The 922,746-nt window shown below is 60.3% G+C and carries 768 protein-coding genes, 6 tRNA genes, 22 pseudogenes and 2 riboswitches (2 of these 798 cut by a window edge); of the genes and pseudogenes, 422 read left to right on the plus strand and 374 right to left on the minus strand.

Annotated elements, in window-relative coordinates; genetic code table 11:
* The 3 genes from AB4O40_RS01260 to AB4O40_RS01270 all read left to right on the plus strand — a co-directional run.
* Positions 1 to 699: the 3' portion of an MFS transporter gene (locus tag AB4O40_RS01260; RefSeq protein ID WP_414913271.1), read on the plus strand. 639 nt of this gene lie to the left of the window's left edge; the window shows 699 of its 1,338 coding nt (coding positions 640-1,338); its start codon lies beyond the left edge, outside the window; it ends in the stop codon at positions 697 to 699.
* Positions 700 to 724: 25 nt separating this feature from the next.
* Complete coding sequence (locus tag AB4O40_RS01265) at positions 725 to 1,987, plus strand: gallate dioxygenase (protein WP_460056561.1); 1,263 nt, start codon at positions 725 to 727, stop codon at positions 1,985 to 1,987.
* 126 nt (positions 1,988 to 2,113) lie between these two features.
* A complete protein-coding gene (locus tag AB4O40_RS01270; protein WP_460056558.1) occupies positions 2,114 to 3,361 on the plus strand; it encodes an OprD family porin in 1,248 nt (415 codons plus the stop codon).
* Positions 3,362 to 3,395: 34 nt separating this feature from the next.
* Here the strand turns inward: AB4O40_RS01270 and AB4O40_RS01275 are convergent, their stop codons facing one another.
* Positions 3,396 to 4,604, minus strand: a complete 1,209-nt coding sequence (locus AB4O40_RS01275; RefSeq protein ID WP_414913748.1) for a LysR family transcriptional regulator — start codon at positions 4,602 to 4,604, stop codon at positions 3,396 to 3,398.
* 157 nt (positions 4,605 to 4,761) lie between these two features.
* On the opposite strand from AB4O40_RS01275, the gene galB reads away from it, so the two are divergent.
* Genes galB through AB4O40_RS01290 form a run of 3 tightly spaced genes read left to right on the plus strand, consistent with a single transcriptional unit; the run spans position 4,762 to position 7,300 of the window.
* Complete coding sequence (gene galB / locus AB4O40_RS01280) at positions 4,762 to 5,496, plus strand: 4-oxalmesaconate hydratase (RefSeq protein ID WP_414913749.1); 735 nt, start codon at positions 4,762 to 4,764, stop codon at positions 5,494 to 5,496.
* Positions 5,493 to 6,209 (plus strand): 4-carboxy-4-hydroxy-2-oxoadipate aldolase/oxaloacetate decarboxylase, encoded by a 717-nt coding sequence (locus AB4O40_RS01285; protein WP_414913750.1) that lies wholly within the window; start codon positions 5,493 to 5,495, stop codon positions 6,207 to 6,209. Before galB ends, AB4O40_RS01285 begins: the two co-directional genes overlap by 4 nt.
* A gap of 2 nt (positions 6,210 to 6,211) precedes the next feature.
* Positions 6,212 to 7,300 carry a 4-oxalomesaconate tautomerase gene (locus AB4O40_RS01290; protein ID WP_460056553.1) on the plus strand — a complete coding sequence of 363 codons (1,089 nt, stop codon included), beginning with the start codon at positions 6,212 to 6,214 and terminating at the stop codon, positions 7,298 to 7,300.
* Between the two features lie 195 nt (positions 7,301 to 7,495).
* Here the strand turns inward: AB4O40_RS01290 and AB4O40_RS01295 are convergent, their stop codons facing one another.
* From AB4O40_RS01295 to AB4O40_RS01320, 6 genes are all read right to left on the minus strand, one after another.
* Entirely contained in the window at positions 7,496 to 11,731 is a 4,236-nt protein-coding gene (locus AB4O40_RS01295; RefSeq protein ID WP_460056550.1) for a DUF5801 repeats-in-toxin domain-containing protein, read from the minus strand.
* A 193-nt stretch (positions 11,732 to 11,924) separates the two neighbouring features.
* Positions 11,925 to 12,818: a LysR family transcriptional regulator gene (locus AB4O40_RS01300; protein WP_414913753.1), complete on the minus strand. Its 894-nt coding sequence runs from the start codon at positions 12,816 to 12,818 to the stop codon at positions 11,925 to 11,927.
* Positions 12,819 to 12,898: 80 nt separating this feature from the next.
* A complete protein-coding gene (locus AB4O40_RS01305) occupies positions 12,899 to 13,954 on the minus strand; it encodes an alpha/beta hydrolase (protein WP_414913754.1) in 1,056 nt (351 codons plus the stop codon).
* A gap of 52 nt (positions 13,955 to 14,006) precedes the next feature.
* Positions 14,007 to 15,077 (minus strand): alpha/beta hydrolase, encoded by a 1,071-nt coding sequence (locus AB4O40_RS01310; protein ID WP_414913755.1) that lies wholly within the window; start codon positions 15,075 to 15,077, stop codon positions 14,007 to 14,009.
* A 2-nt stretch (positions 15,078 to 15,079) separates the two neighbouring features.
* Positions 15,080 to 15,865, minus strand: coding sequence for a carboxymuconolactone decarboxylase family protein (locus tag AB4O40_RS01315; RefSeq protein WP_414913756.1), 786 nt, complete (start codon positions 15,863 to 15,865; stop codon positions 15,080 to 15,082).
* A 75-nt stretch (positions 15,866 to 15,940) separates the two neighbouring features.
* Entirely contained in the window at positions 15,941 to 16,432 is a 492-nt protein-coding gene (locus AB4O40_RS01320) for a (R)-mandelonitrile lyase (protein WP_460056545.1), read from the minus strand.
* A 562-nt stretch (positions 16,433 to 16,994) separates the two neighbouring features.
* On the opposite strand from AB4O40_RS01320, the gene AB4O40_RS01325 reads away from it, so the two are divergent.
* The gene (locus AB4O40_RS01325) at positions 16,995 to 17,345 is read left to right on the plus strand and encodes a DUF6124 family protein (protein ID WP_460056542.1); all 351 of its coding nucleotides are present in this window, start codon (positions 16,995 to 16,997) and stop codon (positions 17,343 to 17,345) included.
* A 145-nt stretch (positions 17,346 to 17,490) separates the two neighbouring features.
* Here AB4O40_RS01325 and AB4O40_RS01330 read toward each other — a convergent pair whose 3' ends face one another.
* The 5 genes from AB4O40_RS01330 to AB4O40_RS01350 form a co-directional block, all read right to left on the minus strand.
* Positions 17,491 to 19,230 (minus strand): dipeptidase, encoded by a 1,740-nt coding sequence (locus tag AB4O40_RS01330; RefSeq protein WP_460154647.1) that lies wholly within the window; start codon positions 19,228 to 19,230, stop codon positions 17,491 to 17,493.
* Positions 19,231 to 19,390: 160 nt separating this feature from the next.
* On the minus strand, positions 19,391 to 19,690 hold the full coding sequence (locus AB4O40_RS01335; RefSeq protein WP_082562971.1) for a hypothetical protein: 300 nt from the start codon (positions 19,688 to 19,690) through the stop codon (positions 19,391 to 19,393).
* Between the two features lie 167 nt (positions 19,691 to 19,857).
* On the minus strand, positions 19,858 to 21,072 hold the full coding sequence (gltS, locus tag AB4O40_RS01340) for a sodium/glutamate symporter (RefSeq protein ID WP_223542807.1): 1,215 nt from the start codon (positions 21,070 to 21,072) through the stop codon (positions 19,858 to 19,860).
* A gap of 224 nt (positions 21,073 to 21,296) precedes the next feature.
* Positions 21,297 to 21,857 (minus strand): lipid-binding SYLF domain-containing protein, encoded by a 561-nt coding sequence (locus AB4O40_RS01345; protein ID WP_056725134.1) that lies wholly within the window; start codon positions 21,855 to 21,857, stop codon positions 21,297 to 21,299.
* A gap of 204 nt (positions 21,858 to 22,061) precedes the next feature.
* The gene (locus tag AB4O40_RS01350; protein WP_223542806.1) at positions 22,062 to 22,502 is read right to left on the minus strand and encodes a hypothetical protein; all 441 of its coding nucleotides are present in this window, start codon (positions 22,500 to 22,502) and stop codon (positions 22,062 to 22,064) included.
* 292 nt (positions 22,503 to 22,794) lie between these two features.
* Here AB4O40_RS01350 and nirB point away from each other — a divergent pair, with 292 nt between their 5' ends.
* The 3 genes from nirB (at position 22,795) to AB4O40_RS01365 (ending at position 26,260) form a co-directional block, all read left to right on the plus strand.
* Positions 22,795 to 25,356, plus strand: a complete 2,562-nt coding sequence (gene nirB, locus AB4O40_RS01355) for a nitrite reductase large subunit NirB (RefSeq protein WP_460056535.1) — start codon at positions 22,795 to 22,797, stop codon at positions 25,354 to 25,356.
* Positions 25,356 to 25,742 (plus strand): nitrite reductase small subunit NirD, encoded by a 387-nt coding sequence (gene nirD, locus AB4O40_RS01360; protein WP_056725130.1) that lies wholly within the window; start codon positions 25,356 to 25,358, stop codon positions 25,740 to 25,742. Before nirB ends, nirD begins: the two co-directional genes overlap by 1 nt.
* 77 nt (positions 25,743 to 25,819) lie before the next feature.
* Positions 25,820 to 26,260 carry a CBS domain-containing protein gene (locus tag AB4O40_RS01365; protein WP_223542804.1) on the plus strand — a complete coding sequence of 147 codons (441 nt, stop codon included), beginning with the start codon at positions 25,820 to 25,822 and terminating at the stop codon, positions 26,258 to 26,260.
* A gap of 95 nt (positions 26,261 to 26,355) precedes the next feature.
* Here AB4O40_RS01365 and AB4O40_RS01370 read toward each other — a convergent pair.
* Together AB4O40_RS01370 and AB4O40_RS01375 are read right to left on the minus strand one after the other, a co-directional pair.
* A pseudogene (locus AB4O40_RS01370) lies at positions 26,356 to 29,676 on the minus strand (Ig-like domain-containing protein).
* Between the two features lie 554 nt (positions 29,677 to 30,230).
* Positions 30,231 to 30,318: transfer RNA gene (locus tag AB4O40_RS01375), tRNA-Ser, on the minus strand.
* Between the two features lie 123 nt (positions 30,319 to 30,441).
* Between AB4O40_RS01375 and AB4O40_RS01380 the strand changes: the two genes are divergently transcribed.
* Entirely contained in the window at positions 30,442 to 31,113 is a 672-nt protein-coding gene (locus tag AB4O40_RS01380; RefSeq protein WP_056724337.1) for a Bax inhibitor-1/YccA family protein, read from the plus strand.
* Between the two features lie 60 nt (positions 31,114 to 31,173).
* Here the strand turns inward: AB4O40_RS01380 and AB4O40_RS01385 are convergent, their stop codons facing one another.
* Complete coding sequence (locus AB4O40_RS01385; RefSeq protein WP_056724340.1) at positions 31,174 to 31,503, minus strand: YceK/YidQ family lipoprotein; 330 nt, start codon at positions 31,501 to 31,503, stop codon at positions 31,174 to 31,176.
* 56 nt (positions 31,504 to 31,559) lie between these two features.
* Positions 31,560 to 31,997: an Lrp/AsnC family transcriptional regulator gene (locus AB4O40_RS01390; RefSeq protein WP_007987480.1), complete on the minus strand. Its 438-nt coding sequence runs from the start codon at positions 31,995 to 31,997 to the stop codon at positions 31,560 to 31,562.
* Between the two features lie 136 nt (positions 31,998 to 32,133).
* Here AB4O40_RS01390 and AB4O40_RS01395 point away from each other — a divergent pair, with 136 nt between their 5' ends.
* Positions 32,134 to 33,027, plus strand: coding sequence for a DMT family transporter (locus tag AB4O40_RS01395; RefSeq protein WP_056724342.1), 894 nt, complete (start codon positions 32,134 to 32,136; stop codon positions 33,025 to 33,027).
* Positions 33,028 to 33,042: 15 nt separating this feature from the next.
* Here AB4O40_RS01395 and AB4O40_RS01400 read toward each other — a convergent pair whose 3' ends face one another.
* Together AB4O40_RS01400 and AB4O40_RS01405 are read right to left on the minus strand one after the other, a co-directional pair.
* A complete protein-coding gene (locus AB4O40_RS01400; protein ID WP_056724344.1) occupies positions 33,043 to 34,083 on the minus strand; it encodes an FUSC family protein in 1,041 nt (346 codons plus the stop codon).
* A 44-nt stretch (positions 34,084 to 34,127) separates the two neighbouring features.
* Positions 34,128 to 35,753, minus strand: a complete 1,626-nt coding sequence (locus tag AB4O40_RS01405; protein ID WP_460160129.1) for an NADP-dependent glyceraldehyde-3-phosphate dehydrogenase — start codon at positions 35,751 to 35,753, stop codon at positions 34,128 to 34,130.
* Positions 35,754 to 36,018: 265 nt separating this feature from the next.
* Here AB4O40_RS01405 and AB4O40_RS01410 point away from each other — a divergent pair, with 265 nt between their 5' ends.
* The 3 genes and pseudogenes from AB4O40_RS01410 (at position 36,019) to AB4O40_RS01420 (ending at position 39,106) form a co-directional block, all read left to right on the plus strand.
* Positions 36,019 to 36,405 (plus strand): c-type cytochrome, encoded by a 387-nt coding sequence (locus AB4O40_RS01410; RefSeq protein WP_056724348.1) that lies wholly within the window; start codon positions 36,019 to 36,021, stop codon positions 36,403 to 36,405.
* A 22-nt stretch (positions 36,406 to 36,427) separates the two neighbouring features.
* Positions 36,428 to 37,813: pseudogene (locus AB4O40_RS01415) on the plus strand (D-arabinono-1,4-lactone oxidase); the annotation flags it as partial.
* Between the two features lie 84 nt (positions 37,814 to 37,897).
* Positions 37,898 to 39,106, plus strand: coding sequence for a DSD1 family PLP-dependent enzyme (locus tag AB4O40_RS01420; protein ID WP_223542813.1), 1,209 nt, complete (start codon positions 37,898 to 37,900; stop codon positions 39,104 to 39,106).
* Between the two features lie 119 nt (positions 39,107 to 39,225).
* Here AB4O40_RS01420 and AB4O40_RS01425 read toward each other — a convergent pair whose 3' ends face one another.
* Positions 39,226 to 40,170: a SphA family protein gene (locus tag AB4O40_RS01425; protein WP_223542793.1), complete on the minus strand. Its 945-nt coding sequence runs from the start codon at positions 40,168 to 40,170 to the stop codon at positions 39,226 to 39,228.
* 208 nt (positions 40,171 to 40,378) lie between these two features.
* On the opposite strand from AB4O40_RS01425, the gene AB4O40_RS01430 reads away from it, so the two are divergent.
* The 11 genes from AB4O40_RS01430 (at position 40,379) to AB4O40_RS01480 (ending at position 51,061) form a co-directional block, all read left to right on the plus strand.
* Positions 40,379 to 41,419 carry an AraC family transcriptional regulator gene (locus tag AB4O40_RS01430; protein ID WP_056724354.1) on the plus strand — a complete coding sequence of 347 codons (1,041 nt, stop codon included), beginning with the start codon at positions 40,379 to 40,381 and terminating at the stop codon, positions 41,417 to 41,419.
* 90 nt (positions 41,420 to 41,509) lie between these two features.
* On the plus strand, positions 41,510 to 42,397 hold the full coding sequence (locus AB4O40_RS01435; RefSeq protein WP_460056524.1) for a Dyp-type peroxidase: 888 nt from the start codon (positions 41,510 to 41,512) through the stop codon (positions 42,395 to 42,397).
* Between the two features lie 16 nt (positions 42,398 to 42,413).
* Positions 42,414 to 43,382, plus strand: a complete 969-nt coding sequence (locus AB4O40_RS01440; RefSeq protein WP_056724357.1) for a Gfo/Idh/MocA family protein — start codon at positions 42,414 to 42,416, stop codon at positions 43,380 to 43,382.
* A 215-nt stretch (positions 43,383 to 43,597) separates the two neighbouring features.
* Positions 43,598 to 44,350 carry a GntR family transcriptional regulator gene (locus tag AB4O40_RS01445; protein ID WP_056724359.1) on the plus strand — a complete coding sequence of 251 codons (753 nt, stop codon included), beginning with the start codon at positions 43,598 to 43,600 and terminating at the stop codon, positions 44,348 to 44,350.
* Positions 44,347 to 46,077 carry a fumarate reductase/succinate dehydrogenase flavoprotein subunit gene (locus AB4O40_RS01450; RefSeq protein WP_223542792.1) on the plus strand — a complete coding sequence of 577 codons (1,731 nt, stop codon included), beginning with the start codon at positions 44,347 to 44,349 and terminating at the stop codon, positions 46,075 to 46,077. Before AB4O40_RS01445 ends, AB4O40_RS01450 begins: the two co-directional genes overlap by 4 nt.
* Positions 46,078 to 46,103: 26 nt before the next feature.
* The gene (locus tag AB4O40_RS01455) at positions 46,104 to 46,349 is read left to right on the plus strand and encodes a 4Fe-4S dicluster domain-containing protein (protein WP_056724362.1); all 246 of its coding nucleotides are present in this window, start codon (positions 46,104 to 46,106) and stop codon (positions 46,347 to 46,349) included.
* A gap of 299 nt (positions 46,350 to 46,648) precedes the next feature.
* Complete coding sequence (locus AB4O40_RS01460; protein WP_460056516.1) at positions 46,649 to 48,055, plus strand: ABC transporter substrate-binding protein; 1,407 nt, start codon at positions 46,649 to 46,651, stop codon at positions 48,053 to 48,055.
* A gap of 141 nt (positions 48,056 to 48,196) precedes the next feature.
* On the plus strand, positions 48,197 to 48,979 hold the full coding sequence (locus AB4O40_RS01465) for an ABC transporter permease (protein WP_223542790.1): 783 nt from the start codon (positions 48,197 to 48,199) through the stop codon (positions 48,977 to 48,979).
* Positions 48,979 to 49,827, plus strand: coding sequence for an ABC transporter ATP-binding protein (locus tag AB4O40_RS01470; RefSeq protein ID WP_460056510.1), 849 nt, complete (start codon positions 48,979 to 48,981; stop codon positions 49,825 to 49,827). Before AB4O40_RS01465 ends, AB4O40_RS01470 begins: the two co-directional genes overlap by 1 nt.
* Complete coding sequence (locus AB4O40_RS01475) at positions 49,824 to 50,786, plus strand: HEAT repeat domain-containing protein (protein WP_223542788.1); 963 nt, start codon at positions 49,824 to 49,826, stop codon at positions 50,784 to 50,786. Before AB4O40_RS01470 ends, AB4O40_RS01475 begins: the two co-directional genes overlap by 4 nt.
* Positions 50,783 to 51,061 (plus strand): DUF971 domain-containing protein, encoded by a 279-nt coding sequence (locus AB4O40_RS01480; RefSeq protein ID WP_458369590.1) that lies wholly within the window; start codon positions 50,783 to 50,785, stop codon positions 51,059 to 51,061. Before AB4O40_RS01475 ends, AB4O40_RS01480 begins: the two co-directional genes overlap by 4 nt.
* Positions 51,062 to 51,130: 69 nt before the next feature.
* Here the strand turns inward: AB4O40_RS01480 and AB4O40_RS01485 are convergent.
* Positions 51,131 to 51,848 (minus strand): annotated as a pseudogene (locus tag AB4O40_RS01485) (ATP-binding cassette domain-containing protein).
* Here AB4O40_RS01485 and AB4O40_RS01490 point away from each other — a divergent pair.
* From AB4O40_RS01490 to AB4O40_RS01525, 8 genes are all read left to right on the plus strand, one after another.
* Positions 51,765 to 52,100: a hypothetical protein gene (locus tag AB4O40_RS01490; protein ID WP_460058202.1), complete on the plus strand. Its 336-nt coding sequence runs from the start codon at positions 51,765 to 51,767 to the stop codon at positions 52,098 to 52,100. The pseudogene AB4O40_RS01485 and the gene AB4O40_RS01490 sit on opposite strands and share 84 nt — an antisense overlap.
* A gap of 399 nt (positions 52,101 to 52,499) precedes the next feature.
* Complete coding sequence (locus AB4O40_RS01495) at positions 52,500 to 52,658, plus strand: hypothetical protein (protein WP_156385767.1); 159 nt, start codon at positions 52,500 to 52,502, stop codon at positions 52,656 to 52,658.
* Positions 52,659 to 53,164: 506 nt separating this feature from the next.
* Positions 53,165 to 53,782 (plus strand): transcriptional repressor LexA, encoded by a 618-nt coding sequence (gene lexA, locus AB4O40_RS01500; protein ID WP_007987463.1) that lies wholly within the window; start codon positions 53,165 to 53,167, stop codon positions 53,780 to 53,782.
* Positions 53,782 to 54,399, plus strand: coding sequence for a translesion DNA synthesis-associated protein ImuA (imuA, locus tag AB4O40_RS01505; protein WP_056724376.1), 618 nt, complete (start codon positions 53,782 to 53,784; stop codon positions 54,397 to 54,399). Before lexA ends, imuA begins: the two co-directional genes overlap by 1 nt.
* A 7-nt stretch (positions 54,400 to 54,406) precedes the next feature.
* Positions 54,407 to 55,822, plus strand: a complete 1,416-nt coding sequence (locus AB4O40_RS01510) for a Y-family DNA polymerase (RefSeq protein WP_460056501.1) — start codon at positions 54,407 to 54,409, stop codon at positions 55,820 to 55,822.
* Positions 55,798 to 58,896, plus strand: a complete 3,099-nt coding sequence (locus tag AB4O40_RS01515) for an error-prone DNA polymerase (protein ID WP_460056498.1) — start codon at positions 55,798 to 55,800, stop codon at positions 58,894 to 58,896. Before AB4O40_RS01510 ends, AB4O40_RS01515 begins: the two co-directional genes overlap by 25 nt.
* A gap of 159 nt (positions 58,897 to 59,055) precedes the next feature.
* On the plus strand, positions 59,056 to 61,167 hold the full coding sequence (locus AB4O40_RS01520; protein ID WP_082562953.1) for a hybrid sensor histidine kinase/response regulator: 2,112 nt from the start codon (positions 59,056 to 59,058) through the stop codon (positions 61,165 to 61,167).
* Between the two features lie 164 nt (positions 61,168 to 61,331).
* Positions 61,332 to 61,565: a DUF465 domain-containing protein gene (locus AB4O40_RS01525; RefSeq protein ID WP_008050666.1), complete on the plus strand. Its 234-nt coding sequence runs from the start codon at positions 61,332 to 61,334 to the stop codon at positions 61,563 to 61,565.
* A 275-nt stretch (positions 61,566 to 61,840) separates the two neighbouring features.
* Here AB4O40_RS01525 and AB4O40_RS01530 read toward each other — a convergent pair whose 3' ends face one another.
* From AB4O40_RS01530 to AB4O40_RS01550, 5 genes are all read right to left on the minus strand, one after another.
* Positions 61,841 to 62,920, minus strand: a complete 1,080-nt coding sequence (locus AB4O40_RS01530) for an SMP-30/gluconolactonase/LRE family protein (protein WP_056724384.1) — start codon at positions 62,918 to 62,920, stop codon at positions 61,841 to 61,843.
* Positions 62,917 to 64,062, minus strand: a complete 1,146-nt coding sequence (locus AB4O40_RS01535; protein ID WP_056725091.1) for a sterol desaturase/SRPBCC family protein — start codon at positions 64,060 to 64,062, stop codon at positions 62,917 to 62,919. The genes AB4O40_RS01530 and AB4O40_RS01535 overlap by 4 nt, the downstream gene beginning before the upstream one ends.
* Positions 64,063 to 64,168: 106 nt before the next feature.
* Positions 64,169 to 65,032: a LysR family transcriptional regulator gene (locus tag AB4O40_RS01540; protein ID WP_056724386.1), complete on the minus strand. Its 864-nt coding sequence runs from the start codon at positions 65,030 to 65,032 to the stop codon at positions 64,169 to 64,171.
* A 144-nt stretch (positions 65,033 to 65,176) separates the two neighbouring features.
* Positions 65,177 to 65,491 (minus strand): SCP2 sterol-binding domain-containing protein, encoded by a 315-nt coding sequence (locus tag AB4O40_RS01545; RefSeq protein WP_007946492.1) that lies wholly within the window; start codon positions 65,489 to 65,491, stop codon positions 65,177 to 65,179.
* A 64-nt stretch (positions 65,492 to 65,555) separates the two neighbouring features.
* Positions 65,556 to 66,266 (minus strand): histidine phosphatase family protein, encoded by a 711-nt coding sequence (locus tag AB4O40_RS01550; protein WP_414914320.1) that lies wholly within the window; start codon positions 66,264 to 66,266, stop codon positions 65,556 to 65,558.
* 201 nt (positions 66,267 to 66,467) lie between these two features.
* On the opposite strand from AB4O40_RS01550, the gene sohB reads away from it, so the two are divergent.
* On the plus strand, positions 66,468 to 67,490 hold the full coding sequence (gene sohB / locus AB4O40_RS01555) for a protease SohB (protein WP_056724390.1): 1,023 nt from the start codon (positions 66,468 to 66,470) through the stop codon (positions 67,488 to 67,490).
* A 142-nt stretch (positions 67,491 to 67,632) separates the two neighbouring features.
* On the opposite strand, the gene AB4O40_RS01560 is transcribed toward sohB, so the two are convergent.
* Positions 67,633 to 68,220: a hypothetical protein gene (locus AB4O40_RS01560; RefSeq protein WP_223542781.1), complete on the minus strand. Its 588-nt coding sequence runs from the start codon at positions 68,218 to 68,220 to the stop codon at positions 67,633 to 67,635.
* A 285-nt stretch (positions 68,221 to 68,505) separates the two neighbouring features.
* Between AB4O40_RS01560 and AB4O40_RS01565 the strand changes: the two genes are divergently transcribed.
* Positions 68,506 to 72,393, plus strand: coding sequence for a dermonecrotic toxin domain-containing protein (locus AB4O40_RS01565; RefSeq protein ID WP_460056489.1), 3,888 nt, complete (start codon positions 68,506 to 68,508; stop codon positions 72,391 to 72,393).
* 51 nt (positions 72,394 to 72,444) lie between these two features.
* On the opposite strand, the gene AB4O40_RS01570 is transcribed toward AB4O40_RS01565, so the two are convergent.
* Together AB4O40_RS01570 and AB4O40_RS01575 are read right to left on the minus strand one after the other, a co-directional pair.
* The gene (locus AB4O40_RS01570; protein WP_056724395.1) at positions 72,445 to 72,939 is read right to left on the minus strand and encodes a DUF934 domain-containing protein; all 495 of its coding nucleotides are present in this window, start codon (positions 72,937 to 72,939) and stop codon (positions 72,445 to 72,447) included.
* Complete coding sequence (locus AB4O40_RS01575; protein ID WP_056724397.1) at positions 72,923 to 74,581, minus strand: nitrite/sulfite reductase; 1,659 nt, start codon at positions 74,579 to 74,581, stop codon at positions 72,923 to 72,925. The genes AB4O40_RS01570 and AB4O40_RS01575 overlap by 17 nt, the downstream gene beginning before the upstream one ends.
* Before the next feature lie 524 nt (positions 74,582 to 75,105).
* Here AB4O40_RS01575 and AB4O40_RS01580 point away from each other — a divergent pair.
* Positions 75,106 to 76,191: an ABC transporter substrate-binding protein gene (locus tag AB4O40_RS01580; protein ID WP_056724399.1), complete on the plus strand. Its 1,086-nt coding sequence runs from the start codon at positions 75,106 to 75,108 to the stop codon at positions 76,189 to 76,191.
* A 6-nt stretch (positions 76,192 to 76,197) separates the two neighbouring features.
* Here AB4O40_RS01580 and AB4O40_RS01585 read toward each other — a convergent pair whose 3' ends face one another.
* Positions 76,198 to 76,416, minus strand: coding sequence for a DUF2970 domain-containing protein (locus AB4O40_RS01585; protein ID WP_056724401.1), 219 nt, complete (start codon positions 76,414 to 76,416; stop codon positions 76,198 to 76,200).
* A 178-nt stretch (positions 76,417 to 76,594) separates the two neighbouring features.
* On the opposite strand from AB4O40_RS01585, the gene AB4O40_RS01590 reads away from it, so the two are divergent.
* On the plus strand, positions 76,595 to 83,191 hold the full coding sequence (locus tag AB4O40_RS01590; RefSeq protein ID WP_460056484.1) for an NEL-type E3 ubiquitin ligase domain-containing protein: 6,597 nt from the start codon (positions 76,595 to 76,597) through the stop codon (positions 83,189 to 83,191).
* A gap of 53 nt (positions 83,192 to 83,244) precedes the next feature.
* Here the strand turns inward: AB4O40_RS01590 and metH are convergent, their stop codons facing one another.
* Positions 83,245 to 86,955: a methionine synthase gene (gene metH, locus AB4O40_RS01595; RefSeq protein WP_056724404.1), complete on the minus strand. Its 3,711-nt coding sequence runs from the start codon at positions 86,953 to 86,955 to the stop codon at positions 83,245 to 83,247.
* Between the two features lie 156 nt (positions 86,956 to 87,111).
* On the opposite strand from metH, the gene AB4O40_RS01600 reads away from it, so the two are divergent.
* Complete coding sequence (locus tag AB4O40_RS01600) at positions 87,112 to 89,421, plus strand: fatty acid cis/trans isomerase (protein WP_056724406.1); 2,310 nt, start codon at positions 87,112 to 87,114, stop codon at positions 89,419 to 89,421.
* 189 nt (positions 89,422 to 89,610) lie between these two features.
* Positions 89,611 to 90,195, plus strand: a complete 585-nt coding sequence (gene nfuA / locus AB4O40_RS01605) for a Fe-S biogenesis protein NfuA (protein WP_007912592.1) — start codon at positions 89,611 to 89,613, stop codon at positions 90,193 to 90,195.
* Positions 90,196 to 90,296: 101 nt separating this feature from the next.
* Here the strand turns inward: nfuA and cobM are convergent, their stop codons facing one another.
* The 4 genes from cobM to AB4O40_RS01625 form a co-directional block, all read right to left on the minus strand.
* Positions 90,297 to 91,043, minus strand: coding sequence for a precorrin-4 C(11)-methyltransferase (gene cobM / locus AB4O40_RS01610; protein WP_056724408.1), 747 nt, complete (start codon positions 91,041 to 91,043; stop codon positions 90,297 to 90,299).
* Between the two features lie 85 nt (positions 91,044 to 91,128).
* The gene (locus AB4O40_RS01615) at positions 91,129 to 91,542 is read right to left on the minus strand and encodes a cobalamin biosynthesis protein (RefSeq protein ID WP_460056479.1); all 414 of its coding nucleotides are present in this window, start codon (positions 91,540 to 91,542) and stop codon (positions 91,129 to 91,131) included.
* Positions 91,539 to 92,246, minus strand: coding sequence for a CbtA family protein (locus tag AB4O40_RS01620; RefSeq protein WP_409078974.1), 708 nt, complete (start codon positions 92,244 to 92,246; stop codon positions 91,539 to 91,541). The genes AB4O40_RS01615 and AB4O40_RS01620 overlap by 4 nt, the downstream gene beginning before the upstream one ends.
* A gap of 11 nt (positions 92,247 to 92,257) precedes the next feature.
* The gene (locus AB4O40_RS01625; protein ID WP_223542775.1) at positions 92,258 to 92,449 is read right to left on the minus strand and encodes a CbtB domain-containing protein; all 192 of its coding nucleotides are present in this window, start codon (positions 92,447 to 92,449) and stop codon (positions 92,258 to 92,260) included.
* A 121-nt stretch (positions 92,450 to 92,570) separates the two neighbouring features.
* Positions 92,571 to 92,796, minus strand: a riboswitch (cobalamin riboswitch).
* Positions 92,797 to 92,990: 194 nt separating this feature from the next.
* A riboswitch (cobalamin riboswitch) is annotated at positions 92,991 to 93,203 on the plus strand.
* A gap of 103 nt (positions 93,204 to 93,306) precedes the next feature.
* On the opposite strand from AB4O40_RS01625, the gene cobW reads away from it, so the two are divergent.
* The 4 genes from cobW to AB4O40_RS01645 all read left to right on the plus strand — a co-directional run bounded on the left by cobW (position 93,307) and on the right by AB4O40_RS01645 (position 100,066).
* Positions 93,307 to 94,377, plus strand: a complete 1,071-nt coding sequence (gene cobW / locus AB4O40_RS01630) for a cobalamin biosynthesis protein CobW (RefSeq protein ID WP_150753465.1) — start codon at positions 93,307 to 93,309, stop codon at positions 94,375 to 94,377.
* A 3-nt stretch (positions 94,378 to 94,380) separates the two neighbouring features.
* Positions 94,381 to 98,244 (plus strand): cobaltochelatase subunit CobN, encoded by a 3,864-nt coding sequence (cobN, locus tag AB4O40_RS01635; protein ID WP_460056475.1) that lies wholly within the window; start codon positions 94,381 to 94,383, stop codon positions 98,242 to 98,244.
* Positions 98,245 to 98,393: 149 nt separating this feature from the next.
* Positions 98,394 to 99,401 (plus strand): ATP-binding protein, encoded by a 1,008-nt coding sequence (locus tag AB4O40_RS01640; protein ID WP_223542773.1) that lies wholly within the window; start codon positions 98,394 to 98,396, stop codon positions 99,399 to 99,401.
* A gap of 119 nt (positions 99,402 to 99,520) precedes the next feature.
* Positions 99,521 to 100,066, plus strand: coding sequence for a vWA domain-containing protein (locus AB4O40_RS01645; RefSeq protein ID WP_409078972.1), 546 nt, complete (start codon positions 99,521 to 99,523; stop codon positions 100,064 to 100,066).
* A gap of 120 nt (positions 100,067 to 100,186) precedes the next feature.
* Here AB4O40_RS01645 and AB4O40_RS01650 read toward each other — a convergent pair whose 3' ends face one another.
* On the minus strand, positions 100,187 to 101,410 hold the full coding sequence (locus AB4O40_RS01650) for an NADH:flavin oxidoreductase/NADH oxidase family protein (protein WP_223542772.1): 1,224 nt from the start codon (positions 101,408 to 101,410) through the stop codon (positions 100,187 to 100,189).
* Positions 101,411 to 101,486: 76 nt separating this feature from the next.
* On the opposite strand from AB4O40_RS01650, the gene AB4O40_RS01655 reads away from it, so the two are divergent.
* Positions 101,487 to 101,891: a MerR family transcriptional regulator gene (locus tag AB4O40_RS01655; protein WP_223542771.1), complete on the plus strand. Its 405-nt coding sequence runs from the start codon at positions 101,487 to 101,489 to the stop codon at positions 101,889 to 101,891.
* Positions 101,892 to 101,975: 84 nt separating this feature from the next.
* Here AB4O40_RS01655 and AB4O40_RS01660 read toward each other — a convergent pair whose 3' ends face one another.
* From AB4O40_RS01660 to wecB, 6 genes are all read right to left on the minus strand, one after another.
* On the minus strand, positions 101,976 to 102,704 hold the full coding sequence (locus tag AB4O40_RS01660; protein ID WP_223542770.1) for a hypothetical protein: 729 nt from the start codon (positions 102,702 to 102,704) through the stop codon (positions 101,976 to 101,978).
* Between the two features lie 184 nt (positions 102,705 to 102,888).
* Complete coding sequence (locus AB4O40_RS01665) at positions 102,889 to 103,965, minus strand: GGDEF domain-containing protein (protein WP_223542769.1); 1,077 nt, start codon at positions 103,963 to 103,965, stop codon at positions 102,889 to 102,891.
* Positions 103,949 to 104,827: a DUF4434 family protein gene (locus tag AB4O40_RS01670; RefSeq protein ID WP_223542768.1), complete on the minus strand. Its 879-nt coding sequence runs from the start codon at positions 104,825 to 104,827 to the stop codon at positions 103,949 to 103,951. Before AB4O40_RS01670 ends, AB4O40_RS01665 begins: the two co-directional genes overlap by 17 nt.
* A complete protein-coding gene (locus AB4O40_RS01675) occupies positions 104,827 to 107,991 on the minus strand; it encodes an NfrA family protein (RefSeq protein WP_460056469.1) in 3,165 nt (1,054 codons plus the stop codon). The genes AB4O40_RS01670 and AB4O40_RS01675 overlap by 1 nt, the downstream gene beginning before the upstream one ends.
* On the minus strand, positions 107,988 to 110,162 hold the full coding sequence (gene nfrB / locus AB4O40_RS01680; RefSeq protein ID WP_414914333.1) for a cyclic di-3',5'-guanylate-activated glycosyltransferase NfrB: 2,175 nt from the start codon (positions 110,160 to 110,162) through the stop codon (positions 107,988 to 107,990). Before nfrB ends, AB4O40_RS01675 begins: the two co-directional genes overlap by 4 nt.
* Entirely contained in the window at positions 110,159 to 111,310 is a 1,152-nt protein-coding gene (gene wecB, locus AB4O40_RS01685) for a non-hydrolyzing UDP-N-acetylglucosamine 2-epimerase (RefSeq protein WP_056724417.1), read from the minus strand. Before wecB ends, nfrB begins: the two co-directional genes overlap by 4 nt.
* A gap of 307 nt (positions 111,311 to 111,617) precedes the next feature.
* Between wecB and AB4O40_RS01690 the strand changes: the two genes are divergently transcribed.
* The 4 genes from AB4O40_RS01690 (at position 111,618) to AB4O40_RS01705 (ending at position 115,224) form a co-directional block, all read left to right on the plus strand.
* Positions 111,618 to 112,007, plus strand: a complete 390-nt coding sequence (locus AB4O40_RS01690) for a RidA family protein (protein WP_056724419.1) — start codon at positions 111,618 to 111,620, stop codon at positions 112,005 to 112,007.
* 135 nt (positions 112,008 to 112,142) lie between these two features.
* The gene (locus AB4O40_RS01695) at positions 112,143 to 112,907 is read left to right on the plus strand and encodes an IclR family transcriptional regulator (RefSeq protein WP_460058197.1); all 765 of its coding nucleotides are present in this window, start codon (positions 112,143 to 112,145) and stop codon (positions 112,905 to 112,907) included.
* 39 nt (positions 112,908 to 112,946) lie between these two features.
* On the plus strand, positions 112,947 to 114,164 hold the full coding sequence (locus AB4O40_RS01700; RefSeq protein WP_056724423.1) for an amino acid deaminase: 1,218 nt from the start codon (positions 112,947 to 112,949) through the stop codon (positions 114,162 to 114,164).
* A 127-nt stretch (positions 114,165 to 114,291) separates the two neighbouring features.
* A complete protein-coding gene (locus AB4O40_RS01705; protein ID WP_056724425.1) occupies positions 114,292 to 115,224 on the plus strand; it encodes a sugar kinase in 933 nt (310 codons plus the stop codon).
* A gap of 142 nt (positions 115,225 to 115,366) precedes the next feature.
* On the opposite strand, the gene AB4O40_RS01710 is transcribed toward AB4O40_RS01705, so the two are convergent.
* The 12 genes from AB4O40_RS01710 to AB4O40_RS01765 form a co-directional block, all read right to left on the minus strand.
* Positions 115,367 to 115,642: a peptidylprolyl isomerase gene (locus tag AB4O40_RS01710; protein WP_007898282.1), complete on the minus strand. Its 276-nt coding sequence runs from the start codon at positions 115,640 to 115,642 to the stop codon at positions 115,367 to 115,369.
* 65 nt (positions 115,643 to 115,707) lie between these two features.
* Positions 115,708 to 118,245, minus strand: coding sequence for a PAS domain-containing hybrid sensor histidine kinase/response regulator (locus tag AB4O40_RS01715; RefSeq protein WP_460056461.1), 2,538 nt, complete (start codon positions 118,243 to 118,245; stop codon positions 115,708 to 115,710).
* Positions 118,246 to 118,368: 123 nt separating this feature from the next.
* A complete protein-coding gene (locus AB4O40_RS01720) occupies positions 118,369 to 120,324 on the minus strand; it encodes an acetoacetate--CoA ligase (RefSeq protein WP_460056458.1) in 1,956 nt (651 codons plus the stop codon).
* A 125-nt stretch (positions 120,325 to 120,449) separates the two neighbouring features.
* Positions 120,450 to 121,223: a 3-hydroxybutyrate dehydrogenase gene (locus AB4O40_RS01725; protein WP_056724432.1), complete on the minus strand. Its 774-nt coding sequence runs from the start codon at positions 121,221 to 121,223 to the stop codon at positions 120,450 to 120,452.
* A 7-nt stretch (positions 121,224 to 121,230) separates the two neighbouring features.
* The gene (locus AB4O40_RS01730; protein WP_007974692.1) at positions 121,231 to 122,622 is read right to left on the minus strand and encodes a GntP family permease; all 1,392 of its coding nucleotides are present in this window, start codon (positions 122,620 to 122,622) and stop codon (positions 121,231 to 121,233) included.
* Between the two features lie 285 nt (positions 122,623 to 122,907).
* On the minus strand, positions 122,908 to 124,323 hold the full coding sequence (locus AB4O40_RS01735) for a sigma-54 interaction domain-containing protein (RefSeq protein WP_460056453.1): 1,416 nt from the start codon (positions 124,321 to 124,323) through the stop codon (positions 122,908 to 122,910).
* A 159-nt stretch (positions 124,324 to 124,482) separates the two neighbouring features.
* Positions 124,483 to 126,060, minus strand: a complete 1,578-nt coding sequence (locus AB4O40_RS01740; protein WP_414914340.1) for an ABC transporter ATP-binding protein — start codon at positions 126,058 to 126,060, stop codon at positions 124,483 to 124,485.
* Positions 126,061 to 126,074: 14 nt separating this feature from the next.
* Positions 126,075 to 127,097 carry an ABC transporter permease gene (locus AB4O40_RS01745; RefSeq protein WP_056724439.1) on the minus strand — a complete coding sequence of 341 codons (1,023 nt, stop codon included), beginning with the start codon at positions 127,095 to 127,097 and terminating at the stop codon, positions 126,075 to 126,077.
* Entirely contained in the window at positions 127,097 to 128,158 is a 1,062-nt protein-coding gene (locus AB4O40_RS01750; RefSeq protein ID WP_056724441.1) for a microcin C ABC transporter permease YejB, read from the minus strand. Before AB4O40_RS01750 ends, AB4O40_RS01745 begins: the two co-directional genes overlap by 1 nt.
* Positions 128,158 to 130,026, minus strand: coding sequence for an extracellular solute-binding protein (locus AB4O40_RS01755; protein WP_460056448.1), 1,869 nt, complete (start codon positions 130,024 to 130,026; stop codon positions 128,158 to 128,160). The genes AB4O40_RS01750 and AB4O40_RS01755 overlap by 1 nt, the downstream gene beginning before the upstream one ends.
* Before the next feature lie 135 nt (positions 130,027 to 130,161).
* The gene (locus AB4O40_RS01760; RefSeq protein WP_008051985.1) at positions 130,162 to 130,443 is read right to left on the minus strand and encodes a peptidylprolyl isomerase; all 282 of its coding nucleotides are present in this window, start codon (positions 130,441 to 130,443) and stop codon (positions 130,162 to 130,164) included.
* 107 nt (positions 130,444 to 130,550) lie between these two features.
* The gene (locus AB4O40_RS01765; RefSeq protein WP_414914342.1) at positions 130,551 to 131,432 is read right to left on the minus strand and encodes an esterase/lipase family protein; all 882 of its coding nucleotides are present in this window, start codon (positions 131,430 to 131,432) and stop codon (positions 130,551 to 130,553) included.
* Between the two features lie 335 nt (positions 131,433 to 131,767).
* Here AB4O40_RS01765 and AB4O40_RS01770 point away from each other — a divergent pair, with 335 nt between their 5' ends.
* Positions 131,768 to 132,832, plus strand: a complete 1,065-nt coding sequence (locus tag AB4O40_RS01770) for a hypothetical protein (RefSeq protein ID WP_460056443.1) — start codon at positions 131,768 to 131,770, stop codon at positions 132,830 to 132,832.
* An 811-nt stretch (positions 132,833 to 133,643) separates the two neighbouring features.
* Positions 133,644 to 135,329 carry a colicin-like pore-forming protein gene (locus tag AB4O40_RS01775; protein ID WP_223542761.1) on the plus strand — a complete coding sequence of 562 codons (1,686 nt, stop codon included), beginning with the start codon at positions 133,644 to 133,646 and terminating at the stop codon, positions 135,327 to 135,329.
* Positions 135,330 to 135,931: 602 nt separating this feature from the next.
* Here AB4O40_RS01775 and AB4O40_RS01780 read toward each other — a convergent pair.
* Positions 135,932 to 137,008 (minus strand): 3-deoxy-7-phosphoheptulonate synthase, encoded by a 1,077-nt coding sequence (locus AB4O40_RS01780; protein WP_056724452.1) that lies wholly within the window; start codon positions 137,006 to 137,008, stop codon positions 135,932 to 135,934.
* Between the two features lie 653 nt (positions 137,009 to 137,661).
* Between AB4O40_RS01780 and AB4O40_RS01785 the strand changes: the two genes are divergently transcribed.
* From AB4O40_RS01785 to AB4O40_RS01845, 13 genes and pseudogenes are all read left to right on the plus strand, one after another.
* Positions 137,662 to 138,135 carry a GNAT family N-acetyltransferase gene (locus AB4O40_RS01785; protein ID WP_223542811.1) on the plus strand — a complete coding sequence of 158 codons (474 nt, stop codon included), beginning with the start codon at positions 137,662 to 137,664 and terminating at the stop codon, positions 138,133 to 138,135.
* A 97-nt stretch (positions 138,136 to 138,232) separates the two neighbouring features.
* Positions 138,233 to 138,874: a response regulator transcription factor GacA gene (gene gacA / locus AB4O40_RS01790; RefSeq protein ID WP_032829778.1), complete on the plus strand. Its 642-nt coding sequence runs from the start codon at positions 138,233 to 138,235 to the stop codon at positions 138,872 to 138,874.
* 2 nt (positions 138,875 to 138,876) lie between these two features.
* On the plus strand, positions 138,877 to 140,700 hold the full coding sequence (gene uvrC / locus AB4O40_RS01795) for an excinuclease ABC subunit UvrC (RefSeq protein WP_056724454.1): 1,824 nt from the start codon (positions 138,877 to 138,879) through the stop codon (positions 140,698 to 140,700).
* Positions 140,701 to 140,732: 32 nt separating this feature from the next.
* A complete protein-coding gene (pgsA, locus tag AB4O40_RS01800; protein ID WP_008051977.1) occupies positions 140,733 to 141,293 on the plus strand; it encodes a CDP-diacylglycerol--glycerol-3-phosphate 3-phosphatidyltransferase in 561 nt (186 codons plus the stop codon).
* 63 nt (positions 141,294 to 141,356) lie between these two features.
* Positions 141,357 to 141,432 (plus strand) — tRNA-Gly (locus tag AB4O40_RS01805).
* Positions 141,433 to 141,478: 46 nt separating this feature from the next.
* Positions 141,479 to 141,552, plus strand: a tRNA-Cys gene (locus tag AB4O40_RS01810).
* 195 nt (positions 141,553 to 141,747) lie between these two features.
* Positions 141,748 to 141,834 (plus strand) — tRNA-Leu (locus tag AB4O40_RS01815).
* 151 nt (positions 141,835 to 141,985) lie between these two features.
* A pseudogene (locus AB4O40_RS01820) lies at positions 141,986 to 142,440 on the plus strand (four-carbon acid sugar kinase family protein); the annotation flags it as partial.
* A 59-nt stretch (positions 142,441 to 142,499) separates the two neighbouring features.
* Positions 142,500 to 142,742, plus strand: a pseudogene (locus AB4O40_RS01825) (GntT/GntP/DsdX family permease); the annotation flags it as partial.
* 21 nt (positions 142,743 to 142,763) lie between these two features.
* Positions 142,764 to 143,555 carry a 2-oxo-tetronate isomerase gene (gene otnI, locus AB4O40_RS01830; protein ID WP_056724460.1) on the plus strand — a complete coding sequence of 264 codons (792 nt, stop codon included), beginning with the start codon at positions 142,764 to 142,766 and terminating at the stop codon, positions 143,553 to 143,555.
* A 202-nt stretch (positions 143,556 to 143,757) separates the two neighbouring features.
* Positions 143,758 to 145,305, plus strand: coding sequence for a phospholipase D family protein (locus AB4O40_RS01835; protein WP_056724462.1), 1,548 nt, complete (start codon positions 143,758 to 143,760; stop codon positions 145,303 to 145,305).
* Positions 145,306 to 145,430: 125 nt separating this feature from the next.
* A complete protein-coding gene (locus tag AB4O40_RS01840) occupies positions 145,431 to 146,891 on the plus strand; it encodes an MFS transporter (RefSeq protein ID WP_056724464.1) in 1,461 nt (486 codons plus the stop codon).
* A gap of 178 nt (positions 146,892 to 147,069) precedes the next feature.
* The gene (locus tag AB4O40_RS01845) at positions 147,070 to 147,675 is read left to right on the plus strand and encodes a transglycosylase SLT domain-containing protein (protein WP_056724466.1); all 606 of its coding nucleotides are present in this window, start codon (positions 147,070 to 147,072) and stop codon (positions 147,673 to 147,675) included.
* 270 nt (positions 147,676 to 147,945) lie between these two features.
* On the opposite strand, the gene AB4O40_RS01850 is transcribed toward AB4O40_RS01845, so the two are convergent.
* The 3 genes from AB4O40_RS01850 to AB4O40_RS01860 all read right to left on the minus strand — a co-directional run bounded on the left by AB4O40_RS01850 (position 147,946) and on the right by AB4O40_RS01860 (position 149,491).
* Positions 147,946 to 148,128 (minus strand): hypothetical protein, encoded by a 183-nt coding sequence (locus AB4O40_RS01850; RefSeq protein ID WP_056724468.1) that lies wholly within the window; start codon positions 148,126 to 148,128, stop codon positions 147,946 to 147,948.
* Between the two features lie 233 nt (positions 148,129 to 148,361).
* Entirely contained in the window at positions 148,362 to 148,556 is a 195-nt protein-coding gene (locus AB4O40_RS01855; RefSeq protein WP_056724469.1) for a hypothetical protein, read from the minus strand.
* Positions 148,557 to 148,648: 92 nt separating this feature from the next.
* Positions 148,649 to 149,491: an NAD(P)H-binding protein gene (locus AB4O40_RS01860; RefSeq protein WP_414914350.1), complete on the minus strand. Its 843-nt coding sequence runs from the start codon at positions 149,489 to 149,491 to the stop codon at positions 148,649 to 148,651.
* Between the two features lie 178 nt (positions 149,492 to 149,669).
* Here AB4O40_RS01860 and AB4O40_RS01865 point away from each other — a divergent pair, with 178 nt between their 5' ends.
* Positions 149,670 to 150,335 carry a TetR/AcrR family transcriptional regulator gene (locus tag AB4O40_RS01865; protein ID WP_056724473.1) on the plus strand — a complete coding sequence of 222 codons (666 nt, stop codon included), beginning with the start codon at positions 149,670 to 149,672 and terminating at the stop codon, positions 150,333 to 150,335.
* 25 nt (positions 150,336 to 150,360) lie between these two features.
* Here AB4O40_RS01865 and AB4O40_RS01870 read toward each other — a convergent pair whose 3' ends face one another.
* The 9 genes from AB4O40_RS01870 to AB4O40_RS01910 all read right to left on the minus strand — a co-directional run bounded on the left by AB4O40_RS01870 (position 150,361) and on the right by AB4O40_RS01910 (position 158,890).
* Entirely contained in the window at positions 150,361 to 150,660 is a 300-nt protein-coding gene (locus AB4O40_RS01870) for a hypothetical protein (protein ID WP_460056431.1), read from the minus strand.
* A 205-nt stretch (positions 150,661 to 150,865) separates the two neighbouring features.
* Positions 150,866 to 151,096, minus strand: a complete 231-nt coding sequence (locus AB4O40_RS01875) for a hypothetical protein (protein WP_056724476.1) — start codon at positions 151,094 to 151,096, stop codon at positions 150,866 to 150,868.
* Between the two features lie 129 nt (positions 151,097 to 151,225).
* Positions 151,226 to 151,447, minus strand: a complete 222-nt coding sequence (locus AB4O40_RS01880) for a hypothetical protein (RefSeq protein ID WP_056724478.1) — start codon at positions 151,445 to 151,447, stop codon at positions 151,226 to 151,228.
* Between the two features lie 72 nt (positions 151,448 to 151,519).
* Positions 151,520 to 152,545 (minus strand): DNA topoisomerase IB, encoded by a 1,026-nt coding sequence (locus AB4O40_RS01885; RefSeq protein WP_460056427.1) that lies wholly within the window; start codon positions 152,543 to 152,545, stop codon positions 151,520 to 151,522.
* 75 nt (positions 152,546 to 152,620) lie between these two features.
* On the minus strand, positions 152,621 to 153,700 hold the full coding sequence (modC, locus tag AB4O40_RS01890) for a molybdenum ABC transporter ATP-binding protein (protein WP_056724479.1): 1,080 nt from the start codon (positions 153,698 to 153,700) through the stop codon (positions 152,621 to 152,623).
* A gap of 3 nt (positions 153,701 to 153,703) precedes the next feature.
* Positions 153,704 to 154,384 (minus strand): molybdate ABC transporter permease subunit, encoded by a 681-nt coding sequence (gene modB / locus AB4O40_RS01895; RefSeq protein ID WP_056724481.1) that lies wholly within the window; start codon positions 154,382 to 154,384, stop codon positions 153,704 to 153,706.
* Positions 154,385 to 155,152: a molybdate ABC transporter substrate-binding protein gene (gene modA, locus AB4O40_RS01900; protein ID WP_056724483.1), complete on the minus strand. Its 768-nt coding sequence runs from the start codon at positions 155,150 to 155,152 to the stop codon at positions 154,385 to 154,387. It lies immediately after the preceding gene.
* 121 nt (positions 155,153 to 155,273) lie between these two features.
* Positions 155,274 to 156,341, minus strand: coding sequence for an NAD(P)H-dependent flavin oxidoreductase (locus tag AB4O40_RS01905; protein WP_056724485.1), 1,068 nt, complete (start codon positions 156,339 to 156,341; stop codon positions 155,274 to 155,276).
* A 101-nt stretch (positions 156,342 to 156,442) separates the two neighbouring features.
* Positions 156,443 to 158,890 (minus strand): hypothetical protein, encoded by a 2,448-nt coding sequence (locus tag AB4O40_RS01910; RefSeq protein WP_056724486.1) that lies wholly within the window; start codon positions 158,888 to 158,890, stop codon positions 156,443 to 156,445.
* A 178-nt stretch (positions 158,891 to 159,068) separates the two neighbouring features.
* Here AB4O40_RS01910 and acuI point away from each other — a divergent pair, with 178 nt between their 5' ends.
* Positions 159,069 to 160,052, plus strand: a complete 984-nt coding sequence (gene acuI, locus AB4O40_RS01915; RefSeq protein WP_056724488.1) for an acrylyl-CoA reductase (NADPH) — start codon at positions 159,069 to 159,071, stop codon at positions 160,050 to 160,052.
* Here acuI and ada read toward each other — a convergent pair whose 3' ends face one another.
* The 5 genes from ada to AB4O40_RS01940 form a co-directional block, all read right to left on the minus strand.
* Entirely contained in the window at positions 160,053 to 161,117 is a 1,065-nt protein-coding gene (gene ada, locus AB4O40_RS01920) for a bifunctional DNA-binding transcriptional regulator/O6-methylguanine-DNA methyltransferase Ada (RefSeq protein ID WP_056724490.1), read from the minus strand.
* A gap of 87 nt (positions 161,118 to 161,204) precedes the next feature.
* A complete protein-coding gene (gene alkB, locus AB4O40_RS01925; protein ID WP_056724491.1) occupies positions 161,205 to 161,885 on the minus strand; it encodes a DNA oxidative demethylase AlkB in 681 nt (226 codons plus the stop codon).
* Entirely contained in the window at positions 161,875 to 162,579 is a 705-nt protein-coding gene (locus AB4O40_RS01930) for a 2OG-Fe(II) oxygenase (RefSeq protein ID WP_056724493.1), read from the minus strand. Before AB4O40_RS01930 ends, alkB begins: the two co-directional genes overlap by 11 nt.
* A gap of 117 nt (positions 162,580 to 162,696) precedes the next feature.
* A complete protein-coding gene (locus tag AB4O40_RS01935) occupies positions 162,697 to 162,864 on the minus strand; it encodes a hypothetical protein (RefSeq protein ID WP_177336470.1) in 168 nt (55 codons plus the stop codon).
* A 37-nt stretch (positions 162,865 to 162,901) separates the two neighbouring features.
* Positions 162,902 to 163,204 carry a DUF1883 domain-containing protein gene (locus AB4O40_RS01940; RefSeq protein WP_007912251.1) on the minus strand — a complete coding sequence of 101 codons (303 nt, stop codon included), beginning with the start codon at positions 163,202 to 163,204 and terminating at the stop codon, positions 162,902 to 162,904.
* A 201-nt stretch (positions 163,205 to 163,405) separates the two neighbouring features.
* On the opposite strand from AB4O40_RS01940, the gene AB4O40_RS01945 reads away from it, so the two are divergent.
* Entirely contained in the window at positions 163,406 to 163,762 is a 357-nt protein-coding gene (locus AB4O40_RS01945; RefSeq protein ID WP_056724495.1) for a hypothetical protein, read from the plus strand.
* Positions 163,763 to 163,834: 72 nt separating this feature from the next.
* Entirely contained in the window at positions 163,835 to 164,065 is a 231-nt protein-coding gene (locus AB4O40_RS01950) for a hypothetical protein (RefSeq protein ID WP_056724496.1), read from the plus strand.
* An 11-nt stretch (positions 164,066 to 164,076) separates the two neighbouring features.
* Here AB4O40_RS01950 and AB4O40_RS01955 read toward each other — a convergent pair whose 3' ends face one another.
* Together AB4O40_RS01955 and AB4O40_RS01960 are read right to left on the minus strand one after the other, a co-directional pair.
* Complete coding sequence (locus AB4O40_RS01955) at positions 164,077 to 164,358, minus strand: hypothetical protein (RefSeq protein ID WP_046038393.1); 282 nt, start codon at positions 164,356 to 164,358, stop codon at positions 164,077 to 164,079.
* A 137-nt stretch (positions 164,359 to 164,495) separates the two neighbouring features.
* A complete protein-coding gene (locus AB4O40_RS01960; protein WP_056724498.1) occupies positions 164,496 to 164,684 on the minus strand; it encodes a hypothetical protein in 189 nt (62 codons plus the stop codon).
* Positions 164,685 to 164,973: 289 nt separating this feature from the next.
* Between AB4O40_RS01960 and galU the strand changes: the two genes are divergently transcribed.
* Positions 164,974 to 165,813 (plus strand): UTP--glucose-1-phosphate uridylyltransferase GalU, encoded by an 840-nt coding sequence (gene galU, locus AB4O40_RS01965; RefSeq protein ID WP_056724500.1) that lies wholly within the window; start codon positions 164,974 to 164,976, stop codon positions 165,811 to 165,813.
* A gap of 130 nt (positions 165,814 to 165,943) precedes the next feature.
* Complete coding sequence (gene gorA / locus AB4O40_RS01970) at positions 165,944 to 167,302, plus strand: glutathione-disulfide reductase (RefSeq protein WP_056724502.1); 1,359 nt, start codon at positions 165,944 to 165,946, stop codon at positions 167,300 to 167,302.
* On the opposite strand, the gene AB4O40_RS01975 is transcribed toward gorA, so the two are convergent.
* On the minus strand, positions 167,299 to 168,309 hold the full coding sequence (locus AB4O40_RS01975) for a DNA-binding protein (protein WP_056724504.1): 1,011 nt from the start codon (positions 168,307 to 168,309) through the stop codon (positions 167,299 to 167,301). The genes gorA and AB4O40_RS01975 overlap by 4 nt on opposite strands.
* 178 nt (positions 168,310 to 168,487) lie before the next feature.
* Between AB4O40_RS01975 and AB4O40_RS01980 the strand changes: the two genes are divergently transcribed.
* From AB4O40_RS01980 to ahpF, 3 genes are all read left to right on the plus strand, one after another.
* Positions 168,488 to 169,426 (plus strand): site-specific integrase, encoded by a 939-nt coding sequence (locus tag AB4O40_RS01980; protein WP_056724506.1) that lies wholly within the window; start codon positions 168,488 to 168,490, stop codon positions 169,424 to 169,426.
* 331 nt (positions 169,427 to 169,757) lie between these two features.
* Positions 169,758 to 170,321 (plus strand): alkyl hydroperoxide reductase subunit C, encoded by a 564-nt coding sequence (ahpC, locus tag AB4O40_RS01985; RefSeq protein WP_007975937.1) that lies wholly within the window; start codon positions 169,758 to 169,760, stop codon positions 170,319 to 170,321.
* A gap of 127 nt (positions 170,322 to 170,448) precedes the next feature.
* A complete protein-coding gene (ahpF, locus tag AB4O40_RS01990) occupies positions 170,449 to 172,011 on the plus strand; it encodes an alkyl hydroperoxide reductase subunit F (protein WP_460056410.1) in 1,563 nt (520 codons plus the stop codon).
* 133 nt (positions 172,012 to 172,144) lie between these two features.
* Here the strand turns inward: ahpF and gloA are convergent, their stop codons facing one another.
* Entirely contained in the window at positions 172,145 to 172,666 is a 522-nt protein-coding gene (gene gloA / locus AB4O40_RS01995) for a lactoylglutathione lyase (RefSeq protein WP_056724511.1), read from the minus strand.
* 144 nt (positions 172,667 to 172,810) lie between these two features.
* Here gloA and AB4O40_RS02000 point away from each other — a divergent pair, with 144 nt between their 5' ends.
* Positions 172,811 to 173,329 carry a DUF4946 domain-containing protein gene (locus AB4O40_RS02000; protein WP_056724513.1) on the plus strand — a complete coding sequence of 173 codons (519 nt, stop codon included), beginning with the start codon at positions 172,811 to 172,813 and terminating at the stop codon, positions 173,327 to 173,329.
* A gap of 163 nt (positions 173,330 to 173,492) precedes the next feature.
* Here AB4O40_RS02000 and AB4O40_RS02005 read toward each other — a convergent pair whose 3' ends face one another.
* From AB4O40_RS02005 to AB4O40_RS02015, 3 genes are all read right to left on the minus strand, one after another.
* Entirely contained in the window at positions 173,493 to 173,855 is a 363-nt protein-coding gene (locus AB4O40_RS02005; protein WP_008065377.1) for a histone-like nucleoid-structuring protein, MvaT/MvaU family, read from the minus strand.
* A gap of 234 nt (positions 173,856 to 174,089) precedes the next feature.
* The gene (locus AB4O40_RS02010; protein WP_460058193.1) at positions 174,090 to 175,583 is read right to left on the minus strand and encodes an EAL domain-containing protein; all 1,494 of its coding nucleotides are present in this window, start codon (positions 175,581 to 175,583) and stop codon (positions 174,090 to 174,092) included.
* Positions 175,584 to 175,732: 149 nt separating this feature from the next.
* Positions 175,733 to 176,605 (minus strand): LysR family transcriptional regulator, encoded by an 873-nt coding sequence (locus AB4O40_RS02015; protein ID WP_056724516.1) that lies wholly within the window; start codon positions 176,603 to 176,605, stop codon positions 175,733 to 175,735.
* A 77-nt stretch (positions 176,606 to 176,682) separates the two neighbouring features.
* Between AB4O40_RS02015 and AB4O40_RS02020 the strand changes: the two genes are divergently transcribed.
* Together AB4O40_RS02020 and hppD are read left to right on the plus strand one after the other, a co-directional pair.
* A complete protein-coding gene (locus tag AB4O40_RS02020; RefSeq protein ID WP_460056405.1) occupies positions 176,683 to 177,627 on the plus strand; it encodes a DMT family transporter in 945 nt (314 codons plus the stop codon).
* A 251-nt stretch (positions 177,628 to 177,878) separates the two neighbouring features.
* Positions 177,879 to 178,955: a 4-hydroxyphenylpyruvate dioxygenase gene (gene hppD / locus AB4O40_RS02025; RefSeq protein ID WP_056724520.1), complete on the plus strand. Its 1,077-nt coding sequence runs from the start codon at positions 177,879 to 177,881 to the stop codon at positions 178,953 to 178,955.
* A gap of 118 nt (positions 178,956 to 179,073) precedes the next feature.
* Here the strand turns inward: hppD and rarD are convergent, their stop codons facing one another.
* The 3 genes from rarD to AB4O40_RS02040 all read right to left on the minus strand — a co-directional run bounded on the left by rarD (position 179,074) and on the right by AB4O40_RS02040 (position 182,634).
* The gene (gene rarD, locus AB4O40_RS02030) at positions 179,074 to 179,955 is read right to left on the minus strand and encodes an EamA family transporter RarD (protein WP_056724522.1); all 882 of its coding nucleotides are present in this window, start codon (positions 179,953 to 179,955) and stop codon (positions 179,074 to 179,076) included.
* A gap of 198 nt (positions 179,956 to 180,153) precedes the next feature.
* Positions 180,154 to 181,167 (minus strand): aldo/keto reductase, encoded by a 1,014-nt coding sequence (locus AB4O40_RS02035; protein ID WP_223540909.1) that lies wholly within the window; start codon positions 181,165 to 181,167, stop codon positions 180,154 to 180,156.
* A 156-nt stretch (positions 181,168 to 181,323) separates the two neighbouring features.
* A complete protein-coding gene (locus tag AB4O40_RS02040) occupies positions 181,324 to 182,634 on the minus strand; it encodes an MFS transporter (protein WP_056724526.1) in 1,311 nt (436 codons plus the stop codon).
* A gap of 170 nt (positions 182,635 to 182,804) precedes the next feature.
* On the opposite strand from AB4O40_RS02040, the gene AB4O40_RS02045 reads away from it, so the two are divergent.
* The 4 genes from AB4O40_RS02045 to AB4O40_RS02060 all read left to right on the plus strand — a co-directional run bounded on the left by AB4O40_RS02045 (position 182,805) and on the right by AB4O40_RS02060 (position 187,625).
* Positions 182,805 to 183,926: a sugar diacid recognition domain-containing protein gene (locus tag AB4O40_RS02045; RefSeq protein ID WP_056724528.1), complete on the plus strand. Its 1,122-nt coding sequence runs from the start codon at positions 182,805 to 182,807 to the stop codon at positions 183,924 to 183,926.
* A gap of 220 nt (positions 183,927 to 184,146) precedes the next feature.
* Complete coding sequence (locus AB4O40_RS02050) at positions 184,147 to 185,283, plus strand: glycerate kinase (RefSeq protein WP_056724530.1); 1,137 nt, start codon at positions 184,147 to 184,149, stop codon at positions 185,281 to 185,283.
* A gap of 95 nt (positions 185,284 to 185,378) precedes the next feature.
* A complete protein-coding gene (locus tag AB4O40_RS02055) occupies positions 185,379 to 186,566 on the plus strand; it encodes a pyridoxal phosphate-dependent aminotransferase (protein WP_460056398.1) in 1,188 nt (395 codons plus the stop codon).
* Positions 186,567 to 186,827: 261 nt separating this feature from the next.
* Positions 186,828 to 187,625, plus strand: a complete 798-nt coding sequence (locus tag AB4O40_RS02060) for a hypothetical protein (protein ID WP_460056395.1) — start codon at positions 186,828 to 186,830, stop codon at positions 187,623 to 187,625.
* Positions 187,626 to 187,922: 297 nt separating this feature from the next.
* On the opposite strand, the gene AB4O40_RS02065 is transcribed toward AB4O40_RS02060, so the two are convergent.
* A complete protein-coding gene (locus AB4O40_RS02065) occupies positions 187,923 to 188,207 on the minus strand; it encodes a LuxR family transcriptional regulator (RefSeq protein ID WP_056725098.1) in 285 nt (94 codons plus the stop codon).
* 652 nt (positions 188,208 to 188,859) lie between these two features.
* Here AB4O40_RS02065 and AB4O40_RS02070 point away from each other — a divergent pair.
* A complete protein-coding gene (locus tag AB4O40_RS02070) occupies positions 188,860 to 190,533 on the plus strand; it encodes a fibronectin type III domain-containing protein (protein WP_460056392.1) in 1,674 nt (557 codons plus the stop codon).
* A 44-nt stretch (positions 190,534 to 190,577) separates the two neighbouring features.
* Here AB4O40_RS02070 and AB4O40_RS02075 read toward each other — a convergent pair whose 3' ends face one another.
* The 5 genes from AB4O40_RS02075 to AB4O40_RS02095 all read right to left on the minus strand — a co-directional run bounded on the left by AB4O40_RS02075 (position 190,578) and on the right by AB4O40_RS02095 (position 197,247).
* A complete protein-coding gene (locus tag AB4O40_RS02075) occupies positions 190,578 to 191,186 on the minus strand; it encodes a LysE family translocator (protein ID WP_460056389.1) in 609 nt (202 codons plus the stop codon).
* Positions 191,187 to 191,238: 52 nt separating this feature from the next.
* A complete protein-coding gene (locus AB4O40_RS02080; protein ID WP_056724541.1) occupies positions 191,239 to 192,078 on the minus strand; it encodes an AraC family transcriptional regulator in 840 nt (279 codons plus the stop codon).
* A 76-nt stretch (positions 192,079 to 192,154) separates the two neighbouring features.
* Positions 192,155 to 192,796: a DUF1345 domain-containing protein gene (locus tag AB4O40_RS02085; protein WP_056724543.1), complete on the minus strand. Its 642-nt coding sequence runs from the start codon at positions 192,794 to 192,796 to the stop codon at positions 192,155 to 192,157.
* A 179-nt stretch (positions 192,797 to 192,975) separates the two neighbouring features.
* A complete protein-coding gene (locus tag AB4O40_RS02090) occupies positions 192,976 to 196,074 on the minus strand; it encodes an efflux RND transporter permease subunit (protein WP_056724544.1) in 3,099 nt (1,032 codons plus the stop codon).
* 15 nt (positions 196,075 to 196,089) lie between these two features.
* Positions 196,090 to 197,247 (minus strand): efflux RND transporter periplasmic adaptor subunit, encoded by a 1,158-nt coding sequence (locus AB4O40_RS02095; RefSeq protein WP_056724546.1) that lies wholly within the window; start codon positions 197,245 to 197,247, stop codon positions 196,090 to 196,092.
* 293 nt (positions 197,248 to 197,540) lie between these two features.
* On the opposite strand from AB4O40_RS02095, the gene AB4O40_RS02100 reads away from it, so the two are divergent.
* Together AB4O40_RS02100 and AB4O40_RS02105 are read left to right on the plus strand one after the other, a co-directional pair.
* Complete coding sequence (locus tag AB4O40_RS02100) at positions 197,541 to 198,242, plus strand: response regulator (RefSeq protein ID WP_007985461.1); 702 nt, start codon at positions 197,541 to 197,543, stop codon at positions 198,240 to 198,242.
* A gap of 4 nt (positions 198,243 to 198,246) precedes the next feature.
* Complete coding sequence (locus AB4O40_RS02105; protein ID WP_056724548.1) at positions 198,247 to 199,548, plus strand: ATP-binding protein; 1,302 nt, start codon at positions 198,247 to 198,249, stop codon at positions 199,546 to 199,548.
* Between the two features lie 47 nt (positions 199,549 to 199,595).
* Here the strand turns inward: AB4O40_RS02105 and AB4O40_RS02110 are convergent, their stop codons facing one another.
* The 6 genes from AB4O40_RS02110 to AB4O40_RS02135 form a co-directional block, all read right to left on the minus strand.
* A complete protein-coding gene (locus tag AB4O40_RS02110; RefSeq protein ID WP_409079053.1) occupies positions 199,596 to 200,357 on the minus strand; it encodes an anti-sigma factor family protein in 762 nt (253 codons plus the stop codon).
* Positions 200,357 to 200,839, minus strand: a complete 483-nt coding sequence (locus AB4O40_RS02115) for an RNA polymerase sigma factor (RefSeq protein ID WP_409079063.1) — start codon at positions 200,837 to 200,839, stop codon at positions 200,357 to 200,359. Before AB4O40_RS02115 ends, AB4O40_RS02110 begins: the two co-directional genes overlap by 1 nt.
* 66 nt (positions 200,840 to 200,905) lie before the next feature.
* A complete protein-coding gene (locus AB4O40_RS02120) occupies positions 200,906 to 201,448 on the minus strand; it encodes a tetratricopeptide repeat protein (RefSeq protein ID WP_056724552.1) in 543 nt (180 codons plus the stop codon).
* Between the two features lie 122 nt (positions 201,449 to 201,570).
* Positions 201,571 to 202,596, minus strand: a complete 1,026-nt coding sequence (locus AB4O40_RS02125; RefSeq protein ID WP_460056379.1) for an alpha/beta fold hydrolase — start codon at positions 202,594 to 202,596, stop codon at positions 201,571 to 201,573.
* 85 nt (positions 202,597 to 202,681) lie between these two features.
* The gene (locus AB4O40_RS02130) at positions 202,682 to 203,116 is read right to left on the minus strand and encodes a YqaA family protein (protein ID WP_056724556.1); all 435 of its coding nucleotides are present in this window, start codon (positions 203,114 to 203,116) and stop codon (positions 202,682 to 202,684) included.
* Positions 203,116 to 203,562 (minus strand): DUF411 domain-containing protein, encoded by a 447-nt coding sequence (locus AB4O40_RS02135; RefSeq protein ID WP_056724558.1) that lies wholly within the window; start codon positions 203,560 to 203,562, stop codon positions 203,116 to 203,118. The genes AB4O40_RS02130 and AB4O40_RS02135 overlap by 1 nt, the downstream gene beginning before the upstream one ends.
* A 383-nt stretch (positions 203,563 to 203,945) precedes the next feature.
* Between AB4O40_RS02135 and AB4O40_RS02140 the strand changes: the two genes are divergently transcribed.
* A complete protein-coding gene (locus AB4O40_RS02140; RefSeq protein ID WP_223540927.1) occupies positions 203,946 to 204,476 on the plus strand; it encodes a hypothetical protein in 531 nt (176 codons plus the stop codon).
* A 47-nt stretch (positions 204,477 to 204,523) separates the two neighbouring features.
* Here AB4O40_RS02140 and AB4O40_RS02145 read toward each other — a convergent pair whose 3' ends face one another.
* Complete coding sequence (locus tag AB4O40_RS02145) at positions 204,524 to 205,519, minus strand: aldo/keto reductase (protein ID WP_223540928.1); 996 nt, start codon at positions 205,517 to 205,519, stop codon at positions 204,524 to 204,526.
* A 117-nt stretch (positions 205,520 to 205,636) separates the two neighbouring features.
* Between AB4O40_RS02145 and AB4O40_RS02150 the strand changes: the two genes are divergently transcribed.
* Both AB4O40_RS02150 and AB4O40_RS02155 read left to right on the plus strand, forming a co-directional pair.
* Positions 205,637 to 206,563 (plus strand): LysR family transcriptional regulator, encoded by a 927-nt coding sequence (locus AB4O40_RS02150; protein WP_056724560.1) that lies wholly within the window; start codon positions 205,637 to 205,639, stop codon positions 206,561 to 206,563.
* Between the two features lie 254 nt (positions 206,564 to 206,817).
* Positions 206,818 to 207,006, plus strand: coding sequence for a hypothetical protein (locus tag AB4O40_RS02155; RefSeq protein WP_056724563.1), 189 nt, complete (start codon positions 206,818 to 206,820; stop codon positions 207,004 to 207,006).
* Between the two features lie 8 nt (positions 207,007 to 207,014).
* On the opposite strand, the gene AB4O40_RS02160 is transcribed toward AB4O40_RS02155, so the two are convergent.
* Positions 207,015 to 207,386 carry a hypothetical protein gene (locus AB4O40_RS02160; protein WP_056724565.1) on the minus strand — a complete coding sequence of 124 codons (372 nt, stop codon included), beginning with the start codon at positions 207,384 to 207,386 and terminating at the stop codon, positions 207,015 to 207,017.
* A 249-nt stretch (positions 207,387 to 207,635) separates the two neighbouring features.
* Between AB4O40_RS02160 and pvdQ the strand changes: the two genes are divergently transcribed.
* Positions 207,636 to 209,984, plus strand: a complete 2,349-nt coding sequence (gene pvdQ / locus AB4O40_RS02165) for a bifunctional acylase PvdQ (RefSeq protein ID WP_460056372.1) — start codon at positions 207,636 to 207,638, stop codon at positions 209,982 to 209,984.
* Positions 209,985 to 210,042: 58 nt separating this feature from the next.
* On the opposite strand, the gene AB4O40_RS02170 is transcribed toward pvdQ, so the two are convergent.
* Both AB4O40_RS02170 and AB4O40_RS02175 read right to left on the minus strand, forming a co-directional pair.
* Positions 210,043 to 211,044, minus strand: coding sequence for a FecR family protein (locus AB4O40_RS02170; protein WP_056724569.1), 1,002 nt, complete (start codon positions 211,042 to 211,044; stop codon positions 210,043 to 210,045).
* 213 nt (positions 211,045 to 211,257) lie between these two features.
* Entirely contained in the window at positions 211,258 to 216,090 is a 4,833-nt protein-coding gene (locus AB4O40_RS02175) for a dermonecrotic toxin domain-containing protein (RefSeq protein WP_460056369.1), read from the minus strand.
* Positions 216,091 to 216,324: 234 nt separating this feature from the next.
* On the opposite strand from AB4O40_RS02175, the gene AB4O40_RS02180 reads away from it, so the two are divergent.
* Positions 216,325 to 217,365 carry an Ldh family oxidoreductase gene (locus AB4O40_RS02180; RefSeq protein ID WP_223540933.1) on the plus strand — a complete coding sequence of 347 codons (1,041 nt, stop codon included), beginning with the start codon at positions 216,325 to 216,327 and terminating at the stop codon, positions 217,363 to 217,365.
* Positions 217,366 to 217,434: 69 nt separating this feature from the next.
* Here AB4O40_RS02180 and AB4O40_RS02185 read toward each other — a convergent pair whose 3' ends face one another.
* A complete protein-coding gene (locus AB4O40_RS02185; RefSeq protein ID WP_056724576.1) occupies positions 217,435 to 217,752 on the minus strand; it encodes an ElaB/YgaM/YqjD family protein in 318 nt (105 codons plus the stop codon).
* Positions 217,753 to 217,916: 164 nt separating this feature from the next.
* Between AB4O40_RS02185 and AB4O40_RS02190 the strand changes: the two genes are divergently transcribed.
* Positions 217,917 to 218,171 carry a hypothetical protein gene (locus tag AB4O40_RS02190; protein ID WP_007970091.1) on the plus strand — a complete coding sequence of 85 codons (255 nt, stop codon included), beginning with the start codon at positions 217,917 to 217,919 and terminating at the stop codon, positions 218,169 to 218,171.
* 9 nt (positions 218,172 to 218,180) lie between these two features.
* Here AB4O40_RS02190 and AB4O40_RS02195 read toward each other — a convergent pair whose 3' ends face one another.
* The gene (locus AB4O40_RS02195) at positions 218,181 to 219,089 is read right to left on the minus strand and encodes a LysR family transcriptional regulator (RefSeq protein WP_056725102.1); all 909 of its coding nucleotides are present in this window, start codon (positions 219,087 to 219,089) and stop codon (positions 218,181 to 218,183) included.
* An 84-nt stretch (positions 219,090 to 219,173) separates the two neighbouring features.
* Here AB4O40_RS02195 and AB4O40_RS02200 point away from each other — a divergent pair, with 84 nt between their 5' ends.
* The 6 genes from AB4O40_RS02200 (at position 219,174) to AB4O40_RS02225 (ending at position 225,930) form a co-directional block, all read left to right on the plus strand.
* On the plus strand, positions 219,174 to 220,097 hold the full coding sequence (locus AB4O40_RS02200) for a carbon-nitrogen hydrolase family protein (protein WP_056724578.1): 924 nt from the start codon (positions 219,174 to 219,176) through the stop codon (positions 220,095 to 220,097).
* Between the two features lie 137 nt (positions 220,098 to 220,234).
* Positions 220,235 to 221,899, plus strand: a complete 1,665-nt coding sequence (locus AB4O40_RS02205) for an AMP-binding protein (RefSeq protein WP_460056363.1) — start codon at positions 220,235 to 220,237, stop codon at positions 221,897 to 221,899.
* 16 nt (positions 221,900 to 221,915) lie between these two features.
* The gene (locus AB4O40_RS02210; RefSeq protein ID WP_056724582.1) at positions 221,916 to 222,677 is read left to right on the plus strand and encodes an SDR family NAD(P)-dependent oxidoreductase; all 762 of its coding nucleotides are present in this window, start codon (positions 221,916 to 221,918) and stop codon (positions 222,675 to 222,677) included.
* A 12-nt stretch (positions 222,678 to 222,689) separates the two neighbouring features.
* The gene (locus AB4O40_RS02215) at positions 222,690 to 223,883 is read left to right on the plus strand and encodes an acetyl-CoA C-acyltransferase (RefSeq protein WP_056724584.1); all 1,194 of its coding nucleotides are present in this window, start codon (positions 222,690 to 222,692) and stop codon (positions 223,881 to 223,883) included.
* A 131-nt stretch (positions 223,884 to 224,014) separates the two neighbouring features.
* A complete protein-coding gene (locus AB4O40_RS02220; RefSeq protein WP_056724585.1) occupies positions 224,015 to 225,142 on the plus strand; it encodes an acyl-CoA dehydrogenase in 1,128 nt (375 codons plus the stop codon).
* 14 nt (positions 225,143 to 225,156) lie between these two features.
* Positions 225,157 to 225,930 carry an enoyl-CoA hydratase gene (locus AB4O40_RS02225; RefSeq protein ID WP_056724587.1) on the plus strand — a complete coding sequence of 258 codons (774 nt, stop codon included), beginning with the start codon at positions 225,157 to 225,159 and terminating at the stop codon, positions 225,928 to 225,930.
* Between the two features lie 92 nt (positions 225,931 to 226,022).
* On the opposite strand, the gene AB4O40_RS02230 is transcribed toward AB4O40_RS02225, so the two are convergent.
* From AB4O40_RS02230 to AB4O40_RS02240, 3 genes are all read right to left on the minus strand, one after another.
* The gene (locus AB4O40_RS02230; RefSeq protein ID WP_056724589.1) at positions 226,023 to 227,174 is read right to left on the minus strand and encodes an acyl-CoA dehydrogenase family protein; all 1,152 of its coding nucleotides are present in this window, start codon (positions 227,172 to 227,174) and stop codon (positions 226,023 to 226,025) included.
* 3 nt (positions 227,175 to 227,177) lie between these two features.
* Positions 227,178 to 228,284 (minus strand): enoyl-CoA hydratase/isomerase family protein, encoded by a 1,107-nt coding sequence (locus AB4O40_RS02235; protein ID WP_056724591.1) that lies wholly within the window; start codon positions 228,282 to 228,284, stop codon positions 227,178 to 227,180.
* 164 nt (positions 228,285 to 228,448) lie between these two features.
* Positions 228,449 to 229,342 carry a LysR family transcriptional regulator gene (locus tag AB4O40_RS02240; protein ID WP_056724594.1) on the minus strand — a complete coding sequence of 298 codons (894 nt, stop codon included), beginning with the start codon at positions 229,340 to 229,342 and terminating at the stop codon, positions 228,449 to 228,451.
* A 101-nt stretch (positions 229,343 to 229,443) separates the two neighbouring features.
* Here AB4O40_RS02240 and AB4O40_RS02245 point away from each other — a divergent pair, with 101 nt between their 5' ends.
* Both AB4O40_RS02245 and speB read left to right on the plus strand, forming a co-directional pair.
* Positions 229,444 to 230,535, plus strand: a complete 1,092-nt coding sequence (locus tag AB4O40_RS02245) for a polyamine ABC transporter substrate-binding protein (protein WP_223540936.1) — start codon at positions 229,444 to 229,446, stop codon at positions 230,533 to 230,535.
* 20 nt (positions 230,536 to 230,555) lie between these two features.
* The gene (gene speB, locus AB4O40_RS02250) at positions 230,556 to 231,515 is read left to right on the plus strand and encodes an agmatinase (protein WP_223540937.1); all 960 of its coding nucleotides are present in this window, start codon (positions 230,556 to 230,558) and stop codon (positions 231,513 to 231,515) included.
* Positions 231,516 to 231,583: 68 nt separating this feature from the next.
* Here the strand turns inward: speB and AB4O40_RS02255 are convergent, their stop codons facing one another.
* Entirely contained in the window at positions 231,584 to 232,636 is a 1,053-nt protein-coding gene (locus AB4O40_RS02255) for an aldo/keto reductase (protein WP_223540938.1), read from the minus strand.
* Positions 232,637 to 232,795: 159 nt separating this feature from the next.
* Between AB4O40_RS02255 and zapE the strand changes: the two genes are divergently transcribed.
* From zapE to AB4O40_RS02270, 3 genes are all read left to right on the plus strand, one after another.
* Entirely contained in the window at positions 232,796 to 233,914 is a 1,119-nt protein-coding gene (gene zapE, locus AB4O40_RS02260) for a cell division protein ZapE (protein ID WP_056724604.1), read from the plus strand.
* Positions 233,915 to 233,940: 26 nt separating this feature from the next.
* Positions 233,941 to 234,522 carry a DinB family protein gene (locus AB4O40_RS02265; RefSeq protein ID WP_460056353.1) on the plus strand — a complete coding sequence of 194 codons (582 nt, stop codon included), beginning with the start codon at positions 233,941 to 233,943 and terminating at the stop codon, positions 234,520 to 234,522.
* 116 nt (positions 234,523 to 234,638) lie between these two features.
* A complete protein-coding gene (locus AB4O40_RS02270; RefSeq protein WP_223540939.1) occupies positions 234,639 to 235,130 on the plus strand; it encodes a GNAT family N-acetyltransferase in 492 nt (163 codons plus the stop codon).
* A 60-nt stretch (positions 235,131 to 235,190) separates the two neighbouring features.
* Here AB4O40_RS02270 and AB4O40_RS02275 read toward each other — a convergent pair whose 3' ends face one another.
* The 3 genes from AB4O40_RS02275 to AB4O40_RS02285 form a co-directional block, all read right to left on the minus strand.
* Positions 235,191 to 235,400: a hypothetical protein gene (locus tag AB4O40_RS02275; RefSeq protein WP_008053741.1), complete on the minus strand. Its 210-nt coding sequence runs from the start codon at positions 235,398 to 235,400 to the stop codon at positions 235,191 to 235,193.
* A gap of 145 nt (positions 235,401 to 235,545) precedes the next feature.
* Positions 235,546 to 237,282, minus strand: a complete 1,737-nt coding sequence (locus AB4O40_RS02280) for a phosphoethanolamine transferase CptA (RefSeq protein ID WP_409079048.1) — start codon at positions 237,280 to 237,282, stop codon at positions 235,546 to 235,548.
* 198 nt (positions 237,283 to 237,480) lie between these two features.
* Positions 237,481 to 237,663, minus strand: coding sequence for a DUF6026 family protein (locus AB4O40_RS02285; protein WP_046042083.1), 183 nt, complete (start codon positions 237,661 to 237,663; stop codon positions 237,481 to 237,483).
* A 272-nt stretch (positions 237,664 to 237,935) separates the two neighbouring features.
* On the opposite strand from AB4O40_RS02285, the gene gnd reads away from it, so the two are divergent.
* From gnd to AB4O40_RS02315, 6 genes are all read left to right on the plus strand, one after another.
* A complete protein-coding gene (gene gnd, locus AB4O40_RS02290; RefSeq protein ID WP_414914413.1) occupies positions 237,936 to 238,916 on the plus strand; it encodes a phosphogluconate dehydrogenase (NAD(+)-dependent, decarboxylating) in 981 nt (326 codons plus the stop codon).
* Positions 238,913 to 240,427 (plus strand): glucose-6-phosphate dehydrogenase, encoded by a 1,515-nt coding sequence (zwf, locus tag AB4O40_RS02295; RefSeq protein ID WP_056724613.1) that lies wholly within the window; start codon positions 238,913 to 238,915, stop codon positions 240,425 to 240,427. Before gnd ends, zwf begins: the two co-directional genes overlap by 4 nt.
* Before the next feature lie 304 nt (positions 240,428 to 240,731).
* Positions 240,732 to 241,886 (plus strand): KamA family radical SAM protein, encoded by a 1,155-nt coding sequence (locus AB4O40_RS02300; protein ID WP_056724615.1) that lies wholly within the window; start codon positions 240,732 to 240,734, stop codon positions 241,884 to 241,886.
* Between the two features lie 30 nt (positions 241,887 to 241,916).
* Positions 241,917 to 243,284, plus strand: coding sequence for an ATP-grasp domain-containing protein (locus AB4O40_RS02305; RefSeq protein WP_409079046.1), 1,368 nt, complete (start codon positions 241,917 to 241,919; stop codon positions 243,282 to 243,284).
* A 4-nt stretch (positions 243,285 to 243,288) separates the two neighbouring features.
* Entirely contained in the window at positions 243,289 to 244,014 is a 726-nt protein-coding gene (locus AB4O40_RS02310) for a 2OG-Fe dioxygenase family protein (protein ID WP_460056347.1), read from the plus strand.
* Positions 244,011 to 245,243, plus strand: coding sequence for an MFS transporter (locus AB4O40_RS02315; protein WP_223540947.1), 1,233 nt, complete (start codon positions 244,011 to 244,013; stop codon positions 245,241 to 245,243). The genes AB4O40_RS02310 and AB4O40_RS02315 overlap by 4 nt, the downstream gene beginning before the upstream one ends.
* A 223-nt stretch (positions 245,244 to 245,466) precedes the next feature.
* Here AB4O40_RS02315 and nhaB read toward each other — a convergent pair whose 3' ends face one another.
* The 3 genes from nhaB to AB4O40_RS02330 all read right to left on the minus strand — a co-directional run bounded on the left by nhaB (position 245,467) and on the right by AB4O40_RS02330 (position 248,890).
* Positions 245,467 to 246,969 (minus strand): sodium/proton antiporter NhaB, encoded by a 1,503-nt coding sequence (gene nhaB, locus AB4O40_RS02320; RefSeq protein WP_056724623.1) that lies wholly within the window; start codon positions 246,967 to 246,969, stop codon positions 245,467 to 245,469.
* Between the two features lie 78 nt (positions 246,970 to 247,047).
* Positions 247,048 to 248,337, minus strand: a complete 1,290-nt coding sequence (locus AB4O40_RS02325; RefSeq protein ID WP_056724625.1) for an NHL repeat-containing protein — start codon at positions 248,335 to 248,337, stop codon at positions 247,048 to 247,050.
* 286 nt (positions 248,338 to 248,623) lie between these two features.
* Positions 248,624 to 248,890: a hypothetical protein gene (locus tag AB4O40_RS02330; RefSeq protein WP_007970062.1), complete on the minus strand. Its 267-nt coding sequence runs from the start codon at positions 248,888 to 248,890 to the stop codon at positions 248,624 to 248,626.
* A 342-nt stretch (positions 248,891 to 249,232) separates the two neighbouring features.
* Here AB4O40_RS02330 and AB4O40_RS02335 point away from each other — a divergent pair, with 342 nt between their 5' ends.
* Positions 249,233 to 250,558, plus strand: a complete 1,326-nt coding sequence (locus AB4O40_RS02335; protein ID WP_056724627.1) for a sigma-54 dependent transcriptional regulator — start codon at positions 249,233 to 249,235, stop codon at positions 250,556 to 250,558.
* Between the two features lie 53 nt (positions 250,559 to 250,611).
* Here the strand turns inward: AB4O40_RS02335 and AB4O40_RS02340 are convergent, their stop codons facing one another.
* The 8 genes from AB4O40_RS02340 to pnuC form a co-directional block, all read right to left on the minus strand.
* The gene (locus AB4O40_RS02340) at positions 250,612 to 251,901 is read right to left on the minus strand and encodes a hypothetical protein (RefSeq protein WP_056724629.1); all 1,290 of its coding nucleotides are present in this window, start codon (positions 251,899 to 251,901) and stop codon (positions 250,612 to 250,614) included.
* Between the two features lie 46 nt (positions 251,902 to 251,947).
* The gene (locus tag AB4O40_RS02345) at positions 251,948 to 252,709 is read right to left on the minus strand and encodes a hypothetical protein (protein WP_082562958.1); all 762 of its coding nucleotides are present in this window, start codon (positions 252,707 to 252,709) and stop codon (positions 251,948 to 251,950) included.
* A gap of 26 nt (positions 252,710 to 252,735) precedes the next feature.
* Entirely contained in the window at positions 252,736 to 253,416 is a 681-nt protein-coding gene (locus AB4O40_RS02350) for a C39 family peptidase (protein ID WP_056724633.1), read from the minus strand.
* Between the two features lie 61 nt (positions 253,417 to 253,477).
* The gene (locus AB4O40_RS02355) at positions 253,478 to 254,329 is read right to left on the minus strand and encodes a heme utilization protein (protein ID WP_460056339.1); all 852 of its coding nucleotides are present in this window, start codon (positions 254,327 to 254,329) and stop codon (positions 253,478 to 253,480) included.
* A gap of 64 nt (positions 254,330 to 254,393) precedes the next feature.
* Positions 254,394 to 254,972: an adhesin gene (locus AB4O40_RS02360; RefSeq protein ID WP_460056336.1), complete on the minus strand. Its 579-nt coding sequence runs from the start codon at positions 254,970 to 254,972 to the stop codon at positions 254,394 to 254,396.
* 1 nt (position 254,973) lies between these two features.
* On the minus strand, positions 254,974 to 255,411 hold the full coding sequence (locus tag AB4O40_RS02365) for a hypothetical protein (protein ID WP_460056333.1): 438 nt from the start codon (positions 255,409 to 255,411) through the stop codon (positions 254,974 to 254,976).
* A gap of 354 nt (positions 255,412 to 255,765) precedes the next feature.
* Positions 255,766 to 256,290 carry an AAA family ATPase gene (locus AB4O40_RS02370; protein WP_056724641.1) on the minus strand — a complete coding sequence of 175 codons (525 nt, stop codon included), beginning with the start codon at positions 256,288 to 256,290 and terminating at the stop codon, positions 255,766 to 255,768.
* Positions 256,287 to 256,850, minus strand: a complete 564-nt coding sequence (pnuC, locus tag AB4O40_RS02375) for a nicotinamide riboside transporter PnuC (RefSeq protein WP_056724643.1) — start codon at positions 256,848 to 256,850, stop codon at positions 256,287 to 256,289. The genes AB4O40_RS02370 and pnuC overlap by 4 nt, the downstream gene beginning before the upstream one ends.
* A 296-nt stretch (positions 256,851 to 257,146) precedes the next feature.
* Between pnuC and AB4O40_RS02380 the strand changes: the two genes are divergently transcribed.
* Positions 257,147 to 257,977 (plus strand): undecaprenyl-diphosphate phosphatase, encoded by an 831-nt coding sequence (locus AB4O40_RS02380; RefSeq protein ID WP_056724645.1) that lies wholly within the window; start codon positions 257,147 to 257,149, stop codon positions 257,975 to 257,977.
* Entirely contained in the window at positions 257,974 to 258,402 is a 429-nt protein-coding gene (locus AB4O40_RS02385; protein WP_056724647.1) for a DUF1294 domain-containing protein, read from the plus strand. The genes AB4O40_RS02380 and AB4O40_RS02385 overlap by 4 nt, the downstream gene beginning before the upstream one ends.
* A gap of 11 nt (positions 258,403 to 258,413) precedes the next feature.
* Here AB4O40_RS02385 and AB4O40_RS02390 read toward each other — a convergent pair whose 3' ends face one another.
* A complete protein-coding gene (locus tag AB4O40_RS02390; RefSeq protein ID WP_056724649.1) occupies positions 258,414 to 258,773 on the minus strand; it encodes an MmcQ/YjbR family DNA-binding protein in 360 nt (119 codons plus the stop codon).
* Positions 258,770 to 259,678, minus strand: coding sequence for a LysR substrate-binding domain-containing protein (locus AB4O40_RS02395; protein WP_056724651.1), 909 nt, complete (start codon positions 259,676 to 259,678; stop codon positions 258,770 to 258,772). Before AB4O40_RS02395 ends, AB4O40_RS02390 begins: the two co-directional genes overlap by 4 nt.
* Before the next feature lie 131 nt (positions 259,679 to 259,809).
* Here AB4O40_RS02395 and AB4O40_RS02400 point away from each other — a divergent pair, with 131 nt between their 5' ends.
* Positions 259,810 to 260,421 (plus strand): FMN-dependent NADH-azoreductase, encoded by a 612-nt coding sequence (locus AB4O40_RS02400; protein WP_056724653.1) that lies wholly within the window; start codon positions 259,810 to 259,812, stop codon positions 260,419 to 260,421.
* Between the two features lie 167 nt (positions 260,422 to 260,588).
* Entirely contained in the window at positions 260,589 to 261,626 is a 1,038-nt protein-coding gene (locus tag AB4O40_RS02405) for an alpha/beta hydrolase family protein (protein WP_460056327.1), read from the plus strand.
* 84 nt (positions 261,627 to 261,710) lie between these two features.
* Here the strand turns inward: AB4O40_RS02405 and AB4O40_RS02410 are convergent, their stop codons facing one another.
* Positions 261,711 to 262,898 (minus strand): MFS transporter, encoded by a 1,188-nt coding sequence (locus tag AB4O40_RS02410; RefSeq protein ID WP_056724657.1) that lies wholly within the window; start codon positions 262,896 to 262,898, stop codon positions 261,711 to 261,713.
* Between the two features lie 280 nt (positions 262,899 to 263,178).
* Positions 263,179 to 264,765, minus strand: coding sequence for an ABC-F family ATPase (locus AB4O40_RS02415; protein ID WP_056724659.1), 1,587 nt, complete (start codon positions 264,763 to 264,765; stop codon positions 263,179 to 263,181).
* 489 nt (positions 264,766 to 265,254) lie between these two features.
* Between AB4O40_RS02415 and lpxO the strand changes: the two genes are divergently transcribed.
* Positions 265,255 to 266,154: a lipid A hydroxylase LpxO gene (gene lpxO / locus AB4O40_RS02420; RefSeq protein ID WP_056724661.1), complete on the plus strand. Its 900-nt coding sequence runs from the start codon at positions 265,255 to 265,257 to the stop codon at positions 266,152 to 266,154.
* Between the two features lie 64 nt (positions 266,155 to 266,218).
* On the opposite strand, the gene ku is transcribed toward lpxO, so the two are convergent.
* Entirely contained in the window at positions 266,219 to 267,079 is an 861-nt protein-coding gene (ku, locus tag AB4O40_RS02425) for a non-homologous end joining protein Ku (protein ID WP_460154654.1), read from the minus strand.
* Positions 267,080 to 267,272: 193 nt separating this feature from the next.
* Here ku and AB4O40_RS02430 point away from each other — a divergent pair, with 193 nt between their 5' ends.
* From AB4O40_RS02430 to ilvA, 3 genes are all read left to right on the plus strand, one after another.
* The gene (locus tag AB4O40_RS02430) at positions 267,273 to 267,620 is read left to right on the plus strand and encodes a hypothetical protein (RefSeq protein WP_056724664.1); all 348 of its coding nucleotides are present in this window, start codon (positions 267,273 to 267,275) and stop codon (positions 267,618 to 267,620) included.
* A 67-nt stretch (positions 267,621 to 267,687) separates the two neighbouring features.
* On the plus strand, positions 267,688 to 268,848 hold the full coding sequence (locus AB4O40_RS02435) for a PQQ-dependent sugar dehydrogenase (protein WP_409079042.1): 1,161 nt from the start codon (positions 267,688 to 267,690) through the stop codon (positions 268,846 to 268,848).
* 204 nt (positions 268,849 to 269,052) lie between these two features.
* The gene (gene ilvA / locus AB4O40_RS02440; protein ID WP_082562959.1) at positions 269,053 to 270,069 is read left to right on the plus strand and encodes a threonine ammonia-lyase, biosynthetic; all 1,017 of its coding nucleotides are present in this window, start codon (positions 269,053 to 269,055) and stop codon (positions 270,067 to 270,069) included.
* Between the two features lie 174 nt (positions 270,070 to 270,243).
* Here the strand turns inward: ilvA and eco are convergent, their stop codons facing one another.
* Complete coding sequence (eco, locus tag AB4O40_RS02445; RefSeq protein WP_409079041.1) at positions 270,244 to 270,726, minus strand: serine protease inhibitor ecotin; 483 nt, start codon at positions 270,724 to 270,726, stop codon at positions 270,244 to 270,246.
* A 279-nt stretch (positions 270,727 to 271,005) separates the two neighbouring features.
* Here eco and AB4O40_RS02450 point away from each other — a divergent pair, with 279 nt between their 5' ends.
* Positions 271,006 to 271,272, plus strand: a complete 267-nt coding sequence (locus tag AB4O40_RS02450) for a DUF1652 domain-containing protein (RefSeq protein ID WP_056724670.1) — start codon at positions 271,006 to 271,008, stop codon at positions 271,270 to 271,272.
* Here the strand turns inward: AB4O40_RS02450 and AB4O40_RS02455 are convergent.
* From AB4O40_RS02455 to AB4O40_RS02515, 13 genes are all read right to left on the minus strand, one after another.
* Positions 271,269 to 271,664, minus strand: coding sequence for a hypothetical protein (locus tag AB4O40_RS02455; protein WP_056724672.1), 396 nt, complete (start codon positions 271,662 to 271,664; stop codon positions 271,269 to 271,271). The two genes, AB4O40_RS02450 and AB4O40_RS02455, sit on opposite strands and share 4 nt — an antisense overlap.
* A gap of 92 nt (positions 271,665 to 271,756) precedes the next feature.
* Entirely contained in the window at positions 271,757 to 272,023 is a 267-nt protein-coding gene (locus AB4O40_RS02460; protein WP_056724674.1) for a DUF2790 domain-containing protein, read from the minus strand.
* A 290-nt stretch (positions 272,024 to 272,313) separates the two neighbouring features.
* Positions 272,314 to 273,258, minus strand: a complete 945-nt coding sequence (locus AB4O40_RS02465; protein WP_460056316.1) for a carbohydrate kinase family protein — start codon at positions 273,256 to 273,258, stop codon at positions 272,314 to 272,316.
* Positions 273,259 to 273,265: 7 nt separating this feature from the next.
* Positions 273,266 to 274,771: a xylulokinase gene (xylB, locus tag AB4O40_RS02470; protein ID WP_056724677.1), complete on the minus strand. Its 1,506-nt coding sequence runs from the start codon at positions 274,769 to 274,771 to the stop codon at positions 273,266 to 273,268.
* A gap of 185 nt (positions 274,772 to 274,956) precedes the next feature.
* Positions 274,957 to 276,429, minus strand: a complete 1,473-nt coding sequence (locus tag AB4O40_RS02475; protein WP_460056313.1) for a mannitol dehydrogenase family protein — start codon at positions 276,427 to 276,429, stop codon at positions 274,957 to 274,959.
* Between the two features lie 16 nt (positions 276,430 to 276,445).
* On the minus strand, positions 276,446 to 277,549 hold the full coding sequence (locus AB4O40_RS02480) for an ABC transporter ATP-binding protein (RefSeq protein ID WP_409079036.1): 1,104 nt from the start codon (positions 277,547 to 277,549) through the stop codon (positions 276,446 to 276,448).
* Between the two features lie 130 nt (positions 277,550 to 277,679).
* Entirely contained in the window at positions 277,680 to 278,510 is an 831-nt protein-coding gene (locus tag AB4O40_RS02485; protein WP_460056309.1) for a carbohydrate ABC transporter permease, read from the minus strand.
* 8 nt (positions 278,511 to 278,518) lie between these two features.
* Positions 278,519 to 279,418, minus strand: coding sequence for a carbohydrate ABC transporter permease (locus AB4O40_RS02490; protein WP_460058189.1), 900 nt, complete (start codon positions 279,416 to 279,418; stop codon positions 278,519 to 278,521).
* Positions 279,419 to 279,617: 199 nt separating this feature from the next.
* Complete coding sequence (locus tag AB4O40_RS02495; protein WP_460056306.1) at positions 279,618 to 280,928, minus strand: ABC transporter substrate-binding protein; 1,311 nt, start codon at positions 280,926 to 280,928, stop codon at positions 279,618 to 279,620.
* 285 nt (positions 280,929 to 281,213) lie between these two features.
* Positions 281,214 to 282,119 carry an AraC family transcriptional regulator gene (locus AB4O40_RS02500; protein WP_056724690.1) on the minus strand — a complete coding sequence of 302 codons (906 nt, stop codon included), beginning with the start codon at positions 282,117 to 282,119 and terminating at the stop codon, positions 281,214 to 281,216.
* Positions 282,120 to 282,180: 61 nt separating this feature from the next.
* Positions 282,181 to 283,071: a phospholipase gene (locus tag AB4O40_RS02505; RefSeq protein WP_460056303.1), complete on the minus strand. Its 891-nt coding sequence runs from the start codon at positions 283,069 to 283,071 to the stop codon at positions 282,181 to 282,183.
* 106 nt (positions 283,072 to 283,177) lie between these two features.
* On the minus strand, positions 283,178 to 284,476 hold the full coding sequence (locus tag AB4O40_RS02510; protein WP_460056300.1) for a glycosyltransferase: 1,299 nt from the start codon (positions 284,474 to 284,476) through the stop codon (positions 283,178 to 283,180).
* Positions 284,477 to 284,550: 74 nt separating this feature from the next.
* On the minus strand, positions 284,551 to 284,913 hold the full coding sequence (locus AB4O40_RS02515) for a response regulator (RefSeq protein WP_056724696.1): 363 nt from the start codon (positions 284,911 to 284,913) through the stop codon (positions 284,551 to 284,553).
* A gap of 246 nt (positions 284,914 to 285,159) precedes the next feature.
* Between AB4O40_RS02515 and AB4O40_RS02520 the strand changes: the two genes are divergently transcribed.
* From AB4O40_RS02520 to AB4O40_RS02540, 5 genes are all read left to right on the plus strand, one after another.
* Positions 285,160 to 288,651 (plus strand): response regulator, encoded by a 3,492-nt coding sequence (locus AB4O40_RS02520; RefSeq protein ID WP_056724699.1) that lies wholly within the window; start codon positions 285,160 to 285,162, stop codon positions 288,649 to 288,651.
* Positions 288,651 to 289,484, plus strand: a complete 834-nt coding sequence (locus tag AB4O40_RS02525) for a CheR family methyltransferase (protein ID WP_056724701.1) — start codon at positions 288,651 to 288,653, stop codon at positions 289,482 to 289,484. Before AB4O40_RS02520 ends, AB4O40_RS02525 begins: the two co-directional genes overlap by 1 nt.
* Positions 289,481 to 290,074, plus strand: coding sequence for a chemotaxis protein CheB (locus tag AB4O40_RS02530; protein WP_460056295.1), 594 nt, complete (start codon positions 289,481 to 289,483; stop codon positions 290,072 to 290,074). Before AB4O40_RS02525 ends, AB4O40_RS02530 begins: the two co-directional genes overlap by 4 nt.
* Positions 290,068 to 291,249 (plus strand): hybrid sensor histidine kinase/response regulator, encoded by a 1,182-nt coding sequence (locus tag AB4O40_RS02535; protein WP_409079032.1) that lies wholly within the window; start codon positions 290,068 to 290,070, stop codon positions 291,247 to 291,249. Before AB4O40_RS02530 ends, AB4O40_RS02535 begins: the two co-directional genes overlap by 7 nt.
* A 77-nt stretch (positions 291,250 to 291,326) precedes the next feature.
* A complete protein-coding gene (locus AB4O40_RS02540; RefSeq protein ID WP_007970583.1) occupies positions 291,327 to 291,704 on the plus strand; it encodes a response regulator in 378 nt (125 codons plus the stop codon).
* A gap of 4 nt (positions 291,705 to 291,708) precedes the next feature.
* Here AB4O40_RS02540 and AB4O40_RS02545 read toward each other — a convergent pair whose 3' ends face one another.
* The 3 genes from AB4O40_RS02545 to AB4O40_RS02555 all read right to left on the minus strand — a co-directional run bounded on the left by AB4O40_RS02545 (position 291,709) and on the right by AB4O40_RS02555 (position 296,050).
* Positions 291,709 to 293,379, minus strand: coding sequence for a response regulator (locus AB4O40_RS02545; RefSeq protein WP_056724709.1), 1,671 nt, complete (start codon positions 293,377 to 293,379; stop codon positions 291,709 to 291,711).
* Positions 293,376 to 294,878, minus strand: coding sequence for an ATPase domain-containing protein (locus tag AB4O40_RS02550; RefSeq protein ID WP_460056287.1), 1,503 nt, complete (start codon positions 294,876 to 294,878; stop codon positions 293,376 to 293,378). The genes AB4O40_RS02545 and AB4O40_RS02550 overlap by 4 nt, the downstream gene beginning before the upstream one ends.
* Positions 294,879 to 294,994: 116 nt before the next feature.
* Positions 294,995 to 296,050 carry a tetratricopeptide repeat protein gene (locus AB4O40_RS02555; protein WP_460056284.1) on the minus strand — a complete coding sequence of 352 codons (1,056 nt, stop codon included), beginning with the start codon at positions 296,048 to 296,050 and terminating at the stop codon, positions 294,995 to 294,997.
* 184 nt (positions 296,051 to 296,234) lie between these two features.
* Between AB4O40_RS02555 and AB4O40_RS02560 the strand changes: the two genes are divergently transcribed.
* From AB4O40_RS02560 to AB4O40_RS02570, 3 genes are read left to right on the plus strand one after another with little or no spacing between them, the layout of a single operon-like run.
* The gene (locus AB4O40_RS02560) at positions 296,235 to 298,370 is read left to right on the plus strand and encodes an FUSC family protein (RefSeq protein WP_056724715.1); all 2,136 of its coding nucleotides are present in this window, start codon (positions 296,235 to 296,237) and stop codon (positions 298,368 to 298,370) included.
* The gene (locus AB4O40_RS02565) at positions 298,360 to 298,560 is read left to right on the plus strand and encodes a DUF1656 domain-containing protein (protein ID WP_056724717.1); all 201 of its coding nucleotides are present in this window, start codon (positions 298,360 to 298,362) and stop codon (positions 298,558 to 298,560) included. Before AB4O40_RS02560 ends, AB4O40_RS02565 begins: the two co-directional genes overlap by 11 nt.
* 4 nt (positions 298,561 to 298,564) lie before the next feature.
* Positions 298,565 to 299,512, plus strand: a complete 948-nt coding sequence (locus AB4O40_RS02570) for an HlyD family secretion protein (protein ID WP_056724719.1) — start codon at positions 298,565 to 298,567, stop codon at positions 299,510 to 299,512.
* 201 nt (positions 299,513 to 299,713) lie between these two features.
* Here AB4O40_RS02570 and AB4O40_RS02575 read toward each other — a convergent pair whose 3' ends face one another.
* From AB4O40_RS02575 to mexE, 3 genes are read right to left on the minus strand one after another with little or no spacing between them, the layout of a single operon-like run.
* On the minus strand, positions 299,714 to 301,135 hold the full coding sequence (locus tag AB4O40_RS02575) for an efflux transporter outer membrane subunit (protein WP_056724721.1): 1,422 nt from the start codon (positions 301,133 to 301,135) through the stop codon (positions 299,714 to 299,716).
* A complete protein-coding gene (locus AB4O40_RS02580; RefSeq protein WP_056724724.1) occupies positions 301,135 to 304,314 on the minus strand; it encodes an efflux RND transporter permease subunit in 3,180 nt (1,059 codons plus the stop codon). Before AB4O40_RS02580 ends, AB4O40_RS02575 begins: the two co-directional genes overlap by 1 nt.
* 12 nt (positions 304,315 to 304,326) lie before the next feature.
* Positions 304,327 to 305,580: a multidrug efflux RND transporter periplasmic adaptor subunit MexE gene (gene mexE / locus AB4O40_RS02585; RefSeq protein ID WP_056724725.1), complete on the minus strand. Its 1,254-nt coding sequence runs from the start codon at positions 305,578 to 305,580 to the stop codon at positions 304,327 to 304,329.
* Between the two features lie 314 nt (positions 305,581 to 305,894).
* Here mexE and AB4O40_RS02590 point away from each other — a divergent pair, with 314 nt between their 5' ends.
* Positions 305,895 to 306,902, plus strand: a complete 1,008-nt coding sequence (locus AB4O40_RS02590; RefSeq protein ID WP_460056278.1) for an Ldh family oxidoreductase — start codon at positions 305,895 to 305,897, stop codon at positions 306,900 to 306,902.
* A 148-nt stretch (positions 306,903 to 307,050) separates the two neighbouring features.
* Here the strand turns inward: AB4O40_RS02590 and AB4O40_RS02595 are convergent, their stop codons facing one another.
* The 16 genes from AB4O40_RS02595 to AB4O40_RS02670 form a co-directional block, all read right to left on the minus strand.
* Positions 307,051 to 308,631, minus strand: coding sequence for an aldehyde dehydrogenase (NADP(+)) (locus tag AB4O40_RS02595; protein ID WP_460056275.1), 1,581 nt, complete (start codon positions 308,629 to 308,631; stop codon positions 307,051 to 307,053).
* Positions 308,632 to 308,770: 139 nt separating this feature from the next.
* Positions 308,771 to 310,168 carry a fosfomycin efflux MFS transporter AbaF gene (abaF, locus tag AB4O40_RS02600; RefSeq protein WP_460056272.1) on the minus strand — a complete coding sequence of 466 codons (1,398 nt, stop codon included), beginning with the start codon at positions 310,166 to 310,168 and terminating at the stop codon, positions 308,771 to 308,773.
* Positions 310,169 to 310,241: 73 nt separating this feature from the next.
* Positions 310,242 to 311,159 carry a dihydrodipicolinate synthase family protein gene (locus AB4O40_RS02605; RefSeq protein ID WP_056724733.1) on the minus strand — a complete coding sequence of 306 codons (918 nt, stop codon included), beginning with the start codon at positions 311,157 to 311,159 and terminating at the stop codon, positions 310,242 to 310,244.
* A 126-nt stretch (positions 311,160 to 311,285) separates the two neighbouring features.
* On the minus strand, positions 311,286 to 312,314 hold the full coding sequence (locus tag AB4O40_RS02610) for a trans-3-hydroxy-L-proline dehydratase (RefSeq protein WP_056724735.1): 1,029 nt from the start codon (positions 312,312 to 312,314) through the stop codon (positions 311,286 to 311,288).
* A 115-nt stretch (positions 312,315 to 312,429) separates the two neighbouring features.
* On the minus strand, positions 312,430 to 313,152 hold the full coding sequence (locus AB4O40_RS02615; RefSeq protein WP_008018646.1) for an amino acid ABC transporter ATP-binding protein: 723 nt from the start codon (positions 313,150 to 313,152) through the stop codon (positions 312,430 to 312,432).
* Positions 313,145 to 313,795 (minus strand): amino acid ABC transporter permease, encoded by a 651-nt coding sequence (locus tag AB4O40_RS02620; RefSeq protein ID WP_223541233.1) that lies wholly within the window; start codon positions 313,793 to 313,795, stop codon positions 313,145 to 313,147. Before AB4O40_RS02620 ends, AB4O40_RS02615 begins: the two co-directional genes overlap by 8 nt.
* Positions 313,796 to 313,805: 10 nt before the next feature.
* Positions 313,806 to 314,471 (minus strand): amino acid ABC transporter permease, encoded by a 666-nt coding sequence (locus tag AB4O40_RS02625; protein WP_056724739.1) that lies wholly within the window; start codon positions 314,469 to 314,471, stop codon positions 313,806 to 313,808.
* On the minus strand, positions 314,464 to 316,242 hold the full coding sequence (gene lhpI, locus AB4O40_RS02630; protein ID WP_460056266.1) for a cis-3-hydroxy-L-proline dehydratase: 1,779 nt from the start codon (positions 316,240 to 316,242) through the stop codon (positions 314,464 to 314,466). The genes AB4O40_RS02625 and lhpI overlap by 8 nt, the downstream gene beginning before the upstream one ends.
* A 10-nt stretch (positions 316,243 to 316,252) precedes the next feature.
* Positions 316,253 to 317,071, minus strand: coding sequence for an ABC transporter substrate-binding protein (locus AB4O40_RS02635; protein WP_046042020.1), 819 nt, complete (start codon positions 317,069 to 317,071; stop codon positions 316,253 to 316,255).
* 344 nt (positions 317,072 to 317,415) lie between these two features.
* Entirely contained in the window at positions 317,416 to 318,165 is a 750-nt protein-coding gene (locus tag AB4O40_RS02640; RefSeq protein ID WP_056724741.1) for an AraC family transcriptional regulator, read from the minus strand.
* Positions 318,166 to 318,239: 74 nt separating this feature from the next.
* Complete coding sequence (locus AB4O40_RS02645; protein WP_460056261.1) at positions 318,240 to 319,496, minus strand: FAD-dependent oxidoreductase; 1,257 nt, start codon at positions 319,494 to 319,496, stop codon at positions 318,240 to 318,242.
* Positions 319,493 to 319,729 (minus strand): 2Fe-2S iron-sulfur cluster-binding protein, encoded by a 237-nt coding sequence (locus AB4O40_RS02650; RefSeq protein ID WP_056724745.1) that lies wholly within the window; start codon positions 319,727 to 319,729, stop codon positions 319,493 to 319,495. The genes AB4O40_RS02645 and AB4O40_RS02650 overlap by 4 nt, the downstream gene beginning before the upstream one ends.
* The gene (locus tag AB4O40_RS02655; RefSeq protein WP_409079027.1) at positions 319,722 to 320,837 is read right to left on the minus strand and encodes an NAD(P)/FAD-dependent oxidoreductase; all 1,116 of its coding nucleotides are present in this window, start codon (positions 320,835 to 320,837) and stop codon (positions 319,722 to 319,724) included. The genes AB4O40_RS02650 and AB4O40_RS02655 overlap by 8 nt, the downstream gene beginning before the upstream one ends.
* The gene (locus tag AB4O40_RS02660; protein WP_223541230.1) at positions 320,834 to 321,766 is read right to left on the minus strand and encodes a 4-hydroxyproline epimerase; all 933 of its coding nucleotides are present in this window, start codon (positions 321,764 to 321,766) and stop codon (positions 320,834 to 320,836) included. Before AB4O40_RS02660 ends, AB4O40_RS02655 begins: the two co-directional genes overlap by 4 nt.
* Before the next feature lie 114 nt (positions 321,767 to 321,880).
* Positions 321,881 to 322,552 (minus strand): GntR family transcriptional regulator, encoded by a 672-nt coding sequence (locus tag AB4O40_RS02665; RefSeq protein WP_236709744.1) that lies wholly within the window; start codon positions 322,550 to 322,552, stop codon positions 321,881 to 321,883.
* 162 nt (positions 322,553 to 322,714) lie between these two features.
* Positions 322,715 to 323,629 (minus strand): LysR family transcriptional regulator, encoded by a 915-nt coding sequence (locus tag AB4O40_RS02670; RefSeq protein ID WP_056724753.1) that lies wholly within the window; start codon positions 323,627 to 323,629, stop codon positions 322,715 to 322,717.
* Positions 323,630 to 323,899: 270 nt separating this feature from the next.
* Between AB4O40_RS02670 and AB4O40_RS02675 the strand changes: the two genes are divergently transcribed.
* The 4 genes from AB4O40_RS02675 to pgm all read left to right on the plus strand — a co-directional run bounded on the left by AB4O40_RS02675 (position 323,900) and on the right by pgm (position 330,164).
* Complete coding sequence (locus AB4O40_RS02675; RefSeq protein WP_056724755.1) at positions 323,900 to 324,922, plus strand: zinc-dependent alcohol dehydrogenase family protein; 1,023 nt, start codon at positions 323,900 to 323,902, stop codon at positions 324,920 to 324,922.
* A 552-nt stretch (positions 324,923 to 325,474) separates the two neighbouring features.
* The gene (locus AB4O40_RS02680; protein WP_056724757.1) at positions 325,475 to 326,965 is read left to right on the plus strand and encodes a hypothetical protein; all 1,491 of its coding nucleotides are present in this window, start codon (positions 325,475 to 325,477) and stop codon (positions 326,963 to 326,965) included.
* Positions 326,966 to 327,005: 40 nt separating this feature from the next.
* Positions 327,006 to 328,406: an aminotransferase-like domain-containing protein gene (locus tag AB4O40_RS02685; protein ID WP_056725106.1), complete on the plus strand. Its 1,401-nt coding sequence runs from the start codon at positions 327,006 to 327,008 to the stop codon at positions 328,404 to 328,406.
* Positions 328,407 to 328,517: 111 nt separating this feature from the next.
* On the plus strand, positions 328,518 to 330,164 hold the full coding sequence (pgm, locus tag AB4O40_RS02690) for a phosphoglucomutase (alpha-D-glucose-1,6-bisphosphate-dependent) (RefSeq protein WP_056724759.1): 1,647 nt from the start codon (positions 328,518 to 328,520) through the stop codon (positions 330,162 to 330,164).
* Positions 330,165 to 330,243: 79 nt separating this feature from the next.
* Here pgm and AB4O40_RS02695 read toward each other — a convergent pair whose 3' ends face one another.
* A complete protein-coding gene (locus AB4O40_RS02695; protein WP_056724761.1) occupies positions 330,244 to 330,939 on the minus strand; it encodes a pirin family protein in 696 nt (231 codons plus the stop codon).
* A 279-nt stretch (positions 330,940 to 331,218) separates the two neighbouring features.
* Between AB4O40_RS02695 and AB4O40_RS02700 the strand changes: the two genes are divergently transcribed.
* Positions 331,219 to 333,693, plus strand: a complete 2,475-nt coding sequence (locus AB4O40_RS02700; protein WP_409079025.1) for a UvrD-helicase domain-containing protein — start codon at positions 331,219 to 331,221, stop codon at positions 333,691 to 333,693.
* Between the two features lie 60 nt (positions 333,694 to 333,753).
* Here AB4O40_RS02700 and AB4O40_RS02705 read toward each other — a convergent pair whose 3' ends face one another.
* A complete protein-coding gene (locus tag AB4O40_RS02705) occupies positions 333,754 to 334,026 on the minus strand; it encodes a DUF1652 domain-containing protein (RefSeq protein WP_008050083.1) in 273 nt (90 codons plus the stop codon).
* 265 nt (positions 334,027 to 334,291) lie between these two features.
* Between AB4O40_RS02705 and AB4O40_RS02710 the strand changes: the two genes are divergently transcribed.
* The 4 genes from AB4O40_RS02710 to AB4O40_RS02725 all read left to right on the plus strand — a co-directional run bounded on the left by AB4O40_RS02710 (position 334,292) and on the right by AB4O40_RS02725 (position 338,094).
* Complete coding sequence (locus AB4O40_RS02710; RefSeq protein ID WP_223541226.1) at positions 334,292 to 335,107, plus strand: helix-turn-helix domain-containing protein; 816 nt, start codon at positions 334,292 to 334,294, stop codon at positions 335,105 to 335,107.
* Positions 335,108 to 335,157: 50 nt separating this feature from the next.
* A complete protein-coding gene (locus AB4O40_RS02715) occupies positions 335,158 to 336,564 on the plus strand; it encodes an NAD(P)/FAD-dependent oxidoreductase (RefSeq protein ID WP_056724767.1) in 1,407 nt (468 codons plus the stop codon).
* 28 nt (positions 336,565 to 336,592) lie between these two features.
* Entirely contained in the window at positions 336,593 to 336,934 is a 342-nt protein-coding gene (locus AB4O40_RS02720) for a cupin domain-containing protein (protein ID WP_056724769.1), read from the plus strand.
* A gap of 74 nt (positions 336,935 to 337,008) precedes the next feature.
* The gene (locus AB4O40_RS02725) at positions 337,009 to 338,094 is read left to right on the plus strand and encodes a polyamine ABC transporter substrate-binding protein (protein WP_056724771.1); all 1,086 of its coding nucleotides are present in this window, start codon (positions 337,009 to 337,011) and stop codon (positions 338,092 to 338,094) included.
* Positions 338,095 to 338,139: 45 nt separating this feature from the next.
* Here the strand turns inward: AB4O40_RS02725 and AB4O40_RS02730 are convergent, their stop codons facing one another.
* Entirely contained in the window at positions 338,140 to 338,817 is a 678-nt protein-coding gene (locus AB4O40_RS02730) for an MliC family protein (RefSeq protein WP_056724773.1), read from the minus strand.
* Between the two features lie 137 nt (positions 338,818 to 338,954).
* On the minus strand, positions 338,955 to 339,179 hold the full coding sequence (locus tag AB4O40_RS02735) for a YgdI/YgdR family lipoprotein (protein ID WP_056724775.1): 225 nt from the start codon (positions 339,177 to 339,179) through the stop codon (positions 338,955 to 338,957).
* Positions 339,180 to 339,374: 195 nt separating this feature from the next.
* Between AB4O40_RS02735 and AB4O40_RS02740 the strand changes: the two genes are divergently transcribed.
* From AB4O40_RS02740 to AB4O40_RS02750, 3 genes are read left to right on the plus strand one after another with little or no spacing between them, the layout of a single operon-like run.
* Positions 339,375 to 341,042, plus strand: a complete 1,668-nt coding sequence (locus AB4O40_RS02740; protein WP_056724777.1) for a VRR-NUC domain-containing protein — start codon at positions 339,375 to 339,377, stop codon at positions 341,040 to 341,042.
* Positions 341,039 to 343,327, plus strand: a complete 2,289-nt coding sequence (locus tag AB4O40_RS02745; RefSeq protein WP_460056247.1) for an ATP-dependent DNA helicase — start codon at positions 341,039 to 341,041, stop codon at positions 343,325 to 343,327. The genes AB4O40_RS02740 and AB4O40_RS02745 overlap by 4 nt, the downstream gene beginning before the upstream one ends.
* Positions 343,328 to 343,340: 13 nt before the next feature.
* Positions 343,341 to 345,260: a hybrid sensor histidine kinase/response regulator gene (locus AB4O40_RS02750; protein ID WP_460056245.1), complete on the plus strand. Its 1,920-nt coding sequence runs from the start codon at positions 343,341 to 343,343 to the stop codon at positions 345,258 to 345,260.
* Here AB4O40_RS02750 and AB4O40_RS02755 read toward each other — a convergent pair.
* Both AB4O40_RS02755 and AB4O40_RS02760 read right to left on the minus strand, forming a co-directional pair.
* Positions 345,238 to 346,599, minus strand: a complete 1,362-nt coding sequence (locus AB4O40_RS02755; RefSeq protein ID WP_223541222.1) for a cation:proton antiporter — start codon at positions 346,597 to 346,599, stop codon at positions 345,238 to 345,240. The two genes, AB4O40_RS02750 and AB4O40_RS02755, sit on opposite strands and share 23 nt — an antisense overlap.
* Before the next feature lie 114 nt (positions 346,600 to 346,713).
* Entirely contained in the window at positions 346,714 to 347,868 is a 1,155-nt protein-coding gene (locus AB4O40_RS02760) for a MalY/PatB family protein (RefSeq protein WP_056724786.1), read from the minus strand.
* 243 nt (positions 347,869 to 348,111) lie between these two features.
* Here AB4O40_RS02760 and fdnG point away from each other — a divergent pair, with 243 nt between their 5' ends.
* The 7 genes from fdnG to AB4O40_RS02795 all read left to right on the plus strand — a co-directional run bounded on the left by fdnG (position 348,112) and on the right by AB4O40_RS02795 (position 357,206).
* Positions 348,112 to 351,177: a formate dehydrogenase-N subunit alpha gene (gene fdnG, locus AB4O40_RS02765; RefSeq protein ID WP_223541220.1), complete on the plus strand. Its 3,066-nt coding sequence runs from the start codon at positions 348,112 to 348,114 to the stop codon at positions 351,175 to 351,177.
* The gene (gene fdxH, locus AB4O40_RS02770; RefSeq protein WP_056724791.1) at positions 351,178 to 352,113 is read left to right on the plus strand and encodes a formate dehydrogenase subunit beta; all 936 of its coding nucleotides are present in this window, start codon (positions 351,178 to 351,180) and stop codon (positions 352,111 to 352,113) included.
* Positions 352,110 to 352,775 (plus strand): formate dehydrogenase subunit gamma, encoded by a 666-nt coding sequence (locus tag AB4O40_RS02775; protein WP_056724793.1) that lies wholly within the window; start codon positions 352,110 to 352,112, stop codon positions 352,773 to 352,775. Before fdxH ends, AB4O40_RS02775 begins: the two co-directional genes overlap by 4 nt.
* Before the next feature lie 3 nt (positions 352,776 to 352,778).
* A complete protein-coding gene (gene fdhE / locus AB4O40_RS02780; RefSeq protein WP_056724795.1) occupies positions 352,779 to 353,705 on the plus strand; it encodes a formate dehydrogenase accessory protein FdhE in 927 nt (308 codons plus the stop codon).
* A 51-nt stretch (positions 353,706 to 353,756) separates the two neighbouring features.
* Complete coding sequence (gene selA / locus AB4O40_RS02785) at positions 353,757 to 355,187, plus strand: L-seryl-tRNA(Sec) selenium transferase (RefSeq protein WP_460056241.1); 1,431 nt, start codon at positions 353,757 to 353,759, stop codon at positions 355,185 to 355,187.
* Positions 355,184 to 357,091 (plus strand): selenocysteine-specific translation elongation factor, encoded by a 1,908-nt coding sequence (gene selB / locus AB4O40_RS02790; protein WP_223541219.1) that lies wholly within the window; start codon positions 355,184 to 355,186, stop codon positions 357,089 to 357,091. The genes selA and selB overlap by 4 nt, the downstream gene beginning before the upstream one ends.
* Before the next feature lie 19 nt (positions 357,092 to 357,110).
* Positions 357,111 to 357,206 (plus strand) — tRNA-Sec (locus tag AB4O40_RS02795).
* An 8-nt stretch (positions 357,207 to 357,214) separates the two neighbouring features.
* Here AB4O40_RS02795 and AB4O40_RS02800 read toward each other — a convergent pair.
* Positions 357,215 to 358,543, minus strand: coding sequence for an OprD family porin (locus AB4O40_RS02800; protein WP_056724799.1), 1,329 nt, complete (start codon positions 358,541 to 358,543; stop codon positions 357,215 to 357,217).
* 513 nt (positions 358,544 to 359,056) lie between these two features.
* On the opposite strand from AB4O40_RS02800, the gene tssB reads away from it, so the two are divergent.
* The 20 genes and pseudogenes from tssB to AB4O40_RS02900 all read left to right on the plus strand — a co-directional run bounded on the left by tssB (position 359,057) and on the right by AB4O40_RS02900 (position 381,815).
* A complete protein-coding gene (gene tssB / locus AB4O40_RS02805) occupies positions 359,057 to 359,560 on the plus strand; it encodes a type VI secretion system contractile sheath small subunit (protein WP_056724801.1) in 504 nt (167 codons plus the stop codon).
* Between the two features lie 34 nt (positions 359,561 to 359,594).
* Positions 359,595 to 361,133, plus strand: a complete 1,539-nt coding sequence (gene tssC / locus AB4O40_RS02810; protein ID WP_056724803.1) for a type VI secretion system contractile sheath large subunit — start codon at positions 359,595 to 359,597, stop codon at positions 361,131 to 361,133.
* Positions 361,134 to 361,173: 40 nt separating this feature from the next.
* On the plus strand, positions 361,174 to 362,529 hold the full coding sequence (gene tssK / locus AB4O40_RS02815; protein WP_056724805.1) for a type VI secretion system baseplate subunit TssK: 1,356 nt from the start codon (positions 361,174 to 361,176) through the stop codon (positions 362,527 to 362,529).
* Entirely contained in the window at positions 362,526 to 363,206 is a 681-nt protein-coding gene (gene tssL / locus AB4O40_RS02820; protein ID WP_056724808.1) for a type VI secretion system protein TssL, short form, read from the plus strand. The genes tssK and tssL overlap by 4 nt, the downstream gene beginning before the upstream one ends.
* 7 nt (positions 363,207 to 363,213) lie before the next feature.
* The gene (locus tag AB4O40_RS02825; RefSeq protein ID WP_460056236.1) at positions 363,214 to 364,917 is read left to right on the plus strand and encodes an OmpA family protein; all 1,704 of its coding nucleotides are present in this window, start codon (positions 363,214 to 363,216) and stop codon (positions 364,915 to 364,917) included.
* A 51-nt stretch (positions 364,918 to 364,968) separates the two neighbouring features.
* On the plus strand, positions 364,969 to 365,460 hold the full coding sequence (locus AB4O40_RS02830) for an Hcp family type VI secretion system effector (protein WP_409079022.1): 492 nt from the start codon (positions 364,969 to 364,971) through the stop codon (positions 365,458 to 365,460).
* A 144-nt stretch (positions 365,461 to 365,604) separates the two neighbouring features.
* A complete protein-coding gene (gene tssH, locus AB4O40_RS02835; RefSeq protein ID WP_460056234.1) occupies positions 365,605 to 368,259 on the plus strand; it encodes a type VI secretion system ATPase TssH in 2,655 nt (884 codons plus the stop codon).
* A gap of 2 nt (positions 368,260 to 368,261) precedes the next feature.
* Positions 368,262 to 370,637 (plus strand): type VI secretion system Vgr family protein, encoded by a 2,376-nt coding sequence (locus tag AB4O40_RS02840; RefSeq protein WP_460056231.1) that lies wholly within the window; start codon positions 368,262 to 368,264, stop codon positions 370,635 to 370,637.
* A 32-nt stretch (positions 370,638 to 370,669) separates the two neighbouring features.
* Positions 370,670 to 373,336, plus strand: a complete 2,667-nt coding sequence (locus AB4O40_RS02845) for an N-acetylmuramidase domain-containing protein (protein WP_460154659.1) — start codon at positions 370,670 to 370,672, stop codon at positions 373,334 to 373,336.
* Complete coding sequence (locus AB4O40_RS02850) at positions 373,311 to 374,015, plus strand: hypothetical protein (protein ID WP_460056225.1); 705 nt, start codon at positions 373,311 to 373,313, stop codon at positions 374,013 to 374,015. The genes AB4O40_RS02845 and AB4O40_RS02850 overlap by 26 nt, the downstream gene beginning before the upstream one ends.
* Positions 374,016 to 374,383: 368 nt before the next feature.
* Positions 374,384 to 374,860, plus strand: coding sequence for a hypothetical protein (locus AB4O40_RS02855; RefSeq protein ID WP_460056223.1), 477 nt, complete (start codon positions 374,384 to 374,386; stop codon positions 374,858 to 374,860).
* A gap of 276 nt (positions 374,861 to 375,136) precedes the next feature.
* Positions 375,137 to 375,739: a hypothetical protein gene (locus tag AB4O40_RS02860; protein WP_460056220.1), complete on the plus strand. Its 603-nt coding sequence runs from the start codon at positions 375,137 to 375,139 to the stop codon at positions 375,737 to 375,739.
* Positions 375,740 to 375,840: 101 nt separating this feature from the next.
* On the plus strand, positions 375,841 to 375,969 hold the full coding sequence (locus tag AB4O40_RS02865) for a hypothetical protein (RefSeq protein WP_460160156.1): 129 nt from the start codon (positions 375,841 to 375,843) through the stop codon (positions 375,967 to 375,969).
* Positions 375,970 to 376,047: 78 nt separating this feature from the next.
* On the plus strand, positions 376,048 to 377,196 hold the full coding sequence (locus AB4O40_RS02870) for a hypothetical protein (protein ID WP_460056214.1): 1,149 nt from the start codon (positions 376,048 to 376,050) through the stop codon (positions 377,194 to 377,196).
* A gap of 9 nt (positions 377,197 to 377,205) precedes the next feature.
* Positions 377,206 to 379,224, plus strand: a pseudogene (locus AB4O40_RS02875) (ImcF-related family protein); the annotation flags it as partial.
* A pseudogene (locus AB4O40_RS02880) lies at positions 379,201 to 379,665 on the plus strand (type VI secretion system baseplate subunit TssG); the annotation flags it as partial. The pseudogenes AB4O40_RS02875 and AB4O40_RS02880, both read left to right, overlap by 24 nt.
* Positions 379,646 to 380,182, plus strand: a complete 537-nt coding sequence (gene tssJ / locus AB4O40_RS02885) for a type VI secretion system lipoprotein TssJ (RefSeq protein WP_460056211.1) — start codon at positions 379,646 to 379,648, stop codon at positions 380,180 to 380,182. The pseudogene AB4O40_RS02880 and the gene tssJ, both read left to right, overlap by 20 nt.
* Positions 380,183 to 380,185: 3 nt before the next feature.
* Complete coding sequence (gene tssE, locus AB4O40_RS02890; protein ID WP_056724811.1) at positions 380,186 to 380,626, plus strand: type VI secretion system baseplate subunit TssE; 441 nt, start codon at positions 380,186 to 380,188, stop codon at positions 380,624 to 380,626.
* A gap of 29 nt (positions 380,627 to 380,655) precedes the next feature.
* Entirely contained in the window at positions 380,656 to 381,006 is a 351-nt protein-coding gene (locus AB4O40_RS02895) for a type VI secretion system ImpA family N-terminal domain-containing protein (RefSeq protein ID WP_460056208.1), read from the plus strand.
* Positions 381,007 to 381,326: 320 nt separating this feature from the next.
* Complete coding sequence (locus tag AB4O40_RS02900; RefSeq protein WP_460056205.1) at positions 381,327 to 381,815, plus strand: OmpA family protein; 489 nt, start codon at positions 381,327 to 381,329, stop codon at positions 381,813 to 381,815.
* Between the two features lie 269 nt (positions 381,816 to 382,084).
* On the opposite strand, the gene AB4O40_RS02905 is transcribed toward AB4O40_RS02900, so the two are convergent.
* From AB4O40_RS02905 to AB4O40_RS02945, 9 genes are all read right to left on the minus strand, one after another.
* A complete protein-coding gene (locus AB4O40_RS02905) occupies positions 382,085 to 383,575 on the minus strand; it encodes a DUF1254 domain-containing protein (RefSeq protein WP_414919079.1) in 1,491 nt (496 codons plus the stop codon).
* 109 nt (positions 383,576 to 383,684) lie between these two features.
* Complete coding sequence (locus AB4O40_RS02910) at positions 383,685 to 384,752, minus strand: alpha/beta fold hydrolase (protein WP_056724816.1); 1,068 nt, start codon at positions 384,750 to 384,752, stop codon at positions 383,685 to 383,687.
* Positions 384,753 to 384,977: 225 nt separating this feature from the next.
* On the minus strand, positions 384,978 to 385,619 hold the full coding sequence (locus tag AB4O40_RS02915; protein ID WP_056724818.1) for a dimethylsulfonioproprionate lyase family protein: 642 nt from the start codon (positions 385,617 to 385,619) through the stop codon (positions 384,978 to 384,980).
* 138 nt (positions 385,620 to 385,757) lie between these two features.
* Positions 385,758 to 386,909 carry an MFS transporter gene (locus AB4O40_RS02920; RefSeq protein ID WP_223541215.1) on the minus strand — a complete coding sequence of 384 codons (1,152 nt, stop codon included), beginning with the start codon at positions 386,907 to 386,909 and terminating at the stop codon, positions 385,758 to 385,760.
* Positions 386,910 to 387,005: 96 nt separating this feature from the next.
* Positions 387,006 to 388,040 carry a GlxA family transcriptional regulator gene (locus AB4O40_RS02925; protein ID WP_414919082.1) on the minus strand — a complete coding sequence of 345 codons (1,035 nt, stop codon included), beginning with the start codon at positions 388,038 to 388,040 and terminating at the stop codon, positions 387,006 to 387,008.
* A gap of 48 nt (positions 388,041 to 388,088) precedes the next feature.
* Entirely contained in the window at positions 388,089 to 389,438 is a 1,350-nt protein-coding gene (locus AB4O40_RS02930; protein WP_056724824.1) for an MmgE/PrpD family protein, read from the minus strand.
* 87 nt (positions 389,439 to 389,525) lie between these two features.
* A complete protein-coding gene (gene proX, locus AB4O40_RS02935; RefSeq protein WP_409079451.1) occupies positions 389,526 to 390,569 on the minus strand; it encodes a glycine betaine/L-proline ABC transporter substrate-binding protein ProX in 1,044 nt (347 codons plus the stop codon).
* Between the two features lie 67 nt (positions 390,570 to 390,636).
* The gene (proW, locus tag AB4O40_RS02940) at positions 390,637 to 391,602 is read right to left on the minus strand and encodes a glycine betaine/L-proline ABC transporter permease ProW (protein WP_056724828.1); all 966 of its coding nucleotides are present in this window, start codon (positions 391,600 to 391,602) and stop codon (positions 390,637 to 390,639) included.
* Between the two features lie 48 nt (positions 391,603 to 391,650).
* Positions 391,651 to 392,688: a quaternary amine ABC transporter ATP-binding protein gene (locus AB4O40_RS02945; protein ID WP_056724830.1), complete on the minus strand. Its 1,038-nt coding sequence runs from the start codon at positions 392,686 to 392,688 to the stop codon at positions 391,651 to 391,653.
* 448 nt (positions 392,689 to 393,136) lie between these two features.
* Between AB4O40_RS02945 and AB4O40_RS02950 the strand changes: the two genes are divergently transcribed.
* Positions 393,137 to 394,090, plus strand: coding sequence for a LysR family transcriptional regulator (locus tag AB4O40_RS02950; protein ID WP_056724831.1), 954 nt, complete (start codon positions 393,137 to 393,139; stop codon positions 394,088 to 394,090).
* Between the two features lie 114 nt (positions 394,091 to 394,204).
* Here AB4O40_RS02950 and AB4O40_RS02955 read toward each other — a convergent pair whose 3' ends face one another.
* Positions 394,205 to 395,440 carry an aromatic ring-hydroxylating oxygenase subunit alpha gene (locus AB4O40_RS02955; protein WP_056724833.1) on the minus strand — a complete coding sequence of 412 codons (1,236 nt, stop codon included), beginning with the start codon at positions 395,438 to 395,440 and terminating at the stop codon, positions 394,205 to 394,207.
* Positions 395,441 to 395,802: 362 nt separating this feature from the next.
* Here AB4O40_RS02955 and AB4O40_RS02960 point away from each other — a divergent pair.
* From AB4O40_RS02960 to AB4O40_RS03010, 11 genes and pseudogenes are all read left to right on the plus strand, one after another.
* Positions 395,803 to 395,928 (plus strand): annotated as a pseudogene (locus AB4O40_RS02960) (GntR family transcriptional regulator); the annotation flags it as partial.
* A complete protein-coding gene (locus AB4O40_RS02965; protein ID WP_409079454.1) occupies positions 395,925 to 396,836 on the plus strand; it encodes a dihydrodipicolinate synthase family protein in 912 nt (303 codons plus the stop codon). The pseudogene AB4O40_RS02960 and the gene AB4O40_RS02965, both read left to right, overlap by 4 nt.
* Positions 396,829 to 398,346, plus strand: a complete 1,518-nt coding sequence (locus AB4O40_RS02970) for an aldehyde dehydrogenase (RefSeq protein ID WP_056724837.1) — start codon at positions 396,829 to 396,831, stop codon at positions 398,344 to 398,346. The genes AB4O40_RS02965 and AB4O40_RS02970 overlap by 8 nt, the downstream gene beginning before the upstream one ends.
* Positions 398,343 to 399,688: pseudogene (locus AB4O40_RS02975) on the plus strand (NAD(P)/FAD-dependent oxidoreductase). The gene AB4O40_RS02970 and the pseudogene AB4O40_RS02975 overlap by 4 nt, the downstream one beginning before the upstream one ends.
* A 68-nt stretch (positions 399,689 to 399,756) precedes the next feature.
* Positions 399,757 to 400,608: a glycine betaine ABC transporter substrate-binding protein gene (locus AB4O40_RS02980; RefSeq protein WP_150723832.1), complete on the plus strand. Its 852-nt coding sequence runs from the start codon at positions 399,757 to 399,759 to the stop codon at positions 400,606 to 400,608.
* A 74-nt stretch (positions 400,609 to 400,682) separates the two neighbouring features.
* Positions 400,683 to 401,801 (plus strand): quaternary amine ABC transporter ATP-binding protein, encoded by a 1,119-nt coding sequence (locus AB4O40_RS02985; RefSeq protein WP_409079455.1) that lies wholly within the window; start codon positions 400,683 to 400,685, stop codon positions 401,799 to 401,801.
* Positions 401,798 to 402,646: an ABC transporter permease gene (locus AB4O40_RS02990; protein WP_460056190.1), complete on the plus strand. Its 849-nt coding sequence runs from the start codon at positions 401,798 to 401,800 to the stop codon at positions 402,644 to 402,646. The genes AB4O40_RS02985 and AB4O40_RS02990 overlap by 4 nt, the downstream gene beginning before the upstream one ends.
* Complete coding sequence (locus AB4O40_RS02995) at positions 402,643 to 403,491, plus strand: ABC transporter permease (protein ID WP_160386883.1); 849 nt, start codon at positions 402,643 to 402,645, stop codon at positions 403,489 to 403,491. Before AB4O40_RS02990 ends, AB4O40_RS02995 begins: the two co-directional genes overlap by 4 nt.
* 54 nt (positions 403,492 to 403,545) lie before the next feature.
* Entirely contained in the window at positions 403,546 to 404,559 is a 1,014-nt protein-coding gene (locus AB4O40_RS03000) for a GlxA family transcriptional regulator (protein WP_223541198.1), read from the plus strand.
* A 36-nt stretch (positions 404,560 to 404,595) separates the two neighbouring features.
* Complete coding sequence (locus AB4O40_RS03005) at positions 404,596 to 405,513, plus strand: DMT family transporter (protein WP_460056185.1); 918 nt, start codon at positions 404,596 to 404,598, stop codon at positions 405,511 to 405,513.
* Positions 405,507 to 405,683: pseudogene (locus AB4O40_RS03010) on the plus strand (SDR family oxidoreductase); the annotation flags it as partial. The gene AB4O40_RS03005 and the pseudogene AB4O40_RS03010, both read left to right, overlap by 7 nt.
* Before the next feature lie 91 nt (positions 405,684 to 405,774).
* Here the strand turns inward: AB4O40_RS03010 and AB4O40_RS03015 are convergent.
* Entirely contained in the window at positions 405,775 to 406,530 is a 756-nt protein-coding gene (locus tag AB4O40_RS03015; RefSeq protein ID WP_056724851.1) for an SDR family NAD(P)-dependent oxidoreductase, read from the minus strand.
* A gap of 12 nt (positions 406,531 to 406,542) precedes the next feature.
* Positions 406,543 to 407,310, minus strand: coding sequence for an SDR family NAD(P)-dependent oxidoreductase (locus AB4O40_RS03020; RefSeq protein ID WP_056724853.1), 768 nt, complete (start codon positions 407,308 to 407,310; stop codon positions 406,543 to 406,545).
* A gap of 321 nt (positions 407,311 to 407,631) precedes the next feature.
* Here AB4O40_RS03020 and AB4O40_RS03025 point away from each other — a divergent pair, with 321 nt between their 5' ends.
* The gene (locus tag AB4O40_RS03025; RefSeq protein ID WP_056724856.1) at positions 407,632 to 408,339 is read left to right on the plus strand and encodes a TetR/AcrR family transcriptional regulator; all 708 of its coding nucleotides are present in this window, start codon (positions 407,632 to 407,634) and stop codon (positions 408,337 to 408,339) included.
* Positions 408,329 to 409,105: a pyrroline-5-carboxylate reductase family protein gene (locus AB4O40_RS03030; RefSeq protein WP_223541195.1), complete on the plus strand. Its 777-nt coding sequence runs from the start codon at positions 408,329 to 408,331 to the stop codon at positions 409,103 to 409,105. Before AB4O40_RS03025 ends, AB4O40_RS03030 begins: the two co-directional genes overlap by 11 nt.
* Positions 409,106 to 409,207: 102 nt before the next feature.
* Here the strand turns inward: AB4O40_RS03030 and AB4O40_RS03035 are convergent, their stop codons facing one another.
* On the minus strand, positions 409,208 to 411,244 hold the full coding sequence (locus tag AB4O40_RS03035; RefSeq protein WP_414919089.1) for an oxidoreductase: 2,037 nt from the start codon (positions 411,242 to 411,244) through the stop codon (positions 409,208 to 409,210).
* A 192-nt stretch (positions 411,245 to 411,436) separates the two neighbouring features.
* Here AB4O40_RS03035 and AB4O40_RS03040 point away from each other — a divergent pair, with 192 nt between their 5' ends.
* From AB4O40_RS03040 to AB4O40_RS03075, 8 genes are all read left to right on the plus strand, one after another.
* The gene (locus AB4O40_RS03040) at positions 411,437 to 412,417 is read left to right on the plus strand and encodes an isopenicillin N synthase family dioxygenase (protein WP_056724860.1); all 981 of its coding nucleotides are present in this window, start codon (positions 411,437 to 411,439) and stop codon (positions 412,415 to 412,417) included.
* Positions 412,418 to 412,427: 10 nt separating this feature from the next.
* Positions 412,428 to 413,354, plus strand: a complete 927-nt coding sequence (locus tag AB4O40_RS03045; RefSeq protein WP_223541194.1) for a 2-hydroxyacid dehydrogenase — start codon at positions 412,428 to 412,430, stop codon at positions 413,352 to 413,354.
* 333 nt (positions 413,355 to 413,687) lie between these two features.
* The gene (locus tag AB4O40_RS03050; RefSeq protein WP_263291639.1) at positions 413,688 to 413,816 is read left to right on the plus strand and encodes a hypothetical protein; all 129 of its coding nucleotides are present in this window, start codon (positions 413,688 to 413,690) and stop codon (positions 413,814 to 413,816) included.
* 526 nt (positions 413,817 to 414,342) lie between these two features.
* Complete coding sequence (locus AB4O40_RS03055; RefSeq protein WP_460056177.1) at positions 414,343 to 415,368, plus strand: LacI family DNA-binding transcriptional regulator; 1,026 nt, start codon at positions 414,343 to 414,345, stop codon at positions 415,366 to 415,368.
* A gap of 88 nt (positions 415,369 to 415,456) precedes the next feature.
* Positions 415,457 to 416,239, plus strand: a complete 783-nt coding sequence (locus tag AB4O40_RS03060) for a sugar phosphate isomerase/epimerase family protein (RefSeq protein WP_460056174.1) — start codon at positions 415,457 to 415,459, stop codon at positions 416,237 to 416,239.
* The gene (locus tag AB4O40_RS03065) at positions 416,232 to 417,218 is read left to right on the plus strand and encodes a sugar kinase (protein WP_056724867.1); all 987 of its coding nucleotides are present in this window, start codon (positions 416,232 to 416,234) and stop codon (positions 417,216 to 417,218) included. The genes AB4O40_RS03060 and AB4O40_RS03065 overlap by 8 nt, the downstream gene beginning before the upstream one ends.
* A 103-nt stretch (positions 417,219 to 417,321) precedes the next feature.
* The gene (locus tag AB4O40_RS03070) at positions 417,322 to 418,614 is read left to right on the plus strand and encodes an MFS transporter (protein WP_056724869.1); all 1,293 of its coding nucleotides are present in this window, start codon (positions 417,322 to 417,324) and stop codon (positions 418,612 to 418,614) included.
* A 21-nt stretch (positions 418,615 to 418,635) separates the two neighbouring features.
* Positions 418,636 to 419,613 carry a 2-hydroxyacid dehydrogenase gene (locus AB4O40_RS03075; protein WP_056724871.1) on the plus strand — a complete coding sequence of 326 codons (978 nt, stop codon included), beginning with the start codon at positions 418,636 to 418,638 and terminating at the stop codon, positions 419,611 to 419,613.
* A gap of 43 nt (positions 419,614 to 419,656) precedes the next feature.
* On the opposite strand, the gene AB4O40_RS03080 is transcribed toward AB4O40_RS03075, so the two are convergent.
* Positions 419,657 to 420,961, minus strand: coding sequence for an MFS transporter (locus AB4O40_RS03080; RefSeq protein ID WP_460056169.1), 1,305 nt, complete (start codon positions 420,959 to 420,961; stop codon positions 419,657 to 419,659).
* A gap of 283 nt (positions 420,962 to 421,244) precedes the next feature.
* On the opposite strand from AB4O40_RS03080, the gene AB4O40_RS03085 reads away from it, so the two are divergent.
* The gene (locus tag AB4O40_RS03085) at positions 421,245 to 421,853 is read left to right on the plus strand and encodes a trimeric intracellular cation channel family protein (RefSeq protein WP_056724874.1); all 609 of its coding nucleotides are present in this window, start codon (positions 421,245 to 421,247) and stop codon (positions 421,851 to 421,853) included.
* Position 421,854: 1 nt separating this feature from the next.
* On the opposite strand, the gene AB4O40_RS03090 is transcribed toward AB4O40_RS03085, so the two are convergent.
* The 4 genes from AB4O40_RS03090 to AB4O40_RS03105 all read right to left on the minus strand — a co-directional run bounded on the left by AB4O40_RS03090 (position 421,855) and on the right by AB4O40_RS03105 (position 425,828).
* Complete coding sequence (locus tag AB4O40_RS03090) at positions 421,855 to 422,070, minus strand: hypothetical protein (protein ID WP_056724876.1); 216 nt, start codon at positions 422,068 to 422,070, stop codon at positions 421,855 to 421,857.
* A gap of 169 nt (positions 422,071 to 422,239) precedes the next feature.
* Positions 422,240 to 423,013: a ParA family protein gene (locus AB4O40_RS03095; protein ID WP_056724878.1), complete on the minus strand. Its 774-nt coding sequence runs from the start codon at positions 423,011 to 423,013 to the stop codon at positions 422,240 to 422,242.
* A 165-nt stretch (positions 423,014 to 423,178) separates the two neighbouring features.
* Positions 423,179 to 424,102, minus strand: a complete 924-nt coding sequence (locus AB4O40_RS03100) for a carbohydrate kinase family protein (protein WP_460056164.1) — start codon at positions 424,100 to 424,102, stop codon at positions 423,179 to 423,181.
* A gap of 160 nt (positions 424,103 to 424,262) precedes the next feature.
* A complete protein-coding gene (locus tag AB4O40_RS03105) occupies positions 424,263 to 425,828 on the minus strand; it encodes a carbohydrate porin (RefSeq protein WP_414919097.1) in 1,566 nt (521 codons plus the stop codon).
* A 166-nt stretch (positions 425,829 to 425,994) separates the two neighbouring features.
* Between AB4O40_RS03105 and AB4O40_RS03110 the strand changes: the two genes are divergently transcribed.
* The 6 genes from AB4O40_RS03110 (at position 425,995) to AB4O40_RS03135 (ending at position 432,832) form a co-directional block, all read left to right on the plus strand.
* Complete coding sequence (locus AB4O40_RS03110; RefSeq protein WP_460056161.1) at positions 425,995 to 427,269, plus strand: ABC transporter substrate-binding protein; 1,275 nt, start codon at positions 425,995 to 425,997, stop codon at positions 427,267 to 427,269.
* Positions 427,270 to 427,290: 21 nt separating this feature from the next.
* Positions 427,291 to 428,253 carry a carbohydrate ABC transporter permease gene (locus tag AB4O40_RS03115; RefSeq protein ID WP_414919099.1) on the plus strand — a complete coding sequence of 321 codons (963 nt, stop codon included), beginning with the start codon at positions 427,291 to 427,293 and terminating at the stop codon, positions 428,251 to 428,253.
* Entirely contained in the window at positions 428,250 to 429,092 is an 843-nt protein-coding gene (locus tag AB4O40_RS03120; protein WP_460056158.1) for a carbohydrate ABC transporter permease, read from the plus strand. The genes AB4O40_RS03115 and AB4O40_RS03120 overlap by 4 nt, the downstream gene beginning before the upstream one ends.
* Before the next feature lie 27 nt (positions 429,093 to 429,119).
* Entirely contained in the window at positions 429,120 to 430,265 is a 1,146-nt protein-coding gene (locus AB4O40_RS03125; protein ID WP_460056155.1) for an ABC transporter ATP-binding protein, read from the plus strand.
* On the plus strand, positions 430,262 to 431,764 hold the full coding sequence (locus AB4O40_RS03130; protein WP_460056152.1) for a glycoside hydrolase family 32 protein: 1,503 nt from the start codon (positions 430,262 to 430,264) through the stop codon (positions 431,762 to 431,764). The genes AB4O40_RS03125 and AB4O40_RS03130 overlap by 4 nt, the downstream gene beginning before the upstream one ends.
* A 75-nt stretch (positions 431,765 to 431,839) precedes the next feature.
* A complete protein-coding gene (locus tag AB4O40_RS03135; protein WP_056724895.1) occupies positions 431,840 to 432,832 on the plus strand; it encodes a LacI family DNA-binding transcriptional regulator in 993 nt (330 codons plus the stop codon).
* Positions 432,833 to 433,046: 214 nt separating this feature from the next.
* On the opposite strand, the gene AB4O40_RS03140 is transcribed toward AB4O40_RS03135, so the two are convergent.
* Positions 433,047 to 433,661: a dTMP kinase gene (locus AB4O40_RS03140; RefSeq protein ID WP_460056149.1), complete on the minus strand. Its 615-nt coding sequence runs from the start codon at positions 433,659 to 433,661 to the stop codon at positions 433,047 to 433,049.
* A gap of 609 nt (positions 433,662 to 434,270) precedes the next feature.
* On the opposite strand from AB4O40_RS03140, the gene AB4O40_RS03145 reads away from it, so the two are divergent.
* The 4 genes from AB4O40_RS03145 to AB4O40_RS03160 all read left to right on the plus strand — a co-directional run bounded on the left by AB4O40_RS03145 (position 434,271) and on the right by AB4O40_RS03160 (position 442,015).
* A complete protein-coding gene (locus AB4O40_RS03145; protein ID WP_460056146.1) occupies positions 434,271 to 439,103 on the plus strand; it encodes a M10 family metallopeptidase C-terminal domain-containing protein in 4,833 nt (1,610 codons plus the stop codon).
* 283 nt (positions 439,104 to 439,386) lie between these two features.
* A complete protein-coding gene (locus tag AB4O40_RS03150) occupies positions 439,387 to 439,842 on the plus strand; it encodes a glycine zipper 2TM domain-containing protein (RefSeq protein WP_056724912.1) in 456 nt (151 codons plus the stop codon).
* 184 nt (positions 439,843 to 440,026) lie between these two features.
* Positions 440,027 to 440,842, plus strand: a complete 816-nt coding sequence (locus tag AB4O40_RS03155; RefSeq protein WP_056724914.1) for an AraC family transcriptional regulator — start codon at positions 440,027 to 440,029, stop codon at positions 440,840 to 440,842.
* A gap of 102 nt (positions 440,843 to 440,944) precedes the next feature.
* A complete protein-coding gene (locus tag AB4O40_RS03160; RefSeq protein ID WP_460056142.1) occupies positions 440,945 to 442,015 on the plus strand; it encodes a threonine aldolase family protein in 1,071 nt (356 codons plus the stop codon).
* Between the two features lie 26 nt (positions 442,016 to 442,041).
* Here the strand turns inward: AB4O40_RS03160 and AB4O40_RS03165 are convergent.
* Both AB4O40_RS03165 and AB4O40_RS03170 read right to left on the minus strand, forming a co-directional pair.
* Positions 442,042 to 442,314: pseudogene (locus AB4O40_RS03165) on the minus strand (NADP-dependent oxidoreductase); the annotation flags it as partial.
* A 44-nt stretch (positions 442,315 to 442,358) separates the two neighbouring features.
* A complete protein-coding gene (locus AB4O40_RS03170) occupies positions 442,359 to 442,799 on the minus strand; it encodes a DoxX family protein (protein ID WP_056724918.1) in 441 nt (146 codons plus the stop codon).
* A gap of 195 nt (positions 442,800 to 442,994) precedes the next feature.
* Between AB4O40_RS03170 and AB4O40_RS03175 the strand changes: the two genes are divergently transcribed.
* Positions 442,995 to 443,912 carry a LysR family transcriptional regulator gene (locus tag AB4O40_RS03175; RefSeq protein WP_056724920.1) on the plus strand — a complete coding sequence of 306 codons (918 nt, stop codon included), beginning with the start codon at positions 442,995 to 442,997 and terminating at the stop codon, positions 443,910 to 443,912.
* An 88-nt stretch (positions 443,913 to 444,000) separates the two neighbouring features.
* On the opposite strand, the gene AB4O40_RS03180 is transcribed toward AB4O40_RS03175, so the two are convergent.
* Positions 444,001 to 444,459: a winged helix-turn-helix transcriptional regulator gene (locus tag AB4O40_RS03180; protein WP_223541183.1), complete on the minus strand. Its 459-nt coding sequence runs from the start codon at positions 444,457 to 444,459 to the stop codon at positions 444,001 to 444,003.
* 136 nt (positions 444,460 to 444,595) lie between these two features.
* On the opposite strand from AB4O40_RS03180, the gene AB4O40_RS03185 reads away from it, so the two are divergent.
* Positions 444,596 to 445,822: an MFS transporter gene (locus AB4O40_RS03185; protein ID WP_460056137.1), complete on the plus strand. Its 1,227-nt coding sequence runs from the start codon at positions 444,596 to 444,598 to the stop codon at positions 445,820 to 445,822.
* Here AB4O40_RS03185 and AB4O40_RS03190 read toward each other — a convergent pair.
* The 3 genes from AB4O40_RS03190 to AB4O40_RS03200 form a co-directional block, all read right to left on the minus strand.
* Positions 445,791 to 446,369, minus strand: a complete 579-nt coding sequence (locus AB4O40_RS03190) for an eCIS core domain-containing protein (protein WP_223541181.1) — start codon at positions 446,367 to 446,369, stop codon at positions 445,791 to 445,793. The two genes, AB4O40_RS03185 and AB4O40_RS03190, sit on opposite strands and share 32 nt — an antisense overlap.
* 32 nt (positions 446,370 to 446,401) lie before the next feature.
* Positions 446,402 to 449,299, minus strand: a complete 2,898-nt coding sequence (locus AB4O40_RS03195) for a sensor domain-containing phosphodiesterase (protein ID WP_460056134.1) — start codon at positions 449,297 to 449,299, stop codon at positions 446,402 to 446,404.
* A gap of 190 nt (positions 449,300 to 449,489) precedes the next feature.
* The gene (locus AB4O40_RS03200) at positions 449,490 to 449,720 is read right to left on the minus strand and encodes a hypothetical protein (protein ID WP_082562964.1); all 231 of its coding nucleotides are present in this window, start codon (positions 449,718 to 449,720) and stop codon (positions 449,490 to 449,492) included.
* 332 nt (positions 449,721 to 450,052) lie between these two features.
* Between AB4O40_RS03200 and AB4O40_RS03205 the strand changes: the two genes are divergently transcribed.
* Positions 450,053 to 451,375 carry a DUF1329 domain-containing protein gene (locus AB4O40_RS03205; RefSeq protein ID WP_223541179.1) on the plus strand — a complete coding sequence of 441 codons (1,323 nt, stop codon included), beginning with the start codon at positions 450,053 to 450,055 and terminating at the stop codon, positions 451,373 to 451,375.
* Positions 451,376 to 451,652: 277 nt separating this feature from the next.
* Here AB4O40_RS03205 and AB4O40_RS03210 read toward each other — a convergent pair whose 3' ends face one another.
* The 3 genes from AB4O40_RS03210 to AB4O40_RS03220 form a co-directional block, all read right to left on the minus strand.
* Positions 451,653 to 451,811: a DUF2986 domain-containing protein gene (locus AB4O40_RS03210; protein ID WP_082562965.1), complete on the minus strand. Its 159-nt coding sequence runs from the start codon at positions 451,809 to 451,811 to the stop codon at positions 451,653 to 451,655.
* A 150-nt stretch (positions 451,812 to 451,961) separates the two neighbouring features.
* Positions 451,962 to 454,400: a flavin-containing monooxygenase gene (locus AB4O40_RS03215; RefSeq protein WP_460160130.1), complete on the minus strand. Its 2,439-nt coding sequence runs from the start codon at positions 454,398 to 454,400 to the stop codon at positions 451,962 to 451,964.
* Positions 454,387 to 456,057 carry a GMC family oxidoreductase gene (locus AB4O40_RS03220; protein ID WP_460056123.1) on the minus strand — a complete coding sequence of 557 codons (1,671 nt, stop codon included), beginning with the start codon at positions 456,055 to 456,057 and terminating at the stop codon, positions 454,387 to 454,389. Before AB4O40_RS03220 ends, AB4O40_RS03215 begins: the two co-directional genes overlap by 14 nt.
* Positions 456,058 to 456,280: 223 nt before the next feature.
* Here AB4O40_RS03220 and AB4O40_RS03225 point away from each other — a divergent pair, with 223 nt between their 5' ends.
* Entirely contained in the window at positions 456,281 to 457,306 is a 1,026-nt protein-coding gene (locus AB4O40_RS03225) for an AraC family transcriptional regulator (RefSeq protein ID WP_056725112.1), read from the plus strand.
* Positions 457,307 to 457,375: 69 nt separating this feature from the next.
* Here the strand turns inward: AB4O40_RS03225 and AB4O40_RS03230 are convergent, their stop codons facing one another.
* The gene (locus AB4O40_RS03230; RefSeq protein WP_223541177.1) at positions 457,376 to 457,942 is read right to left on the minus strand and encodes a nucleotidyltransferase family protein; all 567 of its coding nucleotides are present in this window, start codon (positions 457,940 to 457,942) and stop codon (positions 457,376 to 457,378) included.
* Positions 457,943 to 458,170: 228 nt separating this feature from the next.
* Here AB4O40_RS03230 and AB4O40_RS03235 point away from each other — a divergent pair, with 228 nt between their 5' ends.
* The 4 genes and pseudogenes from AB4O40_RS03235 to AB4O40_RS03250 all read left to right on the plus strand — a co-directional run bounded on the left by AB4O40_RS03235 (position 458,171) and on the right by AB4O40_RS03250 (position 461,781).
* Positions 458,171 to 459,508 carry an MFS transporter gene (locus tag AB4O40_RS03235; RefSeq protein ID WP_056724938.1) on the plus strand — a complete coding sequence of 446 codons (1,338 nt, stop codon included), beginning with the start codon at positions 458,171 to 458,173 and terminating at the stop codon, positions 459,506 to 459,508.
* Between the two features lie 314 nt (positions 459,509 to 459,822).
* Positions 459,823 to 460,131 (plus strand): annotated as a pseudogene (locus AB4O40_RS03240) (PAS domain-containing protein); the annotation flags it as partial.
* Between the two features lie 282 nt (positions 460,132 to 460,413).
* Positions 460,414 to 461,388, plus strand: a pseudogene (locus AB4O40_RS03245) (methyl-accepting chemotaxis protein); the annotation flags it as partial.
* A 99-nt stretch (positions 461,389 to 461,487) separates the two neighbouring features.
* Positions 461,488 to 461,781: a hypothetical protein gene (locus AB4O40_RS03250; RefSeq protein WP_223541175.1), complete on the plus strand. Its 294-nt coding sequence runs from the start codon at positions 461,488 to 461,490 to the stop codon at positions 461,779 to 461,781.
* Between the two features lie 197 nt (positions 461,782 to 461,978).
* On the opposite strand, the gene AB4O40_RS03255 is transcribed toward AB4O40_RS03250, so the two are convergent.
* From AB4O40_RS03255 to AB4O40_RS03270, 4 genes are all read right to left on the minus strand, one after another.
* Positions 461,979 to 462,884 (minus strand): amino acid ABC transporter substrate-binding protein, encoded by a 906-nt coding sequence (locus tag AB4O40_RS03255; protein WP_056724943.1) that lies wholly within the window; start codon positions 462,882 to 462,884, stop codon positions 461,979 to 461,981.
* Between the two features lie 48 nt (positions 462,885 to 462,932).
* Positions 462,933 to 464,273, minus strand: coding sequence for a putrescine-ornithine antiporter (gene potE / locus AB4O40_RS03260; protein ID WP_056724945.1), 1,341 nt, complete (start codon positions 464,271 to 464,273; stop codon positions 462,933 to 462,935).
* A 169-nt stretch (positions 464,274 to 464,442) separates the two neighbouring features.
* Entirely contained in the window at positions 464,443 to 464,811 is a 369-nt protein-coding gene (locus tag AB4O40_RS03265; protein WP_460056116.1) for an Orn/Lys/Arg decarboxylase N-terminal domain-containing protein, read from the minus strand.
* 198 nt (positions 464,812 to 465,009) lie between these two features.
* A complete protein-coding gene (locus tag AB4O40_RS03270; RefSeq protein ID WP_056724948.1) occupies positions 465,010 to 465,882 on the minus strand; it encodes a DNA/RNA non-specific endonuclease in 873 nt (290 codons plus the stop codon).
* A gap of 296 nt (positions 465,883 to 466,178) precedes the next feature.
* On the opposite strand from AB4O40_RS03270, the gene pdxR (AB4O40_RS03275) reads away from it, so the two are divergent.
* From pdxR (AB4O40_RS03275) to AB4O40_RS03295, 5 genes are all read left to right on the plus strand, one after another.
* On the plus strand, positions 466,179 to 467,687 hold the full coding sequence (gene pdxR / locus AB4O40_RS03275) for a MocR-like pyridoxine biosynthesis transcription factor PdxR (RefSeq protein ID WP_460056112.1): 1,509 nt from the start codon (positions 466,179 to 466,181) through the stop codon (positions 467,685 to 467,687).
* A 112-nt stretch (positions 467,688 to 467,799) separates the two neighbouring features.
* On the plus strand, positions 467,800 to 468,870 hold the full coding sequence (locus AB4O40_RS03280; RefSeq protein ID WP_460056109.1) for a sugar phosphate isomerase/epimerase family protein: 1,071 nt from the start codon (positions 467,800 to 467,802) through the stop codon (positions 468,868 to 468,870).
* 51 nt (positions 468,871 to 468,921) lie between these two features.
* Positions 468,922 to 470,187, plus strand: a complete 1,266-nt coding sequence (locus AB4O40_RS03285; RefSeq protein WP_056724954.1) for an MFS transporter — start codon at positions 468,922 to 468,924, stop codon at positions 470,185 to 470,187.
* Between the two features lie 92 nt (positions 470,188 to 470,279).
* Complete coding sequence (locus AB4O40_RS03290) at positions 470,280 to 470,405, plus strand: hypothetical protein (RefSeq protein ID WP_263291638.1); 126 nt, start codon at positions 470,280 to 470,282, stop codon at positions 470,403 to 470,405.
* A gap of 201 nt (positions 470,406 to 470,606) precedes the next feature.
* On the plus strand, positions 470,607 to 472,097 hold the full coding sequence (locus AB4O40_RS03295) for a sensor histidine kinase (RefSeq protein ID WP_460056104.1): 1,491 nt from the start codon (positions 470,607 to 470,609) through the stop codon (positions 472,095 to 472,097).
* On the opposite strand, the gene AB4O40_RS03300 is transcribed toward AB4O40_RS03295, so the two are convergent.
* The 11 genes from AB4O40_RS03300 to AB4O40_RS03350 form a co-directional block, all read right to left on the minus strand.
* On the minus strand, positions 472,094 to 472,795 hold the full coding sequence (locus AB4O40_RS03300; protein WP_056724958.1) for a response regulator: 702 nt from the start codon (positions 472,793 to 472,795) through the stop codon (positions 472,094 to 472,096). The two genes, AB4O40_RS03295 and AB4O40_RS03300, sit on opposite strands and share 4 nt — an antisense overlap.
* 145 nt (positions 472,796 to 472,940) lie before the next feature.
* Positions 472,941 to 474,308 (minus strand): sensor histidine kinase, encoded by a 1,368-nt coding sequence (locus tag AB4O40_RS03305; protein ID WP_223541172.1) that lies wholly within the window; start codon positions 474,306 to 474,308, stop codon positions 472,941 to 472,943.
* Complete coding sequence (locus tag AB4O40_RS03310) at positions 474,305 to 474,967, minus strand: response regulator (protein WP_056724962.1); 663 nt, start codon at positions 474,965 to 474,967, stop codon at positions 474,305 to 474,307. Before AB4O40_RS03310 ends, AB4O40_RS03305 begins: the two co-directional genes overlap by 4 nt.
* A gap of 11 nt (positions 474,968 to 474,978) precedes the next feature.
* Positions 474,979 to 475,623, minus strand: coding sequence for a tetratricopeptide repeat protein (locus AB4O40_RS03315; protein WP_056724963.1), 645 nt, complete (start codon positions 475,621 to 475,623; stop codon positions 474,979 to 474,981).
* On the minus strand, positions 475,620 to 476,429 hold the full coding sequence (locus AB4O40_RS03320) for an SDR family oxidoreductase (RefSeq protein ID WP_056724965.1): 810 nt from the start codon (positions 476,427 to 476,429) through the stop codon (positions 475,620 to 475,622). The genes AB4O40_RS03315 and AB4O40_RS03320 overlap by 4 nt, the downstream gene beginning before the upstream one ends.
* Positions 476,416 to 477,090: a TenA family transcriptional regulator gene (locus tag AB4O40_RS03325; RefSeq protein ID WP_056724967.1), complete on the minus strand. Its 675-nt coding sequence runs from the start codon at positions 477,088 to 477,090 to the stop codon at positions 476,416 to 476,418. Before AB4O40_RS03325 ends, AB4O40_RS03320 begins: the two co-directional genes overlap by 14 nt.
* Positions 477,087 to 478,568: an AMP-binding protein gene (locus AB4O40_RS03330; protein WP_223541170.1), complete on the minus strand. Its 1,482-nt coding sequence runs from the start codon at positions 478,566 to 478,568 to the stop codon at positions 477,087 to 477,089. The genes AB4O40_RS03325 and AB4O40_RS03330 overlap by 4 nt, the downstream gene beginning before the upstream one ends.
* Positions 478,558 to 479,235, minus strand: a complete 678-nt coding sequence (locus AB4O40_RS03335) for a thermostable hemolysin (protein ID WP_223541169.1) — start codon at positions 479,233 to 479,235, stop codon at positions 478,558 to 478,560. Before AB4O40_RS03335 ends, AB4O40_RS03330 begins: the two co-directional genes overlap by 11 nt.
* Positions 479,236 to 479,487: 252 nt before the next feature.
* Positions 479,488 to 481,614, minus strand: coding sequence for a TonB-dependent siderophore receptor (locus AB4O40_RS03340; protein WP_460056096.1), 2,127 nt, complete (start codon positions 481,612 to 481,614; stop codon positions 479,488 to 479,490).
* Between the two features lie 231 nt (positions 481,615 to 481,845).
* Positions 481,846 to 483,201 carry a dicarboxylate/amino acid:cation symporter gene (locus AB4O40_RS03345; RefSeq protein WP_056724974.1) on the minus strand — a complete coding sequence of 452 codons (1,356 nt, stop codon included), beginning with the start codon at positions 483,199 to 483,201 and terminating at the stop codon, positions 481,846 to 481,848.
* A gap of 106 nt (positions 483,202 to 483,307) precedes the next feature.
* A complete protein-coding gene (locus tag AB4O40_RS03350) occupies positions 483,308 to 484,363 on the minus strand; it encodes a tartrate dehydrogenase (protein ID WP_056724976.1) in 1,056 nt (351 codons plus the stop codon).
* A gap of 136 nt (positions 484,364 to 484,499) precedes the next feature.
* Between AB4O40_RS03350 and AB4O40_RS03355 the strand changes: the two genes are divergently transcribed.
* From AB4O40_RS03355 to AB4O40_RS03370, 4 genes are all read left to right on the plus strand, one after another.
* Positions 484,500 to 485,423 carry a LysR family transcriptional regulator gene (locus tag AB4O40_RS03355; protein ID WP_460056092.1) on the plus strand — a complete coding sequence of 308 codons (924 nt, stop codon included), beginning with the start codon at positions 484,500 to 484,502 and terminating at the stop codon, positions 485,421 to 485,423.
* A gap of 303 nt (positions 485,424 to 485,726) precedes the next feature.
* Positions 485,727 to 488,624, plus strand: a complete 2,898-nt coding sequence (locus AB4O40_RS03360; protein WP_409079225.1) for a multicopper oxidase domain-containing protein — start codon at positions 485,727 to 485,729, stop codon at positions 488,622 to 488,624.
* Positions 488,625 to 489,003: 379 nt separating this feature from the next.
* On the plus strand, positions 489,004 to 489,282 hold the full coding sequence (locus AB4O40_RS03365; protein ID WP_056724982.1) for a DUF2790 domain-containing protein: 279 nt from the start codon (positions 489,004 to 489,006) through the stop codon (positions 489,280 to 489,282).
* A gap of 277 nt (positions 489,283 to 489,559) precedes the next feature.
* Entirely contained in the window at positions 489,560 to 490,213 is a 654-nt protein-coding gene (locus AB4O40_RS03370; RefSeq protein ID WP_223541167.1) for a hypothetical protein, read from the plus strand.
* 294 nt (positions 490,214 to 490,507) lie between these two features.
* Here the strand turns inward: AB4O40_RS03370 and AB4O40_RS03375 are convergent, their stop codons facing one another.
* Complete coding sequence (locus AB4O40_RS03375) at positions 490,508 to 490,807, minus strand: hypothetical protein (RefSeq protein ID WP_056724986.1); 300 nt, start codon at positions 490,805 to 490,807, stop codon at positions 490,508 to 490,510.
* A 336-nt stretch (positions 490,808 to 491,143) separates the two neighbouring features.
* Entirely contained in the window at positions 491,144 to 491,785 is a 642-nt protein-coding gene (locus AB4O40_RS03380; protein WP_056724988.1) for a response regulator, read from the minus strand.
* Between the two features lie 297 nt (positions 491,786 to 492,082).
* Here AB4O40_RS03380 and AB4O40_RS03385 point away from each other — a divergent pair, with 297 nt between their 5' ends.
* From AB4O40_RS03385 to AB4O40_RS03410, 6 genes are all read left to right on the plus strand, one after another.
* The gene (locus AB4O40_RS03385) at positions 492,083 to 496,999 is read left to right on the plus strand and encodes a HAMP domain-containing protein (RefSeq protein WP_460160131.1); all 4,917 of its coding nucleotides are present in this window, start codon (positions 492,083 to 492,085) and stop codon (positions 496,997 to 496,999) included.
* A 2-nt stretch (positions 497,000 to 497,001) separates the two neighbouring features.
* Complete coding sequence (locus AB4O40_RS03390; protein WP_056724992.1) at positions 497,002 to 498,135, plus strand: ATP-binding response regulator; 1,134 nt, start codon at positions 497,002 to 497,004, stop codon at positions 498,133 to 498,135.
* 257 nt (positions 498,136 to 498,392) lie between these two features.
* Positions 498,393 to 498,671, plus strand: a complete 279-nt coding sequence (locus AB4O40_RS03395; protein WP_056724994.1) for a DUF2790 domain-containing protein — start codon at positions 498,393 to 498,395, stop codon at positions 498,669 to 498,671.
* Between the two features lie 278 nt (positions 498,672 to 498,949).
* A complete protein-coding gene (locus AB4O40_RS03400; protein ID WP_460056082.1) occupies positions 498,950 to 499,603 on the plus strand; it encodes a hypothetical protein in 654 nt (217 codons plus the stop codon).
* 83 nt (positions 499,604 to 499,686) lie between these two features.
* Positions 499,687 to 499,893: a co-regulatory protein PtrA N-terminal domain-containing protein gene (locus tag AB4O40_RS03405; protein WP_056724998.1), complete on the plus strand. Its 207-nt coding sequence runs from the start codon at positions 499,687 to 499,689 to the stop codon at positions 499,891 to 499,893.
* Between the two features lie 51 nt (positions 499,894 to 499,944).
* On the plus strand, positions 499,945 to 500,412 hold the full coding sequence (locus AB4O40_RS03410; RefSeq protein ID WP_056725116.1) for a thiol-disulfide oxidoreductase DCC family protein: 468 nt from the start codon (positions 499,945 to 499,947) through the stop codon (positions 500,410 to 500,412).
* A gap of 117 nt (positions 500,413 to 500,529) precedes the next feature.
* Here AB4O40_RS03410 and AB4O40_RS03415 read toward each other — a convergent pair whose 3' ends face one another.
* The 6 genes and pseudogenes from AB4O40_RS03415 to AB4O40_RS03440 all read right to left on the minus strand — a co-directional run bounded on the left by AB4O40_RS03415 (position 500,530) and on the right by AB4O40_RS03440 (position 505,847).
* Positions 500,530 to 501,990, minus strand: coding sequence for a multiheme c-type cytochrome (locus AB4O40_RS03415; RefSeq protein WP_056725000.1), 1,461 nt, complete (start codon positions 501,988 to 501,990; stop codon positions 500,530 to 500,532).
* Positions 501,991 to 502,435: 445 nt separating this feature from the next.
* Positions 502,436 to 502,552: pseudogene (locus AB4O40_RS03420) on the minus strand (peroxiredoxin); the annotation flags it as partial.
* Between the two features lie 91 nt (positions 502,553 to 502,643).
* Positions 502,644 to 503,294 carry a hypothetical protein gene (locus tag AB4O40_RS03425; protein ID WP_223541201.1) on the minus strand — a complete coding sequence of 217 codons (651 nt, stop codon included), beginning with the start codon at positions 503,292 to 503,294 and terminating at the stop codon, positions 502,644 to 502,646.
* A 255-nt stretch (positions 503,295 to 503,549) separates the two neighbouring features.
* Positions 503,550 to 503,984, minus strand: coding sequence for a hypothetical protein (locus tag AB4O40_RS03430; RefSeq protein WP_460056078.1), 435 nt, complete (start codon positions 503,982 to 503,984; stop codon positions 503,550 to 503,552).
* Between the two features lie 100 nt (positions 503,985 to 504,084).
* Positions 504,085 to 504,780: a tRNA (adenine(22)-N(1))-methyltransferase gene (locus AB4O40_RS03435; RefSeq protein WP_409079222.1), complete on the minus strand. Its 696-nt coding sequence runs from the start codon at positions 504,778 to 504,780 to the stop codon at positions 504,085 to 504,087.
* A gap of 110 nt (positions 504,781 to 504,890) precedes the next feature.
* A complete protein-coding gene (locus AB4O40_RS03440; protein WP_056725004.1) occupies positions 504,891 to 505,847 on the minus strand; it encodes a threonine dehydratase in 957 nt (318 codons plus the stop codon).
* 96 nt (positions 505,848 to 505,943) lie between these two features.
* Between AB4O40_RS03440 and AB4O40_RS03445 the strand changes: the two genes are divergently transcribed.
* A complete protein-coding gene (locus tag AB4O40_RS03445) occupies positions 505,944 to 506,765 on the plus strand; it encodes a helix-turn-helix transcriptional regulator (protein ID WP_223541200.1) in 822 nt (273 codons plus the stop codon).
* On the opposite strand, the gene AB4O40_RS03450 is transcribed toward AB4O40_RS03445, so the two are convergent.
* Positions 506,762 to 506,884 (minus strand): DUF2628 domain-containing protein, encoded by a 123-nt coding sequence (locus tag AB4O40_RS03450; protein WP_409079220.1) that lies wholly within the window; start codon positions 506,882 to 506,884, stop codon positions 506,762 to 506,764. The two genes, AB4O40_RS03445 and AB4O40_RS03450, sit on opposite strands and share 4 nt — an antisense overlap.
* Before the next feature lie 97 nt (positions 506,885 to 506,981).
* On the opposite strand from AB4O40_RS03450, the gene AB4O40_RS03455 reads away from it, so the two are divergent.
* On the plus strand, positions 506,982 to 507,653 hold the full coding sequence (locus tag AB4O40_RS03455; RefSeq protein WP_223541161.1) for an eCIS core domain-containing protein: 672 nt from the start codon (positions 506,982 to 506,984) through the stop codon (positions 507,651 to 507,653).
* A 54-nt stretch (positions 507,654 to 507,707) separates the two neighbouring features.
* On the opposite strand, the gene AB4O40_RS03460 is transcribed toward AB4O40_RS03455, so the two are convergent.
* The gene (locus tag AB4O40_RS03460; protein ID WP_056725010.1) at positions 507,708 to 508,664 is read right to left on the minus strand and encodes an AraC family transcriptional regulator; all 957 of its coding nucleotides are present in this window, start codon (positions 508,662 to 508,664) and stop codon (positions 507,708 to 507,710) included.
* A 188-nt stretch (positions 508,665 to 508,852) separates the two neighbouring features.
* On the opposite strand from AB4O40_RS03460, the pseudogene AB4O40_RS03465 reads away from it, so the two are divergent.
* Positions 508,853 to 509,805, plus strand: a pseudogene (locus tag AB4O40_RS03465) (diiron oxygenase).
* Between the two features lie 84 nt (positions 509,806 to 509,889).
* On the opposite strand, the gene AB4O40_RS03470 reads toward AB4O40_RS03465, so the two are convergent.
* Together AB4O40_RS03470 and AB4O40_RS03475 are read right to left on the minus strand one after the other, a co-directional pair.
* Positions 509,890 to 510,282 (minus strand): GFA family protein, encoded by a 393-nt coding sequence (locus AB4O40_RS03470; RefSeq protein WP_460056071.1) that lies wholly within the window; start codon positions 510,280 to 510,282, stop codon positions 509,890 to 509,892.
* Positions 510,283 to 510,316: 34 nt separating this feature from the next.
* On the minus strand, positions 510,317 to 511,117 hold the full coding sequence (locus AB4O40_RS03475; RefSeq protein WP_409079243.1) for a transporter: 801 nt from the start codon (positions 511,115 to 511,117) through the stop codon (positions 510,317 to 510,319).
* Positions 511,118 to 511,424: 307 nt separating this feature from the next.
* Here AB4O40_RS03475 and AB4O40_RS03480 point away from each other — a divergent pair, with 307 nt between their 5' ends.
* The 9 genes from AB4O40_RS03480 (at position 511,425) to AB4O40_RS03520 (ending at position 519,204) form a co-directional block, all read left to right on the plus strand.
* Positions 511,425 to 512,105: a DUF3313 domain-containing protein gene (locus AB4O40_RS03480; RefSeq protein WP_056725017.1), complete on the plus strand. Its 681-nt coding sequence runs from the start codon at positions 511,425 to 511,427 to the stop codon at positions 512,103 to 512,105.
* 115 nt (positions 512,106 to 512,220) lie between these two features.
* Complete coding sequence (locus AB4O40_RS03485) at positions 512,221 to 512,682, plus strand: YMGG-like glycine zipper-containing protein (protein WP_082562968.1); 462 nt, start codon at positions 512,221 to 512,223, stop codon at positions 512,680 to 512,682.
* Between the two features lie 655 nt (positions 512,683 to 513,337).
* Complete coding sequence (locus AB4O40_RS03490; RefSeq protein WP_056725021.1) at positions 513,338 to 514,159, plus strand: transcriptional regulator; 822 nt, start codon at positions 513,338 to 513,340, stop codon at positions 514,157 to 514,159.
* Positions 514,156 to 514,638, plus strand: coding sequence for a hypothetical protein (locus AB4O40_RS03495; protein ID WP_056725023.1), 483 nt, complete (start codon positions 514,156 to 514,158; stop codon positions 514,636 to 514,638). The genes AB4O40_RS03490 and AB4O40_RS03495 overlap by 4 nt, the downstream gene beginning before the upstream one ends.
* A 193-nt stretch (positions 514,639 to 514,831) precedes the next feature.
* Positions 514,832 to 515,122: a hypothetical protein gene (locus AB4O40_RS03500; protein ID WP_223541199.1), complete on the plus strand. Its 291-nt coding sequence runs from the start codon at positions 514,832 to 514,834 to the stop codon at positions 515,120 to 515,122.
* 177 nt (positions 515,123 to 515,299) lie between these two features.
* Positions 515,300 to 515,632 (plus strand): hypothetical protein, encoded by a 333-nt coding sequence (locus tag AB4O40_RS03505; protein WP_056725025.1) that lies wholly within the window; start codon positions 515,300 to 515,302, stop codon positions 515,630 to 515,632.
* A gap of 127 nt (positions 515,633 to 515,759) precedes the next feature.
* Positions 515,760 to 516,773, plus strand: coding sequence for a helix-turn-helix domain-containing protein (locus AB4O40_RS03510; protein ID WP_223541160.1), 1,014 nt, complete (start codon positions 515,760 to 515,762; stop codon positions 516,771 to 516,773).
* A gap of 264 nt (positions 516,774 to 517,037) precedes the next feature.
* Positions 517,038 to 518,633 carry an EAL domain-containing protein gene (locus tag AB4O40_RS03515; protein WP_414915043.1) on the plus strand — a complete coding sequence of 532 codons (1,596 nt, stop codon included), beginning with the start codon at positions 517,038 to 517,040 and terminating at the stop codon, positions 518,631 to 518,633.
* Positions 518,634 to 518,703: 70 nt separating this feature from the next.
* Positions 518,704 to 519,204, plus strand: a complete 501-nt coding sequence (locus AB4O40_RS03520) for an outer membrane beta-barrel protein (RefSeq protein WP_056725031.1) — start codon at positions 518,704 to 518,706, stop codon at positions 519,202 to 519,204.
* Between the two features lie 153 nt (positions 519,205 to 519,357).
* Here AB4O40_RS03520 and aspT read toward each other — a convergent pair whose 3' ends face one another.
* The 4 genes from aspT to AB4O40_RS03540 all read right to left on the minus strand — a co-directional run bounded on the left by aspT (position 519,358) and on the right by AB4O40_RS03540 (position 523,939).
* Positions 519,358 to 521,049 carry an aspartate-alanine antiporter gene (aspT, locus tag AB4O40_RS03525; RefSeq protein ID WP_460056064.1) on the minus strand — a complete coding sequence of 564 codons (1,692 nt, stop codon included), beginning with the start codon at positions 521,047 to 521,049 and terminating at the stop codon, positions 519,358 to 519,360.
* Positions 521,050 to 521,076: 27 nt separating this feature from the next.
* Positions 521,077 to 522,687 (minus strand): mechanosensitive ion channel family protein, encoded by a 1,611-nt coding sequence (locus AB4O40_RS03530; protein WP_223541157.1) that lies wholly within the window; start codon positions 522,685 to 522,687, stop codon positions 521,077 to 521,079.
* Positions 522,688 to 522,915: 228 nt separating this feature from the next.
* Entirely contained in the window at positions 522,916 to 523,371 is a 456-nt protein-coding gene (locus AB4O40_RS03535; protein ID WP_056725037.1) for a YMGG-like glycine zipper-containing protein, read from the minus strand.
* A gap of 205 nt (positions 523,372 to 523,576) precedes the next feature.
* Positions 523,577 to 523,939 (minus strand): DUF6124 family protein, encoded by a 363-nt coding sequence (locus AB4O40_RS03540; protein ID WP_460056061.1) that lies wholly within the window; start codon positions 523,937 to 523,939, stop codon positions 523,577 to 523,579.
* 653 nt (positions 523,940 to 524,592) lie between these two features.
* On the opposite strand from AB4O40_RS03540, the gene AB4O40_RS03545 reads away from it, so the two are divergent.
* Complete coding sequence (locus AB4O40_RS03545) at positions 524,593 to 525,717, plus strand: RHS repeat-associated core domain-containing protein (RefSeq protein WP_460056058.1); 1,125 nt, start codon at positions 524,593 to 524,595, stop codon at positions 525,715 to 525,717.
* A gap of 155 nt (positions 525,718 to 525,872) precedes the next feature.
* Here the strand turns inward: AB4O40_RS03545 and AB4O40_RS03550 are convergent, their stop codons facing one another.
* The 14 genes and pseudogenes from AB4O40_RS03550 to AB4O40_RS03615 all read right to left on the minus strand — a co-directional run bounded on the left by AB4O40_RS03550 (position 525,873) and on the right by AB4O40_RS03615 (position 543,557).
* The gene (locus AB4O40_RS03550; protein ID WP_223542152.1) at positions 525,873 to 526,583 is read right to left on the minus strand and encodes an NAD(P)H-dependent oxidoreductase; all 711 of its coding nucleotides are present in this window, start codon (positions 526,581 to 526,583) and stop codon (positions 525,873 to 525,875) included.
* An 87-nt stretch (positions 526,584 to 526,670) separates the two neighbouring features.
* Positions 526,671 to 528,086 carry an aldehyde dehydrogenase family protein gene (locus AB4O40_RS03555; RefSeq protein ID WP_056725041.1) on the minus strand — a complete coding sequence of 472 codons (1,416 nt, stop codon included), beginning with the start codon at positions 528,084 to 528,086 and terminating at the stop codon, positions 526,671 to 526,673.
* On the minus strand, positions 528,079 to 529,269 hold the full coding sequence (locus AB4O40_RS03560) for a pyridoxal phosphate-dependent aminotransferase (RefSeq protein ID WP_056725043.1): 1,191 nt from the start codon (positions 529,267 to 529,269) through the stop codon (positions 528,079 to 528,081). Before AB4O40_RS03560 ends, AB4O40_RS03555 begins: the two co-directional genes overlap by 8 nt.
* 24 nt (positions 529,270 to 529,293) lie before the next feature.
* On the minus strand, positions 529,294 to 530,901 hold the full coding sequence (locus tag AB4O40_RS03565; protein ID WP_460058183.1) for a 5-guanidino-2-oxopentanoate decarboxylase: 1,608 nt from the start codon (positions 530,899 to 530,901) through the stop codon (positions 529,294 to 529,296).
* 10 nt (positions 530,902 to 530,911) lie between these two features.
* Entirely contained in the window at positions 530,912 to 533,011 is a 2,100-nt protein-coding gene (locus AB4O40_RS03570) for an acetate--CoA ligase family protein (protein WP_056725046.1), read from the minus strand.
* A gap of 18 nt (positions 533,012 to 533,029) precedes the next feature.
* Positions 533,030 to 534,190 (minus strand): acyl-CoA dehydrogenase family protein, encoded by a 1,161-nt coding sequence (locus AB4O40_RS03575; RefSeq protein WP_056725048.1) that lies wholly within the window; start codon positions 534,188 to 534,190, stop codon positions 533,030 to 533,032.
* Between the two features lie 40 nt (positions 534,191 to 534,230).
* On the minus strand, positions 534,231 to 535,022 hold the full coding sequence (locus tag AB4O40_RS03580; RefSeq protein ID WP_056725050.1) for an enoyl-CoA hydratase/isomerase family protein: 792 nt from the start codon (positions 535,020 to 535,022) through the stop codon (positions 534,231 to 534,233).
* A 353-nt stretch (positions 535,023 to 535,375) separates the two neighbouring features.
* Positions 535,376 to 536,769: pseudogene (locus AB4O40_RS03585) on the minus strand (amino acid permease).
* A gap of 208 nt (positions 536,770 to 536,977) precedes the next feature.
* The gene (locus AB4O40_RS03590; protein WP_056725054.1) at positions 536,978 to 539,233 is read right to left on the minus strand and encodes a hybrid sensor histidine kinase/response regulator; all 2,256 of its coding nucleotides are present in this window, start codon (positions 539,231 to 539,233) and stop codon (positions 536,978 to 536,980) included.
* Positions 539,230 to 540,003, minus strand: a complete 774-nt coding sequence (locus AB4O40_RS03595) for a substrate-binding periplasmic protein (RefSeq protein ID WP_056725057.1) — start codon at positions 540,001 to 540,003, stop codon at positions 539,230 to 539,232. Before AB4O40_RS03595 ends, AB4O40_RS03590 begins: the two co-directional genes overlap by 4 nt.
* A 5-nt stretch (positions 540,004 to 540,008) precedes the next feature.
* Positions 540,009 to 540,725 (minus strand): response regulator, encoded by a 717-nt coding sequence (locus AB4O40_RS03600; protein WP_046037067.1) that lies wholly within the window; start codon positions 540,723 to 540,725, stop codon positions 540,009 to 540,011.
* 92 nt (positions 540,726 to 540,817) lie between these two features.
* Complete coding sequence (locus AB4O40_RS03605) at positions 540,818 to 541,465, minus strand: TetR family transcriptional regulator C-terminal domain-containing protein (RefSeq protein WP_460056047.1); 648 nt, start codon at positions 541,463 to 541,465, stop codon at positions 540,818 to 540,820.
* Positions 541,466 to 541,643: 178 nt separating this feature from the next.
* Positions 541,644 to 542,432 carry a class II aldolase/adducin family protein gene (locus AB4O40_RS03610; RefSeq protein ID WP_460056044.1) on the minus strand — a complete coding sequence of 263 codons (789 nt, stop codon included), beginning with the start codon at positions 542,430 to 542,432 and terminating at the stop codon, positions 541,644 to 541,646.
* A 75-nt stretch (positions 542,433 to 542,507) separates the two neighbouring features.
* Complete coding sequence (locus AB4O40_RS03615; protein ID WP_056725063.1) at positions 542,508 to 543,557, minus strand: ABC transporter substrate-binding protein; 1,050 nt, start codon at positions 543,555 to 543,557, stop codon at positions 542,508 to 542,510.
* Between the two features lie 216 nt (positions 543,558 to 543,773).
* Between AB4O40_RS03615 and AB4O40_RS03620 the strand changes: the two genes are divergently transcribed.
* Positions 543,774 to 545,735, plus strand: a complete 1,962-nt coding sequence (locus AB4O40_RS03620; RefSeq protein ID WP_223542148.1) for an oxidoreductase — start codon at positions 543,774 to 543,776, stop codon at positions 545,733 to 545,735.
* A gap of 162 nt (positions 545,736 to 545,897) precedes the next feature.
* Positions 545,898 to 546,494, plus strand: a complete 597-nt coding sequence (locus tag AB4O40_RS03625) for a cupin domain-containing protein (RefSeq protein WP_056725067.1) — start codon at positions 545,898 to 545,900, stop codon at positions 546,492 to 546,494.
* On the opposite strand, the gene AB4O40_RS03630 is transcribed toward AB4O40_RS03625, so the two are convergent.
* Positions 546,491 to 547,423: a helix-turn-helix domain-containing protein gene (locus AB4O40_RS03630; protein ID WP_223542147.1), complete on the minus strand. Its 933-nt coding sequence runs from the start codon at positions 547,421 to 547,423 to the stop codon at positions 546,491 to 546,493. The two genes, AB4O40_RS03625 and AB4O40_RS03630, sit on opposite strands and share 4 nt — an antisense overlap.
* Before the next feature lie 163 nt (positions 547,424 to 547,586).
* Here AB4O40_RS03630 and AB4O40_RS03635 point away from each other — a divergent pair, with 163 nt between their 5' ends.
* The 3 genes from AB4O40_RS03635 to AB4O40_RS03645 all read left to right on the plus strand — a co-directional run bounded on the left by AB4O40_RS03635 (position 547,587) and on the right by AB4O40_RS03645 (position 551,499).
* Positions 547,587 to 548,945 carry a glutamine synthetase family protein gene (locus AB4O40_RS03635; RefSeq protein WP_056725071.1) on the plus strand — a complete coding sequence of 453 codons (1,359 nt, stop codon included), beginning with the start codon at positions 547,587 to 547,589 and terminating at the stop codon, positions 548,943 to 548,945.
* 167 nt (positions 548,946 to 549,112) lie between these two features.
* A complete protein-coding gene (locus AB4O40_RS03640; protein ID WP_223542146.1) occupies positions 549,113 to 550,201 on the plus strand; it encodes a polyamine ABC transporter substrate-binding protein in 1,089 nt (362 codons plus the stop codon).
* Positions 550,198 to 551,499 carry an NAD(P)/FAD-dependent oxidoreductase gene (locus AB4O40_RS03645; protein ID WP_460056038.1) on the plus strand — a complete coding sequence of 434 codons (1,302 nt, stop codon included), beginning with the start codon at positions 550,198 to 550,200 and terminating at the stop codon, positions 551,497 to 551,499. The genes AB4O40_RS03640 and AB4O40_RS03645 overlap by 4 nt, the downstream gene beginning before the upstream one ends.
* A gap of 93 nt (positions 551,500 to 551,592) precedes the next feature.
* On the opposite strand, the gene AB4O40_RS03650 is transcribed toward AB4O40_RS03645, so the two are convergent.
* Complete coding sequence (locus AB4O40_RS03650; protein ID WP_460056035.1) at positions 551,593 to 553,245, minus strand: arylsulfatase; 1,653 nt, start codon at positions 553,243 to 553,245, stop codon at positions 551,593 to 551,595.
* A 370-nt stretch (positions 553,246 to 553,615) separates the two neighbouring features.
* Between AB4O40_RS03650 and AB4O40_RS03655 the strand changes: the two genes are divergently transcribed.
* The 7 genes from AB4O40_RS03655 (at position 553,616) to AB4O40_RS03685 (ending at position 561,157) form a co-directional block, all read left to right on the plus strand.
* Positions 553,616 to 554,212: a paraquat-inducible protein A gene (locus AB4O40_RS03655; RefSeq protein WP_056727460.1), complete on the plus strand. Its 597-nt coding sequence runs from the start codon at positions 553,616 to 553,618 to the stop codon at positions 554,210 to 554,212.
* Complete coding sequence (locus tag AB4O40_RS03660) at positions 554,209 to 554,865, plus strand: paraquat-inducible protein A (RefSeq protein WP_223541449.1); 657 nt, start codon at positions 554,209 to 554,211, stop codon at positions 554,863 to 554,865. The genes AB4O40_RS03655 and AB4O40_RS03660 overlap by 4 nt, the downstream gene beginning before the upstream one ends.
* Positions 554,846 to 556,522: a PqiB family protein gene (locus AB4O40_RS03665; protein ID WP_056727464.1), complete on the plus strand. Its 1,677-nt coding sequence runs from the start codon at positions 554,846 to 554,848 to the stop codon at positions 556,520 to 556,522. The genes AB4O40_RS03660 and AB4O40_RS03665 overlap by 20 nt, the downstream gene beginning before the upstream one ends.
* Before the next feature lie 17 nt (positions 556,523 to 556,539).
* On the plus strand, positions 556,540 to 557,097 hold the full coding sequence (locus AB4O40_RS03670; protein ID WP_056727466.1) for a PqiC family protein: 558 nt from the start codon (positions 556,540 to 556,542) through the stop codon (positions 557,095 to 557,097).
* Positions 557,098 to 557,473: 376 nt separating this feature from the next.
* Entirely contained in the window at positions 557,474 to 558,487 is a 1,014-nt protein-coding gene (locus AB4O40_RS03675) for an iron ABC transporter substrate-binding protein (protein WP_056727467.1), read from the plus strand.
* Positions 558,488 to 558,491: 4 nt separating this feature from the next.
* Positions 558,492 to 560,090 (plus strand): ABC transporter permease, encoded by a 1,599-nt coding sequence (locus AB4O40_RS03680; protein WP_056727468.1) that lies wholly within the window; start codon positions 558,492 to 558,494, stop codon positions 560,088 to 560,090.
* A complete protein-coding gene (locus AB4O40_RS03685; protein WP_056727470.1) occupies positions 560,087 to 561,157 on the plus strand; it encodes an ABC transporter ATP-binding protein in 1,071 nt (356 codons plus the stop codon). Before AB4O40_RS03680 ends, AB4O40_RS03685 begins: the two co-directional genes overlap by 4 nt.
* Positions 561,158 to 561,161: 4 nt before the next feature.
* On the opposite strand, the gene AB4O40_RS03690 is transcribed toward AB4O40_RS03685, so the two are convergent.
* Positions 561,162 to 562,100 carry a site-specific integrase gene (locus tag AB4O40_RS03690; RefSeq protein ID WP_056727471.1) on the minus strand — a complete coding sequence of 313 codons (939 nt, stop codon included), beginning with the start codon at positions 562,098 to 562,100 and terminating at the stop codon, positions 561,162 to 561,164.
* Between the two features lie 390 nt (positions 562,101 to 562,490).
* Between AB4O40_RS03690 and arnB the strand changes: the two genes are divergently transcribed.
* The 14 genes from arnB to AB4O40_RS03760 all read left to right on the plus strand — a co-directional run bounded on the left by arnB (position 562,491) and on the right by AB4O40_RS03760 (position 577,698).
* Positions 562,491 to 563,639: a UDP-4-amino-4-deoxy-L-arabinose aminotransferase gene (arnB, locus tag AB4O40_RS03695; RefSeq protein WP_460056029.1), complete on the plus strand. Its 1,149-nt coding sequence runs from the start codon at positions 562,491 to 562,493 to the stop codon at positions 563,637 to 563,639.
* Positions 563,636 to 564,655, plus strand: coding sequence for an undecaprenyl-phosphate 4-deoxy-4-formamido-L-arabinose transferase (arnC, locus tag AB4O40_RS03700; protein WP_223541452.1), 1,020 nt, complete (start codon positions 563,636 to 563,638; stop codon positions 564,653 to 564,655). The genes arnB and arnC overlap by 4 nt, the downstream gene beginning before the upstream one ends.
* Entirely contained in the window at positions 564,652 to 566,658 is a 2,007-nt protein-coding gene (gene arnA / locus AB4O40_RS03705; protein WP_460056026.1) for a bifunctional UDP-4-amino-4-deoxy-L-arabinose formyltransferase/UDP-glucuronic acid oxidase ArnA, read from the plus strand. The genes arnC and arnA overlap by 4 nt, the downstream gene beginning before the upstream one ends.
* Entirely contained in the window at positions 566,658 to 567,542 is an 885-nt protein-coding gene (gene arnD, locus AB4O40_RS03710) for a 4-deoxy-4-formamido-L-arabinose-phosphoundecaprenol deformylase (RefSeq protein WP_056728082.1), read from the plus strand. The genes arnA and arnD overlap by 1 nt, the downstream gene beginning before the upstream one ends.
* Complete coding sequence (gene arnT / locus AB4O40_RS03715) at positions 567,539 to 569,188, plus strand: lipid IV(A) 4-amino-4-deoxy-L-arabinosyltransferase (protein ID WP_223541454.1); 1,650 nt, start codon at positions 567,539 to 567,541, stop codon at positions 569,186 to 569,188. The genes arnD and arnT overlap by 4 nt, the downstream gene beginning before the upstream one ends.
* Positions 569,185 to 569,529 (plus strand): 4-amino-4-deoxy-L-arabinose-phosphoundecaprenol flippase subunit ArnE, encoded by a 345-nt coding sequence (gene arnE / locus AB4O40_RS03720; RefSeq protein WP_223541455.1) that lies wholly within the window; start codon positions 569,185 to 569,187, stop codon positions 569,527 to 569,529. Before arnT ends, arnE begins: the two co-directional genes overlap by 4 nt.
* Positions 569,526 to 569,927 (plus strand): 4-amino-4-deoxy-L-arabinose-phosphoundecaprenol flippase subunit ArnF, encoded by a 402-nt coding sequence (gene arnF, locus AB4O40_RS03725; RefSeq protein ID WP_056727481.1) that lies wholly within the window; start codon positions 569,526 to 569,528, stop codon positions 569,925 to 569,927. Before arnE ends, arnF begins: the two co-directional genes overlap by 4 nt.
* On the plus strand, positions 569,924 to 571,303 hold the full coding sequence (locus AB4O40_RS03730) for a UDP-glucose dehydrogenase family protein (protein ID WP_056727483.1): 1,380 nt from the start codon (positions 569,924 to 569,926) through the stop codon (positions 571,301 to 571,303). Before arnF ends, AB4O40_RS03730 begins: the two co-directional genes overlap by 4 nt.
* A 5-nt stretch (positions 571,304 to 571,308) precedes the next feature.
* The gene (locus tag AB4O40_RS03735) at positions 571,309 to 572,892 is read left to right on the plus strand and encodes an ArnT family glycosyltransferase (protein ID WP_414915065.1); all 1,584 of its coding nucleotides are present in this window, start codon (positions 571,309 to 571,311) and stop codon (positions 572,890 to 572,892) included.
* Between the two features lie 56 nt (positions 572,893 to 572,948).
* Positions 572,949 to 574,160, plus strand: a complete 1,212-nt coding sequence (locus AB4O40_RS03740) for an MFS transporter (protein ID WP_263291685.1) — start codon at positions 572,949 to 572,951, stop codon at positions 574,158 to 574,160.
* Between the two features lie 159 nt (positions 574,161 to 574,319).
* Positions 574,320 to 575,027 carry an HPP family protein gene (locus AB4O40_RS03745; RefSeq protein WP_460056019.1) on the plus strand — a complete coding sequence of 236 codons (708 nt, stop codon included), beginning with the start codon at positions 574,320 to 574,322 and terminating at the stop codon, positions 575,025 to 575,027.
* Between the two features lie 97 nt (positions 575,028 to 575,124).
* On the plus strand, positions 575,125 to 576,597 hold the full coding sequence (locus tag AB4O40_RS03750; RefSeq protein WP_460056016.1) for a nucleobase:cation symporter-2 family protein: 1,473 nt from the start codon (positions 575,125 to 575,127) through the stop codon (positions 576,595 to 576,597).
* 57 nt (positions 576,598 to 576,654) lie between these two features.
* The gene (locus AB4O40_RS03755; RefSeq protein WP_056727489.1) at positions 576,655 to 577,125 is read left to right on the plus strand and encodes an LEA/WHy family protein; all 471 of its coding nucleotides are present in this window, start codon (positions 576,655 to 576,657) and stop codon (positions 577,123 to 577,125) included.
* Positions 577,126 to 577,152: 27 nt separating this feature from the next.
* Positions 577,153 to 577,698 carry a GNAT family N-acetyltransferase gene (locus AB4O40_RS03760; RefSeq protein WP_460056013.1) on the plus strand — a complete coding sequence of 182 codons (546 nt, stop codon included), beginning with the start codon at positions 577,153 to 577,155 and terminating at the stop codon, positions 577,696 to 577,698.
* A gap of 2 nt (positions 577,699 to 577,700) precedes the next feature.
* Here the strand turns inward: AB4O40_RS03760 and AB4O40_RS03765 are convergent, their stop codons facing one another.
* The 4 genes from AB4O40_RS03765 to AB4O40_RS03780 all read right to left on the minus strand — a co-directional run bounded on the left by AB4O40_RS03765 (position 577,701) and on the right by AB4O40_RS03780 (position 583,557).
* Positions 577,701 to 578,717, minus strand: coding sequence for an AraC family transcriptional regulator (locus AB4O40_RS03765; RefSeq protein ID WP_460056010.1), 1,017 nt, complete (start codon positions 578,715 to 578,717; stop codon positions 577,701 to 577,703).
* Positions 578,718 to 579,049: 332 nt separating this feature from the next.
* Positions 579,050 to 580,270 (minus strand): hypothetical protein, encoded by a 1,221-nt coding sequence (locus tag AB4O40_RS03770; RefSeq protein ID WP_460056007.1) that lies wholly within the window; start codon positions 580,268 to 580,270, stop codon positions 579,050 to 579,052.
* A gap of 73 nt (positions 580,271 to 580,343) precedes the next feature.
* Entirely contained in the window at positions 580,344 to 580,844 is a 501-nt protein-coding gene (locus tag AB4O40_RS03775) for a hypothetical protein (protein ID WP_460056005.1), read from the minus strand.
* A 4-nt stretch (positions 580,845 to 580,848) separates the two neighbouring features.
* On the minus strand, positions 580,849 to 583,557 hold the full coding sequence (locus AB4O40_RS03780) for a glycoside hydrolase family 19 protein (protein ID WP_460056002.1): 2,709 nt from the start codon (positions 583,555 to 583,557) through the stop codon (positions 580,849 to 580,851).
* 616 nt (positions 583,558 to 584,173) lie between these two features.
* On the opposite strand from AB4O40_RS03780, the gene AB4O40_RS03785 reads away from it, so the two are divergent.
* The gene (locus AB4O40_RS03785; protein WP_460055999.1) at positions 584,174 to 584,485 is read left to right on the plus strand and encodes a DUF6124 family protein; all 312 of its coding nucleotides are present in this window, start codon (positions 584,174 to 584,176) and stop codon (positions 584,483 to 584,485) included.
* A gap of 142 nt (positions 584,486 to 584,627) precedes the next feature.
* On the opposite strand, the gene pssA is transcribed toward AB4O40_RS03785, so the two are convergent.
* On the minus strand, positions 584,628 to 585,971 hold the full coding sequence (gene pssA / locus AB4O40_RS03790; protein WP_414918862.1) for a CDP-diacylglycerol--serine O-phosphatidyltransferase: 1,344 nt from the start codon (positions 585,969 to 585,971) through the stop codon (positions 584,628 to 584,630).
* Positions 585,972 to 586,187: 216 nt separating this feature from the next.
* On the opposite strand from pssA, the gene AB4O40_RS03795 reads away from it, so the two are divergent.
* From AB4O40_RS03795 to AB4O40_RS03805, 3 genes are all read left to right on the plus strand, one after another.
* Positions 586,188 to 586,751, plus strand: a complete 564-nt coding sequence (locus tag AB4O40_RS03795) for a TetR/AcrR family transcriptional regulator (RefSeq protein ID WP_460055996.1) — start codon at positions 586,188 to 586,190, stop codon at positions 586,749 to 586,751.
* Between the two features lie 55 nt (positions 586,752 to 586,806).
* Positions 586,807 to 587,283 carry a nuclear transport factor 2 family protein gene (locus AB4O40_RS03800; RefSeq protein WP_056727496.1) on the plus strand — a complete coding sequence of 159 codons (477 nt, stop codon included), beginning with the start codon at positions 586,807 to 586,809 and terminating at the stop codon, positions 587,281 to 587,283.
* A 190-nt stretch (positions 587,284 to 587,473) separates the two neighbouring features.
* On the plus strand, positions 587,474 to 588,253 hold the full coding sequence (locus AB4O40_RS03805) for a TSUP family transporter (protein WP_056727498.1): 780 nt from the start codon (positions 587,474 to 587,476) through the stop codon (positions 588,251 to 588,253).
* Here AB4O40_RS03805 and nudC read toward each other — a convergent pair.
* Both nudC and AB4O40_RS03815 read right to left on the minus strand, forming a co-directional pair.
* The gene (nudC, locus tag AB4O40_RS03810; protein ID WP_046037107.1) at positions 588,221 to 589,051 is read right to left on the minus strand and encodes an NAD(+) diphosphatase; all 831 of its coding nucleotides are present in this window, start codon (positions 589,049 to 589,051) and stop codon (positions 588,221 to 588,223) included. The genes AB4O40_RS03805 and nudC overlap by 33 nt on opposite strands.
* 6 nt (positions 589,052 to 589,057) lie before the next feature.
* Entirely contained in the window at positions 589,058 to 589,870 is an 813-nt protein-coding gene (locus AB4O40_RS03815; RefSeq protein ID WP_056727499.1) for a crotonase/enoyl-CoA hydratase family protein, read from the minus strand.
* 563 nt (positions 589,871 to 590,433) lie between these two features.
* Here AB4O40_RS03815 and glgA point away from each other — a divergent pair.
* The 9 genes from glgA to AB4O40_RS03860 all read left to right on the plus strand — a co-directional run bounded on the left by glgA (position 590,434) and on the right by AB4O40_RS03860 (position 605,984).
* Positions 590,434 to 592,017, plus strand: coding sequence for a glycogen synthase GlgA (gene glgA / locus AB4O40_RS03820; RefSeq protein ID WP_460055992.1), 1,584 nt, complete (start codon positions 590,434 to 590,436; stop codon positions 592,015 to 592,017).
* A gap of 12 nt (positions 592,018 to 592,029) precedes the next feature.
* Complete coding sequence (treZ, locus tag AB4O40_RS03825; protein WP_460055989.1) at positions 592,030 to 593,826, plus strand: malto-oligosyltrehalose trehalohydrolase; 1,797 nt, start codon at positions 592,030 to 592,032, stop codon at positions 593,824 to 593,826.
* Complete coding sequence (gene malQ / locus AB4O40_RS03830; protein ID WP_223541462.1) at positions 593,823 to 595,901, plus strand: 4-alpha-glucanotransferase; 2,079 nt, start codon at positions 593,823 to 593,825, stop codon at positions 595,899 to 595,901. The genes treZ and malQ overlap by 4 nt, the downstream gene beginning before the upstream one ends.
* The gene (locus AB4O40_RS03835) at positions 595,898 to 598,693 is read left to right on the plus strand and encodes a malto-oligosyltrehalose synthase (RefSeq protein ID WP_223541463.1); all 2,796 of its coding nucleotides are present in this window, start codon (positions 595,898 to 595,900) and stop codon (positions 598,691 to 598,693) included. The genes malQ and AB4O40_RS03835 overlap by 4 nt, the downstream gene beginning before the upstream one ends.
* Before the next feature lie 21 nt (positions 598,694 to 598,714).
* Positions 598,715 to 599,032 carry a DUF2934 domain-containing protein gene (locus AB4O40_RS03840; RefSeq protein ID WP_056727508.1) on the plus strand — a complete coding sequence of 106 codons (318 nt, stop codon included), beginning with the start codon at positions 598,715 to 598,717 and terminating at the stop codon, positions 599,030 to 599,032.
* A 150-nt stretch (positions 599,033 to 599,182) separates the two neighbouring features.
* Positions 599,183 to 601,345: a glycogen debranching protein GlgX gene (glgX, locus tag AB4O40_RS03845; RefSeq protein ID WP_414915071.1), complete on the plus strand. Its 2,163-nt coding sequence runs from the start codon at positions 599,183 to 599,185 to the stop codon at positions 601,343 to 601,345.
* Between the two features lie 213 nt (positions 601,346 to 601,558).
* Complete coding sequence (locus AB4O40_RS03850) at positions 601,559 to 602,317, plus strand: PIG-L deacetylase family protein (protein WP_460160132.1); 759 nt, start codon at positions 601,559 to 601,561, stop codon at positions 602,315 to 602,317.
* A gap of 96 nt (positions 602,318 to 602,413) precedes the next feature.
* Positions 602,414 to 603,214, plus strand: coding sequence for an endonuclease/exonuclease/phosphatase family protein (locus AB4O40_RS03855; protein ID WP_056727513.1), 801 nt, complete (start codon positions 602,414 to 602,416; stop codon positions 603,212 to 603,214).
* Positions 603,215 to 603,395: 181 nt separating this feature from the next.
* Positions 603,396 to 605,984, plus strand: a complete 2,589-nt coding sequence (locus AB4O40_RS03860) for an autotransporter family protein (protein ID WP_460160133.1) — start codon at positions 603,396 to 603,398, stop codon at positions 605,982 to 605,984.
* Positions 605,985 to 606,100: 116 nt separating this feature from the next.
* Here AB4O40_RS03860 and glgB read toward each other — a convergent pair whose 3' ends face one another.
* The 3 genes from glgB to AB4O40_RS03875 are packed head-to-tail and all read right to left on the minus strand — an operon-like array spanning position 606,101 to position 613,730.
* Positions 606,101 to 608,332 carry a 1,4-alpha-glucan branching protein GlgB gene (glgB, locus tag AB4O40_RS03865; protein ID WP_460055980.1) on the minus strand — a complete coding sequence of 744 codons (2,232 nt, stop codon included), beginning with the start codon at positions 608,330 to 608,332 and terminating at the stop codon, positions 606,101 to 606,103.
* A gap of 2 nt (positions 608,333 to 608,334) precedes the next feature.
* Positions 608,335 to 611,676: a maltose alpha-D-glucosyltransferase gene (gene treS / locus AB4O40_RS03870; RefSeq protein ID WP_056727518.1), complete on the minus strand. Its 3,342-nt coding sequence runs from the start codon at positions 611,674 to 611,676 to the stop codon at positions 608,335 to 608,337.
* A gap of 56 nt (positions 611,677 to 611,732) precedes the next feature.
* Positions 611,733 to 613,730 (minus strand): alpha-1,4-glucan--maltose-1-phosphate maltosyltransferase, encoded by a 1,998-nt coding sequence (locus AB4O40_RS03875; RefSeq protein ID WP_460154665.1) that lies wholly within the window; start codon positions 613,728 to 613,730, stop codon positions 611,733 to 611,735.
* A gap of 215 nt (positions 613,731 to 613,945) precedes the next feature.
* Between AB4O40_RS03875 and AB4O40_RS03880 the strand changes: the two genes are divergently transcribed.
* Entirely contained in the window at positions 613,946 to 614,113 is a 168-nt protein-coding gene (locus AB4O40_RS03880) for a hypothetical protein (protein WP_177336494.1), read from the plus strand.
* Between the two features lie 41 nt (positions 614,114 to 614,154).
* Here the strand turns inward: AB4O40_RS03880 and AB4O40_RS03885 are convergent, their stop codons facing one another.
* Positions 614,155 to 614,652, minus strand: a complete 498-nt coding sequence (locus tag AB4O40_RS03885; RefSeq protein ID WP_409079262.1) for an MgtC/SapB family protein — start codon at positions 614,650 to 614,652, stop codon at positions 614,155 to 614,157.
* Positions 614,653 to 614,773: 121 nt separating this feature from the next.
* On the opposite strand from AB4O40_RS03885, the gene AB4O40_RS03890 reads away from it, so the two are divergent.
* The 3 genes from AB4O40_RS03890 to mapR all read left to right on the plus strand — a co-directional run bounded on the left by AB4O40_RS03890 (position 614,774) and on the right by mapR (position 618,168).
* Positions 614,774 to 615,007 (plus strand): DUF3203 family protein, encoded by a 234-nt coding sequence (locus AB4O40_RS03890; protein WP_056727524.1) that lies wholly within the window; start codon positions 614,774 to 614,776, stop codon positions 615,005 to 615,007.
* 195 nt (positions 615,008 to 615,202) lie between these two features.
* Positions 615,203 to 616,615 (plus strand): cytochrome c oxidase accessory protein CcoG, encoded by a 1,413-nt coding sequence (ccoG, locus tag AB4O40_RS03895; protein ID WP_460055975.1) that lies wholly within the window; start codon positions 615,203 to 615,205, stop codon positions 616,613 to 616,615.
* A gap of 143 nt (positions 616,616 to 616,758) precedes the next feature.
* Positions 616,759 to 618,168: a GntR family transcriptional regulator MpaR gene (gene mapR, locus AB4O40_RS03900; protein WP_460055972.1), complete on the plus strand. Its 1,410-nt coding sequence runs from the start codon at positions 616,759 to 616,761 to the stop codon at positions 618,166 to 618,168.
* A gap of 152 nt (positions 618,169 to 618,320) precedes the next feature.
* Here the strand turns inward: mapR and AB4O40_RS03905 are convergent, their stop codons facing one another.
* The 7 genes from AB4O40_RS03905 to tpx all read right to left on the minus strand — a co-directional run bounded on the left by AB4O40_RS03905 (position 618,321) and on the right by tpx (position 631,385).
* On the minus strand, positions 618,321 to 619,067 hold the full coding sequence (locus AB4O40_RS03905) for an SDR family oxidoreductase (protein WP_056727529.1): 747 nt from the start codon (positions 619,065 to 619,067) through the stop codon (positions 618,321 to 618,323).
* A gap of 98 nt (positions 619,068 to 619,165) precedes the next feature.
* On the minus strand, positions 619,166 to 621,283 hold the full coding sequence (locus AB4O40_RS03910) for a putative bifunctional diguanylate cyclase/phosphodiesterase (RefSeq protein ID WP_223541470.1): 2,118 nt from the start codon (positions 621,281 to 621,283) through the stop codon (positions 619,166 to 619,168).
* Between the two features lie 281 nt (positions 621,284 to 621,564).
* The gene (locus AB4O40_RS03915; protein ID WP_223541471.1) at positions 621,565 to 623,046 is read right to left on the minus strand and encodes an efflux transporter outer membrane subunit; all 1,482 of its coding nucleotides are present in this window, start codon (positions 623,044 to 623,046) and stop codon (positions 621,565 to 621,567) included.
* Positions 623,043 to 626,150, minus strand: a complete 3,108-nt coding sequence (locus AB4O40_RS03920) for an efflux RND transporter permease subunit (protein ID WP_056727534.1) — start codon at positions 626,148 to 626,150, stop codon at positions 623,043 to 623,045. The genes AB4O40_RS03915 and AB4O40_RS03920 overlap by 4 nt, the downstream gene beginning before the upstream one ends.
* Positions 626,151 to 626,298: 148 nt before the next feature.
* Positions 626,299 to 629,394 carry an MdtB/MuxB family multidrug efflux RND transporter permease subunit gene (locus AB4O40_RS03925; protein ID WP_409079260.1) on the minus strand — a complete coding sequence of 1,032 codons (3,096 nt, stop codon included), beginning with the start codon at positions 629,392 to 629,394 and terminating at the stop codon, positions 626,299 to 626,301.
* The gene (locus AB4O40_RS03930; protein ID WP_056727538.1) at positions 629,391 to 630,707 is read right to left on the minus strand and encodes an MdtA/MuxA family multidrug efflux RND transporter periplasmic adaptor subunit; all 1,317 of its coding nucleotides are present in this window, start codon (positions 630,705 to 630,707) and stop codon (positions 629,391 to 629,393) included. Before AB4O40_RS03930 ends, AB4O40_RS03925 begins: the two co-directional genes overlap by 4 nt.
* Positions 630,708 to 630,884: 177 nt before the next feature.
* Positions 630,885 to 631,385 carry a thiol peroxidase gene (gene tpx, locus AB4O40_RS03935; RefSeq protein WP_056727540.1) on the minus strand — a complete coding sequence of 167 codons (501 nt, stop codon included), beginning with the start codon at positions 631,383 to 631,385 and terminating at the stop codon, positions 630,885 to 630,887.
* A gap of 308 nt (positions 631,386 to 631,693) precedes the next feature.
* Between tpx and AB4O40_RS03940 the strand changes: the two genes are divergently transcribed.
* From AB4O40_RS03940 to AB4O40_RS04000, 13 genes are all read left to right on the plus strand, one after another.
* Complete coding sequence (locus tag AB4O40_RS03940) at positions 631,694 to 632,119, plus strand: YciI family protein (protein WP_056727543.1); 426 nt, start codon at positions 631,694 to 631,696, stop codon at positions 632,117 to 632,119.
* Positions 632,120 to 632,655: 536 nt separating this feature from the next.
* Entirely contained in the window at positions 632,656 to 634,059 is a 1,404-nt protein-coding gene (locus tag AB4O40_RS03945; protein WP_056727545.1) for a DUF1254 domain-containing protein, read from the plus strand.
* A 12-nt stretch (positions 634,060 to 634,071) separates the two neighbouring features.
* Positions 634,072 to 635,022, plus strand: a complete 951-nt coding sequence (locus tag AB4O40_RS03950; protein WP_056727546.1) for a SphA family protein — start codon at positions 634,072 to 634,074, stop codon at positions 635,020 to 635,022.
* 8 nt (positions 635,023 to 635,030) lie between these two features.
* Positions 635,031 to 636,011 (plus strand): AAA family ATPase, encoded by a 981-nt coding sequence (locus tag AB4O40_RS03955; protein WP_056727548.1) that lies wholly within the window; start codon positions 635,031 to 635,033, stop codon positions 636,009 to 636,011.
* The gene (locus tag AB4O40_RS03960; RefSeq protein WP_409079258.1) at positions 636,011 to 636,955 is read left to right on the plus strand and encodes a DUF58 domain-containing protein; all 945 of its coding nucleotides are present in this window, start codon (positions 636,011 to 636,013) and stop codon (positions 636,953 to 636,955) included. The genes AB4O40_RS03955 and AB4O40_RS03960 overlap by 1 nt, the downstream gene beginning before the upstream one ends.
* On the plus strand, positions 636,952 to 637,536 hold the full coding sequence (locus tag AB4O40_RS03965) for a DUF4381 domain-containing protein (protein ID WP_056727550.1): 585 nt from the start codon (positions 636,952 to 636,954) through the stop codon (positions 637,534 to 637,536). Before AB4O40_RS03960 ends, AB4O40_RS03965 begins: the two co-directional genes overlap by 4 nt.
* Entirely contained in the window at positions 637,523 to 638,515 is a 993-nt protein-coding gene (locus tag AB4O40_RS03970; RefSeq protein ID WP_460055960.1) for a vWA domain-containing protein, read from the plus strand. Before AB4O40_RS03965 ends, AB4O40_RS03970 begins: the two co-directional genes overlap by 14 nt.
* Position 638,516: 1 nt before the next feature.
* Complete coding sequence (locus AB4O40_RS03975; protein WP_056727554.1) at positions 638,517 to 640,097, plus strand: VWA domain-containing protein; 1,581 nt, start codon at positions 638,517 to 638,519, stop codon at positions 640,095 to 640,097.
* Positions 640,094 to 641,539, plus strand: a complete 1,446-nt coding sequence (locus AB4O40_RS03980) for a hypothetical protein (protein ID WP_460055957.1) — start codon at positions 640,094 to 640,096, stop codon at positions 641,537 to 641,539. The genes AB4O40_RS03975 and AB4O40_RS03980 overlap by 4 nt, the downstream gene beginning before the upstream one ends.
* Positions 641,536 to 642,564 (plus strand): HAD family hydrolase, encoded by a 1,029-nt coding sequence (locus tag AB4O40_RS03985; RefSeq protein WP_414915082.1) that lies wholly within the window; start codon positions 641,536 to 641,538, stop codon positions 642,562 to 642,564. Before AB4O40_RS03980 ends, AB4O40_RS03985 begins: the two co-directional genes overlap by 4 nt.
* A gap of 76 nt (positions 642,565 to 642,640) precedes the next feature.
* Entirely contained in the window at positions 642,641 to 644,221 is a 1,581-nt protein-coding gene (locus AB4O40_RS03990) for an arylsulfatase (protein ID WP_056727559.1), read from the plus strand.
* A gap of 183 nt (positions 644,222 to 644,404) precedes the next feature.
* Positions 644,405 to 646,918 (plus strand): spermidine synthase, encoded by a 2,514-nt coding sequence (locus AB4O40_RS03995; protein ID WP_460055952.1) that lies wholly within the window; start codon positions 644,405 to 644,407, stop codon positions 646,916 to 646,918.
* Between the two features lie 238 nt (positions 646,919 to 647,156).
* Positions 647,157 to 649,517, plus strand: a complete 2,361-nt coding sequence (locus AB4O40_RS04000; RefSeq protein ID WP_056727562.1) for a tetratricopeptide repeat protein — start codon at positions 647,157 to 647,159, stop codon at positions 649,515 to 649,517.
* Positions 649,518 to 649,748: 231 nt separating this feature from the next.
* On the opposite strand, the gene AB4O40_RS04005 is transcribed toward AB4O40_RS04000, so the two are convergent.
* From AB4O40_RS04005 to AB4O40_RS04020, 4 genes are all read right to left on the minus strand, one after another.
* Positions 649,749 to 650,243 (minus strand): hypothetical protein, encoded by a 495-nt coding sequence (locus tag AB4O40_RS04005; protein WP_223541479.1) that lies wholly within the window; start codon positions 650,241 to 650,243, stop codon positions 649,749 to 649,751.
* 115 nt (positions 650,244 to 650,358) lie between these two features.
* Positions 650,359 to 650,880, minus strand: coding sequence for a GNAT family N-acetyltransferase (locus AB4O40_RS04010; RefSeq protein WP_460055948.1), 522 nt, complete (start codon positions 650,878 to 650,880; stop codon positions 650,359 to 650,361).
* Between the two features lie 81 nt (positions 650,881 to 650,961).
* Positions 650,962 to 651,942, minus strand: coding sequence for a LysR family transcriptional regulator (locus AB4O40_RS04015; RefSeq protein ID WP_056727567.1), 981 nt, complete (start codon positions 651,940 to 651,942; stop codon positions 650,962 to 650,964).
* Positions 651,943 to 652,015: 73 nt separating this feature from the next.
* Positions 652,016 to 652,456, minus strand: a complete 441-nt coding sequence (locus tag AB4O40_RS04020) for a carboxymuconolactone decarboxylase family protein (RefSeq protein WP_056727569.1) — start codon at positions 652,454 to 652,456, stop codon at positions 652,016 to 652,018.
* A 205-nt stretch (positions 652,457 to 652,661) separates the two neighbouring features.
* Between AB4O40_RS04020 and pdxR (AB4O40_RS04025) the strand changes: the two genes are divergently transcribed.
* The 3 genes from pdxR (AB4O40_RS04025) to AB4O40_RS04035 all read left to right on the plus strand — a co-directional run bounded on the left by pdxR (AB4O40_RS04025) (position 652,662) and on the right by AB4O40_RS04035 (position 655,420).
* A complete protein-coding gene (gene pdxR / locus AB4O40_RS04025; RefSeq protein WP_056727570.1) occupies positions 652,662 to 654,095 on the plus strand; it encodes a MocR-like pyridoxine biosynthesis transcription factor PdxR in 1,434 nt (477 codons plus the stop codon).
* Positions 654,096 to 654,218: 123 nt separating this feature from the next.
* On the plus strand, positions 654,219 to 654,512 hold the full coding sequence (locus tag AB4O40_RS04030; RefSeq protein ID WP_046037161.1) for a putative quinol monooxygenase: 294 nt from the start codon (positions 654,219 to 654,221) through the stop codon (positions 654,510 to 654,512).
* 341 nt (positions 654,513 to 654,853) lie between these two features.
* Entirely contained in the window at positions 654,854 to 655,420 is a 567-nt protein-coding gene (locus tag AB4O40_RS04035) for a hypothetical protein (RefSeq protein WP_460055941.1), read from the plus strand.
* Positions 655,421 to 655,535: 115 nt separating this feature from the next.
* On the opposite strand, the gene AB4O40_RS04040 is transcribed toward AB4O40_RS04035, so the two are convergent.
* Positions 655,536 to 660,431: an NAD-glutamate dehydrogenase gene (locus AB4O40_RS04040; protein ID WP_223541481.1), complete on the minus strand. Its 4,896-nt coding sequence runs from the start codon at positions 660,429 to 660,431 to the stop codon at positions 655,536 to 655,538.
* Positions 660,432 to 660,936: 505 nt separating this feature from the next.
* Between AB4O40_RS04040 and AB4O40_RS04045 the strand changes: the two genes are divergently transcribed.
* The 10 genes from AB4O40_RS04045 (at position 660,937) to AB4O40_RS04090 (ending at position 674,162) form a co-directional block, all read left to right on the plus strand.
* The gene (locus AB4O40_RS04045) at positions 660,937 to 661,290 is read left to right on the plus strand and encodes a hypothetical protein (RefSeq protein WP_056727575.1); all 354 of its coding nucleotides are present in this window, start codon (positions 660,937 to 660,939) and stop codon (positions 661,288 to 661,290) included.
* Between the two features lie 287 nt (positions 661,291 to 661,577).
* A complete protein-coding gene (locus tag AB4O40_RS04050; protein WP_008049510.1) occupies positions 661,578 to 662,537 on the plus strand; it encodes an AAA family ATPase in 960 nt (319 codons plus the stop codon).
* Between the two features lie 5 nt (positions 662,538 to 662,542).
* A complete protein-coding gene (locus AB4O40_RS04055) occupies positions 662,543 to 663,487 on the plus strand; it encodes a DUF58 domain-containing protein (protein ID WP_056727577.1) in 945 nt (314 codons plus the stop codon).
* Complete coding sequence (locus AB4O40_RS04060) at positions 663,484 to 663,978, plus strand: DUF4381 domain-containing protein (protein ID WP_056727579.1); 495 nt, start codon at positions 663,484 to 663,486, stop codon at positions 663,976 to 663,978. The genes AB4O40_RS04055 and AB4O40_RS04060 overlap by 4 nt, the downstream gene beginning before the upstream one ends.
* Positions 663,971 to 665,050: a vWA domain-containing protein gene (locus AB4O40_RS04065; protein WP_460055933.1), complete on the plus strand. Its 1,080-nt coding sequence runs from the start codon at positions 663,971 to 663,973 to the stop codon at positions 665,048 to 665,050. The genes AB4O40_RS04060 and AB4O40_RS04065 overlap by 8 nt, the downstream gene beginning before the upstream one ends.
* Positions 665,047 to 666,786, plus strand: a complete 1,740-nt coding sequence (locus AB4O40_RS04070; RefSeq protein ID WP_460055930.1) for a tetratricopeptide repeat protein — start codon at positions 665,047 to 665,049, stop codon at positions 666,784 to 666,786. The genes AB4O40_RS04065 and AB4O40_RS04070 overlap by 4 nt, the downstream gene beginning before the upstream one ends.
* Positions 666,783 to 668,432, plus strand: a complete 1,650-nt coding sequence (locus AB4O40_RS04075) for a BatD family protein (RefSeq protein ID WP_460055927.1) — start codon at positions 666,783 to 666,785, stop codon at positions 668,430 to 668,432. Before AB4O40_RS04070 ends, AB4O40_RS04075 begins: the two co-directional genes overlap by 4 nt.
* A 254-nt stretch (positions 668,433 to 668,686) precedes the next feature.
* Positions 668,687 to 669,931, plus strand: a complete 1,245-nt coding sequence (locus AB4O40_RS04080; protein ID WP_056727588.1) for an exonuclease SbcCD subunit D C-terminal domain-containing protein — start codon at positions 668,687 to 668,689, stop codon at positions 669,929 to 669,931.
* The gene (locus tag AB4O40_RS04085; protein ID WP_460055924.1) at positions 669,928 to 673,569 is read left to right on the plus strand and encodes an AAA family ATPase; all 3,642 of its coding nucleotides are present in this window, start codon (positions 669,928 to 669,930) and stop codon (positions 673,567 to 673,569) included. The genes AB4O40_RS04080 and AB4O40_RS04085 overlap by 4 nt, the downstream gene beginning before the upstream one ends.
* Positions 673,566 to 674,162 (plus strand): glutathione S-transferase, encoded by a 597-nt coding sequence (locus AB4O40_RS04090; RefSeq protein ID WP_056727591.1) that lies wholly within the window; start codon positions 673,566 to 673,568, stop codon positions 674,160 to 674,162. The genes AB4O40_RS04085 and AB4O40_RS04090 overlap by 4 nt, the downstream gene beginning before the upstream one ends.
* 481 nt (positions 674,163 to 674,643) lie before the next feature.
* On the opposite strand, the gene AB4O40_RS04095 is transcribed toward AB4O40_RS04090, so the two are convergent.
* Entirely contained in the window at positions 674,644 to 678,348 is a 3,705-nt protein-coding gene (locus AB4O40_RS04095) for a hypothetical protein (protein WP_460055921.1), read from the minus strand.
* Positions 678,349 to 679,100: 752 nt separating this feature from the next.
* Here AB4O40_RS04095 and AB4O40_RS04100 point away from each other — a divergent pair.
* Positions 679,101 to 679,349, plus strand: coding sequence for a DUF6137 domain-containing protein (locus AB4O40_RS04100; protein ID WP_056727599.1), 249 nt, complete (start codon positions 679,101 to 679,103; stop codon positions 679,347 to 679,349).
* A 117-nt stretch (positions 679,350 to 679,466) separates the two neighbouring features.
* Here AB4O40_RS04100 and AB4O40_RS04105 read toward each other — a convergent pair whose 3' ends face one another.
* The 8 genes from AB4O40_RS04105 to AB4O40_RS04140 form a co-directional block, all read right to left on the minus strand.
* Entirely contained in the window at positions 679,467 to 679,724 is a 258-nt protein-coding gene (locus tag AB4O40_RS04105; protein ID WP_223542559.1) for a hypothetical protein, read from the minus strand.
* Positions 679,721 to 679,933, minus strand: a complete 213-nt coding sequence (locus AB4O40_RS04110) for a hypothetical protein (RefSeq protein WP_056728088.1) — start codon at positions 679,931 to 679,933, stop codon at positions 679,721 to 679,723. The genes AB4O40_RS04105 and AB4O40_RS04110 overlap by 4 nt, the downstream gene beginning before the upstream one ends.
* Positions 679,934 to 680,199: 266 nt before the next feature.
* The gene (locus AB4O40_RS04115) at positions 680,200 to 680,379 is read right to left on the minus strand and encodes a hypothetical protein (protein WP_007979950.1); all 180 of its coding nucleotides are present in this window, start codon (positions 680,377 to 680,379) and stop codon (positions 680,200 to 680,202) included.
* A 156-nt stretch (positions 680,380 to 680,535) separates the two neighbouring features.
* Positions 680,536 to 681,705, minus strand: coding sequence for a lactonase family protein (locus AB4O40_RS04120; RefSeq protein WP_414915115.1), 1,170 nt, complete (start codon positions 681,703 to 681,705; stop codon positions 680,536 to 680,538).
* Positions 681,698 to 682,036, minus strand: a complete 339-nt coding sequence (locus tag AB4O40_RS04125) for a DUF5629 family protein (protein WP_056727603.1) — start codon at positions 682,034 to 682,036, stop codon at positions 681,698 to 681,700. Before AB4O40_RS04125 ends, AB4O40_RS04120 begins: the two co-directional genes overlap by 8 nt.
* 54 nt (positions 682,037 to 682,090) lie before the next feature.
* A complete protein-coding gene (locus AB4O40_RS04130; protein WP_460055916.1) occupies positions 682,091 to 683,671 on the minus strand; it encodes an aldehyde dehydrogenase (NADP(+)) in 1,581 nt (526 codons plus the stop codon).
* A gap of 10 nt (positions 683,672 to 683,681) precedes the next feature.
* Positions 683,682 to 684,674, minus strand: a complete 993-nt coding sequence (gene araD1 / locus AB4O40_RS04135; RefSeq protein ID WP_223542562.1) for an AraD1 family protein — start codon at positions 684,672 to 684,674, stop codon at positions 683,682 to 683,684.
* A gap of 159 nt (positions 684,675 to 684,833) precedes the next feature.
* Complete coding sequence (locus tag AB4O40_RS04140; RefSeq protein ID WP_223542563.1) at positions 684,834 to 686,156, minus strand: MFS transporter; 1,323 nt, start codon at positions 686,154 to 686,156, stop codon at positions 684,834 to 684,836.
* A 194-nt stretch (positions 686,157 to 686,350) separates the two neighbouring features.
* On the opposite strand from AB4O40_RS04140, the gene AB4O40_RS04145 reads away from it, so the two are divergent.
* Positions 686,351 to 688,087 (plus strand): IlvD/Edd family dehydratase, encoded by a 1,737-nt coding sequence (locus AB4O40_RS04145; RefSeq protein ID WP_056727612.1) that lies wholly within the window; start codon positions 686,351 to 686,353, stop codon positions 688,085 to 688,087.
* 177 nt (positions 688,088 to 688,264) lie between these two features.
* On the plus strand, positions 688,265 to 688,984 hold the full coding sequence (locus AB4O40_RS04150; RefSeq protein WP_156385876.1) for a FadR/GntR family transcriptional regulator: 720 nt from the start codon (positions 688,265 to 688,267) through the stop codon (positions 688,982 to 688,984).
* Between the two features lie 174 nt (positions 688,985 to 689,158).
* On the opposite strand, the gene AB4O40_RS04155 is transcribed toward AB4O40_RS04150, so the two are convergent.
* From AB4O40_RS04155 to AB4O40_RS04190, 8 genes are all read right to left on the minus strand, one after another.
* Positions 689,159 to 691,543, minus strand: a complete 2,385-nt coding sequence (locus tag AB4O40_RS04155; RefSeq protein ID WP_056727616.1) for an efflux RND transporter permease subunit — start codon at positions 691,541 to 691,543, stop codon at positions 689,159 to 689,161.
* A gap of 28 nt (positions 691,544 to 691,571) precedes the next feature.
* Positions 691,572 to 692,624, minus strand: a complete 1,053-nt coding sequence (locus AB4O40_RS04160) for a WD40/YVTN/BNR-like repeat-containing protein (RefSeq protein ID WP_056727619.1) — start codon at positions 692,622 to 692,624, stop codon at positions 691,572 to 691,574.
* A 1,130-nt stretch (positions 692,625 to 693,754) separates the two neighbouring features.
* Positions 693,755 to 696,412, minus strand: coding sequence for an aminopeptidase N (pepN, locus tag AB4O40_RS04165; RefSeq protein ID WP_056727621.1), 2,658 nt, complete (start codon positions 696,410 to 696,412; stop codon positions 693,755 to 693,757).
* Positions 696,413 to 696,422: 10 nt separating this feature from the next.
* The gene (locus AB4O40_RS04170) at positions 696,423 to 697,253 is read right to left on the minus strand and encodes a DUF2797 domain-containing protein (protein WP_056727622.1); all 831 of its coding nucleotides are present in this window, start codon (positions 697,251 to 697,253) and stop codon (positions 696,423 to 696,425) included.
* Entirely contained in the window at positions 697,250 to 697,510 is a 261-nt protein-coding gene (locus AB4O40_RS04175) for a YeaC family protein (RefSeq protein ID WP_056727623.1), read from the minus strand. The genes AB4O40_RS04170 and AB4O40_RS04175 overlap by 4 nt, the downstream gene beginning before the upstream one ends.
* A 33-nt stretch (positions 697,511 to 697,543) precedes the next feature.
* Positions 697,544 to 698,413 (minus strand): rhomboid family intramembrane serine protease, encoded by an 870-nt coding sequence (locus AB4O40_RS04180; protein ID WP_056727625.1) that lies wholly within the window; start codon positions 698,411 to 698,413, stop codon positions 697,544 to 697,546.
* On the minus strand, positions 698,410 to 699,381 hold the full coding sequence (locus tag AB4O40_RS04185) for a metallophosphoesterase (protein ID WP_460055907.1): 972 nt from the start codon (positions 699,379 to 699,381) through the stop codon (positions 698,410 to 698,412). Before AB4O40_RS04185 ends, AB4O40_RS04180 begins: the two co-directional genes overlap by 4 nt.
* Entirely contained in the window at positions 699,381 to 700,271 is an 891-nt protein-coding gene (locus AB4O40_RS04190; protein ID WP_008016128.1) for an NAD(+) kinase, read from the minus strand. The genes AB4O40_RS04185 and AB4O40_RS04190 overlap by 1 nt, the downstream gene beginning before the upstream one ends.
* Positions 700,272 to 700,388: 117 nt before the next feature.
* Here AB4O40_RS04190 and AB4O40_RS04195 point away from each other — a divergent pair, with 117 nt between their 5' ends.
* On the plus strand, positions 700,389 to 701,339 hold the full coding sequence (locus AB4O40_RS04195; protein ID WP_056727630.1) for a DUF1853 family protein: 951 nt from the start codon (positions 700,389 to 700,391) through the stop codon (positions 701,337 to 701,339).
* A gap of 185 nt (positions 701,340 to 701,524) precedes the next feature.
* Here AB4O40_RS04195 and AB4O40_RS04200 read toward each other — a convergent pair whose 3' ends face one another.
* Positions 701,525 to 702,085, minus strand: a complete 561-nt coding sequence (locus AB4O40_RS04200; protein ID WP_056727632.1) for an NADPH-dependent FMN reductase — start codon at positions 702,083 to 702,085, stop codon at positions 701,525 to 701,527.
* A 175-nt stretch (positions 702,086 to 702,260) separates the two neighbouring features.
* On the opposite strand from AB4O40_RS04200, the gene AB4O40_RS04205 reads away from it, so the two are divergent.
* Together AB4O40_RS04205 and AB4O40_RS04210 are read left to right on the plus strand one after the other, a co-directional pair.
* Positions 702,261 to 702,488: a hypothetical protein gene (locus AB4O40_RS04205; protein WP_056727634.1), complete on the plus strand. Its 228-nt coding sequence runs from the start codon at positions 702,261 to 702,263 to the stop codon at positions 702,486 to 702,488.
* Between the two features lie 88 nt (positions 702,489 to 702,576).
* Entirely contained in the window at positions 702,577 to 703,470 is an 894-nt protein-coding gene (locus AB4O40_RS04210; RefSeq protein WP_460055902.1) for a LysR family transcriptional regulator, read from the plus strand.
* On the opposite strand, the gene AB4O40_RS04215 is transcribed toward AB4O40_RS04210, so the two are convergent.
* The 5 genes from AB4O40_RS04215 to AB4O40_RS04235 form a co-directional block, all read right to left on the minus strand.
* A complete protein-coding gene (locus AB4O40_RS04215) occupies positions 703,436 to 704,050 on the minus strand; it encodes a GNAT family N-acetyltransferase (RefSeq protein WP_056727640.1) in 615 nt (204 codons plus the stop codon). The two genes, AB4O40_RS04210 and AB4O40_RS04215, sit on opposite strands and share 35 nt — an antisense overlap.
* A 14-nt stretch (positions 704,051 to 704,064) precedes the next feature.
* A complete protein-coding gene (locus AB4O40_RS04220) occupies positions 704,065 to 706,320 on the minus strand; it encodes an Orn/Lys/Arg family decarboxylase (protein WP_056727642.1) in 2,256 nt (751 codons plus the stop codon).
* 282 nt (positions 706,321 to 706,602) lie between these two features.
* Positions 706,603 to 707,361, minus strand: a complete 759-nt coding sequence (gene dnaQ, locus AB4O40_RS04225; protein WP_056727644.1) for a DNA polymerase III subunit epsilon — start codon at positions 707,359 to 707,361, stop codon at positions 706,603 to 706,605.
* Between the two features lie 183 nt (positions 707,362 to 707,544).
* A complete protein-coding gene (rnhA, locus tag AB4O40_RS04230) occupies positions 707,545 to 707,997 on the minus strand; it encodes a ribonuclease HI (protein WP_007979123.1) in 453 nt (150 codons plus the stop codon).
* Positions 707,998 to 708,090: 93 nt separating this feature from the next.
* Positions 708,091 to 708,849, minus strand: a complete 759-nt coding sequence (locus AB4O40_RS04235; protein ID WP_007988453.1) for a class I SAM-dependent methyltransferase — start codon at positions 708,847 to 708,849, stop codon at positions 708,091 to 708,093.
* A 65-nt stretch (positions 708,850 to 708,914) separates the two neighbouring features.
* Between AB4O40_RS04235 and gloB the strand changes: the two genes are divergently transcribed.
* From gloB to fabI, 8 genes are all read left to right on the plus strand, one after another.
* Positions 708,915 to 709,682, plus strand: a complete 768-nt coding sequence (gloB, locus tag AB4O40_RS04240) for a hydroxyacylglutathione hydrolase (protein WP_460058180.1) — start codon at positions 708,915 to 708,917, stop codon at positions 709,680 to 709,682.
* A 99-nt stretch (positions 709,683 to 709,781) separates the two neighbouring features.
* Positions 709,782 to 711,212: a transglycosylase SLT domain-containing protein gene (locus AB4O40_RS04245; RefSeq protein ID WP_056727647.1), complete on the plus strand. Its 1,431-nt coding sequence runs from the start codon at positions 709,782 to 709,784 to the stop codon at positions 711,210 to 711,212.
* Between the two features lie 180 nt (positions 711,213 to 711,392).
* The gene (locus AB4O40_RS04250) at positions 711,393 to 713,222 is read left to right on the plus strand and encodes an extracellular solute-binding protein (RefSeq protein ID WP_056727649.1); all 1,830 of its coding nucleotides are present in this window, start codon (positions 711,393 to 711,395) and stop codon (positions 713,220 to 713,222) included.
* Positions 713,219 to 715,060: an extracellular solute-binding protein gene (locus tag AB4O40_RS04255; RefSeq protein WP_056727651.1), complete on the plus strand. Its 1,842-nt coding sequence runs from the start codon at positions 713,219 to 713,221 to the stop codon at positions 715,058 to 715,060. The genes AB4O40_RS04250 and AB4O40_RS04255 overlap by 4 nt, the downstream gene beginning before the upstream one ends.
* Positions 715,061 to 715,064: 4 nt before the next feature.
* Entirely contained in the window at positions 715,065 to 716,138 is a 1,074-nt protein-coding gene (locus AB4O40_RS04260; RefSeq protein ID WP_007979116.1) for a microcin C ABC transporter permease YejB, read from the plus strand.
* Between the two features lies 1 nt (position 716,139).
* Positions 716,140 to 717,159 (plus strand): ABC transporter permease, encoded by a 1,020-nt coding sequence (locus AB4O40_RS04265; RefSeq protein WP_056727653.1) that lies wholly within the window; start codon positions 716,140 to 716,142, stop codon positions 717,157 to 717,159.
* Between the two features lies 1 nt (position 717,160).
* Positions 717,161 to 718,771, plus strand: a complete 1,611-nt coding sequence (locus tag AB4O40_RS04270; RefSeq protein WP_056727655.1) for an ABC transporter ATP-binding protein — start codon at positions 717,161 to 717,163, stop codon at positions 718,769 to 718,771.
* A gap of 19 nt (positions 718,772 to 718,790) precedes the next feature.
* Positions 718,791 to 719,585 carry an enoyl-ACP reductase FabI gene (gene fabI / locus AB4O40_RS04275; protein ID WP_056727657.1) on the plus strand — a complete coding sequence of 265 codons (795 nt, stop codon included), beginning with the start codon at positions 718,791 to 718,793 and terminating at the stop codon, positions 719,583 to 719,585.
* A 134-nt stretch (positions 719,586 to 719,719) separates the two neighbouring features.
* Here fabI and AB4O40_RS04280 read toward each other — a convergent pair.
* A pseudogene (locus AB4O40_RS04280) lies at positions 719,720 to 720,366 on the minus strand (LysR family transcriptional regulator).
* Between the two features lie 112 nt (positions 720,367 to 720,478).
* Here AB4O40_RS04280 and AB4O40_RS04285 point away from each other — a divergent pair.
* Positions 720,479 to 720,904, plus strand: coding sequence for a VOC family protein (locus AB4O40_RS04285; RefSeq protein ID WP_056727659.1), 426 nt, complete (start codon positions 720,479 to 720,481; stop codon positions 720,902 to 720,904).
* Between the two features lie 123 nt (positions 720,905 to 721,027).
* Here the strand turns inward: AB4O40_RS04285 and AB4O40_RS04290 are convergent.
* The 5 genes and pseudogenes from AB4O40_RS04290 to AB4O40_RS04310 form a co-directional block, all read right to left on the minus strand.
* Positions 721,028 to 721,610 (minus strand): annotated as a pseudogene (locus tag AB4O40_RS04290) (GGDEF domain-containing protein).
* A gap of 74 nt (positions 721,611 to 721,684) precedes the next feature.
* A complete protein-coding gene (locus AB4O40_RS04295) occupies positions 721,685 to 722,266 on the minus strand; it encodes a hypothetical protein (RefSeq protein ID WP_414915100.1) in 582 nt (193 codons plus the stop codon).
* 1 nt (position 722,267) lies between these two features.
* Complete coding sequence (locus AB4O40_RS04300; protein ID WP_409078788.1) at positions 722,268 to 724,436, minus strand: xanthine dehydrogenase family protein molybdopterin-binding subunit; 2,169 nt, start codon at positions 724,434 to 724,436, stop codon at positions 722,268 to 722,270.
* Positions 724,437 to 724,443: 7 nt separating this feature from the next.
* A complete protein-coding gene (locus tag AB4O40_RS04305; RefSeq protein ID WP_056727666.1) occupies positions 724,444 to 724,899 on the minus strand; it encodes a (2Fe-2S)-binding protein in 456 nt (151 codons plus the stop codon).
* Between the two features lie 172 nt (positions 724,900 to 725,071).
* Positions 725,072 to 726,226, minus strand: a complete 1,155-nt coding sequence (locus AB4O40_RS04310) for an NnrS family protein (RefSeq protein ID WP_409078787.1) — start codon at positions 726,224 to 726,226, stop codon at positions 725,072 to 725,074.
* A 367-nt stretch (positions 726,227 to 726,593) separates the two neighbouring features.
* Between AB4O40_RS04310 and AB4O40_RS04315 the strand changes: the two genes are divergently transcribed.
* On the plus strand, positions 726,594 to 727,097 hold the full coding sequence (locus AB4O40_RS04315; protein ID WP_056727670.1) for a VOC family protein: 504 nt from the start codon (positions 726,594 to 726,596) through the stop codon (positions 727,095 to 727,097).
* 33 nt (positions 727,098 to 727,130) lie between these two features.
* The gene (locus AB4O40_RS04320; RefSeq protein WP_460055865.1) at positions 727,131 to 727,964 is read left to right on the plus strand and encodes an AraC family ligand binding domain-containing protein; all 834 of its coding nucleotides are present in this window, start codon (positions 727,131 to 727,133) and stop codon (positions 727,962 to 727,964) included.
* A 207-nt stretch (positions 727,965 to 728,171) separates the two neighbouring features.
* Here AB4O40_RS04320 and AB4O40_RS04325 read toward each other — a convergent pair whose 3' ends face one another.
* Positions 728,172 to 728,759, minus strand: coding sequence for a LysE family translocator (locus AB4O40_RS04325; protein WP_409078785.1), 588 nt, complete (start codon positions 728,757 to 728,759; stop codon positions 728,172 to 728,174).
* An 86-nt stretch (positions 728,760 to 728,845) separates the two neighbouring features.
* Positions 728,846 to 730,177, minus strand: a complete 1,332-nt coding sequence (locus AB4O40_RS04330; protein ID WP_460055862.1) for an aminotransferase-like domain-containing protein — start codon at positions 730,175 to 730,177, stop codon at positions 728,846 to 728,848.
* Between the two features lie 89 nt (positions 730,178 to 730,266).
* Between AB4O40_RS04330 and AB4O40_RS04335 the strand changes: the two are divergent.
* From AB4O40_RS04335 to AB4O40_RS04355, 5 genes and pseudogenes are all read left to right on the plus strand, one after another.
* Positions 730,267 to 731,162: pseudogene (locus AB4O40_RS04335) on the plus strand (DMT family transporter).
* A gap of 91 nt (positions 731,163 to 731,253) precedes the next feature.
* Complete coding sequence (locus AB4O40_RS04340) at positions 731,254 to 731,874, plus strand: LysE family translocator (protein ID WP_056727687.1); 621 nt, start codon at positions 731,254 to 731,256, stop codon at positions 731,872 to 731,874.
* A 125-nt stretch (positions 731,875 to 731,999) separates the two neighbouring features.
* Positions 732,000 to 733,082 carry a bifunctional transcriptional activator/DNA repair enzyme AdaA gene (locus AB4O40_RS04345; protein WP_056728092.1) on the plus strand — a complete coding sequence of 361 codons (1,083 nt, stop codon included), beginning with the start codon at positions 732,000 to 732,002 and terminating at the stop codon, positions 733,080 to 733,082.
* 33 nt (positions 733,083 to 733,115) lie between these two features.
* Positions 733,116 to 733,928: an isocitrate lyase/PEP mutase family protein gene (locus AB4O40_RS04350; RefSeq protein WP_460055857.1), complete on the plus strand. Its 813-nt coding sequence runs from the start codon at positions 733,116 to 733,118 to the stop codon at positions 733,926 to 733,928.
* A gap of 4 nt (positions 733,929 to 733,932) precedes the next feature.
* Positions 733,933 to 734,550: a DNA-3-methyladenine glycosylase family protein gene (locus AB4O40_RS04355; RefSeq protein ID WP_409078782.1), complete on the plus strand. Its 618-nt coding sequence runs from the start codon at positions 733,933 to 733,935 to the stop codon at positions 734,548 to 734,550.
* A gap of 116 nt (positions 734,551 to 734,666) precedes the next feature.
* Here the strand turns inward: AB4O40_RS04355 and AB4O40_RS04360 are convergent, their stop codons facing one another.
* The 3 genes from AB4O40_RS04360 to AB4O40_RS04370 form a co-directional block, all read right to left on the minus strand.
* The gene (locus AB4O40_RS04360) at positions 734,667 to 735,764 is read right to left on the minus strand and encodes an extracellular solute-binding protein (protein ID WP_056727692.1); all 1,098 of its coding nucleotides are present in this window, start codon (positions 735,762 to 735,764) and stop codon (positions 734,667 to 734,669) included.
* Between the two features lie 2 nt (positions 735,765 to 735,766).
* Entirely contained in the window at positions 735,767 to 736,891 is a 1,125-nt protein-coding gene (gene aguA, locus AB4O40_RS04365) for an agmatine deiminase (RefSeq protein WP_460055854.1), read from the minus strand.
* A 100-nt stretch (positions 736,892 to 736,991) separates the two neighbouring features.
* The gene (locus tag AB4O40_RS04370; protein ID WP_223441856.1) at positions 736,992 to 737,876 is read right to left on the minus strand and encodes a LysR substrate-binding domain-containing protein; all 885 of its coding nucleotides are present in this window, start codon (positions 737,874 to 737,876) and stop codon (positions 736,992 to 736,994) included.
* Positions 737,877 to 738,208: 332 nt separating this feature from the next.
* Here AB4O40_RS04370 and AB4O40_RS04375 point away from each other — a divergent pair, with 332 nt between their 5' ends.
* Complete coding sequence (locus AB4O40_RS04375) at positions 738,209 to 738,697, plus strand: GFA family protein (protein ID WP_223542582.1); 489 nt, start codon at positions 738,209 to 738,211, stop codon at positions 738,695 to 738,697.
* Positions 738,698 to 738,748: 51 nt separating this feature from the next.
* Here the strand turns inward: AB4O40_RS04375 and AB4O40_RS04380 are convergent, their stop codons facing one another.
* Positions 738,749 to 739,357: a MiaE family protein gene (locus AB4O40_RS04380; RefSeq protein WP_223542583.1), complete on the minus strand. Its 609-nt coding sequence runs from the start codon at positions 739,355 to 739,357 to the stop codon at positions 738,749 to 738,751.
* Between the two features lie 163 nt (positions 739,358 to 739,520).
* Between AB4O40_RS04380 and AB4O40_RS04385 the strand changes: the two genes are divergently transcribed.
* Positions 739,521 to 740,384, plus strand: a complete 864-nt coding sequence (locus AB4O40_RS04385; RefSeq protein WP_056727703.1) for a universal stress protein — start codon at positions 739,521 to 739,523, stop codon at positions 740,382 to 740,384.
* Between the two features lie 111 nt (positions 740,385 to 740,495).
* Here the strand turns inward: AB4O40_RS04385 and AB4O40_RS04390 are convergent, their stop codons facing one another.
* On the minus strand, positions 740,496 to 740,966 hold the full coding sequence (locus AB4O40_RS04390; RefSeq protein ID WP_056727706.1) for a DUF1289 domain-containing protein: 471 nt from the start codon (positions 740,964 to 740,966) through the stop codon (positions 740,496 to 740,498).
* 458 nt (positions 740,967 to 741,424) lie between these two features.
* On the opposite strand from AB4O40_RS04390, the gene acnB reads away from it, so the two are divergent.
* Positions 741,425 to 744,025 (plus strand): bifunctional aconitate hydratase 2/2-methylisocitrate dehydratase, encoded by a 2,601-nt coding sequence (acnB, locus tag AB4O40_RS04395; protein WP_056727708.1) that lies wholly within the window; start codon positions 741,425 to 741,427, stop codon positions 744,023 to 744,025.
* An 87-nt stretch (positions 744,026 to 744,112) separates the two neighbouring features.
* On the opposite strand, the gene AB4O40_RS04400 is transcribed toward acnB, so the two are convergent.
* Both AB4O40_RS04400 and AB4O40_RS04405 read right to left on the minus strand, forming a co-directional pair.
* Positions 744,113 to 745,765, minus strand: coding sequence for a SulP family inorganic anion transporter (locus AB4O40_RS04400; RefSeq protein ID WP_409078780.1), 1,653 nt, complete (start codon positions 745,763 to 745,765; stop codon positions 744,113 to 744,115).
* A gap of 94 nt (positions 745,766 to 745,859) precedes the next feature.
* Positions 745,860 to 747,140: a serine/threonine transporter gene (locus tag AB4O40_RS04405; protein ID WP_056727712.1), complete on the minus strand. Its 1,281-nt coding sequence runs from the start codon at positions 747,138 to 747,140 to the stop codon at positions 745,860 to 745,862.
* Positions 747,141 to 747,528: 388 nt separating this feature from the next.
* On the opposite strand from AB4O40_RS04405, the gene AB4O40_RS04410 reads away from it, so the two are divergent.
* The 5 genes from AB4O40_RS04410 (at position 747,529) to AB4O40_RS04430 (ending at position 751,691) form a co-directional block, all read left to right on the plus strand.
* Positions 747,529 to 747,912 (plus strand): tautomerase family protein, encoded by a 384-nt coding sequence (locus AB4O40_RS04410; protein WP_460055847.1) that lies wholly within the window; start codon positions 747,529 to 747,531, stop codon positions 747,910 to 747,912.
* A gap of 28 nt (positions 747,913 to 747,940) precedes the next feature.
* Entirely contained in the window at positions 747,941 to 748,528 is a 588-nt protein-coding gene (locus AB4O40_RS04415; RefSeq protein ID WP_460055844.1) for a TetR/AcrR family transcriptional regulator, read from the plus strand.
* Between the two features lie 180 nt (positions 748,529 to 748,708).
* Positions 748,709 to 749,674, plus strand: coding sequence for a 2-hydroxyacid dehydrogenase (locus tag AB4O40_RS04420; protein WP_409078778.1), 966 nt, complete (start codon positions 748,709 to 748,711; stop codon positions 749,672 to 749,674).
* Between the two features lie 144 nt (positions 749,675 to 749,818).
* Positions 749,819 to 750,886 carry a phosphotransferase family protein gene (locus AB4O40_RS04425; protein ID WP_056727719.1) on the plus strand — a complete coding sequence of 356 codons (1,068 nt, stop codon included), beginning with the start codon at positions 749,819 to 749,821 and terminating at the stop codon, positions 750,884 to 750,886.
* A 37-nt stretch (positions 750,887 to 750,923) separates the two neighbouring features.
* The gene (locus AB4O40_RS04430; RefSeq protein WP_095059930.1) at positions 750,924 to 751,691 is read left to right on the plus strand and encodes an SDR family oxidoreductase; all 768 of its coding nucleotides are present in this window, start codon (positions 750,924 to 750,926) and stop codon (positions 751,689 to 751,691) included.
* 65 nt (positions 751,692 to 751,756) lie between these two features.
* Here the strand turns inward: AB4O40_RS04430 and AB4O40_RS04435 are convergent, their stop codons facing one another.
* From AB4O40_RS04435 to AB4O40_RS04460, 6 genes are all read right to left on the minus strand, one after another.
* Positions 751,757 to 751,978, minus strand: coding sequence for a hypothetical protein (locus tag AB4O40_RS04435; protein WP_460055840.1), 222 nt, complete (start codon positions 751,976 to 751,978; stop codon positions 751,757 to 751,759).
* 143 nt (positions 751,979 to 752,121) lie between these two features.
* Positions 752,122 to 752,373 (minus strand): DUF1652 domain-containing protein, encoded by a 252-nt coding sequence (locus AB4O40_RS04440; RefSeq protein ID WP_223542588.1) that lies wholly within the window; start codon positions 752,371 to 752,373, stop codon positions 752,122 to 752,124.
* Positions 752,374 to 752,557: 184 nt separating this feature from the next.
* Positions 752,558 to 754,051 carry a helix-turn-helix transcriptional regulator gene (locus tag AB4O40_RS04445; RefSeq protein WP_460055837.1) on the minus strand — a complete coding sequence of 498 codons (1,494 nt, stop codon included), beginning with the start codon at positions 754,049 to 754,051 and terminating at the stop codon, positions 752,558 to 752,560.
* Positions 754,052 to 754,160: 109 nt separating this feature from the next.
* Positions 754,161 to 755,051: a LysR substrate-binding domain-containing protein gene (locus AB4O40_RS04450; RefSeq protein ID WP_056727727.1), complete on the minus strand. Its 891-nt coding sequence runs from the start codon at positions 755,049 to 755,051 to the stop codon at positions 754,161 to 754,163.
* 5 nt (positions 755,052 to 755,056) lie between these two features.
* Positions 755,057 to 757,261, minus strand: coding sequence for a xanthine dehydrogenase family protein molybdopterin-binding subunit (locus AB4O40_RS04455; protein ID WP_223542590.1), 2,205 nt, complete (start codon positions 757,259 to 757,261; stop codon positions 755,057 to 755,059).
* Positions 757,261 to 757,725: a (2Fe-2S)-binding protein gene (locus AB4O40_RS04460; RefSeq protein ID WP_056727731.1), complete on the minus strand. Its 465-nt coding sequence runs from the start codon at positions 757,723 to 757,725 to the stop codon at positions 757,261 to 757,263. Before AB4O40_RS04460 ends, AB4O40_RS04455 begins: the two co-directional genes overlap by 1 nt.
* A gap of 118 nt (positions 757,726 to 757,843) precedes the next feature.
* On the opposite strand from AB4O40_RS04460, the gene AB4O40_RS04465 reads away from it, so the two are divergent.
* The 10 genes and pseudogenes from AB4O40_RS04465 to AB4O40_RS04510 all read left to right on the plus strand — a co-directional run bounded on the left by AB4O40_RS04465 (position 757,844) and on the right by AB4O40_RS04510 (position 769,111).
* Positions 757,844 to 758,734 (plus strand): LysR substrate-binding domain-containing protein, encoded by an 891-nt coding sequence (locus AB4O40_RS04465; protein WP_460055832.1) that lies wholly within the window; start codon positions 757,844 to 757,846, stop codon positions 758,732 to 758,734.
* A 299-nt stretch (positions 758,735 to 759,033) separates the two neighbouring features.
* Positions 759,034 to 759,963, plus strand: a complete 930-nt coding sequence (locus tag AB4O40_RS04470; protein WP_056727736.1) for an amidohydrolase family protein — start codon at positions 759,034 to 759,036, stop codon at positions 759,961 to 759,963.
* Positions 759,964 to 759,967: 4 nt separating this feature from the next.
* Positions 759,968 to 760,873 (plus strand): amidohydrolase family protein, encoded by a 906-nt coding sequence (locus AB4O40_RS04475; RefSeq protein ID WP_053158646.1) that lies wholly within the window; start codon positions 759,968 to 759,970, stop codon positions 760,871 to 760,873.
* Positions 760,874 to 761,051: 178 nt separating this feature from the next.
* Positions 761,052 to 762,437 carry a UbiD family decarboxylase gene (locus AB4O40_RS04480; RefSeq protein ID WP_056727738.1) on the plus strand — a complete coding sequence of 462 codons (1,386 nt, stop codon included), beginning with the start codon at positions 761,052 to 761,054 and terminating at the stop codon, positions 762,435 to 762,437.
* Positions 762,434 to 763,063, plus strand: a complete 630-nt coding sequence (locus tag AB4O40_RS04485) for a UbiX family flavin prenyltransferase (RefSeq protein ID WP_056727739.1) — start codon at positions 762,434 to 762,436, stop codon at positions 763,061 to 763,063. The genes AB4O40_RS04480 and AB4O40_RS04485 overlap by 4 nt, the downstream gene beginning before the upstream one ends.
* A 73-nt stretch (positions 763,064 to 763,136) precedes the next feature.
* Positions 763,137 to 764,183 carry a CobW family GTP-binding protein gene (locus AB4O40_RS04490; RefSeq protein WP_056727741.1) on the plus strand — a complete coding sequence of 349 codons (1,047 nt, stop codon included), beginning with the start codon at positions 763,137 to 763,139 and terminating at the stop codon, positions 764,181 to 764,183.
* Between the two features lie 247 nt (positions 764,184 to 764,430).
* Entirely contained in the window at positions 764,431 to 765,792 is a 1,362-nt protein-coding gene (locus tag AB4O40_RS04495; protein ID WP_056727743.1) for a nucleobase:cation symporter-2 family protein, read from the plus strand.
* A 12-nt stretch (positions 765,793 to 765,804) separates the two neighbouring features.
* A complete protein-coding gene (locus AB4O40_RS04500; RefSeq protein WP_056727745.1) occupies positions 765,805 to 767,193 on the plus strand; it encodes an amidohydrolase family protein in 1,389 nt (462 codons plus the stop codon).
* A gap of 140 nt (positions 767,194 to 767,333) precedes the next feature.
* Positions 767,334 to 768,478, plus strand: a pseudogene (locus AB4O40_RS04505) (XdhC family protein).
* Positions 768,479 to 768,652: 174 nt separating this feature from the next.
* Complete coding sequence (locus AB4O40_RS04510; RefSeq protein WP_056728094.1) at positions 768,653 to 769,111, plus strand: REP-associated tyrosine transposase; 459 nt, start codon at positions 768,653 to 768,655, stop codon at positions 769,109 to 769,111.
* Positions 769,112 to 769,202: 91 nt separating this feature from the next.
* Here AB4O40_RS04510 and AB4O40_RS04515 read toward each other — a convergent pair whose 3' ends face one another.
* A complete protein-coding gene (locus tag AB4O40_RS04515) occupies positions 769,203 to 770,471 on the minus strand; it encodes a Zn-dependent hydrolase (RefSeq protein WP_056727749.1) in 1,269 nt (422 codons plus the stop codon).
* Positions 770,472 to 770,619: 148 nt separating this feature from the next.
* Positions 770,620 to 772,104, minus strand: coding sequence for an NCS1 family nucleobase:cation symporter-1 (locus AB4O40_RS04520; protein ID WP_056727751.1), 1,485 nt, complete (start codon positions 772,102 to 772,104; stop codon positions 770,620 to 770,622).
* A 542-nt stretch (positions 772,105 to 772,646) separates the two neighbouring features.
* On the opposite strand from AB4O40_RS04520, the gene hydA reads away from it, so the two are divergent.
* The 3 genes from hydA (at position 772,647) to preA (ending at position 776,901) form a co-directional block, all read left to right on the plus strand.
* Positions 772,647 to 774,086: a dihydropyrimidinase gene (hydA, locus tag AB4O40_RS04525; protein WP_056727754.1), complete on the plus strand. Its 1,440-nt coding sequence runs from the start codon at positions 772,647 to 772,649 to the stop codon at positions 774,084 to 774,086.
* A 172-nt stretch (positions 774,087 to 774,258) separates the two neighbouring features.
* Entirely contained in the window at positions 774,259 to 775,626 is a 1,368-nt protein-coding gene (locus AB4O40_RS04530) for an NAD(P)-dependent oxidoreductase (RefSeq protein ID WP_460055824.1), read from the plus strand.
* Positions 775,627 to 776,901: an NAD-dependent dihydropyrimidine dehydrogenase subunit PreA gene (preA, locus tag AB4O40_RS04535; protein WP_223542597.1), complete on the plus strand. Its 1,275-nt coding sequence runs from the start codon at positions 775,627 to 775,629 to the stop codon at positions 776,899 to 776,901.
* A gap of 100 nt (positions 776,902 to 777,001) precedes the next feature.
* On the opposite strand, the gene AB4O40_RS04540 is transcribed toward preA, so the two are convergent.
* On the minus strand, positions 777,002 to 777,622 hold the full coding sequence (locus AB4O40_RS04540) for a TetR/AcrR family transcriptional regulator (RefSeq protein ID WP_008046717.1): 621 nt from the start codon (positions 777,620 to 777,622) through the stop codon (positions 777,002 to 777,004).
* A gap of 211 nt (positions 777,623 to 777,833) precedes the next feature.
* Between AB4O40_RS04540 and AB4O40_RS04545 the strand changes: the two genes are divergently transcribed.
* From AB4O40_RS04545 to AB4O40_RS04575, 7 genes are all read left to right on the plus strand, one after another.
* Complete coding sequence (locus tag AB4O40_RS04545; protein WP_056727760.1) at positions 777,834 to 779,129, plus strand: OprD family porin; 1,296 nt, start codon at positions 777,834 to 777,836, stop codon at positions 779,127 to 779,129.
* A gap of 170 nt (positions 779,130 to 779,299) precedes the next feature.
* The gene (locus tag AB4O40_RS04550) at positions 779,300 to 780,124 is read left to right on the plus strand and encodes an NAD-dependent epimerase/dehydratase family protein (protein WP_056727762.1); all 825 of its coding nucleotides are present in this window, start codon (positions 779,300 to 779,302) and stop codon (positions 780,122 to 780,124) included.
* Between the two features lie 50 nt (positions 780,125 to 780,174).
* A complete protein-coding gene (locus tag AB4O40_RS04555; protein ID WP_056727764.1) occupies positions 780,175 to 781,062 on the plus strand; it encodes an SMP-30/gluconolactonase/LRE family protein in 888 nt (295 codons plus the stop codon).
* Between the two features lie 76 nt (positions 781,063 to 781,138).
* The gene (locus AB4O40_RS04560) at positions 781,139 to 782,110 is read left to right on the plus strand and encodes a TRAP transporter substrate-binding protein (protein WP_056727766.1); all 972 of its coding nucleotides are present in this window, start codon (positions 781,139 to 781,141) and stop codon (positions 782,108 to 782,110) included.
* 78 nt (positions 782,111 to 782,188) lie between these two features.
* On the plus strand, positions 782,189 to 782,716 hold the full coding sequence (locus AB4O40_RS04565; protein WP_056727770.1) for a TRAP transporter small permease: 528 nt from the start codon (positions 782,189 to 782,191) through the stop codon (positions 782,714 to 782,716).
* Positions 782,717 to 783,997 carry a TRAP transporter large permease gene (locus AB4O40_RS04570; protein ID WP_046037280.1) on the plus strand — a complete coding sequence of 427 codons (1,281 nt, stop codon included), beginning with the start codon at positions 782,717 to 782,719 and terminating at the stop codon, positions 783,995 to 783,997.
* A 110-nt stretch (positions 783,998 to 784,107) separates the two neighbouring features.
* Entirely contained in the window at positions 784,108 to 784,992 is an 885-nt protein-coding gene (locus AB4O40_RS04575; RefSeq protein ID WP_460055816.1) for an aldose 1-epimerase, read from the plus strand.
* On the opposite strand, the gene AB4O40_RS04580 is transcribed toward AB4O40_RS04575, so the two are convergent.
* The 13 genes from AB4O40_RS04580 to pedF form a co-directional block, all read right to left on the minus strand.
* Positions 784,968 to 786,704, minus strand: coding sequence for a PAS domain-containing hybrid sensor histidine kinase/response regulator (locus AB4O40_RS04580; RefSeq protein WP_414914055.1), 1,737 nt, complete (start codon positions 786,702 to 786,704; stop codon positions 784,968 to 784,970). The two genes, AB4O40_RS04575 and AB4O40_RS04580, sit on opposite strands and share 25 nt — an antisense overlap.
* Positions 786,688 to 787,851: an alcohol dehydrogenase-like regulatory protein ErcA gene (gene ercA, locus AB4O40_RS04585; protein WP_056727778.1), complete on the minus strand. Its 1,164-nt coding sequence runs from the start codon at positions 787,849 to 787,851 to the stop codon at positions 786,688 to 786,690. The genes AB4O40_RS04580 and ercA overlap by 17 nt, the downstream gene beginning before the upstream one ends.
* A 130-nt stretch (positions 787,852 to 787,981) precedes the next feature.
* Positions 787,982 to 789,124, minus strand: a complete 1,143-nt coding sequence (gene pqqE / locus AB4O40_RS04590; protein WP_460055812.1) for a pyrroloquinoline quinone biosynthesis protein PqqE — start codon at positions 789,122 to 789,124, stop codon at positions 787,982 to 787,984.
* Complete coding sequence (gene pqqD, locus AB4O40_RS04595) at positions 789,102 to 789,374, minus strand: pyrroloquinoline quinone biosynthesis peptide chaperone PqqD (RefSeq protein ID WP_056727783.1); 273 nt, start codon at positions 789,372 to 789,374, stop codon at positions 789,102 to 789,104. The genes pqqE and pqqD overlap by 23 nt, the downstream gene beginning before the upstream one ends.
* Entirely contained in the window at positions 789,371 to 790,123 is a 753-nt protein-coding gene (gene pqqC / locus AB4O40_RS04600) for a pyrroloquinoline-quinone synthase PqqC (protein WP_056727785.1), read from the minus strand. The genes pqqD and pqqC overlap by 4 nt, the downstream gene beginning before the upstream one ends.
* Positions 790,124 to 790,266: 143 nt before the next feature.
* Complete coding sequence (gene pqqB / locus AB4O40_RS04605) at positions 790,267 to 791,181, minus strand: pyrroloquinoline quinone biosynthesis protein PqqB (RefSeq protein ID WP_223542600.1); 915 nt, start codon at positions 791,179 to 791,181, stop codon at positions 790,267 to 790,269.
* A gap of 55 nt (positions 791,182 to 791,236) precedes the next feature.
* Complete coding sequence (pqqA, locus tag AB4O40_RS04610) at positions 791,237 to 791,308, minus strand: pyrroloquinoline quinone precursor peptide PqqA (RefSeq protein WP_003253598.1); 72 nt, start codon at positions 791,306 to 791,308, stop codon at positions 791,237 to 791,239.
* A gap of 181 nt (positions 791,309 to 791,489) precedes the next feature.
* Positions 791,490 to 793,010: an acetaldehyde dehydrogenase ExaC gene (gene exaC / locus AB4O40_RS04615; RefSeq protein ID WP_223542601.1), complete on the minus strand. Its 1,521-nt coding sequence runs from the start codon at positions 793,008 to 793,010 to the stop codon at positions 791,490 to 791,492.
* Between the two features lie 261 nt (positions 793,011 to 793,271).
* Complete coding sequence (locus tag AB4O40_RS04620; protein WP_056727790.1) at positions 793,272 to 795,047, minus strand: PQQ-dependent methanol/ethanol family dehydrogenase; 1,776 nt, start codon at positions 795,045 to 795,047, stop codon at positions 793,272 to 793,274.
* 187 nt (positions 795,048 to 795,234) lie between these two features.
* Positions 795,235 to 796,173 carry a quinoprotein relay system zinc metallohydrolase 1 gene (locus AB4O40_RS04625; protein WP_223542639.1) on the minus strand — a complete coding sequence of 313 codons (939 nt, stop codon included), beginning with the start codon at positions 796,171 to 796,173 and terminating at the stop codon, positions 795,235 to 795,237.
* Between the two features lie 31 nt (positions 796,174 to 796,204).
* Positions 796,205 to 796,966: a quinoprotein dehydrogenase-associated SoxYZ-like carrier gene (locus AB4O40_RS04630; RefSeq protein ID WP_056727794.1), complete on the minus strand. Its 762-nt coding sequence runs from the start codon at positions 796,964 to 796,966 to the stop codon at positions 796,205 to 796,207.
* Positions 796,967 to 796,976: 10 nt separating this feature from the next.
* Positions 796,977 to 797,852 carry a substrate-binding periplasmic protein gene (locus AB4O40_RS04635; RefSeq protein WP_223542602.1) on the minus strand — a complete coding sequence of 292 codons (876 nt, stop codon included), beginning with the start codon at positions 797,850 to 797,852 and terminating at the stop codon, positions 796,977 to 796,979.
* A gap of 3 nt (positions 797,853 to 797,855) precedes the next feature.
* Positions 797,856 to 798,317: a cytochrome c-550 PedF gene (pedF, locus tag AB4O40_RS04640; RefSeq protein WP_056727798.1), complete on the minus strand. Its 462-nt coding sequence runs from the start codon at positions 798,315 to 798,317 to the stop codon at positions 797,856 to 797,858.
* Positions 798,318 to 798,527: 210 nt separating this feature from the next.
* On the opposite strand from pedF, the gene AB4O40_RS04645 reads away from it, so the two are divergent.
* From AB4O40_RS04645 to AB4O40_RS04670, 6 genes are all read left to right on the plus strand, one after another.
* Positions 798,528 to 799,712, plus strand: coding sequence for an ABC transporter substrate-binding protein (locus tag AB4O40_RS04645; protein ID WP_223542603.1), 1,185 nt, complete (start codon positions 798,528 to 798,530; stop codon positions 799,710 to 799,712).
* A 30-nt stretch (positions 799,713 to 799,742) separates the two neighbouring features.
* Positions 799,743 to 800,702 carry a YVTN family beta-propeller repeat protein gene (locus AB4O40_RS04650; RefSeq protein WP_223542604.1) on the plus strand — a complete coding sequence of 320 codons (960 nt, stop codon included), beginning with the start codon at positions 799,743 to 799,745 and terminating at the stop codon, positions 800,700 to 800,702.
* A complete protein-coding gene (locus AB4O40_RS04655; protein ID WP_460154673.1) occupies positions 800,699 to 801,430 on the plus strand; it encodes an ABC transporter ATP-binding protein in 732 nt (243 codons plus the stop codon). Before AB4O40_RS04650 ends, AB4O40_RS04655 begins: the two co-directional genes overlap by 4 nt.
* A complete protein-coding gene (locus AB4O40_RS04660) occupies positions 801,427 to 802,218 on the plus strand; it encodes an ABC transporter permease (protein ID WP_056727804.1) in 792 nt (263 codons plus the stop codon). Before AB4O40_RS04655 ends, AB4O40_RS04660 begins: the two co-directional genes overlap by 4 nt.
* Before the next feature lie 136 nt (positions 802,219 to 802,354).
* Positions 802,355 to 802,912 (plus strand): PQQ-dependent catabolism-associated CXXCW motif protein, encoded by a 558-nt coding sequence (locus tag AB4O40_RS04665; protein WP_460055803.1) that lies wholly within the window; start codon positions 802,355 to 802,357, stop codon positions 802,910 to 802,912.
* A 56-nt stretch (positions 802,913 to 802,968) separates the two neighbouring features.
* Positions 802,969 to 803,634, plus strand: a complete 666-nt coding sequence (locus tag AB4O40_RS04670) for a response regulator transcription factor (protein WP_007976602.1) — start codon at positions 802,969 to 802,971, stop codon at positions 803,632 to 803,634.
* 141 nt (positions 803,635 to 803,775) lie between these two features.
* Here the strand turns inward: AB4O40_RS04670 and nahK are convergent, their stop codons facing one another.
* The 6 genes from nahK to AB4O40_RS04700 all read right to left on the minus strand — a co-directional run bounded on the left by nahK (position 803,776) and on the right by AB4O40_RS04700 (position 811,628).
* A complete protein-coding gene (gene nahK / locus AB4O40_RS04675; RefSeq protein ID WP_460055800.1) occupies positions 803,776 to 806,409 on the minus strand; it encodes a hybrid sensor histidine kinase/response regulator NahK/ErcS' in 2,634 nt (877 codons plus the stop codon).
* Positions 806,339 to 807,496 carry a nitric oxide-sensing protein NosP gene (gene nosP, locus AB4O40_RS04680; protein WP_223542605.1) on the minus strand — a complete coding sequence of 386 codons (1,158 nt, stop codon included), beginning with the start codon at positions 807,494 to 807,496 and terminating at the stop codon, positions 806,339 to 806,341. The genes nahK and nosP overlap by 71 nt, the downstream gene beginning before the upstream one ends.
* A gap of 154 nt (positions 807,497 to 807,650) precedes the next feature.
* The gene (locus tag AB4O40_RS04685; RefSeq protein WP_223542606.1) at positions 807,651 to 808,835 is read right to left on the minus strand and encodes a porin; all 1,185 of its coding nucleotides are present in this window, start codon (positions 808,833 to 808,835) and stop codon (positions 807,651 to 807,653) included.
* A 208-nt stretch (positions 808,836 to 809,043) separates the two neighbouring features.
* Positions 809,044 to 809,850: a sulfite exporter TauE/SafE family protein gene (locus AB4O40_RS04690; RefSeq protein WP_056727814.1), complete on the minus strand. Its 807-nt coding sequence runs from the start codon at positions 809,848 to 809,850 to the stop codon at positions 809,044 to 809,046.
* A gap of 9 nt (positions 809,851 to 809,859) precedes the next feature.
* On the minus strand, positions 809,860 to 811,104 hold the full coding sequence (locus AB4O40_RS04695) for an FAD/NAD(P)-binding oxidoreductase (RefSeq protein ID WP_056727816.1): 1,245 nt from the start codon (positions 811,102 to 811,104) through the stop codon (positions 809,860 to 809,862).
* Positions 811,105 to 811,286: 182 nt separating this feature from the next.
* Entirely contained in the window at positions 811,287 to 811,628 is a 342-nt protein-coding gene (locus AB4O40_RS04700; RefSeq protein WP_056727818.1) for an ArsR/SmtB family transcription factor, read from the minus strand.
* Between the two features lie 118 nt (positions 811,629 to 811,746).
* On the opposite strand from AB4O40_RS04700, the gene AB4O40_RS04705 reads away from it, so the two are divergent.
* Positions 811,747 to 812,610, plus strand: coding sequence for an MBL fold metallo-hydrolase (locus AB4O40_RS04705; protein WP_056727821.1), 864 nt, complete (start codon positions 811,747 to 811,749; stop codon positions 812,608 to 812,610).
* On the opposite strand, the gene AB4O40_RS04710 is transcribed toward AB4O40_RS04705, so the two are convergent.
* Together AB4O40_RS04710 and bkdR are read right to left on the minus strand one after the other, a co-directional pair.
* On the minus strand, positions 812,601 to 814,301 hold the full coding sequence (locus AB4O40_RS04710; protein WP_460055793.1) for a PI-PLC domain-containing protein: 1,701 nt from the start codon (positions 814,299 to 814,301) through the stop codon (positions 812,601 to 812,603). The genes AB4O40_RS04705 and AB4O40_RS04710 overlap by 10 nt on opposite strands.
* Before the next feature lie 139 nt (positions 814,302 to 814,440).
* Positions 814,441 to 814,929 carry a Bkd operon transcriptional regulator BkdR gene (gene bkdR / locus AB4O40_RS04715; RefSeq protein WP_046037311.1) on the minus strand — a complete coding sequence of 163 codons (489 nt, stop codon included), beginning with the start codon at positions 814,927 to 814,929 and terminating at the stop codon, positions 814,441 to 814,443.
* A 185-nt stretch (positions 814,930 to 815,114) separates the two neighbouring features.
* On the opposite strand from bkdR, the gene AB4O40_RS04720 reads away from it, so the two are divergent.
* The 5 genes from AB4O40_RS04720 (at position 815,115) to AB4O40_RS04740 (ending at position 821,347) form a co-directional block, all read left to right on the plus strand.
* Positions 815,115 to 816,350 carry a 3-methyl-2-oxobutanoate dehydrogenase (2-methylpropanoyl-transferring) subunit alpha gene (locus AB4O40_RS04720; RefSeq protein WP_056727828.1) on the plus strand — a complete coding sequence of 412 codons (1,236 nt, stop codon included), beginning with the start codon at positions 815,115 to 815,117 and terminating at the stop codon, positions 816,348 to 816,350.
* 1 nt (position 816,351) lies between these two features.
* Positions 816,352 to 817,410, plus strand: a complete 1,059-nt coding sequence (locus AB4O40_RS04725) for an alpha-ketoacid dehydrogenase subunit beta (protein WP_015095444.1) — start codon at positions 816,352 to 816,354, stop codon at positions 817,408 to 817,410.
* Positions 817,411 to 818,685: a dihydrolipoamide acetyltransferase family protein gene (locus tag AB4O40_RS04730; protein WP_460154675.1), complete on the plus strand. Its 1,275-nt coding sequence runs from the start codon at positions 817,411 to 817,413 to the stop codon at positions 818,683 to 818,685.
* A gap of 18 nt (positions 818,686 to 818,703) precedes the next feature.
* Positions 818,704 to 820,086: a dihydrolipoyl dehydrogenase gene (gene lpdA, locus AB4O40_RS04735; RefSeq protein ID WP_460055789.1), complete on the plus strand. Its 1,383-nt coding sequence runs from the start codon at positions 818,704 to 818,706 to the stop codon at positions 820,084 to 820,086.
* Positions 820,087 to 820,327: 241 nt separating this feature from the next.
* Positions 820,328 to 821,347 (plus strand): branched-chain amino acid aminotransferase, encoded by a 1,020-nt coding sequence (locus AB4O40_RS04740; protein WP_008052737.1) that lies wholly within the window; start codon positions 820,328 to 820,330, stop codon positions 821,345 to 821,347.
* Positions 821,348 to 821,436: 89 nt separating this feature from the next.
* Here the strand turns inward: AB4O40_RS04740 and AB4O40_RS04745 are convergent, their stop codons facing one another.
* Positions 821,437 to 822,204: an ArsR/SmtB family transcription factor gene (locus tag AB4O40_RS04745; RefSeq protein WP_223542607.1), complete on the minus strand. Its 768-nt coding sequence runs from the start codon at positions 822,202 to 822,204 to the stop codon at positions 821,437 to 821,439.
* Between the two features lie 79 nt (positions 822,205 to 822,283).
* Between AB4O40_RS04745 and AB4O40_RS04750 the strand changes: the two genes are divergently transcribed.
* Entirely contained in the window at positions 822,284 to 823,393 is a 1,110-nt protein-coding gene (locus AB4O40_RS04750; protein ID WP_056727835.1) for a cytochrome P450, read from the plus strand.
* An 11-nt stretch (positions 823,394 to 823,404) separates the two neighbouring features.
* Here AB4O40_RS04750 and dmeF read toward each other — a convergent pair whose 3' ends face one another.
* The 3 genes from dmeF to AB4O40_RS04765 form a co-directional block, all read right to left on the minus strand.
* Positions 823,405 to 824,337, minus strand: coding sequence for a CDF family Co(II)/Ni(II) efflux transporter DmeF (dmeF, locus tag AB4O40_RS04755; RefSeq protein WP_056727836.1), 933 nt, complete (start codon positions 824,335 to 824,337; stop codon positions 823,405 to 823,407).
* A 13-nt stretch (positions 824,338 to 824,350) separates the two neighbouring features.
* Positions 824,351 to 824,626, minus strand: a complete 276-nt coding sequence (locus AB4O40_RS04760; RefSeq protein ID WP_008052742.1) for a metal/formaldehyde-sensitive transcriptional repressor — start codon at positions 824,624 to 824,626, stop codon at positions 824,351 to 824,353.
* Positions 824,627 to 824,705: 79 nt separating this feature from the next.
* Complete coding sequence (locus AB4O40_RS04765; protein ID WP_409078760.1) at positions 824,706 to 825,044, minus strand: FKBP-type peptidyl-prolyl cis-trans isomerase; 339 nt, start codon at positions 825,042 to 825,044, stop codon at positions 824,706 to 824,708.
* Positions 825,045 to 825,215: 171 nt separating this feature from the next.
* On the opposite strand from AB4O40_RS04765, the gene AB4O40_RS04770 reads away from it, so the two are divergent.
* The 3 genes from AB4O40_RS04770 to AB4O40_RS04780 all read left to right on the plus strand — a co-directional run bounded on the left by AB4O40_RS04770 (position 825,216) and on the right by AB4O40_RS04780 (position 828,576).
* Entirely contained in the window at positions 825,216 to 826,289 is a 1,074-nt protein-coding gene (locus AB4O40_RS04770) for a sensor domain-containing diguanylate cyclase (RefSeq protein ID WP_056727839.1), read from the plus strand.
* 191 nt (positions 826,290 to 826,480) lie between these two features.
* Positions 826,481 to 827,773, plus strand: a complete 1,293-nt coding sequence (gene tcuC, locus AB4O40_RS04775; RefSeq protein ID WP_056727841.1) for an MFS transporter — start codon at positions 826,481 to 826,483, stop codon at positions 827,771 to 827,773.
* Positions 827,774 to 827,799: 26 nt separating this feature from the next.
* The gene (locus AB4O40_RS04780) at positions 827,800 to 828,576 is read left to right on the plus strand and encodes a substrate-binding domain-containing protein (protein ID WP_056727843.1); all 777 of its coding nucleotides are present in this window, start codon (positions 827,800 to 827,802) and stop codon (positions 828,574 to 828,576) included.
* Here AB4O40_RS04780 and AB4O40_RS04785 read toward each other — a convergent pair.
* Entirely contained in the window at positions 828,566 to 829,480 is a 915-nt protein-coding gene (locus AB4O40_RS04785) for a LysR family transcriptional regulator (RefSeq protein WP_056727844.1), read from the minus strand. The two genes, AB4O40_RS04780 and AB4O40_RS04785, sit on opposite strands and share 11 nt — an antisense overlap.
* 160 nt (positions 829,481 to 829,640) lie before the next feature.
* Here AB4O40_RS04785 and AB4O40_RS04790 point away from each other — a divergent pair, with 160 nt between their 5' ends.
* Together AB4O40_RS04790 and AB4O40_RS04795 are read left to right on the plus strand one after the other, a co-directional pair.
* Positions 829,641 to 831,449, plus strand: a complete 1,809-nt coding sequence (locus AB4O40_RS04790; protein ID WP_056727846.1) for a monovalent cation:proton antiporter-2 (CPA2) family protein — start codon at positions 829,641 to 829,643, stop codon at positions 831,447 to 831,449.
* A gap of 188 nt (positions 831,450 to 831,637) precedes the next feature.
* Entirely contained in the window at positions 831,638 to 832,735 is a 1,098-nt protein-coding gene (locus AB4O40_RS04795) for a DNA alkylation repair protein (protein ID WP_460055782.1), read from the plus strand.
* A gap of 87 nt (positions 832,736 to 832,822) precedes the next feature.
* Here the strand turns inward: AB4O40_RS04795 and AB4O40_RS04800 are convergent, their stop codons facing one another.
* A complete protein-coding gene (locus AB4O40_RS04800; RefSeq protein ID WP_056727849.1) occupies positions 832,823 to 833,719 on the minus strand; it encodes a LysR family transcriptional regulator in 897 nt (298 codons plus the stop codon).
* 132 nt (positions 833,720 to 833,851) lie between these two features.
* Here AB4O40_RS04800 and AB4O40_RS04805 point away from each other — a divergent pair, with 132 nt between their 5' ends.
* Positions 833,852 to 835,513, plus strand: a complete 1,662-nt coding sequence (locus AB4O40_RS04805) for a GMC family oxidoreductase (protein ID WP_056727851.1) — start codon at positions 833,852 to 833,854, stop codon at positions 835,511 to 835,513.
* Between the two features lie 154 nt (positions 835,514 to 835,667).
* Positions 835,668 to 837,290: an MFS transporter gene (locus AB4O40_RS04810; RefSeq protein WP_460055778.1), complete on the plus strand. Its 1,623-nt coding sequence runs from the start codon at positions 835,668 to 835,670 to the stop codon at positions 837,288 to 837,290.
* A gap of 54 nt (positions 837,291 to 837,344) precedes the next feature.
* On the opposite strand, the gene AB4O40_RS04815 is transcribed toward AB4O40_RS04810, so the two are convergent.
* Complete coding sequence (locus AB4O40_RS04815) at positions 837,345 to 837,713, minus strand: DUF427 domain-containing protein (RefSeq protein WP_008046975.1); 369 nt, start codon at positions 837,711 to 837,713, stop codon at positions 837,345 to 837,347.
* A 255-nt stretch (positions 837,714 to 837,968) separates the two neighbouring features.
* On the opposite strand from AB4O40_RS04815, the gene AB4O40_RS04820 reads away from it, so the two are divergent.
* The 3 genes from AB4O40_RS04820 (at position 837,969) to AB4O40_RS04830 (ending at position 841,465) form a co-directional block, all read left to right on the plus strand.
* Positions 837,969 to 839,915: a DNA topoisomerase III gene (locus AB4O40_RS04820; protein ID WP_236709758.1), complete on the plus strand. Its 1,947-nt coding sequence runs from the start codon at positions 837,969 to 837,971 to the stop codon at positions 839,913 to 839,915.
* Between the two features lie 193 nt (positions 839,916 to 840,108).
* Entirely contained in the window at positions 840,109 to 840,612 is a 504-nt protein-coding gene (locus AB4O40_RS04825) for a GNAT family N-acetyltransferase (protein ID WP_056727858.1), read from the plus strand.
* 523 nt (positions 840,613 to 841,135) lie between these two features.
* Complete coding sequence (locus AB4O40_RS04830) at positions 841,136 to 841,465, plus strand: hypothetical protein (protein WP_032829393.1); 330 nt, start codon at positions 841,136 to 841,138, stop codon at positions 841,463 to 841,465.
* Between the two features lie 115 nt (positions 841,466 to 841,580).
* Here the strand turns inward: AB4O40_RS04830 and AB4O40_RS04835 are convergent, their stop codons facing one another.
* Positions 841,581 to 843,083 carry an aldehyde dehydrogenase family protein gene (locus AB4O40_RS04835; RefSeq protein ID WP_460055773.1) on the minus strand — a complete coding sequence of 501 codons (1,503 nt, stop codon included), beginning with the start codon at positions 843,081 to 843,083 and terminating at the stop codon, positions 841,581 to 841,583.
* A 352-nt stretch (positions 843,084 to 843,435) separates the two neighbouring features.
* Between AB4O40_RS04835 and AB4O40_RS04840 the strand changes: the two genes are divergently transcribed.
* A complete protein-coding gene (locus AB4O40_RS04840) occupies positions 843,436 to 843,942 on the plus strand; it encodes an HvfX family Cu-binding RiPP maturation protein (RefSeq protein ID WP_056727861.1) in 507 nt (168 codons plus the stop codon).
* Between the two features lie 90 nt (positions 843,943 to 844,032).
* Positions 844,033 to 844,695: a glutathione S-transferase family protein gene (locus AB4O40_RS04845; protein WP_409078755.1), complete on the plus strand. Its 663-nt coding sequence runs from the start codon at positions 844,033 to 844,035 to the stop codon at positions 844,693 to 844,695.
* 97 nt (positions 844,696 to 844,792) lie between these two features.
* Here AB4O40_RS04845 and AB4O40_RS04850 read toward each other — a convergent pair.
* Positions 844,793 to 844,867, minus strand: a tRNA-Gln gene (locus AB4O40_RS04850).
* Between the two features lie 321 nt (positions 844,868 to 845,188).
* On the opposite strand from AB4O40_RS04850, the gene AB4O40_RS04855 reads away from it, so the two are divergent.
* The gene (locus AB4O40_RS04855) at positions 845,189 to 845,617 is read left to right on the plus strand and encodes a hypothetical protein (RefSeq protein WP_056728096.1); all 429 of its coding nucleotides are present in this window, start codon (positions 845,189 to 845,191) and stop codon (positions 845,615 to 845,617) included.
* A 105-nt stretch (positions 845,618 to 845,722) separates the two neighbouring features.
* Here AB4O40_RS04855 and AB4O40_RS04860 read toward each other — a convergent pair whose 3' ends face one another.
* From AB4O40_RS04860 to AB4O40_RS04870, 3 genes are all read right to left on the minus strand, one after another.
* A complete protein-coding gene (locus tag AB4O40_RS04860) occupies positions 845,723 to 847,711 on the minus strand; it encodes a peptidase U32 family protein (protein ID WP_460160134.1) in 1,989 nt (662 codons plus the stop codon).
* A 249-nt stretch (positions 847,712 to 847,960) separates the two neighbouring features.
* Positions 847,961 to 848,341: a RidA family protein gene (locus AB4O40_RS04865; RefSeq protein WP_056727866.1), complete on the minus strand. Its 381-nt coding sequence runs from the start codon at positions 848,339 to 848,341 to the stop codon at positions 847,961 to 847,963.
* Positions 848,342 to 848,520: 179 nt separating this feature from the next.
* Positions 848,521 to 849,144, minus strand: coding sequence for an NIPSNAP family protein (locus AB4O40_RS04870; protein WP_056727868.1), 624 nt, complete (start codon positions 849,142 to 849,144; stop codon positions 848,521 to 848,523).
* 259 nt (positions 849,145 to 849,403) lie between these two features.
* Here AB4O40_RS04870 and psrA point away from each other — a divergent pair, with 259 nt between their 5' ends.
* The 4 genes from psrA (at position 849,404) to phnX (ending at position 853,762) form a co-directional block, all read left to right on the plus strand.
* Positions 849,404 to 850,495: an iron-containing alcohol dehydrogenase PsrA gene (gene psrA, locus AB4O40_RS04875; RefSeq protein ID WP_056727869.1), complete on the plus strand. Its 1,092-nt coding sequence runs from the start codon at positions 849,404 to 849,406 to the stop codon at positions 850,493 to 850,495.
* A gap of 130 nt (positions 850,496 to 850,625) precedes the next feature.
* Positions 850,626 to 851,921 (plus strand): MFS transporter, encoded by a 1,296-nt coding sequence (locus AB4O40_RS04880; protein ID WP_223542615.1) that lies wholly within the window; start codon positions 850,626 to 850,628, stop codon positions 851,919 to 851,921.
* A gap of 54 nt (positions 851,922 to 851,975) precedes the next feature.
* Positions 851,976 to 852,848 (plus strand): LysR substrate-binding domain-containing protein, encoded by an 873-nt coding sequence (locus AB4O40_RS04885; protein ID WP_056727874.1) that lies wholly within the window; start codon positions 851,976 to 851,978, stop codon positions 852,846 to 852,848.
* Between the two features lie 86 nt (positions 852,849 to 852,934).
* Entirely contained in the window at positions 852,935 to 853,762 is an 828-nt protein-coding gene (gene phnX / locus AB4O40_RS04890) for a phosphonoacetaldehyde hydrolase (RefSeq protein WP_007980567.1), read from the plus strand.
* Between the two features lie 41 nt (positions 853,763 to 853,803).
* On the opposite strand, the gene AB4O40_RS04895 is transcribed toward phnX, so the two are convergent.
* Positions 853,804 to 854,577 (minus strand): AraC family transcriptional regulator, encoded by a 774-nt coding sequence (locus tag AB4O40_RS04895; protein WP_056727876.1) that lies wholly within the window; start codon positions 854,575 to 854,577, stop codon positions 853,804 to 853,806.
* A gap of 134 nt (positions 854,578 to 854,711) precedes the next feature.
* Here AB4O40_RS04895 and AB4O40_RS04900 point away from each other — a divergent pair, with 134 nt between their 5' ends.
* Complete coding sequence (locus AB4O40_RS04900) at positions 854,712 to 855,932, plus strand: MFS transporter (RefSeq protein ID WP_460055765.1); 1,221 nt, start codon at positions 854,712 to 854,714, stop codon at positions 855,930 to 855,932.
* Positions 855,933 to 856,103: 171 nt separating this feature from the next.
* Entirely contained in the window at positions 856,104 to 856,928 is an 825-nt protein-coding gene (locus AB4O40_RS04905; RefSeq protein ID WP_056727879.1) for a response regulator transcription factor, read from the plus strand.
* A gap of 141 nt (positions 856,929 to 857,069) precedes the next feature.
* Here the strand turns inward: AB4O40_RS04905 and AB4O40_RS04910 are convergent, their stop codons facing one another.
* On the minus strand, positions 857,070 to 857,432 hold the full coding sequence (locus AB4O40_RS04910; protein ID WP_223542618.1) for a DUF6124 family protein: 363 nt from the start codon (positions 857,430 to 857,432) through the stop codon (positions 857,070 to 857,072).
* 627 nt (positions 857,433 to 858,059) lie between these two features.
* On the opposite strand from AB4O40_RS04910, the gene AB4O40_RS04915 reads away from it, so the two are divergent.
* The 9 genes from AB4O40_RS04915 (at position 858,060) to ahr (ending at position 866,928) form a co-directional block, all read left to right on the plus strand.
* The gene (locus AB4O40_RS04915; protein WP_056727882.1) at positions 858,060 to 858,545 is read left to right on the plus strand and encodes an antitoxin Xre/MbcA/ParS toxin-binding domain-containing protein; all 486 of its coding nucleotides are present in this window, start codon (positions 858,060 to 858,062) and stop codon (positions 858,543 to 858,545) included.
* On the plus strand, positions 858,542 to 859,030 hold the full coding sequence (locus tag AB4O40_RS04920) for an RES family NAD+ phosphorylase (RefSeq protein WP_056727884.1): 489 nt from the start codon (positions 858,542 to 858,544) through the stop codon (positions 859,028 to 859,030). Before AB4O40_RS04915 ends, AB4O40_RS04920 begins: the two co-directional genes overlap by 4 nt.
* 165 nt (positions 859,031 to 859,195) lie before the next feature.
* Positions 859,196 to 860,311: an ABC transporter ATP-binding protein gene (locus tag AB4O40_RS04925; protein ID WP_409078753.1), complete on the plus strand. Its 1,116-nt coding sequence runs from the start codon at positions 859,196 to 859,198 to the stop codon at positions 860,309 to 860,311.
* 39 nt (positions 860,312 to 860,350) lie between these two features.
* Entirely contained in the window at positions 860,351 to 861,493 is a 1,143-nt protein-coding gene (locus AB4O40_RS04930; protein WP_056727887.1) for an ABC transporter substrate-binding protein, read from the plus strand.
* A gap of 31 nt (positions 861,494 to 861,524) precedes the next feature.
* The gene (locus AB4O40_RS04935; RefSeq protein ID WP_223542620.1) at positions 861,525 to 862,442 is read left to right on the plus strand and encodes an ABC transporter permease; all 918 of its coding nucleotides are present in this window, start codon (positions 861,525 to 861,527) and stop codon (positions 862,440 to 862,442) included.
* Between the two features lies 1 nt (position 862,443).
* A complete protein-coding gene (locus tag AB4O40_RS04940) occupies positions 862,444 to 863,271 on the plus strand; it encodes an ABC transporter permease (protein WP_460055758.1) in 828 nt (275 codons plus the stop codon).
* Positions 863,264 to 864,736 carry an aldehyde dehydrogenase family protein gene (locus AB4O40_RS04945; protein ID WP_460055755.1) on the plus strand — a complete coding sequence of 491 codons (1,473 nt, stop codon included), beginning with the start codon at positions 863,264 to 863,266 and terminating at the stop codon, positions 864,734 to 864,736. The genes AB4O40_RS04940 and AB4O40_RS04945 overlap by 8 nt, the downstream gene beginning before the upstream one ends.
* Positions 864,737 to 865,002: 266 nt before the next feature.
* Entirely contained in the window at positions 865,003 to 865,770 is a 768-nt protein-coding gene (locus AB4O40_RS04950; protein WP_409078752.1) for a metallophosphoesterase, read from the plus strand.
* 126 nt (positions 865,771 to 865,896) lie between these two features.
* A complete protein-coding gene (gene ahr / locus AB4O40_RS04955; protein WP_056727894.1) occupies positions 865,897 to 866,928 on the plus strand; it encodes an NADPH-dependent aldehyde reductase Ahr in 1,032 nt (343 codons plus the stop codon).
* A 53-nt stretch (positions 866,929 to 866,981) separates the two neighbouring features.
* Here the strand turns inward: ahr and AB4O40_RS04960 are convergent, their stop codons facing one another.
* From AB4O40_RS04960 to AB4O40_RS04980, 5 genes are all read right to left on the minus strand, one after another.
* Positions 866,982 to 868,532, minus strand: coding sequence for an ArnT family glycosyltransferase (locus AB4O40_RS04960; protein ID WP_223542625.1), 1,551 nt, complete (start codon positions 868,530 to 868,532; stop codon positions 866,982 to 866,984).
* Between the two features lie 3 nt (positions 868,533 to 868,535).
* Positions 868,536 to 868,814 carry a lipid-A-disaccharide synthase N-terminal domain-containing protein gene (locus tag AB4O40_RS04965; RefSeq protein WP_095945709.1) on the minus strand — a complete coding sequence of 93 codons (279 nt, stop codon included), beginning with the start codon at positions 868,812 to 868,814 and terminating at the stop codon, positions 868,536 to 868,538.
* Complete coding sequence (locus AB4O40_RS04970; protein WP_056727899.1) at positions 868,811 to 869,551, minus strand: glycosyltransferase family 2 protein; 741 nt, start codon at positions 869,549 to 869,551, stop codon at positions 868,811 to 868,813. Before AB4O40_RS04970 ends, AB4O40_RS04965 begins: the two co-directional genes overlap by 4 nt.
* A 48-nt stretch (positions 869,552 to 869,599) precedes the next feature.
* Positions 869,600 to 870,577 carry an NAD-dependent epimerase gene (locus tag AB4O40_RS04975; protein WP_056727901.1) on the minus strand — a complete coding sequence of 326 codons (978 nt, stop codon included), beginning with the start codon at positions 870,575 to 870,577 and terminating at the stop codon, positions 869,600 to 869,602.
* Positions 870,578 to 870,775: 198 nt separating this feature from the next.
* The gene (locus AB4O40_RS04980) at positions 870,776 to 871,393 is read right to left on the minus strand and encodes a cell wall hydrolase (protein ID WP_056727902.1); all 618 of its coding nucleotides are present in this window, start codon (positions 871,391 to 871,393) and stop codon (positions 870,776 to 870,778) included.
* Positions 871,394 to 871,534: 141 nt separating this feature from the next.
* Here AB4O40_RS04980 and AB4O40_RS04985 point away from each other — a divergent pair, with 141 nt between their 5' ends.
* The 5 genes from AB4O40_RS04985 (at position 871,535) to AB4O40_RS05005 (ending at position 876,201) form a co-directional block, all read left to right on the plus strand.
* Positions 871,535 to 872,386: a CAP domain-containing protein gene (locus AB4O40_RS04985; protein ID WP_223542626.1), complete on the plus strand. Its 852-nt coding sequence runs from the start codon at positions 871,535 to 871,537 to the stop codon at positions 872,384 to 872,386.
* A gap of 219 nt (positions 872,387 to 872,605) precedes the next feature.
* On the plus strand, positions 872,606 to 874,096 hold the full coding sequence (proS, locus tag AB4O40_RS04990) for a proline--tRNA ligase (RefSeq protein WP_460055747.1): 1,491 nt from the start codon (positions 872,606 to 872,608) through the stop codon (positions 874,094 to 874,096).
* 255 nt (positions 874,097 to 874,351) lie between these two features.
* Positions 874,352 to 874,840 (plus strand): Hcp family type VI secretion system effector, encoded by a 489-nt coding sequence (locus tag AB4O40_RS04995; protein ID WP_046037395.1) that lies wholly within the window; start codon positions 874,352 to 874,354, stop codon positions 874,838 to 874,840.
* Between the two features lie 9 nt (positions 874,841 to 874,849).
* Positions 874,850 to 875,824: a hypothetical protein gene (locus AB4O40_RS05000; protein WP_056727908.1), complete on the plus strand. Its 975-nt coding sequence runs from the start codon at positions 874,850 to 874,852 to the stop codon at positions 875,822 to 875,824.
* Entirely contained in the window at positions 875,821 to 876,201 is a 381-nt protein-coding gene (locus tag AB4O40_RS05005) for a hypothetical protein (RefSeq protein ID WP_056727910.1), read from the plus strand. The genes AB4O40_RS05000 and AB4O40_RS05005 overlap by 4 nt, the downstream gene beginning before the upstream one ends.
* A 104-nt stretch (positions 876,202 to 876,305) precedes the next feature.
* Here AB4O40_RS05005 and AB4O40_RS05010 read toward each other — a convergent pair whose 3' ends face one another.
* The 4 genes from AB4O40_RS05010 to AB4O40_RS05025 all read right to left on the minus strand — a co-directional run bounded on the left by AB4O40_RS05010 (position 876,306) and on the right by AB4O40_RS05025 (position 881,349).
* Complete coding sequence (locus tag AB4O40_RS05010; protein WP_460055743.1) at positions 876,306 to 876,461, minus strand: DUF2474 domain-containing protein; 156 nt, start codon at positions 876,459 to 876,461, stop codon at positions 876,306 to 876,308.
* A complete protein-coding gene (cydB, locus tag AB4O40_RS05015) occupies positions 876,448 to 877,464 on the minus strand; it encodes a cytochrome d ubiquinol oxidase subunit II (RefSeq protein WP_056727912.1) in 1,017 nt (338 codons plus the stop codon). The genes AB4O40_RS05010 and cydB overlap by 14 nt, the downstream gene beginning before the upstream one ends.
* Positions 877,465 to 877,481: 17 nt before the next feature.
* Positions 877,482 to 878,903, minus strand: a complete 1,422-nt coding sequence (locus tag AB4O40_RS05020; protein ID WP_056728101.1) for a cytochrome ubiquinol oxidase subunit I — start codon at positions 878,901 to 878,903, stop codon at positions 877,482 to 877,484.
* Between the two features lie 121 nt (positions 878,904 to 879,024).
* A complete protein-coding gene (locus tag AB4O40_RS05025) occupies positions 879,025 to 881,349 on the minus strand; it encodes an FdhF/YdeP family oxidoreductase (RefSeq protein ID WP_056727914.1) in 2,325 nt (774 codons plus the stop codon).
* A 333-nt stretch (positions 881,350 to 881,682) separates the two neighbouring features.
* Here AB4O40_RS05025 and moaA point away from each other — a divergent pair, with 333 nt between their 5' ends.
* Positions 881,683 to 882,681 carry a GTP 3',8-cyclase MoaA gene (moaA, locus tag AB4O40_RS05030; RefSeq protein WP_056727916.1) on the plus strand — a complete coding sequence of 333 codons (999 nt, stop codon included), beginning with the start codon at positions 881,683 to 881,685 and terminating at the stop codon, positions 882,679 to 882,681.
* Positions 882,682 to 882,686: 5 nt separating this feature from the next.
* Positions 882,687 to 883,586, plus strand: a complete 900-nt coding sequence (locus AB4O40_RS05035; protein WP_223542629.1) for a bestrophin family protein — start codon at positions 882,687 to 882,689, stop codon at positions 883,584 to 883,586.
* A gap of 535 nt (positions 883,587 to 884,121) precedes the next feature.
* On the opposite strand, the gene AB4O40_RS05040 is transcribed toward AB4O40_RS05035, so the two are convergent.
* Entirely contained in the window at positions 884,122 to 885,327 is a 1,206-nt protein-coding gene (locus tag AB4O40_RS05040; protein WP_460154677.1) for a molybdopterin molybdotransferase MoeA, read from the minus strand.
* Positions 885,324 to 885,863: a molybdenum cofactor biosynthesis protein B gene (gene moaB / locus AB4O40_RS05045; RefSeq protein ID WP_460154678.1), complete on the minus strand. Its 540-nt coding sequence runs from the start codon at positions 885,861 to 885,863 to the stop codon at positions 885,324 to 885,326. Before moaB ends, AB4O40_RS05040 begins: the two co-directional genes overlap by 4 nt.
* 286 nt (positions 885,864 to 886,149) lie before the next feature.
* On the opposite strand from moaB, the gene AB4O40_RS05050 reads away from it, so the two are divergent.
* The 7 genes from AB4O40_RS05050 (at position 886,150) to AB4O40_RS05080 (ending at position 891,854) form a co-directional block, all read left to right on the plus strand.
* Entirely contained in the window at positions 886,150 to 887,040 is an 891-nt protein-coding gene (locus tag AB4O40_RS05050; RefSeq protein ID WP_460160135.1) for a LysR family transcriptional regulator, read from the plus strand.
* A 46-nt stretch (positions 887,041 to 887,086) separates the two neighbouring features.
* Entirely contained in the window at positions 887,087 to 887,407 is a 321-nt protein-coding gene (locus AB4O40_RS05055; RefSeq protein WP_223542631.1) for a hypothetical protein, read from the plus strand.
* Positions 887,404 to 887,910: a cyclic pyranopterin monophosphate synthase MoaC gene (moaC, locus tag AB4O40_RS05060; RefSeq protein ID WP_056727925.1), complete on the plus strand. Its 507-nt coding sequence runs from the start codon at positions 887,404 to 887,406 to the stop codon at positions 887,908 to 887,910. The genes AB4O40_RS05055 and moaC overlap by 4 nt, the downstream gene beginning before the upstream one ends.
* A complete protein-coding gene (gene moaD / locus AB4O40_RS05065; RefSeq protein WP_046044028.1) occupies positions 887,907 to 888,158 on the plus strand; it encodes a molybdopterin converting factor subunit 1 in 252 nt (83 codons plus the stop codon). The genes moaC and moaD overlap by 4 nt, the downstream gene beginning before the upstream one ends.
* A gap of 3 nt (positions 888,159 to 888,161) precedes the next feature.
* A complete protein-coding gene (gene moaE, locus AB4O40_RS05070; RefSeq protein WP_223542632.1) occupies positions 888,162 to 888,650 on the plus strand; it encodes a molybdopterin synthase catalytic subunit MoaE in 489 nt (162 codons plus the stop codon).
* Between the two features lie 43 nt (positions 888,651 to 888,693).
* Positions 888,694 to 890,052, plus strand: a complete 1,359-nt coding sequence (chrA, locus tag AB4O40_RS05075; protein WP_056727929.1) for a chromate efflux transporter — start codon at positions 888,694 to 888,696, stop codon at positions 890,050 to 890,052.
* 506 nt (positions 890,053 to 890,558) lie between these two features.
* A complete protein-coding gene (locus tag AB4O40_RS05080; protein WP_460160157.1) occupies positions 890,559 to 891,854 on the plus strand; it encodes an NAD(P)/FAD-dependent oxidoreductase in 1,296 nt (431 codons plus the stop codon).
* Positions 891,855 to 892,004: 150 nt separating this feature from the next.
* On the opposite strand, the pseudogene AB4O40_RS05085 reads toward AB4O40_RS05080, so the two are convergent.
* Positions 892,005 to 892,091, minus strand: a pseudogene (locus tag AB4O40_RS05085) (DeoR/GlpR family DNA-binding transcription regulator); the annotation flags it as partial.
* A gap of 405 nt (positions 892,092 to 892,496) precedes the next feature.
* On the opposite strand from AB4O40_RS05085, the gene speF reads away from it, so the two are divergent.
* On the plus strand, positions 892,497 to 894,680 hold the full coding sequence (speF, locus tag AB4O40_RS05090) for an ornithine decarboxylase SpeF (RefSeq protein WP_223542633.1): 2,184 nt from the start codon (positions 892,497 to 892,499) through the stop codon (positions 894,678 to 894,680).
* Positions 894,681 to 894,730: 50 nt separating this feature from the next.
* On the opposite strand, the gene ppk2 is transcribed toward speF, so the two are convergent.
* Both ppk2 and AB4O40_RS05100 read right to left on the minus strand, forming a co-directional pair.
* The gene (gene ppk2 / locus AB4O40_RS05095; protein WP_056727933.1) at positions 894,731 to 895,549 is read right to left on the minus strand and encodes a polyphosphate kinase 2; all 819 of its coding nucleotides are present in this window, start codon (positions 895,547 to 895,549) and stop codon (positions 894,731 to 894,733) included.
* Positions 895,550 to 895,607: 58 nt separating this feature from the next.
* Entirely contained in the window at positions 895,608 to 897,329 is a 1,722-nt protein-coding gene (locus AB4O40_RS05100) for a SulP family inorganic anion transporter (protein WP_056727935.1), read from the minus strand.
* A gap of 382 nt (positions 897,330 to 897,711) precedes the next feature.
* On the opposite strand from AB4O40_RS05100, the gene AB4O40_RS05105 reads away from it, so the two are divergent.
* Positions 897,712 to 898,164: a hypothetical protein gene (locus tag AB4O40_RS05105; RefSeq protein WP_056727937.1), complete on the plus strand. Its 453-nt coding sequence runs from the start codon at positions 897,712 to 897,714 to the stop codon at positions 898,162 to 898,164.
* A 280-nt stretch (positions 898,165 to 898,444) separates the two neighbouring features.
* Positions 898,445 to 899,392, plus strand: a complete 948-nt coding sequence (locus AB4O40_RS05110) for an AraC family transcriptional regulator (protein WP_236709759.1) — start codon at positions 898,445 to 898,447, stop codon at positions 899,390 to 899,392.
* 244 nt (positions 899,393 to 899,636) lie between these two features.
* On the opposite strand, the gene AB4O40_RS05115 is transcribed toward AB4O40_RS05110, so the two are convergent.
* From AB4O40_RS05115 to AB4O40_RS05125, 3 genes are all read right to left on the minus strand, one after another.
* Complete coding sequence (locus tag AB4O40_RS05115) at positions 899,637 to 901,556, minus strand: tyrosine-protein phosphatase (protein WP_460055727.1); 1,920 nt, start codon at positions 901,554 to 901,556, stop codon at positions 899,637 to 899,639.
* 250 nt (positions 901,557 to 901,806) lie between these two features.
* Complete coding sequence (locus AB4O40_RS05120) at positions 901,807 to 902,322, minus strand: hypothetical protein (RefSeq protein ID WP_409079604.1); 516 nt, start codon at positions 902,320 to 902,322, stop codon at positions 901,807 to 901,809.
* 120 nt (positions 902,323 to 902,442) lie between these two features.
* Positions 902,443 to 902,916, minus strand: coding sequence for an anti-virulence regulator CigR family protein (locus tag AB4O40_RS05125; RefSeq protein ID WP_223542409.1), 474 nt, complete (start codon positions 902,914 to 902,916; stop codon positions 902,443 to 902,445).
* Positions 902,917 to 903,365: 449 nt separating this feature from the next.
* Between AB4O40_RS05125 and AB4O40_RS05130 the strand changes: the two genes are divergently transcribed.
* Together AB4O40_RS05130 and AB4O40_RS05135 are read left to right on the plus strand one after the other, a co-directional pair.
* Entirely contained in the window at positions 903,366 to 903,602 is a 237-nt protein-coding gene (locus AB4O40_RS05130) for a hypothetical protein (protein WP_056727946.1), read from the plus strand.
* Between the two features lie 190 nt (positions 903,603 to 903,792).
* Positions 903,793 to 904,530 carry a hypothetical protein gene (locus tag AB4O40_RS05135; RefSeq protein WP_056727948.1) on the plus strand — a complete coding sequence of 246 codons (738 nt, stop codon included), beginning with the start codon at positions 903,793 to 903,795 and terminating at the stop codon, positions 904,528 to 904,530.
* A 33-nt stretch (positions 904,531 to 904,563) separates the two neighbouring features.
* Here AB4O40_RS05135 and AB4O40_RS05140 read toward each other — a convergent pair whose 3' ends face one another.
* A complete protein-coding gene (locus tag AB4O40_RS05140) occupies positions 904,564 to 905,367 on the minus strand; it encodes a hypothetical protein (protein WP_056727950.1) in 804 nt (267 codons plus the stop codon).
* 632 nt (positions 905,368 to 905,999) lie between these two features.
* Here AB4O40_RS05140 and AB4O40_RS05145 point away from each other — a divergent pair.
* Positions 906,000 to 906,293: a hypothetical protein gene (locus tag AB4O40_RS05145; protein ID WP_056727952.1), complete on the plus strand. Its 294-nt coding sequence runs from the start codon at positions 906,000 to 906,002 to the stop codon at positions 906,291 to 906,293.
* Between the two features lie 136 nt (positions 906,294 to 906,429).
* On the opposite strand, the gene yecR is transcribed toward AB4O40_RS05145, so the two are convergent.
* Positions 906,430 to 906,900 carry a YecR family lipoprotein gene (yecR, locus tag AB4O40_RS05150; RefSeq protein WP_056727954.1) on the minus strand — a complete coding sequence of 157 codons (471 nt, stop codon included), beginning with the start codon at positions 906,898 to 906,900 and terminating at the stop codon, positions 906,430 to 906,432.
* Positions 906,901 to 907,241: 341 nt separating this feature from the next.
* Between yecR and AB4O40_RS05155 the strand changes: the two genes are divergently transcribed.
* Positions 907,242 to 907,949 (plus strand): CatB-related O-acetyltransferase, encoded by a 708-nt coding sequence (locus AB4O40_RS05155; RefSeq protein ID WP_414913803.1) that lies wholly within the window; start codon positions 907,242 to 907,244, stop codon positions 907,947 to 907,949.
* 128 nt (positions 907,950 to 908,077) lie between these two features.
* Here AB4O40_RS05155 and AB4O40_RS05160 read toward each other — a convergent pair whose 3' ends face one another.
* From AB4O40_RS05160 to AB4O40_RS05175, 4 genes are all read right to left on the minus strand, one after another.
* Positions 908,078 to 908,626, minus strand: coding sequence for a cupin domain-containing protein (locus tag AB4O40_RS05160; protein ID WP_007975263.1), 549 nt, complete (start codon positions 908,624 to 908,626; stop codon positions 908,078 to 908,080).
* Positions 908,627 to 908,909: 283 nt separating this feature from the next.
* A complete protein-coding gene (locus AB4O40_RS05165; RefSeq protein ID WP_056727956.1) occupies positions 908,910 to 910,208 on the minus strand; it encodes an NAD(P)/FAD-dependent oxidoreductase in 1,299 nt (432 codons plus the stop codon).
* A 51-nt stretch (positions 910,209 to 910,259) separates the two neighbouring features.
* Positions 910,260 to 911,750 carry an aldehyde dehydrogenase gene (locus tag AB4O40_RS05170; protein ID WP_460160136.1) on the minus strand — a complete coding sequence of 497 codons (1,491 nt, stop codon included), beginning with the start codon at positions 911,748 to 911,750 and terminating at the stop codon, positions 910,260 to 910,262.
* 197 nt (positions 911,751 to 911,947) lie between these two features.
* The gene (locus AB4O40_RS05175; RefSeq protein ID WP_056727960.1) at positions 911,948 to 913,324 is read right to left on the minus strand and encodes a glutamine synthetase family protein; all 1,377 of its coding nucleotides are present in this window, start codon (positions 913,322 to 913,324) and stop codon (positions 911,948 to 911,950) included.
* Positions 913,325 to 913,607: 283 nt separating this feature from the next.
* Here AB4O40_RS05175 and AB4O40_RS05180 point away from each other — a divergent pair, with 283 nt between their 5' ends.
* The 5 genes from AB4O40_RS05180 to AB4O40_RS05200 all read left to right on the plus strand — a co-directional run bounded on the left by AB4O40_RS05180 (position 913,608) and on the right by AB4O40_RS05200 (position 918,960).
* Positions 913,608 to 914,369, plus strand: coding sequence for a gamma-glutamyl-gamma-aminobutyrate hydrolase family protein (locus AB4O40_RS05180; protein ID WP_460055719.1), 762 nt, complete (start codon positions 913,608 to 913,610; stop codon positions 914,367 to 914,369).
* Positions 914,370 to 914,735: 366 nt separating this feature from the next.
* Positions 914,736 to 915,878: a polyamine ABC transporter ATP-binding protein gene (potA, locus tag AB4O40_RS05185; RefSeq protein ID WP_046042409.1), complete on the plus strand. Its 1,143-nt coding sequence runs from the start codon at positions 914,736 to 914,738 to the stop codon at positions 915,876 to 915,878.
* Positions 915,875 to 916,789 (plus strand): ABC transporter permease subunit, encoded by a 915-nt coding sequence (locus AB4O40_RS05190; protein WP_056727966.1) that lies wholly within the window; start codon positions 915,875 to 915,877, stop codon positions 916,787 to 916,789. The genes potA and AB4O40_RS05190 overlap by 4 nt, the downstream gene beginning before the upstream one ends.
* Positions 916,786 to 917,670, plus strand: a complete 885-nt coding sequence (locus tag AB4O40_RS05195; protein ID WP_056727968.1) for an ABC transporter permease subunit — start codon at positions 916,786 to 916,788, stop codon at positions 917,668 to 917,670. The genes AB4O40_RS05190 and AB4O40_RS05195 overlap by 4 nt, the downstream gene beginning before the upstream one ends.
* 192 nt (positions 917,671 to 917,862) lie before the next feature.
* Positions 917,863 to 918,960, plus strand: coding sequence for a polyamine ABC transporter substrate-binding protein (locus AB4O40_RS05200; RefSeq protein ID WP_056727970.1), 1,098 nt, complete (start codon positions 917,863 to 917,865; stop codon positions 918,958 to 918,960).
* Positions 918,961 to 919,741: 781 nt separating this feature from the next.
* Here the strand turns inward: AB4O40_RS05200 and AB4O40_RS05205 are convergent.
* Positions 919,742 to 920,089: pseudogene (locus AB4O40_RS05205) on the minus strand (aldo/keto reductase); the annotation flags it as partial.
* On the minus strand, positions 920,086 to 920,628 hold the full coding sequence (thpR, locus tag AB4O40_RS05210; protein WP_460055715.1) for an RNA 2',3'-cyclic phosphodiesterase: 543 nt from the start codon (positions 920,626 to 920,628) through the stop codon (positions 920,086 to 920,088). The gene thpR and the pseudogene AB4O40_RS05205, both read right to left, overlap by 4 nt.
* Before the next feature lie 122 nt (positions 920,629 to 920,750).
* Here thpR and AB4O40_RS05215 point away from each other — a divergent pair, with 122 nt between their 5' ends.
* Complete coding sequence (locus AB4O40_RS05215; protein ID WP_056727280.1) at positions 920,751 to 920,945, plus strand: hypothetical protein; 195 nt, start codon at positions 920,751 to 920,753, stop codon at positions 920,943 to 920,945.
* Positions 920,946 to 920,959: 14 nt separating this feature from the next.
* On the opposite strand, the gene AB4O40_RS05220 is transcribed toward AB4O40_RS05215, so the two are convergent.
* Positions 920,960 to 921,313 carry a DUF1428 domain-containing protein gene (locus AB4O40_RS05220; protein WP_056727283.1) on the minus strand — a complete coding sequence of 118 codons (354 nt, stop codon included), beginning with the start codon at positions 921,311 to 921,313 and terminating at the stop codon, positions 920,960 to 920,962.
* 17 nt (positions 921,314 to 921,330) lie between these two features.
* Positions 921,331 to 922,395 (minus strand): hypothetical protein, encoded by a 1,065-nt coding sequence (locus tag AB4O40_RS05225; RefSeq protein ID WP_460160137.1) that lies wholly within the window; start codon positions 922,393 to 922,395, stop codon positions 921,331 to 921,333.
* A gap of 44 nt (positions 922,396 to 922,439) precedes the next feature.
* On the opposite strand from AB4O40_RS05225, the gene AB4O40_RS05230 reads away from it, so the two are divergent.
* A complete protein-coding gene (locus AB4O40_RS05230) occupies positions 922,440 to 922,721 on the plus strand; it encodes a hypothetical protein (RefSeq protein ID WP_409079548.1) in 282 nt (93 codons plus the stop codon).
* Positions 922,718 to 922,746, plus strand: the beginning of a protein-coding gene (locus tag AB4O40_RS05235) for a hypothetical protein (RefSeq protein WP_056727286.1). The gene runs 232 nt beyond the window's last position; only the first 29 of its 261 coding nucleotides appear in the window; it begins with the start codon at positions 922,718 to 922,720; the stop codon falls past the right edge of the window. Before AB4O40_RS05230 ends, AB4O40_RS05235 begins: the two co-directional genes overlap by 4 nt.

The following is a 922,746-nucleotide window of genomic DNA, read 5'->3' on the forward strand; positions in this document are numbered from 1 at the left end:
CAGATCGCCAAAGTACTGAACAAGCTTGGGGGCAAATTCACGGCCGCCACAAACTTCACCCTTGCCGAACCCCAGGCCCAGCACAAGGCGCCGGTGCGCATGCTGTTCACCGAGCGTTATCGGGCCGGAACCCTGGCGCTCTGGCTGACCTATTTCATGGGCCTGCTGGTGATCTACCTGACCATGGGCTGGATGCCGACCCTGTTGCGTGAAGGCGGTCTGTCCATCGAACGGGCGGCCACCATCACCGGCCTGTTCCAGATCGGCGGGACAGTCGGGGCGATCGTGGTGGGCTGGATCATGGACCGACGCAATCCGAACGGCGTGATCGCCACCTCCTATGCGTTAGGTGGCGTGTTCATTCTGCTGCTGGGGGCTTTTAGCCTGGAGTCGAGCCTGCTGGCGCTTGGCGTGATCGCCGCCGGTTTCTGCATGAGCGGCGCGCAGACGGGCCTCAACGCGTTTGCCCCGGGTTATTACCCGACGGATTTCCGTGCAACGGGCGTGAGCTGGATGCTCGGCATCGGTCGTTTCGGCGGTATCTTTGGCTCTCTCATCGGTGGTGCGGTGCTCAGTCTCGGGTTGGGCCTGCCGTTGCTGTTCGCCCTGTTGAGCGTGCCTGCCTTCATCGCCGCACTGGCGATCCTGGCCAACGGTCATGCACGGCGTCGGGTCAACCGGGCCCTGCTGGCGCAATAATCTTTTTCGAACACAGGAACTCGTCATGGCACGCATCATCGGTGGCCTCGCTGTATCCCATACACCTACCATCGGCTTCGCCGTCGATCACGATAAACAGAATGAAGCGGCGTGGGCGCCGATTTTCGAAGGCTTCGAACCGATCAAGGTGTGGTTGAAGGAGCAACAGCCGGATGTGCTGTTCTACATCTTCAACGACCATGTGACGTCGTTCTTCTTCGACCACTATGGTGCGTTCTCCCTGGGCGTCGATGAGCGTTACGAGGTCGCCGACGAAGGCGGCAATCCACGCTCGCTGCCCGCAGTGGGTGGGCACGCCGCGCTGTCGCGACACATTGGGCAAAGCCTGATGGCCGATGAGTTCGACATGAGTTTCTTCCGCGACAAGCCGCTGGACCACGGGTTTTTCTCGCCGATGTCGGCGCTGTTGCCCTGTGATCCGGCGTGGCCGGTGCAAATCGTGCCTCTGCAGGTGGGGGTGTTGCAGTTCCCGATCCCCAGTGCGTTGCGCTGCTATAAATTGGGCCAGGCCCTGCGTCGCGCGATTGAAAGCTATCCCGAAGACTTGAAGGTGGCCATTGTCGCCACCGGCGGTGTGTCCCATCAGGTGCACGGCGAGCGCTGCGGCTTCAACAACCCGCAATGGGATGAGCAGTTCATCGATCTGCTGGTCAATGACCCGCTGCGCCTGACCGAGCTGACCCACGCCGAGTACGCCACTCTTGGCGGGATGGAAGGCTCGGAGGTCATCACCTGGTTGATCATGCGCGGCGCGTTGTCGGCCACGGTGAAGAATCTGCATCAGGACTATTACCTGCCATCGATGACCGGTATCGCGACCCTGTTGCTGGAAAACCAGGATCGGCAGCTGCCTGCCGACGTCAACGCACGCCACTTGCAGCATATGCAGCACCAGTTGGCCGGCATCGAAAAAATCGAGGGCACCTATCCGTTCACCCTGGAGCGCAGCGCCAAGGGTTATCGCCTGAACAAGTTCCTGCATCGCATGATCGAGCCGCAATGGCGCCAGCGGTTTCTCGAAGCGTCGCAAGCGTTGTTCGATGAAGGCGGCCTTAGCGAAGAGGAACGCGATCTGTTGCGCCGCCGTGACTGGCGCGGGCTGATCCAGTACGGCGCGATCTTCTTTGTGCTGGAGAAACTCGCGGCGGTACTCGGGATTCCGAACTTGCAGGTCTACGCCGCCATGCGTGGACAGAGCCTGGAGGAGTTCATGAAAACCCGGAACCAGCAGGTGCTCTACTCGGTGGCGGGCAAAGGCCCGCGCTGATCACCGGCGGTTAGTGCGGCGGCTCGTTCCGGGCCGCTATCCATTCTTTTTCTTCTTGATCCTGCTGTGCCCGGTGATTGCGGGCGCAGGGCATTCCTTTACCCAAAAAACCGGAAAACAATAACAATGAAAACCGCCGTTAATCATCGAATCGTCTGTTCGTTGGCAGCTATCTGCGCACTACCGCTGCAGGCGTCCGCTGCCGGCTTCATTGAAGATGCCAGCGCCAACCTGAACCTGCGCAACTTCTACATCAACCGCAACTTCACCAACCCGGCCTATCCGCAAAGCAAGGCCGAGGAGTGGACCCAGAACTTCATTCTCGACTTCCGCTCCGGCTTTACCCAAGGCCCGGTGGGCTTCGGGGTGGATGCGCTGGGGCTCTACTCGGTCAAGCTCGATGGCGGCAAGGGCACCGGCGGCACGCAGCTGTTGCCGATCCATGGCGATGGGCGTCCCGCCGATGATTTCGGTCGCCTGGCGGTGGCCGGGAAAATGAAAGCGAGCAAGACCGAACTGAAGGTCGGGGAGTGGATGCCGGTGCTGCCGATCCTGCGTTCCGACGACGGTCGTTCGTTGCCGCAGACCTTCCAGGGCGCTCAGGTGACCTCCACCGAAATCAGCGGCCTGACGCTCTACGGTGGCCAGTTCCGCCAGAACAGTCCGCGTAACGATGCGAGCATGGAAGACATGTTCATGAACGGCAAAGCGGCGTTCACCTCGGACCGTTTCAACTTCGGTGGCGGCGAATATGCCTTTAACGAAAAACGCACCCAGGTCGGTGTCTGGTACGCGGAACTCAGCGACATTTACCAGCAGCAGTATTTCAACCTGAGCCACAGCCAGCCCATCGGCGACTGGACCCTGGGCGCCAACCTCGGCTACTTCATCGGCAAGGACGACGGCAGTGCCCTGGCCGGCGACCTCGACAACAAAACCGCGTTTGCCTTGCTTTCGGCCAAATACGGCGGCAACACTTTCTATGTGGGCCTGCAGAAACTCAGTGGCGACGATGTCTGGATGCGCGTCAACGGCACCAGCGGCGGCACCCTGGCCAACGACAGCTACAACAGCAGCTACGACAATGCCCGGGAGAAATCCTGGCAAGTGCGCCACGACTACAACTTCGTCGCCCTTGGCGTCCCCGGCCTGACCCTGATGAACCGCTACATCAGCGGCGATAACGTGCACACCGGGACCATCACCGACGGCACGGAGTGGGGTCGCGAATCGGAACTGGCCTACACGGTGCAGAGCGGTCCGCTGAAAAGCCTCAACCTCAAATGGCGCAACTCGAGTATTCGCAAGAGCTTCAGCACCAATGAGTTCGATGAGAACCGGGTGATCGTCAGCTATCCGATCAGCTTGTTGTAAGCGCAGATCAAACGATCGCAGCCTGCGGCAGCTCCTACGGGGCTGCCTGTTCGCGGATCACCCGGCGAATCATGTCCATCAGGGCCAGGGCCACCGGGGAGTGCAGGCAGCCATTGCGATAAGTCAGACCGATAGCCCGGGTGGTCTGGTTCAGCTCCAGGGGCAGGATGCACAGCTCGCCCGAGGCGATCTCCTGTTCCAGTTGATGGGCGGACACGGCGGCGAGCATGTCTGAACGCAACAACAGGCCGCGGATGATTGCCATGTCGCCGCTTTCTACGACAGGCCGGGGCGGCGCAATGCCGAACCGGGTGAAACACTCATCGAGCATTTGCCGGGCGGGCGAGCCGGCGCGAGGCAGCACCCACCGGGCGACGCCCAGTTCATCGTGCGGCACGGCTGTCGAACAGAGCGGGTGACCGCGCCGCGCCAACACCACCATGTCTTCCGTGAGCAGCGCTTCGCCGACCAGGTCGCTGGCGTAGGCCTCCGGGCGCAAGGCACCAAAGACGAAATCGACATCACCGGCACGCAGCTCTGTCGCCAGTAGATCAAACGGACTTTCGTTGGTGATCACCTGGATGCCCGGGTGTTCGGCCATCATGCGCACCATGGCTTCGGGCAATATTCGGGTGCGGCCCAGGGGCAGGGCGCCGACCTGCACCACACCTTGCAAGGTGCCGCGCAGAGCGGTGATGTCGGTCTCGATATGGCGCAACTCGTTCAGCGCCCGGCGGATCGGAAAGAGGATTTCATGGCTGGCGCGGGTTGGCTGCAACCCGCGAGGCGTGCGTTCGAACAGCGGTTGGCCGCAGCGGCTTTCCATCACCTTGATGGTCGAACTGATGGCCGGCTGGCTCAGGCCGAGCAGGCTGGCGACGGTCTGCATGTGGCGGGTTTCGCAGAGTTTGACGAACACTTGCAGGCGCCGGGTCTGGAACAGATACAGCGGTTCGACCGCACGTTTATCCGCGCCATCGAGCAGTCGCGGCACACTGTCCAGCTCGGCCAGCACCCGACGTGCCCGAGGCAGCAGGCGATCGCCGAAATCGGTCAAGCGCATGCCGTTGGCGTGGCGTTCGAACAATGGCACATCGAGCCGTGCCTCCAGCTCGGAGATCGACCGGGTCACCACGGATTGAGCGCGAAACAGCGCCACGGAGGCCCTGGAAACACTCCCGTGATCGGCCACCCGGACGAAGGCGCGCACGTGCATCAGGCTGGGCAGTTCAGTGGATTCCATGGGGCACGGGCTCTGCAAAGGGGCATTTGAGCTGGACTATGCAGCTACCATTTCCGGATGGCAATAAAAAAAACGCATACCTCAAACACTTCAATGCATTACTCCTGGGGCGGGTCGCGATGCGATCCTCGTTCGAAACGCAGGAGGAGAATCCGCAATGATCGAGTCACCGAAAAACGCGCTGGTCGTCAGCGCCCACTCTGCCGATTTCGTCTGGCGCGCGGGCGGTGCCATCGCGCTGCATACGCAACAGGGTTATGCCGTGCACATCGTCTGCCTGTCCTTCGGTGAGCGCGGTGAGTCCGCCAAGCTGTGGCGAAAGGGCCAGATGAGCGAAGAAAAAGTCAAAGCCGCGCGGCGTGAAGAGGCCCAGGCCGCCGCAGATATCCTGGGGGCCAGCGTCGAGTTCTTCGACATCGGCGACTACCCGATGCGTGCCGACAAGGAAACCCTGTTTCGCCTGGCGGATGTGTTTCGTCGCGTCCAGCCCGAGTTCGTCCTCAGCCACTCGCAGAAAGACCCTTACAACTACGATCACCCGTTGGCCATGAACCTGACGCAAGAGGCGCGCATCATCGCCCAGGCCGAAGGCTACAGGCCGGGGGAGAAAATTGTCGGTGCGCCGCCGGTCTACAGCTTCGAGCCGCACCAGCCCGAGCAATGCGAATGGCGCCCCGATGTGTTGCTGGACATCACTTCGGTCTGGGACAGGAAGTATGCGGCCATCCAGTGCATGGCCGGTCAGGAACACCTCTGGGAGTACTACACGCGCGTCGCCCTGCAGCGCGGTGTGCAGGCCAAGCGCAACGTCGGCATCACCTCCAGCCGCGACATCATTTATGGCGAGGGCTACCAAAGTATCTTCCCCCGCGTCACGGAGAACCTGGCATGAGCGAGCTGATCGGAAAGACCGGCGTCGTCGTGCGCAACATCCCCAGGGCCGAGCAGGCCCTGGTCGATGAACTGGGGCGCTTCGGTGTCGCGACCATCCACGAGTCCCAGGGGCGAAAAGGCCTGCTGACGTCTGCGATCACACCGATTCAACGAGGGTCGGTCGTCAGCGGTTCGGTGGTCACGGTGCTGGTTGCACCGGGTGATAACTGGATGTTCCATGTGGCGGTGGAGCAGTGCCGCCCCGGCGATATCCTGGTGGTTGCCCCCAGCTCGCCGTGCACCGACGGTTACTTCGGCGACCTGCTTGCCACTTCGCTCAAGGCCCATGGCGTACGTGCCCTGGTGATCGACGCCGGCGTGCGCGATACCCACACCCTGCGCGAGATGGGCTTCCCGGTCTGGTCCCGCGCCATCAGCGCCCAAGGCACCATCAAGGAGACCCTCGGTTCGGTCAACCTGCCGCTGGTGTGTGGCGGTCAATTGGTCAACCCGGGCGACGTGGTGGTAGCCGATGACGATGGCGTGGTCATCGTGCGTCGCGGCGAAGTTGCACAGGTGGTCGAAGCCAGTCGCGCACGGGCCGACCTGGAGGAGCAGAAGGCCTTGCGCCTGGCCAAGGGCGAATTGGGGCTGGACATCTACAACATGCGCCAACGGCTCGCGGAAAAGGGCCTGCGCTACGTCGACAGCCTCGATGAGCTCGGAGACTGAGCATGGGCCAGACACGTATTCCTTGCCTCTTGATGCGCGGCGGGACCTCGAAAGGCGCGTACTTCCTGGCCAGCGACTTGCCTGAACAGCAAACGCTTCGCGACCGCGTGCTGCTGGCGGTCATGGGCTCGCCGGATGCGCGGCAGATCGATGGCATCGGTGGCGGCGACTCGCTGTCCAGCAAGGTGGCGATCATCAAACCCTCCACACGCACCGACGCCGATGTCGACTACCTGTTCGCCCAGGTACTGGTCGATGAGCCGCGGGTCGACTATGGCCAGAACTGCGGCAACATTCTCGCCGGTGTCGGGCCGTTCGCTATTGAGCGCGCACTGGTGACCGTGACGGGTGATGTTACCCCGGTGCGCATTTTCATGGAGAACACCGGGCAAATCGCGATTGCTCATGTACCGACACCGCATGGCGCTGTCAGCTATTCGGGCGACTCGCGGATAGACGGAGTGCCAGGATACGCAGCGCCGTTGATCGTGGCGTTCGAGGACGTCGCCGGCTCCAGTTGCGGAGCATTGCTACCCACCGGCAACGTTGTGGATCTGTTCGATGGCGTTGAAGTCACCTGCGTCGACAACGGCATGCCCGTGGTGCTGATCCGGGCCGAAGACCTCGGTCTGGGCGGCGATGAGAGTCCGGCACAACTGGATGCCGATACTGAGTTGAAGGCCCGCCTCGAATCGATCCGCCTGCAAGCCGGCCCGCGCATGAACCTGGGCGACGTGAGCCAGCGCAATGTGCCCAAGATGTGCCTGATTGCACCGGCACAAGCGGGCGGGGCACTCAGCACGCGGACGTTCATTCCGCACCGATGCCACACCAGCATCGGCGTGTTCGGAGCGGTCAGTGTGGCTGTTGCCTGCCTGATCGAGGGCAGTGTGGCGGCGAGGGTGGCGAGTGTCGTTGACGGCGAAATCAAGCAACTCTCGGTTGAACACCCAACGGGAGAGTTCACCGTAGAGTTGCGTCTGGACAATGATCGTTTGCTGAGTTGCGGCCTGATGAGAACTGCCCGATTGTTATTCGATGGGGTCGTATGTATTTCGCGGACGCTATGGCCGGGCAATCAGGGTTGTTGAACGTTTTGTTCCAGACCATCGGGCCGGCGCCGCAGATTCGATGCTCGATGTGCCCTGTACAAGCCGGGCCAGTGTGAACGCAACACCACGGCAACTGCGTTAGCGGATGCGATCATGCGAATCTCGTATCGGACCGCAAAAAGAATGCGAGGGTGGTTTCCTAGGCCTCCCTCGCATCTGTTCACGCGCAAAGCCTCAAGCACTGCCAAAAAAGATATCGGTACTCTCGACATGGGCCCCGACCACGGTGATGGTCGTTGTTTGTCCGCCAGTCTCGGCAACCGTCACGACGCCGTCTGCACCGGTGTTATCGATCGATTGGACAACGGCGTTCGGGTCGCCGTTGAGCACCAGCTTGTCTTGCACGCCTGAACCCGTATCGAAGCCGGTGACCTGGTACAGGTTTTCATTGACTGACAGATCGATGTTGAACGCATCCTGCTCACCGATCGTGCCCACCAGTGTGAAGTCGAAGGGGGCGTTGGCCGGGTCGTTGGCGAACAGGTTGGCGTCAAATGTACTGGTCGCCGAGTCCCCATCCTTGTCCGTCAGCGTCGCGCTGAACGCCAGCTGGACATCGCTGGCCAGACTCTCGCTCTGCTGAATGAACTGGATCACCGGGATCTTGATATCGCCCCGGCCCATCGTCAGCTGAACGGCGTCGATCAGTGACGCACCCGCCTTCTCGACGAGGAAGGACACCTGTCCGCCAGCCTCCGGCGTCAGGGTGTTCACCTCGACGCGGTCCGAAAACGTGCCATCGGCGTAGTAGATCCTGTAGTACAGGTCTTCGGTCGCCGTGTTGTAACCCGCCACGGAGTTGTCGATGAAGACCTTCATGCCCGTCAGCAGGGTCTCTGGATTGATCACGAAGCTTTCATCGGCGGCGCTGATGGCCGCCAGGTTATCGCCCTGGAAGACGTTGTTGCCGACGCCGATGCCGGACGTGCTGACGTTCATGGATGCAGGGTCGATGTACGACGGCAGGGGGTTGGTCTGTAGCGCGGCTTCGGTGGGGTCGGGGGCTCCGAGCCCGATGCCGCTGAGGATGTCCGCGGTCGAGGCCAGCGCCTTCGCGGAAAAGAACACGATCTCCTCGGATGTCGAAGGAATAGCCGGGTCATTCGTCTGAGGAATCAACAAGGTGCGCACCGGATCCGGGCCGCCGGCAGCGAGCGAGCCGTCGGCACTGCTGAGCACGATCGTCGAACTGAAGCCCTGCACCAGATCCAGTGCATAGTGACCATCGGCATAGGCGGTCAACGTGTAGTCGACGGTAGTATTTGCCGTTGCAGCGTTGTTGTCGAAATCACCGGTCAAGGTTCCCGTGAACTGGTACGCGCCATTGGCGTCCGGTGATGGCGTCTGCTCGGTGAGCGTGCCGGTCCCGGTCGTGGTCGTGTTGTCGGGCCTGACGAGGGTGAACTGATCATTGACCAACGAGATGTCCAGACCGGCCGCACCCAGCCCGTCGGCTCCCGTCGCCATATTCCAGAATCCGGATTGCGCCAGGACGCTACCGGTCCCGATCAGGTTGCCGAAACTGAGTGGCGGACCGTCATCCTTGAACACCAGGTTCTGCCCGATGTTCAGGGTTGCCAGGGCGCTGTCGCCGTCTGCGTCGGTCTTGATCGCGGTCAGCGTCACCAGGTTGTCCGAGGTCAAACTCCTCGAATCATCGGGATTGCTTGGGTCGGCATGCACCACGGCGCGGGCCTGGTCGAGCGTGACGCTGCCATTGGTGGCGACGCTGACCGTGAACACCAGCAGGTTATTGAGGGCTGTACGCCCTTCGACCACGGTGCCGTTGAGCGACAGGTTCACCGCCTGGCCCGAGGCCGTGTCGATCAACCCGGAGGCCCCGGCCACCACGCCCAGCGCGTAGGTCAGGGTGCCGGCCCCATCGGCGCCAAACGCCGAATTGAAGTTGGCAGCGAAGCTCTGGGTATCGTTGGTCGCCAGTACCGTCTCGTCCACCGTCAGCGTCGGCTCCACACCGGTGGTGGTGATGCTCGGTCCGTCGTCCTTGAACACCAGGTTCTGCCCGATGTTGAGGGTCGCCAAGGCACTGTCGCCCTCCTTGTCGGTGATGGTCGCGGTCAGCGTCACCAGGTTGTCCGAGGTCAGGCTCGTCGAGTCATCGGGATTGGTGGCGTCGGGATGCACCACGGCGCGGATCTGGTCGAGCGTGACGTTGCCATTGGCGGCCACGCTGACCGTGAACACCAGCAGGTCGCTGAGGGCCGTACGCCCTTCGACCACCGTGCCATTGAGTGACAGGTTCACCGCCTGGCCCGAGGCCGTGTCGATCAACCCGGAAGCCCCGGCTACCACGCCCAGCGCATAGGTCAGGGTGCCGGCACCATCGGCGCCAAATGCCGAATTGAAGTTGGCGGCAAAGCTCTGGGTGGCGTCGGTCGCCAGTACCGTTTCATCCACTGTCAGCGTCGGCTCCACGCCGGTGGTGGTGATGCTCGGGCCGTCGTCCTTGAACACCAGGTTCTGCCCGATGTTGAGGGTCGCCAGGGCGCTGTCGCCGTCCCCGTCGGTGATGGTCGCCGTCAGCGTTACCAGGTTGTCCGAGGTCAGGCTCGTCGAGTCATCGGGATTGGTGGCGTCGGCATGCACCACGGCGCGGATCTGGTCGAGCGTGACGTTGCCATTGGCGGCCACGCTGACCGTGAACACCAGCAGGTTGCCCGTGGCAGTGCGGCCTTCCACCACGCTGCCATTGAGCGACAGGTTCACCGCCTCGCCCGAGGCCGTGTCGATCAGCCCGGAAGCCCCGGTCACCACGCCCAGCGCATAGGTCAGGGTGCCGGCACCATCGGCGCCAAATGCCGAATTGAAGTTGGCGGCGAAGCTCTGGGTGGCGTCGGTCGTCAGTACCGTTTCGTCCACCGTCAGCGTCGGCTCCGTGCCGGTGGTGGTGATGCTCGGTCCGTCGTCTTCGAAGACCATCCGGGAGCCGATTTCAGTGGTCGTAACAGAGGCTTTTACCAGCGTGAAACCACCGATATCAAAGTCGGCGTGGTCATTGCCCTTGGCATTGACGGCGGCCCCGTTCTCCACGAGCACGCGGTTGTGATCCGACGCTGTGGTGTATTCAATCTGGTAGCCGGCTTTAACGCCGGTGATGGTTGCAACGCCTGCAGCGGTAAAGCTGATGGTGATGGCCGGATCATTCACCGAACCGTCTGAATTCTCGATCACCAGCCCGGTGCTATTGTTGACGACGCGGACATTGGTGATGGCCACCGTCGCATCATTGGCATACCCATTGATGAAATTCACACCAGGTTCAGCAGCGGTGCTGAATGCGCTGACCCTTACCACGGCGCTCTTGCCGCTTTGCAATTGCACCACGTCGAAATTGGCCGATTTCGTATTGAAGACGTCGGTAAAGTCGACGTTGGCTTCAAGGTCGGCTTCGTTCTGGTCCAGGTTGGGAACGGTCACATCCTGCCTGGCACCGGTGACGAACGAAAAGCGGATGCCCTCTTGCTCCACAATCATCTGGTTGTTGGTGCCGAAGGTGGTCGGGCCGCCCGCCTGGCTGGTATTGATCGTGTCACCAGTGTTTATGTTGACGCCGCTTGACTGGTCTGCGGGGTCCTTGCCGGTGGCGATGATCGTGGGATCGGTGATCCGCAACACACCACCGTCATCGATAACGTTCGGGTTTGCCTTCGTGAACATCAGGAACAGGTTCTGACCGGAGGGCGCATTGGCCAGGCTGAACTCCAGGTCCTCACTGGTTCCGATGAAAACCTTGTCCAGCAGATTGAGCGAATCATCGGCGTTCGTCACATCGGGATGCTTGAGCGGCTGGTATTCCACGGTCCAGAGCTTGCCGCCCGTGACCGGCGAACCGGTTTCTTCAATGTAGGCCGCAAACACGATCGCGCCGGCCGGGCCCCCGGCTCGACCCAGAACGATGTTGTTGTCGTTCGTATCGGTATAGAGAAGGATGCTGGTGCCATCGAGGGTATCGAGTCCGCTGTCCAGGCCATCGAGCGGTGCGCCTGAGCTGTCGGTGAAGCTGATATCGGTAATGCTTGCGCCGGGCGCGGCGGTGATGGTGAATGCATCGCTGCCGCTGTTGTCGGCGGCACCGGTATAGCCGCTCAAGGCCGCACCCGTTGCGGTTCCGGCCCCCAGTGCGGATAAACGGGTAGTGAAGGTCGTGGGCAGGGACGCCAGCAGAATGTCGTTGTCGTCAGCGTCCCCCGCGGGGGTTGGCGTGGCGGTGCTGTTCTGCAACCCCGCCGTTTCGTCCAGCGTAACGCTCTCGCCGGTCGCCACGACGCCCAAAGTGCTGGCGGTAATCGATGTTGTCACCAATGAGCTATTGAGGTCAGTGGTGAGGGGCTGGGTAAATAGAGCGATCGGATCGTTCGTTGACGATAGATTTTTTTTGATAGTAGCCATGATTTTCTCCAAAGCAGTTGCAGACACCAAGGCCTGACCGTGGACCTTTTTCTGGTACATGCCACAACTATGGATAAACGCCGGACGATATACATCGGCCGATACTCCCAGGCGGGCTGGGAGATTCAGACTACCGGGAGGGGGAGACGGGATGACGCGAAGCAACGGAGCCGCCTATTCCGCATGTGACGACTCAGTGCTTGTAACGCAGTGCGTCCACCACTACGCCAAACGCTGAAGAATGCTCACGGCGATTGGGGTAGTAAAGGTGGTAACCGGCAAAAGGCTGGCACCAGTCTTCGAGTACCCGCACAAGGCTACCGTCGGCAAGCTCCCTGGCGACCATATCTTCTGGCAGAAACCCCAAGCCGCACCCCGCGACGGCGGCGCGCAGGATCGGCACACTGCTGTTGAAAGTCCATTGCCCTTCGACACGAGCCTTGAGTTCGTGCCCGTCCTTTTCAAAATCCCATTGCATCAGGCTCCCGTGGGTGGGCAGGCGCAAATTGATGCAATTATGTGCGGCCAAATCCCTTGGCTCTTTCGGAATTGGCCGCTGTTTGAAGTATTCGGGAGACCCCACTACCGCGATGCGCAACGAGGGGCCGATCGGCACGGCGATCATGTCCTTGGCCACCTGGTCTCCCAGGCGCACGCCTGCGTCGTAACGCTGCGCGACGATATCGGAGAGGGCGTAATCGACGGTGATTTCGATTTTGATGTCCGGGTAGTCGGGCAGCACCTTCAACAGCTTGGGCCAAAGGATGTTGTTCGCCGCATGTTCGGAAGCTGATATCCGTACGTTGCCGGCCGGGGTGTCGCGAAACTCGCTGACCGCGGCCAGTTCAAGTTCGATTTCGTCGAAGCGCGGCGCCATGGACTGATACAGCCGTTGACCGGCCTCGGTAGGGGATACGCTGCGCGTGGTCCGGGTCAGCAGGCGAACGCCGAGCCTGGTTTCGAGCGCGCGCATGGTGTGGCTCAGCGCGGACTGCGAGACGCCCAGTTGTGCGGCGGCGCGAGTGAAGCTGCCTTCGCGGGTAATGACCACGAAGGCTTGCAGATCGTTGAGGTTGGCGCGGGACATTGATGAAAGCCTCTCATGCAGAGCGCGGGATTATTCCATGTAATCAGGTTCCGCATGGATGCGCGACCCCATCGAGCTCATCACAAGGTTCTGGCGTAGAAAGGCGTCAACTTGCCGAGTGCAGCGTCCACATACTTGGGAACCCAGTAGGTTTCGATGTGAGTTGCGCCATCGATGATGAACAACTCTTTGTCCTTGGTACCGGTGGCCTTGGGGAACGCATCCTGGGTCATGTACAGGCTGTCGGCCTTGCTGCCGGCGATCATCAGCAATGGCTGATTGATCAGTTCGATCTGGTGGGTGGCGTCGAAGCGCATCAGGTCCAGCAGGCTGCTCGTGGTGTATTTGAAGGTCGAGTCAGGGTGGGCGTGCGTCTTCCAGTAGTACTCATAACCCTGGCGATACAGCTCGAACGGCAGTTTGGCGATTTGCTCGTCGGTGAGGTTGGCATCGCCCGAGTAGAGCACCTCGCCGCCGGCCGCTTCCTGGGCGCGGGCAGCGGAAGCCTGTTGCAGGCGTTGCTCGATGGTGTCCAGTTGCGAGTCGTTGTAGCCATTGCGACGCACCCGGCCAGAGTTGAACATGCTCACGGTCGCCACCGACTTGAATCGCTTGTCGGTTTGCGCCGCGGCCAATGAGTAACCACCGCCGCCGCAGATGCCGAGCAGACCCAGGCGCTTGCCGTCGACGCCGGCATACTGAGTGATGAAGTCCGCCATGCCGTGAATATCCTCGATACGGTACGCCGGCTTATCGATACTGCGCGGCTGTCCGCCACTTGCACCTTGATACGCGGCATCGGCGGTAATGGTGATGTAGCCCTGTTCAGCCAGTCGCTGGGCATACAGACCGGCGACTTGCTCTTTGACGCCGCCGTTCGGGTGCGCCACCACCACCGTCGGGTAGACCTTCTTCGCATCGTAGTTGGCCGGGGTGTAGACGTTGGCAGCGATGTCCAGGCCATTGAGCTTGTAACTGACCGGGTGGATGTTGACCTTGCCGGGCTCGTTCCTGGTGATTGCACCGTCGTAAGCCAGGGTGAACGGGTTCTTTTTGTAGTCGGCGGCACCGGCCTCGCCAGCAGACATACCGACCATGGCGGTCATCAGCGAGGCTTTCACAATGGTGTTTCTCATAAGCGTCTCCGGAGCATTGAAAGGGGGTGTTTGAAAAAGTGTTCTGTAGCCGTCAATCCAGATGTTTTTCGGTCAGGAACCCGGACACCAGGTCCGCGATCTGCACGTTGTTCAAGTCCGACATGGGGAAGTGGGTATTGCCCTTGATGCCAATCTCCGGCAAATGGATCAGCCTCACGTCACCGCCGTGCCGGTTGACGGCATCGCGCCAAAGCCGGGCCATGGTGAGGCGCGCGCGCCAACTGTCCTGGGCGGGCAGGTCGACGGCCTGCTCCGGGATGTTGTCGCCGTACAGGATCAGGATCGGAATGCGCGTAAGCGCCATGAACTGATCCATTGGCACCGCCGCGCCTTGCACCGTGTCGAAGGCGCTGGGAATCGGCGCGGGGACTTCATCCTGCGCGAAAACGAAGCTGCTGCCCGGCTCGAAAGCCACGATGGCCTTGACCTTGTTGTTCTTGATCGCCGTCAACCAGCCCGGCCCGCCACCCTGCGAGTGAGTGAACAGGATGCCGGGGCCGATTTTGTCGAACACCGCCGACACGCCATCGGAGACCACGTTCATGTCGAACGGCCCGATGTTCGGCGTCATTGCGCGGAAGAACTGATCGCGGGTTTGCGCGTCCCGGGCAACCTGCACACCTTCGAAATAGTCGGGCCACAGGCCGATGCGGAACTGGTTGAACCAGAGCTGCTCGTCCGGGACAGGCTTGACCGTTGCTTCGACCATGCTGCGCCCGGCATCGCCACGGCGCGGCTGGTCGATCAGATACACGCCGAACTGGCGACGCAGAAAGATATTCTGGAAACCTTCGCGGCCATCCGCGGTGGTTTCCCAGGTCTTGGAAAACTGGCCGGCGCCGTGCCACATGACGATGGGCAGTTTTCGCGCATCGACCGGGATCTGGTAGAAGGTGTAGGCATGGTCGCCGTGGTAGGTCTGGCCGTCTGGTGCCATGGGCTTGCGCGGATTGAACGTGCCCGGTGCGGTGGTCATCGTCCCGCCGGCGGCAAAGCTGCCTTGCTCCTGAATCACCAAGGGCGCGGCGGCATTGGCATGGCTTGCACCGGCGGCAAGCACGCTCAGCAGGGCGACGCCCAGCAGGTTTTTTCCAGTCGACATGTTCAACCTCCCGAGGCAGCAAGTGCCTGTGTCAGGGCTGTGCCTGCACGTTTGGCTGATTGTTCATCGCCGTGTGTGGCCAGTACCTCGATGACCTGGCGCAATTGCTCCACGCTCAACCCAACCCGCATGCTTGCCCGCATGTGCGAGCGCAACTGCGACTCCACCCCCGGCGTTGCGGCCAGCGCGCCGACGGTCGCCAGCTCGCGGCTTTGCCAGTCGAGGTTGTCGCGCTCGAAGATGTCGCCGAACAGATGGGTTTGCAGAAACTGGTTGATGACCGGGGCGAAATCGAACACCGGACCCTTGACCGGCCCACCCGAAATACGGGTTTGATTGGCGGTTCCTGCCGCGAGCAACGCCTCACCGGTTGCAATGGCGCGGCTGGGTTCACGTCCAGGCTCATCGTGGATGCCGCGCTGTTGGCGCGCTTGCACCACCGTCATCAGTTCATTCAATGCATTGAGACTGCGGGGGAAGCCGACATAGGCGTAGAGCTGCACCAGGATTTCCCTGGTCTCGCTGACCGTCAGGCCGGCATCCAGGCCTTGGTTCAACGCAGCGTTGAGCCTGGGCATGTCACTGGTCGCCATGAATGCTGCGATCAGAGGAATGGCCTGTTGCCGGGCCGACAGTGTTTGTGCCGCAGGTTGTGTACTGCTCATGAGTTGCGATGCCTCGGCGTTCTGTGTGGCAACACCCGACACCAACCCTAGGCCCAGACACAGGGCTATCAACGCGGGGAGGGGGCCGGTCTTGCGATGTGCGATCGGTGTGTCAGTGGTCATCGTGGAAGGCTCCATCCATTGCTCATCACTGCCTTGCGGGCAGTGTTCGGGTGAGGTTTGATCTACAACAAACAGCTACATGCCCTGCGCGGGCGATTGACCTTCGTACTGCGCATCCGAGACTTTTTCCGCCCAGGTGACAGCCTTGCCGTCCTCGGCTTCGGCGATGGCGATGTGAGTCATTGCGTTGGTGGTCGTCGCGCCATGCCAGTGACGTGTTTGCGGCGGGATCCAGACGATGTCACCCGGACGGATTTCCTGACGTGGGCCACCCTCTTGCTGCACATAACCGACGCCGGCGGTGACGATCAGCGTTTGCCCCAGCGGATGGGTGTGCCAGGCGGTGCGTGCGCCGGGTTCGAAGGTCACCGTGCCACCGCCGATGCGGGCCGGGGAGTCACCCTTGAACAGGCCATCAACCCGTACCGTACCGGTGAAGTTTTCTGCTGCGCCCTTGATTGAGGGCTGAGAGCCTGCATGGGTGACCCGGATCTCGTTGGAGGCCTGGGCGCTGGTTTCCCCGGCCATGAGGGATAAGGCCACCAGCGGGGCGATCAGGGGATTCATCAATGTTGCTCCTACACGAAGGGAGGCGTGGTTTCACCCCAAATTTCCGCATTTGATGGTCAGGCTGAACGTCAGTGATATCGGTTGGGTGCAGGACCGCTGGGGAAACAGTAAGCGAGCTAACGGATGAGCACTAGACGGGTAAATCGGCAAGGGTTCATGAGGTTTGTTCATCAATCCGGGCAAGTGCGCCATGGCACCCAACATCGCCGGAGAGTGTTTGTTTAAAGGTGTTTAAGGTTGCTTCATGCAAGCTACAAGACCTTGCGCCGTTGCCTACGGTTACGCCAGAATTCGCCGGCTTGTGCGCCTCGGGGGCCATCGGTAACTTGATTCGTGTCACTGCCCATCAGTGATCGGGTTTAGTCGCCTGGTGGTTTCACGAAGCGTATTTGCATCCAGACAGTCAGGTCATTTCATGCCTGCACTTCATGGTAGCTGTGCGCAGGGCGCCTTCGGGCGCGCCGGTTTCGTGTCTCCCCGGTCGACTAACCTGCGTACAGCTGCCACCCCCTTGTTTAGTCGCAAGTCGGTGATGGCTCCATTTTTTGGAGACAGAAATATGTTCAAGATAACGCCAAACCCACCGGACGCCGATCCGGTCACTCCACATGACCCCGGCTCAACCAGGCTCAACGAAACCGCCCTCGATTGTCACATCCCCTCGATTGCCGATATCAAAGCCACACCGCGCACACCCGGCACCTTGTTCACCGTGGACCCGCAGGCGAGTCCCGAAACCTTGATGGTCTATCTGGTCGAAACCCTCGCGTCGGTTGATGTGATGGTCCATCAGTTGGTGGATCACCTGGAGGGAGGGGAGCGCAATGCGCTGCTGGGCATTTCCAACAGCGTGATGCTGGCGCAGATCACGGCGAACCGGGTGCTGGATCAGATTGATCCGCCTGGTTGAAGGTAAAAAAGATCAAGAGATCGCAGCCTGCGGCAGCTCCTACGGGGATCGCTTAATGCGTAGGAGCTGCCGCAGGCTGCGATCTTCCGGGGTTTTACTGCAGTTCTGGAAGTAGACCCGCCAGAAGGGCGGGTCCGAAGGGGCATCACAGTTTCGGCAATTGCCCGATGCGGCCCATCATTTCGGTCACGATCTGCAAGTCCAGCAGGAACTGCTCGGTGGTCTTGAACTCGTTGTCGTTGTGACCGGTGTACTTCACGTCCGGCATGGCCAGGCCGAATTGCACGCCGTTGGGCAGTTCATGCACGGACGTGGCGCCGGCGGAGGTGCCGAACTTGTGTTCCATGCCGAGGTTTTCGCTGGCCACCGCGAGCAGGGCCTTGACCCATTCGCCCTCGGGGTTGCGGTACATCGGTTCGGCAATCGACAGGTCGAAGGCTGGCGCGATGCTGGTCTTTTTACTCCAGGCGTCCAGCTTTGCGGCGATTTCGGACTTGAGCACGTCCGGCGACTTGCCCTTCGGCACGCGCAGGTTGACCGCGAGCTTGAAGGCTTTGTCGTCCATCCCGACATAGGTCAGGGAGGTGGTCAGCGGGCCCATGAACTCATCGGCAAAACCGATCCCCAACTTGCCACCCAGGTAATCCAGCCCCCAGTTGTCGGCGGCGTAGCGGGCGGCGTCGGTGATCTGGTTGTGCTTGAGCGCGACCTTGCCGTCGAGGCCATTGATGAAGTCGAGCATCCCGGCCACCGGGTTGACGCCGGACTCGGGCTCGGAGGAGTGGGCGGACACGCCGGTGACCGTCAGCTTGACGTCCTTGCCGTCGACCTTGGCGGCGACCTCGAAATTGTCGCCGTTGCGCTTGGCATATTCGGTGCCGGCCTTTTGCAGGCTGGCGGCCAGTTCGGCGGGCTTGTCGGTCACCAGGGTCGCGACCGAAGTCGACGGTATCTGGTTGGTGGCCAGGCCGCCGGTCATCGAGGTGATTTCTGCGCCTTTGCCTTGCGCGGCGCGCTTGGCGAAGCTGGCCATGACCGTGCCGTAGCCTTTCTCGGCGATCACCACCGGGTAGCCGCCATCCAGCGCCAGGTTGTAGTTGGGCGTCGGGTTGCGTTCGAAGTAGTAGGGGATGGCGTCGCCCGTGGTCTCTTCGGTGGTGTCCACCAGCAGCTTGAAGTTGCGGGCCAGCGGCAGCTTCTCTTCCTTGATGATCTTCATGGCGTAGAGCGCCACCACGATGCCGTTCTTGTCATCCTCGGTGCCGCGGCCATACATGCGATCGCCGATCAGGGTGACCTTGAACGGATCGAGGCGGGTGCCGTCCTGCAGTACCCAGTTTTCCGGCGTTACCGGCACCACATCGGCATGGGCGTGGATGCCCACGACTTCATCGCCGCTGCCTTCGAGGGAGATCTCGTAGACGCGGTTGTCGATGTTGCGAAAGTTCAGGTTGAACGCCTGGGCCAGGCCCTTGATCTTCTCGGCAATCTTGATGAATTCGGGATTGTCGTGCTGGTCGACACCTTCCACGCGCACGGTCGGAATGGCCACCAACTCCTTCAGGGTTTCGGTGGCCGCGCTACCGTATTTCACCCGGGCATAGAGGCCAAGCAAACGATGGATTTCGTTTTGCTGTTCAGCGCTAAGCGTCTTGTTGTCGAGGAAGGCACGGATGGCTGGGCCGAGGTTGTCGGTCCTGGCGATATCGCTGTTGGCCAGGCTTGCCAGGAACTGCCTGAAATCCTTGACCGATGCATCACTGAAGGTCTTGAGGATGATCGCGCTCTGTTGCGGGGTGATATTGGCGTGGGCAGCGGTGGTGAACGACGAAAGGCTGGCGAGCATGAGGGTGGTCGCAGCCAGGTGCTTGAGGGAAAAATCCATTGCTGGGGGCATTCCTTTGCAGGCGGTTTGTAAGAAATATCTGATCAGTCGATCAGAAACTTTTCAAAACTAACACCACGAGCGTGTGAAACGGGAGCCCCTGAAGTGGGATCTGTCGCACAGAAATGCAAAAGCGGCGCAGAAATGAAAAACCGCTCTATCAATGCTTACATTCTGCCATCACCACTTTGCAGGTACTTGGCGTGCCACCGGATCGGCCGGCATAACGTATGCAATTACTCAGGGATTTCTGCCGAGCCATGTCCAGGGTGTCGCCCCAGGCGAGGCCGCCTTCGCCGACAGTGGGGAGGGCTTTTGCATAGCAGGCCGAGCCGACGCTGGAGGCTGAATAGCGAGCCGTGCTGGCTTTGCCTGAGCAGCCGGCGATCAGCGCCAGATCGACGGCGAGCAGGGATAGCAGGAGCCATGACGAGCATTGTCGCGCAGTGTGTCCCGTCATCCCGGTTCCCCTGCAGCAAGAGGCGCATTTGAGACCGTACCTGGCCGGATCAGGGCCGGGGCACACTCTTTCTCTGAGCCTATCCTTGCGGCATCGATCCTGCTGCTCCTTTCGTCCGCTTTCCTTCGTACAGCGTGTCTGGCCGTCCGAGAGCCGGGCCGAGGTCGCTACAGGCCACTGAACATGCTGATGATCACGGCATTAACCAGGTCAATGAAAAAGCCGCACACCAGCGGCACGATCAGGAAGGCCTGGTGCGCCGCACCGTACTTTTGCGTCACGGTCGACATGTTGACGATGGCCGTCGCCGTGGAACCGAGGGCAATCCCGCCGAATCCTGAAGCGATCACGCTGGCTTCGTAATTGCGCCCCATAAAGCGGAAAACCACAAAATACGTATAGGCGACCGTCAGCAGGATCTGCAGGGTCAACGCGCACAGAATGAACATCAACGCGCCGCTGAGCTGCCAGAGCTGAAGCCCCATCAGGGCCATGGTCAAGAACATGCCCAGGCAGATATCGGAGATCAGCGACAGGCCCAGGCTGGCACCGCTCCAGGTTTTCAGTCGCTGGTCACCGACAAAGGCCAGAACGAGGTGGTGAATGACGATGCCCGCGAACAGGCAGCTGACAAACTTGGGCAGGGTGATGCCGGCATCGACCAGCAGCAGGTTGAGTCCATAGCCGAGCATCAGGGTCAGGTTGAGCCACATCCACGCCCAGAGCACGTCGTAGTAGTCCAGCGCCTTGCCCGGTTGTTGCTCGAGAATGCCGACTTCCAGCTCCGCATCCCTGGACGGCGTCAGTTGATAACGGCGAATCAACTGGTTGGCGATTGGGCCACCGATGACGCAAGCGGCAATCAGGCCCACGGTGTTACTGGCGATGCCCAATTCGTGGGCGTTGCTGATGCCCAGTTTTTCGACAAAAAGCGGTGCCCAGGCCAGGGTGGTGCCCACCCCACCCGTGAGGGAAATGGAGCCCACCATCAAGCCCGCCTTGGGATCAAGCCCAAACGCCTCGGCCACACCCATGCCCAGGGCGTTCTGCAGCAGAATGAACACGGCGGCGAGCAACAGCAGGATCAGCAGCGGGCGCCCACCCTTGAGCAGTTGGCGCATGTCCGATTTCAAGCCTATGCCGGCAAAGAAATAGAGCAGCAGGGTGTCGCGAACTTGCAGATCGAATTCGATCTGGATATTCAGGCCGAAGTACAGCAAGGACGTCACCGCCGCACAGACGAAACCGCCAACTACCGACTCCGGGATGCAGTATTGACGCAGAAAGGCGTTGTGCTGGACGAGGGTCTTGCCGAGGAAAAGCAGGAGGATGGCGAGGGTAAAACTCACGAGGCCGTGAATCTGGAAGAGCTGTGAAGTCATTTAAGGCCTACCAAAAAACTGGAAAATCATTATCAGGATTCGCTCGTTCAATGTTTAGACCTGTATCAATGAATGGTCGAAACAGCCTTGCTCGTCCAGATAGCTTCCCAATCATCAGGTGCGTCTGTGCGCCAGGGGTGAGGACAGCCTAGCCTAAACGGAAAAACCCATCCGGTTTGGCACAGGCCGCCATCACGCTCCCGATGGCCAGTCAGACGGGAACTTCAGCGCTTGATCAGTGAGATCTTCGTTCCCTCGATACTGACGCCCGCCATTAATCCTTGCTGGTCGAAGATGAACGCGTAGGCGTCGTCCTTCAGCGTCGAGCTGGACAGGTTCTTCGCAACCCCTTCATCCACCACGACAACCGTTGGCCCCACACCGATTTCCCAGCCTTTGGTTTTGGCAACATAGTCCACGGCTTTATCGGTCATCAGGAAAACCGCATAGCCGTACGACTGGGCGCCGGCCTGCAGCCCCCATGAACCGCTGACGGAGTTGTAGTAGTTCTCGACTTTCGAGCCTTTCATCAGTACGCCTTCGCCATAGCTGCCGCCGAACACGAGACCGGCCTTGATGATGTTCGGGAAAACCAGCACCGCCTTGGCCTGGTGCGAGATGGTTTCGGAGAATGGATGGCTCTTGTAGAGCGTTTGCAATGCCTGTCGAGCGTCGGCATTCAGATCCTCGGCGGTGGCCGCTGCGGCATTGTTCAGTAATGCGGCCGATGCCAATGTTGCAATCGCGAGGAAGAACGAGAGGAAAAACCGTATTGATTGAGTCATTTGCGTACTCCGCTGAGGGAGCAGGGGGATGAGAGCAGCGGCAAGTGCCCGCGTCACGCAGGAACCGAACCCACTGAGGTTATCCGGCGCACCCTGAAATGTGTGAATTGCAGGCTGCGCTCCTGAATGAAGTGGGCTCTGGGCCACTGATCGTTTGCGCTGCCATCAGCTGTTATGACCACTGGGTAATGGCCGGGTTCGCTGTCAGTTCTGCTTCTTGCCGCCAGTTTCACCTTGCGAAGGGTTGAAATCGCTTCGTCCCGCGCTCAATGCAGGCAGCAAAAGGCCCGCGCAATGGCGGGCCTTCTGTTTGGGGTCAAATCCTTTTGTGTTTCCAATCTGCGCTCCATCTTGTGATCGTTTCGTGAAAAGCATGTCGTAGCAAGTGAAAAAGCCCGGTGTCGGCCAAGCTCTTTGTAGATGGGCCAAATCCTTTTGGCTGATCCCATTGTGATGGGTGGATGTGACGACGACATGACAGGGCTGACAGGAAAAGCTGATCGCTGCCAGAAACAGGCTTTCGCTCCAACGAGCTGAGGAATCGAACTGTCCATGCACTTTTATAAAGCGCCATGCACAACAACTTGCACCAGTCGGAAGCGCCGCAAAGCGCTTTCGCCCGCGCCAGCTCCAGCGTCGTGACACTCGCCCCTGGCTCAAAAACCAGTGTTTCCAGATAGTTGAAGTCACTCTGTCGCAGGCTGGCACAAAGGCTGCAAGGCTGTCATCAGGTCCACCTGGAGAGCATTCGTGTGGACAGCCCCCTCGGTCAACGACGATCGATTGGCCGAACAGGTCGTGGGCAACATCGGTGGATCAGGCATAGACGTCTGGTTTCAACACCGCCAAAGAACAGGCAAAGACGCCTGGAACCGAAAGGTTTCAGGCGTTTTTTTTTGCTTTTAAAACCGTGATTGGCTCGGGCTGGGTGCTTTCTATGAATTCCAATGTTGCCACGTTGAACAAGATGCAAACGCTGGTCGTGATCGGTAATGGCATGGTCGGACATCATTGTGTCGAACAGTTGATCGAGCGGGGAGCGCTTGAGCATTACCGGCTGCACGTCTTCAGTGAAGAGCCGATGCGCGCCTATGACCGTGTGCATCTTTCCGAGTACTTCGCAGGTCGTGATGCCGAGTCGCTGGCGCTGTCCGATGTGTCTCTCTACCAGACGCCCGGCGTTACGCTGCATCTGGGTGTGCCGGTATTGGAGATCGACCGCGTCCGTCGCCAGGTGGTCACCGCGCAAGGTGGCGTCACGTATGACAAATTGGTCCTGGCCACCGGTTCTTATCCGTTTGTTCCGCCCATCGAAGGCGCCGAAGGTGAATCGCGCCTGGTCTATCGCACCCTGGAAGACCTCGATGCCATCCGGGCTGCGGCGGCCAATGCCCGGCGCGGTGTGGTGGTCGGCGGTGGCTTGCTGGGGCTGGAAGCCGCGAACGCGTTGAAGAGCCTGGGGCTTGAAGCCCACGTGGTGGAATTCGCGCCGCGCTTGATGCCGGTACAGCTCGATGACCTCGGTGGCCAGGCGCTCAAGGCGCAGATCGAACGACTGGGCGTCGGTGTACACCTGTCCCGCGCCACTCAATCGATCAGCGCGGGCGAGCAGTACCGCTATCGCATGAATTTCGCCAATGACGAATGCCTCGAAACCGACCTGATCGTGTTTTCCGCCGGTATCCGCGCTCAAGACGCGCTGGCCCGTCAATGCGCACTGCAGATCGGTCCGCGCGGGGGCGTGGTGATCGACGACACGTGCCTGAGTTGCGACCCGAACATCTACGCCATCGGTGAGTGCGCCTCATGGAACGGCAGCCTGTTCGGCCTGGTCGCGCCGGGCTACCAGATGGCGCGCAGCGTCGCGGCCCGTCTGTGCAACGAAGTCGCCGAGCCGTTCACCGGTGCCGACATGTCGACCAAGCTCAAGCTGCTGGGGGTGGATGTCGGCTCCATCGGCGACGCCCACGGCAACACCCCGGGCGCACGCAGCTATCAATTTATCGACGAAACCAGCGCCAGCTATCGCCGTCTGGTGGTGGATGCCAGTGGCAAACACGTCCTGGGTGCAGTGCTGGTCGGTGACAACAGCTATTACGACACCTTGCTGCAATACATGCAGAACGGCATCGGCTTGCCAGCAGAACCCGCCAGCCTGATTCTGCCGTCCTCCGAAGGCGCGCCGACCCCGGGACCGGGTGCTCTGCCGGAGTCGGCCACGGTGTGTTCCTGTCATAACGTCACCAAGGGCTCCATCTGTTCGGCCATCGACGGCGGTTGCACCGACCTCGGCCAGCTCAAGTCGCAGACCAAGGCCTGTACCGGCTGCGGCGGGTGCGCCGGCCTGCTCAAGCAAGTGTTCGAGCATGAGCTGATTGCCCGTGGCGTCAGTGTCGACAAGAGCCTGTGCGAACACTTCGCCTACACCCGCCAGGAGCTTTATGCACTGGTACGGGTAGAGGGCGTGATCACCTTCGATGAACTGTTGGCCAAACATGGCCGTGGCCATACCGGTTGCGACGTCTGCAAACCGGCGGTGGGCTCGATCCTCGCCTCGTGCTGGAACCAGCCGATCATGGACACGTCGCTGGTGCCGTTGCAGGACACCAACGACACCTTCATGGCCAACATGCAGAAAAACGGCACCTACTCGGTGGTGCCACGCATCGCCGGCGGCGAGATCACGGCGGACAAGCTGATCGCGATTGGCGTGGTGGCGAAGAAATACGACCTCTACACCAAAATCACCGGCGGGCAGCGCATCGACCTGTTCGGCGCACAGTTGCATCAGTTGCCGGACATCTGGTCCGAGTTGATCGAGGCCGGTTTCGAAACCGGGCACGCCTACGGCAAATCGACCCGCACGGTGAAGTCTTGCGTCGGCAGTACCTGGTGCCGCTATGGCGTGCAGGACAGCGTGAAAATGGCCCTGACCCTCGAGGATCGCTACAAGGGGCTGCGTTCGCCGCACAAGCTCAAGTTCGCGGTCTCCGGTTGCACCCGTGAGTGCGCCGAGGCGCAGAGCAAGGACGTGGGCGTGATTGCTACCGAGAAAGGCTGGAACCTCTACGTGGCCGGTAACGGCGGCATGCGCCCGCGCCACGCCGAGTTGTTCGCCACCGACCTCGATGACGCCACCCTGATCCGTTACATCGACCGCTTCCTGATGTTCTACATCCGCACCGCCGACAAATTGCAGCGCACCTCGGTCTGGCGCGAGAGCCTGGAGGGCGGCCTGGACTACCTCAAGGACGTGATCATCAACGACAGCCTGGGGCTTGGCGCGGAGCTCGAATCGCAGATGCAACTGGTGGTCAACCGCTACGAATGCGAATGGGCCAATGCCCTCAAAGACCCGGAAAAACTCAAGCGTTTTCGCACCTTCGTCAACGATCAACGCCCGGACCCGGACATCCATTTTGTCCAGGAACGCGGTCAGCGCCGGCCGATCATGGCCTCTGAACTCCACCTTATCCCTGTCATCGAGGAGATTGCCTGATGAGCCAGTCCGATACCCAGCGAGCCTATTCCAGTTCGTCCCTGGTCAACCCCGATGCCTGGCAAGCGGTGTGCAGCCAGGAAGATCTGGTGAGTAACTCCGGCGTCGTGGTCTGGCTCGACGGTGCACAAGTGGCGCTGTTCTACCTGCCGGCTGCCGAGGGCAAGACCCTTTATGCCGTCGATAATCATGACCCGCAATCCGGGGCAAATGTCATCGGGCGCGGGTTGATCGGCAGCATCAAGGGCGACCTGGTGATTGCCTCGCCACTCTACAAACAGCATTTCCGTCTTGAGGACGGCAGTTGCCTGGAGTACCCGCAGCAGCGCCTGCGGGTCTGGCCGGTGCGCCTGAACGCAGGCCTGGTTGAGGTCGCGGTGGCCTGACCAGATGGATTTTGCCCGGGGCTGTGCCAGGTTCCGGCGGAGTCGATGATCAATGACAAACAGTATCGGAGGCTCGTATGAAAACAGCCGCACAACTGCTGAAACTCAAGGCCGTGCAGAACCGACGGGTGCATAGCATCGCGCCAGACCAGACGGTGCTTGAAGCATTGAAGATGATGGCGGAAAAAAATGTCGGTGCCCTGCCCGTCATGGAGGAGGGGCAGGTGGTCGGCGTGATCAGCGAACGCGACTATGCGCGCAAGGTCGTTCTACAGGGGCGCTCTTCGGTCGGTACGCCGGTCCGGGCCATCATGAGCGCACCCGTCGTGACAGCAGACAGTCAGCAGAGCATTGAGCGTTGCATGGCGGTGATGACCGACAGTCATCTGCGCCATCTGCCGGTGGTGCAGGGCGACCAGTTGATCGGCCTGTTGTCGATTGGTGATCTGGTCAAGGAAGCCATCGTCGAGCAGACCGAGTTGATCCGGCAACTGGAACACTACATTCGCGGACATTAAAGCGACCGGGGGCAGGTTGGGTCTGCACGCTTTAAAATCCAGGCCGGTGTAGCGAGAGGGCCTCAAGGAGGCCCTCTCGCTAATGCCTGTTGTGCTCAGTTCGCCTTTATCGGCACCGTCACGGTTTTGCCGAAGGCCGACTTGATGGTCGCCGTCGGGTTAGGCGATGGACCACTGCCGGCGGTGGTCACCGCTATGTTCCAGCGCGCGCCTGTCGGTGTCAGTGTCAGGACGGCGGCGCCAAGGTTCACCGTACCGGTGGTGGTCGTGGCCGTCGCCGTGATGGTATTGCCCGTGCCTCGGGAGGTGGTGCCGGACAGGACCCAATACCAGCGGCTGTTGCTGCGGGCGGTGACGGTGGCGCTGGTGACGATCAGGCTCTCGTTGATCGCTGCCGAGACCGCCACGGACACAGTCGCCGGTGCCGACTCCGCGTTCCTGGCATCGCTGGCCCTATAGGAAAAGGTCGCGGTGAACGGCGCGGGGACGGTGGCTGGTGGTGTGTAGGTCACGCGCAGGCCATCGGTGTTGACCACGCCCTTGCCGGAGTCCGGTTGCTCCAGGCCCACCACTTTGAGCGGCACGTTACCGTCAGGGTCGGTGTCGTTGGCCAGCACGTTGATGATCACCGGTTGACCGGTGTTACTGATGGCGCTGTCGGGGTTGGCAATCGGTTTTTGGTTATCACCGTCCTCTTGACGTCTATCGCCAGTGCGGAAGGTCGGCAGCGCAGCGGAATTGACGTAGGTGACGCCGTCCCAGCCGGGCAGGGGGGTTGGCATCAACTGGAACTGGCCGGGGTGCTCGACATCCCAGCGCAGCAGCATGGAGGTGTCCTCGTGCTGGGTGTTGTGGCAATGCTCCAGGTAAGTCCCGGCGAACTCGCGGAAGCGGATCGCAATGTCCACGTCCACCGAGCTGTCGATGCCTTCGCCGATGCGATAGACGTCCTTGCGTGCCCATTTTTCCCATTCCGGCGGCGCCTTGCCGTCACGGTTGAGGACAATGCCTTCTTCGAAGTGCACGTGCACCGGGTGGCTCCAGCCGTTGCCGCCGTTCCTGATTTTCCACACTTCCAGGGTGCCGTCGCCGGAGAACCCGGCAGGGGTCGGGCCGGTGGCCAGTTGCGGAGCGGCGCTGATGATTCGAGGGTCCATCTGGAAGCCCAGACCGCCGTCGGTCTTGATGGTCCAGGGTTCTACGTCGGTACCGTCGGAGCGACCGAAGATGAACTCGCGATGCCGCGCCGCGTTGAGCTTGGCCTGCACCGCCGGGTCGTCACGGTTGAGGGACAGCGCGATCATGCTTTTACCCACCGGCTTGCCCGGTTTGGCGGGTTCGAAGTCGGCGGGGTTCATGCTCACGTCCTGGCCGGCATAAGGCTGGACCACCATCTGCAGGAACTTGCCCACCACCGGGTCGCCGTTCTCCCATTGCAAGCCGTTACTACCCAGCTTGAGCACCGCCTTGTACTTGCCGGACAGGACATCGGCCAGGCTCAGCGGCAGACTTTCCGGACCCTTGCCGTCGTGGTGCTCCATCAGGTTGACGAAGTACAACTTGTCGCCGGTCCTGATCCCGTATTTCGAGAAGTTGACGATGATGTCGAAACGCTCGGCGATACCCATGGAGGGCAGGATGGCGTTGTGGTCCTGCAGGTCGCCGTCGGCGTCCAGGTCCATGCTGCCGTCGAATGGCACGGCGTGTTCCATTATGTTGCCGTCGTTGGCGATCATGTGGAACGGCACGCGGGTGTAAGACAGGCCGGAACCTGTCGGGCCGGGGAATTCGCCACCGGTGCCGATGATTTCACGCACCAGTGCGATCCTGAAGAAACGTGACACCGAGCCATTGAGAATGCGGAAACGATAGCTGCGCGCCCGCACATTCAGGCGCGGCTGGTACTGCCAGTTGACCAGGATCTGGTCGCCGAGAAAGCCATCGGTGTTGAACGGGTTGAACCACAGCTGGCCATTGGCGTCCCAGGCCTTGTCGGCCACAACCAAGTTCACATCGTAGTCGCGGTTGCCCCAGGGCAATACCGAGCCGCTGGGCAGGCGCAGGTTGACGCCGTCTTGCAGCGCTTCGTTGCCACGATCCAGAGCGCTCTAGTAGTTCATCATCGTGGCGTTGCCCTTGTAGACGTTCTGCGCGGTGAAATCGAGCATGTGGTCGTGGAACCAGTGGCTGCTCATGGTTTCGCGCCAGTCGCCACGGATCTTGATGCTGCCGTTGTTGCAGGTCTTCAGGCCCGGCGTGGCATCGTTGACATACAGGGTTTCGCCCGGGGCGCAGGGGAACGCCGCGCGCGGATCCTGGGCGCTGGTGTTGATGCTGTCGTAGCCGGCCAGTTGTATCGGCCAGCGATAGTCGTAGTACTGCCCCGGAAAGAAAAACGCATTGGCAAAGCCGTCGCTTTCGGCCGGGGAGTGGCCGTTGTGTTCGTGGGTGGTGAGGGTGTGCAGGCCGAAACCCATGTTGGCCGACGGATCGATCGGCAGGGCGTTGTAGTGACGCATCAGCACCGCTTGGCCGTACCGCACCATCAGCAGTTTTGGCGGGAAGGTGCCGTCGAAGGTCCAGAGCGCCTTGTGGTTCTGGATCGGCATGTTGGGGTGAAAGCGGGTGTCGATGCCTTTGGTGGTGCCCACGATGATCGGATTGTCCGAGGTCTGGTTGTACAACCCGCCAGGCCCGAACTCACCGACGGCGTAGTTGTGCAATTGCCGGCGGTCGCGCATGCCGCCGTTGAGCTTGGCGCCCGCTTGAGCGGTCTTGAAGGCGACCTGCGGGTAAAACTCGTTCCAGCGCTGGTGCGACCAGCCTTTTCCTGGCGGACGACCTTCGGCCGGCGAGCCGACCGGATGGCGGTTGAGGAAGGCTTCGATCTGCGCTTTCCAGGGGTTGCGGTCCAGCACGTTGGAAAACTGCGACGGAAACGGATACAGCCCCGGCTGGCGCATGAAGGCTTCCAGCGCTGCGGCCGAAGGGCCGCTGCGGGCGATGTTGTTCGGGTCCTAGGTGGGCGCCGGGCCGACGATCGGGACCGGGAAGGTCAGGGTGGGCGGCGGCAGTGTCGGGTCGAGTTTTTCCGTGCCGAACTCTTCGAACAGCAGCAGTTGCTGAGTGTACGGCTGGGCCCCGAACAATGGGCTGGGCTTGCCATTGGTGGGGATTTTGAAGGATGTCTGCAGGTTTGGCGGCAGCACGTTGTCGACCGTTGGCGTGGTGCGGGTACCAAAAACGCCATTGGGCAGGGCGAAGGCGCCCGTGTTGGCGGGTGGCATGGCCTCTATGGCTTCCAGCGCCGCCTTGGGGTCAGCCGGGGGATTGGTAAACGCCGAGGGGTCCGTCGGTGGTGGCGGGCCGAAATCATCCAGCGGGACGGCGTTGACGGTGGTCATGGCCAGGAACATCGCACAGGGCAGGCTTGACCTGCGCAGCAAGGCGATGGAGCTGCGTGGTGGTGTCGTGCTTTTCATTGTTCACCCCTCGCGTGATGCCCCGTCGTCTCAATAGCCGGGACGACAGCTGTTGCGGGTACCAGAAGGGTGTGCAACTAATGAGCCACTAGCCTGGGGCGAAGAAAAAATTCAATCCGATTAACAGGCTGTTTCTGAGTGGTTCAAGCCAGAGAAGGGGGGAGTGGGGGATATTCCTCAGGTTTGGTGGTAAGCGCCTGGCTGGGTGGGTGTATTGCCCCATTGATGGAGAGAGTAACGGCCCGGTTTCACCGACCGCTTTTTTGTCAGGGGCTGCTGATCTGAGGCGATATGGATTCAACCGGTCGATGCAACACACTGGATTGCGTGCAGGCACGCGTGTTGCAGATCAATAGTCGGGTCGAAGATTTCAGGGCGGGGCGCTATTGGTCGAAAAAATGCGGAAACGATCAGGGGAGTGACGGCAGGGAAAGCCAAACCCCGGAAACGACAAAGCCCTGAATAATCAGGGCTTTGTCGTATAAAGATGGCGGAGGCGATGGGATTCGAACTCATGGACCTGTTACAGTCGACGGTTTTCAAGACCGTTGCCTTAAACCACTCGGCCACACCTCCGTTTGCGTTGCGGGCGCCATAATACCTGAATGAAACACACTGTCAAACTCTCTGCATAGCTTGTTACAGAGCGTCTGTTATGATCTTTGCGACTGAACGTTTCAAACCAACAGGAGTGTCGCCATGCGCGAACAGGATTACGCAGTTAATAACAGCGTGCAGGCTGAGCAGCTAGAGGTTAGCCGCGTCCTGCGCAACACATACGGCTTGCTCGCCCTGACCCTGGCATTCAGCGGTGTGACAGCCTACGTTGCCCAGCAGATGCATGTTGGCTACCCGAACATTTTCGTGGTGCTGATCGGCTTCTACGGTCTTTTCTTCCTCACCAACAAACTCCGTGATTCGGCCTGGGGCCTGGTGTCGGCATTTGCCCTGACCGGTTTCATGGGTTTCCTGCTGGGCCCGATCCTCAACCGTTACCTGGGAATGCAGGGCGGCGCTGAAGTGGTCAGCTCGGCGTTCGCGATGACGGCGCTGGTGTTCGGCGGTCTGTCGGCCTATGTGCTGATCACCCGCAAGGACATGAGCTTCCTCGGCGGTTTCATCACGGCAGGCTTCTTCGTGCTGCTGGGTGCGACGCTGGCGAGCCTGTTCTTCCAGATCAGCGGCCTGCAACTGGCGATCAGCGCAGGTTTCGTGCTGTTCTCCTCGGTCTGCATTCTGTTCCAGACCAGCGCCATCATTCATGGCGGCGAGCGTAACTACATCATGGCCACCATCAGCCTGTATGTATCGATCTACAACCTGTTCGTCAGCCTGTTGCAGCTGTTCGGCATCATGGGCCGCGATGACTGATCGTCGGTCTTGAAGTAAAAAAACCCGCTTCGGCGGGTTTTTTTTACCTGAAATTCAAGGTCACTCCACAATGACGATGCTGCCATCGGCTTGCTGGCGGTAGATGGTGTAGGGCAGCAGCAGTGTGTCCATCGCCCCGGACACGACCACGTCGAGCAGTACTATAGCGGGGGCGGGACCATGTACCTGCGCATCCCGACCGTCTTCGAGGGCCGCGTTCAGGTAGCAGAAGTCGTAGGTCACGCCGCTGTAGATTCGTGGCACCGCGCCGCAATAACTCTTGTGGTCCTTGAGGCTTTTTGCGGCCGCTTCGTCACTGCGCACAACCGTCTGAATCGTGCCGCAACCCGCTAGCACCATTGCCACCAATAGCATTGCCTGAGTTTTCATGCCGTCAATCCTTCGCCGGAAAGCATCAATCTATTTCAGTCTGAAACAAATATCACTCACGCCATGGGCGGCAAACGGCGCTTGACCGGGGTTTTCTTGACGATTGCCGTATTGGTTTCAGCGTGGGTGTTGAGACGGTCGAGCAGGGTGTCCAGTTGTTCCATCGAGCGCACATGCAGGCGCGCAATGAAACAGTCGTCGCCGGTGACTTTGTCGCACTCGGTGAATTCGGGAATGGCCATGATTTGCCGTTCCACTTCCTGCAATTGCCCCGGTAACGGGCGAATACGCACGATGGCCTGGAGTTGATAGCCAAAGCATTTCGGGTCGATTTCAACGGTGTAGCCCTTGAGCACGCCGCGCTCTTCCAGGCGGCGCAGACGCTCGGCGACGCTGGGGGAGGACAGGCCGCTGATTTGCGCCAAGGCCTTGAGCGAGCGTCGCGAGTCTTCCATCAGTGCCGTGATCAGCACCTGGTCGATGTCATCGGTCATGGCAAAATCCTCTGTTAGGCATTTTTTCAAAATGGCCTTTATAAAAAAGGCAGATTCCGAGTTTAGCCTGCTTTTTGCTCTGGAGTAGTCCCTGGGTGCATTGGCATACTTTGGCCACAAACAGAGGAGTCTGATGATGGACAAAACCCTACGCCGCGGTTCGTTCGAAATGACGGCCGCCATGCTGATCTCCGGTACCATCGGCTGGTTCGTGCTGGTGTCCGGGCAACCGGTGCTGGACGTGGTGTTCTGGCGCTGCCTGTTCGGTGCCGGCACCTTGCTGCTGATTTGCGCAGCTTTCGGCTTTCTGCGTCCCGGCATTCTGACCCGCACTACGTTCCTGCTGGCGGTGCTCAGCGGTGTGGCGATTGTCGGCAACTGGGTGCTGTTGTTCGCGTCCTACTCCCGGGCATCAATTGCCATCGGCACCGCCGTCTATAACGTCCAGCCGTTCATGCTGGTCGGGCTGGCGGCTTTGTTTCTCAACGAAAAGATCACCGCGCAGAAACTGACCTGGCTGGGCGTTTCGTTTCTCGGGATGCTGGCGATTGTCAGCGCCCATGGCAGCCAGGGCGAGAGCGGCAGCGACTACCTGATGGGCATTGCCCTGGCGTTGGGCGCGGCGTTTCTCTATGCGATTGCCGCGTTGATCATCAAGCGTTTGACGGGTACGCCGCCGCATTTGATCGCGCTGATCCAGGTCAGCACCGGCGTGCTGTTGCTCGCGCCATTCGCGAATCTTTCGGTATTGCCGCAGGCACCGAGCGCGTGGGCCAGCCTGGTGACGCTGGGCATGGTGCACACCGGTGTGATGTACGTGTTGCTGTACGGCGCGATTCAAAAACTGCCGACCGCGCTGACGGGTGCGTTGTCCTTCATCTACCCGATCGCGGCGATTTTCGTCGACTGGTTTGCCTTCGGTCATCGCCTGGAGCCGCTGCAATGGATCGGCGTCGCGGCGATTTTGCTGGCCGCTGCCGGCATGCAACAAGGCTGGTCGCTGAAGTTTCGGCGCACGGTGACGCCGTAACCCGCGCCCCAGGCGTCAGATGTTCCAGCGCGGCGCGCTCTTGGCCAGGCGCTGGCGCATCTCGCCGACGTTGGCGGCCAGTTGTTGAGTCAGCAAGCGGTACCCGTCCAGCGTGTTATAGACCGGTGCATCGAGGCTGACGAGAGGGGCATCCACGGGGCGATTGAGCCGCTGGGCGGCGCCTGATTTCAACGCCCGGGCCATGCCGATCAATTGCACGCGAATCTGCCGATGTTCGGCTTTCAAGGCCGTTTGCATCAGCAACATCGCCTCGGGGTCATTGGTATCCGGTCGGGTATTGCCGAGGATCTCCAGGGTGCTGACGCACATGCGCAGGTTGCGCTGGAGAGCATCGAGGTCGGTCATGGAGATCTTCACTTCCTTGGACACCGAGGGCATCAGTGAGCGAAGTTGCACCATCGCCGCGTTCAGGCGGGTCATGAGCTTGAGGTGTTCGTCGGCGGTGATAGCCTGGCCGTCTATGATGCGCCCATGGATTTTCGCGCAATCACGCAGCGCATCGGCCAGGTTGTAGCGCCAGGAATAAACCGCATACAACGGCAGGGCGAAGGAAAACGCCAAGGCCAGGGCAATGCCGATCAGGATGTCCACCCCGCGCCACAAGCCATCGGTAACCGGGTTGTCGCCGTGCCCCGCGACGATGAACACGGTAATCGCCGATAGCAGTGCGGTGTAGCCACCCTTGCCGATGGCGTGATACGAGAAAAACCCGCAGACCACCGACATGGCGAAATAGGTCAGCCAGGGCATCCCGAGCCAGGCCTGTTGTGCCACCAGTACCAGGCCGACACCGGCGCCGATCAAGGTGCCGATGGCGCGCTCGGCGGCTTTCTTGCCGATGTTGCCGTGGTGCTGCAGGCCGCCGATCACCACCAGCATGGTCACCGACGCCCACTCACCGTGGGGCAGGTTGATCCCAGTGGTCAGCAGGATCGTCGCCAGCAACCCGAGCGACACCCGCACCGCGTGGATCACCCGGGCATGGCGGTAGCGCCGGTACGGGTCCAGCAACGGACGCAGCAGTCGGCGCAGCAAGGGTGGCAGTCGATGGGCTCTGGATGTACTCAGGCCGGCTCTCCTCAGAAGATGTAGTCGGTGGTCAGGAAGCTCGAACTGCGGCCGCTGATGATCTCGCTGATCAGGTCCTTGTTGGTTTCCTGGAACTTGGTGGCCACCAGGGTACGGATCGAAAACACCCGCAGCGCGTCATGGACCGACAAGGTGCCTTCGGCCGAGTTCTTGCGACCATTGAAAGGATAGGTGTCCGGGCCGCGCTGGCACTGGGCATTGAGGTTGATGCGCCCGACCTGATTGGCGAAGGTGTCCACCAGCCGGCCGACCGCCACCGGATTGGTGCCGAAGATGCTCAATTGCTGGCCGAAATCCGACTCCAGCACGTAGTCGATCACGGTATCCAGATGACGGTACGGCACGATGGGGACGACGGGGCCGAACTGTTCTTCCTGATACACCCGCATCTGCGGCGTGACCGGGTACAGCACCGCCGGGTAGAAGAACGAAGCACGAGCCTCGCCGCCGTTGGGGTTGACCACCCCGGCGCCTTTGCTCTCGGCGTCCGCCACCAGTGCATGCAGATAGTCGACCTTGCCCGATTCCGGCAGCGGTGTCAGGGCTACGCCACTTTCCCAGGGCATGCCGGGCTTGAGGTTGGCGAGCCTGGCATTGAATTTGTCGATGAAGGACTCGACCACGTCTTCATGGACAAACAGGATTTTCAGGGCGGTGCAGCGCTGGCCATTGAACGATAGTGAACCGGTCAGCGCTTCACTGACCGCGTTGTCCAGATCCACTTCCGGCAGGACGATGCCCGGGTTTTTCGCATCCAGGCCCAGCGCCGCGCGCAAGCGGTGGGGTCTCGGATGGAGTTTTTTCAAGTCACTGGCGGCCTTGTTGGTGCCAATGAAGGCAAAGATGTCGATCTTGCCGCTGGCCATCAGCGCACTGACCGTCTCGCGGCCGCTGCCGTAGATGACGTTGATCACCCCGGTCGGGAAGCTGTCGCGGAAGGCCTCCAGCAGCGGGCGAATCAGCAGCACGCCGAGCTTGGCCGGCTTGAACACCACGGTGTTGCCCATGATCAGCGCCGGGATCAGCGTGGTGAAGGTTTCGTTCAACGGATAGTTGTAAGGCCCCATGCACAGGGCCACGCCCATCGGCACGCGACGGATCTGGCCGAGGGTGTCCTGTTCCAGTTCGAAACGGCTGGAGCGGCGGTCGAGTTCCTTCAGCGCGTTGATGGTGTCGACGATGTAGTCGCAGGTACGGTCGAACTCCTTTTCCGAGTCCTTGAGGTTCTTGCCGATTTCCCACATCAGCAACTTGACCACGGCGTCGCGCTGCTCGCGCATGCGCCCGAGGAAGGTTTCGACGTGCTGGATGCGCTCGGCCACGCGCATGGTCGGCCACAATCCCTGGCCGCGGTCGTAGGCGCGGACGGCGGCGTCGAGGGCGGTCAATGCGGTCTCGGCATCGAGCAACGGCGTGCTGCCGAGGATCACTTGCTCGTCGCCATTCGGGCCTGCCAGGTACACCGGGCTGCGGACTTGGGCCAGCGGCCCGTTCCAGGTTCTGAGTTGGCCATCGACCAGGTACTCGCGCTGCTCGGTCTGGCCGTCAAGGCGGTACTTTTCCGGGATGTCGGCGGGGCTTGGGAACAGATTCTGGAGAATATTGGCTGTGGTCATGTCGCTACCCCTCTGGATTGGCTGATGCACTGATGAATCGTTTTAGCAGACCTCAGCAACGCTTGTCATGACTCATCTCAGCGTTTTTCCGCACGGCGTGATGTCTGGGGATTTGTCGGTGCTTTCCGTCATGGCCTCAGAAGCGCCCCTTGTTGGCCCCCAATGCCCTCAATGCGCCCGCGCGGGGTGCCTTAAGGTTGACTCTCCTTGATCACAACAAAAAAGGCTGCACCCGGCTGGCCGGGCAGCCAATGAGAGGACAGCCATGCGGGCAAGCCGATTAACTGAAAAGCCTAGCCTTTGTTTGGCCTTGGCGGGGTGTGTCTTTGCGGCGTTGCTGGCAGGGTGCGGCGAAGCGCCGGACAACCCGCCGACCCGCAGCGAAGCAGGCGCCGCGAGACCCGCCGACGCCGAGCTGGCGCAGGTCTACGACAACAGCTGCAGGCTGTGCCACGCCAATCCGGCGGCCGGGGCGCCGCTGACCGGTGACATCAAGGCCTGGCAACCACGGGTATTGCAGGGTGCCGACACGCTGCTCGATCACGCGATCAACGGTTACAACGGCATGCCGCCGATGGGCCTGTGCATGCAGTGTTCGCAAGAACAGTTCCTGGCGCTGATTGCCTTTATGTCCGGCCAGCAAATCCAATAACAAGAACGGCAGGGTGCAATTCATGACGATGGACCTGACACGGCGTCAGTTGTTGCAACGGGCGAGCGTCATTGGCGCCTTTACCGCGCTCGGCTCAACGCCGGCACTGGCCGAGCTGTTGCGCGCGCCACGCCTGATTCCCTGGCGCAACTGGTCGGGCGGCCAGAGTTGCCTGCCGGCGGCGCGGCTGGCGCCCAAGAATCTGGATGAGTTGACGCAGGTGGTGCGCCAGGCCCCCGGCAGGATTCGGCCGGTGGGCTCGGCGCACTCCTTCAGCGCGCTGGTGCCCACTGATGGCACCTTGCTTTCGCTGAGCTATTTCACCGGTCTGCTCGATCACGATGGGAAAACGCTGCAGGCCGAGTTCGCCGCCGGCACCCCGATGTCACGCATGGGCACGCCGCTCAAGGACATCGGCCAGGCCCTGCAAAACATGGCTGACATCGATTACCAGACCCTGGCGGGCGCGATCTCGACCTCGACCCACGGTACCGGCAAAAACTTTCAATCCTATTCGGCGCATGTCTGCGGCATGCAGTTGGTGACTGCCAGTGGCGAGGTGCTGGACTGCGACGCCAGTCGCCATCCTGAAGTGTACAGCGCAGCCCGGGTGTCCCTGGGGGCGTTGGGCGTGGCCACCAGGGTGCGCCTGCAAAACCGCCCGGCGTACCGCTTGCGGGAGCGCCAATGGATCGCCAAGACTGAAGAACTGCTGGAGGACCTGGACAAGAACACCCGGGAAAACCAGCACTGGGAAATGCTCGTGGTGACCCATTCGGACTACGCCTTGTCGATCGCCCTGAACGAAACCACCGACCCGGCCACACCGCCCGTGCCGGCGGATGAGGAGGGCGGCAACGAGTTTGTCACGCTGATCGAGAAGATCGACAAATACGCCAGCGACTTCCCGGACCTGCGCCGCACCCTGCTCAACAACCTGCGCCACCTGGCCAGTTTCGATGACCGGGTGGGGGACTCGTTCGATATCTACGCCAACGTGCGCACGGTGCGTTTCAATGAAATGGAATATTCCGTGCCGGCCGAATACGGCCCGGCCTGTTTGCGCGAGATTCTCAAACTGATACAGGACAAAGACCTGCGCACCTGGTTTCCGATCGAGTACCGGTACGTCAAGGCCGACGACATTCCACTGAGCATGTTCGAAGGCCGCGACAGCTGTTCGATCTCGGTCCATCAGCATTACCAGATGGATCATCACAACTTGTTCGCCGCCATCGAGCCGATTTTCTGGAAGTACAACGGCCGGCCGCACTGGGGCAAGTTGCACACGCTGAACGCGAAAAACCTGCAGCCGCTGTACCCGCGCTGGCAGGAATTCATCCAGGTGCGGCAGGCACTCGACCCCGGTGGCAAATTTCTCAATGCGCATCTGTCTTCCATTCTGGGGGGTGAGCTGATGGCCGTCAATCGCCGCAATTTCTTGCTTGGCAGCGCAGGCGTCGGCGCCTTGCTGGTGGGTGTCGGGGCGTGGCTGCGGCCGAGTGACCGAGGCGCGCCGTACAGCGATTACTTCCGTACGCTGAACCGCGAACTCAAGGACCACGGGCCGATGCGACCAGTGATGCTGATCGACCTTGATCGGCTGGATCACAACATCGATGTGGTGATGCAATCGGTCAAGCGCGCCGGCAAGCACCTGCGCCTGGTGGAAAAATCACTGCCGGCGCCGGGGCTCCTGGCCTACATCGCCCGGCGCGCCGGCACCCAACGCCTGATGTCGTTTCACCAGCCGTTTCTCAACCATGACGCGGTGCAGTTTGCCGAGGCCGACATTCTGTTGGGCAAGCCGCTGCCGGTGCGTTCGGCCGAGTTGTTCTATCAGTCGCACAAGGGGCCTTTCGACCCTTCGACGCAATTGCAATGGTTGCTCGATACACCGCAGCGCCTGCAGCAATACCTCGCCCTGGCCCAAGGGCTGGGCACGCGAATGCGGGTCAACATCGAACTGGATGTCGGGCTGCATCGCGGTGGCGTCAGCGACCTTGGCGTACTCGGGCAGATGCTGACGCTGATCAGCCAGCACCCGCAGCACCTGGAATTCGCCGGGTTCATGGGCTACGACCCGTTCGTGGGCATGGGCGTGCCGGGGATTCTGGGCTCGCCCGAGGAGCTGTTCGCCAAGGTGATGGTGATTTACCACCGCTGCGTCGATTTCACCCGTCGGCAATACCCCGGTTTGTGGCGCGAAGGGTTGACCCTCAATACGGCCGGCAGCCCGAGCTATCGCATGCATGAACACGAACAGCTCAGCAGCGAAGTGTCGGTGGGGACGGCGATGCTCAAGCCCACTCACTATGATTTGCCGTCACTGGCCGAGCATGTGCCGGCCGCCTACATCGCCACGCCCGTGTTGAAAAGCACCGGGGCGGTGAATATTCCGGCGCTGGATGACAAGTCCAGGCTGTTTTCCTGGTGGGACACCAATCAGCGCGAAACGTATTTCATCTATGGCGGTAACTGGATGGCGCAGTTCGAGTCGCCCGCGGGGTTGCAGAGCAATGGTGTGTATGGCCGTAGTTCGAACCAGGAAATGGTCAATGGGTCGGCGGCGGTGGGGCTGACGGTGGAGGACCAGGTGTTCTTGCGCCCGACCCAGACGGAGTCGGTGTTATTGCAGTTCGGGGATTTGCTGGCGGTTCGGGGTGGGAAGATTGTGGCTACTTGGCCGGTGTATTCCTGAAATTTGTTAGGTGACTGTTCCGACGCCTTCGCGAGCAAGCCCGCTCCCACATTTGGAATGCATTCCCCTGTGGGAGCGGGCTTGCTCCGGGCGGCGTTCCGACGAAGGCGTCATTTCAGTCAGAACGCATACGGAATACTGACTTTGGCCCAAAGCATTTCCCCTTCAGGCCGGTTTTCCACGTCGAACTCCTTGGCCCAGCGAATCTCCGCGCTGGCGTATTCGAGAAAGGTCCAGTGCAGCGCCGGGCCAATGGCAAACACCTGGCCGCGCACCCCGTCGTTCACGTCCTGGCCATTGAACTGCACGGTGTGGCCGAACTGTTTGTCGTCGGTGGTCTGCTTGAGGTAATAGCCGTTCAATCCGAGCATCAGATTGTCGGTGATCTTGAAACTGGCGGAATAGTCGAAGTGGAAAATCTGCCCTGACTTGTAGTCGGTGTCCTTGTTTTTCTCGTTGAAACTGTAGGTGGTCTTCATCGACACCTCGGTTCTGTCCGTCGGCAGCCAGGTGAAGGAGAACAAGGGTTTGTAGGTGTAGAAATTGTTGCTGGTGTTGGCCAGGCGATCAACGCTGTATTCGCCGGTCGGCACGGTGATTTCGATGGCGGCGCCGAGGGTCAGGTCTGGGCCCATGTCCCAGAGAATGATCGGTGCGACTGTGGTGTCGCCCATGCCTTCGCGGGTGTCCTGCAAGCCGAACACCGAGACTTCCTGCTTGAGCCAGGGCTGCGCGATGTAGCCACCCAGCCGGCCGCCAAACACCCGCACCGGGCTGAGGTAATCCAGGCGCGGAATGACCGCCGTGGACTCGATCTCGACGTTCGGCACCTTGCCGCCGAGGGAGCTGATATTGAGCTTCGTGGCTTTGTAGTGGTTGTAGTAGAGGTTGAAGGCAACCATGTTGTCCGGAAGGCTGTCGGGCGAAAGCGGCAACATGAAAAAGCCGTCGGTGCCGGTGCCGATGTTGTCCACGCCAGCCTCGGTGGCCAGTGCCGGTTGCAGGGCGCAGACGCCGGCCAGGCCAGTGACCAGTAGGGGAAGTGTCGTGCGGGTCGGGATCATGGGTGTTCTCATTATTATTGTTAGCGGGCTGTCCGGCATCCATACGAGGGCCGCAACATAGAAATAAGCTGTCTGCGCCCTGCAAGGCAGGGTATTGGCGGCCATTTAGGGGGACTTCTGCGGACAGCCTTTGCACCCTGTGCTAACTTCCTTCGACATAGCCGGTTACAAAAATAAGAATGCAGCTCGACCCGGAACGTATAGCCCCATGCAAATGAAAGTGACCGATCCCACCTTTGAACTGGCGCTGGTGTCGCCGTTTCTCCTGCAGACCCTGGCCGAAGTCGCCGAGCAAAAAGGCATCCACCCCGAAAGCCTGTGCCGAGGCTTGGGTTTTACCTTTGAAGACCTGCAGGACCCGGCGCAGCGAATTTCCTATCGCCAGGCCGTGGCCATGATTCAGCGCGCGCTCAAGGCCTTGCCCAATCAGGGGCTGGGCCTGTGGGTCGGCGCGCAGAATGTGCTCGGTACGCTGGGGTTGTTGGGGCATGTGTTGTCGCTGTGCAAGACCCTGCGCGATGCCTTTGAACTGGGCATTCGCCATCAACACACCTCTGGCGGCATTGTCGTGTCGAGTGTGGAGGAGGCGGGGGATCGGGTGTTTATCGACGTTGAATGCCGCTTGCCGTTCGCCGACGTGCAGTTGTTCGCGGTCGAGGAGTTTTTCGCCAGCCTGCTGGTGTACGGCCGGGCGCTGGTCGGGGCGGATTTCAAGCCGATGGCCGTGGAGTTCATGCATGCCGCGCCGGAGTATCTCGGCGAATATTCGCGCCTGCTGGGGCCGGACGTGCGTTTCGGCTGCCTGCAAAACCGCATGGTGATCGAGGCACACTGGCTGGGCGTTCACTTGCCCAATCACCATTCCCTGGCCCTGCGTCAGGCCGTGAAACTGCTCGAGCTGGAAGCCGCGCAGGTGCACCAGAAAATGGACCTGATCCAGGCCGTGGAACGGGCGATTGCCCGGGACCTGACCGAAGGCAGCCACATCGAGAAAATCGCCGGCGACCTGAACATGAGCAGCCGCACCTTGCGCCGCCGCCTCACCGAACACGCATTGACCTTTGAAGCGCTGCTGGAACAAGTGCGTCAGGCCCGCACCATGAGCCTGCTGGCCAACCCGGACATGTCCATTGAACGCATCACCGAAGAAGTCGGCTACAGCGACGTGCGCAGCTTTCGCCGGGCGTTCAAGCGCTGGACCGGCATGAGCCCGAGTGCGTTCCGCAACGAAATCCCCAGCGTGGTTTGATCTTTTGTGGCGAGTGGCTTCTGTGGCCTCTCACGGCACACAAACCCTCGTACTCCGGTTAAACTCTGTGCTCTTTTTCAAGGAGTTCATATGAGCCATTACCAGCCGGGCATTCTCGCCACCCCTGTTCCGCCTCAAGCCCGCCATATGTTCTTCGCCCTCGAATCCGCCGCGGCACTGCCGGCTGCGCTCGACAACTTGATGCAGCTGGTGGACGGGAAATCGGCTGTCGTCGGCTTCGGCGAATCCCTGGTCAAGGCACTGGAGGGGCAGATTGAAGGCCTGCGTACTTTCCCGGCTTTGGCGGGTGTCGGCGTCGACAATCCGTCGACTCAACATGCGCTCTGGTGCTGGCTGCACGGTGAAGACCGTGGCGAGTTGCTCAACCGCAGCAACGCCATCGAAGCGGCACTGGCCCCGGCGTTGCGCCTGGTGCAGATGAACGAAACTTTCCGCCACATGAATGGCCACGACCTGACCGGCTATGAAGATGGCACCGAGAACCCCCACGCCGCCGCCGCCGTGGCCGCCGCCCTGGTGGGTGAGGGCGCGGACGGTACGGTGGGTGGCAGCTTCGCCGCGATCCAGCAGTGGCAGCATGACCTGAAAGGTTTCCATGGGCTGTCGGCGGATGAAAAAGACAACATCATGGGTCGCCGCTTGAGCGATAACGAAGAGCTCGACGACGCGCCGGTTTCCGCCCACGTCAAACGCACCGCCCAGGAAAGCTTTGCGCCCGAGGCCTTCGTGGTGCGCCGTTCGATGCCGTGGATCGAAGGCGACCGCGCCGGCCTGATGTTCCTGGCCTTCGGCTTTTCCCTCGATGCCTTCGAAGCCCAACTGCGCCGCATGAGTGGCCTGGAAGACGGCATCACCGACGGTCTGTACCGCATCAGCCGTCCGATCACCGGCGGCTACTACTGGTGCCCGCCGCTCAAGGACGGTCGACTGGACCTGCGCGCATTGCGCGTCGGCTGATAAGCAAGGAGAGCCTATGAACCTGGTGCGCTGGGGCATGATCGGCTGTGGCAGTGTCGCTGAACGCAAAAGCGCGCCAGCCTTCTACAAGGCACCCGGATCGGCGTTGGTGGCGGTGATGGGCCGGCGCCTGGAAGCCGTTACCGACTACGCCGCGCGCCACGGTATCGCGCGGGTCTACACCGATGCGCAGGCGCTGATCAACGATCCCGAGGTCGACGCGGTGTACATCGCCACGCCGCCCGACAGCCATCACGCCTATGCCTTGCAGGTGGCCGCCGCCGGCAAGCATTGCTGCGTGGAAAAACCGATGGCGCTGAATGCCGGGCAAAGCCGCGAGATGCAGCAGGTGTTTGCCGATGCCGGGCTGCACTTGTTCGTGTCCTATTACCGACGTTCGTTGCCACGCTTCCGGCAAGTGCGGCAATGGCTGGAGGAAGGGCGGATCGGCGAGGTCCGGCACCTGAGCTGGACCCTCACCAAAGCCCCGTCGGCAGCGGATCGCAATGGCAGTGAAAACTGGCGTACCGATCCGGCGATTGCCGGTGGTGGCTACTTTGCGGATCTGGCCAGCCATGGCCTGGACCTGTTTCAGTACCTGCTGGGCGATATCGTCGAAGTCGCCGGGTTCACCGCACGCCAGGCCGGTATGTATGCGGCCGAAGATGCCGTCAGCGCCACCTGGCGGTTTGCCAGCGGAGCACTGGGCATGGGCTGCTGGAATTTCGTTGCGGACCGTCGCGAAGACCGGGTCGAAGTGATTGGCAGCAAAGGCCGGATCACCTTTTCAGTGTTCGATGAACACCCGGTCGAGCTGCACGCCGATGAATACCTCAGCCTGACCATCGAGCATCACGCCCACATTCAGTGGCACCACGTAATGGGCATGAATGCGCATATTCGTGGCGAGGCCCAGCACCCGGCCGTGGCCGAGCAGGCGCTGAAGACCGATTGGGTGATGGACCAGATCCTCAAGCGCCACTGATCCTTCAGACCACACACAATCCCCTGTAGGAGCTGCCGGAGGCTGCGATCTTTTGATCCTGGCTTAAAAAACAAAATCAACAGATCGCAGCCTCCGGCAGCTCCTACAGTTTTTGGTTGTGTTGCACTTCTAACCTTATGCGCATTCGGTATTTCTCAAGCCTGTCATAACCTCTCTAAGATCACGTCATAACTCGTTATAACAAGTGATCTGCCATGACCGATAACGTTCTATCCCTGAGCAGCGTCCCGTTGCACACCCAGCTGCGAGACGTGCTGCGCGCACGCATCCTCGACGGCGAATACCCGCAAGACAGCCAGATGCCTTCCGAAAGCGAGCTTGGCGCGTTGTTCAAGGTCAGTCGCATCACCGTGCGCCAGGCCTTGGGCGACCTGCAAAAGGAGGGGCTGATCTTCAAGATCCACGGCAAGGGCACCTTCGTCGCCAAGCCGAAAACCTTCCAGAACGTCAGCACCCTGCAAGGCCTGGCCGAGTCGATGACCGGTCGCGGCTATGAGGTGATCAACCGCCTGCGCAGCTTCAAGTTCATTGCCGCCGACAAGCTCGTCGCCGAGCGTTTGCAGGTGGCCGAAGGCGAGGTCGTGGCGCAGATCAAGCGTGTGCGCCTGATCAATCGCGAGCCGGTTTCCCTGGAAATCACCTACCTGCCCAAGGCCGTTGGTGAGCGCTTGGAAAAAGCCGACCTGGTCACCCGCGACATTTTCCTGATCCTGGAAAACGACTGCGGCCTGGCCCTGGGGCACGCCGACCTGGCCATCGATGCGGTGCTGGCCGACAGCGACCTGACCCAGGCGCTGAACGTTGAACCCGGCTCGCCGATCATGCGCATCGAGCGCCTGACCCATGATGTCGAGGGTCGGCCGCTGGACTTCGAACACCTTTACTACCGTGGCGATGCTTTCCAGTACCGCCTGCGGATCGACCGGCAAAAAGGGGAGCAGGCATGACGCGCAGCACGTTGGAGCAGGAATACGACATCGTTGTCATAGGCGGCGGCACCGCCGGCCCCATGGCGGCGATCAAGGCCAAGGAACGCAACCGCGACCTGCGGGTGTTGTTGATCGACAAGGCCAACGTCAAGCGCAGCGGCGCGATCAGCATGGGCATGGACGGCCTGAACAACGCGATCATTCCCGGTCACTCGACGCCTGAGCAATACACCAAGGAAATCACCATCGCCAACGACGGCATCGTCAATCAGGCCGCGGTGTACGCCTATGCCACCCACAGCTTTGAAACCCTCTCGCAACTGGACCGCTGGGGCGTGAAATTCGAGAAGGACGAAACCGGCGACTACGCGGTGAAGAAGGTTCACCACATGGGCGCTTATGTGTTGCCGATGCCGGAAGGGCACGACATCAAGAAAGTCCTCTATCGGCAGTTGAAGCGCGCGCGGGTGAGCATCACCAATCGCCTGGTCTGCACCCGATTGCTGACGGACGAAGAGGGCGCGGTCAACGGGGTGATGGGCTTTGATTGCCGCACGGCGGACTTCCATGTGATCAAGGCCAAGGCGGTGATCCTCGCCTGCGGTGCCGCCGGACGCCTGGGATTACCGTCCTCGGGCTACCTGATGGGCACCTACGAAAACCCGACCAATGCCGGCGACGGCTACTCGATGGCCTACCACGCCGGGGCCGAACTGGCGAACCTGGAATGCTTCCAGATCAACCCGCTGATCAAGGATTACAACGGCCCGGCCTGCGCCTACGTCACCGGCCCCTTGGGCGGCTACACCGCCAACAACAAGGGCGAACGCTTCATCGAGTGCGACTACTGGAGCGGGCAGATGATGTGGGAATTCCATCAGGAGCTGGAAAGCGGCAATGGTCCGGTATTCCTCAAGCTCGATCACCTGGCCGAGGAAACCATCCAGAACATCGAAGAGATCCTGCACAGCAACGAGCGTCCGAGTCGCGGCCAGTTCCACGCCAATCGCGGCACCGACTACCGCACGCAGATGATCGAGATGCACATCTCCGAGATCGGTTTTTGCAGCGGGCATTCGGCGTCGGGGGTGTGGGTCAACGAGAAGGCCGAGACCTCGGTCAAGGGCTTGTACTCGGCGGGGGACATGGCCGCCGTGCCGCACAACTACATGCTTGGCGCGTTCACCTACGGCTGGTTCGCTGGCCACAACGCGGCGGATTTTGTCGCCGGGCGCGAGTTTTCGGCGCTGGATGCGCGGCAGATCGAAACCGAAAAGCAACGGGTCTACGCACCGCTGGATCGTGAGCACGGCCTGCCACCGGCCCAGGTCGAGTACAAGCTGCGGCGCTTCGTCAATGACTACCTGCAACCGCCGAAAGTGACCAGGAAGATGCAGATCGGCCTGCAACGCTTCAGCGACATCCAGCGTGATCTCGACCAGATCAAGGCCCACAACGCCCACGAACTGATGCGCGCCATGGAAGTCAGCATGATCCGCGACTGCGCCGAAATGGCCGCCCGCGCTTCATTGTTCCGCGCCGAGAGCCGCTGGGGGCTTTACCACCACCGCGTCGATCACCCGCAACGCAACGACCGCGACTGGTTCTGCCATTGCCACCTGAAGAAAGACGAAAACGGTTTGATGAGCAGTTTCAAGAAAGCCGTCGAGCCTTACATCATCCCGCTCGATGCCGACGAGTTGCAGGCCTACGACCGGCTGCGGGTCGGCGCGGATGCCGCCTGAGCATCACCCAAGAGAGAGACCGTGAAATGGCCTATCAAGCCCAGGAAATCTTCTTCCGTTCCAACGCCCCCGTCACCATCGACGAGGACAAATGCATCGCCCACAAAGGCTGCACCGTGTGCGTCGACGTCTGCCCGATGGACCTGCTGGCGATCAACCCGGCCACGCAAAAGGCCTACATGGCGTTCGATGAATGCTGGTACTGCATGCCCTGTGAAAAGGACTGCCCGACAGGGGCTGTGAAAGTAGAGATCCCGTACCTGCTGCGCTGAAACACTATCAACTGTGGGAGCGGGCTTGCCCGCGAAGAGGCCGGCACAGCTGGCATCCCCATTGACTGACCGGACGCCTTCGCGAGCAAGCCCGCTCCCACAATGGATCGAGGCCAGACGCAAGTCCGTGTACACCGCAACACCCTGTGGGAGCGGGCTTGCTCGCGAAGAGGCCAGCCCAGACAACAAAACGCCATCCGGCACCACCGGACGCCTGATTCAAGACACCCCTCGTTTCCCACCGCGCCCTGATCGTGGCGGAGACGAACATCCAATAAATGATTCGAGGGGAAACACTCATGATGTTGCGTGCAGCTTTAGCCGGTCTGGTACTGGCTTCATTCACCCTGTCGGCCTCGGCCGAAACCATCCGCATTGCCATCGGCACCCAGGACACCACCATCAACTGCGCCGCCGGCGGATTGTTGATTCGCGAACTCGGTCTGCTGGACAAATACCTGCCCCACGATGGCCCCTACAAAGACGCCCAATACGAGGTGCAGTGGAAAAACTTCACCAGCGGCGCCCCCCTGACCAATGAGATGGTGGCCGGCAAGCTCGACTTCGGCGCCATGGCCGACTTCCCCGGCGCGTTCAACGGCGTGGCGTTCGAAACGGCGGGCAAGCACAGCCTGTTCATCAGCGTGCTGTCGGGCAGCATCAAGGGCAGTGGCAACGGCATCGTGGTGCCGAGCGCATCGGGCGTGCAGTCGCTCGCAGAGCTCAAGGGCAAGACCATTTCCGTGCCGTTCGCTTCCACCGCCCATGGCATGTTGCTGCGGGCCGTCGCGGCCCAGGGCTGGGACCCGCTCAAGGACGTGAACATCATCGCCCAGCCGCCGGAAGTCGCCGGCTCCGCGTTGCAGGCCGGCAAGATCGATGCCCATGCCGACTTCGTGCCCTTCGCCGAACTGTTCCCGAGTCGTGGTTTCGCGCGCAAGATTTATGACGGTGCCCAGGCCAACGCGCCGACCTTCCACGGTGCGCTGGTCGATCAGGCCTATGCGAAGAAGTACCCGGAAATCGTCGTCGCTTACCTGCGGGCGAGCATCGAAGCCAACCAGTTGCTGGCGGCTGAACCGGAGAAATACAGCGAGTTGATCGCCGGGGTCACCGGGGTCGATGCCGAGGTCAATTACCTGTTCCATGGCCCCCTCGGTGTGCAGACCCGCGACCTGAGCTGGAAGCCGGAATACCGTCAGGCCGTGGGCACCGCCATCGATACCCTCAAGTTGTTGAAGAAGGCCGATCGCGGGCTCGATCTCAACACCTTCATCGACGACCAATACATCCGCGCCGCCTTCAAGGCCTCGAACCTGGACTACAGCGCGCAACTGGCCAGTTACGGGCCGGCGCCGCTCAAGGCCATCGATGCCGCCAGCGGCCAAGCCATCACCGACTTCAGTCATGTGGTGGAAATCTGGGTGCGCGGCGAGCCGAAAGTTCGTCAATACGCCTCGGCGGAGTCGGCATTTACCGCGCTGACAGCGCTGAAACAGGAAGGCAAGAACATCCGCGCGGTGTACGCCCAGGCCAGCGACAGCGGGATCAAGTTGCTGGCGGATCAGGCGTGGTTTGCCACCGACGGGAAAGGACGGCTGAGCGCGTTCCTGCTCAAAGGTCAGGCCCAACAGTTCGCCACGGCCCAGGGCGGCAAGGTCTTTGACTTTACCGATGCCACTGCCCAGGCCGTGGCGGTTCGCTAACCCCCCAAACACCACGGTTCCCTGTAGGAGCTGCCGAAGGCTGCGATCTTTTGATCGTGCTCTTCGGCAATCGTGAAGCCGTCAAAGATCGCAGCCTTCGGCAGCTCCTACAGGGGTTGTGATTGCCATCGGGAAATGTGTATGTCTGGATCATTTTTACGTTGGATTCCAAGGGTCGCTTCACTGCTGCTCTGCCTGCTGTTCTGGCAACTCGCCGCCAGCCACCACTGGAACCTCGGCCTGGTGACCTTCGCCAACGTCCCGACACCCGTGGCGGTCATTGAAGCTGCCCTCGGCCTCGGCGACTCGGGCAAACTCGGTCAACACCTGGGCAGCAGCCTCGGCCGGGTGTTCGCCGGTTACCTCGCGGCGCTGATCATCGGCGTGGCCCTGGGCCTGGCCATCGGCCGCTCGAAATGGGCCGAAGATCTCTTGCTGCCGCCCCTGGAAGTGCTGCGCCCGATCCCTGCGGTGGCATGGATTCCCCTGGCGATCCTGATGTTTCCCTCCTCGGAGCTGTCGATGGTGTTCATCACCTTCACCGGCGCACTGTTCCCGATCCTGCTCAACACCGTGCACGGCGTCGAAGGCGTCGACCCACGGCTGATCGCCTCGGCGAAAAGCCTCGGGGCAGGGCGCCGGGCAATCCTGCTGGAGGTTGTTCTGCCGGGGGCCGCGCCCAGCATCATCACCGGCCTGGCCATCGGCATGGGCACCTCGTGGTTCTGCCTGGTGACGGCGGAAATGATCTCCGGCCAATTCGGCATCGGCTATTACACCTGGGAGTCCTACACCATCCAGAACTACGCCGACATCGTGGTCGGCATGTTGCTGATCGGCGTGCTCGGGATGGGCAGCAGCCTGTTGATCAAGCGTCTGGGCGGGCTGTTTACGCCCTGGCATCGACCACGAGGAAAAGCCTGATGAGCGTTTTTCAACACCTGGAAGGGCGCATCGAAATTCGCGGGCTGTCGATCAGCCTGGGCGAGGGGGCCGCGGCTTTCGAAGCGGTGCAGGGCCTCGATTGCCAGATCGAACCGGGGCAGTTCGTGTGCATTCTCGGGCCTTCCGGTTGCGGCAAGTCCACCTTGCTCGGCGCACTGGCCGGCCACCTGCAACCGCGCACCGGCACCCTGAATGTCGATGGCGCAGCGGTGGCGGGCCCATCGCCCCAGCGCGGCATGGTGTTCCAGCAGCACACGCTGTTTCCGTGGCGCACGGTGCGTGACAACGTGGCGTTCGGCTTGAAAATGCAAGGCATCGGCAAGGCCGAACGGCACAAGGCAGCGGATGAAATCCTCGCCCTGGTGGGCCTCGAAGGCTTTGCCGGGCGCTGGCCCGATCAGCTCTCCGGCGGCATGCAGCAACGGGTGGAAATCGCCCGGGTGTTGGTCAACCGTCCGCGCCTGTTGCTGATGGACGAACCCTTCGGCGCCCTCGATGCCCTGACCCGATTGAACATGCAGGAACTGCTGCTGGACATCTGGACGCGCATCCGCACCACCGTGGTGTTTGTCACCCATGACATCGACGAAGCGCTGTTCCTCGCCGATCGCCTGCTGGTCATGAGTACACGGCCCGGCCGGATCATCGAAGACTTGCGCCTGGACTTCCCCCGGCCACGCAGCACGCAACTGGTGACAAGCCCCGAATTCTCGCACCTCAAGCGCCATTGCCTCGAACTCCTGCGGCACGAAGACGGCCGGCAACTGCCGCGCCTGAACCCGCTCGGACTTCCCCCTGAAACCAAACTGCCGCGATTTGCCCTATGACCTCACTATTCGATGTAACCGATAACGACGACATTCTTGCCCTGCAGCCGCGCCTGACCGATGACGACCCCGGTGTACGCCGGATCGCGCTGATCGAACTGGCCGATCTCGAGGAACCGGACGGCCTGCTGTGGCTGATCGATCGACTGGCCGAAGACCCGATTGCGGACGTTCGCGCCGAAGCCGCACGCCTGCTGGAAGCCTGGGAGGACGAACCGGTGGTCGAAGCGCTGTGCCAGGCCCTGACGGACCCATCCCCGGCGGTGCAGGTGGCCGCAGCGCAAAGCCTCAGCCTGCTCAAGAGTGAAGCGGCGGGCCGGGTCATCCTGCCGTGGACCGGGCACGCCGACAGCGGCGTACGCATCGCCGCATTCAGGGCGTTGCGCGAGTTGCGTTGCCCCGATGCCGCCGATGCGGCGGCCCGGGCACTGATTGATGAAAGCGCCAGCGTGCGCCGTGAGGCGGTGGGCGTGCTCGGCTGGCTCAAGCAACTCGATGCCTTGCCGGCCTTGGCGCGGTTGGCCAGCGCTGACCCGGACACTGAAGTTCGGCGCGCCGCCACCGGGGCGCTGGGCCTGGCGTCTGACGCACAGGTGCTGCCGGCCCTGCGCCAGGCCTTGCGCGACGCTGCCTGGCAAGTCCGCGAAGAAGCCGCCACCACCCTGGGTAAGGTCGGCCACCTCGACGCCGGCCCGGCCCTGATCGACGCCCTGGACGACGATTACTGGCAAGTGCGCCTGCGCGCCACCCGCAGCCTCGGGCGCTTGCGTTTTGTACCGGCGCTCGAAGCGCTGATCGACACCCTCGGCCACCGCATCAGCAACCTGCGCAAGGAAGCCGCGCTGGCCCTGGGCGAATTGAACGACCCACGGGCCATTGCGCCATTGCAGGACGCACAAGACGACGGCGACCCTGAAGTGCGCAAGGCCGTGCGCATTGCTTTGAGTCAACTGCAATGAACCCGCTGGCGATTGGCAATTCCCGCAGCAAACAGCAGTTGCGACTGAACTGGCCGGATGGCCGCGAGCAACTGCTGGATCATGCCGAATTGCGCCGGCAGTGCCCGTGCTCGCAGTGCCGGGCGTTTCGGTTGCGGGGGATGGCGCCGATGGTGGATGTGCGGGTTCAGGTGATCGAGTTGCACTCGCAGGGGTATGGCCTGCAACTGGTCTTCAGCGATGGGCATGAGCGGGGGATTTATCCGTGGGCCTATCTTGCTGAACTTACCGAATGAATCGAATTCCATTCCTCATCGGGAACTGTCGCAGTCTAAGGCAGCTCCCCCGTGTGCGTTTACAGTTGCTTATGTTGCGAATACCGGTTCAGTAACGGCTCGGATAAACGCATCGTCCACAGTCTTTACGCCATACCGATGCATGAACTCACTACCATTGGCAAAGCGATTGAAGCGTTGCTGGCTAATCATGTAAAAATAATCACAGTGGTTAATTACCTCATCAACATTATGCGAGGAAACCAGAATAGCGGTGCCCTCCCTGGCGGCGCCGCGTAGGCATTGCCAAATATAGCGACGAAATTCCGGATCTACACCGGCGGTAGGTTCGTCGAGAATCACGAAGTCTGCAGAAATTGAAAGAAGAGAGAGTAAAGAACCAGCGTGTCTCTCCGTAGCTGCATAGCGATGATTTTTTGTTCCATATGTCTTGGTATCGGTCAACTATCGCAGGGCTCCACGCGCTTAGTTTTTTCAGGGTTTTATCTTGTGTCATGGGCTCGCTTGATGACAGCGCAGTCACCATTTTAAAAATGTCACGCATGCGTAGCGGCGGGGGAGTGGTGATGATTTGAGAAAGGTATAAAAACTGACTGAAGTCGTTTTTTATCAAGCCGGACTTTGCTTTTTTAAGCTCGCAGACGATATCGAAAAAAGTTGTTTTTCCAGATCCATTGGGCCCCAGAATGCCGACAATGTCACCTTGAGCAACCTCAAGAGATGCCTGGGTCAAGAGGGGCTTGTCCGTATAGGAGAAGTCAATGCTCTGCGCCGTGAATTTTTTCATCAGTATCGACTCCATACGGGATTGATTCTCAGGTGTTTGAAGGTTTTGTGCAGTACTGAAATAAATAAAAAAATTATTGCTGTCGTGATGAGTTTGTTGGATTCAAGACCTTGTTCCATTATCTGGCTTGCAAGTGTCAGTGGGTTTGCGAGGTTCAAAGTGTCGGTGATGGGGTTTGATCTGCTGGCACTCATTACGCCGAGAATCAGCATGCAGAACGAAAAAATGGAAAGCAAAGTGTTCGAGTTCTGAAAGTTGATCGGTAATAATGAGAATACAGCCCCGATCGCGCAAAACATGATAAAGCAGATGTAAAAGCGTGGTGTGATATTCAGTAGTTCATTGAGGTTGTAGTTTCCGAATGGTAATTTGGTCGTTAAGTAAAAGGTTGCGCAATAAGATATCGATATTAGCGAGTAGGCAATGAAGTGCGATAAAAGAAAAATTAGTTTCGATTCCTTGGAGTAAATAAATGATCGGGTGAATCCACTTTCCCTTCTTCCGATTATGTAAAAGGCGAATCCGAATAATGCGACACTTGAAGAGATGTAGGCATAAAACCATGCCGAAATCGTAATGTAATTGCTGGAAAAATAGTTGGGGTCTTGCCTGGTTGTTGCAAGAAAATAGAACATCGCACAAGGTGATATCATGATCCAGAAAAAAGCGATGGGTTCTTTTAATTGTTCTTTTATGAATATGGATGTTAGGGAGAAAGCTCTGGGCAGAATATTTTTAGTCATTGAGCGTCACTTTTTCAGGCTTGTTGTTTTTTATTTTTCTTTTATTTGTGGGGGCGCTTGGTATTAAGTGGTGCTGCAAGGATTAGTTGATTTTACTGTTGGACGCAAGCGAGAGGGTTTTGTGTTGTAGGGGGATTCCTGCATGTTTTTAAGATGCGTCCTGCATGATGTTAGGAACCTTAGTGGCTTGGTTTTGTTTTGGTGTGGATAGTTTCTAGCGTGGAACTGTGAAATTCCTTTTTGAAACTGTGTTTTAGTTTTCGGCAAGCAGAAATGATCTTGCTATGTTAAGTAGAATATTTCTGTAGGAGTAAATGTGCGTTTCGTACTTTTTTTATGGATTTTTATTTTCTTCAGATGCTAATTATTTTAGAAAGGCGACGAACGGTAGACCCTATTTTTTGATCGTCCGTTTTGTTCGAGTAAGGAGTGCTGGACGTTACGTTTGAACCGGCCTCCTGTAGGAGCTGCCGCAGGCTGCGATCTTTTCGCTCTGGTCTCAAGAGATCGCAGCCTCGTTTCACTCGACAGCTCCTACACGGTCCTTGCCAGGAAAAAGCCAAAAGAGTACAAATGTACTCCATGACGACTCTGACTCCCCGCCGTACCGCCATCCTGACCTTTATCCGCGATCGCATCGCCGAGCACGGTCAGCCTCCGAGCCTCGCTGAAATCAGCGAGGCGTTCGGTTTTGCCTCTCGCAGTGTGGCGCGCAAGCATGTGCTGGCGCTGACCGAAGCCGGGTTTATCGAGGTCAACCCGCATCAGGCCCGGGGCATTCGCCTGCTCGGGCAGCCGCCGCGGCCCGAGTTGCTGGACATCCCGGTGCTTGGCCGGGTGGCGGCCGGTGCGCCGATCGGGGCTGATGCCGAGGTGCACAGCCGCTTGCTGCTCGATCCGTCGATCTTCTCGCGGGTGCCGGACTACATGTTGCGGGTGCGCGGTGATTCGATGATCGAGGACGGCATTCTCGACGGCGATCTGGTGGGCGTGCACCGCAACCCCGAGGCGCTCAACGGCCAGATCGTCGTGGCGCGGCTCGACGGCGAAGTCACCATCAAGCGCTTCGAGCGGGTCGGCGATGTGGTTCGCCTGCTGCCACGCAACCCGGCCTACCAGCCGATCATTGTCGAGGCCGACCGGGACCTGGCCATCGAAGGCGTGTTCTGTGGCCTGGTGAGGCAAGGCTGATGGGCGCCGTCGTTGCGCTGGATACGCTGTTCAATGGCGGCCAGGTCTGGAAGGGCCGGCCTGCGCCACCGGCCGCCAGCCCGCAACCCACCGGGCATGCCGCGCTGGACGCCGCGTTGCCCAGCGGTGGCTGGCCGGAGGCGGCGCTGACGGAAATCCTGTTGGCCGGGCAGGGCGTGGGCGAGTTGCAACTGGTGTGGCCGACCCTGGCACGGCTGTCGGCGGCGGGCGAGCGCATCGTGCTGGTGGCGCCGCCTTATGTGCCGTACCCCCAGGCGTGGCAGGGCGCCGGGGTCGATCTGCGGCAGTTGTCGATCATCCAGGCCAGCGAGCGCGATGCACTGTGGGCCGCGGAGCAATGCCTGCGTTCGGGCAGTTGCGGCGCGGTGCTGTGCTGGCCGCACAAGGCCGATGACCGCGCCTTGCGCCGCTTGCAGGTGGCGGCGGAAACCGGCCAGACCCTGGCCTTCGCCTATCGTCCCCTCGGTGAAGCGATCAACCCTTCGCCGGCGGCCCTGCGCATTGCCATCGATGCCCGTCCGGCACAACTGCGGGTGCTCAAGTGCCGCGGCGGCCTGGCCCGTTCGGCGCCGATTGCCTTCGCCGTGGGGCATTGAGGTTGCCATGCGCTGGGTCTGCATTGTTTTCCCGCAATTGGCGCTGGACGCGGTACTGCGTCAGCGCGCCGATCCCGATGAACCCCTGGCGCTGCTGACCGGCCCGGCCCAGCGCCGGGTGCTGCAGGCCGTTAACGGCGCGGCGCGGGCGCTGGGTTTGCGTCCAGGCCAGTCCATGAGCGCGGCACAGGCCTTGAGCAAAGGTTTTGTCACGGCTGAATATGACGCTGCTGAAATCGAACACTGGCAGCGGTTTCTCGCCGCCTGGGCCTATCGCTTCAGTTCCCAGGTCAGCGTGCATTACCCCCGGGCCCTGGTGTTCGAGATCGAATCCAGCCTCGGCCTGTTCGGCGCCTGGCCGCAATTCGAAGCGCTTCTGCGCCGTGAACTCGGTGAACTGGGGTTTCGCCACCGCATCGTGGCCGCGCCCAACCCGGTGGCGGCGCGGGTGCTGGCCAACGCCTATGACGGACTGGTGGTGCCGGACGATCAAGCCTTGCAGCATCACCTGGGGCAAATGCCCGTCGACCGGGTCGGCCTCGAAGCCTCGGTCGCCACGGCCTTGTCGCGCATGGGCCTGCGCACCTTGAGCCAGGTGCAGGCGCTGCCCCGGCATAGCCTGGCCCGGCGCTTCGAGGCCCAGGTGCTCAAGCACCTGGATGCCCTCTTGGGTTTGCGGCGGTTGGCGCTGGCGTTCTACCTGCCGCCGGACCGCTTCGATGTGCGTATAGAGCTCAATTTCGATGTGCAGTCCCATCAAGCCTTGCTGTTTCCGTTGCGCCGGTTGACGGGAGACCTGTCGGCGTTCCTCTGCGGTCGCGATAGCGGCGTACAGCATTTCGACCTGCATCTGGAGCACGCCGGGTTGCCGGACACGCTCATCAAGGTCGGCCTGCTCAGTGCCGAGCGCGATCCGGCGATGCTCTTCGAACTGGCCCGGGGGCGGCTGGAGCAAGTCCAGGTCGAGGCGCCGGTGCGCGGCTTTCGCCTGCGCGCCGAGGATTTGCCGACCTTCGTGCCCCAGCATCAGGAACTGTTCGACGATCGCCCGCAGCAGTCCTTGCCCTGGGAGCAACTGCGCGAACGCCTGCGTGCACGGCTGGGGGATGACGCGGTGCATGGCTTGCGCTTCCAGGCCGATCACCGCCCCGAGTGCGCGTGGCAGGCCCGTGCCGACAGCCAGCCTTGCGCGGTGCCGGCCGCGGTGAAACGGCCGGGCTGGCTGCTGACTGAGCCGCTGGCCGTGCATCAGGGCTCGGCGCGCATCCTCATGGGGCCGGAGCGTATCGAGTCCGGCTGGTGGGACGGCGACGACGTACGCCGTGACTATTACCTGATCGAAACCCGTGCCGGCCAACAGGGCTGGGCCTACCGGGCGGTCGGTGAGGACGGCCCGCTGTGGTTGCAGGGCTGGTTCGCATGAGCAGCGACTATGCCGAACTGCACTGCCTGTCGAACTTCAGCTTCCAGCGCGGTGCCTCCAGTGCCCTCGAGCTGTTCCAGCGCGCGAAAAAGCAGGGTTATCAAGCCCTGGCGATCACCGACGAATGCACCCTGGCGGGCATCGTTCGGGCCTGGCAAGCGGCGAAGTCCGTGGAGTTGCCGCTGATCATCGGCAGTGAAATACGCATCGAGAACGGTCCGAAACTGGTGCTGCTGGTGGAGAGCCTCGAGGGCTATCAGGCGCTGTGCCGATTGATCACCCGCGCCCGGCGCCGCACGCAGAAAGGCCAGTATCAGGTGCTGCATGAAGACTTCAGCGAGCCCTTGCCGGGATTGTTGGCGTTGTGGGTGCCGGACGCTGTCGATGCCTTTGAACAGGGGCGCTGGCTCAAACAGGTCTTCGCCGAGCGCCTGTGGCTGGCGGTGCAGTTGCATCGCGGCCAGGACGATGCCCGGCGCCTGGGCGATCTGCTGACCCTGGCCAGGGAGTTGTGCATCGCGGCCGTGGCCAGTGGCGATGTGCACATGCACGCGCGCGGCCGGCGCGCCTTGCAGGACACCATGACCGCGATCCGTCATCACCTGCCGGTGGCCGATGCCGGGTTGCGCCTGCACCCCAACGGCGAGCGCCATCTGCGCAGCCTCGACGTGCTGCAAGCGCTTTATCCGCCCGACTTGCTGGCCGAAACGCTGAACATCGCCCGGCGCTGCACCTTTGATCTTGGCCAGTTGCGTTACCAGTACCCCCGCGAACTGGTGCCGCAAGGACACTCGGCTACCTCGTGGCTGCGTCATTTGACCGAGGAAGGCATCGAGTGGCGCTGGCCAAAAGGGCCGAAAAGCGAAGTGCTGGTGCAGATCGACAAGGAGCTGCAACTGATCGCGGAGCTGGGCTATGAAAGCTACTTCCTGACAGTCCACGACATCGTCCGCTTTGCCCGCCAGCAACAGATTCTTTGTCAGGGGCGCGGTTCTGCCGCCAACTCGGCAGTGTGCTTCGCCCTGGGCATCACCGAAATCGATCCGGATCGCACCACGTTGTTGTTCGAGCGCTTTCTGTCCAAGGAACGTAACGAGCCGCCGGACATAGACGTCGATTTCGAGCATGAACGCCGCGAGGAAGTCTTGCAGTACGTGTTCCAGCGTTATGGCCGGGCCCGGGCCGCATTGACGGCGGTGGTCAGCACTTACCACGCCGCCGGAGCGGTGCGCGATGTGGCCAAGGCCTTGGGCTTGCCGCCGGACCAGATCAACGCCCTGGCCGATTGTTGCGGGCACTGGAGCGATGAAACGCCTCCCGTGGAACGTCTGCGCGAGGGCGGGTTTGACCCCGAAAGCCCAGTGTTGCACCGGGTGCTGAGGCTGACGGGGCAGTTGATCGGCTTCCCCCGGCATTTGTCCCAGCACCCCGGCGGTTTCGTGATTTCCGAGCAGCCGCTGGACAGTCTGGTGCCGGTGGAAAATGCCGCCATGGCCGAGCGCACCATCATCCAGTGGGACAAGGATGATCTCGATGCGGTCGGTTTGCTCAAGGTCGATATCCTGGCGCTGGGCATGCTCAGCGCGATTCGCCGATGTTTCGATCTGCTGCGCCGGCACCGGGGGCTGGACCTGAGTCTGGCGACCATCCCGTCCGAAGATACGGCCACCTACGAAATGATCGGTCGGGCCGACACCATCGGCGTGTTCCAGATCGAATCCCGGGCGCAGATGTCGATGCTGCCGAGGCTCAGGCCGAAGACGTTTTACGACCTGGTGATCGAGGTCGCCATCGTTCGGCCGGGTCCGATCCAGGGCGGCATGGTGCATCCGTACCTTCGGCGACGGAACAAGGAAGAACCGGAGGCCTATCCGTCACCGGAGCTGGAGGTGGTGCTCAAGCGCACCCTCGGCGTTCCTCTGTTTCAGGAACAGGTGATGCAGATCGCCATCGTCGCCGCCGACTACAGCCCCGGCGAGGCCGACCAGCTACGCCGTTCCATGGCCGCGTGGAAACGCCATGGCGGGCTCGAGCCACACAAGGAACGGCTGGCCGCCGGGATGAAGAAAAACGGCTACACCGCCGAGTTCGCCGCGCAGATCTTCGAGCAGATCAAGGGCTTTGGCAGCTACGGTTTTCCCGAGTCCCACGCGGCCAGTTTTGCCTTGCTGACCTACGCCAGTTGCTGGTTGAAATGCCACGAGCCGGCGGCCTTCGCCTGTGCGCTGATCAACAGTTGGCCGATGGGGTTCTACAGCCCGGACCAGATTCTGCAGGACGTACGGCGTCATCATTTGCAGGTTCGTCCGGTGGACGTGCGCGCCAGTGACTGGGATTGCAGCCTGGAGCCGATCGCCGGTGCGCAACCGGCGATTCGCTTGGGGCTACGCATGATCAAGGGTTTTCGCGAGGACGATGCCCGGCGCATCGAGACGGCACGCTCCAAAGGCGCGTTTGCCGACATCGCCGACCTGGGCGAACGGGCGCGACTCGATGCCCGCGCCCAGGAGCAACTGGCCGATGCCGGCGCGTTGCGTGGGCTGGCCGGCGACCGGCATCGGGCACGCTGGGAAGTGGCCGGGGTACAAAAACAGCTGGCTCTGTTTGCCGGCCTGCCGAGCCAGGAAGAGGACGCGGTGTCGTTGCCCAGACCCACCGTGGGCGAGGACCTGCAAGCCGATTACGCCAGTGTCGGCACCACCCTCGGGCCGCATCCGTTGGCCCTGTTGCGCGGTGAGTTAAAGGCGCGGCGCTGCCGCAGTTCGAAGGAGTTGCTGGACGTCGAGCACGGTCGGCCCGTCAGCGTTGCCGGACTGGTTACCGGCCGACAACGCCCGGCCACCGCCAGCGGCGTGACGTTCGTTACCCTCGAGGACGAGTTCGGCAACGTCAACGTGGTGGTGTGGCGCGACCTGGCAGAGCGCCAGCGCCAGGTGTTGGTCGGCTCGCAGTTGCTCAAGGTCGATGGGCGCTGGGAGAAGGAGGGTGAGGTCCGGCATCTGATTGCCGGACGCTTGAGTGACCTGAGCCCGTTGCTCGATGGCATCAGCGTGCGCAGCCGGGATTTTCACTAACCCCGCATTTCCCTGTAGGAGCGAGCCTGCTCGCGGTTACTGAGGAGCAAATAGTGGGATCTCCAGTGGCCCGCGAGAATCAGCTATACCTCTATGAAACGAATAGCGCGCAGGATGCTCGAAACAAACGGGTGCAACTTACCGGGATAGAGCCAGCCGATGCAGTTTCTAGAGGAAAGCCACGGGTGCTCCGGGTGGAACGGCGAAATGGCCGGGCGCATTCGTGCGTTCGACTGGAGCCCGACCGAACTTGGCCCGCTCGATTCATGGTCCAGGAGCCTGAGCAGCGCGGTGCAGTTGATGCTCGCGTCCCCGCTGCCGATGGTGATGCTCTGGGGCCAGTCCGGCTACATGATCTATAACGACGCTTACTCCAAGTTTGCCGGTGGGCGTCATCCGTATCTGCTCGGTTCCGCTGTAGAGCTGGGTTGGCCGGAAGTCGCCGAATTCAATCGCCACGTGGTCGACACCTGCCTGGCGGGCGGCACCTTGTCCTATCGCAACAAAGAGCTGGTGCTGCTGCGTGACGGGGTTCCGGAAGATGTCTGGATGGACCTCTACTACAGCCCGGTGGCTGACGATGACGGGCGCCCGGCCGGGGTCATGTCCATGGTGGTGGAAACCACGGAGCGGGTGATCTCCGAGCAACGGCGACAAGTGGCTGAAGACGCCTACCGCGCCGACAACGAACGGGTACGCCTGGCGCTCAACGCTGGCGCCTTGCTCGGTTCCTTTGTCTGGGACATCAAGGCCAACGTACTGACGGGTGATGAGCGCTTCGCTCGCGCGTTCTCTTATCCGCCCGGGCAAGACCTGCAAAACCTGTCCCGGGAAATCGCTGAAAGCCGGATCCATCCGGACGACCGCAGTTGGGTCCAGGAACGAGTCACACTATCGGTTGAGACGGGCGAACCCTATAACGTCGAATACCGGATCCAGCGCCCGGATGGCAGCTACCTCTGGGTACTCGCCAGTGGTTGTTGCGAGTTCAATGAGCAGGGCGAGGCGTTTCGCTTCCCCGGCGTGCTGATCGATATCCACGAACGCAAGAATGCCGAAGAGTCCCTGCTCAAGTTCACCCGCAACCTGGAGCAGCGGGTGGCCGATGAGGTCGAGGCGCGGCTGGCGGCGGAGGAACAACTGCGCCAGTCACAGAAACTCGAAGCCATCGGTGGCCTCACCGGCGGTGTGGCCCATGACTTCAACAACCTGTTGCAAGTGATCGCCGGCAACCTGCACCTGCTGGCACGCCATGAGCCGGGTAACGCCAATGTGCAACGCCGGGTCTCGGCGTCGATCGCTGCCGTCGAGCGCGGTGCCAAGCTGTCCTCGCAATTGCTAGCATTCGCCCGTCGCCAACCGTTGTCGCCCGCGGTCTTCACATTGCGGCAGATTTTCGATGGCCTGGCGGAGCTGCTGCTGCGTGCCCTGGGTGAAACCCTTCAGGTTCACATGACGGCACCCGAAGACTCGTGGAATGTGTTCGTCGATCGCAATCAACTGGAAAACGCCATTCTCAATCTGGCGATCAATGCCCGTGACGCCCTTCAAGGCGAGGGCAGGATTGACCTGTGCGCGGAAAACATCGTCCTCGATCGCAAGTTTTGTGCCGCAAAGGGCATTGCCCCCGGGGACTATGTGCGGGTGTCCGTGACGGATACCGGTGTCGGCATGCCGCCACAGGTACTGGCCCAGGCGTTCGAGCCGTTCTTCACCACAAAGGCCGACGGGCAGGGTACCGGCCTGGGCCTGAGCATGGTGTTTGGCTTCGTCAAGCAGAGTGGCGGTCATATCGAAATCGCCAGTGAAGTGGGGCGGGGGACCCGGGTGCAGTTGTACTTCCCGCGCACCTTGCGCGCGGCACCCAGCGAAACGCCGGGCGCTGATGTGCCGCAACGGGGCGGGCACGAGCGCATCCTGGTGGTGGAGGACAATGAGGCCGTGCGGGTAGCGGCGGTGGAGTTGTTGCGAGAAGAGGGCTATCAGGTCCTTACGGCCACCAACGGTGACGTCGCCATGCAAATGTTGCTGGAAGGGCTGGCGGTGGACCTGATATTTACCGACGTGGTCATGCCCGGCCTGATCAAGAGTTCGGATCTGGCGGCCTGGGCGAAAGTGCAGGAACCACCGGTGGCCGTGTTGTTCACCTCAGGGCATACCCGCGACATCATCTCGCGCAACCACCAGCTCAGCCCCGACACCCACCTGTTGAGCAAACCCTACAATCCTGAAGCGCTCAGGCAAATGGTGCGCATGGTGCTCAACGGCTGAAACCGCTTGAGCAGACAAAGGTTTTAGCGCCTGTGGGACCGGACGACGAACGGACACCGCTGGTCTGACAGGTGGTCGACAGAACGGGCAAACCGAGGCCATTCTGATAGTTGGTGAACGCAATTGATCGCGTTTCGCTGCCGATCAACTAACGGAGGTGTTCCATGCCGGTGCCCCATGACCTTTATCAGGATCTGAAACGCTCAAAGGAAGAAATCCAGCAGAAACGCACCAAGGATCCGTTACTGGATTCACTGCTTAACAAGTATTCCCAGGCGGATGCCGAAGTGGTGAAAGCAGAGGAGGCCAAGTCCAACGATGACACCGTAAGGAAGCTCAAGGAGACACGTCTGCTGGTCAAGGACAAGATCGTCAAGCAACTTGGCGCGTCGTCCTGACCCACCAGCCTGCCACCGACGACCGGTGGCTGAACAGTTGAAATGGCACAAAAAAAATGGCACCTCGAATGCCCAGAGACCGATGTTATGGCTCTCAACGAGGTGCCTCATGACCCAGCCCGAATATCCCGATGAACTGAACGCTGTCCCATGTGGGAGCGGGCTTGCTCGCGAAGACGTCAGCACAGTCAACACCACTGGTGACTGCCCGTCCGCCATCGCGAGCAAGCTCGCTCCCACAATGGGTCCTGGGTGAGTTCAGACAGGGCGCTTGCTCATTGCAATGCCTTGCTTAACGGCAATCGCACCATGTTCCGGGCTTTCAGCGAACCGAAATACAACCAGTCCCCATATTCGCGCACCGTGGTGATGGGGGAGTAGTTGTTTTTGCTGCCATCCTGCAGGTTGGCGATCACTTTGCCCTCAAGGTCCAGGCCCAGGGCAAATCCGCGTTTTTCCACGGGCTTGGGCAATACGGTCATGGCTCGCACGATCATCTTGCGTACCAACGGATGCGGTGCCGTGGCGTCGAGCAAGGGGTTTCGGGGGGCATACAGGGCTACCCAGAAGCGGTCGCGGCCATTGAACGACAGGTTGTCCGGCAGCCCCGGCAGATTGTCGATGAACAGGTCATGGGTGCCGGCTTTCGGACCGGTGAGCCAATAACGGCTGATGCGGTAGGCACCGGTTTCATTGACCAGTACATAGGCATCGTCCGGACCCAGGGTCACGCCGTTGGCAAATTCCAGCTTATCCAGCACAACCGCCGTCTTGCCAGTCTGGAAATCGTAGCGCAGCAGTCGACCGTCGCCGCCGTGTTCGATCACGGCCTCACCGTCGTGGCCATAGCCGAAGTGGCTCGAAGCATCGCTGAAGTAAGCATAGTGACCGGGTTTGTCGATGGCCACATCGTCGATAAAACTGAAGGGAACGCCGTCGGCTTCTGTGGTCAAGGCCACCAGGCGTCCCTGGGCGTCGAGGGACAACAGACCTTTGACGGCGTCGGCGATCACCAGCAGACCATTGGGATGCCGGGCCAGGCCCAGTGGTCGGCCACCGGTATCGGCCAGGATCTTGGTGTTGTTGCCGTCCAGGCTCGTGCGGATCAGGCGACCGTCGTGCAGGCCGGTGATGAGCGCGTCGTTTTCCAGCAACAAGGCTTCCGGTCCATCGATGTTGGCGGCACCCACGCGTTCCACGTCCTTGAGCCGCTGGTTGTCGGCGTAGATTCCGCTGGTGAGAGACGGTGCAGGTTGTGGCGTCCAGGCCACTGGTCGCACCTTGGTCGGCATCAGCAGCAGGAAGGCGCCGATGACGATGATGGCAAGCAGCAGGCATTTGAAGGTTCTGCTCACGCGCCGACCCCCGTCGCCGCCAGATACTTCTGCGCCATGTCGCGCAATGCCAGCATCGACGCCGCCGATTCCCCATCGATGCGTCGCTTGAGCAGCAACCGGTTGGCAATGCGCATCGCCAGGCCGCTGAACTGATACTCCAGGGTGCGGACGAAGCGGGTGTCCTCGCCTGTGGCATCGCATTCATAGGTCACCACCAGCGACAGGCCGTGATCACCCCGGGCCTCGGCGCTCCAGCGCCGCCCGGGCAGGTATTCCGCTACCTCCCAGCGCAAGTGTCCGTCGCGCCCGCCGGCACGGATGTCTTCCTCGAAACGTGCACCGGCGTGCAACGGACCTTGTGGCCCATCGATGCGCAGCGACGACGGATGCCATTGCGGCCAAAGGGTCACGGTACTGGCGTAGGCAAGTACCTGGACCGGGGTTCCGGCAATGACAATCTGATGTTGCATGCGGGTCATGGGCGTTCTCGTCGGGTTGAGCGGCTCAGGTTCCGGCTCCCAATAGAGGGTGCCGAACAGGTAGTCCATCAGCGGGAAAACGATGTTGAAATTACGCTCCTGCATCAATTCGCGGCGGTGATGCAGTTCGTGCAACCGGCGCATCTGGCGGATCCACGGCAATCGTGTGACCAGGTTGCGCGACGGCAGGTGCTCGCAGGCATGGAACACTTCGTAAACCAGGTAACCGAGGACAAGAAGGCCGCCGACCAATCCGGCGACGTTGGTGTTGATGTGCTTGAGCAGCCACCAGAGGGGCAGGGCGAAGGCGAGGGTGTGCAGCACGATCAGCCACGCCGGAAACAGGATCACTCGCCAGTCGCGGGCGCTGTCGTAGGTCATGTGGCCGGGGGTGAAAAAGCTGTGGTGGTCGACTGCGTGACGGGCATAAAACAGCCGGGCGAAGCTCTTTTTATGATGCCCCAGGTGGCGATGCACCATGTACACGCCGAGGTTGAACAACAGTAGCGTGACGGGTACCGCCAGCCATTCCGCTGGCCGCACCTGATGTACGTTGCTCCAGAAAGCGCTGATCGCTACTGCCCCGAACACCAGGACAAACGCGCCGTGCAGCCAGGGATTGTAGAGCGGATGAATGTCGGCGCGGTAACGGCTGCGGAATCCTTCGGTGGTCTGCCTCACTGCAATCACCAGTCGTTTTTGTTATCTCTTTCAGATTAGCCGATCCCGGTGATTTGACGGAGCGAACCTTGATGACACAACGGCCATGATCCGGTGCAAACCGGTCTCAGGTCAGCGGATCCCAGCGCTGCGACCAGTCTTCGTCGGAATCGATGACCTTGCGCAGCAGGTCGAAGGCGCGTTGCAGCGTCGGCGAGTCACGATCGCGCGAGTAGACCAGATAGGTCGGGTAGTTGAATTCCGGTGCCTTGGGCACCCGTTCCAGGGCGCCGCTTTGCAGATAGCTCTGCACGACGCGGGTGCGGAAGTAGCCACTGCCGCCGTTTTCGAGAAGGTACTGCAAGCCCAGCGGGCCGAGATTGAAACTCAGCGCGGCCTTGGCTTTTTCCGGCAGCGCGGCGTCGTGCTGGCGCCGGAAATCAGCGCCCCAATCGATGTACACATAAGGATCGGGCTTGTCGACCTGGCGCACGAGAATCAGTTTTTCTTCGAGAACCTGCTCGACCTGCAAACGCGGCCAATACTCGGGCTGATACACCAGCGCGGCATCCAGAACGCCCAACTCCAGTTGCCGCAGCAGGTTTTCGCCGTCACGGATTTCCATGCGCAGGGCATGGCTGGGGATGTTCTTGCGGATTTCACCGGCCCAGCCGAGCATCAGCGGATTGCACAGGCTCACCTCGCCACCGATGTGCAGCACATCGTGAAAACCCTCGGGCAACGGCAAATCACGCCGCGCGGCTTCCCAGGTTTGCACCAGTTGATTGGCATACACCACGAACGCTTCGCCGTTGGGCGTCAGGCGGGCGCCGGCACGGTTGCGCACGAACAGGGTGCTGCCCAACTGGCTCTCGAGTTTTTGCACCCGCGCGGTGATCGCGGTCTGGGTGACATGGAGTTTTTCCGCGGCGGCAGCCAGGCTGCCATGGCGGACGATTTCGAGGAAGGTGCGGGCGAGGTCGATGTCCATGGGGTGGCCGGTGTGGGAAGTTCAGGCATTGTATGCCCCCTTGCCACAAGGTTCAGCGGCGGGCAGGCAAAAACGACGAATCCCGCCACTAAGGGCGGGATTCGTTTGCAGCAGGCACACTCCCGAAGTTCGGGAGCCAGGTGCTTACGACGGGAACAGTTCGGACAGTTTCATCGCCAGCATCATGTCGCCTTCAGCGCGCAGTTTGCCGCCCATGAACGCTTGCATGCCGTCAGTCGAACCGTCGACGATGCCTTGCAGGGTTTCGCCGTCCATCACCAGGGTAACTTGTGCGTCCGGGTTCTCGCCTTCCTGCAGTTCGCAGGTGCTGTCCTTGACGATCAGCGAGAAGTTCTTGGTGTCGTCGATGCGGAAACCGAAGACCAGGTCCAGACCGGCAGCAGCGGCTGGGTTGAACTTGGCTTTCATTGCTTGTACGGCATCAGCTACGGAGGTCATGGTTCGATCCTTTCTTGGGTAATAAGAGCTGGGTGATTACAGCCAGGGTCACAATAGTCCGGACTCAGCGAAACGTGATGAGTTCCGGGGCCTTCAACAGTTGCAGGTGCGCATGACTGTTGAAGGAAGCCAGGGACACCTCGCGACCACGAAACTTAAGCTGGTTGAGCGAGGTGTTGACGATTTGCCAGTTCAACTCAAAGGCCTGCCGGGCAGGCATTTGCGTAATCAGGTGGAGCAGGGCAGTGATGGTGCCGCCGGAGGTGAACACGGCGATTTTCTGGGTGTTGTCGGCCTGGTCGAGGATGCGATGCAAGCCGGCCTGCACCCGTTCGACAAACCCCAGCCAGCTTTCCAGGCCCGGTGTGTCGTAGGTGCCGGCCAGCCAGCGCTCGATGATCAGGGCGAAGATACGCTGGAACTCAGCGCGGTTTTGCGCAGCGTTGCGCAGGATGTCCAGGGCTTCGGGTTCGTCCGGCAGCATGGCCGGCAACAGCGCGCGGATCACCGCATCGGCGTCGAACTCGTTGAAGGCGGAGTCGGTTTCCAGCAGCGGCACCGACAGGCCCGCCGCGGTGAATTGCTCCAGCGCGCTGTTGGCCGTGTGCTGCTGGCGGCGCAGGTCGCCCGCCAGGCAGCGGTCGAAGCTGATCCCCAGTTCGGCCAGGTGGCGGCCAAGGATTTCAGCCTGACGAATGCCGGTCGGCGACAGCACGTCGTAGTCGTCCGCACCGAAGGAGGCCTGGCCATGTCGAATCAAATAGATGCTGCCCACGTCCGCGTCTTCCCGGTACGTTGAAGGTTTGGCGAGGTTATGAGGATGGCGGTGTGCTGTCAATGAAAAAACATACGCTTGTTTGAAATGCTCGTTACACGCCTGTTGCCAGAGGTTTCACGACTGGTCGCAAGGTCGGCGCATGGGTATGCTGGAGGTATCCCGCGCGCGTTCAAGCCGCGCATCGTTTGAGGAGTCCCTGTGGAGTTTTTTTCCGAGTACGCCATTTTTCTGGCCAAGACCGTGACCCTGGTGATCGCCATTCTGGTGGTCCTGGCCAGTTTCGCGGCCTTGCGCAGCAAGGGGCGGCGCAAGTCGTCGGGCCAGTTGCAGGTCAGCAAGCTCAATGACTTCTACAAAGGGCTGCGTGAGCGCCTGGAGCAGACCTTGCTCGACAAGGACCAGCTCAAGGCCCTGCGCAAGACCCAGGCTAAAACCGACAAGAAACAGAAGAAAAAGCCCGAGGCCAAGCCCCGGGTGTTCGTGCTGGATTTCAATGGCGATATCAAGGCTTCGGCCACCGAAAGCCTGCGCCACGAAATCACTGCCTTGCTGACCCTGGCCACACCGAAGGACGAAGTGGTGCTGCGCCTGGAAAGTGGCGGTGGCATGGTTCACAGCTACGGCCTGGCCTCCTCGCAACTGGCGCGTATCCGTGAGGCTGGCGTGCCCTTGACCGTGTGCATCGACAAGGTCGCGGCCAGTGGTGGCTACATGATGGCGTGCATCGGCCAGAAGATCATCAGTGCACCGTTCGCGATCCTCGGCTCGATTGGCGTGGTGGCGCAGTTGCCCAACGTCAACCGCTTGCTGAAAAAGCACGACATCGACTTCGAAGTGCTGACCGCCGGTGAATACAAGCGCACCCTGACCGTGTTTGGCGAAAACACCGAGAAGGGCCGGGAGAAGTTCCAGCAGGACCTGGACATCACCCATCAACTGTTCAAGAACTTCGTGTCGCGCTATCGCCCGCAATTGGCGATCGATGAAGTGGCCACCGGCGAAATCTGGCTCGGTGTCGCGGCGCTGGACAAACAACTGGTCGACGAACTCAAGACCAGCGATGAATACCTCGCCGAACGCGCCAGCAAGTCCGAGCTCTATCACTTGCATTACGCCGAACGCAAAAGCCTGCAGGAGCGCATCGGCATCGCCGCCAGCGGCTCGGTCGATCGCGTGCTGCTGAGCTGGTGGAGCCGTTTGACCCAGCAACGCTTCTGGTAATTCTGCGTTCAATGGGCTAATAGCAATTGTCCGCTTTTGTACCATGTACGATTAAAGGACCTTGAACGATGCCATGCAGGCAATGTTCAAGGTCTTTTTTATGGAGACTAAAAACTTAAGGGCGAAAGTGTTTATCCGGTGCTCAGAGCTGCCATGTTATATTTGGAATCCGGACTAGTCCGCGATTGATATACCAATCCAGGATCCTGCAATTATCGCCATAAGTGGCCAGCGCCTGGAGCAGAGATTCAATGTCGGCAAAGCGAGTTTTATACATGGTGCCGATGCTTTCATTTACCGGATAAACACTATCGTATTCAACCCGTATTGGAAACGCCACTGGTCCTGGCCCAAAAGGCTCATACTGAAACTGGAATCTATACATGTGGTCGAGTATAAACATCCCGGGTTCATTGAGTTGCTCTTTTAATGTAGTCGGTAGATCAGGGTATGAAGACCATGGCAGTTCGATACTGTCCATTTTACCTGGAACCTGTTTAAATCCATTTGACTTAAGGGCATCAAGCAGAGTCTCGAGACTCTTGAAACGAACATGATCAATGTTTGGCCATTCTTCGTGTTCAATATAGATGAGAGTGCTGTCAGTCTTGATGGGGACATAGACAATATTACCGCTGGCATCGCAGTATAAAATGGCGAGATAACTAAAGTTTCTTTCATTCCAAAGTATTTTGAAAGCGGAGTTGCGAGCTTCGTCGGTGATATACATCGTGCAAAATCCTTTTTGCGGTAGTTGAGTTTTCATACTCTATCGCGAAAAATAAACAACTTTGCGCGGAATATATTACCAGGATTTTCAAAGCAATATTGCGACGCTGGTTGTCTGGCCGGTCAGTTCGTTTGAGTTGGGTCCCGCTTTTTTAGCCTGCGAATGTCTGCCCGATGTCCTCCACGGCCCGGCGAAATCTCTGTAGGCAGCAGGCGACCGTTCCTGCTTTCGGCAGCGCGGCTGCTGGTTATGTTGATGCTCCAGAATAATTGCCATGGAACGCACATGAATGACCATCGGACACCGCTTCATGCCGAACATCTGCCGCTGCGCGAAACACTGGAGTCTGTGGTGAGCGCGGCTTTGCCGCAGTCTCCCGAGCAGTTCGGTGCGCAGTTGATCCAGGAAAGGTGGGGACAAGACATCGACCCGCAAAGCGCCCTGTTGGTCACCCTGGATTATCGCTACCGGGGGCATCCGCCGCAGGACGGTATCGAGCAAGGCCAGGTGGCAAACTCGCAAACCCTGGTGCAGGCGCTGCTGGCGAACTACCAGAGCGTCGCGGACGGGCGTATTGCCGAAGGTCTGTTGGACTTGTTCACACCGCCCGATGTCGGTCCGTCCATTCGTATCGTGGAGCATGTCGATGAATTCGCCGACCACGGCAATGGCAACCACCACACCTACGAAGGCATCTATCGCCGGACCACGCCTCAGGCGTATGGGCCGGCAACGCAAATTACCCTGAGGCCGGCGGCGTTCAAACAGTGGGTATGGGATCTGGATTTGCAAACCCGCTATCAGGCTTACCTTGATAGTGCCTGGCCCTCCGATAAGCGAATCCTCCAGGCGGCGCCTTTCGACCTGAGAACCTCGACCAGGGCCGCCTTTATCATGAGCGCCTGCCTGCAACATCAGGAGGGCAGCTTGAGTCAGGAGGGCCTGGCCTTGGCCATGCAGGCCGCCGGTTTGCCAGCGGAGCAGGCCTGGAGTACGTTGACTATCGATCAGATGCAGGCGCCCACCCGCATCAGCGCGCCGAACGAAGTCGGTCGGCTGACGATCTATCGCTACACATCGGACGATATCTGGTGTTACCGCCATCGTCGCAGCGGTCGGGTCTTGTTGAACATTCCCGGCAACTCCTCACCCCTGCATGAATTCGCCGACTTGCCGCATCTGCGCCAATGGATCGTGGCCCAAGGCCGGGTTGCCGCCACACGGCAAGCGCTGGTCGCGCATTTTGCCGAGGACGATCGTGAAGATGGCACTTTCCATGCGGGCGTATCGACGGCGTTGGAGGGCATGGCGGTTTACCCGAAGGAGCACTGGCTGACAAAGAACGCCGGATTCTTCAACAATGACGGTTTCTGGGACCCGCAGGACTACATCGACCTTGAGCGTGCGCCGACCGGTACCGATCCGTTCGCGCAACTGGTGCTGACCATGAAGCAGGCTTCCATGGCCAGTGTCAAAACCATCCGCAACGATGCCCAGGTCAATCGCGACAACCTGAGCGCGGTGGTGGAGCCGCTTGTGCAGTGGATCAACCGGCTGGGACCTTTGGCATTGTTCATTCCGGGAGGAGAGGGCGTCCTGGTGCTGGCGGGGCTGATCGACGCCGGTTACGGCCTCGATCAGGCCATCAACGGTAAAACACCCGGGCAGCGCTCCGAGGGGGTGACGCGTACAGTGTTCGGCCTGCTCAATGCGCTCCCGCTGGCCGGGGCGGTGGCAGCACTCAAGGGCGAAGAGAAAATCGCCGGGACGTTGCACGAGTCGGGGGAGCCGGGGAGCGAGCCACTTCCCGCAGCGCCGGACGAGCCCGTGCCCGATACGTCTGAGGTGCCCGTGCCGACACGTGTGGAACTGATGCGTGGCGTTTGCGCACCGCTTGCTGCCTTCAGTGATGAGGTATTGGCACGGATCGCCCGGATCAGCACGGTCGACGACGATATGTTGCGCCTGATGCAGACCGGTCGCCCGCTGACGCCGACGCTTGCCGACACCATCACTCGCTTCAAGCTCGATCAGGAACTTGAAGCCGTCGCCGATCCGCAAGCGCGGGCCGGATTGTTCAACGCCCGCTATCAGGCGCTCCAGCACTCGGACCAGGATTGGATTCGCCTGTTTCAGCGCGAATACAAGGGTTTGCCGAAAAGTGCGGTGGAGCAGATCCTCGACCGTTCAGGGGTCGACATCAATCGGCCCGTCGATGCTGACGAGGTGCTGCAACTGTTCAAGCGCCTGGACAGCAAGGCACGCGAGTATCAGCAGCATGTACGACTCAACCGGGCCTATGAGGGGTTGTACTTGCGTTCGGTCAGCCACCCCGATTCCGATGTCCTGGCGTTGCACTCCCAGGAACGCCTGCCCGGTTGGCCGGAAGGATTGCGCATCGAAGTGCTCGACGGGTCGATCAGTGGCCGGGTCCTGGACCGTTGCGGCCCGCTCGATTCGGCGGATTGCCGGCGCTTGATCAAGGCCGGTGATCGCTATCGGTGTGCCACGGTGGCGGCAGCCGACGGTGAAGGTACGGATCTGTTTGCGGCGCTGGTCGAACTATTGTCCGGGGAGGAACGCGCGGCGATGGCGCTAAACGCGCCCGACGCGGCCAGCCAGTTGCGCCTGCGCATTGGCGGGCACGCCTTGTCTCGTTCCGAGCTGATACTCGGCTTGAATCGAATGGATTCGCGGTTGCCCTTCGACGCCATGGGGTTGCGCGGCGGCGGCTTTCCAAACACGCCACAGGGCGCTGCGCTGGCTCACGAAATCATGCGCATGCAGGTCAAGGATCTGTATCCGGAGTTCACCGATGCCCAGGTGGACGAGTTGCTTCTGACGGCAGGTGCCCGGGCGCAAGCGCTGGTGGATCGCCTGACGCTCGAGGTGCGGCAGTTGCATGCCGATCTGCGCGACTGGGTCGACCAGACCGTGCTGGATGTCGATGACATGGATGTGGAGTTTCTGGTTGTGGGCGATGACGCCGCCGCGGGCATGAATCCCCGGCAGGTGGCGGCGCACAATGCCGAACTGCTGCAAACCGTGATCGATTCCGAGCGTGAGGTGCGAAATGAACTGGGCGAGGAGTTGATGAGCATCTGGCAAAAATGCCCGCCCGGGATCAATCGAGTCATGTCCGGCGAGGTGTGCAGCGGATACAGGCTGGACCTGGGGTACGAGGATTTCCATCGCTTGCCGACAATGAACGTTCGCTTCAATGACGTCGTCGAGCTAACGATGCAGGGCTTGCACCTTGTCGAACGCGAGAGTCTGAGCGCTTTTCTCGAAAGCTTTCCCAATCTGCACACCCTGAACCTGAAACGAGTCGATCTGCGCCGGCTTAATGCAGGCAATGTGCTGGAGGGGATATTGCCTGCACCGGTTCGGCAAATGACTCGACTCACAACGCTCAACCTGAGTTCCGCCTTTCTTCAGCTTCAGGAGAACACGGCTTCGCAGTTTCGTGATCTGCCGAGCTTGCAAACGCTGGACCTGAGTGACAACCCGTTGACTGTCCCGCCCGTGGTATTGGGGCTGAATGAGTTGCGTGTGTTGAACCTGAGAAACACCGGGATCAGTCATTGCCCGATTGGCGTCGCCGATCAGCCGTATCTCACCTCGCTCGACTTGCGAGGCAACCGGATCAGTCGGGTTCCCTACGCAATAATGATTCAGGCGATCTCCCGGGACCGGGTGAAACTGTGGGGCAATCCGCTGACGGATGAAGAGACGTTGTTGCGCCTGGTGGATCATCGCGAACGCACCGGTATCAACCTGTGGCTGAGCGAGCCGGGTACCGATTACGGCAGTGCGACACCCTGGTTGCAGGAGGGTGATGAAGGCGTGCGCGAAGCCCGGCAACAGATCTGGCAACGATTGGCCGTCAAGCCATCGGGCAGTACGTTGCTCCGGGTCATGGATGGATTGAGTTTGACCGCGGATTTCCAGGTCGGCTATCGGTCGCTGCAGGCGCGGGTGTGGCGTTTGCTGCAGGAAGCGGATGCGTCAGAAGAGCTGTGGGGTTGGTTGCGACAGTGTGTCGAAACGCGGATGGGCGATGCGCAGAATCCGTTCCGGTTGTTCGTGGTGCTGGAGGATCGAGTCCGGCTGTACCGCGATTGGGTCGCCATGGGGCGGCCGATGCCGCTGGCCGACTATCCACCGTTTTAGCCGGGAAGGTGAAACGCCTTGAACCCCGGGCCGGGGTTCAAGGCGTGACGGTCAGCGACGACGGAACAGCGGTAGCGGTTCGTCGGTAGCGGCCTGATAGGACACCGAGAAGTCCTTGAGGCCTTCAAGGGCTTCGTGCGGGTCTTTGTCGGCGCGAATGGCGAACGCGTCGAAACCACAGCGATGCATGTAGAACAACTGGTCACGCAGCACGTCGCCAATGGCCCGCAATTCGCCCTTGAAACCGTAACGGTCACGCAGCAGGCGGGCATTGGAGTAGTTGCGGCCGTCGGTGAATGCCGGGAAGTTCAGGGCAATGACCTGGAACTGAGCCACGTCTTCGCCGATTTCCTCGGCTTCTTCATCGGCGTCCAGCCAGATGCCCAGGCCGCCGTCGCGGGCCAGGAGCATGCGGCTGTGTTCGCGCCACAGTTGCAACGGAACGATGTAGTCGTCGCAGTTGGTGATTTCGTCGATGTTGAAGTCCTTGGGCAGCAGGTGCCAGGTCTCGTCGACGACCTCGTTGTTCTTAATGATTCGCTGCATAGACACGCTCCTTGAAGAGGTCGATACCAATACGCTGATAGGTGTCGATGAAGCGTTCGTCTTCGGTACGTTGTTCGATGTACACGTCGATCAGCTTTTCGATCACGTCAGGCATGGCTTCCTGGGCAAAGGACGGGCCGAGGATCTTGCCCAGGCTGGCGTCACGGCTGGCGCTGCCGCCGAGGGAAACCTGATAGAACTCTTCGCCTTTCTTGTCCACCCCCAGGATGCCGATGTGGCCGACGTGGTGGTGACCACAGGCGTTCATGCAGCCGGAGATGTTCAGATCCAGTTCGCCGATGTCGAACAGGTAGTCCAGATCGTCGAAACGACGCTGGATCGATTCGGCGATCGGGATCGACTTGGCGTTGGCCAGGGAGCAGAAATCGCCGCCCGGGCAGCAGATGATGTCGGTCAGCAGGCCGATGTTCGGCGTGGCGAAGCCTTGCTCGCGCAACTCGCCCCACATGGCGAACAGCTTGTCCTGCTCGACGTCGGCCAGGATGATGTTCTGCTCGTGGGAGGTTCGCAGTTGGCCGAAGCTGTAGCGGTCGGCCAGGTCGGCCACGGCGTCGAGCTGTTTGTCGGTGATGTCGCCCGGTGCAACGCCGGTCGGTTTCAGGGACAAGGTCACGGCCACATAGCCCGGCTTCTTGTGGGCCAGGGTGTTGCGCACGCGCCAGCGGGCGAAGCCCGGGTGCTGCTGGTCGAGTTCGGCCAGGGCGGCGCTCTGGTTGTCCAGTGCCTTGTAGTCCGGGTCGACGAAGTGCTTGGCGACGCGCTGCACTTCGGCTTCGGTCAGCGTGGTCTGGCCACCGCGCAGGTGCTCCATTTCCGCATCGACTTTCTGTGCGAAGACTTCAGGCGTCAGCGCCTTGACCAGGATCTTGATCCGCGCCTTGTACTTGTTGTCGCGACGGCCATAGCGGTTGTAGACCCGCAGGATGGCGTCGAGGTAGCTCAACAGATCTTGCCACGGCAGGAATTCATTGATGAATGCGCCCACCACCGGCGTACGGCCCAGGCCACCGCCGACCAGCACACGGAAGCCCAGTTCGCCAGCGGCGTTGTGCACCGGCTCAAGGCCGATGTCATGGACTTCGATGGCGGCACGGTCGGAAGTCGAACCGTTGACGGCGATCTTGAATTTACGCGGCAGATAGGCGAATTCCGGGTGGAACGTGGTCCACTGGCGCACGATCTCGCACCATGGGCGCGGATCGATCAGTTCGTCGGCGGCGACACCGGCAAACTGGTCGGTGGTGACGTTGCGCAGGCAGTTGCCGCTGGTCTGGATCGCGTGCATCTGCACGGTGGCCAGTTCAGCGAGAATGTCCGGAATGTCTTCCACGGCCGGCCAGTTGAACTGCACGTTCTGCCGGGTACTGATGTGGGCGTAGCCCTTGTCGTAGTCACGGGCAATTTTGGCCATCATTCGCATCTGGCGCGAAGTCAGCTGGCCGTATGGCACGGCGACTCGCAACATAGGCGCGAAACGCTGGATATAAAGGCCATTTTGCAGGCGCAGGGGGCGGAATTCTTCTTCGCTCAGCTCGCCTGCCAGATAGCGTCGGGTCTGATCACGGAACTGCTTGACGCGGTCCTCGATGATCCGCTGATCGTATTCGTCGTATACGTACATATAAGTCCTGTTCTCAGGCTTGGGCCGGTCGGAAACAGCGGCGTTTTTTTGGCTTGCTGGCGTCCGATAAAACCTCGGCAATTCTGCGCGCACGGCCGCGCACTCCCTACGGAGCCGGGGCACGATACCAGTTTGCAGTTATGCGTAAAAGTGATGTTTGAGCATATGTAAAGAACCAAATCGCCTAATGATAAACGTTGATGCAAAGACCCTGTTTGTGATGCGGGCAATCGTCGTCTTTACTCTGCTCGAGTCTTTATGCAATCACCGATAAAACCGACAAGAGGCGATGCAATGAGCAACCCAACCAAAGCACGGAAAAGCGATAGCACCGTTGATGCATGGGCAATTTTGTTCCTGATCATTCTGGTCGTGGGGACGGCGGTATTCTGGGTCAGTCATCAATAAGCGACACCGTCCGGGCCCGGTTCCGACGATTGTCTGACAAAAACCGGAAAAATCGCCGTTTTACGGACGTTCGCTGGCTATAATGCGCGGCGAATTTCCGGGGGCTCGGACGACCAATGCTGAAGTTTCTGTGTGGCGTATTACTGACGCTGGGCATGGTCTTGGGACCTTGTGCCCAGGCGGCGTCAGTGCTGTTCCTGAATCCGGGAACCCCCACCGAGGCTTTTTGGGTGAGTTATTCGCAGTTCATGCACGCCGCGGCGACTGACCTGGGGATGGACTTGCGCATCCAGTATTCCGACCGTGTCTCCGAAAACACTCTCCGCCAGGCTCGCGAAGCCCTTCAGGGCCACCATCGTCCCGACTACCTGGTGTTCGTCAACGAGCAATACATCGCCCCCGAAATCCTGCGGCTGGCCAAGGGCAGTGGGGTAAAGCTGTTCATGGTCAACAATGCCCTGACCCCGGATCAGATGAAGCTGGTCGAAGCCCGGCCTGACAAGTATCCCGATTTGCTCGGCAGCCTGGTGCCCAACGACGAGGAGGGTGGCTACCTGATGCTCAAGGAGTTGATCCGACAGCACGGCCCGGTAGCCCCCGGCCAGACCATTGAGTTGCTGGCTTTTTCCGGATTGAAGATCACCCCGTCCGCGCAATTTCGCGAGAAGGGCATGCGGCGTGCCTTGGCCGAGCACCCCGAAGTGCGTTTGCGGCAATTGGTGTACGGCGGCTGGACCCGGCAACGTGCCTGCGAGCAGGCCCGGTTGCTGTTCAAGCGCTACCCGCAGACGTCGCTGGTCTGGGCTGCAAATGACGAAATGGTGTTCGGTGTGATGCAGGCGTATGTCGAAGCGGGAGGTGTGCCGGGCAAGGGCGTGCTGTTCGGCGCGATAAACAATTCACCCGCCGCGTTGCAAGCGCTGCTGGACCATCGCCTGAGTGTCTTGCTGGGCGGGCACTTCACCCTCGGTGGCTGGGCGCTGGTGCAATTGCATGACTACGATGAAGGTGTGGACATCAGCCAGTACGGCGGCCGTGACCGGCAGATTCCGTTGTTGCAGCTGATCGATCGGACGCAGGCCAGGCGGTTGCTGGCGATGGACACCGCGCAGGACTTTGGCGTGGATTTCCACAAACTCTCGGCCAAGGGACGTCCCGCGTCCTGGCGTTATCCGTTCACCCTGCAAACCCTGATGCACTGAGTCTGATCAAACCCCGGCCAGAAGCAGCACCAGCTTGACGATGCCAAACAGCGTCAATGCAAACACCGCCGTGAACATTATCCCCAGAATCACGAAATGACTCGGCTTGCCGTGAGTGAAATCTCGGGCCCGGTTCTTCCCGCTCTGCACCCCGAATGCCGCCGCCATGACGCTGTGCAGCATTTGCCAGAAGGTCGGCGGCTTGTTGTCGGCTGGATCGGCCATAAATCCCTCGCCTGTCAGTAGGTCCTCAGAGCATAGACAATCCAGCGGCCGGTGGTGGGGCGGCCGGTCCGCGGATCGACGTATTTTGAAATCAGTCTTGAGCGGTGCGATAACTATCTACCGCAGATGCGGTTCGCTGAAATGGTGTCCTGTCGTTCCATTTTTCAGGAGCGACACTATGTCTACCCATCCTCCATCCGTGCCCCGTCAACATTTGGTTCCGGGCCGAAACAGCATTCATCGCGAACTGCTTGAACAACAGACGCCTGATTGGTTGATCGATGCCACGCCGCAGCGGCGAGCTGCCATAAAAGCGAGCGGTTCGCTCCCGCCGCAGTGGTACCAGCGAGCATCCCGCGAGCAAAAGCAGGCACTGAAAGACCTTTTCAACGACAGTTTTGTGTCCCAGGCCCGGCTCGACAAGACGATGTCGTCGCTGCCGGACGCCGAAAGCTTTGCCGAGCCGATACTGCGCAAGGCCTTGAAGGAGCAATTTGGTGTTGAGGTCGACGTCAACAAAACCCTGGTGTGCCTCAGGCGGGCGCTGGAAGTCAGCGCCCTTGAAATAGAGATCGCCTCGTTCGAGGTGATGAAACTTTCGTTGTTGCAAGCGGCATTGCACAACTTCGAAGCGTCCGAGTGTGAGGAGGGCGCTTTTCATCGCGGGTCCGGGTTTGTGATCGAGACATCGACGCCAGGCACGTTCGAGGTCGCTACCTTCAGCATGTCGGTCAGGCAGTTCCTCTCACTCTGTCGCAAGCTGGATATCGGCGCGCAGTATCAAACCCGACTGAAGGCGTTTTTCCAGCCAGCGGATGCGCAGAAGGAAACGGCATTGCGCGAGCAGTTCGTTGCCAGCCAGAAAGCGGCATTGAAGGCAGCAGCCGAACTGGCGCTGCTGAAAAAGGACATCGAGCCCGACGATTACGAAATGATTCTTTCGGTGGTTAACGGCGAAGTTCATCCCCGTCTTGGCAACAGGCCTGTCTGGTTTCGCGACCTGAGTTTGATGAAACGCAGGATGACAGGCTGCGTCGTGTTCGGCATCTGTGAACAATATCGCTATAGCAGCGATTTCATCGTTTACATTCCCCATGATCCGGAACATCCGCTCAAACGCTATACCCCTGAGCGGATGAGGGCGGAATTCAAGCGGCAATTCACAGCCCTTGGCGCATCGCCGTCGAGTGATGGCCCGACGGAGCACCAGCGGTATTTCAGCCAATTCGTCGCTTACGCCGACCGGCCTTACTATTTCAGTCAATTCACCCGTAAAGCCGCGGATGCTCCCGCCGATCCATTGCACTCCATTTGGGTGAAAGTCGCGCAGTACATTCCCGTGCTTTCTCCCGTCGCCCGCATCAAGGAGTTGCCACCTGAGCATTCGGTCAAACGTGAGCGGGTCGAAGATCCCTACCTCGATCCTGTTGACGTCACTCGCAAAGGCGCGGCCGGAATCTGGTCCGCCAACACCGATCTGTGGACTTATCTCTACGAGCAAAACCGCGCCAAGGTGATCGCCGATGCACGCAGTCATGCTGTGCCCACGGCTGACGTCGATGCAACGGTGCGGGCGAAAAAGCTCAATCACCTGCTGGAAATCGGCATGCTGGGCTTGAACATGGTGTCGATGTTCGTACCGGTGCTGGGCGAGATCATGCTGACGGTGATGGCCGGGCAATTGCTGTACGAGTCGTTCGAGGGCGCGATCGAGTGGAGTGAGGGGGATCGCACCGCGGCCAAGGCGCACCTGATCGACGTGGCGGAAAACCTGGCGCTGATCGCGGCGATGGCCGGGGCCGGCAAGGTGCTGGGCAAGCTAGTGCCACTCGCACCGGAGCCCGTGATCGAAGGGCTGGACGCCATCAAGCGTGCCGATGGCACGACTCGGCTGTGGAAACCCGACCTGAAGGCCTATGAGCGCAACGTTGAGCTGGGCGATGACATTGTCCCCAATTCTTTGGGACAGTTTCGCGCGAACCGCAGGACTTACATCCGCCAGGCGGGCAAGGTGTATGAGATCACCTTTGATTCATCAGTGAAAAAATGGCGCATCAAGCATCCGTCCGATACCGGGGCCTGGCGGCCGATTCTCGAACACAACGGCCACGGTGCCTGGCGCCATACGCTGGAGCGTCCTCTGGAGTGGGACCGTTTGACCCTGTTGCGGCGCATGGGCCATGCGACCGAGGCCCTGACGGACGAACAACTGCTCACCCTCGCCGATGCCAGCGGTGCCACTGACAATGCCTTGCGCAAGATGCACCTCGATCACCTGCCTCCGCCTCCGGGGCTGGTTGAGTTGTTGTCGGCGTTCGAGGCTGCCCCCGGTAGCTCCGAGGCGGGCAAGGGGCCGGTGGCGATGTTGCGGCGAGCTTGCCCGGGGCTGAGTGAATCCGCAGCCAACAGGGTGTTGCAGGATGCCAATGCCGAGGAGCTGGCGCGGTGGCAAACGACGCGGCGGATCCCCTTGAACATGCTTGAAGAGGGCCGCTGGTACGCACGCCAAGGGCGCGTCAACCAGGCCTTTGCCGGGTTGCATCTGGAGCGTATGGCGTCGGCGGACAGCCGATGGCTCGCCCTGCATTCCCTGGAAAAACTGCCGGGCTGGTCCGACAGCGTGCGCCTGGAAGTGCGCGACGGTCACGTCGAGGGGCCGCTGATCGATGGCATTGGCAGTCAAACTGCCGTCACGCGCAAATATGTGGTCAAGAAAGGACCGGCTTACCAGGCGTTTGATGAGCGCGGCGAGGAGCTCAACGGCATTCCTCGAAATGAAGACAATTTTTACTCGTCGATCATGCACGCCTTGCCCGACTCAGCGCGACAGGCGCTGGGTGTTCCCCATGTGGCTCAGGGCAGCCAGTTGCGCAAGGCAATCATCGACCATGCCGTTGCCCATCGTAGCGAGCTGGCACAAAGCCTGGAGACACGCACTGGCAAGCACGCGAACTTCAAGCCTCCGGTCCGGATCAACGAACGGTTGGTGGGGTACTACGCCAGCGGGCGCGGGCATGGGATCAATCCTTCGCTGGCGAGTCGGGTTCGGGATGTCTATCCGGCGCTGACCGAACAGCAGGCCAACGGATTTGTCCTGGCGCAGCTGCGTGCGGGGAAAACCGACGGGCAGATTTACGGTTTGTTGCAGACCCGCCTGCGCGAGTGGGAGACGCTTGAGGCTACGCTCGATCATTGGGTGGGCGAGCCATCGCCGAACGCTGCCCTGGAACTCATGTTGGGTGGCAAGGCCTCGGTCGCGCAGAGCCTCAAGCAAAGCTGGCGCAACTCGCCGTTGGCTGCAGAGCAGGCGCGCTTCACATTGCTTGAGCTGACCTGTGACCAAGCGCTTCCTTCGTTGCCTGCCGATTTCTCCCATGTGCGTGATCTGTACGTCCGGGGCCGCTGCATCACCGATGCCAATGCCGATGCACTGCTGGGCAATTTCCCCAAGTTGAGAAAACTGCGGATCAACGCCACGGGCAATCAGTTCAGCAATGTGCCCGAAATCATCGGTACGATGCCGGAGCTCACCGATCTGAGCCTGTACTCATCCGCTCCCTACGCCGCCGACATGCCGACGAGGCTGGGCGCGTTGACCAGGCTTGAGTACCTCAATGTCTATTGTTCGGCGTTTACGCCGATTGCGCTGGATGTCAGCCAGTTGCGCAATCTGCGCCTGCTGGAAGTGCTGGCACCTTCATTGTTCGAATGGCCCGCCGGGGTGCTCGAACTGCCGCGACTTGAGCGATTGAATCTCAAGGGCACCGGGATCAGGACATTGCCGGACGGCATTTTCAACGGACATGAAACACTCTGGTCCGGACTGTCGCTGGACTGGTCGAATTTCCTTCGTGAAAACTTCAGGCCGGCGTATGAGTACGCCAAAAGCCTACCCCCGCACCTTGTCGATCTCGAGGAAATGGTCAGGGACTACAGCAAGGGTGAGTTGAGACGCCTTGGCGAAGGCCTCAACGAGAATTACGAGACCTTGTTCAATCGGTTTGTCGAGCAGTGGCCGGACGCCGAGGCGAGGTACGGAGCGATCGAAGCCTTGAGTGAGCAAAACACTGTACTCAACCGCAACCTCAATGATTGGGGTGAAATGCCGATAGCGGTCAATGAAATGACAGGCCGGATATTAGCGACAAGCTCCCTGAGAGCCTGCTGGCGCAAAGGCGTATTCAAGCGTTACGGCGCTAGAGCCGATGCCTCGGTGCTCGACTTGCCTAATCTGGGGCTGAGTAGTTTTCCCGAGTTGCCGGCCGGTGCTTTCCCGGAAGTGCAAACGCTGTATTTGCGAAGCAATCAAGCGCCCGCAGCACAGATTCGCGGTTTCATCAGCGGTTTTTCCGAACTTCAAACACTCGAATTGCGTGGTTGCGGCCTGACCGAAATCCCCATCGGACCCAAAGATCTCGGAAAATTGACTCAACTGGATCTCTCCAGTAACGCGATTGTTGTCGATTCCGGGGTTCAGCAAGGTCTCGATGGGTTGAAGATGCTCGAATATCTGGACCTTGGCAGCAACCCCCTGAACACCCTGGACGTCAGCGCAATGACTCACCTCAAGGCCTTGAACCTGCGCGCGACAGAGCTGGGGGAGTGGCCGGCAGGTGCCCAGGACTTGCCGGATCTGACCTGGCTGGATTTACGCGACAGCAAAATTTCCGAGCTGCCGGGGGCGGTGCTGGAAAATGAGGTGTTGCTCAAAACCAATCTCGGCGGTTCGCCCTTGACCCCTCAGGCTGACGCAATGCTCCGGACCGCCTGGCAGCGAATAGAAGCGGCCAGAGTACTTCCAGAGGGCACCCTGCAGCGGTTCGCCCTGGAGCCGATACCGCTCGGTTTTCCGCCGTCCGAGAGTGGGTTTTCCATTGCGCAGCATTTGCTGACGCTGCCTGAGGTACCGGCGGGAGAAGGGACCGAGGTTTTCACAAGGCGTCTGCAACGTTTAAAGCCGGCACTGGCGGATGATGAGGCCTTGCAAGCGCTGGAACAGATGCGCGAGCGCGGGGTGACCGAGGTGCAAATCAGCGAGCGCCTTGCCGGTTGGGAACAGACCTTCGAAGCGCTTACGCGTCAGTTGAACGGCTGGATCTTCACACGGGGAGTACGCGACACAGGCTGGATAATATCTTCAAGCATTCGCCGGTTGGGCGCCTTGCGCATCCTCGAATGCTGGCGCCAGGGCCTGGCCGGCGTGGAGGGGGTTGCCAATGCCGTTTTGGATCTGAGCGGCCTGCAACTGGGCGATCTCCCTACGTTGCCGGGAACATTCGACCACGTTGGCAGGCTGGACCTGACCGGAGTAAAACTGACCCGAACAGGCTCCGACGGGTTCCTCGCCGCCTTTACCCGGCTCAAGACCCTGGAACTCAATGGCAATGGGCTGGAGGCAGTACCCGAGCCTGTCCAGCACATGGATAGGCTCGAGCGCCTGGAGCTGTCTTCGAACCGGCTGGACGATGCCGAACACCTGTACGACTCGTTAAGCAATCTGGAACGTCTGAACCAGCTTGACCTGAGCTACAACGAACTGGAGTCCTTCGACCTCGACGTTTTCGAAGCGCTGGTGACACTCGATCTGCGCAATAACAATCTGACGCAATGGCCTGGCGGTGTGCTGGATGCCGCCCACCTCCGGGTCCTGAACCTGAGTGGTAACGGCATCACATCGGTTCCGGCGCAGGCGCTGGATGGCAATCACAACGTCCTGATGATCGGCATCGACCTGAGTGATAACAACCTGGTGCTTGAGAGTCTCGAGCGCTTGAGGGACTACCGTGACTCGGGAGCACGGGACACCGTGCTGGGCCTGTCGCGCGATGAACTCGACGAGTTACTCGATGATGCTCAAGACCAAGGCGACAGTGACAGCATTGAGTCGGATGAAGAACTCCCTGACGTTGAGCCTGATTCCGCGCAACAGGCCCCTTGGCTGGCCAATGCGCCCCCGGAGGAACTGGCCGGTAAAAGCGAAATCTGGAATCAACTGGCGGCCGAGCCGGACAGTGCTGCGTTCTTTCATTTGCTCGAGCGACTGCAAGACACCCGGGAGTTTCGGGTGGCCAATGCCGATTTGACACGACGGGTCTGGACAGTGATGGAAGCCGCGGCCAGCAACAGCGAACTGCGGGAGGTTCTGTTCGCCAGTTCGAGTACTCATGGCACCTGTGTCGACGGGCGAATCCTCACGTTCAGCGGGCTGGAAAGCAAAGTGTTCACCCACAATGCCTTGCTCGACATTGCGCCTGGAGGCCTGAGTGTGAAGGGTCAGGCACTGCTGAAGCTGTCCAGGCAACTGTTTCGACTGGACAAGATCGATGATCTGGCGACCAAGGCCGCGGTTCGATCCGGTGGGGATGAGGCCGAGGTGCGCCTGGGTTATCGAATCGGCCTGACGGAGGGCTGGGATGACGGCCTGATCCTGCCGGGTCAGCCGAAACACATGACGTATGCGTCGGGCGTCACGCGGCAACAACTGGCGGACGCGCGCGCGGAGGTCGTCAATGCGGAGCAGTCCGACGGGTTTTACGAAGACTTGATCCAGCGCGACTATTGGGTGAGCTATCTGAAGGAGAAATACCCTGAAGAGTTCACGGCACTTGATGAAGCGGAGAATCAGGCGGGGGAGGAGGATGACGTCGATGACGCTGCCCTTTTGACTCAGATGTTCGAACAGACGGCGGCGCGCAACGCGAAGATGATCGAGTTGTCCCGCAAGGAGGTTGCGGGTAAAGAACCGCAACCAGGGACATCGGCCGGGAACAGCTGAATCAGCCGCTGGACAACCACTGTGGGAGCAAGCTCGCTCCCACAGTGGGTCACTCAGTTGTCGTAACCCAGGTTCGGCGCCAGCCAGCGTTCGGTCACGCTCAACTCCTGGCCTTTACGCGAGGTGTAGCTCTGCACCTGGTCCTTGTCGATCTTGCCCACGGCAAAGTATTGCGCCTGCGGGTGAGCGAAGTACCAGCCGCTGACCGCTGCCGCCGGGAACATCGCGTAGTGTTCGGTGAGGAACACGCCGCTGCGACCTGCGCGCATTTCCTGGGCCTCTGGGTCGAGCAAGGCGAACAGCTGGGCTTTCTCGGTGTGGTCCGGGCAGGCCGGGTACCCTGGTGCCGGACGGATGCCGCTGTACTGCTCCTTGATCAGCGCTTCGTTATCCAGCACTTCATCCTTGGCATAACCCCAGTAGTCTTTACGCACCTGCTGGTGCAGCCACTCGGCGCAGGCCTCGGCCAGGCGGTCGGCCAGGGCCTTGACCATGATTGAGTTGTAATCGTCGCCGGCGTCCTGATAGGCCTTGGCCACTTCTTCGGCGCCGATCCCCGCAGTGGTGATGAAACCACCCACGTAGTCAGTCACTTCACTGTCCTTGGGCGCGACGAAGTCGGCCAGGGAGAAGTTCGGCTTGCCGTCGGTCTTGATGATCTGCTGGCGCAAGTGATGCAGCTTGGCCATCGGCTTGCCGTCATCGCCATAGAGCTCGATGTCGTCGTCATGCACCTGGTTGGCCGGCCAGAAACCGAACACCGCGCGGGCGCTGATCAGCTTCTCGTCGATCAGTTTGGTCAGCATTTCCCGGGCATCCTTGTACAGCGAGGTGGCGGCTTCACCGACCACTTCGTCCTGGAGGATGCGCGGAAACTTGCCGGCCAGGTCCCAGGAAATGAAGAACGGCGTCCAGTCGATGTATTCGGCCAGGACGTTGAGGTCGATGTTGTCCAGCACCCGGGTACCGGTGAAGGTCGGTTTGACTGGCGTGTAGCTCGCCCAGTCGAATTGCGGCTTCTTGGCGATGGCCGCACCATAGCTCAGACGCTCAGTGCGGGCGCTGCGGTTGGCGGTGCGCTCGCGAACCTCGATGTAGTCCTGGCGGGTTTTCTCGACGAAACCGGCCTTGAGCTCCTTGGACAGCAACTGCGTCGCCACGCCCACGGCGCGGGAAGCGTCAGTGACGTAGATCACCGCATCGTTGCTGTACTTGGGTTCGATTTTCACCGCCGTGTGCGCCTTGGAGGTGGTGGCGCCACCGATCATCAACGGCAGGTGGAAGTCCTGGCGCTGCATTTCGCGGGCGACGTGGACCATCTCGTCCAGCGACGGGGTGATCAGGCCGGACAGGCCGATGATGTCGCACTTCTGTTCCTTGGCCACTTGCAGGATTTTCTCCGCCGGCACCATCACGCCGAGGTCGACGATGTCATAGCCGTTGCAGCCCAGCACCACGCCAACGATGTTCTTGCCGATGTCGTGCACGTCGCCTTTCACCGTGGCCATGAGGATCTTGCCCTTGGCTTCAGGCTTGTCGCCTTTTTCCAGTTCGATGAACGGGATCAGGTGGGCCACGGCCTGCTTCATCACGCGGGCGGATTTCACCACTTGCGGCAGGAACATTTTGCCGGCGCCGAACAGGTCGCCGACGATGTTCATGCCGGCCATCAGCGGGCCTTCGATCACTTCGATCGGGCGGGCGAAGGACTGGCGCGATTCTTCGGTGTCTTCGACGATGTGAGTGGTGATGCCCTTGACCAGGGCGTGCTCCAGGCGCTTGTTGACGTCCCAGTTGCGCCACTCTTCGGTCTCGGCTTCCTTGACGCTGCCGTCGCCCTTGTACTTGTCGGCGATGGCGAGGAGGGCGTCGGTGCCTTCCGGGGTGCGGTTGAGGATCACGTCTTCCACGGCATCACGCAGTTCCGCCGGGATCTGGTCGTAGATCTCCAGTTGCCCGGCGTTGACGATACCCATGGTCAGCCCGGAGCGGATCGCGTACAGCAGGAACACCGAGTGGATCGCCTCGCGCACCGGGTTGTTGCCACGGAACGAGAACGACACGTTGGACACGCCGCCCGAGGTCAGCGCATACGGCAGTTCGTCACGGATGTAGGCGCACGCATTAATGAAATCGACGGCGTAGTTGTTGTGTTCTTCGATACCGGTGGCGACGGCAAAGATGTTCGGGTCGAAGATGATGTCTTCCGGCGGGAAGTCCACTTCGTTGACCAGAATGTCGTAGGAACGTTTGCAGATTTCCTTCTTGCGCGCTTCGGTGTCGGCCTGGCCGGCTTCGTCGAAGGCCATCACCACCACGGCGGCGCCGTAGCGCTTGCACAGCTTGGCGTGATGGATGAACTGCTCGACGCCTTCTTTCATGCTGATCGAGTTGACGATGCCCTTGCCCTGGATGCACTTGAGACCGGCTTCGATCACTTCCCACTTGGAGGAGTCGATCATGATCGGTACGCGGGAGATGTCCGGTTCGCCGGCAATCAGATTGAGGAAGGTCACCATGGCCTTCTTCGAATCGAGCATCCCTTCGTCCATGTTGATGTCGATCACCTGGGCGCCGGCTTCAACCTGCTGCAGGGCGACTTCCAGGGCTTCGGTGTAGTTGTCTTCGCGGATCAGGCGGGCGAACTTGGCGGAACCGGTGATGTTGGTGCGCTCGCCGACGTTGACGAACAGCGAGTTGCGATCGATGGTGAACGGTTCAAGGCCCGAGAGGCGGCAGGCCTTCGGGATGTCCGGAATCTGGCGCGGGGCATAACCGGCCACGGCCTTGGCGATGGCTTCGATGTGCCCCGGCGTAGTGCCGCAGCAGCCGCCGACGATGTTCAAGAAGCCGCTCTGGGCGAACTCTTCGATGACCTTGGCGGTTTCCGACGGCAGTTCGTCGTACTCACCGAATTCGTTCGGCAGGCCGGCGTTCGGGTGCGCGGAAACGTGGGTGTTGGCCTTGTTCGACAGCTCTTCGAGGTACGGGCGCAATTCTCGGGCGCCGAGGGCGCAGTTCAGGCCGACGGAAATCGGCTTGGCGTGGGCCACGGAGTTCCAGAACGCTTCGGTGGTCTGGCCCGACAGGGTACGGCCCGAGGCGTCGGTGATGGTGCCGGAGATCATGATCGGCAATTCAATGCCCAACTCCTCGAACACGCCTTGTACGGCGAAGATCGCCGCCTTGGCGTTGAGGGTGTCGAAAATGGTTTCGATCAGGATCAGGTCGGCGCCGCCTTCGATCAGACCCTTGGTGGACTCGGTGTAGTTTTCCACCAGTTCATCGAAGGTCACGTTGCGGTAGCCGGGGTTGTTCACGTCCGGGGACAACGAGCAGGTGCGACTTGTAGGACCGAGCACGCCGGCAACGAAGCGCGGCTTGTCCGGGGTTTCCAGGGTCTTGGCGTCGGCGACCTTGCGCGCCAGGCGCGCGCCTTCTACGTTTAATTCATACGCCAGGCCTTGCATGCCGTAGTCGGCGAGGGAGATCTGGGTGGCGTTGAAGGTGTTGGTTTCGAGAATGTCGGCGCCGGCGTCCAGGTAGGCTTTTTCAATGCCGCCAATCACATCCGGGCGAGTCAGTACCAACAGGTCGTTGTTGCCTTTGACGTCGCTTGGCCAGTCAGCGAAGCGTTTGCCACGGTAATCCTGCTCTTCGAGCTTGTAGCTCTGGATCATCGTGCCCATACCGCCATCGAGAATCAGGATGCGCTCTTTGAGGGCGTGCTTGAGAGCTTGAAGGCGAACGCTGCGATCGGACATTTGGACTACTCGGTAAGGCCATGACGAAGGGCCGGGATGATAGCAAACCTGTGCGCTTTTGGAGCATGACTCGAATTTGCATGAATATCGTTCATGTTGGTAAGGATGACAGACCGGTAGAATCGCGGCGTTTTTTCAGGATTCAGGACCAGGGACATGTCGTATCGCTTCGTCATCGGCACATTGTTGTTGTGTTTAAGCTGGGGCGCTCTGGCGCAAGGCCCGGTGATTCCCACTGCCATTTCACCTGCTATTTCCTATAGCCGTGACATTCAACCGATCTTCACTGAAAAGTGCGTGGCCTGCCACGCCTGCTACGACGCCGCCTGTCAGCTCAACCTGGGCAGCGGTGAGGGCGCGGCACGTGGCGCAACCAAAGTCCCGGTCTACGACGGTGACCGTCGTCAGGCGGTTGCACCGACCCGACTGTTCTATGACGCTTCCGGCAAACAGGCCTGGCAGCAAAAGGGCTTTTATTCGGTACTCGATACCCAGGGCAGCCAGGCTGCACTGATGGCGCGGATGCTGGAGCTTGGCCACAAGACTCCGTTGCAACCCAACGCGAAGTTGCCGGAAGACATCGTCCTGGGCCTGAATCGGGAAAACATGTGTGCCATGCCCGGGGAGTTCGACGGCTATGCCGCCAGGCATCCAAAAGAGGGCATGCCGCTGGCAGTGACCGGCCTGACCGACCAGCAGTACCAGACGCTGCAACGCTGGCTGGCGGCAGGCGCGCCGATCGATCAGCTGGCGCTGGCGCCCAGCGCCAGGGAAGCCTTGCAGGTGGTGCAATGGGAAAACCTGCTCAATGCGCCGGGCGCCCGGGAAAGCCTGGTGGGGCGCTGGCTGTTCGAGCACTGGTTCCTCGCCCATCTCTACTTCAAGGACGGCGAGCCTGGGCATTTCTTCCAGTGGGTGCGTTCGCGCACCCCGACCGGCCAGCCGATTGACCTGATCAACACCCGTCGCCCGAACGATGATCCGGGCACGCAGTTCTACTATCGCTTGTGGCCGGTGCAGGGCGTGATCGTGCACAAGACCCACATCACCTATGCGCTGAGTCCGGCGAAACTGGCGCGGGTCAAGAGCCTGTTCTACAGCGGCAACTGGCAGGTCGACGCATTGCCGGGCTATGGACCGCAGAGCCGGGCCAACCCGTTTGCCACCTTCGAAGCGATTCCGGCCCAGGCGCGCTATCAGTTCATGCTCGATAACGCCGAGTACTTCGTGCGCACCTTTATCCGTGGGCCAGTGTGTCGCGGTCAGATCGCCACGGACGTGATCCGCGATAATTTCTGGGCGCTGTTCCAGGCGCCCGAGCACGACCTGTATGTCACCGATCCGAATTATCGCGGGCAAGCCACGCCGTTGCTGGCCATGCCGGGGCAGAACGATGATGTCGGCAGCGTCCTCAGCCTGTGGCACGACTACCGTGACAAGCGAAATGAATACGAAGCCTTGCGCCGGGACAGCTACGCCGATGAGCCCGCGCCAAGCTGGTCGACCCTCTGGGCCGGCAACGACAATGCGTTGCTGAGTATCTTCCGCCATTTCGACAGTGCTTCGGTGACCAAGGGCCTGATCGGCGAGGTGCCGCAAACCGTATGGCTGTTCGACTATCCGCTGCTGGAACGCACCTACTATCAATTGGCGGTGAACTTCGATGTGTTCGGCAACCTGTCCCACCAGGCCCAGACGCGCTTGTATTTCGACCTGATCCGCAACGGCGCCGAGCAGAATTTCCTGCGCCTGATGCCCGCCGATTCCCGGGATGACTACCTGGACGACTGGTATCAAAACAGTGGCAAATTCAAGATGTGGCTCGACTACGAGACCATCGATGACGACAAGCCGACCGCGCTGAAGCTGAACCCGGCTGATCCCAAGCGTGACTTTGCCAATCAGCTGCTGGCCCGATACGGCGACCTTAATGCCAGGCCCGACCCGATCAATCGCTGCGACGGCGCCTATTGTTCACGGCCGAACATCGACCCGGACCTGCAAAGTGCCGAGCAGGCGCTCAGTCGCCTGACTTCGCGTCCGGCTGCGGGGCTGAAGGTCATCGACCTGTTGCCGGAAGCCACTATGCTGCGTATCGAAACCAGCAGCGGCAAGCGTGAGGTCTACAGCCTGCTGCGTAACCGTGCCCATAGCAACGTGGCGTTTTTGCTCGGTGAATCACTGCGTTACCAACCGGGGCTCGACACCCTGACGATTTTCCCGGGTGTGCTCAGCAGCTACCCGAACTTCATGTTCAACATCCCGGCCGGGCAAGTGCCGGCGTTTGTGGATGCGATGGAAAGCGCCAAGGACACCGACAGCTTCGAGAAAATCGTCGAACGTTGGGGAGTACGTCGCAGTCATCCGCAATTCTGGTTCTATTTCCATGATCTGAGCCGCTACATCCAGGAAAACGATCCGGTGGAAGAGGGCGTGCTGGACATGAACCGCTACGAGAACCTTTGAACCACTGGGCCCTCCTGTAGGAGCTGCCGCAGGCTGCGATCTTTTGATCTAAAAAACAAATCAAGAGATCGCAGCCTGCGGCAGCTCCTACAGGGAGAGATCATCGGGATCTTTTCCCGACAAAAATACTAGGACTTTGTCCGGCGCGTTGATTGGCGTAAACTGCGCCCAAGCCTGCGAGGAGTTTCCATGACCGCTATTACCATCACTGACGCCGCCCACGATTACCTGGCTGATCTGCTCTCCAAGCAGAACACCCCGGGCATCGGCATTCGCGTCTTCATCACCCAGCCTGGCACCCAGTACGCCGAAACCTGCATTGCCTACTGCAAGCCGGGCGAAGAAAAACCCGAAGACACCGCGCTGGGGCTCAAAAGCTTCACCGCGTACATCGACCACTTCAGCGAAGCTTTCCTGGACGATGCCGTTGTCGACTACGCCACCGACCGCATGGGCGGCCAGCTGACCATCAAGGCGCCAAACGCCAAGGTACCGATGGTCAACGCCGACAGCCCGGTCAACGAGCGCATCAACTACTACCTGCAAACCGAGATCAACCCCGGGCTCGCCAGCCACGGCGGTCAGGTCAGCCTGATCGACGTGGTCGAAGACGGCATCGCCGTCCTGCAGTTCGGCGGTGGTTGCCAGGGCTGCGGCCAGGCCGATGTGACGCTGAAGGAAGGCATCGAGCGCACTTTGCTCGAGCGCATCCCTGAGCTCAAGGGTGTTCGCGACGTGACCGACCACACGCAGAAAGAAAACGCCTACTACTAAGTAAGGTGTTCGCTGCGGCATAAAAGACCGCAGCCTTCGGCAGCTCCTACAGGTGTACGCATTCTGTTGTAGGAGCTGCCGAAGGCTGCGATCTTTTGATTTTAAGGGCGGTAGAGATGCGCATGCCCCGCGCGATACAGCGACGACTCGCTGAAGTGGTCACTGCCCAGCACCCGTCCCACCAGAATCAACGCCGTACGGCGAAAGCCCTTGGCTTCAACTTTCCCGGCAATATCCTCAAGCGTGCCCACCACCCAATCCTGATCCGGCCAGCTCGCGCGGTGAACCACTGCAATCGGGCAATCGGCGCCGTAATGGGGCAGCAGTTCCTCAACGATCTTCGCCAGGTGATTGACCCCCAAGTGAATCGCCATGGTCGCGCCGTGCTGCGCCAGGCTGGAGAATTCCTCTCCGGGAGGCATGGCGGTTTTGTCGGCGTAACGCGTCAGGATCACGCTTTGCGAAATGTCCGGCAGCGTCAGTTCCGCGCCCAAGAGCGCAGCGCAAGCGGCTGTGGCCGTCACGCCAGGGACGATTTCGAACGCAATGCCCAGCTCACGCAGATAGCGAATCTGCTCGCCAATGGCGCCATACAGGCTCGGATCGCCGGAGTGCACCCGGGCCACATCCTGGCCCTTGGCGTGGGCGCTCTTGATCAGGTCGATGATCTGTTCCAGGTGCAGTTCGGCGCTGTTGACCACCTGTTCGGCACAGTGACCTTCCAGCACGGCGGCAGGCACCAGGGAGCCGGCATAAATGATCACCGGACAGCTGCGAATCAGCCGCTGGCCCTTGACGGTAATCAGTTCGGGGTCGCCGGGACCTGCGCCAATGAAGTAGACGGTCATCGTCGGTTCCTGTGGGGAAAAAAAGGGGCTGAACAGGGCTTCAGATGAAGAATGTTCATGATCAAAGGCGGAGATTATCGGTTTTTTACGCAGCGCCAGCCAATGCCAGGGTTGCCTGGGCATATTTTTGTCGTGGAATCAGCAGTTTTGCCGGGGCCTGGGCCAACTGTTCCGCCAGCGCCAGGGCGGCGCTTTCCGCCACGCCGTAGCAACCGGTGCGTTCAAAGGCTATTTGCGATTGATGACTGAGTTGCGGTTCATAAGCGGCCAGTTGTTCACTGCTGAAATACATCAGTTCCAGGCCAAGCTGCTCAGCCAGTTCGATCAGCGCAGGTTCGTCGCGCTTCAAATCGATGCTGGCCAGTGCCTTGATTGCATGCAGGGGAATTTGATGCGCGGCCAACGCCTGGTCGAGCAGCGCCCGCAACGTGCTGACAGGGCAGCCTCGCTGGCAGCCCAGGCCGACCACCAGGGTCGGCGCTGTGCTGATATCCGTCATGCGTGGTATTGACCATCGCTTTTGCGACGGAACAACCAGGCGCTGATCAGGCCCAGGGCCAGCCAGAACGCCACGTTGGTCAGTTGCGAAGCGATTTTGAACTGGGTTTCCAGCGCCTCTGGAGCGAGCATCGAATGCACTTGCGGTTGCGGTGCGCCAATCACATGGGGAACGGCGAGGATCGCCGCACCGAGGACTTTCATCAGCCAGTGACGGCTGAACACGATCAGCGCGATACCGACGGCGGTGGAGGCGGCGGTACCGATCCACCACAGTTGCCGTTGTGCCAGGTCGGCCGCGGCAGTGCCTGGCAATTCAGGCGGCAGGCCGAGGGTCGGCGCGAGCACGAAGGTCGCGTAACCGGCCAGGCCCCAGAGCAGGCCCTGCGAGGTTTTGGTCGGCGCACGCAAGGTGTACAGACCGGCCAGCATCAGGGCGAAACCGACGGCCACCACCAGGTTGCCACCGGTGGTCGACAGCACGCGCTGCCAGCCATCTTCCGGCTCCCAGGCTTGTGCATCGTGGGTGTGGGCAGCCATCGCACCGTCGGCGTGTTCATGCACTTCAACAGCGGCCGGTTCGGATTTTTCGTAGGTCTCGGCCTGCAAAATCAGCGGGGCGACCCAGAAGCTTTGCAGCAGCGTCAGCAACAGGGCGGCCAGCAACCCGGTGAAACCTGCGGTTTGCGCAATACGCTTGATCATGTCGACAGCTCTCAATGGCACGGAAACGCGGAGCTGTGGCGGGTATCGTGGGCGGCATTGTGCACCGCTTCGATGTGCGAGAAACCGGCAAAATACACAAGGCACGCGCCCAGGATCGACGCGCAGACGGCAACGGTCAGACGTTGGGTCAGGGTTGAGGTGGTGCTCGCGGCTGTGTGTTCGGCGCTGCTGATGATCGACATGGCGTTTCCCTCTGGTCTGTCAGCGGGGAATAAGAGCGCATGCAAAAACCCGCGCGACCAGGCGCGCAAGGTTTCGAACAGCGCCCGCCCACCGCGGGTTTGTTGGTTCAGTGACCGTACTGGTCACTTTGTGTTGCGGGCCGGTCTCCGGGCTCACGAGGGGCGAAGGCTTGCGCCTGAACCTGAAAACGTCACCTTCCCATGCCGCAGTGGCACAGTGGATCTGACGCTTCGCTCGCTTACCGTTGCGGGGGCAGCACCGGACTGACATGGCTTAAGAGTAAAGCACATGATTCACCGGTTTCCCGTTTCACCCTGTGAAGGGCACCCGTAACAAGGCGTGTAGGAGAGCATGGGCGGGGGTTGGGCGTCAATTGGCAAGGGTTCTCACTTGAGACTGAATGATGCTCGGCTCTTTGTAGGAGCTGCCGAAGGCTCGGGCCGCGTTCGGACGATCTTTTGATCTTGTTTTTAAAAGGGAAATCAAAGGATCGCAGCCTTCGGCAGCTCCTACAGTGATTGACCGGTCTTCCCACCATGCGTAGCCTTGCGCTTTCGAGGTTCTTCGGCATTTGCCGAAGCTAAGAAGGGAACGCGGTCGATGCCGCGGCTGCCCCCGCAACTGTGAACGGTGATGTTCGTTGCCACGCCACTGCAGGCTCAATCCATGAGGCCGGCGGGAAGGCGCAGCGAATGCCAGGCTCAAGGCCGGCACACCGTCAGCCAGGAGACCTGCCTCGTCACAGATTCTCACTTTCAACCGGGCGGGGTGATCCGGTGGCGAACTCTTCAGGCACGCGTGTCCGCGTTGCCGGTTGTCGTCCCGTATGCCCGCCACATTAGCCATAGGGCATCCGATGAAAACACTGGCCAAACTCCCCGTCACCATCGTTACCGGCTTTCTCGGCTCGGGCAAGACCACGCTGCTGCGGCACATGCTCGACAACGCCCAGGGTCGCCGCATCGCAGTGATCGTCAACGAATTTGGCGAGCTGGGCATCGACGGTGAAATCCTCAAGCAGTGCTCCATCGGTTGCACCGAAGAAGAAGCCAACGGCCGTGTCTATGAGCTGGCCAACGGCTGCCTGTGCTGCACCGTCCAGGAAGAATTCTTCCCGGTGATGCGTGAACTGGTGGCCCGTCGCGGCGATCTGGACCACATTCTCATCGAAACGTCCGGTCTGGCGCTGCCAAAGCCGCTGGTGCAGGCCTTCCAGTGGCCGGAAATCCGCAGTGCCTGCACGGTGGATGCGGTGATCACCGTGGTCGACAGCCCGGCCGTTGCCGCCGGCACCTTCGCCGCGTTCCCGGATCAGGTCGACGCCCAGCGCAAGCTCGACCCGAACCTGGACCACGAATCGCCGCTGCACGAACTGTTCGCCGACCAACTGGCCAGCGCTGACCTGGTGATCCTCAACAAAGCCGACCTCATCAATCCGGCGGACCTGGCCCGCGTGCGTCTGGAAGTCGCCGAGGAATTGCCGCCGGCGGTGAAAATCATCGAAGCCAGCAGTGGTCGCCTGCCGCTGGACGTGCTGATCGGCCTGGGAGCCGGCTCCGAAGAACACATCGACAGCCGTCACAGTCACCACGACCATCATCACGATGGAGACGATGATCATGACGACCACGATCACGACGCCTTCGATTCGATCTCCATCGAACTGCCGCAAGCCGACGAAAGCCTGCTGCTGGACGCGCTGACCCAGTTGGTGGTCCAGCACGGCATCCTGCGGGTCAAGGGTTTTGCGGCGATTCCGAACAAGCCGATGCGCCTGCTGATCCAGGGCGTGGGCACGCGTTTCGACAAGCATTTCGACCGCCAGTGGGGCGCCGAAGAAGCGCGCGTCACCCGCCTGGTGCTGATCGGCCAGGAACTGGACGCCACTGTACTCGAAGCGCAATTGCGCGCCGCGCTCAGCGTGTAAGCCATGCACCTGCTCAGGACCCAGCCCGGCGGTTTCGTGTCGGATGACAACATTGCCGACCTTGGACAAACCCCCGCCGAACTGGTGGTCCTGTGCAGCGGCGATTCCAGCCTGGCGCTGCTCGCCGAAGCGGCGCAGCAATTGCCCGACGATTACCCGAGCGTACGCTTGGCCAACCCGATGCAGGTGCAGAACCATGCCTCGGTCGATTTGTACGTCGATGAAGTGCTGCGTCACGCCAGGGTGATCCTGATTTCGCTGCACGGCGGCATCGCCTATTGGCGTTACGGCATCGAGCGCCTGGTCGAACTGTCGCAGCGTGGTGTGCAGGTGATTCTGGTGCCGGGTGATGATCGTCCGGACCCGGAGCTCAGTGACCTGAGCACCGTCGGTGCCGAGGATCGCGACCGGCTCTGGCAGTTTCTGCGCCAGGGCGGCATGGGCAACGCCCTGGATTTCTTCCGCTGCCTGGCCAACCGCTGGCTGGCCCGTGATTACACCTGGGGCGAGCCGCAAACCCTGCCGCGCACGGCGATCTACCATCCGCACAAACACCACGCTGCACTGAGCGACTGGCAAGCCGACTGGCACGCCGATCAACCGGTGGCGGCGGTGCTGTTTTACCGATCGCATTTGCAGGCGGCGAACACCGCTTTCATTGATGTTTTTTGCCAGCGCTTGCAGGCGGCGGGGTTGAATCCGTTGCCGATCGCGCTGGCCAGCCTGAAAGAGCCCGGTTGCCTTGGCGTGGTCGAGGACTGGCTGGATGAGGCCAGCGTCTCGGTGATACTGAACACCACGGGTTTCGCCCAGTCCAGCCCCGAAGCACCCCATCTGCGCCCGTTTCGCCGCAATATTGCGGTGATCCAGGCGATTTGCGCCCAGGACAACGAGCCCGGTTGGCGCGCCAGCGAACAGGGACTTGGCCCTCGTGATCTGGCGATGCATATCGCGTTGCCTGAGCTGGATGGACGCATCATCAGCCGCCCGATCAGTTTCAAGGACCTGGCATGGCGCAGTGAGCGCAGCCAGTCGGATGTTGTTTGCTACCGGCCACAACCGGAGCGCATGGATTTCGTGGCCGAGCTGGCGCGGCGCTGGGTCGATCTGGGACGGGTACCTAATGCGGAAAAACGCATTGCCTTGATTCTCGCCAATTACCCGACCCGCGATGGTCGCATCGGTAATGGCGTCGGTCTCGACACCCCGGCCGCCGCGCTGAATATCCTGCGGGCGCTGCATGCCGAAGGTTATCCGTTACCGGCCCAATTGCCCGACAGTGGCACCGCGCTGATCCAGCAGTTGCTGGGCGGTGTCAGCAACGATCTCGAGACCCTCGACCTGCGTCCGTGCCAGCAAAGCCTGGGAATGGATGACTATCTGGCGATGTTCAACGCACTGCCCGACGCCAACCGTGCGGCGGTGCTCGAACGTTGGGGCGCACCGGAAAGCGACCCGATGTGCCGCAGCGGACGGATGATGATCGCCGGCCTGCGTTTTGGCCTGACCTTCGTCGGCATTCAGCCGGCCCGGGGTTATCAGGTCGACCCGAGCGCGGTGTATCACGACCCGGACCTGGTGCCGCCCCATGGCTACCTGGCGTTCTACTTCTGGTTGCGCAACACCTATGGCGCCCACGGTGTGATCCACGTCGGCAAGCACGGCAACCTTGAATGGCTGCCGGGCAAGGGCGTCGGGCTGTCGGAACATTGCTGGCCAGATGCGTTGCTCGGGCCGCTGCCGAACATCTATCCGTTCATCGTCAACGACCCGGGCGAGGGCGCCCAGGCCAAGCGGCGCACCCAGGCCGTGATCATCGATCACCTGATGCCACCGCTGACCCGCGCCGAAACCTACGGCCCGCTGCGCAACCTTGAGCTGTTGGCCGACGAGTATTACGAAGCGCAGTTGCTCGATCCGCGACGTGCCCGAGAGTTGCAGCGCGACATCCTGCAACTGGTGCGCGACACCCACATCGACCGTGAACTGCAACTGGACGAACAGCTCGACAGTGATGCCGACGCGGCGATCTGGTTGCCGCAGCTCGACACTTACCTGTGCGATTTGAAGGAGTCGCAGATCCGCGACGGCCTGCATGTGTTCGGCGAATCGCCCACCGGGCGTTTGCGTATCGACACCTTGCTGGCGTTGTTACGCATTCCACGGGGCGATGGCCGGGGCGCGCAGTCGAGTTTGCTGCGGGCACTGGCCAAGGCCTTCGGACTAGGGTTCGATCCGCTCGATTGCGCCTTGGCCGAGCCGTGGACTGGGCCGCGCCCCGAGGTTCTTGTGGGTATCAGCGAAGAGACCTGGCGTACGGCGGGCGATACCCGCGAACGCCTGGAGTTGTTCGCCGCACAGTTGATTTCGGACGCTTTGAACAGCCCCTGTGGGAGCGGGCTTGCTCGCGAAAGCGGTGGGTCAATCGACATCAATGTTGAATGCTCAACCGATTCGTCGGAACACCGCCCGGAGACAAGCCCGCTCCCACAAAAGGCGGGCTGGACTGAAGTGCAAGCCATCATCGACAACCTGCGTGAGGTGGTCGCCCCGCGTCTGGACGCCTGCGGTCCGGCGGAAATGCGCGGATTGCTCGATGCCCTGAGCGGTCGCTTCGTCCCGGCCGGTCCCAGCGGCGCGCCGAGTCGTGGTCGCCTGGACGTGCTGCCCACCGGTCGCAACTTCTATTCGGTGGACGTGCGCAACCTGCCGACCACCACGGCGTGGCGTATCGGGTTCCAGTCGGCCAACCTGATCCTCGAACGGCACCTGCAAGACCATGGCGATCATTTGCGCCAGCTCGGTTTGTCGGTGTGGGGCACCGCGACCATGCGCACCGGCGGCGATGACATCGCCCAGGCCATGGCGCTGATGGGGGTGCGTCCGGTGTGGGCCACCGGCAGCCAGCGGGTCGATGATTTCGAGATTCTGCCGTTGAGTTTGCTCGACCGTCCGCGGGTGGACGTGACCTTGCGCGTGTCCGGTTTCTTCCGCGATGCCTTTGCCAATCTGATTCGCTTGTTCGACGCGGCGGTGCAAGCGGTGGCCGACCTCGATGAACCGGATGACCTCAACCCGTTGGCGGCCAAGGTACGCGCCGAACGCGCAGCCTTGCTGCAGTCAGGGCTCGATGAAGTGGCTGCGCGGCGTCAGGCCGGCTGGCGGATTTTCGGGGCCAAACCCGGTGCCTACGGCGCGGGAGTGCAGGGCGCCATCGACGGTCGCCTGTGGCAGAGCCGCGAGGACCTGGCCGAGGTCTACCTCAACTGGGGCGGCTACGCTTACGGCGGGTCCGACGAAGGCACCGCCGCCCGCGAACAGTTCAGCCAGCGCCTGAGCCAGGTACAGGCGGTGCTGCAAAACCAGGATAACCGCGAGCACGATCTGCTCGACTCCAACGATTACTACCAGTTCCAGGGCGGCATGCTCGCGGCGGTGGAAAGCCTGAAAGGCGAGGCGGCGGCCAGCTATTATGGCGACCACAGCCAGCCGGACCTGCCGAAGATTCGCACCCTGAAGGAAGAGCTGAACCGGGTGATCCGCTCCCGGGCGGCCAATCCGAAGTGGCTCGAAGGCGTCAAGCGTCACGGCTACAAAGGTGCCTTCGAGATGGCCGCGACGGTCGACAACCTGTTCGCCTTCGATGCCACGACGCAGTTGATCGACGATCACCAGTACGCGTTGCTGGCCGATGCCTATTTGCTCGACCCGGACACCCGGGATTTTGTCCGTGAACACAACCCCTATGCCTTGCGCGACATGACCGAACGCATGCTCGAGGCGCAACATCGGGGGATGTGGAAGGAGCCCGGCGAGTACCGAGAGGCGCTGGAAAATCTGTTGCTGGATATAGAAGAAGACGGCTAACACGCTTAAACCTGTGGGAGCGAGCTTGCTCGCGATAGCGGTCTATCAGGCAACATTTTTTTCGACTGAACAATTGCCATCGCGAGCAAGCTCGCTCCCACAGGGATTGGGGCGCCAGTGAGATCACCGACCATGACCGAGATAAAACAATGACCGACACCCCGCATTTCCCGCTCTCCGCCGTGGTCGGCGCCGACGATTTGAAGCTGGCCCTGTACCTGACCGCCATCGACCCGAAAATCGGCGGCGTGCTGATCGAAGGCCCGCGGGGCATGGCCAAGTCGACCCTGGCCCGTGGTCTGGCGGACCTGCTGGCCAGCGGTCAGTTCGTCACCTTGCCGCTGGGCGCCACCGAGGAACGCCTGGTCGGCACCCTCGATCTCGACGCGGCGCTGGGCGAAGGTCGCGCACAGTTTTCCCCCGGTGTACTGGCCAAGGCTGACGGTGGCGTGCTCTATGTTGACGAGGTCAACCTGTTGCCCGATCACCTCGTCGACCTGCTGCTCGATGTGGCCGCCAGCGGCACCAATCTGGTGGAGCGTGACGGTATTTCCCATCGGCATTCGGCGAAGTTCGTGCTGATTGGCACCATGAACCCGGAAGAGGGCGAACTGCGTCCGCAATTGCTGGACCGTTTCGGCTTGAATGTCGCCCTTGGTGGCCACACCGCGCCGGTCGAGCGCGGTCAGATCATCCGCCGTCGCCTGGATTTCGACAGCGATCCGCAAGGTTTCTGCGCCGAATGGGAGTCCGCGCAGGCGTCTTTGCGCGAACGTTGCCAGAACGCACGCAACGCGCTGACAAACATTGCCCTCGACGATCAGGCGCTGGCGCACATCACCGAGCGTTGCTTTGCCGCCGGCGTCGATGGTTTGCGCGCCGACCTGGTCTGGCTGCGCGCCGCCCGGGCGCATGCTGCCTGGCGTGGGGCGAACGCCATCGCCGAGGAAGATATCGACGCCGTGGCCGAGTTTGCCTTGCGCCATCGTCGTCGCGAGCATTCACCGCCGGCGCCTCAGCCATCCCAGGCTGCGCAACCCTCGGCGCCGCAGAACACCAACCCGAGCGAAGGGCAGGGCCAGTGGGGCGAATTGCCTGCCCAGGCGCTGGCGGTCGGCGCACGACGTGAAGTGCCGAGCTGGCCAAAAAAGCCCTAGGCATTCGCCTTCGCCGCGACGCGGGGGCGAATGCCAGACCCCGGGCCGGGCGGCTGGACCACGGCAAACAGGGCAAGCGTCATGCAGCCCCCAACGGCTCGGTCAACTGGCCTGGCACATTGCTCAATGGCCGACCGCGTCAGTGCGAAGACCTGTTGTTTCACCTGCGCACTCGCTCGCCCCATGAACTGTGGCTGGTAATCGTTGATGCCTCCGCATCGACCCGCCGTCATCAGGCATTGAGCGATGCCAAGGGGTTGCTGGCACAGCTGTTCGACGATGCCTATCGCCAGCGCGCCCGACTGGCTTTGCTCACGGCCAGCGGTGCAGTACCGAAGTGGCAGGTGCAGGGATTGAAGGCCTCGACCGGGTTGCGCCAGTGGCTCGAGGGTCTTGGTGCCGGTGGTGGTACGCCGTTGCTGGCGGCATTGGGCGAAGCCGGTCGATGGCTCGCCGCACGGCAAAAGCGTTTTCCGGCGGAGCAACAGCGGTTGCTGCTGGTGACCGATGGCCGGCTCAAGGACTGGTCGTTGTTGCCCGTGCTGGAGTGCCCGGGGCTGTTGATCGACATCGAGCGCGGGCCGATCCGGCTTGGGCGCAGCAGGGTGTTGGCGGCGCAGTTGCAGGCCGAGTATCGGCACATTGACGAGCTGCTTCCTGGCTGAATTCCGGGTTGCCTGGAATGGCCTCTTCGCGAGCAAGCCCGCTCCCACATTTGGAATGCGTTCCCCTGTGGGAGCGAGCTTGCTCGCGAAAGCGGTGGGTCAGTCACCATCCATTTCGGATCACTTACCCATCGCCTGCCGATACTGCCGGGTGCGCTTGCCAATGTATAACCGGTCGAGAATCAACGCCCATAGCGCCGAGACTTCAGGTCGGGTTTTGCGCCCACGGCTCAAGCGATGCAGCTGGAACTTGACCACCGCCATGCTCGCCAGCGCCACCAGGGGCTTGCGCTTCCAGCGGATTGGCGGCAGTTGCGGATGGCTGTCCTGGCCTTCGCGCCAGTGCTTGACCAAGTGCGGCTCAACGGCCAGCGCGGTGCCGATGCCGGCCATGGCAAGGCCGCTGTCGAGCACGTGTTCGACGATCGCCAAACGGCGGATCCCGCCAGTCACCATCACGGGCATGCGCGCCACGCTGGCCAGTTCACCGGCCATTTCCAGAAAGTACGCCTCCCGTGCCAGGGTCCGGCCGTCGCGCGCTTCGCCTTGCATGGCCGGTGCCTCGTAACTGCCGCCGGAGAGTTCCAGCAGGTCGATCGCTTGTTCGTTCAGCCACTGGATCACTTGCCGCGCATCCTCGGCATCGAAACCACCGCGCTGGAAATCCGCCGAATTGAGTTTTACCGACACGCAAAATTGCGGCGACACCGCCTGGCGAACTGCCTCGACAACGGACAACAGCAGGCGCGCACGGTTTTCCAGGGAGCCACCCCACTGATCGGTGCGCCGATTGGTGAGCGGCGAAAGGAACTGGCTGAGCAGGTAGCCGTGGGCGGCGTGGATCTGCACACCGGTAAAACCGGCTTTCTCGGCCAGTGCGGCGCTGCTGGCGAAGCGTCGGATCACCTCTTGGATGTCGTCCTCGGTCATGGGCTTGGGTTCGGCGAACATCTTCGAGAATTGGCCCAGATCCAGCGCAACCGCCGACGGTGCCAGGGCTTGCTGGCCGAGGTTGGCCATGGTCTGGCGGCCAGGGTGGTTGAGCTGCACCCAGAAGTGCGCACCGCCGGCCCGGCCGACGCTAGCCCACTGGCGGAAGCGCTCCAGGTGGCGCTCGTCTTCCAGTGCTACACCACCGGGGCCGGTCATGGCGCGGCGGTCGATCATCACATTACCGGTCAGCAACAAGCCGGCCTCGCCCTCGGCCCAGGCCTGATACAGGCGAAACAGCGCTTCATCGGGCACTTGCTCGGTATTGGCGAGGTTCTCTTCCATCGCGGCTTTGGCAATGCGATTGCCGATGGTCTGGCCGTTGGGCAAATTCAACGCTTGAAAGGGCGACATGCTTGACTCCTCGTAGTGATGAGCAGAGGCTAAGCTTAAAGTTAACTTTAATGTCAAGCAGGTAAACGAGGTCGCAATGAAGATTGGTGAATTGGCGCAGTTGAGCGGGTTGACCGCATCGCGAATTCGTTTTTACGAGTCTCAGGGGTTGATCCGCCAGGTCGAGCGCTCATCCAACGGTTATCGACGTTACTCGCAACAGGCGCTGCAAACCCTGCAAATCATCCAGTGCGCGCAGCAAGCGGGTTTCAGCCTGGAAGAACTCAGACAATTACTGCCGGATAATGTGACGGGCGCGTTCAAGCATGATGAGTTGATGGCCGGCCTGCACCGCAAGATCGAGCAGATCGAAGAGATGCAACGGCACCTGGCCCATAGCAAGGCGCAGTTGCTGGGCTGGATCGACACCATCCAGGCCCGGCCCGAAGGCATGAGCTGCGATGAAAATGCCGAGCGGGTGATGACGTCATTCAAGCACTAGATCATCGGGACACGGGAACCGGATTGCGCATCGGCGTACCGGCCCTGCGTGCGCCCGACGGTGAACACATTGTTCGTGGGATTTTTACTGTTGAGCGGGCAAAACAGTTTGAGTGACTGGGTAGGCAAAAGACTCAGTGTTATCGATAGTCGCAATAACGGTCTGCTCATGTCCCGGCTTTATGTAATCAGGAACGCTTTGTAAAAAGCTGATGTAACGGTCTGTCTTCCAGCGAGTTGTATCTAAACCCACGAGAAGCGGGTGCAAGGTAGCCCCAGTATAATATTCCCCAGGTGAAACAGAGAAAATGGTGGTAATGGAGGTTTTGATTGGAAAAAAGATCGCGCCGGGATAAGTGCCACATAACGGAAAGTTTGGAGTTCCCAGGGAACATTTTGACGGTGGCTCTTGACCGACTACCAGTTTGGTGGGCGGTGAGCTGATACCGTTTACAAACACCGAAAATGAAATACCCTTGCCAGGCAGGTTCTGAAGATTCAATTGAGACATCGTGAAGTTACCGTTGGCCAGCGTGGAAACCTGCTTCAAAATGGCGCCATCACTGGTTACCGCCGTTACCATGAACGGGCCAGTAGTCGTGGCCCCAACGATAGTGCCCGAGATGGAGGTGGCACTTTTTGAAAGTGGTGTCGTGACACAAACTTCAGGGCCATTCTGGCCGATGTACTTTCCATTGACCAAGCTGCTGCACTCTTCACTGACCGTGGAAACAGTCGCGTCCGGATCAACGTTACAACCTGTTAAACCCATTCCCAGCGTCGCGCAAAAAAACAAAGTTCTCGCCGTATTCATGTCTGATTCCTTTGGAGTCGAAAGTGAGATACGTGCCAGTATTTCCTCGCATACTCCGAAGCGTCTACTGTCATAGTTGACAGTGGCAATCAGGTTTGTAGGGTTTAAACTTATCGTTTCTAGATGGTGCGCCTCGCTCGGTTACCAATGAGGGCGCACTGTGCAGCGGGTGGGATAGATAACTTTATTGATGAAACGTATACCGATCTTTCCCGGTATGTTTTGACTCATACAAGGCCGCATCGGCCTTGATCAGCGCCTGGTTCAGTGTGTCCCCGTCGAGTACCCGGGCCAGGCCGATGCTGATGGTCACCGGGTGTCGAGTGGGTTGCTCGCGCACCACCCGACACAGTTCACCGGCCAGCGTCTCGACGTCTTCGCGGCGAACCCCGGCCAGGTAAATCGCGAACTCCTCGCCACCCAATCGCGCATATTCGTAGTGAGCCATCACCGACTTGATGTCCTGCGCAATGCGCTTGAGCACCTCATCGCCAATGTCGTGGCCGTAGACGTCGTTAACCTTCTTGAAGTTGTCGATGTCGATCATCGCCAGGTAGTGGTCGGTTTCCCGCGGCACGTTGTTCAATTGCAGGTTGGCGCGTGTCATGAACGAACGGCGATTGGGGATTTCGGTGAGCGTGTCGATGTAGGCCTGGTCCAGCAGCAGCTTGGACATGATGAAGTTGTAGAGCTTGGCCTTGCGCAGTGTCAGGAAGCTGTAGATGGTCAGGCCGCCGATAAATGTCGTGTAACTGAGGGCCATCACGCCCCCCAGTTCAAACTGTTCGATACCGGTGTGGTAGAAGGGGTTGAGAAACCACCAGGTCACCCATTGCGCGGCAAAGAATGACCAGCGGCTCAGCGGCAACACCGAAGCCGTGAACAGAGTGGTCGAGGCCGCCAGCAACAGCCAGGCCGGTTGGTGGTCGTTGCCCAGGCCTTCGATGAGCAGCCGCGTGCCGAAGGCAATGGTGAGCACAAACAACAGGTTGAGTTTCTGGAAGTGCCGGGCGTCGCGGATGAACAGCAGAGTGATGAGGAGAATCGCGAAGACACCGAAAAACACCAGCGAACGCCAGGTGAATGGCTGCCCGCCGATGAAACTCAGGATCAGGTCGTAAGCAATCCAGACCACGATACTGGCGATGTAGATCAGCACGCAAAAGGTGTGCAGCCGTTCGAATTCATGCTGGAGAAACTCGGCCCTGAGCTCAGTCGGCGCCGATTTTTTCAGCACTTCTTCTTCAATGGTTTTGTACATCGCCGACCTTGCCGTTGTGCTGGTTGTCGAGAATCACCTTGCCCCAGGGGCGGTAGCGCAGGGAGAAAACCGATGTCGGGTGGCAACCCGGCGAAGAGGTTTGCGGGGCCATCGCTTCGGCACGGAAGGGTTGCCCGGCAGCGCTGACTTGCCGGAAGGCTTCCCTGACAATGCCGATGGAGCAGGGCAGTGCATTGGCGTAGCCATTGCGAATCAAGGGTGGCAAGCGTCCAGTGCCGGCACCGTCCTGCCACCACACCTGGATTCCGGCGTTCGCCAATTCTCCTAGCCATTGGCCATTTACTTGCGGCGCGAGTTTGCCGACGTTGAACACACTGATGTGCAATGGCGCATCGAGTTTGGCGGAAAAGTCCTTGAGCTGGCGTTGCAACCTTTGCCGGCGATCCAGTGCTAGAAAGTGCAGGTCATCCAGTTCCATGGGCAGATACCAGCCGCTGACCGGGAGTTTCCAGTCCTTGCGCAGCTTCTGCTGCCGGGCCAGCGACTGCCCCAGTTGCGTCTGCCAGTACGTTGCCAGCCCGGCACTGTCCAGCTCATTGATGCGGTGGTAATAGGCCGGGTCCATGTACAGGCCCAGCACCAGTTTCAGGCCCTGGGCCTGGGCCTGCTTCAGGCTGCCGGCGAGCCAGCCATCGGCGCCGCCGAAGTCCGAATCGCCGTAGGCCGTCCACTGCACGATCACCGTGTGCACACCCTCGCGGGCGCTGTCCTGCCAGATCCGCTGCCATTGCGCCTGGCTCAGGTTGGCATCGACATTGAGCGGTTGATAGAAAATCCGCTCGTCGGCATGGGTCGCCGTGGTGCCCAGCAGCAGGCACAAAGTCAAAAGAAGTCGCTTCATCAGAAATTCAACTCCACGCCCAGCAGCACGCCGTTACCGCCGTCATACAGATTGCCGCCCAACGCTTGTTGATACTCGGTGCGTACTGTCAGGTGCGCGCGATAGGCGTTGTATATGTCATCGTCAAACCACCATTGCCAACGCAGGCCCAGACCGGTGCGCAGGTCCTGGCGCCAGTCGTTGCTCGGGTCCTGGCTGGCGAATTCGAGGAAACCGTACGGCATGATCGTTTGTGCGCCGTTGAACGGCAGTTTCCAGGTGTGACCTTGCTGGAAGCGCGACAGCCATTGATGGTCGCCGGCCTTGGTCCACCACGCCGCGTCGAGGTAGAGGAAGCGCTCCTCCCAATCGCTTTCATCGACCCGCCAATCGTTGCGGAATCGACCCTGATCAAGGAACGACGCCGTTGTCCGCAGCAGGTAGTCGGTGGTGGTGTGGCCATCATCGCGGTGATCCTCGGCCTGATCGGATACCTTGTCGGGGACCAGCATCTGGCCGAGGCTCAGGCCATGGTTGTCCTGGTCATCGAACTGGCTTTGTTTGTAGATCTCGCCATAGAAGTTGATGTTGGCGGTGCCCCAGGGCTTGTAGCGCAGGCCGACGCCGGTGCCCAGGGATTCGGCATAGCTCGAGCGGCCCACGCCGCCAAGCAACACGCGGCCATAGACCGACAGCGTGCTGCCGGCGCGGCTGGGTTCATCGCCCAATGCGTGGTCCCACATGGCCAGTTGGACGTTCTGCGAACTGGAGCGTCGCTGCGTGCCGGTGCTCTGGTCAGGGCGCACGAAGTCGTTGGTCGATATCCCGGCCGGCGACCAGGTACTGGCGATGGTGACTGAGTCGCGACGGGACAGGCTTTCGTGAGCACGACGCTGGCGATAGCGCCGCGCTTCCATGCTGCCATCCTCGTCATCGGCGGCCACCGGGTTCTGCTCCAGGTCGATCACGCGTTCCAGTTCCTTGCGCGCCGAGGCGCTGTCTTCGACCTCGTCATAACGCCAGGCCAGTGTTTCGCCGAGGCGATAGTCTTCCGGGAAGTCCTGGTTGGCGCGTTGCAGGTACGGGATGGAACTGGCGCGTGCTGCCTTGGTCTCGGCACCGGCCAGGCGTACGCCGTAGTCGGCACGATAACGGGGGTTGTTCGGCTCGCGGCGCACCGCTTCGGCAAGCCATTCGGTACTTTGCTGCAGGTCGCCGGCCTTTTGCGCCGTGACCGAAGCCGCGTAGTAATGCTCGGCATCCGGTACCAGCTGCAGGGCGGAACGCTGGCGTTGCAGCGCGAGCGCGTGATCGCCCCGGGCATCGGCAATCGCCGCGCCCAACGTCCACTCATTGGCGCCACGGGTACGGCTTAGTTGCCAGTAGCGTTCGGCCGTTTGCGTGTCGCCGATATTCAGGGCGCCGCGGCTGGCAGTGAGGCGGGCATTGTCGCTGAGTTCGGCGTCCGGAATGCTGCGCCAGATGGCCAGGGCACCGGCCGAGTCTCCGGACGCTTCCAGGGCGTAGGCGAGTGGCAGGCGAGTGTTCGGGTCACCCATTTTTTCGGCGGTCTGGTAGTACACCACCGCTTCGCCGGGGCGCTCGGGCATTGCACAGCGGCCGAGGGCGCGGTAGTCGCCTGCGACTTGCGGGTGATCGCCAATCGCCTGTTGAACCGCGCCACACTGGCCGTTTTCCGCCAGTTGCGCCAGCAACTGCCCGCGAGTGGCGGGGTCGACGCGGTTGAGCAACGAAACGATGCGTTGCTGTTGTGCCGCGGTTGGTGTCGATGCGGCATACAACCCCGCCAATCGTTGCAGCAGGGGCGTCGGCAGCTTGCCGCCGTGGCGGTCGAAGGCGCTTTCGAGCAATTGTTGCGCATGTTCCCGCTGGCCGGCTTTGAGCGCCAGGTAGGTCGCCTGATTCAGCGAGTTGAGGTTGCCGGTCTGCTGGTAGTGCCGCTCCCAGAATGCCGCCGCTTCGGTATCGTGATCCGATGCCTGGAGCAGTTCAGCGCGACGCTTGACCACGTCGGCGGTCTGCGGCTGGCTGGCGAGGTAGGCCATGACTTTGTCGTTGCGGCCTTCATCCCGCCAGACGTCGAGCAGCTGTTCGCGGCGTTGCGTGTCCCAGGGTTCCGGCAGACGGGTCGCTTGCAGCAGGTCGGTGGCTTGCAGGCGCTGGGCGAGGACCAGCCATGCTTGCGGATTTTCATCAGGCTGGCAACTTTTCAACTGGGTCAGCGCCGCTTGCGGATCACGACGTGACAGCCAGTCGGCGGTCTCCAGGCACGGCCGCTGCAACTCACCACTCAAGCGTTGTACCGTGGCGCTGTCGCCGGTTTGCCGTGCCAGTTCCCACAGGCGCTGGCGTTGCGCCGGATCGGCAAGATCGGCGGGCGGCAGCGATTGCATCCAGCGCTGCGCCTGCTGGACCTGGCCCATGGCAATCGCCCGGTCGACCATGGCCAGTCGGGTCTTGCGCGCGGCTTCCGCGCTTGGCGCCGTTTGCAGCAGTTGCTGCAAGGGTTGCTCGTCGAGGCGTTGCACGTAGGCGTTGGCCAGGCGTTGCCAGCTTTGGGCATCGAGTTGTTGTTTCGCGGCCAGGGGCGCCAGCTCCTTGATGGTGCTATCCCAATCGTGCAACTGCTCGGACCAGTTGGCCCGGGCCTGTTGCAGCGCTTGCTCATCACCCTTGGCTGGCAGTTGGGCCAGCCAGTCATGGGCCGAGGCCGCGCCACCGCGCTTGGCCAGGCTCGCACTGTAGGCCTGCCACAGGCGCACGCGATGCTCGATATTGCTGGAGGCGATCCATTGCTCCACCTGTTTTCTGTCTGGCGGATCCTGTTCGATCCAGGCCAGGCGCAGGTTGAGCAGGGCTTCGCTGTTGGCCGGGGTATCCTGCAGCGCTTGCACGGCGTCTTCGTAGCGTTGCTGCTTGACCAGCGATTGCACCAGCAGCGCCCGTGCTTCATCGTTTCCTGGTACTTGACCCAGCAGGTGACGCATCAGCCGTTCGACTTCCTTCCAGTTGCCGTTTTTCGCTTCGCGGTAACTGCGGTCCATATAGGGGTAACTGCGGAACTGATCGAAATCGGTCAGGGGTTCGGCTTGCACCCACGCCGGCGTGGTCAGGCAGAGCAACAGGCTACCGGCCATCAGGGTCTGGCGATGGACAGGCTTCATGCGGCCTCCCGGGCAATGCAGTAGGCAGCGTGCTGCTCACTCGCCTGATCGACCAAGGCCTGTTCGAGAATTTCCTGTGTGATCATGCCGCGTTCAATCAAGTGTTCACCTAGAGACATTTTTTCCGCATCGAAATCGATCAGTGCCTGATTGAACAGGGTTGGCGGCACCATGCCGCGTACTTGCAACAGATTGCCCAGCAACACCTGGTGATGGCTGATGCGCTCGATCAGGTCTTCGTCGTCCTGATTTTTTTCCAGCACCTCAAGCATCTGATGTACTTCTTCGCTTTGACGAGGGCTGGCGTACCAATAGCGGATCCCCAGTGTCACCCGGCCTTGCGGTGCAAGGCGGCAACGCACCTTGCGTTTCAGTTGACGGCTGATGGCTCCCAGGGACACCTGGCTCACCGGACCTTCGGAGGCCAGTACCAGGGTTTCGTTTTCCTCGCCGACCGGCAGCACGCCGTAGTGTGTGGCGATTTTGCGCGGCACCGCGTCGATCAGGCGTTTGTCGAGCTTGAACGGATTGAGTGGCGCCCATTCCAGGTCCAGTTGCTCGGCCAGGGCCTGCACCAGTTGCGTGGTGTCGATGTGCCCGCGCAGCAGCAACTCCTGACCCAGGCGTCGGCGCACCGGGTTGGTGATCGCGGCTTCGAGTTGATCTTCAGAAAGCAGGCCTTTTTCCACCAGTCGATGTCCCAGCGGGGTGCGCTGGGCCTCGGCCAGGGCCGGAAACTCATGGGTGGTCTTGTCCCAGGCGACGCGACGCGAATCGCCCATTTCCATCACCTGGCGCAAGGCCCGAAGGTTGGCGAAGAAATTGACGAAATTGCTCCACACCATCCGGGGGGCCGACAGCAGTCCTTCGCCCAGTCCGTAAAAACGGGTGACAAACCAACCGCGCTGGAATAGCCGATTGAGCAGCATGAAGCCATTGAGCCAGAGCAGGCCCGCCAACAACGTGCTGTCAGAGAGGATCGAGGGGAACCGCCAGGCGTTCGGTGCGATTACTGTGACCAGCCACATCGCCAGCAACACCACCAGCAGTATGTTCACCAGGAAGCTCAACAGGTACGCAATCAGGCCACGGCGGTCGCGCCACAGAAAATAATTGAGCAGGCCTTTGCTGCTCCAGCCCAGATTCTTGGTGCCCTGGAACACAATGCCGACGATCCAGCGCGACTTCTGCCGGATCGCGTACTGCAAGTCCCGGGGAAAGTGCTCGCGCACGCAGATCACCTGGGAAAAGGCGCGATCCATGCCGAACACCCAGGGTTGTTCCAGTGCCAGTTTCGGATCGGTTACCGAATAGCGGGCAAAGATGCACTTCATGCCTTTTTGCTTGAGGCGGAAACCGATGTCGTAGTCTTCGGTCAGGCTCTGCACGTCGAAAGCGATACCGTCACCGTCCTCGAGCAGGGCACTGATGGCCTTACGGCTGAAGCAGGTGCCGACCCCGGCGCTGGGCACTTGCCCGGTCAGTGCTTCACGCACGATGACGTCCTTGCCATGGTTTTCGGCGAACTCGTCGACGTAGTGCCCGGCGGTGAAGCCATTCCATTGCGGCGCGTAGGGATAGACCGGAATCTGGATCAGGTCCTTGGCCGGCAGCAGGTAGTTGAACAGGCGCAACTCCATCGGCGAAATCACGTCCTCGGCATCGTGCAGGATGAAGCCGGCGAACTGGATCTTTGCGTCGTTTTCAAAGCGCAGGATGGCGTCGATCACGTTGTTCAGGCAGTCGGCCTTGCTGGTCGGGCCGGGGCGTGCGCACACCACTTTGTGCACATTGGGATAATGCCGGCACACTGCATCGACGTCGGCCTGGGTCTCGGCGTCGTTGGGGTAGGTGCCGACGAAAATCTGATAGTTCTCGTAGTCGATGGTCGAGGCGGCCAGGCGCGCCATTTCACCGACCACACCGACTTCGTTCCACGCCGGCACCATGATCGCCAGGGGTTTTTCGCCGATGGAGTACAGCCGTTGCTCATCGGCGCGGTCGAATTTTTCATAGATTCGCCAGCGCCGGATCAGTTTGCGGGTCCAGTACACCAGGTCGATGAACAGGTCATCGAGCCCGAGCAGGAACATCAGCAGGGCCAGGGTAATCGCGAGGTATTTGAGTCCGAACAACACATAGGCAAAGAGGTCGACAAACACCAGGCTCATACGGCTTTACCCGCTGTACGGTGTTTGAGCCATACGCCGAGTCGATTGGCGATGCGTTCACTGGCGTGCCCGTCGCCATAAGGGCTGTGGACCCGGCTCATGCGCTCGAAAGTGGCCTCATCATCGAACAACAGGCTCGACTCATTGACGATGCGGTCGGTATCGGTGCCCACCAGCACCACCGTTCCGCCTTCGAGCGCCGTTGGCCGCTCCGTGACATCGCGCAGCACCAACAACGGCTTGCCAATGGCCGGGGCTTCCTCCTGGATGCCGCCGGAGTCGGTGAGAATGAAATAAGCGCGGTCCATCAGCCAGACGAAGTGCTGGTAATCCTGCGGCGCCACCAGATAGATATTGGGTTTGTCCGAGAGGACGCTGTAGACCGCCTTTTGCACCTGCGGATTGAGGTGCACCGGGTAGACGAATTGCACGTCGGGATAACGTTCGGCGAGGATGGCCAGGGCCTGGCAGATGTTGCGAAAACCGCCGCCGAAGTTCTCCCGGCGATGCCCGGTGATCAGCACCATGCGTCGGTTGTCGTCGAGCACGGCCAGCGGCGAATCGGCGGCCGGGTGCCAGTGGACTTCCTGTTGGTGTTTGCGCATCCATACCAGCGCGTCGATCACCGTGTTACCGGTGACTTCGATGTTGGCCTTGGACACACCTTCGCGCAGCAGGTTGTCCTGGTTGATGAGGGTCGGTGCGAAATGCAGGTCGGCGATGACGCCGGTCAGGTGTCGGTTGGCTTCCTCCGGCCAGGGTGCGCGCAAGTTGCCGGTACGCAACCCCGCCTCGACGTGGCCGATGGGTATCTGGCGATTGAAGGCGGCGAGGGCGGCAATGAAGCTGGTGGTGGTATCGCCGTGCACCAGCACGATATCCGGATGCACCCGCTCGTAGGCTTTGTCGAGATGCCCCAGCAATTGTTCGGAGAGACCGTTGAGGGTCTGGCCCTGGGTCATCACCTGCAAGTCCTCATCAACCGTCAGTTCGAACGAGTCGAGGACCTGCTTGAGCATTTCCCGGTGCTGGCCCGTGGAGCAGATGTTCAGGGTGATACCCGGCCAATTGCGCAGAACCCGTGCCAATGGGGCCATCTTGATGGCCTCCGGACGCGTACCGAAAACCATCATGACTTTAAAAGACATCAACCCTCCTGGGACCGCGCACGCCGATTACGTCGCGGCTGCTAAAACCGGTTATTTCCTGGACATAGAATAAAGCAGCCGGATGGGCGGTTGTCCAATGAAGCTGCTCTGAGTCGCGGGTTTTGCTTCGAATGGGTTCATGAGCAGCCAATTGAGAACCTGATACCCATTGCTCTGATTGAAAACAAATTCCAATCTCCCTCACATTCCCTCCACATCCTGTGGCAAACTTTCTGCTCTCTATTCCGTTGTTGCACACCTAGTTCCGGTATAGCGGAATAAACACTTCCAGTCAGGAGAAACACTCATGAGCATTACTCGTTATGGCACTGGCAGCACCGCCGCTGGCGGTCAGCCTCGTCCATTCGCCCGCGCTGTCGAAGCCGATGGCTGGCTGCACGTGTCTGGCCAGGTGCCGGCGCTGGATGGCGAGATCATTGTCGGTGGCATCGTCGAGCAGACTCACCAGGCCATGAAGAACCTGATCGCGATTCTCGAAGAGGCAGGTTTCGGCCTGGAAGACGTGGTGCGTGCCGGCGTGTGGCTGGAGGATCCACGGGATTTCACGAGTTTCAACAAGGTCTTCTCCGAGTACTTCAAGCCCGAACACGCACCAGCGCGGGCCTGCGTGCAGGCGAACATGATGGTCGACTGCAAGGTCGAGATTGACTGCATTGCGTACAAGAAGAAGGCTTGAGTCCGCGGTTGCTCTTGTAGGAGCTGCCGAAGGCTGCGATCTTCTGGCGTTTTTTGATGGGTGCAGCCAAGACAGAATCAAAAGATCGCAGCCTGCGGCAGCTCCTACGGGCGACTATGAATGGGAACCACTGAAATGACCGAAGACACCATCAAGCGCCGGGCACGCGGGCTGGACCGGGCGTTCGATATCCTCGATTTCCTCAAGGAGATCGGCCAGCCCCTGCGTCCGAATGACATCGCCAACGGCATCGTCAGCCCCAAATCCACGGTCTACGAACTGGTGGCCTCGCTGCTGGAGCGACGGATCCTGGAACCGGTGGGCAAGGACGGTCATGTCTATCTCGGTCGCCAGTTGTACTTTCTCGGGCAGGCACACCTGCGGCATTTCGACCTGACCCGCGAGGCCGATCACGCCTTGCAGGACATCGTCAGCCAGACCGGTGAAACGGCGCAGATGTGCCTGCTCAACGGGCGCAAGTACACCGTCGCGCTGATGAAGGAGGGGGAGCGGCATTTCCGCATTTCCTCGGACATCGGCGAAAACGCGCCCATCCCCTGGACCGCATCCGGGCGCCTGCTGCTGGCGCACCTGAGCGACCAGGCTATCGTCGACCTGATCGACCACGACGACTTCATCCTGCCCAATGGCGATCGCCTGGAACTTGCGCAGTTTCTCAAGGAAATCCGTCAGGCCGGTATCGATGGTTTCTTTTCCTTCGATAGCGTGGCCGATACTTTTACCCATTGCTTCGCCGCCCCGGTCAAAGACCCCGACGGCGTGGCCATCGCGACCCTGTGCATCGTCGCCCCACGGGCCGATGCCAAGAACAACTACAACGACTACCGCCGGGTGCTGATCGCAAGCGCCAGCAGCCTGGCCCGTCGCATCAACGAATAACAGCGGCTACCTGCGGCCGCGTGAACGAGGAGTTCGACCATGTCTTCTGTCCCCAATACTGCCGCCGTGGAAAAAGGCACCGCGCCCAAGGGCGCCAGCCTGGTGCGTGACGTCAGCTTGCCTGCGCTGGTACTGCACCGCGATGCGCTGGAACACAACATTCGCTGGATGCAGGCGTTCGTCAGCGACAGCGGCGCGGAACTGGCGCCCCATGGCAAAACCAGCATGACCCCGGCGTTGTTCCGTCGCCAACTGGACGCCGGTGCCTGGGGCATCACCCTGGCCAGCGCCACGCAAACCCGGGCGGCCTACGCCCATGGGGTACGCCGGGTGCTGATGGCCAACCAATTGGTCGGCACGCCGAACATGGCATTGATCGCCGACCTGCTGGCCGACCCGACGTTCGACTTCTATTGCATGGTCGATCACCCGGACAACGTCGCCGACCTCGGCGCTTATTTCGCCTCCCGTGGTGTGCGCCTGAACGTCATGATCGAATACGGTGTGGTGGGTGGACGTTGCGGTTGCCGCAGCGAGCAGCAAGTGCTGGATCTGGCCAAGGCCATCGGCGCACAACCGGCGCTGGCCCTGACCGGGATCGAAGGCTACGAAGGCGTGATCCATGGCGATCACGCGGTGACCGGCATTCGTGATTTCGCCGAGTCACTGGTGCGTCTGGCGGTGCAATTGCAGGACAGCGCAGCCTTCGCCATTGCCAAGCCGATCATCACTGCATCGGGTTCGGCCTGGTATGACCTGATTGCCGAGTCCTTTGAAGCACAGAACGCCGCCGGGCGCTTCCTCAGCGTACTGCGTCCCGGCAGCTACGTGGCTCATGACCATGGCATCTACAAGGAAGCGCAGTGTTGCGTGCTCGACCGTCGCAGCGACCTGCACGAGGGCCTGCGTCCGGCGCTGGAAGTGTGGGCGCATGTGCAGTCGCTGCCGGAGCCGGGGTTTGCGGTGATTGCCCTGGGCAAGCGCGACGTGGCCTACGACGCCGGTTTGCCGGTGCCATTGCTGCGTTACAAGGCAGGCACCGTGCCGGCCAAGGGCGATGATGTGGGCGCCTGCAAAGTGACCGCGGTGATGGACCAGCATGCGTTCATGACCGTGGCGCCGGGGGTTGATCTGCGGGTGGGCGACATCATTTCGTTTGGTACCTCGCACCCGTGCCTGACGTTCGATAAATGGCGTGTTGGCTGCCTGGTGGATGAGCAACTGAACGTTATCGAGACCATGGAAACCTGTTTCTAAGACTGAAACCCGCGGCGCGGCTTTCACGAGCAATCCCGCTCCTACAGGGTTTGTGTACACCGAAGATCCAATGTGGGAGCGGGATTGCTCGCGAAGAGGCTCTACCAGACAAAAGAGAAATCCGCGTATGAACACCATCAACACCCTGGGCCCCCATACTCCACGCATCGCCCTGATCGGCGAATGCATGATCGAGTTGCAGCATCGCGCCGACGGCAGCCTGCAACAAAGTTTCGGCGGCGACACCTTGAATACGGCGGTGTACCTGTCCCGGGAACTGGCAGAGGACGGCTGCGTGGACTACGTCACCGCCCTGGGCGATGACAGTTTCAGCGACGCGATGTGCCAGGGCTGGGCGGCGGAAAACATCGGCCTCACCATGGTTCAGCGCCTGCCCGGACGCCTGCCGGGCTTGTATTGCATCCAGACTGACGCCGCCGGTGAGCGACGTTTTCTGTACTGGCGCAATGAAGCGGCCGTCCGCGATTGCTTCACCACCCCGGCCGCCGCGCCGATCCTCGCGGCGCTGCCGGATTACGACGTGCTGTATTTCAGCGGCATCACCCTGGCGGTACTCGGCGCGCAAGGTCGGGAAAAACTGCTGGAAACCCTGATCGAAGCCCGCCAGCGCGATGCGCGGATCGTGTTCGACAACAACTACCGGCCACGGCTGTGGGCATCGGTCGAGGATGCACAAGCGGCGTATCGCTGCGTGCTGTCACACGTCGACCTGGCGTTGCTGACGGTGGAGGACGAACAGGCGTTGTTCGGTTATGCCGATTGTGACGCGGTGTTTGCCGCGTATGCGCAGATCGGTACGCCGGAAGTCGTGCTCAAGCGCGGTGCCCAGGCGTGCCTGATTCGTTGTGATGGTGAGTCATTCGAGGTGCCGGCGCAGAAGGTCGAGCGGGTGGTGGACACCACGGCGGCGGGGGATTCGTTCAGCGCGGCGTATCTGGCTTCGCGGCTCAAGGGCGGGAGTCCTGCGGACGCCGCCGAGGCCGGGCATCGGCTGGCGAGCCGGGTGATTCAGGTGCCGGGGGCGCTGATTCCGAAGTAAGAGGTGAATGGCCGCTGGCTGCGCCAACGGATCGCGAGCAAGCTCGCTCCCACAGGGATTAGTGAGTTGCAATAGATAGCAGCCACACCGACTACCTCTGTGGGAGCGAGCTTGCTCGCGATGGGGGCCGAAAGCCAACCACTCAATCCCGGTAAAACACCTGCACCAGGTGATACCCGAACTTGCTCTTGATCGGCCCATGCACCACCCGCAGGGGCTTCTTGAAGATCACCGCATCGATCACGCCGACCATCTGCCCCGGCCGCACCTCACCGAGATCGCCGCCGCGCTTGCCCGATGGGCAGGTCGAATACTTCTTGGCCAGCACATCGAACGCTTCACCCTTGGCGATACGTTGTTTGAGCTGCTCGGCTTCTTCCGAGGTTTTCACCAGAATATGGCGGGCTTGAGCTTTCATTGGCGGTACCTTGCAACGGTGGTGGCTATGTGGGTGGCAGCGGGGGCGCGCGATTATGCCTCAACTCAGTCCGGTTGACTGATCATCGTGCGAATCTTGTTGGCCAGCAGGTCGATGGAAAACGGCTTGGTCACCATGTCCATGCCTTCTTCGAGGAAACCCTGGCGCTCGGCGGCGATCTCGGCGTAACCGGTCATGAACAGCACTTTCAGTTCAGGACGATGCTGGCGGGCGATTTCCGCCAGTTGGCGGCCGTTCATGCCCGGTAAGCCGACGTCGGTCACCAGCAGGTCCACCCGCAGGTCCGACTCCAGCAGCGGCAGGGCGCCCTTGGCATCTTCGGCTTCATGGGCGCGGTAACCGAGCTCCTTGAGCAGGTCCAGCACCAGCATGCGCACCGCCGCATCGTCCTCGACCAGCATCACGGTTTCGCCGGCAATCGCCGCCGGTGCCTCGCTGATGACAGGCGACAAAACCTGTTCCGGTTCGGTTGAATGCAGGCGCGGCAGGTACAAGCGCACGCTGGTGCCCCGTCCGGGGAGGCTGAACAGGTTGACGTGGCCCCCCGTTTGCTGGGCAAAACCGTAAATCATCGACAAGCCCAGACCGGTGCCCTGGCCGATGGGCTTGGTGGTGAAGAACGGGTCGAATGCCTTGGCCAGCACCGAGGGCGTCATGCCGGTGCCGTTGTCGCTGACGGCAATCATCACGTAGTCGCCGGCCTTGACCGGTTCCAGGGTCGTGATGTCGCTGCCGTCGAGGTACACATTGGCGGTTTCAATCTGCAACTGGCCGCCATCGGGCATGGCGTCCCGGGCATTGATCACCAGGTTGAGCAAGGCGTTTTCCAGCTGGCTGACATCGGTGCTGACCCGCCAGATGTTCTCGGCCAGTTGCAGGTTGAGCTCGATGTGGTCGCCCTTGGTACGACTGAACAAGTCTACGAGCGAGTGAATCAAGTCGTTGGGGTTCAGCGGCTTGCGGTTGAGCGACTGACGTCGGGAAAACGCCAGCAGGCGATGGGTGAGGGCGGCGGCACGGTTGGCCGAGGACACGGCCGCTTCGGTGAATCGGCCGATCTCGCTGGTGCGGCCGTCGGCAATGTAGCGTTGCATCAGGTCGAGGCTGCCGATGATGCCGGTGAGCATGTTGTTGAAGTCATGGGCGATGCCGCCGGTAAGCTGGCCGACCGCTTCCATTTTCTGCGCATGGCGCAAGGCCTCTTCGGCACGCTCGCGCTCGAACATCTCGCTCTGCAAACGCTCGTTGGCCTCGGCCAATTGGCGGGTGCGGGCGGCAACCCGTTCTTCAAGGGTTTCGTTGAGGTTGCGCAGGGCTTCTTCGGTCTTTTTGCGTTCGGTTTCGTCGATCACGAAGATGTAGAAACCGTTCACCGCGCCATCCGCGCCGTGGCGTGGCAGGTAATTCATCAAGGCCTGGCGGATGCTGCCGTCGCGGTGCGGCGTGCTGATGCTGAAGCAGCAAGGCCGGCCGGACAGTGCCTCAGTGATGTACGGGGCGCGCAGTGCATAGGCTTGTTCGCCAATCACTTCAAGAATGGTTCGCCCGTAAAGCTCTTGCGGCGTCAGCCCGTACCAGTCCAGGTACGCCGCATTGTTCAGGCGAAAGCGTTCTTCACGGTCGACGTAGCTGATCAGGATCGGCATGGCGTTGATGATCAGTTGCAGCTCGGTCTGGCTCTGGCGCAGGGCCTGTTCGGTGTGTTTGCGCTCGGTCAGGTCCAGCGCCGCGCCGAGGAAACGCATCGGCCGGCCATGGTGATCCTTGTAGCAGCGTCCGCGGGCGAATACCCAGCGCATCTGGCCGTCGGTTTGCAGCAGGCGATATTCCTCGGCGTATTCGCTGCCTTGGGTGATGCAATGCTTGATGCTGCGGGCGATCAGGGCACGGTCTTCGGGGTGTACGCCGTGCAGGTACTCACTGATCGGCAACTGACTGGCCATGGCCGGGTCGATGCCGTGCAACTGGGCAAAATGCGCATCGGCGATGAAACGGTCCTCGCTGATGTCCCAGTCCCAGGTGCCGACCGCATCGGTGGCGGCAAGGGCCAGTTGCAAGCGTTCCTCGGTTTCACGCTGGGCCTTGAGGCTGGCCGCCGAGCGCTGTTCGAGTTCGAGGGCGATGCGCCGGCGTTCGTTGGTTTCAATGGCGGTGACCAGGATCCCGGCCACTTCGGCACTTTCGTCGCGGATCGGGCTGTAGGTCAGGTCGAGCCAGAAGTCCGACTCCCGGTCCCCGCGTTGCAGGGTAAAGCGCTGCTCACTGTAGGTTCGCACCTGACCTTGCAAGACGGCGTTGTAGATCGGGTCGGTAAAGTCTTGCAACTCTGGCCAGATCAGGTGCGTCGGTTGTCCGAAAGCGTGTGGATGCTTGCTCCCGGCGAGCAGGGCGAAGCCGTCATTGTAGATCTGCGTCAGTTGCGGGCCCCATAGCAACAGCATCGGCATCGGTGAGTGAATGACGATGTCCACGGCGGTTCGCAGGCTTTGTGGCCAAGTGCTGGCGGCGCCCAGCGGGCTGCTGGCCCAGTCGATTCGGGCGATCAAGGCCTGGGCATCGCTGGCGGTTGGTGTTGCGTTCATCAAAGAGTCCTGCACGTGAGTCGCTTTGGCTGACGTCTATTCTTGCACAGGTGGTTGAAGCTGGAGGATTCGTCGGCGCGAGTGGTTCAGAGACACCGATTCCACAGGGATTTGCGTGGTGCTTCAAGATTTGAGTTCGGGCCGGTCACGAAATTGCTCCAGCGCTTCGGGATTGGCCAGAGCATCAGTGTTTTTCACCTTCTGCCCATGCACCACATTGCGCACCGCCAACTCAACGACCTTGCCGCTGATGGTCCGGGGAATGTCCGTCACGGCAACAATTTTCGCCGGTACATGGCGTGGCGTGGTGTTGGCGCGAATCGTCTCGCGGATCTGCTGTCGCAGGGCTTCGTCCAGCTCGAGCCCGTCGCGCAAGCGTACGAACAGCACCACTCGCACGTCGTCCTGCCACTGCTGACCGATGGCCACGCTGTCGAGTACCTGGGGGACTTTCTCCACCTGACGATAGATTTCCGCCGTGCCGATGCGTACGCCACCGGGGTTGAGCACGGCATCGGAGCGACCGTGGATCATCATCCCGCCATGGGGCAATTGTTCGGCGTAATCCCCCTGGGCCCAGACGCCGGGGAACAGGCTGAAATAGGATTGGCGCAGTTTCTCGCCATCGGGGTCGTTCCACAGGCCAATGGGCATCGCCGGGAAATGCCGGGTGCAGACCAGTTCGCCCTTTTCACCAATCACCGGGTGGCCTTCGTCGTTCCACACTTCGACGGCCATGCCCAGGCTCTTGCCCATGATTTCGCCGCGACGCACGGGCGACATCGGGTTGCCATTGACGAAGCACGAGACGATGTCGGTGCCGCCGGACATCGAGGCCAGGCACACGTCAGCCTTGAAGTCGCGATAGACGTAGTCGTAACTCTGCGGCGACAGCGCCGAGCCGGTGCAGAGCAATGTCTTGAGGCTACCCAGGTCATGACTTTCACGGGGCTTGATACCGCTGCTTTCCAGGGTCGCGAGGTATTTGGGGCTGGTGCCGAAGACGCTGATGCATTCGTCGTCGATCAGGTCGATCAGGCGTTGCGGTTCGGGCTGGAACGGTGAGCCGTCGTACAGCACCACGGAGCTGCCTGTCGCCAGCGCCGACACTAGCCAGTTCCACATCATCCAGCCGCAGGTGGTGTAGTAGAACAGCCGTTCACCGGGGCCGAGATCGCCATGCAGACCGTGTTCCTTGACGTGTTGCAGCAACACGCCGCCGGTGCTGTGGATGATGCATTTGGGTACACCGGTGGTGCCGCTGGAGTAGAGGATGTACAGCGGATGGGCGAAAGGCACCGGGACGAAATCCGGTTCGTCGCCAGGTTCGTAGAAATCGTCCCAAAGCGTCACGTTGGCCTGGGTATGGAATTGTTCGATGTGTGCGTGTGGACGTGCGTAAGGCACGACGATCAACTGTTGCAGCGACGGCAGGCGCTGGAGGATTTCGTTGACCTTGGCGGTCTGGTCGATCTCTTTGCCGGCATAGCGGTAGCCGGCGCAGGTCACCAGCACTTTCGGTTCGATCTGGCCGAAACGGTCAACCACCCCTTGGGTGCCGAAGTCCGGCGAAGAGCAGGACCAGACGGCGCCAAGGCTGGTGGTGGCGAGCATGGCCACCAGGGTCTGCCAGGTGTTGGGCATGCAGGCGGCGACCCGGTCGCCCACAACGACGCCGGCGGCGATCAAGCCATTCTGAAAGCCGGCGACCTGTTCGGCCAGTTCAGCCCAGGTCAAATGTTCACGCTGACCGTTTTCGCCGACGGCTATCACGGCGATCGCATCATCGCGACGCTGCAGCAGGTGTTCGGCAAAGTTCAGCGTTGCGCCGGGGAACCACTGGGCGCTGGGCATCCGCGGGCCTTCGAGCAGCACGGCGTCGGGTTGCTCGTGGAAGCGGATGTCGAAGAAGTCGACGATGGCCTGCCAGAAGTCCGGCCGTTGATCGATGGACCATTGGTGCAGGGCCGGGTAGTCGTCGATCTTGAGGTGATGCCGCTGATTGATGAAGCGCCGAAAGGCCTCCATGCGGGTCTTGCCAATGCGTTTGGCGTCGGGTTGCCAGAGGATGTCGGACATGGTTTGCCTCTTTTTGTTGGCGAGTGCTGCGCACTCGATCGCGAGCAAGCTCGCTCCCACAGACACCACAGAACCTGTGGGAGCGAGCTTGCTCGCGATGAACGATAACGCGGTCTGGCAGATGATCACTGCGCCAACCACCCACCATCAACATTCCACGCCGCGCCGCGTACCTGGCTGCCGGCTTCGCTGCACAAAAACAACACCAGTTCACCCAGTTGCGGCGGTGTCACGAACTCCAGTGATGGCTGCTTTTCAGCGAGCAGATCATGCTGCGCCTGCTGCGGATCAACCCCGCTGGCGGCACGATCATCAATCTGCTTTTGCACCAGTGGCGTCAATACCCAGCCTGGGCAGATCGCGTTGCAGGTGACCTGGGTGGTCGCGGTCTCCAGCGCGACCACTTTGGTCAGGCCGATCACCCCGTGTTTGGCGGCGACATAAGCTGACTTGCCCACCGAACCGACCAGGCCATGCACCGAGGCAATGTTGATCACCCGACCCCAGCCCTTGGCACGCATGCCCGGCAGGCTCAAGCGGGTGCTGTGGAACACCGACGACAGGTTGATGGCAATGATCGAATCCCAGCGCTCCACCGGGAACTCGTCCACCGCTGCCACGTGTTGAATGCCTGCGTTGTTGACCAGAATGTCGACGCCGCCAAACTCACGTTCGGCGTAGGTGATCATGTCGGCAATTTGTGCCGGATCGCTGACATCGGCGGGGTGATGGCCGACCTTGCCGCCGAACTGTTGCACCTGGGCGATCACTTGGGAGGCATCGCCAAAGCCGTTGAGGATCAGGTTGGCCCCGGCCTTGGCCAGGCTGAGGGCGATCCCCAGGCCGATGCCGCTGGTGGAACCGGTGACCAGTGCGGTCTTGCCCGAAAGAGTCGTCATGAATACCTCACACAATGCCAGTGGCGTAGAAAGTGCCGATCACCACGAAAACCGCCAGGGTCTTGATCAGCGTAATACAGAAAATGTCTTTGTAAGCCTCGCGGTGGGTCAGCCCGGTGACCGCCAGCAGGGTGATCACCGCGCCGTTGTGCGGCAAGGTGTCCATGCCGCCGCTGGCCATCGCGGCAACCCGGTGCAGCACTTCCAGCGGAATGTTCGCCGCATGGGCGGCGCTGATGAACTGTTCGGACATCGCCGCCAGCGCGATGCTCATGCCGCCCGAGGCGGAACCGGTGATGCCGGCCAGCAGGGTCACGGTAATCGCTTCGTTGACCAGTGGGTTGGGAATGCTCTTGAGCCAGTCGGCCAGCACCAGAAAGCCCGGCAAGGATGCGATCACGGCACCGAAACCATATTCCGAGGCGGTGTTCATCGCCGCCAGCAATGCTCCGCTGACCGCACTTTTACTGCCCTCGGCGAGTTTGCTGCGAATCGCCTGGAAGCCAAACACCAGCACCATGAGGATGCCGACCAGCAAGGCTGCCTGTACCGCCCAGATCGCAGTGAGCTTGGCGATTTCCGTGGTCACCGGCGCGGCCATGCCCGGTAGCGCCAGGCTGTGGGTCTTGCCGTACACCTGGGGAATCCAGTGGGTGAACAACAGGTTCATGATGCCCACCGCCAGCAGTGGCGAGAGCGCCAGCCACGGGTTGGGCAGCTTGAGGTCGGCGGCGGTTTCCGGCTCGTTGCGCAGGTCTGAACCATAGCCTTCACCGGCACGCTGCGCCTTGTTGCGCTGGCGCTGGAGAAACAGCATGCCGGCGCAGAACACGAAGATCGTGCCGATCACCCCCAGCCACGGCGCCGCCCAGGCGGTGGTGTTGAAGAAGGTGCTGGGGATGATGTTCTGGATTTGTGGCGTACCGGGCAGGGCGTCCATGGTGAACGAGAAGGCGCCCAGGGCAATGGTCGCCGGGATCAGTCGCTTGGGGATGTTGCTCTGGCGGAACATTTCAGCGGCAAACGGGTAGACCGCGAACACCACCACAAACAACGATACGCCGCCGTAGGTCAGCAGGGCACAGACCAGCACGATCACCAGCATCGCCTGACGGGTGCCGAGCAAGCGAATGGCCGCCGCGACGATGGAGCGCGAGAAACCGGACAGTTCGATCAGCTTGCCGAACACCGCACCGAGCAGGAACACCGGGAAATACAGTTTGATGAAGCCGACCATTTTTTCCATGAACACCCCGGTGAAAGCGGGGGCGACGGCAGACGGGTCAGTCAGCAGGACAGCGCCGAGGGCGGCAATCGGGGCAAAGAGGATAACGCTGTAGCCACGGTAGGCAGCCAGCATCAGCAGCGCGAGGGCTGCCAAGGCAATGATCACACTCATGGTGTGTCTCCTGGGTTGTTATTTTTGTTGGGTGAAGCCTGGTAGGAGAGGCGTATAGCGAGTTTTGTGCCAGATGCTTAAGATGTTGAAATACAAGGATATATTTTCAATATGATGAGCTTGTCAGATGGTTTTGTCTCTGGTTTGAGACTTGCTTTGGCAGTGCTGGCCTCTTCGCGGGCAAGCTCGCTCCCACAGTTGAACGAGTTGGTCAGGAGAGCAAGGTCTCCTGTGGGAGCGGGCTTGCTCGCGAAGGACTTTCTAACAATGGAGATTAATGTCTCTTTATTGAGACTCTACGATCCCCAGCGCCACCATCTTTTTGTACAACGTCGACCGCCCAAGGCCCAATCGTGCTGCTGCATCAACCACCTTGCCCCCGCATTGCGCGAGGGTGGACTCAATCAGTTGCCGGTCAAATCGCTCTCGCGCCGCACTGAACGTCTCATGGGCGATCGGTTCGATGGTCAAGGGCGCCACGCGTTCCACCGGCGTGAACGTACCAATCGCCGCGCGGATATCCGCTGTCGTCAGGCGCAAGTCATCACTGAGCAACGCGGCCCGCTCCAGCACATTGCGCAGCTCGCGGATGTTCCCCGGCCAGGCGTGTTGGCCCAACAGTGCCAGGGCTTCGTGGTGCAGTTCATGCTGGCTGCGCAGTTCTTCGAGAATCGCTTCACTGAGCGCCGGCACGTCATCGAGGCGGTCACGCAGGGGCGGAACCTGGATCGGCAGCACGTTGAGCCGGTAGTACAAGTCGGCGCGGAATTCGCCGCGTTTGATCGCGGCCTCAAGGTCCGTTGAGGTCGCGGCGATCACCCGCACATCGCTCTGGATCACTTCGTTGGAGCCCACCGGCTCGAATTCCTTTTCCTGCAACACCCGCAGCAGTTTGCTTTGCAGGGGCAGCGGCATGTCGCCGATTTCGTCGAGGAACAGCGTGCCGCCCTGGGCGATCTGCAATTTGCCGGCGCGGCCCTTGCGGTCGGCACCGGTAAACGCGCCCGGAGCGGTGCCGAAGAATTCGGCCTCCAGCAGCGATTCGGGAATCGCCGCGCTGTTGATACTGACAAACGCCTTGTGCGCGCGGGGCGATGCGTTGTGTATCGCCTGGGCCAGCAGTTCCTTGCCGGTGCCGGTTTCGCCGAGCAGCAATACCGGCGATTCGGTGCTTGCACTGCGTCGGGCACGGCGTTTGACTTCGAGGCTGGCGGCACTGGTGCCGATGAAGTGGGCGAAGTTGTATTTGGTCTGCCGCGCCCGCAGCAGCGAGCGGGTGGAGGCCAGTTCTTCCTGCATGTTCATGTAGCGCTTGAGCATTGGCGACAGGCTGCGCAGCTCGTCGAAGAGGGCGAATCCGATGGCGCCGATCACCACGCCGACATCGTCGTGAATCGGCAGGCGCATGACCACCAGCGGCTCTTTGGGGGTGTCTTGCATGTCCAGCAGAATCGGCCGGCCGGTGCGCACCACCTCACGCAGCAGGCTGCCGGGGATCACGCTTTCACAGGGCTTGCCGATCGCGACTTCGGCCGATTGCAGGCCGAAGCGCCGGGCATAGCGCTCATTCATCCAGACGATGTTGGCATCGCGGTCGACAATCACCGTGCCCTCACTCGATTGCTCGATGATTTCGAACAACGAACGGATCGCCAGCAGGCGAACGCGCTGGTAGTCCTTGAGGCTTTCGGTGGTGTTCATCGGTATTGATCCTGATTTCTTGTTGACTGTTCCGGCCCCATCGCGGGCAAGCCCGCTCCCACAGGATATGGGGTTGCCACCGATTTTGGGTACGACAAATACCCTGTGGGAGCGGGCTTGCCCGCGATGGCTGCGACACGGTTCAACTGCGTGGCGCGATTATGCCTGCCCCAACAGCGCCGCCGCCAACAGCTCCTTGGTGTACGGATGCTGCGGTGAGTCAAACACCTCATGGCTGGCGCCGCGTTCCACCACTTTGCCGTCCTTGATCACGATCATGTCGTGGGCCAGGGCGCGCACCACAGCCAGGTCATGGCTGATGAACAGATAGGTCAGCCCGTATTTTTCCTGAAGCTGACGGAGCAGGGCGACCACTTGTTTTTGCACCGTGCGGTCCAGCGCCGAGGTCGGTTCGTCGAGCAGGATCAACGCCGGCTTGAGCACCAGCGCCCGGGCGATGGCGATGCGTTGACGCTGGCCACCGGAGAACTCGTGGGGATAACGATGGCGACTTTGCGGGTCAAGACCGACTTCGTTCAGCGCCCGGATCACTTCGGCGTTGCATTCTTCTGTGCTCAGCTGGCTGTGCACTTCCAGGCCCTCGCTGATGATCTGCGCGACCGACATTCGCGGGCTGAGGCTACCAAAGGGGTCCTGGAACACCACCTGCATCTTCTTGCGCCACGGCCGTAGCTGTTTTTGCGTCAGGCCATCCAGCGCCTGGCCCTGAAAGCGGATACCGCCTTCGGAGTCGAGCAAACGCAGGATCGCCTGGCCCAAGGTGGACTTGCCCGAACCGGATTCGCCGACGATGCCCAGGGTCTTGCCGCGCTGAATATTCAGGCTGATGCCATCGACGGCCCGCAGCCAGGTCTTGCGCTGGAACAGGCCACCACCGACGGCAAACCGCACCTGCAGGTTGTCCACCTCCAGTACGTTTTCGCGCTCGTCCCGGGGCAAGGCTTCGCCCTCGGGTTCGGCGTGCAGCAATACGCAGCTGTAAGGGTGCTTCGGCTCAGTGAAAAGGACTTCGCAAGGCGCCTGCTCGACGATTTCCCCGGCCTTCATCACGCACACGCGCTGGGCGATGCTGCGCACCAGATTGAGGTCATGACTGATCAGCAGCAGCGACATGCCCAGCCGCTGTTGCAGGGACTTGAGCAGCAGCAGGATCTTGCGTTGCACCGTCACATCCAGCGCGGTGGTCGGTTCATCGGCAATCAGCAGTTCCGGCTCGCACGCCAGGGCCATGGCGATCATCACCCGCTGGCGCTGCCCGCCGGACAATTGATGGGGATAGGCCTTGAGGCGCTCCTCGGGTTTCTGGATGCCTACCAGGTGCAGCAATTCGAGGATCCGCGCTTGCGCCGCCTTGCCCGCCAGGCCTTTGTGCACCAGCAAGGTTTCACCGATCTGTTTTTCGATGCTGTGCAGCGGGTTGAGGGAGGTCATCGGCTCCTGGAAGATCATCGCGATGCGATTGCCGCGCAGTTGTCGCAACTTGCCGGCATCGGCACCCACCAGTTCCTGGCCGCGATAGCGGATGCTGCCCGTCGTCTCGGACTCGGTTTGCGGCAGCAGTTGCAGGATCGAGTGGGCCGTCACCGACTTGCCCGAACCCGATTCGCCCACCAGCGCCAGGCATTCGCCGGGGCGGATGTCCAGGCACAGATTGCGCACCACGGTCTGGCCGCTGAAGGCCACGTTGAGGTCACGGATTTCGATCAGGTTGGTCATCTCTACATTCCGAATCAAGATCGAGGATCAAAAGCGTCGCGCAAGGCTTCGCCAATGAACACCAGTAAAGAAAGAATCAGCGCCAGGGTGAAGAACGCCGTCAGCCCCAGCCACGGCGCTTGCAGGTTCTGCTTGCCCTGGCCGATCAGTTCGCCCAGGGAAGCGCTGCCGGCAGGCATGCCGAAGCCGAGGAAGTCCAGCGCCGTCAGGGTGGAAATCGCCCCGGTGAGAATGAACGGCAAGTAGCTCAAGGTCGCGTTCATGGCGTTGGGCAGAATGTGCCGCACGATGACCTTGCGGTCGGTCAGGCCCAGCGCACGCGCGGCCTTGACGTATTCCAGGTTGCGCCCGCGCAGGAACTCGGCGCGCACCACGTCCACCAGGGCCAGCCAGGAAAACAGCGCCATGATCCCCAGCAGCCACCAGAAATTCGGCTCGACGAAGCCCGACAGGATGATCAGCAGGTACAGCACCGGCAACCCGGACCACACCTCCAGCAGACGCTGGCCGAGCAAGTCCACCCAGCCGCCGTAATAGCCTTGCAGGGCCCCGGCGGCAATGCCGATCAGGGCACTGACAAAGGTCAGCATCAAGGCAAACAGGATCGACACCCGGGCCCCGAAGATCACCCGGGCCAGAACGTCCCGCGCCTGGTCGTCGGTGCCCAGCCAATTGACGCTGGAGGGCGGGCTGGGGGCAGGTGTGTTCAGGTCGTAGTTGGGTGTGTCGTCACTGAACGGAATCGGTGGAAACAGCAACCAGCCGCCATCCTTCTTGATCAGTTTCTGCACGTAGTCGCTGCGGTAGTCGGCCTGGAACGGCAGCTGCCCACCGAACGCCTGTTCGGTGTGGCGCTTGAAGACCGGGAAGTACCATTGGCCCTGATAGCTGACCACCAGCGGTTTGTCGTTGGCGATCAGTTCGCCGCCCAAGGTCATCAGGAACAGACCGATAAACAGCCAGAGCGACCACCAGCCCCGACGGTTTTTCTTGAAACGCTCGAAGCGACGACGGGCCAGCGGTGAAAGCTTGAGCATCAGGCGTTCCTCGCGGCGAAGTCGATACGCGGGTCGACCAGGGTGTAGCAGAGGTCGCCGACCAGTTTTATCAGAAGGCCGAACAGGGTGAAGATGAACAGCGAGCCGAACACCACCGGATAGTCCCGCGATACGGCCGCTTCGTAGCTCATGCGGCCCAGGCCGTCGAGAGAGAAGATCACCTCGATCAGCAGGGAACCGGCAAAAAACACACTGATGAACGCCTGGGGAATGCCCGACACCACCAGCAGCATGGCGTTGCGGAATACGTGCCCGTAGAGCACCCGTCGTTCACTCAAGCCCTTGGCCCGGGCAGTGACCACGTACTGGCGGGTGATTTCATTGAGGAACGAGTTCTTGGTCAGGATGGTCAGTGTGGCGAAGCCGCCGATCACCAGCGAAGTCACCGGCAACACCAGGTGCCAGAAGTAGTCGGCCACCTTGCCCAGGGTCGACAGTGATTCGAAGTTGTCCGAGACCAGCCCGCGAACCGGAAACCAGTTCAGCGAAGTGCCGCCTGCAAAGACCACGATCAGAAACATCGCAAACAGGAACGCCGGCATGGCATAGCCGATGATGATCGCGGTACTGCTCCAGATGTCGAAATGGCTGCCATGGTGCACGGCCTTGCGGATGCCCAGGGGAATCGACACCAGGTAGGTGATCAGCGTCGCCCAGAGCCCGAGGGAGATGGTCACGGGCATTTTTTCGAGGATCAGGTCGGTGACGGTGGCGCCACGGAAGAAGCTCTTGCCGAAGTCCAGGCGCGCATAGCTGGTGAGCATCAGCCAGAGGCGTTCGTGTGCCGGCTTGTCGAAGCCGTACTGTTTTTCAATGTCCTTGATCAGTTGCGGATCGAGCCCTCGGCTGGACCGGGACTTGCCGCTCATGGCTTCGCCGGAACTGCCACCAACCGCGGCGCCACCAATGCCTTGCAGGTGCGCGATGGCCTGTTCGACCGGCCCGCCTGGCGCGGCCTGGACGATGACAAAGTTGACCAGGAGAATGATCACCAGCGTCGGAATGATCAGCAGCAGGCGCCGCAATATGTAAGCCCACATCAGTGCGGCCCTCCGGGTTTGCCACGGCTGATACGCTCGGCCGTCATCTGTTGGTTGGTCAATGGCGTGGTGCTCATCTCCCACCAGCTTTCGATGGCTTCGTCATTGCTCGCTTGCACGTTCGGGATACCAAAGCGGTTCCACCACACTGTCGAGGTGCCCGGCGGGTAATAGTTGGGAATCCAGTAGTAATTCCATTGCAGTACCCGGTCCAGGGCATGGGCGTAGTGCAGCATGCCGGCCTGGGTATTGGCGCGGATCAGCCCGGTGATCAGGGTGTCCACCGCCGGGTTCTTCAATACCATGTAGTTGTTGGAGCCAGGGTCGGTGGCCGCCGCCGAACCGAAGTAATTGACCAGTTCGCCCCCCGGAGAGGTGGTGACCGGGTAGCCGGTGACGATCATGTCGTAGTCGCGGCTCATCAGGCGATTGACATACTGGGACGAGTCGATGCGGCGGATGTTCAGGTCGATGCCGATCTGTTTCAACGTGCGTTTATAGGGCAGCAGCAGGCGGTCCATGCCGTTCTGGCTGACCAGGAATGTGAAGGTCAGCGGCTCGCCGTCGGCATTGACCAATTGGTCGCCATCGGGTTTCCAGCCGGCCTCTTCGAGCAAGTCCAGGGCTTGCAACTGCTTGTCGCGAATCACGCCGCTGCCGTCGGTCTTCGGCGCTTCGAACACCTGCGTGAAGACTTCGTCGGGAATCTGCCCGCGCAGCGGTTCGAGAATCGCCAGTTCACCGGCATCCGGCAGTTGCCGGGCGGCGAGGTCGGTATTGGAAAAAAAGCTCTGCTGGCGGATGTACATGTCGCGCATCATCTGCCGGTTGCTCCACTCGAAGTCCCACAGCATCACCAGCGCCTGGCGCACGCGACGGTCCTGGAACATGGGCTTTTGCAGGTTGAACACAAAACCCTGGGCCGGCTGCGGCGCCTCGGTGGCGAGGTGGGCCTTTTGCAGGCGACCGTCGCTCAGGGCCGGGCTGTCGTAGCCGATGGAATAGCCGGTGGCGGAAAATTCGCGATTGTAGTCATAGGCGCCTCCGCGCAGGACCTGGCGCGCCACGTCGGTATCGCCGAAGTACTCGATGCTGAAATGATCGAAGTTGTACAGGCCGCGACTGACCGGCAGGTCCTTGCCCCACCAGTCGGGATTGCGCTCGAAGGTGATGCTGCGTCCCGAGTCGATCTTGCCGACTTTATAGGGGCCGCTGCCCAACGGCGCTTCATAACCACCGCCACCTGCGAAATCGCGGCTCTTCCACCAGTGTTCGGGAAATACCGGCAAGGTCGCGATGTCCAGGGGCAGGGTGCGGTTTTCGTTGTTCTTGAAATCAAAGCGCACAGTCAGTGGCGATTCCACTTCGACGCCTTTGACGTCGGCGAACTGGGTGCGGTAGCGCAGGCTGCCCTGGGTCATCAGCAGGTCGAAGGTGTAGCGTACGTCTTGGGCAGTAATGGGTTTGCCATCGGCAAAACGCGCCTTGGGGTTGAGGTAAAAGCGCAGGGACAGGCCGTCCTCGGAGCGCTCCATCTTCTCGGCCACCAGGCCGTACACGGTGTAAGGCTCGTCCAGGGAGCGCTGGGCCAGCGGTGAATAGAGCAAACCGTCGACCTGTGTAACGCCGATGCCTTTGTCGATGTAGGGCAAGACATGGTCGAACTGACCGATTTCGATCGCCGAACGCCGCATCGTACCGCCCTTGGGGGCCTGCGGGTTGGTGTAGGCGAAATGACTGAAGCCGGTGGGGTATTTGGCCGGTTCGCCGTACACGGTCATTGCCTGTTGCGGTGCCGCATTCACACCCGAGGCACCCATCAGCAGGGCCACGGCCGTGAACAGCAAGGTAGGGAAAGCCAGTCGCATTGTCAGCCTTAGAGCCGGGTAGTCGATAACGACAATTTGTACGCTAGCGGCGCGTCCCTCGCCAGCCGTATTGCGCATCACAAACACAACGGCCCACCAATAGGCGGGCCGTTGTGTGAATAGCTCAGGCGTCGATCAGTCCTGACGGCTGGTCACTTCCAGCAGGTGGAAACCGAACTGGGTCTTGACCGGGCCCTGGACCACGTTGAGTGGTGCGCTGAAGACCACGGTGTCGAATTCCTTGACCATCTGGCCCGGCCCGAACGAACCCAGGTCACCGCCCTGGCGGCTGGATGGGCAAGTGGAGTTTGCCTTGGCAACTTCGGCGAAATCGGCGCCAGCCTCAATTTGGGCCTTGAGTTCGTTGCACTTGGCTTCGGAGGCAACAAGGATGTGACGGGCAGTGGCTTTAGCCATGGGAAAATACTCCTTTCAATACTCGATAAAGTGCTGAGCCTACCGGATTCAGTGAGCGATTTCTCCTCAAAGTTCCGTTCCACGGGGGATCCACGGCAGGTGGGTGCTCAAAGGCCGGCGTCCCGCAAGCGCCTGGCATGCTGGACATACAGATCAATCGGGTCGACACCCCTACGCAGTTGCCCGGTCGGTTGGCCAATGGAGTCCAGGTGATCCAGCGCATAGTCGGACCGGATAACCGTGCCCAGATGGGAGCTGAAGCGACCGACCAAACCGTCGTTCTGTTCGCTTTCCGTGACGAAATAACCGGAAAGGGCCCGGCAAAAGGCGTTGAGCGGATCGAGCGCATAGCGCCCTTGTTCGAGAACATTCGCTGGCAGCACGCCGCTCCACGAGTAGTAACGAACACCGTTGACCTGTTCGCACCCCTTGCCACCCCAGGTGGTGGGCAGCCCTTGCGGGTATTTGTCGTTGAATGCGCCTACGCCTTCGGTGGTCAGCGCATTGAGGGCGGCAATGGCGTTTCGCGGTTGATACTGATTGTCGCTCAAGGTCGCGAGGAAGTCGGCGAACAGGGTCACCACCGTCTCGGCCACATGTTCCGGCAGGCATCCCGGTGTCAATGCCTTGCGCAGGAAGTCGGCCAGTTCCGAACCATGGTTCGGCCCGCTGACGGAGGTGACCGACGCCACGCTGTGTGGCGCAATCGCTGCGGCATAACGTGCGGCCAGTGCGCCCTGGCTATGGCCTATGAGGTTGACTTTGCGTGCACCGGTTCCTTCCATTACCCGCTCGATCTGTGCGAGCAATTGGTCTCCGCGTACCTCGTTGTCATGGATGGCCGACAAGTGGGGAACGAACACCCTGACTCCGGCGTTCCTCAGTGCCTGCCTGATGTCGTGAAAGAGCTCGAACTTGCCGATTTTTTCGAAGCCGAAAAGCCCGTGGACCAGCAGTATTGGGTAACGAGTGCTTGCATTCCTTTGCATGTTCATACCTTTACGCAGAAGTTCATTGGGACTGCATGGCGCTTCACTCTAAAACACTCGAGGTTGGCGCGATGTATGAAAAGTCCGCCGAAACTTGAGGAAAACGGAATAGAACAAGTGCGAATGCTCAAGAGCAGTTGAAGCCTTAGTCGGAATAGATCGAGGACTTTTCGCGGCAATCAGGTTGCTGCTGATCAAAGACCTACTTTGCATGTATCGATTTTCCGAGCAGGTCGGAGTGAGAGGCCGACATCACGACTGTTCGGCATGAGGTTAAATAGCCGTACGGAGCCGGCCACCTGTCCGGTGTTTATTCCAGGGAATGGAGCGAATGAATGACTGTTTATGAACCCGACACCTTGAATCTCGCCCAGCAACCATTGCCACCGCCGATCCTTGAGCAGGCGCAAAACGGCGTTCTCAATCCCTGTGAAAAAAAAGCCGTCATCAGGGTCCGGCCTTATCCAGGCATGACCTGCGGCGACAAATTGCTATTGAATTGGGCGGGGCTGGATGCCGATGGCCTTGCCTGCAATCACCAGGTGGCGCGTTTTGTCAGTGACGACCGGGTCGGCGAGGACATTATCTTTGCCGTGGGTAGCATGCATATCGAGGCGCTTGAGGGTGGTTCACTGGAAATCGGTTACTCACTCACCAGTACCCGATTGGCCGAGCCCGTGCATTCCCGTCGATTGCAGCTCAGTGTCGGTGATGTGCAGTGCGACCTGTTGCCCGCGACGGTGAGCGATGCGGTGGGGAGAACGCTTGATCCGGATCGGGTGAAGGAAGGGGCGATCGTTACGATCAAACCCTATGCGCGCATGGCGGCGGGCGACTGGGTGTTGCTGACCTGGGCGGGTGTTTCGGTTGAAGCAAGTTTCAGTGATGCACTCAAGGTCGAGGCTTTCGCTGTGGGGGAGGAACTGTCGTTTTGGGTCAGTCCGGAGTGCATTGCGCTCAACCTGGGCTCCTCGGTGTCCGTCGACTATTGCGTCAAACAGGCGGGGCAGGGGCCTCGTTATTCTGAAGTAACGGCACTGATGGTTGGCATCCTGGAGCGGCGGCCACTGCGAGCACCCACTGTGCTGGAAGCCAACGAGGGTTGGGTGGATCTGCAAGATGCGCAGGATGGCGTGTCCGTCGTCATCGAAAACCCCAAGGCTGATAAAGGAGAACGGATTTGCCTGACATGCGACGGGGAGAAATTCAATCACTGTGACGACCGCGTAATAACCAGGGACATCGCGGGTGAGCCATTGGTGTTTATCGTTCCCTACCCGTTCTGGAGGGAACATCGAGATACTGCGATCCGTGTTTCCTGTTCAGTCGAGCGCCTTGACGGCACCCGTCAGCAATCGGGGGTGACACTGGTTCAGGTGCAGTCCCTGATGGGACATTGATTGCCATTTGCCCTCCAGTCTTTCCATGAAGGCTGGAGGGCGCACGGAGGATGCTGATTATCGGGCGTTGTTCGCCGCTCGCAGTCGGTCTGCGGCTTCAAGTAACAGTTGTTCTGTGCCTCAAATACATCCTTGAACACGGCTTGCAATCGACCATGATTCGAGTCGGATCCCGAGTCTGGTCAGGTCGCTTTTTGCCTGGGCGACCGCGTGGTCAGTGTTCCGTGGCGATGTCCTATGAGGTTGACTTTGCGTGCACCAGTTCTTTCCAGTACCCGCTCGATCTGCGTAAGCAATTGATCATCAAGTACTTCGTTGTCATAAGTGGCTGATGCGCAGGGAACGGACACCCTTGCTCCGGCGTTCCTCCGCGTCTACCTGGTGTCGTCAAAGACCTCGAACTTGCCGATTCATTCGACGCCGAAAAGTCGTGGGTCAGCAGTATTGAATAACAGGTGTTTGCATTCCTTTGCATATCGCACATCTTCGCAAACATTCGTGTGAGTGGTATTACGCCTAACTCTAAAGCCATTGACGGAAATGGGGTATACGAAAGTTTCATGAGTTTTGAAGAAGGCGGAAATCAGTAGGTACATTCGAATTTATGGACGGTCTTCGCCGAAATATCTCGACGTAATTCGTTGGGTAGAAAGTTGTAAGGCGTTAATTCCTACCACATCAATATCAATATTCCCTGTAGTACTTAGTGCTCTTCTGACATCACAAGATTTTTTTATGACGTTCAATAGGCCTCGTTCGATGTCGATTGTTGGATGGCGAACTTTCAATGGATTGATGGGAGAAGTTACACATGGCAGATGATGGATTTGTTCGAGGCGAAACTTACTACATTAAACCTACGCACATTGTTGCTGGGCGTCAGCAAACCTTCGGTCCTGGTGGTGGCGGTGGTTACAGCGGAAATAATGGTGGATGGGGGTTGCAGGACGGGCCACGTAGAGGGGAGGGAGGTCCAAGTGGAATTCGGGATGTCGCGTTGCCAAACGTTATGGCCGAGTTTATGAACGAACAAGTCTACAGTCAGCAGCAGATTGATAATGAATACAATGCACGATTCAATACACTCATCACCGATACCGCGCGTGAATTAGAGGAAAGAAAAGTCGCTGCAAAAAGCGCTCAAGTTTTAGCACCCTCAGAATCTGCTGCCGTAGACCAACAGGTCACCCTGGAATTTATTGACTCAAAAAAGAAGCAATACATATCCATTGTGCCAAATATCTACGGCCTTTATGGTCAGAGTCCATTCTTTATGATGGGGGTGCTGCCGCGTCAGAAAATGCGTGAATTTCTGAACTCCGGTAGCGCCGACTCCCAAGCTCTCATGAGCCTGTATTCCATGTTTGACAACGTCTATAAATCTGCATTGGAGCTCAAAGCGCTTTCGCTCTCGGTGGATATTCTGGCTGGCAAACTTGCCGAGCTAGCTAACAGCAGAAGCCAAGCGGAGTCGGTTGTTCCTCTAGATGGCGCCGCATGGTTCGCTGTGCAGAATCAGCGACTTAGCATTATTGGTTTGGAACTGGATATTCACGCTCAGCAACTTCCCGAGTTTCTTCAAACAGAGCTCGTTGCTGCGGCAGGTTCCCTGACTGGCATGACCCAAACTCAAGTATTGTTACATTACAAGGCGACGCTAGAGCGTATGGCTTCGACCAAAATGGCAGAGATCAGACCTGTCGTTGCACCGCCTCCATTCAAAAGAGGTGGTGTAACCATCAATTTCACAGCGGCGAACCCGAAGATCAGTTCGCCATTGAGCAAGCCTGAATTAGAGGCTCTCAATGAGTTGGTATATCTGCAAACCCACACCCCGATTGGGACAAAGTGGCTCAGCTACCACGACGCCTTGTTGAAGGCCGAATCTGCAAGACACCTGACTTCAACTTCAAGTGCCTTGGGCGGCTTGGCCGAGCGGTCGAATGAAGCTGAACAGATCCAGAGTGCAATCAAGTTTACCATGGATTTTTATAAGGAGGTGAGTGAGCGATTTGGTGTAAGAGCCGAGGCGCTGGCGAAAGAACTTTCGAAAAATGCCAAAGGGAAGACGATTCGTAATGCTGGTGAGGCAATAAAGGCTTTTGATCAGTATAAGAATGTTTTGAGCAAGAAGTTTGGAGTCAAGGACCGGGAAGCGATTGCTCGGGCTCTTGACGCTCTAGATAAAGATGTGATGTCTAAAAACCTGACGGCATTCGGTAAAGGTCTGAAGGCTATTAGTAACATCACTGATCTTTTCAGCTTGCTCGCTGAAGCGAAAACATCATCTAGGAGTGGTGATTGGGTGCCATTTTTTGTAAAAGTTGAGTCTTTAGTTGTGGGTAAGGGTGCAACCACTCTGGTAGCGTTCATGTTTGGCCTGACGGCCGCGACACCCTTGACTATTCTGGGATTTGCATTGCTAACGGCTGTGATGGGGGCATTGATTGATGATGCACTGGTGGGCAAGATCAACGACTACGTGATAAATCTCTGATGTGTAAAGGGGGTGGCAGCTTTCACCCCCTTTTTAATATCATGAATATCAAGTAAGTGCTGCCCAGTGGGATGGCGAAGACGAGGCAAAAAAATATAAAAAGTGCATTTATTCCTGTAGAGTCTCCCTTGATAAAAAAATCCTTTCTCCAGAACTCCGGTCCTGTCAGTTTGTAGGCGCTGGCGGTTGTAAAGTACCTAGAGAGTGGGTATAGCAATGTGCTGAGTAGCATAAGTGTGACAAGTTTAATGTCATGGTAAAAAAGGTTGTCATCAATATAAAAAGCAGCACTAGCTGTAATTAGGTACAGTGCGCTCAATAGTAAGTGTTTAGTGAAATATTTTTTATCCATCCTTGACCTCGTTACTGCTGATGATAATGCGCTGTGCCTGCTTGAATCGAGCTGGCGTTACTTTTTTCTTACTCTGTAGATTTGCTTCCATGCATAATCATTCAGATTTTTTTCGTCAGAACTCTTGTGCTTCAATCGTCGTCCAAAAGCATTCACGAATGCAGCATCTAAACGTTACAAATTGTACGGGGAGCGAGGAACTCAGCTTGCGCCGTAGAGGGCGCAAGGGAGCTCAACACCAGAGCGATTGTTAAGTGCGAATTTGTTTCCGCAATCTATCCGCTGCATCGCGCAACAACATTTCCGTCCCGGACCAGCCAAGGCAGCCATCCGTAACTGACACGCCATACTTCAGCGGTGAACTCAACGGCTGGCAGCCCTCGAACAAATGGCTCTCGATCATCATGCCGATCAGCGAACGATCACCTTGCAGGCGTTGTTCAAGTACATCCTGGAACACGGCTGGCTGGCGCAACGGGTCTTTGCCGCTGTTGGCGTGACTGCAATCGATCATGATTCGAGGCGGAATCCTGAGCTTGGTCAGGTCGCTGTTCACCTGGGCGACGCTGGCGCTGTCGTAGTTCGGCCCGCGATGGCCGCCGCGCAATACCAGGTGTGTGTCTGCATTGCCCGGGGTTTGAATGATCGCCGGATGTCCCTGGCTATCGACACCGAAATGGCGATGAGGATGAGCGGCGGAGCGCATGGCGTCGCTGGCGACACCGACACCGCCGTCTGTCCCGTTCTTGAACCCTACAGGCATGCCAAGCCCGCTGGCCATTTCCCGGTGGATCTGCGACTCCGTGGTCCGGGCGCCAATCGCCACCCAGCTCAACAGATCGTCGAAGTAGCCGGCGGCCATCGGTTGCAGCAGCTCAGTGGCAACGGGCAGGCCCAGGCGGAGCATTTCGCGCATCAGCTCGCGGGACAACGTCAGGCCGGCGGCCATGTCATCGCTGCCATTGAGGTGCGGGTCGTAGGCCAGGCCTTTCCAGCCAACCGTGGTGCGGGGTTTTTCGACGTAGGCACGCATCACCAGCAGCATTTCGTCGCTGACTTCGGCGGCGAGGCGGGCAAGATTACCGGCGTATTCGAGGGCTGACTTTGGATCGTGTATCGAGCAGGGGCCGACGATGATCAGCAGTCGGGAATCTTCACCGTTGAGGATCGCGCGAACCGCCTGGCGGTGGGCGGCGACTTGCCGGGTCAGGGCGTTGCCGAGGGGCAATTGCTGTTTGAGTTGCAATGAGCTGGGCAGGCGCAGGGTCAGCGCTTCATTGGCAGGGCTCATGGTGGACAGCGGCAGTGCGGAGACGGACGAGTTCATATTCAAGGCTTCCTGGGCTGGTGGCGGGTTCGTGCCCGCGCGCTCGGCCCTACTGGGGTGTTCGACAATTGGCCGGATTGGCTGCGTGTGTGTGCTTGCCACCTGTGGGTGACCGATCGGAGGCGGCAGGCTGTCCCGAGCGGAGGGTGGTAAATCGCCAGGCGGTAAAACTGTCGTAACGGTAATAAGTGGCGTAGTTCATGTTTTGAATCCTCTGAATGTCTGGTGTGTCGCTAAAAGTGTTGGGGCTGAAAAAACAAAACCCCCGGTCGGGAGGCCGACCGGGGGTTGAGAATTCTCTGGTGGCGACCCGTTTGAAGTGGGCGCCATGTGGGTATCAGGCGCGCCAGTGGCTAAACCAATACCCAAAATAAAAGCTGACCGGAGTACAACCGTCGTTCACCCGGGCAGCCGCAACCGAGCGCGGGGCGCTGGCGGTACGAAGCTGTAAGAGGGCGTTGAACATGGTCTGTCTCCGATGGATGGTCCGAGCTTACTAGAGGCCGGTACGCAGATTCAATCAGAAAATGCTATCGGCCAACGATGGCGCTTTCTATTGCTTGAGTGCCCCCACGGTTGTGACACACTTTGCGCTGCAACAACAATCCTATCGTCACAAGGACGCACATGACCCTCGCTGTGGAATTGGAATGATGGAGCGCCAATGGCGCCCGGCAACACCGGATGACCTGGAATTCGCCCGCGAACTGACCTGCAGAAGCATGCTGCGTTACTACATTGAGCATGAACTGTTGTGGCAGGACGAAGCGTTTGACGTGGCCTGGGCCGGGCGGGACAACCGTTTGATTACATCGGGCGACGGAGTGCAGGGCTATGTCAGCCTGAGTCGTGATGCCAGAGCCTTGTATATCCGCGAATTGCATATCGTCGACGCGTTTCGTGGGCAGGGCACTGGATCCTGGGTGATCGATCAGGCATCGGCTCTGGCGCGCCAGGAGCGGCGACCGGCATTGCGCCTGACGGTTTTCGAAAACAATCCGGCGCGAGCGTTGTACGAGCGCAAGGGGTTGAGGGTGGTGGGCAAGGACGAATGTTTCCTGAGGATGCAACTGGATATCCCCGGGCTGGATCGCTGCAACACGCTTGCGACAAGCCTTTCAAGATGAATTGAAACTTTTAATCTGACGCTTTCCGCTAGGTCTGCCAGAAGCTTTTTGCTAAGGTGTCTGGCAACCCAATAAGACCATATCACGAGGTGTCTGCTTGATTAGGGTGCTAGTAGTCGATGACCATGATCTCGTTCGTACAGGCATTACACGAATGCTGGCTGACATCGATGGCCTGCAAGTAGTCGGCCAGGCCGAGTCGGGTGAGGAATCCCTGATCAAGGCGCGCGAGCTGAAGCCCGATGTGGTGTTGATGGACGTCAAGATGCCGGGTATCGGCGGTCTTGAAGCCACTCGCAAATTATTGCGCAGTCACCCGGATATCAAGGTCGTCGCGGTGACTGTATGTGAAGAGGACCCGTTTCCTACACGGCTGTTGCAGGCCGGTGCGGCAGGTTACCTGACCAAGGGGGCAGGTTTGCCGGAAATGGTCCAGGCCATTCGACTGGTGTTTGCCGGGCAACGCTACATCAGCCCGCAAATTGCCCAGCAACTGGCGATCAAGTCCTTCCAGCCCACCAACGATTCGCCTTTCGATGCCTTGTCGGAGCGGGAAATCCAGATCGCGCTGATGATCGTCGGCTGCCAAAAAGTACAGATCATCTCCGACAAATTGTGCCTGTCGCCGAAAACCGTGAACACCTACCGTTACCGCATCTTCGAAAAGCTTTCGATCAGCAGTGATGTCGAGTTGACGCTGTTGGCGGTTCGTCATGGCATGGTCGACGCCAGCCTCTGAAAATGAACGACACCTTTGATCCGAGCGCCTTTCTGTCGACCGTTAGCGGGCGCCCCGGCGTGTACCGCATGTTCGACAGCGAAGCGCGGTTGCTCTACGTCGGCAAGGCGAAGAATCTCAAGAGTCGCCTGTCGAGTTACTTTCGAAAGACCGGGCTTGCCCCCAAGACCGCCGCGCTGGTAGCGCGTATCGCCCAGGTCGAGACGACGATCACCGCCAATGAAACCGAAGCCTTGCTGCTTGAGCAGACGCTGATCAAGGAATGGCGTCCGCCCTACAACATCCTGCTGCGCGACGATAAATCCTACCCCTACGTCTTTCTCTCCGACGGAGAGTTTCCGCGCCTGAGCATTCATCGCGGCGCGAAAAAGGCCAAGGGCAAATATTTCGGGCCTTATCCGAGTGCCGGCGCGATCCGCGAAAGCCTGAGCCTGCTGCAAAAGACGTTTTTCGTTCGCCAATGCGAAGACAGTTATTACAAGAACCGCACGCGCCCTTGCCTGCAATACCAGATCAAGCGTTGCAAGGCGCCCTGTGTCGGGCTGGTGGAGCCGCAGGTGTACGCCGAGGATGTCCGCCATTCGGTGATGTTTCTTGAAGGGCGCAGCAATGCACTGACTGACGAGTTGTCCGCCGGGATGGAAGAGGCGGCGATCAATCTCGAATTCGAACGGGCCGCGGAGTTGCGGGACCAGATTGCTTTACTGCGCCGGGTCCAGGATCAACAGAGCATGGAGGGCGGGACCGGGGACGTCGATGTGATTGCTGCCTTCGTCAACCCGGGTGGTGCCTGTGTTCACTTGATCAGCGTGCGGGGCGGTCGGGTACTGGGAAGCAAGAACTTCTTCCCTCAAGTCGGTATTGAAGAAGACGTTTCTGAAGTCATGGCCGCGTTTCTCGGCCAGTACTTCATCAGCAGCCCTGAACGCGACTTGCCCAGCGAGCTGATCGTCAACGTGGTCCACGATGACTTTCCCACGCTGATCGCCGCCATCGACGAATTACGCGGTCGGGAGCTGACCATCAGCCATCGCGTGCGGGGCACGCGGGCGCGCTGGCAGCAACTGGCGGTGACCAATGCCGAGCAGGCTCTGAGTGCGCGCCTGGCGAATCGTCAGCACATTACGGCGCGCTTCGATGCACTGGCCGAGGTGCTGAAGCTGGATGAGCCTCCACAGCGACTTGAGTGCTACGACATCAGTCACTCCAGCGGTGAGGCGACGGTGGCGTCGTGCGTGGTCTTCGGCCCCGAAGGTCCGATCAAGGCCGATTACCGCCGGTACAACATCGAGGGCGTTACGGCCGGCGATGATTATGCGGCGATGCATCAGGCGCTGACCCGACGCTTCAGCAAACTGAAGGACGGGGAGGGCAAGCTGCCGGATATCCTGCTGGTGGACGGCGGAAAAGGCCAGTTGTCCATGGCCCGCGACGTGCTCGATGAGCTGGCCGTGCCTGACCTGATTTTGCTGGGTGTGGCAAAAGGCGCGACGCGCAAGGCCGGTTTCGAAACCCTGTACCTGAACGACGCTGCACATGAGTTCACCTTGCGCGGCGATTCACCCGCGCTGCACCTGATCCAGCAGATTCGCGACGAAGCCCACCGGTTTGCCATTACCGGGCACCGAGCCCGACGTGGAAAAACCCGTCGGACGTCTACACTGGAAGGCGTCGCCGGCGTCGGACCCACACGTCGGCGTGATTTGTTGAAACATTTTGGTGGATTGCAGGAGCTGTCTCGTGCAAGCATCGAAGAAATTGCCAAAGCCCCCGGGATCAGTAAAAAGCTCGCAGAGTTGATTTATGCAAATCTGCACAGCGAGTAGAATGCCCCCTCACCTCGTAGCCAGTTGTGCCGATGAATATCCCTAATCTGATTACCGTTCTACGCGTTCTGCTCATACCGATCTTCATTTTGCTGTTCTACCTGCCTTACCAGTGGAGCTACATGGCCTCCGCCTCGGTCTTCGCATTCGCTGCGGCGACCGACTGGCTGGACGGGTACCTGGCGCGCCGCCTGGAACAAAGCACGCCGTTCGGGGCTTTCCTCGATCCGGTTGCCGACAAGCTGATGGTTGCGGTTGCATTGGTCCTGTTGGTGCAGGAACACGGAAACCTGTGGCTCACGCTGCCTGCCGCCGTGATCATCGGTCGCGAGATTGTCGTCTCGGCACTGCGCGAATGGATGGCCGAACTGGGCGCTCGTGCCCACGTCGCCGTATCTAACCTGGGCAAATGGAAAACCGCCGCGCAAATGCTGGCGCTGGTGATCCTGCTGGCCAATCCCAAGGATTTCAGTTTCTGGGTCTTGCTGGGCTACACCTTGTTGATGGTGTCGGCTGGCCTGACTTTGTGGTCGATGGTCCAGTACCTGCGGGCTGCCTGGCCACATCTGAAGACTGACGTTGAAAAGAAATAAAACTTTTTTGAATCAAGGGGTTGACGGGGCTTCTGGATTCTATAGAATGCGCCACACCAAGACGCGGGAATAGCTCAGTTGGTAGAGCACGACCTTGCCAAGGTCGGGGTCGCGAGTTCGAGTCTCGTTTCCCGCTCCAAGTTTGTACGCATTTGATGTCGCGCTACTGACAGCAAATGTTTTGAGGCCGAGTAGCAAAATGGTTATGCAGCGGATTGCAAATCCGCCTACGCCGGTTCGATTCCGACCTCGGCCTCCACTAATAAACAAGCTCCGTAGATCTATGATTTACGGAGCTTTTTTATTTGCAATAGCCTGCAAGATTTAGTCTTGAAAAGGGTATTTGCGAACTTGCTTCACTGGGGCGGGATGTATATATTTCCACCTCTGCTGCACAAGCGTCAGAACTGCCGGATCGTTATCTGGCAAAACCTGGACGCTTCACCGCGCTACCGCCCGAATGGCGAAACTGGTAGACGCATGGGACTTAAAATCCCCCGCTCGTAAGGGCGTGCCGGTTCGATTCCGGCTTCGGGCACCATGAATATCAAGGGCTTGCGTGAGATACCTCATGCAGGCCCTTAGTTTTTTCCGCAATCAAAAAATCCTTCCGCAATTCGCTACCGGCTTCCTCCCACGCGTCATAAAACCTGTTCCTGCCCACGCCAGTGGTCATCGTCTGTCCGGTATCACTGACGCCCATGACCGATGCCAACCTGGTTCGGGTGCTGCAATCGCAGACCCGCCTGAAAGTCGGCCTGTTGCGCTACGACACGATCGCCCAAGGCGCTGAGCAGGTGCAGGCGCGAATCGCTGAACTGAGGGCTCAAGGTGTCGGCATGGCCATCGCCGATGCCTTGCCGGACAGCGATCTGTACACCCTCGGTAGCGCCTGCGCCGATCTGCCGTTGTTGACGGGTGGTTCGGGGCTGGCCCTGGGCCTGCCGGAAAACTTCCGTCGCGCCGGCAAGTTGCGCGACCTCGACGCCTCGAAACTCCCGGTGGTGTCCGGTGGGGAAGTGGTGTTGGCCGGTAGTGCTTCGATCGCCACCAATGGGCAAGTGGCGGCCTGGCTCGAAGCTGTTCGTCCAGATTTGCGGATTGATCCGTTGGCCTGGCGGCGAGGGAGCCGGTGGTGGCGCAAGCGTTTCACCCGTTTTGGCAACCGGCGCACGCCCCTGGCGTTGACGATTGCCGGCTTCATGGTCGGGTGGCGTATTCGGCAAGGTGCTGGTGGATACCGGAATCGGTGTCGTGCTCTCCGACATGCTGCGCACCACGGGGCTGCCGGTGCTGGCCCTGTCCCATATCAATGACGCCGGTTACTGGATCTTCACCAAACTGTCAGGCCTGAACGTGGCCGACGGTCTGCGCACCTGGACGGTGATGACCACTTTGCTCGGTACCTTGGGTTTCTGTATTACCCTGCTGATCTGGCCCTTTGTCTAACCCTTTATTTCAGGAGCTACCATGCCTCGTTTTGCTGCCAATCTCAGCATGCTCTACCCGGAACATGAGTTTCTGGATCGTTTCGCCGCCGCTGCCTCTGACGGTTTCGAAGCGGTCGAATATCTGTTTCCCTACGACTACCGTGCTGAAGAACTCAAGCAATGCTTGAGCGACAACGGCCTGGTGCAGGCACTGTTCAACGCACCGCCCGGTGATTGGGCAGCGGGGGAGCGGGGCACGGTGTCGTTGCCGGGCCGGGAGAGTGAATTTCGTAGCGGTTTTGATCGTGCCCTGGACTACGCCAGCGTATTGGGCAATTCACGCATCCATGTCATGGCCGGGCTGTTGCCGTCGGAAAACGATCGCCCGCGGCATCACGGCGTGTACCTGGAGAACCTCGCCTACGCCACCACCCAGGCAGCCAAGGCAGGCGTCACCGTATTGCTCGAACCGATCAATACGCGAGACATGCCAGGCTTTTTCCTCAACCGCCAGGATCAGGCCCAGGCTATCTGCAAGGAAGTGGGCGCCAGTAACCTGAAGGTTCAGTTCGACTGCTACCACTGCCAAATCGTCGAGGGCGACCTGGCGGCCAAACTGCGTCGCGACTTCGATGGTATCGGCCATATCCAGATCGCCGGGGTGCCGGATCGGCATGAACCGGACCTGGGGGAAGTCAATTATCCTTATCTGTTCGAGCTGATCGATCAGTTGGGTTATGACGGCTGGGTAGGGTGCGAGTATCGGCCTCGTGGCAATACGTCTGCCGGCTTGCAGTGGTTGCGCGACTGGAAGGTGCGCCAGGCGCTATAGAGGAAGGCTGGCCTGCACCCGGTCCCAGGGCGCTTTCATACTCTGGGCGCAGCTGCCGTAAAATTTCGACACGTTGCTTGAAACGGGCTTTACTGGAATAAGTCGTGCGGATTATCGAGGGCTGCATGTTCTCGGCAGCCAGTACTGGCTGGATGCCGAGTGCAAAACTACAACCGTCGAGGTTGAGGAGCAGTCCTTGCCCATGTCCCGGTTCCTCTGCGCCATGCTGTTCGCACTGCTGCTCGTTGGCTGCGCAACCACGCGCTTGCCCCACGAATTCAGCGAGGCGATACCCGCCAGCGATTCGGCGTTCGGGCGTTCGATCCAGGTTCAGGCCGCCGCACACGAGGGGCGCTCGGGTTTTCGCTTGCTGCCCAACAGCAGTGAAGCATTCCGGGCGCGCGCCGAGTTGATCCGCCATGCGCAGAAATCCGTCGATCTGCAGTACTACATCGTGCATAACGGTCTGAGCACCCGGGCGCTGGTGCGTGAAATGCTGCTGGCTGCCGATCGCGGCGTACGGATACGCATCTTGCTCGATGACACGGCCAGCGACGGCCAGGAAGAAGTCATCGCTACCCTGGCGGTGCACCCGAACATCCATATCCGCGTCTTCAATCCTTTGCATCTGGGGCGCAGCACCGTGGTCACCCGAACCATGGGGCGTCTGCTTGATCTTTCCCAGCAACACCGACGCATGCACAACAAACTGTGGCTGGCCGACAACAGCGCAGCCATCGTCGGCGGACGCAACCTGGGGGACGAATATTTCGACGCCAAGCCCGATCTCAACTTCACCGACATGGACCTGCTGTGCATCGGTCCGGTCGCCGAGCAGTTGGGACACAGCTTCGATCAGTACTGGAATAGCGCCTTGAGCCAGTCGATCAGTGACTTCCTGCTCAACAAGCCGACAGCACAAGACTTGCTCGAGAGCCGTCAACGCCTGGAGCAATCGCTGCAGACCTCACGTATCGAGAGCAAGGTGTTGTACAACCATCTCATGACCTACCAGACTCAGCCGCAATTCGAGACCTGGCGCAAGCAACTGATCTGGGCCCATAACAAGGCGATGTGGGACGCTCCGAGCAAGGTCCTGGCCGACGGCGAGCCGGCACGCGCGCTATTGATGGCCACACAGCTGCGTCCTGAACTCGATGGCGTCAATAACGAGCTGATCATGATCTCGGCCTATTTCGTTCCGCAAAAGCCGGGTATGGACTATCTGCTGGGGCGTGCCGATGCCGGCGTCGATGTGCGCCTGCTGACCAACTCACTGGAAGCCACCGATGTGCCGGCTGTGCATGGCGGCTATGCACCGTATCGCAAGACTCTGCTCGAACATGGCGTGAAGCTCTATGAGCTGCGGCGCCAGCCGGACGATCCCGGCCGCAGTTCTTCGTTTGGCTTCAGTGGTGGCTCGGACTCCAGTCTGCACACCAAGGCCATGATCCTGGACAAGCAGAAAGTGTTCGTCGGCTCGTTCAATTTCGACCCGCGTTCAGTGTTCTGGAACACTGAAGTCGGAGTGCTGGTCGATAGTCCCGAACTGGCCGGCCAAGTGCGCCAGTTGGCGCTTGAGGGCATGGCGCCGGCCATGAGTTACCAGGCCCGACTGGAAAACGGCGAAGTCGTCTGGCTCACCGAGGACGACGGCCGCGAGCATACCTTGCGTAAGGAGCCCGGCAGCAAATGGCGTAGCTTCAAGGCCTGGCTCAGCGACAAGATCGGCCTGGAGAAAATGCTCTAGATCGAAACCAGGCGTACGGCCTCCGGCTGCAACACAACTAAATTCTGAGTAAGTGGAATGTTGAACTCCCGATCCAGAGGCCAACTCCTAACTCACAAGGCACTGTACACGACAACGATGTGGCGATGACCCACCAACAGTTGCATAGCCGCGAGCCCGGCGCGATATTCGAAACCAATCTTCCAGCGCGCCTGGACCGCTTGCCGTGGGGCCGCTTTCACTCCCTGCTGGTGGTCGCGCTGGGCGTCACCTGGTTGCTCGACGGTCTGGAAGTGACCCTGGCGGGCTCGGTGTCCGGCGCGCTGAAAAACAGCCCCGTCCTGCGCATGAACAACTTCGATATTGGCCTGGCCGGCGGCATCTACATCGCCGGTGCAGTGCTCGGTGCCTTGCTGTTCGGCTGGCTGACCGATCGCCTGGGGCGGCGCAAGTTGTTCTTTGTAACTTTATGGCTGTATGTAGGCGCCACGGCGGCCACGGCGTTCTCGTTCAGCCTGGAAAGCTTCCTGCTGTTTCGCTTCCTCACGGGCATGGGCATCGGCGGCGAATACACGGCGATCAATTCGACCATCCAGGAATTTACCCCGGTACGCTATCGCGGCTGGGTCGACCTGAGCATCAACGGCACATTCTGGCTAGGTGCAGCATTGGGTGCCGGCGGGGCCATCGTCCTGCTGGATCCGCACGTGGTCGGTGGTGAGCTGGGCTGGCGCCTGTGCTTCGGCATTGGTGCCGCGTTGGGCCTGGTGATCCTGGTGATGCGCCTGTGGTTGCCGGAAAGCCCGCGCTGGCTGCTGGTCCATGGTCAGCGCGATAAGGCGCGACACATCGTCGAAGGTATCGAAGCGAGTCTGCGCGAACAAGGCCACGAACTGCCGGCGGTGACCAGCAAACCATTGCGCCTGCACGCGCGGGACCATACGCCGCTGGGGGAGGTCTTCCATACCCTGTTCGTCAGATTCAGCCGCCGCGCGCTGGTGGGGATGACCCTGCTGACAGCGCAGGCGTTCTTTTACAACGCGATATTCTTCACCTATGCGCTGGTGCTCACCGATTTTTACCAGGTGCCCGCCGAACAGGTCGGTTGGTACGTATTGCCCTTGGCACTGGGCAATTTTTGCGGACCGCTGCTGCTGGGGCGCCTGTTTGACGTGGTCGGCCGACGCGTGATGATCAGCTTCACTTATGCGACGTCCGGAATGTTGCTGGCGCTCAATGGCTACGCCTTCCAGCAGGGCTGGCTGGATGTCACCCAGCAAGCCGCGGCGTGGATGGTGATCTTCTTTTTCGCTTCGGCAGCGGCCAGTTCGGCTTACCTGACGGTGGCAGAAACCTTCCCGCTGGAAATCCGTGCCTTGGCCATCGCCGTGTTCTACGCGTTCGGCACTGGCCTGGGCGGCATCATCGGGCCGACGCTGTTTGGCCAACTGATTCAGACCCAGCAGCGCGGCAGTCTGTTGATTGGTTATCTGGCAGGCGCTGCACTAATGTGTGCGGCGGCGGCGGTGCAAGCGGTTTGGGGGGTGTCTGCCGAGCGTCGAGCGCTGGAACATGTGGCCAGGCCTTTGTCCCAGGCTGAGGATTGAGTGGGGGCGACTGTCCAAAGAGCCGTTTGAGAAAGCCGGCGCAAATCCAGAGGCAATTCACTCAAAAGGGTGACGCGGTCAAGCTGGATGTCTTCTGACATTTTTGCCTGCACCTGCCTGACTCAGGCTCCTTGCAGTAAACGGAGGGTACCTGTGCCCTTATTTTCGAGGGTATTGAATGAAACAAGGACAAGTTCTGCTGTTGGCTTTGTTGATGATGTTTTTAACGGGGTGCACGACTACGCCGCCAAAAGACCAAGGCAATCTCTGCAGTATCTACCGTGAGTATCCCGACTGGTATGAGGACTCGCTGCAAATGCAGAGCGAGTATGGGACACCCCTGCATGTGGCCATGGCGATCATGAAGCAGGAAAGCAGCTACGTGGCGGACGCATTGCCGCCTCGTGACTACCTGCTATGGGTCATCCCCTGGGGGCGAGTCAGTTCGGCCTACGGTTACGCGCAGGCTCAAGACCCGGTGTGGGGTGAGTACAGGGACAATACGGGCAACGGTGGTTCGCGTGACAGTTTCGACGACGCGATCATGTTTATCGGTTGGTACACCACGGGCACCCAACGTCAGCTCGGGATCTCCAAATGGGACACCTACAATCAGTACCTGGCTTATCACGAGGGGCGAGGGGGCTTCAGCCGCGATTCCTATCGCAGTAAACCGTGGCTGATGCAGGTTGCCCAGAAAGTGCAAAAGCAGTCAGAGATTTACAACGCGCAACTAAAAGTGTGTCGCCAAGAGTTGGATGATGATCGTAGCGGGTGGTTTTAACGCATTTACGAAAAAAAATCCCCGCACCTCCTGGGGGAAGATGCGGGGCAATGTATTACACATGGTGAGGAAGGTCGGCCTCCTCAAATGCAGACTGGCTGTATTCGAAGCGTCCGTTAGAGGCACCACCTGTGAACCCCTTGGCCAACCTCCCTCGACGCATATTTAAAGCCGAGGGAGAGGAGCGAGCGAAATCAATAATTATCAAAAGCAGATCAATCAATATGGATATGGCTTCGTGGATAGCTTCTCGGTGAGGGCATCGCGAGATTAAGCCAGTTCCAAAAGAAGTCTGTTGGTGCTGCCTGGCAAGGGGTGAGGTGCATTGATCCGGCCTTCCAGTCTGTTCACGAACGCGAGGGCTTCTGCGTAGCTGCGAAATTCAACGCACCACGCGTTCATCCATACATTCCAGCCTTCCGGCTTGCTCGCTTTCTCGATTTTTATCAGCATCCTGGAATCCCTCCATGTGGTGGTTAAGCCCACATTTAAAGCCAATAGAGGGGGGTGTTTGGAAATTAATAATTATCAAAAATGGATTTACGGCGGCGGGGGATTCAGACGTTGGAGCCGTGTTTGCGATCGATTGGGCATGCTCTAAACCAAGGGTTTGCAAGCGAAAGCATTGCAAACCCTTGTATGTTTCTGCGTCATTATTTCGATCTTGATCATGGTCGCCTGATGCTTCAGGGGGCCGGGTCTGCCTTGCGGCGATCGCTGCCGGCCGGGTTGCCGGTATCGATCAGCCTTCTTTCCAGCAGTACGTTTTCCAGGGCCTGGCGGTCTGACGGGTTCATCTGATGTTCTCGCTCCTTGAGTTCCAACAGGATCGGGGTCGACCACTGGCGGTAGGTTTGTTCAGCACTACGATTGAGTGACATGGGTTCCTCCTTAATCAGGCTCCTGCCAATAAGGCGCCGCACTTCGATACGCCCAAAAACCCTAGTCGACGAAGCGGGTTCCCGCCACTGCTTTACGTCGGACTGCCATTGCCCCAGATGCCCGTAGCGGCAGTGCGCTGTACGTAGTCGCCGAAGTCGCGCGCCGGGCGTCCCAGTGCCCGCTGTACGCCATCGGCCACGGGTGTGTTGCGCCCGTCCAGCACCGTCGTGAAGAGATACAACACCAGATCGATCAACGCCGGGGGAAGCTGTTCCTGTTCCATTGCCTGTCGATAGGCATCCGGCGGCACGGGCACGAATTCGATGTTGCGACCGGTGGCGCGGGCAATCTCGGTCACGGCTTGAGCAAAGGTCAACGCCCGAGGGCCGGTCAATTCATAGAGCTGGCCAGTGTGCCCGGGTTGAGTCAGTGCGGCGACGGCACACTCGGCGATGTCTTGCGCATCGACAAAGGGCTCGGCGACCTGGCCGATGGGGAGTGCGAGTTCACCTTGCACAATGGGTTCAAGAAAGTGTGCCTCGCTGAAATTCTGGCAGAACCAACTGGCCCGTAGAATTGTCCAGTCAATCCCGCTGTCCTGTACAACGCGTTCGGCCTGTTCGGCTTCCACTTCGCCACGTCCGGATAACAAGACCAGTTTGCGGACGCCGCTTTTCACCGCCAGGTCAGTGAACGCCTGGATGGTTTCAACGGCGCCAGGAACGGCAAGATCAGGTTGAAAGGAAATGTAGACGCGATGAACGCCATCGATCACGGCGTCCCAGGTCGATCGATCTTCCCAGTCGAAGGGAGGATTGGCGTCGCGGGAGCCCCGGCGAACGGGCAGGCCGGCGGCTTCGAGGCGTTGTGCGATGCGCCGTCCGGTTTTGCCGGTGGCGCCGAGGACCAGCGTGATTGGTTGGGCAGTTTTCATCGCGTTCATCTCCATCGGTTAATGTGAGTGATGCTCATGTTAAAAAAGATGATAGATGCTCATGTTTTACCGTCAACCCGTCAGATCGAATTCCCCGACGTGTGGCATCTGTTGTTGGGCGCAGGGAGTGGCGATGCTAAGGTGAGCACATGTCACGTTTTTGATCGGGAATTCACTCGTGCGCAAAAAGCCCTCTGAAAACCTCGAACAGCCTGCTGCAGAAGCGGTTCGACGCAACCCCACGCAACAGCGCAGCCGCGATCGTCAGGAGCGGATTCTGGCCATGGCCACTCAATTGATCGCGGACAAGGGCAGCGACCAACTCAAGATGAGTGAAATCGCCGAGCGCTCCGAGATCTCGATCGGTTCCCTTTATCAATATTTTCCCGACAAGAGTTCCGTGATCCGCACGCTGGCCGAACGCTATAACGCTGAGAGCCGCCGTTGCATTGCAGAGGCAATGGCGGCCGTCGAGGACGCCCAGGGTTTGCAGGCCGCCTATTCGCAGTTGCTCGATCTGTATTACGAGATCGTGATGGCGACACCGGTGATGCGTGACATCTGGTCCGGCATGCAGGCCGACAAGCAGCTGTTGCAGCTGGAGTTGAAGGAGAGTCGGGTTGCCGGAGCGCTGCTGTCCCAAGCGATGCTTCGCGTGTATCCCGACTGTGACGAACAACAGGTCGAGGAGTCCGCGTTTTTGATCTGGCACTTGGGCGAGGCAACCATGCGCTTGGCTGTCACTTGTGCACCCGATGAGGGACGAGCACTGGTCGAGGCGTTCAAGCGTATGTCCCTGCGCGAGATCATGGAGCCCGCGCGCAGGAACATCGATTCACCGTAAAAGCCTGGCGGTCGGTTCAGTTTCCCTAAACGAAGGGTTGACCGCCAAAACCGCGGGGCAGTCGTTGCAGGCCGGCCATCGCGGTCAGTCGCTCGGTCCAGGCTGAACGCCAGTCATTGGCGGTGTGCATGGCTTTGGCTTTGCGTGCTGCGCGGCGGGCAGCGTTGCGTTCAGCCTTGCGGGCCTCTTTGTAGGCGTCGGTGTTTCGGCAGCTTCGGCATTTAACCCGATTGAGTTCGCGGGTCGATACGAGGTTGCTGCCGTGGTGACCGCAGGCCAGGTGACCGCAGGCCAGGTGCCCGCTGACTTTGAAATGAGTGACCATTGGAACGTCTCCTTCGTGACGTGTGAGCGGTTGACTCCACGTGAGCGGGGACGTTCGATTGGTTTTGCGCAACAAAAATCCCGACACCAGGCCGGGTTGTGAGAAAAGCTGGAAATCCAGCAGGCAGCCAAAGGTTCGCAGACGCACGGTCAACGATCATGCTGCCCGAATCGGGCCTGTCCTCGCGCTGCGAATCCGTGACGGATCATCTGAACCGTGGCAGAGGCGGGTCGACAGGCTTGAGAGACGACAGCGTGTGCCGGATCAGCGGCGTGTCCTTTTCGATGTCGTTCAGGCGATCACGAATTCTGAGGGCGGTAGGGTGTCCGCCTTGATGATCGACCCAGTCGGCGATTTCCTTGCAGGCGGCGGCCAGGCGGGCCTGACGGGAGTCCAGCAAGGTGAGCAGGGTGGTGATGGACTCTTTTTCGGACATGGGAGACACCTCCGTTCAAGAAACCTGTGTGTGGCAGCAAAAAGCCCGCCGGGAGCGAGCTTTCTGCCGAAAGGGTTACTGATCCTTCAGCCATTTCAGTATAGACCCGTTAAAAAAGGGTGACACCCCTCAACTTTGTCGGGCTGTCACTTGTGATTTCGCGTTCAACTGACGGCAAACACGCGCGGCGTCCTCTTCAACCTCGTAGCCATCTCCGATGAAGCCTTGGGTGCGGGTATCGGCGATGCGGTACCAGACCGCGGCATCCGGTGGCAGGTGGTCATTTTCACCGGCACGGCGGCCATGGATGATGATCTTGTTGCAACGCTTCACGACGAAAATGTCTTCCATGGCGTCTCCGCGGCGGATTCGTGTTCAGTTCAACTATAGAAGTCATTGCTGATCGTGCAAAAAATAGGCAGGTCAATTCGTCGGTTCAAGCGCTGCCAGCGTTCTCTCCAGAAAATTCGCCAGCCCGACTTCCGCGGCCGAGAGCCCCTTGCGCGCTCTCGGCCTTGGCAGTTGCGCCAAAGCCCCTAGAAGGAAACCATCTAGCACCGCCGGGTGGATATAGCACTTGCGGCACACCGCCGGGGTATTGCCCAGTTGCCTGGCAACGTCCTTGACCATCTCCACCAGGTGCCGTCGGGCGTCCATTTCAGGTTCCCAGTGACGCTTGCGCAGTATTGCCAGGGCCAGAACACTGCCGGCCCAGGTGCGGTAGTCCTTGGCGGTGAAATCGGCGCCGCTGAGCCTTTGCAAATAGCTGTTGATGTCGGATGAACTGACGGTGTGCCGGTCACCGTTTTCATCCAGATACTGAAACAGGTTCTGCCCGGGTATTTCCTGGCAGCGCCTGATGATCCGGGCCAGGCGCCGGTCCTTCACGGTGATCTGGTGTTCGACGCCACTTTTGCCGCGGAACTGGAACAGGATGGCACTGCCGTTGATCTCTACATGGCGGCTGCGCAGGGTCGTCAGGCCATAGGAGCGGTTGTCCCGGGCGTATTGGCTGTTACCGATGCGGATCAGCGTCGAGTCGAGCAGGGTAATGACAGTGGCCATGACTTTGTCGCGACTGAATCCCGGTTCCGTTAGCACGGCTTGCAATCGTTGACGCAGTTTCGGCAGGGCCAGCCCGAATTCACGCAGGCGCAAATACTTGTCGGCGTCACGCACCTCTCGCCAGTGGGGGTGATAACGGTACTGCTTGCGACCCCGGGCATCGCGCCCGGTAGCCTGCAGATGCCCGCGTGGATCGGCGCAGATCCACACCTCGGTATAGGCGGGCGGCACCGCGAGGGAGTTGAGGCGCTTGATTGCGTCGGGGTCGGTGATACGCTGGCCGGCTGGGTCGAAATAGGCGAATTTTCCGCGCAGTTTCCTGCGGGTAATGCCCGGCTGAGTGTCATCGACATAATGCAGGTCAGGTGGCAGTCCATCGGGCATGACAAGCGTCCTGGGCAAGGAGTCACGGAGCATTACAGCCATTGACCTCGCCCCGGTGCAGTCGTGCCTTCGGAGTTACGCCAGCACCGCGACCGCTTTTATTTGTGCCCAGAGTGGCTGGCCAGGATGAATGTTCAGTTGGTCACGGGAATAACGCGTGATCCGCGCAAGCAGCGGCGTGCCGGCGGCATCCAGGCGAACCAGCACGTGGGCGGCGTTGTCGGCGTTCATTTCACTGACCACGGTGACCGGCAGGCGATTGAGAATGCTGCTATGCCCGACATTGTCCAGGCTCAGGCTCACATCCCGCGCCTGGACCTTGCAGCGCAGCGCCTGGCCCACGTCCATTGGCGTATGCGGCACACGAATGTCGAGGGCGGTGTCGGGCAGTTGCAGGCTGAGCAATTGATAGTCGGCGTCATAGGCGCTGACGCGACCTTCGATCACCACACCGGCGTCATCCCCCATTGCCAACGGCAAGTCGAGGCGCGCCAGGGTCTGGCCGATCGGGCCGCTGGCCAGTGCCTTGCCGTTGCTGAGCAGCACGATATGGTCGGCCAGCCGCGCGACTTCATCCTGGGAATGGCTGACGTACAGCACCGGGATGTCGAGCTCGTCGTGCAGGCGTTGCAAGTAGGGCAGGATTTCACCTTTGCGTTGGGCATCCAGCGCCGCCAGGGGTTCGTCCATCAACAGCAGTTTCGGGCTGGTGAGCAAGGCGCGGGCGATGCCGACGCGCTGACGCTCGCCGCCCGAAAGGTGTTGCGGGTGCCGGCCCAGCAAATGACCGATGCCCAGCAATTCGGTGGCGTGGGCCATGTCGACCCGACGCTGTGGCTTGGGAATGCGCTTGAGGCCGAACTCGAGATTGGCCAGCACCGACAGATGGGGAAACAGGCTGGCTTCCTGGAACACGTAGCCCAGCGCGCGCTTGTGCGGCGCGACGAAGATCCGGTTGGCGCTGTCTTGCCAGACTTCATTGTTGACCTGGATAAAGCCTTGATCGGCCCGCTCCAGGCCGGCGATGCAGCGTAGGCAAGTGGTCTTGCCTGAACCGGAGTGGCCGTAAAGTGCCGTGACGCCACGGCCCGGCAGTTGCAGATCGACGTCCAGGGCGAAGCCCGAATAACGCAGTTTCAGACGCATTTGAATCATCGATCAGCTCCAGCCCGCTTTGGTTTTACGGCTGGAATACAGCGCCAGCAGGACGACAAACGAGAACACCAGCATCGCCCCGGCCAGCCAATGGGCCTGGGCGTATTCCATGGCTTCGACGTGGTCGTAGATCTGCACCGAGACCACGCGGGTCTTCTCGGGAATGTTGCCGCCGATCATCAGCACCACGCCGAACTCGCCGACGGTGTGGGCGAAGCCGAGAATGGCCGCGGTAATGAAACCGGGGCGGGCCAGGGGCAGGATCACACTGAAAAAGCTGTCCCAGGGATTGGCCCGCAAGGTCGCGGCCACTTCGAGCGGGCGCGTGCCAATCGCGGAAAAAGCGTTTTGCAGCGGCTGGACCACAAATGGCATCGAATACAACACCGAACCGATGACCAGCCCCGCAAAACTGAACGTGAGGGTCCCAAGGCCCAGTGACTGGGTGAGCTGTCCAAGGAACCCGTGAGGGCCGAGGGCCAGCAACAGATAGAAACCAATCACCGTCGGCGGCAGCACCAGGGGCAGGGCGACAATCGCCCCGACCGGGCCGCGCAACCAGGAGCGGGTGCGCGACAGCCATAACGCAATCGGAGTGCCGACAATCAGCAGGATGACGGTCGTCAGGGACGCCAGTTTCAGGGTCAGCCAGATGGCGGAAAGATCGGCACTCGATAGCGACATTTAGATTTCGTAACCGTAGGACTTGATGACAGCTGCCGCTTTCGGCCCCTTGAGGTAGTCAACCAGTGCCTTGGCGGCCGGGTTGTCCTTGCCCTTGTTGAGAATCACCGCATCCTGCTTGATCGGGTCGTGCAGGCTGGCGGGAACGATCCAGGCCGAACCGCTGGAGATCTTGCCGTCCTTGTAGATCTGCGACAAGGCGACAAAACCCAGCTCGGCGTTGCCGGTGGAAATGAACTGGTAGGCCTGGCTGATGTTCTGGCCTTCAACGATCTTGTCCTTGACCTTGTCGGTCAAGCCTTCTTTTGCCAGTACCTGGGTCGCCGCCAGGCCATAAGGCGCGGCTTTCGGGTTGGCGATGGACAGGTGTTGGTAGGCGTTCTTTTTCAGCACATCGCCCTTGGCATCGACGTAGCCTTCCTTGGCCGACCACAGCGCCAGGGTGCCGACCGCGTAGGTGAAGCGCGAGCCCTTGACGGAGTCGCCTTCGGCTTCAAGTTTTTTCGGGGTGCTGTCGTCTGCCGAGAGGAACACTTCGAACGGCGCACCGTTTTTGATCTGGGTGTAGAACTGGCCGGTGGCGCCAAAGGAGGCGACCAGTTTATGCCCGGTGTCTTTTTCGAAATCAGCGGCGATGGCCTGGATGGGCGCGGTGAAGTTGGCGGCGACCGCCACCTGGACTTCGTCCGCCTGGGCTGAGCCGAAGGCGAATGCGGCGAGAAGGCTCGCCAGGCAGGTCGGGGCAAAACGTGAGGCACGAATGAACATGAAACGGCTCCGTCAAAGGCAATTGCGGCAGGTTAATCGTTATGTACAAAAATATATAGCGAATTGCCTTTGAACGGAATGTGCTGGTGAAAAATTGTATACAATTTAATGGGGCAGATGCTCAGAAGCGACCTGAGAGTCTCGCCAACCCTTCTTCAGCCAGCTTTCGAGTCAGTGCCTCGCTGGTCAAATCGACGCCGAGGGTAAATGCCTGACCGGCCCAGAGGTTGCTGAAATCCGCTTCACCTTTGGCCCGCAACGGCATCAGCGCGCCACCGGCAAGGGGGAAGGCCGGGGCCTTGGCGCTCATGGGGCCCAGTTCACGCATCACCCGATTGAGGATGCCCCGGGCCGGGCGACCGGTGAACACGTTGGTGACGGCTGTCTCGCTTTCCCTGGCGGTGCGCAACGCCTTGTGATGGGACGGGCTGACCTTGGCCTCTGGGGTGAACAGGTACGCCGTACCCACCTGCACCGCCGAAGCACCGAGCATGAATGCAGCGGCGACGCCTCGGGCGTCAGCGATGCCGCCAGCGGCAATCACCGGCACTTTCACCGCATCGACGACTTGGGGCACCAGGGCGAAAGTCCCCACCTGACTGCTCAGGTCATCGCTGAGAAACATCCCGCGATGGCCCCCGGCCTCGTAGCCCATGGCAATGATTGCATCGCAACCGTGCTGCTCCAGCCACACGGCTTCTGCGACTGTGGTGGCTGAGGACAGCACCTTCGCACCCGTGGCCTTGACCCGGTCGAGCAGGGATTTTTCCGGCAAGCCAAAGTGAAAGCTCACCACTTGCGGGCGAAACGCTTCGACCACTTCGCAGGCCGCGTTATCGAACGGTGCCCGGTTGGACACCGGCGTCGGTGCATCGAAGTCGGCGCCGAGTTCCTGGTAGTAGGGTTGCAGCAGGTTTTTCCAGTCCTGTGCGCGTTGCTCATCCGCAGCAGGCGGCTGATGACAGAAGAAGTTGACGTTGATCGGGCGTCGGGTGTGTTGGCGGATGGTTTTGAGCTCTTCGCGCAGTTGATCGGTGCTGAGCATCGCCGCCGGCATCGAGCCCAGGCCGCCGGCATTGCAGGTGGCGATCACCATGGACGAGTTTGTGGCACCGGCCATCGGCCCCTGGATGATCGGCAGTTCGATCCCGAGCAGGTCAAGGATGCGGGTATCTGGCCATTGGTTCATGTGCTGTGTTCTCCGACGTTGAATCCGGGCAGGGGCGGTAGAACAGGATTTGTAACGCAACGACTGGCGCAAGGCCAGTCGTCTTTTCAGCGGGTAAGGCGTTAGCGTCGGTGGAAGCCGCCACCGCCGAAGGAGTGATACATGAACCGGGACGAGTCGTGATAACTGTTGAAGCGATCATTGCCGAAGGAGCGCGCATCGTACTCCCGGTTGAGATTCTGGACCTGAGCCGTGTTGACCGAATCGAGACGGGTTGCTCCGCCCTGGACCATCGATTGCCAGCCGCTATCGGTCCTTTTGTAAACGTTGCCATCACGGCCGGCGTACACGTTGTCGCCGACATGCGCCATGCCGCCGTCGCGATCATGGATACCGCCGTACTGGGTGGTGTTGCCGGTATTGGGGTTGTAGATGGCCCCGCGATTGGCGGTGACCTGGGTGCCGGTGCGAACGTTGCCGGCGGTCACATGCTGGCCGGCGATGGCTCCGCCGTCCGGGCCGACGGCCACACCGCTGCGGCCTGCGGCATAGTTGCCGTTGTAAACGTTGTGTACCGCGCCGCGCTGGCCTGCCGCGGCGATGCCGGTACGCGAGTTGTAGGAGGCGCCAACCTGGCCGGCCCAGCGATTGCCGGTCCAGGCGTTGTAGCCGCCGCCGTAGCGGCTGACCGAAGCGCGGTCGCCCCATTGGCGGTAGATGTTGCCGGTCGTGCCGGCCCAGCCACCGGGGCCCCAGGCAACGGCGCCACCGTGATAGCCGTAAGCGGCACCGCCCCAAGGCATTGGCGCCGGGTACAGATGCGGCCCCCAGGCGTAACCCCAACCGTAATTGCCCCACCATGGATAGGCGCCCCAGCCCCAACCCACGGCGGCCGTGCTGCCGCCCCAACTCCAGCCGAAACCGAAGCCAAACGTCCAGCCCGTCCAGGGTGTGTAGCGAATCGCCACGCCAAAGCCATAGGTCACCGGTGGGCCGTACCAGACACTGCCCACCCACGGCGTATAGGGATAACCGGTGCCATACACCACCACACCGCTGTCAGGGTCCAGCGTCGAACCCTGGTAACCCGGCGTGTAACCGACGACGACCGTATCGCCACTGGCTTCGTAGACTTTCACGTAAGTGACGTAGTGCATTGGTGAGCTGGGCGGGATCGAATAGATCACCGCCGGTACCGAAGAGGCGACCGTCCAGGGGCCTTGCACCGAGGTGGCCACGAACCAGATGCCGTTCTCCACCGCGTACCAGCTTTGTGCATCGACCATGATGATCGGCATCGGGCTGTTGACCACGTATTGCAGGGGCGTGCCCTTGATGGCCTTGAGTTGCGGCTCGCCGTCAAAGGTTGGCTTGGTCATTTTGACCTGGCTTTTCTTGATCGCCGAGGTCTGTGGAATGGTCGCTGCAATCGCCGCTTCCTTGGCCTGCGGTGTTCCGGCCACCGAGGCCTTTACGTTCTCCTTGGGGCTGTCATCGGGAATGTTGGCGAAGTCCGCCGGCAACTGGTCTGCGCCTACAAAGGTCCAGGGGCCTTTCATGTCACTGGCACGGAACCAGCGACCCGAGATCAGCACGTAGCTGTCCTGGTCACCGATCTCCTTGAAAATATGCCCGGTGGTGTTGGTCACATACAGCAGTGTGGTGTTCTGGATCGGCTGCCATTGCGGCGCGCCGTCAGTGACGATCAACTCGGTCGGCACCGTGGCGATATGGATCTGCGGAGTCGGCGGCTTGGCCAGCGTCGGTATCTTCTCCTTCGGATCGCTCTGGCCTGTCAGCAGGTCTACCTGTCGGCCCTGGATCGCAGCTTTCTTGGCCTTCTCCAGCTCGGCGGAGGGCGAGGGCAGTGGCGCATATTGTCCATCCAGATTGTCCGCTACCATCCAGCCATCGAACACGTGCAGGTAATGCTTGCCCTGTGCATCCTTGAGCAGCAACGGCCGGGTGTTGATCACTCGCTGCAGCGAGGTGCCATCAACGGGGCGATAGGCGGGTTCGCCATCGATGTACACCAGCAGCGCGGGCACCTCGGAGGAAATAATGGTCGGCGGGGTATTTTCCAGCGGCTCGCTGTTGGACTTCTGTTCGGCGGCGATGACACCGAGCGCGGCTTCGAGTTGGTCCAGGGAAATGGTTTTCGTGCGGTTCCCGGCGTCTTGCTTCACCGCGGCGACCCAGCTGTCAGCCTTGGTTGCGCTATCGGGGAAATCGGCCTTGGTGATGGTGTACTGATCGAGCGCCACCCAGCGCGTGGCCTTGTCGACCAGGGTGTGGGCGCTGAACTGCACGATGCCATAGGTGGCCTTGCCATCGGTGCTCGTGGCCTCCACGGCAGCCCGCGCGTGCAGGGTGTAACCGTCCCAGCTGTCCAGTTGCGGTTGGTAGATGGTCAATTTGGTGTCGCCGGCCGCCAGCACCTGTGGCCAGCTAGGGGCTGTCGGCGCCAGATTCCCGGGAGTTTGGGCGGGTGGCTCTGGTGTGGCCTGGACGCCGCTGAGCGGAATCATGCAGAGCATCAGTAAAACGGTGAGTAAACGCAGTTGAGGCATTGTCAGCTCCATCGACAAGACAGATTGTTGCGGCACTTCAGGGTTGCGAAAAGCATAGCTGCCGTTAATCAAAACGCCCGGCGGTTTGCCGGATTGGCTTAAAGTCGGGTACGGCAATCCATTGCCATGTGTTATTTGAAATGCTCCACCAACCGACTGATTCCATTGAGAGGCCGTAATGTTCAAAGGTATTTTGATCGACAAAGACGACAGCGGTTATCGGGCCACACTGCAAGAGATCCAGGACGATCAACTGCCCGAGGGCGATGTCACGGTGCGTGTTGCCTACAGCACGTTGAACTTCAAGGATGGCCTGGCGATCACCGGCAGCAGTCCGGTGGTGCGCAAATTCCCGATGGTGCCGGGCATCGACCTGGCCGGTGTCGTTGAAGCCAGCGGGCATCCGGACTACAAGGTTGGTGACCCGGTCCTGCTCAATGGCTGGGGTGTGGGCGAAGGGCATTGGGGGGGATTGGCGCAGAAAGCGCGCCTCAACGGTGACTGGCTGATCCCGCTACCCAAGGCGTTTACCGCGGCCCAGGCGATGGCCATCGGTACGGCGGGCTACACGGCCATGCTGTGCATCATGGCGCTTGAGCACAACGGCGTGACGCCCGAACAGGGCGAAGTTCTGGTGACCGGCGCCAACGGCGGCGTCGGCAGTTTCGCCATCGCCTTACTCAGCAGGCTCGGCTACCGGGTGGTCGCGTCCACCGGACGGACCTCGGAGCACGACTACCTGAAGCAACTGGGGGCCGGCGAAATCATCGATCGCGCCACCTTGTCCGAACCGGGCAAACCGTTGGCAAAGGAGCGCTGGGTGGCCGTGATCGACTCGGTCGGCAGCCACACCCTGGCCAACGCGTGCGCCAGCACCAAGGCCAATGGCACCGTCGCGGCCTGCGGATTGGCTCAGGGCATGGACTTTCCGGCATCCGTTGCGCCGTTCATCTTGCGCGGCGTGACCCTGGCCGGCATCAACAGCGTGACCCAGCCCAAAGCCAAGCGTGTGGCAGCCTGGAATCGCCTGGCCCGGGATCTGGACTTCAACCTGTTGCCGCTGATCAGTCACGAAATCGGCTTGAGCGAAGCCATTGAAGCCGCGCCACGCTTGCTGGCCGGGCAGTTGCGCGGGCGCGTGGTGGTGGATGTGAATCGTTGATCACTGCAACTCGCGCTCCAGCAACTGCCGTTTGCGCTCGACACCCCAGCGATAGCCCGACAGATTGCCATCGCTGCGCACCACGCGATGGCAAGGGATCGCCACCGCCAGGTTGTTTGCACCGCAGGCCTGGGCCACGGCGCGAACGGCTTTTGGTTGACCGATACGCTGGGCGACATCGGCGTAGCTGGCAGTGCTGCCCACGGGAATCTCCCGCAGCGCTTGCCAGACACGCTCCTGAAACGCCGTGCCGCGTACGTCCAGCGGCAAATCAAGGCCAATGGCCGGCGCCTCGATAAAGCCGACGACCCTGGCAATCAATTGCTCGAACTCATGATCGGCACCAATCAGATTGGCGCGGCGGAATTTGTCTTGCAGATCGCAGACCAGTTGATGCGGATCATCGCCCAGCAGGATCGCGCACACCCCGCGCTCACTCTGTGCCACCAGAATCGCGCCCAGCGAACACTGGCCGACAGCAAAACGAATGTCGTTGTTTTGACCGGCGGCGCGGTAGTCCCCGGGTTTCATTCCCAGCAACTGGTCTGCCGCTTCATAAAACCGGCTGTTGGAGTTGAAGCCGGCGTCATACAGGGCATCGGTCACCGAGCCGCCGTGTGCCAGGCGCTCGCGTACCTTGCGTGAACGATGGGCATCGGCGTAGCCCTTGGGCGTCAGGCCGGTGACGGCTTTGAATACGCGATGGAAGTGAAAGCTGCTCAGGCCCGCCGCCTCGGCCAATTCGCCCAGGGCAGGCAGCGTTTGCGCGCTTTCGATCTGGCGGCAAGCGGCGGCCACGGTGGAGGCATGTTGCGCGGCGAGTTCGCTCTGATCCTTCGTCGCGCGCTTGCTCGGACGATAACCCGCGGCCCGGGCCTGTTCGGCGCTGTCGAAGAATTCGACATTGTGGGGCTTGGGCAAGCGCGCGTGGCTGCTGGGATTGCAGTAGACGCCCGTGGTCTTCACGGCATAGACAAACTGCCCGTCAGCCTTGGGGTCGCGGGCGACCACGGCGGCCCAGCGCGGATCGTTTTCGATGGTGATCTTGGTCGATTGGGTTGTCATGGCGTCACGTCCATTGAGGGGTTGCCTGCACATTAACCATGGGGCAATTCCCACACACTCCGGCGCTTGCGGTCAAATTCGAAGTCTTTATCCGGCGGTACGGAAGGTGAAGTTGATACGTTGCTCGCCCAGTTTCGGATGATGGCCGTCCTTGATCGGCAGCACACCGTGATAACGCAGGCGATCCACGCCACCCCAGACCACGATGTCACCGTGGAACAGGGGAACGCGCTGACTTTTGTCGCCACGTGCAAAGCCGCCGAACAGGAACATCGCCGGCAAGCCCAGGGATACCGATACGATGGGGGCGGCCCAGGAATGTTCGTCCTTGTCCTGATGCAATGACATTTTTGCCCCGGGGATGTATCGGTTGATCAGGCAGGAATCCGGTGCAAAATCGGCGAAACCCGCTGCCTGCGCCGCCGCTTGCGCCAGTTGGAAAAACACTTCAGGCATCATTGGCCAGGGCCGACCGGTCTGTGGATCGTCGCGGGTATACCGATAACCGCTGCGGTCAGTGGTCCAGCCGAATGTGCCACAACTGCTCAGGGCGACCGACATGGTGAAACCGCCGGGTGTGATCATCTGCCGAAACGGTGCGGCCGCCAGCACTTCTTCCAGGGCCGGCAGCAAACGCTCCAGCCAAGGTAGGGCGAAGCCTCTGAGCACGTAGGATTGTTCGCCGATCTGCTCGTGCCTGGGCTGTTGCTCGGGCTCCGCATCGGCAAACAGATCGAAAGTCAGCGGGTTCATAGGCTCATGACGCATCGTGAAAGATGATTCCAAGGGTATGCCGTTTGCCGCTGTGCAGGCGACTCACGCCGTGACGCAAGGTCACGCGGTAGTAACCGCGAGTCCCTTTGACCGGCCGTTGATTGACCGCAAAGATCACCCCGTCACCTTGCTTCAGGCCGATGACCATGGGGCGCGACTGCATTCGCGGGCGCTGTTCAGTCAGGACAAACTCACCGCCGGTGAAGTCTTGATCCGGGTCTGACAGCAGGATCGCCACTTGCAGCGGGAAAACATGCTCACCGTATAGATCCTGATGCAAACAGTTGTAGTCCTGTGGACCGTATTGCAGCAACAAGGGTGTCGGACGGTTCTGACCAGCGGCATGGCAGCGATCGAGGAAGGCTGGATGGGTTTCAGGAAAACGCTGCGGCAAGCCCATTTGTTCATGCCAGCGATTGGCGATGGGCACCAGTCGCGGGTAGAGCGCGGTGCGCAGGCGAGCCACCAGATCCGGCAACGGGTAGTTGAAATACTTGTACTCGCCTCGGCCGAACCCGTGGCGAGCCATCACTACATGGGAGCGAAACAGTTCGGTTCGAGGGTATAACGTGCTGACTTGCCCGCAAGCCTTGTGGCTCAGCAGTGACGGGATGACGGCATAACCGTCCCGATCAAGTTGCTGCTCCAGCCGGGGCCAGTCCAGCCGGTCCAGATATTGCTCGCTCATTGCCGGGCCTCTCGTCGTTGAGGTGGCCAGTCTGCAAGGCAAGGATGAAGCTGGCACTCCGGTGCTTGCGGTCGAACTGCGAGGGGGAGGCGACGTCCATTGTCGCTCCGGACCGCTTTACAGCGCTTTGCTGACGCTGATGTCGCTGATGACGTCGCCCTGCCCATGAATGGCATCCAGCGCTGCCTTGGCCTCTTCCGGGGTGCCTTTTTCAAGCTGGGCAAACTCGAAGCGGCGCTCACCGTTGAGTTTGTATTTGATGACGTACTTGGTCGTTTGGGCCACGGTTGTATCTGCCTGTCTTGTGTTTCGGGTTCGCCGATCAGCTCAGTTTCGTGCTGGAGCGGCGAATGATTTTGATCGAGTGCGTCAGGGTGGGTTTACGCGTCACGCTGATAGCGCGGCGGTTGACGGTGTCGATCGTGATGTTCCAGAAGCCGGTGCTAGGGGCCGTGATGCGGGCCGGAAACGTGTCGAATGCACCACCGTGATAGGTGTGACGGCCGCCATTCTTGAAGCTGCGGAAGTTGGCGTCGTTCATCAAGCGGATGTTGCACATTTGGGAGCATTGAATGACGACGATGTCGTCTTCATTGAGGTGCTCGCGCTGATGGATAAATTTCATGAGGCGCCTCCAGAAGGGCTTTTTCTACAAAATCAAAACGATAGCATGGGCGATTGGCGCAGTTTATCAGCCCGAACGCCTTATTATCCCGCCGCCAGGACAATTAAAAACGCTTATTTCACATTTGATGAGCGATAAAGCAGTTTGTCTCGGAGAAAAATCGCAGTTGCGCTGTCCGAGGGTCTTTATCGGAGGTTTAGTATGAAGTGGGGTTTGTGGTTGTTGCCGATGGCACTGACGATCAGTGGTTGCGCGAACGTCTCGGACATCAACGAGTCCTTGCCGACAATGAACGTGATTTCCGGCAAGAAGCCCCATGAATACGCGCAATGCCTGAGCGAAAAACTGGCCGATAGCCGTGGCGCCTTGCAGATCCAGCCATACAAGGATGGCTTGCGCGTGATCGTGCCGCTCAAGTTTTCCGCGGGGCCGTCGGCCGTGTTTGACATTGAAGAACGCTCTGGCGGCAGCAGTATCAAGCTGCACGAGAGCATGTCCAATGTCCCGGTGCGGCCAAAGGACGTACAGAATGCTGCCAACGAGTGCATTTCCGGCTGATAGACTGTCGACCATCAGCACCGATGCCGCCCAAGCCCTGCTTGGGCGGCATCGTTATTTCTGGAGTCGAATATGAAACGAGAGCAGGTCCGGGAGCGCCACGCAGAGGGTTTGATCTCTGCCACCCATGTGATTCAGAACCCGGCGGAGCTGGGGGAATGGATCGTGTTTTTCAAGAAAAGTGCCGGGCGCAGCTATTTCCTGGTGGATGACAATGATGAAGTCGAGTCCTTCAGCCGCCTGGATGATCTGATCGAGACCGTGCGCGGGCTTGGAATCAAATTCGCCGAAATCCACATGTAGGGCGCGACACCTTACTTGCAGATCACCACGACGTTGCGGCTCTTGTAGTTGCCGACGTCGGCGCCAAGGGTCTTTTCGCTCTCCTTGAGCGCGGGGGTGCCATCGGTCCCGACGATCTTGTAGCCGGTGCCCGCGCAGGACGCATCGGCCTTTTCGTAGCACGCAGCCCAGGAGTTGGCTTCCCCGGAGCAGTCGATCGATAGACCTTGCTCTCCATTGGCCAGGTAGGTCTGTTCCGACGTTGCGCAGCCACTCAGGGCCAATACCGTCAGCAAAGGCAAAATTTTATTCATGGCTTGATCATCGTCAGGGGGGTGGGCTATGGCTGAGACAGCGCCGGTATCAAAAGGTTATAGCCAAGGGCCACTTCTTTTTCATTATTCATAAAAAAGCCCTGCTCCATGGCAGGGCCTTTCGCAACGGGCGTCGATCAGCTCTTGTCCTTGGCGCGTCGCTTGGGTTCCGGGTGCTCAAGCTCCAGCACCGAGGCCACTTCGATTGCCAGGGCTTCGGAAGGGAAAGGCCCGGCGATATTTTCACCGGCGACACTGGCCACCCACCATTGGCCGTCCTTCTCCTGATTGATCAGAAATCCGTTGACGCTTTTTACTGCCGACATCTACTTGCCTCGTTGTCTGGTTCAATCGCGCCATGATACCGCCAAACGCACCCAAGGGGTGCCGATGGGCGTATGGTGATGGGTTCCGGGCGGTAGAAACCGTGCATTTGCGCAAGTCTCTGCTATGCATAAGAGGCTGCGCAGCGACCTGCGCACCCTCGCAGGGAACTATCGGCAAGAATATTTCTCTATGTTGGCATCGGTTAGCCAGCGCGGGGGCATTGTAAGGTGCACGCCGCCTGATTAGACTGCGCCGAAACTCGTACACACAGCCCTTTCAAGGACTTATATGATCAAGAAATGCTTGTTCCCAGCAGCCGGTTACGGTACTCGCTTCCTGCCAGCGACTAAAGCCATGCCCAAAGAAATGCTGCCGGTGGTGAACAAGCCACTGATCCAGTACGGCGTCGAAGAAGCACTGGATGCCGGCTTGACCGAAATCTCCATCGTCACCGGTCGCGGCAAGCGCGCCCTGGAAGACCACTTCGACATCAGCTACGAGCTGGAAAACCAGATCAAGGGCACCGACAAGGAGAAATACCTGGTCGGCATCCGCAAGCTGCTCGACGAGTGCTCGTTCTCCTACACCCGCCAGACCGAAATGAAAGGCCTGGGCCACGCGATCCTGACCGGCCGCCCACTGATCGGCGACGAACCGTTCGCCGTGGTACTGGCGGACGACTTGTGCGTCAATCTCGAAGGCGACGGCGTACTGACCCAGATGGTCAAGCTGTACAAGCAGTTCCGCTGCTCGATCGTGGCCATCCAGGAAGTCGATCCGTCAGAGACCAACAAGTACGGCGTAATCGCCGGCGAGATGATCCGCGACGACATCTACCGCGTACACAGCATGGTTGAAAAACCAAAGCCGGAAGACGCACCGTCGAACCTGGCCATCATCGGCCGCTACATCCTGACCCCGGACATCTTCGACCTGATCGAACAGACCGAGCCAGGCAAGGGCGGTGAAATCCAGATCACCGACGCCCTGATGAAACAGGCCCAGAACGGCTGCGTGATGGCCTACAAGTTCAAGGGCAAGCGTTTCGACTGCGGCGGCGCCGAAGGCTACATCGACGCGACCAATTTCTGCTTCGAGAACTTCTACAAGACGGGCAAGGCGTACTGATCGCTTTCGACCTGACTGTATTGAAAAGCCACCTTCGGGTGGCTTTTTCATTTTCAGGCCCTATATCGACTGCAGCGCTTGCCCAACAAATGTCTGCGGGTATGCTGGTCACCTGCCGAGGAGATTGAAAATGGCCTACGATTTTGACCTTTATGTGATTGGTGCCGGTTCCGGTGGTGTGCGGGCTGCGCGGTTTGCCGCCGGGTTCGGCGCGAAAGTGGCCGTGGCCGAAAGCCGCTACCTGGGTGGGACCTGTGTGAACGTCGGCTGCGTGCCGAAAAAATTGCTGGTCTACGGTGCGCACTTCGCCGAAGACTTCGAGCAGGCTTCCGGTTTTGGCTGGAGCCTGGATGAAGCGCAGTTCGACTGGCCGACGTTGATCGCCAACAAGGACCGCGAGATCAATCGCCTCAATGGCATTTATCGCAACCTGCTGGTCAACAGCGGCGTGACCCTGCATGAAGGTCACGCGAAGATCGTCGACCCGCATCAGGTCGAGATCAATGGCGAGCGCTTCAGCGCCAAAAACATCCTGATCGCTACCGGTGGCTGGCCGCAGATTCCGGACATTGCCGGGCACGAGCATGCCATCAGTTCCAACCAGGCGTTCTTCCTCAAAGAGCTGCCCAAGCGTGTATTGGTGGTGGGCGGTGGCTACATTGCGGTCGAGTTCGCCGGGATCTTCCACGGCTTGGGCGCCAAGACCACGCTGCTGTATCGTGGCGAATTGTTCCTGCGCGGCTTCGACGGTTCCGTGCGCAAGCATTTGCAGGAAGAGTTGACCAAGCGCGGCATGGACCTGCAGTTCAATGCGGACATCGAGCGCATCGACAAGCAGGCCGATGGCAGCCTGAAAGTCACGCTCAAGGATGGTCGCCAGCTGGAAGCCGATTGCGTGTTCTACGCCACGGGGCGTCGTCCGATGCTGGACAATCTGGGCCTGGAAAACACCGGGGTCAAACTCGACAGCAAAGGCTTTGTCGAGGTCGATGAGCTGTATCAGACCGCCGAGCCGTCGATCCTGGCGCTGGGCGATGTGATCGGCCGTGTTCAGCTGACACCGGTGGCCCTGGCTGAAGGCATGGCGGTGGCGCGACGCCTGTTCAAGCCAGAGCAATATCGTCCGGTGGATTACAAGATGATCCCGACGGCGGTGTTCAGCCTGCCGAACATCGGCACTGTCGGTTTGACCGAAGAAGAGGCTCGCGAAGCCGGCCACGAGGTGCTGATCTTCGAAAGCCGCTTCCGGCCGATGAAGCTGACCCTGACCGAATGCCAGGAGCGCACGCTGATGAAGCTGGTGGTGGACGCCGGGACCGACAAGGTCCTGGGATGCCACATGGTCGGCCCGGAAGCTGGTGAAATCGTCCAGGGCCTGGCGATTGCCTTGAAGGCCGGCGCCACCAAGCGCGACTTCGACGAAACCATCGGGGTGCACCCGACGGCCGCCGAAGAGTTCGTCACCATGCGTACGCCGGTCGCCGGTTAAGCGTCCTTCGCTGCGTCTGCCGCTGCCGCCAGGGTCGCGGCCAGACGTACGCGTTCCTCCAGATCCGCCCGGGTCTTGGCCAGATCCATTTCCAGTGACCTGTTGAGCTGCGACTGCTCATCGACGTTCTGTTTGAGTGCCTGGCTTTCCAGCAGAGCGACGCGCAGGCGTTCCTGGAGGAGGGTGCGCTCGCCGTCGACGCGGGTGGCCTGTTCCAGTAACTGATCCTGGCGGGTATTGCTTTGCTTGAGCTGTTCTTGCAGCAGGCTCAGCTCGCGCAGGGTGCCGCGGTTTTCAGTCAGCAAGCGTTCGTTGTCGCGGTGCAACTGGGTGATTTCATCCTGGCGTACCAGCGCGCTTTGTTGTGCCTGGCGCAGTTCCATCTGCAGCTGTTGCACCTGGCCTTCGTGGCGACTCATTTCCTGTTCGCGTTGTTCCTTGACCGCATTGCGGTAGTGCTCCAGGGCGTCGCGAGTGTGCAGGTGTTTTTCTTCAAGGGAGCGGATCTGCTCGTCCTTGTCCTTCAAGCGCAGTTCGAAATCGGCCAGTGCCTGGTTCATCCCGGCGTTGCGGGTCTGCTCCGTTTGCAGCAAGGCGCGGGTTTCTTGCAGGGCCTCGGATTCCTGGGTCAGCGCCAGGCTTTGAAATTCGTATTGCTGGTGCAGTTCGTTGTTGGCCTCTTGCGCTTCGCCGAGCTGGTTATCCAGCGCCTTGCGTTGTTCCTCGTACTGCGTGCGCGCCTGGTCGATGGGCTCTTGCGCCTGCTCCTTGAGTCTTTGTGCGAGGCGCGCCACCAGCGCCATCAGTTCGTCGTCGATCGGTTCTGTCGGCGCTTCGACGGGTTCGACCCTGTCATCGAGCTCCTTGAGGTAGCGATGAATCGTGGTTTTCGAGCCGGTATTGCCCATCTCGATCCGTACGGCATCGATGCTGGGGTTTTCGCCGCGGGCGAGGATCGCCAACCGAGCGGCTTGAACCACCGCTTTATTTACACCGCCGCGTGCCATGAGATCTCCCGGGTTTTGATAATGTGGTACGTACCACGTAAATACACATTGTACCATTCAATTCATAAAGTTAAATGCTGAATGCAACTGACGCGGGATATACTGGTATTACCCCGTGTGATACACCCAATACCGGTTTTTGACCCGTTAAAGCGGTATGAATTCAAGAGTTGATCCCATGACAGAGCTGGATCGTTACCTGCAAGCCGCAACGCGTGACAACACCCGGCGTAGCTATCGGGCAGCCATCGAACACTTCGAAGTGACGTGGGGCGGTTTCCTGCCAGCCACCGGCGACAGCGTGGCGCGCTACCTGGTGGCCCATGCCGGGGTGTTGTCGATCAATACGCTGAAACTGCGTTTGTCGGCATTGGCGCAGTGGCACAACAGCCAGGGTTTTGCCGACCCCACCAAGGCGCCAGTGGTTCGCAAGGTGTTCAAGGGTATTCGCGCGCTGCACCCGGCCCAGGAAAAACAAGCCGAACCCTTGCAGCTTCGGCACCTGGAACAGGTGGTCAGTTGTCTGGAGCGAGAAGTGCAAGTCGCCAGGGCCGAGGGCGACCGGCCGGGGTTGCTGCGGGCCCGGCGCGACATGGCCTTGATCCTGTTGGGCTTCTGGCGCGGCTTTCGCAGTGATGAGTTGTGTCGGCTTCAGGTGGAACACGTGCAGGCCAGCGCCGGTTCCGGCATCAGTCTCTATCTGCCGCGCAGCAAGAGTGATCGCGACAACCTTGGCAAGACCTATCAGACACCAGCCTTGCAACGCTTGTGTCCGGTGCAGGCTTATATCGACTGGATTGCCGAGGCGGCACTGGTGCGCGGGCCGGTGTTCCGAGGCATCGACCGCTGGGGGCATCTGGGCGAGGAGGGACTGCACGCCAACAGTGTGATTCCGTTATTGCGTCAGGCGTTGGCGCGGGCAGGTATCGCTGGCGAGCTCTACACCAGCCACTCCTTGCGTCGCGGTTTTGCTACCTGGGCGCATCAGAGTGGCTGGGATCTGAAGTCGCTGATGAGCTATGTGGGCTGGAAGGACATGAAGTCGGCCATGCGCTACATCGAAGCCAGTCCGTTCCTCGGCATGGCGCGCATCACGGAAAAGCCGGTGTCACCCTAGGTCATTCCAAATCAGCTTCGAGCAACACAGCCCTGCACAACAGCAGGCCCGGCCCTTCGGGTTGTGCCTTAAAGCTGGCCATGCTGCGTTGCAGGCCTTGGAAAGGGAACAACCATTCCCAGCGGCCTACGCCTTGCCTGGCCAGCTTTAAGGCGACAACGCGGAGGGGAAACTAATTGAGAACACCCCCTAGATACCGTTTTCTTCTATTAATACCGCTGGCTAATAGCGAAAGCCAATCAGCAGCATCAGGTTTGCCAATGAGCCTTCCGTTCGTCGAGTGGGTAAAGTTCTCTCCATCAACTTCTTAACCCCTGACGGAGAGTCAACGATGCCTATCATCAACAGCCAAGTTAAACCGTTCAAAGCTGACGCATTCAAAAATGGCGACTTCGTAAAAGTTTCGGACGCTGACCTCAAAGGCAAGTGGTCTGTGGTGTTCTTCTACCCGGCCGACTTCACCTTCGTCTGCCCGACCGAGCTGGAAGACCTGGCCGACAACTACGACGCATTCCAGAAGCTGGGCGTCGAGATCTACAGCGTTTCCACCGACACCCATTTCGCCCACGCTGCCTGGCACAACACTTCGCCAGCCATCGGCAAGATCCAGTACACCATGATCGGCGACCCGACCCACGCCATCTCCCGCAACTTCGACGTGCTGATCGAAGAAGCTGGCCTGGCTGACCGTGGCACTTTCGTGATCAACCCTGAAGGTCAGATCAAGATCGTTGAACTGAACGACGGCGGTGTAGGCCGTGACGCTTCCGAGCTGCTGCGCAAGATCAAGGCTGCCCAGTACGTCGCCGCTCACCCAGGCCAGGTTTGCCCGGCCAAGTGGAAGGAAGGCGAGGCCACTCTGGCGCCGTCCCTGGACCTGGTCGGCAAGATCTAAGTCTGTGACGCGCTTCATCAGGGCGCACTTGCGCACCTTCTAAGCAAGCTGCACCGCCCAATAAAAACGCCCGGGCGAGATTCGCTCGGGCGTTTTTTTGCCTCAAGAATTCAAGGAAATCGCCCGTATGTTGGACACCAATCTTAAAGCCCAGTTGAAATCGTACCTGGAACGGGTCACCCAGCCGATCGAGATCGTTGCTTCTCTCGACGACGGTGCGAAATCCCAGGAAATGCTCGAACTGTTGAAAGACGTTGCCAGTCTTTCCACCCAGATTACCTTGCTCGATAACGGCGATGATGCACGCAAGCCGTCGTTCTCGATCAATCGCCCGGGAGCCGATATCAGCCTGCGTTTCGCCGGCATCCCGATGGGCCATGAATTCACGTCCTTGGTGCTGGCCTTGCTGCAAGTCGGCGGTCACCCGTCCAAAGCCAGTGTCGAAGTGATCGAACAGATCCGCTCGCTCAAGGGCGAGTTCACCTTCGAGACTTACTTCTCGCTGTCCTGCCAGAACTGCCCGGACGTGGTCCAGGCGCTGAACCTGATGGCGGTACTGAACCCGAACGTTCGCCATGTCGCCATCGACGGCGCGCTGTTCCAGGCTGAAGTCGATGAGCGCCAGATCATGGCGGTCCCCAGCATCTACCTCAACGGTGTGAACTTCGGTCAGGGCCGCATGGGCCTGGAAGAAATTCTCGCTAAAATCGACACCAGCGGCATCGAACGCCAGGCCGAGAAAATCAGCGCCAAGGAAACCTTTGATGTGCTGGTGGTCGGCGGTGGCCCGGCCGGTGCTTCGGCGGCCATCTACGCGGCCCGTAAAGGCATTCGCACCGGCGTCGCGGCCGAACGTTTTGGTGGGCAGGTGCTGGACACCATGGCCATCGAGAACTTTATCTCGGTGCAGGAAACCGAAGGGCCGAAACTCGCCGTGGCCCTGGAAGAGCACGTCAAGCAGTACGACGTGGACATCATGAACCTGCAACGCGCAGACAAATTAATCACCGGCAAAGAAGGTGAGTTGCACGAAGTTCACTTCACCAGCGGCGCGAAGCTCAAGGCCAGGACCGTGATCCTCGCAACCGGCGCGCGGTGGCGTGAAATGAGCGTGCCGGGCGAGCAGCAATACCGCAACAAAGGCGTGGCGTACTGCCCGCACTGTGACGGCCCGCTGTTCAAGGGCAAGCGCGTGGCGGTGATTGGCGGCGGCAACTCCGGCGTCGAAGCGGCCATCGACCTGGCCGGTATCGTGTCCCACGTCACGCTGCTGGAGTTCGACGTGCAGTTGCGCGCCGATGCGGTATTGCAGCGCAAGTTGCACAGCCTGCCGAACGTTACCGTGATCACCAGTGCGCAAACCACTGAAGTCACCGGCGACGGCCAGAAGGTCAACGGCCTGCGCTACAAGGATCGTCAGAGCGACGAATTGCGCAGTGTGGAACTGGAAGGGATCTTTGTGCAGATCGGTCTGTTGCCCAACACCGATTGGCTCAAAGGCACCATCGAGTTGTCGCCCCGTGGCGAGATCATCGTCGACGCTCGCGGTGAAACCTCGGTACCGGGCGTGTTCGCCGCCGGCGACGTGACCACCGTGCCGTACAAGCAGATCGTGATTGCGCTGGGTGAGGGTGCCAAGGCTTCGTTGAGCGCCTTCGATCACTTGATCCGGACTTCTGCACCGGCATAAGCACCGGCACTGAAAATAAAAAACCCCATGATTGATCATGGGGTTTTTTATGGATCAAAAGATCGCAGCCTGCGGCAGCTCCTACACCGATCTCCGTAGGAGCTGCCGCAGGCTGCGATCTTTTGATTCTGCTTTACAGTGGTGCTGGCTGGATGATCTCGACCCAGTAGGCGTCCGGGTCCTTGATGAACGCCAGGCTCTTCATGCGGCCATCGCTCAGGCGCTTCTGGAAATCGCAGCCCAGTGCTTCAAAGCGCTCGCAGGCGGCGACGATATCCGGTACCGAGATGCAGATGTGGCCGAAACCGCGTGGGTCGGTGTTGCCATTGTGGTAGGCGAACTCCGCATCGTGCTCGGTGCCGTGGTTGTGGGTCAGTTCCAGGATGCCGGGGATCGATTTCATCCACTCGGTGCGCGCGGCGGCGTCGGCCGGGATCTGGTTCTTGTCCACCAGCGCCAGGAAATACAGGCTGAACTCGGCTTCCGGGAAGTCGCGTTTTTCCACCAGGGTAAAACCCAGGATGCGTGTGTAGAAGTCCAGGGACCTGGTGATGTCCTTGACCCGCAGCATGGTGTGGTTGAAGACAAATTTCTGCGTGGCGGCGTCCGGTTGGGCGGTGACGCCGGGGAAGGTGTTCAATTCGTGCAGGCTCATGGGCCCTCCGGGAAATATGTGGGCTAACGAATGGCGACAATGATACGCAAGGCTTCGGACATCACCAAACCCAAACAGTCGGCTATTGCCTGACAGGCGGCCTGGGCCCAGACTTTACCGCTTGATCCTTGAGTGCCCATTGCAATGATTCGATTTCGTAACCTGCTGTTCATCCTGCTGAGCGTGTTTTCGCTGGCTGGCGTTGCTCGCGCCGATGCGCCAGTAGTGACCTGGCCGGAAGGTTGGCAAGTCGAAGAAGTGCCTGAATCGGCGTCGGGGGTCAGTCGCCAGCGTGCGGTGAAAAATGATCGGGATGGATCGCCGCTCATGGTGATGGAATTGACCATGAGCCCGGTGCAAAGCGATCACCAGGTAAACCTCGAGGGCGTATTGCTGGAGATGCGCAAGTCGGTTCAAAAAGACTTCTTTCAGGGCGGGTATCAAAGTGTCTGTACGCGCATTCATTCCACTACCTTGAGTCGATTGGCCGCGCTGGAAACAACCTGCACCATCACGCAAAACGGCCGGCATGTGCTTTCGCAAACATTGGTGGCCGCAGTGGATGCCGATAAGGCCTATGTTCTTTCCTACGCAGGGCAGGCCGAGGCTTATAAGGCGAGCCAGGATGAAATAGACGCAGCCCGTAACAGCTTGAAACTTTAGTCAACGACAGTGCTTTTTCGATGCATGAAGAAAATTTTAGATATCCAAATGGATTAAGCACAAAGTTGGTGGCAGTCAGGTAATTGTGCGGTGTCCGCCCGGGGTTTTAGATGGCCCATGAAAAAGCCCTGCACGAGCAGGGCTTTTTTTGTTGCCGCGAGAGTTAGCCGCGCAGCCAGGAATCAACGGTGGCTGCACCGTACTGTTCTTTCCAGGCTTTCAGGCCGCGGTGGTTGCCGCCCTTGGTTTCAATCAGCTCGCCGGTGTGCGGGTTCTGATAAACCTTGACCACACGGGCACGGCGGGTTTTAGGTGCTGCCTGCTGCAGGCCGGATTTTGCCGGGTTAGGGTCGAGAATGGCGATGATGTCGCGCAGGCTCTTGCCATAGGTTTTCATCAAGCCCTGGAGCTTTTCTTCGAATTCGATTTCTTTCTTGAGCCCGGCATCGTTCTTCAGGGATTCCAACTGCTTGAGCTGTTCTTGAAGGGCCTTTTCGGCTGCACGAAATTCAGCGAGTCTGGACAATATCTTTACTCCAATAGTGTGTTTGGCTGATACCAACCGCAAACAAAGCTATAAGCCAAGAGCCTTGAAGCGACTCGGTGATAGTGGCTCACCTGCCAATTTAGCGCAGGCATGAAAAATTGTAGTAGTTAATTGGCCAAGAGTAAATCCTGTCTTTTTCTTCATGTAACGTCAGTAGTCTTTTGATTCAAAATGGTGCGGCTAATCGTTTGTTTTGGCGATTAAATCTGCGAGTTAATGGTCGCTTAATGCACTAATGAATTCCGCTCCGGGCATGGGTTTGCCGAACAGATAACCTTGCAGGAAGTTGACCTGATGAGCGCTCAGGTAATCACTCTGCTCGCGGGTTTCGACACCTTCGGCCACCAGGGCAAGGTCGAGTTTGACCGCCAGTTCGATGATGCTGTCAAGTAGGTGGCTAGTGAGTGTATCGATGCCGATCATGGCGACAAAACTCTGGTCGATTTTCAGGAAATCGACATTGAACTGCCTTAGGTAGCCAAGGCTCGAGTGGCCCGTGCCAAAGTCGTCGATGGCGATTTTCACGCCCAGTTCGCGGAGTTGCTCGAACAGTTGCAGGGTGATGGCCGTGGGCTCGATCAATTCGCGCTCGGTCAGTTCCAGTACCAGATGGATCGAGCCTGGTTCGAACGCATCGAGAAACTCGCGGCAATCCTTGACCAGTTCCAGATCCTGGCAATGGCTCGCGGTGATGTTGATGCCAATGTGAAACGGCTTGTTGAAGCTGGCCGATAGCGGTGCGAGCAGGGCGGCGGTTTGTCTCATCAGTGAGCGGGTCATCGGTACGATCAGCCCGGAGTGCTCGGCAAACGGAATGAACAGATCCGGACGCACCAGGCCTTCCTTTGGATGTTGCCAGCGCATCAGCACTTCAGCACCGGACCAGCTTTTGTTGTCGCCCTGCACCACGGGCTGGAAATACGGAATGAACTCTTTAGCTTCCAGTGCCCGCTGCATTTCATAGGTGGGTGACGATGAGCGCTTTTGCAGGAAGTGACTGATTGCGCCGGCAATCACGCCGAAGAAAATCAGCAGGCTGAACAGCGGCGGATATTCGCTTCTCATGTATCGCCAGGTTTCACCTTCGGGGAAACCGGCTTCCACGGCAAACGCATAGTGCCCGGAGGTCAGGCGACTTTGCGCAACGGGCAACTCAGGCGTAGCGCCGGTATGAAACTTGCCGTCGGCGGACAACCAGTTCGGGCCAACTTGCAGCAACAGCAAGGTCTTGCGGCCGATCAAACGCAGGATATTGCTCAAGTGATAACCATCGAGGGTCGTCAGCGCGCCTTTATTTCCTTCGCTCAGGCGGTACACCAGCAAGGCGGTGTTGGGCGTTACCTGATTGCCGCTCATGAGCCATAAGGCGCCCTGGGTGTAGTCACCGGGGTTGACCGTCTCCTGGTAGTCGCCGAACAGAGAGCTGCAATAGAGGTTGTTGTCCCACACCAGACTGGTGGAACGCACGAAGGGGCGGCGAGTGACCTGCTCGCGCAGGGCCAGTTTGACGTCACTGCAACTTTGCCCCGCCAGCGGCAGCAATTCACGAGCGGCCTGGGCATTGTTGTCGAGCATCAGGTCGAACTGGCGAATCGCTTCTTCGGCGGTTTGCTGGGTGTCTTGTTGGAGCGCACGCCCTGCTTGCATGTAAAGAATGGCGGCCCCCAGCAGCACCGGGAGCAAGCCACTGATCAGGGTGATCGCAATTTTTTTCTGCGACTGCGGGTTTTGGTTTTCAACGGCATTCGCGAGTCCTGTCACGAAGAAGTAAGGCTCTCAATTGATGGCGGGGCAAACGCCTCCCATGAAGAGTTCGGGTACGGGCCATGATAGTTGGCCGTTGGCGGTTATGCCGCTCAATGCAAGTCAAGGCTTTCGGCCAGCTTGATAAAGGCCAGCGTCGCGGGTGATGCCTGGCGTCGATCGAGTACCGCCAGGCCGACCTGGCGCAACACGGCCGGCGACAGCGGTTTCTTCACCCAGCGGCGGTCAATCTGATCGGGCAATGAACCTTCGGCAACCACCGTTACCCCGTCGCCACGAGCGACGACATCCAGGGTGCTGATCAACTGCGAGCAGCGATAACGGATGTTGGGCGTCAATCGGGCCGCTGTGAACAGGCGTGAAACCAGCTCCGAAGAACCGGCCTCGGTCAACACGAACGGGAAATCGCACAGGTTCTTCAGGCTCAAGCTGTCGTGATTCGCCAACGGGTGTCCAGCGGGCAGCAGCGCGACCATCTGGTCCTCAATCAACGGGACCGTGTCGAAACGCTCCTCGGGCAACACCACAAAGCCGATGTCGATCCGTCGTTCCTCCAGCCACTGGAGCACCTGGCGGTCAGGGCCTTCGTCGATATGCACCTCGATGCCGGGATGGGCGGCGCGGTACTGCTGCAGAATCAACGGCAGCAATTTGATCGACGAGGTCGGGCCGAAGGAGCCGATGCGCAGCGTGCCGCGTTTCATGCCCCGCGCATCGGCCGCTTCCTGGCGCAGGGTGTTGGCCAGGCCGAGCATCGCCCGGGCGCGCAGCAACAACTGCTGGCCAATGTCGCTCAGTTCGACCTGGGATTGATGCCGACGCAACAGTTCGACACCCAACTCCAGTTCCAGGGACTTTAACGCATGGGACACCGCCGATTGGGAAATACCCAGGCGATTGGCCGCAGCCGTGAAGCCGTGGAGTTCGGCCACCAGCGAGAAAATCTCCAGCTGAGTGAGGGTCATGAGTGTTTGCTCATTTTACGATGACTGGGTATTAGCCGAATGATACGGCATCTCTTCACTATCCGGTCCTGGAATCCATGACGATCTGTGAGCAAAGCCTGTCAAAACCCTCGGATCGGCCGGTGTATCTGAAACTGGCGGCGGTCACCATGGTGTGGGGTGGCACCTTCGTCGCCGGGCGCTATCTGGCCGGCGGCCTCAGTCCGCTACTGGCGGCCAGCCTGCGGTTTCTGCTGGCCAGCGTGGCGTTGCTGCTGTTTATACGCATGGCGCGGACACCGCTGGTCCGGCCCAGCCCCCGGCAATGGCTGCAATTGCTTTTGCTTGGCTTTTTCGGGATCTTCTTTTACAACCTGTGCTTCTTTTATGGCCTGCATTACATCAGCGCTTCACGGGCGTCCTTGATCGTGGCGCTGAACCCGGCGGTGATCGGCCTGGCTTCCTGGCTCCTGTTCAAGGAGCGCTTGAACCGGGCCAAAGTCGTCGGCATCGCGATCTGCATGACGGGCGCGAGCATGGTGATCGTCAGTCGCGACCCGCAACTACTGGCCGGCGGTGCCGGTGCCTGGCTCGGTGATCTGTTGATTTTCGGCTGTGTCCTTGGCTGGGGTGTCTACTCGCTGTTCTCCAAAGAACTGAATCACAGCCTGGGACCGGTACAAACCGTGACCTGGTCGATCCTGCTGGGCACCGGCATGCTCTTGGTCACCTGCATCGCGCGCGGTGAGGTGAGTGTCGCCGCCATCGCCCAGCTCGGTGCGCAGCAATGGTTGAGCCTTTTGTACCTGGGCGTGCTGGGTTCGGCGCTGGCGTACATCGGCTACTACGACGGCATCCGCAAGATCGGTGCGACCCGTTCCGGGGTGTTCATTGCCTTGAACCCGTTGACGGCGGTGATCCTCGGCGCGCTGCTGCTGGATGAGCCGCTGACGCTGGCCATGTGCCTGGGTGGCGGGTTGATACTGGCGGGGATTTTCCTCTGCAACAAACCCCTTGCGCGGGCATGGAAAAAGGGGATTTGATACAGAAGGCGGACAAATCGATTTACGCTGTGTAGAATCCGGTTACGCATACAATAATAATCGTCTTCTGGCAGCAGAAGCCTCGCCCGCAAGAGCCTTGGGTCGACAATGAAGATATTCGGGTTTCAACTGATCTACGGTGACTTTCTCGCCCGCAGTGTGCGGGGCATCTCCTGTGCGCCACCCACCGGTCTCAGCATTGCTTACAACTAACCTTTGTTAATTGATAAAAAAATGATGAGGCGCCGACCATGGCAGATTTATACGAAAACCCAATGGGCCTGATGGGCTTTGAATTCATCGAGCTCGCATCGCCGACCCCGAACACCCTGGAGCCGATCTTCGAGATCATGGGCTTCACCAAGGTGGCGACCCACCGTTCCAAGGACGTGCACCTGTACCGCCAGGGCGCGATCAACCTGATCCTCAACAACGAACCCCACAGCGTGGCCTCGTACTTCGCGGCCGAGCACGGTCCGTCGGTGTGCGGCATGGCGTTTCGCGTCAAGGATTCGCAAAAAGCCTACAAGCGTGCCCTGGAACTCGGCGCCCAGCCGATCCACATCGAAACCGGCCCGATGGAACTGAACCTGCCGGCGATCAAAGGCATCGGTGGTGCGCCGCTGTACCTGATCGACCGTTTCGGCGAAGGCAGCTCGATCTATGACATCGACTTCGTGTTCATCGAAGGTGTGGACCGCCATCCGGTCGGCGCCGGCCTGAAGATCATCGATCACCTGACCCACAACGTGTATCGCGGTCGCATGGCCTACTGGGCCAACTTCTACGAGAAGCTGTTCAACTTCCGCGAAATCCGCTACTTCGACATCAAGGGCGAGTACACCGGCCTGACCTCCAAGGCCATGACCGCACCCGATGGCATGATCCGCATCCCGCTGAACGAAGAGTCGTCCAAGGGCGCGGGGCAGATCGAAGAGTTCCTGATGCAGTTCAACGGCGAGGGCATCCAGCACGTTGCGTTCCTGTCCGATGACCTGATCAAGACCTGGGACCACCTGAAAAGCATCGGCATGCGCTTCATGACCGCGCCGCCGGAAACTTACTACGAAATGCTCGAAGGCCGTTTGCCGAACCACGGCGAGCCGGTGGGGGAACTGCAGGCGCGAGGCATCTTGCTGGACGGATCGTCCGATTCGGGCGACAAGCGTCTGCTGCTGCAGATCTTCTCGGAAACCCTGATGGGGCCGGTGTTCTTCGAGTTCATCCAGCGCAAGGGCGACGACGGTTTCGGCGAAGGCAACTTCAAGGCGCTGTTCGAATCCATCGAGCGTGACCAGGTGCGTCGTGGTGTTTTGTCCACGGACTAAGCCGATGTAAAAAAACCGGTCGTTGACCGGTTTTTTTGATCAAAAGATCGCAGCCTTCGGCAGCTCCTACAGGGAATGCAAACCATGTAGGAGCTGCCGAAGGCTGCGATCTTTTGCGTTAAGGCCTGCGCTGGCGTACCAGATGCTTGAACCCTTCGAACACCAGCACCAGCACCGCCATCCAGATCGGGATGTAGGTCAGCCATTCGCCGGCCTTGATGCTCTCTCCCAACAGCAACGCCACACCCAGCAGCAACACCGGTTCGACATAGCTCAACAAGCCGAACAGGCTGAACGGCAGCAGGCGACTGGCAATGATATAGACCACCAGTGCCGATGCGCTGATCACGCCGAGCATGGGGATCAACAGCGACAACCATGGGTGCTGTTCAAACACACCAAAACCTTGCGCGCCGCTCTGGACGAACCAGAACGCCACCGGCAGGGTCAATGCCATGTCCAGCCACAAGCCACCGAGGTTGTCCGCCGCCAGCCGTTTGCGCAGGACGAAGTAGGCCGGATAACCCACGCAGACCAGCAAGGTCGCCCAGGAAAACCCACCGACCTGATACACCTCGTTGACCACCCCCAGGCAGGCGAACACCACGGCAACTTTTTGCAGGTAGGACAGGCGTTCGCCGTAGGCCAGGCGACCGGTCAAGACCATGGTCAGCGGCAGCAGGAAATAGCCGAGGGATACATCAAGGCTGTAGCCGTTCAACGGCGCCCACATGAATAGCCACAATTGCACGCCGAGCAGGGCCGAGGAGGCGATCAACGCACCCATCAGTTTCGGATTGGCCATGGCGCGCCGAACGATCTCCACCACGCGTTTCCATTCCCCGGACACCACCATGAACACGGTCATGCACGGGACGGTCAGCAGCATGCGCCAACCGAAGATTTCCACGCCGCTCAAGGGGGTGAGCAGCGACGTGTAGTAATACATGACGGCAAACAGCACCGAGGCTGAAACCGATAGAGCGATACCTTTAGACAAGCTGTCCTCGCGTGATTTTGAGTGAGATTTAAACGGGCGCAGAGGATACGTGGTTTTTCAGGCGAATATTGACCGATCAATCAACCAGGACCCTGTGGGAGCGGGCTTGCTCGCGAAAGCGGTGGGTCAAACAACATTGATGTGGCTGACACTCCGCCTTCGCGAGCAAGCCCGCTCCCACATTGGTTTTCTATTTCTTCAGGTACTGCGCGGTGTACGCCCCGACACAAAATGGCTCACATCATTGAACCCCGGTGTCGACGCATGCCCCGGCGTCACCAGCGAATCGATGAACGCCTCGTCCTCGGCCGTGATCTTCACCGCCTGCGCCTTAGTGTAGGCGTCCCATTGCTCCTCCGTGCGCGGCCCGACAATGGCCGAGGTCACGGCGCTGTTGTTCAGCACCCAGGCAATCGCGAACTCGACGATGCCGACGCCACGCTGCCGGGTGTATTGCTGGATCTGCTGGGCGATGTGCAAGGACTCGACTCGCCATTCGGTTTCCAGGATGCGTTTGTCCTGGCGTCCGGCTCGGCTGCTGGCGTCCGGTTTCACATCCGGCGCGTATTTACCGCTGAGCACACCGCGCGCCAACGGGCTGTAGGGCACCACGCCCAGACCGTAGTTGTGCGCCGCCGTGATCTGCTCGGTTTCAGCCTGGCGGTTGACGATGTTGTACAGCGGCTGGCTGATCACCGGCCGGTCAACCCCCAGTTTGTCGGCCACGCGGATGACTTCGGCGATGCGCCAGCCACGGTAGTTGGACAGGCCCCAATAGCGGATTTTGCCCTGGCGAATCAAATCGCCGATGGCCGAGATCGTGACTTCCAGCGGCGTATTGTGGTCTTCGCGGTGCAGGTAATAGATGTCGAGGTAGTCGGTGCCCAAGCGCGTCAGGCTGGCATCGATGCCGTTGAACAGGTGCTTGCGACTCAAGCCGCTGCGGTTGGGGACGCCATCCACGGGACCGAAGCCGACCTTGGTGGCCAGCACCCATTCATGGCGGCGGCTGGCGATGGCTTCGCCGACGATTTCTTCGGAACGGCCGTTGGTGTAGACGTCGGCGGTGTCGATGAAGTTGATGCCCTGGTCCCAGGCCTTGTCGATGATTCGCAGGGAATCTTCGGCGCTGGTCTGTTCGCCGAACATCATGGTGCCCAGGGTCAGGGTGGACACCTGCAGACCCGAATGACCCAGCGTGCGGTAGCTCATGAGCAAATCCTTTTACCAGTGGGAAAGGCTCAATCAGATATCAAAATTGTTGGACATGGCAAACGAAAAAGATCGCAGCCTGCGGCAGCTCCTACAGGCTGTATGTCATTGCTGTGTAGGAGCTGCCGCAGGCTGCGATCTTTTGATCTTCGCTGATTAGGCGCGCAAGGTACGGGTCATGCGCAACGCCAGCAGACTGCCGCCGACAATCACACCCGCCAACAAGTACAGCGCCGCATCGGTCGAGCCGGTGCTGTCCTTGACCCAACCCACCAGGTACGGGCTGAGGAAACCGGCCATTTGCCCCATGGAGTTGATCAGCGCCAGGCCGCCAGCCGCGGCGCCCGCACTGAGCAGGGCGGTCGGCACCGGCCAGAACATCGGCAGGCCGGTGAGGGCGCCCATGGTGGCGATGGTCAGGCCGAGAATCGCGATGGCCGGGTTGGCGGCGAAGTTCACCGCGATCAGCAGCCCCAGCGCGCCCATCAGCATCGGCACCACCAGATGCCAGCGACGTTCCTGGCGCAGGTCCGCCGAACGGCCGACAATCAGCATGAACACCGCGGCCAGCAGGTACGGAATCGCACTGAGCCAGCCGATCACCAGGTTATCGCTGAAGCCCAGGTTCTTGATGATCGACGGCAGCCAGAAGTTGATCGCGTACACGCCACTCTGGATGCAGAAATAGATCAGGCCGAAGGCCCAGATCGCCGGGTTCCTGAACACCGCCAGCAGCGAATCGGTCGTGGTTTTCGGCTTGTTCGCCAGATCTTCGGCGTGGTCGGCTTCCAGCACCGAACGCTCGAACGGGGTCAGCCACTTGGCGTTGGCGTAGCTGTCGCTGAGCAGGAAGTAAGCCAGCGCACCGAGGATGATGGTGGGAATGCCTTGCAGCAGGAACATCCACTGCCAGCCCGCCAAACCACCTTGGCCGGCGGCGAAGTGGTTGAGAATCCAGCCGGAGAACGGGCTGCCGAGCAGGCCCGAGACCGGGATCGCCGACATGAACAGTGCCATGATGCGGCCACGGCGGAAGGTCGGGAACCACTGCGAGAGGTACAACACCACGCCCGGGAAGAAACCGGCTTCGGCCGCGCCGGTGAACAGGCGCAGGGTATAGAACTCGGTCGGCGTGGTGACGAACAGCAGGCAGGTCGACAGGGTGCCCCAGGTGATCATCATCAGCGCAATCCAGCGCCGTGGGCCGAATCTGGTCAACGCCAGGTTGCTTGGCACGCCGCACAGTACATAGCCGATAAAGAAGATGCCGGCGCCGAGGCCGTACACGGTTTCGCTGAACTTCAGCGCATCGAGCATCTGCAGTTTGGCAAATCCAACGTTTACCCGGTCGAGGTAGTTGAACAGGTAGCAGATGAAAATGAAGGGGATCAAGCGCAGGGTGATGCGCTTGTAGACGGCGTTTTTGTCGTCAGCGATGGCGTCGGACGCTACGGCGCTCTGTGTCATGGCGGCTCTCTCTTTATTATGATTTTTTGCGATGCAAAGGGTAACGTTGATCGCCCAGAGAGTCTCGACCACCCCCAGGGTGGCTGTCTTTGTGCCTGAGCACAGGGTTTGCAACCAAGGCCTGTGCGGGTGAACAACCCGTTCCATCACTGTCTTCAAGGATCACTTGCATGTTCGAACTCGATCACGACCTGGCCCAGGACATCGTCGACCGGGCGATGGCTATCCTGCCGTACAACGTCAACGTCATGGACAGCCAGGGCTTGATCCTGGGCAGCGGCGAGCCGGATCGGGTCAACACCCGGCATGAAGGCGCGCAACTGGTTTTGGCCAATGGCCGGGTGGTGGAGATCGATGCGCAGACGGCGATTCATCTCAAGGGCGTGCAGCCGGGCATCAACCTGCCACTGATGCTTGATCAACGCCTGATCGGTGTATTGGGCATCACCGGTGAACCCGAGCAACTGCGCACCTACGCCGAACTGGTGCGCATGACCGCCGAGATGCTGGTGGGCCAGCGCAACCAGCAGGCCGAGCAACAATGGCGGCGCCAGCGCTGCGATGATCTGCTGGCGTTGTTGCTCAGCGAAGCCGGGGATGCGCCGCGACTGGTCGATGAAGCGCAGCAGTTGGGCCTCAAGCCCCAAATGACCCGGGTGCCGTACCTGTTCGAACTGGGACTTGAGCACGCGCCAGGGCAAACCGTCGAGGCCCTCAGCGCCTGGTTGACCAGCCGCCACCCCGACAGTTGGTGCGTGAGCTCGGCCAAGACCTCGTTGCTCTGGTGCCGGCCGGCAAGCCAGACGGTGGAGAACGAGCGCTTGCTGGACAAGCTCGACGGCCTGGGCTGGAACATCCTGCGCATTGCCGTGGGCGGGCAGGCCGATGGCCTTTCGGGCTTGCGGCGCTGCTATCGCCGGGTCGGTGACTTGTTGGCCTACGGGCGCGAGGTGTTGCCGCGCTCGCGATTGCTGACGCTCAACCGCTATCGGCTGCCGGTGATGCTCTGGCGCCACCGCAACGACGACGCCCTCGACGAACTGCTCAATCCGCTGCGCAAGGTCATTGCCAAGGACAACAACGGCCAGTTGCTGGCAACCCTGCGCAGCTGGTGCGAACACGACGGCCAGAGCCAGGCCTGCGCCGATGCACTGGGCATTCACCGCAACAGCCTGCGCTACCGCATGGAGCGGATTGCCGAGCTGAGCGGGGTTGATCCGTTGCGGCTCGACGGGATGCTCGCGCTGTATCTGGGGGTGCAACTGCTGCCCCAGACAGACACCCAACCATGAATCACGCAATTCCCCTGTGGGAGCGGGCTTGCTCGCGAAGAGGCCATCACATCCAACATCAATGCTGATTGACCCACCGCTTTCGCGAGCAAGCCCGCTCCCACAAAAGGCCGGTACTTTGTGGAAATGAACAATAATCCTCAACACCGCTTGTGCAGCGGCCCGGCGTTATTGTTCCTGGCGGCTGGCAGCATGTGGGCATTGGAACTGGAGAATTCCCATGAAAATCGTGATCGCCCCCGACTCGTTCAAGGACAGCCTCAGCGCCCAAGGCGTGGCCGATGCCATTGCATTGGGATTGGCCCAGGTCTGGCCTGATGCGCAACTGATCAAATGCCCGATGGCCGACGGCGGGGAAGGGACTGTCGAGTCGATCCTGGCGGCGTGCGATGGCGAACTGCGCCGCAATGAGGTGCGCGGGCCTTTAGGGGCTACGGTGAATGCCGCTTGGGGCTGGTTGCCCGATAGCCACACCGCGATTATCGAAATGGCCGAAGCCAGCGGGTTGCAGTTGGTCCCTCTGGCTCAGCGTGATGCATGCATCAGCAGCACCTTCGGGACCGGGCAATTGATCCGCGCCGCGCTGGATGCCGGTGCGCAACGGGTGATCCTGGCGATTGGCGGCAGTGCGACCAACGACGGCGGCGCCGGTGCCATGCAGGCCCTGGGCGTGAAACTGCTCGACTTCCAGGGGCAGACGCTGTCACCGGGCGGCCTCGCCCTGGCGCAGTTGGCCCGCGTCGACTTGAGTGACATCGATCCGCGCCTGACCCAGGTGCGTTTCGACATCGCCGCCGACGTCAACAATCCGCTGTGCGGCCCCCACGGTGCCTCGACGATCTTCGGCCCGCAAAAAGGCGCCTCGCCGGTGCAGGTCGAACAGCTGGACCACGCTTTGGGGCACTTTGCCGACCATTGCGCACAGGCCTTGAACCACGACGTGCGCGACGAGCCGGGCAGTGGCGCGGCGGGCGGACTGGGGTTTGCCGCCAAGGCGTTCCTCGGTGCGCAATTCAAGGCGGGTGTTGAAGTGGTGGCCGAACTCGTGGGCCTGGCCGACGCCGTTGCGGGCGCCGACCTGGTGATCACCGGTGAAGGACGTTTCGATGCGCAAACCCTGCGCGGCAAGACGCCCTTTGGCGTGGCGCGGGTCGCCCGGGAACACGGCGTGCCGGTCATCGTCATCGCGGGCACGTTGGGCGAGGGCTATCAGGCACTGTACGAGCACGGTATCGACGCGGCGTTTGCCCTGGCGAGCGGGCCGATGACCCTGGAGCAGGCCTGTGCCGAGGCGCCGCGCTTGCTGCGTGAGCGGGCGACCGATGTGGCGCGGGTCTGGCGGATGGCCAGCCGGTAAACGTTTGAACACCCTTAAACAAGTGATGGCGAGGTGCCGTACTGCGCGATTTGAGATAGGGTTGTGGCCAGGAATACGCGCCACAGGAGAACGCCATGCGCTACTCAGCCTTGACCCAACGAATCGCCGGTGACGGAGCGGCGGCCTGGCAGATTCACGATCGAGCGCTGGCGCTGCGCGAGCAGGGTGTCGATGTCTTGCTGCTGTCGATCGGCGACCCGGATTTCGACACCCCACCACCCATCGTCCAGGCCGCGATTGGCAGTTTGCTGGCCGGCGACACGCATTACCCGGCGGTGCGCGGCAGCCAGGGCTTGCGCGACAGCATCGCCCGGCATCATCGCCAGCGCAGCGGCCAGGCAGTGGATGCGCGGCACGTGATCGTCTTCCCCGGGGCGCAGTGCGCGGTGTATTCGGTGGTGCAATGCCTGCTCGATCCGGGGGACGAAGTGCTCGTCGCCGAACCGATGTACGTGACCTACGAAGGCGTGTTCGGCGCCTGCGGGGCGAAAGTGGTGCCGGTACCGGTGCGTTCGCAGAACGGCTTTCGAGTCGATCCGGCGGATGTCGCGGCACTGATCACGCCGAACACCCGCGCGATGTTGCTCAACAGCCCGAACAACCCCTCCGGCGCCAACCTGCCGCTGACGACCTGGAAAGCGCTGGCCGAGTTGTGCATTCGCCATGACCTGTGGTTGATCAGCGATGAGGTCTACAGCGAACTGCTGTTCGAGGGCGAACACATCAGCCCCGCGAGCTTGCCGGGCATGGCCGAACGCACGGCGACGATCAATAGCCTGTCGAAGTCCCACGCCATGAGTGGCTGGCGGGTGGGGTGGGTGATCGGGCCGCAAACGCTGTGTGAACATTTGGTGAATCTGTCGTTGTGCATGCTGTTCGGCATTCCGGATTTCATCCAGAACGCCGCGCAGTTGGCGCTGGATGAAAACCTGCCGCACGTGGCGCTGATGCGTGAGGAGTATCGCCAGCGTCGCGACCTGGTGTGCGCCAGCCTGGATCTGTGCCCTGGCATCCGGGCGATTCGCCCCGATGGCGGGATGTTCGTGATGGTCGACGTGCGTCAGACCGGGTTGTCGGCCCAGCACTTTGCCGAGCGGTTGCTGGACAGCTATGGCGTGTCGGTGCTGGCCGGCGAAGCCTTCGGGCCGAGTGCGGCGGGGCATATTCGCCTCGGCCTGGTGGTGGACCGACTGAAGCTGGCGGATGCCTGCCGACGTATTTCCCTGTGTGTGACGGACTTGCTCGAGGGGCGGCGGGCCTGAGGTTTTTCACCCCGGCCTGAGCGCTGAACGTGCGATCCAACCCCGTCTGAACCTGTTCCAGCCGTGCAAAAAAAGTGCGGATACCTGTCAACTTTGACAGTATCGCGTTGCTAAAAACTGCCGTTTAATTCGCTCAAGGTCCAGTTACCGAGCAGAGCGAAGGGACAGTGCTGCGCTTACCCGATGTCTCGATCTGCCAGACAGGCTTGGTGACCATTGCGTGCGCAAAGGTCGAAGTGTTGTTCATGGGAGAACGATGTCATGGCGAGTTACGGCAGCAAGCAAATATTACCCGCATGGAGTCAACGCGAACCTGGGCGCAATGGCCCATTGGAGTTCGTCAAACCGGATGTCAGTACTGTAACGCTGCCTGGAAACCCGCCAGGCCTGTTCCCTCGGGCTTCACTGGATGCCGGAATCCTGTTGCAGGTTACAGCCTGGGCGACACTTCCACCTGATGGTGAAACGGAAACCGTGACACTTCAGATTGCGCGGGTCGGCAGTGATGAATACGAAGATGTTGCGAGTGTCGACTACACCGAAGGTACGTCCTCTTTCCCTTTGCCGATCACCCTCCCGGCTGACTTTCTGTTGAAAGATGAAAACGAGGGGGCATTCAAGATCCGTTATCAACATGTTAACTGGGTTGGGACGCCTGCCGAGTCGGAGGATGTGCCGGTCTTTATCGACAAGACCCCGCCTAACGGTACAGCGGCACCTGGCAAGATTACATTTTCAATTACGCCGCCCTTCACCGAGACCAATCTTGCCGGGTTGACGGACGTTGATGGCACCATCCCCACCTGGACCGGGGCAGCGGAAGGTGACCAGGTGGCCTTTGCCTGGATGAAGGACCGGTTGCCCGAAGACCCGGATTTAATCGTACCAATTGATGTGGTCGAGTTGGGGGCGGACCGAAAGGTGAAGTTCCCGGTTGACCTGATTCGCTTACTGGGTGACGGCGGCTTCTGTGGTGGCTATACCATTTTCGACAAGGCGGGTAACCCATCAATGCCAGGCCATCGGGAAAGCGTCCGTCAGGCATCGAGTAGTCGCTGATCAGCAAATCACAGGGGGTGTTCTGCAAATGGGCGATCAGTTCATCCGCGTTATGTGCCAGGGCAACAATCCTGAATGCTGAACCGGGTTGCGCGCACAGGGTCATCTTGGCCCCGGTCAGCACCACGGGATGGTCATCGGCGAGGATAATGCGTAGCGCGTTGTCCGGGCGGTGCCTGCACGATACGGGCGTATCGTCACAGGCACGGGGGCGGGGGAAGGCATGAAGTGTCTGGTCCGGAATCATTGGGTGTCCCTAGGGCGCGATGACACGCGGCCCCTTGGGGACGGACTGGCTCAAGGCAATTGAATCAATCCCTGTTCCAGTGCCATGACCAAGGCGATCCAGCGCGATCTCACGCCGAATTTTCGGCGAATGTTGCAAAAATGGTAATTCACACCGGCCTCGGAACAACTGACGATCTGGCCAATTTCCCAGGAAGACTTGCCCGCGGCGCTCCACTGCAAGACTTCTTTTTCCCGGGAGGTAAGCCTGATTTCTTTTGCCTGCCTACTCTCCACAGGTGGCAAATTGAGCGAGGCTGGCGATGAGCGAACTGAGGGGGTAGCGGACTGATGCATTTTGGATCTCCCATTCATCATCATTGACGGCGTGGGCGCGGCGGAATCCTCCTACTTCACAAAGGCATGGTTCGCGCGGCCGTCCTACAAAGCCCGGTGCAGGGCTGTAGGCGAGGTGTCGTTATAGCGCGAATCAACCGACTTGGAACCTGTCAGAAATTACAGGTGAGGAACTTTAATCAGGTGTTATGGAAAAGGCTGTCAGCCGAAGACTTCGGTGGTTGTAGGATGGATCTTTGAGTCATGACGTCCTGAGGAATGCGCGTTAATTTTTTGATTAGGCGAGATTTTGCGTGTTGAACACAGGCGAGTGATTACGCAGATCTCCACCGGAAAAATGCCCCCGCAAGGGGCGGATTTCGATCAACACCGATATACCCGTTCGTCGCTTGAAAACGCCGGTGGCGCGCTTCTCGACGTGAGACAGGGTTGTGGCTGGGAATCCGCGCGACGGGAGAAGGACATGCGCTGTTCAGCCTTGACCCAACGCATCGCCGGAGAAAGGGCGACGGCCTTACAGATTCAAGGTCGAGTGCTGCTATTGCGCGAACAATAGAAACCGGCCGATCGCCACTAACCGTTCTGTCAGTGGTGCTGCACCCGCAAACGGTATTTAAATGAACGCAGTCAAACCGTTGCTGGAGGCGTCTGAATGAGCGGGCATGAAAACGAATCACCCCTGCCTGGGACGGCTTATGTGGTTCCGCCGATTACCATTACCGCGTCCGCTCAGTCGACCTCGGCCATTCGCGTGATCTGGGGCTACCTGGCCGGTGGCGGGCATACCGGTTCGCGGGTGAAGTGGGGAGTGGCGGGAGGCCCCACGGAGGGCGAGTTCGATGTCCCCATCAGTTCCTTGACCTATACCGTCAGCGGGCTCAATCCGAACACGGAATATCTCATCCAGATTTTCGGGCTCAAGGGTGGTGAGGTGTCGCCAATCAGCAAGGACGCGCAAGCCAAGACCCATCCGGCGGCCGCTGTTCCGTCAAGCCCGACCAATCTCAGCGCCACACCCAGCAAAAACACCATGGCCTTGAGCTGGTCCGGACCCGCCGATGCTTCGAGCTACAAGATCAGCTACGGGCTTGCCCCCAGTGGCGCGGTGATCGGCTCCGCGACATCGGTGGCGGCGGCTCACACGGTCAGCGGCCTGAATGCCGGAACCCACTATTATTTCGATGTGCGCTCGTCCAATAATGTCGGCGATTCGGCACCGACACGTATCACCAGACAGACCTTGCAAGTGCCCGCGACGCCCGTTGGCTTGCGAGCGACGCCGACAATCTCCACGCTGGAGATTCAATGGTTTGCCGCCACGGCGGCCGACGATTATGTCATCCGTTACGGTATCGAACCCGGTGGGGCGGTCAATACGCTGACCACGCGACTACTGCGCGAGGCGCTGACCAACCTCAACAAAAATACCCTTTATTTCGTCGAAGTCAGCGCCCGCAATGCCAACGGCGAATCTTCTCCGTCGCGCATCACTCAACGAACGCTGGATGGCCCACCGTTGCCACCCAAGCCAGGCCCGTTGGTTGTGCTGGACACCTTTGATACGGTGCGTGTCAGTTGGGCCACGATCAATCAGCCTGGATACGAGGTGGCCTATGGCGTGCTCAGTCAGCACCCGCAAGTCATCGCACGATATGAAACCGAGCACCTGACCTGGCTATTGAGGCACCTGTCTCCTGATGTGACCTATTTCATCGAAGTGCGAGCTTTCAACGAGACTGGATATTCAGCACCGGCATATGCGACCGTCACCATCGGCCCGGACCGGACACAACCCAGAAACCTGAGCAATCCCGGCAGGACGTTCAACGAGGCGAGGCTGATCTGGGATGCGCCGCAGGACGCCTCTTATCTGATCGATTATGAAATCACCTGCCCGGGACGGCCGGTCGTTCGCACCAGTGTGCGTGAATACCTCGCCACGGGGTTGATAGCCGAACAGGAGTATCGGTTCACCGTTCAGCCCCGTCGGCCCGAAGGCCCCGTACCGGCCCTGTCGGCTGTGATTGGCGTGGTGACCCATGACTTCGTGCCGCCGATTCGCGTGACGGCCCTCAAGCTGACGCCCTCGACGCCTGGCAATGCACTGCTGAGCTGGAGCGCGTCGCAAGACAATGTCGGGGTCACCGGCTACGAGGTGCGGCGTAACGCAGGTAGCTGGATTTCGGTGAGCGGTACCAGTTACCCGGTTTCAGGCTTGGGGAGCTCGGACGTTTTTGACGTAAGGGCCAAAGATGCCGCAGGAAACCGTTCCTTGTCTGTAACGACGACGTTCACCAACGGCGCTGCAGCCGCGACGTCATCCTGATGGCGGTTGAAACTCGTTATGCACCGATGGGTCACATGGGGCATTCAGATCCAGACGCTTATCCACGTCGAACCCAGCAGCAAAAGCGCCATGCAACGATTGAAGCGTTGCATGGCGCGCGGCGTCCGCAGCCAGCGGCTCGAACCGGCGCCCAGCATTGCCCATGCGCCGAGGCATGGCAGGGACACCAGGAAAAACACCAACGACAGTAATGCCACCCGCAACCCACGCTGTTCGCCGCCTTCGGCGAACACACTGACCACCGCCAGCGCCATCATCCAGGTTTTCGGGTTGATCCATTGCAGGCTGGCGGCACCCCACATTCCGAGGCGGACTTCTCTGGTCTGAGTGCTGATGGCTTCGGCGGGGGTGCTGAAAATCTGCCAGGCCAGATAGCTCAGCCACCCTACACCGACCCATTGCATGACGGTTTGCAAGACCGGCCAAGCGGTCAATGTTGACCCGGCTCCGGTACCCACCAACAGCACAAGGATCGCCGCGCTGGCGCAGGCGCCGAAAATGATGGGCACGGCCGCCGCCACGCCAAACCGTGCGCTGTTGCTCAGCACCAGAATGTTGGTCGGGCCCGGTGTAATCGAGGCGACAAAGGCAAACAGCAAGAAGGGCAACAAGGTCGGGAAAGTGGACAGCATCGCAGGCAGACTCCGGTGAAGATCAGTACGTTGATCTTCACCATCGCCGGTATTACCTGTCTGGAAGATTTGAGCAGCGCTTGCGGTACAACGCCGGCGTCAGGCCGTAGGCGCGCATGAACCAGCGGCCCAGATGGCTCTGATCGGAAAAGCCCAGTGCCATCGCCACTGCTGCCGGTTGTTCGCCACGGGCCAGCATCCGCCGCGCCGTGGCCAGGCGCAATTGCACCAGATAGGCGTGGGGCGCCATGCCATAGGCAGCCTTGAACGCGCGGGTCAGGCGGAAGCGGTCGACGCCGGTGAAGGCGGCCAGTTGATCGAGGCCGATGTCGTATTGCGCGTTGGCATGCAGGTATTCCCGGGCCTTCTGCGCCACCTGTGGCAAACGCGGGTCCTGGCCATCGCGGGCGCGCCAGTGCAAGTGGCTGGTCAGGCGTTCGAGCAAACCGTCGAGGGCGGTCTGGCGGACAATCTTCAGTTCACCGCGATGCAGGGTCTCAAACGCCAGGCTGGTGGCCTGGGCCAGGCGCGCATCGCTGGCCAGGGTGGCGGCGAAGCTCAGCTGGCTGTTGTCGGGGGCATGATCGAACACGGCGCCGAGTTCGCGCTGCAACCACTGCGGGTCGAGGTACAGCATGCGGTAGGTGAAGCCGTCGGCGGTTGGCGCGTCGCCATCATGGATGTCACCGGGTTCCAGCAGAAACACCTTGCCCGGCGTGCTCTGGTGCCTGGCCCGTCGGCAATTGAATTGCTGCACCCCTTGCTCGGTGACACCCACCAGATAGCTGTCATGCCAGTGCGGGTCATAGGCATGGCCTTCGAAATGCGCGCGCAGGGTCTCGATGCCGGTGTCGGCATCCTGGGCCATGTCGATCCAGTTGTGAGCGCTCATGGGGCACCTGCGAAACGGTTTGCCGGGCTATTTAACGCCTTGACCGAGGGCCATGCCTAGAACGTTTGTGCAGTCATCAACCGAACAGGCCGGCGGCGATGTTGATCGAGAACCCGAGAATGGCGGTATTGAACAGAAAACCGATCAACGACTGCGCCAGCACGATCTTGCGCATGCCCCGCGTGGCCACGCCGACATCCGAGGTTTGCACCGCCACGCCGATGGTGAACGAGAAGTACAGGAAGTCCCAGTAGTTGGGGGTCGTCAGACCTTCGGCAAAACGCAGCGCCGGCTCCTTGCCGTCCCAGATGTAATACAGCCGGGCGTAATGCAGGCTGAAGATGACCCCGATCAGCAGCCATGAGCCGATGACGGTCAGGGCGGTGAAGCCGTAATGCAAAAGCTTGCGCGTGGTTTCCAGGTCTTTGCTGCCGGCCAGTTCGAAGGTGATGGTCGCCAGGCTGGCCAGCGCCGCAATGCATACGAGCGCCAGCACCAGCCCGGCGTTTTCGTCTTCGATTTCGGCGATGCGTTTCACGTCAGGCGCTTTCGAACGCACGGTGAGCCAAAGCATCAGCGACAGATAGATCCAGACGCCGGCATTCCAGCCGATGAGGATCTTGCTGATCGGCGAATCGGCCGGAGCCAGAAAGCCCGCCGCGATGCCCAGCAGGATGGCGGCGGACAGGCGAGGGTGGGTGCGGGGGAGGAAAGACATGGACACTCGACGGGTTGGGGCTATGCCAACACCTTAGCCCAGGTAACCACTATCTTGAAATCACCGAGATCCCTGTGGGAGCGAGCTTGCTCGCGATGAGGCCATCACTTTCAACATATTTGTTGACTGTCACGCCGCCATCGCGAGCAAGCTCGCTCCCACAGGGGTTAGTGTTTTTGTCAGGTGTTTTTATGGCGCTTGCGCACCAGCTTCATTACCACCACAAAAAACACCGGCACGAACACCACGGCCAGGGTCGCCGTGATCATCCCGCCAATCACCCCGGTGCCGATGGCCTGCTGGCTCGCCGAGCTGGCGCCGGTCGCGATCGCCAGCGGCACCACGCCTAGGATGAACGCCAGGGAGGTCATGACAATCGGCCGCAACCGCAGGCGTGCCGCTTGCAGGGTGGCGTCGATCAGGTCATGGCCTTCGTCGTACAGGCTCTTGGCGAATTCGATGATCAGGATCGCGTTCTTCGCCGACAGGCCGATGATGGTGATCAACCCGACCTTGAAGAACACGTCGTTGGGCATCCCGCGCAAGGTCACCGCCAGCACCGCACCGAGCACGCCCAGCGGCACCACCAGCAGCACCGAGGTCGGGATCGACCAGCTCTCGTACAACGCCGCCAGGCACAGGAACACGATCAACAGCGACAGCCCCAGCAGGATCGGCGCCTGGCTGCCGGACAACCGTTCCTGCAACGACAACCCGGTCCATTCCTGGCCCAGGCCCGCCGGGCCCTGTGCCACCAGCCGCTCGATCTCGGCCATGGCCTCACCGGTGCTGTGGCCCGGGGTCGGTTCACCGGAAATGCTGATCGCCGGATAGCCGTTGTAGCGGGTCAACTGCGCCGGGCCCTGGGTCCACTTGGCCTGGACGAAGGCCGCCAGGGGCACCATTTTTTCGTGGGTGTTGCGCACGTGGATCTTCAGCAGGTCTTCCACCTGGCTGCGCTGGTCGCCCTCGGCCTGCACCACCACGCGCTGCATCCGTCCCTGATTGGGGAAGTCGTTGATGTAGGCCGAGCCCACGGCCGTGGACAGCACGTTGCCGACGTCGGCGAAGGACACCCCCAGCGCGTTGGCCTGCTTGCGGTCGACCACCAGTTGCACCTGCGGTGCCTCGGCCAGGGCGCTTTCGCGCACGTTCATCAGGATCGGGCTTTTTTGCGCCGCCGCGAGTAACTCGGTGCGGGCTTCCATCAACTTCTCATGGCCGAGACCACCACGATCCTGCAGGCGGAACTCGAATCCGCTGGACGTACCCAGGCCATCCACGGGCGGCGGCAGTACGGCAAAGGTCACCGCGTCCTTGATCTGGCTGAGGGCAACGTTGGCCCGGTCGGCAATGGAGGCTGCCGAGTCTTCACTGCCGCGCTCGGACCAGTCCTTGAGCGTGCTGAACGCCAGCGCCGCGTTCTGCCCGCTGCCGGAGAAGCTGAAGCCGAGAATCACCACGCTGTCGCGAATGCCTGGCTCGCCAGCGTTGTGCGCTTCAACCTGCTCGGCCACCTGCACCGTGCGGTTCTTGCTCGCACCCGGCGGCAACTGGATGTCGGTGATGGTGTAACCCTGGTCTTCCACCGGCAGGAACGAGGAGGGCAGGCGACTGAAGGCCAGGCCCAGACCGATCAGCAGCACGCCGTAGATCAGCAAGTAGCGCCCGGTACGTTTCAACGCGTAGGCCACCCAGCCCTGGTAACGGTCGGTCAGTTGCTCGAAGCGACGGTTGAACCAGCCGAAGAACCCGGTCTTTTCATGGTGCTCGCCTTTGGCAATCGGCTTGAGCAACGTCGCGCACAGGGCCGGGGTCAAGGTCAGGGCGAGGAAGGCCGAGAACAGGATCGAGGTGGCCATCGACAGTGAGAACTGCTGGTAGATCACCCCGACCGAGCCCTGCATGAACGCCATCGGAATGAACACCGCGACCAGCACCAGGGTGATGCCGATGATGGCCCCGGTGATCTGCTGCATGGCCTTGCGCGTGGCTTCCTTGGGCGAAAGGCCTTCGGTGGCCATGATCCGCTCGACGTTCTCCACCACCACGATGGCGTCGTCGACCAGAATGCCGATGGCCAGCACCATGCCGAACATGGTCAGCACGTTGATCGAAAACCCGAGCGCCAGCATCGTCGCAAAGGTGCCCATCAACGCCACTGGCACCACCAGGGTCGGAATCAGCGTGTAGCGGATGTTCTGCAGGAACAGGAACATCACCGCGAACACCAGCAACATCGCCTCAAAGAGGGTGTAGACCACCTTGGTGATCGAAACCTTGACGAAAGGCGAGGTGTCGTACGGTATCGAATACTCGACGTTCGCCGGGAAGTAGCGCTTGAGTTCATCCATCTTCGCCCGCACCAGGGTCGCGGTATTCAGTGCGTTGGCGCCGGGCGACAGCTGCACGGCAACGGCAGTGGACGGCTTGCCGTTCAGGCGCGTGGAAAACTGGTATTCCTGGCTGCCGATCTCGACCCGCGCCACATCGCTGATGCGCACGGTCGAGCCGTCCGGGTTGGCCTTGAGGACGATGTCGGCAAACTCTTCGGGGGTCGACAACTGCCCCTTGACCAGAATGGTCGCGGTGATTTCCTGAGTGGTGCGGGTCGGCAGGTCGCCGATGCTGCCCGCCGACACCTGGGCGTTTTGCGCGACGATGGCGGTGTTGACGTCCGCCGGCGTCAGGTTGAAGGCGAGCAGTTTCCGCGGGTCGATCCAGATCCGCATCGCCCGCTCGGCGCCGTACAGCTGAGCCTTGCCGACGCCATCCAGACGCTTGACCTCATTCATCACGTTGCGCGCCAGGTAATCGCTGAGCGCCACGTCGTCGAGCTTGCCGTCGCTGGACGTCAGGGTGATCAACAGCAGGAAGCCGGAGGAGACTTTCTCCACCTGCAAACCCTGCTGGATCACCGCTTGCGGCAGCCGTGATTCCACGGCTTTGAGGCGATTCTGCACATCCACCTGGGCCAGTTCCGGGTTGGTGCCCGGCTGGAAGGTGGCCTTGATGGTGGCGCTGCCCAGGCTGCTCTGGGATTCGAAATACAACAGGTGATCGGCGCCGTTGAGTTCTTCCTCGATCAGGCTGACCACGCTCTCGTCCACGGTTTGCGCCGAAGCGCCCGGGTACACGGCGTAGATTTCGATTTGTGGCGGCGCAACATCCGGGTATTGCGCCACCGGCAGTTGCGGAATGGCCAGCGCACCGGCCAGCAGGATGAACAGGGCAACCACCCAGGCGAACACCGGGCGGTCGATAAAGAACTGCGGCATAAAGAAGCGTCCTGCTTACTGACCAGTCGCCTGGGCAAGGGGAAGAGGGGTGTCGTCGATCTGCACTTTCTCGCCGGGGCGGGCGTGCTGCAGGCCCTCGATGACGATGCGGTCACCTGCCTTCAGGCCGCCGGTGACGATCCAGCGATCGTTCTGCACGGTGCCCAGTTCGACCGGTTGCTGCCCGACCCGCTGTTCGGCGTCGAGCAGCAGCACCTGGGCGATGCCGGCGCTGTCGCGCTGGATGGCCCGTTGCGGCACGCTGATGCCTTGCTGGTTGACCGCTTGTTCCAGGCGTACGCGCACGAAACTGCCGGGCAGCAAGTCGAGGTCGGGGTTGGGGAACTCGCTGCGCAGGATGATCTGGCCGGTGCCCGGGTCGACGGTGATGTCGCTGAACAGCAGTTTGCCCGGTAGCGGGTAGAGGCTGCCGTCATCCTGAATCAGCGTGGCCTTGGCCTGGTCCTGGCCGACCTGCTGCAACTGGCCGGAACGGAAGGCGCGGCGCAGTTCGTTGAGTTCGCGGGTGGACTGGGTCAGGTCGGCATGAATCGGGTTCAGTTGCTGGATCAGCGCCAGCGGCGTGGTTTCGTTCTGCCCGACCAGCGCGCCTTCGGTGACCAATGCACGGCCGATGCGCCCGGAAATCGGTGCGGTGACGGTGGCGTAACCGAGGTTCAGTTTCGCCCGCTCCACAGCGGCTTTACTGGCGGCGACTTCGGCGGCGGTCTGCCGTGCGTTGGCGCGTGCGTTGTCATACTCCTGACCGCTGATGGCCTTGTCATCGATCAACTGGGCGTAGCGTTGTTCCTGCAACCGGGCCTGGAACGCATTGGCCTCGGCCTTGCGCAGTACGGCTTCGGCGCTGTCCAGGTCGGCCTTGAACGGCGCCGGGTCGATGCGGAACAACACATCGCCCTGTTTCACGTCGCTACCTTCACGGAAGGTGCGCTGCAAGACCACGCCAGCCACGCGGGCACGCACTTCGGCCATGCGCGGCGCGGCAATCCGCCCGCTCAGTTCACTGCTGATGGTCAGTGGCCGCGCCTCGATGGTTTCGACGCGAACCGTGGCCAGCGGCGCCTGTTCCTCGGCATTCGAGGACTTGTCACACGCGGCCAGTGTCAACGCCAGTGCAATCAGGCTGAGCCTGGCAAGCAGATTTTTCGACATGTAATACCCCAATAAAGACACCCAGCATCCTACTGGGCGAAGGCGAGGGTAGCGGTGAAGCTTTGTTGGTGCTGTGTGAAATTGTGTAAGGGTTTTACTCAGGGACGAGTGAGGGCGTATATCCTTCAGTCCTTGATTTCTATTGCGCTTGATAGATTGCTATCGCGAGCAAGCTCGCTCCCACAGGGATTTGATGTGAACACAAATGTTGTGAACACCACCGGCCACTGTGGGAGCGAGCTTGCTCGCGATGGCGGCGTATCTGGCGCCACAGCACTTTCTGGAAACACCCCATGCCCAACATCCTCCTGGTCGAAGACGACACCGCCCTCGCCGAACTGATTGCCAGCTACCTGGAACGCAACGGTTATTCCGTCAGCGTGATCGGTCGCGGTGACCATGTGCGCGAACGTGCGCGGCTCAATCCGCCGGACCTGGTGATCCTCGACCTGATGCTGCCCGGCCTCGACGGCTTGCAAGTCTGTCGCCTGCTGCGCGCCGATTCGGCGACCTTGCCGATCCTGATGCTCACCGCCCGCGACGACAGCCACGACCAGGTCCTGGGCCTGGAAATGGGGGCCGACGACTACGTCACCAAACCTTGCGAGCCGCGGGTGCTGCTGGCCCGGGTGCGGACGTTGCTGCGCCGCAGCAGCCTCAGCGAACCGCAGACCGCCAACGACCGCATTCTGATGGGCAACCTGTGCATCGACTTGTCCGAGCGCACCGTGACCTGGCGCGAGCAGTTGGTGGAGCTGTCCAGCGGCGAGTACAACCTGCTGGTGGTGCTGGCCCGGCACGCCGGCGAAGTGTTGAGCCGCGACCAGATCCTGCAACGCCTGCGCGGTATCGAATTCAACGGCACCGACCGTTCGGTGGACGTGGCGATTTCCAAGCTGCGGCGCAAGTTCGACGACCACGCCGGCGAGGCGCGCAAGATCAAGACCGTGTGGGGCAAGGGTTACCTGTTCAGTCGATCCGAGTGGGAATGCTGAGCCGATGTTCAGAATCCTCTTTCGTTTGTACCTGGTGACCATCGTCTCGTTCAGCGCGGCGATCTATCTGGTGCCGGACCTGGTGGTCAAGGTGTTCCAGGAGCGCTTTGTCACCTACAACCTCGATTATTCCCGTGGGCTGCAAACGCTGATCGTCAAACAGTTCCACGGGGTCCCGGCCGAACAGTGGCCGGCCCTGGCCGCTGAAATGGACAAGGACTTCTCTCCTCTGCACATCGTGCTCAGCGGCAATGACGACAGCAGCCTGACCCCTGATGAACAGCAGCGCTTGCGCCGCGGCGAGAACATCGTGCGCGTGGGCGACTGGGGCTGGCGCACGCTGGCGGTCGCGCCGCTCAATGAGCGCACCGTGGTGCAAATGGTCGTGCCACCGGACCCGCTGGACGTCAACCTGTTGTACTGGAGCATCAACGTCCTGATCGGCGCGACCATGCTCGCGTGCCTGTTGCTGTGGCTGCGCCCGCACTGGCGTGACCTGGAACGCCTCAAGGGCGCCGCCGAACGCTTTGGCAAGGGCCACCTGGGCGAGCGCACGCAAATCTCCCCGAGTTCCAACATCGGCAGCCTGGCCAGTGTGTTCGACACCATGGCCGGCGACATCGAGAACTTGCTCAACCAACAGCGGGACTTGCTCAATGCGGTGTCTCACGAATTGCGCACGCCGCTGACGCGCCTGGATTTCGGCCTGGCGCTGGCCCTGTCCGACGACTTGCCGGCGGCCAGTCGCGAGCGCCTGCAAAGCCTGGTGGCGCACATTCGAGAACTCGATGAATTGGTGCTGGAGCTGCTGTCCTACAGCCGCCTGCAAAACCCGGCGCGGCTACCGGAGCAGGTCGAAGTCTCGCTGGATGAATTCATCGACAGCATTCTCGGCAGCGTCGACGAAGAACAGCAATCCCCGGAAATCGTCATCGACGTGCTGCTCCACGGCCAGTTCGAACGCTTCAGCCTGGACCCGCGCCTGACTGCCCGTGCCTTGCAAAACCTGCTGCGCAATGCCATGCGCTATTGCGAGAAGCGTATTCAGATCGGTGTGCAGGCCTATGCCGGCGGTTGTGAAATCTGGGTCGACGATGACGGCATCGGCATTCCGGATGACGAGCGCGAGCGGATCTTCGAACCCTTCTACCGTCTCGACCGCAGCCGCGACCGCGCCACGGGTGGTTTCGGCCTGGGACTGGCGATCAGCCGCCGCGCACTGGAAGCCCAGGGCGGGACGCTGACGGTGGAAGCCTCGCCCCTGGGCGGAGCGCGGTTTCGCTTGTGGTTGCCGGCGTCGGCCTGACGCGCTTGGCAGGCGCTGGCGCAGCGCCTGCGTTGAACCGGGGTTTCTCAGGTACTCAGGCGCTCGCGCAACGTCTTCGCCATTTCCTCCAGGTCCGCCATCGGCTGATGCCCGATCAGCATCCAGGCGTGTTCCATATCGGCCCAATACACGATGTTCAGTTCGCGTCGCTGTTCCCGGGCGAAATGGCGGCTGCCGCTGTTGGAGCGGGTGACGCACAGGGCCATGGGGCCGTGCGCCGGATCGAGGTAGGTGATCTGGGCGATGGGCGCACCGTCGTACTCGAGGATTTGCGCGCGCTTGAATTCGGCACGGGGCAGGCTCAGTTTTGCCGACGCGAGGTTGAGGCCCAGGCGCGCATCGATGGTGCGCAGTTGTGCCCGTTGCGCGGCTTCATCGCCGGGCAAGTGATCCAGGGTTTCCGGTACGTAGAGCGCCATGTAATCGGCCACCAGGCCGCGCCAGTTATGTGTCTGCCGGCTCGCTTGCCAGCCGAGGAACAAGCGGTCCGCCAATACACCGCCAGCCAACAGCCCGGCCGCGGCGGCCAGGAACCAGCGTCGACTGAGCCCGGGACGGGCGGGTGAGGGCAGCGTGGCGAGCATGGCTTGCAGGCGATCCACCGGCGCCTGTCGGGCCAGTTCATCATAGGCGTCCTTGAACGGCAGGCTGCTGCGATCCAGCCATTGCAGGCGCAGGCCGAGCATCGGGTCGGCATTGATGGCCGCGTCGATGCGCGCGCGCTGCTCGGTATCGAGTTGGTTATCGAGGTAAGCCACCAGTTGTTCGTCCGAGGGTATCGTGTTCATCAATGTTCTCCTCGGTTAGGGGTGGGCACCGTGTGCAACGGTGGGTATTCGGCCAGTTTCGCCCGAGCGGTGGCCAGGCGGCTCATGACCGTGCCGATGGGCACTTGCAGCACCTCGGCGACTTCGCGGTAGGACAAGCCTTCGACATAGGCGAGAAACACCGTTTCGCGCTGGGCCTCGGGCAACGCATCGACGCGGCGGATGACCTGTGCCGCCAGCACGTGGGTCTGGGCCACGGATTCACCATCGAACGACAAGGCCTGATCGGCGTCTACCTGACCCTGACCCTGGCGCACCCGTCGGGCGCGGACTTCATTGAGCCAGATCGAATGCAGAATGCTCAGCAGCCACCGGTCCATGCGCGTTCCCGGCACGTATTGCCCGGCCCGTTCCAGCGCCCGCACGCAGGTGGCTTGCACCAGGTCATCGGCGACATGCCGTTGCCGGGACAACAGCAGGCCGTAACGCCATAAACGCGCCAGATGCTGGTTCAGTTCCGTTCGTATTGCCTGATCGCTGGCGATGGCGACCTCCGTCCGCTCGGGTTGTCAGGTTTTCGATGAGCCGTTGATGGCTTCGGCCAGGTCCTGATACTCCTCGCATTGAGTGCTGCCACAGATGGATTCGATCTGTCGCAGTTGCTCCTGGGCAAGATCCAGCCGGCCTTTGACCACATAGGCCTCACCGAGATACTCGCGGACCTGCGCGTACTGCGGGTCGAGTTTCACCGATTGCAGGTAATAGCCGATGCCTTCGTCGGTACGTCCCAGTTTACGCGTGGCGTAGCCGCGATAGTTCAACGCTTTTGCCGTGTTTGGCTGTTTCAGCGTGTCGAGCAGGGCCAGGGCTTCTTCATAACGCCCGTCCTTGGCCAGTCGATAGGCATAGTTGGTGCGGTCTTCGTCCGGTACCAGGCTGCTGGTCTGCCGCACGCAACGCTGGGATTTGCTATCGAACACCTGGCCTTTGGGGCAGTTGGGCCTGATGGGTGCGTCGTCGTCGCCGCCACCGCCGTTGGCCAGGGCGAGGGAGCCGGACAACCCGATGGCCAGCAACAGAGGGGGCATCAGAACAGCAAAGCGAATATTCATGGGCATTGCTCCACAGGTTCACGGGGTTCGGATCAGATCGCGCCTGGCCAGGCGCAGTGCAAGGTTGATGTGATGAGAACACCGCAGCATGAACAATTATTCGTTGTGGGAGCCTTTCCTCTTCAACGCACGGGGTTGGTCTTGTTCAGCCAAGCGAGCAGGGCCTGGTGGAATTGTGCCGGTTCTTCCATCTGTGGCGCGTGGCCCATGCCAGGGAACTCGACCAGCGTGGACCGGGGAATCATCTTGGCCACTTGTTTGCCGAGGACGTCGTAGTGCCCGATCTTCGCCTTGACTTCGGGCGGGGCGATGTCATTGCCGATGGCGGTGGTGTCGGACGTACCGATCAACAGCAGGGTCGGCATCTTCAGATTGTGGAATTCGTAGTACACCGGTTGGGTGAAGATCATGTCGTAGATCAGCGCCGAGTTCCACGCGACTTGGGTATGCCCCGGGCCTTTGTTCAGGCCGGCGAGCATGTCGACCCAGCGATCGAATTCCGGCTTCCAGCGGCCGCCGTAATAGGTGGTGCGTTCGTAGTTGCGGATACCCTCGGCGCTGAGCTTGAGTTCGCGCTCGTACCATTGATCCACCGTGCGATAGGGCACGCCGAGGGCTTTCCAGTCTTCCAGGCCGATGGGGTTGACCAGCGCCAGTTGCTCGACCTGTTCGGGGTATTGCAAGGCATAGCGAGTGGCGAGCATGCCGCCGGTGGAATGCCCCAGCAGGGTGGCTTGCTGGATGCCCAGGGCCTTGAGCAATTGCTGGGTGTTCATCGCCAGTTGCTGGAAGCTGTACTGATAGTGCGCCGGTTTGCTGGAGGTGCAGAAGCCGATCTGGTCCGGGGCTATGACCCGGTAGCCAGCGTCGCTGAGGGCTTTGATCGAACTGCCCCAGGTGGCGCCGCAGAAATTCTTGCCGTGCATCAGCACCACGCTGCGACCATTGGGCTTGCCGTGGGCGGCGACATCCATGTAACCCATTTGCAGGGATTGGCCCTGGGATTCAAAGGCGAAGTGCTTGAGGGTGTAGGGGTAGTCGAAACCTTGCAACTCGGGACCGTATCCCGGTCCTTCGGCGTGGGCGATGACGGGCAGGGCGGCGGTCAGTAAAAGGCTGGGCAACCAGCAGGAGAAGGGGCGTGACATGAAAGGGCTCCATGGTAAATCCGCCGATGCTGGATCGATTCGATTAGGGCGGCATTAAACACAGGCAACCGCCGCCCTTGATGGTTCAACCCATCCAGCCCAAAGTCGCCATGGCCAGCACGCCGTAACGGGCACCCTTGGCCAGGGTGACGATCAGCAGGAAACGCCCCAGCGGCTCGCGCATGACCCCGGCGACCAGCGTCAGCGGATCGCCGATCACCGGCAGCCAACTGAGCAGCAATGACCAATGGCCATAGCGTTGGTAATGAAGCCGGGCTTTTTCCAGGTGCCGGGGGCTCACCGGAAACCAGCGTCGGTCACGGAACCGCTCGATCCCGCGCCCCAGCCACCAGTTAAGCAGCGAGCCCAGAACGTTGCCGAACGTTGCCACCGCCAGCAGTGCCCAGGGCCAGTACCGATCGCTGAGCAGCAGGCCGACCAGCACCGCTTCGGATTGCAACGGCAGCAGCGTGGCGGCACCGAATGCCGCGAAAAACAGCCCGAGGTACGCGCCCGACATCAATGGGCGGGGTAGTCCGCAACCACCACGTCAGTGCCGTCTTTTTTCAGGCCGATGACCTGATAGGCATCGCTCATGCCGTCCATTTCCATGCCGGGCGAGCCCATGGGCATGCCGGGGGCCGCGACCCCCAGCAGATCGTCGCGCTTGCTCAAGGCCAGGACCTGGTCGGCCGGGACATGACCTTCAACGAATTTGCCGTTGATCAACGCGGTGTGGCACGACGCCAGGCGCGGCGGCACGCCGTGCTGTTGCTTGAACTCGCTCATATTGGTTTCGACGTGGTCTTCGACCTTGAAGCCATTGGCCTCCAGGTGGGTGATCCATTTTTTGCAGCAACCACAATTGGCGTCGCGGTGAACCTCGATTGGAATGAGGTCGGCGGCCTGGGCCAGTGAAGACATCAACAGGGCGCTCAGGGCGATCAGGCGCAGAGGGTTTCGCATGGGATTCGTCTCGGGTAACGGGCAAAAAAACGCATTCTGACCATTTTATCCGGTCAGGCATTCAAGGAGTGTTTCCAATTACTACAAAGATCTGCCGTTCGATGATGGTAGGTCAATGCTGTCAGGCAGATGAGGGGCACATTACAAAATTGTCAGATTGAGATTCGAGGGTAAGTATCGGTGCTGATGAAATCCAACTAGCCGATATGTAAGAAAAGTCTGAAAGAACATTCGTCAGGGCGATAAGTTCAAATAAACAAGAAGTTTTACAGTATGTATCTTAATTGTATGAGAATTGTTAAGGCTCTGAATTAAAGTTTGGTTGCCTCAGTGCTTCGGCCGATACTTTTGGCCACCCAACTTGGTCAAACAAGGAGTTTTCAATGACGATCGGATATACCGGCAACTGGACCGCGAAAGCGGGTCTATTGGTTCGAGATGCCGCCAGCAGATCAAAGCCTGTTCCCCAGAGCGTCAAGGTCAGGCAGATGCTTGACCTGGTGGGCAACAATCCGGTTGAGCTGGATACAGTCAAGATGGACAAGATGAAATTGCGCAAACAGATGAAGGGTTTTGACCCCACTGATATTTCTGTCAAGTCCATGGGTGCTCTCAGTGTCATGCTGAAAGAGCGTGGCCTGATCAGCGATGTAACAGCGGTCACACTGAGCAATGCCGGTGACAAGTTCGACCGGTTTGGTATCAAGGACCCTGACGCCAAGTTCAATGCGCTGGAATATTTCGCCACGCAACTGGAGAACATTCAGAACAATAATTTGAAGGGTAACAAGTACGCCAACTACCTGGTTCCCGAGTTCAAAAAAGCGATCTATGTGCTGCAAAACCTGGAAACCTACGGCAAGAACAACGGCCCCATGGTGAGGCCAGGCAGAGTTCTCTCGGACGAGGCCTGACGCCATGTTGCACGGCCCGCCCGGTTCATCGAACGGGCCGGCAACCCTTAGCGGTCGAGCAGTTTCATGACTTCTTCCGGATAACGCAGGCCTGCGGTGGCATTGGCCGCAAAGATCGCTTCCAGCGCGTGCAGTTCTTCGCCACTCAGCGTCACCTCCAGTGCGGCCACGTTTTCTTCCAGGTATTTACGTTGCTTGGTGCCCGGAATCGGAATCAGGTAGTCACCCTGGGCCAGCACCCACGCCAGCGCCAGTTGGCCCGCCGTCACGCCTTTTTCTGCCGCCAGCGCTTGTACCTGTTGCACCAGCAGCAGGTTTTTCGCGAAGTTTTCGCCCTGGAAGCGCGGGCTGAAACGACGATAATCGTCGGCCGCGAAATCATCCGGGCTTTTCAATGCGCCGGTCAGAAACCCTCGGCCCAACGGGCTATAGGGCACAAAGGCGACGCCCAGGCGCTGGCAGGTTGCCAGGCAAGCGTTTTCTTCCTGATCACGGCTCCACAACGAATACTCACTTTGCAACGCACTGATCGGGTGAACCTTGTGCGCTCGTTCCAGGGTCGCCGCCGAGGCCTCGCTCAATCCCAGGTAACGCACCTTGCCGGCACTGACCAGTTCGGCCATGGCACCGACGGTTTCTTCGATGGCCACCTGCGGGTCGATTCGGTGTTGGTAATACAGGTCGAGGGTGTCCACGCCCAGGCGCTTCAAGCTGCCATCGATGGACTGGCGAATGTATTCCGGCCGGCCGTTGACGCCCCGGGCAGTGGGGTTGGCCGGGTCGCGGACGATCCCGAACTTGCTGGCCAGGAACACCTGGTCACGCTTGCCGGCGATGGCCTTGCCGATCAGTTCTTCATTGGTGTGCGGACCGTACATGTCGGCGGTATCGAGCAGGTTGACCCCCAGTTCCAGCGCGCGATGCAAGGTGGCCGTTGCTTCGCGGGTGTCCGTGCCGGTGGTGTAGAAGTCGGTCATGCCCATGCAGCCCAGGCCGATGGCCGATACCTGCGGACCGTTTTTTCCCAATTGACGTGTGTGCATGAAATCAGCTCCCTGTGAAGTGAATCGCCATTGTTCGCCTCGACAGAAACAAGATAAACCGGCTAAAACGGCTATCACTATTCGTAAAATCTAAATAATCAGCCGGTGGAGCCAGCAATGGACCGTTTCAACGCCATGCGCGTTTTTACCCGGATCGTCGAGTTGGGCGGCTTTGCCAAGGCCGCCGACAGCCTGCAATTGCCCCGGGCCTCGGTCACCATCCTGATCAAACAACTGGAGGCGCATCTTGGGGTGCAACTGCTGCAACGCACCACGCGGCAGATCAGCCTGACGCTCGATGGCGCGGCCTATTACCCGCGTTGCGTGCGCTTGCTGGCAGACCTGGAAGAGACCGAAGCGGTGTTCAGTGCCGCACGCCACAATCCCAAGGGCTTGTTACGGGTGGATATGCCGGCGGGCGTGGGGCGCCTGATTGTGATTCCGGCACTGCCGCAGTTCACCGCCCGCTATCCGTTGATCGAGCTGGAAATCGGCCTGAATGACCGCCCGGTGGACCTGATACGCGAAGGTGTCGATTGTGTGCTGCGCGGTGGTTCGCCGCTGGACGACTCGCTGGTGGCGCGGCCCCTGGTGGTCTTGGATCAGGTAACCTGTGCCAGCCCCGACTATCTGCAGCGGCACGCAGCGCCCCATACGCTGGATGACCTGCGCGGCCACCGGATGGTCGAGTACGTCTCCAGTAACAGTGGCAAACGCTATGGACTGGAGTTTGTCGTGGATGGCCAGGTGCGGTCGGTCGACCTGCCCAAGCAGGTGGCGGTCAACAGTGCCGATGGCTATCTGGCTGCGTGCGAGGCCGGATATGGCCTGGTGCAGACGCCGTACTATCACGTGGCGCGGCAACTGCAGGAGGGGCGTTTGTGTGAAGTACTGAGGGAAGTGCCGCCACCGGGCATGCCGATGACGGCGCTTTATCCGCCGCACCGCCAGTTGTCCCGGCGGGTGCGTGTGTTTGTCGATTGGCTGGTGGAACTGTGTGCCCAGCCGGGCAATGACTTTTACCGCAAGGATTCAGGGCATTGAGTAGTGGTTAACGAAGCTGGTAGTAACCTGGTCCGCCATGGTTGTCATAGGGTCAGGATGGCAAGCAGGGGAATCAGCAGTGTGATTCGACGCAACATTTGAAAGCCCTCATGGTTATCGCCGCAATGAAGCTAAAACTCTTCATCGGCTGTAACATGGGACCCCGCTTGTAGCGGCTTATCCCCGAAACCGGGTAAGCGCTTGGCATGCATGTCGATACAAACCGGATACAATTTCAGATTCAGGAACCCGCAATGACTCAGTCGCAACGTTTGAAATACTCGATTCTGATCTCCCTGGTGGTGCTGGGGATCATGTTTGGCCTTTCCTGGTTGCAGAATACCGGCGTCATCAGCGAAAAACTGTTCCAGTACATCGCCATTGGCGTGGCGGTGGTCGTGGTGGTCATCAATGGCGTGATGCGCCGCAAGGTCAAGCCCTGATCAGTCGATCATCGGTTGCGCAAAATGGCGGCAGCCTGGGGATGCAGGCTGTAGCTTTTGTCGGGGTTGAGGACAATCACGCCTTCGCTGCACAAGCGCTTTAGCACTTCACGCACGCTGAGAAAGGACAGGGGAATATCCAGGTCCAGCAATTGGCTGTGCACGCCGCGCACGCCAAGGCTGCGGTCGTTTTCGGCGGCCGTCAGCAGGGCGTCGATGACTTTCAGGCGGATCAGGCTGGTTCGAAGGCCAAAGCTTTTGAGCAGGATCCGGATCCGCTCGTTGCCGTGACGATCGGTACGCGGCTCGAATACGCCGACTCCCATGGAAGTACCCTTTGGCGCGTTGCTACCGTCCGTTGGCAGTTGCGAGTTGTACATTGCAAAACTCCTTTCAGAGCCTGATCAAGAAAAAAATGGGCGCTCTTACAGGACTAGACGTATGAGCAGCCCGAATCATGAAGGTTCGAATGTAGAAATTTTGTCGCCATCGCGTGATCAACCTGTCAGACCATGGGTCGTTGCACAGTAAATCCCTAAATTTTTGTGGTGAGCTTCGTCCCTACAGGGAGGCACGGCGTGCGTGGATATGCGCAACCGTGGCCATCGTTTTTTCGATCAGGAGCGAGCGTGATTATTTCCAGCCAGTTAACCAGGTTGAGCCTGGCGGGTGTGGTTCTGGGGTTGAGCCTGGGGTTGAGCCTTGCGGCAAGCGCGAGCGCTACGCCCGCGCAAACGAGCGCGGATATCCGCCGAACCGGTTTTGGCGTGCCACACATCCGCGCCGACAACGAGCGCGGGCTCGGCTACGGCATCGGCTATGCCTACGCCCAGGACAACCTGTGCCTGCTGGCCAACGAAATCACGACCGTCAACGGCGAACGTTCGCGGTACTTCGGGCCGGATCAGTTCACCGTCGAAGAGCGGGAGAACCTGGTCAGCGATGTGTTTTTCACCTGGCTGAACACCCCGCAAGCCGTCGCCGGTTTCTGGCAGGCCCAAACCCCCGAAGTGCGTGAACTGGTCGAAGGCTATGTGGCGGGGTACAACCGCTCCTTGAGCGAGCGTCGGGCCCAGGGTTTACCGCTGCAGTGTCAGGGCGATTGGGTGCGCGAGATCACCCCCTCGGATCTGGTCAAGCTGACCCGGCGCCTGTTGGTCGAAGGTGGCGTCGGCCAGTTTGCCGAAGCCCTGGCCGGTGCCACGCCACCCAACGCAGTGGCCCAGGCGTCGAGTGCACAGGTAGCGTTCCAGGTGGCCGCCACGCGGATGCAGCGCTTCGCTCTGGACCGGGGCAGCAATGCCGTCGCGGTTGGCAGCGAGCGCTCCTTCAACGGACGCGGCATGTTGCTGGCCAATCCGCACTTTCCGTGGGTGGGCGGCATGCGCTTTTATCAGATGCACCTGACCATACCCGGCAAACTGGACGTGATGGGCGCGGCGTTACCCGGTCTGCCGGTGATCAACATCGGTTTCAATCAACATCTGGCCTGGACCCACACCGTGGATTCTTCCCGGCATTTCACGCTGTATCGCCTGCAACTGGACCCCAAGGATTCGACCCGTTACCTGCTCGACGGCCAGTCCTTGCCGATGGACAAGCAGACCGTGACCGTCAACATCAGGCAGGCGGATGGGCAGGTCCGGGCGATTCCCCACGAGGTCTACAGCTCGAAATTCGGTCCGGTGGTGCAATGGCCGGGAAAACTGGATTGGGACCACCAGTACGCCTACAGCCTGCGTGACGCCAATCTGGACAACGACCGCGTTCTGCAGCAGTGGTACGCAATGAATCGCGCTGAAAGCCTCGAGGATTTCCAGGCCTCGGTGCACAAGATCCAGGGCATTCCGTGGGTCAACACCCTGGCGGCGGACGATCAGGGGCAGACGCTGTACATGAATCTGTCGGTGGTGCCTAACGTCAGCCTCGACAAGCTGGCGCAGTGCAGCGATCCGCGCGTTGGCTTGCAGATGATCATTCTCGACGGCTCCAACAGCGCCTGTGCCTGGGACATCGACCCGCAGGCGCCACAGCAGGGCATCTATGCAGCGGACAAGTTACCGCAATTGCTGCGCAAGGATTTTGTCCAGCACTCCAACGACTCGGCATGGCTGGCCAACCCGGCGCAACCGCTGACCGGCTATTCGCCGTTGATCAGCCAGGACAGCCAGCCATTGGGGCTGCGTTCACGCTTTGCCCTCGATCGTTTGAGCGCGCTGGCCAAGGCCGGCAAGGTCGGGGCAGCGGACTTGCAACGCATGGTCATGGACGATCAGGTTTATCAGGCGGATCAGGTGATGGCGGACCTGCTGCAATTCTGCGTGGCGGATCTCGGTGCCGATGCCAAAACCCTCGCGCCACTGTGCGCCAGCCTCAAGGCCTGGGACCGCAAGGCCAACCTGGGCAGCGGCCTGGGCTTTGTGCACTTCCAGAATGTCATGGAGGCTTTGGAACCAGTGCCGGACCTATGGCGCGTGGCATTCGATCCGCAGGATCCACAACATACCCCGCGCGGCTTGGCGGTTGAACGGCCACCAGTTGCACAGGCACTGCGCGACGCGATGCGGGCATCTGTCGATCAGGTCAAGGCGGCAGGCCTGAAACCCGACAGCCGTTGGGGCGATATCCAGGTGGTCAGCAGCGGCGGGCAACAGACGCCAATCCACGGCGGACCGGGTGCACTGGGGGTCTACAACGCCATCCAGAGCGTGCCGCGCAGCGATGGCAAGCGCGAGGTGGTCAGCGGTACGAGTTACCTGCAGGTGGTGACCTTCGACGAAAACGGACCGCAGGCCAAAGGGCTGCTGGCGTTCTCGTTGTCCAGCGACCCGGCGTCGAAATATTCACGGGACCAGACGCAGGCCTTTTCGAGAAAGCAATGGAGCGTGCTGCCTTTCACCGAGCAACAGATCCTGTCCGATCCGGACTATCAGGTGCAGACGATCCGTCGGCAGGATGCCAAGGTGGCCGCGCAGTAAGGAACAGAAGTTCTGCATGAACACTGAAGGCCGCACCCCGCAAGGGGTGGCGGCCTTTTCAGCTTTTCGGAGAGGTTTGCGGAATCGCGTTGACCACCAGATTGCCGTTCTGATTGCGGGTCAGGTAGACCGGCAGGACCCGCGGCAAGGATTTCACCAGGCCGTTGATCTCGTTGATGTTGTAGATGCCGCCGATATGGATCGAGCCGGTGCTGTTGTCGGCCACCATCAGCGGTTTGTCGAGGTAGCGATTGATCAAGGGCAGCGCATCGCTCAGGGACAGATCGTCGAGCACCAGTTTGCCCTGGCGCCAGGCCAGCGAGCTGTCATTGTCATAGGTCTGGCTGATGCGGGGGGTGAAGTCGCCGTGGCGATAACTGGCCTGCATCGCCGGGCTGAGGTGCAAACCGTCGCCATTCAGGTTGGCGTTGCTGCTGACCAGTACCGAACCCTCGATCAGGTTGACCTTGACCTGGTCTTCATACATCCAGACGTTGAATTGGGTGCCGGTCACGCGAATCCGGCCTTCGGCGGCCTTGACCACGAAGGGGTGACGGGTGTCATGGCTGACCCTGAAGAAGGCTTCGCCTTTTTCCAGCGTGACTTGCCGCTGATCCTTGTAGTTGCTGTACGTCAGCTCGCTGCCCAGGTTCAGTTCCACCTGGCTGCCGTCTTTCAAGGTGACCGTTCGAACATTGTCGGTCGCTTCGAAATGCTGGTACGCGTTTGGCACCCAGCCCAGATGCCAGCCGCCATAACCGGCCACCGGCAACGCCAGGGCGCAGACCGCCGCTGCGATCGCCAGGCGGCGCCACGGATTTTCCGCTTTGGGGCGAACCAGCGGCACGACGGGCTCGGGACGGGGCAGGTCGCCAGCGACATCCCAGATCTCCAGCATCGCTTCGTACTCGATGGCATGGAGCGGATGCGCGTTGCGCCATTGCTCGAACGCCTGGCGCTCTTGCTCGGTGCAGTCATTGGCGTGCAGACGCATGCACCAATGCGCAGCGGCATCGGTGATGGCGTCGTATTCGGCTTCCGAGATCGTGTGGTCGGTCATTGGCCCTTCCTGGTTTCCTGCATTCTAACCTTGGGGGGAGTCTGCGAGAACATCAGTCATGGCATTTAACTATCAATGTGTGGTTTTTTTCAACGCTTCGCCTCTGGAACATCTGCTCTCGGGTAGCAGTATCCATGGGATGCGTAAAAAAAGATCAAATCAAACACCGCGATAGCGCACAGATCCGGGGATCTGCGCGTTATTTCGCCAGGATCAGGGTGTAGGGGGCGTAGCGACCGGTACCGGGTCCAGTTGCCGGCCCATTTCGCAGATCAAAAACGCGACCGAGTCGGCATTGTGCAAAATGACATCGGTTCGGAACTTCGAGTCCCGCACGTTAAAAAAAGCTTCCCGTGCCTTAGCCATGGTCTCGCTGCCCGTCAGTTGCAGAATTTTCTTGCCGATGTGGGAAGTGCTCGGTATGGAGTCCAGGTTGACCCATAATTGCCGCCCACTGTTCCAGCGTGCGAACAGTTCGTCCTTTGGCGTTTTCATCGACAAGGCTTCTCGCTGGAAGTCCACTTGAGACTGTTTCTTTGCTGCGCCATAGCCGGTGACCGACGCGACCAGATCGCTGAACGGTAGCCTGGCCTCAAGGTAGGCGATGTCCACGGCCCCTGAAAACAAATGAGCGAACTCGTGTATCAGGGTCGCGGCCTGACTGTGGCCGTCGACATCGAAGGGCTGAGTCAGGCTGGATTTGTACCAGTCCAGTTGTTGATCGAAGAAGTTTTCCGTGAAATGCACATTGCGCTGTTGATCCTTGTCCACGACAAACGCGACAAGGTTGTCCTCCGGGTCCCGGCTTGAACCCACGATAAAACGTTGCGAGTTCATCCAGTCTTCATCGGGATCGACCAGCGCGTTGCAAATGGGAACGACGGCCTGCCTGATTTTGTCGAGCAGTGCTTTGTCGATCAGGTCAACATCAAAGAACTGTTTGAGGAAGGTATCGAGCCGTGTGCCCGGGACGAGTTCCCTGAGTTGCACCAGGTTGTGCAGGCTGTTGAACGCGTAATAGCGAGCCATGTCGATGGCCTGCACGATCATGCGGGCTTTTTCGGGATGTCTTGCGCGGATTTCCTCCATTCCCCGGGCCTCGATGTTCAGCACCTCCCTGGCAACATAGGCGTTGACATACTGATTGCGCATTTTCGAGACGGCTTTGCCGAAGTGAACTGTGTGGGCATCCGGGTCGATGACCAGTTGCTTGCCGGGTGTAGCCAGCAACACCGGGCCTTCTTGCTCGCCTTTGACCATTCGCCAGACCGCTCCGGTCTTGTTCACGCCGTACACTTTGCCGGCAATGGCGGCGAAGGTTTTCTTGCTGCCCGCTTCCAGATAGGTGCCGTCGGTGCTGCTTTTCGTCAGGTCCTTGAGTTCGGTGGTGGTTTCGAACCGTCGCAGCCGGGTACGCAGTTGCGCTGTCGACCGGACTTGCGACCAGGGTTGCGCGATCACGGCGGGGACGGCCGGTTGAGCAGCGGCTTCGCTGGTTGCCTGGGCGCTTTCGGCCCACCCTTCAAGCGACAAGCGGCCCAATGACACGATTTGTGCCGCGCCGGCAATAAACTCGCGCAAGGCGGTCGTCCAGTGATGGTCCTGTAGGGCTTCGGCTGAGTTTTTGGCGTCCTTGTAGGCCCTCCAAAGAAACTGCACATACGCGAGTTTGCCCGGCAGCAGGCCTGAAATGCGCTCTATGCCGGAGCTGAACAGATGTTTGACAGCCTCCCAGTCAGACTGAGCGGTTGCGTTTGCCTGGCTGCCGAGCATCTTCTCCAGCAGCCTGGTGTTGTCATGGAACAAGTGGGTCAGCAGGTTGCCATTGATGGGGCTGGACGCCAGGGTGATTTCGCTCGACTGGCCAACGGTGGATTTGAGCAGGTTGCGAAACACTGTTTGCTGACTGGTCGGCAGGCGACGAAGCAGCATCTCCTGCAATGGCCCCGGTGTGTTGAGCGCCGCGACAACGCTGGCCTCATTGTCGAACTCAACGAACGGTGAGCCACTGGGGTGGTAAGGGGCATAGAGGATTTGCGGGCCTGCCTTGCCTTCGCCGGGACCGATCAGGTACAGGCCCAGTGCCTTGACGGCGGCGGCACCGGTTGTCTTGATCAGTTCCAGTGGTCGGGCAATGGCGTGCGCACCTTCTACGGTAGCCCGGGCGATGGCGTCCGGCATGTCGAATACTTGTCGAAGCAAATCGAAAGCGCTGTCGGACAGCCGTTGCTGCAGTTTCAGTTCGTGTGCGTGTTGCAGCAATTGCCAGGGCAGTTGCTTGACGAAGCGCAGGATCCGTTGTTCCACGTCCGCCGCATTGTTCGACAAGTTGTCGGTGACATGTTTGGCGTAGTTCTGCGCAATTTTCAGTAATAGCAGCAACTGGCGAACAGCCGCCTGGTCCAGCCCCGCGGGCAGGGTTTGCGTGGTTGCCGACCCGACCTTGAACCCGGTGCCTTGCGTAATGTTGACGTGGTGCAAGGCGAACTCGGTGAGGCTCCGGGCAGGGCCGACCAACGCCAGGTCCGGGGTGATTTGAATTTTGTCGGGGTCCAGTGTTGTTGCCGGGAAGCGGTCGGCGAGCAACGATTTCAGTGTTTCATGCACATACGACTTGAGGGGTTTGATCCCGTGCAAATAGTCTTTGTCCTCAACAACGCTGTTGCGGTATTGCTCCAGCAGTTCAAGGTGCAGTCGCAGGTCTTGCAGCGGAGCCATTCCCAGCCAGGCGGGCAGGGATTGCTGCTGGCCGATCGCCAGGGCAATCGACCTGGCTCGTTGCAGGTTGGTGTCAAGCACCGTTGTGGTCAGGTCTTTAAGGGCTTTTTTGCGCTTTGTGTCGCTCAGCTTGAAAATGCGTACGTGTTCGCAGCGAGCCAGAAAGTGCTCGATGGATGATTGCGCGACCCGTTCCAATACAGACCCTTCGATCAGCCGCAACGGTCCCAGTGAGTAGCGTTGGTGAAGGAAGCGTTGGGCCGGGGTCAGGTTTTCCAGCAGCGCCAGGCGTTGTTGCGGTTCGAGCAGGCGTCTGTTCAGCTCCAGCCTTGCGCGACTGATGTTGTCAAAGACTTCCAGGCCCTCGGCGGGTGTCCAAAGGATTGTCCGGCCGGAATGCGAGGGGTCGAGTCCGCCACGCTCGGTCAAAAGCAGACAATGGGCCAGGGGCAGGACATCGCGCTGACCGGAGCACTCCAGTGTCAATGAGTAGGCATCGGGTCGGAAGCCGTTGAGGGCCGGACGGTTCTGCCGGTCGGCCCGGTCCGGATTGAATACCGTTTCGACAATGGCCCGATCCGCATCCCGCAGTGTCGCGCCGAGCACTCGCATATTGGCCTCGCCACGCAGGCCAACGGATAGTGCATGGGCCAGGCGGGGTTTCATGTTTTCCAGATAGACCCGTTGCAGGGCCAGAGCAGCGACCGGTTGTGCTGCGAAATCCGTCTTGAACGGTGTCTCGATGTCGTTGAAGGACTTGGCGAAAGTGGCCGCCGTGTGGGCCAGCACCGTGGAGGGATGCTGATCACCGGATAGCACGGGCCGCGTGCTCCAGCGCCCGTCGGTAGCCAGCGTCAGCAGGCGCTCGTTGATCATCGAGCGGATATCCAGCGCTTTGTCGAACAGGGCGTGGATGTCCACGGTGCCGTCACTGTGACGGAACACCTGCAGGGCATATTGCATGTTCTGCCGTTGCTTGCCGATGATCCCGTCGAAGAGCTTGGGGAAGATCTCGCCGGAAATTGCTTCCCCGGTCACATTCGGCTGGTCAAAGCCAATGAAACGCTGACGCTCGTCCAGGCTCAGCAGGCCATAGAGTTCATCCTCGTGACCGGCAGCGCTGAACTTGCTGCGCACCGTATCGCACAAGTCCTTATAGTCCTTGAGTACCTGCAGGCCTGCGGTGGGCGTGTAGAGAAACGCATTGCCGGTGCTGACCATCAGTGAGCCGGCCAGCTCCACATAATTGGCCTTGTACTCCCACAGGCGAACGGTTTCGACCGTCATTGCCTGGTTCGTCCGGCTGGCCGTAGAGATCAACGCGTGCAAATCCTGGCTTTGCTCCGGGGTGATGATCTCGGCTTCGCGCTTGAGCAGCAGTTGCACTCGCGCCTGATCGGCGATGGCCTGGCCGAAGAACTCTCGACGGGATGCGCCGTCGGCGCTCGGTGCAGCCCAGAAGCCTTCGAGCTGCCCGACCAGCAGGCTGATCAGTTGGCGCGAGATTGTCGTGACTGCGGCTTCCCACAGTGGCTGGTCGGCGTTTGCCGGGGACTTTTCCGGATGCAAAAATTCGTGGGACTGTCCGGCCGGCCAAAGCTGATGGCGATAATGCAGGAGGACGGCCTCACTCAAGGAAAGGGAGTTGACCCAGCGTCGCGCCGGATGGCTTTCGTCAGCATTCTCTGGCGTTGTTGCCTGGTAGAAGTTCACTTGGGTCTGGCTCTGATCCAGACCGGGAAAGGACGCCGCCAGCTTCTGATTCAGCAATGTGTCGAGCAGCGAGGTCAGGGACGGCAGCACTTTCAATTCGTCGAGCAGGGCCTGGTCGTTGAGTTGCTGATGGGTGGAGAGGGTCTTGCGCTGGTCTTCGAACACGTCGTCGTCGATGGGTTGAAAGTCCAACACGATTTCGCCGGCGTCCACCACGGCCTTGCGTTGAGACACCGCCATGAAGGCCAGCAGGTCGTCGTCTTCACTGGCGGCCTTGAGTTGCGTCACCAGATGGTCGGTCAGGGCCGTACGGTTGGCGAACTTTTTTATCCCGGCGTACGGGGTGTAGAGAATCAGGCCATTGTCATCGGGTGTCGCGGTCAACACAAAGCTGCCGGCCAGCACCACGGGCTCCAGCCCCGGGATTTTCAGCAGCACGTTCTTCACCAGCATGGGCGGCGTCTGCTTATCGCGCAGTGCCTGGGTGGCCAGTTCGATATGGCTGAACCATTCGAAGTCCTTTTGCGTCAGTCCATGGGTTTTGCCAAGTTCTTTCCAGCGTCCGCGCAATGTCAGCGCCTCGGGGAAAAACAGCGGAGTTACGGGTGTAGACATCGTCGAGTCTCGTTCAAGGTGCCACTCACAGGCGCCTGTGGATTGAGCTTCGACACTAAAAGCCGGTGCGCTGGCACGGGTGGTAAATAGATAACGCACGGGGCCTGGGCATTCGTGAGAGGGATATCTCTGATCGACCCAGAGCGAAAGGTTGACAGGTCGCTCGCCGCGCGTTGTTAATCGGCGGGTCTTTGTACGCTGTTGTTCCCTCCAATAATCAGTCTGGAGCTTCAGATGTCTGCGCCACACGATCACGCCTCTACCGCTGTCCCGTCCCACCTTTCATTCGATGCGCTGAGCGCTTTGCTGGAGAAGATTTTTTTGCGTCACGGCACCTCGGCCGACGTTGCCCGGGTGCTGGCGCAAAACTGCGCCGGGGCCGAACGCGACGGCGCGCACAGTCACGGGGTATTCCGGATTCCAGGTTATGTTTCGACGCTGCAAAGCGGCTGGGTCAATGGCCAGGCGGTTCCGGTGGTCGAAGATGTGGCTTCTGGGTTTGTGCGGGTCGACGCCAACAACGGTTTTGCGCAACCGGCCCTGGCGGCGGCACGCGAACTACTGGTGCAAAAGGCCCGAAGTGCCGGCATCGCGGCGCTGGCGATCCGTAACTCACACCATTTCGCGGCCTTGTGGCCGGATGTCGAACCCTTCGCCGATGAAGGCCTGGTGGCATTGAGCGTGGTCAACAGCATGACCTGCGTGGTACCCCACGGTGCCGACCGGCCGCTGTTCGGCACCAACCCGATTGCCTTCGCTGCGCCGCGGGCCGATGGCTCGCCGATTGTCTTCGACCTGGCCACCAGCGCCATTGCCCACGGCGATGTGCAAATTGCCGCCCGCGAGGGTGAGCGCTTGCCGGAAGGGATGGGCGTGGACAGCCTCGGCCAGCCGACCACGGACCCGAAGGCGATTCTCGACGGCGGTGCGTTGCTGCCTTTCGGCGGGCACAAGGGCTCGGCGTTGTCGATGATGGTTGAGTTGCTCGCGGCGGCACTGACCGGCGGCAATTTTTCCTTCGAGTTCGACTGGAAGAACCACCCTGGCGCCAAGACACCCTGGACTGGCCAATTGCTTATCGTGATCGATCCGGGCAAAGCGGCGGGGCAGAGTTTTGCCGAGCGCAGCCAGGAACTGGTGCGGCAAATGCACGGGGTCGGCCTGAAGCGTTTGCCGGGGGATCGGCGTCATCATCAGCGCGCGAAGTCGCAGGTCAATGGCATTGAACTGGATGCCCGGACGCTGGCGAATCTTCGGGAATTGGCGGGGGAGTGATCCTTTAGATACGCCGCAACCCCCTGTGGGAGCAAGCCCGCTCCCACAGGGTTCAGTGTTTGCCAGTGTTTATCGACGCCCCAACAACAATCCCACCACCAAACCAAACCCGGCGGAAATCGCCACGGTTTGCCATGGATGCCCGCCGATATAGGTTTCAGTGGCCTCGACCGCGGGCAGGGTGCGCTCGCGCACGCTGCTCACCGAATCCCTGGCCTGCTGGAGTTTCAGGGCGATCTGTCCACGAAGGGTCTCCGCTTCTTCCCCGACCAGCGAGGCGCTGCTTTTCAGCAGTTTTTCCGATTCTTCGATCAGCGTTTGAAGTTCGCTGAAGGCTTGATCCTTGATTTGATCTTCGGCGGCTTGCGCGGCGGTTTTGCGGGCCATTGAAGTACTCCTTGCAGGTAAGTGGACAGTGAACAATGGAGTCTGCCGTCGTCGGAAAAGTTGCAGCTATTTTGCCCGGGGAGGTCATCTTGCTGAAAAACCGGCGCAGGACCTTTCGTCCTACAGTGTAAGATGTCGCCTATTTTACGCAGCAGGAAATTCCCATGAGCTTCAATCTGGCCGACAAACCCCTCGCCGAGCGCGCTGCGCTTGAAGACGAGAAATCCCGTCTGTTCGAACTCTGGCAAAACAACCTGGGCAAGGCCAAGGGTGAGGCCGCGCGGTTGTTCGGCGAACGGGCCAAGCGCAAAGGCAAGTGGGCCGAATGGGTGCGCGCCGAGTTGGATGGCATGTCGCCACCGGAATACGCCAACATGGTGCGCAGTGAAGTCAATCGCCTGATGGCGGCCAACAAATAACATCGGTCGTCAGGCGAAGCTCGCGACGATCGCCTCGCGCACTTTCAATAGCACCGGGTCGAGCTGGGTGCTGGTCCGCCAGCCCAGTTCGATCGGGTAGCGCGGCAAGGCCAGGGGGCAGGGCAGCAGCGCCAGCCCGCAGAGCGTAGCGATGCTTTGGGCGGCATGGGCCGGAATGGTCGCCACCGCCCGGCTGCCTTTGAGCAAATGGGGCAACGCGGCAAAATGCGTGGTCGAGGCGCACACCCGTCGACTGAGCCCCAGCGCCGCCAAACCCTCGTCGGTAATCCCGATAAAACCGCCGGACGACACCAGAATGTGTTCGCGTGCCACAAACTCCTCAAGACCGATGCTCTGCTGACCCTCGACCAGGCTCGACGGGTCCGCCAGGCACAGATAACCACCTTCCCCCAGCACCTGACGGCTGAGCAGCCGCTCGGCAAACCCGCCCGCGCTAATCGCCAGGTCAATGCTGCGCTCCATCAACGCCTGGGCGACGATCTGGCTGTGGGTCTGGCGGAAAATCAGCCGCAGTTTCGGTGCACTACGGGCGATCTCTTCGATCAGCCGCCGGCCGTAGGCAATCTCGAAATCATCCGACATTCCCACGGTGACCGAACGACCTTCGTACTGTTGCGCAGCCGGGTCGACCATCGCCAGGCTCTGCCGGCATTTGTTCAGGGCATCGCTGACCACCGGTTTGAGCTGATTGGCCTTGAGCGAGGGGGCCAGGCCGCGTCCGGTGCGTACGAATAGCTGATCGCCATACAGCTCGCGCAAGCGACGCAAGGCCGCGCTGACGGCCGATTGCGTCACGCCCAGGCGCAAGGCGGCACGGCTGGCGCTGGACTCTTCGTGCAGCGCCTCGAAGACTTTGAGCAGGTTGAGGTCGACGTCGGTGATATTCATTTGGTTCATATCATTCAGCATTGAATCGGTCTTTATTGATGATTGCCTGGCGCCGGAGAATGAGCAACACCTGATGCGAATGGAGTTTCCAAGATGCCCAAATCAATCGTTGCGGCGCTGCAGATCGGCGCCTTGCCCGGCGGCAAGGCTGAAACCCTGGAACAGATCCTGTCCTATGAAAACGCAATCATCGAATCCGGCGCCGGGTTGGTGGTGATGCCGGAAGCGCTGCTGGGCGGTTATCCCAAGGGCGAGGGCTTTGGTACGCAATTGGGCTATCGCCTGCCGCAAGGGCGCGAAGCCTTTGCCCGCTATTTTGCCAATGCCATTGATGTACCCGGCGTGGAAACCGAGGCGCTGGCGGCGCTGTCCGCACGCACCGCAGCCAATCTGGTGATCGGCGTGATCGAGCGCGCCGGCAGCACCTTGTACTGCACCGCGCTGTACTTCGATCCGCAGGCCGGGCTGGTGGCCAAACACCGCAAGCTGATGCCCACCGGCACCGAGCGGCTGATCTGGGGCAAGGGCGATGGCTCGACCTTGCCGGTGATCGACAGCCAGGTCGGGCGCGTGGGGGCGCTGGTGTGTTGGGAAAACATGATGCCGCTGCTGCGCACGGCGATGTACGCCAAGGGTGTGGAGGTGTGGTGCGCGCCCACCGTGGACGAGCGGGATATGTGGCAGGTCAGCATGCGCCACATTGCCCATGAAGGGCGCTGCTTCGTGGTCAGCGCCTGCCAGATCCAGGCATCGCCCCAGGCCTTGGGCCTGGATATCGCCAACTGGCCGGCGGATCGGCCGTTGATTGCCGGTGGCAGTGTAATCGTAGGCCCCATGGGCGACATTCTTGCCGGACCGTTGCGCGACAGTGCCGGGCTACTCACCGCACAGATCGACACCGACGACCTGGTACGCGCCCGCTACGACTACGACGTGGTCGGCCACTACGCCCGGCCGGATGTGTTCGAGCTGACCGTGGACGAGCGGGCCAAACCCGGGGTGCGCTTCACTTCCTGATGACCTGCGGGCTTTGGCCAAAGCAGTCAGACAACTTGATAACTTTGACCATTGCCCGGTAACCCGCGCAGAGCGAGTATTTCCCTGTTGATTACGGTTCCCCCCAACCTAATAAAAAACACAGTGGGATTCTGGCAATGCGCGATTACTTGTCTGCTACTTCTCAGTTCAATTATCAGCACACCGTCGATGCCGCGCTCGCGGGCGATCTGACGGCCCTCAACGCCTGTGTCGAATGCTGTGACCGGCATGCCTTGCCGGGTCGCATCGCGCTGTTCTGGGAAGGACGCGACGGCACCGGTGCGACGTACACCTTCACCGACTTGCAGGACAAGGCCGCGCGTTTCGCCAACTACCTGCTGGCCCAGGGCGTGAAGAAAGGCGACAAGGTCGCCGGCCTGTTGCCGCGCAATATCGAACTGTTGATCACCGTGTTCGCCACCTGGCGCATTGGTGCGGTGTATCAACCGCTGTTTACCGCATTCGGCCCCAAGGCCATCGAGCACCGCCTGGGCTGCTCTGGCGCCAAAGTGGTGGTGACCGATGCAGTGAACCGGCCGAAACTCGCCGAAGTCGCCGATTGCCCGACCATCGTGACCGTCACCGGTGCCAAAGGGCAGGGCCTGGTGCATGGCGATTTCAGTTTCTGGGCCGAACTGGCCAACTACTCCGCCGACTGTGAACCGGTGCTGCTGACCGGCGAAGATCCGTTCCTGCTGATGTTCACCTCGGGCACCACCGGCCCGTCGAAAGCGTTGTCGGTGCCGCTCAAGGCCATCGTTGCATTCCAGAGCTACACCCGCGACGCGGTGGATCTGCGCCCGGAAGACGCCTTCTGGAACGTCGCCGACCCGGGTTGGGCCTACGGCATTTATTTCGGTGTCACGGGGCCGATGTCCATGGGCCATCCGATCACCTTTTACGATGGCCCGTTCACCCTCGAAAGCACCTGCCGGGTCATCAACAAGTACGGGATCAGCAACCTCACGGGCTCGCCGACGGCCTATCGCTTGCTGATTGCCGGCGGCGATGAATTCGCCAAGTCGATCAAGGGCAAGCTGCGTATCGTCAGCAGCGCCGGCGAGCCGCTGAACCCGGAAGTGATCCGCTGGTTCGCCGACAACCTCGACGTGGTCATCCACGACCACTACGGCCAGACCGAACTGGGCATGGTGCTGTGCAACCACCACGGCCTTGAGCACCCGATTCACATGGGCGCCGCCGGTTTTGCCTCGCCGGGCCACCGCATCGTGGTACTGGACGACCAGTACAAGGAGCTGGGTATCGGGCAGCCGGGCATCCTGGCGATCGACCGCAGCCAATCGCCGATGTGCTGGTTCGCCGGCTACGAAGGCGGGCCGACCAAGGCCTTTGTCGGCAACTATTACCTGAGTGGCGACACCGTCGAGTGGAACCCGGACGGCAGCATCAGCTTCGTCGGTCGCAGTGATGACGTGATCACCACCTCCGGCTACCGGGTTGGCCCGTTCGACGTGGAAAGTGCGCTGATCGAACACCCGGCCGTGGTCGAGGCCGCCGTGGTCGGCAAGCCCGATCCGGAGCGCACCGAACTGGTCAAGGCGTTCGTCGTGCTCAGCGCGCAATACCGCGCCGCCCCCGAGCTGGCCGAAGAGCTGCGCCAGCACGTGCGCAAGCGTCTGGCGACGCACTCGTACCCCCGCGAAATCGAATTTGTCAGCGAATTGCCGAAAACCCCAAGCGGCAAATTGCAGCGCTTTATCTTGCGCAACCAGGAAATCGCCAAGGCTCAAGAGGCTGCGGCGAAGAACCTTCCAGCTTGAATCCAGGGAAACAATGATGCAGATCGAGAACAAGATTTTTATCGTTACCGGTGGCGCTTCCGGCCTCGGTGCAGCGACGGCCGAGGTGCTGGTCGCCGCTGGCGCGAAAGTGATGCTGGTGGACATGAACGCCGAAGCCGTTGCGGCCCAGGCCCAGCGCCTTGGTGCGCAGAGTGTTGTCGCCGACATCAGCAACGAAGCGGCGGCCGAAGCAGCGGTTCAAGCCACGGTCAAAGCCTTCGGTGGCCTCAACGGCCTGGTCAACTGCGCCGGTATCGTGCGCGGGGAGAAGATCCTCGGCAAAAACGGCCCGCATGCGCTGTCCAGTTTCAGCCAGGTGATCAACGTCAACCTGATCGGCAGCTTCAATATGCTGCGCCTTGCGGCAGCGGCGATTGCCGAGACCGAAGCGGATGCCGACGGCGAGCGCGGCGTGATCATCAACACCGCGTCTGCGGCTGCTTACGACGGCCAGATCGGCCAGGCGGCCTACTCGGCGTCCAAGGGTGCGATTGTCAGCCTGACCTTGCCGGCGGCCCGTGAACTGGCGCGTTTCGGCATCCGTGTCATGACGATCGCCCCCGGCATTTTCGAGACGCCGATGATGGCCGGCATGACCCAGGAAGTCCGTGATTCCCTGGCCGCTGGCGTGCCATTCCCGCCGCGCTTGGGCAAACCGGGCGAGTATGCCGGGCTGGTCAAGCATATTATTGAAAACAGCATGCTCAATGGCGAGGTGATCCGTCTCGACGGAGCCTTGCGCATGGCCGCCAAGTAAGGAGGATTTGTCATGACAATGTCCAACGATCCAATTGTTATCGTCAGCGCCGTCCGCACCCCGATGGGCGGTTTCCAGGGCGAGCTGAAAAGCCTGACCGCGCCGCAACTCGGTGCGGCCGCCATCAAGGCCGCCGTCGAACGTGCCGGTGTTGCCAGTGATGCCGTCGACGAGGTGTTGTTCGGTTGCGTACTGCCGGCCGGCCTTGGCCAGGCCCCTGCGCGTCAGGCGGCGCTGGGTGCGGGGCTGGATAAATCGACTCGCTGCACCACCCTGAACAAGATGTGCGGTTCCGGCATGGAAGCGGCGATCCTGGCCCATGACATGCTGGTGGCGGGCAGTGCCGATGTGGTGGTCGCCGGTGGCATGGAAAGCATGTCCAACGCGCCTTACCTGCTGGACCGCGCCCGTGCCGGCTACCGCATGGGCCATGGCCGGGTGCAGGACTCGATGTTCCTCGACGGCCTCGAAGACGCCTACGACAAAGGCCGCCTGATGGGAACTTTCGCCGAAGAGTGCGCCGAAACCAACAGCTTCAGCCGTGAAGCCCAGGACGCCTTCGCCATTGCCTCGACCACCCGCGCGCAGCAGGCGATCAAGGACGGCAGCTTCAAGGATGAAATCGTCCCGCTGACGGTGATGGTCGGCAAAGAGCAGGTGGTGATCAGCAATGACGAGCAGCCGCCAAAAGCCCGGCTGGACAAGATCGCTTCGTTGAAACCGGCGTTCCGCGAAGGCGGTACAGTGACGGCGGCCAACTCCAGTTCGATCTCCGACGGTGCGGCGGCATTGGTGCTGATGCGCCAGTCCCAGGCACAGAAGCAAGGCCTGAAGCCGCTGGCGGTGATTCATGGCCACGCTGCGTTCGCCGACACCCCGGGCCTGTTCCCGGTGGCGCCAATCGGTGCAATCAAGAAATTGATGAAGAAAACCGGCTGGTCGCTCAATGACGTCGATCTGGTGGAAGTCAACGAAGCCTTCGCCGTGGTCGGCATGGCCGCGATGACTCATCTGGAGATCCCCCACGAGAAGCTCAATGTGCACGGCGGCGCTTGCGCCCTCGGTCACCCGATCGGGGCTTCCGGTGCGCGGATTCTGGTGACCCTGCTTTCGGCCCTGCGCCAGAAAGGCCTGAAACGCGGCGTTGCGGCGATTTGTATCGGCGGCGGTGAAGCGACGGCCATGGCCGTGGAATGCCTGTATTAAGACCTGTAGGAGCTGCCGCAGGCTGCGATCTTTTGACCTTGATTTTTTAGCGATTTCAAGACTGCCAAAAATCAAAAGATCGCAGGCTTCGCCAGCTCCTACAGGGGGCAATTTATTTTTAAGGACTTGGCATGATCCCCAATGACGACCAACAACAAATCCGCGACATGGCCCGGGATTTTGCCCAGGAACGGCTCAAACCGTTCGCCGCCGAGTGGGACCGTGAGCATCGCTTTCCCAAGGAAGCCATCGGCGAGATGGCCGGGCTGGGCTTCTTCGGCATGCTGGTGCCGGAGCAGTGGGGCGGATGCGATACCGGTTACCTGGCCTACGCCATGGCGCTGGAAGAAATCGCCGCCGGCGATGGTGCCTGTTCGACCATCATGAGCGTGCACAACTCCGTGGGCTGTGTGCCGATCCTCAACTACGGCACCGATGAGCAGAAAGAACGCTTCCTCAAACCGCTGGCCAGCGGTGCGATGCTCGGCGCTTTCGCCCTGACCGAACCCCAGGCCGGTTCCGACGCCAGCGGCCTGAAAACCCGTGCGCGCCTGGAAGGCGATCACTATGTGCTCAACGGCTGCAAGCAGTTCATCACCTCCGGGCAGAATGCCGGGGTGGTGATCGTGTTTGCGGTGACCGATCCGAGCGCGGGCAAACGCGGCATCAGCGCTTTTATCGTGCCGACCGATTCGCCGGGCTACACCGTTGCGCGGGTCGAAGACAAGCTCGGCCAGCATGCGTCCGACACCTGCCAGATCCTCTTCGAAGACGTGAAGGTGCCGGTGGCCAACCGTTTGGGCGAGGAGGGCGAAGGCTACAGGATTGCCCTGGCCAACCTTGAAGGCGGTCGCGTCGGCATCGCTTCGCAATCGGTGGGCATGGCCCGTGCCGCCTTCGAAGCGGCGCGCGACTACGCCCGTGAGCGCCAGAGCTTCGGCAAGCCGATCATCGAGCACCAGGCCGTGGCCTTTCGCCTGGCGGACATGGCGACCCAGATCGCCGTGGCGCGGCAAATGGTTCACTACGCCGCCGCCCTGCGCGACAGCGGCAAACCGGCCCTGGTCGAAGCGTCGATGGCCAAACTGTTCGCCTCGGAAATGGCCGAGAAGGTATGCTCCTCGGCGCTGCAAACCCTGGGCGGTTACGGTTACCTCAACGATTTCCCGCTGGAGCGGATCTACCGCGACGTGCGGGTCTGCCAGATCTACGAAGGCACCAGCGATATTCAGCGCATGGTCATTTCGCGCAATTTATAAGAAGGAGAGAATCTGTGAACTACGAAACGATTTTGCTGGAAACCCACGGCCGCGTTGGCCTGATCACCCTCAACCGTCCACAGGCGCTGAACGCGTTGAACGCGCAGATCGTCAGCGAACTGAACCAGGCCCTCGATGGCTTCGAGGCGGACTCGAACATCGGCTGCATCGTCCTGACCGGTTCAAAAAAAGCCTTCGCCGCCGGTGCCGACATCAAGGAAATGGCCGAGCTGACCTATCCGCAGATCTACATCGACGACCTGTTCAGCGACAGCGATCGCGTGGCCAACCGCCGCAAGCCGATCATCGCGGCGGTCAACGGTTTTGCTTTGGGCGGCGGCTGTGAGCTGGCATTGATGTGCGACTTCATTCTGGCCGGCGACAACGCCCGGTTCGGTCAGCCGGAAATCAACCTCGGTGTGTTGCCGGGCATGGGCGGCACCCAGCGCCTGACCCGTGCGGTGGGCAAGGCCAAGGCCATGGAAATGTGCCTGAGCGGTCGTCTGATCGATGCCGTGGAAGCGGAGCGTTGCGGGATTGTGGCGCGGATCGTGCCGAGTGATGAGCTGCTGGACGAAGCGCTGAAAGTCGCGGCGCTGATCGCCAAAAAGTCGTTGCCGATTGCGATGATGGTCAAGGAAAGTGTCAACCGTGCCTTTGAAGTGAGCCTGGCCGAAGGCGTGCGCTTTGAGCGCCGGGTGTTCCATGCGGCGTTTGCGACGCAGGATCAGAAGGAAGGGATGGCGGCGTTTATTGCCAAGCGTGAGGCTGAGTTCCAAGGCAAGTAATAGGGTTGCATCAAAAGATCGCAGCCTTCGGCAGCTCCTACAGGTGTATGCAAAACTCTGTAGGAGCTGCCGAAGGCTGCGATCTTTTGCTTTTACACCAGGTAGTTTTTCAGTTCGCGGGCAATCACCATCCGCTGAATCTCGCTCGACCCTTCGTAGATCTGCGTAATCCGCGCATCCCGGTAGTACTTCTCCACCGGATAGTCTTCCAGATAGCCATAGCCGCCATGAATCTGAATGGCGGACGAGCAGACCTTTTCCGCCATTTCCGAGGCAAACAGCTTGGCTTGTGATGCCTCCGACAGGCAGGGTTTGCCGGCCGTGCGCAGGCGTGCGGCGTGCAGGATCAGCAGTCGAGCGGCGTTCAACTGCATGTGCATGTCGGCCAGCAAATTGGCGATGCTCTGGTGCTCGTTGATCGTCTTGCCAAACTGCACACGATCACGGGAATAAGCCAGTGCCGCTTCGAACGCCGCGCGGGCGATGCCCAGCGCCTGGGCGGCGATGCCGATGCGGCCGCCTTCGAGGTTGGACAAGGCGATGGCCAGGCCCTTGCCGCGTTCGCCCAGCAGATTGGCTTCGGGGATGGTGCAGTTGTTCAGGGTCACCGCGCAGGTGTCGGACGCCCGGATGCCCATCTTGTGTTCAGTGCGATCAACGATAAAACCGGCAGTGTCAGTCGGTACCAGGAACGCCGAGATGCCACGTTTGCCCAGGTCCGGATCGGTCACGGCAAACACAATCGCCAGCTTGGCGCGTTTGCCGTTGCTGACGAACTGCTTGGCGCCGTTGATCACCCACTGGCCGTCGCGCAGTTCAGCGCGGGTGCGCAGGTTGTGCGCCTCGGAACCGGCCTGGGGTTCGGTCAGGCAAAAGCAGCCGATGACCTTCCCGCTGGCAAGGTCCGCCAGCCAGGTCTGTTTCTGTTCTTCGCTGCCGTAGTTCATCACCGGCCCGCAGCCCACGGAGTTGTGGATGCTCATGAAGGCGCCGGTAGCACCGTCGCCGGCGGAAATCTCTTCCACCGCCAGTGCGTAGGCCACGTAGTCGACATAGGTGCCACCCCATTCTTCGGGGACCACCATGCCCAGCAGGCCCAGTTCGCCCATCTTCGCCACCAGACCGTCATCGATCCAGCCGGCCTTTTCCCAGGCCTGGGCATGGGGTGCGATTTCGCCGCGGGCAAAATCCCGGGCCATGTCGCGGATCATGACTTGCTCTTCGCTCAATTCGATATCGTGCATGGTTCAGCTCTCGCTCTGGTCAAACTCGCTGAAGAAGCTCGCCACGTGTTCGGCGTCCAGCGCCTGGAGGGTGGGCGGGTTCCAGTGCGGTGTCTTGTCTTTGTCGATCAGCAAGGCGCGCACGCCTTCGATCAGGTCGCCGCGCTCGAACCACTGGCGGTCCAGGTGCAGCTCCAGGGCAAAACATTGTTCCAGCGGCAGCTCGCGTCCGCGACGGAGCATTTCCAGGGTCACGGCCATGGCCAGCGGCGAGCGGGTTTCCAGCAGGTTGGCGGTGGTGACGGCCCACTCATGGCTGTCGGCGACCGTTACCTGACGCAGTTGCTCCACAATACTCGGCACGTCGGCTTGGGCGAAGAAGTGGTCGATGGCCGGGCGCAAAGCCGCCAATGGTGCATCGGGCAGTTGCTGCACGGCGTATCTCGCCAGCAGGCCTTGCAGGTCCTTGAGCGGCGTGTCGTGCCATTCGAGCTGATCGAGTTTTTCGTCCAGCGTGCCCAGCTTGTCGCTTTCGAGGTACCAGTCGGCCAGCCCGCAATACAGCGCATCGGCGGCGCGAATCTGTACGCCGCTGACGCCGAGGTAAATCCCCAGTTCACCGGGGATGCGTGGCAGGAAGTAACTGCCGCCGACGTCCGGGAAGTAGCCGATGCCGACTTCCGGCATGGCCAGGCGGCTTTTCTCGGTGACCACGCGCAGGTCTGCGCCTTGCACCAGGCCCATGCCGCCGCCGAGGACAAAACCGTCCATCAGGGCCAGCACCGGTTTGCGGTAGTGGTGGATCGCGAGGTCGAGGGCGTATTCCTCGACGAAGAAATCTTCGTGCAGGGTGTCGCCGCTTTTGAAACTGTCATGCAGCGAGCGAATGTCGCCGCCGGCGCAGAAGGCTTTTTCCCCGGCACCGCGCAAGACCACGGCATGGACGTGCGGATCCTGGGCCCAGGCGTCGAGCTGGCGGTGCAGATTGCGCACCATGTCCAGGGTGAGGGCATTGAGGCCGGCGGGGCGGTTGAGGGTCAGGTGACCAATGTGGTTGCGAACCTCGGCCAGCACTTCGTTTTGCATGGCATCCATGGACTGGGTCCCGGGAGAAAAAACCTGAGCAGTCATCACTAACTCCCTGCTTTTATTGTTCTTTATCGAGATGCTCGCGCGCGAGCGATGGCGGATCGTATCAGCGCAAATTTGCCTTGTACAACCCGGATAAGTGCAGGTTGTCTGTGCATTTTTGCATGTTTGTGTCCGGTATTGTTACAGCGTAGACCAAGGCGATTTCAGGCAAACGCTGCGAGCAGATCCTCTTCGAACGCCTTCTGCGCCTCGCCGGCCACCTGCGCGCGGTGCCGGGCCAGATGAAACGCGACATCGAAACTCATGTCGCTTCGGCGCACGGCCCTGAGCAAACCCTTGTCCTCCCAGCCACGGGCGAAGTGGCTGGGCAAGTAACCGACATGCTTGCCGGAAAGGATGAAGGCGAGGGTGCCTTCGACTTGTTCCGAGCGCGCCGAACACAACTTGCCCTGGAAGGGTTCGTCGCTGCGCAGGAAACGGTAGGGGTGATCGACCCGGTCGCAGGCCTGCAGATCCTGATCATTTGGGGCCGGGTTGGTGAACAGCGGATGGCCGGGGGCGCAATACAGATGCTGGGTTTCAATGAACAACTGGCGGTAGTCAAACGCGCTTTGCACTTGCGAGAAATAGCCGATGGCCAGGTCCAGCCGCTGTTGCAGCAGCAAACGCTCCATTTCACCAGGCATGGCGCTGATCAGTTCGATGCGCACGGACTCGTCCCGCTCACGGAAGCGCCGGATCGCCTCGGCCACCCGTTGCAGCACCGATTGATCCAGGGCTTCGGACAGGCCCAAGCGCACTTCGCCGATCAAGCGCCCGGCCACGCCGTTGGATTGATGACGGAAGGTTTCGATGGACTGGAACAATCCACGGGTGGCGTTGAGCAGCTGTTCACCCTTGGGCGTGACCCTGAACCCGCCCTTGCCGCGACTGCATAGCCGATAGCCCAGGCGGGTTTCCAGTTTGGCCATTTGCTGGCTGATGCTCGACTGGCTCAACCCCAACTCGCCCTGGGCGGCGCTGAAGCCGCCGCACTCCACCACGCTGACAAACAGACGCAACAATTGCAGATCCAGATCGTGGAGTTGGCCGAGCATCAAACATTACTCCGTCATAAAGTCAGGTTAATTAACTTGATATTTTACCAATGTATCCGACGACGCATCCTGCCACCACTTCCTCTGGTCAGGTGTTCGTCATGGCTCCCATGCTCAAGCTGTGTTTACCCGCGCTGTTCCTTGCCATGGCCGCATCGGCCCAGGCCGAAGACAAGGTGGTCAATCTGTACAGTTGGGCCGATTACGTGGCCCCCGAAACCCTGCAACGGTTCGAGCAGGAGACGGGTATCCATGTGCGCTATGACACCTTCGACTCTTCGGAAGTACTGGAGACCAAGTTGCTCACCGGCGGCAGCGGTTATGACGTGGTGGTGCCGTCCTCCAGCGTACTGGCCCGGGGGCTTGCGGCCGGGGCGTTGAAACCGATTCCCCACGAAGGACTCAAGGGTTACGCCAACCTCGATCCTGACTTGCTGGAAAAACTCGCCGCTGTCGATCCGGGCAACCGTTACGGCGTGCCTTACACCTGGGGCACCCTGGGTTTGGGCATGAACGTCGAGGCGCTCAGGCAGCGCTTGCCGGATGCGCCGCTCAACAGCCTGGACCTGCTGTTCAAACCCGAGTACGCGAGCAAGTTGAAAGACTGCGGCATCGCCATTCTCGACTCGCCCCAGGAGGTAATCGGACTGGCGTTGCATTACCTGGGTAAAGATCCCTACAGCACGGACAAGAATGATCTGTCAGCCGCCGAGGCGTTGCTGCATCAGTTGCAGCCGAATGTGCTGTACGTTGCCACCGGGCGGCAGATCAGCGACCTGGCCAATGGCAGCGTGTGCCTGGCGCTGACCTACAACGGCGACGCGAGCATGGCCGCCGACCAGGCACGCAAGGCCAACAAACCCTATGAAGTCGCCTACCGGATTCCCCGGGAAGGCACCCTCGTGTGGCAGGACAACCTGGCGATTCCCAAGGACGCGCCGCACCCCGAAGCCGCCCGCGCCTTTATCGAGTTCATGTTGCGCCCCGAGTCCGTCGCGGCACTGACCAACACCTTGTTCTTCGCCACCGCCAACCAGGCCGCCACGCCGCTGGTGGATGAAGCGGTGCGCACCGATCCGGACATCTACCCGTTGGCCGACGTGCGGGAGCGGCTGTACGCCGACCGCAGCATGAACCTCAAGGACATGCGCCAGCGCACCCGCCTGTGGACCACTTTCCGTAGCCGCCAATAAGAAAAGAGAAGGAGCCTTCAATGGACGTCCCGATGCAGAACGATCAAGCCCTTACCCGTGACAGCCTTTACGGCACGGCCGCCGAAAGTACCTACGCCGGTATCACCAGTTTCATGCGCCGGCGCTACAGTCGCGACCTGCGCGGCATAGATGTGGCGGTCAGTGGCGTGCCGTTCGACACCGCGACCAGCAACCGCCCCGGCGCCCGCTTCGGACCACGGGGCATTCGTGCAGCCTCTGCCGGCATCGCCTGGGAACGCCACTGGCCGTGGACGTTTGATCCGTTCGATCACCTGGCGGTCATCGACTACGGCGATTGCGATTTCGATTACGGCTCGCCGCAGTCGACGCCGGAAATGATCGAGGCCCACGCCGAGCACATCCTCAATGCTGGCACGGCAATGCTGACCTTTGGCGGCGACCATTTCATCACCTATCCGCTGCTCAAGGCCCATGCTCGCAAGCACGGGGCGCTGTCGCTGATCCACTTCGACGCCCACAGTGACACCTGGCCGGACGAAGAGGGCAAGCGCATCGACCACGGCACCATGTTCTGGCACGCAGCCAAAGAAGGACTGGTGGATCCGTCGCGCTCGGTGCAAATCGGCTTGCGCACCACCAACGACGATCACCAGGGTTTTCAAGTGCTCGACGCGCGGCAGGTGCATCGACGTGGCTGCGAAGCGATTGTCGAGGCGATTCGGGCGCGGGTCGGCGACAACCCGGTGTACCTGACCTTCGACATCGACTGCCTCGATCCGGCGTTCGCTCCGGGCACCGGAACACCGGTGTGCGGCGGCTTGAGCACGGTTCAGGCGCTGGAGATTCTCGGTGGTCTGCGCGGGATCAACCTGGTGGGCATGGACGTGGTGGAAGTGGCCCCGGCCTATGACAGCGCGGAAATCACGTCATTGGCGGCGGCGACGCTGGCGATGGAGATGCTGTGTCTGTATGCGGCCAGACATAAGGTTGATAAGTAATACAAAACCCAATGTGGGAGCGGGCAAGTCGGATCGCCGCACCGCCGCTCCCACAATTATGATTTGTGTCAGGCCACTGGAACGATCGGCAGATCGAGGACCTGGCCACCGCTGAACCGCGCGGACGAACCGGCAATGGATTCGTGCGGCACGCCCTTGGCCACGTCACTGACGCCGTCCAGTCGCGCCAGTTGCTCGGTGCTCAACTGCACATTCAGCGCGCCCAACGTCGCATCCAACTGTTCACGGGTCCGGGAGCCGAGGATCGGAATCAGCGCCGTGGTCGAGCGCCGGGACTTTTCCCGCAACCAGGCGATGGCCACGTGGGTCGGGCTGGCGCCCAGTTCTGCGGCGACATCGATCAAGGTGTCGAGCAGGGCGGTTTCCCGGGCGCTTTTTTCGGCGTGAATCAGCACGCCGAGCTTGTTCGCGCGATTGTCGCCCTCACTGTTGCGATATTTGCCAGTCAGGAAGCCGCCACCCAGCGGCGACCACAGGGTCGCGGCCAGACCCAGTGCTTCGGCCATCGGCAGTTGTTCACGCTCGGCGCTGCGTTCGGCGAGGCTGTACTCGACCTGGATCGCAGCAATCGGCGCAAAGCCACGCACCTCGGCCAGCAGGTCGGCGCGGGCGATGCGCCACGCGGGGAAGTTCGACAGCCCGGCATAATGAATCTTGCCGGCACTGACCAGATCGTCGAAGCCGCGCAGGATCTCTTCCATCGGCGTGACACCGTCACTCATGTGCGCCCAGAACAGGTCGATATGCTCGGTCTTCAGCCGTTTGAGGCTTTCTTCGACGGCACGCACCATATTCTTGCGGCTGTTGCCAGTGTGGGAAATGCCGGCCGCCGGCGTAGTCCCCAGGGTGTATTTGGTGGCGATGACCAGGCGATCCCGTTCTGCGGCGATGAATTCGCTGAGCATGGCTTCGGACTGCCCGCCCTGATAGCCATTGGCGGTATCGATGAAGTTGCCGCCGGCTTCCAGGTAGCCATCAAAAATCCGTATGGCTTCGTCACGCTCGGCGCCATGCCCCCAACCGGTACCGAAGTTACCGGCGCCCAGCGCCAGTTCGGAAACACGCAAGCCGGTTTTACGACCGAAAACTTTGTAATGCATGGGATGACTCCAGAGGGGTGACGACAAGGCTTAATAGATTACATGAAACATGTATTAAATATGATGCTGGTAATCTAATTGGTCAAGGCGCTTTTCCTCCCGGCATAAAATCGCCGATCACTGGTCGCGTTATCCGTGCGCAATGGCATACTGCCGCCCATGACTATCGATTCCCCCTTAAGCGCCTGGCAGCATGCCATCGAGCAAAAGGGCTTCGTCCAGGACGAGGCCCAGGAACATGCCGTGTGGGCCCTGCAAAAATGCCACGAGGCCTTGCACGAAGGCCGCGCGCCCATTTCCGGCGTGTACCTGTGGGGGCCGGTGGGGCGGGGCAAGACCTGGTTGATGGACCAGTTCTACCAAAGCCTGCGGGTACCGGCGCGGCGCCAGCACTTTCACCACTTCATGGGTTGGGTGCACCAGCGCTCGTTTCAACTGACCGGCACCGCCGACCCGCTCAAGGCACTGGCCCGTGAGCTGGCCGAAGAAGTGCGGGTGCTGTGTTTCGACGAACTGTTCGTCAACGACATCGGCGATGCGATCATTCTCGGGCGCCTGTTCCAGGTGATGTTCGAACAGGGCGTGGTAGTGGTCTGCACGTCCAATCTGCCGCCGGACCAGTTGTACGCCGACGGCTTCAATCGCGACCGTTTCATGCCCGCCATCGCGGCGATCAAGCAGCACATGCAGGTGATTGCGGTGGATGGTGGGGAAGACCATCGCCTGCATCCGGGGGCCGGTTCGCAACGCTACTGGGTGGCCGAGCCCGGCAGGCCTGGCGCGCTGGTTGAAGTGTTCCAGGTGTTGAGCGTCGGCCAGTCAGTATCGAGCGAATCGATCCAGGTCGGTTACCGCACCCTTGAGGTGGTCAAGGCCAGCCCGAGCGTGCTCTGGACCCGTTACGCCGCGCTGTGCGAGCAACCCTTCGCCGCCATGGATTTCATCGCCCTGTGCGATACCTACGGCGCTATTCTGTTGAGTGACGTGCCCAACCTCAGCGCACAGAAACGCGCCGGGCGCATTGCCCGGGGCACCGAGGACGGTGTCGAGCGGGTGGACGCGGGGGATCGCGAGTTGCCGCAGTTGTCGGTGCATGACGACGGTGTGCGACGGTTCATTGCCCTGGTGGACGAATGCTACGACCGCAAGGTGCCGCTGTACCTTGAAGCGCAAGTGCCCATGGCGTCACTTTACACCGAGGGTTATCTGGAATTCCCGTTCCGCCGCACCCTCAGTCGATTGCAGGAAATGCAACTGCAGCGGTTTGCCGAAGTTTGATCGGGATTTGATCGGGAGCAGCGAAGATGAATCAGCCCCTGGCGCACCATTTGCTGACCATGGCCTATCAGAACGCCTGGGCCAATCACCGACTGTCCAAGGCCTGGCGTCAGTTGAGCCCGCAGGAACTGAGCGCACCCCGGGTCAGCTTCTTCCCGACGATCCGCGCCACCCTCAACCACATCCTCACCTGTGACTGGTTTTACGTGGACGCCCTGGAGCGCGAACTGCGCGGCGACGATCCGCATCCCGATTGCCGGGTGTTTTTCAAGGAAGACGAGCCCTGCCTCATGGCAACGGATCTGGTTGGCGAACAGGCCCACGTCGACCGCCGGCTGATCGCCTATTGCGAGCAGATGCGTGACGCCGACCTCGGCAAAATCGTGACCATCGCCCGTGACACCCCGCAACACGACAGTCGCTTGCGCCTGCTGTCCCACTTGTTTGAACACCAGATCCATCACCGCGGCCAGGTTCACGCCATGCTCAGCGGCACCTCGGTCCAGCCACCGCAACTCGACGAGTTTTTCTGCGCCGGTGAGTCGCACTTGCGGGCCGAGGATTTCGCCGAGTTGGGGTGGACGGAGGCGTTGATCTGGGGCGCTTGAACGCCAAAGATTTTCTCGGTTGCGATTGTCGGTACCACGGTGCTCGCGCTATGGTCTGCCGGCACTTCAGCGTGACTGCATGCTGGGGGCTACTTCATGTGTGATCGAGGATGGAAATGGACTCCGCAGAAATTCTTGTGCTTCAGGCCAGTTACACCAATCCGGTGCATGCCGAGGCTATTTGTCTGGTGTTGAACCACTACGCCGAGGACCCGATGGGGGGCGGCCAGCCATTACCGGCCAATGTACTGGAGCAACTTCCGGCAGAGCTTGCCCGGCGTCCCCACGCTTTCAGTGTGCTGGCCTTTGTCGGTGGCGAGCCGGCCGGGCTGGTCAATTGCTTCGAGGGGTTCTCGACCTTCGCCTGCCGGCCGTTGGTCAATGTGCACGATGTGGCGGTGGTGAAAAAATTTCGCAGCCTGGGCTTGAGCCAGAAAATGCTGCAAAAGGTCGAGGATATTGCCCGTCAGCGCGGCTGCTGCAAGCTCACCCTGGAGGTGCTGGAAGGCAACGCGGTGGCCCAGGGGGCCTATGAAAAAGCCGGTTTCGCTCCCGGCATGTTCGACCCTGCCCATGGGCGGATGCTGTTCTGGACCAAGAGTCTCTGATTCGACAGGCCAAAAAAAGGGCGTCCATCAGGACGCCCGACAGTCTTGTGCGACCCAGGATCATTTTGGTCTGTAGGTTTCAGTCATTTGTGCGGTTTGATCGTCCGGAACCCGCAGTTCGGTGCTTTGGATAGGGTGGCCGAGGGCTTCTTGCTGGGCCAGTCGCAGGCTTTCGTAGTAATAGCGCATGCGTTCGGCTCCACCTTCGGCAAAAGCGCTGGTTGAGCCCAAGGCCATCAGGCCGGCGAGAATCATTGCGGTGCGTTTCATGGTTTGCCTCCCACTACAGATGTCGGATGCCTTTCGTCCATGAATCAATGAAGCAGTGTCGAAATGGCATTATCCGCCGATTCGGTTAAATGGGAATCAACTTCACCAGCATGAAAAAAGGGGCCGGAAGCGGCCCCTGAAAGGATTACTGCTGGACGACAGCCGGTGGCGTCCTGGGCTTCATCAGGCTGAAGTCGATCAACGCCCGTTGCTCACGCTCATACGGGTTGCCGATCATCAATGGCCGGGCCTTGAAGCTGTCGCTGACCAGGCTCTTGCTGCGATCGAGTTCGTCGAAGCTCAGGCCTGCCAGGTCCGCCCAGGTGTGAATCAGGTGCGAGCTGCTGTAAGGCCGCGAGAGATCACCGGCGAGGTTCCAGTCATGGGCTGCGCGCCATTTCGGCGAAGCCCAGGCCATGAACGGAATGGTGTACATCGGTGCAGTCGGCTTGTTCTCGTTGCGCCCCAGGGTGGCGTGGCCCACGGAATCGAACACGTCTTCGCCATGGTCGGACAGGTACAGCAGGAAACCGTTGGGATCGGTCCGGGCGTAGTCCTTGATCAGGCTGGACACCACGAAGTCGTTGTACAGCACGGCGTTGTCGTAGCTATTGTACGTCGGCAACTGGTCATCGCGAATACCGGCAGGTACGCCTTCGCGGTCCTGGAATTTGTCGAAGGTCGACGGGTAGCGGTACTGGTAGCTCATGTGCGTGCCGAGCAAATGCACGACGATGAGTTTGCGCGGTGCCCCGTCGGCCAGGGCCTTGTTGAACGGCTCGATCACGTCGCCATCGTACTGGGCAGCGTTCTGGTTGCGGTTGTTGTTCAGGTACACCTGCTCGTCGGCCTGTTCAGAGAAGGTCGTGAGCATGGTGTTGCGCTTGGTCATGGTCTGTTGGTTGGTGATCCAGAACGTCTTGTAACCCGCCTGTTTCATCATGCTGACCAGCGATGGCGTCGACAGGTACAGGTCGGGGTTTTCTTCATCGGCGAAGGTCAGGACCTGCTGCAGCGCCTCAATGGTATAGGGGCGCGGGGTGATGACGTTGTCGAAAACGTCCAGTTGATCCTTGAGCTTGTCCAGTTCCGGCGTGGTTGGCCGGGGATAGCCGTACAGGCTCATGCGCTGGCGATTGGTGGACTCGCCGATCACCAGTACCAGGGTAGCAGGCGTGTTGGCCATGGCGTCCTTGAGGTTGTGCAGCGGTGGAATCTTGCTGGCGCTTTCCAGCATGTCCTGCATTCCGGCCAGGGTGTCGAGGTATCGGTGATAGGCCACGGCCATCTGCCATGGCACCGCGGGTTCGATGCGGGTTTCGAACTTCTCGAAACCGGCGGCGAAACTGCCGGTGCGCTGGGTCTGCTTGATCAGCGGATAGGCGACCACGGCGAACAGGAGGGCTGTTGCCGCGACCAGCGCCTTGCCACGGGACAGGTACACCGGGCGCAGGCGTGTCCACAGGAACCAGGAAAAAGCGCTGTGGGCCAGGAACGCCGGGACCATCCACCAGGCAAAGTACTGGGTCATGTACTCGCCGGCTTCAGCCACGTTCGACTCGAACATGATGAAGATGACGCTCTGGGAAAATTCCTGCTGATAGATGAAGAAATAGCCCAGGCTCGCCATGGAGCAGGCCCACAGCACGACGCCGATCACGGCAGCCATGACACGGGTGTGCCGGGGGAACAGCAACATCGGCGCCAGCCAGATGGCGCTCATGACGAAGGCCTGGCGGAACCCGGTAAAGCCGGAGGTGCCAGTCAGCTGGATCAATAGTTGGGTAATGCCGGAAAAGTACCAGAAGAATACAAACAGCCAGACGAATCCGGCCCAATCGAAACCTGCCGCAGTGGTTTTACTGCGTTTAAACCAAGACATTCAGCGCTCCAGCCGAGAATTCACTACCACCGCCGGGACTTGGATATCGCGGACGACGAACGATGGCCGCGCGGAATCGGGCGACCTAAACGAGTAATTATCGTGGGGCAATTGTGAAAATTTTGTGAGATGCCAAAGGCGGCAGGGCGTGAGCCGGTGCGGAAGCAGTGCAGACTGCTCCCGCTTGAAAGGAGGGGGTCAGGCGAGTGGGGCGCGTTGCGTCACAGCCAGGGGCTGCGTCTGGCCGGTTTGCAGCAACAGCCGCAAGTGTGCCAGTTCCTGCTTCAACTGATCGCGTTCGTCTTTCAACTGGCGCAATTCATCGCGACGGATTGTGACGTAAAGGGTTTGTGCTGGCAGTGCGGTATGTACTGTGCCCATTGCTCACCTCGCAAATGGCGTGTCTCAACTGTAGGTACGCCTCGAAATCCGGGGCTGACCTACTATCGGCGCCAATTTTGATTTCTTTTGCCCCCAAAGGGAACTTTTTTATTTTTCATGGTCGTTGTGTCTTCGGTTTGATTCCCGACGTTAACCATCAGGATCGGGCACAATGCCCGGAAACTTCACGCCAACGCTCTGGACTAACCTCATGAGTCGCGTTGGGCTATAACCTTTGACACACTTTTATTTGTAGTAGGGAGCATCAGCACATGCAACTCGGGATTATTGGACTGGGCCGCATGGGCGGCAATATTGCGCGGCGCCTGATGCTCAACGGGCACACCACCGTTGTTTATGACCGCAATACCGCCTTTGTCGAAGCCCTGGCCACAGAGGGCTCCACCGGCGTCACCGACCTGCCAGCACTGGTCGCTGGCCTGGCCAAACCGCGTGCGGTCTGGGTCATGCTGCCGGCCGGCGCGCCGACCGAAGAAACTATCGACACCCTGAGCACCTTGCTCGAAGCCGGCGACACCATCATCGACGGCGGCAACACCTTCTATAAGGACGATATCCGCCGGGCGAAGACCCTGTCGGAAAAAGGCCTGCACTACATCGACGTCGGTACGTCCGGCGGCGTCTGGGGCCTGGAACGCGGTTACTGCATGATGATCGGCGGTGATGCCGAGACCGTTAAACGCCTCGACCCGCTGTTCGCAACCCTGGCCCCGGGCATGGGCGACATCCCGCGCACCAAGGACCGCAAGTCCGACGACGATCGTGCCGAGCGTGGTTACATTCACGCCGGTCCCGCTGGTGCCGGGCACTTCGTGAAGATGATCCACAACGGCATCGAATACGGGATGATGCAGGCGTTTGCAGAAGGCTTCGACATCCTCAAGACCAAAAACAGCGAGAGCCTGCCGCAAGACCAGCGTTTTGACCTGAACGTCGCCGATATCGCCGAAGTGTGGCGCCGTGGCAGCGTGGTGTCCTCGTGGTTGCTGGACCTGACAGCCGACGCCCTGGCCAGCGATCCGAAACTTGACGGTTTCTCCGGGTCCGTGGCCGACAGCGGTGAAGGTCAATGGACCATCGAAGCTGCCATGGAGCAAGCGGTGCCGGTGCCGGTGCTGTCGAACTCGCTGTTCTCCCGCTACCGTTCCCGTGGGCAAGGTACCTTTGGCGACAAGGTTCTCTCGGCCCAGCGCTTCGGCTTCGGCGGCCACGTGGAGACCTCGAAAAAATGACCCACGCGATCCGCAGAAAATCCAAGGCTGAACCCGCGCCGCCGACCACGCTGTTTCTGTTTGGCGCCCACGGTGACCTGGTCAAGCGTCTGTTGGTACCGGCGTTGTATAACCTCAAGCGCAACGGGTTACTCGGGGATGGACTGCGGATCATCGGCGTTGACCACAACGCCATCAGCGATGAAGGCTTTGCGCAAAAGCTCGAAGAATTCATTCGAAACGAGATGGCTGGCAAGGGTGACCACACCCTTGATCCAGCGGTCTGGTCCAGACTCGCCAAAGGCATCAGCTACGTCCAGGGCGATTTCCTGGACGACAGCACTTATCAAGCACTGGCGGCGAAAATCGCCGACAGTGGTACCGGCAATGCGGTGTTCTATCTGGCCACCGCACCGCGTTTCTTCAGTGAAGTGGCGCGTCGCCTCGGTTCGGCCGGCTTGCTGGAAGAAACCCCCGAGGCCTTCAGAAGGGTGGTGATCGAAAAACCCTTCGGCTCCGACCTGCATACGGCCGAAGCCTTGAACGCTTGCCTGCTCAAGGTGATGACGGAAAAGCAGATCTATCGCATTGACCATTACCTGGGCAAGGAGACCGTGCAGAACATCCTGGTCAGCCGGTTCTCCAATAGCCTGTTCGAAGCGTTCTGGAACAATCACTACATCGACCACGTGCAGATCACCGCCGCGGAAACCGTCGGCGTGGAAACCCGTGGCAGTTTCTACGAGCACACCGGCGCACTGCGGGACATGGTGCCCAATCACCTGTTCCAGTTGCTGGCGATGGTGGCGATGGAACCGCCCGCGGCGTTTGGTGCCGATGCGGTGCGCGGCGAGAAAGCCAAGGTCGTTGGCGCGATCCGTCCCTGGACGGTGGAGGAGGCCCGCGCCAACTCGGTGCGCGGCCAATACGCCGCGGGTGAGATCGACGGCAATGCACTGCCGGGCTACCGCGAGGAAAACAACGTCGCCCCCGACAGCAATACCGAAACCTATGTGGCCCTCAAGGTCATGATCGATAACTGGCGCTGGGTCGGCGTGCCGTTCTACCTGCGCACCGGCAAGCGCATGAGCGTGCGTGACACCGAGATCGTGATCTGTTTCAAGCCGGCGCCCTATGCACAGTTCCGCGATACTGAGGTCGATGAGCTGCAGCCGACCTATCTGCGCATTCAGATCCAGCCGAACGAAGGCATGTGGTTCGACCTGCTGGCCAAGCGTCCCGGTCAGGCCCTGAAAATGGACAACATCGAGCTGGGGTTCGCCTACAAGGACTTCTTCGAGATGCAGCCGTCCACCGGCTACGAGACCCTGATCTACGATTGCCTGACGGGCGACCAGACGCTGTTCCAGCGCGCCGACAACATCGAAAATGGTTGGCGCGCGGTGCAACCGTTCCTGGATGCCTGGCAGCAGGATTCCACCGTGCAGCAATATGCCGCCGGGGAAAACGGCCCCAAGGCCGGCGAAGAATTGCTCACCCGTGACTGCCGCGTCTGGCACCGTCTCGGATGAGCGAGCGTCAGTCTCATTGAGTCATGCAAAAAACTAATGAAATGGCTACCCCGCTGTCCCCTGTGTTCGCCCACTAAGCTTTCACAGGGGACCCCACCGGAGACCGTTGCCATGAAAAAAACAACTAATCTATTTGGATCAGTACGCCTTCCACCTGCATGCGCCCGATGATGTTTAGTATTCTGCTCAAATACCTTAGCCCGTCGGCTACGTAGCACTCAGAAATAGATGTTCACCTGCGTCGCAAGTAATTTTTGTTAGCCTCATTGTTATCTCGTGCATGATTAACAGAGGCGCTGAATAGATGTCGATCTTCGAACGAAATATTCATGGTGCGGGCCAGTGGAAAGACTGGCGCTGGCAGCAGAAGAATGCCGTGCGTGATGAACTTGCACTTCGCGTGGCATGCGGCGGCTGGAGTGAAGATATCACCGCTCATATTGAGCGAAACTTGCAAGACCGTAAGATGCAAATTACACCCTACTATATTGATCTGATCATGCGCTCGCTCGATAGCGGCCCGGTGACGGAACATCCACTGTGGAAACAGGTGGTGCCCTACTGGAATGAACATGTGCCGGGTGACTACGACGGCACTTCGGAGAATTGGGAGCTGCATCATGAGATGAAGACTCCTATCTGCCAACACAAGTACGATAATCGCGTCATCTTGCGGATGACTAATACCTGCAATGCGTATTGCCAGTTCTGCTTTGAAGCCTTGCGTACCTTGCAGGTCGATACCGAGAAAGCCAATGCCAATACCAACTCATTCCTGGAATCGGTGGAGTATGTGCGCGACAACCCTGCCATTGAAGAGGTGATTCTCAGCGGTGGCGATCCCTTGATGTTGGCTGACCGCAGGCTAGAAGAGAACCTGGCGACGTTGCGCTCAATCAGCAACGACCTGCTTATCCGTATTCATTCGCGAGCCCTAAGCTTTAACCCGTTTCGCATCACCGATGAACTGGTCGCAATGCTGGAAAAGTACAACGTCAACGCCTTTGGTGTGCATGTATGCCACCCGCTTGAACTGAGTGCTGACTTTGCCGCCGCGGTTAAACGTATTCAGAGTGTGGTGCCGATTGTCTTCTCTAACATGCCATTGTTGTGTGGAGTGAATGACGATGAAAAAACATTACATAAACTGTTTATCGATCTTTATCGCTTGGGTGTAAAACCATATTACTTGTACCACTTCATGCCGTTCTCACCGGGCGCATCGGAATACAAGGCATCAATCAGCCAGGTCATCGCCATTATGGATCGCCTTAAGCGGCGTGTATCCAACATTGCCATGCCCGAATATGTTCTACCGCACGCACAAGGCAAATTCACCGTGCCCTTGTTGGATTTTGAGAAACCTGAAAATTTACCGCATTTTGAAGTTCTCGATGGGCAGCGCCATTACCGGTTCCGTAACTGGGAAGGGCAATGGTGCAGTTGGCACGACGCGTGAATCCATTTACCGAATCAGGTAGTATCCATCATGAAACGAGATGCAATTATTTTTATTGATGTCGATGACAGTACTTCTGTTCGCTATAGTTATCGTGAGCCGCACTTTGCGGCTGCCCGCGAACAAGGTTTACTTTGTTTGACGGCGGGTGTGTTGGGGCGTCATCACCTGCAACGACTTCGGGATGATAGTGATGAAGTTTTCCTGCTTGATACGTTAAGCGAAGTATCAATTTTGAAACTGGTTGGCCAACTTGATGGGCAGTACAACATTCGCGCGATTTTCTGCCACGCAGGGCATCCGTCTGCTCAAGGGGAGGTGGGTTGTATTGTTGCACGGGCCTGTAAGCGGCTCGGCCTGGTTTACAGCTGCCCTGAGGCCATTGCCGCCTGCAATAACAAGTTCCTGATGCGTCGAGTACTGGATAAGCATGAGCTTCGCTCCGTGCCGTTCGCACTTTGCAATAATGAACAAGCCCTCAAGGAGGGTGCCGATCGAGTAGGTTATCCGCTCATTGCCAAACCCCCCTTTGGCGGTGCTTCTGTGTTTATCAAGAAGTGTTCCAGCTGGGAAGAGTTGCACAGCCATTACGCGCATTTTCTCAGTAATCACGGCACTGCCGCTTGCTCGGATTTCTATGGCTGCGCGCACACCCTACCTGACGAAAACGGGCGGCAGCACGAGAATATTCCAGGGCGCAGCATGCTGCTGGAGGGCTATATCTCAGGCATTGAAGGTAGTGTGGAATGTGCGATTGTCGGCAAGTTGATCCATCCGCTGCTGATCAACGAAAAATTGATGCTGACAGAGCGCAATGGCACCGTACTCGAAAACCTGCTGATTTCGCCACCGACGTCCTTTACTGAGGACCAGTGTGAGCAGATTCGCCAATACGCCGTGGATTGCCTGCGCGCGGTTGGCCTGACCAATGCAGTGGTGCATTTCGAGTTTCGGATGACCGATGAGGGGCCTGTGGTCATTGAGATCAACCCGCGCTTGGGTGGTCTCTACGTCAACGCAGCCTTCCGTGATCTGGCCGCCATCAATCCTTATCAGTTGTATATCTCGTTGCTGCTGGGCGGGCCGGGGATAAACGCCCAGCTCGATGCTGGAGCGCAAAAGATCGCCGACGCAGGGCAAAGCTACTCGATGTTGGCGATCTATCCGGAACACAGCGGCTATTTCAAGGGCATTGAAGGCATGCACTACCTGGATGATAACGAGTGTGTGCTGGAATATGCCCAGCAGGAAGCCGGTAGCTATATCGATGCGGATATCGAAGAGCACTACTTGCTCAAGTGCTGGACCAAGGTCGACGATGCCGAACACGCCCATGCCCTGCATGATGCGATCAGGCAAAACCTGCGTGTCATCCTCGATAACCCGGTTGCAGGATAGCGTTATGGACATCTCACAGATTTCGGCGCATTTGCGCGAGCATCACTACTGCCACGTCCGGGACTTTCGGGAGTTAATCCCGATTGAGCCGGGTGAAGAGGAGAGCTTTCGAGCGTACTGGTCAAACCTGGTGCAAGACGAGGCGTTCAAGGAGTACACCCACCGTAAACGCCGCATCCTGCGCTATCGTTTGTTGCCTTCGCGGCAGCTGCGGCTCGACAGGAATGCGGAGTTCAAATCATCCGTGACCTATGCCATCAAGTATCGCAAGGGCGTGAATCACTTGAGCTATTGCGAGGATGGCTTTATCAAGCATTCGCTCATGCAGAAACTACTGGCCACGGACCTTGCGGTGATCGGCCCGCACCTCGGAAAGCAGACTTATACGATTGATATCCACCAGTTTCGGGTCAGGGCTGATGCGCATTCCAGCAGTCCGACCACCTCGGGGATTCACCAGGATGGCTTGGACTGGGTATTTATGCACTTCATTGGCGAGTGCAATACAGTGCCGGTGGTCTCGGAGGTCTTTGCCAGTGAAACGGAGCAAAGTCGGGTATTGAACCTGGCGATGGAGCAATTTCTCGAAACCATCGTGATCAACGACCGTAGGATTTACCACCGGGCCAGCGATGTGCGCCCGCAGGCCGATTCGGCGCCGGCCTGGCGCGATTTATTGCTGGTGAACCTTCGCAGCCTGCCACCTGACGTAGAGGCACAGCTTTCATGAGCCACGATCCGCAGTTGGCGCGCTCGACCCGAAACGCGCACCTGATCATCTTTGCCAGAGGCGTTTCGGATTTTGGCGCGTTCCTCAACATGGTGGCGCTGTCCACCTACGTTTACTGGCTCAGCGAAAGCGTGGTGTTCGTCAGTATCTTCCTGGCGTGCCGCGTCATCGGCGGGATTGTCGCCAGCCTGTTTGGCATTTCGTTTTTCCGGCGCTTTGCGGGGCGTGGCGCGTTGGCCGGGCTGGATTTGGCCAGGGCGCTATTATTGACGCCCCTGCTAGTGCTGATACCGACACATCAGCTGAGCATCCTACCCTTCATCGCCTTTGGGATCGGCTTGTGCAATTCGCTGTTTGCCATTGGCCTTAACAGTCAGTTACCCACCTGGGTAGCGCTTGAACAGCGGGTGAGTACCAATGCGTGGATCACCTCTGCCGCAGCCACCGGTGCGGTCTTTGGCAGTTTGCTGTCAGGGTTGCTGATCGCAACAGGGGGATTTGAAGCGGTGTTTACCGTCAACATCGGCACCTATGTCGTGGCCGCCAGTCTGATCCTGCCGTTGCGCGCGTTGTATTCAGTAGCCATTGTTGCGCATCGGGGGCTCTCTGCTGAGTGGCACGAACTGAGGAAAGGACTGCGCGGCGCGCCAGTGCTGGCCGCCATGTTGCTGATCAGCATGCTCGATACCCTCGGTAGCGCTGCCCATAACGTCGGTTGGCCTGTGCTGTCCCAGTACATTTCGCCGGACACGGCAAAAACGGTGATGGGTTATCTGCTGGCGGTCTGGGCCTGTGGCAAGTTCGTCGGTGCGCGCCTGGCCAGTGCGGTTTTGAAAGACCGTCGCACGCAAAGCATGGAACTCTTATTCATGATAGGTGTGGCGCTGATGTCCAGCGGCTTTATTCTGACCTTTCAACAAACCGAGTTGTGGCTGGCACTGGTGTTGGTCGTGTGGGCCGGCATAGGGGATGGTTTATCTGAGGTGGCCTTGATCTCCCGCGCGCAAAGTGAGCCCGATAGCTTGCGTCTGCCGCTGTTCAGTTTATTGACACTGATTCAGATGGCCGGCTTCGGAGTGGGGATGCTGGTGGTAGGACCATTCTATTTGGCGTGGACCCCGGCCCAAGTGATTGTTTTATTCCATGGCTTACCTTTAACCGCACTGGTCGTCATGGGGCTATGGATGAAAAAACTGCCGATCGACGTTGGCGCATGGAGGAAATATTGAGTTCAACGAAGGGGATGTATTTAGTGGGTGGCCCAACTGGCGGCACACCTCAGAGAGCCAGGCATTGTATAAATGATTTGCTCTCTGGGATCAGTTCTAGTTGGGGTGAATGGTACCCCGAGCGGAAAACCATTAGGGTGTTAGATCGAGCATTTACTAGTGAGGAATCGCTCCCTCGTCTTCCGCGGCCACGAGCACCTTCCTCCCAAAGTTCGTTCCGGGGTTACAGCCAGTAACTCACCGCGTACCACCCGAGCAAGCCCATCACCAGGGTGTACGGCAACGCCATCCAGACCATTCGCCCATAGGACAGGCGCACCAGCGGGGCAATCGCCGAGGTCAGCAGGAACAGGAACGCTGCCTGGCCGTTAGGCGTCGCCACGCTCGGCAGGTTGGTGCCGGTATTGATCGCGATGGCCAGGGTTTCGAAATGTTCGCGGGTCATCTCGCCCGCCATGAACGCGCGCTTCACTTCGGTGATGTAGATGGTTGCCACGAACACGTTGTCGCTGATGGCGGACAGCAGGCCGTTGGCGATGAACAGCATGCCCGGTTGCTGGTCTGCCGGCAGCGTCAGCACCCAGTGGATCAGCGGGGCGAACAGTTGCTGGTCGTGGATCACCGCGACCACGGCGAAAAACACCACCAGCAATGAGGTGAACGGCATGGCGTCCTTGAACGCTGTGCCCAGGCGGTGCTCGTCGGTGATGCCGGTAAAGGCGGTGATCAACACGATCACCATCAAGCCGATCAAACCCACTTCGGCAATGTGGAACGCCAGCCCGGCAATCAGAATCAATGCGGCAAAGCCTTGCACCAGAAGCGCTGCGCGTTGGCGCGTGGTGCGCTCGGCATTGTCTTCGGCGGCGTAGTTGGCCAGCACCGCACGGACGTTATCCGGCAGCAGCGTGCCGTATCCGAACCAGCGCAGCTTTTCCAGCAGGACGCAGGTTGTCAGCCCGGCAACCAGTACCGGCAGTGATACCGGCGCAACCCGGGTAAAGAACTCGGTGAAGTGCCAGCCCATTTCATGGCCGATCAGCAGGTTCTGCGGTTCGCCGACCAGCGTACAAACACCGCCCAGCGCGGTGCCGACGGCGCCGTGCATCAGCAGGCTACGCAGGAAGGCGCGGAACTGTTCCAGATCGCCCTGATGCAGGGTCGGCAGATGTTGGTCGTCGCTGAACTCGCTGTCCTGGCGCGGATCGTTACCCGAGGCGACGCGGTGATACACCGAGTAAAAGCCTACGGCGGCACTGATGATCACGGCGGTCACGGTCAAGGCATCGAGGAACGCCGACAGAAAGGCCGACAGAAAGCAGAACATCAGGGCCAGCAGGGCCTTGGAGCGGACCCCGAGCAGCAGGCGCGAGAACAGGTACAGCAACAGGTCCTTCATGAAATAGATACCGGCCACCATGAACATCAGCAGCAGGATCACCGGGAAGTTATGCAGCAACTCGTCATACAGCGCCTGGGGCGTGGTCATCTTCAGCAGCAGGGCTTCAATCATCAGCAGGCCGCCGGGCATCAGCGGATAGCATTTGAGCGCCATGGCCAGGGTGAAGATGAACTCCAGCACCATCAGCCAGCCTGCAGCCACCGGGCCTGCGGTCCACAGCACCAGGGCATTGAGAATCAGAAAGCCGACGATGCAGGCCTTGTACCAACGGGGCGAGTGCCCGAGAAAGTTGTGCGCGAACGCCTGGGCCATTGAACCGGACATCGGCTGCTCCTTGTCTTGAGAAGCGCGCAACTTGCCGCAAGCGCGCCAGAAGATCAAGCGAAGGAAAAATGCCGGTGGTTATCCCTGGAATCGAGCGATGATCGCCTTGTAGTTTCCGTGCAGCGAATAGCCTCCCACGACGATGTTGCCATCGGCTTGCGCGGCGACACAGGTGGCGGTATCCAGGCTGGGGCCGAGGCGGGTACGCGTATAGCCGCTGCCTTTGCCAAAACGGCGATCGGGAAGGCCGTTGGGCAGGCATCGCCCGAGAATGAAGTCTGCTTCGACACCGCCGATGGTAGCGCCCGCCGTGAGCACACTGCCATCAGGCTGTAACTGCGCGGCGGTCCACTGGCATCCGCTGTAACCGATTTCCCGCCGCTGCGGGTGTCCTCCATTGCAATGACTGTCGGGTCGTCCGTTGCTGTGCATTTTAAATGTCAGGCAGTGCATCGGCTCGCGACTGCAGCCAAAACACAGGATTTCGCCCTCGTTTTGCTGGACCACCCGGCTGACCCGGGCGCCACGTCCTTGCGCCTTGAAGGTCATGAATCCATCCACGGCGAAACGGTCGTCGAGGCGCCCGTCCGGGTGATAGCGGGCCAGCAAGCCTTCCTCGGGGAAATTGATCGATCCTCCGACCAGGATTCGGCCATCGCGTTGTATCGTCAGGCTACCGAGCCAGGTATTCATCAGCAGGTGTCTGACCATCACGAAGCCGCGGCCATTGAACGAACAGTCCAGCGAGCCTTCGACATCCAGTCGTATCAACATACCGACGTGATCGGCCAGTTCGAAGTGATGGTTGGCCAGGATCAGGATCCGGCCGTCTTGCTGTACGGCCACATCGCAGGCTTCTGCGCCCGGCACACCGGGAGGCAGCCATTTATCGCGCATCCCCAGGGACAGATCGCCAGGCAATCGCACGACACAGCGGCCATTATCGCCAAAGCCTTGTACCAGGCGACCATCCTGATCCAGTAATGCCAGGGCCGGGAGCGTGCGGTGTGCGTTTTCGTATTGCAGGCCGGCCAGCAGGATATTGCCGTCGGGCAGGATCAGGACCTTGGTGGCCATGGCTTCGAACCCCGGTTCGAATTGCCCGATGACACTGCCTTGTTTGCCGAACGTCAGGTCTGCGCAACCATCCGCGAGCAAGCGGGCCAGGCCAAAGCGGATACCATCGGCCATGCCGACTTTTGCGGCCACCAGCAAGCGACCTTGGGCATCTATCGCAATGCCATTGGCCAGGCTGAAAAGGCTGTCGGCGAAATAGACCTGGGTTTTGCCGTTGGCGGCAAACGACGTGTCGAGGGCCCCGGCGGTGTTCCGGGTGGCGGGGTAGGCAAAAGCGGAGTGGCTTGACATGCACCGCATCTCCTTGCGAGTCGTCATGATCCAGAAGTTTGGGTGGCGACCTTATAAGGAGAATATTCAATCCCTGAATGAAGGGATGCACAACGGTAAGAACTAACAGACGGAGGGTCGCTGTGTGCCACAACAGTGTCTTTTCGAACCAATGGCGAGCCTGCAATGTATCAGGCGCAAGCGAAGTTCGAATTAAACAGTGTCAAGTAGTGTGCGTGGCCAAAAAGACCTGCGAACCAAAGACAGGAAAAGGGCGCGGATTACTCCGGAGTAATCCGCAAAACGATCAGTGCGGCATCGACCACGACTGCAGTGTGTAACCTTCCTCGCTCAATTCGGCGCGAGCCTGTTCCAGCAGTAGTTCGAGTTGCGCAGGATCGGAATAGGCGCTGCTTGGGATCTGCTTGCGGCCAATGCTGGTGCTGGTGCGGTCGATAACGGTCAGGCTGAGTTCACCGTTACCGTCTTGTGGGGCCCAGGCCACGCACTTGAAAGGTTTGAATGCGCGGTCGGCAATCAGAAGTGCTTCGTTGATACGGAGCGGGGCGTTCATAGGGTCTTCTCTCTCTATGCCCAATCAAGTGACAGGCCGACGGTTGGGCTTACCGTTCAGCTGGTTACTTGTACTGATGCCCGCAACCGGGGTTTGGGTCACACACAATCAAAAGATTTTTCCACTTTATTTCACATAATCAAGAATGAGCCTGACATTGAAAGCTGAATGAAAGGAAAGAGTCGTTAGGTGACTAACATAATCGCAACTTATAACTGGTTTTATGGCCCTCCTATAGTCAAACAGTACAAGGCCCTGTCAAATTCTTGCTAATGTTACAGTCAGGTCTGCCAAATGACTGTTTTTAATAAATTTTCGCAAATTTGGCGCCAAGGAACAGTCATGAGCGACGCGCCTGCCTTACGACGTTTGCTAGTGGTGGACCCCTGTGACGATTGCTATCGCCTGATCCCTGGGTTGCGCGATATCGGTTGGGACGTTGACAGCTGCACGCTGGAGAACGCCGCTGACCGAACCTGCGACGTGGGCTTGCTGCGCTTGCAGCCTTTTCACCTTGAGCACCCGGAGGCTGTCAAGGCGTTGATCAGCCGCAGCGGTACCGAGTGGATAGCCGTACTCAACCAGGAAGTACTGCGACTGCAAAATGTCGGCGACTTCGTCTGTGAGTGGTTTTTTGACTTTCATACCTTGCCGTTCGATGTGTCCCGGGTTCAGGTAACGCTGGGCCGGGCGTTTGGCATGGCGCGGTTGCGTGGGCAGGGTACGGTCCATGTTGACCAGCCCGAGCACGAATTGCTGGGCGACAGCAAACCTGTCCGTGAACTGCGAAAACTGTTGAGCAAACTGGCTCCGACCGAATCTCCGGTGTTGATTCGCGGTGAAAGCGGCACTGGCAAGGAACTGGTCGCACGAACCCTGCATCGTCTGTCCCAACGTCACAGCAAACCCTTTATCGCGATCAATTGTGGGGCGATCCCCGAACACTTGATCCAGTCCGAGCTGTTTGGCCATGAAAAAGGCGCATTTACCGGCGCGCACCAACGCAAGGTCGGACGGATAGAAGCCGCCAACGGTGGCACTCTGTTTCTCGACGAGATCGGTGACCTGCCGCTGGAGTTGCAGGCCAACCTGTTGCGGTTCCTCCAGGAAAAACATATCGAGCGGGTCGGCGGCAGTCAGCCGATTCCTGTGGATGTGCGGGTTCTGGCGGCGACGAACGTCGACCTTGAAGCCGCCATCGAGAAAAAACGCTTTCGCGAAGACTTGTATTACCGCTTGAACGTACTGCAAGTGGCGACTGTTCCGCTGCGCGAGCGCCATGGCGACCTGGCGGTGCTGGCCAACCACTTTTCCCATTTCTACAGCCATGAAACCGGGCGCCGCCCACGCAGTTTCAGCGACGACGCACTGATTGCCATGGGCAAGCACGACTGGCCAGGCAATGTTCGCGAACTGGCCAACCGCGTCCGTCGCGGCCTGGTGTTGGCCGAAGGCCGGCAGATTGAGGCCCGAGATCTGGGATTGATCAGTCAGCATGCAATCGCCGCACCGATGGGTACCCTCGAAGAATACAAGTCCCGGGCCGAACGCCAGGCGTTGTGCGATGTATTGAATCGCCACAGCGATAATCTGAGTGTCGCGGCCAAAGTACTGGGTGTGTCGCGTCCGACCTTCTACCGGTTGTTGCACAAGCACCAGATTCGCTGAATCCCGGTGGGAAACCCAAAACCCGTTGCAATTGCAGCGGTTTTTTGTTCGGGTCAGAAGTAGTAAGGGAGTTTCAGGCTGAACTGGAAGTCCGGGGCATCGTCCGTCATGCCGATGGACAGGTTGGGCACGATGGTCAGGTTGTCGGTGGCCGCAATGGTCATGCCGATGTTGAAGTAACCGGCGTTGGCATCGCTGGAGACCACCGACTGCCAATCCCCGCCATCTTCCTTGAGCTTGCTTTTGCGTTGCACCAGGTCAGAGACCGAGAACGACATGCTCATCTTTTCGTTCAAGGCGAACGCAATACCGGCGCCAATCTGGAAGCTGTCGCCAATGCGAACTTTGCCCGGTGTCTTGAGCGCCGGGTTGGAGCTGATGTCGTCGAAAGACTCTTCCAGGTTGTAGGTGTAGGACAGGCTGCCGAACAACACTGCCGGATCGAACGTCTTGACCAGCGAGATCCCTGGCGTGATCGACCAGACGCCATTACCGGTAGGCAAGGATTCAGGCACGGCCAGGTTTGAGTTATCGGCCACCCGAACCAGCTTGATGCCGAACGGGTCTTTGCCGGTAGGCGCCTTGACGCGCAAGGTCATCACGGCATCCGGGGTGTTGGCCGATTCGTCGAGGAATTTGTAGGCGATACCGAAGTTGACATCACCTATGGTCGGGTCTTGCTTGACGGTATCTTCGGTCGTGACGTTTGCGGAGCCGCTATTGCCGCCACCGGACTGATACGTGGACTCACGGTAGACCACCGGCACGTTCAGGTCGAACTGCCAGCGATTGTTGAAGTTGTAACGGCCGGTGAGGTCAAGCGTCCAGGTGTCGGCCTTGATCCGGTCCAGGTTGATGGCGCCCAGGAAGATCGAGTCCAGGGCGAGAAAACCGTTGAGGACCAGTTGGCGGGTATCGTATCGGGAGTAGGTTATCCCCGTTTCGACGCTGAACTTGCCACCGCCGAAGAACCCGCTGGCTTCGTCATACAGGTTCGAAACACTTTGTGCCGGTTGTGAGTCATTGGCCAGCGATTGTCCATAAGAGCTGCCGCTGCCCCCGGCGACGCCCCCCGAGGCGGTGCCGACTCCTGGATTGCCCTTGAGGTCCGCTGGGGACTTGGCCAGGCGTTTGGGTGGGGGCGAAGCGGGCTGCTCTTCGACCTGGCGGACCCGTTGTTCGAGAACCGCCAGGGCTTTTTGCTGTACTTCGTATCGTTGCTTCAACTCCAGGAGCTCTTGTTTAAGAGCCTCCAGTTCCGGGTCAGGTGCTGCCTGCAACATCGCCGCCGGGAGTAGAGCACTCAAGCATGCAACTGCTAGCAGTGATACTGATCGGTACATGGAATAAGCCGTCCATTTGTGCCTAATGGTCCAGACTCAGCGTAGTTCAATAGCCCATGGTCCGTAATGCAGCGAGTTGATTGAGGTTGCAGTCCAGTGCACCCGCACTCGGGCCATTATTGTTAAGCACTACGTTGAGCTGGGTCATGTTGTCGACCATATTGCTGCTGCCCAGTAACCGGGTGTTTTGCAGCAACCCGCCTTGGGCGACTTGTTGCACGCTTGTACCCTGATTGTTGTTGGCGGTAATGGCCATCTGAACGCCACCACTGGTCGCGGATACCACGACACTGCCTGCGGCATTGCTGCCGGTGATGGTTTGACCGGCTATCAGCGCCTGGCCCTGGCTCGGCACCAGTGCAGGGGCCGTGCTGGCCTCCTTGACGTTGATGGCGATGTTGTTGTTTGAGCTGTTGCCATCGCCTGCTGCCCTTGTGACCTGGGTAATGCCCCGGGAAGTACTCAGCGCAGCGCCCCCCGTCACGTGGCCGCTACCCGATTTGGGCGAACCGCCATGACCGGATTGCTTGATGGTTGAAACATAGAACTGGGGTTTGACCGTTGCGGCTTGAAGCTGCATCGAGGTGGAGGCTCCGATCAGGTCACCACTGGCATTGCGCCAGGTACTGCTCATGACGACACCGAAGCTGATGACCCGCCCCGGCATCACATACCGGCCACGCAACTCGGCCAGTTCCTGGTCCTTGATTTCGATGGGTCTGAACTCATCAGCAAAACCTGAAGTGTTCGCTGCCAGACAGGCTGCGACCACCCAATACGAGGTTTTCATTTGCTGCTCCCGGAGCATCCTGCTCCCTATCATCTTATTGGCGATTAAAAGAAGTCGCTCTGTATGAAACCAAAATCCATCAATTCGGCATCTTTGACCGGGTTGAAGTTATCCATCTTGTTCTTGGCTGTCAGCGGTTCCGGTGGGCTGCGTAAGGCATTGGTCTTGTCGTAACCAGGGCCGACGATGGCGAAGATAATGCCATTCCAGCCTTTGACAAAGTCATCATGGGAGTAGCGTTTGTGACCGAGTACCGGGTCGCCGATATAGACCCAGCTCTTGTCCGCCCGCTGCAACACCACGAAGTGCTTGTAGCCGCGAATTTCCATCAACACCACCACTGGAATCGTCACGGCTTCGAGTCTTTCCGGCGGGATCCTGTAGCCCCGGGCGCGCATGCCGATGCGTTCTATGTAGCGCTTCATGTCCAGCATGGAAAAACCCTGGGTACGCACAAGGTCCTGGTCTGCGGTGACCAGCATGCCTTTGATGATGTGCTCCTCATCGACGTCGAGCCAATAGGCCTGGCGCAGTATCGTTGCCAGCGCGGCGGCGCCGCAGCTGAAATCGGTTTTCTGTTCGACGATGTCGCTGAACTTGCGCTCGCGCAAACTCTGTACGTGCTTGTACACCAGCACGCCACCCGGCAGGGCGGCAACCGGCATCTGTGCAGCCTGGGTCAGGCCAGACAGGCAGAGCAGGGCGAAAAGGACAGTCTTACGCATGATCGATACGCCTTGGGACTGTGGGAAAGCCCCGTCGCCGGGGCTTTCATTGCAATCGCGATTACAGACAGGACTTGCAGCCCGCGGAGATGGACAGCGAGTTGTTTTGCTGGTTGCCCACGCCAGACGATACGTTCGCTCCGCCGTTGCCGGAGAAGTTGTTCATCGAGCCCGTTATCGAAGCGTTGTTGGTTACCGGGGGTTTCCAGCCCTCAGGCGTCATCACTTGTTGAGTGGTTACGCCCGCCAGACCGAATACACCCACGGCTACGAAATCAGTCGTGTTGCCGTTGTTGGTGACGTTCAGCCCGGACGTGCTTTGGTTGGCCGCCGCCGCCGCTTGCGCTACACGACCGCCCGCAACGGCAATCGCCAGATTGTTTTTCTGTTGGTTGAAGTCGCCGGTGGTCACGTTGATGCCGATGTTGCCGGAACCGCTGTTACCTGCGTTGTTGAGCGTTGTGTTGTTGGTGTTGGAGTGGTTCCTGGCGGCGTTGCCGGCGCTCTTCTGATTCGCACTGGAGACGGCGACCGCGGTGCCGAAGATGAAGCTTTCGTCAGCTGTGGCAAGGGCGGCGGCGTTGTCTTGCTGGTTGCCGTTACCGGCTGCAACGTTGGCGCCCATGTTGCCGTTGGAGTTGTTCAGGGAGTTATCGATTTTGGCGTCGTTCCTGGTGTCCCGGTTCAATACGCTGCTGTCACTGCTTTCCTGCGAGTCCATCACGACGGCCCCGGCGCCTGCTGTAATCTGCAGAATCTGTTCCAGCGTCGGGCCTTTGGGCTGGTGGTTGTTGCCATGCGCATTGCTCTGGCCGTTGCCTTGATCATCATCAAGACCGCCTGCTTGTGCTGCGAATGCCATCACTGCCGCCAGAGCGAAAGCCAGAGGTTTGAGAGCAGTTGTCGGGTTCATGGTGTTTCTCCGTGCTCATTAGTTGGTCAAGTGTTGGTTCGTCCTTAATCGCACTGTATCGGGGTCAGTCAGCGACCCGGATGCTCAAGGTGTTAGCCATTCGGTTCCCCACCCCGGCACTCTGGTTCACCTGGATCACTCCGCGGCTGCCGGTGAAGGCCTGGTCGCTTGTCACGACCTGGCGACTGCCGTTTGGGGTACCAGTTGCTCCCGAGTTCGGTAACAACGCCACGTTCTGTTGAGAAAGGGCACTATCGTCGATGGCTTGCGGTGCAGCGCTGATGCTGATGCGCATGGCATTGGCCATCTGGTTGTTCGCCCCGGCACCCTGGTTGACACCCAGTACGCCGTTGCCATTACTGAAGGAGGGTCCGCCAATAGTGGCCGTCGCATCCATCGACGGATTGGCGGGCGTGGTGATTTTCTGCCGGACGCTGGTGGTTGCACCGGCATTCGTACCAATGGCGATCGCGCGGACGTTGGTTTGCTGCTGCTGATCGCCTGCCGCCTGGTTGACGTTGAAGTTTCCGCGATATTGAGTAGCAGAATCCTGGAGGGTGGCGTTGTTCACCGAACTGACGCCCGGATCGGCCATCACGCCGGTGCAGCCGAACAGGGCAAGTAAAAGCAGGGACCGACTCATCTCATTGGCCTCCCGCCATTCTGCCCAGTGAGCCGAGGCCGCTGCTCATGGCGCGGTTGACGGTTCCGGAAATCGCGCTGCCACTGCCACCGCCGTGGCCGACAGACATGCCGGGCATACCATTGGGGTTGGTAACGGCGTTGATCCCTTGCAGGCCACCCAGGCTTTGTCCGTTGCTGTGGCGAAGGGCTGTTCCGGTGGAGACCCCGGCAATGTCCGCGTCGCTGAGTTCGCCGGTGACGCGGGCCGATGGGTTGGCATTGAGGGTGTTGGGGTTCGGATCTCTGCCGCCGCTGCGACCGATAGGGGTTGGGTGAATGGTGCGGTCAAGAACGATGACGCCGTTGCCTTCGGCTAGAACGTCAAAACTGAAAAGCGTGCCTGCAGCGCTCGCGATCAGCAGCAGGCACGCCAAGACTCTTTTATCGAATATCCACACGACGTTCTTACCTTCTCATGCAGGCTGGCTCTGGTCGGCTTTATGAAGGTAAGAGCGAAAGCTGTGCCGGTTTTTGATTATCTCGTTGATTCAATGGCTTATGGATATTGTCCGGATAGCTTTTGCCAAGAATGTTTCAAAGGTGAGACGAAACCCTGCGCAGGTAGCCCTTAATTGCGGGTAAACCGTTCTAAAGCAAGGGTTTCAGGGGCGTTGTATCACCGGCTTGACAAATCCGATGATCAAACGACGAGGGACGCTGAAATGGGCGGTTTGAGGCAAGGAGAGTGTTTCAGGATCGGACACTTTCCCTCGGAGCAGGGGGGATGGTGGGGGAATTACCCCGGACGCCACTCAGGCGTCGAGCAATCGGGTCACGGCATGCAGTGCCAGGGATCGGCGTTCGGCCCAATCTCCGTGCAGTACTTGAACCGGTTGTGCGTGGCGCTCCAGCCAGGCCAGGGTCTGCTCGAAAAATGCCTGGCGCTCACTCAATCGGGGCTGGCAACGCTGGCCGTCATCCGTCCATTCGACGTGTTCCGGCGACAGCAGCAAGTGCAAGTCGTAATGCCGGGCCAATAGCGCTTGCTCGATCCAGGGGGGGCAGTCGCCAAACAGGGTTTGGCTCCAGAGGACATTGCTCAGCAGGTGCGTGTCGAGGATGAGCAAAGACGGTTGTTGCGCCCGTGCTTCGTCCTCCCACGCCAATTGACCGCGGGCGATGTCCGGAATGTCGGCCAAGGTGGTGTCCCGCGGATTCTGCTCGATGAACCAACGCACATACTCGTCGACCAGAACCCCGCCGAAACGCTGTTGCAATTCGGCCGCCAACCAGCTTTTACCGCTGGATTCCGGGCCTGTGAGTACCAGCACTTTCATGCGCGCAATGCCGGATCGGCGCGCCATTGGCGCCAGCCCTGCACGGCGATAACGGCGAACAGCCCGTACAGGGTGGCGGTCAGGTACAGGTCCTTATAGATGAACAGCCCGACGAAAATCACATCCAGGGCTATCCATAGCGGCCAGCACTGGACACGTTTTTGCGCCATCCAGACCTGCGCCACCAGGCTGAATCCGGTCAGCGCCGCATCGAGCCAGGGTTGTGCTGCGTCGGTCCAGTGGGCCATGGCTGCCCCCAGTAACAGGCTGCCGAGTGCGCCGATGGCCAGGCTCAACGCCACGGAGCGTGAGTTGAGCCAACTGACTTCGCGGCCATGGGTCGTTTCGCCAGCCCGCGTCCACTGCCACCAGCCGTAAAGCTGCAAGGCGGCATAGATGACTTGCAGCAGCATGTCCGAATACAGCTTCACCTCAAAAAAGATCCAGCTATAGAGCAGCACCATGACCAGACCGATGGGCCAGCACCAGGGGTTCTGTTTGACCGTCAGCCAGACGGCAATGACACCGAGGGCGGCGGCAAACAGTTCAAGCCCGGACATGGAGGCTCCTTGGGGAAATCGAAGAGGGGACCGATTGTAACCGGATTGGCGTCGGGAATCCCGTGGCGCACGGGTGTACTTCATTGGTGCGCGATAACGCGGCAGCGCCAAGCGGACTTGTCTGATAGGATTTCGGCCCCGCGCGGGTAAACCCTGATCAGGATTGTTTTTTCACAGGATTTTGACGGTGCTGTGGTGATCCTTGACAGGCGGGGCTTCAGCTACGCTGATCGCAATTCAAGCTTTGGAAAAATACTAACGGGGCATGCCGGCGCGCATAGCCTTTTGGGGGATTGATGGATCTTTGGACCGCCTTTCAGGCATTGATTCTTGGGGTTGTAGAAGGGCTGACCGAGTTTTTGCCCATTTCCAGTACCGGCCACCAGATCATCGTGGCCGACATGCTCGGCTTCGGGGGCGAGCGGGCGATGGCGTTCAACATCATTATCCAGCTGGGTGCCATCCTGGCTGTAGTATGGGAGTTTCGACGCAAGATCTTCGACGTGGTCATCGGCCTGCCGACCCAGCCGGGCGCCCGGCGGTTTACCGCGAACCTGTTGATCGCGTTCTTGCCGGCCGTGGTGTTGGGCGTGATCTTCGCTGACCTGATCCACGAATACCTGTTCAATCCGATCACCGTGGCAGCGGCGCTGGTCGTGGGCGGGTTCATCATGTTGTGGGCCGAGCGCCGCCAGCATGAAGTCCACGCCGAAACGGTGGATGACATTACCTGGAAAGACGCCCTGAAAGTCGGCTTCGCCCAATGCCTGGCGATGATTCCGGGTACTTCGCGTTCGGGCTCGACGATCATCGGCGGGTTACTGTTCGGCCTGTCGCGCAAGACCGCTACCGAGTTCTCGTTCTTCCTGGCGATGCCGACCATGGTCGGCGCGGCGGTGTACTCGGGCTATAAATACCGTCACCTGTTTGTCCCGTCTGATTTCCCGGTGTTCGCGATCGGTTTCGTCACGGCGTTCGTCTTCGCGATGATCGCGGTCCGCGGGCTGCTCAAGTTCATCGCCAACCATAGCTATGCGGCGTTTGCCTGGTATCGCATTGTGTTCGGCCTGATCATCCTGGCGACCTGGCAGTTCGGCTGGGTCGACTGGAGCGCGGTCAAGCCGTGAGTGACTCAAGCTCGCGCAATAACCCCGGGCGCCAGCCCGGGGGACATATCCGTCATCCACGGCTGAAGTGGCTGGTGTTTGCAATCCTGTGCGCATTGCCGCTGTCGGGTTCGGTGTCGTCATGGCTGCACGGGGTGTCGCTGATTCCCCTGGCGGCCTACGGCATCGTCAGCGTCGTGACGTTTTTCCTGTACTGGAGCGACAAGCGCAAGGCCCGCGCCGAGCAATGGCGTACGCCGGAGAATGTCCTGCATGCGCTGGAACTCGCCGGAGGCTGGCCCGGTGCCTTGCTGGCCCAGCAAGCGTTCCGGCACAAAACCCGCAAAGTCTCGTACCAGTTGGTGCTCTGGATCATCGTGCTCATGCACCAGGTGTTCTGGATCGACCACCTGTTCCTCGGCGCACACCTGTTCGCCTTGTTCTGATCAACAACGCCTTATAGCAACAGGCTGACTTGAGTGCGCTTTGGCAGCCTGCTGACCACCAATTGGTGGGAACGCTGTAGCAGTCCCTGTAGTTCTTCGCTGCCGAGCGGGTAGGGCGTTTCCATGATGATCCACTGGGCGCGCGCCAGATAAGGCGCCGGATGAATCCCCGGGCGGTCGCAATGACCGAGAAACAGATCCTTGTCGACCTTGAAGGCCAGGGAGTCACCCCGCAGGCCCTGCAAGGCGAACATCTTGTTCCCGGCAATCGAAAACACCCGCACGCCGCCCCATTTATAGTCTTCGCGCGCTCCGGGCAGGCTAAGGCAGAATTTCGCGACATCCTCTTCGCTCATCCGTGCGGTTTTCATAACAATCGTTCCCCACAGGCATTGAATGACTCAACCAGATGGTCAATCCAGGCGCGTACCGCCGGCATGACTCCGCGTCGATGAGGATAGACCGCTTGCAGCCAGCCACCGGGCAACGACCAGTCGGGCAACAACTGCACCAGCGAACCGTTTGCCAGTTCCTGCTCGCAATACATCATGGGCAGCATGGTGAAGCCCAGGCCGGAGAGGGTGCTGGCCTTGCGCACGATAAAGTCATCGATGCCCAGCCGGGCCTCGAGCGCCAGTTCACAACTTTTGCCTTTTTGATCCAGCAGGCGGATGTGCACCAGGCGGTCGGCTTCCAGGGCACCGAGCACCGGCAGGCTTTTCAGATCTTCGGGATGGTTGATCTCACGGCCAAGCAGGAAGCCGGGACTGGCGACCATCAGCATCTGCGCCTGACGCAGGCGGCGAGTGACCAGCAGCGGGTCTTCGTCTCCCAGTTCCCGCACACGCAGGGCTACGTCGATGCCTTCGTTCACCAGGTCGACCCGGCGGTTGAGCAACATCACCTCCAGCTGGACTTGCGGAAACCGTTCCAGAAAGTCGCTGATCACCCCCGGCAATATTTCGTGGGCCAGCCCGACGGGGCAGGACACCCGCAAGCGTCCGCGGGGCTCGCTGGACATGCTGGCCACGGCTTCGTCGGCCATTTCCGCCTCCAGCAGCATCGCCTGGCAGTGCCTGAGGTAACGTTCACCGACGGCCGTCAGCTTCAGTTGTCGGGTGGTGCGTTGCAGTAATCGTGCGCCAAGACGTTCTTCCAGTTCGGCGATGCGCCGTGACAATCGGGACTTGGGGATGCCCAGCAAACGCCCGGCTGCGGCGAATCCCCCGGCTTCCACGACTTTGGCAAAGTAATACAGGTCGTTGAGGTCTTGCATGATGTGAATCCGATTGTTCTATCTGTGGGACGAACTATCGCATTGTTAGCGTCTAATCAGCTATTGGTTTCGTGTGTAGGATTAGTCCCATCAGATCGCCCTTGTGGGCGATCCTCACTTGGAGATCCCACATGAAATTGCTGCATATCGATTCGAGCATCCTGGGCGACAACTCGGCTTCCCGTCAGTTGAGCGGCGAAGTCGTCAAGGCCTGGCAAGCCGCCGAGCCAACCGCCGTGGTGACCTACCGTGACCTGGCCGCCGACGCCATCAGCCATTTCTCCGCCACCACCCTGGTCGCCGCCGGCACCACCGCTGAACTGCGCAACGCGGCACAACAGCACGAAGCCGAACTGAGCGCCTCGACCCTGGCCGAATTCCTGGCTGCCGATGCCGTGGTGATTGCCGCACCGATGTACAACTTCACCATCCCGACTCAACTCAAAGCCTGGATCGACCGCATCGCCGTTGCCGGCCAGACCTTCCGTTACACCGAAGCCGGCCCTGAAGGCCTGTGCGGCGGCAAGAAAGTCGTGATCGTCTCGACTTCCGGTGGCATGCACGCCGGCCAGGCGACCGGTGTTGCCCACGAAGAGTATTTGAAGGTGCTGTTCGGTTTCATCGGCATCACCGATATCGAAATCGTGCGTGCCGAAGGACTGTCTTACGGTGACGACGTACGCAACAAGGCCATGAGCGCTGCCCACGCACAAATCAGCGAGCAATTGTTCGCCGCAGCGTAAGGCTTGCGTAAAAGTAGGCAGCCGTTCAGGTAAAGCCCCAAAAACTCTGTATTCTGGTTACGCAAGTACCAGTTGCGGAGTTTTTTGTTTCTGGTCGTTTCAGGCTGTGGCCCGACTTATGCAGTCCAGGGTGTACGTCTCAAGTCCGGTAACAAGGTGGGGCATCCATGATGCGTCTTTGTGCAGCTTTACTGATTTGCCTGCTAAGCAGCCTGAATACAGTGCACGCCGCACCAGCACCGCATCCTCACTGGAGCGTCGGCTTCCATGAGATGACTTTTCTCGACCCGCTGGACCTGCAGCCGATGCGGGCCATCGCCTTCTATCCTTCCAGTGATCGGGAGCACACCAGCAAGCTTGAGGGTTACACCGTCGAAGCCGGGGAGGACACCAAGGTCGCCATCGGCCGGTTCCCGATGCTGATGCTGTCCCACGGCAACACCGGTACTCCCCTGGCCCTGCACGACCTTGCCACGTCGCTGGCGCGCAAAGGCTTTGTCGTGGTGGCGGTGATTCACCCCGGTGACAACTCCGGGGATCACAGCCGACTCGGTACTTTGAGTAACCTGTATGGCCGGCCGATCCAGATCTCCGAAGCCATTACCGCGACCTTGGGCGACCCTATGCTGTCGCCGTTCGTCAATGCCAACCAGGTAGGGGTCATCGGTTACTCGGCCGGTGGTGAGACTGCATTGATCCTGTCCGGCGCGACCCCGGACCTGGATCGTCTGCGCCGATACTGCCAGGAGCGCCCGGACGACCGCGATGCGTGCAACACCCAGGGCGAATTGATTGTCGACCGCGACGACCTGCAACCGGTGGCTGATCCTCGCGTCCACGCCTTGATGCTGATGGCGCCGTTGAGCCTGAAGTTCGGCCGCCACACCCTGGCCGATGTGCATGTGCCGGTGCTGCTCTACAGCGGCGATGGCGACAAGTTGGTGGCTGTCGACAAGAACGCCGCGGCACTGGCGCGTAAACTGCCGACCGCGCCGGACTTCAAACTGCTGGCCGGGGCAGGGCACTTCGTCTTCATGGCGCCGTGCAATGACGAGCAGATCGTGATCATGCCCGCGCTGTGCACCGATGCCGATGGCGTCGACCGGCAAGACATTCACCGCAATCTGATCGCTGAAGCCGGAAGCTTTTTCTCGCGCACCCTGGGCAGAGCAACCCGGGCCGGGATGCAGACCGCCGATCAATAGATCCCTTTGTAGGAGCTGCCGAAGGCTGCGATCTTTTGATTTTAAGATCAAAAGATCGCAGCCTTCGGCAGCTCCTACAGGGATTCAAGCCATGGCGCGGTGTTTCAACAGCAGGGTCAGCCCCAACCCCGTCACCGACAACAACGCCGCACTGAAGAAAATCCACGCATAACCCAGGTTCAACGCCACTGCGCCCATCAACGGGCCGGCGATGGCCAGCGCCAGGTCGAAAAACACAGCATAAGCACTCAGGCCTGCGCCCCGGCTGGAGTTGGGGACCTGTTTGATGGCCTCGACACCCAGCGCCGGATACACCAGGGACAGGCCAAATCCGGTCAGGCCGGCACCAATGAGCGCGTAACCGGTCGACGGTGCCAGCCACAGCAGCACCAGGCCAACGGTCTCAATGCACATGCAGGCAATGGCCGAGGTGAACCCGCCGAAACGGCTGATGGCGGAAATGAACAGCAGTCGCGACAGAATGAAACACGCGCCAAACACCGTCAGGCAGTAGGCCGCGCCGGACCAACCGCGATTGACGTAGTACAAGGTGATAAAGGTCGTCAGGGTGCCATAGCCAATGGACGCCAGGCTCAGGCTCGCGCCAAACGGCGCAATGCGTCCGAACACCGCCCAAAACGGCAAGCGTTCACCGCGCACCACCGGCACCGAGGGCTTGTTGCGAATCAACAGCAGTGCAACCAGGGCCAGCAGCGACAAGGCAATGCCCAGGCTGGCGTAACCCAGTTGTTGCACCATGACCACGCCCAGCGGCGCGCCAATGGCAATCGCCCCATAGGATGCGATGCCGTTCCAGGAAATCGACCGCGCAGTATGCTCGGCGCCCACCTGGCCCATGCACCAACTGATGGTGCCGACGCCGATCAACCCTTGGGCGATCCCCAGCAACAGGCGCCCGGCGATCAGGATCAGCAGGCTGAGCAAGGGAAAACCTTGCAACAGGGTCGACAGCCAGGTCAGCACGCCGCTGAGCACAATCCCGCACAAGCCATAGATGATTGCGCGCTTGGTACCAACGCTGTCGGACATCCGCCCGGCCATGGGGCGGCTGAGCAGGGTGGCGAGGTATTGCGAGCCGATCGTCAACCCGGCCACGATGGCGCTGAACCCGAGTTGTTCATGGACATAACCCGGCAAAACGGCAATCGGCAATCCGATGCAGAGGAAGGCAATGAAGGTATAGAAGACGATAGAGACGATCTGCAGGGTGATCGCCATGGAGCTTTGCGCAGGCACTTGCGGCACAGACATGAGGGCTCGTTCGCGGGCGGCGGTGGGAGACCTGCATCATGGCGCGGTGTCGGGATAAAAGAAAGCAGGCTAACTACTTTTGCCGTGACATTATCACTGTTCCTCATGGCCTCTTCGCGAGCAAGCCCTCTCCCACAGGGGAACGCATTCCAAATGTGGGAGCGGGCTTGCTCGCGAAGGATTCTCCACCCAGAAAATCCCACCCATGAAACGCAAAAAGCCCCGTCACATGGACGGGGCTTTTCACTTGAGGCTTGCAGCTAAAGGCTTGTAGCTACCTTTAGAACACCACACCCTGGCTGCGCAGGTAGTCGTCGTAGGTGCCGCTGAAGTCGGTCACGCCGTTAGGGCTCAACTCGATGATGCGGGTGGCCAGGGACGATACGAACTCACGGTCGTGGCTGACGAAGATCAGCGTGCCCGGGTAGTTTTCCAGCGCCAGGTTCAGCGCTTCGATCGATTCCATGTCCAGGTGGTTGGTCGGTTCGTCCATCACCAGTACGTTCGGCTTTTGCAGGATCAGCTTGCCGAACAGCATGCGGCCTTGCTCACCACCGGAGATGACCTTGACTGACTTGAGGATTTCGTCGTTGGAGAACAGCATGCGGCCCAAAGTGCCGCGAATGATCTGCTCGCCCTGAGTCCACTGGCCCATCCAGTCGAACAGGCTGACGTCGTCTTCGAAGTCATGGGCGTGGTCCTGGGCGTAGTAGCCCAGTTCCGCGCTTTCAGTCCACTTCACGGAACCGGCGTCCGGGGTCAGTTCGCCCATCAGGGTGCGCAGCAGGGTGGTCTTGCCGATACCGTTCGGGCCGATGATCGCCACACGCTCGCCGGCTTCGACGGTGAAGCTGAAGTTCTTGAACAGGGTCTTGCCGTCGAAGCCCTTGGACATCTGCTCGATGGTCACGGCCTGGCGGTGCAGCTTCTTGGTCTGTTCGAAGCGGATGAACGGGCTCACGCGGCTCGATGGCTTGACTTCGGCCAGCTGGATCTTGTCGATCTGCTTGGCGCGGGAAGTGGCCTGCTTGGCTTTCGAGGCGTTGGCCGAGAAGCGGCTGACGAAGGTTTGCAGTTCGGAGATCTGGGCTTTCTTCTTGGCGTTGTCCGACAGCAGTTGCTCGCGGGACTGGGTCGCCGCCGTCATGTACTCGTCGTAGTTGCCCGGGAACAGGCGCAGCTCGCCGTAGTCCAGGTCAGCCATGTGGGTGCAGACGCTGTTGAGGAAGTGACGGTCGTGGGAAATGATGATCATGGTGCTGTTACGCGCCTTGAGGATCGTTTCCAGCCAGCGAATGGTGTTGATGTCCAGGTGGTTGGTCGGTTCGTCGAGCAACAGCACTTCAGGATCGGAGAACAGTGCCTGGGCCAGCAATACCCGCAGTTTCCAGCCTGGAGCCACTTCGGACATCGGGCCGAAATGCTGTTCCAGGGGGATACCCAGGCCCAGCAGCAGTTCACCGGCGCGGGATTCAGCGGTGTAGCCGTCCATCTCTGCGAATTCGGTTTCCAGCTCGGCCACGGCCATGCCGTCCGCTTCGCTCATTTCCGGCAGCGAATAGATGCGGTCGCGCTCGGCCTTGACCTTCCACAGCTCTTCGTGACCCATGATCACGGTGTCGATCACGGTGAATTCTTCGTAGGCGAACTGGTCCTGGCGCAATTTACCCAGGCGCACGTTCGGCTCCAGCATGACCTGGCCGCCGGACGGCTCGAGGTCATTGCCGAGAATCTTCATGAAGGTCGACTTGCCGCAACCGTTGGCGCCGATCAGACCGTAACGGTTGCCACCGTTGAATTTGACCGAGACGTTTTCGAAGAGCGGCTTGGCGCCGAACTGCATCGTGATGTTAGCTGTAGAAATCAAAGGTTTTTCCTGCGAAGCATTCAGAGTAGCTAGGGGTGCGGCAGTACCGGTTCAGTACCCGTTCCACTGTCCGGACCCGGGGACATTCATCCCGATCGGCAGTGGAAGATCCATCTGGCATCAAGTGGACAGCAGCATGTGGCGCGCCTGGCCCGAGTCAATGTGCGCTGAAAGGGGGATTTTCCCGCTCTCAACCTGGGGGCGCGTAAAGTTTGGCGGCGATTGTACTGGTCTGGCTCTTTAAACGATAGGGCGATGAGGCCTATGCAACGCTTTGACGGTTTTTGCGGACACATTTTCACAGTTACAGGTTAACTATTGGTTACAAACTGTGGCTAAAATGCCATCTAACAGCTGAACGGTGACCAATCGGCGTAGCTGGATGGCGCCAAGGGGCCGCTGTTTCGTATTCAACCGCTGCACAAGACCCGGGGACCGGCATGCCGGTAAAGGGCGCAGTTTGTATACTTCCGACCTGTGACGATTTCCGTGAAACTGATCATTGCCGTTATTTACATTGTCTCTATTGCGTACGTCCACCTGCGTGGCCGAGTGCGCCACAAGCTGGGCCGCCAGTTGAGTGATCACTCGACGTTCCTGGCGCCGATCAACTGCTTTCTTTATCTGTTCTCGAAAATCCCCAACAAGCCGTATCTCGATCCGGCTGATTTTCCCGACCTGAGCCCCTTGCAGGCACATTGGGAAGAAATTCGCGTCGAAGGCCAGAACTTGCTTCACGCCGGCGAGATCAAGCGTTCGAACCAATACGATGACGTCGGTTTCAACTCGTTTTTCAAGACCGGCTGGAAGCGCTTTTATCTCAAGTGGTATGGCGATAGCCACCCGTCGGCCATGAAGCTCTGCCCGCGCACCACCGAACTGGTGCAGGGCATCGGCTCGATCAAGGCGGCGATGTTCGCCGAGTTGCCACCGGGCTCCAGACTGGTGCGCCACCGCGACCCGTATGCCGGTTCGTACCGTTATCATCTCGGGCTGGACACACCCAACGCCGAAGGTTGCTACATCAATGTCGATGGTCAGAACTACCATTGGCGTGATGGCGAAGCGGTGATGTTCGATGAGACCTACATTCATTACGCAGAGAACACCACGCCACACAATCGCATCATCCTGTTCTGCGACGTCGAACGGCCCATGAAGTATCGGTGGGCGGCGGCTTTCAATCGCTGGTTCAGCCGTAATGTCATGTCGGCGGCAGGTGCACCGAACGAGGACGGAGACCACACCGGCGGGCTCAACCGGCTGTTCAGCAAGGTCTACAAGGTGCGCCTGCGCGCCAAGGAACTGAAAAAGCGCAACCGCAAGCTTTACTACCTGCAGAAGTGGTCGATCTTTGCCGGGTTGCTGGCGGTCTTCATTCTTATCTGATTTTCGGTGTGGCGTACCTGGGCTTCGCGAGCCTGCTCGCGAAGAAGCCGGGACATCCAGCGGATCACTTACTGACTTTCTTCCTGGCAACCGGTTTGCTGCCCGGCTTCGGCCTGGCCGCTGCTTTACCGGCACCTTTGCTGCCGAGGCTGCGCTTGAGCAGTTCGGTCAGGTCAATGACATCCGCCGTTTTGCGCTCCTCTTCATCAGAAGCGGTTTCGACGTCTTCGATCTTGCCTTCACGGGCCTTTTTGTCCACCAGGGCCATGATCTTGTCCTCAAAGCCGTCCCGATAGTCATCCGGCGTCCACTCGGCACTCATGTCCTCCACCAGGCGCCTGGCCATGTCCCGTTCGCCCTTGGCCAGTTCGGGGCTGGTCACTTCGCTGCCCAGCGCCAGTTCATCGAGACTTCGCACCTCGGCCGGCCAGCGCAGCATCACCAGGACCAGCGCGGACTCCAAAGGCATCAGCGCGGCCAGGTGCTGGCGGGTATGCAAGACCACGCGGGCGAGGGCAACCTTGCCGGTTTTGGTCAGGGTTTCGCGCAGCAGTGCATAGACTTTGCCGCCGCGCTTGTCGGGGGCCAGGTAGTAAGGCGTGTCGATGTTCTGCAAGGGAATCTGCTTGCCGTCGACAAAGGAAAAAATGTCGATGGTCTGGGTCGAGAGTGGGTGAGCGGAACGGATCTCCTCTTCACTGAGCAGCACGTACCGGCCCTTTTCGTATTGCACGCCCTTGACGATGTGCTCCCTGGTGACCTCCTTGCCCGTGACTTTGTTGACCCGCTTGTAGCCCACCGGGTCCATGCTGCGGCTGTCGAGCCAGTCGAAATCGACGCCTCGGGAGGACGTTGCCGAGACCAGCGCCACGGGGATGTGCACCAGTCCGAAGCTGATTGCGCCTTTCCAGATTGCCCGTGCCATGGTCGTCTACTCGCAGGTGATGTTCAGGTGACCTGCGGTCCTGGGCAAAAGTTTCTGTGGGCTGCGCGCCGGCTCCCTGGCGGGATCAACCGGGGTGCAACCTCTTGCCGGGGAGTTTTTGGTTAACAAATCCGAACCTCGGGCGTAGCGTGGTATCGAAGTCCTTATCCACGCGGACGCAGAGAGGCACCCCATGAACCGATACGTGTCTGGCGCCATTGCACTGGCCTTGAGTGGCATATTGGGCCCCTTGGTCCAGGCCGACGACCCTGCTTCGTTGCAGTTGGCCCAGAACCTGCCGGGCAGCACCAGCAACAATCCTTACAACAGCCCGATCCGGCGGGCCAATCCCAACAGTATGCAAGGCACTCAACCCAGCGCCCCGGCCATTCGCGGACCCAATACCGTGCCGGTCCCGCGCCCGCCGACGCTGGACAACGGTGGCATCGGTAATCGCTATCCCGACCGGACAGCGCCCGCCAGCCCACCGAAATTCATTCCCAATCCACCCCCACGAGACACCGGCACCAGCAACCGTTGAGTGGCAGGCGTGACGTCTACCCGCTACTTTTCACCAAGTCTCATTTCCATCAGAAAAGGAATCCTGCATGTTGCGTAAAAACCTGTTGGCAACCCTCTGTGCCAGCGTACTGATTAGCGCCGGCCCTGTGCTTTCCGCGCCGGCCCAGACGATGAAAAGCGAAGACGGCACCCTTGAGGTCACCCCCGTCGTGACGGGGCTGGAGCACCCCTGGGCCCTGGCATTCCTGCCGGATAGCAAAGGCATGCTGGTGACCGAAAGGCCCGGCAATCTGCGACTGGTGACCGCCGAAGGCAAGTTGTCCGCACCGCTCAATGGCGTACCCACGGTCTGGGCCAAAGGGCAGGGTGGATTGCTCGACGTGGCACTGTCACCCGACTTCAAGCAGGACCGGATGGTCTATCTGTCCTATGCCGAAGGTGGCGGCCAGGGCGGCAAGGCCGGCACGGCGGTGGGCCGTGGCCGGCTCTCCGACGATATGACGGCACTCAAGGATTTCCAGGTGATCCTGCGTCAGGAGCCCAAGCTCTCGGTCGGCAACCATTTTGGCTCGCGGCTGGTGTTTGATCGCGACGGCTATCTGTTCGTGACCCTGGGGGAAAACAACGACCGCCCGACCGCCCAGGACCTCGACAAGCTGCAAGGCAAAGTGGTACGCATCTACCCGGATGGCACGGTGCCCAAGGACAACCCCTTTGTCGGCCAGGCCAACGTACGGCCGGAGATCTGGTCCTACGGGCAGCGTAACCCGCAAGGCGCGGCGCTCAACCCGTGGAACGGCACGCTGTGGGAAAACGAACACGGCCCTCTGGGCGGTGATGAAGTCAACATCATCGAGCGCGGCAAGAATTACGGCTGGCCGCTGGCGACCCATGGCATCAATTACTCCGGTCAACCGATTCCCGAAGCCAAGGGTGAGACCGCTGAAGGTACCGTTGCCCCGAATCATGTCTGGGAAAAATCCCCGGGCCTGAGTGGCATGGCGTTCTACGATGCCGATCGTTTCAAGGCCTGGCAGCGCAACGTGTTTATCGGAGCGCTGATCAGCCAGGAACTGATCCGCCTGGAGTTCGATGGCGACAAGGTGATCCACGAGGAGCGCTTGCTCGGGGATTTTAAAAAACGCATCCGCGATGTGCGACAGGGGCCGGACGGCTATTTGTATGTTTTGACTGATGAGGAGAACGGTGGGTTGTATAAGGTGGGTTTGAAGTTGCTGGCTGACTAAGATATCTGAAAACTTGCCATTGACTTGCCATCAACCCCCGGCTAATTTCGAACCATGACTTCCACCGTATTGCGCTGCCAGCCAAGCATTATTACCGCCATTCCTCATTTGGCGGGCTAGCTCACGACTGCAGCACCCAACCCGCCCTGGAGGCGGGTTTTTACTTTCTGTCTCCCGGGCCCCGAACAATGTCAGGAGACAACCATGAGTTTTACGACCGACCAGCAAAGCCTGCTTGGACACTACGTCAAAAAAATCCTTGCCGCGCCGGTGTATGAACTGGCCGTGCGCACGCCGTTGCAACCGGCACCTGCCTTGTCCGAAGCCTTGGGTAACCAGGTCCTGCTCAAGCGCGAAGACCTGCAACCGACCTTTTCCTTCAAAATCCGCGGCGCCTACAACAAGCTGGTGCACTTGAGCGAGGCGCAAAAGGCTCGTGGCGTGGTCACCGCTTCTGCTGGTAATCATGCCCAAGGCGTGGCCCTGGCCGCGCGGGAGTTGGGCATCAGCGCCACCATCGTCATGCCCTGCACGACGCCGCAACTGAAAGTCATCGGGGTGCGCAGTCGCGGCGCCGAGGCGGTGTTGCACGGCGAAAGCTTTCCGTTCGCACTGGCTTATGCGCTGGATTTGGCCGAGGAAACCGGTCGCACCTTTGTATCGCCCTTCGACGACCCGGAGGTGATCGCGGGGCAAGGCACGGTGGCCATGGAGATCCTGCGCCAGCATCAGGGGCCGCTTGATGCGATCTTCGTTCCGGTAGGTGGCGGCGGGCTGATCGCGGGTATCGCCGCTTACGTGAAGTACCTGCGGCCGGAAGTTCGCATCATTGGCGTCGAGTCGGAACATTCCGCGTGCCTGCAAGCGGCGATGCATGCCGGCGAACGGGCCGTGCTGCCAAGCGTAGGTACCTTCGCCGATGGGGTGGCGGTGGCGCAGATCGGCGCATACGGTTTTGAGGTTTGCCGGTTTTGCGTCGATGACGTGGTGACGGTCAGCAACGATGAGCTTTGCGCCGCGATCAAGAATATCTACGACGATACCCGCTCGATCACCGAACCTTCCGGTGCGCTCGCCGTCGCCGGGATCAAGAAATACGTCGCGCAAACCGGTGCCTTGGGGCAGACCCTGGTGGCGATCGACTCGGGTGCCAATATCAACTTCGACAGCCTGGGGCATGTGGCCGAGCGCGCCAAGAGGGGCTGCAGTATGCCGTCGTAATACTGAAGGATGAACACTGTACCTGTGGCGAGGGAGCTTGCTCCCGCTGGGGCGCGAAGCGACCCCAAAACTGCGACTGCTGCGCAGTCCAACGGAAGCAAGCTTCCTCGCCACAGGTTACTTATTGCACTTTCAATATCTCTTAAGCGAACAGCATTACACCGGATGGCCGGGTTATTCCTGAACGGCTTTCTCGACCTTGGTCGACGCCGACCAGATCCGATAGCGCACTTCGATGTCCTTGGGCACGTACAGCACGAGCGGCAGTTTGCTGTTGTAACGCAGCAGGAAGCCGTCACCGACCACCGGTACAAAACCCTGCTTGCTCGTGCCCGCCGGGCAGGCCATCAGCGTGCTCATCGGGCCAATGACTTTTTCCAGGCGATAGAACGGATAGCCCCAGCCCTCGAGGTTCTTCTCCTCGAGAATGCCACCCAGACGCGGGTTGTTGCAGTCGACGGTCATCGTCTTGCCGGCCAGGATCTCGACCTGGAAGTCGTTTTCCCGGGGCTGTGGCGCGAGGTGAATCACCTGGCGGGTAAACCCGCTTTCGGCCTTCGCAAAGGGTGCGGTGTCTTCGAGTTTGGCGGCATGCGCCACCCCGGCAAGCCCCAGTGCGAATAGCGCTGTGCAAGCGTTAACGGTCAAAGAATTCATGATGCCTCCTTGCTTGAAGTGAAGGGCGGCATTTTCACTGTCGTGCGCAGTGAATGCAAACCCGGGACATCCGGTGTGCAATATGCAGGGGCGCCAGGGTCTATAATTGTAAATTGCATGACAGGTTTTACAGGTAACTCGCCCGGACCCTTGAATTACCGATGAGCTGCACAACGAAGTTCAGGGTATGTTTTATGCTGTAGCTGTCCTTGAAGCTTGCCGGGATTTCAAATGAGCAAGCATCGGTTGTCAGGCAGTCTCACAAAGGAGGGAGTCGCCATGTTTCTTTCTGCCTTGGAAATTCGCAACATCATCGAAAGCAGTTTTCTGCCCAAGCGCTGCCAGTGCACGCTGTCACCGGATCTCTCGATGACCGTCAAGGTCTATGCAGACGGGCAAACCGATCAGCTCGATCTATTGGTCACCGGTATCGATGCCTCCGGGCTCAATGGTTGTCGGGAAATCAACGAGTTGATTGCCCAACTGCGTTCCAGGCAGCATCACGTCGAGGTCGAACCGCATTCCAGGCTGGGCAATGCACTCTAGCTTGCTGTTTCGGGTTCCACGGACACGCGCCGGGTCTGGAAGAACGCCAGGCCCAGCGCCAGTTCAAATCCGACCGCCAGTAGAATCCCCGGCCCGACATGGCCACTGAGCCATTCGGCAAAACCCAGCACGGCCAATCCCCAGCTGCCGACGACGAAGCCGAGGCTCAGGGCATTGCGGGTTGCGCAAGGGGGCGCGTTGCGAACCAGAAAAGAGAACACGCTCAACGCCCCAAACAGCACGGCGGTGCGTCGCGCGACCAATCCCACCGCGAATGAAAACTCGATGTCCCAGAACGACAACAACCATTGCGGTGTCAGGCCCCAGACCAGGCTCAGCAAAAGACATAAGGCTGCGGTAAACATCGACAGTGCGCGAAACGACAACTGCATGGCTAATCCTTGCGGGCAGAGAGGGGGGGCGCTAAAGCATAGCGCCGCAACCCTCAAAGGAATACCGCCAAGTACCAAATCAGACCTTTCAGTCAGCCCTGGTTCTCGCAAGCGTCAGAAAGTTTACGGTAGGAAATTTCTGCGAGTTTCCCCGTGTCATCGATGTACTTCATTTCGGCCTTCACCACTTTGCACTCCAGGGTGTCCGGCTCGGTCAGTGAAATCACTTTGCTGACATGCAATGGCATGCCGTAGTGATAGGGCACGGCTTGGGAGGTTGTGGTGTCAGTGGCCTGAGCCAGGCCGGCAAACGCGGCGCAGCCGAGGGCGGCGGTAACCAGCAGGGTGCGAGTGTTCATCAGGGATCTCCGGTGCGGACGGAATGTCAGTTCGATATGTCGCTGGTCGAACTTGCCGCACTGGGCGTCAGAACAGTCTGAGGGCGTGCGGTCCAGTGAAGTGTTGGATCGCACGGTTAAGCGAGGGTTAACCCGGCTGAACGCCGCCTGTCGCGGGTGCGCGATCCTGTGTATCAGTTAAGACCATCGGGGGCCTGATGGAAAGGCATCGCGAACAAGGCTGGACACAAATGCTGTGAACGACCCGCAACCCTGTGGGAGCGAGCTTGCTCGCGATGAGGACGTCAGTGTCAGTGCAAATCCAACTGCTGCCGATAAGGCAAATCCGGCCCGGTCTTGCTGCACGTCAGCGCCGCAGCCTGCACCGCGAACTTCAGCATGCTGTCGATCTGTTCGCGGCCAAGTTGCTTCACGCCCTCTATCGAGTCCAGTTGCTGTTCGGTCAACCAGGTAATCAGCGCCGCCTGAAAGGTATCGCCCGCGCCCACGGTGTCGGCGATTTTTACCGCAGACGCAGGAGTCGACCACGAGCCGTGAGCCCGGCTGAACACGCTCGCACCTTCGCCACCCCGGGTCAGGAAGACCAGCTGGCAGCGATGCTGCAACCAGCCTTCGATCATCTGTGCCGGGTCCTGGCCGGGGTACAGCAGATGCAGGTCTTCGTCGCTGACCTTGATCAGGTCGGCCAGCTCCACCAGCGTCGCGATCCGGTTACGCCACAGGTCGATGTCCGGCTGCGGGTTCAGGCGCACGTTCGGGTCGAGGCTGATCAGGCGCTTGCCGCTTTCCCGGCGCGCCAATGCCAATAGCGTGTCGGCAATCGGCTGCACCACCAGGGAAAACGAGCCAATATGCAGGCCGCGTACTTCAGGCCCGAGCGCTGGCAGGTGCTCCGGTTGCAATTGTCGATCCGCGCAGCCTTCGCCACGGAAGCTGTACTGCGGCGAACCATTGGCCCCCACGGCGACCATCGCCAGAGTGGTCGGCGCGGCAAAATCCAGCAGGTAGTCCTGGCGCACGCCTTCATCTTGCAAGACTTGCAGCAGGCGCCGGCCCAGGTAGTCGGTGGACAACCCGGCCAACAGCGCCGCGTCCACGCCCAATCGGCGCAAGCCCACCGCCACATTGAACGGCGAGCCACCGGCAATGGCCTTGAAATTCACTTTGGACGCCTGCCCACTGGCGTCGTTTTCACTGAAAAAATCGAACAGCGCTTCGCCACACACCAGGTACATAGTTTGTTCACTCTTTAATTAGGGTTGCGACTTGCTGTCGATAGCGTTCATACGCCTGCTGGCAGGCTTGTACATTGTCGGCGACGGGCGGGGTTTCACTGGCCGGGTCGAGTTTTACGCAGCGCTTGCACCATTGCGCCAGGCTGTCTTCGCGACCGTTTGCCCGGGATACGCACCAAGCCGCTTGAATTGCCGCACCCAAGGCTGCGGCCTCGCTTTGTTCGGTGCAGATCACCGGCGTATTCATGGTGTCGGCGACAATTTGCCGCCAGACCGCACTTTTTGACCCGCCGCCAATCAGCCGAATGCTGCGGCTTTGTAAGCCATTGTGGCGCAGCAGGTCCAGTCCGTAACGCAAACCGAAGGTCGTGCCCTCGACCACCGCGCGGCACAGGTTGGCCCGGGTCAGGTTGGTCATGGTCAGGCCCGACAGGCTGGCGCTGGCATGGGGCAGGGCAGGCACCCGCTCACCGTTGAAGAACGGCAGCATGCACACTCCGTCGGCACCGATCGGCGCCTGGGCAACCAGCTCGTTGAACTGATCGATGTCGAGGTCCAGCAGGTCACGAATCAGGCCGGTGGCATTGGTCAGGTTCATGGTGCAGATCAATGGCAACCAGCCGCCGCTTGAAGAGCAGAAGGTGGCGACCGCTGCATCTGCGGCAATGTTCGGCTGATCGGCATAGGCGTACACCGTGCCCGACGAGCCGAGGCTCATGGTGATTGCACCGGGCTGGATGTTGCCGGTGCCGATGGCCCCCATCATGTTGTCCCCACCACCGCTGGACACCAGTGCCTGGGGGTTGATGCCCAGGTGTTCGGCAATGCCTGGCAGAATGGTGCCGACCGCCTGGTGGGCATCGATCAATTCCGGCAACGCCGCTTGCAGGCGTCCGCTGGGGTCGATGTCACGCAACAATTGCACATCCCACTGGCGCGTACGCACATTGAAGTACCCGGTGCCCGAGGCATCGCCGTATTCGCTGCAACTGCGGCCGGTCAGCCAATGGTTGAGGTAATCGTGGGGCAGCAGGATGCGGGCGATCCGGGAGAACACCTCGGGATGCTGCTCTTTGGTCCATAACAGCTTGGATACGGTGTAGCCCGGCGCGATGACCACGCCGAGGCGCTCCAGAGAACCCTTTTCACCGCCCAAGTGGGCCAGCAGTCGGTCATTCTCCGCGGTGGTTTCGGTATCGCACCAGAGTTTCGCCGGTCGCAATACCTGCCCCTGTTCATCGAGCAGCACCAGGCCGTGTTGCTGGCCGGAGACGCCAATGCCGAGAATAGACTGGCCATCGACTTTGGCCGCGAGCAAGGCGCGGCGGGTGGCGGTGGCGAAGGCTTCCAGCCACTGTTGGGTGTCCTGTTCGCGGCGGCCATCGGGGCCGCTGATCAGGCTGTGGCTGGCGACTCCCTGGCCGAGCACATCACCACTGCCCGCGTCGAGGATGATGGCTTTGGTGCCCTGGGTGCCGCAGTCGATGCCGAGGAAGCGTTGTCGGGTTGTCATGCAAGATCCTTGGTCGTCATCTCGATACAAGTCTGGATTCAGTATCCCTGGTGCCTGTCCGGCCGCCTTCGCGAGCAAGCTCGCTCCCACAGTCGATTTGTAGTGAACACCGAATTTGTGTTCGACAGCGCTTCAGTGTGGGAGCGGGCTTGCTCGCGAAGACGGACTCAGACTCACCGCCACATTTATGCCAACACTCGTTCCAGAGTCCGCGACACCCCAACCTCACGCAAACTGTTGCAGCACCACTCGAACGCCGCGACAAACTCCGGCGAGCGCGCAATGGCCGTACCAAAAATCTCCTCGACCGCCAGCAAACGCTGGGTAATCAACACATCATCGGCCACCAGCGCCTGGCAGAATGCCGCCCGTGGATCCGCAATCGCGTAGGTCTCGCCATGCTCATCCACGCCCTTGAGGTACAGCGCCCACGCCGCCACCACCAACGCCGCGCGGCGGGTCTCGCGGCCATCGGCGATCAAGCGGTTGATGGTCGGTACGGTGAATTTCGGAAACTTCGACGAGCCGTCCGAACACACCCGTTCAAGCTGGTCGGCAATCGCCTGATTGGAGAAGCGCGCCACCAGGGTGTTCTTGTACTCGGTCAGGTCGATTCCTGGCACCGCCGGCAGCTGTGGCGTCACGTCCAGATCCATGTAGGTGCGCATGTAGCGCACGAACAGCGGGTCGTTCATGGTCTCGTGGACGAAGCGGTAACCCTTGAGGAACCCCAGGTAGGTCAGCGCCAGATGACTGCCGTTGAGCAGCTTGATCTTCATTTCTTCGTAGGGCGTGACGTCGTCGGTGAATTGCACGCCGACCTTTTCCCAGGCCGGGCGACCGTTGACGAACCGGTCTTCCAGCACCCACTGCGTGAAGGGTTCGCAAACCACCGGCCAGGTATCGTCCACGCCATGCAGGTCCGCCAATTGCAGGCGATGAGGAGTGCTGGTCATCGGCGTGATGCGGTCGACCATGGCGTTGGGGAAACTGACGTTGGCGTCGATCCAGTCGCGCAACTGGCTGTCGTGCAAGGCGGCGAAGGCCAGCAGGGCCTTGCGGGTGACGGCGCCGTTGTGGGGCAGGTTATCGCAGGACATCAGGGTGAAGGCCGCTGTGCCAGTGGCGCGGCGCCTGGCCAGTGCGGCACAGAGGAAACCGAACACGGTTTTCGGTGCATCCGGGTGCGCCAGGTCATGCTGGATCTGCGGCAAGTGCGCCATGAACTCGCCGCTGCTGTCGTCGATGCAGTAACCGCCTTCGGTAATGGTCAGCGAGACGATGCGAATCTCGGGGCAGGCCAGTTTGTCGATCACCGCCTGGGCACCGTCCTCGGCCAGCAGCATGTCGCGGATGGCGCCGATTACCCGCACTTCGGTGTCGTCGCTATCGCCGAGTTCGAACAGGGTGAACAGGTAGTCCTGGTCCTTGAGATCGTCACGGGCTCGGCGGTCTTCAGCGCGCAGGCCGACACCGCAGATGGCCCAGTCCAGGCCTTCGCCGGTATTCATCAGGGCGTCGGTGTAGTACGCCTGATGGGCACGGTGGAAACCGCCGACGCCGATGTGCGCGATGCCTTGGCGGGTCTCGCCCAGGGCGTATGCGGGCAGGGCCACTTCAGGGGCGAGGCGGCTGAGGTTTTGTTTGTTCAGTTTCATCGCAGGCTCTCTGAAATCAGGCAGCAACGCGCAACGGACGGGTCAACGCCACGCCGTCGACATCGAATAAATGGCAGTGTTGCGCATCCAGATGCAGGCTCAGGGTTTCACCGTAGCGGCTGGCCAGATCGCCGCGAACACGCAGGGTCAGGGCTTCGCCGGATGCTGTGCGGACGTGGCAGAAGGTGTCGCTGCCCAGGCGTTCACTGACATCGGCGGTGACCTGCAAGGTGCAGTCGCCGGGTTTGGCCAGTTCCAGATGCTCCGGGCGAATGCCCAGTGTCACTGCACTCCCGACGCTCAGGTGCCTGCCGCTCAAGGGCAGGCTGATGCGGGTCCCGGCGTCCAGTTGCACTTCACAGCCCTTATTGTCGACGCGGGTGACCTTGCCTTTGAGGAAGCCCATTTTCGGCGTGCCCAGGAAACCGGCGACGAACAGGTTGGCCGGCTGGTGATAGAGGTCCAGTGGCGAGCCGACTTGCTCGATCTTGCCGCCATTGAGTACGACCACTTTGTCGGCCATGGTCATGGCTTCGACCTGATCGTGAGTCACGTAGATCATCGTGGCTTGCAGTTCCTTGTGCAGGCGCAACAGTTCCAGGCGCATCTGCACCCGCAGGGCGGCATCGAGGTTGGACAACGGTTCGTCGAACAGGAAGATTTTCGGGTTGCGCACGATGGCCCGGCCAATCGCCACGCGCTGGCGCTGGCCACCGGACAGTTGCTTGGGCTTGCGCTCCAGCATCGGCCCCAGTTCGAGGATGCGCGCCGCTTCACCAACCTTTTTCTCCACTTCGGTTTTCGCCACGCCGGCCAGGTCGAGGGCGAACGACATGTTCTTGCGCACGCTCATGTGCGGGTACAGGGCGTAGGTCTGGAACACCATCGCCAGGTCGCGCTTGGCCGGGCTGACTTCGGTGATGTCGCGGCCGTCGAGTTCGATGGTGCCGCCGCTGACTTCCTCCAGCCCGGCGATAAGCCGCAGCAGTGTGGATTTGCCGCAGCCCGAGGGGCCGACGAAGACCACGAACTCCTTGTCGTTCACTTCAAGGTCGATACCCTTGATGATGGAAAAGCCTTCGAAGCCTTTTTGCAGATTCTTGATTTTCAGGTTGGCCATGATGATGGGCCTCCGTTTGTTGTTTTTTTAGATCAAAAGATCGCAGCCTTCGGCAGCTCCTACACAGAGCCCCCAAGCACCGCGCCCCCCCTGTAGGAGCTGCCGCAGGCTGCGATCTTTTGCTTTTGATTCATTTCACGGCGCCGAACGACAGGCCGCGCACCAGTTGTTTCTGGCTGATCCAGCCGAAGATCAGGATCGGCGCACAGGCCAGGGTCGACACCGCTGACAACTTGGCCCAGAACAACCCTTCGGGGCTGGAGTAGGACGCGATCAATGCAGTGAGCGGCGCGGCTTTCGACGAGGTCAGGTTCAGCGACCAGAAGGCCTCGTTCCAGCACAGGATCAGCGACAGCAGTACCGTGGATGCCAGGCCGCCCTTGGCGATGGGCAGCAACACGCGGAGCATCTCCTGGGCCAGCGTTGCGCCGTCCAGTCGTGCGGCTTCGAGGATGTCCCCGGGGATGTCCTTGAAGTAGGTGTAAATCATCCAGACCACGATCGGCAGGTTGATCAGCGTGTAGATCACGATCAGCGCGATCCGCGTGTCGAGCAGGCCGAAACTCTTGGCCAGCAGATAGATCGGCATCAGCACGCCCACTGGAGGCAGCATCTTGGTCGAGAGCATCCACAGCAGCGTGCCCCTGGTGCGCCGGGTTTCATAGAACGCCATGGAGTAGGCCGCCGGCACCGCGATCAGCAGGCACAGGGCGGTGGCGCTGAAGGAAATCACCACCGAGTTCCAGGCGAAACTGAAATAGTCGCTGCGCTCGTTGATGTGCAGGTAGTTCTCCAGCGTCGGCATGAAGATGAACTGCGGCGGCGTGGCGAAGGCATCGATTTCGGTCTTGAAACTGGTCAGCACCATCCAGAAGATCGGGAAGAAAATCACGATGGCGATGGCCCAGGCCAATGTACCGAGCAGCAGGCTTTGCAAACGACGGGATTGTTGAAGAGTCATGGCAGGCCTCAGGCTTTGTCGGTCAGGTTTTTGCCGATCATCCGCACCAGGATGATCGCGGCGATGTTGGCGATGACCACGGCGATCAGGCCGCCCGCCGAGGCCATGCCGACATCGAACTGCACCAGCGCCTGGTTGTAGATCAGGTAGGCGAGGTTGGTCGAGGCGTAGCCGGGGCCGCCGTTGGTGGTGGTGAAGATTTCGGCGAACACCGAGAGCAGGAAGATGGTTTCGATCATCACCACCACCGCAATCGGCCGCGCCAGGTGCGGCAGGGTCAGGTGCCAGAAAATCGCGATGGGCCCGGCACCGTCCAGGCGCGCGGCTTCTTTCTGTTCCTGGTCGAGGGACTGCATGGCGGTCATCAGGATCAGGATCGCGAAGGGCAGCCATTGCCACGAGACAATGATGATGATCGACAGCAGCGGGTAGTGCGCCAGCCAGTCCACCGGTTGCGCGCCGAACAGCTTCCAGACGTAGGCGAGAATCCCCGATACCGGATGGAAGATCAGGTTCTTCCAGATCAGTGCGCCTACCGTGGGCATGATGAAGAACGGCGAGATCAACATCACCCGCACGATGCCGCGACCGAAAAACTCACTGGCCTCCAGCAATGCACTGATCAGCACGCCGAGCACCACACTGATCAGCAGCACGCTGCCCACCAGCAACAGGGTGTTGGTGGCGCCGGGCAGGAAGCCCGAGTCGGTGAGGAAGTAGGTGAAGTTTTCCAGGCCGACGAACTCGTTTTCGCCGGGATTGAGCAAGTTGTAGCGAATCGTCGAGAAGTAGACGGTCATACCCAGCGGTACGATCATCCACAACAGCAGCAAGGCCACCGAAGGGCTGACCAGGAACCAGCCGGGATTGAACACACGGCTTTTGTGCTGCGGCTGGGCAATGTCCATGTGAGCTTTTGCAGTTGATGTATTCATGGCGTTAAACCGATTGGGTACACATATATGTTCAGGACAGAAATCATTCCTGGCATCGACGCGGTCCCTGTGGGAGCGGGCTTGCCCGCGATGGCGATTGAGCAGCCAACATCTATGTTGAATGTGACTGCCTCATCGCGGGCAAGCCCGCTCCCACAGGGAAGGGGACTGCTTACTTGGGATAACCCGCGCGCTTCATTTCGCGTTCAGTGGTTTGCTGGGCCGCCGCCAACGCCTGGTCGACCGTGGTCTGGCCGATCAGCGCCGCCGAGAAGGATTTGCCGACTTGGGTACCAATGCCCTGGAACTCGGGAATGGTCACCAACTGGATGCCGATGTAAGGCACGGGCCTGGCGCCCGGCTTGCCCGGGTCCGCGGCCTTGAGCGATTCCAGCGTCACCTTGGCGAATGGCGCGGCGCTCATGTACGCCTCGCTGTAGGTCGAGGCGCGGGTGCCCGGCGGCACGTTGGCGATGCCGTCTTTTTGCGCGACCAGAGCGCCGTATTCCTTGGACGTGGCCCAGGCGCTGAAGGTTTTCGCCGCGTCCTTGGCCTTGGAACTGGTCGGAATGGCCAGCGCCCATGAGTACAACCACGCCGAGCCCTTGTCAGTGACCTGATGCGGCGCATAGGTGAAGCCGACGTGATCGGTGACCTTGCTCTGGGACTTGTCGGTGACGAACGATCCGGCGACGCTGGCATCGACCCAGATCGCGCATTTGCCGCTGTTGAACAACGCGAGGTTTTCATTGAAACCGTTGCTCGACGCCCCCGGCGGGCCGGATTTCTTCATGGTGTCGACATAGAAGTTCAGCGCGTTTTTCCATTCGGGACCGTTGAATTCCGGCTGCCACTTTTCATCGAACCAGCGCGCGCCATAGGCGTTGGCCACGGTGCTGATCAGCGCCATGTTCTCGCCCCAGCCAGCCTTGCCCCGCAGGCATATGCCGTACTGTTCCTGCCCGGGTTTGTTCAGTTTGGCGGCGAATTCACCAATCTGCTCCCAGGTCGGGCGCTCGGGCATGGTCAGGCCGGCATCCTTGAACAGGTCGGTGCGGTAGTAGGTGATCGAGCTTTCGGCGTAGAACGGCAGGGCGTACAGCGTGCCTTTGACCGACAGGCCTTCGCGCACCGATGGGAACACATCGTCGAGGGCATAGCTGGCCGGCAAATCCTTCATCGGCTCCAGCCAGCCCTTGGCGCCCCAGAGTGCGGCTTCGTACATGCCAATGGTCAGCACATCGAACTGTCCGCCCTGGGTGGCGATGTCGGTAGTCAGGCGCTGGCGCAGGACGTTTTCTTCGAGGACCACCCAATTGAGCTTGATGTCCGGATGCTCGGCCTCGAAGGTTTTCGAGAGTTTTTGCATGCGGATCATGTCGCTGTTGTTGACGGTGGCGATGGTCAGGGTCTGTGCGCCAAGGCTGACGCTGCTCAGGGTCATGCAGGTGAGGGCAAGCAGGGCTTTTACCGAAGGTTGCATCGTGCACTCCTTTTCTGCACCCGGCGGGAAACAGAAGGACAGTTATTGTTTTTGTGTCTTCCTGCGCAGGGAAGAATCTGTGCTGATTACATCCTTCAATGGCAGGCGAGACAAATCATCCATCGCACTTTGATCGATACTTTTTTGCACTGAGGTTTTACGGGGTAGACGCAGGGAAGGGCTTTTCAGCGAAGGAGGGGTATTGAATCCGTACAGGTTTGAGGGGGTAACGCTGTACCTGTGGGAGCGAGCAAGCCCGCTCCCACAGGGATTTGAGGTGTGACTTCAGCCCAGGTTTTGCTCGGTCAACCGCTGCACCACCAAGCGCCGGTAGTGAGAAGGCGTCATGCCCTTGAGTTGCTGGAAGCGCCGGTTGAAGTTGGAAATATTGTTGAAGCCCGATTCGAAGCAGACATCGGTCACCGGCTTGTTGCCATCGGCCAGCAACTCGCAGGACTTGCTGATGCGCAGGCGATTGACGAACTCGATGAAATTGCGCCCGGTGGCCTGCTTGAATACCCGGCTGAAATACGTCGGTTTCATGCCCAGGTGCTCGGCGACTTCCTCCAGCGTCAAGTCCCGGGCGTAATGGGCGAAGATGTAATCCACCGCGCGGTTGGTGCGATCGATGTTGTGTTCGTCGGCCAGTTGCGGGGTCGTGGCGCCAGAGAGCAATTGGTAGTCGTCGGTGGCCGCGAGCAACTCCAGCAGAATGAAAAAATTCCCGAGACGGGTCACACCGGTCGTGTCGGCGATGCGCTGCATCAGATCCATCGCCTTGGCGATGGTGTGCTTGCAGCGAAACTCGATGCCGTACTGCGCACGCTCCAGCAGCGGTGCCAGGGCCTTGAGTTCGGCGAACACCTGATAGCCGCTGTCGAACAACTCGTCGGTGAAGTTGACCAGCATGTCGCGTTTTGGCACCACTTCATCCTCGGCCACCTGACTGATCCAGTTGTGGGGCAGGTTGGGGCCGGTCAGGAACAGGGTTTGCGGATAGAAGTTGCCGATGTAGTCGCCGATGAACACCTTGCCGGAACTGGCGACGATCAGGTGCAGCTCGTATTCCTTGTGGAAATGCCAGCGCACCAACGGGCAGGGGAAACCGTGCTGGCGATAGATGATGGACAAGCCGTTGTGGTCGTCCATCAACTCGTAGGAAGGATCGGTGACTCTGGCGGTGCGGGTCATGTCAGGGCGCTTTTGTAGTTATCCCGCCCGGATCATGCCTCTTGACGCAGGGCCAGCGCTACTACCGCCGGTGCGTCTGTTCATGCAAGGCACGGCCGTAAACCGCTTTCATGCTGGTGGCACTCCAGCAATAACGGACGATGTCGGACTCGTCGAAAAAGTCGGTGCTGATGATGCTGCAACGCGTCACCCAGTTTCCCGTGGTGTTGAACCAGTCGTTGATTTGCCGCTTGATATTCCCGGGCCCACCGAGCAGCGAGTAGGTGGTCGCGGACAGTAACCAGAGGAAAGTTTCGTAAGGCGCATCTTCCAGGGTCTGCGCGATGTAGCGTTGCAGTTCGGCTGGCGCGGAGAACCTGTTGTCGCGCCATTTGTGCGGGATGCGTGGCCAGAAGTATTCGCCATCGAGTTCTGGCCCGGCGGGTGCCGCCATGATCACCCGGCGATGCTGGCTGGCGCTTTTCAGTTCTCCCACTGTTTTGAGTCCGTCGCCGGGTAGGACGGCTCGCAGCCCGAGGCGACGCACGAGCCAGTCATTGAGCCGTTGATGATCGAAAGGTTTATTGCCATCGGCCAGTTGATGGAAGTCCAGCACGATGAATTCGTCCGGGTTGCGATCGAGGAACAGCAACACCGCGTCGATCAGGTCGTCCAGGACGCGATGCGAGCGATAGCCGTTGTGATGAAAGTGGAAGCCCGATCGAGCCGCTCCGGCCCTGTAGCCCAGACGGATGTCGAAGGCGCGGGCGCCGTTGGCCAGTTGCCAGGAAAACGTGTCGTTCTGACAGGCGGTCCAGTTGCCGGTCACGACGTCGTAGTTCGGCGCTTTCTTGTCCATGCCGGCGTTATGCACGCCAGGCCAGACGATATCGGTGAGTTTGAGTTGATCGATCTCGAGGGTGTTGCTCATCCAGGTTTGCTTGTCGAGCAAACCATGCGTGTTGCGGGTCATGGCCATTCCTTGTGCGAAACACCCCCGTCCATGGGGTGTGAAGCGCTCAGGTTAACCGGTCGGGCACAGCAACGGCGGTAACTATGTATTGCACAAGAAAAGTGGGCTACTCCTGATTCAGCCGGTTCTTCGCCTCAATCCATTGCGCCATGTATTGAGTGCTCTTGTGCTGGTGATGACGCAACATGCTGCCGGTAAAGTTATCTCGTCGTATGTTTGCCAGATCCCGCTGGCAATCGACCAGCCGCTGGATCAACGCCGGGCCATGAACGGATTTGCGGTAGCGGCCGGCCAGCAGGGTTTGCCCGTGCGCCTGGGCGTCAAGCCAGCGCGTCTTGTCGTTGTGCAGTTGCACGGCATGATCGGCGAACTCCCGTGCCGAACGGGTCACTGCGCCTGGCCATGCCTCTTCGCCATGCATCGCCTCGGCACCCACTGGCGTCGTCACATTCGGTGTGCCACAGAGCATCGCATCGACAATCTTGCCCTTGATTCCCGCGCCAAAACGCAGAGGCGCCATGCAGACCCGCGCCGACGACATGACTTGCAGAGCGTCTTCTGCCCAGTTCATCACATGAAAACCTTGGGCCGGGTTATGCAGGGCCGTCGCCTTGGGTGGTGTGTAGGCACCGTAGATATGCAATTGAGCGCCGGGTATCTGCTCGCGAATCAGCGGCCAAATAGCGGTTTTCAACCAGAGCACGGCATCCCAGTTGGGCGCGTGGCGAAAGTTACCGATATGAAGAAAGTGTGCCCGGTCTTCAAAGGGTACCGGCGCACGGGTCGGAACATCGACCATCAACGGGCACCAGTGCAACAGGTTGCGCGCAAACCTGAACTGCTCGACCAGCAATTCGATTTCCACTTCGGAAACCATCAGCGTCAAATCACAACGATAGAACGAGGCGATCTCGCGCTTCGCCATATCGGTATCGGCCATGTGTTCGAACTCTTCACGCGACGCGGGGGCGAACAGATCGCTGAAGTCGTTGTTGTCGTCACTGGTCTTCAAACGCTCCTTGAGGCGTTGATGCCGGCCCTGCCTGAGGCTTTGCAGGTCGCAGCTTTCGAGTACGCGCAAGGCATCGGGGCAATGCTTCTCGACTCGCCAGCCGAACTGTTCCTCCATCATGAATTGATCGAACAGCACGATGTCCGGCGCCAGTTCGCTGATGAAAGCATCGAAACTGCTGTTGTTCAGTTCGATGGGGACTTCGCGGATACCCAACGCAGTAAGGTCTGCGCGTTGCTCGCCGAAGCCTGCCGGGCTGCTGAACGTGATGTCCCAGCCTTGTTCCAGGAAAACCTCGAGAATCTGCATGACATGCCCACTGGCCGCCGAAGAACGGGGCTCGGGCCAGACGTAACCAATGACCAGGACTTTGGTTGCGCGGGACTCAATCATGTACGGGCGTTCCTTGAAGCGAAGACAGGGCGGGGATGAAAAAGGCGCGCATTAAACCACAGCGCAGCCCAGGGTCACCCGAGAATGCTTTTGACCTTGTCGCGCAACTGATCAATGGAGAAGGGTTTGCCGATCACGTGCATGTCGACAGGGACTTCGATGCTTTCGGCATAGCCGCTGGCAAACAGGATGGGCAGGTTGGGACGTAACGTGCGGGCAAGGGTGGCCAGTTCACGTCCGTCCATGACCGGCAGGCCAACATCCGTCATCATCAGGTCAATGTGTAGGTTCACATCCTTGAGGGTCTCCAGCGCCTGTTCGCTGCCATCGGCTTCCAGCACCTTGAACTCCAGTTCCTCCAGTACATCGACGATCAGCATGCGCACGATGGCATCGTCTTCGACGACGAGGATGGTGGAGGCGTTGGCGGATGACATGGTCGAATTCCCGAAAAAGATTGGTATTGCCGGTCGCAGGAGATCACCGGCCTCTTGCATGAGTAAGTGGTGGATCCCGACAAGTTCCCAGCACGTTGGAAAAAGCTTTCACGGCGCAGGAAAGGCAAGGATAGCGCGGACACAGCGTAATTAGGACCTTGCGCGCAAACATGTCAGATAATTGGATCGATGTGCCAGTTTTGGGGCAAACTCCTTGCATCCTGACAGTTCGACAAGGCCTGCCCCATGACCTCAGCGTCCTCGGTTGATGAGCAACGATTTCGTAAACTCCTGAGCCGTAACATCAGCCTGCCGTTGGGGCTGGGTTTCATCAGCGCCGTGTTCTTCGTCTCGCTGATCAGCTATTTGTTGTCGACGATCCAGTGGGTGGAGCACACCGACCGGGTGATCAATAACGCCAATGAAGCGGTCAAGCTGACCGTGGATCTGGAAACCGGGATGCGCGGTTTCCTGCTCAGTGGCGATGAACATTTCCTCGACCCCTACGAAACCGCCAAGCCGCGCATCGCCGTGGCGCTCAACACCTTGCTCGAACTGACTGACGACAACCCGGTGCAGACCGACCGCTTGTTGCGGTTGCAGGCCTTGCAGCAGGAGTGGGCGAGCTACGCACAATCGATGATCGATTTGCAGCGCAGCAGCGGCGATTATCGCGCCGTGGTCAAGGCCGGACGCGGCAAACGCCTGACCGATGAAATTCGCAAGCAGTTCGAGGCGGTGATCGACACCGAGCAACAGTTGCGCGCATCGCGCAATGATGAAGTGCGGCGCACCACGATTATGAGCATCAGCCTCTACCTGTTGCTCATAGCCGGGGTCAGCGGGTTGCTGGCGTATGTCGGGCGTCGCGACTTGATGACCCTGTCGCAGAACTACAGCGTCAACCTTGCCGGCCAACAGGCCAGCGCCCATCGTCTGGAGCAACAGGCCTGGCTGCGCAACGGCCAGACCGAACTGGCCGAGCAGGTATTGGGGCAATTGAGCCTGGCCATGCTCGGTCGCAACATCCTGCAATTCTGTGCGCAGTACCTGGGCAGCGCCGTGGCGGCCATTTATGTGCGCGAAGACCACGGCGGCCTCAAGCGCATCGCCACCTACGGGTTTTCCCGTGAACAGGAAGAGCGTGAACAGCAGATCTACAGCGACGAAGGTATTGTCGGCCAGGTGGCGCAACAGGCACGGCTGATTCGCCTGGACGAGGTGCCGGGGGATTATTTCAAGGTCTGCTCCGGCCTCGGTGACGGCTTGCCCCGCAGTGTGCTGGTGGTGCCCACCAGCGACGACGAGCGGGTCAATGGCGTGATCGAGTTGGGCTTCCTGCGTCCACTGACCGACCGTGACGTTGAATTGCTTGAGTTGATAGCCGGCAACATCGGCACCTCGATCGAGGCGGCACGCTATCGCCAGCGTTTGCAGGAGGTGTTGGCCCAAACCCAGCAACTCAACGAAGAATTGCAGGTTCAGCAGGAAGAACTCAAGACCGCCAACGAAGAACTCGAGGAGCAGTCGCGGATTCTCAAGGAGTCCCAGGCACACCTGGAAACCCAGCAGGTGGAGCTGGAGCAGACCAACGAACAACTCGCCGAGCAGGCAGAAATACTGGCCGAACAACGCGACGCCATGGACCTGAAGAATACCGAACTCAATCAGGCCCAGATCCAGCTCGAAGAGCGCGCGGTAGAACTGCAGCGATCGAGCAAATACAAGTCCGAATTCCTCGCCAACATGTCCCACGAGTTGCGCACGCCGCTCAACAGCTCGTTGATCCTGGCCAAGCTGCTGGCGGAAAATCCGGAAGAAAACCTCACCGCCGAGCAAGTGAAGTTCGCCGAGTCGATCTACTGCGCCGGCAATGACTTGCTCCACCTGATCAACGACATTCTGGATATCTCCAAAGTCGAGGCCGGCAAGCTGGAGATCCATCCGGAGAACACCAGCGTGGCGCGTCTGGTGGATGGCCTGCGCGGCCTGTTCCAGCCATTGGCCATGGACAAGCAGCTGGATTTCCAGGTGGATATTCAGGACGGCGCACCGCTGATGCTATTCACCGACCGCCAGCGCCTGGAGCAAGTGCTCAAGAACCTGTTGTCCAACGCCGTGAAATTCACGGAAAGCGGCAGCGTCAGCCTATCCGTCGCCTCGGCGCCGAACGACGGCATCGCGTTCAGCATCGGCGATTCCGGGATCGGCATCGAGGTGGATCATCACGAAAGCATCTTCGAAGCGTTCCGTCAGGCCGATGGCACCACCAACCGGCGCTACGGCGGCACGGGGCTGGGTTTGTCGATCTCCCGAGACCTGGCGGCCTTGCTCGGCGGCTCCATCAGCGTGACCAGCACGCCGGGGCAGGGCAGTGTATTTACCCTGGTCTTGCCGCGGCAGTACGTGGAACCGGGCGAAGTGCCTGTCGAACCGATGCGAGCCGCTCCAGTGGTGGCGGCGTCGAGTGTGCCGACGCCCACGTTGTCGCCACGGGTGGCCGAAGTCGACATTCCGCGTTTCGATGACGATCGCAACAAGGGTCCGTTCACCACCCGCTGCATTCTGGTGGTGGAGGATGAGCCGAACTTTGCCCACATCCTCTACGATCTGGCCCATGAACTGGGTTATCAATGCCTGGTGGCCCATGGTGCCGATGAAGGCTACGAGCTGGCCAAGGCGTTCATCCCCGATGCGATCCTGCTGGATATGCGCCTGCCGGATCATTCCGGCCTGACCGTGCTGCAACGTTTGAAGGAGCACGCCGAAACCCGACACATTCCGGTGCATGTGATTTCAGTCGAAGACCGGGTCGAGGCGGCGATGCACATGGGTGCCATTGGCTATGCGGTCAAACCGACCAGCCGCGAGGAACTCAAGGAGGTGTTTGCACGCCTCGAGGCCAAGCTGACCCAGAAGGTCAAGCGCGTGCTGCTGGTCGAGGACGATGACTTGCAGCGCGACAGCATTGCCCGCCTGATCGGCGACGATGACATCGAGATCGCCGCCGTTGGCCTGGCGCAGGAGGCGCTGGACCTGCTGCGCACGTCGGTCTTCGATTGCATGATCATCGACCTCAAGTTGCCGGACATGCTCGGCAATGACCTGCTCAAGCGCATGTCCACCGAAGACATCTGCTCCTTTCCACCGGTCATCGTCTATACCGGGCGCAACCTGACCCGGGATGAAGAAGCCGAACTGCGCAAGTATTCGCGTTCGATCATCATCAAGGGCGCACGCTCGCCAGAGCGGTTGCTGGATGAGGTGACGCTTTTTCTGCACAAAGTCGAATCACGGTTGTCCCATGATCGACAGAAGATGCTCAAGGTTGCCCGCAGCCGCGACAAGGTCTTTGAAGGCCGCAAGGTGCTGCTGGTGGATGACGATGTGCGCAACATTTTCGCCCTCACCAGTGCGCTGGAGCATAAGGGCGCAGTCGTGGTCATTGGCCGCAATGGCCGCGAAGCGATAGAACGACTCAATGAGGTGCAAGACATCGATCTAGTGTTGATGGACGTGATGATGCCGGAAATGGATGGTTTTGAAGCCACCGTTGAAATCCGCAAGGACCCGCGCTGGCGCAAGCTGCCGATCATCGCGGTGACGGCCAAGGCCATGAAGGACGATCAGGAGCGCTGCCTGCAGGCCGGCGCCAACGATTACCTGGCCAAGCCCATTGACCTCGATCGCCTGTTTTCGCTGATCCGTGTGTGGTTACCGAAGATGGAACGGATCTAGTGGAGCGCAATTTCCCAGTGGAGCGAAACAGCGAAATCGAACTGCGGTTGTTGATCGAGGCGATCTATCTCAAATACAGCTACGATTTTCGCGATTACTCCGGCGCTTCGATCAAGCGCCGGGTCAACCATGCGTTGAGCCAGTTGGAGTGCAACACCATCTCGGCATTGCAGGATAAGGTCCTGCACGATCCCGCCGCGTTCATGCAACTGCTGCAATTGCTGACCATTCCGGTCAGCGAGATGTTTCGCGACCCCTCGCACTTCCTGGCCATCCGCAAGGAAGTGGTGCCGTTGCTGCGAACCTATCCCTCGATCAAGGTCTGGATCGCTGGATGCAGCACCGGAGAAGAGGTGTATTCAATGGCCATTCTGCTGCGCGAAGAAGGCCTGCTGGACCGCACGATCATCTATGCGACCGATATCAATCCGCGCTCGCTGGAAAAGGCCAAGCAAGGGATTTTCTCGATGGAGAACGTCCGCGCCTACACTGCTAATTACCAGCAGGCCGGTGGCCAGAGTTCGTTTGCCGACTACTATACGGCGGCCTATGGGTACGCGATTTTCGACAAGACACTGCGCGAGAACGTGACCTTCGCCGATCACAGCCTGGCGACGGACAGCGTATTCTCGGAAACTCAATTAATTTCATGCCGTAACGTATTGATTTATTTTAATAAAAAACTTCAGGATCGGGCATTCGGACTGTTTCATGAGTCCCTCTGTCATCGCGGTTTTTTGGTGCTGGGCAGTAAGGAAACCCCGGATTTCTCAGCCTTCGGCGATCAGTTCGAGCCGTTGGTCAAACAAGAACGGATTTATCGAAAAACATGAACAGTGCAAGGAAATTACCGGCGATCGAAGCGATCGTGATCGGTGCCTCCGCCGGTGGCGTCGAGGCGCTGTTGAGCATCCTCGGCCCGCTGCGCGTAGGCTTCGCACTGCCGATCATTGTCGTGCTGCACATGCCGGACGAGCGCCGCAGCCAGCTGGCGGACGTGTTTTCCCGCCGGGTTGCCCTGCCGGTGCGGGAGGCCTGCGACAAGACCCCGGTCGAGGCCGGCACGCTGTATTTCGCCGCGCCCGGTTATCACCTGTCAGTGGAGCGGGACCGCAGCTTTTCGCTGAGCCTGGAGCCTCGGTTGCATCATTCGCGACCCGCCATCGATTACCTGTTCGAATCGGCCGCCGATGCGTACGGCGCCCATCTGGCTGCAGTGTTGCTTACCGGCGCCAACCGCGATGGCGCGCGCGGCCTGGCTCAGGTCAAGCAGCGCGGTGGCATGACCATCGTGCAGGACCCGCAGGAGGCTCAGGTTGCCACCATGCCCCAGGCCGCGCTGGACATGCACCAGCCGGACCACATACTTCCTGTACGCGGCATCGGCCGTTTGCTTGTCGAGCTGGAACGAATCGCATGTTGAGTAATATCCAGGCCAAACTGCTGATCGTGGACGATCTGCCGGAGAATCTGCTGGCGCTCGAAGCGCTGATCAAGCGTGAAGACCGCATCGTGTACAAGGCGCTGTCCGCCGACGAAGCCTTGTCCCTGCTGTTGGAACACGAGTTCGCCTTGGCCATCCTCGATGTGCAGATGCCCGGCATGAATGGCTTCGAGCTGGCCGAGTTGATGCGCGGCACGGAAAAGACCAGGAACATCCCGATCGTTTTTGTCAGCGCCGCCGGGCGTGAACTGAACTATGCATTCAAGGGCTATGAAAGCGGAGCCGTGGACTTCCTGCACAAGCCGCTGGACGTCCAGGCGGTCAAGAGCAAGGTCAATGTGTTCGTCGACCTGTATCGCCAGAGCAAGGCGATGAAGGAACAAGTGCTGGCCCTTGAGCAAAGCCGCCGCGAACAGGAAGCGCTGCTCGAGCAACTGCAAAACACCCAGCTGGAACTGGAGCAGGCGGTGCGCATGCGCGATGACTTCATGTCCATCGTCGCCCATGAAGTGCGAACGCCGCTCAACGGTCTGATCCTTGAGACCCAGCTGCGCAAGATGCACCTGGCCCGGGACAACGCCGCCGCCTTCACCCTGGACAAGATGCATGCCATGGTCGACCGCGACGAGCGGCAGATCAAAAGCCTCATTCGCTTGATCGAAGACATGCTCGATGTCTCGCGCATCCGTACCGGCAAGTTGTCGATCCGGCCCAAGCGCGTTGATCTTTCGACGCTGGTTCGCGACGTGCTGCACAACTTCTCCCAGCAGATCGACGCCGCAGAGGCTTCGGTTTCGCTCGATGCCGTGCAACCGGTGATCGGAAACTGGGATGAGTTTCGTATTGAACAGGTCATTTCCAACCTGTTGACCAACGCCTTGCGCTACGGGGCCAAGAGCCCGATCGCGGTGAAGGTCTACAGTGAGGGTGGCCAGGCACTGGTGGATGTTCAGGATCAAGGGATCGGCATCAGCGAGGAAAACCAGAAGCGGATCTTCCAGCAGTTCGAGCGGGTATCGGCCAGGCACGCCGTCGCCGGACTGGGTCTGGGATTGTTTATTTCTGAGCAGATTGTGGCCGCCCATGGCGGTACTATTACCGTCCAGAGCAGGATTGGCGAAGGCGCCTTGTTTCGCGTTTGTCTGCCGCTGTAGGAAAACAGCCAGGTAAACGCAACCTCTGATCGACACCACGGTCGTATCAGCAGCAATTGACCGAACAAAGGCTTCCCATGAGCGAAGATGCACAAGATGTAGTACTCGTCGTCGAGGACGATCCCTCGATTCTGATGGTGCTGTCCGCTTATCTGTCGGGCGAGGGTTACCGCGTGTTGCAGGCCGAAAACGGCGAGCAGGCTTTCGAGATCCTGGCGAGCAAACCGCACCTGGACATGATGATCACCGACTTCCGCCTGCCCGGGGGAATCTCCGGCGTGCAGATCGCCGAGCCCGCCGTGAAGCTGCGACCGGAGCTCAAGGTGATTTTCATCAGTGGCTATGCCCAGGAAATCCGTGAGACCGACAGCCCGATCACCCGCAAGGCGCCGATCCTCGACAAACCCTTCGATCTGGATAAATTGCAGGAACTGATGCAGGACATGCTTTCCTGAGCGCTCAGGCGCTGATCATCTCCCTGACCTTCGCCGTCAACAGGTCGAAGGTAAACGGTTTGGTGATCATCTGCATGCCCGGATCAAGGAACCCGCCGCGCACTGCGGCGTGCTCGGCGTAGCCGGTGATGAACAGCACCCTGAGGTCGGGTCGCAGTTGCCGGCCGATTTCCGCCAGTTGCCGGCCATTCATGCCGGGCAGGCCGACATCGCTGATCAGCAGGTCGATGCGCTGGGCCGAGTCGAGTATCGGCACCGCGCTATCGCCATCACAGGCCTCGACGTAGGCATACCCCAGGTCGCTCAACACCGTGCTGACCAGCACCCGCACCGCCGGGTCGTCCTCGACGATCAACACCGTCTCGCCATGCTTGGCCAAAGGTGAATGTTCGACGTCCAATGGACGCTCCAGGGGCAGGTCTCCACTAAAGCGTGGCAGGAACAGGCTCACCGTGGTGCCTTCGCCCACGACGCTGTGGATGGCGACGTGACCTCCCGACTGCTTGCTGAAACCATAGATCATCGATAACCCCAGCCCGGTGCCCTGGCCGATGGGCTTGGTGGTGAAGAAGGGGTCGAAGGCGCGGTTGATGGTGCTTTGCGGCATGCCACAGCCGGTGTCGGTGACGCTGAGCACCACGTAGTCACCCGCATCGAGACTGTTCTGGCCCTGGGTGAAGTCCTCGTCAAAGTGCTGGTTCGCGGTCGAGACCAGCAGCCGTCCGCCATTGGGCATGGCATCGCGTGCATTGATCACCAGGTTGAGCAGGGCGCTTTCCAGTTGATTGGGGTCGGCTTCGGCCACCCACAGTTGCTCGTCCAGTTGCATGTCCAGGCGAATGGTTTCGTTGATGCTGCGTTGCAGCAGTTCATCCATGGAGATCACCAGACTGTTCATCTCCACGGGTTTCGAATCCAGCGACTGGCGCCGGGAAAACGCCAGCAGGCGGTGGGTCAGGCCCGCCGCGCGGTTGGCCGACGTCACCCCCAGGTCGATCAGGCTGTCGAGGTCTTCGGTTCGCCCCCGGGCCAGGCGTCGGCGCAACAACTCCAGACTGCCGATGATACCGGTCAGCATGTTGTTGAAGTCATGGGCGATGCCGCCGGTGAGCTGGCCGACGGCTTCCATTTTCTGCGACTGACGCAATGCCTCTTCGTTGTGACGCAGTTGCGCCGTGCGCTCTTCCACCTGTTGCTCAAGGGTTTCGAGGGTATTCTGCAGGCGCAATTCGCTCTGGCTCAGGTCGATCAGCCGGTCCCTGGCTTCATACTGTCGTCGCCGCCCGCGCAGGGCCGTGGTGACCAGGCTGATCAGTGTGACCGGGTGAAACGGCCGCTCAAGGAAGGTGACGTTGCCCAATTGCGGGCCGAAGCGTGATGCCAGGTCCTGTTGCGGGCCACCGTGGTGCGTCATCACCACGATCGGCAGATCCGACCAGGCGGGCTGGTGTTCGATCAGGCGGATCAGCGGTTCCAGATCGGCACCCAATAGTGCCTCGGAGGAGATCAGCAGCAGGCCGGCCCCCTGTTCCAGTTCGGCGCACAATCCTGGCAGGTCGGAGCTGATCACCCCGTGAAACCCGGCCTCGTTGAGCATCATCAGGGCGATCTGGCCATCGCGCCCTCGCGGTGCAAGGATGATTGTGCGTTCGGGCGTGGCTAGCATGGCCGTCACCGGATTTCATCCGCGAGCAACGGGTTGCTGGCCCCGAGATAGGTGGGGACGCCACGCAATACGCCCTGGAAGGCTTCCAGCGGTTCGCCGATGGTCATGCCCAGGCCGCTGATGCGGTATTCACGGATGGTCGACTCATGGCTGCCGGTACGCTTCTTGATGATCGAAATGGCCCGGCGCACCTTGCCCAGGGCTTCGAAGTAACGCAGCAGAATGACCGTATCGGCCAGGTAAGTGATGTCCACCGGCGCCTGCATATCGCCGACCAGGCCGTGCTGGGCCACCGTCATGAAGGTCGCGGCGCCTTGGCGATTGAGGTACAGCAGCAACTCGTGCATGTGCAGCACCAGGGCGTTTTCTTCCGGCATCGCCGCCTGATAGCCGTTGATGCTGTCGATCACCACAGTCTTGATATTGCCTTCGTCAACGCAGCGCCGGACCCGGTGGGAGAACTCGCCGGGGGACAGTTCAGCCGCGTCCACTTGTTCGATCAGCAAATTGCCGCTGTCTTGCAGGGCCTGCAGGTCGATGCCGATGTTCTTCATGCGCTCGAACAGCAACCCCAACTCTTCATCGAAAATGAACAGCGCGGCTTTTTCGCCCCGGGCCACGGCTGCGGCGGCGAACACCATGGAGATCAGCGATTTTCCGGTCCCTGCCGGACCGAGGATCAAGGTGCTGGAACCGGTTTCGATACCACCGCCCAGCAGCGCATCCATTTCCCGGATGCCGCTGGTCAATTGCTGACGCAGGTATTGACCGCGATGTTCGGCGGCCACCAGGCGCGGGAATACATGCACGCCGTCGCCCATGATGGTGAAGTCATGGAAGCCGCCGCGGTACTTCTGGCCACGGTACTTGACCACGCGGATGCGACGTCGCTCGGCGCCGTAGTTTGGCGTCAGTTCTTCCAGGCGAATCACGCCGTGGGCCACGCTGTGCACGGTTTTGTCGAGGGACTCGGCGGTCAGGTCATCGAGCAGCAGCACTGTGGCGTCGTAACGCACGAAATAATGCTTGATGGCCAGAATCTGCCGGCGGTAGCGCAGCGAGCTTTGCGCCAGCAGGCGAATCTCCGAAAGGCTGTCCAGGACAACGCGGGTCGGCTTGACCCGCTCGACCACTTCGAAGATCTGGCGGGTGGCTTCGCCCAGTTCCAGGTCGGAGGAGTAGAGCAGTGTCTGCTGCTGTTCGGCATTGAGCAGGCTTTCCGGGGGCGTCAGCTCGAAGATATGGACGTTCTCGTCCATCTCCCAGCCATGGGACAAGGCGCCTTGGCGCAGTTCGCGTTCGGTCTCGGACAGCGTGATGTACAACGAGCGCTCACCGACTTGCGCGCCCGCCAGCAGGAAGTGCAGCGCCACGGTGGTCTTGCCGGTGCCCGGCTCGCCCTCGAGCAAAAACACATGTCCGCGGGACAATCCGCCGTCGAGGATATCGTCCAGACCTTCGATACCGGTGGCGGCCTTGGCTTGGTTCAAATCGTCGGATAGAGACAAACAAGCGTCCTCATATGGCCAGGGTCAACGAAGCAGCCGCTGCGAAGTGCCGCAACGGGCTGCTTGTTCACTTGACCCTTGGCCAGGACGACGGTTCAACGAAATTTCAGTCGGGGTCAAAGCCCTTGTTGCAACGCCGGATCATCGGGGTTCATCTGTTCGAGTTGGGCCAACAGGATCTGCACGTTTTGCAGCTGCCCGCTTTCCTTCCAGTAATTGATCAGCAGCACCCGGGCCTTGCGATCGTTCGGATGGCGCTGAACGACTTCCTGCAACTGGTTCTGTGCCGCTTCGAGCTCATGTTCACCGTGCAACGTGGTGGCCAGGTCGTAGCGGTAATCCCGGTTGTCAGGCTCAAGCTCTACGGCCTTGGACAGGCCGAGCAGGGCGAATTCGCTTTGCTCGTGATGCAGCAGCCAGAGCCCCAGCGCGTGTTGCAGGTAGGCCGAGTTGGGTTGTGTCTGCAGTTGCCTGGCCAACAGCTGCCGGGCGGCGTCGTTCTGGCCCTGTTTATCCAGCACCTCGATTTGCAGCACCAGCGCCGGCAGGTTCTCCGGCGCCAGGCGCAGGGTGTTATCCAGCGCCTGTTGCGCTTGCTTGAGCTCGGCGTTGTGCAGGTGCAACCGGGCCAGTTGGAACTGGTTTGCGGCGCTTTGCGGCTCGCTCTTGAGCACTTGTTCCCAGGCATCGATGGCTTGTTGCAGCGGCCCGAAATACAAACCCAGTTCATCCGGGGACAACCCCAGCAGCGCGTTGATCGCCGCCAGCCGCACGCTTTGTTCGCTGTCATCGAGCAATGGCCCCAGCAGCAGACTGCGCTGGCCGTTCGGTACCAGGCCACTGATACTCCTGATCGCCGCGATACGTACTTCGGGCGACTCGTTCTGCAAGTCGGCATCCGCCAGCTTCAGGGCCACCGAGCTTGGATAGTTGGGCAGCTCGGCATGCAACCAGATACGCCGCTTGGGGGACAGGTCCGGACGGGCCAATTGCTGGTAGAGCACCCGCGCGGCACCCGGTTGACCGCCCCGGGCAGCCGCCAGCGCTTCGCTGTAGCCATGCTGGATGGCTTCGGGAACCACCGGGGTGGTATCGCGCAGGGAGAACCACACAAGGCCGATGACGAGCAGGGCAAAGACGCTGATAAACAGGAGGCGGCGGGACTTGGGCATGCAGGAATCCGGAAGCTGGCAAGCTTTTGCAAAGGCGCCAGCTTCGGTCAGGCCAGGCTTTGAGTCAAACCTTGACGACGTTCACTGACGATTCAATGGACCAGCAAGCTGCGTCGACAGCAAAACCTCTCGAGGCAGCGCGGCAGTGACTACGCTTGCTGGAGGTGTCTCGACGGGTGCTTCCATGCAAGGGTTGTTACAGTACTTCAAGGCCATTCTCAACCCCGGGCCCGGGGTGTTGCTGTTTGCCCTGCGAACCATCGCAGCCGGATTGTTGACCCTGTACCTGGCGTTTTTGTTCGACCTGGACCAGCCCAAGTGGTCGATCATGGCCGTGGTCATCATCAGCCAGCCCCTTGGCGGCATGGTGCTGGCCCGCAGCTTTGGCCAGGTGATCGGCACCACGGTGGGCGCGGCCGTGGCGGTGCTGATCATGGCGATCTTTCCCCAGGCGCCGCTGCCGTTCATCACCACCCTGGCGCTGTGGCTGGCGCTGTGCACCGCCGGTGGCACCCTGTTGCGCTATACCAGTTCCGGGGCGTTTGTCCTCAGCGGCTACACCGCCGTGGTGGTGGCCTTGCTGGCGGTGCCGGACCCGGACGGCATGTTTTTGTTGGCGGTCACCCGTGTCACCGAGACACTGCTGGCGGTTGCCTGCGTGTGCGTGGTCAGCCTGCTCACCGCCAGGCCACAAGCCGTGGCCCGGGATTACTTCGCCAGGATCGATCAAATCACCCGTTTGCTGGCCACCCACGCCAGCGCCGTCATCCGCACCGAAGAGAGCGAAGCCGAGTTCCAGCAGCGGCAAATGCAGCTGCTGGGCCAGATCAGCGGCCTGGAAGGCGTGCGCCGGCACCTGTACTTCGATGCTCCGCGCTTGCGCAGTGCCAACGGTCTGGTGCAACTGTTGGGCAACCAATTGGTGCTATTGACCGCGCGGTTGACCGCCTTGCGCCACCAGCGACTGTTATTGACCGAGCGCTGGGAGGGCGAGTTGCCTGAAGAGATTCAACGGTTGCGCGGCGAAGAACTGGCCTTTCTCGATGAACTGGCGCGGGAGGGCCGTTCGCTGTCCAGTGACAAGCGCCAGCATTTCACTTCGCTGCAACAACGCTTTGATGAGCTGGCCTACAGGGCCGAACAATTGACCGAACCGCTGCCGGCCACCTTGCGTTCGCTGGCCTGGTCGCTGCGCTGGGAGCAGGCGCGTCTGTTGCAGCAATTGGAGCAGATTCTGGAATTGAGTGATGCCATCCAGAGCGGGCGACCGGCCAGCAGCGTGTATCGCGGGCGGGAAAACCCGCTGCACCTGGACTTCACCCTGGCGACCATGAATGCCGTCCGGGCCTTTTGCGCGCTGTTGATCGCCGGCCTGATCTGGATCGAAACCGGTTGGGACGGTGCCCGAGGCGGAATGGTGCTGGTGGGGATCCTGTGTTCGCTGATGTCGACGTTTCCCCGGCCGCTGCTGGCGGTGCAAAGCTATGCCAGGGGGTTCGGGCTGGCACTGGTGGCCTCGGCGCTCCTTCAGTTCATGTTTGTGCCGATGATCAGCAATTTCGAGATGCTGGCCTTGCTGCTGGCGCCCTTGCTCTACGCGGTCGCGGTGGGGCTGGCCAGTCCAGCCACCACCGGTACCGGCATTGGCCTGGGGCTCACGACCTTTCTGTTGCTCGGCCCGTTGAACGTGGGGATTGGGCAAAACACCGCCATCCAGTGGTTTGAGTTTGCGGGTGCCTATACCTGCGCGACCGCACTGGCGTTGAGTGTCTATGCGCTGGTCTTTCCGTTCATGCCGGATTTGCGCATGCGCCGGCTCCACAAAGAGAACGGCGAGCAGGTGTATGCCTTGCTGAAAACCTCGGCGAGCGATGAACAGCAGTTTGCCTTCGAGAGCCGCATGGTTGATCGCCTGACCATGATGCTGGGGCTGCTGCCGGCGACCCGGGAGCCACAATCCCGTGAGCTGTTTCAAGTCAGCCTGGCCTGCATGGCATTGGGTATTGCCTTGAATCAGCTCAGGCAGCAGGGGCAGAACAACGCATTGCTGACTCCTGATCTGCAAAGTCGCCTGTTTTCGACAGTCCGGGAAACCGGCAGGCTGGTCGCCGGCCGGCCCGGGGTCGAAGTGGCGCAGGTGCTCGATAGCCTGCACACCCTGGGCGACGACCTGGATGCCCTGCATACCGATGTTCATGAGCACTTGTGGTCGGTGTTCCGCATGCGTGTGGCGCTGTTGATCGTGGTGTCGTTCGTCGAACGCTATCGCGGCTACTTTCAACCATCAGGCCTTGAAGGAGACCCTGTCCTTGCCCATTGATCTTGAAGTGGGCGGTGCCTATCTGCCCCCGATTGCCCAGGCGCTGCTGCTGGGCCTGCCGATTTTCCTGCTGCTGGACTGGGCGTTGCGGCGCCTCGGCGTGCTGCAGTTCATCTGGCACGAGGCGTTGTTCGAAGGCGCGCTTTACGCCTGCGTCTGCGCCACGTTGATTCTGGTGATGGGAGCTTGATGCCATGAAGAACATCCTTTCCCGACTCACGACGGTGGCGGTGGTACTGCTGGCCTTTATCCTGGGCTGGTTCGCCTGGGAGCATTACACCCGTGCGCCCTGGACCCGGGATGCGCGAGTGCGTGCCGATGTGGTGACCTTGTCCGCCGACGTATCGGGGCGAATCGTCAGCCTGGCCGTACAGGACAACCAGCATGTGAACAAAGGCCAGGCGCTGCTGGAGATCGACCCGGCGCGTTACACCCTGGCGGTGGAACATGCCAAGCGCGCGGTGGAGGTGGCGAAAGCCTCGCTCGGGCAGGCCCAGGCGGCCATCATCGCCAGCGAAGCGTTGCTCAAGCAACGTCAGAGCGAGGAGCAGCGCCGGCGCACGCTCAAGGATCGTTCGGCGATTTCCGGCGAAGAGTGGGAGAAGGCCAACACCGATGTATCGGTGGCCCAGGCCGACTTGCTGCGTAACCAGGCCAATATGGTGTTGGCCCAGGCCAACGTGCAACTGGCCATTGCGGCCTTGACCCAGTCCGAGCTCGACTTGCAGCGTACTCACGTCGTTTCACCGGTGACCGGCTATGTCACCAATCTGCTGACCCGGGAGGGTGATTACGCCTCGGCCGGCGGTCCCTTGCTGGCGCTGGTGGACAGCGAATCGTTCTATGTCAGCGGTTACTTCGAAGAAACCAAGTTGCCGCGGATCGGGGAGGGCGACCTAGTCAGGATCGAGTTGATGAGTGGCGAGACATTTGGCGGCAAAGTGCAGAGCATTGCCTTCGCCATTGCCGACCGGGAAAACCTGCCGGGCGGTCGCCTGCTGGCCAGCATCAACCCCAGTTACACCTGGATCAAACTGGCGCAACGGGTACCGGTGCGGATCGAGATAGATGCCGACTATGCGGGTAAAAACAACCTGCGGGCGGGGACCACGGCTACTGTGACCGTCGAAGAACAGCGCTAACCCTGTAGGAGCTGCCGAAGGCTGCGATCTTTTGATTTTGATCTTCGCGGGTCAAGTACACAAAAAGGTCAAAAGATCGCAGCCTTCGGCAGCTCCTACAGGGATATGTATTGTGTGCAAAAAAAGCCCCGCGACCGAATGAGACGCAGGGCAAGGAAATTGGTTGGTTGCGGCCAACCAAAGGAGCACTTTGAAACCGCATTACTTGCTGGCGACCGTCTCCGGCTGCCAGCCGCCACCGAGGGCCTTGTAGATCGCGACGATCCCTCGATACAGGTCGACTTCGGCCAGGGCCTGGGTGTCTTCGGCCGCCAGGCGTTCACGCTGGGCGTCGAGCAGCACGAGGAAATCGGCGGTGCCTTCGCGGTAGCGGATTTCCGCCAGGTCGGCGGCCGAGCGGCTGGACTCGCTCTGGCGAATCAGCGAGATCAGGCGCTGCTGGCGTTTACCGTAGTCGCTGAAAGCGTTTTCCGATTCTTCCAGGGCCAGCAACACTTGTTGCTCGTAGGTTGCCAGGGCGCCTTCGGCATCGGCATCGGCGCCGCGCAAACGGGCCTTCACACTGCCCAGGTCAAACGCCGCCCAGGTGATGCTCGGGCCCAGCGCCCAGGCGTTGGCCGCCGAGGAGCCGATCTGCGAACCGCGCCCGGCGGTAAAGCCAAGGAAGCCGCTAAGGCTGACCCGAGGAAACAGATCCGCCTTGGCCACGCCGATACGCGCCGTGGCCGATGCCAGTTGGCGTTCGGCACTGCGAATGTCCGGACGGCGTTGCAGCAGTTCACCCGGATCACCGATCGGCAAAGCCTTGGCGATCGCCGGCAGGTCTTTCGGGCTCAGGTCCACGGTCAGCTTGTCCGGACGCTCACCCAGCAGGGTGGCGATGCGGTTTTTCTGCCGGATCTGCTCGGCCTGCAGTTGCGGCACGCTGGCCTCGACCGACGCCAGTCGCGCATCGGCGCGCTCCACATCGAGTTGGTCGCCGACACCGGCATCACGCAAGCTGATGGTGATCTTGCGCGATTCCTGCTGGTTCTCCAGGTTGGCCAGGGCGATTTTCTCCCGCAGCTGCGCGCCGCGCAGTTGACCGTAAGAATCCACCAGTTCGGCAATCATGGTGACTTGCAGTTGGTACAGGTCGGCCTCGAACGCCTGTTGCTCGGCGTTGGCCGACTCCAGGTTGCGCTGGATGCGGCCGAACAGGTCGATTTCCCAGGCCATGTCCAGGCCCAGGTCATAGCGTTCGCTGTTGACCCGGTCGGTGGTCTGGCCCGGAATCTGGCCTTTGCCCAGGTCACTGCTGACGCGGCTGGTGACAGTCGGCATGGCGTCGTTGCTGACATCATCGCGGATCGCCCGTGCGGCTTTCCAGCGGGCGAAGGCGACGCGCAAATCGCGGTTGCCTTGCAGGGATTTCGTCACCAGCTGATTGAGGGTCGGATCTTCGAACTGCTGCCACCAGATGCCTTCGAAACGCGAACGGTCAAAGTTCTTCTGGCCGGCGGCGCCATCGGTGGCGGCCGTGATGTTGGCCGCCTCGGTGGTTGGCGTCTTGTAGTCCGGGCCCACGGCACAGGCACTCAGGGCCAGTACCAGCAGGCTCGGCAGGAAGGCTTTCAAACTCATCAGTGCGACTCCAGCTTCAGGGTGGCCTTGGCAGCTTTGCGCTTCTCGCCGCGCTCGACAAAGTTACGGATCAGTACGTAGAACACTGGTGTCAGCAACAAACCGAAGAAGGTCACCCCGAGCATCCCGGAGAACACCGCCACACCCATGGCATGACGCATCTCGGCACCGGCACCGCTGGAGAACACCAGCGGTACAACACCCATGATGAACGCGAAGGAGGTCATCAGGATCGGCCGCAGACGCAGGCGGCACGCTTCCAGGACCGCTGCCAGCGGGTTGAGGCCTTCCAGCTGTTTGTCCTTGGCGAACTCGACGATCAGGATCGCGTTCTTGCAGGCAAGTCCCACCAATACGATCAAGCCGATCTGGGTAAAGATGTTGTTGTCACCGCCAGAGGCGATCACTCCGGTGATGGCCGACAGCAGAGTCATCGGTACGATCAGGATCACCGCCAGTGGCAGGCTCCAGCTTTCGTACTGCGCTGCCAGTACCAGGAACGCCAGCAGCACACAGAGCGGGAACACGAACAACGCGGTGTTGCCGGACAGGATCTGCTGGTAGGTCAGGTCGGTCCATTCGTAGGTCATGCCGTTGGGCAATTCTTCCTTGAGCAGTTTCTCGATGGCTTTTTCCGCCTGGCCGGAGCTGTAGCCGGGGGCTGCCGCACCGTTGATTTCAGCGGTGATGAAGCCGTTGTAGTGCATCACGCGGTCGGGCCCCGAGGTGTCGCTGACTTTGATGAAGGTCGCCAGCGGGATCATCTCGCCCTTGTTGTTACGCACTTTCAGCTGGCCGATCTGGTCGGATTCGAGGCGGAACTGTTGCTCGGCCTGGACGTTGACCTGATAGGTGCGACCGAAGCGGTTGAAGTCGTTGGCATACAGCGAACCCAGGTAGATCTGCAGGGTGTCGAAGATGTCGCTGACGGCCACGCCGTGGGTCTTGGCTTTCTCGCGGTCGATGGCGGCATCGACCTGGGGCACGTTCACCGTGTAGCTGGTGAACAGGCCGGCCAGTTCCGGCACGTTGTGGCTCTTGTTGATGATGTTCATGGTTTCCTTGTACAGCTCTTCGTAGCCCAGGTTGCCCCGGTCTTCGATCTGCAGGCGGAAACCACCGATGGTGCCCAGGCCTTGTACCGGCGGCGGCGGGAAGATCGCCATGTAGGCTTCCTGGATGTTCGCGTACTGGCCGTTCAAGGCACCGGCAATCGCCCCTGCGGACATGCTCGGGTCTTTACGTTCGTCGAACGGCTTGAGGGTCACGAACACGATGCCGGCGTTCGGACTGTTGGTGAAACCGTTGATCGACAGGCCAGGGAAGGCCACCGCACTTTCCACGCCAGGTTGTTTAAGGGCCAGCTCGGACATGCGCTTGATCACGTCTTCGGTGCGATCCAGGCTCGAGGCATCCGGCAGTTGCGCGAAGGCCACCAGGTATTGTTTGTCCTGGCCGGGTACGAAACCGGTCGGGGTGCTGGAGAAACCGAAGAAGGTCAGGACCATCAGGCCGGCGTACAGCAGCAGGGCGATACCGCTGGAACGGATCACGCGGGCAACGGTGCCGACGTAACCATGGCTGGCCTTTTCAAAGAAGCGGTTGAACGGACGGAACAACCAGCCACCGAAAATCTTGTCCAGCACCTTGGAGAAACGGTCTTTCGGCGCGTCGTGACCCTTGAGCAAAACCGCGGCCAGTGCCGGCGACAGGGTCAGGGAGTTGAAGGCCGAAATCACTGTGGAAATCGCGATGGTCAGGGCGAACTGCTTGTAGAACTGCCCGGTCAGGCCGGAAATGAACGCCGCCGGAACAAACACCGCACACAGCACCAGCGCGGTGGCAATGATCGGGCCGGTCACTTCACGCATGGCGCGCTTGGTGGCTTCAACCGGGGTCAATCCAAGCTCGATGTTCCGTTCGACGTTCTCCACCACCACGATCGCATCGTCGACCACGATACCGATGGCCAGTACCAGGCCAAACAGCGACAGGGCATTGAGCGAGAAGCCAAACAGATGCATCACGGCAAAGGTACCGATCAGCGATACCGGCACAGCGACCAGTGGAATGATCGAGGCGCGCCAGGTTTGCAGGAACAGGATCACCACCAGTACCACGAGGATCAGCGCTTCGAAGAGGGTGTGAACCACCGCCTCGATGGAACCGCGCACGAAGATCGTCGGGTCATAGACGATGCTGAAGTCCATGCCTTCGGGGAAACTCTTCTTCAGTTCGGCCATTTTTGCCCGAACTTCGTTGGAGATTTCGATGGCGTTGGAACCCGGACGCTGGAAGATCGGGATCGCCACCGCCGGCTGGTTGTTCAGCAACGAACGCAGGGCGTACTGGCTGGAGCCCAGTTCGACGCGGGCGATGTCCTTGAGGCGAGTGATTTCACCGTTGTCGCCAGAGCGAATGATGATGTTCTCGAACTCTTCCTCGGAAACCAGACGACCCTGGGTGTTGACCGACAACTGGAAGGCCGTGGCATTCGGTGCAGGAGGCGCCCCCAGCGCACCGGCCGCGACTTGACGGTTTTGCTCGCGAATCGCGGTGACCACATCGGTCGCGGTCAGGTTGCGCGAAGCGGTCTTGTTCGGATCGAGCCACACTCGCAGCGAGTAATCGCCCATGCCGAACAGCTGCACATCACCGACACCGCCCAGGCGCGCCAGCTCATCCTTGATGTTGAGCAGGGCGTAGTTGGACAGGTACAGCATGTCGTAGCGTTTGTCCGGCGAGGTCAAGTGCACCACCATGGTCAGGTCGGGCGACGCCTTGTCCACGGTGATACCGATGCGCGTCACTTCCTCGGGAAGTTTCGGCTCGGTGCGGGTCACACGGTTCTGCACCTGCACCTGGGCGTTGTCCAGGTCGGTACCCAGGGCAAAAGTGATGGTCAGGGTGATCTTGCCGTCGGCAGTCGACTGCGAGGACATGTACAGCATGTTCTCGACGCCGGTGATGGCTTGCTCCAGGGGAGCGGCCACGGTTTCACCGATGACTTTCGGGTTGGCACCCGGGAAGTTGGCGCGGACCACCACGGTCGGCGGCACCACTTCCGGGTATTCGCTGATCGGCAGCTGGAACAGCGAGATCGCACCGGCGATCAGGATCAGCAGCGAAAGAACCGCCGCGAAGATCGGCCGCGAAATGAAGAATTGGGAAAAATTCATCGTAAAAATCCCTTAACCGCGTGGGGTCGTGGCAGCCAGTTTCACAGCCGTACCCGGCGCGACCTTGGCAGGCGCGACTTGGGGCAGGTTGCTGGCTTCCAGCGCTTGGCGTTGTTGTGCGAGTGCCGCGAGGGTTTGTTCACTGGCCATCGGAATCACTTCAGGGGTGACCGGTGAACCAGGACGTACCCGTTGCAGGCCCTTGACGATGATGGTGTCGTCCTTGTTCAAGCCGTTGCGCACGATGCGCAGGCCTTCGATCTTCGGACCCAGCTCCACCGCGCGGTAGGCGGTCTTGTTGTCGGCATCCATCACCAGCACGAACTTCTTGCCCAGGTCGGTGCCGACCGCTTCATCGTTGATCAGCATGGCGCTGTAGGTACCGCTGCCCACCAGTTTCAGGCGTGCATACAGGCCCGGCGTGTAGCTGCCGTCGCTGTTGTCGAACACGGCGCGACCACGAATGGTGCCGGTCTTCGGGTTGACCTGGTTGTCGACGAAGTTCATCACACCCTGGTGCGGGTTGCCGTCCTCATTGGACAGGCCCATGTAGACCGGGGTGGTGGCGCCGCGCTTGCCCTGGCGAGCGAGCTCGGTGTACTTGAGGAATACGCGCTCGTCGGCGTCGAAGTAGGCGTACACCTTGTCGGTGGAGACCACGCTGGTCAGCGGGGTGGTGTCGGCGGTCACCAGGTTGCCGGCGGTGATTTCGGCACGGCTGACGCGGCCGCTGATGGGAGCAGTCACGCGGGTGAAGCTCAGGTTCAGCCGCGCTAGATCAAGCTGCGCTTGCAGGGCACCGACGGCGGCGCGGGCTTCTTGGGCGGCGCTGGTGCGCGAATCGGCCAGCTCGGCGGAAATGGCGTTGCTGGTGCGCAGGCGCTCACCGCGCTGGGCTTCGTTTTCGCTGCGGGTGGCGTTGGCGCGCGATTGTGCAACCAGGGCTTCGAGGCGGCGGACCTCAGCCTGGAACGGACGCGGGTCGATCTGGAACAACAGGTCGCCTTTCTTGACCAGGGCGCCTTCAGTGAAGGCCACTTCATCGATCTGGCCGGAGACCCGTGGACGAATCTCGACGGTTTCCGGCGCTTCGAGGCGGCCGGTGAATTCGTCCCACTCGTTGACCGGTTGTTCCAGCACCTTGGCCACGCTGACCTTGGCCGCTGGCATACTGGCGGCGGTTTCCGGGGCCTTGCCGCACGCGCTGATCACCACGACGGCCAACAGAGCCAACGGGAAGCGCAAATGTTTGAGTGACTGTTCCATGGATGCATCCGCCAATGTGTTGAGATTGGCGAATGATGCGCGGCGGGTTTGTATCTCACGAATCGAATGGGGCGAAGGTAACTATCATCCGGAATGATATAAGACCCAAGCCAGCCCTCTAGCCTGCGCCTTGCGCTTGGTCGTCATCAACTGGATTGATGACAATTGTGTGTTGCTTTGGATGCAATAGTCAGTTGGTTCAACGGGCCACAACGGCCCGAACTGTGCCAATTTCGTCACCGCCAATGCCCAAACCCATCAAGCCATGACGCCTCGGATAGACCACTCTGACCGGTCTGTCCAAGGAGATGACCATGATCCGACTGACCCTGATCGAAGCCCGTGAGTTGGCCGAATCGATCCTGTTGCACAACGGTTTTAATCTGGCCCATGCACAAGCGGTGGCGGCGACGGTGATTGCTGGCGAACGTGATGGCTGTGCCTCCCACGGTTTGTACCGGATTCTGGGGTGTGTCAATTCCCTGCGGGCCGGCAAGGTGTCAGCCGATGCCGAGCCACAGGTGATCGACCAGGCGCCGTCGATTGTACGGGTGGATGCAGGCGGTGGGTTTTCGCAGTTGGCGTTTCAGGCGGGGTTGCCGTTGCTGGCGCAGAAAACTCGGGCCAACGGCATTGCGGCGTTGGCAATCAACCGCTGTGTGCATTTCTCGGCGCTGTGGGTGGAGATCGAGCAGCTGACGGCTGCCGGTCTGGTGGCACTGGCGTGTAATCCGAGCCACGCCTGGGTGGCGCCGGCCGGAGGACGACTGCCGGTGTTCGGCACCAATCCCATTGCCTTCGGTTGGCCCCGTGCGGGGCAAGATCCGTTTGTGTTCGACTTCGCCACCAGCGCGATTGCCCGTGGTGATATCGAACTGCACCGGCGTGCCGGCAAGGCGATTCCCGAGGGTTGGGGCGTCGACGCCCAAGGCCAGTCGAGCACCGACGCCAACGTGGTGCTCGACAGCGGCGCGATGCTGACGTTCGACGGGCACAAGGGTTCGGCGCTGGCGGCGATGGTGGAGTTGATTGCCGGGCCGCTGATTGGTGACCTGACCAGTGCCGAGTCATTGGCTTACGATGGAGGCAGCAAGTCGTCGCCGTACCATGGCGAATTGATCATCGCCCTGGACCCTCGGCGCTTTCTGGGGGACGCCACTGAAGAACATTTGGCCCGGGCCGAAACGTTGTTCCAGGGCATTGAAGGGCAGGGCGCACGCTTACCGTCGCAACGACGTTACGCGGCGCGGGTACGCAGCCTGGTGGAAGGCGTGCAAATTCCCGAGGCGCTGTACAACGACCTCAAGGCATTGCTCGCCTGATTGAATCAACGTGCCCGCTTCCACATTTGATTGGTGGCGATCACATATTTTGCGTAGGAGCTGCCGAAGGCTGCGATCTGTTGATCTTAAAAATCAACATCAAAAGATCGCAGCCTGCGGCAGCTCCTACAGGTATTTGTGTGGTTTTCTAGATTGAGTCGCGTTGGCTGCTGCCATCCACCAACCGTGCAATCCCCAGCGGGTTGGCGTTTTTCAAGGCGTCGGGTAGCAAGGCGTCCGGGCAATTCTGGTAGCACACCGGACGCAGGAAGCGCTCGATGGCCAGGCTGCCAACCGACGTGCCACGGGCGTCGGAAGTTGCAGGGTACGGCCCGCCATGGACCATGGCATCGCAGACCTCGACCCCGGTGGGGTAACCGTTGAACAGTACCCGGCCGACTTTTTGTTCCAGCAGTATCAGCAGGTCCGCATGGGTCTGAAGATCCGATGCTTCGCCAATCAATGTCGCAGTCAGTTGCCCGTGCAAGCTGTTCAACGCCTGCCGCAGTTCAACCTTGTCCGCCACTTCAACGACAATGGTGGTCGGCCCGAACACTTCTTCCTGCAGCAGCGGATCCCCATTGAGCAGCAGGCTGACGTCGGCCTTGAACAGTTGCGGCCGCGCCTGATTGCCCTGCTGGTCGTGGCCCGCCAGGTGCGTCACACCCGGATGCTCGAGCAAGGCCCACAGCCCTTTTTCATAGCTGCCGAGGGTGCCGGCATTGAGCATGGTTTGTGCCGGTTGTTCGGCCATCAGGTTGCTTAGTCGCGCAATGAACGCCGTCCATTCAGGGGCGCGAATGCCAATGACCAACCCCGGATTGGTGCAGAACTGCCCGCAACCCTGGACCACCGATGCCACCAGTTCACCGGCGATTTTCTCGCCGCGCGCACGCAAGGCTTCGGGTAACACCAACACTGGATTGATGCTGCTCATCTCGGCGAACACCGGGATGGGTTGTTGCCGTGCGGCGGCCATGTCGCAAAGGGCACGGCCACCTTTGAGCGAGCCGGTGAAACCGACGGCCTGAATCGCCGGGTGCTTGACCAGCGCTTCACCGACACCCGCGCCGTAGATCATGTTGAACACACCCTTGGGCATGTCGGTCTGCTCGGCGGCGCGCAGGATCGCATTGGCCACGCATTCGGCGGTTGCCATGTGCCCGCTGTGGGCCTTGAACACCACCGGGCAACCGGCGGCCAGGGCCGCTGCGGTATCGCCGCCAGCCGTCGAAAAGGCCAACGGAAAATTACTGGCGCCGAACACGGCCACCGGGCCGACGCCGATCCGGTACTGGCGCAGGTCAACCCGTGGCAGCGGCTGACGCTCCGGCAGGGCACGGTCGATGCGCGCGCTGTAGAAATCGCCCCGACGCAGGACCTGAGCGAACTGACGCATCTGGCCGCTGGTGCGGCCGCGCTCGCCCTGTATCCGGGCACTGGGCAGGGCGGTTTCACGGGTCACCAGGGCAACGAACTCGTCATCCAGGGCATCCAGTTGCGCGGCGATGGCTTCAAGGAATTGCGCCCGGCGCGTCGCCGGCAGGTTGCGAAAGGCCGGGTAGGCGGCCGCAGCGGCCTGGACGGCCGCGTCGACTTCTTGCGCGGTGGCTTGCACGAAAGAGTAGGGCAGTGCTTCGCCGGTGCTGGCGTCATGGCTGTTCAGGATGATTCCGCCGACGGCGCTGCGCGCTCCGCCGATGTAGTTGTGGCCAAGGATTTCGAGCATTGAAAATCTCCGGTCTGGAAAGATAAAGGGCAAAAGATCGCAGCCTTCGGCAGCTCCTACACTGACCGTATTCACCCGGCATTAACGGATGGACACCATTTCTGTAGGAGCTGCCGAAGGCTGCGATCTTTTGAGGCACTCAAGCCAACGAATCACCCCGGTGCGGGGTGGATGGCACGGCTGCGTCCACGGCAGCAACCCGCGCCGCCGACTCGGCATCCACCTGGCGCAATGACTTGCCACGGGTCTCGCGGGTCAGGCCGACCGCCACCACGGAAATCAGCGCGGCGCCCACCAGGTACCAGGCGATCGGAGTCGAGCTGTTGTACTTGTTGAGCAAGGTGATGGCGATCAGCGGTGCCAGGGAACCGGCGAAGATCGGCGCCACCTGGTAGCACAGGGACAGAGCGGTGTAGCGTACGTGGGTCGGGAACAGTTCAGCCATCAGCGCCGAGTAAGGCGCATAAGTCATCGATTCGATGGCCAGGCCCAGGGTAATGGCGGCCATGATCAGCCAGTTGTTGCCGGTGTCCATCATCGGGAAACCGATGAAACCCCAGAACGCTGTGAGCACCGCGCCGGTCAGGTACACCGGCTTGCGCCCGACAATGTCCGACAGATAGCCCATCAGCGGAATCAGGAAAAAGTGCACCAGGTGCGCGCCGAACATCAGCAGCAGAATTTGCGAAGTGTCCTTGTGCACCACCAGTTTCAGATAGGTAATCGAGAACGTCACCACGGTGTAGTAGAGGATGTTCTCGGCAAAGCGTGCACCGATTCCCACCAACACCGAGCGCCAGTGATGACGCAGCACCTCCACCACACCGAGCTGTTGCTGTTGGGTCTGTGCCTGACGGGCCTGGGCTTCCTTGAAGATCGGCGCGTCATCGACGCTGGTGCGAATCCAGTAACCGATCAACACCACTACCGCCGAGAACCAGAACGCCACGCGCCAGCCCCAGGCCAGGAACTGTTGCTCTGACAGGTTCGACGACAACAGCAGCAGGGCGGCCGTGGCCACCAGGTTGCCGGCCGGCACTCCGGCTTGCGGCCAACTGGCCCAGAAGCCCCGACGATTGTCCGGGCAGTGTTCGGACACCAGCAGAATCGCGCCGCCCCATTCGCCACCGAAAGCGAAGCCCTGGATCAACCGCAACAGCACCAGTAGCACCGGCGCTGCGTAACCGATCTGGTCGAAGCCAGGCAGGCAACCCATCAGGAAGGTGGTGATGCCGACCACGACCAGGCTCAGTTGCAGCAGGCGTTTGCGGCCGAATTTGTCACCGTAGTGACCGAATACCAACCCGCCCAACGGCCGGGCGAGAAAGCCGACCGCGTACAAGGCGAAGGCGGCGATGATGCCGTCGATGGGGCTGTCGGTCTGGCGGAAGAACAGCCTGCCGAAAACCAATGCCGAGGCGGTGCCGTAGAGAAAGAATTCATACCATTCGGCGACGGTGCCAGCCATGGCGGCGGCTACTACGCGTTTGAGTCCGGAGGGTGAGGTTGCGCTTTGCGTGTGTTGAGGATTCGACATGCTGACGTACCTTGTTAAGGCGCAAAAAAGCGGGCAGCCGGGCCGGGCCGGTAAAGGCCCGCCCGACAATCACTCAGAGACCGACGTCCGGCAGTTCCGGGCGGTTGGCCAGTGCCTTGGCCATGATCTGCTCGACGAATACGCGGTCGGCTTCCGGCAGGGCCAGGCGTGGCGGACGGGTCAAGGCACTGCCGCGACCGGCGATGGCTTCACACAGCTTGATGCACTGCACCAGGTCGGCACGGGCATCGAGGTGCAGGATCGGCATCAGCCATTCGTAGATCGGCATGGCTTCGGCGAAACGCCCGGCCTTGGCCAGGCGGAAGATGGTTTCGCCTTCTTTCGGGAACACGTTGGACATGCCCGAGACCCAACCTTCGGCACCCACGGCGATGCTTTCCAGCACCACGTCGTCGAGGCCGGCGAACAGCACGAAACGGTCACCGACTTCGTTGCGCACGTCGATGAAGCGGCGGGTGTCGCCGGAAGAATCCTTGAAGCACACCACGTTGTCGCAGTCGGCCAGGGAAATGAGGATGTCCGGGGTGACGTCATTCTTATAGATAGGCGGGTTGTTGTAGACCATCAGTGGCACGTCGGCGTTTTTCGCCACGTAGCGGTAATGCTCGGCGGTCTCGAACGGCTTGGAACCGTAGACCAGCGCCGGCATCAGCATCACGCCATCGACGCCGACCCGGCGTACGGCATTGGCGACCTTGGCCGCTTGTATGCTGGTGAACTCGGCCACGCCGCAAATCACCGGTACGCGACCGCGGGAGGCATCGACAGCGACTTCGGTCACGGCGATTTTCTCTTCGGCGGTCAGCGAGGTGTTCTCTCCCACCGAACCGCAGACCACCAGGCCTGAGACGCCATCGCGAATCACATTGGAAATCACCTGGTGTGTCTTATCCAGGTTGATCGTGAAGTCATCGTTGAATTGAGTGGTCACTGCAGGGAAGACGCCACTCCAGTTAATGCGCTTGCTCATTGTTGCCTCCGGTTCGTTAATTGTATTTCGTATACGATATTTAAAATGACAAATTTCGGCTAGTGCTTTTTTCAGTTTTCAGGGGTTGTTTATGCGCCGTTGGTCCGGTGTTCAGGCATGCCGCGATCAGGCGCCGGGCCAGGTATCGGACAGGCGATAGCCTTGTGGCCACGGATCGCTTGGGTCGAGCAGCAATTGATGGGTGCCGGTGATCCAGGCCCGGCCGGAAATACACGGGTAAATCGCGGCGCGGCCGGCGACTTCGGTCAACGAATCAATGCGGCAGTGGAACTCGGAGCCGATAATCGAACGGCCGATAAAGCGCTCGCCAACCTGCATCAAGCCTTTGGCCTGCAACACCGCCATGCGCGCCGAGCAACCGGTTCCGGTGGGGGAGCGGTCGATTTTGCCTGGTTGGATGACCACCGCATTGGCACCGGTGGCGATGCCGTTCTCATGGACGATGGGCGCAGCGATCTGGCAGAAGGAAATGTGCGACCACTCGGGGTTCAGCGGATGCACGAAGCCCAGTTGTTCGTTGGCCGCTCGAGTGATTTTCAGACCGACCGCCACCAGATCGGCGGCTTCATCCGGGCTGATGGAAAAACCCAGGCCTTTGGCATCGGCAATCACAAAACTGTCGCCACCATAAGCGGTATCAACCTTCAGCGAGCCGATGCCTTCGACTTCAATCCACGCATCCAGGCGATCAGCGAAGGACGGCACGTTCTTGACCTCCACTCGCTGGACCTTGCCATCGCGGCAATCGGCCACGGCTTCGATCAGGCCACCGGGCGCTTCCAGCACCAGGCGGGTTTGCGGCTCGGTCATGGGCAGGATGCCGCTGTCGAGCAATACGGTGGCGACGCACAACGAGTTGGAGCCGGACATCGGCGGGGTGTCCGCCGGTTCCATGATGATCCAGGCCATCTGCGCCCGTGGGTCCTTGGCCGGGACCAGCAGGTTGACGTGGCGGAACACGCCGCCGCGGGGTTCGTTGAGGACGAAGTTACGCAGGGTTTCGTCCCGGGCGATCCAGCGCGACTGTTCCCACACGGTGGCGCCGGGCGGCGGGGCGACACCGCCGACGATCACGTCGCCGACTTCGCCTTCGGCGTGGCAGCTGACTACATGAATGACTTTCGATGAACGCATGGTTTGCTCCTTGTTTCGCCTGTGAAGGCCTCATCGCGAGCAAGCTCGCTCCCACAGGGTTTGCGGCGTACACAGATCAGGGTGGGAGCGAGCTTGCTCGCGATGGGGACAGTGGCTATTTCACTGATTTCAGAAACTCTGCAGTCTCCGCACGCACCGGATTGCCAATCACCTGATCCGGCGAACCAATCTCATGCACCAGGCCATTGCGGAAGAACGCCACACGGTCGGACACGTCCCGGGCAAAACGGATTTCGTGGGTCACCAAGACCATGGTCATGCCGTCTTCGGCGAGCATGCGCATGGTGTCCAGCACTTCACCGACCAACTGCGGGTCGAGGGCCGAGGTGGCTTCGTCAAACAGCATGTAGTCCGGTGACATGGCCAGGGCGCGGGCGATGGCCATGCGTTGTTGCTGTCCACCGGACAGCTTGCCGGGGAAGGTCTTGAGCTTGTCGCCCAGACCGACGTGGGTCAGTTGCTTGACCGCCAGTTCTTCAGCTTCAGCCTTGCTTTTGCCCAGCACTTTGCGCGGCGCAAGCATGACGTTTTCCAGTACCGTCAGGTGCGGGAAGGCATTCCATTGCTGGAACACAATGCCGATTTTCTGCCGCAGGCGATTGAGGTCGGTGGCGCTGTGATGGACCTCGACGCCGTCAACGCGGATGTTGCCTTTCTGGATCGGTTCCAGACCGTTGATGCACATCAGCAAGGTCGATTTGCCGGAGCCGGAGCCGCCGATGATCGACACCACTTCGCCCTTGTTCACCGTCAGGTTGACGCCCTTGACCACTTCGAGGTTGCCGAAGGATTTATGTACGTTGTCGATCTCAATCATTTTCTTGCCACCTTCTTTCCAGACGAGCGCCCAGGCGTGCGACCACCAGGCTCATGACGTAGTAGATAAGGCCCGCGATGCACAGCACCAGCAACGGTTCCTGGATGCGGGTGACGATGGTTTGCGAGGCGCGCAGCAGTTCGACGATGCCGATCCACATCACCAGCGCGGTGTCTTTCATGACACCAAGTACTAGGTTCAGCCAGCCGGGGAACGCTACCCGGGTGGCCATCGGCAGGACGATCCAGCGCAAGTCCTGCAAGAAGCTCAGCCCCAGCGAACGGCTGGCCCGGCGCACGGTGAACGGCACCGCTAGCACGCCGGCTCGCACGATCTCGGTGAAGTACGCCGCCGCGTAAACCCCCAGCACAATGCAGCCGACGCTGAAGGCGCTGATGTTCAAGCCGACGATGCTTTTGAGTGAGTTGAACAGCACGAACTGGATCAGCAACGGCACGCTGCGAAACACGTCCAGCACCCAGGCCAGCGGCAGGCTGGCCCGTGGCAACAAGGCCCTCAGCAGGCCGAAGAACAACCCGGCGAAGGAGCCGAGAATGATCGACCAGAACGTCAGTTGCATCGTGACCCACGCACCGTTGAGCAGGAACATCAGGTCATTCGAGGAAAAATCGGTGAAAAACATGGACAGCTCCTCAGTAACGGAACAACCGCCAGGCCATCAGCCGGGCTGCCGCGACGATCGCCTTGGCAATCAAGTAATACAGCACCGCTGCGATGGCGAAATACTCGAAGGTGCGGAAGGTTTTGACGTTGTATTCCTGGGTCACGCCGGTCAGGTCATTGTTCAGCCCGACGATCACCCCCAGCGACGTCATCAACACCGCCCAGACCATCTGATTGGTCAGCGGGTAGAACACGATCCGCAGCAGTTGCGGGACGATGATCATGCGGTAGGCCTGGAAGGCACTCATGCCCAGGGAACGCGCCGCACGCACCTGCGTGTTCGGCACGGCCTTGAGGCCGCCGCGAAAGTTCTCCGCCAGATACCCGGCATTGTTGAAGGTAATCCCGGCCAGCAGGGCGAACCAGGAACTGACGTGCAGGTTCAGCGAGCCGAGGCCGAAGTAGAGGATGTAGATCTGGAACAGCGACGGGGTATTGCGGGCAATCGATACCCAACCGTTGCCGAACCCGCGCAGTAATGGGTGTTTGGCCTCGCGCATCACCGTCAGCGCCAGGGCGATCAGCACGCCGAAGATCATCGACAGCGCGGCGGTTTCGAAGGTGACGATGGCACCGCCGAGCATGTCCGGCAGGGCGCGCAGGGCGGCGCGCCATTGGAAGCTGTAGTCAAACATGCGCAGGGCTCTCCAGTAGGGCAGCAGGTTGTAACCAGGCCGGCAAACGTCCGCTGGCCGTTGCGGTGCAGGCCGCGTCGACGCATTCGGCAAGGCTGGCGAAGTGCACCTTGCGGCCGACCAGGCCCGGTGCGTAGTGGGCGTATTTGCCCGAGTTGGTCATCAGGGTTTTGGCCGCCAGGGGGATTACGGGTTCGCCGAGCATGCACCAGCAGGTGTCGGTGACCAGGGTCGCGCCAAACCCCTGGATCACGGCGATGTGCCCGGCCTCGCGGGCCTGCTCCAACACGGCACGGCCGCAGGTGATGGCAAGCACCACATCCGGGTGTCTTTGTCGTCCCCGGCACAGTCGCGCCAGGTGAGCGAACTCGCTGAGGGAAAAGTGCGGGTTACCCAGCGACACCACATCCACCCGGTTATCGCGAGCACTGTTGAGTGCGCGCCAACTCGACAGCAGGTCCTTCAGGCGGATCTTTTCCACGGCAATGGAAATGTCCGCATCCAGCACCTGTGCCGGGTCAATGGCCTCCGGGGTGACCCCGGCGATGTGGAACAGTGGCGCCGCAGAGGTGGTGGCGAAGGCCGCGCCAAAGGCTTTGAGGTCGTCCAGGCTCGGCTTGCGTTTTTCCAGTCCCCGCACCAGCGGCACGCGACTGCCGGCCAGGGCACCAATGTGGTAACCCAGCAGCGGGTAGAAGGCATCGTCCAGTTCACCGAGGGCAGGCAACTCGATCTGCAACCGGGCCTTGCGTTGCGTGTCCAGGTGGCAACCGATCAGCGGCGCGCGACCGGTGAGGGCGATGCAGATGTCCAGGTAATCCGGGTATTTCAGGGTGCGTGCACCGAGCACGCTGTTGGCGTAGACCACTGCGTTGGATTCGGCCCAGACGATTTGTTCGCCAGCCTTCGGTGCAGTGTCGAGCAGGTACGGGGCGCAGGTGAAACTGAGCTGTGCGCCCATCGCCATATAGGCATCGCCCAAGGCACTGGCCGGTTCACCCAGTGCCGGGTCGATCCCCAGTTCGCGCCAACGGCGCTGGTCGACGGAAATTGAATTGAGGGTGGTGGGCACTCGCACTTTTGCTCCCCATTGCACCAGTTGCCCGGCAAAGCGCAGGCTCGCAGGTCCCGTGTAAATGCAGCCGTCGATGTGTGCTTGAGTGACATCCACCAAGTGCTCGGCACCCTGCAGTTCGGCCATGCGCAGGACGATCTGCATGGCCATTTGCGCGGCCTTGCCATGCCGGCCATCGAGCAGCGCCCGATCGTGCTCGGTGAGCCTGATCGAGGCGGTGCTGTCAGTGTTTGGCAGTGGGCTGTCGAGCGCCTGCCAGGCGTCGCCCGGCAGGTGATCGAACAGGCTCAGCGTTGTATTTTCGACCCGGGCGAAGGCCTGGCCGCGCAAGGCGGCGAAGGCCTCCCGACCGATGCACAGCACCGGCAGGGAACGGGCAAAAATGGTCTGCGCCACCAGCACGCCCAAGGTCAGGATTTCGTCGGCTTCGGCCAGCACCAATGCCGCCGGTGCATGGCCGTTGCTGATCAGTTCCATCAACACACTGCTGCCGGTGCACGAGCCGCGACCACTGGGAATCGCCAGCACGCGGCCGGCCAGGTGTTGGCCGCTGAGCGGGTGATGGCGGTCGATGACTTCACCCGTGCAGGGATCGACTCCGCCCCAGAAACTCAAGCCGACATCGGCGACCAACAGGGCGCCTTGCGCGGCACCCGCCACCAGGCTGCGCCCGGTCAGAGAAATTGGCCTAGGCATGCCGGACATCTCAGTAATAGACCTGAGGCACGGTCAGGTTGGTCGGCGGGATCTCGGTGCCGACCCATTTAACGAACAGCTCCTTGTAGCGACCGGTGCGCACCTGTTGGTTGACGAACAGGTTGAGGTAGTTGAGCAGGCCGAACTCGCTGCGCTTGGCACCCAGGGACACGTAGTCGATGACGTACGGGGCGTTACCGGCGACTTTCAGGTTTTTGTATTTGCCCGACTTGAGGGTGGCCGCGGCCACGGTGTTGGTGACCACGGTGGCATCGATGTGGCCTTGGGCGACCGCTAGAAGGGTATCGCTCTGCGACTGGTAGGCTCGGAAACTGCCCGAGCCCCAGTTCTTCACGTCTTTCTCCAGGGCGATGGCCTCATAGGTGCCGCTGGTGTTGCCCACTGCTTTGCCCTTGAGGTCGTCGAAGCCGTTGATGCCGGTGTCGTCGCGGGTCAGCACCACCATCTGGAAGGCAAAGTAGGGCACGGTGAGGCCAACGGTCTTGGCGCGTTCGAGGGTGTCGGAGGTGGATGCGACGATCACGTCAGCCCGCCCGGAGACCAGTGCCGGAATGCGATCCGGGAAGGGCGTTTCCACCACTTCGGCCTCGACCCCGAGGATCTTCGCCAGGTCGCGGCAATAGTCCACATCGAAGCCGGCCGGCGAGTTGCTGGCATCGCGAAAGCCCATGGGCGGGAAGTCCAGGGTCACGGCGCAGCGCAGCTTGCCCGAACCGATGATGTCGTCGAGCTTGTCGGCCTGGGCAGTGGCGATAAAGGAGGTACTGAGAACAGCGCTGAGGGCTACGGCAAATGCGGGGTTTTTCATAGAGGCCTCGTTGATGTGAAGTGCTGTTGAATATCGTATTGGAGATTTCGTATACGATATTAACAATAGCAATCAACGTGCCTATTTCCAGTCCGATGGGTGAATTAGTTGTCAGGCCTTGGCGTAGAGGTTTTATAGCGGTGCAACCCGAGATGTGGTGACGCCAAGGTATCGGGGGCAGGTGTTACATATGGGAGCAGCGGTAGCGCGGGCGCCCCTTTAAGGAACACTGGCTGTCAAAAGATCGCAGCCTTCGGCAGCTCCTACGGGATTGGTGTACGCCCTTTAATCACGGGTGTACGCGGTCGGCGTAGGAGCTGGCGCAGCCTGCGATCTTTTGATCTTCAGCGCTGATTATCGCGATACTGACTCGGCGACAAACTGGTCAGCGCCCGAAACTGCCGGCTGAAGGCACTGTGGTCGGTGTAACCACAGCGCAAGGCAATCTCGGTGATCGGCAACCCGGTGTGCAGTAACAACCGCGAACCTTCTTCCAGGCGCGCCTTGTGAATCATTTGCCGCGGGGTGAGCTGGAACACCCGCTTGCAGTGCCGCTCCAATTGCGCCACGGAATAGCCAGCGATGGCAGTCAGTTCGGCGAGGCTGATGGAGCGGGCGAAGTGGCGACGGATATGGGCATCCACGGCGGCGAGTTTCTGGAACGCCGGATGGTTCGACTGCGGCGATTGCAGGTCGCGGGAGATACCGGCCAGGCCGACGATTCGACCCTGTTCATCCTTCAAGGCGAGTTTGTGGGTCAGGCACCAGATCGGCTGATTGCCATAATACAAATGCAACTCCAGCTGATCGGCCAGTTCGCGACCGCTGGACAGCACTCGCCGATCCTGCTCGGTGTACAGCGGACCGAAGCGTTCCGGGAAGACCATTTCGGCGGTGCGCCCCAGCAGCTCGTCCCTGTGTTTGAAACCACAACGCCGGGCCAGGGTCTGGTTGACGAAGGCGTAGCGGGCCTCGCCGTCCTTGATGAAAAACACCACGTCCGACAGGGTATCGAGCAACGGCGCGATGGGCTGAAGGCTGTTCAGCAGCGTCGGCAGATCGCAAGGTTTAAAGGTAGTGAGCGAGGGATACATGGCGCCGGGGGTCTGAGGGTGACCCCCGGGATCATAGAGGCTCGCCAGCGTGGCCGAAAGCCCTGGCGTGGTCATCACGCTGGCGGGGTATCGTCCAGGGACATCAAGGTTTCGATCCGCGCCGGGCTGAAGGGTGGGCGCGGTGCCGAGGGCTGCCAACCAAACAAATGCTGCACAGCACCGCCACACACCCGGCCCTGGCAGGCGCCCATGCCGCAGCGACTGGCGAGTTTGGCTTCGCGCCAGTCAGAGTGACCGGTCAATGCCGCGTAGGGTACGTCTTCGCAGCGGCAAACCAGGGTGTCGGGGCGGGCCAGGGACTTGAGTCGCGGGTCGAGGGCGAACGCGCTGTTCAGCGCCTTGGCGAAACCCTGCCAGCGCGCCCGGCGCGGCCACAATTGCCTGGCGGCTTGCAGATTGCCGACCGCAGCGTGGCCGGCAATCGCACCCTCCACCAAGGCCAGTTCACTGCCGCCGAACCCTGTGCATTCGCCCGCCGCATAATGATCGGCGCGGTTGCTGGCCTGCCAGGTATCCACCGCGATAGCTTGATCTTCGATGGCGCAACCCAGTGCCTGACCCAACTGGATATTGGGAATCAACCCGAATCCACAGGCCAGCCGATCACATTCCAGTTCGACGATGTTGCCTTGTTGTTGCAGGCGCACGCCTTCCACTCGGTCGGTGCCGAGCGCCGCCAGTATGTGGGTGGCGGTGCGGTAATGGTGGTCGAACAGGCTGAACGATTGCAGCCATTTGCCGGGCCAGCGCGGCAGTTGCGCGGCGAAACCGGCGACGGCGCCAAGGCTGGCTTGTTCGGCAATGCGTTGCACTTGCGCGCCATGCTGTTTGGCGGTGGCGGCACTGGCCAGTAACAGCGGGCCGCTGCCGGCGATCACCACGCGCTCGTTCTGCACCGGCAAACCGGCCTTGATCAGCGCCTGCAAACCACCGGCACCGGTGACGCCCGGCAGGGTCCAGCCGGGGAAGGGCAGCAGCAATTCACGGGCACCGGTGCACAGAATCAGTTTGTCGTAGCTGATCAACCAGCCGTGGTCGTCATCTTCCACCAGCAGTTGTTTCGCGCCGGGGTTGGCGATCACCCGGGTACCGGCGTGATGGCGGACGTTGTTGCACGACGCCAGACGCTCGCGCAGGCGCCGGGCCTGACCGGGCACGTTGGCTTGAGGTCCGTCGCGCCAGATTTGCCCGCCCGGCAGCGGGTTATCGTCGAGCATGACAATGCGGGCGCCGCTGGGGGCAGCGGCAAGGGCGGCGCTCATCCCGGCAGGGCCAGCGCCAATGATCAACAGATCAGCGTATTCATTCATGGGCGAGTCTCCACCTGCATGCCGTCACGGCACAGGGTCTGGCAAGCCAGGCGACGCCGGCCATCGATGATCACCCGGCATTCCTGGCAAATGCCCATGCCGCACAGCGGCGCACGGCGCTGACCGCTGACCGAGGTGCGCGTGCAGCCGTCACTGGCCAACGCCAGGGCAGCGGCGACGCTGGTGCCTTCGGCGACTTTCAGGGCGTGGCCGTCCAGCAACAATTCAGGCATAGACCGGTTCTCCGAGAAAACGCTGGGGCAGATAAGGTTGTGCGGCCAGTGGCGGGGTTTCGTTGAACAGTTGCGCCACCAGTAAATCGGCGGTGCCGGGGGCGGTGGTCACGCCCAATCCTTCGTGACCGACTGCCAGCCACAAGCCTTGACGTTGTGGATGTTGGCCCACCAGCGGCAAGCCGTCGGGGCTGGCGGCGCGGAAACCGGTCCAGGCACGGATGCCATTGAGCCGGGCCAGCCCCGGCATGTACTCGGCGGCACGCTTGAGCATTTTCGCGAGCATCCAGCCTTCGACTTGCGGGTCGGTGGTGCCGAATTGCCGCGAGGCGCCGATGAACAGTTGCCCGGTGGGGCGCGGCTGGATGTTGCAGGCGGTCGACGGCCCCGTGGCGTTGTGGGCACTGGTGACGTAACCCAGTTCCACCAGCGTATGGGTGACGCTGCCGGGGTAACGGTCAGTGATCAGCAGGTGGCCTTTTTTCGGCTCGATGGGCAATTCCGGGCACAGTTCGTTGGCTTGGATACCGTTGGCCAACACCACGGCATCGGCACTCAACCAGTGACCATCATCGAGGCAGACGCGGTTGCCATCGACCGCATTGACCCGTGCCCGGCGCTGGCGGATGTTCGGTGTTTCGAGCATCCATCCGGCTGTCGCCGGGGCGTATAGAATGCCGTCGCCATTGATCAGCAAACCGCCTTCCAGTCCTTCGCTCAGTTCCGGTTCGCGCTGGCGCAGGGCACTGGCGCCGATCAGTTCGCAAGCCACGCCCTGGGCCTGCAGGTTCAGGAATTTGCTGTGGGCCACCGCCATTTCTTCGGCATTCGCCGCCAGCCACAGCGTGCCGTTGCAGCGATAGGCACAGCTGTCGGGCAGGTCCGCGCCCAGTTCGCGCCAGCGCTGCAATGAATATTGACTCAGGGCCAGTTCGGCGGGGTTGTCGTCGAGTACCAGCAAGTGGCCCATGCCGGCGGCCGTGGCGCCGTGCAGGCCGGCGTCCAGCACCAGCACCTGCAAGCCGCGACGGGCCAGCGCCTGGGCACAGGCGGCGCCGATAATGCCGGCGCCGATCACGATCACATCGGCCACCTGGCCCTCGTTCATGGACGAATGCCCCAGGCGAACGGGTCGTCCTGTTCGATGATCAGGCTCGCCTCGGCACTGATGAACGCGCGACCACGAATGGTCGGCACGATGCGCTCACCCTGCAGTTCGTAGGCCCCCTCGAACTCGCTGCCGATGACGCTGGCCTGGCGCCAGATCTGCCCCGGTTGCAACTTGTCGTCGGCCGCCAGGCATGCCAGTTTGGCACTGGTGCCGGTGCCGCAGGGCGAACGGTCATAGGCTTTTCCGGGGCAGAGCACGAAGTTGCGGCTGTCGGCGTGATCGTCATCGGCGAACAACTCGACGTGATCGATCAAACCGCCGTCTTCACCGCGAATGCCTTGGGCTTCCAGGGCTTGCTGCACAGCGAAGGTGTAAGCGGTCAGCGCTTCGAGGTTGTCGCCGGCCACCCGCAGTCCATGCTCGGCGATCAGGAAAAACCAGTTGCCGCCCCAGGCGATATCACCGACCACTTGGCCGATGCCCGGCACCTGCACCGCCAGCGCCTTGCGATAACGGTAGGCCGGCACGTTGCGCACACTCACCGAATGGTCTTCGTGCAGGGTTGCCTGCACCGTGCCCACAGGCGTTTCGATGCTGTGCACACCGGGGCCGATCTTGCCCAGGTGCGCCAACGACGCCACCAGGCCGATGGTGCCGTGGCCGCACATGCCCAGATAACCGGTGTTGTTGAAGAAAATCACCCCGGCACAGGCGCCAGGGTCCACCGGCGTGCAGAGCAGGGCGCCCACCAGTACGTCACTGCCCCGTGGTTCCAGCACACAGGCGGCGCGCCATTGGTCATGCTGTTCGGCCAGTACCTTGCGCCGTTCGGCCATGCTGCCAGTGCCCAGGTCAGGAAAGCCGGCGGTCACCAGGCGGGTCGGTTCGCCGCCGGTGTGGGAGTCGATCACTGAGATGCGTTTCATGGGAGGGCCACGTCCATTCGGTTGAGTGAACGCAAGAGTGGCCCGTGCGGCGGGGTGTCGGCTTGATGGATTTAGTCTGTGTCGATGACGAAATCGGCACAGCATTCGTCGCTGTCAGTGGCTATGGGGCAGGTGCTCGAACAGGGTCGTGCAGACGCCGGCAATGTGCTCGTCCAGAAGCTTCACCGCCAGGTCCACATCCCCGGCGCGGCAGGCCGCCAGGATCTCGCGGTGTTCGTGATCGGCCCGTTCCTTACCGGCCGACAAGCTCATCTGCATGCGTAGATAACGTTCCAGCTTGTCGTTGACCGAACGGATCAGACTCACCAGAAACGGTCGCTGCGCCGGCTCGTACAGGCAGGAATGCAACTCCCAGTTGAGCTCGGCCCAGCGCCCCACGTCGTCCTCGCCGACAAACTCCTGACAGATGCGCTCGGCACGGGCGAAGGTCTCTTCGGTCATGTTCGGAATGGCCAGGCGCAGAATCTTGTCCTCCAGCAGCATCCGCACTTCGAACATCTGCGCCAGTTCCGCATCGGAAACCCGCGTGACCATCGCCCCGCGATTGCGCTGGAACATCACCAACCCTTCGGCCTCCAGCCGCTTGAGGGCTTCGCGCACCGGGATCTTGCTGACATTGAACTGGCGGGCGATGTCGTCCTGGCGGATCGGCTCATCCTCGGCAAAATGCCCGGCGACAATCGCATCGCGCAGATGGCGGGTGATGATTTCCGAAGTCGAAGGCGTGTTACCAAGGTCGGGTGCGTTGAGTTTGGGTAAGTTCACGGCGGCGGTCATTTGGAGTGAGATAGCGCTAGGGTATACGAAATTCTTTTGCTGATCTTCCCCGGTTCGACGTCGATGCACCCAGTGTCGGTCATGCAACCCGCGACAACAAAACGGGCGCCTGTAAAGGCGCCCGTTTTCATTCAGGCCTGCGTCGCCTTCTCAGAGGCTGTCCGGATCCCCGAAGAACATCTGAATCCGCGAACGCAACCAGCGTTCACCCGGATCATTATCCTGCGAACCACGCCAAGCCATGTGTAACTCGAAACTGCGCACCGGCAGCGGCGGATCTTCAGCCCGCACACCGCCCGCGGCGGTCAGTGCCTCAGCTGTGTAGTCCGGCACCGTCGCCACAATATCTGTGCCCGCGAGCAGGGTGCTCAACCCGTTGAACTGCGGCACAGCCAGCACCACATGCCGTTTGCGCCCGAGTTTTTCCAGTTCTTCGTCAATAAAGCCGCTGAGGTCGCCGGCGAATGACACCAGTGCATGGGGGCGAGCGCAGTAATCATCCAGGCTCAACGGCCCCGGCACGGTGTCGGCGCGCAACAGCTTCGGCTGGCTGCGGCGCAGTACCTTGCGCTTGGCGTTGGCCGGCAGGTCGGTGGTGTAGCTGACACCGATGGAGATCTCACCGGAAGCCAGCAGCCCCGGCATCAGGATGTAATTGACCCGACGCACCACCAACACAATCCCCGGCGACTCGGCACGCAGGCGCTTGAGCAGCATGGGCAGCAAGGCGAACTCGACGTCGTCCGAAAGGCCGATGCGGAACACGGCGGTACTTGTGGCAGGATCGAACTCGGCCGCACGGCTGACGGCGGTGGAAATCGAATCCAGTGCCGGCGAGAGCAGGGCGAAGATCTCGACCGCTCTGGCGGACGGTTCCATGCTGCGGCCGGTACGCACAAACAAAGGATCATCGAACAACCCGCGCAGGCGCGAGAGCGCCGCACTGATGGCAGGCTGGCCGAGGAACAGTTTTTCCGCAGCGCGGGTCACGCTGCGTTCGTGCATCAACGTTTCGAAAACGATCAACAGGTTCAGGTCGACACGACGCAGGTCATTACGATTCATCTGGAGTCCTGGCAGAGTCAGCAAACTTGACGTGGGCGGCCATATGAGAACAATGGCCAGCAGGAATATTACGGGGAAAGGCTGGTACTCTGCACCGGGTAATTCAGTTTTTCCTACATAGGCTGCTTCGGTTTCTTACGACATTTGACGATGTTGCCGCCGCTGCGGAATCAATGACAGGCATGTCGACTATTAATAGCCACAGATAGTGTTGGGTTGAAAGCCCAGCTAGAGTTCAAGGCATTAGAGGTTCATTTGGCGAGGTTTGCGATGTCCCGCACGATCCGTTTTCACAAGTTTGGTCCAGCCGAGGTGCTCAAATGCGAAGAGCATGCGACGGCTCTGCCTGCACCGGGCGAAGTGCAGGTGCGCGTCGAAGCGATCGGCATCAGTTGGTATGACACTCTCTGGCGCCAGAACCTGGCCCCGTCCCATGCCCGTCTGCCTTCAGGCCTTGGCCAGGAGATGGCCGGTATCGTCACCGCTGTCGGTGATGGCGTCGATGACCTGGAAGTCGGTGACAAGGTCGCCAGCTTCCCGGCCCAAAGCCCGAACGACTACCCGGTCTACGGTGAACTGATCGTTCTGCCGCGCTCGGCGGTCACCCGTTATCCGGATGTGCTCAGCCCGATTGAAGCCAGCGTGCACTACACGCCGTTGTTGATTGCCTATTTCGCCTATGCCGATCTGGCACGGGTCAAGCCCGGGCAATTCGCCCTGGTGACCGACGCCAGTCATTGCGCCGGACCTTCGTTCGTACAACTGGGCAAGGCCTTGGGTGTTCGAGTGATCGCCGCGACCAAGACCGCGGAGGAACGTGAATACCTGCTGTCGCTGGGTGCCGATAAAGTGATCGTCACCGAGGAAGAAGATCTGCTGATGCGGATCAACAAGATCACCGATAACCGCGGCGTGGACGTGGTGTTCGATGGTTTGGGCGGTCCGCAGATGTCGTTGCTGGGCGATGTGCTGGCACCTCGCGGCAGCCTGGTGCTGTACGGCCTGCAAGGTGGCAACCAGACGCCTTTCCCGGCCTGCGCAGCGTTCCAGAAAAATATTCAGTTCTTCGTCCACTGCATTGGCAACTTCACGGGCAAGCCGGAACTGGGCATCACCCAGGACCAGGCCGCACTGCAACGTGCCTTGCGCGACATCAATCAGCTGACCGCCGACCGCGTTCTGCTGCCGCTCAAGACCCGGGTCTTCCCGTTTGCCGAGTTTGTCGAAGCACACCGCTACATGGACGAATGCCCGTGTCGCGAACGGGTCGCGCTGCAGGTCGAACCGGCGTAGCACTTATCCAACAGTCCTCCCAAGAGTCCGTGCCCGCACGGACTCTTTCGTTTCAACCCCCGAAACCCGTCGATCCGCAGGCCGGTCCAGCAACTGAACTGGTTTTTGCCCGTAATCTGTAGCTTCTAATCAGCCACTAAGCCCTGATAATTGAATGATTACTTTCATCTCAAGGAATGAGTCATGGCTGGGTATCAGGCTGGAACTTTTCACTGTGCGCCATCGGTGCAAATCTGCAAATTAGTTGGTTGTTTTTTAGTTGCCAAAAAGACAGCGACAACTTTCTTCCTTATTTCTTGTATTAAGTGTCTGTGGGACCTTGTCGGACATTTCCTAGGACTCCCGTTTAAAACGAGCAAGCCCTTGCCAGCTGGGCACTCCGGTCTTTCCTTTGTCTTTAAAACGAGGGGGCGCTGCGAACGTTTCAAATAATTTCAAGAAAATTCAAGTGTTAGCATTTGGCAATAAAGTCCATGACTCCATTCGCGCCGACAGTCCAACGGGATTTGCTGTCTGCACGATATTGAACTTACGAGTATCAGGTAAATAAAGATGACCAGCATCCATGACCAAGCGATGAACTATGTCTATCAACAAGTGCTGCAGCGATTACTGGGTTTTTTCTCCCGGGCCGAACGCACTGCATTGCAATTGTTGATTCAGCGCCTGGCGGTAGCGGCCGGGGGCATGGAGCGCATTGGCGATTACAAGGTGTTGGCGATCCAGTCCGGGGCTCGTGACAACTGTTACACGCTGGCGCTGTTGCGTGCTGCGCAGTTGACCATTGCTACCCGTACACCGGCGACATTCCAGTTGCGCATCGCCTCGTTACGGTTGAACGGAGCAAACTGCGCGGCCGTGGAAAACATGCACCGGACCAACAGCGCATTGTTTGTCTATGACGATCCCCGGGTCGAGGTGTTGATGGTCGATGATCGGGAGGTATTGCCGTTCAATCATCTGACGCCGGTCTCCGACGCCGGTCGCGAGTCCGGCCGCCTGAACCTGCTGCTGATCGGCCATCGCCGGGAATGGCGCGGCGGGTTCGACCTGTGGGATGACGGTTATCTGGCCACGGGAGAGTTCTACGGACAAATCGCCCGCTGGGACGGAGGTGTCGACGCGTTGCTCATCAGTGACACGCCGCGTCAGCAGAAGCAATTCATCGAGGGTTTGAAACGTGCCGCCACCAAGGCCGGGCTGCAGTTTTCCCACACGGGCGAGGCCGGTTATGCGGGGTTGTTTGCATTGCTCGATGAACTGGGCAGCGACTGTTATCAGGGGTTCTACGCCGATTACGCCCAGGCCCCGTGGCGTCCGCAAGAGCGCTTCGAGACCTGTCGCCGTACGGCCTGCATCGACATTCACGATTTGCTGGTCAGCAACCTGGAAGAACGCTGGCCAATGCTGACTGAATTTCTCGGCTTCCAGCCCGACGAACTGTCCGCGCAGATCAGCGACAACGAGTTTGTCAGCCCGTCGATCTCGGCGCACGTCAGGGGGTTGCAAGCGTGCTACGTGCAGGGCCGCAATTACGAATCCGGCATTGCGCAATACCTGCAACGCGCCCTGGTGATGATGCGCCGCAAGCGCGTGCCCGAGCGTTTGTGCGAGCAGGCCATCGAGGTCTTCGGCAATCCGGCGACAATGACCGAACTGCGCGCCCGGGCGGCAGCCGAGGCGCAAAAGAACCTGGGCCTGAGCGAAGCACAACTGGTGTGCCTGCTGTTTTCGCCTTTTATCGATAAAGGCGCGGGGCTCGAGCCTTTTCTGCGTCAGTGCCATCCGGGCATGCTGGTGGCCATGCCCGAGTTGCACAAGGCCATGCAGGGGCACCCGGTCGCCGAACAGATCATGCAATGGATGATTGATGTCAGTGGATTACCCCTGAGCCTGATTGGCCAGCTTTACCGCATGGAGTGGACGCCCGCAGTCGATGGCGGGGCGCCAGGGGCAATCATCCAAAGGGCTGCGTCGCACAATACGCCGGACGATCCTGACGCCGGCATCACGATGGAGGATGAATGGTCAGCGGGTCACTGAGCGTGGGCGGATTTTCAGCCAGCGTGGCTGGCCTTCGCCGATGAAAGGTCCACGAGAAACGGATTTCGCCTATCAGGCGGTTTATCGATACCTGGTCAGCCTGATCAACGAGTCTGAAGGGGATTCGCGCATCCGCCTGCCGTCGCTGCGGCATCTGGCTGAGCGCCTCAATGTGTCGATTTCGACCATTCAGTACGCTTATTCGCTGCTGGAGAAAGAAGGGCGCGTCTATTCGGTGGCCAAGTCCGGCTACTACGCGTTGCCGGTGTCCTCGATCAACCTGCAGGACAGCGGCAGCGACTTGCTGGAAGCGGTCTACGTCAATGCCAGGCGCCCGGGGATGCTGGTCCTGAGCGCCGATGAACCGGCGTTGCTGCAACCGCTCGACAGTCCTTTGTTGCTGCTGGAGAGGGAGTTGCTGCGCCAGTATCCCCGCCAGCCGCAGTCGCCTTCGCAACCCTGCGGCGAACTCGAATTGCGTACCGCCCTGGCAGCACGCTACACCACGTCTCCCATGCGTTACTGGCACGCCGACGATGTCTATATCGGCGCTGACCTGCGCGGTGTACTGGAAATCCTGATCGCCGTGCTGGGCTTGAAAGACGCCACGGTGGTGGTCGAATCGCCGTGCGACTGGACGATCCTGCGTTTGTTCCAGGCCGCCTGTGTGCGGGTGATCGAATTGCCTGTGCAAGCCGATGGTGGCCTGGACCCGGAACGGTTGAAAATGCTCCTGGATACCGAGCCGGTAAGGCTGGTGCTGTTGTCATCGGCCCTCAACATGCCCCGTGGCAGCCTGGCGCCTGACGACAACAGGCAGACCATTGCCCGACTGTTGGCCGCGTACGACAGCTGGGTGCTGGAGAACGACTGTTATGGCGAACTTGGATTCGACCTGGGCGGCGTGCGCTTTCGAGACTTGCTGGACCCTGAACGGCTGATGGTGTTTTCCACGTTCGAGAAAATCATCGGGCCGGAAGCGCCCTATGGCTATCTGCTTTCAAGGCATTTGAGCGCTGATCTGCAACGGCACTTTCTGCTGCGTTCCTTCCGACTCTCGCCGATTCGCCAGAAAGCCATCGCACGCTTGTACAGCAGCGGTCGCATCGATCAACACCTGCTGGTGCTGCGGCGGCTGCTCAATGAACGCAAGAATCAACTGACCCAGTTGTTGCAGGAGCGCTTGGGTGATGCCTTGCGTTTCGTCGAGCCAGAAGGTGGTGCAACGGTCTGGGTGCGCTCTTTGCGTCGGGTCAATGTCCGTCGTGTGTTCCAGCGTCTGCTGGCGCATCAGGTGGTCATTGCACCGGGGGAGCTGTTCAGCCTCCACGGTCTGCACGGACAGCATTTTCGCCTGAGCCATACCTTCGGTGGCGATCACAACCTGGCGGCCGCGCTGGGACTGCTGGGGGATGCGCTGCGCCTGGAATCGATCGAGTGAGTGACAAAAAATAACAACCGCCACTGTGTTGGATCGATTCCATCGCCTTGCGGTCCAACTGCCAGTAAACTGCGACCCATCTCCTGAACCACTCTATTCCAGAGGTTTTGCATGACACTCAGTCCTTTTGCGGGTAAACCGGCACCGGCACAATTGTTGGTCGACATCCCGCGACTGGTAACGGCCTATTACACCGGCCAGCCTGATGCCGCGATTTCGACCCAGCGCGTTGCCTTCGGCACGTCCGGGCACCGGGGCAGCTCGTTCGACTTGAGTTTCAACGAATGGCACGTGCTGGCGATCAGTCAGGCGATCTGCCTGTACCGCGAAGCTCAAGGCATCGACGGCCCGCTGTTTGTCGGCATCGACACCCACGCGCTGTCCACGCCGGCCGGCGCCAGCGCCCTCGAAGTACTGGCGGCCAATGGCGTGACTGTAATGATCGCCGAAGGTGACGAGTACACGCCGACACCGGCCATTTCCCATGCGATTCTCTGCTACAACCGCGGACGCACCAGCGGCCTGGCCGACGGCATTGTCATCACGCCGTCCCACAACCCGCCGCAAAGCGGTGGCTATAAGTACAATCCAACCAACGGTGGCCCGGCCGATACCCACATCACCAAGTGGATCGAAGCCAAGGCCAACGAACTGCTGGCCAACAAGCTCGCTGGCGTCAAGCGCATCAGCTACGAGCAGGCACTGAAGGCCGGCACCACCCATCGCCACGATTACCTCAACACCTATGTCGCCGACCTGATCAACGTGATCGACTTCGACGCCATCCGCGACGCCAAGCTGCGCCTGGGTGTCGATCCGCTGGGTGGAGCAGGGGTGCGCTACTGGTCGGCGATTGCCGAGCATTACCGCCTGGACCTGGACGTGGTGAACAAAGAGGTCGACCCGACCTTCCGCTTCATGACTGTCGACTGGGATGGCCAGATCCGCATGGACCCATCGTCCAGCCACGCCATGCAAGGCCTGATCGGCCTGAAAGAACGCTTCGATGTGGCGTTTGCCTGCGATCCGGACCACGACCGCCATGGCATCGTCACCCCGTCCGGTGGCTTGCTGGCGCCGAACAACTACCTCGCCGTGGCCATCGACTACCTGTTCCAGAACCGTCCGCAATGGCGCGCCGATGCTGCAGTAGGTAAAACGGTGGTCAGCAGCGGCCTGATCGATCGCGTGGCCAAGCGCCTGGGTCGTCGCCTGTACGAAGTGCCGGTCGGTTTCAAATGGTTTGCCGATGGTCTGTTTGACGGTTCCCTGGGTTTCGGCGGTGAAGAAAGCGCCGGTGCCTCGTTCCTGCGCAAGGACGGCGGCGTCTGGAGCACCGACAAGGACGGTTTGATTCCGGCCTTGCTGGCCGCCGAGATGACCGCCCGCACCGGTCGCGACCCGAGCCGGGCGTACCGTGCCTTGACCGACGAACTGGGTGAGCCGTTCTCGGTACGGGTCGACGCCAAGGCCAATCCGGAGCAGAAGGCGCTGTTGAGCAAACTCTCGCCGCAACAGGTCACCTCGACCCAGCTGGCCGGCGAGCCGATCCAGAGCATCCTCAGCCACGCACCGGGCAATGACCAGGCCATTGGCGGCCTCAAGGTCATGACCGAGAACGGTTGGTTCGCGGCACGTCCGTCGGGCACGGAAGACATCTACAAGATCTACGCCGAAAGTTTTGTCAGCGACGACCACCTCAAGCAACTGGTGGCCGAGGCGCAAACGCTGGTCGATGGTGCCATTTCCGCGAAATAAACACACAACCCTGCAGCAACTAAAAAGGGGCGACCATTCACGGCCGCCCCTTTTTTTGTGCCGCCCGGCATTTACCGAATCAGGCCAGATCCACCAGAACAATCTCGCTGTCCTCGATGGCCGTCACCCGCAGCACTTGCTCATCGGCAACCGCTACACCGTCTCGAGCTTGTACACGCAAGCCATTGACTTCAATGATCCCGGTAGCCGGCACCAGGTACGCACGACGCCCCTTGTCCAGCGGGTATTCGGCAGACTCACCGGCCTTCAGATTGGCCGCTACCAGCCGGGCATCGGCGCGAATACGCAGGCTCTGGTCGTCGCCTTCCTTGCCGCTGGCCAGGGTGACAAAGCCTTCGCGGTCGCCTTTCGGGAACGGCTTGGCGCCCCAGGACGGCGCCAGGCCGGACTCGTTCGGGATGATCCAGATCTGGAAAATCCGGGTCGGCGTCGCTTCCAGGTTGTACTCGCTGTGGGCGATCCCGGTGCCGGCACTCATGACCTGGACGTCACCGGCTTCGGTGCGGCCCTTGTTGCCAAGGTTGTCCTGGTGGGTAATGGCGCCTTCGCGGACATAGGTGATGATTTCCATGTCGCGGTGCGAGTGTTGCGGGAAACCGGTGCCCGGGGCGATCACGTCGTCGTTCCAGACCCGCAGGTTGCCCCAGTTCATGCGCTTGGCATCGTAGTATTCGGCGAACGAAAAATGATGGTGGGCATCCAGCCAGCCGTGGTGAGCGCCGCCGAGGGAGTTGAAGGGTCTGAGTTCAAGCATGATCGTCTCCAGGAAAGGTTCGTCATGGGGCCAGGTGCCTGAGCCACGAAGCGAGACCGGTGAGTGATGACGGCCATCATCCAACAGGTAACAATCGATAAAAAGCGTAAAAAATGCAGCATTCCCATCGAATGGATTGATATAAAACGAGCTCGAAATTTTGTCATCCAGCTTTCACTTCATCGCATAAGCCAATGAGACATAAGCAATTGACTAGAACTCGACGGCAAATGCAGACACCATAGCGCCCAACAGCCTCACACCCTGGAGTCAGTCCGCGTGCCGCAACACACCCCAGATCTTCCGCCTGAACTTCGCCCCCTGGCCGAGATGCCGCTGATCAAGCGATTGCTCGCCCGATTCTTCGGCTACAGTCTGACCCGCCTGCACGCGCAGCATCGTGCGTCGTGGCTGCATGGCCAGGCCGACGGTTTTCGCAGCGGTCACAGCGCCGGGGTCGATTACGGCTACAAGGAAGGCAAGCTCGAAGGGCTGGAAGAGGGTCGGCAGGTCCTGCTGATCCGCGACTCGCGCTGCACTGAACACCGACCGCCGAATGTCGATGACCTGTTGTTCGACGATTGGCGCCTGCCGTTGAGCGCCGAGTTGAAGAAGCGCATGAAGGCCGATGTCGCCCGCTTGTTGCCGGCCCATGCCCAGCCCAGCGCCGCACAGTGGAAAATGATCTTCAGCGATACGCCGTCCACCTCGGTGATCGCGGGTGCCGGTGCTGGCAAATCGACCACGTTGGTGCTGCGAATCCTGCTGTTGACCCACTACCTGGGCTTTGAACTGAGTTCGATGACGGTGGTGACCTTCACCCGCGAGTCGCGCAAGGACTTCATCAACAAGCTGATCGAACTGTTTGCGCTCTGGGGCCGCGCGATCAGTTTCAAGGAGGCACGTGATCTGGTACGCACCTTTCACTCGCGGATCCTGCCGATGGTGCGCAGCCTTGCGGGTTTCGAGCGTTTGCAGGCTTTCGAGAACCTCAGCCTGCGGGCCGCACAGGGCGATGAGGAGGCCGACAGCAATCCGTTCGATCTGCGCATCAACGACGCTCAACGCCAACAGCTCAACGCCTGCTATCACCGCCTGCACAGTGTCGATGAGCGTTTTCGCGAGTTGATCAAGCCACTGTCCCGGCATGCCCTGCAACTCAAGGAACTGGAGCGCGATCACCCCGATGTGCAGAAACGCATGGGGGTTACCGAACTGGCGGCCAAACGCGATGAAGAACTGTGCGATGCCATCGAGGACCTGTGGTTTCGCGCCGGTGCCTGGCCGATCAAGGGCATTGAACCGAATCGCCAGTCGTTCGATATCAACGGTTCGACATTCCATTGCCACGGCCACATCCCGTCCCTGGATGCCTGGGTGGTGCTGGGGTTCGATCCTCGGGAAAACCCGCAGGTTACGCGACCGAACGCCAAGCTGACGGTGCGCGCAGAGTGGGCAGTAAAGCGCACCCTGTTTCAAGCTTTCTGTCGTAAGCCTTTGATATGGCTAGATAGTTACGAATCATCCAGACGTGTTCTGGCCTCGCTTGCCGGCGATGCCAGCGCCGGGCCGGGCTTCGATTACAAGGTCAAGGGCGAGCTCGCTTCCGCGCCGCTGCTCGATTGCTTTGTCGCCGCCGCCGGGTTCATCGAAAACCTCGGGCTGGATGTGCCGAGCGCGGTAGGCCAGATGAGTTTCGCCAAGGACGATCCCGACCGGTTCTTCTTCGAAGCCTTGAGCCTTTATTGGCGGGCGCTGGAAGATCACTTGCTGGATCAGAAGCCGCCGATCATGACCTACAACCGGATGTTCGCCCTGTTCAGCGAGCATTCGCCGGAGAACCTCAAGCTGCTCGGCGATGAGCTGCTGCGGCCGCTGTCGCACCTGATGATCGATGAATTCCAGGATGTCTCGCCGCAGATCGTCTCCTGGATCAGGGCCAGCCTGGCAGAGATCCGCAGTCGCGGGCCGGCCATGCACGTCGGGCGCGGCGCCCAGCGCTCCTCGCTGCTGTGTGTGGGCGATGACTGGCAGTCCATCTACGGGTGGCGCGGCAGTTCGCCGAGCTACTTCATGGAGTTCAACAAGGAGTTTCCGTCGCCGAGCACCACCAAGGTCATGCTCAGCGACAACTACCGCAGCCACCAACACATCATCGATGCCGCCGAGCACATCGTGCGTGCAGCACCGGCGATTGCCGGGAAGAAAGCCAAGGCCAGCGGCGAACCCAAGGCGTTGCTGCCGGTGAACGTCCACGATCGTGATGACCAAGGCATGGCCCAACGCCTGATGGAGCATTACCGAAAGGGCGATTCGATCTTGATGCTTTATCGAAAAAGCAGCGATAAGTTATTGATAGAAGAGCACATTCAGTCTGTAGTTAATGTTGATTCTAGCTTGCCGTATGAGGCTCGCAGGCTCAAGCAACTGACCTATCACAGTGCCAAGGGCCTCCAGGCCGATGCGGTGTTTTTGCTGGGCGATTGCCAGCACCTGACCAGCTCGCCTTACAAGAATCAGGTTTACCGCATGGCGGGCCTGGGCAAGGCAGGTGACAGCGAACCCTACGACAACGCCCAGAAGGACGAGATCCTGCGGCTGGCCTATGTAGGGATTACCCGCGCCGTCAGCCATTGCTACTGGTACGTTGACGCACAAGACACCCAGGCCGCGAACATGCCCAAGGCTTCCGACCGGATCGGCAAGGGCAAGGCGTTCTTTGTCGACCATCGGCAGGGCAAAGCTTCTACTTGAGCGATTGTTCACCCACAAAAAAGCCCACCTGACGTGGGCTTTTTTGTGGGTGTTCAGCCTTCAGGCATAACTTCTGAGGGCTTGTGGTGGTACGAAAGCTTCAAGTTCATCCTCCACCGCTTCGATTATTCGCTCTACATCCGCGGCATTCATGACGGTGGCGCACGGAATGCCGGCAATGGCGATCATGGTCTCGCCAGTGGCACGATCAAACAGACGGGCAATCATGCTGCCCGGCGCGTCCATGCTCGCCTCGAAACCCATGGGATGAAAATGCCAGCGCATCAGCTGGCAGGCGTTTGGAAACGTGACTTTGCTGAACCCTTTATTCATGTGTTGCCCACCTTCATTATCGAGCGCTTCCTTTAGCTCATGGTAGGAGGGAAGAACCTTCATTGGTTCAACCAGTGACAGGTTTTAAAAGTAGCATCCGGTTGTGAAAATATTGTGGATTTTTCAGGTCGTTTGGCGATTGCCAACGTTTTTTTTGATCCAGCTCACGCTTGTCGGCCATTTGCGGGCGCCTGCCATCATCGGTTAGTCGTTGAAGACAAAGCGCAAGTTGGGCAAGCTCGGTGTTTTTTCGTCGAGATGTTCAATGCACGCCGATGATGATGGCCCGCTGCAAACCCAGGCCACGGGCGAGACGGTCATGCGCTATCACTTGCGCTGGAAGCACCGGGATCTGGACGGCGTCATGGCGCTTTATCACCCTGAGGTCCAGTACAACGATTTCTTCCAGAACAAGCTCATGGGCCTGGCTGAATTGCGCGAGTACGTACGCAGCAGCATGCCCCGGGACCCGGATGAGGCGCTGGAGCATTCCGACCGCATTCGACTGGACGGCAATACCGCGTTCATTCAGTACCGCATCACCCTGCGCGGCGGTGAAGGGTTGGTGTCGTTCCGCGCCAGCGAAGCGATCACCGTCAAGGACGGGCTGATCTGGCGGGTCAATGAATATGCTTCATTGGTGCATGAACAACCCGGCAGTAAAACGTCCGGCAACCATCGCCCGGCGGTCAGCCGGCTCGGCCTGTCGCCGCGCCAGTTGAGCTTCATGGCCGATGACCTGCAGCAGTATTTCCAGGGTCAACAGCCATATCTGGACCCGGATCTCGATCTGCAACGGGTGGCGAAGGAGTGTGGCTACAGCCGCAACCAGATTTCCTACCTGTTGAACCAGGTGCTGGGCCAGAGCTTCTACCGCTACGTCAACCAGGCACGCCTGCAACATTTGCTTGCGGCGCTGGATGCCGCCACACCGCCAGTGCGCATCGATGAACTGGCCTTCGCTGCCGGATTCAATTCGCTGTCGGCGTTCTACAGCTGTTTCCGCCAGCATACCGGCCAGTCACCCAAGGCTTACGTCAAACAAATTTCTTTGCGTGCACGCGCGCAAGACAGCGCCTGAGCCCACGCACTAGGATCGACGCCATCGAAGTTTGAGTGGCGGAGTCTTGCATGCCGGCGTGGCGCACTATCAGTTTGTGGATGGACCAGCTCGACGAGCCGCTGTTGGCGCGTCCGGCGCTGGAGCGGGACCTGGATGTCGACGTCGCGATCATCGGCGCGGGCTACACCGGGCTCTGGACCGCGTACTACCTCAAGCAGCACAAACCAGACCTGAACATCGCCATTGTCGAAGCGCAAACCGCCGGTTTCGGCGCGTCGGGGCGCAATGGTGGCTGGCTGATGGGTAATTTGCTGGGGGAGGATCGCCTGCTGGCCAATCTCTCAGCCGAAGAACGACGTGCCTCCTACGATTTGCTGCACAGCATTCCGGATGAAGTGGAAATTGTCCTCGAACGAGAGGGGATCGACTGCGATTACCGTAAAGGCGGGGTGCTGTATTGCGCCGCACGCTATCCGGAGCAGGAGGCCAGCCTGCGTCATTACCTGGACGATCTCCACCGCCAGGGCCTCAACGACAGCCACTATCGCTGGTTGAGCCCGGAGCAACTGGCGCAACAGATCCGCGTCGCGAAACCTTACGGCGGCATCTACGCGCCGCACGTGGCGACCATCCACCCGGCCAGGCTGGTACGGGGGCTGGCCCGGGCGGTGGAGCGGCTGGGCGTCAGAATCTACGAAAACAGCCCGGTCACCCATTGGCAGTCCGGCAGCCTGCGCACGGCGAAAGCTTCGGTGCACAGTCGCTGGGTGGTGCCGGCGGTGGAAGGCTACTCCGTGACGCTGCCGCCATTGGGGCGTTACCAGATGCCGGTGCAGAGCCTGATTGTCGCGACCGAGCCATTGCCCGCGGCCACCTGGGACGAAATCGGCCTGAGTCGCGGCCAGGCGTTCAGCGAGGCCAGTCGCCAGGTCACCTACGGTCAACGCACCGCTGACAACCGACTGATTTTTGGCGCCCGTGGCGGCTACCAGTTCGCCGGCAAGCTGCGCCACGACTTCGACCTGACCGCTGACGAAATACAGCTGCGGCGCTACCTGTTCGGCGAACTGTTCCCGCAGTTGAAGAACGTGCAGATCACCCATTCCTGGGGCGGCAACCTGGGCATGTCCCGGCATTTCCAGCCGCACATGCTTTGCGACCGGGCCAACGGCATTGCCCTGTCTGGCGGTTATGGCGGGGAGGGCGTTGGCGCCAGCAACCTGGGGGGCCGCACGCTGGCTGACCTGATCCTGGGGCGCGACACCGAACTGGTGCGCCAGCCGTGGGTCATCCCCCAGCGCGGCCTCGACGCACTGCGGGCCTGGGAGCCGGAGCCAATCCGCTGGCTCGGCTACAACGCGATCATCCGCAGCTTTGTCCATGAAGACCAGACCCTGGCCAACCCGGCCACTGCGCCCTGGCGGCGCAAGCTGGCCAGCGGGGTCGCCGGTTTCATGGAAGGTTTCATGCACTAAACGCGCTTCTACATCGACAGGTATTCCCATGAGCATCACGCAGTTCAAGAACACCGCAACCCTGAAACTGGACGAATCCAATCCGGTCGCCGTGCCCCTGGGCACCACCGTGGCCGTGGCGTCGACCACCAGCGTCGAACGCGACGACGGCGTCGAGACCGGCGTCTGGGAGTGCACCCCGGGGCGCTGGCGGCGGCAGATCGTCGCCCAGGAATTCTGTCACTTCATCCAGGGCCGCTGCACCTTCACCCCGGACGGCGGCGAGCCCCTGCACATAGAAGCCGGCGACGCACTGATGTTGCCGGCCAACAGCCTGGGCATCTGGGACATCCAGCAAACCGTGCGCAAGACCTACGTGCTGATTTTTTGAGTTTTCAATTCTTTGAAATTTGAAAGCTGATCCTTTGATTGCCTGCCAACAAAAAAAACTACAGGAATCGACCCATGATCCGAAAGACACTGACCCTGGCCCCGCTGATGCTCGTGGCATCGATCAGCCAGGCCGCCGAAACCGTCAAGATCTACAACTGGTCGGATTACATCGCGCCAGACACCACGAAAAACTTCCAGAAAGAAACCGGCATCGACGTCACCTATGACGTCTATGACAGCAACGAAACCCTCGATGGCAAGTTGATGACCGGCAAATCCGGCTACGACGTGGTGTTCCCGTCCAACCACTTCATGGCCCGGCAGATTGAAGGCGGCGCGCTGAAGAAACTCGACAAGAGTCAGCTGCCGAACTGGAAGAACCTCAACCCTGTGTTGCTCAAGGCGTTGCAGACCAACGATCCGGGCAACGAGCATGGCTTCCCGTACCTGTGGGGCAGCACCGGCATCGGTTACAACATCGCCAAGGTCAAGGCCGTGCTGGGGGACAACGCCCCGGTGGACTCCTGGGACCTGATTTTCAAGCCCGAGAACATGCAGAAGTTGCAGAAGTGCGGGGTGGCCATCCTCGACAACGGTCCGGAGCTGCTACCGGCGGCGTTGAACTACCTCGGGCTGCCCCATCACAGCAAGAACCCGGAAGACTACAAGAAGGCCGAAGCCCTGCTGATGAAGGTGCGGCCGTATGTCAGCTACTTCCACTCGTCCAAGTACACCAGCGACCTGGCCAATGGCGATATCTGCGTCGCGGTCGGCTTCTCCGGTGACATCCTGCAGGCGGAGAACCGCGCCAGGGAAGCCAGGAATGGTATCGACATCGGCTATTCGATTCCCAAGGAGGGCGCCGCGATCTGGTTCGACATGGTTGCCATGCCGGTCGATGCCCCGGATGAAAAGGCCGGTTACGCCTTCATGAACTACCTGCTGCGCCCGGACGTCATGGCCGGCATCAGTAACCATGTGCATTACGCCAATGGCAATGAACAGGCCGACAGCCTCATCGACCCGGCCATCAAGAACGACACCAAGGTGTACCCAAGTCCGGAAATGATGGGCAAGCTGTTTGCCCTGGAAGCCATGCCGTTAAATATCGACCGGATTCGCACACGAGTGTGGAACAAGATTCGCACCGGCAGCTGAAACCTGGTCAGGCATTCGGGACAGGACGTCCCGTTGCCACCCTTATCAGCTGACCGGCTCGGCTGCGCAACTCATCTGGCCTGAGCCGGGTATCTGGAAAAACACGTCATCGCCGAGTTGCCAGAAGCTGTAGCTGCCTTTGTAGTCCTTGCCCGTGTACTGGGTTCCGGAATTGTTCGGCACCTGGTTCAAGGTCACCGAGGTGTTGGCCCATTTAAGGAGCACCACGCCCGGTTCGACCGTAAAGAAGGTCGCGGCAACCAATGCGTTAAACCCCGCGCAACGATAAGCCAACGGCCCTTCGGTGAGCCTGCTGGGGTCCTTGGTTCGCGCAATGGCCGAACCCTGGCGCAGTTGGAACGCACGCTCGGCATAACTTCGGATGACGCACGCCTTGTCTTGCGGCCCGCCACCACACTGGTTGCGTGACTCAATCCAGAATCGCTGATCAATCTCGACTTTATTCGGGCGCGGCACTGAATGGTCGTCAGAGAGTGCCAGGAGATAAAGGCGATTGAGTTCCAGATCCATGCTCGCCAGTTGGGCGTCATGACAGATAAGCCTTTCGGCGGAGGCCTGGGGATTGGCGCAATCGAAACTGGTTTTGTACGTTGGCAAGGGCCTTGGCTTTGGTTTTGCCTTTGTGGCGGCATCACACAGGCTCGCCGTCACGCACGTGCTGACGGCGAGCACAGAGGCCAGAAGTGGCATGACCATTTTCATTTCGGCGTCACCTGAGTCTTTGCGTGAAGCCCGTATTGCAACGCCTGTGTCGAAGCGCTGCACAGTCATTCGGTCGCACGGGGTCTATCGAGTGTAAAGCAGTGCTCGAAACCTGCCACATCGTGCCAGGAGAAACGTCAGTCTTCCTCACGAATCGTCGCCACTTCATCGGCCCTGACTTTCACCATCGCTCCGGAAATGTCCTCAAACTCAAAGAACCCGTCCTTGGTTTTGGTCTTCGGCATGTCCTTGGTCAGGTATTGAGTGCCGTTCTGCAGCGTCACCACCGTTGGCGTCGAGCAACCGGCCAGCGCCAGCAGGGCCGCTGCAGCCAGGGGCAAGCCCAATGTCTTGATGTCCATGATCACCTCCCGTTCGTTTAAAGCAGCGCCATCAGCCCGAGGCTGTCACTGCATCTGTATGGCGGTTGGTGCCGCCAGGGGGCAGAAAGTTCTACTGCCCGGGGAAAATTCCGTACAGCGCCGCCATTTATCCTTTTCCGATTGCGCCACGCGGCGTGGAACTGGTATCTGTATGCATAACCAGTACCCCTCGACATGGCCCATTTTCCAGTGACCGCAAATCCCCTCGACGACCCGTTCTACTACTTGAACAACTTCATGCAAGTGCTTGATTGGCTTGAGCAGCGCTTTGCCGATGTGCTGAGCGTCGACGAACTGCGTTTCATTAATCAGTTTAAGCGGTTGCCCCGTGAATCGCAGGCACTGCTGGTCAGAATGGTCATGCGCAAGGGCGTTCATTTCAGGGTGAGCAAACTGCATTACGAGGAAATCGGCGATACCGGCAGCGCCGTCGGGCCGCTGTTAGCGCTCGGTTGGGTCGATGAGCGAATGCCGTTGACGGTCGAAGCACTGTTCGAGGTGCTGCTCAAGGGTGAAATCCTCCAGGCCTTTGGCCCGGCAATCGATCAACCCAAAGGCAAGAAAGCCGATTGGTTGCCAGCGCTGTGCGAGCAGTTTCCCCAGGTAAAAAGCTTCAACGACTGGTGCCCGACCCTGGACGAGCGCCTGTTCAGCCTGACCATCATGCAATTGTGCGATCGCCTGCGCCTGATGTTTTTCGGCAACCTGTATCAGGACTGGTCGGAGTTCGTGCTGGCGGACCTCGGTATCTACACCTACGAAAAAGTCGAATTCTGCGCCGAGTCCCGTGGCTTGCGCAGCCGCGAAGACGTGGATGCCTGCGTCCTCCTGCACGCGTACCAGCAACAATTCGAAGCCGGTGAAGCGCTGGAAGAGGTGGCCGAGCGAATCAAGGGCCTGGCGCTGGATAATCCGTGGTTGCAACGCCGGCGCGGCAAGCTGTTGTTCCAGATGGCCCAGTACTGCGAACGCATCGCGGATTTCTCCATGGCCCTGAGCCTGTACCGCGAATGCGCTTATCCGGGTGCGCGGGCGCGGATCATTCGCGTGCTGGAACGCAGCGGTCAGTTTGAGCAGGCCATGGACCTGGCCGAGCAGGCCGAACAGGCACCGGAAAGCGCAGCCGAACTCCAGCAGCTGCTGCGTGTGCTGCCACGCCTGCGGCGCAAGCTCGGCGGGCCGCCCATCAAGCGGGCAGCGCCTCGGGCAATGCAGCGTCTGGACCTGCAATTGCCCAGGACAGACCCGGCGTTATCGGTGGAGTTCTACGTTCAGGCGCATCTGGGGCAAGAGTCGGCACCGGTGCACTATGTGGAAAACAGCCTGGTCAATTCACTGTTTGGCCTGCTGTGTTGGCCAGCGATCTTCGCGCCGTTGCCGGGGGCGTTTTTTCACCCATTCCAGCGCGGGCCGGTGGATCTGCTCAGCGAAGACTTCCAGGTCCGCCGGGCCGAACTGTTTCAGGCGTGCCTGGCCGAACTTGACGACGGGCGCTACCGGCAGACCATTCGCGAACGTTATGCCGCCAAGTGGGGCGTGCAGTCGCCGTTCGTGTTCTGGAGCGTGCTCAGCGAAGAGTTGCTGGAACAAGCCCTCGATTGCCTCCCGGCCGAGCACCTCAAGCACTGGTTCAACCGCCTCTTGCTGGACATCAAGGCCAATCGCGCCGGCATGCCGGACCTGATCCAGTTCTGGCCGCAGCAAAAGACCTACCGCATGATCGAAGTCAAAGGCCCGGGCGATCGCCTGCAGGACAACCAGTTGCGCTGGCTGGAATTCTGTCACGAACACCAGATGCCCATTGCCGTGTGCCATGTGCAATGGACGGAGCAGGGCGATTGAGCTACAGCATTGCGGTGCGGGCGCTGTGCGAGTTCACCGCCAAGGTCGGCGACCTCGACCTGCGCTTCACTCCGTCACCGACCGCACAGGAAGGTATCGTCGGTCACCGTACGGTGGCCTCCCGGCGCAGCGAGGGCTACCAAAGCGAAGTCGCCCTTGAGGGCCAGTATCAGACCTTGACGGTCAAGGGCAGGGCGGATGGCTATGACCCCGGGCAAAATTGCCTGGAAGAGGTCAAGACCTACCGCGGCGACTTGAGCAAGCAACCGGCCAACCACCGTCAATTGCATTGGGCCCAGGTGAAAATCTATGGCTGGTTGATGTGCCGGAAACTGGATCTGGCTCGGATCAATCTGGCTCTGGTGTACTTCGACATCGTCAGCGAAAAGGAAACCTGCCTGGTCGAGCCTTTCGACGCCATCGAGCTGCAACAATTCTTCGAGCGGCATTGCGCGCTGTTCCTGCAATGGGCCGAACAGGAAGTCGCCCATCGTGAAGGGCGCAATCTGGCCGCCCAGGGCCTGGCCTTTCCCCATGCCGGTTTTCGACCAGGGCAGCGCCATCTGGCCGAATCGGTGTTCAAGGCCGTCAGCACCGGGCGCTGCCTGATGGCCCAGGCGCCTACGGGCATCGGCAAGACCCTGGGCACCTTGTTCCCCATGCTCAAGGCCCTGGCGCCGCAGCAACTGGACAAGGTGTTCTTCCTCACGGCGAAAACCCCGGGACGGAAACTGGCCCTGGACGCCGCGCAAGTGATTCTTTCCAGCGCCAATGCGCCCCCATTGCGGGTGCTGGAGATCATCGCCCGGGACAAGGCTTGCGAGCACCCGGACAAAGCCTGCCACGGCGAGTCCTGCCCACTGGCCCGGGGTTTCTACGATCGCCTGCCCGCCGCACGGCAGGTGGCCAGTCAACTGAGCCTGTTGAACCAGAGCGCCTTGCGCGAGGTTGCCCTGGCGCACGATGTCTGCCCGTATTACCTGAGCCAGGAAATGGCGCGTTGGGCCGACGTGGTGGTTGCCGACTACAACTATTACTTCGATTTCAGCGCGTTGCTGTTCGGCCTGGCCCAGGCCAACAACTGGAAGGTCGCTGTGCTGGTCGACGAAGCCCATAACCTGGTGGAGCGGGGCCGGCAGATGTACAGCGCCAGCCTCGATCAGGCGACCTTCAACGGCGTGCGCAAAACCGCGCCCGACGTGCTGAAAAAACCGCTGCAGCGGGTCAACCGCGAGTGGAATGCCCTGCATAACGCACAAACCGGCGCCTATCAGGCCTATGACAAGGGGCCGGAAAAGCTCCTTCAGGCACTGTCATCGTGCAGCGCCAGCATCGGTGACTACCTCAACGATCACCCTCAGGGCCTGGACAGCGCACTGCAGGGGTTTTACTTCGACATGCTGCATTTTTGCCGGGTCGGCGAACTGTTCGATGAGCAGTTCCTGTTCGACATCAGCAAGCGCGACCTCGAGCGCCAGCGCAGCCTCTCGCAACTGTGCCTGCGCAATGTGGTCCCCGCCGGGTTCATCCGCCCGCGCCTGACCGCCGCGCGCAGCACGGTGCTGTTTTCCGCGACCCTCAGCCCCCGGCACTATTACGCCGATCTGCTGGGAACACCGGCGGACACCGTGTGCATCGATGTCGAGTCGCCGTTTCACGCCGATCAACTGCAGGTGCACATCGTCGACCAGATCTCCACGCGGTTCGTACATCGCCAGGCGTCTCTGGAACCAATCGTGGACTTGATCGCCAGGCAGTTCTGCGAGCGCCCCGGCAACTACCTGGCGTTTTTCAGCAGTTTCGATTATTTGCAGCAGGTGGCGCAGTTGCTGGCCGAGAAACATCCGCACATCAGTCTGTGGTCGCAGTCCCGAGGCATGGGCGAAGCGCAGCGCCAGCAGTTTCTCGAGCAGTTCCACGCCGACGGCCAGGGCGTCGGCTTTGCGGTACTGGGTGGGGCCTTCGGTGAAGGCATCGATTTGCCCGGCGCCCGGTTGATCGGCGCGTTTATCGCCACGCTGGGGCTGGCGCAGCTCAATCCGGTGAACGAGCAACTGAAACGACGCATGGCCGCGATTTTCGGTGCCGGTCATGACTACACCTATCTTTATCCTGGTGTGCAGAAGGTGGTGCAGGCTGCTGGGCGGGTGATCCGTACGCAACAGGATCAAGGGGTGGTGATGTTGATCGACGACCGTTTTGGCGAGAGCAAGGTCAGGCAGTTGCTGCCGCGTTGGTGGGCTTTCCAAAATCCCGGTATGACCCATACTCCAGTGAAACCATGAGGCGGAGGGATCAATGAGCGAAGATCGGACCGGGGTCAGTGCCATCGAAGACGGTCGTTTTCGGCTATTGATCGATGCGGTGATCGACTATGCGATCTACATGCTTGATCCGGACGGCATCGTTACCAGCTGGAACGCCGGCGCCAGGCGTTTCAAGGGCTATGAGGAGGTGGAAATCCTCGGCCAGCATTTCTCGCGTTTCTACACCGATGACGATCGCCGTGCGGGCTTGCCCCAGCGGGCACTGGACACGGCGATTCGTGAAGGGCGTTTCGAGGGGGAAGGCTGGCGGGTGCGCAAGGACGGCACGCACTTCTGGTCCCATGTGGTCATCGATCCGATCCTCGACCCGTCGGGCACATTGCTGGGTTTCGCCAAGATCACCCGGGACCTGACCGATCGCAAAATGGCCGAGGAAGTCCTCAAGCAAAGCGAGCAGCAGTTCCGCCTGCTGGTGCAGAGCGTTACCGACTACGCGATCTACATGCTTTCCCCGGACGGACGGGTGAGCAACTGGAACCCGGGCGCCCAGCGCATCAAGGGCTATTTGCCGGAAGAGGTCATTGGCCAGCATTTTTCGATGTTCTACACCCCGGAAGATCGCGATGCCTGCGAGCCACAACGGGCGCTGGACATCGCCGTTCGTGAAGGACGCTTTGAAAACAAGGGCTGGAGGGTGCGCAAGGACGGTACGCGGTTCCTCGCCCATGTGATTGTCGAACCGATCCGGGGTGACACCGGTACCTTGCTCGGTTTTGCCAAGATCACCCGGGACATCACTGAAGTCACCCAGGCGCAGCAGGCGCTCGAGCAAACCCGGGAGGCCCTGTTCCAGGCGCAGAAAATGCAGGCCATCGGTCAGCTCAGCGGCGGGATCGCCCACGACTTCAACAACCTGCTGACGGTGATCCTCGGCAATCTGGAAATCGTGCGCAAACGGGGGACGGACGATCCCAAAATAACCCGCCTGATCGACAACGCCACCCAAGGCGCCTTGCGCGGGGTTTCCCTGACCCAGCGCATGCTGGCGTTTGCCCGACGTCAGGAGCTCAAGTCGGAACCGGTGCGGATACCAGCCTTGGTGGACGGCATTTCCGGGCTCTTGCGTAGCTCCCTGGGGCCTTCGGTGAACATCGAAACATGTTTTCCCGAGGATCTTGAACCGGTGATGGCGGACGTCAATCAACTGGAACTGGCCGTGCTGAACCTGGCGACCAATGCCCGTGACGCCATGCCCCACGGCGGGACCATTACCTTCAGTGCCAGGACCGAGGAAGTACTCGACAACGGCACCTCATTCCTGGCCGCGGGGCGCTATGTCTGCCTGAACATTACCGATACCGGCGAGGGCATGGATGAAGCCACGCTGGCCTCGGCTATGGACCCGTTCTTTACCACCAAGGGCGTCGGCAAAGGCACGGGCCTGGGGTTGTCGATGGTTCACGGTTTCATTGAACAACTGGGCGGACGGTTCATCCTCAAGAGCCGCAAAGACCATGGTACGACCGCCGAACTCTGGTTGCCGGTCGCCACCCGTGGTGCGGCGGTGCAACCGGTCGCCGAAGCGGTGGCCGTGTCGGTGCCTGGCCTGTGTGTACTGGTCGTGGACGATGACAGCCTGGTGTTGACCAGCACCAGCCTGCTGCTAGAGGACCTTGGGCACCGGGTCATCAGTGCGGCTTGCGGTGCCAGGGCGCTGGAACTGTTCAGCAGTGAACCGGAGATTGACCTGGTCATAACCGACATGGCCATGCCACAGATGAGTGGTGCTCAACTGGCCAAGGCCATCAGTATCTTGCGACCGAGCGTGCCGATCATCCTCGCCACCGGTTATGCCGATCGGCTGGAAGGCTTTGCCGCGCGCCTGCCACGTTTGTCGAAACCCTATACCCAACTCCACCTGGTGGAAATCATTGCCCTGGCGATGAAGTGACACGGCGGTTGTGCCGCTCATAGCGGGCCAGCATCGGCTGGGTGCTGATGCCGTGGACCAGTATGCTCAGTGCCACCACCGACAGCGTCAGGTCGGCACACAAGGTTGCCACCGAAGGCAACAGATCGTGGTTCAAGGCGTAGAAAAGGTAGTAGAAACTCCCGATGCCGCGAATCCCGAACCAGCCGATCAACCAGCGCTGGGGGCCATTGAGCAACGAACCCCAAGGCATCAGCCAGACACTCAACGGGCGAATCACGGCGAACAGCACCAACGCGACCAGCAGCGCCCGCCAGTCCCAGTGCGAGATCAGCACAATACCGAGCAAGGTCACCAGAAACACTTCCATGGCCCGTTCCACCAGGCTGCCGAACGACAGCATGTCGCCCATCATGATCCCGGCGGCGACTTGCGTGTCTTGCAGGTGCTCCACATTGCCGAGCACGGCCGCCTCGGGTTCGACATGTTGATGACCGACCACCGCTTGAACCAGATGTTCGGCCGGTGTATGGGCACCGCCGCTGGTCTTGACCTCGGCCTGACGCAAGCCCAGGCCGGCGGCAAACACCGAGAGAAACCCGTAGCCGTCGATGGTTTCGGCTGCGACATACGCCAGTGCGATCAAGGCCAGGGCCAGGTAGTCATTGGGGGAGAACGTGCTGTCGTCATTCTTGATGCGCATGACCAATGTCAGGTGACCAATGCCGCGTCCCATCCAGAAGCCGGTCAGCAGTCCAGCGGGTACGGCCCACAACAGACGCTTGAAGAACCAGTCATCCAGGCCGCTGCCGAAGCTGCCGTTTTGCTGCAAAAACAACAGTCCCAAAATCACGAACGGGAAAGCGATGCCGTCGTTCAGTCCTGCCTCGCCCGAGAGCCCGAACCGCACCGGGTCATCATCCTTGGCGTCATTGACCTGAACCAGAGAGGCCAGGACCGGATCGGTCGGCGCCAGTATCGCCCCGATCAGCAGCGACGGCCCCCACCCCAGTCCGAAAGCGAAATGCAGCAGCAGGCAGACACCGACAATGCTCAGCACCATCACCGGTCCCGCCAGGGTGAATGCCACTCGCCATTGGCGATCACGAAGCGGTGGTCGCAGCTTGAGCCCGCAGACAAACAATGAAAACAGCACCGCGACTTCCGTCAGGTGCTCGATCCAGAAGGCCGCCTCGTCGATATCCAGCCTGAGCAAACCCAGGCCCGCCGGCCCGATGGCGATGCCCAGGACCAGGCACACCGCTGAAGTGGTGACCGGCATCCAGCGCAGGTACGACGAGGTCAGTGCCAGGGTCAGTAACACCGCGCCCAACACCGCCACCCAGGCAACGAAACTCATGGCTCAGATCTCGAAACAACCGCCAGTGCAGGGCTATAGGCTGTTGAGCATTGGAGGGCTACGTCGGTTCAATTATTACCTGTAGGAGCGAGCCTGCTCCCACAGGGGACGTTATCAGCCCTTGAGATGGCGCAAGCTGCGCTCCATCCGCGATATGCCTTCTTCCAGCAACGACCGTGGGCAGCCGAAGTTCAGGCGCACGAATTGCTTGCAGTCATCGCCAAAGTCCAGGCCCGCGCTCAAACCGACCTTGGCCTGTTCGAGGAAGAACTGTTGCGGGTTGTCCAGCCCCAGTGCCGTGCAGTCGAGCCATGCCAGGTAGGTGCTTTGCGGCAGGTTCATGGTGATGCCCGGCAGGCGGGTGCGCACGGCCTCGGCGAGGAAATCGCGGTTGCCTTGCAGGTAGACCTTCAGCTCGGCCAGCCATGGCGCGGCTTCGCTGTAGGCGACGCGGGTGGCTTCCATGCCCAGCGGGTTGACGCTGTCGACCATGCCGCAACGGGCGTGGTTGACCTTCTCACGCAGGTGGCGGTCCTGGATGATCATGAACGAGGTCTTCAGGCCGGCGATGTTGTAGGCCTTGCTCGCCGACATCAGCGTGATGGTGCGCTGGGCGACTTGCGGGCTCAGGGTCGCCATCGGAATGTGCTGGCGGCCGTCGAAGCACAACTCGGCGTGGATCTCATCGGAAATGATCCAGGCACCGTGCTCAAGGCAAATGTCGGCAATGGCTTGCAGTTCTGCGCGGGGGAAGGCCTTGCCCAGCGGGTTATGCGGGTTGCTCAGCAGCAGCGCGCCACCGCCTTGCAGCGACTGGCTCAGGGTGTCCAGCGGCGTGGTATAGGTGCCGTCGGCTTGCGCATCGAAATTCAGTTCGACCTTGTTCAGGCCCCAATGCCCGGGCGCATGGCGCAGCGGAGGGTAGTTCGGCACCTGCACCACGACATTCTGTGGCGCCTGCACCAGTGCCTTGAGCGCCATGTTGAAACCGGACTCGACGCCCGGCAGGAAAATCAGCTCCTGGGGTTCTACGCGCCAGGCGTATTTGTTCCAGAGGTCGGCGACGATCGCCTCGCGCAGGTCATCCTGGGCCACGCTGTAGCCGACCATCGGGTGTTCCAGTCGTTTTTGCAGGGCCTGGATGATCACCGGCGGTGCGGCGAAGTCCATGTCGGCGACCCACATCGGCAACACGTCGGCCGGGTAGCGGCTCCACTTGGTACTGCCGGTGTGGTGGCGGTCGAACACCTGATCAAAATCGAAAGTCATGCGTAGTCTCATGAAAGCTGGGTTGGAATGCTGACCATGATAAACGCCAAGCCCTGTGGGAGCGAGCTTGCTCCCACAGGTTGTGTGCCTTAGCTCGCATCGGGGAATCGCCCGACGGTCGGCTGTCATGGTGATTTCGACAGCATTGACTAAAGTTCAAGTGTCGGCAGCCAGGCTGCCGCGACCGTGGTTGTTCAAAAAGGCCCGGCCATGTACCGGGTTCCACCTGATCAGGAGTGCACGATGGATCTCAGCCGTCGTCAGTTCTTCAAGGTCGCCGGTATCGGCCTTGCAGGCTCTAGCCTGGGCGCGTTGGGCATGGCCCCGACGGTTGCCTTTGCCGAACAGGTGCGTCACTTCAAGCTCGCCCACACCCATGAAACCCGCAACACCTGTCCGTATTGCTCGGTCGGTTGCGGCTTGATCATGTACAGCCAGGGCGATGCGGCGAAGAATGTCGCGCAAAACATCATCCACATCGAAGGTGACGCCGACCACCCGGTCAACCGCGGCACCCTGTGCCCCAAAGGCGCGGGCCTGCTGGACTTCATTCACAGCCCCGGTCGCCTGCAATACCCGCAGGTGCGCAAACCCGGCAGCACCGAATGGACCCGCATCTCCTGGGATGAAGCCCTCGATCGCATCGCCGACCTGATGAAGGCCGACCGCGACGCCAACTTCATCGAGAAGAACGCCCAGGGCCAAACGGTGAACCGCTGGCTGACCACCGGTTTCCTCGCGGCATCGGCGGCGTCCAACGAAGCCGGCTACATCACCCACAAAGTGGTGCGCAGTCTCGGCATGCTGGGGTTCGATAACCAGGCGCGTGTCTGACACGGCCCGACGGTGGCAAGTCTTGCCCCGACGTACGGCCGTGGTGCCATGACCAATACCTGGACCGATATCGCCAATGCGAACCTGGTCCTGGTGATGGGCGGCAACGCAGCAGAAGCGCATCCGTGCGGCTTCAAATGGGTGACCGAAGCCAAGGCGCACAACAAGGCGCGGCTGATCGTGGTCGACCCGCGTTTTACCCGGACCGCCTCGGTGGCCGACTATTACGCGCCGATCCGCACCGGCACCGACATTGCCTTCATGGGCGGGCTGATCAATTACCTGCTGACCGAGGACAAGATCCAGCACGAGTACGTGCGCAACTACACCGACGTGTCGTTCATCGTCAAAGCCGGCTATGGCTTCGAGGACGGGATTTTCAGCGGCTACGACGCGGCCAAGCGTCTCTACACCGACAAGTCCGGCTGGGGCTATGAACTTGGTGAAGACGGTTTTGCCAAGGTCGACCCGACCCTGCAGGACCCACGTTGCGTCTATCAATTGATGAAGCAGCATTACAGCCGCTACACCAGGGAGCTGGCGAGCCAGATCTGCGGCATGCCGGTCGACGCCATGCAGAAAATCTGGGAGGAGATCGCCACCTGCTCGACGCCGGGCAAGACCATGACCATCCTCTATGCCCTGGGCTGGACCCAGCACTCGACTGGCGCGCAGATGATTCGCAGCGCGGCGATGGTGCAACTGCTGCTGGGCAACGTCGGTATGCCGGGCGGCGGCGTGAATGCCTTGCGCGGGCATTCCAACATCCAGGGGCTGACGGACTTGGGCTTGTTGTCCAACTCATTGCCGGGCTACCTCACGCTGCCCGGCGATGCCGATCAGGATTACAACGCCTACATCGTCAAACGCACGCAAAAACCGTTGCGCCCGGGGCAACTGTCCTACTGGCAGAACTACGGCAAATTCCACGTCAGCCTGATGAAAGCCTGGTACGGCGCCAACGCCACGGCCGAGAACAACTGGGCCTACGACTACCTGCCGAAACTGGATATTCCCCAGTACGACATCCTCAAGGTGTTCGACCTGATGGGCCAGGGCAAGGTCAACGGCTACATGTGCCAGGGCTTCAATCCCATTGCCGCATTACCCGACAAGAACCGGGTGATGGTGGCATTGGCGAAGTTGAAGTGGCTGGTGGTGATGGATCCGCTGGCCACCGAGACCTCGGAGTTCTGGCATAAGGTCGGGCCGTACAATGACGTGAACAGCGCCGACATCCAGACCGAAGTCATTCGCCTGCCCACCACCTGTTTTGCCGAAGAGGACGGTTCGCTGGTCAACAGCAGCCGCTGGTTGCAATGGCACTGGAAGGGCGCGGATGGCCCCGGCGAAGCGCGCACCGACATCCGCATCATGAGCGAGCTGTTCCTGCGCCTGCGCCAGCGCTACCAGGCCAATGGCGGCAAATACCCCGATCCGATGCTCAAGTTGTCGTGGCCGTACAAGATCCCCGAGGAACCTTCGCCGGAAGAGCTGGCCAAGGAAATCAACGGCTCCGCCACTGCTGACTTCACCGACGCCACGGGCGCGGCGATCAAGGCCAATGCGCAACTGGCCGGGTTTGGCCAGCTCAAGGATGACGGCAGCACGGCGTCCGGCTGCTGGATTTTCTGTGGCAGCTGGACCGAACTGGGCAACCAGATGGCCCGCCGCGACAACAACGACCCATACGGCATGCACCAGCATCAAGGTTGGGCCTGGGCCTGGCCGGCCAACCGGCGGATTCTCTACAACCGCGCCTCGGCGGACCTGCAAGGCAAACCGTGGGATCCGAAAAAACGCCTGGTGTGGTGGAACGGCAAAACCTGGGGCGGCACCGATGTGCCGGACTACAAGGCCGACGTGCCGCCGGAAGCGGGGATGAATCCGTTCATCATGAACCCCGAGGGCGTGGCGCGATTCTTCGCCGTCGACAAGATGAACGAAGGCCCGTTCCCCGAACACTACGAGCCATTCGAGACGCCGATCGGCATCAACCCGCTGCACCCGCAAAACAAGAAAGCCACCAGCAACCCGGCGGCACGGATCTTCGATTCGGTGTGGGATTCCCTCGGCGTGGCCAAGGATTACCCGTACGCCGCCACCAGTTACCGGCTGACCGAGCATTTCCACTTCTGGAGCAAGCATTGCAAGCTCAACGCGATTACCCAACCGGAGCAATTCGTCGAGATCGGTGAAGTGCTGGCCAAGGAAAAAGGCATCGTCGCCGGCGACCGGGTGCGGGTCAGCAGCAAGCGCGGTTTCATCGAAGCGGTGGCGGTGGTGACCAAGCGGATTCGTCCGCTGCAGGTCAACAACCAGGTGGTGCACCAGATCGGCATTCCGTTGCACTGGGGCTTCACCGGCCTCACGCGCCACGGCTACCTGACCAACACCCTGGTGCCGTTCCTCGGCGATGGCAACACCCAGACCCCGGAATCCAAGTCATTCCTGGTCAACGTGGAGAAAGTCTAAATGGCCAGCCAAGACATCATCGCCCGTTCGGCCACCACCACAGTCCCGCCTTCGGTGCGCAACCAGGAGGAAGTCGCCAAGCTGATCGACACCACCAAATGCATCGGCTGCAAGGCCTGCCAGGTCGCCTGTTCGGAATGGAACGAACTGCGTGACGAAGTCGGTCACAACCATGGCACCTACGACAACCCGCAGGACCTCACCGCCGAAACCTGGACGTTGATGCGCTTCACCGAGCACGAGACCGACGCCGGTAACCTGGAATGGTTGATCCGCAAGGATGGCTGCATGCACTGCGCCGAACCCGGTTGCCTGGCGGCATGCCCCAGCCCGGGGGCGATCATCAAGCACGCCAATGGCATCGTCGATTTCGATCAGGATCATTGCATCGGTTGCGGCTATTGCATCACCGGGTGTCCGTTCAACATTCCACGGATCTCGCAAAAGGATCACAAGGCCTACAAATGCACCTTGTGCTCGGACCGGGTCGCGGTAGGGCTGGAACCGGCCTGCGTGAAAACCTGCCCGACCGGCGCCATCGTGTTCGGTACCAAGGACGACATGAAGGAACATGCGGCCGAGCGTATCGTCGACCTCAAGAGCCGGGGCTTTGAAAACGCCGGCCTGTACGACCCCGAAGGCGTCGGCGGTACCCACGTGATGTACGTGTTGCACCACGCCGATACGCCAAGGCTGTACGCCGGCTTGCCCGATCACCCGGCGATCAGTCCGTTGGTGGGGCTGTGGAAAGGCATCAGCAAACCCCTGGCGCTGCTGGCCATGGGCGCAGCGGTGGTGGCCGGGTTCTTCCACTACGTGCGTGTCGGCCCGCAGATCGTCGAAGAGGATGAACATCCGCAGCCGCCGGACACCGCCGTGCATGAAGTCGACCCGTCGGTGCACACCTTCGATCCCCGTGGGGAGGGCAGGCCATGAGCAACAAGACGATCCTGCGCTACACCAGCAACCAGCGCACCAATCACTGGCTGGTGGCGATTCTGTTCCTCATGGCCGGGCTGTCCGGGCTGGCGCTGTTCCACCCGGCGCTGTTCTGGCTGAGCAACCTGTTCGGCGGCGGGCCATGGACACGTATCCTGCACCCGTTCATGGGCATACTGATGTTCGTGCTGTTCCTCGCACTGGTGTTGCGCTTCTGGCGCGCCAACTACTTCATCGCCAATGATCGCCTATGGCTAAGGCGCATCGACCGGGTGATGAAAAATGAGGAGGAGGGCGTCCCGCCCATCGGCAAATACAACCCCGGGCAGAAGCTGCTGTTCTGGACTTTACTGCTGTGCATGCTGGTGCTGTTGTTCAGCGGGCTGGTGATCTGGCGTGCGTACTTCAGCGAGTATTTCGGCATCACCGCGATACGCTGGGCGATGTTGCTGCATGCGCTGGCCGGTTTTGTGCTGATCCTGAGCATCATCGTGCACATCTATGCTGGCATCTGGATCAAGGGCTCGGTCAGCGCCATGTTGCACGGCAGGGTCAGCCGCGACTGGGCCAGGAAACACCACGAACTCTGGTATCGCCAAGTGACTCAAGATGAGACCCGCGACGAAGCGCCCGAGCGACCGATCACTAAAAAGGGCTGACCTTTGCCAACCATCCTGGAACCTGGAGAAATCGAAGCGGCGGCCAGTTCGCCGCCGTTTCTGTACATGCCACCGCCCAACCTGTTCAACCTGCGTGCCCAGCGCCTGGAAATGCTGGCCAAAGGGCACCCGCTGGCCGACTACCTGCGCCTGATCGCCGGGTTGTGCCGGGTGCAGCAACAGGTACTGGACGACCCGCCCTCAAGCGAACCCCTCGACCGACAACGCATCGAGTTGTGCCAGCAACATGGCTTGCCGCCGTTCGCGGCCGATAGCCTGGCGCGCGAAGACGATTGGCAGCTTTACCTCGATGCCTTGTTGCAGCGCTATAACGCACCGCCACAATCCGCGGTGGCCGATGCCGTGGACAGCTTGCGCCTGGCCGGTGCCGGGCAGCGTCGTGCCTGGGCGGTGGCACTGGTCAGCGGCCAGTATTCGCTGGTGCCGGCCGCGCTGGTGCCGTTTCTCGGTGCGGCGCTGCAAACGGCCTGGAGCCACTGGCTGTTGAGTACGCCAAACCTCTCGCTGACCGCCGGCGACAGCCTCAGCCAGTGCCCGGCCTGTGGCTCGCCGGCCATGGCCGGGGTCATCCGCCATCGCGGCAAGCACAACGGTTTGCGTTACCTGGTCTGTTCGCTGTGCGCCTGCGAGTGGCATGTGGTGCGGGTCAAGTGCGTGTATTGCGAGCAGAGCAAGGGCCTGGAATACCTCAGCCTTGAAGATGATCGCCATGCCGCCAACCAGGCGCCGTTGCGCGCCGAAGTCTGCCCTGGTTGCAACAGCTATCTGAAGTTGCTTTATCTGGAGAACGATGCGCACGCCGAAGCGTTGTCGGCCGACCTGTCCAGCCTGATGCTCGACATGCGCCTGGCCCAGGACGGTTATCAGCGTCTGGCACCCAATCTGTTGCTGGCGCCGGGAGACGAGTAACCGCAGCGTCTACACTCTGGCGCGAGGGTCATTCGTTATCAGGAGCGCCAGATGTCTGCACGCAGTGCCAGCCAACCCCTGCGTCTACCTTCCATCGACAGTCTGTTGCGCCACCCGGCGTGCCAGCCGTTGGCCGAGCGCTATGGGCGCGAGGCCTTGCTGACCACCTTGCGGTTATTGCTGGATGAATTGCGCGAAGGGGTACGACAGGGTTTGCTCGAAGCTGTTGAAGTCAGCCCTGATGTACTGGCGGGCAGGGTCGGCGAGCGACTGGCAACCCAGCATCGCAGCCATGTGCGCCGGGTGTTCAACCTCACCGGTACGGTCTTGCACACCAACCTCGGCCGGGCGCTGTTGCCAGAGGAGGCGATTGAAGCGGTGCAAATGGCCGCGCGCTATCCGCTCAACCTCGAGTTCGACCTGCATAGCGGCAAGCGCGGAGACCGCGACGACCTGATCGAAAATTTGATTCGCGAGCTGACCGGCGCCGAAGCAGTGACCGTGGTCAACAACAATGCCGCGGCGGTGCTCCTGACCCTCAACAGCCTGGGCGCGCGCAAGGAAGGGATTATCTCCCGGGGCGAACTGATTGAAATCGGCGGCGCCTTCCGCATCCCCGATATCATGGCCCGCGCCGGAGTGAAGCTGATTGAGGTCGGCACCACCAATCGCACCCATACCCGCGACTACGAGGCTGCCATCGGCCCGCGCAGCGGCTTGATCATGCGCGTGCATGCGAGCAACTACAGCATTCAAGGGTTCACCACCAGCGTGCCGACTGCCGAACTGGCGCAACTGGCCCATCTGCACGGTTTGCCTCTGCTTGAAGACCTCGGCAGCGGCAGTCTGCTGGACTTGTCCCGCTGGGGCTTGCCGCCGGAGCCGACAGTGCGCCAGGCCCTGCTCGATGGCGCGGACATCGTCACCTTCAGTGGCGACAAACTGCTCGGCGGGCCACAGGCCGGGGTGATTGTCGGCCGCAAGGAACTGATCGCCAGGATCAAGAAAAATCCCCTCAAGCGGGCGCTGCGCGTCGACAAGATGACCCTGGCCGCCCTGGAAGCGGTGCTGGGTTTGTACCGCAATCCGGACCGGTTGGCCGAGCGTTTGCCGAGCCTGCGCCTGCTGACTCGGCCACAGGCCGATATCCTCGCCCAGGCCGAGCGTTTGCGACCGTGGCTGGCCCAGGTGCTGGGTGACGGCTGGAGCGTCAGTGCCATGCCGGCGCTGGGTATGATCGGCAGCGGCAGCCAACCGGTGGCGCGGCTGGCCAGCGCCGCGCTGTGTCTGCGCCCGCTGACCTCCAAGCGCTTGCGCGGGCGTTCGCTGTTGACGCTGGAAGAGGCCTTTCGCGCCTTGCCGATTGCGGTCCTGGGGCGCATCGACGATGACGCCCTGTGGCTGGACCTGCGGCAACTGGACGACGAACCGGCATGGCTGGCGCAGCTCGATCAATTACAGGTGGAGGGCCGGGCAGGGTGATTGTCGGCACCGCAGGGCACATCGACCATGGCAAGACGGCGCTGCTCCAGGCGTTGACCGGTCAGGCGGGTGACCGTCGCCGCGAAGAGCGCGAGCGCGGCATGACCATCGACCTCGGCTACCTGTATGCCGCGCTGGAGACGGATGCGCCGCTGACCGGTTTCATCGACGTTCCGGGCCATGAGCGCTTCACCCACAACATGCTGGCCGGGGCGCAGGGCATCGATCTGGTGTTGCTGGTGGTGGCCGCCGATGACGGGGTGATGCCGCAGACCCGCGAGCACCTGGCGATTGTCCAGCTATTGGGTATCCCTCGGGCACTGGTGGCGATCAGCAAGTGCGACCGGGTCGACAGCGCCCGGGTACAGGAGGTGCGCGATCAGGTCCGCACCTTGTTGGCGCCCGGGCCGTATGCCGATGCACCGCTGATTGCGCTGTCGAGCCTGACGGGCGAGGGCATCGAAACCCTGCGCCAACAATTGCTGCAAGCCCAGCGCGGAGTGCAGCAGCGCAGCACCGAAGGTGGTTTTCGCCTGGCGATCGACCGGGCCTTCAGCGTGGCCGGGGCCGGTATCGTGGTCACCGGCACGGCGCTGTCCGGTCAGGTCGCGGTGGGCGATACCCTGCTGTTGGGGCCACAAGGCAAACCGGTGCGCGTTCGCGGCCTGCACGCGCAAAACCAGGCCGCCGGCCACGCCTTGGCCGGCCAGCGCGTGGCGTTGAACCTGAGTGCCGAACGGCTGGCCCTGGAGCATATCCATCGCGGCCATTGGTTACTCGCCGAAGCCCTGTATGCGCCCACCCAGCGCCTGGACATCGACATGCAGTTGCTAGCCACCGAACCCCGCGCCTTCGAGCACTTTCAACCGGTGCACGTACACCTCGGCACCCTGGACGTCACCGGTCGAGTCGCCTTGCTCGAAGGCGCCAGCCTGGCACCGGGTGAGCGGATGCTGGCGCAACTGCTGCTCAATACACCGGTGCATGCGGTGAAAGGCGATCCGCTGATCCTGCGCGACCAGAGTGCCCAACGCACCCTTGGCGGCGGCCGGGTGCTCGACCCGTTTGCTCCCACTCGGCAACGCCGCAGCCCCGAACGATTGGCGCAGCTGCATGCATTGGTGAACAGCGCAACGCTGGAGGATGTTTTGCCGGCATTGCTGGCCAATAGCGACACAGGGCTCGATCCACAGCGCCTGGCGCGACAGTTCAACCGACCGCGCAGCAGTTGGGTGTTGCCCGCTGACGTGCGCCTGATCGATACCCGCCAAGGCCCATTGCTGTTCAGTGCCAGCCGTTGGGAAGCCTTGAAATCGCCTTTAGTGGAGCAACTCGCGCGTTTCCATGAACTCGAACCGGACCAGATGGGCCCGGATCGGGACCGCCTGCGCCGATTCACCGGCAGTACTTTGGAACGCCCAACGTTTATCAGCCTGCTCGACGAGTTGTTGGCCAGCGGCGACATCGCCAGCAGCGGACCGTGGTTGCACCTGCCCGGGCATCAGGTGCGCTTGAGCGAAGAGGACGAAGCCCTGTGGCTAGAATTGCAGCCGCTTTTCGAACAGGCCGGATTCGACCCGCCCTGGGTGCGTAACCTGGGGCATGACGAAGCGACCGTCCGCGCATTGCTACGCAAGATGGCGCGTCTGGGCTTGATGCACCAGGTGGTGCGCGATCTGTTTTACCCCGACAACATGATTCGCCGATTGACGGCTATGCTGTTGCAGCTGGCGGACGCCAACCCGGTGATCCAGGTGGCGGCATTTCGGGATGCGGTGGGTCTGGGGCGCAAGCGCAGCATTCAGATACTGGAGTACTTTGACCGTATCGGTCTGACACGACGCTTGGGTGATCGCCGGCAGATTCGCCTGGACAGTGCGTTGGCCCAGCACATAGAGCACTGATTCAAAGACATGATTTCAAGGAAGGCAATCGCGCCCGGTGGCGCGGCCGGGCTTCAAACCCGGTTGGGGACGGCATCCGTTCCCGGGCAGGTTCGACTCCGGCTGCCTTCCGCCACTTCCCGGTCAGAACGGCCCGAAGTCCAACGGGTACTGGATGACCACGTACACCCGGTCGATGTCGTCGCCTGCCTGGGCCGCGTTCGCCCGGTGCGACACATGGGACAATTGCAACGACAAGCCCTTCGCCGCCCCGGACTGCACGACGTAGTGCAGGTCGATGTCGCGCTCCCAGTGTTTGCCCCCATCACCCTGTTGCGGCACGAAGGTGCCGGTCGCCGGGTCGAACGGGTTGTAGGCCCCGCCTTGCGGCGCATGGGTGCCGTCGATCTGGTCGCCGGTGACGTAACGGGTCATGAACTTCAGGCCGGGTATCCCGAAGGTGGCCAGGTCCAGGTCGTAACGCGCCTGCCAGGAGCGTTCGCGGGCGCCGTTGAAGTCGGCGTATTTGATCGAGTTGGCCAGGTAGATGGAGTCGCCACCGACAAAATCGAACGGCGTATCACCGTTGATCTTCTGATAGGCCAGGGTGAAACCATGGGCGCCCAGCGTGTATCGGCCGGACAGGCTGTACGCAGTATTGTCGATGGCACCGGCCAGCGCCTGACCGGTGTCCCGGGTGTGATAGAGGTTGGCGTCGAGGAACACCTCGGACTGCTTGAAGTGCAGATTGCCGTAGTACTGATGCCAGGTGTCGGTCAGATCCGAGGCATACAGGGCGCCGCCAACCGGGCTTTGGGTAAACAGGTCGGCGCCGACAAACGAAATGCCGCCGGCCTCGGTGTTGGCGCCATAACCGAAAAAGTTGCCCTTGCCTGACGCACTGTCCTGATTCTTGAACGCCGTGAAGTGGCCGGCCTGCAGGTTCATTCCGTCGATTTCGCGGCTGTCGAACAGAAAACCGGTGGCGTACTCCGGTTGCAGGCGTTTGTCCGCGGTGTCGAACACCGGGCTTTCGACCTCCATTTCACCAAACGCCAGGGTGGTGTTCGAGGCCTTGAGCTTGATCGCGCCGCCACCGCCGGAGTAGTTACTTTCGCTACGACCGTCACTGCCCACGGGCAGTAATCCGGTCCCGGAATGGCCTTTGCCGCTATCGAGTTTCAACCCCAGAAAGGCATGGGCATCGAGGCCGAAGCCGACGGTACCCGGCGTGAAACCGGATTCAAAAGCGCTGATAAAACCTTGAGCCCATTCAGCCTTGTAGCTCTTGCCGGATGGCGAGGGCGATCGATAGTCGCTGTTCAGATAGAAGTTTCGGCTGAGCACGCCAAGGGTCGCGCCCTCGAAAAATCCTACGCTGTCTTTCGCCGATTCCTCGGCCAGTGCGTGGGTTGCCAGCAGGCAGCAGCACAGGGCAATGGCCGCCCTGGATTCTTGCGGGGAAAAGATCATCAATGGGTCACCACAGGGGCAGGGTTTTGCCGGGTACTGCCTTTGCAATGACCATGACACTGTCCTTAGGGGGGAGTGAGGACGTGATGGTTACGTAGATCGGGTCGGGAATATTGAGTCGGTGTGCTGTCTTTTGATGCCTTTTGTCCCGCCGGTCGTTGCTGGTGTCGATCGACCTGAGTGAGATCCATTACTCCTAGCAAAAATTGTGTGTTGGCGTAACCAGATTTGATTATCCCGCTCTAGTCCTACAAATTAACTTCTCTTTTGCTGATTGGTCATGTAGGAAACTTCCGAAAGTGCTAGAGGGGGATGGAGAATTAACTTCAGATGCTTCATCGTTTATAGACAGAGAGACAAAAGTTGTCGCTTGGAGTTGCGGCTTCTATGCATTGAAAGGAATTTAAGGGCTGTGGATGGCAACTCTGCGTATAGAGTTGATCGCCGTTCTGGATTCCAGTCTTATTTATCTTCGTGATGGTTGTTACAGTTGCGCGGGTGTCAGGAGGAATGATGACTGCAAGTAGTTTTCAAAACGAAGTGCCCAAGGCTCGAGTTAATATCAAGCTCGATTTGCACACGGGTGGCGCACAGAAAAAAGTCGAATTGCCGCTTAAGTTGATGGTGATGGGCGACTACAGCAACGGTAAGGAACAGCGCCCGCTGTCCGCAAGAAACAAAATGAACATTGACAAGAATAATTTCGACAGTGTTTTGTCCGAGTATTCACCAAGCCTGAAGCTGGCGGTGGAAAACACACTGGTCAATGACCACTGCGACACCTCTGTGGAATTGAGTTTCCGGGCCATGAAAGACTTTGAACCGGAACAGGTGGCGCGGCAGATTCCGCAGTTGCGCGCACTGTTGGCCATGCGCAACCTGCTGCGCGATCTCAAGTCGAACCTGCTGGACAACGCGACCTTTCGGCACGAACTGGAGCGCATCCTCAAGGATGATGCGCTGAGTGACGAACTGCGTGCCGAACTGGCTGCCCTGGCTCCAAAAGAAGTTCGTTAATTTCCCTTCGGTTCGCTTCACAGGAAAACTCTAAATGTCCGTTGAACATTCTTCCGCGCAATCGCGTGGCGATACAGTGTTGTCTGAAGAAAGCCAGGGTATATATAGCGCTTTGTTCAGTAAGATCAATCTGAATCCAGTAGAGGAGTTGGCCGGTTTCGACTCCTTTCAGGACAATGAAGCATTGTCCGAGGCCTCTGCCGATGAGCGCGTGACCGCTGCCGTCAGCGTTTTCCTGAACTTGCTCAAGCAGTCTTCACATAAAGTCGAGCGTCTGGACAAGGCGCTGCTCGATGAGCACATTGCATCGTTGGACGAGCAGATCAGTCGCCAGCTCGATGCCGTCATGCACCATCCCGACTTCCAGCGCGTCGAGTCGACCTGGCGCGGCGTGAAATCGCTGATCGACCAAACCGATTTCCGCCGCAACGTTCGCATCGAGTTGCTGGATATCAGCAAGGACCATTTGGTCCAGGACTTCGAAGACGCACCGGAAATCGCCCAGAGCGGGTTGTATTTCCATAGCTACATCCAGGAATACGACACGCCGGGTGGCGAACCTATCGCTGCAGCCATTTCCAATTACGAATTCGACCGCAGCCCTCAGGATGTTGCCTTGTTGCGCAATGTTTCCAAGGTGGCGGCCGCAGCACACATGCCGTTCATAGGTTCTGTGGGACCTGCTTTTTTCGGCAAGGAATCGATGGAAGAAGTCGCTGCGATCAAGGACATCGGCAACTACTTTGACCGCGCCGAATACATCAAGTGGAAAGCCTTTCGCGACAGTGACGATGCCCGCTACATCGGCCTGACCATGCCGCGGGTGCTCGGTCGCTTGCCCTACGGTCCTGACACCATTGCGGTGCGCAGCTTCAACTACATCGAAAGCGTCAAGGGGCCGGACCACGACAAGTACCTGTGGACCAATGCCTCGTTCGCGTTTGCCGCGAACATGGTCAAGAGCTTCATCAGCAACGGCTGGTGTGTGCAGATCCGCGGCCCACAGTCGGGTGGCGCGGTCACCGGCCTGCCGATTCATCTGTACGACCTGGGCACCGGCAATCAGGTGAAAATCCCCTCGGAGGTGATGATTCCCGAGACGCGTGAATTTGAATTCGCCAACCTCGGTTTCATTCCTTTGTCGTACTACAAGAATCGCGACTACGCGTGTTTCTTCTCAGCCAACTCCAGCCAGAAACCCGCCCTGTACGACACCGCCGACGCGACTGCCAACAGCCGTATCAACTCGCGCTTGCCGTACATTTTCCTCCTGTCGCGCATCGCTCACTACTTGAAAATGATCCAGCGCGAGAACATCGGAACCACCAAGGATCGTCGCTTGCTGGAGCTTGAGCTCAACAAGTGGATCGGTGGGCTGGTCACCGAAATGACCGACCCCGGCGACGATTTGCAGGCTTCGCACCCGCTGCGTGAGGCGAAGGTGACGGTGGAAGACATCGAGGACAACCCCGGCTTCTTCCGCGTCAAGTTGTACGCCGTGCCGCACTTTCAGGTGGAAGGCATGGACGTCAACCTGTCACTGGTTTCGCAGATGCCCAAGGCCAAAAACTGAGCCTGTTCAAACCCGGGCCATTTCGTAGGAAACGACTGTCATGAAGATCGACCGCCCCCTGTGGGCCGCGGGGGCGTTGCTGTCTCCGCAGCAATTCCAGCAGCAGGCGCGCTGGGAAGCCTGGACCAATGAGTGCCTTGCGCACCTGTCGTTGGTACATCCCTGGGGTGTACAAGCAATGGACGTTGATCTGCAGGCACTGCGCCTGGGCAAGTTAAAACTGACCCGGCTGCACTTGCGCATGGCCGACGGTACCCTGGTCGATACCGATCATGTCGATCGCCTGCCTCCTGCACTGGAGTTGGCTCGGCAGCTGCCTGATGACAGTCAGAGCGTCACGCTGTTGCTGGCCTTGCCGCTGGAACAGGGCAATGGCAACAACTGTCTGTTCGACGGGGGCAGGGCCGATCGACCAATGCGCTATCGTCAGGCTTGGCGCAAGGTTCAAGACGTGTTTGGCGATGAGGTGCAATCGATCGGGGTGCTGGAGCATGCCTTGAGCTTGCGCCTGGTCAACGATGACAACGCCGATTACCTGACTTGCCCGATTGCCCGTCTGATTCGCGACGGGCAGGGGGCCTGGATGCTCGACCCGGGCTACGTACCGCCGCTTCTCAGCTTTGCTGCTCACCCGGGTTTGCTTACCCAACTGGACAATCTGTTGACCCAGTTGGCCGCCAAGCGTCAACGGCTCATGGGCATGCGGCGCGAGAGTAATCAGCGCATGGCGGACTTTGCGGTGGCCGATGTGTCGTTGTTCTGGCTGCTAAATGCCTTGAACAGCTATCAACCCGTGTTGGCTGACCTCAAGGCGCATCCGGGGCGCCATCCCGAACAGGTCTATCTGGAACTGGCCAGGCTGGCTGGAAGCCTGCTGACCTTTTCGCTGGAACATGACATCGAGCTGATTCCTGCCTATCGGCACGAACACCTGGAAACCGTCTTCCCGCCGTTGATGAGCATGATTTCCACCTTGCTGGAAGCCAGCCTTCCGTCCCGGGTCATCGCCCTGGAGTTGCAGGAAACGGGCGCCAACCGCTGGCAAGTCAGTCTCAACGACGCTCGTTTGTGTGAGCCTGGCGGCGCGGACTTCTATCTGTCCGTGCGTTGTCGCCTGCCGGCCGCGCAGTTGCAGAGCCAGTTTCCTCGACTGTGCAAGATCGGTACGCCGGATGAGGTGGATCAATTGATCAATGCTGCACTGGACGGCGTGCCCATGCAGGCGCTCAGCCATGTGCCGGCCGCGATTCCGTTGCGCCTGGAAAATCAATACTTCGCCCTTGATCTCAATCATGCCAAGGGGCTGGCGATGCTGGCCGCGGGGGTCTGCGCATTGTATGTGCCGAGCACATTGGTCGAGGTCAGGCTTGAACTGTTTGCGGTGTTGCGCACATGAACGGAAAAACCGAAAAGCAAACCCGCTCGCCCGTGAACATCGACGTCCTGTTGCAGGACAGCTACCTGCTGGTGGTTGAACTGCGCCAGGCTGGATCAGCAAAAAACAGCCAGGGGCTGTGGTCACGTTGTGCCGACCAGATCGAATACGTTCGCCAGTCGCTTGAACAGGCCGGTTTGAGTCGGCGCAGCATCGACTACATCAGCTACGCCCAATGCGCGTTGCTCGATGAAACCGTGCTCGGCTATGCCGAGGGCAAAGATCATGCTTCCTGGGCCAGCGAACCCTTGCAGGCGAAGTTCTTCAGCCGCCACCAGGCCGGTGAGTTTCTGTATGAAGACATGCGCGAAGTGTTGCGCGAGCCCGCACCGGACCGGCAGGTGCTGACAGCATTCCAGCGGGTATTGATGCTGGGCTTTCGCGGCCGCTATCGCGAGCTGAATGACCCTGATCGCCTGCAACTGCTGGCAGCCTTGAATGCGCAGGTTCCGCCACTGCAACTCAACCATGGGTTAGCGACACAAGCGGGCATCGGCTACCGATCCGGCAGCTGGCGTTGGCAGCGTTCCCCGCTGGCCCAGGTTGTGCTGGCAGGGTTGTTGCTCACGGGGATCTGGCTGGGGCTCGATCACCTGTTGGGCGGTGTCATCGCCAACCTCCAGCCTGGCCAGGCGTGAGCCACCGATGACGTACAAACTCAATCGACTCCTCTGGCTTTGGGCCGGCGCGCTTGTCCTGGCATTGCTGGCGATCATCCCGCTGGCGGCCTGGACACGTGCAACGGCGGTTTTGTTCGTGGCGTGCGTTGCCATAGCGGTCTGGATCAGGATCGGGCGACGGGCGAAGCGTCAAGCCGGGTCACGGGTGCTGGCCGCTAACCTGACGCTGCCACCGGCGGATTATTGTCAGCCGGTGGTATTGGTCTGTGGTGATGGCCTGGACGGTCTGTTCGGCGCGGTTGCCGGTGATTCGCCAGCGTTGCGCAAGACCGGGCAAGGTTGCTACTTGCGGGTGCCAGACCTGATGCAACTGCCGGAGCTGATAGCCAGCGTATTGGCCCGTCGGCCGGCATGGGGCGGGCAGCTTACTGTCATGTTCGTTTCCAACCCGGGCGAGCATGACGACCGCGCCGTACTGGCGGGGCAGGTGCGGGCTTTTTGTCATCAGGTTGCCCTGGTTCGCAAACGCGGGATTGCATTGCCGATGTTGCTGGTCAGTTACCTGCAAGCTTCTCAGGGCGAGGGGGCCTGGTTCAGTTGGGAGGCGGGTCAGACCAGCCCCGAGGTCCGTGAGGCCGGGATGCATGCCGGCCTGGTCGATTGGCAGCAGTTGGCAGTGGACGATGTCACGCGTATGGCGCGCATGCATACCGGCGTTCAAGTGAGCAGCGTTGCGGCCTGGCTGGAGGAGGCGGTACTGCCGGACCTGGCCGCGCGTGACCGCCGCCATTCGATAGGTCCCGCAGTGGCCATCGCCATCACGCTGGTGCCGGTGTTGCCCCGGACCGTGTCGGGGAACCTCTGGCAACAATGGCTGAGCGACAAGCTGTCGCTGTCAGTCGACTGGCAGGCACAGACCGCAGGCGCGGCGCCACTGCCATTCCCTGACCCGTTGCTGCAGTTGCTGCCCATCCGTATCCAGCGAACGCCGATACGCCGGGCGGGGGTGATTGCGCTGTGGCTGTTTGTGGTCGCGACTGCGGTGGCCTTGGCCAGTTCGGCCTGGCAGAACATGTTGCTGGCGCGTCAGGTCACCGATGACCTGCGTCGCTACACCTCCATGGCGCCACCGGCCCCTTTCGACCAGACCGGGATTGTCCAGCGCGAAGCGGCATTGACGACGCTTCGCCAGCACGCCGAGCGTCTGGACAACCATTACCGTCATGGTGCTCCGCTGAAGTTGGGTTTGGGCCTGTATCGCGGCGACCGACTGCGTGCGCCGGTGCTGGCGGCGATTGCCAGTCACCGCACTCCGCCGTCAGCGCCACTCGCGGTAAAAGTCGCCAAAGCGGTACGCCTGGACAACCTGTCGCTGTTCAACAGCGGCAGCGCCGTGCTCAAGCCTGATTCGACCAAAGTGCTGATCAATGCCCTGGCGGACATCAAGGCCCAGCCGGGATGGCTGATCGTCATCGCCGGGCATACCGATGCGTCGGGCAATGACGCGCAAAACCTTCTGCTGTCCCGGGCCCGCGCGGCGTCGGTGCGGGACTGGATGCAACGCATGGGCGATCTGCCCGACAGTTGTTTTGCTGTCCAGGGCTTCGGCGCCAGGCAGCCGATCGCCAGCAATGACACCGAGGCGGGGCGCACTGCCAACCGTCGAGTCGAAATTCGCCTGATACCGGAAACGGGGGCTTGCTCGCATTCCCCAACGATACCGGGCTGACAACCCCAGTCGCGTCACGCGGCATTCATGTTCTTAGAAAAGGAGTTTCACATGGCAATTCCCATTTACCTCTGGCTGCAAGACGACGGCGGCGCGGACATCAAAGGTTCGGTGAACGTGCAAAAACGCGAGGGCAGCATTGAGGTGCTGGCCCAGGATCACAGCCTGTACATCCCCACCGACAACAACACCGGCAAGTTGACCGGTGCCCGGGTCCATGCCCCGTTTCTGTTCACCAAGGAAATCGATGCCTCCAGCCCGTACCTGTACAAGGCGGTGACCACTGGCCAGACCCTCAAGAGTGCCGAGTTCAAGTGGTATCGCATCGACGACGCAGGCCAAGAAGTCGAGTACTTCGTGACTCAACTCGAAAACGTCAAGGTGGTGAAGGTCGCGCCAAAAATGCACGACATCAAAGACCCTTCGAAGGAGAAGCACAACCACCTGGAATTGATTGAACTGCGTTACGACAAAATCACCTGGACCTACAAGGACGGCAACATCATTCACAGCGATTCCTGGAACGAACGCCAGAGCGTCTGACGCGAAAACACCAGCAGGCAGAACGCTGCCTGCTGGTTTGAGTGTGTCGGCTTGAGCGCCTGTTGGCGGACGCTCAACCCGGCACATCGAGCTTCAAGCCCACCACCGGCAATACGCCAGGAACTCAGCACAAGGACGCCCAGCATGGCCCATCACGCCACCCGTTTGCTTCGCCGCCTCAATCCTTACTGCGCCCAGGCCTTGAGCGCGGCGGCATCGTTGTGCCAAAGCCGCGCCCACGGGCAGATCAGCATCGAGCACTGGCTCCTCAAACTGCTGGAGCAGGGCGAGGGTGACCTGACGCTTATTGCGCGCCGTTACGAATGGGATATAGACGCCCTCTGGCACGGCTTGCTCGAGCATCTCGACAGCTTGCCGCGCAGCGTGCAGGGCAAGCCGCAGCTGTGCGGCAAGTTACAGCAATTGATCAAGAACGCCTGGCTACGTGCATCGCTGGACGACGACAATGACAGCCTGCGCTCGGCCCACCTGCTCGGTGCGCTGCTGGAGACCCCGACACTGCTGGCCTGTGAAGCGGCCTGGCCGATGCTCAGTCTCGGTCCGGTGCAATTGCAGCACTTGCTCCCGCTGCTGGACCAGCACTCCGAAGAACGACCGCACCTGCAACAGGAGCAGACGCTGGATCGCAAGGCGGTGATCCTCGACAACTCATCGAGTGCTCAACGGTGCGATGCATTGAGGGCGGTGCTGGACAAGTACACCCAGGACCTGACCGCCAAGGCCCGGGAGGGAGGCATCGACCCGGTGTTCGGGCGTGACGATGAAATCCGTCAGGTCATCGACATCCTCAGTCGTCGGCGCAAGAACAACCCGTTGCTGGTGGGGGAACCGGGGGTCGGCAAGACCGCGCTGGTCGAGGGCCTGGCCTTGCGCATTGCCGAGGGCAATGTGCCCGACAGCCTCAAGCCGGTCAGCGTGCGCACCCTCGATCTGGGCCTGTTGCAAGCCGGAGCCGGGGTCAAGGGCGAGTTCGAACAACGCCTGAAAAACGTCATCGAGGCCGTTCAGCAATCAGAAACTCCGGTCCTGCTGTTCATCGACGAAGCCCACACCCTGATCGGTGCCGGCAACCAGGCCGGTGGCGCCGATGCGGCAAATCTGCTCAAGCCCGCCCTGGCTCGCGGAGAATTGCGCACCATCGCGGCCACCACCTGGAGTGAGTACAAACAATACTTTGAGCGCGATGCCGCACTTGAGCGACGGTTCCAGAGGGTCAAGGTCGACGAACCGGACGATGCCAGTGCCTGCCTCATGTTGCGCGGCCTCAAAGCCCGCTACGCCAGCCACCACGGCGTGCACATCGAAGACGCGGCGGTAGAGGCGGCGGTCAGCCTGTCGCGGCGTTACCTCACCGGCCGTCAACTGCCGGACAAGGCCGTCGACCTGCTCGACACCGCCAGTGCACGGGTACGCATGAGCCTCGATTGCGAACCGCAGGTGCTGGTGCGCCTCAAAGCCCGAATGGCTGCCCTGGACCTGGAACGCCAGGCCCGGCAAGAGGATCAGCAACTGAGCGGCGACGCCACCGATCAACGGCTCGCCCTGATCGCACAGCAATACGCGCAATTTCAGCGAGAACAAATCGACCTGGTGCGGCAATACCAGAGCGAGCTCGAACTGACCCGCCAACTGCTCGACGCACGCCAGGCCGAACCACCATACATGGAACACTGCGCCCGGTTGCAGCGACAACTGAGCGAGATTCAGGGCAATCAGCCGCTGCTTTTGCTCGACGTAAACCCGCGCAGCGTGGCTGAAGTGATCGCCGACTGGACCGGCGTACCGCTGGGCAGCTTGCTCAAGGATGAACAGGCCAGCCTGCTGGAGCTGGAACAGCAACTCAGCGAGCGGGTGATTGGCCAACCCCATGCCCTCAGTGCCTTGGCCCAACGCCTGCGTGCGGCCAAGACCGGCCTGACTGACGAAAAGACGCCTTTGGGCGTGTTCCTGCTGGTGGGCACCAGCGGAGTCGGCAAGACCGAAACGGCCCTGGCCCTGGCAGACAGCCTGTTCGGTGGCGAAAAGTCACTGATCACGATCAACCTCTCTGAATACCAGGAAGCCCATACCGTCAGCCAGCTCAAGGGCTCGCCGCCCGGCTACGTCGGCTACGGGCAGGGCGGGGTGCTCACCGAGGCCGTACGCCAACGACCCTATAGCGTCGTGCTGCTCGACGAGGTGGAGAAAGCCCATCGTGACGTGCTTGACCTGTTTTACCAGGTGTTCGATCGCGGCTGCATGCGCGACGGCGAAGGCCGTGAAATCGACTTTCGCAACACCGTCATTCTCATGACCTCCAACCTGGGGAGTGATGAGTTGCAAGGTTTCTTGCAAGAACAACCCGAAGCCTCGGACAGCACCTTGCACGAACTGCTGCGGCCCATTTTGCGCGAGCATTTTCAGCCGGCCCTGTTGGCCCGCTTTCAGACGCTGATCTATCGACCGCTGCAAGCCGAGGCCCTCAAAGGCATCGTCGCCATCAAACTCGCCCAGGTCGGCAAACGCTTGCAGCGTCACTACGCACTGGACTGCCGGATCGAAGCCGCGCTCAACGACGCCCTGGTCGCCGCCTGCCTGTTGCCCGATACCGGCGCCCGCAACATCGACAGCCTGCTTGACCAGCAGATTCTGCCGGTGCTCAGCCAGCAGTTGTTGCAGCGCCAGGCCGCTGGGCAGAGCACCCATGGTGTGACCCTGGGTTACAGCGAGGAACAGGGAGTCACCCTGCAGTTCTCCAACACGCAGGATTGCGCGGCAAATACCGCCATGGAGGCCTGAACATGCTCAACGAACTGCGCACTTTCTTCGACCACAGCCGCCACACACTCTGGGTCCGAGAGGTGGATGCCCCCCTCGACGTCCTGGCCTTCCACGGCGAAGAACACCTCAGCCAGCCGTTCAGCTACTACATCGAGTTCACCTCCAGCCAGCTCGACATCGACGCCGAGCTCATGCTTGGCCAACCCGCCAGCTTCAGCCTGCACGCGCTGCCGGAAAAGGTCTCGTCGCTGATCTTCGAACCGTCCGAAGTCAAGCCGCTGCGCAGCTTGCACGGGGTAATCAGCGGCTTCAAACGCCTGTCCGGTTCCATCGACGAGGCACGCTACGAAGTCACCCTGCAACCGCGCCTGGCGCTGCTCGCGCGGGGCCGGCAATACCGGATCTACCAGCACCGGTCGGTGCCGGAAATCGTCGAGCACATCCTGCGCAGTCGCCACGATTTCAGGGGCCAGGACTTCCTCTTCCACCTGCACCGCGAATACCCCCGGCGCGAGCAGGTGATGCAATACGGCGAAAGCGACCTGGCCTTCATCGCCCGGTTGCTGGCCGAAGTCGGCATCTGGTACCGCTTCACCAGCGACGAACGCCTGAGTATCGACGTCGTCGAATTCCACGACTCCCCGCGCGCCTACCAGTTCGACGTCGAACTGCCGCTGCGTCCGCTCTGCGGGTTGAGCAGCAGCGGTGAGGACAGCGTCTGGGCCTTGCAGTCGGAACACCAGGTGGTGGAGCAGCACGTGAACATCCGCGCCTACCACCACCGTGACGCCCGCGCGCACCTCGACGGCGACATCGACCAGACGCGCGGCGCCAAGGGCACCTACGGCGAGGCCTATCACTACGCCGAACCCTACACCGCGCTCGGCGACCGCCATGCCTTCCCCGAAGACGTGCAGTGCGAAAGCGGCTACTTCTATGCGCGCCTGCGCCACGAGCGTTACCTCAACCGCCGCACCCGCCTTTGCGGCATGAGCAGCAGCGCCCGCCTGGCGCCAGGCCAGGTACTGGAAGTCACCGACGGCGCGCCCCAGGCCTTCGCGCCGCGGGCGGTGATCATCGCGCTCAAGGCCGGCGCCGCCCGCGACCGCAGTTTCGAGTGCAGCTTCCAGGCCATTCCCTACGCGCAGACGGTGTGCTTTCGCCCAGACGTACCGCCAAAACCCTTGATCGCCGGCACCGTGCCGGCCCGGGTGACCAGCGCGCAGGCAAACAACCCCTACGCCGATACCGACGCCGAGGGCCGCTACCGGGTGCAATTCCTGTTCGACCGCGACACCTGGGACGCCGGTCGCGAAAGCACCTGGCTGCGCCTGGCCCGGGCATACGCCGGCGACACCCACGGCCTGCACCTGCCGCTGATCGCCGGCACCGAAGTGGCGGTGGCCTTCGAACAGGGCGACCCCGACCGGCCCTACATCGCCCACGCCCTGCACGACAGCCAGCACCCCGACCACGTCACCATGTACAACGAAAAGCGCAACGTGCTGCGCACCCCGGCCAACAACAAACTGCGGCTGGACGATACCCGCGGGCAGGAGCACATCAAGCTCAGCACCGAACACAGCGGCAAGAGTCAGCTCAACCTCGGGCATGTGGTGGATGCCGAGCGGCAAAAACGGGGTGAGGGGTTTGAACTGCGTAGCGATGCCTGGGGGGCGATTCGGGCGGGCAAGGGGTTGTTTATCAGTGCCGATGAACAAACCAAGGCCCAAGGCCAGGTGCTGGAAATGGGCCCGGCGATCGAGCGCCTGCGCCAGGCCGGCGACCAACTGCAAACGCTGTCCGCCGATGCCTTGGCCGCCAACGCCGATCCCGCAGATGTGGCGGCGCAATTGGCGCTGATGCGCCAGCAACTCGATGAACTGAAAGCCGCGGTCCTGCTGCTCAGCGCACCCCAGGGCATCGCCCTGACCAGCGGCCAGCACCTGCAACTGGCGGCAAAAGACAACCTGATGCTCAACGCCGGCGGCGAGGCCGACCTCAGCGTGGTCAAGCGCCTGTTCATCGGCGTCGGCCAGGGCCTGAGCCTGTTCGTACGCAAGCTGGGGATCAAGCTGATCGCCAATCAGGGCCCGGTGAGGGTGCAGGCGCAGAACGACAAACTTGAACTGCTGGCGCGGCATGGGCTGGAGATCACCAGCACCGAAGATGAAATCCACATCACGGCGAAGAAGAAAATCGTCCTCAACGGCGGCGGCAGCTACCTGCGCCTGGAGACGTGTGGCATCGAGTCGGGGACGGCCGGCGATCACAAGGTCAAGGCGGCGCACTTCGAGTACAGCGGTGCGGCCAGTCAAACACTGGAAATGCCGGTGCAATCTCGATTGACCGAGCACCCAACCACGTCCTCGGACCTTTCGGACTTTTCTGCCTGATCCCTTTTGCATAACAAGGAGCGACATACAACATGGCCAGCTTGCTTGCCCGACTGTTCGGCCTGCACAGGTATTCGCAGCCGACGCTGCCTGCGGTACCCCGCGCACCCATTCTGCCGACGCCCGATACCCGGTTCGTTGCAACGCCCGCGAGCCCGGTGCCGCTGAAAAACTGGTGCCATCCGTTCAAGGACAAGCAGCGGTCCAAGGACACCCGTAACCCGCTGGAGCAGCTGACTCACCTGGCCAAGGCCGCCGGCGGTTACTACCCGGTCGGCCGCAGCGGCCTGTTCCACGGCGGCATCCATTTCGACGGGGGCACCGCCGGCACCCTGGATCAGTCCAGCGTGCGGTGCCTGGCCGACGGTGAAGTGGTGGCGTACCGCATCGACACGCACTCGCCGACTACGCGTTATTACGTTGGTCAAGTTACCGTCGACAAACCCTTCTCGCGCAATTTCGTCCTGGTGCGCCATCGCCTGCAGCCACCCAGGATTGAAGGCAGCGCGGACATACCGCCCAGCCTGACTTTCTACAGCCTGTACATGCACCTGCAGGATTGGGCGAAATACGAGAAAAACAACGCTATCGAGCGCCCGGCGTACTGGCCCGCGAGTCCGATCCTGCGGGTCCCGCAGACCGCCAAAGACATTCGCCCCGGCACGCTGGAATACGGCTTGAACGTGCGTCACCAACCTTCGCAAGGCAAGATCATTGACTTCCTGCCCCGCGGTGCAGAAGTGTCCGTCAGTGGCACGGGGGCTTACCGCCGCTTGGAAAACCGCCAGGGCCCCGCCAAGTTGATCACTGCCGAGGGCTCACTGGCGGGCTACCTCGCCGCCAGCCTCTTGCAACCCGTCGGCGGCAGCGAGTACAGCGTCACCTCGTCGGAACCGTCGGTGAATGTTCACGCGCAGCCAAGCCGAACCAGTGAGGTCCTTTTACAGCTGCTGACCGGCTCGGTCGTCACGGTCAGCGGCGAAGGGGATTTCCGCAAGCTGGAGCGCGTCCACCAATACGTGCATTTCGCCTCCCTGGAAAGCGAGCTCGCTCCGCAGGCCACGGACCGCATCATGGTGCTCGACCAGCCGGTGCCGATCCAGGCCGGCGCCTTGATCGGGCACCTCGGCCAGTATCAGGACATGCGCGCGGAGCGACCGGAGGAAGAACTGCACCTGGAAGTGTTCACCGGCGATGACGTCGATCTGTTCCTCGACGCCAGTCGGGCCTGGGCCGAGCGCCTGCCGACGAAAGAGCGCATCTGGCTGAAGCTGGTCGAGGGCACGCCGGTGGTGCCGCATGAAGAGCCGGCCACGGCCGCCCGCCTGCAGGCATCGAGTGACGCCAGCCCACGCAGCGCCGCCGACCTGCTAGTCCCCAAGAGCGTGCTCGACGGCCTGCCGCCCGAAGGCAAAATCCACGTGCCGGCGACGGAGCACCGTAAGGCCCGCAACTGGTATCGCCTGGACCGGCTGCTGCACAACGCGGACCATAACCCGCTCGACGGCTGGGTGTGCGAAGAAGTCGGCGTCACCCCGTGGCTCAGCCCGTGGTCGTGGGAAGGTTATGGCGTGATTTTCGACTACAGCACGCCGCGCCACGAAATGGCCTCGTTTTTCAGCGCCGTCGGCCGCTTCAACGATGCGCAACGCGAGCGCTTCCGGCCCCTGGCCGAGAAAAACAACCAAGGGCCGATGAAAAGCCGCCTGTACGCCATCATCGACCGCACCCGCGAGGGCAAGATCACCGCCGAAGAACTACAAGCGGCCCTGCGCCTCCCGGCGCTGGCGCAAGCCATCTCGCAGATGATCCTGCGCAAGGAAAGCGAGTGGTTTCACCAGACGCCGAAGTGGGACGCACTGGATGAACTGCTCGGCCACAGCGGCTCGACGCCGCACTGGAATTGGGAGGCGGAGAAGCAGCGGATCGAGCAGATCAGTTGGTGGGGTGAGGTGGCGCAGATCGTGGGGTTGCCGACGTGGGGGAGGCCGTATCACTTTCATCCGATAGGACTCATAACGCATTTAAGTAATTACCAGAAAAAATGTTACTGCTATCAACAGGGGTTAGTGGATAACCCCTGCAACTTAGGAGTGACGGATATAACTAAAAAACACTTTGAGTTACTTGCTGATGAGTTGGGTGTTGAAAGAGAGGTGCTACGGGCAATCGCAGTCGCAGAAACCGGAGACAAGTCGCCTTTCAGGGAATACGAAGTAGGGAAAAGGCATGCTTTGATTCTTTATGAACGCCATTATATGCGTCGACTTCTGCTCGCTTCTGGGATGTCGCAATCTGAAATTAATGCGCTGTCTATATCGGAGCCGAAAATAGTCCATGCATATGAAGCATCCTATGTGTACGGGTCGCTTGATGAGCAATATTCAAGGTTTAAACGCGCGCGTGAAATCAATCATGCTGCTGCTATAAAGTCATGTTCTTGGGGGAAATTCCAAGTCATGGGTGAATATTATCGTCATCTATATAGCAGTATTGAGGAGTTGGAGGAGGCTCAGAATTACTGTGCTTTACAGCACTTGCAGTACTTCAAGGTTTTCCTGGTGAAGGAGAAAAAACTCATGGAGCCAATGAAAAATAAGGACTGGTTGCTGATCGCGCAAAAATATAATGGTAAAGGACAAATTGGATATGATGTAAAAATACGGAGCGCTTATGACAGTCTCAAGCAAAATTGGTAAGGCTCTATTTGTTGTGATTGTTATGTTTGGGGGTGAGGTTTTTGCTGGGGATTGTAAAAGAGATCAGGGTGTATTGATTTCGCATGAGTTAAAGACAGAAGGGAATTTGATTTGTATTGCTTACAGTGATAACGACGTCGTCATATCAGTCTACCAACTGGGTGCGCTTGGGGCTCTTATGGCAAAAAACATTAAACTCTTGGATGTAGCCGATATAGCAGAGGAGTCTGTACGGCTCGAGCCGTCTGGTAGTGGGTTTAAAATATACTTGGAATATCCAAAAAATATTTATGTTGTTGGCTTTGGAGCGGATGCGGCATTTGTTTCCGAATCATTTACACAGATTAAGCTAGATGCTATTGAAGTGACCGCCCCTCCTCAACACATAAAACTTGTGTTGAATCCAGATGTGATGGCCGGGTTGAGGTTTGAGACGCTTACAGTTTCGCAGGCTTTTGATCAAGGTGCTTTACGTCTTGGGCATCCATTGAGCGTAAGGATAACAGCCAAAAAATCTAATGTTTCATTTTTACCAAATGCCCCTGGTCTTCCAACACAATACCTGGCGCGAGGTGCCAAAGTTGAGATAAGTGATTTTCGCAGTGGGTGGGTCAAAATCAGTTATCAAGCGAACGAACATCAAGTAGATGGGTGGATTCCTCTGGTAGACATATTGTGATTAGTATTATTGATGTCGTTGAAATGGGTTGTGCCTTTAACGCGGTATTGACGCAGCCCCAAAAATACGGTGGACGGCAAGATTCAAGGTGTCGTAATTGATCTTATTTGTAGGAGGGAATATGGAGCCAATTCAAGGGCATTCATCCAGAAACCTTTCGTAGAAAACAAGTTCAATGCCATTAAGGAGATAATTTCAAGCAGAAACTATTGGGTGTCTGTCCCGAATGACCACTCAACTGTGTCGGTTAATCCACAAGGCTGGGGTGTAGATCATCGTAAAAACGAATCAGGATTGCTAGATATTTACGGCTCTTTGCGTCGAATGACTGACCCGGCTCATCGTTATCAAAGCTTAAAGGAGAGATTGTGAGTATTAATTTGTTTGTTTCTATGCTGGTAGTGCCGTGCCTTGCTTTGTTTGATATGGTTGCAGTTGCGGAGGATAAAAAACCAAGTCATGAAGTTGTCTTTAAATATGATGATCCGGTGGGTGAGTTGTATTTAAAACTTACGAGAAATGTACGCACCTTGCAGGGTGATAGGTTGTTAGGAAGAGCATACGAGCGGACCGACCCGTCACTTGCATCGCAGGACGGGAATTTCGTCTATTTGAGTCAGATCGAATCAGGCTTTGTTGAGGGGTCTAATGATTCCCCAAAATACCAAGAAGTTGCCTATTGCGAGCTACTGGATGTGCGTAGCGGTTGCATCGTTGCAAGAGAAACTGGTGAGCTTTGTGGTGGGTCATTTACTTTTGATGGGGGTGGGATAACCCGTTGTATCCGGATTTTAACTTGGCTAAACAAACACCAAGCGTATTTTATTATGTCAGCGGGAAGCTGACGCCAGCGGACTCGCCTGAGTTTTCATTTGAGAATCTACTGATCTGTGATCCTCCTTCGAGCAATAATGTCGATGCCTATCGAAGTATAATAAAGAATAATGTATTTCATCTTGATGGTTTTCGGCGCGAAGCTTTCGAACGCGATTTGAAGTTGCGGTACTGATATATATGTTGAGGTTTGGTTTTTGATGGTTTTTGATGGTTTTTGATGGTTTATTTGGTTTTGTATGTTGTGGATGGTTCTTGGCTTTAAGGGGGGAGGGTGATTGATTTCCATGGCAACGCTAGGGGGTGCGTTATGCAGCACTATGTGCTGGGCAAATAAACCCGGGAAGAAGTTTCTTTATTTTCTGCTTTGTTGGGTGCCAATTGTTTATGTCAGCGCCGAAACGCAGCGGCCAAGCAATTTCAGTGGGCAGGCACAACTAAAAATGACAGATGGTGCGATTTATCGAGTGAAATTGTTGGCCGATGCGACCGCCGTGTTTTATGAAAACGACAAACACAAGGTTGGAGAAAGTGAGTTCGTTTCGCTGTTCCAGGTTTTACCCTCGAATACTGCACGCCCTGCAGGATTGTGCGGCGCAGGAAGCGAAGTCTGGCTGTATGTCTATCAAATCACTGGTGCCGATCTTGTTGAAAAAACAACGGTATTAGTAAGCAGCTGTTTGAGATCCATTTCAATGGCCAGTCAAAACACCGGAACGCCTCTGCAAGACTTTGATTTCTCTTCGGTGCAGTGGAACTCGAGTGGGTTTTCGATTGAGTGGTTCGAGAAAGTTTATGCAACTGGACGGACGTTGCAACTTTCGAAGTTTGTATTGCAGGACGGTGTGTTTTTACCGCAAGACGTATTGAGTCAAGAAACATCGAGCTAGGAATTTTCCGGTCAATGAAAAAGGGACAAGACATGAAAGGCATCGTACGCATTGGCGACAAATCCACGGGCGGAGGCACTGTACTTTCGGGTTCCACCGTCATGCGATTCAAGGGGCTCGGAGTTGCGTGCGAGGGCGACTCTGTGCGTTGCCCGGTTGCTTTCGAAAGACATCGCTACGCGTGCAGCTATGCGTTGTTTTCCTCGTTGTCAGTGGCGGAGGCGAACTAGTCCATGCCGGTCAGATTGGATCAAGTCCCTGCGCAGGCGGTGAGACCCGCACACCCTCGTGTCTGGTTTTGGATAGGCTTGCTGCCTTTGTTGTTGCTGATGGGGGCAGGGTTGGCATTGTTCTTCAGCCCGGTGCCGTTGCACCAGCAGCCAGTCGACTTCTGGGCGCTGGCCTTGGGCGTGCCGTTGGTTGGCTGGTGCGTGCTGAGTTTCGGGAAAGTGCTGCTTTACCTGGGCCAACAAAGTGCTGCCGATGGCTGGGATGAAGCCCGTGAAAAAGACATGACCCGCAGGCTTCGTAAAGGTCGACGGTCTCAGCAGGTTTTGGGGGTGAGCTATTACACCGCACTGCGGGATCCAGCGGCCGAGCCCGCGGCGCAACTCGACGCACTGCTGAGTGGAGTCGAAGCGCTGAAAACGCAACCGTTCAGGATGGGCGGTGCACCATTGAGGCACAGCCGTTTGCTTGACGACCCGGATGAAGACCTCGAAGCGGTGTTCTTGAGTGTATTGACCCAGGCGCTCGCTGACTTGGCACTAATCCTTTCACAAGCGCCTGAGGATAAGCCTCTGGCCCTGTTATTAGAGGTCGACTGCAGACTGCCCGAGGACCAATGGCGTCCAGCATGGCAAAAGGCATGGCGAGAGTCCGGCATCCGTCAATCGACGATCCCCGTCGAGGGCAGTGGATTGGCTGCGGTGGATCGCTGGCTGGATCAGCGCATTGACGATCAGGCGTTGCTGATGGTGTTGGCAGTGCAGCTCGCACCGGACCAGCCCGAAGGCACGGCAGAAGTGGCCGTTGGGCTGTTGTTCGGCAACCGGCTTACGCAGTCGGTCTTACCGCCTGTTGCCTATCTCCACCGCCCTGAACAGCAGCGCGAGCCCACCGATGCCGGTTTGCTTGGTTCCGCGCGTCAGGCCTTCGACTGGGCGCCGCTGCAAGGACACTCGATCGAACAGGCCTGGCGGGCTGGGGTAGGCGCGCCACGCCATGTCGAGAGCGTGATGCTTGACGTCCCCATGCCGGTCAAGCCGCCGCAGAACTTTTGCAACCTCGACACGTTGCTTGGACACGCGGGGAAAGCATCACCTTGGCTGGCTATTGCCGCCGCGGCGCAGACCATTGAGCGCGGCGCCGGACCACAGTTCATTTTCAGTGGCGGTGCTGCCGCCGATGGCCTTTGGAGCACGGTGTTGATGCCCGTGTCACCCCTTTTGAAATAGGAATATCGAATGCAGTTTCGACGCTCTGTAGGGTTGGGTGTGCTGGTGAGTGTGTTGTTGCTCGCTGGACTGGTCTTGAGTGTGCTGCTGTGGCGTCACCCCGAGTCGTTGGGCATTGCATCGGGTAGTGCCCGGCAAACGCTCTGGCTTTCGGTGAGCTCGGTGACCACCCTTGTCGTGATGGTGTTTCTGGGTGGCTATCAATTGTTCGGCCGGTGGATAGGGAGTGCTTCTTATCAACCGTTTGAGTCGGATGATGTGCCCCAGCCTGGGCAAATGCCTTCTGCAAATTCGACTGGCGCTCAGGACAAACAATGGTCTGACAGGATTAGAGCCTCGCTACGGGCGCGCCACGGCCCCTTCTGGCGCCAAAAAATCCGCCTCCTGCTGATCGTCGGCGAACCCGAGCAGATCGACGCCATCGCCCCCGGCTTGACCCGCGACCATTGGCTGGTTGACCAGGACACCGTGCTGCTCTGGGGCGGGAGTGTGCAAAACAAACTGGACGATGCGGTGCTTGAGCACTGTCGCGTCTTGACCCGCTGGCGTGCTCTCGACGGCGTGATCTGGGCGCTCAACACCGCGCAGAGCGCCGACGACGGGTCGATGCGTCGCGGCGTGAATCACCTGCAGGGCCTGGCGCGCACCCTGGGCTGGTCGTTGCCGCTGCACCTGTGGCAGGTCTGCGCCAGTGGGTGGAAGCAGGACCAGCGCCCGAGCCAGGCGGTCGGCTGCGCGCTGCCGTCACGCCTGAGCGCGCAGGCCCTGGAAACGTCGCTGCACAGTCTGCTTGCGCCGCTGCGCAGCGAAGGCTGGGCGCAGATGAACACGCGACCCGATCATGATTTCCTGCTGCGCTTGGCGCGGGACCTGCAGGTCGAAGGCGTGGCCCGTTGGCGCCAGGCACTGGCGCCATGGTTCGGCAGCTTCCGGCAGGATGTGGCGTTGCGTGGGCTGTGGTTCAGTCTGCCGTTGCCCGGTAAAACCCAGGGCACGGAAGAGCACTTCTGGCCCATGGACCCGGCCTGGCACGGCGTGCTCGGCGAGCAAAAACTGCCGAGCCGTCGTCTGGGTTGGAGCACGCCGCGCGTGGCTTATGGATTGGCACTGGCCGTGGCGCTGATCTGGGGCGCCGGCCTGCTGCTGTCCTTCGCCAGCAACCGCGTGCACATTGCCCAGATGCAGAGCACGTTGGTCTCTCTCGAACAGTCGCAGAGCCCCGACGAACAACTGCTGGCGTTCAACGAGTTGACCCGCGAGCTGGGGCGCCTGGACTACCGCGCCGAGCACGGCACGCCCTGGTACCTGCGCTTCGGCCTCAACCAGAACGACCCATTGCTGGCGACGCTGTGGCCGCGCTACGTCGACGCCAACCAGCGGTTGCTGCGCGACCCGGCCGTGGCCAGGCTGCAGCAGCAACTCAAGGCGCTGATCCAGTTGCCGCCGGACAGCCCCGAACGCGCCAGGCGTGCCCCGCAAGCCTACGCGCAGCTCAAGGCCTACCTGATGATGGCGCGCCCGGAAAAAGCCGACGCGGCTTTCCTCGCCAAAGTGCTGGTCGAGACCCAGGCGCAGCGCGCCGACATGACGCCGGGGCTCTGGCAGGGCCTGTCACCTGGCCTCTGGCAGTTTTATGCCGAGCAACTGGCGGCCCATCCGGCCTGGCGTATCGAGGCTGACCCGACGCTGGTGGCCCAGGCCCGTCAGGTACTGCTCGGCCAGCTTGGCCAGCGCAATGCCGAAGCCAGCCTGTACCGCCAGGTGCTCGATGCGGCGGCCAATCACTACCCGGCCCTGAGCTTGCCGCAGATGGTCGGCGACACCGACGCCCGCGCGCTGTTCGCCACCACGGCCAGCGTGCCCGGGGTGTTCACCCGCCAGGCCTGGGAGGGTCAGGTCCGCCAAGCCATCGACGAGGTGGCCGAGGCCCGCCGCGAGGAGATTGACTGGGTGCTCAGCGACAATCCCGCCAGCCTCGCCGCCGACTTGAGCCCGGAGCAACTCAAGGAACGCCTGACGCCACACTGGCCTCGCAAAGTCCCTTTGCTGCAACCGGCCGGCCTGTGCGCAAGCCACCCCGTCAGCCTGTCCCAAGGAACACCACTGGGCCATACCGGACACGATGCCAACAGCCAATTACTCCTTGGGCTTTTCACCGAGGACACCCGGGAGGCCAGAGGCTGGTTGCCCGGGGGACAGTTGCACCGTGACCTGCTGGTGTTGCTACGCGTGTATCTGGGCTGGCGCTGTACTGCGCAGTTGCAGTTGCGGCTACCGATGCGCAGCCTGCCAGCACCGGTATTGGGCCATCCGCAGGTATTGCTTGGCATGACCGGCGTATTGGCACAGGGCAGCGACGCCTGCCAGACCGCGCAACACGACACCATCACCATCAGCCTTGGTCGCTACCAGGGCCTTTCGCAGAATCCACGGAACAGAGAGGTACAGCATGTTGCGTACGCTGGGTAATTCATTGGCATGGGTGACGCTGGGCACCTTGCTCGGCGGTTGCGGGTTGACCCAGACCGTCTCGGACAGCACCGCCTCGGCGGCACGGTCCGTGTTCTACAAGCAGGTCACGACGCTGCACCTGGACTTTTCCGGTCGCGCGGCGAACAACACCGATGAAACGGACATGAGTGCATTGTCCGTTCCGACCCTGGTGCGGGTGTACCAATTGCGTGACAGCAAAGCCGTGGAGCAGGCCAGCTATGACAGCCTGCTCAGCCATGGCGACAGCAAACTCAGTGCCGATCTACTGGACGCGCATGCCGTGGTGATCAAGCCCGGCGAGGGTGCGTTACTGAACGTGCCCCTGAACAGGGACGCAAAATTCGTCACGGTGGTCGGTCTGTTCCGTCAACCGGACACCCGAATGAACACCTGGCGCCTGACCCTGGCCCGCAATGACCTTGAACCGGACCAGCCTCGGGTGATCGAGCTGGCGGACAACCGATTGACATTACGGCCATTGGCGAAGGAGTAGGTAGTGGGCGATCTCAACCCCTCGCTGTACGAAATGCTCTTGCAGAACTTCGATGGCGAACTGGAGCTGTATCGAGTCGGCGAAGAGAACCAGCAAATCCTGTCGGTGCTGGACAATCTGCAACGCATCCTCAATAGCCGCGCCGGCACGCTCAGCCACCTGCCGGACTACGGCTTGCCGGACATGGGCGTGATCCTGCAGGGATTGCCCGCCACGGCCCATGACCTGATGAAAACGATGAGGAGGACTCTGCTCAAGTACGAACCGCGTTTGGCCGCGGTCAGCATCGAGTTGTTGGCACAGGTGCTGCCGGGCCATCTGGAGTATGCCCTCGACATGCAACTCAAGGGCGGCAAACGGGTGACTTTCGGCACCACTCTGGCGCCTGAAGGCAAGGTACTCATGCGTCACCTCAAACGGCAGCGCTACCTGTCGACGCCGTGATATCGGACAGGCAAAAGGAAGGAAAGGAAATGACCGGGTTGTTTGGGCTTCATGTGCGGGCAGGTGGTGATCCACGGGACTTTGACGAGTTTGTCGCACTTCGCGATGAACTGGCCCATCTGAGCCATCCGGCGTGTCCGGACGTGGATTGGGGCCGTATACAGCAGTTGTGCCTGGCGTTGTTCCAGAAAAATGGCGCGGATCTGCAAAGCGCTGCGGCTTTTGCACTGGCGAACGGACAACGCTACGGCCTGGATGGCATCGTGCAAGGGGTGTCACTGATCGAGGCATTACTCGGCGATCGGGAGGGTGTGTGGCCCCCCTGGAGTCTGCGCGCCTGGACATTCTGGCCTGGCTATGCGGTCAACTGCAGGCCTTGATGCGGAGTGTGGACATCAGTTCGCGGAACTTGCCGGCGCTTGTCCAGTTGGGCACCGAGCTTGACCGATTGCGCGCGCGCCTGGAATGCACGGGGCTGATTGCTCCGCAAACGCTGCTGGCGATGGGTCAACAAGTCGGCAGTCTGCTGCAGCGGACGCAGGCAAGGCGCTTGTCGAGCGCACCGGGGCTGCCTTCGATCGGGGGCTACGTGCCGGAATATGTCATGCCGGTGATGATCATTCCCAGTCCACCGCTGCCCGATTTATCGGGTTCAAAACAGCGAAAAAAAATACGGAGAATCAGTCTGTGGGTGTCTGCTGTGGCCACCACCTTGATTCTGGTTGGTGGATTGTGGTGGCAGGGCTGGGTGACCATTTCGTCTACTGAGGGCAGGGCCCGCCATCTGGCCTTTATCCAGCACAAGCAGGACATCGGCGAACCCGTGCATCTGCGCAGCCTGTCACTGTTCGAGGCAGGCAGTGCCACGCTCAAGCCCGGCTCGACCAAAGTACTGATCAATGCCTTGGTCGACATCAAGGCTCAGCCAGACCTGTTGATTGTCATTACCGGGCACAGTGATGCCACGGGCAATCCTGAAGAGAACATCAGACTGTCCCAGGCCCGCGCCGCCAGCGTGCACGACTGGATGCAACGCATGGGTGATATCCCGGCCAGTTGCTTTGCCGTGCGGGGGGCTGCCGCCAGTCAACCGATTGCCAGCAATGACACCGAGGCGGGGCGGGAAGCCAACCGTCGTGTCGATATTCGTCTGGTACCGGAAAAGGGCGCCTGTCAGTCGTCGACCTGAGGTTTGCTTCGGGAGCGGATGCCGGGGAGGGGGGAGCCGATATTCCCTGTGGGAGCGAGCTTGCTCGCGATGAGGCCGACACAGCCAGCACTGATAGAGGCTGACACTCCGCCATCGCGAGCAAGCTCGATCCTACAGAGGGTTTTGTGTGACCCAAACGAAATGAGCGCCACTTGGGCGCTCATTTGTTCACGGCATCACGGATTACGAAGCGGCCAACGCCAGTGCGGTCAGCGTTTTGCTGGCTGCGTTCATCGTCGAAGTCCTTTTCACTTGGTTTTCACCACCGCCGGCGGGGTCCAGTCGCCATCGAGGGCATCGGCTTGCGGCCAGTAGGCGCGGATGTACAGCGAGAACCCGGCGCCTTTGGGCGAGGGCAGCCAGTTGCTTTCCTTGTCCTGGCCCGGTGATTCGCTTTGCACGTAGAGAGTCAGCGAGCCGTCTGGGTTGGTTTGCAGGGACTTGTTCTTGGTGCCGATGGAGTAGCGCTTGAGCTCGTTCGGCGAGAAGAAGTGCTGTTCGTTGTACAGCGTCAGCGACCAGAACCCCTTGACCGGCGGCAGCTTGCCCTTGGCGAACGTGACGCTGTAGCCGTACTGGCCGTTGAGACGCAGGCCGTTCTCATCCAGGTCCTGGTAGAAGTATTTGGTCTCTTTCTGCTGGTTCACGAAAATGTTCGAGCGCGCGACGGCGGTACGGGTGAAATAATCGGTGCCGAACGCTGCGCCGTTGCTTACCGTGCTCCAGTGATTGGGCAATTGCAGGCCGTAGTTGCGGAACTGCAACAGCGGGTCGATCACTTCTTTGTCGGCCTTTTTCGCCTCGTCGATCATCGCGGCGCGCAGTTGCGGGTCGGCCTTGGCGATGGCCGCGAGGGCGGTCATTTGTGCGTAGCGGGCGTCTTCGCCCGGTAATGGCTTGGCGTCCTTGAGCAAGGCCGGCAGTTCGTCGAAGAACTTTTCCGGCACAACCCATTTGGTTTCGGCGCTGCCTTCAGAAGCCTGGGCCGGGAATTTCGGCAACCGGGCCCAGTTGCGCTTCTTCATCTTGCCGTCGTACTGCGACAGCGGGTACATGTCGATGCCCGACAATGCCGGCTGCACGGCCAGGCGGTCAGCGGCGGTGTCGTCCTGGAATACCCGAGGAATCACGAACCCGGTGTTTGTACGCGCCCGGTACACCCGCTTGATGCCCGGCGGCACCTTGCCGTTCCAGTCCGGCCCGACCAGCAGGTAGAAACCCGGTTGGGTGTTATACATTTTACCCATCTCGGCGAAGCTGTCGGAGCGCAGGTCGACCACCTGATATACCCAGAAGCGGCCGTCGAAGTCCGGCACTTGCAGCACCACCGGCTCAAGGTCCAGGGCGATGCTGCCGGCGCCGTACACCACGTCCTGGTTCGGGCAGGCCACCAGCCGCTCGGCCGGGTCGATGTAGTCGCTGAGCATCGACAACCGATTGATCGGGGCCACCGGTACGATGCCGCCCATCAAGCCGGGCTCGGGCAAGTCCTTGAAGGCCTGGCGACGATTGAAGATGTTGGCCATCGGCCAGGCCCAGAAATACGCCTCGCGCGCCATCATGCGTACGTACGGTTCAGTTACTTTGGTACCGGCAACAGGGCCTGAGACAGGGCTGGCGGCCGGAGCGGCGACTGTGGCTTGCGCTGCGTAACCCTGCGTACTCAATAGCGCTGTGGCTGTGAGCGTACTGGCCAGAGACAAGGCGAAGAGGGCATGGCGCCGGGGCAAACGATTCATGAAGCGTCCTTACTGGCTGGCAGTCAATGGATGCAGGTGATTCGCTCTCAAGATAGCTCATCTTTACCCCGGTGCTGTTCAACGCAGGCGCGAGAACGTCAGATCGACCTCAAAGATGATCGGCATCAATCACTGCCTTGGCGAACGCCTGGGGATCTTCCTGCGGCAAGTTGTGGCCGATGCCGCCGTTGATCAGGCGGAACTGATATTTGCCGGTGAAGCGCTTGGCATAGTCTTCAGGTGCCGGGTGCGGTGCGCCGTTGGCATCGCCTTCAAGGGTAATGGTCGGTACGCTGATGGACGGTGCCGTGGCCAGTTTCTGCTCCAGCGCTTCGTATCGGCTCTCACCTTGGACCAGGCCCAGGCGCCAGCGGTAGTTGAACACGGTGATATCGACATGATCGGGGTTGTCCAGCGCCTTGGCACTGCGGTCGAAGGTGGCGTCATCGAACGCCCATTTCGGCGAAGCCAGTTGCCAGATCAATTTGGCGAAGTCGTGAGTGTTCTTCTCGTAACCGGCGCGACCACGGTCAGTGGCGAAGTAGAACTGATACCACCACTGCAATTCCGCCTTGGGTGGCAACGGGTTCTTGCCGGCGGCCTGGTTGCCGATCAGATAACCGCTGACCGAGACCAGCGCCTTGACCCGCTCCGGCCACAGCGCCGAGACAATGTCGGCCGAACGCGCACCCCAGTCATAGCCACCGAGCACCGCTTGCTTGATCTTCAGGGCATCCATGAAGTCGATGACATCACTGGCCAGTGCAGCCGGTTGGCCATTGCGCAGGGTTTTGTCGGAGAGAAAATGCGTATCGCCATAACCGCGGGCATAGGGCATCAGCACCCGATAACCCTTGGCGGCCAGCAACGGCGCGACCTCGTCATAGCTGTGGATGTCATACGGCCAGCCGTGCAGCAGGATCACCACCGGCCCGTTGGCCGGACCGGTTTCAGCGTACGCCACATCCAGCAGTCCGGCGTTGACATGCTTGAGCGGGCCGAACGGCGAGGGCGCTGCCTGGGTGGTGCCGGCAGGGGCCAACGCCGGCTGCGCGGTGGCGGCCGTTTGTGCGTGGGCCGCGCCAAGTACGCCGAACAGTGTCAGCGCGAGGATCGAAGGGCCGACCAGGTGGCGACGAGTCTTGCCGGGGTTGCTGTTGCGCAGTGCCATCTTCATGGGATCTCTCCTTTACCAGCCATGGGTCAGGGGATCCGTCCGAGCCCCTTCAAACCTTGCGAGCATTGGAGCGCGGCAACGTATCTGGCCTGTGTCCAATCGTCGGCCGGATGAAAGTTTGTGTGTCGAGGTGTCGCGCCGATACACTGTGATACCAAGTCCCAGGGCCGAGTCGGCAGCAGTCATAAGCTTGGATAGTCGAGCAGTCTGCTGATTGTCGGCGCATCAATCCACTGCATGGGAAAGTCCCCAGAGTGCCAGCAACGGCTTGTCGGTTGACCTCATGGAATGGACAGCCGATGGTGGGTTGAACACTACGCCGCCCGGCCCGGGATTCCACCAGCCAACATCTTCCCGATACCAGTAACCTTCCGATAGAACGACATAAAACTCTGCCGGAGGATGCTTGTGGTACGGATAGCAAAGTTTGGGCTCCATTACCGCCAACCCCACTGTCAAAGTTGAACATTCAAGCAGTGCGCCCTTGCCGAGAATCAGCGCATGTCGGTGCCTTTCTTCAAACGCATCATCGTCCCCTTCTGAAGCCGATCGTTTTATCCAGCGACTACTGGACAGCAGGGTCTCAAGAGCCGATAGCAGAATCTTGAAGTCCCGATCCGTTCGGGGAGCATCCGCCAATGCCCGTGCTACCGTGGGCTCCAGGCAAGCGGGCAGGGAAGTGCCCGAGAACGGAGGCAAGCCGATGTCCAGGCGCGCATTGCTCAAGGCACAAACACAGATTTCTGTATCCACGCCATCATCACTACTCCCTTGAGAATGACGGGCCAGGATTCGCAGGAGTGCCTCGCGCATCACCACTCCCTGTATCAGGAGTTCTTGTTCCGACATCTGTAAATACGACTGCATGACCGTTTACCTCTTGAACGTAACTGGCAGGTGACTTTGAAAACTCAGTGATCCATCCGTCGAGATGCCTCCTGGTTTTCTGGGCGAAGAGTTCGATTCGCAATGGCCAATGCTGAAATCGCGCCGGAAACGATTGGGTTAATTGCGAAGAAATCGTGCTGTTGCACTGACAAAAACGAGGAGGACAATCAGACCGCCCAGAGCGAACGACAAGGTGCTTAGATGGGCGACCGCCCCAATAAACACGGGACCGATCAGAATGCCCGCGTAACCCATCGAGATGACAGCGGGGATCGCTACTGCCTGTGGCATACGTTGCTGGCGGCCCACGGCGGTAAAGAGCACAGGGACAATGTTCGAGCAGCCAGCCCCGACCAGGGCATAGCCGATCAAGGACGCGGGCCAGCCATCGATTCCAAGCGACACAATCATGCCCGCGGCTGCGCAAAGCCCGCCAAGCGCAACGACGCGCACGCCGCCCAGTTTGCTGACGATGGCGTCCCCCGTCAGGCGGCCCACAGTCATCGCAGCGGCGAAGGATGCGTAGCCCAAACCGGAAATGCTCGGCTCTAACCCTCGGTTTGAGACAAGGAAGACTGCGCTCCAGTCAAGCATTGCACCTTCAGTGAGGAAGACGATGAAACAGAGCGTCCCTAAAAGCAGCACGATACCTCTGGGCACCGCGAACAATGGCCCACCCCGTTCGGTGCCATAAGTCAGCAAAGCAGGCGCAGCCTTGTAAAGCGATCCCAAAACGGTGGCAACGATACAGAGCGCCGCAATCAGTGGATCGAGCCCTAAGGTCAATAAAGCGGTCATGGCCCCGGCGCCCACTATGCCTCCGACGCTGTAAAGGCCATGGAAGCCGGACTGAAGTGCCTGCCCGCTGTTTTTCTCGACGATGACGGACTGTATGTTCATGGCGCAATCAAGCATGCCCATACTGGCACCGAAGAGAGTGACAGCGATGACCAAGCCAGGCAGCCAGGCCACGGTGCTCAACAGTGGAAGAACAGCACACAAGACAATCGTCGCCCAGATTACGACCGGTCGGCATCCATAGTGTGCAGTGAGATAGCCAGCGAAGGGCATGGCCACAATAGATCCTCCGCCAAGGCCAAGCAGCAGCAAACCCAGGCCACCATCGTCCAGGCCGGCGCGTGCTTTAACCAATGGAACCAGAGGCGCCCAAGCGGACATGAGTAAGCCTGCGATGAGGAAGGCAATGCGTGTAGACATCCGCTCGCTGTGGTTAGCCGTGGGTATCAACACCGGCGATGGAGCATTCATAATTCTCGGTAATCCTTATCGATGATGTCAGCCATCGTTTACTCGGCTTGGACAGTGCGGGTTTCGTATGTTTTTCGCGTGCACGGGTTTCAAAACTTAGCGCCTGCGCTCATACGTTGCTCTATAACTGCTTGGCGCTACGCCAAAGAAGTCACGAAAGCGCATATGGAAGTTGGCGAAACTACAGAAGCCGGTCGCAATCGCGATATCGGTGATCGGCCGATTGCTCTGCAGAATAAGCTGACGTGCTCGAGTCAAGCGCAGCTCAAGGTAGTAGCGTGTGGGCGTGGCGCCCACGAAACGGCAGAAGCGACGCTCCAATTGTCGTCGGGAAATGTTCACACATTCAGCCAACTCGTCGATCGATAGTGGCTCTTCGATGTTCTTTTGCATCAGTTCTAAAGCGAGCTTCAGGGTTTGTGGCAAGGTGGGGTCAGTGTCAACGATGACAGTCGATATCCCGGAGACTTCAGCGGTTTGATCGCAACTGAGTATTTCCTCGACAGCATGGGTCAGCGACACGCCTTGTTTAGCGGTGATGAGCTCCAGCATCATGCGTAACGAGCTGCTGGCGCCGGCGCACGTGATACGGTTTCGATCGATTACGTGCGTTCGACAAGTGACCAGGACTTTGGGGAAAACATCCTCCATCATCGCTCGCCCATCTGGATGGAAGGCACACTCGACACCGTCCATTAATTGAGCTTCCGCCAGAAAAAACGCACCATTCCACAAACCGCCCATGGTCGCGCCAAGAGATGCGAGGTTACGTAGCTTGCGCCGTAACAGTGGGTCGCTGATCAGCTTCACTCGCAAACCACCAGCGACAATGAGAACGTCGATACGATCCGGTAGTTGGGATAACTCCAGGTCCGCTGAAATGGCGATTCCCAGATCGCTCATCACAAGACGGTTCTTGATGCCGACCGTCAACACCTCAAACGCCGGTGTCTCGCTAATCAGGTTGGCGGTCACCAGCGCATCGATAGCGCCGGTGAACGACATCATCGAGAAATTGTTCAAAAGCACGAAAGCTACACGAGTCACCGCCTGCGGCTTTATTGGTTTCTGCGCCGTATAGGAGTACCCCATGTTCTTGTCTTTAAGCACGCTCTCGAATACGAATGGCATAAGTCCTCTTTGACACCTTTACCAATAGCTACGAAACCGTTTCGCAATCTAGACAGCGGTTTTTGGCGCAGACAGCAACAAATCCAAGAATGACTGGCAGTCATCGCTCTCAGGCAGTGCATCAACACTGTTCTTGATCGCATTGCTGAGCGTGGATCCCAAGCTGTCATCAGCCAGCAAATGATATTTAGCCGTGAGTTCGGCACTCGACATAGGGTTGCCGGGGTCGCCCTTGGCCGTCGCGGTTGGGCTCGTAAGACGCGTGCCGTCTTTCAGGGTAACCGTGACGCGGGAGAGGATTTCCTCAGGGAACCTGGCGGACAGGTCGGGCGCCTCGTGAAGGGTTATCTTCCCGCTGATGTTCAGGATGTCTGGCGCATGAATGGAGTCCCCGGTGACTTCGTCAGGGCCCAGCTTTCCACGAACGATCAAGGCGGCCAGCGGAAATGCGAGCGCGTACTGGGCCTCGTCCGCACTCTTCGGAAAATGCCCCTGCAGGCACACAGACTCGTGGAATGTCTCGACATCGATGGTCTCGATCAACTCTGCAGTGATGACTGGATGTGCTCGCATCAAATCGGTCATGGCCGTGAGTGCCGGTTGCGCCCAGCGACATACCGGCCATGGTTTGAAATATTGCTCGTCGATCTCCCAACGGGTTCCGATGTCCTGCCAGAAAGTGGAAATCTCCAAAGGTTCAACAGTGGCGGCTGGAGCGCCAGTGACACCGAGCTGTGCCATCAGTAATGCGTTCAGTCCGGCATACGCCCCGGCGCCGTGGGCATCGCGCAACATCGTCGGAAAGCTCACCAGGCGCATCATCGGGCACCTCGGGCCGAAGTATTCCGCGATACCCAGCGCATGACGGAATGTCGTTTCATCAAGCTTCAGCAAGCGGGCTCCGGCGCAAACGACCCCGATCCCGGAAAAGGCACCTGAAGCATGATATTCCGGGGCAGTGGCCATCAATGCCTGGCCCGCCCGCAAGGCAGTCTCGTAACCGATGCACAGTGCGCTGAGGAACTCTTCGCCGCTGATGTCTTTGCCCTGACGACGATACGCGTCTACCAATGCAACAACGGCCGGGACTACGGTCGCACCCGCATGTCCCTTGGAGGTGAAGTGACCTTCATGTGCATCCAGGCTATCAACGCAGAAACCGCCGGCATACGCGGCGCCCAATGGGTGTACGGCTCTGCCGTCGAACCAAAGGCGACTGGACAGCTTGTTGGCAGTGTAGTGGGTGTCAGCGTAGGTTTTGAGCATCACGCTGGTTTGATTATTGCGAGCTCCGGCGGCCACGCCAATGATGTCGAGCAGGCAAGTTTTGAGCAACTCGCGTGTATGTAGGGGCGCGTCCTTGTAACTGAAATTCTGGACGAATGAATACAACTGCATTTCAATATTCCCGAGTGATGAACGCCGAAACGGATAAAAAAGTTGCCCGGTGAAGGGCAACCTTTTATGCAGCTTTATAAGAAGGGACTAGTTCTTTGCGGTGGCGGTGTTTGCCGCGGCGCGAGCGTCTGCTAGCCAGCTGTCGTATTTCGCGCGATGAGCCGCGATCCATTCTTTGGCGTGCCGGGTAATGTCAGCCGCACTTTTTTCGCCATTGTGCATTTTGAGATTTTGCGCGCTTTCATCGTCGGTAGTGATCTGCATTTCAGACAGGAACTTCACCGCAGCCGGATTTTTCTCGGCGAACTCTTTATTGATGACCGCTTTGACACTGTCTACCGCGAAACCAAGGTTTTTACCATTGAAGGTAGTGTTGACATCGTTTTTGCCACCTGGAAGATCCGTACGCGGCACGGTCAGCCAGACAACATCTTTACCTTCGACCAGAACACCGGAGATCCACTGAGGCACCCAGGTGTAATAGAGAATCGGCTTGCCTTGTTTATAACGAGCGATGGTGTCAGCCATCAGGGCAAAGTAGGAGCCCTGGTTATTGGTAACGGTCTTTTCCAGGCCATAGGCGTTCATATGGTGGGCAATGATGAGCTCACATCCCCAACCAGGGTTGCAACCAGTGAGGTCAGCTTTACCGTCACCATTAGCATCGAACAGTTTGGCAATTTCCGGTTTCTGTAAATCTTCGATAGAGGTGATGTGGTGTTCATCAGCCGTTTTCTTGTCAATCATGTAGCCCTGCAACACGCCCGGCATAATGTCGCCGGTTTTCACCATCGTCTCATCGCCACCGGCCTTCTGGTAGAAAGATTTGTGCAGCTCCTCCCACAGATGTACCGAGAAATCAGCGTCACCATTGGAAATCGCTACCATCATGGTGGAGTACTCGGTTTCCTTGGGTGTCTCAACGTCGTAGCCCAATTCCTTGAGACCCGCCATCGCAATCTCTCCACGGAATCGCTCTTCGGCGATTGACGGGAAAATGGGAGTGATCGATACCCCTTTTCCGGGCAACTGCGCCGTGGCGGCCGATGCGAAAACAGGTGAAACCGCTAGTACTAAAAGCGCCACAGAATGAATGAATTTCTGTTTTATTCCGACTGTTGTGAAGTTCATTATTGTTTACCTTGGCTGGATTACTGAGTTGGCATTTCTTTTGGTTCACGACGCGCCACTGAGCGGGTTAACTTTCTTTGGGACTGACTTCTATTGTTGTAATCGCGTTTTTTCTTTTCAGGCGATAAATGACACCCGCCGGGCCGGTCTGGTACCAGTGCTCACCTTTGGTTGCTCTGTTACTGCGCTCGCCCATCGCCTGGGTCAGGCGGTCAAGGAAAATCGCCAGCAATACCAGGCCCAAGCCACCGACGGTTGCCAAGCCCATATCAAGGCGGCCAATCCCGCGAAGCACCATCATCCCCAACCCACCAACCGAAATCATTGATGCGATCACCACCATCGACAGTGACAACATCAATGCCTGATTCAAACCCGCCATGATCGTTGGTGCAGCTAAAGGAAGCTGAACCCGCCTCAGCATCTGGCGTGGGGTACATCCGAAAGCCCGGGCGGCCTCAACCTTGTCTTCCGGTACCTGGCGAATTCCCAGATTGGTGAGCCTGACCAGTGGTGCTACCGAAAAGATGATCGTGACCAGTACCCCCGGTACGTTGCCGATACCAAACAGCATCACCACGGGTACCAGATAAACAAAAGCAGGCAGTGTTTGCATTGCATCGAGCACTGGCCGCAGAAGCATCTCCAGCCGGTCACTCCGGGCACACAGGACACCCAGCGGTATGCCAATTACTGCACAGAAAAACAGTGAAGTGAGCACCAGAGCGAGGGTAATCATGGCGTCATTCCACACGCCGATCACGCCTAATAGCGTAAGAGTAACAAAGCAAAGAATACCTATTTTTTTTCCGCCTACCTGCCAACCAAAGAGTGTGGCGATAATAATGAATATTGACGGAGGAATGGCCAGTAGTCCGTACTGAATACCATTAAGTACCTGGTCGATAGGCCATCTTATCGAGCGAAATATCTCGCGGAAATTATGGACCATATAATTCAGGGCAACTTCTACCCATTGGCCCAAAGGGACGTTGATGGATTGAAACGGGTCTAGAAAACTGAATTCGTTCATGCTAATCACCTGAATGTCCGAGCCTGGCAAGCCAGCTAATAGAGACTATTAGTGTCGGCTCATTGTCTGAAGCAGTAGGCTCTTGGAGATCGTGCCTTTGAACACACCCTGGCGATCCAGGACGGCAACTGGATTAACTGCATCGGCAACGATGTGAAAGACGTCCTGCAGGAGTACATCGTCGCGCAGCGTAGGCGTGGATTGATCCGCGGCGTACGGATGCTCTGCACAAATCCTGGCAACATCGCCAGCCTTGAGGATCTTCGAGGCATCGAAACCTTTGAAGAAAGCCCTGACGTAATCGTTCACCGGGTTGCAAAGCAGTTCTTGCGGGGTACCGATCTGTACTACCCGACCACCCTCCATGATCGCAATGCGATGGCCGATGCGAATCGCCTCGTCAATGTCATGGGAGATGAAGATGATGGTGCGATGCTGTTCTGCCTGCAGGCGGATCAGTTCGCCCTGCATTTCGTGGCGAATCAACGGGTCGAGTGCCGAGAAGGCTTCGTCCATCAGCAGGATGGCTGGGTCGTTAGCCAGCGCTCGGGCCAGACCTACCCGCTGTTGCATACCGCCGGACAGTTGGTGCGGGTAACTGTAGGCGTGGCCATCGAGCCCCACCTGTTTAAGTGCCTCGAGTGCACGTTTATGCCGTTCGCTTTCCTCGACACCCGAGATTTCCAGGCCGAAAGCTACGTTGTCGATCACACTCATGTGAGGCATCAGGGCAAACGACTGAAACACCATGCTCATGTCTTTGCGACGAACGCTGAGGAGATCAGCATCCGACAGACCGGTGATTTCCTGGCCGTTGAGATGGATTGTTCCGGAGGTTGGCTCGATCAGTCGATTGAACAAGCGGACCATCGTCGACTTCCCGGAACCGGAAAGCCCCATGATGACGAAAATCTCTCCACGTTTTACGGAGAAACTGGCATCAAAAACGCCAACGACTTGACCGGTTTTGCTGAAAATTTCACTTTTATCAGCACCGCGAGCCAGCATCTCCATCGCGAGTTTTGGCTGAGCACCAAAGACTTTGTAAATGTTTTTTACCGAGAGTATCTCGTCACCAAGACTCATAACCCCTCCTGCTGCAATTACGATGTAAGACCAAGAATTCAGGTGTACGTGTCTTGATCAGTTCAGACGGTGCTTGTGGGGGCAGTCAAGCTGGGAGAAAGGTTGGGAAATAGTCATTGTGACCATCCTCTTTATTATTTGATGTTTATTATTCTTGTTTTATCAGCGCTGAATTAAGCAGTACCGTTGAGAACCAAGTTATTACCTAATAGAGTCAGCGTCTAACAACATTTCTTCCAGCCAATCAATAACGTCATGTTATCAATCATTTAATTATGTCAATTTGCGACTGCGGCAGTGCCAGTTGCGCAGACGAGTGCGGCTGGCCCTGTCTTAGGCTCTGTGTTTGAGCTACGCTCCAGTCTAGGCTCTAGGTGGAACCCTCTCGCCGATCTCGTCCCTAACGGCCTCCAAAGGGCCCCGAACCGGATATTCAATACTCTAGGTTATGGTTAAGCACATCGATCCAGACATGACGCTGCTGAAAATGCCGTCTCTGAAAGCAGTGAAGTCATTCGTAGCCGCCGCAAAATATCAGAGCTTTACGCGTGCGGCAGAAGCACTGTGCGTAACTCAAGCGGCAATCAGCCGTCAGATTCGGGAACTTGAGGCGTACCTAGGGGTGGATCTCTTCAAGAGAGTGGGGCGAGCAGTCGAGTTGACGGAAGCCGGAACCATCTTTTTTGATGCGGCACAGATATCTTTCGTCAACATTTCCCAGGCGGCGGAGCGCATTCGCACCAACAATGCAGGCAAGCGCACGTTGACGCTTTGCTGTTCTCCCGCGTTTTCAGCCCTCTGGCTCGCAGCGAAGCTGCCGGGGTTTTTTACCAAAAACGCAGATATCGACCTCAATCTGGTCACCACTCAAAACTTTTTGTCGATGGAGCCGGGTGTAACTCCGGACATCTTCATCACCAAAATGGCCAGGATTCAGGATGGCTACCGCAGTTATCCGTTGTTTCATGACGTCATCTACCCGGTGTGCACTCCTCGTTACAAAGAGGAGCACCCTGAGCTGTCCAGCCTGGAAGCACTGCGCGACGGGGTTTTGCTCAACCTCAGCCCCTATGGCAGATCCCAGGTAGCGGAGCACGTTGACTGGGGTGTTTGGCTGGCTTATCACGATGTTGATATCGAGAAACGCCCCCACGACAGCCCTCACGTTTTCAACGCGAACGACTACAACCTGGTCATCAGCATGGTGTTGACCCATCAGGGTGTAGCCCTCGGATGGAATCACCTGGTTGCAAACCTGATCGAAAACGGCACGCTGATTCGGCCGATCGAAGAGGAAGTGGTTCTCCATGAAAGTCAGCACTATCTGACATTTCGTGAAGACCGGATCAATGACGACGCGTGTTGTCGGCTACGAGACTGGATTCTCGCCCAGTTTTCCTGAGCTGTCAGGAAGGCAGGAGTACTGATTGAGCCGTGACTCGGGGTGCGGGGAGGGGAGAAGTTTGGGTATGCCGGCGGTGATCATTCGTGGTTCTCGCCACCGGCAGTTTTGCTCTTAGCCGACAGATCTTAACGGGATCGTGTCATTGAGTTGCTCAAGCATCGTTTTGCAGTACCAATCATCAAACTGACACACACCAATTTCGCTGGCCACCGACAACGGACCCGGCTCGTAAGCAGGAGAGCTGACGCCGACCTGTGCGCCTTCAACCAGGGTGCGATCCTGGTCATTGGTTGCAAGCCAAACCTTGGTCAGGCGATCGATGTCGTAGTCGACACCTTCCTGCGCATCCTTCTTGACGATCCATTTTGTAGTGACCATCGTCTCGCCCGGACCGATGGGCAGAACGCGGAAGCTCAGCGCGTGATCGCCCAGAAAGTGGTTCCAGGTCGATGGGTAGTTGAAATACAGCAGCGCACCGATGTTGGCTTCACCGGTCGTGTCCAAGCGACCGGCAACCGCGGGCTTACCATCCATTGTGTAGCTGACGGCACCGGAAAAAAGGGGGATGCGCGTCATGCGGAAGCGACCGTCTTCGTCCATGACCAATCGGCTGGGCAGGCCTGCCGCTTCGCAACGATCCCAATGCTCTTTGAGTTCAAGATCCTCATCGCCGCCGGCGCCACCCACTGATGGGTTGTCAACGAATGAGTGCATCAATTCCGGGTGAGTAAAATCGCAGTGGTAACACTCGCGGTTGTTCTCGAAAACCAGTTTCCAGTTGCCTTTCTCGATGATGTTCGACTCAAACGCGACTTTGCAGTCGTCCAGGTTATGAGGCGCAACGAAGGGCGTCAGAGACTTTCTGAATGACGAAAAGTCAGGCGCCACATCAGCGACGCACACATAGATGTACGTTTCGACGACCTCACAATGCACGGACTTCAACCCATGTTGAGACTTGTCGAAATCCTCCCCCATATTCCCGGCGAACAGCAGTCTGCCGTCCAGCTCGAAGGTCCATTTGTGGTAAGGGCACACCAGCTTGGCTACCTTGCCGCTGGCTTGCGGGCACACCTTTGAACCGCGATGACGGCAGGCGTTGTGGAAGGCCCGAATCTGTTTGTCTGCGCCGCGCACGATAGCGACAGGATAATCGCCGATTTGCAGCGACAGGTACTGACCCGACTTCTCCAGCTCAAATGTGTGCCCGGCGAAGATCCAGCTTTTGTGCCAGATCTGTTCCAGATCCTGCCTGTAAACGTCTGGATCGCTATAAAGGGCACCTGGCAGCGCATGGTCAGGCTTGCGCTGCGCAACAAGATTTGAAACTGCCGATTTAGTGCTCACGGTCAACACACTCCAAAATACCAAAGGGACGACGAAAGACCATTGTTTGCATCAATCTAGATATTGGGTAACGCCATTTCGCCGGTAAAATATCGCTGTTGTAAAGACTACGTCTGCAATCACACCCCAACAAGAAACTTTTACGCTTATCAATGCATAAACAAATGTTATCGATCGATAGCGTAGCTTTAAGATGATATTCGTAACCTATTGAATTTAATGAATAAATAATTTTCGACGCTGTGCGCTATATCGCTTTAAAGATGTCTGCGCGAGGAAGACACGCTATTGACCACTCTATTGCCCCATGCCAGTCTGGATTCAACAGCTAACGGTACTTAGTCAGTAAAACAACCTCTGGCGATCTCGTGTTTGAGTCTTGGGAACTGTCCCGTGAAAACATGGAGGTTTTTATCGCGCCTCAAGGTATCAAAGCTGACGCGTTCATTGACCTTCCACCTAACTCGCATTCGGAGCATTCATCTTGAAATTTGAAGGTATTTATACGCCAGCAGTAACTCCTTATAACTCTGATGGGGAGGTTGACTGGGATGTGTACTCCCAAGTTTTGGAGTCGCTGATTGAGGCGAAGGTGCACGGCATTATTATCGGCGGGTCGACCGGCGAGTATTATGCGCAGACGTCGGAAGAACGCACCGAGTTGGCGGCCTACGCCAAAGATGTGATCGGCACTCGGGTGCAACTGATCGTCAGCACCGGGGCGATTCGTACCGAAGATGCGGTTCAGTACGCCAAGGATGCCAAATCGATCAAAGCGGACGCCATTCTCGTCACGTCCCCGCCTTACGCGCTGCCAACCTCACAGGAAAACGCGATTCACGCGCTCACTATCGATCGCGCAGCGGACTTGCCGATCATGCTTTACAACTATCCGGGGCGCATGTGCGTTTCGATGGATGAAGAGTATTTCACGCGTGTCAGCCAATCGAAAAACGTCGTCGCCATCAAGGAAAGTTCCGGCGACATGGGTCAGGTGCATATGCTGGCCCGGCAGTTCCCCAACATCGCTTTGTCCTGCGGATGGGACGACCAGGCCCTCGAGTTTTTTGCCTGGGGCGCCCGCAGTTGGGTGTGCGCAGGCTCCAACTTCCTGCCCAGGGAACACGTAGCGCTTTATGAAGCCTGCGTGATCGAAAAGAACTTCGACAAAGGCCGTCAAATCATGTCGGCAATGATGCCGCTGATGAATGCCCTGGACGGTGGCAAGTTCGTGCAGTCGATCAAGTACGGCTGTGAAGTTGCCGGATTGAAAGTCGGTAACGTGCGCCTGCCATTGCAGCCACTTGAAGCGGACGAAAAGCAGAGTTTCGCGTCGCTCATTACTGAACTCAAACGTAACGTAGCCAACATTTCTTCGGGAGCCAGCCATGGGTGATCTTCTGAGCAAGGCCGAATATGCCGCTCTGGCCAAAGACATTTCGCTGCCATCCAAGGCGTTCATCAATGGCGCGTTCAAGCCCGCGATCTCTGGCAAAACCTTCGCCACGAACAATCCGGCGACAGGTGAGTTTTTGACTGACGTCGCCGCCTGTTCGTCCGAGGATGTCGACTTTGCGGTGAGCAATGCCAAAGAGGCCTTTGAGGATGGACGCTGGAGATCTGTTTCTCCTCGGGAGCGCAAAGCGGTTCTGTTGAAGTTTGCAAACCTGCTTGAAAACCATCAACACGAACTGGCCGTCCTCGAAAGTCTCGATAGCGGCAAACCTGTCAGTGAATGTCAGTTGGTCGACATCCCGGACACCATCCACACGATCCGCTGGCACGCAGAACTGATCGACAAGATTTATGACAACACCGCCCCGGTGGGCAGCGACGCGCTGACCATGGTGGTCCGGGAGCCGATCGGCGTGGTGGGCTGCGTATTGCCCTGGAACTTCCCGCTGCTGATGCTGGCCTGGAAAATCGGGCCGGCGCTCGCTGCGGGCTGTTCGGTCATCGTCAAACCTGCTGAACAAACCTCGCTGACCACGTTGCGTGTCGCTCAGCTGGCGTTTGAAGCCGGTATACCCGCTGGTGTCCTCAACATTGTGACCGGCACGGGCAAAGACGTCGGTGAGCCGATCGGTTTGCATCACGATGTCGACATGGTGAGCTTCACCGGCTCCACTGCGACCGGCCGCCGCTTCCTGCATTACGCCGCCGATTCGAACCTCAAGCGCATCGTCCTTGAGTGCGGCGGGAAAAACCCGGCCGTGGTGATGGACGATGCGCAAGACCTGGATCTCGTTGCTCAGCATGTCGTCAATGGCGCGTTCTGGAACATGGGTGAAAATTGCTCCGCGACCTCACGTCTGATCGTCCATGCGTCTGTTAAGGACGAACTGCTGGAGCGCATGGGCGCCTACATCCGCGAATGGAAAATGGGTGACCCACTCGATCCGGAAAACCGCGTAGGGTCGCTGGTCAGCCCAGAGCATTTCGCCAAAGTGAAGTCGTACCTTGAGCACGCCACCGCCGCAAAGCTTGAAGTTGTGTACGGCGGCGCGACGAAAGACGGTGCCTTCGTAGAGCCGACAGTGATTGACGGTGTCGATCGAGACAGTCGGCTGTTCCAGGAAGAGATCTTCGGCCCGATTCTTTCGGTCACCACCTTTCATTCGATTTCCGAAGCCATTGCCCTGGCCAATGACACGGTCTACGGCCTGGCCGCCTCGGTATACACCGCCAGTCTGCGCCGGGCGATCAAGTTGTCGCGTGAGATTCGCGCCGGCATCGTCACCGTGAACTGCTTTGGTGAGGGCGATGCTTCGACGCCATTCGGCGGCTACAAGGAGTCGGGCTTCGGTGGTCGGGACAAATCCATTTTTGCCCATGACCAGTACACCGAAATCAAAACAATCTGGATCGATGTGTCTGATCGGTCGGATGAAGAGACCGAAAAATGAGCACCCATACCATCAAGCGCCTGCCGGTAGATACTGGGGTTTCGGGTTGGGAGGCGATTTCCGCACGCACTGCGCCTGTCCGCATGCTTGATGGAAACGTGACGGCGGACTGGCTGATTATCGGTGCCGGTTTTGCCGGCTTGTCCGCCGCTCGCAGACTTTCACAGTTACACCCCGGTGACAGCATTGTTGTGGTCGATGCTCATGAAGTCGCCAAGGGGCCGGCAGGCAGGAACTCTGGCTTCATGATCGATGTGCCGCACAGTCTGTCGTCCGGGGAATACTCCGTGGCGAGTGAGTCTGCAACGGCGCTGGAAATCACGCAAAATCGTTTTGCGATTGAGTTTGCCGCGCAAGCCGCACGCGAGTACGGCATGTCCACAAACACCTTTGACCCATCAGGGAAGATCAACGCGGCCGCCACTGAGCGGGGATTGAAGCTGAACGTCAATTACGCACAGTCCCTTGAGCGCATCGGCGAAAAGTTCGAGATGTTTGATGCCGCGCAAATGCGCGAAATCACCGGGTCCACCTATTACCACGGTGGGATCTACACACCCGGCGCAGTGTTGATTCAACCCGCTCAATACATTAGGGACCTGGCAGCAGGGCTCGAAGGGAAAATCACGCTGTTCGAACGCTCTCCGATTATTGAATTGACCAAGCAGGGAAGCGGTTGGAGCGCTCGATCTCATAACGGGACGGTGCACGCACCCAAGGTCATCCTGGGGGTTAACGGGCACATTGAGGACTTTGGACATTATCAAGGACGCCTGTTGCACGTCTTCACTTACGCCTCCATGACGGCTGCGTACAGTGATGATGCATTCAAGAAAGACGTGCCGGGTAGAGCCAAGTGGGCATTGTTGCCAGCTGATCCAATGGGAGCGACTGTTCGTAAAATCTCTACGGACGGTCTCTCGCGTATCGTCATCCGGACAAAATTCACCTATGACCCGAGTATCCAGGTCACCCCAGAGCGTGTGGCTGCGGTTGCCAAAGAACAGCGACAGTCTCTGGATGCACGCTTTCCCGAATTGAAATCCACTGCGTTGGAGTTCAGTTGGGCCGGCCGTCTGTGTTTGAGTCGTAACAGCGCCGCTGCATTTGGCGAGATCGAAGAAAACCTGTATTCGGCTTGCTGCGAAAATGGGTTGGGAACGGTCAAGAGCACGCTGGCAGGTGTAATGGCAGCGGAATTGGCTTCGGGTATACGTTCTGATTTTCTGGATAGTTTCAGTCACGCGCCAGGACCCAGCAGGCTCCCCCCCAAATAATAACGAAGCTGGGCGTCAGTTCGGTCATTCGTTGGCATGAGTTTTGGGCCGGGCGAGAAGGTTAGCAAGTTTAAGTTGTCGGCTTTTCCTATAAAGGCCGTTTAATAAGTCACTAATAAGAACGGAACAATCCATGAAGAATATTTGGAAGGCATTCTGCGCGCTCGCGTTTGTGGGCATGATGAGTTTGCAGGCACACGCTGAAGAAAAAAACATAGTAATGGGGACCATGTCTTGGGAGGATTTGGTGCCCATTACCGGCATTACCAAGAAGGTACTTGAGAACGCTGGGTATACCGTAAAAGTCGTGGAGTTTTCCGAGTGGGGTATCGCTTACGCTGCACTCAGCAAAGGGGATATTCAGGTATTGGCCTCCCAGATTGATTACGCCGCCGCCGATTATTGGAAAAAGAACAAGAACAAAATCGAGAAGCTGTCACCGGTCTCCTTTGGTCTTTATCAGGGCATGGCAGTACCCAGTTACGTAGACATCGACTCCATCGAACAGCTGAATGCAAACGCGGACAAACTGGGGAACAGAATCATTGGCATCGAACCAGGTTCGGGTTTGATGAGTGACGCGAACAACGTGGTCAAAGCGTACGACATCAAGCTCAAGCTGGTCGAGGGCAGTACTTCGGCCATGACCGCGGCTTTAAAGTCGGCAGTCGACCGAAAAGAATGGGTGGCGGTAACCGTCTGGGATCCTTCCTGGATGACCAAGAAATTTGATCTCAAATTCTTGAAAGATCCAAAAGGGGTCTTCCCGCCGTTGCAGGGTTATTACTGGATTGGACACAAAGGCTTCGCTGAAGCCAATCCGCGTGCGCGTGAACTGATGGCCAGTGTTTATGTGCCTATCACGGACATCACCGCGATGAATGCCGAAGTCAAGGATGGCAAGACCATGGACGAGGCTATCAAGGGTTGGATTGATGGTCATACAGATCTTGTAAATCGTTGGGGAAATATCAAGAACTATTAAGTTTGGTTTGTTTGCCACTGCCGCCCTTTGATTAATTAAAAAACCAGCAAACAACTGGTTCGATGGATTGCGAAATGACAATGGCCACAATTAATTCTGACGAAGTGCTGATAGATTGCCAGTCGGTTTGGAAAATCTTCGGTAAAAATGCACCTGCAGCCATGGACGCGGTTGTCCAGCAGGGTCTTTCAAAGACCCGGATCCTGCAAAACCATGGCTGTGTGGTCGGGGTTTCCGATGTCAGTCTCCAGGTTCGCCGGGGGGAAATTTTTTGCATCATGGGTTTGTCCGGCAGTGGCAAATCCACCCTTATAAGGTTGCTGAACAAGCTGATCACCCCAAGCTCGGGGAAGGTGCTGGTCAAAGGCAAGGACGTTTCATCCTTGTCGCCGGCACAACTGCGAGAGGTGAGGGCGCGTCACATCGGTATGGTCTTTCAAAGCGTTGCCTTGCTGCCTAACCGTACGGTTCTTGAGAACACCGCGTTTGGCCTGGAAGTCCAGGGCGTGGGCAAGGCTGCACGTTACAAAGTGGCCGAGCAGGCGCTGACAAAGGTTGGATTGAGCGAGTGGACTTCACGCTATCCAGGCGAACTGTCAGGCGGCATGCAACAACGGGTCGGACTGGCGCGTGCACTCACAGCTGACCCAGAAATAATTTTGATGGATGAGCCGTTCAGCGCGCTTGATCCGCTGATTCGCCGACAGTTGCAGGATGAGTTCCGCCTGCTGACCAAGGAGCTGGGCAAGTCCGCGGTGTTTATTACACACGACCTGGACGAGGCCATCCGCATCGGTGACCGCATTGCAATCATGAAGGATGGCGCCATCATTCAGGTTGGCACCGCCGAGGAAATCGTGCTCAACCCGGCTGACGACTACGTGGCGGAATTCGTCGCCGGCATTTCCCGATTGCATCTGGTCAAGGCTCACTCGGTCATGACGTCTGTCCAGGCCTACAAGGCTGCACAGCCGACTTGCGATATTTCCCGGCTCATCCAAACCTCGCTTGACGCCGATATCGATGAGCTTATCAGCTTGACGATGAAGTCCAGGCGGGACGGGCTTGCCGTGGTCGATAACGGAACAGTGGTCGGGATCATCACGCCTCGTGATCTGCTGCGTGGCGTTCAAGGTATTCCCAACGAGTTGGCGCCCGTAGCTACGGCCAACGCGATGGAGGCGTCCGCATGAGCATGCCGGATTTTTCCAGTCAGTTCGATGCATCCATTGATACAGGACTGGAATGGCTTTCAGATAATGGCGAGTTCGTGTTCGATGCCGTCAATGCGGTGCTCAATGGCATTTACGAAGGCGTGCTGTGGTGTGTCGCCTATCCACCGCACTACGTTGTAGCGATTGTCATGGCGTGGATTGGCTGGCGTCTGGCTGGCGTTCGCTTTGCAATTCTTGCAGGTTTGGCCCTGTTGTTTTGCGACCTCATCGGCTTGTGGCCAGAGACAGTCAGCACGCTTGCCCTGGTGCTTACAGCGACTGTCCTGGCACTGGTTGTCGCCATTCCGCTGGGGGTCATTGCCGGTCTGGCGCCGGCCTTTGATCGCGTGGTTGATCCTTGTCTGGATTTGATCCAGACGATGCCGCCCTACATCTACCTGCTACCGGCCATTGCACTGCTCGGCTACGGCCCTGCCACGGCGCTGTTGGCGACTTTTATCGTCGCGCTTCCCCCTGCGCTACGACTGACCTCCCTGGGTATTCGCATGACACCCAAGGAGTTCATCGAGTTGGGAGAGGCCAGCGGTGTGACTGGAATCCAGATGTTTTTCAAGATCCGCTTACCGTTCGCCATGCCCAGCATCATGGCCGGTGTCAACCAAAGCTTGATGATGGCGTTCGGTATGGTCGTCATCGCCGGCATTGTGGGTTCGGGCGGTTTGGGCGAGGCGATTTACGGTTCCATCCGTACGTTGGATATCGCCAAGTCGATCAACGCGGCCATCGCTATCGTTATCCTGACCATGATCCTGGATCGTCTGGCGCAGAGTGCTGCACAGGCGCGGGTGAGGGCTTCCCAATGACAACGCACATTCAATTTTCTCCAGGCGATTACCTGGCTCCCGCCGTTGATTGGCTGAACACTAATTTACATGGATTGTTCAAAGGGATAAGTCAGGTCATTGAGGCGGTACTCGGTGCAGTGGAGGGGGCGCTGCTTGCTCCCCATCCGTACTTATTCATCGGTATTGTCGTCGTTGCGGCGTTCTTTTTTGCCAATAAACGAGTCGCTGTTTTCGCTGCGGTGATGTTGGCTTTCTGTTTGTTCGCTGGCCTTTGGGTCGCGTCCATCCAGACGATTGCGCTGGTCAGCGTGTCGGTCCTGATCTCTGTCGCCATCGCTTTCCCGCTGGGGGTTCTGGCCGCCCGGGTGAAGCGTGTAGATGAAGCGTTGCTGCCGATTCTGAACATCATGCAAACGGTGCCGCCCTGGGTATACCTGATCCCCGCCGTGATGCTGTTCAGCTTGGGACGGGTGCCCGCGATCATCGCAACGATTGTTTACGGCATCCCGCCGATGCTCAGATTGACGACCCTGGCCTTCAAGCAGCTGCCCAAGGATCTCCTTGAGTTGGGCCAGGCGTCCGGTGCTTCACCTAAAGACATTCTGTTCAAAATTGAACTGCCGACTGCCGCTCCCACGCTGTTGGTAGGCCTGAACCAATGTATCCTCATGTCGTTGGCGATGGTGGTGCTGGCAGGTTTGGTGGGGGCGGGCGGTCTGGGGGCTGAAGTGACTCGTGGCCTCTCGAGGATGGAGATGGGATTAGGCCTTCGAGCGGGCCTGGCCATTGTCGCTATTGCGCTGCTGTTGGATCGACTGTCACGGGGCGCGTTGCAGCGTCACTCGCCCAGTAAACTCCTTTGAAGGGGGCGGCTGAACGTCGGCGACGTTCGTCAGTGTAAACAAGCGAGGCTTAAAGTGATCGAACGACGAGACTTCAGCGGGTGTATGAAAGGTAAAAACCTGCGCTATGTGGAAGAGACCCGGAGTGAGTCGAGGGCCCATGCCCGGGCAGGATTTTTACTGCTCGAGCACTTCTCGTTGCCTGCATTTACGCAAGCGCTCGATACGATTGTCACTGCCAACCTTTTGCGTCCGGCGTTGTTCTCTTCACGAACCTTCGGGGTGCAGGATGGAGAGGTTACCAGCGACCTTGGCCTGGTCATTCGACCGGATGCGCGTTTGGACGTGGCAGCACTCAAAGACCTTGATTTGCTGGTCATATGCGGCGGCTATCGCACCGAACTCAAAGTCAATCACGAGCTGATCAGCATCCTTAAAACGGCATCGGAACTGGGTATCACCCTGGCCGGGCTGTGGAATGGGGCGTGGTTTTTGGGCGTGTCAGGTTTGCTTGAGGGATATCGTTGTGCGATTCATCCCGAACACCGACCCGCGCTCGCAGAAATTTCAAAAGTCACGCATGTCACCAGTGAAGCATTTGTCATGGATCGAGACCGGCTCACGGCTTCGAGTCCGGCGGGTGCCTATCATATGGCTCTCGAGTGGATCAAAGGGCTGCACGGCAAGGCACTTGTCGAGGGCATCGAAGACATTCTGTCTTTCGAAGAGTCGCGGTATCGGCGTATCAAACCGACACAGAACATCTCGTTGAGTGCCCCCCTCAAAGAGGTGGTCAAACTGATGGATGCCAACCTGGAAGAACCGTTGCAAATGGACCAACTTGCGGTCTATGCCGGTCGTTCCCGTCGACAAATAGAGCGCTTGTTCAAAGAGCAACTGGGTACCACGCCGCAACGGTATTACCTGGAATTGCGCATTACCGAAGCACGGCGATTACTTCAGCACACAGAGCTGTCTCAGGTTGACGTGCTGGTCGCGTGCGGCTTTGTTTCACCGAGCCATTTCAGTAAATGCTACAGCTCGTACTTCGGTTACCGGCCTTCGAGAGAAACGCGGTTGGTGAAGTAAAAACCGGGCTGTCGCAAAAAGTTAAGGGAGGAGGGCATGACCGAGTTGCGATTGAAGTGCGACCAAACAAAAAATGCTGCGCCCACCGTTACCGCTGGTGCTGGCGTCGCAAGGCCTCAACTCGGGATTTTTTTATGCCTGCTTTCAATGCTTATCTTTGCGAGCCAGGACGGACTAACCAAGGTGCTTGTCAAAGACTTCCCGGTTGCCCAACTGGTCATGGTGCGCTATTGGGTGTTTGTCGTTTTTGCCCTCGGATATGCCGCCTGCCAAGGTAGGGGCAAAGAGTCTTTTCGCAGTAAGCACCCTTGGCTCCAAATCATTCGAGCGCTGTTAGCCGTGGGTGAAACCATACTGTTTGCAGTGGGGCTACGATATTTGGGCCTGGCCGAAATGCATGCGCTCTATGCCGTATTTCCGCTGATGGCACTGGCATTGGCGGGGGCCGTGCTTGGGGAGTTCATAGGTCTGCGGCGCTGGATTGCCGCCGCCATAGGGTTCACCGGGACACTGATCATCCTTCGACCAGGCGCGGGCGTTTTTGAACTCGCGGCGCTGATTCCCCTGCTGGCTGCTTTAGCATTCGCGGTGTTCAACGTACTGACGCGCCGGATTAGCCAGCACGACGCCTTTGCTACGAACATGCTCTTTATGGCAAGTGTGGGTGCCCTGACAGTCACATTTGCGGGGCTACCCGCATGGGTTTCTCCGACTCCGGTCCAGGGCCTCTTGATGGGGATCCTGTCATTGACGGGCGTAGTCGCTCAGATTCTGTTCATTCAAGCACTGAAATACGCAACCGCTTCTACCCTGCAACCTTTCAACTATGCGCTTCTGGTGTTCGCCACTTTGATTGGTGTGATCGTCTTTGCCGAGCACCCCGACACATGGGTAGTTGTCGGAGCAGCGTTGGTTATTATCGGTGGGCTGTATGCGATTAAAGCCAAGGCGTGAACACTCCAGAGGAAGAGAATGCAGCGAAGTATGTCCCGGTTGGCAGGGCAGGTCGCCCAGGGGAACTGGCTGCTGCCGTTACGCTCCTGGCGTCACCGGAGTCCAGTTACATTACCGGTGAATTGCTGGTGGTCGATGGTGGCAATTGCCTGATAGAGAACAAAGCGCCCAAGCAATCAATACGTGCCCGTCACGAAATTTTGCAGCGGAGGAGAGTAAGTGACTCCCTCCGTTGCAAGTCAGGTTGTCAGGCTGATTCGATCAAAACGGCAGTGGCAGTTTCGCTGTGCGCCCCCCATCCACCACGAGCACTTGTCCGGTAATGAAGGCCGATGACTGCGAAGCGAGGAAAACGACTGTCCCGCCAACATCCGCCGGCAATCCGGTACGTCCGACCGGGTGAAGGCGCTGGAGTGCCTGGCGCGCCGCATGCGGATCAGCTTGAGCGGCGAGATATGCATCACTCAACTCGGAGTTTATCCACCCTGGAGCAATGGCATTGCAGCGAATGCCGTCCCGTCCGAGATCGACTGCCAAGGCTCGGGTCAGCCCATGGATGCCAGCCTTGGAGGCACAGTACGCGGCATGTTCAGGGTTGGCGCCTATCCCTTCGATCGACCCGATGTTGATGATGCTGCCACCGCCTCGCTGACGCATCTGAGGCACCAACGCCTTGCACAAGAACGCTGGTGCCCGCAGATTGACAGCCATCATGCGATCCCAGTCCTGCTCGGTCATCTCATCAATCGATTTCTCGAACATGAACCCCGCATTATTCACCAGGACATCGACTCCGCCGAGCTGCTCCCGGGCTATTTGCGCGATCAAACCTGGAGACTCCACCGAAGCGAGATCTGCCTCGACGAAATAGACCTGAGGGTGACTTTGCAAGTCGACGTCCAGTGCCTGACGCTGAGCGATCAACACAGTAGCTCCCGCCTCAAGCAATTGTTCGGTGATGCCTCGGCCAATCCCTCTGCCGCCCCCGGTCACCACTACATTTTTACCGTTGAGCATCGCTACCTCTCCTTAGCCGGACACCGGCTTGGCGCCTGTGACTTCTACCGTTTCACCGGCGATGTACCTGGCCTCGTCGGACGCCAGAAATGCGATGACATCCGCAATGTCTTCGGGCTCGGCGATACGGCCTAGTGGGACGCTCTTGTTTAGCTCTTGCACGGCTTTGTCCGGATCCAGGCCGCGACGTTCAAAGCCGCTGCGTATCATCGGGGTATTGATTTCGTGCGGGCACACGGCGTTGACACGGATACCCAAAGGGGCGCAATCGCGGCCCAGATTTTTGGTTAAAGCCGCAACGGCCCCTTTGCTTGTGCAATACGCCACGTGGGCGGGGCCTGGATAAATTCCCCAGACAGATGATGTGTTGACGATTGCGGCGCCCGGGCGATTTTTCATGTGCGGTATCGCGGCACGGCAGATGAAGAACACCGCATTCAGGTTTACGCCCATGGCGTCGAACCACATGTCGTCAGTGGTTTCCTCTATCGTGCCACGGGGAATGATGCCCGCATTGTTCAATACGATATCGATCCCCGAAAAAACATCGACGGCCGTTTGGACAATCGCTTCGCAATATTCTTTTCGGCGTAAATCGCCTGCCACATAGAGTACTTCCGCGCCCAGGTCACGAACTTTGGCTAAGATTGATTTGCAACCGGCTTCGTCAAGATCAGATAAAACAAGCTTTGCGCCTTCTCGGGCGAACAATAATGCTAACGCCTGTCCGACACCTCCGGCAGCGCCCGTAATGACCACCACTTTATTATTGAATTTCATAGGACAACCTACCTGGTAAGTTTTTGGCGGAGTCATTATTTAATTTCAATGGATCGCAGCGTCCAGCAACTTTTTTACAGGGCCAAAGATAACGTGGCGTTATCCTGAAATTTCTGACTCGATAGTTTTTCTGGTGTCGGCGAAGTCTTGATAAAAGTGTCCGCACTTTTCCAAAAAATTAATTGATTCGGGTCATTGATGGCGTGCTCTATTGATTTGGCGATTGATCGTCTCGAAAATGTACGCCCCTGTACATGCCGTGTACGCCAAAGATCCTGGGGTGTACAGTGTCGAAGAATTTTCAAATAAAGGTGCACCCGAATGTCACAGACAGGAAGGGCGAAAACCAAAGCGCAGGACGCCGGCTGGCGAGGCTCCGTCGATGGTTGGCTGGACGCCGCCTATGATGCCCTGAAGGAGTCGGGTGTTGATGCTGTGCGGGTGATGCCGCTGGCCAAACGCTTGAATTTGTCCCGTACCAGCTTTTACTGGTTCTATGAAGATCGCGAACAGCTGCTCGCGGCACTCCTGGCTCGATGGCGGGACAAGAACACCGGCGGTATGGTCAGCCAATGCGAGAGTTACGCAGAAAGTATTTCCGAAGCGATTCTCAACGTCTTCGAATGCTGGGTGAACCCTGAACTGTTCGACTCGCAGTTCGAATTTGCCGTGCGCAGTTGGGCGCTGCAATCGGACGAGGTCACTGCTGAAATCGCTTTGGCCGATGAGGCTCGGATGAATGCCCTGGCCGCGATGTTCCGACGGTTTGGCTACGACGGCGAGGGTGCCGACGTTCGGGCCAGGACGATCTACCTCACGCAGATTGGCTACATCTCCATGAAAACCAGTGAAGATATCGTCGTTAGATTTCGACGGATTCCTCAGTACGTGAGTGTGTTCACCGGCAAAGTACCTAAGCGGCGAGAGCTGGACCGCTTTTATGGAAAGTTCGGCTACGCGGAAAAAGAGCCCGGCGTTTTCGTTCCCTTGGTCGATACATTCGAGGAGTCGACTGCCGATGGAGAATAGAACTCTGGGCATCATCGGAGGTACCGGCTGGCTCGGGCGCGCAATCGCCCAGGCGCTGCTCGATAGCGGGGTCATCGGGCCTGACCGCTTATTGATCTCGAACCGCTCCGGCGTCAGTCCCTTCGAGCCAGGCGTGAGACTGCTGGCTGACAACCAGCAGTTGGTGGACCTCAGCGATATTGTCGTGCTGTCCATCCGACCGGAGCAGTTTCGTGAACTGCAGATCAACGCCCGCGGCAAGCGGGTGATTTCCCTGATGGCCGGAGTTCCGGCGGCATCCATCAGCGCGGCCACCGGTGCGGATGCAGTGGTGCGGGCCATGCCGAATGCGGCCGTGGAAATCAGGCAGTCGTTTACGCCCTGGTACTGTGCCGGAAACCTTGTTGAATGCGACCGCCAGTGGGTGCAACGACTGTTCGAGTGCGTAGGTTCAGCGGACGAAGTGCCTGATGAGGACTGTATTGATTACCTCAGCGCCTTGTCCGGGACTGGGCCGGCCTTTCCGGCAATGTTGCAAATGGCACTGACTAATCAGGCGGTGGCAGCGGGAATTCCCCTTGCCATCGCACAGCGCGCTGCACAAGGCGTGGTGGTGGGGGGCGGCCAGATGCTTGCCAGCCGCGATCCGCGGCAAATGATTGAGTCGTTGATGGCTTATCGTGGCGTGACGGCAGCAGCGCTGCAGTCGATGGCCGATCAGGGCATCGAATTCATTGTGGGGCGGGCAGTCAATGCAGGCGCTGAGGTTGCGCGGCGGGGAATGTAGCAGGGCAGGGGATAACAGTGAAGGGCCGTGAAGGGCCTTCACTGCCGAAGGCGTCATGGGAAGCTCCGTGCGTCCCTTGACCGCACCAGACGTGCCAGGGGTTCAGATTTCCTTCACCAGGCGCAAAGCGTCGTAGATGGCCGCGTGGGTGTTGCGAGCAGACACGGCGTCGCCGATCCGGAACAGTTGGAAGCGTCCTTCGGGATGAGTGACGATGTTCTGTGCCGTGCCAGCGATCAGGTCATGCTGCTCTACCGCGCCGCCATTGGTGGAGAGAGGACGCAGCTCGAAGTACAAGTCATCCAGCGGAAGCGTGCCGTGGTTGACGACCACCTGATCGACCACGCGCTGCTTGTGAACCTGTCCGTAATCGCTGCCAAAGGTTGCAACGAGCCCGCCATCACGTTTTTCCACTGTATCGACCCGGTAGGTCACGGTGAAGGTGACGTCCAGATCCTGCAGGCTGCGCATGTAGGGCACCAGGTTCATGGCCATGACTTCAGGTGCAAACGAGCGGTCAGGGGTGACGATCTCCACGGTCGCACCGCTTTGTGCGATCACCTCGGCAGCCTGCAGTGCAGCATGATCCCCCGCATCGTCGAAGATCAGTACGTTGCGACCGGGCTTGATGTCGCCGGAAATGATGTCCCAGGTTGAAACCACGAGTTCGTTGCCTTTGCTGAGCACCTCGGTATCCGGCAGGCCGCCGGTCGCGACAATAACCACGTCTGGCTCGAAGGATTGCACGGTGTCGGCTTCGGCCCAGGTATTGAAGTGAAACTTCACCCCCAGCCGTTCGCATTGTGCCATCCGCCAATCAATGATGCTGATCATCTCGCGACGACGCTCGCTCAGCGCAGTCAGACGAATTTGCCCACCAGGTTGATCAGCCGCTTCAAGCACCGTCACGTCATGGCCGCGCTCACCGGCGACCCGCGCCGCTTCCAGCCCGGCAGGGCCGGTTCCGACCACCAACACCTTGCGCTTGACCGCCGCTTTGGGAATGTCATGAGGCATGGTGGTTTCCCGCCCCGTCGCGGCGTTGTGGATGCAGTAGGCCGCGCCGCCCTGATAGATGCGATCCAGGCAATAGTTGGCGCCCACGCAAGGGCGAATGTCTTCTTCGCGCTTCTCGATGATTTTGCGCACGATGTGCGGATCGGTCATATGCGCGCGGGTCATGCCCACCATGTCCACTTTGCCCGAGGCGATCGCGTAGCGCGCGGTGGCCACGTCGGGAATCTTCGCCGCGTGGAAGGTCGGAAAGCCCGTAGACGAGCGGATCTCGCCAGCGAAGTCGAGATGGGGCGAGTTGCGCATACCCTGAATCGGGATGACATCGGTCAGCCCTGCATCCGTATCGATGTGACCGCGTACGACGTTCAGGAAGTCGACCAGTCCGCTGTCCTTGAGCATGTGAGAAACCTGCATGCCCTCGCTGGCAGTGAAGCCGCCGGGCAGTTCTTCATCACCGGTGTAGCGAACTCCCAGCAGAAAATCTTCGCCTACCCGCTGGCGGATGCCACGCAGGATGTCGAAGGTAAAGCGCATGCGGTTTTCCAGCGACCCGCCGTAAGGGCCGTCGAGGTCATTGGTCAACGGCGACCAGAATTGATCCATCAAATGCCCGTAGGCCTGAAGCTCCAGACCATCGAGACCTGCCGCCTTCATGCGCTCCGCGGCGTCTACATAGTCCTTGATGATCCGCTCAATGTCCCATTCCTCCATTTTCTTCGGGAAGGAGCGGTGCGACGCCTCGCGGCGGTGTGACGGCGACACCACCGGCAACCAATCGGCCTTGTCCCAGCGGGTACGGCGGCCCAGGTGGGTCAACTGGATCATCACTGCCGCGCCATGTTCGTGGCATTCATCGGTCAGGTCCTTCAACCATCCAACTACTTCGTCCTTGTAGGCAAGCACATTGTTGAACACCGGCGGGCTGTCTCGGGATACGGCAGCGGAACCGGCGGTCATGGTCAGGGCGACACCGGCTTTGGCGCGCTCCACGTGGTAGGCGCGATAGAGATCCTTGGGCATACCGTCCACAGGGTAGGCCGGTTCATGGGAGGTGGTCATGATCCGGTTTCTGAGGGTCAGGTTTTTGATTTTATAGGGTTGCAGCAAGGGATCGCTGGACATCGTGGTGCGCTCCAAAGTGGGCCTCATCAGGCTCGGTGACTTAAAATTAGGATAAATGTACACCTGTGTCAACGATTGGTGACACAGGTGTACATTTTGCTTGCGTGCCAAAAAAACCAGGATTAACATCCGCCCAAACAAGGACGAATGTCGCTCGTCCGCGTCTGTCATCCATTTAGAAAGGAGAGAAGCGTGACTGAGTTATTTGATATTCGTTTGGCCAGCAAACAAACTGCCTTCACTGAAATCCCGGTCATAGATATTTCGCCACTCATAAACGGCGAAAATCCGCTGCGGGTGGCAAGCCAGATAGGTGAAGCGTGCGAAAAGGTGGGGTTTTTTTATATAAAAAACCATGGTGTTTCGCAGCAACTGATAGACGAGATGTACAGGCTCACCAAACTTTTTTTCAAGCTTCCAGCCGACGAGAAGAACTCACTTAATATCGTGAACTCTGGGCTTACGCTACGTGGTTACATCCCGATGTATGCGGAAAACGTAGATCCAGCCAATACGCGCGATTTCAAAGAGTGCTTTGATTACGGCGCCCATTACGATGAAGTTTCTCCGTTTTTTGGCCCTAATCAAATGCCGGCCGGGCTGCCGCAATTCGACACGGTTGCCGAGGCTTATCATTCAGCTGTATTGGCGCTTGCGAGAACGCTCATCGGCGGCATCGCGCTGAGTCTGGATTTGCCGCAAAATTATTTTGAACAACGCCAACGCAAGCCCATCACTATTCAGCGCGTTTTGCGTTATCCGCCTCAGATAGGAAAGGTCTCCCTGGAAGAGATCGGTATTGGTGCTCACACGGATTACGGCTTCCTGACAGTCCTGTCTCAAGACACAGTTGGCGGTTTACAAGTCAAGAACCGTGCAGGGGAGTGGGTTACTGCCCCACCCGTTGAAGGCACTTTTATCGTCAACATTGGTGATCTGGTTCAAACCCTCACCAACGATCGCTACACCTCGACAATGCATCGCGTCATAAATACTAGCGGTTTAGAGCGCTATTCAATTCCTTTCTTTATTGATTTGGATTTTGATGCAATTGTTGAGCCTGTGCCAACCTGTGTGAGTGAAGCGCTACCCGCGAAGTACGAAGCGTACACTTGTGGTAAACACAAATTTAAGCGTTTCGTTGATAGCTATGCGCACCTGAAAGTCGAATAGGGAGTTTTCTATGTGCATCCTGTATATGGCCGACCCCGCCGATGCGCAGAAATGGCGAGATTGCCTGGCAACGCTCGCCCCACAACTAGAGTTCCGCCAATGGCCTGATATCGGTAACCCGGCAGGGGTGCACTACATCCTGGCTTGGGAGCCTCTAACCAACCTGGTGGAACAGTTTGGTAATCTTCGGCTTCTCTACGCTGCAGGGGCTGGAGTTGATCAGTTCGATCTGGCTCGTTTGCCTGCTAACGTGTCGCTAATAAGACTGGTAGACAGCTCGATGGCTGACATCATGGCCGAATATGTTCTGTTTGGTGTTCTTGCCTTGCATCGAGAAATCCTCGCTTACCAAGAGGACCAGCGAAGTGGTCGCTGGCAACCTCGACCAATCGTGCATGCTTCACAGCGGCGTGTTGGTGTCATGGGGGTTGGCAATCTCGGACGCGCCGCGCTTGATCGCCTTCAGCCATTAGGTTTTCAGCTCAGTGGCTGGAATCGCTCTTTGAAGGAGGTGCCAGGTGGCCACTGTTACGTCGGCCCGGACGAACTCGAGGCGTTTTTAGGGCAGTGCGATATCCTTGTGAACATGTTGCCACTGACCCCCGAAACAGACGGGATACTCAATGCTGCGAGGCTCGATTGCCTGCCTCATGGAGCTGGACTGATTAACGTGGGGCGTGGCGCCCACGTTATAGAAACGGCTTTGCTTTCAGCGTTGGATGAAGGCCGTATGGGAGGAGCCATACTGGATGTCCTGGTACAAGAACCTCCTTCTCAAGACAACCCACTTTGGAAACACCCTCGAGTGCTCCTGACCCCTCATGTTGCAAGCGATGTGCAGATTGAGGGGGGTGTGGCAGTGATAGTTGAGAATCTCCGAAGAGAGCGTGAGGGAATGCCCCTGTTGAATGTGGTTGATCGGTCTAAAGGCTATTAGTGAGGGAGGGGAAGAGTGGAAGCTCCAGTCGAATACCATCGATACTGACCTATAACTTAGCTAAACTAAACAACCATTTAGTTTAGTTATAATTTCTGGTTATTAATGAAGGAGGGGAGTTGACCAGATGATCCAGAGGCAGCTCATCCTTATTCGCTATCTTCCAAATATGTGCTGTATCTTTCAAACATACGTGTATTCGGTAACAAGCCCCGTAAATAAAGGGCTACAGCCATCTGCGGTGGCCACTCAAAGGAGTATGCAATGGCTCATTTTCCAAGCTGGATGCTTTAATGCGCTCACAATTACCTGAAAGCCGCTGAGATTCTGGATGTGCAGAACCTACCGCACGTTGCCCAGGTCGATGCGGCGATTGACATGGAAACCCTGCTCAAGAGCTTTATTTCCGTGCCTGACCAGCATCAAGGCACATCCGGCGAGATCTACAAACTCGACGTCTAGCGTTGGCCGCGGCATAAGCACGATCTATTGACGTTGTTCCATGCGATGCCCGAACCGATTCGTAGCGGCTTGGCCCTGGACAGCCAGGAAGATTCCTTCGAGAGATACCGCGACGTGTTCACCAACAGCCGGTATCCGTATGAGTCGAGCAGCTGGAAATTTTCCGATCCGGTACTGATGAGGAGCTGCGGTGGACTCTGGCCAATATGGTTGGCTATTCAAGGTGCAAGGTTCTCACGATCCGTTCGGTCCTGGATTACCTGATTGAGGTGCAGGCATGAACTGCAGCAGAGTGATCGAGGCCTGAGCCTGGCTTCAAACCTGACCACCAGGCGCTCCCAACTCCGCGTATGATATTACGCATAATGTATATTATGTTAAATGCAATATCATTTGTCGCTCATTGTTCGACAATCAACCATCCGGGGCTTGACGGCGAATTGGCTTTTGGTGTTTCCTGAAACCGGTTTCAGTGCTATCTCACGAAGCACCCGACCTTATAAATCCAATAAGAAGGTTTCAGACCGTGAACGATTTCTCCGCCGCCCAGCGCAGCCGCGTGACCATGCTCGACGTGGCCGAACACGCCAAGGTCTCCAAGGCCAGCGTTTCGCGGTTCATTGGCGATGATCGCGCCCTGCTTTCCGATGCCATTGCCCAGCGCATCGAACAGGCAATTGCCGAACTCGGCTATCGCCCGAACCAGATGGCCCGTGGCCTGAAACGCGGGCGCACTCGCCTGATCGGCATGCTGGTGGCCGATATCCGCAACCCTTATTCAATTGCCGTGATGCACGGGGTGGAAACCGCCTGCCGTCAGCACGGCTATAGCCTGGTGGTGTGCAACACCGACCGCGACGACGAGCAAGAACGCCAGCACCTGGCCCTGCTGCGCTCGTACAACATCGAAGGCTTGATCGTGAACACCCTCGGTCATCATCGTGACGAGTTGCACGAACTGCACCGGGAAATGCCCCTGGTACTGGTGGATCGCAAGGTGGAGCACCTTGAAAGCGATATGGTCGGGCTGAACAACCCGCAGGCCATCGACATGGCCCTTAACCACCTTGAAGAACGCGGTTATTGCGATGTGTTGCTGGTGACTGAGCCGCTTGATGGCACCAGTTCGCGAATTGAGCGGGTCAGCAGCTTCAAGGCACAAATCGAGCAACGCCCGGCGCTTCGCGGCACGCACATCGAAACAGGCAGCGAACTGACCGCACAATTGAAATCCTTCCTCGACACGCCTGGCCCCGGCCCGAAGACGCTGTTTTGCGCGAACGGGATTGCCGCGCTCGCCAGCACCCATGCGTTGCGTGAACTCAAGTGCAACCTGTTCGATGACGTGGGCTTGATTGCCCTCGATGACCTGGATTGGTACCCGCTGGTGGGCAGCGGCATTACCGCCCTCGCACAGCCGACCACCGAGATGGGCGCCAGTGCTTTTGAGTGCCTGCTCAAGCGGCTGCGCGGGGATGACGGGGCGGTGCGGACGCTGGATTTTTCGGCGCGGCTGATTGTGCGGGGGTCGACCCGTGGGAATTTGCGTTGAATGTTAAGGCCTGCTCGCGAAGAGGCCCCAAGTAGCACTAAAAATTTTTTTGAACAAAAATGAAACCGGTTTCAGAGGTAGAAAAACAATGAATAGACCAGCCGTTTCCATCAGCCTTTCCAGCTACGGCGCCGACCTTGTGCGTCAACGCGGCCAGGGCAGCTTCATCGAGATTCTCGCCGCCGCCGGCGCCACGCGCATTGAGTGGCGCGAAGAGTTACTGACCATCGAAGATCCCGCTCAACTGGCCGATGCCACACAAGCAGAAGGCCTGCAGAGCGTGTATTCGTCGCCCATGGAGCTATGGCTGGCCGGGCAATCCAAACCCAACGCCGAACTGATCACGGCCCTGCAACGCGCCCAGGCATTCGGCGCCAAATGGCTGAAGGTGTCGCTGGGCTATTTCACCGACAACAGCGATCTGCAAACCCTCGCCCGTGTGCTGGGCAAAAGCGCCGTGCAGTTGCTGGTGGAAAACGACCAGACCCTGCACGGCGGCCGCATTGAACCCTTCCAGCGTTTTTTCGCGGACGTCGAGCAGCACAACTTGCCGATAAAGATGACCTTCGATATCGGCAATTGGCACTGGCAGGACCAGTCTGCCGCCAGCGCCGCGCGCTTGCTCGGGCGTCACGTCGGTTACGTGCACTGCAAAGCGGTGACCCGCCGCGCCGACGGCAAGCTGGTGGCCATCCCACCCGCTGCCAGCGATTTTCAACAGTGGGAACACCTGCTGCGGCACATGGCCCAAGGCGTTATGCGGGCCGCGGAATATCCGCTGCAAGGCGATGACCTGGTGCAACTGACCACCGAGCACGTCGCTGCCCTCGCCCACCTCGGCCAATCGCAGCTGGAGAGTGCTCATGTCTGAGATCGATATTCTGTCCTTCGGCGAGACCATGGCGATGTTCGTCGCCGAACAGGCTGGCGATCTGGCCAGCGTCGGCGCTTTCCACAAACGCATTGCCGGGGCTGACAGCAACGTCGCCATTGGCCTTTCCCGACTGGGCTTCAACGTGGCATGGCTGAGCCGTGTCGGTGCCGATTCGTTGGGCCGGTTTGTGGTCGACACCCTGGAAAAACAAGGCCTGGATTGCCGCCACGTCGACATCGACACCGCCCACCCGACCGGTTTTCAACTCAAGTCCCGCACCGACGACGGCAGCGATCCGGTGGTCGAGTACTTCCGCCGTGGTTCGGCGGCCAGTCACCTGTCGCCGCACTCGATCGTGCCCGAATTGCTCAAGGCCCGACACCTGCACGCCACCGGCATTCCCCCGGCTCTGTCGGAGTCGGCGCGGCAGATGTCGTTCGAGTTGATGACCCGCATGCGCGAGGCCGGGCGCAGTGTGTCCTTCGACCCGAACCTGCGCCCGAGCCTGTGGGCCAGCGAACGACAAATGATCACCGAGATCAACCGCCTCGCCGCCCTCGCCCATTGGGTCCTGCCGGGGTTGAGCGAAGGTCGCTTGCTGAGCGGTTTCGAAGACCCGGCCGACATCGCCGCCTTCTACCTCGACCAGGGCGCCGAAGCCGTGGCGATCAAGCTTGGCCCACACGGGGCTTACTACCGCACACATCTTGATCAAGGTTTCGTGGCTGGCGTACCGGTGCAAACAGTGGTCGATACGGTGGGTGCCGGCGATGGTTTTGCCGTCGGCATGATCAGCGCGCTGTTGGAAAACCAAAGCGTTGTCGAGGCCGTGAAACGCGCCAACTGGATTGGCAGCCGTGCGGTGCAGAGTCGGGGGGATATGGAGGGGTTGCCGACCCGCGCCGAAATGGCCAGCGAATTTGAGGCCGCCATCGCGAGCAAGCTCGCTCCCACAGGGGATATGTGTCGAACCTAGATCCCTTGTGGGAGCGAGCTTGCTCGCGATGAGGCCAGTAAAGGCACCGAAGATTTAAACCGTTACCTGCTGCGACAAAAACAACAAGCTCAGGAGCACCACCATGAAAACCGCAACGCTCGCCACCCGCCGCTGGTGGTACATCATGCCCATCGTGTTCATCACCTATAGCCTGGCGTATCTGGATCGCGCCAACTATGGATTCGCCGCCGCGTCCGGCATGGCGGCGGACCTGATGATCACACCAGGGCTGTCGTCGATGCTCGGCGCGCTGTTCTTCCTCGGCTACTTTTTCTTCCAGGTACCCGGCGCGATCTACGCGCAGAAACACAGTGTGAAGAAGCTGATTTTCGTCAGTCTGATCCTCTGGGGCAGCCTGGCGACGTTGACCGGGATTGTCTCCAATGCCTACTGGCTGATCGTCATTCGCTTCATGCTTGGCGTGGTCGAAGCGGCAGTGATGCCGGCAATGCTGATCTACCTGTGCCACTGGTTCACCCGCGCCGAACGCTCGCGGGCCAACACCTTTCTGATCCTCGGCAACCCGGTGACCATGCTGTGGATGTCGGTGGTCTCGGGCTATCTGGTGCAGCATTACAGCTGGCGCTGGATGTTCATCGTCGAAGGTTTGCCAGCGGTGTTGTGGGCATTCATCTGGTGGCGTCTGGCCGATGATCGTCCATCACAAGCCAAGTGGCTCAACGATCAGGAAAAACAGGACCTGGAAAGCGCACTGGCCGCCGAACAGGTCGGCATCAAGGCCGTGAAGAACTACGCCGAAGCGTTCCGCTCACCCAAAGTGATCATCCTGGCCCTGCAGTTTTTCTGCTGGAGCATTGGCGTGTACGGTTTCGTGTTGTGGCTGCCGTCGATCCTCAAGGCCGGCGCGCAGATGGACATGGTCCAGGCCGGCTGGCTGTCGGCGCTGCCGTACCTCGCGGCCGTGATTGGCATGCTGCTGGTGTCCTGGGGTTCGGACAAGCTGCAAAAACGTAAACGTTTCGTCTGGCCGCCTCTGCTGATTGCTTCGATTGCCTTCTACGGCTCGTACGCATTGGGCGCTGAACATTTCTGGTGGTCCTACACCTTGCTGGTAATTGCCGGGGCCTGCATGTACGCGCCTTACGGGCCGTTCTTCGCAATCATTCCGGAAATCCTCCCGGCCAACGTGGCGGGTGGTGCCATGGCGTTGATCAACAGCATGGGCGCGCTGGGTTCGTTCGGCGGTTCTTATCTGGTCGGTTACCTGAACAGCTCCACCGGTTCGCCCGGCGCGTCGTACTTGTTGATGAGCGGTGCGCTGATGCTTTCGGTGGTGCTGACGATGTTCCTAAAACCCGGCGCCAGTGACCGCGAGCGGCCCACAGTAGCGCGCACCGCCACTGCACACTCTTGAATCGATGTTGAGATAACCACCATGAAAAAGCAGGTCGTTCTATACAAGAAACTCTCGTCGCCGCTAATGGCTCGCTTGCAAGAGCAGACCGAGGTAACAGTGATCGACAGCCTCGACGCCGAGGGCCTGGCGAGACTGCGTGATGCCCTGCCCCGTGCCCATGGCTTGCTCGGTGCAAGCCTGAAGCTGGATGCCGGACTGCTCGACCTGGCACCGAACCTTGAAGCCGTCGCCAGCGTGTCGGTGGGGGTCGACAACTATGACATCGATTACCTGACCGAGCGGCGCATCCTGCTGACCAATACGCCGGATGTGCTGACCGAAACCACCGCCGACACCGGTTTCGCGCTGATCCTGGCAACGGCCCGGCGGGTGGTGGAACTGGCGAACCTGGTGCGCACAGGCGGTTGGCAGCGCAATATCGGCCCCGCACATTTCGGCATCGACGTGCACGGTAAAACCCTGGGCATCATCGGCATGGGCCGCATTGGCGAGGCACTGGCCCAGCGCGGGCATTTCGGCTTCGGCATGCCAGTGATCTACCACAGCCACTCGCCCAAACCGGCGGTCGAGCAGCGCTTCGATGCGCAATACCGCAGCTTGAACGACCTGTTGCAGCAGGCGGATTTCATTTGTCTGACCTTGCCGCTGACTGCGCAAACCGAGGGGCTGATCGGCACCGATGAGTTTGCTTTGATGCGCCCGGAAAGCATCTTCATCAACATTTCCCGGGGCAAGGTGGTGGACGAAACCGCGTTAATCGACGCATTGCGCCGAGGACAGATTCGCGCGGCCGGGCTGGATGTGTTCGAGCGTGAGCCGCTGAATCCGGATTCGCCGCTGTTGCAGTTGAGTAATGTGGTGGCGACACCGCACATCGGCTCGGCGACACATGAAACACGGGAGGCGATGGCCAGGTGCGCGCTGGATAATCTGCTGGCGGCGCTGGCGGGTGAGCGGCCGGCGAATCTGGTGAACACCGGGGCATGGAAGCGTTAGCCGTTCATCAAGCCACTGCTCCCGACAAGATTGAGGCAGCGGCTCAGCGATTGGTCGCTGCCGACGCCACGTATATCTCGCTGAACTTCGACAATCCTGAATTGAAACGGATCTTGCCATGGACTTTATCCTTGGGGGCTAGCAGCACAATTGCCCCCACGATCACTTCGAAAATCCCGGCACCGACAATAACCAGGCCGGTTTCAAAGCGGGCATACAGCGCAGCACCGCAGGCACCGGCAATCAGAATCGACGCGCCCAGCGCCGCAAAACGCAGCCGTGCCAGCCCGGCGATTTCGCTTTGTCTGAACCGGGTTTGAATCAGCAGAATGAAGGATATGTCGATCAGTGGCCCGCCGAGTGCCGCAAGACTTGCGCCGACCATCATCCCCGTGAGGACGTGTTCCGGTGGCAGGTACAGCACCGCCGCACCGATGATCGCGATGCCCAGGCCGTTAACCACGGAACCGAAGGTAAACCCGTGATACAAGCGACGGATCTGCAGATTGCCCACAACAAAAATGGAGATCAGGTTCCCTGCCCCGTAAGCCCCCATGATCAGGCCGTAGGCAGCAAACCCCTGTACCCCGAATCCCTGGATATCGTATTTGACGACTGCCAGCGCCATGCCGATCGATATCCCCACACTCCAGGCAACATTGCCCAGTCCCGCACACACATACACCGCCTGCATCTGGCTGCGTCCCGCAAGACTTCTCCAACCGGCGGTAAATCCGGCACGCCGGCTTGTTGCCTTGACAGGTTGGCGCGGCAACGCCTTGCCCAACTTCATGACCGCCCACGCGGAGATCAGGAAGGTGATGCTATTCAGGGTAAATAGATGCTCGATCGGGATCAGCAGCGTAATCGCCGCTGCCAGCATTGGCCCGATCACCCGGGCGACCCGGATGATCGCATCGAACAGCGCATTGACCGATTGCAGCTGGTCCGGCGCCGCGGCAATCCACGGAAGACTGGCGCGCAGCGCCGGCTCGAACAACGAGTTGACGATCATCATGAGCATGAGCGGCACCGCCAGCATCCACAGACTCATGATGCCGAATCCCCAAGCAAGCACCGGAATCAAGGCAAGCCCGGCCCGCGCCAGGTCGGCGCCGATCATCGTGCGACGGTGGTCCCAGCGCTCAGCCCATATTCCGCCCAGCAAAGCACCTGCCAACGCGGCAGCACCGCGTAAAGCACTGAGCCAGCTTGCATCGGTTCCGGCGATCTGCACCGCCATCCAGGCGATGGCAATCGCGAAGAGTTCGTCACCGATCGAAGAAAGCGCCAACCCTCCCCACAGCAAGGCTACGGGCCGCTGAAGCAACGGCCTGAACAATTTCATATCATCAACTCCGCACAGTCACTCAACAGGTCTGAAAAAAGCCTGTCGTCTCGTTACCCGCGATCCTGAACACCCCACTCGCGAGCACTCCCCTCTCCTCCACCTCAATGCAGTCTCCGATGTGGGAAGGGCACGAACCCACTAGACTTCCGGTGGGTGAAGCACCACCTACATTTACAACCCGCATTGCCAGGCCAACGACGATGCCTTGCAGATGGCGCGCGCCTGCATTCCCCACATCGCCATCGTTCACTTATTGGACAACCTGAGAACGGAGTAACGGATGCTTTATTTTCAGCAAATGTTGGGCACCGCCGTGTTTGCCATTACCGGATTGTTAGCTATCCAAAAGGTAGGTGTCGATCTGTTCGGGGCCGTAGTGCTGGGCATCATCACTGCTATTGGTGGTGGCACCATTCGAGACCTACTGCTGGATCAACCGATTTTCTGGATTGCAGACTTCAACTACATCTGGGTCGCATTGGTTACCTCACTACTGGCATTTTTTCTCACCAATAGATTGCACAAACGCTATCAGCTATTGCTGTATCTCGATGGTTTTGCGGCCGCACTGTTCGGATTAGTCGCTACTGAGAAAGTGATGGCATTACAGCTTGGTGCACCTTTGGCAGTGATGATGGGCGTGCTGACCAGTATTGGAGGCGGCATAGCGCGTGATGTGCTAGCCGGCAGGGCCTCGTTGTTGATGTCACGTGAGATCTACGCCACGCCAGTCCTGCTGGGGTGCACCTTGTATGTCTTGCTGCGCGATACATTTCCGTCAATCCGGATCGCTGGTTGGATCGCTTTGATACTTACCTCTGGATTCAGGTTTCTCGCCATTTATAAAGGGCTCCAAATGCCAGCGATTTTCTCCACCAGGCAGAGGTAAGTCACGCGAGCTTGATGGCCCCGCCTTGGATATCGTCCCGCGCCATTCGCAAGTCATTGGCGTCTTGGTTGAGCCGATGAATCAAGTTCAGTAATCGTTGGCGCAACACCTCATCCTGGAGCTGCTCTGCAGCACGCATCACATCAAGCGCCGCTGCCTCATTGTTGGTGGCAACGGAATCGAGCAGTTTGCGCATGCTTCTTGATGGCCGATTCATCTCCAACCCTCCCTGGTTTCGGTGGTGCGAATCATATGGCCGGAATGTTTCGTTAGTGTTTCAGCTGTACGAACTGGTTTTGAATCATCGACCCTGGCTGGTTTGACACTAGCTGGAGTGACACCCCTGAGGGGACGATTACACTTGTAACAGCCCATCCGCGATGAAGCTAAGCGGCCCGCTCCAGGGCGTCCAGCAAGCCAACAAACTCCAGCGAAAGCTTATGTCGCGGGGCCAAATGGACGATGGGAACTGACATTTCGTGAGATTCGCGCATCTTGACGGAGCTGCTCAGATAGACCGGTAGCACTGGCAAACCTTCGGCCAGCAACTCATTCACGAGAGATTGGTGTAGGCCGGTATACCCGGCGAACTGGTTGACCACCACCCCTTCCACTTTCAGTGATTCATTGTGATCAAGACGTAGTTCTTCTACCTGTGCGATAACACGGTACATCGCCTGGCGAGAAAAGCTGTCGCAATCGAATGGAATCAGCAATCGATCTGCAGCCACCAGCGCGCTGAATGTGTAGAAATTCAGCGACGGAGGCGTATCGATATAGATGCGCTCATAGTCCTCGGACAGCTCTACCAGCAACTTGCGCAGCTTGTTGATCTTGAACCTGCTCTCGAGTTTTGACTGGAGGTCTGACAGTTCAGAGCTAGCAGTCACCAGGTGAAGGTTGTCGTAAAGGGTCTCGGTGATGGCCACTCGATTCCTTCTGCCTTCAAAGCCACTGGACAGTGTTTGTTTGAAGAAGTCCGCTATGCCTGCGGGAATGTGCTCGTCGGTCAAGCCCGTGAGGTAGTGAGTCGAGTTTGCCTGGGGGTCGAGATCTACCAGCAGCGTTCGGTAACCTTCGGCAGCACTCACGGCGGCAAGGTTGCAGGCAATGCTGGATTTCCCAACGCCCCCTTTCTGATTGAATATGACACGACGCATAGGGCTTGCTCATCCATGAAAAAGGCCAAAGGCCGGCTGAAGTGTGTAAGAAGTCATGTCAATTCTATGACGGCAACATTGCAGTTTTGCGACAGCGATTGGCCAAAGCTGCGCACTAGAGCATTTGACTGCCAACACAAGGTGGTAGCGATAGATTTACACGGATCAGCAATCCCCTGGGTTTGCCAATGTTAGCCGCTGCAGCAAACCTTCCACGTCAGCTAGCGCTGGAGCATGGGCTCCGGCATGGCGGCAAGATATGGATGCGCAAGCCGCTGAAAATTGCAGGCGCTCTCTCAAGTCCGCGATCCCCAACAACTCCGCAGCCAGCCAACCAGCCATACACGCGTCTCCTGCTCCAACCGTGTCCTCTACCTTCACGGCAATAGCCGGCTGATCGAGTTGGCTGTCCGGGGTGTGGAGAACCATCCCGTGTTCCCCTCGGGTAAAAAGGATCTGCGCCTGAGGATTAAGAGCGCGAAGTTCATCCATTGCCTGGTGTTCTGTCAGCCCTGGATAAACTTGCCGAAGGTCTTCGTCGGAAAGCTTGATCATGTCAGCAAGGGTGGTCATCGTAGGGAAGGTCTGCTCCCGATAATGGCTATCCATTAAATTGCGCCAGTTCGGATCATAGCTAATCCGTTTACCGGCTTCTTTGGCCTGCTGAGCAATTTTAACCAGCCTGTCTGCGAGTGGCTGTCGAGCCAAACTGATGCAGCTGAAATGATACAGCTCTGCATGGTTGATCCATCCATCGGGCATCAGATCCGGATCAAAAAACAGATCGGCATCTCCAGCAAAAAAATACCTTGGAGGACGGCTCGATGGAACGATGGCGACCAAAGGATCTCGGTCTACCCGTTGGATAAACCTCATATCCAATGCTGCCGCTTCCGACTGTGAAACTATCTCGTCACCCAGTGAATCCATGCTCACCGCCCCAGCAAAAGCGCTGCTGACACCCAAGCGACTTAGCGCTCGTGCAACGTTCCAGGGAGCACCACCCGGGTAGCCCTTCCACTGTCCAGGAGTGCCTTGGACAAGATCGGTCAAGGCTTCGCCAAACACTACTGCGCGAGGCAATACCATCGTCATTTCCTCAATTTTTTGTCGTAGGGAACTGCTGGCTGATCAGATTCGACCGGTAATCACTGACTCAATGCGTTTTGATGAAAGGCAGGGTTTGTTGAAGTTAGAGAAGTTCTCATGGCCAACCTAAAAGCAGATGTTGGCCGAACGCGCTTGAATATTAAAACCAGGTTTCCATTTGTATGCCGTATTGCCATACACCTCCGGCTTTGAAGTCCGTCATGCCAAAGGAGTCTGTGGTACTGAATCTGTCCAGATCCGAAGACCAGTTCATGAAGCTTGCGAACACTCGCAATTCGGGACGTGTAAGAAGATCTCCAACCTCGGGTTTAAATGTCGGGGCGACAGTGAATTTCCAAAAGTTACCGTCGACCGCATTACGTTGTAGATAGTCCTTCGGATCGAGGTTCATGGTTTGCCAGCTTATTTCGTAGGCCATCTCGAAATTGCTGTTGATTTTATTGGCCAAACGCACGTTCAGGGTCAGCCAGCGGTAGTCGTCACCCTTGACGTATCTATCCTTGCTCTGTTCGGCCAGCAAGCTGGGGCCGATACGCCAGTCAGGCGCAAGGGGTGTCTCACCGTAAAGTGCCAGACGCAGAGCGCGGGCATCGTCGATCAGTTCACCATCCGAGCCGACGTTCTTGACCTCAGCTCCCAGACCTTGCCCATAGAGCAGCGCCGTTTTGAAGAAGCCTTCCCTGCCGAAAAAGTTTTTCTGGTGATTGGCCAGCATGCTGTGCAAGCCGGAATCCGCAGGCGTCAAACCCGCTGCATTGGTTCGGGTAGCGAAATCGTTTTTCTTTGCGCCGATGGCATTGAACATCCACTGCCACTGACCATCCTCGAAGAACTGGTTGGAGGTCAGGATGTAGCTTTCCACATCGGCACTAAGATCGCCTTGACTGAAATCCCCGTAGTTGCGCCCGATCAAAGAGTAGTTCGAACGCCAATTCTTGTTCATCTGCATATCGTAGATTCCACCCCCGGTGCCGGCCAGATAGACAACGTCCGAGTCCAGCCAGTGGATATCGAAATTATCTCTATCGAATCGCTTGCCTGCCCACAGGGTGGCGTTCTCGAACACTGAATTGCCCTTGAATGCCGCGAGATGGTCAAGCGCTGTGAAGACCTGGCGCACGTTCAGTTTGCTTTCATCGGCCGTCCAGTCATTGGAACTTTCCACACCGTCGGCGATGGAGACCGTGAATTTGGAACGGGTGCCGTTTTGCGCATAGATCTCTTTCGACAGGTCTATACGCATGTAGGTGTCGTCTTCGTTACCGAGTCGCCCGACTGCACCACCGACTGAACCGGCAGGAGTTTCATAAGGGCCGCCACGACCACCCCCCAGCCGATCGTTGATCAGCAATCCGGAGCGGGCGTAGCCGTTGAAGCTGAACCCATCAGTGAGGTGTCCGGTACTGCCTTCTTTCTCCAGGCTTTGCTGGCGGGCCTCGAGTTTTGCCAGGCGGGTATCCAAAGCGGGCGCCGAAATTACTGCCGCAGTAGACGCGGCAGGCTGCAAGGGAGCAGTGGCGAGTTTGATCTGCTGCAATTCCCTGGCAAGTGCCTGGGTTTGCTGTTCGGCTGCGGCCGCACGCTTCTCCGCTGCGCTGGTACGGGCTTCAAACGCGGCCATGCGTTCTTCCAGAGTCGCGGCCTGAGAGGTTACCGCCGAGGTGCCGAGCACGCCTGCGAGTAGCCAGCTTGATGCTTTCTGCATGTGAATTTCCTGTTTTGTTTTTATTTTTCTGTTCCCGCGAACGGCCTTTTTTCGTCAATTGTGAATTGTCAAAATTGACGAAAAAAGGATGCCTCATCGCAAATACGCTGCTACATTTGGCGATGTTAACGTTAACTTTTCTAAAAACAAAAATAAAGAGGGCTTTATGAAACAGCTAAAATCTCTCCTCCCAGCCGCACTAGTCACCCTCTGTGCCGGATTTCCATGCCTCTCGAGCGCAGCCGACTTAACGATCTCGTGTGGTGCGGTGGGTGCGGAGTTGCAGCTCTGCAAGGAGGCTGTCGAGGCGTGGTCGAAACAGACCGGCAACAACGTCGAGGTGGTTTCCACCCCTAACTCGGCGACCGAGAGGTTGTCGTTCTATCAACAGATCCTCAGTGCGCAATCCAGCGACATCGACATCATTCAAATCGATATGGTGTGGCCAGGGATGCTGGCCAAACACTTGATGGATCTGCGCGAGGTGCTACCTGCCAACGCGACCCAAGGCTACTTCCAGGCACAGGTGGATAACGCCACGGTGAACGGACGGTTGGTGACGATGCCGTGGTTCACCGACTCGGGCCTGCTGTATTACCGCAAGGACTTGCTCGAGAAGTACAACCAGCAGGTTCCCCAGACCTGGGAGGAGATGACTGCTACCGCCAGGAATATTCAACAGGCTGAGCGCAATGCCGGGAACCCCAATGCGTGGGGTTACATCTTTCAGGGGCGCGCCTACGAGGGCCTGACGTGTAATGCCCTGGAGTGGATCAGCAGCCAACCGCAAGGCGGGCTGGTCAATCCGCAAGGCGACATCGTGGTCAACAGTCAGGCTTCAAGAGCTGCTTTGACCCTGGCGAAAAGCTGGGTGGGAGACATCTCCCCGCGTGGCGTACTCAACTACACCGAGGAAGAAGGTCGTGGCGTATTCCAGTCGGGCAATGCGCTGTTCATGCGTAACTGGCCTTATGTCTGGGCGTTAGTGCAAAGCCAGGACAGTGCGGTAAAAGACAAAGTCGGGGTCGCTCCCCTGCCCCGCGGCGGCGAGACCGGCAGCCATGCCTCCACCCTCGGTGGCTGGGGCCTGGCGGTATCGCGCTACAGCGCCCATCCCAAACTTGCCGCCGAGCTGGTGAGCTACCTGACCCGTGCCCAAGAGCAAAAACGCCGTGCCCTGATCGGCGCCTATAACCCGGTTATCGAGTCGCTGTATCAGGACCCCGAATTGCTCGCGGCCATGCCTTATTACGCTCAGCTGCACAGCATTCTCAACGATGGGGTCATGCGCCCCGCCTCCATCACTGCCGATCGCTATCCACGAGTCTCCAATGCGTTCTTCGATCGAGTGCATGGCGTGCTGGCGGGCGAGTTGCCTGTGGATCAGGCGCTGGCCGAGCTGGAAAGCGAACTCACGCGCATCAAACGCCGGAACTGGTAAGCCACAAGGAAGAAAATCGCCATGTCTGTCTCTACGACCCATGTCCCCTGTGACGAGCTTCTGCTCACCAGGGAAACGCCCGTACAACGACGCCGGGTACGCGCCGCCTGGCTGTTTCTGACACCGATGCTGTTGTGTCTGACGCTGGTGGCAGCCTGGCCGCTACTGCGTACATTCTGGTTCAGCCTGACCGACGCCAGTCTGTCGGACACCGCTGGCGGATCCTTCGTCGGCCTGAGCAATTATCTGTTTCACAACGGTTCCACCTGGTCGGGCATCCTGGTCGATCCTCAGTGGTGGAACGCGGTGCGCAACACCTTGCATTTCACCGTGGTGTCGGTGGGACTGGAAGTCGTACTGGGACTGCTGGTGGCGTTGCTGCTGAACATCAAGTTCACCGGCCGTTCCCTGGTGCGGGCGTTGATTCTGATTCCCTGGGCGATTCCGACCATTGTCTCGGCAAAGATCTGGTCATGGATGCTTAACGACCAGTTCGGCATCATCAATCACCTGATGCTGAGCCTCGGCCTGATTGACGCGCCCCTGGCCTGGACGGCCGATGCGGACCTGTCGATGTGGGCGGTGATCCTCGTCGACGTCTGGAAGACCGTGCCGTTTGTCACGCTGCTGATGCTGGCGGCCTTGCAGATGTTGCCGAGCGATTGCTACGAAGCCGCGAGGGTCGATGGCATTCATCCGCTGAAAGTGTTCTGGCGTGTCACCCTTCCCCTGCTGATGCCCGCACTGCTGGTGGCGGCAATCTTCCGCATCCTCGACTCGCTGCGGGTATTCGATGTGATCTATGTGCTGACCTCGAACTCGTCGAGCACCATGAGCATGTCGGTGTATGCCCGCCAGCACCTGGTGGAGTTCCAGGACGTCGGTTACGGCAGCGCGGCCTCGACGCTGCTGTTTCTGGTGGTTGCGGTCATCGCCATGCTTTATCTCTACCTCGGACGCCGTCAACTGGAGGTCCGGTCATGAACCTGCGCCTACTGAAAAAAGCACTGTTGCGCCTCGGGTTCTGGTGCCTGATCGGAGTATTGCTGCTGTATGCGGTTTTCCCTTTCTACTACGCCATCGTGACTTCACTGAAGCCGTCCAGCGCCTTGTTCGAGGTGAGCTACTGGATCGACAACCCCGACTTCTCCAACTACGCGGCGGTACTCCATCAAGCCTCATTCCTGCGGGCTATCGGTAATTCGCTGGTGGTGGCGCTGTGTGTGGTGACACTGGCGCTGTTCCTCAGCCTGACCGCCGCCTATGCCTTGGGCCGGGTGAAGTTCCGAGGGCGTGGCACGGTGTTGATGCTGGTTCTTGGTGTGTCGATGTTTCCCCAGGTCGCTGTGCTGTCGGGTCTGTTCGAAGTGATCCGTGCCCTGGGCCTGTACAACACGTCCTGGGCATTGATCCTGAGCTACACGATTTTCACCCTGCCCTTCACCGTCTGGGTGCTGACCACATTCATGGGGCAACTGCCACATGAACTGGAAGAAGCGGCCATCATGGATGGCGCTTCACCCTGGGTCACACTGACCCGGGTGCTGGTGCCGCTGCTCTGGCCTGCGCTGGTTACCACCGGTTTGTTGGCCTTCATCGCCGCATGGAACGAGTTCCTGTTTGCCCTGACCTTCACCCTCACCGACACGCAACGCACAGTGCCGGTGGCCATTGCCCTGATTTCCGGCGGCAGCCCCCATGAGTTGCCTTGGGGATTATTGATGGCTGCATCGGTGCTGGTCACTGTCCCACTGGTGATTCTGGTGCTGATCTTCCAGCGCCGAATAGTTTCCGGTCTCACTGCCGGCGCGTTAAAGGGTTGATGCCCAACAAAGACAAGGAACAGCATCGTGATCAAATTGAAACTGGACAACGTGAACAAACAATTGGGCGGCGCGCGGATTCTTCGCGACGTCAGCCTGGAAATCGCGGCGGGTGAATTCGTGGTGTTCGTCGGCCCTTCGGGCTGCGGCAAGTCGACCCTGCTGCGCCTGATCGCCGGACTGGATTCGATCTGCGGCGGCGACCTGCTGATCGACGGGCGTCGGGTCAACGACCTGGAGCCGCGCGAGCGTGGCGTCGGCATGGTATTTCAATCCTATGCGCTGTACCCGCACATGAGCGTCTACGACAACATCAGCTTTGGTCTCAAACTGGCCAAGACTGAAAAGAGCAGCCTGCGTGAGCGCGTGCTGAAAACAGCGCAAATCCTTCAATTGGACAAACTGCTGCAACGCAAGCCAAAAGAACTGTCTGGAGGGCAGCGCCAGCGTGTGGCAATGGGCAGAGCCATGGCGCGTGAGCCGGACATTTTGCTGTTCGATGAGCCGCTCTCCAATCTGGATGCATCCTTGAGGGTGCAGATGCGCAACGAAATCGCCCGGCTGCATGATCGACTGGGCTCGACCATGATCTACGTCACTCACGATCAAGTGGAAGCGATGACCCTGGCCGACAAAATTGTTGTGCTCAATGGCGGTCGCGTAGAGCAGGTCGGCTCACCGCGCGAACTCTATGAGCGCCCGGCGAGCCGCTTTGTCGCCGGTTTTCTCGGTTCACCCAGAATGAACTTTCTGGCGGCACGCCTGCATGCCCCGGGTGAAACCAGCCTGGTCGATACTCCCGTCCTGGGTATGACCTCCCTGCCCTTCGACAGCTCGAACCTGGCGGCGGACGCCTCACTGAGCCTGGGGATTCGCCCGGAACACGTGTCGCTCAAGGCGGCGCAGGGAACTGCCGGCGTCGTCGTGACCGGGGTCGAATACCTGGGCAGTGAAACCTATGTGCACCTCGATACAGGTCAGGACGAGCCACTGATCTGTCGTTGTGGGGTCAACGCCGGATGGCAGGTGGGCGATCAGGTCGAGCTGCAGCTGGAGTTCGGCAATCTGCACCTGTTCGACGCCGACGGCACGGCCTTGAAGCGCCACCCACACGCCATTGAAACCCTGCCGGATGGTGTCTCTCTAAGCCCGGTACGAGCACGCGCCCTATGACCTTGTCTTTGAATACCCCGAGCGATCCAATGCCTTGCACCCTTGACCTTGCGCAGCGTGCGCTGAGTGACGGCCTGTCTCGCGTCATCGAGGATTATCGACCTGGTTATCATCTTGCCCCCCAAGTGGGCTGGATGAACGACCCTAACGGGGTAGTGTACTTTCGTGGTGAATATCACGTTTTCTATCAGCATTACCCCTTCGACGCGAAATGGGGCCCGATGTATTGGGGCCACGCCAAGAGTGCTGATCTGGTCCATTGGCAGCACCTGCCCATTGCGCTGGCACCAGGCGATGACTTCGACCGTGACGGATGTTTTTCCGGTAGCGCGGTGGTGTGTGGCGATACCCTGGCACTGATCTACACCGGACACACCTGGCTGGGGGAAGTGGGTGACGAACGCTTGATCCGTCAAGTCCAGTGCCTGGCCACCAGCATCGACGGCATCCGGTTCGTCAAGCATGGCGCCGTCATCGACACCGCGCCGCAAGACACGATCATGCACTTTCGCGACCCCAAGGTGTGGCAGGAGGATGACTGCTGGTACCTGATTGCCGGTGCACGTCTGGGTGATAAACCGCTACTGCCGCTATACCGTTCCACGGATCTGCACGCCTGGGAGTTCCTTGATTATGTGTCCAGCGGCAGCGAGGGCGATGGCTATATGTGGGAGTGCCCGGATCTGTTCCGACTGAACGGGCGCGATGTGCTGCTTTACTCCCCCCAGGGCATGCAACCCCAGGGTTACGATCGGCTCAACAAATACCAGACCGGTTATCGAGTGGGCCGACTCGACAGCGAATGGCACTTCACCGGCGGGCCTTTTATCGAGTTGGATAACGGCCATGATTTCTATGCCGCGCAAACGCTATTGGCCGCCGATGGTCGGCGCCTTGTATGGGCATGGCTCGACATGTGGGAAAGCCCGATGCCGAGCCAGGCCCATCATTGGTGCGGCATGCTCGGTTTGCCGCGCGAACTTGAACTGTGCGCCGATCGCCTTTGCGTGTATCCGGCACGGGAGCTCACCGCTCTGCGCAAAGCGCCATTGCCAGGCACGTCCTGGTGGTATGAATCGGGAACCCGGTGGGTGCCGGAAGTGAATGGCGATATGCTCGAAATCCATGTGCACCTGGATTTACTCGGCTGCACCGATGGCCACCTGGGAATCGCGTTGCGCTGCAGCGACGATGACCATGAACAAACCCTGCTCTACTATGATGCGGCGTTGCGGCGTCTGGTGCTTGACCGCAGCCACTCTGGTGCGCAAGTCACAGGCCAGCGCAGCGTGTCGATAGACCCGATACAAGAGCGACTGGCACTGCGTGTGTTCCTCGATCGCTCGTCCATCGAGGTGTTCGACGAAAACGGGCACTTCAGCCTCAGCAGTCGCCTCTATCCGCGGCCCGACAGTCTGGGCGTGAAGCTGTTTGCCAGCGGAAGTGGCGGGCGTGTCTCGATTCCCAAGGCATGGCCTCTCGGCTCTGGATGGCTATGAACAGCGTCATTCGAGTCGCGAGAAGCCCGGGCCCTGTGTCATGATTCTGCGTCAACCTGACCGGTCTCATCTCGCATGACTTCAGTGAAAGATGTTGCACAGCTGGCCGGCGTGTCCCTGATGACGGTTTCTCGAGCGCTCAATAATCCGGAAAAACTGAGTCCCGAAACCCTTCAGCGGGTGCGTCGCGCCATTGATGAGCTGCAATTCGTACCGAGCCTGTCGGCGCGCAAGATGCGCGGCGACAACCTCCAGTCGCGAACCATCGGAGTGTTCGCGCTAGACACCGCGACCACTCCGTTCGCGGTCGAACTGTTGCTGTCCATCGAACAGACCGCACAGCAAGCCGGCTGGAATGTCTTCATCCTCAACCTGTTGAGCAATCCGCCCACCGACCAGAACATCGACCTGATGTTGTCGCACCGTCCCGACGGGTTGATCTTCAGCGCCATGGGGTTTCGCCAGGTGAGCATTCCCGAGCGCTTGAAGAGCAAACCCCTGGTCCTCGCCAATTGCCTGGCCGATGACAGTCACCTGGTCAGTTATGTGCCGGACGACGAATCGGGGCAGTATCGCGCCGTACATCACGCGTTGAGCCAAGGCTATCGACGCCCTCTGTGCATCAATCTGCCCAAACAGAGCCTGGCCTGGGGCCTGCGACAAAAAGGCCTGCAGCGTGCCTGTCAGGCATTCGGCCTGGCGCCTGACGCACTGCTGCAATACGACCTTTCCGATCATGATGCCTATGGTGAAACCGCAGCCATCCTCGACCGGCACATCATCGAAGGTCGTCCCCAGTTCGATGTTCTGATCTGTGGCAACGACCGCATTGCTTTTTGTGCCTATCAGCTGTTGTTGGGCCGTGGCCTGAAAATTCCCGACGATGTCGCCGTGCTCGGCTACGACAACATGATCGGTATTGCTGAGCTGTTCATCCCGCCGCTGACCACGGTGCAACTACCGTACTACGAGATCGGTCGCAAGGCTGCCCGGCACCTGATCGAGACCCTCGACGTATCGGGAACCCAGCCCGTTGATTGTCCATTGGTGGTTAGGGCATCGCTATAAGATTCAGTTAATTCGGTGATAGCGTGCCCGCTTGCTTTCGATTTGCCACTAGCCTGTCACCGACCTACTGGGCAGATCAATCGAGGCTCAAATGGCCTTGTAGTTTATTTTTGAAGCTTGAGCTCCGGGGGCGTTTTCACTAAAGAAATCGAAAAGCGCTTCGCCACATACCAGATACATAGTCGTTTGCTTCTTAAAGGTTCGCGCGCCTTCGCTAGCATCGAAGGACTCTATAGATCTCAGAAATCACCTGCATCGTTGCGTCTTCGATCGTTCCTTCATTGCGGCATAAAACCCAGCCGTGATCTGCAATCGCTCGTTCGAACGCCTTGGTACAAGCGACATGTTCTTCCAGCTTATGGATCACGGTACTGCTCAGCCCACGCCGTCGTGCCGCTGCCCTCGCCCATGAAATTTCAGGGGCGGTGACAACCCCGACATGCAGGTCGGGCACTCGCACGTTTCGATCAATGTTCAACTGTAGAATCTCTGCAAACGGGACTATCCGGCGAAACGCGGCATCAGACGGGTACCAGCGATCGATCAAGATGATGCTGCCTGGTGGCTGTTTAGCCAGCACGTGCCGGGAAATCCAGGTACGGCTATCAGCAAAGCGCTCACAAACCTCCAACTCCAAATCGCGGGTGGGATTTCTGACGAATTTGTTCACGAGGGTCATTGTTTCACCCCTATAGGGATCGCTTTTTTTCTCGCAAAGTCGGATCACTTTTTTGTTGCCTGCCCTCAGTACTTTCGTGACGGCCTCCAACAGTGTGGTTTTGCCGGCTCCCTTGGGCCCATCCAGAGAAACAAACAGCGGACGATTCATTTTTCACATAACGATTGATATACGGTTTTTTTGCCCTGTTCGTTCGCTGGAACCCTTTGGCGCAACTACGCGAATCGAGTGGAGGGTCCCTTATGAACAGAGATTGATGAACACTCTAACCCGGTTTCGGGCTAACGGGTCTCAAAACCCAGGGTTACAGCCGCTTATGAACATCGGTCATCGCCCATAAGCTAAATCATGTATGTAGCAGTAGCCCACTCTTAACGATCATCGGTGGAATTCGCGGATGGGCAATTCCATCCCCAAAAACCGCAGTTGACGCTCAAACATCAATGTCATGGGTTGTGACGCGTTTCTGTCGACCCGAAGACGTAGAACCCACTTGAATCGCCCAGGATCCTCCAGGCACCTCCCACCCAGCTTTGCGCCAACTCCTTGGCTGGTCCACTGCGACCTCGCTACCCGAGCGAGCGTCAACAAAACGTTATTTTTTCGAAACATCTCATAACCGCTAATCAGTTGGTTCTGTTTTCTTGACGCTTCCCCGATATGCGGTCGCAACTTTTGCGCTCCGTTGGGTCATAAAGCCTTAGCTGTCGATTGAATATTGGCACTACCGAGGTTTTCGCCTGATACGGAGATAAACTCATGATTTTCAATGTACAAAATTTTGGCGCCAAAGGAGATGGCATCACTGACGACACGGCGGCGATACAAAATGCAATTAATGCGGCGGCCGCTGCAGGCGGGGGGCAGGTGTACATGCCGACCGGAACTTATATCGTTTCGGGAGGTGAGGAACCCTCCGACGGCTGCCTGATGCTCAAGAGCAACGTCTACCTGTACGGCGACGGCATGGGCGCAACCACCGTCAAGGTGGCTGACGGCTCCGACACCAAGATCACCGGAGTCATCCGCTCCGCCTACGGCGAGCAAACCCACGACTTTGGCGTGAGCAACCTCACCATCGACGGCAACCGTGACAACACCACGGGCAAGATCGACGGTTGGTTCAACGGCTACATTCCAGGCGAAGCGGGCTACGACTCCAACGTCACCCTCGACAGCGTCGAGATCAAGGATTGCTCCGGGTACGGTTTCGACCCCCACGAGCAGACCGTCAACATGGTCATCAAGAACAGCGTGTCCCACGGCAACGGCCTGGACGGTTTCGTTGCCGACTTCCTCAGCGACAGCACTTTCGAAAACAACGTCGCGTACGACAACGACCGGCACGGTTTCAACATCGTTACCAGCACCCACGACTTCACGCTCACCAATAACGTTGCCTACAACAACGGCGGCACTGGCATCGTGGTGCAGCGCGGCAGCGAGGACATCCCCTCCCCCAGCAACATCACCATCACCGGTGGCGAGGTGTACGGCAACGGCGCCGAAGGGGTGCTGATCAAGCTGTCCAGCGAGGTGACCGTCAGCGGCGTCGACATTCACGACAACGCCAGCGCCGGTGTGCGCATCTACGGCAGCAACCACGTCGAGATCATCGACAACACGCTCAACAACAATTCCCTGGGCAGCCCCGTCCCGGAGATCATCATCCAGTCCTACGACGACACCCTGGGCGTGTCCGGCAAGTACTTCAACGGCAGCGATAACACCATCCAGGGCAACCTCATCAGCGGCAGCGACCTGTCGACCTACGGCGTCGCGGAGCGCAATGAAGACGGCACTGATCGCAACGCCATTATTGGCAACACCATCAGTCACACCAGCAGCGGCGCCACGCTGATCTATGGCGACGGCAGCTACGTCAGCGCCACGGTGCCGATGACCATCGTGCAAGGTACGGCCGGCAACGACACCCTGCTGGGCAGCGCCGACAGCGAGATTTTCTACGGCGTTGCCGGCAACGACACCCTCAATGGCGGAGCCGGTGGCGATATTCTGGTGGGGGGTGCAGGCATCGACAAACTCACCGGCGGTACCGGCGCCGATACGTTCCGTTTCACCGCTCATTCCGACAGTTACCGCAACGCAACCACAAGCTTCGATGACACCATCACCGACTTCGACGTCACCCAGGACAAGATCGATCTCGCCGGCCTCGGCTTCACAGGACTGGGCAATGGCCGTGGCGGCACCCTGCAGGTCAGCTACAGCGCCAGCAGCGACCGCACCTACATCAAGGACTATGATGCCGATGCCAGCGGCAATCGCTTCGAACTGATTCTCTCGGGCAACCTCACCGGCACCCTGACCGCCAGCCACTTCATCTTCAATCGTGTGATCACCGGCACCGGCGCCAGCGACTCGCTGCTGGGCAGCGATTCGGCCGACACCCTGCTCGGCCTGGCGGGTAACGACAGCCTCAGTGGCGGCGCGGGCGACGACAGGCTCGACGGCGGCGCGGGTATGGACACCCTCACCGGAGGTGCCGGAGCGGACGTCTTTGTGTTCTCCAGTCGCCTGGACAGTTACCGCAACTACAACACCGGCGGTGCCAACCTTGGCGACCTGATCACCGATTTCGATATCACCGCCGACAAGATCGACCTCTCGGCCATGGGGTTCACCGGCCTGGGGGATGGCAAGAACAATACCGTGTACCTGGCACTCAACAGTACCGGTACCAAGACTTACATCAAGTCCCTGGCCGCCGACGCCGATGGCAACCGTTTCGAAGTGGCGCTGGACGGCAACTACCTCGACAAGCTGACCAGCGCCAACTTCGTCTTCGCCACGTCGGCACCGACCAACCAGGCACCGGTGCTGGCCAATCCGCTGCTGGATCAGAGCGCGACCGAAAACACCCCGTTCAGTTACGTGGTGCCAGCGACCAGCTTCACCGATCCGGACAATGACAGCCTCGGCTACACCGCCAAACTGGCCGATGGCAGCGCCCTGCCCGGCTGGCTGGTCTTCAATGCCGCCAACCTGACCTTCACCGGCACGCCGCCCAGCACCGCGTCCGGTAGTTACAACGTGCTGGTCAAGGCCACGGACCCGGCCGGAGCATCGGTCAGTGATAGCTTCACCCTTGTCGTGGCCGATGTACCCGCCAATACCATCACCGGCACCAACAACGCCGAAACCCTCAACGGCACGGCGGGTGCGGACCTGATCCTCGGCCTCGGTGGCAACGACACGATCAAGGCTGGCACCGGCGCGGACATCGTCGACGGTGGCGCCGGACGCGACTCGCTGTACGGCGGCGACGGTGCCGACACCTTCCGCTACAGCAACGTGCTCGACAGCTACCGTGACTACGACACCGGCGGTGTCTCGGCCACCGACACGATTTATGACTTCACCGCGGGCGTCGACAAGATCGATGTTTCAGGCCTGGGTATTATCGGCCTCGGCGATGGCAACAATGGCACGTTGTACATCACCCTCAACGCGGCCGGCGACAAGACCTACATCAAGTCCGCCGAAGCGGATGCCGATGGCAATCGTTTTGAAATCGCCCTCAACGGCAACTACATCAACACCCTGACCGCCAGCGACTTTGTGTTCGGCTTGAGCCCCCGGCAGGACATTCTCTACCTGCCCACCCTCGGCCAATCCAATGCGCGCCTGCTGCGCATGACCGAGGACGACGGTCAGTCCGGCACCTCGATGCTGGTCAACGACCTGGACCGCTACACCCCCTATGATGTGCGCAGCCAATTCACCGACGCCGATGGCAACGGCATCGACATCGCAGTGGGGGGCAGCACGGTCACCGGCCTGTCGACACTCAGCGCCGGGGAGCTCGAGTTGTGCTGGTGGCTGACCGACACCAACCAGCCCGGCGCGGCGTTATTGCGCGCCGTAACGCTGCTGCGAGGCCAGCTCAGCGAACTGCAATCGATCAATAACGTCACCATGGGCATCATTTGGGGCCAGGGCGAGGAAGCCGCCCAGGAGATCGGCCGCGCCACGGACAAAGCTGCAGCAGCAGCGGCGTACAAGGCCGCGACCCTGCAGGTGTTTGATTACCTGCATGCCCAGTTCGGCAACTTCAGCGTGTACTTGATGGAAACCGGTCACTACGACCAGGACGCGGCGCGGGCCCGTGGTTATTCAGAGGAAAAAATTGCCTCCATCGTCGAGGGGGCTGGTTATGTCCGCGCCGCCCAGGAAGCCATCGCCGCCGAGCGCGTCGACGTCAAGCTGGCGGTGGACTACACCGACCTCCCCTTGCGCCACGAAGTCGATCCGCTGACGTATCCCGACGACGTCTGGCACCTGCACGAGGAGTCGGCGGAGATCGTCGGCCAGCGTTTGGCCGACTACATTGCCGGTGACCTTGGCTTGCAGGGCAACCCCAACGACAACAACAGCGTGCAGGACATTTTCGACAACGCCCGGAACATGATTTCCGGTACCGACCAGGCCGATACCCTGGCGGGCAGTTCGGGCAACGACACACTGGATGGATCCCTTGGCGCCGACACCCTGACCGGTGGCAATGGCAACGATATCTATGTGGTCGACAACGCGTTGGACCGCGTGGTGGAAACCAGCACCTCGATCTCGCAGATCGATACGGTGCAGGCCTCGGTCAGCTGGACTCTGGGCGCCAATCTGGAAAACCTGGTGCTCAGCGGCGTGTCGGACATCAACGGCACCGGCAATGAACGGCACAACTTCATCACCGGCAATGCCGCCAATAACCTGCTCGACGGTGCCGCCGGAGCCGACAGCATGAGTGGCGGCGATGGCAACGACACCTACTATGTCGACAACGCCGATGACGCCGTGATCGAGACCAACAGCAATGCAGTGTCTGGAGGGAGCGACCGTGTGCACAGCGACTTGGCAGCCTATACCCTCGGCGACAACATCGAGCATCTGTATATCGATAGCACTGGCGCCGCCAATGGCACGGGCAACGCGCTGAACAACACGCTGTTCGCCGGAGCCGGTAACAACGTGCTGGACGGGCGCGATGGCACTGACACGGTGTCTTATGCGCGCGCTCTGTCCGGCGTTAACGTAAACCTCTCGACCTCGGCGCAACAAAACACCGCGGGCTCCGGGCTCGACACCTTGAAGTTCTGCGAAAACCTGACGGGAAGCGCCTACGCCGACAGTCTGTCGGGCAACAGCGCCGCGAACGTTCTGAACGGTGGTGCGGGCAACGATACGCTGGTGGGCGGTTCGGGCGATGACCGACTGATCGGCGGTGCAGGCACCGACAACCTCACCGGTGGCACTGGCGCGGATACCTTCGCGTTCAGTGCGCTGTCGGACATGGGCGTCGGGGCTTTGCGCGATGTGATCAACGGTTTCAAGAGCACCGAGGGTGATCATCTGGATTTCACCGGCCTGGACGCCAAGCCGTTGACCACCGCTGTCGACGCCTTCACCTTCATTGGCAGCAACGCTTTCGACCCGGCCAACGCCACCGGCCAACTACGCTTTGCCGATGGCGTTCTCCAGGGCAGTGTCAACGCCGACGCCACCCCGGAATTCGAAATCCAACTGGTGGGCGTCCAGGAGCTGCACGCCAGCGATTTCACAGGCTTGGGTTGAGCGCACACCCTGCGGGAGCGGGCTCGTCCTGATCGGTCAGTCAAGGGGGATACTGAACCTGTGGCGAGGGAGCTTGCTCGCGCGCCACACGGGGTCCATCTTGAACCTGGTTGCAACCCTGCGGCTCAAAGGTACCCGCGGATCATCAGCTTCCAAGAAAGACAAAGCCTGGCCAACCTCAAGTGCTGTGCACAGCCAAACAAGCGCCTGAACCGGATTTTTTCGTCTAACGTCATTGGATGCGTTTGCATGACCCACTTCCTCTGAAAAATGGAGTTCGACGATGAAAACAATCGCTTCCTGGCTGACGTTAGCGCTTTTTGGACTGGTGCTTGGCGGCTGTGCCGCGGTGGGTGCCGGGAGCGGAGGCGCTGGCGAGACGGAGATTCGCTCGGGGAAAATCGAGGAGATTACACAGACCCAGATGCAGACCAATCACGACAGCGGTGTCGGTGCCATATTGGGTGGTATCGGCGGTCTGGGCCTGGGCAGCCTGATCGGCGGGGGCACCGGCCGGGATGTGGCGATGGTCGCCGGTGCCCTCGCGGGCGCGGCAGGCGGCAACTACATCGAAAAGAAAAAATATGATCAGCCCGTGGACGCACAGCAGATCATCGTCCGCACCCAAAGCGGCGTACTGGTTCAGGTGACCCAGTCGATCAATCCGGTGCTGAGAAAAGGCATGAACGTGTATGTCGAGGGTGCCGGAAACGAAGCGCGGGTGGTGCCACAAAGCTAGCGGCAGCTACTGGACGTTGCGCAGCGGACAAGCTGCGCAACATCACCATGCCGAGCAAGTTCGGTTGACACTCAATGACTCATGCACAACCTCAGGCCAGTTGTTGGCTACCCATGGATCCATACCTCTGACACACTTAGACTTTGAGTCTTTCGCCCTCCTCGCCGATTGTTGAACGGGTTTCATGACTGAGCATGCCCAGTACCATCACGTCTCCGAAGTACCAGGCCTGGTGCTGGGGTCCGCACGTTTTGCGGATGTCGGTTTCGATCGTCATTACCACCTCGATTTGCACATTGGTTTTGTCACCGAGGGCATCCAGCGCCATCGATCCAAAGGCGAGTCGTTTCTTTTAGGACCAGGAGGTGTTGCCCTGATGCCGCCGGGTGAAATTCACGATGGCGTGTCCGAGGGCGGCGGCGCTTATACGCTCAAGACATTCCGCCTGTCCCAGGCGCTGGTCGCGAGCCTGGCCGAGGAAATCAGCGGTCATCCGAAAGAGCTTGAATTGGCCGGTGTATTGCTCGAAGACCCGGGGCTTGAAGGCAACCTGCGCGGCTTGCACGAAGCGATGCAGCAGTGCGTTGGCCCCGGCAGCCTCGCGGTGCAGACGCAATGGTTCACCCTGCTGGAACAGTTGTTGAGCCAGTCACGGGCGATCAAGCCCGAAACGATTACCGGCACCCTGTCGCCTCTGCAATGGTCTCGCGTCAGGGACTATTGTTTCAGTCACATCGATCAGCGAATCACCCTTGATGATCTCGCAGGCCTGTGCGGATTGGGCCGTTTCCCGTTTCTCAAGCAGTTCAAGCGCACGGTCGGCATGACGCCCCACGCGTGGCTGCTTCGCCTGCGTCTCGAACGGGCCTGTGGTCTGCTCTCTCGCAGCGCGCAACCCATCGTCGAGGTCGCCCACGCCGTCGGCTTCTACGATCAAAGCCATTTCAACCGCGCCTTTCGGCAGGCATTCGGCGTCGCGCCATCGCGCTACAGGACTTAGGCCTTCAGCTGTCAATTTTTTACAAGCGCAACAACCTTCCCTCTCCATAGGATGCGCCAATCCGGGCGAAACACCTTCGCCTGCGCAGCCGAGAACTGGATGATGAACGGTGAAACAAACAGACCGCCCGCGCTGGGTTTTTCAAGTGACAACATCGCCGGTGCTTCGCCGGAGGTGGTACAAGCCCTGGTCAAACACAGCACGAGCCAGGCGAGTCCCTATGGTACCGACGAGTTGACGGCGCAGGTCCAGCGCAAGTTCTGCGAAATCTTCGAACGCAACGTGGAGGTCTTTCTCGTGCCCACCGGCACCGCCGCCAACGCGCTTTGCCTGAGCGCGATGACGCCACCCTGGGGCAACATCTACTGCCATCCGGCCAGCCATATCAACAACGATGAATGCGGCGCGCCGGAGTTCTTTTCCAACGGCGCGAAGCTGGTGACCGTCGACGGCCCGGCGGCCAAGCTGGATATCGTCCGACTGCGCGAGCGCACCCGCGACAAAGTCGGCGACGTGCACACGACCCAGCCCGCTTGCGTCAGCATCACCCAGGCCACCGAAGTCGGCAGCCTCTACACCCTGGACGAAATCGCAGCCATTGGTGACGTCTGCAAGTCCTCTTCCCTGGGATTGCATATGGATGGGTCGCGCTTTGCCAACGCCCTGGTGTCGCTTGGCTGCTCCCCGGCCGAGATGACGTGGAAGGCCGGCGTGGATGCCCTGTCGTTCGGTGCCACCAAGAACGGCGCGCTGGCGGCGGAAGCCATCGTGCTGTTCAACACCTCCCTCGCCACCGAGATGAGTTACCGGCGTAAGCGCGCAGGCCATCTCTCTTCCAAGATGCGTTTTCTGTCGGCGCAGATCGATGCGTACCTGACCGACGATCTCTGGCTGCACAACGCACGCAAGGCCAACGCTGCCGCCCAGCGCCTGGCCCAGGGACTTGCTGGCCTGAGCGGGGTTGAGGTGCTCGGCGGCACCGAGGCGAACATCCTGTTCTGTCGGCTGGACTCGGCAATGATCGATGCCCTGCTAAAGGCCGGGTTCGGGTTCTACCATGATCGCTGGGGACCGAATGTCGTTCGCTTCGTCACCTCGTTCGCCACCACCGCCGAGGATGTCGACCATCTGTTGAACCAGGTGAGGCGTGCTGTAGATCGGGATCGCGAGTAACACTCGTCACCCAACACAGGGATTTGATGGTGTGCCGAGGCCGTTGCGTAGACTTCGGCGCCCAGGTACTTGGCAATCTGCACGGCCATGCTGCCCACGCCACCGGCCGCGGCATGGATCAACACTTTCTGGCGACGTTGCACGCCAGCGTGCTCGGTCAGCGCCTGCCAGGCCGTCAGGGCCGTTGCCGGGACAGCGCCGGCCTGCAAGACACTGATCGATTTTGGATTGAGCGCCAGTTTGGAAACCTGGGCAACGGCTTTGGTCGCGTAACCGCCGACGATGTCGATGAAGCCGAAACATTTGCGCTGCGAGGGCGCGGGCCCTGCGCAGCGCGGACGTATCAACGACGGCGAGCGTCGAGGCTGAAGCGACCTGCACCGAAGGCCACGACCTGCAACAGGCCACCGGCCATGGCGATGTTCTTGAAGAAGTGGATGAACTGGTTCTGATCGCCCAGTGCGTTATGGAACGCCAGCGCGGTAAACACGCTGAACACGGCCAGTACGGCGGCGACGGTACGGGTACGGTAACCGGCGATCAGTGCCAGGCCACCGCCGATCTCCGCAATGATCGCCACCGCCAGTGCCAATTGTGGAAACGGAAGGCCGACCGAACCGATGTAGCCGACCATCATTGCCGGAGCGGCGAGTTTCGAAAAACCGGAAAGGATGAAGATTACGCTGAGCAGTACGCGGCCGATCAACGAAGCTGAGGCTTGGGCCACATCAGAACGGCTCTGTTCAGAAGTGGTTGTTTGAGCGATGTTTGCAGAAGTCGTCATGGGGCAATTCCTTCGGTTGGGTGCGATTCGACTTGAACCGCCCGGGTGAAGAAATGTTGCCCTGCATCAGCTAACCTGAATAGCTGACTAATTTAGATCATTAGATTCTATAAATTAGAAAAGCCAGCCCACATATCCGGTAAAGGAGTTAAATCGTGCAATTTGCTCAGGGACATCTGGTTCGAGGAAACAGGCATGATCTCTGACCCGGGAACACCGACACTGGACCAACTGCGGGTGTTCCTGACGGTCGTGGAAGTCGGCAGTTTTGCGGCGGCCGCCAGAAAACTGCATCGCGCCACGTCGGTCGTCAGCTACTCGATCGCCAATCTTGAAATGCAGCTCGGGGTGTCGTTGTTCGATCGCCAGACGACCCGCAAACCCCAGCTCACCGATGCCGGCCGCACGGTGTTGGCCGAAGCCAGGACCATCGCCAACGGTGTTCATGGATTACGCGCCAAAGTGAAGGGCCTGCTCCAGGGGCTTGAAGCCGAAGTGCACGTGGTGCTCGATGTCATGCTGCCCCCCGAGCGCGTGGTGGACGCACTCAAATCCTTTCGCGAAGAGTTCCCGACGGTTGCCCTGCACTTGCACATGGAAGCCCTCGGCGCCGTCACTGAGCTGGTGATCAACCGAGGTGCGATCATCGGCGTCAGCGGCCCCATGAACGAGGGCATCGACGGCATCGAAAGAATAGGCGTCGGCAGTGTCGAGTTGATTCCCGTGGCGGCGCCGAATCATCCGCTGGCTTCAAGCGACGCGAACGTTCCGGGCGCCGGGCGAGAGCACACACAACTGGTGCTGTCCGATCGTTCGGTCCTGACCAGGGGCAAGGATTTCGCGGTGCTCAGTAACCGCACCTGGCGCCTGGCGGACCTGGGCGCCAAACACATGTTGCTGCGTGAGGGCATCGGCTGGGGGAACATGCCCGCGCCAATGGTCCGGGAAGATCTGGAAAGCGGCCGACTCGTGCAACTGAACATACCGGAATACAAAAGCGGGATTTACGCCTTCGACATCATTTACCGCACGGATCTGCCGCCGGGGCCGGCGGCGAGGTGGTTGATCGACCGCTTCGTTCAACAATGCCCGGTGCAGGAGACATCCCCTTGATGTCTGGAACCACAGTGCCGCTCGAGCCGCCCACAATGAAACCACGATTGGTGGCGCTGCTCGACTGATTCGCCTTCAACCGTTCGATTCAAGACTCGTCGGCAACCACCCTCACTCGGTGGCAGTCGGACGGTCCAAGTTTCTGACCGCTCGCGGAGCGTACTTCAATCGGCATCAGGGACTGGCCGAACTCATTGTCCAGCAATACCGAGCGCGTTTCTTCCCGCGCGAACATAAACCGTTCGCCCCACTGCCTCATACTGACCACCACCGGAAAGATCTCCCGTCCTTTCTCCGTAAGGACGTATTCCTTGTAGGCACTGCCATCCGACGCAGGCTGAACGTCGAACACACCGGCCTCAACCAACGTCTTCAGGCGCGATGCCAGAATGTTCTTGGCCACCCCCAGGCTTTTTTGAAATTCGCTGAATCGGCGAATGCCGTCGAACGCGTCGCGAATGATCAGCAGCGACCAACGATCCCCAATGGCTTCCAGTGTTCGTGCTACCGGGCATTCGCTGCCTTGCGGTGAAGGGTCTGCGACCATGGTGTTTACCTTTTTGGATAAGGACGGCCAGTTCAGTCGTCTGGTCTTGAGCAATGTGGTTGCAATATGAAACCTGATTCGATAACAATTGAATCAAGTTGCTAATTGAAACCAGTTTAGCGCCACGGAGGCTCACATGAAAGCAGGTACCGATTCAGCCACCCATCCTTTCGCCGCGCAGGCTTCGGGGCTTTCTGCGCAACTCACGTTTGTGTTTTCTGTCACCTGCGCGCTCGCCGTCGCCAACGTCTACTTCGCACAACCCTTGCTCGATTCAATGGCCCGGAGCCTGGATGTGGCCCCCTCAATGATCGGGTTTGTGGTGACGGCGACTCAAGTCGGTTACGCGCTGGGGTTACTGTTCATCGTCCCTTTGGGCGACTTGTTGAACCGTAAAGGGCTGATTCTGACGCAAATGCTGCTGTCTGCGATTGCACTGGCGGGAGTCGGCGCCGCACAGCAATGGCTGACCCTGTTGGGGGCCATGATCGCCGTGGGTTTGCTGGCAGTGATGGTTCAAGTGCTGGTGGCCTGCACCGCCGCGCTGGCAACGCCGGCACAACGTGGCCAGGCCGTGGGGACCGTGACCAGTGGCATTGTCCTGGGCATTCTTCTGGCGCGGTTCACCTCCGGGCTGATCGCCGATCTGGCAGGCTGGCGCGCCGTGTATTTCGTTTCCTCGGGATTGATGCTGACCCTTGCGGCGGTGTTCTGGAAAGTCTTGCCTCGCGCAGCAACGCCACGCAGTCGATACACTTACCCGGCACTCATCCGCTCGCTCTTCACGCTGTTCATGACCGAACCGGTGTTGCGAATCAGGGGGCTGTTGGCCTTGCTGATCTTTGCCGCGTTTTCCGTACTATGGACATCCATGGTGCTGCCGTTGAGCGCCCCTCCGTTGTCGCTATCACACACGGTCATCGGCCTGTTTGGCCTGGCGGGCGTCGCCGGTGCCCTGGCTGCCAGAAGATCCGGACGCTGGGCCGACCAGGGTCTGGGGCAACGGGTCACCGGCATTTCGCTGGTGATACTGACGCTGTCCTGGCTACCCATCGCCTTTGCGCAGTCTTCGCTGATCGCGCTGGTTTGCGGGGTGATTCTGCTCGACTTCGCGGTGCAAGCCGTACACGTCACCAACCAGAGCCTGATTTTCGCGACACGGCCCGACGCCCAAAGTCGCATGGTCGGCGCCTACATGTGCTTTTACTCGGTGGGCAGCGCACTGGGTGCTGCTGCCGCGACGCAGGTGTATGCGCTATGGGGCTGGACTGCCGTCTGCCTGCTGGGAGCCTCGATCAGTGCGACGGCCCTGATCTTGAGTACGCTGCCCTTCAGTAAACCCCCGCCCGCACCGAGCGCCTGACCTCAGCCTGTATGGCATAAGCCGGCGCCTCTACCGCATTGAAATCCTGCGTATACCGCTGGGCAAATCCCGACACCCCCCAATCCTGATACTGCTGCACATGTTTGAGTTCGTGAGCCCAGAGCTCGATGTCCTGTTCTGCGGATTGAGCGTCCCGGAACAGGATGATATCGATCAGCGTCACGGCACCGACATCGGGGTTTTGCAGCATGGCAGTGGCGGCGTTGAATTGGCCGTTGTCGCTTATTCTGTAGCGCGCGGTATCGAGGACGCCGGGCTCGTACCAATGCAGCAACTGCTCGCGGATGCGCGGTGGAATGGCTTGGGTGCCGGCGTTCGCAGCTTCAGCACGGGCCTGGGTCAGCCACAATGCCAGGGCAGGCGCCGCGATCTGGTAGATGCCATCAGGCACCACGTCTGGCAGGCAAATGCAGCCATCCAGGCACACTTGTTTCTCGCCAGCCGGGCAGGCATTGGTCTGGGCTGTCACATCAAGCGCCAGGCAAAGAATCAGCAGCGCCCCCAGGCGCGTGATGATGGGCGGCATTGGACTCTCCAGGTAGCGGACAGTGGTGACCTCTAGCGACCGAGCAGTGGACTGGCCAAGAGCGCCTTCAAGCTCATCGGCTTGGCAAAATGATAACCCTGGGCCTGCCCTGCCCCCATTTCACGCAGCAACTCCAGCGTCGCTTGATCTTCGACACCTTCGGCCACCACGCTCAGGTCCAGCGATTCGGCCATCCGCACAATGGCCCGGACAATCGCACGACTGCGGGGGCTGGTGGTCAGTTCGAAGATGAACGACTTGTCGATTTTCAAGCCGCTGAAACGGTATTGATGCACATAGCTCAGGGATGAAAACCCTGCACCGAAGTCATCGAGCACCACTGACATGCCGTTGTCGGCCAGTTGTTGCATGGTCTGTCGGGCAATCGCCGGTTCGGCGACCAGTGCCCCTTCGGTCAACTCCAGGCAGATTCGCGATGGCGAAACCCGGTGCTGCGCCAACAGTGCAAGCACCTCACCGGCGAATTCGGGGCGAGTCATGCTGTAGCTGGAGCAATTGACGTGCACCGGCGGCCAGTCGGCGTGTTCGGGCTGTGCGAGGATCGCGGCAATGCTGGCGAGCATGTACAGGTCCAGTCGACCGATCAGGCGCAACCCCTCGACATCCGGCAGGAACTCGCCCGGTGCGATCACCCGGCCGCCCGGCTGGTGCCAGCGGATCAGCGCTTCAAGGGCCAAGAGTTCACCGGTTTCGATGCTGACGATCGGCTGGAAATACGGCAGCAGTTCGTCGGTGCGTTTGAGCGCGTTGCGCAAGGCGCCTTCTCGCTCTACCTGGTCCGAGACTTCACGGCGCACTTCCTGGTTGAACACGGCGTAGCTGTCGCGCCCGGCACTCTTGACCCGGTACATCGCCGCATCGGCATCGCGCAGCAAGTCGGCGGGCTCGTGATGGAACTGACTGTCGGCGCTGACGATACCGATACTGCAGGACGAAAAAACTTCATGGCCATTGATGAAAAACGGCAGGTCGAATGCCACCAGGATCCGTTCGGCGATTTCAATCACCACCTCCAGCGATGCCTCGGGAGCCATCACCGAAAACTCGTCGCCCCCCAGGCGCGCCAGCATGTCGGTGTCGCGCAGGCAACCGCGTAAGCGGTGGGCGGCCTGCATCAACAGCAGATCACCAAAATGGTGGCCGAGGCTGTCGTTGACCATCTTGAAGCGGTCGAGGTCGATGAACATCACCGCCAGGTGCCCGCCTTCGCTGCCGAACCGTGACCAGGCCAGGTTGAGGCGCTGCTGCAGATAGGTGCGATTGGGTAGCCCGGTCAGCGCATCGTGGGAGTTTTCGTGCTGTAACTTGGCATTGGCGTGATCGAGTTCGCGGGTGCGGCTCTGCACCCTGGCTTCGAGCTTGAGGTTGGCGGCATGAATCGCTTCGGCGGCCGTGCGTCGCGACAACGCTGTGTCGATGTGCCGCGACACGAAGGTCAGCAGCTCCTGGTCGCGCAGGGTATAGCGCACCTGCGAGGTATAGCTTTGCACCGCCAGCACACCACGCACCACGTCGCCTTCGAACAAGGGGATGCCCAGCCAGGAGAAGGAGCGCACGGACTCATGGGCAATTTCGATTTCACCCTGCGCGGACAATCGTTCTGCCTCGCCGACATCTATCAGGCACGGGCGGCGCTGACGGATGACGTACTCGGTCAAGCCCCGGCGGCCTCGGCGTGCCGCCGGGCAAGTGGTCTGGCGTTCATCCACGTAATAGGGAAACGTCACTTCGCCGGTCCCGTCGTCAAACAGGGCAATGTAGAAGTTCTGCGCGAACAGCAGATCACCGACGATGCCATGCAGGGTCTGGAACAACTCGGCCATGTCACCCGGCTGGCTCGACAGTTCTGCAATCTGGAACAGCGCGCCTTGCAGATGTTCGGCACGCTCCCGGTCTGTGACTTCCTGGCGCAATGCGTCATTGACTGCCGAAAGCTCCAGGGTGCGACGTAACACCGTTTCTTCCAGGTCCTCCCGGTGCAGAATCCGGTCCAGCGCCATGGCCACGTGGCGTGCGACCACCAGGAACAGCGCGCGGTCTTCGGCGCTGTAGATGCGAGAAACGTCGTAGACCTGCATCGCCAGCATGCCAAACACCTCGTCCGAGGCATTTTTCAACGGCGCGCCCATCCAGAACTCGGGACGATCACCCACGCAGTGGAAACGGTTCTCGGCCTGGGCCGCAAGAATCCCGGCGGCATCGATCAGCAACGGCTGGCCCGTGGTCAACACCTGGCCGGTCAGCGACAGGCGCGAAGGGTCAAGGTATTCGTAGTTTTCGGATTCCAGGGCATCAACGTCGATGATGTCGACGTAATACGGGTAGTCGATCTTGCCAGTGTGCGGGTTATACAAGGCGAGATAGAAGTTCTCGGCGTCGATCAGGCTGGCCAGCAGCCGGTGAGCCCCCACCAGGAACTCTGAGCGGTCACGGGTCGAACTGGCCAGGTAGGTAATTTCATACAGCACACGCTGAGTGATCTGCGCACGGGCCAGGGTATTGGTCTGCAGCTCGATGCCCAGGCGCAGGGCAAGTTCAGCAAATGCCGGTTGCGTCGCATCGTCGACGGGTGCGAGCAGCCAACCCAGCTCACTTTCGCCCCTGCCGGTGGGCCAGCGGTGCAGGTTCGAAGCCAGGCAAAAGGCTTCGAACTCGTCATTCGCAACACTCGAAGGCCACGGTACCCGTGGGTCGCCCTGGCCAACCCGAAGCATCTGTTCACCGGCACGGTAAAACACCCACGCGGTGGTATGGTCCCAGTTGCGCGCCGAATCCAGCAGTTGTTCGATCCTGTCGTCGTTGCCGGCGCAAGCCATACCGACAGTATCCGGGTTCCCTGGAGGGTGAAATGCGGCAACTGCGTCATTGCTCGATTGCCGCGGGGGGCCGGTCAACGTACAAAAACTCATCAGCGCTCCCTGAGCCAAAACTGCTGAAACTCACTGGCTGATTGCATTCAATGTGCCATTTGACTTTCCGTTTAAAGCTTATGGCGGTTTTTTTCAATGAATTTGTTCAATTTAGTGCCAGGTCTGAGACGGGCTGCAAATTATTCGCTGTGTTGTCCAAACCTGGCGTCTATCACTCGAAGCTAACGTATCAGTCGTCGTTGTCATCGCGATCACGGTAGCGACGGTGATCGCGATCATAGTCACCACGATCATAGTCACGGTAATAACCCCGATCATCGTCCCCTCTGTGGTCGTAACCCCGTCGATGGTCATGATCGTGATACCGCCCGTACCGTTCTCCGTCATCCCAATGCGGGCCGCAGCCTCCCAACAAGACGGCGCTGGAAATGGCCACGATCAAGATTACTGCGCGATTCATAAAAAACGTCCTAAACGTCGGAGATATGGAAGGGTCATGGCTGCTCGAGTCTTTCATCCGGGCAGTGTTCAGCCGTAACTATGACCATTCGGTAACCCGATGATTCCGCTGAAAAATACAAACAACTGATGGCCACTCTCCCCATCGAATGCCCGCCGGGACAGCCCGGGCCTGTCATCAATAGCCAAGGGGTTGTCGTCGAATGAAAAGTGCCCCTGATACGGGAGCTATTTAATGGCAGTACTGAAAAGGTCTTTGGCGATGAGTCGACGTGAGCGTCTGCTGCGCCTGAGTCACGAGTTGCCTGGTACGCCAGGCAGGAGAATAACAATATGAAATTCGTGAAAAGTCTTCTGGCTGCTGTACCCCTCATGGCGCTGGCCATCGATGCCCAAGCCTATGTGTCGAGCCAGGAAGCCGCCCGGCTGGGTACCAGCCTGACGTGGGTGGGAGCCGAAAAGGCCGGTAATGCCGACGGTTCCATTCCGCCCTACAACGGTGGCCTGACCACCGCCCCCTCCAGCTTCAAGGCCGGCGACAGCATGCGCCCGGACCCCTTTGCGGGCGAAAAACCGCTGCTGGTGATCAACGGCAAGAACGTCGACGCGCACAAAGGCATGCTGACCGCCACCACAGTGGCCTTGGCCAAGCGCTATCCCGACTTTCGCATTGACGTCTATCCGACCCACCGCACGGCATCGCTGCCACAGGCGATCCTGGACAACAGCCGCAAGAATGCCACCAACGCCAGGTCTCTCAATGGCGGGATCGCCATCGACAATGTGATGCCCGGAGTGCCGTTCCCGATCCCGCAATCCGGCGCCGAAGCAATGTGGAATTTCCTGCTGCGCTACCAGGGCGTCAACATCCATTCCAAGTACGACTCCTGGAGCGTCGACACGGCGGGCGTACCGAGCCTGGCGGTGACCGGCGAGGCATTCATCTCCTTCCCGATCTACGAGAACCTGTCGAAGCCGTTCAACAGCTCCGACATCTACTATCAGTTGAAACTGTCCTATACCGGACCTGCCCGCCGGGCCGGCGAGTCGATCATGCTCAAGAACGCGACCAACCCGGCGCAGTTCCCTGGCCGCGCCTGGCAGTACATGCCTGCCCAGCGCCGGGTCAAACAGATTTCGATCCTGGCCTACGACACCCCCAACCCCGGTACCGCCCGCGCGCTCGAGTTGTACGACTGGACGCTGGTGGGCAAGCAGGAAATGATCGTGCCCTACAACACCTACAAACTCACCTACGCTCGCACTGCCAAGTCGCTGACCACGCCCAACTTCATTGCCCCGGACTTCGTACGCTGGGAAAAGCACCGGGTCTACGTCGTGGAAGGCAACCTCAAGCCTGGGGCCAAGCACATCTACCAGAAACGCCGCTTCTACCTCGATGAAGACACCTGGGCCGCGGTGGCCTCCGATCAGTACGACACCAGTGGCCAGCTATACCGCGGTTCCTTCGCGTTCTTCAGCCAGAGCTACGACCAGCAGGTACCGGACGCCACTCCTTTCATGACTTACGACCTGTCGAAAGGCACCTATAACATCAATGGCGTGGTGGGCCCGCATGGCGGGATCCGCTACATCGAGCCGCTATCGACGGCGCAGTGGGTACCAGAGTCCATGGCGGGTGCCGGTATCCGCTAGGTCCGTGGCGAAACAACGCACACTCATGCAGGAGCGATGAATGACAAAGCCCCCAGGTTCAGAAGAACCGGGGGCTTGAGATTTCGGGTGAGTGTTTTTTGTGAAAGGCCCCTGACGTTGCCGACTCAAATGACCGGCTGCCTGACACCTTTCGAGACGGCAGAAATTGTCCCGAAGTGATCGGTCAAATGTAGCAAGGCAGTCTGGTCATTCAAAGCCGCGAAGCGTCTTCGACCTGGAGGAAGGGTTCGACCACGTCTACGCGGTCCGACCTGAATCAGCTCTCAGAGGCGATGGTTGACTCGACACTGGTTTCTGCCAGCTTCAATCGGTCCGCTTTGCAAATGTATTTATCCTTGCTCTTCGGTGCCAGTTTGGCACTGGCCTTTTTGGCCTTAGCCTTGAACAGCTGCTTTAATTTCTTTTGACGATTCATTTTTTCTACTCGGTATGTCAGGCCTTGAATGATACCAGCTTAAGATATTGGCCCCATTGTGCCGTTACCGACCAGCGAGCAAGAACGCCCGATAAAACGCCGAAAAGCCCGCCACCCTAAAGAGAATGGCGGGCTTTTGTGTTTTTGGTTTTACGTCATTCCAGGCTTCGTGCGTGCCAGTTGCTCCCGGGCAAATGTGCCGAGGGTCTTCAACGCCTTGGCCGCCGAACGCAGGTAGAAGGCTTGCAACTGGAACACGTGCCAGCGTGCGGCATACACCTCCAGGCGGCAATTCACCCCGCAGTCAAGCGCATGCTCGGCCAACCGGGTGGCGTCAGACAACAACAGCTCATGGTCACCGACCTGGATCAACATCGGCGGCAGCCCTTGCAGGTCCACCTCAAGCGGACAGTCCATCACCTGCGTACCGGCATACCAGCCCAGCCCCTGCTCCAGCCAGCCGCGACGGATCATCGGATCCTGTTCGACCCGCGAGGCCATGGAAGCACCGCTCAGGCTTTCGTCAGCCACTGGCGACAACAGAAGCATGCCGGCGGCAAAATGCGGATGCAGATCACGCAGCTTGAGCGCCAGAGCCAACACCAGCGAGGCGCCCGCCGAATCACCGGCCAGGAAGATTCGGTCAGCGGCATACCCCTGAGCCCGTAGTGCCTGGTAGCAAGCCAGCGCATCGTCCAATGCTGCCGGGCAAGGATGTTCTGGCGCCAGGCGATAATCAGCTACCCACACCGACATCCCCGAGGTCTTGGCCAAGCGGCTGGTGATGCTCCAATGTGTATCCGGCGAGCCAAGGCAGAACGCCCCGCCATGCAGGTACAGAATGACCCCGCCGTTTTCACCCTGCTTCGGTGCGACCACTTGCACGGGAACGCCGTTTGCCTGCTGACGATAACGAATCACGCCGCCAGTGCCAGGCATCAACCTGGACAATAGGCTCACGACCTTTCTCTGTGCTGGCGCAGCCAACCCAGGCCCGATCAGAGAGCGAAACGTGGTGCGCAAAAAAAACCTCAGGAATCCGGCGCTCAACGTTTCCGCCCAGTCGCGGGATTCGCCAACGGTCGCGCCGCCTTTAAACTCGCGTGTGAAGCGGTATGCATGCAACCCGGAAAACCGCGTCAGCCAGCGATAGCTCAAGGTGAACCCAGGCCAGTTGGTGCTGTTGTTGCCAGCGTCATCCACATACCAGCTCTTGCAGCCGTTCCACACCGTGTTGACCAGGCGCTGCCGGACCTGCCCATGAAAGCGCTCATACACGCTGGAGTCGACTTCCACGGTGTTGGCGCCGTTGCCCTTCATCGCGCGCCAACAGCGCATGACGTGGGCGATCTGGCTTTCCAGCATGTAGACAATCGAGTTGTGGCCCAGGTTGGTGTTGGGCCCATACAACATGAAGAAATTGGGGAATTGCGCAACCGTCAGCCCCAGATACGCGCGGGTGCCATCGCGCCAGGCATGGTTAAGGTCCACGCCATTGCGCCCGACGATACGCATTGGCGACAGAAACTCGGTGGCCGCGAACCCCGTGCCGTAGATGATCGCATCGACTTCATGCCGCTGGCCGTCAACGGTTTCAATGCCGCTTTCAGTGACTCGCGCAATGCCGTCGGTCACCAACTCCACGTTGGACCGGCTCATGGCCTTGAGGTAATCGCTCGACAGCAGGATACGCTTGCAGCCGTATGGATAATCCGGGGTCAGTTTATTGCGCAGTACCGGGTCCGGCACTTGCCCGGACAACAGTCGACGGAACGGAATTCCCACTGCCCACTTCATCAAGCCCTTGAATCGGGTGAACGCCAGCGCCCGGGACTCGTAGCGCATGTATATCGAGGCACGGTACGCGGTCATCATCCAAGGCACGTTGCGCAGCAATGATTTGGCCCGCTCGGAGTAAGCCCGATCCGGTCGAGGCATCAGGTACGCCGGCGAGCGCTGGAACACTTTCATGTGCCCGACAGTCCCGGCAATCGCCGGCACGAACTGAATGGCCGATGCACCGGTGCCGACCACCGCCACGCGTTTGCCAGCCAGCGAATAGCCGTGGTCCCAGGTCGCCGAGTGGAATACGTGTCCCTTGAAGGTTTCCATACCCGCCAGCTTCGGGAACGCCGGGCGACTCAACTGACCGGTGCCACTGATCAACAGCGATGCACTCAGGACGCTGCCATCCTGCTGAGTCACGTGCCACAGCGAGGTGCGTTCATCAAACTCGGCGGACACCACTTCGGCGCCGAAACGAATGTGCTTGTCCAGCCCGTACTTGTCAGCGCAATGCCGCAGATAGGCATGAATCTCGGCCTGGGGCGCGAACACCCTGCTCCAGTCCGGGTTCGGCTCAAACGAAAACGAATACAAGTGCGAAGGTACGTCGCACGCGGCACCGGGGTAACTGTTGTCCCGCCAGACACCGCCGACGTCCTGTTTCTTCTCCAGGATCACAAAGTCCTTCACACCGGCCTTTTGCAAGGCAACGGCCATGCCGATACCGGCAAAACCGCTGCCGATGATGATGGCGCTCAAGGCTGTTGCCGACTGACTGCCGGTTCCAACTTCATGCAACGACATAAGATGCCTCATTGTTGTTTTCAGTGGTGGCTGTCGTTTCAGTCCGGGCGGAGGAACACACCCGCCCAATACCGCGAATAAGATCAACGGCTTTCTCGGCGATCATGATGGTCGGTGCGTTGGTGTTGCCGCCGACCAGGGTAGGCATCACCGATGCGTCGACGATTCGCAGCCCTTGCAGACCGTGTACACGAAGCTGTGCGTCGACCACGGCCAGTGGGTCATCGCCCATGCGGCAAGTGCCCACCGGGTGATAGACACTGTCGGTACGACGACGCAGTACGGTGCGGATCTGCTCGTCGGTGTCGACCCCGTCGGTGTACAGGTCGCGGGTGATCCAGTTGGCCAGGGCCGGTGCCTGCATCAAACGGCGTGTCAGTCTGAATGCCGCGACCATGTCTTCCAGGTCCTGCGGGTCCTGAAGAAACGCCGGATCAATCAGCGGGGCCGCTTGCGGGTCTTTGCTGGCCAGAGATACGGTTCCGCGACTGCGCGGACGCAACAGGCAAACGTGGCACGACAACCCATGGCCCAGGCGCAACTTGCGCGCATGGTCCTCCACCGGAGCCACGACAAAATGCAATTGAATATCCGGTTTATCCAGCCCTTCGCGCGTCTTGAGAAACGCTCCGCCCTCGGCAAAATTCGAGGTCAGCATGCCTCGACGTTCCCGGCGAAAACGGCCGGCTTCCTTGAGCATTCTGGTACTGCCTGCAAGTGAAACACCCATGGCATCCAGGCTTGAGGTCTTGTAGACGAAAACGAAGTCCGGGTGGTCTTGCAGGTTCTGCCCGACACCAGGCAAGTCCTGCAAGAGCGGGATGCCGTGGCGTTGCAGTTCCTCTTTCGGCCCCACGCCCGACAACATCAACAGTTGCGGGGTCTGGAAAGCCCCGGCGGCGAGAATGACTTCCCGCCTGGCGCGCAGGGTGCGAACCAGGCCGTTTTGCAGCACCTCGACAGCCACGGCGCGAGTGCCTTCAAATAAGATGCGTTGCACCTGGGCCCGGATTTCGACGGTCAGGTTGTTGCGCACGCCCACATACGGCAACAGATACGCCCGCGCCGCGCTGCAGCGCTCACCGTGCTTTTGCGTGACTTGATAGATGCCAACGCCTTCCTGTTCCTCACCGTTGAAGTCGTCGTTCAGCGGCAAACCGGACTCGCGGGCCGCCTCCAGAAAACGTTGCTGGAATGGATTGTCCGAACGCAAATCGCTGACCCACAACGGCCCGCCCCGCCCATGCAAGTGGTTGCCGATGCGCTCGTTGTGTTCGCTGCGACGGAAGTACGGCAAGACATCCTTGAACCCCCAACCGGTATTGCCCAGGGCGGCCCAATGGTCGTAGTCCCATTGATGACCCCGCACGTAGATCATGGCGTTGATCGCAGAGGAACCTCCCAGTGCCTTACCCCTTGGCTGGTAGCCCTTGCGCCCTTCCAGCCCCATTTGCGGGACGGTGTCGAAGGCCCAGTTATTCACCGACGTCGGCACCATTGCCACCATCGCCGCCGGGATATTGACCAGGCTGGACTGCCCGCCACCACCGGCCTCGAGCAAACAGACACTGACGTCCGGATCTTCGCTTAGCCGACCGGCAACCACGCAACCACCGGAACCGCCGCCCACTACGATGTAATCGAAGGTCTTTTTCATTGTTGTTCTCCCTTGTGCAAGGCAGTGCGAGATTTGCGGGGTTACCCGACAACACACAATTGCGCCTCCAGGTTTTCGCCAGGTGCCGCAACGGCCTTTTATTGATGGTTAAACGACGAACCGTGCGCAAAGGATGGTGACGGCCATTGATAAAGAACCGAATGCTGGAATGGGACAATTGTTTTATTATTCGGGCCAACCTTTTCGCCACAGGCACATCGGCATGAGCTTTCGGGATTTTCTGCGTGGCCCGGCCAGCGCCTTGCTGCTGGTGGAGTTCGGTGTCGAAAAAGGCTTGGAGGCCAGCGCGATATTGGCCGGTTCGGGGCTGACGGCAGCGCAACTGGCCGACCCGAATCTGGAGCTGACTGCCGATCAGGAACTGCGGGTGACCGGCAATCTGTTGCAGTTGCTCGGTCATCCTCCGGGTCTTGGTTTCGAAGTCGGTGCACGCTACCACTTCTCGACCTACGGCCTGTTCGGTTACGGCCTGATCAGCAGCGCGACCACCGGGGATGCACTAGCCCTGGCACTGAGCTTTTTGCCACTGACCTACGCATTCACCGTGGTGACCTATGAAGAGCAAGGCAGTGAAGGTGTGCTGACTTTCGCCACGCCCGGGCTGGCACCCGACCTGCGGGATTTTCTGTTGGCCCGGGACATGGCTGCGGGGGCGCTGTTGCTCAAGGAACTGGGGGGCGATGACTTTTCGCTCTCGCGTTTCACGCTGCGCGCAGGTCCCGCTCACGAGTGCGATAACGACCGTTTGTTGGGGCTGGCGCCTGCCTACGCAGCCAGCAGCAACAGCCTGGCCTTTGATCGCTCATTCCTTGCGCGCCCCTTGCCACAAGCCAACGCCGTCACAGTGGGCATGTGCGAGCAGATGTGCACACAGTTGATGCAGCGGCGGATCGCCCGTTCCGGCATGACGGCGCTGGTCCAGCACTACCTGACCAGTACCGACAACACGCCACCGGACCTGTGCGCCATGGCCCGCCTGATCCACGTCAGCACACGCACCCTCAAGCGCCGCCTGCACGATGAAGGCACCACTTTCCGTGCCTTGCTGGCCGAAGCCCGCAGCCACAGTGCCATCGAAATGCTCAACGACGAACGCCTGAGCCTCACCGAGATTGCCGAGCGACTGGGTTTCAGCGACCTGTCGAGCTTTTCCCAGGCATTCAAGCGCTGGTATGGGGTAGCACCGAGTCATTTCTCGCTGCGAAAAAGTAGCAGCGGCGTGTGCTAAATGAGGCACCCGGTCGTTAAGGGGGGCGTTTGAAGCCCGACGCGACCGGCAGCAATCGGCTCCCCCCATTCAACGTTGCTGTTCCACGATCCTGAGCCACGGCCAGCGAGCCTGATAACTTCTCGCCTTCTGATCGAACAGCTCTGGCTTGGGATTCTTTGGATTGATTCGAAGTAGTCCGTGCTCTGTGTCGGCCAGGCCGTTGGGCGCATAGACCTCGCCAGTTTCAATATCCAGGCCAATGCAGGTGCCGGCAACCAGGTAGCGGTCAATCCCGTCTTTGGCTGACTGAAGCCTTGGATAATCCCCGCCAAAGCGCTGGCCGTACCACAGGTGGACGCGAGCCTGATTCTTGATCTCAATGTTCACGTCGAGGTCCTGGAACAGACGCTGACCTGACTGGATAACCTCATTCTCAGCTTCCCACGACAGGTCATCATCGAAGTAAAAGACGTCGTAATCCTTCACACCCCACGCCGGCGGTCGCTGTGCCTGATGATTCCAGACGGCCTGGAACAGGCAACCGGCCGTGAGCAGGCATTGGTTCATACCGAGCTCAGGCAAGCGAGCGGAAATTTCTGCGTTTACCGGGTTGGCCATTGCGATCCTGAGCAGGCTTTCGGCAGTCAATGTCATCTTCATCCCTTCTGATTGATCTGATCCCTGCGACCGACAATACCCCCAACGCTTTTCAAATTTGCGAAAAAGTCGGCCTTTTCCCTCCTTGGGCCAATCTGGCGCGAATCCTGCCTCATTCAACGGCATGAAGTCGGTACTGACTATGTGGGTGACACTTTTGAAGTGAGCCACCTCAGGGCCTGCCCCGATAATCGATAGCTTACTGACGAACAGTCGAGGTCAAGCATGACGAGCGCAACTATGGAACAAGTCAGCCCGCAAACGCTGAGAAGAGTGATTGTGGCCGCCGGCATCGGCAATTTCGTCGAATGGTTCGACTTTGCCGTCTACGGCTTTCTGGCCACGACCATCGCCCAGCAATTCTTCCCCAGCGGCGATGCCAGTGCCGCGCTGCTCAAGACCTTTGCGGTATTCGCCGTGGCCTTTGCGTTTCGGCCCCTTGGCGGGATTTTCTTCGGCATGCTGGGCGACAGGATCGGCCGCAAGCGCACCCTCGCGATGACCATCCTGCTGATGGCCGGCGCCACGACCTTGATCGGACTGTTGCCCACTTATGCGGCGATCGGGGTCATGGCGCCGATTCTTCTGTCCCTGATCCGTTGCGCCCAGGGTTTTTCCGCCGGGGGAGAATACGCAGGCGCCTGTGCCTACCTGATGGAGCATGCACCGAGTGATAAACGCGCCTGGTACGGCAGCTTCATTCCGGTCTCGACATTTTCCGCCTTCGCCGCGGCCGCCGTGGTGGCGTACGCACTCGAGGCGTCATTGTCCGCCGAAGCGATGGGGAGCTGGGGCTGGCGCTTGCCGTTCCTGATTGCCGCGCCTCTGGGCCTGGTGGGGCTTTACCTGCGCTGGAAGCTCGATGAGACACCGGCATTCCAGGCAGTGACTCAGGAACATGCTGTTGCCCACTCCCCACTCAAGGAAACCTTGCGCAACCATGGTGCGGCGATCTGTTGCCTGGGCGCCTTTGTGTCACTCACGGCGCTTTCGTTTTACATGTTTACCACCTACTTCGCGACCTACCTGCAAGTCGCCGGAGGCCTGAGTCGCGCAACAGCCTTGCTGGTGTCCCTGATTGCATTGTTGTTCGCTGCGGCGATCTGCCCGCTGGCCGGGCTGTATTCGGACCGGGTCGGGCGTCGAATCACGGTGATGACGGCTTGCGCGCTGTTGATCGTGGTCGTGTATCCATCGTTCCTGATGGCCAGTTCCGGTTCGTTCGCCGCGTCCATCGTCGGCGTCATGCTCCTGGCGATTGGCGCGGTGTTGTGTGGCGTGGTCACCGCGGCCTTGCTCTCGGAAACCTTCCCTACCCGTACTCGATACACCGCCTCGGCTATCACCTACAACATGGCGTACACCCTGTTCGGCGGCACCGCGCCGCTGGTGGCAACGTGGCTGATCAGCACCACCGGCAGCAACCTGTCGCCGGCGTTCTACCTGATCGCGATTGCCTTGCTCGCATTGGCGGGTGGGCTGGCATTACCGGAGACTTCAAGGATTTCCCTGCATGACGTTGCGGCGCAGGAGAAAGCCGAGGGCGTGGGCGCATCGGCCTGAAAACACGAAACGAGCCGGCAGGCGTCATGTAAGCAGGGTTTCCATCAGCGGCCTCTGACTGCGATGCTCATTCGCGGCTCAGGGGCCACTCAAGTCGACGTCACGAGTGATTTCACATTGATATCGCCGATTTGTCATGAAATGAAAAGAAATTGTCGTCGAATGAAGGGTCGATAGCCTCCCCCGTCCATAAATTCCTCTTCAGGCCCGCGCGTTGAATCCCCCGATCTGACGCCAGGCCCGGCCGGCGCAATGCCTGGGCGCATTCCTGATTTATATGCTCAACATAATAATAATCCGAGGGGTCGCATTGTATGCGTGTGAATTTACCCGTAACCGAGCATGAAAGAGTTTTCCCCACCGAACAGCGATTGATCTCCACGACCGATCTGGACAGCCGAATCACCTACTGCAATGACGCCTTCGTTGCCATCAGCGGATTCACCTACGACGAACTGGTCGGGCAGACCCATAACCTGGTTCGACACCCCGATATGCCACCCGGGGTATTCGTGCATATGTGGCATACCATCAAGCAAGGCAAACCCTGGATGGGTATTGTGAAAAACCGCGCGAAAAATGGTGATTTCTACTGGGTCAGTGCCTACGTCACGCCCATCTATGAAAACGGACGCATGAGTGGTTACGAATCGGTCCGCTCGGTGCCCAGCCGCGACCAGGTCCGGCGGGCATCAGCGCTCTATTCCAGGATGCGGGCCGGCAAGCCGATCGTTGCGCGCAGCGCGCGGATATTCCGGCCACTCCGACAGGGATGGCCATTATTGATGGCTGGCGGAGTTTCACTGGTGGGTAGTCAGTGGCTACCTCAAACGGCGGCACAAGGGGTCCTGATCGCAAGCCTTGGTATTGCCTGGTACCTGATCGAGTCCCGAAATCGCAGGGCCATCGAGCGCACCCTGGCCGAGCATCCGAAAGCCTTTTCCGATCCGCTGGTCGCGCTCACCTACAGCGATAACCACGGCCCCCAGGGGCAATTGGACATGGCCATGCTTAGTGAGGAAGCGCGCCTGCAGACAGCCCTGAGCCGGTTGGTCGACGCCGGGGTCAATGTCAAGGCCAAGGCGGCGCAGTCATCGGAGCTTTCAGGTTCCCAGGCGCAGTCGCTGGATCGCCAGCGCAGTGAAACCGATCAGTCTGCCGCCGCCATTTCACAGATGGCCGCCACCATTCAGGAAGTCACGCAGAACGTCATCAGCACCGCACATGCCGCCTCGGAGGCTGACCAGTTGACCCGTGACGGCAGCGAGTTGGCCCGGCAAAGCCTGAGTGCCATGAAAACCATGCACGAGGCGGTCAACGAGATTGGCCAGGCGGTCAATGCATTGGCGAGCGAAACGCAATCGATCGGCAGTGTCGTGGATGTCATCACCTCCATTGCCGAGCAGACCAATCTGCTGGCGCTCAATGCGGCCATCGAGGCGGCGCGGGCCGGTGAGCAAGGACGCGGTTTTGCCGTGGTTGCCGACGAGGTGCGCTCCCTGGCCCAACGCACCCGCACCTCCACCGAACAGATCCACGGCATCATCGCTTCACTGTATGACGGTGCCGATCGCGCCGTTTCAACGGCCAATCGTGGCGAGCAGATTTCCCGCGAAAGCATGCAAAGTGTCGAGGCGGTGCAGTCGGCGTTGGTCGGCATCAGCCAGGCCGTCACCCGGATAACCGGCATGAGCCAGCAGATGGCCTCGGCATCTGAAGAGCAAAGTCACGTGGCTGAAGATATCAATCAACAGATCACCCGAATTGCCCAACTGTGTGATCACAGCGCCGGGCAGGCCAAGCAAGGCGCCGCCATCAGCCAGGACCTGGAAGTCATGGCCGATTACCTGCACAGCCTGGCCGAACGTTTCAGCCGATAGCCATTGGCGCCTGTTGACCGTCTGGCATCCGGGCAACAGGCAGGCATCGGCCGATACCCGACATATGCAGGGGGTCGTCGGCGACGCTCAGGTCGCTGCATGATTTCGCAGTTGATTGGCGCTCAACAATTGCTGGATCCGCTGGTGCAATCCCGTCATTCAATCTCTGCGTTTATCAAGGCACTGACGTCGCAGGGTAAGGTTATTGATCTCCATGCAACTGACCGAGTAATCGTCATCATTATTATTTTTGGCCTTGTCCTTGGACTTGCCGCAATTGCCATTGTCATTGCAATTGCCCTTCCCCTTTTGATCATTGCTGTTTTTCAAGCAGTTTCTGACATCACTTGCACTGCCCGCATCATCGCAATTGGAACCGGCAAAGGAGATTGATGGCAAAGCCAGGGAGAATAGGAGTGTGCACACAGTCGCTGCGACGATTCGCATGATAAAGCTCCTGAGTAGTCTGCTACTTGCCTGCAAGCAGTGCCTTGGACAGGCACTGGGTAACTGTAACAGGTCAGTTTGAGGCGGCTCGCCAACCTGCTCGATAAAGGCCGCCCGCAAGCGGCCTTTGATTCTCGACGGCATCAGGGCAATGCATAGACCCTGAACAATCTCTTCACGGTAAGGTTGCTCCCGCCCAGATACTGGTCGTAGGCCTTTTCTATGTAGCCCGAGTAGTAGGCTTCACTCAGGGCCGTATCGACCAGCAAACGGAAGTCTTCGTCATTGCGATCCACGATCATCGCCACCGGCGAGTACTCGAAGATCCGGTCCAGGATCATCAGGTTCTTGTCGGCGCCTTCCTTGGCGATTTCGTTGCGCAGCAGCATGCGTTCGGAGAAGAACGCATCGGCCTTGCCCTCGGAGACCAGTTTGACGCCTTCGTCGTTGTTGGCCACGGTCACCAGCGAGGCAATCACGTTGAGCAGGCGCATCTGTTCGCGAATCCAGTCTTCGGTCACGCCCCCTTCCAGGGTCGCGTAGGTTTGGTTGGCCAGGCCGTTGTTGATGCTGGCGCGCCAGGTCGGGCCGGCATTGGCGACCTTGCCGTTGAGCACGTTGAGCAACGGCTCGCCGGCATCGTTGCGCACCACCACCGAGAGGCCGGCGGTGTAGACCGGTATGGAGTAGCTGATCATCTTGCGCCGTTCCAGGGTAGGCGCTGTCGGCGTGCAGAGGATATCGACCTTGCCCTGGCTCACGGCACTGACCTGGTCCGAAACCGTTACCGGCTGATAGTGCACTTGCAGGTCGGGCAGGCCCAGTTCGCTCTTGAGCTTGTCGGCGATTTTCAGGCACAGGTCGATGGCATAGCCGCTGGCCTTGTCGCCCTCCTGCTTGCTGAAAGGGGCCAGGTCTGGCAGGTAGCCCAGGGTAAAGGTGTGGCTGCTGCGCACACGTTCGAGGGTATTGGCGCCAGCCACTAGCGGCAGCGTCGAGAGTGCGAAGGCGAGCAGCAGTCTGGTGGTTGTGGCAAATGGTACGTTCATGTCCGGTTTCCCCGTATGCAGATGTCTGTGCAGTCCTGTTGGCCACGCCTAAGGGTTTGCGACCCTGGCCTGGTTGGCCGCTGGCGCTTCGGTGAAGCGCTTGGCGAGGAATCCATAGAGCAGGTAGCCGACAGCGAGCACCAGGGTGCCGCCCATCACTGCATCCTTGCCGCAGGCATACAGGGCGTACAAGGAGTACGTTATGGCAATCAGCAAGACCACCAGGTTGCGCGAGTAAATGCCCGACGAGACCCCGGCCTTGTGCATGATCACCAGCAGGCCGGTCATCGCCGTTATGTAAGGGATCAGGTTGGTAACCGCCGCCAGGCTGACCAGTTTGCTGAACTGGGCGGCGGCATCGGGCGAGATGGTCGACAGGGCCATGAGGGTCTGCAGCACACCGCAGACAATCATGCCGACGACGGGCGCATTCATCGAGTTGACCTTGCTGAACAGCTTGAGGAACAGGTTCTGGTCAGCCGTCATCTTGGCCGTTTGCGCCAGGGTGAATTGCCAGCCCAGCAGCGAGCCGACACAGGCCATGACCGCCAGCGCCATGACGATATTGCCCACCATCGGGCTGAACATCGTGGCGTAGACCAACGCGAAAGGCGCCGAGGATTTGGCCAGTTCGTCATTGGGAATGATGCCCTGGATGACAGTGGTCGACAGCACATAGACCACGGCGGCACCGAGGGTGCCGAACAGGCAGGCCAGCGGCACATTGCGCTTGGGGTTTTCCACGGCATCGGTGGCCTGGGCCGCCGACTCCATGCCCAGGAAGGCCCACAGGGTCAGGGGGATGGCTTTGCCGATGGCTTCGGAAATCGGCAGGCTGTTGGGGTTCCAGGCAGCGGCCAACACATCGGACTTGAACCAGAACCAGCCGATGATGCTCAGGCCCGCGACCGGAATGATCACCCCCCACACCGTGAACGCGCCGATCTTGCCGGTGATGCCCGGGCCACCGAAGTTGGCGAAGGTGGTCAGCCAGATCAGCGAGATCGTGCCGACGCACAATGGAATGGCACCCGTGCCCAGCCAGGGAACGAAGGCGGTCATGTAGCCCACCGCCGAAATGGCCACGGCCACGTTGGCGATGGCCAGTGACAGGAAGTACAGGTAAGAGCAGAGGAAAAAACCCGACTTTGAGTGGGCTTCTTCGGTGTACGCGGACAAACCGCCGGAGCGCGGACAGAAGACTCCGCACTGGGCAAAGCAGTAGGCGATGGCCATCGAACCGATTGCCGTGAAGATCCATGACAGCAGCGAGACGGCACCCAGTTGAGCCATGTTGGTGGGCAACATGATGATGCCCGAGCCCATCATGTTGACCGTTACCAGCGTCGTGAGCCCCATCAGGCCCATTTTCTTGCTTGAATCAGCCATCGCAAACTCCTTGCCTTTTTGCAGGGTTTTGAACCTGGGGCTGGCGACGTGCAACACGCGGCCGGACAGGGGCTAATGCTTACTGCTTGACCAGATGAACGCCTCTTACCCGTGGAGCATCAGGCCTTGATCACATACCCATACGCCCGGGTACGACCGCCTTCCTGCTTCAGGTACACCCCCTGCAACTCCGGCGTAAAACCGGGCAAGCGGTTGATGCCCTTTTTCGGGAAGTGTTCCTTGCGGAACATGTACTTCTGCAACTGTCGAAGACGCCATTGACCTGCAAGATGACATCCCGCAGTTGCTTGTAGATCGCCAGGGAGCGAATGCTGCGGCCCTGAGAGGCCACCAGGAAGATCGGGATATCGAAGCCGGTGCGCTTGATGGCATCCAGCACTCCGGCGGCCAGGTCATCAATGCAGAGTAAGGCGACGGCGACATCGGTAAAGTCTGTCTGGTCGAACCGGACGACTTCACGGGTATTACGAAAACAATCCCGGACCGCATCGCTGGCAGCGATTTTCAATGCGTTCATATCCAGAATCTCTCGGTCTACTTGACGTTGAAGTTCCTGGGACGAGTACCTTCAGGGGCATCATGTCCCGGGTCCGGAGCGATTGCCCTATTGGGTATAGTCCATTTTTACAATTTGTTACCCCTTGCCGAAATTTTATCGGTCAATGCAACACCCCATCGGTTGCCTCCAACCTTTGGGGTGCTGCTCATCCAGCCATCAGGTGCGCCCGGCGGAACCTGTCACGGGCAGGTTCCCGAGCAGCTTGAGCCCGGTACTCTTCACGAACGTCTCATAGTCCATCGGCTTCTCGATTCGGGTTTCTGCGTTAGGCAGCACGTAGGCCCAGGCACGTTTGGACGATGCGTCGTACACCAGCTTGAACAGACGGGTCGGCACCCAGACCTGGTTGTCGCCGATGGTCGAGTGGCCCGGGTCAAAGAGCGGGCCGGTAAAGACAAACACGTTGCCATCGGCGCGCTTGGCAAACTTGCGGACGTCAGACTCGACCTTGCTCCAGATCTTGCGGTTGTTGGTCGGGTCTTGCGGCACCATGTTCGACAGCGCAAAGGATTGGGCCATTGCCTTGGGGCTCGGGGCATCGGCTGCCGGGGATTGATGGCCTCGGTCCACGGCCGGCTTCTGGCTGCGGTAGTCGCTCAACTCGGCGCGCCCACTCTTGGGAATGCGTGGGTCCGGGTAGAACTGATTGGTACGCTCCTCCCCTTTGGCATCCTGCAACTGGGCCGCATTCAGACGCTCGACCACCACCAGCGGGGTCTTGCTGGTTTGCGAGTACAGCACCGCGAAGTTGTCGGAACACAGCGCCAGGGGTTTCATGGAGGATGGCACTGTCGCCGTGTTGATCGGTTTCGCTGCCGGGAACAGGTCGGCGCAGCCGTCAAACGATGCCTGTTTCTGTTTGCTTGAATAGAGGTCCAGGGCCGCGTTCTGGCTGATCGAACCGGAGCGGGACGTGTGTTCATGTTGCGCGGTGGGCGGTTTGAGGAGATCCAGCAGACTGCGGGCTTGCGCCCCGGTCGAGAGCAAAACAAGGGCCGACAGCCCAACTGCAATTTTGCGTAGGTACATGGGTTAAATCTTCGAAAGGAATTGAGGGATAAACGTGCGGCGAGGCCCGATTCATGGAACCAGGTGGAGGGTGCTTCTGATTATGTGGCGGCGATCATGCTTTCGCGGTCCTTGATCAAGTTATCGATGCGGGGTGTATGGACCATGACAAGATCGGTTAGTGCAATGCCGTACTCGGCAGCCATATTATTGTGACGTGGTGGTGGATGACTTATCCAGCCCCCCTCGATACCCTTTCGCACCCGGGAACCTGACGGCAGTTCAGGCCAAACCACACTCATCCAGACGAACCAAAAATGAAATCCTCCGCAGGTTTGCTGTTGTCAGGTATCGAACTGGACCGTGCCAGTTCCATCCCCTTGTACCGCCAACTCTACTTGCAGATTCGCAAACAGATTCTCAGCGGCAGGATTCAGGGCGGCGTGCGCCTGCCCTCCACCCGGACCCTGAGCAAGGAACTGCAGCTGTCGCGAATCAGCATTCTCAATGCGTTCGATCAGCTGATTGCCGAAGGTTTCCTGACGTCGCGGACCGGGGCCGGGACCTATGTGGGGCATGAATGGGAGAGCCGCGGTATCGACGACGATGAGCACAAGCGCCAGCCCCCTCGCCTGTCCGACCTGAGCCAGTCCATGCTGTCGTTGCGCAGCGATCATTTCCGCGGTGTTTCCTATGCCGGCTGGGCGACCGGCAGCCCGACCTCGTTCCTGCCCAGTCACAGCGCCTACGATGCGTTCCCGCAATCGGTCTGGAAGCGCCTGTTGAACCGCCACCTGCACAAGCCGACCAAGGCCATGCTCGGCTATGGCGAATTGCAGGGATTGCTGGCCCTGCGCGAGGCGATTGCCGAGTACGTCTTCGATGCCCGTGGCATTGATTGCACTGCCGATCAAGTAGTCATCGTGTCCGGCGCCCAGCAAGCTTTCAACCTGCTGGGCATGCTGTTGCTCAACCCGCAGGACAGCTTCTGGATGGAGGATCCGGGGCATATCGCGGCGCGCATTGCGCTCCAGGCCCAGGGTGGCCGGGTCGTGCCGTTGCGTATCGACGAACAGGGGATCGATGTCCGGCAAGGCCTGGCTGTGTGTCCTGACGCTCGCCTGGTGTTTACCACACCTTCTCGCCAGCATCCCTTGGGCATCACCATGAGTTATGGGCGGCGCCAGGAACTCATCGACTGGGCCGCCCAGAATCAAAGCTGGATCATCGAGGACGACTGCGACAGCGAGTTTCGCTACAACGGCCGCCCCCTGCCGGCACTCTATGCCATGGACCAATGGGCCCGGGTCATCTACGCCGGGACCTTCAGCAAAGTGCTCTTCCCCTCGCTACGACTGGGTTACGTGATACTGCCGAACGCCTTGATCGAACCCTTCTGCACCCTGCGGGCGGTCATGGATCGCAGCCCGCCCACCCTGCTCCAGGCCGTCACCGCGGACTTCATGCGCGAAGGCCACTTTCTCGGCCATATTCGTCGAATGCGCGCCCTGTACCAGGCTCGCCAGCAGGCACTGGTGGAACACCTGCACAAACGCCTGGGGACTTTCTTCAGGATCACGCCAGTGGAAGCCGGTATGCACCTGATCGCCTGGTTACCCGCGCATCTCGATGACGATGCCCTGGCCAGGGAACTTGGCGAGCATGGCATTCATACCTATCCCCTGAGCGACTACTGGGTCGAACACGTCTTGCCGCCGGCGCTGCTGATCGGCTTTGCCAGCACCCCCGAGGACCAGGCTCAAGCGCGCGTCGAAGCGCTGGCCCAGGCCCTGGACAAAATGGGCTACCTGCAACCGGCCACTTGACCCAAGGCAAGTGGCCTTATGAATTAACTGATAATGGATCTATCGAGAGTTCCTGACTGGCGCGATAAAGGCTGCGCCGGTAGACCCGGTGTCTGAACCAGGAACGACTCGAATGAACAATAAGATCCAGGAACGATTCAACGCCTTGCTCAGCCATAAGGCTGTCGAGGCCGAGGCTCCGCCCCTACTGACCGAGGCACTGGCCCGCCAGTTGCTCGACCGACTGGCGCAACTGCGCCTGTTTGCCCATGCCTACCCCTTGCTGACCAACCTGACCCACGGCCGTGTCACCCCCGGCGACCTGCTGGACTTCGCCTATCGCCACGAACTGCAGGGCCTGAGCCTGCACTTGCTCGACGGTGAGGAAAACAGCCTGAGCCAAATGACAGCCGCGCAGCTTCAGGCGTTCGCTGCCAAGGCCAATGCCTTGGGGCTCGATGTGCATCTGGAAATCAGCAGCACCCTGAAAAAGGATGTCGATCAAGTGATCGCCATAGCCGGGGCGCTGGGCACCCGCAATATCCGTGTCTACTCACGCTACGAAGGGGCGCTGTCCCGGGTGATGGACGTGATCGAGTCAGACCTGCACTACCTCGCGCAACAGGCAGACGAGCACGATCTGTTCTTCGACTTCGAGCAACATGAAGAACTCAAGAGCGGCGAGATCGCGCAACTGCTTAGCCGCTTGAACCACCCTCGGCTGCACGCCCTGTTCGACTTCGGCAACATGATCAATGCCTGCGAACAGCCCCTGGCGGCACTGCGCGCCCTGGCCCCGCACATACGCCAGACCCACCTCAAGGGTGTGCGCATCGTGCCTGAGCAAAACGGCTTCGGGCATTACGGTGTGCTGCAAGGCAGTGACGAAGACGACCTGCCCAGCGCACGCATGCTGTTCGAATTGCTGATGCTCGGCGAATCAACCCCACAGGTGATCGCCTTCATTCTCGAGCAGGAAAACCACTACGTCGCCCCGGCGTTCCGCCAGCTCGACGAAGCCGCCGACCCGTTCATTGCATACCGGGAAATGAGTGAAACAGCGCTGCCGGAAGGCTTCTCGCTGGAGCGAATGCTGGCCGATGAGCATCGTTGGGCAAACAACCAGGTGGCCTACGTACGAGGCCTGCTGGCCGAGTTCCGCACCCTGGCCGAGTTGACCCTGGCCCAATGCCCTGACGCCTGAACCTGACGTGCCCATCGGCACTGCCTACCCAATCAAGCCTGGAGAACAATAATGACATCCCAAGACAAGGCCAAATGGCTCAGATTCCTGATTCTCATCCTCGGTGGTGGCACCATCTACAAGCTGGCGAATCTCAAAGACGCCTTCTACATCCCCATGCAAGAATTCATGGGGCTGTCCCACACTGAAATCGGCGTGCTGCTGAGTGCCAACGCCATCATCGCCACGGCGCTGTTCGTGGTGGGCGGCATGCTCGCCGACCGCTACGACACGCGCAAGCTGATCCCCCTGGGCCTGATCGGTACCGGCGGCCTCGGGCTCTACCTGGCGACCTTTCCGCCCTTCAGCAATCTGCTGGTGGTGTTCTGCCTGCTGGCCGTGTGTGCCGACTGCCTCTTTTGGCCTTCGCTGCTCAAAGCCATCCGCAACCTGGGCGACGATAAGGAACAGGGGCGCCTGTTCGGCCTGCTCGAAGGCGGGCGTGGCGTCATCGATACCCTGGTCGCCTTCTCTGCGCTGGGCGTCTTCGTCGCCATGGGCTCCGGTGAAAACGGTCTGAAGTCGGCGATCCTCTTCTACTCGGTCATCGACATTCTTGCCGGCACCCTGACCTGGCTGCTGCTCAAGAGCGGCAAAACCCAGTCGACCGTCAAGCCGAAGAACGGGTTGTCGAACCTGCTCGAGGCCATCAAGGTGCCGGGCATCTGGCTGGTCAGCCTCAATGTGTTCATGGTCTACATCGTGTACTGCGGCCTGACTTATTTCATTCCCTACCTCAAGGAAATGTACGAACTGCCCGTGGCCCTGGTGGGCGCCTACGGCATCATCAACCAGTACTTCCTCAAGATCCTGGGCGGCCCCGCCGGTGGCTTCATCGCCGACAAACAGTTCAAGAGTTCCAGCCGCTATCTGAAGTGGGCGTTCCTGGCGTTGTTGCCGCTGATGGGCGTCATCATGCTCATCCCGAAAAGCCCGGATTACATCTACGCAGGCATGGCGGCCACCCTCTCCTTCGCGCTGATTGTGTTTTCCATGCGCGGCGTGTTCTGGGCCCCCATGGGTGAAGTCGGCATTCCCCAGCACATCACCGGTTCAGCCTTCGGGATCGGTTGCCTGATCGGCTATGCACCCGGCATGTTTGCCTACGTCATCTATGGCGCCATCCTTGACCACTTCCCGGGTCAACAAGGCTACAACTACGTGTTCTCGTTGATGAGCGTATTGGCCATTGTCGGGTTCATGGTGTCCAGCCTGCTGTATCAAGCGGTCCGCAAGAATGCCACGATCACTGGCAAGGTCAGCGCCGCGCAAGCCTGAACATAGACAGTGAATGCAGCGCGGCGGTAACCGGAGTCTCTCGGTTACCGCCGCACGGCGTAGCCATCAAAATGCGAAAACGGCTTCCCCGGTTGGCCATTCGGTTCGCGCAGCTGTTGCCGCTGCAGGTGTTCGAATTGCCGCTCGACGTCGGCTCGTTCCACCCCGATGAGTGCATCTGGCGCAACGCCAACATGAGCCGGTGCTGGCGTGGCTGATCGAACAAATCCTGGCGGTGCGGCCAGCTTGAACTGACGCACGGCATAACGCCTTGCCTGAAATTGCACAAGGCGGGCGTCGGATCGCTATACAGTGAACTACTGTCAGTCATGGGCATGGCGCCCACAGCCAATCTCCAGATATCCATCGAATTGCAGGGTTTCCAACCGACATATCACGATGATCACGGAATCAGGCCGATGGAAAAAGATGCAAGAGCCGAATCAAAAAACCAGACGTTTACCGCGCAGGAGACTGAGTCCCCGGGCGAACCAGCCCCTGTTTGCGAAGTGGCTGGCAATGGCATCAGGCGCACTCGCATCGGGGGCCAGGCGCGCGAACTCAGTCGCTCGACCCAGTTTGTCATTGTCGCTGCAGTGATCCTGGGGCTGACCATGTTCTTCGTCGGTAATCTGGTGAGTGAACGGATAGAAAACGCCGCCGTGCACAGCGCAGCAGAAGCTGCCGCTCAGTACATGGATACGTTTCTGGAGCCCTATGTGCAGGAAATGAGCCGGGACAACGCCCTCTCGGCTGCCAGCGTCCAGTCCCTCGATCGCCTCGCGGAAAGTCGTTCGCTCAAACAGCACATTGTTTCGATCAAGATCTGGCGAGCAGATGGCACGGTGATCTACGGCACGAACAAAGCCATCACTGACCGCAAATTCCCACTCGATGAAATCACCGAGGCACTCAAGGGCAATGTGGTTACCGACCTCAAAGACCTGAAGGAGGAGGATGAGAACGAGTTCGAGCGCAAACTCAACATGCCGCTCTATGAGATCTACGCGCCCCTTCGCGACTCACGCACCGGAGATATCATTGCGGTGGGCGAGTTTTATGAAAAGGCCGATAGCCTCAAGCGCGAGATCAATCGCGTCCGGCAGCAGGTGTGGGTGGACGTAGGCACCGCGACACTGGCGATGCTGACGCTGCTCTTCTTCATCGTGCGACGCAGTGACAAGATTATCCTGCGACAGCAAGTGGCACTGCGCATGCGGTTGCAGGAGCAAACCCGCCTGCATCTCAGCAATGCCGAACTCCAGCACAAGATGGCGACGGCTACCCAGGAGTTTTCCCGGATCAACGAACTCACCTTGCGGCGCATTGGTGCAGACCTGCACGATGGGCCGGCGCAGCTGTTGACCTTGATTCTGATCCGTCTCGACGACCTGGCCGAAAACTGCTCCGCTGTCGATCAGGAGTCGCTGGAAACCATTCGTGGCGCCGCCACCGACGCATTGAGCGAGGTCCGCGATTTATCACGAGGCCTGGCGCTTCCGGAAATCAACGACCTGAGCCTGGAGGAAGAGTTGCAACTGGTGGCGCAACGGCACGAGCAACGCACTGGCACCCGGGTCACATTAACCATGGGGCGGCTACCGGAGGCCGCGCCACTGCCGCTCAAACTCTGCTTGTACCGTTTTGTGCAAGAAACCCTCAACAACGCTTTCCGTCATGCCAACGGCGAAGGCCAGGTCATCCGTGCGCAATACGTTGATGAGGTATTGAACATCAGCGTGAGGGACGGTGGTCCGGGCATGGCGCAGGACGCCATGCTGCTCGAGACATCCGGCAGAACCCGATTGGGGCTCGCCGGTTTGCGTTATCGCGTTGAATCCCTGGGCGGGTTGTTCAGCATCGACTCCAGCGCCTCGGGTACGTCGGTCAATGCACAGTTCAAGCTTTAGTCAGAGCTGCTGTGGGCATCCACTGGGGTTTTCCCCTCACCGTTGTGAAGGCGCCCGACAGCTTCACGCTCCCAATAACGCCGTAGAGCCGTGACCGCTTCGACACGATTTCGGGCGTGCAGCTTGTGCATCACGCAGCCCATGTGGTGCTTGACGGTTTTTTCGCTGATCGACAGCCTTGTCGCGACTTCCCTGTTGGTCAGACCCTTTGAAACTTCTCGAATGACCTCCTCCTCGCGGTGGGTCAAATCAAAGTTGGGCGTTTGCGCCTCGTGCTTCTTGCTGTTACTCAGCAGTTTGTTGGCAAACTCGGGGGTGATATAGGTCTCACCCTTGGCAACCGACCTGATCGCCAGGATCAGGTCCGGTCCGCTGACACCCTTCAACACATACCCGCGCGCGCCAGCATCCAGTGCCAGAAAGGCGTCATCTTCAGACTCCGAAACCGTCAGCATCAGCACCTTCACATCCGGCAGTTCAGTGGAAATGAAGCGCACCGCGGCGAACACATCCCCCGGCATATTGACGTCCATCAGCATCACGTCCGGGTACACCCTCTGGGCGATATCCCTGGCATCCTGCGCATTGGCGCCCTGCTCCACGACCTGAAGATCCGCCCGTTTTCTCAACGTATTGGCAACGCCCTCACGTAACATCGGATGATCGTCGACTATGCCGATGCGAATGGATGGACTCATGACGCGGCTCCCGAACGGATAAGCATTCGAACATTCATTGATTAATAGCAGGGAACCCGGGGGCACGCCGGTCACCAGTCGTATGTTTTCATCCGACCAACAATCGCTCCCCTGGACGTTGCACCAGGCAAAACCAGGAACAACGTCAAAAGCGACGGATTTCCAACGTCGCGCGTAACCCTCCAGGGGTGCGGTTCTCCAGTTTGACCTGCCCACCAAAGCGATCGGCAATGGCCTTGACGATGGTCAGCCCCAACCCTGCACCCTGATCATTTCCGCGGCTGTAGAAACGCTCGAAAAGCCGATCGCGATCCTGCTCGTTGATGCCCGGGCCCTCATCCTCGACAGACAGTTCGTAGCGGGTTTCCTTCTCGACCAGCCTTACAGTGATCACGCCATGCCGAGGGGAGAAATTCGCCGCATTGGTCACCAGGTTGTTCAAGGCAATATCGATCGCGGCCGGGTCGACTCTGGCAAGGATGATGTCGTCGCTGACTTCAAAAACCAGTTCCAGCCCCTTGCTCAGCAACCAGGGCGTCAACTGGACCAGGCTGTCGCGAACGGTGCTGGCCAGATCAATAGATGCAGGCGGTTCAGTCCCTGCTCCAGGCTCAATACGAGCCATCGTCAGCAATTGATTGACCAGTCGACTGGTACGGTCCACACCGGCAATCAGGAATTCCAGCGATGCGCGACGATCCTCTTCACTCCCCGCTTCCATCAGGTTTTGCGCGTGGATCCTGAGCACGGCCAGGGGTGTACGCATTTCGTGGGCGGCATCGGCGATAAAGCGTCGCTCGCGCCCCATGACTTCCTGAATTTGCGCGAGCATGCGATTGAGGGCCGCCTGCATGGGCTCAAGCTCAGTGGGTAGCGGCGTCAATTGCAGGGGTTCGAGCGAGCCGGGCTTGCGGGCCCGCAGCGTTGCAGCCATGTTGACCAGCGGCTTCAATCCCCAGCCGATGGCCAGCCAGATCATGGCGGCCAGCAACAGACTCCCCAGGATATTGGGCCACAGCGTGTGGCGTACGATCCGGTCCACCAGGTCCATTCGCACGTCGTCCCGTTCACCCACCCAGATGCGCAGGTTGTTCTGCTTGTCTTCAAGCAGGAAGGCGCGCCAAAGCCGATTGTTCAGATCGACTACATCGCTGAAGCCTGGTGTGACCGGCGGTGTGCTGAAGGACGGAGAGCTGGCCGTATGTACCAGCACTTCGTTCCTGGCGTTCCATACCTGAAACGCAATCTTCGTTTCATACGGATGCCCTTCGGCCCTGGGCGTCGCCTCGTTCAGGGCCTGGTTGAAAGCCTTGTACAGGTCCGCATGGTCCTTGCTCACCATGGGCATGCGCATGACCCCTTGCAGCAGGCGAGCGTTCTGGGCCAGATGGGCATCATAGACTTCGGCGATTTCGTGATTGCTGTCGTGCAGATTGAACACGCTGATCACGCCCAGGCCGGCGAGCATCAGGCCGATGATCAGGACCAGGGTGCGACGCCGGATCGAACTCATCGACGCTCCTCCACCAGGTACCCGATACCACGGACGGTGCGGATCAGATCGGTGGAGAACTTCTTGCGCAGGTGATGGATGTGCACTTCCAGGGTGTTGCTTTCGGCCTCTTCGTTCCAACCGTACAACAACTGCATCAGATGGTCGCGAGTCATTACCCGGCCCGGTGGCGAGAGCAACTCGTGGAGCAACTGGTACTCCTTGGGTGTCAGGGCCACCGGCTCGCCTTTGTAGCTCACTTGCTGGGTGCCGGGGTTCAGGCTGATACCGGCGTGCTCGATCAGCGATTGTCCACGCCCGGCGCTGCGCCGAAGCAACGCACGTATGCGCGCCTTCAGTTCTGCCAGGTCGAAAGGCTTGATCAGGTAGTCATCGGCGCCGGCATCCAGGCCGGCGATGCGGTCTTCGGTGGCATCGCGCGCGGTCAGGATCAACACCGGCAGGTTGGAACCGCTGTCGCGCAAGCGCCTGAGCACTTCGAGACCGTCCATGCGAGGCAGGCCAAGGTCGAGCACCGCCAGATCGAAGATTTCACTGAGCAACGAGTGCAAGGCGCTGTTGCCGTCTTGCAACCAGTCGACGGTATAACCTTCACGGCCGAGGGCCTGATGAATGCCCTCGCCGAGTGCCACGTCATCCTCTATGAGTAATAAACGCACAGGGTCTCCTGTCAGCCAAGTTTCTTGTTCACGTCCACCAACAGCGTTTCGATCTCCTTGCGGCGCCCGGCATCAGCGCTCTCGCGGCCAGGTCGAGGCGCAGCCAGCAAGGCTTTTTGCAGCGCAGCCCTGGCTTCGACATAACGCTTCTGACGGTAGAGGTGATCGCCCCAGAAGTACAGGCTGTCGATGCCGTTGGGGTTCATTTGCAATGCCAGCTTGAGCAACTGCTCGGCCTTGTCAGCGTCGCCGAAACCGATGGGCCAACCGGGTACGCGGTCATAGAGCGCCCCCAGGCTGGTATAGGCTGAGCCTTGCAGGGCCTTGGGGTCCAGGGCCAGGGCTTTTTCCAGGTCGGCCTTGGCATCCTTGACCTTGCCCAGCGCACCCAGTCCCCCCTGGGCGCCCGCCCAGCTACTGGTGACAATGCCGGACCAGATCCAGGCCTCGGCCACCGTTTGGCGTTCCTGCTTGAAGCTCGAAGCCTGGGCGGCCAGTTTTTCAAAAGCCGCGGTTCGTTGCCCCTCGGGTAACTCGTACTGAATGTGCGCCCAGCTTTGCTGGATACTGTTGAGACGCTGCTGGTCGGCAGCATCCAGCGCCCAGACACTCTGGCTCAAGGCGCCAAGCAGCAGGCAAGCGATGATCTTTTTCATGGTTCGGGATTCTCCTGGTCGGGTTTCTGGCTCAGGCGGCGGATCAGCGGCAATTGTTTGCGCAAACCACGGTCCACCAGATGGGGCAGGAGGCTGTTCAGGCGTACAAAAAAACGCTCGGGCCAGCCCAGGTACAAGTCGCGACGTTCACCGGCAATGGCATGAATCACCGCGGCCGCCACGGTTTGCGGATCGTCGACATTGGCTTTGAGCGCATCGTTCAGCGCCTGGGCCTGCGGGCTGTTCATGCTGGTACGGGTCGCTCGCGGGGCGACGTAAAGCACACTGACCCGGGTGTCTGCCAGCTCCCGGCGCAAGGCTTCGGAAAACCCGCGCAGGGCAAACTTGGTGGCGCAGTAGCTGGCGTAGCCGGGGTAGCCAATGGAGCCATAGGTCGAACCGACGTTCACCACCATGGCACTGTCGGCTTGCTTGAGCAGTGGCAACATCAGTTTTGTCAGGCACATCGGCGCGCCAATGTTCACCGCGAGCATCGAATTGATTTCACTGTCGTCCAGCTGTTCGAGCATGGCGAAATGGTTGACCCCGGCGGCATTGATCAGCAAGTTGATGCCGCCGATGCCCTGCGCCCGCGCCAATACCTCGCGGCGGTCGGTGAGCAGCGTCAGGTCCGCGCGGACCCAACTCAGGTTACCGGGATAAAGCTCAAGCAGCGGCACCAAGGGTTCCCGATGCCGAGCCACGGCCAGCACCCGGGCACCACTGGCGCACAGTGCGGTGGCGATGGCCAGGCCGATGCCGCCGCTGGCACCGGTCAACACGACGCGAGCTTCAGACAGGCGCATGCAGGCTCTCCCCGTTACGCGGCAAGCCACGAAACATATCGGTGTAGAGCCGGTACACCACTTTGGAGGCGTGAATGACGGCGGCCTGGTCGCCCGGGTCTTCAAGGCTGTTCATCAGTCGACGGTAGGTCTGCATATGTTCGATATCCAGCGAGCCGTGGGAACTGAGGTAGCTGAAAGCGCTTTCCGGCAAGTCCAGGCGTTGGCGAATACTGCCGGCGGCGTGGGTGGCCAAGGCGATGCTCGTACCTTCGAGCACGTTGACCATGCCGAACAATCCCACCGGATTGTCCCTGGCGATCAGGTCGTAGAGGAAACTGACCATCAACTCGATCGGCAATGACGGGCGCCCGTCGCGTACAGCGTCCCTGTCGCCGCCGCAGGCTTGAATGTCATCGAGTACCCATTGTTCATGGCCGTATTCGTCCTCGATGTATTCACATACCGCTTTGCGCAACCATTCCAGGCGCAACGGCAGGCGCGCACCGCAGGCCATCATCAATGGCACGGTATGGCGCACGTGGTAATAGGCCTGTGCCAGAAACGCCCGGTAACTTTCCAGACTGACTTCGCCCTGCAGCGCATCACGGATGATCGGCAGGTTGAACAGTTCATTGCGTTCTTGCTCGGTGGCTTGTTGCAGCCTGTCAAAAAAACTCATGGTGCGGATTCCTCGGAAAATGCAGATTCGGCCAATTGCCCCCGGTAGCGTTCGATGATGGCGTCACGGCGGGGCCGGCCATTGGCGGTGAGCAAGCCGTTGGTGGCAGTGAAGGGTTGGTCTAGCCGGCTCCAGTGATGGATGTGGGCGTACTCGGGCAAAGCCTCGTTGGCCTGGGCTACGGCGGCGGCCAGTTGTTCGTCGGTGCAGTCCGGGCGATGGGGCCAGAGCAGCGCATGGTTGTGAGGCATGGCCTCGCCATAGACGAAGGCCTGGGCGATGGGCCCACGCTGGGTCAATTCGGCTTCCACCCACTCGGGGTTGACGTTGCGACCGAAACTGGTGACGAACTGATGTTTCTTGCGTCCCTTGAGATAGAGAAAACCTTCGGCGTCGAACTCGCCGAGATCGCCGCTGGGCCACCACTGGGCGGTATGCGGCGGCTCTCCCAGATAGCCCTGCAAGGTTGAACCCTTGATCAGCACTTCACCGTCGTCCGCCAGGCGAATCTGCACATGGGGCAATGGCCGTCCGACACTGCCGGGGCGCTGTGCTTGCGGGCGATTGAGGCACACTACCGACGCGCACTCGGACAGCCCGTAACCTTCATAGACGGGTATGCGCACGCGTTGGGCGCGATGCAGGAGATCTTCGCTGACCCGGGCACCGCCCACGGCGGTAAAACGCAGATGCTGTGGGTCGAAAGCCTGCTGCTCGGCCGCACTGACCAGCATCAGCAACAACTGCGGCACCAGAATCAGGCTCTGGGGCGAACGGCTGGCCAGGCACCCCAACAGCTGGGTCACATCCGCACCGCTGGCGCCTTGAATCCCCAGTGCTTTCTGGCTGGGCAGGCTCAGGGTAGCGCCGGCATACAGTGCGGCGTAACAACCGATGTTTTCCAGCAAAATGGCCAGCGGCAGCAACGCCAGGTGGTGTTGCGGGTCGGTGGGCTGGCTGGCCAGGTGCAGCTCGCGAGCGACCCGCAGAATGCTGTCGGCACTCAAGCACACGCCCTTGGGCGTGCCTGTGGTACCCGAGGTGAAGGTCAACTTGGCGGTGCCTTCAGGCATTCGGTTCGGGTCATTGAAGGTACGGAGCCAGAACTCGCCGTCCTTCTGATACCCAGCCGCTTGCAGCTCGTCGTGCAGTTGCGGTTCGGCAATGACATGTTCGGCCTGGCTCTGCTCCAGGCAATGCTTGCGTTGCGCCGGACTGAAAAAAGGCGGCAAGGCCACGCAGGTCAATCCCTCGAACAACGCGGCCAGGTCCCACAGCATGGCTTCGACGCCATTGTCCAGCGCCAGGGCGACCACCCTGACCTGCTCATCGCGCAGGCGCTGCTGGCGATAAATGACCTCGGCATACAGCGTGGCGTAGTCCAGCTTCAGATGATCGCCCCACAAGGCAATGGCATTGGTTTTTTGCTCGGCATGATGACGCAGGGCCTGTTTGAAACGCTCCATTTCAGGCGACATGGCAGTCCCCTTCAATGGAGGTCGGCAAGCCCAGGCGACTGAACAGGCCAGTGTTGCGCAAATGAATGAAACCGGAGCGGATATTGCCGAAATGAACCCAGGGTTTGCTTTCGTAGTAACTGCCCCAGGCATGGCGGTCCTCGCCCAGGCGCGCCGGGTCGGCAGCACACAGGGTCACGGGCTTCAAGCCAAGGCGATGAAAGCTGTTGACCAGCCCCAGGTTTCCGGTGAAAGCGACCCATTCCAACCCCCCCATGGCGAGCAGGTAGGTCATCGCGATGATGCTCATCCGTGCGCTGCCGGTGTCGCTGGCAGCCAGGTTGCCTACCTCGACGATGTCCGAGCGGCTTACGGTGTGGTCGGCCGCGGCACTGATCAGCGGATCGATCGGCTCGTCCAGATAACCTTCCAGGAACAGCGGCCCGGTGCTCGCCAGACGTACCCCGACCACCGCACAAAGCGCGCCGGACGCATCGCTCATGCCAAACAGCTCCGGCATGAAATGGCGGATATCGGCACCGTGGGCCTTACGAAAACGTTGCTGGATAAAGGCTTCGAAGGCGCCCCGTTGGGGGGCGTCCGGCAAGGCCCTGACCAGATACATCTGCTGTGCTTCGGTCAGGCCAAAGTGCAGCGGCAACTGAAGGTTCCAGTTGAAATCGGACATTGAAAAACATCTCCCCGGATCTAATGGGGAGAAGTATCAAAGGTATTTCTTAACGAAGTCTGAAGGTGACGAAACGATTGTCGCCTTGAGTGACAGTCCGTCATGACATGTCATGACGGACTTTGACCAACAAATACGAGGGGGGAAGGACGAATGGTCGAGAGGCGTGAAGCGCGGGAAATTGCCGGGGGTTTGTAGCCACTACGGACTTTTCAGGCCGGCGCGTTCGTCGCGGTCAAGTTGACTTCACCTTTACAACGTATAGGAAACACCGACCTGCACCGTTCTCGGTGCCCCTGGATAGGCGTAGACGTTGCCGAATGCGCCCTCCTCATAATCTTCGTTCGTCAGGTTCTTCACATCCAGGTTGAGCCTGACCCTGTCGTTCACTTTGTAATAGCTCAGCAGGTCGACCACGGTGTAGCTGCCCATCGAAAACGCCGTGTTGGCCGTCTGCCCTGCACGCTCATCGACGTACTTGAGCCCGGTGCCAAGCCCCAGCCCCTTGAGCGCGCCATCCTGGAACTCGTAGACATTGAGCAGGCTGAAGCTGTTCTGCGGAATGTTCATCAGCCGGGTGCCGGACTTGATGACGTTGTCCTTGGTCACTTCGGCATCGACATAGGCGTAGCCGCCAATCACCCGCCATTGCGGGGTCAGGTTGCCGGCGATGTTCAGGTCGAAACCACGGCTGCGCACCTCGCCTGCCGCCACACTGAACGTCGAGTCCACCGGATCGGTGGTGAGAACGTTGCGCTTTTCGATCTGGTAGATCGCCGCCTCGACACTCAATTGACTGTCCAGCGCTTCCCACTTGATACCCAGTTCATAGGACTTGCCCTTTTCCGGTTCGAAACCACCGCCCTGGCGACTGGCACCGGTATTGGGTTTGAACGAGCGAGCCGTATCGGCGTAGATCGCCACGGTGTCGGTGAGGTCATAGGTCACGCCAACGCGCGGGGTCACCGCATTGTCGCTGGCCTCCCAGCTTCTGCCGCCGGGCACGAAGGTTTGGTAATCATGCTCGAAGCGCTCGAAACGGGCCCCGGCCAATACTTTCAAACGTTCGGTCAAGGCCACCTGATCCTGGACGAATGCCGCGTAGGTCTTGAGATTTTCCTTGTCGTTGGTCGGGGTTCGGGTCAGGGCTGGACGCGGTTGGCCATACACCGGGTTGAAGATATCGATCGGGTAGGCACTCACCGCGCCGCTGGAGCGCTGGATGATCGACTTGTAGTCGTAATCCTCGTACTCGACACCGGTCAGCAGGGTGTGATCGAAACCGCCTGCGGTGAAATGTCCGGTGAGGTTGAGTTGGGTGTCCTTGTCCGTCCACTCCAGCTTGCGGTAGTTGAAGTTACGGCCCAGGGTGCGCCCGTCCGCGGCCACACCGTTGGCTTCGACCGCATTCCCCTCGAGGGTGCCGTCGAGCCATTGGAATCCGCCGCCCAACGTCCAGTTATCGCTCAACAAATGTTCAAACCGCAGCTGCGCCATGTTGTTGTCGTTGTGCAATTTGCCGACGTCTTTTTCGCCGAAAAAAGTATCGCGGGACGCGGTGCCAATCTGATTCGGATAGCGCGTCACGCCGCGATCGAGCGGGTGATTGTTGCGCATGAAGTCGCCTTCGAAAATTACCTTGGTGTCGTCGGTGGCCTGCCAGGACAGCACCGGGGTCACGCCGTAGCGTTCGGTTTCGACATGATCGCGAAAGGTATCACCGCCCTCGCCCACCACGTTCAGGCGATAGGCCAGGCGGCCCTCTTCGTCCAACGGACCGGAGGCGTCCAGCGTGCCACGCTTCATGCCCTGGTCATCGAGTTGGCTGCCCAGGGTCACAGTGGGCACGGACAGGGGCTGTTTGGAGATCACGTTAAAGGTGCCGCCCGGATCGCCTCGGCCATAGAGCATGGTCGCCGGCCCTCGCAGTACTTCCAGTCGCTCGATGGTGTTGGCATCGGGCATGTTCGGATAACCACGGTTGATCGGGAATCCGTTGCGATAGAACTCCCCGGTGGTAAAGCCGCGCACGGTAAAGGTGGTCAGGCCCTGGCCGCCGAAATTGTTGGCCCGCCCCACCCCGCCAGCGTAATCGAGGGCGTCCTGCAAGCGGGTGGCACTGATGTCCTCGACGACATCCCTGGTGACCACGGTGATGGACTGTGGCGTTTCGTGGATCGACGTATCGGTGCGCGTGGCGCTGGCCGAGCGCGTCGCGCGATAGCCGTCAACCGGCCCCAGGGCGGTTTCAAAGTCTGCGGTGCCAATGATGTCTGTCGCTTGCAGCTCCAGACTGGATTTATCGGTATTGGCTTGCTCCGCCCAGGAGGAAGCGGAAAACGCCTGAAGCACGCAGATAGACATCAAAGTACGACGCATCTAGGAAACCTTGTGAAAATAGCCAAACAGGACGGCATACATGCCAACAAATCGTGGCGCATGGTATACCAAACCGCCATGTTTTGATACGTATTCTCATTTGTATTTTCTGAAGGCGACCTGCGTCATTTCAAATCACCGAGGGTTCAAGCCTCCCCTGTCGAAGCCGCCGGCAAAACAATATAGGGCCCCGAAGGGCCCTTTGTATTCGGGACATCAGCCCCTGGATACCTACACTCGTGAAGTTTGTTCAAGGCCGGGAAGCAAGGGGCTGCTCGTTGCCGATGCATGGGCATGAACCACCTCCGCCCGCACCGCCTCAGGTTTTTGCTCCTCGATCCCACCATTGAGTGCCTTGTGCATCTTGACGGTGTCCAGCGCCCCGACCCATTTGGCAATCGCCATGGTGCCCACACCATTGCCGATGGTATTGGTGATTGCCCGCGCTTCCGACATGAACCGGTCGACGCCCAGCAGCAACACCATGCCCGCCACCGGTATGGTGCCCAGGGAAGACAAGGTAGCGGCCAGAATGATGAACCCGGAACCAGTGACACCGGCCGAGCCTTTGGAGGTGAACATCAGTACTGCCAGCACGATCAGTTGATCGGTCAGGGTCAGCGGCGTGTTGGTCGCCTGGGCAATGAATATCGCGGCGATGGTGTAGTAGATCGCTTGCCCGTCCGGGTTGAAGGTCAGGCCGGAGGGAATGATCATTCCGGCGACGGGTTTGGACACCCCGGCCTTCTCCATTTTGGAAATCATCTGTGGCAGCACCGACTCCGAAGAACTGGTACCCAGCACAGTGAACAATTCTTCCTTGATGAACTTCAAGAACTTCCACAGGCTGAAACCGCTGTAGCGGCAGATCGGGCCGAGGACGAAGATCACGAACACGGCACAGGTGAGATAGACGCAAGCCATCAACTTGCCCAGAGAGAACAGCGAGCCGAAGCCATACTTGCCGATCGTGAAGGCAATGGCACCAAATGCGCCGATCGGTGCCAGGCGCATAACCATGCTGACGATGCGGAACATGCCTTGCATCAGGCTATCGAGCGTATCGACGAATGCCTTGCCCCGTGGCCCTACATGCGCCAGGGCGATGCCCAGCAGAATGGAAAACAGCAGGATCTGCAGCACATTGCCCTTGGCGAAGGCATCCACGATGGTGTCAGGGATGATGTTCATGACGAAGTCCATGAACGATGCATGTTTCACCGCCGTGGTGTAGGTGGCCAGGCTGGAGGTGTCGAGGGTGGCGACGTCGATGTTCATGCCGGCACCAGGCTTGAACACATCGACCACCACCAGGCCGACCACCAGCGCCAGGGTCGAGACCACTTCGAAATAGAGCAAGGCGCGAAAGCCCACACGCCCCAGTTCCTTCATGTTTTCCATGCGGGCAATCCCTGTGACCACGGTCAGAAAGATCACCGGAGCGAGGAGCATCTTGATCAATTTGATGAAGGCATCGCCCAAGGGCTTGAGCGCAGCACCGGTTTCGGGAACGAACACGCCGACGATGGCACCGAGGATCACCGCCATCAGCACTTGCACATAGAGTTTGCCGAATATTCTTTTCATGACAGGGCCCTGATTTTTTATTGTTGTCAGGAAATGCCAGGGAGTCAGATCAACTGACCCGCCCCTTGGCGTTGTGCCGCAGTACTGCCCGGAAGCGCTGGAAAAATCAGCGGTTGATCAATGCGATGACTGCATCCGTGATCTGGCGGGTGGTGGCGTTGCCGCCAAGATCCGGGGTATGCAAACCACTTTCGGTCACCGCTTCGATCGCGGACATCAACTGTTTGGCGCTGGCGTGTTCACCGAGATGCTCGAGCATCATTGCCGCCGTCCAGAACGTCGCGATCGGGTTGGCCACACCTTTGCCGGTGATGTCGAACGCCGAGCCGTGGATCGGTTCGAACATCGACGGGAATTGGCGGGACGGGTTGAGGTTGGCGGTCGGTGCGATGCCCAGGCTGCCGGACAGTGCCGCCGCCAGGTCCGACAGTATGTCGGCGTGCAGGTTGGTGGCGACGATCACATCGAGCGTCGACGGTTTGAGCACCATGCGCGTAGTCACCGCATCGACCAGTTCCTTGTCGATCCTGACGTCCGGGAAATCCTTGGCCACTTCGTAGAAAATCTCGTCCCACAACACCATGCCATGACGCTGGGCGTTGGACTTGGTGACCATGGTCAGGTGCTTGCGCGGACGACTGCGCGCCAGTTCGAAAGCGAAACGGTGAATGCGCTCGACGCCGGCACGGGTGAATACCGAGACTTCGGTGGCAACCTCTTCCGGCAGGCCACGGTGTACCCGGCCACCGTTGCCGGAGTACTCACCTTCGGAGTTTTCCCGCACCACCACCCAGTCAATTTGATCGCCGTTGTGCAGCGGGCTTTTCACCCCCGGCAGTACCCGGGCAGGACGCACGTTGGCGTATTGGTCGAAGCCCTGGCAAATCGGCAGGCGCAAACCCCAGAGTGAAATGTGATCCGGCACATTGAGTGCGCCCACTGCACCGAAGAAGATGGCATTGAAGGTTTTCAGTTCTTCCAGGCCACCTTCGGGAATGTAGTAGCCGTTTTTCAGGTAGTTATCCGAGTTCCAGTCGAAGTGTTTGAAATCCAGCTGGAAGCCGGAGTTTTTCGACAGGGCTTGCAGCACCTCGACGCCAGCGGCAATCACTTCGACACCAATGCCATCACCTGGAACCGCTGCAATCTTGTATGCGCTCATGGTCAACTCCACTCTCGTAGGTTTCTTGTTGTGCCTGTCGAACGGGCTGTTCAATCAGGGTGTGAGCGGAGTATATGTAGTGAACAAATAGCTGTGAGTTACTCATAATCACTACATAAATAACTTTGAGTTACGAATGAACCAGACCCTGGATTTGTCGTTTTTCTACCTTTTGGCCAATAAAGGCAGTCTCGCCGCGACCGCACGGGAACTGGGTATCACGCCACCGGCGGTCAGCAAGCGTCTCACCGCGCTGGAGGCTCGACTGGGCATCCGCCTGGTCAATCGCACCACGCGCTCCATGAGCCTGACCTCGGAAGGTGAACTGCTGTTTTCCCACGCCGCTCGTATCCTGACGCAGATCGATGAGGTCGAGCAGTTGATCCACAGCAGTCGGGCCACCCCCAAAGGCCTGATTCGGGTCAACGCGTCGCTGGGTTTCGGTCGCCGATACATCGGCCCTGCCCTGGGTGCATTCTTCGCCCAGTACCCGGAGGTGGAGGTGCAGCTGGAAATCAGCGATCACCCCCTGGACCTGACGACCCATGGGTTTGACCTGGGCATCCGCTTCGGTACCCTGCCGGACGCCGCCTTCCATGCGCGCAAGATCGCGTCCAACCGGCGTCTCCTATGCGCTTCGCCGCTGTACCTGGAAAAGCACGGCGTGCCGCAACGCCTGTCGGACCTGCAGCAACACAACTGCATCTTTCTCAGGCAAAACGAAACGCCCTACGGGGTGTGGAGTTTCACCAACGGGGGGCGCACGCAAAACATCAAGGTCCGTGGCGCACTCGGCTGCAACGACGGCGAAGTGGCCCTGAATTGGGCGCTTGAAGGCTACGGCATTCTGTTGCGGGCCGAATGGGACATTGCACGATACGTGCGCAGCGGCCGCTTGCGATTAGTGCTGGAAGACCAGACCCCGACCCGCGCCGACGTTTATGCGGTGTACCCGCAACAGTTGCACCTGTCAGCCCGCGTGCGCAGCCTGATCGATTTCCTGGTCGAGCGTTTCAGACACATTGACCACCTGGATGAAACGGCAGGCCTGCACGACTGAACAGTTTGGGCCGGTAACCGCTTCGGCTAACTGCTGGCCCGCACGCCCGCACAATCGCCCCCTGTATTGGGGGATATCCCCCGTATAGGGGTGTCCATCCGGGCTTCTGATACGTCAACTTGAAGCCAGCAGACAAGGGGGGCTGCGGCGTAGAGCCACCAGTCACTCCCTGTCACTTTTGGCGGGAAATATGCATCGTTTCCATCCCGGCCCGGAATCAAAAGTTTAACCAACCGGGGCTGGAAGCAGTGGCTCGATGCCATGCATTGCCACGCTCCGAGGAACCCGTCAGAGGTGTTTGCGATGAAACTGGATGCCGGAAGGTTGATACCTGGTTCATTGTCCAAAACCAGACTGGCGTTGAGTATCTCTGCTGCCATGCTTGTGTTTGGGCTGGGCCTGTCCCAGACCCGGGCAGCCCCCCTCGACAACACCGACCCACCGCCTCCTACCGACCCATCGGCGTTCACCAATCAGCCCGCCGACCCCGAAGCCGCCTTGAGGGACTTGCTCAAGCTGCCTGCGGCAAACGTCGGCGCCTTCGACTTGCCCAATGGAGTGGTCGGTAACCGCAAGACCCCCTTGGTCGACAATGTGCTGCCACCCGATCTGCAACCCAGCTTCAATATCCCCACCAACGGTAACGCCAGCCCGGTGTTCGGAGCTCAACCGTTCACGCAGAAGCTTGAACTGTTCGAGGAATTCGGCTCGAACAAACTGAATGCGGCCGACCCGCCATCACCCGTTCCGTTTCCGGTTCCAACGCTGGGACCCGCACCAGCGCAAGATCCATTGAAGGTGGCGCGTAGCGGTCCGTCGCCGGCTGCGCTGGATACCTTTCTCAGGCAGCCCGCCTTGACGCCCTTCCCGACCGAGTTCTCCAATGTGCTGGACCGCAACCCCTGGAAGGCCCAGATCGAGGATTTCCTCAATCGCCGGGTCGATTCGCCCGCAGAAGGCCGGCCACCGGGAAAAGGCTGGTCGCACCAGCGTTTCAATGAGTTTTTCCCGCGCGAAGCCTTCAAGACTGTACAGGCCGGCGCACACGTCAACAGCGGCTTGCGTGATCGCATGCAACGGCATAACTACGCCGTGGGGGAATTTGCCCCTGGCGGGCTCTATCACAACACCAACGGCAGCCCGGTCAACGAGGGCACAACCAAGGGCATTCAAGTGCAGTTTCACCCCAACCTCCCTGTCCAGGACCACAATGCGCTGTGGACATTCGACGGCACCTTTCCGCCCAAGCTGCTCCAGGTGCGCTACGGCCAGGCGATGCTGATGCGTCATTACGATGCCTTGCCCATTGACCCGTCAGCCAACCGTGGTTTTGGCCTGCACACCATCACCACCCATGAACATAACGGCCACTCGCCCGCCGAAAGCGACGGTTTTGCCAACGCGTTCTTCTTCCCGGGCCAGTTCTACGACTATCGCTGGCCGATCCAGTTGGCCGGTTACGACAGCATCAATACCAGCGCTCAGGATCCGCGTGCGGCATTCCCCTGCGACCCCGGTGAAATCCTTTTCGTCAACGACGCCAAGCCCGGCTTCAAGACTTGCAACAACGGCACCATCAAGATCCGTGGCGACTGGCGCGAAACCATGAGCAGCCACTGGTTCCACGACCACATGCTCGATTTCACCGCGCAGAATGTCTACAAGGGCAATGCCACGATGATGAACTATTACAGTGCCGTGGACCGTGGCAACGAGGCGGTCGACGACGGGGTCAACCTGCGCTTGCCCAGCGGTTCCGCGCTGGGTTGGGGTAACCGCGACTATGACGTCAACCTGACGATCGCCGACAAGGCCTGGGACAAGGCCGGCCAGTTGTGGTTCAACCCCTTCAACACCGACGGTTTTCTCGGTGACCAGGTGTTGACCAACTGGGAGTACAAGCCCTTCCTGGACGTACGTGCCCGCCGCTACCGTTTCCGCATACTCAACGGATCGGTTTCTCGCTACTTCAAGCTGGCGGTGGTGCGTCAGGTCAATGGTAATGGTGGCGAGTTTCCTGGTCGGACCGGTTCAGGCCTGTCTTATACCCGCGTGCCGTTCCACATGATTGCCAACGACGGCAATATCATGGAGCACGCGGTGCCGTTCGATGGCAGCCTGGACCTCGACGGCGACGGCGACACACAGGACCACAATGCGATCCTACCGATACAGGGCATTTCCGAACGCTATGACATCGTCGTCGACTTCGCAAAAAACGGCATAAAGCCGGGCGACAGGATTTTCTTCGTCAACATCGAGGAGCATGAAAACGGCAAGCGTCCCAACGCTGATATTCCGTTGGCGGATGTACTCTCCGGGAAATACCTGCCCGTTGTCAGGCAGACCAGCAAAGGACCACAGTGGGTCAACGGTGACCCTGGTGTGGGCATATTCATGCAAATCAACGTCAAGCCCTACACCGGCCAGGATGTCAGCATGAACCCGGTCGACTTCGAGCCCGCCAAACCTGGCAAGCCCGAGGGCAAGTTAATGATCCCCCTGCCATTGCACCGTGATGACCCTGCCGATATCGCGCGGCTTGCCCAGGCGCGGCACCGCACCTTTATCTTTGGCCGCTCCGATGGCACGGATTTCAAGCCCTGGACGATCAAGACCGATGGCGGCGAAGGTTTCGGCATGGACCCGCGGCGGATTTCAGCCGCACCACAACTGGCCACCGGCCCGACATCGGCAGGGTTCAAGGGTGAAGGCACGCTGGAAGTCTGGAAGATCCAGAACGGCGGCAATGGCTGGAGTCACCCGGTGCATGTGCACTTCGAGGAAGGGATCATTCTCAGTCGAGGTGGCAAGACACCACCGGAATGGGAAAAAGGGGCGCGCAAGGATATCTACAATGTAGGCTCCCATCCCGAAAGCCTCGACAATGTCGAAATGGCCTTACGCATCCGTGAGTTTGCCGGTACCTACATGGAGCACTGCCACAATACACAACATGAGGACACGGCGATGCTGTTGCGCTGGGACTCCGAGCACCCGGGCCAGATCCAATTGATGCCCACGCCATTGCCCAGCTGGGACGGCGTGAAGTTCGTGAACTCGGTTGCGTTACCGACATTCCGTACCGGAGATGGCGTCGGGCCACAGGTCGAGGACGACAATAACCGGGAAGATAGCAGCGGCAGTGGTAGCAGCCGCAGTGGTAGCAGCGGCAGCGGTGTCAGCGGAGGCAAAGGCTAGCCTCGTCCATCAAACGGCTGATCATTTCAATCCCAAAGCCGCCTGTCGTCACGGGCGGTTTTGGGTCGTTTGCAACCCTTCGCGACGACCAATACCCGACATTTTTCCCCTGACAGCCGACAGATTGAAAGCACTGATTCACTTTGTGTGAAAATCCGTCATGACATGTCATGACCTCCTTAAAAAACGGACTTTACCCAACAAATACGGGGTTTAAAGGACGAATGGTCAAGAGGCGTCAAGCGCGGGGAATTCCCGGGAGTTTGCAGCCACTACAGGCTTTTCAGGCGGGCGCGTTCGTCGCGGTGAAGTGAACTTCACTTTCTCGACGTGTCACATTAGGTCCTTGTCAAGCAAACGTCAGTAGAGGTACAGCCTTATGAGCATGGCCACAATTGTCAGTGCGGTGATTTCCAGTCTCGCACCCAGTGTCTTCGACCAGAACAGCCTGCAAGAACCCGGCGCGCATGTCTCGGCCGTCGATTACCACTACGGAATGGACATCGATGTGAAACAGGTACTGCAGCGTACCGATACATCCGACAAGACCGGCGTGGTGCCGGTGACTGTTGTCTACCTGGACAGCCAGGGCGAGGTTCACAAGATCCGTTTCCTCGAATGGGGTGGAAGCCCCGCCGACCCCGCCAGCATTGCCTGATCAATCAGTCGATCGGGTTCCGGGCTTCGCCGCCCTCCCCAGAAGCGGAAGTTAAATCTCATATGCACTCAGTGCGGATGATGTTTATTGTTACCTGAAAATGGACATATTCGAATGACTAAAAGTTCATTCGCGAAACTCACTATTATCTTGCTGGCGTAATGTCACAAGATTAATTGATAACAATTGCTGGATCTAAATGGCAGTCAGCAACGGTAAACCCAATCAATCCGTGCCGAGAGCCAAGTTGATTCACTATTGAAGCCAAGAGGTCACCATGGAACTTAGTATGTTCTCTTCGTCCACCGTGGAATATGTGCGTTTGGGCGTTGTATATTTTCATCTTATCGCCTGTTGTGTGGCAATCGGGCTGGTCTTGACCAGTGACATTGCAATGGTCAAGCAACTCCTGAAGGGGGATGCGTCAGGTCACCACGATGACGCGCACATGGAAAGCCTTCAAAAAACCGTAGTGCTTGCACTTGTAGCGCTTTGGATTACGGGTATTGGCATTGTAGGGATCGATTATGCCGGCAAGGGGATGGAGTATTTTCTCAATCCAAAATTGCAAGCCAAGATCGGCATCGTTGTGCTGTTGACCTTTAACGGCTTCCTGTTGCATAGCGCTGTATTGCCGGCGCTGAAAAAAGCCGGTTCGTTACTCAAGCTTTCCTTCAGCCTGCGCATGCTGGCGCTGTTCTCCGGCGCCCTCTCTGGCGTGTCGTGGTTCTATGCCGCCATGCTGGGTGTTGGTCGTCCGCTGGCCTGGAAGTACTCGCTGGTGGAGTTGCTGGCAGCCTATCCGGTTCTCATCGTCGGTGGATTCGGGGCGATGGTACTGCTCACTGCCTGGGCAAAAAGCAAAGACACCGAAGCGCGTATGGAGCAAGGCACCAGGACAATAGGAAACGCCGCCCTGGCTGGATGGTGAAGCCAGGTTGAACACGGAAGTTCAGCTTTAGCCAATAAATTCAAATTCCGCTGCTTAGCAGTTCACAAACCTCGGCTGACAGAAGTGTGCAGCCTCAAGCCTCGCTGGCAGCACCCAAGGTGCTGCCAGCGCCGGTTTAACCAAGATCCCGCCTACACCCAATCCAGTGTGTTGAATCCGCCTCGACAGCACGGGCATTATGCTCCGTCGCCTCAGACCCTTTCGCTCATCCCGATCAATAATGCCGCGCGCCTGGAACTCGTCCGCTAACCTCGGATGAGTTGAGATAGGCGTCTATCGCTTGCCCTTCATACAAACTATGGAAAGATAAGCACCCCAAAGAACACCGCAAAGAGCAAGTATCAACTCCGGATTGAAAATGCTCTGCTCGACCGGCGCTACCAGGATTTCGCTATAAAGGCACACCGCGCCCGCGATCAACGCAATAAAGTAGCCGGTCCGGGTTCTGGTCCGGCGCAATAACAGAACCTTTTTCAGCCCCTCGTCTTTCCACTCCTGAGGGGGCATGAGTTGGATCTCCTCCAGCAGCACCACACCCCACAGCAACGCACATAACCAATAACCTATCATCATGACGTCTCCAGTTAGAACATTGGTTCAACACGAATGCAGCGTGCACTCCTCGCTCAACTTGCGGATATCGATTCCGGAGTCTTTTCTGACTTGTGAAAATGGCTGTACAAGACGCTGACAAAGACAACTCCATTGAACGGACGAAAATTTGCCGAGAGGTAAATATGCTTGATTGGTACGGTCCCCGCTATCGACGTTAGCAGGACTTCTTTGTAGTGATTCCACTACAGGCAGGCAGGACCAGGCGACGTTTCGGCGATGCCGGGCATGTGCCGCGGAGTGCTGAGGAAGCCGAGAAGGATTGAGCGGCCCGGCGGCGTCGGATGGCAGGGTGTACTAAGTCAACAGGCCGTTTTCGAGCGCATAGCGGGCCAGTTTCGCGTTGCTGTCCATCCCTGTCTTTTCCAGGATCCGTGCCCGGTACGTCGTGACGGTACTTGGGCTCAAGTGCAGTATCTGAGCGATGCGGACAATCCTCTCGCCTGAAGCGAGGAGCTTCAGTACTTCAAGCTCCCGGTCGGATAGTGCTTCGTGGGGTGCCCCGTCGCTTCTGCCGATAGCGTTGACCAGTTTTTCTGCCAGCTCAGGACTGACGTGCTTGCCGCCTGAGGCCACCTTGCGAACTGCCGTAACCAGGGTGGCTGCGGAAATATCCTTGGTGAGGTATCCCGCTGCGCCGTGCTTGATCGCGCGTAATGCATAGGCCTCGACCGAATGCATGCTCAACATCAGAACGGCGAGCTTGGGCTTCTCTGCACGCATGAGCTTGAGCAGTTGAAGGCCGGTCTTGTCGGGAAGCTGAATGTCTACCAGCGCCACGTCGAAATCCTGCTCCCGGACCAGGAGCATTGCGCCTTGTGCCGTCTCTGCTTCGCCCGTAACGTCAATCTCGCCGGCAGTCTCCAGCATGCGTCGCACGCCGCTACGCACGATGCTGTGATCATCTACCAGCAAGACTCTGATTTTGTGGTCACTCATCTGTATTTTCCATTCGGCAGTGGCCTGCAAGCCATGGAATCTGCTGCAGAGCTTGACGTTAGCAGGCACAGAGCACACTTGCACTTTTGCCTCAGGCGTTAGTGCTCACATCCCCGGACCGCGGTTGCAGTCACTTGGAACGGCCTGTTCCCGGCCAATTTCCCCAGGATCCGGGGTATTGCGCCAACCTTGCTAATATTTCGTAAGCCAACGCTCAGCTTTCAGCATGGTCAATACTGCAATGCCGGCTCCTGCACGACGCCTTGCGCTTGGCATCCATCTTGACTGGACATAGACATGGCCACAGTGACGACACCGATCGAAGCTTTCGACATGAAGACGTTGCTGGCAGCGCTGAAGGCGTTGCGCAATGGTGACTTCACCACGCGTATGCCGGAAGACTGGACCGGCATGCCGGGCAAGATCGCCGACACGCTCAACGAGATCATCGACATGGCGGCCGACACCGCCACGGAATTCGAACGCGTGGCGCGACTGATAGGCAAGCAGGGCAAGGTCGATGAGCGCATCGAACTGCCGATGATGAAAGGCTCATGGCAAAAGATCGTCAACTCGAGCAATGCACTCACCAGCGACCTCATCAGTCCGATGAACGAGATGATCCGCGTTATCGGCTCGGTTGCCGAGGGTAATCTGAGCCAGCAGGTACCACCGGTACTCGACGACCTGAAACTGCGGGGCCAGTTCCTCAAATCCGCCCGGATCGTGAACACCATGGTGACTCGACTGGGCTCCTTCGCTTCCGAGGTCACCCGCGTGGCGCGCGAAGTCGGCACTGAGGGGATACTCGGTGGTCAGGCCAATGTCAAAGGGGTGTCCGGCACATGGAAAGACCTGACCGACTCAGTCAACGACATGGCCGCCAATCTGACCACCCAGATGCGCAACATCGCTTACGTGACGACCGCGGTGGCCAAAGGCGATCTGGGCAAGACGATTACCGTCGAAGTCAGGGGTGAGATTCTCGAGCTGAAAAACACCATCAACACGATGGTCGGCCAGCTCTCGAGTTTCGCTGCGGAGGTGACCCGCGTGGCACTGGAAGTCGGTACCGAAGGCAAGTTGGGCGGCCAGGCGGAAGTGCGCGGCGTATCAGGCACCTGGCGCGACCTGACCGAGTCGGTCAACGGCATGGCGGCCAACCTGACCACCCAGGTGCGCAACCTCGCACAGGTGACGACGGCGGTGGCGCGCGGCGACCTCGGCAAGAAAATTACCGTTGAAGCCAAGGGCGAGATTCTCGAACTGAAAAACACTATCAACACGATGGTCGACCAGCTCTCCAGCTTCGCCTCTGAGGTGACACGCGTCGCGCTGGAAGTCGGTACCGAAGGCAAACTGGGCGGACAGGCCGAAGTGACTGGCGTCTCCGGTACCTGGAAGGACCTGACCAATTCGGTCAACGGCATGGCGGCCAACCTGACCACCCAGGTGCGCAACATTGCCGACGTGACGACGGCGGTGGCCAACGGCGACCTGTCGCGCAAGATCACAGCCGAAGCCAAAGGTGAAATTCTCCAACTCAAGGAAACCATCAACACAATGGTGGACCAGCTCTCGACCTTTGCCGACGAAGTGACGCGAATGGCTCGCGAAGTGGGGACTGACGGCAAGCTCGGGGGCCAGGCCAGGGTGACGGGCGTCGGTGGAACCTGGAAAGACTTGACCGACTCGGTCAACAGCATGGCGGCCAACCTGACCAATCAGGTGCGCAACATCGCCGACGTGACGACGGCGGTGGCCAAAGGCGACCTGGGGCGCAAGATTACCGTGGAGGCCAAGGGCGAAATCATGGAGCTGAAGAACACCATCAACACCATGGTGGACCAGCTCAACAGCTTTGCCGCCGAAGTGACGCGGGTGGCGCGCGAAGTCGGCACTGAAGGAAAGCTCGGGGGACAGGCACAGGTGCAAGGCGTGTCCGGCACCTGGAGGGACTTGACCGAAAACGTGAACTTCATGGCGGCCAACCTGACCAGCCAGGTGCGAGGCATCGCGAAAGTGGTGACCGCAGTAGCCAACGGCGACATGAAGAAAAAACTGACACTGGAAGCCAAGGGCGAGATCGCCGAACTGGCCGACACCATCAACGGTATGACCGATACGCTGGCGCTGTTCTCCGACCAGGTAACCTCGGTGGCGCGTGAAGTGGGCGTCGAGGGCAAGCTGGGGGGCCAGGCGAACGTGCCGGGTGCTGCCGGCACCTGGCGCGACCTGACCGACAACGTGAACGGCCTGGCGGCCAACCTGACCAATCAGGTGCGCGCAATTGCCGACGTGGCGACGGCCGTGACCAAGGGCGATCTGACTCGTTACGTGGAAGTGGAAGCAAAGGGTGAAGTGGCGGAATTGAAGGACAACGTCAACGAGATGATCCGCAACCTGCGGGAAACCACGCGGCAAAACGCGGAGCAGGACTGGCTCAAGAGCAATCTCGCGAAATTCAACCGTCTGCTGCAGGGTCAGCGCGATCTGGCGGCAGTCTCCAAGATGGTGCTGTCTGAACTGGCTCCGCTGATCAACGCCCAGCACGGTGTGTTCTACATGATGAACGAGAGCCCGCCCGATCCCGCGAAACTCAAGCTGCTGTCCGCTTATGCGTACAAGGGAAACATCAATGTGAACGATGAGTGGCGGCTCGGCGAGGGCCTTGTCGGGCAATGCGCCTACGAGAAGCGACGCATCCTGCTGACCGATGTACCCGCCAATTACGTCGCGATTTCATCGGGACTGGGTGCGGCCGCCCCGCTGAATATCATCGTGTTGCCGATCCTGTTCGAGAACAAGGTCAAGGCCGTCGTCGAAATGGCTTCGTTCACGCGCTACAGCATCATTCATCAAACCTTCCTTGATCAGCTTGCTGAATCGATTGGTATCGTACTCAACACGATCGAAGCCAATATGCGTACCGAAGAACTGCTCAAGCAGTCGCAATCGCTGGCGCAGGAGTTGCAAAAGCAACAAGAGGAATTGAGACAGACCAACGAGGAACTGGGGGACAAGGCTGGACTGCTGGCGGAACAGAAAGCCGAAGTCGAGCGCAAGAACCGCGAAGTCGAAATCACCAAGCTGTCGCTGGAGGAGAAGGCGGAGCAGCTGATGCTGACCTCGAAGTACAAGTCCGAATTCCTCTCCAGCATGTCCCATGAGCTCAGAACGCCATTGAACAGCCTGCTGATCCTGGCCCGGCAGCTCAGCGACAACGCGGAACACAATCTCACACCAAGGCAGGTCGAATATGCCAAGACCATCCGTAGCGCGGGCAAAGACCTGCTGGAACTGATCGACGAGATTCTCTATCTGTCCAAGATCGAGTCGGGTACGGTCACACTGGATCTGAATGAAGCGCTGTTCGCCAATTTGCACGACCAGATCGAACGCACCTTCCGGCCGGTCGCCGAAAGCCGGGGCCTCACCTTCACGATTGAACTGGCGCCTGCCCTGCCCCCCGTCATCTGGACCGACGAAAAGCGCCTGCTACAGGTGGTCAAGAACCTGCTGTCCAATGCCTTCAAGTTCACTGAGCAAGGCAGCGTCAAGATCAGCATCGAACCCGCTGTGTCCGGGTGGAGCGTGGATAACAGCGAGCTCAATCGTGCCGATACAGTAGTCGCATTCGTGGTCACCGACACCGGCATTGGCGTATCTGCCGGCAAGCAGAAGCTCATCTTCGAAGCGTTCCAGCAAGCAGATACCGGAACCTCACGTAAATACGGCGGCACCGGCCTCGGCCTGTCGATCAGCCGTGAGCTCGCACACCGGCTGGGTGGAGAGCTGCGGTTGATCCCCGGTGAGATCGGCCCGGGCAGTACTTTCGCGCTGTACGTACCCTTACGTACAGAGAATGCCCAGCGTCAGACGCTAGACGAGTCAGCGACTGAGACAGAGACAGTACCTGGCCAAGTCAAGCGCGACCCCATGTCAAGCCCGTCTGCACAGATACCGGACGACCGCGAGTCTGTCCAACCCGGGGACCAAGTGCTGTTGATGCTCGAGGGCGACGCCCGATTCGGCAGCATTCTGCTCGAGGCCGCGCACCAGGAGGGGTTCAGGGCTATCGTCACGACCCGTGGCGCAGATGCACTGGAGCTTGTCGAGCGCTTCAAACCCGCTGCGATCACGCTGGACCCGGGCCTGACGGACATCGATGGCTGGTCGCTGCTCGAGCAGTTGAAGCGCAATTTCGCTACACGTCACATCCCGGTCCAGATCATCTCCACCACTGACGACCACACACGCGGGCTGCGCTACGGCGCTTTCGACTATCTGCTCAAGCCGGTCACAGCCGACGAGATTCAAAATGCGCTGGTCGGCATCGTGGCATTCGCTCGGCGCAAGACCAGGAACCTTCTACTCATTGACGACAACGAAGGGAGCCGTGCCCATATCCTCGATCTACTCGGCAACACCGACGTGAAGATCGAAGCGACCGCCAGCGACACGCAAGCCTTGAAGAAACTGGCAAAGAAACGCTACGACTGCATGGCAATCAATCTCAAACTGCCCGACGCATCCGGCATCAGGTTGCTCGAGGCGTTGCAGGAAGACCGCGCCATGCGTGAATTGCCGATCGTCGTCTATGGTGCGGAGACACTGACCAAGCCGGAACGCGAGCGTTTCAGGACCCTGCTCGGCAAGGGCGTCATCAAGGCCGTTGAGTCCCCCGAGCGCATACTCGACGAAACCGCGCTGTTTCTGCACCGCGTCGTAGCCAGGCTGCCGCAGACCCAGCGCAGATTGCTGGAAAAACTCTATGAGGGTTCGGACAGCCTCGAGGGTAAAAAGGCCCTGGTGGTCGACGATGACGTGCGCAATATCTTTGCCCTGACCAGCGTGCTTGAGTGCAACAAAATGCTGGTGGCCACGGCCGAAAACGGCCGAACCGCCATAGAACTGCTGCAGCAGCAGCCCGATACCGACATTGTGCTGATGGACATCATGATGCCCGAGATGGATGGCTATGAAACCATGCGCCAGATCCGCACATTCAAGAGATTTGAAACCCTGCCCATGATTGCGCTGACGGCCAAGGCGATGATGGGTGACCGCGAAAAAGTGCATCGAGGCAGGAGCCTCGGACTATGTCAGCAAGCCGGTGGATACCGACCAGTTGCTGTCACTGATGCGCAAATGGCTCTATCGATGACTGTGTACCGCGCTCATTGCGCGCTAGCGCAAACCGAAGTGGCATAGATATGCAACAGGAACCTCCGGTATTCAATGAGAGAGCCCAGGCGCGGCACCCGCTCCCGCCTGATGGCGTGCCAGCATCTGTGTTGCTGGTGGATGACAATCCCGCCAAGCTTACGGCGCTCGCCGCGGTGATTGCGGACATGGGCCTCGATATTGCCACGGCGACCTCCGGACGCGAGGCCCTGCGCCTGCTATTGCAACGCGACTTCGCCGTCATTCTGCTCGACGTGAAAATGCCAGTGATGGACGGTTTTGAGACCGCGGCACTCATCCACGGCCGCCCGAAGTCGGCCCACACGCCCATTATCTTCGTCACAGCTGAGGCCGACACGGATTCCGAGCGTTTCCGCGGTTATACGTCCGGCGCAGTGGATTACATCTTCTCGCCGATTGTGGCCGAGGTTCTTCGCGCCAAGATCCGGGTGTTTGTCGACCTGTTCTACTTGCAGCGCAAGCTGACGATGCAGGCCGAAGAGTTGCTGCAATCGAAGCTGTTGCTGCGCGAACTGGCCTCCTATCAGGAGCACATCAAGGAAGAAGAGCGAAAGCGGATCGCACGCGACATCCATGACGAACTGGGACAGAGTCTGCTGGCTTTGCGAATCGATGTCTCCATGTTGCAGGCGCGCACCAGTACCATGCACCCCAAGCTCAACGAAAAGGCCAGTGATGCCCTGAATCACCTCGATACAGCCATCCGCAGTGTCCGCAGTATCATTAATGATCTTCGGCCCCCCGTACTCGATCTGGGATTGCAGGCAGCAATCGAGTGGCAACTTGAAGAGTTCCGGCAGCGCAGTGCGATCGATTGCAAGATGTCGGCAAAAGACGAAAACTTCCGTTGCGATCTGAATGAAAAATCCGCCACGACTCTGTTCCGTATCGTGCAGGAATCGCTGTCGAATATTGCCCGACACGCGCAAGCGACAAAGGTGCATATCGAACTTTCCAGGGAGGGTCGTTGGCTTTATCTGCGGATCAAAGACAATGGCGTAGGCATGACGGATCGCAAAAAATTGAACTCGTTCGGGCTGGTGGGAATGAAGGAGCGCATCAGCATGCTGGGCGGAGAATTGACGATCGACAGCGCGCCGGACAAAGGAACGAGATTAACGATATCGCTGCCACTCGACTGACCCGGATGGCCCTGATTCACCTTGCGTGAAAATCCGTCATGACATGTCATGACCTCCTTAAAAAACGGACTTTACCCAACAAATACGGGGTTTAAAGGACGAATGGTCAAGAGGCGTCAAGCGCGGGGAATTCCCGGGAGTTTGCAGCCACTACAGGCTTTTCAGGCGGGCGCGTTCGTCGCGGTGAAGTGAACTTCAGTTTCAAGACATGTCACATTAGGTCCCCGTCAAGCGAACTTCAGCAGAGGTACAGCCTAATGAGCATGGCCACAGTAGTAAGTGCCGTGATTTCCAGTCTCGCACCAAGCGTCTTCGACCAGAACGGCCTGCAAGAACCCGGCGCGCATGTCTCGGCCGTCGATTACCACTACGGAATGGACATCGATGTGAAACAAGTACTGCAGCGTACCGATACATCCGACAAGACCGGCGTGGTACCGGTGACTGTTGTCTATCTGGACAGTAAGGGCGAGGTACACAAGATCCGTTTCCTCGAGTGGGGCGCAAGTCCGGCCAACCCCGACAGTATTGCCTGATCCACTCGCCAATAGAGTTCCGGGCCTCGACTGCCCACCCCCAGAAGCGGAAGTTAAACCTCATACTGCGCCCAGTGCGAATGATGTTTTTTGTTACCTGAAAATGGACATGATCGAATGACTAAAAGTTCATTCGAGAAACTCACCGTTATCTTGGCGGCGTAATGTCGCAAGATTAATTAATAATAATTGCTGAATCCTGATTGCAACCAGCAACGGCAAACTCCAACTAAGCCGTGCCGAAAGCATTACTGATTCACTGAAGCCAAGAGGTCACCATGGAACTTAGTATGTTCTCTTCGTCCACCGTGGAATATGTGCGTTTGGGCGTTGTATATTTTCATCTTATCGCCTGCTGCGTGGCAATCGGGCTGGTCTTGACCAGTGACATTGCAATGGTCAAGCAACTCCTGAAGGGCGATGCCTCAAGTCACCACGATGACGCGCACATGGAAAGCCTTCAAAAAACCGTGTCGCTTGCACTTGTAGCGCTTTGGATTACGGGTATTGGCATTGTAGGGATCGACTATGCCGGCAAGGGGATGGAGTATTTTCTCAATCCAAAATTGCAAGCCAAGATCGGCATCGTTGTGCTGTTGACCTTTAACGGTTTCCTGTTGCATAGCGCTGTATTGCCGGCGCTGAAGAAAGCCGGTTCGCTACTGAATCTCTCCTTCAACCTGCGCATGCTGGCGCTGTTCTCCGGCGCCCTCTCTTGCGTGTCGTGGTTCTATGCCGCCATGTTGGGTGTCGGTCGTCCGCTGGCCTGGAAGTATTCGCTGGTGGAGTTGCTGGCAGCCTATCCGGTGCTCATCGTCGGTGGATTCGGGGCGATGGTACTGCTCACTGCCTGGGCAAAAAGCAGAGACGCGCAAGAGCGCAAGGAGCAAGGCACCTGGTCACCAGGAAACGCCGCCCTGGCTGGATGGTGAAGCCAGATTGAACCAGGAAGTTCTAGTTTTGCGAATAAATCCTGCTGTTATCTATTAACTAAATCTCACTTGAGGATACCCAAATGAAATCCATGAAAGCCCTCTTCGTAGTTGCCACTCTGACCGCCTCTTCTCTGGCGATGGCCACAGGTGGTGGTGATAAGACCTTCGCACGCATGGAGTCGGCCCGCAAAGTCTCGATGGACACCTACCAGGTAGCACAGAAACAGAAAACTGAAGGCGCTGTAGCTGAAAGCAAAGCCAAGGCAACCGATCGCGCCAAAAGCTGATCTGTGTAGCGCGCCCCCCGGTTAACTGAAATGTGCGGCCTCAAGTCTCAAATGCCAGTCTCGCAAATCCGTCCCTCACCCGCGCCCCTGCTCGAACCAGGAGAGACGGTGGTCTTGTTCGACGGTGTCTGCAAACTGTGCAATGGCTGGGTGAGGTTCTTGATTCGCCATGACCGCCAGCGGCGCCTGCGGTTGGCGGCGGTTCAGTCACCCGAGGGGCAGGCTCTGCTCGCATGGGCAGGTTTGCCCATGGATCAATTCCACACCATGGCGGTGATCCGCGACCGACGCTACTGGGAGCGTTCGCAAGCTTTTTTCGAAGTCATCGCCCAGCTTCCCCCACGCTGGCGCCCCGTGTCTCTGCTGCGCATCTTCCCTCGTAAACTTCGAGATTGGGCATACGACCGCATTGCGCTTAATCGTTATCGGCTCTTCGGAAAATACGACACCTGTCTGTTACCGGATCCTGATCATGAACAGCGTTTTTTGAAGTCTTTGCCTGAATCATCGCGCAATTAATAACGATCATCCCTTCTAAGCAAATACATATCATTCCGATACACGTCATTGACGCTACTCAGGACGAACGTCTCGATTTAAATGCCAGAGACCCGCCTGGAGGTCGACGCAGCACCGCTAAAAGTGCGCCGTATCTGGCCCGACAACTGACAGGCTGGTCGACAGGGGTACGCTCTGCGTGACGTTGGCCATCCGGGTGATTTCCACCTGCACTTGATCCTTGCCGAGCAGGTAGTCGGCCAGCTTCTGGGAGAACGGCCAGTAGTTCAGATCGGCTGTGAGGGTCAGCGGCCCGACGGCGTCGGCCGGCACCAGGAAGGAGAACTCCCCGATATCGTAGCCCTTGGGCAGAATGCGGTTGTCCGAGAGAATCTGCGTGGCATTCCAGACCTCGACGTCCAGCGGATTGCCGTCCTTGTCGCCAATGTGCACCTTGAAATTTCGCGTGTTGACCTCGGTCTTGCCGTCCTTGATCGAACCCAGGCGATAGATCTCGCGACCACTGGCATCGCGCACCCGAAAATCGATCCACATCTCCCGCCCCTCGGGAAAGCCGGTCGGCAGCTTGTGCCCGGCGCCGACGTTGGTCACTTTGACCGCTACCGAGGTGTATTGCCCGGGCGTCATGGCTGCCGGCACTTGCTCGAACTTTATGTCCCCGGCGCGCCCGAGCATGTCGCGTGCGCGTTGCGCGCCCTCCTCCTGACCGAGATGCTTGAGCATCATCGCGTTGGCCCCGCTGAACCAATGCGAAGCGACCTCCTCGCGGTCTGGCCCCATGATCGCGGCCTTGCCCGCAAAACCCGGCATGTGGCAGCTCTGGCAAGTCACATTGTTCAGGCTGTAGGTGCTCTCCTGCCATTCATCATAGGTGCGCTCCACCGCCACGCTGCTGAAGGGGTGCGTGACGTTGTGGCAGGTGCCGCAAAAATCCGAGCGGGTGTGCAGAGCGGAATAGACGGTGTCGTGATAGGGCGAAACGGCATCCCTGCGCGGGCCGAACTTGGTCGGTTTGCCGTGGGCCCGCGGGCTCAGGACATAGGCGCCGTTATCGAGGCCCGTGCGGGCACTGATGTTGTGGCAGGTCTCGCAATCGACCCCGGGCATCGGATGGTTCTTCGCACTGTCTTCAATCGAGGAGCGGTTGACTTGCGAAGTGATCTGCCCGGTCGTGAGACCGATCGGGGTATGGCAGCCGGTGCAGAAGTTATCGACCTTGCCCTCGGTGGCCGCACTCGCACGCTTGAGCAAGGCCCGATAGATGGGTTCATCCCAGGCCTGGGACATCATCGACGAGCGCCACTGCCTGTAGATCTCCGTATGACAGGCGCCACAGACCTGGGCATTGTCGAAGTCCTTCACATTCAAGACCAGGTTGCCGGTGGTATTGGCCCGATGGGGAAAGAACGGCATACCGCCAATCACATGCATGAGCCTGGAGCGTGCCGGCTCCACCCACTTATCGTTACTTTGATTGTCATTGCCCTGAGGCTCGTCGGCCGCCACCAGCGTGGCCGTCAACAGGCAAACCAGCAAGCACAACAGACGTCGCAGCGGCACTACCTTGGAGTGGATCATAACGACTTCCCCTGGACAGTTGCAGAGGATGACCGCAGCACTTCCATTGAGTCGCCAGGGGTGTCTCGTGATGCAACCCGACGGTTACATCGATCGTTCAATGGGGGTACTTGCAGCTCCACGGCGTCCCGACACCTTTCATGAACGGGATACCCTCGCTCAGCAATTACCCTGCCATTGATGTAACAAAATTTGTCGGCATACCTGAACGCCCCGCAAACATTGCTCGGAGTTTGAAATTCCCAAGCGGATGGAGACGCGAGTCTTGCCGGGGAATCGTGCCCATTAGCGGGGGGAAATCACGCCGAAATCGGGGGGATTCAGATCAAGGGTCAGTCCTGCGGTACAACCACCGCAGAACATCCGATAGCTGCATTGCCCTCCGGAGCTGGATCTCAAACTCTTCCTCCCACAGCGCAACCAGGGAGATGTATTGCGTGTAGGTCAGGCCGACGGCCATGTCGGTCGGCAGTGTCACGTTCATCTGTTGGGCGGCCAGCCCCACCGCTGCCATGTAGCAGGCCGACCATGCTCCGGCAAACAGTTGCTCGGCTTTCGGGTGCCCGCACCCACAAAAAACCCCTCACAAGGAGGGGTCTGATGTTTGAAAGGTTCAGACGGTTTCAACCGTCCTTTCCTGGATTCACGTCAGTTCAACGCAGCGCAGGAATTCCGGCAAACATCCAGGTAGATTCCTGAACCTGCGTTGCTGCGTTGCGTTTACGCGCCCACTGGGTCAGCGTCACCATCATCGCAAAGCCGAGTACGATCAACACCGGATAGGCCATCAGCAACTCGGTAAGCGAATACTTCCAGGCCAGCGGTCGACCGACACCGAGCATGGCGGCATACAACCAGGACACGCCTGACAGTGCGCCAGAGAACAGGGCAAACATACGTACATTGACTTGAAGATCAAGCAACGAACCAGCCTTCAACATTGCAGGCAATACATAGCGGTGCAACAACATGCCGTTGAACGTCAGCAACAATACAATAATAACTTTGGCTTGAAGTTTTGGATTGGCAAAATAGGTCATGCCCTTTTCAAGGTAATCAATGCCTATTACCGCGGCTCCGGTAACCCACAAGAATATCAACGCATTGGCAACAGACTTCTGCAGACTGGCCATATGTTCATTATCGTGCCCCGACGACACGCGACCTTTCAACAAGTCCTTCACCATTGCCGCATCGCTGGCAAACACCAGGCCAATAGCTACGCAGCAAGCCAACAGATGAACGTACACAACGCCTAAACGCAAAAACTCCATGGATTCTTTCTGGCCGATCAGGCCGATCATTGTATTAATATCCAAGACTACATCTCCACTTATAGCAGCAGTGCGAATTGACCATGCCCCAGGCGTGCGAATTATTGATTCGCACCTGCAAGGTCAAGTTGGCAAAGATTGAAGCAACTAAATAATTTGGTATTACAAGAGAGAGCGACTCGCCCAGCGAGTCAGTGATGACGGCATACTATCACTCCAGGTCTCAGGTAAAAAAAATCCCCATGTGCATTTCATTCAATGCAGATGAGGTATACGTCCATTTTACTAGTGAGTGCAGCGGGACCCTAAGGATCCGCCTGCTGGGAAATCAGAGCCCAGCATATCCCGATCGTTCATTTTTTGAGCACAAACATCGACAAACGGTACTATTTCCAGCACTTGTGGACACCTGCCGCTTTGGCTGAAACCCGCGTCGCTACGCAGCTGAATCGTTTTTTTCTCCACGCCGAAAATAAAACCGCTTTTGCGCTGAACTTTCGTCGCCAGACCCGACCAGTGGCACAATTTCCTACCGGTTGCCAGCACGCTCGAGTCGCCTGCAGTCTTCAGCAAACCACTTCCAATCGAGCACAAATTCAGTACTGGCAATACAGTATCCAGGATCGGAACTGCTACGCTTGAAAAGCAAAGCCGTCGGACGACTTCGGTGACGACGTGGTCTTTCTCTCGCGCAAGGAGCGTCTGTTCGCTGGTGAGCACCTACGCGAACGCCTGCCGCATTCGGTTCACGCCGAATGGAAACGACTCTTTCGCACCCACACTGAAGCGAGGTGCTTGAGAAGCTGTGCCCCAGGCTTGCTCAAGCCAGCAACTCGGTGATCCACCGGGCCTGCCGCGCGATGTCTTGCACCGCCTCCTCGGGCACGGCCTGCTGCGCTCGGGCAAAGTGGCTCAGGGTCTTTTGTTTCTGGCGCAACTTGCGCTGCCACTTGACCAGGAACGCCGGACTGCGGGCCTGCATTTGCAACGGACCGAAGTACAGTTCTTGGGCGGTGTAGATCACTGGTCCGGAGCGCTCGGCGACGATGATCTCGTAGTCGAAACGATTCTCCCGCAGCACCTCCTCGCAGAGGATGCGGTAGCCATTGTCCATCAGCCATTGGCGCAGTGGCTGCTCGCCGCCGTTGGGTTGCAGGATGAGGCGCTCCTGACCACTCAGGTACGCCTTGCCGCTGTCGAGGATGTCGCGGATGGTTTCGCCGCCCATGCCACAGACGCTGACCGCCGTGATCCCGTCTCCCGGCTCGATTGCCGCCAGGCCGTTGGCCAGGCGCACGGTGACCCGCGAGTCCAGGCCGTTCTCGCGCACGGTGCGGTTGGCCGCGTGGAACGGCGTCAACGCCACTTCGCCGGCCACCGCCGCCGCGATGGCGCCCCGGCGCATCAATGCCACAGGCAGGTAGCCATGATCCGAGCCGATATCGGCCAGGCGCGCACCGGCTGGCACCTGTGCCGCCACGCGTTCCAGGCGCATGGACAATGTCTGTTGGTTCAACTGCGGCCCCTTTCACCACGAACGTCCGGCGCCTTTGGCCGGATCGGGGCGTGATTCTGTCGAGCAATGCCGCGCATTTCAAATTTATGTGACCAGGGCCATGGCCGCCTTCACGCAATCACTCGTGCATACACCGCTCTGTCGACGTTGCCACCGGACAGAATCACCCCCACCCTTTTTCCCGACATGGCTTCACGCTCCGAGATCAGCGCTGCCAACGCCGACGCACCGGCCCCTTCGGCAAGGTTATGGGTATCGGTGTAATACACACGCATGGCTTCGGCGATCTGCTCATCGCTGACCGATACGATCCGTGCCGCACCTGCCGCGTAGACGGCAAAGGCTTCGGGAATCGGCTTGCGTACGGCCAGGCCGTCGGCAAAGGTGTTGGCCGAGGCGGTTTCGCATATCTCGCCAGCGTCAAACGACAACTGTGCAGCCGCCGCCTCCGTGGAAACCACGCCAACCACCTCTGTTTGCAGACCCAACGCATCGCGGGCGGCGATCACCCCGCAAATCCCCGAGCCACAGCCAATCGGCACATAAACGGTGTCCAGGTCCGGCGCGGCGCTGAACAGCTCAAGCGCATAGGTGGCGACGCCTTTGACCAGCTCGGTGTGAAACGGCGGAACCAGGAACAGGTCATGGGTCTGCGCCAGGCGCGCAGCCTCTTCACGGGCCTCATCGAAATCGCGGCCATACTCGACCACTTCAGCGCCAAAGCCGCGCATGGCGTTGTTTTTTTCCACCGAGTTACCTTCCGGCACGACGATCAACGCCTGCAAACCCAGCGTGCGAGCCGCCAGTGCCAGGCTTTGGCCATGGTTGCCGCGGGTAGCGCTGACAATGCCCTTCGCGCCCGGGTGTTCGCGCTTGAGCCAGTGCATGAACGTGATACCGCCGCGCACTTTGAACGCACCGGTAGGCGTGTGATTTTCGTGCTTGACCCACACCGTGCAACCCAACCGTTGAGCCAGCAAGGGCCAAGGGTACTGGGCCGTGGCGGGCATGACCTGGTAAACCAGGCGAGCTGCCTGTTCGATATCGTCGCGAGTCAGTCTGTGCATGAGTGGTCTCCTTGAGATTTTGTCCAGTCTGAACAACGGCGCGGTACCGCGGCTTTCAAAAAACCGACCTGACTTTTGTCCCCCCTCTTCACTACTATGGTGTCCATGAGTCATCGAAATCGCCCGCCGCCACCCCTGCTGTCCGAACCGGTCCGTCGTATCGAGGCCGGCCCTTGGGCAATCGAATTGCTCCCCGGCTGCGCCTACGCGACCCGCTATGTCGCGACCCGGTCGGGAATCGGCTTCGCCTTCGACAGCCAGCGAGGCCTGCACGCCATCGGCAGTGACCGAATACGCCCCTTCGATGCCGTGCCCAACGGCCTGGCGTTCGTCCCCGCTGGGTGTGACGTGCTGTCCGAGTCCCCCCGGGGCGGTGAATACCTGCGGGTGATTCGCACCGACGGTATGGCGTTGACGGGGGATCGCGCCTTCAACAATCGCATCGACCAGCAGGCCACCGCCCTCGCGTGGCGAATCCGTGCCGCGCTGTTGCACCCTTGCGTGGAGGATGATTGGGAAGCCTGGGCACTGGCGTTGTCCGAGCGGGCGACGGGTAGCGAAGCGCTGTCGACAGCCCCCCATGGCTCGATAACCGGCAGCCGGATGCGCTTGCTCGATGAATTCATTGACGCTGGCCTCGATGGCCCGTTGAGCGTGCCGGCGATGGCGAGCCTGCTTGGATTGTCCGAGGGGTATTTCATGCGGGCCTTCAAAAACGCCACCGGCAAAAGCCCCCACAGTTACCTGATCGACCGCCGCCTCGCCAGGGCCCGCGCCCTGATGCGCGATTCGACCGCCACCCTGACGCAGATTGCCTACGCCTGCGGTTTCAACTCCCAGGCGCACATGGCGACCACCTTCAAACAACGCCTTGGAGTGAGTCCGGCGCAGTTGCGTCAGTCTTTGGGGTTACGTTAGCGCCCGAAGGAGATTGCAACCATGATCGCAATCAGCGTCAGGTTTTCTTTCCCAAGTCCCAGCACAAACAGGTAAATCAGCCCGAAGAAGAACGCAATGATGTTGGCGTTGATGCTCACAGGCACGGCCTTTCAGGTGATGTTGAAAATACTGTGGAACCCAGGGAATCGAACGGTGTAGCAGCGGTCCAACACGCGGCAGGGCAATGGACACAAGATGCCCAACGTATTGCCTGCCGATCGCCATTGCCCAGGGGAGAACCCATTGTCAGCTGTATTTTTGCGTCAGGTTTTCCGGTTATCGATAGTGTTCCTTTGCACTGGCACCTCATCTTCGGTTTTCGCCTGCCCGGCCGGCCAGTCCCAGGTCTGCATGGTCGCTTGTTTTTGTGCTCCGGATTCCGAAGAGGACGCTGGATCGATCTTCGACGACATGAACCAGATGGCCGCCTCTGGATTGCAGAGCTGGATTGTGCAATCGCGCGAATCCGCGGCAACGGGCGATATCCTGCCAATCCCGCTGAATATCCGGGCCCAGCTCGAACCCTGGTATGACATTCAAGTGCTCGATTCGGCGCGCTACAAAGTCGGCGATGATGTGGAACTGAACGCCGCAAACACCATGCTGCAGAATCCCGATATACGTGCGGTCACCCTTATCGACATCATCGTGTTTCGAAATGCCGAAGATGCACTGAACGATGTCGCGCTGTGGGCCCATGAGTTGAAACACGTGCAGCAGTACCAGCAATGGGGCAATCACGAGTTTGCCACTCGCTATACCCGTGATTACGAAGCCGTCGAGGCGCCTGCCTACGAGATTCAAGCCAAGGTCTCCAATACGCTGCGAGCCAGCCAGGCTCGGGCGCAATTGCCTCGGCTTCCTTGAGTTCAAAGGAGCAAGCCTGGTCAGGTAACCATGGAGAGCCGGCACCGGCCCCTCTCACGCTGATTGTCTGCGCCAGGTGCCGGGGGATGTGCCGAACTGACGTTTGAATGCGCGACTGAACGCGGCTTCGGAGTCGTAGCCAACGGCAAAGCCGATTTGCGCCACATTGCCGCGACCTTCGCGCAGCTGTTGGGCCGCCACGTGCATGCGCCACAGCGTCAGGTATTGCATCGGTGGCTGTCCGACCAATGCCGTGAAGCGTTCGGCGAATACAGAGCGCGACATGCCTACCTCAAGCGCCAGGGCTTCTGCGGTCCAGCCTTCGGTCGGGCGAGCATGCAGTAACGCCAGTGCCCGCCCGATATGCGGATCGCGCAAACCCGCCAGCCACCCGCGCCGCTCAGCGGGAAGGCTGGCGACATACTGGCCGACGGCTTCGACGAACAGCAGTTCCGATAGCTTGGCGATGACCGTTGCCGAGCCGACGCGGCCCGCCGCGATTTCACTGACAGCGAAACGGAATGAGCTTTCGATCCAGGTGCCCGAAGCCGTCGCCCGCAGGTCCAGCTTCAATAAGGAAGGCAGCGATGAAAGCAGTGGACTGAAGGGAGTTTCCGAACCGAGGAACCCGCACAACAACTGCGTGGCCTCGCCGCCCCCGCCGTACCTGATCCGTGAAATGCCGCCGACTTCTGGCGGCTGGATGACTTCCCGGGCCGGCATGGGCGCAATGCTCAGGTCGCTGCCAAAGGAATGGGCATCGTTGCGGGGAAGCAAAACAAGTTCGCCTGCCCCTACCTCGATGGCGGCGCCACCGTCGATTTGAATTTGCATGTGCCCCGCGGCGACAAAGTGCGACGCAATGATGTGTCGAGGGGCCGCCAGGAACGGCTTGCAATCATCCGTCGAGATTCTGCCGTTGATGCACCAGGGCGCAGTGAGCTCCGCCTCGAGGAAGACCCCTCCCGACAGCCGAATCACACGCAAGACATCAGAAAGCGCATCCAACACTTGATCGCCATCCTTTCCGGAGTCCGGAGCAGGTATTCAGGCGCAACGGTCATTCACCGCCTGGACTGCGACGCCTAGATTAGCACCAACGCGGACTCAGCGATCGAGATTGTCCCCAGAGGTTCACTGGCTCCGACGTCAACCGAAATTGCCCCATACCAACTCAACCAGGGCAGCAGGAGATCCATATGAACAGCGTCGTTACCCTACCCGGCTCAGCGTCAGGCAACACCGCCCGTTATGCGCAAATGGTCAGGTCTTCGAAAAAACCGAATGGCAGATCGATCGCGATCTGCTCCAGGACCGCAGTTTCGACTTCTCGCGCAAATTCCTGCCCGACGGACTGTCACAGGTCGACCGCCTGACTTTTCTCGATGCGGCCGAGGCACGTCTGCTCAGTCAGATCCAGGGCCGGACCTACGCGTATATCTTTGGCCTGGTCGAGCGTTTCATCAGTGCCAAGATGCTCGATCAGGGTCGGGCCCATGTGTTTGACGATCAACTGGCGCTTGAAGCACTGGTGCGTTTTTCCAACGACGAGATCAAGCACCAGGAGTTGTTCCGGCGCATGGAGACGATGATGAGTTCGAAATTGCCCGCGGGATATCGTCAGGTTGCCGATCCAAACGAGGTCGCGCGCGCGGTACTCGCGGCCAGCACTTGGTCGGTACTGGCGCTGACCTGTCATATCGAACTGTTCGTACAGGCGCACTACGTGCAAAGCATCGCCCCGCGCGAGGAGCTGTGCCCGTTGTTCAAGGATGTCTTCAAATTCCACTGGAAGGATGAAAGCCGCCACGTGGTACTCGATGAACTGGAGTGGCGGGACGAGCACGTGAAACTCTCGCCAGCCGAGCGCGACCAGGCAGTGAATGACCTGATTGCGCTGGTGGCGGCCGTGGACACAATCCTGCAGGCACAAGCGGCAGCCGATGCCGACTACTTCATTGGTAATGCTTCACGATCGTTCAGTGTCGATGAGACGGCGCAAATCAAAGCCAGCGTGCTGAGCGCCTACCGCTGGCAATACATAATCTCGGGTGTACGGCATCCACACTTCGGCCGACTGCTGACGCAGATGACAACGCCGGCACAGATGTCCCGGATTCAGGCTGCACTGGCACCCATCATGAGCAATTGACCGACAGCACGCGATCGACTGCTCGTCGGTCGCGCTGGGGATAACGGGCTGATATTGATTTGTTGAGGATGGAGTATGTGCCCGTTAGTCTTCAAAACGCCCCGAGGAATCTCGATCGCGCTCGTAATGCCGGGTGAGCGCAAACGCCGGCAACCAGGCCTCACGGCGCACAGTCCAGCTCTCGTAGGTGGGCGTCAACTGGTCAGGAGCATCCAGGGATCCCAGGTTCACTTCGATTTCGTCTGCACTGCGCGAGAACACGGACGAACCGCAGTGGGGACAGAAATACCGCCCGGCGTAGTCACGGGTTTCGCCCTCGACTGTCACGGCATCCTGATGAAATATCGCGGACGCGTGGAACAGCGCCCCATGGTGCTTGCGACAGTCGAGACAGTGACAAACGCCAACCCGGAACGGGCGCCCCGATGCGACAAGACGCACCTTGCCGCACAAACAACCGCCGGCGAATCGGTCCATGGGGTGTCTCCTCCAGGCCCTCGGAAACGGCCTGTCAGCGTGGAAACAGGAGCGTCACAGCGGCGCGAAAGCCCCAGCCTTGCGGGCCGTCTTCCGGGCTGTCGAGCCAGTAGCGCGGACCGGCCTGCACCGTCAATGGTTGACCGCCGATCCTCAGCAGTTGGGTGACCGTGAGGTTGACCGGTACCGACCATTCGCGCGATTGCCAATTGTAGGTCGACTCGGTGTTCACCCCGTAGGTCGTGTACGTATGGGTGGTGTACGAGAGAAAGGGTTGCAGGAAGGTCTGGTTGACCTTTTCCTTGTCGTCCGGCGGGCTGTCGTCCAGGCCCCAGATATGGTTGGCCAGAATGCCTCGGGTCCAGCCATTGGACTGTTTCAACGCCACGGCCGTCGGGCCCAGGCCCCATTGCTCGCTGCCGAGCAACTCATCACTGCCGGTCGGTATCAGCAACGCCGGGCCACCACCGAGTATCCAGCCACTTTCCGTGGGCCTGGTCGGCGAAAAGAAAAAACTCTGGGTGATATCGCCGCTGCCGGATTTGTCCGCCGCGCCATCGGGGGCCAGGCCGTGCTGGTCGATGATCGGCAGGATGGTCCGGGAAATGAGGTTCCAGTCTTCGTTCAAGGCAAACGGCAGCACAGGCTGGATATTGGTGACGCTGTGCATGCCCTCCCCGGTCGGCCCCATCTTCTGGTCCCAGTTGTACTGCACCGGCAGGCTGTACATCGCCGCGACCGGGTTGAGGGCTTTCTTCGCCAATTCCGCCGAATCGTCGGCCTGAGCCATCGGGATGAAACCCAACGCAACGACGAGTGTCGACGCGGTACCCATCCATCCTTCTTTCAAATCCATCTCACTCACCTGTAGACGCCAAAGCCGGCATTGCAAAGGGTTAGCGTAGGCAACTGTGATCGATGTGCAATTTTTTCCGGTCGGGTATTTAACAGTTTTTGAGAGTTATTGATTCGGATTATCCCGCCGCTACGTGCAGCATTCGGCCCGCATTGACCGGCGTGCAAGCACCTGCTTTGCGTAACCGACCGGCGAGTACCAGTGCCTGGATACAAGGTGCCCGGACCAATGCCCGGGGCCAGGTCGGAACCCGAATGACAACTTTAATCACTTGAGAACCAAACACATGGGCATGTCGAACAAATGGATTGCGGGTATTGCTTTGAGCTGTGTATTTCAGGTCGGCTGTGTCTCGAAAGTCGCGCAGCAAGAGCAATACTCGGGCTTCCTGGGCAATTACCAGGGCCTGGAGGAGCAAACTACGCCGAGTGAGCAGAAAGTATTGCGCTGGGTATCGCCAGGGTTCGATCCACGCACGTATTCCACAGTAGTGTTCAGGCAGATGGAACTGTATCCATCGCCGCAGCCGACCGCGCGCGTCAGCCTGAAGACCCTGCAAGACTTGCAATTGATGGCCAGTAACAGCGTCAAGACCGCCTTTGCCCGTCGTTATGCGATCGTCCCTTATCCGCAGCTGGCGCCGACCGATTCGCGGTCACTGATCCTGCAGGCGGCGATCACCCACGTCAGCGCTAACAATGAAGGCATGCACTGGTATGAGGCCGTTCCAATCGGGGCCATTGTCGGGGCGACACAAGCCGCCACCGGGCATCGGGACCAGACCGCCGAGATGTACATCGAAGCCAACCTGATCGACGCCAAGACCGGTATGCCGGTCGCGAAGATCGTGCGCAAGGTATTCGGCGAGACCATCAAGAATGCCGAACAGCCGATTGTTGCCAATGACTTCAAGGTTGCACTCAAAGGCATGACAGACGATATGCAGGCCCTCCTCCTCAAGCGTTGACGCTCAGGCAAACCCCATCGCAAGCAGACCTGCATGGGGTTTCAATGTGATACCTTGCCGTGTTTTCCCTCTGACAAACCGTTAACCGTACCGACGCCTGACGTGAGACTCAATGATGAAAATACTGGCCAATACCTTAGCGCTCGCTACGATGTTGCTGGGCACCAGCGCCCTGGCTGCGACCGTGATTCCCCTCAAAGGTCAGACTTCCCAGACCATCCAGCAGGACACCAGTGCCTGCCAGTCCCAGGCCAACGCGCAACATCCGGTGCAAGGCACCGTGCCCTCCGGTGGTCGGGTCAAGGGCGCCGCCACCGCCGCGGTCGCCGGTGCCACGGCGGCAGAAATTCGCGGTCGCCAACATGAAAACCTCTATGACCAGATCGACGACGATACCAAGCAAGACTATCGCCAGAACCGGGCACACAGTGCCGCGGCTGCCGGTGCCGTCGTCGGGGGCTCCAGACAACGCCAGGAGCGCCGGCAGAACCTGAGTGAGAGCGAACAAAGCGTCACCGCCAACAACTCCGTCTACAACAGTTGCCTGCAACAACGTGGCTACGATGTCTTGCCCTGATCGGCGACGACGATGGCCTTGAGTGTTCGTGCCCCTGTCTTTTACCGCGCTCAAAAAAAGCCCCGGGCCCTTCAAGAAAGGACCCGGGGCAAAGCCGTAGAACGAGAGGTGAGGATCGTTTACGCCGCGACAAACAAAGCATGAGCGCGATGTGCGTCAACGCTCCTCGAGAGCCATTTAAATCGGTAACGCCTCTGGTTCAAAGCTAATAAGAATCAAAAATAATCTTTAACAAACCCGGCGCAGAAAAACACAACCATTGATTTGTATCCTGATAGTTCAGGCTGAAATTGAAACCTGTCGCAACAGCGATGTTAGTTCACTCAGGCGTGCCTGCGCGCAAGTCCACCTGCTCCAGCTTGCAGTTTTCGGATAGCGCCGTTAATCCATTCCAAGCATTATTCATGGTGTCCAAATCGAAAACCATGGATCATCCAGCAATGCTTTTTTTTTGTTTGATTGAACTGATACCACTGACAGGCCCGGCTGTTTGCCGAACCGCACGCCTCTGACACGAGCCAGTCCGGCACTGTAAATGCGACACGCAGCGCACCTTCCGCCCGACCCTCATCTTCGCTCACCTCCCAGACCAGAATGTACCGAGCCAAATCCGGCCCCTATACTCAGGCCAGCACCGCCTGAACGGAAGATTTCTATGAGCTACACCTTCAAGTTGAAAAATGGCGCCGTGGCGGTATTCGACCCCGACAACGCCATGCTTTCCATTACAACACCCCATGGAGATGTACAGAATTCCACGCTAGGTAGAGCTGAGTCGCGCCTGTTGGACCTGCTGCTCATGGAGCCAGGTGTCACTAAAACCCGCGATGAAATCATCGAGTACACCTGGAATGACCGCGTGGTTGCCTCCGGCAGTTTGAACCAGACGGTTTTCTCACTGCGCAATATTCTCAATGACAGTCGGGATCACGAGATCTTGATGACGGTTCCTCGACGAGGATATTGCTTCAACCGGCAATGTGTCGTCGATGCACAAGCAGATGTAACGACACCCCAAGAGGAAACGGCACAGCCACCCGAGGCCTTCACCGGGCAACTACCGCCACCGGGTGGTGATGAACGACTGGCGCCTTCTGGTAAAACCAGTCAATCCACTCGTATTACAAAGGCTCAGTTGATCGCTTATGTCGTTACGCTGGCAGTCGTTGCCTTTAGTATTTTTCAATTCGACTTCGACGCGCCAAAAATTGAAATTTCCAGTCTCGACAAGAGTGGACTGGTCATACACGCCGTGGGCAGCAATCTTGCCGAGGCTCAAGCGCTGATGGACCTGTCGGCCAAACAAACTGAACAGCTACCGCCAAACCTGAAGGGCCAGGTCTGGATCAACCTGTATAAAGCCAATTATTCCGTTTCGTGCATCCGCCAGGATCAAAGCACTGCAAATCTGCAATTGAACAGCAGCGAAAGAGACCTCGCCTTGATGATTCGTCAATGTCTGGAAGTCACCTTATGAAGTTTGAAATTCCGCAGGCCGTTCACTGGCCTCTTATAGGCTTGATCAATGCACTGTGCATTTTTTCCATTTTTTACTCTCCTTCGCATTACATGGAAAATATCAGCTACCAGACAAAATCCCGACAATGGCTGGAGGATCTCAACCAACTCAATACCGAAGAATACCTCACTATCGGGCATGGTCGACTCACGGGAACCACGTTGGAAAGCCTGAATGGAAAAATCCGTAATGCGACCATCTCGGCGAATATAATCGGAGAAAGCAAGACACACGTCGAGATCAAAGTCAGTAATGTCAAACTCAGCCAGGACAATGAACTTTTTGCCATTGAAAAGACCCCTGACCTGTTCTTCAGGCGTCAGTATGTCTTGCAAGAAGGCGCCATTCTTAACTACGAGTTGATTCCGACCCAGGATAAAAGCGCCGCGTGTTTTTACATCCATGAACTTGGCCGCTTGCGCTGCATGAGCCATTAATCGGCCTCAGGTAGCGACTCGACACCCACCTGGCACAGGTTCACATCAAAGAACCCTTCAAACAAAAATAACACTTATTGATTTGAATCATACGTCTCTCCTGCCAAAAATCCCTCGCCGATAATCCTTGGAATCGAGCTTGCTTGATTCTCGCCCGGGACAATGCCCTATACAGGAGAATCAAGTGAAAACCATGCATTTCCTGCGAACCCATAGAACGACGACTTTCGGATACCTGGCGGTCTTTTTTCTGTCTGCCATGCCACTTTATTCGTTGGCACACGACGAGCGCTCCGTCGAAAGCACGACCATTGAATATTATGAAATTGAAACAAGCCCGGATGACAGTCAGAAACTGTCGCATCTGAAAATCCACAGTGAGAATGAGTATCAAACGGACGAACAGAACAGTGATTCTGCTCTCCCTGCTCCACCACAAAGTGATACCGGCATGAGCTACGCCAACTGGTTCATACTACTTTGAGGAGCGTTGTATCCGCAGGGGCAAGCGCTGACTGACCTCTTCCGGCGACCTGGCAAATATGAGTTATTGACTTTGGCAGGCACAATCGAAGTGAGATTATTTACAGCCCAAGTCGTGGCAGAGATACAGCTGACATTCTGTTCTGCCTGAATAAACTGTTAATAAGGAATCGCCTCGATGCTACTGAAAAACTTCGTCACCGTGTCGTTTGGTTTATTGCTTTCCCTCAAGGCCATGGCCGACGACAAGGGCTTCTACAGTGCCAAATTGACGAGTATCGAAACCAACAAGAAGGCCCCAAGTACCGTGAAAACTGGCTATCAGGTAAAAACCGGTTATCGTATCGACGACTTTCACGCCTTTACAGCAGCTGCCATTGACCCGATGAAACCCCAATCGCAGATCTTCAGTTCGAAAATCGATCCGCGCAATGTTCAACACATGGACGACTCAGCGTTGGACAGCAAGTACGCATTTTCTGCGGAACTGGAACTGATCCGGGGCCTCTGACACCCCGTTCAAAGCCAATGGAAACGAGGTCGAGCTTACCGACAGCAAGAACGGCCAATCGCGTATCTTCTCCGTGACTGCCCGTCAGGCTTGACCCTATTCATTTAACAGATGAGCCTTCAATTTCATGAGTATCGCACCGCCCGACGAGATCTTTCATTTGTCTTCCGCCTTGCCGAGCCAACTGAATAGAACAATAGGCAATTGGGAAATGAGCCTTTTTCCGGCCGAGCATGAGGCGCGCATTCGGCAACACAAACTCTTTCACAGCCCGCAACTGCAGTGCAGTCGTCTTGAGTTCGACTCATCCGTGACCCTGGTCAGTTCTGTCCCTGCCGGATTCGTGACATTCGCCATCTCCCAGGCCCCGATTGGTCGCCCCGTCGTCAACGATCACAAACTGCGGCCTAACGAAGTCATCGTATTGCACAGCGATGAAACGGTGCATTACACCTGCGAACCGAATGAAACACTTTTCACCCTCACCACGACACTGGAGCACTATGACCGATACCGCCAAGATCACCCTGTCATAGATATCCTTGCAAACCGGACAAACCACAGCTATCAGGCTGAAAACTTTCAATTCATTCAATCGGCCATTCAAGCTATCAGTGCTTGCTGTGTCGATATCAGCGACACGGCTTCGGCTGAATGCGATGAAGCACAGCGATCTGCGATTGGAAGTGCAGTGCTTGCTTCATTGTTGCAATCGCTGACACCCGCAGGCGGTTTCAGCCGCAAAGTCCCGACTAGAAGAAAAGTGGCGATAGAAGCCATACAGTACATCCATGAAAACACAAAAAAAACACTCACTATAAAGTCGCTCGTAAGGCAACTGGAAACCACCACCCGCACCCTGCACTTTGGCTTCATTGAAACGTTCGGCATGTCGCCTATCGCCTACATCAGAAACTTGAGACTCGCCAGCGCCCGTCGCGACCTGATCAATAAAACCTGGCCCACCGTCACCGAAACCGCGATGTTCTGGAATTTTCATCATCTGGGCCGGTTTTCCAAGGCGTATCAGTTGGCTTACGGAGAGACGCCGTCGGAAACGGCCAGGCGCAACTCAGCCAGGCCCAGGAGCACGGTCTCCCCCGTTTACAATCAGGTCGCCGAGGGTAGAAATCATCGTTAACCGGTATTTATAAATGCCCCGTAAATGATGATTAATGATTTCCCTTGATTAACCACAGGTATCCAAAATTGCTTATTTGCCTACTCAAGGGAGATAAGCATGCATCATCGAATAAACACACTGCCACTCAAGCAGAAAATCGCACTGTGCATGGCCGTCTATGCAAGCGGCATCTTATTGGCCTGGGTAATTGACTGGTACTGAAGTCGTTTAATCCGCGACTGCAGGATGCACAGTGAAATAATGATACCTCGAGGTTTGTCGATGGTTGCCGCATATAAAGCGTTACTTGGAAGGCACGCAGTCACTGTCTGTCTGATTGCTGCAGCGGGTTGGGCCGCATGGCTCAGTGCTGGAGTACTGGCGGAGCCATTCATTGCACGGAAGCTGAATAACATTTATGCCGATCTGCGTGCTGCTCAAGTGGAACCCAATGCGCAGATCGACAAAGTACTGGAAACCCTCGACGATCTTGATCGTTCGGGTCAGGAATGCTCCGTCGAGCAATACTCGCAACTGGCTGACCTGGTCAAGAACCTGCGATTTGTTGATCAAGCGGCAATCCAGTTGCCCAATGGCAAGATCTGTTCCTCCTACGGACAAGAACTCCCGTCGATACTGGCCGGTAGCGAGAAACGCAAGTTCTCCGTTGGAAAGCGAACCTACTGGGTGGATGCTGGCCACAGGGTTTCCGCGGACACCGACTTTATCATTGTGTCGGAACAGTCAACCTACGTCTGGGCAAACAAGAAGATCCTGCTCGATAATCTGAAGTTTCCCGAGGACCTGCAACTGGACCTCATCGGCCCCGGCGGCGCAGTGCCCATCGCCTCCACCGGCCATACACCGCTAACGATGCACAAACCCTTCCACCTGGAAGAACTGGTTATCTCGGCAGATAAGGTCCTGATCGCCTTTGCGGGCAACCGAAATGAACTGATCGCTGTCGTTTCTCTTCCGTTGAGCTACCTGACTGGTCTCAAATTCAAATTATTCATTGGCCTTGCGTGCCTGTTTACAGCCCTGCTCTTGCTCGCAAGGTGTATTCAACGACATTACACCTCTACCGCCGTACGGCTTCGCAAAGCCCTGAAAGCCAACACGCTGGGCGTTCACTACCAGCCTATCGTCAATTTGACGACGGGCTATCTGGTGGGCGCCGAATCACTTTCCCACTGGAACGACAACGGTACCCAAGTGCCGGCCGATGTTTTCATCCCGGTGGCGGAGAAGTCTGACTTGATCCGCAAACTTACGCGCTCGGTGATTCGACAAGTGGCGCAGGATTACAGCACCTACCTTTGGGCGTGCAAGGACTTCTACATTACGGTCAATCTTTGCGCCCAGGATATTCAGGACCCGAGCTTCCCGGACTATGTGGCCAGCGTGCTGGCAACCTACAACATGCCTGTGTCCGCCATGGCCTTTGAAATCACCGAAAGGACCATGCTCGATCAGAAGCCCGCCGCCCTGCAATTGCGACGGCTTCGTGCGTGCGGACACCGCATTGCCGTGGACGACTTCGGCATCGGCTATTCCAACCTCTCGCTCCTCGATTCAGTGCCTTTCGACATTCTGAAAATAGACCGCTCGTTCATCGCAGGCGACAAGATCGCGGCCAAGGATGCCTTGTGGCGCCACATTGCCCAGTTGGCCAAATCGCTAAGGCTCAAGGTCGTGGCCGAAGGTGTGGAGACTCAGGAACAACTTCCGCATCTGGTTTCGGAAGGGGTTCTACTGGCGCAAGGCTGGTTGTTCTCCAAAGCACTGCCGATTCAAGCGTTGGCAAGACGCTACTTTCAATGTCCGGAAAACATCCCGCCCTACGACCCAAAAATATCAATCAATGACTTCTATTAACCCCTCATGGTCCCTCAAATGCTCGCCGAACCCTAACACCAGACAACCCTGTACAAGGACTCCACTCAACATGCTACTTCGAAACCTTGGCTTCGCTTCACTGCTATCGCTGCTGTCTTTTCAGGCGCTCGCTGATGACAAAGGTTTATATCTTGGAGCTGGCGTAAGCAGCATTCAGACCGACGAATCCAGACTGGATGACGACGACACCAGCTACAAGGTTTTTGCCGGGTATCGCGTCAATAGCTACCTGGCCTTCGAGGGCGCCTATGTCGACCTCGGTCAGTTCAAGGACAAGAACGTCGACTTCGATGGTAAATCGGCCCAGGCTGCCGCCCATGTCGGCTTTCCGCTGGGTGATCGGCTGCGGGTGTTCGGCAGTGTCGGCGCTCACGCCTGGGACGCCGACGGCAATGCCACCGACGACGATACCGGGGTTGACCTGACCTACGGTGTCGGCGTCGAGCTCGATGTCTTTCGCAACATCGGCCTGCGCGCCGAATACGAAGTCCTGGAGGTCGGAGAGATCGACCTGAATCAGACGACCGCATCCGCCTACATGCTTTTCTGATACCGCTGCAACTGAGCGGCCTTGCTGGTCGCTCAACGCACTCTGTGCGATGCCCCCACCTTGGCACCGGGTCCGATAACCGGTGCTCAGGTGCGTCTTTGCTCCCGCAATGCGCCCTCCCTCGCCACAGAAGTCACTGCGGTTGCAAAATTGCTAGCCGGCAACGACAAACACAATGATCGGCCCACACACCGCCAGCAACACATTGGAAATCGCATAACACACGGTAAAACCAATCACCGGGGTGTTGCTGCCGGACTGCTCGATGATCTTGTTCATCGAAGCGGCTTCGGTCTGCGCACCGGCCAGGGCGCCGAACAGGATCATCGGGGGCAGGCGCAACACATAGCGGCCGAAGTACAGCGCCACCAGCGGCGGCACAATGGTGACCACGGCGCCGGACAGCAGCAATGCCAGGCCTTGTTCCTTCATCGCGGCAAACGCCGCGGGACCGGCCAGCAAGCCGACCACCGCGCCGAACGCGGTCAGGCCGAACTCGGAAAACGCCCATTGCGCGGCGGGCGGCAACGCGCCGATTTCCGGGTGACGCGAGTTGTACCAGCCAATCACCAGCGCGGCGACCAACACCCCGCCTCCGATGCCCAGTTCCACGGGGATCATCCCGACATGGGTCGACAACAGCCCCAGCAACGAGCCCAGCACCATGCCGAGGGTGTGCACGGCGATGTCGCTCTTGTAGTTGTGCTCGCGAATCCGCCCTAACCGCTTGGCCACGGCTTCCACACTGGCGGTGCGGCCGGTCAGGGTGATCACGTCGCCTCGACGCAGCACGGTGTTGGGCAGCAAGGGCAACTCGTAGCCTTGGCGGGTGATGGTATTGATGAAGCAGCCCAGGCGCCTGGCGCTTTCCATCCGGCTTTTCGCCTGATGGATCGTCTTGCCGGCGAACTCAGGCGAGGTCACGACGATGTCCACCTCACGGGTGGGGAAAGACAAGGATTCGGCATGGTCGATTTCCGGTCCGATCCACTGGGTGAGCGTGCCCACGGCTTCGCGCAAGGCGTAGACCCCGACGATATCCCCGGCCATCAGCGTGAAAGCCTCGTCTCGCTCGAAGATTTTTCCTGCACGCACCACGCGCTCGACGGTCAGCGATTCATGCTGTTTCTCCACATCGCCAATACGCTGCCCATTCGCCGAACCATTGGCCGCCACCTGATGGGCACGCACGACGATGCGGGTGTAGGGCACGGTGATCGCGTCTTCTTCCTTGGCGATACCCAACTCCAGCTCCAGCTCCCGCGCCGACTCCCTGAGGTCCACGCCCAGCAACTTCGGGGCAATGCTACCGACGAAGACGATCAGGCCGATGGTGCCGAACAGATATGTGATCGCGTAGGCAATCGCCATGTGGCTGTTGAGTTGGGCCCCGGCCACGGTGTCGATCGACAATTGATTGATGGCGCTGGTGGCGGTGCCCATGATCGCCGTATCGGTCAGTGCACCGGCGCCGAGCCCGGCGGTGAAACCGGCGTCGAAATCGAACACCGCATTCATCAGCAGGATCGCCGCCAGCGCGGTCCCGCACAGCACCACGCTCAACACCACCAGTTTCAGCGTGCCGCGATTGAGGCTGCCGAAAAACTCCGGCCCGCTCTTGAAACCGACCGCATAGATGAACATCACGAAAAATACCGACTTCAATCCGGTCGGCACTTCGAGCCCGATCTGGCCGATCAGCAGCCCCATCAACAGCGCACCGGCCACCGAACCGAGGTGGAAACTGCCGATGTGGATGCGGCCGACGAAGACGCCCAGGGCAATGGCCAGGAACACCGCGATTTCCGGGTCAGTCCGCAGGGCGTGGAGAATGAACTCAAGCATGGTGCGAACTCCCTTTCAGGCGAAAAATCACGGTTCCTTCGGTTCTTGTGCCGGGGCTGGGTACCACTTGTCCTGGGGCACCCATTTCTCTTGTTGCGGATCGCCCAGGTAGTGCGGCGACATGATCTGCACGCCGTACTCGTTGAACACATCCTGGATGTTGGCGTGCAGCATGCTCAGCAGCACGGCGCGCGGCCGAGGCTGGCTGGGAATGGCCTGGGCCACCAGCCGGTATTCCGGGTAGAAGTCCGACAAGGCCGTCTGGAACACCTGGGCCGGCGGTACTTCGAGAATCCCCGGCGTGCGTTTCGCGGCCTCCAGCAGCATCGCCTCCACCTGTCGCCACGGCGTGTCATAGCCAATGGTCACGATAGTGTCGACCACGTAGCCGGGGCCTTGTACCACCCGCGAGTAGTTCTTGGTGACGGTGCCGGTGATCATCGAATTGGGCAGAGTCAGCACCTCGCCCAGTCCGGTGCGAATACTGGTGGTGAACATGCCCAGTTCGGTCACCGTGCCTTCGTAGTCGCCGATGCGCACGAATTCGCCGGGGCGCAAGGTTCGGGTGTAGGTCAGGATCAACCCCGCCGCCGCCTGCCCCACCACGCTGGTGGCGCCCAGGGAAATCATCAGGCCGATCAACACCGACAAGCCTTTAAAGGCATCGGTGCCGGCACCCGGCAGGTACGGATAGGCCATGGCCAGGGCAAATAGCCAGATCGCCAGGGACGTCAGGCGTTGGGTCGGTTGCAGGGTTTCATGGTTGAGCCAGCTGAGGGTGCCCGGTGCCGCCATGCGCCGCAGTATCCGCCGCATGAACGCGGTGGCGCCGCGGGCAATGAAGAAGATCGCCAGCGCCACGCCCAGCCCGGGTATGGCACCGACGATCCCTTGCAGCAGATAGCCGCCGAGTTCCAGCAGATAGTTGTTGAGGCTTTCACCCCAGGGACGGGTATAGGGAAAGCGCGACAGGACAAAGCCCAGCCACTCGTACGTCAGCAGCAACACGACGACCCAGCGCACCAGCTCCAGCAGGCGGCTGGCCAGCGGATACAGGTAATTGGCGTCGACCAGCGGCACCCGTCCGACTTTCAGGGCCTGGGTGTGCCGGTGCATCAGCTCGGGCAGTTTCTTCAGCACTCTGCGCCGCAGGTACGACATGCCGAACAGCAGCGCGATGTAAACGCCGGTGGCGATCAACGCAGCGACTACGGAGCGCAGGATCAACTGCAGGTTACGGGCTTCCCGGGTTTCGGCCACGACCTGGCGCAGCCGGTCGGCCGCGGCTTCGGCGGCCTGCTGTACCGTGTCGAATTCGGTCGCGTCGAAATCATTGGGCGAAACGATAAAGGCGCGCCGGCTGCCCAGCAGCACCATGTAGCTTTTCATGATCGGGTCGATGGAGACATTGAGATCGTCGGTGTCATCCAGCGCCTCACCGATCACCGCTTTCGCCCGTTTGACCCGCGACACCGGGGCTTCTCCGAAGATGGTCGCGCGAAACACCATGATGCTGCGGTTGGCCACTTTCAATTCAACGGGAGCATCAACCACTTTCGGCGCATCTTCGGCCCACAGTTGCACCGACCAAAACATCCCGAAAACAGTAAACATTACAGCGAGCAGCCTGCTCCGCATGTGTCGGATCCTTACGTCACGAAATTCAGATCGAGGGTACGTACCGCAGCGTAGTTCACCGATGAACGGTTGTCAGATTTGTGCTACAGGCAGTTTCCTTATCCGTCTGTTTCCTTGAAACAGCGAGCTCAAGCCCCGGAAGCTGTGCTCGTGACCGGATTCTTGAAACACTGAAGATCCCACAGGTTGAGATCTGTTCAGGCGGCCGGCGCCCGGTTCAGGGTCAGTTCAAGGATTGACCTGATAACCCTTGCCCTGCAGACAGCTGCTGTAGGCCGACGCGGTATTGGCCTGGGTGGTTTTCTGATCCGCCCGGCGTTCCTGACGCTGACGTGACCCACCGACCACCATCCCGGCGGCCGCCGTCTCCTTGGCGCGGTCCTGGCGATAGTCCTGTTTCCTGTCATCGTCGACACGATCATAAGCGTCGTCGTGCTGATTGCCGCGCACCTGGGCCCCGGCCGCACCAGCGGCAGCCCCCACAGCGGCCCCCTTGAGCCGCCCGCCGGAAGACGAGGAAGACGTCGAGGTGCCCTGGCTGGCGGCAATGCTGTTGCATTCGTTGATGTCGGCCTGGGTTTGTTGAGAACTTTGCCCTTTCATCGGCACCACCGATTGCGCCCATCCCGGGCTACTCAAAACCGACAATGCGATGCACAGACTGACCGGTGAAAACCTATTCATGATGACCTCCGACAGGCTTGCAACAATGGGCAAGCCTTGGGGCGACTGGCGGATGGCAAGCGACGTCATGCGTCGCCCTGCCGATCGGGTGGAACAACTGAAAAGTGTAGTTCAACGACCCCGCAAGGATGGACTTCCGAACAGGCGGTGGGAGTTGTGTGGGAGTGAGCCTGCTCGCTCCCACAGGTTTACTGGTGATGTTCGGTTACTCCGGCGGATCGAGCCGATCCAGCGCCCGATTGACCGCCAGTTCGCCGAGCATGATCACCTGCGCAATGCCGAGCAGCGCATTGCGGCTGGTTCCTTGCAGATGATCCACCAGGTCGGTGGCCATTACATTGGCCGACGCCAGCGATTCACAGGCATGGACCAGCAAGGTCTCGACATTGAGTTCGGGATTGACGATGAACATGGAACTGGGTTTACGCGGCGTGGCCATGATGTCGGGGCCGCGGTTGAGGTAATGATCGAGGGCGCTCTCGGCGGCTTCGTGGAGTTTTTGGGAGTCGAGGGTTTCGTACGGGGATGTCGGATCGGTGTCCGGCGGGTTGGGTGTGACTTTGAACATGGATGTAACTCCTGGATGTAGATGAGGAGCCATCAACCTTCGCTACCAAACGATGGGTGGCGGCCATACGCGGGTTGGTAGACCGGTATCCAGGAACCCGGCGCATCCGAAGATGCCCTGCGCATGGCCACCATTAAGCAGAGAAAAAACTCTGCAAAACGTGGTGCTCTGCGACTGGATAACCGGGCTACCAAACCCGATCGCTGCTGTTTTCCAGCGACCGGCAAACGATAGAACTCGGCTCCAAGGCGCACAAGCCGGCGGATTCTGGCGTAGCTGTAGGCAATGACGCAAGCCGTCGTAGCTTGCGGGAAGTAACGCTGACAGCCGCTAAACAACTCTTAAACACACCTCGATTCAGGCAACCAATACACGGCCCCTGTGGGAGCGAGCTTGCTCGCGATAGCGGACTGTCAGTCGACATCTATATTGGCTGGTAGTCAGTCATCGCGAGCAAGCTCGCTCCCACAAGGATTTGTGTGGGTACCCGGGTATCTGCGACAACGCCAATCATTGTGGGAGCAAGCTTGCTCGCGATGGCGTCAGTGCAGCCCGCGCAATTATCGCCCCTCCGACTATCAGTTCTGCTAGTACCCGCCGAAAACTATTGAGCCCAAACTCAGGCTTTCACCTCCATGAGAGTAGGAGTCGCCATGTCTTCCCCTCAAAAAGTCCTGAATTGCAGTTATCGCTATGATCCCCTGGATCGCCTCACCAGCCACAATCTGTCCGATACCCCGGAACGTCATCGCTTCTACTGCAAAAACCGCCTGGCCACCGAGATACAAGGTGCCATCGGACACTCCATAGTCCAGCAGGGTGACCTGTTGCTGGCGCAACATCAGCGCCAGAACGGAGTGCTCGACTCCACCCTGCTAGCCACGGACCTGCAACGCTCGGTGCTGAACACGCTCAAGAGCGGCCGACAACCACAACCCATCGCCTATTCCCCTTACGGCCATCGCACCGCCGAAAGCGGCTTGACCAGTTTGCTGGGGTTTAACGGTGAACGACCGGACCCGGTGACCGGGCATTATTTGTTGGGTAATGGGTATCGGGCGTTTAATCCGGTTTTGATGAGATTTAATAGTCCGGATAGCTTGAGTCCGTTTGGGAAGGGAGGGTTAAACTCCTATGCATATTGCCTTGGGGATCCAATTAACTTAGGCGACTTCAATGGTCACAACCCATTCAAATTTTTGAGAAACCTATTCAAAAATGTGTTCAAGTCAAAAACACCAAAAACAACACCCACAAACTATCACTTCACAAACAAACATAATTTCTCCGACTACTTAGGTGAAACAGCAGCCCCACTCTCACTTAATGATCTAGCTATGCGTAAAACTGAAAATATGCTTGGTGCAATACCAGGTCGTCAGATAGAAACCCTACTCGACGGTCCAAGAAGCAAAGGCGTCAATATTTGGGATGATAAAACCGGGCTGCACAATATAAAGCAGCATGTTATTCATTCCCACCCTGACACGACAATATATGAGGTAATTAGTGCAGGTTTGAGAGGTGAACTGAATGGTGTTCTGCCCCATAGAGCAAACGAACTCTCAGTGCTTATTTCCGAGGGAAAGTATGCAGCATCTCACAATCTTAGGCCCGTAGTGACGCCTAAGAAATATAATGAATTCATGATGGATCACAATAGGCAAAATGAAATTTATAGGCAGGCAGGTGTTCCTTTGCCTGATGCTTTTCTTACAAAATTTGGATCTATCACGGTGATTGAACGCGCTAAAAAGATCAGGTTTGAAGTACTTTAATAAATACCAGTAAATATTGAGGACGAAACCAAAAAGTGGGAGCGGGCTTGCCCGCGATGGCGGTGGCTCAGTCAACAGAGATGTTGAACCTGATGCCCTCATCGCGGGCAAGTCGGATCGCCGCACCGCCGCTCCCACAGGGTATGCGGTGCATATTAAGTGTTGGTGGCCAGCGGATAGAGCTTGTCATCGAACTGCGACAGCTTCGGAAATACAAGTGGTTGGTCGTCGCTCAAGTGCTGCAGCCGCTGCCCGTAATCAACCAGAAACTGCTGGCGCGCCTCTTCACTGATGTACGGCACATGCCACGCCACGAACGGCTCCAGCACATCAAAACCGACATAAGCCAAGGTCCCACGCAAGATCGGGCGCAACATGTCTTCCAGCGGCCCATGAATCGCGCCCTCGCCAAACATGTGTTCACGTCCACCCAGGGTCACGGTCACCAGTGCCTTCTTCCCGGCCAAACCACCCTGATCGTAGAATCGCTTGCCGCCATAGCAGATGCCGGACACCAGCACCCGGTCGATCCAGCCCTTGAGCATGGCCGGGGTGGAGAACCAGAAGATCGGGAAGTTGAGGATCAGCAGGTCGGCCCACAGCAGTTTGTCCAGTTCAGCCTGGATGTCCGCCGCCAGTGACTGGCTCTTCACGCCCAGGCGTTGTTCCAGGGCATAGACCAGGTATTCGGGGTTTTCCCGATTCGAGAAGTCCGCGTCGCTGGCCACCGGGTTCCAGTTCATTTTGTACAGGTCGCTGACCTGCACTTCGTGGCCCTGGGCTTCGAGGGTGGCGACAGCCTGGTCGCGCAGGGCGGCGGTGAAGGATTGCGGTTCCGGGTGGGCGTGGACGATCAGTACTTTCATTGTGGTTCCTTAGATTTGTTCCCGCGTATCGGTTGACGGTGTGGAGTAGCAACATCGTGGGTGATGAACAGTTTGAATCGCCAACCGTCACACCTGGATCGCCTTCACTTCGACGAACTCGTTCAACCCCTCCTCACCCCATTCGCGACCGTTACCCGACTGTTTGTAGCCACCGAACGGCGCCTGATAATTGAACGCCGCGCCGTTGAGGAAGCACTGGCCGGCGCGCATCTGCCGCCCCAGTTGCAAGGCGCGCTCGGCACTGCCGGCCCAGACACCGCTGGACAGGCCGAACGGCGAGTCATTGGCGATCTGGATCGCTTGCGCCTCATCGGCATAGGGGATCAGGCACAGCACCGGGCCGAAGATTTCTTCCTGGGCAATGCGCATGCGGTTGTCGACATCGGCGAACAGGGTCGGGCTGACATAGAAGCCGCGCTCGAACGCGGACGGCGTGTCACCGCCGCACAGCAGCCGTGCACCTTCCTGTTGGCCGACCTTGATGTAGTCGAGCACAGTGCGTTTCTGCCCGGCCGAACACATCGGGCCGAGGAAGCTTTGCGGGTCGAGGGGGTCGCCCATGGGCAGGCTCAGGGTTTCCGCCAGTGCCAGTTCCACGGCCTCGGCGTAACGGCTGGCCGGCAGCAGCATGCGGGTCAACGCGGTGCAGGTCTGGCCGGAGTTGATCATCACGTCCTGCACGCCGTAGCGCACCGCCGCTGCCAGGTCGGCGTCTTCGGCGATCAGCAACGGCGACTTGCCGCCCAGTTCCAGGCACACCCGCTTGACCGATGGCGCCGCCGCCTGCGCGACGCGAACGCCGGCGCCGGTGGAACCGGTAAACGACACCATGTCCACGTCCGGGTGCTTGGCCAGCGCTTCGCCGACTTTCGAACCCGGGCCGCTGACCAGGTTGAATACCCCGGCCGGCAGGCCGATGTCCTCGATCATTTGCGCCAACAGGAAGGCATGCAGCGGGGTTTCCTGGCTCGGCTTGACCACCACCGTGCAACCGGCGGCCAGTGCCGGGGCGAGTTTGCCGATCAACTGATGCAGCGGGTAGTTCCACGGGTTGATGAACGCGCAGACGCCCACCGCCTCGCGGATCACCAGCGAATTGCCGACTTCGCGCACTTCGTCCATGAGATGAGCCAGTTCGACGTATTGCTCAAGGCCGATGATCGGCCCGTCGACCTGCACCGAGCGGCACCACTGCACCGGCATGCCCAGTTCCGTGGTGATGACCGCGGCCATCTCATCGGCACGATTGCGCAGTTGCTCGGCCAGGGCACGGATATATCCGGCACGCACGCTGGACGGTGTGCGTGACCACGAAGCGAAGGCCCGGCGAGCCGCCGCCACGGCGTTTTCGACATCGAGTTCATCACCCAGCGGAACGCTACCGCAGACTTCCTCGGTGGCCGGATTGATCACCTCGGCGATGCCCTGCCCCGAAGGGGTTTGCCAGCGACCACCAATAAACAGTGTCTTGTGATTAAGCATGAACCTGGGCCTCCATCAGTTCTTGAGCACAACGGGCAATGCGCTGGCAGGCATCGCGCAGCGGTTCGGCACCGACCACCAGACCGAGGCGAATATGCCCCGCTGCGCTCGGGCCAAAGGCCTCGCCCGCCAGCACCGACACACCGTGGCGATCGAGTAGACGGTCGGCAAACGCCTGGGCGCTGAGCCCGGTCTGGCGGATATCGAGCATCACGAACATCCCGCCATCGGGTTTCAACGCCCGCACGCCGGGGCAATCGGCCAGGCTGTCGCACACCAGGTCGCGACGCTGGCGATAGGCTTCGCGCATGGCCTCGAGTTCCGGCAGGTTGCTTTCCAGGGCCACCACGGCAGCGTCCTGAATGAAGTCCGGCGAGCCGTAGAGCATGCACAACGCGAGGTTTTCCAGGTGCGCGGCCAGGGATGGCGGCGCCACCACCCAGCCGACGCGCCAGCCGGTCATGGCGTGGGATTTCGAGAGGCTGTTGAGGGTCGCGGTGCGCCCGGCCATGCCCGGCAGGCTCGCCGGGCTGACGTGTTCGCCTTCGAACAGCAGTTCGCTGTAGACCTCATCGGAAATCAGCCACAGGTCGTGGCCGATGCACAACTCAGCCAAGGCGGCCCAGGTGCTACGCGGCAGACTCGCGCCCGACGGGTTGTGCGGGCTGTTCAGTGCCAGCGCCCGGGTGCGCGGGGTGATGCGCGCGGCGACATCTTCGGGCAGCACACGGAAGCCGTTTTCCGAGCGCACGGGCACCGGCACCACCACGGCACCGCAAGCACCGAACACCGCTTCGTAGGTGACGTACATCGGTTCGGCGACGATCACCTCGTCACCCGGATTGAGCACGCATTGGGCCACGCTGAACAGCGCACATTGCGCCCCGGCCAGCACGGTGACCTGATCCGCCGAAACGGACTGGCCGCTGCGTTGATGATGACGCCTGGCAATGGCTTCACGCAGGGCACGCTTGCCGCGCACCTCGGCATAGTGAGTGTTGCCGCTGCGCAGGCTGTCGATAGCACCCTGCACGATGGGCTGTGGCGTGTCGAAATCCGGGTCGCCCACGGACAGCAGCAGAATGTCTTCGCCCTGTTCGCGCAGTGCCAGGGCGCGGTAGTGAATGTCCCACGCGGCCGCGCCGTCACCGGCGATTCGTTGAGTCAGATCGGAAAAGCGCATCGCTTCATCCCCTTAAAATGCAAATCACTGCGCACAGGCGTGCTTGAGCTCGATCAGGGTCACGCCGTTGCGCTTGAAGCCGTGGCGCAGGTCGGTTTGCAACTCGGCGAGACTTTGCGGCTGGTTAACGGTGCAACCGAACGCACGAGCGAGGGCGGCGAAATCCGGGTTGCGCGGCAGCACGCCAATGGGCTCGATATCCAGGCCGATCATGTCGTCGCGGATTTGCCCCAGGGCGTCGTTGTTCCACAGCAGCACCACCAGCGGGCTGTCCAGTTCTTCCACCGCGGTGGCCAGCTCCTGGGCGGTGTAGAGGAAACCACCGTCGCCCACCAACACCAGGCCGGGCCGCTGCGGCGCGCCGAATTTGGCGCCGATGCCGGCCGGCAAGCCGTAACCCAGGGTGCCGTAGCCAGTCGGGTGCAGCCAGCTGCGGATAGCCAGGCTGTCGAAGGCGTAGTTACCCGTATACGCAAGCTGGGTCATGTCGGTGCTGATGAAGGCGTTGTCCGGCAGCTCTGCGGCGATACGGTCGAGAATCGATTGATGGATCGACTGCAACGGGCCATGGCTGGCCTTGACCGCGTCGCGCAGGGCGGCCACCGAGGCAGTGGCGGCGCCGGCGTCGCGTACGTCGGATGGCAGGCGCTCAAGCACACCGCTGAGGGTTTGTTGTGCATCGCCGTGCAAGGCAACCGCGCACGGATAGAAGTCATTGAACTTGCGCGGGTCGATGTCGATGCGCAGCAGTTCGCCATTGAGCGGCAGGCGTTCACGCCAGAAATCGGTGTCGGCCATTTCGGTGCCGACGGCCAGCACCACGTCGGCCTCGGCGATCAGGTTCCAGCCCGGTTCCACACACAGGGATGAACCGGCGCTCAACGGTGCATCCGGTGCCAACAGGCCTTTACCGGCAACACTGGTGAACAGTGGCGCGGCCAGTCGGGTGCTGATTTCTTGCAGTTCAGAGGTGGCATTGAGCGCGCCACCACCGGCGATGATCATCGGGCGCTTGGCAGCCTTCAGTCTGGCCACGGCTTGATCGATGGCGGTGGCCGATGCCGGGCCGCGACCCGGGCGACGTACCACCTCATTGCTCCAGTCACGGGCAATCGGCGCCGACAACACGTCCAGCGGCACCGAGATGTGCACCGGGCGCGGGCGCTCGCTGTCGAACACCGCGTAGGCACGGGCGATCAGCTCCGGCAGGTCTTCGGCGGTCAGTGCCACTGCCGAGAACGCAGTAATCGGCGCGGTCATCGCCCGTTGATCCTGGCATTCGTGCAGGCTGCCCCAGCCCTTGCCCAGGCTGGCGCTGTGGTTGACGCTGGAAATCACCAGCATCGGAATCGAGTCGGCATAGGCCTGGCCGATGCCGGTGGCGGCGTTGGTCACGCCGGGGCCGGTGATGACGAAGCACACGCCGGGTTTGCCGCTGACCCGGGCATAGCCGTCGGCCATGAAACTGGCGCCCTGCTCATGGCGGGTCAGCACGTGGCGGATGCCGCTGCCGGGCAAGCCGCGATACAGTTCCAGGGTGTGCACGCCGGGGATACCGAACACGGTATCGACGCCGTAGTTGGCCAACAGACGCACCAGGGCCTGGCCACCGGTCAAGGTTTTGCTTTGCATATTCATGTCCTCACTCCTGGCCGAGGCGAATCAACGCATCGACCGCAGTTGTGCCCTGGGCACCGACCAACAATGGGTTCACATCCAGTTCCAGCAGGTGAGCGGCGTTCTCGCAGGCATAGTCGGCCACGGCGCGGATGGCGGTCACCAAGGCGTCCAGGTCAGCAGGCTCGCGACCACGGAAACCTTGCAGCAATGGCGCGCTGCGCAGGCTGAGCAAGGCATTGCGGATCGCGCCGTCGGTGGTCGGCAGCAACAGGCTGTGACTGTCCTTGAGCAACTCCACCAGAATGCCGCCGGCACCGATCACCAGCGCGAGGCCGAAATCGTTTTCACGCTTGACGCCGACAATCAGTTCAGCCAGCGGCGCTTTGGCCATGGGTTCCAGCAACAGCTGGTCGAAGGCTACGCCCGGGGCATAAGCGGCAATGCTGGCGCGCATTTTCTCCAGCGCAGCGCTCAATGCCGCGCCGTCCTTGAGGTTCAGCGCCACGGCACCGGCCTCGGTCTTGTGTGGCAGTTGAGCGCTGACCGCTTTGAGTACCAGCGGATAGCCCAATGCCTCGGCGTCCTTCAGTGCCTTGTCCGGGGTGCTCAATACGCCGTTTGGCGTCGGCAGGCCAAAGGCTTTTAACGCCTGTTTGGAGTCCCACTCATTGAGCAAGCGTCCCTCGCCTGCAAGCGCTTGCGGGCACAACGGCACCAACGCCGATTCCCCCAGCGCCAGCAAAGTCTGGCGATTGCGCTGATAACCGGCGATGCGACCCCACGCGGCCAAGCCATCTTCAACACCTTGCAAGGCCGCGACGCCTTGGGCGTGCAGACGCTCACGGGCATGGGCCGGCAGCAGCTCGGGGAAAGCCGAGGTGACGAAGCCGGTCTTGCCGTGACGTTGCAGTGCCGCGCAGTACAACTCCAGCAGCAGGTCGCATTCCTTGCGCTCGCCGGTGAACTCCGACGGGTAATCGAGCACCAGCATCGCCGCATCGGCTTCGGTGCGCAGCGCGCTGTCGAGCATGCGGTTCAAGGCTTCGCCGTCGCCCCAGATCGCCGTGGTGAAATCCAGCGGGTTGACCAGGTTGGCGTAGGTCGGCAGCACTTGTGCGAGTTCACCGACCTGCCCTGGATCGAGTTGCGGCAGGTCCAGTTCGTTGCGTTCGGCGTAGTCAGCAATCAACCCGGCGTCGCCACCGGAACAGGCCAGCGCGATCAGGCTGTTGCCTGCCGGCAGATTGCCGCAAGCCGCGGCTTTGAGAGTTTCGACAAAACTCACCGGGCCGCTGACGCGAATCACGCCGAGACGGTCGAACAGCGCGTCGTACAGCGCATCGGAGCCGGACAACGAACTGGTGTGACTCAAGGCCAGTTCGGCGCCGATCTGCGACACGCCGGTTTTCAGGGCGATGATCGGGATGCCTTTCTCCAGCGCCTTGTGCGCGGCGCGGGCAAACCCCGGCACGTTTTTCAGGCCTTCCAGGTGCAGGCCGATGGCGGTGACCCGAGGCTCGTCGAGCAACACGTCCATCAGTTCAGCGACACCCAGTTGCGCCTGATTGCCCACCGAGGCCATGTAGGCCACCGGCAGCGAGCGGTCGCTCATGGACAGGTTGTAGGCGAAGTTGCCGCTCTGGGTCAGCACCGCCACGCCCTTCTCCACCGCCTTGCCGCCATGGGCCACCGGCCACAGCGCGCAGCTGTGCAGGTAGTCGAGCAGGCCGTAGCAGTTGGGGCCGAGCAAGGCCATGTCGCCAGCGGCCTTGAGCAGTTGCTGTTGCAGGGCCTGGCCTTCGGCGCCGGTCTCGGCGAAGCCGGAGGCGTAGCAAATGGCCCCGCCCGCGCCGATGGCGGCCAGTTCGGTGACGCAAATCAGGGTCAGTTCGCGGTTGGTGGCGATGAATACCGCATCGGGCCCGCATGGCAGGTCGGCGATGTTGCGTACACACGGCACGCCTTCAAGGCTGTCGTGCTGCGGGTTGACCAGCCACATTTGCCCTTGGTAACCGCCTTCGGCACAGCGCTTGAGGGCGCGGGCCATGCTGCGGCCGCCGACGAACGCCACGTGTTGCGGCGCGAGCATGCGTTTGAGGTTGTCACGAATGGTTTTGGACATGGGAATTCTCCGGGCCGATCAGCGCAGCAGCGGCCGCAGCAGCTCGCGGGAAATGATGTGGCGCTGGATTTCCGAAGTGCCTTCCCAGATCCGTTCGATCCGCGCGTTGCGCCAGATGCGCTCCACCGGACCTTCGTCCATCAGGCCCATGCCGCCGAAGATCTGTACCGCCTCATCGGCAGTACGCCCGAGCACTTCACTGGCGAACAGCTTGGCCATGCCGGCCTCGCCATCGGTCATGGTGCCCTGGTCCATTTTCCAGGCGGTGTGCAGGGTCAGCAGTTCAGCTGCACGAATTTGTGTGGCCATGTCGGCCAACTTGAACGACACGCCCTGGTAGGTGCCGATCGGCTGGCCGAACTGCTTGCGATCCGCCGCCCATTGCAGCGACACGTCCAGTGCGCGCTGGGCCTGACCGACGCAGTTGGCCGCGACCATCACACGCCCGGCGGTCAGCCAGGCGTTGGCCACCTCCCAACCCTTGCCGACTTCGCCCAGCACTTTGCTGGCCGGCACACGGCAGTCGTCGAAGAACATTTCAAAGGTGTGGTAACCACGGTTGCTCACGCACTTCGGTCCACGGCGAATGGTCATGCCCGGGGTGTTGCGGTCGACCAGGAACGAGGTCACGGCGTTACGCTTTTTGCCGTTGTGTTCGTAGGTGTCGGTCACGGCGAAGACGATGGCGAAATCGGCATGGCCGGCGTGGCTGATGAAATGCTTGCTGCCGTTGAGAATGAAGTCGTCGCCTTCACGCACGGCGCGGGTCTTGATCGCGTTGGCGTCGGAGCCGGCGCCCGGCTCGGTCAGGGCAAAACAATCGATCTTTTCACCCTGGATGCACGGCAACAGGTAGTCGTTGATCTGGTCGCCGGTGCAGGCCATGAGGATTTTCGACGGTCGTGCGACGAACACGTGCAGCGCCCAGGACACCTTGGACAGCTCGCGTTCGATCAGCGCCTGGGACAGGTAGTCCAGGCCACCACCGCCCACTTCCTCGGGCATGTTGAAGGCGTAGAAGCCGGCGGCGATCGCCTTGCCGCGAATCTGCGCCGCCAGTTCCGGGGAGACCTCGTCGGCGCGGTCGACTTGTTCTTCATAGGGCAGCAGTTCCTTCTCGACGAAGCTGCGTACCGAGTCCACCAACATTTCTTGTTCTTGGGTCAGTTGGAAATTCATGCTGCTACCTGTTGTTCGTGTTCTGGGAGATGGAGAGGAATCAACGACCGATGAAGCGTGCCGGGCGTTTTTCCATGGCGGCGCGCAGGGCTTCGTTGCCGTCTTCACTGCGACCGCAGAGCAGGCCGGCGGCGAGCTCGGCTTGCAGTTGTTCGGCGAGGCTGCGTTCGGCGCCTTCACGCATGAGTTTTTTGGTCTGGGCGAAGGCGAAGGTCGGGCCGGCGGCCAGGCGTGCGGCCAGTTCGCTGGTGACCGTCAGCAGTTGATCGTCAGCGCAGACATCGCCGACCAGTCCGGCGTCGAGGGCACGATCGGCGCCCCACAACTCGTCAAGGAACAGCAGGCGCTTGGCCTGTTCGCTGCCAATCAAACGCGGCAAGTGCCAACTGGCGCCGGCGTCCGGCGAGTACGCCATGCTGGTGTAGCCGGCCTTGAAGCGTGCCGATTGCCCGGCGATGCGCAGGTCGCAGCACAGGGTCAGGTCCATCCCGGCGCCGACAGCGGTGCCGTTGATGGCGGCGATGGTGGGTTTTTCCAGGCTGTGCAGGCGGGTCATCAGGGCGTGGGCGGTTTCGGTCCAGCCGTAGGTCTCCAGCGCGCCCCGGGCTTCGGCATCGGCCCATTCATCGAGGTCGGCGCCGGCGCAGAAGCTGCGGCCGCTACCGGTGAGCACCACCACGCGCACCGCCGGATCGGCGTTGAAAGCGTCGAGCAGGCCATGCAGGTTTTTCAGCGTCGGAATGTCCAGCGCATTGCGCTGGGCAGTGCGATTGAGGGTGATCCAGGCAACGCCTGCTTCGACCTGGCTGAGCAGCGACGATTGAGTGGTCATGGGAATCCTCGAATTATTGTGATTGGTCTGAGGTGATGCGACTTGAGGCCATACTAAACGTGTGTTCAGTAAGGCGGCAATCGGCGGGGAGATAGGCTGTAACAAGCTCAAAAATCATGTAACACATTGGTTTTATTGAATTATTTATAGATTGGCGAGCGTAAGCCGTTGGCGCTGTTACAACTTCGAACAACTGGTGACAGGAGGCCGGTCGCAAATTTACCGAACACCGCAAACCCCTGTGGGAGCGAGCTTGCTCGCGATAGCGGTAGACCAGTCAACAGTGATGTTGAACCTGATGCCGCCATCGCGAGCAAGCTCGCTCCCACAGGGAATGTGCTGGATTGAAGGAATTACACAGTCGGCAAGCTCGGCGCCAACACGCCCTGGCGCTTGCGATGGATCAGGAAGTACGCGCCATAGCACAGGGCAATGAAGCCAAAGCCCCAATACAGCGACGGACGCTGGGTTTCATCCAGGGCCAGGAACACGAACAGCGAGCAGCACAGCGTGATGCACATCAGCGGCAGTACCGGGAACCAGGGTGCGCGGTATTTCAGGTCGCTGAGTTTGCCGCCCTCACGCAAGTACGCCTTACGGAACTTGTACTGCGCCAGCGCGATGACAATCCAGGTCACGGTGCCGGACATGCCGCTCACCGCCATCAGCACCATGAACAAGGTGTCATCAGCGACACCAGCGCGAAGCACAGGGTGATGCTCAAGGCGCGCAATGGCACGCCACGCTTGCTCAATGGCGACAGGCTTTTCGGCGCCATGCCGGTTTTCGACATCGCCCACAGGATGCGCGTCGAGGCATACAGGCCGGAGTTGCCCACCGAGAGGATCGCGGTGAGGATCACGAAGTTCATCAGGTCGGCGGCGTAGGGAATGCCGACCATGTCGAACACCTGCACGAACGGGCTTTCCATCAGCCCTGCCTGCTGCCACGGCACGATGGCCGACAGCACGATGATCGCCAGCACGTAGAAGATCAGCACGCGGAACACCACGTTGCGCACGGCCCGGGGAATGCTTTTTTCCGGCTGATCGGTTTCACCGGCGGCCACGCCCATGATCTCGCAACCCTGGAACGCGTAGACCACGGTCATCATCACCGCGAACACCGCCGACAGGCCGTTGGGGAACAACGAATCACCGATCAGGTTGCTCGCCATCGGTGCCGGTGCGCCGCTGCTCAGGGGCATCACGCCGAAGATCACCAGCACGCCGACCACGATGAAACCGAGAATCGCCGCAACCTTGATCCCCGAGAACCAGTATTCGGCTTCACCGAAAGCGCGGGTCGCCATGGCATTGATGCCGAACAGCACCACCACGAACAGCGCCGACCAATACCAGATCGGCACTGCCGGGAACCAGCGGGTCATCAGCATGCCGGCGGCGGTGAACTCCAGGCCCACGGTGGTGGCCCAACTCATCCAGTACACCCAGCCGATCATGAACCCGGTGGCCGGGCCGATGTATTTGGTGGCGTGGGTCTGGAACGAACCGGACACCGGCATCTGTACCGACAGTTCGCCCAGGCAGACCATCACCAGGTACATCAGGAAACCGGCGAACAGGTAAGCCAGGATCGCCCCCACCGGGCCGCCTTGATTGATGGTCACGCCGGAGCCCATGAACAGCCCGGTGCCGATGACGCCGCCCAACGACAGCATGAAAATGTGCCGGCTCTTGAGGGCGCGGGTCAGCTGTATGCCTTTACGATCAGTGTTTTCGTTCATGTCGGCACCTCAGCAGTCGTTGAGGTGAACAGCGCGCGACAGGACGTCACGGCGCAGGGAGGGATCAGCTTTACGGCAATTCATTATTATTATCTCCAATAAGCTTCGAAGACCGCGCTGCGGCGGTTGCGTCGATTATTGGAAAGCCATGTAAGTTCGCGTTGACCGTAAAGATCGAAGTTGTACAAAGTCGTAACAAATTTGTACGTCAGCTCTGCAACAGGCCTTTGAGAGTCTCGAGCGAGTGCTGCAATTGCTCATCGAGCGTGGGTCTCATGTGCTGGATCGCCGATTCATCGTTTGCCAGCGCCAAGGTCTCCAGCGCCCTTAACGTTGTGGCCAAGGCCCGAAAACCCAGGGAATCGCAGCTACCAGCCAGGCGGTGAGCCAATTGTGCGACCTCTGTGCAGTCGTTGGCGGCCATGGCTTCATGCAGCGCATCGCGGTGTTGCAGGATCGAGTCGCGGAGCACCGCCAGCAGGCCCTGGACCTTTTGCGCACCCAACAGGCTGCGATGGGTCTGCAACAGCGGCCAGTCCATTGCCTCATCGCTCGGCAGCGACTCGGCCACAGGCGCCTGCCCTTCCAGCACCTGGCGCAGGTTTTCCAGCTTCAAGGGCTTGGCCAGGACTCCGTCCATGCCGGCATCCAGATAACCGCGCACCAGCGCCGGTTGCACGCTGGCGGTCAGGGCGAAGATGCGCGTGTGACGGTTCGGCCCGTCGCTGCTGCGGATCTGCCGGCACAGCTCGACACCGCTGATGCCCGGCAGGTGCACGTCCAGCAGCATCAGGTCGAACACCCGAGCCGCGCAGTGTTGCAGCGCCTGATCCGCTTCTTCGGCCAGCCACACCCGGTGGCCGTCCCGTTGCAGCAAGCCCTTGACCACTTCGCGGTTGAGCGCCACATCTTCGACCACCAGGATGTTCAGTGCCGGCCCCGCCGCGCGAACCGGCGCAACCTCAGCCACGCCGCTGGCCGGTTGCAGGGACAGCTCGAACCAAAAGCAACTGCCGCGCCCCTCTTCACTGTCCACACCGATGCAGCCGCCCATCTGCTCCACCAGATGTTTGCAGATCGCCAACCCCAACCCGGTGCCACCAAAACGTTGCGCGACTTCTTCGCTGGCCTGGGTGAAACGCTCGAAAATCTTCGCCTGCATCAAAGGGGCAATGCCGATGCCGTCGTCCGTGACACTGACCCGCAGCCGCTGCCCGGTCTGTTCGCAGGTTTCGCCAAGCAGCGCCACCTCGACGCCGACTTCGCCGCCTTCGGTGAACTTGATCGCGTTGGCCAGCAGGTTGCTCAGCACCTGGCGCAGGAACTGCTCGGCGCCGTGGTGATACTCGGCAATCCGCTGATCGATGCGGCAACTGAGGATCGTGTCGTTGTTCAGCGCTCGCGGTTCCAGAAGTGTCAGCACCTCGTCGAGCAACTGGCGCAGCGAGAAATCCACCGGTTCGGGATGGCTGACGCCCTCCTCCAGCTTGGCGAAATACAGCACTTCATTGAGGATCGTCAGCAAGCCTTCGCCGGCCTTGTGCAAGGCATCCAGGCGTTTGCCGTCCTGGGCATCCAGGCGCGCGCCGCGCAGCAATTCGGCCATGCCGAGAATGCCGTTCAGTGGCGTGCGCAGTTCGTGGCTCATGGTCGCCAGGAACCGCGACTTGGCAAGGTTGGCCGCTTCCGCCTCGTCTTTGGCACGCATCAGGCTGGCGGTGCGGCGCTCGACCATTTTCAGCAGCTCGTCACGGTTGTCCTGTAAGGCCAGGCGATCGGTTTCCCGGCGCTCGATGTCCCGCAGGATCGCCCGACGCATATCGTCCAGCGCATGGGCCACGGTGTCGATTTCGTCGCTGCCACGACGCTTGTCCAGGTGCAGGGGTTCGTGCCACTCACCGGCGGCGATGCGCCGGGCAAACTCGGCCATGACTTTCAGGTGCCGGGTTACCAGTCGATAAAACAGCCCCGACAAGGCAACGGCCAGGCCGCAGAGGAACACCGCCATCCACAGCAGGCTGGTCAAACCGGTGGCGTAGAGACGCTGGTACACCGCCCCCAGATCCGTGCTGACCTCCAGCTCGCCAAGGTTGCGCAACGGGCCGGACGGCGGCTGATAGTCCAGGACAAAGCGCTCGATGCGCAGCGGGCCCGTGGGGTGCGGATTGCCCTGTACCAGGTCGAAATCGGCGCTGGTCAAGTGCACCCGCGCGACGTCGGAGAAGTCCACCAGCCCGCGCAACTGCACATTCAGCTGCTCCTGGTTCAAGTCCCAGAGACTGCGTTCCAGGCTGGCCAGGTAGCCGGCGCGGATCAGCTCCATGCGCGATTCGATGTCGCGCATTTCCCGTCGATACTCGATGTAAAGTTGCACGCTGCTGGCCAGCACGGTGAAGCACAGGCTGAACAACAGAATGAACAGCAGCAGGCGCCGCAACAGTCCACCGGGACGGGCGCGAATCATTGCGCATCCGCCGGCAGGTTGATCATGTCGCGGTAGGTCACTTCGCTTTCGTTGAGCCAGCGCTCGATGTCACCGCCGTCGACCATGCGCTGCAACTGCGCATTGATTTCGGGCATGCGAGTGGCCAAGGGCGAGCGTCGCGACACGGCAACCCGCAGATAGTCCACGCTCAATGCCTTGGGCAAGGCGACGATGTCCTGGCCGCCGGGCAGGTTTTCCACGTACAACTGGCCGGTACGCCGCTCCTGGGTGATGAAATCGATGCGCCCGCGAATCAGCTTGCCGAAGTTCTGGTGGCTGTCGGAAACCCATTCGATATTGTTGTTGCGCGCAACCATGCGATCGAACTCCACGCCATAGCTCTCGCCGAACAACAGGCCGCCACGGTAATGGGCCAGGTCGTCCAGTTGTTCGAATTTCACCGGATGCTGGCGGTTGATGAACAGCGCCACTTCTTCACGCAAGACCGGCACCGTCGAGAACAGCATGCTCTGCTCCCGTTGCGCAGTGCTGTAGGCCAGCACCACATCGACCCGGCCTTCGGCGGCGTCCAGCAGGCAGCGTTTCCAGTTGCCCAGCACCACCATCTCGACCTCGTAACCCAACCGGCCAAACAGGTTTTTCACCACGTTCGGCGCCAGGCCGCGCACCTGCTTGCCGTCGCTCCAGGACACGGGCGGGTACACCGGGTAATCGCAATAGCGAACCTTGTCCGCCGCGACCGCATGGCCGGCCAGCAGCAGCGCCAGCAGGCAAGGCCATCGCGCCATCAGCTTCAGGCCGCCACACTGGCGGTGAACAGGTAACCGGCGCCGTGAATGGTGATGATCAACTGCGGTTCGGCCGGATCGTCATGCAACTTGCGGCGCAAGCGCCCGACCAGCACGTCGATGGAGCGGTCGTTGGGCACCCATTCGCGGTTGCGGATCTGGTCCATCAACTGGTCGCGGCTGAGGGTGTGGCCGCTGTTGCGCAGGAACACGCTGAGCAACTGGTATTCGCCGTGAGTCAGCAGGGTTTCGCTGCCGGACGGATCGATCAGGCGACGGCGGTCGGTGTCCAGTGACCAGTCGGCGAACTGCTTGACCGGCTTGGCCACCGCGACGGCAGGCGCCGGCGTTTGCGCATGACGGACCCGGCGAATCAGGTTTTTCGCCCGGGACACCAGCTCCCTTGGATTGAGGGGTTTGATCACGTAGTCATCGGCGCCGCATTCGAGGCCGACGATGCGGTCGATTTCATCGTTGCGCCCGGTGATCAGGATGATTCCGACTTCCGAACGCACCCGCAGTTCACGGGTCAGGGTCAGGCCGTCCTTGCCCGGCAGGCGGATGTCGAGCATCACCAGGTCGACGCTCTGGCTGGCCAGGAAGGTTTCCGCCAGTTCCGCCGTGGCGGCGCAATGGACGTCGTAGCCTTCCTGGGACAGGTAGGCGTGCAGCAGATCGCGAATCAGCGGATCGTCATCGACGATCAATACCCGAGGAGTCATCGCTTGGTGTCCGGCATAGGCCCTGAGGCCAGTTTCTTATTAGAGTGTATTCCTGCATCGGCGCCAGAGAGTATCGATTGCTGAACGACTGATCAACAGTCGCTCGTCTGCAGGCAAAAACGCTGGCGTCCACCGGCCTGCAGACCGTCGACCCAGGCCTCGCAAATCTGGATGCCTTGCTCCGGGGTGAAGGTGCCGGGGTTCAGCCCGGACTCCAGCCACAAGCCGTCGAGCAAGGCGCTGAGGCTGATGGCGGCGAGGTCGGCGTCGAAATTTTCCCAGCCCTCTTCCCGGGCCAATTCCGCCAGCACCTTGCGCAGGATGCCGCGATACTCGCCATAGGAATGATCGTGGGCCTGGTTGATGGCCTCGGCGGTTTTCACCGCGCCCCAGAACGCCAGCCACGCATCGATCAGTTGCGGGTCGAGCAGCTCGGCGGAAAACGATCCGCGGAAAAACGCCGACAAGCGCTCCCGGGCATTCGGCGCGGCTTGCTCCATGGCGTCGCGCAGCAGGGTCATGACCCGCCCGGTGATCGCCATGTAGGCATCGGCCACCAGTTCATCCTTGCCGGAATAGTGATGGCTGATCAGCCCCACCGAGACCCCTGCCTCGGCGGATATCTTGCGGATCGACGCGCCCTGGAAGCCGTGACGCTTGAGGCACACCAGCGTCGCCTCGATCAGGTTGGCTTTGCGCAACTGCGGTTCCATGCGGGAAAAACGGGCTTCCTGGTTCATGGGCGACACGCTCCTTGGTTCAATCGTTCAGGCCTGCGCGGGTTGGCGTCGGGCTGAACGACTGTACAGCAAGAGCGGGCCATTTCTCCAGTCAGTTGCCAGTCTGGTAGACCGCGGCGCGTCCATCGCGAGCAAGTCGGATCGCGAAGGGGTCAGCTCAAACAACACAGAATCCGGATCAGTCCCGATACCTCGGAGCCACACGATCCAGCATTCGCAACAACGCCGCCCAAGCCAGTTGCATGGCATCCGGATCACTCAGTTCCCCCTCCTCCAACGGCCGCCCCGGATCATTGAACTGCCGTTCTGTATGCGCACAGACCTCGTGCGACGGCAGCACAACCTCACCGGCAGCTTGCGCGGCCAGCTGGATTTCACAGGCCTTTTCCAGGTAGTACATGCGCAAGAATGCCTGGCTCACCGTCTCGCCGACAGTCAGCAAGCCATGGTTGCGCAGCATCAATACCGATTTGTCGCCCAGGTCCGCCACCAGCCGTTGCTGCTCGCTCAGGTCCAGCGCCACACCTTCGTAATCGTGGTAAGCGACCCGGCCATAAAACTCCATGGAAATCTGGTTCACCGGCAACAACCCACACTTCAACGCCGCCACCGCACACCCGGATTTGGTGTGGGTGTGCAGCACGCATTGCGCATCTTCACGGGCGCCATGAATGGCGCTGTGAATCACGAACCCGGCCGGGTTGACCGGGTACGGCGACGGCTCTACGGCATGGCCATCAAGGTCGATCTTCACCAGGTTGGAGGCAGTGATTTCATCGAACATCAGCCCGTAGGGGTTGATCAGAAAGTGATGCTCCGGCCCCGGAATGCGCACCGAGATGTGGGTGAAGATCAGATCGGTCATGCGAAAGTGCGCAATCAAACGGTAACAGGCCGCCAGTTCCTCACGCAGGCGCTGTTCGGTGGCGCTGCGTTCAGGGGCCAGGTGGCTGGCGATGTTGTTCATGGTTGTGGTTCTCCAGGCTGATCGGCTGGGGCAGACAGTAAGGCTGGACGCTTGGACACGTCCAGCCGTCCGCATTTATTTACTGGCCCAGGCGTTGAAGCGCTCTTCGAGCTCTTCGCCATGATCGACCCAGAAACCGACGTTCATCGACAGTGCGCCCTTGAGGTTCTGCGGCGCGGTGGGCACCCATTGCGCCAGTTTGTCGTCCAGCCGTGCGGCGGCCTGGGTGTTGGTCGGGCCGTAGGGGATCTGCTGCACGTAGTTGACCTGGGCGTCCGGCTGGTTGGCGAAGGCGATAAAGCGCTTGGCCTGATCCACATGCCGGGACCCTTTGATGATCGCCCAGTAGTCCATGCCGTACAGGCTGCCGGGCCAGACCAGAGCGAGGTGGCTGCCCTTCTGCGCGGCGTCGGCGATGCGTCCGCTGTAGGTCGAGGTCATCACCACATCGCCGGCGGTCAGCCACTGCGGCGGTTGCGCGCCGGCCTCCCACCACTGGATGTAAGGCTTGAGTTCAGTGAGCTTGGCGAATGCCCGGTCCACCCCCTGCGGGGTGCCGAGCACCTTGTAGACGTCTTCGGTCTTGACCCCGTCGGCCAGCAAGGCGAATTCCAGGTTGTACACCGCGCGTTTGCGCAGCCCACGCTTGCCGGGGGTTTTCTTCACGTCCCAGAAGTCTGCCCACGAGGTCGGGGCCTGGGCCAGTTTGTCGGTGTCGTAGGCAATCGCCACGCTCCACACCAGCGCGGCGGAACCGCATTCCTGCGCCGCCTCGGGGATCAACTGGTCGGCGTGGCCCAGGCGGGTCCAGTCCAGGCGCTCGTACATGCCTTCCTCGCAGCCGCGCATCAGGTCCGGACCTTCGATCTGCACCACGTCCCAGTCGACGTTGCCGGTGTCGACCATGACTTTGATTTTGGCCATTTCTCCGTTGTATTCACTCTGGATCACCTTGCTTTGATCCACGGCGGCGAAGGGTTGAAAGAACGCCACGTCCTGGGCTTTTTGTCCGGCTCCGCCGTATCCGACCACCACCATGTCCGATGCTGCCTGAGCGCTGCCCAGGCCCATGGCCACGGACAACACCAAGGGATAAAAACCGTGCTTGAGCGTGTGCGATTTCATCAGTGGTTCCTCTTGCAGGTGCCACGGGACCCAAGGCCCGCGCAGCCCTTTTTTATTGTTGTGAGGTTTGGCCCGGGAGCGGGCTCGAGACGAAACTACTGCAAGGCGTAGTAAAAAAACAAGTTGATTTTTTACTGAAGGTAAATTTCTATAGCGCAACAATAACAACGCCGAAACCCGGCCTTTCGGCTTCAGCCTGCCAGGAGTACCCGCCCCATGCCGACCTCGACACCCGCCTTCGCGCACCTGTTCGAACCCCTGGAGATCCGTGGCAAGCGCCTGAAAAACCGCATCATGTCCAGCGGGCACGACACCTCGATGCCCACCGACAATCTGGTCAATGAGCAATTGATCGCCTATCACCGGGCGCGTGCCGAAGGCGGTGCCGGGCTGATCGTGCTGCAAGTGGCCGGCGTGCATGACAGCGCGCGCTACACCTCCCATGTGCTGATGGCCACCGACGATGCGTGCATCGAGGGCTACCGCAAACTGGCGCAAACCTGCCATGCCCACGGTACCGTGGTGTTGTCCCAGGTGTTCCATCCGGGGCGGGAGATCATGGAGTCCAGCGATGGCCTGCTGGCGGTGGCCTATTGCGCCTCGTCGGTGCCCAACGAACGCTTCCGGGTGATGCCCCGCGCGCTGGACCAGGCCATGATCGACGAGATCGTCGCCGGTTATGCCGCTGCCGCCCGCCGACTGCACCAGGCAGGCATCGATGGCGTCGAGGTCGTGGCCAGCCATGGTTACCTGCCGGCGCAGTTCATCAATCCGCGGGTCAACCGGCGGACCGATGGCTACAACGGCGGACTGGAACAGCGTTTGCGTTTCCTGCGCGAGGTAATCGCCGCTGTGCGCGCGGCGACCGACGAGCAGTTCATCATCGGCCTGCGCATTTCCGCCGACGAGCGCGACCCGGAAGGCCTGACCGAGGACGAATCCCTGGCCGCCGTGCAGTCACTGCAAGCGCAGTTCGATTACGTGCACATCGTCGCCGGCACCTCGGCTTCCCTGGGTGGCGCGGTGCATATCGTGCCACCCATGGCGATCGAAGCGGCGTACCTGGCTAAAGAAGCCGGGACGTTCAAGGCCGGTTTAAACATTCCGTTGTTCGTCACCGGGCGCATCAACCAGCCCCAGGAAGCCGAGCTGATTCTGGCTCGCGGCCAGGCCGATGTGTGCGGCATGACCCGGGCGCTGATTTGCGATCCGCAAATGCCCAACAAGACCGACACCGGCCGCGTCGAAGACGTGCGGGCGTGCATTGCCTGCAACCAGGCGTGCATCGGCCACTTCCACAAGGGCTTGCCGATTTCCTGCATCCAGCACCCGGAAACCGGGCGCGAACTGATCTTCGGCGAACGCCGACAAGCGCCACGGCGCAAACGCATCATGATCGCCGGCGGTGGCCCAGCCGGGATGAAAGCCGCCACCGTTGCGGCCCAGCGCGGCCATGAGGTGACGTTGTACGAAGCCAGTCCGCAACTGGGCGGTCAGGTGTTGCTCGCGCAGCTGCTGCCGCGGCGTAGCGAATTCGGCGGTGCCAGTACCAACCTGCAACGGGAAATGGAACTGGCCGGCGTGCGCGTGGTGCGCAATACCCGAGTCGACCGGGCACTGGTGGAACGGGAAAAACCGGACATGGTGATCGTCGCTACCGGTGCCGAGCCCTACTGGCCGGCCTTCGAGCGCGGCGGTGAGTTGCAGGTGGTGGACGCCTGGCAAGTGCTGCGCGATGAAGTACAGGTCGGCCGTTCGGTGGTGGTGGTCGACTGGCGCTGCGACTGGATCGGCCCCGGCATTGCCGAACGCCTGGTGCGCGCCGGGCACCAGGTGCAGCTGGCGGTCAACGGCACCCACTGCGGGGAAAACCTGCCGCTGTACGTGCGCGATCAACTGGCCGGCGAACTGCATAAGCTGGGCGTGCCGATCACGCCCTACGCGCGGTTGTATGGCTGCGATGACAATACGGTGTACCTGCAACACACCGCCAGTGGCGAACCGATGCTGATGGAGAACATCGATACGCTGGTGCTGTGCCAAGGCCACCAACCGGTGGATACCCTGGGTGCGGAGTTGCAAGGGCTGGTGGAGTTTCGCCGCATCGGTGACTGCCTGGCGCCGCGTACCGCCGAAGAAGCGATTTATGAAGGCCTTAAAGTCGCGTGGGAGCTTTAAGGCTGTTTATACTCCGGGGCTTTACATTCAAATGATCGCTCTCAGTAGGAGCTGCCGCAGGCTGCGATCTTTTGATTTTGCTTTTCAAAAACAAGATCAAAAGATCGCAGCCTGCGGCAGCTCCTACCAGGGTGTGGCGTAGCCCCCGGTTCGGAATTTTCCATGAGCAACAACAGCAAGACCCCGCCCGCTTCAGGCAGCGCCGAACCGCATTTTCTCGGCACGCGCATTCGCGGCCTGCGCAAGCGCCGGGGCATGACCCTGGCGGAACTGGCGCAACAGAGCGAACTCACCGCCGGCTACATCAGCCAGCTGGAACGCAACCTCGCCTACCCGTCGATTCCGGCGCTGTTCAACATTGCCCGCAGCCTCGGCGTGACCATCCAGTGGTTTTTCGCCAGTGAAGCGGTCACCGCGCCCGAAGACGATGGCGTCGTGGTACGCAAGAACAGCCGCCTGAACGTGCATTACGAAGACGGCATCGTCGACCAGTTGTTGACGCCGCAAGCCAACCGCCAACTGGAAATGCTCCACTCGCGCTTCCCGCCCGGCACCTACAGCCAGCAAAGCTACAGCCACGACGGAGAAGAAGCCGGCTACTTGCTCTCGGGGAGTTTCGAGTTGTGGGTCGGCGAGCGCCATTTCCAGCTCAATGAAGGCGACAGCTTCAGCTTTTCCAGCCAGGAACCGCACCGCTACGGCAATCCCGGCGATGTCGATGCGGTGGTGATCTGGGTGATTACGCCACCGACGTTCTAACGCCGGCTGCGACCGCTTGCCTGAGTGGAACTCGCACGCTTGAGGGTGTCGCTCGGCAGCTCGTTGAACAACGCGCGGTAGCTGCTGGAAAACCGCCCCAGATGCCAGAACGACCAATGCATCGCCACCTCGGCCACGGTGGTTTGCGTGGGTGTGCGGCTGAGCAATTCGCGGCGGGCGCTGTTGAGGCGGCGCAGGCGCAGCCACTGGGTCGGCGACATACCGGTGTAGGTCTTGAACGCATGCTGCAACTGGCGCAGTGAAACCCCCGCGACCTGAGACAGCTCCAGCAGGTTGAGGTGTTCTTCCGGGGTGTCCGCGGCCCATTCTCCTACCCGCTTCATGATCGACCGCTCCCCGGCCCGACGCTGCAGGGCCCCCTGGTCGAGGCCGACACAGGCGTTGTCGAGGATGAACAGGCAATCTTCCAGCAGTTGCTGGGTCAGCGCTTCGCGGCTCGGTGGATCGAAGGTCTGCGACAGGCGCGTCAAGGTCCCGCTGAGCCAACGGCAGAACAGCGCGTTCTGCTGGGAGTTGAGCGGTGCCATGAACAGCCCTTCGAGCCTGGCGATGTCGAGGCTGTGGCGCTTTACGAACTCCGGCCCGAACACCACGGCGATTTCCTGGTAGTTCTCCGGGGTGATCCAGATGTTGCGGCTTTCGCCATTCAACACGTACAGCGCGTTGTCGCCGCGATCGAAACAAAACGACAACGAACCCTGGGGCGCGCTGAAATTCTGTTCGACCCGGGTATTCATCGACTCTTCGTAAATCTCCACGCCCTGCAGATCCAGATAACGCACCAGGCCTGCGAAATGCCCCGGCGACATCTGCTGGTATTGCTGCACCCAACCCGGCGTGGCGCGGATTTGCTCGGCGACATCGGCGGTGTTGAACGCTTGGACCTGGAGGGAGTTGGAACCTGTCATGGGGGCGACCTTACGCACTCTTTTGGTGCGCTTTGTGCTGCTTAAAGTGGATAGATGGAACCGCAAGGCTCGCACAAGATAGTCGTCAACGCGCTACAGGGGAAGTGTCCGGCGGATGAAACCGGTCTCTCCTGGCGTTAATAAAACCAATAACGAGGTCTTTATGAATGTCCCTTTCGATCAGCTGTTCACTTGGCTGAAAGATCACAAGATTACCGAAGTCGAGTGCGTCGTCAGCGACCTGACCGGCATTGCACGCGGCAAAATTGCACCGACCAACAAGTTCCTGCATGAGCGAGGCATGCGCCTGCCGGAAAGTGTCCTTCTGCAAACGGTAACCGGGGACTTTGTCGACGACGACATCTACTACGACCTGCTCGACCCGGCCGATATCGACATGGTCTGCAAGCCAGATGCCGACGCGGTCTACGTGGTGCCATGGGCCATCGAGCCGACCGCCATCGTGATCCACGACACCTTCGACAAGTTCGGCAACCCGATCGAACTGTCGCCGCGCAACGTGCTGAAGAAAGTCCTGCAGCTGTACACCGACAAAGGCTGGCGTCCGATCGTCGCGCCGGAAATGGAGTTCTACCTGACCCAGCGCTGCGAAGACCCGGACCTGCCGCTCAAGGCGCCGATGGGCCGTTCGGGCCGCGCCGAAAGCGGTCGTCAGTCGTTCTCCATCGACGCTGCCAACGAATTCGATCCGCTGTTCGAAGACGTTTACGACTGGTGCGAACTGCAAGGCCTGGACCTCGACACGCTGATCCACGAAGACGGCCCGGCGCAGATGGAAATCAACTTCCGTCATGGCAACGCCCTGGACCTGGCGGACCAGATCACCGTGTTCAAACGCACCATGCGTGAAGCGGCGCTCAAGCACAACGTGGCGGCAACCTTCATGGCCAAGCCGGTCGGCGACGAGCCTGGCAGCGCCATGCACATTCACCAGAGCGTGGTGGACATTGCCACCGGTCAGCCGATCTTCGCCGATGCCGATGGCAACATGAGCGAACTGTTCCTGCATCACATTGGCGGCTTGCAGAAGTACATCCCGAAGGTGCTACCGATGTTCGCGCCGAACGTCAACTCGTTCCGCCGTTTCCTGCCGGACACCTCGGCACCGGTGAACGTCGAATGGGGCGAAGAAAACCGCACCGTCGGCCTGCGCGTGCCGACCTCCAGCCCCGACGCCATGCGCGTCGAGAATCGCCTGCCGGGCGCCGACGCCAACCCGTACCTGGCCATCGCCGCCAGCCTGCTGTGCGGTTACCTGGGCATGGTCGAGCGTATCGAGCCGAGCGCTGCGGTACAGGGCCGCGCCTATGAGCGTCGCAACCTGCGCCTGCCGATCACCATCGAGGACGCCCTGACCCAGATGGAAGAGTGCGACACCATCAGCCGCTACCTGGGCAACAAGTTCGTGCGGGGCTATGTCGCGGTCAAACGCGCCGAGCACGAGAACTTCAAGCGGGTGATCAGTTCGTGGGAGCGTGAGTTCCTGATGCTCAGCGTCTGAGATCTTCGCTGTCCGTAACGGCCTCATCGCGAGCAAGCTCGCTCCCACAGGGGAACGCATTTCAAATGTGGGAGCGACGGTGCGGCGACCCGACTTGCTCGCGATGAGGGCCGACAGACCACCAAAGAATCACCTGAAGAATCCAACAATTCCAAGAAGGTATCGATATGCGTCTTTTGAAATCCGTGGTCCCCGCCGCACTGGCGGTTCTGTTCAGCGCCGTTGCCCAGGCCCAGCCACAGGTCAGCGTCTACAACTGGACCGACTACATCGGCGAAACCACCCTCGCCGACTTCCAGGCCAAGACCGGGATCAAGGTGATCTACGACGTATTCGATTCCAACGAAACCCTGGAAGGCAAACTGCTTGCCGGTCGTACCGGGTATGACGTGGTGGTGCCGTCCAACCACTTCCTCGCCCGCCAGGTGAAGGCCGGTGCGTTCCTCAAGCTCGATCGCGAGCAACTGCCGAATTTCCAGAACCTAGATCCGAAACTGCTGGCGCTGCTGGAGAAAAACGATCCGGGTAACGCGCACTCGGTGCCGTACCTGTGGGGCACCAACGGCATCGGCTATAACGTCGACAAGGTCAAGGCGGTGCTGGGTATCGACAAAATCGACTCCTGGGCCGTGCTGTTCGAACCGGAAAACATCAAGAAGCTCAGCGCCTGCGGCGTGTCGATGATGGACTCGGCGGACGAAGTGTTCCCGGCGATGCTCAATTACATGGGTATGGACCCGCGCAGCGAAAACCCAGAGGACTTCAAGAAGGCCGAAGCCAAGCTGCTGCAGATCCGCCCCTACATCACCTATTTCCACTCCTCCAAGTACGTCTCGGACCTGGCCAACGGCGACATCTGCGTGGCATTCGGTTACTCGGGCGATGTGTTCCAGGCCGCCAACCGCGCCAAGGAAGCCAAGAACGGCGTGAACATCGCCTACGCCATTCCCAAGGAAGGCGCCAACCTGTGGTTCGACCTGCTGGCCATCCCCGCCGACGCCGGCAATCCGAAAGAAGCCCACGCCTTCATCAACTACCTGCTGGACCCGCAAGTGATTGCCAAGGTCAGTGAGTCGGTCGGCTACGCCAACCCGAACCCGGCCGCCAAGCAGTACATGGACCCTGAACTGGTCAGCAACCCCGAGGTTTATCCATCCCAGGAAGTCCTCGACAAACTCTACATCTCCACCACGCCGCCGCAGTCGATCATGCGCCTGATGACCCGTTCGTGGAGCAAAGTGAAGTCCAACAAATGAATCAGTACACCAAGGAACACACCCACTCCTATTACGCGGCGTCCGCCAAGGGCATGAGGCAGCGTCCCGCACTGGCCTCGGACCTGATGGCCGATGTCTGCGTGGTCGGTGCGGGTTTCACCGGCATCAACACCGCCATCGAACTGGCCCAGCGTGGGCTCTCGGTGGTCCTGCTGGAGGCCCGGCGAATTGGCTGGGGCGCCAGCGGGCGCAACGGCGGCCAGTTGATTCGTGGTATCGGCCATGACGTCAGCGGTTTCGCCAGGCACATCGGCGCCGATGGCGTGCAATACCTGGAACATGCCGGGACCGAGTCGGTGCAGGTCGTGGGCAATCGCATCCGTGAGCACGGCATCGATTGCGACCTGAGCTGGGGCTTCTGCGAACTGGCCAACACCCCGGCACAGTTCAAGGCGTTCAAGGCCGAGCAGGCGCAACTGATTGAATCCGGCTACGCCTTTGAAACCCGACTGGTCGCGCCGGAACAGATTCGTGAACAGGTGGTGAACTCCGGCGTGTACGCCGGTGGCCTGGTGGACATGGGCTCGGGGCATTTGCATCCGCTGAACCTGGTCCTTGGCGAGGCGCAGGTTGCCGAGTCCCTTGGGGTGCGGATTTTCGAGCAGAGCCCGGTGCTGGAGTTGATCCATGGCAGCACGGTCCAGGTCCGTTGCGCCGGTGGCACTGTGAGTGCAGGCACCTTGGTGCTGGCCTGCAACGCGCACCTCGAAGAATTGGAACCGAAGCTCAGCGGCAAGGTACTCCCGGCGGGCAGCTACATCATCGCCACCGAGCCCTTGTCAGAAGAGGCCGCTGCAAAACTGATCCCGCACAACATCGCGCTGTGCGACCAGAAGGTCGGCCTGGATTACTACCGGCTCTCGGCTGACCGGCGTTTGCTGTTCGGCGGAGCCTGCCATTATTCCGGGCGCGATCCTTCGGACATCAGCGCCTACATGCGCCCGCAGATGCTCAAGGTATTCCCGCAACTGGCCGATGTGCGCATCGACTATCAGTGGGGCGGCAAGATCGGCATCTCGGCCAACCGTTTCCCCCAGGTCGGGCGCCTGGGCCAGCACCCCAACGTGTTCTACGCCCAGGGCTACTCCGGTCATGGCCTGAACGTGACCCACTGGTGCGCGAAGTTGTTGGGCGAAGCGATCCATGCCGGCCACAGCAAGGGCTTCGACGTGTTCAGCGCCGTGCCGCACATGACCTTCCCCGGCGGACGCGCCCTGCGTTCACCGTTGCTGGCCCTTGGCATGTTCTGGTATCGGATGCGGGAAGTGCTGGGTTGACCACCGGGCACCTGAGGCGAGTTGTCTCTCGCTTCAGGCGTCGCGGCAGGTCAGGAGGGGTTGTGGCGACCTCAAGAGATCGCCGCGGCACTTCTATTGAGGCATCTGAATGTTAATGCCCTCCTTCTGCATTTCTTCCCGTACCGACTGGAATTTCTGGTACTTGGACAACTCGATCGGCCCGTCATAGCCCATGCTTTGCAGTTTGCGTGGCGGGTATTTGATGTAGGTCTGCATCAGCTTGTTGATCGCCTGGCTGATCGGCACCATGGTCCAGGTGCGCTCAGTGACGTTACTCATGAAGATGTCGTAGCGCTCCTGTGGATCTTGCAGCAAGTCAAAGACCTGCGGTACGACCGCCACGTACTTCGACTCCCCTTTCCAGCCCAGGTTGGTATCCACCGCCAGGCCGCCGGTCGGCACACCATTGTCGCCACGCAGGTTGAACACGGCCTTGTAGTTGCCTACGCGGGCCGCACCAGGGGACAACTCGTTTTCGGTGAAGTAGAACCACTCTTTACGTGGATCGGGACCCGTGCCGGTGATTACCGGGGTCATGTCGTAGCTGTCGAAATAGATTGGCTGACCTTCGCGATCCTTCTCCGGCAACTTGATGCCGGCCACCGAGGCGAAAGTTGCCATCAGATCGAGCCCGCCGAGAATGTCGTGGTTCTTGGCATTGGGCTTGATTTTTCCGGGCCAGGTCATGATTGCAGGGACCCGGTTACCGCCCTCGCGCACGGTGCCTTTGGTGCCACGAAATGGTGTGTAGCCGGCGTCCGGGTAAACATCCTGCCAGGCGCCGTTATCGGTGGTGTAGACCACCAGCGTATTCTTATCCAGGCCCAGCGCCTTGAGCTTGTCCATGATACGGCCGATGCGCGTATCCAGTTCGACCACCGAGTCGGCGTACTTGGACTTGGAGATCGACTTGTGAACGAACTCCGGTGCCGGCAGGTTCGGCTGGTGCACTTTCATGAAGTTGACGTTGATGAAGAACGGCTTGTCGGACTTGGCAGCGGTGTCGAGAAATTCCAGCGCGGCCTTTTCGACATAACCGTCAAAGTAGGGAATGCCGACTACACCGGGTTTGCCATCGATGACCGGCGTATCAACATACTGGCCGTTGATCTTGAACTCTTCGACGGCCTTTTCTCCCGCCTTGCCCGAGAGTGCGCCCTTGGTCACCTTGGCAAACATTTCCCGGGTTTCCGGGTCCATGTCGGGGAACCAGGTCGGGTCGGCGTAGGTGTAGGCATTGAGGTGATAGAGGCCGACGTACTTCATCACGTCATACCCCTGGGCATTGGGCAATGCATAGTCGGCTTCGCCCAGGTGCCACTTGCCGGTGAAGTAGGTCTCGTAGCCGCCGGTCTTGAGCACCGAGGCCAGCGTCCACTCGGCGGCGGGCAAACCACCGCCCTGGCCCTGGAAGGCCACGGTGGTCATGCCGCTGCGATTGGGGATACGCCCGGTCTGCATGGCCGCCCGGCCCGGGGTGCAGCTCGGCTGGGCATAAAAGGAATAAAAGGTCGTACCTTCTTGTGCCAGTTGGTCGATGCTGGGGGTTGGCATGCCACGGCCGACACCACCACCGTACGGCCCCAGATCGCCGTAGCCGGTATCGTCGGACACGATGAACAGGATATTGGGTTTTTCTGTTTGTGCAGCCTGGGCCATACCGCTGAGCGCTATCAGTAATGAACCTGCAATGTAGAACCTTGAGCGATGCGAGAGTCTATTCATGGCGACCTTCCTTTATCGGGACGGATCCTTGTGGTCGGCTACTTGTTTTCAAGTAATCCGTGACCGGACCCTGGTGAGTTACCCCAAACCATGCCCTCTGGTGAGTTCCAGGCTTTCAACTGACCAGGCAATTGGATTCCTGTATCTACTCAAGGCACCCGAGTCAGCCTAGTACGGTTATTTTCATAACGCGCAATACAGGCAGTGGAATTCTCAGTCGTTCGTCGCTTGCTTCCCATGTCATTTCGTGGGTCGAGTCATCCCCGGCGGCAGATAGTGTTCAGGTTGCGATTTTTGATTTGCTCAATTGCAAGTCACCTCTATATTGAGGGGGTGCTCTGAACTTCCTGCCTTCTGTTGAGCTTGACCCATGGCAACTACTGATCAGCTGATCATCTGCGAGCACTGCGACAGCGTGTACCAAAAAGCAACGCTCGCCAAACATCAAAAAACCCTGTGTACGCGCTGTGGCGGCGTGCTTCAGCGCTATAACGGCCTCACGGTGGAACAACGTCTTGCGTTGACCTTCACCGCATTGATGCTCTGGATATTCGCCAATTTCTATCCGGTGATGAGCATCAGCCTCAAAGGCGTGAAGAACAGCGCAACGCTCTGGGACTCGGTGCTGGCCCTGAGCATGGGGCCTATCACCTTCATCGCCATGGTGGCGGCAATCGCCATGATCATCGCGCCGATTTTCCAGTTGCTGCTGCTGATCTGGGTGCTGGGCTTCGCCCTCAGCGGGCGACGCTCGCCCGGATTCAAACTCTCCATGCGCTGGCTGGAAACCCTGAGGCCCTGGAGCATGCTCGAAGTCTGTCTGCTGGGAGCCATGGTCGCGGTGATCAAGCTCGCCGGACTGCTCGATGTGCTGCCCGGCATCGGGTTGTTTGCCCTCGCTGCGCTGAGCCTGATGATGATCCGCATCGCCGGGCGCGATATTCGCGAACTATGGGACCTTGTATGAGCACGCCTCCTTACGCCGACGAGCTCAACCTGTGCCTGTGCCACACCTGCGGCCTGGCCTGCGACATGACCTTAGAACCCCACGAATGCGAGCGATGCGGTGCACCGCTGCACCGGCGCAAAACCAATTCACTGACCCGCACCTGGGCCTACATGATCGCGGCCCTGGTGTTCTACATCCCGGCCAACCTGTTGCCGGTGATGAACACCAAGATGGTCGGCAACGGCGCCGACAGCACAATCATGAGCGGCGTGCTGGAGTTCTGGGAAGCCGGGGCCTGGGACATCGCCCTGATCATTTTCATTGCCAGTATCGCGGTGCCGGGCATCAAGTTCGTCGCCATCACATTGCTGCTGGTTACCGTGCAGCGCGACAGCGAGTGGGCACGCAAGGAGCGGTCGACGCTGTACCGCTTCGTCGAGGTCATCGGTTACTGGTCGATGCTCGATGTGATCGTGGTCGCCCTGGTGGCCTCGCTTGTTAAATTCCAGGCCCTGGCCGATATCGAACCGCGCCCGGGCATTCTGTTTTTTGGGTTGGTGGTGGTATTTACCATGTTGTCGGCAATGAGTTTCGATCCACGCTTGATTTGGGATAAAGAACGGGAAAACCCACACAATGAGGAGGTCACGGATGAAGTCACAAGCCACTGACGGGCCGCAAGCCCCCGGGCAGGCTCCGATCAAGACCCGCCGCTTCAGCGTCTCGCTGGTCTGGATCGTCCCGATCGTCGCGGTGCTGGTGGGTATTTCGCTGGTGGTTCACAGCATTTTGCAGCAAGGCCCGACCATCGTTGTCACGTTCAAGACCGGGGACGGCCTGACCGCGAACAAGACCGAGGTCAAGTACCGTAATGTCGTGATTGGTCATGTCTCCGATGTGGAACTGGCCAATGACCAGAAGAGCGTCAACGCCACCATCAAACTGGAAAAGCAGGCCGAAAGCTTTACCCGCGAAGATTCGCAGTTCTGGGTCGTGCGGCCGCGCATTGGCGCGGGCGGTGTGTCCGGCATCGATACGCTGTTGTCGGGCGATTACATCGGTGCCGATATCGGCCAGGCCAACGGCCGGGCAAAAAACTTCAAGGGCCTGGAAAACCCGCCACCCATCACCTACGGCGAGCCGGGCAAGCGTTTCACCCTGTTCACCCAGGACCTGGGGTCGCTGGATATCGGCTCTCCGGTCTACTACCGCAAGATCCCGGTGGGTCAGGTGGTGGCTTACGCGCTGGACCCGGATGGCAAGGGCGTGAACATAGAGCTGTTCATTCACGCCCCCCATGACAAGTACGTCACCGAAAACACCCGTTTCTGGAACGCCAGCGGCATTGACGTGAACGTCGGCGCCAACGGTTTCGCAGTCAAGACCGAATCCTTGTCTTCCTTGCTCGTGGGCGGCATTGCCTTCCGCGCGCCCGACTACAGCCCCAACGATAAGCCTGCTGCCGCGGAGTACGCCTACGAACTGTTCGAGGACCAACAAGCCGCCCTCGCCCCGCCAAACGGCAAGCCGCAGTACCTGGCCATGCGCTTCGACCAGGCACTGCGCGGGCTGAAGGTCGACGCCCCGGTGGAATTCCTCGGTGTGGAAATCGGCAAGGTAGTGGCAGTCAATCTGGATTACGACGAGAAAAAACGTTCCTTTCCGATCAACGTCGGCATCGTGATCTACCCGCAGCGCCTGGGCCAGGCCCACATCAAGATGCTCAAGGCGCTCAATCATGATCCTGATAACGAAGCCGCTGGCGTACGGCTGATCGGCACCTTCATCGAAAACGGCCTGCGTGCCCAGGCCCGCACCGGCAACTTCCTGACCGGCCAGTTGTACATTGCCCTGGACTTCTACCCCAAGGCCGACAAGGTTACCTTCGATGCAAACGCGCGCCCGGTCATGATTCCGACCCTTCCCGGCAGCCTCGAGCAATTGCAGGAAAAACTCGAATCCATGGTCGACAAGATCAACAAGCTGCCGATCGAGCGTATCGCCGGCAATCTCGATGGCAACCTCGTCGAATTACGCAAAGGCATGATGCAATTCAACGGCAAGATCCTGCCGGGCGTGCAATCCACCCTGTCGGATGTCAGCAAGACCCTGGAAACCGCCAATTCGACCCTGCAATCGGCCAGTTCGACCTTGGCCGAGGATTCGCCGCAACGGGAAAAACTGGGGCAGACCCTGGATGAACTGGGACGCACGTCGAGATCCTTGCGTGATCTTTCGGATTACCTGGGACGGCATCCGGAATCGCTGCTTCGCGGCCGTCCGAACAATGCCGCGCCCATGGACCTGCAAGGGCCACCGCGCAATTGAACACAGGAGCAATACCCATGGCTTTACCGCTGAAGTTCACTCTGGTCACCGCGATGTTGCTGCTCGCCGCCTGCCGCAGTGGCCCGATTCACTTCCATACCTTGACCCCGGCACATGAGGGCAATCACTCAAGGACCACCGTCGGGCTGATCCAGATCGAGATGCTCAGCGTGCCACCCCAGGTCGATCGTGCGCAGATCGTCATTCGCGAGGGCAACAGTGGCCTGGCAATCCTGGAAAACCAATGGTGGGGCGCCACCCTCGTGGACGAATTGCGCAGTGCGCTGGTCGATCAACTGAGCAACAATCCTGTACAAGGCCGATATTCGGTGCGGATCGATGTGCAGCGTTTTGACTCGGTGCCCGGCCAGTACGCCTTGATGGACGTGGAATGGCGCCTGCGCAGTGACAGCACCGGCGACACGGCACGGGTGATTTGCCGCAGCACCTTGCAAACGCCATCGGGCGCGAGCATCGATGACCTGGTGCTTGCCCAGCAAAACAACGTCAAGCGCCTGGCCGCGCTGATCAGCCAGGCAGCCACCAGACCGCAGGCGAATTGCCCCACGCCCTGAATGCCGTCTCCCCCCTGGATCTACGGCGACAAGTTCGCCGTAGATCCGTCTCTCCTTTTCCTGCTGTCATTCCCCGCGACAGGCGACCCGCAGCAACTGCCACCGTCAGATACGCCGAGGCGCACGACAAAAAGGCAACCGGGGCAACGTCATATTCTGATCGACGGCATCGTTTGATCGACGAGTCCAACCACAGTGGGCACAGTGCTGCTAATCTGAATGAAAATTACATGTATTAGCGGTTTTTTTGACGTTTTTTTCTCATTTGGATCTCTACATTTCCCGCACTTCAAAAACATGCAAATGATTCGCATTGGTTAACTGGCGTTTGAATGCGCATGACTTTCAAAAAAATGCACCAGGAGCAGCCCGCAGAATGATTCCAAAAATCCCTTCGTTCTTGAAAAAAGCCCTGCTGGCCACCGCTTTGCTGAGCGCTGGCCAGGTCTATGCCGCTGACTCTGTCGGCATCGTGGTGTACAACGCGCAACACGAAGGCCTGACCAAGGCCTGGGTCGAGGGTTTTACCCAGGAGACCGGTATCCCCGTCACCTTGCGCAACGGCGATGACACCGAGATGGGCAACCAGATCGTGCAGGAAGGCGCGGCTTCTCCGGCGGACGTATTCCTGACTGAAAACTCCCCTGCCATGGTCCTGGTCGACAACGCCGGGCTATTTGCGCCCATCGACAAAGCCACGCTGGAACAGGTTGACTCCGCCTACCGTCCAGCCCACGGCAAATGGGTCGGGATTGCCGCGCGCTCTACAGTGTTCGTCTACAACCCGAGCAAACTGCCGGAAGCCGACCTGCCGAAATCGATCATGGACCTGGCTTCGCCGAGCTGGAAGGGTCGCTGGGGTGCATCGCCCGGTGGCGCTGACTTCCAGGCCATCGTCGCGGCCATCCTCGAACAAAAGGGTGAAGCCGCCACGCTGGATTGGCTCAAGGCGATGAAAACCAACTACGCCAACTACCGCGGCAACAGTTCGGTACTCAAGGCGGTTAATGCCGGGCAGATCGACAGCGGCGTGATCTACCACTATTACAGCCTGGTGGATCAGTCCAAGACCGGCGAAAACAGCAAGAACACCGCCCTGCACTATTTCAAGCACAAAGACCCTGGCGCTTTTGTTAGCATCTCCGGCGGCGGCGTCCTCGCTTCCAGCAAACACCAGGAACAAGCCCAGGCGTTTCTCAAATACATTACCGGCAAGGATGGCCAGGCTGTCCTGAAGAACGGCAAGTCGTTTGAATACGCCGTGGGCAAAGGTGCTGCATCCAACCCTAAACTGGTGCCTCTGAATCAACTCGATGCGCCGACTGTCGATGCTTCGAAACTCGACAGTAAAAAAGCCGTGGAGCTGATGACACAGGCCGGACTGCTCTAAATTGATGCCAGAAACCCTGCCTGCGGGGGTCGCTGAGGCGACACCCGCTAATTTGCGTCGACGTTCCCGTGGAGTCTTTGCGGGACGTGGCGGTGTATGGGTGATTGGTTTGTCGGTGCTGGTTTCATTACTGGCACTGCTACCGATCGCCTACGTTATTGGCGTGTCCCTGCAGACAGGCTGGTCAACCGTTGTGGCCCTGGTGTTCCGTCCTCGGGTCGGTGAACTGCTGGTCAACACCGTGTTGCTGGTGCTGCTGACGATTCCCTTATGCGTCGCGCTGGGAGTGACGCTGGCGTGGCTCACGGAACGCACGAATCTGCCGGGACGACGCTGGTGGTCGTTGCTGGCCACCGCGCCGCTGGCGGTGCCTGCGTTTGTTCACAGCTACGCCTGGGTCAGCCTGGTGCCACCGATTCACGGCTTGTTTGCCGGAGTCCTGGTCTCGGTCATCGCCTACTTCCCGTTCCTGTATTTGCCGGTAGCGGCGACTTTGCGCCGGCTCGATCCGGCCATCGAAGACGTCGCCGAGTCCATGGGGCTCAAGCCCTGGAAAGTGTTTTTCCGCGTGGTGTTGCCGCAATTGCGCCTGGCGATCTGCGGCGGCGCCTTGTTGGTCGGCCTGCACCTGCTGGCTGAATATGGCCTGTACGCCATGATCCGCTTCGACACCTTTACCACCGCGATCTTCGATCAGTTCAAATCGACCTTCAACGGTGCGGCTGCGCACATGCTGGCCAGTGTGCTGGCGCTGTGTTGCCTGGCGATGCTGACGGCCGAATCCGCCGCCCGGGGTTCCGCGCGCTACGCTCGCGTCGGTTCGGGAAGCGCCCGGGAGCAACGGGTCGTATACCTGAAACCGGTATCCACACTGCTCTCGCTGACGCTGCAAATCGTGACCTGCGCCCTGGCCCTGGGCGTGCCCTTGATCACCCTGGGCAAGTGGCTCATCGCCGGTGGCGTGGAAGTCTGGGACATGGCCGAATTGTTGCCCGCCCTGGAGCAAACCCTGCTGCTTGGCATCGCGGGCGCGGCGCTGACCACCTGCGCGGCGATTCCGATAGCCTGGCTATCGATTCGCTACCCCGGTCGAATGCAACGGGTACTGGAAAGCTGCAACTACATCACCAGTTCCTTGCCTGGAATTATCGTGGCGCTGGCACTGGTAACCGTCACGATCCATTATGCCCGGCCGATCTACCAGACCACCTTCACCGTGCTGCTGGCGTACCTGTTGATGTTCCTGCCCCGCGCCCTGGTGAGCCTGCGCGCCGGCATTGCCCAGGCCCCGGTGGAACTGGAAAACATGGCCCGCAGCCTTGGCCGCTCGCCGGCCCGGGCACTGTGGCTGATCACCCTGCGCCTGGCCGCACCGGGGGCAGCCGCCGGCGCGGCACTGGTGTTCCTGGCGATCACCAACGAATTGACCGCCACCCTGCTGCTGGCACCCAACGGAACGCGCACCCTGGCGACCGGGTTCTGGGCCTTGACCAGCGAAATCGATTACGCAGCCGCTGCCCCCTACGCCTTATTGATGGTTGTGCTGTCACTTCCGTTGACCGGACTTCTTTATCACCAATCGAAAAAAACGGCTGGCCGATGAACACTCTTGAATTAAATGCCCTCTACAAGTCCTATGGCGCCCATTGCGCCCTTGACAACGTCAGCCTCTCGGTACCCAGCGGCAGTCGCACGGTCATCGTTGGCCCTTCCGGCTCGGGCAAGACCACGTTGCTGCGGATGATCGCCGGCTTCGAGTTCCCCGATTCCGGGCATCTTTCGCTCAATGGCCAGACCCTGGTCGACGGCACCCACGAAGTGCCGGCCCATCAACGCCTGATCGGCTACGTGCCACAGGACGGCGCATTGTTCCCGCACATGACCGTGGCCGCGAACATTGGCTTCGGCCTGGCGACCAAGGGCCCTGAAAAACAGCAGCGCGTCGCCGAACTGATGGACAGCGTGGCCCTGGACGCGAAGATGGCCGCGCGCTGGCCCCATGAATTGTCCGGTGGCCAGCAACAGCGCGTGGCCCTGGCCCGAGCCCTGGCGCAACAGCCACGACTGATGCTGCTGGACGAGCCGTTCTCGGCGCTCGATACCGGATTGCGCGCCGCGATGCGCAAGATGGTTGCGCGGCTGCTGGAGGACGCGGGTGTCACCACCATCCTGGTCACCCATGACCAGAGTGAAGCCCTGTCCTTCGCCGACCAGCTGGCGGTGATGCGTCATGGCCGACTGGTACAGTCAGGGCATCCGCTGGACCTTTACCGCTATCCCGAAGACGAACAGACCGCCTTGTTCCTGGGGGATGCCGTGGTGATGCCCGCACGCATCGAGGCCGGTTGGGCCCATTGCGACCTCGGGCGGATTCCCGTCAACAATCACCGCAACAACAACTCGGCGCAGATCATGTTGCGCCCCGAACAACTGCAATTGGCCAGCATCCTCCCCAGCGACCCGGAAGCCAGCGGTTGCCGGGCCGTGGTCACCGATCGGGACTTCAGCGGCAACACCTGCACGCTGACAGTGGAACTGCAGCCATTGACCCGCAATGAGCAATCGGGCCGATCACTGCTGGTGCGCAGTTCAGGCATGTATGCACCACCCGCCGGCAGCTCGGTGCAGGTCTCGACCATCGGCCATGCCCATGTACTGAGCGAGATGTGATCGCTCAGAGGTCGAATCGATCCACCGCCCGACGCCGCTCGTTGTCATCGCGCACATCGTAGTTGGCCGTGGTCTGGATATTGCTGTGGTGCGCCAGCTTCTGCGCAATCGACAAGTCATGCTCTTCGATCACCCGGGTGATGAATGAACGCCGGAAGTCGTGGGGCATGATTTTCACCCCGACCTGTGCGCCCCGTTGCCGTGCGATGTAGTAAATCGCGTGCTTGGTGATGCGTTCGCGGGTGATGTGACTGCCACGGCGGATGCGGTTGAACAGGAACGGGTCGTCCGACTCACCGTCCTTGAGCATCGACCGACGTAGCTCAAGCCAGGCTTCAAGCTTGGCGAAGGCCCAGGCCGGGGCGTACTTGATCAACTGTTTGTTGCCCTTGGCCGTCACCCGCAGGCTGCGCTCGGTGAAATCGACCTGGTTCAGCTCCAGGTTCACCGATTCGGATTTGCGCATTCCCGAACCGTACAGAATCCCGATGATTGCTGCGTCCCGCAGGCCTTGCGGCCGCGGATCGGCGGCGCAAACCGCCATCAGTTCCTGGATCAGCGTGCGCCTGAGATTGCGCCCCTGGGACAGCCGTGTACCGGCCATGCCCTTCACCGATCGCATCTTCAACAGATGATCCTGAGAGATCAGGCTCATGCGCCACGCTTCGTTCATCACCCCGCGCACCGCGTTGACATAGAGCGACGACGTGTTCGGTGCATAGCCATCCGAACGCAAGGTGGCCACCAGCGCAATGACGTCCTCGGGCTGCAGGTTGTGCCAGGGGATTTCCTCGATATCCTGGTCTTCGAAGCCCAGGCGGTCGGCGGCATCCTGCAGCACATAACGCATGGTCAACTGGCTGGACGGCGCCAATCGCGCCAGATACAGGGTCAGCGGATTGGTGAGGAGCGGGCGTGAATCAGTAACAGGTAAGTCAATCAAACGAAACGGCCTTGAATGTAAACAGTTCAATGAAACAACTAAGAAGTGAAATAACGATGATGTAAAAGACATTACCGCTGTAGGACTTTTCCTAGGAACTACCATAAATGTCGGAAGTCTGAACAACGGCTTAATAGCCTTCAGATAAACGATTCCCCAACCGTTTTTTCATGTTCCTTTCACAAAATCGGGCATAACCTTCTATAAACTCGACGCAACCCGAATGGACGTCCAACCTGCCGCCCGTGGCGAAAAAAGTCAACCAATGCAGATTTTTACCGCCAACCGGTAACTATTTGATTTGATGCAGGTTCTGATTTAGCGTCTAAGCTGATTTCTGGATCCCTTTAGCCTCAAAGGCTATTTACGTTTACAGCCCCTGAGGTGCCCATGAGTCAGGCGTTTCTCCCTTTCTCCCGTCCCAGTATCGGCGACGAAGAAATCGCTGCCGTAGAGCAAGTATTGCGCTCCGGATGGATCACTAGCGGACCGAAGAACCAGGCACTGGAAGAACACTTCGCCAACTACGTCGGTTGCCGACATGCCGTGGCACTTTCCTCGGCCACCGGCGGAATGCATATCACCCTGTTGGCATTGGGTGTCGGTCCCGGCGATGAAGTCATTACGCCGTCGCAGACCTGGGTTTCCACCGCCAACATGATCACCCTGCTGGGTGCCACGCCAGTGTTCGTCGATATCGACCGCGACACGCTGATGACCGACGTGGCCTCTATCGAAGCTGCGATCACGCCGCGCACCAAAGCCATCATCCCGGTGCATTACGCCGGTGCGGCATTCGATCTCGATCCGCTCTACGCCCTCGCCGACAAACACGGCATAGCCGTGATCGAAGACGCCGCCCACGCGGCAGGCACTTTCTACAAAGGTCGTCACGTCGGCTCCAAAGGCACTGCGATCTTTTCGTTCCACGCGATCAAGAACATGACCTGCGCCGAAGGCGCCATGTTCGTCAGCGACGATGATGCCTTGGCCTCACGGGTACGCATGCTCAGGTTTCACGGGCTGGGGGTTGATGCCTACGACCGCCTGACCCACGGCCGCAAGCCTCAGGCCCAAGTGGTCGAGCCCGGTTTCAAGTACAATCTGGCTGACATCAACGCGGCTATCGCGCTGGTGCAACTGGAACGCCTGGACGAGATAAATGCCAAGCGCACTTCACTGGCACAGACCTACTTGCAGCGCCTGGAAGGCTTGCCCGTGCAACCCCTGGCCGTTCCCGCCCATTCGCAAAAACACGCCTGGCACCTGTTCATCCTGCGTATCGACGCCGAGCGTTGCGGACTGGATCGAGAAGCGTTCATGAAAGCCCTCCAGGAACAGAATATAGGCACCGGCATTCACTTCATTGCAACGCACCTGCACACCTACTATCGACAACGTTACCCCAACCTGTACCTGCCCAACACCGAATGGAATTCGGCGCGGCTGTGTTCGATCCCGTTGTTCCCCGACATGACCTCCGATGATGTCGAGCGCGTCGTCGGCGCCATTGAAAACTGCATGGACAGAAGCCTTTGAGACCCTACCCAATCAACTTCGTTTCGATCGTCATTCCGGTCTACAACGAACAGGAAAGCCTGCCAGAGTTGCTTCGTCGCACCGAAGCAGCGTGTCAGCAATTGACCCATCCCTACGAGATCGTTCTGGTCGACGACGGCAGCCGCGACGACTCCGCACAGATTCTGGAAGACGCCGCCTCCCGCGAAGGCAGCCCTGTTGTGGCGGTGATCCTCAACCGTAACTACGGCCAGCATGCGGCGATCATGGCCGGTTTCGAGCAGTGCAAGGGCGATGTCGTCATCACCCTCGATGCCGACCTGCAAAACCCGCCCGAAGAAATCCCGCGACTGATCGAGCAGGCCGAACTTGGCTACGACGTCGTCGCGACGGTACGCAACAACCGCCAGGATTCGGCCCTGCGCCGTTGGCCATCGAAGCTGATCAACCTCGCCGTGCAACGTTCCACCGGTGTGGCCATGAGCGACTACGGCTGCATGCTGCGCGCCTACCGACGCACCATTGTCGACGCCATGCTCGCCTGCCGTGAACGCAGCACCTTCATTCCGATCCTGGCCAACAGCTTTGCCCGCCATACCACGGAAATCCCCGTGACCCACGCCGAGCGTGAACATGGCGATTCCAAGTACAGCCCCATGCGCCTGATCAACCTCATGTTCGACCTGGTCACCTGCATGACGACCACGCCGCTGCGACTGCTGAGCATCGTCGGCGTGGGCATGGCGGCGCTGGGCATCCTGTTCGCCATCGCCTTGATCCTGCTGCGCCTGGTGTTCGGCGCCGGTTGGGCCGGTGGCGGTACCTTCGTACTGTTTGCCGTACTGTTTGTCTTCACCGGTGGTCAATTCATCGGCATGGGCCTGCTGGGTGAATACCTGGGCCGCATGTACAGCGACGTACGCGCGCGTCCGCGCTTCTTCGTTGAAAAGGTGCTGCGCAGCCAGCCCGCCGCCCCCGCTTCCGTTGTAACTGTCGACGGCCTTACTTCCACTTCTTCAGATCAGGTTCCTTCATGAGTGCAAAAGCTGTTGTCTTCGCCTATCACGATATTGGCTGCGCCGGCATCGAATCCCTGCTCTGCTCCGGTTTCGAGATTGCGGCGGTGTTCACCCACGCCGACGATCCGAAGGAGAACGCGTTCTACGGCTCCGTCGCGCAACTGTGCGCCCGCCACGGCATTGTCGTGCATGCACCGGAAGACGCCAACCATCCGCTGTGGATCGAGCGTATCGCCAAGCTCGACCCCGACTACATTTTCTCCTTCTACTACCGCAACCTGCTGAGCGAACCACTGCTGGCCACTGCGCGCAGAGGCGCGTTCAACCTGCACGGTTCGCTGCTGCCGCGCTACCGTGGTCGCGCACCGGCCAACTGGGTGCTGGTCAACGGCGAAACCGAAACCGGCGTGACCCTGCACCGCATGGTCACGCGTGCCGATGCGGGCGCCATCGTCGCCCAACAGAAAGTCGCGATCGAACGCAGCGACACGGCGCTGAGCCTGCACGGCAAATTGCGCACGGCGGCAGCAGACCTGCTGCGCGACACCTTGCCGGCCCTGCTGCAAGGCAAGGCCACTGAAACACCGCAAGACGAATCCAAAGCCACGGTGTTTGGCCGCCGCACCCCGGCCGACGGCAAACTGGTCTGGGCCAGGCCGGCCGAAGAGCTTTTCAATCTGGTTCGCGCGGTTACCCAGCCGTACCCGGGCGCCTTCTGTGCGGTGGGCGAGCACAAGCTGATTGTCTGGAGCGCAGAAGTCGCCAAGGGCAACGAAGGCCTTGCGCCTGGTCGCGTCATCAGCGTCGACCCGCTGCGCATCGCCTGCGGTCAAGACTCGCTGATCATCAACGCCGGCCAGCGCAACGACAACGGTCTGTACCTGAGCGGCCCGCAACTGGCCAACGAACTGGGCCTGGTGGACGGTTCCGTGTTGCGCGGTGCCGAATCCGGTCGTGCGCCACGCCGCACCCGCGTGTTGATCCTCGGCGTCAATGGTTTCATCGGCAATCACTTGTCCGAGCGCCTGCTGAGCGACGACCGTTACGAAGTCTATGGCCTGGATATCGGCTCGGACGCCATTGACCGCCTGCGCAGCCACCCGCATTTCCACTTCGTCGAAGGCGACATCAGCATTCACTCCGAGTGGATCGAATACCACATCAAGAAGTGCGACGTGGTGCTGCCACTGGTGGCCATCGCCACGCCAATCGAATACACCCGTAACCCGCTGCGTGTATTCGAACTGGACTTCGAAGAGAACCTGAAGCTGGTTCGCTATTGCGTCAAGTACAACAAGCGCGTGATCTTCCCGTCGACGTCGGAAGTCTATGGCATGTGCCAGGACAACAACTTCGACGAAGACACCTCCAACCTGGTGGTCGGCCCGATCAACAAGCAACGCTGGATCTACTCGGTCTCCAAGCAACTGCTGGACCGCGTGATCTGGGCCTACGGCCAGAAGGGCCTGAACTTCACCCTGTTCCGTCCGTTCAACTGGATGGGCCCACGCCTGGACCGCCTGGATTCGGCCCGTATCGGCAGTTCCCGGGCGATTACCCAGCTGATCCTGAACCTGGTGGAAGGTACACCGATTCGCCTGTTCGACGGTGGCGAGCAGAAACGTTGCTTCACCGACATCGCCGACGGTGTGGAAGCCCTGGCACGGATCATCGACAACGACAACGATGTCTGCAATGGCCAGATCATCAACATCGGCAACCCGGACAACGAGGCCAGCATCCGTCAGTTGGGCGAAGAGCTGCTGCGTCAGTTCGAAGCTCATCCGTTGCGCGCCAACTTCCCTCCGTTCGCCGGTTTCCGCGACATCGAGAGCAAGGCGTTCTACGGCACCGGTTACCAGGACGTGTCGCACCGCAAGCCAAGCATCGCCAACGCCAAGCGCCTGCTGGACTGGACGCCAACCGTTGAGATGAGCGAAACCATCGGCAACACCCTGGACTTCTTCTTGCGCGAGGCCATGCTCGAAATCGCAGAGCGCCCTGCAGAAGAATCATGCTGATGCAGGCAGGCCTTCGGATCGATGTCGACACCTACCGGGGCACCCGTGAAGGGGTTCCCCGGTTGCTGGAAATCCTTGATGAAGCTCAGGTCAAGGCGACGTTCTTCTTCAGTGTCGGGCCGGACAACATGGGGCGCCACTTGTGGCGTCTCATTCGTCCGCAGTTTCTCTGGAAAATGCTCCGCTCCAACGCTGCCGGCCTGTATGGCTGGGACATTCTGCTGGCCGGCACCGCATGGCCCGGGAAACCGATCGGCCGCGACCTGGGGCACTTGATGCGCCAGGCCCGGGATGCCGGGCATGAGGTGGGTTTGCACGCCTGGGATCACCATGGCTGGCAGGCCAATGCCGGGCGCTGGAGCGACACACAACTGGTCGAGCAGATACGCCGTGGCGTGGACACCCTCAGCGACATTCTCGGGGAAAAGATCACCTGCTCGGCGTCCGCCGGCTGGCGTGCCGACGAGCGTGTGATCGAAGCCAAGCAGGGTTTCGGTTTTCGCTACAACAGTGATTGTCGTGGCCAGAGCCTGTTCCAGCCGCAACTGGCCAATGGTCGACTGGGCACACCGCAAATCCCGGTGAACCTGCCAACCTTCGACGAAGTGGTCGGCCCGACCGTCGCCGCCAAGGACTTCAACAGGTTCATCCTGGACCGGTTCAACCCGGAAAAGCTCAATGTCTACACTATCCATGCCGAGGTAGAAGGGATTCTGATGGCCAACGATTTCCGTCAACTGCTGAGCGATGCACATCAGCGAGACATTCGTTTTCACCCCTTGGGCAACTTGTTGCCCCGGGCCCCTGACAGTTTGCCGATCGGCCGCGTGGTACGCGGTGCGCTCGAAGGTCGCGAAGGCTGGCTGGGAGTGCAAGGCGCATGAGCAAACGCTGGGCTTTGCCGTTATTGCTGACCATGATGGCTCTGGCGTACCTGCTGCCACTGGGCAGTCACGGTTTATGGATTCCCGATGAAACCCGCTACGCCCAGATCAGCCAGGGCATGCTCCTGAGCGGCAACTGGGTGTCGCCGCATTTCATGGACGTGCGCTATTTCGAAAAACCCGCGGCCGGCTACTGGATGATTGCCATCGGTCAGGCTCTGTTCGGCCAGAACCTGTTCGGAGTGCGCTTCGCCTCGGCACTGAGCACCGCTTTGGGTGTGTTGCTGTGCTATCTGGTCGCCCGCCGGATGTGGAACGAGCCGAGCAAGAGTCTCGCCTGCGCCGTGATCTTCATGAGCTTCACCATCATTGCGGCTATGGCGGGGTACGCCAACCTCGATCCGCAATTCACCTTTTGGGTCAACCTGAGCCTGGCGGCGCTATGGTTCGCGCTCGACAGCACGAGCCGTGGGCAACGCCTGATCGCGTGGGCGGTGTTGGGCCTCGCTTGCGGCATGGGCTTCATGACCAAGGGCTTCCTGGCCTGGCTGTTGCCGGTGCTGATCGCCCTGCCCTGGATGATCTGGCAAAAACGCTGGCGTGAACTGTTGGTCTATGGCCCTGTGGCGATCGTGGTCGCCATTGTCGTCAGCCTGCCATGGGCACTGGCTGTACACGCCCAGGAGCCCGACTACTGGCGATTCTTCTTCTGGCACGAGCACATCCGCCGTTTTGCCGGGGACGATGCCCAGCATGACGCGCCATGGTGGTACTACCTACCGCTGCTGGTGGCGTTCAGCATGCCGTGGGTTGCCATGCTGCCCCCCGCGCTCAAGCAAGCCTGGCAGACCCGGCGCCAAACCAATATCGGGTTCCTGCTGCTGTGGCTGTGGATGCCGTTGTTCTTCTTCAGCCTGAGCAAGGGCAAGTTGCCGGCCTACATCCTGCCGTGCCTGCTGCCGCTGGCATTGTTGCTCGGCCATGCTCTGGCTGACCGATTGAAGCTGGAGCAAGGTCGCGCCCTGGGCATCAACGGCCTGCTGAATCTGGCTGTGGGTGTGGCCACCCTGTTGACCCTGGTTTATCTGCAACTGAAAAAACCAATTTACGATCATGAACTGCACAACCTGGTATTGGTGTTCGTCGGTTTGATCGGCTGGATCATGGCCAACCTGCTACAGGCCTTGCGCCCATTGCAGTGCTGGGCGGCCCCGGCTTTTGGCAGCCTGTTGCTCGCCGCCGTGCTGCCCGCCGGACTGCCCAACTCCGTCGTCGCCAATAAAACCCCTGACCAATTCATCCTCGATCACGCCGAGGAACTTGGCCAGAGTGCCAAATTATTGAGCAACGATCTGGGTGCCGCGTCGGCGTTGTCCTGGCGGGTGAAACGGCCGGACGTGGCTTTTTTCAACACGATAGGCGAATTGAAATATGGCCTTGCCTATCCTGACTCGCTTGAACAGCGCGTCGACTCCGATCAGGTGCAACAATGGATGCACGATGCCCGCCAGCAAGGCTCGGTGGGTGTGGTCATGCGGGTCAAGGGCGAAGAAGAGCTGCGCGAACTTGAACTGTTGCCCAAAGAGGGCAAGCGGTATGAACAAGGCAATCTGGTGATTTTGATTATTCCTCAGGCGGCACCATGAGCCTGCTATTGCTGCTGGTGGCCTGCCTGCTGACCTGCCTGGGCCAGATCGCCCAGAAATATGCGGTAGAAAGCTGGCGCGGCAAACCTTCCGGGTGGGCGGACAAACTGCGTTCGCCCTGGCTTTGGCTGGCCCTGGCCTCATTGGGCCTGGGCCTGCTGGTATGGCTGCTGGTGCTGCAACGCCTGGAAGTCGGGATTGCCTACCCGATGCTGAGCCTGAACTTCGTGCTGATCACCCTGGTGGCGCGTTTCGTGTTCCACGAAACCATCGACCGCCGCCACTGGCTCGGTGTGGCGCTGGTGATCGGCGGCGTGGCATTGCTGGGGCAACACGCATGAACCTGAGCCGCGGCATCACCTTCGCGCTGGGCAGTGTGTTGCTGGTCAGTGCCGCCCAACTGGGCATGCGCTGGAGCATGAGCCACCTGCCACAACCCGAACAATGGCTCAGCGCCCCCGTCGACCTGACAGCGGTTGCCGTGGTGCTCCTGGCCATCTTCGCCTACGCCCTGTCGATGCTCTGCTGGCTCGCCGCCCTGCGGGACCTGCCCCTGGGTCGTGCCTACTCGTTGCTGAGCATCAGCTACGCATTGGTGTACCTGCTAGCCGCCAGCCTGCCGCTGTTCAACGAAACGTTCAGCCTTGCAAAAAGCCTTGGCGTGGCCTTGGTCATCCTCGGCGTCATCACCATCAATTCTCGACCTGCTCGTGCGCCCGAATCAAGGAGTGCCCCATGAAAATCAGTGTATTTGGTAGCGGATATGTCGGCCTGGTGCAGGCAGCGGTATTGGCGGAAGTCGGCCACGATGTGGTCTGCATGGACGTTGACGAAAATAAAGTCGAACTGCTCCAACAGGGTCACGTGAGTATTTTCGAACCCGGGCTGGCCAGCCTGGTGCGCGAAGGTCTGGACGCCAGGCGGTTGCAGTTCACCAGCGACGAAAAGTTCGCGGTACAGCACGGACAAGTGTTGTTCATCGCAGTCGGCACTCCGTCCCGGGACGACGGCTCGGCGGACTTGCGCTACGTGATGTCGGTGGGCGACGCCGTGGCCCGTCATCGCGAGCAACCGGCGATCCTGGTGGAGAAATCCACTGTCCCGGTCGGCACCGGCGATGCCTTGCGTGCACACATCGATAAATGCCTGCTCAGCGCCGGGCGCGTATTGCAGTTCGATATCGTCTCCAATCCGGAATTCTTGAAAGAGGGTTCGGCCGTGGCCGACTGCCGACGCCCGGACCGTATCGTCATCGGCTGTGAACGCGAAGAAGTGCGTGACGTGATGCGTGACCTGTACTCGCCCTTCAACCGCAACCATGAGCGCATCATGTTCATGGACCTGCGCAGCGCCGAGCTGACCAAGTACGCCGCCAACTGCATGCTGGCGACCAAGATCAGCTTCATCAACCAGATCGCAGAACTGGCCGAACACCTGGGTGCCGACATCGAATCAGTACGCCTGGGCATCGGCGCCGACTCCCGCATCGGCTATCACTTCATCTACCCCGGTTGCGGCTACGGTGGCTCATGTTTCCCCAAGGACATGCGCGCCCTGATCCACAGCGCCGAGCAGGCCCATTGCTCCAGCGACCTGCTGCAAGCGGTGGAAGCCATCAACGAGCGACAGAAATACAAGCTGTTCGAGCGCATCAACGCGTTCTACAAGGGCGACTTGCATGGCAAGACGTTTGCCTTGTGGGGCCTGGCGTTCAAGCCAAATACCGACGACATGCGCGATGCGCCGAGCCGGGTGTTGCTCGAATCCTTGTGGGCCGCCGGGGCGAATGTCCGTGCGTTCGACCCGGAAGCCATGCAGGAAACCCAAAAGCTGTATCCCGATGAATCGAAGCTGATGCTCATGGGCACGCCCGAGTCGGTCCTGTCCGGTGCCGATGCACTGATCATCTGCACCGAATGGCAACAGTTCAAGGCGCCGGACTTCCAGCTGATCCAGCAGCGGCTCAACGCACCGGTGATCTTCGACGGCCGCAACCTTTACGACTCGGACCGCCTGGCACGCATCGGTTTCACCTACTTTCCGATCGGCCGGGGTGAGTCGAGCAAATTGCCGATTCCGTACCAGCAATGGTTTGCCGAGTCAGTGGTTGCCTGAACACCATGCTCCCTCACATCCGCCAACAGTCCCTCGCGCTGGGTCTGTTGGCGCTGTTGTTGTTCTGCGCCGGGATTTACCAGCAAGCGGTCATCGGTTTCGATTCGCGCTTCGTGCTGTTCGCCCAGGAGATGCTGCGCAATGGACCGTCGTTTTTTCCGACGACCTATGGCCAGCCCTACGCCGACTATTCGGGACTTTCAACGGTATTCATCTGGCTGCTTTCGCTGCCGTTCGGCCAGGTCAGCAGCCTGACCGCATGGCTGCCGAGTGCCATCGCCGCAGCGGTCATCGTCAGCTTGATGTACCGCCTGTTGGCACCCTACTCCACGCGCTGGGCGCTGTTGAGCATCGCCTTGATGCTGTTGACCAATACCTTCATCACGCAAACCCATGCCGTTTCCCTCGACCTGATGCTGGCGGCCGTCGCGTTCAGCGTTTTCTACCTTGGCTATGCCGCCGATCATTTCGCGGCGCCGCGCCGCCGGGTTCTGATCTTTGCCTTGCTGATGCTGGGCTTCTGGATTCGTGGGCCCATCGGCCTGGTCATTCCTGCGGGGATGCTCTGCAGCTGTTTTCTGCTTGATCGCCAATGGCGACGGCTGATGGTCTTCGGATTGCTGGCATCGGTACTGCTGGCGGTGTGCATTGGGCTGCTGTTGTGGCTGGCAGGCGTCAGCGGCGGCCCGGCCTTCCTGCAGGAAGTGATTCGCATGCAGTTCCTGGGACGCATGGACGGTAGCGAAGGGTCCAACGGAGCGTTGTATTACTTCACCAGCTCGATGGGCAATTACGCGCTGGCCTGGCCGTTGGCCGTGCTGACGCTTGGGGCCGCTGCGTTAACCGGTTCGAGGGAAACCGGGCCGGCATTGCGCCTGATGCATTACTGCGTGGCGGCCGGACTGATCGTAATGCTCGGCCTTTCCATTCCCCAGGCGAAAAAGGCCCGCTACCTGCTGCCGATGTTGCCCATGGCGGCAATCGTGGCGGCGTATCCGTTTTACGCGACGCAGGGTCAATGGTTTGCCTGGCTGCGGGGGTTGATGCAGGGGCTGTGGCTGCTGATCCCGGGGCTGCTGATCGCGGCATTGCTGGTGGTACGGCAAAAATTCCCCGATGGGGTGGCTCACCTCACTTCCCTGTTCATCCTGCTCGGAGTGTTGCAAGCGATCGCCCTGGCAGCGCTCAGGCAGTCCCGCTGGCGAGCTCAGATACTGGCCCTCTGCGCGGTCCTGGCACTGTGGTCGTCCTACATCCTGCAGTTCGAGCCCATTCAACGACAGCTCTACGACACCCGGACCTTCAGTCGCGAAGCTTTTGAACTCGTGCAAAAAGACCCGGCGCCGCTGGTCATGCACGGGATGGGCAAAGACGCGAAGGCCATCAAGTTCATGGTCAACATCCCGCAGGACCTGCACCCGGTTTTCACTGACTCCCCACCGGAGCTTTTAGCCCTCAAGGGCCCGGCGTGGCTGATGATGGACCGCAACACCTACCAGACACTGCAAAGCACAGCCGTTGGTGCATTGCCGCCAGTGCTGAGCGGGCGGTTCGACAAGAATGATTTCGTACTCCTGCACCTTAAGTAAATCCCGTAGCAACGATAGGGGGGCCGACTGCTAAAGTAGCGCTCACGACCGGGCTGATGCCGACCCGCTCGAATAAGGATATTCGCGCCGTGACCAGCTACTCCCCCCTCATTCGCCGCCTGCTGATCTGCTCGCTGACCATCGTCGTCAGCCGCGCCATCACCAGCCCGTTGCTCACACTGTTCGTCAGCGACAAGCTGGGCCTCAACCAGCAGGATGTTGGCTTGCTGCTCGGCATTGCAGTGTTCATCGCCACCCTGCTCTCCCTGTATGGCGGCTACATCATCGATCGCTTCGAAAAACGCCGGTTGCTGATTCTCTCGATGGCGTCCAGCGCGGTCGGCCTGGTGTTGCTGACCTTTGCTGAAAACCTCTACCTGACCACGATCACCCTGATCGTCACCGAAACCGCTTCATCGCTGTTCCTCATCGGTTCAAAAGCGATCCTCAGCGACAACCTCCCGGTGGGCCAGCGCGCCAAGGCGTTTTCCTTGAGCTATACGCTGACCAACATCGGCTACGCCGTCGGGCCGATGTTCGGTGTGCTGATTGCCGGGGCCTTTGCCAGTGCACCTTTCCTGATCGCGGCGGCCATCGCTTTTTTCAGTATTTTCCTGATGACCGGGATCGCAAAGGACCCGGCGAGTTCATCTGTCACCGGCCAGGCGCAGAGTTTCCTCAAAACCCTGATCACCCTGAAAAACGATCGCACGCTGATCATGTTCACCGCCGGTTGCCTGCTCAGCACCGTGGTGCACGGACGGTTTACCTTTTACCTGTCGCAGTACCTGCTGGTGACCAGCGACCCCCAACACACCATGGAAATCATGGCTGCCCTGCTCGCCTGCAACGCCATCAGCGTGATCCTGCTGCAATACCAGATCGGGCGTTTTCTCAAGCGTGAGCAACTGCGCCAATGGATCGTGGCCGGCACCGGCCTGTTCATCCTCGGGCTGATCGGCTTCAGCGTGGCGGACAGTCTGGTGAGCTGGTGCGTGGCGATGTTCATCTTCACCCTCGGTGAAATCATCATTTACCCGGCCGAGTTTCTGTTCGTCGACACCCTGGCGCCGGAAGATCTGCGCGGCAGCTACTACGGTGCGCAAAACCTCGCTGCCCTTGGCGGCGCGCTGAGCCCGGTGATTTGCGGCTTCATGTTGATGCACACCCCCGCGCCGACGATGTTTTATGCCTTGAGTGCACTCGCGGCCCTGGGTGGTTTGCTGTGCTACATAAGCGGCCGACGGAGAAAATTACAACAAAATTAATGCACTCAAAGCTCATTAATATGAATTTGTCAGTAACTTAATTGAACGGCACACTGTGTGCGTTCCTCCCCCAACAGTTGGAACGACTTCAAGGGCTTTCTGGGTTCCCCAGCTAAGCCCTTTTTTTACCTCGATTTTTTCTGCCGGAGTTTTCTCGGAATGCTTGCTCGCTGGTTGCCTGCCGCCATCAACACCCGCCCCACCGAATGGAGCCGCGCCGCCATCGGCATGGCCTTGGGGACACTGATGAGTGTGTGGCTCTGTAGCCAGGTGTTCGGCATCGAGGTGGCCCAGCACCTGATCGGCCCGCTGGGGGCCTCGGCGGTGCTGTTGTTTGCCGTGTCTTCGGGCGCGCTCGCCCAGCCCTGGTCGATTCTCGGCGGTTACTTGAGCGCCGGGGTGATTGCCCTGCTGGTGGCCCATGTGTTGGGACGAACCTTGGGTAGCGCTTGCCTGGCGGCGGGCATGGCGTTGATCCTGATGTGCTGGCTGCGGTGCCTGCATCCACCGGCCGGTGCATTGGCCCTGACCCTGGTGCTGGCCGATCCGGCAACCATTGCCATGGACTGGAAAGCCATTGGGCCGGTGATGCTCAGCGCGGCGACGATGCTGCTCTGCGCCCTGATCTACAACAACCTGACCCGTGTTCGTTACCCCAAGAGCGCCAGCGAACCGGTGGCCGGGATTCCTGCCGATCATCCGCCGGTCGACCGTCAGGCCATCACCGCCGAAGACCTGAAACTGGCGTTGGCCGACATGGAAGCGTTCTATGACGTCACGCCCGAAGACCTCGAACAGTTGATCCAGGCCAGCCAACTGCACGCCAAACGCCGCAGTGTGGGCGAAGTGCTCGCCCCACGACTGTAAGTCGCTGTTTTGGAGGTTCTTTTGCCGTGGCCGGGCGGTTCTGGCATCCTGCGCCTCCATTTTCTGACCCGGCCCGCCTTCTGGCACGCAAACCACCATGACCGCCTCCGAAAAAGCCCCCGCTCCACGCCACAGCGATCTGATCTACGGCCTCGATGACCGCCCGCATCTGACCGCCACCGTCTTTGCCGCCCTGCAACACGTCCTGGCGAGCTTCGTCGGCATCATCACCCCGACGCTGATCATGGGCAGCGCCCTGGGCCTGCAAAGCGAAATTCCCTACCTGATCAGCATGGCACTGTTCGTCTCCGGCCTGGGCACCTTCGTGCAGGCGCGGCGCTTCGGTCCGGTGGGCTCGGGCCTGTTGTGCCTGCAAGGCACCAGTTTCTCGTTCATCAGTGTGATTCTCAGCGCCGGCTTCATGGTCAAGGTCCGGGGTGGCGGCACCGATGAGATTCTCTCGACCATCTTCGGCGTGTGCTTCTTTGCCGCGTTCATCGAGGTGGTGTTAAGCCAGTTCATCGGCAAACTGCGCATGCTGATCACCCCGGTGGTGACCGGAACCATCATCACGCTGATGGGTTTGTCGCTGATCAAGGTGGCGATGACCGACATCGCCGGCGGCTTCGGCGCCCCGGATCTTGGGGCGGCCAGTCACCTGGCCCTGGCGGCGCTGGTGCTGGGCACCATCGTGGTGTTGAACCGGGTGGATGTGCCGTTTCTGCGCCTGGGGGCGATTGTCATCGGCCTGACCCTGGGCTACGGGGTGGCATGGCTCATGGGCCAGGTGGATTTCAACAGCCTGCCTGAAGTGCCGCTGATGAGCGTACCGGTACCCTTCAAGTACGGGTTCTCCTTCGATTGGGTGGCGTTCATTCCGGTGGCGGTGATCTTCCTGGTGTCGCCGCTGGAGGCCGCGGGCGACCTCACGGCCAACTCGATGATCTCCCGGCAACCGGTCAAGGGCCCAGTGTACATTCGCCGGATCAAGTCCGGCCTGCTCGCCGATGGCCTCAACTCGGCCATGGCCGCGGTGTTCAACAGCATGCCGATGGTGACCTTCGCCCAGAACAACGGGGTGATCCAGCTCACCGGTGTGGCCAGCCGTTACGTGGCGTTTTTCATTGCCGGATTGCTGGTGGTGCTTGGCCTGTTCCCGATGATCGGCGCGGTACTGCAACTGATGCCGAAACCGGTGCTCGGCGGCGCCGAACTGGTGATGTTCGGCACCGTCGCGGTGGCCGGGATCAAGATTCTCGCCGAGGCCGGCCTGCATCGGCGCAACATGCTGATCGTGGCGATTTCCATCGGCATGGGCCTGGGCGTGGCCGCCGTGCCGGAAGTCTTGCGTGAACTGCCCAAGGCCCTGCACAACATTTTCGAATCGCCCATCACCGTCGGCGCGCTGTGCGCTATCGTTCTTAATATCTTCCTGCCCGAAGAGTTCATCGAACTGGAAGAGGACGAATTCGATCCGGAGGCCTCCGTGCTTCAGGTGATGCAGAACCCCGATGTGACCGCCAGGGATGAACCCGCAAAGCCTGCGATGGTCGCACAGTCGAACCACTAGTCGGGCTCAAGGGCTGAGCCGCTGGCGGTTCAGTCTTTTTCAGATGAGAGCACGTCCATGCGCAGCCTCCATGCGGTCCTGATTTCCCTCCTGCTCTGTCTGGGCGCCTGCTCCTCCCTGCCCAATCGAGACCCGTTGAAAATCAACGTCGTGGGTGTCGACCCCCTGCAAGGCGAAGGCATGGAAGTGCGCTTTGCCGTGAGAATCCGCGTGCAGAACCCCAATGACTACACCCTCACCTACAGCGGCGTTGCCCTGGACCTGGACATCAATGGCCAGCCCTTCGCCTCTGGCGTCACCGATGTGCAGGGTACGATCGGACGTTTTTCCGACACCATCGTCACCGTGCCGGTCAGTGTTTCGGCGTTTTCGGTGATCCGCCAGACCTATGGCATCAGCCAGATGAAAACGCTGAACAACATGCCCTACGTCCTGCGAGGCAAGCTCTCGGGTGGGGTGTTCAACACGATGCGTTTCGTCGACAGTGGCACCCTCAATCTGCCAGGACCGACCACTGGCAGTCGTTAATGCCCGACCCAAGGAGTTGCACCGCCAATGGAAGCCACCCCCACGCTCTACACCGAGCGCCTGATCCTGCGTCCGCTGGAACTGGCGGACGCCGACGCCATACAGCAACAGTTCCCGCACTGGGAAGTGGTGCGCTACCTCAACGCCCTGGTGCCATGGCCCTATCCGGACGACGGTGCGTTGATGTACTTGCGTCACAACGCCCTGCCCGCTGTCGCCCGTGGCGAGGAGTGGCACTGGTCGATCCGCCTGAAATCGGCACCCGGGCAGTTGATCGGCAACATCAGCCTGATGAACGAGCAGGACAACAATCGCGGATTCTGGCTGGGTCCAAAGTGGCAAGGTTCGGGTCTGATGAGCGAAGCCAGCGCGGCTGTGACCGAGTACTGGTTCACCGTGCTGGGTCGCACGGTGTTGCGTGTGCCAAAAGCGGCACCCAACATTGGCTCGCGCAGACTCTCCGAACGCACGGGCATGCGCCTGATCGGCACGGATGAAGGCCGCTTTGTCGGCGGGGTCTTCCCGAAGGAAACCTGGGAAATCACCCGTGAAGAATGGTTATCGCGCCGCTGAATTCACTCGACGTCATTGAGAATCAGGCTGCGGTAATGCCCCGGGTTTGACCCCGACCACTTGCGAAACGCCTTGTAGAACGAGCTGACGTCGGCGAACCCGAGCCGTGTGGCGATTTCGCTGAAGCTGATCGCCGGCTCGGCCAGCCAGACAATCGCCAGCTCCTTGCGCACGCTGTCCTTGAGGCCTTGATAGGTTTGCCCTTCTTCGGCCAGCCGGCGGCGCAAGGTGGATGCCGACATGCACAGGCGTTGCGCCAGGGTTTCGGTTTCCGGCCAGTGTTCGGCCGGCAGGTGGCGCAGGTCGTTCTTGATGCGACTGGCGAGGCTCTGCGGGTCGCGGTATTTCACCAGAATGTTCGCCGGCGCAAGGGCCAGGAACCGCTTGAGCTCTTCGGGGCTGCGCTTGATCGGCAAGTCCAGGCAATCGGCGGAGAAAATCATCCGCGTGCGCGGCCGGTCGAATCGCAGGTTCTCGGAAAACATCACCTGATAGTCGTCGCAGAAATCCGGTTTCGAACAACGCAGTTCAATGGCCAGAATCGGAATCCGCCGCCCTGCCAGCCAGCAGGCAACGCCGTGCACGATCATCCAGTAGGTGAAATAAGTGAAGGCCCGGCGCGGGTCCTTGTCGTCCTCCAACAGGACGATTTCCGCCAGGCTTTGCTGACGCACCAATTGCGCTGGCAGCCGTTCAAGCATCAGTGACAGAAAGTCCAGGCCGCAGGTCAGTCCCGCCGCCACGTTGGGCTGGAGCATGGCCGTGCGACACAGGAAGGCGAAGCTGCCGGACTTGAGTTTGCGCGGGTCCATGCCAAAGAACTCGTCGTCCCCGCGCCGTGCCAGCAGCCGCCAGCACTTGGCATAGGTTGTGGCGGGCAAGCGTGCTTCGGTGCTGTCGAGCAACCTGGGGTCGATGCCGAGTTTGTGCAGGACTTCTGCGGTGGCGGCTCCCGGGGCGCAACTTTGCAGCAGTGCTTCACGCAGCAGTTGTGCGGAGATGGTGTCTTTTTCCGACATGGATTGCGGTTAGGCCTGTTCTTGTTCGGGTGGCGGGCATATTAGCTGAAACCGCTCGCCTGGCGCTGTTCCTGTGGGCAATGAAACCCTGTGGGAGTTGGCTACAGGGTTCCGGGTTGGCTGAAAAATCTGTGGTCGATCAATTACACCTGTAGGAGCGAGCCTGCTCGCGATGGACGTGAACGATGGCACGCGCTTTCTGGATGAACACGGTGCTCTCAGGTTCTTCGCGAGCAGGCTCGCTCCTACAGGTAATTGGCAACCTGAAAATTCAGTGCCTGCGCAACCATTCGATAAACAGCGCAAACAACTCTGACTGCGAGCCCACTTCCTCAAAGTGATGAGGCCGGAATCAGCACCGTTCCCCACAGTCCAGTCGCAACCGCGCCGCCACTGAAGATGAATTGCGGCCCTGCACCGCGCCGAATCGCCTGCGCCCCGGCAGCGACGGCTAGCCAAGGCGAAGCGCAGCCTGGATGACCCAGCATTGCATCGAGGTTGCACAATCCCGGCTTGTTGACTGACATGGGGACTTCAGCCAACACTCCTGCAATGGCGGCAGCCCTTCGCCCATCAATTCCCACTCGCCAAACCTGCTCGATTGATGTCGATTCAAGCGGCACCCAATCAAGAGCCTGGCGCGTAGCGTAAAGCAGATCATCGGCGGTGGGCTTGCGCTCCTGCTCCGGACGGTGAAGGTAGGCTATCGGCGGCAATGTGGTTTTCGTCAGACGATTGCCAAACAACAGCCCGACGGCGGCTTCCGCCGTGCCTTCAGGCTGCTGCGGCGCAAACTGCACGGCCAAAACCAACAACAACGCCCGATCACCAATACGCCGGTCCAGCCACTGGTCCAGTAAGGCCAACCCGCGACCATCGACGGGGGTTGCAGGCTGGCGAATGCCGGATTCGCGCCATGCCTGTCGCCAAACTCGGCGCCATTGCTGCTCCGGCAAACCGGTATCGACATCAAGCAACAGGGCCAACGGTTGATCATCAGGCAGCTGCGCCAAAGTCGGCGCCAGGTCGGCGAGTGTCTGCGCCCATACACTCAGCAATATTGCTTCCGGATTTTCATCTGCATCGTCAGATAAACAACAATGGCGAAGTATTGATCCATCCATCCTGGATGCTTGTGACTTCAGCGCAGTCGTCCCACTCAGCAGAGCATCCAGTTGATTTTCCGGATCATCCGCAGGTTCTCCAAGAGCAGTCTGCACGCTCACGCCCAACACCTGTTGCGAGCGACGCCCCTGACGCATCTTGCGGCTCAAGTCTTTTTCGCGAGCGTCATCCCAGCCATCCGCGGCACCATGTTCGCCGACGTGCAACAGCACTCGCCCGAATCCCAGCACGCACCAAGCCAGGAAAGGGATGCCCAAGGCCAAGGTCCAGAAATCCGAAGGTCGCTCGGGTAACGCTTCGTCACCGAACAACAGCGTCCCGACCGTTCCCAGCAAACAACAGAGCAACAACATACCAAGCCAAAATAAAAACCGAGGTCGTTGAGGGCGCTGTGCGAGAGGAGGCATTTTATCCAGTCTGATTGGCATGATTAGATTACTCTCGCTTCAATTTAGTATTTTATTTCGCCTAAATGACATGACGCGCCCGAATTGCGCACAATCAGCCTTCTATAAAGAAACTTTCGTAACCCGCTCTCCGCACCTCCGAATCATTATTGAGGCAATTTATGGATTCAATAATTTCCTCACCACGCCTGACTATTATTTCGCTAAAGCCTTCGAAACCCTCCTCCGCCACTGGAGCATCTCGCTCATGAATCGTGTACAAAAATTCATTATTTGAAAATTTAACTTCAACATCAATTCCACCCGGCAGCGGCTGAGTCTCCATAATGAAATTTCGGCCAGGGGGTATCGGTTTTTCTGGAAAAACAAATTCGATCATGTTCTTACCTATATCAAAAACTCGGTATTGAGCAAACCCTGTTGAGTTACTAAGGTTTTTAGATGCACAGACGCCTGCAATTTTATGCTCTGCCTTGCAGAAAAAAATAGTTTGCTCATCTGACGAACATATATCATTTTTCCTGGTAGTAACTGATTCCTCAGCAGCAATGGCCGTAGAAACAGACAAAAAGAAGAATACTAAGAATTTTCCCATGCCCTCATATCCCCATAAGCTTTTTTATACTGTTTAAATTTTCTTTTCGTTCATGCAGGCCATTGTGCCCACCGTTAATTATTAGCGTTGTCTTTTTTATATCATCCTCATCCGCTGCCAAATTAAAATTAGTCATTGAACAATACACAAATGCCGACTCCACTCCATATTGCAACTCATCAATTATGAGATCAGGATTCTCTACAAAATCTCTCAAGTCACTTGGGTTTGCAGCGTTGTGAATTCTAGTGTAACGCTCGTAGTTAAAGCGCCCAGTAAGTTGAATAATTCCTCTGCCACGATATTTATATCCGTCCTGCGTTTCTTCTCGCCTATTACCCATTCGATCGGCATACACATAGCTGAGTAAGTTTACCGCATTGTTAGCATAGGTATTTTCATGACTCCACAGCTTGGTCCGAAGCCGACCAAAGTCGCAGTCATCCTTTTCGGTGTTGTAATTTTTTTGACCTCCTTTGCATCCAAATATTTCACGCATTCTCTTAGGACTGAAGTTACCGTTTTCACTTTTTACTTTGAACTTGCTTTCATGACCAACTTGCGCGAGAAAATGTGCAATACGCAATGGAGTATCGATTTTATATGTAGAAGCATACATATTTAGATAAGGCAGGATTTCCTGGTGATAATTGGAGGCCCCATGCGGATCTGCTGCTCTCAGCATCTCCATGGTGATTACTTCACGCTTTTCCAAAAACAAACCCACTAACCCAATCGGATGAAAGTGATACGCACTGCCCCAAGAAGGCAACTCCACTTTCTCCGCAACCTCCCTCCACCACCCCATCTGCGCAATCCGCTGCTTCTCCGCCAGCCAGTTCAAATGCGGCGTCGAGCCGCTATGGCCGAGCAGTTCGTCCAGTGCGTCCCATATCTTCGGCTGCTGAAACCACTCGCTTTCCTTGTACAGGATCATCTGCGAAATCGACTGCGCATGAGCCGGTCGCTCAAGGGCCGCTTTCAGTTCCGTGGCCGTTAGCGTGCCGTCGGGGTTGCGACCGATGATTTCGTACAACCGGCGTTTCATCGGGCCCTTGTCGTCTTTTTCGGCAATGGCACGATAACGCTCGCGTTCTTCGTCACTGAGGCGACCGATGGCGCTGAGAAAAGACGCCAGCAGGTGTTTGGGTCTGCTGTAGTCGATGATGATGTCATAGCCTTCCCATGCCCACGGACTGACCCAAGGCGTTACGCCTGGCTCTTCACACACCCAGCCATCAAGAAGGTTGTTGTCGGCATCGTGAAGCAAGTGTTCCAGGCGATACCAGGTGCGGGCTTTGCGTGTCGGAGTCGCGGGCACTTGGATTTTTCGGTCTGTGGGCAGTTCATCGAGCAGCTTCTTAGGGATCAGCAAATCGGCCGCACTGCGCGGACTGGAATCACTCGAAGCCTGCAATAGCGCCGCCGTGATATGTCCTTCAGATGGCACCACGGGCGTGCTCATCGGGAGTTTCAGCCAGATTCTTTCTTTCTCCGGCAGGCGCGTGGCCCACTCCCGACTGGCCTCGATGAACGCCTCGACGTCATCACCACTGAACGTTTCCAGATGCAGTTTCTCGTCCGGCTGATTCGCGCCGCCGTCCTGATACAGGCCGAGATGGCCGATGAGGTCACCTGCCTTGAGTGCGACAGGCTGGTCAAGCACCACAACCTGATCTGTCGCTACCGGCTCAATGGCCCCTTCCAGCGAGTCAAATTGCACATACTGGTTGATGCGTTCGAGCTTGCGAAACTCGCCTTCGCCACTGACCGTGACCTCCGATTCAAGCGGTAAATCGAAAATTACGTTATCGGCAATCACCGGTTCGGCCCGGACGTTGACTGTCTGTTTCGACGAACTGATGCGGGTTTCTTTGCGGTCTGAGTGTTTGAGCACCTGAATAGAGAGATAGCCCTTGATAGAGCCATCGGGGTTGAGCAGTTTTGCCGGTCCCAGACTGCTCTCCAACCTGCGAAACTGTCCGGTGCCACTGATAGCCACTTCGGCGCCTCGCGGCAGAAAATCGATTAGCTGACCATTCGACTTGTTGTACACCTTCAAACCAAGCTGTTCAGGCCGGCCGGGAAAGACGTCATTCGCCGTCTGCTTGACGCGAAAGGTCGGACGCTCGGGCCAGAATCTCGGGCGAGCGAGGGTGGAATCCAGCTGGTACTTCGCCCAATCCTGCAGATGCATGTAGAGGCTATAAAAAGTCAGGCTCGGAGGAGTGTCCTGGCTGCCTTCGATCTTCGGCGGTTGAAGGTGATGGCGAACCAACACGAAGTTGCGCGAAAAGGGTTTTTCGACCGTTCGATCATTGGCGAAGTAAGCGGTTTTCGGCGAATCAGTATCGATGCGGTAGGCCACCACTTCGCCGTCGGCCAGGCAATGCACGCTGAATTGTTTCAGGGTGCCGGCGGTGCCTTTGTCGAAGTGCACGCCACCGTGCCACAGGCCACCGCGTCCGAGTGGGTAGTAGCCGGCCACCGCGTTGGCCAGGTGGGTCAATTGCCTCAGGGAGTCGCTTTTGTCCTGGAACGGATGGCACCAGCTTTCCAAGGGTCGCAGGGTATGGGGGGTGGGCTCTGCTGCCGGCGATGTGGGGAGAGGATGGGTATCAGGCACCGACGAGTTTGGAACCTGCGGTGCATCAGACCGCGAAGTAACGTCGTACTTGTGGAGTCCAAACAGTCGGGAAAGAACGCTGGCCATGTTGTATGTCGCTCCTTGTTTTGCAAAAGGGGTCAACCAGAGAGATGCGTACGTCCCAGGGGATCAAATTCATGCTCGGTCAATGCAGAGCGATGACGGCCCGACAGCTTTCTAGAAGCTGGTAAGCGTTCAAATAGGAAATGTCTACAAGGCACGTAGGATGGGTCCGGGAAGGCTGCGCGCCCGGTCCGTCAGGTTTGTACGGTCTTGTCGACTGGTTGTGGCGAGGGTTTTTTGGCGTTTGGTTTCAGCGGTTTTTGCGAGCCAGCGGCTACTTGTTTAAACGCCTTCGGGGTTACTTCACGAAAGCTACATCACCTTGCGTCGTTGCCTACGGTTACGCCAGAATCCGCCGGCTTGTGCGCCCTGGGGCCGCTCGGTAACTTGATTCGCGTCACTGATTGTCAGTGATCGGGTTTAGTCGCCCGGGCAAGGTTAAAGCGGTCGCATGAGTATCATCAGTCAGGTATCCACCTGCACTTGATGGTGGCTGTGCGCTTGGCGTCTTCGGACGCGCCGGTTTTTGCTTTCCTTGCCGGTCGACTAACTTGCGCACAGCCGCCACCCTTCGTTTAGTCGCGAGATGGTGCGGCTCTACTATTAAAGGGAAGCATTCATGATCAAACCCACACCAAATCCGCCGGACAACAATTCGGCAGCACCTTGCGAGCGCATCCCCTCAGCAGCGGACATACAGGCCACTCCGCGAAAACTCTGCAGCGTGTTTATCGCCAATCCGAAACTCGATTGCGAAACCCTGCTGGCTCATGCCTGCGAGTCACTGGCCTCGGCCAATGTCATGACGATGGATCTGGCGGACCGAACGGAAGGTTCGAGTCGTAATACTCTGTTGGGTATCGCGCAAGTCATCATGCTGGGGGAACTGGCGGTGAATCGGGCGCTGGATCGAATTGATCCGCCTGAGTAGAAGAGCAAAAAATCGCAGCCTGTGGCAGCTCCTACATGTGTCCTGTACAACCGCCATTTTGCGGGTGTACGCAAGACGTGTAGGAGCGAGCCAGCTCCTACAGGTTAATCGCATTGATCCTGTAGGAGCTCTTTTTCAGGCCTTAGAGGATGCGATAAAGCAACCGCTCGATCCGCACACGACTCACGCGCTTGAGGAACTTGGCCACGCCCGCCGGGTATTCGGCCAGGGTTTCCAGGTTCTGGAAGTGCTCGATGCGCCGGGTGTGCTGGAAGATCTCCGCCAGCTCTTTGCCACGCGGTTCCAGCAGTTCGCCATGGGGGTCATCGATCAACAAGGCGTTTTCCAGATCGAGTCGAAACGCCCGCGGGTTGAGGTTGTTGCCGGTCAGCAAGGTATAGCGCCGGTCGATCCACATGCCCTTGAGGTGATAGGTGTTGTCGCCATCTCGCCACAGGTGCAGGTTCAACTGCCCGCTGTCTATGTTGCGTTGATGACGCTTGGCAAACCGGCGCAAGCTGATTTCGTACAGGTACGGCAGCGCCGAAATGACCCGGAAGGGTTCGCTCGGCGGAATGTAGAAATCGTTGGCCGTCTTGTCGCCGACCACAATGTCGATCTTCACCCCACGGGCCAGTGCGCGGTTGATCTCGCGGATGATCGCCAGCGGCAGGTTGAAGTACGGCGTGCAAATGGTCAGTTGCTGCTGGGCGCTGGCGATCAGTTCGCAGATCACCCGGTTCAACGGATTGTTCTTGCCGACGCCAAGCAGCGGGCTGACGGACAAACCGGTCCTGTCGGTGGTGCCCTGCGTGGTGTCGTACGCCGCGTGCTTGAGGCGGCTGCGCAGGTCACCAATGTCATTGCGCAGGCTGCGGGTGGTCGGCAGGTTCGGCAGGTCGAGGCGGTGCACCGCCTTGGACGCCACCAGGCCGTGCTGCACCAGGTGCTGCATCGAATCGGCCAGTTCACGATTGTGCAACAGGTGATAGCGGTCGTAGCGGTACTTGTCGAACTTGTGCAGATAGACGTTGTTCAGGCTCGCGCCGCTGTAGATCACCCAGTCATCGATCACGAAGCCTTTAAGGTGCAACACACCGAACAGCTCGCGGGTTTGTACCGGGACGCCGTAGATCGGCACTTCGCTGGCATGGGTACGGGTCACTTCCTGATACCACGCGGAGTTTCCCGGCTGCTTGCCGGCACCGATAAGGCCGCGCTGGGCGCGCAGCCAGTCGACGACCACCACCACGTCCAGTTCCGGACGCGCCAGTTTGGCCGCGTGCAAGGCATCGAGTATTTCCTGGCCGGCTTCATCCTGTTGCAGGTACAGCGCAACGATGTAGATACGCCGGGTCGCGCTGGCAATTTTCTCCAGCAGGCAACGACGGAATTCGGCAGCGCCGGCGAGGACGCTGACGGCATCGGCCGTCAGCGGAAAACTGCGCAACTTGGGCAGCAGGGAGCGTTTGAAAAGCGACGGCATAGGGCTCGCAATGGGTCGAATCCGAAGAACCCATGAGCTTACACCATGCAAAGGTTCGGGTCTTGTTACCGTCTGTAATGACGCCATCGCGAGCAAGCTCGCTCCCACAGGGGAACGTATTTCAAATGTGGGAGCGAGCCTGCTCGCGAAGGCATTTTTACAGACAACAAAAATATCCACTTGACCAAGGAGAATGATCATTCTACTGTTGCCAGCATGAATAAAATCACTAGCAACGACACACGCGACATCATTCTGGATGTCACCGAAAAGTTGATCTACAAAAGTGGCATAGCCGCCACTGGCATGGATCTTCTGGTGAAAACCGCCGGCGTCTCCAGAAAAAGCGTCTACCGCTACTTCGCCAACAAGGACGAACTGGTTGTGGCGGCCCTGCAACGCCGCGACCAGCGCTGGATGCACTGGTACAGAGGCGCAGTCGGCCAGGCACAAACCCCGGCCGAGCGACTGCTCAACCTGTTTACCGTACTCAAGTCGTGGTTCGCCTGCGAAGGTTTCCGCGGCTGCGCCTTCATCAACACCAGCGGCGAAACCGGCGACCCGCAAGACCCGGTGCGCCTGGTCGCCAAAGAACATAAACAGAAGCTGCTCGACTACCTGTGCGAGCTGTGTACCGAACATGGCGCCGAGGATCCGCAACTGCTGGCCAGACAGCTGCTGATCCTGATCGACGGTGCCATTACCGTGGCGCTTGTAATGGGTGATCACAGTGCCGCCGATAATGCGCAATGCATGGCGCGAAAGTTATTGGACCTGTAGCAACCTGATCAAACTCGACAATTGTTTGAACTTTAACTTGATACGGAGACTTGAAATGTCTAATGCCGAAGTTCGTCCGCCATTACCCCCATTCACCCGTGAATCGGCCATTGAAAAAGTTCGCCTGGCCGAAGACGGCTGGAACTCCCGCGATCCCGAGCGTGTGTCCCTGGCCTACACCCTGGACACCCAATGGCGCAACCGCGCCGAGTTCGCCCACAACCGCGAAGAGGCCAAGGGCTTCCTGACCCGCAAATGGGCCAGGGAACTGAACTACCGGCTGATCAAGGAGCTCTGGGCATTTACCGACAATCGCATTGCCGTGCGTTATGCCTATGAATGGCACGACGACTCAGGTAACTGGTTCCGCTCCTACGGCAACGAAAACTGGGAGTTCAACGAGGACGGCCTGATGGCCCGCCGCTTCGCCTGCATCAACGACATGCCGATCAAGGAAAGCGAACGCAAGTTCCACTGGCCGCTGGGGCGTCGGCCTGACGATCATCCGGGGCTGTCGGATCTGGGCTTGTAATTCAGCTTCACGCTAAACCCTGTGGGAGCGGGCTTGCTCGCGAAAGCGGTGTGTCAGCCAACATTTATGCTGGATCTGGCGGCCTCTTCGCGAGCAAGCCCGCTCCCACATTGGTGTTGTGTTGTTAGTGTGGGTAACATGTCGCCCCTTCCCCGCAGCCCTTCCTGCACCCGCCGATTAAGCCGATCCCATGCCTTTCGAACTTAGCGTTGACCTCTCCACCCTGGCCATCCTGGCCCTTGTCGCTTTTGTTGCCGGTTTCATCGACGCCATCGCCGGTGGCGGTGGGCTGTTGACCACTCCTGCCTTGCTGACCGCCGGCCTGCCGCCGCACCTGGTGCTGGGCACCAACAAACTCAGTTCGACCTTCGGCTCGGCCATTGCCAGTTTCACCTTCTACCGCCGCAAGTTGTTCCACCCCGCGCAATGGGTCCACGCCATCGTCGGCACTCTGGTCGGCGCGCTGACCGGTGCCGTGGTCGCCCATTACCTGCCGGCGGAATGGCTGAACAAAATGCTGCCGGTGATCGTTTTCGCTTGCGGTGTCTATCTCTTGTTTGGCGGCACGCCGAAAGCGCCGCTGGATAGCAACGCACCGATCAAGAAAAAGTGGCAGTCGACCCAAGGCTTCAGCCTCGGCTTCTATGACGGCGTGGCCGGTCCCGGCACGGGTGCGTTCTGGACCGTGAGCAGCCTGCTGCTCTACCCCATCGACCTGGTGAAGGCCAGCGGCGTGGCGCGCAGCATGAACTTCGTCAGCAACGCGGCGGCACTATCGATCTTCATCTTTTCCGGTCAGGTGGATTGGGTCATCGGCCTGTGCATGGGCTCATCGTTGATGGTCGGCGCCTTCTTCGGCGCTCGCACCGCCATCAGCGGCGGCGCGAAATTCATTCGCCCGGTGTTCATCACCGTGGTGCTGGGCCTGACCGTGCGCCTAGCCTGGCAGCACTGGTTCAGCGTGGCCTAAGCGCCGCGCCACATAGACGTCGATCAGGTAACGGGCAATCGAGCGTGACGCCGGCAACGGCGGCAGCTCGTGCACGTTGAACCACTGGGCGTCCTCGATCTCGTCTTCCTGACAGACGATCTCGCCACCGGCATATTCGGCGTGAAAGCCAAGCATCATCGAGTGCGGGAACGGCCAGCACTGGCTGCCCATGTACTGGATGTTCCTGACCTCGATGCTCACCTCTTCGCGAACCTCGCGAATCAGGCAGTCCTCGGCCGATTCGCCCGGTTCGGCGAACCCCGCCAATGTGCTGTAGACACCGCTGACAAAACGCGGTGAACGTGCCAACAGCACTTCATCGCCTCGAGTCACCAGGACAATCATGCTCGGCGAAATCCGTGGGTAGCTGCGCAGATCACATGGCTGGCAATACATCGCGCGCTCGCGCGGCACCTGGGTCATGGCCTGACCGCAGTTACCGCAAAAGCGGTGCTCCCGGGCCCAGGTGCCGATCTGCGCGGCGTAACCGAGCACCTTGTACAGCGTGTGATCGCCTTCGAGCATGAACGCCCGCAGGCCTTTCCAGTTGCAACCCGGCACTTCGCTGTGGCTGCGCAACTCCAGCAGATAGACCGGCTCGCCATCGAGGTGACCGATGCCATGCTCGGCCAGAATCGACAGGTCCTGACGTTTCAGCCATTCGCGCGCGAACAGTGCGCCGTTGTCATCGAACAGAAAGCCTTCGGGGCTGCGCGCGATGGCCCAGCCGCCGGGTTGATCGGTGTCCAGTACTGCGGTGGTCCAGCGAGGAATCATGGTTAATCAATCCAGAAATTCGGGTTTCTGTTTGCTCATATGGGCGGCCATGGCCACGCGCAGATCGGTGGATTGCAACATGGCGGCGTTCCAGGTGGCGATGTATTCGAGGCCGTCATCGATGCGATGGTCACGCATGTAGCTGATCATCTCCTTGGTGCCGGTGACCGCGATCGGTGACTTGCCGGCGATTTCCCGGGCAATACCCATGACGCCGTCGAGCAGGCTGGCGCTGTCGCTGTAGACGCGATTGACCAGGCCCATGCTCCGCGCTTCATCGGCGCCAAAAGTGCGACCAGTGTAAGCCAGTTCGCGCAGCATGCCGTCACCGATGATTCGCGGCAAGCGTTGCAGCGTGCCAACGTCGGCGGCCATGCCGATGTCGATTTCCTTGATCGAAAACTGTGCGTCCTCGGCGGCATAACGCATGTCGCACGCGGCGATCAGGTCGATGGCGCCCCCCAGGCAGTAACCCTGAATGGCCGCAAGCACCGGTTTGCGGCAGTTATCGACGGCATTGAACGAAGCTTGCAGGGTGAGGATCTTGCGCCGCAACAGGCGCGCGTTGCGTCCCACGTCCTTGCCCAGTTCATTGGCCACGCCGGCCAGCATCATCAGGTCGATCCCCGAGGAGAAATGCTTGCCTGCTCCGCTGAGGACCACCACCCGCACTTCATCGGTGTCGTCGATCCACTGGAAGATCTCGACGATCTCGCTCCAGAACGCCGCGTTCATCGAGTTGATCTTCTCCGGGCGGTTGATCTGCACATGGGCGATTTTATCGACCAGTTCGACGTTGAACGCAGTGTACTGAGACATGCCAATGATCCTTTTGCGGGCAAAAATGAGGCCCGAACTATAACAAGGCATCAAGGTGGGCAGTAAGGCAGTGGTTTGGCCAAATGCGGGACTCAAAAACACGCACCACAATAGTGCATGCCTGATATATCACGTCGCACATTTATGTGACTGCCCAGTGACTTTTTGAGGCCAAAACGCAAAAAAACATGCACTTCGTCGGGGCGTTTGCACCTCGATCAGGCACGTCCGTCCCGCTACAAACCGATTGTCGAACAATTTTGCCATCTGCCCTTTACCGCTCTAAGTTCTGGCCTAGACTCACTTTCTCAAGGCGAAACCGGTCGGTCACAAAATGGAAAAATAGTCGAAACTTTTTCCAATCCCGATCGGTCCTCTGACAAGAAGGTGCGTTGCGACTGGTGCAATCTTTGCAACGGCTGATTCAACCCTTTTGCTTCGACTCGACGCATTGGGCAGCGCTTGCTCACTGATGCGCAGCGCGTTTGCGCCGGCCACGGGAAATGGCCATGAAACACCGTTTGCCAGACCTAAGAATTAGATCAACAACACGGGAGATTCATATGATCAGTACGGTTTTGGAAATACAGGGAGAGCGTGCTCATCAGGTCGGCGAATCGAGCGCCGTAACTGCCGCAAACACCCAACCCGCCAGCGTTCCAGGCACCAGGACGCTGACCCCGGCAGCCAACCAGAATCCGAACCGTAAGAAAGTCCTGTTCGTCACCTCGGAAATTGCCGACCTGGTGAAAACCGGTGGCCTGGGCGATGTTTCCGCAGCACTGCCGCGGGCCATGGCCCATCTGCACGATGTACGGGTGTTGATCCCCGGTTACCCGCAAGTGCTGCACAGCGAGAACCCCATTCATATCATCGGTGAGCTTGGCGGCCATGCTGCGTTGCCACCGTGCAAGATCGGGCGCATGGACATGCCCGATGGCCTGGTCATTTACGTGTTGATCTGCCCCGAACTCTACGAGCGCGAAGGTTCACCCTACGGCGCCAACAACGGCCGCGACTGGCCGGATAACCATATCCGTTTCGCCCGCCTGGGCCTGGCGGCGGCTGATATTGCCGCCAACCTCGCGCAGATCCACTGGTGCCCGGACCTGGTGCACGCCCACGACTGGCCCGCCGGCCTGGCCCCTGCCTACATGCACTGGCGTGGGCAGCGCACACCGACGCTTTTCACCATCCACAACCTGGCCTATCAAGGTGTGACCAGCCTGGGCTCGTGCCCCGAACTGGGCATTCCCCAACACGCGCTGCAACAGGAAGGCATGGAGTTCTACGGCAAAATGTCGTTCCTCAAGGCCGGCATGGCCTATTCGAGCCACATCACCACGGTCAGCGCGACCTACGCCCAGGAAATCACCACCCCGGATTTCGGCTGCGGCCTGGACGGTTTCCTCGCCGCCAAGACCCAGCAAGGCCTGCTCAGTGGCATCCCCAACGGCATCGATGAAAGCTGGGATTCGGCGACCGACCCGCACCTGTTCTGCCCGTTCGACATCGGCGACTGGGATGGCAAGGCCGTGAACGCCGCCCATGTCCGCGAACTGTTCGGCCTGAAAGACTCCGAAGGACCGCTGTTCGCCGTGGTTTCGCGCCTAGTTTATCAGAAAGGCCTGGACCTGACAGAGGCGGTGTCCGAGTACATCGTCAAAAATGGCGGGCAGATCGCGATCATCGGTCGCGGCGAGCCGGAAGAAGAACAGGCCATGCGTGAACTGGCCCTGCGCTTCCCCGGGCAGATCGGCGTGCGCATCGGCTTCAACGAAACCGACGCCCGGCGCATGTTTGCCGGCAGCGACTTCCTGCTGATGCCTTCGCGATACGAGCCATGCGGCCTGAGCCAGATGTACGCCCAGCGCTTCGGCTCGTTGCCGGTGGCACGCAACACCGGCGGTCTTGCCGACACCATCGAAAACGGCGTGACCGGTTTCCTGTTCGATGAATCCACGGTGCAGAGCTATCAGGAAGCCCTGAGCCGCGCGTTCAAGGTGTTCGCCTTTCCCGGCCTGCTGCACGCCATGCGCTGCCGGGCCATGACGGCGCCGTTCAACTGGTGCAAGGCGGTCGAACCCTACGCCGAGCTCTACGAACAGCTTGTGGCCAAGGCATTGGGGAAATCGCACAAACAGTAAGAGGCTTTGAAGATGCCGTTACGGACCCTTGAGACCTGGCCCCACGGCGCAATCATGCTGGACGCAGAGCACACGCGATTCGCGTTGTGGGCGCCAGATGCGTACTACGTCAGTGTCGAACTGGAAAATGGACAGTCCTTGCCGTTGCTGCCCCAGGCCGACGGCTGGTTCGTGAGCAACATCCGATGCGCGGCGGGCACGCGTTACCGCTACAGCATCGACGGCGAACTGGAAGTGCCCGACCCGGCCTCCCGCGCCCAGGCCGGCGACATCGACCGGCACAGCGTGGTGGTCGATCCGCTGGCCTATGCCTGGCAACACGCCGCCTGGCTGGGACGGCCGTGGAACGAAGCGGTGATCTACGAACTGCATGTCGGTGCGCTCGGCGGCTTCAGCGCCGTCGAGCAGCATCTGGCGCGGCTGGTCGAACTGGGCGTCACCGCGATCGAACTGATGCCTGTCGCGCAGTTTCCCGGCGAACGCAATTGGGGTTATGACGGCGTCCTGCCCTACGCGCCCCAGGCGTCATACGGCTCCCCCGAGCAGCTCAAGCACTTGATCGACACCGCCCATGGCCACGGCCTGGCGGTGATCCTCGACGTGGTCTACAACCACTTCGGCCCGGACGGCAATTACCTGCATCGTTATGCCAAGGGCTTTTTTCGCGAAGACAAACACACGCCGTGGGGCGCGGCCATCGACTTGCGCCGTCGCGAAGTACGGGACTTCTTCATCGAAAACGCCTTGATGTGGCTGCTGGAGTACCGTTTCGACGGTTTGCGCCTGGACGCGGTGCACGCCATCGAAGACCCGGATTTCATCCAGGAACTGGCACGACGGGTGCGCCAGCAGACGGGACCGGCGCGGCATGTGTGGCTGATGGTGGAGAACGAACACAACCAGGCCAGCCTGCTCGAACAGGGTTACGATGCACAGTGGAACGATGACGGCCACAACGCCCTGCATGTGTTGCTGACCGGCGAAACCGACGCCTATTACGCCGACTACGCGCAAAACCCCACCGAACAACTGGCGCGCTGCCTGAGCCAGGGCTTCGTGTTCCAGGGCCATCTCAATCGCCATGGTGTGGCGCGGGGCGAACCCAGCGGACATCTTCCGCCCAGTGCATTCATCCTGTTTTTGCAGAACCATGACCAGATCGGCAACCGGGCCTTCGGCGAGCGCCTGCATCAACTCGCCCACCCGCAAGCGCTGCGGGCCGCCACGGTGTTGCTGCTGTTGTCGCCGATGATTCCGCTGCTGTTCATGGGCGACGAATTTGCCGTCGAGCAACCCTTCCTGTTTTTCACCAGCCATCACGGTGAATTGGCCAGGCAGGTTCGCGACGGCCGGCGCAATGAGTTCGCGGAGCTCAGCGCCTTTGCCGACCCGATCCTGCGCGAACACATTCCGGACCCGAACGATCCGCAGACATTTGCAGCGTCCCGCCCAGTCCTGCCATCGACCGGCCATTGCGAGATGCACGACCTGTATCGACGACTGTTGCAGATCCGTCACCGGCACATCATCCCGCGCCTGCCGGGCGCCCGGGCACTGGGCACCGATGTGCTGGGTGAAGCCGCGGTCAGTGCAACCTGGCGCCTGGGCGATGGCAGCCAGCTGCGCATTGACCTGAACCTCAGCGCCAGCCCCGTAGTCCACACCTCACAGACCGGTGCCACGCGCTTGTTCGAATACCCGCCACAGGGCGCCGACCTGCCGGCCCCAAACACCCTTGCCCCGTATTGCGCGCTCGTCAGCCTCGCCGCCGCAGCCCCCTTTGCTACCCCGTTTGGAGAGCGTCCATGAGTGATGCGCAACTGGAAATCCTGGCCAGCCGTGCCGGTCTCGCAGTCGATTGGCTCGACGCCAACGGCCGCCCGCAAAAAGTCGCGCCGTCCGTGTTGCGCAATGTGCTGACCGGCCTTGGCCACCCGGCCGGCAGCGCCCAGGAAATCGACGCCAGCCTGCTGGAACTGCAAGAGGTGCAACAGACCCATCACTTGCCGCCATTGATCACCGCCGATGTCGGGAAGGGCCTGGACCTGGCGCGTTTTTTCGAGCCCGGGACCCCTTGCGAAATCCACCTCGAAGACGGTTCGCGGCTCGACCTGAAACTGGACGCCAACGCGGTGCTACCGGGGCTGGTACCGGTCGGCTATCAACAGGTCAGCATCGACGGACAAAGCTTCACCCTGGCCGTAGCCCCGGCCCGTTGCTACAGCGTGGCCGATGCCGTGGACAACCCCATCCCCCGTGCCTGGGGCCTGAGTGTGCAATTGTATGGATTGCGCCGCCCCGGCGATGGCGGGTTTGGTGACACCCAGGCGCTGGAGGACCTCGCCCGGGTGGCCGGCGAGCGTGGCGCCGAGGCGCTGGCGATCAGCCCGCTGCATGCGATGTTTTCCAGTGACACCCAACGCTACAGCCCCTATTCGCCGTCCAGCCGCTTATTTCTCAACAGCCTTTACTGCGCCCCGGGCACCATTCTCGGCGAACGCGCACTGCGCACCGCCATCGATGCAACCGGGCTGGCCATTGAACTCAAGGCGCTGGAAGAGCGACCGCTGATTGACTGGCCGGCCGCCGCCGAAGCCAAGCATCGGCTGTTGCAGTCGCTGTACGAAGGTTTCGTCCAGGGCGAACATCCTTTGCACGAAGACTTCAGCAGTTTTCGTCACGCCGCCGGCGAAGCGCTGGAAAACCACTGTCGCTTCGAAGCCATCCAGGAGGCGCGCGCCGCCCGGGGTGAACACCTCGACTGGCGGCAGTGGCCTGAACCCTGGCGCAATCCGCGCAGCGCCGAACTGGCGGCATTCGCCGAAGAGAATGCCGGGCGCATCGGCTTCTTCGCCTTCTGCCAGTGGCTGATCACGCGCTGCCTGGAGCGCGCGCAAACCGCCGCCCGCGCCAGCGGCATGAGTATCGGCCTGATCGCCGACCTGGCCGTTGGCGCCGATGGTGGCGGCAGCCAGGCCTGGAGCCGTCAGGACGAACTGCTCGCGTCCCTCACCGTCGGTGCGCCGCCGGACATTCTCAACCGCACGGGCCAAGGCTGGGGGATTTCCGCATTCTCCCCTGAAGGCCTGGTGCGCAATGGTTTCCGGGCCTTCATCGAAATGTTGCGGGCCAATTTCGCCCACTCCGGTGGCTTGCGCATCGATCACGTCATGGGCTTGCAGCGTCTGTGGGTAATCCCCAATGGATCGCCGCCAGCGGACGGCGCCTACCTGTATTACCCGGTGGACGATCTGCTGCGCCTGCTGACCCTGGAATCCCATCGTCACCAGGCCATCGTCCTGGGCGAAGACCTCGGCACCGTGCCGGACGGCCTGCGGGAAAAACTCATCGCCCGCTCGATGCTGGGCATGCGGGTATTGCTGTTCGAACAGGACAACACGCATTTCAAGCCGATCCTCGACTGGCCGGACAACGCCCTGGCCACCACCAGCACCCATGACCTGCCGACCCTCAACGGCTGGTGGCATGGCCGCGATATCGACTGGAACGCCCGGCTCGGCTTGCTCGATGCCAGTGGTGAAATCGAATGGCGCCAGCACCGCGAACGCGAGCGCGAAGGCCTGCGCCGGGCGTTGAGCCAGGACCCGCAGAACTTCCGTGAAGAGTCCCACGAAACCGACCAGGTGCTCGATGCCAGCGTGCGCTTCCTCGGTCATACCCGGGCCCCCTTGGTGCTGCTGCCCCTGGAAGACGCCCTTGGTGTCGAACAGCAAGCCAACCTGCCCGGCACCATCGACTCCCACCCCAACTGGTCGCGGCGCTTGCCCGGTTACAGCGAAGCCCTGCTCGACGGAGCGGATGCCGCACGACGCCTGGAGTTGCTCGCCTGTGCGCGGCTCCAGGCGGCCGAGCGTGATCGATGACCCTGGTACCGAGTCGTCTACTGCGCGCCACCTTGCGCCTGCAATTTCACAAAGGCTTCACGCTTGAAGATGCGGTGCCACTGGTGCCGTATTTCTCCCGTCTTGGCATCAGCCATGTCTACGCCTCCCCGCTGTTGCGTGCCCGCGCCGGGTCGATGCATGGTTATGACGTGGTGGACCCGACCCGGGTCAATCCGGAACTGGGCGGAGAGGCGGCGCTGCGCAGCCTGGTCAGCGCCCTGCACGAGCACAACATGGGGTTGATTCTCGACGTCGTCTCCAACCACATGGCGGTCGGCGGCGGTGACAATCCCTGGTGGCTGGATTTGCTGGAGTGGGGACGCCTGAGCCCTTACGGCGAGTTTTTCGACATCCAGTGGCATTCACCCGACCCGTTGATGGAAGGCCAGTTGCTCCTGCCGTTTCTGGGCAGCGACTACGGCGTCGCGTTGCAGGACGGCACCCTGCCCCTGCGCTTCGATGCCTGGCACGGCAGCTTCCATGTCGAGCACTACGAACATCGCTTTCCGATTTGCCCCAGCGATTACGGGGAACTGCTCAGGACCGATGCACCGCTCGATACACAGCAGGCCGAACAACTGAAAAACCTGGCCGATCGCTTCAGCACCCTGAGCTACCAGACCGACGCCCACAGCCTGGCCCTGCCGCTGAAAGCGGAACTTCGCGATCTGGTCAACGATCCGGCCCTGGCCCACGCCATCGAGCAGCACCTGAACAACTACGACTCACTGACCGGCGAAGGCTTCCGGCGCCTGCACAACCTGCTGGAACGCCAGAGCTATCGCCTCGCCAGTTGGCGCACCGCCGCCGATGACATCAACTGGCGGCGCTTCTTCGATATCAATGAACTCGGCGGACTGCGGGTCGAGCGTCCCGCCGTGTTCGAAGCCACCCACGCGAAGATTTTCCAACTGGTGGCTGAAGGGCTGATCGACGGGTTGCGCATCGACCACATCGACGGCCTCGCCGACCCGCGAGGCTATTGCCGCAAGCTGCGCCGCCGGGTCGACAGCCTGTCAGCGGGCCGGCACCTGCCCATCTATGTGGAAAAGATCCTGGGCGAAGGGGAAACCCTGCCTCGCGACTGGTCGGTGGACGGCACCACCGGCTACGAATTCATGAACCAGTTGTCACTACTGCAACAGGATCCACGGGGCGCGCAGACTCTGGCCGAACTCTGGCATCGTCACAGCGAGCGGTCCGCCGATTTCGGCCAGGAAGCTCAACTGGCCCGCCAGCAAGTCCTCAGCGGCTCCCTGGCCGGAGATTTCGAAAGCGTTGCCCAGGCCTTGCTGCAAGTGGCCCGGGACAACCTCATGACCCGCGACCTGACCCTCGGCGCCATTCGCCGGGCCTTGCAGGCGTTGATCGTGCATTTCCCGGTGTACCGCACCTACATCAGTCCCCTTGGCCGGTCGGCCCAGGGCGAGGCGTTTTTCCGTCAGGCCATGGACGGCGCCCGCCAAACCCTGGGTGAAGAGGACTGGCCGGTGCTCGACTGCCTGGCCGGATGGCTCGGCGGTGAACCCTGGCGTTCGCGCCCGGCCGGTCGCGAGCGCAAACGCTTGAAGCACGCCTGCGTACGTTTCCAGCAATTGACCTCACCGGCGGCGGCGAAAGCGGTGGAAGACACCGCGTTCTATCGTTCGGCGGTCCTGCTCTCGCGCAATGACGTTGGCTTCAACACCGAACAGTTCAGCGCACCTGTCGCCGACTTTCATCAGGCCTGTATCGAACGCCTCGACACCTTCCCGGACAATCTGCTGGCCAGCGCCACCCACGACCACAAGCGCGGTGAAGATTCACGGGCGCGGCTGGCGGTACTGAGCGAGCGCAGCAGTTGGTACGCCGACCAGATCGGCCTGTGGCGCGCCCTCGCCCGGCCCTTGCGCAACGACGATCAAATGCCATCGACGGGGGATGAACTGATTCTCTACCAGGCGATCATCGGCAGCTGGCCGCTGGCGTTGGAGATCGATCATGCGCCGGCCCTTGAGGACTACGCAAAACGCCTCTGGCAGTGGCAACGCAAGGCCCTGCGCGAAGCCAAACTGCAAAGTAGCTGGAACGCGCCCAATGACCCTTACGAGCAAGCGAGCGAAGACTTCATCCAGCGTCTGTTGCTCAGCCCCGAAGGCGAGTTGTTGCGTACGGCCCTGGCCAAGGCTGCCCGCTCGATTGCCGCCCCCGGCGCACTCAACGGATTGGCGCAAACCTTGCTGCGCATGACCGTGCCCGGTGTACCGGACTTGTATCAGGGCAACGAGTTCTGGGACTTCAGCCTGGTCGACCCGGACAACCGTCGTCCCGTGGATTACGCCAGCCGCCAGCAGGCGCTGCAGCAAGCGGTGGACCTGCCGGACTTGATGCAAAACTGGCGTGACGGGCGCATCAAACAAGCCTTGATTGCGCGCACCCTGAGCCTGCGCGCCGAGCATGCCGAGCTGTTTCGGCGTGGTACCTGCCAGGCTTTGGAAGTGGTGGGCAGCGAGGCCCATCGAGTGCTGGGATTTGTCCGTGAACGGGAGGGGAAACGCGCCATTGTGATTGTGCCGATACGTTGTGCCGATCTGCTGGAAAACGGTGCCGAACCACAGGTCCACGCGCCGCTGTGGGGCGATACCCGGGTCAAACTGCCGTTCACCGTCCCGGACGAACATCTGCAGGGACTTTTTTCCCGCATCACAGTCACAGAACACAGGGAGCTGCTGATCAGCGCCGCGCTGGGGGATTTCCCGGTCAATCTCATTTTTCAAACTGCCCACACTTGAATTCAGTTCAGGAGCATTACGATGAGTACCGACGATAAACGCATCCGCGAATTTGCCTATCAGATCTGGGAATCCGAAGGAAAACCCGAAGGCCAGGAGGCCCGTCACTGGGAAATGGCGTGCAAACTGGCGGAAGCCGAAGCCCTGGCCCCGAAAAAGCCGGTCAAGGCTGCTGCGAAAACCCCGGTCAGCAAAACGGCCAATGGCAAGGCTGGCGATGCCAAGGTCGCCGCGGCAAAAACCAAGGCCAAACCGGCGGCGGCTTCGAAGGTGATCCCGCCGGGGGAAAAGGCCGCTGAGAAAAAGCCCCGGGCTGCGCGAAAACCGCCAGCGGTTTGAATAGGCCTTGAGGCCCCTTCGCGGGCAAGTCGGACCGCCGCACCGCCGCTCACACAGTGTTTGGTGGTGTAACTGCAATCTGTGGCAACTCACAGGTCCCTGTGGGAGCGGGCTTGCTCCTACAGGTTGCCGCCGCTTTAAGGAATACCTATGACCAGTCCGAAGAAAGCCGCCGCGCCAGCCACTCGTGCCGAAACCACACGAATCCGCGAAGGCCTGCCCTTTCCACTGGGTGCCACCTGGGATGGACTGGGAGTCAACTTCGCCCTGTTTTCCGCCCACGCCACCAAGGTTGAACTGTGCCTGTTCGACGACGCCGGCGAGGTGGAACTCGAACGCATCGAACTGCCCGAATACACTGACGAGATCTACCACGGCTACCTGCCCGACGCCCATCCGGGGCTGATCTACGGCTATCGCGTCTACGGTCCATACGACCCGGCCAACGGCCATCGCTTCAACCCCAACAAACTGCTGATCGACCCCTACGCCAAACAACTGGTGGGCAAGCTGAAATGGTCCGAAGCGCTGTTCGGCTACACCATCGGCCACCCCGACGCTGACCTCAGCTTCGATAAACGGGACAGCGCGCCCTTTGTGCCCAAATGCAAGGTCATCGACCCGGCGCATACCTGGGGCCACGATCATCGGGTCAGCGTGCCGTGGGACAGGACGATCATCTATGAAACCCATGTGCGCGGCTTCAGCATGCGCCACCCCGCCGTCCCCGAAAACCTGCGCGGCACCTTTGCCGGGTTGATGGTCGATGATGTGGTGGAGCACATCCGCAAGCTCGGCGTGTCGACTGTGGAATTACTGCCGATCCACGCCTTCGTCAACGACCAGCATCTGCTGCACAAGGGCATGACCAATTACTGGGGCTACAACAGCATTGCGTTCTTCGCCCCCGATCCGCGTTACCTGGCCAGCGGCAAGATCGCCGAATTCAAGGAAATGGTCGCGCACCTGCACGAAGCCAATCTGGAGGTGATCCTCGACGTGGTCTACAACCACACCGCCGAGGGCAACGAGCAAGGCCCGACCCTGTCCATGCGCGGCATCGACAACGCGTCCTACTACCGCCTCAAGCCCGATGACAAGCGCTTCTATATCAACGATTCCGGCACCGGCAACACCCTGGACCTGAGCCACCCCTGCGTACTGCAAATGGTCACCGACTCCCTGCGCTACTGGGCCACGGAAATGCACGTGGACGGCTTCCGCTTCGACCTGGCGACCATTCTGGGGCGTTACCACGACGGTTTCGACGAGCGCCACAGTTTCCTCGTGGCCTGCCGCCAGGACCCGGTGCTGCGCCAGGTCAAACTGATCGCCGAACCCTGGGACTGCGGCCCCGGCGGTTATCAGGTCGGCAACTTTCCGCCGGGCTGGGTCGAGTGGAACGACAAGTTCCGCGACACCGTGCGCGCCTTCTGGAAAGGCGACGACGGCCAACTGGCTGACTTTGCCAGCCGCCTGACCGCTTCGGGCGATATGTTCAATCAACGTGGTCGGCGGCCATACTCATCGGTCAATTTCGTCACCGCCCACGACGGCTTCACCCTCAACGATCTGGTGTCGTACAACGACAAGCACAACGAGGCAAACGACGAAGACAATCAGGATGGCAGCAACAACAACCTGTCGTGGAACCACGGCGCCGAAGGCCCCACCGACGATCCCGAGATCAACGCGCTGCGCCATCGGCAGATGCGCAATTTCTTCGCCACCCTGCTGCTGGCCCAAGGCACGCCGATGCTGGTGGCCGGCGACGAGTTCGCCCGCACCCAGGACGGCAACAACAACGCGTACTGCCAGGACAGTGAGATCGGCTGGGTCAACTGGGACCTCAGCGAAGATGGCAAGGCCCTGCTCAAGTTCGTCAAACGCCTGATCAAGTTGCGCCTGACCTACCCGGTTCTGCGGCGCGGACGTTTTCTGGTGGGCAATTACAACGAGGATATCGGCGTCAAGGACGTGACCTGGCTGGCGCCGGACGGCACACAAATGACCACCGAACATTGGCACGATGCGCACAATCGATGCCTGGGCATGTTGCTCGATGGCCGCGCCCAGGAAACCGGCATCCGCCGCAAAGGCGTCGACGCGACGTTGATGCTGGTAGTCAACGCACATCACGACATCGTCAATTTCCGGCTGCCGGAAGTGCCTGACGGCGGTTTCTGGACATGCATGATCGACACCAACCAGCCGTCGATCCGCGGCCAGGAGCGTTTCGAGTTTGGCCACGAGTACTCGGTCACCGGACGCTCGTTGCTGCTGTTCGAGTTGCAGCATGAGGAAGAAGAGTAAAAAAGCCTACAGGCGTTTATGGCCGCAACACCGCAGAGCGGAAAAGTCATTGCGGACAGGTTCGCGACGCGACGAATAGCGTTACATGAGCAATACTCGATTCGCGGCAATCCAGGGTTTGGCTTGTCGCTCCGCTATCAACGAGCCCTCACGGGTCTGCCGGGCTGGTCCCATGCACGACTGAAGGCGACGCAGAACAAGGACGTATCGACTATGAAACCCGTTTCCCTGAGCGAAGCCAGCCTGCCATCACAGATCTGGAACAGCGCCCCGCAACTGGACAGCATTCCGGTCATCAGCACCCAGTCGCTGGTACCCACCGGCGCACGCGCGGTACTCATTGCCCCGCACCCCGGCGATGAGGTAGTGACCTGCGGCGGCCTGCTGCAGTTGCTCAGCAACCTCGGCCACCCGCTGCAATTGATCTCGATCACCGACGGCAGCGCCAGCCATCCGGGCTCTCGGCAGTGGTCGGAAAAACGCCTCAGCGTGTTTCGTCCCCAGGAAAGCGTCGAAGCCATCCGCCGGCTCGGGTTGCCGATGCACAGCCTGAAGTGGATTCGTGGCGGGTTTACCGACAACGCCCTGGTGGAGCACGAAGATCAGATCGCCCAATTCATCACGCGCTACCTGCGCCCCGGTGATGTGGTGTTCAGCACCTGGCGCGAGGACGGCAACGTCGACCACGACACCGTTGGCCGCGCCAGCGCCAGGGCGGCAGCCAATATAGGGGCAACCTACAACGACGTACCGTTCTGGGCCTGGCACTGGCCGGCACGAGACCGGGAACTGATCCCCTGGCACCGCGCCCGCAAGGTGCGCCTCGATACCTGGACCGTCGCCCGCAAGAGCCACGCCACCCATGCCTACGCCAGCCAACTGGACGGCGAACCGGCCATCGGCCTTGCGCCGTTGCTGCCCCGGCCGCTGTTGGAGCGTATCCGTTTGCCTTATGAAATCGTGTTGGTATGAACTCATCGATTATCGACCCGGTGCAGTCCATCGGACTGAACTGCCTGCCTTTGCATCAGTCGCATGCATAAGCAGCCTTGAGTCAGAGGAGTGTAAGTGGCCAGTTATCCAAAACGGCAGGCAGCCGAATCGACACCCTTGAACACGCCCCCGACGATTCATCGGCTTCGCGTGCTGACGGTCAACACCCACAAGGGTTTTACTGCACTCAACCGGCGCTTCATCCTTCCTGAGTTGCGTGAAGCGGTGCGCAGTACGTCGGCAGACCTGGTGTTTCTGCAAGAAGTCGTCGGCGAGCACGACCGCCATTCCTCCCGCTACAACGATTGGCCACAAACCTCGCAATATGAATTCCTCGCCGACAGCATGTGGAGCGACTTCGCCTATGGGCGCAACGCCGTCTATCCCGACGGTCACCATGGCAATGCCCTGCTGTCGAAATACCCGATCCGCGAGTATCGAAACCTGGATGTTTCCATTACCGGCCCGGAACGCCGTGGCTTGCTGCACTGCGTGCTGGACGTGCCGGGGCATCGCGAAGTGCATGCCATTTGCGTTCACCTCAGCCTGCTGGAAAGCCATCGACAACTGCAGTTGCAGTTGCTCTGTCAGCTCCTCGAATCCCTGCCGGATGATGCGCCGGTGATCATTGCCGGCGACTTCAACGACTGGCAGATGCAGGGCAATGCCACCCTTGCCCGCCGCGACTACTTGCACGAAGCCTTCGAACGCCACCTTGGCCGACCGGCCAAAACCTACCCCGCGCGGTTTCCCTTGCTGCGCCTCGATCGCGTCTACCTGCGCAACGCCAGCAGCCACCAGCCACAAATACTGGGAAACAAGCCGTGGACGCACCTGTCCGATCATTTGCCGCTGGCGGTGGAAGTGCACTTGTGAATCACGGCTATCAGGCGCCTGGCGCTGTGATAACGCCCCCCACCTGTTATTTCTGACAGTAGCCGCATTGAAGCGGCGCCTGCTACGTTGGTGACGCCCTGCCGATGCCGGTAAGGGCAGTCGTTCCTGGCCATTGCTGACGGCCAAAGGAACGGACGTTGATCCCATCGCGGAGGCAACCATGGAGTTATCGACAGATCTGCCCAAATACCGTTTAAGCGCCTGCCTGTTCTCGATCTGGTTATGCGCGAACTGGCCCCAGGCTGCCGACGCCGCCTGCACACTCATCCCCACCGTCGGTAACGACAACTTCGTCTGCGACAGCGCCACCAGTGGGCCGTTGACCGACCTGTCGGGCAACAACACCCTGACCTTTCCTGCCAACGGCACCGGCAGGATCAACGGTAACGTGACCTTCGGTACCGGCGCCGACACCGTGACCATTGCTTCGGGCACCGTAGCCGGCGCCGTGAATCAGGGCGACGGGGCGGATAGTTTCACGATCGGCGCCGGGCAAGTCACCGGGGCACTCAGCCAAGGCAATGGCATCGATGACTTCGTCATGTCTGGCGGAACTGTTCAGTCACTGGCCCAAGGGGATGGTCGCGATACCTTCCTGATGACCGGCGGCACCATCGTCGGCGCTTTCGAGGACGGCGACGTCGCCAGGATGACCGGTGGCTCCATCGGCCGGGTTGACATGAAGCTCGATAACAATCTCTTCGAAATGTCGGGTGGGCAGATACTTCGCAACCTGGTGACCGGTTTGGGCACCGATACCATCATCGTTTCCAGGGGGAGGATCGGTGGCAACATCAGTGTCAGCAATGGCAACGACAGCATCACGGTCACCGGCGGGGAAATCGTCGGCGAGATCCGCGCCGGCAATGGCGATGACACCCTGGTATGGGACGGCGACGGGATCATCCGCTCGCAAATCCTGCTGGAGGCCGGCAACGACAGCGCCACCCTGCGCAACCTCAGCGAAAGCACCCTCGCCCTCACCCCGAGCATCAATGGCGGCGTCGGCAATGACCTGCTGACCTTCGATCACACCACCTCGTCAGGCGCCGCCCGGTATATCAACTGGGAAACGGTCAATCTCGCTAACAGCTCGCGCTTTGATCTCGATGGCACCTTTCAATTGGGGGACAGCACCAGCGGCACGGGCGTGTTCAATCTCGATGGCAGCAGCACCCTGACGTCGGCGCAAGGCAGCATCGTGCCATTGACCGCAGGTCGGCTCGTTACCTTGAACAACAGCGGGATCATCGACCTCACTCGTGGCAACTCGCGCACCAATGACAGCCTGACGGTTGAAGGCAATTACGTGGGTAACGGTGGCCAGTTGTTGTTGCAAAGTGCCGTGGGCGATGACAGTTCTCCCAGTGACAAGCTGGTGGTCAACAACGGGACATTGACCGGCAGCACCCTGATCAGCGTCACCAACCTTGGCGGCGTGGGCGCCTTGACCCGGGAAAACGGAATCCAGCTGGTACAGGTCCAAGGCACGGCGGTCAGCGACAGCACCGCGTTCGCCCTCAAAGCCCCGGTGTCGGTTGGCGCCTTCGATTACCGCCTGTTCAAAGGCGGTATCACACCGGGCAGCGAAAACAGTTGGTATTTGCGCTCCCAGGTGGTGGCGCCGCCAGTCGTTGCCGTCGCCAACCCTGATCCCGCGCTGCCGCCGACGCTGGTGCCCATTGTGGCAGTGCCGGTGGCCGCACCGGTGGTTGTGGCCACCGCGGCTGAAGGCGTTGCAATCGTCGAAGCCCCGGTGCTACCGGCCGCCGTACCCGGCGCAGCACCAATCCCCTTGTATCGCGAGGCCGTACCTACGTGGTCGGTGGTGCCGCCAGCTGCAGCACAGTTGAGCCTTGCCGCGTTGGGCACCTTCCATGACCGTCAGGGCGATCAGAGCCTGCTGAGTGAAACCGGTGTCTTGAGCGCCGGTTGGGGCCGGGTCTACGGCAAGAACCTCGAGCAGACCTGGGCCGGCACCGTCACCCCAAGACTGGACGGCTCGCTCAACGGTTTTCAGGTCGGCAATGATCTGTTCAGCTCAGAGTGGGCGGGTGGGCAAACCCAGCGCAGCGGTTTCTTCATCGGCCACAGCCGCCTGCAAGGCGATGTCGACGGTTTCAATCAGGGCTTCGCGGGCAAGCGCTCCGGCAACGTCGAGTTGGAAGGCGACAGTCTTGGCGTTTACTGGACCCTGACCGATCGCGCCGGCGCGTATCTCGATACCGTGGCCATGTACACCCGGCTCAACGGCGACAACCGCTCCGAAAGTGGACTGAAGATCGACAATGAAGGGCACGTGACGACGTTATCGGCAGAAGTCGGATACCCGATCCCGGTGGCCGGTAACTGGGTGGTCGAACCCCAGGCACAGGCGATTTACCAGAAAGTCAGACTCGACAGCCAGGACGACGGTATTTCCCATGTCTCGTTCGATTCCGACACTGCCTGGACCGGCCGCGTCGGCGCACGCCTGAAGGGTCGCTACGAGGTCGGCGGCCGGCCGCTGGAACCTTATCTGCGGGCCAACATCTGGCACACCTTCACAGGTACCGATACGGTCACCTTTGACCATCTCGATCAGGTCGAAACCCAGCAACGAACCTCGTCCGCCGACCTGGGCATCGGCATGGTGCTGAGCGTTGCAGACTCGTTCAGCGTGTACGCCGGACTCGACTACACCAACAATATCGACAGCAACCAACAACGGAAAACCTACGGTAACCTGGGTGTACGGCTGCGCTGGTGAGGAAATACTTCAAAAGATGCTTTGACCAGGCTGGCTCCTTCGCGAGCAGGCTCGCTCCCACATTCATCCAATGTGGGAGCGAGCCTGCTCGCGAAAGGCAGCAACGCGGCTCTGGATCAGCCCTGCGGCCTTAACATCAACACCGCCAACGGCGGCAAATTCAGCACCAGCGACAACGCCTGCCCATGACTCGGCGTCTCCTCGGCCACCGCCCCGCCACTGTTGCCGTAATTGGAACCGGCATAGATGGAGGAGTCGCTGTTGAGCACCTCGTTCCACTGCCCGGAAAACGGAACCCCGACGCGATAAGCCTCACGCGGCACCGGCGTAAAGTTGGCCACCACCAGCACCGGCTCACCCTCCTTGCTCCAGCGCAACCAGGCATAAACGCTGTTGATCGCGTCATCGCCGATCAGCCACTGGAAACCCTGCGGCACATCGTCCTGCTCATGCAGCGCCGGCGCTTCGCGGTACAAGCGGTTGAGGTCGGCCACCAGTTTCTGCACACCCTGGTGCTCGGGGTATTGCAACAGGTACCAGTCCAGTTGCTGGTCATGGTTCCACTCGCGCCACTGGCCGAATTCGCAGCCCATGAACAACAGCTTCTTGCCCGGATGCGCCCACATGAAACTCAGGTAGGCCCGCAGGTTGGCGAATTTCTGCCAGCGGTCGCCGGGCATCTTGTCGATCAGTGAGTGTTTGCCATGCACCACTTCATCGTGGGAGATCGGCAGGATGAAGCGCTCGGACCACGCATACACCAGGCCGAAACTCAGCTCGTTGTGGTGATGGGCGCGGTACACCGGGTCCTGCTGGATGTAATGCAGCGAATCGTGCATCCAGCCCATGTTCCATTTGTAGGCGAAGCCCAGGCCGCCCTGTTGCGTGCCCTGGCTGACACCCGGCCATGCGGTGGATTCCTCGGCGATCACCAACGCACCGGGCGCTTCGAGTGCCACCACGTCATTGAGGTGACGCAGGAAGTCGATGGCTTCCAGGTTCTCCCGCCCGCCATGGCGGTTCGGCACCCACTCGCCGGCCTTGCGCGAGTAGTCGCGATACAGCATCGAGGCCACTGCATCGACCCGCAGGCCGTCGACATGGAAATGCTTGAGCCAGTGCAGCGCCGACGCCAGCATGTAGCCGTGCACTTCGGTGCGACCCAGATTGTAGATCAGTGTGTCCCAGTCCTGGTGGAACCCTTCCTGCGGGTTGCCATACTCGTACAGCGCCGTGCCATCGAACTGGGCCAGGCCATGGGTGTCGGTGGGAAAATGCGCCGGCACCCAATCGAGAATCACCCCGAGTTCGGCCTGGTGGCAGGCGTTGATGAACGCAGCGAACTGGTCCGGCGTGCCATAGCGCGCACTCGGCGCGAATTGCGACAGCAACTGATAACCCCACGAACCGCCGAACGGGTGCTCCATGATCGGCATCAGTTCGATGTGGGTGAAGCCCAGGTCTTTGACATAGGGAATCAGTCGCTCGGTCAGTTCCGGCCAGGTGTACTGGCGGGCCACTTCACCCAGGTCATCCAGCTCGCATTGCCACGAACCGGCGTGCAATTCGTAGATCGACAACGGTGCCGTCACCCGCTGGCGGTCACCCCGGGACATCATCCAGTCCTGGTCCTGCCAGTCGATGCTCAAGGGTGAGGCGACTTTCGAGGCGGTGTCCGGCGGCAGGCTGGTGGCCAGTGCCACGGGATCGGCCTTCAACGGCAGAATGCCATGGGCGCCGAGAATCTCGTATTTGTAGGTGTCCCCGGCTTGCAGGCGCGGGATGAACAATTCCCAGACACCGGTGGGATGACGCAGGCGCATCGGGTGCCGGCGCCCGTCCCAGACGTTGAAATCGCCGACCACCGACACCCGCCGGGCATTCGGTGCCCACACCGCGAAACGCACGCCGTCGACGCCGTCCACGGTTTTCAGTTGCGCGCCCAGGCACGCGCTGAGGTCGCGGTGATTGCCTTCGGCAAACAGGTACAAATCCATTTCGCCCAGCAATGGGCCAAAGCAGTACGGATCTTCTGCGGTTTGCTCGCCGCCGGCCCAACGGGTGCGCAGCAGGTACGCTTGCGCTCGATCGAAATGCCCGACGAACAAACCCGGTGTCTGCGTGGCCTCAAGGTGACCCAGATCCTCGCCGGAGTCCCTGGCCAGTACCTGCACACTCAGGGCGCCCGGCAGATACGCACGAATGAATTGTCCGCCGGCACCATCGGCGTGGGGGCCGAGAATGGCGAAAGGATCGATATGCTCGGCACGCACCAATGCATCGATATCCCGCGCCCTGGGTAGCAGCGCTTCTTTGTGATGACCCTGTTCCTTGTTCGAGAAACTCATGACTACTCTCCACCAAGATCGGAAAAGGGTTTAAGCCCACTCAATAATCCATATAAACCGTGCAACGGCACGGGCAACCACGCGGGGCGATTTTCCGCCTCATAAGCCACTTCATACGCCGCCTTCTCCAGGCCGAACAACGCCAGCGCGGCATCCTCGCCTTCGGGATCTTGCCATGCATGGGCAAGACTAGCTGCCGCCAGCCGATAAGCGTCGACAAATGCTTGCCGCGCCTCGCTCAAGTAGCGATCGGTGACCCGCAAGCGCGCAGCATCGGCTGCCGCGGTGTTGTCGACGCTCTGCACATTGATCGCCATCGCCGCCGCATAGTCGAAAGAGCGCAGCACGCCGCTGACATCCTTGTACGGGCTGTGTTTGCCCCGTCGTTCATGCAATGGCCGGGCCGGTTCGCCTTCAAAGTCGATCAGGTAGGCATCGCCCTTGATCACCAGCACCTGCCCCAGATGCAGGTCGCCGTGCACACGTATACGCAAGCCGCCCACGGTCTTTTTACCCATCGCTTGTACATGGCCGAGGATGGCCTTCTTGTTGTCCAGTAAACGGCCGACCAGGGTCTGGTCCGCCGGGCTCAATTGACTTTTATGTTGCTTGAGCAAGCTCAGCGCGTGCTCGATTTGCGCTGCAACATCCTTGGTCGAAGCCAGCGCCTCTTTCTGCGTGGTGACCTGGGGCATGAAGTCCGGATTGGCACTCGGCGCCGCCAGCACCTGGTGCATTTCCCCCAGGCGCTGACCGAGCATAGCGGCGAAATCTTTCAGTTCGCCGAGCGCGTTGTAATGTTGTTCCTGCTCGGACACAGCGTCGGCCAGCTCATCGCGCAGCGCCCGTTCGAGGTTGTTCTGGGTCCATTCCCAGGCGTCGCCCTGATTGCTCAGATAGCCTTGGGCGATCATCAGCAAATTGTCTTCACCCGCCCCGTCCCGGCGCACCACGGCCCCGAGCAATGGCGAAATATTGCTGAACCCGGCTGCGGTCAGGTACGCGCTCATTTCCAGTTCCGGGTGCACACCGCAGGCGACCTTGCGGATCAGCTTCAGCACCAGGCTGTTGCCGATCACCACCGAGCTGTTGGACTGCTCGGCGGACAGGTAACGTACCGGCGACTCGGCATTGAGGCCGAGTTTTTCCAGCTCCGCGGTGGACTCGAAACGAATGTCGCCATCGCTGGAGGCCAATACGGTGCCGGCCTGAATGCCCTGCAAGACGGCATGCACAAAGGTCTCCAGGCTGAAGGCATCGGTGATAAGACCGACCTGGCGTCCGCGCCGTACCCGCGACAATGCCAATTGCTGCGGCAGCGGGGTACCGACCTGATCTTCCGAGATAAAGCCGAACGGCAACTGGTAGCGACTGCTCTGGCCAGCGCTGGTGACATTGATCTCACTGAACAGCACCGGATGCTGCGGATCGCCGAACCGCACGCCATAGGCCAGGTCGACCTGTTCGATGGCGGCGTCCTTGCCCGCGAACCAACGGCGGTTCTGCAGCCAGTTGGGCAGGATGCTGTGCTCCAGCGTGGTGCGTGACGGCGCCTCCAGCAATTCCTCCATGCGCTTTTTCAGCACCAGCGTGGTGAAGTCCGGCAAGCTTTGTGCGGGCTCCACGTGCCAGCTCGGCATCTGGTTTTCCGCGGCGAGCCCAAACCAGTAGAAGCCGTAAGGCGCCAGCGTCAGGAGAAAATTCAGCTGGCCGATGGGCGGGAACGCGTTACCCCCGAGCATTTCCACCGGCACCATGCCGACATAGGCCGACAGATCCAGCTCGGCGGCTTGGGCGCTGCGCGACACGTTGGCCACGCACAGAATGACTTCGTGCTTGCCGTCCACCCCGGTGAATTCGCGGGTGTAGGCCAGAATCCGCCGATTGCTCGGCGACAGCATTTTCAACGTACCGCGCCCGAAGGCCTTGGATTGCTTGCGCACGGCGAGCAGGCGCCGGGTCCAGTTCAATAGCGAATGCGGGTCGCCAGCCTGGGTTTCGACGTTGACCGACAGGTAGCCATATTGCGGGTCCATGATCGGCGGCAGCACCAGGCTCGCCGGGTCGGCCCGGGAAAAACCGCCGTTGCGGTCGATGGACCATTGCATCGGCGTGCGCACACCGTCGCGGTCGCCGAGGTAGATGTTGTCGCCCATGCCAATCTCATCACCGTAATACAGGGTCGGCGTGCCGGGCATGGACAGCAGCAGGCTGTTGAGCAGCTCGATCCGGCGGCGGTCGCGCTCCATCAGCGGCGCCAGGCGACGGCGAATCCCCAGGTTGATCCGCGCCCGGCGGTCGGCGGCGTAGTAATTCCACAGATAGTCGCGTTCCTTGTCGGTGACCATCTCCAGGGTCAGCTCATCGTGGTTGCGCAGGAAGATTGCCCATTGGCAGTTGGCGGGTATATCCGGGGTCTGGCGCAGAATGTCGGTAATCGGGAAGCGATCTTCCTGGGCCAGCGCCATGTACATGCGCGGCATCAACGGGAAGTGAAAGGCCATGTGGCATTCGTCGCCGTTCAGGCCTTTCTTGTCGGTGTCGCCGAAGTACAACTGGGTGTCTTCCGGCCACTGATTGGCCTCGGCCAGCAGCATGCGGTCGGGGTAATTGGCGTCGATTTCCGCGCGGATCTTCTTCAGGACGTCGTGGGTTTCCGGCAGGTTCTCGTTATTGGTACCGTCGCGCTCGATCAGGTAGGGAATGGCGTCCAGGCGCAAGCCGTCGATGCCCATGTCGAGCCAGTAACGCATCACCGACAGCACCGCTTTCATCACTTGCGGGTTATCGAAATTCAGGTCCGGCTGGTGGGAGTAGAAACGGTGCCAGAAGTATTGGCCGGCGACCGGGTCCCAGGTCCAGTTGGATTTTTCGGTGTCGAGGAAAATGATGCGGGTGCCGTCGTATTTCTGATCGTCATCAGACCACACATAGAAGTCCCGCGCCGCCGATCCGGGTTTGGCCTTGCGCGCCCGCTGGAACCACGGGTGCTGGTCGGAGGTGTGGTTGATGACCAGCTCGGTGATCACCCGCAGGCCGCGCTTGTGCGCCTCGGCAATGAACCGCCTGGCATCGGCCATGGTGCCGTAGTCGCTGTGCACACCACGGTACTCGGCAATGTCATAACCGTCGTCGCGCCGTGGCGAGGGATAGAACGGCAACAGCCAGATGGTGTTGACGCCCAGGTCGGCGATGTAGTCGAGCTTGGCAATTAAACCGGGAAAGTCGCCAATCCCGTCGTTGTTGGAGTCGAAATACGATTTGACGTGGACTTGATAGATCACCGCGTCCTTGTACCAGAGCGGGTCCTTGATGAACGTGGCTGCCTTGGGTTTCTTCGCCATGTGAAACTCCTGGTGAATTCATCTTGGCCACAGGCGGAGTATCCCCTGTGGTGTTCTCAAGAGGCGGTAATTCTCCAAATCCCGAACGGCTGGTACGCCGGGTCGATCCGCATGAATTGCTGTTTGCCATGCCAGGTCCAGCGATGGCCATTCATCAGGTCTTCGCCATGAGTGCTGGCGTAGTCCGGCAAGCCCATTTCCCACAACGGCAACTCGAAGTTCGCCTCCTGCACGTTGTGCGGATCGAGGCTGACCGCCACCAGAATGAAATTGCTGCCGTCCAGGCTGCGTTTGCCGAAGTACAGGATGTTGTCGTTCCAGGCGTTGTAGACCTTCAGGCCCAGGTGCGTGTGCAACGCCGGGTTCTGCCGCCGGATGCGGTTGAGCTGGGCGATCTCGGCAATGATGTTGCCGGGCGCGTTGAAGTCCCTGGGGCGGATTTCGTACTTCTCGGAATCGAGGTACTCCTCCTTGCCTGGCACCGGTGCCGACTCGCACAACTCGAAACCCGAGTACATGCCCCACAGGCCCGAGCCCATGGTCGCCAGCACGGCGCGGATGAGAAACCCGGGGCGCCCGGATTCGTGGAGGAACGCCGGGTTGATGTCCGGCGTATTGACGAAAAAATTCGGCCGGTAGCATTCGCGCCACGGCGATTCGTTGAGTTCGGTGAAATAGGTCGCCAGTTCAGTCTTGGTGTTGCGCCAGGTGAAATAGGTGTAGCTCTGGGAGTAACCGACCTTGCCCAGGCGCGCCATCATGGCGGGGGTGGTAAAGGCTTCGGCGAGGAAGATCACCTCGGGGTACAGCGCCCGTACATCGGCGATCAGCCACTGCCAGAACGGCAACGGCTTGGTGTGCGGGTTATCGACGCGGAAGATCTTCACGCCCTCCTCGACCCAGCCCACCACGATATCCCGCAACTCCACCCACAAGCTCGGAATCGCCTCCGGGGCATAGAAGTCGACATTGACGATGTCCTGGTATTTCTTCGGCGGGTTTTCCGCGTACTTGATCGTGCCGTCCGGCCGCCAGTTGAACCAGCCCGGGTGTTGCTTGAGCCACGGATGGTCCTGGGAGCACTGGATGGCAAAATCCAGGGCGATTTCCAGGCCATGGGCCGCGGCGGCCGCCACCAGTCGGCGGAAGTCTTCGCGGGTACCCAATTGCGCGTGAATCGCTTCGTGCCCGCCCTCCTCGCTGCCAATCGCATAGGGGCTGCCCGGATCATCGGGGCCCGCCGTCAGGGAGTTGTTCGGACCCTTGCGGTAACTACGCCCGATCGGATGGATCGGCGGGAAATACAGCACATCGAAACCCATGTCCTGAATCATCGCCAACCGCGAATGCACGTCATTGAAGGTGCCATGGCGCTCCGGGCTGTCGGTGATCGAGCGCGGGAACAACTCGTACCAACTGGCAAACTGCGCCAGTTCTCGCTCCACATCCACCGGGTACTCCGGGCTCAGGCTCAAGTAGGCGCGATGATCGACGCGAGCCATGAGGTCGGCGCTACGCGGGTGCAAAAACAGTGCAATCTGCTCGGTTTCAAGCAGCCCTGACAGTTCATGGTGCAAGGCCGCCAGTTGCTCGCTGAGTAGCCCTTCGCTGCGTTCGGCGGCCTGCTGGACATGAATCCGCCCTTCCTGCAGTTCCAGGCTGACGGGCACCGCCGCCGCATGCTTCTTTTCCAGCTCATAACAAAAACTGGCGAATTGATCGATCCAGGCTTCGATACAGAACAGATAACGGCCCTGGCTGTTGACCCGGAACTGCCCTTGCCAGCCGTTATTGCCCAGGTCCTTCATGGCCGCGCTTTGCCAGGCGTCCCCATCTTCGGCCCGCCAGCGCACGCGAACCGCCAGCTTGTCATGCCCGTCGGCGAAGACCTTGGCCGTCACCACCACGTCCTGCCCCACCACGGACTTGACCGCGAACTGCCCGCCTTCAAGGGTCGGCATGATGTTTTCAATGACGATACGCGGCAGCAACAACGCCTGCGACAGCGGCATGTGCGGGTTGTAGCTCAACTCAGTCGGTTTTTCAGCCGTCATCGAGCCTCTCTCCTTACGCCCCATGGACGCGCTTGTGTCTGGTCGCCACCCCGCCGGGCAATCCGCCCCGGGATGAAGTCACTTAGGTTCCGAGCGACAGCCGCCGGGAAAGTTTCATCGACAATTTCCGGAATCAAGTCCTACGCGCTGCGGTCAACCAACCAGTCCACCTACTTAAGCACGACTCACGCCATGTGCCACCGGAGGCTTGAACAATGAACAATCCTTTCCCGGCTGAAACCCCCGACCCCAACATCGACAACCCGGTGATACCGCCGAGCGATCCGCAGCCGGTACCCGAACAGGATCCGCCCGAAAAGAACCCGCCGCCAAGGGAAGAACCGCCAACGACGATGCCACCGGTGATTGTGAACCCTGAATGACGACAGTTGATCGTTCCCCCATGCTGGCCGGGGGAACGATCTCATGGGTGATCCTTATCGATCAGCTTCACAATCCCCGGCATCACACTGAAAACCCCCAGCGCCAGCAGCGTACTGAGCACCGCCGTCGCCTCCCGGCCCAGTCCGGCCGCGACACCGATGGCGGCGGTCATCCACAGGCCGGCGGCGGTGGTCAGGCCTTTGACGTGGCTCTCATCGCCGTCGTGGTTTTTCAGGATGGTGCCAGCCCCCAGGAAGCCGATCCCGGCAATCACGCCCTGCACTACCCGGCTCATGGCATCGGCCTGCGAACCGGACATCTGCGGCACCAACACGAATAGCGCCGCCCCCATCGCTACCAGCATGTGGGTACGCACGCCAGCGGCCTTGCCCTGGTGTTCACGCTCGAACCCGAGAATCCCGCCCAGCACCGCAGCCATCAATAGGCGCACGGTCACTCGCGTCAGCTGCGAGGCATCGCCGATGTCGGCGAACTCGCCTTGCAGGGTCACCCAGACTTCGTGCCACCAGGCGTTCATGGGGTTGTCCTTGAGAGAGGCCATGGAGGGTGGACCGCAGCGACCACTAATCGGTTGCACAGAACGATGACCGGTGGTTGCGGCCTGAAACTATAGACTCCACTGAAAAAAGGATCCCGTCATGACTGTGCGCATCGAGAACCAGACCTGCTTTTTCACCACTGAAAATGGCGAACTCATTCGTCTGTGTCCCGACGTGACCATCGTCACCGACGGTGCCAAGGCCATGTCGGCAGTGGACATCGAAGGCGAGCGCATCTACATCACTGAAGCCGAGGCTGACGCCTTGACCGTCGCAGGCGCGGTGGATGGACGCCGGCACTTGAAAGCCACCGACAGTGGTTCGGTGATTTGATCGGGTTTGATCCGCACCTGCCGCTGCTGTTTTGCAAAGACCCCCGGGGCCGGCAGTGACGGCTGCTTCAAGTTGTCGCAGGCCGTGCAAACACGACCATCTGATCTGCTTTTTAACGCAATACCTGAGTCTGTTATGCAAACAGTTCGCCGCTCATAGTGCTCATGCCTGATGGAGGCTGATGAGCGAAAGACCATGAGCGAAAGAATCCCCGTCCGAACCGTAGAAACATTCGAGCCTTCGCGTCTTAAGATGAAGGCCAAATCCAGCGACAACCTGATCCACACCCGCAGCTTCACCGGGCTGTTCCGCAACCTGCGCATCAGCGGCGCCGGTTTTCTGTTCTTGCTGTTTTTCGGCACCGTGTGGCTGAACTGGGGCGGCCGCCAGGCAGTGCTCTGGGACCTTTCCGAAAGCAAGTTCCATATCTTCGGCGCGACCTTCTGGCCGCAGGATTTCATCCTGCTCTCGGCGCTGTTGATCATTGCCGCGTTTGGCCTGTTTGCGATTACCGTGTTCGCGGGCCGGGTCTGGTGTGGCTACACCTGCCCGCAAAGCTCGTGGACCTGGATCTTCATGTGGTGCGAGAAGATCACCGAAGGCGAACGCAACCAGCGGATCAAGTTGCAAGCCGCGCCGTGGGGCCTGAACAAACTGATGCGTCGCTCGGCCAAGCACACCTTGTGGCTGGCCATCAGCCTGCTGACCGGCCTGACCTTCGTCGGCTATTTCACGCCGATCCGGCCGTTGGCCGAAGAGCTGCTGAGCTTCCAGATGAGTGGGGTCAGCCTGTTCTGGGTGCTGTTTTTTACCGGCGCCACCTACATCAACGCCGGTTGGCTGCGTGAAGCGGTGTGCATGCACATGTGCCCCTACGCGCGGTTCCAGAGCGTGATGTTCGACAAGGACACCCTGACCATTTCCTACGACGTGGCCCGGGGCGAAAACCGTGGCCCGCGCAAACGCGAGGTGAAACCCGCCGAGGTCGGTCTGGGCGATTGCATCGATTGCCAGCTGTGCGTACAGGTCTGCCCGACCGGCATCGACATTCGCGATGGCTTGCAGATGGAATGCATCGGTTGCGCCGCGTGCATCGACGCCTGCGACTCGATCATGGACAAAATGGGCTACGCCCCAGGATTGATCAGCTACACGTCCGAGCATCAATTGCAGGGTGGCAAGACACACCTGCTGCGTCCGCGCCTGATCGGCTACACCGCCGTGCTGCTGGTGATGATTGCCGCCCTGGTGATGGCATTGGTGCAACGGCCGATGGTGTCCCTCGACGTCAGCAAGGACCGGGGCCTGTTCCGCGAGAACAGCCAGGGGCAGATCGAAAACATCTACAGTCTGAAGGTGATCAACAAGACCCAGCAGCGTCAGGACTATCAATTGAGCCTGGTGGATGCCGATGATTTCCAGTTGCAGAGCAGGACCGAATTCACCCTGGCGCCGGGGGAGATTGTCGATGTGCCGGTGTCGGTGGCGATGCTCACGGAGCGTCCGGCCAGCAGTTCGCAGAGCATCGGCTTCAAGGTGGTCGACAGCGATGAGCCCGGCGTCTACAGCGTGGCGAAGAGCCGGTTTGTTGCGCCGATGAATCGCTGAGCCTTTAAGATGCAGAGCTTTAAAGATCGCAGCCTTCGGCAGCTCCTACGCACGCAGGCCGATCCATTGCAGGAGCTGGCGAAGGCTGCGATCTTCGCGGTACGACCGTCCCTTTGTCCAAATGACACCCAACCGGGCTTTTGATGAAACGCTACGAAAAATTCGCCGACGACATCGCAGAACTGATCCGCAACGGCGTCCTGGGTCCCGGCCAGCGGGTACCGTCAGTGCGTTACGCCAGCCAGACCTACGGGGTTAGCCCGTCCACGGTGTTCCAGGCCTATTACCTGCTGGAACGTCGCGGCCTGATCCGCGCCCGCCCGCGCTCCGGCTACTTCGTCAACGCCCATGCGCCACGGCCGTTTTCCGAGCCGGTGATCAGCAATGAGGTCAACGAGTCGACGGCAGTCGACGTCAGCGAACTGGTGTTCTCGGTGCTCGACTCGATCAAGGACCCGAACACCGTGCCCTTCGGCTCGGCGTTCCCCAGCCCGACGCTGTTTCCCCTGCAACGCCTGTCCCGTTCCCTGGCCAGCGCCAGCCGCGAGATGGACCCGCGCATGGTGGTCACCGACATGTCGCCGGGCAACCCGCAGCTGCGCCGGCAAATCGCCCTGCGCTACATGGTCGGCGGGCTGATGTTGCCCATGGAAGAGTTGCTGATCACCAACGGCGCCCTCGAAGCCCTCAACCTGTGCCTGCAAGCGGTGACCCAACCTGGCGATCTGGTGGCCATCGAGGCCCCAGCGTTCTACGCCTGCCTGCAAGTGCTCGAACGCCTGAAACTAAAGGCGGTGGAAATTCCCGTACACCCACGCGATGGCATCGACCTCGGCGTGCTCGAGCAAACCCTGGAGCGCCATCCGATCAAGGCCTGCTGGTGCATGACCAGTTTCCAGAACCCCATGGGCGCGACCGTGCCCGAGGCCGAGAAACAGCAGCTTGTGGAATTGTTACGGCGCCACCAGGTGCCGCTGATCGAAGACGATGTCTACGCCGAACTGTATTACGGCCAGCAAGCACCGAAACCGGCGAAGGCCTTTGATACCGAAGGCCTGGTGATGCACTGCGGTTCGTTCGCCAAGAGCCTGGCCCCCGGCTACCGCATCGGCTGGGTCGCCGCCGGGCGTTACGCGCAGAAAATCGAACGGCTGAAACTCATGACCTCGCTGTGCGCCTCGATGCCGGCCCAGGCCGCCATCGCCGATTACCTGCAACACGGCGGCTACGACCGGCACCTGCGTAAATTGCGCCATGCCCTGGAAGACCAGCAAAGCGCCATGCTCGCCGCCATCGCCCGCTATTTCCCGGCGCAGACGCGGGTGAGCCAACCGGCGGGCGGGTACTTCTTGTGGCTTGAATTGCCGGAGCAGATGGATTCGTTGAAGTTGTTCCAGATGGCATTGGCCCAAGGCATCAGCATTGCACCGGGGCCGATCTTTTCGCCGGCGCAGCGCTTCAGGAATTGTATTCGGCTGAACTACGGCAGCCCGTGGACCGAGGAATCGGAGAAGGCGATGGAGACGTTGGGGCGGATTGTGCGGTCGTTCTGATGGTTGGATGTTGCCTGCACTATCGCCTTCGCGAGCAAGCCCGCTCCCACAAGGGTTTATCGGTGTACACAATATCTGTGAACACTGGAGATCCACTGTGGGAGCGAGCTTGCTCGCGATGAGGCCAGCGCAAACAACGCCGGTTTCAGGAGTTAACGCCCACCACCAAGATCAACAAAAGTCCCGGTCGCATAAGAAGCCTTGTCCGACAGCAACCAGACAATCGCCTCCGCCACTTCATCCGGGCGCCCGCCACGGGCCATCGGGATCGCCGACTCCAGCTTGCTGACCCGATCCGGGTCACCGCTCAAGGCATGGAAATCGGTATAGATGTACCCCGGACGCACGGCGTTGACCCGAATCCCCTCACCCGCCACTTCCTTGGACAGGCCGATGGTGAAGGTGTCCAGCGCGCCCTTGGATGCGGCGTAATCCACGTACTCGTTGGGCGATCCCAAGCGCGAGGCGACCGACGAGACGTTGACGATGCTCCCGCCCTGCCCGCCGTGCCTGGGCGACATGCGCAGGATCGCGTGCTTGGCGCAGAGGATCGGCGCCAGGACGTTGGTTTTCATGATTTTCAGAATGCGGAACTCGGACATTTCGTCGACCCGGGACTTCTGCCCGACGGTGCCGGCGTTGTTCACCAGCGCGGTGACCCGGCCCAGCTCACTGTCTACCCGATTGAACAGGGCGATGACTTCGTCTTCGATACTGACGTCGGCCCGTACCGCAATGGCTTGCGCACCGAGGGCGCGGACTTGCTCCAGCACGCCGAGTGCGGCCTGTTCGTCCGCCTGATAATTGATGCAGATCCGATAGCCCTGCGCGGCGGCCAACAGCGCGGTGGCGGCACCAATGCCGCGGCTACCGCCGGTGATGACGATGACTTTGTCCATGCGAGCTTTCCCCCCAATCAAAGCTTAAGCGGTCGGGGGCAAGAATAACTGCCATTGGCGGTTTTTGCATTGCTTCACATCAGCTGTCATGTCGGTTGTCATGTCATCGACATCTCGCGCTCGGCACTGGCTTTCAATTGCTCGACCAATTGCTCCCCGCGATGGATTTCCACCATGAATCCTGCGGCGGGCAGCGGATGCCCCAGCAGGTAACCCTGCAACGAATCACAGCCGAGTTGAGTCAGGAAGTCCTGCTGCACGCCGGTTTCCACGCCTTCGGCGACGATGCGCAACCCCAGCGCCTGGCCGAGGGCGACGATGGCCGAAACGATGGCAGCGTCGTCGCTGTCGTGCTCCAGGTCCCGGACGAAACCACGATCGATCTTCAGTTCGTTGGCTGGCAGGCGCTTGAGGTACATCAAGCTCGAATAGCCGGTACCAAAGTCATCGATGGACAGGTCAACGCCCATTTCCGACAGCTCTTGCAGCACCGTCATGCTCGCGTCGGCATCGCTCATGGCGGTGGTTTCGGTGATTTCCAGGGTCAGGCTGTTGGCCGGCAGATGGTGCGTCGCCAGCGCCTTGGCGACGCTCTGGACCAGCCCGGCATGGCAAAACTGAATGGCCGACAGGTTCACCGCGATGCGCCAGTCTGTGTAGCCCAGCACGTACCACTCGCGCATCTGGCGGCACGCTTCGTTGAGCACCCACTCGCCGATCGGAATGATCAGCCCGGTTTTTTCCGCCATTTCAATGAATTTGTCCGGCAGCAGCATCCCTTGCGTCGGGTGCTCCCAGCGCAACAAGGCCTCGGCGCCCACTGGCCGGCCATTGGCGGCGTCGAACTTGGGCTGGTAATGCAGGCTGAATTCCTGCTGCTCCACGGCATTGCGCAGGTCCTGCAACAATTGCAGCTGTTTGCGAGCGTTGCTGTTCATTGAGGCATCGAAAAAGCTGTAGCCGTTTTTACCCGCGCCTTTGGCGTGATACATCGCCGCGTCGGCATTCATCAGCAATTCATGGGCGGACTGGCCGTTACCCGGGTAAAGCGCGATGCCGACGCTGGCGGAAATGTGCAAATCATGTTCGGCAACCCGGAACGCGCGCGCGATCAGCCCGACCTGACGGGCTGCCAGGTTCAAGGCGTCGTTCTGTTCGCTCAATTGCACCAGCAACACGAACTCATCGCCGCCGATCCGCGCCAGGGTGTCCTGGCTGCGCAATTCTTCGCGCAGGCGCACGGCCACTTCGCGCAACAGCAGATCGCCCATGTGGTGGCCGAAGGCATCGTTGACCGGTTTGAAGCCGTCCAGGTCGATGAACATCAGGGCAAAGCACCCCCCGTCCTCCTGGACCCGGGACATGGCCTGATCGATTCGATCGGCGAGCAGCGTCCGGTTCGGCAACCCGGTGAGGGTGTCGTGCAGGGCCAGTTGGGTCAGCTCACGGTTGGCCTCGGTCAGCGATCGGGCCAGGCTCGCGGTGCGCGCCTCCAGGCGTGCATCGAGGATCGAGGTCAGCAAGGCAATGCTCAGCACCGCCAACGTGGTGATCAGCACCAGGTTGTCCAGGCCGTTACCGCTCAATCCATTGACCGCCGCGCCACAAAAACTGCCGTCGGCAAAGCGTGCGGCGGCCATCCCGGTGTAGTGCATGCCGACGATGGCGATACCCATGACCACGGCGGCACCGCCACGGATCAGACGGACGTGAGGCGTGTGCTGGCGCAGATGGAAAGCGATCCACAATGCCGCGCCCGAAGCACCGACCGCGATCAGCAGCGAGACGCCGAACAACGTCGGGTCGTAGTCGATGCCCGGCTGCATGCGCATGGCGGCCATGCCGGTGTAGTGCATCGCGCTGATGCCGGCCCCCATGACCAATGCGCCAAAGGCCAGCTGCCAGGCCGGCAATTGCGGCTGGCTGACCAGCCACAGCGCGAAACCGCTGGAGAGCACGCCGATCAGCAGCGACAACAGAGTGATGGCGCCGTCGTACCCAAGGTCGATCGGCAACTTGAACGCGAGCATGCCGATAAAGTGCATCGACCAGATGCCGATGCCCATGGCAACGGCTCCGCCAGCGGTCCACAAATGCACGGCGCGACCTTTGGCGGTGGCAATGCGTCCGGTCAGGTCGAGTGCGGTGTATGAGGCGAGAATCGCTACACAGAGCGAAATGATGACCAGGGTGGGGGAATAGCTGCCGATGAGCATGGAGACTTCTCGCGAATGCCCCCCTTATTGGTATTGATTCTCGCAGGGGGAAAATGCGGCGATTGTACTGATTCCAAATGAGAACGCACTCACAAAATGAGCAAAGGGCCATCAGTCCGATGAAACGCTTGTTTTAAGGTTTTACATTAACTTGTTTCAAGCTGCCGGCACCTGACAAAACCTGTGGGAGCGAGCTTGCTCGCGATAGCGGTGGGTCAGGCAACGTCCATGCTGAATGTGACGCAGCCATCGCGAGCAAGCTCGCTCCCACAGGGATTACGCTATCGGTTTTCGCTCACCTCAAGCTGCCCGTCCCAGCCACCTCCCAACGCTGCAATCAACTGCACGCTGGCTAACAAGCGGCTTTGCAGCAGATCGAGGTTGCTGCGCTCATTGTTCAGCGCCGCCGCCTGGGTCACCACCACATCGATATACGCGATCAAGCCGGCCTTGTACTGGTTCTGGGTCAGGCGCAACGATTCCCGGGCCGCATCCAGTGCCTGTTGGCGCACGACAGCTTCGTCCTGAAGCACCTTGAGCTGCACCAGGAAGTTTTCCACTTCGCGAAAGCCGTCCAGCACGGTCTGGCGATATTTGGCCACCGTTTCGTCATAGGCCGCTTCACTGCGGTCGACTTCCGCCGAGCGCTGGCCGCCGTCGAACAGGGTCATGGCCAATTGCGGTCCGACCGACCAGAAGCGGTTCGGCAGGCTGATCCAGTTGGAATAAGTGCTGCTGCTGTAACCGCCGTTCATGCTCAGGGTCAGGTCGGGGTAATAGGCGGCCTTGGCCACGCCGATGTTGGCGTTGGCGGCCATCACCGAGCGCTCGGCCGACGCGATGTCCGGGCGACGTTCCAGCAGCTGCGAAGGCAGTGCCAGCGGTACTTGCGGCAACTGCGGGATGTCCTGGCTTTCCGCCAGGCTGAATTGCGCTGGCGGCAGGCCGATCAGCACGGCAATGGCGTTCTCGAACTGGGCGCGCTGCCAGATCAGGTCGATCATATCGGCTTCGGTGCCTTTGAGCTGTGTCTGGGCCTGGGCCACCGCGTCCTTGCCCGAAACACCGGCGCGGTACTGGTTCTCGGTCATCTTCAACGAACGCCGATAAGCCTCGACCGTGTCCTGGAGCAAGCGTTTCTGGCCATCGATCACCCGCAGTTGCAGGTAATTCTGCACCAGCTCCGACTGTTGACTCAGGCGCATGGCCGCCAGGTCGGCAAAGCTTGCCTGGGCATTCGCAGTGTCGGCTTCGAGGCCTCGGCGCAGCTTGCCCCACACATCCGCTTCCCAACTGACGCCCGCCTGGGCCGAGTACGTGTCGCGAATACCGCTGGACGAACTGCTCAGGCTGGAGCTGCTGCTACCGGTGCCCTGGCTAGAACGGTTCTTGCTGACGTTCAGGTCCACCGTCGGGAAAAACGCCCCCCGTGCGCTACGCACCAAGGCCTGGGCCTGGCGGTACTGCGCCTCGGACTGGGCGACGGTCTGGTTGGCGCTGTTGAGTTTTTCGATCAGCTCGTTGAGCTGCCGGTCGCCATACAACTCCCACCACGCGCCGCGCGCCAGGGCATCGCCGGGGTTGGCCTGCCGCCAGCCCTCTGCGGCCTTGTACTGCGCAGGCTCCGCTGTTTGCGGGCGCTGGTAATCCGGGCCGACGGCGCAGGCACTGAGCATCGCCACGCACAGTGACAGGCTCAACAGGCGCGAGCCTCGGGCCGTGAGCAGCGGTGCAGCCAGGTTGAAAAGCGAACGGTCAGTCATAGCGGAGTTTCCAGAGCAGCATCGGTACGCACCCCGCGCCATTTATTGAAGCGATGGCGCAGTCTGTCGAGATAGAGGTAAACCACCGGGGTGGTGTAAAGCGTCAGCACCTGGCTGAAGATCAGCCCGCCGATGATGGTCAGGCCCAGGGGCTGGCGCATTTCCGCCCCTTCGGCGCGGCTCATCAGCAAAGGCAAGGCACCGAGGATCGCCGCCAGGGTGGTCATCAGGATTGGCCGCAAACGTTGCAGGCAGGCGCTGCGGATCGACTCCAGCGGGGCCATGCCCTGGCTTCGTTCCAGTTGCAACGCCAGGTCGATCATCAGGATCGCGTTTTTCTTCACCACGCCGATCAGCAGAAACAGCCCCAGCAACGAAATAAGGCTGAACTCGCCGCCCAGCGCGTAGATCGACAGCAAGGCACCGACCCCGGCCGACGGCAGGGTCGAGAGAATCGTCAGCGGGTGTATGTAGCTTTCATACAACACACCCAAGACCAGATACACCGCCACCAGTGCCCCCAAAATCATCCACGGCTGACTTTTTTGAGTCGCCGCGAAAGCGTCGGCTGTGCCGGCCATTTTAGCGATCACGTCTTCGGGCAGGCCGACCTTGGCAATCGCCCGCTCGATGGCGGCACCGCCCTGCTCCACGGTCACGCCTTCGGCCATGTCGAAGGCAATGCTCTCCGAGGCGAACTGGCCTTCGTGGCTGACCCGGTCGTTTTCCAGGCTGTTTTCGTAATGGGCGATGGTCGACAGCGGGATCCGCGCGCCGTCAGCGGTGATCACCTGGACCTGCTTGAGGGTGATCGGGTCCTGGGCGTATTTCGGATTGACCTCCATCACCACCTGATACTGGTTGAGGCTGTCGTAGATGGTCGATATCTGCCGCTGGCTGTAGGCGTTATTCAGCACCGCCGTGACCATGTCCATGTCGACCCCCAGGCGCTTGGCCTGGTCACGGTCGACGATCAGGGTCACTTGCCGGGCGCCGCGGCCTTCGCGCGCATCGATCGCCGTCAGCTCCGGCAAGGCCTTGAGCGCGGTGACGACTTTCGGATACCACTCGCGCAATGCCCCCAGGTCCCCGCTCTGCAGGATGTACGAGTACTGCGAGGTGGTCTGCTCGCGACCGCCACCGAATTGCAGGTCCTGGTCTGCCATGAGCATCAGTTGTGCCCCGGGGACCTTGGGCATTTCCTTGCGCAGGCGTTCGATGACCTTCTGCGCGGAAATGCTGCGCTCCTTGATCGGTTTGAGGCGCACCAGCATGAAGGCGTTGTTGGTGCCGTTGTTGCCGCCAATGAACCCGGCGACGCTTTCTACGGCCTCATCCTTCAACACCGCCCGGCGGAAAATCTCCATCTTCGGCTGCATCACACTGAACGACAGGCCGTCGTCGCCGCGCACGAAACCGATCAGCTGGCCGGTATCCTGTTGCGGCATAAATGTTTTAGGAACAACTACATACAGCGCAATGTTCACGCCGATTGTCACAAACAGACTGAGCAAGGTCAGGCGCTTGTGGCGCAGCACCCAGTCGAGGCTGGTGGCGTATTTGCCGACCATCCAGTCGTTGGCCCGCCGACTCCAGCGTTGCAGGCGGTTCTCCTGCCCCGGCGTGTGCGGCTTGAGCCAGCGGGCGCAGAGCATCGGGGTCAGGGTCAACGACACCACCAGCGAGACCACGATGGCCGCCGCCAGAGTGATGGAGAATTCGCGGAACAGGCTTTCAATGATCCCGCCCATGAACAGGATCGACAGGAAAACCGCCACCAGCGACACGTTCATCGACAGCAAGGTAAAGCCGACTTCCTGGGCACCCAGGTACGCCGCGCGCATCGGCCGCACGCCTTCGTCGATGTGCCGGGAAATGTTCTCCAGCACCACGATGGCATCGTCCACCACCAGCCCTGTGGCCAGGATCAACGCCATCAGCGACAGGTTGTTCAACGAAAAGCCGTAGAGGTACATCACGGCAAAGGTGCCGACCAGCGACACCGGCACCGCCAGGGTCGGGATCAGCGAAGCGCGGAAGTTGCCGAGGAACAGGAACACCACCAGGATCACCAGCGCCACGGCGATCAGCAGGGTCATTTCCGCCTCGTGCAGCGTGGCCTTGATCACCGGCGAGCGGTCCATGGCCAGGTTCAGCTTGACGCTGGCCGGCAGCACCGCCTGCAAAGCCGGCAACTGCGCCTTGATCTCGTTGACCGTCTCGATGATGTTGGCGCCGGCCTGCCGGTTGATCACCAGCAGCACCGCCGCGTCATCGTTGAAGAAACCGCTGTTGTAGCGGTCCTCGACGCCATCGCTGACCTTGGCCACATCCTTCAGGCGCAGGGCCGCGCCGCCGTTGTAGTGGATGATCAGCGATTCGTAGTCCTTGGCTTTTTCCAGCTGGTCGTTGGCCTGGACCTGCCACAGCCGTTGATCGTCTTCCACCGAGCCCTTGGGCCGGCGCACGTTGGCGTTGGCGATGGTGTTGCGCACATCGTCCAGCGCCACGCCGTACTGGTTCAACGACTGCGGTTCGAGTTCGATACGTACCGCCGGCAGCGAGCTGCCACCGATCTGCACCTCGCCGACGCCCTGCACCTGGGACAGGCTCTGGGACAGGATCGTCGAGGCCAGGTCATAGAGCTGACCTTTTTCCAGCACATCCGACGTCAGCGACAGCACCATGATCGGCGCCTGGGACGGGTTGACCTTCTTGTAGGTCGGCATGCTGCGCATCCCGCTCGGCAGCAGTGTGCGCGAGGCGTTGATCGCCGCCTGCACTTCCCGCGCCGCGCCATTGATGTCGCGGTCCAGGTCGAATTGCAGGATCACCCGGGTCGAACCCTGGCTGGAGCGGCTGCTCATGGTGTTGACCCCGGCAATGCTGCCGAAGGAGCGCTCCAGAGGCGTGGCCACGGTCGATGCCATCACCTCGGGGCTGGCCCCGGGCAGGCTGGCCTGGACCACGATCACCGGAAAGTCCATTTGCGGCAGAGGCGACACGGGCAGCAAACCGAAGCTCACACCGCCCAGCAGCATGATCGCCAGGCTCAGCAACATGGTCGCGACCGGGCGCTTGATGAAAGGTCCCGAAAGGTTCATCGATGATTGCCCCCCGCACCAACCCACGAGCCCTGCTGCCCCCCTGTGGGAGCGGGCTTGCTCGCGAAGAGGGCCTTGCATTCAACATTCCTGTCGACTGACCGGACGCCTTCGCGAGCAAGCCCGCTCCCACAGGTTCTGCGGGGCGTCATACCGTCGTCTCCTGAGCGTCGGCCTTGCCAAAACGACGACCGAGACGATCGAAGTACAGGTAGATCACAGGCGTGGTGAACAAGGTCAGAATCTGACTCAGCAACAGGCCGCCGACCATCACCAGACCCAGCGGCTGGCGCAGTTCCGCGCCGGAACCGGTGGCCAGCATCAACGGTACGGCACCGAACAGCGCGGCCAGGGTGGTCATCAGGATCGGCCGGAAACGCAGCAAGGCCGCCTGATAGATCGCCGTTTGCGGGTCCATGCCCTGGTTGCGCTCGGCGTCGAGGGCGAAGTCGATCATCATGATCGCGTTCTTCTTCACGATGCCGATCAGCAGAATGATGCCGATGATCGCGATCATGCCCAGGTCGTTGCCGCTCAGGATCAACGCCAGCAAGGCGCCCACCGCCGCCGACGGCAGGGTCGATAGAATGGTAATCGGGTGGATGTAGCTCTCGTAGAGCACGCCCAGCACGATGTACATGGTCACCACCGCCGCCAGAATCAGCAGCAAGGTGCTCGACAACGAAGCCTGGAACGCCTCGGCCGCGCCCTGGAACTGGGTCTGCACGCCAATCGGCATGCCGATGTCCTTCTGCACCTGCTCGATGATCTCGACCGCATGCCCCAGCGCCACGCCGGGCGCCAGGTTGAAAGACATCATCACCGCCGGGAACTGGCCGATGTGGGTGATCGCCAGTTGCGCCTGGCGCTCTTCGATGCGCGCCAGGCTGGACAGGCGCACCTGCCCGCCATCGGTGGTCTTGACGTGAATCTGCTCCAGCGCCTGCGGGCCGATCTTCTCCCCGGACTGCGATTGCAGCACCACGCGGTACTGACTGGCCTGGGTGTAGATCGTGGAAATCTGCCGCTGACCAAAGGCGTCGTACAGCGCATCGGTGATGTTCGACACCGACACCCCGACCCGCGAAGCCGCATCGCGGTCGATCACCAGGTAGACCTGCAAGCCCTTGTCCTGCAAATCGCTGGCAACGTCGGTCAATTCCGGTCGGTCGGCCAGGGCCTCGACCAGGCGCCCGCTCCACAGGCTCAGCAACTCAGAGTCCGGCGACGACATGCTGAACTGGTACTGCGTGCGGCTGACCCGGTCTTCGATGGTCAGGTCCTGCACCGGCTGCATGAACAGGCGGATACCGACCAGTTTGTCCAGCTCCGGTTGCAGCCGGGCAATCACTTGCGTGGCGCTCAGGTCGCGGTCGCGATGCGATTTGAGGTTGATCAGCAACCGGCCGCTGTTGAGGGTCGAGTTATCGCCATCAACGCCAATGTAGGAAGAGAGGCTCTCGACCGCCGGGTCGGCCAGGATCACCTTGGCCAGTTCCTGCTGGCGCTCGCTCATGGCGGCGAAGGAAATCGATTGCGGTGCTTCGGAAATGCCCTGGATGACGCCAGTGTCCTGCACCGGGAAGAAGCCCTTGGGCACCACCATGTAGAGGAATACCGTCAGCGCCAAAGTGCCGATGGCCACCATCAGGGTCAGCGGCTGGTGCTTGAGCACCCACTGCAACTTGCGTCCGTAGGCGGCGATCATCCAGTCGATGAACGCGCCGCTGGCACGGTAGAAACGGCCCTGCTCGGCTTCCTTGGGCTCACGCTTGAGCAACCGCGCGCACATCATCGGCGTCAGGGTCAGGGAAACCACCAGGGAAATCAGGATCGCCACCGCCAGGGTGATGGCGAACTCTCGGAACAAGCGCCCGACCACGTCCGCCATGAACAGCAGCGGGATCAGCACGGCGATCAGCGACAATGTCAGTGAGATCAGGGTGAAACCGATCTGCTTGGCGCCCTTTAGCGCCGCGTTCAGCGGGCTGTCGCCCTCTTCGATGAATCGGGAAATGTTCTCCAGCATGACGATCGCATCGTCCACCACGAAACCGGTGGCGATGGTCAGGGCCATCAGGGTCAGGTTGTTGACCGAGAAGCCCGCCAGGTACATCACGCCGAACGTACCGACCAGCGACAGCGGCACGGCCACCGACGGAATGATCGTGGCGCTGGCGCGACGCAGGAACAGGAAGGTGACCATGACCACCAGGGCGATGGCGATCAGCAATTCGTGTTGCACGTCCTTGACCGAGGCGCGAATGGTCTGGGTGCGGTCGGTCAGCACTATCACGTCGAGGCCGGCCGGCAGGTTGTCGGTGATGCTTGGCAGCAGGGCCTTGATCCGGTCCACTACCTCGATCACGTTGGCACCGGGTTGACGCTGGATGTTCAGCAATACGGCCTGGTTCTCGTTAGCCCACGCAGCGAGGCGCTCGTTCTCGGCGCCGTCGACGATTTCCGCCACGTCCTTGAGGCGCAACGGTGCGCCATTGGCGTAGGCCAGGATCAGGTTGGCGTAGTCCTTGGGCGACGTCAGTTGATCGTTTGCATCGAGCATCGAGACCCGGGTCGGGCCGTCGAAGTTGCCCTTGGGCTGGTTGACGTTGGAGGCGCCTATCAGGGTGCGCACGTCCGACAGGTTCAAACCATTGGCGGCCAGGGCTTCCGGATTGACCTTGATGCGCACGGCCTGGCGTTGGCCACCGGCAATGCTGACCATGCCGACGCCGCTGATCTGGGCAATCTTTTGCGCCATGCGGGTGTCGACCAGGTCATTGAGCTTGGGCAGCAACATGGTCTTTGAGGTGATGGCCAGGGTCAGCACCGGCGTATCGGCCGGGTTGACCTTGTTGTACACCGGCGGCGCCGGCAGATCCTTGGGCAACAGGTTGGTCGCGGCGTTGATCGCCGCCTGCACTTGTTGCTCGGCCACGTCCATGTTGATGTCGAGGCTGAAACGCAGGGTCAGCACCGACGCGCCACCGGAGCTGGTGGAGGCCATTTGCGTCAGGCCGGGCATCTGCCCGAACTGACGCTCAAGTGGCGCGGTCACTGCGCTGGTCATGACATCCGGGCTGGCGCCGGGGTACAGGGTCATGACGCGAATGGTCGGGTAATCGACCTGGGGCAGCGCCGACACCGGCAGCAGCCGATAGGCGATGACGCCGGCCAGGATAATGGCCAGCATGCTCAGGGTGGTGGCTACCGGGCGAAGGATGAACAGCCGCGAGAGATTCATGCGCCGCCCTTTTTCGCCTTGTCGGTGGTCGCGGGCGTTGCCGCGTTGACCGCCGACTTGCCTTGCAGGTGTTCGGTTGGCGTGGTCGGCACGTCCTGGCTGTCGTTGACCACCTCCACGTCGCTGCCGTCCTTCAGGCGGTCGGTGCCTTCCAATACGACCCGGTCGCCCGCCGACAGGCCTTCGGTGACCACGGTGTTCACGCCGTCACTGGCGCCGACTTTCAACTGACGGATCTTGACCTTCTTGTCACCGTCCATGGCATAGGCGAACGTGCCGTTGGTGCCGAACTGGATCGCGGCCGAAGGCGCCAGCACTACGTCTTTGAGGGTGTCGGCCAGCAGGCGTACATTGACGAACTGGTTGGGGAACAGCGACTGATCGCGGTTCTCGAAACGGGCCTTGAATTTCAGGGTGCCGGTGGTGACGTCGATCTGGTTGTCCAGGCTCTGCAATACGCCAGTGGCCTGCAGTTTGGTATCGCCACGATCCCAGGCTTCAGCCGACAGTTTGGCGCCGCTGCGATAACGGGCCAGCACGGTGTCCAGGCTGTTTTCCGGGAGGGTGAAGGCCACGCTGATCGGCTGGGTCTGGGTGATGATCGCCAGTGCGGTGGTGTCGTTGGCCGCGACCAGGTTGCCGACGTCCAGTTGACGCAGACCAACGCGACCGGTGATCGGTGCGCGGATCCGGGTGAATTCGAGGTTGAGCTTGGCATCGTTGACCGCCGCCTGATTGGTCTTGACCGTGCCCTGGAACTGACCGACCAGCGCTTCGGCGGTGTCCAGGGTCTGCTTGGCAATACTGTCTTCGCGGTACAGGCCGCGATAGCGCTCGACGTCGACCTGGGCGTTTTTCAGCTGCGCCTGATTCTGCAGCAAGGTGCCTTCGGCCTGGAGCAAGGCATTCTGGTAAGGGCGCGGGTCGATTTCGGCCAGCAGGTCGCCGGCCTTGACCATCTGCCCTTCTTCGAAATAGATCTTGACCAGTTCACCGCCGACGCGGCTGCGCACATTGATGGTGTTCAGCGCCGTGACTGTGCCCAGCGCCTTGAAATACAGCGGGAAATCACCCTTGACCGCTTGCGCCACGCGCACCGGTACCGGCCCGGACGCGCCACCGAATCCAGGGCGCATCCCGCCCGACCTGCCGGTATGCCCGGCGACGGCTTTCTGTCCCGCAGCCTCTTTGGGTGCAGCGCTGCCGGGCCAGAATTTCCAGCACAGGCCAGCGATGACCAACAAGACAAGCAGGCCGAACAGCCAGCGACGAGGACTACGGGAAGCGGAGGATTGCATTGAGTGATCAACCATTGGGCGCGTGGGCTTTTTTACATGAGGCTGAACGATAAGCACTGGCGTGTCTTAAGCAAAGCGCCTTTACCGGCAATTTACCTTTGGCTTACGTAGCAGGAGATTTATCCAAGACACTGAAACACAAATGAAAACGGCCTGGACAGGGCCAGGCCGTTAATAAGTGTAAAGCTACGCTTATTTCAGAACAGCAAGTGCCGCTTCATAGTTCGGCTCGTCGGCGATTTCGCCAACCAGTTCGCTGTGCAGCACGTTGTCGTTTTCGTCCAGAACCACCACGGCACGGGCGGTCAGGCCTTTGAGCGGGCCGTCGGCGATGGCCACGCCGTAGTTCTCGATGAACTCGGCACCGCGCAGGGTCGACAGGTTCTGTACGTTTTCCAGGCCTTCGGCGCCGCAGAAACGGGCCTGGGCGAACGGCAGGTCAGCGGAGATGCACAGTACGACAGTGTTGGCCACGTCGCTGGCCTTGGCGTTGAACTGGCGCACGGAAGTGGCGCAGGTCGGGGTATCGACGCTTGGGAAGATGTTCAGCACTTTGCGCTTGCCGGCAAAGTCTTTCAGGGTGACGTCGGACAGATTGCCGGCAACCAGGGAAAAGGCTGGCGCCTTGGAACCGGCTTGTGGCAGTTGGCCGTTGACTTGAACCGGATTGCCTTTAAGGGTGACTTGAGCCATGAACGGAGTCCTTCTGAACGTTGTGGTGGAGAATTTTGGCGAGGCCGAAGTTAACCATGAAATTGTCCTACGACCTATGGCCAAACATAAATTGTCATGTAACAGGGCATAAAACTGGATACAACCCACAACCCTGTGTTAACCGAACAAGCCGGCAAAAGTACAGAGTACGCCTTCGCCCGCCGCCTCCCTCGGCTCATGACGAAAGGCACAGGTCATCGGCGAAAACTTTTGTTAACACTCTGTCGAATTGCTCCACCGTCGTTCGACTATAAATCGAGCCACTCAACTGCAACGGAGACGACACCATGCGATTCATGATCATCATCAAGGCCAGCCAGGATTCCGAAGCCGGCGTCATGCCCAGCCAGGAACTGCTGACGGCCATGGGCAACTACAACGAAGAACTGGTCAAGGCCGGCATCATGCTAGCGGGCGAAGGCCTGCACCCGAGCAGTAAAGGCGCACGGGTAAAGTTTTCCGGTGGCAAACACACGGTGATCGACGGCCCCTTCATCGAAACCAAGGAACTGATCGCCGGTTTCTGGTTGTGGAAAGTGAAGTCAAAAGAAGAAGCCATCGAATGGGTCAAGCGCTGCCCCAACCCGATGCCGGGCACCGAGGCCGAGATCGAGATTCGCCAGGTGTTTGAAGCCGAAGATTTTGGTGCCGAGTTCACACCGGAACTGCGCGAGCAGGAAGAGCGGGTTTGGGAGCAGGCGAAGAAAAACTGAACCTCCCGGTGGGAGCGAGCCTGCTCGCTCCCACCGGATTCGCACCCACCCGCAAGCCTGCATCCTCCCGCTCCTTATCACCTCAAAGCGGCAACCCCTTGTTTCGTATTAACTTCTTAGTACACAAAAAACACCGAGAACCTGCACACAAAACGAAAGAATTAACCCATTCGACTGGCTAACTCATGTTTAGATGCTTAACTCTATCTGACGCGTCCTACGGCTCGTTCAGAAACGGATTACGGAGTAACGGCCAAAAACAAGGCCGAGTATCCAATGAGCCACCAGGGAATCGGGGGAATCATGTCGAAAAATATGGAGATGCGCGCCTTTCTTTTGGCGAGTCTGCACACGCCTTGCCTTTATACCCGGGCACACCCCAACACTCCGTCCAACCTGCCGCCCGCCGAAAGATGCTCGGCTGACACGCCTTTCTTTCCTGCGCTCCACTCCGTCCGGATTGAGCGCCCACGACTCCCTCAAAGTGTTCACCGCACGACTGCCGCACGAGCAGCTCAGGCCATAAGGACCAATCCATGAACGTTGCCCTTCGCGCAACCGGCTTCAGCCTGATTGCGCTGAGTACCAGCACCTGGGCCGACTTCACTGCCACCCCCGACGAAGCCCGGGCCATCGCCAAGGAAGCCTATTTGTATGGATTCCCGGTAGTAGAGATGTACAAGACGCTCTACACCCAGGCCGTGGACAAGAAGAGCCCGAACTTCAAGGCACCGTTCAACCAGATCGGCAACACCGCCAAGGCCTTCACCGCCAAGGACACCGCGTTTGTCACGCCGAACGCCGACACGCCCTACTCCTTTGTCTGGATGGATTTACGCGCCGAGCCGCTGGTACTGACCCTGCCGCCCATCGAAGAACATCGTTATTACTCGGTGCAACTGATCGACGCCTATACGCAGAACTTTGCCTACCTGGGCACCCGCAGCACCGGCAACAACGGCGGGCATTTCATGATCGCCGGACCCAACTGGCAGGGCCAGCAACCGCTGAACATCGACCGTCTGCTGCGCAGTGAAAGCAACATCGCCTATGCGCTGTATCGCACACAACTGTTCGATGAGAAGGATCTGGCCAAGGTCAAGCAGATCCAGAAGGGTTACAAGGTCGAAACCCTGAGTCATTACGACAAACAAAAGGCGCCAACCGCCGCACCGAAGATCGACTGGCCAAAACCCACGCCGACCATGAGCGAAACCCCGGACCTGTTCCGCTACCTGAACTTCATGCTGGCGTTCGCCCCGGCCCAGGACGTGGAAAAAGAGCTGCTGGCGCGCTTCGCGAAAATCGGCATTGAGGCCGGCAAGCCTTTCAACGTCAACACACTCAGCACCGAGCAGCGCAAAGCACTGGAGGACGGCATCAGCGACGCCAAGGCCGGGTTTGCCGAATTCAAGAAAACCAAGGTCGATACCCACGAGGTCAGCAGCGGTGATTTCTTCGGCACCCGCGATCACCTCAAGGGCAACTACCTGTACCGCTATGCCGGCGCCAACATGGGGATCTTCGGTAACTCCGCCGAAGAGGCGAACTACATCGGTTATTTCGTCGACAAGGATGGTAAACCGGTCGACGCCTCGAAAAATGACTACACCCTGCATTTCGACAAAGGCGCCCTGCCCCCGGCCGATGCGTTCTGGTCCCTGACCCTGTACGACGGCAAGAACAAGCTGCTGGTGGCCAACCCGCTCAATCGCTACCTGATCAACTCGCGCATGCTGCCTGACCTCAAGCTCGATGCCGATGGCGGCCTGACGCTGTACGTGCAGCACAAGGCACCGGTCAAAGACCTGCAAAGCAATTGGCTACCGGCTCCGAACGGCCCCTTCTACGGGATATTGCGGCTGTATTTGCCAAAACCGGAAGTCCGCAACGGCGAATGGAAAATGCCGCTGTTGAACCCCGTCAATCAAAAGCAATAAGTGGAGTCAGTGATGATCAGGCCTTTTGTAGTGCGCCCCCTGTTGTTGGCACTATGCATGGTCAGCGGCAGCCCGTTGGTACTGGCGGCTGAAGGTGGTGTCGGACGGCCGATTACCGGCCAGCAAGTGTTCTCCAATGCCGGGATCGTGCCGCCGGAGCCGGGCTGGGTCATGTCCCTGACCAGCATCTGGTACGACGGCGACCTCAAGGGCAGCACCCAGGTGCCTTTGGTGGGGGCCGCCAGTACCGGGCTGGACATGAAGGTGTCCTACACCATGGCCAACTTCACCCATGTCTGGGACACCGGCAAGGGTCGCTGGAACTACGCATCGGCCGTTGGCGTTCCGGTGCAGTACACCGACATCTCGGCCAACATCACCGGGCCCCGCGGCCGAACGCTGGGCTCCTCCGACTCAGGCACCCAGTTCGCCGACATGCTGGTGACGCCGATTGCCGCCGGCTATCACTTCGACGAGCTCAACCACATCGCGTTCTCGCTGCCGATCTACGTGCCCACCGGTGCCTACAACGACGACCGCCTGGCCAACCCCGGGCAGAACAACTACACCTTCATGCCGACCGTGGCGTTCACGCATCTGGATGGCAAGGGCGGCGAATTCACGCTGTCGAGCGGCCTGGAGTTCTACACCGAGAACGACGCCACCGATTATCGCAACGGCGATATCTACACCCTCGATGCGCTGTGGACCCACGGTTTTGGCAACGGCTGGAACGCCGGTATCGCCGCCGGTTACATCCAGCAGATCACCGATGACTCGGGGTCGGGTGCCGACAGCGGCTTCCGCGGACGTTCCGTGGGTGCGGGCCCGACAGTGGGCTGGACCGGCAAATTCGCCGACGCCCAGGCCAACTTCAATGCGCGCTGGGTGCCGGAGTTCGACACCAAAAACCGCCCTGAAGGCAATGGATTCAGCGTCAACATGACCCTGGCGTTTTTCTAGGAGACCCCATGAGCGCACTCAACGACCTCAATGCCCTGCAAGCCAGCATCGCCGAAGCGGTGCTCGGCCAAGACCAGGTGATCCGACAGATGCTCGTCGGCTTGCTGGCCAACGGGCACCTGCTCCTCGAAAGCCTGCCCGGCCTGGCCAAGACCCGCACGGTCAAGTCACTGGCCAGACACCTGGACGCGAAGATGAGCCGCATCCAGTTCACCCCGGACTTGCTGCCATCGGACATCACCGGCGCCGAGGTGCTGCATCAGGTCGAAGGCAAGAACGAAATCCGCTTCCAGCCAGGCCCCCTGTTCGGCAACCTGATACTCGCCGATGAAATCAACCGTGCGCCGGCCAAGGTCCAGGCGGCGTTGCTCGAAGCCATGGAAGAACGCCAGATCACCGTGGCCGGCAACAGCCATGCGCTGCCGGACCTGTTCATCGTGGTCGCCACCCAGAACCCGATCGAACAGGAAGGCACGTATCCGCTGCCGGAAGCGCAGATGGACCGCTTCCTGATGAAAGTGCTGCTCGATTACCCGAGCGCGGAAAACGAAAGCCAGGTACTGCGCCTGCTGCGCGAAGAAGAACAGGCCCTGGGCGCCAAGACCGCTGCCGTGCAGGGCTTCTCCCTGTCCCAGGACGTGGTGTTCGCCGCGCGCCGTGAAGTCAGCGCCGTGCACGTCTCCCCGGCCATCGACCGCTACCTGATCGACCTGATCAATGCCACTCGCCACCCGGCCGATTACGACGCCGACCTCGGGCGCTGGATCAGCATCGGCGCCAGCCCTCGTGGCGGCATCGGTCTGGACCGCTGTGCCCGGGCCGACGCCTGGTTGCAGGGCCAGGATTTCGTTTCTCCGGACAACGTCCGCGCCGTGGTGCACCCGGTGCTACGCCATCGTCTGCAACTGAGCTACGACGCGGTGGCCGACGGCGTGAGCGCCGATCAGGTGCTCGACCGCCTGCTCGATAAAGTGGCGATTCCAGCCTGATGTCCATGAACCGCGCCGACGGCCTGGTGTATGTCTCTCTGGCACAGTTGATGGCCCTGGAGTTCAAGGCCCGTGACCTGAGTTTTCTGGCGCGTCAGCCCCAGGGCAGCATCCTGGCCGGTAACCACGCTTCGCGTTTGCGTGGCCGGGGCCTGAACTTCGATGAACTGCGCCGCTATCAGCCGGGGGACGATTTGCGCCACCTCGACTGGCGCGCGTCCCTGCGCACCGGCAAACCGGTGGTGCGGACATTCACCGAAGAGCGTGACCGCCCGGCCCTGATCCTCGTAGACCAGCGCATGTCGATGTTCTTTGGCTCGCAACGCAGCTTCAAATCCGCCGTCGCCGCCGAACTCGGCGCCCTGGCGGCATGGATGGTGTTCAACGCCGGCGACCGCGTCGGTGGACTGGTCTTCAACGATCAACGCATCGACAGCATCGCCCCGCTGCGCAGCCGCAAACGGATCGAAGCGCTGTGCAGCCGCATCGCCCAGCAAAACCAGGCACTCAACGCCGCCAACCCGGACGCCGAAGGCGAAGACCAGCTCGACAAGGTCCTGCAGCATTGCCTGGCCGTGGCCGGTCACGATCACCTGATCTGCATCGTCAGCGACTTCGCCGGAGCCGGCGAACGCACCTTAAAACTGATGCGGCAACTGGCTGCGCACAACGATGTGATTGCCATGCAGGTATACGACCCGCTGGCGCTGAACCTGCCGAAAAACGGCCGCGTGCTGGTCACCCAGGGGCAATTACAGGTGGAGCTGGCGGTGGATCGGCAACAAGTGCATCAACCCCTCGGGGACTTTCTCGGCGGGCGGCTCAAGGACGTCGCGACCTTGCTGCGCCGCAGCCAGGTGCCGTTGATGATGTTCAGCACGGCTACACCAGCCCACGAACAACTGCGAGCCGAGCTGGGCAAGTTTACCGGAGGGCGCCGATGAACCCCGCCATCCCGAGCATCGACCAACTCAAGGAAATGGCACTGCCGGCGCCGGTCAGTTACGCACCGCAAACCTGGGGTTGGTGGGCGTTGCTGGCGCTGTTGATCGTTACGCTGGTGGTGCTTGGTGCGCGGCGCTACTGGCAATGGCGGCGCGATCGCTATCGGCGCGAGGCGTTAATGCGCCTGGAGGAACTGCAGCAGCGCAGCAATGACCTGAGTGCGTTGCGCGAGCTTCCGGAGTTGCTCAAGCGGGTCGCGATCTCTATGCCGAACGCGAAACCTGTGGGAGCGGGCTTGCTCGCGAAGGCGTCCTGTCAGTCGACATCAATATTGAATGCAATGGCCTCTTCGCGAGCAAGCTCGCTCCCACAGGGGTCTCCTGCGGCGTTGGGGAACGAAGACTGGCAGGCGTTTTTGCAGCGGCACAGTAAACAGCCCCTACCCGCCGACTTCAGCCAACAACTCTCGCTGCTGGCCTACGCCCCCGACGCAACATTGCGGGCCATGCCCACTGAACAGCGCCTGCAGCTGTTCAGTGCCTGCAAAACCTGGGTGGAGCGACATCATGTGGCAGCTTGATTACCCCTGGCTGTTGATCCTGCTGCCGCTGCCGTGGCTCGCCTATCGCTACCTGCCCGATTACCGTGAGGCGCGAAGTGCCGTGCGAGTGCCGTTTTTCGGGGCGATGAGCCGTGCTGTCGGCCAGGCACCGAGCCAGGCTGGCACCCGCAGCAACCGCTGGCTGTTGCTCCTGAACCTGCTGGTCTGGACGCTGCTGCTGGTGGCGGCGAGTCGGCCGGTGTTGGTGGAAAAACCCATCGAACGCCAGCAGCCGGTGCGCGACCTGATGTTGGCCATCGACATTTCCCAGTCGATGGAAACCACCGATTTCACCGACGCCAATGGCCAGAAAATCAATCGCCTGGCCGCGGTCAAGGAAGTGGTGCACGGGTTCATCGACAAACGTAAAGACGATCGAATCGGACTGATCGTATTCGGCACCGGTGCCTATCCACAGGCGCCGTTGACCCTGGACCACCCCAGCCTGTCACTGCTGCTGGACGACACCGGCATCGGCATGGCCGGCCCCAACACCGCCATCGGCGACGCCATCGGCCTGAGCCTGAAACTGCTGGACCAGGCCCACGAGCAGGAAAAAGTGCTGATCCTGCTTACCGACGGCAACGACACCAGCAGCGCCATCACCCCTGATCACGCGGCCGCCATGGCTGCGGCCAAAGGCGTGGTGATTCACACCATTGGCATCGGCGACCCGAATGCGGAGGGTGAAGCCAAGGTCAACCTGCAAGGCTTGCAGGACATTGCCCAGGCCACGGGCGGACGCTTCTTCCGCGCCGAAGACCGCAACGCCCTGGATCAGGTCTACAGCACCCTCGACAAACTCACCCCGCATCAGGTGAAAACCCTCAGCCATCAGCCAAAACGTGATCTGTTCTGGTGGCCGCTGGGCGCGGCCATCGCACTGCTGGCGCTATACCACCTGGGCGCCCTGTTGCTTCCACGGCTGATGCTCGCCCGTCAACGGCAGGAGGCCTGACATGGACATCAACCTCGGCGATTTCCATTTCCTGCGCCCCCTGTGGCTGTTGCTCGCGGTGTTCGGCGCATTGCTGCCGATGCTGTGGCGGCGCAACCAGGACCTGCAACGGCGCTTGCGCAGCAACATCGCCGCGCACCTGCTGCCCCATCTGCTGATCACCCCGCAGGACCGGCAACGCCTGCGTCCGGTGCATCTGGTGTGTGCGCTGCTGGTACTGGGCGCCATCGCCGCCGCCGGGCCGACCTGGGAACAGGATCGGCCGGACTTTCTGGAAAACCGTGCGCCGCTGATCATCGCCGTCGACCTCTCGCCCTCCATGGACGCCAGCGATGTTCCACCCAGTCGCCTGGAAGCGGTCAAGCACAAGCTCCACGACTTGATCCAGCGCCGCGCCGGTTCGCGCAATGCGCTGATTGCCTACGCCGGAAGTGCCCACCTGGTGTTGCCCGCCACCGACGACCCGGCGCTGCTCGATACGTTCATTCAGGCCCTGAGCACCGACTTGATCAACAAACCGGGGAAAAATGTCAGCGCGGTCATCGATCAGGCCAAGCGCCTGCTCGCCGCCGAGAAAACCCCCGGCACCCTGCTGCTGATCACCGATGGCGCCGACACCTCGGCACTGGCCGGGCTGGACAAGCAACTGGCGGACAGTGCGCTGCAAGTGCTGATATTGGCCGCTGGCAGCAGCGACGTCGGGATCATCCGCGATGCCAGCGGCCAGCCACGCACCGACAGTAACGGTCGTCCGCAACTCGGCAGTTTCGATCAGGACGCCCTCAAGCAGCTTGCCTCAACGCTGGATGCACCGCTGGGCAGCCTGACCCTCAACGATGACGATCTGGACTGGATCGAACTGCACGCCGAGCAACACTTCCAGGCAGCCAGTGACGAACAGCGCGAACTGCACTGGAAAGACGCCGGTTACTGGCTGTGCTGGCCGCTGTTGCTGATCGCCTTCTTCAGCGTGCGCAGGGGCTGGAGCCTGAACTGGATGGCCGCACTACTGCTGGCGGTGGGTTTGGGCCTGCAACCGGCGCCGGCCCAGGCCAACGCGCTGACCGATGCCTTTTTCACCCGCGACCAGCAAGGTCGCTGGGCCTTCGAACATGAGCACTACCCTCAGGCGGCGGCGCTGTTCGTCGATCCGTACTGGAAAGGCGTGGCCGCCTATAACGCGGCCGATTTCGACCTGGCACTGGCCAGCTTCGCGCGGCTCGACACACCGCAGGCGTATTTCTACCTGGGCAACATCTACGTGCGCCGCTTCAAGTTCGATCAGGCCATTGCGTCCTATACCCAAGCGCTGAAATTGCAGCCGCAATTCCCGGAAGCCACAGCCAACCTGGCCCTGGCCATAGCCTTGGAAAAGGACACTGAAAGCGCCGAGAAAAACACGCCAGAGGTCAAACCCGACGAAATCAAGATGGACAAGGCGCCGGGTAAAGGCCAAAGCAAAAAAGTGGAAACCCGGCAAGCGGCCTCGGATGAGCAATGGCTGCAGAACCTCACCACATCGCCGGCGAAATTTCTCAAGCAGAAATTCAGCTTGCAGGATCAGGCGGGGGTCAAACCATGACATACAGTCTGGTAGACCGTGTCGCGGCCTTCGTCGGATCGCCGCCCGGAGACAAGCCCGCTCCCACAGGGGGGCGGTGGTGCACACAAATCCAGTGTGGGAGCGGGCTTGCTCGCGAAAGGGCCCGATCAATCACCACAACACTCGGCGCCCTGCTCATCGGCCTGATCAGCCTCAACACATTCGCCGCCGACCCTCAACTGAAAGTCCAGGCCAGCCTGCAACCCGCCGATCCCGTCATGGTCGGCAGCCTGGTCAAGTTGCAACTCGATGTCTTCACCGACTCCTGGTTCACCAGCGCCCCCACCCTGCCCGACCTGAAACTGCCCGGCGCCTTGGTGATGCCACCGGACGGCCATGCCGAGCACATCAACCAGACCTTCGACGGTCAATCCTTCAGCGGCATGCGCTACAGCTACCTGATCACCCCGAACCTGGCCCAGGGCTTCGACATTCCGGCACTGACGGTACAAGCCACACCGGGTCAGGCCAGCCATGAACTCAGTGCCCAAAGCCTGCCCTTGCATTTCAACGCCGCACAACCTCCGGGGTTCCAGCCCGGCGAGTCGGTGCTGGTGGCCCAAGGGCTGCGGTTTACCCAGAAGACCATCCATTCGGCCACGCCGCTCAAGGTCGGCGACAGCATCACCCGGGAGCTGACCTTGCAGGCCGACGGTGCCCTGGCCATGTCACTGCCGACACCGACGCTGGACAACATCAAGGGCTTGAGCCTCTACCCGAAAGCACCGCAAATCCGCAATCTGGATGACGGTCGCGGCAACTTCAATGGCGGCCAGCGCATCGACAGCGTGACTTATCGAATCGACACCGAAGGTCACTACAGCCTGCCCTCCGTCGAACTGAAATGGTGGGATGCCAGCAGTCAGCAAACCCGCACGGCCACGGTGCCTGCCGTGACCTTCGACGCGGCGGCCAACAGCGCTTACAAGCCGGTATTTTCCATCACCGAAGACCTGAAAAAACTCGGCCAGCACAATCGCCTGCACCTTTCCGGGCACTGGTTCGGGCTATTGGCACTGGTGTTGGCGGGGGTGGCGTTCGGTTGGTTCAGTCGCCCGCTCGTACGCCGCGCACACCTCAAATGGCAAGCCCGACGCCGCGCCCGCCACACCGCCTGGCTCGAGTCCGCCGAATACGCGTGGCGGCAGATCCCGGCACAAATCGAGGGCAAACCGGCGCAACTCAGCGCCCTGTACCTGTGGACCCGGCGCAGCCGCCACGGCCTGAAACTGACCGGCCTCGGCCCGCGCCTGCAAACCTTCCTGCGCGCCTGTTATGGCCGCGAACCGGACAAAGAGCAAGCCTTGCGCCAAATCGGGGAATCCTTGTCTACGCTGCATAGTCAGGCGGGACGCAACAGAGAATCAGTCTCTTGTGCACTGCATCCGCTCAACCCCGTTTACGAGAAGGACTTTCCATGACGAATTCGACATCGCTACGCCATCATCGCGCCTTCGGTTTCCTGCTGACCCTGGCCTTGAGCCTGCCGCTGCTGGTGCAAGCGGCCGAGCCGCTACCCTCGTGGAACGACGGGCCGTCGAAAAAGCAGATCATCGAATTCGTGCAGACAGTCACCGATCAAAGCAGCAAGGACTTCGTCAAGCCCGAGGAGCGCATTGCCGTGTTCGATAACGACGGCACCTTGTGGAGCGAGCAGCCGATGTACTTCGAATTGCTGTTCGCCCTCGAGGAAGTCAAGCGTACAGCGGCGCAACACCCTGAGTGGAAAACCACCCAGCCGTTCAAGGCCGTGCTGGAAAACGATCACAAGGCCCTGGCCGCCAGTGGCCTTGAAGGCATGATGAAAATTTTCGGAGCCACCCACACCGGGATGACCACCGAAGCCTTCGATGACGACGCCAAGACCTGGCTGACCCAGGCCCGTCATCCGAAAACCGGCAAGCTGTACACCGAGATGGTCTTCCAGCCGATGCTGGAAATGCTCGACTACCTGCGCGGCAAGGACTTCAAGACCTACATCGTCTCCGGCGGGGACACCGGGTTCATGCGTGCCTTCGCCGAGAAGGTCTATGGCATTCCTCCCGAGCAGGTCATCGGCACTACATTCGTCACAACGTTTGACTACAAGGATGGCAAGGCCTCGATCCTGCGCACGCCGAAACTGGCCCACAACGACGATGGTCCGGGCAAACCGGTCAGCATCGATGCGGTGATCGGTCGTCGGCCAATCCTCGCCTTTGGCAACTCCGACGGCGACCAGCAAATGCTTCAGTGGACCGCCGCCGGTCCCGGCAAACGCTTCATGGGCCTGGTGCATCACACCGACGCCAAGCGCGAATGGGCATACGACCGGCAGTCACAGATCGGTCGCCTGGACAAAGCCCTGGACGAAGCGAACAAACGTGGCTGGACAGTCGTCGACATGGCATCCGAATGGGCCCGGATCTACCCGTTCGATGCCGCCACACCCGAGCAAGCGCAATAAAAAGAAGACGTAACGCAGGACCGCAATAAACGTTTGTCGCAGTACGCGACGCAAGTAAGCATAAGGAGCCAGTCAGATGACTCGCATACGTAAGTGGATACCGAAACTCGCCCTGGTGGCGACAACGGTCATGGCCTTTTCGGCAACCGTCGGGGCCGCTGAGAAGCCCAACATTCTGGTGATCTTCGGCGATGATATCGGCCAGACCAATATCAGCGCCTATTCGATGGGCGTGGTCGGCTACAAGACCCCAAACATCGACCGGATTGCCAAAGAAGGCATGATGTTCACCGACTACTATGCGGAGAACAGTTGCACCGCCGGCCGATCGACATTCATCACCGGACAGTCGGCGCTACGTACCGGGCTGTCGAAAGTCGGGATGCCGGGTGCCCCGGTCGGCCTGCAAAAACGCGACATCACCATTGCCCAGGCGCTGAAGTCCCAGGGCTATGCGACCGGTCAGTTCGGCAAGAACCACTTGGGCGACAAGGATGAATACCTGCCGACCAACCACGGTTTCGACGAATTCTTCGGCAACCTGTATCACCTCAACGCCGAAGAAGAACCCGAGCGTCCGTACTGGCCCAAGGACGACCCCGCATTCGTCAAGGCCTACTCGCCGCGCGGCGTGATCCACAGCTTTGCCGATGGCAAGATCGAAGACACCGGCCCGCTGAACACCAAGCGCATGGAAACCATCGACGACGAAACCACCGCCGCGGCGCAAGCGTTCATCGAGAAGCAGGCCAAGGCGGACAAGCCGTTCTTCGTCTGGATGAACACCACCCGCATGCACTTGTTCACCCACGTGCGCGAGTCGATGAAGGGCCAGAGCGGCATGCCCGGCAACGATTACGCCGACGGCATGATCGAGCACGACGGCGACGTCGGCAAACTGCTGAAAACCCTCGATGACCTGAAAATCACCGACAACACCATCGTCGTCTACACCACCGACAACGGCCCGAACCAGTTCTCCTGGCCGGACGCGGCAACCACGCCGTTCCGTAACGAGAAGAACTCCAACTGGGAAGGCGCCTACCGGGTACCGGCGATTGTGCGTTGGCCGGGCAAGATCAAGCCGGGCGAAGTGTCCAACGAGATGTTCTCGGGCATGGACTGGTTCCCGACCTTGCTGGCCGCCGCTGGCGATGCCGACGTGAAAACCAAGCTGCTCAAGGGTTGGGCACCGACTTCCGGCGGCACCAACTTCAAGGTGCATCTGGACGGTTACAACCAGTTGCCCTACCTGACCGGCCAGGCGCCCAAGGGTGAGCGCAAGGAGTTTTACTACTTCAACGATGACGGCGTGCTGGTGTCGATGCGTTTCGACAACTGGAAAGCCGTGTTCTGCGAACAGCGCGCACCCGGCGGCTTCAAGGTCTGGAGCGAACCCTTCGTATGCTTGCGCGTACCGAAGATCTTCAACCTGCGTATGGACCCGTATGAACGTGCCGACGTGGTGTCCGATCAGTATTACGACTGGCAAACCAAGAACGTCTACCTGGCGGCTGTAGCCGTCGAAAAATCGGCGACGTTCCTGCAGACCTTCATCGAGTATCCACCTAGCCAGAGACCGGCCAGCTTCAGCATCGACCAGATCCGTGCTGCGGTAGACGCCAAAATCGCTGAAAAAATGAAAGCTGCACAGTAAGACCGCTGGACCGCCGCTCGCCTTCATTGGCGAGCGGACTTATTTTCGATCTGTGACCGCATCGACTTCATTCGCGAGCAGGCTCGCTCCCACAGGGACTGCATTGCAAATGTGGGAGCGAGCCTGCTCGCGAAGGGCCGGTGCAGTCACAGGCTATTTCGAATTGGAACAAGGCAATCCGCAATGACCTCACGTGTCGCCAGCAAGTCGTCGGCCATACCTGCCCCTCAAGTCGCCTCCCCGGCGCTGTTGATCCCCGCCCTGTTGCTGTTTGTCTCCGGCGCCGCCGCGCTGGTGTATCAGGTGCTGTGGATCAAGCAACTGTCGCTGGTGGTGGGTGTCGAGGTCTATGCCATCACCACCGGGATCAGCGCTTTTTTTGCCGGGCTGGCCCTGGGCGGCTTGCTGTTCGGCCGCTGGGCGGACCGGATGCAGCAACCGGTTGTGCTCTACGCCGGGCTGGAAGTGCTGGTGGCGGTGCTCGGTGTCGGCGCGACCTTCGCCATGAGCCTGGCGGCCAGCCCCTTTGCCTGGCTGGAAGAACACGTGGGTTTGCTGGCCTGGGTGCTGCCATTCGCGCTGGTGGGCATTCCCGCGCTGTTGATGGGCGGCACCCTGCCGGTGCTGGTTCGCTCCCTGGCCACTGACCCGCAACACCTGGGCAAGGCCGGCGGGCAGCTGTACGCGGCGAACACCGCCGGGGCCATTGCCGGCACCCTGCTCGCTGCGTTCTTGCTGATTGCCACCCTCGGCGTGCGCGGCAGCGCGCTGGCCGCCGCCATGCTGAACCTGCTGGCCGCCGCAGGGGCCTTGTGGTTCCAGCGCCAGCGCGTGGCCCCCGTCGATGCCCCGGTGAAACATCACAGTGAAAAAGCCCCCGACCGCCTGGCCCTGTGGCTGTATTCCATTGCCGGTGGCGTGGCCCTGGGCTACGAAGTGGTGTGGTCGCAATCGATCGTGCAATTCATGAGCACCCGCACCTACGCCTTTGCCGTGGTGCTGGCGACTTACCTCACCGGGTTGTTCCTGGGCAGCATGCTGCTGGCCCGTCGGGTCGATCGCCTGCGCGATCCTTGGGGAGTGTTCGGTCTGCTGATTGCCGCAGCCGGCGCGATTGCCTTGCTGGAAGTAGCGTTGCTCGGACGTTGGCTGGTGATTGCACAAACCCTGGCGGAAAGCTGGGTATTGTCACTGGGCGGCAGTGAACTGGCGGGCATGAGCACGCGCTTTGCCGTGGCTGCCTTGAGCATCGTGTTTGTACCGACCCTGATGCTGGGCGCGGCGTTCCCGTTGGCCCTGCGCTTGAGCGTCGGCGGCGAACAGGTGGGGCGTAATGTCGGCGAAGTCGTCGCGTTCAATACCCTTGGCGGGATTGTCGGCGTGATGCTCTGCGGCTTTGTCCTGATCCCGATGCTGGGTCTGGTGCGAACCCTGGGACTGCTGGCGATGGTCGCCGCCGCTATCGCCTGCCTCGCCGTGCGCAAGGGCCATGGCGTGAAAAAAGGCAGGCGTCAGGCGGTGGTTGCCATTGGCCTGGTGTCGCTGGCACTTGCCGTGTTCACGCCGGTCAACAAGCTCGCAAGCCTGCTGCCGGGGGCGCGCAATGGCACGCTGACGTTCTACGAAGAAGGCCGTGGCGGCACCGTCGCCGTGGTCACCCAGGGCAAGGGCGAAAGAGCGTTCCAGCGTTTGTACATCCAGGGCGTGTCCAATACCGGCGACGCCATGCCGTCCCTGCGCTACATGCGGATCCAGGCGCTGCTGCCCCTGTTGATCCACAACGGTGAGCCGCGCTCGGCACTGGTGATCGGTTTCGGTACCGGCATCACCGCGGGCGCCCTGACCCGCTACCCCGGCCTGGAACATCGCGTGGTCGCCGAACTGCTGCCTTCGGTGGTCAAGGCGGCCCCCTTGTTCAAGGGCAATTTCAATGCCGCGGCCGATCCGGGGGTCGATGTGCGCTTGCGTGACGGTCGCCAGGAACTGCTGCGCAATCCGCAGCACTACGACCTGATCACCCTCGAGCCGCCACCCCCTTCCGCTGCCGGCGTGGTCAACCTGTACTCCCGGGACTTCTACCAACTGGCCGCCAGCCGTTTGCACAAACAAGGCCTGGTTGCCCAATGGCTGCCGCTGCCAACGCAGAACATCGACGACTCGCGCTCACTGGTGCGCAGCTTCCTCGACGTGTTCCCGTACGCGACCCTGTGGACCAGCGAATTCCACGAGATGCTGCTGGTGGGTTCGATGGAGCCGATTGAACTGGATGCGGCGAAGATCAGCGCACGCTTCCAGCAGGACAGCGTTCGCAGCGCCTTGCAGGATGTCGGCGTCGGCTCGGCCGCGGCGTTGCTTGCCACCTGGGTGACTGACCGCGCGGGGCTGGAACGCTTCGCTGGCGATGCGCAACCGGTGACGGACGATCAGCCGAAGATTGAATATGCGCCCTGGGTTCGCTCGAAAGAGATCAGCCGCGTATTGCCCGCCCTGCTCGACTTGCACCAGCCGCCAGCCGTGTTGAACGCCGACGCCGGGTTCATCGAGCGCATGAACACCCAGCAACAACGCCTGATGCAGTTCTATCGGGCGAGCCTGCATGCCTACAACGGAAATCGTGACGCCTGGGCCCGGGAGATGCGCGAGGTGATGCGCGGGGATTCCGGGAATCCGTATTACCGGTGGTTTGTCGGGGAGTGATGTGGCGCCTTGGCGGCCGCCTTCGCGAGCAAGCCCGCTCCCACAAGGTGTTGTGTCGTACTCAATTGCTGTGAACAACACCAAACCCTGTGGGAGCGGGCTTGCTCCGGGCGGCGTTCCGACGAAGAGGCCATCAGCCTCGAAACAATGTCATTTGACACACACCGGCCATCCGGCAAAGCTGCACCCAGCCTGAACGCGCCCTGACGGCAATCGCACCTGGACCATGGAAGTCGTAATGCCGAACCATAAAAATAAAGCTGCAACCCCAAACCCTGATTCGCAACCGACCCTGATCAACCGTTACCTGTTCCCTGTCACCATCGGCATCCTGCTGCTGGCTGTGGCGGGTATTGGCTGGTTTTTGCTGGACAACTCACCGACGCAGCTCAAGCCAGTCCCGGTCAGCGCCCCTGCCGTGCAACCGGCCAAACCGCAACCGGTCGCCGTCGCACCCGCGAAAATGGTCGACGAGCAACAATGCCAGGGCTGCCACGGCGAGCAGGTCAAGGACTGGCAAGGCTCCCATCACCAACTGGCGATGCAGCAAGCCAACGCGGACACTCTGCTCGGCGACTTCAACAACGTCACCTTCAAGGCCGAAAAGGAGACCACGGTGTTCTCGCGCAAAGGCGACGAATTCTGGGTCAACACGCCGGGTATCGATGGCAAGAATGCCGATTTCAAGGTGGCCTATACCTTTGGCATCGCCCCCTTGCAACAATACCTGATCGAGGTCGGCGAAGGCCGCTTGCAGGCCCTCGCCGTGGCCTGGGATACCGAGAAGCACCGCTGGTTCCACCTCTATCCGGGCCAGGGCGTGACCTTCAAGAACCCGCTGCACTGGAGTAAACCGAGCCAGAACGCCAACTTCATGTGCGTCGAGTGCCACACCACCGGTTACAAGCGCAATTTCGATGCGGCGACAAACACCTTCGACAGCCACTGGAACAGCCTCGGCGTCGGCTGCCAGGCTTGCCATGGCCCGGCGTCCAGTCACCTGGAATGGACCGCGAAGAAAACCGACCTGATCCATGCCGGGTTTGCCGTCGATCTCAAGGACAAGAACGCCACCGTCGAAAACGAAACCTGCGCCCGCTGCCACTCGCGCCGCGCGCCCCTGGACGATGGCTACACGGTCGGCAAGCGGTTGATGGACGACTACCTGCCGAGCGTCCTGACCCGCGAGTTGTACGCGCTGGACGGCAAGATCAAGGATGAAGTGTTCGAACACGGCTCCTTTGCCCAGAGCAAAATGTTCGATAAGGGCGTGCGTTGCAGCAACTGCCACAACCCCCACAGCACGCAGTTGAAAGCGCCTGGCAACGGTGTGTGCCTGCAATGCCACAACACCGCCGGCAACACCACTGTGGAGGGTGTCGATGGCAAGGGCCTGCAAGCAAAAAACTACGATTCCATCGAACACACTCGCCACACCATGGGCCAGCCGGGTTCGCAGTGCGTGGATTGCCACATGCCCGGCAAGTTCTACATGGGCAACGACTTCCGACATGACCACAGCTTCAGCATCCCCAACCCCGAACGGGCGAAAAAACTGGGGACGCCTGACGCCTGCCTGACCTGCCACCAAGGCAAGGCCGGCGACAAGGTCACCGAGCAGTTCAAGCTGTGGAACACCGCCAACGCCAGCGCGGTACAGGCCCCTCGCTACGACGAAAGCCTGTGGCTGATTCGCAACGGTCAGGCCGGCGCTGCCGAGGCCTTGTTCGAGCAATTGCAACGCAGCAACCTGCCGGCGATCCAGCGCGCGACACTGCTGGCCGAACTGCCGGCGTACCCCAGCGAACAGGCGTTGAAACTGGCCACCAAGGACCTGGGTAATCCGGCGCCGCAAGTCCGCGAGAGCGCGGTGCGAGCGATCAGCGCGTTCCTGCCGCCAGCAGAGCGTGCACCATTGCTGACCCCGTTGTTGAGCGACCCGGTGCGGGCCGTGCGCATCGCCGTCGCCCGGGACCTGCTCAGCCTGGCACGCAATGGCCTGGGCAGCGCCCAGGACAGCTGGAATGCCGCCATTGCCGAATACGAGGCGGTGCAAAAAAACCTGGCCGAGCGTGCAGAGGCCAACCTGAACCTGGCCATGCTCTATCAGGCCGATGGCCGCAGCGCCGAAGTCGAAGCTTTGCTGCGTACAGCCCTGCGGCGCGATCCGGACTTCTACCCGGCGCTGGTCACCCTGGTGCAGTGGCTGGAGGCCAACGGTCGCAGCCAGGAAGCCCATGCCCTGCTGGCGCAAAGCCTCAAGGACCACCCCGACTCAGGCCTGCTGCAACACACCCAGGGCCTGGCGCTGATTCGTGCGGGCCAGGCCGCCCAGGCCATGCCGTACCTGCGCAAGGCCGCGCAACTGGAACCACAGAGCGGACAATTCGGCTATGTGCTGGCGGTGGCCCTGCATGACAGCGGCAAGATTGACCAGGCGTGCGCAGAACTGGAACGGCTGTTGAAAGAACAACCGTCCAACCGCAATGCCCGCTTGTCGTTGATCCAGTACTACCTGGACAACGGCCAGGAGCCAAAGGCGCAGGTGCTGTTGCAGGGCTGGAAGAAAATGAACATGGGGGATCCGGCGTTGAAATGAAACCGGGCTGAAAGCGCTGTCTGATCAGTGCTTTCTATCGGCAACACTGACGTCTTCGCGGGCAAGCCCGCTCCCACAGGTTCGGTGTCGACCACAACATTTGGGTACGACACAAACCCTGTGGGAGCGAGCTTGCTCGCGATGAGGCCGGTCCATTCAACATCAATATCGCCTGACTCTCCGCCATCGCAGGCAAGCCAGCTACAGGGTCATGTGTCGTTGATCAAAGGCTCAACCGCGATCCCGGGGAATCAAACCCTGCAACTGCTGCGCCAGAAAGTTCGCATCGAAGGGAAACACATCCGGGTCCTTCAAACCGTTGGTCTTGCGCCATTGCCAGCTATTGGAAGGTGGCTGGCAAACCAGCGAGACACTGCCGAAACGCGCAGCGGTCAAACCCATCACCGCCAATGAAATCTGCCCCCCCGCCCCCATCACTTCCGGGACAAACTCCACTGCTCTGCCAGCAATCACAATGGACAGCTTCTCGGTCTTGAATGTCGATGTCTCGACAGGAACGCTAGGGCCCGAGGCGACATAGGCTTCGCGGCTCACCTCCAGCAGGTGCGGCGCCTGCACCGGCTCCAGCCATTGCCCGATCTGATCGAACAGCTCACCAATACGCGCAGCCCAATCCGCGGACTGGGACTCGAACAGTTGTTTCTTGTGCGCTTCGCTTTCTGCGTAGTGGCGCAGCATTTCACCCAGTTGCTGTACATCGTCCATTGCGGTGTTCCTTTGGTTGCAGCGGTACTACGGATATTGAGCATGGCAGAAGCGTGAAGCCGGTGTGCGACTAACAGCCAGGAGGTACGTCTGGGGTTTGCCCTGGGCGACTGACTCAACCGGCCTTGGGCGTGCGACGCAGGCGCGCCATGCTCAAGGTGTCCACCAATACGCCGTCGCGCACGGCGTAATCACGGAACAGACCCTCGGTTTCGAAGCCGAACTTGCGGTACAGGGCAATGGCCGCTTCGTTGTCGGCATACACCGACAGCTCGACACGCTGCAGATTCATCCAGTTGTCGGCGATATCCAGCGCTGTCACGAGCAGCTTCGACCCTACGCCCTTGCCCTGCCACGCCACCGCAACACCCATGCCGAAACTGCCGGCATGGCTGCGACGAATGCGTGAGAACTGCTCCAGGCCAATGTTGCCGATGACCGTCCCTTGATGCAAAGCCACCACTTTCACCAGGCGTTCGTTATCCAGCGCCAGGCGACTGCGCCAGAGTTCGGCGGACTGAAACGGCATCTGCAGGGTTTGACGGGCGATTGCCGGATCGTTGTACAGCGCCGTGATGCCTTCGATATGGGATTCGTTGAAACGTTCGAGGGTGATGACAGGTTCGGTGGTTGGCATGGTGAATCATCCTTGAAGCAGACATGGCCGTTCACTCTATAACGCTACCTTCGGCTGTGGCGAGAACCAATGTGGGAGCGCTCAGCTTTGGAACCACTCCCGGCGCTCGTTGAAGGTGTTTTCGATCAATTCGACGATCATCCGCACCTGCGCGTCGCCCCCGGAATGGGCGTTGACCGCCATCCACACCTGACGCCGCATCGGCTGGTCGAACAGGCCCGGCAAGGCAATCAGCCCGCGGTCGAAGTGGCTCATGTAGTGCGGCAGCAGGCCGATGCAGGCACTGCAACGAATCATCTCCAGCATCAGTTCCCAGGATTGCAAGTGCACCGACCCGGCCAAGCGCTGATCCACCAGTGCATTCCATGGCCTGAAGCTTTGAACCTGGCTGTCCTGCCGCCATTGCACCAGGAGAAAATCGGCCAGGTCATCCAGGCATTCCGGCCTGGATGCAACCCGGCAATAGCGCTTGGCAATGTGCGGCAGGTAATCGAGTTCTGCCAGGCGCCGGGGTTCGGTGATGGCAAAGCTCGGCCCCGGTAACGGCGATCCGCTCTCGCCCAGCCACACCACCACGTCGGCGCTGACCGCCTGCAAGGCCAACTCGCTGTCGAGGGTCATGATGTCCAGCCGCACACTGGCGTTGCGCCGCAGCAGTGCAACCAGGTCACGACCAAGAATGTCATGCAGTATCGAATCCGCCACCGCCAGGCGAATCAACGGCTGCTCGATCACCGGCAAATCGCGCTCATGGGCCAGGGCGATCAATTGTGCGTGCAAGCGCAAGCCATCGCGGCTGAGGCTGAAACCATTGTCGGAATGGCTGAACAGCGAACACTGCAGCTGCGATTCCAGCAGCACCAGTTGCCTGCGCAGGCGGGTGGCCTTGATATTGAGACTGCGGGCGGCCTGCATGAAGCAACCGCAACGGGCACTGACGGTGAAACACAGCGCCAGTTCCGGGTCGATACCCGCTGCCAGCTGGCGCCAGGACGCGTTTTTATCAATGGCTACGCGATACTCGGCAGCTCCCTGGCGGGCGCTGGTTTGCATGAATGACATCGAGGACTCCCTGTCGATCTGACACTGACAATTGCATCCTGCGGATCCTTCATGAACCTGCTGTGACAATGACTCAGGCGCTGGGTGTCTGCCGGAAGCTCACGGCCAGGCGATTCCAGCTGTTGATGGTGGTAACGGCGATGGTCAGGTCGACCATTTCGCTTTCACTGAACTGCTCCCGGGTCTGGGCATAGACATCGTCCGGCACATGGCTTTCGCAGAGCAAGGTGACCGCCTCGGTCCAGGCGAGCGCGGCTCTTTCCCGGGGATTGAAAAAGTTGCTGTCGCGCCAGACCACAAGGGAATACAGACGCCGGTCGCTTTCGCCCAGGCGCCGTGCATCCACCGAGTGCATATCGGTGCAAAAGGCACAGCCATTGAGCTGCGAAGCACGAATCTTGATCAGGTGCAGCAGCGCCTGCTCAATGCTCAGGCTGCTGCTCAAGGCCTCCATGGCAATCATGGCTTTCATCGCCTTGGGGGACGCGCTGTAGTAATCCAGTCGGGGGGTCATGGAGCGATCTCGTGCAACCCTGAAGTGATCTTCACGGTAGTCGCTGGCGCATAGGCATGACAGATCCAATCAGGCGATTTTCCCGGGGACCACCGCCGCCAGGCCAATCGACGGTTTTTCCACTGCGCAACTTCTGTACCACAAGCGGATAGGGGTAATCTTGCGCGACGCACACGCGCCTCAACAGCCCCGGAGCCTCGCCGGTATGGAACTACATGTTGTCATCAACGGCCGCAAGGACCTGGCCGGCCAGCTGTACAACCAACTGCGCAGCGCCATCGAGTCCGGTCGCCTGACTGCCGGGACGCAACTGCCGCCCAGCCGTTTGCTGGCCGAACAACTGGGTATTTCGCGCAAGACCATTTCCGATACCTACGCCCAGCTGACCTACGAAAACTTCCTCACCGGGGTGGTCGGCAAAGGCACCTACGTCAACGCACGCTCGTCCAAGGTGCAGCGTAAACGGAGCCACACCGAGCTTGGCGGCTTCGAGGTGATCGAGTCCTGGCGCAACCTGCCGGTGTTTCTGCGTCATCCGACCCTGGAAGGTTCACTACGCTACGACTTCATTGGTGGCGCCACCAGCAAGGGCCAGTTCCCCCAGGATGACTGGCGGCGCTGCACCGCTCACGCACTGCGCCAGATTGCCGGCTCCAAGGGCTTGTACAGCTTGCCCGAGGGCTTGCCGGCGCTGCGTAACGCCATTGCGCAGCACATTGCGTTCTCCCGCGGGGTCAATTGTCAGGATGAGGATGTGGTGGTGTGCAACGGCGCGCAGCAGGCGCTGGACCTGATTGCCCGGGTGCTGATCAGTCCGGGCAGCCTGGTCGCCATGGAGGACCCCGGCTACCCGCCGGCGCGCCTGCTGTTCGGCACCCACGGCGCTACGGTGATTGGTGTGCCGGTGGACGCCGAAGGCATTGTGGTGGACCGGATTCCTCGCGGCACGCGCCTGATCCATGTCACCCCGTCGCACCAGTTCCCGCTGGGCATGCCCATGAGCCAGGCGCGCAGGGAAGCGCTGCTGGCCAAGGCCCATGAGTTGGGCGCGATCATCATCGAGGACGATTACGACAGCGAGTTCCGCTATGAAGGCCGCCCCACCGATTCCCTGCAGAGCATGGATGAACGGGGGATCGTCGCGTACGTCGGGACATTCTCCAAAACCCTGTTGCCGGAACTGCGGCTCGGTTATGCCATCCTGCCGCCAGCGATCCTCGAGGCGGTGGTGCGCGCCAAACAGCTCACCGACCTGCACACCTCGACCCTGCCGCAATGGGCGCTGGCCAAGTTCATCGCCGAAGGCTGCCTGCTCAAGCACATCCGGCGCTGCCATACGGTCTATGCCGGACGCCGCGAGCGGATCCTGACGCGTATGGCGGGCGATCTTTCGCCCTGGCTGGAGGCGGTGCCGTCCACCGCCGGATTCCACATGGTGGTGATGTGCAAAGTGCCGATGGATATTGCATTGGTGATCGAACTGGCGAAAAAAGTCGAAGTCGGGCTCTATGCCATCGACAGCTTTTTCTATCAGCAAGCCCCAAGGGCCGGGCTTTTCTTCGGTTTTGGCGCCATCGAAACCCTCGACATCGACATCGCCCTGGACCGTTTGCGCGACATCCTGCAGCAGGTGGCCTGACGGATTGGCATGCGGTTTTATCCGGCGATTGGCTATTGGCGGTCCCGGGGGCCCGGCCTATCCTGCATAGGCGTTATCCCTCAATGAGCAGGATTCGTCCGGCCTGATTCAGGAGTGTGAGCAATGTCCCATGAAGTGATCAATACCGTACAGGTGCAGGCCGCCGCCGGCCGCTCGGATGAACTGGGCAAGCAATTGCAGAAGATTGTCGAAACCCTGCGTGAATTGCCCGGCTGCGAATCCTATATGGTCGACCGCTGCCCCGAGGACACCAATCGCTGGACCGTCAGCGCCCACTGGCAATCCGAAGCGGCCATGCGATCGCATTTCAATTGCCCGGAAGTCCAGGGCTTCATCAGCCTGATCGATAGCCAACTGGCCAATGCCGTGGACTTCAACAGTTTTCCGATCGTTTAATCATTTCCTGTGGTGAGGGCGCTTGCTCCCTCACCATCATTTTTTCTCCGTTGACTGATGGCTGAACGTACGGCTATAAATAAAACGGCTCGAATCGCGAATTCGGGCCTTTTTAATTTCCCGACGTAATTAACCGCAAACTCTTAAACCAAACAAAACTGTTGACCGCTAAAAAATTCGGACATCAGCCATTTAAATAAAGATTGCACAACACACAAGCCGGACAACCGGACTCTACTGCGAAACCACAAGAAACAATTACCAACCACGCCACAAATGCAACTGGCATTATTCTGGGCACCCGTACAGGGGAACACCACACCTTAAATAATGGACTATTTATGAACAAGAACGAAGAACGATCATTTACAGCCCGCGTATCCTGCAACGGCGACACCATTACTTTTCTCCAGGAAGTTCTGCGTAGTAATTTCCTCAAAGATGCAGACGTGCCAAAAAACATTCTCACGGTTCAAAGTGACTATTCGCCAAAAATCACGAAAGCGTACAACCCTATAACAAAAAGAATGGAAAACCTTGGTTTTTCTTTTGGAAATATAGACCCCTTAGTTGTGCACTTCTGGTGTTATGACGACTATTACAACATGCAAATCCTCAGCACCCCCTATAGCTACATGTATGTCAGCAAGAACGACGAAGGCTGTCTGGGTGCTTTTCCAGCCGCCGGAGGGGATACTACATCATTCAACTTGCTGGATGCCGACCACAACATCATCACGCTGGATGATTTGAGCACTGACACGCCAACGGTCTACTTGAAAGCACGCAATGCGAGAATAATCAGAAAATCAATACATGAACATCCAGAACGCCATTCCTTTTTCCACGATCGTGTGGGCGATATTGTGAAATTCAATTTGACCATACTGAAAAGGCATGCGTTCTAAACTAAGCTCGCGACACTTATCCTTGACGCATCGATTTATATTTAAGCCAATCACAAGCTCTTGAATAAAAAAAACCCCGCATCTTTCAATGCGGGGTTTTTCATTCAACGCCTGATCAGGCAGCCGGTTCCAGCTCGACGGCGACAGCGGCAGGCACTACCGCTTGACCGCTCAATGCCAGGTCCAGCAGTTCGCGGTTGGCCACCGCGTACATGGCGTAGTCAGTGCCGCTGGCGGCACGGATTTCCACCAGCATGGCACGCCAGCGCTCGATCATGCTCTCGTTCTGAGCCATCCACAGGGAGAGCCGTGCTTCCACGTCCTGGGTGCCGTCGCCCTGTTGCAGGACCGAGATGGTGATCGCACGTTGCTGCCAGTCGACATCATCGCGGAACGCTTCACGGGCCAGGGCCTGCCAGTTGTTTTCAACCGGCAGAGCGCTGATCTGCGCCAGGTACCAGGTGATGTCCAGCGCGCTGCCCACGGCGAAGTACGCCTTGGCTACGTCCGCCGGGTCCTGGCCGGTCACGTCGGAGGCCTCGATGATCGGCAACAGGGTGTACAGGTGCGAGGTGCCAGCCACCATGCGCGCCAACAGCTCCGGCACACCGGCTTCGACGTAGGCCTGATAACGCGCCTGCCAGGTTTCGCGGATCGGGCCGATCAGCAGTTCGTCGAGCTTGAGGCCCAACTCCTTCAGATGCGGACCGAAGTGCGCGACGTCACGGGCAGCGTTCTGCTCGTTGCGACGGGCACGCAGGAACCAGCGCGTAGCGCGACGGCCCAGACGCATCAGCTCGTCCATCAGCTCCAGTTGCACGTCGGCGGAGACCTGGTAGTCCAGGGCTTCGATCTGACGGAACCAGTGCGGGAGATGGAAAATGTCACGCACGATCACATAAGCGCCAGCCACGTTCGCCGGGCTCATGCCGGTCGACTCTTTGAGTCGTTGAACGAAGGTGATGCCCATATGGTTGACCAGATCGTTGGCGATCTGGGTGCTGACGATTTCACGCTTCAGGCGGTGACGACGCATCGCCGAGGAGAACTTGCTCACCAGGGTCGGCGGGAAAGCGGTTTCCATGTCGCGGGTCAGGTAGTCGTCGTCCGGCACCAGGGAGCCCAGCAACTGCTCCTTGAGGTCGATCTTGCTGTACGAGATCAGCACCGACAGCTCGGCACGGGTCAGGCCATGGCCTTCGGCGATGCGCTCGTTGATTGCATCTTCGGCCGGCAGGAACTCGATGGCGCGATCCAGCTTGCCACGGCCTTCCAGGTCATTCATCAGGCGCTTGTACTCGGCAATCCGCGGCAAGGCGCGACGGGCTGCCAGGGACAGGGCCTGAGTCTGCTTGTAGTTGTTACCCAGCACCAGACCACCGACTTCGTCGGTCATGCTCGCCAGCAACTCATTACGCTGCTTGTCGGTCATGTCGCCGGCCTGAACCACTTCGTTCAGCAGGATCTTGATGTTCACTTCGTGGTCGGAGCAATCCACGCCACCGGCGTTATCGATGAAGTCGGTGTTGGAACCGCCGCCATTGAGGCCGAACTCGACGCGACCCAGTTGGGTCATGCCCAGGTTACCGCCCTCGCCCACGACTTTGCAGCGCAGTTCGTTGCCGTTCACGCGCAGTGCATCGTTGGCCTTGTCGCCGACATCGGCGTGGCTTTCGCTGCTGGCTTTGACGTAAGTACCGATACCGCCGTTCCACAGCAGATCCACCGGTGCCTTGAGCAAGGCGTTCAGCAGTTCGGTCGGGGTCAGCTTGTCGGCCTGGATGTCGAAGCGCTCTTGCATCTGCGGGGAAATCGCGATGCTCTTGGCGCTACGCGAGAAGATGCCGCCGCCTTCGGACATGATGCTGGTGTCGTAGTCCGACCAGGCCGAACGCGGCAGGTCGAACAGGCGCTGACGCTCGGCGAAGCTCGACGCCGGCTCCGGGTTCGGATCGATGAAGATGTGCAGGTGGTTGAAGGCCGCGACCAGTTGCAGCTTGTCGGACATCAGCAAGCCGTTGCCGAACACGTCACCGGCCATATCGCCGACGCCCACAACAGTGATGTTGTCTTCCTGGACATTGATGCCGCGCTCGCGGAAGTGACGCTGTACGCCGACCCACGCGCCCTTGGCGGTGATACCCATTTTCTTGTGGTCATAACCGGCCGAACCACCGGACGCAAACGCGTCACCCAGCCAAAAGCCGTAGTCGATGGCGATGCCGTTGGCGATGTCGGAGAAGGTCGCAGTGCCCTTGTCCGCGGCCACTACCAGGTACGGGTCATCGTGGTCATGACGCACGACGTTGGCCGGCGGAACCAGCGCGCCGTCCTTCAGGTTGTCGGTGATGTCCAACAGACCCGAAATGAAGATGCGGTAGCAGGCGATGCCCTCGGCCGCGATCTCGTCACGGCTGCCGCCCAGTGGCAGGCGACGCGGCAGGAAGCCGCCCTTCGCACCCACCGGCACGATCACCGAGTTCTTCACTTGCTGGGCTTTTACCAGGCCCAGGACTTCGGTACGGAAGTCTTCTTCACGGTCGGACCAGCGCAGGCCACCACGGGCCACGTTGCCGAAGCGCAGGTGCACGCCTTCGACGCGCGGCGAGTAAACGAAGATTTCGAACTTCGGTACAGGCTTCGGCAGTTCAGGGATCAAGTGCGGGTTGAACTTGAAGCTGAAGTACGACTTGTTATGGCCGTTGGCATCGGTCTGGTAGAAGTTGGTGCGCAGGGTGGCCTTGATCAGGTCCAGGTAGCGACGCAGGATGCGGTCTTCGTTCAGTACCTGGACGTCATCCAGGGCGCTGAGGATCGCGTGTTCCAGGCGTTGCTGCTTGTCATCCAGATCGTCGCCGGTCAGCTTGCGCGCCAGGTAGAAACGGGTCTTGAACAACCGGGTCAGCTCGCGAGCGATGTCGGTGTGGTTGTTCAGGGTGCTGGCGATGTAGCCCAGGTCGAAGCCCAGACGGATCTGTTTCATGTAGCGGGCGTAGGCACGCAGCAGTGCAACGTCGCGCCATGGCAGGCCGGCGGTCAGTACCAGACGGTTGAACGCGTCGTTCTCGGCTTCGCCACGCACGATGTGGACGAAGGCGTCCTGCAGGGTGTCGTTGAGTTGCTGGATGTCGAGTTCCAGGCCTTCGGCGGCGGTGAACGCGAAATCGTGAATCCAGAACTCGCGGCCACTGTTGTGGCGCAGGCGGTACGGGAACTCACCCAGCACGCGCAGACCGAGGTTTTCCAGGATCGGCAGGACGTCGGACAGCGCCAGCGGAGTATCGGCGTGGTACAGCTTGCAGTGCAGCATGCGCTGGCCGGAGACCTGGCCCAGCGGCTGATAGAAGCTCATCACCAGCGGATTTTTTTCGTTGAGGCTCAACAAGTGCTGCATGTCGACCACAGCCGAGTGGGCTGCGAAACGCTCGCGGTAACCGGCCGGGAAGCCTTTCGGGAAATCGGCCAGCACGTTGGTGCCGTGGGCTTCACCGAAGCTTTCAACGGTCAGGGCGGCATAGTCGTCCTGCCAGCTGCGGCAGGCCTGCACCACTTCTTTTTCCAGCAGCAGCGGGTCGATGTCGAGGCGGTTTTTCGGGTCGACGCGCAGGATCAACTGCACGCGGGCCAGCACGGACTCGGAGAAGAAGGTCCAGAACTCGCAGTCCGAGGCTTTCAGGCGATCCATCAGCACTTGCTGGATCTTCTGGCGCACTTCGGTGGAATAGATGTCACGCGGCACGTAGGCCAGGCAGTAGCAGAAACGGCCGTACGGGTCTTTGCGCAGGAACACGCGAATCTTGTTGCGTTCCTGGATCTGCACGATCGACATCACGGTGCTGAACAGTTCGTCCACCGGGGTCTGGAACAGATCGTCGCGCGGCAGCACTTCGAGCACCTGTGCCAGTTCCTTACCCAGGTGAGCCTTGGCCTGGAAGCCGGAACGGTGTTCGATTTCCTCGACCTTGCGGCGGATGTACGGGATCACCCGCACGCTCTCGCCGTACACCGACGAGGTGTACAGGCCCATGAAACGGCATTCCTTGATGACCTTGCCGTTGGCGTCGATCTCGCGGATCGACACGTAGTCCGGGTAAGCCGGACGGTGTACGCGGCTTGGGTGCGCGGCCTTGGCGAACGACAGCAGGGTCGGTTCGCGCAGGTAGTTCACGGCGTAGTCTTCGATGCGCAGGTCATCGTAGGTCAGGCCGGCACGCAGCAGCTTGGTCAGGCCGAGGAAGGAATCCTTGTCGTAGACGATATGGCCGCCATCGGCTTCATCGCTGACCACGAACTCTTCATAACCGAGGAAGGTGAAGTGGTTGCCCACCAGCCATTCCAGGAAGCTCTTGATTTCATTCTTCTCGTCGCCATCGACGGCGAACTGGCTGTTGTCCAGCTTGGTCAGGATGTCCTGGACCTTGGCCTTCATCGGCTCGAAATCGCCGACGGCCACGCGGACTTCACCGAGCACCTGCTCCAGCTCTTTGCTCAACACATTGAGCTCGGCGGTGTTGGCGCAGCGGTCGATTTCCAGGTACATCAACGATTCTTGCTGAATATCGTCGCCCTGGGTGCCTTTAGGCAGGATTTCCAGCAACTCGCCCTTGCTGCCACGACGCACGCTCAGCACGGTGGTTTGCAGGGTATGGATGCTGTAGCCGCGGCGGTTCAGCTCGGTACGCACCGAGTCCACCAGGAAAGGCAGGTCGTGGTGCAGCACTTCGACCGCGGTGTGGGTCGACTGCCAGCCGTGGCGTTCGTAATCGGGGTTGTAGACGCGCACTTGCGGCTGCGCGTGATCAAAGCGCTCAAGCAGGCGCCATGCAGAAAGGGTGCAGCCAGCGAGGTCGGACAACCGACGCTGGGTCAGCTCGTCAAGGGAAATGATGCCGAAGAATTGTTCAGCGAACAGCGCCACTTGTGGCAGTGCCTGTTCACTGATGTGCTGCGCCAGTGCCGCTTGCAGTTGGTGCTGGAAGTCGGCTTTGCTGGCTGCGGTGAAGAACGCCATCTGTGGTACTCCGCTTGGGCTTGTTATTGATGGAAGCGTCGCGTGCAAAGCCCCTGTTCGGGGCTACCCGTCACCCCGTTCCTGATTCTCGGGCAGAGGAAACAGGGTGACAGGTGGGTGAAGCTGGACGAGACACTCAGGTCACATTCACCTTCCGTGAATGGGCATCTGCAAAAACGACTGGGCTGCGTGCAGCGCAATGTCTTTACGGGTGCTCATCCGTTGCGCAGCTTAACCAGTGCGGCAAGGCCCGTGCTTGCGGTGCTGCGACATATTCGGTCAACGGTACGCAGCTCAAGGCATGCGCCTCGAACAACACTAGCATTCGCACAGAAAAATGGCGGATTTCCGTCCGGTTTTACGGGACATCCGTACCAGAAATGACCAGCAACACTTTGCTCGGTCACGACACATCCCCCTGACACCCGGACGAGCAGAAATGTGCGCGGGCTGGCAGAATCGCCCTTTGCTGCGTTAACCACGCCCGTCAAGCCAGGAATTCCCCATGAAAATGAAAACCGCCCTCTTGATCGTCAACCCTTGCGACGACGAAGAAGACAACATGGCCATGCTGTGCTGCCACAGCGAACAGGGCGAAATGTTCCTGATGAGCCGCTACCCGGATGAAGACGAGCTGGAAATCACCCTCGATGGCGAACCTTCGACCCTTGATGGCGTGAAAGTTACCCTGAGCCCTTCCCTGTTGAAGATCGAAATTGCGGCTGCCGATGCCGATGTGCTGAATGGGGATGATGTGCTGGAGATCACCTTCGACCCGGACATGGTGGATTTGGCTGAAGTTGAGCTGACCTTGAAGAATATTCTTGATGGCACTGGCACCTATATCAGCCAACTCTAAATATCAGCGCACTTACTGACGCCTTCGCGAGCAAGCCCGCTCCCACATTTGATCGCATGCGTCAGTGACGACGCGGCTCTCTGTGGGAGCGGGCTTGCTCGCGAAGAGGCCCGAGAGAGCACCGCCACCTGCGACCCGAAGAAAATTCCTACAACTATTGCTAACCATTTCCCGCACTTTGCGCAAAATGCCGTTAGTCGGCGCCCCCCGCGATGGATTAAAGTAACGCCCCCAGCCCTGGCGTATTTCCTACGTCCTCGGCCACCCTTTTGCAGGAACAGTCATCGATGGAACATCGTGAAGCGCTGCTGGCGCTGCGAACCTTTCTTTCAACGCAGATTCTCGGCCAGGAAAAGCTCATCGAGCGCTTGCTCATCGCCCTGCTCGCCGACGGCCACATGCTGGTCGAGGGCGCTCCTGGCCTGGCCAAGACCAAGGCCATCAAAGAACTTGCCGAAGGCATCGAAGCCCAGTTCCACCGCATTCAGTTCACTCCCGACCTGTTGCCGGCCGACATAACCGGTACAGAAATCTACCGCCCGGAAACCGGCAGCTTCGTGTTCCAGCAAGGTCCGATCTTCCACAACCTGGTACTGGCGGACGAAATCAACCGTGCCCCGGCCAAGGTCCAGTCGGCCTTGCTCGAAGCCATGGGCGAGCGGCAAGTCAGTGTCGGGCGCAGCACCTATGAGCTGTCGCCGCTGTTCCTGGTGATGGCCACGCAGAACCCGATCGAGCAGGAAGGCACCTACCCGCTGCCGGAAGCCCAGCTCGACCGCTTCCTGATGCACGTAAAGATCGGCTTCCCCGACGCGACGGTTGAACGCAAGATCCTGCAACAGGCCCGTGGCGAAGCGCTTAACGGCGAAGCGAAGCCTGAGCGCCGGGTGACTCAACAGACGATTTTTGTCGCGCGCAAGGAAATCCTCGGTCTGTACATGGCCGATGCCGTGGAGGAATACCTGGTACAACTGGTCATGGCCACCCGAACCCCGGCCAAGTTCGATCCGGAAATGGCCGAGTGGATCGCCTACGGCGCCAGCCCCCGCGGTTCGATTGCCCTGGACCGCTGCGCCCGCGCCCACGCCTGGCTGGCCGGGCGTGACTTCGTCAGCCCGGAAGACATCCAGGCCGTGCTGTTCGACGTGCTGCGCCATCGCATCATTCTGTCCTTTGAAGCCGAAGCCGCTGGCATCGATCAGGACCGGGTGGTCCAGCGGATTCTCGACGTCGTAGCCGTCGCTTGACCTCGATGAACGCCAGCCTGCCGCCCGAGCCGGGCATCCGAGTCAGCCTCGCCGACCTGATCGAGATGCGCCATCGCGTGCGCGAAGTGCAGCTGTTTTCCACGCCGAGCCAACGCAGCCCGCTGATCGGCCTGCACCATTCCAAATTGCGCGGGCGTGGCGTCGACTTCGATCAGGTGCGGGTCTATCAGGCCGGCGACGATGTGCGCACCATTGACTGGCGTGTGACTGCGCGCACCCAGGAGCCGCACACCAAGCTGTTCCACGAAGAACGTGAGCGGCCGATTTTCATCATGGTCGAACAAAGCCGCCGGCTGTTTTTCGGCTCGGGCCTGATGTTCAAGTCAGTGCTCGCCGCCCAGGCCGCGAGCCTGATCGGCTGGGCGGCCCTGGGCCACAACGACCGGGTCGGCGGGCTGGTGTATGGCGACAATGAGCACTACGAGATCAAGCCCCGGCGCAGCAAGCAAAGCCTGCTGCAGTTGCTCAACCGGCTGGTGCGGGTCAATCAGTCGCTGACCACCGAAGGCGAGCCGGACCGTGACGCCTTTGGCATTGCCTTGCGCCGGGCGCGGGAGGTGTCGCGTCCTGGCAGCCTTGTCATTGTGATTTGCGATGAACGCGCGCTATCGGAAGGCGCCGAGCAACAGCTGAGCCTGTTATCGCGTCATTGCGACCTGCTGCTGCTACCGGTGTCCGATCCGCTGGATCATGCCCTGCCCGCCGCTGGCCTTTTACGTTTCGCCGAGCGTGGCGCGCAATTGGAACTCGATACGCTGAATTTCGACCTGCGCCAGGCTTACCGGGCCCAGGCCGAAGCACGCATCGCCCGCTGGGAACTGCTCGCACAAAAACTACGGGTGCTGATGATGCCTTTGAGCACCCAGAGCGAGATGGTCGAGCAATTGCGCGAATACCTGAACCCACAGAAACCGGGAAAAGGTCGATGAACAGCCTTGATCAACTGCAACCACTGATATCACCGCCACCGGTGGAATTCTGGCCTCCGGCACCGGGCTGGTGGTTACTGCTTCTATTGGTGCCACTGATCGGTTTGGGCCTGTGGAAGCTGCGGCACTTCATTCCACGCAAACGTCCCGTGGTACGTGCCGAGCAGCCGCTGGATCCGGTGCGCCTGGCCGCGCTGGCCGAATTGGCAATGATGCCCAAACCCTACGACGGTGCGCCGGCCGGCGCCTGGCTGCAGCAACTCAACGGTTTGCTCAAGCGCCTGTGCCGCAACCACTATCCCTACAGCCAGAGTCACACCCTCAACGGCCGCAAGTGGCTGGCGTTCCTCGATAACCGCTGCCCGGCAGCCGGGCTGACCCGCTGGATGGTGCTGGTCGAAGGCGCCTACAAACCTGAGTGCAAGCTCGACGACAAGGCCATCGCCGGCCTGACCCAGGCTGTCGACACCTGGATTCGCAAGCATGTTTGAGTTCGCCTGGCCGTGGATCTTCGCCCTGTTGCCCTTGCCGTGGCTGATGCGCATCGTATTGCCGGTGGCCGACAGTGGCGAACCGGCGCTCAAGGTCAGCTACCTCAGCGACCTGGAAGGCCTTGCCGGGCGTCGCGCCCGGGCCAACCTGCCGGCATGGCGCCAGCAGGCACCTTTCATACTGCTGTGGGTGTTGCTGCTGATCTCGGCGGCGCGCCCGCAATGGCTCGGCGAACCCCTGCCGATTGCCGCCAGTGGCCGTGACTTGCTGGTGGCGGTGGACGTTTCCGGCTCCATGGACTTCCCTGACATGCAGTGGCAGGACGAAGAAGTGAGCCGACTGGCGCTGGTCCAGCACCTGCTCGGCGATTTTCTCGAAAGCCGCGAAGGTGACCGGGTCGGCCTGATCCTGTTCGGTAGCCAGGCCTACCTTCAAGCCCCACTGACCTTCGACCGCCACACCGTACGCGTCTGGCTCGACGAAGCGCGCATCGGCATTGCCGGCAAAAACACCGCCATCGGTGATGCCATCGGCCTGGCCCTCAAGCGTCTGCGCTCGCGTCCGGCAACTAGCCGCGTGCTGATCCTGGTCACCGACGGCGCCAACAATGGCGGTGAAATCGACCCGCTCACCGCTGCGCGACTGGCGGCCAGGGAAGGGGTGAAAATCTACCCGATCGGCATCGGTGCCGATCCGGAGCAAAGTGGAACAGTCGGCTTTCTCGGCGTCAATCCGAGCCTGGACCTTGACGAACCGTCCCTCAAAGCCATCGCCGAAGCCACCGGCGGCCAGTATTTCCGCGCCCACGATGGCAAGGAACTGCAATCGATCAAGGACACCCTCGATCAACTGGAGCCCGTGGCCCAGCAACCGACCCAGGCCCGCCCGGCCCAAGCCTTGTATCACTGGCCACTGGCCCTGGCGCTGTGGTTGAGCATGCTGCTGGCACCCGTACTTTGGCCGGACAACCCCTTGCAACGCCTGTTTACCAAGGATCTGTTCCTGCAAACCCAATTGCTGCCCGACTGGCGCCAACGGCTCAAACGCCTGCGCCTGCGGAGGCGCCGATGAGCGTGCTGTGGCCCTACTGGTTCCGCCCCTGGTGGCTGTTGTTGCTGCCGGTGCTTGGCTGGTTGCTCTGGCAACTCTGGCACCGCAAGAAGCGCGCCGGGCGCTGGCAGATGATCCTGCCGCCGGCCTTTCACGCAGCGCTGCTCAGCGGTGGCAGTGGTCGCGACAGTAAACTGCCCTGGATCGCCCTCGGTCTCGCCTGGCTGTTGACTGTGCTCGCCCTGCTGGGACCGAGTTGGCAGCGTGTCGAGCAGACCAGTCAAAAGCCCGCCGACCCGCTGGTGGTGATTCTCGAACTGACCCCGGAAATGCTCGCCACCGACGTTACGCCCAACCGACTGGAACAGGCGCGACGCAAGCTGCTTGATCTGCTGCAGATTCGCAGCGACGCGCAAACCGCCATCGTCGTCTACGCCGGCAGTGCCCACACCCTGGTGCCGCTGTCGGATGATCTTTCCACCAGCCGCAATCTGCTGGATGCACTGAAACCGTCGTTGATGCCAGAGGCCGGTCATCGCGCCGATCTGGCGGTGCTCAAGGCCCTGGCGCTGCTCGACCAGGCTGCTTTGGGCGACGGGCGGATCCTGCTGATTGGCTCGTCCCTGACCGACCAGGAGCGGCTGGGCATCCGTCGCGCGCTGAGCGGTAAATCGACTCAATTGCTGATGCTCGGCATCGGCACCGCCGAAGGCTCGCCGATCACCCAGGAGGACGGCAGCTTCCTCAAGGATGAACAAGGCGCCATTCTCGTGCCGCGCCTGGACGAACCCGGCTTGAAAAACTTTACCAACGACCTGGATGGCCGCTATCGCCAGGCGCGCCTGGACGATAGCGACCTGCACGCCCTTGGCCTGCTCGACGGTCCACGCAACTTGCGCAACGACGGTCAGACCTTGCGCCTGGACACCTGGGCCGATCAGGGTTACTGGCTGCTGCTGCCACTGTTGCTGCTCGCGGCCTGCGCGGGACGTCGCGGCTGGCTGCTGTGCCTGCCGCTGCTATTGGCGCTGCCTCAACCGAGCTACGCCTTCGACCTCGCGGACCTTTGGCTGCGCCCTGATCAACAAGGCCTGCATTTACTCAAGCAGAAGCGCCCTGCGCAGGCTTCCCGACGCTTCGAAAACCATCAGTGGCAAGGCGTGGCGCTGTATGAGGCCGGCGACTACGCAGGCGCCGCCGAGCGGTTTGCCGAAGGCGACGATGCCCACGCCCACTACAATCGAGGCAATGCACTGGCCAAAAGCGGTGAGCTGGAGGCAGCCCTGGACGCTTACGAACAGGCACTGGAGCGTCAACCGGATCTGCGTCCGGCACTGACCAACAAGGCGCTGGTCGAACGTCTGCTCAAGGAGAAAAACACGCCACCCCCTCCTGAGCCAGACGCAGCCAGCAACGCCCGGCCCGAAACCGAACCGACGGAGCCACCGCCCGGTGCCGCTGCCCAGCCCTCGAGCAGCGGCGAACCGAAAACCGAGGGGCAACCGCCCCGCCCGGGTGAGGAACAACAGCCCACCAGACCGCCGAAACCGGGGACCAACGAGGTACCGGGCAGCGAACTGGGTGACGAACAACACACCACACCGCCCTTGCGCCCGGCCACCGACAGCATCGAAGGTGAACAGCGCCAGGCACTGGAGCAGTGGCTGCGACAGATCCCGGATGACCCCGGTGAACTGCTCAGGCGCAAATTCTGGTACGAACAGCAACAACATCAGGATCAGGAAGAAACTCGATGACCCGCTTCACCGTTTTATTGCTCGCGCTGCTGCATGGCCTGTTGTTCTGCACGGCTCAGGCACAGGCAGCAGAACTGGTCGCCAGTGTTGATCGCAGTCGCCTGAGCTCGGGCGAGACGGTCGAACTGACCCTGGAATCCAGCGATGTCACCCAGTTCGGCAAACCTGACCTGACAGCGCTGGAGCCGTTGTTCGAAGTGCGCGGCACACGCCAGGTCAACCAGTTGAACACCCTGAGCGGTGAAAACCAGGCCACCACCCGCTGGATCGTCACCCTCCTGCCCCGGCAAAACGGCAGCGTAGTGATTCCGTCACTGCAACTGGGCGAACTGCAGAGCCAGCCGATTACCCTGCAGGTGGTCGAGAGCGAAACACAGGACAACCCGGACAAGCGGGCCGCGGTGTTCATTGACGCCAGCCTCGATCAAACCAGCGTCTACGTGCAGGCCCAGGCGGTCCTGACCCTGCGCATCTACCATTCGGTGTCGCTGTACGACGACAGCAGCCTGCCGCCCTTGCAGATACCTGACGCACGCATCGAACAACTGGGCGAATCGCGCACCTACGAAAAGGACATCGACGGCCTGCGCCACGGCGTGATCGAAATGCGCTACGCGATCTACCCGCAACACAGTGGCGAACTGATCATTCCGGCACAGGTCTTCAACGCCGCGCTGGTCGACCCACAACCGGTACAGGACTCAGCCCAAGGGCCCAAAGCCGGCAAGCTGATGCGCGTCACCTCGGTCGAGTTGCTGTTGACGGTCAAGGCCAAACCCATCACCTATCCGGCCGATGCCCCCTGGCTGCCTGCGCGTAGCCTGACCCTGAGCGAAAGCTGGAGCCCGGAGCCGGATCACACCCAGGTCGGCGATTCGCTGACCCGCAGCCTGACAGTGAAGGCCGAAGGCTTGTCCAGCACCCAACTGCCTCCGCTGCCCGGCACCGACGTGGGCGGCCTGCGGCGCTACCCGGATCAACCGGTGCTCGGTAACCAGAACAGCGAACGTGGCCTGGTCGGCAGCCGTGAAGACCGCGAGGCCCTGGTGCCGACACGGACCGGCGCCATCGAGTTGCCCACCGTCGACGTGGTCTGGTGGAACACCTTCGAAGATCATCTGGAACACAGCAGCCTGCCCGCCCGCACGCTGCACGTGGCGGCCAATCCGAGTCTGATGGCCGACACCCCGGCCGACGCCTCACCGGTCGATGCCGGCGCCGACAGCGAAGCGCTCTGGCGCTGGAAGCTCAGTACCCTGATCCTGGCCTGCACCACCCTGCTCGGCTTCGGCCTCTGGTGGCGTGGCCGCTGGCAACCGGCGGTGGCGCGTGTCGCTCAAACCGGCCCGAGCCCGCGCACCGTTCTAGACGACCTCAAGCGCGCCTGCCAGGCCAACGATTCCCACGCCACCCGCCAGGCCCTCGACGCCTGGGCCCGCCAACAGCCGGAAACCCTGGCCGACATGGCCGCCCGCTTCGTGCCACTGTCCGACGCCCTCGACGGCCTGAACGGCGCGCTGTACAGCGAAACCGGCCAACACTGGCAAGGTGACGAGTTGTGGCGGGTGATCAAGGCGATCCCGATGGCCGAACGGGTGCAAGATCCGGTTGGTGACAGTGGGCTGCCGCCGCTTTATCCCAAGTAAACACCGACCCCCGTGGCGAGGGGGCTTGCCTGTGGCGAGGGAGCTTGCTCCCGCTCGGTCGCGCAGCGGCCGTAAATCCGGGCAACTCGGTGGGCCAGAAAAAACTTGGGGCTGCTTCGCGCCCCAACGGGAGCAAGCTCCCTCGCCACAAAACATTCCATCGCGCGACCGGGCATTTAAACCAGTAAACTCTCTCCCCTTTCGCCGCCTTCATTTTTCACGCGGCCATTACCTATTTTGTAGCGGAGTCCGCCTTGCGCTTGTTTCACACCTCCGACTGGCACCTCGGGCAGAACCTGCACGGCCAGGATCGCGATTTCGAACACGGCTGTTTTCTCGAGTGGCTGTTGCGCCAGCTGAAACTGGATCAACCGGATGTGCTGTTGATCGCCGGCGATATCTTCGACACGGTCAATCCGCCGGTCAAAGCCCAGGAACGCCTCTACGACTTCATCGTCAGCGCCCACGAACAGCAGCCGTTGCTGACCATCGTGATGATTGCCGGCAACCACGATTCCGGCTCGCGGATTGAACTGCCCGCCCCCTTGATGCGCCGCTTGCGCACTCATGCGCTGGGCCGCGTGCTGTGGCTCGACGACGGTCAACTGGACGCCGAGCGCCTGTTGCTGCCGTTGCCCGATGCCAGTGGTGAAGTCGCCGGCTGGTGCCTGGCGCTGCCATTCCTGCGTCCGGCGGAAGTCACCGGCGCGCATTTGGGCGACAACTACCTGCGCGGGATCGGCCAGGTGCACGAGTGGCTGATCGAAGCGGCCAACGCCAAGCGCCAGCCGGGTCAGGCACTGATCGCCATCAGCCACGCGCACATGGCTGGCGGCTCGGTGTCGGAAGACTCCGAGCGCAGCCTGATCATCGGCAACGCCGAAGCCCTGCCCGCCAGCCTGTTCGGGCCGAGCATCAGCTACGTGGCCCTCGGCCACTTGCACAAGCCGCAGAAGGTCAACGGCGAGGAGCGCATCCGCTATAGCGGCTCGCCGATTCCGCTGTCGTTCTCCGAGATCGGCTATCAGCACCAGATTCTCGACATCAAGCTCGACGGCGAAACCCTGCTCAGCGTCGAGCCGAAACTGATCCCCCGCGCGGTCAACCTGCAGCGCATCGGCCCGGCGCCATTGAGCGAGATCCTGCTGCAACTGGCGGACCTGCCGAACATCGACCTGTTGGCCGAGATCCAGCGCCAGCCATGGCTGGAGGTGCGGGTGCGCCTCGACGAGCCACAGCCCGACCTGCGCAATCAAGTGGAAACCGCCCTGCAAGGCAAGGCCGTGCGCCTGGTGCGCATCGCCGCCGAGTACGCCGGCAACGGCGGCCGTGACGGTGCCGACGAAGGCAGCACGCTGATCGAACTGGACCAGCTCACGCCTCAGGAACTGTTCAGCCGCGCCTGGCAGGACAACTACGGCAGCGAAGTCGACGAGCAGACCCTCAAGGACTTTGCCGAGCTGTTGCAGGACGTGCAGATGGAGAGCGAACAGCCATGAAAATCCTCGCGATCCGCCTGAAAAACCTTGCCTCCCTGGCCGGGCCGTTTGAAATCGACTTCACCGCCGAACCCCTGGCCAGTGCTGGACTATTCGCCATCACCGGCCCCACCGGCGCCGGTAAAAGCACCTTGCTCGATGCCCTGTGCCTGGCGCTGTTTGGCGCTGTGCCGCGCCTGAACAACACCGGCCGCGACGCCAAGGTGCCGGATGCCGACGGCGAAATCGCTACCGGCGACCCGCGCACCCTGCTGCGTCGCGGCACGGGCGAAGGCTATGCGGAAGTGGATTTCGTCGGTGTCGACGGCCGCCGTTACCGCGCCCGCTGGGAAGCCAATCGCGCCCGGGACAAGGCCGCCGGCAAGCTGCAAGCCAGCCGCCAGAGCTTGCGTGACATCGATCAGGATCAATTGCTCGCCAGCCAGAAAGGCGAATACAAGACTCAGCTCGAAGCCGCGCTGGGGCTGAATTTCGAACAGTTCACCCGCGCGGTGATGTTGGCGCAAAGCGAGTTCAGCGCCTTCCTCAAGGCCGACGACAATGACCGCAGCGAACTGCTGGAAAAACTCACCGACACGGCACTCTACACCCGCCTCGGCCGTCGCGCCTTCGACAAGACCAAGGAAGCCCGCGAGGCGCACAAGCTGCTGCAGGATCAGGCCAGCGGTGTGACGCCACTGTCGCCCGAAGCCCGCGCGGAACTGGACGGGCGCTTCAACCAGGCGCAGCAGCGACTCAAGACCCAACAGGCGCAGCTCAAACAACTTGAACTGCAGGACACCTGGCTCAAGGACCTGCGTCGCTTGCAGGACGAACATCTGGCCGCCAGCGAACAACTGCAATCGGCCCAGACCCACTGGGAGGCCTTGGCCAGTGAGCGCTTGAGGTTCACCCGCCTCGAACAGCTGGCCCCGCAACGGCACCAGTTCGCCCGTAAAGCCGAGGTCGATGCGCTGCTGACACCCTTGGCGACGCAAATTGCCTTGCACACGCAGCAGCATGGCGAACTCGGCGAGCGTCAGACGCAGCTTGAGCAACAGCTCAGCAGCGCGCGGATCGCCTTGAGCGAAACCCAACAACGACAAACCGACAGCACACCGTTGCTGCGTCAGGCCTTCGAAGCCCAAAGCACCCTCGCCCGCCTGGCCAAGGACACCGCCCTCAGCGCCGAAGCCAGGCAACAGGCGCAACAGGCCTGCACCCAGGGCCAGGGCACGATTCAGACCTTGCTCGATCAGCAAGCCCGTGGCGCCGCGGACTTGCAACGCATCGCCACCGAGCTGGAGCAAAGCACCCATCTGGCTCCGTTGAGCGATGCCTGGAACGCCTACCGCGATCGCCTGCAACAGTTGATGTTGATCGGCAACCGGTTGAATCAGGGCCATGCCGAACTGGCCAGCCTCGAACAAAACGCCGCGAGCACCGAACAAGCGCTCACCGGGCAGAAGCAACAACTGGAGGTACTGTTCAAGGAGGCCGGCGCCGAACCGGATGCCGTCGCCGAGCAGATCGGCATTCTGGGCAGCCTGTTGCAGGACAACCGCAAGCAACTGCGCGCCGTCGAAGACCTTGCGCGCCTGTGGGCCAGCCAGCAGGACCTGGACAAACGCGGTGCCGAGCTGCAACAACGCCAGCTCAGCGCACAGCAGGAACGTGAACGCCTGACCCAGGACGGGGTCAAGGCCAAGGCTGACCTGAGCGTTGCCGAACAGACCCTCAACGTCACGCGCGAGCTGCTGGAGCGTCAGCGTCTGGCGCGCAGTGCCAGTGTCGAAGAGCTGCGCGCGCAGTTGCAGGACGACCAGCCATGCCCGGTCTGCGGCAGCAACGAACACCCCTATCATCAGCCGGAAGCCTTGCTGCAGAGCCTCGGTCGTTTTGATGAAAGCGAACAGGCCAATGCGCAAAAGGCCGTCGACCTGCTCAAGGAAAAACTCACTGACTTGCGCGCCGAAGTCGGCGGGCTGATCGCCCAACAAAAGGAACTGCTGCAACAGCAGGAGCAACTGGCGACCCAGCAGCAAGCCCTCGCCCCGAGCCTGGAAGCGCATCCGTTGGCGACCCAACTGCTGAACCAGGATGCCGCCAAACGCGATGCCTGGCTCGTTCAGCAAAACAGTCAGCTCAACCAGAGCATCAGCCAGGACGAGCAACGGCAGAGCGCGCTGCTCACCCTGCAACAGGATGCCGCGCGCCTGACCCAGCAACTGCGTCACGCCGAAACCGCGCACCAGCAGGCGGCCCAGCACCTGAGCAATCAACAGCGCGAACTGGACAACGACCGCCAGCGCCTGGACGAAGAACTCAAGGCATTCGCCAGCCTGCTGCCGGCCGAGACCCTGCAAGCGCTGCGCGACGAACCGGCCGCGACCTTCATGCAGCTCGACCGGCAGATCGCCGAGCGACTGGCGCAACTCGAGCAACAAAAGGAAGAACTGGCCGAGCAGCAACAGCGCCAGCAAAACCTGGAGAAGGAACAGGATCGCCAGCAAAGCCGCATGCAGCAATTGCAGGCCGCCGAACAGCAATTCAGCGGGCTGGCCGAGCAGCAACAGGCGAGCCAGCACACGCTCGGGCAATTACTCGGCGAACACAGCAGCGCCGAGCATTGGCAGCAGCAACTGGAACAGGCCGTGGAACAGGCCCGCAGCGCCGAAGCCAGCACTGCGCAGACGCTGCAAAGCGTTCTCACGCAATCAGTGCAACTCGCCGCCGAACTCAAGGCCCAGCAGGAGCGCTTGCACGCACTGGAAGGCGAAGAACGCGAGCTCGCCGGCAAGATCGGTGACTGGCGCGCCCGCCATCCCGAACTGGATGACGGCGGCCTCGAAGACCTGCTGCGCGTCGACGACACTCAGGTCAGCGAACTGCGCCAGCGCTTGCAGCACAGCGAAAAAGCCATCGAACAGGCCCGCGTCCTGGTGCAGGAGCGCGACAAGCGCTTGATCGATCACCAGACGCAACACAACGGCAACCTCGACGCCGAGCAGTTGGCCAGTGCGCTGATCGACCTGCAAAACCTCGCCGCCACCAGCGAGCAACACTGCGCCGAACTGCGCGCCGAGCAGGCCGAGGACCAACGCCGGCAGAACGCCAATCAGGCCCTGGCGCAGCAGATTGCCGACGCCTACAACGAGTATCAACGCTGGGCGCGCCTCAATGCGTTGATCGGCTCCGCCACCGGCGACACCTTCCGCAAGATCGCCCAGGCCTACAACCTTGACCTGCTGGTACACCACGCCAACGTGCAATTGCGCCAACTGGTGCGCCGCTACCGCCTCAAGCGCGGCGGCAGCATGCTCGGGTTGCTGGTGATGGACACCGAAATGGGCGACGAACTGCGTTCGGTGCATTCGCTGTCCGGTGGCGAGACCTTCCTGGTCTCGCTGGCACTGGCCCTCGGTCTGGCGTCGATGGCCTCGAGCACGCTGAAAATCGAGTCGCTGTTCATCGACGAAGGCTTCGGCAGCCTCGATCCCGAATCCCTGCAACTGGCCATGGACGCCCTCGATGGCTTGCAGGCCCAGGGCCGCAAGGTCGCGGTGATTTCCCACGTACAGGAAATGCATGAACGGATTCCGGTGCAGATTCAAGTCCAGCGCCAGGGCAACGGCCTGAGCACCCTGGAGGTGAAATGAACACCCTGTATTCCTTCCGCCGCTGCCCGTACGCCATGCGCGCACGCATGGCCCTGCGCTACTCGGGCGTGGCCGTGGACATCGTCGAAGTCAGCCTGAAGGCCAAGCCCGCCGAAATGCTCGCGCTGTCGGGCAAAGGCACGGTGCCGGTGCTGAGCGCCGATGGCCGGGTGATCGACGAAAGCCTCGACATCATGCGCTGGGCCCTGGCACAGAACGATCCCCAGGACTGGCTGCTCAAGGACGATCCTGACGCAGCGGCGCAAATCGCCCCCCTGATCGAACAGAACGATCAGGTGTTCAAGGTGCACTTGAATCGCTACAAGTACGCCGAGCGTTATCCCGAGCAGCCGATGGAGGTTTATCGCGGCGAGGGCGAGGTGTTTTTGCAAAGGCTGGAGACGTTGCTGGAGGAACGCGACTACTTGCTCGCCAACCATCCAAGCCTGGCCGATGTGGCGTTGATGCCCTTCGTGCGCCAGTTCGCCCACGTCGACCGCGACTGGTTCGCGCAGACGCCCTATCGGCGTTTGCAGGACTGGTTGCAGCGGTTTCTGGAGTCGGATTTGTTTACCGGTGTGATGCGCAAGTAAGCCACCGCACACTGTGGCGAAGGGCTTGCCCTAATGCCAGTCAGTCAAGGAGCAAAACCTGTGGGAGCGAGCTTGCTCGCGATAGCGGACTGTCAGGCAACGCAGATGTTGACTATGCGATCGTCATCGTCGGAACGCCGCCCGGAGCAAGCTCGCTCCCACAGGGGGTGTGGTGTTCGAAACGTTAACTGATCGGCATTAGGGCAAACCCCCTCACCACAAAAGCCCTTCATCGACAGCAGGCTTCAGGCCAACACCTCACACATCCCGATCGCCGAGCAATCCACCAGGAACGGCCCGAACACCACCCCTTCATTCCTGATCGGTGGATTGCCGGCCAGCATGCCCTGGGCACTGGCGTTTTCGCAATTCTGACGCGTGGCTTTCAGTCGATTCTTGTATCGCCAGACGTGTACTCTCTCCAGCTTCTTTTCAGATCAAGACGAATTCCGGGCACAGGCTCACGGGTCCGCACGATAACTCAACACTCGGTCGACCCCAAGGAAACGGGACGCCTCTGCACCAGAGTCGGCCACGAATCTAACGTCGTCCAATCAATGCCTTTTTCTAGCTCAAATCGACAGACGGGTCCGCTCATCAAAATCTGCGTCTGGATGGCCTGCTCAGCGTCAGCGGTACATCCCCACGGAACAGTGTCCAAGTCCCGTAGGAGTCCCGTCAATATGTCCTGATCAAGGCAGTCGCCGAATCGAGCGACCAAAAGGTGTTTCGCGCGGCGAAATCGCATTCCGGTGCCGACCAGTTGCGCAGCCAAGAGCGATGCGCCATGGGCCGCTATAGCAATTTCGGGGGCATGCCGCACGATCATCCCCGGCATTCCCGATAGCATTGATCCCGCCGCCGCGACTTGCCGCAAGTCATCCGCCAGGTCCGAGCGTTTGAATAGGCAGGCTGCGATCAGGTCATCGCCGACATTGAAGACGCCCCGCCCGGCGAGTTCCGAAAGCGCCTCCTTTGGCCACTTGGCCGCCAGGAAAAGGCTGGCCTGCCGGAGCGACTCATAGCGATCGGACCACAGTCCATTGTCCTCGGCCTCCTCATTCAGCCAGTGCGCATACCCGTCAATCAAGGCCCGACAATAATCGAATCCCCTGCGCAGACAACGTAACAGCAGACCGCGAACGATTCGGCTGCACGCCATCGCGGCGACCGTCGACGACATTGGCAGGGCGTGCAAGGCGACGTACTGCGCCCTGTCCTCGATCACCGCTCGATACCGTATCAGTGTGGTAAGTATCTCCTTCCATTCCAATCCGTCGAAACGTTCGGCGAAACCGTCCACGGCTTCGTTGGCGACATACGAGAAATCGTAAGAGGCGTCGAATAGCAAGCGCGTGGCGACCACAAAGTGCCAGAGATGCTCGTAATCCCAGGGATCTGATCCTTGCGCGTTGAGGCGGATGAACAGTGTCCAGGTACCCAACACTTGCTCGCGCCGGACCGTCAGTGCCGGGAACATCCAAATTTGGAATCGATCTAGAAATACCTCAAACGCCAGGATCCGCGCGATTTCGCCCCCGGAGCAATCAGGCGGCTCCGTCCACTCTACCGAGATCTGCCGCGGCGTGAACACGTAGCTCGCCTTGTGCGTTCCCATCGGAATCTGAATCTCGAGCAACTCTCGCTCGAAACGCAGAACCTTCGTCGAGCGACTGCTGAACGTCGAACAGAAGTGTTCTAGCGCTTGTACGCGCCGTGGTAGCCCCAGAGCGTCAAGCCGCAGCCCCGCCAGGGAGTATTGATGAAGGAGATTGTGGAGAACGTGCGGATTCTCGTACCGCTGCAGTGTTCCATGGGAAACCACAATGGCGTCAAACTCGAATCGCCAATTGCGGTCCTGTATCTCGAATGACTCGGGCATCTCGTCATCAGTCCATTGACGCAGCCAAATTTGAAAGCGCTGAAGCACTGCGGCATCGCGCTCAGACAGCGATCCGATGTTCAGGAATTCGATCCACCATTGCATCACTATGAGGTAGCGGCGGTAGCTGCCAGCGTCGCCCTCCTCCACCGCGCGCCATAGCAGCCCTTTCAATGAGGCGTCATACGTTTCGACCAGCGATCCTCTGATCTGCTCAGCGACGTTTTCCAGACCGGCTTCGTACAGCGCACCCCGGAGTGTCAAAAAAGTATCGTTGAGTTGCAGAGGAAGCCGCGCGGTCGTGCTGCCACCCGACACCATAGCTCTAAACAACGCTACTGACTGTCGGAATGCGTCCACTGGTTCGAGGACGGCGGGATTAACGAGAGCCTGCCGCGCAAGCAGGATCCCACTTGCGATCGGCAACTCCAAAGAGCGGATGGATACCATCGATTCGACAAACAAGCCATCTTCAAGATCGTGTGCCAGTGCATCGAGGTAGGAGACGGCGTCGTCCGGCTCATAAACCGGCAGTCGCTTACATTCCGTCCTGACGAAGGCCACGCTTTCAAGAATCAACACGGCGTTATCGCGCTGAAGCGCCTTCAAATGCACGGCAGCCGAATCGACCAGGCGCCGCAACGTTTGCGACGGTAGCCAGGACGTCGCCGCCTCACAGTCGAGCAGTGCCAGGACAATTCGAAGGTCACCACTCGCGACCAACGTGCGTGTCACGGACGACAGCGCGAACAGCGTGCGCAGTTCGCCCTGCGGCTCATTCCGTGACACCCGGAACGCACGTTCGTAGTCCCTCGCAAATTCAGTGAGCGCGCAGCATTCGCCGGCATACCCTGGATTCTTTGACCGCCAGATTGCCGCGAGCAGTGAGGGTGACTCCACTACTCCGTCGTCGCGTTGCATCCAGCTCGCCGACATCGGCTGCTCGCTACGTGCGAACAGCCGCTCCTTGACTTCACGCGCGACCGGCAAACGACGCAGCTGGGAAAGGACTTCGACGCAGTCTCGCGTCAGCTCGCCGCCAGGTGCCAGCACCTCATCGGTGAAAACAAGAGCGCAGTCGTCGGGCAACACCAACTCTCGGCGACGCTCACTCTGAATTGATCGCAGCAGCGTCGAGTCACCGAAAATGCAGGTGCCGCGGTCAAATACAACGCAGTCTGCTCCGGCTGACATGCGTCGAGTGTCCATTCTGACGCATGTAGTTTTCTGCTGGCGGAACATGATACCCGCGTGCTCCTCCGCACTGCCTTCGTCTACTAATACCACCGCCACGTCGGCCTGCTCGTGCGCGTTGAGTGCAAGATATCGGCGCCAGGCGCTCATGAGATCAGGTGCCACCAATGCGCGGCCCGAAGATTGTGCACCCAGCATCAACAAGCCGGCTTCCACGACATCGTAGCGACCGATCAATGTTTCACGGCATGCATCGGTCAACACATCACGATCGCGAAAGGCATCATCAGAATACGCCGGCCGCGCCTGCAGCAGATGCAACCGTTGCACCGTCGTCGCGCGCAGATGGCGTGCGCGCCATAACCTCAGGTCTGAGCAAGCAGGACGCAGCACCAAGGCCGTCGCCTGCGAGCCGGTATTCTGAGCGCTGGCGAAACCGAAACCGATCGTATGCGCGACGTTCATCAGTTGTGGGTTTCGCGGCATGACGGTGGTCACGGACACGAAGCCAAGTGTCGTCTCCAGGCCCCATTCGCAATCGATCGCAATGAAGTCGAACGTCTGCATCAGTTCATTACATACCGCCTCCATGTGATCAAGAACAGCTGTGTCCAGATACGGCGAATGATCGCGACCGACATCGCCACAGACATCGATCTTCAGTAGCTGTTGCACAAAGCATGGAATTGCCTCGACATGATCGTAACGCCCCGAGAGCGCAAGTTGGCGTCGTGCATGCTCGGTCGATCCACTCATGGCCACAGTGGCAATACACCGTATCAGCGCTTGTGGCTCGGGACATATCAGGCTTTCGTAGCCGCCGGCATTGACGTGATCCGTCAGGTCCTCGTTACCTGCACTACGCACGATCCAGGGCGCTGAACCACAAACGTCCTCCACGCTTCGCGCCAGCAGCGGAAAAGCCTCCTCCAAAGCGGCTGCGTAGATCGCTACCGCTTCATCCGCCTGTGCCAGGCCGCCCGCCACTGCGGTTGGCAATGGGGCAATCGGAAAGATAGGCAGGACAAGATTCCCCAGGGATTCGATCTTCCGGATGCGCAGGAGCCGATCCGCCTTGGGTCCGTAGAGTTGTTCTTCGTCTGTAGTCATGGTTTAGCACGCAAGATCCGATGATTGTGGTGGTGCGGCATGTAGCTGGGCCAGCAGTCTAAGCAGCCGATGATGAAGATTCTGATCTGCTCCACTCAGTCGCCCTAGGCGACTGGCAACTTCCGCCGCCACGATCATTCCGAGGCCGACAATTTCACTATGCGGTACACGAACCTCCGCCCCATAGGTTGGCAAGAACTTGAGTTGAAAGCTGCTCGTACAATACGTCCGCATGCAATTGACTGACTTTTTTATCGCTAATCAAGTGATAGCTTGAGGCCCTGCTCTGAAACAAGGTATGCAATAGCGCTGCTAACAAGTTGGCGCTTTTCGATACTCCCACGGCCAACACGGCTACGGGATACAACGGTATCTTGTGCGTCGTACCGAACAAAGCGTGAACACTGCGAATATAATTCGCGACCATGGCTGCTATTCCATCAAAATTTTTTATTCAATATGCAATATCTGAAAAGCACTACAAAGTCCTGGGAAGCGTACTACATCCAATCCTTACACAAACAATATTTAAAGTTTTAAATTTTCAGAGCTCAGTTTCTCTGCTACGGTAATTCAACTTGGACGAACAGAAGGCATCTCTTATCGATGGCAATTAGTTGTTATTCAGCAATTATCCAAGTGCAATGTTTGCCAGGATCGCACTACTCCCAGAGAGGGCAACTACGCGACTACAGTTGATTCGATGTAATGCGCGGATATAACTGATGATCAATTAAAAAGTGACCACACTCATGAAACCCACCTTCATTCGCCAACTTGTCATTCACACAATCTGCAATGTTATTGGCGCGCCGCCTGAAGAGGTTACGGCCCTCGACAGGGTTGAACTGAATACACGCGATTGGGAGCAGGTCTTCAGCCGGCTGGAAGCAACGCTCGACATCCAGACCGGTATGTTGACCTCGGCCGAGCGATCGTTTTCCATCTACGCGTTGACGTGTGTGCTACACACCAAGCTGACAGACGACATGATTACCTAACCGACACGTGATCGGAATCGTCGTGAGTCCTGACGCGCAACGTGACCTCATCCGGCCGGATCGCTGTTTACCGGTGTGATACGCAAGTAAGAACACCGATACTGTAGCGAGAGAGCTTCAGGCCAACACCTCACACATCCCGATCGCCGAGCAATCAACCTGGAACGGCCCGAACACCACACCTTCATTCCTGATCGGTGGATTGCCGGCCAGCATGCCCTGGGCACTGGCGTTTTCGATGTTGCGGGCAATGTTGTGATTGGCTTCGATGGCCCGTGCCACCGAGCCCGCCGAGCCCTGGCCGATCCCCAACAGGGAGGATCCGTTGGTCATGAACGCCAGGAAGGCGATGACCCAGAGTCTGTGCCCTTTCATGCGCCGACGACTCCCGCGAGTTCCGCCTGATCAACGCTCGCGTTTTGCCCACGGTGTTCAAACTGGATGCCGGGATGAGCGACCTGGATCGGCGCTTCGAAGGTGACTTGCGACTGCGCTGAAAGACTGACCACCAGCACCATGGCAAGGTAAAGACTGATCGCCACATAGGCGCCGTGTTTGGCAGAAGTGAGAATTGCGCTGGCCATGATGTTCTCCGCGGGCATGTTTCAATGCCTACAGAATCGATCAAAAAATCCTGGGTAACCACTCAGGGTTATCCATAGTGACCATCAGCTTCATTGATCATTAAGCCAGGCTATTTCAGCCTTCAATAGAACTAATCAGGGGATTCGCGGGCAGCATGCGTTATGCAGGAGCGACACCACTCTGATCGTTTTCAACACCTGCTATTCAACATCAGGCGCCTCGATCATCAGTGACTTCGCTCCTGCATAAAGGCAGGGCTAAACGTTCAGGCTTGGGTTTTGTGATCCAGCGCGGCGTAGAAGTTGGCGCTCTGTTGCAGGTATTTCTGGGTGTAGCTCTGGGTGTGGGCTTTTTTGTCGCTGATTTCAACGTTGGCGCTGGCTGGCAACGCAACGGTGGCGGAAATGGCGGAAGCGGCGATGACAGAGAAGATGTTGAAGTTCATGGCGGTATTCCTCGGATTCAGTTGGCTTGCTTGCCCGGTGGGGCCGTGAAGCAAACTTAACCCTCGAGGGTTCGTGCCTTGAAATGCTTTGTAGCAGTACCAGATATCAGCGTCATTGATAAAAGCGGGCAGGCCCCATCAACCGGGGCCTGCGGCTTATTGACGCAGCAGAAACCTGAGGTCGCTCGGGGCGTCCATCGGTAGTTTTTGCACGGTCTTGCCCAGCAGACCGGTCCTGGCGTCGCGTTCGACGACGACAATCTGGTTGCTCTTCTGATTGGCGATCAACAGGAATTTGCCGCTCGGATCGAGGCTGAATTCCCGCGGATGATCGCCCTCCACCGCCCGGCGTTGCAGTTCACTGAGGTGACCGGTCGCCGGATCGATGGCAAACACCAACAGTTGATTGGCGGTGCCACGGTTGCTGACGTAGAGGAACTTGCCGTCAGCCGAGGCATGCAACGCCGCCGCAGCCTTGTCTGAAACTGGCTGTCCGGCAGCCAGATCGACCATTTGCGTCTGTTCGAGTTGGCCTTCGTGGTAGTCGAACACCGCCACTTGCGCGCTCATTTCCATGGTCAGCCAGGCGTGTTTGCCATCGGCGCTGAACAGCAGGTGGCGCGGCCCGCTACCCGGCGGCAGCTGCACGAATGCCGGGGTGGCCGGGATCAACGGCAGTTCCGGATTGGCCCTGGGGTCGAAGCGGTAGGCAAACACCTTGTCGGCGCCCAGGTCATTGGCGAACACGTATTTGCCGTCCGGTGACGGGATGGTCGAATGCACATGGGCCGAGGCCTGGCGCTCGGGATTGACCCGGCTCGCCGGGTGGCTGCTCATCTGCACCACCGGTTTGAGCTTGCCGTCGGCCGTCACTGGCAATACCGCCAGGGTGCCGCCCGGGTCTTCGGCCACCGAGTAATTGCTGACAAACAGATGGCTGCCATCGATGCTGAGACTGGAATGGGTTGGCTCGCTGCCCAGGCTTTGCACCTGGCTGATCAGGCTCAGCGCGTGGGTCTTGGGATCAATCGCAAAACTGCTGACGCGCCCTACCGGATCGGTCTGGCCCGGGCCGTTTTCATTGACCACGAACAGGTGTCGCCGATCCTTCGACAGGGTCAGCCACGACGGGTTTTCGCTCTTGATCACTTGCAGTGGGCTGGCATCGATCTGCCCGGTGCCGCTGTCGAACACCAGGCGGTAGATGCCCTGGCTTTGACCCGCAGTGTAGGAGCCCACCAGCAGCTGATAGTCATCGGCGGATGCCACCTGGACGCCCATGGCGCCGATGCTGCCGGCCATCAACAATGGCCAGAGGTTACGCATCGCCTTGGTCGTCATCTTCGTTGTCACCGCTGACGACATCGCCCAGGCACACCAAACGGTGTTCACCCGAGTCACCGGTGATCAACCAGCTTTGCAGCGAGGTATCGAAGGTCGCGGCCTGAATCTGCGCCGGGGTGAACTCCCAGTGTTTGGCCGCACGGCCATCCATGCATTCAATGTGCAGGTTATCATCCTCGTCGAGGGCGAATTCGAAGGCATGCAGCCCGTCGATCTCCACCATTCCGCAGTGTTCGAGGGCATTGAGCAAGGTGTCGGTTGGGGCAGTCATGGCAATCAGTCTTTGAATGGGAAAGACGCAATGATAGCTCATGCACCACCTCCCCTGTAGGAGCTAGCTCGCTCCCACAGGGATTGTGACTGGCAGTTAAAGTGCCTCGCGGGACGACTGCCCATCCACCAGTCGCTGGATGCGCAATGGATTGCCGTTCTTCAGCGCATCCGGCAGCAAGCTGTCCGGGTAGTTCTGGAAGCACACCGGGCGCAGGAAACGATCGATGGCCAGTGTGCCCACCGACGTACCGCGCGCATCGGACGTTGCCGGGTAAGGCCCGCCGTGAACCATCGAATCGCAGACTTCCACGCCCGTCGGATAACCATTGAGCAGGATGCGTCCGACTTTCTGTTCCAGCAATGCCGTCAGCCCGGCGAACTGCTCGAAGTCTTCCGGCTCGCCAATGACGGTAGCGGTCAACTGGCCGTGCAGGCCGTTCAAGGCCGCCATCAACTGCGTATGATCGGCCACTTCAACCACCACCGTGGTCGGGCCGAACACTTCCTCCTGCAACACTTCATCGCCATCGAGCAGCAGGCTGACATCGGCCTTGAACAGCTGCGGTTGCGCCTGATTGCCCTGCTGCGGATTGCCGGCCAGGTGCTCGATCCCCGGATGCGCGAGCAGTTTTTGCAAGCCCTGGCCATAGCTGCTCAGGGTTCCGGCATTGAGCATGGTTTGCGCCGGCTGGTCACCCATCAACCCGGCCACTTGCTGCACAAAGGCACTGAATGGCGCTGAGCGAATGCCGATCACCAGACCCGGATTGGTGCAGAACTGGCCGCAGCCCTGGACCACCGACGCCGTGAGTTCCCGAGCAACGGTATCGGCCCGCGCCTGCAACGCCTGCGGCAAGACGATCACCGGGTTGATGCTCGACATTTCGGCGAACACCGGTATCGGTTGCGCACGGGCCGCCGCCATGTCGCACAAGGCACGACCGCCCTTGAGCGAACCGGTGAAGCCCACCGCCTGAATCGCCGGATGCTTGACCAGTGCCGCGCCAACGCCCCCGCCATGGATCATGTTGAACACGCCGGCCGGCATCCCGGTTTTCTCGGCGGCGCGGATGATCGCGTCAGCCACCCATTCAGCGGTGGCCATGTGACCGCTGTGGGCCTTGAACACCACCGGGCACCCGGCGGCCAGCGCCGAGGCGGTATCGCCGCCGGCGGTGGAGAACGCCAGCGGAAAGTTGCTGGCACCGAACACGGCCACTGGTCCCAGACCGATCCGGTATTGACGCAGGTCCGGGCGCGGCAACGGTTGACGCTCCGGCAATGCCCGGTCGATCCGTGCACCGTAGAAGTCACCGCGACGCAGCACTTTGGCAAACAGACGCATCTGCCCGCTGGTGCGTCCACGCTCGCCTTGAATCCGGCCGGCCGGCAGCGCCGTTTCGCGGCAGACCACTGCGACAAAATCATCACCGAGGGCATCCAGTTCATCGGCGATGGCCTCGAGAAACTGCGCCCGCCGCTCCGCGCTCAGGCTGCGATAGAGCGGATACGCGGCCGCCGCCGCGCTGGCCGCCGCATCGACTTCCTGCGGGGTCGCCTGATAGAAATCATGGGGCAATGCCTCACCGGTGGTGGCATCGACACTCTGCAATTTGACGCTGCCGGCGGCGCTGCGTTGGCCGCCGATGTAGTTGTGTCCAAGAATCCGGGTCATGGGTAACTCCTCAAAGTGTGCCGACGGTGCCGGGTTCAAAAGCCGCTGCGACCGGAGCGATGCCATTGATCAATGGCGCGCCGAATTCGGCCTGGGTGATCTCGAACACGTCACCCGGTTGCGTGCGAACGCCGTCGGCAAAGGACAGGGTCGCCGTGCCGAAGAAGTGAATGTGCACATCCCCCGGTCGCAGGAACTGGCTGTATTTGAAATGATGGAATTCGAGGTTGGCGAGGCTGTGGCACATGTTCGCCTCGCCACTGAGAAACTCGTTCTGCCACAGCACTTCGCCGTCCCGCAGGATGCGGCTGGTGCCCGCCAGATGCTGCGGCAGTTCGCCGACCCGCAGTTCCGGGCCATAGCTGCAGCTGCGCAGTTTCGAGTGGGCCAGGTACAGGTAGTTCTTGCGCTCCATGACGTGATCGGAGAACTCGTTGCCCACGGCGAACCCCAGGCGATACGGCTTGCCGTCCTGACCAATCACGTACAGGCCGGCGATCTCCGGCTCTTCACCGGCATCTTCGGCAAACGGTGGCAGGGGAAACGGCTGGCCGGGTCTGACGACGATGCTGCCATCGCCTTTGTAGAACCACTCCGGTTGCACACCGGCTTCATCCACTGCTGGCTTACCGCCCTCGACGCCCCACTTGAAGATGCGCATGGTGTCGGTCAGCGCGGATTCGTCGCCGCTCTGCTGATGCATCTTGTCCCGGGCCGACGCACTGCCCAGATGGGTCAGGCCCGTACCGCTGACCAGCATGTGCGCCGGGTCCGCATGGTCCAGCGGCGGCAGGATGCGCCGTTGCGTCAGCAGTTCGGCATAGTCGTGGCTGATGCCCAGCCCCAGGCTTTGCACCTGTTGCTCAAGGCTTGCGCCCGCCTCGATCGCCGCCAATGCCAGATCGCGAACGGTGCGCGCGTCCTGCACTTCACGGACCAGGCCTGCCTCGACCACGCCGACACGGCGTACGCCGTTACTCAATTCGAACTGAACCAAACGCATGAATTTTTCTCCTGTTAACAATTCTTCAAAACACCTCAGAACCAATGTGGGAGCGGGCTTGCTCGCGAAGAGGCCGTCATACCCGACATCATCGGTGACTGACACTCCGCTTTCGCGAGCAAGCCCGCTCCCACATTTGGTCGGTGTGAACCCTCAAAATCAGGTTCGGGACGCCCCACGTGCACTGGCCGCAAACTCATCGGCTGGCAGGACGTGTTTGCGTTCCAGCAGGCGATAGACGATGCCAGTCAGAATCAGGCCGAACACCATCACCCCCGACAGGAAGTACAGGCCTGACGCCAGGTTGCCGGTGTATTCCTTGAGCGCGCCGATCACGAACGGACCGATGTAGCCGCCGAGGTTGCCCACCGAGTTGATCAGCGCAATTCCCGCCGCCGCACTGGCACCGGCAAAGAAACGGCCCGGCAACGTCCAGAACACCGCCGTGCAGGAAAACAGTGCGAACGCCACCAGGCACAGCGCGGCCAGCTGCAACACCGGCACCGACAGCCAGGCACTCAGGAACAAACCGATGGCGCCCAATACATAAAGCACTGCCAGATGGCCGTAACGATCATTCAAACGGTCAGAGCTGCGCGGAATGATCAACAGACCGACGATCCCGAAAATGTAGGGCACCGAAGACACGAACCCGGTCACCAGATCGCTGCCGCCGAACTGCTTGATCAGGGTCGGCAGCCAAAGACCCAGGCCATAGATGCTCAGGGTCACCGGCAGGTAGAACAGCGCCAGCAGCAGGACGCGCTTGTCCTTGAGCGCATGCAAGGGATTGCCGTGGCGGGTCTGGCCGTAGGCTTCGAGGTCCTTTTTCAGCTCGCCGGTGAGCCAGTCTTTTTCCGCCTGGTCCATCCACTTCACTTGCTGCGGGCCGTCGGGCAACCAGCGCAACACCGGCCAGGTCAGCAGGATCGCCGGGGTGCCGATGACGATGAACAACCACTGCCAGCCGTGCAGGCCGAGCACGCCGTCCATGCCCAGCAAGCCGCCAGACACGGGGCCGGTGATCATCATGGCAATGGGTTGCGACAGGATGAACAGCCCGAGGATCTTGCCGCGATGGCGAACCGGGAACCATTGGGTGATGTAGTACAGAACGCCCGGGAAGAACCCGGCCTCGGCGGCGCCGAGCAGAAAGCGCATCACATAGAAGCTGTTCGGCCCCTGGACGAAGGCCATGCCGATGGTGATGGCGCCCCAGGTGACCATGATCCGCGCAAACCAGCGTCGTGCGCCGAAGCGGTCGAGCATCAGGTTGCTGGGGATTTCCAGCAGGAAGTAGCCAATGAAGAACAACCCTGCGCCAAGGCCGTAGGCCGCATCACCCAGGCCAATGTCGGCGCCCATGTGCAGTTTGGCGAAGCCCACCGCGGAGCGGTCCACATAGGCGATCAGGTACAGCAGGATCAGGAAAGGAATCAGTTTCAGCGTGATGCGACGGATAAGCCGCAGTTCCTGGCTCATGAGATCGGTCTCCGATTGTTGTTGTTATAGAACCTCGGGGGACGCCTCTCGCGAACAATTCGCCAGGGCCATCCCTCCGTTTGAGCGGACTATATAGTAATACTATTTACGCAACAACACTTCCAAAGCGCAGAATTTGCGCTTATGTTACGCCTCAGCTCGAACAATATAGTCATACAATAAGAGAACCGATCATGTCTGATAAGAAACCCACCCTGCGTTCCGCCCAATGGTTTGGCACCGCCGACAAGAACGGCTTCATGTACCGCAGCTGGATGAAGAATCAGGGCATCGCCGACCACCAGTTCCATGGCAAGCCGATCATCGGCATCTGCAACACCTGGTCGGAACTGACCCCGTGCAACGCGCATTTCCGCCAGATTGCCGAGCACGTCAAACGCGGTGTGATCGAGGCCGGCGGCTTCCCGGTGGAGTTTCCGGTGTTCTCCAACGGCGAATCGAACCTGCGCCCCACCGCCATGCTCACCCGCAACCTGGCGAGCATGGATGTCGAAGAAGCCATTCGCGGCAACCCGATCGATGGCGTGGTGCTGCTGACCGGCTGCGACAAAACCACCCCGGCCTTGCTGATGGGCGCCGCCAGTTGCGACGTGCCAGCCATCGTTGTCACCGGCGGGCCAATGCTCAACGGCAAGCACAAGGGCAAGGACATCGGCTCCGGCACCGTGGTCTGGCAGCTCAGCGAACAGGTCAAGGCCGGCACCATCAGCATCGACGATTTCCTCGCGGCCGAGGGCGGCATGTCCCGCTCGGCCGGCACCTGCAACACCATGGGCACGGCCTCGACCATGGCCTGCATGGCCGAAGCACTGGGTACCTCCCTGCCCCACAACGCGGCGATTCCAGCGGTAGATGCGCGCCGTTATGTGTTGGCGCACATGTCCGGCATGCGTGCCGTGGAGATGGTGCGCGAAGACTTGAAGCTATCGAAGATCCTCACCAAGGAAGCCTTCGAAAACGCCATTCGCGTCAATGCCGCCATCGGCGGTTCGACCAACGCAGTGATCCACCTGAAAGCCATTGCCGGGCGCATTGGCGTGGAGCTGGATCTGGATGACTGGACCCGTATCGGTCGCGGCATGCCGACCATCGTCGACCTGCAACCGTCCGGGCGCTTCCTGATGGAAGAGTTCTATTACGCCGGTGGCTTGCCCGCCGTGCTGCGTCGCCTCGGTGAAGCCAACCTGATCCCGAACCCGAATGCCTTGACCGTCAATGGCAAGTCCATCGGCGAGAACACCAGGGACGCGCCGATCTATGGCGAAGACGAAGTGATCCGCACCCTCGACAACCCGATCCGCGCCGACGGCGGCATCTGTGTCTTGCGCGGCAACCTGGCACCGCTGGGCGCCGTGCTAAAGCCGTCCGCCGCCACGCCCGAACTGATGCAGCATCGCGGCCGCGCAGTGGTATTCGAGAACTTCGACATGTACAAGGCGCGGATCAACGATCCGGAACTGGACGTGGATGCCAACTCGATACTGGTGATGAAGAACTGCGGGCCGAAGGGTTATCCGGGCATGGCCGAGGTCGGCAACATGGGCCTGCCGGCCAAGCTGCTGGCCCAGGGCGTGACCGACATGGTACGTATTTCCGACGCGCGCATGAGCGGCACCGCGTACGGCACTGTTGTCCTGCACGTCGCCCCGGAAGCCGCTGCCGGCGGACCGCTGGCCGCCGTGAAAGAAGGCGACTGGATCGAACTCGATTGCGCCAGCGGCCGTTTGCACCTGGACATCCCGGACGCCGAACTGGCCGCGCGCATGGCTGACCTGCAACCGCCGCAGAACCTGATCGTCGGTGGCTATCGTCAGCTCTACATCGACCACGTGCTGCAAGCGGACCAGGGCTGCGACTTCGACTTCCTGGTCGGTTGCCGCGGGGCTGAAGTGCCGCGTCATTCCCACTAAAAAAAGATCGCAGCCTCCGGCAGCTCCTACGGGATTCAGGTCAGACACATTCATTGTGGTGAACCGGATCTCTGTAGGAGCTGCCGAAGGCTGCGATCTTTTCAAGGGCTGGATCGCCTACCGTCCGCGCCTGCTATCATGCGCGACACCTATTCGCACAGGACCGCGCCGTTTCCCATGGATTACCGCAAACCCTCCGACCGCAAAAGCATGCACTCGCGCATCGTCCAGGAGCTGGGCATGCAGATCGTCTCGGGACGTTTCCTGCCGGACGACAAGCTGCCCGCCGAAGCACTGTTGTGCGAAGAATATGCGGTCAGCCGACCGGTGTTGCGTGAGGCCACCCGGGTCCTGGTCGCCAAGGGCCTGGTGTATTCCCGCCCGCGGGTCGGCACCGTGGTCAAGCCGCGCAAGGACTGGCACATGCTCGATCCGGACGTGCTGCACTGGTTGATGCAAAGCAGTCCGCAGAATCAGTTTTTCGACCTGCTGACCAGCGTGCGCAGCATCATCGAACCGGCCGCTGCCGCCCTCGCCGCGCAATTCGCCACGGAAGCGGACATTGCCTCCATCGGTGAGGCCTACCAGCGCATGGAAGCCGCGCCGACGCCGGAGGCTCTGTTGCAGCCGGACCTGGACTTCCACAGTCGCATCGCCGATGCCACGCACAACGACCTGCTGGCCAACCTGTGCAACATGCTCTCGGTGGCCATCGCCGAAGCCTTGAAGCATTCCAACCAGCGGCCGAACCTGCATGAACTGGCGCTGCCCCGGCACAAGGCGATCCTGACCGCCATCGAAAACCGCGATGCCCTAGGCGCGCGGCATGCGACGCTGGTGCAACTCGATGATGCGCGCAGTGCGCTTAATGTGGTGCTGGGTAGCGATCCTTCGTAATGGCAAAGTCAAAAGATCGCAGCCTTCGGCAGCTCCTACGTGGGATTGCCTACACCGATTAATTGTGGGTGTATTCGATCAATGTAGGAGCTGCCGAAGGCTGCGATCTTTTGATCTTCGCCCAAATAAAAAAGCCGCAACCCTGAGGTTGCGGCTTTTTCATTTCAGCATGGATCAGTGGGCAAACAACGAATTGCCCTTCTGCCCCGCCAGTTTCTCGGGCTTGATCAGGAATCGCGCCAGTGCCGGCAACAGCCACAGCGCACCGAACATGTTCCACAGCAGCATGAAGGTCAGCATCAGGCCCATGTCGGCCTGGAACTTGATGGCCGAGAAGATCCAGGTGCACACGCCGATGGCCAGGCACAGGCCGGTGAACAGCACCGCCTTACCGGTGGACTTCAGCGTCTGGTAGTACGCCTCTTGCAGCGGCAGGCCGGCACGCAGGAAGCTTTCCAGGCGACTGTAGATGTAGATGCCGTAGTCCACGCCAATCCCCACCCCGAGCGCCACGACCGGCAGGGTCGCGACTTTCACGCCGATGCCCATGAAGGCCATCAGGGCGTTGCCGAGTACCGAGGTCAGCACCAGCGGCAGCACGATGCACAATGTCGCCGCCCACGAACGGAAGGTGATCATGCACATGACCGCCACACAGATGTACACCAGGATCAGGATGGTCAGCTCGGACTTCTTGATTACCTCGTTGGTGGCCGCCTCGATCCCGGCGTTACCGGCGGCGAGGATGAACTCCAGGCCTTCCTTGTTGTTTTCCTTGGCGAACTCCTGCACCGCATGCACCGCGCGATCCAGGGTCTCGGCCTTGTGATCGTTGAGGAACACCAGCACCGGCGCCAGGGAACAGCTGTTGTTGTACAGGCCGTCGGCGCGGGCAATGGAGTTGTTCAGCACATCAGGATTGCGCGACAGGGTTTCCCATTTCAGGTTGCCCTCGTTCATGCCCTTGATCATTTGCTTGGACACGGTCACCAGGGAAATCGCCGACTGCACGCCCTCGGTGTTCTGCATCTTCCACATCAGCTCGTCGATCGGCGCCATGGCTTCATAGCGCGAGCAGCCTTCGGACTTGGTCTTGACCATCACCACCAACACATCGGAGCTGGTGGAGTAGTTGTTGATGATGAAGTTGTTGTCCTTGTTGTAGCGCGAGTCCGGACGCAGTTCCGGTGCACCCTGGTCGAGGTCGCCGATTTTCAGGTTCTGGCTGTACCACAGGCCGCCGCCAAAGGCGATCAATGCCAGCAGAATGGAAACCGGGGCAACCTTGGCGCTGGCGAAGTTCGACAGCAGGCGCCAGAACGGATGCTCGCGCACCGCGTCTTTCTTGCTGCGCTCGACCGCACGCTTGCTGATGCCGACATAGGAAATCGCCACCGGCAGCAGGATCAGGTTGGTGAACACGATCACCGCCACACCGATGGATGCGCCGATGGCCAGTTCACGGATCACACCGATATCGATGATCAACAGCGTGATGAAACCCACGGCATCGGCGAGGATCGCGATCATCCCCGGCAGGAACAATTGACGGAACGTACGGCGCGCCGCCGTGAGGGCGTTGTCCGCCTCGCTCGATTGCAGGGCGATCCCGTTGATCTTCTGTACGCCGTGGGAAATACCGATGGCGAAAATCAGGAACGGCACCAGCATCGAATAGGGGTCGAGCCCGAAGCCGAAGAAGTGCATCAAGCCCAGTTGCCAGACCACTGCCACCAGCGTCGTGCTCAACACGGCGACGGTACTGCGCAGGCAGTTGGTGAACCACAGCAGGAGGATCAGGGTGATGACGAAGGCGATGCCGAAGAACATGACCACCATCACCAGGCCATCGATCAGGTCACCGACTTTCTTGGCAAAACCGACAATGTGGATCTTCACGTTCGGGTTCTGTGCTTCGAACTTGGTGCGGATCTTGTCTTCAAGCTCGTGAGAGAACTGGCGATAGTCCAGCGCCAGCAGCTTGCCCTGGTCCTGCGGGTCCGGGTAGGACTCCAGCAATGGAATGTCGACGATGCTCGACTTGAAATCGTTGGACACCAACCGTCCGACCTGACCGGACTTGAGCACGTTGTTGCGCAGCAAGTCGAGGCTGGCCTGGGAGCCATTGTAGCTCTGCGGAATCACTTCACCGCCGGCGAAGCCCTCTTCAGTCACTTCGGTCCAGCGAATGCTCGGGCTCCACAGCGACTTGAGGCCGGAACGGTCGACACCGGAGATGTAGAACACTTCGTCGTTGATCTGACGCAAGGTCTCCATGTACTCCTTGGAGAAGATGTCGCCATCGGTGGCTTCCACCGAGATCCGCACGGTGTTGCCCAGGTTCGCCAGATCGTTGCGGTGCTCCATCATCTTCTGGATGAAGGGATGCTCCAGCGGGATCATTTTTTCGAAGCTGGTGGACGGACGGATCAGCGTCGCCTGCCAGAACAGGAAAATACTGACCAGCAGGCAGATCGTGATCACTGCCGGGCGGTTGTTGAAGATCAGGCGCTCGAGGAACGTCGCCTTGTCCTGGTGATGAGTACTCAAGGAAGTCATAGCTCCGCCTTCTTATTATTAACCCGGCTCATTTGCCCGACTCGGTGCCGCTCGGCGAGGTGACGCGAACGCCGCCCTGCCCGGCCAGAACCAGATTGCCATTGCCTGCCGCCGTCACTGCCGAAACCGAAATACGGTCCGGACGGTTGACCACCTTGAAGGTTTCGCCATTGTCGCTGCTGCGAATCACCGAGCCGCCGTTGCCGACGATCACGATGGAACCGTCGTCGAGCAGCGTACCGCCGGACAGCCCGAACTCCAGGTCGCCACGTTCAGCCTTGAGCTCGACCTGCTCCCAGTTGCTGCCAAAGTCCGTGGAACGGTAAAGGTTACCGCGCAGACCGTAGGCCAGCAGCGTATTGGGCTGCGCCGTGCCGATCACGCCGAACAGCGAGCCTTCGTACGGACCTTCGAGTTTCTCCCAGGTCTGGCCCCAGTCCGCGGAACGGAACATGCTGCCCTGCTCGCCGACGATGAACAGCCCGGCGTCCTTGACCGCAGCGATCGAATTCAGGTGGTACTGGTCTTCGTTGTCCAGGCGATCGCTGGCGTCTTCCCAATGCTTGCCACCGTCGGTGGTTTCCATCAGAGAGCCGTAGGCGCCCACGGCAAAGCCACTGTCAACGTCCTTGAACCAGACATCGAGCAGCGGCGATTCGCGTGTCAGATCTTCGAATTGCTTGGTCCAGGTCGCGCCGCCGTCCTCGCTGGCGAGGATCTGCGCGTCATGACCGACGGCCCAGCCGTGCTTGTCATCGACGAAAAACACCGACGTCAGCAGGGCCCGGGTCGGGACCTTGGCCTGGGTCCAGGTAGCGCCCTGGTCATCGGAATACAGGATGTGCCCACGATCCCCGACCGCCACCAGGCGCTTGCCGGCGTGGACGACATCGAGCATCAGGCTTTTGGCAGCCTTGGCGGATTCAATGGAATAAACAACATCGGATGCTGGCGCCGCCGCGGCCAGCGCAGGCGCCGACAGCATGGCAGAGCCCAACAGCGAGAGCGCTGTGGCCAGCAACGCGAATTTGCGTAGTGCCGGCGGGCGGCAGATACCCACACCCATGACAGGCTCACTCATAGACCTTCTCCCATTATTATTGTTAGGTCGTTCAACCTTTCTGGGCGCCGCAAGGGTGCGTGTCTGGACCGGCTGTTTCAGAGCATAGTCCTGAAACCCGCAATCCAGAGCCCCTTCGGAAGCTGGCCTATCCTATCGGTGTTTTTTCATGTCTGACAATCGACGCCACGTTATGTTTTGTTAACCGGGGGGATGGGGGGTTGTTCTGAATGGTTGGGTATCAGGTGGGGTGATTGCGGGTTTGGGGTTTGGGGTTTGGGGTACATATCCGTTGCTGCGGTTACGGCCGCTATTGGTTCCGCCCTTACGGCGGGTCACTTTCGAAAAGCGCGAAAGTAACCAAAGCGCTTTGCCCCTTACGTTCGGTGCCTCGCTTAGGCTCGGCATGCCCTCGCTCCGGTCCTGCTCCGTGGACCCGCCGCCATCGGCCATCCATGGCCGGCGGCGGCTAACCCGGCATCCATGCCGGGTTGCCCACTGCGCAGAACCTGCGCTCGGCCTCTCGAGGGGGCAAGAAGATCAAGATCAAAAGCCAAAGCGAGGCGGCCTACCGGCCGGCCTGTTTGCGGGGTTCGTTCGCCTTTGAGAGTTGAGTTGGCTGACAGGCCGTCATCGCGAGCAAGCTCGCTCCCACAGGGGACGTGGTTGTACACGGATTTTGCGCCTGACACTGGTCAACTGTGGGATCGCCGCACCGCCGCTCCCACAAAAAAGCAAAGGCAGAACAGCCCACACCGCGCCGCCTCTCACCACTCATCAGGCCGAGCGTTAGCTCGCCTGCAGCTTTTGATCTTGATCCACCCGCCCCCTCGGCAGGCTGAGCGGAGGCGTTCATCCGGGGGTGGGCGCGCAGCGCCGTTCGGCGCAGCCGAACACATCGAGAGGAGGTCGAGCGAAGCCGACCGGAGGCGATGCCCCCGGATGAATGCCGGAGCGAAGGAACCCCGAGCCCAAGCGAGGGGCCGTACGTTCGGGGCGAGCGTTTTTTGGGTTACTTTTTTAGGCGCTTGTAAAAAAAGTGACTCGCCGTCAGGGCGAAACCATAAGCCGCCGTTACCGCAGCAACGGATATGTACTCAATCAACCCACAACCCTGGTCGGCCCGAAGGCCGCCAAGGTCACGAACAGACTCAGACCAAACTCTTGCTGACCACTTCAAACACATCACTGGACAACTGCCCCGAAGCCCGAATCCGCTCCAACTCCCCCTTCATCAAAGCCTGACGAGCACTGTCGTACTTGCGCCAGCGAGTCAAAGGCGCCAACTGCCGAGAAGCAATCTGCGGATTAAAGCCATTCAACTCGATCACCAGATCCGCCAGGAAGCGATACCCCGAACCGTCGGCCGCGTGGAAGTTGATCAGGTTCTGCCCGGCAAACGCACCGACCAGCGCCCGCACCTTGTTCGGGTTCTTGATGTTGAACGCCGGGTGCTGCATCAGCGCTTTCACACGCTCCAGACCGCCCGGCAATACACTGCCGGCCTGCACGCTGAACCACTGATCCATGACCAGCGGGTTGTCCTTGAAGTGCTCGGCGAAGCTGGCCAGCGCCTTGGCCTTCTCGGCTTCAAAGGGTGAGTTGACCAGCACGGCCAGCGCGGTCAGGCGCTCGGTCATGTTGTCGCACGCATCGAACTGCTCCAGGGTTGCCGCCAGAACTTCCGGCTTGCCGCTGAGCATCAGGTAGGACAATGCGATGTTCTGCAACGCGCGGCGAGCGAAGTGCTCGGCCTCGGCCACGTACGGAGTCTGCTTCGACAACTCGCGGTTGGCCTGGTAACGCAGCCACAGGCCTTCGAACAACGCATCGGCCAATTGCTTGCGGGCAAACTCGCGGGCGGTGTGAATCGCTTCGACGTCCGCCACGTCGCTGATTTCGGTCAAGTAGGCTTCGCTTGGCAGCGAGAGCATTTCGGCGACCATGGCCTGATCCAGCGACTCGTCCGAGAGCACCGTGCGCAGCGCCGACACCAGACGCTGATCGAGTACCAGCGCTTCGCCCTTCTGCTGTTGGCCGATCAACTCTTGCAGCACCTGCACCGACAATTGCTGGCCAGCATCCCAGCGGTTGAAGCCGTCGCTGTCGTGCTGCATCAGGAACATCAACTGGTCGCGGTTGTACGGGAAGCTCAGCTTCACCGGTGCCGAGAAGCCGCGCAGCAACGACGGTAGCGGTTGTCCGGCGATGTCGACGAAGGTGAAGGTCTGCTCGGCTTCAGTCACCGAAATGACCCGCGAGGTGCCTTGGGCGGTAGCTTCACCGGACAGACGCAGGGCAATAGCCGCGCCTTTGGAATCCAGCAGGCCCAGTTCGACCGGGATCACGAACGGCAGTTTTTCAACCTTGTCCGGGGTTTGCGGACAGCTCTGGCGGAACGTCAGGCTGTAGGTTTTCGCGGCGGCGTCGTAGGACTCGGTTACCGCCAGCCGCGGTGTACCGGCCTGGCTGTACCAACGCTTGAACTGGGACAGGTCAACGCCATTGGCATCTTCCATGGCCTTGATGAAGTCATCGCAGGTCACGGCCTGGCCGTCGTGGCGTTCGAAGTACAGGTCGCTGCCTTTGCGAAAGCCTTCGGCGCCGAGCAAGGTGTGGATCATGCCGACCACTTCCGAGCCCTTTTCGTACACGGTCAGGGTGTAGAAGTTGGAAATCTCGATAAAGCTGTCCGGGCGCACGGCGTGGGCCATGGGGCCGGCGTCTTCGGCGAACTGGTGGGTGCGCAGGTACGCCACGTCCTGGATGCGCTTGACCGTGGCCGAGTTCATGTCCGAGGAGAAACCGGCATCGCGGAACACCGTGAAGCCTTCCTTGAGCGACAACTGGAACCAGTCGCGGCAGGTCACGCGGTTGCCCGACCAGTTGTGAAAGTATTCGTGGGCGACGATCGCCTCGACCCGCTGGTGCGCGGCATCGGTGGCGGTTTCAGCCTTGGCCAGCACGGCGCTGGAGTTGAAGATGTTGAGGCCCTTGTTCTCCATGGCACCCATGTTGAAGTCATTCACGGCGACGATCATGAAGATATCCAGGTCGTACTCGCGACCGTAGACCTCTTCGTCCCAGCGCATGGACTTCTTCAGGCTGTTCATGGCGTGCTGGCACTTGTCGATGTTTTCCGGCTCGACATAAATGCGCAGCGCCACATTACGCTCGCTCATGGTGGTGAAGCTGTCTTCGACGCACCACAGGTCACCGGCCACCAGCGCGAACAGGTACGCCGGCTTCTTGAACGGGTCTTCCCAGGTTGCCCAGTGCCGGCCTTCTTCACCGGGACCGGAAGCGATCGGGTTGCCGTTGGACAGCAGCACCGGATAGCTGTGTTGTTCGGCGACGACCGTGGTGGTGAAGGTGCTCATCACGTCCGGGCGGTCGAGGTAATAGGTGATCTTGCGAAAGCCTTCGGCCTCGCACTGGGTGCAGAACATCGTGCCGGACTTGTACAGGCCTTCGAGCGCAGTGTTGGTTTCCGGGTGGATCCGGACGCTGGTGTCGACCGTGAAAGTGGTGCTGGTCGGGTGCAGGGTCAGGTGATTCTCGGTCAGCTGATACTGCGCCTCTGAAAGCGCCTGGTCGGCCAGGGTGACCGACAGCAGTTCCAGCTGCTGGCCGTCCAGCACCAGCGGCGGCAGGCCCGGACCACGCTCGGGGTTGCGGCGCATCACCAGTTGCGCATGGACCAGGCTGTGGTCCTCGTACAACTCGAAGGTCAGGTGTGTTTCGTCGATCAGGTACTCGGGCGCCTGATAGTCCTTGAGGTAGATCATCTTCGGTTGTTCGGTGCGCATGCTGGAGTCCTTACTGATGCACGGCGAGCTGATAAGCCGTGTATTTACGAATGTTGATCACGCCGGTATCGAAGATCAGGTATTGGCCCTTGACCCCCATCAGCGTGCCTTCGGCAATCGGGTTCTTGTCCAGGTTGAAGCTGACGATCTTCGCCGGGTACTGCTCGACCGGGTAGCGGATTTCCAACGGTTCGACGTCGGTCACCGGCTGGATCGCTTGCAAGCCAAATCGCTGCTGCAACCCGAGCAAGCCTTCAGCGCAGCTCTCGAACAGTCGATCGCGGACTTCGGCCAGGTTCACCGCCGCCGCATCGCCCTTGAGCAAAGCACGCCAGTTGGTCTTGTCGGCCACCTGACTGCGGAACAGGTCTTCGACGAAGCCGGACTGCTGGCGGGTCGAGACGCGCATGATCGGCAAGGCCTGGCTCGCACCCTGGTCGAGCCAGCGGGTCGGCAACTGGGTGGCGCGGGTAATCCCGACTTTCACCCCCGACGAGTTGGCCAGGTACACCACGTGATCGGTCATGCAGAACTTCTCGCCCCACTCAGGTTCCCGGCAAGTGCCGGCCTCGAAGTGGCAGCGCTCCGGGCTCATGATGCACACGTCGCACTGGGCCAGCTTGGTCATGCACGGGTAGCAGTAACCCTGGCTGAAACTGGTCTTGGTCTTGCGTCCGCAATGGGTGCAGTGGATCGCCCCCAGGTATTCCAGGCGCACCGTGGTGCCGATCAACGGATTGACCGGAACCTCGGTTTCGCCCAGACGGAAAGCGTATTGCACGTTCGGCCCGTCCAGGCGCGCCGACATTTTGCTGATTGCACCGCGGCCAATCTCGATCAATGGATGGCATCCGACTTGAACAGGATATTGGGCACTTGAATCGACTTCGAGCTGCATTCCTGCGGGCCCATGTAACCGGTGCGCTGGTCCTCGGGCAGGTTCTGGATTTCCCAGGCGATCATCGCCTGCAGCGACAGCTCGCGTTGTTCGGCGGTGAGCTTGCCACCGTCGGACCATTTGCCGATTTCCACGGCCAGTTTCAGGCTCTCGTAGATATCGGGAGTGATGTTGTTGATCATTTCGTTAAAAGAGGACATTGGGTCTCCGTCTCTTTATTGCATGTTCTTAAATTAGGCGGCCAGTTTACGGCGGTTATACAAACCGCCCAACAAACCGGTGAAGCATCCGATGAGTAACCCGCTGACGTGGGCCGCGTTGGCGATTTCGCCGAAGCCGATCATCGACACCAGCCCGGACAGGCACAGCAGCAACCACACCAGCATCATCACCAGCACGCCACGCGGCAGGCGATAGGCCGGGTTCGGCGCCAGCAGCTGGAAGATCCAGCAATGCCCGAGCAGGCCGTACAGTACGCCGGACAAACCGCCGAACAGGGTCGGGCCGCTGAACAAATACTGGGCGAAGTTGGACACCAGGCTGAACAGCAAGGTCAGGCCGATCAGGTTGATACTGCCCTGGCGCGACTCGATGCGCCGCCCCAGTTCCCAGTACCACATGCCGTTCATCGCCAGGTGCAGGATGCCGAAGTGGATCAGCATCGGCGTGACCAGGCGCCACCATTGCCCCGCCGCCAGGCTGTCGGCCAGTGGCGTGAAATGGATGTACTCGCCGACCACGCGGAATTCGAGGAAGGTCAGCCAGCGCAGCGTTTCAAGGTTGTCGCCGAGCAAGGTGACCGCGCCGACGATCATGCTCAGCAGCAATACCAGCGCAGTGGCCCTGGCGTATTTCAACTGCTCGACGAAGCCCGGGCGCTTGACGGTTTGCGCCACCGGAATGTCCAGTTGCTGGTCGGGATCGCCCGCCGGAAAACGTTCGTACAACGCACGCACGTCTTCGCTGATGTTGTCCGGCACCCACAGCACCTGCTCGCCAGCTTCTTCGCTGACCCGGTGGGGCACTTGCATGCGCTTGAGCAGGGTGACGAACCCGCTCAAGTCCACCGCCAGGGGCAGACGCAATACCGCTACAGCACTCATTGCAGCACCTCCGGCCGCTCGACATCGACCCAGACGAATTTTTGCGGATCCAGGCGGGTTTCCTGATCCAGTCGGTAGGCAACCAGTTTGCCGTACAGCACCGCGCTGTAATCCAGGCAGGCCAGGTTCGGCCGGATCGGTGCCGGCTTGCCGCTGCGCCAGTAATGGCCGACGAACAACAGCGGCTCATCGATGCCGTAGCGCAGCAAACTGTTCTTTTCAGTGGACGTCAACGGGGTCCGGGCCACGGGTTCGGGCAGTGCATCCGGCTGGAACACGATATCGCCGTAGGTTTTCGGATCGTCTTCCCAGAACTTGGTCCGGAAGAACGAGCGCACCAGGCCGTCGCCGCTGGTCATGGTCAGGCCATGGGGCAAGCGCATGTCCGTACCGCGCAACAGCCGGTCGAATACGGTGCAGGCAAAAGAGCCCGACTCCGCCGACGCCTGGACAAAATGCTCGTCGACGCAACCGTTGGGGAACAATGCCCGCAGCGGCTCGATCAACCCGGCGTCCCAGCAGGCGTGGACCACGCGAAAACGCCCGGCATCGACGAACAATGGCAACTGGTAGAACCATTGCTGGAAGTCGTGCCAGTCGCCCGGATGGTTTTCGAACTGGGTCAGGGTTTCGTGCAGCAAGCGGGCATGGCGCGGCGTGTGCTCGCGCACGAACTGCTTGCCGCTGCCGGGCAACGCCGGCGTCGCCCAGCCCAGCGCATTGAACTCGTGGTTGCCCATGATGCACAGCGCCTGACTGGCCTCGACCATGTCGTGGACGATGTGCAGTGCCTCGCGAATCCGCGGGCCGCGGTCGATGATATCGCCGACGAACACCGCCATGCGCGAGGCATGCCGCCAGACGCCACCCTGTTTGTGATAACCGAGTCGGTCGAGCAAGTGCTCCAGGGTCAGGGCGCAACCGTGCACGTCACCGATCAGGTCGTAGCTACGCGCGGGATCGAGCATCAGTCGCCTCCACCCCCCAACTTGCTGCCCCAGCCGAGCTTGGTCCGGCAGACTTCGTAGTAATTGTGGTCCAGCGGGTGAATCAGCCGCAGTTTCTGGGCTTTCTTGCTGACGGTGATGGTGTCGCCCGGCGCGCAGGTGAAGTGGTTCTGCCCGTCGCACGAGACTTGCGGGTAAATCTGCATATCCTTGGACACGACGATTTTCAGCTCACTGTTGCCATCGACCACGATCGGTCTACCCGACAAGGTATGGGGGTACATCGGCACAATCACAATAGCGTCGAGCTTGGGATGCATGATCGGCCCGCCGGCGGACAACGCGTAGGCGGTGGATCCGGTCGGCGTCGCAACGATCAGGCCGTCGGCCTTCTGGCTGCAGACGAACTGTCCGTCGATGTACAGCTCGAACTCGATCATTCGCGTGGATTTGCCGGGGTGCAGCACCACATCATTGAGTGCATCGCCCTGGCCGATGGCCTCGCCGTGGCGACGGACTTCGGCCTGCAACAGGAAGCGGTTTTCCACCAGATAGTGGCCGTCCAGCACTTCGGCGACCTTGGTTTCCAGCTCATCGGGACGGATGTCGGTGAGAAAGCCCAGGCTGCCGCGGTTGATACCGAGCACCGGAATATTGTGCTTGGCCAGCGCACGGGCGGCACCGAGCAGGCTGCCGTCACCACCGACCACAATGACCATGTCGCAGACTTCGCCGAGCATCTTGCGCGACGAAGTTTGCAAGCCGTGCCCTGGCAGCACTTCGGCGATGGTGTCTTCGAGGATCACGTGCAGATGACGATCGAGCAGAAACCGTTTCAGTCGGCGGACGGTATCCAGCACCTGGGAACTGCCCAGGCGACCGATGATGCCGATATTGCGAAATTGCTCCATGGGGCTCCTGCGGGGATCTGCGTGGCGGCGAAAACCACGATTATGGGCGAAAGCCGCCCGTAGACAAAATCCTTTCAGCTTCAAGGGTGTGCCCGGGTTTCGGGCTATGCTCGCAAGATGATGCTATTTCCCGATTTGCTCCACCTGCCCCATCAGTTACGCCATCCCGAAGTGCGTGACCTGGCGTGGGTCATCCTCGCGCCGCCCATGCTGGACGATACCCCGTGGCCGCAGCGCCACCCGCTGGCCGGCAGCGACTGGGTGCAGGCTCCGGATCGGCTGGAACATTGGCTGCGGCAGCTGGACCGGGACAGTTATGGCCTGCTGCACTGGCTCGCCCAGGCCCGAACCCGACGCCTGGGCCTGTACTACGAACGCCTCTGGCAATTCGCCGTGGAGCATGCTCCAGGCATTGAACTGATTGCCGCCAACCTGCCGATTCGCCGCGAGGGGCACACCCTGGGTGAACTGGACATGCTGCTGCGCGACCGCGACGGCGTGCACCACCTGGAACTTGCGATCAAGCTCTACCTCGGCCCGCAATCCGGCGACGGACACGACACCTCCCAATGGCTGGGCCCGGGCTGCCACGACCGGCTCGACCGCAAACTGGCCCACCTGAGCCAGCATCAATTGCCGATTTCCGCGCGCCCCGAGAGCCGTGAAGTGCTGGCGGCGCTGGATATCCAGGCCTTCAGTGCGCATTTGTGGCTGGGCGGGTACTTGCTGTATCCGTGGCCCGGTCAGGCCGCCCCGCCATCGGGTGCCCATCCGCAGCATTTGCGCGGTCGCTGGTTGCATCAAAAGGATTGGCCGGCGTTGTTGGCCCAGAGTCCGCCCGGTCGCTGGCAACCCCTGCCCCGCCACGCCTGGCTGGCGCCAGCGCATTATTCGGCCGAGCACACCTGGAACCCCGGACAGATGCAGGCGTGGCTGGATGAACTGGACCCCTTGGCGCCAGCACAGTTGCTGGTGCGCCTGACCGAGAATGCCAGCGGCGACTGGGAAGAGGCTGAACGTCTGTTTTTGGTGGCGGACCTTTGGCCGAATGTGCCGGGACAGGGTTGAGTCTTGCATTGCCTGATCCGGCCTCTTCGCGAGCAAGCCCGCTCCCACATTTGGGCCCCAGTCGAACACAAGTCTTGTATCCACCGAAGATCCCTGTGGGAGCGGGCTTGCTCGCGAAGGGCCCAACCCGACCTAAAGAGATAACCACCCGGCGCTTCGCAGGACAAAGCGCCGGCCAATGACCATCAGACTTTCTTGTGCTGCTCGACCCATTGCCCATAGGCATTGATGAAACTTTGCAAGAACGGCTTGACTGATTCGGACAACTTGCCCGCCTCATCGAACGCCGAACCGGCGCCACCCAGATAGGCTTCCGGCTGCTGCATCATCGGCACATTCAGAAACACCATGGATTGACGCAGGTTGTGATTGGCACCAAACCCGCCGACGGCCCCCGGCGAAACACTGATAACGGCGCCGGGCTTGCCACTCCACGAACTCTTGCCATAAGGGCGAGAACCGACGTCAATCGCATTTTTCAACGGCGCCGGTACCGAACGGTTGTATTCCGGGGTCACGAACAACACCGCGTCGGATGAGCTCACCTGTTGTCGGAAAGTGCTGTAGGCTGCCGGCGGTGAAGCGCCATCGATGTCTTCGTTATAGAGCGGCAGATCGCCAATTTCGACGATGTTGAGCTTGAGATTGGCCGGCGCCAGCTCTATCAGGGCCCGTGCGACCTTGCGGTTGATCGATTCCTTTCTCAAGCTGCCGACCACGACGGCGATCGTATAGACGTTGCTCATAAGAGTTTCTCGACTGTCCGATAGGAAGAGCTTGTAGTTATAGATGACGATTCAAGCAGCGGGCGAGCGAAAACACCGTCCCTGACTATTTTTTTCCCGTAGGAAAACTTACCTCGCCCAAGCACGGTCTACAGTGCCGCAAATTGAGTGATTTATCTCCAGAGGTTCTAAGCAGATGGCAGCAGTACTCGTCGGTCAGTTCCATGCAAGAGACGCGCAAGGCCGTATTTATTCGGTGCACGAGTTCCAGGACTCCACCCCGGCGGTAGATGGTTCAGGCCCTGTCACCACCTACAAACTGGCCATTGGCGACCGTGTCAACAAGGTCGACGACAATGAATTCATGCTGGTGCAAACCGGCGTGACCATTACCCGCGAACCGCAAACCGTCAGCGTTTCATAACCCGTCGTTATGAGCAGAAGTCATATGCGCGGACTTGGGGTAGGATTCAGCCACTGACTCCTCCACCTGCTGAACATGGACTTCACGCATGCGCTTACGCCATATCGAAGTGATCCAGGCGCTCTTGCAGACCGGTCACCTGGGCACCGCCGCCGAATGGCTGCAGTTGCCAGTGGCCGAAGTCGAGCGTTTGCTGCGCGACGCCGAGGATCAGTTGGGTTTCATGCTGTTCGCCAGCGTGCGCGGGCGATTGCAGGCCACCCGCGAAGCACGGGAACTGCAGGTGGAAATTGCCCGGGTCTACGACGCGCTCGAACCGGTGCAGCGCCTGGCCAACAGCCTCAGGCAATACCTGGCGCCGCCGCTGCGCATCATCTGCACCCCGCCCCTGGCCAACCAATTGCTGCCACACAGTATCGCAGCCCTGCGCCGACGCCTGCCCGACGCGCCTTGCACTCTGCTGAGCCAGCCCACCCGCGACATCGTCAGAAGCCTGCTGCTGCGTGAAAGCGATCTGGGCCTGAGCCTGCATGACCCCGATCACGCCGACCTCGATTGCCAGGTGATTGCCCAAGGCAAACTCCAGCTGCTCGCCCCCCATGGCTGGCTGCAACCGAAACAGAAATACATTTCACTGCAGGATCTGGCCGGTCAATCGATGATTGGCCTGGAGGGGCACGACCCGTTGAGCCCGGCGCTGGAAAACAAACTGCATGGCTTGCGGCCTGCCCCGGTGATCCAGACCCGGGTCCAGACGCATCAGATGATGCGCAGTATGGTCGAGGCCGGCGAAGGGCTGGCCATCGTCGACCCCTTCACCGCCCTCGGCGCCAAAGCCTCGGGCCTGGACGCCTGCCCGCTGGCACCAGCGATCCCGGTCAGTCTCTACGCCCTGACCCTGAAAAACGCCGAACCCTCTCCGGCGGTTCAGGCACTGTTGACCATCGTCACGGAACAAGCCGCGGCGATGCTGACGAACTGAACGGGTTTTCCAGCGGATTTTCGAACAATCGATACCAGAACAGCGCCACTTCGGCGGTGTTCGGATCGATGCCGCGATAGCGCAGGTGGTCGATCCCGCCGATCACGTAACCGCAGCGCTCATAGAGCCTGCAGGCCCCCAGGTTGTTGTTCTGGGTTTCGAGCATGATGCCCGGGAGTTTCTTCTTGCGGCTCCAGAATTGCGCCACATCCAGCAGGGCCTTGGCCACACCATGTCGCCGGGCCGGTGCGTGCACCGCCAGTTCGTCGATATGGGCAAAGCCGTTCCAGTTGGTACTGACCACCAGGTGCCCCACGGGCTGGTCATCCAGATACGCCATGAAAATCGCGCTATCGGCGGCATCGCGATAGCTGCTGAATTCCTCGGGATCGATGCCGTAGCACTTGCGATAAGGCGTGATCGGGGTGACCTGCCACTGGGCCACCGGCGCTCCTATTTGTGCCGCACCGTAGGCCGCGACTTCAAAACTGAAATCACTGCCCCAGATATAGGCGGCAAAACCTTCGTCGGCAACCCGTACCGACAACCCTGGATAATTCGGATTTATTACCGGTTGCATACTGGGAAAGGTCCTCATTCCTTGATGCAATCGACGGTGTAGCACCGTCCACTGCCCTGATCTTCATGTTGCAATCCGTGCACATCAGCGACGAACCCCGGAAAACTGCTATCAAACGTGCGGGCAAACGCCAGGTAATCGATGATCGAGCGGGTCGACTCGGTAAAACGCTCGCCCGGCATGATCAGCGGAATGCCGGGCGGGTACGGCACCAGCATCACCGCGGCGATCCGCCCGTCCAGCGCATCGATCGACACGGCTTCGACTTCACCTCGCACCAATTGATCATAGGCGTCCGCCGGCTTCATCGCGACTTCCGGCAGTACGGTGTACATGCGCTTGAGGTGCCTGGCGGTGGCATTGCTGCGATAACAGGCATGCAACTGATCACACAGATCACGCAGCCCCATGCCCTGATAGCGAGCGACATTCTCTTGCGCCACGCAGGGCAGGCAGTTGGCCAGACTGACGTTGGCGTCGTAGCTGCGCTTGAACTCCAGCAGCTCGGTGAGCAGCGTACTCCACTTGCCCTTGGTGATGCCCATGGAGAACAACACCAGGAACGAATACAGCCCGGTCTTCTCGACCACCAGGCCGCGCTCCCAAAGGAACTTGCTGACCACCGCCGCCGGAATCCCGCGCTCGCTGAGGGCGCCACCGGCGGTCAACCCCGGCATCACCAGCGTGACCTTGATCGGGTCGAGCAGCACATAATCGTCGGTCACGCCGCCAAAGCCGTGCCAGTCGGCATCGGGTTGCAGCAACCAGTCCTCGGTGACGACCCGCTCGATGCCTTGCGCCGTCGGCGGTTGCCAGATCGAGAACCACCAGTCATCCGCGGCAATGTGCTGGCGCAAATTGGCCAGCGCCCGGCGAAAACTCAGGGCTTCGTCGAACATTTCCTGCAACAGCGAACGCCCGGCCGGCCCTTCCATCATCGCCGACGCCACATCCAGCGAGGCGATGATGCCGTACTGCGGCGAGGTCGAGATGTGCATCATGAACGCTTCGTTGAAGCGATCCCGGTCCAGTTGCCGCGCACCGCCATCGCGCACGTGAATCATCGATGCCTGGCTGAAGGCCGCCAGCAACTTGTGGGTCGAATGGGTGGTGAACACCAGTGGGCTGTCCTCATCACGGGAGGTGCCCATACCGTAGCGCCCGGCAAAGAACTCATGAAACGCCGCATAGGCGTACCAGGCCTCGTCGAAGTGCAACACCTCAACGCTATTGCCCAGTTGCTGCCTGATCAGCTCGGCGTTGTAGCAGAGGCCGTCATAGGTCGAATTGGTCACCACCGCGAGCTTGACCTTCGGTGAACGGCCCTTGGTCAGCGGGCTGGCGTCGATCTTGGCCTGGATCGATTCGCGACTGAACTCACTCAGGGGAATCGGGCCGATGATCCCCAGTTCATTACGCTCCGGACACAGGTACAGCGGGATCGCGCCGGTCATGATGATCGAGTGCAGCACCGACTTGTGGCAATTGCGATCCACCAGCACCAGGTCATCGCGGGCGACCACCGAGTGCCAGACAATCTTGTTGGCCGTGGAGGTGCCATTGATCACGAAAAAGGTGTGATCGGCGCCAAAATTGCGTGCCGCGCGGGCCTCGGCTTCAGCCAGGGGACCCGTGTGATCGAGCAAGGAGCCGAGCTCCGGCACCGACACCGAAAGATCCGAGCGCAGGGTGTTTTCCCCGAAAAACTGGTGAAACGCCTGCCCGACCGGACTTTTGTGATACGCCACGCCACCGCCGTGACCGGGGGTGTGCCAGGAGTAATTGGAATCGGCCGTGTGTTGCACCAGCGCCTTGAAAAACGGCGGCAGCAAGCCATCGAGGTATTTGCGCGCGGCGCGGGCCACCTGCCGGGCGAGAAAGGGCACGGTGTCCTCAAACAGATAAAGAATGCCGCGCAACTGATTGAGCTCGGCCATGGCATCGGCGGGCGCGTTTTCCAGGGTCACCTTTTCGCCCAGGGCGAAGATCGGCAGATCCGGCGCACGCACCCGCGCCAGACCGATCAGTTCGGCCATGTTTTGTAACAAATGGGAGTGGGTACTGGCGTCCTCGGAGGCAATCAACATGCAGGACAGGCCATGGTAAGTCGATGCCACCAAACGTCCTTCGGTGTAGTCCACCGCCGAAACGACGCTGAACCCTTCCTGCTCCAGCTCCCGGGCAATCCCCCGCACGCGGTCGCCGGCGACGCTGTCGGCCTTGATGTCGCGATGGACAATCAGCACCGGGAATTTCAAGTCTTTGTACATGAGGCTCAGTGTCCCGAGGCGGCAGACCAGAGCCTGCCAATCACCTCAGGGTAGAGTGTTGCAGAGAATGTGGCGAGTGTGATGCCCATGTTCGGTCACCGCTCGCACCATTCTGTGGCAACGGAGAGCTTCCCTGTGGCGAGGGAGCTTGCTCCCGCTGGGTCGCGAAGCGGCCCCCGGCGTACTTTCAGACATACTTTGCATGCAGGTTTCACGTCGGCTTCGCCGCCGAGCGGGAGCAAGCTCCCTCGCCACAAAGAGTGCGCGTTTGAAAATGTGGGATTACGCCTGCGCTTCAGCCTCGGCCAGTTGCACCCACAACGCCGGGGCACCCGCGGATTTGCCGATGACTTCCAGGCGGGCCGCGTGGCGGGCCAGGTCGTCTTCGCTGGCGCGGATGATGCGCGTCGGCTGGCGGTTCGCCGGCAAACGGCGAATCTCGGTAGCCGAGTTGTCCGCCCCTTCACCGGAGCCATTGCCATCGGAGGCGTTGCCGGCCAGGGACAGACTGGTCTGCCCCCCGGTCATGGTCAGGTAGACGTCGGCGAGAATCTCGGAGTCGAGCAAGGCGCCGTGCAGTTCACGGCCGGAGTTGTCGACGCCATAGCGCTTGCACAGGGCATCGAGGCTGTTGCGCTGCCCCGGGTGACGTTCCCGGGCCATCATCAGGGTGTCGAGGATCGAGCAGTGCTGCGTGATGTCCGCGCGGTCCTGCTGGCCCATCAGAGCGAATTCGTTGTTGATGAAGCCAACGTCGAACGCCGCGTTATGGATGATCAGCTGCGCGCCCTTGATGAACTCGAAGAACTCTTCGGCCACCTCGGCAAAACGCGGCTTGCCCACGAGGAATTCGTTGGTGATGCCGTGGACGCCGATGGCGCCTTCGTCACTTTCGCGATCCGGTTGCAGGTACACGTGAAAGTGCCGGCCCGTCAGGCGTCGGCCGATCAACTCGACACAACCGATTTCGATAATCCGGTGGCCGTCGGTCACCGGCATGCCGGTGGTTTCGGTGTCGAGTACAACGGATCTGGTGGCCATCAGTGCTCAGCTCTCAATCGGTCAATCGTGCAAAAGCGGCGATGTTAACACGGTCCCTGTAGGAGCTGCCGCAGGCTGCGATCTTTTGAGCTGGCTTTTGATTTTCTGCGGCCTAAAAAAGATCAAGATCAAAAGATCGTCCGATCGCGGCCCGAGCCTTCGGCAGCTCCTACATGAGGTTGATCAGCCCTGCTTGTACCCACGCACTTCATCCACGCCACGGTTGGCCAACTGGTCGGCCCGTTCGTTACCGTGATGGCCAATGTGTCCGCGCACCCATTTCCAGGTGACCTTGTGGCGGTTGACCTGCTCGTCGAGCAGCTTCCACAGGTCAGCGTTTTTCACCGGTTCCTTCGCCGCGGTTTTCCAGCCGCGCTTCTTCCAGTTGTCCATCCACTCGTTGATGCCTTTCATCACGTACTGGGAGTCGGTCACCAGCAGCACCTCGCAGGGACGCTTGAGCTCTTCCAGGCCACGAATCGCGCCCATCAGTTCCATGCGGTTGTTGGTGGTGTTGGCTTCGCCGCCCCAGAGTTCCTTTTCGACGCCCTTGCATACCAGCAGTGCGCCCCAGCCGCCAGGGCCCGGGTTGCCTTTGCAGGCGCCGTCGGTGAACAGTTCTACGCTATCGCTCATGCCAATCTATCCAGGAAAATGCGCTGGCCCGCCGATCGCTGATCGACGACGCCCGAAGCCGGGACAGGCCCGGCTGCAAATGAAAAGTGTGTATTACGGTTCGATGTTGCGCCGGTTGACCTTGGCCATCGGCAACGGGATCAGCTTGCCCATCGGTTCGCGCCGCTCCTGGCGGACAGGTCGCAGGCCCACCACGATCTTGCGCGCCACCAATAAATAGAAGCCGCCGCCCGACAGTTGCCAGTCACCGGCCTTGCGCTCCCAACCGGCCAGACGGGTCTGCCACGCCGGCGACGCAAGCGGCGGACGATAGCACCCGAAGCGGCGTTTCTCCAGTGCGAAGCCCAGCAGGTTAAGCCAGTCCGCGACCCGTGACGGCGAAATGCAGCGCGCCTTGCGCAGCGCATCCTGGGCAAACACATGCCGCAGCCCCCAACTGCTCCAGGGATTGATGCCAATGATCAGCAAATGCCCGCCAGGGCGTACGCTGCTGGCCGCCTCGCGCAGCAGGCCGTGGGGCGACAGGCAGAAATCCAGGCCATGTTGCAGCACCACCACATCGGCGGCATGCTCGCTCAATGGCCAGGCCTGTTCCTCACAAACGATCTCGACCCCCGGCAACGGCGCGCCAAGGCGCACATTGCGCTGCACCTGCGGGGCCGACGGCGGGGTCTGGGCCGAGGGACCGTAATGCACCAGATAGCCACCAAAGAACCGCCCGAGCTCGTCTTCGAGCATGCGCCGCTCTTCGTCCAGCAGAAATTGCCCGAGGGGACCGGCCAGCCACTCGCGGGCCGCGCTGATCAACGCCAGCCAGTCAGGATCGGCTTGTGCGAACGCTTTATCAGTCATTGCATTCTCCAACGCGCCAGGAAGTTCTAAGATGCGCCAATGTTTTCCGCTTGGCGAATCCGACGATGATACAGATCACTGCCCTGCCCGCCTTCACCGACAACTACATCTGGTTGTTACAAGACCACGGCAGCAAGCGCTGCGCGGTCGTCGACCCGGGTGATGCCGCCCCCGTGCAAGCCTGGCTCGCGGCCAATCCGGGCTGGGTACTGAGTGATATTTTGATCACTCATCACCATCATGACCACGTCGGCGGCGTCGAACAGCTGAAAAAAGCGACGGACGCGAAAGTCTATGGTCCGGCCAGCGAAACGATCCCGGCGCGGGACGTTGCACTCAAGGACAACGACAAGGTCAGCGTGCTCGGCTGGGACTTCGACGTCCTCGCGGTCCCTGGTCACACCCTGGGGCACATCGCCTATTACCATCACGGCTTGCTGTTCTGCGGCGACACACTGTTTGCCGCCGGCTGCGGACGCTTGTTCGAAGGCACGCCACAGCAAATGTACAGCTCGCTGACACGCCTTGCCGGCTTGCCTGACGACACGCTGGTCTACTGCACCCACGAATACACCCTCGGCAACCTGAAGTTTGCAGCGGCCGTCGAACCGAACAACCCGGACACCGCCGAGCGCCTGGCCAAAGTCACCCGCCAACGGGAATCAGGGATCATGACGCTGCCCTCGACACTGGCACTGGAAAAGCTCACAAACCCGTTTTTGCGCTCTGGCGAAACATCCGTTAAAGAAAAAGCGGACGAACGGACCGGCACCGATAACTCGGCGCCCGATATGGTTTTTGCTGCGCTTCGAGCGTGGAAAGACAGGTTCTAAAGGGGCTTCTCGAGATTGCAACAATTCTGAAAGGTTGACCGCACAGGGTGCGCTTTCTAGAATCGCCCGACATTTTTGCCCGGAACTTACTTCCAGCCAATGTCGTCACCTATTCGCAAAGCCATCAGTTCAGACGCATTGACCCGCTTGGCTCAAGCCATAGCGGTGGCTGTGTCCGCCACCCTGGCGGGCTGTTCCAGCCATGCGCCGCAGACCGATGCGGCGCACGCGCAGAACATCGCCGCGCGCGCCAAGCAGAAGCCGATCTGGCTCAGCGAAAAACCCAGCCCGCAAATTCCCCAGGACGTCTGGGAGCGCATGCGCCAGGGCTTCCAGCTGCAGGACGGACTGGGCGTCAACCCGCGCATCGAGCAACAGCGCCTGTGGTTCGCCAGCAATCCATCTTTCCTCGAAAACGCTGGCGAGCGTGGCAGCCTCTACATTCACTACATCGTCGAGCGCCTTGAAGAACGCAACATGCCGCTGGAACTGGCCCTGCTGCCAGTGATTGAAAGTGCCTACAACCCGATGGCCTATTCCCGGGCCAACGCGGTGGGTCTTTGGCAGTTCATCCCATCCACCGGGCGTTACTTCAACCTGCGTCAAACCCGTTTCTATGATGGTCGTCGCGATATCACCGCGTCGACCACCGCAGCGCTGGATTACCTGACCCGCCTGCACGACATGTTCAACGGCGACTGGATGCTTGCCCTGGCGGCCTACAACGCCGGCGAAGGCACCGTCAGCCGGGCCATCGAGCGCAACGAGCGCCTCGGCCTGCCAACCGACTACTGGAACCTGCCGCTGCCCGCCGAAACCCAGGCCTACGTGCCCAAGTTGCTGGCACTGTCGCAGGTGGTGATGGCGCCGGATGCCTATGGCGTGAACCTCAACCCGATCGCCAACGAACCTTATTTCAAGGTCGTCGAAATCAACCAGCGCATGGACCTGTCCAAGGTTGCTGAAGTTGCCAACATCGACGAAGACGAACTGTTCCAGCTCAACCCGGCCTTCAAGCAACGCACCACCATCGACGGCCCGCAACACCTGCTGGTCCCGACCTCCAAGGCGCAACTGCTGACCAGCAGCCTGCAGACCATGCGCCCTGAAGAACTGATCAGCAAGAAATCGCTCAAGCCGGTCTTCGAAGGCGCCGACGCTCCCCAGGTCGCCAGCGTCAAGCGTTCCTACCGGGTCAAGCGGGGTGACAACCTGGGTTCCATCGCCAAGGCCAACAACGTCGACGTGAAGGACCTGCAACGCTGGAACAAACTGACCGGCAAGAACCTCAAGCCCGGCCAGACCCTGGTCATGCAGGACACCAGCAAGCGCAACTCCGGGCGCGTCAACACCGTGGTTGCAGCCAATACCAAGAAGCAGCAGACCAAGTACAAGGTCCAGCAAGGCGACTCGTTGTACATCGTGGCCAAGCGCTTCAACGTTGAGATGCAGCACCTCAAGCGCTGGAACCCGCGTGTCGGCCAGGCGCTCAAGCCTGGTCAGATGTTGACGGTGGCCAATCCGCATTAAAAAAACAGCCCCTCAATCCAGGGGCTTTTTCATACCTTCACAGTTTTGTGGGCAGCACAAAAACCTGTGGGGATTGTTGCTTGGCCAATACTGCGCATTAAGCCCCTGTCTTTTTCCTGTCCATACAAGCTGTTACTGTACGGTCCACAAAGCCCAAGCCGCCTGGATCGGATCCCCTATTTGAAGCGTCCCCTCCTCTTCCTGATCAGCCTGGCCTTGAGCTCCACCGCAAGCGCGACGATCAGCGAAAGCCATGGTTATGCGCAGTTCGGCACGCTCAAGTACCCGGCCCGATTTACCCACTTCGACTGGGTCAACCCGCAAGCGCCCAAGGGCGGTACGTTGCGGGTCATGGCGTTCGGCACCTTCGATACACTCAACCCCTACACCTTCAAGGGCACCAGCCCGGTCACCACACCGAGTTTCCTGCAATACGGCATCAACGAACTCAACGAGCCGCTGATGGTCGGCACCGGGCAATACGCGCCGTCGGGCGACGAGCCCGCGTCCAGCTATGGCCTGATCGCCCAGTCGGTGGAGTACAACGAGAACCGCAGTTGGGTGGTGTTCAACCTGCGTCCCGAAGCACGCTTCCATGATGGCACGCCGATCACCGCCTACGACGTCGCGTTCTCCTATCGCGTGCTGCTCAAGGAGGGCCATCCGCTGTACCGCACCAGCCTTCAGGAAGTGTCGCGGGTCGACATCCTCAACCCCCGGCGCATCCGTTTCGTGTTCAAGCGTGCCGGCAATCCGCTGCTGATCCTGCGCCTGGGTGAAATGCCAGTGCTGGCGCAGCATTACTGGAAAGGCCGCGATTTCAAGGCCACCACCTTCGAGCCGCCGCTGGGCAGCGGGCCGTATCGCATCACCTCGGTCACGCCAGGGCGGCAGATCGCCTTTGAACGGGTGAAGGATTACTGGGGCAAGGACCTGCCGGTCAATCGCGGCAAGTACAACTTCGACCGCATGGAGGTCGAGTTCTACCGCGACAGCGACGTCGCGTTCGAGGCATTCAAGGCCGGTGAATTCGATATCTATATCGAGCATCAGGCGAAGAACTGGGGCAGCGGCTACAACTTCCCCGCCATACGCCGCGGCGAGGTGATCAAGGCACAGATTCCCCATCAGATCCCGACCCAGACCCAAGGCTTGTTCATGAACAGTCGCCGTCCGGCTTTCTCGGACGCCAAGGTCCGCGAAGCCCTGGGGCTGATGTTCAACTTTGAGTGGACCAACCGCACGCTGTTCGGCGGCGCCTACCAACGCGCCATGAGCTACTACCCCAATAGCGAGTTCTCGGCCAGCGGTTTGCCGGTCGGGCATGAATGGCTGTTACTCAAGCCCTATCGCGAGCAACTGCCGGCCAGGCTCTTTACCGAACCGTTCAGCCTGCCGCAGACCGACGGCCGCAGCATCCCCCGGGAGACCTTGCGCAAGGCCCTAGGTTTGCTCGCCGAAGCCGGCTGGAAGCTCAATGGCCAGCATCTGCAAAACGCCGCAGGACAGCCGTTGCGACTGGAGCTGCTGCTGGTCAACCCGAACCTGGAACGCATCCTCCAGCCTTACGTCGAGACCCTGGCCAGTATCGGTATCGATGCGCGGCTGCGCACAGTCGACCGTGCGCAATACAAGCAGCGCCTCGACCAGTTCGATTTCGACATGATTCTGATGACCCTCAACCAGACGCTCAGCCCCGGCCTGGAACAATGGCAGTACTTTCACTCCAGCCAGGCCGGGGTCAAGGGCAGCAAGAACTTCGCCGGCATATCCAACCCGGTGGTCGACCACTTGCTCGAGCAGTTGCTGGCCGCCCGGACCCGCGATGAGCAAGTCGCCGCCGGCAAGGCCCTCGACCGCGTGCTGCTGTGGCAGCACTACATCGTTCCCAACTGGTACCTCAATTATCACCGTCTGGCGTACCGCAATCGGCTCGCCTTCGTCACCACGCCGCCCTACACCCTGGGTCTGAACGCGTGGTGGCTGAAATCTTCGGAGAAAGATCAATGAGACCCATCCGTGCCCTGCTCCTGCAGGCCAGCGGCCTGCTGTTCGCCGGGCTGGCCTGCGCAGCCCCGCAACATGCCGTGACCCTGTACAACGAGCCGCCGAAATACCCGGCCGATTTCAAACACTTCGACTACGTGAATCCGGACGCGCCCAAGGGCGGGATTTTCCGTCAAGCCGGTTTCGGTGGCTTCGACAGTCTCAACCCTTTCATCAGCAAAGGCGTGCCCGCGGACGATATCGGCAACATCTACGACACCCTGGCCAAACAAGGCCTGGACGAGCCGTTTACCGAGTACGGCTTGATCGCCCGCCTGATCGAGAAAGCTCCGGACAACGCCTGGGTGCGCTTCTACCTGCGCCCGGAGGCACGCTTCCATGACGGCCATCCGATTCGCGCCGAAGACGTGGTGTTCAGCTTCCAGATGCTGACCAAGGACGGCGCGCCGATGTACCGCGGCTACTACAACGACGTGGCCGAAGTGGTCGCCGAAGACCCGCTGACCGTACTGTTCAAGTTCAAGCACACCAACAACCGCGAGCTGCCGCTGATCCTCGGCCAGTTGCCGGTGCTGCCCAAGCACTGGTGGGCCGACCGCGACTTCAACAAGGGCAATCTGGAAATTCCGCTGGGCAGCGGCCCGTACAAGGTCAGCGAAGTGAAGGCCGGACGCTCGGTGCGTTACGAACGGGTCAAGGACTACTGGGGCAAGGACCTGCCGGTCAATCGGGGCTTCTACAACTTCGACGTGATGACCACCGATTACTACCGCGACAACACCGTGGCCCTGGAAGCACTCAAGGCCGGACAGTTCGACTACTGGCTGGAAATGACCGCGAAGAACTGGGCCAATGCCTACAACGTTGCGGCGGTCACTGAAGGACGACTGGTCAAGGAACAGATTCCCAACGGCAATCCCACCGGCATGCAAGGCTTCGTGTTCAACATGCGCCGCCCGGTGTTCCAGGATGTGCGTGTGCGCCAGGCCCTGTCACTGTTGCTGGATTTCGAATGGACCAACAAGCAACTGTTCAACGGTGCCTACGCGCGCACCCGCAGTTACTTCGAGAACTCGGAAATGGCCGCCACCGGACTGCCTGACGCCGATCAACTGGCGATCCTCGAACCGTTGCGCGCCAAGCTGGCGCCGCAAGTGTTCAACGAAGCGTTCCAGAACCCGACCACCGACGGCAGCGGCATGATCCGCGCCCAGCAACGGCAAGCCTATCAACTGTTGCAGGAGGCCGGCTGGCGCATCGTCGATGACAAGATGGTCGACGCCACCGGCAAGCCCGTGGTCATCGAGTTCCTGTTGGCCCAGACCGAATTCGAACGGGTGCTGCTGCCGTTCAAGCGTAACCTGAGCGACCTGGGCATCGACCTGGTGATCCGCCGGGTCGACGTCTCGCAGTACATCAACCGCGTGCGTTCCCGGGACTTCGACATGATCGTCGGCAGCTTCCCGCAGTCCAATTCGCCGGGTAACGAACAGCGGGAATTCTGGATGTCGGACGCCGCCGACAAGCCCGGCAGCCGCAACTCCATGGGCCTGAAGGATCCGGTGGTCGATCAACTGGTCGAGCAACTGATCAACGCCGATTCGCGCAACAGCCTGGTGGCCCACGCCCGTGCGCTGGACCGGGTGCTGCAATGGGGCTATTACGTAATACCCAACTGGCACATCAAGACCTGGCGCGTGGCGTACTGGAACCACATCGGCCATCCCAAGGTCTCGCCCAAGTACGACATCGGCACGGCCACCTGGTGGGTCAAGCCCGATATCAAGCCGGCAATAGAAGTCGAAACCACACTGCAGGCCGATCCTGCGGGCACGGAGTAATCAGATGCTGGCGTACATTTTTCGGCGACTGTTGCTGATCATTCCGACCCTGTTCGGCATTTTGCTGATCAACTTCGTGATCATCCAGGCCGCCCCGGGCGGGCCGGTGGAGCAGATGATCGCCAAGCTCGAAGGCTTCGAAGGCGCCACCAGCCGCATCGCCGGCGGGGGTGCCGAAGTCTCGGTGGCAGGCTCGGCCTATCGCGGCGCCCAAGGCCTGGACCCGGCGCTGATCAAGGAAATCGAGCACATGTACGGCTTCGACAAATCGGCGCCGGAACGCTTGTGGATCATGGTCAAGAACTATGCGTCCCTGGATTTCGGCGACAGCTTCTTCCGCGACGCCAAGGTCATCGACCTGATCAAGGAAAAGATGCCGGTGTCGATCTCTCTCGGGCTGTGGAGCACGCTGATCATGTACCTGGTGTCGATCCCGCTGGGGATCGCCAAGGCCACGCGACACGGCAGCCACTTCGACGTCTGGACCAGTTCGGCGATCATCGTCGGCTACGCGATCCCGGCGTTCCTGTTCGCCATCCTTTTGATCGTGGTATTCGCCGGTGGCAGTTATCTGGACTGGTTCCCCTTGCGCGGGCTGACCTCGAACAACTTCGATGAACTGAGCATGGGCGGCAAGATCCTCGATTACTTCTGGCACCTGGCGCTGCCGGTGACCGCGCTGGTGATCGGCAACTTCGCGACCATGACCCTGCTGACCAAGAACAGCTTCCTCGACGAAATCAACAAGCAGTACGTGATTACCGCCCGGGCCAAAGGCCTGACCAACCACCGCGTGCTGTACGGCCACGTGTTCCGCAATGCCATGCTGCTGGTGATCGCCGGATTTCCCTCGGCCTTCATCGGCATATTTTTCACCGGCTCGTTGCTGGTGGAGGTGATCTTCTCCCTCGACGGCCTCGGCCTGATGAGTTTCGAGGCAGCGATCAACCGCGATTACCCGGTGGTGTTCGGCACGCTGTTCATCTTCACCCTGCTCGGGCTGGTGGTAAAACTGATCGGCGACCTCACCTACACCTTTGTCGATCCGCGCATCGACTTCGAAAGCCGGGAGCATTGAGATGAACCTGTCCCCTCTCAATCGCCGACGCTTCGAACTGTTCAAGGCCAACAAGCGTGGCTGGTGGTCGCTGTGGCTGTTCCTGGTCCTGTTCGGCGCCAGCCTGGGCGCCGAGTTGATCGCCAACGACAAGCCGCTGGTGGTGCACTACGACAACAACTGGTACTTCCCGGCGCTCAAGCGCTACCCGGAAACCACCTTCGGCGGCGAATTTCCGCTGGAGGCCAATTACAAGAGCCCGTACATCCGCGAACTGCTCAAGGCCAAGGACGCCTGGGTGCTGTGGGCGCCGATCCCCTACAGCTACCAGAGCATCAACTACGACCTGAAAGTCCCGGCCCCGGCCCCGCCCTCGGCGGACAATCTGCTGGGCACCGACGATCAGGGCCGCGACGTGTTGGCCCGGGTGATCTACGGCTTCCGCATTTCGGTGCTGTTCGCCCTGACCCTGACCGTGTTCAGCTCGATCATCGGCGTGATCGCCGGCGCCTTGCAGGGCTTCTACGGGGGCTGGGTGGACCTGGCCGGACAGCGCTTCCTGGAGATCTGGTCCGGACTACCGGTGCTGTACCTGCTGATCATCCTTGCCAGTTTCGTGCAGCCCAACTTCTGGTGGTTGCTGGGGATCATGCTGCTGTTCTCGTGGATGAGCCTGGTGGACGTGGTGCGCGCCGAGTTCCTGCGCGGGCGCAACCTGGAATACGTGCGCGCCGCCCGCGCCCTGGGCATGCAAAACGGCGCGATCATGTTCCGCCACATTTTGCCCAACGCGATGGTCTCGACCATGACCTTCATGCCGTTCATCCTCACCGGCGCCATCGGTACACTGACCGCCCTGGACTTCCTTGGCTTCGGTTTGCCGGCGGGCAGCCCGTCTTTGGGTGAACTGGTGGCCCAGGGCAAATCCAACCTGCAGGCGCCGTGGCTGGGTATCAGCGCCTTTGCTGTGCTGGCCTTGATGTTGAGTCTGCTGGTGTTCATCGGCGAGTCCGCTCGCGATGCCTTCGACCCGAGGAAGTGAAATGAATCAGGACAATCTGATCGAAGTGCGCGACCTGTCCGTCGAATTCGTCGTCGGCAATCGCTGCCAACGGGCGGTAGAAGGCGTCAGCTTCGACATCAAGCGCGGCGAAACCCTGGCCCTGGTCGGCGAGAGCGGTTCCGGCAAGTCGGTCACCGCACACTCGATCCTGCGCCTGCTGCCCTACCCGCTCGCCCGGCATCCGTCCGGCACCATCGAATATTCCGGGCAGAACCTGCTGGACCTGAAAGAAAAAACCATCCGCCACATTCGCGGCAACCGGATTGCGATGATCTTCCAGGAGCCGATGACCTCGCTCAACCCGCTGCACTCGATCGAGAAGCAGATCAACGAGGTGCTGGGCATCCACAAGGGCCTGACCGGCAAGGTCGCGACCAAGCGCACCCTGGAACTGCTGGAGATGGTCGGCATCCCCGAGCCGCACAAGCGCCTCAAGGCCCTGCCCCACGAATTGTCCGGCGGCCAGCGCCAACGGGTGATGATCGCCATGGCCCTGGCCAACGAGCCGGAACTGCTGATTGCCGACGAGCCGACCACCGCGCTGGACGTGACCGTCCAGCTGAAAATCCTCGAATTGCTCAAGCAATTGCAGGCCCGTTTGGGCATGGCGCTGCTACTGATCAGCCATGATTTGAACCTTGTGCGAAGAATTGCGCATCGCGTATGTGTCATGCAGCAAGGTTGCATCGTCGAACAGGCATCGTGCGAAGAACTGTTCCGCGCGCCGCAGCATCCGTACACTCGGGAACTGCTGGCAGCGGAGCCCGACGGCAAGCCTGCAAGCAACGTGATCGGCCCGCCCTTGCTGGCGGTCGAAGACCTGAAAGTCTGGTTTCCGATCAAGAAAGGCCTGTTCAAGCGCACGGTGGATTACGTCAAGGCGGTCGACGGCATCAATTTCAGCCTGCCCCAGGGCCAGACCCTGGGGATCGTGGGAGAAAGCGGTTCCGGCAAATCGACCCTGGGCCTGGCGATTTTGCGGTTGATCGCCAGCAAAGGCGCCATCCGCTTTGAAGGCCAGCCGCTAGACTGCCTGACGCAGCAACAGGTACGGCCGCTGCGGCGGGAGATGCAAGTGGTGTTTCAGGACCCGTTCGGCAGCCTGAGCCCGCGGATGTGCGTGAGCCAGATCGTTGGCGAGGGCCTGCGGATCCACAAGATGGGCACCGAGGCGCAACAGGAACAAGCGATTATTGCGGCACTCAAGGAGGTAGGTCTGGATCCGGAAACCCGGCACCGCTACCCCCACGAATTTTCCGGCGGGCAACGGCAGAGAATCGCCATTGCCCGGGCATTGGTGTTAAAACCGGCGTTGATTTTGCTGGACGAGCCGACTTCGGCCCTCGACCGCACGGTACAACGCCAGGTAGTGGAGCTTTTGCGTTCACTGCAAAGCAAGTACAACCTGACGTATCTGTTTATCAGCCATGACCTGGCTGTGGTGAAAGCGCTGAGCCACCAGTTGATGGTGGTCAAGCATGGCCAAGTGGTCGAACAGGGAGACGCGCAAAGCATTTTTGCCGCCCCCCAACATCCGTATACACAGCAGTTGCTGGAAGCCGCTTTTTTGGCTCCGGCCACTGCGCAATAACCTGAAAGAGGAGCAACACATGGGTTTTCTCGCCGGTAAGCGCGTACTGATCGTCGGTGTCGCCAGCAAGCTGTCCATCGCATCCGGCATCGCTGCCGCCATGCATCGCGAGGGCGCTGAGCTTGCCTTCACTTATCAGAACGACAAACTCAAGGGTCGTGTCGAAGAGTTCGCACAAGGCTGGGGTTCGAACCCTGAGCTGTGCTTCCCGTGCGACGTGGCCAGCGATGAAGAAATCGCCAAGGTCTTCGAAGCACTGAGCAAGAAGTGGGACGGCCTGGACTGCATCGTGCACTCCGTCGGCTTCGCCCCGGGCGACCAACTGGACGGCGACTTCACCGAAGCCACCACCCGCGAAGGTTTCCGCATCGCTCACGACATCAGCGCCTACAGCTTCGTGGCCCTGGCCAAGGCCGGCCGCGAAATGATGAAAGGCCGCAACGGCAGCCTGCTGACCCTGTCGTACCTGGGCGCCGAGCGCACCATGCCGAACTACAACGTCATGGGCATGGCCAAGGCTTCCCTGGAAGCTGGCGTACGCTACCTGGCCGGCTCCCTGGGCCCGGACGGTACTCGCGTCAACTGCGTATCGGCAGGTCCGATCCGCACCCTCGCCGCTTCCGGCATCAAGAACTTCCGCAAGATGCTGGCCGCCAACGAAGCGCAAACCCCACTGCGCCGCAACGTCACCATCGAAGAAGTCGGCAACGCCGGCGCCTTCCTGTGCTCGGACCTGGCGTCCGGCATCAGCGGTGAAATCATGTACGTGGACGGTGGTTTCAACACCACGGCCATGGGCAGCATCGAAGAGTAATCTTCGGTCAGCCCATAAAAAACCCGCCTGTTTTGGCGGGTTTTTTATGGGCACCACAATCAAAAGATCGCAGCCTTCGGCAGCTCCTACAGAGATCTGTGTAGGAGCTGCCGAAGGCTGCGATCTTTTAACCTTCAGAGCAAGCAGTTCGCAAACAACCGCTGAATCGGCTGATTACGCTGGCTGTAACGCTGCAACAAGACAATCTCTCGAAAGAAGGTCAGCTCGCCCAATCGGATCACCCTGACCTTCGCCCCATGCTCAAGCCACAACCCGGCCTCCGGCAACAGGGAAACCCCCAAGCCACACTCGACCATTTTCACGATGGCCTCCAGTTCATCCAGTTCCAGCGCCACCTTTACCTCGATCTGCCGCTCCCGCAGAAACCGCGTCACCAGCCGCCCGCCGAATGAATTGCGGTCGTAGCGCACATGAGGGTGCTCGGCGAGCAGTTGCAGCGGATCACCTGGGGCAGGAGCCCGGTCTGGGCGGTGGCCACTGCGCCGACTTTCAGTTCGCCACGGTACTCGCTGACATCGTCACTGACGGCCATGCGGCTGAAGGTCTCGAGCATTTCCCTGGCCATCGGCAACGCTCGCTGCCCCGCCGCATTGAGCAGCGCCTGGCGGCCGGTGCGGTCGAACAGACGGATGCCAAGAGCCTGTTCCAGATTGCGAATCTGCGCGCTCACCGCCGACTGTGCCAGGCCGATGTGCATGCCGGCGGCGGCGAAGGTTCCGTAACGCGCCACGGCGATAAAGGTTTTCAGTTCTCGCAGCATGGCGACCTCGATTGATCGAAATAATTTGAGCTCGATGCAAAAATTATCGTCTTTCAATCAAGAATCACAGGACTAAACTCGACACATTCCCAGCCACACCGAGGTAAGCCTGATGCAACTGTCCCCTTTTCACTTGGCCATCCCGGTCTACGACTTGGCGGCCGCCCGACAATTCTATGGTTCAGTGTTTGGCCTGGAAGAAGGTCGTTCAAGCGAGCATTGGGTGGATTTCAATTTTTTCGGCCATCAACTGGTGATTCACCTGGCACCGAAAAACCCCGCGCAAGAAGCCGCGCACACCAATGCCGTGGATGGTCACGATGTACCGGTGCCGCATTTTGGCGTGGTGCTCGGGATGGCCGAGTGGGAGGTGCTGGCCGAGCGGTTGAAGTCACTGGGGACCCGCTTCGTGATCGAACCGGGGATTCGTTTTCAGGGGCTGGTGGGCGAACAGGCGACGATGTTTCTGTTTGATCCTTGCGGGAATGCGCTGGAGTTCAAGGCGTTCAAGGACATTGGGCAGTTGTTTGCCAAGTGAAAGTTGTGGTGCCTGTTCGGGCCTCTTCGCGGGCAAGCCCGCTCCCACAGGGATTGAGTGAACAATACTGGCCTGTGTGGGAGCGAGCCTGCTCGCGAAGAGGCCCGCTAATACAACACCGCCCTAACGGCTCATCACCCGCTCGGCCTCCTCAAGCAGTTCCTCGATTGAGTCATGAACAATGGGGTCATATTCGACACTGGGTAACGCTGAACCGAATGTCATAGCTGCGATGCGCCGTGGCGTTGCGCTCATCGAGCATCTCAGCGAGCCGTGCCTTGATCGCCGCAATCTCCACGGCGCTGGACCCGGTCAGCAGCGCCACGAACCGGTCGCCGTCGAGTCGGCCGACCACATCGTTTTCACGAAAGCCGATCCGCAGGACATCGGCGAACGTCCTGAGTGCGTCGTCACCTTTGTCCCGGCCATACAGATAGCAGATGAGCTTGAATTCATCGAGGCTGAAGTACAGCAGCGTCGCCGGGGTCTCCAGCTGTCGACAGACGTCCAGCCCGAGTTGGGCCAGAGCGATGAAACCATGGCGATTGGACAGCAGCGTCAACTCGTCCATGCTCGCCATCTGCACCCCTGCCAGTTCTTGTTCTGCCTGGCGAGCCAGTTCGCGCAAGCGTTCACGCTCTTGCTGTGGCGTGAGCAGCGGGTTTGCTGGTCGGCCCGATTTGCCTGTTTTGCCTGAGATCAACATCGTTCACTCCCTTGGCGGGTATGTACGTTAGAGTCGCCCATACCCACATTGACTCCCTGTAAGCGTGCCGCTGGTCAGCTACCCGCCACCGGACACGGTCCTCCCGCATCGGCCCAGCGCTTGAACCGGGTGACGAAAATATCGTGAGGAACCGGCACCGGCGCGCGATTGCCGCCGGGGTTCCAGCCCCACAGCACCAGCTTGTCGTCGCTGACGTGCTTGATCAGCGCGGCAAAATCCCGATCGCCGTTGCTGGAGCGATCCTTGATCATCGCGCACAGCCGGTCGGCGGGCAGGCCGATCCAGGCCATGCGGTGCGCGGCCGCAGGCAAACTCCAGTGCGGCGCACCCGGTGGCGCGTGAGGTCCGTAACTGGCCGGTGGATTGCTTTCGGCATGACATGTGGCACAAGGCAACCCGGCCGAGCCCTTGCCGTCCATGCCCCGCACGACATTCATGGCATGGGGAACGCCGGCATCGAATTGCAGCGGCGATTCCCCGGGAATGTGGCAGTTCTGGCAACGGGGGCTCTGGAAGACCTTCTGCACAGTATCGAACGCCTGCAAGGCCTCTCGGTCATCGGCGAACACGTGGGAGGCGTAGGCGACGAGAACGATCAGGATCACCGTCCCAAGCAACCAGTGATGTCGTTTCATCTCACACCCCCGACAGCTGCAAGGGCAGCTCCCGCAGGCGCTGCCCGGTCAAGGCAAACACCGCGTTGGCCACCGCCGGCGCCATGGGTGGCACACCGGCCTCGCCGATACCCCCGGGTTTGTCGCTGCTGGGCACGATATGCACTTCGACCACAGGCATTTCGTTGAGCCGCAGCACCTGATAGTCGTGATAGTTGGACTGCACCACCTGCCCGTCCTTGAGCGTCAGCTTGCTGTGCAAGGCGAAGCTCAGGCCAAAGGTAATGCACGACTCCATCTGCGCGGCGATGCTCTGCGGATTGACCGCAATACCGCAGTCCACCGCACAGACCACCCGGTGCACGCGGATGGCGAGGTTGTCCTGGGACACCTCGGCCACCTGGGCCACGTAGCTGCCGAACGACTCATGCACCGCCACACCCAGGGCGTGGCCGTCCGGCAGTGGCGCCGTCCAGTTGGCCTTCTCCACCGCGAGGTTCAGCACACCGAGGTGGCGCGGATGGTCCTTGAGCAAGGTGCGCCGATATTCCACCGGATCCTTGCCGGCCGCCGTGGCCAGCTCATCGATCAGCGACTCCATGACAAACGCGGTATGGGTGTGCCCCACCGAACGCAGCCACAACACGCTGATGCCGGTTTGCGGGGAGTGCAGTTCGATCTGGTGATTGGCCAGTCCTTCGAAGTAAGGGCTGTCGGCCACGCCTTCGACGGAGGTCTTGTCGATGCCGTCCTTGACCATGGTCGCTTCAAGCGAGGTCCCGGCCATGATCGACTGTCCGACCATCACATGTTTCCAGGCCAGTGGCAGACCGTCGGCGCCCACCCCGATAAGCGCATGGTGCAGGAACGCCGAGCGGTAATAGCCGCCCCGGATGTCGTCCTCCCGCGCCCACACGGTTTTCACCGGCGCACCGGCGGCCTTGGCGACATACACCGCTTCACTGACGAAATCCGACGTCGGATTGGCCCGGCGCCCGAAGCCGCCGCCGAGAAACTCGGTATGGATCACCACCTGTTCCGGTTTGAGACCGGTGATTTTCCCGGCGACTATCTGGTCCAGGGTCTGGAACTGGGTGCCGGTCCAGATTTCGCATTTGTCCTGGGTAATGCTCACCGTGCAGTTCAGCGGCTCCATCGGCGCGTGGGCCAGATACGGCACACTGTATTCAACGTCGATCCTCCTGGTCGCTTTCGCCAGCGCAGCCTGGGTATCCCCCGCCTGACCGGCGTTGGTGCCTGAGGTGGTGGCGAGTTTGCGGAAGCTTTCCAGCAGCGCCTGGCTATTGAGCCCGGCGTTCGGTCCCGGATCCCACTCGATTTTCAGCGCATCGCGCCCCAGCTTCGCCGCCCAGAAATGATCGGCAATCACCGCAATACCCGTCGGTACTTGCACCACTTTGTGCACCCCCGGAATCGCCAGCGCTTCGGCGCCCTCAAAGGATTTGACGCTGCCGCCGAAGGTGGGTGAGCGGGCGACCATCGCAGTCATCAGCCCGTCAAACTGCACGTCCATGCCGAATTTCGCACGGCCAGTGATTTTTTCCGGTGTGTCCAGACGCTTGGTGGGCTTGCCGATCAGCCACCAGTCTTTCGCGTCCTTGAGCTTGATCGAAGCCGGATCTGGCCGTGGCAACTGCCCGGCGTCATCGGCCAATTCGCCATAGGTGGCACGGTGTTCACCGGCAATAACCACCCCCGATTCGGTATGAATCTCGGATGGCGCGACACTGAAACGCTTGGCCGCCGCGTCGATCAACATCAAGCGCGCCGCCGCGCCGGCCTGGCGATAGCGGTCGAACTCCATCCAGGTGGACGTCGAGCCGCCGGTGATTTGCATCCCGCCAAAGCCTGGCAGGCCGTAGTCGGCGGCCGAGGCCGGGGAATGCTCGACGCGGATTTTCGTCCAGTCGGCGTCCAGTTCTTCAGCGATCAGCATGGTCAGGCCGGTCCAGATGCCCTGGCCCATTTCCGAGTGGCCGAGCAACACGGTGACACTGTTGTCGTTGCCAATGCGCAGGAAGGCGTTGGGCGCAAACACGTTGCCCTGGTTCTCCGCGCCCATGGCGAAACGGTGCGCACCGGGCATGGCAAACGCGACCACCAGTCCACCGCCCAGCACGGCACTGCCCTTGAGAAAACCACGACGGGATAATGCATTGATGATGTTCATGGCCACCTCAACCCAGCTCGGCGGCGCGTTTGACCGCCGCACGGATCCGCGGGTAAGTGCCGCAACGGCAGATGTTGCCGGACAGCGCCTGATCGATGTCGTTGTCGGTTGGCTTCGGAATCTTCGCCAGCAATGCCGCCGCCGACATGATCTGCCCGGACTGGCAGTAACCACACTGAACCACGTCAAGCTCCGCCCAGGCCTGTTGCACCGGGTGCGAGCCGTCCGCGGAAAGGCCTTCGATGGTGAGAATTTTTTGCCCATGGGCCACGGCCGTGGCCGGTGTGATGCACGAGCGCAGCGGCGCGCCATCGACGTGTACGGTGCAAGCCCCGCATTGGGCGATGCCACAGCCGAACTTGGTGCCGGTGAGGTGGGCAACATCGCGCAAGACCCAGAGCAGCGGCATGTCGGCGGGGACATCCAGCTCCTGATCCTGGCCATTGATGTTCAGGGTCAGCATGGCGCAGTTCCTCAGACTCAGGGTGATCTGAAGGGGCGTCGCTGCGGCCTTGTAAAACCTGCGCGCGCCTCAGGCTATCCCTTCAGCTAAGCGCAAATTTGCCGGCAGGCCGTGGCGCATCGACCACCGGTCATGAAAAAGCCGCCTCGAAAGGCGGCCCTGAAGGTCTTGGCTAGAGCCTCGGCCCCAATAAAATGCCGGTGTAGCGCCAGACAAAAACACCGAAAGCGCTACACCACAGCAACGCCGACAGCGCCAGGCCATGACTGGAAAACGGCACCAACCACACTCGAAGTACACCCGCCAGCAGCAACAGGGAAAACCCCGCGACGATCGCTTTGGACGGCTGCAACAAGCGCCCGGTATGCCCCAGGCTGACCCGGGCGATCATCGCCAGAACCAGCCCGCCGATGCCGCCGACGGCCAGCGCATGGGTGGCCAGGCTTTGTTGCGGCATCCAGCCCAGGTGCCACAGCGCCATGGCCAGCGTCGCCACCGCTAGCCAGGCGTAAGCCAGGTACAGCGACCACAGCAGCGGCACGCGCCACAGGCCGCGATCATGCCAGCGCCACAATCGCAGCAGATGCAAACCGCTGATCAACGCAAACATCAGCGCCAGCCACACCCGTGGGACGTCATTCAAACCGGCGGCAAAGGACACCGCTGCCAGCATGGCGCTGATCAGCAACACCTTGCCCGGCAATGGATGGGCAGCAGGCGTTGCGGGACGGTTCAAGCCGCGCTGGATAAAAAACGGAATCACCCGTCCGCCGATCACGCTCATCAGCGCGCCCACCAGCCACAAGGCAGCCAGCACGCCATGACGTTGCAGATTGGCGTCTTCAACGGCGAGCCCCAGCAACGTCAACGCCTGACACCCGGCCAGCAGCGTCACCATCAACAGAATCGGATAATTCTCGCGTTTGCCCGCCGCCAGCAGATCGCACCCCAACGCCCACGCCAGCAACGGCAGAAACGGAACCTGCAAGGCCAGCAGCCAGGGCGCAGGTATCGGCAGGCACCAGGCCAGCCGTGCCAGCAGCCACACCAGCACCAGGCCGATCAGCGGCCAACCCTTGAGCCCTGGCCGGCCGGTCCAGTTGGGCACCGCCGTGAGCAGGAACCCGGCAATGATGGCCGTGGCAAATCCGAAAGGCATTTCATGTCGGTGCCAGGCGAGCATGCCGCCCACCGGCTGCGCACCGGGCAAGCGGCCGTACAGCCATAAGGCCCAGATCGCGATGGCGAGGGCCGCGAACCCGGCCCCCGCCAGAAAGAAGGGGCGAAAGCCCAGGCTGAAGACTGGTGCAACGGCAAGCCGACGCATCAAGCCACCACTCGAGCCGGGAACTGGCTCAGGCGATACGCGCCGAGCATACGGCTCGACCATTGAAGAACGTTCCGAGGGTTGCTGAAGAAGTTGAACATTGTGCGTACTCCTGAAGGCGTTCAGTTGCACCTTTACCTCTTCAAGTCCCGTGCCAGCTTTTTGCCCCTTTAAATCCAGGCACTTGCGCATATACGAGTCATAACGACCCACGGCAAAAATAGTCTGTTTGACTCCACTTAAAGTCATTTTGACTACCGTCACGCTACCCTGCGGCAATTTTCTCGATCTACGGTACGGCCAGACGACCAGAGGCTGACTACGCTGAAAGTCCGGAACATGCGTTACCTGCAGAGGAGCTGGCGCCATGCTACGCGTACAAAAACTCACGCCCTGCCTGTGGTTCGACGATCAGGCCGAAGAGGCGGCGAAATTCTATTGCTCGATCTTCGACCACTCGAAAATCACTGCCATCACCCATTACGGCCACGCCGGATTCGAGTTCCACGGCCGGCCCGTGGGTTCGGTCATGACCGTCAGCTTCGAGCTCGACGGGCAGAGTTTCACCGGCCTCAACGGCGGGCCTTTATTCAAGTTCAGCGAAGCGGTTTCGTTTCAGGTCAATTGCCTGACACAGGATGAAGTCGATCATTACTGGGGCAACCTGTCGGCCGGTGGCGCGCCCGAAGCCCAGCAATGCGGTTGGCTCAAGGACAAGTTCGGGCTGTCGTGGCAGATCGTCCCCGTCGCGATGATGGACATGATCAAGGACCCCGACACGAAGAAATCCCAGCGGGCCATGCAGGCGATGATGCAGATGAAAAAACTCGATATCGCCACACTGCAACGAGCCTTTGACGGCGAGAGCTAATACACTCGGGCGCTGACCTGCCGAGGAGTGAGCATGAAGCACGCCGTTGCCAAGAACGCCGACAAGGCCCCGCGCTTCTGGCGTGATGATGCCCTGCCCTTCATCGAAGCCCGCTCCATCGCCGACGGGCGCGAAGTCTGCTACACCCGGCACGCCCACGAGCACTTTTCCATCGGGGCGATCACCGCCGGGCGCAGTACTTATCTGCATGAGCAGTCGGCGTTCGAGGTCGGCGTCGGCACGGTGGTGCTGATGAACCCCGGCGACGTCCACGCCTGCAACCCGATCGAAGACCAACCCTGGTCGTACCTGATGCTGTACGTCGATACGCCATGGCTGACCGATTTGCAGCATCAGCTCGGCTTCAGCGATGACGCGGCGTTTCGCCGCTTCTCGCTGACCCACACCCGGGACGCCCAACTGTTTGCCGGCCTCGCGGGCTTGCATGAGGTGCTGGTCGATCCCCAGCAGGACGTGCTGCGCAAACACAGCGTGGCCGTGGAGTTCTTTACCGAGGTTCAGCTACGACTCAACCCGGCCAACCCGCCGCTGCGCGAACCCAATTTCAAGCTGGAACGCGCAGCCGATTACATCCGCGACCACTGCACGCAAACCCTCAGGCTCGAAGACATATGCGAGGCGGCGCAACTGTCACCGTCCTACCTGATCCGCGCCTTCAAACAGCATTACGGCATGACGCCCCACGCGTTCCTGGTGAACCGGCGCATCCAGTTCGCCCAGGATCAATTGCGCAGCGGCAAGCTGATCGCGGACGTGGCGCTGGAAGCGGGGTTTTCCGATCAGGCGCATTTTCAACGGGCCTTCAAACAGCATCTGGCGGCTACACCGGGGCAATATCGGGGGTGAAGCGTTGTATGAGTCTGTGGCCTTACAGAACCTGTGATTTGGTTGAACCTGTGGCGAGGGAGCTTGCTCCCGCTCGGCGGCAAAGCCGTCGCAAAACCGGCATGCAAGATTTGTCTGAAGGAAAGCGGGGCCGCTTCGCAGCCCAGCGGGAGCAAGCTCCCTCGCCACAAAAGCTGTAACTTCGCCACAAAACCGTGGTGACTGCCGTTACGGCAACACCAGATACACCGCACTCACCACCAGCAACAACGCCATGGCGCGATTGAACAGGCGCATACCCGCCGGGTTGTTCAGGAAGCCGCGTAAAAACGTCCCGGCATACGCCCAGCAACCGACCGACACATAACAGATCACCAGATAGATCGCGGCGAACTGCCAGACCAGGCGCGCCTCGCCATCGGCGACGAACGCGCCCATGCCGGCCACGCAGGCCAGCCAGGCCTTCGGGTTGAGCCATTGCATGATGGCGCCATACAGCATCGATGGCGACTGGGCCGACTCACTGGCCTGCACCTGCCCATTGTCGGCCGCCAGCTTGTAGGCCATGTACAACAGAAAGGCCACCCCCGCCCATTGCACCACCTGGGTCAGTGCCGGCCAGCGTTGCAACACCTCATGCAGGCCCAACCCCATCAGCACCAACAGCAAGACAAACCCCAGCGTCGCCCCGGCCACGTGACGCTGGCTGGCCCGGAAACCAAAGCGTGCGCCGGAGCTCAACGCCACAATGTTGACCGGCCCCGGCGTGATGGAAGCGACCAGCGCAAACGCCGCCATGGACATCATCAGATTCATTGCACACCTTCTTCCATCGGATTGAACAAGGCCCCCAAGGTAAAGAGCCGAGCGGCTCGCGTATTGAAGAAAACTGCCCTGCAGAGCTATGAGTAATAGCCAACGACCTTTTCAACCTTGCCCAGGGCAATACGCAGCGAGTCCATGTCCACCGAACCCAGCGCCAGGCGTATCGCGTGCGGTACATAGGCCGAAATCGCAAAGGGCTCGGCCGGCGACACCGACACCTGCTCGCGCATCAGCGCCATGGCGATCTGGTCGGCCCGGGCGTCTTCCGCCAACGGCAGCCAGATGAAGTAGGAGTTCGGGTGACTGATGGTCCTGAGCCCCGCCAGCACCTCGCGAGCCAGGGTTTGCCGGGCCCGGGCATCCGCGCGTTTTTGCGCCTCCAACTGGCTGACGGTGCCGTCGTCGAGCCAGGCCGTGGCGATGGCGGTCATCACGCCCGGGGTGTTCCAGGTGGTCGCCATGATCGTGCGCTCGAAGGCGGCGACCCATTGCGCGGGTGCGGCGATGAAACCGACGCGCAGCCCGGTGGCGACATTCTTCGACAGGCCGGACACGTACACCGTTCTCTCCGGTGCCAGCTCGGCCAGCGGTGGCGGTACGTCTTCGGCCAGGAACGCGTAGGCAGCGTCCTCGATGATCGTCAACTCATGCCGGCGCGCAATCGCTACCAACTGCTCGCGCTGATCCAGATCCATCACCCAGCCCAGCGGGTTATGCAAGGTCGGCATCGAGTACACGGCCCGTACCGATCGGCTGCGGCAGAGTTTTTCCAGGGCAGGCAAATCAGGCCCGGTATCGGTGACCGGAATCGGCAAGACTTCCAGATGCAGGGTTTCGGCCAAGGTCTTGAAACCGGGATAGGTCAACGCATCGGCGGCAATTACATCGCCGGGCTTGAGCAGCGTCATCATCGCCACCGCCAGGCCATGCTGGGCACCGCTGACGATCAACACCTGCTCGGCCGGCACGCTCAGCCCGCGGTCAAGCAGATGACGCGCGACCGAGGCCCGCTCATGCAGGCGTCCCGCGTGGGGCTGATAGCGCAGGAGCGATTCCAGGTCCCCGGACAACGCCAGCTGACGCAAGGCCGTGCGCAACAGGTCGGCCTGGCCCGGCAATGACGGGTAGTTGAAATTCAGGTCGATCATCCCCGCCGCCACCACGTGCTGCGAGATGCCCTGCCCCGGCGGCAGCGAGGTTTCCCTGACAAAGGTACCGCGCCCGGTTTCGCCGCTGACCAGGCCCATGCCCTCCAGCTCGGCATACACCCGGCTGGCGGTGACCAGCGCCAGACCGTGCTCGGTGGCCAGTTGCCGGTGAGTCGGCAGGCGCGTGCCGGGCGGCAGACGCCCGGAGCGGATGTCGGCGGCAAAGGCATCCACCAGGGTTTTGTAGCGGGATCGAGGCATGTCGAGATGTATCCATGACAATTTTTTGATTGTATCGATAGTCGCTCATAGGATGAGTTTCGTGCAATCAGACAATGAGCGTGAGCCAAATGGAACGGACTTCGAACCTGCAACACCGGACGCTGGAAAACAGCACCAGCGGCTGGATCAACGGCCTGATCGGCGTGGTGATCTTCAGCGGCTCGCTGCCGGCGACACGGGTGGCGGTGCTGGAGTTTGACCCGGTGTTCCTGACCGTCGCACGCGCGACCATCGCAGCGGTCCTGGCGCTGTGCCTGCTGTGGCTGTTCAAGGAAAAACGCCCGGCGCGCCAGCAACTGATACCGCTGCTCATCGTTGCCCTGGGCGTGGTCATCGGCTTTCCCCTGTTGACCGCGCTGGCGCTGCAATACGTGACGTCCGCGCACTCGATCGTCTTCGTCGGCCTGCTGCCCCTGGCGACAGCGGTGTTCGGCGTCCTGCGCGGCGGCGAGCGGCCACGGGCGGCGTTCTGGATTTTCTCGGTGCTGGGCAGCTTGCTGGTGGTCGGGTTTGCCCTGTCCCAGGGGCTGACCGCTTCCCCCAGGGCGACATCCTGATGCTGCTGGCCATCCTCGCCTGCGGCCTGGGTTATGCCGAAGGCGCGAAGCTGTCGCGCACCCTCGGTGGCTGGCAGGTGATCAGCTGGGCGCTGGTGCTGTCGCTGCCGGTCGTGGCGGTGCTCAGCTGGATGCGCATGCCGGCTTCGTTCAGCGGCATCAGCATGCCGGCCTGGTTCAGCCTGGCTTACGTCTCGCTGTTCAGCATGCTGATCGGTTTCGTGTTCTGGTATCGCGGCCTGGCCCAAGGGGGCATCGCCGCCGTCGGGCAATTGCAGCTGCTCCAGCCGTTTTTCGGGCTGACGCTGGCCGCCACCCTGCTGCATGAACATGTCAGCATCGGCATGCTGGGTGTCACCGTCGCCGTGATCCTCTGCGTCGCCGGGGCGAAAAAGTTCGCCAGATAGCCCTGTGTACGGTGGTTTGCGCCCATGACTGTATGGGTCTGGCCACCGCTGAGCCGTGATAAAAATAGCGCTCTTGCTACAGGAGCCCACCATGGACCTCGCCACCCTCACCCTGTTCCTGCCGGCCTGCTTCGCCCTCAACATGGCACCCGGCCCCAACAACCTGCTGTCGGTCAGTAATTCGACCCGCTATGGCTACCGCACCGCGTGTGTGGCGGGGATCGGCCGGCTACTGGCGTTCGCCGGGATGATTGCCCTGGCCTCGGCGGGGCTGGCGGTGGTATTGCAAACCTCCGAGCTGCTGTTCTACGCCATCAAGATCCTCGGCGCGGCCTACCTGTTCTACCTCGCCTGGCAATTGTGGCGCGCCGATCCGGGCGTGGAAAACGTCGTGGCCTCAGCCCCCGTGGGCACGCTGGCGCTGGCCCGGCAGGAGTTCCTGGTGGCGGCCGGCAACCCCAAGGCCATCCTGATCTTCACCGCGTTCCTGCCGCAATTCGTCGACTCGACCCACGCCATCGGGCCGCAATTCGTGGTGTTGGGCGCGCTGTTTCTGGTGCTGGAATGGATCGCCATCGGCGCCTACGCCTACATGGGCCTGCACATGCGCCGTTGGTTCGCCAGGCCGTCGGGCAAGCGGATGTTCAACCGTTGCTGTGCGGGGTTACTGTCGGCGGCAGCTTCGGTGCTTCTGATGGCCAGACGCGCCTGAAGTCGATATTTTCCCCATGTGAGCGCGCTTGCTCGCTCCCACATTGACTCGCAGTGATCAAAGGAGCGAAATTCACTGTCGATTCTCCGGTGGAGGTCGCCCATGACGCGATCTATGCTGCGCCCATGAACCTACAGAAAACGCTGCTTCCACCCCGTGCCGAGATGGTTCGCGCCATGCTCGAGCGAGACACCTCCTACGAGGGGGTGTTCTTCACGGCGGTCAAGACCACAGGCATCTTCTGCCGCCCCGGCTGCACCGCCCGCAGCCCGAAGCCTGAGAATGTCGAGTTCTTTGCCAACGCCGAACAATGCCTGGCGGCGGGCTATCGCGCCTGCCTGCGCTGCAAACCGCTGGACACCGCCGCCAGCGCGCCGGACTGGGTGCAGACACTGTTCAAATCGCTAGACGCCGACCCGGAGCAGCGCTGGACCGACGCCCAACTACTGGCCCAAGGCATCGAACCACTGAAACTGCGCCGTTGGTTCAAGCAGCATTTCGGCATGACCTTCCACGCCTGGCTGCGCGCCCGGCGCCTGGGCATGGCGTTGGGCGGGATCAGACAGGGCGACTCCATCGACGACGTCGCGTTCGATTCGGGCTACGAGTCCCTGAGCGGATTTCGCGATGCCTTCCAGAAATCGTTTCACATCACCCCGGGCCGCGCGGCCAACAGCGAGCCGCTGCTGTTCACGCGCCTGACCACGCCGCTGGGACCGATGATCGCCATGGCCGAGCGGCGTGGACTGGTGCTGCTGGAGTTTCTCGGCCAGGCATCGCTGAACCCAGCGGTCGAAGCGCTGCAAAACCGTTTCGGTTATGCCGTGGCACCGGGGCACAACGCGCATTTGCAGCAGATCGAAGAACAATTGTCCGCGTATTTCGCCGGCACGCTCACTGAGTTCAGCGTGGCCTTGCACATGCCCGGCAGCGAGTTCTCCCGCCGGGTCTGGGCCGAACTGGCGAAGATCCCCTACGGCCGGACCACCACCTACGGCGCCATCGCGGCGAGCCTGGGCAAGCCAGGTGCCAGCCGGGCGGTGGGTCTGGCCAACGGGCATAACCGCTTATCGATTGTCGTGCCCTGCCACCGGGTGATCGGCGCCGACGGCTCGTTGACCGGCTACGCTGGAGGCCAGCCACGCAAGGCGTTTCTGCTCAGGCTGGAGAACGCGGCGGTGCAGCTCACGGAGCAACTGGCGTTCTGATCCCCACGACTTTTTCAAAAGGAAGGAAACCCGATGGACAGGCTCGACAATCAATTGCACCAACTGCATCACGAGGGTTTGCTGATCCTCACCAACGTCGCCGATGCCGCCGGGGCTCGGTTGGTAGAACAACTGGGCAACAAGGCCGTAGCCACCAGCAGCGCGGCAGTGGCCTGGGTGCATGGTTATCCGGACGGCAACACCCTGCCCCTTGAGCGCCTGGTCTCGACGGTCGAGTCGATTGCCCGGGTCATTTCGGTACCGCTGACCGTGGACATCGAGGCCGGTTATTCCGATGACCCGGAACGGGTGACCCAGGTGGTTGATGCGGTGATCGCCGCCGGCGCTGTCGGGATCAACATCGAAGACGGTTCTTCGCCGCCGGAGTTGCTGGTACGCAAGATCGAAATCGCACGCCAGGTGGCCGACCGACGCAACGTGAACCTGTTTATCAATGCGCGCACCGATGTTTACCTGCGGGGCCTGGTGCCCGCCGAAGATCGCGTCGCCGAAACCCTCAGGCGCGCCGCGCTGTATCAGGCCGCCGGTGCCAATGGCCTGTTTGCCGCCGGCGTTACTGCAGAGTACGAGATCAAGGCGTTGTGCCAAGGAACCTCGCTGCCACTGAATGTGCTGGGGTTCCCCGGCCTGCCGTCCCCCGAAGCGCTTGAGGCACTCGGTGTACGCCGCCTGACCGCGGGTTCAGGCATCGCCGAATTCCTCTACGGTGCCATGGCCGGCATCGCCAAAAGCTTTCTGCAAACCGGCAAGTTCGATAGCCACGACCTGAAGGCCTTGACCTACGGCGAAGTGAACGCCCTGCTGCAACCGTCCGGGAAAGCCTGAGCCCATGGTCGATGGCTATCAGGCGGCCAGTGCGTTCCTGGCGGCCATCGATGATGACTGGCGCCGCCACATCGACGCCATCGGCCCGTGCCTGCACCAGCCGCATGCGGCACATGATCCGTATGAGTCGCTGGTGCGGGCGATTGCCTATCAGCAACTGCATGCCAAGGCTGGGGATGCGATTGTCGGCCGGTTGCTGGCGCTGTTCGGTTCGGGTTCGTTTCCCAGGCCGGAACAGATCGTCGCCACGGATTTCGACCGACTGCGCAGTTGCGGGTTTTCCGCGAGCAAGATCGCGACTATCCAGGGCATCGCACAGGCGTCGCTGGACGGCGTGGTGCCGGATTACGCCACGGCGCTGGCCATGGACGATGAAGCGCTGATCGAGCGCTTGATCACCCTGCGCGGCGTGGGTCGCTGGACCGTGGAGATGCTGCTGATCTACAGCCTGGAGCGGCCGGATATCCTGCCGGCCGATGATTTTGGTGTGCGCGAGGGTTATCGACGACTCAAGGGCCTGGAGATGCAGCCGACGCGCAAGCAGATGATCGAGATCGGGTTGGCGTGGAGTCCCTACCGGACGGTGGCCTCCTGGTATTTGTGGCGGGTGCCCAACCGTTAGACCACATCGCGGTCCCTGTAGGAGCTGCCGAAGGCTGCGATCTTTTGATCTTGATCCTGAAAAACAAAATCAAAAGATCGCAGCCTTCGGCAGCTCCTACAGGGGTCGGCTTGACCTCACAACCCCGACTTCAACCGACTGAACGCCCTGATCAACGCCCGGTTGAACGCCTTGCCATTGTCATTCTTGCTGTACAGCGAAGCCCTGACCGCCGCCGGCGGATACGTCCCCGGATCGTTGCGAATCGCCGGGTCGACCAGGGCGTCCGCCGCCGTGATCGCATTGGCGTAATGGATAGTGTCGGTGATCGGCGCGATCACTTGCGGGATCATCAGGTAGTCCATCAATGCCAGGCCGGCCTTCGGGTGCGGCGCATCCTTGGGAATGACCATGGCATCGAACCAGATCAACGTGCCCTCCTTCGGAATGCGGTACTTGAGCGAATACGGCTTGCCCGCCGCCTCGGCCTGGCCCGCCGCGATGGCCACGTTGCCGTTCCACGACATCGCCACGCAGGTGTTGCCGTTGGCCAGGTCGCTGATGTTCAGGTCGTTGTCGAAATAGCGAATGTACGGCCGAATCTTCGCCAGTTGCTGCTCGGCCAGCTTCAGGTCATCGAGGTTCTGGCGGTTGATGTCCAGGCCCATGTACTTCATGACCGCCGCAAACACTTCGTTGGGATCGTTGAGCAGGCTGACCCCGCAATCGGCGAATTTCGACACCACGGCCGGGTCGAACAGCATCGCCCAACTGTCGGTCGGCGCGTCGGGCAGCCGCTGTTTGACCGCCTGCTCCTGATAACCCACGCCCGTGGTGCCCCAGGCGTAGATCCCGGCATGGCGGTTGCCCGGATCGAACACCGCCATGTGCTGGCGGAACTCCTCGCCGACCCCGGCGAAATGCGGCAGTTGCTGCTTGTCGACCGGCTGCACCGCGCCACTCTCGATGGCCCGGGACAGATGCTGCCCCGCCGTCAGCACCAGGTCGTAGCCACTACGACCGGTCAGCAGCTTGGTCTCGACGGTTTCCAGGGAGTCGAAGTGGTCGACCACCACATGGATGCCGGTTTTCGCTTCAAAATTCTTCAAGGTGTCCGGGGCCAGGTACTCGCCCCAGATGTACAGGTTGACCACCGGTTTGGCGGTGTCGGCGGCCTGCACACACAGGGGTGCAAGCACCAGCAGTATTGCTTGAGTCAGTTTGTGCAGGCCCACGGTCACGCTCCTTTCTTGTTGGAGTGGGGGGCGGCGTACTGCGGCATGGTGATGCACGCGACGTTGCCGCCACCGAGAAGGATTTCCCGGGAGTTTTCGATGCCGACGATGCTGTGTTTCGGGAACAGCTCGGCCAGGGTCGCCAGCGCCACCTTGTCGTTGCGATCACCGAACAGCGGCACCACGATCGAACTGTTGCCGGCGTAGTAGTTGATGTACGACGCGCAGATCTTCGTCCCGGCCTGGCGGGTATGGGTGCTGTCCTGCTGGTCCAGGCCTTCGGCTTCTTCGGCGGTCCACTCCAGCACATCCGGCTGCGGCAGCTTGTGCACGATCAATTCGCGGCCGCGACTGTCGCGGGTGCTGCGCAGGATGTCGTAGGCCTCCTGATAGATTTCCCACTGCGGGTCGTCGCGGTTGTCGGTCCATTGCAGCACCACTTCACCGGGGCGCACGAAGCACGCGAGGTCGTCGACATGGCCGTCGGTTTCGTCGAACTTGCAGCCCCGTGGCAGCCAGATCACCTGCTCGGCGCCGAGGTAATCGGTCAGGCGACGGGTGACTTCGTCCTTGCCCAGGTGCTGGTTGCGATTACGGTTGAGCAGGCATTGTTCGGTGGTCAGGATGCTGCCCTGGCCGTCGCTCTGGATACCCCCAAGTTCGGCGATCAACGGCGCACGGTAGCGGTCGAAGCGTTCGATTTCGAGGATCTTGCCGGCGATCTGGTCGTCCTTGTCCCACGGGTAGTACAGGCCGCCATCGAGGCCGCCATAGGCGTTGAATTCGAAGTCGACGCCGCGCACTTCGCCGCTCTGGTCATTGACCACGAAGCACGGGCCGCTGTCGCGGAACCAGGTGTCGTTGCAGGTCATTTCCACCACGCGCACTTGCGGCGGCAGTTGGCGACGCGCAGTGGCGAACTGTGCCGCCGAGGCGCACACGGTGACCGGTTCGCTCATGGAAATGGCGGTGACGATCTGCACCCAGACTTTCTGCGCAGGCTTGGCCCCGTTGCGCCAGACGTCGGTGCGCTCCGGCCAGCCGAGCCAGCAACCGGACTTGGTTTCGAATTCGCCGGGCAGACGGAAACCGTCCTGTTTGGGAGTGGTGTCGAGCAAGCGGGCCATGGTCAAACCTCTTCAACGGGGATTGGAATGACCACAGGCTAAGGGCGTTGGCGACTGGCTCGCCAACGATGATTATTTCGGAATACTTGAATCTAACTCATCAATCGAGCAACTGATCGTTGAACCACTCCAGCATCTGCGCCACCGCCGGGCGCTCCAGCCGCAGCCGCTCGCACACCAGTGCGTATTGCCCCAGCGCAGTCATGCTCGACGTAAACGGCCGTACCAGCCGCCCACTGAGCAAATCTTCCTGGGCTGTGAGGTTGTCGCCCATGGCCACGCCCTGCCCTTGGGCCGCGGCCTCCAGTGCCAGCCCGGCGTGGGCGAAATACAGTTGCCGGTCGGGGCGCTGGTCACCGGCATGGCTGGTGAGCCACGCGGTCCAGGTCTTGCCGTCCTGGTCGTCGTGCAGCAGACAGTGGCGAGCCAGGTCCTTCGGGGTTTTCAACGTGCCCTGGTTGAACAGGCCGGGACTGCACACCGGGAAGAACTGCAACGCCGGCAGCGGCCGGACGAAATACGCGGAGCTGTCCACCGGGCCGGTGCCGTAGGTGATCGCCAGGTCGATATCTTCTCCGGGCGCCGTGGCGTCGATCGGCTGTTCGTACAGATGCAAGGTGATGTGCGGGTAGCGCGCGTAGAAATCCGTGAGCCGGCTCATCAGCCACTTTTGCGCAAGCTCGGCGGTGACCGCCAGACGCAATACCGCCAGGGATGAAGGGTCGCGCAGTTCATCGCAGGCATCGCCGATCAGTTCGAAAGCCTGCTGCAAGCTCTGCATCAGGCGCCCGGCAGCCAGGGTCGGGCGAATCTGCCGACCCTCGCGCACGAACAGCGGCACGCCGAGTTGCTCTTCGAGCTGGCGAATCTGGTGGCTGACCGCGCTGTCGGTGACGCACAACTCAGCCGCCGCCCGACCGAAATGGGCGTGGCGGGCGGCGCATTCGAAGGTTCGCAGGGCGGCCAGGGAAGGTAAACGTCGCATCAGGTCATGTCCCGGTTTCGAGGGGGACATGCTGGATTGGCTGGCGGTGGCTGTCCAGCGGGACCGCGTTATCGTTCTTCGACTTGCTCGTGAAAGGGCCAGCCCATTCACCACCAACCCACCTGCCCATCACCTTCCCTTATGGACCATGACATCCACCCGCACCCGGCGCATGTTGAACCCTCAACCGCTGGGCCGGCAAGAAGCAGGTGTTCGCGCAAACCGGTGATCAACTGAAACTGGTGGCGACCGGCGACGCGATTCTGGTGCCGGTCGAGTAGCCCTGACGGTCTAGGCTGTCCGGGGTACGTTCCAGACAGCCGGAGGCTCCCATGCAACTCGAAGGTTCCTGCCATTGCGGCGCGGTGTCGTTCAGTTTGACCAGCGTCCACCCCTACCCTTACCAGCGCTGCTACTGCTCGATCTGCCGCAAGACCCAGGGCGGCGGCGGTTATGCGATCAACCTCGGTGGCGATGCCGCCAGCCTCAAGGTTCGCGGACGCAAACACATCGCGATTTACCATGCGCGACTCAAGGAAGAAGGCGACAAGCGCGCCCACAGCAGCACCGCCGAGCGGCATTTCTGCTCGGTCTGCGGCTCGGGCCTGTGGTTGTTCAGTCCGCAGTGGCCGGAGTTGATTCACCCGTTCGCCTCGGCCATCGATACACCGTTGCCGGTGCCGCCGGAACACACGCACCTGATGCTGGGTTCGAAGGCGCCGTGGGTAGAGGTCCAGGCGCAGCCTGGAGATCTACAGTTCGATCTGTACCCCGAAGAGTCCATCGCGCAGTGGCATGAACGCTTGGGTCTGCGTTGCTGATGGCCCCTTCGACTTGCTCGCGAAGGCGTCCGCCAGAACAACACCGAATAATCAGGCCGCCGCCGGCACACCACTATGAAAACGGAATTCCACGTCCGGCGACTCGATCAGTTCCTGCTCGGCGGCGCGAACCCTGTCGATCACCTGGGCGATGTCCTTGGCGTCGCCGTACTGGTAGGCCAGTTTCAGGTAACCCTGGAAATGCCGGGCCTCGCTCTTGAGCAGACCGAAGTAGAACTTGCCCAGTTCTTCGTCCAGATGCGGCACCAGGGCTTCGAAACGCTCGCAACTGCGAGCCTCGATGAACGCCCCCACCACCAGGGTGTCCACCAGTTTCACCGGCTCGTGACTGCGTACCACCTTGCGCAGCCCCGATGCATAGCGCCCCGCGGACAACTGGCGCAGTTCGATCTTGCGCCGTTTCATCAGGCGCATGACCTGTTCGTGGTGCACCAGCTCTTCCCGGGCCAGGCGCGACATCATGTTGATCAGATCGACGTGGGAGTGATACTTGGCGATCAGGCTCAACGCGGTGCTGGCGGCCTTGAATTCGCAGTTCTTGTGGTCGATCAGCAGGGTTTCCTGATCGGCCAGCGCGGCCTGGATCCAGCCGTCGGGGGTGCGGCAGCCAAGGAACTCGTGAATTTCGGGAAGGATCATGGGGCTCACGGAAAAATAGGTTCAAAACGAAGGGCGCCGATTATACCGGCCTGCCCGCAGACCACCAGTCGCCAACCGTTGATATGCATCAAGTCCCCGAATCGCAGACAGCAACTATAGTTGTGCAACGCCGTGCTTTTTTTATTTTCAGGAGATCCCGCACATGCAAGCCATTCGCAGCATTCTGGTGGTCATCGAACCCGAGCACTCGGAAAGCCTGGCGCTCAAACGGGCCAAACTGATTGCCAGCGTGACCCAGGCACAGTTGCATCTGCTGGTGTGCGACCGCAAGCATGATCACAGTGGCATGCTGGGTGTGCTCAAGGCCGCATTAACGGAGGACGGCTACGTCGTCACCACCGAGCAGGCCTGGAACGAGAGCCTGCACGAAACCATCATTGATGTGCAGCAAGCCGAAGGCTGCGGTCTGGTGGTCAAGCAGCACTTCCCCGACAGCCCGTTGAAAAAAGCCCTGCTGACCCCAGAGGACTGGAAACTGTTGCGGTCCTGCCCGACTCCGGTGCTGCTGGTGAAAACCGCCGGTTCATGGAAAGACAAAGTGATTCTGGCAGCCGTCGACGTCGGCAACACCGATCTCGAACACCGCCACTTGCACGACACCATCATTGATCATGGCTATGACATCGCCACCCTGGCCAAGGCCCACTTGCACGTGATCAGCGCCCACCCGTCGCCCATGCTGTCGGCGGCCGACCCGACGTTTCAACTCAGCGAAACCATCCAGGCGCGCTATCGCGAACAGTGCAAGGCGTTCCAGGCGGAATTCGACATCGACGATGATCACCTGCACATCGAGGAAGGCCCGGCGGACGTGTTGATTCCGTTCATGGTGCACAAGCTGCAGGCGGCGGTGACAGTGATCGGTACCGTGGCACGTAGCGGGTTATCAGGGGCACTGATCGGCAATACGGCGGAAGTGGTGCTCGATTCGGTCGAGAGCGACGTGCTGGTGCTCAAGCCGATGGAAGTGGCGGATCATCTTGAGGAGATTACCGACAAGCATTGAGATCTTTGCTGTTTGGCCGGACGCCATCGCGAGCAAGCTCGCTCCCACAGAGGATTTGTGAACGATACAGATCCCCTGTGGGAGCGAGCTTGCTCGCGATGCTTTTAAGGGCTACCCACCAAAGGCATCTTTCAGGAACCCCGGCGCAATGTAGCGCTGGTAATGGGCTTCGGAGAGCAGGAAAAATTCCCGATCAATGGCGTCGCGCAATTCCGGCAGGTTCCACTCACGAAACTCCGGCAGCAGCACCATCCCGTAGGCTTCCAGGTTGTTGATCACCCGCGCGCCTCGCGCAATCAACTGATAGGCCCAGCAATATTCCGACTGATGGGGCACGAAGCGGATCTTGCGTTGCTCCAGCTGCATTCTGAGCAGCGCCGGATCGAAAATTTCCACCTTGGCGGCCATCACCTGCGACAGCAACTGCTCAAGACGCAGCCATACCGCGCGCTTTTCTTCCTCGTTGTAACCGTTCCAGTGGATCACTTCGTGGTGGAAACGCTTGCAGCCACGGCACACCAGGTCACCGTAAACGGTGGAGCAGAGGCCGACGCAGGGGGTCTTGATGGTCTGATTGGGCATAGATAGGCAAAAACGCGAGAAAGCAGAACAGGCCCGCATGTTAGCCCTTTGTCGGCCATTGATCACCCCTCAAAGTTCAGGGCCCATGGAGAATCGGGCTCTGCTGAGCGCCTCCACCAAAGTCCAATAAACACTGACTTACCTTTAATTTTTTTTTGCCGTAGAATCAGCCTGCCTTTTTAGGCGCCAATGTCCGTTAGAAGCTGTTTTCAAAGCGTCACGAGCACAGTCGTTCCTTCAGAGCGGTGTTGGCGAGGGGTTTTTCCAGCGGGGAAAAGCCCAACGCCAACCCTCATCAGCTCCCGTTCTGCAGGCGTAAAACTTTGAAAGCAGCTTCTGTAAGGAATTGCCGGTAATTCTGGCTAAGTGGCTCACAACGCCATGCAGCGCATGAGTACGGCAATTTCGGGATGAGCGTCCCGGACACCCATTTGGGACCACTGATGAGGGTAATAACTGTGCTTGAAGCCTACCGCAAACATATCGAAGAGCGCGCAGCACTGGGTATCGTTCCCCAGCCGCTAAACGCCGAACAAACTGCAGGCCTGGTCGAGCTGCTGAAAAATCCCCCGGCTGGCGAAGAAGCATTCCTCGTTGACCTGATCACCAATCGCGTTCCGCCTGGAGTGGACGAAGCTGCCTATGTAAAGGCCGGCTTCCTGTCCGCCATCGCCAAAGGCGAAGCCAAATCCCCCCTGATCGACAAGAAGCGCGCTGTTGAACTGCTCGGCACCATGCAGGGCGGCTACAACATCGTGACTCTGGTTAACCTGCTGGACGACGCCGAACTGGCTCCAGTAGCGGCCGAAGAACTCAAGCACACCCTGCTGATGTTCGACGCCTTCCACGACGTCGCTGAAAAAGCCAAGAACGGTAACGTTCACGCCCAAGGCGTGCTGCAATCCTGGGCTGACGGCGAGTGGTTCGTGAAGCGCCCGACCCTGGCCGACAAGATCAGCCTGCGCGTGTTCAAGGTCACCGGCGAAACCAACACCGACGACCTGTCCCCTGCGCCTGATGCCTGGTCCCGTCCAGACATCCCGCTGCACGCCCTGGCCATGCTGAAAATGGCTCGCGACGGCATCGTGCCTGACGCACAAGGCGTCACCGGTCCGATGAAGCAGATCGAAGAAATGCGCAACGCCGGCTTCCCTATCGCCTACGTCGGCGATGTGGTCGGTACCGGTTCTTCGCGTAAATCGGCGACCAACTCCGTACTGTGGTTCTTCGGCGACGACGTTCCTTACGTGCCGAACAAGCGTGCCGGCGGTTTCTGCTTCGGCAGCAAAATCGCTCCGATCTTCTACAACACCATGGAAGATGCCGGCGCACTGCCAATCGAATTCGACGTTTCCAACATGCACATGGGCGACGTGATCGACCTGTACCCGCATGCTGGCAAAGTCTGCAAGCACGGCACCGACGAAGTCCTGACCACCTTCGAAATGAAGACTCCGGTACTGTTGGACGAAGTTCGTGCTGGCGGCCGTATTCCGCTGATCATCGGCCGTGGCCTGACCGAGAAGGCTCGCACCGAGCTGGGTCTGCCACCTTCGACCCTGTTCAAGAAGCCTGAAGCTCCGGCTGAAAGCACCAAGGGTTTCACCCTGGCGCAGAAAATGGTCGGCAAGGCGTGCGGCGTAGCTGGTGTGCGTCCAGGCACCTACTGCGAACCGAAGATGACCACCGTCGGTTCCCAGGACACCACCGGTCCAATGACCCGTGACGAACTCAAAGACCTGGCGTGCCTGGGCTTCTCGACCGACCTGGTGATGCAGTCCTTCTGCCACACCGCGGCTTATCCAAAGCCGATCGACGTGACCACCCACCACACCCTGCCTGACTTCATCATGACCCGCGGCGGCGTTTCCCTGCGTCCGGGCGACGGCATCATCCACTCGTGGCTGAACCGCATGCTGCTGCCAGACACCGTCGGTACCGGTGGTGACTCCCACACCCGTTTCCCGATCGGCATCTCGTTCCCGGCCGGTTCCGGCCTGGTTGCTTTCGCCGCTGCCACCGGCGTCATGCCGCTGGACATGCCTGAGTCGATCCTGGTTCGCTTCAAAGGCGAACTGCAACCAGGCGTCACCTTGCGTGACCTGGTTCACGCCATTCCTTACTACGCGATCCAGGCTGGCCTGCTGACCGTAGAGAAGAAAGGCAAGAAGAACGCCTTCTCCGGTCGCATCCTGGAGATCGAAGGTCTGCCTAAGCTGACCGTCGAGCAAGCGTTCGAACTGTCTGACGCCTCGGCTGAACGTTCGGCTGCCGGTTGCACCATCCAGCTGTCCAAAGAGTCGATTGCCGAATACCTGCAGTCCAACATCACCCTGCTGCGCTGGATGATCGGCGAAGGCTACGGCGATGCACGTACTCTTGAACGTCGCGCTCAAGCGATGGAAGCCTGGCTGGCCAACCCTGAGCTGCTGCAAGCGGACAAAGACGCCGAATACGCTGAAATCATCGAGATCGACCTGGCCGACATCAAGGAGCCTGTGCTCTGCGCGCCAAACGACCCGGACGACGCCCGCCTGCTCTCCAGCGTTGCTGGCGAGAAGATCGACGAAGTGTTCATCGGTTCGTGCATGACCAACATCGGTCACTTCCGCGCTGCCGGTAAGCTGCTGGAACAGGTCAAGGGTCAGCTGCCAACCCGTCTGTGGCTGTCGCCGCCGACCAAGATGGACGCTCACCAACTGACCGAAGAAGGCTACTACGGCATCTACGGCAAGGCTGGCGCGCGCATGGAAATGCCGGGCTGCTCACTGTGCATGGGTAACCAGGCACGTGTAGAGCCGAACTCGACTGTGGTGTCGACTTCGACCCGTAACTTCCCGAACCGTCTGGGTGACGGCGCGAACGTCTACCTGGCTTCGGCTGAACTGGCGTCCGTGGCTTCCATCCTGGGTCGCCTGCCGACCGTCGAGGAGTACATGGAATACGCCGGCAAGATCGACAGCATGGCGGCCGATGTCTACCGCTACCTGTCCTTCGACCAGATCGCCGAGTTCCGTGAAGCTGCTGCGAACGCCAACATCCCGGTCGTTCAAGCCTAACGTAGCAACGCAATGAAAAACGCCGCCCATCGTGAGATGAGCGGCGTTTTTTTATGCCTTCAATTTGAACACCGCCCACACAGAGGGTCATGCATTCAACTGGAGGGCCTGTTGCACCGCCCCATCCACACTCAACCCACTCAGCACCACCCCACTAACCTCCGCCTGCGGCAACACCGCCAACGCCGCTTGTGCGTCGTCTTTCAGACGCGCCAGAATCAGCTGTTTGCCCCCCTGATGCACCCGCACAAAAAACTCCTGCAACGCCTCAATGCTGGTGCCATCCAGATCGGGCGATTCCTCAAGACTGAGGATCACCGTATGAACCGGCGTTTGCGAATGCCGGATCAAGTGCAAGGCACCGCCAAGAATCCGCTCGACGTTGGCAAAAAACAACGCCTCACCCGGCCGCACAATCAACACGCCCGGCACCGTTTGCGCCGTTGGATGGCGCTGCAGGTCGACAAAGTCGTGACCGCTATCGATGCGCCCCAGGATCTGGATATCCGCCGCCGACATCTGCTTGAGCATCAGCAACACACTGATCGCCACCGCCACCAGCAAACCGTCCAGCACCCCCAGCAGCAACACAGCCCCCACGGCGCAGATCACCAGCAAGCGGTCTCGGCGCCAGATGAAATAGCGTCCCAGCGGCTGCAGGCTCAAGCCCCGCCCCAGGGCATGAATGACGATGGCGGCGAGGATCGGTTCCGGGGTCAGGGCGATGTAAGGCAGCACCGTCAGGACAATGACCAGCACCACCAGCGCCGCCACGATACCGGCCAGGCGCGAAGTGGCACCGGCTGCCTCATTGGCCGACGTCGCCGAATATCCCGCGCCCGCCGGCATGCCGTGGAACAGGCCGGACAACAGGTTGGAAGCCCCCAGCGCCAGCAGGTCGCGGTTCGAGTTGACGCGGTCGCCATGCTTGAGCGCATAGGCACTGATCGAGCCATAGGATTCCGCATACAGAATCAACACCATGGCGAACGCCAATTCCCCCAGACGCAGCCAGTCGGCAAACGGCAGCACCGGCAGTTTCGGCACCTCCAGGCTCAGGTCGATCACGCCGATCAGCTTCACGCCATAGGCCGGCAGGTCCAGCCACTGTCCTGCCGCAATGCCGATCACCACCACCAACAAACCACCCGGCAAACGCCGAAACCGCGCAAACAGCCATAACAGGGCCAACGCCACGGCACCGACCACCGCTGCGGTCCGGTTCCATTGCGGCAATTGCTCCAGCAGTTGCGGCAGAAACCCCACCAGATTGGCATCGGTCAAATGCACGCCGACCACGCTGGCGACCTGCTTGAGGATGATGGTCAGCGCCAGGCCAAAGGCAAAGCCGCGCAGTACCGGCTTGGCAATGAACGAGGTCACGCCGCCGAGCTTGAACATCCCGGCCAGCAAAAAAAACACCCCGGTCACCAGCACCAGGCCGAAGGCCAGGGTCGAGCGAAGCCCGGGGTCGCCATTGGCCAGGGTGGCGGTCGCCGCAGCCAGTACGGCGGCGGAGGATGAAGTGGCCGAGACAATCGCAAAGCGGCTGGTGCCGAACAGGCCATAACACAGCAGCCCGGCAAACAAGGCGATCACCCCGGCCTGAGGCGCCAGTGCGGCGATGCTTGAATAGGCGACCGCTTCGGGCAGCAACAGGCCGGCAATCGACAAACCGGCCAACAGGTCCTGCCAGCGGTTGGGTTGCTCGGTGGGATTAGCCTTTGGGGCGTTCGACAATCCAGTGCCTCCAGGCGAAAAAAAACCGCTGCACGTATCACGTGCAGCGGCCACTGTAGCTGTCAATCCGGCACTGCGCGAGCAGGCCGGTCGATCATGCGGTCAGCGAGTAGATCAACGCCGTGATCGCCACCAGGCCCACCGCCGTCACGAAGACGTTGGATGCCTGACCGCGATAGCGTGCCATCGCCGGCACCTTGCGGATGGCGTACATCGGCATCAGGAACAGGATCGCCGCGATCACCGGGCCGCCGAGGGTTTCGATCATGCCGAGAATGCTCGGGTTCAGCGTGGCGACGATCCAGCACACCACCAGCATGAACGCGGCAGTCATGCGGTCCAGGGCCTTGGCGGACGGACGCTTGCCGCTCTTGACGATCAGGCCCTTGAGGCCTTCGCTGGCGCCGATGTAGTGCCCCAGGAACGACTTGGAAATGGCCACGAAGGCAATCAACGGCGCCGCAAAGGCGATAGTCGGGTTGCTGAAGTGGTTGGCCAGGTACGACAGGATCGACAGGTTCTGCGCCTTGGCTTCAGCCAGTTGCGCTGGCGACAGGGTCAGCACGCAACTGAAGACGAAGAACAGCACCATCACCACCATCAGCAGATGGGCGCGGGACAGGATCTGCGAGCTGCGCTCCTCGGCGTGTTCACCGTAGCGACGCTTCTGGTCCACGGCGAACGCCGAGATGATCGGCGAGTGGTTGAACGAGAACACCATCACCGGAATCGCCAGCCACAGGGTATGCAACAGCGCCGACGGCGCCGGCACGCTGCTCGCGGTGGTGAGTATGCCGCCGTTCCAGTGCGGAACCAGGTAAACCGCCAGGAACAGCAGCGCGACGATGAACGGATAGACCATCAGGCTCATGGCCTTGACGATCAACTGCTCACCACAACGCACCACCGCCAGCAGGCCGAGGATCAGCACCAGCGACAGCACGGCGCGCGGTGGCGGCATGATGTGCAGTTGATGTTCCATGAAGCTGCCGACCGTGTTGGTCAGGGCCACGCTATAGATCAGCAGGATCGGGAAAATCGCGAAGAAGTACAGCAAGGTGATCAGCGCGCCGGCCTTGATGCCGAAATGCTCTTCCACCACCTCAGTGATGTCGGCGCCTTCGCGACCGGACAGCACGAACCGGGTCAGCCCGCGGTGCGCGTAGAACGTCATCGGGAACGCCAGCAACGCCAGGATCAGCAGCGGCCAGAAGCCGCCCAGGCCTGCGTTGATCGGCAAAAACAGGGTTCCGGCACCAATCGCCGTGCCAAAAAGGCCCAGCATCCAGGTGGTGTCCTGGCGATTCCAGCTTGAAAGCGTCGCGGGTGTCGCTTCTACATAGCGTTCGTTAACGCTATTGGCCTGATCATTCATCCGGTGGGATCTCCACATTCCGGTCACTTGCCACCCGGCCAGGACGCGTCGGAATACCCGACAGGCGGCGTCCGGCCGAAACAGGGGCGGCATTCTGGGGGATTAGTGAGCAGAAGCAAAGACTTAGGTGAGGAACGGTGGTACCAGATAGACGAAAATCCTCTGTGGGATATCCCCTGTGGGAGCGAGCTTGCTCCGGGCGGCGTTCCGACGATAGCGGTGTATCAGTCGGAGAATAGGTTGCATGTGCCGCAGCCATCGCGAGCAAGCTCGCTCCCACAAGGACCTGCGGTGCAACTGCGCGTCATCGCCAAAACGCAATGCGCGCTTGATAAAGGTCTACCATCATGTATTTATAACCGACCAGCATTCCTTCCGGAGTCTTCCCATGCCACTGGTTCGCGTCGACATCAAAAAACACCGGGACCCCACCCACGCCAAACGCATAGGGCAGCTGATCTATGTCGCCATGCGCCAGACCATTGGCGTACCGGAACACGACAACTTCCAGATCCTGGCCGAACACGACAAGCAGCATTTCATCTTTGATCCCGAGTATCTGGGCATCAACCGCAGCGACAACCTGGTCGTCATCCAGATCACCCTCAACGAAGGGCGAACCCTGGAGCAGAAAAAAAACCTCTACAAAACCATCGCCGAAAGCCTTAACGCAGAGCTGGCCGTGCGCCTGGAAGACGTTTTCATTAATCTGGTGGAAGTGAAAAAAGAGAATTGGTCATTCGGCAACGGAGTTGCCCAATACGCCCTCTGATGTCCAACCTGCAAACCGAGAATGACCCATGCCCCGAGTTTCCCGCAAACAAGCCGACCTCAACCGCGAGACCATAGTCGATGCCGCCACACGGCTGTTTCGTGAACGCGGCTTGCACGGGATCAGTGTGGTCGATGTGATGGCCGCCGCGGGCCTGACCCACGGCGGTTTCTACGGGCACTTCGAATCCGGGGAAGCCCTGGCGCAAGAGGCCAGTGGCCGGGCTTTCGATCAGGCCGCGCAACGCTGGCTGGGACGGGTGGCCGAGCATGACAGCAAGGACGCCGCCCGCCGCGCCGTGGTCGAAACCTACCTGTCCAACGAAAGCCGGGACAATCCGGGCGACAGCTGCCCAGTGGTGGCGTTTGCCGGGGACATGTGCCATGAGGCCGCCGAGAGCGGATTGCGCCAAACCTATCTGCAAGGCCTGAACAACCTGCTTGATTCCCTCGGCTCGCTGCTGGACGCAGAGGACGAAGCCGGCAAACGGCAGCAGGCGCTGGTGCAGTATTCGCTGATGTTCGGCGCGCTGATGCTGTCCCGGGCCACCCGCGGCGATCCGCTGTCGGATGAAATTCTCGAAGCTGCCCGGGCCGCCCTCACGCCGTCGAAGTAAATCGCCCGCCCCCACGCAATAAAAAGATCGCAGGCTTCGCCAGATCCTACACTCAGCGCAGTGCCCTCAACGGCGCAGGAGCTGCCACGGGCCGCGATCGCTGGTGGTTGCCAAGCCACCCTGAAATCAGCAATCTCAAGTGACGTTCGAACCGATTTTTCGATGCCCAGGGAGCCAAGCATGCCCGTAACCGTTCTGGTACTGGTTGAAACCATCAATGATTACCTGCCTATCCTTGAACATCAGGGCTTTCACCTGATCCTGGCCCCGACGCCCACCGAGCGCGCCGAAGCCATCGCCCGCCACACCGGGCAGATCGACGCCGTCCTCACCCGTGGCCCTCTGGGGCTATATGCCGATGAAATCGCCGCCCTGCCCAACCTCAAGATCATCTGCGTGATCGGCGCCGGCTATGAACACGTCGACCTGCAGGCCGCGGCGAACCGGGGCATCACCGTCACCAATGGCGCCGGGGTCAACGCCTCGTCCGTCGCCGACCATGCCATGGCGCTGCTGCTGTCGCTGGTACGCGACATTCCTCGCTGTGACGCCGCCGTACGGCGCGGCGAGTGGCCGAAGATCATGCGCCCTTCCCTGGCCGGCAAACGCCTGGGCATCCTCGGCCTCGGCGCGGTCGGCATGGCGATTGCCAAACGCGCCAGCGCCGGTTTCGACATGGACATTTGCTACCACAATCGCCAGCGTCGCAGCGATGTGTCCTACACCTTGTGCTCGACCCCGACCGAACTGGCACGGGCCTCGGACTTCCTGATCGTCGCCACCCCCGGCGGCGTGGGCACCCGGCAACTGATCAATCGCCAGGTGCTGGACGCGTTGGGCCCCAACGGGTTTATCGTCAATATCGCCCGGGCCAGCGTGATTGCCACGGCCGACCTGATCGCCGCCCTGGAGCAACGCCGGATCGCCGGTGCCGCGCTGGATGTGTTCGACGCCGAGCCGAAGGTGCCGGATGCACTCAAGACCCTGAGCAACGTGATCCTCACTCCCCATGTCGCCGGGCTGTCCCCGGAAGCCACCCAGGGCACCGTCGAACTGGTGGGCAAGAACCTCGTGGCATTTTTCTCCGGCCAACCGGTGCTCACACCGATCGAACTACCGTCGGCCGAGAGCCAGCTCGCCCATTGATGGCGAGTCAAACAGCTGTATCAAAAACAATGATTGGCCGGCAACACGCTCACCTATAAGAGCCGTTCGCGGTTGTAGGTGCGCAGTGTGCGCATTAGATTAGCCAATAGTTCAAGGCCTCCAGAATAAGCAGAAGGGATAAGCATGGCGCTTAACGACCAGTCCACCCGTATCCGCACCGGCGAAGAGCTCGATGCCAGCCTGATCGATCCGTATCTCAAGGCCCATATTCCGGGGCTCAGCGGCTTGCCACGGATCAGCCAGTTTCCGGGCGGCGCTTCAAACCTCACCTACTTGCTGGAATACCCCGAACAGGAATTAGTCCTGCGTCGCCCGCCCTTCGGCCACAAGGCCAAGTCGGCCCACGACATGGGCCGTGAATTCCGCATCCTCAATCAACTGCGCGACGGTTTTCCGTACTGCCCGAAAGCCTACGTGCACTGCACCGACGAATCGGTGATCGGTGCCGAGTTCTATGTCATGGAACGGGTCAACGGCATCATCCTGCGCTCAGACCTGCCGCCGGAACTGGGCCTGGACTCGGCGAAAACCGAAGCCCTGTGCAAGAGCTTCATCGACAAGTTCGTAGAGCTGCACCGCGTCGACTACAACGCCTACGGCCTGGGTGACCTGGGTAAACCCGAAGGTTACGTGGCGCGGCAAATCAAAGGCTGGAGCGATCGCTACGAAAAGGCCCTGACCCCCGATGCGCCACATTGGGACACGGTGAAGGCCTGGCTCAACGACAAGATGCCGGCCGACCATCCGACCTCCAGCATCGTGCACAACGACTACCGCTTCGACAACGTGATCCTCGACCCGAACAACCCGATGCAGATCATCGGCGTGCTCGATTGGGAACTGACCACACTGGGCGATCCACTGATGGACCTGGGCAACACCCTCGCCTACTGGATCGAAGCCGATGATCCGGCGCCGGTGCAGATGATGCGCCGCCAGCCGAGCCATGCACCGGGCATGCTGACCCGCCGCGAATTCGTCGACTACTATGCCGAACGCTCCGGCATCCGCATCGACAACTTCGACTTCTACTACACCTACGGCCTGTTCCGCCTGGCCGGCATCGTGCAGCAGATCTACTACCGCTTCTACCATGGCCAGACCCAGGACAAACGCTTCGCGCAGTTCATTCACATGAACAAGCTGCTGGAGCAGATGAGCTTGCAGGTCATTTCGAAATCCAGCCTCTGATCAGCTTCATCACAAGGCTTAATAACAAGGGAATCCCATGTCCAAGACTCAGTTGTTCGACCTCGACGGCAAGATCGCTTTCGTCTCCGGCGCCAGCCGTGGCATCGGTGAAGCCATCGCCAAACTGCTGGCCCAGCAAGGCGCCCACGTGATCGTGTCGAGCCGCAAGCTCGAAGGCTGCCAGCACGTCGCCGACGCGATCATCGCCGCCGGAGGCAAGGCCACCGCCGTTGCCTGCCATATCGGCGAAATGGAACAGATCAGCCAGGTCTTCGCCGGCATCAAGGAACAGTTCGGCCGCCTGGACATCCTGGTCAACAACGCCGCGACCAACCCGCAGTTCTGCAACGTGCTGGACACCGACCTCGGCGCCTTCCAGAAAACCGTCGACGTGAACATCCGCGGCTACTTCTTCATGTCCGTCGAAGCCGGCAAGTTGATGCGCGAAAACGGCGGCGGCAGCATCATCAACGTGGCCTCGATCAACGGCGTTTCACCGGGCATCTTCCAGGGCATCTACTCGGTGACCAAGGCGGCGGTGATCAACATGACCAAGGTGTTCGCCAAGGAATGCGCGCAGTTCGGGATTCGCTGCAATGCCTTGCTGCCGGGCCTGACCGACACCAAGTTCGCCTCGGCACTGGTGAAAAACGAAGCCATCCTGAACACCGCGCTGCAACAGATCCCGCTCAAGCGCGTGGCCGACCCGAGCGAAATGGCCGGCGCAGTGTTGTACCTGGCCAGCGATGCTTCCAGCTACACCACCGGCGTTTCGCTGAATGTGGATGGCGGTTTCCTGTCCTGATCGTCTGAACAGCACAAATCCCTGTGGGAGCGAGCCTGCTCGCTCCCACAGCGTAAAAACCCGATTTACTGCGTGACGCAACGCGTCGTGGTGGTGACTCGGGTCACCTGCCCGTCTTCAGCCCGTACATCGCCCAGGACATCGGTTTTATCCATGGCCTGGCAGGTGCGTTCAGGAGGGGGTGGAGTGACCACAGGCGGGGGTGGCGGACTGGAGCAGCCGCCGAGGATCGCCATGCACAATGCCAGCGACAAGGGTGAGATAACGCGTTTCCCAAGAGTTTTCATAGGTTGACCCGCGATAAGTGATAGACACATTTTTTGTGACAACAAAACCGGCGCGCAAAGTCCATACACCTGTCAAAAAAATAAATATCTGCGAATCACCCATAGCGCAGCCCGTGGCCAACACCCGTAAAAGCTGACAGTTCTTACATCGCCGTATCAGGCCGTTGCAAGGAATTACTGTCCAGCTCGTAACGCAGTTCTTCGATCAATGCAGTGACCGACTGCGCCGTCTGCAACGTGCTCATGTGCAGGCCACTGACCACCAGGTCCACCTGGCCCGACACCGGGTGGTAGAGCTTCACGGTCAGCGAATGGTCGCCGGTGACACTGCATTCGCAAGCCAGGGGTGAAAAACTGCGCTCGATCAGCATCCGCAGTTGCGCCTGGGTAATCATTACAGCGAGGCCTGGCGGGTTGAAGCATCGGGTAACTGGCTCATGAGGCTGTTCCTTTTGGCGGTTTACCAAGGCGGCGCCGACGACTTGAAGCCATCTGCCGCACCTCCTCAGCCTAAAAACCACCACACCGGGTCGACACATGAATTTGCACCCTGCGCTCTAGTGCATTTGCACCTTAACGCTACCCCCTGGGTCGCCATTCACTGGAGAACAGTCCCCGCTCCCTCGCCCAGACAATCGCCTCGCTGCGGCTGTGCACACCGAGCTTGGAATACACCGTCGCCACATGGTTGCGCACCGTGTTCGGCGCCAGCTTCAGGCGCGCGGCGATTTCCTTGTCGGCCCGGCCTTCGCAGATCAGCCCCAGCACATCGCGCTCCCTGGCGGTCAGGTCGGCGAAGGACACACCGGGCAGTTCCGGTGAGTTGAAGCGCTTCACGTTGGCCAGTTTTTCAATCAGCGTGCGGCTGAACCATGAGGCGTCCTTCATCACCTCCTCGATGGCCGACACCAGTTCCAGCTCGGTGCGCTTGCGCTCGGTGATGTCCATCAGCACCAGCAGATAACAGGGGATGCCCTGAATGTTCACGGTGTCCGCCGACACCGCGCAATCGATCAGCCCGGCGTCTTTCCTGCGCAGGCGCACGTCGATGCGATCCAGGCTGCCGGTTTTCTCCAATGCGGCGAACAACCGAGTGCGTGCGCCCTTGTCGTCGATGAAATCGATCTGCGCGATGTTCTCGCCCAGCACCTCTTCACCCGGATAACCGAGCGTATCGAGGAACGCCTCGTTGACGTCCAGCACCACCTGGTCACCCGCGCCACACACCAGTATTGGCACCGGAGACAGCCGAAACGCCTTGGCAAAGCGTTCTTCGCTTTGGCGCAGAGCCACTTCGGCCTTGTGTCGAGGCTCCATGTCGACGAAGGAAAACAGCATGCAGGCCTCATCGTTGAGTTCCAGCGGCTGGCCGGCGACGATGACCTGCTTGCTGCCGCCATCCGGTAGCCGCAATTCGGCCTGCATCTGCGCGATGGTCCCCCCTTCGCGCAAACATTGCTTGGCCAATGCCTTGTTTTCGGCTTGCTCCAGTACATCCAGTTCATAGGTGGATGTGCCGATCACCTGATCGCGAGAGTAGCCGGTCATTTCAAGGAAGCCGGGATTGACCTTGATGTAGCGCAGATCACTGAGGCGACAGATCACCGCTGGCGCGGGGTTGGCAGCGAAGGTTTTCTCGAAGCGCTGCTCGGCGCTGGCCCACTCGGTGACATCGTCCATGATCAGCACCAACGACTCTGGTTCGCCCTGGCTATCGGCCAGTACCAGGCTGCGCACGCGATGGACCCAGCTGTGCTCTTCTTCATCGGCCGCCGATGCCACCACCACCAGCACGTCACTAAACGTCTCGCCACGGGCCACACGGTTGATTGGATAGCTGTCGACCGGCACCAGGTGATTGTTGCGATAGTGCAGGACGAAGCGCTTGGCGTAGGCCTTGGCATCGGGCCCCAGATCGCTGACCTGCGAGACGCCGTGCATGGCCAGGGCAGCCTCATTGGCCCAGCGAATGGTCTGGTCGGGGTCGAGCAGGATCACCCCGTCGGACAGCCCGGCGATGATCTGCTGCAACTGGCGACGATTGGTTTCGGTGGTCAGGACGTCCTGGCTCATTGCGACCCCACAAGTATGGTGACCCTGTGAAGAGTACGACCTTCGAGCTTAAGGTTAGTGCAACGAACCCTGTGGGAGCGGGCTTGCCCGCTCCCACAGGAATTAGTGTTCAGTTGGAGTTTTGCAACACCAGTTCGCGCAACGTATCGAGAAACAGCTTGAGCACCGGCGAATCATCGTCCGCGCGGTACGTGGCGTACAGCGGCACCTCCGGCAACGCCGGGGTCAGGCGCCGGAACACCAGGCCCGCCGGCGCCAATTGCTCGATGGATGCCGGCAGCAACGCCACGCCGAAACCTGCCCGCACCAGGCTGAGCAAGGTTTGCACCTCGATCACCTGCTGGCGGATCTGCGGGGTGAACCCGGCCTGGATGCAGCACTGGAAGAGAAAATCGGCGAACCGCGATTGCTTCAACTCCAGGGCGACGAATGGCTCCTGAGCCAGATCCGACGGCGCCAGGGTTTCACGCTTTGCCAACGGATGATCGACCGGCATGACCACCCGGATCGGCTCGTAGATCAGCAGTTCATTGCGCAACTGCGGGTCGTCATACCCGACCCGGAACACACAGGCGTCGATGCGTTTTTCCTTGAGCGCCTTGACCTGCGCCGCCGGGGTCATCTCATGCAGGCGCCAGTTTACTTGCGGATAACGCTCGCGAAACAGGTGCAAAGCCCGAGGCAGCACCCCGACCATCACTGAGCTGATCATGCCGATTTCCAGTTCGCCCAACTGGCCACGGCCGGTCTGGCGCGTCAGGTCCAGCGCGCGGTTGAGTTGTTCGAACACCAGCGGCGCCTGTTCCTTGAGCATCTGCCCGGCGGCGGTCAACTCGACCCGGTGATGGCTGCGCTCGAACAATGGCGTGCCAAGTTCCTCCTCCAGCAGACGGATCTGCTGGCTCAGGGGTGGCTGGCAGATATGCAAGCGGGTGGCGGCCCGGCCGAAATGCAGCTCTTCAGCCAGGGCCATGAAGTACCTCAGCAAGCGCAAGTCCATGCCCGTTATCCCAGGTTCAGCGGTGTAGAGCGCTGGCGCACGCCGGTCAGGCTGAACAGGGCATTGGCAATGGCCGGGGCCACCGACGGGCTGCCCAGCTCACCGACACCACCGGGCTTGGCCGGATCGCCGTCGACCAGCAGGATGTCCACCGCCGGCATGTCCGACATGCGCGTCACCCGGTAATCATGGAAGTTGCTCTGCACCACCCTGCCTTGCTTGATGTCCATCCGATCGAACAACGCGTGGCCGAGCCCCCACATCAAGCCGCCGTAGATCTGCTCTTCAACGCCGCCGGGCGACACCGCCAGGCCGCAATCGACCACGCAGGTGAGCTTCTCGACCTTGATCACGCCGTCCTTTTGCGACAGGCGCGCGACCACCGCAATGAAACTGGTGTAACCCTGGTTCGTGGCGATTCCCAGCGCCGTGCCTTCGGGCAGCGGCTGCCCCCAGCCGGCACGCTCGGCAGCGCTTTTCAAAACAGCGACATGCCGTGGCCGGTCCTGCATGTTGGCCAGACGGAAGGCCAACGGGTCTTGCCCGGCGCCATGGGCCAGTTCATCCATGAAGCTTTCCACGGCGAACACATTGGGGATGAAGCTCACCGAGCGATACCAGCCACTGGGCACCTGGCTCTCGTGCCTGACCCACGTCAGGTCGAGGTTGGCCGGGCGATAGGCGAAATCCCAAGCGGTGATGGCTTCGGTGGTGCTGTAGTCCATTTTGTCGGGGCGCTCGAAATAGCCCGGCTCCCACTGCTCCGGCGAGGCCGGCGACACCGCGTCGAGCTGCAGCGCGGTCAAGCGACCCTGCGCATCCAGCGCACCTTTGGCCCGGTGCAGCGTGGCCGGGTGCATGAACAATGAACGCATTTCGTCTTCGCGGCTGTTCATCAGTTTCACCGGCACCCTGGCTTGCTGCGCCAGGTAGGCCACTTCGAACAACCAATACTTGGCCTCCCGCGCTCCGAAGCTGCCGCCGGACACCCGTTCGTTGATGGTGACTTTGTCCTTGGTGAACTTGCATATGACTTGCGCCGCTTCCAGCGCCGACGAAGGCACCTGAACCCCGCCCCAATAGGTGATGGCGTTGTCCTTGACCTGCGCGGTGATGCAGATTGGCTCAAGCGGGTTCTGCACCTTGTAGGGCATGCGGTAATCGGCTTCGAGCAGCTTTGCCGCATTCGGCCATTGTGCGTTCACATCACCCGCAGCCATGGCGGACACCCGTTGCGCGCCTTGGTCCGCCAGCGCCGCTACCTGGGCCTTGGCCAGTTCATCACTGTCGAAACCCGCCAGCGGCGAGTCGCTCCACTGCACCTTGAGCAATTCGCGCCCCTGATGCGCGGCCCAGTAACTATCCGCCAATACCGCCACGCCTTCGACGTTACCGCCGAGGACATCGGGACGCCCCGGCACCTTGATCACCTTACGCACGCCCGGTACCTGCAGCGCAGCCGCGCTGTCCATCGACACAACGGTCGCCCCCAGCACGGGAGCGCGCTGAATCACCGCCACCAGCATGTCCGGCAACACCACGTCGATGCTGTATTTGAAGCGCCCGCAGACCTTGGCCTGGGCATCGCGCTTGTGCCGCAGCTTGCCGATGTACCTGAACTGCGCCGGGTCCTTGAGCGTGACCTTGGCCGGTGCCGGCAGATGCGCGGCGACACCCACCAGTTCGCCATAACCGAGGCTGCGCTTGCTCGCCCCATGAACCACGCGGCCTTCTTCAGTGATGCAACTGTCGGGGCTGACTTTCCACTGTTTGGCAGCCGCCGTGATCAGCAACGCCCGGGCCGTGGCACCGGCCATGCGCAGGCGGTCGTATTCCAGCGAGACGCTGGTGCTGCCGCCGGTGGAGAAGACTTTCCAGATCGGGTGAATGTAGGTTTCGAAGAACGGATCTTCCGGCGAGATCACCTGCACGGTCATCGGATTGACGTCCAGTTCCTCGGCCACGCAGGCGGCCAGGGCCGTGTGTGTTCCAGTGCCGGAATCGTGTTTATGCACCACCAGCTTTACCGTGCCGTCGGGCAGGATACGCACCCAGGCGTTGGGTTCGAATTCACCGGCAGGTGCCGGGGCTTTCGGGTCAGTCGCGGCAAGGCTCGAAGGCAGGTAAAACGCGATGGCCAGGCCGGAAGCAACAGTCGCGGTTTGCTTGAGAAACACCCGTCGCGAAACATCCATCGGGGAGATCGTCATCACGCCTCCTTCGGCGCGTTGGCCGCGCGCTTGATCGCTTTGTTGATCCGCCCGTAAGTGCCGCAGCGGCACAGGTTGCCGGACATGGCATTGCGGATCGAATCGTCGGTCACCACGGCACCAGTGTTGAGCAACGCGGCGGCGGACATGATCTGACCCGATTGACAGTAACCGCATTGCGGCACATCTTCGGCAACCCAGGCCAGTTGCAGCGGATGCTGCTCAGTCGGCGACAAGCCTTCGATGGTGGTGATGCTGTGCCCCGCCACGGCGGCGACCGGCAGTTGGCAGGAGCGCACCGCGACGCCGTCCAGGTGTACGGTGCAGGCACCGCACAGGCCCATGCCGCAACCGAACTTGGTGCCGGTGAGTTTCAAGTGGTCACGCAGCACCCATAACAAGGGCATGGAGGGTGATGTCTCTGCCAGCTCGCGTCGTTCGCCGTTTACCGTGAATTCGATCATTGTCAGGCTCCAAGAGAGCGGCCCGTCTTTGTGCAGGCCTGGTGATCGATTATTGGAAGCCTTGGGAAAAACGGGCCAGCGACGATTTCTGCCATCCTGTGTAAGTAGGACTAACAGCATGTACAAGCGATACCCGTCGGTGCAGTCCATGAGCGCGTTCATCCAGGCGGCGCGCAGCGGCAGTTTCTCCAGCGCGGCGCGCAAACTCGACCTGACCCACAGCGCCATCAGCCAGCAGATCCGCTCGCTGGAAGACTTCATCGGCCAGCCGCTGTTCGTGCGCGAAGGCGGCGGCAGCAACCTGACCGATGCCGGGCAACTGTTCGCCAGTGTGTTGTCCGACGGCTTGGCGCAGATCGACCGGGCGCTGTCTTCGGTGAAGAACCGCAGCGTGGCCCAGCGCCTGACCCTCGACATCGACAGCGAACTGGCCCAGAGCTGGCTCAATCCGCGCCTGCCGCAGTTGCTGGACCTGTTGCCCGACCATGAGGTGGTGCTGTTGTCGATGCCACGCTCGGACCGCAGTGCATTCGAACGGGTGGACCTGGCCTTGCGCTACGGTTATGGCGACTGGGACGACTGCGAGATGACGCAGATTTGCGGGGACCGGGTGATGGCGGTGGCTTCACCGGAACTGCTGAAACGTCATGGTCTGGAGCTGCCGTTGAGTCCGGCGCAGATCCTTCAACTGCCATTGCTGGGGTATACGCGACGGTCATGGATTCCGTGGCTGGATGCGGCCGGCATGCCTCCCGTCGAACCTGCGGCGCGGGTGGTGTTCGATAACGCAGCGAACCTGATTGCCGCTGCCGAGGCCGGCGTCGGTGCAGGATTGGTGCGTGGGTTGCTGGCGGCGGATGCGTTGCGCAGCGGTCGGCTGGTGGTGCTGAACGAGGCGCAGATTGCGGCGCATTACAACCTGTATGCGGTGTGGCCGCCGGGGCAGGCCGAGCGGATGGCGCCGGTGGTTGAGGCGGTCAAGCAGTTGGCTGAAAACACATTGCTTTAGGGTCAAAAGATCGCAGCCTTCGGCAGCTCCTGCACTCGTCTCCCGTAGGAGCTGCCGAAGGCTGCGATCTTTGATTTTCCTTCCCCCATATCGAACGCATATCAACCCCTCGCCCAATTAATATTGTACGAACCCGACACCCCCTTCCAATACTTGCCCCCAAGCAGCCAGCGTCCCGAGCCGGATGCGACCAGGCGAGGGAATGCGTGATGCTTTGCGCATAGAAATGGCCGATTACCCGGGACGTGGCTGCTGTGAACCGCAAGGTTCCCTTCCCCGCTATCAGGAGATCGACTTCAATGATCATCGATATCAGCTGCTATCCCACCGATCTGGTGGACCTCGCCTGGAGGCATGACGGTGACCCGTTCACCGGCGAGCGTCTGCTGGAGATGATGGATGGCCCGTACATGGTCAACGGCAAACCTCGCCGCATCGACAAAGCCTTCATCCAGCCACCCCAGGGCAACACCATCTACACCTGGACCGACGGCGATCTGACCGGCCGCGAGTCCATCGACGCCTACATGGCCTACACGCTGAAAATGGTCCAGACCTACCCGGACCGTTTCATCGGCTGCTTCGTCTATAACCCGCGCTGCGGCGTGGAGAACGGCGTCGAGGCCATCGAGCGCTATGTCAAGGAACACGGCTTCAAGATGGTCCAGATGCAGGCCAATATGCACGCCTACCGTCCGGACCGCGCCCTGGACTGGGTGCGCCCGGCCTTCGAGAAATGCGCCGAGCTGGGCATCCCGGTCAAGCTGCACACCGGCGACGGGCCTTACAGCATCCCGTCGGAATGGGTGCCGATGATCAAGGAATTCCCCAACGTCGATTTCATCATGGCCCACTTCGGCGTGCAGACCGGCGGGGTCTACGTGTTCGAGCCGATGCAATGGGCGATGGAATTGCCCAACGTCTACTGCGAATCGGGCTGGTGCCTGCAGTCGCGGATCGTCGAGTTCGCCAAGGTCCTGCCGACCCACAAGATCCTGTTCGGAACCGATACGCCGCCGAACGAACCCGGCATGTGGCTGCGCCTGCTGGAAGTGTTGTGCCACGAACCGCCGCAGGGCCTGAACCTCGACGAGGACACCCTCGAAGAGTACCTGGGCAACAACACCGCACGGATGATCGGCCTCGAACCGACCCCGCCACCTCGTTCCGTTTGCGAAGCAGAGGCGCAGCTCAAGCGCCCCGTCACCACGCAACTGGCCAGGAGCTGAACCGATGATTATCGATACCCATCTGCACCCTACCAACCTGGTCGACGAGGCCTGGCGCCACACCGGCGAACCCTTCACCGGCGAGCGCATGCTCAAGCTGATGGACGGCCCGTACATGATCAACGGCAAGCCGCGCCGCATCGACATGGGCTTCATCCAGCCGCCACCAGGCAACACTGGTTATCGCGACGGCAACCGCCGGGGTCGTGAGGGTGTGCGTGACTACATGTCCTACGTCGCCGAACTGTGCGTGAAATACCCGGACCGCTTCATCGGCAACTTCAACTTCAACCCGCGCTGGGGACCGGAAAACGGTGCGGCGGAGCTGGAATTCCACATCAAGGAATACGGCTTCAAGATGCTCAAGCTACACGCCAACATGCACGGCTATCGCCCGGACCGGGCGCTGGACTGGTTGCGTCCGGCGATGAAGGTCTGCGCCAAGTACAACATCGTGGTGCTGATCCACACCGGGGACGGGCCGTACACCATCCCGACGATGTTCTACCCGATCATCCGCGAGTTTCCGATGGTCAATTTCATCATCGGCCACTTCGGCATCCAGACCGGCGGCAACTACTCGTTCGAAGCGTTCTGGATGGCGATGGACACGCCGAACGTCTATTGCGAATCCGGTTGGTGCTTCCAGTCGCGGATCGTCGAGTTCGCCAAGGACCTGCCGCGTAACAAGATCGTGTTCGGCACTGACTCGCCGCCGAATGAACCGGGCATGTGGCTGCGCGAACTCGAAGTGTTGTGCTCGCCTGCGCCGCAAGGCCTGGGCATCGATGAGGATCACCTTGAGGACTACTTGGGCAACAACATCGCCCGGTTGTGCGGCATCGAACCGACACCGCCGCCCAAGGACCTGATCGAGGCGGACATTCGTCTGACCACGACTTACCTCTAGCGCCTCGGAACCTGTGGGAGCGAGCTTGTTCCGGGCGGCGTTCCGACGATGACGGCGTCACATTCAACACTGACGTCAACTGACCCTCTGCTATCGCGAGCAAGCTCGCTCCCACAGGGTTCTCGCTAGCTTCAAGAGTTACTTGAACGCACAGCATTGCTTTTCACGAGGTGAAACCATGACCCTCTCGACGCTCGGCGATACCCAGGATTTTCACGATTTTCTAGACGCCTATCGCCGGCAATACCCGGACGATGTGCTCACCGTCCGGCAATCCCTTTCAGCCGACCAGGACGTCACCGCCCTGGTCGACACCCTCGCCACCCAGGGCCGCGATCCGCTGCTGATCTGCGAAAAAGTCGGCAACTTCGGCGCGCCGGTGGTCACCAACCTGTTCGCCTCCCGCACCCGCATCGCCCGGATGTTCGGCGTTGCCCCGGCGCAATTGCACGAGACTTTCCAGAAGCGCGCCAACAACCCCATCGCCCCGCGCTACGTGGAAACCGGCCCGGTGCTGGATGAAATCTTCGAAGGCGAAGCCGTGGACCTTGCGCTGCTGCCAATGCTCAAGCACTTTGACAGTGACCGCGGCCCCTATATCACCAACGCGATCATCATTGCCGAAGACCCGGTCACCGGCATTGCCAACATGAGCTATCACCGCTCGATGCGCCATGCACGGCAGACCCTCGCCACCAGCCTGCATTCACGCGGTCACCTGTGGCGCATGCTGCAAACCGCCCGGGAGCGCGGCGAAGAATTGCGCGTGGCCATGGTGGTCGGCGCGCACCCGCTGTTCATGCTGGCGGCGGCGGCACGCTTGCCGTTCGGTAGCGATGAGCGCGCGGTGGCCGGCGGCTTGTTCGGCGCGCCGCTGGAGCTGGTGAAAACCCCGCGCTACGGCATCGGCGTGCCGGCCTTTGCGGAGTTTGTCCTGGAAGGCGCCATCGATCCGACGGCCTATGCCGAAGAAGGCCCGTTCGGTGAGTTCAGCGGCTATTCCTCGGATCGTTCGACCAACAATGTGCTGCGGGTCGACACCCTGATGCGGCGCAAGGATGCCTGGCTGGTGGACGTGGTCGGTGGGCGATATGCCGAACACCTGACCCTGGCGCGGCTGCCCCGGGAAGCGGAAATGAGCGAGAAACTCAAAGCTCGCTTCCCCGCCGTCACCGCCGTGCACTACCCCAATTCCGGCACCCATTTCCACTGCTACGTCGCCCTGGACCAGAGCCGCGACGGCGAGGCGCGGCAGATCATGCTCGCCCTGCTCGGCTGGGACCCGTACCTGAAGACCGTGATCGCGGTGGACAGCGACATCGACATCGGCGACGACAGCCAGGTGCTGTGGGCGCTGGCCACGCACTTCCAGCCGCATCAGGACATCTTCGTCATCGATGGCCTGCCCGGCAGCCCGCTGGACCCGTCGTCCTCGGTCAACGGCACCACCTCGCGCATGGGCCTGGACGCCACTCGCGGCTCTGGTTTCGACGGGATCAAGGCGCAGCTGGACCAGGAAGTGGTCGAGCGTGCCCGCCAACTGCTCGCAGGCCTGCAATCATGAACCGCCAGCGCATGGTGGTCGGCATCAGCGGTGCGTCGGGCTTTATCTACGGCGTGCGCCTGCTGCAATTGCTCGCCGAGTTGAACATCGAAACCCATCTGGTCATCAGCCGCGCCGCACTGCTGACCATGGCCCACGAAACCGACTACAAACTGGCCGACGTCACCGCGCTGGCCAGCCATTACCACCGTGCCGACGACGTGGCCGCCGGGATCGCCAGCGGTTCGTTCCGTTGCCTGGGCATGGTGGTGGCGCCCTGCTCCATGCGCACCCTGGCGGAAATCGCCACCGGCACCTCTTCGGGCCTGATCGGCCGCGCCGCCGACGTCACCCTCAAGGAACGCCGCACCCTGGTGCTGATGGCCCGGGAAACCCCGCTGACCCTCGCCCACCTGCGCAACATGACGGCAATCACCGAGATGGGCGGGATCATCGCCCCGCCCGTGCCGGCCTTTTACGCCCGCCCGCAAGACCTTGCGCAAATGGTCGACCACAGCCTCGGCCGTGTCCTCGACCTGTTCGGCCTCGACGCCGGGACAGCGCGACGCTGGAGAGAACACCCAACCCCCTGTGGGAGCGAGCTTGCTCGCGATAGCGGTGGGTCAGTCCGCATCAATGCCAGCTGATATGGCCTCATCGCGAGCAAGCTCGCTCCCACAGTTGAAAGCACTCCGACCTATCGTTACCAAGGAGCATCACATGAACACCCCATTCAACGCCCCGACCCCGAACACCAAAATCCCGGTGACCATCCTCACAGGCTTCCTCGGCGCCGGCAAAACCACCCTGCTCAACTACATCCTCAAGGAAAACCACGGACGCAAGATCGCCGTGATCGAAAACGAATTCGGCGAAGTCGGCATCGACGGCGACCTGGTGCTCAGCTCCGAAACCGAAGAAATCTACGAGATGGTCAACGGCTGCGTGTGCTGCACCGCCGAGGTCCGCGAGGACCTGGTGCGCATCGTCCGCGAACTGGTGGCGCGGCCCGTGCGGCTCGACCACATCCTGATCGAAACCAGTGGCCTGGCCGACCCCTACCCGGTGGCCCAGAGCTTCTTCATCAACGACCCGATTGCCGATGAAGTGGAACTGGACGCCATCGTCACCATGGTCGATGCCAAGCACATCGCCCAGCACCTGGAAGACCTGCAACTCGACGGCGTGGACAACCAGGCGGTGGACCAGATCGTCTGCGCCGACCGCATCGTCATCAACAAGGTCGACCTGGTCAGCGCCGCCGAAGTGGCGTCCCTGAGCGACAAAATCCGGGGCCTGAATGCCACGGCGGACCTGGTGACCTCGAGCTACGCCGAGATCGATCTGTCGAAGATCCTTGGTATCGGTGCCTTCGAGTCCACGCAGAAACTCATGGAAATCGGCGCCGAACACGACCACCACGCCGATGAGCATCATCACGACCATGACGAGCCCGACCATGAGCACGACCCGAGCGTGTCGTCGGTGGGCATCGCCGTGGACGGCGCGGTCAACCTCGGTGATTTCCATCGCTGGATCACGAAACTGCGTACCGAGCAGGCCGACAACCTGTACCGCATGAAGGGCGTGCTGGCGGTGGCCGATCAAGACCAGCGCTATGTGCTGCAAGGGGTGCACAGCCTCGTCGAGTTCCGGGCCTCCACTTCATGGGGCACCGAACCGCGCTCCAGCAAGATTGTGTTCATCGGCCGCGACCTGGACCGCGCGGCCCTGAACCAGGGCTTTGCCGCCTGCCTGGCAGGCTGAAAAAAGGCATCGGAGCCGGTGGATGGCGGTTCCGGGCACACGAATGACTGATGCCAATCGGTCAAGGCAACACAGAGCCTGTGGGAGCGGGCTTGCTCGCGAAGAGGCCGTCACACTCAACATCTTCGTTGACTGACACACCGCTTTCGCGAGCCCGCTCCCACCGGGATCACTGTGAACCTGAACTCTCCGGCATCAGAACGAATACCCCTCTCTACAGCATAAAAACAGCAAGAGGTGATTCCCCATGTCGTCAGCCAATACCCCTGTAACGTCCACCATCCACCCCGTCGACCGGATTCTGCCGGTACGGCAAATGCTCACCCTCGGCCTGCAACACATGGCCGTCTCGTACATCGGCGCCATCGCCGTGCCGTTGATTGTCGCCAGCGCCTTGAAGATGTCACAGGCCGATACCGTGGTGCTGATCAGCACCACGCTGTTCTGCTCGGGCATCGCCACCCTGCTGCAAACCGTCGGTTTCTGGAAATTCGGCGTGCGCCTGCCGATCCTGCAGGGCGTGGCGTTCAGCAGCGTGGGGCCGGTGATCGCCATCGGCACCAACCCGCAAGTCGGTTTCGCCGGAGTCTGCGGCGCGGTGATCGGCGCGGGGATTTTCACCATGCTGATGGCACCCTTCGTGGGTCGACTGCGGCGCTTCTTTCCACCGGTGGTCACCGGTTGCATCGTCACCGTGATCGGCTTGCAGTTGTTCCCGATTGCCTATGAGTGGGTCGGCGGCGGGCGGCATGCCAGCGACTTCGGGGCACCGGCGTACCTGGCTGTTGCGGCAGTGGTATTGCTCAGCATCCTGCTGGTCAACCGCTACGGCAGCCCGATGCTGCGCAATATGGCGGTGCTGGTGGGCATGCTGGTGGGCGCGGCGCTGGCCTACGGGCTGGGCATGGGCAGTTTTCACAGTGTGCAGGAGTCGCCATGGCTCACCGTGCCGTACCCCTTCTACTTCGGCTTGCCGACCTTCAGCCTGATCCCCATCGCCACCATGGTGGTGGTGATGATCGTGCAGATGGTCGAGTCCATGGGGCTGTTCGTGGCCATCGGCGACATCGTCGACAAACCGGTGGAAGAAAAACAGGTGATCAACGGCCTGCGCGCCAATGGCCTGGCCAGCACCATCGCCGGGATGTTCGCGGCGTTTCCGTTCATTGCCTTCATGGAGAACGTCGGGCTGGTGATCCTCACCGGCGTGCGCAGTCGCTGGGTCGTCGCGGTCAGCGGCCTGCTGATGTGCTCGGTGGCGCTGGTGCCAAAGGCCGGCGCGATCATCGCCTCGATGCCGACCGCAGCCCTCGGCGGTGCCGGGATCGCCATGTTCGGCGTGGTCGCGGCGGCGGGGATCCAGACCCTGGCCAAGGTCGACTACGAGCGCAATCGCTACAACGTGCTGATCGTCGGCTTCACCATCGCCGCCGCCCTGGTGCCGGTGCTGGCCCCGGCCCTGTTCAAGCAACTGCCCGAGTGGTCGCAGCCGTTCCTGCACAGCAGCGTGGTCATCGCCTGCCTGGTGTCGGTGTTGCTCAACGCCACCCTCAACGGTGTCAGCGTGCCTGATGCCGCCGCCAGCAAATCCGCCACCCACAGCCTCTGACCGGAGCCGACCATGACTGAACTGCAAAACATCCTGATCAAGAACCCGCTGGCGGTAATGACCGGCCTGCGCGGCCCACGGGCCCGGGCCGGCGCCGTGGATATCCGCATCGTCAACGGTCGCATCGCCGAAATGGCCGCCGGCCTTGACGCGCAACCCGGTGAACGGGTGATCGATGCGCGCAACTCGGTGGTGTATCCGGGCTGGATCAACACCCACCATCACCTGTTCCAGAACCTGCTCAAAGCCGTGCCCGAAGGCTTGAACCAGGACCTGCAAGGCTGGCTGGCCAGCGTGCCCTACCCGCGCCTCAACCGCTTCACCCCACAATTGGCGCGGATCGCCGCACAACTGGGCATGGCCGAGTTGCTACTGTCGGGGGTGACCACCTGCGCCGATCACCATTACCTCTACCATGCCAACGGCAGCACCGAGACCGGTGACCTGCTGTTCGACATGGCCGGGGAATTCGGCCTGCGTTTCGTGCTGTGCCGGGGCGGCGCGCTGGAGTCGGCCAGCGCCCATCCGGGTTTCTCGAAGACCGCGCTGCAACCGGAAACCCTGGACCAGATGGTCGGTGACATCGAACGACTGAAATCCCGTTATCACCAGGACACCCCGGACGCCTTGCGCCGGGTGGTCGTCGCACCGACCACGCCGACTTTTTCCCTGCCGCCGACGCTGCTGCGGGAACTGGCCCACACCGCCCGGGGCCTTGGCTTGCGCCTGCACACGCACCTGTCGGAAACCCAGAACTACGTGAATTTCTGCCGCGAGAAATATAACTGCCTGCCGGTGGAGTTCGTCGCCGAACACGAATGGCTCGGCCCGGACGTGTGGTTCGCCCACGCGGTGCACCTGCAACCCGGTGAAATCCGCATGCTCGCGCAAACCGGCACCGGCATTTCCCACTGCCCGGTGAGCAATGCGCGCCTGGGTAGCGGCGTGGCACCGGTGCCGCAGATGTTCGAAGCCGGGGTGCCGATTTCCCTTGGCGTGGATGGCGTGGCGTCCAACGAATCCGGAAGCATGGTCGGTGAAGCGAACACCGCGTGGCTGATTCACCGGGCCGGGCAAGGCGCCTCGGCCACCACCGCCGAAGATGTCATCCACTGGGGCACGGCGGGTGGTGCACAGGTGCTGGGGCTGGGTGCGGTCGGCACCCTTGAAATCGGTCAGGCGGCGGACCTGGTGATCTACGGTCTGGACCATCCGCGCTTCTTCGGCTTCCACGACATTGCCGTGGCGCCCGTGGTGGCGGGCGAACCGATTGCGGTGAAGTACAGCCTGGTCGGTGGCCGGGTGGTGGTCGATAACGGCGTGATTCCGGGGCTGGATGTGCAGCGGATGCGGGCCGAGGCGTGGGATGGGGTGCGGCAGTTGATGAGCGTGGACGACTGACCCACCACCAACACAAATCCCCCTGTAGGAGCTGCCGAAGGCTGCGATCTTTTGATTTTGCTTTTTTTAAGATCAAGGTCAAAAGATCGCCGCCTTCGGCAGCTCCTACAGGATCGCGTTCATTTTCAGGAAGAGATGCCATGTCCGGCCTCAATGATCTTCTACAAGCCATCGACACCGGCGCCCAGGCCGGCGAAGAAACCATCCTCGCCACCGTGGTCAAGGTCGAAGGCTCGGCCTATCGCCGCCCCGGCGCACGAATGCTCATTCCCCTGCACGGCCGCACCGTCGGCACCGTCAGCGGCGGTTGCCTGGAGCAGGACCTGGCGAAAAAAGCCTGGTGGCTGACCGACTCCGGCGAACCCGTGGTGCGCCGCTACAGCACCGGCGCCACCGAGGATGAGGACGATGAGCAAAGCGCCCTGACCTTTGGCCTGGGTTGCAACGGCACGGTATTCGTCATGCTTGAACGCCTGCACGCAAAGTCGCCCTCACCTGCAATCGAACTGCTGCGCCGTGTACGTGACAGTCAACAACCGGCCGCCATGGCCACGGTGATCGCCACGTCTCGCAATGCCTCGGCGCGGGTCGGTGACCGTCTGCTGTCCGACACCGATGGCACCCTGCGCAACCTGCCATTGAAAATCGCGATTCGCCAGGACCTGCGCAAGACACTGGCGCAAAAAAATCATCGATACGCCTCTACACCGACGCCCGTGGTGAAGTCGAAGTGTTTTTCGAATACATCGCCCCGCCACCTCGTTTGGTGATCTTCGGTGCCGGCCACGACGCGCAGCCCTTGGTGCGCATGGCCAAACTGCTGAACTGGCACGTCTCGGTGATCGACAGTCGCAGCCACTTCGCTCGCCCCGAACGCTTCCCCCAGGCCGATGCGGTGATCTTCGCCAGCCTCGACAACCCGTTCGACCTGCGCCCCCTGACCGACGGCGCCGCCGTGACCGTGATGACCCACAGCTATTGCCAGGACCGGCACTGGCTCGGACAACTGTTGCAAGCCGCGCCCGCCTACCTTGGCCAACTCGGTCCGAAGGAGCGCACGGAGCGCTTGCTGGCTGAAATCGGTCCGGGCACGTGCGCCCTGTATTACCCGATGGGCCTCGACCTGGGTGGCGATGCACCGGAAAACGTGGCGCTGTCGATACTCGCGGAGATGACGGCGGTGATGAATCAACGCCAGGGCGGGATGCTCAGGCATCGGCGTAAACCGATTCACCCGGCGGATCTGTCGATCAGTGAAAAGCTTGAGGTCGTAGCGGTGGGTTGAAGATCAAAAGATCGCAGCCTGCGGCAGCTCCTACGGAGAATGCATCCCCTGTAGGAGCTGCCGCAGGCTGCGATCTTTTCAAGTTACTCGAAACAAACCGAAAAACCTCGGGCAAATGGAGCGAAAACTCTCGGCTAGTGTTCAATGATCCACTCGTTCAAAGAGGGCAACGGAATGCCTATCGCTGCAAAAGGATGCCGTCTGCGTAAAGCTCGGGTTTCCGAATCAGGGCGTATCTATCTGCTGACCGCAGTCACTCATCAACGTCGACCGGTGTTCTCAGACGTTCATTTGGGACGTCAGCTTGTCAGTCAACTGCGCAGTGCCGATGAAAGCGCCACCGTAAATTCCTTGGCCTGGGTAGTGATGCCGGACCATTTGCATTGGTTGGTCGAACTGAACCAAGGCACATTGGCCGAGCTTATGTGTCGCATCAAATCCAGAAGCAGCCGGTCGATCAATCTGATGTTGGGAGACTTAGGCCAAGTGTGGCAACGCGGCTACTACGATCGGGCACTGCGCAAAGAGGAAGACATCAAAGACGCTGCCCGCTACATCGTTATGAATCCCTTGCGCGCAGGGCTGGTGAAGCGAATTGGGGATTATCCGTTGTGGGATGCCATTTGGGTTTGAAGAATCACGATCAAAAGATCGCAGCCTGCGGCAGCTCCTACGGAGAATGCGTCCCCTGTAGGAGCTGCCGCAGGCTGCGATCTTTTGCTGATCAAGCAGCCAATGCCGCCGAAGCCGCCAGCATCGCCCGCAACAACACCGCACAACCGGCCGCGAGGTCATCCGGCGCGGCGTTTTCGATTTCGTTGTGGCTGATGCCGCCTTCGCAGGGCACGAAGATCATCCCGGCCGGGCCGAGTTCGGCGAGGAAGATTGCGTCGTGGCCTGCGCCGCTGACGATGTCCATGTGCGACAGGCCCAGGCCTTGGGCGGCGCCGCGCACGGCTTCGACGCAGCCTTTGTCGAAGTACAGCGGCGGGAAGTCGGCCGTTGGCGTGAGTTCGAAGGTCAGGCCGTGTTCTTCGCAGGTGGTTTCGATGACTTCGCGCACTTCGGCGATCATCGAGTCCAGGCGCGCCGGTTCCAGGTGCCGGAAGTCCAGGGTCATGCGCACTTCGCCGGGTATGACGTTGCGCGAGCCGGGATAGGCTTGCAGGCAACCCACGGTGCCGCAGGCATGAGGTTGGTGGCTCAGGGCGGCGCGGTTGAGCGCACCGACGATTACCGCGGCGCCGACCAGGGCGTCCTTGCGCAGGTGCATCGGGGTCGGGCCGGCGTGGGCTTCGACACCGCGCAACTTGAGGTCAAACCATTTCTGCCCGAGGGCGCCCATGACCACGCCTATGGTCTTGTGTTCGTCTTCAAGGATCGGGCCTTGCTCGATGTGAGCTTCAAAGTAGGCACCGACTTTGTGGCCGCTGACGTTGCGTGGGCCGGCATAGCCAATGGCATTCAGTGCTTCACCCACGGTCACACCCTCGGCATCGACCTTGGCCAGGGTTTCCTCGAGGGTGAATTTTTCCGCGAACACGCCGGAACCCATCATGCACGGGGCGAAGCGCGAGCCTTCCTCGTTGGTCCAGACCACCACTTCCAGCGGCGCTTCGGTTTCGATGTTCAGATCATTGAGGGTGCGCAGCACTTCGACGCCCGCCAGCACCCCGAAGCAGCCATCGAACTTGCCGCCGGTGGGCTGGGTGTCGATGTGACTGCCGGTCATCACCGGTGGCAGGTCGGGATTGCGCCCGGGACGACGGGCGAAGATATTGCCGACAGCGTCGATGCTGACGGTGCAGCCGGCCTCCTCACACCACTTGACGAAGATGTCCCGGGCCTGGCGGTCGAGGTCGGTCAGGGCCAGGCGACACACGCCGCCCTTGACCGTGGCGCCGAGCCTGGCCAGTTCCATGAGCGATTGCCACAGGCGGTCGCGGTTGATGTGCTGATGGCTGGACTGCAGAACGTCTACGGCCGCGTTCATGATGATCTCCTCAGGCTGTTCTTGTGTGTTTCTTCAGGCAATTTGTTGGTGTTTGTGCGGCCGTCTTCGCGAGCAAGCCCGCTCCCACAGGGTTCTCGGGTGTTCACAAGACCTGTGGGAGCGAGCTTGCTCGCGATGGGGCCGGTGTTCACACCGCAGATTTCGCAACAGACGGGCTGGGCCGCATCACACTCAACCCGTAATAAATAATCCCACCCAGCGCCGAACCGGTAAACCAGCCATAGCTGTAGAACCAGCTGAACGCATCGCTGCCCAGGGACAACAACGTCAGCACCACCGGCACACCAAACGCGATGAACCCGCTCCAGTTCCACGCCGGATACACGTCATCGCGATACAGGCCCGCAAGGTCCAGTTGCTGTTTCTTGATCAGGAAATAGTCCACCACCATGATCCCGGCGATCGGCCCCAGCAGGCTGGAATAGCCAAGCAACCAGTTGGAATAGACGGTTTCAAGACTGACGTCCGAGACAATCAGGCCCAGTTTTTTCAGCAGCTCATGGGCCATCAATGCCAACCCGACAAACCCGGTGAGCAATACTGCCTTGGTGCGGTTGATCGCCTTGGGCGCGATGTTCTGGAAGTCATTGGTCGGCGACACGATGTTGGCTGCGGTATTGGTCGACAGCGTGGCGATGATGATCAGCGCCATTGCCAGTGCGACCCAAACGGGGCTCTGGATATGGCCGATCAAGGTCACCGGATCGGACACCGTCACCCCCACCAGTTTCACCGACGCGGCGGTCATCACCACGCCGAGGGACGCGAACAGGAACATGGTCAGCGGCAAACCGATGATCTGCCCGACGATCTGGTCCTTCTGGCTTTTCGCGTAGCGACTGAAGTCCGGGATGTTCAGTGACAGCGTGGCCCAAAAGCCGACCATCGCCGTCAGCCCGGCGGCGAAGTAGCTGGCCACGCCGGCGCCTTCGGGACGCTTGGCCGGAATTGCCAGCAATTCGGTCATCGACACGTTGGGCATGGCCCAGACCAACAGGCCTACGCCCACCAGCACCAGTAGCGGAGCCGACAGGGTTTCCAGCCATTTGATCGACTCGGCGCCGCGAATCACCACCCACAGGTTCAGCGCCCAGAACACCATGAAGCCGATGACCTCGCCGGTGCCGCCCAGGGACTTCCAGCCCTCGAACACCGAGCCGAGGAACAGGTGAATCGCCAGCCCGCCGAACATGGTCTGGATGCCGAACCAGCCGCACGCCACCAGGGCGCGAATCAGGCACGGAATATTGGAGCCGAGCACGCCGAAGGACGAGCGCAGCAACACCGGAAAGGGAATGCCGTACTTGGTGCCGGGAAAGGCGTTAAGCGTCAGGGGAATCAGCACGATGATGTTGGCAAACAGAATCGCCAGCAGCGCTTCACCGACGGACAGGCCGAAGTACGCGGTCAGCACGCCACCGAGGGTGTAGGTCGGCACGCAGATCGCCATGCCGACCCACAGCGCGGTGATGTGCCATTTGTTCCAGGTGCGTTCGCGCACCTTGGTCGGTGCAATGTCGTGGTTGTAACGGGGACTGTCGAGGACATCGCTGCCGGCTTCAAGCTCGAACAAGCCGTCGCGCTCGGTCACTTGCGATCTGATCTGTTGCATGGCCGCTCCACTGTTCTTTTGATTATTGTTGCTCATCGGGGGCTGGCGACATCAATAAACGTGCCGTGTACCCCGAATACGCATCGGGCAGTTCCATAAACACATTGCAACCCACTGATGTTTATCAGTTTTATTCGCTGACTCGACTATTTGTCAGGCCACTCAGGCCGAATGCCAGGCAAGTTGTCGAAACAGTCAGGACTCAAACTGGTGCATTGATCTTTTTTTCAATGGCTGCGCATCAACCATAGACCATACTCAAACAGCTGATTTCACATAAGAAATCTTGACTATTTTTCGATCCTGTCAAGTGCGTCAAAATGGTGAACAGCCTCACCATTTTGGTGATTCTTAAATTTAATACTTAAATATCAATAAGTTAGTAACAGAATAAGCTTATAAAAAATATTCTTGCCGATTCGTAAAACTGCAGCTAGCGTTTAATCCTGACAGCACTGACAGGAATCAATCTGGCCGGGCTGTTTTTTAAATAGAACATCTAGAACCGGCATAAGCCGGTCATTGCCTGCGAGGAACTCGGAATGTCTCTGTTGATCCGTGGCGCCACCCTTATTACCCATGATGAAAGTTATCGCGCCGATGTGTATTGCGCAGACGGCGTGATCAAGGCCATCGGCGAAAATCTCGATGTACCCGCAGGCGCCGAAGTGCTCGACGGCAGCGGCCAATACCTGATGCCCGGCGGCATCGACCCGCACACCCACATGCAACTGCCCTTCATGGGCACAGTGGCCAGCGAAGACTTCTTCAGCGGTACGGCGGCGGGACTGGCCGGCGGTACCACCTCAATCATCGACTTCGTGATTCCCAACCCGCAGCAATCCTTGCTCGAAGCCTTCCATCAGTGGCGCGGCTGGGCCGAGAAGTCGGCGTCGGACTACGGCTTTCACGTCGCCATCACCTGGTGGAGCGAACAGGTCCGCGAGGAAATGGCCGAGCTGGTCAGCCAGCACGGCGTCAACAGCTTCAAGCATTTCATGGCCTACAAGAACGCGATCATGGCCGCCGATGACACCCTGGTGGCGAGTTTCGAACGCTGTCTGGAATTGGGCGCGGTGCCGACCGTTCACGCGGAAAACGGTGAACTGGTGTATCACCTGCAACGCAAGCTGATGGCCCAGGGCATCACCGGGCCGGAAGCGCATCCCCTGTCGCGTCCTTCCCAGGTTGAAGGCGAAGCCGCGAGCCGGGCGATCCGCATCGCCGAAACCCTGGGCACGCCGCTGTACCTGGTCCACGTCTCGACCAAGGAAGCCCTGGACGAAATCACCTACGCCCGGGGCAAGGGCCAGCCGGTCTACGGCGAAGTGCTGGCCGGGCACCTGCTGCTGGACGACAGCGTCTACCGCGATCCGGACTGGCAAACCGCCGCCGGTTACGTGATGAGCCCGCCGTTCCGTCCTCGCGGCCATCAAGAGGCGCTCTGGCATGGCCTGCAGTCGGGCAACCTGCACACCACCGCCACCGATCACTGCTGCTTCTGCGCCGAGCAAAAAGCCGCTGGCCGCGACGACTTCAGCAAGATCCCCAACGGCACCGCCGGCATCGAAGACCGCATGGCCGTGTTGTGGGAGGAAGGCGTGAACAGCGGACGCTTTTCGATGCAGCAATTCGTCGCGCTGACCTCCACCAACACAGCGAAGATCTTCAACCTCTACCCACGCAAAGGCTCGATACGCGTGGGTGCCGATGCCGACCTGGTGCTATGGGACCCGCAAGGCACGCGGACCATTTCCGCCAAGACCCACCATCAGCAGGTGGACTTCAACATCTTCGAAGGCAAGACCGTGCGCGGCGTGCCCAGCCACACCATCAGCCAGGGCCGAGTGGTCTGGGCCGACGGCGACCTGCGGGCCGAGCGTGGCGCCGGGCGCTACATCGAACGGCCGGCGTACCCGGCGGTGTTTGATTTGCTGAGCAAGCGGGCTGAGTTGCACAAGCCTGTTGCTGTGAAACGCTGAGAACGACCCATCCCTCTGTAGGAGCTGCCGAAGGCTGCGATCTTTTGACTTTGATCTAAAAAAGCAAAATCAAAAGATCGCAGCCTTCGGCAGCTCCTACGGGGGGGACTGAGCAAGATTCAAATAATGCCCATTCAGAGGCAGCACCTCAAATAACCGTGAGGCCAAAACCGTGATCAAGACCCTGGACCACCTCCCGCATCCCCAAGAGAATGCGGCCGCCCTCGCCGGCCACTTCACCGATCTGGCGCCGCCGCTCAACGAGCGCCAGGCGCACCTGGAAGCCTCGCGCTGCCTGTATTGCTACGACGCGCCCTGCGTCAATGCCTGTCCGAGCGAGATCGACATTCCCTCGTTCATCCGCAACATTGCGCAGGACAACGTGCAAGGCGCCGCGCAGAAAATCCTCTCGGCCAACATCCTCGGCGGCAGTTGCGCCCGGGTGTGTCCGACGGAGATTCTTTGCCAGCAAGCCTGCGTGCGCAACAACGCTCACGAATGCGCGCCGGTCATGATCGGCCTGTTGCAACGCTACGCCGTGGACAACGCCCACTTCAGCACGCACCCGTTCCAGCGTGCTGCCGCCACCGGCAAACGCATCGCCGTGGTCGGTGCCGGTCCGGCCGGTTTGTCCTGTGCCCACCGCAGCGCCATGCACGGGCATGACGTGGTGATCTTCGAGGCGCGGGCAAAGGCTGGCGGCCTCAACGAGTACGGGATCGCCAAATACAAACTGGTGGATGACTACGCGCAAAAGGAACTTGAGTTCCTGTTGCAGATTGGCGGGATCGAAATCCGCCACGGGCAAAAACTCGGGGACAACCTGACCCTCAGCGAACTGCACCAACAGTTCGACGCGGTGTTCCTCGGCCTCGGGCTCAATGCCAGCAAACAGCTGGGCCTGGCCCACGAAGACGCGCCCGGCCTGCTCGCCGCCACCGATTACATTCGCGAACTGCGCCAGGCCGATGACCTGAGCCAACTGCCCCTGGCCGACCACTGCATTGTCCTAGGCGCGGGCAACACCGCCATCGACATGGCGGTGCAAATGGCCCGCCTCGGTGCCCACGATGTGAATCTGGTGTATCGCCGTGGCGTCGAGGACATGGGGGCCACCCATCACGAACAGGAGATTGCCAAGGCCAATCAGGTGCGGCTGATGACCTGGGCACAACCCGAAGAAGTGCTGCTCGATGACCAGGGCCGCGTGCGCGGCATGCGTTTCGCCCGCACTCATCTGCTGGAAGGTCGCCTGCAAACCACCGGTGAAACCTTCGAACTGGCCGCCGACGCGATCTTCAAAGCCATCGGCCAGGCCTTCGACGGCAGCGCCCTCAGCGATCCGCTGGCCCGGGAACTCAAGCGTCAGGGCGAGCGCATCGAAGTCGATGAAAACCTGCGCACCAGCATCCCCGGCGTGTATGCCGGCGGTGACTGCACCAGCCTCGATCAAGACCTCACCGTGCAAGCCGTGCAGCATGGCAAGCGCGCCGCCGAGGCGATCAATGCTCAACTGATGCTCAACGTGGAGGCTGCGTAAATGGCCGATCTGTCGATTGTCTTCGCCGGCATCAAAGCACCCAATCCATTCTGGCTGGCCTCCGCGCCGCCGACCGACAAGGCCTACAACGTGGTCCGCGCCTTCGAGGCCGGCTGGGGCGGCGTGGTCTGGAAAACCCTGGGTGAGGACCCGGCGGCGGTGAACGTGTCGTCGCGCTACTCGGCGCACTTCGGGGCTAACCGGGAGGTACTGGGCTTTAACAACATCGAGTTGATCACTGACCGCTCGCTGGAGATCAACCTGCGGGAAATCACCCAGGTCAAAAAGGACTGGCCGGACCGCGCGCTGATTGTGTCCTTGATGGTGCCTTGCGTCGAAGAGTCCTGGAAACACATCCTCCCACTGGTGGAAGCCACCGGCGCCGACGGCATCGAGCTGAACTTCGGTTGCCCCCACGGCATGCCGGAGCGCGGCATGGGCGCAGCGGTCGGCCAGGTGCCGGAATACGTGGAACAGGTCACCCGCTGGTGCAAGACGTATTGCTCGTTGCCGGTGATCGTCAAGCTCACGCCGAACATCACCGACATCCGCGTCGCCGCCCGTGCCGCCCACCGAGGCGGTGCCGATGCGGTGTCGTTGATCAACACCATCAATTCGATCACCAGCGTCAACCTCGAACGCATGGTCGCCAACCCCATGGTCGGCAGCCAAAGCACCCACGGCGGTTACTGCGGCTCGGCGGTCAAGCCGATTGCCTTGAACATGGTCGCCGAAATCGCCCGCGACCCGCAGACCCAGGGCCTGCCGATCAGCGGCATCGGCGGTATCGGCAACTGGCGCGACGCCGCGGAATTCATCGCCCTGGGCAGTGGCTCGGTGCAGGTGTGCACGGCAGCGATGTTGCATGGTTTCCGGATTGTCGAAGAGATGAAGGACGGTTTGTCACGCTGGATGGACAGTCAGGGCTATGCCAGCATTTCGGAGTTTTCCGGCCGCGCGGTGGCCAACACCACAGACTGGAAGTACCTGGACATCAACTACCAGGTGATCGCGAAAATCGATCAGGAGGCGTGTATTGGTTGCGGTCGTTGCCATATCGCGTGTGAGGACACCTCGCACCAGGCCGTGGCCAGCCTCAAGCAAGCGGACGGCACCCACAAGTATCAAGTGATCGATGAGGAGTGCGTAGGCTGCAACCTGTGCCAGATCACCTGCCCGGTACAGGACTGCATCGAGATGGTGCCGGTGGAGACCGGCAAGCCGTTCCTGGACTGGAATCATGATCCGAGGAATCCGTATCACGTCGTGGTTTGAATTATAAGATCAAAAGATCGCAGCCTTCGGCAGCTCCTACAGGGGACGCATTTCTTTGTAGGAGCTGCCGAAGGCTGCGATCTTTTCTGCCTGTAAGATCTCAAGGCTCCAACCCGATCCCCCGCAAAATCACACTGGTCACCGTCTGCACCGCCTTTTCGAACTGCATGTCCGACAGCGGCTGATGATCGTTGAGAATGTTCACCTGGTGATCGAAGTCGGCGTAGTGCTGGGTCGAGGCCCAGATCATGTACAGCAGGCTCGAGGGCTCCACCGGCAAGATGCGTTTGTCGTCCACCCACTGGCGGATTTTCGCTTCCTTCATCTTGGCCCAGTCGTACAGGCTCGCATCCAGCGCTTCGCCGAGGGTCGGCGCGCCATGGATGATTTCGTTGGCCCAGACTTTCGAACCGTACGGCCGGCTGCGGGAATGGTTCATCTTGGCGCGGATGTAGCTGCTGAGCACCACACGCGGGTCATCGAACATCTCGAAGCACAGCGCGTCCTGCTTCCAGACTTCCAGCAAGTCGAACAGCACGGCGCTGTACAACTCGGTCTTGGTGCTGAAGTAGTAGTGCAGGTTGGAACGCGGCAGTTGCACTTCAGCGGCGATGTCGGCCATGGCGGTGCTGCCGAAGCCCTTTTCAGCGAAGACTTTTTCCGCCCCCAGCAGGATTTTTTCGACGTTACTGCGACGTATCTCGATCTTGTGATTGCCCATGCGGATCCCCGACCCCAACGTTGAGCAAGACTAGCATCCGCTCTAGCTCGCGGCGACAGAGTCAAACCAAACATTTCACTCCCCATCTGCCAGACAGGTCATCGTATAACTTCCGATTGACAACACTGAAGCGGCCTGTAAATAATCGCCGCCAATGTTGTACGACGACGTATGACAAACAATAAAAACAAAAAAGAAAGGGAGCGTCACAGTGAGCAAGCTCGCCCGCAATTCGTCAATCCGTAGTTCACGGCCTACCCTCACCCGTCGCCATTCTCTCAGCCTGATCGGCTGCAGCGGCCTGGCCCTCGTCCTGCCCATCACCTGCCAGGCCGAAGGTTTCACCGACGACGCCAAGGCCACGTTGAACCTGCGCAACGCCTACATCAACCGCAACTACACCAACCCGGCCTACCCCCAGGGCAAGGCTGAAGAGTGGACGCAGAACTTCATTCTCGATGCCCGCTCCGGTTTCACCCAGGGTCCTGTGGGCTTCGGTGTCGATGTGCTTGGCCTGTACTCGCAGAAGCTCGATGGCGGCAAAGGCAGCGGCGGCACCCAACTGTTGCCGATCCACGACGACGGCCGCCCCGCCGACAATTTCGGCCGGCTCGGCGTGGCGCTCAAAGGCAAGATCTCGAAAACCGAATTGAAGGTCGGTGAATGGATGCCGGTGCTGCCGATCCTGCGTTCCGACGATGGCCGCTCGCTGCCGCAGACCTTCCAGGGCGCTCAGGTGACCTCCAGCGAAATCAGCGGCCTGACGCTCTATGGCGGTCAATTCCAGAAAAACAGCCCGCGTAACGACGCGAGCATGGAAGACATGTTCATGAACGGTAAAGCGGCGTTCACTTCGGACCGTTTCAACTTCGGCGGCGGTGAATATGCGTTCAATGAAAAGCGCACGCAGGTCGGTGTCTGGTACTCGGAACTCAGTGACATTTACCAGCAGCAATACTTCAACCTGACCCACAGCCAGCCCCTGGGCGACTGGACCCTGGGCGCCAACCTCGGCTACTTCATCGGCAAGGAGGACGGCAGCGCGCTAGCCGGTGACCTCGACAACAAGACCGCGTTCGCCCTGCTCTCGGCCAAATATGGCGGCAACACCTTCTACGTCGGCCTGCAAAAACTCACCGGCGATGACGTCTGGATGCGGGTCAACGGCACCAGCGGCGGCACCCTGGCCAACGACAGCTACAACTCCAGCTATGACAACGCCCGGGAGAAATCCTGGCAGGTGCGCCACGACTACAACTTCGCAGCCCTGGGCGTCCCCGGCCTGACCCTGATGAACCGCTACATCAGCGGTGACAACGTGCACACCGGGAAAATTACCGACGGCGAGGAATGGGGCCGCGAATCGGAGCTGGCCTACACCGTGCAGAGTGGTGCGTTGAAAAACCTCAACGTGAAATGGCGTAACGCAACGATTCGCAAGAGCTTCAGCACCAACGAATTCGATGAGAACCGGATTTTCATCAGCTATCCGATCAGCCTGCTGTAACCCCCCCTGGTATTTCAGTGCGTGCGGCTTGGTTCAGCCAAAGGAAACGACCCTCCGTCATTTTCAACCAATGTCGCGTTGACAAGAGCCGGAAACCCTAATGATACTCAGCACAGTCATACGATAACCTACAACGAACCAATAACAACAACTGTTTGTCCAGGATTCCCATGACGACCACTGCAACCACCCGCCCTCCTTTCAATCGCCTGCTGCTGACCGGCGCCGCCGGTGGCCTCGGGAAAGTCCTGCGCGAAAGCCTGCGCCCCTACGCCAATGTGATTCGCCTGTCGGACATCGCCGACATTGCGCCAGCCATCGATGACCGCGAAGAAGTCGTGCCGTGTGATCTGGCCGACAAGCAAGCCGTACATCAACTGGTCGAAGGCGTGGATGCGATCCTGCACTTCGGCGGGGTGTCGACCGAGCGCTCGTTCGAAGAGATCCTCGGCGCCAACATCTGCGGCGTGTTCCACATTTACGAAGCCGCGCGCCGCCACGGTGTGAAGCGAGTGATCTTCGCCAGCTCCAACCATGTGATCGGTTTCTACAGCCAGGACGAAGTCATCGATGCCCACTCCCCTCGCCGCCCGGACAGTTACTACGGCTTATCCAAGTCCTACGGCGAAGACATGGCCACCTTCTACTTCGACCGCTATGGCATCGAGACCGTCAGCGTGCGTATCGGCTCGTCGTTCCCGGAACCGCACAACCGCCGGATGATGAGCACCTGGCTGAGCTTCGGCGACCTGACCCAACTGCTCGAGCGCGCCCTGCACACCCCGAATGTCGGCCACACCGTGGTCTATGGCATGTCCGACAACAAGGAGATCTGGTGGGACAACCGTTATGCCACGGCCCTGGGTTTTGCCCCGCAGGACAGCTCCGAAGTGTTCCGCGAAAAAGTCGAAGCCCAGCCGATGCCCGCCGCCGATGACCCGGCGCGGCTCTATCAGGGCGGCGCCTTCTGCGCAGCCGGGCCTTTCGGTGACTGAGCCTTCGCGCGTTGCTTGCCCCCCGACAAAAACCAAGGGAATGAGTTGCCATGCAAGCTGAACTGATTGTCGACGCCCGCAACGCGGTCGGTGAAAGCCCGGTCTGGGTGTCTGAGGAAAACGCGCTGTACTGGGTCGATATTCCCGCTGGCGGTTTACAGCGCTGGAGTGCCGACACCGGGCAAGTGGATGCCTGGAAAACCCCGCAGATGCTCGCTTGCATCGCCCGTCACCGGGACGGCGGCTGGGTCGCCGGCATGGAGAGCGGGTTCTTCCGCCTGCATCCGCGCCACGACGGCAGCCTCGACAGTGAACCGCTGGCCCAGGTCGAGCATGCCCGCACCGACATGCGTTTGAACGACGGCCGCTGTGACCGTCAGGGACGTTTCTGGGCCGGCAGCATGGTGCTGAACATGGGCGCCAACGCTGCCGAGGGGGCGTTGTATCGCTACAGCGCCGGGCAACCCGGGCCACTCGACGCGCGACTGAGCGGTTTCATCGTGCCCAACGGCCTGGGCTTCAGCCCGGACGGACGCACCCTGTACCTGTCCGACTCTCACCCTCAGGTCCAGCAGATCTGGGCCTTCGACTATGACATCGACACCGGTACGCCTTCGAATCGCCGCGTGTTCGTGGACATGAACCAGTATGAAGGTCGCCCCGACGGCGCAGCGGTCGACGCCGATGGCTGCTACTGGATTTGCGCCAACGACGCTGGCTTGATCCACCGTTTTACCCCCGCCGGCCGACTTGACCGTTCCCTCGCCGTACCGGTGAAAAAACCCACCATGTGCGCCTTCGGTGGCCCTCGACTGGACACGCTGTTCGTGACCTCGATCCGCCCCGGCGACGACCATGACCGGCAATCACTGGCCGGTGGCGTGTTCGCCCTCGACCCCGGAGTAAAAGGCTTACCCGAACCCCTGTTCAACGACTGACCTTCTCGAAAGAAAAGCGCTCCCGCTGCATCGCTGTGCCTTGAATAAAAAAAACAATAAAACTGGAGACACCCCCATGGACTTCAAACGCACCTTGCTCGCCGCTGCACTTCCATTAGCCTTCTCCCTCAGCAGTGCCACCCAGGCACTGGAAATCAAATTCGCCGACATCCACCCCGCCGGTTACCCGACCGTGGTGGCTGAAGAGCAACTGGGCAAAACCCTGGTGGCCGACAGCAATGGCGCGCTGACCTTCAAGATGTTCGCCGGTGGCGTGCTCGGCTCGGAAAAAGAAGTGGTCGAACAGGCCCAGGTCGGTGCCGTGCAGATGGCCCGGGTCAGCCTCGGCATCGTCGGGCCGGTGGTGCCGGACGTGAACGTGTTCAACATGCCGTTCGTGTTCCGTGACCAGGCGCATATGCGCAAGGTCATCGATGGAGCGGTGGGCGATGAAATCCTCGACAAGATCACCAACTCCGAATTCAACCTGGTCGCCCTGGCCTGGATGGACGGCGGTACGCGCAACCTCTACACCAAGAAACCGGTACGCAGCCTTGAAGACCTCAAGGGCATGAAGATCCGCGTGCAAGGCAATCCGATGTTCATCGAAACCATCAACGCCATGGGCGGCAACGGTATCGCGATGGACACCGGCGAAATCTTCAGCGCCCTGCAGACCGGCGTGATCGACGGCGCGGAAAACAACCCGCCGACCCTGCTCGAACACAACCACTACCAGAACGCCAAGTACTACAGCCTGACCGGCCACCTGATCCTGCCCGAGCCGATCGTCATGTCAAAAATCACCTGGGAAAAGCTCACCCCCGAGCAGCAGGCCCTGGTGAAGAAAACCGCCAAGGCGGCCCAGGCCCAGGAACGCACCCTGTGGGATGCGAAATCGGCCAGCAGCGAAGAGAAACTCAAGGCCGCCGGCGTCGAGTTCATCACCGTCGACAAGAAACCTTTCTACGAGGCCACCGCCTCGATCCGCGAGAAATACGGCGCGCCCTACGCCGACCTGATCAAGCGCATCGAAGCCGTTCAGTAACCCTCCCTGCATTCAAGAAAGGCCCGGCGCCGCTGACGTTGGTGTACGTCAGTGCGCGCCCGGTTACGGTGGAACCCGATGAAGAATCTGCTGCTGCGTATCAACGACAGGATTTACATGGCCTGCATCTGGATTGCCGGCCTGTCGGTCCTGGCCATTTCCCTGATGATCCCCTGGGGCGTTTTTGCCCGTTATGTGCTCGGTACCGGCTCCAGCTGGCCGGAGCCCACCGCCATCCTGCTGATGATGGTGTTCACCTTCATCGGCGCCGCCGCCAGCTACCGGTCCGGTTCGCACATGGCGGTGGCGATGCTCACCGATCGCCTTGCGCCGAACCTGCGCAAGGCCGCGGCCATTGCCGCGCAACTGTTGATGGCAACCATCTGCCTGTTCATGGCCATCTGGGGCAGCAAGCTGTGCATGTCCACCTGGAACCAGTTCATGAGCGCCCTGCCGACCCTGCGCGTGGGCATCACCTACATGCCGATTCCGATTGGCGGCGTGCTGACGCTGGTGTTTGTCCTGGAAAAACTCTTGCTCGGTGACCAGAGCAACCGTCGGGTCGTGCGTTTCGACCTCGTTGAAGAAAACGAAGGGGCTGCCTGAATGGACGCTTTTATTCTGTTGGGCAGTTTTATCGCGTTGATCCTGATCGGCATGCCGGTCGCCTACGCCCTGGGGTTTGCCGCACTGATCGGCGCGTGGTGGATCGACATCCCGTTCCAGGCCCTGATGATCCAGGTGGCCGGGGGCGTGAACAAGTTCTCCCTGCTGGCGATTCCGTTCTTCGTCCTGGCGGGCGCGATCATGGCCGAGGGCGGCATGTCCCGGCGCCTGGTGGCGTTCGCCGGGGTGCTGGTGGGCTTCGTGCGTGGCGGCTTGTCGCTGGTCAATATCATGGCCTCGACCTTCTTTGGCGCGATCTCCGGCTCCTCGGTGGCGGACACCGCCTCGGTCGGTTCGGTGCTGATTCCGGAAATGGAACGCCGTGGTTATCCCCGGGAATTCGCCACGGCAGTGACCGTCAGCGGTTCGGTGCAAGCGCTGCTGACACCGCCCAGCCACAACTCGGTGCTCTACTCCCTGGCCGCCGGCGGCACGGTGTCGATTGCCTCGCTGTTCATGGCCGGTGTGGTGCCGGGCCTGTTGATGAGCGCGTGCCTGATGGTGCTGTGCCTGATCTTCGCCAAGAAGCGCGACTACCCGAAAGGCGAAGTCATCCCGATGCGCGAAGCGCTGAAGATCTGCGGCGAAGCGTTGTGGGGCCTGATGGCGATGGTGATCATCCTCGGCGGCATCCTGTCGGGTATTTTCACCGCCACCGAGTCGGCGGCGATTGCCGTGCTGTGGTCGTTCTTCGTGACCATGTTCATCTACCGCGACTACAAATGGAGCGAACTGCCCAAACTGATGCACCGCACCGTGCGCACGATTTCGATCGTGATGATCCTGATCGGTTTCGCCGCCAGCTTCGGCTACATCATGACCCTGATGCAGATCCCGGCGAAGATCACCACGCTGTTCCTGACCCTGTCGGACAACCGCTACGTGATCCTGATGTGCATCAACGTCATGCTGCTGTTGCTCGGTACGGTCATGGACATGGCGCCGCTGATCCTGATTCTCACGCCGATCCTGATGCCGGTGATCCTCGGCATTGGCGTGGATCCGGTGCAGTTCGGCATGATCATGCTGGTGAACCTGGGCATTGGTTTGATTACACCGCCGGTGGGTGCGGTACTCTTTGTGGGGTCAGCCGTGGGTAAAGTCAGCATTGAGTCCACCGTCAAAGCCCTGCTGCCGTTCTACGGCGTGCTGTTCCTGGTGCTGTTGGCCGTGACTTACATTCCGGCACTGTCGCTGTGGTTGCCGCATTTGGTGTTGTAAACCCTTAAAAAGATCACAGCCTTCGGCAGCTCCTGCGTCGGACACGGTTTCCTGTAGGAGCTGCCGCAGGCTGCGATCTTTTCCACCATTGAACGCGAATCGATAAAACCATGAACCTTCTGCAACTCGAAGACGAGTTCACCCACCTCACCCTCGCCCCGGAACTTGGCGCCAGCCTCGTCAACTGGACCGTGCGCAGCACTGGCCAGCCGTTGTTGCGCCACGCTGATGCTCATGCCCTGAACACCGGCCAGCCCGGCAAGCTCGGCTGTTTTCCCTTGATCCCCTGGTCCAACCGTATCGCCGATGGCGGTTTCGATTGCCCCGATGGCTGGCTGGCACTGGCGCCCAACAGCCTCACCGATCCCCTGCCGATTCACGGCAGCGCCTGGCAGCAGGCGTGGGACGTGGTTTCGCGGTCGAAAAATGAAGTGCTCCTGCAACTCGACAGCACAACCCCCTTCGCTTATCGCGCCCGGCAACGTTTCCATTTGAGCGCGGGCAAGCTGAGCATCGAACTGCACGTCACGCACCTGGCTGAACACGCTGCGTGGCATGGCCTGGGACTGCATCCGTACCTGCCGCGCACACCGAACACCCGCCTACAGGCGCCCGCCCGGCATGTGTGGTGGTGCGATGGGGCAAAACTGCCGACCGAACTCGGCGCATTGCCGGTCGAGTGGGATTTCCAGCAACTCAAGGCATTGCCACAATCCCTGGTGGACAACGGTTTCTGCGAATGGAACGGCCACTGCCTGATCGAGCAAGCGGATCTTGGTTACGCGCTCGACTGCCAGGCCACCGGCAGCGACTACTACCTGCTCTACTGCCCTGTGGGCCTGGGGTTTTTCTGCATCGAACCGGTGAGCCACCCGGTCAACGCGCACCACCTGCCCGGCCGGCCAGGGTTGCGTTTGCTGGAACAGGGTCAATCCACCGAACTGGGCTTCACCCTGCAGTACCGGCCGCTTCAGGCAGATGCCCCCAACAATTGACTCAACACCGCTCGCAACTTGCCGGGCTTCACCGGTTTGTTCAGCAAGGGTGCGTTGAGTCGCTGCAACGCACGCCGACAATGGTCGGTGCGGTCGGCGGTAATGATCACCGCGGGAATGTCCTGGTGAAAATGCTCGCGCAAATGTCGCACCACATCACAGCCGACCACCCCGTGATCGAGGTGATAGTCCGCCAGAATCAGTTCCGGCGCCTGCCCGCGCAGCGCCGCCAGCGCAGCCTCTTCATCGGTGGCGACCAGGACGTCGCAGCCCCACTGCCCGAGCAACGCGCTCATGCTGTCAAGAATGCTCACTTCGTTGTCGATCACCAGTAAACGGCGGCCCGGCAGCGGGTTGCCGGTGCCCGGTTGTGGCACCGCCTGGCTCACGGGCAGCGGAACCTCGTCGGATATCGGCACCTCGATGCTGAACATCGAACCCCGCCCCGGTAACGAGTACACGCCGATCCTGTAGCCAAGGATCTTGGCGATGCGCTCGACAATCGCCAGCCCCAGGCCCACGCCCTTGCGGTCGGCGGCGCGGCCGACGTCCAGCTGGTTGAACTCGAGAAAGATCGAATCGAGCCGGTCGGCGGCGATGCCACGCCCGGTGTCCCAGACCTCCAGGCGCAACATCTCGCCCCGACGCCTTGCCGCCAGCAGGATGCTGCCTTCATCGGTGTAGCGGCAGGCATTGCTGAGGAAGTTGCGCAGGATCCGCGTCATCAGGCGCAAGTCGGTACTGATGGCGTAATCGGCCATGCGCACCCGCAGGTTCAAGCCGGCCGCCTGGGTGACAGACTGGAACTCCGACACCAGCGGCCCGAGCAGTTCGTCGAGGCGGTACAACGCAACGTCCGGTTTGACCGCGGCCTGGTCGAGCCGGGAAATGTCGAGCAGATCCGTCAGCAGGTCTTCGGCCCCTTCCAGGGCCTGGTGAGTGCGCTCCACCAGCACCTGTTCGGCTTCCGGCAATTTGCGTTCACGCAAGGTCGAGATCAGCAACCGCGCGGCGTTCAGCGGTTGCAGCAGGTCGTGGCTGGCGGCGGCGAGGTATTTGTCCTTGCTGTGATTGGCGGCCTCGGCGGCATCGCGGGCGTCGCGCAAGGCCTTGGCGATCTGTTTACGCTGGGTGATCTGCTGCTGAAGGTTACGGTTGGCCTCGAGCAATTCATCGGTGCGCGCCACGACGCGCTGCTCCAGTTCGTCATTGAGTTGCTGCAGGCGTCGCTGGGCCAGTTTGCGCTCAGTGATATCGGAGACGAACCCTTCCACCAGCCCCTCCTGGCCGGGCTTGAGCAGCAGGTTCATCAATACATCCAGGTGACTGCCGTCCTTGCGCCGCAAACGGGTTTCATAGCCGTGCAGGCTGCGCTGGTGCCGGAGGATTTCGCCAATGCTTTCCAGCTCCTGCGCGCCGTCGACGAACAGGGTGCTGCCCAGGTCAGTCAGGGAGAACAGCACCTCCTGCGGGTCCTGGTAACCGAGCATGCGTGCCAGTGCCGGGTTGGCGGCGCGCATGCCGTCGTGCAGGCTGGCCTGGAAGATGCCGTGCACCGCGTTTTCGAACAGCCACTTGTAGCGGTTACGCTCGGCTTCCAGATCATCCAGGCGCGCGGCCAGTTCCGGGTAATGACTCTTGCGCGCCGAGTGGCTGCCCAGCCCCAGCAGCCCGGCCAGGGCCCGTTGTTGCTCGTCAGAGGGCTTCGCCATAGACGACCTCGACATCACGCTGGCTGGATTCGCGCGGGTTGGTCAGGATGCACGGGTCGTGCATCGCATGCTGCGACAGGAACGGAATATCCGAGGTCCTGACGCCATGCAAACCAAGGGTTTCGTGAAAGCCGATGGCGTGCTTGAGGGCGATCAGGTGTTCGACCAGGCGCCCGCAGATCTGCCGGTGATTCAGGCCTCGGCAGTCGATGCCCAACGTCTCGGCGATCACCTTGAAGCGGTCTGGCGCCGAGTTGTAATTGAAGGCCACCACGTGCTCGACAAGGACCGCGTTGCACAGGCCGTGGGGCAGATCGAGAAAGCCGCCGAGGCTGTGGGACATGGCATGCACGGCACCAAGGATGGCGTTGGAGAACGCCAGCCCGGCCTGCATGCTGCCGAGCATGATCTTCTCGCGCAGGGCGATGTCCGTCGGGTTGGCGATCATTTGCACCAGGTTGCCATTGATCAGGCGCATCGCCTCCAGCGCATGGGGGTCGGTCAGCGGCCCGTGGCCGGTGGACACGAAGGCTTCGATGGCATGCACCAACGCGTCAATGCCGGTACAGGCCGACAGGAACGGGTCCATGCTCAGGGTGGTTTCCGGGTCGATCAGCGAAACGTCCGGTACCACCGCCTTGCTGACGATGGAGAACTTCATGCGTTCCTGCTGGTTGGAAATGATCACGAACTGCGAGACGTCCGCCGAGGTGCCGGCGGTGGTCGGAATCAGGATCAGCGGCGGGCTGGGCACGCGGATGGTGTCCACACCCTCGAAATCGAGAATGCTGCGGCCATGGGCAACGACGATACCGATGCCTTTGCCGCAGTCCATCGGGCTGCCACCACCGACGGCGACGATCACGTCGCAGTGGTTTTCCCGGTACATCTCGGCACCGAGCATTACCTCTTCGACCCGAGGGTTGGGCGAGACATCACTGTAAAGGCAATACTCGATACCCAGGGCTTGCAGGCTGGCTTCGACATCGGCGACCCAGCCAGCGGCAATCACGCCGGGATCACTGACCACCAGGACCTTGCGTGCGCCAAAGGTCTTGGCGTAATTGCCGACACTGTGCCGGCTACCGGCACCGAAGATGATTTCAGGTGAAACGAACTTACGCAGCTGGTTGAGACTCTGGCTCATTGGAAAGCCTGTTTTTATTGTTTTGGAAGGTAGAAACCACACTAAACCATCCAGCTGTGAATGCAATCAGACCAAAGAACAGCGCTGCCCGGGCTGTAACAGATCCCACAGGGGATCTGCGGCGCTAGAACTATCCGCGATAGATCAGCTGCGAAGCCTTCGCATTACGCAACGTGAGGTGTTCGATCCCCAACCCCGGTGCCTGCGCTTCCTCCCGGGCCTTGAGGATCACGCCGTGGTGCGCAGACTTGCTGCACACCGGGTCGGCATTGCTGGCATCACCCGTCAGCATGAAAGCCTGGCAGCGACACCCGCCCAGGTCCTTGTGCTTTTCATCGCAGGAGCGGCATGGCTCCTTCATCCAGTCATCGCCGCGAAAACGATTGAAGCCGAACGAGTCGTTCCAGATGTGCGAGAGGCTGTGCTCGCGCACATTGGGAAACTGCACCGGTAACTGCCGGGCGCTGTGACAAGGCAAGGCCGTGCCGTCGGGAGTGATGTCGAGAAACAGGTTGGCCCAGCCGTTCATGCAGGTCTTGGGACGCTCTTCGTAGTAGTCCGGGGTGACGAAGATCAGCTTGCACGGGTGGCCCTGGGCTTCAAGGCGTTGGCGGTACTCGTTGGTGATGCGCTCGGCACGCTGCAATTGCTCGCGGGTGGGCAACAGGCCGACGCGATTCAGTTCGGCCCAGCCATAGAACTGGCAGGTGGCCAATTCGACGAAGTCCGCTTCCAGCTCCAGGCACAGTTCGATGATCTGCGCGATCCGGTCGATGTTGTGCCGATGGGTGACGAAGTTCAGCACCATCGGATAACCCTGGGCTTTCACCGCACGGGCCATGGCGAGTTTCTGGGCGAAGGCCTTGCGCGAACCGGCGAGCATGTTGTTCACCGCCTCGTCGGCGGCCTGGAAGCTGATCTGGATATGGTCCAGCCCGGCCACCTTGAAGTCATGCACCTTCTGCTCGGTCAGGCCGATGCCGGAGGTGATCAGGTTGGTGTAGTAGCCCATGTCCCGGGCGGCCTTGATCAGTTCGGCGAGGTCCTGGCGTACCAGCGGCTCGCCACCGGAAAAGCCCAATTGCGCGGCGCCCATGTCCCGCGCTTCACGGAATACACGAATCCATTCCTCCGTGCTCAGTTCCTCGCCGTGCCGGGCAAAATCCAGCGGGTTGGAGCAATAGGGGCACTGCAGCGGACAGCGGTAGGTCAGCTCGGCGAGCAGCCACAACGGCGGTCCGGGCAGCGTCTCACTCGATCCAGAATTGCGCATGGGCCACCTCCAGAAACGCCAGCACGTCTTCGTCGATCCCCGGTACGCCGGGAAAATTCGCGCTCAATCGCTCGATGATCGCCGCCACGCTGCGCTGGCCATCCACCAGGTCGAGAATCTGTCCGGCACTGGCATTGAGCTTGATCATGCCTTCGGGGTACAGCAGCACGTGGCAGTCCTGACGGGGCTCCCATTGCAGACGAAAACCGCGACGCAAGGCCGGTGACTGTTGGCGATTGATCAGGCTCACAGGGCGATCCCCCGGTGCCAGACTTTGTTATCGGTAACCGTGTGATACGGCGGGCGCGCAAGCTCGTAGGCCATGCTCATCGCATCGAGCATGCTCCACAGCACGTCGAGCTTGAATTGCAGAATCTGCAGCATGCGTTGTTGCCCCTCGGCCGTCACGTAGTGCGCCAGGGTGACGCGCAAGCCATGCTCGACATCGCGCCGCGCCTGGCTCAGGCGCGTGCGGAAATAGTCGTAGCCAGCAGCGTCGATCCATGGGTAGTGGGTCGGCCAGGCGTCGAGTCGCGACTGATGGATCTGGGGGGCAAAGAGTTCGGTCAGCGAACTGCTGGCCGCTTCCTGCCAGCACGCGCGACGGGCGAAATTGACGTAGGCGTCCACCGCGAAACGCACGCCGGGCAGCACCCGTTCCTGGGAGAGGATCTGCTCGCGATCCAGCCCCACCGCTTCGCCCAGGCGTAGCCAGGCTTCGATGCCGCCCTCGCTGCCGGGGACACCATCGTGGTCGAGGATCCGTTGCAGCCATTCCCGGCGCACGTCGCGGTCCGGGCAGTTGGCGAGAATCGCGGCGTCCTTCAGGGGGATGTTGATCTGATAGTAGAAGCGATTGGCGACCCAGCCCTGGATCTGCTCGCGGCTGGCGCGGCCGGCGTACATGGCTTGGTGGAAGGGATGGTGGATGTGGTAGTAGGCGCCCTTGGCGCGCAGGGCGGCTTCGAATTCTGTGGGGGACATGGGGGTGTCAGTCATTTTGTTCTCCGGGAATTTTTGCGGTGCCCGCGCTGGCCCTATCGCGAGCAAGCTCGCTCCCACAGGTGTTCGGTGGGAACACAAATTTCATGTACTGCAGAAATCCATTGTGGGAGCGGGCTTGCTCGCGAAGGTGTCAGTCGCTACAGCACGATATCCATGCCGTCATAAGCCACTTCGATCCCCCGCCGCTCCAGCAGCGCCCGCTCGGCCGAGTCTTCATCGAGAATGGGATTGGTGTTGTTGATGTGGATCAGCACCTTGCGCTGGCGGTTGAACCCCTCCAGCACTTCAAGCATCCCGCCGGGGCCGCTTTGCGGGAGGTGCCCCATTTCGCTGCCCAGGCTCTGGCCGACTTCGCAAATACGCATCTCGTCGTCGCGCCACATTGTGCCGTCCAGCAGCAGGCAATCGGCGCGCTGCATCCAGCCCAGCACTTCATCGTCGATTCGACCAAGGCCCGGGGCATAGAACAGCGATGCGCCGTTGCGCAGGTCTTCAATGAACAAGCCAATGGTGTCGCCCGGTTGCGGATTGCCGCGATTGGGCGAATACGGCGGCGCGTTGCTCACCAGGGGAACCGCGCGAAATTGCAGATGCCCGCAGGCCGCGATGCTGAATGGCTGGCGATCGAGGCCGACCGGTTGCCAGTGCAATCCGCCGTTCCAGTGTCCGAGCATGTTGAACAACGGGAAACCGCTGCTCAGGTCCTGGTGCACGCGCTCGGTGCACCACACGTCATGCGGGCAACCTTCACGCAGGCTGAGCAAACCGGTGCAATGGTCAATCTGGCTGTCCAGCAGCACGATGCCGGCGATGGCGCTGTCACGCAGGCGCCGCGCCGGTTGCAACGGCGCAAAACTCTCGAATTGCGCGCGAATGTCCGGTGACGCGTTACACAGCACCCACTCGACACCGTCGTCACTCAGGGCAATCGACGACTGCGTACGGCGCTGTGCCCGCAGGCTGCCATTGCGCACCCCGGCGCACTGGCGGCAGTTGCAATTCCACTGGGGGAAACCACCGCCAGCGGCGGAACCGAGAACGCGGATGTGCATGGCGGATGCTCCAGAAGGCAGGCCCGGCCAACGCATCGGCTGGCCGGGTGATCAATCAACGGTTGGCGAAATACATCGTCACTTCGAAGCCAATGCGCAGATCGGTAAACGCGGGTTTAGTCCACATGGGTCATTCCTCTTCTTGTGCCCGGGTGATTCCGGTAGAGCCATTAATGCACGGGGCAACGGGTGCCCGAATGCTACTTTCGAAGGAGTTGGCGGGGTGATTTGGTAGGGGGTGTTGCACAAATTCTGTACACACCAAAAACCAAGCTCGCTCCCACAGGTTTTTCAGTGTTCTTGAGGAATCAGAAGAACCCCAGCGGATTGATGTCGTAGCTCACCAGCAGGTTTTTGGTCTGCTGATAGTGGTCAAGCATCATCTTGTGGTTTTCCCGACCGACGCCGGACTTCTTGTAGCCACCGAACGCCGCGTGCGCCGGGTACAGGTGGTAGCAGTTGGTCCACACGCGCCCGGCCTTGATCGCCCGGCCCATGCGGTAGGCGCGGTTGATGTCGCGGGTCCACAGGCCGGCACCGAGGCCGAACTCGCTGTCGTTGGCAATGGCCAGGGCTTCGGCTTCGTCCTTGAAGGTGGTGATCCCCACCACCGGGCCGAAGATTTCTTCCTGGAACACACGCATCTTGTTGTGACCCTTGAGCAGGGTCGGCTGGATGTAGTAACCGCTGGACAGGTCGCCCTCCAGACGTTCGGCCGCGCCGCCGGTGAGCAGCTCGGCGCCCTCCTCCTGGGCAATGGTCAGGTACGAGAGAATCTTGTCGTATTGCTGCTCGGACGCCTGGGCGCCGACCATGGTCTCGGTGTCCAGCGGGTTACCACGCTTGATCTTGACGATTTTCTTCATCACCTCGGCCATGAACGGCTCGTAGATCGACTCCTGGACCAGCGCCCGGGACGGGCAGGTGCAGACTTCGCCCTGGTTGAAGAACGCCAGCACCAGGCCTTCGGCGGCTTTTTCGATGAACTCGGGTTCCGCGCTCATGATGTCTTCGAAGAAAATGTTCGGCGACTTGCCGCCCAGCTCGACGGTGCTCGGGATGATGTTCTCGGCGGCGCAATGCATGATGTGCGCGCCCACCGGGGTCGAGCCGGTGAAGGCGATCTTGGCGATGCGCTTGCTGGTGGCCAGGGCCTCGCCGGCTTCGCGACCGAAGCCCTGGACGATGTTCAGCACGCCCGCCGGCAGCAGGTCGGCGATCAGCTCGGCGAAGACCATGATCGAAAGCGGTGTTTGCTCGGCAGGCTTGAGCACGATGCAGTTGCCGGCGGCCAGGGCCGGGGCGAGTTTCCAGGCGGCCATCAGCAGCGGGAAGTTCCACGGAATGATCTGCCCGACCACGCCCAGGGGTTCATGGAAGTGATAGGCCGTGGTCAGCTCGTTGATCTCCGCAGCCCCGCCTTCCTGGGCGCGGATGCAGCCGGCGAAGTAACGGAAGTGGTCGGCCGCCAGCGGCACGTCGGCGTTCAGGGTTTCGCGCACGGCCTTGCCGTTATCCCAGGTTTCGGTGACGGCCAGCACTTCCAGGTTCTGCTCGATGCGGTCGGCGATTTTCAGCAGCACCAGGGAGCGGTCCTGGGCCGAGGTTTTGCCCCAGGCGTCGGCAGCGGCATGGGCAGCGTCGAGAGCCTTGTCGATGTCGGCGGCGCTGGAGCGCGGGAATTCGGCGATCACTTCACCGTTGACCGGCGAGGTGTTGGTGAAGTACTCGCCATTGATCGGGGCAACAAACTCGCCACCGATGAAGTTGCCGTAGCGCGGCTTGAAGGTAATGACGGCGCCTGGGGTTCCGGGTTGTGCGTAGATCATGGTGGGCCTCTGTCTGGGTCGATGCCTGTCGTACTGACAGGCGATGAACCGATACTAGAGAGCCCCGCGTGCCAGACGAATGCATCGTTGGCAGGAGGGGCTCTCGTTATTTGGTCGTAGATTTCACACAAAACACTGTGGGAGCGAGCTTGCTCCGGGCGGCGTTCCGACGATGAGGCCAGCACATTCGCCATTGATGTCGACTGTCAGACCGCTATCGCGAGCAAGCTCGCTCCCACAGGTTATGTGGTGGTCCTGACGTTAATGCTTGGCGACAAGGTCCTTGGGCAACTTGAAGGTCCAGAGCATGCCGCCCTGGTTGAAGTCCTTCACCCGCTTGGCCACTTCACCGCCCCACAGCGGTACCGCGCCGCCCCAGCCGGAGAGCACCGAGACGTACTGTTCGCCGTCCATTTCCCAGGTCACGGGCGAGCCGAGCACGCCGGAACCGGTCTGGAATTCCCAGACCTTTTCGCCGGTCTTGGCGTTGAACGCCTGCAGGAAGCCTTCAGGCGTGCCGGTAAACACCAGATTGCCCTTGGTGGTCAGCACCCCGCCCCACAGCGGTGCGTAGTTCTTGTGGCGCCAGACTTCCTTGCCGGTTTTCGGATCGATGGCCCGCAACACGCCGATGTAGTCTTCGTTCAACGGTTTGATGGTGAAGCCGGCGCCGAGGAACGCCGCGCCTTTCTTGTAGGCGATGCCTTCGTTCCAGATGTCCATGCCCCACTCGTTGGACGGCACATAGAACAGCCCAGTGTCTTGGTTGTAGGCCATCGGCATCCAGTTTTTCGCGCCGAGGAACGCCGGTGCCACGAAGACCGAACTGCCCTTGACTTCCGAGCCTGGGGCACCGGGACGGCTGGCCTCGTTGTAGATCGGCCGGCCGTTCTTATCCAGGCCGGTGGCCCAGGTGATCTTGTCCACGAACGGGAAGCCGCGGATGAATTTGCCGTTGGTACGATCCAGCACGTAGAAGAAGCCGTTACGGTCGGCAGTGGCCGCCGCCTTGATCTCCTTGCCGCCTTCGCTGTAGTTGAACGACACCAGCTCGTTCACGCCGTCGTAGTCCCAACCGTCGTGGGGCGTGCTCTGGAAGTGCCACTTGATGGTGCCATCGTCCGGGTTGAGCGCCAGGCGCGATGAGGAGTAGAGGTTGTCTCCAGGGCGCAGGTGCGAGTTCCACGGTGCCGGGTTGCCGGTACCGAACAGCAGCAGGTTGGTTTCCGGGTCGTAATAGCCGCCCAGCCACGGGGCCGCGCCGCCGGTTTTCCAGAGATCGCCCGGCCAGGTCTTGCCTGCCTCGCCGCCGGAGATGCCGTTTTCCACCGCTTTGCCGTCCTTGTAGACGTAGCCCATATGGCCTTCGACCGTCGGCCGGGTCCACAGCAGATCACCGTTTTTCGGGTCGTAGGCCTCGATCTTGCCCACCACGCCAAACTCGCCACCGGCCACGCCGGTAATCAGCTTGCCGTTGATCACCAGCGGCGCGGCACTGATCGAGTAGCCTTCCTTGTGGTCGGCGACTTTCTTGCTCCACACCACCTTGCCGGTGTCCTTGTTCAGCGCCACGAGCTTGGCGTCGAGGGTGCCGAAAATCACCAGGTCACCATACAGCGCGACGCCGCGGTTGATCACGTCGCAACAAGGACGGATGTCATCGGGCAGGCGTGCATCGTATTGCCAGAGTTTCTTGCCGGTGCGCGCATCCACGGCGAACACCCGGGAATAGGAACCGGTCATGTACATCACGCCGTCCTTGACCATCGGCTGCGCTTGCTGGCCACGTTGTTTTTCACCGCCGAAGGAAAACGCCCACACCGGGCGCAGCTCCTTGACGTTGTCGACGTTGAGAATATCCAGCGGGCTGTAGCGCTGCCCTTGAACGCCGAGTCCGTTGGTCACGACTTGTTCCGGGTTCTTCGGGTCCTGGAGAATGTCCTGGTCGGAAACCCCGGCCAATGCCTGGCCGGACAACAGCATGGCACTGAGCAGCAGGCTCAAGACGAAGGGCTGGCGACGTGCGGGTTGGGTCATGACGGCTTCCTCTGCGGATTTTTGTTATGTCCGGAAAATTTTCCCGGTCTGGTGCAGATTCTTGAGCGCCGCCGCCCTGGCAACAATTGCCCGCAATGAGGAGATTGCTAGTTCCTTGGTACAGGGTGGGGGGTGATGAGCCGCGGATTTTGTGCCCGATGAAAGTCCCCCAGGGGTCTGTGTTTGCTCACTTTTGCGCGTTGGAATCCACCCGCGTCATCCGCCCACGCTCGTAGCGCGGGTACAGATGACTGACGCTGCGGATCAGTTCGTAGCGGCTCAGGTTGATCCCGGCGAAACGTTCGGGGACGGGGCTGCGGATCATCTCGGCCATGTCGCTGCCATTGGCGGCGCCGTCGCGCATCAGTTGATCGAGCCAGGTCAGGTAATCGCGCATTTGCTCGAAGGGTTGTGGGTCGCTCGCTACCGGGCCATGGCCCGGCACAACCTGCGTCCAGGGCAAGCCTTGCAGGGTCGCGATGTCCGCCAGCCACACTGCCAGCCCTGGACTGTTGGGTGTGGTCAGCGCCCGTTGATAAAACACCAGGTCCCCGGCAAACAACACGCCGGTTCGCTGGTCGAGAATAGCCAGATCCGCGCCCGTATGCCCACCCAGGCTCAGCAGACGCAGATCGTGATTCCCAAAACTTTTCACGCCGGGTGTCAGCACCTGGGTAGGCATCACCACTTCGGTGCCACGCATCCAGTCGCCGACCATCCGGTACATATTCTCGGCCATGGCATCGCCTTGCCGGTGCAACAGCTCGGTGGTGCCGGCCAAGGCGCCGATCGGCACGTCGCTGAAGGCTTGGTTGCCCAGCACATGGTCCGGGTGATGATGGGTCAGCAAGACCTCGATCACTGGCTTGTCGGTGGTGGTGGCAATGGCCTTGCGCATCGCTTCGCCGTAGCGCTTCGACGGACCGGTATCGATCACCACCACACCCCGGTCAGTGACGATGAACGCGGTGTTGACGATGTTGCCGCCGTTGGCCTTGGCAAAATTATCGGTGCTGCCTTCCAGCAGCCAGGTGTCCCGGGCGATCTGCCGGGGCTTGAGTGAGTACTCGAGATCGGCCAGGGCCGGCAGACTGACGCTCAGCACCATCAACAGGATCCAGCGCATGCCACGCTCCTTGAGGTCACGCTCCTTGGGGTCAGAGGATCGACGCATTGAACTCATTGCCACTGTTGTCCCGTATTAACAGGCGCGTTTGCCCTGCTCCTTCGATGTCGAAGGCCAGGTTGGGGTTTTCGCTGACTGCGGGAAACAGCTCCAGCCGGGCCAGCACCTGCTCGTTGTGGTCGCGCAACTCGACATGGTTGATGAAGAACTCCGGAATGCCGCTGACCATGCCATTGTCCATGGGATGGGCCACCTGCAACCGCAAACGGCTGAATTCGCCCCGGGGGTAACGGCCGCCGAACACTTCGCCGATGTGCTCTTCCCAGCCTGGTTGCGTGCGCACCACGCTCGGCGCGGTGCAGCCGCCACCCGCCGCATCAATCAGGGTCGAGCCGACATGCCACACGCCGTCGCGGGTCAACACCGCCGCGCGCAAGGGGGTGGCCTGTTCGATGCGAATGCGCAACGACAGCCAAGGCAAAACCGAATCAAGCGGCTGGAAGTCGACGATTTTCGGCAACGGGTTCAGCTCTGCCCAGGCGAGGATTTTCACCACCTCGCCCTTGAACGCCCGGGCGTCGATTTCCAGCGGCACCTGCCGGGCATCTTCGGCAAACGGCGGCGCCAGCAACTTGACCCGCTCATCGAAAACGAACGGCGCATTACCGAGGAACTGCTGCTGATAGAAATTCCACATCACCGATGGCACCGGGTCCTTACCGGGATCGATAGCGCCAGCTTGTGCCGCCAGGCTTAACCAGCAGGCCAACAGACAACTCCCTCGCCATTTCATCGCCTGCTCCTTATTGATACATCTCGGGCACGTCGTATTGCAGGCCGTAATGGCCGTAGATGGTCTTCACCGAACCCTCGCGGATCAGGCCTTCGAGCGCCTCTTCCACGGCATAGGCCAGTTGCCGGTTACTTTCGTGCACCGCCATGCCGATTTCCCAAAGTTGCTTGCCCATGTTCGGGTAGGCGTTCTCAGCCAGTGCCACTTGCGGGTCGGCCGCTTCATGGACCTGCCAGTCGATTTCGCCGCGCATGGCCATCACCGCGTCGACCTCGCCGGCCTTCATCCCGGCAAACGCCTGGGGCACGCCGGGATAGTGATGGGTCTTGCCAGCGAGCATGCCGTTGAACACCGACGTCAGGTAGAACGACGGCACGCTGTCGACTTCGACACCAATCGGGTGATGCTCGAACACCGCGACGCTGGCGACCTTGTCCAGCCGCCGGCGGTCATAGGCCACCTGCCATTGTTCGTTCTGGTACGGACCGAACATCACCACTTGGCCGTTGACCAGTTCGCCGAACTCGTTGCGCTTCTGCGCGTAGTCACGGTCGTAGGGCACGCGCATCATCAGGTCGGCCAGTTGCTGGTTGTGCAAGGCACTGGCACGCCAGATGTAATCGCGCAGGTCGTCGTCGAGCTTTTCCCCGGCCGGTGCCCAGATCAGTGTCAGGCGCACGCCGAGCGCCTTGGCCAGGGCCTCGGCGAGCTCGACATCGACACCCTGGGGCTTTCCGGCGCGTTCAAAGCTGTAGGGGGCGAAGTCCTTGTAGACCGCCACCTTAAGCTCCCCGGCGGCGATCATTTCGTCGTAGTTGCGAACCTGCGCCTGCGCCGCCTGGCAGCACAGCCACAGAGCGCCGATCAACACCGCGAGCAGGCGCATGGGTCACTCCTCGACGTGCACAGTGTCCAGATAAGTGCGCACTGCCCACAGGGCTTCCTGACTCAGGTAGTCGGCCATCTTCGGCATGTACACCCGACCGTCGCGCACCGCGCCATGGCGCACCCGTTCGGCGAACCATTCATCGCCCGACTCACCGACATCAAGCATGCGCAAGTCGGGGGCGATACCGCCGGACTTGGCTTCCAGGCCATGACAGGCCGCGCAGTTCTGGGTGTACGCAGAAGCACCGATTTCCACTGCTTTGTCATGTTCCGGGGCGGTGCGATACGGGTTCACCGCGGCCCAGCCATCGGCATCGAGTTGCACACCGGCGTCCTTGATCGGGGTCAGCCCCGGGGTGGCCACGGCCTGTGGCACCACGTTGCCGTGGGCCCAGACGGAACCTGCACTGATCAAACTGGCCAATAGCCCGGTCACGAGCAAGGCGTTGCGTCTTGTTGTCATTGTTATGCCCTCTGGATTGCACGCAAAACCTCTTGGCAGAGGCTATGGCAGCCATCTTAGAAACGGTATCGCACTCACCCCATGCTGCTTTGGTGGTCGCCACCTAGTCCCTTGGTAGTAAGGCGCTGGATGGACACCACCGGTACTTTCTGCATATTTCCTCAGCTTCACGGGCTACCTAAGCTGGCGCTACCTGTAATGGAGTGCCCTATGCGCCCGCTCATCCCTTACGCCCTGATCTACCTGCTGGCGATTGCCTGCGCCGCCGGTCTGGCCACCCAGAGCCAGGCCAGCGAAGCGCCCTTGCAGGTGCGGATCGGCTACCTGGGTTATCGCCCCGACCCCGGGCCGTTGCTGTCCAACGTCATCCCCGAGCCCACCGATGCCGGGCTGCGCGGCGCCGAACTGGCGATCACCGACAGCAACAGCACCGGGCGTTTTCTCAACCACGGCTACAACCTGGTCAGCGCCAATGTCGACAGCCCCGAGGCCTTGCTCGAAGCGGCAAAGGCGCAGCATGAACAAGGCCTGCGCCTGTTTGTGGTGAATGCCCCCGCGACCAGCCTGCGCCAATTGAGTGCAGCACTGCCCGACAGTCTGCTGTTCAACGCCGGTAGCCCCGATGACAGCCTGCGCACCACCGATTGCCTGGCGAACGTGCTGCATACCTTGCCGAGCCGGGCGATGCTCGCCGATGCGCTGGCGCAGTTTCTGGTGCTGCGCAAATGGCAGCGGGCGCTGCTGATCGTCGGCCCGACGCCCGACGATCAAGCCTATGCCGCCGCCCTGCGCCGCGGTGCCAAGCGCTTTGGCTTGCAACTGGTGGCGGAAAAACTCTGGAGCTTCGATAACGACCAACGCCGCAGCGCCCAGGCGGACATGCCGCTGTTCACCCAGACCGCCGAGTACGACGTGGTACTGGTGGCCGATGAACGCGGCGACTTCGGAGAATACGTGCCCTACCAGACCTGGTACCCGCGCCCGGTCGCCGGCACCCAGGGCCTGACCCCGGTGGGCTGGCACAAGACCGTGGAAACCTACGGCGCCGCGCAGCTGCAAAAACGCTTCGAAGCCCTGACCGGGCGCTGGATGAATGACCGTGATTTCGCGGCATGGATGGCCGTGCGCAGTATCGCCAGCGCCGTGAGCAAACTGCGCCAGGCCGAGCCGAGGGCGATCCGTACGCTGGAAATCAGCGACCAGTTGCCCCTCGACGGCTTCAAGGGCCGCAAGCTCAGCTATCGGCCGTGGAACGGCCAGTTGCGCCAGCCGATTCCCATCGTCCAGCCACGGGCGCTGGTCAGCACCTCACCCCAGGACGGCTTTCTGCACCCCTTCAACGAGATGGACAGCCTGGGCTACGACAAACCCGAGGTCAGCTGCCGTTTTCCCTGATCCGATAATCACAACAACAAGGAATCCGCCATGCGCCGCACCCTGCTCTCTTGCATCATGCTGCTCGCCGCTGGCCATGCCGTTGCCAGCACTGCCTGGGTCTCCAACGAAAAGGACAACAGCCTGAGCCTGATCGACCTGCAGACCCTGCAAGTCACCGACACCCTGCCCGTCGGCCAGCGCCCCCGCGGCCTGCTGCTGTCCCATGACAACAAACTGCTGTACATCTGCGCCAGCGACTCGGACCGGGTCCAGGTGATGGACGTGGCCACGCGCAAGATCATCAAGGAACTGCCCTCGGGCAAAGACCCCGAGCAATTCGCCCTGCATCCGAATAATCGCTGGTTGTACGTCTCCAACGAGGACGATGCGCTGGTCACGGTGATCGACACCGAGACGTCCAAGGTGCTCGGCCAGATCAACGTCGGTGTCGAACCCGAAGGCATGGCCGTCAGCCCTGACGGCAAGTGGGCGGTCAACACCAGCGAAACCACCAACATGCTGCACTGGATCGACACCAGCACCCAGACCCTGGCCGACAGCACCCTGGTCGACCAGCGCCCGCGCTTCGTCGAGTTCTCCCCCGATGGCGCCCAGCTCTGGGCCTCGGCGGAAATCGGCGGCACCGTGACCATTCTCGATGTGGCCAGCCGCACCGTGCTCAAGACCCTGAACTTCCAGATCAAGGGCGTGCACCCGGACAAGGTCCAGCCGGTCGGCATCAAGCTCAGCGCCGATGGCAAGTACGGCTTCGTCGCACTGGGCCCGGCCAATCATGTGGCGGTGATCGATGCCAAGGCCTTCGAGATTCTCGATTACCTGCTGGTGGGTCGACGAGTCTGGCAGATGGCATTCACCCCGGATCAGAAGCAACTGCTGGCCACCAACGGCGTCAGCGGCGATGTCTCGGTGATCGATGTCGACAGCCTCAAGGTCAGCAAATCGGTGAAAGTCGGACGCTACCCTTGGGGCGTAGTGGTGACGCCATGAACGCCCTTGAAGTCAGCGACCTGAGTTTCGCCTACGGCGCCCGAGAGGCCTTGCGCAAGGTGAGTTTCAGCCTGGAACCCGGGCGTTTCGCCGCGCTGTTGGGTCCCAATGGCGCGGGCAAGTCGACCCTGATTGCCCTACTCACCCGGCTCTATGATCTGCAGCACGGCGAGATCCGCGTCGGTGGCAATTCATTGCGCAGCGCGGCACGCCCGGCACTCAAGCAGTTGGGTGTAGTGTTCCAGCAAAGCACCCTGGACCTGGACCTCAGCGTCGAGCAAAACCTGCGTTATCACGCCGCATTGCATGGCCTGTCCCGGCGCCAGACCGACCTTCGGGTCGACGCCGAACTGGCCCGTCAGACCCTGACCGATCGCCGTCGCGAACGGGTGCGCGAACTCAATGGCGGCCATCGTCGCCGGGTGGAAATTGCCCGTGCCCTGTTGCATGAGCCGCGCCTGTTGCTGCTCGATGAAGCCAGTGTCGGCCTCGACCCGGCGAGTCGCCTGGCACTCAACCAGCACATCCGCAGCCTGTGTCGCGAGGAGCGCATCAGCGTGCTCTGGACCACCCACCTGCTCGACGAAGTGCAGCCCGGGGATGACTTGCTGATCCTGCATCAAGGCCGGCTGGTGGCCAGTGGGCAGGCCGATGCCCTGAGCCTGGAACACGGTGGTGACCTCGGTTCGGCCTTCACCCGCCTGACAACATCGGGAGTTGCCCAATGAACGCTTACTGGCAATGCTTTAGCGGCATCGTGCTGCGCGAGTGGCTGCGCTTTGTGCTGCAACGCACGCGGTTTCTCAGCGCCCTGGTGCGGCCGCTGCTGTGGCTACTGGTGTTCGCCGCCGGTTTTCGCGCAGCGCTGGGGATCGCGATCATCGAGCCCTACGACACCTACATCCCGTACGAGGTCTACATTATTCCCGGCCTGGCCTGCATGATCCTGCTGTTCAACGGCATGCAGGGATCACTGTCGATGGTCTACGACCGCGAGATGGGCAGCATGCGGGTGCTGCTGACCAGTCCCCTGCCCCGCACCTTTCTGCTGTGCAGCAAACTGTTGGCCACGTCGCTGATTTCGCTGTTGCAGGTGTATGCCTTCCTGGCGATTGCCTGGGTCTACGGCGTGCAGCCACCGGCCATGGGCCTGTTGCTGGCGTTGCCGGCCCTGCTGCTGGTGGCGTTGATGCTCAGCGCCTTGGGCCTGTTGCTGTCGAATGCGATCCGCCAGCTGGAGAACTTTGCCGGGGTGATGAATTTCGTGATCTTCCCGCTGTTTTTCCTGTCATCGGCGCTGTATCCGCTGTGGAAGATGCGCGAGGCCAGCGAGTGGCTGTATTGGCTGTGCGCGGTGAATCCCTTTACCCATGCGGTGGAACTGGTGCGTTTTGCCCTGTATGAACGCTTCAATCCGCTGGCGCTGGCGGTGTGCGTGGGCCTGACGCTGCTGTTCGCCCTGCTCGCCGTGCTGACCTTCAACCCGCAGCATGCTGCCTTGCGCAAAGCCAGCTAACACCACAATCCCCGGTGGGGGATCTTCATTGAACAGGGAGAATTACTACTTTAGTACTGGTTTACCTGTCTATCGTCGCATTCCCAACGCCCCCCGACTGGCATGTAATAGGTCCATAACTATAAGGACCGAACCCATGCCACGTGCCCGACGTTGCCTGTTGCGCCCTACTCTCGCCGCCCTGTCGCTGGGCCTGCTGCTGAGCACCGCGCAGGCCGACACAGCGCTGTTCTCCGCCGAGGGTTATCGCATCGGCCTGTACCGCAGCCCGACGCCCGACCAACTGCAAGGCGCAACCATCGTCGATACCCTCACCCTGCAAACCCTGCTCGGCCAAACCCCACGCCCACTGCTGATCGACGTCTACCGCCGTCAGTGGCTGCAAGGGCAATTCATCGAAGACCAGCCCCATGAAAACCTGCCCGGCAGCCATTGGCTGGCCAATACCGGGGATGGCGACCTGACGCCGCAATGGCAGGACTACTTCGCCGGCAACCTGCAAAAGCTGACCGCCGGCGACCCGACCCAACCGCTGGTCTTCTATTGCCGCTCCGACTGCTGGTTGAGCTGGAATGCGGTCAAGCGCGCAGCCACCATGGGCTATAAGACTCTGTATTGGTATCGCGATGGCCTGGACGCCTGGCAAGCGGCCAACCTGCCGGTTTCGCCTGCCCGGCCCGAACCCTTTCCCTGAGCTTTACGCGTGCGTGTTGTTGCCACACCATAATCAAAATAATGAGGTGAAAGGCCATGTACAAAATCCTGATTGCCGACGATCACCCGCTGTTTCGTGAAGCCATTCACAACGTCATCAGCGACGGTTTTGCCGGCAGCGAAGTGATGGAAACCGCCGACCTGGACAGCGCCCTGGCCCTGACCCAGGAACACGACGACCTGGACCTGATCCTGCTCGACCTGAACATGCCCGGCATGCACGGGCTCAATGGCCTGATCAACCTGCGCAACGAAGCGCCGACCATTCCGGTGGTGATTGTTTCCGCCGAGCAGGACAAACAGATCGTGCTGCAAGCCATCACCTACGGCGCGGTGGGTTTCATCACCAAATCGTCACCCCGCGCCCAGATGACCGATGCGATCCAGCAGATTCTCAATGGCAATGTCTACCTGCCCCCGGACATCATCCGCACCGCCAAAAGCAGCACCCACCGGCGGATGAACGACACCCCGAGCTTCCCGCCCGAACTGCTCCAGGCCCTGACCCGCAAGCAACTGCAAGTGCTGGAGCGCATGACCAAGGGCGAATCGAACAAGCAGATCGCCTACACCCTGGAAATCGCCGAGACCACGGTCAAGGCCCACGTCTCGGCAATCCTGCGCAAGCTCAACGTGCACAACCGGGTGCAGGCGATCCTGAGTGCCGGGGATATTGATTTCGGGTCTTATCTGCGGCGTTGAGTCAGCCAGGCCGCGGCGCCCCCTTCGCGAGCAAGCCCGCTCCCACACTGGACCTGCGTCGTACACAAAATCTGTGTTTGATGAAGATCAAATGTGGGAGCGGGCTTGCTCGCGAAGAGGCCAGCACCGACACCCAGAAAATCAAGGCCTGCCGAGCAAATGACTCATCGCCGTCTTCAGTTTCATCGGCCGCACCGGCTTGTGCATCAGGGTGTGGCCCAGCTCGCGGATCTGCTGCTTGAGCTCATTGCTGTAGTTGGCCGTGATCATCATCGCCGGGATCGGTGAGGCACGACGGGCATTGATCCGGGCCACTGCATCGACACCGTTCTGATCGTTATCCAGGTGATAGTCGGCGATCAGCAAGTCGGCTTCGGCGCGGTAGTTGTCCACTTGCCGTGCCAGGTCCTCCTCCGACAGCGCCGTCACCACCCGACACCCCCACCCCTCCAGCAAGGTGCGCATGCCGGCACAGATGGTCGCGTCATTGTCCAGCACCCATATCCTGGCACCCCGCAGGCGCTCAAGCATCGGCTCGCTCATCTGCAGCGTCGGCGGCGGTGTCGGCGCGGTGGCGCTCAAGGGTACTTCGACCGAGAACATCGAACCCCGGCCCGGCCACGAGCGCACATGAATGGGATGCCCGAGGATGCCGGCAATTTTCTCGACGATCGCCAGGCCCAGGCCCAGTCCGCGATCCTGATCCGGTCGCTGCACATCGCCGCGCTTGAATTCCTGGAAAATCTCCTCCAGGCGATGCTCGGCAATGCCCATGCCGCTGTCCCAGACTTCGATCGTCAGGCACTGATGATGCCGCCGGCAACCGAGCACCACGCGACCACTGTAGGTATAGCGAATCGCGTTGCTCAGCAGGTTGCGCAGAATCCGCGCCAGCAACTGGATGTCGCTGCGCACCAGCGCCGAACAGCCGATGAAGTGCAATTGCAGGCCTTCACTGCGCGCCACCTGGGTGTATTCGGCGGCCAGGTTGTCCAGCAGTTCACTGAGGGCAAACGGCGCGACGTCGGCCTTGATCACCCCCGCATCGAGCTTGGAAATATCCACCAGGGTGCCGAGCAGGTTCTCCACGTCTTCCAGGGAATTACTCACGTTGCGTACCAGAATCTCGCTGGACATCGGCTCTCGGCGTTCCAGCAAGGCACTGGTGAACAATCGCGCCGCATTCAGCGGTTGCAGCAGGTCGTGGCTGACGGCGGCGAGGAACTTGGTTTTCGACAGGTTGGCTTGCTCGGCTTCCTGCTTGGCTTCGCGCAAGCGTGACTCGACCAGGCGCCGCTCATCGATCTCGCGCAGCAACTGGTCGTTGAGGGTGGTCAACTCCGCCGTGCGCTCGCGTACCCGCAGCTCAAGGTTCTGATACGCCTGATGCAGCGCCTCGGCGGTGCGGCGGCGTTCGGTGATGTCGCGGATCAGCACGAAAATCCCCACCACCTCGCCACTGGCCAGACGGTTGGGCACATAGGAGCGCAGCATGTAGCGCTCCTGGTTGTTGACGTTGGTTTCGGCGAACTCGAAGGTCACGCTCTCGCCGGCCAGTGCCCTGGCCACATAGGACTCCAGGCGCTGGTAATGCTGTTCGCTGTGCACTTCACGCAGGCTCTGGCCGAGCATCACGCCGCGGGGCCAGCAGTACCACTCCTCGTAGACCTTGTTGGTGAACTCGTAGACCAGGTCGGCATTGAGGTAGGCAATCAATGCCGGTACGTGATCGGTGATCAGGCGGATCCAGTGTTCGCTTTCACTCAGCGCTTCGGCGTGCTGGTAGCGCTCGGTAATGTCGGTGAAGGTGTTGACGAAACCGCCGGTGGGCAACGGATGGGTGCGGATTTCCAGGACCCGGCCATCGTACAGGCGCTGCTCGCATTCGCGGACCGGTCGCCCGTTGCCGTCGCGACTGGCAGGGGTCAGCAGGTTCAACTCGCTGTCGGCGATCACTTCGGCAAAAGGGCGATGGGCCGCCACCGGCGCCAGGCCGCTCAATTCCAGGAAGCGCCGGTTCCACAATTCCAGGATGCCCTCGGCGCTGACCATCGCCACCCCTTGGGACAGGTTGTCGACCGCCCGTTGCAACAGGTGCGACTTCTGCGCCACCGCCTGCTCGCGGCGCATGGTTTCGCTGAGTTTGACGTCGGTAATGTCGGTGAACAGAATCACCCGCCCCCCTTCCTGGGTCGGCCGCTCGCTGACTTGCAGCCAACGCCCGTTCTGCAGACGGTAAAGCAGGTTTTCGTCGGCGTGCCCGCGAGGCTCTTCGGTGAACAGGGCGTTGTTCATCATCAGCCGCTTGACCTCGGTCAGGCGCATGCCGGCATTGATCCGCACCCGGCTGTTGCTCCAGAACGCCTTGAAGCGACTGTTGAACAGCACGATGCGCTGGTCGGCGTCGAACAGCACGAAGGCGTCGGAAATGCTTTCGATGGCATCGATCAGGTGTTGATGCGCCGTTTCCGCGCGCAGGCGGGCTTCACTGAGCAGATGATTACCGGCCTTGAGTTCGGCCATGGCCTGGTTCAGGGCATCGGTGCGTTCACGCACTTGCTCGGCCAGCACCACCGAATGCTGGAATGCCGCGTACGGATCGTTGCCGCGAGTCCCCCCGGACTCGACCCGTTCGATCAGCGCGCCATTGATGCGCTGCAGTTTATGGTTTTCCAGGCGCAGCCCGGCCAGTTCGGCCTGCAGCTCAGCGATGTCCCGGGGCACGGCCGCGGGCAATGGCAACGCCGGTGAAGGTCTGGTTGATGTGCATGCCATTGAACTGTTCTCCGTAGGTGTTGAAACCCATCACCCGTTGCTCACGCAAAAACGCGCCGATCTGATCAAGACTGCCGTCGTCTTCGAGTTCCAGACGCCGCAGGAAACAGTCGCAACCGATGGTCAGCAGCAAATCGCCCAGACGCTCCTGCAACCCCTCGAACAGGCTCTGCAGGTTCGGCAGCATCGGCCCCGGGGTCATGGCGGTGAGGACGATGCCGTTTTCCACGGCGCAGTAGAAACTCAGGCTCAGGTCCGGATGCACCTGCTGGATGGCCCGCACGTAGTACTGCTGGTTGATCCGCACCGCCAACGGGTGCGCGGCGAAAACCCGGTGATCGAGCTGCGCCACCGGCACGCCGATGTGCCGGGCGTACTCCTCGGCAGCCGGCTCGGCATTGAGTTCGAAGACCCGGCGCAAGGCGCTGTCGGCCCCGGTGACCACCAGCTTCTCGGCGCGGGGCAGCACGTGGTGGGTGGTGAACACTTCGAAATCCAGCCAGGTATTGACCAGCACCACCACGGCCGCGCCGCTGTGGAACTCGCCATCGAAGTACACATGGGTATGGGTCAGGTAGTTGTCGTCGCCGGCCGAACCGCCGAAATGCGGAATGTCGCCCAGTGCCGCGCTCAAGGCCGCCAGGACCATTTCCTCGCGGCTGGACAGGCCATCGAGCAGGGTCAGGGCAAAGCTGTTGCCCTTGATCGGCGCCAGGGTGTTGCTGCGACAGCCACTGACCAGGCGCTCGACCATTTGCTGGGCGTCGATCAGGCTGAAGTGCTCCATCTGGTCGATCAGCTCGATCGCAATGGAAAAGTGCCGGTGATCGAAACCCACCGCCGTCACGCAATTGCGCCCGTAGCCCAGGGGGGTGATTTCCCCGGCGCTGGTGCAGCCCACCAGGCGAATACCGCCGAAGCTTTGCTGCAAGGCCTGGCCCAGCGCCTGCAAGTCGTACTCGGCGGAACAGAAGAACAGCACGAACCCCAGGTGCGGATGCAACAACTGTCGTGCCAGTTCCTGCGCCACCTGCCGGGCATCGGCGGCCTGGGACATTGCACTGATGACGCCTTCGCTCTGCTGCATCCTTACCTCCCGCAGGTGCGTGTGTATGAGGCACGAGTGTACGAAGTCCGTGGGGTGCGACGAATGCTACTTGGGTAGCGGGTAGCCGCTTCGATGGGATGAGACGGTTGGCGACCCTCGCCGCGATGCGCACGGCCAGGGCCACCTCCCGGGGTTACCAGGTCAGCACCGCACCCACGGCAAAGGTGTCGGTGTCTTCGTTCTGCTCGTCGGTGTCGTGGCCGTTGATTTCGAACTGGTTGTACTCGGCCACCAGCTTGAGGTTGTCGTTCACGTCATGGAACAACGCGATGCCGCGGGTCTCGTAGTCCGCGCCGCTGCCGACCACGCCGTTGCCATCGTCATTGGTCTTGCCGTAGGACAAGGCCAGGCGGTTCTTGCCCAGTTTGTAGGAGCCCTGCATCAGGTAGCCGTCGCTGTCGACGTTGCGCAGGGTCGGCTCGCCGGCATTGTTGGTGAAAAACGGGTTGATGCCCTTGGCCTGGAAACCGGACCCGGTGAGGGACAAGCCGCCCATCTTCGCCTGCACGCCATAACCGACACCCTTGGAGGTGACGGTATCGACCGTGGAATCGGTGTTGTCCGAGGTCTGGTAGCTGCCGTTGACCCAGCTGTAGATTTTGGCACCGGCCAGGTCGAACTGATAGGTGACTTCACTCTCGGTACGCGGGTTTTCCTGGTAGGCCTTGCCCGTCGGGCTGCTGTCGTTGGTGTCCACCGGGTCCATGATGCCGACCGCCACGCGCAGACCGTCCATTACCGGGGTGCGATAGGTGATCTGCGAGGTCGGGAACGGATACGGGTAACCGGTGCCGATGTTGCCGAACGACACCCCGCCGCCATCCACCAGCCCCAACGTATCGCTGACCTGACCATAACCGGCAAGCATTTCGTCGAGCAGGATGTTGGAACGGGCGAACAGGCCGAAGTCCTTGCCGATCAGCACTTCGCCCCATTCCGGGTTGGCCACGGTGCCGAAGAACTGCCGCACATCGATGGCGGTGTCGGTGCCGTTGGTTTCGCTGTCGTTGATGGTGACCCAGAACGAGGCACGAGCACCGAGCTTGAGGTCGTCTACCTGCTTGCCCATGTTGAACCCCAGGTAGTTGGGCAAAAAGCCCATCTTGACCCGCGCCTGTCGACGGTCGAACTGATCGCCGGCGCGGTCGACATCGCTGTTCACGTAGAAGGCGTTGATGTAGCCGTCGGTGGAGAACGTGGTCTGGTCCTTGTCGTACAGCATGATGTCTGCCTCGGCCACCTGGCTCAGGCCAAGGGCAGACAGGCTGGCGATAAAGGCAGGCAGAAAACGATGCGTGACGTTCTTATTGTTGTGCATGGCGCGCTCCGAAACGGGGACTGAGTGTCGGAGGCGATTATCGAAACCTGACGAGCGGCGCCATACGCTGCCTTGGGGCTGGTTTGCAGCTGCTTTGGATGGGCCGGCGGTGCGTGAGCACCATGGCGTAAGACCGCCGGTCGGCGAGGCTCGCCACTTAGGATGTAGGCCTGTGGACCCCGGTGGCGTCCACAGGAACCGGTACCGGCTAGGCGTTGGCCCGAAACAGCATGTAGGCGGCGACCACGACGCAGATGCTGGCGAAACCGACTTGCAACGCCCGCGCCGGCACCCGGGCGCAGAGCTTGCGGCCGATGATCATGCCAACGATGCTGGAGACGATGAAGGCGATGCCCAAACCATCGATGCGCACCCCGGCATGGAAGGCGCCGATCACGCCGATCGCCGAAATCAGGCTGATCACCATCAGCGACGTGGCAACGATCCCGCGCATCTGCACATCGGTCAGTTGCTTGAAGGCCGGGACGATCAGAAAACCACCGCCCACCCCCAGCAATCCCGAGACCACGCCAGTCACGGCCCCGAGCGCGGCGAGGGTCGCGGTGCATTTGGCGGTCCAGGAAAAGCGCCCGGTCTGTTGATCGAGCATGCAGTTCTTTTGGCCCCAGTTGGCCTGACCGTGATCGCTGGGGCCCGCATCCTTGCGCTCGCGGCGCAACATCCGCCCGGCCACAACGACCATCAGCAGGCTGAACAGGATCATCAGGATTTTTTCCGGCAACTGATGGGCAAAGTAGATGCCCACCGGCGAAAACACCGCACCGAGCGCGGCGATCAGCAGCGCCGCGCGATAACGCACCAGGCCATGGCGCAAGCCGTCGATGGCGCCGACCGCTGCCGCACTGCCCACCGCGAACAACGCCACCGGAGCGGCCTGGGTCATGCTCCAGCCCAGTCCCAACACCAGGGCCGGGACCGCAAGGATACCGCCGCCGGCGCCAGTCAAGCCGAGCACCAACCCCATCACTACACCAAACAGACTTGCCAGCAACATAGGGAGTTCTCAGTCCACCTTGGACACACGTGTCAGCCACTCGCGGCCCTTGAGCATGCCGTTCCAGTAGAACCACGGCAGCAGTGTCGCCTTCAGCCACCACGCCGAGCAGCGCGGTATCGTCGGGTCAAGGGGAAAGGTCGGCAGCAACTTGCCCGCGTACCCGAACTCGGCAAGGATCACCTTGCCCTTCTCCACCGTCAGCGGACAGGAGCCATAGCCGTCGTACTTCAGCGGCAGCGGCTGTTGCTTGCGCCAGGCCAACAGGTTTTCGGCCACCACCACGATCTGCTTGCGCGCCGCCGCGGCGGTTTTTGCATTGGTGGTGCCGCAGATATCACCCAGGGCGAAGACGCCGGGGTAACACGGATGCTGCAGGCTGTGGGGATCGACCTCACACCAGCCGGCGGCGTCGGCCAACGGGCTGCGGGCGACAAAATCCGGGGCCACCTGAGGCGGAACGACATGCAGCAGGTCAAAGGTCTTTGCCTGGCGGGTGACACTGCCATCGGCATCCCTGACGTCGAACCACGCGGTTTTCGCCGGGCCGTCGACCTTGACCAGATTCGAGTTGAACGCCAACCGGGCTTTGTACTTCTCGATGTATTTCATCAGCGGCGGGACAAAGGTCGGCACTCCGAACAGCGCCGCGCCGGCAAGATTGAACTCGACCTCGATGTTGTTCAGCACACCGGTCTTGTTCCAGTGATCGCAGGACAGGTACAGCGCCTTTTGTGGCGCGCCGGCACACTTGATCGGCATGCCCGGCTGGGTGAACAGCACCTTGCCGCCGCGCAATTTCCGCACCTGGTCCCAGGTGTAGGTCGCGTGGCGATAGCTGTAATTGGAGGTCACACCATGCTGGCCGAGGGTGTCCTCCAGGCCTTCGATTTTCTCCCAGGCCAGGCGCAGGCCGGGGCAGACCACCAGGTTTTGATAGCTGACCGTGCGCCCGTCACCGAGGGTGAGTTGGCACTTGTCGGGATCGATGCCCGTCACGGCAGCCTGCAGCCAATGGGCCCCGCGTGGCATCACCGACGCCATCGGCCGCACGGTGTTTTCCACGTTGTAGGCACCGCCGCCGACCAGCGTCCAGGCCGGTTGATAGTAGTGCCGGGAGTCGGGTTCGATCACGGTGATGTTCAGCTGCGGGCTACGCTTGAGCAGGCTGGCGACCAGGCCGATGCCTGCGGTGCCGCCGCCGATGACCACGATATCTGCACTGATGGATGGGCCCCAGTGTTGATCGTTCATTGCTTGTTCCTTTTGCTGCACGCAAGGATTTTTCTAGTCAATACACAAAACCAATGTGGGAGCGGCGGTGCGACGATTCGACTTGCTCGCGAAAGCATTGTGTCAGTAGACATAAACATTGGCTGACACACCGCCTTCGCGAGCAAGCCCGCTCCCACAGGGTTATGTTGAGTTGGCTGGCATCAGGGCTGAACCCAGCTTTTAAACACCGCCCCACAATAAAGCCCGGAGAGGGTTTTCATCACCTGGATCACTTCGTGGCTGGCGAGACCGTAAAAAATGTACTTGCCTTCACGACGGGTCGCGACCAGTCCTTCATCGCGCAGGATCCCCAATTGCTGGGACAGGGTCGGTTGGCGTACGCCGGTCATTTTTTCCAGTTCGCCTACGTTGCGTTCGCCCTGGGTCAGCTGGCACAGGATCAACAGGCGATCCTCATTGGCCAGGGCCTTGAGCAGCGCACAGGCCTTGGAGGCCGATGCGCGCAGTTGGGCGACTTCACATTCGGTCAGACTGGATTGCATTTGCAGGATGCCTTCAACGTCACTTAAGCTGCGAACATTATGTCTTTACATAAAGTGTTGCAACCCATGGCTGACTTTCCGTCGTCCGACTTTTCTACCCCTGCACAGGTTCGTGTCCATGCCCGCGCTGATTGAAGCTTTCCTCGACCCCGCCTCCTCGACCTACAGCTACGTGGTCTACGAGGCTGATGGCGGGCAGTGTGCGATTGTCGACCCGGTGCTCGACTACGACGGGGCCTCCGGGCGTACCGCGACCACCCAGGCCGACAGGATCATCGCCTTCGTTCGCGCCCGCCACTTGCAAGTGCAATGGCTGCTGGAAACCCACGCCCATGCCGATCACCTGTCCGCCGCGCCGTATCTGCGCAGGGAGCTTGGCGGCAAAATCGCCATTGGCGAATCGATCAGCAAGGTCCAGGACGTGTTCAAGGCGCTGTTCAATCTGGAGCCTTCCTTTCACGTCGACGGTTCCCAGTTCGACCACCTGTTCGCCCCCGACGAATCGTTCATGATCGGCAACCTCAAGGCGACCGCCCTGCACGTGCCTGGCCATACCCCGGCGGACATGGCTTACCTGATCGACGGTGATGTGATTCTGGTGGGCGATACGATGTTCATGCCCGACGTCGGCTCTGCCCGATGTGACTTCCCCGGTGGCAATGCCAACCAGATGTTTGCCTCGATCCGGAAACTGCTGGCCTTCCCCGCCAGCGTGCGCCTCTACGTGTGCCACGACTATCCGCCCGAGGGTCGCGTGTCCCAATGCATGACTACCGTGGGTGAACAGCGCAAAAGCAATATCCACGTGCGAGACGGCATCGACGAAAAGGCCTTTGTGCAAATGCGCACCCGGCGCGATGCGGGGTTGGGGATGCCGACACTGTTGCTGCCGGCGATCCAGGTGAATGTGCGGGCGGGGAACTTGCCGCCCGCGGAAGACAATGGTGTGACTTACTTGAAGATTCCGATCAATCAGTTGTGACTGCCGGGCAGCACCTCCTGCTTGTGCCACTGCCGGGACGCCGTGCTGTAGGTAAACGCGAGAACCTGACCGGCAGAGATGACATGTTCAAGTTCATCCGTGCCCTGGGAGTGGCCGATTCGGGTGGTATAGAGTGCATCGCACACGATCAGCACCACACTGTTGGCGGGAGCTTCCGCCGGCAAGTACACCAACGGCGCGTAATTGCCGACCGACAATGTATAGCGAATAAATTTCTCGCCGTCGCAAGGCGCCGCAATCACATGTCCGTGCTCATTCGGCGAGCATTCGCGCACCTGCAACGCCCATTGGCGCGAGCCATCAAGACACACCAGGGCAACCACCTCCCCCTTCGATAGACGGACGCCAGGCAGCGGAACATCACTGCCACGCAGATCCAGCTCACATTCGGCGTCCGCATCCGAGCAAACCAGCAACCGGTGTGGCTCTTCATCAAGAATCGGCGGCAGCGCCACTGTTTCAGTCCAGTGCGCGTCATCGATCTGCAAGATCATATGCCGGGCGCTTGGCATGCCTTGAACGCCAATACTCGTCGGGCTGGCCCGTACAACATCAGGAATGCCCAACGCTCGGCTGCGGAACTGGTTGGAAAAGATGATGTTGTCCACCAGGCGATGCCGTAACGACCAATCGCAATTGATGATGTAGTACTTCATGATCGGATGGCTGGCGGAGCCGGCAGCAAACCATGACATCAACGAGCCCGAAATATCTTTGGCGCCGTCGAATGGAAAAGTCATGCGATGGGCTTGAATTGCCCGCAACTCACCAAAGGGTTTGGTTTCATTGCCGACCCGGTCAATAAACGCTTTTAGCTCACCATTCGACGGTGTATTCGAGCCTATCCAGCGTTGATTGACGCCGTTCCAAAAAAGCGCATCCCTGGGATCAGCGTTGTATGAAATGACGACATTTTTATAGTTTGGCAACGCCCATATTTGCGACACCGTCAGATCTCGATACACAGGCGATATGATCGATTCGCCCAAATAGGACTTTATTATTCCAGCTAGTTCACGATGGGCTGCGGCCGTAAAATTCCTGAACTGATGAAAATTCAGAATCACGATCTCGCGTTTAGTGTCCCCTTCAGAGTTTTGACGAAACATGCGCACAGCATCGAGAACATCGCCCTGGACCGTTCGCCCGTTGTTTGTCGAATGAAAAATCGAATAACGCCGTGGATCACCAACCGATAGTCCCGAATAATGTTGAACCCTGAGATCCAGCACTCGAATACCGGCAGTCAATTGATGGTACGGCGCGACGTCCTGACATACCTCCAGACTAGGGACATACTTTGCTTGTTTATCGAAACCTGAATTGTGAGTACCGGGTAGAATCGCCATATGAATCGGCAAGTTGCTGACAACACCGTAAGCGCGCATCCAGTGGTTACGAATGTTATTGAAGGGTTTGCATATCCCGCCACTCCAGCTCCCGTTCGGGCACCAACCGGCGGTAATTCCAATATCGCTCTCCAGGGCAGATGGACCCGGCCCTCCGTCCAGAGCGGCCTGGATATCCATCAAATCAGTTCCACCCATGTCCTCGACAAAGGGCTCAAAAACAGGAGGAACATATTCTTTTATATTTCCGTAATCATCCAAATCATCTGGATTGACGTCCAGCGAGTAGGCCAAAGCAATTTTATCTAATACAGGCTTCATTATGTTTCACTCTAGTTAATCAATAGTGGAGAGCAAAACATAAAGAAAACCGCACCACACAAATACAAGCTCAAACTGTAGAACGGCGTTGTACAGCTGTGACTTATTGCGTCAGTAAAAGCAGTGACACCGCCAATCCTTATTTATCCAGCGTCAACCCATTGGCCGGTAACGGCAGCGCGGTCTTGTACCGCACTTGCTTGAGCGCAAAGCTCGAACGGATGTTCGCTACCCCCGGCACCTTGGTCAGAAAGTCCATCATGAAACGCTCCAGCGACTGAATGGTCGGCACCAGCACCCGGATCAGATAGTCCGGGTCGCCTGCCATCAGGTAGCACTCCATCACCTCGGGACGATCGGAAATCGCCTCTTCGAAATGCTGCAACGCCTCCTCCACCTGTTTCTCCAGGCTGACGTGAATGAACACGTTCACATGCAGCCCCAGCAGGTCGGCGTCCAGCAGCGTCACTTGCTCGCGAATCACCCCCAGTTCTTCCATGGCCTTGACCCGGTTGAAACACGGCGTCGGCGACAGGTTCACCGAACGCGCCAGGTCGGCGTTGGTGATGCGCGCGTTCTCCTGAAGGCTGTTGAGAATGCCGATATCGGTACGGTCCAGTTTGCGCATGAGATAAAAACACCTGCTTTTTATGTTTATGCAGGTTTTTTATCTGCAAATGATCTTCAGCGCAACGAAACAGAGAGAAATATTCTTCTTCGGCGGGCCTATGATTGTTGTAGGACAAGATTTCTTCTACCGAACGAAATCTGTCAGCTCACTACAAGAAATTCACAAGATCGAGCGTAGAAGCCATGACCCAAGCGTATGAACCGCTGCGCCTGCACGTCCCCGAACCCTCGGGCCGTCCCGGCTGTAAAACCGACTTCTCCTACCTGCATCTGACCGATGCCGGCACGGTGCGCAAACCCCAAATCGACGTTGAACCGGCTGACACGGCTGACCTGGCCCGTGGCCTGATTCGCGTGCTCGACGACCAGGGCAATGCCCTCGGTCCCTGGGCCGAAGGCGTCTCTAGCGAGATCCTGCGCAAGGGCATGCGTGCCATGCTCAAGACCCGCATCTACGACAACCGCATGGTGGTCGCCCAGCGTCAGAAAAAGATGTCGTTCTACATGCAGAGCCTTGGCGAAGAAGCCATCGGCAGCGCCCAGGCCCTGGCCCTGAACATCGACGACATGTGTTTCCCGACCTACCGCCAGCAAAGCATCCTGATGGCCCGCGACGTGCCGCTGGTCGGCCTGATCTGCCAGTTGCTGTCCAACGAGCGCGATCCGCTCAAGGGACGTCAGTTGCCAATCATGTACTCGGTCAAGGAGTCCGGTTTCTTCACCATCTCCGGCAACCTCGCCACCCAGTTCATCCAGGGCGTGGGCTGGGGCATGGCTTCGGCGATCAAGGGCGACACCAAAATCGCCTCGGCCTGGATCGGCGACGGCGCCACCGCCGAGTCGGACTTCCACACCGCCCTGACCTTCGCCCACGTGTACCGCGCGCCGGTGATCCTCAACGTGGTCAACAACCAGTGGGCGATCTCCACCTTCCAGGCGATTGCCGGTGGTGAAGCGACCACCTTCGCCGGGCGCGGCGTCGGTTGCGGCATTGCCTCCCTGCGGGTCGACGGCAACGATTTCTATGCGGTCTACGCCGCCTCGGCCTGGGCTGCCGAACGTGCGCGCCGTGGCCTCGGTCCGACCATGATCGAATGGGTCACCTACCGCGCCGGCCCGCACTCGACCTCCGATGATCCGTCGAAATACCGTCCCGCCGATGACTGGAGCCACTTCCCCCTGGGTGATCCGATCGCACGCCTCAAGCAGCACCTGATCAAGACCGGTCACTGGTCCGAAGAGGAGCACGCTGCGGTCAGCGCCGAGCTGGAAGCCGAAGTGATCGCCGCACAGAAAGAAGCCGAACAGTACGGCACCCTCGCCGGCGGCCAGATTCCAAGCGCCGCGACCATGTTCGAAGACGTCTACAAAGAGATGCCGGAGCACTTGAAGCGCCAGCGCCAAGAGTTGGGGATCTGACATGAACGATCACAACAACAATATCGAGCTGGAAACCGCCATGACCACGACCACCATGACCATGATCCAGGCCCTGCGCTCGGCCATGGATGTGATGCTTGAGCGTGATGACAACGTCGTGGTCTTCGGCCAGGACGTGGGCTACTTCGGCGGAGTGTTCCGCTGCACCGAAGGCCTGCAGAACAAGTACGGCACCTCCCGGGTGTTCGACGCGCCGATCTCTGAAAGCGGCATCGTCGGTGTCGCCGTGGGCATGGGCGCCTACGGCCTGCGTCCGGTGGCCGAGATCCAGTTCGCCGACTACGTCTACCCGGCCTCCGACCAGATTATTTCCGAAGCCGCCCGCCTGCGTTATCGCTCGGCCGGCGAGTTCACCGCGCCGATGACCCTGCGCATGCCTTGCGGCGGCGGCATCTACGGCGGCCAGACCCACAGCCAGAGCATCGAGGCGATGTTCACCCAGGTCTGCGGTTTGCGCACGGTGATGCCGTCCAACCCGTACGACGCCAAGGGCCTTTTGATTGCCTCCATCGAAAACGATGACCCGGTGATCTTCCTCGAGCCAAAACGCCTGTACAACGGCCCGTTCGACGGCCATCACGACCGCCCGGTAACCCCGTGGTCGAAGCACCCCGCCGCGCAAGTGCCGGATGGCTACTACACCGTGCCGCTGGACGTCGCTGCGATCACCCGTCCGGGCAAGGACGTCACCGTGCTGACCTACGGCACCACCGTGTACGTGTCGCAAGTCGCTGCTGAAGAAAGCGGCGTCGACGCCGAAGTCATCGACCTGCGCAGCCTGTGGCCGCTGGACCTGGAAACCATCGTCAAGTCGGTGAAAAAGACCGGCCGTTGCGTGGTGGTGCACGAAGCCACACGCACCTGCGGCTTCGGCGCCGAACTGGTGTCGCTGGTGCAGGAACATTGCTTCCATCACCTGGAAGCGCCGATCGAACGCGTCACCGGTTGGGACACCCCTTACCCGCACGCGCAAGAGTGGGCGTATTTCCCAGGTCCGTCCCGAGTGGGCGCGGCGTTGAAACGGGTCATGGAGGTTTGAATGGGCACGCACGTCATTAAAATGCCGGACATTGGTGAAGGCATTGCAGAAGTTGAATTGTCGGTATGGCACGTCAAGGTCGGCGACATGGTCGTCGAAGATCAGGTACTGGCCGATGTGATGACCGACAAGGCGATGGTCGATATCCCGTCGCCAGTGCATGGCAAGGTCATCGCCCTCGGCGGACAGCCGGGCGAAGTCATGGCGGTCGGCAGTGTGCTGATCAGCATTGAAGTCGAAGGCGCGGGCAACGTTAAGGAGTCGGCGCAACCGGCACCTGTTAAAGAAGCCCCGGTGGCCGCAGCCAAAGTTGAAACCGTGGTTGAAAGCAAACCGGTCGCTGCCCCATCGCCGAAAGCTGCCGTCTGCCAGGGCCCGATGGTGGCTCGCGCAGCCGATGAGCGTCCGCTGGCCTCCCCGGCCGTGCGCAAGCATGCGCTGGACCTCGGCATTCAATTGCGCCTGGTGCGTGGCACCGGCCCCGCCGGCCGCGTACTGCATGAAGACCTCGAGGCCTACCTGGCCCAGGGTCAGTCGAACGCTTCGGCACCGGTGGCGGCTGCTTACGCCCAACGTACCGATGAACAGCAGATCCCGGTGATCGGCATGCGCCGCAAGATCGCCCAGCGCATGCAGGACGCCACCCAGCGTGCCGCCCACTTCAGTTATGTCGAAGAAATCGACGTCACCGCCGTGGAAGAGCTGCGCACGCACCTCAATGAAAAACACGGTGCGACCCGTGGCAAGCTGACTTTGCTGCCGTTCCTGGTCCGCGCCATGGTCGTCGCCCTGCGCGACTTCCCGCAAATGAACGCTCGCTACGACGACGAAGCCCAGGTCATCACCCGCCTCGGCGCGGTGCATGTGGGCGTCGCTACCCAGAGCGATGTCGGCCTGATGGTACCGGTGGTACGTCATGCCGAAGCTCGCAGCCTGTGGGACAGCGCGGCGGAAATCGCTCGCCTGGCCAACGCTGCGCGCAACGGCAAGGCCAGCCGCGATGAACTGTCCGGCTCGACCATCACCCTGACCAGCCTTGGCGCCTTGGGCGGCATCGTCAGCACGCCGGTGCTGAACCTGCCGGAAGTGGCGATCGTCGGCGTGAACAAGATCGTCGAACGACCAATGGTGATCAAAGGCCAGATCGTGATCCGCAAGATGATGAACCTCTCCAGCTCCTTCGATCACCGCGTGGTCGACGGCATGGACGCGGCGCTATTCATCCAGGCCATCCGTGGCTTGCTCGAACAACCCGCGACCTTGTTTGTGGACTGATTTTTGTTGGAGAGCACCATGCAAACTTTGAACACCACGCTGCTGATCATCGGCGGCGGTCCTGGCGGTTATGTGACAGCGATCCGTGCCGGCCAGTTGGGCATCCCGACCATCCTGGTAGAAGGCCAATCCCTGGGCGGCACCTGCCTGAACATCGGCTGCATTCCGTCCAAGGCACTGATTCACGTCGCCGAGCAGTTTCACCAGACCCGGCACCACCATCAGCTTTCGCCCCTGGGCATCAGCGTTTCCGCGCCGACGCTGGACATCACCAAGAGCGTCGAATGGAAAGACGGCATCGTCGATCGCCTGACCACCGGCGTTGCCGCGCTGCTGAAAAAGAACAAGGTCCAGGTCATCCAAGGCTGGGCCAAAGTGGTTGACGGTAAAACCGTGGATGTCGGCGACACGCGCATCCAGTGCGAGCACCTGGTGCTGGCCACCGGTTCGAAAAGCGTGAACCTGCCGATGTTGCCGATTGGCGGACCGATCATCTCGTCCACCGAAGCCCTGGTGCCGACCTCCGTGCCCAAGCGCTTGATTGTGGTCGGCGGTGGCTACATCGGCCTGGAGCTGGGCATTGCCTATCGCAAGCTCGGCGCCGAGGTCAGCGTGGTGGAAGCGCAGGAACGCATCCTGCCGGCCTACGATGCCGAACTGACCCAGCCGGTGCACGACGAACTGAGAAAACTCGGCGTGAAGCTTTACTTGAAGCATAGCGTGCAAGGCTTTGATTCAAAAGAAAATACCTTGCAGATTTTGGCCCCGAACGGCGCGACCCTGAACCTGGAAACCGATCAGGTGCTGGTGGCCGTCGGTCGCAAGCCGAACACCCAGGGCTGGAACCTCGAAGCGCTGAACCTGGACATGAACGGTTCGTCGATCAAGATCGACCACCGCTGCCAGACCAGCATGCGCAACGTGTATGCCATCGGTGACCTGAGCGGCGAACCGATGCTCGCGCACCGGGCCATGGCCCAGGGCGAGATGGTCGCCGAGCTGATCAGCGGTAAATTCCGTGAGTTCAACCCGACCGCCATCGCCGCCGTGTGCTTCACCGACCCGGAACTGGTGGTGGTCGGCAAGACCCCGGACGAGGCCAATGCCGCCGGCCTGGATTGCATCGTGTCGAGCTTCCCGTTCGCCGCCAATGGCCGGGCGATGACCCTGGAGTCGAAAAGCGGCTTCGTGCGGGTGGTCGCCCGTCGGGACAATCATGTGATTGTCGGCTGGCAGGCTGTGGGCGTCGGCGTGTCGGAGTTGTCCACGGCGTTCGCGCAAAGCCTGGAGATGGGCGCGCGGCTGGAAGACATCGGCGGCACCATCCATGCGCACCCGACCCTGGGTGAGGCGGTGCAGGAAGCGGCGTTGCGCGCTCTGGGGCATGCGTTGCACCTGTAAAGATCAAAAGATCGCAGCCTTCGGCAGCTCCTACAGGTGGCCGCCGATCCCGTAGGAGCTGCCGCAGGCTGCGATCTTTTCGACGAAGAACCGGGAAGTTTAATAAGCAGGCTAATAAATCTGCTTCTCCCCCTATCGTCTGGGCTGCGATTTAGCCCAAGAATGAAGTATTGTTGTCCCCATCCAAAAAACGTCAGAAGCCTTGAACCGTTTCGACGGTTGTTCAGTGATAGAGGGTGTCATGGGTAACGAAAGCATCAATTGGGACAAGCTGGGTTTTGACTACATCAAGACCGACAAGCGCTATCTGTCGTACTTTCGCAATGGCGAGTGGGACAAAGGCACCCTGACCGAAGATAACGTGCTGCACATCAGCGAAGGCTCCACAGCCCTTCACTATGGCCAGCAATGCTTCGAGGGCATGAAGGCCTATCGTTGCAAGGACGGCTCGATCAACCTGTTCCGCCCGGACCAGAACGCCCTGCGCATGCAGCGCAGCTGCGCCCGCCTGCTGATGCCGCAGGTGGAAACCGAGCAGTTCATCGAAGCCTGCAAGGCAGTGGTGCGTGCCAACGAGCGTTTCATTCCACCGTACGGCACCGGCGGCGCGCTGTACCTGCGCCCGTTCGTGATCGGCGTGGGTGACAACATCGGCGTGCGTACCGCCCCCGAGTTCATCTTCTCGATCTTCTGCATTCCGGTCGGCGCCTACTTCAAGGGCGGCCTGACCCCGCACAACTTCCAGATTTCCAGCTACGACCGCGCCGCGCCACAAGGCACCGGAGCCGCCAAGGTCGGGGGCAACTACGCCGCCAGCCTGATGCCGGGCTCCAAGGCCAAGAAAGCCCACTTCGCCGACGCCATCTACCTGGATCCGATGACCCACACCAAGATCGAGGAAGTCGGTTCGGCCAACTTCTTCGGGATCACCCACGACAACAAGTTCGTGACCCCGAACTCGCCATCGGTACTGCCGGGCATCACCCGTCTGTCGCTGATCGAGCTGGCCAAGACCCGTCTGGGCCTGGAAGTGATCGAAGGCGACGTGTTCATCGACAAGCTCTCCGACTTCAAGGAAGCCGGTGCTTGCGGTACCGCTGCGGTGATCACGCCGATTGGCGGGATCGACTACAACGACCACCTGCACGTGTTCCACAGCGAAACCGAAGTCGGCCCGGTCACCCAGAAGCTCTACAAAGAGCTGACCGGCGTGCAAACCGGCGACATCGAAGCGCCAGCGGGCTGGATCGTCAAGGTTTGACCTGACGCCAGACGCACAAAAGCCCCCCATCGGGTGACCGATGGGGGGCTTTTTCATGAGCGTAAAAAGATCGCAGCCTGCGGCAGCTCCTACAATGGATATTTCGCAGCCCCTGTAGGAGCTGCCGCAGGCTGCGATCTTTTGCTCTTCTCCTCAATATCCAACCGCAACTCAACCCCGAACCGCCCCGCCATCTCCCTGCGCCCCAACGCCGTCAACGCCAATGCCCGACTGTCCAGATCCTGGGTCACCCACTTGCGCCTGAGCGCCGTTTGCAGCAACGCCGCCCCCAGCGACCCGCCCAGATGCGGCCGGCGCATGCTCCAGTCCAGGCACGGGCAGGCAAAACGACGGCGCAAGGTGCTCAAGTCCTGCACTTCGATCCCGAGTCCTTGAAACATTGCCGTACCGCTGTCGCTCAAGCGATAGGCCTGTTCGTCGGTTTCCTCAAGCCAGCCCGCTTCAAGCATCCGGTCATGCAACAGCACGGCCAGGGTTCCCGCCATGTGGTCGTAGCAGGTGCGGGCAAATTGCAGGCGATCCGGGGTGCGCGCCTGGAAACTTGGCGCGCTGTTCTGGCCGATCACCATCAGTGCCTCCAGGGCCTGGGCCACGCGTTTGTCCGCCAGGCTGTAATAGCGGTGACGTCCCTGAACGTGCAGCCGCACCAGTGCCAGTTCCTTGAGTTTGGCCAAGTGGGCACTGGCGGTCGACGCGCTGACTTCGGCCACCGCCGCCAGTTCGGTGCTGGTGCGGGCGTGGCCGTCCATCAGCGAGCAGAGGATTTTCGTCCGTGCCGGCTCAGCGATGGCTGCCGCCACCTGCGAGACGCCGATGTCGTGTTGTTCTGCGCTCATATTTCGCTCCCGGACGAATCAATGCCCTTTCGGACTGGAGATAGTAGCAACACTTTCCAACAACAAAAGGCTGTGCCCCATGGACCCGATCATCGCTGCAACCCATGCCGATCCTTATTCCTACTACGCACAATTGCGTGCCGAAGGTGGGCTGGCCTTTCATCCGGGGCTGAACCTGTGGGTGGCCAGCAGCGCCCGGGCGGTGGCCGCCGTGCTGGCGCATCCCGATTGCCACGTTCGCCCCGCGCACGAACCAGTCCCCAGGGCAATTGCCGACGGCATGGCCGGCCAGGTGTTCGGCCAATTGATGCGCATGAATGAAGGTGAGCGCCAACGTTGCCCACGGTCGGCGATTGCGCCGGGGCTGGAGTTGATCGATGCGCGGGAAGTCGAAGCCCTGGTTGGCGCCCGATTGATCACCGCGGATGCCGCTGGCCTGTACAATGCCATGTTTCGTGGACCGGTGTGCGTGGTGGCGGCGTTGTTGGGGTTCACCCCGGCCCAGGGCCGCGCCATCAGCGAGCTGACGGCGGATTTCGTCGCCTGCCTGTCGCCCTTGAGCAACGCGGCACAATTGACCGCCGCCCACGCTGCCGCCGAACAATTGAGCGGTTACTTCATCGAATTGCTCGACGATGCGCACAACCACAGCCAATTGCTTGCAGGTATCGGCCAGCGCTTCGCATCCGGCGCACCGCAAACCCTGATCGCCAACCTGATAGGCCTGCTCTCCCAGACCTTCGAGGCCACTGCCGGGCTCATCGGCAACGCCGTGCTGACATTGATTGAACACCCGTCGCTGCGCAGCGAATCACCCCCTGTCGAAGACCTGCTGGCCGAAGTGCAGCGCTTCGACCCGCCGGTACAGAACACCCGCCGCTTCGTCGCCGCCCCCTGCGAAATTGATGGCGTGAGGCTGAACGCCACCGACGTGATCCTGGTGCTGCTGGCCTCGGCCAATCGCGACCCGCAGCTCAACGACAACCCCGACACCTTCCTGCTCGAGCGCCCGAACCGGCGCAGCTTTACCTTCGGTGCGGGGCGCCATCAATGTCCGGGGCAACACCTGGCGTTGAGCATTGCCGGCGCCACGCTCAAGCAGCTTCTGGCGATAGGGCCGGCACTGGAGCAGCTGAAATGGCAATACCGCCCATCCACGAATGGACGGATTGCGCTGTTCAGTGATTGAGCGAAAACCGCTCAAGCCGTGCGGTATTCGACGGTCAGGTGAGACAGTTCATGGACCGGCGCCAGGCGTTCGCGAATGGTGTCGGCACTGACATTGGCCGCGGCCACAACGCTGACAATCGCGGCCCGTGCCTGGGGGCCGACCTGCCAGACATGCAGATCGCTGATGCGCACATCGTCCGATGACTCCAGCAGTTCACGGATTTCATCGGCAACGTGCTCATCCGTGACATCGAGCAACACCGCAGCGCTGTCACGCATCAATCCAACGGCCCATTTCGCGATCACGATGGCGCCCACGATGCCCATCACCGGGTCCAGCCACACCCACCCCAGATAGCGCCCGGCCAGCAATGCGGCAATCGCCAGCACCGACGTCAAGGCATCGGCCAGCACATGGACATAAGCCGAGCGCAGGTTGTTGTCGTGATGGTGATGATGGCCGTGCTCATGGCTGTGTCCGTGATCGTGGCCATGATGACCGTGGCCGCCCGCCAGCAAAAAGGCACTGGCGATGTTCACCGCCAGCCCCACCACTGCAATCACCGTCGCTTCGGTGAATGCCACGGTCGTTGGTTGAAACAGACGATAAACGGATTCACCGGCAATGCCGATCGCCACCACCCCCAGCACCATGGCCGAGGCAAATCCGGCGAGATCCCCGACCTTGCCGGTGCCGAAGCTGTAACGCGCGTTATTGGCATTGCGCCGTGCGAATCCATAGGCCGCCGCCGCGATGCCCAAGGCCCCGGCATGGGTGGCCATGTGAAAACCATCGGCCAGCAGCGCCATGGAACCGGTGAGGTAACCGGCGGCAATTTCACCAATCATCATCACGAACGTCAGCGCCACCACCCATAAGGTGCGTCGGGCGTTTTCATCATGGGATGCACCGAGAAACACATGGTCATGGGCAAAACGCGAAGCCTGGGGTGTCTGTTTCATGGGATTCAGGCCTCTATTTGGCATAGCGGCGGATGGCCAGCAACAAGTCTTCCACGCCCTGGGCGCGATCCTCATCGCTCAAGTCCGGATGGGCCACGTGCTCGCGGGCATGAGCGTCGATGAACTGCTCCAGCAAACCATTGACCGCGCCCCGGATGGCGGCGACCAGGTGCAGGGTCTTGGCACAATCGGCGTCGGACTCAAGCGCTCGCTCCACGGCTTCCACCTGCCCGGCAATCCGTCTGACCCGCTTGATCAAGTCATCCTTGTGTTCGTGAATGTGCGACATACCTATACCCCCTACCCCTATATGGCGCGTATGTTCGCCGAAAGAGCAGAACCTGGCAAGTTGGCTGGCCAACTACAAGTCAATCATCCCGCGTCAGCACTTCCAGCAGCTCGATCTCGAAAATCAGGTTCGAATTCGGCGTGATCTTGCCCATGGTGCGTTCGCCATAGGCCAGGTGCGCCGGTACCAGCAATTTGCGCTTGCCACCGACTTGCATGCCCATGATGCCCTGGTCCCAACCCTTGATGACCCGCCCGGTACCGATCACGCACTGGAAGGGTTTGCCCCGGCTGTAGGAAGAGTCGAATTCGCTGCCGTCCTCCAGCCAGCCACGGTACTGGGTAGTGATCAGTGCGCCTTTTACGGCGGCTTTTCCGTCACCCACCTGAAGATCGATTACCTGAAGCTCGTCTTTCATTGAATTCACTCGTATGCTCTCTCGCCCTCAAGGGCCTGATGGGCGCCGTTTTCCCAGATTTGCCCTTGATTGGCAACCATTGCCACCTCCCGCGCGACGTTTAAAGCTGTTTGCTGAACTAAAATAATCAACAATTACCCTACGGTTCACCGCCCTGATGGCCATCCCCGAATGATCCTGCTCTGGACCAGCGTCATCCTTGGTTCAACGACGCTTACCCTGATCGTCGCGCTGGTCTGGCGCGAACGTTCGCTGCAAAAACAACTGGCCGAATATCGCAGCATCGTCACCCGCCTCTCCGAAGGCCAGAGCATCCACCAGGACGGCGATGTCGAGCGCTTCAAACGCAGCCAGTACTTTGCCCGCATCGGCACCTGGGACTGGGATGTCGACACCGACCGATTGTATTGGTCAGATGCGATTTTCGGCATGTTCGGCTTCAAGATCGGCGAAGTGACGCCCTCCTACGCGCTGTTTTGCTCCTGCGTTCATCCAGACGACCGGCCCAGGGTTCGGGCCGGCGAAATGCGCTGCCTGGAAACCGGCGAAAACCATGACGAGGAATACCGCGTGGTCTGGCCCGACGGAACGATCCGCTGGCTGCGGGAAACCGGCAACGTGGTCAAGAACGACCACGACGAAACGATCAAGATGATGGGCGTGGTGCGCGACATCACCGAAGAAAAGGCCTCGGCCAACTACCTCAAGCACTTGGCCCATTACGACCCCTTGACCGGTCTGCCCAATCGCCTGGTGCTCGAAGAGCGCCTGTCCGAAGCCCTGGAGCTCGCGCGCACCAGTGCCACGCGGGTGGCGCTGGTGTTTGTCGACCTCAATGGTTTCAAGGCCATCAACGATCATTATGGTCATGCCGCCGGCGACCGCGTGCTGGTCACGACCGCCACACGGCTCAAGCGCATCCTGCGCGGCACCGACACCGTCGCCCGGATCGGTGGCGACGAATTCGTGGTCATCCTCCAGGACCTGCCCCAAGGCAAAAGCCTGCAAGACGAAGCGCGCACCATCTGCCAGAAAATCTTCGTCGAACTTTCCCCGCCCGTCACCATCGGCAACGACCAGCGCCACATCGGCACCAGCCTCGGCGTCGCCGTGTTCCCCGATCATGCGCCAAGCATTGACCGCTTGCTGCACATTGCCGACCTGGCGATGTATGAGGCCAAGCGCAGTGGGAACAATCAGTATCGGCTGGGCACCGAAAGCGTGGTGCGGGCACATAGCGAATAGCGTTTCGTCGACGGGTGCCTGTACCGGTAACTGCACGAGCGAGTCCACCGATACATTGATTCACTTCGCGCATCAATGCATGCCAACAATGCAATTAACATATCGATGCCTCTGCTCCACTATCCGCCCCAATAAGAACCGTGCGCCGCGTCCAGGCAGCGCATGTCATAAAAGCGGTGGAGTACTTATCGATGACAGCCTCAATCCCGCGCGGACGCTCTCGCGCCAGTGCCATTTTCCGGGTCACCTCGGGCAACTTCCTCGAACAGTTCGACTTCTTCCTTTTCGGCTTCTATGCCACGCAGATCGCTGCCGTGTTCTTTCCGGCCAGCAGCGAATTCGCCTCTCTGATGATGACCTTCGCCGTGTTCGGTGCAGGCTTTTTGATGCGTCCGTTGGGCGCCGTGGTGCTGGGCGCCTATATCGATGATGTGGGGCGACGCAAAGGGTTGATCGTGACCCTGTCGATCATGGCCAGCGGCACCATCCTGATTGTGCTGGTGCCCGGTTACGAAACCATAGGTTTGTTCGCCCCGGCCCTGGTGCTGATCGGGCGGCTGCTGCAGGGCTTTTCCGCCGGTGCGGAACTGGGCGGCGTATCGGTGTATCTCGCCGAGATCGCCACACCCGGCCACAAGGGCTTTTTCACCAGTTGGCAGTCGGGCAGCCAGCAGGTGGCGATCATTGTCGCCGCTGCCCTGGGTTACGCCTTGAACCAGTGGATGGCACCGAGTGTGATTGTCGATTGGGGCTGGCGGATTCCGTTCTTCGTCGGCTGCATGATCGTGCCGTTCATCTTCCTGCTGCGCCGCAACCTGGAGGAAACCGAAGAGTTCGCCAACCGCAAACACCGCCCGAGCATGGGTGAAGTGTTCCGCACCCTGGGGAAAAACTGGCTGACGGTGTTCGCGGGCATGATGATGGTCGCCCTGACCACCACCGCGTTCTACCTGATCACGGTGTACGCGCCGACCTTCGGTAAAACCGTGCTGCACCTGAGCACGTCCGATGCGTTGCTGGTGACATTGCTGGTGGGCGTTTCGAATTTCATCTGGCTGCCGATCGGCGGCGCACTCTCGGACCGCATCGGTCGACGCCCGGTGTTGATCGCCATGGCCCTGCTGGCCATCGCCACTACTTACCCGGTGCTGACCTATCTGGTGAACGCGCCCAGCTTCCTCCACATGCTAATGGTGCTGTTGTGGCTGTCGTTCATCTACGGCCTGTACAACGGCGCGATGATCCCTGCGCTGACGGAGATCATGCCCGTGGAAGTCCGGGTGGCCGGTTTCTCCCTTGCCTATAGCCTGGCCACGGCCGTGTTCGGCGGGTTCACCCCGGCGATGTCGACCTTGCTGATCCAGTACACCGGCGACAAGGCGGCACCGGGTTACTGGATGAGCTTTGCAGCACTTTGCGCACTGTGCGCCACGCTAATGCTCTATCGCCGCGCCTCGAATCATCTGCAACCGGTGGCGTCGTGAACCGGCCCTTCATCGAGAACATGACCATGAAAAAAATCTTCAATCTTGCCGCCCTCGCATTGGTGGCCAGCCTGGGCTTGAGCAGCATTGCCCAGGCTGAAGAGATCCGTGTGATGACCTCCGGCGGCTTCACGGCAGCCTACAAGATCCTCGGCCCGAAGTTCGCCGCCGCCACCGGCAACACACTCGACACCGCGCTCGGTCCCTCCATGGGCAAGGCCCCGGAAGCGATTCCCAATCGCCTGGCCCGGGGTGAGCAAGCCGACGTGGTGATCATGGTCGGCTACGCACTGGACGACTTGATCAAACAGGGCAAGGTCGATCCGGCTTCCCGTGTCGAACTGGCGGACTCACGCATTGGCCTGGTGGTGCGCGAAGGTGCACCGAAACCGGATATCAGCAACGTCGAGGGCCTGAAAAAGACCCTGCTTGACGCTAAATCAGTGGCCTACTCCGACAGCGCCAGCGGCGTGTACATCGAGCAGCAACTGTTCAAGCGCCTGGGGATCGAGGACCAGCTCAAGCCCAAGTCGACCATGGTGCCGAAAGTCCCCGTGGGCTCGGTGGTTGCCACTGGCGACTATCAACTGGGCTTCCAGCAGGTCAGCGAATTGTTGCCGGTGCCGGGGGTCAGTTTCGTGGCGAAGATTCCGGAGTCGGTGCAGTCGGTCACCCGGTTTGCCGCCGGCATCCCGGTAGGTGCCCGGCACCCGGCCGAAGCCAAGGCCTTGCTGCAATACATGGCCTCGGCCCAGGCTCAACCGGACGTGAAAGCGACCGGGCTGGACTCGGTCAGTCGCTGACCGACGGCTGCAGGACTTTCATTTCCACCACCAGCCGTTCCAGCTCCAATGCCGCCGGGGTCAGGGTTCGACCCCGGCGCTTGATCAGACCGACGCTGCGCATCACCTGCGGATCGGTCAACGGTACCCGCGTCAGGATCGGATGGTCCGCTGCCGGCATCGCCATCAGCGGCACCGCCGCCACGCCCAACCCGGCCTCCACCAGACCGATCATAGTGGTCACGTGACGGGTTTCGCAGATACTCGGCCGCTGCGGCACCACGCCGGTCAACGCCTGATCCAGCAGAAAACGGTTGCCCGAGGTTTTATCCAGCGAGATGTAATCCTGCTGATAGAACTCGTCCCAGGTGACGCTGCTTCGCCCCGCCAGTGGATGATCGCGCCGGCACGCTACGACATACCCTTCTTGCACCAGGGGCTCGAAATCCACTTCGGCTTCCAGCGTGCCCATGAAGCTCAGGCCGAAATCCGCTTCGCCATTGACCACCGCGCTCAATACGTCGTGGGCGCTGGAGTCCAGCACCTTGACCTTGATCCGCGGAAACTGCCGGTGATAATGCGCGATCACCCGTGGCATGAAGTAGTAAGCCGCCGAGGGCACGCAAGCAACCGTGACATGGCCGAGCCGGGTCGAGGCGACTTCGCTGATGCCCAGCAATGCCACGTCCAGATCGTCCAGCAGGCGCTCGACGCTGGGCATGAACCCCCGTCCGGCCTGGGTCAGGCTGACCTTGCGCGTGGTGCGCTCGAACAGCCGCACGCCGAGGGCGTCTTCAAGCTTTTCGATGCGCCGGCTCAAGGCTGGCTGGGAAATGCGCACCGTATCGGCTGCCTTGCGAAAGCTGCCCTGCTCGACCACGGCACGGAAGGCCTGCAGGTCATTGAGGTCGAAGTTGATCGCCATGGGGGACTACTCGAGAGGGACCGTTGGATTGATCAGCTAATTCTATAAATGTAACTAATTAATGCAAATTGTAACATCTAAGCCCGAGCGTTTTGCTGACGCCGAAGGGCTCAGCCTTTATTCTTGTCACCCCCGCAGTACCGAGTCCTGGAGTTTTCTCATGCCCCATGAAGGCAACCTGCTACAAGCCGCTGTCGTGTTTCTGATGGCGGCCGTGCTCATCGTTCCCTTGGCCAAGCGCCTGCAACTGGGGGCGGTTCTGGGCTATCTGTTTGCCGGGGTGATCATCGGCCCGTCGGTGCTGGGCCTGATCGACAATCCGCAAAGCGTCGCGAACATTTCCGAACTCGGCGTGGTGTTGCTGCTGTTCATCATCGGCCTGGAACTGTCGCCGCGACGCCTGTGGGTGATGCGCAAGTCAGTGTTCGGCGTGGGTCTGGCGCAAGTGTTGCTCACCGGCACGGTGATTGGCGTGGTGGCGCTGTGGCTGTTTGGCCAGCCGTTGAACACCGCGATCGTCCTGGGCCTGGGCCTGGCGCTATCGTCCACGGCGTTCGGCCTGCAAAGCCTGGCTGAACGCAAGGAACTGACCAGCCCCCACGGGCGGCTGGCATTCGCGATCCTGTTGTTTCAGGACATCGCCGCCATCCCCTTGATCGCCATGGTGCCGTTGCTTGCCGGTGGCGATCACAGCACCAGCGCCAGCGAAAACCTGAACCACGGCCTGCAAGTGCTGGCCAGCATCGCCGTGGTGGTGATCGGCGGGCGATATCTGCTGCGGCCGGTGTTTCGCGTGGTGACCAAGACCGCATTGCCTGAAGTCTCCACCGCCACGGCGTTGCTGGTGGTGATCGGCACGGCATGGCTGATGGAGCTGGTCGGCATTTCCATGGCCCTGGGCGCCTTCCTCGCCGGCCTGCTGCTGGCGGACTCCGAGTATCGCCATGAACTGGAAGCCCAGATCGAACCGTTCAAGGGCCTGTTGCTGGGGCTGTTTTTCATCAGCGTCGGCATGGGCGCAAACCTGAGCCTGTTGCTGAGCATGCCGGTGGCGGTGCTGGGCCTGACCCTGCTGCTGATCGCGATCAAACTGCCGCTGCTGTTCCTGGTCGGTCGCCTGGCCGGAGGCTTGAAAAAGGTCAGTGCGATCCGCTTGGGCATCGTGTTGGCGGCCGGTGGTGAATTTGCCTTTGTGGTGTTCAAGATCGGTCGCGACCACGGGCTGTTCGCCACCGGACTGTATGACTTGCTGGTGCTGACCATCACCCTGTCCATGGCCGTGACGCCGCTGTTGCTGCTACTTTGCGCACGCTTGGTCAGCCCGAAGGTGCAACCGGTGGAAGTGCCGGAGAAGTTCCGCGAAATCGACGCCGACGCGCCACGGGTGGTGATCGCCGGCATGGGTCGCATGGGCCAGATCGTTGCGCGGATTCTGCGCGCACAGAACATCAAGTTCGTGGCCCTCGACACCTCGGTGGAAACCATCGAACTGTCCCGCAGCTTTGGTGGCGTGCCAGTGTTCTACGGCGACCCGATGCGCCCGGAAATCCTCAACGCGGCCAAGGTCGGGGAAGCGGAGTATTTCGTGATCGCCACCGATGACCCGGACACCAACATCAAGACCGCGGAACTGGTGCGCAAGCTCTACCCGCACATGAAAATCATCGCCCGGGCCCGTAACCGCCAGCATGTACACCGGCTGATGGACGTCGGCGCCCACGCCGTGCGCGAAACCTTTTATTCGAGCCTGGAAATGAGCCGGCAAACCCTGATCGGCCTGGGGCTGACCCAGGCCCAGGCGGATGCGCGGATCAAACGCTTCAAGCAGCACGACGAAGAGGTGCTTGAAGCCCAGCATGCGGTGTATGACGACGCGGTGAAAGTGATGCAGACGGCGCAGGAAGCGCGGGTCGAACTGGCCAGGTTGTTCGAGTCGGATCAACTGCAGGAGCAAGCGGGCAAGAATTGAGGTGACTATTCGGGCCTCTTCGTCGGAACGCCGCCCGGAGCAAGCCCGCTCCCCCACTGGATCTGAGGTGCTCACAAATATTGAGTCTGGCAGAGCCCCCTTGTGGGAGCGGGCTTGCTCCGGGCGGCGTTCCGACGAAGAACGATAACGCGGTGTGATGGAATAACCACAACTTCAAAGGGACCACCATGACTGACCAACCTGCCCCCACCCTCAAGGAAATCTTCAACACCGAGCGCCTCCAGCACATCGCCAGCGAAATGACCGCGGTCTATCCGCCATTCGAGGCCGCACGCTTCCTGAAGCTGGCCCGGTCCGGCCTGGCGGATCTCAGCGTCATGCAGCGCATGGCCCGGGTCAGCGAGAGCCTGCACGCCGTACTGCCCCTGGACTACGAGGCATCGCTGCAGGTGCTGCGCGCCCTCGCACCGCGCCTGAACAGCGGCTTCGTCAGCATGTGCCTGCCGCACTACGTCGCCAGTTACGGCGCCCATGCGTTCGAGCAGTCGATGGACGCGCTGAAGTACTTCACCGCTTTTGGCTCTTCGGAGTTCGCAATCCGTCACTTTCTGCGCCGTGACCTCGAGCGTTCGCTCAAGCTGATGCATGCCTGGTCGCTGGACGACAACGAGCATGTACGGCGCCTGGCCAGCGAAGGATGCCGGCCACGCCTGCCCTGGTCATTCCGGCTGGAGACCATCCAGGCCGATCCGACACTGGCCGCGAACATCCTCGACAACCTCAAGGCCGACACCAGTCTGTACGTGCGCAAATCCGTGGCTAACCACCTCAACGACATCACCAAGGATCATCCCGATTGGGTGCTGGACCTGATCGAAGGCTGGTCGCTGGACAACCGGCACACCGCATGGATCGCCAAACACGCCCTGCGCAGCCTGATCAAACAGGGCAACCGGCGGGCACTGGCGATCATCGGCGCGGGCGGCAAGCCTGAGGTCGAGATCGTTGATGTGAAAGTCGAACCGCCGGTGATTGGCCTGGGAGAAAAGATCACATTGTCGTTTGCCGTCAAATCCACGGTAGAAAGCAGTCAACGCCTGGTGATCGACTACGCCATCGATTACGTCAAGGCCAACGGCAGCACTTCGGCGAAGGTGTTCAAGCTCAAGGCGCTGACGCTGCCTGGTAACGCCGTCGAAGCCGTCTGTCGTGGCCAGCAGATCAAGGAACTCACCACCCGCCGGCATTATGCGGGCGTTCACACCGTACACATCATGGTGAATGGTGAACGGCTGGCCAGCACGGCGTTCGAAATCACGCCTTGAAACACCGCCGACCGTAGGAGCTGCCGCAGGCTGCGATCTTTTGATTCTGATGTTTCAAGGTCAAAAAATCGCAGCCTGCGGCAGCTCCTACGGGGGATTTTCGCCGAACAACAGGGGTTGCTCCCGCTCACACAACTCCACCACATAATCCCACAACACCCGCAACCGCACCGATTTGTGCAGCTCCCGGCGGGTGCTGATCCAGTAGCTGCGCTGGATGCTTTCGTCCGGCAACAATGGCACCAGACCGGGATCGGCACTGGCCATGTAGCACGGCAGCACGGCAATCCCCAGGCCTGAGCGCGCCGCCTGCTGTTGGGCGATCACGCTGGTGCTGTGAAACACCACCCGCGGGTTGCGACAGAAGCTATTGAGGAACATCAATTCCTGGCTGAACAGCAGATCGTCGACATAGCCGATCCACGCATGGCGTCCCAGATCCTCACGAGTGCGCAACGGCGGTGAACGGTCGAGGTAGTCCTGACTGGCATAGAGCGCCAGGCGATAATCGGTGAGTTTACGGGTGACCAGCATGTCGGCGGCCGGGCGTTCGAGGTGGATGCTGATTTCCGCCTCGCGGTTGAGGATGCTGACAAAACGCGGCACCGCCACCAACTCCACCTCCAGCCCCGGATAGCGCTCGAACAAACCGTTCATGCGACTGGCCAGGAACATGATGCCCAGCCCTTCCGTTACCCCGACGCGGATCTTGCCCAACGGCGCGGTGGACTGGGTGATTTCCTCCTGGGCCAGCAGTGCCACGTTCTCCATCGCCTCGGCGTGTTTAAGCAACGCCTCGCCCGCCGGGGTCATCTCGTAACCCTGGGCATGCTGGACGAACAACGCCGTACCGAGGCTTTTTTCGATGGCCTCGATATGCCGCGCCACGGTGGCGTGGGTGGTGTTCAGGCGACGGGCAGCCGTGAGCAAACGCCCGCTGCGCTGCAATTCGAGAAAAAAACGCAGGTCATTCCAGTCGAACATGAAGCGTCCTTGTTCGTTGCCGTTCGGAACGCTGTTTAAAAACGCACAGCGGCTGCGCAAAAACTAACATTCTTTTGACGAAAGCTAACAACTAGGATGACAGACAACAAGAACAACAACACGAGGTCAGGGATGCAGACTCCCCTGGATGAATACGATTACATCGTGGTCGGTGCCGGGCCGGCCGGGTGTCTGCTGGCCAATCGACTGTCGGCTGATGCGCAGCATCGCGTGTTGCTGCTCGAGGCCGGCGGCCGCGACAACTATGCGTGGATTCACATCCCCGTGGGCTACCTGTTCTGCATCGGCAACCCGCGCACCGACTGGTGCTTCAAGACCGAAGCGCAACCGGGCCTGCAAGGCCGCGCCCTGAGCTACCCGCGCGGCAAGGTGCTGGGCGGCTGCTCCTCGATCAACGGCATGATCTACATGCGCGGCCAGGCCGGCGACTACGACCGCTGGGCCGCCGACGGCAACCCTGGCTGGAGCTGGCAAGACGTGTTGCCGCTGTTCAAACAGAGTGAAAACCACTTTGCCGGCGCCGCCGAATTCCACGGCGCCGCGGGCGAATGGCGGGTCGAACGCCAGCGCCTGTCATGGCCGATTCTCGATGCGTTTCGCAGCGCCGCCGAGCAAAGCGGCATCGCCAGCATCGATGACTTCAACCAGGGCGACAACGAAGGTTGCGGCTATTTCCAGGTCAACCAGAAGGCCGGCATCCGCTGGAACGCGTCCAAGGCCTTTCTCAAACCCATTCGCCAGCGCCCCAATCTCACCGTACTGACCGGTGTCGAAGTCGACCGCGTGTTGCTGGACAATGGCCGCGCCTCGGCGGTCAGCGCACGCTGGCAAGGCCAGGCGAGAACCTTCAAGGCGCGCAAGGAGATCGTCCTGTGTGCCGGCTCCATCGGTTCGCCCAGCATCCTGCAACGCTCCGGCATCGGCCCGCGCCCGCTGCTGGAACGGCTGGGAATCGGCGTCGCCCATGAACTACCCGGCGTCGGTGGCAACCTGCAGGATCACCTGCAACTGCGGCTGATCTACAAGCTGGAAAATGCCCGCACCCTGAACCAGATTGCCGGCAGCCTGTGGGGCAAGATGGGCATGGGCCTGCGCTACCTGTATGACCGCAGCGGCCCGCTGTCCATGGCGCCGAGCCAATTGGGCGCCTTTGCCCGCTCGGGGCCGGAGCAGACGACAGCCAACCTCGAATACCACGTACAGCCGCTGTCGCTGGAGCGCTTTGGCGAACCGCTGCATGCTTTCCCGGCGTTCACCGCATCGGTCTGCGATCTGCGTCCGCAAAGCCGTGGCCGGGTGGACATCCGCTCCGCCGACCCGCAAGAAGCCCCGCTGATTCAACCCAACTACCTCAGCCACCCGGAAGACCTGCGGGTCGCCGCCGACGCCATTCGCCTGACCCGGCGCATCGTCGCCGCCCCGGCCCTGCGCGCCTTCAAACCGGTGGAATACCTGCCCGGCGACAGCCTGCAAAGCGAGGATCAACTGCACGAAGCCGCCGCGCGGATCGGCACCACGATTTTCCACCCGGTGGGCACCTGCCGCATGGGCAATGACGCCGACGCCGTGGTCGATGCGCAACTCAAGGTCCATGGCATCCCCGGCCTGCGCATTGCCGATGCGTCGATCATGCCGCGCATCACCTCGGGCAACACCTGCTCGCCGACGTTGATGATTGCCGAGAAGGCTGCGCAGATGATCCTCAACCCTTCTGTAAACACATCAACTGTGGGAGCGGGCTTGCTCGCGAAGGCGGTGGATCATTCACATTGATGTTGAATGGCACGACGCTTTCGTCGGAACGCCGCCCGGAGCAAGCCCGCTCCCACAAGGACCGCATTAGATTCACGGACATCGAGCATCACCCCTGCAAGGAACACGCAACACCAGTGGAACAACAAAAACAATCACTGTGAGGGATACCGGTATGTCAGAGAACGTTCAAACCCTGGAGGCCGTGCGCAGCGCGGGCACCAGCCAGGAAACCCAGAAAGTCATCTTCGCCTCGTCCTTGGGGACGGTCTTCGAGTGGTACGACTTTTTCCTCTATGGCGCCCTCGCGGCGGTCATCAGCAAACAGTTTTTCGCCGGGGTCAACGACACCACGGCGTTTATCTTTGCGTTGATGGCCTTCGCCGCCGGCTTCATCGTCCGGCCGTTCGGCGCGCTGGTGTTCGGGCGGTTGGGGGACATGATCGGGCGCAAGTACACCTTCCTCGCCACCATCGTCCTCATGGGCCTGGCGACGTTCTGCGTCGGGCTGCTGCCAACCTACGCCAGCATCGGCATCGCGGCGCCGATCATCCTGGTGGTGCTGCGCATGCTCCAGGGCCTGGCCCTGGGCGGTGAATACGGTGGCGCCGCGACCTATGTCGCCGAGCACGCGCCCATCGGCAAGCGTGGCTTCCACACCAGCTGGATTCAGTCCACCGCGACCCTCGGCCTGCTGCTGTCGCTGCTGGTGGTGCTGGGTTGCCGCTACTTTACCGGCGATCAGTTCGAAGTCTGGGGCTGGCGCATTCCGTTCCTGTTTTCCATCGTGCTGCTGGGCATCTCGACCTGGATTCGCATGAGCCTGCATGAGTCGCCGGCCTTCGTGAAAATGAAAGAAGAAGGCAAGCTTTGCAAACAGCCGATTCGCGACTCCTTCGGCAAATGGGAAAACCTCAAGGTGGTGTTGATCGCCCTGTTCAGCATCAATGCCGGGCAAGCGGTGACCTTCTACGCCGCGCAATTCTATGTGCTGTTCTTCCTCACCCAGTTCCTGAAAATGGACCCGGCGGTGGCCAACGGTCTGCTGATTGTCAGCGTGACCATTGGTGCCCCGTTTTTCATCTTCTTTGGCTGGCTGTCGGACAAGGTCGGGCGTAAACCGGTGCTGATGATCGGCCTGATGCTGGCCACCGCGCTGTACTTCCCGATCTTCAAGACCCTGGCCCACTACGCCAACCCGGCCATCGACCAGGCCAGCCGCCAGGCACCGATCACCGTGATGGCCGACCCCGCCACCTGCACCTTCCAGTTCGACCCGGTGGGCAAGGCGAAATTCGACAGCCCCTGTGACAAGGTCAAGACCTTCCTGGTCAAGCAGGGCCTGCCGTACCAAAGCGCAGCGGCCCCGGCCGGCAGTGGCGTGCAGGTGAGCGTCGGTGACGTGAAGATCGACGGGTTCGACGAAGCCGCCCTGCGCGGTGCCGTGACCCTCGCCGGCTACCCGCAACAGGCGGACATGCAGCAGATCAACAAACCGATGATCGTGGCGCTGATCGTCGCACTGATCATCATCTCCGCGATGTGCTACGGCCCGCTGGCGGCGTTGATGGTCGAACTGTTCCCGACCCGCATCCGCTACACCTCGATGTCCCTGCCCTACCACATTGGCAACGGCTGGTTCGGCGGTTTCCTGCCGACCGTGTCGTTCGCGTTGGTGGTGTACACCGGGGACATCTTCTACGGGCTGTGGTACCCGGTGGTGATCACCGGGGTGAGCCTGGTGGTGGGGATGATTTGTCTGCGTGAGACGCGCAACGTCGATCTCGACAAGAACTGAAGCAATGCCTGACGACGAGGGAGCGGGCTCCCTCGTCGCGGCGATCAGCTCCAATCAAACTTCGGCATCAAGCAGTTCGAACTTCACTTGATCCGGATAGAACGCCAGGTAACCGCGGATTTGCTCCACCGACACCTTGGGGTCTTCGTAACTCCACACCGCGTTGGCGCTTTCATGCCCCGGTACCTGCAGGCTGAAATAGCTGGCATCGCCTTTGTACGGGCAATAACTGGTGTGGTCGGTGCGGGCGAAATACTTCTCGTCGATGTCCTCTCGCGGCACGTAGTACACCGGCGGGTAGTTGGCCTCCAGCAACACCAGGGCCCGCGCCGAGGCGGCCACTTGAATACCGTGAAATCTCACCAGCAGACAGCCAGGCTGCTCGGCGATGGTGATGACAGGACTAGGACCGGAGCTTTTCATGGAAAACGTTCCTCATGACGGTGATGGACCTGCAAATCGATGTGGGAGCGTGGCTGGCCCGCGATGGGCTGCGCAGCAGCCCCAAAACCTGAAACCACGATTTATCAGGTATAACCCAAGTTTTACCCTCGCGACTGCTTCGCAGCCGAACGGGAGCGACACACAAAGCTGTACATCCATACAGATAAAGATTGCTCCATCGCCCGTCAAGCGCCATTCTGTGCAGCCTTGGCACATTGATCGACGATGGTGGTTATGCGGCTGTACCTCTGTGAAAAACCTTCCCAGGCCAAAGACATCGCGGCAGTCCTCGGCGCCCGGCGCCGGGGCGATGGCTGCTGGCTGGGAACGGACGTCACGGTGACCTGGTGCATCGGCCACCTGCTGGAAACCGCACCGCCGGATGCCTACGACGCGCGCTACAAGCGCTGGGTGCTGGCGGACCTGCCGATCATTCCCGAAAAATGGAAAATGACCGTCAAGCCGCGTACCGCCAGCCAGTACAAGGCGGTCAAGCGCCTGCTCGGTGAAGCCTGCGAACTGATCATCGCCACGGACGCCGACCGCGAGGGCGAGATGATCGCCCGGGAACTGGTGGAACATTGCCGCTATCGCGGGCCGATCCGCCGGCTCTGGTTGTCGGCGCTGGACGATGCGTCCATTCGCAAGGCCCTCGCGGCGCTCAAACCGGGGAGCGAGACCTTCAGCCTCTATCACTCGGCGCTGGGGCGTTCCCGGGCCGACTGGCTGATCGGCATGAACATGAGTCGGCTGTTCACCCTGCTGGGGCGCCAGTCCGGCTATCAAGGCGTGTTGCCGGTGGGCCGGGTGCAAACGCCGACCTTGCGCCTGGTGGTGGATCGCGATCGCAGCATTGCCGACTTTGTGCCCGTCCCCTATTGGGCCATCGACGTGCAGTTACAGCACAACGGCACCGCGTTCACTGCGCAATGGCGCGCGCCGTCGCAGCTTTGCGACGATCAGGACCGCTGCCTGAACCAGGCATTGGCGCAACAAGCGGCGGCCGCCATGAGCGGCGCGGCCTGTGCGCGGGTGATCAAGCTGCGCACCGAACGGATGCGCGAAGTGGCCCCGCTGCCGTTCGACCTGGGCACCCTGCAGGAAGTCTGCTCGAAGAAGCTCGGCCTCGGCGCCCAGGAAACCCTGGACATCGCCCAGGCGCTCTACGAAACCCACAAAGTCATCACCTATCCGCGCAGTGATTGCGGCTACTTGCCCATCAGTCAACACAGCGAGGCACCGGCCATTCTGGCGGCACTGCGCCAGGCCGATCCAGCGCTGAACGCCTTGCACGATCATCTTGATCCGCAACGGCGCTCACGGGCCTGGAACGATGCCAAGGTCAGCGCCCACCACGGCATCATCCCCACCGCTGCGGCGAAGAATCTCGACAAGCTGGCGGGCAAACAGCGTGCGGTCTACACCCTGATCCGCGCCCGATACCTGGCGCAGTTCCTGCCCAATCACGAATACGATCGCACCCAGGCCGACTTCGACTGTGCCGGCGAGGCCCTGCGCGCTGTCGGCAAGCAGATCATCGAGCCGGGCTGGAAACGCGCCCTGCCCGAAGCGCTGGCTCCGGCCAAGGGGCGCGAAGCCCCGGCACCGCAGACACTGCCCAACCTGGCCGAAGGCATCGATTGCACAGTGGCCGGCGTGCAATTCAAGGACCTGTGGACGCAACCGCCAAAGCCGTTCACGGAAGGCGACCTGATCAAGGCCATGAAGAATGTCGCCAAACTGGTGAAAGACCCGCTGCTCAAGCAAAAGCTCAAGGACACCACCGGCATCGGCACCGAAGCGACCCGTGCGTCGATCATCCAGGGCCTGCTCGACCGTGGTTACCTGGTCAAGAACGGCAAGGCCCTGGCCGCCACGCCGGCCGCGTTCAGCCTGATCGACGCGGTACCGCGGGCCATCGCCGATCCGGGTACCACGGCGATCTGGGAGCAGGCCCTGGACATGGTGCAAAGCGGCGAAATGAGCCTGGAAGAGTTCGTCACCAAACAGGCCGCCTGGATGAGCAAGCAGGTCAGTCGCTGTGCCGGGCTGAGCCTGACCATCAGCGGCCCACCGCCCGGCGGCTCCGCTGCAGCCCCCTGGAAGAAAAAACGAAAAGGCGCCCCGCGTAAACCAGCAAGCGGCACCAAGCGCAGGGCAAAACCGGCAAGCAAAACCTAGACCTTACAGCGAACCCTGTGGCGAGGGAGCTTGCTCCCGTTGGGCCGCAAAGCGGCCCTTCTCTCCAACAACGTGAATGGGATTGCTGCGCCCGAACGCGGACCGGTCCAGCGGGAGCAAGCTCCCTCGCCACGGATCGTGCGACGCCGGCCATAATCAGTTGTGTCCCTTGGCCGATCAGGAGCCACTTCGAATGCCTTCGATAGAACTGCACGCCGCCCAACGCGATGAACTGGAAACCATCGAGAACCTGATGCAGTTCTACACCTACGACTTCAGCGAATGGTTGCCGCTGAAACTGGGCGAATACGGTTTGTTCAACATCCTGCCCATGCCCGACTACTGGCGAAACCCGGCCACCCGCCCCTTCCTGATCAAGGTCGACGGTGAACTGGCCGGCTTCGTCACCGTGGATAACCAGGTCCATCTACCCGGTGCCGACTACAACATCGGCTATCTGTTTGTCAGCCGACGCTTCCGTGGCCAGGGTGTCGCGCGATTTGTCGTTTCCACCCTCTTGAGTCAATTCCCCGGTCAATGGCAGATTTTCCACATCGAGGCGAACCAGCCAGCACGCCAGTTCTGGGCCGCCGTGATGCCGGGGCTCAACGTTGACGGTTTCACCTTGCATCAGCAGGTGGTTGACCGCTATCCCTGCACTTTTTACCGCTTTGAGTGTCCGTCCCTGTCGTCCTGACCGACACACCTTCGACTCCGCCTGCTAATTCCCAACAGCTTTGTCCGACAATATGTAGTGACTGAAAATATTCACTACAAAACCGTTGACGCCTCCGATTTGCCCTTGCATGATGCAGACGTCTCCCCGATCGGGAGTACAGGCAACACGTTTGAGCAAGCTCGTCTGACCGCCGAGCTGTTTTTCCCGGATACACGCTGCCCACAAGGCAGATTGAAGAAGCTGACCTGGCCTGAACGTCCAGTACAAGGGCGAGAAGACTTGGCGAGCAATCCTCATGAAGCTTGTGGCCGACCTTGAAAACGTCGGCAGTGGCCTTAAGGTTTTCGCCGCTTCTCTTCGTTGTGACGCTATTGCGTAGCAGTTATTCAACACGACTACATGCAACAGACGCAGGACCCCGCCCGATAAGGCGGCCGAACGCTGACGTCCTGGTTTCGGTGCCAGGGATCAACTAACCGATGGGCTACCTGTATTAGCGAATCAACTTTGAAAGATCACCAATTGGTCAAGGGGCTTTATGATGAATCTGAACAATCAACCAACTATCGATGAACTGGCTCGTATCTTCGCTGCAAAGAAAGACAGCCACGACAACCATATTCTCTGGATCAGCAAATGTGGCCAGGTTCATATCGACTGCCTGTCGCCGCACGCCCATGAAGCAGAGTTCGACCAGAACAACCAGAACCTGCTGGCCCGACTGAAGATGTACCGTCGCGGCCAGGGCTATGTCGGCAAGAAGGCCGCAGCCGACAAGGACTTCATCGGTAATGTTCTGCAAACCCTGAAACAGGCCTGGGCCTCGATGCAGAATCAGAACGAAGTTCGGGTGATTGACCGGTTCTACTAATTGAAATGAGTCATTACTGACTTATAGATAAACAAGGCCTGCTCCCGATAAGGAGCAGGCCTTTTTTATGCTGGAACGAAAACCGGATATGGGAGCGAGCCTGCTCCCACAGGGTTTAGCGTTTGACGCCCAGATCGACCTGGGTCATGCGGCTACGAATGGTGAACACACCATCGCCGGAGAGAATCGCACTGCGAGCAAACAGGCGCCCGCTCTCCCAGTTCGAAAGCCCCAGTTCCGGCTTGTTCAGCGCGTACTGGCCGTCGACCCAACGGGTGATGCCATTGCCGACAAAAGGCGCGTTGACCGCGTTGTAGAAACGCTCCTGGACCTCGGCACTGTCACTGATCAAAGACACCGTGAATTGCGGGCTATAACGATTGAACAAGGTAATGGCATCGTCCAGGTCGTCGACAATCTTCAGACTGACTTCCGGGGTTTCTTCCCACTCCCACTCACGACCCAATTGATCTTCCGGCAACGGCTCGGCCTGCGCTTCGCCCTGATAGCCTTCGGCGCGGTACACCTGGACCGTTGCAGCCAGCCAGTCTTGCGGCAGGCACGACTCGCTGCCTTCGACGATGTGCAGCTTGCAGCCCTGCCCCCGTGCGGCGCCGGCCTGCTTGAGCGCGCCCAAGAACAGCGGCACCAGTTCAGCGGCGCGGTCGCGGTGAATCAGGCAGACGTTCAGGGTGTTGCAGACTTTGCGGTCCAGGGAGTTGCGCACCACGGCGGCAAAGCGCGGGGCGTCGGCATCGGTGTTGGCGATCAGCCACGCACCACCGGTGCCGTGCAGGCTGACCGCCGTGCCGGCCTGCTGGGCGATGCTGCCCAACTGGCTGACGGCACGACCCGAACCACGGGCCACCGCCAATGACAGGCGCCGGTCGGCGAACATCGCCCAACCGGCGGCGTGGTTGACACTTTCCACCAGCGATACGGCACCGACCGGCAAGCCGGCGTCACTTAGTGCAGGGTTCAGTGCATGGGTGACGATCGCCTGGGCCGTGCCCAACGCATCACTGCCGATGCGCAGCACGGCGGTGTTGCCGGTGCGCAACACACCGGCCGCGTCAGCAAACACATTCGGACGGCCTTCGAAGACGAACGCGACGATGCCCAACGGCGAGACCACTTGCTCGACCTTCCAGCCATCGTGCTCGACGCAACTGATCACCTTGCCACGGCTGGCCGCCGCATCACGCCAGGCGCGCAGGCCGGCGATCATGTCGCGACGCATGCGCTCATCGGCCAGCAACCGGGTGGTCGAGCGACCGCGCGCCTTGGCCCGTTCGATGTCGGCCAGGTTGGCAGCTTCGATCAAGGCCCAGCATTCCGGGGTTTCCAGGCGTTGGGCAAACAGGTCGAAGAAAGCGCTGATCGCCTGGTCAGACACCGCCGATAGCGCGGTGAATGCCGCCTGGGCGCGCTCGATCGCGACGTTGGCCGCTTGCTGGTCCGCCACGGGGATCAGCAGCAACTCGCCACTGACCTGCTCCACCAGCAGGTGATCACCGGGCTGGAAACGTTGCGCCAGTTCGGGGCTGACGACAGTGACACGATTGCCGGCGAAAGGGATTGGCGTGCCAGCGACTAGACGTTCGAGCGCGAGGGACATGAAGCAGTATCACCATGCAGGGGGCGGCCGGAAAATGTATAGCAATTTCCCTGTGGGAGCGAGCCTGCTCGCGAAGAGGCCTTTCCATCCAACGTCCATCGCGCCTGACACTCCGCCATCGTCGGATCGCTGCCCCGGGCAGGCTCTTTCCCACTGGAGTGGCGGTTACGTATCCCAATGTATACAACCCCGCCCCAGACACACCCCGCACTCAAAACCCCGTCATAACGACACACCGCTGATACACCCCGTTGATGAAATGCGCCTGTCGATTGGCCACGCCGATCAAAGCGCTCAACTCACGGGGCATGTCGTTGCCCCACCTCCCCCGACCTGAAAGAGAGCAACGTCCATGAGCACCTCCATTTCTTCGACCGTCAAAGGCCTGCACCTGAACCTCGACCGTGCCGGCGACTGGGTTGCCCCCCTGGCGTTGCGGGTGTTCCTCGCCTGGGAATTCCTCGAGTCCGGCCTGGAAAAATACAACGGCGAGAACTGGTTCGCCGATATCCAGGCGCGCTTCCCTTTTCCGTTCGACCACCTTCCAGCGACGCTGAACTGGGAACTGTCGATGTGGGCGGAGCTGATCTTCGCCTTGACCTTGCTGGTGGGCCTGGGCACACGTTTTTCGGCGTTGAGCCTGATGGTGGTGACCCTCGTCGCAACTGCCGCCGTGCATTGGCCCGCCGACTGGCACAGCCTCAGTGAACTCGCCCAAGGCTATGCCATCAGCAACAAGGGTTACGGCAACTTCAAGCTGCCCCTGATCTACCTTGTGGCCCTCACGCCGCTGCTGCTGTCGGGCGCCGGCAAGTTCAGCATCGATGCGCTGCTGGCGCGTTTCATCTGGCGTCGCTGAAACGCAAAAAACACCAGAATGGAGCCCCTCGCGCCTTGGCCGATGGCGACGGATAATCAACTGGTTTTCATCTCACCGAGGAATTGAAGGATGCCGCTGACTCTTTATTTCCATCCGCTCTCATCGTTCTGCCACAAAGCGCTCATCGCGCTCTATGAACTGGAAATCGAGTTTGAAAAAAGGATCATCGACCTGGGAGACGAGGCTGACAGGGCCGAGCTACAAGCACTTTGGCCACTCTGCAAATTCCCGGTGATCCGCGATCACGACCGCCAACGGGACGTACCCGAGTCGAGTGTGATCATTGAGTACCTGGACCGGCTTCACCCCGGCCAGGCACATCTGATTCCGGATGATTGGGAAACCGCGCTGGAAGTCCGCCTGTGGGATCGCTTTTTCGACCTGCACGTCCAGGTGCCGATGCAGAAGATCGTCGCTGACCGAATCAATGCCGCAAACGGCGACCTGACCCGCGAACGCGCCGCGCTGTTGACGGCGTACGGCATGCTTGAACGTCAGTTGGCCGCAAACACCTGGGCAGCCAGCGCCGCATTCAGCATGGCCGATTGCGCCGCCGCCCCGGCGCTGTTCTATGCCAGTACCCTCGTGCCGTTTCCCGCCGAACATCGCCACTTGAGTGCTTATTTCGACAGGTTGACCCAAAGGCCCTCGGTCAAGCGGGTGATCGACGAGGCAAGGCCGTACTTTTCCTGGTATCCGTTTGCCGAGGCCATCCCGGAGCGCTTTCGGTAGTGGCGCCAGTGCTAGCGGGGAACGGGAGGCAAAAAACAATGAATCGACGAATAATTACCGTCGGTAGAGTGTTTTCTGATTAGGCAGGAATAAAAAATGGCAGGGGCGGCTGGATTCGAACCAACGCATGGCAGGATCAAAACCTGCTGCCTTACCGCTTGGCGACGCCCCTGTATCTGTTGCAATGAGTGCCTGGCACTCGCTTTCTTGAGTGGCAACAAGACCTGTTGCCTGCCTGCACGACTGGTTCCCTGAGGACCGCTGCAAGAGTGGGCGCAAATTTACCAACTTTTCCTTCATCTGGGAAGCCCAAACAAAAAAAATTGTTTATTAAAACAGACGCTTAGTGTCGAGCCGAATCTCGGGGTGCTATCGGCGCACATTCACCCCGAACAGCTCTGCTACGCTTTTGCTTACTCGAATTGAATCGGGAATCGTTTATGCAACACCCTTCCCTTGCCATTTGAGGGCGCCAAAAGTGAAAGGCAAATTACTGGGGGCCGCTGCAACCCTTCTGGTACTCGGGGCCGCGATTTATGGGTTGAACACCTGGGAGCACATCCAGGACCAGCGACAGGAAGCAGTCTGCAAGGCCGCCCGGGAGCATCTCAATAGCCTGGAAACCCAGGCGCGAGCCCTGGCCTCCGGGTTGTCGGTCGAAGCCTATGCCGAAGCCGAAAAAGCCGAGGCCGGCCAGTTGGTCATGGCACTCGATACCGCCAGGAATGAAGCCGAGGTCGATGCCGTCATCGACAAGCACGCCGCTGCCATCGAGGCGCAGATATCGGCCGAGGACGCTGAGGTCCAGTCCCGAGGCGAACAACCTTTCCTCGGTCAGGAACTGAAAAAGCAACGCATCCCCACCGACGTCAAACAGGAATTCAAACGCGCTGAAAAGGCCGTCGCCGACACCTGCGGATAGTGTCGACCGCCAGCTCCACGCTTGTCGCCAGCGTCCAGACTTCAGCAAAAGCAGGTTTCAAGCAGGAACAGCTGAGTGCGCCGTTGCGACGCACTCGCCTGCCACTCAGTGCGGCGCGCGCGGGATGGTCTTGAGCAGGTCTTCGGGGCTGATGTGACCGACCACGCTGCCCGGTTGCGGCAAGTTGAGGATATGGCCCTTCATCTTGCCGATGATGTGCATCTCGCAAGGCTTGCAGTCGAACTTCAGCGTCAACACTTCATCGCCGTGGATCAGCTGCATCGGCGCAACCTTGGTGCGCACGCCAGTCACGCCCTTGGCCTGTTTCGGGCACAGGTTGAAGGAGAAACGCAGGCAATGCTTGGTGATCATCACCGGCACCTCGCCGGTTTCCTCGTGGGCCTCGTAGGCCGCGTCGATCAGCTTGACGCCATGGCGGTGATAGAAGTCCCGGGCTTTCTGGTTGTAGACGTTGGCCAGGAACGACAGATGCGAATCCGGGTACACCGGCGGCGGCGTGGTCTCGGCCTTGCGGCTGCCACGCGGGTGGGCGGCGATCCGCGCCTCGGTCAAGGCTTCAATCACTTCACGGCGCAAGGCCTTGAGCTGCGAGTTCGGGATGAAGTACGCCTGCGGCGCGTCCAGCTTGATATCGATGGCGTGGTACTGCGTGGTACCCAGTTGGCCGAGCAGATCCTGCAATTGCTCCAGCGCCTGTTCCGGCTTGTTGGCGGCGCCGAACGGGCCAGCCGGGGTGACGCTGGCGCTGATGCCCTCTTCGCTGGTAGCGGTCAGTTCCAACTGGTCTTCACGCAGGCGAGCGACCCAGTTCAGGGCGATGCGACGCTCGGCTGAGGTCTTTTGCAGCGCCTGTTGCCAGTTGTGATCGAGATTGCGATTCAGCGGGTGATTGGGGCGCAGTTTGTACATCCCCTCCGGCATCTCGTTGGGCTCGACGCGATAGCGATAGCGCTTCTCGCCGTCCTCCTCGAACTCGCCCTTGGGTTCGGCGATGTTGGCGCGGAAACCCACCACTTCGCGCTTGACCAGCACGTTGAGACCGTCGCCGTTGGACAGCGGCTCGTGCGTCACGACCTGCATGTCACGCTTGGCGACTTTCTCGACCACACCCACTGGCAGACCGGTGAAGGTCGGCGAGTCAAAGGCGCCGATATCGATCTTGCGGTCAGTGACGAAGTAATCGGTGCTGCCACGGTGGAAGGTTTTTTCCGGGTCGGGCAGGAAGAAGTGCGCGGTGCGGCCGCTGGATGCGCGGGCCAGGTCCGGGCGGTCTTCGAGCACGGCGTCGAGGCGCTGGCGGTAGTAGGCGGTGATGTTTTTCACATAGCCCATGTCCTTGTAGCGGCCCTCGATCTTGAACGAACGCACGCCGGCCTCGACCAGGGCGCGGATGTTGGCGCTCTGGTTGTTGTCCTTCATCGACAGCAGGTGCTTTTCGTAAGCGATCACCCCGCCCTTTTCGTCCTTGAGGGTGTACGGCAGACGGCAGGCCTGGGAGCAGTCGCCACGGTTGGCGCTGCGCCCGGTTTGCGCGTGGGAAATGTTGCACTGACCGGAAAACGCCACGCACAACGCGCCATGGATAAAGAACTCGATGGCCGCGTCGGTTTCGTCGGCGATGGCGCGGATCTCCTGGAGATTCAGCTCGCGGGCCAGCACCAATTGTGAGAACCCGGCCTGATCGAGGAACTTCGCCCGCTCCAGGGTACGGATGTCGGTCTGGGTACTGGCATGCAGTTCGATCGGCGGAATGTCCAGTTCCATCACCCCCAGGTCCTGGACGATCAGCGCATCGACGCCAGCGTCGTACAACTGGTGGATCAGCTTGCGCGCCGGCTCCAGTTCGTTGTCGTGCAGGATGGTATTGATGGTGGTGAACACCCGGGCGTGGTAGCGACGGGCGAACTCCACCAATTGGGCGATATCGCTCACTTCGTTGCAGGCATTGTGGCGGGCGCCGAAGCTCGGGCCACCGATGTAGATGGCATCGGCGCCATGCAAGATGGCCTCGCGGGCAATGGCGACATCGCGGGCAGGGCTGAGCAATTCCAGGTGATGTTTGGGCAAAGACATAATTTTTTTAGTCAGGCTTGTCACGGTCGAGGCGTGCATTGTAGCGGCGAAACGCCTGACCGGCACCCGAATGCTGCCGGGTGGTGTTTTGGCGGAGCGGGACATGTGCCCATTTCCGGATTCAACAAATAACTACTGTGGGAGCGGGCTTGCCCGCGATTGCGCAATTTCAGTCGACATCAATGCCGACTGACACTCCGTCATCGCGGGCAAGCCCGCTCCCACAGGGGACTGCATCTATCGCGGCTATCAGCCCTTGGCCGCCATCGCCGTCACTTCCACCCGCATCCCTTCAATCGCCAGGGACGCCACGCCAACTGCGGCGCGAACCGGCCATGGCTTGGCAAAAAAACGCTTGTAGACTTCGTTGAACGCGGCGCGGTCGGCCATGTCGGTGAGGTAGATGGTCAGGTGCATCACGCGGTCCATGGAACTGCCGGCACGCTCCAGCGCGACCTTCAGCGCTTGCAGGGTGCATTCGCTTTGCAGGGTGATGTCGCCCAGTTCCAGGCTGCCGTCGGCGCGGGTGGGGATCTGGGTGGAGACCAGCACACCGGCGAAACCGACGACGTCGGAGGAAATCGAATCCGCATCGGGGTCGGGGGTAAAGGTCAGGTCGTGGTTTGCCATGGGGACTCTCTTGCTTGAAGTGATGAGGCTGGTGCCTTTGCGCGGCCAGTTTACAGGGCCATTGGCGGTCCGTCGCTAATCCAGGCCGGACGGCTGCTCGTGGCCCAGCCTCATGGCCTGCCGGCGACTGCACCGTACCGGCTGGATCGTTTCTGAGCCACGGTCGAGCCGAGCGCGGGTCATTGCAAGGGCGAGAACGTCGCGGGCAGGTAGATCGTCGAGCGCATGTCGCGCAGTTGCGGGCCGGAGTTTTCCGGCGGCCAGACGCCATCGGCGACCGCCTGGGTGCGTACTTGCAGGCGCTGTTCCAGGGTGCTCCACGGCCAGATGTGCAGATAGCGCGGCAGCGCGCCGTCGGTGGCGTAGAACGCCGCGTACACCGGCGAATATTGTTCGGCGGTCCGCGCTTCGATGGCGTTGCTCCAGCCCTCGAGGGTGGGCTGCAACCCGCTGCTGACCAGGTCATAGACGCGCAGTTCGTAGAATGGACCGTGCTGGCCCGCGCTCAAGGGTTCGAGGAAGGGAAACAGTGTGTAGTTTTCGATGCGCAGATCGGTGATCAACTCGTTGATACCAAACGCCCCGCCTCCCAGCAGGAAACGCTCGCGCTCCGCTTGCCTCAGGTGTTCGTCGGCGTAGCCGCGCAGTACGGCGATCTGGTTCAACTGACCGATTTCCGAGGCCCAGCAGCCCATCAACACCCCGCCGACTTCCGGCTTCGCCAACTCTGCCTCGATGCGTACCAGCGCATCAGTCACTGTGCGCACCCGCACGGTAAAAGTGATCAGTTCAAATAAACGCATAGCGACTCCGCCCACCGGTTTGCCAAAAGCACACAGCCTAGGGCAGCCCCCGCCAGCGGGATATTGAGACGAACCCCATCGGCAACGGCATTTGCCGCAGTGTTCTAGGTAGTTTCTTTATTGGGATTGAAAAAGCGAAGCATCAGCTACCGGCCATTATCGGCCCAGCCGATTCAAACCTGCGAATTATCGATTTGTGCAGTGGTCCGTGGACCGCGAGCATGGCGTCACTTCCAACAACAAAAACCAAGGACCCGCCATGACCGCCCGATTTCACAATCCAGTGGATACCCGCTTCGGCTGGGGCAGCCTGCAAGAGCTTGCCGCCATCACCGAACACCAGAACGTTGCCGTCGTGACCTTTCCCGAAGCCCGTGGCCTGGGGCTGGTGGATCGCCTTCAAGCGCTGCTGGGCGACCGCCTGGTCTACGTGATCGAAGATGTCCAGCCCAATCCCGATGTCGCGCAACTTCGCGCGACCTATGAACGTTTCTGGCAAGAGGCCGGCGAATGCCACGCCGTGATTGCCGTCGGTGGCGGCAGTGCGATCGACACTGCCAAGGCACTGATTGTCGGCACCGAGTCAGGTCGCTTCGATGAGCTGCTGGCCTTGCTGGCAAGCGGCAAACCCTTCGTTCCGGTTCGCAGTAAACAGCTGATCGCTGCCCCGACCACGGCGGGCACCGGCAGTGAGGTCACGCCCTGGGCGACGATCTGGGACGCGGCCAACCACAAGAAGTATTCCCTGCACCTGGACTGCACCTGGCCAAAGGTCGCGATCATCGATCCGCAACTAATGCTCACGGTACCGGCCAGCGTCACCGTTTCCACCGGGCTGGATGCACTGTCCCACGCGCTGGAGTCGATCTGGAACATCAATGCCAACCCGCTTTCCGACACCTTCGCCATCTCTGCCATCGAGGACATCCTCGAATGCCTGCCCTTGCTGCGGAGTGACCTGTCCAATCAGGAACTGCGCTCACGGATGGCCCTCGCCGCACTCAAGGCCGGCATGGCGTTCTCCAACACCAAGACTGCACTGGCCCACTCCATTTCCTATGAGATGACCTTGCGCTTCGGCCTGCCCCACGGCATCGCCTGCTCCTTCACCCTGCCACTGGTTCTGGGCCTTGCCTGGGGCCACGACGCAACGCGCGACAAGACCCTGCAACGGGTTTTCGGGCCAGACCTGGATAAAGCCCAGGCCCGTTTGCGCGCCTTCCTGCACAGCCTCGAGGTGAAAACCGAGTTCGCCGACTACGGCGTGACGGCCGAAGAGGCCCAAACCATGATCGACTTCGCCCTGCTGGGCGCACGCGGCAAGAACTTCATCGGCTCACGAGCGGCCTAGGGCTCGCCAGCCCCCCAAAGACACTACCCTGCCAGCGGCGAAACGAGCCGCGACGATTTCCTGCTGCACCTGAAAAGAGTGCACCCTGCGATGCAACTCGCAGGGACCGAACAAGAATAAGGAAAAGATCATGAATCGTGCCCAAGCCATGCCAGGTCTCGCTGTACATACCGCATCGTTTCGCGTCGCCCAGTGGCGCATGCTGCTGGCAGCCATGTTTTGCTATCTGTTTTTCTATACCGGGCGACAAACGTTCGGTTTCGCCATTCCCGGTATCCAGGCCGAGTTCGGCTTTACCAAAGAGCACCTTGGCTGGGCATCGGCCGCCATGCTCTGGGCCTACGCCATTGGCCAGGCCATCAACGGCAACCTCGCCGACAAGTTCGGTGGTCGACGCATCATGACCATGGGCGCCGTGCTGTCCTGTGGCGCCAACTGGGTGACCAGTTTCGCCAGCGGATTCGCCGGGCTGATCCTGCCCTGGGGCATCAATGGCTACTTCCAGGCATTGGGCTGGGCACCGGGCAGCCGGCTGATCTCCAACTGGTGGAGCGCGGGCGAACGCGGCAAGGTCTACGGCTTTTATGTGTTCGCGGCCGGCTGCGCGTCGGTGCTTTCCTACGTGACCTCGATCGTCGTGCTGGAGGTGATGCATCTGGAGTGGCGCTGGATCTTCCGCCTGCCCGTATTGCTCATGCTGGCGGGCGGCATCATCTTCTACCTGGTGGCCCGCGAGCGTCCGCAAGACCTGGGTTTCGAACCGCCTGCCGACACGGGCGTGGCCAACGCCGAGGACAAAAGCCATGAAGTGGCCCATGACGAAGTCGAAACCTCCGCGCAACGCTACAAAGCTGTTCTGAAAAACTTCCGCCTGATCATCGCCGCCGTGTCCCTGGGTTTCCAGAACGCCGCCCGCTACGGTTTGATCGTCTGGGTGCCGGTGCACTTCCTGGGTGCCAACTGGAAGACCGGCGACAGCATGATCGATCCGAAGTGGATCACCGTGGCCCTTCCGGTCGGCATGGCAATCGGTGCGCTGAGCAACGGCTGGATCTCGGACAAGCTGTTCGGCTCCAAACGCTACCTGGCGATCATGCTTTACATGTTCCTCGGTGCGGCGACCAGTTTGTGGATGTGGACCCTTGCCCCCCACAGCGCGACCGGTCTGGTGGCGTTGTTTCTCTGCGGCTTCTTCGTGTACGGCCCCGCCTCCAGCTTCTGGGCGCTATGCCCGGACCTGGTCGGCGCCAAACGCGCCGGCACGGCGACCGGGGTGATGAACTTCTCGTCCTACCTGTTCGCCGGCCTGGCGGAACCGCTGATCGGCAGTATGCTCGACAGTACCGGCAACACCTCGCTGATCTTCATCGTGGTCACCGCGGCCTGTCTGTGCAGCGCGTCGGTGGCGCTGTTCATCAGGCGCTGATGGCCCGGCTGGACAGATTGAATCAACGGCAGCGGCTCAGGAACAGGATCGTCTATGTACCAGTACCACAAGTGGCTACGTTCATTTCATGCCGTGGCCAAGACCGGCAGCTTCACCCTCGCCGCCGAGTATTTGAGCGTCGGCCAGCCCACGGTCAGTGAGCAGGTCAATGCCCTGGAAAAGAAGTTTTCCGTGGAGCTGTTCCATCGCCGCGGCCGCTTTATCGAAATGAGTGCCGCCGGGCACCAGCTCTACGCGATCACCCAGGGCCTGTTCGGCCAGGAGGATGAAGCCGTGCAATTGCTGCAAAGTTTCAAGCAACGCAAGACCGGCATGCTGCGCCTCGGCGCGGTGTCGCCACCGATTGCCATGAACCTGACCTACGAACTGATGCAACGGCATCCGGACATCGAGCTGGAAACCTCGTTCTCCCCGGAAAAGGAGACCCTGGATCGCCTGTTCAACTTCGATATCGACGTGGCGATCCTGGCGTTGTCCGAATTCGACCAGCGTTTTGACACGCAGCTTTACCGGCGCTATCCGATCATTGCCGTGGTGCGTGACGACCATCCCTGGGCCCGGCAGAAAGAAGTGCATGTCGAGCAGATCAGCGAAGAGAAATGGGTGCTGCGGGAAAAAAGCTCACGCACTCGTCAACTGGTGGAGGAAAGCTGCAAGCACCTGGGCGTCGCACTGAACTGCGTCATGCAGTTGAACAGCCGCGAGGCCATCGTGCATGCCATCGCCAAGGGCATCGGCATCGGTTTCGTCTCGGCGGTCGAGTACGCCGAAACCCCGGGCACCAAACCGATCACCTTCGTCAATCACCCGTTTTCCATCGACTACCACCTGTGCTGCCTGGGTATTCGCCGAAACCGGCCAATGATCGCGGAGCTGTTCGACTCGAGCCCGATACCGGCCACCTGATTTCGTCTCACCCTTGAGCAATCCATAGGCCTACTTCCTGGCGACAGGAGGGACGGCCTGCCCACAACAAAAAATGGAGAAATACCATGAACTACCAACAACCGACCCAACTGCAAGCCGTGGTCCTGGACTGGGCCGGCACCGTCGTCGATTTCGGCTCCTTCGCCCCCACGCAGATTTTCGTCGAGGCCTTTGCCGAGTTCGGCGTCGCCGTTTCGCTGGAAGAAGCGCGGGGTCCGATGGGCATGGGCAAGTGGGATCACATCCGCACCTTGTGCAATCAACCGCAGATCGCCGAACGCTACCGTGCGGTGTTTGATCGCCTGCCGACCGATGACGATGTCACCGCACTGTACGAACGGTTCATGCCGCTGCAGATCGAGAAAATTGCCCTGCACTCGGCCCTGATTCCCGGCGCGCTTAACACCATCGATGCCTTGCGCGACAAGGGCCTGAAAATCGGTTCCTGCTCCGGTTACCCGGCCGTGGTCATGGAAAAAGTGGTCGAACTGGCGCGGCACAATGGCTACGTGGCCGACCATGTGGTGGCCACCGACGAAGTGCCGAACGGCCGCCCCTACCCGGCCCAGGCCCTGGCCAACGTGATTGCCCTGGGTATCAGCGACGTCGCCGCCTGCGTCAAGGTCGACGACACCTGGCCCGGCATACTCGAAGGCCGGGCCGCCGGGATGTGGACGGTGGCGCTGACCTGCTCCGGCAATGCCCTGGGCTTGACCTACGAGCAATACAAGGCCCTGCCTTCCGACAGGCTGGACAGCGAACGGGCGCGTATCGTCAAGATGTTCGAAGGCTCCCGCCCGCACTACCTGATCGACACCATCGTCGATTTGCCGGCGGTCATCGAAGACATCAATGCGCGACTGGCGCGAGGTGAAACACCGCAAGGGTCCTGATCCGATTCAGGCATCAAGCGGCCGTCCCACGGGCGGCCGCCTCACTTGAAAAAATCACTCGGCGTCTTGCCGAACTGCTTCTTGAACATGGTCGTGAACGCGCTCGGGCTGTCGTATCCCAGCTCCCCGGCGATGTCGATGATCTTCTCCCCGACGGCTATGCGTTCCAGCGCTAACAACAGTCGCGCTTGCTGGCGCCATTGGCCGAACGTCATGCCGGTTTCCTTGCGGAACCTGCGCTGGATGGTTTTGGCGTCGAGGCTCAAGCGGGTGCTCCAGTCCGACAAGGTCGAGCCATCCCCGGGATCACGCTGCAACGCGCTACAAATCAGGTTGATACGCTGATCGGCGGGCTGTGGCAGGTTCAGGGGCAAGGTCGGCAGGATCGTCAGTTCATCCAGGATCAGCCGCAGCACCCGGGCCTCCCGCGAGTCCGGCTCACAGGCAAAGTCGAAATCGACCGAGACCTTGATCAACTCGCTCAGCAACGCCGAAACACTCACCGCCCGGGTTTCGGCGGGCAGGTTCAGGCTCGGGTCAGGGCGCACGAATACGCTGCGCATCTTGATCGCCCCCACACAGCGAATCGAGTGCACCTCACCACTGGGCATCCAGATGCCACGGCTGGGTGGCACCGTCCATTGGCTGATGGCGGTGTGCACCACCATCACGCCTTCGATGGCATAGATCAGTTGGTGCTTTTCATGGGAATGCGGAGGGATGAACCAGTTTTCCGGGTAGTCGGTCGCACTGCTGCGAACGCTCCAGCCGCCCTGGTCGATCTCCGCAAGAAATGTCTGCAATGGTTTGATCATGACGCCCTTTTTGCGATGGTCCATGCCCGAGTTGCGCGAGACGGGCGCCCTTGAGGCCCCTAGGATAACGCCGAACCCTGAAATTGGCTGCGCCTTGCGTTCGCAGTTCGCGTTATTTATCCGGAAGATCGCCCATGTCGACCACCACCCTCAGTTCACCGTCACCCACCGCTTCGGTGGCCAGCCAGGCCAGCCCGCTGGTCATGCGCGTCATCGGCGCCTGCGCGCTGGCGCACCTGATCAACGACCTGATCCAGGCCGTGCTGCCGTCGATCTATCCGATGCTCAAGGCCAGCTATGGCCTGAGCTTCACCCAGGTCGGCCTGATCACCCTGACCTTCCAGCTCACCGCTTCACTGCTGCAACCCTGGATCGGTTTCTACACCGACCGCCATCCCAAGCCGTGGCTGCTGCCGGCCGGCATGGTCTGCACCCTGATCGGTATTCTGATGCTGTCGATGGTCGGCAGCTTCCCGGCGATTCTCGTGGCCTCGGCGCTGGTAGGGGTTGGCTCGTCGACCTTTCACCCGGAGACCTCGAGGGTGGCGCGGCTGGCCTCGGGCGGTCGTTACGGCCTGGCGCAATCGACCTTTCAGGTCGGTGGCAACGCCGGTAGCGCCTTCGGCCCGTTGCTGGCCGCCGCGATCATCATTCCCTACGGCCAGGGCAACGTCGCCTGGTTCGGCCTGTTCGCGGTGTTCGCCATCCTCGTGCAATACGGCCTGAGCCGCTGGTACCGCAATCACCTGAACCTGTTCAAGCTCAAGCAAGGCAGCAAGGCCACCCACGGCCTGTCGAAACGGCGGGTGACCTTCGCCCTGGTGGTGCTGGCGCTGCTGGTGTTCTCCAAATACTTCTACATGGCCAGCTTCACCAGTTACTTCACCTTCTACCTGATCGAGAAATTCGACCTGTCGGTGGCCAGTTCGCAGCTGTACCTGTTCCTGTTTCTTGGCGCTGTCGCAGCAGGCACCTTCTTTGGCGGCCCGATCGGCGACCGGATCGGCCGCAAGCAGGTGATCTGGTTCTCCATCCTCGGCGCCGCGCCCTTCACCCTCGCCCTGCCCTACATCGACCTGTTCTGGACGGGCGTGCTGAGCATGATCATCGGCTTCATCCTCGCCTCGGCATTCTCGGCCATCGTGGTCTTCGCCCAGGAACTGGTGCCCGGCAACGTCGGCATGATCGCCGGGGTGTTCTTCGGCCTGATGTTCGGTTTCGGCGGGATCGGTGCCGCGCTGCTGGGGCACCTGGCGGATATCCATGGCATCGAATATGTCTACACCTTGTGTTCGTTCCTGCCGTTGCTGGGAATTTTGACGATCCTGTTGCCTTCGACCCGGAGTGCTCGCTGAAGGATTCAGCCGATCACTTTTGCTACCCACTCTGTAGCACTCGGTAACACCCGGCCCTGTTGCGGTGCGTCTTTTCAACGACGCGCCGCCACCCACCCTGCTCCACACGGGGCCACCCGCCATGGCGTACTTTGTGCATCCAATGGCCATCCTCTTCTGCCTGTAGCCGCCATGCGCCCCAAGGAACTGAAACTCTGGACCACCGGTGTCGCCCACCTGCTCGACCTGCCTGCCGGGCATGGACGGCTGTCGGGGTTGAGCCATTGGCTTCGGCAAATCTGCCCGGTCGATCATTTCGTGTTGTTTGTCTACGAAGGCAATCACCGGCCACTGGCGTTGTTCGATACGTTCTCGGCGGACAAGCGGGCGGTGTATGTCGACGATTATCAGTGCGGGCCTTACCTGCTCGATCCGTTCTACCTGGCTTGTACACGCGGGCAGGCGCCGGGGCTGTGGCGTTTGCGCCAGTTCGCCCCCGACCACTTCTACCTCGGCGAGTACTTCCTGACCTATTACCAGCAGACGGGTCTGGCTGAAGAAGTGGCGTTTTTCGTCGACCTCGGTGGTGGTGCCACGGCGGTGTTGTCATTGATGCGATCGAGCGCCAGCTGTGCATTCAGCCGGGACGAAATGCAACTGGTCGAGTGTGCGCAAGCGGTGGTCGAACAAGTCATCAATGAGGCCTGGCGCTTGCGTCAGGCCCAGCAACCGCGACCGGCACAGGACCTGGACTTCAAGATCCGCGAAGCCTTCGACCACTTCGGCGCGCACATCCTCACCGGGCGCGAGCAGGAAATCGTTCAACTGTTGCTGCGTGGCCACTCCAGCGCCTCGGTGGCCGAACAACTGAACATCAGCCCCGGCACGGTGAAGATTCACCGCAAGAACATCTACGCCAAGCTGGGCATTGGCAGCCAGTCGGAGTTGCTGGGGTTGTTTATTCGGGAGTTGACGGAGGATCCGTTGCAGGCTCCCGGTTTCAAGCTGCAGGCCTGATGCCCGTTGGTATACGCATATCCTTGTGGGAGCGAGCTTGCTCGCGATAGCGGCAGCACATTCAACATTGATGTGTCTGACACACCGCCATCGCGAGCAAGCTCGCTCCCACAGGTCTATTGGTGATCCGCAGATAAGCGGTTATTCAGGCGGATCGAGTTGATCCAGCACGCGGTTTACGGCCAGTTCCCCCAGCATGATCACCTGCGCAATCCCGAGCAGCGCATTGCGGCTCGTTCCTTCCAGATGATCCACCAGATCGTTGGCCATGACATTGGCCGACGCCAGCGATTCACAGGCGTGCACCAGCAAGGTTTCGGCACTGAGTTCGGGATTGACGATGAACATCGTGCTGGGTGTGCGCGGGGTGGCCATGATTGCAGGGCCGGGGTTTAGGTAATGATCGAGGGCGCGCTCGGCGGCTTCGTGGAGTTTTTTGGAGTCGAGGCTTTCGTATGGGGATGCTGGATCGGTGTCCGGCGGGTTGGGTGTGACCTTGAACATGGCAAGTCTCCGTCTACGAGTTGGAGCTGCTCCATTCGGTTCCAAGCGAAGGGGTGGCAGCTGTACGCAGGTTGGAACCCGGGGTAAACGGAACCCGGCAGACCCTAAGGTCTCCCGCGCACAGCCGCCATTACGGAGTGCACACTTGAAGGTGCGCAGCATATGTTAAGCGGCACGCCTTGTGCCGTTTACTCCTCGGGGTTCCAAGCCCGGTCGCTGAATTGGCAGCGACCCGGGAACGATAAAACCCAGCCCCAAGGCGCACAAGCCGGCGGATTCTGGCGTACCTGTAGGCAACGACGCAAGGCGTTGTAGCTTTCATGAAGTAACGCTGACAGCGATTAAACACGTATATCCAACCGAAAATTTACGCAGGCTACTCGCGTTGAATTTCTTAGGAAGCCAGAGGAAATGTCTGACGTATTTTTAAGGTTGGCGACCGGAAGCACGAGGGTTAACTTTGCAGCCCTAAACAGAGACGAGAGATTCTTCGCCTGATGCAGGCGCTCTCTCAGACATTGAGGGTGAAACGATTGCATGAGCAGGACACTAGTCGACAAAGCTAATTGCCCCAACAGCGACATTTGGCGTTATGATCGCGTCAAATGTCGCATGGAGGTATTCGGTATGCCCGCCGTCAAATCCAAAGGAAGAACAGTCGTCACGACGGAGACAAAACCTGTCACCCGAAAGCCGACTGAGGTGCTGTTACATGGCCGCGAAGGTAATACGCGCATGATGATCATCCAATACACACAAGAAGGCTTTGATCTGAGCGACGTGAGGGAGATGCTTTCTACCTCCGAACTGTACATGGAGCACGGCCTTGTTGAGCGCATCACAGGGAAGTCCGTCAGGACTGTACAACGCTTGGCAAAGGAGACAGAACCGGTGCGATTAAATCAGCAGCAAAGTACCGTCGCCTTTCAATATGCTCAGGCCTTGGAGCACGCCATCAACGTGTTCGGCAATCTACAGTTGGCTGAGAACTGGCTGAAGAAACCCTGCAAGTACCTGGAAGATCATATCCCGCTGGAACTGATCGACAACTCGCTTGGTTTCCAGGTGGTGGAGGATTATTTGACCCGGATTGAACACGGGGTTTATCAATGAATCCTTTACCGTGGGATGGGAAGTGGCACGCTTGGCGCCTTGACCGCGAGGTCTACAAGGACACGTGGAATAGTGGCTTGGGTGCTCAGCGATCCGGTGGCCGGTGGAACCCTCCCGGTCGCCGGGTTATTTACGCTTCGGCCGACCCGGCCACCGCCATTTTGGAAGTCGCAACCCACGCTGGTTTCGATACGCTCGATACGGTGCCCCACGTGCTCACGTGTTTCGAAGTACTGGATTCCAACTTCATAAAAGTTGTTCAAGCCGAAGACGTGCCAAACCCGAACTGGCTCATCCCGTCTGAGCTCTCGCCCAATCAGCAGCACTTTGCCGATGAGTTACTTTCCGAACATCCTTTCGTGCTTATCCCGTCTGCAGTTTCCCGCCATTCGTGGAACCTGCTAGTGAGTTGTGACTTGGCTGCGGATCAGTTCAAGCTTGTTTCGCAGGAGCGTTTTGGGCTGGACACTCGGTTGCTCAAATAAATGTAAGGGTGAATGCCGCCAGCCGTGTGTGATCTCTACGCCCCACACCTACTGAAAACTTGAAACGCCCCCCTCCTATCCCCCAAGGGATATATACACCGCAAAACCCCGATTGCTAGTTTGGCCCCCGACGCACTGATTCATCACTGCAAGGGAGCCCGCCTCGTGAACAACACCCCGCCAAGCGATATCGAATTCTGCAATGTGGTCAAACGCTATGGCGAGGTACAGGCCGTCAGCGGTCTGGATTTCGCGGTGCGGCGTGGCTCGTTTCATTCCTTTCTCGGTGGTTCGGGCTGTGGCAAGACCACCACCCTGCGCATGATCGCCGGCTTCGAGCAGCCCACCAGCGGCGAGGTTCGTCTGGCCGGCAAAAGCGTGGCCGGTGTGCCGGCGTTCGAGCGGCCGGTGAACATGGTGTTCCAGCATTACGCGTTGTTCCCGCATCTGACCGTGGCGCAAAACATTGCCTACGGCCTGCGTTATCGCACGCCGCGCCCGGACAAAAAGCAGCAAATGCGCATGGCCGATGAGGCGCTGGAGATGGTGCGCCTGAGCGGCTTCGGCCAGCGCAAGCCGAGTGAATTGTCCGGCGGTCAGCAACAGCGTGTCGCCCTCGCCCGCGCCTTGGTCAACAAGCCGACGGTGTTGCTGCTCGACGAGCCGCTGGCGGCGCTGGACCGCAAGCTGCGCAAGGAGATGCAATCGGAACTGCTGCGTTTGCAGCGCGAGGTCGGCATCACCTTCGTGCTGGTCACCCACGACCAGGAAGAAGCCCTGTCGATGAGCGACAGCATCAGCGTGATGCACAACGGCTCGATCATCCAGACCGCCACCCCGGAACAACTCTACGAAGCCCCGGCCAGCCGTTACGTGGCCGACTTTATCGGTGAGTCCAACCTGTTCGACGGCACTGTGCGCCAGCTCAACGGCAACTCGGTGGTACTGCGTACCGAGCAGGGTCTGGAGCTGACCAGCCCCCTCACCCCCACTGGCAAGGGCCTGAGCGCCAACGCCGCCGGTTGCATTGCGGTGCGGCCGGAGCTGATCAGCATCGCCGGAGCCAACGCCGAGATGGCCCGGGAAGTGAAGCTGCAAGGCTGCGTCGAGGACCGCATCTACCTGGGCAATTCCACCGAATACCGCGTGCGCACCCAGGCCTTCGGCGTGGTCTGCGTGCGGGTGCCGCGCCAGCAGGATCATGGCGCCAATGCATTCGAACACGGCGCGCCAGTGCGCGTCGGCTGGGATCACGCCAATGGCCTGGCCATGGCGTTGTAAATCATCGATTCGTTTCATCAACCGGATGTGGAGCGTGCTATGGACCAGAAGACTTTTATAAAAACCCTGCGCAGCTGGCAGAACGGCTCGATCAGCCGCCGCGAGTTCCTTGGCCGCACGGGCCTTGGCATCGCCGCCGCCGTGGTCGCGACCAACATGCCCGGCCTGTTGACCTCCACCGCCGAGGCCGCCGAACAGGCCAAGCTGGGGGATCGCCTGTCGCTGGCGACCTGGCCGAACTACCACAGCCAGGAAAACCTCGACACCTTCGGCAAGACCACCGGTGCCCGGGTGTCGATGAGCGTGTTCGGTTCCAACGAAGAAATGCTCGCCAAATTGCAGGCTGGCGGCAGTGGCTGGGACGTGCTGGTGCCGACCAACTACACCATCAGCACCTACGTGGGCCTGGGGCTGATCGAGCCGCTGGACCTGTCGCGCATTCCCAACTTCGATGCCTCGGCGTTCCAGCAGAAGTTCATGGCCCAGGGCACGGTGGATGGCAAGGTCTACGCGGTGCCGAAAAACTGGGGCACTACCGGCATGCTCTACGACACCGGCAAGCTGAAAAATGGCCCCGCCAGCTGGAAGGAATTCTGGGCCGCCGCCCAAGGCCCGGCCAGCGGCCGCACGATGGTCCACGACTACCAGTTGACCGCCATCGGCAACGCGCTGAAAAGCTTCGGCTACAGCTTCAACTCCCTGGACCCGAAAGAACTGGCCGACGCGGAAAAACTGCTGATCGAGGTCAAGCCGCACCTGTTCGCCATCAACTCCGACATTCAGCCATCGATGCGCAGCGGCGATGCCTGGCTGGCGATGTCCTGGACCGGGGACGCCTCGCAACTGCACCGCGACAACGCGCAAATGCAGTTCGAACTGGGCAAGGAAGGTGGCGAGTTGTGGAGCGACTTCTTCGCCATCCCCAAAAGCTCGGAGCACAAGGACGCCGCCTACGCCTTCATCAACTACTTGCTCGACCCGCAGCACAACAAGCTCGAAGTGCTAAGCCACGGTTACCCGAGTGGCGACAAGCGTGTCGACGCGCTGCTGCCGGTGGCGATGCTCGACGATCCGATCATGTACCCGGCCGCCGAGGCCCTGAGCCCGCTGGAGTTCGGTGCCGCCGCGACGCTGACCAGCCCGGCCCGCGCCGAGCTGATGGCGCGTTTCAAGTCCGCCTGATCGCCTGACCATGGCCAATGAGGAGTCACCCATGAATGCCGCCGCCCACCCGCAAACGGTGCAGTCGGGCCATGCCCTGTCGGTCGAGGTTCGCCAACGGCGCAGCCTCGGCCGGCGCATCACCCTGCTGATGCTCTTGCCTTCTACCCTGTGGTTCCTGCTGCTGTTGTTGATGCCGCTGGTGATCATCCTGGTCTTCAGTTTCGGCGAGCGCAGCGCCGTGGGCGGTTACGCCGGTGGCTTCACCCTGGCCAACTACCTGAACCTCGGTTCTCGCGGCGCGGCGTTCAGCAATACGCTGATGTTGGCGCCGCTGGGCACCCTGGTGTGCCTGGTGGCGGCCTATCCGCTGGCGTACTTCCTTGCGGTCAAGGTCACGAGGAACCGCTCGCTGTTGCTGACCCTGGTGATCGTGCCGTTCTGGACCAGTTTCCTGATCCGCACCTACGCGTGGATTTTCATCCTCAGCGGCAAGGGTATTCCGGCGCTGCTGGCCAGCCTGGGTCTCGAGGATGTGCGGCTGATCAACACGCCGTGGGCGGTGCTGATCGGCATCGTCTACGGCTACCTGCCGCTGATGGTGTTCCCGATCTACGTCAGCCTGGAAAAGCTCGACAAGCGCCTGCTCGAAGCCTCGGCGGACCTCGGCGCCAGCGCCTTCGAAAGCTTCCGTCGGATCACCCTGCCGCTGTCCGCGCCGGGGATCATCACCGGGGTGATGCTGGTGTTCATCCTGCTGATGGGCGAGTTCCTGATCCCGGCGATTCTCGGCGGCGGCAAGGTGTTCTTTGTCGGCAACGCGCTGGTCGATCTGTTCCTGCAATCGCGCAACTGGCCGTTCGGCAGTGCGCTGGCCATGACGTTGGTGGCGATGATGCTGCTGATCATCGGCGTGTACTTGAAACTGGTGGCGCGCTACGGCGGCCGCCCTGCCGACGGAGGCCTGTGACATGTGGTTGCGCAGCTATTCGACTTCGCTGTACCTGTTTCTCTACGCGCCGATTGCCTTGATCGTGCTGTTCAGCTTCAACGCCGGGCGCAGTGGCCTGGCGTTCCAGTGCTGCTCGGTGCAATGGTTCGGCACCGCGTTCGGCAACCCGTTCATCATGGAAGCCCTGGGCAACAGCGCGCTGATCGCGTTGAGTTCAGCGGTGATCGCCACGCTGTTCGGCACCCTGGCGGTGTTCGGCTTGCAGCGCTGCGGTGCCAAGGTACGCCTGCTGTTCGATGCCCTGACCTACTGCGCGATCATCGTGCCGGGCATCGTCATCGGCATCTCGACACTGATCGCCTTCATCAGCCTGTTCGACCTGATCAACCCGTTGTTGGCGAGTTGGCTGCCGACGGTGCCGAAGTTGAACATGGGGTTCTTTACGGTGATCGCCGCGCATTCGCTGTTCACCATGGCCCTGGTGATGGTGATCGTGCGCAGCCGTGTCGATTCCCTGGACAAGGCCTTGCTGGAAGCCTCGGCGGACCTCTACGCGCCACCGATGGACACCTTCTGGCGGGTGACCCTGCCGCAGATCAGTCCGGCGGTCATGGCCGGCTTCCTGCTGGCGTTCACCTTCAGCTTCGACGATTTCATCATCGCGTTCTTCGTCGCCGGTTCCGAAACGACGCTGCCGATCTACATCTTTTCCTCCATCCGCCGCGGCGTGACGCCAGAGATCAACGCCATTTCCACGGTGATCATCTGTGTGTCGCTGGCCCTGCTGTTCACTTCCCGCCATCTGCAAAATCGCCGCACCGGCGTCCAGGAGTCGCACCATGCGTGATCAGCTCTACATCAACGGCGAATGGGTCAGCCCGGACCTGGGCGGCTATCTGGACGTGATCGATCCGGCCACCGAACAAGTCTTCCACCGAGTCGCGGCGGGCACTGAAGAAGATGTCGACCATGCCGTGCGTGCGGCCCGGCGTGCCTTCGACAATGGCTGGGGCCAGACCAGTGGCACCGAGCGAGCGCAATGGCTGGAGGCGCTAGCCGATGAACTGGAAAGTAGCCAGCAGGCGCTGGCGGAACTGGAAGTCCGTGACAACGGCAAACCCTTGCCCGAAGCACAGTGGGACATTGGTGATGCGATTGGTTGCTTCCGGTACTACGCCGGTTTGGCCCGTGAGCTGGATCAGCAACAGGACCAACCGCTGGCGTTGCCGGATGAGCGCTTTCGCTGCCGCCTCCGCCACGAGCCGATTGGCGTGGCCGGGCAGATCATTCCCTGGAACTACCCGCTGCTGATGGCCGCGTGGAAGGTCGCGCCAGCCTTGGCCGCCGGGGCCACGGTGGTGTTGAAACCGTCCGAACTGACGCCGCTGACCGCCCTGGAACTGGCGGCCGCCGCCGACCGTATCGGTCTCCCCGCCGGGGTGTTGAACCTGGTCACCGGCCTCGGCGCCGACGCCGGCAGCCCGCTCACCGAGCATCCGGGAGTGGACAAACTGGCCTTCACCGGCAGCGTGCCCACCGGGGCGAAAATCATGTCGGCGGCGGCGCGGGACATCAAGAACATCAGCCTGGAACTGGGGGGCAAGTCAGCGTTCATCGTGTTCGATGACGCCGACGTCGACGCCGCCGTGGAGTGGATTCTGTTCGGGATTTTCTGGAACCAGGGTCAGGTGTGCAGCGCCACCTCACGCCTGCTGGTACAGGAAACCATCGCCCCGCGCCTGACCGAACGGCTGGTGGAAGAAACCCGCAAGATCAGCATCGGTCCCGGCATGCAGCCCGGCGTGCTGCTCGGGCCGCTGGTCAGCCAGGGCCAGTACGACAAGGTGCTCGGTTTCATCGATCAGGGCCTGGCCAGCGGCGCCCGTTTGCTCACCGGCGGACGGCGACCGGCGCATCTGGCCGAAGGGTATTTCATTGAGCCGGCAATCTTCGACGAGCCGGGGCACAGCAGCATTCTGTGGCGCGAAGAAGTGTTCGGCCCGGTGCTGTGCATCAAGCGCTTCAAGACCGAAGAGCAAGCAGTGCAAATGGCCAACGCCAGCCGCTTCGGCCTGGCCGCCGCAGTGATGAGCGCCGACTTGCAGCGCACCGCCCGGGTCGCCAACCAACTGCGCGCCGGGATCGTCTGGGTCAACTGCTCGCAACCGACCTTCGTCGAAGCCCCCTGGGGCGGGATGAAACACAGCGGCATTGGCCGGGAGCTGGGCCAGTGGGGGCTGCACAATTACCTGGAGGTCAAGCAGGTGACCGAGTACGTCAGTGACCAGCCGTGGGGGTGGTATTTGAAGTAAACAGGTCAACTGTGGCCGGCCGGGGGATTAGCGTTCACTGAAGATCAAAATTGTGGGAGCGGGCTTGCCCGCGAAAGCGGAGTGTCAGGCGACATCAATGTCGAATGTGCCGGCCTCTTCGCGGGCAAGCCCGCTCCCACAAGGATTGTGGCCAGCCGCGGGATTGGCATTCACTGACGATCAAACTGTGGGAGCAGACTTGTGACGACGGGTTATCAACGCGTAACTTGAATGGCCTGCCCTTCAAGACACGCCGGAGTTGATCCATGCGCATCGCCTTGCTGTCCGACATGCACCTGTCCGTCAATGCGATCCCCTTTCCCGCCGTGGAGGCCGATATCGTCGTGCTCGCCGGGGACATAGCACGGCCGGCCAAGGCCATCGAGTGGGCCAGAGCCTGCCCGGTTCCACTGTTGTATGTGGCGGGCAATCACGAGTTCTATGGCAGTGACCTGGTCACCACCTACGAACAATTGAACAGTCTGGCGCAAGGCACCCGGATCCACGTACTGGAACGCTCGGAGTACGTCCACGACGGCGTGCGCTTTCTCGGTTGCACCTTGTGGTCTGACTATCGCCTGCTCGACAGCCCGGATGATCGGGCGCTGGGCATCGATCTGGCGACCCGGCTGATCCGTGACTTCAGCCACATCAAGATCGCCCCCGACTTTCCGGACCTGTTCACACCGGCCATTTCCCAGCTGGTATTTTTGCAGACGGTCGCCTGGCTGCAAGACTGCTTCAGCCGCGACAGCAGCACACCCACGGTGGTGGTCTCGCATTTCGCCCCGACACGGTCGAGCATCAGCCCGACCTTTGCCGGTTCGCCGATCAACTCAAGCTTTGTCTCGGACCTCGAAGCGCGGATCAAAGACTGGCAGCCGGCACTGTGGCTGCATGGCCATACCCATGGCAGCTTTGACTATCGAGTAGGCAACACCCGGGTGGTCTGCAACCCCCGGGGCTATGCCAGGAATGGCATCAACGAAAACCCTGATTTCGACGCGGCCTTCGTGATTGACCTGCAGATCTGAGGTAATGCTGAAATCAACAGTCTCCAGGCTCGCACCCGATGGAACGCCGGCAACCCGCTACACTTTCCTCGCTGCGCCGCTGCACCAAAGCGGCCAAACCCCTGACTTCTGATCTGGAGGTATCCCATGAGCGACAGCAGCGAACTCACCACCTTTACCGGCTGGGCCGCCACGGCAGCGGGCGCGCCACTGGAACGCTACAGCTACGATCCCGGTCCGTTGGGCAACGATGAGGTGGAAGTCGCCGTGGAATATTGCGGCGTCTGCCACTCCGACCAGTCGTTGATCGACAACGATTGGGGCATCAGCCACTACCCGTTCATCCCCGGCCACGAGGTGGTCGGCCGTATCGTACGCCTGGGCGATCAGGTGCGCGGCCTGGAAATGGGGCAACGGGTGGGCATCGGCTGGTACAAGGGCAGTTGCATGCATTGCACGTCGTGCATCGAAGGCTCCCATAACCTGTGTCGCACCGTGCAACCAACCATCATCGGCAGCAACGGCGGCTTTGCCGACCGCATTCGTTCGCACTGGGCCTGGGCCCTGCCGATCCCCGCCGGGCTCGATCCGGCGATGGCCGGGCCGTTGTTCTGTGCAGGTTCCACCGTGTTCAACCCGCTGGTGGAATTCGGCATCAAGCCCACCGACCGGGTCGGCGTGGTGGGCATCGGCGGTCTTGGTCACCTGGCGCTGCGCTTCCTCAACGCCTGGGGCTGCGAAGTCACGGCGTTCACCTCATCGCTGAGCAAGCAGGACGAAGCCAAGCGCCTGGGCGCGCACAAGGTGGTCGCCTCGACCGATACCGATGCGCTCAATGCCATTGCCGGCACCCTGGATTTTCTCCTGGTCACCGCCAACGCCAACCTCGACTGGAGCGCCATGCTCGCCACCCTGCGCGGCAAGGGTCGCCTGCACTTTGTCGGCGTCGTGCCCGATGCCATCCCCATGCACGTGTTCGAACTGATTCCCCAGCAAAAAACCATGTCCGCCTCACCGGTCGGCTCGCCCGCCAACACCGCGACCATGCTTGAGTTCTGCGCACGCCACCAGATTGTGCCGCAGGTCGAGATGTTTCCCATGAGCCGGATCAACGAGGCCATCGATCATTTGCGCAGCGGCAAGGCGCGCTACCGCGTGGTGCTGGACGCCAGTCAGTGACAGGCAACTAACGAAGAGAAAGGGCCGCTTGTTCAAGCGGCCCTTTTTTGCCCTCAAGGATTAGCCACTTGCAGCGGCGGCGCCGGCATGTGCGGGTCGTTCCAGGTGAACCGATAGGCTTTGCCGGCCTCTTGCGGCAGGCATTTGCCGTTGTCGGCCTCCGCGCCCACGATCGACCAGTTCGCCCGGGAGTTTTCCCCCAGTTCACGGGCCGCTTCGGGTTTGAAGCACTGGTTCAGCACGTCATCCGGCACCAAAGCGTAGGCCTTGGGGTGTTCGCGCAAATAGAGCGCGGCCTTTTCGATGGTCGAATTGTCCATGCCGAAATGCACGATCGGCTGCCGGGCGAACAACCAGTGCCCCTCCTCCCAGTTGACCAGCACCAGATCGGCGCCCTGGGTCATGGTCGCCGCCTGGGTCATGAGCACCTGATCAACGTTGGTGCCGTCCTTGAGCGGTTCGATGAAACCACGGGCGAACCACAACGCGAACCAGGTCGCCACCAGTGCCGGGAACACCCGACGCAAACGCGGGTGACGCTTGAACCAGCGCTTGAGCAGCCACGGGACCAACGGCGCGGCGACCAGCACCAGCCCGGGCAGCGCCGGGTAGATGTACAACTTGCGCTTGCCCGTGCTGATGCAGAAGAACAGCACCACCAGCAACACCCAACCGAGTAGCACCAACACCCGGCCATCGCGCTTTTGCAACTGACGGCGCCAGGCCGGCACCAGCCATGGCAGCACCAGCACCAACGGCAGCCAATACTGCGGAATCACCTTGGTGAAGAAGTACCAGAACGGTTCGCGGTGATGCCACGCGGCGGCATACCGGCCCGCCGTCTGGCGCAGGAGAATCTCCCGCGCATAGGCCACTTCGTCTGCGCTGCCATCCAAGATGATGGACAAGGCCAGGGGCAGCAGCCAGATCGCAATCGCCGCGAGCATCAGTGCAAACCCGAGCAACCACTTGCGCGCCTCGCCGGGCATCGCCACCACACCGGGCCAGCCTTTGCGCACCCCATAGGCGTAAGGAATCAGCAACAACGCCGGCAGGAAGCCCACGCCCTTGGTGATCACGCCAATGCCCATGGCCGCACAGCCCGCGTAGAACCAGCGCCACGCGGGTCCCAGCAGCAGGTGTCGCGCCAGGCCGTACAGGCCCAGGGAGGTGAACAGAATCAGCAAGCTGTCGATCTGACCGGTGCGCAGGATGCTGTAGGTCTGGTAGGTCGCCAGGTACAGTAGCGCGGCGTTGCGCCCGGTACGCTGGGTCCACAGGCGCCGCCCCAGGTCATAGACCATCGCCGTGACCGTTACCGCCGAAAACAGCCCCGGGATATAAAGGGCGATGTTGGGCTTGCCGCTCAGCCAGGTGAAGAACGCCACCGTCCACATGAAAATCGGCGGCTTGTCGCCATAGATCTCGGCGGCCCGGTGCGGGATCAGCCACGAGCCGTTCTGCAACATCTCCAGCGCGACACCGAGGAAACGCTCTTCGTCCACATTCTGCGCCTGACGCAGGCCCATTCCCGCGCCGATCAGCAACAGGGCAAGCAGCATCAGGCCCAGGCACTCGACCCTGGGCGACAACGATCTACGCATTGCTTATTCCTTTGCGCTTCGGCTTTTGGCAATCAATTGCAGGTTGCGGAAATAGACGAGAGAGCCAAAGGCCTGGCCGACGATGAACACCGGGTCCTGGCGGTAAATGGCGTAGGCGAGCAACAAGGTGCTGCCGACGATGCTCAGGTACCAGAAGTTGGTCGGGATCACGCTGCGTTTCTTGTACTCGCTGTACAACCACTGCAAGACAAACCGCCCGGTAAAGGCAGCCTGCCCGGCAAAGCCGACCAGCAGCCAGAGGGTTTCACGGGTCAGAATCATCCTTCGAGCTCCTGGGCCTGGGTGTGCAGGCGCGTGCGTTTGATCAGCCACCAGACACCGATCAGGTCAAGAATGCCGACCAGCGCGCGGTCGAGGTTGCCGTATTTCGAGACTCCGGCCGTGCGCGGCCGATGGTTGACCGGGTGCACGATCATGCGTCCGTTATGGCGCTGGATCAGCGCCGGAATGTAGCGATGCATGTGGTCGAAGTACGGCAGGCGCAGGAATGCCGCACGCTCGATCAGCTTCAGGCCGCAACCGGTGTCCGGGGTAGCGTCCTTGAGCAGGCGCCGACGCAGGTTGTTGGCGAACCGCGAGGCGTAGCGTTTGCTCGCGGTGTCACGGCGATTGACCCGGTGCCCGGCCACCAGTTGCACGTCGACCTTGCCCGGTTCGCCACGCACCAGCGCGAGCATGCCGGGAATGTCCGCCGGGTCGTTCTGGCCGTCGCCATCGAGCGTCGCCAGCCACTGCCCGCGAGCCTCACGGGCCGCGTGATACAGCGAGGTGCTCTGTCCCAGCGACCGCTCGTGATGCAGGATGCGCAGGGTGTTCAAGCCGTCGTTGCGGATCTGCCGCAGCTCCTGCAGGGTCGCGTCGGTGCTGCCATCGTCGACCACGATGATTTCGTAAGCCTCGTCGGCCAGCGCCACACGGATCTCTTCCAGCAATGGCTTGAGGTTGTTTGATTCGTTCCTGGCGGGAATCAGTACGGATACAAAAATATCTTGGCTCATGGGGTCTCTCTCGCCCTGTTTGATTTTTCGAGATCAGAGGCGAACGCTTCAAATCCGGTAGAACTGCCGATACCACTTCACAAATGCTCTTACGCCGGTTTCCAGCGTCACCTGCGGGCTGAAGCCCACCCGCTCGGCCAGTGCCGAGACATCGGCCCAGGTCTTGACCACATCACCGGCCTGCATCGGCAGGTAGTTGCGCCGGGCCTGCAGGTCCAGGGCTGATTCCAGGCACTCGACGAAATCCAGCAACGCCACAGGCATGCCGCGACCGATGTTGAAGAGCCGGTTGACCCCGGCGACCGAGCCTTCCGGCACCGGAGGCCTTGGGCGCAGTCGGGCGATCCCTTCGACAATGTCGTCGACATAGGTGAAGTCGCGGGACATCTGCCCCTGGTTGTAGATGTCGATTGGCAAGCCTTTGAGAATGGCGTCAGTGAACTTGAACAGCGCCATGTCCGGGCGACCCCACGGGCCGTAGACGGTAAAGAAGCGCAGGCCACTGGCTTTCAGGCCATACAGATGGCAGTAACTTTCGGCCAGCAGTTCATTGGCGCGCTTGCTGGCGGCGTACAGCGAAACGGGATGTTCGACCGGGTCCTCGACACTGAACGGCAGCTTGCTGTTGGCGCCGTACACCGAACTGCTCGAGGCGTAGATCAGGTGCTCGGGGCGATGGTGCCGACAGGCTTCCAGCACATTGAGGAAGCCCACCAGATTCGATTGCCCATAGACATCCGGGTTGTCCAGCGAGAAGCGCACCCCGGCCTGGGCGGCCAGGTGTATCACCTCGGTAAAAGCGTGCTCCTGAAACAGGCTCATCAGGGCCGGCTTATCGACGATGTCCATTTTCCGGAAACGAAAACCCGGCAGCGTCTCCAGCACCTTGAGGCGTGCGTGCTTGAGTTCCACGTCGTAGTAGTCGTTGAGGTTGTCGATACCGACGACCTCCTGCCCCTCGCGGCACAAGCGCTGGACCGTATGAAAGCCGATGAAACCGGCCGCACCGGTGACCAGGACGGTCATGGGAAACGCGCCGGAGACTGCGCCGCGATCGACGCGAGGTTACTGATCCGGACCCTCGTCAACTTCATGTGTAGTCCCTGCTTATGGCGTCATTCACGCACGGTTGCGTTATGAAGCTTATAAAACAGACACATTTCAGTTTGGATAACGCCTCGCACTACCTCGGAAAAATAAAATATCTGGCCGAAAACACCCCGGTTATCTGGCCGACTCGCCACGGGGTTTGTAAAAACGGAACAAGCCGATATCCACGGTCCTGATGTATTGCCTGGCCCAGTCCGGCTTGACGGTACGGTCATGGAAATACAAGGCACCCCGGGTGCGATCCGGCAGTTCCTTGTTCAGGGCCTTGCGTGCGATTTCCTTGGCCATCGCGTAAGGCAGCTCTTCCTGGACCGAATCGGATTTGCCGTCGCACCACCAGGAGAACTGGCAACTCTTGGTCTGCGAACCCTGCTTGACCACTTTGCACACCGTGTCCGGAAAGCCCTCGTGGCCCAGGCGATTCATGACCACATTGGCCACCGCCTCCATGTCGGCGGTGTCCTTGCCCTTGGCTTCCCAGTAAATGGACCGGGCCAGGCAGGTGATCGCATCATCCAGCGGCGCGGCGCCGGCCGGGTCGACGGCCTGGACTTCGGACGGGGTAATGGCTTCTGCCTTGGGCGCCGGTGCCGGGTTGTTGCTCTCGGCGGCTTTGTGTTCCAGCACCTCGGCCTTGTTCTCGGCCTCTTGCTGCTTTTGCGCTTGATCCGCAGCGAATACCGGGCCAAGCAACGTCAGGGCGAGGCAGGTGGCGATCCAGTCGAAGCGCATGGTCGGTGTCACTCGGTGAGTGGTTCGATTGAGTCTAGTAGTGAAATGATTTCGCCCACCCCACTACACTCTGGATAAATCCGTTGTCCTGGATGGACCAACTTCGCGCATCATGGACGCAATCTGCTCAAGGGGATATTCATGGGTTTCATCTCATCCGCAATGCGCTTGACCGGTTTGTCTCTGGGCCTGGTATTCGCCGCCAACGCCATGGCGGCCGACGAAGCGCAATTGATCGAATCGATCAACGTCTACCGCAGCCAGTTGCAGCGCTGCGCCGGCCAGGTTTCATCGGAGCTTCCGCCGCTGTCGGCCGACCCGCGCCTGGTGCTGACCGCCCCGAGCATCGGTAATCTGCAGCAGGCCATGGCCACTGCCGGTTATCCCATGAAGAACGTGCAGGCCATCAGCCTGTCCGGGCCTCGCGATGCCGCCTCGGCGATGAAGGCAATCCAGGAGAGCTTTTGCCAGATCGTCCTCGACCCGCAATTCGTCGATGTCGGCGTCAGCCGCCAGGACAATCAGTGGCGCATCGTCCTGGCGCGGCCACTGCTGAGTTCGCGCCTGGGCGACTGGCAGACCGAGGGCCAGAAGCTGCTCATCGAACTCAACGCCGCACGGGCCAAACCGCGTCAATGCGGCACACAGTCGTTCAATGCGACCGCGCCGCTGGCCTGGAACGCCATACTGGGCACGGCCGCCGAAACCCACTCCCGCTCCATGGCCAACAACAACTTCTTCGACCACAAGGACCGCGACGGCCGCACCCCGGGTGACCGCGCGGAACTGGCAGGCTACAACTTCCAGCAGATCGGCGAAAACATCGCCGCCGGGCAAGACAGCGTACGCAAGGTGGTCGAAGGCTGGCTGACCAGCCCCGGCCACTGCGCCAACCTGATGAACCCTCAGTTCAACGAATTGGGCGCGGCCTATGCGAATGATCCGAAGAGCGATGCGGGGATTTACTGGACGGCGATGTTTGGGGCTCAGTGAGAGCCATAGCCCCCGAAGCGATTGCCTTGGGGGGCTATTTGTGGTCGACGAACACGTCGAAGAGCGGAGTAACTTTACAAAAAGAAAGATCCTTCTGAAGGAAATTTCTGAAATATGAAAAACCACACATGAAGCCTTGAAATTTCAAAGCTCAATAAATATACCTACCCCTTACGACACCATTTCGAATAACAATTTCGACTTCAAAGAAAGGGCCCTATGAAAAACGCAATATCACCTACAAGAAATGAAAACTTTTCTGACTGGTATCAACAAGTGATTATCCAGTCGGAAATGGCTGAGAACTCTCCAGTTCGAGGCTGCATGGTTATCCGTCCTTGGGGGTATGGCATATGGGAGCAGATTCAACGAGAACTTGATAAGAAAATCAAAGACACAGGACATTCAAACGCATATTTTCCACTTTTGATTCCGTTATCCTTTCTTCAAAAAGAAGCCGAGCATGTTGAAGGCTTTGCCAAAGAGTGCGCAATTGTAACCCATCACCGTCTCGAAAAGTCAACGGATGGAGCGCTTATTCCCGCAGGAACACTAGAAGAACCGTTGATCATCAGGCCCACCAGTGAAACGGTCATCGGTGCATCCTTTTCACGATGGGTACAAAGCTATCGGGATCTGCCTCTACTTATCAATCAATGGGCGAACGTACTTCGCTGGGAAATGCGTCCCCGGATTTTCCTGCGCTCATCGGAGTTCCTATGGCAGGAAGGTCACACCGTTCACGCAACTCATGATGAGGCCTTGGACGAAACGCTAAAGATGTTGAACATCTACGAGCGCTTTACTACCGAGCACCTGGCCATACCCGTTATCAAGGGCGAAAAGTGCTCCTGGGAACGCTTTCCGGGCGCCGTCAGCACCTACACCATTGAAGCAATGATGCAAGACGGCAAGGCCCTGCAAGCAGGTACTTCTCATTTTTTAGGCCAGAACTTCGCACAAAGTTCAGACATCCGCTTCGTGAACAAAGAAGGGATAAAAGAACTGGCATGGACCACGTCTTGGGGAGTATCCACGCGACTGATCGGCGCGATGATAATGGCCCATGGTGACGATGACGGGCTAGTACTCCCGCCCCTCGTGGCACCGACGCAGGTCGTCATTATCCCGATCGTGCGCAACGAACAGAATGCAGATGCCATTCATGACTACTGCAAAAAACTGCAAAAGCAGATCTGCCGGAAAAAACTGAAGGGGCAAAACCTTCGGGCCAGTGTTGATTCGCGGGACATGAACAGTGGCGAAAAAAAATGGTACCACATCAAGCGTGGCGTCCCTGTCCGGGTCGAGATTGGCATAAAGGAACTGGAGCAAAATGTGGTGTCCTATTCCTGTCGAAACAACTGCAAAAACCTTCTGAAACTTGACACTGAAGTTTTCGTTAATAACATCTCGAAAACACTGGCCACCCTTCAAAAAGACATGTTAGAGGCGGCACAGAAAAAATTGTCCGACAACACCACAACGGTCACTACTCTGGACGAATTCAAAAAGCGCTTCAAACAGAACGCAAAACTTAACGCTTTTGTTCTCGCCCCCTTCAGCGAAGACAAAAAAGTTGAACAAGCCATCGGAGAGCTTGGAGTAACCGTTCGCTGTATTCCGCTAAAACAACCTGGAATCTCCGCAACCTGTTTATTCACCAGCCGAAAAACGAACACGTGGGCACTTTACGCAAAGTCATATTGATCCCTGATCACCTACAGCCCCGCTATTGCGGAGTTTTCAAATTGTACGGTATCGAGCGTGGACTCAAGGACGGCGATGATGAGCAGCGCTTTATCGGCCCTCTGGGAAAGAACTTACCTGTACCGGATCATCTGGGGCGGTTAGTAGGTTGGATCCATATTTCCCACTCTGCGGAACCGTCACAGAAAATAGCTGTCATATCCGCTCATCGTCAGATTTTTCAACTGTACGACTGACTACCAAGGAGAGGTACACATGGCTTTTGACGGTTATATTCAGATCGCTGAGATTCCTGGTGAAGCGCTGGACGAGAAATACAGCAAGTGGATTGAAATCATCGGCTATAACTTCGGCGTCAATCAAAGCACCTCCGCAACCGCCAGCTCATCAGGCGGCGCGTCATCCGGTCGCACTACCCTGACCAATTTTACCTTCACAAAATACCTGGACAGCGCCAGTTGCAAACTGATGGAAGCCAGTTGTGCAGGCCAGCATCTCAAAGAAGTGAAGCTCGTGCTCTGCCGGGCAGGCACAGACAAAATCAAGTATTACGAAGTTGTGCTGGAAGAAGTCATCATCGCTGACTACGCCCAAAGCGCGAGCTCCGGGGTGCCCATTGAAATCGTACAGCTCAACTACGGCCGCATAAAAACCACGTACATACAGCAGAAACGCAGCGATGGCGCAGCTGGCGGCAACGTGACCGGAGGATGGGACCGAATCGGCAATAAGAAATATTCGTGAGGCAAGGACATGGCCGAAGCTCGATCGTTCATCAATTCCAGAACACAGACTTTTGACTCCCTTAAAGCGAATACTGCGCTTTCTGGAAACTCAAAGGCCAAGTTCAATATCCTCAACGCCCATATCGCAGGCAACATTGTCCTCGCGGGTGAGCTTGTCATCGTTGGCGACTCCTCCACCCCATCCTGTACCAGCCAGGAAGCCTACCTGATGGCCAAAGCCAGCGAGGTGCACACTGCTTTACTGGCCAACGGCGCGGGGGCTGACGACTTTTTCCTGGAAAATTTCGAACTCCTGCAACAAATGATCTCCTCTACATCTATGGGGATTGGCGCCACGAGTGATGGCTGGAGCAAACATCTCGAATCCGTTAAAGCTACGCTTCAGGACATTGAAAAGCTTTATCGGGAACATGCGGGCTCTGGCACGATGACAAACCGTGACGCCTTCTATTCAAAAAGAACAACGCTCTTCATGAAGCTTGAGAAGCAGCTTGGCAACATAGCGTCATTCGGATCAGGTCTGCGCAATGAAGGCTCAATCAAAAGACTTCTCGGTCTTTCAACGAACAGCTATATGCATAACGGAGAAATCGCGGGTTACGCTGACAAGGTGTCTGGTGTCGCAAACGCGGCCAAATGGATCAAAAGAGGAACCTATATTGGTACTGCGCTTGAAGTAGGCTCTACCGGGCTGTCGATTCATAAAGCTTGTACGGTGGGCCGCGAGGAACAGTGCAGGAAAGCAAAGTATGTTGAAGGAAGCTCGTTAGTGGGCAGTTTGGGCGGAGCGAGTGCTGGCGGGTATCTCGGTGGTATTGCGGTCACTGGCGGTTGCGTACTGGTATTAGGTATTACAACAGGCCCCGGTGCGCTGGTCTGTGGTGTGGTTGGAGGTGCCGCTGGTGGATGGGCAGGAGGGGAAACAGGAAAATGGGCCGGTGAGCAATTTGGCGAGTTTCTATACGGCGAGGTGACAAAATGACAAGTATCCCGATAGGTTTAATTGCCGGATTGATACTGGCGCCGATGATACTGACTTGTTTCGCTGTCGCCTTCATCGCACACAAGTACGTTGACGCTATCGAAGAACGTCTACCCAATTGCTCTTTTATAAAAACCACCAGAGACGCATTTTCAGCTGGCGGCCTGGTCGGCAAGGTCATGCGCGGTGGCGCTATTGCCATGGTATTGATGATGCCCGCGCTCAGCGCTCGAAGGGGCGTTATTGATGCCAGCGAAGTGAAAGACCTTCCAAGGCACTACAAGAACCTTTTGATCATTCCGGTGATTATTTTGTTCGTTTTGTTTTTTTCCCTGATCGCACTCAGGGTTTCAGCCTACTTCATAGAGAGTCATTGAAAAGGACTGAAGAATCAAGTCCGCTTTGGAAGAAATCACAACGCCTACCCAACAAAACCCGAAGCCCTGTCATGGGCTCCGGGTTTCTTTTTTCGCAGTGAACCTCAGTGGCTACTCATCCCGGCCGCATGCATCAACATCCGCAACGCCCCCGCCACCACACCCAGGGCAACCACGCTGCCCAGCCAGATCACCACCAGCCACCCCAGGCGCTTGTACCAGCGCGCGGGGGTCGTTTGATTCGTTTCAATGGTAGCCATCGCCAATCCTCACTTTGCCGCGGAACACGTAGTAGCTCCAGACCGTGTACATCAGGATGATCGGCAGGATGAACAGTGCGCCGATCAGGATGAACAACTGGCTGGTCGGTGGTGACGCCGCTGCCCACAGGCTGATCGACGGCGGCACGATGTTCGGCCAGATGCTGAACGCCAGGCCGATGTAGCCGAGAAACACCAGCATCAGGGTGAAGGCGAACGGCCAATGGGTGTGGCGTTGGCGCAGGGTCTTGAGCAAGCCGAACATCGCCAGCAAGGCCAGCACCGCCAGGCCACCGAACACCGCCAGGTGCGCATGGGCAAACCAGCGGGTGGCGATGTCCGGATGCAGGATCGGCGTCCACACGCAGATCACGCCGATTACCGCCAACAGCAGCCAGGCCAAGGGCCGGGTGAACAGGCGCATCCGCGATTCGAGCATGCCTTCGGTCTTGACCAGCAACCAGGTGCTGCCGAGCAGCGCATAAGCGACGATCAGCCCGACACCGCAGAACAGCGGAAACGGCGCCAGCCAGTCCAGCGAACCACCGGCGAACTGGCGGTCGACCACCGGGATGCCGGCAATGTAGGCACCGATCACCACACCCTGGGAAAAGGTTGCCAGCAGCGAACCACCGATGAACGCCATGTCCCAGACATGCCGCTTTTCAGGGCTGGCCTTGAAACGAAACTCGAAGGCCACGCCGCGAAAGATCAAGCCGCACAGCATCAGGATCAGCGGCAGGTACAACGCTTCCAGAATCACCGAATAGGCCAGCGGGAACGCGCCATACAGCGCCGCGCCGCCCAGCACCAGCCAGGTCTCGTTGCCGTCCCAGACCGGTGCCACGGTGTTCATCATCACATCGCGTTCCTGCGCATCCGGGATCAGCGGAAACAGAATGCCCAACCCCAGGTCGAAGCCGTCCATGATCACGTACATCATCACGCCGAAGGCGATGATCACGCCCCAGATCAGCGATAAATCGATACCTTGAATACCCATGACTCAACTCCCTTCCTTCAATTGACGCGGGCGTCGGTTTCGAGGATTTCAGCGTCGGCGGACAGCGGCCGGCGCGGTGTGATGACCTGATCGGAATGCCCGTCGACGGCATGCCCGTGATGCGGCTGCGGCCCTTTGCCGACCAGTTTCATCATGTAGCCGATGCCCACCGTGAACACCGAGAAATAGATCACCACGAACAGCGCCAGCGAGATGCTCAACTGCGCGACACTGTGATTGGACGCGGCATCGGCGGTACGCAACAGGCCATACACCACCCACGGCTGACGCCCGACTTCGGTGGTGATCCACCCGGCCAGCATGGCGATCAGGCCACTTGGCCCCATCCACAGCATCAGGCGCAGGAACCAGCGATTGCGGTAGATGGCGCCGCTGCGGCGCAGGGCCAGGCCGAGCACGCCGGCCAGCACCATCAACATGCCCAGCCCGGCCATGACGCGGAAACTCCAGAAGACCACCGTCGCATTCGGCCGGTCCTCTTTCGGGAAGCTCTTGAGCGCCGGGATCTGCTTGTCGAGGCTGTGGGTCAGGATCAGGCTGCCCAGGTAGGGAATCTCGATGGCATATCGGGTCTTCTCGGCCTGCATGTCGGGGATGCCAAACAGCACCAGCGGCGTCGCTTCGCTGCCGTTGTTTTCCCAGTGCCCTTCGATGGCCGCGATCTTTGCCGGCTGATGTTCCAGGGTGTTCAAGCCATGAGCGTCGCCGACCACGGCCTGGATCGGCGCGACGATCAAGGCCATCCACAACGCCATCGACAGCATCTTGCGCACTTGTTTGGTGTCGTTGCCGCGCAGCAGGTGCCACGCCGCCGACGAGCCGACAAAGAACGCCGTGGCCACGAATGCGGCGATCGCCATGTGCGCCAGGCGGTACGGGAACGACGGGTTGAACACGATGGCCAGCCAGTCCAGCGGCATCACCCGACCGTCGACGATCTCGAAGCCCTGGGGCGTTTGCATCCAGCTGTTGGAGGCAAGAATCCAGAAGGTCGAAATCAGCGTGCCGATGGCGACCATGACCGTCGAGAAGAAGTGCAAGCCGCGCCCTACCCGGTTCCAGCCGAACAGCATGACCCCGAGGAAACCGGCCTCGAGGAAGAACGCCGTGAGCACTTCATAGGTCAGCAAGGGCCCGGTGATGCTGCCGGCGAAATCGGAGAAGCGGCTCCAGTTGGTGCCGAACTCGTAGGCCATGACCAGCCCCGAGACCACGCCCATGCCGAAGTTGACGGCGAAAATCTTCGACCAGAAATGGTAGAGATCGCGGTAGGTGTCGTTGTGGGTCTTCAGCCAAAGCCCTTCGAGCACCGCCAGAAAACTGGCCAGCCCGATGGTGATGGCGGGAAAGATGATGTGGAACGAAACCGTGAACGCGAATTGCATGCGCGCCAGGTCCAGTGCCTCCAGGTTAAACATGTCGATATCCTCATCGCGGCTGAAAAACGGCGGCACACGGCCGGGCCACCGTCAGGCCGGGGGGCCTGCAGCCAACACAAGTCGAAAGGGTTACGCGAGCGGCATCGGGCCGCCCCCGGTGTCAGGCGGCGGAAGTCGAAATCAGGTTGCTGGCCTTCGCCTGTTCCAGCCGGATGGCGATGAACTTGGAAGTCGGGGTGAAGGTGCGGTCACCGTAACTTTCCAGCGGCACCAGCGGGTTGGTCTCGGGGTAGTACGCCGCTGCCTGACCGGCCGGAATGTCGTAGGCGATCAGGGTGAAACCGCTGACCCGACGCTCACGCTCGTCGTCCCACAGCGCCACCAGGTCGACCTTCTGCCCCGGCTCGAAACCCAGGCGGCGAATGTCCTGCTCGTTGGCGAACACCACGTCGCGCATGCCGTATACCCCGCGATAACGGTCATCCAGGCCGTACAGCGTGGTGTTGTACTGATCGTGGGAGCGCATGGTCTGCAGGATCAGGTGCGGCTTGACCGCCAGGTTGCGCACGCCCTCGCTGATCAGGTGCTCCGGTAGCACGCTCGGGGTGAACTGGGCCTTGCCGCTGGCGGTTTTCCAGATGCGCTTGGCCGCATCATTCGGCATGTGGAAACCGCCCGGATGCAGCAAGCGCCGGTTGAAATCCTCGAAGCCGGGAATGGTGTCGGCAATCATGTTGCGGATGCGGCCGTAGTCGCCGATGGCCCAGTTCCAGTCGATCGGGTGCTTGCCCAGGGTCGCGGCGGCGATGCCGGCAATGATCGCAGGCTCGGAGCGCAGGTGTTTCGACTTCGGTTTCAGTTGCCCGTGGGAGATGTGGATCATGCTGAAGGTGTCTTCCACGGTGACGCCTTGCGGCCCTTCGGCCTGGATGTCGATGTCGGTGCGGCCCAGGCACGGCAGGATCAGCGCTTCACGACCGGTGACCAGATGGCTGCGGTTAAGCTTGGTGGCGATGTGCACGGTGAGGTCGCACTTGCGCAACGCGGCGTGGGTGCGCGGCGTGTCGGGGGTGGCCTGGGCAAAGTTGCCGCCCAGGGCGATAAACACTTTCGAACGCCCCTGCTCCATCGCGCCGATCGCCATCACGGTGTTGTGACCATGCTCGCGCGGTGGCTTGAAGGAGAAGCGCTTTTCCAGGGCATCGAGCAAATCCGCGGGCGCCAGTTCGTTGATGCCCATGGTGCGGTCGCCCTGCACGTTACTGTGACCACGCACCGGCGACAGCCCCGCGCCCGGACGGCCGACGTTGCCGCGCAGCAGCATCAGGTTGATGACTTCCTGCAGCGTCGGCACCGAGTGCGTGTGCTGGGTCAAGCCCATCGCCCAGCACATGATCACCCGCTTGGACCGGGCGTACATGCGGGCGGCGAGTTCGATGTCAGCCAGGGACATGCCCGACTGCTGCTCGATGTGCTCCCAGCTGGTGGCGTCGACTTCCCCCAGGTAGGTACCCATTCCCGAGGTGTGTTCGGCGATGAACTCGTGGTCGAACACCGGCTCGTCGCCGTTGACCTGTGCTTCGCGCTCCCACTGCAGCAGGAACTTGACCATGCCGCGCATGACCGCCATGTCGCCGCCCAGTGCCGGGCGGAAGTACGCGGTGTTGGTCGGCTCGGAGCCGTTCAGCAGCATTTCGATCGGGTGCTGTGGATGCTGGAAGCGCTCCAGCCCACGCTCCTTGAGCGGGTTGATACAGATCACCTGTGCACCGCGCTTGACCGCTTCGCGCAAGGGTTCGAGCATCCGCGGGTGGTTGGTGCCGGGGTTCTGGCCGATGACGAAGATCGCGTCGGCATGCTCCAGGTCGTCAAACACCACGGTGCCTTTGCCCACGCCGAGGCTTTCGATCATGCTCACCGCGCTGGCTTCGTGGCACATGTTCGAGCAGTCCGGAAAGTTGTTGGTGCCGTAGGCGCGGACAAACAGTTGATAGAGATAGGCGGCCTCGTTGCTGGCCCGGCCCGAGGTGTAGAACTCGGCCTGATCCGGCGATTCCAGCGCGTTGAGGTGCCGGGCGATCGTCGCGAACGCTTCGTCCCAGGTGGTTTCCACGTAACGGTCGGTGGCCGCGTCATAACGCATCGGGTGGGTCAGGCGGCCCTGATACTCCAGCCAGTAATCGCTCTGCTCGGCCAGCGCCGAGACGCTGTATTTGTTGAAGAAGGCCGGGTCGACCAAACGGCCCGTGGCTTCCCAGTTAACCGCCTTGGCGCCGTTCTCGCAGAACTTGACCATGCCGTTTTCCGGCGACTCGCCCCAGGCGCAACCGGGGCAGTCGAACCCGCCATTCTGGTTGGTCTTGAGCATGGCGCGAATGTTCTTCAGCGCGTTTTCACTGCCCAGCCAGTTTTTGGTAACAGCGATCAGCGCGCCCCAACCAGCGGCGGCACCTTTATAGGGTTTGTAGCGGTCGACTTGAGACATGGTACTTCTCCGTGACAATGCACACAGGCTTCGACCTGATTCAGGTCATTGTTCGATTTGCGGAGAAAGCATATGAATGGCGTTTAATTATTGTCTAATCGCTATTTATGACCACATTATCGAAACGCTCTATCATGGATTTTTATCGTTGTTTATCAATGACTTGAAATTACTTAAAACTCTTTAAGCCACAAAATAAAGTTCATCATAGATCCGCTCGATCAGCCGGTCATCAATAGTGATTGGACGCCCGCTGAAGTTGCTCTTAGCCTGCGTTCAACAAGTCCGTCAGTGACGGAAACCTCATACAAAAAAACGCCAAGCGAGGGTGTCATGTCAGAACGAGTCTTGATCGATGGCTTCTCCCGGCGAGTGGACTATCTGCGGATGTCGGTCACCGACCGCTGCGATTTCCGTTGCGTCTATTGCATGGCCGAGGACATGCAGTTTCTGCCGCGCCAACGGGTGCTGACCCTGGAAGAGATCTATCAACTGGCACAAAGCTTCGTGGCGCTGGGCACCCGCAAGATTCGCCTGACCGGAGGCGAGCCGCTGATCCGTCCGGGGGTGGTGCAACTGTGCGAGAAGATCGCCGCCCTGCCCGGCCTGCGTGAACTGTGCATGACCACCAACGGTTCGCAGCTGGCCAAACTGGCCGGGCCGTTGTTCGACGCCGGGGTCAAGCGCCTCAATATCAGCCTCGACTGCCTGGACCCGCAACGTTTTCGCGAACTGACCCGCACCGGTGACCTGGCGCAGGTGATCAAGGGCATCGACGCGGCCATCCAGGCCGGATTTCGCAACACCAAGCTCAATTGCGTAGTGATGAAAGGCCGTAACGACCATGAGATCAATGATCTGGTGAGCTTCGCCATCGACCGCAACCTCGACATCTCCTTCATCGAGGAAATGCCGTTGGGCACCATCGACGAGCACAGCCGCGCCGAAGCGTTTTTCGCAAGCAGCCAGGTCCGCGAACGCATCGCCGAACGCTACACTTTGATTGATTCCGCCGAGTCGACCCAGGGGCCGTCGCGCTACTGGCGCCTGGCCGAGGCGCCGCAGATTCGCCTGGGGTTCATCTCGCCCCACAGCCACAACTTTTGCGGCACCTGCAACCGGGTGCGGCTGACCGTGGAAGGACGTCTGCTGCTGTGCCTGGGCAATGAGCACTCCGTGGATCTCAAGGCTGTCCTGCGCAGCCACCCCGGACAGCCCGAGCGCCTGGAAAAAGCCATTATCGAGGCGATGAAGCTCAAGCCTTATCGACACAACTTCGAAGTGAACGACGATGTTCAGGTTGTTCGCTTCATGAACATGACGGGCGGCTGAACCCCATGATCGTAAGACCCAAACCCAACCTGATCGGCGTGCTGACGTCCCTCAAGGGTTCGATTGCCAAACGCATCGCCTGGCGCAGCCTGATGGTGACGCTGCTCGCCTCGGCCATCGTGCTTATCGAAACCTTGCACCCCAGCTACTTCTCCAAGGTCAGCGCCACGCCCTTCACGCTGCTGGGTTTGTCGCTGTCGATCTTCATGAGCTTTCGCAACAACGCCTGCTACGACCGCTGGTATGAAGCGCGCAAGGCGTGGGGCGATGTGATCGTGGACGTCCGCTCGATGATTCGTGAAACCCTGGTGATCAAGGACACCGCTGAACGCCACACGATCCTGAGCAACCTGTGCGGCTTCGCCCATGCCCTCAACGCGCGGCTGCGCCAGGAAAACGAAATGGCCGCCAGTGGCGACTGGCTGCACCCGATGCCCAAGGGCAACTCCACCGACATCAGCGGGCAGATCCTGATGCAGGTCGGTCAACAGTGTTCGGCACTCAACGAGTCCGGGGCGATCAACGACTGGCGCTACACGCTCATGGCCAACCATCTGACCAGTCTGACCCATGCCCAGGCCGTCTGTGAGCGGATCAAGAACACCCCGCTGCCCTTCCCCTACACCCTGTTGCTGCACCGCACCATCTACCTGTTCTGCATCCTCCTGCCGTTTGCCATGGCTGAACCCCTGGGTTGGCTGACACCGATATTCACGGCGATTGTCAGCTACACCTTTTTCGGCCTGGATGCGATTGCCGACGAACTGGAAGACCCCTTCGGCCGCGACGAAAACGACCTGCCCACCGATGCCATCGTGCGCAACATCGAGCGCGATGTGCTGGCGGCCCTGGGTGTGACGGAACTGCCGCCACAGCTGGAGCCGGTGGATTTTGTGTTGAACTGAGACTCAGGAAACACACAAAACCTGTGGGAGCGAGCTTGCTCGCGATAGCGGTCTGCCTGCCAACATCTCTATTGGATTTGCCGGCCTCATCGCGAGCAAGCTCGCTCCCACAGGGATTGTGGCTGGCCGTGGGGTTGGTGTTCGCTGAAGTTCAAAATTGTGGGAGCGGGCTTGCTCGCGATAGCGGTCTGCCTGCCAACATCTCTATTGGATTTGCCGGCCTCATCGCGAGCAAGCTCGCTCCCACAGATAGCGTGGTCGACCGTGGGATTGGCGTTCGCTGAAGTTCAAAATTGTGGGAGCGGGCTTGCTCGCGAAAGCGGTCTGCCTGCCAACATCTCTATCGGATTTGCCGGCCTCATCGCGAGCAAGCTCGCTCCCACAGATAGCGTGGTCGACCGTGGGATTGGCGTTCGCTGAAGTTCAAAATTGTGGGAGCGGGCTTGCTCGCGAAGGCGTCAGGTCAGTCGACATCTCTGTTGGATATACCGGCCTCATCGCGAGCAAGCTCGCTCCCACAGTTTGTTTGCGGAATTCAGAACAGTTCGCTGAAGGGTATGAACCGCGCCGTGTCGCCCATTTCCAGGGTGCAGCCTTCCGGCACTTCCACCAGTCCATCGGCCCAGCATGCCCCCAGCAAAACGCCTGAGCTCTGGTTCGGATAGAGCACCGCTTGACCGCCTTCGAGTTTCGCCCGCAGGTACTCGCGGCGGCTTCCGGGTTTGGGCCAGGCAAAGCCGACACTGACCGGGAAGCTCAAAGGCTCGACGTCTTCGACCCCCTGAATCCGCAACAGATAAGCCCGGGCCAACAGGCCGAAAGTCACCAACGCCGATGTCGGATTGCCCGGCAGGCCAATCACCGGCACGCGACCGAAGTGGCCCACGGTCAACGGCTTGCCTGGTTTGATCGAGAGTTTCCACAGCAACGGCTTGCCGCACTCGCGCAGCACCTGGCCGAGGCAGTCGGCGTCGCCGGCGGACACGCCGCCCGTGCTGAGCATCAGGTCCGCCGTGTGTTGCAGCTGTTCAAGCCTGAGTCGCGTCTGGCGTGGCTCGTCGGGGAGAATGCCGGCCTCGATGACCTCGCAACCCAACGCACTCAACCAATGGCTCAACAAGGTGCGGTTGCTGTTGTAGAGGCTGCCGGGCTTGAGTGGCGTGCCCGGCTCGACCAGTTCATCGCCGGTGGACAACAACGCCACCCGTGGTCGCCGCACGACCTGTACATGGGTGCAGCCCTGCGCCGCCGCGACCGCCAGTTCGAAGGGGCCGAGGCGCTTGCCGGCGCGCAACAGCACATCGCCGACGCGGTTCTCCTGGCCTTGCGCGCGGATGTTGCTGCCGGCGCTCAGGGGCTGCTTGAAGCGGATACATCCGCCATCCAGCACCTCGGTGTTCTCCTGCATCTCCACGCAGTTGGCACCCGGCGGAACCGGCGCGCCGGTGAAGATCCGCGCGCAGGTTCCCGGTGCCAGGGCTTCAGGGGCGTGACCGGCAAATACCTGCTGCGACACGATCAGTGGCTCCCCGCCCCAACCGTCGAGATTCAGGGCATAGCCGTCCATGGCGCTGTTCGGCCACGGCGGCAGATCGAGGGTCGCCACCAGGTCATTGGCCAACACCCGTTGCCCGGCAGCACTCAGCGGCACCGCCTCACTGTCTTCAATCCACTGCGCCTCAGCCATGGTCAGCAGCCGGTCGATGGCCTGCTCCACCGACATCAGCGGTAAAGTGCTCATCCCCGCGTCCCGCAGGCTAGCAACGGCTTGAGGTGCGGCACGAAATTGCACGGCCGGTGGCGCGCGTCGAGTTGCTCGGCGAGGATGCCTTCCCAGGCGGTGCGGCAGGCGCCCGTGGAACCCGGCAGGCAGCAGACCAGCGTGCCATTGGCCAGCCCGGCCAGGGCCCGGCTCTGCACCGTGGAGGTGCCGATGTCGAGAATCGAGATCGCCCGGAACAACTCACCGAAGCCATCGATCTGCTTATCCAGCAAACAGGCCACGGCCTCGGGCGTGCTGTCGCGGCCGGTGAAGCCGGTGCCGCCCGTGATCAGCACCACCTGGATGCCGTCGTCGGCAATCCAGTTCGCCACCTGCGCGCGGATCTTGTACAGGTCGTCCTTGAGCAGGTTGCGCTCACTGAGGGTGTGGCCGGCTTCCAGCAAGCGACTGACGAGCAGTTGGCCGGAGGTGTCATTGGCATATTCACGGGTATCGCTGACGGTCAGCACGGCAATATTCAAAGGTATAAACAATGCATCCGGTTTGACGCTCATGGGGTTCTCCGGTAGATATTGATTAAAAGACTTCCGGAGACTAATTCGACAAATAAAGCCCTGTCTAATCACTCTAACCAACCAGACTATCGAGCCGATCTATCAATATAAAAAGACCACGAACCACATCAATGATAGAGCCCATCGATAACCCCTTAGATAGTAGTGATTGGACGCCCGCCAAGGACAATGAGATCGTCTGCACCTCACGATTGCTGCCTCGCCTTGTGTCTTGCGCACCTGAGTCAATACTTACCCCCTCACTCCCCCGCCAGCAGGTGCCGTCATGGACATCAAACAACTCAAGTTCCTGATCGCCCTGGAGCAGACCCGCCACTTCGGCCAGGCGGCCGCGCGCTGCCACATCACCCAGCCCACGCTGTCGATGCGCCTGCGCAATCTGGAGGATGAACTGGACCTGGTGCTGGTCACCCGGGGCCAGCGCTTCGAGGGCTTTACCGAGGCCGGCGAACGCGTGCTGGCGTGGGCCGGGACCCTGCTGGCCGCCCACGACGGGCTCTTCGCCGAGGCCGCCGCGTGCCGGGGCCAGCTCGTCGGCAACCTGCGCCTGGGGCTGGTGCCGCTGAGCAGCTTCAACCCGGTCACCTACATCCAGGGCCTGTCCCGCAGCTTTCCCGAGCTCAAGTACAGCCTGTCGTCCTTGAGTTCCGACCAGATCATCGAGGGCCTAGGCAACAATCAGCTGGACCTGGGCGTGTGCTACCTCGATCACGTCAACCCGAGCTATTTCGAGTTTTTCGAGATCGGCGAGACCCGCGTCGGCCTGCTGTACGACAATCGCCACTTCCATTTCGACGGCACGCAAATGAGCTGGGAGGACGCCGCCGAGCTGCCGCTGGGGATGCTCAGCAACGGCATGCACTACCGCAAATCCATCGACCTGAGCTTTCGCAGCCGCGGACTGGACCCGCAGCCGATCCTCGAAAGCGATTCGACCTACCAGTTGCTGCAGGCGATCCACGAGGGTTTCTGCTGCGCGATCATGCCACTGGACAGCGGCCTGGAAGAGCCCATCGAACACCTGTCGTTCATCGAATTGCCGGATGCCAGCGTGCTCGCGCCCCTGGGTCTGGTGATGCGCAAGACCGAACCCCGCTCGGCGATTGCCGAGAAGTGTTTCGCCGAAGCACGAACGTTATTCAGCCGGACCGACTGATCAAGTTTCGGTTTTATATAAACCGAGCCGGACATGTTTGCCCGGCTTGATAGACATCACCAATCAGCACATCGGAACAAGCGATTGGACGCGTTTAAAAGTTACCCGTAGCCTGAACTTAATCCAGCGCTTCGAGGTTCTTTTCATGTTGTGCAAAGTTGAACAAGCCGATGTTCGAAGCGACACTAACGCCACCGCGCCAAAACCATCGGGTGTGAACTTTGGCGAATACGACAATGCCGCGTCAGTTTGTCAGGCGACGCCTCAACCTGATTCACGTCCCCCACCGCAACGCACCACGCATTTACAGCCCGGCATGATGCCTTCACCCGATCACCGCGCCGGCAAGCGCAGGAACCTTCCATGACAGACATTGCAGATGCATCCCCCGATGGCCTGACCCACCTCGACCGCCAGGGTCGCGCCAACATGGTCGATGTCAGCGAAAAAGCCCCCACGCAGCGCGAAGCCCAGGCCCAGGCCTGGGTGCGCATGCGCCCGGAAACCCTGAAACTGATTCAAAGCGACGGCCACCCCAAGGGCGATGTATTTGCCGTGGCGCGGATCGCCGCAATCATGGCGGCGAAGAAAACCCATGAGCTGATCCCGCTGTGCCACACCCTGCTGCTCAGTTCGATCCACGTCGAACTCAAGGCCTGCACACCGGACAGCGTGAAAATCGTCGGCACCTGCCGCGTCGAGGGCCAGACCGGGGTCGAACTCGAAGCCCTGACCGCCGTCAGCGTGGCGGCGTTGACCCTCTACGACATGTGCAAGGCGGTGGACCGCGGCATGGTCATCGACGACATCCGCCTGCTGAGCAAACAAGGTGGCCGCTCCGGTCATTTCAAGTTCGAGGACGCACAATGATCCTGATCAATTACTTCGCCCGTTACCGCGAGCAGCTCAACCTGGGCGGCGAAAAACTGCCCCTGACCGACAGCCTCAAGACCATCGAGGACGTGCGCCGACTGCTGATGGCTCGCGGTGAGCTGTGGAGCCATGTGCTGGGTGAAAACAACCTGATGTGTGCGCTGAACCAGGAGCTGTGCCATCCGGACCGGGTGATCGAGGACTATGACGAGATCGCCTTTTTTCCGCCGGTCACCGGGGGTTGAGGCATGACGGTTCGGGTCCAGCGTGAAATGTTCGACGTCGGCCGCTTGATCGACAGCCTGCAGGCGAACGATCCGGGGGTGGGTGCCGTGGTCAACTTCGTCGGCTACGTGCGCGACATCAATCAGGGTGAGGCGGTCACCGGGTTGTTTCTGGAGCACTATCCGGGCATGACCGAACGCTCGCTGCAAACAATCATCGACAACGCCAGGGCCCGATGGCCACTCCGGGCCGTGAAGATCGTGCACCGGATCGGCCCGTTGTCGGTCAGCGAGCCGATCGTGTTTGTCGGTGTCAGCAGCCCCCATCGTCAAGCGGCTTTCGAGGCCTGTGCGTTCATCATGGACTTCCTGAAAACCGACGCGCCGTTCTGGAAACGCGAAGACGTGGCGTGCGGCGCACGCTGGGTCGATGCCCGTGACAGCGACCGCTCGGCTCTCGAGCGCTGGGCAGGTACGACGCATCAGGCGGCTATGCAACGCGCCCCGGCGTAGCTACAGTCTTTGGCTCCAAGCTTTCTGCACAAGGAATTCCCGCTTGAGCCCCACGCCCTCCCCGATCACCCAACAGGATGTGCCGCAGCCCCGGTCCATCAGCCTGCGCGAAGCCTTCCTGTTCTGGCTCAAGCTTGGCTTCATCAGTTTCGGCGGGCCGGCCGGGCAGATTTCGATCATGCATCAGGAGCTGGTCGAGCGCCGGCGCTGGATCTCCGAGCGACGCTTTCTGCATGCCCTCAACTATTGCATGTTGCTGCCCGGGCCCGAGGCTCAGCAGTTGGCGACCTACATCGGCTGGCTGATGCACCGGACCTGGGGCGGTGTAATCGCTGGCGTGCTGTTTGTGTTGCCATCGCTGTTCATCCTGATTGCGCTGTCCTGGGTGTACATCGCCTTTGGCGAAGTGCCCGTGGTCGCCGGACTGTTCTACGGGATCAAGCCCGCGGTCACGGCAATCGTGGTGCAGGCAGCTCACCGGATCGGCTCGCGGGCGCTGAAGAACGGCTGGTTATGGGGCATCGCCGCCGCGTCCTTCGTAGCCATCTTCGTGCTCAATATGCCGTTTCCGTTGATCGTGCTCGGCGCAGCGGTCATCGGCTTTTTCGGCGGACGCCTGGCACCGGAAAAATTCAGGACCGGTGGCCACAGCGCGGCGAAAAAGTCCTTCGGCCCGGCCGTGATCGACGACGACACCCCAACCCCCGGACACGCCCGTTTCAGTGGCTGGAAACTGGCGCGCCTGGCCATTATCGGTGCGATCTTGTGGACGTTGCCCATGGCCCTGCTCACCGCGCTGTTCGGCTGGGAAGGCACGCTGACCCAGATGGCCTGGTTCTTCACCAAGGCCGCGCTGCTGACCTTCGGCGGCGCCTACGCGGTGCTGCCGTATGTCTACCAGGGCGCGGTCGGTCACTACGCCTGGCTGACGCCGACGCAAATGATCGACGGCCTGGCACTCGGTGAAACCACGCCAGGTCCATTGATCATGGTCGTCGCCTTCGTCGGGTTCATCGGCGCCTACGTGCTTCAGGTCTTCGGACCGGATCAAGCGTTTGTCGCCGGTGCCGTGGCCGCCACGCTGGTGACCTGGTTCACCTTCCTGCCCTCGTTCCTGTTTATCCTCGCTGGTGGACCGTTGGTGGAATCGACGCACAACGAACTCAAGTTCACCGCGCCGCTGACGGCCATTACAGCCGCCGTGGTGGGCGTGATTCTCAATCTGGCCTGTTTCTTTGGCTACCACGTGCTGTGGCCCAAAGGCTTCGAAGGAGCACTGGACTGGCCTTCGCTGCTGATCGCGATGGTGGCGGGCGTTGCATTGCTTGGATTCAAGCGCGGAGTGATCGAGGTGTTGATCGGCTGCGGGTTGATCGGCCTTGTCGTGCACCTGATGTTCTGAATCAAACATTTACACGCGGCCCAATCCTCCCTAGTATCCAGCCATCCCCGGATGGCTTGTTCCACTCGCCACCGACGATTTCCGCCGCCGGAAACCTGCGCCATGCGTACTTTGCCGTCAGAACAGCACCTGCTGAACCTCTCGAACCTGGCCACCTCGCTGCTGGCCGTGGACGGCATTGCATGAAGCGCATCGTCAACCTGCCCATGGCCCTGCGCCGCTCCAAACTGCGTCACTCCGCACGTCCGCCGGATAGCATCCTGCCCGCCTGATCGGCGAGCCCCCTCCTTCGCTATCCCGGTCCGCGTGAAGCTCAGCCATACACAGAACCTGTGGGAGCGGCGGTGCGGCGATCCGACTTGCTCGCGAAAGCGGTGTGTCATTCAGCACTGATGTCGGCTGAAAGTACGCCTTCGTCGGAACGCCGCCCGGAGCAAGCCCGCTCCCACAATGACTGCGCTCACCTGACCGGCATTGGTTTCTCCCAATTCTGCCTGGACACCGACATGACTCAACGTTGCAATTCCTACTACACCGCCACCCTCAACCAGGACACCGATTACCCGACGCTGCAAGGCCGGCACCGGGTTGACGTGGTGATCATCGGCGGCGGTTTCACCGGCGTGGCCACCGCCGTCGAGTTGGCGGAAAAAGGCCTGAAGGTCGCCATCGTCGAAAGCCACAAGATCGGCTGGGGCGCCACCGGGCGCAACGGCGGCCAGGTCACCGGCAGCCTGTCGGGCGACGAGGCCATGCGCAAACAGATGCGCCGCAGCATCGGTGATGAGGTCGACGATTTCATCTGGAACCTGCGCTGGCGCGGGCACCAGATCATCCAGCAGCGCGTGGAAAAATACGGCATCGCCTGCGACCTCAAGCACGGTCACCTGCACGCGGCGTACAAACCCGCGCACATGGTCGGCTTGCGCAAGGATTACGAAGAGGCGGTACACCGTGGCATGGGCGACGAAGTCAGCCTGCTCGACCGCAGCCAGGTGCGCGACCTGCTGCAAAGCGACCTCTACCACGGCGCGATCAAGAACACCCGCAACATGCACCTGCATCCGTTGAACCTGTGCATCGGCGAAGCCCGAGCAGCCGAAAGCCTGGGCGCGTTGATCTTCGAGAACAGCGAAGTGCTGGAGATCATCCACGGCGATGGCCTGCACAAGAGCCCGGGCGTACGCACCGCCCACGGGCAGATCGACGCCAGCCAGGTGCTGCTGGCCGGCGACGTCTACCACAAGCTGGAACCGGGCAAGCTCAAGGGCAAGATTTTCCCGGCCATGGGCGGCATCGTCACCACCGCGCCCCTGGGCGATCTGGCCGGGCAGATCAACCCCGAAGACCTGGCGGTCTACGACTGCCGTTTCGTGCTCGACTACTACCGCCTCACCGCCGACGGTCGCCTGTTGTTCGGTGGCGGCGCCAACTACAGCGGCAAGGATTCGCGGGACATCGCCGCCGAACTGCGCCCGTGCATCGAGCAGACCTTCCCGGCGCTCAAAGGCGTGGCCATCGACTACCAGTGGAGCTGCGCGATGGGCATCGTGATCAACCGCATCCCGCAACTGGGCAAGCTGTCGGACAACGTCTGGTATTGCCAGGGCTACTCCGGCCACGGCATCGCCACCACCCACATCATGGGCGAAATCATGGGCCGGGCGATCACAGGAAAACTGGAACAGTTCGACACCTTCGCCGCCTGCCAGCACATCCGCGTGCCCATGGGTGACCTGCTCGGCAACCCGATGCTCGCCGCCGGCATGTGGTACTACCAGATGCTTGAGCGATTGCGCTGAGCCATTGGTTGCACATCCAGCATTGATGTTGTTTGTGCCGCCCTCTTCGCGGGCAAGCCCGCTCCCACAGGGTTCGTTTGCCGGCCTCGATATTTGTGGTCGACATCAACCCCTGTGGGAGCGAGCAAGCTCGCTCCCACAGAGCCCCACTCAAGCCTGCACCACCTCAATCCCCAGCGCCCGATAGTCCTCGACATTGCCAGACGCCAAATGCCGTTCGGTGATCAGCGTGTGCACGCCGGTAATGGTGGTTTCCACCGGCAGCGAACGCGCGATCTGGTGCCGAACCGGCCAGGTATCATTTTTTTCGATTTTTCAAATCATTACGCCGAATTTTTTATTTTCCCGTGACCTGTTCAAGATGGCGCCGTCACTCATGTTTCGGATGGAAACCTCATGAATATCAATTTTGCTTTTGCGTGCATGATCGTGGTCTCGTTCACCATTGCGCTGGTACACGCCTGACCGGCCGGTCGCGAGGCGTCAAGATGTGCAAGGTCGCGGTAAAAGCCTGACAGATCAGGAATATGCTCTATAACCAGTGGTGACACGATTTCCGATCAGGGGAACTGGAAGGCTCTCCCGGAAGTTGATCTCTAAAAATGCAGCGGACAATTGAGTGCCCGCCAGGAGACACCACCGATGAAAGCCCTGAAAATCGCCGCCAGTGAAGGCGCATCCGCTTGTTTCCTGAACGCCCGGGAGGTGGTCCCGCTCGGTCACACCGACTTCACCGACGTCGCCGTGGCCGTGGTGTCGGTCAATGATGTGCTGGCCGGTTCCCTCGACGTCATTCAGCGCACCGGTTTTGATATACCGATCTTCCTGGTGGCGTCCCCCGGCACCAGCACCCGCCCCCGGGAAGTCTACAAACACCTCAATGACGTGCTGCTGCAAGTGAACGGCATCTTCGACCTGTCCCCCAGCAACGTCGAATACCACGGCAACCAACTGGAAACCGCCGCCAAGGCCTATGAAGAAAGCCTGCTGCCGCCGTTCTTCGACGCGCTCAAACACTACACCGAGGCGGCCAACGCCACCTTTGCCTGCCCCGGTCACCAGGGCGGCCAGTTCTTTCGCAAGCACCCGGCCGGCCGGCAGTTTTTCGACTTCTTCGGCGAGACGCTGTTTCGCGCCGACATGTGCAACGCCGACGTCAAGCTCGGCGACCTGCTGATCCACGAAGGCCCGGCGCTGCTGGCACAGAAACACGCCGCGCAGGTGTTCAACGCGGACAAGACCTACTTCGTGCTCAACGGCACCTCGGCCTCGAACAAGGTGGTGACCAACGCCCTGTTGACCCCCGGTGACCTGGTGCTGTTCGACCGCAACAACCACAAGTCCAACCACCAGGGCGCGCTGTTGCAGGCCGGTGCCACGCCGGTCTATCTGGAAACCGCGCGCAACCCTTACGGCTTCATCGGCGGCATCGACGCCCACTGTTTCGAAGAGGACTACCTGCGCGAACTGATCGCCGAAGTCGCCCCGGACAAGGCCCAGCTGCCACGGCCGTTCCGCCTGGCGATCATTCAGCTGGGCACCTACGACGGCACCGTGTACAACGCCCGGCAAGTGGTCGACCGCATCGGCCAGCTGTGTGACTACATCCTGTTCGACTCGGCGTGGGTCGGCTACGAGCAGTTCATCCCGATGATGAAGGACTGCTCGCCGCTGTTGCTCGATCTCGACGAGAACGACCCGGGCATCTTCGTCACCCAGTCGGTGCACAAGCAGCAGGCCGGTTTTTCCCAGGCCTCCCAGGTGCACAAGAAGGACCGCCACATCAAAGGCCAGGCGCGCTATTGCAACCACCACCGGCTCAACAACGCGTTCATGGCCCAGGCGTCCACCAGCCCCTTCTACCCGCTGTTCGCCTCGCTGGATGTCAACGCGCGCATTCACTCGGGTCGCAGCGGCATGCGCCTGTGGGAAGACTGTGTGAAGTTCGGCATCGAGGCGCGCAAGTTGATCCTCGAAGCCTGCACCATGGTCCGCCCGTTCGTGCCCTACACCATTGAAGGGCGCGCCTGGGAAGACTATCCGACGGAAGAAATCGCCAACGACATCCGCTTCTTCGAGTTCCACCCCAAGGACCGCTGGCACGCCTTTGCCGGCTACGCCGAGAAGCAGTACTTCATCGACCCGTGCAAGTTGCTGTTCACCACGCCGGGCATCGACCCGGTGGACGGCAGCTACACCGACTTCGGCATACACGCCGGCATCCTGGCCAACTTCCTGCGCGAGAACGGCATCGTTCCGGAAAAGTGCGACCTCAACTCGATCCTGTTCCTGCTCACGCCGGCCGAAGACTGGGCGAAGATGACCCACCTGGCCGCGCAAATCGCCCGCTTCGAACGCTTCATCAGCGATGACGCGCCGATGAGCCGGGTGCTGCCGGCGATCTACGCGCAGCACCAGGAGCGCTATCGCAACTACACCATCCGCCAGCTCTGCCAGGAAATGCACGACCTGTACCGCCATCACAACGTGCAGCAACTGCAGAAGGACATGTTCCGCAAGGAGCACTTCCCGAAAAAGGCCATGAACCCGCAGCAAGCGCAAATCGAGTACATCCGCGGCAACGTCGAACTGGTGGCGCTGGCGGAGGCCGATGGGCGTATCGCCGCCGAGGGCGCGTTGCCTTATCCGCCGGGGGTCTTGTGCGTGGTGCCGGGAGAGATCTGGGGCGGCGCGGTATTGAAGTACTTCCTGGCCCTGGAAGAGGGCATCAACCGCTTGCCCGGTTTCACGCCGGAGTTGCAAGGGGTGTACCTGAAGCAGGAAGGCGGTCGTACCCGGGCGTATGGGTATGTGATCAAGGCCTGATGGCATGCAGCAGGAGCCGGTCCGGGCCGGCTCCTGTCCAATGCATCGTTCTAGAATTTTTCCGCGATGAATTTGAACGGATAGTTCGGATCCCGATAGTTACCAGGACTTTGGCGCTTGGGCAGTTTCACCTTCGCCCGCGGTACTTCCTCATAAGGAATACTGTTGAGCACATCGCTGATAATGTTCAGTCGCGCCCGTCGCTTGTCATTCGAGTTGGCGACCCGCCACGGGGCGAAGTCTGTATCGGTGGCCTCGAACATGTCGTCCCGGGCACGGGAGTAGTCGTACCAGCGGTTATAGGACTTGAGGTCCATGGGCGACAGCTTCCAGATCTTGCGCCCGTCGGTGATACGCTCCTTGAGGCGTCGGGTCTGTTCCTCCTGGCTCACTTCAAGCCAGTACTTGATCAGGATGATTCCCGATTCCACCAGTGCCTGCTCGACGCGCGGCACCGAGGTGAGAAAATTGCGCACCTGCTCTTCGGTGCAAAAGCCCATGACCCGCTCGACTCCGGCGCGGTTGTACCAGCTGCGATCGAAGATCACCACTTCACCGGCCGCCGGCAGGTGCGGCAGATAACGCTGCACATACATCTGGCTTTTTTCCCGCTCGGTCGGCGCCGGCAGCGCCATTACCCGGAACACCCGCGGACTGACCCGCTCGGTGAGCGCCTTGATGGTTCCGCCTTTGCCGGCGCCATCGCGGCCCTCGAAGATGATGCACACCTTGGCGCCCGTGTGCTGCACCCACTCCTGCAGCTTGACCATCTCGACATGCAGCCGCGCCAGTTCCTCGAGATACACCTTGTTCCTGAGCTTGCCGCTTTCAACCGGTTTGCTTTTGCTTGCCGCCTTCTTCTTCGCCATGCCAGTTAACTCCTTCAATGCGTCACATAGCGTCCGGAGTGTCCCCGGCCGCGTTCATTCAGCGTCGACTGCGCTGATAATGTTCAACCGCCAGTTCCAGGTTCAGGAACATGCGCGCCTCGCCCAGCGCATGGCCCAGGGGGGCCTTGATGACCATCTCCCATACGCTCGGGCTCATGCCCACCAGCCACAATGAAATGCCTTTTTCCTGCAGTTGCTGTTCCGCCCCGGTGAGCATTTTCAGCGCGGTGTATTCCAGGTCGAACACACTGCGCAGGTCCAGGACCACGACCTTGGGGTTCGCCACGTCAATCAGCGGGCGGATCTTGTCGGCGATGCGCTGGGCATTGGCGAAGAACACCCGCCCTTCGGGCCTGAGCAACAGCAACCCGTCAAAGTGTTCGTCGTCTGCGTTGTCCGTGGCCTGCGGACGATAGACGTTGGTGCCGGGCTTGCGTCCCAGGACATGCACGGGCGGGTCCGAGACCTGATAGGCCAGGGCCAGCAACGAGACGATGATCGCCACGACGATCCCTTGCAGCGTGCCCAGCAGGATCACGCCGATCATGGCCACCACGGCCCAGGCAAATTCGGTACGGCGAACCGACAGGATCTCGCGAAATTCCGCCGGCTCGATCAGGCCCACCGAATACACGATCACCACGGCCGCGAGCGTGGCGTTGGGCATCAGGCCAATGAGCGGTGCCAGCAGCAGACAGGTGCCCAGTGCCAGTGCGGCGGTGACCAGTGCGGCCAGTTGCGAGCGGGCGCCGGCCAGGCGGTTCACCGCCGTCTGGGTGGTGCCGCCACCGGCGACCATGGCCCCGAGAAACGCGCCACCGATGTTGGCAACGCCCGTGGCCAGCAGTTCCCGGTTCGGTTGTGGCGCGGGCTCGTCACTGCGGGCGAACGCGCGCCCCGCCGCGATGGTTTCGGTGAAACTCATCAGCGCGATCCCCATCGCCGAGGACCACAGGGTCTCGGCCATCGACCATACCGGCAGGGTCGGCGCGGGCAACCCGATCGGCACCACGCCGACGGCGGACACACCAAAGCGCTCCAGGCCAAACAGGCTCATGCCGATGATGCCAAGCGCCACCGCAATCAAGGGTGCGGGCAGCCGGGGCGTAAATCGCTTCATGCCTACCAGCAGCAGGACCATGAACACGCCGACCGCCACGGTCGGCAGCGAGGCATGGCCGGCGCTCTGGACCGTGGCCACCAGGTTGTGCAGGAAGCCGCCTTTGTCGATGTGCGTGCCCAACAACTTGGGCAACTGGTCGAGCACGATGACCACGCCGATGCCGGCCTTGAACCCCACCAGCACCGGTTCGGAAATGAAATTGGCGACGAAACCCAGGCGCAGCAGTCCCGCGACGATGAGGATCGCGCCCACCATCAGGGCCAGCGTCGCGGAACCGGCGAGCAAGGTCGCCGTATCGCCATCGGGGCTGATCTGGCCCAGTGCGGAGCCGGCGAGAATGGCCAGGGTGGTCGTGGTGCTGACGCTAAGCGGGCGCGACGTGCCGAGCACGGCATAGATCACCATCGGCACCAGCGCCGTGTACAGCCCGACCTGCACCGGCAGGCCGGCAATGGTGGCGTACGCCAGCGCCTTGGGTATGACCACCGCCGCTGCCGTCAGCCCGGCGACCACATCGCTGCGCAGCCAGTCTGGCCGGTAGTTGCCAAGCCATTCCGGGATCAACAGGCTGCGCAAGGTTCCCCGTTGTGGAGCACCTGGAATCCGCTCTTGCGGATGGCTGCCTTGTTGATTCATCAGTCACTCCAGTGGCAAATCTTCCATGCGGATGATGAGTGGGCTCAACTGACCGCACAATCCTTTAACTGCACGCGCAACCATTGCAAACCTTCATCGGCATCAAAGCGCGTGTGCCAGCAGGCAATCAGCTCGGGCTCGGGAAATTCAAAGGGTGGGGCATGGGTCGAATACACCGGTAAATGTCCGGGTAATGGCGCTCGGTAGATTACAAATGTAGCCGGTTTGTGCGGCGATGAATGGATTCGTTGATTCAGGCTCGAAGGCGTCCATCACGTCCTCGCTGAAAGGGGAAGCCTCGTATGGACGACGTCATGAAAGCGATAAATGAGCTATACCCGCTAATTCCCCCCTTGCAGTTCTTCAACCCAGGAGTTTGGCAATGAAGCTCAGAACCTCACTGGCAGCACTCATGGTTGCGGCAAGCCTTTTCGGCTGCACCACTTCATCGACCCACGGCGTGAACGTCAACCTGGTCGCCACCCGGCAAAACGCCGGTCAGATCGGCACTGTCACCTTGACCGACTGGGACAAGAAAACCGGGCTCAGTTTCTTCATCAGCGGTGCTCCAATGGGGGTTACCCTGCCCCTGCGCCTTTACTCGTTCATCAATAACGGCACCTGCCAGCAACCCGGGTCAGTCGCCTACGCGATGAACGACACCGTCAACACCGAAGCCCAACCCGTACGCGGCTGGTCTTTTACCCGGACCGCGCCTGTGCCGTTGCAAACCCTGCTTGACGGCAAATATTCGGTGGTCGTGCGAACGGCTCCGACCGATGGCAACGTCGATATCTTTTGCGGGGATATCAAGGCAACAGAGCCGGTGAAATAGCCGCGCCCTTGCAAGCCGGCCCACGCCCGAGTACCGCTCGCGCCACCGGTTGTCCGGTGCGAGCGGTGGCGTCGGATGGACGGAAACGGGGGCGACGGCAACAACCGGTAACAAACCTGTCATTACTCACTGATAACGTCCAAGCGTTTTCCCGAATCGCATCCGCTCGATCTCCGATCGCCCCAGTTCCCTGTACCGGGGCTTTGCCCATCCGCTCAAGGTGCCACTTCAGGTGTACGCAAGCACGACGCGCAAGCAAATCATCATCAGGTCCGACGACATGAGCTGCGACGACTTTGGCGCGTTGTTCTCGAACCTGTTCGGCAACCTCTATAGCGACTCACCGCCGCCGCCGAAAAACATCATCATCGGCGGGGTCTACGGCCGGCACGAAGGTGTCAGTTTTCGTCGCATGCACTATCGCGGTGACTTCACGGTGGCTTTTCCCGCCCCCCTTGATGAAATCACCTTTGTCATCCCCACCGCCGGCAAGATCATCTTCAACCACGTCACCGAGTCGGTCGGCTTCGCGCAGACAGGCCTGGCAATCGACAAGGCCGAGGTCCACTCGACGCGCTTTGTCGACAACCACGCACAGCACGGGATTTCGATCAGCCGCCGGCTGATCACCGAGCGCCTGTCGACGCTGCTGGGTAAACCTATCCTGCAAAAGGTGCATTTCGAGCCGGTGGTGGACCTGAATGTCTTGGCCTTGCAGGGCATCCGCGCATTGATTGACCTGGCCACGGGCACCGAGTTCGACCTGCTGATCAACAGCGGTTCGCTGATGCCTTCGCGTCTTCGCGAGATGCTGGTCGATGCGGTACTGGAAGCCTGGCCGCACAACTTCACCGAAGCCCTCCGGCGCCCTTCCCCATCGATTGCGCCACGGCATGTGAAGCTCGCTGTCGAGTACATTCAGGAGCACCCCGATCACCTGGCCAGCGGCACCGAGCTGGCGCAATTGACCAACGTCAGCCTGCGCGCTTTGCAGGAAGGTTTTCAGCGTTTCATGGGCACTTCGATCGTTGCCTATCAGCGTCAGGTCCGCCTGGAGCGCGCCTTTGCCGCACTGTCCCAGGAGGTATCGCCGTCGGTGACAGACGTGGCCTTGCAACAGGGTTTCAGCAATGTCGGGCGGTTTTGCCAGTATTTCCAGAGTGCCTACGGCATCAGTCCCGCAGACGTGAGAAAGGGCCTGCGAGCGCGGCCGATGGCGATCAATTGAGGGGTTAGCGGGAGCACTCGCGAAAGCGGAATGTCAGCCGCCCTCTTCGTTAGCTGTGAGTCCGCCTTCGCGAGCAAGCCCGCTCCCACACTTTGATCGGTGTCGAACACAATTCCCGCGTACGACAAAAAACCACTGTGGGAGCGGGCTTGCTCGCGAAGGCGGAGTGACATTCAACATCTACGTCGACTGACACGACCACTTCGCGAGCAGGCTCACTCCCACAGATTGCCTCAACTGATCGTCAGAACAGATAACTGGCCTTCAGCCCGCCATTGAAGCCGTGGCTATCGCCGCCACCGCTGGCGCCGACTTCTGCCCCCACGCTCCACGGACCAAGGTTGGCCATGACGTTGACGCCACCGGTGAACTGGTCACGGTTGTCGAAGGCGGCTTGCTGTTCGATGTCCAGCCCCAGCAGTTGCCCTTCGCTGTCGACCTCATGGTCACCCAACACATGCTCGTAGCCCACTTGCAGGCCCGGCACCACTTGCCAGGCACCGAGGCTGACAGGCGCAAAGGATGCGTTGAGGTTGGCCACCGCGCTCTTGCGGGTCTCGTGGATGCCGTCGACGTCCAGGGCCAGTTCGCTGCCTTTTTCCTGGAAACCCGACAGGTTGACGTGACTGATCCGCACGCCGAGGCTCGGTTCGAGGGTCACGCCATTCACCGGTACACGGTAACCGAGGGCCAGGGTCGCGCCGGTGAGGTTGCCATGGCTGTCGCCCTTGGCCGTGCCCAGACCGCCGCCCAGTTCACGCTTGCTCTCGTAATCGAGATAGCCGGCGCTGGCATCGGCATCCACAAACAGGCCGCGCTCCAGGCCGTTCGGGGCAAAGCGTGCGCCGACGCTGAAGAAGGTCAGGTCAGTATCGGCCTCGCCACCTGCGCCACCGACATTGCCGCTGCTGTAGCCAAAGCCGGCATGGGCGCTGAGCTGTTCGGAAAAGCGCTGGGTCAGGCCGATCATCATGCCCTGGCTATGCTCGTTGCTGCTGGAGGCCTGGGAGGAACCATCGGTGCCCAGATACCCCGCCAACGCTGTGCTCCACAGGCGATATTGCCCGGCCTTGAGGTCGATTCCGCTGGTGAACGGCGCGGCGGCCTGTTCGATCATCGCGCCCTGGCGCAGCAGGTAGCTGGCGGCGTCGGCGTGCACCTGACCGCCGACGGTGGACTCCACGCCCCCGAGGCTGCGGGCATCGATGGCCGACTGCAGGTAGTAGTTGTAGGCGCTGTAGGTGCCCGACAGGTTGCTGTTCTGCAGTTGCTGCAACAACTGCGCGCCGGCCGCGGCGTTGCCAGCCAGGTCCGCCGCGCCCGGCAGGCTGTTGTAGAACACCATCTTGCCGCGCAGCACGTAGATGGTTTCCTGGGACAGGCCGAGGCCTTCCTTGAGGTAGTTATCCATCGTGCCGTACTGCGCGGTCACCTCGTCCAGGCCGGCCTGCAGGTAACTGGCCTCTACACCGATCAACGGGCCATAGATGGTCCCCAGGTTCGGTGGCAACGCCGCCAGGGTCGCCCTCATACGCGCGGCGGTGTAGTCGTTGGTCGCCAGGTAGTTGCTCATGATGGTGGCATCGTCGAGCCCGGCGATGCTTTGCAGCACAGCGGCGGTCCAGCCCGTGCGGTCCTTGCCGGCGGTGCAGTGGAACACAGCCGCGCCGTCGACCGTGGCCAGCTCATTGAACAGCTGGTTGAACTCGCTGCGCATCCCAGCGTTGCGGACGAAATCCCGGTTGGTGTCCTGCATCATGGCGGTGGCTTCGGCGGCGCTGTGGAACGCGACGTTGGTGACGTTCGCGCCCGACGTGGAGCCGCCGATGATGTCGATGTTGGTGTACGTCGCACCCGCGGGCATCGTGTCGGGCGTAGCGGCGATTTCGGTTGGCGTGCGCAAGTCGTAGACCGCCTTGATGCCCAGGCCGTTGAGGGTCGCCAGATCCGCCGCCGATGGCGTCAGCGCGTTGGAGCGGTAAAACACCCCGCCCCGCATCGTGCCGTCATTGGCCGTGGTGTACGCGGTGGTGAGACCGGCGACATCGCGCAAGTTATCGATGCTCTTCAGGCGTGGTGTGTTGAGGGGGACAGTCTCGGCAGCCTGGGCGGCAGCGATGGACAGGCTCAAAACAGACAGCGAACACACAAGTCGTTGGAACACAGTGCAGCCTCATTGAAATCGCGTTGGGCTGACTAATATCTACATTGAAATGGCGCTGAACATGACAAATCGCCCGCGTACGCAAATCACTGCGCGATGTGTCCAGGTGGCTCGTTTTCTGTCCGTGTAATGCCTGTTGTGCTGGCGGGGAACAAGCTGCGCGGTGGTCGCCGATCAATTTCCAGGCATAAAAAAACCCGCCTTGCAGCGGGTTTTTTGCTTTTTTAGAAACTGATCTGTCGCCGCGAACTCAATGGGTTTTTTTCGAGGTCGACAGCCCGGCTTTACTCAAGCCTTTGGTGTTGTGCTCACCCGGCGTCGAGGCCGAAATGGCCGTGGCCTTGGCGACGCCACGAGTATCCTTGGAATGGGCGATGCCCGAGGTCGTGCTGCCATGACCGCTGTCATCGTTGCGCGCACTGCCGTAGTGGTTCCCGCTCAGGCCATGGTCGCGCACGGATTTGCCAGCATGGTCGCTGTCCAGCCCGTTGCCGCGGCCGTTACTGCCGGAGTGGCCGGTACCGGCGTGTCCGCCACCCATGCCGCCGCCGTGACCTGCGCCGTTTCCGCCACCATTACCACCGCCGTTACCGCCGCCATTTCCACCGCCGCCACCGCCGCCGTTTCCGCCGCCACCGCCACCGCCACCGCCGTCCTTCGCGTATGCGGAGCCCATGATCGACAGGCCATCAGGCAGCAAAGGGGCGGCTGCAAGCATCATGGCGCATGACATTACAGCAACGAGACTCTTGTTTTTAAAAAGCATGATTGCTTCCATAGGAGGTTGATATCGCGTTAGGTATGACGCGATATCCCTCCAACAGTTCAAGTACCACGACAAACGGCTGGAGCACTTTGAATCAGCGGGAAGACTACCTTCCACACGTCAATCAAACGCACCGTCGAGAATTTCATAGACAAGCCCGGTGGCCAGCGCAACCAGGATCAGGTCCGTGCCGACTTGCTGCCATTCGTAGCCATCATAGTGGGGCAGCCTGCCGACGAGTCGGCCATCGAGTTTTTTGGCGATACCGGGTGGAAGCGGCTTGCCTCGGGCAAGGTTCTTCTGAATACCCGGTGGCAAGTCAGGCCCTGGGCTCCAGTAGCCCGTATTCACACCAATGATCTCGAGCACGCTGCCACGGTTGATGCTCGGGCCATTGCTCCAGTCCCCGCCGCCGCCGGAATTCTTGTTCTTGTTGCCATGACCACCCTGGTTGCCCTGGCCCTTGTTGCCTTGGTTGCCATGGGTGACTTTCCCGCTACCCTGGCCATTACCGGGATCAGCCAGCGCCGTCACCGAGCCGCAGACCAGAGCCAAACAGGTAACAGCTGCAATCAATGATCGAGTCCTGAACATGATTCATTCCTTCGTCGTGGGGAATATTCCCTGAATATTTAGATGTTATAGACGAAGTTGGTTCCATCAAGTCACCAACCGCCAAACCGTCTACGCTCATCCGATCGAAGCCTTGCAGGCGTTTGCCGGAGGATGGGGCTTGTCAATTATAGGCATCTCACTGCGCTTGCTCATCACACAGCCCTGACATCCGAAAAACATGCCAGTACCAACGTGGCCGCCACTGCACTCATCAAGAACGCGTTGCGACGCTTCGACGTGAATCCACGCTTGATACGTCGCAGATACTTCAAAGCGTGGCGCTGTTTCCCGATTGTTACCTCAGCGGCGCAGTTGTCACTTCTGCGCCGCCGAACGGGCCAATAGAGTATGGCCGTCGGTGTGGAACAGGGTCGTCGACTTGTCGGCCCGCGCTTGCACCGATCCCCCCATCACGGAAGAGGTGAATCATGAGTTTCGTCAAAGTGGAAAAAAACCAGAGCAGCGCCCCGTCGGATGCCGACATGAAAAAAGCCATGTTCGAGGCGGGCGGCAAGCCGGACGAGGTCACCGGGACCAATGCCGCCCGCACCCTGACCTACACCGGCGTGGTCAATCACACGGTGTACGAGAACAAGCTGATCGAGATCGCCAAGGGCAAACGCACCAGCTGGAACTTCGTCTGGGCCGATGCCCGGGCCGCCTGAGGTCAAGGCGGGGCGGTCGATCGGCTGCCCCGCTGGCTCAGCCCCTGATACAACCCCGATACCCGCTTGTAACACCAAGACACTTAGCCGCCCTGCCCCTCGACCCTAGAGTGAAGCCGTCAATGGACTGCAGCGCCAAGCGCCAGCAGCCCATTATTTGCCCAACACACCACCAAGGAAGAGGGAAACCATGAGCAAATCAATCGCTGTCAGCCAACAGAGCCAGCAGCTTCACAATGATGTGCAAGAAGCCGTCAAGTCGATCATGGGTGCAACGCAACTGAAGGCGTCAGATTACGGCCGGGTACTGAGGTCGGCCCTGGCGGCTTCGCAAAAAACCGTCACCATCGAAATCGCCGCCGGAGACCTGACGCTGCTGAAGAAGTCCGGCTACAAGCTGTGCTTTGCCAAGAAGGTAGGTGACGCCGACTACAACGTGGTCTGGCAGTCCTATGACGCGTACCTGAGCAACAACGAGTTCAGCTGGACGCCGCAGTATCAGCTGTTCGCCTCCAACGTGTTCAAGGAAAACGTGCAAGTCAAAGTCTCGACCAACATCGTCAACATTGGCCTTGGGCAAACCTCGACACTTGATGAAAGCGGCCTGCTGAGCCCGGCGGTAACCGGTGGCCCGGACACTTCCCTGACTTTCGTGAACAACTACGCGCCGATTCATCCGGGGGTCAACCAGTTGTCCACCGGTATCGATGGCAATCAGGTCAGTACGCCAATCTACGTGGCCGTAAACCAGGTCGTCACCGGCAATACCGTGCTGACGCCGGTGGAAACCATCCTCGTGTGGTTCGAACAGAACGTACAGACCAGCACCATGTTCAGTACCTCACGCTCCAAGGCGATCGAAATCGACCTGACGTTCGATAACACCGCAGCTCGCCTTTACGAAGGCGGTCAGTGGAAAACCGTGTAACCGTCATGCCGGGGCAACCTTGCGGTTGCCCTTTCACTCCTCTTTGCCCGTCGTGGCGAAGTAGCCCGTCAGCGAGCGACAGATCGACTGCGCGAGGTCCTCCTGGGTGGCGATGCCATAGGGTCGATCACGATCGAACTGCGCCGACCAGCGAATCCGCCCCTGCGCCACATCCACCAGGCGCAATGACGCTCGCACCCGCGAAGGCTCGACCCGCACGCTGCCCTCCAGGCAATAGCTGTAACGCCCGCCACGCTTGAAGTCCGGTACCGGCTCGCTGTTGCGTGCCACCCGCATCAACACATGATTGGTCCCGGTCTGCGCCTGCTCGAACGACTCGAACAATCGGCAGCTCAACTCCTCGCACAAGCCCCGGGTAAAGTCATCGCCATCGCGGGTGAGGCAGGTAAACGGCTGGATCTGGACCACCGGATGGCGAGTGCCGACGCCCTTGGGCCGCAGCCGCTGATAGGTCAAGCGATAACACCCGGGTGGAATGCACAAACGCACCGAGTCCTGCTGGCCGTTGCCGGCGTAATGCGCTGCGAGCTTGCGCCGCAAGCGCCCCACCTGCACTCGCACCACCGGATCGTCGCCCGTGCAATACACTGCCGGGTCACGACGAAACACCGCGATGCCGATGGCGTGTTCGGTCAGCGGCGTTTTGCAAGCCTGAAGGTCGTGCTCGACCAGAAAGCGCAACAAACTGCCCATGCGCCTGGACTTGGCAAACAACGGGCTGACCAGCAACAGTGCCAGCACCCGCTCGATTTCTTCCCGATCGAGCGGCTCGGGAACCCCCGCCGCAGTCGGATCGGCCATGCTTTTGATCACCATCGCCTGCCTCCGTGCAGGTTGCCGACAGGAATGGATGTCGCACTCCGTGATAACCCTTGCAGCGTGAGCAGGAATGGGGCTCGGGCACTGCAACGACCAAGCGTAGCAGCCGTGTTGATATCGGCAGGCAATTGCGATGGTAGCAACCCGCCATCCGACGAACGTTCAATTTTGACGTCTGAATAATTTGTAGGAATTTACCCCCCGTGACGAGGGAGCTTGCTCCCGCTGGGCTGCGAAGCAGCCCTCATCCCTTGCAACTCATTTCCTCAGACACACCGCAGCGCCCGGTTTTACGGCGCCGGAGCCGCCGAGCGGGAGCAAGTTCCCTCGCCACAGGGGGCTTTTGGCGTCCTACAGGCCGGTTGCAGCCGTCGAAATCCATGCCTAATGTGCGCCGGTCGCTGACTTGAGTTGGCGATTGGGTTTCGCAGCCCTGTAGAAGAAGGAACACAGCTAAATGACAACTGTGGCAAAATTTGCCGCCGTTTCGTTTTATGGCGGCTGTGTGTGGGAGACCTTCGGGTCTGCCGGCTTGACTCTTCTCCGGTCTGCGAACCCGCACATAGCTGCCACCCATTTGTTTCGCAGCAAAAGGTGGCACTTCACGAACCTTTGAAGAGTTCTACCTTATGACAATGCAAAATCCGCCTCGCCGCTTCACCCCCATGAAACAAATCGCAACCAGCTACCCCGTCCTCCTCATCGACAGCGACGCCCCGCTGCGCGAACTCCACAACTGCGCCGCCGAACGTCTCAACGCCGTCCTGCAATACCTCAACCTCATGGCCTGCACCAGCCTCCCCGACTACGCCGAAAACGACATCAACACCGTCACCAACATTTCGCGGATTCTGCTTCAGGATGTGCGGGATGTGTTTGGGGTGATCGAGCAGCGAGGGTTTGAGGGGCCGAAGAAGCAGTGATATTTTTCAAGCACAAAAAACCCGCATTTCTGCGGGTTTTTGTTGCTCGCTCAAAATCTCACTTTTTGCTTTTCAACCGACGACCGCACTCAGACTAAAGAAATGAAACCGAGCAGCGGAAACGATATCGACTGAACTATTCAGCCATGATCGCCTGATATTCCTTCTGGTACTCAGCGTAAGGGAGCTTTTTGTCCATCAAAGCCTTCACTCGCGCTTCCTTGTACTGAGCAGGCGTCAGCATTCCAACCGGTACAGACGACTGCGAAGACGCTGAAGCCTGGTTTGGTGGTGTGATATTTCCAATGCATTGATACTTGACGATCATCTGCCCGGCGTTGCAATTACCCCAGCCATCTCTTGACTGACAATTCTGGGTTTGACCACCGAAGGGTTCTGCGCGCTCGTAACCCCACACCGCACATTTGCTGTTTGCAATCGACTCAGCCTGCTTGTAATCAACGACCGGAGTCTCGAAAGGTTTGAAGTCGTAAGCCATATCGATCGAGCCATCCGCTCGGCTCCCGCCGGTTGCGTAAAATTCTTTACGACTGGAACAACCCGTTACTACAACGGCCAACATGACCAGAAGAAGTAGCTTGCGCATGAGAAGAAATCCTTTTGAGGTGCAAGAAGCGCAATGATGGCAATACGCCTTCTCTCTGTCCACAAAAACGATTTCCGGATGGACGATCAACAACGACGGAAATTTGCGGCCAAACAATGATCGTTGAATCCCTGATCATAAACTCGCCGGTGTATTAGCAGCACATTGCTCACGACCCTCATCCGGCGCAGTTCCTGCACTGATCAGCGCCCGAGACGCACAAAAGCGGTTTTTTGAAAAACGTCTAAAAAATTCATCTCCCCCGCCGATTCATTTAGACTCGGCCGCTGGCTCATGGGGCCATGACCAAGCCCTATTACGGATATCCAAGACAGCCCGTCATGAAAAAAATAATCAGCTATTTGCGAAACAGTTACTGGAAAAGATGGATTCGCAAACACAAATGCAAAGTGGCGGGCGGTTTATTGTCACTGCACAAAAGAACGACACTGACCATTGAAGAAGGCGTGACGCTTGGGAATGTGGTCATAGAATCAAAAAAGCTGGAGATCGGCGCGCATACCTATATCCGCAGTGACTGCTTCCTTTCGGCGGTCTCCTCCATTGGCAGGTTTTGTTCCATTAGCAGCAGCTGTTTTATCGGCCAGCAAAAGAGCTCGCATCCGTTGGACTGGCTCAGTTCACATCCCTTTCAATATACCGACACGGCGCTGGTTTACGACCCGGAGGTTGCGGACATCACGATTGGGCATGACGTCTGGATCGGCCATAGCGCGATGATCCTGGAAGGCGTGACCATAGGCACCGGCGCAGTCATCGCAACCCGCGCCCTGGTTGCCCATGACGTGCCACCGTACGCCATTGTTGCCGGCACCCCGGCAAAAATTGTCAGGTATCGGCACACACCCGAGTTGATCGAGGCGCTGATCAACAGCCAGTGGTGGGATGTCGATGTCGAGGTACTCAAGACATTACCGCTCAATGATCCGCAAGCAACCTTGGCTCTGTTGGACACCCTGCAGAAAGAAAACCGCGCCGACTACCAACAGATCGATATAACCCGCAAAGGGTGCAGTGTTTCCTCTTGAGCAGCGGGAATGACCAGCGCTGCACTTCAAGATGCCAGGCCATAACCAGATTCGAGTGATAAAAAAACCCGCATCAGATGCGGGTTTTGACGGTTGGTTGCTGATGAACCCTGCCTGTAAAGCGGTTATCAGAAGTTCGCCGGTGTGTTGGCGCTGATGATTTCCGCCTCATCCGCCCCGATGTTGCGAAACCGGTGCGGCAAGGTCGTCGGGAAGTAATAGCCATCCCCGGCGTTGAGCACGCTCACCTGGCCATCCACGGTCAACTCCACGGTGCCCCGGGTCACCAACCCACACTCCTCGCCTTCGGAATGCACGATCGGCTCTTCGCCAGAGCTTGCACCCGGTGCGTATTGCTCGCGCAGCAAGCGCATCTGCCGGCTTGGCACGGACGCGCCGATCAGCAGCAGGCGCAGGCCATGGCGACCGAGGTCGGGCTGTTCGTTGGCACGGAAGACGTACTGGTGTTCGCGCGGTGGCTGATCGAAGGTGAAGAAGTCGGCCAGGGACATGGGGATGCCCTCCAGCAATTTCTTCAGGGAGCTGACGGAAGGACTGACCCGATTCTGTTCGATCAGGGAGATGGTTGCATTGGTGACGCCGCTACGCCGGGCCAGCTCGCGCTGGGACAGTTTGTAGCTTTCGCGTACTAATTTGAGTCGTGAGCCCGTGTCCATGACAGCCTTATGTGCGTGCTACTTAAGGGTAATGGGGGTGGAGTGCAGGCGCGGATCACGCCGTTTTCCGGTCCCGGAAACGTGAAAGGCGGCTATTAAATCACGTTTGTTCATAATGCTCAGCAGGTTCGATAAACGGCTGAAGAAAACAACCTGTTGGTGATATTTCTGAGTTAAGTCACAAGACCTGTGGGAGCAAGCTCGCTCCCACAGGGGATTTGGTGTTTCTGGTATTAAAAAGCCGGCGGCACCCTTTGGGGAGATGCCGCCGGCGAGGTAAAGCTTAGATGCCGAAACGGTCACGCAGCGAGTAGTACACGGCGCCCAGGGCGGTCAACGGCGCCGAGAAGGTGCGCCCGCCGATCATCGGCATGTGCGGCAGCGAGGCAAACGCATCGAAGCGCTCGGCGTCGCCACGGATCATTTCCGAGATCAGTTTGCCGGCCAGGTGCGAACAGGTCACGCCGTGGCCGCTGTAGCCCTGCATGTAGTAGGCGTTCTTCTCGATACGGCCGAATTGCGGCATGCGCGACATGGTCAGCAGGAAGTTGCCGGTCCAGCGGTAATCGATCTTCACGTCCTTCAATTGCGGGAAGGTCTTGAGGATCTTCGGGCGGATCAGTTGGTCGATGTCGTCCGGCTCGCGCGCACCGTAGACCACGCCACCACCGTACAGCAGGCGGTTGTCGGCGGTCAGGCGGTAGTAGTCGAGCAGGTAGTTGCAGTCTTCGACGCAGTAGTTGTTCTTGATCAGGCTGCGGGCCTGCTGCTGCGACAACGGCTCGGTGACGACGATCTGCGAACCGCACGGCATGCTCTTGCTGGTCACGCGGTTGTCCAGGCCCTGCGGCAGGTAGGCGTTACCGGCGATCAGCAGGTACTTGGCCTTGACCACGCCTTTTGCCGTGCGCACGGTGATGGGCTCGCCGTAGGTGATTTCCACCGCCGCCGATTGCTCGTAGATCTTGCCGCCCAGGCCGATGATGGCCGAAGCCTCGCCGAGTGCCAGGTTCAGCGGGTGAATGTGGCCGCCCTGCATGTCCAGCAGGCCGCCGACATAGGCTTCGGAACCGACTTCGCGCTTGATGTCGGCCGCGTCGAGCATTTTCAGGTTCTTGTTGCCGTAGCGTTCCCAGCTCTTCTTCTGCTCGGCCAGGCCCTTGAGTTGTTTCTTGTTCATCGCCGCGAAGATACCGCCTGGGCGGTAGTCGCACTGGATGTCGTAGTGCTGTATGCGCTGACGGATGATGTCGGCGCCTTCGAAAATCATGCTGCCGAGGATTTCGGCAGTCTTGTCGCCGTAGCGCTCTTCGATGACATCGACGTCGCGGCTGTAGGAGTTGACCAGCTGGCCGCCGTTGCGACCGCTGGCGCCGAAGCCGACCTTGGCTGCTTCGAGCACGGTCACGCTGTAGCCCGCTTCAGCGAGGAACAGGGCCGAGGACAGGCCGGTGTAGCCGGCGCCGATCACGCAGACGTCGCAGTCCACCGCCCCTTCCAGCACCGGGAAATCGCCGGTGAAGTTGCGGGTGGCGGCGTAGTAGCTGTTTACATGCTGTTGTGTTGAAGAGTTCTGTTTCATACGTTTCTCCGATGGCCGCCGACAGAGCCGGCGACCGTCGCTTTATTGTTATCAGAGCTTGATCCAGGTCGCTTTGAGTTCGGTGTACTTGTCGAACGCGTGCAGCGATTTGTCCCGACCGTTACCCGACTGCTTGAACCCGCCGAACGGCGCGGTCATGTCGCCGCCGTCGTACTGGTTGACCCAGACGCTGCCGGCACGCAGGCCACGGGCGAAGGTGTGGGCCTTGCTCAGGTTGCTGGTCCACACGCCGGCGGCCAGGCCGAAGATGCTGTCGTTGGCAATTGCCGGGGCTTCTTCAGCAGTGTCGAAGGTGATGACCGACAGCACCGGGCCGAAGATTTCTTCCCGGGCAATAGTCATGGCGTTGGTCACGCCGTCGAAAATCGTCGGTTCCACGTACTGGCCACCGGTGTCTTCGAGGGTGCGGCTGCCGCCCGCGATCAGTTCGGCGCCCTGCTCTTTGCCGATGCCGATGTAGCGCAGCACGTTGTCCAGTTGACGCTGGTCCACGACCGCGCCGACGGTGGTCGCAGGATCGAGGGCGTGGCCCGGTTTCCAGGCTTGCAGGGCTTCCACCAGCAATGGAATGAACTGCTCGCGGATCGAACGCTCCACCAGCAGGCGCGAACCGGCGGTGCAGACTTCGCCCTGGTTGAAAGCAATGGCACCGGCCGCGGCTTGTGCGGCGACGCGCAGGTCCGGCGCATCGGCGAACACCACGTTGGCGCTCTTGCCCCCGGCTTCGGCCCAGACGCGTTTCATGTTGCTTTGCCCAGCGTAGATCATCAGTTGCTTGGCGATCGCCGTGGAGCCGGTGAAGGCCAGCACGTCGACGTCCATGTGTAACGCCAGCGCCTTGCCCACGGTGTGGCCGTAGCCCGGCAGGACGTTGAACACGCCTTTGGGGATGCCGGCATCCAGCGCCAGTTGCGCGATGCGGATCGCGGTCAGCGGGGACTTTTCCGAAGGTTTGAGGATGAACGAGTTGCCCATCGCCAGGGCCGGGGCGAATTTCCAGCTGGCCATGATCAGCGGGAAGTTCCACGGCACGATGGCCGCGACCACACCGACCGCTTCGCGGGTCACCAGGCCAAGCTGATCCTGGGGCGTGGCGGCGACTTCGTCGTAGATCTTGTCGATGGCTTCGGCGGTCCAGCGGATCGCGTTGGCGGTCGCCGGAATATCGATGCTCATGGAGTCGCTGATCGGCTTGCCCATGTCGAGGGTTTCGAGCAGGGCCAGTTCTTCCTGGTTGGCCAGGATCAGATCGGCGAAACGGATCAGGATGCGCTTGCGCTCGGCCGGGGCCAGGTTGGCCCACACGCCGGATTCGAAGGTGCGACGCGCCACGGCGACCGCCGCATTGGCGTCGGCTTCGTCGGTGCCGGCGACGTTCGCCAGGAAACGACCGTCCACGGGGCTGATGCATTCGAACGTGGCGCCACTGGCGGCCGCGCAGTATTGGCCGTCAATGAATGCGCGACCTTCAATAGAGAGGGACTGGAAGCGTTGCTCCCAATCGCTGCGAGTGTTTGTCATGGTTGTGACTCGACGCAGGGGAATAGGTGATCGTCGGGCCGAATGCCCTCAATCAAAAACTTGAAACCCGATCCCTGTAGGAGCTGCCGAAGGCTGCGATCTTTTGATCTTAAAAGCAAAAGTCAAAAGATCGCAGCCTTCGGCAGCTCCTACAGGGGTAGTCACCCGCCATCAAGGGTGTGGCGGGTAGCTGCCAATCAGACCGTGTGCAAGTACCAGTTGTACTCAAGGTCCGAGATGGAGTTCTCGAACTCGGCCAGCTCGCTTTCCTTGCACGCCACGAACACGTCGATGTACATCGGGTCGATGTAGCGCGCCATGACTTCGCTGTCGTCCAGCTCGCGCAGGGCGTCGCGCAGGTTGTTCGGCAGGCTCTGCTCGTTCTGCTCGTAGCTGTTGCCTTCCACCGGGGCGCCCGGCTCGATCTGGTTGGTCAGGCCGTGGTGCACGCCCGCCAATACCGAAGCCATCAGCAGGTACGGGTTGGCATCGGCGCCCGCTACGCGGTGTTCGATGCGCACCGAGTCCGGCGAACCGGTCGGTACACGCACGGCCACGGTGCGGTTGTCGATGCCCCAGCTCGGCGAGTTCGGCACGTAGAACTGAGCGCCGAAACGACGGTACGAGTTGACGTTCGGGCAAAGGAACGCCATCTGCGCCGGCAGGGTCTCGAGCACACCGCCGATCGCGTGTCGCAGCGCGGCGTTCTGCTCGGGATCCTCGCTGGCAAAGATGTTGTTGCCTTCTTTGTCGAGAATCGAAATGTGCACGTGCAGACCGTTACCTGCCTGGCCCGGATACGGCTTGGCCATGAAGGTGGTGTCCATCTCGTGGTCGTAGGCGATGTTCTTCACCAGACGCTTGAGCAGGACGGCGTAGTCGCACGCCTTGATTGGGTCAGCCACGTGATGCAGGTTGACTTCGAATTGCGCCGGGGCGCTTTCCTTGACGATGGCGTCAGCCGGGATGCCCTGCTCTTTCGCGCCTTCGAGGATGTCTTGCAGGCAGTCGACGTATTCGTCGAGGTCGTCGATCAGGTACACCTGGGTCGACATCGGACGCTTGCCGGAAACCGGCGAACGCGGCGATTGCGGACGACCGTTCACGTTGTCCTGGTCGATCAGGTAGAACTCCAGCTCGAACGCGGCGCAGATGGTCAGGCCCAGGTCGTCGAACTTGCGCACGATATTGGCCAGTACTTCACGCGGGTCGGCGAAGAACGGCTGGCCTTCGATTTCGTGCATGGTCATCAGCAGTTGCGCGGTCGGGCGCTTCTGCCATGGCTCGATGCTGAGGGTGCCGGGGATCGGGTAGCAGATCCGGTCGGCATCGCCGATGTCCAGACCCAGGCCGGTGCTTTCCACCGTGGAACCATTGATGTCCAGAGCGAACAGAGACGCCGGCAGGTTGATGCCTTTCTCGTAAACCTTATGAAGACTGGTGCGTTCGATGCGCTTACCGCGCACCACACCGTTCATATCCGCAATCAGAAGGTCGACGTACAAAACCTCAGGATATTTCTTAAGGAATGCGTTTGCTTCGTTGAGTTGAACGGTACGCAGAGGGACCGACATGATGCACCTATTTTTTACTGTTAATTATTATGTTCACCGCCCTTTCACGAGCCCAGTCAATCCGAAAGGCAAAGTGAAGTCAATAGCGAACACCTGGCCTTTCAACGTTTATTTTCGGGCCTCTCAGGCGGACGAGAGTGCCAGATACGCCCTCAAACACGCGTAAATCCTGAAGATCGGACGTGCGGCGTTTAGAATTTTTTACATGAGAGTTGTTAATTAAAATCAACAAGGCTAAGCTCCGGAAAAGCTCGTTCAAGTGTGAAACTTCGAGGTGATAAAAATGGCATTCAAGCCATTGATCGGCGTTACTGCATGCGTCAAACAGATTGGCCTGCACCCCTACCACATCAGCGGTGACAAGTACTTGCGTGCTGTCAGCGTTGCCGCGCTGGGGCTGCCTGTCGTTATTCCTTCCTTAGGCGACCTGACCGACATCGAGGACCTGCTGCCGCAGCTCGACGGTCTGTTGCTGACCGGCTCGCCGTCGAACGTGGAACCCTTCCACTATCAAGGCCCCGACAGCGCCCCCGGCACGGATCACGATCCGGCGCGGGATGCCACCACCCTTCCGCTGATCCGCGCCGCTATTGCAGCGGGCGTGCCGGTGCTCGGCATCTGCCGTGGCTTCCAGGAAATGAACGTGGCGTTCGGCGGCAGCCTGCATCAGAAGGTCCATGAGCTCCCGGGCTTGCTCGACCATCGCGAGGCCGACCATCCGGACCTGGCCGTGCAATACGCTCCCGCTCACGGGGTGAATGTGCAGCCGGGCGGTGTGTTCGAAGCGCTGGACCTGCCTGCGGTGTTCCAGGTCAACTCGATTCACAGCCAGGGCATCGACCGCCTCGCTCCCGGCCTGCGCGCCGAAGCCGTCGCGCCCGATGGCCTGATCGAGGCGATCTCGGTCGAGCACAGCAAGGCCTTCGCCCTCGGCGTGCAATGGCACCCGGAATGGCAGGTGCTGAGCAACCCTCCTTATCTGAGTATTTTCCAGGCGTTCGGCGAAGCCTGCCGGCAACGGGCGGCTCTGCGTCACTCGAACTGACGAACTGATACCCACATTCAACGATTAACTGCCCAACGCGAGCGGGCAGGCGCTTTTGCGTGCCCCGCTCGCGAAAACAACACACTGCAATAACAACAAGTACGACCAGGCAGCCAGGATGGCGGCGCCGAATAAACCCGAGCGGTATGGGTGAGTTCGATCAGCAAACGCAAATCCCTGTGGGAGCGAGCTTGCTCGCGATAGCGATGTGTCAGGTGACATCAATGTCGATTGTGCCGGCCTCATCGCGAGCAAGCTCGCTCCCACAGGGTCTGCGTTCTGACCGAAGTCCCCGATACGGGTTTGCAATCCACTATTAAGCCGGGCCGTGTTGGCCGGGCGACTGAAACCTGTTGGGAGTTTCACATGGCAAACGCCTCCAGCATCTACAGGAAGGCTCTTGAGGGTCACCAGGCACCGAAAAAGGTGTTGGTGAAAATCGATCGCGTCACCAAGAAGTTCGACGAAACCACCGCCGTGGACGATGTGTCCCTGGAAATCCACCAGGGCGAAATCTTCGCCCTGCTCGGTGGTTCCGGTTCCGGCAAATCGACCCTGCTGCGCATGCTCGCCGGTTTCGAGCGCCCGACCGAGGGCCGGATTCTGCTCGACGGCGTCGACATCACCGACATGCCGCCGTACGAACGACCGATCAACATGATGTTCCAGTCCTACGCGCTGTTCCCGCACATGACGGTGGCGCAGAACATCGCCTTCGGCCTCAAGCAGGACCGTTTGCCAGCGGCCGAAATCGACGCCCGGGTGCAGGAGATGCTGCGCCTGGTGCACATGACCCAGTACGCCAAGCGCAAGCCGCACCAGCTGTCCGGCGGCCAGCGTCAGCGCGTGGCCCTGGCCCGTTCCCTGGCCAAGCGTCCGAAGCTGCTGCTGCTCGACGAACCGATGGGCGCCCTCGATAAAAAGCTGCGATCGCAAATGCAGCTTGAACTTGTCGAGATCATCGAGCGCGTGGGCGTGACCTGCGTGATGGTGACCCACGACCAGGAAGAAGCCATGACCATGGCCCAGCGCATCGCGATCATGCACCTGGGCTGGATCGCCCAGATCGGCAGCCCGGTGGACATTTATGAAGCACCGGTCAGCCGCATGGTCTGCGAATTCATCGGCAACGTGAACGCCTTCGACGGCACCGTGGTCGAGGACCTGGAAGGTCACGCGATCATCCACAGCCCGGACTTGGAGCAGAAGATCTACGTCGGTCATGGCGTCAGCACGTCGGTGCAGGACAAGTCGATCACCTATGCGATCCGCCCGGAAAAACTGCTGGTCAGCACCGTCAAGCCGGAGAACCGCTACAACTGGTCCGCCGGCAAGGTGCATGACATCGCCTACCTCGGTGGCCACTCGGTGTTCTACGTCGAGCTGCCCGGGGGCAAGATCGTCCAGTCGTTCATGGCCAACGCCGAACGCCGTGGTGCGCGTCCGACCTGGGACGATCAGGTCTACGTGTGGTGGGAAGACGACAGCGGCGTGGTACTGCGCGCATGAAAACCTTCAATCAGCAATTCCTGAGGTGGGTCCCCAGCGGGCGCAAGTTCGTCATCGGGATTCCGTTCATCTGGCTGTTCCTGTTCTTCATGCTGCCGTTCTTTCTGGTGATGAAGATCAGCTTCTCGGAAGCGGCCCTGGCCATTCCGCCCTACTCGGAGATCTACACCTACGCCGAGCAGAAATTCCAGCTGTTGCTCAACATCGGCAACTACACCCTGCTGGGCGAGGATGAGCTGTACCTGTCCGCCTACCTGGGGTCGTTGAAGGTGGCGTTTTTCAGCACAGTGATGTGCCTGGTGATCGGTTTCCCGATGGCCTACGCCATCACCAAGGCCAGCAAGGAAGCGCAGAACGTGCTGATGCTGCTGATCATGATGCCGACCTGGACCGCGATCCTGATTCGCGTTTATGCGTGGATGGGCATCCTCAGCAACAACGGCCTGCTCAATGGCTTCCTGATGTGGACCGGGCTGACGTCACACCCGATCGAGATCCTCAACACCAACATCGCCGTCTACATCGGCGTGGTGTATGCGTATCTGCCGTTCATGGTGCTGCCGCTGTACGCCAACCTGGTCAAGCATGACCAGAGCCTGCTGGAAGCGGCATCGGACCTGGGTTCGAGCACCTTCAACAGCTTCTGGAAAATCACCGTGCCGCTGGCCAAGAACGGCATCATCGCCGGTTGCATGCTGGTGTTCATTCCGGTGGTCGGTGAGTTCGTGATTCCGGAACTGCTGGGCGGCCCGGAAACCCTGATGATCGGCCGTGTGTTGTGGCAAGAGTTCTTCAACAACCGCGACTGGCCGGTGGCGTCCGCCCTGGCGGTGGTGATGCTGTTGATCCTGATTGTGCCGATTCTGCTGTTCAACCGCAGCCAGGCCAAAGAGATGGAGGCACGGGGATGAAACGCTTCGGATTTTCAAAGTTCATGCTGATTTTCGGCCTGTCGTTTATCTACCTGCCGATGCTGATCCTGGTGATCTACTCGTTCAACGCCTCCAAGCTGGTGACGGTGTGGGGTGGCTGGTCGTTCAAGTGGTACGCCGGTCTGCTCGACAACAGCCAGTTGATGGGCTCTGTGTTGCGCTCGCTGGAAATCGCCTGCTACACCGCGATTGCGGCAGTCGCACTCGGGACGCTGGCCGCGTTCGTCCTGACCCGCGTTACCCGCTTCAAGGGTCGCACGCTGTTCGGTGGCCTGGTCACCGCGCCGCTGGTGATGCCTGAAGTGATCACCGGTCTGTCGCTGTTGCTGCTGTTCGTGGCCATGGCGCAGTTGATCGGCTGGCCGATGGAGCGTGGCATCGTCACCATCTGGATCGCCCACACCACGTTTTGTGCCGCTTATGTGGCGGTGGTAGTCTCCGCCCGCCTTCGCGAACTGGACCTGTCCATCGAAGAAGCGGCCATGGATCTGGGTGCGAAGCCGTTCAAGGTGTTTTTCCTGATCACCATTCCGATGATCGCGCCGTCACTGGCGGCCGGCGGCATGATGTCGTTCGCCCTGTCGCTCGATGACCTGGTGCTGGCGAGCTTCGTGTCCGGCCCGGGCTCCACGACCCTGCCGATGGAAGTGTTCTCGGCGGTGCGCCTTGGGGTCAAGCCCGAGATCAACGCCGTGGCCAGCCTGATCCTGTTGGCCGTGTCGATCGTGACCTTCATGGTCTGGTACTTCAGCCGCCGCGCCGAAGCCACCCGCAAGCGCGCGATCCAGGAAGCCATGGACCAGACCGCCAGCGAATCCTGGCAGCAGCCTGAAAAGAAAATGGCGGGAGCGACAGCTTAATGTAGGAGCTGCCGCAGGCTGCGATCTTTTGATCTTGCCTTCAAAAGATCGCAGCCTCGTTGCACTCGACAGCTCCTACACAGCTCCTACACAGCGCCTACAGGATGATGGGTACCCTCCCTCGTCACAGGTTTTATGTTGATTGCAATTTTGCTTTGTGTTTTTGAATAAAAAAGAAATGGAGTTGTACCGATGAAAATGTTTGGCAGGACTCTGCTGACACTGTCCTTATTGGGCGCAATCGCCACTGGCGCCCAGGCCAATGACAAGGTTCTGCGCGTCTATAACTGGTCGGATTACATTGGCCCGGATACCGTCAAGAAGTTCGAGGACGAGACTGGCATCCAGGTGACCTACGATGTCTTCGACAGCAACGAAACCCTTGAGGCACGCCTGCTGGCAGGCAAGTCCGGCTACGACATCGTCGTGCCGTCCAACAGCTTCCTGGCCAAGCAGATCAAGGCCGGCGTCTATCAGGAACTGGACAAGACGAAGCTGTCGAACTGGAAAAACCTCAACCCGGTGCTGCTGAAAAACGCCTCCGCCAGCGATCCCGATAACGCCCACGCCATCCCGTACATGTGGGGCTCGATCGGCATCGGTTTCAACCCGCAGAAGGTCAGGGAAGTGCTCGGCGCCAACGCCCCGACCAACTCCTGGGACCTGCTGTTCAAACCGGAAAACGCCGAGAAGCTCAAAGCCTGCGGCATCAGTTTCCTCGATTCGCCGACTGAAATGATCCCGACCGCCCTGCACTACCTGGGCTACCCGGTGAACGATCAGGACAAACAGCACATCGCCGAAGCCGAGGCGCTGTTCATGAAGATTCGCCCGAACGTGGCGTACTTCCATTCCTCGAAATACATCTCCGACCTGGCCAACGGCAACATTTGCGTGGCCGTCGGTTACTCCGGCGACGTGCTGCAGGCCAAGGCCCGCGCCCAGGAAGCCGGGGACAAGGTGAAGATCGACTACAGCATCCCGAAAGAAGGCGCCGCCAGTTTCTACGACATGCTCGCCATTCCCCGCGATGCCGCCAACGTCGAGAATGCGTACCTGTTCATGAACTTCCTGATGCGCCCCGACGTGATTGCCGACATCACCAACAACATCGGCTACAGCAACGCCAACGCTGCGGCCACGCCACTGGTGGATGAAGCGATCCGCAACGATCCGGGCTCCTATCCGCCGGAAGCGGTGATGGCCACGCTCTATGCCGTGCCGGACCAGCCGATTGCCGTCCAGCGGATCATGACCCGGGGCTGGACCAAGGTGAAACTCGGCCAGTAATTCACCTGCTTTTGTAGGAGCTGCCGGAGACTGCGATCTTTTGATCTTGAGAGTTCGTGCCGAAGCAAAATCAAAAGATCGCAGCCTCCGGCAGCTCCTACGGAGTGATGTGTTCGATCAAGTACGATGTTCAAACCTTTTCCGTTCACGCAGCGCCTTACCACCGCTGCCTCTCCTGCAAGTAGAACGGCCTCACCTGGCTCCCTCGGTTCAGGTGAATTTTGGCGCCCTCGGGCGCCTTTTTTATGGTTCTTCACGCAATTCCGGGGAACACCGATACCTGTAGGAAACGGCTTGCTGGCGATGGCGGCCTCCTGGCTGGAGTATTTTATTGGTGGTGTACATATTCATTTCTGCGGTAACGGCCTCCTATGGTTCCGCTTTTACAGCGGGTTACTTGGAAAAGCGCCAAGTAACCAAACGCTTTTGCCCCTTACGTTCGGTGCCTCGCCTAGGCTCGGCATCCCCTTGCTCCGGTCCTGCTCCGTGGGCCCGCCGCGATCGGCCATCCATGGCCGTACGCGGCTAACCCGGCATCCATGCCGGGTTGCCCACTGCGCAGAACCTGCGCTCGGCCTCTCGAGGGGGCGTGCACCGCAACAGCACCGCGAGGCGAGCTAACGCTCGACCTCGTTGTATGGTGGTGTACGCGTTCCCCTGTAGGAGCTGCCGAAGGCTGCGATCTTTTGATCTTGCTTTTGCGATCGGGAAATGGTCTGCCGGCCAAGGCCTGACGCGGTGTTGCCCGGCCCGCCCGGTTCATCGAACGGGCCGGCAACCCTTAGCGGTCGAGCAGTTTCATGACTTCTTCCGGATAACGCAGGCCTGCGGTGGCATTGGCCGCAAAGATCGCTTCCAGCGCGTGCAGTTCTTCGCCACTCAGCGTCACCTCCAGTGCGGCCACGTTTTCTTCCAGGTATTTACGTTGCTTGGTGCCCGGAATCGGAATCAGGCAGTCACCCTGGGCCAACACCCACACCAGCGCCAGTTGGCCCGCCGTCACGCCTTTTTCTGCCGCCAGCGCTTGTACCTGTTGCACCAGCAGCAGGTTTTTCGCGACGTTTTCGCCCTGGAAGCGCGGGCTGAAACGACGATAATCGTCGGCCGCGAAATCATCCGGGCTTTTTATTGGGGGTCAATCAAAGGCCATTCGGCCAGCGCCCGATAACGGCCCTTGTGGGATTCGAACAGGGTGAACCGGTCGGCACGCAGGAAAAACTCCGGCGTCGTTGCGGACTCCGGTACCGGCGCCCGATAGTCCCGCGCCAGGGTCAGGTGCGGACGGTATTCCCTTGGGGCCTGCTCCAGGCCGAACGGCAACATCGCCTGTTCCAGGGCATACACCAGGCGCAGCAATGCCGGGGGCGCCTGCTGTGGCGCGAGCACCAGCGCGCCTGCCCTGCGCCACACGTCCAGCCGGTCCAGCACCACCGTCAAGCGCTCGCCCGGTGTACGGATCGCCGCCGCCGCGGTACAGACTTCGGCAATCTGCGCCACGCCCACCGCCCCCAGAAACTTCAGCGTCAGGTGAAAGTTTTCCGCCGGCACCGGCCGTCCGTTGCGCAGTTGCAATGCACTGCGCCATTGCGCTATCTCCCGGCGCTGGGCCGGGGCGCAGTTCAACGCAAAGAACAGACGCTTGAACGGCTCGCGGGATTCGTCGTTCATGCCGGGCACCTCCTGGGAAGACTGCCTGAGTGTACTCAACTCTCGAATGCCGGCCAGCGCATATGTGGCGCCGCCGAGCATGCGAGTTATAGTTTCAGCATCCCGAAAAACCGGAGGGGGCCATGCGACAGATCATCAGCAAGGAACCATGGTGGGCCAGACCGCCCGAGCCCGGCCAGGATGAACTCAAGCTGGAATGGGGCTGGCTGGTGCATTACAGCGAAGGCGAGCCGCGCTTCGAGTTCATCCGCGAGCGGCCGACGGACGACGAGATCCGCCAGCGCAAGAGTTGCAGGATCACCCCGACGCCGGAGTGATCCCGAGTGCGGCGTCAGGCCTGGAGGAGTACTTCGAACCCGCCGTAGACCATGCGCTGGCCATCGAAGGGCATCGGATTGACGTCCGGCTTCATGCGCGGATCCTGCATCATCCTGTCCATTCCGGCATTGCGAGTGGCCTTGTCCGGCCAGATGATCCAGCCGAAGGCCACGGTTTCACCGTCCTTGAGCTTCACCGACATGGGAAACGAGGTGACCTTGCCTTCCGGGACATCCTCGCCCCAGCATTCGACCACGCTCAAGGCACCGTTTTCCTTGAAGATCGAGGCGGCGATTTCGGCGTGCTTGAGGTATTGCCCGCGGTTGGCGGTGGGTACGGCAGCGATAAAACCATCGACATAAGACATGAGCATTTCTCCTTGGGTCATGGGGTGTTCTGCTGGGTAGTCGGTTGCGATGGCGTCAAATCGACAGTCCCGGCGCTCAAACCGACCGGCGGTGCAGTGCGGTCCGCCAGGCTGCCTTCGATCTGCCCTGCCATGTACAGCGTGCCGGCCATGACGCCGGTCGTCGGGTTCTGCACCAGCTTGAGCCAGGCCTTGTCGAAGGTATTGCCCAGGCTGCTGCGGATCAGCGCCTCACTGTCGGGCCGGTCGTTGGCCTGAATCAGTGCGCGAATGCCCGCCACCCCTACAGTGATCAAGCCACCGGCAAGTTTTCCGGCGGCCGCGGCCACGGCGCTGGCGGCCCCACGCGGGGCCATCTCGGCTTCCATCCGCCGGCTGGCGCGCTCGGCCACCGGCGCCATCGCGGTGTCGGTCGAACCCACGCCCCTGTCGCCGCCGGCCTTGTGGATTTTGTCGATCAGCGCGGCGTAGGCCGGCAAGGTGTTCAGCGGGTCGGTGTGCACGATCTGGTACAACGAGGCGTTCCGCGCCGGGGGTGGACCGAGGGCGATGGCCGGGATTTTCTGGATACGCCCGTTGAGCTGGGCTATCGGCACGCCGTGGCGGGTAGAGATCTTCTGCAGCTCTTCCTTGAGGATGTCGACGTAGAACGCCACTGACAGGCCCAGAATCGAATCGGGATCGACTTCCAGCGCCACCGGGGCCAGAACCTTCTCTTGATAGGCTTCGAGCAGGTAGGCCGCCAGACGTTTTTCCGATGCGTCCTGCTCGCCCTTGGCGCTGAGGGTGTACCAGCTGACCTTCATCGACAGCCATTCCTGGGTCCAGTAACTGCTGAACCATGGAATGAAATTCTGTTCGGTCAATTCATAGACCCGGGTACGCCAGTAATCCATGGCACCGCGGGAGTAGATTCGGGTCTGCTCGGTGGCCGACTGCGACGCGGCGACGATCTCCCGGTCCACTTGTTGCCAGGTGCTCGCTGAAACGATGACCGGTGCCGTTTCCACCGGCGCACGCGGCGGTGTGGCGCAGCCTGCCAACACCACCAGCACGGTAATGATCAGCGAACGCAGGTTCACGATGGCGGCTTCCTACAGTTGTCATCGAACCGGAGGTTCGGTGATTGGACAACCTCTGTTTTGAGTATAGGTGGCGGCATGTGCATGGCCGCGAAGGGGGCCGCATCATCAGCACAAAAACCACCATCACTGGCGTCGATATTCACCATCGCCGCGATTGCCTTCCGCTTGTACGCCGTCAGCGTAGGATCGATCCCAAGCCAACACGAAGCCCCGAACCGGAGGGGAACCTCATGCTGATCCATCTGCTGACCTGCCTGGCCCTGACGGCGTTCACATTGAGTGTGTTTGCCTGGTACGTCCTGAGCGAGGAACAAACATCATGATTAACACTGTCACCCTCGCCGTACG

Source organism: Pseudomonas sp. S2_F07 (assembly GCF_054668325.1).

Coding starts and splice junctions, on each gene's coding strand:
- AB4O40_RS01265 (WP_460056561.1), top strand. CDS start 725: ATGGCACGCATCATCGGTGGCCTCGCTGTATCCCATACACCTACCATC.
- AB4O40_RS01270 (WP_460056558.1), top strand. CDS start 2,114: ATGAAAACCGCCGTTAATCATCGAATCGTCTGTTCGTTGGCAGCTATC.
- AB4O40_RS01275 (WP_414913748.1), bottom strand. CDS start 4,604: ATGGAATCCACTGAACTGCCCAGCCTGATGCACGTGCGCGCCTTCGTC.
- galB (WP_414913749.1), top strand. CDS start 4,762: ATGATCGAGTCACCGAAAAACGCGCTGGTCGTCAGCGCCCACTCTGCC.
- AB4O40_RS01285 (WP_414913750.1), top strand. CDS start 5,493: ATGAGCGAGCTGATCGGAAAGACCGGCGTCGTCGTGCGCAACATCCCC.
- AB4O40_RS01290 (WP_460056553.1), top strand. CDS start 6,212: ATGGGCCAGACACGTATTCCTTGCCTCTTGATGCGCGGCGGGACCTCG.
- AB4O40_RS01295 (WP_460056550.1), bottom strand. CDS start 11,731: ATGGCTACTATCAAAAAAAATCTATCGTCAACGAACGATCCGATCGCT.
- AB4O40_RS01300 (WP_414913753.1), bottom strand. CDS start 12,818: ATGTCCCGCGCCAACCTCAACGATCTGCAAGCCTTCGTGGTCATTACC.
- AB4O40_RS01305 (WP_414913754.1), bottom strand. CDS start 13,954: ATGAGAAACACCATTGTGAAAGCCTCGCTGATGACCGCCATGGTCGGT.
- AB4O40_RS01310 (WP_414913755.1), bottom strand. CDS start 15,077: ATGTCGACTGGAAAAAACCTGCTGGGCGTCGCCCTGCTGAGCGTGCTT.
- AB4O40_RS01315 (WP_414913756.1), bottom strand. CDS start 15,865: ATGACCACTGACACACCGATCGCACATCGCAAGACCGGCCCCCTCCCC.
- AB4O40_RS01320 (WP_460056545.1), bottom strand. CDS start 16,432: ATGAATCCCCTGATCGCCCCGCTGGTGGCCTTATCCCTCATGGCCGGG.
- AB4O40_RS01325 (WP_460056542.1), top strand. CDS start 16,995: ATGTTCAAGATAACGCCAAACCCACCGGACGCCGATCCGGTCACTCCA.
- AB4O40_RS01330 (WP_460154647.1), bottom strand. CDS start 19,230: ATGGATTTTTCCCTCAAGCACCTGGCTGCGACCACCCTCATGCTCGCC.
- AB4O40_RS01335 (WP_082562971.1), bottom strand. CDS start 19,690: ATGACGGGACACACTGCGCGACAATGCTCGTCATGGCTCCTGCTATCC.
- gltS (WP_223542807.1), bottom strand. CDS start 21,072: ATGACTTCACAGCTCTTCCAGATTCACGGCCTCGTGAGTTTTACCCTC.
- AB4O40_RS01345 (WP_056725134.1), bottom strand. CDS start 21,857: ATGACTCAATCAATACGGTTTTTCCTCTCGTTCTTCCTCGCGATTGCA.
- nirB (WP_460056535.1), top strand. CDS start 22,795: ATGAATTCCAATGTTGCCACGTTGAACAAGATGCAAACGCTGGTCGTG.
- nirD (WP_056725130.1), top strand. CDS start 25,356: ATGAGCCAGTCCGATACCCAGCGAGCCTATTCCAGTTCGTCCCTGGTC.
- AB4O40_RS01365 (WP_223542804.1), top strand. CDS start 25,820: ATGAAAACAGCCGCACAACTGCTGAAACTCAAGGCCGTGCAGAACCGA.
- AB4O40_RS01380 (WP_056724337.1), top strand. CDS start 30,442: ATGCGCGAACAGGATTACGCAGTTAATAACAGCGTGCAGGCTGAGCAG.
- AB4O40_RS01385 (WP_056724340.1), bottom strand. CDS start 31,503: ATGAAAACTCAGGCAATGCTATTGGTGGCAATGGTGCTAGCGGGTTGC.
- AB4O40_RS01390 (WP_007987480.1), bottom strand. CDS start 31,997: ATGACCGATGACATCGACCAGGTGCTGATCACGGCACTGATGGAAGAC.
- AB4O40_RS01395 (WP_056724342.1), top strand. CDS start 32,134: ATGGACAAAACCCTACGCCGCGGTTCGTTCGAAATGACGGCCGCCATG.
- AB4O40_RS01405 (WP_460160129.1), bottom strand. CDS start 35,753: ATGACCACAGCCAATATTCTCCAGAATCTGTTCCCAAGCCCCGCCGAC.
- AB4O40_RS01410 (WP_056724348.1), top strand. CDS start 36,019: ATGCGGGCAAGCCGATTAACTGAAAAGCCTAGCCTTTGTTTGGCCTTG.
- AB4O40_RS01425 (WP_223542793.1), bottom strand. CDS start 40,170: ATGATCCCGACCCGCACGACACTTCCCCTACTGGTCACTGGCCTGGCC.
- AB4O40_RS01430 (WP_056724354.1), top strand. CDS start 40,379: ATGCAAATGAAAGTGACCGATCCCACCTTTGAACTGGCGCTGGTGTCG.
- AB4O40_RS01435 (WP_460056524.1), top strand. CDS start 41,510: ATGAGCCATTACCAGCCGGGCATTCTCGCCACCCCTGTTCCGCCTCAA.
- AB4O40_RS01440 (WP_056724357.1), top strand. CDS start 42,414: ATGAACCTGGTGCGCTGGGGCATGATCGGCTGTGGCAGTGTCGCTGAA.
- AB4O40_RS01445 (WP_056724359.1), top strand. CDS start 43,598: ATGACCGATAACGTTCTATCCCTGAGCAGCGTCCCGTTGCACACCCAG.
- AB4O40_RS01450 (WP_223542792.1), top strand. CDS start 44,347: ATGACGCGCAGCACGTTGGAGCAGGAATACGACATCGTTGTCATAGGC.
- AB4O40_RS01455 (WP_056724362.1), top strand. CDS start 46,104: ATGGCCTATCAAGCCCAGGAAATCTTCTTCCGTTCCAACGCCCCCGTC.
- AB4O40_RS01460 (WP_460056516.1), top strand. CDS start 46,649: ATGATGTTGCGTGCAGCTTTAGCCGGTCTGGTACTGGCTTCATTCACC.
- AB4O40_RS01465 (WP_223542790.1), top strand. CDS start 48,197: ATGTCTGGATCATTTTTACGTTGGATTCCAAGGGTCGCTTCACTGCTG.
- AB4O40_RS01470 (WP_460056510.1), top strand. CDS start 48,979: ATGAGCGTTTTTCAACACCTGGAAGGGCGCATCGAAATTCGCGGGCTG.
- AB4O40_RS01475 (WP_223542788.1), top strand. CDS start 49,824: ATGACCTCACTATTCGATGTAACCGATAACGACGACATTCTTGCCCTG.
- AB4O40_RS01480 (WP_458369590.1), top strand. CDS start 50,783: ATGAACCCGCTGGCGATTGGCAATTCCCGCAGCAAACAGCAGTTGCGA.
- AB4O40_RS01495 (WP_156385767.1), top strand. CDS start 52,500: ATGATCCAGAAAAAAGCGATGGGTTCTTTTAATTGTTCTTTTATGAAT.
- lexA (WP_007987463.1), top strand. CDS start 53,165: ATGTACTCCATGACGACTCTGACTCCCCGCCGTACCGCCATCCTGACC.
- imuA (WP_056724376.1), top strand. CDS start 53,782: ATGGGCGCCGTCGTTGCGCTGGATACGCTGTTCAATGGCGGCCAGGTC.
- AB4O40_RS01510 (WP_460056501.1), top strand. CDS start 54,407: ATGCGCTGGGTCTGCATTGTTTTCCCGCAATTGGCGCTGGACGCGGTA.
- AB4O40_RS01520 (WP_082562953.1), top strand. CDS start 59,056: ATGCAGTTTCTAGAGGAAAGCCACGGGTGCTCCGGGTGGAACGGCGAA.
- AB4O40_RS01525 (WP_008050666.1), top strand. CDS start 61,332: ATGCCGGTGCCCCATGACCTTTATCAGGATCTGAAACGCTCAAAGGAA.
- AB4O40_RS01540 (WP_056724386.1), bottom strand. CDS start 65,032: ATGGACATCGACCTCGCCCGCACCTTCCTCGAAATCGTCCGCCATGGC.
- AB4O40_RS01545 (WP_007946492.1), bottom strand. CDS start 65,491: ATGACCTCCGTAGCTGATGCCGTACAAGCAATGAAAGCCAAGTTCAAC.
- AB4O40_RS01560 (WP_223542781.1), bottom strand. CDS start 68,220: ATGTATATCACCGACGAAGCTCGCAACTCCGCTTTCAAAATACTTTGG.
- AB4O40_RS01565 (WP_460056489.1), top strand. CDS start 68,506: ATGAATGACCATCGGACACCGCTTCATGCCGAACATCTGCCGCTGCGC.
- AB4O40_RS01570 (WP_056724395.1), bottom strand. CDS start 72,939: ATGCAGCGAATCATTAAGAACAACGAGGTCGTCGACGAGACCTGGCAC.
- AB4O40_RS01575 (WP_056724397.1), bottom strand. CDS start 74,581: ATGTACGTATACGACGAATACGATCAGCGGATCATCGAGGACCGCGTC.
- AB4O40_RS01580 (WP_056724399.1), top strand. CDS start 75,106: ATGCTGAAGTTTCTGTGTGGCGTATTACTGACGCTGGGCATGGTCTTG.
- AB4O40_RS01585 (WP_056724401.1), bottom strand. CDS start 76,416: ATGGCCGATCCAGCCGACAACAAGCCGCCGACCTTCTGGCAAATGCTG.
- AB4O40_RS01590 (WP_460056484.1), top strand. CDS start 76,595: ATGTCTACCCATCCTCCATCCGTGCCCCGTCAACATTTGGTTCCGGGC.
- metH (WP_056724404.1), bottom strand. CDS start 86,955: ATGTCCGATCGCAGCGTTCGCCTTCAAGCTCTCAAGCACGCCCTCAAA.
- AB4O40_RS01600 (WP_056724406.1), top strand. CDS start 87,112: ATGTCGTATCGCTTCGTCATCGGCACATTGTTGTTGTGTTTAAGCTGG.
- nfuA (WP_007912592.1), top strand. CDS start 89,611: ATGACCGCTATTACCATCACTGACGCCGCCCACGATTACCTGGCTGAT.
- cobM (WP_056724408.1), bottom strand. CDS start 91,043: ATGACCGTCTACTTCATTGGCGCAGGTCCCGGCGACCCCGAACTGATT.
- AB4O40_RS01615 (WP_460056479.1), bottom strand. CDS start 91,542: ATGACGGATATCAGCACAGCGCCGACCCTGGTGGTCGGCCTGGGCTGC.
- AB4O40_RS01620 (WP_409078974.1), bottom strand. CDS start 92,246: ATGATCAAGCGTATTGCGCAAACCGCAGGTTTCACCGGGTTGCTGGCC.
- AB4O40_RS01625 (WP_223542775.1), bottom strand. CDS start 92,449: ATGTCGATCATCAGCAGCGCCGAACACACAGCCGCGAGCACCACCTCA.
- cobW (WP_150753465.1), top strand. CDS start 93,307: ATGAAAACACTGGCCAAACTCCCCGTCACCATCGTTACCGGCTTTCTC.
- cobN (WP_460056475.1), top strand. CDS start 94,381: ATGCACCTGCTCAGGACCCAGCCCGGCGGTTTCGTGTCGGATGACAAC.
- AB4O40_RS01640 (WP_223542773.1), top strand. CDS start 98,394: ATGACCGACACCCCGCATTTCCCGCTCTCCGCCGTGGTCGGCGCCGAC.
- AB4O40_RS01650 (WP_223542772.1), bottom strand. CDS start 101,410: ATGTCGCCCTTTCAAGCGTTGAATTTGCCCAACGGCCAGACCATCGGC.
- AB4O40_RS01655 (WP_223542771.1), top strand. CDS start 101,487: ATGAAGATTGGTGAATTGGCGCAGTTGAGCGGGTTGACCGCATCGCGA.
- AB4O40_RS01660 (WP_223542770.1), bottom strand. CDS start 102,704: ATGAATACGGCGAGAACTTTGTTTTTTTGCGCGACGCTGGGAATGGGT.
- AB4O40_RS01665 (WP_223542769.1), bottom strand. CDS start 103,965: ATGTACAAAACCATTGAAGAAGAAGTGCTGAAAAAATCGGCGCCGACT.
- AB4O40_RS01670 (WP_223542768.1), bottom strand. CDS start 104,827: ATGAAGCGACTTCTTTTGACTTTGTGCCTGCTGCTGGGCACCACGGCG.
- AB4O40_RS01675 (WP_460056469.1), bottom strand. CDS start 107,991: ATGAAGCCTGTCCATCGCCAGACCCTGATGGCCGGTAGCCTGTTGCTC.
- nfrB (WP_414914333.1), bottom strand. CDS start 110,162: ATGAGCCTGGTGTTTGTCGACCTCTTTGCCTATGTGTTGTTCGGACTC.
- wecB (WP_056724417.1), bottom strand. CDS start 111,310: ATGTCTTTTAAAGTCATGATGGTTTTCGGTACGCGTCCGGAGGCCATC.
- AB4O40_RS01690 (WP_056724419.1), top strand. CDS start 111,618: ATGAGCATTACTCGTTATGGCACTGGCAGCACCGCCGCTGGCGGTCAG.
- AB4O40_RS01695 (WP_460058197.1), top strand. CDS start 112,143: ATGACCGAAGACACCATCAAGCGCCGGGCACGCGGGCTGGACCGGGCG.
- AB4O40_RS01700 (WP_056724423.1), top strand. CDS start 112,947: ATGTCTTCTGTCCCCAATACTGCCGCCGTGGAAAAAGGCACCGCGCCC.
- AB4O40_RS01705 (WP_056724425.1), top strand. CDS start 114,292: ATGAACACCATCAACACCCTGGGCCCCCATACTCCACGCATCGCCCTG.
- AB4O40_RS01710 (WP_007898282.1), bottom strand. CDS start 115,642: ATGAAAGCTCAAGCCCGCCATATTCTGGTGAAAACCTCGGAAGAAGCC.
- AB4O40_RS01715 (WP_460056461.1), bottom strand. CDS start 118,245: ATGAACGCAACACCAACCGCCAGCGATGCCCAGGCCTTGATCGCCCGA.
- AB4O40_RS01720 (WP_460056458.1), bottom strand. CDS start 120,324: ATGTCCGACATCCTCTGGCAACCCGACGCCAAACGCATTGGCAAGACC.
- AB4O40_RS01725 (WP_056724432.1), bottom strand. CDS start 121,223: ATGACGACTCTTTCGGGCAAGACCGCACTGGTCACCGGTTCCACCAGC.
- AB4O40_RS01730 (WP_007974692.1), bottom strand. CDS start 122,622: ATGAGTGTGATCATTGCCTTGGCAGCCCTCGCGCTGCTGATGCTGGCT.
- AB4O40_RS01735 (WP_460056453.1), bottom strand. CDS start 124,323: ATGAACACCACCGAAAGCCTCAAGGACTACCAGCGCGTTCGCCTGCTG.
- AB4O40_RS01740 (WP_414914340.1), bottom strand. CDS start 126,060: ATGACCAACCTGATCGAAATCCGTGACCTCAACGTGGCCTTCAGCGGC.
- AB4O40_RS01745 (WP_056724439.1), bottom strand. CDS start 127,097: ATGCTCAAGCTTTCACCGCTGGCCCGTCGTCGCTTCGAGCGTTTCAAG.
- AB4O40_RS01750 (WP_056724441.1), bottom strand. CDS start 128,158: ATGTGGGCTTACATATTGCGGCGCCTGCTGCTGATCATTCCGACGCTG.
- AB4O40_RS01755 (WP_460056448.1), bottom strand. CDS start 130,026: ATGCGACTGGCTTTCCCTACCTTGCTGTTCACGGCCGTGGCCCTGCTG.
- AB4O40_RS01760 (WP_008051985.1), bottom strand. CDS start 130,443: ATGGCTAAAGCCACTGCCCGTCACATCCTTGTTGCCTCCGAAGCCAAG.
- AB4O40_RS01765 (WP_414914342.1), bottom strand. CDS start 131,432: ATGCAAAGGAATGCAAGCACTCGTTACCCAATACTGCTGGTCCACGGG.
- AB4O40_RS01770 (WP_460056443.1), top strand. CDS start 131,768: ATGACTGTTTATGAACCCGACACCTTGAATCTCGCCCAGCAACCATTG.
- AB4O40_RS01775 (WP_223542761.1), top strand. CDS start 133,644: ATGGCAGATGATGGATTTGTTCGAGGCGAAACTTACTACATTAAACCT.
- AB4O40_RS01780 (WP_056724452.1), bottom strand. CDS start 137,008: ATGAACTCGTCCGTCTCCGCACTGCCGCTGTCCACCATGAGCCCTGCC.
- AB4O40_RS01785 (WP_223542811.1), top strand. CDS start 137,662: ATGGAGCGCCAATGGCGCCCGGCAACACCGGATGACCTGGAATTCGCC.
- uvrC (WP_056724454.1), top strand. CDS start 138,877: ATGAACGACACCTTTGATCCGAGCGCCTTTCTGTCGACCGTTAGCGGG.
- pgsA (WP_008051977.1), top strand. CDS start 140,733: ATGAATATCCCTAATCTGATTACCGTTCTACGCGTTCTGCTCATACCG.
- otnI (WP_056724460.1), top strand. CDS start 142,764: ATGCCTCGTTTTGCTGCCAATCTCAGCATGCTCTACCCGGAACATGAG.
- AB4O40_RS01835 (WP_056724462.1), top strand. CDS start 143,758: ATGTCCCGGTTCCTCTGCGCCATGCTGTTCGCACTGCTGCTCGTTGGC.
- AB4O40_RS01840 (WP_056724464.1), top strand. CDS start 145,431: ATGACCCACCAACAGTTGCATAGCCGCGAGCCCGGCGCGATATTCGAA.
- AB4O40_RS01845 (WP_056724466.1), top strand. CDS start 147,070: ATGAAACAAGGACAAGTTCTGCTGTTGGCTTTGTTGATGATGTTTTTA.
- AB4O40_RS01850 (WP_056724468.1), bottom strand. CDS start 148,128: ATGCTGATAAAAATCGAGAAAGCGAGCAAGCCGGAAGGCTGGAATGTA.
- AB4O40_RS01855 (WP_056724469.1), bottom strand. CDS start 148,556: ATGTCACTCAATCGTAGTGCTGAACAAACCTACCGCCAGTGGTCGACC.
- AB4O40_RS01860 (WP_414914350.1), bottom strand. CDS start 149,491: ATGAAAACTGCCCAACCAATCACGCTGGTCCTCGGCGCCACCGGCAAA.
- AB4O40_RS01870 (WP_460056431.1), bottom strand. CDS start 150,660: ATGGTCACTCATTTCAAAGTCAGCGGGCACCTGGCCTGCGGTCACCTG.
- AB4O40_RS01875 (WP_056724476.1), bottom strand. CDS start 151,096: ATGTCCGAAAAAGAGTCCATCACCACCCTGCTCACCTTGCTGGACTCC.
- AB4O40_RS01880 (WP_056724478.1), bottom strand. CDS start 151,447: ATGGAAGACATTTTCGTCGTGAAGCGTTGCAACAAGATCATCATCCAT.
- AB4O40_RS01885 (WP_460056427.1), bottom strand. CDS start 152,545: ATGCCCGATGGACTGCCACCTGACCTGCATTATGTCGATGACACTCAG.
- modC (WP_056724479.1), bottom strand. CDS start 153,700: ATGATTCAAATGCGTCTGAAACTGCGTTATTCGGGCTTCGCCCTGGAC.
- modB (WP_056724481.1), bottom strand. CDS start 154,384: ATGTCGCTATCGAGTGCCGATCTTTCCGCCATCTGGCTGACCCTGAAA.
- modA (WP_056724483.1), bottom strand. CDS start 155,152: ATGTTCATTCGTGCCTCACGTTTTGCCCCGACCTGCCTGGCGAGCCTT.
- AB4O40_RS01905 (WP_056724485.1), bottom strand. CDS start 156,341: ATGAACCAATGGCCAGATACCCGCATCCTTGACCTGCTCGGGATCGAA.
- AB4O40_RS01910 (WP_056724486.1), bottom strand. CDS start 158,890: ATGCCTCAACTGCGTTTACTCACCGTTTTACTGATGCTCTGCATGATT.
- acuI (WP_056724488.1), top strand. CDS start 159,069: ATGTTCAAAGGTATTTTGATCGACAAAGACGACAGCGGTTATCGGGCC.
- ada (WP_056724490.1), bottom strand. CDS start 161,117: ATGACAACCCAATCGACCAAGATCACCATCGAAAACGATCCGCGCTGG.
- alkB (WP_056724491.1), bottom strand. CDS start 161,885: ATGCGTCATGAGCCTATGAACCCGCTGACTTTCGATCTGTTTGCCGAT.
- AB4O40_RS01930 (WP_056724493.1), bottom strand. CDS start 162,579: ATGAGCGAGCAATATCTGGACCGGCTGGACTGGCCCCGGCTGGAGCAG.
- AB4O40_RS01940 (WP_007912251.1), bottom strand. CDS start 163,204: ATGAAATTTATCCATCAGCGCGAGCACCTCAATGAAGACGACATCGTC.
- AB4O40_RS01945 (WP_056724495.1), top strand. CDS start 163,406: ATGAAGTGGGGTTTGTGGTTGTTGCCGATGGCACTGACGATCAGTGGT.
- AB4O40_RS01950 (WP_056724496.1), top strand. CDS start 163,835: ATGAAACGAGAGCAGGTCCGGGAGCGCCACGCAGAGGGTTTGATCTCT.
- AB4O40_RS01955 (WP_046038393.1), bottom strand. CDS start 164,358: ATGAATAAAATTTTGCCTTTGCTGACGGTATTGGCCCTGAGTGGCTGC.
- AB4O40_RS01960 (WP_056724498.1), bottom strand. CDS start 164,684: ATGTCGGCAGTAAAAAGCGTCAACGGATTTCTGATCAATCAGGAGAAG.
- galU (WP_056724500.1), top strand. CDS start 164,974: ATGATCAAGAAATGCTTGTTCCCAGCAGCCGGTTACGGTACTCGCTTC.
- gorA (WP_056724502.1), top strand. CDS start 165,944: ATGGCCTACGATTTTGACCTTTATGTGATTGGTGCCGGTTCCGGTGGT.
- AB4O40_RS01975 (WP_056724504.1), bottom strand. CDS start 168,309: ATGGCACGCGGCGGTGTAAATAAAGCGGTGGTTCAAGCCGCTCGGTTG.
- AB4O40_RS01980 (WP_056724506.1), top strand. CDS start 168,488: ATGACAGAGCTGGATCGTTACCTGCAAGCCGCAACGCGTGACAACACC.
- ahpC (WP_007975937.1), top strand. CDS start 169,758: ATGCCTATCATCAACAGCCAAGTTAAACCGTTCAAAGCTGACGCATTC.
- ahpF (WP_460056410.1), top strand. CDS start 170,449: ATGTTGGACACCAATCTTAAAGCCCAGTTGAAATCGTACCTGGAACGG.
- gloA (WP_056724511.1), bottom strand. CDS start 172,666: ATGAGCCTGCACGAATTGAACACCTTCCCCGGCGTCACCGCCCAACCG.
- AB4O40_RS02000 (WP_056724513.1), top strand. CDS start 172,811: ATGATTCGATTTCGTAACCTGCTGTTCATCCTGCTGAGCGTGTTTTCG.
- AB4O40_RS02015 (WP_056724516.1), bottom strand. CDS start 176,605: ATGACCCTCACTCAGCTGGAGATTTTCTCGCTGGTGGCCGAACTCCAC.
- AB4O40_RS02020 (WP_460056405.1), top strand. CDS start 176,683: ATGACGATCTGTGAGCAAAGCCTGTCAAAACCCTCGGATCGGCCGGTG.
- hppD (WP_056724520.1), top strand. CDS start 177,879: ATGGCAGATTTATACGAAAACCCAATGGGCCTGATGGGCTTTGAATTC.
- AB4O40_RS02035 (WP_223540909.1), bottom strand. CDS start 181,167: ATGAGCTACCGCACGCTGGGTCATTCGGGTCTGCAGGTGTCCACCCTG.
- AB4O40_RS02040 (WP_056724526.1), bottom strand. CDS start 182,634: ATGACACAGAGCGCCGTAGCGTCCGACGCCATCGCTGACGACAAAAAC.
- AB4O40_RS02045 (WP_056724528.1), top strand. CDS start 182,805: ATGTTCGAACTCGATCACGACCTGGCCCAGGACATCGTCGACCGGGCG.
- AB4O40_RS02050 (WP_056724530.1), top strand. CDS start 184,147: ATGAAAATCGTGATCGCCCCCGACTCGTTCAAGGACAGCCTCAGCGCC.
- AB4O40_RS02055 (WP_460056398.1), top strand. CDS start 185,379: ATGCGCTACTCAGCCTTGACCCAACGAATCGCCGGTGACGGAGCGGCG.
- AB4O40_RS02060 (WP_460056395.1), top strand. CDS start 186,828: ATGGCGAGTTACGGCAGCAAGCAAATATTACCCGCATGGAGTCAACGC.
- AB4O40_RS02065 (WP_056725098.1), bottom strand. CDS start 188,207: ATGCATCAGTCCGCTACCCCCTCAGTTCGCTCATCGCCAGCCTCGCTC.
- AB4O40_RS02070 (WP_460056392.1), top strand. CDS start 188,860: ATGAGCGGGCATGAAAACGAATCACCCCTGCCTGGGACGGCTTATGTG.
- AB4O40_RS02075 (WP_460056389.1), bottom strand. CDS start 191,186: ATGCTGTCCACTTTCCCGACCTTGTTGCCCTTCTTGCTGTTTGCCTTT.
- AB4O40_RS02080 (WP_056724541.1), bottom strand. CDS start 192,078: ATGAGCGCTCACAACTGGATCGACATGGCCCAGGATGCCGACACCGGC.
- AB4O40_RS02085 (WP_056724543.1), bottom strand. CDS start 192,796: ATGTCTTTCCTCCCCCGCACCCACCCTCGCCTGTCCGCCGCCATCCTG.
- AB4O40_RS02090 (WP_056724544.1), bottom strand. CDS start 196,074: ATGCCGCAGTTCTTTATCGACCGCCCGGTGTTCGCCTGGGTGGTTGCC.
- AB4O40_RS02095 (WP_056724546.1), bottom strand. CDS start 197,247: ATGTCGAAAAATCTGCTTGCCAGGCTCAGCCTGATTGCACTGGCGTTG.
- AB4O40_RS02100 (WP_007985461.1), top strand. CDS start 197,541: ATGCCCAACATCCTCCTGGTCGAAGACGACACCGCCCTCGCCGAACTG.
- AB4O40_RS02105 (WP_056724548.1), top strand. CDS start 198,247: ATGTTCAGAATCCTCTTTCGTTTGTACCTGGTGACCATCGTCTCGTTC.
- AB4O40_RS02110 (WP_409079053.1), bottom strand. CDS start 200,357: ATGAACACGATACCCTCGGACGAACAACTGGTGGCTTACCTCGATAAC.
- AB4O40_RS02120 (WP_056724552.1), bottom strand. CDS start 201,448: ATGAATATTCGCTTTGCTGTTCTGATGCCCCCTCTGTTGCTGGCCATC.
- AB4O40_RS02125 (WP_460056379.1), bottom strand. CDS start 202,596: ATGTCACGCCCCTTCTCCTGCTGGTTGCCCAGCCTTTTACTGACCGCC.
- AB4O40_RS02130 (WP_056724556.1), bottom strand. CDS start 203,116: ATGTCGGGCGCGTACCTCGGGCTGTTTTTCGCGGCATTCGGTGCCGCC.
- AB4O40_RS02135 (WP_056724558.1), bottom strand. CDS start 203,562: ATGCGAAACCCTCTGCGCCTGATCGCCCTGAGCGCCCTGTTGATGTCT.
- AB4O40_RS02140 (WP_223540927.1), top strand. CDS start 203,946: ATGACGATCGGATATACCGGCAACTGGACCGCGAAAGCGGGTCTATTG.
- AB4O40_RS02145 (WP_223540928.1), bottom strand. CDS start 205,519: ATGCACACACGTCAATTGGGAAAAAACGGTCCGCAGGTATCGGCCATC.
- AB4O40_RS02150 (WP_056724560.1), top strand. CDS start 205,637: ATGGACCGTTTCAACGCCATGCGCGTTTTTACCCGGATCGTCGAGTTG.
- AB4O40_RS02155 (WP_056724563.1), top strand. CDS start 206,818: ATGACTCAGTCGCAACGTTTGAAATACTCGATTCTGATCTCCCTGGTG.
- AB4O40_RS02160 (WP_056724565.1), bottom strand. CDS start 207,386: ATGTACAACTCGCAACTGCCAACGGACGGTAGCAACGCGCCAAAGGGT.
- AB4O40_RS02170 (WP_056724569.1), bottom strand. CDS start 211,044: ATGACCGACCACACGATCTCGGAAGCCGAATACGACGCCATCACCGAT.
- AB4O40_RS02175 (WP_460056369.1), bottom strand. CDS start 216,090: ATGTCTACACCCGTAACTCCGCTGTTTTTCCCCGAGGCGCTGACATTG.
- AB4O40_RS02180 (WP_223540933.1), top strand. CDS start 216,325: ATGTCTGCGCCACACGATCACGCCTCTACCGCTGTCCCGTCCCACCTT.
- AB4O40_RS02185 (WP_056724576.1), bottom strand. CDS start 217,752: ATGGCCCGCAAAACCGCCGCGCAAGCCGCCGAAGATCAAATCAAGGAT.
- AB4O40_RS02190 (WP_007970091.1), top strand. CDS start 217,917: ATGAGCTTCAATCTGGCCGACAAACCCCTCGCCGAGCGCGCTGCGCTT.
- AB4O40_RS02195 (WP_056725102.1), bottom strand. CDS start 219,089: ATGAACCAAATGAATATCACCGACGTCGACCTCAACCTGCTCAAAGTC.
- AB4O40_RS02200 (WP_056724578.1), top strand. CDS start 219,174: ATGCCCAAATCAATCGTTGCGGCGCTGCAGATCGGCGCCTTGCCCGGC.
- AB4O40_RS02205 (WP_460056363.1), top strand. CDS start 220,235: ATGCGCGATTACTTGTCTGCTACTTCTCAGTTCAATTATCAGCACACC.
- AB4O40_RS02210 (WP_056724582.1), top strand. CDS start 221,916: ATGCAGATCGAGAACAAGATTTTTATCGTTACCGGTGGCGCTTCCGGC.
- AB4O40_RS02215 (WP_056724584.1), top strand. CDS start 222,690: ATGACAATGTCCAACGATCCAATTGTTATCGTCAGCGCCGTCCGCACC.
- AB4O40_RS02220 (WP_056724585.1), top strand. CDS start 224,015: ATGATCCCCAATGACGACCAACAACAAATCCGCGACATGGCCCGGGAT.
- AB4O40_RS02230 (WP_056724589.1), bottom strand. CDS start 227,174: ATGCACGATATCGAATTGAGCGAAGAGCAAGTCATGATCCGCGACATG.
- AB4O40_RS02235 (WP_056724591.1), bottom strand. CDS start 228,284: ATGACTGCTCAGGTTTTTTCTCCCGGGACCCAGTCCATGGATGCCATG.
- AB4O40_RS02240 (WP_056724594.1), bottom strand. CDS start 229,342: ATGCTCGGCCAACTCCACGATCTGGATCTGCAATTGTTGCGTCTGTTT.
- AB4O40_RS02245 (WP_223540936.1), top strand. CDS start 229,444: ATGGCTCCCATGCTCAAGCTGTGTTTACCCGCGCTGTTCCTTGCCATG.
- speB (WP_223540937.1), top strand. CDS start 230,556: ATGGACGTCCCGATGCAGAACGATCAAGCCCTTACCCGTGACAGCCTT.
- AB4O40_RS02255 (WP_223540938.1), bottom strand. CDS start 232,636: ATGCATTACAAAGTTTTCGGTCGTAAAACCGGCTTGCGTGTTTCCGAA.
- zapE (WP_056724604.1), top strand. CDS start 232,796: ATGACTATCGATTCCCCCTTAAGCGCCTGGCAGCATGCCATCGAGCAA.
- AB4O40_RS02265 (WP_460056353.1), top strand. CDS start 233,941: ATGAATCAGCCCCTGGCGCACCATTTGCTGACCATGGCCTATCAGAAC.
- AB4O40_RS02270 (WP_223540939.1), top strand. CDS start 234,639: ATGGACTCCGCAGAAATTCTTGTGCTTCAGGCCAGTTACACCAATCCG.
- AB4O40_RS02275 (WP_008053741.1), bottom strand. CDS start 235,400: ATGAAACGCACCGCAATGATTCTCGCCGGCCTGATGGCCTTGGGCTCA.
- AB4O40_RS02280 (WP_409079048.1), bottom strand. CDS start 237,282: ATGTCTTGGTTTAAACGCAGTAAAACCACTGCGGCAGGTTTCGATTGG.
- AB4O40_RS02285 (WP_046042083.1), bottom strand. CDS start 237,663: ATGGGCACAGTACATACCGCACTGCCAGCACAAACCCTTTACGTCACA.
- gnd (WP_414914413.1), top strand. CDS start 237,936: ATGCAACTCGGGATTATTGGACTGGGCCGCATGGGCGGCAATATTGCG.
- zwf (WP_056724613.1), top strand. CDS start 238,913: ATGACCCACGCGATCCGCAGAAAATCCAAGGCTGAACCCGCGCCGCCG.
- AB4O40_RS02300 (WP_056724615.1), top strand. CDS start 240,732: ATGTCGATCTTCGAACGAAATATTCATGGTGCGGGCCAGTGGAAAGAC.
- AB4O40_RS02305 (WP_409079046.1), top strand. CDS start 241,917: ATGAAACGAGATGCAATTATTTTTATTGATGTCGATGACAGTACTTCT.
- AB4O40_RS02310 (WP_460056347.1), top strand. CDS start 243,289: ATGGACATCTCACAGATTTCGGCGCATTTGCGCGAGCATCACTACTGC.
- AB4O40_RS02315 (WP_223540947.1), top strand. CDS start 244,011: ATGAGCCACGATCCGCAGTTGGCGCGCTCGACCCGAAACGCGCACCTG.
- nhaB (WP_056724623.1), bottom strand. CDS start 246,969: ATGTCCGGTTCAATGGCCCAGGCGTTCGCGCACAACTTTCTCGGGCAC.
- AB4O40_RS02325 (WP_056724625.1), bottom strand. CDS start 248,337: ATGTCAAGCCACTCCGCTTTTGCCTACCCCGCCACCCGGAACACCGCC.
- AB4O40_RS02330 (WP_007970062.1), bottom strand. CDS start 248,890: ATGAACGCCCCGCTCCGTATCAACGAAGCACTTCTGATTGCCGACCGC.
- AB4O40_RS02335 (WP_056724627.1), top strand. CDS start 249,233: ATGAGCGACGCGCCTGCCTTACGACGTTTGCTAGTGGTGGACCCCTGT.
- AB4O40_RS02340 (WP_056724629.1), bottom strand. CDS start 251,901: ATGTACCGATCAGTATCACTGCTAGCAGTTGCATGCTTGAGTGCTCTA.
- AB4O40_RS02345 (WP_082562958.1), bottom strand. CDS start 252,709: ATGCTCCGGGAGCAGCAAATGAAAACCTCGTATTGGGTGGTCGCAGCC.
- AB4O40_RS02350 (WP_056724633.1), bottom strand. CDS start 253,416: ATGCGTAAGACTGTCCTTTTCGCCCTGCTCTGCCTGTCTGGCCTGACC.
- AB4O40_RS02355 (WP_460056339.1), bottom strand. CDS start 254,329: ATGAACCCGACAACTGCTCTCAAACCTCTGGCTTTCGCTCTGGCGGCA.
- AB4O40_RS02360 (WP_460056336.1), bottom strand. CDS start 254,972: ATGAGTCGGTCCCTGCTTTTACTTGCCCTGTTCGGCTGCACCGGCGTG.
- AB4O40_RS02370 (WP_056724641.1), bottom strand. CDS start 256,290: ATGAAAGTGCTGGTACTCACAGGCCCGGAATCCAGCGGTAAAAGCTGG.
- pnuC (WP_056724643.1), bottom strand. CDS start 256,850: ATGTCCGGGCTTGAACTGTTTGCCGCCGCCCTCGGTGTCATTGCCGTC.
- AB4O40_RS02380 (WP_056724645.1), top strand. CDS start 257,147: ATGGATCTTTGGACCGCCTTTCAGGCATTGATTCTTGGGGTTGTAGAA.
- AB4O40_RS02390 (WP_056724649.1), bottom strand. CDS start 258,773: ATGAAAACCGCACGGATGAGCGAAGAGGATGTCGCGAAATTCTGCCTT.
- AB4O40_RS02395 (WP_056724651.1), bottom strand. CDS start 259,678: ATGCAAGACCTCAACGACCTGTATTACTTTGCCAAAGTCGTGGAAGCC.
- AB4O40_RS02400 (WP_056724653.1), top strand. CDS start 259,810: ATGAAATTGCTGCATATCGATTCGAGCATCCTGGGCGACAACTCGGCT.
- AB4O40_RS02405 (WP_460056327.1), top strand. CDS start 260,589: ATGATGCGTCTTTGTGCAGCTTTACTGATTTGCCTGCTAAGCAGCCTG.
- AB4O40_RS02410 (WP_056724657.1), bottom strand. CDS start 262,898: ATGTCTGTGCCGCAAGTGCCTGCGCAAAGCTCCATGGCGATCACCCTG.
- ku (WP_460154654.1), bottom strand. CDS start 267,079: ATGGCACGGGCAATCTGGAAAGGCGCAATCAGCTTCGGACTGGTGCAC.
- AB4O40_RS02430 (WP_056724664.1), top strand. CDS start 267,273: ATGAACCGATACGTGTCTGGCGCCATTGCACTGGCCTTGAGTGGCATA.
- AB4O40_RS02435 (WP_409079042.1), top strand. CDS start 267,688: ATGTTGCGTAAAAACCTGTTGGCAACCCTCTGTGCCAGCGTACTGATT.
- ilvA (WP_082562959.1), top strand. CDS start 269,053: ATGAGTTTTACGACCGACCAGCAAAGCCTGCTTGGACACTACGTCAAA.
- eco (WP_409079041.1), bottom strand. CDS start 270,726: ATGAATTCTTTGACCGTTAACGCTTGCACAGCGCTATTCGCACTGGGG.
- AB4O40_RS02450 (WP_056724670.1), top strand. CDS start 271,006: ATGTTTCTTTCTGCCTTGGAAATTCGCAACATCATCGAAAGCAGTTTT.
- AB4O40_RS02455 (WP_056724672.1), bottom strand. CDS start 271,664: ATGCAGTTGTCGTTTCGCGCACTGTCGATGTTTACCGCAGCCTTATGT.
- AB4O40_RS02460 (WP_056724674.1), bottom strand. CDS start 272,023: ATGAACACTCGCACCCTGCTGGTTACCGCCGCCCTCGGCTGCGCCGCG.
- AB4O40_RS02465 (WP_460056316.1), bottom strand. CDS start 273,258: ATGTACCTGGTGTGTGGCGAAGCGCTGTTCGATTTTTTCAGTGAAAAC.
- xylB (WP_056724677.1), bottom strand. CDS start 274,771: ATGACAACCCGACAACGCTTCCTCGGCATCGACTGCGGCACCCAGGGC.
- AB4O40_RS02475 (WP_460056313.1), bottom strand. CDS start 276,429: ATGAAACTGAACAAACAAAACCTCAGCCGCCTCGCCCCTGAAGTGGCC.
- AB4O40_RS02480 (WP_409079036.1), bottom strand. CDS start 277,549: ATGGCCAACCTGAAAATCAAGAATCTGCAAAAAGGCTTCGAAGGCTTT.
- AB4O40_RS02485 (WP_460056309.1), bottom strand. CDS start 278,510: ATGACTCTTCAACAATCCCGTCGTTTGCAAAGCCTGCTGCTCGGTACA.
- AB4O40_RS02490 (WP_460058189.1), bottom strand. CDS start 279,418: ATGGACATTGCCCAGCCGCAGCACAAAAGCCGTGTGTTCAATCCCGGC.
- AB4O40_RS02495 (WP_460056306.1), bottom strand. CDS start 280,928: ATGCAACCTTCGGTAAAAGCCCTGCTTGCCCTCACCTGCATGACCCTG.
- AB4O40_RS02500 (WP_056724690.1), bottom strand. CDS start 282,119: ATGACCCGCACCGCCAGAGTCACCGATCCTTCCTACGAGTTGATGGAC.
- AB4O40_RS02505 (WP_460056303.1), bottom strand. CDS start 283,071: ATGACCCGCAACACGCATGGTTTGCTCGACAAGCAAACCTGGATGAGC.
- AB4O40_RS02510 (WP_460056300.1), bottom strand. CDS start 284,476: ATGATTGAGTCCCGCGCAACCAAAGTCCTGGTCATTGGTTACGTCTGG.
- AB4O40_RS02515 (WP_056724696.1), bottom strand. CDS start 284,913: ATGTCATCCGCCAACGCCTCCACCATCCTCGTCGTCGAAGACGATGCC.
- AB4O40_RS02520 (WP_056724699.1), top strand. CDS start 285,160: ATGACCTCAGCGTCCTCGGTTGATGAGCAACGATTTCGTAAACTCCTG.
- AB4O40_RS02530 (WP_460056295.1), top strand. CDS start 289,481: ATGAACAGTGCAAGGAAATTACCGGCGATCGAAGCGATCGTGATCGGT.
- AB4O40_RS02535 (WP_409079032.1), top strand. CDS start 290,068: ATGTTGAGTAATATCCAGGCCAAACTGCTGATCGTGGACGATCTGCCG.
- AB4O40_RS02540 (WP_007970583.1), top strand. CDS start 291,327: ATGAGCGAAGATGCACAAGATGTAGTACTCGTCGTCGAGGACGATCCC.
- AB4O40_RS02555 (WP_460056284.1), bottom strand. CDS start 296,050: ATGCCCAAGTCCCGCCGCCTCCTGTTTATCAGCGTCTTTGCCCTGCTC.
- AB4O40_RS02560 (WP_056724715.1), top strand. CDS start 296,235: ATGCAAGGGTTGTTACAGTACTTCAAGGCCATTCTCAACCCCGGGCCC.
- AB4O40_RS02570 (WP_056724719.1), top strand. CDS start 298,565: ATGAAGAACATCCTTTCCCGACTCACGACGGTGGCGGTGGTACTGCTG.
- AB4O40_RS02575 (WP_056724721.1), bottom strand. CDS start 301,135: ATGAGTTTGAAAGCCTTCCTGCCGAGCCTGCTGGTACTGGCCCTGAGT.
- AB4O40_RS02580 (WP_056724724.1), bottom strand. CDS start 304,314: ATGAATTTTTCCCAATTCTTCATTTCGCGGCCGATCTTCGCGGCGGTT.
- mexE (WP_056724725.1), bottom strand. CDS start 305,580: ATGGAACAGTCACTCAAACATTTGCGCTTCCCGTTGGCTCTGTTGGCC.
- AB4O40_RS02590 (WP_460056278.1), top strand. CDS start 305,895: ATGATCCGACTGACCCTGATCGAAGCCCGTGAGTTGGCCGAATCGATC.
- AB4O40_RS02595 (WP_460056275.1), bottom strand. CDS start 308,631: ATGCTCGAAATCCTTGGCCACAACTACATCGGCGGAGCGCGCAGCGCC.
- abaF (WP_460056272.1), bottom strand. CDS start 310,168: ATGTCGAATCCTCAACACACGCAAAGCGCAACCTCACCCTCCGGACTC.
- AB4O40_RS02605 (WP_056724733.1), bottom strand. CDS start 311,159: ATGAGCAAGCGCATTAACTGGAGTGGCGTCTTCCCTGCAGTGACCACT.
- AB4O40_RS02610 (WP_056724735.1), bottom strand. CDS start 312,314: ATGCGTTCATCGAAAGTCATTCATGTAGTCAGCTGCCACGCCGAAGGC.
- AB4O40_RS02615 (WP_008018646.1), bottom strand. CDS start 313,152: ATGATTGAGATCGACAACGTACATAAATCCTTCGGCAACCTCGAAGTG.
- AB4O40_RS02620 (WP_223541233.1), bottom strand. CDS start 313,795: ATGTTTTTCACCGATTTTTCCTCGAATGACCTGATGTTCCTGCTCAAC.
- AB4O40_RS02625 (WP_056724739.1), bottom strand. CDS start 314,471: ATGTTTGACTACAGCTTCCAATGGCGCGCCGCCCTGCGCGCCCTGCCG.
- lhpI (WP_460056266.1), bottom strand. CDS start 316,242: ATGCCTAGGCCAATTTCTCTGACCGGGCGCAGCCTGGTGGCGGGTGCC.
- AB4O40_RS02635 (WP_046042020.1), bottom strand. CDS start 317,071: ATGAAAAACCCCGCATTTGCCGTAGCCCTCAGCGCTGTTCTCAGTACC.
- AB4O40_RS02640 (WP_056724741.1), bottom strand. CDS start 318,165: ATGTATCCCTCGCTCACTACCTTTAAACCTTGCGATCTGCCGACGCTG.
- AB4O40_RS02645 (WP_460056261.1), bottom strand. CDS start 319,496: ATGAATGAATACGCTGATCTGTTGATCATTGGCGCTGGCCCTGCCGGG.
- AB4O40_RS02650 (WP_056724745.1), bottom strand. CDS start 319,729: ATGCCTGAATTGTTGCTGGACGGCCACGCCCTGAAAGTCGCCGAAGGC.
- AB4O40_RS02655 (WP_409079027.1), bottom strand. CDS start 320,837: ATGAACGAGGGCCAGGTGGCCGATGTGATCGTGATCGGCGCCGGCATT.
- AB4O40_RS02660 (WP_223541230.1), bottom strand. CDS start 321,766: ATGAAACGCATCTCAGTGATCGACTCCCACACCGGCGGCGAACCGACC.
- AB4O40_RS02670 (WP_056724753.1), bottom strand. CDS start 323,629: ATGAATCGTAATGACCTGCGTCGTGTCGACCTGAACCTGTTGATCGTT.
- AB4O40_RS02675 (WP_056724755.1), top strand. CDS start 323,900: ATGTCCCGCACGATCCGTTTTCACAAGTTTGGTCCAGCCGAGGTGCTC.
- AB4O40_RS02680 (WP_056724757.1), top strand. CDS start 325,475: ATGACCAGCATCCATGACCAAGCGATGAACTATGTCTATCAACAAGTG.
- AB4O40_RS02685 (WP_056725106.1), top strand. CDS start 327,006: ATGAAAGGTCCACGAGAAACGGATTTCGCCTATCAGGCGGTTTATCGA.
- pgm (WP_056724759.1), top strand. CDS start 328,518: ATGACACTCAGTCCTTTTGCGGGTAAACCGGCACCGGCACAATTGTTG.
- AB4O40_RS02695 (WP_056724761.1), bottom strand. CDS start 330,939: ATGCTTGAACTCAGACCCTTCAACTCCCTCGGCGGCGCTCACCACGGC.
- AB4O40_RS02705 (WP_008050083.1), bottom strand. CDS start 334,026: ATGAATAAAGGGTTCAGCAAAGTCACGTTTCCAAACGCCTGCCAGCTG.
- AB4O40_RS02710 (WP_223541226.1), top strand. CDS start 334,292: ATGCACGCCGATGATGATGGCCCGCTGCAAACCCAGGCCACGGGCGAG.
- AB4O40_RS02715 (WP_056724767.1), top strand. CDS start 335,158: ATGCCGGCGTGGCGCACTATCAGTTTGTGGATGGACCAGCTCGACGAG.
- AB4O40_RS02720 (WP_056724769.1), top strand. CDS start 336,593: ATGAGCATCACGCAGTTCAAGAACACCGCAACCCTGAAACTGGACGAA.
- AB4O40_RS02725 (WP_056724771.1), top strand. CDS start 337,009: ATGATCCGAAAGACACTGACCCTGGCCCCGCTGATGCTCGTGGCATCG.
- AB4O40_RS02730 (WP_056724773.1), bottom strand. CDS start 338,817: ATGAAAATGGTCATGCCACTTCTGGCCTCTGTGCTCGCCGTCAGCACG.
- AB4O40_RS02735 (WP_056724775.1), bottom strand. CDS start 339,179: ATGGACATCAAGACATTGGGCTTGCCCCTGGCTGCAGCGGCCCTGCTG.
- AB4O40_RS02740 (WP_056724777.1), top strand. CDS start 339,375: ATGGCCCATTTTCCAGTGACCGCAAATCCCCTCGACGACCCGTTCTAC.
- AB4O40_RS02750 (WP_460056245.1), top strand. CDS start 343,341: ATGAGCGAAGATCGGACCGGGGTCAGTGCCATCGAAGACGGTCGTTTT.
- AB4O40_RS02755 (WP_223541222.1), bottom strand. CDS start 346,599: ATGAGTTTCGTTGCCTGGGTGGCGGTGTTGGGCGCGGTGTTACTGACC.
- AB4O40_RS02760 (WP_056724786.1), bottom strand. CDS start 347,868: ATGACTTTCGATTTTGATCAGGTGTTCGACCGCCACCACACCGGCAGT.
- fdxH (WP_056724791.1), top strand. CDS start 351,178: ATGGCCAGCCAAGACATCATCGCCCGTTCGGCCACCACCACAGTCCCG.
- AB4O40_RS02775 (WP_056724793.1), top strand. CDS start 352,110: ATGAGCAACAAGACGATCCTGCGCTACACCAGCAACCAGCGCACCAAT.
- selA (WP_460056241.1), top strand. CDS start 353,757: ATGTCTGCACGCAGTGCCAGCCAACCCCTGCGTCTACCTTCCATCGAC.
- AB4O40_RS02800 (WP_056724799.1), bottom strand. CDS start 358,543: ATGATCTTTTCCCCGCAAGAATCCAGGGCGGCCATTGCCCTGTGCTGC.
- tssB (WP_056724801.1), top strand. CDS start 359,057: ATGACTGCAAGTAGTTTTCAAAACGAAGTGCCCAAGGCTCGAGTTAAT.
- tssC (WP_056724803.1), top strand. CDS start 359,595: ATGTCCGTTGAACATTCTTCCGCGCAATCGCGTGGCGATACAGTGTTG.
- tssK (WP_056724805.1), top strand. CDS start 361,174: ATGAAGATCGACCGCCCCCTGTGGGCCGCGGGGGCGTTGCTGTCTCCG.
- tssL (WP_056724808.1), top strand. CDS start 362,526: ATGAACGGAAAAACCGAAAAGCAAACCCGCTCGCCCGTGAACATCGAC.
- AB4O40_RS02825 (WP_460056236.1), top strand. CDS start 363,214: ATGACGTACAAACTCAATCGACTCCTCTGGCTTTGGGCCGGCGCGCTT.
- AB4O40_RS02830 (WP_409079022.1), top strand. CDS start 364,969: ATGGCAATTCCCATTTACCTCTGGCTGCAAGACGACGGCGGCGCGGAC.
- tssH (WP_460056234.1), top strand. CDS start 365,605: ATGGCCCATCACGCCACCCGTTTGCTTCGCCGCCTCAATCCTTACTGC.
- AB4O40_RS02840 (WP_460056231.1), top strand. CDS start 368,262: ATGCTCAACGAACTGCGCACTTTCTTCGACCACAGCCGCCACACACTC.
- AB4O40_RS02845 (WP_460154659.1), top strand. CDS start 370,670: ATGGCCAGCTTGCTTGCCCGACTGTTCGGCCTGCACAGGTATTCGCAG.
- AB4O40_RS02850 (WP_460056225.1), top strand. CDS start 373,311: ATGACAGTCTCAAGCAAAATTGGTAAGGCTCTATTTGTTGTGATTGTT.
- AB4O40_RS02860 (WP_460056220.1), top strand. CDS start 375,137: ATGGCAACGCTAGGGGGTGCGTTATGCAGCACTATGTGCTGGGCAAAT.
- AB4O40_RS02865 (WP_460160156.1), top strand. CDS start 375,841: ATGCGATTCAAGGGGCTCGGAGTTGCGTGCGAGGGCGACTCTGTGCGT.
- tssJ (WP_460056211.1), top strand. CDS start 379,646: ATGTTGCGTACGCTGGGTAATTCATTGGCATGGGTGACGCTGGGCACC.
- AB4O40_RS02895 (WP_460056208.1), top strand. CDS start 380,656: ATGACCGGGTTGTTTGGGCTTCATGTGCGGGCAGGTGGTGATCCACGG.
- AB4O40_RS02905 (WP_414919079.1), bottom strand. CDS start 383,575: ATGAATCGTTTGCCCCGGCGCCATGCCCTCTTCGCCTTGTCTCTGGCC.
- AB4O40_RS02910 (WP_056724816.1), bottom strand. CDS start 384,752: ATGAAGATGGCACTGCGCAACAGCAACCCCGGCAAGACTCGTCGCCAC.
- AB4O40_RS02915 (WP_056724818.1), bottom strand. CDS start 385,619: ATGCAGTCGTATTTACAGATGTCGGAACAAGAACTCCTGATACAGGGA.
- AB4O40_RS02920 (WP_223541215.1), bottom strand. CDS start 386,909: ATGAATGCTCCATCGCCGGTGTTGATACCCACGGCTAACCACAGCGAG.
- AB4O40_RS02925 (WP_414919082.1), bottom strand. CDS start 388,040: ATGCCATTCGTATTCGAGAGCGTGCTTAAAGACAAGAACATGGGGTAC.
- AB4O40_RS02930 (WP_056724824.1), bottom strand. CDS start 389,438: ATGCAGTTGTATTCATTCGTCCAGAATTTCAGTTACAAGGACGCGCCC.
- proX (WP_409079451.1), bottom strand. CDS start 390,569: ATGAACTTCACAACAGTCGGAATAAAACAGAAATTCATTCATTCTGTG.
- proW (WP_056724828.1), bottom strand. CDS start 391,602: ATGAACGAATTCAGTTTTCTAGACCCGTTTCAATCCATCAACGTCCCT.
- AB4O40_RS02945 (WP_056724830.1), bottom strand. CDS start 392,688: ATGAGTCTTGGTGACGAGATACTCTCGGTAAAAAACATTTACAAAGTC.
- AB4O40_RS02950 (WP_056724831.1), top strand. CDS start 393,137: ATGGTTAAGCACATCGATCCAGACATGACGCTGCTGAAAATGCCGTCT.
- AB4O40_RS02970 (WP_056724837.1), top strand. CDS start 396,829: ATGGGTGATCTTCTGAGCAAGGCCGAATATGCCGCTCTGGCCAAAGAC.
- AB4O40_RS02980 (WP_150723832.1), top strand. CDS start 399,757: ATGAAGAATATTTGGAAGGCATTCTGCGCGCTCGCGTTTGTGGGCATG.
- AB4O40_RS02985 (WP_409079455.1), top strand. CDS start 400,683: ATGACAATGGCCACAATTAATTCTGACGAAGTGCTGATAGATTGCCAG.
- AB4O40_RS02990 (WP_460056190.1), top strand. CDS start 401,798: ATGAGCATGCCGGATTTTTCCAGTCAGTTCGATGCATCCATTGATACA.
- AB4O40_RS02995 (WP_160386883.1), top strand. CDS start 402,643: ATGACAACGCACATTCAATTTTCTCCAGGCGATTACCTGGCTCCCGCC.
- AB4O40_RS03005 (WP_460056185.1), top strand. CDS start 404,596: ATGACCGAGTTGCGATTGAAGTGCGACCAAACAAAAAATGCTGCGCCC.
- AB4O40_RS03015 (WP_056724851.1), bottom strand. CDS start 406,530: ATGCTCAACGGTAAAAATGTAGTGGTGACCGGGGGCGGCAGAGGGATT.
- AB4O40_RS03020 (WP_056724853.1), bottom strand. CDS start 407,310: ATGAAATTCAATAATAAAGTGGTGGTCATTACGGGCGCTGCCGGAGGT.
- AB4O40_RS03025 (WP_056724856.1), top strand. CDS start 407,632: ATGTCACAGACAGGAAGGGCGAAAACCAAAGCGCAGGACGCCGGCTGG.
- AB4O40_RS03030 (WP_223541195.1), top strand. CDS start 408,329: ATGGAGAATAGAACTCTGGGCATCATCGGAGGTACCGGCTGGCTCGGG.
- AB4O40_RS03035 (WP_414919089.1), bottom strand. CDS start 411,244: ATGTCCAGCGATCCCTTGCTGCAACCCTATAAAATCAAAAACCTGACC.
- AB4O40_RS03045 (WP_223541194.1), top strand. CDS start 412,428: ATGTGCATCCTGTATATGGCCGACCCCGCCGATGCGCAGAAATGGCGA.
- AB4O40_RS03060 (WP_460056174.1), top strand. CDS start 415,457: ATGAATAGACCAGCCGTTTCCATCAGCCTTTCCAGCTACGGCGCCGAC.
- AB4O40_RS03065 (WP_056724867.1), top strand. CDS start 416,232: ATGTCTGAGATCGATATTCTGTCCTTCGGCGAGACCATGGCGATGTTC.
- AB4O40_RS03070 (WP_056724869.1), top strand. CDS start 417,322: ATGAAAACCGCAACGCTCGCCACCCGCCGCTGGTGGTACATCATGCCC.
- AB4O40_RS03075 (WP_056724871.1), top strand. CDS start 418,636: ATGAAAAAGCAGGTCGTTCTATACAAGAAACTCTCGTCGCCGCTAATG.
- AB4O40_RS03080 (WP_460056169.1), bottom strand. CDS start 420,961: ATGAAATTGTTCAGGCCGTTGCTTCAGCGGCCCGTAGCCTTGCTGTGG.
- AB4O40_RS03085 (WP_056724874.1), top strand. CDS start 421,245: ATGCTTTATTTTCAGCAAATGTTGGGCACCGCCGTGTTTGCCATTACC.
- AB4O40_RS03090 (WP_056724876.1), bottom strand. CDS start 422,070: ATGAATCGGCCATCAAGAAGCATGCGCAAACTGCTCGATTCCGTTGCC.
- AB4O40_RS03095 (WP_056724878.1), bottom strand. CDS start 423,013: ATGCGTCGTGTCATATTCAATCAGAAAGGGGGCGTTGGGAAATCCAGC.
- AB4O40_RS03100 (WP_460056164.1), bottom strand. CDS start 424,102: ATGGTATTGCCTCGCGCAGTAGTGTTTGGCGAAGCCTTGACCGATCTT.
- AB4O40_RS03105 (WP_414919097.1), bottom strand. CDS start 425,828: ATGCAGAAAGCATCAAGCTGGCTACTCGCAGGCGTGCTCGGCACCTCG.
- AB4O40_RS03110 (WP_460056161.1), top strand. CDS start 425,995: ATGAAACAGCTAAAATCTCTCCTCCCAGCCGCACTAGTCACCCTCTGT.
- AB4O40_RS03115 (WP_414919099.1), top strand. CDS start 427,291: ATGTCTGTCTCTACGACCCATGTCCCCTGTGACGAGCTTCTGCTCACC.
- AB4O40_RS03120 (WP_460056158.1), top strand. CDS start 428,250: ATGAACCTGCGCCTACTGAAAAAAGCACTGTTGCGCCTCGGGTTCTGG.
- AB4O40_RS03130 (WP_460056152.1), top strand. CDS start 430,262: ATGACCTTGTCTTTGAATACCCCGAGCGATCCAATGCCTTGCACCCTT.
- AB4O40_RS03135 (WP_056724895.1), top strand. CDS start 431,840: ATGACTTCAGTGAAAGATGTTGCACAGCTGGCCGGCGTGTCCCTGATG.
- AB4O40_RS03140 (WP_460056149.1), bottom strand. CDS start 433,661: ATGAATCGTCCGCTGTTTGTTTCTCTGGATGGGCCCAAGGGAGCCGGC.
- AB4O40_RS03145 (WP_460056146.1), top strand. CDS start 434,271: ATGATTTTCAATGTACAAAATTTTGGCGCCAAAGGAGATGGCATCACT.
- AB4O40_RS03150 (WP_056724912.1), top strand. CDS start 439,387: ATGAAAACAATCGCTTCCTGGCTGACGTTAGCGCTTTTTGGACTGGTG.
- AB4O40_RS03155 (WP_056724914.1), top strand. CDS start 440,027: ATGACTGAGCATGCCCAGTACCATCACGTCTCCGAAGTACCAGGCCTG.
- AB4O40_RS03160 (WP_460056142.1), top strand. CDS start 440,945: ATGAACGGTGAAACAAACAGACCGCCCGCGCTGGGTTTTTCAAGTGAC.
- AB4O40_RS03170 (WP_056724918.1), bottom strand. CDS start 442,799: ATGACGACTTCTGCAAACATCGCTCAAACAACCACTTCTGAACAGAGC.
- AB4O40_RS03175 (WP_056724920.1), top strand. CDS start 442,995: ATGATCTCTGACCCGGGAACACCGACACTGGACCAACTGCGGGTGTTC.
- AB4O40_RS03180 (WP_223541183.1), bottom strand. CDS start 444,459: ATGGTCGCAGACCCTTCACCGCAAGGCAGCGAATGCCCGGTAGCACGA.
- AB4O40_RS03185 (WP_460056137.1), top strand. CDS start 444,596: ATGAAAGCAGGTACCGATTCAGCCACCCATCCTTTCGCCGCGCAGGCT.
- AB4O40_RS03190 (WP_223541181.1), bottom strand. CDS start 446,369: ATGCCGCCCATCATCACGCGCCTGGGGGCGCTGCTGATTCTTTGCCTG.
- AB4O40_RS03195 (WP_460056134.1), bottom strand. CDS start 449,299: ATGAGTTTTTGTACGTTGACCGGCCCCCCGCGGCAATCGAGCAATGAC.
- AB4O40_RS03200 (WP_082562964.1), bottom strand. CDS start 449,720: ATGAATCGCGCAGTAATCTTGATCGTGGCCATTTCCAGCGCCGTCTTG.
- AB4O40_RS03205 (WP_223541179.1), top strand. CDS start 450,053: ATGAAATTCGTGAAAAGTCTTCTGGCTGCTGTACCCCTCATGGCGCTG.
- AB4O40_RS03210 (WP_082562965.1), bottom strand. CDS start 451,811: ATGAATCGTCAAAAGAAATTAAAGCAGCTGTTCAAGGCTAAGGCCAAA.
- AB4O40_RS03215 (WP_460160130.1), bottom strand. CDS start 454,400: ATGTCGTTGCATGAAGTTGGAACCGGCAGTCAGTCGGCAACAGCCTTG.
- AB4O40_RS03220 (WP_460056123.1), bottom strand. CDS start 456,057: ATGAAAAAGACCTTCGATTACATCGTAGTGGGCGGCGGTTCCGGTGGT.
- AB4O40_RS03225 (WP_056725112.1), top strand. CDS start 456,281: ATGAGCTTTCGGGATTTTCTGCGTGGCCCGGCCAGCGCCTTGCTGCTG.
- AB4O40_RS03230 (WP_223541177.1), bottom strand. CDS start 457,942: ATGACATTGACTGCCGAAAGCCTGCTCAGGATCGCAATGGCCAACCCG.
- AB4O40_RS03235 (WP_056724938.1), top strand. CDS start 458,171: ATGACGAGCGCAACTATGGAACAAGTCAGCCCGCAAACGCTGAGAAGA.
- AB4O40_RS03250 (WP_223541175.1), top strand. CDS start 461,488: ATGATTTCGCAGTTGATTGGCGCTCAACAATTGCTGGATCCGCTGGTG.
- AB4O40_RS03255 (WP_056724943.1), bottom strand. CDS start 462,884: ATGAACGTACCATTTGCCACAACCACCAGACTGCTGCTCGCCTTCGCA.
- potE (WP_056724945.1), bottom strand. CDS start 464,273: ATGGCTGATTCAAGCAAGAAAATGGGCCTGATGGGGCTCACGACGCTG.
- AB4O40_RS03265 (WP_460056116.1), bottom strand. CDS start 464,811: ATGAACGCATTGAAAATCGCTGCCAGCGATGCGGTCCGGGATTGTTTT.
- AB4O40_RS03270 (WP_056724948.1), bottom strand. CDS start 465,882: ATGTACCTACGCAAAATTGCAGTTGGGCTGTCGGCCCTTGTTTTGCTC.
- pdxR (WP_460056112.1), top strand. CDS start 466,179: ATGAAATCCTCCGCAGGTTTGCTGTTGTCAGGTATCGAACTGGACCGT.
- AB4O40_RS03280 (WP_460056109.1), top strand. CDS start 467,800: ATGAACAATAAGATCCAGGAACGATTCAACGCCTTGCTCAGCCATAAG.
- AB4O40_RS03285 (WP_056724954.1), top strand. CDS start 468,922: ATGACATCCCAAGACAAGGCCAAATGGCTCAGATTCCTGATTCTCATC.
- AB4O40_RS03295 (WP_460056104.1), top strand. CDS start 470,607: ATGGAAAAAGATGCAAGAGCCGAATCAAAAAACCAGACGTTTACCGCG.
- AB4O40_RS03300 (WP_056724958.1), bottom strand. CDS start 472,795: ATGAGTCCATCCATTCGCATCGGCATAGTCGACGATCATCCGATGTTA.
- AB4O40_RS03305 (WP_223541172.1), bottom strand. CDS start 474,308: ATGAGTTCGATCCGGCGTCGCACCCTGGTCCTGATCATCGGCCTGATG.
- AB4O40_RS03315 (WP_056724963.1), bottom strand. CDS start 475,623: ATGAAAAAGATCATCGCTTGCCTGCTGCTTGGCGCCTTGAGCCAGAGT.
- AB4O40_RS03320 (WP_056724965.1), bottom strand. CDS start 476,429: ATGCGCCTGTCTGAAGCTCGCGTCGTGTTGACCGGTGCCAGCGGCGGC.
- AB4O40_RS03325 (WP_056724967.1), bottom strand. CDS start 477,090: ATGAGTTTTTTTGACAGGCTGCAACAAGCCACCGAGCAAGAACGCAAT.
- AB4O40_RS03330 (WP_223541170.1), bottom strand. CDS start 478,568: ATGTCGCCTGAAATGGAGCGTTTCAAACAGGCCCTGCGTCATCATGCC.
- AB4O40_RS03335 (WP_223541169.1), bottom strand. CDS start 479,235: ATGTCCGATTTCAACTGGAACCTTCAGTTGCCGCTGCACTTTGGCCTG.
- AB4O40_RS03340 (WP_460056096.1), bottom strand. CDS start 481,614: ATGCGTCGTACTTTGATGTCTATCTGCGTGCTTCAGGCGTTTTCCGCT.
- AB4O40_RS03345 (WP_056724974.1), bottom strand. CDS start 483,201: ATGAAAAGAATATTCGGCAAACTCTATGTGCAAGTGCTGATGGCGGTG.
- AB4O40_RS03350 (WP_056724976.1), bottom strand. CDS start 484,363: ATGAGCGCATACAAGATTGCAGCGGTTCCAGGTGATGGCATTGGTGTC.
- AB4O40_RS03355 (WP_460056092.1), top strand. CDS start 484,500: ATGAACCAGACCCTGGATTTGTCGTTTTTCTACCTTTTGGCCAATAAA.
- AB4O40_RS03360 (WP_409079225.1), top strand. CDS start 485,727: ATGAAACTGGATGCCGGAAGGTTGATACCTGGTTCATTGTCCAAAACC.
- AB4O40_RS03365 (WP_056724982.1), top strand. CDS start 489,004: ATGAGCATGGCCACAATTGTCAGTGCGGTGATTTCCAGTCTCGCACCC.
- AB4O40_RS03370 (WP_223541167.1), top strand. CDS start 489,560: ATGGAACTTAGTATGTTCTCTTCGTCCACCGTGGAATATGTGCGTTTG.
- AB4O40_RS03375 (WP_056724986.1), bottom strand. CDS start 490,807: ATGATGATAGGTTATTGGTTATGTGCGTTGCTGTGGGGTGTGGTGCTG.
- AB4O40_RS03380 (WP_056724988.1), bottom strand. CDS start 491,785: ATGAGTGACCACAAAATCAGAGTCTTGCTGGTAGATGATCACAGCATC.
- AB4O40_RS03385 (WP_460160131.1), top strand. CDS start 492,083: ATGGCCACAGTGACGACACCGATCGAAGCTTTCGACATGAAGACGTTG.
- AB4O40_RS03390 (WP_056724992.1), top strand. CDS start 497,002: ATGCAACAGGAACCTCCGGTATTCAATGAGAGAGCCCAGGCGCGGCAC.
- AB4O40_RS03395 (WP_056724994.1), top strand. CDS start 498,393: ATGAGCATGGCCACAGTAGTAAGTGCCGTGATTTCCAGTCTCGCACCA.
- AB4O40_RS03400 (WP_460056082.1), top strand. CDS start 498,950: ATGGAACTTAGTATGTTCTCTTCGTCCACCGTGGAATATGTGCGTTTG.
- AB4O40_RS03405 (WP_056724998.1), top strand. CDS start 499,687: ATGAAATCCATGAAAGCCCTCTTCGTAGTTGCCACTCTGACCGCCTCT.
- AB4O40_RS03410 (WP_056725116.1), top strand. CDS start 499,945: ATGCCAGTCTCGCAAATCCGTCCCTCACCCGCGCCCCTGCTCGAACCA.
- AB4O40_RS03415 (WP_056725000.1), bottom strand. CDS start 501,990: ATGATCCACTCCAAGGTAGTGCCGCTGCGACGTCTGTTGTGCTTGCTG.
- AB4O40_RS03425 (WP_223541201.1), bottom strand. CDS start 503,294: ATGATCGGCCTGATCGGCCAGAAAGAATCCATGGAGTTTTTGCGTTTA.
- AB4O40_RS03440 (WP_056725004.1), bottom strand. CDS start 505,847: ATGCACAGACTGACTCGCGACGATATCGAACAGGCAGCTCGCCTGGTT.
- AB4O40_RS03445 (WP_223541200.1), top strand. CDS start 505,944: ATGGTGTCCATGAGTCATCGAAATCGCCCGCCGCCACCCCTGCTGTCC.
- AB4O40_RS03455 (WP_223541161.1), top strand. CDS start 506,982: ATGCCCAACGTATTGCCTGCCGATCGCCATTGCCCAGGGGAGAACCCA.
- AB4O40_RS03470 (WP_460056071.1), bottom strand. CDS start 510,282: ATGGACCGATTCGCCGGCGGTTGTTTGTGCGGCAAGGTGCGTCTTGTC.
- AB4O40_RS03475 (WP_409079243.1), bottom strand. CDS start 511,117: ATGGGTACCGCGTCGACACTCGTCGTTGCGTTGGGTTTCATCCCGATG.
- AB4O40_RS03480 (WP_056725017.1), top strand. CDS start 511,425: ATGGGCATGTCGAACAAATGGATTGCGGGTATTGCTTTGAGCTGTGTA.
- AB4O40_RS03485 (WP_082562968.1), top strand. CDS start 512,221: ATGAAAATACTGGCCAATACCTTAGCGCTCGCTACGATGTTGCTGGGC.
- AB4O40_RS03490 (WP_056725021.1), top strand. CDS start 513,338: ATGAGCTACACCTTCAAGTTGAAAAATGGCGCCGTGGCGGTATTCGAC.
- AB4O40_RS03495 (WP_056725023.1), top strand. CDS start 514,156: ATGAAGTTTGAAATTCCGCAGGCCGTTCACTGGCCTCTTATAGGCTTG.
- AB4O40_RS03500 (WP_223541199.1), top strand. CDS start 514,832: ATGCATTTCCTGCGAACCCATAGAACGACGACTTTCGGATACCTGGCG.
- AB4O40_RS03505 (WP_056725025.1), top strand. CDS start 515,300: ATGCTACTGAAAAACTTCGTCACCGTGTCGTTTGGTTTATTGCTTTCC.
- AB4O40_RS03510 (WP_223541160.1), top strand. CDS start 515,760: ATGAGTATCGCACCGCCCGACGAGATCTTTCATTTGTCTTCCGCCTTG.
- AB4O40_RS03515 (WP_414915043.1), top strand. CDS start 517,038: ATGGTTGCCGCATATAAAGCGTTACTTGGAAGGCACGCAGTCACTGTC.
- AB4O40_RS03520 (WP_056725031.1), top strand. CDS start 518,704: ATGCTACTTCGAAACCTTGGCTTCGCTTCACTGCTATCGCTGCTGTCT.
- aspT (WP_460056064.1), bottom strand. CDS start 521,049: ATGCTTGAGTTCATTCTCCACGCCCTGCGGACTGACCCGGAAATCGCG.
- AB4O40_RS03530 (WP_223541157.1), bottom strand. CDS start 522,687: ATGCGGAGCAGGCTGCTCGCTGTAATGTTTACTGTTTTCGGGATGTTT.
- AB4O40_RS03535 (WP_056725037.1), bottom strand. CDS start 523,371: ATGAATAGGTTTTCACCGGTCAGTCTGTGCATCGCATTGTCGGTTTTG.
- AB4O40_RS03540 (WP_460056061.1), bottom strand. CDS start 523,939: ATGTTCAAAGTCACACCCAACCCGCCGGACACCGATCCGACATCCCCG.
- AB4O40_RS03545 (WP_460056058.1), top strand. CDS start 524,593: ATGTCTTCCCCTCAAAAAGTCCTGAATTGCAGTTATCGCTATGATCCC.
- AB4O40_RS03550 (WP_223542152.1), bottom strand. CDS start 526,583: ATGAAAGTACTGATCGTCCACGCCCACCCGGAACCGCAATCCTTCACC.
- AB4O40_RS03555 (WP_056725041.1), bottom strand. CDS start 528,086: ATGCTTAATCACAAGACACTGTTTATTGGTGGTCGCTGGCAAACCCCT.
- AB4O40_RS03560 (WP_056725043.1), bottom strand. CDS start 529,269: ATGCGCTTTTCCGATCTGACTCAACGAATCGCCGGTGACGGCGCGGCC.
- AB4O40_RS03565 (WP_460058183.1), bottom strand. CDS start 530,901: ATGCAAAGCAAAACCTTGACCGGTGGCCAGGCCCTGGTGCGTCTGTTG.
- AB4O40_RS03570 (WP_056725046.1), bottom strand. CDS start 533,011: ATGTCCAAAACCATTCGTGACAACCTCAAACGCATGCTCGCGCCGCAA.
- AB4O40_RS03575 (WP_056725048.1), bottom strand. CDS start 534,190: ATGAATTTCCAACTGACCCAAGAACAAGAAATGTTGGTGGACTCGGTA.
- AB4O40_RS03580 (WP_056725050.1), bottom strand. CDS start 535,022: ATGACCACTCAATCGTCGCTGCTCAGCCAGGTCGAAGCAGGCGTTGCC.
- AB4O40_RS03590 (WP_056725054.1), bottom strand. CDS start 539,233: ATGATTCGCGCCCGTCCCGGTGGACTGTTGCGGCGCCTGCTGCTGTTC.
- AB4O40_RS03595 (WP_056725057.1), bottom strand. CDS start 540,003: ATGGCGCGATGGCCTTGCCTGCTGGCGCTGCTGCTGGCCGGCCATGCG.
- AB4O40_RS03600 (WP_046037067.1), bottom strand. CDS start 540,725: ATGACTCCTCGGGTATTGATCGTCGATGACGATCCGCTGATTCGCGAT.
- AB4O40_RS03605 (WP_460056047.1), bottom strand. CDS start 541,465: ATGAACCAGGAAGCCCGTTTTTCCCGCATGGAACCGCAGTTGCGCAAA.
- AB4O40_RS03610 (WP_460056044.1), bottom strand. CDS start 542,432: ATGAACAACATCGCCAGCCACCTGGCCCCTGAACGCAGCGCCACCGAA.
- AB4O40_RS03615 (WP_056725063.1), bottom strand. CDS start 543,557: ATGAAATCGCACACGCTCAAGCACGGTTTTTATCCCTTGGTGTTGTCC.
- AB4O40_RS03620 (WP_223542148.1), top strand. CDS start 543,774: ATGCCGACCTCGACACCCGCCTTCGCGCACCTGTTCGAACCCCTGGAG.
- AB4O40_RS03625 (WP_056725067.1), top strand. CDS start 545,898: ATGAGCAACAACAGCAAGACCCCGCCCGCTTCAGGCAGCGCCGAACCG.
- AB4O40_RS03630 (WP_223542147.1), bottom strand. CDS start 547,423: ATGACAGGTTCCAACTCCCTCCAGGTCCAAGCGTTCAACACCGCCGAT.
- AB4O40_RS03635 (WP_056725071.1), top strand. CDS start 547,587: ATGAATGTCCCTTTCGATCAGCTGTTCACTTGGCTGAAAGATCACAAG.
- AB4O40_RS03640 (WP_223542146.1), top strand. CDS start 549,113: ATGCGTCTTTTGAAATCCGTGGTCCCCGCCGCACTGGCGGTTCTGTTC.
- AB4O40_RS03645 (WP_460056038.1), top strand. CDS start 550,198: ATGAATCAGTACACCAAGGAACACACCCACTCCTATTACGCGGCGTCC.
- AB4O40_RS03650 (WP_460056035.1), bottom strand. CDS start 553,245: ATGAATAGACTCTCGCATCGCTCAAGGTTCTACATTGCAGGTTCATTA.
- AB4O40_RS03655 (WP_056727460.1), top strand. CDS start 553,616: ATGGCAACTACTGATCAGCTGATCATCTGCGAGCACTGCGACAGCGTG.
- AB4O40_RS03660 (WP_223541449.1), top strand. CDS start 554,209: ATGAGCACGCCTCCTTACGCCGACGAGCTCAACCTGTGCCTGTGCCAC.
- AB4O40_RS03665 (WP_056727464.1), top strand. CDS start 554,846: ATGAAGTCACAAGCCACTGACGGGCCGCAAGCCCCCGGGCAGGCTCCG.
- AB4O40_RS03670 (WP_056727466.1), top strand. CDS start 556,540: ATGGCTTTACCGCTGAAGTTCACTCTGGTCACCGCGATGTTGCTGCTC.
- AB4O40_RS03675 (WP_056727467.1), top strand. CDS start 557,474: ATGATTCCAAAAATCCCTTCGTTCTTGAAAAAAGCCCTGCTGGCCACC.
- AB4O40_RS03680 (WP_056727468.1), top strand. CDS start 558,492: ATGCCAGAAACCCTGCCTGCGGGGGTCGCTGAGGCGACACCCGCTAAT.
- AB4O40_RS03685 (WP_056727470.1), top strand. CDS start 560,087: ATGAACACTCTTGAATTAAATGCCCTCTACAAGTCCTATGGCGCCCAT.
- arnB (WP_460056029.1), top strand. CDS start 562,491: ATGAGTCAGGCGTTTCTCCCTTTCTCCCGTCCCAGTATCGGCGACGAA.
- arnA (WP_460056026.1), top strand. CDS start 564,652: ATGAGTGCAAAAGCTGTTGTCTTCGCCTATCACGATATTGGCTGCGCC.
- arnD (WP_056728082.1), top strand. CDS start 566,658: ATGCAGGCAGGCCTTCGGATCGATGTCGACACCTACCGGGGCACCCGT.
- arnT (WP_223541454.1), top strand. CDS start 567,539: ATGAGCAAACGCTGGGCTTTGCCGTTATTGCTGACCATGATGGCTCTG.
- arnE (WP_223541455.1), top strand. CDS start 569,185: ATGAGCCTGCTATTGCTGCTGGTGGCCTGCCTGCTGACCTGCCTGGGC.
- arnF (WP_056727481.1), top strand. CDS start 569,526: ATGAACCTGAGCCGCGGCATCACCTTCGCGCTGGGCAGTGTGTTGCTG.
- AB4O40_RS03730 (WP_056727483.1), top strand. CDS start 569,924: ATGAAAATCAGTGTATTTGGTAGCGGATATGTCGGCCTGGTGCAGGCA.
- AB4O40_RS03735 (WP_414915065.1), top strand. CDS start 571,309: ATGCTCCCTCACATCCGCCAACAGTCCCTCGCGCTGGGTCTGTTGGCG.
- AB4O40_RS03740 (WP_263291685.1), top strand. CDS start 572,949: ATGCCGACCCGCTCGAATAAGGATATTCGCGCCGTGACCAGCTACTCC.
- AB4O40_RS03745 (WP_460056019.1), top strand. CDS start 574,320: ATGCTTGCTCGCTGGTTGCCTGCCGCCATCAACACCCGCCCCACCGAA.
- AB4O40_RS03750 (WP_460056016.1), top strand. CDS start 575,125: ATGACCGCCTCCGAAAAAGCCCCCGCTCCACGCCACAGCGATCTGATC.
- AB4O40_RS03755 (WP_056727489.1), top strand. CDS start 576,655: ATGCGCAGCCTCCATGCGGTCCTGATTTCCCTCCTGCTCTGTCTGGGC.
- AB4O40_RS03760 (WP_460056013.1), top strand. CDS start 577,153: ATGGAAGCCACCCCCACGCTCTACACCGAGCGCCTGATCCTGCGTCCG.
- AB4O40_RS03765 (WP_460056010.1), bottom strand. CDS start 578,717: ATGTCGGAAAAAGACACCATCTCCGCACAACTGCTGCGTGAAGCACTG.
- AB4O40_RS03770 (WP_460056007.1), bottom strand. CDS start 580,270: ATGCCAATCAGACTGGATAAAATGCCTCCTCTCGCACAGCGCCCTCAA.
- AB4O40_RS03775 (WP_460056005.1), bottom strand. CDS start 580,844: ATGGGAAAATTCTTAGTATTCTTCTTTTTGTCTGTTTCTACGGCCATT.
- AB4O40_RS03780 (WP_460056002.1), bottom strand. CDS start 583,557: ATGGCCAGCGTTCTTTCCCGACTGTTTGGACTCCACAAGTACGACGTT.
- AB4O40_RS03785 (WP_460055999.1), top strand. CDS start 584,174: ATGATCAAACCCACACCAAATCCGCCGGACAACAATTCGGCAGCACCT.
- pssA (WP_414918862.1), bottom strand. CDS start 585,971: ATGCCGTCGCTTTTCAAACGCTCCCTGCTGCCCAAGTTGCGCAGTTTT.
- AB4O40_RS03795 (WP_460055996.1), top strand. CDS start 586,188: ATGAATAAAATCACTAGCAACGACACACGCGACATCATTCTGGATGTC.
- AB4O40_RS03800 (WP_056727496.1), top strand. CDS start 586,807: ATGTCTAATGCCGAAGTTCGTCCGCCATTACCCCCATTCACCCGTGAA.
- AB4O40_RS03805 (WP_056727498.1), top strand. CDS start 587,474: ATGCCTTTCGAACTTAGCGTTGACCTCTCCACCCTGGCCATCCTGGCC.
- nudC (WP_046037107.1), bottom strand. CDS start 589,051: ATGATTCCTCGCTGGACCACCGCAGTACTGGACACCGATCAACCCGGC.
- AB4O40_RS03815 (WP_056727499.1), bottom strand. CDS start 589,870: ATGTCTCAGTACACTGCGTTCAACGTCGAACTGGTCGATAAAATCGCC.
- glgA (WP_460055992.1), top strand. CDS start 590,434: ATGATCAGTACGGTTTTGGAAATACAGGGAGAGCGTGCTCATCAGGTC.
- treZ (WP_460055989.1), top strand. CDS start 592,030: ATGCCGTTACGGACCCTTGAGACCTGGCCCCACGGCGCAATCATGCTG.
- malQ (WP_223541462.1), top strand. CDS start 593,823: ATGAGTGATGCGCAACTGGAAATCCTGGCCAGCCGTGCCGGTCTCGCA.
- AB4O40_RS03835 (WP_223541463.1), top strand. CDS start 595,898: ATGACCCTGGTACCGAGTCGTCTACTGCGCGCCACCTTGCGCCTGCAA.
- AB4O40_RS03840 (WP_056727508.1), top strand. CDS start 598,715: ATGAGTACCGACGATAAACGCATCCGCGAATTTGCCTATCAGATCTGG.
- glgX (WP_414915071.1), top strand. CDS start 599,183: ATGACCAGTCCGAAGAAAGCCGCCGCGCCAGCCACTCGTGCCGAAACC.
- AB4O40_RS03850 (WP_460160132.1), top strand. CDS start 601,559: ATGAAACCCGTTTCCCTGAGCGAAGCCAGCCTGCCATCACAGATCTGG.
- AB4O40_RS03860 (WP_460160133.1), top strand. CDS start 603,396: ATGGAGTTATCGACAGATCTGCCCAAATACCGTTTAAGCGCCTGCCTG.
- glgB (WP_460055980.1), bottom strand. CDS start 608,332: ATGAGTTTCTCGAACAAGGAACAGGGTCATCACAAAGAAGCGCTGCTA.
- treS (WP_056727518.1), bottom strand. CDS start 611,676: ATGGCGAAGAAACCCAAGGCAGCCACGTTCATCAAGGACCCGCTCTGG.
- AB4O40_RS03875 (WP_460154665.1), bottom strand. CDS start 613,730: ATGACGGCTGAAAAACCGACTGAGTTGAGCTACAACCCGCACATGCCG.
- AB4O40_RS03880 (WP_177336494.1), top strand. CDS start 613,946: ATGAACAATCCTTTCCCGGCTGAAACCCCCGACCCCAACATCGACAAC.
- AB4O40_RS03885 (WP_409079262.1), bottom strand. CDS start 614,652: ATGAACGCCTGGTGGCACGAAGTCTGGGTGACCCTGCAAGGCGAGTTC.
- AB4O40_RS03890 (WP_056727524.1), top strand. CDS start 614,774: ATGACTGTGCGCATCGAGAACCAGACCTGCTTTTTCACCACTGAAAAT.
- ccoG (WP_460055975.1), top strand. CDS start 615,203: ATGAGCGAAAGAATCCCCGTCCGAACCGTAGAAACATTCGAGCCTTCG.
- mapR (WP_460055972.1), top strand. CDS start 616,759: ATGAAACGCTACGAAAAATTCGCCGACGACATCGCAGAACTGATCCGC.
- AB4O40_RS03905 (WP_056727529.1), bottom strand. CDS start 619,067: ATGGACAAAGTCATCGTCATCACCGGCGGTAGCCGCGGCATTGGTGCC.
- AB4O40_RS03910 (WP_223541470.1), bottom strand. CDS start 621,283: ATGCTCATCGGCAGCTATTCCCCCACCCTGGTCATCATTTCGCTCTGT.
- AB4O40_RS03915 (WP_223541471.1), bottom strand. CDS start 623,046: ATGACTGACCGTTCGCTTTTCAACCTGGCTGCACCGCTGCTCACGGCC.
- AB4O40_RS03920 (WP_056727534.1), bottom strand. CDS start 626,150: ATGAACCTTTCGGGACCTTTCATCAAGCGCCCGGTCGCGACCATGTTG.
- AB4O40_RS03925 (WP_409079260.1), bottom strand. CDS start 629,394: ATGAATCTCTCGCGGCTGTTCATCCTTCGCCCGGTAGCCACCACCCTG.
- AB4O40_RS03930 (WP_056727538.1), bottom strand. CDS start 630,707: ATGGTTGATCACTCAATGCAATCCTCCGCTTCCCGTAGTCCTCGTCGC.
- tpx (WP_056727540.1), bottom strand. CDS start 631,385: ATGGCTCAAGTCACCCTTAAAGGCAATCCGGTTCAAGTCAACGGCCAA.
- AB4O40_RS03940 (WP_056727543.1), top strand. CDS start 631,694: ATGCGATTCATGATCATCATCAAGGCCAGCCAGGATTCCGAAGCCGGC.
- AB4O40_RS03945 (WP_056727545.1), top strand. CDS start 632,656: ATGAACGTTGCCCTTCGCGCAACCGGCTTCAGCCTGATTGCGCTGAGT.
- AB4O40_RS03950 (WP_056727546.1), top strand. CDS start 634,072: ATGATCAGGCCTTTTGTAGTGCGCCCCCTGTTGTTGGCACTATGCATG.
- AB4O40_RS03955 (WP_056727548.1), top strand. CDS start 635,031: ATGAGCGCACTCAACGACCTCAATGCCCTGCAAGCCAGCATCGCCGAA.
- AB4O40_RS03960 (WP_409079258.1), top strand. CDS start 636,011: ATGTCCATGAACCGCGCCGACGGCCTGGTGTATGTCTCTCTGGCACAG.
- AB4O40_RS03965 (WP_056727550.1), top strand. CDS start 636,952: ATGAACCCCGCCATCCCGAGCATCGACCAACTCAAGGAAATGGCACTG.
- AB4O40_RS03970 (WP_460055960.1), top strand. CDS start 637,523: ATGTGGCAGCTTGATTACCCCTGGCTGTTGATCCTGCTGCCGCTGCCG.
- AB4O40_RS03975 (WP_056727554.1), top strand. CDS start 638,517: ATGGACATCAACCTCGGCGATTTCCATTTCCTGCGCCCCCTGTGGCTG.
- AB4O40_RS03980 (WP_460055957.1), top strand. CDS start 640,094: ATGACATACAGTCTGGTAGACCGTGTCGCGGCCTTCGTCGGATCGCCG.
- AB4O40_RS03985 (WP_414915082.1), top strand. CDS start 641,536: ATGACGAATTCGACATCGCTACGCCATCATCGCGCCTTCGGTTTCCTG.
- AB4O40_RS03990 (WP_056727559.1), top strand. CDS start 642,641: ATGACTCGCATACGTAAGTGGATACCGAAACTCGCCCTGGTGGCGACA.
- AB4O40_RS03995 (WP_460055952.1), top strand. CDS start 644,405: ATGACCTCACGTGTCGCCAGCAAGTCGTCGGCCATACCTGCCCCTCAA.
- AB4O40_RS04000 (WP_056727562.1), top strand. CDS start 647,157: ATGCCGAACCATAAAAATAAAGCTGCAACCCCAAACCCTGATTCGCAA.
- AB4O40_RS04005 (WP_223541479.1), bottom strand. CDS start 650,243: ATGGACGATGTACAGCAACTGGGTGAAATGCTGCGCCACTACGCAGAA.
- AB4O40_RS04010 (WP_460055948.1), bottom strand. CDS start 650,880: ATGCCAACCACCGAACCTGTCATCACCCTCGAACGTTTCAACGAATCC.
- AB4O40_RS04015 (WP_056727567.1), bottom strand. CDS start 651,942: ATGTCATTCATGCAAACCAGCGCCCGCCAGGGAGCTGCCGAGTATCGC.
- AB4O40_RS04020 (WP_056727569.1), bottom strand. CDS start 652,456: ATGACCCCCCGACTGGATTACTACAGCGCGTCCCCCAAGGCGATGAAA.
- pdxR (WP_056727570.1), top strand. CDS start 652,662: ATGGAACTACATGTTGTCATCAACGGCCGCAAGGACCTGGCCGGCCAG.
- AB4O40_RS04030 (WP_046037161.1), top strand. CDS start 654,219: ATGTCCCATGAAGTGATCAATACCGTACAGGTGCAGGCCGCCGCCGGC.
- AB4O40_RS04035 (WP_460055941.1), top strand. CDS start 654,854: ATGAACAAGAACGAAGAACGATCATTTACAGCCCGCGTATCCTGCAAC.
- AB4O40_RS04040 (WP_223541481.1), bottom strand. CDS start 660,431: ATGGCGTTCTTCACCGCAGCCAGCAAAGCCGACTTCCAGCACCAACTG.
- AB4O40_RS04045 (WP_056727575.1), top strand. CDS start 660,937: ATGAAAATGAAAACCGCCCTCTTGATCGTCAACCCTTGCGACGACGAA.
- AB4O40_RS04050 (WP_008049510.1), top strand. CDS start 661,578: ATGGAACATCGTGAAGCGCTGCTGGCGCTGCGAACCTTTCTTTCAACG.
- AB4O40_RS04055 (WP_056727577.1), top strand. CDS start 662,543: ATGAACGCCAGCCTGCCGCCCGAGCCGGGCATCCGAGTCAGCCTCGCC.
- AB4O40_RS04060 (WP_056727579.1), top strand. CDS start 663,484: ATGAACAGCCTTGATCAACTGCAACCACTGATATCACCGCCACCGGTG.
- AB4O40_RS04065 (WP_460055933.1), top strand. CDS start 663,971: ATGTTTGAGTTCGCCTGGCCGTGGATCTTCGCCCTGTTGCCCTTGCCG.
- AB4O40_RS04070 (WP_460055930.1), top strand. CDS start 665,047: ATGAGCGTGCTGTGGCCCTACTGGTTCCGCCCCTGGTGGCTGTTGTTG.
- AB4O40_RS04075 (WP_460055927.1), top strand. CDS start 666,783: ATGACCCGCTTCACCGTTTTATTGCTCGCGCTGCTGCATGGCCTGTTG.
- AB4O40_RS04085 (WP_460055924.1), top strand. CDS start 669,928: ATGAAAATCCTCGCGATCCGCCTGAAAAACCTTGCCTCCCTGGCCGGG.
- AB4O40_RS04090 (WP_056727591.1), top strand. CDS start 673,566: ATGAACACCCTGTATTCCTTCCGCCGCTGCCCGTACGCCATGCGCGCA.
- AB4O40_RS04095 (WP_460055921.1), bottom strand. CDS start 678,348: ATGACTACAGACGAAGAACAACTCTACGGACCCAAGGCGGATCGGCTC.
- AB4O40_RS04100 (WP_056727599.1), top strand. CDS start 679,101: ATGAAACCCACCTTCATTCGCCAACTTGTCATTCACACAATCTGCAAT.
- AB4O40_RS04105 (WP_223542559.1), bottom strand. CDS start 679,724: ATGAAAGGGCACAGACTCTGGGTCATCGCCTTCCTGGCGTTCATGACC.
- AB4O40_RS04110 (WP_056728088.1), bottom strand. CDS start 679,933: ATGGCCAGCGCAATTCTCACTTCTGCCAAACACGGCGCCTATGTGGCG.
- AB4O40_RS04115 (WP_007979950.1), bottom strand. CDS start 680,379: ATGAACTTCAACATCTTCTCTGTCATCGCCGCTTCCGCCATTTCCGCC.
- AB4O40_RS04120 (WP_414915115.1), bottom strand. CDS start 681,705: ATGCGTAACCTCTGGCCATTGTTGATGGCCGGCAGCATCGGCGCCATG.
- AB4O40_RS04125 (WP_056727603.1), bottom strand. CDS start 682,036: ATGAGCTATCATTGCGTCTTTCCCATTCAAAGACTGATTGCCATGACT.
- AB4O40_RS04130 (WP_460055916.1), bottom strand. CDS start 683,671: ATGACCCGGATTCTTGGACACAACTACATCGGCGGCCAACGCAGCGCC.
- araD1 (WP_223542562.1), bottom strand. CDS start 684,674: ATGCGTTTGGTTCAGTTCGAATTGAGTAACGGCGTACGCCGTGTCGGC.
- AB4O40_RS04140 (WP_223542563.1), bottom strand. CDS start 686,156: ATGAGCCAGGAACTGCGGCTTATCCGTCGCATCACGCTGAAACTGATT.
- AB4O40_RS04145 (WP_056727612.1), top strand. CDS start 686,351: ATGTCTGATAAGAAACCCACCCTGCGTTCCGCCCAATGGTTTGGCACC.
- AB4O40_RS04150 (WP_156385876.1), top strand. CDS start 688,265: ATGGATTACCGCAAACCCTCCGACCGCAAAAGCATGCACTCGCGCATC.
- AB4O40_RS04155 (WP_056727616.1), bottom strand. CDS start 691,543: ATGACTTCCTTGAGTACTCATCACCAGGACAAGGCGACGTTCCTCGAG.
- AB4O40_RS04160 (WP_056727619.1), bottom strand. CDS start 692,624: ATGAGTGAGCCTGTCATGGGTGTGGGTATCTGCCGCCCGCCGGCACTA.
- pepN (WP_056727621.1), bottom strand. CDS start 696,412: ATGCGCACCGAACAACCGAAGATGATCTACCTCAAGGACTATCAGGCG.
- AB4O40_RS04175 (WP_056727623.1), bottom strand. CDS start 697,510: ATGTCCTCTTTTAACGAAATGATCAACAACATCACTCCCGATATCTAC.
- AB4O40_RS04180 (WP_056727625.1), bottom strand. CDS start 698,413: ATGAGTGCTGTAGCGGTATTGCGTCTGCCCCTGGCGGTGGACTTGAGC.
- AB4O40_RS04185 (WP_460055907.1), bottom strand. CDS start 699,381: ATGCTCGATCCCGCGCGTAGCTACGACCTGATCGGTGACGTGCACGGT.
- AB4O40_RS04190 (WP_008016128.1), bottom strand. CDS start 700,271: ATGGAGCAATTTCGCAATATCGGCATCATCGGTCGCCTGGGCAGTTCC.
- AB4O40_RS04195 (WP_056727630.1), top strand. CDS start 700,389: ATGATGCTATTTCCCGATTTGCTCCACCTGCCCCATCAGTTACGCCAT.
- AB4O40_RS04200 (WP_056727632.1), bottom strand. CDS start 702,085: ATGAGCAACGTCTATACGATCGCCGTCGTGGTCGGCAGCTTGAGAAAG.
- AB4O40_RS04205 (WP_056727634.1), top strand. CDS start 702,261: ATGGCAGCAGTACTCGTCGGTCAGTTCCATGCAAGAGACGCGCAAGGC.
- AB4O40_RS04210 (WP_460055902.1), top strand. CDS start 702,577: ATGCGCTTACGCCATATCGAAGTGATCCAGGCGCTCTTGCAGACCGGT.
- AB4O40_RS04215 (WP_056727640.1), bottom strand. CDS start 704,050: ATGCAACCGGTAATAAATCCGAATTATCCAGGGTTGTCGGTACGGGTT.
- AB4O40_RS04220 (WP_056727642.1), bottom strand. CDS start 706,320: ATGTACAAAGACTTGAAATTCCCGGTGCTGATTGTCCATCGCGACATC.
- dnaQ (WP_056727644.1), bottom strand. CDS start 707,361: ATGGCCACCAGATCCGTTGTACTCGACACCGAAACCACCGGCATGCCG.
- rnhA (WP_007979123.1), bottom strand. CDS start 707,997: ATGAGCGATAGCGTAGAACTGTTCACCGACGGCGCCTGCAAAGGCAAC.
- AB4O40_RS04235 (WP_007988453.1), bottom strand. CDS start 708,849: ATGACTGATAAAGCGTTCGCACAAGCCGATCCTGACTGGCTGGCGTTG.
- gloB (WP_460058180.1), top strand. CDS start 708,915: ATGATACAGATCACTGCCCTGCCCGCCTTCACCGACAACTACATCTGG.
- AB4O40_RS04245 (WP_056727647.1), top strand. CDS start 709,782: ATGTCGTCACCTATTCGCAAAGCCATCAGTTCAGACGCATTGACCCGC.
- AB4O40_RS04255 (WP_056727651.1), top strand. CDS start 713,219: ATGAGACCCATCCGTGCCCTGCTCCTGCAGGCCAGCGGCCTGCTGTTC.
- AB4O40_RS04260 (WP_007979116.1), top strand. CDS start 715,065: ATGCTGGCGTACATTTTTCGGCGACTGTTGCTGATCATTCCGACCCTG.
- AB4O40_RS04265 (WP_056727653.1), top strand. CDS start 716,140: ATGAACCTGTCCCCTCTCAATCGCCGACGCTTCGAACTGTTCAAGGCC.
- AB4O40_RS04270 (WP_056727655.1), top strand. CDS start 717,161: ATGAATCAGGACAATCTGATCGAAGTGCGCGACCTGTCCGTCGAATTC.
- fabI (WP_056727657.1), top strand. CDS start 718,791: ATGGGTTTTCTCGCCGGTAAGCGCGTACTGATCGTCGGTGTCGCCAGC.
- AB4O40_RS04285 (WP_056727659.1), top strand. CDS start 720,479: ATGCAACTGTCCCCTTTTCACTTGGCCATCCCGGTCTACGACTTGGCG.
- AB4O40_RS04295 (WP_414915100.1), bottom strand. CDS start 722,266: ATGAAACGACATCACTGGTTGCTTGGGACGGTGATCCTGATCGTTCTC.
- AB4O40_RS04300 (WP_409078788.1), bottom strand. CDS start 724,436: ATGAACATCATCAATGCATTATCCCGTCGTGGTTTTCTCAAGGGCAGT.
- AB4O40_RS04305 (WP_056727666.1), bottom strand. CDS start 724,899: ATGCTGACCCTGAACATCAATGGCCAGGATCAGGAGCTGGATGTCCCC.
- AB4O40_RS04310 (WP_409078787.1), bottom strand. CDS start 726,226: ATGCGTCGGCTTGCCGTTGCACCAGTCTTCAGCCTGGGCTTTCGCCCC.
- AB4O40_RS04315 (WP_056727670.1), top strand. CDS start 726,594: ATGCTACGCGTACAAAAACTCACGCCCTGCCTGTGGTTCGACGATCAG.
- AB4O40_RS04320 (WP_460055865.1), top strand. CDS start 727,131: ATGAAGCACGCCGTTGCCAAGAACGCCGACAAGGCCCCGCGCTTCTGG.
- AB4O40_RS04325 (WP_409078785.1), bottom strand. CDS start 728,759: ATGAATCTGATGATGTCCATGGCGGCGTTTGCGCTGGTCGCTTCCATC.
- AB4O40_RS04330 (WP_460055862.1), bottom strand. CDS start 730,177: ATGCCTCGATCCCGCTACAAAACCCTGGTGGATGCCTTTGCCGCCGAC.
- AB4O40_RS04340 (WP_056727687.1), top strand. CDS start 731,254: ATGGACCTCGCCACCCTCACCCTGTTCCTGCCGGCCTGCTTCGCCCTC.
- AB4O40_RS04345 (WP_056728092.1), top strand. CDS start 732,000: ATGAACCTACAGAAAACGCTGCTTCCACCCCGTGCCGAGATGGTTCGC.
- AB4O40_RS04350 (WP_460055857.1), top strand. CDS start 733,116: ATGGACAGGCTCGACAATCAATTGCACCAACTGCATCACGAGGGTTTG.
- AB4O40_RS04355 (WP_409078782.1), top strand. CDS start 733,933: ATGGTCGATGGCTATCAGGCGGCCAGTGCGTTCCTGGCGGCCATCGAT.
- aguA (WP_460055854.1), bottom strand. CDS start 736,891: ATGGCCCGCTTGCTCGACACCACTCCCAAACAGGACGGTTTCCGTCTG.
- AB4O40_RS04370 (WP_223441856.1), bottom strand. CDS start 737,876: ATGCGACGTTTACCTTCCCTGGCCGCCCTGCGAACCTTCGAATGCGCC.
- AB4O40_RS04375 (WP_223542582.1), top strand. CDS start 738,209: ATGCAACTCGAAGGTTCCTGCCATTGCGGCGCGGTGTCGTTCAGTTTG.
- AB4O40_RS04380 (WP_223542583.1), bottom strand. CDS start 739,357: ATGATCCTTCCCGAAATTCACGAGTTCCTTGGCTGCCGCACCCCCGAC.
- AB4O40_RS04385 (WP_056727703.1), top strand. CDS start 739,521: ATGCAAGCCATTCGCAGCATTCTGGTGGTCATCGAACCCGAGCACTCG.
- AB4O40_RS04390 (WP_056727706.1), bottom strand. CDS start 740,966: ATGCCCAATCAGACCATCAAGACCCCCTGCGTCGGCCTCTGCTCCACC.
- AB4O40_RS04405 (WP_056727712.1), bottom strand. CDS start 747,140: ATGAATGATCAGGCCAATAGCGTTAACGAACGCTATGTAGAAGCGACA.
- AB4O40_RS04410 (WP_460055847.1), top strand. CDS start 747,529: ATGCCACTGGTTCGCGTCGACATCAAAAAACACCGGGACCCCACCCAC.
- AB4O40_RS04415 (WP_460055844.1), top strand. CDS start 747,941: ATGCCCCGAGTTTCCCGCAAACAAGCCGACCTCAACCGCGAGACCATA.
- AB4O40_RS04420 (WP_409078778.1), top strand. CDS start 748,709: ATGCCCGTAACCGTTCTGGTACTGGTTGAAACCATCAATGATTACCTG.
- AB4O40_RS04425 (WP_056727719.1), top strand. CDS start 749,819: ATGGCGCTTAACGACCAGTCCACCCGTATCCGCACCGGCGAAGAGCTC.
- AB4O40_RS04430 (WP_095059930.1), top strand. CDS start 750,924: ATGTCCAAGACTCAGTTGTTCGACCTCGACGGCAAGATCGCTTTCGTC.
- AB4O40_RS04435 (WP_460055840.1), bottom strand. CDS start 751,978: ATGAAAACTCTTGGGAAACGCGTTATCTCACCCTTGTCGCTGGCATTG.
- AB4O40_RS04440 (WP_223542588.1), bottom strand. CDS start 752,373: ATGATTACCCAGGCGCAACTGCGGATGCTGATCGAGCGCAGTTTTTCA.
- AB4O40_RS04445 (WP_460055837.1), bottom strand. CDS start 754,051: ATGAGCCAGGACGTCCTGACCACCGAAACCAATCGTCGCCAGTTGCAG.
- AB4O40_RS04450 (WP_056727727.1), bottom strand. CDS start 755,051: ATGGACTTGCGCTTGCTGAGGTACTTCATGGCCCTGGCTGAAGAGCTG.
- AB4O40_RS04455 (WP_223542590.1), bottom strand. CDS start 757,261: ATGACGATCTCCCCGATGGATGTTTCGCGACGGGTGTTTCTCAAGCAA.
- AB4O40_RS04460 (WP_056727731.1), bottom strand. CDS start 757,725: ATGATCGAATTCACGGTAAACGGCGAACGACGCGAGCTGGCAGAGACA.
- AB4O40_RS04465 (WP_460055832.1), top strand. CDS start 757,844: ATGTACAAGCGATACCCGTCGGTGCAGTCCATGAGCGCGTTCATCCAG.
- AB4O40_RS04470 (WP_056727736.1), top strand. CDS start 759,034: ATGATCATCGATATCAGCTGCTATCCCACCGATCTGGTGGACCTCGCC.
- AB4O40_RS04475 (WP_053158646.1), top strand. CDS start 759,968: ATGATTATCGATACCCATCTGCACCCTACCAACCTGGTCGACGAGGCC.
- AB4O40_RS04480 (WP_056727738.1), top strand. CDS start 761,052: ATGACCCTCTCGACGCTCGGCGATACCCAGGATTTTCACGATTTTCTA.
- AB4O40_RS04485 (WP_056727739.1), top strand. CDS start 762,434: ATGAACCGCCAGCGCATGGTGGTCGGCATCAGCGGTGCGTCGGGCTTT.
- AB4O40_RS04490 (WP_056727741.1), top strand. CDS start 763,137: ATGAACACCCCATTCAACGCCCCGACCCCGAACACCAAAATCCCGGTG.
- AB4O40_RS04495 (WP_056727743.1), top strand. CDS start 764,431: ATGTCGTCAGCCAATACCCCTGTAACGTCCACCATCCACCCCGTCGAC.
- AB4O40_RS04500 (WP_056727745.1), top strand. CDS start 765,805: ATGACTGAACTGCAAAACATCCTGATCAAGAACCCGCTGGCGGTAATG.
- AB4O40_RS04510 (WP_056728094.1), top strand. CDS start 768,653: ATGCCTATCGCTGCAAAAGGATGCCGTCTGCGTAAAGCTCGGGTTTCC.
- AB4O40_RS04515 (WP_056727749.1), bottom strand. CDS start 770,471: ATGAACGCGGCCGTAGACGTTCTGCAGTCCAGCCATCAGCACATCAAC.
- AB4O40_RS04520 (WP_056727751.1), bottom strand. CDS start 772,104: ATGCAACAGATCAGATCGCAAGTGACCGAGCGCGACGGCTTGTTCGAG.
- hydA (WP_056727754.1), top strand. CDS start 772,647: ATGTCTCTGTTGATCCGTGGCGCCACCCTTATTACCCATGATGAAAGT.
- preA (WP_223542597.1), top strand. CDS start 775,627: ATGGCCGATCTGTCGATTGTCTTCGCCGGCATCAAAGCACCCAATCCA.
- AB4O40_RS04540 (WP_008046717.1), bottom strand. CDS start 777,622: ATGGGCAATCACAAGATCGAGATACGTCGCAGTAACGTCGAAAAAATC.
- AB4O40_RS04550 (WP_056727762.1), top strand. CDS start 779,300: ATGACGACCACTGCAACCACCCGCCCTCCTTTCAATCGCCTGCTGCTG.
- AB4O40_RS04555 (WP_056727764.1), top strand. CDS start 780,175: ATGCAAGCTGAACTGATTGTCGACGCCCGCAACGCGGTCGGTGAAAGC.
- AB4O40_RS04560 (WP_056727766.1), top strand. CDS start 781,139: ATGGACTTCAAACGCACCTTGCTCGCCGCTGCACTTCCATTAGCCTTC.
- AB4O40_RS04565 (WP_056727770.1), top strand. CDS start 782,189: ATGAAGAATCTGCTGCTGCGTATCAACGACAGGATTTACATGGCCTGC.
- AB4O40_RS04570 (WP_046037280.1), top strand. CDS start 782,717: ATGGACGCTTTTATTCTGTTGGGCAGTTTTATCGCGTTGATCCTGATC.
- AB4O40_RS04575 (WP_460055816.1), top strand. CDS start 784,108: ATGAACCTTCTGCAACTCGAAGACGAGTTCACCCACCTCACCCTCGCC.
- AB4O40_RS04580 (WP_414914055.1), bottom strand. CDS start 786,704: ATGGCGAAGCCCTCTGACGAGCAACAACGGGCCCTGGCCGGGCTGCTG.
- ercA (WP_056727778.1), bottom strand. CDS start 787,851: ATGAGCCAGAGTCTCAACCAGCTGCGTAAGTTCGTTTCACCTGAAATC.
- pqqE (WP_460055812.1), bottom strand. CDS start 789,124: ATGCGCAATTCTGGATCGAGTGAGACGCTGCCCGGACCGCCGTTGTGG.
- pqqC (WP_056727785.1), bottom strand. CDS start 790,123: ATGACTGACACCCCCATGTCCCCCACAGAATTCGAAGCCGCCCTGCGC.
- pqqB (WP_223542600.1), bottom strand. CDS start 791,181: ATGCACATCCGCGTTCTCGGTTCCGCCGCTGGCGGTGGTTTCCCCCAG.
- exaC (WP_223542601.1), bottom strand. CDS start 793,010: ATGATCTACGCACAACCCGGAACCCCAGGCGCCGTCATTACCTTCAAG.
- AB4O40_RS04620 (WP_056727790.1), bottom strand. CDS start 795,047: ATGACCCAACCCGCACGTCGCCAGCCCTTCGTCTTGAGCCTGCTGCTC.
- AB4O40_RS04625 (WP_223542639.1), bottom strand. CDS start 796,173: ATGCGCTGGATCCTGTTGATGGTGCTGAGCGTCAGTCTGCCGGCCCTG.
- AB4O40_RS04630 (WP_056727794.1), bottom strand. CDS start 796,966: ATGAAATGGCGAGGGAGTTGTCTGTTGGCCTGCTGGTTAAGCCTGGCG.
- AB4O40_RS04635 (WP_223542602.1), bottom strand. CDS start 797,852: ATGCGCCTGCTCGCGGTGTTGATCGGCGCTCTGTGGCTGTGCTGCCAG.
- pedF (WP_056727798.1), bottom strand. CDS start 798,317: ATGACAACAAGACGCAACGCCTTGCTCGTGACCGGGCTATTGGCCAGT.
- AB4O40_RS04645 (WP_223542603.1), top strand. CDS start 798,528: ATGCGCCCGCTCATCCCTTACGCCCTGATCTACCTGCTGGCGATTGCC.
- AB4O40_RS04650 (WP_223542604.1), top strand. CDS start 799,743: ATGCGCCGCACCCTGCTCTCTTGCATCATGCTGCTCGCCGCTGGCCAT.
- AB4O40_RS04655 (WP_460154673.1), top strand. CDS start 800,699: ATGAACGCCCTTGAAGTCAGCGACCTGAGTTTCGCCTACGGCGCCCGA.
- AB4O40_RS04660 (WP_056727804.1), top strand. CDS start 801,427: ATGAACGCTTACTGGCAATGCTTTAGCGGCATCGTGCTGCGCGAGTGG.
- AB4O40_RS04665 (WP_460055803.1), top strand. CDS start 802,355: ATGCCACGTGCCCGACGTTGCCTGTTGCGCCCTACTCTCGCCGCCCTG.
- AB4O40_RS04670 (WP_007976602.1), top strand. CDS start 802,969: ATGTACAAAATCCTGATTGCCGACGATCACCCGCTGTTTCGTGAAGCC.
- nahK (WP_460055800.1), bottom strand. CDS start 806,409: ATGGCATGCACATCAACCAGACCTTCACCGGCGTTGCCATTGCCCGCG.
- nosP (WP_223542605.1), bottom strand. CDS start 807,496: ATGCAGCAGAGCGAAGGCGTCATCAGTGCAATGTCCCAGGCCGCCGAT.
- AB4O40_RS04685 (WP_223542606.1), bottom strand. CDS start 808,835: ATGCACAACAATAAGAACGTCACGCATCGTTTTCTGCCTGCCTTTATC.
- AB4O40_RS04690 (WP_056727814.1), bottom strand. CDS start 809,850: ATGTTGCTGGCAAGTCTGTTTGGTGTAGTGATGGGGTTGGTGCTCGGC.
- AB4O40_RS04695 (WP_056727816.1), bottom strand. CDS start 811,104: ATGAACGATCAACACTGGGGCCCATCCATCAGTGCAGATATCGTGGTC.
- AB4O40_RS04700 (WP_056727818.1), bottom strand. CDS start 811,628: ATGCAATCCAGTCTGACCGAATGTGAAGTCGCCCAACTGCGCGCATCG.
- AB4O40_RS04705 (WP_056727821.1), top strand. CDS start 811,747: ATGCCCGCGCTGATTGAAGCTTTCCTCGACCCCGCCTCCTCGACCTAC.
- AB4O40_RS04710 (WP_460055793.1), bottom strand. CDS start 814,301: ATGAAGCCTGTATTAGATAAAATTGCTTTGGCCTACTCGCTGGACGTC.
- bkdR (WP_046037311.1), bottom strand. CDS start 814,929: ATGCGCAAACTGGACCGTACCGATATCGGCATTCTCAACAGCCTTCAG.
- AB4O40_RS04720 (WP_056727828.1), top strand. CDS start 815,115: ATGACCCAAGCGTATGAACCGCTGCGCCTGCACGTCCCCGAACCCTCG.
- AB4O40_RS04725 (WP_015095444.1), top strand. CDS start 816,352: ATGAACGATCACAACAACAATATCGAGCTGGAAACCGCCATGACCACG.
- AB4O40_RS04730 (WP_460154675.1), top strand. CDS start 817,411: ATGGGCACGCACGTCATTAAAATGCCGGACATTGGTGAAGGCATTGCA.
- lpdA (WP_460055789.1), top strand. CDS start 818,704: ATGCAAACTTTGAACACCACGCTGCTGATCATCGGCGGCGGTCCTGGC.
- AB4O40_RS04740 (WP_008052737.1), top strand. CDS start 820,328: ATGGGTAACGAAAGCATCAATTGGGACAAGCTGGGTTTTGACTACATC.
- AB4O40_RS04745 (WP_223542607.1), bottom strand. CDS start 822,204: ATGAGCGCAGAACAACACGACATCGGCGTCTCGCAGGTGGCGGCAGCC.
- AB4O40_RS04750 (WP_056727835.1), top strand. CDS start 822,284: ATGGACCCGATCATCGCTGCAACCCATGCCGATCCTTATTCCTACTAC.
- dmeF (WP_056727836.1), bottom strand. CDS start 824,337: ATGAAACAGACACCCCAGGCTTCGCGTTTTGCCCATGACCATGTGTTT.
- AB4O40_RS04760 (WP_008052742.1), bottom strand. CDS start 824,626: ATGTCGCACATTCACGAACACAAGGATGACTTGATCAAGCGGGTCAGA.
- AB4O40_RS04765 (WP_409078760.1), bottom strand. CDS start 825,044: ATGAAAGACGAGCTTCAGGTAATCGATCTTCAGGTGGGTGACGGAAAA.
- AB4O40_RS04770 (WP_056727839.1), top strand. CDS start 825,216: ATGATCCTGCTCTGGACCAGCGTCATCCTTGGTTCAACGACGCTTACC.
- tcuC (WP_056727841.1), top strand. CDS start 826,481: ATGACAGCCTCAATCCCGCGCGGACGCTCTCGCGCCAGTGCCATTTTC.
- AB4O40_RS04780 (WP_056727843.1), top strand. CDS start 827,800: ATGAAAAAAATCTTCAATCTTGCCGCCCTCGCATTGGTGGCCAGCCTG.
- AB4O40_RS04785 (WP_056727844.1), bottom strand. CDS start 829,480: ATGGCGATCAACTTCGACCTCAATGACCTGCAGGCCTTCCGTGCCGTG.
- AB4O40_RS04790 (WP_056727846.1), top strand. CDS start 829,641: ATGCCCCATGAAGGCAACCTGCTACAAGCCGCTGTCGTGTTTCTGATG.
- AB4O40_RS04795 (WP_460055782.1), top strand. CDS start 831,638: ATGACTGACCAACCTGCCCCCACCCTCAAGGAAATCTTCAACACCGAG.
- AB4O40_RS04800 (WP_056727849.1), bottom strand. CDS start 833,719: ATGTTCGACTGGAATGACCTGCGTTTTTTTCTCGAATTGCAGCGCAGC.
- AB4O40_RS04805 (WP_056727851.1), top strand. CDS start 833,852: ATGCAGACTCCCCTGGATGAATACGATTACATCGTGGTCGGTGCCGGG.
- AB4O40_RS04810 (WP_460055778.1), top strand. CDS start 835,668: ATGTCAGAGAACGTTCAAACCCTGGAGGCCGTGCGCAGCGCGGGCACC.
- AB4O40_RS04815 (WP_008046975.1), bottom strand. CDS start 837,713: ATGAAAAGCTCCGGTCCTAGTCCTGTCATCACCATCGCCGAGCAGCCT.
- AB4O40_RS04820 (WP_236709758.1), top strand. CDS start 837,969: ATGCGGCTGTACCTCTGTGAAAAACCTTCCCAGGCCAAAGACATCGCG.
- AB4O40_RS04825 (WP_056727858.1), top strand. CDS start 840,109: ATGCCTTCGATAGAACTGCACGCCGCCCAACGCGATGAACTGGAAACC.
- AB4O40_RS04830 (WP_032829393.1), top strand. CDS start 841,136: ATGAATCTGAACAATCAACCAACTATCGATGAACTGGCTCGTATCTTC.
- AB4O40_RS04835 (WP_460055773.1), bottom strand. CDS start 843,083: ATGTCCCTCGCGCTCGAACGTCTAGTCGCTGGCACGCCAATCCCTTTC.
- AB4O40_RS04840 (WP_056727861.1), top strand. CDS start 843,436: ATGAGCACCTCCATTTCTTCGACCGTCAAAGGCCTGCACCTGAACCTC.
- AB4O40_RS04845 (WP_409078755.1), top strand. CDS start 844,033: ATGCCGCTGACTCTTTATTTCCATCCGCTCTCATCGTTCTGCCACAAA.
- AB4O40_RS04860 (WP_460160134.1), bottom strand. CDS start 847,711: ATGTCTTTGCCCAAACATCACCTGGAATTGCTCAGCCCTGCCCGCGAT.
- AB4O40_RS04865 (WP_056727866.1), bottom strand. CDS start 848,341: ATGGCAAACCACGACCTGACCTTTACCCCCGACCCCGATGCGGATTCG.
- AB4O40_RS04870 (WP_056727868.1), bottom strand. CDS start 849,144: ATGCGTTTATTTGAACTGATCACTTTTACCGTGCGGGTGCGCACAGTG.
- psrA (WP_056727869.1), top strand. CDS start 849,404: ATGACCGCCCGATTTCACAATCCAGTGGATACCCGCTTCGGCTGGGGC.
- AB4O40_RS04880 (WP_223542615.1), top strand. CDS start 850,626: ATGAATCGTGCCCAAGCCATGCCAGGTCTCGCTGTACATACCGCATCG.
- AB4O40_RS04885 (WP_056727874.1), top strand. CDS start 851,976: ATGTACCAGTACCACAAGTGGCTACGTTCATTTCATGCCGTGGCCAAG.
- phnX (WP_007980567.1), top strand. CDS start 852,935: ATGAACTACCAACAACCGACCCAACTGCAAGCCGTGGTCCTGGACTGG.
- AB4O40_RS04895 (WP_056727876.1), bottom strand. CDS start 854,577: ATGATCAAACCATTGCAGACATTTCTTGCGGAGATCGACCAGGGCGGC.
- AB4O40_RS04900 (WP_460055765.1), top strand. CDS start 854,712: ATGTCGACCACCACCCTCAGTTCACCGTCACCCACCGCTTCGGTGGCC.
- AB4O40_RS04905 (WP_056727879.1), top strand. CDS start 856,104: ATGCGCCCCAAGGAACTGAAACTCTGGACCACCGGTGTCGCCCACCTG.
- AB4O40_RS04910 (WP_223542618.1), bottom strand. CDS start 857,432: ATGTTCAAGGTCACACCCAACCCGCCGGACACCGATCCAGCATCCCCA.
- AB4O40_RS04915 (WP_056727882.1), top strand. CDS start 858,060: ATGCCCGCCGTCAAATCCAAAGGAAGAACAGTCGTCACGACGGAGACA.
- AB4O40_RS04920 (WP_056727884.1), top strand. CDS start 858,542: ATGAATCCTTTACCGTGGGATGGGAAGTGGCACGCTTGGCGCCTTGAC.
- AB4O40_RS04930 (WP_056727887.1), top strand. CDS start 860,351: ATGGACCAGAAGACTTTTATAAAAACCCTGCGCAGCTGGCAGAACGGC.
- AB4O40_RS04935 (WP_223542620.1), top strand. CDS start 861,525: ATGAATGCCGCCGCCCACCCGCAAACGGTGCAGTCGGGCCATGCCCTG.
- AB4O40_RS04940 (WP_460055758.1), top strand. CDS start 862,444: ATGTGGTTGCGCAGCTATTCGACTTCGCTGTACCTGTTTCTCTACGCG.
- AB4O40_RS04945 (WP_460055755.1), top strand. CDS start 863,264: ATGCGTGATCAGCTCTACATCAACGGCGAATGGGTCAGCCCGGACCTG.
- AB4O40_RS04950 (WP_409078752.1), top strand. CDS start 865,003: ATGCGCATCGCCTTGCTGTCCGACATGCACCTGTCCGTCAATGCGATC.
- ahr (WP_056727894.1), top strand. CDS start 865,897: ATGAGCGACAGCAGCGAACTCACCACCTTTACCGGCTGGGCCGCCACG.
- AB4O40_RS04960 (WP_223542625.1), bottom strand. CDS start 868,532: ATGCGTAGATCGTTGTCGCCCAGGGTCGAGTGCCTGGGCCTGATGCTG.
- AB4O40_RS04965 (WP_095945709.1), bottom strand. CDS start 868,814: ATGATTCTGACCCGTGAAACCCTCTGGCTGCTGGTCGGCTTTGCCGGG.
- AB4O40_RS04970 (WP_056727899.1), bottom strand. CDS start 869,551: ATGAGCCAAGATATTTTTGTATCCGTACTGATTCCCGCCAGGAACGAA.
- AB4O40_RS04975 (WP_056727901.1), bottom strand. CDS start 870,577: ATGACCGTCCTGGTCACCGGTGCGGCCGGTTTCATCGGCTTTCATACG.
- AB4O40_RS04980 (WP_056727902.1), bottom strand. CDS start 871,393: ATGCGCTTCGACTGGATCGCCACCTGCCTCGCCCTGACGTTGCTTGGC.
- AB4O40_RS04985 (WP_223542626.1), top strand. CDS start 871,535: ATGGGTTTCATCTCATCCGCAATGCGCTTGACCGGTTTGTCTCTGGGC.
- proS (WP_460055747.1), top strand. CDS start 872,606: ATGAAAAACGCAATATCACCTACAAGAAATGAAAACTTTTCTGACTGG.
- AB4O40_RS04995 (WP_046037395.1), top strand. CDS start 874,352: ATGGCTTTTGACGGTTATATTCAGATCGCTGAGATTCCTGGTGAAGCG.
- AB4O40_RS05000 (WP_056727908.1), top strand. CDS start 874,850: ATGGCCGAAGCTCGATCGTTCATCAATTCCAGAACACAGACTTTTGAC.
- AB4O40_RS05005 (WP_056727910.1), top strand. CDS start 875,821: ATGACAAGTATCCCGATAGGTTTAATTGCCGGATTGATACTGGCGCCG.
- AB4O40_RS05010 (WP_460055743.1), bottom strand. CDS start 876,461: ATGGCTACCATTGAAACGAATCAAACGACCCCCGCGCGCTGGTACAAG.
- cydB (WP_056727912.1), bottom strand. CDS start 877,464: ATGGGTATTCAAGGTATCGATTTATCGCTGATCTGGGGCGTGATCATC.
- AB4O40_RS05020 (WP_056728101.1), bottom strand. CDS start 878,903: ATGTTTAACCTGGAGGCACTGGACCTGGCGCGCATGCAATTCGCGTTC.
- AB4O40_RS05025 (WP_056727914.1), bottom strand. CDS start 881,349: ATGTCTCAAGTCGACCGCTACAAACCCTATAAAGGTGCCGCCGCTGGT.
- moaA (WP_056727916.1), top strand. CDS start 881,683: ATGTCAGAACGAGTCTTGATCGATGGCTTCTCCCGGCGAGTGGACTAT.
- AB4O40_RS05035 (WP_223542629.1), top strand. CDS start 882,687: ATGATCGTAAGACCCAAACCCAACCTGATCGGCGTGCTGACGTCCCTC.
- AB4O40_RS05040 (WP_460154677.1), bottom strand. CDS start 885,327: ATGAGCACTTTACCGCTGATGTCGGTGGAGCAGGCCATCGACCGGCTG.
- moaB (WP_460154678.1), bottom strand. CDS start 885,863: ATGAGCGTCAAACCGGATGCATTGTTTATACCTTTGAATATTGCCGTG.
- AB4O40_RS05050 (WP_460160135.1), top strand. CDS start 886,150: ATGGACATCAAACAACTCAAGTTCCTGATCGCCCTGGAGCAGACCCGC.
- moaC (WP_056727925.1), top strand. CDS start 887,404: ATGACAGACATTGCAGATGCATCCCCCGATGGCCTGACCCACCTCGAC.
- moaD (WP_046044028.1), top strand. CDS start 887,907: ATGATCCTGATCAATTACTTCGCCCGTTACCGCGAGCAGCTCAACCTG.
- moaE (WP_223542632.1), top strand. CDS start 888,162: ATGACGGTTCGGGTCCAGCGTGAAATGTTCGACGTCGGCCGCTTGATC.
- AB4O40_RS05080 (WP_460160157.1), top strand. CDS start 890,559: ATGACTCAACGTTGCAATTCCTACTACACCGCCACCCTCAACCAGGAC.
- speF (WP_223542633.1), top strand. CDS start 892,497: ATGAAAGCCCTGAAAATCGCCGCCAGTGAAGGCGCATCCGCTTGTTTC.
- ppk2 (WP_056727933.1), bottom strand. CDS start 895,549: ATGGCGAAGAAGAAGGCGGCAAGCAAAAGCAAACCGGTTGAAAGCGGC.
- AB4O40_RS05100 (WP_056727935.1), bottom strand. CDS start 897,329: ATGAATCAACAAGGCAGCCATCCGCAAGAGCGGATTCCAGGTGCTCCA.
- AB4O40_RS05105 (WP_056727937.1), top strand. CDS start 897,712: ATGAAGCTCAGAACCTCACTGGCAGCACTCATGGTTGCGGCAAGCCTT.
- AB4O40_RS05110 (WP_236709759.1), top strand. CDS start 898,445: ATGAGCTGCGACGACTTTGGCGCGTTGTTCTCGAACCTGTTCGGCAAC.
- AB4O40_RS05120 (WP_409079604.1), bottom strand. CDS start 902,322: ATGCTTTTTAAAAACAAGAGTCTCGTTGCTGTAATGTCATGCGCCATG.
- AB4O40_RS05125 (WP_223542409.1), bottom strand. CDS start 902,916: ATGTTCAGGACTCGATCATTGATTGCAGCTGTTACCTGTTTGGCTCTG.
- AB4O40_RS05130 (WP_056727946.1), top strand. CDS start 903,366: ATGAGTTTCGTCAAAGTGGAAAAAAACCAGAGCAGCGCCCCGTCGGAT.
- AB4O40_RS05135 (WP_056727948.1), top strand. CDS start 903,793: ATGAGCAAATCAATCGCTGTCAGCCAACAGAGCCAGCAGCTTCACAAT.
- AB4O40_RS05140 (WP_056727950.1), bottom strand. CDS start 905,367: ATGGTGATCAAAAGCATGGCCGATCCGACTGCGGCGGGGGTTCCCGAG.
- AB4O40_RS05145 (WP_056727952.1), top strand. CDS start 906,000: ATGACAATGCAAAATCCGCCTCGCCGCTTCACCCCCATGAAACAAATC.
- yecR (WP_056727954.1), bottom strand. CDS start 906,900: ATGCGCAAGCTACTTCTTCTGGTCATGTTGGCCGTTGTAGTAACGGGT.
- AB4O40_RS05155 (WP_414913803.1), top strand. CDS start 907,242: ATGAAAAAAATAATCAGCTATTTGCGAAACAGTTACTGGAAAAGATGG.
- AB4O40_RS05160 (WP_007975263.1), bottom strand. CDS start 908,626: ATGGACACGGGCTCACGACTCAAATTAGTACGCGAAAGCTACAAACTG.
- AB4O40_RS05165 (WP_056727956.1), bottom strand. CDS start 910,208: ATGAAACAGAACTCTTCAACACAACAGCATGTAAACAGCTACTACGCC.
- AB4O40_RS05170 (WP_460160136.1), bottom strand. CDS start 911,750: ATGACAAACACTCGCAGCGATTGGGAGCAACGCTTCCAGTCCCTCTCT.
- AB4O40_RS05175 (WP_056727960.1), bottom strand. CDS start 913,324: ATGTCGGTCCCTCTGCGTACCGTTCAACTCAACGAAGCAAACGCATTC.
- AB4O40_RS05180 (WP_460055719.1), top strand. CDS start 913,608: ATGGCATTCAAGCCATTGATCGGCGTTACTGCATGCGTCAAACAGATT.
- potA (WP_046042409.1), top strand. CDS start 914,736: ATGGCAAACGCCTCCAGCATCTACAGGAAGGCTCTTGAGGGTCACCAG.
- AB4O40_RS05190 (WP_056727966.1), top strand. CDS start 915,875: ATGAAAACCTTCAATCAGCAATTCCTGAGGTGGGTCCCCAGCGGGCGC.
- AB4O40_RS05195 (WP_056727968.1), top strand. CDS start 916,786: ATGAAACGCTTCGGATTTTCAAAGTTCATGCTGATTTTCGGCCTGTCG.
- AB4O40_RS05200 (WP_056727970.1), top strand. CDS start 917,863: ATGAAAATGTTTGGCAGGACTCTGCTGACACTGTCCTTATTGGGCGCA.
- thpR (WP_460055715.1), bottom strand. CDS start 920,628: ATGAACGACGAATCCCGCGAGCCGTTCAAGCGTCTGTTCTTTGCGTTG.
- AB4O40_RS05215 (WP_056727280.1), top strand. CDS start 920,751: ATGCGACAGATCATCAGCAAGGAACCATGGTGGGCCAGACCGCCCGAG.
- AB4O40_RS05220 (WP_056727283.1), bottom strand. CDS start 921,313: ATGTCTTATGTCGATGGTTTTATCGCTGCCGTACCCACCGCCAACCGC.